We start from the raw sequence: 905816 nt of genomic DNA, 5'->3' as shown, positions 1-905816 counted from the left end.
GCAATCAGGCCCGACCGCAACTGTTCAAGGCCGATGTCAGCCTGTTGCTCCAGGGTGATCCGCTGCTGCAGGAAGAAGTGTTTGGCCCGACCACCCTGCTGGTCGAAGTGGCCGATGCGGCTAAGCTGCAACAGGCCCTGAACAGTTTGCACGGGCAACTCACCGCGACCCTGATAGGCGAGGCAGAAGATCTGCAGGCGCATGGGCAATTGCCGGGGCTGCTGGAGCAAAAGGTTGGCCGGGTGTTGTTCAACGGCTACCCCACCGGGGTCGAAGTCTGTGATGCGATGGTGCATGGCGGTCCCTACCCGGCCACCTCCGATGCCCGTGGCACCTCGGTCGGCAGCCTGGCCATCGAGCGTTTCCTGCGCCCGGTGTGCTACCAGAACTGCCCGGATGCGCTGCTACCCGACGCCCTGAAGAACGCCAATCCGCTGGGCATCGCCCGACTGGTCGACGGCACCAGCCACCGCGACCCGATCTGAAAAACACTGCAATCCCTGTAGGAGCGTCGACCGGCTGCTCCTACAGGTCAGGTAGTGCCGTTGCAATCAGGTCAGCAGTGCCTTGAGGTCGTTGTACAGCGCTTCGGGAATCTGCACCCCCTCCACCAGGCTGCGCGCCCGCGCCGCATAACGCCGCTGCGACGGCAAACGTGCGCCCTGCCCTTCAATGCCCTGAAACAACGCTTCGGCCCTGGCCAGATGCACCGGCGCCGAGTCGCCCAGGAAGCGTCGCGGATCCAGTGCGATGATGAGTTCGCCATGGTACGGCGAAGACTTGCTGCCGGCGTCATAAGCCAGCGATTCAGCGCTGGTCAGGTCACCGATCAACGGCCCGGCGATCAACTCGACCATGGCCGCCAGTGCCGAGCCCTTGTGCCCGCCAAACGTCAGCATCGCGCCGCTGTCGAGCACCACGTTGGCGTCGGTCGTCGGCTGGCCCTGCGCGTCCACGCCCCAGCCTTCGGGGATCGCTTTGCCGGCGCGGCGGTGCAGTTCGATGTCACCCCTGGCGATGGCGCTGGTGGCAAAGTCGAACACGAAAGGATCCTGTCCCGCACGCGGCCAGCCGAAGGCAATGGGATTGGTGCCAAACACCGGCAGACGTCCCCCGGCCGGCGCTACCCAGGCATGGCTCGGGTTGCACGCCAGCGCGACCAGCCCCTCTGCGGTCAGTTGCTCGATCTCCACCCACAGCGCGGAAAAATGCACGCAGCGATTGATCGCCAGTGCGGCAATACCGTTGGCTCGGGTTTTCTGCGCCAGCAACGGCAACCCCGCCTTGAACGCCAACTGCGAAAATCCACCCCCGGCATCCACCCGCACGATCGACGGTGCCTGGTCGATCACCTGCGGCTCGGCCGTGGCCGACACCTTGCCGGCCCGCAGGGAATTCACACACCCCAGAATCCGGTACAAACCATGGGAGGCGCAGCCATCTCGCTCGCCGGCGATCACCGTCGCCGCCACCGCTTGCGCATGGGCCAGGTTAAAACCGTTGTGCAACAGGATCGATTCGGCCAACTCACGGGCTTCGATCAGGCTCAGTTGGATCATGGTCATCTCCTTGGACAGACCGTTCAGGGTGGTCCATTCGAGCCGCCGTGGCTTGATGGGTTTGGCCATGGAAAATGACGAAATCGGCACAGCGTTTCGAGGCAGGCTGCCCATACCAAAGCGTTAGTTTGAAACACCCATGTCTAGTGGTTGACGCCAGCGTTTGGCCATAAATTCCCTTCAGACGAAGGGCTCGGTGCCGTCCCCCGACGGGCTGCCTGGAACCCGGCAATCGTTACCTCTGGAACTCATGTGAGCGTTGAAAAATGACTGATGAAAAAAGCGGAACTTCCCGTCGCGCCTTGATGACGACGGGGGCCATCGCAGCCGCCGCCATGGCCGTTGGAGTACCCGCGCTGGCGGCGCAGAAGACGCAATCCGCAGCGCCCTCGACAGGCAAAAGCGACGGCAATGCCAGTGGCTCGGGGATGATCACAGTCAAGGATGGCACGCGGATTTTCTACAAGGACTGGGGCACCGGACAGCCGATTGTGTTCCATCATGGCTGGCCGCTTTCCAGTGACGATTGGGATACGCAATTACTGTTTTTCCTCAACAAGGGCTTTCGCGTCATCGCCCACGATCGTCGGGGCCACGGACGTTCCTCCCAGACCGCTGTCGGCAACGATATGGACACCTACGCCGCCGACGTGGCGGAGTTGATGGCGCACCTCGATATCAGGAATGCCGTGCATGTCGGTCACTCCACCGGTGGCGGTGAAGTGGCGCGCTATGTGGCTCGCCATGGGCGCGGGCGCGTAGCCAAGGCGGTGCTGATAGGCGCGGTGCCGCCGATCATGCTGCGCACGGCGAAAAACCCCGGCGGCATTGCGATGGATGTCTTCGACGGTCTGCGCAAAGCCCTGGCCGACAATCGCTCACAGTTCTATCGCGATTTCCCCAGCGGTCCGTTCTACGGTTACAACCGCCCTGGCGCGAAAGTGTCCGAAGCGATCATCGAGAACTGGTGGCGCCAGGGCATGAATGGTGGAGCCAAGGCGCAATACGACTGCATTCGCGCCTTCTCGGAAACCGACTTCACCGAGGATCTGAAGAACATCGACGTACCGACCCTGGTGCTGCACGGCGAAGACGACCAGATCGTACCGATCGCCGACTCGGCGCACCTGTCGATCAAATTACTCAAGCGCGGCACGCTGAAAACCTATCCCGGCCTGCCCCACGGCTTGTGCACGACTCACGCCGACGTCATCAATGCGGACCTTCTGGCGTACATCAAGGGCTGAAGTCCCGCGCTTGAGCGGTAGCCTACGAGAGCGCAGCGCAGGAGCCGAATCATGTTCGGCTCCGAAGGTTGTATCGCCCGCGACTGTGAACACAAAAGCGTGTCGCAGACGAAGAACTGGATCTACTATCGGTAAGGGCAATCTCACTCGCCCTCTTTGAACGGGACATCCAGAGGTGCTCAGTACCAGGTTCGACAACGGACACCCATCATGGAAATAGCACGACAATTCATCATCCACGAGACGGCGCACTGGATTCTCAACCATCACATGTCGTCCAGGCTTCCTGGCTATCTGGTGTTGGGAACCCGACACAATGCCCGTTCGCTGGCCGATCTACCCGACGCGGCCCTGGCCGAGTTGGGGGGCTTGCTCGCCAGAATCCAGAAAACCCTGCAATCGGAGTTGCAGCCCAAGTGGCTCTACATCAGCCGATTCGGCCATGACCCGGGCTTCCCGATCCACTTTCACTACATTCCGGTTTATCACTGGGTAGAAGAGCTGTTCTGGAAGGACGAACGTTACCGACTGTTGGAGAACTTCGGCGCAAACGCCAACACTCGGTCACCGACCGATGGGGCGCAGTTGACGCTGTTCATCTGGCGAGAATTCGGTGAGAGCCAGGAACCACCGGCCGTTCAGGGACCTTCGATCCATCAGGCCATCGGCCGGTTGCGCAGGGCATTCGGGCAAAAGCTGGCGGTCAGTTGCCCGAGCTGAATGTTACTTGACGAGTCGCTTTTCCTTCGATGGCCGGTAACCGAAGTACGAGCTGTAGCACTTGCTGAAATGACTGGGTGAAACAAAGCCACAGGCCACCAGCACATCGACCTGGGACAGCTCGGTGTGCTGGAGCAGCCGGCGCGCTTCAGTGATCCGCAGCTCCATGTAGTAGCGTTGCGGCGTCGTGCCCAACTGCTCCCGGAACAAGCGCTCCAGTTGTCGACGGGAACGGCCGGCATAGACCGCCAGTTGCTCCAGCTCCAGGGGCTCCTCGAGGTTGGCGTCCATCAACTTCACCACCTCGCGCAAGGGCGCACTCACGCAGATATTTTCAGTGGGTTTGATACGCCGGTAGCGAGACTCTTCGAAAGCCAGGATGTCCTCGATACCCTCGACCAGCGCTTTGTCGTGCAGACCCTTGATCCAGTCCAGCGCCATGTGGAATGCCCCGGAAGGGCTGGACGCCGTGAGCCGGTCACGATCGATGATGTAGGGCTCGCTGCTGACTTGCGTCGCCTTGCAGAACTCCGCGAGCGCCGGACGATGCTCGGGGTGAATGGCGCAGCGGTAACCGTCGAGCAAACCGGCCTTGCCGAGGAACCACGCACCATTCCACAAGCCGGCCAGACTGACACCCTGCTCTGCTGCGGTTCTCAGCAGGTTGATAAAACCCTCACTGGCCTTGAGCTCCGTCCGGTAGCCACCGCAAATGACCAGCAGATCCAGCGCCTTGATCTCCGAACAGTCGAGCCTGGCATCGGGGCGAATCACCAGTCCCAGATCGCTGACGACCTCGCCTTCGTTCAGGCCAAAGGTTCGCGAAGAAAAAGCCTCCGGGCGCAGCAGATTCGCCGTGACGAAGGTATCCAGCGCCTGGGTAAACGCCGGCAGCGAGAAATGTTCGAGCAGCAGAAATCCTGTTCGAACCGTTCGCTGGTCGCCCGTGTGCTCATTGAGATAGCGAAGGTTCTTGCCCTTCATGCCTCCGCTGAATTGCCGTCGTTCGATCAATGCCCGACCCACTCCGTTACGTTACGACCATGCCTTGAATGTGTTGGTAAAACGCGATGCCAGGCAGTTGAGACTAGGGTGCCTCCTCCCCCAACACATCTTGCGCCCAACTGAGGGCGGCCACGACAGTAGGGAAACCGATCGTGCTGGTCAATGCGATCAGTGCATGGCGGATTTCCTCCGGCGTTGCCCCCGCTTGCGCCGCCCGCCGGGCATGACTGTGGACAGCGCCTTCGGAATGGATGGCCGCCGCCGCGCCAAGCTGGATCAACTGGACCGCTTTCTCCTCCAGCGGCCCCGCCTCACGCACGGCCGCACCCAATGCCTCCACGGCGTCCAGGTACTGCGGGTATTGCTGTTTGAGGTGTCGGTAGGTGTTGTGCTCTTTCTTCTTGGCCATTTTTTTCTCCTCGCGAACCCGTGCCGGCCTGCACCGATGGGTCCGTTCCCGGCAGTGTTCAACCCGACTCATAAAGGCTTCGATCAGCGAAACTTGCGGAAAGCAACAGTAGGCTAAGCTTAGTGCAGCTTATTGCTCACGATGCTCGCATCTGCAGGTTTTGGGTTTTTCTGGAGAGCGTCTGCAACAGCTGATTCAGAAAGGCCCAACACCATTTGCGCAGGACTTGCCGTGATGACCGAGCCTCTCCTCAGTTTTGACGAACTCAAGCGTGCTGCCGCCTCCGGCGAAATCGACACCGTCCTGGTGTGCATGGTCGACATGCAGGGGCGACTGGTCGGCAAGCGATTCCAGGTCGAGTTTTTCATCGACAGCGGCCATGAAGAAACCCACTGCTGCAATTACCTGCTCGCCGACGACATCGACATGGAGCCGGTGCCCGGTTATGCCGCCGCCAGCTGGAGCAAGGGCTATGGCGACTTTGTGCTCAAGCCCGACATGAGCACCTTGCGTCGGGTGCCCTGGCTTGAATGCACGGCGCTGGTGCTCTGCGACGTGCTCGACCATCACCATCGACGGGACCTGCCGCACAGCCCCCGGGCGATCCTGAAAAAGCAGGTCGAGCGCCTGCGCGAGCGCGGCTACACCGGGATGTTCGCCTCGGAGCTGGAGTTCTACCTGTTCGACGAAAGCTATGAAGCCATCCACAAGCGCAACTACCACAAGCCGAAAACCGCCGGTCACTACATCGAGGACTACAACATCCTGCAGACCACCCGCGAAGAGCCGGTGCTGCGGGCGATTCGCAAGCACCTGCAGGCGTCCGGCATTCCCGTGGAAAACTCCAAGGGCGAATGGGGACCGGGCCAGGAAGAAATCAACATTCGTTACGCCGATGCCATGACCATGGCCGACCATCACGTCATCATCAAGCACGCCTGCAAGGAGATCGCGCAACTGCAAGGCAAGGCGATCACGTTCATGGCCAAGTGGCGCTATGACGCCGCCGGTTCCAGCAGCCACATCCACAATTCCCTGTGGGACAAGAACGCCAAAAAACCTCTTTTCTACGATGCCAAGGCCGAGTTCGGCATGTCGAAACTGATGCGTTCCTGGGTGGCCGGGCAGCTCAAATATGCCAACGACATCACCTGTTTTCTCGCGCCCTACATCAACTCCTACAAGCGCTTTCAGGCAGGCACCTTTGCACCGACCCGAGCGGTTTGGAGCCGCGACAACCGCACCGCAGGCTTTCGCCTGTGTGCCGAGGGCAGCAAATCCATTCGCATCGAATGCCGCATTGGCGGCGCCGACCTCAACCCCTACCTGGCCTTCGCCGCGTTGATCGCGGCCGGGCTGGCGGGGATCGATGAGAAGCTCGACCTCGCCCCACCCTTCGAGGGTGATGCCTATCTCGACGAGCAACTGCCCGAAGTCTCCAAGACCTTGCGCGAAGCCAGTGCCGCCCTCCAGGGCTCGAGCATGTTGCGCGAAGCCTTCGGTGATGAAGTGATCGACCACTACGTGCACACCGCCGAATGGGAACAGAAAGAGTACGACCGGCGGGTGACCGATTGGGAATTGCAGCGCGGCTTCGAGCGCTATTGAGACCGACATGTCTTCGACGATTCAACTGATCTCACCGGTCGATGGCCGGGTTTACGCCGAGCGCCCCTATGCCGATGCGGCACAGATCGAACAGGCCCTGGCCGCCGCCCAAGTCGCCCAGGCGCAATGGAAACGCCGGCCACTGAGCGAACGCGCGGCGTTTTGCAGCGCGGCGGTGGACGCGATGCTGGCCATGAAAGACGAGATCGTCCCGGAGCTGGCCTGGCAAATGGGCCGTCCGGTGCGTTTTGGCGCGGGCGAGCTGCGGGGTTTCGAGGAACGCGCACGCTACATGATCGCCATTGCGCCGCAGGCCCTGGCAGCGGTTGAACCCACGCCCATCGCCGGTTTTCGCCGGTTGATCAAACGTGAACCACTGGGCACGGTGCTGGTGATCGCGCCCTGGAATTACCCCTACCTCACCGCCGTCAACACGATTATCCCGGCGTTGATGGCCGGCAACGCCGTCATCCTCAAACACGCTTCACAAACCCTGCTGGTGGGCGAACGATTCGCCGCCGCCATGGGTCGCGCCCAACTGCCGCCAGGGCTGTTCCAGAACCTGTTGCTCGACCATGACCAGACCGCCGCGATCATTGCCGGCGGTCAAGTGCAGCAGGTCAATTTCACCGGATCGGTGGAAGCCGGCCGGGCCATGGAAAGCGCGGCCACGGGACGCTTCCTCGGCATGGGCCTGGAACTGGGTGGCAAGGACCCGGCCTACGTGCGGGCCGACGCCCATCTCGATCATGCGGTAGAGAACCTGGTGGACGGCAGCTTTTTCAACTCCGGGCAAAGCTGCTGCGCCGTGGAACGCATCTATGTCGATCAAAAAATCTACCCGGCCTTTATCGAGCGCTTCGCCGACCTGACCCGCCAGTACGTGCTGGGCAATCCACTGGACCCGGCCACCACGCTCGGTCCGCTGGTGACGCCCGGCGCGGCGGTCTTCGTGCGCGCCCAGATCGCCGAAGCAATGGCCCAGGGCGCCAAGGCACTGATCGATCCACTGGCCTTTGCCGCCGATGTGCCGGGCAGTGCCTATCTTGCGCCGCAGGTGCTGGTCGATGTCACCCATCACATGTCCGTCATGCGCGATGAAAGCTTCGGTCCGGTGGTCGGCATCATGCCGGTGTCCGGTGACGACGAAGCCATCGCCTTGATGAACGACAGCGAGTTCGGGCTCAGCGCCTCAATCTGGACCCAGGACCTCGCCGCCGCCGAACGCCTGGGCAACGAGATCGACACCGGCACCCTGTTCATGAATCGCTGCGATTACCTGGACCCGGCCCTGGCCTGGACCGGCGTGAAGAACAGCGGGCGCGGCGTGACCTTGTCGCGGCTGGGCTACGAACACCTGACCCGCGCCAAATCCTTCCATTTGCGCCACGAGATCTGAGCCATGAGCCTGACCGGAAACTGGAACTACCCCACGAGCATTCGCTTCGGCGTCGGCCGCATCACCGAGCTGGCCGAGGTCTGCCGCAGCCAGGGGATCCAGCGACCGTTACTGGTCACCGACAGTGGCCTGGCGCGAGCGCCGATCACCACGGCGGCCCTCGATGCCCTGCGCGCCGATGGCCTCGGTGTGGCGCTGTTCTGCGACCTCAAGCCCAACCCGGTCGAAGCCAACCTGGCCGGCGGGCTCGATGCCTGGCGCGCCGGCAATCACGACGGGGTGATCGCCTTCGGCGGTGGCAGCGGCCTGGACATGGGCAAGCTGATTGCGTTCATGAGCGGCCAGACCCGCCCGGTCTGGGATTTCGAAGACATCGGCGACTACTGGACCCGCGCCGATGAAAGCCGCATTGCCCCGATCATCGCGGTGCCGACCACGGCGGGCACGGGTTCTGAAGTGGGCCGTGCGGCGGTGATCATCGACGAGGCGAGCCACACCAAACGCATCATCTTCCATCCGAAAATGATGCCCCGCGTGGTCATCAGCGACCCGGTCATGACCGTCGGCATGCCGGCCAAAGTCACCGCCGGTACTGGCATGGATGCCTTGGCCCATTGTCTGGAAGCGTATTGCGCCCCCGGTTTTCATCCGATGGCCGATGGCATCGCGGTCGAAGGCATGCGCCTGGTGACCAACGCACTGGTGAGGGCCGTGCACACCCCTTCGGACCTCGACGCGCGCGGGCAAATGCTCGCGGCCGCAGCGATGGGCGCCACCGCCTTCCAGAAAGGCCTGGGCGGCATGCACGCCCTTGCCCATCCGATCGGAGCGCTGTACGACACCCACCACGGCATGACCAACGCCACCCTGATGCCCTACGTGCTGAAATTCAATCGCCCGGCCATTGAAGAACGCATCACCCGCCTGGCCGCTTATTTGCGTTTGCCTTCCCCGGGTTTCGACAGCTTCCTGGCCTTCGTCCTCAAATTGCGCAAGGACATCGGCGTGCCCCACACCCTGTTTGAATTGGGGGTGGACGACAAACAAGCCGACCTGATCGCGGACATGGCCATCGTCGACCCGTCGGCTGGCGGCAACCCGCTGCCGATCACCCGGGCCGGCGCAGCGGAAATTTTCGACGCGGCGTTCCACGGCCGTCTGTAGGAGCGAGCCGGCTCCGGGCGGCGTTCCGACGATGAGGGCGGGTCAGTCAACCTTGATGTTGCATCTTCTGCCGGTGTCTGACGCCGGCTCCTGCAGGAATCGCACGTTTTCCGGGCCTTGACCGGATGGCCGTCGCTCTGTAGGTTCGCCCTCCTCTCGTTTCGATTCGTCTACCCTCACAAAGCGCCCGGCAGCAACTGGCTGGCGAAGGGCGCATCGTCACTCTTCCGTTAATGCACCGGAGAACCTCCATGCTCAAGCGTACCCTGGCATTGGCCGTCGGTTTGACCCTGTCTGTTTGCACCCTGCTGACCCAGGCCGCTGACACCTTGAAAGTCAGCGCCATTCCTGACGAAGCCCCGACCGAACTGCTGCGCAAGTTCAAGCCACTGGGCGCCTATCTGGAGCAGCAGCTGGGGATGAAGGTCGAGTTCGTGCCGGTCAGCGACTATCCGGCGGTGGTCGAGGCGCTGGCCACCGACCGCATCGATCTGGCCTGGCTCGGTGGTTTCACGTTCGTGCAGGCTCGCCTGAAAACCGGCAACGCCATCCCGTTGGTACAGCGTGAGCAGGACGCCCAGTTCACCAGCAAATTCATCACCGCCGACCCGGCCGTCAAATCCCTGGCCGATCTCAAGGGCAAGAGCTTTGCCTTCGGTTCGGTGTCCTCGACCTCGGGCAGCCTGATGCCGCGCTATTTCATGCTCAAGGATGGCATCAAGCCGGAAACCTGGTTCAGTCGCGTCGGCTACTCCGGCGCCCATGACGCCACGGTGGCCTGGGTCCAGGCCGGCAAGGTCGACGCCGGGGTGTTGAATGCCAGCGTCTGGGAAAAACTGGTGGCGGCCGGCAAGGTCGACACCAACAAGGTCAGGGTGTTTGCCACCACACCGGCCTACTTCGATTACAACTGGACCGTGCGCGGAACCCTTGACCCGGCCCTCGCGGCGAAGATCAAGGCCGCCTTCCTCGCCCTCGATCCGGCGAAACCGGCGGACAAGGAGATTCTCGACCTGCAAGCCGCCAGCCGCTTCATCGAAACCAATCCCGAGAACTACAAGGGCATCGAGGAAGCCGCACGCGCCGCCGACCTGCTCAAATGACATTGCACTTGAGTGCCGTCAGCCTGACCCACGGCAACGGCGTCCATGCCTTGCGGGGCCTGGACCTGCACATTGGCGCCAACGAACAGGTGGCTATCATCGGCCCGTCCGGCGCCGGCAAGTCGAGCCTGCTCAACCTGCTGGCCACCGCGCTGCGACCCAACAGCGGTGAACTGCAGGTGCTGGGCGAGCACGCCTGGCAGCTGTCTTCCCGGCAGCGTCAGCGCCTGCGCGCGCGCATCGGCCTGGTGCATCAAGCGCCCCCGCTGCCGCCCCGCCAGCGCGTGGTCACGGCGGTACTGGCCGGGAAAATCGGTCAGTGGGGCCTGGGCAAAAGCCTGCTGAACCTGGTGCATCCGCTGGACATTCCCGGCGCTCGCGCGGCGTTGACCCGGCTGGACCTGGGCGACAAATTGTTCGCGCAGTGCCAGCAATTGTCCGGTGGACAGCTGCAGCGCGTGGGCATTGCCCGCGTGTTGTACCAAGCGCCGGAAGTGCTGTTGGCCGATGAGCCGGTGTCGGCCATGGACCCGGTGCTGGCCGAGCACACGCTTTCGGTCCTCTGCCGTCATGCCCGCGAACACAACGTCACCCTGGTCGCCAGCCTGCATGCGGTGGAACTGGCGCTGGCGCACTTTTCTCGGATCATCGGCTTGCGCGACGGGCAAATCCTGTTCGACCTGCCGGCCAGCCAGGTCGACCGCGACCTCCTCGACAGGCTCTACGCCAACGAGCAACTGCAATTTTCCCCGGTTGCTCCGCCGCCCTTGAGCGTGCAGATACCCCGATGCTGACGCGTGACAACCGCGACCCCGCCGCCTGGCCGCGCCTGCTGCTCGGCCTGCTGGCGATTGCCCTGTTGTGGCCGGGCATCCATTTCAGCGAGCTGGACCTGAGCGTGCTGCTGGCGGGTGACAGCCAGAGCGAAATAGGCCGTTTCGTCTCCGCCTTCTGGCCTCCGGCCCATGGCGAAGAATTCCTTCAGCTATTGGTGCAAGCGACCTTGCAGACCCTGGCCATCGCCACGGCGGGCATGGCCCTGGCCTTGCTGTTGGCCGTCCCCGCCAGCCTGCTGGCCAGCCGGGCGCTGTCGCTGTCGGCGGCGTCCCGTGCCGGACGCCCGAGTCCCTGGGCTCAACTGCTGCGCTGGCCGGTGCGCGGGTTATTGATCTTCCTGCGCAGCGTGCCGGAAATCGTCTGGGCCCTGCTGTTCGTGCGTGCCGTCGGCCTTGGCCCCACGGCCGGGGTGCTGGCCATCGCCATCACCTACAGCGGCATGCTCGGCAAGGTCTACGCGGAGATTTTCGAGTCGGTCGACCAGCGCCCGGCCCACGCGCTGCTGCAAGCGGGCAGTGGCCGGCTCGCGGCGTTTGCCTACGGGATCTTGCCCAATGTCGCGGCGGAGTTGCTGTCGTACACGGTGTATCGCTGGGAATGCGCGATTCGCGCTTCGGTAGTGATGGGGTTCGTCGGGGCCGGTGGCCTGGGCCAGCAGATGGATCTGTCGCTGCGCATGTTCGCCAGCGGTGAAGTCGCCAGCCTGTTGCTGACGTTCCTCGTGCTGGTCCTGCTCGCCGATCAACTCAGCCGCCTGCTGCGCTGGAGGCTGGCATGAACCGCCTGATCAATCTGGCGCTGCTCTTCGGCATCGGCGCCGCCATCGTTGCTTCATTCAGCTACCTGGGCATCGACCTCGGCGAATTGGGCGCCAGCGGCAATCTGAAACAGATGGGCGCCTACGCGCAGCGATTTCTCAGCCCGGACCTGAGCGCCGGTCACCTGCAAGCCATCGGCCGTGGTGCCCTGGAAACCATCGCCATGTCGGCCTTGGGCACCCTGCTCGCGGCCGTGTTCGGCCTGCTGTTGGCATTGCCCGCCGCCGGGCGCTTCGGCTGGCCGTTCAAAAGCGCCTCGCGCCTGCTGCTCAACGCCCTGCGCGCGGTGCCGGAGCTGGTATGGGCGGCGCTGATGGTGCTGGCCGCCGGGCTCGGCCCGAACGCCGGGACCCTGGCATTGGCGCTGCACACCACCGGCGTACTCGGTCGCCTGTTCGCCGAAGCCCTGGAAAACACCCCGCCGCAACCGGCCGAAGCGATTCGCCTGCAAGGCGGCAATGCGCTGTGGGCGTTCTGTTACGGCACCCTGCCCAACCTGCTGCCGCAACTGCTGGCCTACATCCTGTACCGCTGGGAGAACAATATCCGTATGGCCAGTGTGCTGGGTTTCGTCGGTGCAGGCGGGTTGGGCCAGATGCTGTATGTCAGCCTCAGCCTGTTCCAGGAAGCGCAGGCCAGCACGGTGATTCTGGCCATGCTGTTGCTGGTGTTCGCCGTCGACTCGCTGAGCAGCTGGAGCCGCCAGCGCTGGGTCAAGGCCTGAGTTCAGGCTTCGCTGATTTTGCTGACGCTGGTGATTGGCCGGTTCCTCGGGGTCATCAGCGCCCGGCAGTGACTGCCCGGCATCCGCACGAAGTCGTAGCGAAGGCCCAGGCGGCCCGCGCCTACAGGTTTGCCTGGCGCTGCCGGTAAATCCGTTCGGCGGCGAGCAGTTGTTCGCGGTCATTGACCCCGCGCACATCGTCCTCCTCCACTTCCACCGCCGTCACCGGCAAACCGGCACCGTTGGCCACGGTCACGACATCGGTCAGGTAATACTCGCCCTGGGCGTTTTGCTTGCCGATGCGCTCCAGCAGCCAGAGACAGCTGTCGGCGCGCAGGCCCATGACCCCGCCGTTACAGAAGCTGACTTGCAACTCCTCTGCACTGGCATCCTTGGCCTCGCGGATCGCCCGCAAATGGCCGTCCTCCACCAGCAAGCGTCCGTAGGGTCCAGGCTGATCGGTGTGAAACCCGGCGACCGCCACCGCCGCGCCATCGATCAACGCCTGACGCAACCGCGAGAGCGTCTGCGCACTGATCAGCGGTGAGTCTCCGAACAGCACCAGCACACAGCCCTGCTCGTGGGCCTGCAAGGCTCCACGGGCGGCGAGCAGCGCGTGGGCGGTCCCCAACTGCTCATGCTGAGTAAACAGCCGCGCGGTCGGTGCCGCCTGCCGCAGATAGTCGGCCACCACAGGCCCACCCGCACCGAGCACCACCGCCACCTGCCCGATGCCGGCGGCCTCGACCGCCGCCAGCACATGGCCGAGCAGCGGCCGATCGCCCACCGCGTGCATGACTTTCGGCAGCGGCGAGCGCATGCGAGTGCCCTGCCCGGCGGCGAGAATCACCGCCAGGGTCGGCCATCCAACGTTGTCCCTCATGACAAATCCCCCCAATGCGTCAACGCCTCACGCCGGATCGCGATAGAACACATCGTCGGCATACGGATACCACCAGTCCTGGATCTTCGGCTGATGATCGATGATGACCATTTTCGAGCGGCGGAACGCTTCCAGTCCCTGGCGTCCCAACTCGCGCCCCAGGCCGGACATCTTCCAGCCACCAAACGGCAGCGCGTCGTTGTCGATCAGCGGGTTGTTGACCCAGACCATCCCCGACTCCAGGCGATCGGCGGCCTCCATCGCTTCGGCAAGGTCGGTGGTGAACAGCGAAGCACCCAGGCCGAACGGCGAGTCGTTGGCCAAGCGCACCGCTTCGTCGAAATCGCTGACACGACAGATCGCCGCCACCGGGCCAAAACACTCCTCCTTAAGGATCGCCATGTCACCGGTGACGCCGGTCAGAATGGTCGGTTCATAGAACCAGCCGACGCTGTGCTGTGGCGGTGTACGCCCGCCACAAACCAGCGTCGCGCCCTTGGCCAGGGCGTCGTCGACCAGGCGCATGACCTTGTCGCGCGCCGCCTCGCTGACCATCGGCCCGATTTCCGTACGCTCCAGGCCATGGCCGATGCGCAAGGCGCGGGTGCGCTCGGCAAACTTCGCGACAAACTCGTCGTGGATCTCATCGACCACGTAGAAGCGTTCCGCCGAGGTGCAGATCTGTCCGCTCAGATGGAATGCCGCAGTCACGGCGCCCGCAGCCGCCACCTCCAGCGGCGCGTGTCGGGAGATGATCAACGGGTCGCTGCCCCCGGCTTCGATCACACAGGGTTTCATCTGCTGCGCGCACGCCACTGCAACAGCCTGGCCGGCGGCGACGCTGCCGGTAAAGGCCACCGCGTGGGTCTGCGCTGATTTCACCAGTAACTGCGCGGTGGCGGCATCGCCCGGCACGCAAGACATCAGCCCCGGCAGCAGTGAGGTGAAATGCTCCATGAACTTGAGGGTGCACAGGGTCGTGGCTTCCGCCGGCTTGACGATGCAGGCGTTGCCCGCCGCCAGCGAGGCGGCAACCGTCCAGCACATCAGCAGAATCGGAAAATTGAACGGCATGATATGCACGCTGACGCCGTAGGGCTCATAGCGCACATGCTGGAAAGAACCGATCTGCGTGGTGCCGGCGACCTTGCCCGCATCGTCCCGGGCCATTTCCGCGTAATAGCGAAAGATCGGCGCGCAGTTGGCCAGCTCCCCCATGGCCTCGGGAAACGGCTTGCCCATTTCCAGGGTCATCAAGCGTGCGACTTCACGGTTGCAGGCGACGTCCTGCTCAATCGCATTGGCCAGTTGATGCAGGCGTGCGGCGCGGCTTTTCGCATCGACCAGGCGCCAGTGTTTTTGCGCGGCAGTTGCGGCATCGATGGCCGCCTGCACATCGGCTTCGTCGCACAGGCCGACTTGCCCGACCGGTTGCAGGGTCGCCGGGTCCAGCACCTGGCGCACGCGCGCGCTGGTCAGTGGCAGGTATTCGGCGTTGATGAAGCGTGAGGCGGTGTCAGTGTTGAACGTGGCCATGGGATGATCCTTGAACCAATCGATAAGGGGTTTCGCGCAGTGCCGCCAGGGTCGCGGCGGGCAAAGGCTCGCGCCAGCCCGGCAAGTGCAGGTCGAGCCACTCGCGCAGCGGCGCCAGGGCTTCGGCGTTCAGCGCTCGAACAAACAGACCGAGGGTACGCTGCAGGTGAGCCAGGTAGCCGTGCTTGCCATCGCGTCCGGCCAGGCGCACGAAAATCCCCAGCACCTTGGCGTGACGCTGGGCGGCCAGTCGCCGGTAATCCTCAAGAAAACGCGCGGCGTCGAGTTCCGGGCGCTGCACCAGGTAATGGCTGAGCAACGCCACGCGCAGCCCTTCGGACATGTCGCGGCGAGCGTCTTCGAGCAGCGACATCAAGTCGTACGCCGCAGCGCCCACCAGCGCGTCCTGGAAATCCAGCAGACCACAGGCCGCGACGCCTTCGCGGCCTTGCAGAAGCATCAGGTTGTCGACGTGAAAGTCGCGCAGTACCAGCGCTTCGCGACGTTGCGCGACATCGGCAAAGGCATCGGCAAACTGCTGCAGATACGACTCGCGCAAAGCCTGCGCCGCCTCCTTGCCAATCAACAACGGCGCATACCAGTCGATGAACAACGCGCACTCGTCGCTCAATTGCCGGGCGTCGTAGGCCGCCAGCTCCGCGCCTGGCGCCGAGCCATGCAACGCCACCAACGCATCAACCGCCAGGCGATACAACTCGCGCTCCGGGTACCCGGCCGCCAGCAAGCGGGTGTAGGTGTCGTGACCGAAATCCTCGATCAACGCCAGCCCCGCCTCTTCATCGACCTGCAACAGGGCCGGCGCCGACAATCCCAGCCCGTGCAATTGACGGGCAATCCGGACAAAGGGGCCAATCGGCTCGCTGTGGGGCGGTGAATCCATCAGCAACAAACCGGCCCCTTCCAGGCGAAAATATCGCCGGCTCGACGCGTCGGCCGGCAACGCGACCAACGACGCCCCGGCGTAACCGGCGCGCGCCAGAAAGGCGGCGCGCTGGTGCTCACGGGTGGGCAATGACGCAAGTGCATCTGTCATGGCATTCACCGGATCATGTAGACCTTTTTCACGGTCTCGTGGACGGTGCACACGCCCTTCCAGTCCTTGCGGAAGAAGGCCGCCGTATCGGGTTTGATCTCGATCACTTCGCCGGACTCATGCACGTAGGTGCAGCGGCCTTCGAGGAAATGGCAGAACTCGTCGCTGGTGACATGGCAAAACCACTTGCCCGGCGTGCAGATCCACACACCGCATTCGGACTGGCCTTCGGGACCTTTGTGCAGCACCACGCCCGAGACACGGGACTCGCCTTCGAGCATGGTCGGGATCACGCCCCAGTCTTTGACTTCGGTGATGTCCAGCGGGTTGTACAGAAACGGGGTGGTCATAAATCTTCTCCAATAAAAAAAGGGTTAACGCCTGGCAACTGTAGGAGCGAGCTTGCTCGCTCCTACAGAGGTCACAGGCTCAGGCCAGCATGTAGACGTTGCGCAGGGTTTCCCGGACGTGGCATTCGCCGGTCCAGCCGGCCGGGAACAGCACCAGGGTGTTGGGGCGAACCTCGATCACTTCGCCATTGTCGTGGCGGTACGTGGCCGCGCCTGCGATGAAATGGCACAGCTCGTCACGGGGAATCGCCAGCCGCCAGCGACCCGGCGTGCAGACCCACAGCCCGGTTTCCGGGCTGTTGTTCGGGCCCTTGAACAGCAGGCGGCCGCTGGAATGCGAGACACCTTCGACGGCGTCACTCTGCACGCCCCAGTCCACCAGGTCGGTGCGAGTGCTGACGGCTTCGAGGTACGGCGTGAATCCCGCCGTGGTGGATGAATCAGGCATCGTTAAGCACCTTGTCGAGAATGGCGGCCGCGTCGGCCGGCCCCTTGCGTGATTGCATCTGTGCGCTGGTGCGCTGCAGGCGTTGGCGCATGGCCTCGTCGTTGAGGCACGCGGCGAGTTTTTCCGCCAATTGCGCTTCGGTCCACTGGTAACGGTCGAGCTTGAAGCCGTGGCCGCTTTCCTCGGCGCGCATGGCGTTGTCGTGGCCGTCCCAGACGTACGACATGACGATCGCCGGTTTGCCGAAAAACAGGCACTCGGTGAAGCTGTTGTTGCCGCCGTGGTGGATCACCGCATCGACCTGGGCAATCACCGAAGGCTGCGGGAACCAGTTGGAGATCTGCACGTTGTCCGGCAGGTCCGGGTACTCATCGAGGTGCTCGCCGACATTGAACAGTGCGCGATACGGCAGCTGGCCCACGGCGGTAATCAAGCGTTTGAGCAAGTCGACATCACCGGAACCGAGGCTGCCGAAACTGACGTAGAGCAACGGCTTGTCGTTGTGGGCGCGGAACGTTGGAATTTCATAGTGAGTGTCGTGCCGCACACAGCCTTGCAGGTAATGGAAACGCTCGGCCGGCAGCGGATGGCGACGCTCGAACTTGACCGCGTCCGGGTACAGCAGCAGGTTCATGTAAGGCGAGGCTTCGAAGAAGGTCCCCAGCGGATAGGGCTGCTCGCCGTGGGCTTGCAGGAACTGGTTGAAGTCGTCGTGGATCGGCCCGACCACCTCTTCGAAACGCTGGCGAAATTGTGCATGCCCGGCCTTGTCGTCGATGCTCATGCCCGACAGGTGCGGCGGGATATCCGGGTCTTCGATCTCGTTCTCCGAGCAGGAAATGATCCGCACCCACGGCTTGCCGTATTGTTTGATCGCCGGAAACAGGATCACGTTGTCGACGCAGATCAAGTCGGGTTTGACCTTGTCCAGCACCGCCGGCAGGTCCTTTTGCGCCCACTTGGCGGTCTCGACGATGGCGGCCCAGCACTCCTTCACGTAGTTGTCGATCTGCTCCAGCGGCGACTTGCGGAAGTTGGGAATGTGGCCGTTGATGAAGTCGACCCAGTAACGCGCCATGTCCTCGGGGGGCATCGGTGCCGACATGTTGACCATGTGTTCTTCAAACCCGTAGCCGGCGTACACGCCGCTCATTCCGGGGTCGGTGAGAAACACCGCCTTGTGGCCCAGGGCTTCGCAGGCCTGGGCGATACCGACCGAGTTCAGCGCCGGGCCATAAGCGGCTTCCGGAAAGAAGGCGATCACTTTCTGTTTCATCGAGAGATACTCCTGCCTGGTCTTTTTATTGTTCAGCGCGTCAACACACGGGCATGGCGAGGCTGCCAGCCCAAGCGGATGGTCGTACCGATTGCGAAACGGGCGAATTCAAATTGCGAGGACGGCACGCGAACGATCAGGGCCTTGTCGCTGAGGCCCGTCTGCACGTGCACATTGGTGTCGAGGCCGTGGTAAGCGATTTCGACGATCTTGCCGCTGACCTGGTTGGCGCAGGTGCCGGCCTCTTCGGTCAACACTTGCAAACGTTCCGGGCGCACCACCAGGGCCACCGATTGACCGGGCACCAGCGGTACGTCGGTCTCGACCACCAGCTCCTGGCCGTTGACCCGCACCGAACGCTCGCCCGAACGCACGCCTTCAAACAGGTTGCTGACCCCGATGAAGTTGGCGACGAAGCGGCTGTTGGGGTTCTCGTAGAGTTCGCTCGGGCTGCCGCACTGGCAGACCTTGCCGCCGTCGAGCACCGCCATGCGATCGGACATCACCAGCGCTTCTTCCTGGTCGTGGGTGACGATGATGAAGGTGATGCCGCTTTCGAGTTGCAGGCGCTTGAGCTCCAGCTGCATTTTCTCCCGCAGCTTTTTATCCAGCGCGCCCAGTGGCTCATCGAGCAGCAATACCCGCGGACGCTTGACCAGCGCCCGTGCCAGGGCGACCCGTTGACGCTGGCCACCGGACAACTGATCGGGCTTGCGCTCGGCCAGCTCCCCGAGTTGCGCGGTGCCCAGCACTTCGTCGACCCGGCGGCGGATTTCCGCTTCCGGCAGACGTTCCATTTCCAGGCCGTAGGCAATGTTCTTGCGCACGGTCATGTTGGGAAACAGCGCATAGGACTGGAACATCAAATTCAACGGACGCTTGTTGGCCGGCAGCGGCGAGATGTCCTTGCCGTCCAGGTAAATGCAGCCACCGCTGGGCGTCTCGAAACCGGCGAGCATGCGCAGCAGCGTGGTCTTGCCGCAGCCGGACGGCCCGAGCAGGGCGAAGAACTCGTTCTCGCGGATGTTCAGCGATACCTCGTCGACGGCCAGGCCGTTGCCATAAGACTTGCTGACCTTGTCCAGGATCAGTACCGCAGATGAATTATTCATGGGTGCGAGGAGCCTTGTTGAGACGCTGCGAAGCCAGCAACGCGGTGATGCTGACCAGCATCACCAGCGTCGCCAGGGCGTTGATTTCCGGGGTGACGCCAAAACGGATCATGGCGTAGATCTGCATCGGTAACGTGGTCGAGGCCTGGCCGGATCCCGAGTTGAAAAAGGCGATGATGAATTCGTCCACCGACAGGGTGAACGCGAGCAAACCACCGGCCAGCACACCGGGAAAAATCGCCGGCAACAGCACCCGGCGAAAGGTGGTGAACCAGCTCGCGCCGAGGTCGATCGAGGCTTCGAGAATCGAATAGTCGAAATGCTTGAGGCGGGTGCGCACCACGGCGCAGACGAAGGCGATGTTGAACACCGCGTGGCTGATGATGATCGAGTGCAGCCCCAGCCCGACCTTGAGCAGGTTGAAGAAGCTCAGCAGCGCGATGGCCAGGACGATGTCGGGGATGATCATCGGCGCCATCAACAAGGTGTCGACCACCTGCCCCTTGTCATCGCCCTTGCGACGCATCTCGATGCCCAGTGCCAGCAAGGTGCCGAGCACACAGGCAATGAAGGTCGCCGACAGCGCCACGATCAGGGTGTTGAGCGCCGCCGACAAAATCGCCGAGTTGTGCGCCAGCGCCGCATACCACTTCAGCGACACCCCGCCCCAGGCGGTGGGCAAGCCGGACTTGTTGAACGAGAGCAGGATCAACACCAGGATCGGCACATAGAGGAAGGCGTAGACCAGCCCCAGATGCGCATTGAGGACGCTGCCGCCAACGGAAGGTGATCGACTCATGGGCGGCCCCCTTCGGCACGACGGGCCACCAGTGCCTGGATGAACAACAGGACCAGCATGATTGCGATCAGGAAGAAGCTCAGCGCCGCGCCGAACGGCCAGTCCCGCGCGGTCAGGAACTGCGAGTAGATCAGGTTGCCGACCATCTGCACCTGCTTGCCGCCGAGCAAATCGGCGGTGATGAAATTGCCGATGCTGAGGACGAAGACAAACACCGCGCCGGCGGCAATGCCGGGCACGCTCAGGGGCAGGATGATCCGGCGAAAGGTCATCCAGCCCGAAGCACCGAGGTCTTTGGAGGCGTCCCAGAGTTCGTTGTTGATCCGCGACAGGGAAGAGAAAATCGCCAGGATCACAAACGGGATGTAGTTGTAGACCAGCCCCAGCACCACCGACGCTTCGGTGTACAGCAGGCTGATGGGTTCACCGCTGTAGCCGCACAGTTGCAGCAGGCGATTGATCAGGCCTTCACGGTTGAGCAGGACGATCCAGGCGTAGGTGCGAATCAGGTAGTTGCTCCAGAACGGCAGCATCACCAGAAACAGGAATACCGCTTGCCGACGCCGTGGCGCACGGGCAATGGCGTAAGCCGCCGGGTAGCCGATCAGCACCGCGAAGACCGTTGCCAGACCGGCGATTTTTGCCGATTTGAGCAGGATGCTCAGGTACAGCGGATCAAATGCGCGCTGGTAGTTTTCCCAGGTGAACAACCAATCGATACCGCCATAAGCACCGCGTTCGACGAAGCTGTAGACCAGCACCAGCAAGCAAGGAATCACCAGAAAAGTCAGCAGCCAGCCGAAGCCGGGCGCAAGAAGCCAGGCCGACAGACGCCTGTCAGCATGCAAAGCACTCATTACCCATATCCTCCCGCCTCAGGACCGAGGCGGCTTGCGAGCGTGGCGAGGCATGCAGGACATGCCTCGGTTCGATGCGGCTTGCGTTGTGCGGGGCTTAGTTCTGTGCCGCCATGATTTCGGTGACGGCCCGGGTGTAGGCCTTCTGCGTGGTGCCGCCCAGGTCACGCAATTGCTCCATCTTCACCAGTTCGCTCGGAGCGATGGTCAGGTTGGGGTATTGCTTGAGCAGGTCAGCGGACAAACCGGCCATTGCGGCCAGGTTGGGGATTTTGTAGAGGATGTTTTCGGCGACCCAGATGTGGTTTTCCTTGGCCAGCATGAAGTTGACGAACTTGAACGCCTCGTCCTGATGCTTCGAGCTTTTCAGCACGACCATGGTGTCCACCCACAGGTCGGAACCCTCCTTGGGCACGACAAACTTGATCGCCGCGTTGGCCTGGGTGCCGTAGTTGCACCAACCGTCCCAGGCGTGCGCCATCAGCGATTCGCCGGAAGCGAGCTTGGAATAGAAGGTGGTGTCGTCAAAGGCGAGGATGCGTTTTTTGGTGGCGATCAGTTGATCGCGTACGGCGGCGATCTGGCCGGGGTCGCTGTCGTTGACCGACCAGCCCTTGGCGAGGAAACCGGCCCCGAGCATCCAGCGGTCGGTGGCCAGCATCGTGACCTTGCCCTTGAGCGCGTCGCTGGGGTTGAGCAGGTCGTTCCAGCTTTGCGGCGCCGGGGTCACCTTGTCGGCGCGATAGCAGATACCCGTCGTGCCCCAGGTGTAAGGCACCGAGAAATGGTTGCCGGGGTCGTATTCCAGGTGAGTGGCTTCGGGGTATAGATTTTTGAGATTGGGGACCTTGACCGGATCGATGTCGGCCAGCAGGCCTTGCTTGTGCAGGACTTCGGCGAAGGGCGAGGAGACGAAGACCACGTCGTACCCTTCACCGCCAGACGCCATGAGCTTGCCCATGATCTCTTCGTTGGTGGCGTGCAAGGCTTTGTCGACATCGACGCCACTGGCCGCCTTGAACTTGTCCAGCGCATCCGGGGCCATGTAGCCGTCCCAGATGGAAATCACCATGTCTTTCGCGCTTGCAGCCTGTGTAGCGATCGCCAGGGAAACGGCCAACCCCACGCACAGCACGTCTTTCAGCTTTCTCATGATACTCACCCGACGATTGTTTATTGTTTTTTCGAAGGCAGTACGGCAAAACGAGAAACGACTACATGTGTTTTTTTTTAGAAATTAGGACCAGCATCAAAAGATGTCAACGCTTTTTTTCTGCGCCTGACGATTGAGCGGCGCATGGCATAAGATGAGCGCCTGAGTCCGAAGCGACCGAACCGAGATAAAACGCTTGAGCACAACAGCCGAGAAAAAACCCCGCACCAACCACCTGGAACTGGCCCGCAGGATCCTGGAACACACCCAGGAAACCGGGCTGGTGGCCGGTGACCCGGTGGCCGAGCAGGCACTGGCGCGCACCTTTCAGGTCTCGCGCACCCTGATTCGTGGCGCCCTCAAAGTGCTGCTGGAAGAAAACCTGCTGAGCCATGAAGCCGGCAAGGGCTATCGCCTGATCGCGGCCCCCGCCGGCCAGGCGTTCAACGCCGCCCTGCCCCAGGCCGAAGAAGAAGAGCTGGCCGCCTCGGTCCTGCGCGACCGCATGGCCGGGCGCCTGGGCGACAGCATCAGCATCAGCGAGTTGATGCGCCGGTACGACATCGGCCGGCCGGCGGCGCAGAAAGCCCTGCAACAACTGAGCGAAAGCCAGGCGATTGAACGCGGCCCCGGCCAGTCCTGGCTGTTTCGGCCCTCACTGAACAGCCTTGCCGCGCTGGAAGAAAGCCTGAAGTTCCGCCTGATTCTCGAGCCTGAAGCCCTGCTCAGCGGGCAGTTCAACGCCGATCCGCAACGCCTGGCCTTGCTGCGCAGCGCCATGCAAACCCTGCTTGCACGCCCGGTGGAAGACTTCGACATCCAGCAGTTCCGCGAGCTGGATATCAGCTTCCACGAACTGCTGGCCCAGAGCTGCGGCAACCGTTTCATCGGCGACGCCCTGCTCCAGCACCAGAGCCTGCGACGCCTGCCGAACCTGCTGCCATCGGTCAGCGTGCACCGCTTGCAGGAAGCCTTGCGCGAGCACCTGCAAATCATCGCGCACATCGAGCGCGGGCAAATGGAGATCGCTGCCGACCTGCTGCGCCTGCACTTGCGCCTGAGCGCCGCGCAACGCCCGCAAACCGCCAACCGTGGCATCCCGCAGAGCCACCCGTTCGGGCGCCGTTGAAGCACCTCAAAAAACTTGATGATTTTTTTTATAAAATAAGACAGCATCAAATCATCTTCAGAAACGGCGGGACTTTCCCGCCTTGGATCTGGCGGCGCCATGCACACACAAAAATTAATCGCCCTGTTTCCAGAAGCCAGTTTCGGCGCAGCCTTGAACTGCATTGGTATCGCCCAATCGCTGCGCGAGCTGGGCGCCAAACCGGTGTTCATTTGCCACGAGCATTTCCGGGGACTCTTCGCCGAATACGGTTTCGACGAGTACCCGATCCCGCAAGCCAGCCCATTGTCGGCGGCGGAGCACCAGCACTATTGGGAGCGCTTCATCGAGCGCAACATTCCCTACTTCGACCAGACCCCGCTGGAACAGATCGACAGCTACGTGGCACCGGCCTGGGACGCGATCATCGACACCGCGATCGAAGCGGAAAAACCCTTGCAGCAATTGCTCGGCCGGCTGAAACCGGATGTGATCGTCCTCGATAACGTGGTCATGTTTCCGGCCATCGCCAACGCCGGCTGCCCCTGGGTGCGGATGGTCTCCTGCGCGGAAACCGAACTCCCCGACGCCGCCGTGCCGCCCTACCTGTCCGGTTGCCTGGCCAGTGATGTCGAAGGCCGCGAGCGCTTCACCGAGCATTACCTGAAAGCCGTCGCACTGGCCCATGAACGCTTTTCGCAGTTTCTCGCCAGCAACGGCACGCCACCCTGCCCGCCCGGCCAGTTCCTCGTCGACTCGCCGTGGCTCAACCTGCTGCTGTCGCCGACGCCGGTGCGCTACGAACGCCAGCAACCTCTGGACCCGCAACGCTACGTCTACCTCGACGGTTGCGTGCGCCGCGAAGCGCCCTACATCGTTCCTGACTTTCCGCGGCACAACGAAGCGCCGCTGATCTACATCAGCTTCGGCAGCCTCGGTGCTGCCGACACCGAGATGATGAAACGACTGATCGGCACGGTCGAAACCCTGCCCTATCGCTTCCTGATCAACGTCGGCGCCTACCGCGACATGTACACCACCGTGCCGGACAACGTGTACCTCGACAGCTGGTTTGCCCAACCGGCGGTGCTCAAGGAATGCGAGCTGTTCATCCATCACGGCGGCAACAACAGTTTCTGCGAAGCGCTGTACTTCGGCTTGCCGTCACTGATCATCCCTTACTGCTGGGATGGCCACGACAACGCCGCGCGCGCCGAGGAAGTCGGCGTCGGACGCTACCTGCCACGCTTCGCCGATCCGCTGGCGGCACTGCCCGCCGCCCTCGAACAGTTGCTGGCCGACCACGAGATGAAACAGCGCCTCAAGGCGTTCAGCGAGCGCATGCAGGCGATTCGCGGCACCGACCTTGCGGCACGGGCGATTCTGGCGTTGCCCGACAGCTGACCGACCATTGCCCCCCCACAACGCCGGAGTTGCTGAATGAAGTCCCCACCGCACCACGACTCGCTCGACAACGTACAAGCCCACCCGTTCTGGCAGGACACCGTCGCACAGGCGCCAAGCGCATCGCCACTGGCGGGCAGCCTGCAATGCGACCTGGCCGTTGTCGGCGGCGGCTTCACCGGGTTGTGGACGGCGCTGTTGGCTCGTCAACGCTGGCCAACCCTGAACATCGCGATCATCGAAGCACGGCACTGCGGCGGTGAAGCCAGCGGACGCAACGGCGGTTTCTGCGCGCCGAGCATCTCCCATGGCGTTTCCAATGCACTGAAACGCTGGCCCCAGGAAGCCGAGCGACTGATCCGCCTGGGACGGCAGAACCTCGACGAGTTGGCGGCCGACCTGCAGCACTTCGGCATGCAGGTCGAGTTCGAGCGCGAAGGCAAGTTGAACCTGGCGAGCCAACCCTGGCAGGTCGAGGGTTTGCGCTCGATGCAACGCAACTACGCCCGGTTCGGCATTGAGTGCGAATGGCTTGAAGGCCGCGCACTGGCACAGCGCCTGGACTCACCGCTGTACGGTGCCGGGGTGTTCGAACCAAACTACGCGCTGCTCAACCCGGCGAAGATGGCCGCCGAGTTGCGTCGGGTCTGCCTCAAGCAGGGCATTCGGTTGTTCGAGCAAAGCCCGGTGCTGGAGCTTCAGAACACCGGCGACCGTCTGCGCTTGCGCACGGCGAACGGCGGGATGGAAGCCGGGCAAATCGCCCTCGCGACCAACATCGCCCCGCCGCTGCTCGGACACCTGGCCTCCAGCGTGATCCCGGTATATGACTACAGCCTGGTCAGCGAGCCGCTGAGCGATGAGCAACTGCAGGCCATCGGCTGGACCGGCCGCTACGGCATCGCCGATTCGGGCAACCAGTTCCATTACCTGCGCAAGACCGCCGACAACCGCATACTCTGGGCCGGCTACGACGCCATCTATCACTTCGGTGGCCGCCGCGATGAAGCGCTGACGCAACGACCGGCGAGCTTCAAGCGCCTCGCCGAGCAGTTCCACCAGGCGTTCCCGCCATTGCGCGACGTGCGCTTCAGCCATGCCTGGGGCGGCATCATCGACACCTCCGCGCGCACCACGATGTTCACCGGCTGTGACCTGCAGGGTCGCGTGGCCTACGCCCTCGGCTTCACCGGACAAGGCGTGTCGGCCAGCCGTTTTGCCGCGCTGAACATGCTCGACCTGTTGGCCGGCGAAGCCACCGAACGAACAGAACTGATGATGACCTCCAGGGCGCCCTTCCGTTTTCCGCCAGAGCCACTGCGCTACGCCGGGGTGAAGCTGGCGCAGCGCTCGCTGGCCCGGGAAGACCGCGATGGTCATCGCGACCTGTTGCTCAAAACCTTCGATGCCTTTGGTATCGGCTTCGATTCCTGAACCGGAGAACCGCATGTCCAGCGCCCTGCCCCAGCACGTGATCAACTTCGCCAACCCGCAGCTGATCCCCAATGAGCTCGAAGTCAATGACCCGGCCATTGTCGATGCGCCCTATCGCAGCAGCAGCTGGCGCCATTTCGTGGCCCCGCAGAAAAACGCCGTGGCCGGCATCTGGGAAGCCGGCCCGCATCTGGAACGCTGCCAATGCGATTACGACGAGCTGTGCCATATCCTTGAAGGCACCGTACGCCTGACCGACGCGCAGGGTGTCAGTTGCACTTTTGGCCCCGGTTCTTCGTTCGTGGTTGCCGCCGGATTTCAAGGCACCTGGGAAAACCTCACGGCGGTGCGCAAGGTGTATTTCATACTGGGATGAGCACCCGGCCGGTGCTACCGGGCGCTACTCGGCCACCGCGACCTGGTTGCGCCCACGGGCCTTGGCGCGGTACAGCGCTTTATCGGCGTTGCACATCAAACTGTGCAAATCATTGTCGCCAGGCACCATGACCGCCACACCGACACTGGCCGTTATGCAGTGAACCGGGCCGGTCATCAGCCCGGAAATGGACTGGATGAGGTCCTCGGCAATGCCCTGGGCAGTCTCGATGGAGGTATTGGGCAGCAACACCGCGAATTCCTCCCCGCCCAGTCGACCGTGGATGTCGCCCTCGCGAAAGGACTGGCCGATCACCACACCCATTTGTCGCAGGACCTGATCGCCGATCTGGTGCCCGTAGGTGTCGTTGATGTGTTTGAAGTGATCCATGTCCAGCATGACCGCACACAGCGGCAACTGGTAATTTCGGCAATGACTATAGACCTGCTGGGCATGCTGGAAAAAAGCCCGCCGGTTTTTCAGGCCGGTGAGCTCATCGGTTTGTGCCGCGCGCGTGGAAATGCTGTGTGCCAGCTCCATTTCGCGGGTTAGCCGAAAGGCCGTTTCCACCGCATTGGCCAGGCTGCTGGTGGCCCTGAACACGAATGAAGCGAACACCAGGACCGCCACGGCCATCCCGATTTGCAGGGTTGACGGCTGGAACAGCAGCCACAGGGTGCAAGGCAACAGCACCAGGGAAATCGACACCACCGTCATGTAGCGGTAGGCCGAGTAACAGGACACCGCACTGACGGACATGCCGACGGTAAACAACATGACCAGCGCCTGGGCCAACAGGTCGTCCCTGGGCATGACCGCCAACGCTCCAGCACCCCAGATGCCAGCGGACAACACCAGCGTCAGCCAATACTTGAGTTCCCAGCGCTGCGGCGTGCGCAGCGCTGCCGGGCTGTGGAAATACACCACGAACATCAGAATGCGTATCAAGGTCGCCCCCGTCAGCAGGGCTATCCACCAGAAAACCACGTTGTGATCAAAACGATCCCAACACAGCCAGCTCAACATGATCACGGCCAGAAAACTGCCGAAAACTGCTGAAACCGATTGGCGAAACAACTGATTCAATCGATCCATGTGCACCTGCTGTGCAATGTAACGATCCTGCTCGTGCCGAAAACCAAGGCCATCCATTCAATCCGCCTGATCGTGATGCCGTAACGAACAGCTATTGTGGCACATTGCCAAGCAACGCCTGCAACACTCTGTGCAGGGCTAAGAGATTGCGCCTATCACCTGCCAATACTGCGACTATTAGCTGACTTGCCGATGGGCGACTAGCATTAGCTTCTGCCGGTGCACTCTGGCCGGCCGAGACCTGATATCGAGACAAGAATGAGTCAGAAACCGACCAGGCGTACCGTGGGTGATCTGTCGGCACATCGATTGCCACTGTCATGAATGCCCGCGCAACCCCGACGATCCGTTGATCGACCTGCCGGGCCCGCCGCCTGAGTCTTTGATTTCACTTGCCGTTTTCCCGCCCGCACCGGGCCGGATGGCGGCATGGACACGACCGAGGGTAGCGCACACATGGCAACTGAATCGAAATGCCCGTTCAATCATGTCGCCGGCGGTGGCACCACGAACCGCGACTGGTGGCCCAACCAACTGAACCTGAGGATCCTGCACCAGCACTCGCCCCTGTCCGACCCCATGGGTGAGGGTTTCAACTATGCCGAAGCCTTCAAGACCCTGGACTTCGCGGCGGTCAAGAATGACCTGAACGCACTGATGACGGACTCGCAAGACTGGTGGCCGGCGGACTTCGGCCACTATGGCCCCCTGTTCATCCGCATGGCCTGGCACGCCGCCGGCACGTACCGCACCGGTGATGGCCGTGGTGGCGCCGGCTCCGGCCAGCAACGCTTTGCCCCGCTCAACAGCTGGCCGGACAACGTCAGCCTGGACAAGGCGCGCCGACTGCTCTGGCCGATCAAGCAAAAATATGGCCGCAATATTTCCTGGGCCGACCTGATCGTGCTCACGGGCAACGTCGCCCTGGAATCCATGGGCTTCAAGACCTTCGGTTTTTCCGGCGGCCGCGCGGACGTCTGGGAACCGGATGAGGACGTCTACTGGGGCTCGGAAAACAAATGGCTGGGGGGCGACACGCGCTACGGCAAAGAAGACAGCAAACCCGTGCAGGCGCCCGGTGATGTGCCGCTCGTCGCCGAGCCGGGGAAAAACGAGGACAGCCGTACTGCGCAAGGTCGCAACCTGGAAAACCCCCTCGCCGCCGTGCAAATGGGCCTGATCTACGTCAACCCGGAAGGCCCGGAAGGCGAACCGGACCCGGTGGCTTCAGCGCTGGATATCCGCGAAACCTTCGGCCGCATGGCCATGAATGACGAAGAGACCGTGGCGCTGATCGCGGGTGGCCACGCCTTCGGCAAGACCCACGGCGCCGGCCCTGCCGACAATGTCGGGCCAGAGCCCGAAGCGGCCGGCCTGGAACAACAGGGCCTGGGCTGGAAAAACAGCTTCGGCACCGGCAAAGGGCCCGACACCATCACCAGCGGCCTGGAAGTGACCTGGACCACCACCCCGACCAAATGGAGCAACAACTACCTGGAAAACCTGTTCGGCTTCGAGTGGGAACTGACCAAGAGCCCGGCCGGCGCGCACCAGTGGAAACCGAAAAACGGCGCGGGCGCCGGCATCATTCCCGATGCCCATGACCCGTCCAAGCGGCGTGATCCGACCATGCTCACCTCGGACCTGGCCCTGCGCTTCGATCCGATCTACGAACCGATTGCCCGACGCTTCCTGGCCAATCCCGACCAGTTGGCCGACGCCTTCGCCCGCGCCTGGTTCAAGCTGATCCACCGCGACATGGGGCCGCTTTCGCGCTACCTCGGCCCGGAAATGCCTGACGAAGAGCTGCTGTGGCAAGATCCGATCCCTGCCCTCGACCATGAATTGATCAACGACAGCGACATCGCCACGCTCAAGAGCAAGGTGCTGGCTTCGGGCCTGACGGTTTCAGAGCTGGTCTCCACGGCCTGGGCGGCGGCTTCCACCTTCCGCGGCTCTGACAAACGCGGCGGTGCCAACGGCGGGCGTCTGCGTCTGGCGCCACAGAAGTCCTGGCAGGCCAATCAGCCGGAACAACTGGCGAAGGTGCTGGCAAAACTCGAGAGCATCCAGAACGAGTTCAATACCGGTGGCAAGAAAGTGTCGCTGGCCGACCTGATCGTGCTGGCCGGCGGTGCCGGTGTCGAACAAGCCGCGCGAACCGCCGGGCACAACGTCACGGTGCCTTTCCGGCCAGGACGCATGGACGCCAGCCAGGAACAGACCGATGTCGAGTCGTTCGGCTTTCTCGAACCCATCGCCGACGGTTTCCGTAACTACCTCAAGACCCGCTACCGCGTGCCGGCCGAGCAGCTGCTGATCGACAAGGCGCAACTGCTGACCCTCACCGCACCGGAAATGACCGCGCTGATCGGTGGCCTGCGCGTGCTCGACACCAACGTCGGAAAAACCGCCCATGGCGTCTTCACCACGCGGCCGGGAGCGCTGACCAACGACTTCTTCACCCACCTGCTGGACATGGGGGTGGAATGGAAACCGGTCTCGGAGGCCAATGAAGAGTTTGAAGGTCGCGACCGCAAGACCGGCCAGCCAAAATGGACCGCCACTCGCGTCGATCTGGTGTTCGGCTCCAACGCGCAATTGCGGGCACTGGCGGAGGTCTATGCAACCGCCGGGGCGCAAGAGAAGTTCGTCCACGACTTCGTGGCGGCGTGGACCAAGGTGATGAACCTGGATCGCTTCGACCTGAAGTGAAACGCGGGTCACTGATGGGTCGCTTCGGCCATGGATGAGCCGCAGTGGCCCGTCGCTTGAACAGGGGCGGCGCAATGCCGCCCCTGCCGCTTTGATGGTCACTCACCCAGGGTGGCCCTACTCGCGCGGATCGATCTGATCCAGCACCCGGTTCGCCGTGATTTCCGCCAGCATGATGCTGTTGGAGATGCCCAGCAACGCATGACGCGACCCACCGTCCAGATGATCGACCAACTGATGGACCATCACATCGACCGAGGCCAGCGTCTCGACCAGGTACACCATCAGGGTTTCGGCCGTGGCCTCGGGGTCGACGCTGAACAGGCTGCAGGGTGTGCGCGGCGTGGCCTTGATGTCGGCGATCGAAGGGATGTGAAAATCGGGGGCGGGTTCGCCCGGGGAAGTCGGAGCGGCGTCCGGGGGATTGGGTGAAGGCTTAATCATGTGCGGTCTCCAAAAACGTGGAGCCGTCATCACTTGCGACTAAACAAGGGGTGGCAGCTGTACGCAGGTTAGTCGACCGGGGAGTACCAAACCGGCGCGCCCGAAGGCGCCCTGCGCACAGCTACCATGAAATGCAGGCATTGACATGACCTGACTATCCAGATGCAGATGCGCTTCGATACACCACAGGGCGACTAAACCCGATCACTGATGCGCAGTGACGCGAACCAAGTTACCGAGCAGCCCCGAGGTGCACAAGCCGGCGGATTCTGGCGTAACCGTAGGCAACGACGCAAGGTCCTGTAGCTTTCAGGAAGTGAGTTGTAGGGCGCTTCAACAAGCCCCTGAATGTTCCGCCTGGCTCATAAGACAATGTTTTTAATGCCGGGCATCGGTCTAAACTCAGATCCCCAGTCGTGCTCCGCAGGAGAGGTCCGAGTGACCATGCAGCCAACCATCAAACTGCTCGATCAGCCCACCAAATATGTGTTCTTCACCGGCAAGGGCGGGGTTGGCAAAACGTCGGTCTCCACGGCGGTGTCCATCGCGTTGGCGGACGCAGGCAAGAACGTGCTTCTGGTGAGCACGGACGCCGCCTCGAACCTTGATGAGATGCTCGGCATCGAGCTGAGCAATCAGCCTGTCGCGGTGCCGGACGTGCCTGGCATGTTTGTGCTCAACATTGACCCCGCAACCGCAGCCACCGACTACCGAGCCAGAGTGATCGAGCAAATGGGCTCGCAAGCCAGCGATCAAGACATTGCGCTGGTGCGTGAGCAACTCTCGGGGGCCTGCACGACCGAAATCGCCACCTTCGATGAGTTCTCCCACCTCTTGTCGCAAGGCGGCGCAGCCTATGACCATGTCGTGTTCGATACCGCTCCCACAGGGCACACGCTCAGGCTGTTGAGCCTGCCCAAAGCGTGGAGCGGATTTCTGGAAGGCAATGATCGTGGGGCGTCCTGTCTGGGGCCGCACTCGGGTTTGAAAATGCAGGAGCAGCTGTTCAATCAGGCTTTGGCTGCGCTCAATGACCCTGCCCTGACCACCGTCGTGCTCGTAGCCAGGCCCGATAAAGGCGCGCTCGCCGAAGCGGCGCGCTCCTGCGAAGAACTCCGTGAGTTGGGTCTGGAAAATCAGCGTCTGGTCGTGAACGCCGTGTTCAAACGCAGCGACTTGAATGACCCGATTGCTGCCGCCATCGAGGCCATTGGCCAACAGGCGCTCGACGAGATGCCCGCTTCGCTGCGCCCGCTGGCCGTCGACTACATTCCCCTCAAGGCTGTGGATTCCGTTGGCTTGCCCGCGCTGCGCGGGCTGCTTGACCCGCAGCCTGCCCGGTCAACAAGCCCGGCATCCCAAGCGCCATCACACCTCGAATATCACGGGCTCTCGGAACTGGTTGCCGAGCTTGCCAAGGACGAGCGCGGGCTGATCATGGTCATGGGCAAAGGTGGCGTTGGCAAAACCACCATTGCCGCCGCCATCGCGTTAGGCCTGGTCCAGCGCGGCAAATCCGTGCATTTGAGTACGACCGACCCTGCGGCGCATCTGGCGGTGACCCTCAACGCCGATGTGCAGGGACTCAGCGTCGGCCGCATCGACCCCAAGCTCGAAACCCAAAAATACGTGGACAAGATCGTAGCGTCCCGCGCGCCGACCTTGACCGAAGATGAGACAGCCTTGCTCATTGAGGATCTGCGCTCCCCCTGCACCGAAGAGGTCGCCGTCTTCCATGCGTTTTCCCGCGTGGTTGCTCAAGCCAGAACCTCGTTCGTGGTGCTGGACACCGCCCCCACCGGACACTCGCTGCTGCTGATGGATGCCACTGGCGCCTATCACCGCCAGATGGTTCGGGCGTTCGAAGGCAAGACCTCGGACCACATCGTCACACCCTTGATGCGCCTGCAGGATGCGCACTACAGCAAAATCATCCTGGTGACGCTGCCCGAAGCCACGCCCGTGTCTCAGGCCGCAGCGCTGCAGGATGACTTGCGCCGGGCCAACATCGAACCCTTTGCGTGGGTGGTCAACAAGTCGCTACTGGCCACGGACACCCAAGACCCGTTGTTGCGAGCGCGACTGGAGAGCGAGCGCAAACAGATGGCGCGCGTCGCCGACCAAACCCGGCATGCAGTCATCGTTGTGCCCTGGACGGCAGAGCCGCCTGTGGGCGTCGCGGCGCTCACGCGCCTGTTGGATTGAAACGCCAGTATCGGCTCGACGCCTTGCCTCTAATGAAAGAAAGACCGAGCTAAAAAAACTGCCGTCGCGCCTAGCCCCTGGACCATTCGAATGCCGATGCCCGGCGGCAAGCCGAGGTGGCAGGTCGCGGCAAGGATGTTTTTTATGCAGAACACACAGATAGACAGGCTGGGGCAGGTTCGACCTGCCTGTACCGATCACCCATGGATGAACGCCGGCTGATCACATCGAGGGTCACCATCGCCAAGGCGTCATCCAAAGGTCAGATATGGATTTCAGCGGTCTTGAGGCCCAGATCTCGAAGTTCGGCGATCAAGTCATCCAGATGTCCGAAAGACTCGACCTCTTCATTGTCATCAACCAAAAAATAACTCCTCCCGGCGTCCTTCTTGAAGAATACGATCCACTCCTTGGGATTGGTCGGGTTTGCGATCAAGTGGGTGTCAAAGGTTACGCCTTCGGCATGTTTGCTTTTCACAGCTTTGCGATTCATGTCTGTCACCACGCTACGCGCTTTCTCAAAATTCTCTATATGCAGTGTATGCCCGCTCAGGTCCGTCCGAGCTTTTACAGGCCACATCTCCAGCCGTACGAAGCAGTGGTTCCAAGGTATTTAAATTATCACTGCATGTTAATATTATGCACATGCATCCACTGAGGAGCTAGCCGTGATTGCGATAGGTGAGGCATGGAAGGCGGGGTTGTTGGGTCGAAAGCACTGGCTCCGCAACCTGGTGTCTGGCGTGATAGTCGGGATCGTGGCACTCCCCCTGGCCATGGCGTTTGCCATTGCCTCTGGCGTCAAGCCTGAACAAGGCATCTACACCGCAATCATTGGCGGCCTGCTGGTTTCGCTCTTTGGGGGGAGCCGCTTGCAGATTGCAGGGCCAACAGGTGCGTTCATCGTGATTCTGGCGGGCGTCACGGCCAAGCATGGGGTTGACGGCCTGCAAATCGCTACGATGATGGCGGGCGCCATGCTGTTATTGCTCGGGGTCGCCCGGCTCGGTGCAATCATCAAGTTTATCCCCGATCCAGTGATCGTCGGATTCACCGCCGGCATCGGCGTGATCATCTGGGTCGGACAGTGGAAAGACTTTTTCGGCTTACCGGCGATCAGTGGAGAGCACTTCCATGAAAAGCTCTGGCATTTGCTACAGGCGCTCCCGGATCTTCATATAGCCACTACCCTGCTGGCCGCACTCAGTCTGTTCCTGGTCGTCACCGCGTCCAAAATTCCCGGCCTCAAACGGGTGCCTGGCCCGCTGGTCGCAATGACGGTCGCTACGGCGATACAGTCAGCCTTTCATTTCGAAGGAGTGGCCACGATTGGCAGCGCGTTTGGTGGCATACCTCAAGGTCTTCCAGCGTTAAGCCTGCCTGAAATCACGCTCTCTCGCGTCATCGATTTGATTGGTCCGGCTTTCACTATCGCCATGCTGGGAGCAATCGAATCGCTTCTGTCTGCAATGGTGGCCGATGGCATGGCGGGTACCAAGCATGATTCCAATCAGGAACTGATCGGTCAGGGGATTGCCAATCTGGTCACGCCTTTGTTTGGCGGCTTCGCAGCGACCGGAGCCATTGCCCGTACTGCCACCAACATCCGTAACGGCGGCACAAGCCCGCTGGCCGGCATTACGCACGCGGTCACCCTGGTGTTCATTATTCTGTTTCTGGCACCCCTGGCTGCAAACATCCCAATGTGCGCCCTGGCCGCCATTCTTTTCGTGGTCGCGTACAACATGAGCGAGTTGAAACATTTCAAGCGCATGGTCCAGCGAGCCCCACGCGCAGATGTGTCTATTCTGCTCATCACCTTCAGCCTCACAGTGTTCAGTGACTTGGTGATCGCCGTAAATATCGGTGTCATTCTTGCCATGCTGCATTTCATGCGGCGCATGGCTTCATCCGTGGAGGTGCAACAGGTCGTCGAGCACGAGTTTGAAGAAGAGCTGAGAGCCAATGGCCATGCGCACTTGCCGCCAGGGATACTGATCTACACGATTGAAGGGCCACTGTTCTTTGCTGCAGCCGAGACCTTCGAGCGAGTGCTGGCACAGACCCATACAGACCCACGTCTGTTGATTATCCGTCTGAAGCGCGTGCCGTTTATGGATATCACGGGCTTGCAAGTGCTGGAGGAAGTCATCCAGCAGCTGCACAAGCGCAATATCGTGGTAAAGCTTTGCGAGGCGAATACGAAGGTGCTCGGCAAGCTCGACAGGGTGGGTATCCTGCAAGACATTGGCCCGGAGCATTACCACGCCGACTTCAACACCGCGCTGGCCAAAGCGGTCAGTCACGTAGAGGGTACGTCGACCCTCTAGAGACTAACGGCCAGTTTGGGTCATGACTTGGTACTGGCGGCATGCTTGCTCTTGGTCGTATAGCTGGCGCCGTGAGTGGCCAGATAGTCACGAATCAGTTGCCGGACAACCTGCGAAGACGTCAGGTCTTGTGCTGCACAGAGTTCCTCGAACGCTTTTTTCTTGACGGGGTCAATGAGCACGGTCAGGCGCGCAGTCTTGCTTTCCATGGGGTATTCAATCGCTCGAGTCGCTGGATGTTAATCAAATTGTAATTGCCTTGTTCTGTGCTGTCACTGTACTGGCAGCCTGTTGCCTGGCACCTCGACGTTACTCACAAGAAAAGACCGGGTTGTCAGGGCCGTTTGCTGGCCGTCGCTTGACCACGTTTTGACGTCGAGGTCGCGATTGACCATCCATCCCCTTGCTCTCTTGTCTATCCGTTTACTGATGTGGATCAGATGCCCCACCCTGCCGGCTCCTATGCTCGAATTGACCCCTCGGTGTCGAGATGAGCCCAAATGAACAAATCAAGCCTGATCGGACGGTGCTTGTTGGCAGGCATCATCCTGCTGGTCACCAGTTTCGCGCTACCGGCCAATGCCGGGCCCCATGGCGGTGGACATGGCGGTCATGGCGGGGATGCCGGATGGTGGGGCCTGGGCATTGGTTTGGGCCTGGGCTGGAAGCTGCGCACGTCTTCAACCCGTATTACTACCCCGCCTACCCGGTTTATTACTATCCGGCCCCGCCGGTGTACTACTACCAGGCCAGCCCACCACCAGTGATGGTTGCCCCACCTCCCGGGACTGCGGCTTCAGCGCCACCCGCCCCTCCACCCGCCGCCAACTGGTACTACTGCGATTCCGCCCGAGGCTACTACCCGAATGTGCGCCAGTGCGCCGAAGGGTGGCGCATGATTCCAGCCGTCCCGCCTGGGCCGATACACTGAGTGATTGATCCGGTACGCCGCCTGTGGGCGTCGCGGCGTTCACGCGCCTGCTGGATTGAAGCGCCGGCATCGGCTCGACGCCCTGCCTCTATTGGAGAAAGACCGTGCTAAAAACGGCCATCGCCTTAACAGTGCTCTGGACGCTGGCTGCAAACCTGCACGCTCAGACCCTCGACCATTCGCATGCCGACGCCCAGCGGCAAGCCGAGGTGGCAGGTCGCGGCAAGGATGTCATGCCGTTCAGCCTCGCAGCGACAACCCATGTCTTCAGCAAAACCGCCGAAGGCGGCATTCAGCAAGTCGTCGCCAAAACGCCGGAAGATGCGACACAAGTGCAGTTGGTTCGCCAGCACCTCCAGGAAATCCAGCAGCGGTTTCTCAAAGGTGATTTTTCAGGCCCGGCGCACATCCATGGCCAGGACATGCCCGGCCTCGCGGAACTGAAAGCCGCCAAGCCCGGACAAATCGAGATCGACTACAGCGACATTGAAGGCGGCGCCCAATTGCTCTTCAAGACCTCCGATCCAGCATTGATAGCGGCGCTCCACCAGTGGTTTGACGCCCAGCTTTCCGACCATGGCAAGGACGCGATGGAGGGCGACGCACATCATGGCGAGATGATGAACAGGTGAGGGATGAATTGCGGGTAGCGATCGCCCAGGAGCGGACAGTCACTTTGATTCGCCTCCAGCGATGGACAACCCCTCGGTTACCTCAGTTTGAACGCTGGTTTATCGCCGGATTGGCGCACTTCTACACCAACAATATAGCTTCATGAAATCCATCGAACTCTGAGCGGGTCCGGCTTAACATGGACGTCGGTTCAACAGGAAGGCTGCAATGGATCTGAAGTTCAGTCACGTAGATGTACTGGTCAATAATCTCGAAGAGGCCTGTGCTTACTACGCACAGATACTCAATGCCAGGATCTCCAAAACGCTCGTTTGGGAACGAGGTGATCTGCACGTGCGCTACGCGATTGCGCTGATCGGTCAGGAGCGTTTCATGTTGGTACAGCCATTGGCGGGGAACCTGAGGGAGCTATTGGACTCCTCGGGAGAAGGGATGATTTATCGCCACTGCTATTCGACGCCGGACATCGAGAAGGCCTACGACGAACTGATGGTCGCCGGTGTTCAGCCAGAAGACGAAAACGGAAAGCCATTGGCCCGCGCGAACCTGCAATCCCCGTCCGGGACACGCATTATCTGGTTGCCCAAGCGCTTCGGGCACTTCTCTATCGAAATCCTGGAAGACAAGGCGTTAGAAGCATTTATAGAAGCTGCATTTTCCTGAATGCTGCGGCGATGAACGTCTGCTTGCGGCCATTTATTGCCTGGCGCCACCGTCCGCTCTGAGTCGGCTGCCGCCCTTCTTAACGGGTCGTTATCGACCGAACGTAAGGAGGTTGGAACCTTTAAGGCCCACCCTCCCACAACTCAGCAGCCACCTGCGAGCATTGCCACGTCCATTAATCGACCTGATGATGCCCATCGCTCGACAGATGTCGCCATTCAATCCCGAGCAATCTTGTCATTTGCCAGGGCTTAGGGCAGGGTCGATACCACTGATATCTCTGCCAAAGGAGTCATCCATGTCAAAGCTCTATCCCAGTATCGATCCCGAGGGGCTGGTCGAGTACTCAGTGGTCTATACCGACCGCTCGCTCAACCACATGTCGCAGTCATTTCAAGGCGTGATGAAGAACATCTCCAGGACCCTGAAACAGGTCTACAACGCCCAGGCTGTTGCGGTGGTCCCGGGCAGCGGCACATTCGGCATGGAAGCGGTGGCGCGACAGTTTGCCACCGGCCAGCAATGCCTGGTGATACGCAACGGCTGGTTCAGTTATCGCTGGAGCCAGATCCTGGAGATGGGCAACATCCCGGCGGCCACCACAGTGCTGAAAGCCCGACCGGTCGACACGGGTCGCCAGGCTGCCTACGCCCCACCCCCTCTGGACGAAGTGCTGGCAGCCATTGCGGCGCAGAAGCCGCAGATTGTCTTCGCCCCCCACGTTGAAACCTCATCAGGGATTATCCTGCCCGACGACTACCTGCGGGCCGTCGGCGACGCCGTGCATGCGGTGGGTGGCCTGTTCGTGCTGGACTGCATCGCCTCAGGCACGCTTTGGGTTGATATGCACAAATGCGCAGTCGACCTGCTGATCAGCGCACCGCAGAAAGGCTGGAGCGCCTCCCCTTGCTGCGCCCTGGTGATGTTCAGCTCTTTGGCCCTCGAACGCATCGAGCAGACGCAGAGCAGCAGCTTCGCCTGCGACCTGAAAAAGTGGCTTCAGATCATGCAGGCCTACGAACAGGGCGGACATGCCTACCATGCGACCATGCCCAGCGATTCCCTCGCGCGATTTAACGAAGTGATGAAAGAGACGCAAGCCTACGGCTTCGACAAGGTCCGCGGCGAACAACAGGCGCTGGGCGATCGGGTGCGCGCCATGTTGACCGGCAAAGGCATCAAAAGCGTGGCCGCAGCCGGCTTTCAGGCCCCCGGCGTAGTGGTGAGCTACACCGATGATGCCGACATCAAGAATGGCAAGAAATTTGCCAACCACGGCCTGCAGATCGCCGCAGGCGTGCCGTTGCAATGCGACGAACCGGCCGACTTCCAGACCTTCCGCATCGGTCTGTTCGGACTCGAAAAGCTGCACAATATCGAGCGCACGGTCAGCACCCTCGAGCAGGCACTGGACGAGGTGATGGTTGACTAAGCCCTCATCTTGCCCGCAGCACATACCGAACGTGTGAACGCCAGGAAGGCCTCCCGCCCTGGGCACTGCCGGCCCAGGGCGCTGACCTTCGACGAATATGACGCGGGTCGCCCGGGACGTCATGTTTGGAACCATAAGGGAAAGCGCTTGCTCGCAATGGCATCGACTCAATTTTCCGATTCGTCCCAAATCTTTCTTGTCGTATGCCGATGTTTTGTTAATTTTTAAGCTTGCTGAAACGTTTCATCAAGTCTATAAAAATGGCACAACTCCAAGAAAGGCTGCTGCCATGATTCCGCTCAAACTCTTTGTTGCCCTCAGCGCACTGTCCGCTGCCTCCCACGCCATGGCCTGGGATTACGTTCTGCTCGACACCGATAAAGCCGCCCAGAACTGGCAGGTCACCAGCCAGCAACTCGGCGTAAAAACCGACAAACCCTTCAGTGTCACCCTGCGCACCTTGCACGGCGGTCGGCAGGAGGGCGTCAGCATCGTCGACATCGATAACGGCACGATGAAACTCTCGGTAGTGCCGACTCGCGGAATGAACGTCTTGCAGGCCTCGGTTGGCAATGTGCGCATGGGCTGGGATTCGCCGGTCAAGGAAGTGGTCAATCCGTCCTTTATCGAACTCAATGGCCGCGGTGGTCTGGGCTGGCTGGAAGGTTTCAATGAGCTGGTCACCCGCTGCGGATACGAATGGGTCGGCCACCCCGGCGTCGACAACGGCGAACTGCTGACCCTGCACGGTCGGGCCGCCAACATTCCTGCGAACACAGTCACCCTGCACATCGATGAAAAACCACCGTACGCCATCACCCTGCGCGGTGAACTGAAAGAGCAGGCGTTCAAGAAGGTCGACTTCTCCGTCGCGACCGAACTGGTCACCGAACCCGGCAGCGTTGTGTTCGCCCTCAACGACACCCTGACCAACAACGGTGACTATCCGAAGGAATACCAGGCGCTGTATCACAGTAACTTCAGCACCCCGTTCCTGGAGCAGGGTGCTCGTTTCGCCGCGCCGGTGAAACAGGTGTCGCCGTTCAACGACAAGGCCAAGGGCGATCTGCCCGACTGGCAAACCTACCGCGCACCGACCAAGGACTACGACGAAACGGTTTACAACGTGGTGCCGTATGCCGATGCCAAGGGCGATACGTTGACCGTGTTGCATAACAAGGCCGGCAGCCTGGGTGTTTCGGTCGGTTTCAACACTCAAACACTGCCCGTGTTTTCTCTGTGGAAAAACACCGATACCCAAGGCCAGGGCTATGTCACGGGGCTGGAGCCGGGGACAAGTTTTTCCTACAACCGCCGTTATCAGCGGCCACTGAACCTGGTACCGACCATTGGGCCGAAGGAACACAAGCAATTCCGCATCAGCTACAGCTTGTTGGCGGATAAGGCGGCAGTGGATAAGGCCTTGAAGCAGGTGAGCGAGATTCAGGATGGGCGGGAGACTGAGGTGCGGCAGACGCCGTTGGTTGATCTGACCAAGGGGTGACACCGGCTGGATCATTGAAAAAGGGGGACTGATTTTATTTCTGTAAAAATGAATCTGCCCCCCTTTTTCTGTTCAGCAAGTCGCCGCCAGGACGCCGGAGGATGCGATGGAAGGCGACACACATCATGGCGACATGATGAACAGGTGAAGATGAATGGCAGCTAGCAATCAGCCAGAAACCGCCTCTCACATTGCTGTTCAGACTGTTTTACACGTCAACCAGGCACCCCAGAACAGGCTGCTGAAAAAACGGGTAGCGTCCCCGAAACCCGCGTCATGTAAAAGCTTCTGAACCGCCGCCTCAGAATGTGGAGGGTCAGCGCCTTGAAGAATTTTACCAAGCTTGACTTTCACTTCGTCCGGGCTGGCTCCGTGCTGCCGCCAGCGTTGCCCCCAGGCCGCGAGGAGTAACGGCTGGCTGGCATAGGCATATTGATTGCCGGCGACAATCAGTGGGGCTCCCGGTTTCAGACGAGCCCGAATGGATCGTAAAATTTGTTCTTTGGCATCATCCCCATCGAGATGATGGAGTACACCGATCAAAGTGGCTGCGTCGTAGGACTCATCGGCCGCCAAGTCTTCAACGTGCCCAAGATGCAGGTCCGTTCTTTCAAGCAAGTTGTTCACGGCTAACTGCTGTTTCGCGGTTTCAAGCATCGGCCCAGATGGATCAACGGCGGTGAAACGCCAGCCCGGCTCAAGCGCGGCCATCGCGATGATCTCCTGCGCCGTACCGCCAGCACCGACTACCAGTATTTTTGCCGAGCCCATATTGCCAAGGCTTGCCGCGAGCATGCACGCCGCCAAGTCCTGACAGGCGTCATAACCTGCCAGTGCGATACGGCTCTGTCGTCCGTACTCATTGGCCCGTGTGTTATCAAACTTTTCAGCTGAGTTGAGTGGTAATGATTTCAAGGCGGTTCTCCATGTCCTTGAACCAACTTAGGCCATAAAAAGCGATAATAAAAATTCATTAATTTTATATATTGCATTCCTATTTGGAATACAGAACCGCTCTGGCACTCGCCCACGCTGCGGCAGCATCAAGCGATGCTAGCCATAGAGCCGCTTTCCGAAAAAGGGGAGCTTTTTCTGAAGCTAATCCCTAGCTGTCGGATGTTTGATCGTCCAAGGCGGCGGCGCAACGCTTGAGCAACTCGCGAAGAAGCTCGATTTCTTCAGCTGACAGCGTGGAGAGCATTTGCTGTTCCACTGCGTCAGCAGCTTTCGCGCCGTCGGCGACTGCCTTCTGACCAGTCGCCGTAAGCTCGGTCATGATCACCCGGCCGTGCTTGGGGTGCGGGCTACGCGTGATCAGGCCTCCACGCTCAAGATTGACGAGGATCGCCTGCATGGTCTGCGGCGTCACAAACGCCGCACGAGCCAACTCGGCATTGGAGATTTGCGGATTACCGGCGACGGCAAGTAAAACTGCGTTCTGCGGCGCCGTGATGCCGAGCTGTGCAAGTTCGGCGTCCAGGCGCTGCCTCAATCGATGTTGGGTGATTTTCAGGTTGTAGCCAATCCAGTCACCCCCTTTTCGAGGCACGAGCTTCGGCTTTGACATATCAGGACCCTTATATTATTGTCAGGTCCCTTATATTGATTGATGGACGCTGATATGACAACTCCAATCGGACCTGACTTTATCGCCTTGCAAGTGCGCAACCTCGCGGCATCCCGCACGTTCTACCTGGAGATTTTCGGTTTCGAGGCGTCGGCACACTGTCCTCCCGGAGCAGCGATTTTCAAGACCGAGCCGATTCCGCTGGCGCTGCGGGAGCCAATCCATGCACTTCCGGAAACGGGTCCGCTCGGTATCGGCATGGTGCTTTGGATCGCGTGCGACGACGCGGATGTCCTGCACGACCTCATTCTCAAGCGAGGCGGAGTGATCCTGAGCCCGCTCGCAGACGGCCCATTCGGTCGCTTCTTTGTGGCCAGGGATCCCGATGGCTACGCGATCACCTTTCATACGGCGCGGACCTGAACGCCCTTCGCGTTCAGCGGGTAAACCTGCTATGCGGGTCTGTTGTGAAGTACGAGAAGGAACATTCGCAACAGACCGCTTTTGGGCCGATGCCAGCCTTTCGTGAAGGGCAAGGTCGTGGTTACGATCAAATGACTACGCTGCCTGTCGTTGAGTCGACCGCAGAGGCTGAGCAGCGTTTGCCGCTTCAATCTCCGCAGCGTTCACCAGGAAACAGCCGCAGTCCTCGAATGTCGCGAATTTCGCACGTCAGCCACCACGTCCCGACCCGGGCAATCGGCGTTCCCGCGATCGCCCTTGTCATGAAATGAAAATTCGCTGTCGTGCAATGTGAAATGGCCGCCCCCGTTGCCCCCTAGAGTCGGTGCAAAACAACAAGACCGGACACGAGGGCCGACATGAGCAGATCCACCCGAACGAGCGAGACCGAAACCCCCACCCCGCGCCCCCCGGCGACCGGCCGAAAGCGTCGACCGCGCAAGGATGGCGATCTCCCGGACAACAGCCGGCAACAAGAGTTGATCGGCACGGCTGCCGATCAGACCCTGGCAGGCAATCCGCTGGTCAGCGTGCGCGCGGCAGATCTGGCCGGCTCGGCGGGCTACCTGCTCAAGGCCGTGGCCAAGTCGCCGCTCAAGGCGGGCGCTCATCTGGGTGGCTACCTGAAGGAACTGCGCGGCATCGTTGGCGGCAATTCCAGCATCGCGCCGGACCCGAAGGACAAGCGCTTCGCCGATCCGGCCTGGCAATCCAACGCCTTCCTGCGCGCCTTGCTGCAGAGCTACCTGGCCGGCCAAAGTGAGCTGACCCGCTTCATCGACTCCACCGATCTGGCCCCGCTGGAAAAGAGCCAGGCGCGGTTCGTGGCAGCGCTCCTGGCCGATGCAGTGGCACCGAGCAACTCGCCGCTGACCAATCCGGTGGCGCTGCGCAAGCTGGTGGACACCGGAGGCATGAGCCTGGCCAGGGGCATCCGCCAGTTCGGCGAGGATATGCTGACCAACCGTGGGCTGCCGAGACAGGTCGACAGCACGCCGTTCAAAGTGGGGGAAAACATCGCCACGGCCAAGGGCGCCGTGGTGTTTCGCAACGAGATGTTCGAGCTGCTGCAGTTCGCGCCCACCACCGAAAATATCTATGCCCGGCCCCTGGTGATGTCGCCGCCGCAAATCAATAAGTACTACGCCATCGACCTGTCGCCGGAGAAAAGCCTGATCCAGTGGATCCAGGACAGCGGCGTGAACCTCTTCGTCATCAGCTGGCGCAACCCCACCCGCGAGCATCGCGACTGGGGCTTGTCCGATTACGCGCTGTGCCTCGACCAGGCGGTGGACGTGGCGCGCAGGATCACCGGTAGCCCGGATGTGAACATGTGGGGCTCCTGCTCGGGCGGCATCACCCTGGCGGCCTACCTGGGCTGGCTGGCGGCCCGTGGCGAAGGCCACAAGGTAGTCAACACCAACTGGGCGGTGTGCGTGCTCGACATGCCCTCGGCGCTGGACGACACCACCCTGGGGCTGTTTACCACCCCGTCCGCCCTGCGCGCGGCCAAGGCCAGCTCCCGGCGCAAGGGCGTGCTGAGCGGCCAGGGCATGGCGCGCATGTTCGCCTGGATGCGGCCCAACGACCTGATCTGGAACTACTGGGTCAACAACTACCTGCTGGGCAACAAGCCGCCGGCCTTCGACATCCTGGCCTGGAACAACGACACCACGCGCCTGCCCGCCCAACTGCACGCGGACTACCTCGACCTGATCCAGCAGAACCCCTACAGCAACCCCGGCACCCTGGAGATTGCCGGTGAGTCGATCGACATGACCCAGGTGCAGGTGGGCGCCTATGTTGTGGGCGGTACCACCGATCACATCACTCCATGGCAGGGCTGCTATGGGACCGCGCGGCTGTTTGGCAAGGACACGACCTACGTGCTGTCCAACGCCGGCCACCTGCAGAGCCTGGTGAACCCGCCCGGCAACCCCAAGTCGTTCTACTACGCGGCGCCTGCCGACGCCGAGACCCCGGACACCTGGCTGCAAAACGCCGGGGAGCGCCAGCCAGGCAGTTGGTGGCCGCATTGGCGCGAATGGATCGGGCAGCGCTCGGGCGATAGCCGGCCGGCGCCGAAGAGGCTCGGCTCGCGCAAGTACCCGCCCCTCTGCCCTGCCCCCGGCACCTATGTCATGGAGCGATAACGCCAATCTGTTGCAGGAACGTCAGGTTGTCCTCCAGGTGCCAGTTCTCGGCAATCCTGCCATCGGCGATGCGGTAGATGTCGGTGGCAATGAAATTCACCGCCTGGCCCTGGCCTTTCACGCCATTGAACGTGCCGGTGAAGTGCCCGGTGAAGCGCAGGAACGACACTACCCGATCGCCACTGACGATCATCTGCTGCACTTCGCAGTTCAGGTCGGGCACGGCCGCGTGGAACGCCGTGGACGCCGCCAGGGGCCCGGCGATGCCCTGTGCCCGTCCCGGCGGCAAGGCGCGGTCCATGAAGTCGGGCGCCAGTGCCAGGCGGGCCAGAGCCGGATCGCCGGACGACCAGAACGTTGCGTAACGCCGTGCCGCGAGGGTCTGCGCCTGGACCTGTTCAGGTTTGGCGCCGGGATCGGCAATCAGCACCTTGGGGGTAACCAGCGTGGGTTCTGCGGCGACTGCCTGCTGGCCCAGAACCGTAGCAGTGACAGCGGCGGCCAACAGGCCAGTGATCAACGAGCGCATGGGGTTTCTTCCTTGGTGATGGCAGGGTAATCGCTGTAGCCCTTGGCCGTGCCGCCGAACAGCGTGGCGGGATCAAGCGGGGCCAAAGGCAGGTCCTGCGCCAGGCGCAGCGGCAAATCCGGATTGGCGACAAAGGGTCTGCCGAACGCCACGAGGTCGGCATAGCCCTGGCCGATCACCCACTCGGCGCGCGCCCGGTCGTAGTTGCCGGCGACGATGATCGGGCGAGTGAAACGCTGGCGGATCGCCTGACGGAACGACTCGGTGAACACCGGTGCATCGTCCCAGTCCGCTTCGACCAGATGCAGATAGCCGATGCCCTTGGCCTGCAGGTACTCGGCCGCTTCGAGTATGGTCGGGAGGATGTCCGGGCAGGCCATGCCACGGGCGGTCAGAAAGGGGGCCAGGCGGATCGCCGTGCGTTCGGCCCCGACTTCCTCGCTGACCGCATCGACCACTTCCTTGAGAAAGCGCAGGCGGTTGCTGCGCGAGCCGCCGTATTCATCGGTCCGCGTATTGGAGGTGGTGCGCAGGAACTGATCCACCAGATAACCGTTGGCGCCATGGATCTCCACGCCATCGAAACCGGCCCGGATTGCCCGACGTGCGGCCTGACGGAAGTCGTCGACAATCTGTGCGATCTCTGCCTTGGTCAGCGCCCGAGGCGTCGGGCTATCGAACATGCCCCCCTGCCCCGTGACCGGGTCGACTTTCCAGATCTGTCCTTCGAAGGGTTCGGCGGACGGCGCCACTGGCAGTGCGCCCTGATGGAAGTCCGGATGGGACAAGCGCCCCACGTGCCACAGTTGCAGGAAGATGCGACCGCCCTGGGCATGCACCGCCTCGGTCACGCCCTGCCAGCCTTCCACTTGCGCTTCAGTGTGGATGCCGGGGGTAAAGGAATAACCCTTGCCCTGAGGGGATATCTGCGCCGCCTCGGTCACGATCAAGGCCGCCGATGCACGCTGCGCGTAGTACTGCGCGTTGAGGCTGTTGGGGATGTCGCCGGGCTGGCTGCTGCGCGCCCGGGTCATGGGTGCCATCACTACCCGGTGAGGGGCATTGAGGCCGGCGAAGGCGATGGGTTCAAACAACGTTGAAGGGGTCGTCATGGTGAGCGTTCCTGAGCCAAATGAAGTGGATGGACTCAGTCTGCGACTACTGATCGAATTTGATAATTAGGCTAATCTTTGATGGATTTTCAAAAATACTGGAACAATGATGGATAACCTCGATGCCATCCGCCTGTTTGTCGAAGCGGCCCAACTGGGCGGCCTCTCAGCTGCAGGGCGCAAGCTGGGGCTGTCGCCAGCCGCCGCCAGCGCCCGCTTGCTCAAGCTCGAAGCATCGCTGGCCACTCGCCTGTTCGAGCGCACCACCCGCCAACTGCGGCTGACCGATGAGGGGCGGATTTACCTGCAACATTGCCGTCAGGCGTTGCAGGCGCTGGACGATGCGCGAGCGGCGCTGTCAGCGGAGAAAAAGGAAATCCGCGGCAAGATCCGGGTGTCCGCCACCTCGGATTTCGGCCGGCATGTGTTGAATCCGTGGCTGGATGAGTTCACTGCCCGCTATCCCCAGGTGGTGCCGGCGCTGCTGCTGTCCGACTCGCTGTCGCACCTGATCGCGGACGATGTCGACCTGGTGATCCGATTCGGTGTGCCGCCGGACAGCTCGTTGATCGCCCGCCCCCTGGCCACCAATCGCCGCGTCCTGTGCGCCGCGCCGAGTTATCTGCAACGCAAGGGCACGCCCGAGCATCCGCAGCAGTTGGCCGATTTCGATCACATTGTCGCCGGCCAGTCGGGTTGGTCCAGCGAATGGCGCCTGCACCGTGGCGAGGAAGTGATGCTGTTCAAGGTGCCTCTGGAGGCTGCGCGCGAGACTAACGACGGCGCATTGGCCCGCCAATGGGCGATCGATGGCCACGGTATCGTCCTCAAATCCATCTGGGACGTGAGCGCGGACCTGGCGGCGGGACGCTTGAGTCTGGTGCTGCCGCAATGGCAATCGGACGAAGCCCCCGTGTACGCGCTTTACCCCCGTAGCCGCTACCTGGCGCCACGGGTACGGGCATTGCTGGATTTCTTGTGCGAACGGTTCGAACAAGCCTCGCGTGAGACTGCCTCGTAAACCCCGGCGTGCGCCCGTGGATATTTCCAGGTCTTTTGATAATCCATGGCGCACGGCGGCGTTGAGTCATATCCAGACGTCGTTCAAGGCCGTTCGCTCGCCCTCTTCATGGCCGGTGTTCAAAATGCCTCGCGGCTCGATCATCATCAGTTTCGCCTCACCTTGCGCGGCGGTCCGGTGTGCAACGCCGCGTGGCACCACATAGAGTTCACCCGGATTCACGTGGACGCAGCCCTCTGGCAGGTCGATGCGCAAGGTGCCTTCCAGCACAAGAAACGCTTCGTCGGTCTCAGGGTGTGAGTGCCAGATGAATTCGCCTTCGATTCGCACGACCTTGAACTGGTAGTCGTTCATTTCCGCTACAACTCTGGGGCTCCATTGCTGCTCGATCAGCGAAGCCTTTTGCGCGAGGTTGATGGGAAGCGATGCTTGTGGGTGACGGGACTCAGACATGACAGATCCTCTTGAATGGAAGTCGTCAGCCTATCGAACCGTGAACCCATCGATCTTGTACGATCCTGCACGTCAGCGGGCAGGCCGCAAGCGTTCCAGCCAACGCATGGGGGGCACGCCGTAGCAGCGCGTGAAATGTCGGGTCATGTGACTTTGATCGTGAAAGCCTGCGGCGAGGGAGGCGTCAACCAGTGTGAAGCCGTCAAGGATCAACCCGCGAAAGCGATCCAGGCGGCGCAGGGTGACAAAACGGTAGGGGCTGGTGCCGTAGAGCGCCCTGAAGTCCCGTGACAGACTCCAGCGCTCGCGCCCGCTGGCATTTTCGAGCATCTCCAGCGTAATACCCAGGTGCAAATGCTCCAGGATGAACGCTCTGGCGCGTTCGGCTGAGCGGTAATCCAGGCTCTTGCGGCCACGCGGCTTGCCTGCGACAGCACGCAACGCCATCGCCAGGTCATACAGGGCATCCTGCTCCTCCAGCGTTTCCAAGGGATGGTCCACCGCTTGCACGAAGGCCTGGCTGGCATGGTACAGGCGCGGATCGTTCGAAAGCCCACAGGCGATGAAGGGCAAGGGTTCCCCACCCAGAACGTTCTGGATCGATGCCGGGTCGATGTAGGCCATGCGGTAGCGAAAACCCGCGTCGGTGCCGGCCATGCCATCATGAAGTTCGTCGGGGTGAAGCACGAGGGTGTTGCCCGGAACGCCGTGGCGCAACGAACCCTTGTAATGAAAGCTTTGCACGCCTGCGAGGGTGCGACCGATCGAGTAAGTGTCGTGGCGGTGCGGGTCGTAACCGTGGCTGCCGAACCACGCTTCGATACGCTCGACGCTACCGGGTCGAGCGCTGCGGATGACCCAGTCGGAGGTGGCGGATGGGCCTTTTTTTCGATCCATGAAGGTGTTTCCCGTTGCTGAACAGTACTGTCGGAGATCTGCCTGATCAGCGCGTTCATTATGGGCAATATCACTCAACAAGGGGCGGTCGGTAAGCGCGCAATTCCAATATCGCGGGCGTATCGGATGGAACAGTCAACTCGATGACATGATGTGCATTGGCAAGGCCGGTTCCCAGTACATGACGCTGCTGCACCGAGCCGTTTGCCAGGGCCGTCGGCGGTTCGTCGCCACAGACGAAGCGTCGCTCCCATTGAAAGCTTTGTTCATCCGCGAGACCTTTACCGGATATTAATTTGGCGTAGGAAAAGTTCCAGGCGTCCGGCTGTAGGGTCACGTTCCCCGAGCGCGACTTGAAAACGTCCTTGCCCGATCCGCTTCCCTCTGCTCCTGTACGCGCGCTCTCGACGTCAAAGTCGAAGCTTTCTTGCGAAGTGTCGAAATTCCGTACCCGAAGCGTCCAGACATCCTCTTCGCGATATGACTGGCGGACGTCGACTTTTTTCAGGGCCGGCCATTCCGGGACATTCGGCAAACCCGTCACGCGGCTGGTTTGCCAGCAGCCGTCGAGCTCGCGAGGCGGCTTTCCGTCGATTGTGAGATTGACTTTTCCGTCCAGGGGCCCGGCGGCAATGAGTTCGGCGCGGTTGCCATAAAACTCATAGCGGGTCTTTTCGCCAGGAACAGGCGAAGTAAAACTTCGTACCTGGTCGGAAGTGTTCCGCCCATTGTTTTGAGGATGATCCACAAGCTCCTCGATCCAAGAGGTGAACAGGTTAGCCATGAGGGCCCACCCCTCGGCGTTGGGATGCGGCGGGTCGGCGAGAAGATCCGCTATTTGAAGATTATTTTCCTGCAAGTAGGCATTCCAGCGCTGGCGACGCGGTTCCAGCGCAAGGCCATATTTCGCCGCCATGGCTGGCTTCCAGACGCTGGACATGAACTCCTCCCAGCTCTTTTGCTTGAACCAGAAATGCCCCGTACAGCCCTCGGGCGGCGACCATTGAAGATGAAAGCCGGTGTCACACACCGGTTCAAGCGGATTCACGACGTGGTCGGTTTGAATGATGATGTCGGCTGCCGTTTTTGAGCGAAGGGTCCGAATAATTCGCTCGTAGGCACGGTGATCGCCATACACGTGGAAAACGATCAGATCGGGATAGACCTCCTCCACGTCGCGAGCGACTGCCTGTTCCAGGAGAACGGCACTCCACCCCCCCAGAGCGAGGTTACGGTACACGAAGGCCACGTTGGGATATTTAACGCGCAAAGCCGCAATAGCCGGATCGGTCCATGCCGGCGAGCTGATCGACTGTCCATAGAAAAGAATTTTCAGGACCTGCGGCTTCTCCGCAGTGGCTGAACGAATAATTGACAACGAACGGCCAATCGCCTGATCAGGATCTGGAGGAACCGGCTCTGCGGACACCTGCAGAAAGCAGCTTGAAAGCACCAGGCTTAAAGTGACGACACCATTAACTTTCCCCCACATAAAAGCACCACATGTAAATGGTTAATCGTCCGTACGACCTGTCAGGGTGCAACAAGAAATCCTCTACAGGAGCGTATCGGACATCACTGCTGACGCCATGAGGCGCTGGATCGCAAAGGTGTGCTGCTTTGGAGTTCCTTTGAGCGGCTGAAGCAAAGCCCAGAAGAGTCTTGAGGGATTGTAGCTGCCCTTTACAAGAATGTACTGTCGTTGATACAGGCTGCGTTTGGCCGATAGCGGATGTTCCTGACTGACTGATTTCGGCCATGGATCGACGTCAAATGTCAATTCACCCCACTTCTCATTGCCAGGGTCAACCTATGCCGCTGAAGTTTCTCAAGATGCACGCTAATGGCGATGACTTCGTCATCGTGGACTTGCGCAATTCGTCCAACTCAATGACAGACAACCTGGCTCGGCGAATGGGTGACCGGAACCGTGGCATCGGGTTCAATCAACTCGCGGTTATGCTCGATGACGACAATGCAGATGCGCGTTTGATGTTCTGGAATGCCGATGGCTCCCCACTGGACGTTTGTGGCAGCGCGACGCGTGGTGCCGCCGATACGCTGATGCGCGAATCAAACGGTTCGTCGATAACGCTTCAAACCAACCGTGGCCTGCTCACTTGCGAACGAACCTCGACCGGCGCTATTTCCGTCGCCATGGGAGCGCCACTGTTCGAGTGGTCGGCGGTCCCGCTGGCTCAGGCAATGGATACGGGTGCCTTGCCCCTGACAGGAGCCCCGGCAGCTTGCAGCATGGGCAATCCACACTGCACCTTTTTTGTGGATGACCTGACAACCATTGATATAGCGGCGACTGGACCGGCCATTGAATCCCATCCCCTTTTCCCCCGCAGGACAAACGTGCATTTCGTCCAGATCATTAATCGAAAATACATTCGCCTGCGAATTTGGGAGCGCTGGGGAGGCATTCCGCTGGGTTCGGGCTCATGCTCTTGCGCCGCCGTTGTTAACGGCATACGACGTGGCTTGTTGGACGATTGTGTCGAGGTTGAATGTGATGGCGGAACAGTGACCGTTCAATGGGATGGCGTGGGAACTGTCTTTCTCACAGGACCGGTAGAGCGCATTTTTTCCGGGCTGTACACGAATGCGCTATTACAGGCTTTGTGACGGCCACGTCATGATGGACAGGTGACTGCCCCTCAAGTGTTCTCTCGAAACGCTCCGTTATTGCGAAAGCTTCCGGGGGTGACCCCGACTACTTTTTTAAGGGGCATTGCAACGTGGGCGAGTCCATACATAGGAGCGAGCCTGCTCGCGATGAGCTGGAGGACACCGCGGGGCGTCAGGTTCCCCGCGTTATCGTTCACGACCATCGCCAGCAAGCTGGCTCCTACAAGTATTGCATTAGCTTTGTATCCCGGGATTCCGTGAAGAACCTTTTTTAAAGGCCCGTGTCATGTGACTTTGATCGAAGAATCCACAAGCAAATGCAGCCTCCGTCAGGCTGGCACCAGCGCGCAGAAGTTTTTGCACATGCGCGATGCGCTTCTGTATTTGATAGCTGTGCGGCGAAACACCAACGTGCTTCTTGAAAACCCGAATGAGGTACAGCGGATCAAGATCAACCAGCTGTGCCAAGGTCTCCAAGGGAATATCCCGCGCAAACTCGTCTTCCAACTTCTGTTTGATCCGTTTTACCGCCTGCTGCTCTGAGGGCAGGACTGACAAGGCAGGGGCACCGCTGCGCTCGAATACCTGACACACCAGATCCAGCAAGATGGACTCGCGCTGCAGTCCAGGCGGCGTCTGCTCAATGAGTTGATGCTGCTGAAGAAAGGTCTGGGCAAAAGCTGGATTTGAGCTGAGTGCTTCTTGAAAAAGATGTACGTGATCGCTGGCCACGCGCCCTTGGAACACCGAGCGATTAACCCAAGAGCATGCGGTACATCCAGCCATTGTCGTGTCCAGGCAGGCCGTCGTGTATCTCGCCAGGCGTGATGGTTACAACGCTGCCTACCCCGCCCAAGGCAAAGCCGCCGCGGTAGAACAGCTTTTCAACCCCTGCGCTTGATCGCGGCAACAGAAAAGCCCGTGGAGCTTTTCTGTTTGTCGAGCGTGGTTGTATCCGTCCAACCGGGAAGGGAAAAATGAGTGTAGGTAGTGTAAGGGGGTCGTGTTTGGCGTCTTGTCGGGCCTTGCCTACGCTATCTGCGTTTACTTCCTGAAAATCAACACGCAGTTGCCTGACGGTGGCGGCGACAAGGGCCTTATCTTGCTGCTGGAACCGGTGATTACTTATTTCATCGACGTGACTTTTCTGGGCAAGGCCAGCTCCACCTTCCAAGTGTGCGGAGCGCTATTGACGATCTTCGCGGTTGACATCGGTTCGATCAAACCGCCCGAGAAAGTGCAGCCCCTGCCACCAGTAAATGAGCAAAAGCGCGCGGGGCCATTGCGGGGCTGAGGCGGGTCAACCGTGGGAGACATTCACCCCCCATATGGCAGTCATCGAGATCGCGAGTGGCAAGTGCCTGGTTTTCACGCTCATCGTCCCTGATGGGGCGTTGAAAAATGAACGGTGAGAAACCACAGGACCAGTGCCGTAGCGCTGATCAAAGCGCCCAACAGGCTTACTGCAATCCAGCCCCATAGCGCATAAACCTGGGTCGCGGCCGCGGCTCCCAGCGCGCTACCGACCGAGTAGAAGCACATGTACGCGCCGACCATGCGACTTTGGGCGTCGGGTCGTGCAGCAAAGATGAGGCTCTGGTTGGTGACGTGTACGGCTTGCACCGCGAAGTCCAGCAGGACCACGCCGCAGACCAGCGCGATCAGGGACGTTTCGGCAAACGTGATGGGCAACCAGGACAGCGTCAGGAGCCCCAGCGAAATGCCGGTCACTCGTTGCCCCAGGCCTTGGTCGGCCCAGCGACCGGCTCTGCTGGCAGCAAGGGCCCCGGCGACGCCGGCCAATCCAAACATACCGATGGCAGTGTGTGAAAGCGACAACGGGGGCGCGCTCAACGGCAGCACCATGGATGTCCACAGCACGGAAAAAGCGGCAAAGATCAGCAGGGCCAGAAGGCCTCTGGCGCGTAAAGTGCGTTCGGTGATGAACAGTCTGAAAAGTGAACGAATGAGCGCCAGGTAGGAGTCCTGGTGCCTTGACGGTGCCGTGACAGGAACCACTTTCCACAGCACCGCCGCGAGGGTCAGCATCAATCCCGAGGACACGAAGTAAACGGCGCGCCAGCCCGCCATATCCGCAATCAGGCCGGAGGTAAACCGCGCCAGAAGAATGCCCAGGACAACGCCACTGGTGACCGTCCCGACGGCCTGACCGCGTTGTGAGGGTGTTGCCAGCACGGCGGCGTATGCCACCAATACCTGAACGACCACTGCCAGCAAGCCCATCATGATCATGGCCCCCAACAGGGCCAGCCATTGCTGTGCTGCACCGACCGCCGCGAGCGCCACCGCAGACAACAGTACCTGCGTGAGAATCAGCCGTTTACGGTTTACCAAATCGCCCAGCGGGACGATGAACAGTAACCCCAACGCGTAACCAATCTGAGTGGCCGTCACCACAACGCCGATGATGGATGAGGCCACACCCAGGCTCTGGGCCATTGAGTCGAGTAATGGTTGTGCGAAGTAAACGTTGGCCACTGCCAATGCGCAGGTGACAGAAAACAACAACGTGAGCAACGGCGAAAGCCCTGGAGACCGGTTGGTCCTGCAGCTGTCTCCGGTATCCGGATGCAGCAATCCCGCAGGCTGTCTGGCGTACCCTTTGGTGGCTGAGTCGGCACCTGCTGTCATGTGCACCTCCATGGCGTTAAACTGGTTTCAATTAAAAACCGGTTTCCATTGTTGCAATATCTGGTTTTTAATTGCAACCCCATTGCGCAAGGTCAAAAAAATGGAAGAAGACACTTCACCCCACCGCAGCGAATGCCCGGTAGCAAGAACACTGGAGGCCATCGGGGATCGTTGGTCGCTCATGATCATCCGCGACGCTTTTGACGACATTCGCCGATTCAGCGAATTTCAGAAGAGCCTGGGCGTGGCCAAAAATATTCTGGCATCGCGGCTGAAGACGCTGGTCGAGGTCGGGGTTTTCGACGTGCGTCCGGCGTCGGATGGCAGCGCCTACAAGGAGTACGTCCTTACGGACAAAGGACGGGAGATCTTTCCGGTTGTGGTCAGCATGCGACAGTGGGGCGAACGTTACCTGTTCAAGCCGCAGGAGACGCGTTCTGTGCTGTTGGACAACGAGTCCGGCCAACCTCTGATGCCGATTGATGTTCGCTCATCAAACGGTCAGAAACTCGGACCGTCTGACTGCCACAGAGAGAGGCTTGTGGGCGGCGAGTCGTGAACAGACAGCAGACTTGCCTCACCCCGGAACAACGCCAGGGGAATGAGAGCCGGTGTGCGGGGCCTGGGCCTGAAGGCGAAACTCACTGGGGCTGCGCTGGGCGTGTTTGCGAAAAAAACGGCTGAAGTAACCGACATCGGAAAACCCCATGCCGTGGGCAATCTGCTTGACGCTTTGGGCCGAATGGGCCAGTTCGCGTTTGGCTTCGAGGATCAGCCGGGCGTTGATCAGGGTCATGGGGGTCATGCCGAGTTGTTCATGACACAGCCGTCCCAGGGTCACCACGGTGATCCCGAGGAAACTGGCGTAGTCGTGCAGCGAAAGGTGTTCGCGAAAGTGCCGGTTCACCAGCTCGCGGAAGGCGATCACCTGCTGACTGCGTCGATCGTGACGGGGCGCCTGCAGGTCGTGTGTGTATTCGCTCAGGCGCAGCATCTGGATCACCAGCGCCAGCAATAACGACATGCTGCACGCGGTGTGTTCCCGACCACGACCGTGGTACTCCCCATACAACGCCCGATACAGCGGCTCCAGCGGATTATCGGCCGGCTCCCATTGCGGCAGCGCGACGACACAGGCTTTCTGGATCTGCGGTAGCAGGCCCGGTGAGAGCACCTGGACGATGCTTTCCAGCGGGTGTTGGACGGCGGTGATCACATGCCCTTCGACCCGTCCGTGCCAGGCGAAGCCATGGACGATCTGCTCAGGGATGAACAGCAGGCACGGCGCCTTGACCTCGACCCGCTGGTTGTCCAGCAGCACCTCGCCTTCGCCGCTTTGCAGGTACAGCATCTGCAACAACCCGTCGTGTCGATGGGCGGCGATCTCCCAGTTATAGGCGCCGGAGCGCAGGGAGATCGATTCGACATGCAGTGAGTCGTGCCATATCGGCGCCACCGCCTCGCCGTACAGGGCATAGCTGGGAATCTTGTTCATTATTCTTATGTTCTACGGGCACGTGTTTTCTACCTTAGCGAAGAATCCGCGCGTTGGGCAATTCGCCGTCGATTTGTCGGAAAAGTCTCGACGGTTGAAGGTTTTGTCCATTCTTGTGAGCCGTCCCACGCTTCTATCCTGAGCACCGCCTGCTGCCTCCAGTGCAGTGGGCGAACTGTCTTGAAATGCGTGTTGGAGATAACAATGAATAATAACGACCTGCAGAAAAGCTGGCTGAACCTCGAGTCCAGGGTCTGCGTGCTCACGGGCGCAGCCGGCGGTATCGGTGCCGCGATTGCCACCGCGCTGGTTCGCCAGAACGCCCATGTGGTGCTGCTTGATCGCGACGAACAAAAATGCCGCGAGCTGGCCGCCGAACTGGCGCAAAACAGTGAAGCCGATGTCTCTGTGCTGCACTGCGATATCGCCGATCCCCTGAGCGTGCAACAGGCCGCCGAGCAAGTGCAGGCGCTCCATGGGCGTTGCGATGTGCTGATCAACAACGCCAGCGTGCTGCAGGCCGGCGCGCTTGAAGAGCTGACCCTGGACAACTGGAACCAGGTGCTTTCGGTCAACCTGACGGGCTATCTGTTGTGTGCCCAGGCGTTCGGGCGGCTGATGCTGGCCCGGCAAAGCGGCAGTATCGTGCACATCGCTTCGATCGCCGCGCATTACCCGCAAACCTTCAGCGGCGCCTACAGTGCAGCCAAGGCCGGGGTCGCCATGCTCTCGCGGCAGATAGCTGCGGAATGGGGACCACGGGGCATCCGCAGCAATGCCATTTGCCCGGGCCTGATCCGCACGCCGCTGTCGGCGGCGTTCTACGCCGACCCCAAGGTCGAACAGCAGCGCAAGGCGATGACCGCCAACCAGCGGATCGGCGAGCCCCAGGACATCGCCGATGCCGTCCTCTTCCTCGCGAGCCCGCGGGCAGCTTATGTCAACGCTGCCGAACTGACCGTCGATGGTGGCCTGGAAAGCATGTTGATGGCGTTGATTCCTCGCCCCGGCTTTGAATCCCCCATGGCCAGCCGCCAGGCCTGACCACCGTTCGGCCGATGATGGCCGACTCCGAATCCCCCAGCGAACCTGTGCCTGTCGTGCTGTCGATGGCGACGACGGCGAGCGTTCGGCTGGCTTTTACCGAGAGAGACTGACTATGACGACGACAACTACCGAGGCGATCCGTCGGTGCGACGTTCTGGTGATCGGCGCCGGTGCCGGTGGCCTGGCGACTGCCATTACTGCGCGCAAGCAGGGGCTGGACGTCATTGTGATTGAAAAGGATGCGTACTTCGGCGGGACCACCGCGTTCTCCGGGGGGGTGCTGTGGATTCCCGGCAACGCCCTGTCCAAGGCCAAGGGCATCACGGACAGTCGGGAGGCTGCACTGACCTACATGAAGAACGAAACGGGCGATTTCTACGATGCCGAGGCCGTCGATGCGTTTCTCGATAACGCGCCGCAGATGATCGACTTTTTCCAGCGCGAGACCGAAGTCCAGTTCATCCCGACCCTCTACCCGGATTACCACCCGGACGTGGCCGGTGGCGTCGATATCGGCCGTTCGATCCTCGCCGCGCCTTTCGACATTCGCAGGCTGGGGGCCGACATGGCGCGTCTGCGGCCGCCGCTCAAAACCATCACGTTTATCGGGATGATGTTCAATTCGTCGAATGCCGACCTCAAGCATTTCTTCAACGCCACCAAATCCCTGACCTCATTCCTCTATGTTGCAAAGCGCCTGATGACTCACGCCAAAGAGTTGCTGCTTTACCGGCGCGGCATTCAGGTGACCAGCGGCAATGCCTTGGCCGCGCGGCTGGCGAAATCGGCGCTGGACCTGGGGATTCCGATTCTGACGCAAACCAGCGCCCGGCAACTGTTGAAAAGCGCAGACCGGGTCACTGGGGTGGTCGCTCAGACCGAGGGCGGTGAGTTGCGGTTTGAAGCCCGCCACGGTGTGGTGCTGGCCAGCGGCGGTTTTTCCCATGATCTGCAACGGTTGAAGCAGGCCTATCCCCATGTGCGCCGCGGTGGCGAGCATTTCTCACCGGTGCCGCCAGGCAACACCGGGGATGGCGCACGCATGGCCGAAGCCTTGGGCGGCGCCGTCGATATACGGCTCAAGGCCCCTGCTGCCTGGATGCCTGTTTCGAAAGTGCCGATGGGTAACGGCACGTTCACTGCCTTCCCGCATTTGCTCGATCGCTACAAGCCCGGCGTTATCGGTGTGACCCGTAATGGCCAGCGGTTCACCAACGAGTCCAACTCCTACCACGATGTCGGCGCGGCGATGATCGAGGCCTGTGCCCACCAGACCGAAACCGCCATGTGGTTGATCTGCGACCGCCGGACCATGGCCAAGTACGGACTGGGTTACGCCAAGCCGGCACCGATGCCCCTCGCGCCATTGCTGCGCAACGGCTACCTGCACAGTGGCCGCACCCTGGCTGAATTGGCACGTAGCGCCGGGCTCGACGCTGCCGGGCTGGAACAGACCGTACGTGACTACAACCGCACGGCGGGGCAAGGCGTGGATCGGCAGTTCGGCCGTGGCACCACCAGTTTCAACCGCTACCTCGCCGACCCGCAGAACCTGCCGAACCCGTGCGTGGCGCCGATTGGCGACGGCCCCTACTACGCCCTCAAAGTGATCATGGGCGATCTGGGCACCTTTGATGGCATCAAAACCAGCGTCTGCGGTGAAGTGCTCGACCCACAAGGCCGGGCAATCGATGGGCTTTACGCGGTGGGCAACGACCGGGCGAGCATCATGGGGGGCAACTATCCCGCTGCCGGCATCACGCTCGGGCCGATCATGACCTTCGGTTATCTCACGGGGATGCACCTGGCCCGGGTGGCCGCCGGAAAAACACCAGGCAACCCTCGGCAGGAGGTGGCCTGATGAATCACAAGCCGGTCGTCGACCACCGCATCTACACCATCCGCCCACGGGGCATGCCCGAGTTCATTGAGGTCTTCGATCGTCTGGCGATGCCGATTTTGCTCGAGCATCTGGGCGCGCCGCTGGGGTTTTATACCAGCAGCATCGGCCCATTGAACCAAGTCGTGCACCTGTGGGGCTACGACAGTCTCGATGACTTCGAACGACGCAGCCAGGCGCGGGATGGCGATCCCCGCTTCCCGGCCTACCTGCAGGCTTCCGCACATCTGATCCTTGCCCAGGAAACCCGGATTATCCGCCCGGTGCGGTTCCACAGTCTCGGCAGCGCTTGAGCCGCCGGTTACCGTCCCCGTTTCACCCCAATAAAAAAGTGGGCGCCGTGGTTGAGCGCCCCCACAACACAGAGGTGACTTTCATGCTGACAACTCAACCCATCGACATCCACGCGCTGATCAACAGTCGCCCCATTGGCGGCTTTCAGAAGTGGGTGGTCTTTCTCGGTTTCCTGATCATCGGCCTCGATGGTTTGGATGTGGCAATCATGGGCTTTATCGCACCGCAATTGAAAATGGACTGGGGCTTGAGCCACCAGCAGTTGGGCCCGGTGTTGAGTGCGGCGCTGATGGGTCTGGCGGTCGGCGCACTGGTCGCCGGGCCGCTGGCCGACCGTTACGGGCGCAAGATCGTGCTGGTGAGCAGTGTCTCCATGTTTGGCCTGTGGACGCTGGCGACGGCGTTTTCCCCGGACATCGGCACCATGGTGATCCTGCGCTTCCTGACCGGATTGGGGCTCGGCGCGGCCATGCCGAATGCCAGTACCCTGGTGTCGGAGTATGCACCGCAGCGCAGCCGTTCGTTCCTGATCACGGTGGCGTTCTGTGGGTTCTCCCTGGGCGCCGCCGGAGGCGGGTTTCTGTCAGCCTGGATGATCCCGGCCTTTGGCTGGAAAAGCATGCTGATCCTCGGCGGCGTCTTGCCCCTGCTGGTGGCGCCGCTGCTGTATTTCAAACTGCCCGAGTCGGTGACGTTCCTGGTCGCCAGGCGAGCGCCAAACGCACGTATCCGCGCCATTGTGGAAAAACTCGCGCCGGGCGTCAGTGACACGACATCGACCTTCTGCCTGCCGGTTCATCCACTGATACGGTCTTCGGCGATGCAGATCGTATTGTCCCCTTCCTATCGCTTCGGCACGTTGATGTTGTGGAGCGGTTATGTGCTGGCGTTGTTTCTGGTCTACCTGTTCAGCGGCTGGTTACCGACCCTGGTGAAAGACGGAGGCGGTTACAGCGTTGCGGATGCGGCCATTGTGACCGCGATGTTCCAGATCGGTGGACCCGCCGGCGCGCTGTGTGTCGGCTGGGTCATGGATCGCTGGAATAAATACCGGGTGTTGATGGCGGTGTTCGTGTTGAGCGGGGGTGTGATCTATGCGATCGGCCAGGCCACGGGGCATTTCCTGTTGCTGTGCCTGATTGCCTGGCTGGTCGGGTTCGGCCTCAATGGCGCCAGCGTCGGCATGAACGCGCTGGCTGCCACGTTTTACCCCACCCAGGCGCGAGCCACTGGCGCCAGCTGGATGAGCGGTATCGGTCGCTTTGGCGCGATCCTCAGCGCCTTTGCCGGCGCGCAGATGCTGAGTTGGGGCTGGACCTTCGCGCAGGTATTTGCGGCACTGGTGGTGCCGTCCGGTCTGGCGGCCCTGGCGATTTATGGGCTGGGACGCAACGCCGGCAGGGAGTTGAGCGATCGACAGGTCGCGTCTGTTCCACCGAGCCGGACGAATTCCTAGACCTTGAAGCGCTCCACCGCCGTTCCAGCTCATGCCCCAGCCGCGCCAGTTCGTTACTCGGCGCGGCTGGGGCATGAGCGGGTGTTTGCCGTCTGGTGGGAGATGTCGCGAGCGTTGATCACGGCGCGAGGGATATCCAGTCGCGGTATTTGCGCCCTGCATGCGTGATCACCGGCTGCGCCGGCTCTCCAGCGCAGTAAACAACAACATGCCGGCCAGCATGGCCAACATGAACACGATCACTTGCCAGTGCCCTGTCAGCAGAATGGCCACTGCGGGGCCAGGACAGATGCCCGCTATTCCCCAGCCGATACCGAACAACAGGCTCCCGCCAATCAAGCGCGCGTCCAGCTCACGTTTGATCGGTAGCTGCATTGGCCCTCCCAACAGCGAACTGGATTGTCGGCGGGCCCAGGTCAGCGGGCCGATGGCCACGCCAATGGCCCCGACCATGACCAACCCCAGGGAAGGATCCCAGGCACCGGCCAGATCCAGGAACGCGAGTACTTTGCCCGGGTTGGCCATGCCTGCCAGAAGCAGGCCCAGGCCGAACAGCAGGCCAGCAATGAACGCGGTCAGTTTGCTCATGTTCAACCCCCCAGCAGATGACGCAAGACAAACACCGTGACGAAACCACTGAACATGAAGCACGCCGTGGCGACCATCGATCGCGGCGAAAGGCGCGATATGCCGCAGACCCCATGGCCACTGGTGCAACCTGATCCGTATCGGGTGCCGATGCCCACCAATACACCGGCGGCGATCAGTCCGAGCCAGCCACTTTTGAACTCAATCTGTGGCAGCGCGGTGAACAAGCCCCATAGAAGCGGCGCGATGAGCAGGCCCAGGAGAAAAAGTGCTTTCTCACTGACTCCCTCGCTCCCACGCTGTAAAAGACTGCCGATCAGGCCGCTGATGCCGGCGATACGCCCGTTGGCGACGACGAATAGACTGGCCGCCAGGCCAATCAATGCGCCGCCGGCAAGGGATGACCAGGGAGTGAAGTTGAGCCAGTCGACATTCATGAGCTTTCTCCGGCGCAAAATGGTTGATGTTGAAGTCGGGCGCACGTCCCGGATTGCAGGCAAGGCCTGGAAGTGGACGGTTCTTGCACATGACTAAATGGCTTTCACCAGCAAGGCCACCGCCACCACGATGGAAACGGCGGCGAAGCCTCTTTGCAAGTGTGGGCCCGCCAGCCGTGCCGCGATCAGACGTCCGCCGGCCATCCCGACCAATGCGCCAGTGGAAAACGGAATGGCCACTGCCCACTGCAAGTGCCCGGCCGCCGAGCTTGCCGCAACGCCGGAAATGGAAACCAGCGCAATAATGGCAAGCGACGTCGCCAGCACCGACTGCGGTGTCAAATTGGTGTATCGCTGGAGCGCCGGCACCATCACAAAGCCACCGCCCACGCCGAGCAAGCCGGAAAGCCCTCCCGCGATAATGCCTGAGAAGGTGAGTGCCCACGCACACGGCCCGGTCCAGTTGAGCTTTCCTCGGTTCACATCCAATTGACACGGCGGCGGCTTGGAGGTGAAGGGGGTCTTCGATTCCGTGGAGGGTGCCAGCGATCGTTGATATACCCGGAACGCAACGTACATCAGCACGAAGGCAAACAGGATCGTCAACGGACGGTTAGGCGTGCGCTGCGCCAGCCAAAGGCCAAGTGGGGAACATACGATCCCCGCCCCTGCCGTTAAAAGCGCAGCTTTATAGCGGACGGTGCCGTTTCTGAGTCCCATCACGGCACCCAGGGTTGCGGCCAAACCGACCGCCAGTAAACCGATTGGCCCTGCCTCGGCCATGCTCAGTCCCGCTCCAAACACCAGTAACGGAACAGCCAGTATGCCCCCTCCGGCGCCAGTCAGAGCCAGAATGACCCCGACAGTCAGCCCAAGCAGTAAGACGACGATCATCTCAGTCTCCTTGTTTTCAGGCCTGATCTCATACGTCAGCCATCTCGGGTTTCGCCATCCATTCACGACCCTTGAGCATTCCCTTCCAATACAGCGGTGGAAGAATCCGCTCCTTGAGCAGCCATGCCAGCCTCGATGGTCGGGTACCGTCAATCAGCCAGGATGGAAAGCTGGGGGCGACCTTGCCGCCATAGGTGAACTCAGCCAGTACGATCTTGCCGCGCTCGACCGTCAGCGGGCAGGAGCCATAACCGTCGTAATGGGCGCTGCCTTTCGCTTTACCCATTGCCGCCAACACATTATGGGCGACGACTGGCGCCTGTTTGCGTGCTGCAGCCGCGGTTTTGGCGTTGCTGGAGTTGGCAGCATCGCCCAGCGCGTGAATGTTGGCCCAGTTTTTATGGCGCAACGTGACAGGGTCGACATCAATCCAGCCAGCCGCGTCAGCGAGAGGGCTGATCCGAATGAAGTCCGGCGCGATCTGTGGTGGCACCACATGAAGCATATCGAACTCGCGCGTCATGACATGGGAACTGCCATCCGGATTAACGCAGTTGAACGTTGCGGTCCGTGCGGGTCCATTCACACTGGTGAGTGTGTTGCCGAAATTCAGGTGGATACCATAGGCCTTGATGTATTCCATCAGTGCGGGCACGTAGTCGGGAACCCCGAACAGCACCGCGCCGGCGCTGCAAAACTCGATCTCGACGTTGTCCAGTACACCGGTACGTTTCCAATGATCGGCCGACAGGTACATGGCTTTTTGCGGCGCACCGGCACATTTGATCGGCATCGGCGGTTGCGTGAAAACCGCCCGGCCACCCCCCAGTTGCTGCACCAGCTCCCATGTATAGGGGGCAAGGTGATACAGGTAGTTTGAGGTCACGCCGTTGCGGCCCAGGGTGTCCGACAACCCCTCGATGGCATGCCAATTGAGCTTCAGGCCAGGGCATACGATCAGTTGCTCGTATTTCACGACCCTGCATCCATCGAGAATGACGGCATTTCTCTCGGGTTCGAAAGCGGCGACCGCCGATTTGATCCAATGCACACCGTGGGGGATGGTCGTCCCCATCGTGCGCGCAGTCTGGGGCGCGTCGAAGACGCCACCACCGACAAGTGTCCAGCCTGGCTGATAGTAGTGCACATCTGCCGGATCGATGATGGCGACGTCGAGTCCAGGCTCTCGCGCCAGCAAACTGGATGCCGCCGCGATACCGGCCGCACCGCCGCCGATGATGACCACGGCGTGCTGCGCCTCAGCCACTTCGACCGGCGTGCGCCCCTGGTTGGCAATCCGGCGAATGACGCCTTTCATATCGAACCCGGCTTTCTTGGCCGTCTCGACGATGTGTGGCAGGGATTGTTTGCCCGCTTGTGACAGGGCCCACATCGTTGTCGAGCGCATGCCGGAACGGCAATAGGCCAACACGGGTTTTGGAAGCGTTTCAAGGAGCTTGCCGAAGGCAATACCTTGCTCATCAGTGACTTTGCCTGATTCCGCGGGAAGGTAGTGCGCTTCGATGCCGACCGCTTCGGCGGCTCGTTTGATTTCGGCAAACAAGGGCTGATCACTGCCTTCGCCATCGGGACGGTTACACACGACGGTGCGAAAGCCGGCTTCCTTCAGTTCAGCCAATTGGTTGGGAAAAATCTGTTCGGATACCGACAGTTCGGGCGCAAGGTGGCGAATGTCCATAAGTGACTCCGTTATGGGAATTTTTTTCTTATGCGTTATTTGGGAAAGACAACGTCAGGCGACGTTGAGCGGGATTTTCAGGTAGCGCGTTCCGTTCGATTCAGGCTCGGGAAAGTGCCCGGCGCGCATGTTGACCTGAACCGAAGGCAGGATCAGTGTCGGCATTTCCAGCGATGCATCACGCTTTGTGCGCATTGCCACAAACTCCTCCTCACTGATGCCGTTACGCACATGAACGTTGTGGTCGCGCTGGTCGGCAACGGTGCTGACGAATTGCACCTCGCGGCCACCCGGCTGATAGTCGTGGCACATGTAGAGCAACGTATTGGCCGGCAGGCTCAGTACCTTGTTGATTGACTGGAACAACGTGCGCGCGTTTCCACCGGGAAAGTCACAGCGTGCAGTACCGTAGTCGGGCATAAACAAGGTGTCGCCAACGAATGCAGCCGTTTCGGTGCCGTCGCTGATCACATAAGTCATACAGGCCGGCGTATGGCCGGGTGTATGGAGTGCGTGGCATTGCAGCGTGCCAATGGTGAACGGTTCGTCATTGACGAACAGGTGATCGAACTGACTTCCGTCGCGGGGCATCTCGCCAGCGGTGTTGAACAGCGTGCCAAACACCTCCTGCACCGTCGAAATCTGACTGCCGATGCCTATTTTCCCACCGAGCTTTTCCTTCAGGTATGGCGCTGCCGTCAGGTGGTCTGCGTGGACGTGGGTCTCGAGAATCCAGTCGACCCTCGCATTGAGTTCGTTCACCCTCGCAATCAATTTGTCGGCAGAGGTTGTGCCGGTGTGGCCGGACTTTGGGTCGTAATCCAGTACGCTGTCGATCAACGCGCAGTGGCGGGTCGCCTCATCCAGCACAAGATAGCTGACGGTATTGGTAGCAGAATCGAAGAATCCTTCGACGTGAAGTTTTACACTCATTGGCCTGTCTCCTTAGGGGCTTTTACCAAGCCGCTCACACTAAGCACTGACATAGCAATAAGTCTGCCAGACCCAAAAAGAACCAAAATATGATTCTATCTATCTGATTTTATTGGTTTTATTTTTTAAATACGGTTTTGTTTTTTCTGTATCCATCTGGATTCACTGCCATTGGCAGTGCCTGTTGACAGAGGTGGCAGTGCCACAACAGGATGGATGGATTCTCAGGAGCCACGATGAAGACTTTCTTGCCCACCCCAACCCACTCACTCCCGCACTCGGAACAAGTGCAGTCACTGGTTTCGTTTCTTGAGCACGAACCACAACCGATGATCGTGCTCGATCCGAACTACAACATCCTGGCCGCCAACACCGCCTATCAGCGGCAGTTTGGCAGCGCTGACAAGCCCTTTATCGGCCATAAGTGCTATCAAATCTCGCACCACTACGACGTTCCTTGTGATCAGGCGGGTGAGAACTGTCCGATGAAAAAGGCCCAGGAAATGCGCGGACCGGATCGTGTCTTGCACATTCACCACACGCCTCGCGGTCCGGAGCACGTCGACGTCGAACTGCGCCCGATTCTGGACGAGCACGGTGTCATCACTGCCTATGTGGAGCGCCTCACGCTGGTTCGCAGCGCCTCAGCGCGCCCCAGCAACGAAGGCCTGGTTGGCCGCTCACCGGCCTTTAACCTTGCCCTGTCGGAGCTGCAGCGGGTGGCCCCATCCATGCTGCCGGTACTGCTGCTGGGCGAGTCCGGTACGGGCAAAGAGCTGTTCGCCCGCGCCGTACATGAAAACAGCGACCGGGCCACAGGCCCCTTCGTCGTCGTCGATTGCTCGGGATTGCCCGAAACGTTGTTTGAGAGCGAACTGTTCGGCCATGAAAAAGGGGCATTCACCGGGGCCACCACGCGCAAGCCCGGACTGGTTGAAACGGCCCAGGGCGGCACCTTGTTTCTCGATGAGATTGGTGACGTTCCACTCGCCATGCAGGTGAAACTGTTGCGCCTGATCGAATCGGGCACCTATCGCCGTGTCGGCAGTGTCGAGACCCTTCACGCCAACTTCAGGTTAATTGCCGCGACCCACAAACCCCTGGAAAAGATGATGGAGAACGGCGAGTTCAGGCAGGACCTGTACTACCGCATCAGCGCCTTTCCCATTCAGTTGCCCCCCTTGCGCAACCGGGTTGAAGACATCGGTTTGCTTGCGAATTCATTTCTACAACGTGCCGGTACCGGCAAGCGCCGGCTGACCATAGAGGCGGAGGCTCTGACACAACTGCAGCGACATTCCTGGCCCGGCAATATCCGCGAATTACGCAATGTGCTGGAAAGAGCCAGTCTGTTCGCTGACGATGGAGTGATCCGCTCCACACATTTGCCCCAGGCACCCGTGGCGATATCTCCTCAGCCCCCTGCCGCTTCAATGCCTTTCGACGGCAGCTCGCTGGCACAGGCACTGGCTACGTTCAAAGGCACCCGCAGTGAACTGGCCAGGCACATGGGCATCAGCGAACGCACTTTGTACAGACGACTGAAAGAACAGGGTTTGGCCTGATCAATCGCACTCACGCCCCACGACTGCCAACGACTGCCAATCACTGCCACCCTGGCAGGTTGGCAGCGCGTTTACCCGCCAAGGCCTGCCGCACCAGCTCACCTTAATCACTAAGTAACTGTTTTAAAACGATAAAAATAGACGCCCTCCCCTTGGCATGCCGTGTGCTAACTGCAAGTCATGACCATTTCCGACAAACGACTTCGCCGCCATCTGCTCACGGCAGTAGTGATCAAACTACTGGTGCTGACAGTGCTGTGGTGGCTGTTCATCCGGGATTCGCACGTCAGTGTCGACCCGAACATTATCGGCAACCGTTTCGGTGTACCCACCTCGACTCAAGGGGCAAGCAAGTGATTTCAGAACACCTGGTAGATTTGTCTCGGCTGCAGTTCGCAGCCACTGCGCTTTACCACTTTCTTTTCGTACCGCTCACGGTTGGCATGGTGTGGCTGTTGGTCATCATGGAAAGCGTCTATGTGATGACCGGCAATGTCATCTGGAAAGACATGACGCGCTTCTGGGGCAAGCTGTTCGGCATCAACTTCGCCCTGGGGGTGACAACCGGTATCACCCTGGAATTTCAGTTCGGTACCAACTGGGCGTATTACTCGCACTACGTGGGCGATATCTTCGGTGCGCCGCTGGCCATTGAAGGCCTGATGGCGTTCTTTCTTGAATCGACCATGATCGGTCTGTTCTTCTTTGGCTGGGATCGCCTGAAGAAAGAGCACCACTTGCTGGTCACGCTGCTGATGGCCATCGGTACCAACCTGTCGGCACTGTGGATTCTGATCGCCAATGGCTGGATGCAGAACCCGGTGGGCTCGGAATTCAGTTACATCACCATGCGCATGGAGATGGTCGATTTCTGGGCGGTGGTGTTCAACCCGGTGGCCCAGGCCAAGTTTGTGCACACGGTGTCCGCCGGTTATGTCACCGGCTCGATGTTCGTGTTGTCGATTTCCAGCTGGTACTTGCTCAAGCGTCGTGATGTCGAGTTCGCCAAACGTAGCTTCCGGGTGGCGGCGGCGTTTGGCCTGGCCTCGGTGCTGAGCGTGATCGTGCTGGGGGATGAATCGGGTTACACCGTGGGTGAGGCGCAGCAAACCAAGCTGGCGGCCATGGAAGCCATGTGGGAAACCAAACCCGCGCCGGCGGGCCTGACCTTGCTGGCCAGCATCAACGAAGCCGAGTCCAAGAATAACTGGGAAGTCGATGTGCCTTGGGTAATGGGCTTGATCGGCACGCGCTCGGTCAGCAAGCAGATCCCGGGCATTCATGACATCAAAGAGAAAAACCGCGCGCGCATTCTGCGTGGCATTACCGCCGTCAATGCGCTTGAAGCCCTGCGGGCCGATCGCACCGATAAGGCGGCGTTCGAGACTTTCGAAGCCTACAAGACCGACCTGGGCTTTGGCCTGCTGCTGAAAAAGTACGTCGAGGATGTCAACCAGGCGACGCCGGCCATCATCGACAAGGCAGTGAACGATACCGTACCGCGCGTGACGCCGATGTTCTGGGGGTTCCGGATCATGGTCGCCCTTGGTTTTGCCATGCTCCTGCTGTTCGGGGTGGCCTTCTGGAGCACCTTGCAGTCGGCCTGCACACGCCGCCGCTGGCTGCTGCGCTGGGCACTCTGCATGCTGCCTGCGCCCTGGATTGCCTGCGAGCTGGGCTGGTTCGTCGCTGAATACGGCCGTCAACCCTGGACCATCTATGGCGTACTGCCCACCCACATGAGCGTCTCCACCCTGAGCATCAATAACCTCTATGGCTCGCTGGCAGGATTCGTGGCTTTTTACACCGTGCTGCTGGTGGTTGAAATGTTCCTGATGGTCAAGTTCGCCCGCCAAGGGCCCGGCAGCCTCGGAACCGGCCGTTATGCTCACGATGCCAACATGAAGGAACTCCACCATGCTTGATTACGTCACCCTGAAACTTATCTGGTGGGCACTGGTCGGCGTACTGCTGATCGGCTTCGCCATCATGGACGGCCACGACATGGGGGTCGGCACCTTGCTGCCTTTCGTGGGCCGCACGGACATGGAGCGTCGCGTCGCGATCAACACCGTAGGGCCGCACTGGGACGGCAACCAGGTGTGGTTCATCACGGCCGGCGGCGCGCTCTTCGCCGCATGGCCGGTGGTCTACGCCACCGCGTTCAGCGGGTTTTACTGGGCGATGATTCTGGTCCTGTGGGCGCTGTTCTTCCGCCCGGTGGGTTTCGACTATCGCAGCAAGATTCACAACGCCAAATGGCGCAGCACCTGGGACTGGGGTCTGTTCATCGGCGGGGCCGTGCCGCCGCTGGTGTTCGGCATCGCATTCGGCAACCTGCTGCAAGGCGTACCGTTCCACTTCAACGACATGCTGGTATCGACTTACACCGGGAGTTTCTGGCAACTGCTGAACCCCTTCGCGCTGCTGACCGGCGTGGTGAGCAGTGCAATGATCACCCTGCAAGGCGGTACTTATCTGGCGCACCGCACTGAAGGCGTGATCCAGTCCCGCGCCATCAAGGGCGGGGTTGGCGCGGCGCTGGTGCTGCTGTGCACGTTCGTCATTGCCGGCGTGTGGTTGCAGTCGATCGAGGGCTATCGCATTACCTCGGTGGTGGATATCGCCGGGCTGCCGGACATTCTCAACAAAACCGTGGTACGCGAAGCGGGGGCCTGGATGGCCAACTATGGCCATTATCCTGCGTTGTGGCTGCTGCCTGCGCTTGGCTTGGCGGGCGCCGCCGGTGCCGCGCTGTTGCTGCTGATGCGCCGCACACTGGCCGCGTTTGTCGCCTCGTCGCTCGCGGTAATCGGGGTGATCAGCACCGCCGGTGTATCGATGTTCCCCTTCGTCATGCCGTCGTCAACGGTGCCTGCGGCCAGCCTGACCGTGTGGGACAGCGTGTCCAGTCATTTAAGCCTGGCCATCATGTTCTGGGCCACGTTGATCTTCATGCCGCTGATCGTGATTTACACCTCGTGGGCGTATCGCGTCATGCGCGGCAAGGTCACCGTCGCCCAGATCAAAGCCAACGAACATTCCGCCTACTAAGTGACGGCAGAGGAGTAATAAACATGTGGTATTTCGCCTGGATGCTGGGGGTCGGTTTCGCGTTGCTACTGGCCATATTGAATGCGATGTGGGGCGAGAACGAAGCTGGCCGCGCCATGAGCGACAATGACGAGACACTGTCATGACGCCGGGTGTCGCGACGCCCCTGCCCTCCTCGCACATTCAAGTGTCGAGTTTGGTTATCGCAATCGTCATCATGCTCGCGTGTACGCTCTACCCTCCCATGATGGTCTCCGCCGATGGGAAGCCTGACCATGCGCTGGCGACGGCATTGTTCGTCGCCATGAGCGTGGCCTTTGTGAGAGGTGTGGGTTTTGTCCCGCGGATGTTTGTCTGGCGGTGGCTGTTCTCAGGCTGGACCTGCTTTGCGGCACTTGCAGTGGCCGGCTGGGTCAAGTTTCTGCATTGAGGACTGACGGCTGAACCTTCACACAAGGCGTCGGAGCCTCAAGACAACAGAACGTTGATCTTGTCTTCACTCCCGTGAAGGGCACCGCGGAAAAACCACTCGAAAAATGCAACAGCCGGCGGGACTTCGGAAATAGCTCCGAATCCGCCGGCATCGGCAGGCACGTTTGAGATCGACCGATTGCTGCCGCATCAGTGCCCCCCTCTATCTCACGCAAGGTGAACCGGGCATGCGCTATCAATGGACTGGCGACGCTTGACCCATAGCCCAAATTGTTTCATGACCTCGATGACAGGCTCTAACCGCCGTCCGTCAACCGTGAGTTCGTACTCAACCGTGACGGGCACAGTGGGAAATACAGTCCGTTTTACAAGCCCTGCTTCCTCGAGGGCGCGCAAATCGATGGTCAGCATTCGTTGCGAAATTGCGGGAATGTCCCGCCTGAGCGCATTAAAGCGCTTTGGCCCGTCGAGCAGGTAGGAGGCAATGAGCAGGCGCCAGCGGCCACCCAGCAAACGCATCGCTTCTTCGACCGAGCAGCCTGATATGTTGTCTTTCATGGTCAGAGTCCCGGATGATCTTAGGTATATTTTTTATACCTATACTACAAAATAGTGCGTTCTTCCTATTTTATACCTTACCTCTAGAATGAGCTGAAGCCGTCTCTGCGTTGGAATTGACAGCGATCACTCATGCTCTGGAGTCTGTAAATGAAGCTGTACTACATCCCCGCGTCCTGCTCCCTTTCGCCTCACATCATCCTCAATGAACTGGGTCTCGAGGCCACGCTGATCAAGGTCGATCACAAGAAGCACCTCACCGAATCGGGCGCCAATTACTTCGAGGTCAACAGCTTGGGCTACGTACCCGCCATCGAGCTGGACGATGGCACGCTCCTGCGCGAGGGCCCGGCAATCGTGCAGTACCTGGGTGACCTGAAGCCGGAGCTTGGACTGGTTCCCTCCCATGGCACCCTTGATCGCTACCGACTGCAAGAATGGCTGAACTTCCTGACGTCCGAGATTCACAAGGGGTACATTCCGCTGTTGTACTCAACCCTCGCGGGTCAATACGTAGACACTGCCAAGCCAAAGCTGGAGAAGCGCTTCGCCTGGATTGACGAACAATTGGCGATCCGCCCATACCTCATGGGTGATTCCTTCACTGTGGCGGACGCCTATCTGTTCGCCTTGACAGGCTGGGGCCAGGCCGCCTGGTTGACCAGCTATTACAAGGCCGACATCCACTTCGATGATTTGCATAACCTCCGTGCCTGGTATGACCGGGTCAAGGTTCGCCCTGCGGTTCAGAAAGCGTTGCGAGAAGAAGGTCTTGCGTGAAGGGACGCACAGACCGATTTAGACAGTTATCGACACTTGAACAGTATCCCGCCAGCCCCTTCAGCGCCTGTCCAGATAGCGGAACAGTTCCTCCTCCTGGTCGAAGTGCAACTGCACCAGGGTATCCAGGCGAATCAACTGATGCTGAATCTCTTCGGCGGGAACCGTGGTCGGGTCGGCACTGAAGTCGCTGCTCATGCGCGCCAGCAGATGGATGTGGCGAAAAATCTCGCGGTGTCCATAGCTCAGTGCCGACAAGGGGTCCTCGCCCGGCATGCTCAGGGTCAGCAGCGGATACAGGGTGTTTTCATCGTCCCGTTCATGGCTGGCCAGGGAGGCTTGCAGTTTGTCGACCAGTTCCGACAGATCGGTCTGCGCCTGCTCAAGCGGGCGCCGGGCGAAATCGCCGGCCAGTTGGTGCAGATCACTCAGCACAGTGGCGAGTTGGCGGTGTTCGTCCTGCAGTCGATCAATGTGCTCGCCGGCCAGTCGTCGCAGGCCCAGTCCTGCCGAAGGCCCCAACGCACGCAACGCATTAATGATGATGAGCACGTCGATGACTTCCTGAACCACGGCGCCGGCGAGCGGCGGCAGGAAACCGAGGGCGGCCACCGTCATGGCCAGCAGCGACAGCCCCATGCCGGCCAGCACGCCTTGCAGGGCGATGTGGCGGGTACGGCGGGCAATCTCCAGTGCCTCGACCAGACGGTCCAGGCGATCCACCAACAGCACAACACCCGCCGCTTCCGCAGAGGCAGTGGCACCACTGGCCCCCATGGCCACGCCGACGGTGGCCGCCGCCAGTGCGGGCGCGTCGTTGATGCCGTCGCCGACCATCAGCGTGCTCGCGCGCGTACAGCCCTCCTGTACGGCACGCACCTTATCCTCCGGGCTCAACCCGGCACGCAGCTCGTCGATGCCGGCCGACAGCGCAATCATTTCGGCTGTTTCCAGGCGATCGCCCGTGAGCATGACAATTCGCTCGATACCGCTGTTGCGCAGCCGGCGAAGGGTTTGTGGGGTTTCCCGACGCAGGCTGTCCGAGAAAATCAGCAGGCCGCAGAGCGCCCCATCCACTTCAACGAAGCTTCCACCGCAGGCCGAGTAGTCCATATGGCGCAGCATCGCGGTGGCCCAATCGCTGACAGACGCCTCGGTTTGAGCAAAAGACAGCGTGCCGAGACGTACTCGACGCCCCTCAATCAGCCCACACAGACCGGAGCCCGGGCTTTCTTCAACCGCTTGCGGGGTGCTGAGCGGCAATCGGAGCTGGCGCGCTGCGTCGACGATGGCCTGGGAGATGGGGTGCACCGAGGCCTGTGCCAGCGAAGCGGCCAGGCCCAGCAGGTGCTGCGGATCGACCTGGCCATTGACCTCAACCGACTGCAGGTGGGCGTGCCCGCTGGTCAAGGTGCCGGTCTTGTCGAGAAACAGCTGTTTGGCCCCTGCCAGCGCTTCCAGGGTGGCGCCGTCCTTGATGAGGATGCCGCGCCGCGCCGCCCTGGAGATACCCGACATGATGGCGATCGGCACCGCCAGGATCAAAGGACAGGGCGTGGCCACCACCAGCACCGCCAGAGCCCGTAGAGGGTCTCCACTCCATAGCCAGGCCAGCCCGGCCATCAGCAGCGTCAGCGGAATGAAGAGCAAGGCGTAACGGTCGGCCAGACGCACGAAAGGCGCGCGTGATCGTCGTGCCGCCTCGGCCAGCCGCACGACACCGGCGTAAGTACTCTGCGCCGCCGTCTGCGTCGCCAACAGCTGGAGCGGCGCGCCGGCATTGGCGACGCCACTGCGCAACACCTCGCCTTCCCGGCGGGTGACCGGCAACGACTCACCACTGAGCGCCGACTCGTCCAGCGTTGCCGTGGGGCTGAGTAGGCGGCCGTCGACGGGGACCACCTCCCCCAGGCGGACCAGCAGCGTCTGACCCGGCTGGATCTGCTCGACCGGTATCTGGCGCAAGTCGTTCGGTTCCTGCAGCCAGGCAAAGCGCGGCGCCCGGTCGACCAGTGCACGCAGCTCGCGGTCGGCGCGTTGCGCGGTGAAAAATTCGAGGGTGCGCCCGGAAGCCAGCATCAAGGCAATGACCGCCGCCACCAGCATCTGCTCAAACACCAGGGCCGCGCCGATCGACAGCAGCGCAATCAAGTCCACGCCGGCCTCGCGCCGGGCCAGGCGCCTGACAATCTCCACCAGCAGCACCACGGCCATGACCAGGCTCCCGGAGAGCCAGCACATCGCCGCCCAGTCAGGTTTCTGAGCAACCTGCGCAATGCCGCCCGCCAGCAGTGTCAGGGCAGTCAGCAGCAATAGCGCTGGGTCCAGCCACTTGTTGGACATCGTCGTAGGTTCCTCAAAAGGGATACGTCATGTGCTACGCAAAAATGCCGGCTGTGCATCAGCGTGCCGAGTCACCGCGCCCCGTTGATTCTAGTGACTTCGCAGCGATCATTTTTTTTAATGCAAGGAGACAGGCTCGCTTTTTTTGGCCTGGAAGGTGTTATCGAATGACTTACAACACATCGTGGTTGCTGCTGGTCGTAGCCGGATTTCTGGAGATTTTATTGGTCGCCGGACTGCGCTGGGCGACGTGAACAGAGCGAATACTCAATGAAACCGATAAACAACTTGTGTTGAAGAGCATTGCGGAAGAGGGATTGTTGTCGTTTGCGACAGGTAGTAATCGGCCGATTCTGTTGAAAAAGTCGGCCCTGATTTCCACGGTAGAAAAGTACGCGCTTGAGATTGAAATCTTTACATTGAACAGAGGATTCCGTACTCAGATTTCGCGTAGCTGCGCGCAAAAAAGGCATTTTCAGCAGTCAATACGTGGACAGTCTGGAAGGACCGACTTTTTCAACACAATCGGCCAAGAGCGGTCATCCGGAAACGATTTTTTGTATGACACTTGCTCCATCGCTACGCGCCGACTTATGTCTCTGTGAACAAATCTTGGGGCTTCCCAATACTCAATAGGAATAGCGACAGGTTGTTCTTCCCGTAACAAACGGGATAACAACCGCCCCTTTTTAACAGGACGCGAAATTCAGACAGTGCCAAGCACAAGCCAATACAACAAAATTGGCTTCCAGCGTACCTTATCTGCTTTGGGCTTTCGCGTTTCCGATTGGCAAAGAGGTGGCCCTATCTAGGCTGCCGGTTGATGACTAGTCACGCAGTGAATCCCGCCACCGCCGGCAGCGATGGCGTCGATGTTGATCTGCAGCACGTCGCGATCCGGGTAGAGTTTTTTCATCAGGTCGAAGGCCTTCTTGTCCGCGTCCTTGTCGCCGAACTCCGGTGCGATCACCGCGCCATTGATCACGAAATAGTTGATGTAACCGGCCGCGAAATCGTCGTTGTCCTTGTTGAACCTGGTCTTGCGCGGTTTCACCGGTGGCGACACGGTGTGAGTCTGCAACGGGCGACCGTCGGCGTCGGTGGCTTTCTTCAGGATTTCCAGGTGCGCCAAGGTGACCTTGTTGTCGTAGGAACGCGGGTCAGTGTCGAGGTTGGCGATCACCACGCCGGGCGTGACGAAGCGCGCATAGAAATCGACGTGGGCATCGGTGATGTCCTTGCCCTTGATGCCTGGCAGCCAGATGATTTTGCGCAGGCCCAAGCGTGCTTTCAGCTCTGCCTCGACATCGGCCTTGCTCCAGCCAGGATTACGATTTTCGTTGACCCAGCAGCTTTCGGTCATGATCGCGGTGCCATGGCCGTCGACTTCGATGCCCCCTCCCTCGCCCACCAGTTCACTGCGCTGGTAGGTCGCTTGAGAGTCGGCCGCCACGCGCTTGGCAATATTCGCGTCCTTCGAGTGCTGCTGCTTGTTGCCCCAGCCGCTGAAGTTGAAGTCCACCGCGCCCAGACCGTTTTTGTCATCGATGACGAAGTTGGCACTGATGTCGCGCATCCAGATGTCGTCGAGGTTGGCGATCTGGTAGGTGATGTTGGACATGCCGCAGATCTCTTCGGCCAGGTTGCGTTCGCTGCTGCGGCAATAAATGGTCAGCGGTTCGTAGCGGGCGATGGCGCGGGCGATCCGGCCCAACGCTTCCTGGACGTCTTCGGTGAAGTCTTCCCAGATCGCGTCCTGCGCGCCGAAGGCCATGTAGGCGCGTTCGTGTTTGTCGCCCTCGTCAGGCATGAACCAGCGACCTTCGCTGGCCGCCAGTACCCGCGCCGGTGACAGGCCGAGGCCCATGACGCCAGCGCCTAAGCCGGCGGCGACTGAAACCTGTTTGATGAACTCGCGACGAGTTGGCATGTGTACGTTCCTGATGGTGTAAAGGGCTGCCAGAGCAGCCCGGAAAAATCACTTTGCAGTGGCGGTCTTGAACTTGGTCCAGGTGCGCATGCGGGCGCGCATGTCGGCCTGGGGAATATCCTTGCCCGGTATCAGACGAGCATAAGTCGCTTCGTCGAGGTAGATGTCCGGGTTGTTGCGCATGGCCTCATCCACGTTTGGCCGGACCTTGGCGTTGGAGGTCGGGTAACCGGTGAAATTGCTGATTGCAGCCATGTTCTCCGGGCGCATCACGAAGTTGATGAAGGCGTAGGCGTACTCCGGGTGTTTGGCATCGACCGGAATGGCCATGTTATCCATCCACACTGTGGTGCCCTCGCGCGGCACGCGGTACTGGAAGCGGGTCTGCTTGCCGGCGCTGTCCGAGGTACGCTGGGCCTGGGTCATGTCGCCGCTGTAGCCGAGGGACAGGCACAGGTTGCCGTTGACCAGATCGGTCACCGGCTGCGACTGGAACTTGCGGATGTACGGCCGCAGCTTCATCAGCAAATCACTGGCCGCCGCAAGATCCGCTGGCTTGGCGCTGCGCGGGTCGCGGCCCAGATAATTGAGTACCACGGCCAGCACTTCGTCCGGCGAGTCGATAATCGAAATCCCGCAATCGGCAAACCTGGCCGCCAACTCCGGTTTGAACAGCATGTCCAGGCTGTTGACCGGCGCGTCGGCCATGCGCTGTCTGATCTGCTCGGCGTTGTAGGTGAGGCCGATGGTGCCCCAGGTATACGGCACCGTGGCCTTGTCCGAATGCTCGTAATGGCTGCGCAGTTTTTGCAGGCCGGGTTCGATGTCGTCCATCGCCGTGACCTTCGAGCGATCCAGCGGCAACAGGCTGCCGGCCCTCATCAACCGTTCAGCCACGGTGTCGCCGGGAAAGATCAGGTCGTAGCCGCTGCCACCGGCAAGCATCTTCGCTTCCAGGGTTTCACTGCCGTCCATTACGTCGTAGATCACCTTGATTCCGGTTTCGGCGGTGAATTTGCTCAGGGTGTCTTCGGCGAAATAATCGGCCCAGTTGTACAGCCGCAGAGTCTTGTCCTCGGCGTGCGCCGCCGGCATCAGACCGGCCAGCGCCAGGCCCAGAGCGCCCAGCAACCACTTGTGTGAGGTGTGCATATCAGACTCCTTGAGGATTCCAGCGGGCGTTAAGGTGACGGCCGTCCTGGCTGAGCAAAGCGCCGTACATTTCCGGGCGACGGTCGCGGTAGATGCCCCAGCTCAATCGATCTTCGCGCATGGCCGAAAGATCCAGGCTTTGCACCAGCACGCCGGTGCTGGCGCGGTCGGCTTCGGCGAGCATTTTTCCCTTGTGGTTGCAGATGAACGACGAGCCGTAGAAATTCATTTGCAGCGCCGCATCGGTGCCCGCCACTTCAGCGCCAACCCGGTTGGACGCGATCACCGGCAGCAGATTGGCAGCCGCGTGGCCGCGCATGGTCATCTGCCAATGGTCCCGCGAATCCAGATCCACGCAGCCCGGTTCCGAGCCGATGGCGGTCGGGAACAGCAGCACCTCGGCGCCCATCAAGGCCAGGCAGCGGGCGGTTTCCGGGAACCATTGATCCCAGCAGATACCGACGCCGAGGCGGCCGAACGCGGTGTCCCAGACTTTGAAACCGGTGTCGCCGGGGCTGAAATATTCCTTCTCCTGATAGCCGATGGCGTTGGGGATGTGGGTCTTGCGGTACACGCCCAGCAAACGCCCGTCGGCGTCGGCCACGCTCAGGGAGTTGAAGTAGGCGTTGCCGGCCTTCTCGTACCAGCTCAGCGGCAGCACCACGCCAAGCTCACGGGCCAGCGCGGCGAAACGCGACAGCACCTGACTGTCGTGGTACTCCTCGGCCAGCGCCATGTGCTGATGGCTCTGCTCGATGCAGAAATACGGCGTGGCGAACAGCTCCTGCAACAGGATCACCTGGGCGCCCTGCGCAGCCGCTTCACGCACCAACTGCTCGGCGCGGTCAAGGTTGCTTTTCAGGTCCCAGATGCACGGCATCTGCGTGGTGGCGACTTTCAGCATCGTCATCGATCAACCCTCTACCGGCCAGGCTGGCTGTTGCTGGGTGATGCAGTGCACACCGCCACCGCCATGGGCCAGGTGACTGATCTGCACCGGTACCACTTCGCGACCCGGGAACGCTTTGGCCAGGGTTTGCGCCGCGACCTTGTCGGCCTCGATGCCGTACGCCGGCATGATGATCGCGCCATTGGCGATGTAGAAGTTGGTGTACGAGGCGCAGAACACTTCGGCTTCGGTGTCCACTGCATCGCTGGCTTCATACAGCTCGATCAGCTCGAATTTTCGGCCCTGGGCGTCGGTGACCAGTTCCAGAGCGCGGCGGTTTTCCCTCACCACTTCGGCGTATACCGAGCTGCGATCGTGAGTAGCATCCACCAGCAACACGCCGGGACGGGCGAAGGCGCAGACGCCATCGACGTGGCCGTCGGTCATGTCACCGGTAACATAATCCGGATCGCCCGGCAGCCAGATGGTTTTCTTCACACCAAGCAGGCGACTGAAGATCTCTTCCATCTCGGCCTTGCTCACGCCCGGGTTGCGATTAGGGTTGAGCAGCACCGATTCGGTGGTGATCAGTGTGCCTTCGCCGTCCACGTGGATCGCGCCGCCCTCGTTGCTCAGCGCAGTGCCGAAGCACTCGCCGCCCAGGTGATTGAGCACGCGACGGGCCAGGCTTTCGTCCAGATCGTGGGCCGACTTGCCGCCCCACGCGTTGAAGCGCCAGCTCACCCCGGCCAGACCTTGCTCTGGGTGGACGACGAAGCTCGGGCCGGAGTCGCGGCACCAGCTGTCGTTGACTGCCAGCGGAATCAGTTCGATGTTCGGCCCGCACAAGGCTTTGGCGCTGGCGATTGCCGACGGATCGACGACCATTTTCACAGGTTCGAACCGGGCGATGGCATTGGCGACCCGAACGAAGTCTTCCTGCACCTGCGCCAACGTCACGCCCCAACCCGACTCCCACAGCGCCTGGTTATGCGGCCAAACCATCCACGTGGCGGCGTGCGTCACCCACTCGGCAGGCATCTTCCAAGCGTTGTTGTTATTCTCGTTTCGCGGCATGACAAGCACCTCTCGATTAAGCCATTGTGTTCAATGGAAATTGCCGTGATTTGGCGTGAGGTGAATGCTAATGATGTGAAACCGCGCCAACAAACGATGGATTTTGCGCAGAACTGATTAGGGGAACTTATCGATATGCTCAAGCACTGGCCGCCGCTCAGCTCCCTGCGCGGCTTCGAAGCGGCTGCTCGCCTTGGCAGTTTCCACAAGGCTGCCGATGAGTTGCACCTCACCCAATCGGCGATCAGCCAGCAGATCCGCAGCCTCGAGGCGTACCTCGAACAACCGCTGTTCTTTCGCAGCGGACGCAGCGTCGCACTAACCGACGCCGGCCACGATCTGCTCAGCACCACGCAAGCGATGCTGCAACAACTGGCGGTCGGTATCCGTCGCCTCGGGCAATATCAGAAGCCCAATCAACTGGTGCTCAACACCACGCCGGCGTTCGCCCGGCATTGGCTGCTGCCGCGTCTGGCGGATTTCCGGCAACAGCATCCGCAGGTCGATCTGTGGATTTTCAGCACCGATGAAGTGCCGGACATGGTCAGCCAGACGATTGACCTCGCCGTGCGCGACGACATCAGCTCGCAGGCCGAATGCAGCTTCAAGGTGCTGCATGCCGACCGCCTCTACCCGGCCTGCCATCCGAGACTATGGGACGTTCCGTTGAAACAGCGCACCACGCTGCATGGCGAGAGGGAAATGGACTGGAATCACTGGGCGGTGGAATCGGGCATTGATGTAGGACAAATGGATCAAGGACTGAATTTTTCCGACCCAGGTCTGCTACTTGACGCGGCCTGTGCTGGCATCGGCATTGCCTTGGTAAGCCAATTGCTAAGCCAGCAGGCACGCGCCAACGGATTATTGCGACCCTTAGTAGAGCAAACCATTCGCGGCCCGAACTGGGCCTTGCTGACCCATCGCGATAGTGAGAGCAGTGCACGACTCTTCATCGATTGGTTGATAAGCAACCTAGAAGCAGCGAACCCAGCTTAGTCAAAAACGCTCACTCATGAATGACTGCTTATGGGCGTCCCCTGTCTGTCGTGACCGGCTGGAGGCGACCGATTATTAACGGTGGCTACAGGCTGCAATCGGCCAATTTTTTGGACACGGACCATTCTTTGATCTGCTTGAGTAAGTACATAAACCTTACTACTCCCTTTGTTACCGCACCTGAATCACCATGCCCGGTGGTGAAATGAAGCCTTGTAGTGAACTGCTGACAATTATCGAACCGGCCTATGCGCCTTGCAGAAACTTTGCTGACGCATGCAGCTCTCTCGTTTGGGCACCTGACAAAGGGCACGTTCCTCGTGGCTTTCTCGGAGCGACTGACACCCTTGGGGAGGTGGAACTGGTGCTTGTGTTTGCAGAACCGGGCGATCCGCATGATGCAGAAAAGCACGAAACGATGGATACCTCACTGGAGTACACCTACCAATGCATGAAGTTTGGAACGGACCTGTTTCATCGCAATGTTCGGTACATTTTGAATCTTTGCTTTCCTGAAGACTCATTCGACAGCCAGCTCCGTAAAACATGGATGACAGAATCACTCTTATGTTCTGCACCAAAGGAAGGTGGCTCAGTCAAGGCATCATCTTGGCGAGCTTGCACTAATTGCTACTTGAAACCGCAGTTGGATTTGCTTTCTCAGGCATTTGTAGTCGCGTTGGGCAGCAAGGCCAAGTCCCGCTTGAAGTCCATTGGCATACCATTTTTTCCAGCTGGTGCCGCAGCCCCACCAGGCTGCAATTTTTTAGGTGTAAGAAATTCGTGGAACGAGGCAGCGATGATTTTACGTGAGCGCAGCATCACTAAACGCTCCCGTTATTCGTCAAAGACAGATTCTGCATAAGTTGATTACGGGCTGTCGCAGTCGAATCTTGAAAGACCGCCAGCTATCGGCACCAACTATTCCCGATCGGTACCCACTCAGCGTAAAAATCTGGAGTCGCAGCGAAGCACGCTGGCGAGTTTATGCCTGTCAGGACGGACCGGAAAGGGCCGCTTCTGGCCGATTTCTACCTGTTGCGAAGGGCAGTTTTTGGCCCAGAGTGTGTAAAAACGCTCATAACCTGGTCGCCTTGGATCATTGACGTTCGTTGGCTGAGCGATCGCACGGTCAATGCTCCGAGTCGCATCGGTCGCGACTTGGAACACGTAACGTTGTTTTTACAGCCTTGGGATGGGCCAAAATCAGCCTTTTTTATGCCGACAGCGCCTTCATTAAACCGTTGGCACCGATGATTTTCATGACCCGTTCCAAGTTGCAGGCGAGCACATTCAAGCTCATCTCCGCGCTCACCCCGGCCAGCTTTCGCGTCAGGAAGTGCGTTGCACCCATCCATTGTTTGAGCGTCGCGAAGGGATGCTCAACCGTCCGTTTTCGGACGCGCATCATCTCTGGTGCATTGTTCAGCCGAAGCTGCATCTCCTCCCCCTGAAGCTCCTTCATTTGAGTTTTGAGCTTGGCGATTTTTTCTTCCAGCCGCCCGGCACTGGGTTCGGAAGCTGTGGGTTCTTGCCGATCGGCAGCATCGAGTTCCGCCAGGTAACGATTGATACTCGATTCAATTTCTTCCATGCGCCGTTTCAGTTTGGCGCTGGTGAAATTGCGGTCGCGGTTGTTGACTGCTTTGAACTGACTGCCATCGATCGCGACCAGATTTTCTCTGAATAATCCCAACTGCTGGCACAGCACAACGAACTGGCGACAGACGCCTTGGATGGCCTTGCTGTTGTTTTTTCGGAAGTTGGCGATGGTCTTGAAATCCGGCATCAAACGCCCGGTCAGCCACATCAGTTCGACGTTGCGCTGGGCTTCTCGCTCCAAACGTCGGCTCGACGGGATGCGGTTGAGATAGCCGTTGATGTAGATCTTCAGCAAGATCGCGGGGTGGTCAGCAGGCCGGCCAGTTTCGGCTGGAATGGCACCTTCAAAGCCCAGATTGACCAGGTCGAGTTCGTCGACAAAGACGTCGACTACGCGCAGCGGATTGGTATCGCTGACGTAGTCGTCGAGGCTCTCGGGAAGCGAGGTGCCTTGGCCTCGATGTTCATCTTGGATAAAGCGCTTCATGGGCGATCCTTGAGATGAAATCCTCAAGGATCAAAGCAAGGGTTCTCGACAATGTTTTGTTCACGATTTCAGCCAAAAACAGATCCTACACTTGATCTACTCCGGATCGTGACAGCAGACGCAAAGCTTGTTTCCTTCAGGGTCTCGAAAGTACGCCCCATAAAAATTCGGGTGGTATTCGGGTCGCAGGCCCGGAGCGCCTTCGCATGTTCCATCCAATGCCAACGCCAAGGCATGGGCGTTGTGTACGATCTGTCGATTAGGTGCCAGCAGAGCAATCATTTGCCCATTTCCTAGCATCGCAGATTCGCCGTCGAACGGTTTGCCCACCACGAAAAGAGGACGTGCAGTGTCGGGGTGTTTCCAGCCCGCCCATGGGCGCTCAATGTCTGTGAACTTGAGATCAAGTCCGAGTATCTGCATGACCCCTTGATAAAACACAAGCGCTCGATTGAAGTCATTCACTCCGATGAATACATGTGAAATCATTTTTTTGTCCTGAAAAGAGGAAGCCTTCTCGCACCATACCAAGAATTTTCAGGCTGTTATCAACTCCTGGCCTGAAACATACGCCGTCGGTCTTGGAAGCTGTTTTTATACACACTGGGCCAGAAGCAGTCATTCGCACACGTATATTTCAGACCCCATGATTGCGGCTGCACGGGCCACAAACGGATTGTGTAGGCGCGCTATGCAGGTCCGCCCACCACGACTAATCCACAATGAACAACTTCGCCCCGGTGGTGGTGAATGACCGATGTCCCTCAGCATTGTTACCCACCTGATAACTCATGCCCGGTGTCAGCGTGAACTGACGACCATCTTCCAGTTCTGTGTGCAACTGACCCTCCAGGCACAACAGGATGTGCCCCCTCCAACACCAATGATCGGCCAAATATCCAGGGCTGTACTCGACCATCCGCACACGCGCTGAACCAAACTGGCAGGTACGCCAATAGGCTGTGCCTGTCTGGCCGGCATGCGTCACCGGCTCTATCGTTAACCAATCGGTGGTACCGAATGGGATTGCAGTAAGATCCATGGTTACCTCATCGAAATACAATAAATGCCGACCGTATCAATCTGGCGATGGTGCCGATAGACACAGACGACCCGCATTTATGGGATACAGGCGCTGCACAAACCCGAAGGCTAGTTGCCCCGCCCTCCTCCAAACGACCACTCATCGCCGGCCGTAGTGGAAATCACCACCATGACATCCTCCGCGTTCAGTCCCGTCGCCCGCCCCAATTTCTCGACCAGATCGCGGTAAAAACGCTGCTTGGTCTCAATACTTCGAGGACGGCCTGCGGTAATCGCGATTAGCACAAAATCATGGCTACGCGGCCCACCCAAGTAGTGGGGATCAAATATGAGCTCGCCGATCTCATGTTGGTGAATGGCCTGGAAGCGATCAGTCTTCGGCACTTCGAAGCTCTCGACCAAGGCGTCGTGTAAACCCTCAGACAACGCCTGTAAATACTCGACCGACTTCCCGCGGTGCAGTGAAATTCGTGCAAACGGCATCAACGATTACTCCTGACGTATTGGAAGGCAAGCCTGTAGCTCACTGAGCAAATTCAGCGCCGAGGCGGCTGTCGGCCAACCTGAATAAAACGCCAGATGGGTTATGACTTCGGCCAGTTCGTCAACACACACGCCGTTATCCAATGCACGTTTCAAATGAAATGGCAGTTGCTCCAGACGGTACATCGCCACCAGCGCGGCCACCGTCGCCAGGCTGCGTTCACGGGGCTTCAATTGCGTACGCGTCCACATGTCGCCAAACAATATGTTGTCGGTCAGCTCGGTAAACTTCTGCGGGTAGCTGTTCTGGTGCTCCCGCCCCGTGACCATTGATGCACTCATGATGTTTTTCCCCTGATGTCCCAATTGACGGGGGAAACCTATCAAGTCGCGACAATTCCGAATATCAGATTTAATAGCACCCATCATCCCGAATTAGTGGACCATTGAATGCGCCGCCCAACCTTCGATCTTGACGTATTGCGCACCTTCGTCACCGGCGTGGAGTTCAACAGTTTTGCCAAGGCGGCGGATCGTCTCGGTCGGTCGACGTCTGCCGTCAGCGCTCAATTGAAAAAACTCGAGGAGCAGGTCGGCACGCCGGTACTGACCAAATCCGGTCGCGGACTGGTCTTGACCCCCACGGGAGAAACACTGCTCAGCCATGCCCGCCGGTTGCTGGAACTGAACGACGGCATTTTCCAGACCCTGCATGAAAGCCAAACCGCCGGGACCGTACGCCTCGGGCTTCAAGAGGACTTTGGGGAACATTTCCTGAGCGATATCCTGCGACGCTTCGTCCAGACTTACCCGAGGGTGAATCTCGAAGTCAGGATCGCCCGTAACGCCGAACTGCTTGCTCTGGTCGAAAGCGCCGATCTGGACCTGGCCCTGACCTGGGACACCGGGCACCTGTCGCCCTACGCCACACGTCTGGGCGAAACACAAATGCACTGGATCGGGGCCCGCGATATGCCATTGCTGGCGGCCCTTGATGACTCATCGTTGCCATTGATCATGTTCGACGCGCCTTGCGTATTACGCAGCGCGGCCACCCAGGCGCTGGATGCCGCGCAAATACCTTGGCGGATCGCCCTGACCAGCCCCAGCGTCGGCGGTATCTGGGCGGCCGTCGCCGCCGGATTGGGCCTGACGCTGCGAACCCGCATCGGGCTGCCGAACCATCTCACCGTTGTTTCTGGCTTACCCCCCGTGCCAAGCCTCGGCTATGTGCTTCACAGCAATGGCGACGACCCAACACCAGCGGCCCAACAATTGGCCGCACTAATCAAAACGAGCCTGCAAGAACAGGCGTATCGTTTCACGATTACGAAATAATCGAAGGCACCCAAGGGTTCAGCTCGAATGACGGCCAAGGTCTTTTTCAGCCGGTCGCCACAGACAGAAATCGGCCAAATGCGGACTGACGGATTCCGTCCATTAGCGCGAACCGGCGAACTGCTCCGTAACAACCGCGGCAGCTAACGACTTTCGTAGATAGGTTGCCGATGCAGGACACAAATGCTTGAATTGGACGGTTTGACTGATAGCGACCGGCGCTTCACCCCTATCGAAAATTTCATACCCGTTGGCTGTAAAAAATCCAGTCGCACTTTGAGTTAACAAGTGCAACCGAAGCACCCCCTGGAAGGCAGCATATTGTTCCAGCTCTGAAAGCACAGCTTTGCCAAGCCCTTTCCCACGATGCGAATCACTAACGATTAGTGAGCGAAGCAGCATGTCTTGACCAGAACCCTCCAACCCGCCGTACGCGATCCATTTTCCGTCCATCTCAAAACGGAAAAACTGCCTACCCGGTTCGCTTAAATCATCAAAGGGCAATGCGGCTTGACTCAGAGCCTCACGGAGCTGACTCAATCCGTTCGCCTCGATTTTAAACATCTGCATTATCAGTGCCTTCTATAGCTCCCAAAGCACTCAACGCTAGCAGACTTAGCCGTTTTTGGCCTTGTTGCCGGTCGACACGGTATTGGACCCTTTGGGGGCGATTTCTGCCAGTCATGACAGACAGAAATCGGCCAGGAGCGGACATCCGCCCAAGCACTCCGCCCAGAGAATGCTCCCTGAAGGAAACATAATCCCGCCCTCCTCTTGGCGCAGTTACAACTCACATGCCAGTAGTTATTCGCTGGGGCTGCGTTCAGTCGCTAGCGTCGCCTCTGAATTGGCTTCTCGACTGCTGCTATGCGCTGCAAAATACCGACCTAACTGGCGTCCAAATCGGATACAGGGTTTTTCAATTACGAACCAGGAAATACTGGCCAACGCAAGAGAAACGGCGATCGTAACAGCCTGATTTGCATGAATGCTGAAATTAGGGAATTCGGCGGCTATAACCTTTTGTATTGGCCATCCGAAGACATACACACCATACGAAAAGTCGCCTGGAAGCCGCAATGCCTTGATGGGGTCGGTGGTCATCAGCCAAAGCGCAGTCATCAAAAATGCCGGATAAAACACAAACTGGAACGCCGATCCATGCCGAAATATCCAAGCAAAGAGGATTAAGCCGGAAACCACACGGATATTGATACTTGCCTGGTCTTTATAAAGCGCAAGGAGAGCACCAAAAGCAAAAAAGGCCGGGAGACGCCCACCAATATCTATGTTCATCAGACCAATCAGTTGAATTTCTTCCGGGAAAAACATTGAAGTAACAAGAATTGCGATGAGAACCAACGTCGCGAAGAGCCTATGACGGAATACCCCACAGAGCCCTGCTGCCAGCAACATGGCGTACATAATAAGCTCATATCGGATTGTCCAAATTGATCCGTTGGTCAGCGGGAAGTTGCTATTTTCAAACACGCCAGGCAATGAGTATTGGATATAGGGGTGCCGGAATATTTCTGAAAAAATGGCACTATCAGCAAAATAACTGTTCAACGGTAGTGTGGTGAGCATCGGTCCAAGCAGTAAGACACAAGCGGCCGCACTAACCAGGATGGCTGGGAACACCCGAAAAAACCGTGCCAGTATAAAATTAAGCGGTGAACTATTGTTTATCCAGCTATTCGTTACAAGAATACCGCTTAAGAAAAAGAAGAATTCAACGGCCAGCGATCCCGAATAGTCAAATCCAAGCAAACCCCCGATAGGCTCTGTCGTCGCGGCCCCAGGAACGAGAGCGTAAGCATGCCCCCAGATGACCGCACATGCAGCGACGAGGCGCAGCAAATCCGCATTGTTATTGTCCCTGAGCAGAGCGTAATTCAGTTTCATTGAAAGGCTCTCGGAATTTGTGCGCGGTGGCAGGACCCGATAACCATCCTGGCAAATTTGCCAGTTGTGGTAGATGTGTCCGATAAGGACTGAGTGTAGACGTCGCCTCAACGCGACTGCTGAACATGAAAAAAAAGACATGTTACATATTCGCAATCCTGGCCGATGACCGGCCCCACTCCGACACACACTTTTCCTCTATTCCTGGCCTATGCATCTATCCCCAACCAGAACAAAAAAATGCCAAAGATCTGGCGCGATTTAGTTGACTACTTTGGCTCGATTACTGCCCTTCGGGACGGACAACAACCGGCCAATAATAATCTCCCGGTTACATACATCAATTTAAGTGCCGATTGACGAGTGCTATCGAACCCTCGATCCGCAACAACTTTCAATCACTCAGAAAATGCCTGCCGGGTTGCAGGTCGACTTGCTGATATTGATCAAGTGAAACCACGAACTCGTTTGACCAGCCAATGAATCCGCGTCAGCTGGCCTCGATGACGGGCCTCAGCGATTGCCGTCGGGGGTCGACTCCCGGCTGAAGGCGTCCAGTTCCTGCACCAGGCCCTTGGCTGCCATCATCACCAGCGCGCGACCTTTTTCCGCTGTTGCCTGGGCCGGGTCCGAACCCATGCGACCATCCGGATGACGTGCGCGGAAGTCTTGCGCTTCGCGGATGGGGCCCCACGCCGCGATCTGCGGCGAATACTCGGCCGATTTGATCGCGTCCGGGTACGCCCATTGAGTCACGGCAATTTCCGACGGGGTGGCATGCACGCCATGGCCCGTTGGAAACTGCTCCCGTGCCAGCTCGCCAATACCTTCCAGGTCCCACCAGTTGCACAGCTTCAGCGCAAACCCCGCCGGACGTCGTGCGAAGCTCGCCTCGGCGTAAAGCTCGGAGAATGCCGCTTCAATCGAGGCGACATTGCCGCCGTGACCATTGAGGAAGAGGATTTTCTCGAAGCCGTGCGCGGCCAGCGACCGCACCCAATCGCCGATGGCGGCGATGAAGGTTGAGGGACGCAGTGAAATGGTGCCCGGAAAACCCAGATGGTGTTGGGCCATGCCAATGTTGAAGGTCGGAGCAATCAGTATGTCCGCTGATTTCTGGGCTTCGTGCGCAATGATTTCCGGGCACATCCAGTCGGTGCCCAATAGGCCCGTAGGACCGTGTTGTTCATTCGAACCGATCGGAACAACGATGGTACGACTGCGTTGCAGGAATTCGCCGATTTCGGCCCAGGTCGACAGGTGTAAAAGCATTTGAGTTCTCTCCATTGCAAGGTTCCTTGCGGAACACGACGATTCAGTTGAAGTTGCAGTTCGCTGATCACACAGAGCTGTATTGAGGTGCAGAGTGTTCACCCGATAGCGATCGGCTGCGAGTGATGACCATTGCTGCGCAAAGTGATGCGCAGCCAACGGCAACGATGCCCAGGTTCATGGTGCCGGTGGCCGTTTTGGCCCAACCAATGACCGCAGGCCCCCAGAAGCCACCGCACAGGCCGATGGTGTTGATGAAGGCGATGCCGCCCGCCGCGGCTTCGCCCTTGATGTGTTCGGAGGGCATGGCCCAGAACACGGTGTACGCCATGAAAATCGTGGTTGTGGCCCCGGTCAGCAGCCCCAGCGATACCATCAAATGCCCTTGCGCAAATGGAAATGCCAGGAGCAGAACCGCCCCGATGCCCGCAGGCACTGCACAGTGGTAACGCCTTTCGCCGACGCGATCCGAGCGGCGCCCTATCAGATACATGCCGATTGCAGCCCCGACATAAGGAATGGAGGAATACCAACCCAATCGCAGCGTGTCATCAACACCCTGGGCCCTGAGGATGGCCGGCAGCCAGAAGCTCATGGCGTAGATCGAGAAAATGATGCAGAAGTAAGCCGATGCCAGGACGTAAGTTTTCGGGTCGCGCAAAACGGCCCTGAACGAATGGACTTGCCCCGCTGATGTACCCAGCTCTGCCTCCAGCAGCTTCTTTTCTTCGGAACTCAGCCAGTTGGCGTCCGAGGGCCGATTGGACAGGACAAAGAAGGTCAGGATACCGAGCAACACGCACGGAAGGCCTTCAATCAGAAACATCCACTGCCAGCCGGCCATACCGCCAACGCCGGAAAGCGTGGTCATCAGCCAGGCGGAAAGCGGACCACCGACTATGCCGCCGATGGGCCCGGCGATGAACACGATGGCAATCGCGCGGGCCATACGTGTCGGACCGTACCAGCAAGACAGGTAATAGATCATCCCCGGCGCGAAACCCGCTTCGAATACCCCCAGCAGGAAACGCATCAGGTAGAACGTCGGCACGTCACGGACAAACAGCATGCAGGCCGAGGTGATGCCCCATAACACCAGAATGCGACTGAACGTCTTGCGCGCACCCACCCGGGGAAGCATCAGGTTGCTGGGCAGTTCAAACAACACATACCCCAGAAAAAATATCCCTGCCCCTGCGCCATAAGCCGCGTCGGAAAGCCCGAGATCACTTTGCATCTGCAGCTTGGCGAAGCCGACATTGATGCGGTCCAGATAGGCGAACACATAGCAAATGAACAACAGCGGCAGCAGCCGCCAGTTGAGCTTGCGGTAAAGCGCATTCAGGGCGCCACTTCTTGCCGTCGGTGCAAAGGCTGACATACGGGTCTCCCATTTATTCTTGTTGGCCAGTGGTGGTGCCAACGGATGGTGCCCGGACGACAAAAACCCAGCAAGAGCAACTAAGTTCGCGTACCGTTGCTCTATAGGCAACACAGCTTTCAGGGATGCCCGACATGCGCGAGATCAATCAACAACGGCTTCGGTATTTTCATGAGGTGCTGGTCCACGGCTCGATTCGAGGTGCGGCAGACAGCATCAATACGTCCCCTTCCGTGATCACCCGGCAGATCAAGTTGCTGGAGGAGGAGTTAGGCGCGAGGCTTTTCGAACGGCAGGCCCGCGGTGTCCAACCGACCGAGGCCGCCGCGCACCTGCTGGAGTTCTGGCGTGGCTACCGATCTCACCAGGAAAAGCTCGAAGACCAGTTACAAGCGATCAAGGGCCTGCAGCAAGGTCATGTGCGTGTGGTGATCAGTGAGGGTTATGTCGATGCCCTGGTCGACAACGTGCTCGCGCCGTTCTGCAAGCAGTACCCGAAGCTCGATGTCACCCTGGACATTCTTCCCGTCGATGACGTGATGAACGAAGTGGCAGAAAACCGCGCGCATATCGGCCTTGCCTATAATCCGCCGCTACACGCGCAGATCGATTTTCGTGCAACCTCATCCCAGCCCGTCATGCTGCTGGTGCGCCCCGATCATCCACTGGCCTTGAACGGTCGTGCGGCCACCGTCGAAGACCTGCTCGCCTGCCAACTGGTCTTGACGCCCACCACGTTCGGCATCGGTCATGCGATAAAAATGCTCGAGTATGCGGAGAAAATCGAGATCCGCCCGGCGCTGGTCAGCAACTCCCTGGCAGCCCTCAAGCGCCTGATCGCTGCGGGAGATTTCGCTTCGTTGCTGGGAGAGTTCGCGGCCTATCGGGAAATTGCCAAGGGCAGCCTGGCGGCGGTCCCCATCGACCACCCGATCTTTCTCGGCGTCGAGGCAAAACTGTTGGTCAAGTCCGGCCGCCCCCTGGCCGCCCCCGCCCAAGAGCTGCTCAACTGGATGCTGCAACGCTTGCCGATGTTTACGCCGGGTGAAGAGGTGTGACGCGGTCGGCCATGACACGCGCTTGATTGACGTACCGTTGGTTCAAGCGATTCATTTTGCAATAAGCTTCGTCTGATCGCGGTTCGAGCCGCTTTCCAGGTCGGCCACGCCGCCCGCTAACCGTCCCATTATCAGCCGCAGGCACCCGCAAGAATGCTTGCCACACCACCAAGGCAGAACACCTGATTGAACATCGATACCCGAATCAAATTCCGTCATCTGGTGTGTTTTCTCGAAGTGGCGCGCCAGGGCAGCCTGGCACGTGCTGCCGACAAGCTGGCGATCAGCCAGCCGGCGCTTTCCAAAACCCTGAAGGAACTGGAAACCCTGCTGGAGGCCACCCTATTCGAGCGGGGCAAAAAGGGCTCGACGCTGACCGAGGCCGGTGCGGCCTTTCTGCGCTACGCCGGGCCGAGCGTGCAATCGCTGCGCGAGGGGGTCAACAGTCTGCGTTCCGGTGTGCATGAGCCGATTACCGTGCAGCTCGGCGTGCTGTCCACCGTCGAAAGCCTGCTGGTTCCTGAAGTGGTCTGCCGCCTGCACGACCGACACCCTGCCCTGGTGGTCAGTGTCATGACCGGGCCCAGTGCCTATTTGCTGTCGCAATTGCGGGTCGGCGAACTGGACCTGGTGGTGGGTCGAATGACCGATAGCCCGTTGATTTCCGGACTGACGTTCGAGCATCTCTACAGCGAGTCGATGACCCTGGTGGTGCGTGCCGGTCACCCGGCGCTCACCGCTCCACAGGGGCATAAAAATCTCGAAGACTATCCGCTGGTCTTGCCGTCGGCGGGAACGACGATCCGCAAATTCGCCGACAGCCTGTTTGTGCAGCACGGGATAACGCCGTCGCGCCAACGCCTGGAAACCCTCTCGGTCGCCCTGAGTCGGCGCTACGTGCAATGCAGTCAGGCGATCTGGGTGGCGCCCCATGACGCGGTCAGGCAGGACTTGAGGCAAGGTGAGTTGGTGGAGCTGGACCTGGGCATGCGCGAACCGGGCGGTTCGGTGGGGCTGTGCACCAATCCTGCATTACCCGTGACGCCAGCGGCGCAGTGGTGCGTGGAAGCCCTGCGCGAGATCGGCCAGGAATATCGCGAAGGACAATATCCATAACCATTTGGATATGGATAGAGTCGTTTTTTTCAATTTTGTATCAGGTCGCGCAGGAGGAAACTGCGGTCACGAGTCACTGCCACGCAGTGCCCGCCTCCGTCCAACCATAACAACAGGAAAAACGACATGTCTGATGCGCACGACAGCCGCTTCGTCATTCGTGACCGTAACTGGCATCCAAAGGCCCTGACCCCCGACTACAAGACGTCGATCCTGCGCTCCCCGCGCCAGGCATTGGTGAGCATTCCCCAATCCCTGTCGGAAACCAGCGGCCCGGACTTTTCCCATTTGAAAATGGGACAGCACGATAACGATCTGCTGTTGAACTTCAATCACGGTGGCCTGCCCATTGGCGAACGCATCATTGTCGCCGGTCGCGTGTGTGATCAGCACGGCAAGCCGATTCCCCATACCCTGGTGGAAATGTGGCAAGCCAATGCCGGTGGCCGTTACCGGCACAAGAAGGACAGCTACCTGGCCCCGCTCGATCCGAATTTCGGCGGTGTCGGCCGTGCGCTGACCGACCGCGATGGCAACTACAGCTTCCGTACCGTCAAACCCGGTCCCTACCCTTGGCGCAACGGCCCCAACGACTGGCGGCCAGCCCATATCCACGTCTCCATCAGTGGCCCGTCCATTGCGACGCGGTTGATTACCCAGCTGTATTTCGAAGGTGATCCGCTGATCCCCATGTGCCCGATCGTCAAATCGATCTCGAATCATGAAGCGGTGCAAAGCTTGATCGCCAGACTGGACATGAGCATGGCCAATCCGATGGATTGCCTGGCTTATCGTTTTGATATCGTCCTGCGCGGCCAGCGCAAGACCCACTTCGAAAACCGCTGAGGAGGCCTGCGTATGCCCGTTCAACTTCTGCCTGAAACCCCGTCGCAAACAGCCGGCCCCTATGTGCACATCGGCCTGGCCCTGGAGGCTGCCGGCAATGCACCGCGCGAACAGGAAATCTGGAACGACATGGCCAAGCCTGGCGCGCCAGGTGAACACATTTTGCTGCTGGGCCACGTCTATGACGGTAACGGCCACCTGATTCGTGACGCGTTCCTGGAGTTCTGGCAGGCCAATCACGATGGCGTCTATGACAGCGCTTACGACCTGGAAAAACCGTTCAACTGTTTTGGCCGTACCGCCACGACCGATGTCGGTGAATGGACGATCAACACCGTCAAACCCGGCGTGGTGAAAAACGCCGCGGGCGTTGCCATGGCCTCGCACATCAACGTGTCGCTGTTTGCCCGGGGTATCAACATCCACTTGCAGACCCGACTGTACTTCGACGACGAAGCCCAGGCGAATGCCGTGGACCCCGTACTGAATCTGATCGAACAACCCCAGCGGCGCGAATCGCTGATTGCCAGGCGCTGCACGGTTGACGGAAAGCTGGCCTACCGCTTCGACATTCACGTTCAAGGTGAAGCGGAAACCGTGTTCTTCGACTTCTGACGACGCAGGCACCGTGTAGAAACGGCCTCCCCTCTGCGGGAGGCTATCTGTGCCCGTCAAGACCCTCCCCCCGACGCTGGGTAAAGCGACCGGCCCTGGCGACTTCTCGAAGCCAGCGATGCGAGCCATTCAATTCAGTATCGCGCGAAACAAAGTACCTGTACTTTTAGGCCCGTTGGCAACCGTGGTGCACGATTGCCTACGCTGTCGGCATTGGGTGCCTGATGGGCCTGGCAGGAATGATCGTCGTGGTCCTGATCACCCAGACCGGTGCAGTTCATTCATTAAAGTAAGCGTCAACCATTGGCCGATTCTGTCTTCACGTAGCAACGTGCAATGACGGTCTTTACAGGCAACCTGACGGTTGATCGTTGAACGCGTGTCCGCATGACGTCGTGATTGGCTGGCAATACTGAACAGTGCATCCAGCCCGTCCCTGCTTATCTTTGCCGATCGCCGCTCTAGACTGGGTCACACCTTTCTCAGCTCAAGGAGCGTTGCGATGCCGAATCATTCAATCAACGGCAAAGTCGTACTGATCGCCGGAGGCGCAAAAAACCTCGGAGGGTTGATCGCCCGCGACCTGGCCGGGCATGGCGCCAAGGCGGTGGTCGTGCATTACAACAGCCCTTCCAGTGAGGCCGATGCGCACGCCACCGTAGCCGCCATTGAAGCCCTTGGGGCCAAGGCCGTGGCCTTGCAGGCCGACCTGACCACCGCCGGTGCCGTGGAAAAGCTGTTCAACGATGCAGTGCTGGCAGTGGGACGACCGGATATTGCGATCAACACGGTCGGCAAGGTGTTGAAGAAGCCGATGGCTGAGATCAGCGAGGCGGAGTACGACGAGATGATGGCGGTCAACGCCAAGACCGCCTTCTTTTTTATCAAGGAAGCCGGCAAGCATCTGAACGACAACGGCAAGATCTGCACGATCGTCACCTCATTGCTCGGGGCGTTCACGCCGTTCTATGCGGCGTATGCCGGCAGCAAAGCGCCCGTGGAACAGTTCACTCGGGCGGCGGCGAAAGAGCTGGGACCTCGTGGCATTTCGGTGACTGCAGTGGGCCCAGGCCCCATGGATACGCCCTTTTTCTACCCCGCCGAGGGCGAGGATGCCGTCAACTATCACAAGAGCGCTGCGGCGCTGTCGCCTTTCTCGCGCACCGGCCTGACCGATATTGAAGATGTGGTCCCGTTCATTCGGAATCTGGTCGGTGAAGGCTGGTGGGTGACGGGCCAGACGATTCTGATCAATGGCGGCTATACCACCAAGTGACGAGCGATAAAGCGGTTGCACCCCGTGACAGCGCGCTGATAATTTCCTGAACCACCCGGCCATGGGGTCATTATGAGTGCCAACTCGTCTGCGGGTCACCCGCTGCTTCGCCATCGTGACGGTCATCACGCACGGGTGACGTTCGAGGAGCTGTTGTTCGATCTCGTTTATGTATTCGCCGTGACCCAACTCAGCCATGGCCTGCTCCATCACCTGACGCTGCTTGGCGTGGTGGAGACGCTGATCATGTGGTTTGCCGTATGGCTCGGCTGGCAGTACACCTGTTGGGTCACCAACTGGTTCAATCCGGAAATGCCCAGGGTACGCGGGTTGATCTTCGCCATCATGTTTCCTGCGTTGCTGATGGCGGCCAGCATTCCCGAAGCGTTTGGCGATCGAGGGCTGGTGTTTGCGCTGGCCTATGTGCTGATCCAGGTCGGGCGTACGGCCTATATCGTTCTGCATTTGCCCAGTGAACACCCGCTGGCACCGAACTTCCGGCGCATGCTCGGCTGGATGGTAATAGCGGCTGCGTTCTGGCTGACCGGCGCGTTTTTGGAGGGGCCATGGCGAATCGGCCTGTGGCTGGTCGCGGTGCTAGGCGAGTACGTGTCGCCCATGTTCGGCTTTGCCCTGCCGGGACTCGGGCGCTCACGCACCCGTGACTGGACCATCGAAGGTGCGCACCTGGCCGAGCGTTGCCAGTTGTTTGTGATCGTCGCCCTGGGTGAAACGTTGCTGGCCAGCGGCGCCGTTCTCGCGGAGACCGATCATTGGGGGATTCCCGTGCTGCTCGGTTTGCTGACCACTCTGCTGGGCACACTGGCAATGTGGTGGCTGTACTTCGGCACTGCCAGCAAAGACGCTATCCACCGCATCACCGTCTCCGGCGACCCTGGGCGCACCGGCGCCAACTTCCACTACATCCACGCGATTCTGGTGGCTGGCATCATTGCTACGGCAGTCGGCAACGACTTGGTGATGGCCCACCCCGACCAGCACTTGAGCACGGCCTACGTGCTGACCCTGATACTGGGGCCGATGATTTTTCTGTTCGCCAGCCTGCTCTACAAACGCGAGGTGTATCAGGTGATCGCCAAGTCCCACCTCGCCGGCATGGTCCTGCTACTGGCCCTCGTGCCGTTGGCCTACGCCACGGATCTGCTGATGGTCGGCACGCTGACCACACTGGTTTTATTGATCGTATGTTTTGTCGAATGGCGAGTGGTCCGGCGGTTTCGTGCGAAACAGGCAGGCGCTGTCATCGAGCATTGAAGGCCTATGGATAGAATCGAGCAATACCGCATCTTCGTTCAGGTGGCGGAGCTGGGCAGTTTCATTCAGGCCGCGCGGTTACTGAAGCTGCCGCGCGCGACCGTGTCAGCGGCCATTCAACAACTGGAAGCCAACACGGGCACCCGTCTGCTGCACCGTACGACGCGCAAGGTGTCGCTGACCACCGATGGCGCCCAGTTGTTGCTGCGCGCGCGTCAGGTATTGCTGGATATCGATGACATCGACCAGTTGTTCCAGAGCCATCAAGAACAGGTCATGGGCCGTCTCGAGGTTGATGTCCCAAGCCGCATTGCCAGACGCCTGCTCATTCCGGCGCTACCCGAATTCCTGAAGCACCATCCGCGACTGCAACTGGGTCTGGGCTCCACTGATCGCGCGATAGACCTGGTGCTGGAGGGGGTCGATTGCGTGATTCGGTTTGGGACACCACAGAACAGCAGCCTGGTGGTGAAGCCTTTGGGTCAGGTGTTGCTGATCAACTGCGCGAGCCCCGAGTACCTGGCCGAGTTTGGTGTCCCCACACAGCCTGCCGACCTGCAAGACAAGCACCGCTGTATCGGCTATATGGCCGGCGGGACCACACAGGAAGCACCGTGGGAGTATTGCGTCGACGGTGTCGAACACTCGCTGGATCTGCCAGGGCGCCTGGTGGTCAACAACGCTGAAAGCTACATCGCTGCGTGCTGCGCGGGGCTTGGCCTGATTCAGGTACCGCTGTTCGATGTTCAGCACTTGCTGGAACGCGGCGACCTGGTGGAAGTCATGGCCGCTTACCGTCCCGCGCCCATGACCGTCTCGGTGCTTTACCCGAACCGGCGTCAGCGCTCTCGTCGGCTCGGCGCTTTCATCGATTGGTTTACCACGTTGATGGCGCCGTACCTGAAGGCTTGACCCACCCGGTTCCATGGGGGTAGCGCTTGACCTTCAAGGTCAAAAGGGTCGTGGCCGTGGCTATTTCAGCAACGGCTCCCTAGAACTTTTCTCTGTTTATCGGTCTATGTGGATAGGCACATCCACTCGGTAAGCACGCCCCCCTGCTGGCTTACCGCAACCGGATGGCCACACGTCCAATGGCCAATCAGAGGTTGTCTTCGTTCATGAAATTCCTTGTCCCACGGAAGGTGCTCTTCGGTCTGTTCGCGTTCGCGGCAATGGGCTCGGCATCCGCCACACCGATGAAGACCTCAACCCCTGTTTTCGCACCTGAAGCCGCAGCCGTTAAGGCGCCTGTCCACGCTGCCGACAACCCTTGGCCGACGTTGGCCGGTATGGCCGGCAAGCAGCCAGGGCCGTTGCTTGCCCATGACGACCGGGACTGGCATGACGACCGTTGGCACGATCGTAGGGACGATTGGCGCCGCGACGAGTGGCGCAGGGAAAACTGGCGCAGAGAGCAAGCCCGCCGGGAAGCTGAACGCCGTCGTGATTGGGAGCGTCACGAGGATCGGGCCATGCGGCACCGTTACGAGGACGATCACCGTTACTATCGCCGCTAGTGCGAAGCCAGGGGACACGCCGCCGACTACGCAGACAATGGGTAGCCAACCTGCAAAAACCGTGACCCGGCAGGTCAACTCCGATTGATTGCCCGAGCAACGGCGGCCTTCCCCCCCACCAACTCACCTGATCAAGTCACGATGCTTCGAACATCTCGTCGTATGGCTTGAGGGGGGACGCCAAAGCCGCGGATGAACACCTCGCGCATATGACGACGGTTACGAAAGCCGGTTTCCTTGGCAATCACATCCAGAGAATGGCGGCTTTGCTCGACCATGACCCGCGCCGCTTCAAGGCGTAGCCGCTCGACGGCCTTGGCTGGGGATTGCCCGGTTTCAGCCGTGAATATGCGGGTGAACTGGCGAGGGCTGAGGTGCACGGCCTCTGCCAGCTCCTCGACACTGAGCGGCCGTGCGGGTGTTGTCGGGCATGGTTCAGCGCGTTCTGGATGCGGTCGGATTTCGGTGCGAGATCGAGCATTTCCGAGTGCTGTGACTGCCCGCCGGAGCGGCGCTGATGCATGACCAGCTTGTGTGCCACGGAACGCGCTACGTCCGTTCCCAGATCCTTTTCGACCATGCCGTCACCGCGCTGTATTCGGCGACCAAGGCCGCCATTCACTCCTACAGCCTGTCACAGCGTTTCATGCTGCGCGACAGCAGCGTCAAGGTCCTCGAAATCGCGCCGCCGTGGGTCGATACCGACCTGATTCACAAAAGTGGCGACCCTCGTGCGATGCCGTTGAAAGACTTTATTGCCGAAACCCTGGACAAGCTGGAGACAGCGACCACCGAGGTGATCGTCGACAGCATCCGCGCATTGCGCGCCAATGTGGGGCCGAACGAACATGGCCTGGTGGAGCAGTTCAATCAGTCGATCATCGACAACCCCATCCCCGTCGCCTGAGCCCGGCCGCCCGACCTCCTCTGCGAGGTCGGGCACTTTGTGCAGGCCTGGTCATGCGCCTGTCGAGTCTGGCGTGCGGGAAGAGAAAATCGTCAAGCTCAATCCAGCTCAACGAATCCCCGGACAATCAGGTCTCACTGACCGATCCAGATGCCCGTTCCATGATGGCGTGCGGTTGGGAATCGTCGGTTGGACCGGCTTCGGCAGCCAGCTTCAAGCGGTCGGCTTTACTGATGTATTTGTTCTTTTTGACCGGTGCCAGTTTGGCGCTCGCCTTTTTGGCCTGGGCCTTGAATAACTGCTTTAGTTTCTTTTGACGATTCATGTTTTCTACTCGGTTTTTCAGTTGCCGAATGATATCAGCTAACAATGCCGAGCCAGATCACTGGCGTGCTCTTTGCGTGGCTCAGGCGGCCCGGGGCGCCTTGGAACCTGATGTCAAATAAGTCAGAAGTGCCGCCAGCAACAGCACCGCTGCGCTCGCCACGAAAGTGCTCTGATAGCCATGGCGGTCGAACAGCAAGCCGCCAACGGTCGAGCCCAAAGCGATGGCCAACTGAATCACGGCCACCATCAGGCCGCCTCCGGCCTCGGCATTCCTGGGCAGAACTTGCGCTATCCAACTCCACCAGCCGACAGGCGCCGCCGTAGCCACGAGCCCCCAGAATCCAAGCAGCATGACAACGGCAATGACCGAGGCTCCAAAGGGGATCAGCGCCAAGGCGATCACAGCCATCAGCAAGGGAATGGTCGCGAGTGTCCGGAACAGGCCGCGCCTCAGGAACGAACCGACCATCAGGGTGCCGATAAAACCCGCTGCGCCCATCACGAACAAGATCAACGACAGCGTAGAAACATCAACCATCGTCACTGTTTCGAGGAACGGCCGCAGATAGGTAAACAGCACGAACTGCCCCATGAAAAAAGCTGCACATGCGGCCATGCCCAATGCCACGGCACGCTGCCTTAACAGTCTGAAGACATTGGCGGAGCCCGATGTGCGCTCACCCGCCTCCATGGACGGCAGACTGGTCCACAGCCAGACCAGGGCGATCGCCGCTACAGGTACCAGAGAGAAGAAAGCACCGCGCCAGCCAATGACCGCCCCCAGGTAGCTGCCCAGCGGTGCGGCGATCACAGTCGCCAACGCGTTACCTCCGTTGAAGATGGCCAAGGACTTGGGCACCTGGCTGGCGGGCACCAGGCGCATGGCCGTTGCAGCGGACATGGACCAAAAACCACCGATGACCACACCGATGAGCGCACGGCCAACCATGTATGTCTGATAGTCCGGCGCCATTGCGACCACGACAGCGGATACAGCCATCATCCCGGTCAGGGCCAACAACAGCGTCTTGCGGTTGACGGTTCCAGCCAACCAGGGGATCGACAGGCTGGTCAGTACCGCGAACGCGCCGGAGATCGCGATGCCCTGCCCGGCCAGCCCTTCAGTGACATGCAGATCATCGGCCATCGGCGTCAGCAGGCTGACAGGCATGAATTCCGAAGCGATCAACGCGAAAACGCAAAGTGTCATTGCAAACACCCCGCTCCAGTACGCGGGTTGTTCATTGGCCTCAGGTATCGGGATAACAGTGGCCATCAGGGCCTCACTTTCATTCATATTCATGACTGGAATGGTGAGGCAAGGACTTCCCAGCGACTAGCTAATGAATACTTAATAAGGCTATAAGTACAACTAATCAATGAACTCAAGGGCAGTGGCGATATGGTCAGAAGGAACCTCAACGATTTACTGTCCTTTGTCACCGTGGCGCGAGAAGGGAGTTTCACCCGCGCCGCCTCGCTGCTGGGTGTTACCCAATCTGCCCTGAGTCAGGCGATCAGCGGCCTGGAAGCGCGCCTTCAGATCAGGTTACTGACACGTACCACGCGCAGCGTCTCGCCTACGGTCGCTGGTGAGCGGTTGTTGCAGGCCATCGGCCACCGCTTCGATGAAATCGAAGCGGAACTGGATGTACTGACAGAACTGCGCGACAAGCCGGCCGGCCTGGTACGAATCACCTGCGGCGATCACGTCCTGCGCAAAACCCTGCTGCCCAAGCTCACTCCATTGCTGCACCAATACCCGGATATCAGGGTGGAATTCGATGTCGATTACGGATTCAGAGACATCGTGGCTGATCGTTTTGATGCCGGGGTCCGGTTGGGTGACACCATCGACAAGGACATGATTGCCGTGCCCATCGGGCCACCGTTACGAATGGCTGTCGTTGCCACACCCGCCTACTTTGCCACCCGTGCCATTCCGAAAAACCCACGGGACTTGATGGACCATAACTGTATCAACCAGCGCATGCAGACCTCCGGCGGGCTTTACGTATGGGACTTTGAGCGGCGCGGCAAACAATTGAACGTGCGCGTAAACGGACAACTGACGTTCAACACCTCCGTCCACATCGTGGAGGCGGCGCTGGCGGGACTGGGCATTGCCTACCTGCCCGAAGAGGAATTTTCACCCCATCTTCAGGAAGGCAGGCTGATGCGGGTACTGGAAGACTGGTGCCTCCCGTTCGCTGGATACTATTTGTACTACCCCAGCCGACGGCAACCCTCTCCGGCGTTTTCGCTTGTTTCCAATGCGCTGCGCGAGGGCGTCTAAAGGCGGAAAAGCCCCGGTTCAGTACATGGATAGAGCAGAGGCCTGCCGCCCGGCTGTCGAGCCTTTATCAGCGGGTTGATCGGCTCACTTTTTGATGGGGGTGACGAGCGTCTTTTCGCCAGTGTCGAGGACGAACACGGCCAACAGGCGTGCCGGTTCGGTGTCGCTGGCGTTGGCGCTGACTTCGTGTACCGAACCCGGCTCTTCTACGAAGTTTTCGCCGACGTGGTAGATCTTTTCCGGCTGGCCTTTGACTTTGATGCGAAACGCACCCTCCAGCACCGTTGCATAGATGAAGGCCGTTTTCGGATGGGTGTGGGATGGCGACGCAGCGCCCGGCCCATACTCGACGACCACACCTTTCATGCTCTTGCCGGGGATGTTGGGAATGGGACGGTCAAACACGACGGTCACCTTGCCGGGGGGCGGCTCAGCGGCCGACGCTGCGCCGATCGACAGTGCTGCGAAAGCCGCAGCCAATAGATATCGGGTAACCATGGCAATACTCCTTCGAGGGTAGGTGTGATGACGGCGCGCCCCATGACCGGGGCGACGCCTTCCTGAGCGGTCGCTGGTGGCTTCAGCGACCGGCTTCGGCCATTGACCGGGTGAGCCAGTCTTCAAAACGGATCGCGCCCAGGCGCGGATGTTGGCCGGGGGTCAGTGATTGATCGTCGAGCACGGCGCCGTAGTAGCGCGCGTGCACGTCCGGTACGACCCGGCGAGTATCCCGAGTGGCCCGCAGAAAGCGCCTGACCAGCTCGTCAATCGGCATGGCCTCGGGCCCCGCGACTTCGACCGTGCCATTGAGCGGCGCTGCCAGCACTACATCGGTGAGTGCCGCCACCACGTCGTCGGACGCCAACGGCTGGATCAGCGCTGGCGATACATGAAGTTCTTCGCCGACGGTAAACGAATCGGCGATGCCGCCGACGAATTCGAAGAACTGCGTGGCACGCAAAATGGAGTAAGGAATGCCGGAAGCCTTGATAAGGCTTTCCTGGGCAACCTTGGCCCGGAAATAGCCGTTCTCGGGCAGCCGTTCGGTCCCGACAATCGACAGCGCAACGTGATGCCGAACACCGGCGGCCGCTTCAGCGGCCAGCAGGTTACGGCTGGAAGTTTCGAAAAACTCGAGGACGGCCTGGTCTTCCCACGACGGCGCGTTCGCCACGTCGACGACGATGTCGGCACCATCCATCGCCTGGGCCAGGCCCTCGCGGGTGATGCTGTTGACGCCCGTGCTGGGGCTGGCTGCGAGCACGTCATGGCCACGCTCGCGCAGGTTCTTCACAAGTTTTGATCCGATGAGGCCGGAGCCTCCGATGACGACGATTTTCATGGGCGTTCTCCACGTGTCGACGGCAAGCATTGCGTCGGTGTAAGGGGAGATTGCCTGCGCGCGCCTACGAAGTCCTTGTGCCTGCCGTGATTTTCCCTCCACGAAAGCTTGGTTTTACGTCCAAGGACATCGATGCCGGACGTCGTCTCTGCCGCCGACGGTGCGGCGGCTTTGGGGCTGCCGTATCATCAATCCCCAATACCAATCGTCAGTCGCCTGGGACACGGAGTTGAGGGCGCTTTGCCAGAGGATCCTCACCTTGCCATTCGTGTTTGAAGACTACCTGCTCGATGAGGAGCGCCGGGAACTGACCTTGCGCGGGCAAGTCGTGGCCGTCGGGCCGCAGGTTTTCGATCTGTTGCTGCTGTTCGTCAACAACCCTGATCGCGTCATGAGCAAGGACGATCTGCTCCAGGCGGTGTGGAACGGCCGGATCGTCTCGGAATCGACGATCACCAGCCACATCAATGCAGTGCGCAAGGCCATTGGCGATACCGGTGAGGAACAGCGCCTGGTGCGCACCGTCGCCCGCAAGGGCTACCGCTTTGTCGGCCAGATCAAGGTCAGCGGGAACGGCGAAACGCAGCAGCCGCAACGGACGGTCATCGATGAGCACTCGGCCACAGCAGCGAAAGCAATGCCCCCCTCCTTGCTCCTCCCGGACAAACCCTCGATTACCGTCCTGCCCTTCCAGAATTTGAGCGGCGATCCGGAGCAGGAGTATTTCGCCGACGGCATCGTGGAAGATCTGATCGCGGCCCTGTCGCGTATCCGCTGGCTGTTCGTCATCGCGCGCAATTCAAGCTTCACCTACAAGGGGCGGACAGTGGATGCCAAGGGCGTCAGCCAGGCGCTGGGCGTTCGCTACCTGCTGGAAGGCAGCGTGCGCAAGTGCGGGGAAAAAGTGCGCATCACCGGGCAACTCATCGACGCGACGAGCGGGACGCATATCTGGGCGGAACGCTTCGAAGGCACGCTCAACGACCTCTTCGAGCTACAGGACCAAATCACCGAAAGCGTCGTCGGCGCCATCGCGCCGCAACTGGAACGGGCAGAAATCGAACGCGCCAAGCGCAAACCGACGGAAAGCCTGGACGCCTACGACTACTATCTGCGCGCAATGGCAAAACTGCACAACGGCACCCGGGAAGCCCTCGATGAGGCGTTGCCGCTGTTCTACAAGGCCATCGAGCTCGATCCGGAATTTGCATCGGCCTATGGCATGGCAGCCTGGTGCCACTTCTGGCGCAAGATCAACGGCTGGATGACTGATCGGACGCAAGAGATCGCCGAGGGCATACGGCTTGCGCGTCTGGCGGTGACGCTTGGCCGGGATGATGCGGTCGCGTTGACCCGAGGTGGACATGCATTGGGCCATCTCACTGGTGATGTGGACGGCGGCATTGCCTTGCTCGACAGGGCACGCCTGCTCAATCCCAACCTCGCCCCCGCCTGGTTCCTGGGCGGCATCCTGCGTGCACTGCGCGGTGAAACGGACGCCGCCATCGAGCATCTGGCCCATGCCGTTCGCTTGAGTCCGCTGGATCCGGAAATGTTCAGGATGCAGATCGGAATGGCGCTCGCGCATTTTTTCGCCGGGCGCTTCGATCTCGCGACGCAATGGGCGGAAAAGGCGCTGGGCAACCTGCCCGGTTTCCTGCCCCCGGTGGCAGTGATCGCGGCCAGTCATGCCCTCAGCGGACGAATGGATAAAGCGAGGCTGGCGATGCAGCGTCTCCGGGAGCTGGATCCCGCTTTGCGCCTCGGCAACCTGAAAGACTGGCTGCCGATCCAGCGACCCGAAGATTTCGCGCGCTTCGTCGATGGACTGCGGTTGGCCGGTTTGCCTGAATGACCGAAGAACATTCAGGCCTCGCTCAGAGGTGCAGCCAGGCCAGTGAACCCAACATGACGCCAACACCGGCGGCCCCAAACGAGACCCGCTTGAGCCATTCCTTGCGCGTCAGCAAGGTAATGGCCGCCAGCGAAATGGCGATCTGGATTGCCGTCATCGCCTGGGCCCAGCGATGATGCTGATGCAGCACCCGCTCTGACTTTTCGTCCCACTCGCGCGCCCCTTGCTCGAGCGCTTCGGCCTTCTTGCGCGCCTCCTCTTTCTGCTCCCCGTAGCGCCGCGCCTCAGCGGCATAGTGGGCGGAATCCAGCCCTGGGAGATGGCTCGCCAGCTCCGACAGGTTCTGCCGGCTGGACTTGGCCTGGTAGTAATTCCACTCGTTGGCGGCTTCGGTCTTCTGGATGGCGGCGTTGTTTTTGTCCATGGCCGCCTCACTCTCCGTTGAGCCGGCCTGATAACTCATCATGGCGCCGACGGTCGCCATGATCGCCGTCATCACCGCAATCTTGCTGGCAAAGCCGTCGCCTTGTACGTGCGCATGATGGGTGGCGTGCTCGATATGCTGCTCGTGTGGACTGGGAACTTCGAACTCTTCAGGCATGGGTGTCGATCTAGGAGGAGTGAGTGGCGGTGGACAGGCAGTCTAAAGCAGACATCATGTGTCTAGTAGATCCAGCGAGGGGCTTTCGGGCGGACGCTTACTGTCCGGGGTCTGGCCAGAAGGTTTTAGAAAATGCGTAAGCGACGGGCTTGAAACCGGAAGCAGGCTGCAGCTTCCGTTTCCCGGATGCTGATAGTTCAGTTGGAAGAGTTATTCAGCTGCTGAAGCTCAAGTTGCTTGGCAGCACTGGCTTCGAGGTTTGCACGCTCTTCATCCAGATACCGATAAATGCTTTGGAAGTCGGCGATTTTCTGTTTGATTTCTGCCATCTTCTTTTCAATTAACTTAGCGCCGTCAGCACAATCGATCAGCTTGTTGCGCTGCGCATCCAGAATCTCGCCTATTTCCCCCAGGGAAAACCCCATGCTTTGCGCGCGCTGGATAAAGACCAGATCCTGCAGAGTTTGCGCTGTGTAAACGCGATAGTTGTTAGTTCCCCGCAGCGCTGAGATCAGGCCGATTTGCTCGTAGTAACGCAGCGTATGGCGGCTGGCACCGCTGCGGGCCTCGAGTTCGCCGATTTTCATGAAAACACCGCTTGACTATAGAGTTGGGTCGATAGTTTACGCTTGATTTCTCACCTTAACCAGGAGCAGGAAATGAGCGTGGAGTGCTTTGTCACGGGGGGTACCGGCTTCATCGGTCAACATTTGGTGGCGTACCTGAGTGCAAAAGGTCACACCATTCGGGTGTTGATGCGTCGCCCAGAGCGACTGGCTGCACTGCGGGAGCAAGTCGACAATTTGGGAGGGAATGCAACCCGGGTATTTGCCGTCGCTGGCGATCTGGAACGGGACAACCTCGGGCTCAGTCTTGCTGACCGAGCAGTGCTAAGGCACGCCAGCGTCATATTCCACCTGGGCGCCCACTTCGCCTGGGGGCTTTCAGTGGAGCATTCTCGTGCGGTGAATGTAGAAGGGGCAAAGCGCGTGGCGCTGTTGGCGGCTGAGCAAAAAAGCCGGTTAGTGATGATCGGCGGCTACATGCTGAAAAATCATGAACATCTGCAACGCATCGGGATCGATCCTCGTTATCCGGAGCTGACGAATTGGCCCGCCGTCTACCGGCATGTCGGTGGTTACGAGGGGAGCAAGCTGGAGGCGCATTTTGCGACCCTGGAGGTCATGGCCGCCAAGGGCGGGGAGATAACCGTCGTCCACCCCGCGACGGTTTGTGGCCACAGCCGCACCGGGCATATCCTTGACGGTCAGCCGCTGGTGGAGCTGATACGCAACCTTGCACAGGGAAAGCTGACTGCCGTGCCCGGTACCGCCGAGCACTGGCTACCGCTGGTTACCGTGGATCACCTGGTTGAACTGATGGCGGTTTGTGCTTTTGATCCTGCCATGGTGGGTCAGGAACTGCTGGCGCTTGATGACCAGACTCCCAACTTGCGAGAACTCCTGGTACAGGTGGCGCAACCTTTGGGCTTAAAGTCTCCCAAGCATTACATTTCGCTGCGTTTTCTGAAGTTGCTACTGAGTATTCCTCCCGTCGCGCGTTTTTTGAATTCAAAACCCGAAGCCTTGGACTTTATCCAGACCACTCGTTTTGATACAGCGGCGGTCGAGCAATTTGCCAACAGGCATGGAATAGCCAAACCGGATATACGCCAGTCTTTGCAGCACACTGCAATGTTCGTCAACTCGTATTACATGGCGAAGGGCAAGGCCTGCTGACCTTTCTTGAGGGCGACAAAGCCGTTAGCCCCGATTTAATTGGACTTACCTAAGGTAAGTCATGCAGATTCATGCCGGAATAAATACCGGGATTGGCGGGATCTTCGTATCCTCAAACTTTGCGCCGTCGATGCAGGGCGGCATTCTATCGAACGACAATTCAGCGACAGGGATCGTCATCCATGCAATCTACTTTCAGCAAAGGCGTCATATTTGCACTCTCCGCTGCGGCACTGAACGCAACGATCGGTGTACTCAGCAAAGTACTCATGAGCAATGGTTTCACCGCCAGCAGTGTCGCTGTCATCAAGACCGTACTGGGTTGCGTGCTTCTCTCGATCTTACTGTTTTTCCTCAAGCGCCCGGCGACGTCGACCAAATGGACTCAGGCGGCTATCTGCGCATTCCTTGGCATCTTTGTGCTGTTCCATTTCGAAACGTCCGCCTATCGACACTACGCCGCGGCAGGTGTGGTGGTGGTGCTGATGGCCAGTGCCTCAATTTCCTCGATCCTTCTGGGGCGCATTTTCCTCAAGGATGCCATCACCGCGAACGCCACCGTTGGCGCCGCACTGGCTATCGCCGGGATCTCGGTGATCTTCGGCGGCGACCTGCAACAGGGCTTTACCCTGCAAGGTGCTGCGCTCGCCTGCATGGCCGGCTGCGGCTATGGGGCCTTTTCGGTTGCCATGAAGCGAATGGGTGTGTCGGGGGGGCTGCACTTCACCCGACAATTGTTGTTCTTTGGCAGCCTGTACCTGCTGATGCCGGCTGCGGCCGATGGTTTCGCGATGGGCGAGCTGTCGCCGCTGGCGATCGCCGCGCTGCTGGCGCTGGCCACGCTGCCGACAATCCTGGGCTTCTTCTGCACCACCAAGGCCATCGAGTATCTCAAGCCATCCCAAGTGCAAGCGCTGGAGCTGACCGAGCCACTGTTCGCCGCACTGCTGGCGTTTGTGGCGCTCAATGAAGTACCGCGCGAAAGCCTGTACGCGGGAGCGGCACTGATCATCGTCGGCCTGTGTTTCTCCAATGAACTGATCCGCTTGGGCAGCAAAGCATCCGTCACTTCGACTGAGTGAGCTATTTTCGGATCCTGATTACTTTAACAATCAGTGGTTTTTAAGTGTTTTGAGCGGCAGACTGCTCCTGGCCGATTTCTGCCCATCGTGACAGGAAGAAATCGGCCAAGAATGGTCACCGGGATGCGCCGGGAAAACGTGTTGATTTAACGGGCATCAGGAATGACCGTGTGTGCCGACGCGATGGCTGATATCTTTCCCGCGCTCCAAATCGCGTCCAATCGACGCTGACCCCATCAAGGAAGATAAAAACAATGAAAATGTTATTCATCGCTTCGCTAGGAATTTTATCGCTGACTCAAACATCACTATCCTTCGCGGATAATGCTAATGGAAAAAATCTCTATCTACAGCGATGCAGCATGTGCCACGGAATGGATCTCAAAGCAACAGGACCGCTGGCTAATAAAAGCAATCCGTCTACACCCGATCTAACAACGTCCGCTTTCAAAAAACGATTAACTGATTATCCGGGCGTGATTGTATCTTCGATAATACTTCGCCCCAATGGCGACTTAATTCCAAGAACCTTGCGTGAGAATGGAGTAAAGCTATCGCCGCACTCATGGAGCGTTAAGGATTTGCGCGATTTAAATCAATACATGGGTGGTGTGATTTCACAAAATCGATGACCTTTGAAGTGCCTGGTCCTGTGCTAACACCTTTCCCTGATCCAGCTCCGGCCCGCAGTTTACTGGCTGTGGCCGGATGTTGTCCTGGTGTTCACGGTGTTAATGCAGAGTCCCCCAGCGGCACCGCGACAGGCAGAAAGCGGCCGATTCTGTTGAAAAAGTCGGCCCAGGTTTCCACGGTAGAAAAGTACGCGCTTGAGATTGAAATCTTTACATTGAGCAGAGGATTCCGGGCTCAGATTTCGCGTAGCGGCGCGCAAATAACGCATCTTCAGCGGTCAGTATGTGGGAAGTCTGGAAGAACCGACTTTTTCAACAGAATCGGCCAAAAGCAGACGTTCAAACAACAGAATTTGTGTATTCTTCTCACCAGTATTCCCCTGGGCGAGTGCAGCGAGGCTTGTTGCCACGTCCTGGACTTTCGCCATCTAGGAGTCCTTGGCAATTGTTCCGCACTACCCAGGGTTAGATATGCTAGCAGTGGCAATTAACGTATGGCGTTTGTCGGCTCGAGTCGCGACCTGGTAGTCGCCAATAACCCCTAAGACGCTTTAATAATTCATTCGAGCATTAAGAAATCAAAGCATGCAACAAATGAAACTCAGAGCGCCTGAGGAAAAATCAAAAAAAATAGTTGTTACAGTGATAGCGTTTCTGCTCTTTGGCGCATGGTTTTATTATGCTGGCTGGGCTTCTAGCATTTCAGCGCGAACAGTTTTAATGCCTGAAATACCCGAGTGGACGACATACCTGTTGATCGGTTCCATTACTGGGCTTATCGCTGTAGCTCGCACACTATACCGGCGCCCGGGCGGCAAAATAGCAAAACGAACTTTAGACTCTTTTATTGGTTGGTTTTGCTTAGGATTTGGCTTATCTATCAATATTTATGCCACCGCCGCCTACCTTCTGCCTGGCGAGATTATTACTTATGAGTCTTCATATGAAATAACCTACCCTGGGCCTTCCATTGGAAGATTTAGTCATTGCGAGGCAGGTCTGTGGATCGAGGATACAAGCACGCACCGCAGGATTGAGCTTTGCACGAATAAAATGGACTTAGAGGAAAATATAAAGCAGGGTATGAAGACCGTATGGGTGAGTGCCCGCGCAAACAAAATAGGTAGCTACATTGTCAGCTATACATTTATCTATAAGTAGACCCACTAGGTTCGACCTTTTTTTTCGTGAATAAAAGATTAAGCGACAGCTATGGATCGGTTCGGGCCTGTCTCGACCACAATAAAACGGCAAAAAAGCAGATGCTTGATTATGAAACAGTTAAATCCAGAATATTTACTAAAAGAAAATGTACATGAAGAAGCTAAGTAATGATTTCAGTGGAGCACTCCGAACGTTTGCGTACTTCATGGCAAGTGGAAGCCACTACATGCTTGAAAACGTAGAGTACCTCGACATTTATGGCTCTGAGCCGAGTGCAATTGAGATGGTCTTCGCGATATTCGCGAACGTAATAGAGATGGACAGCGAAGGCAACGTGCTCAATTTCACCTACGCCCAAAGGAGAGCGACTGACTACTTAAGGTCATACTGCGACCCATCTTTCAAAGTAACGCCGCCTCTTGAAGACTGGGAAACCGAGCTCTATGGGCCGCCCTCACTCGGACGCTAAGAAATGGCTTTAGCTCGCAGACACGGGGGACCGGAAAGGGTCGAAAGATCGTAAGCGCTCCATGAACCCCACCTATTCAAAAATAGGCGGCGCGCTTAGCAAGGCGATGCGAGCGAGCAGTTCCAAGGCAGCAAGGCCTCAAAGTCTTCTACCCTCGAGGCTTGTGGCAGGCGCTCAAGTGCATGGCGCAGCCACGCATAGGGCTCTTGGCCGTTGGCTTTAGCCGTCTCGACCAAACTGTAAAGTTGAGCGCTGGCTGTCGCGCCTTTGGGCGTGTCGCTGAACAGCCAGTTCTTGCGCCCGACAACGAAGGGCCTGATCGCACGCTCTGCCGCATTGTTGTCGATCGGCAAGTAACCGGCTTCGGTGTAGCGCACCAACTTGATCCAGTTGCTGGCCAGGTAGCTGATGGCTTTGCCCAGTGCATTCTGCGCCGTCACTTGTGGCTGGGTTTTCTCCAGCCATGTGTGCAACTGCGCCAACACCGGCAGGCTGTTTTGCTGTCGGCTTTCGTGGCGATGTTCATCGCCGGCTTCTTTTAAATCTCGCTCGATACCGTACAGCTTGTTGATCAGATTCAGCGCGATATCGGCGCGCCCGGTTTTGCCTTTAGGCTGCACCTTTTGCGCCTCGACAAACTTGCGCCGCGCATGTGCCCAACAGCCTAAACGTTCGACACCGGATTGCGCGCCCAAGGCGTTATAACCAGCGTAATCATCGGTCATCAGGTAGCCGCGATAACCTTCAAGCAGGCGCGACGGAACTTCCTGCGCCCGGCTGGTCGAGTAGTCAAACAAGATAACGGGCTGATCCGGCGGCCCGCCGGTTTGCACCCACATCCAGGATTGGCTGGTTGGCTCTCGATCTGGCTCTTTCATTACCTGGACACGCGTTTCGTCGCAATGGATGACGCGACTTTCCAGCAGTCGATCCCGCATTAAATTCAGCAAGGGTTGCAGGTGTTCGCCGCACTGGATCACCCAGCGCGCCAAGGTTTGGCGTGGAATATCGACGCCGTGGCGACCGAGGACTTTTTCGAAGCGGTGCAGTGGCAGGCCATCGACGTATTTGGTCGTCAGCAACATCGCCAACACACTGGGGCTGGCCATGCTCTTTTCGATCAGTTGCGCCGGCTTGTCGGCGGTAACCGGTGCGGTTTCGCAATCGCGGCAACCGTAGACCTTGCGCACATGTTTGATCACGCGGATTTGCATCGGCACGATATCGAGCTGCTCGCTGATTTCCTCGCCAATGGCGTGCTTGCGGCAACCGCAGGCGCAGGTCAGCTCGTGCTCGGGCAGTTCGTGAATGACTTCGATACGCGGAAGATCGGCGGGCAGAGGCTTGCGTTTGCCCCGTCGCCTGGACGGCGCGACGGCCTCTTCTTCAACCGCTTCGTCGACCGTCTCGGCGACGCTTTCAGCTTCGTTGAACAAGGCCATTTGCGGGGTCGAAGGATCGGCTGTCTGCTCTGACTTGCGCCCGAAAAGGCGCTGACGCAGCAGTGCGTTTTCTTCTTCGAGATGAACGATCTTGCCCTTATCCGACTCCCGCTCACTCAGCATTTGCTCAAGCAGCTGCTTGAGCAAAACAGGGTCGTCAGGAAGGTCTTTGGGCATGGAAATCATGCCCTGGATTATACCGAATCAGGCGACGAATCGAGGCGTCAAAACTTGATGCGGACGGTTGCGCCACAAATCAAAACCGTCCAATAACCAGTTGAGTTCTTGAACCGTCAGCACGATGGCTTCATCCGAACAATCCGGCGATGTTTTGAAGCGCTCGGATTCCAGGCGCTTTAGCCAAAGGCAAAAGCCGTTGCGCTCCCAATACAAAATCTTCACTCGGTTGCGAGGCTTGTTGAGAAAGACGAAAAGCACCGGATCAAACACCGCGACTTTGATGTCCAGTTCGACCAGAGCGGCGAGGCCATCGATGGATTTTCGGAAGTCGACAGGCTTGGGATAGAGATAGACTTTTTCGACTTTTGCGTCGGGACGCATCATGAGGTGCTGGCTCCGTAAAGGAATCGGGAGCACAGCATCGGGGATCAGGTGACGGCTTTGAATGTGGGGTTTATGGAGCGCTTACTAACCTTCAAGCAGGCGCGACGGAACTTCCTGCGCCCGGCTGGTCGAGTAGTCAAACAAGATAACGGGCTGATCCGGCGGCCCGCCGGTTTGCACCCACATCCAGGATTGGCTGGTTGGCTCTCGATCTGGCTCTTTCATTACCTGGACACGCGTTTCGTCGCAATGGATGACGCGACTTTCCAGCAGTCGATCCCGCATTAAATTCAGCAAGGGTTGCAGGTGTTCGCCGCACTGGATCACCCAGCGCGCCAAGGTTTGGCGTGGAATATCGACGCCGTGGCGACCGAGGACTTTTTCGAAGCGGTGCAGTGGCAGGCCATCGACGTATTTGGTCGTCAGCAACATCGCCAACACACTGGGGCTGGCCATGCTCTTTTCGATCAGTTGCGCCGGCTTGTCGGCGGTAACCGGTGCGGTTTCGCAATCGCGGCAACCGTAGACCTTGCGCACATGTTTGATCACGCGGATTTGCATCGGCACGATATCGAGCTGCTCGCTGATTTCCTCGCCAATGGCGTGCTTGCGGCAACCGCAGGCGCAGGTCAGCTCGTGCTCGGGCAGTTCGTGAATGACTTCGATACGCGGAAGATCGGCGGGCAGAGGCTTGCGTTTGCCCCGTCGCCTGGACGGCGCGACGGCCTCTTCTTCAACCGCTTCGTCGACCGTCTCGGCGACGCTTTCAGCTTCGTTGAACAAGGCCATTTGCGGGGTCGAAGGATCGGCTGTCTGCTCTGACTTGCGCCCGAAAAGGCGCTGACGCAGCAGTGCGTTTTCTTCTTCGAGATGAACGATCTTGCCCTTATCCGACTCCCGCTCACTCAGCATTTGCTCAAGCAGCTGCTTGAGCAAAACAGGGTCGTCAGGAAGGTCTTTGGGCATGGAAATCATGCCCTGGATTATACCGAATCAGGCGACGAATCGAGGCGTCAAAACTTGATGCGGACGGTTGCGCCACAAATCAAAACCGTCCAATAACCAGTTGAGTTCTTGAACCGTCAGCACGATGGCTTCATCCGAACAATCCGGCGATGTTTTGAAGCGCTCGGATTCCAGGCGCTTTAGCCAAAGGCAAAAGCCGTTGCGCTCCCAATACAAAATCTTCACTCGGTTGCGAGGCTTGTTGAGAAAGACGAAAAGCACCGGATCAAACACCGCGACTTTGATGTCCAGTTCGACCAGAGCGGCGAGGCCATCGATGGATTTTCGGAAGTCGACAGGCTTGGGATAGAGATAGACTTTTTCGACTTTTGCGTCGGGACGCATCATGAGGTGCTGGCTCCGTAAAGGAATCGGGAGCACAGCATCGGGGATCAGGTGACGGCTTTGAATGTGGGGTTTATGGAGCGCTTACGAAAGATCCAGCCGAATGGCTGCTTTTGGCCCAGAGTGTGTAAAAACGCTTCGCCAAAATTGAAATGTGCGCGTCCACGTTAAATCTGAAATTTATCGGCACGTCAGCAGATGTGGATTTCGCGTAGAAGCGCGATTTTCAGTCCGGTTTTGAGTACCTGTCGTGCTCAAAAACGTTTTTACACACTCTGGGCCGTTTGCAGCCCTTCACGACAGGCAGCAAACAGCCAGAAGCTACCGATCGGACCCGCCACCGCTTCGTCTGGAGCAACTTATTCAGTGGATCTTTCTCCACTGATCATTGCTCATCGCCAGGCGAAACCCGAGATGAGACATGGCGTTCACAGGATCCGCACCCTGCCGGGCACTGGTGCGAAAGCTCGTGCAGTAACTGTCGCTACAGAGAAATGATCCACCTCGAACCACACGCTGCGGTGCATGGGCCGTGGGCCCGAGAGCGGGGTCATAGCTTTCGGCCGGCCCCGCTGGGTTAAGCGCCACTTCATCCGCCGATCGTCGTTTGAGTTCAACTTCAAATGCATCGGAACGATACCAGTCGGCGACCCACTGCCAAACGTTCCCGGACATGTCGTACAGCCCATAGGCATTGGGTTTGTAGCTGCCTACCGGTTTGGTGCCGATCTTGAATTTATTGCTTGAGCCGGTCACTGGAAACGGTTGTACCTCATCCCAGGTGTTGGCCATTTTCTGGCCTCCCGGCGTGAAATCATTGCCCCATGCGTACTCCGCTTGTTCCAGTCCGCCTCTTGCCGCGTATTCCCATTCAGCCTCGGTCAGCAGACGTTTATGTGCCCACTGTGCGTAAGCCTTTGCATCTTCATAAGAAACCTGGACGACCGGGTGGTTTTCCTTGCCCTCGATGGTGCTGTCCGGGCCCAACGGATGACGCCAGTTCGCCCCGGGTACAAATGCCCACCACTGGCTGAAATCATCCAGCGGGATGGGTCGGTCGCTACCGGTGAAAACCATTGCGCCAGGTACCATCACACTGTCGTCTGGCTCTGGAGTACCCGCGGGTAGCTGTACTCTCAAATCGTCCCATACGGGCTTGCGTTCGGCGGTGGTGATGTAGTGCGTTTGCGCAATGAAACGGGCGAAATCGGCATTAGTGACATCGTGGCGATCAATCCAGAAACCATCGACCCGGACCTTGTGGGCTGGCCCCTCGCTGGGCTTCGCCTTCTTGCTGTCGCTGCCCATCAAGAATTCACCGGCAGGCATCCAGACCATCTCCCGAGGGCCATTTTTTCCATCGCCCAGGGTCATCGGCGATGGATCACGAATGTGCTGATAAACCGCAAACGCCACGCCGACGGACAAGAGTCCGACGGCTGCGATGGCAATGCCCCAGCGTCTGTTCTTGATCTGCATCGATGCATTCCCGGGTTTCCCGAACTGCAAGGATTGTGCGGCGGATGGTTGACTGAGCACACCTGGAAAAATTGATTGAGTTGATAAAAATCAACAACCGCAAAACAAACACGGCCCACTTTTAACTGCCCACGCTTCTTACCCGAGCGACCACCGACTTGCAGCACTGTGTTCCCTACAGGAGCCCAATGATGAACCCTCTGTGCTCAGCCCCCGCAAGGCGAATGGCCTGCCTCCTGCTGCTATGCCTTATCCTCGGGATCGACACCCATAACCCTCAGGCGGATCAATTCGATGGTCCCCCTGGCGGAACCAGCTCCACTCGAGTGATTTCCGGAGACCAGCTGCCGGCGCCCGACGTACCGTTCGCGGGCACGATCACGGACATTGCGCAAAGCTCCAAACCCTACTGGCCAGCGACCATCGTGCCGCCCAAGGGCGCGCCGAATGTGCTGCTGATCATCACCGATGACGCCGGCTACGGGGTATCCAGCACCTTTGGCGGGGTGATCCCGACGCCAGCCATGGATCGCATTGCTGCCAGCGGCCTGCGCTACACCCAATTCAACTCCACCGCGCTGTGCTCACCGACCCGCGCGGCACTCATTACCGGACGCAACCACCACTCAGTCGGTTTCGGGACTGTTTCCGAAACGGCCACCGGTTATCCCGGCTATGACAGCATCATCGAAAAAAACACCTCGACGATCGGCCGCATTTTGCAAGATAACGGTTACCACACCTCCTGGTTCGGCAAGGATCACAACACCCCCGCCTTCCAGGCCAGCCAGGCCGGGCCCTTCGGTCAATGGCCAACCGGCATGGGTTTTGAGTACTTCTATGGCTTTATCGGTGGCGACACCAATCAGTGGCAGCCCAACCTGTTCCGCAACACCACCCAAATCTATCCATTCGAGGGCAAGCCTGGCTGGAACCTGACCACGGCAATGGCCGACGATGCGATCGACTACATGCAGCGCATGAACGCCCTGACCCCGGACCGTCCATTCTTTGTCTACTACGCACCCGGCGGCACCCACGCGCCCCATAACGCGACGCAGGAGTGGATCAAGAAGATCAGTGACATGCACCTCTTCGATGGCGGCTGGAACCAGCTGCGCGAGACCATCTTTGCCAACCAGAAAAAGCTCGGTGTGATTCCCCCGGACACCAAACTGACCCCTTGGCCCAACGATCTGTTGCCCGCCTGGGACAGCCTGAGCGCCGACCAGAAGAAGCTGTATATCCGCCAGGTCGAGGTGTTCGCCGCTTACGAGGCCTATACCGACCACGAGATCGGCCGCGTGATCCAGTCCATCGAGGACATGGGCAAACTGGACAACACCCTGATCATCTATATCACCGGCGACAATGGCACCAGCGCTGAAGGGCAGATGTTCGGCACGCCTAATGAAGTCGCCATGTTCAACGGCGTGCAAATACCGGTCGAGTTGCAACTGAAGAAATACTATGACGCCTGGGGCAGCGACCAGACCTACAACCACATGGCGGCTGGTTGGGCCTGGGCCTTTGATGTGCCCTTTACATGGGTCAAGCAGATCGCTTCGCACCTGGGTGGCGTGCGTCAGGGCATGGCCATTTCCTGGCCCGCGCGGATCACTGACAAGGGTGGCATCCGTACCCAGTTCCACCACGTCATCGACGTTGTGCCAACCATCCTGGAGGCCACCGGCATCAGTGCGCCGAACAGGGTCGATGGCATTGCCCAGAAGCCCATCGAAGGCAACAGCCTGCTTTACACCTTCGACAAGGCAAACGCCCAGACGCCCTCTGCCCACAAGACTCAATACTTCGAAATGCTCGGCGACCACGCGCTCTACCACGACGGCTGGATGGCCAGTACCAAAGTGGTGCGGGCACCCTGGAATATGACCGCCAAAGCCTCCGATCCCATGCAGATGCAATGGGAGCTGTACAACCTGAACGAGGACTACTCACAGTCCACCGATCTGGCGTTGCAGAACCCGGAGAAACTGAAGCAACTGCAGGCCATGTTCATGGATGAAGCCCGCAAATATCAGGTACTGCCGCTCGACACTTCAGTGCTGCCGCGGATGATATCGCCAAGGCCGAGCATTACGGCCGGGCGCAACGTGTTTACCTGGGGCCATCCTCTGACGGGCACACCCAATGGTGATGCGCCGAGCGTGCTGAATACCTCCTACACCTTCACAGCCGAGGTGGAAGTTGGCGATAACGGTGCCGAAGGCATGTTGATCACCCAGGGCGGACGTTTCGCTGGCTATGGCTTCTACCTGCTCAAGAGCAAACCGGTGTTCCTGTGGAACCTGATCGATCTGGAGCGGGTACGCTGGGCGGGCGCCGACGCGCTCACACCGGGCAAACATGTGCTGGAGTTCGACTTCAAGTATGACGGCCTCGGCGCTGCAACGTTGGCGTTCAACAGTTTTTCGGGCGTCGGTCTCGGCGGCATGGGCACGCTCAAGGTGGATGGCAAGGTGGTGGACCAACACAAAATGGAGCACAGCCTTCCCTTCACCCTGGCCTGGGATGAAAGCCTGGATATCGGATCTGACACCCTCACCGGGGTCAACGACACAGACTATCTGCCGCCGTTCACTTTCACCGGCAAGCTGAACAGACTGACGCTGAAGATTGACCGCCCCGAGCTGAGCCAGGCCGATATCGAGAAACTGAAGCAGGCCCGGCAAGCCATTGAGAGCGGCAAAGAGTAAGGCATGAATTCAATATACGGGGTGATTCAGGTTGCACGTGCGCCGACGAACCTGGGGGGCCCCTCAATTGAACGAATTCATCCCTGACGCCGTGCGGTTGTCGCACATCTTTGCACAAGCCACTGCCCCTACGTTTTTCCTCGGTGCAATAGCGGCGTTCGTCTCGTTAATGACTTCGAGGTTATCAGCTGTCATTGAACGTACACGGGTACTCAATGCGATCCCCGAAGACGATCTGAGGCGTGCGCACCTCAAGGCCGATCTGGAGCGATTGCGGCGGCGGGCTGAATTGTTGAACGCCGGCATCCTGTCATCTTTGCGTGGCGGACTGTGCGCCACCTTGCTGCTCGCCATCATCTTCTTGACCGAGTTCATCGGCTTCAAGTACGCCTATGGTGCCGGTCTACTGTTCGTGGTTGCCACCTACTTCCTCGGTGTGGGTCTGTATCGATTCGCCCAAGAGGCAAAAATCAGTGTCAGTTCGGCGGATGAACACCTTTAGCCGATTCAAATGTCACCTGCCAGGTCCTCAAAGATCGATACAGCAAAACGCGTTGGGCAGGTGACCAAACCTGCCCAACGCAATACGACCTGACCAGACCTTCGTGAGTCCCCTACCCTAATGTGTTCAAGCACACGACCTTGGGCTGGGTCATTTCCTCATAGGCAAAACGCACCCCTTCCCGGCCCAGGCTGCCGTACTTCGAACCGCCAAACGGCATCGCATCGAAGCGGTAGTCGGAAGAGTCATTGATCATCACCCCTCCGGCTTCGATCCTCCGTGCGGCGCTCATCGCCGTCGCCAGGTCATTGGTGAAGATCCCCGCATGCAAGCTGTATTCGGGTTCGTTGGCCAGATCGATGGCTTCGTCGAACGATTCAAAGCACTGCAAGACCACCACCGGAGCGAACACTTCATTGCGCCAGAGTCGACTGGAATGGTCGACGTTTTCCAGTACAGTCGCCGCGTAGCACGATCCCTGGCGTCGATGACCGCACAGTAAAGTCGCGCCCGCTTGCAACGCCTCGTTCACGACTTGCTCGGCATTCTGTGCCGCTTGCGCCGTAATCATCGGCCCGATATCGGTATCGGCCAGCATCGGGTCGCCGGTGACAAGCGCTCGGGCCTGGCTGACGAAACGCTCCCGGAAGGCTTCATAAATCGATGCCTGAATCAGCAAGCGCTGAGTGCCTACGCAATTCTGCCCCGCCGCCCAGAAGGCGCCGGACAGGCAACTCTCGACGGCGGCTTCAAGGTCGCAATCACCCATGACGATCACCGGCGCATTGCCGCCCAGGTCCATGGCCAGTTTCTTCAAGCCGGCCGTGCGGGCGATCTGCTCCCCGGTGACGAAGCCACCGGTGAAGGAAATCATCCGCACTTCACGGGAGGCGACCAACGCCTTGCCCAGTTCCGCACCGCCGGTGGCGACTGTCACCACTGTTTCCGGCAAACCTGCCGCGACCAGACAGGACACCAGCTTGATGGCCGACAACGGCGCGAGCTCCGACGGCTTGAGAATCACCGCATTACCGCCCGCGATGGCCGGACCGAGTTTGTGCGCCACCAGATTCAACGGATCGTTGTACGGCGTGATCGCAACGATCAGGCCCAAGGGTTCGCGGGAAAACCAGCCTTGACGCGATTCAGAGCCTTCATACGCGTCGAAAGGCACCACCTCGCCGGCATTGCGCTTGGCCTCCTCGGCCGACAACTTCAGGGTGTTGATGCAGCGCTTGACCTCTTTTTCCGCCTGTTTGAGGGTCTTTCCGGCTTCAGCGACGATCAGCCTGGCAAACGCCCCGGCATCACGCTCAATGTTCATGGCCGCTTGTTCGAGAATGCGTGCCCGACGATGACGCGCCAGCGCGGCGCAAGCCCGGGCACCCTGACGCCCGCGCTCCAGCAATTGCGGAACCTGCGATGCGCAGACATTGGTTACGCTGCCAATGACGGCGCCGTCAAAGGGGTTCAAGACTTCAATGGGCGGCTCCACGATATCCAGGGCCAGGCGCGATAGTTTCACAGGCTTACTCCTGATTGTGTGCACGGGTTTGATGGATGCTGATGATGTCCGACAGCAACGCGAACGCTGTTTCCGTGCGACCGGCCCCCGGCCCCGAAACCGTCACGGCGCCAAGCAGCCCGGTGGTAAAAGACACGGCATTGGTCGCGCCGCAGACACTGGCCAACGGATGATCGTTGCTCAACAGACGTGGTTCGACACTGGCGCTGACCGAGCCATCGGCCTGACGTTTGGCCGCACCGATCAGCTTCCAGCGAGCGCCGTCCTGCCGGGCCTGTTCGATGTCGCCAAGGCTGAGGGACGAAATGCCGCTGCAGGTGACGTCGTTGACCGTGAGCCTGGCGTCCAGCAGTTCGTTGGCCAGGATCACCACCTTGAGGCGCACGTCATGCCCCTCGACATCGGCAGTCGGGTCGGCTTCGGCGTAACCCAGTTCCTGCGCCTTGGCGACGGCCTCCGCGAACCCGAGACCACCTTCCATGGAGGTGAGAACGAAGTTGGACGTGCCGTTGAGAATCCCCTCGAAACCGACAATGGAACTGCCCGCCAGCGCCTGCCTGGCCAGGCGAATGACTGGCGTGCCACTCATCACCGAGCCTTCGTATTCAAAGGCGACGTTGTTGCGGCGGGCCAGTGCCTTGAGCTCGCTACCGTGCAAGGCAATGGGCCCCTTGTTGGTGGTCACGACATGCTTGCCACCCTCGAGCGCCCAACGGCAGAACGAAGTCGCCGGTTCACCATCCACCGGGTTGGTAAAGGTGGCTTCAACAATGATATCCGCTCCCGAATCCTTGATCACCGCTTCATTGAGGGCGGTGACTTCACCACCCGGCAGCTGCGCCAAGGCACCTTTGGCGGCTGGCAATCGGGCCAGCACGCCGGCGTCCAATCCTTCACGGCCTATGATCGAACCGAGAAACAGGTCGGTCACGCCAACAATTTTCAGGGTGAAACCCAGCTCGGTTTTCCACTGTTCGTTACGTTCGGCAATCAGCTGAGCCAACGCCCGGTTAACACCGCCAAAGCCAACCAGCGCCAATTTGTATTCAGTCATTTTGTTATGCCCCCTGATCCGGGTGATGGGTTGTTGAGCACTAGGTTAGGGGTCGGGCCAGGGCAGTGAAATAGGCCAAATTGCTCTATTTTGTGGGCGTTTTGACCAGCGCCGGAGCAAAGTTTCAGGCATGAAGAAGGATCTTCACGCGATCCCGGGAAACACCGAAAACGCAATACCTGTAGGAGCCAGCCTGCTCCGGGCGGCGTTCCGACGATGGACTCCAGTGCGCCGCGTTTATCCAGGCCATACGCGTAATCGTTAACGACCATCGCTGCGATGCGGCGACCCGACAAGCCAGCTCCCACAGGGGGCGGTGCCCTGGCATAGCTCACGCAATCCCTGTAGGAGCGAGCCTGCTGGCGAAGGACTCCAGTGCGCCACGTTTATCCAGGTCATACGCGTAATCGTTAACGACCATCGCCAGCAGGCTGGCTCCCACACGGGAATGTACCCAGGCACAGGTAACGCAATCCTGTAGGAGCGAGCCGGCTCCGGGCGGTGTTCCGACGATGGACTCCAGTGCGCCGCGTTTATCCAGGCCATAAGCGTGATCGTTAACGACCATCGCCAGCAGGCTGGCTCCTACAAGGGGCGGTGCCCTGGCATAGCTCACGCAATCCTGTAGGAGCGAGCCGGCTCCGGGCGGCGTTCCGACGATGGACTCCAGTACGCCGCGTTTATCCAGGTCATACGCGTAATCGTTAACGACCATCGCCAGCAGGCTGGCTCCCACACGGGAATGTACCCAGGCACAGGTAACGCAATCCTGTAGGAGCGAGCCGGCTCCGGGCGGCGTTCCGACGATGGACTCCAGTACGCCGCGTTTATCCAGGCCATACGCGTGATCGTTAACGACCATCGCCAGCAGGCTGGCTCCTACAAAAATGAAGCGACCTCCAAATCAATGAAGGCATAAAAAAAGCCAACGCAGGTTGGCTTTTGGCAGCACGCAAAACGGGCTATACGACTGACGACAATACGAAGGACGTCACGGTGTTTTCCACGCCAGGCAATGCGGCAATTTCAGTCCAGACCTTGTGCACCCGTTGCGGGCTCGCCGCGCCGACCCGCAGCATCAAGTCGAACTCGCCGCTCATCACATCGCACTGGAGGACCTCCGGAATTTCCCGCAGCGCTTGCAGCACTTCTGCGCCGCGCATCCGGTCGTAGCGGTACACGAAAATCACCGCGTTGATGTCCGAGGCGGCCTGTCGCCCCTCCCCGGTTTTCACCGTATAGCCCTGTATGACACCGTCCCGTTCAAGTCGCTCGATACGCTGACGCACGGCGTTGCGCGACAGGTTGACCTTGGCCGCCAACTCGGCGTGTGCAGCCCTGGCATTGAGCCGTAGCTGCGCGATGATGTGCTCATCGAGAGGGTCCAGAATTCGCTTCACTTGGCCTCCTGTTGCCGCGTCGTCACAGCGCGTTCAGCAGCGCATGAATGGTATCGAGGTCGTCCGGCTCAATCCGGTGAAGCTGTACATGGCCCTGTGCCGCGACTTCGCGTTGCGGCACCGCCAGACTGATGCCCAGTTCACCCAACAGCGCCGCTGACTTGGCCGGTGAAATTTCCCCCAGGGTCACCATCGGCGCGACCAGGCTTCGACGATACAACCTGGCCGCCAGGACGCCGGTGGCGGTATGCGGGTCGATGACGTAACCGGTGTCGCGATACAGCGAGGTGATTTCCTTCAGCGTCTGCTCATCACTGACCGCGTAGGAGTCGATGATCATCCGCGCCTGCAACCAGAACTCGTTGGCGATGACCATCTCGCCGCTGGACTCGAAACCCGCCATCAGGGCACTTACCGCCTGATCGTCATGCCCGTAGAGTTCCCACACAAAACGTTCCAGATTGGCAAAAACCGACAGATCCATGGCCGGCGACAACGTCTTGTTGGCGCGCGATCGGCTGTAGTGGTTCTTTTGAAACAACTGATGCAACGCGTCATTCTGGTTGGTCGCCACGATCAGCTGGGTGATCGGCAGACCCATTTTCTGCGCGATGTAGCCGGCATACACCTCGGCAAAACTCGCGGCCGGCACGCTGAAACCGATCGGTCGTTGACCGCCTCCCAGTTGCAGCACCGCGTGGAAATAAAACACCAGTTGCGCCAGCACACTGACCCAATTGCTGGAGTTGAAACTGATCGCCTCGTGCTGCGCATAGGACCACTGTCGCAACAGCCGCGTGACAATGCTCTGGCACTCGTCGAAGCTGCCATTGACGGCAAACTGATGAACCCTCGGGTGGGCCACGGCCTGCAGATGCCGGAGTTGGTCCTGGGGCACGCCCGCCTCGGGGTAAAACACCATCACGGTGGTTTCTTCGCAGTGCTTGAACGCTTCGATGGCCGCCAGCCCGGTGTCGCCGTTGGTGGCACCGATCACCACCCCGCTACGCCCGCGCTTACGCAGAAAGTGCTGCACCAGCCGTGCCTGCAACTGAGCAGCGAAATCCTTCGAAGAGCGAGTCGGCCCGTGGAACAACTCCAACACCCACTCGTTACGATCGACCTGATGCAAAGGTGCCAGGGAGCGATGACTGAACTGGCTGCCGGCCTCTTTCAACAGACGCTTGAGGTCAGCCTCGGCGATCGCCTCACCCACAAACGGGCTGATCACTCTGTAGGCCAGCTCGTCATAGGACAAGGTCGACCAATTGGCAATGTCCTGTGATTCAAACAGCGGCAATTGGAGCGGTACGAACAGCCCTCCATCCTCGGCGACTCCCGACAACACGACCTTTTCGAAATCGACCTGCACGGCCGAATTCCGGGTACTCACATAACGCATGGTTGGCTCCGGCGATTTATTTGAAACGATGGGCCTGCTCGACCAGCCAGGTGGAAAATATCGCCGCGTCGGGGTGCTGCTCGGCCCCGGAATCGCGTACGAGGTAAAAAGACTCGCTGGCGTCGATACGCTGGGTAAAGGGTTCGACCAATCGCCCATCCCGAAGCATGTCATCGACCATCGAGGACCGCGCCAGGGCAATCCCCTGCCCCAGCTCGGCCATGCGCAAGGTGGAAATCAACGTGTCGAATTGCATGCCGGTCGAGAAGTCGACGCTGTGCGCGCCGACCATGTTCAACCAGTAGCCCCAACCCTCCTCGTAACCCAGCACATGCAACAGCGGATGGTTCGATACGTCCGCAGGGACCGTCAGCGGTGACTTCGCCATCAAACCCGGCGAACACACCGGGAACAACGTGTCCCAGGTCAGTCGCTGCGACACCAGCCCAGGCCATTGACCGTGGCCCCAGCGAATCTCCATGTCGTCTTCGCCATCCAGCTCCTTGACCCAGATATTGCTGATGTAGCGGATATCCACATGGGGATGAACCTGGCTGAACGCCTGCAGTTTGGGCGCCAGCCAGTGCACGAAAAACGCCAGGCTCCCGCGCACCTTGATCGGCCGACGTTTGTGTTGACCAAAAATTTCGTTGGTCCCCACGGCCAGTCGCGTGATTGCGTCCTGCACCACCGGCAGGTACGCCTGGCCTTCTTCCGACAGTCCCAGGCCACGGGGCAGGCGCTTGAAAAGTGCAACCCCAAGGTGGCTTTCCAGTTGGCGGATCTGCTGGCTCACGGCGCCCTGGGTCAAACACAGTTCTTCGGCGGCATGGGTGAAGTTCAAACAGCGGGCAGACACCTCGAATGCCCGCAGCCAGTTCAGTGGGGGTAACGTCTTTTGCTTCATGGCTTGAACCTCTTGGACGCCCCCTCCACCGAGCACGCTTGCCCATCCCGTCGACGCTGGCTAGAACGCATCGGACGGTTGTGCCAAGGGGGCAGCCGACAAGCGTCGCTCGCGGCTTTTGCGCGTAATGTAATACACGAAGTAGCACCAGGCGATGAAGGGCAAACCGAAGTACAACGCCACCCGTTGCTCAGGATCGAAAGCAATCCCGACACACGCCAGACTGCAGCAGACCAGCGCGCCCAACGGCACCCACGGATAGCCCCGGACGCGGAATTTCAGGTCGCGGATATCACCGCCATTGGCCACATAGTGACGGCGGAAAGCAATCTGGCTCGCCGCGATACTCATCCACACCACCACGACCGCCAACCCGGAGATCGACACCAGCGCCAGATAGATGGTATCGGCCGCAAACACGCTACTGAGCAACGAAGCAGCGCCACCGGCCATGCTGACGATAATCGCGTTGAGCGGCGTGCCCATGCGGGTCAGGGCCGAGAACTGCTTGGGCAGGTGCCCCTGGTCACTCAGCGTCCAGAGCATCCGCGACGCGGCATACAACCCGGAGTTGGCGGCCGACAGCAAGGCACTGATGATCACGAAGTTCATGATGTCGGCCGAGTATGGAATCCCGATGTAGGTAAACACCGTCACGAATGGACTCTCTACCAGACCGGCCTGTTCACGGGGCAACAGGGTCGCCAGAACGAAAATGGTCCCCACGAAGAAGATCGCCAGGCGCAGCACGGTCGTGCGAATGGCACGCGGCACGTTGCGCTGTGGATCTTTGGTTTCCCCGGCGGCAATACCAATCAATTCAGTGCCGGAGAAGGCAAAGGAGACAGCCAGTAATGTCATTGCGATCGGCATGAACCCGGTAGGGAAAAACCCTTCACGGGTAAAGTTGCTCAAGCCGATACTGTGGCCTTGCTCAATGTGCAACAGACCGAGAATGGCGCCACCGCCAATCATCAAGAACACGATCACGGTCACCACTTTAACCAGCGACAACCAGAACTCGGTCTCGGCAAACAGGCGAACCGAAACCACATTGGTCAGAAACACCATAACTGCAAATAACGCGCTCCAGATCCATACAGGCGTTTCCGGGAACCAGCGCACCATTAAAATACCGGCGGCGGTGAACTCGGAACCGATGGCCACCGTCCAGGTCAGCCAATACAACCAGGCCACCGTATACCCGGTACCCGGCCCGAGAAACCGGGTGGCGTACGTACTGAACGAACCGGTTTCCGGCATCTGCACCGCCAGCTCGCCCAGGCACATCATCACCATGTAAACCATGAGTGCGCCGATGATGTAAGCAATCACCGCGCCCAGGGGACCGGCCTGGTTGACCGTATACCCGGACGTGAGAAACAGCCCGGTACCAATGACGCCGCCTAATGCCAGCATGACAATATGGCGGGTCTGCATTTCCTGTTTAAAACCCGAGCGCGTATCAAGTTGTTGTTCTTTTATGGACATGGTTGTTCTCATGAAAGTTATTAGGGCACGAATTAACGTCTGCTACGACTAACAGGGCAGAGTAAAAAAAGTCGCCACTAGGTTTTATTATTATTCCACTTCATGAACTCCCCACTTAAATCCTTGCAGTGAGGCATTAACGTTAAATCTTCAACCTGCTATCCCTGCACACGTTTCATTGATTGAAAGTTGAGTGTTTTCCTGTATCGCTGAGTTGCCCGAACTTCTGACAAAGGCAAAAGCCTGTTTCAGGTCGTCGAGCAGGTCATCGGTGTCTTCGATGCCGACGGAGATCCGCACCAATCCTTCGGAGATACCCAGGGCCAGTCGCTCCTCCAGCGTGTTCTCGACATGACTGGTGGTCCGGGCCGGGCCATAGATGGTTTCCACCGCACCGAGATTGCCTGCGCAGTGGGCGAAACGCAGGCGTGGCAAGAGCACCTTGACCGTGTCCATGCCGCCCATCACGACAAAGCTGACGATTGCACCAAAGCCGGACATCTGCGCGCACGCCACCGCGTGATTCGGGTGGCCGGGCAAGCCGGGATAATTGACCGACTCCACCAACGGTTCGGTGCACAGGTACTCCGCCAGGGCCCGGGCACTGCGTTGCTGCTGACGCATGCGCAACACCAGGGTTTTCATCCCGCGAATGATCATGTAGGCGGAGAACGGATCGAGCGTTGCACCGTTGATTTCCCGGTAGTGACGCACCTTGGCCATCAGCCCTTCGCTGCCGCACACCAGGCCGCCCAGCACGTCGCCGTGCCCGCTGAGAAACTTGGTCGCACTGTGAATGACCACGTCCACACCCAGCGCCAGCGGGTTCTGGTTCAACGGCGTGGCGAACGTGTTATCCGCCACCACCACGGCACCGACACGCTTGGCAGCAGCCACCAGGCGCTGGATGTCCAATACTTTGAGGGTCGGATTGGTGGGCGTTTCCAGGTACACCAGTTGGCAACCTTTGGCGATTTCGCGTTCGATTTCTTCGTGATCGAACGTCTCGCACAATGTCACGCTCACCCCGGTACGCGGCAGGAACTCTTCGAAAATCTTGTTGGTGCCGCCATAGCTGTCCTTGGTCGACACCACCCGATCGCCATGGGCCAGGAAGGTGTAGAGCACACTGCTGATCGCCGCCATTCCGCTGCTGAAAGCCACGGCAGACTCGGCCAGTTCCAACTCGCGAATTTTTGCCTCGAGGGTCTCGACCGTCGGGTTGCCCATGCGGCTGTAAATGAAACCTGGCGCCTTGCCCAGAGCGACGTCGTACCAGACGTCGATGTCGTCGTAACCATATGCAGCACTGACGACGATCGGGGTTTGAGTGGCATTGTAGGGATGCCTGACTTGCTCTCCGCCCCACACTGCGCGGGTCCCCGAACCCGCATTGACCAACGCTGCGCTGCCTGGCTTTTTATTCATGAAGACTACTCGCACTGAGGGCGGCGAATGTTGAGTCACTCACCGGATCTGGCGGCCAATATATTGAAAAGCCGCGCCCCCGAGAAACGATGTTATCGGTGCCTGAGGGCCGCTTTTTTTAATGGCTGCCTGGCGCGGGGGCAGACACGTTGCCGCTCAATAATCCGGAAACTCATCCCGATAACACACGGGCGAACTGGAGCCTGCAGACCGATCAAGCGCCTCTTCCAGCCATTGGGCGAGGACGACCGCATGGTTTTGCAATGGGTCTTTGGCGGTGAAAACCAGGGTCAGCGTGCCTGTCTCGGCCAATGGCAGCAGCGCCCACCAATGCGCCGGCTGCGCCGCCAATGCTTGCCGATACACCGCCGCAAACTGCACAAAATCCAGCTCGCCGGCAGTGAACCGCTTGTGCAGATCAATCGCGGGGGCAAGGTCGGGCAGCCAGGCGTGCAACGAAGCCGGGGCCTTGGGCCAATTGTGCGGCCATAGCCGATCGACCAGGACTCGTCGTCCATCGTCGGCGGCGACAGGCTCGTCGACAGGCTTGCACTGGATCATCAGCGTTTACCCCCTCCATTCCCGCGGGCTCACCCCGGTCTTGCGCCGAAACGCCCGGGCCAGAGCCGAGGGGCTTTCATAACCGACCTCTTCGGCGATCAGGGCAATGGGCTTGCCCTCGCGCAAGCGCTTCTGCGCCAGGCTGATGCGCCAACTCACCAGATAATCCACCGGCGTCTGCCCGACCACCCGCCGGAAATGCTCGGCGAAACTGGCCCGCGACATGTTGGCCGCCACCGACAGTTCCGCCACGCTCCAGGCCTTGCCGGGGGCTTCGTGCATAAGGTTCAGGGGGCGTGCCAGACGCGAATCGGCGAGACCGGCCATCATGCCCGGCTGTTGATTGCGGCTGCTCAGAATGTGCCGCAGCAACAGAATCACCAGCAGCTCGAACAAGCGGTCCATGACTGCTTCACGCCCGCAGGTGCCGTCAAAAGCCTCGTTGAACAGCCATTCCAGGGTGCTGGCCAAGGTCGGGATTTCATCGAGTTTCAGCACCATGTAATCCGGCAATGCGCCGGCCAGGGCATTGCCGGAGCCGCCATCGAAGTTCAGCGAGGCACAAACCAACTGCGTGGCCGATGCTTGCGTGGCGGACAAGCGGTGACGGTACGGCCGGGGGAAAAAGATCAGCGTCGGCTCGGTGATCTTCAGCGCTCGCTCATCGGCCAGTTTCAGCACGACCTCCCCGGCCTGCAGCAAATGCAGATGACCGCACGACTGGCTGCCATCGAACGCCGAGGTGCCGCAAAACGTGCCGCTGTGAAAGGTGCCGGCATTGACGCCGAAATGCGTGAGCAAGGTGGACAAGCGATCCATGGGGAGGCTCCCGAGAACAGTTCTGGACGATCTGTCGCATATCGTCGACGATTTGCACCCAATAGACCAGCCCAGATCTTTAGCATGAACTCCGTACCCAGCGCCTGTCGCGCTTGAATCCTCGGAGAATCATCATGACCCGCATTGCCCCTGTCAGCCTCGAACACGCCACCGACGCCACCCGCCCTCTGCTGGAAGGCGTGCAAAAGAAAATCGGCTTCCTGCCCAACGTTTTCAGAGTCCTGGCCCACGCCCCCGCCGTACTCACCTCCTACGTGCAGAACTCGGCGGCATTGGGCAAGACGTCCCTGAGCGCAACGCAAAAGGAAGCGATCTTTCTTGCCACGTCGCAGGTCAACGGTTGCGACTACTGCCTGGCGGCCCACACGCTGTTTGCCGGCAAGGCCGGTCTGTCCAGCCAGGACATCCTGAGCGCCCGTGAAGGCAAGCTCGACGCCTATGCCCTGCTGGCACAGCAAATCACTGAAAGTCGCGGCCATTTGAGCGCCGAACAGATTGCTGCGGCACGCGCCGCCGGTATCGACGACGGCAAGATCATCGAAGTGATTGCCCATGTGGCTTCGCAGACGCTGACCAACTACCTGAACAACGTCGCGCTGACCGATATCGACTTCCCGGCCATCGATGCCTGAGCCAGTTCCAGAGCGGAGAACCGAGCATGAACACTGTGACCCTGTACACCACCGACACCTGCCCTTACTGCCGCAGTGCCAAGTCACTGCTGGCAAGCAAAGGCATCTCCATGCAGGAAATCAACATTCAGACCCAGCCGGGCAAACTCGAAGAAATGCTCAGCCGCAGTGGCCGGCGCAGCGTGCCGCAGATTTTCATCGGCGACACGCATATCGGCGGCTTCGACGACCTGGCCAAACTGGATCGCCAGGGTGGATTGATGTCGATGCTGGCCTGAGCCTGAACGGTCCAGACCCAACACCAACCTGTGGCGAGGGAGCAGACTCCTTCGCCACATCCGACCAAACAACGCTCTAACGTGCGCGTCATGGCCTAACCTCATAGGCTAATTGACTCAACACCGGTCGAGCACGCCTATGCGCAATGCCTTGAAGTCCGTGATGTTCATCGTTTTCCTGCTGTTGGCGTCGAGCGGCGCGATGCTGTCGGCGGCGCCCATGCCCGATGTCCCGGGCGCCGGCGCGAGCAGCGCCGTCGCCAGGGTGTCCGACAGCGATCTGGAGGCGCTGCAAGGCCAACTCAACAGCCTCAAACAACAGGTCTCTCAGGTCAGCAATTACAACCAACTGGAAGCCCCGCAAGATTTGGTTCAGGCGCTGATCAAGGAGGCGGATCGCCTGTCGGCACTGTTGTTGCCCGAACAGGTGCAATTACAGTCCCAACTGGGGGTGCTGAGCCCTGCTCCGCTGGCCGAGGCTGCGCTGGAGAAGTCCGATATCACCAGCCAAAGGGCTGCGCTCACCGAACAAAAGAACAAAGTCGATTACAAACTGAAAACCCTGGCGGCGATCAAAGCCAGTGCCGCCGAATTGCTCACCCAGATTGCTGTCATTCGACGCAGCCTGCTGGAAACCGAAGTGACCCAACGCACCCTGAGCATCCTCAATCCCTGGTTTTGGGTCCCGCTATTCAATCCACCTGCCGACGACCGGCAACGGCTGGTCGAGTTCATACAGCAGGCGGGCGACACGCTGCATTCGGTCTGGCAACCGGGCAAGCGCCTTTTGACCAGCGTGCTCGTGATATTCGCCGCGGTCCTGTGGGGCGTCGGCCGTCGGCTCGCCGAACGCGGACTGACCTGGTTGTGCATACACCGCATGCCCGAGGGACGCCTGCGCCGCAGCGCCCTTGCGCTCGCGTCGGTCGTCGCCACGGTGCTGACCGCCGCTATCGCCCTGCGTGTACTGTTTTTTGCCCTCACCCGCGAACTGCCGTTGACACCGCAACTGGCAGGGTTTTCCGAGGAATTCGAAAAAATCGTCTACACCTGCGTGATGATCACCGGATTGAGCCGTGCGCTGTTGTCCACCCAACATCCGTCATGGCGGCTGCCGGCCATTGCCGACGAGGTGGCACTGGCGATCAAACCCTATCCCCGGCGATTGGCTGCCGTCTTGCTGGTGACGGTGTCATTGGCCCAGATGACCAATGCCACCGGCATGAGCACCGAGGTCGTGATCACGGTCCGTGGGTGGGTCGCACTTATCATCTCATCCTTGATCGGTTCGATTCTGTTACGGGTCAACAGAACCCGGCGGGCCATGGTGGTGGCCGGCGCTGCGCCTGAGGCGGGCCGGACGCTGGCTGGCGTGGTGTATGCCTTCGCCAGCATCGCGACCGTGGCTTCGCTGTTCGCCCTGCTCATTGGCTACGTGTCGCTGTCGCGCTTCATCACTTACGAACTGGTCTGGTTGTTCATCATTTTTTCCGGCTTCTATTTGCTGATACAGCTGCTCAAGGACAGCTGCGAGTATCTGTTTTCACCTCGGCAACCCACCGGCAAAACGCTCAAGCAGTTGCTCGGCATTGGCGATACGCGCCTGGAACAGATCTCGGTCATTTTGTCTGGCGTCGGCCGCGCCGCCCTGTTGCTGATCGGCTTTATCTCGCTGCTGGTGGGCGGGGTGGGCTCGACCCTCGACCAACTGGCCAACAACATACTGGCGATGCTTGGCGGCGACGGCCTGCGCAAACTGAACATTGTCCCGGCCAATCTGCTGCACGGCCTGCTGGCGCTGCTGATCGGCATCTATCTGGTGCGGACCCTGAGCCGCTGGCTGGACAACGAGTTGCTGCCGAAAACGGAAATGGACCCGGGCATGTGCGCCTCACTCAGCACACTGTTTTCCAACATCGGCTATGCCCTGGTGATCCTGCTCATGCTGTCGTCGCTGGGGGTCAAGTGGACCAACCTGGCGTGGATCGTCAGCGCCTTGTCCGTGGGGATCGGGTTCGGTCTTCAAGAGATCGTGAAGAACTTCGTCTCCGGCCTGATTCTGCTCACCGAACGCCCGGTGAAGGTCGGCGACCTGATCAGCATCAGCGGGGTTGAAGGCGATATCCGCCGGATCAATGTGCGGGCCACCGAAATACAACTGGCCGACCGCTCGATTGTCATCGTGCCGAACTCGCAGCTGATTTCGCAGAACCTGCGCAACGTCACCCTGGGCGGCAGCGCCCAAGGCGTGGCGATACTTGAACTGACCTTCCCGCTGGACATCGACCCGGAGCAGGTGCGCAACTTGCTGTACGACACCTTCTGCGAGCACGAATCCATTCTGGAAAAACCGGCGCCGTTCGTGCGCTTCAGCCAGCTGAAACCCGAAGGCATCACGCTGACGATCACCGGTTACGTCGCCAGCCCGCGCACGGTCGGCTCGATCAAGAGCGAATTGCTGTTTGAAATACTCAAGCGACTGGGCGCCGCCGGGATTGAACTGGCGAAACCGCCACCGGCGGCGTGATACCCGATCACACCGCAGGCGACCCTTGCATCAATGCGCGATACACACCGATTTCAGCTCGGTGTAGGCCTCGATCACCGCACGACCAAACTCACGGCCCATGCCCGATTGCTTGACCCCGCCGAACGGCATCGCCGGGTCGAGCAGCACGTGGGCGTTGACCCAGACCGTACCGGCTTCGATGCGCGGCACCAGGTTCATGGCTTTGCTCAGGTCGTTGGTCCACAGGCTGGCGGCCAGGCCATAGCGGTTGTCGTTGGCCAGTTCGATCGCGGCCTCTTCATCGTCGAACGGCATCACGCCCAGCACCGGGCCGAAGACTTCTTCGCGGGCCACGGCCATGCTGTGGTCGATGTCCGCGAGGATCGTCGGCTGGACGAAGAAGCCGTCGCCTTCCACCAGCTCGCCACCCGAGACCACGCGCGCACCTTCCTGACGGGCCAGTTCGATGTGCTTGAGCACGCTTTGTTGCTGCTTGCGCGAGACCAGCGGGTTGATCGCCGCGTCGCAGTTCATGCCCGCGCCCATCGGCATGGCCGACACCGCCGCCGCCAGGGCTTCGACGAATTGGTCGTGGATCGAGCGGTGCACGTAGAAACGCGAAGCTGCGGCACACACCTGGCCGTTGTTCAGCAGGCCACCGAGGATCGCCCCTTGCACGGCTTTTTCGATGTCGGCATCGGCGAGCACGATCATCGGGTTCTTGCCGCCCAGCTCCAGGGAGAAACGCGTCATGTTGGCCATGCACGCCACGCCGACGCTTTTGCCAACGGCGGTAGAACCGGTGAACGAGACCTTGCTCACCAGCGGATGCTGGGTCAACACGCCACCGACCGAGGCACCGCCACCGGTCACGACGTTGAACACGCCTGCCGGAATGCCGGCCTCCAGCGCGAGCTCCGCCAGACGCATGGCGGTCAGCGGGGTTTCCATTGCCGGCTTGATGATCACCGTGCAACCGGTGGCCAGCGCCGGCATCAGTTTCCAGGCCGCGATCAGCAGCGGGAAGTTCCACGGCACGATACCGACCACCACACCCACCGGCTCACGCTTGGTGAAGGCGGTGAACCTGGCACCCGGTGGCAACGGGATCGACACGTCGAAGGTCTGCCCTTCGATCTTGGTCGCCCAACCGGACATGTAGCGCATGAATTCCACGGTGGCGTTCAGGTCCAGGGCGCGGGCCATGTTGATCGACTTGCCCTGGCTCAGGGTTTCCAGTTGCGCCAGCTCTTCGGCGTGCTCCTCCACCAGGCGAGTGAAGTTGAGCAGGATGCGCTCGCGATCTGCCGGACGCAGTGCCGACCAGACCCCGGACTTGAATGCCTTGTGCGATGACTGCACGGCTTGTTCGACGATTTCCAGCGGTGCATCGAGGGTTTCACAAAGGGTCTGCCCGGTGGCCGGGTTGACCACGGCAATGCGCTCGCCCTCGGCAAACACCCACTGACCATCAATGAAGCAGCCGTGGCGGCGTTCGATAAATGCAGCCACCTGCGGCAGGATTTCAACGTTGCTCATAATTCACCTTTCAATAAAACCGTTCGGTGTGAAGGTTGGATCAGCCAGGAAACCGGCCGCTTAGTGTTGTTCTTTGAGGAAGCACACGACCGCCTGGCGATCGTCCGCCGAAGCCAGGCCCATGTAAGGCATGTAAGTGCCAGGCACGTAGGCCTGAGGCTGGGTGATCAGTTGCGCGATGTTCTCGGCCTGCCAGTCGATGTTTTTATTGCGCATGGCCTGGGAGTAGTTGAAGCCCTCCAGGGAGCCGGACTTGCGCCCGACCACACCCGCCAGGTTCGGCCCCATCATGCCGGTCGCGCCTTTGGTCACCGAATGGCAAACCCCACATTCATTGGCAAACACCTCGGCGCCGTGGCGTTGATCGGGGGCGCAATCGGCCGCCAACGCCGCCTGGGCCAGGGTCAAAGACAACAATCCGAAAAGAGGCAAACGCAGGGAGCTGAACATAGGAAACGACCTTGAAAATCCACGCATTCGCCAGCAGGCGAACGCCAACTCTGAAAGTGCCGGGGCAACGGTGCCCCGGCAGGGTTGATCAGGATTGTCGGTGGTCGGTGATTCGCAGGTTTTGCCCTGCGTGCCAGTTGTGTTGGCGGGTCTGCCAGATCGCTCGGATGCACGTTTGCTTTTCCCTTTGGGAGCAAGCTCGCTCCCACAGGGAAACGAAGCAGCAAGAATTCCATGCCATCACCCTTGCCATGCAATCTGGCAAGCACAGCCAACTTTTTGGCAAACAGGCAAAAGGGCAAAAGAAAACCGGACCTTAGTATCTAAAAAGACCGCAAACCTGCGCTCAAGAACAAGAACGGATGTCACGCCATGCTCAAGTCCCCCTTGCTTCGACTCTCTACCCTCGCGCTGATGATCAGCGCAGGTCAGGCCGGAGCCTATGAACTCTACGCCGATAGCGACAGTCACCTGAACGCCACCCTGGAAGCGGTTTTCGGCATTTTCCACAGCCAGGAAAACTACGCCCTGTCGGGCCGTCTCGATGAAGGTTCGTCGTCGTGGCGTGAGGGTTACATCAAGTACGGCCTGAGTTTCGACAAAGGACTGGCCGGTGCCGGCACTGCTTACGGCGCGGGCAACCTGCTCAGTTCCGGCACCTGGGGCGACGGCGATGCTGCCGGTTTCAGCGACGGTTCGGAACGCACCACAAAGTTTGAAGACGCCTACCTCGGCTGGCGCTCGAGCGATCTGTTTCCGGTCCTGGGTGCGGACGGTATCGACCTGTCGTTCGGTCGCCAGAACATCGTGGTCGGCGACGGTTTCCTGATTGATGGTGACGCGCTGAACATGGGCAAGGGCCTGGCCGACGGCGAATTCAATCGCGGCGGTGCCTACTGGCTGGCCGCGCGCAAGGCGTTCGACGAAACCGCCGTGCTGCGTATCGGCGGCAAGGAAGGCTGGCGAGGCGACCTGATGTGGCTCAAATCCGATAACCGCGCCCAGGCCAAGACGGAGATGTATGTTGGCACCCTGGAACACGTGTCGGAAGCCGGCACTGTCGGCCTGACCTACATCGACACCACCGATGTCGACGAACAGTACGCCTCCCCGGCGCAACTGGAGCGCGATGGCATGAAGACCTACAGCCTGCGCGCAACGGGCAATGCCGGGGTCAAGGACCTTTTCCTCTCCGGCGAATACGCCAGGCAGGACAAACCCCACGCCGCCAACGAAGACGCCTGGTACCTGGAAGCCGGCTGGACGTTCTCCGACGTACCTTGGACGCCTTATGCCAGCTACCGCTACAGCCGTTTCTCGGAAGGCTACGACACCCTGTTCTACGGTTTCAGTCGCGGCTTCGGCACCTGGTTCCAGGGTGAAGTGGCGGGCAACTACGCCGGCCCGTTCAACACCAACTCGCGCATCCAGCAACTCAAGTTCACCGTCTCGCCGCTGGCGAACCTGAACCTCGGCGCGATGTACTTCAACTACGACACTATCGACCGCGACCTGGGCAACACCGATGGCCACGAAACAGACCTGTACGCCGAGTGGCACGTCAACGACCACCTCACGGTGATGCCGCTGATCGGCCTGTTCCAGCCGGACAAGAGCGCCGACCAGGGCGGTACGCAGTTGGGCAACAACGACAAGAACGTCTATGGCCAGGTGATTTTCGCCACGACGTTCTGACGCGAACCTTGTAGGAGCGAGCCTGCTCGCGATGGAGGCCCGAGCACCACGGGCATTCAGACAGCCCGCGTCATCGTTGACGTCCATCGCGAGCAAGCTCGCTCCTACAGGGGATCGGTTTCGCCACCAGGAAAAAGGCATTTCCCATGCAGAAAAAATTCCTCACGATCCAGAGCAAAATCACCCTGCTCGCCGGCCTCTGCCTGCTGTTGGTGGTCGGTTTGCTGATGGGGCTTTCGCTGTACCAGACTCACCAGAGCAGCCAGCAAGTGGCCGAGGCCAGCGGCAAAATGCTCGCCGACGCGGCCAGCGAACACATGCAGGCCCTGGGTAAAGTGCAGGCCATGCAGGTGCAACGCACCTTCATGCAGACCCACGAATATGGCCAGGGGTTGTCGCGGTATTTGCTTTATCTGAGGCAACTCCAGCGTCAAGGGACCCTCACCCGCCCACAACTTCGCCAGGCGCTGAACACCCAGCTTCACCAGGCCCTGATCGACAAGCCCGACCTGCTCGGGCTTTACGTCATTTTCGAGCCGGACGCCCTGGACGGCGCCGACGCCGGTTTCGCCAATCAGGCGGATCTGGGCAGCAATGAAACCGGACGCTTCTCGCTCTACTGGGTGCAAAGCAAACCCGGCGAACTGCAAGCGGTGATCGGTGACGAAGGCCTGCTCGCCAACACCGAGCCAGGCCCCAGCGGTGCACCGTACAACGCCTTCTACACCTGTGCCCGCGACACCCGTCAGGCGTGCGTTCTGGAGCCCTACTTCGACGAAGCATCCGGCAGCCGCAAACTGGTGACCAGCGTCGCCTTCCCGCTGCTGGAACACGGCAAAGTCATCGCCGTCGTCGGCCTCGACATCAACCTCGCCGCACTGCAAGAGAACAGTCAAACCAGTGCGCTGCAATTGTTCGACGGCCACGGCCAGATCAGCATCGTCAGCCCCCGCGGCGTGATCTCCGCCAACAGTCAGGACGTCAGTCGCCTGGGTCAGCCAATGGACAATGCCGAGGTCATGGACGCCTTGCGCCAGGGCCAGGCGAAGGTGTTTGTCGATCCGCAGCAGATCAAGGTCCTGGAGCCGCTGTCACCGATTGCCGGGGCCGCGCCCTGGGGTGTGCTGGTGGGTGTGCCGCAGGAGGTGTTGCTGGCACCGGTGACCACCCTGCAACAGCAACTCGATGCCCAAGGGGTGAAAAGCACCGCACTGGAACTGCTGCTGGGCGGCGGCTCGGCCCTGCTCGGCCTGCTGTTGATCGGGTACACCGCGCAACGCATCACCCGGCCGCTGCAAGTGTTGACGCGGGTCATGGAGGACATTTCCCTCGGCGAAGGCGACCTGACCCGTCGCCTGGCCGTGCAATCCCGGGATGAGATCGGCCAGTTGGCCACCGCGTTCAACCGCTTCGTCGAACGCATTCATCACTCGATTCGCGAGGTGTCGTCGGCAGCCCTTGGCGTCAACGAGGGGGCGCGGCGGGTGCTGGAGGCATCCCATTCATCGCTGAGCAATTTCGACGATCAGTCCACCCGCACCAACAGCGTGGCCGCCGCGATCAATCAGCTGGGCGCCGCCGCCCAGGAAATCGCGCATAACGCCTCCGACGCCTCGCAGCAAGCCTCCGCCGCACGGCAACAGGCCGAGGACGGTCGCCAAGTGGTGGAGCGCACCATTGAAGTGATGAACGCGCTGTCCGGCAAGATCAGTGCATCGTGCGCCAACATTGAGGTGCTCAACGACAAGACCGTAAACATCGGGCAGATCCTCGAAGTGATCAAGGGCATCTCGCAGCAGACCAACCTGTTGGCACTCAATGCCGCGATCGAAGCGGCGCGAGCGGGTGAAGCGGGCCGTGGATTCGCGGTGGTTGCCGACGAAGTGCGCAGCCTGGCCGGGCGCACCCAGACCTCGGCGCTGGAGATCCAGCAGATGATCGAAGCGCTGCAAGTGGGCGCACGGGATTCAGTGGTCACCATGACCGAGAGCCAGCAGCACAGCGAAGAAAGCGTCACCATCGCCAACCTGGCCGGCACTCGTCTGGGCAGCGTGACCCAACGCATCGGCGAGATCGACAACGTCAACCAATCCGTCGCCGCTGCTACCGAGGAACAGACCGCCGTGGTCGAAGCCTTGAATGTCGACATCACGCAGATCAACACCCTGAATCAGCAAGGGGTGGAGAATTTGCAATCGACATTGCGCGCCTGTACCGAGCTGGAGCAACAGGCTGCGCGGTTGAATCAGTTGGTGGGCAGCTTCCGCATTTGACATCGGTGTTGCCTGACATACCGTCATCGTCGGAACGCGGCCCGTTGCCAGCTCGCTTCCACAATGGATTTTGGCGCGACACAGATTTTGTGTTCACCGGAGAACCCTGTGGGAGCTGGCTTGCCAGCGATGAGGACTTCACATGCAACATCACCGGCGACTGACAATCCGCCATCGCGAGCAGGCTCGCTCCCACATTTGATCTCCAGCGAACACAGGACCTGTGCACGACGACGATTAACTGTGGGAGCGAGCCTGCTCGCGATTGAACGATAACGCGGTCTCAGCAATGCGCCCCGGCATGCTCCACGCGATGAAACAGGCGGTTGAAATACACCAGGCTGTCCCGTGGTTCGCGCACGCCCACCTTCGTCAGCTCAACGAACATCACCGAGTGCGAGCCCACTTCCTTGCACTCGCTGATCCGCCCTTCCAGCTGCACCAGGGCATCGCGCAGCACCGGCACATCGGCGGTGCCGTCGTCCCACAGGTCCCAGGCAAAACGCTCGGCCATGGGCACTTTGGTCATGCCGGCGAAGTGACGGGCCAGCTCTTCCTGTTCACCGCACAGCACGTTGATGCACAAGTGGCCGTTGGTGCGGAACACATCATGGGTGGCGCTGTTGCGGTTGACGCACACCAGCACGGTGGGCGGCGAATCGGTTACCGAGCACACGGCACTGGCAGTGATGCCGCAACGACCGCCAGGACCGTTGGTGGTGATGATGTTCACCGCCGCAGGCAGCTGCGCCATGGCGTTGCGAAAGTCGATTTGCTGCTGGCTCAGGTCGGCCATGTCGATGCCCCTCCTCTCGGGAGGACCGCCATCCGGCGGCCCTTAGGTGATGGAGCAAGACTAAGGCCCGGCACGCGGCACAACCATTCTGACGATCCCCATGCCGAGGTGGGCTTTCCGCTAGTCGACTAGGTGGTTTCTTTATCGTCACGGCCGGTGACAGTGAGTATTCTGCACACTGGCTCCAAAAAGATGGGCCGATGTGCGCCGCGCGTGCTCGCGTGCGAAAACAATAAATAGAAACTTTCGTGGCAGCCCTGATGGAAACCCGCAAACCGATTGTTTACATCGTTGACGACGACAAAGACCTGCGCACGTCGCTGGCCTGGTTGCTGGAGTCGGTCTGCGTGAAGGCGCAGTGCTTTGCCGGCGCCGAAGAGTTCCTTAACCAGTACGACCCCAAGCAGCCGGCCTGCCTGGTGCTGGACGTGCGCATGCCGGAGACCAGCGGCTTTCAGTTGCAGGAAATCCTCAACCAGCGCGGCAGCACCTTGCCGACCATCTTCGTTTCGGCCCATGGCGACATTCCGATGTCGGTGACGGCGATGAAGAATGGCGCGCTGGACTTCGTCGAGAAGCCCTACAACCCGCAGCAGATGATCGACCGCATCCAGGCAGCGCTGAAGACCGCCGTGCATGCCCAGGCCGATCAGGAGCAGCGCCGGAACCTGCAAGGCAAGCTGGCGCTGCTGACCAGTCGCGAGCGTGAAGTGTTGATGCTGGTGATCGATGGCAAGGCCAGCAAGGTGATCGCCCGGGAGCTGAACATCAGCGTGAAAACCGTGGATGTGCACCGCACCAAGATCAAGGAAAAGATGGGCGTGACCAGCATCGCCATGCTGGTACGCGAGGTGCTGCATTTGCCGGTGGATGAGCCGGTGCGGCACTGAGGCACACCGGCCAGGCCGCCATCGCTGGCAAGCCAGCTCCCACAGGGCTCTCTGATGAAAACAAAATTTGTGTCGCGCCAAAATCCACTGTGGGAGCTGGCTTGCCAGCGAAGCCCCCCCCATGCAACAGGGATGGCAAATGCCACCCTGTGCTCAGTTCTGGCTATAGCGCTTGCGATAAGCCCCCGGCGACACGCCGAAGCGGGATTTGAAGGCCGAGGAAAAGTAGCTGGAATCGGAGAAACCCCAGGCATAACACAGGGCCGACAGCTTTTGCTCGACAGCACTGCGACGCAGGTTTTCCGCGCAGAAGTCCAGGCGCCGGTGCTTGATGTACTGCGCCACCACCAGCCCGCGCTTGGAGAACATGCGGTACAGGCCGCGCACCGAAACCCCCACCTCGCGGGCAATCAGTTCCGGACAGAGTTCTTCGTCGCTGATGTGCTGGTCGATAAAGGCGATGATCTTGCGAAACTGCCGCTCATGGGCGTCGCTGCCGCTGTCACGGGCGCTGATCCCCGGCAACAGCAGGCTGGCCAGGGCGTCGAGTACGGCTTCGCTTTCCTGCATGTCCAGCCCTTCCTGCTGGCGAGTCTCCAGTACCAGCTTGTTGGCCATCGCGGCCAGGGGACTGTTGGCGGCGATGCGCGTGGCGCAATTGACCACCGTGAAGTGCGAGCCGCGCTCAACCACCTGACGCGGCAGGATCAGCGACAACTGTCGGGAGTCCTCGTTATAGGTCATGTCGCTCGGGCGGCAGGCGTCGATCAGGGCGATGTCGCCACAGCCCAGTTGCGCATGATTGTCGCCCTGCTCCAGCTGCGAGCTGCCACGCATCTGGAACACCGCGTAGTAATGCCCGTCGCTGCTGAGGCTGACATCCTTGCTGGTGCGATACAGGTGCACATGCGCCATGTCGACGACGCTGAGCTTGATCGCGCCGCTGCGAAACTCCGCCAGCTCGCCATAAAAATCGGTGTCCAGCGCGCGGGCATCGAAGCGCCCGCAGGCCTGGTTCACCTGGCTCAACCAACTTTCGAACGCCTCATTGCGCACCGCCGATGCTGTAATCATGTCCGCAAAGCCTCACGTTTTTGTTGTTATTTCCGGCCGCTTCGTCGAGCGGTTCGGTAAACATGTTTCGTTTTCCTGCCATCGCCTCCCTCGATGGTCGCCGGGCGCCATTCAACAGGCTCCGGCGTCTGCTTTCCAGTGAAGAAAGCGCTTAGATGTCCAATACCAGACGAGCGGAAAGTGCCCGGGAAACACAGGCGCAAATCTGCTTGTTGGAAGCCTTTTCCTTGTTCGACAGGCAGTTGTCACGGTGCTCCGGCACGCCGTCGAGCACTTCGACGATGCAGGTGCCGCAGATGCCTTCGCGGCACTCGGTGTCGATGTCGCAACCATGGGCCTGCAACACATCGACCAGGCTGCTATTGGCCGGTACTTGCAGCACCACGCCTGAGCTGGCCAGTTCCACTTCGAAGCTGCCGGCCGGGGCGCTGTTGGCTGCCGGGTCCGCCGCGAAGTGCTCCAGGTGAATGGCGTCGTCCGAACGGCTGCGCGCCGCCACTTCCACCACTTTGTTCATGAACGGTGCCGGGCCACAGGTGTAGACGTGGGCGGCATTGCCGGCACGGTCCAGGCACTCGCTCAATGCGCCGTCCAGATCCCCCGGCTCGACGCCGTAGTGGAACTGCACATGTTCGGCAAAATTCGTCGCCAGCAGTTCGGTAAACGCGGCGTACCGGGCCGAGCGGGCGAAGTAATGCAGGCGGTATGGCTGGGCGCTTTCCGCCAGTCGATAGGCCATACTCAGCAGCGGCGTCACGCCGATACCGGCGGCGAACAGCACGTGTTCGGTGGCGCTCGGGTCGAGGCGGAACAGGTTGCGCGGCGCGCCCATTTCCAGCTCCATGCCCTCTTCGACCTGCTCGTGCAGCGCCAGCGAACCCCCGCGCGATTGCGGCTCTTTTTTCACCGCCACCAGATAGGCGCGGCGGTCCTGCGGCGGACTGCACAGGGAATACTGGCGGGTCACCCCGGTCGGCCCGATCAGGTCGACATGGGCACCCGGCTCATAGGTGTCGAGCGGCTGGCCGTCACTGCGCACGAGGCGAAAGGAACGGATATCCAGCGCTTCGTCGACGATCCTTTCGATCTTCACCTTCATCATTGGGTCACCTGAATTCTGTTGTTTTGATTTAACACTGTGGCTTGGTTACTCCTTGTAGGAGCGAGCTCGCTCCCACAAGGGTCAACTGCCAGCCATAAGATCGGGGCGCGGCAACAATCAGCGCATGAACAAGCCGCCGTTGATGTCCCAGCACGCCCCGGTTACGGAGGTTGCGTGATCGGCAATCAACAGCAGCACGCTGTCGGCGATGTACGCGGGGTCGCCTAGCGTGCCGGCCGGGATCATTTTCAGGATCTGTTCCAGGCGCTCCGGGGCCACGGTTTCGCGCACCACCGGCAAGTCCAGGGGACCGGGCGAGATGCTGTTGACCGTCACCCCTTGCGGTGCCAGTTCGCGGGCGAAGACCTTGGTCAGCGTCGCCACGCCACCCTTGGCCGCAGCGTAATGCGCGCCGGTGGCGGTGCCGCCGTTTTGCCCGGCGAGGCTGGCGATGTTGACGATGCGGCCAAAGCCACGCTCGGCGAAATGCGCGCCGAACACCTGGCAGGCCACGAAAGTGCCGCGCAGGTTGATCGCCATTGACTCGTCGAACTCTTCAGGCGTGATGTCCATCAGTGCCGCGACTTTCGATACCCCAGCGTTGTTCACCAGAATGTCGGTGCCGCCCCAACGCTCGGCGAGCAAGTCACGGGCCCGCTGAAAATCCGCCTTGCTGCGCACGTCCAGCTCGATGGCAAGGGCCGTAGCGCCGCTGCCGTCCAGTTCGGTGGCCAGCTGCTGCACGCCGTCGAGGCGCACATCGGCCAGCGCGACGCGATACCCCGCGCCATGCAGACGGCGGGCGATGCACTCGCCCAGTCCGCGCGAAGCACCCGTTACAAGGGCTACTCGACTCATGCTGTTGCCCTCACAAAAGGAAGCCGAGCGCGCTCAGGCTGTCGGTGGAGTTGATCAGCCGCACCACTTTGCGCTCCAGGGTCGGCACGCCATCGGTGAAACGGATACGGTGGTTCAGGTCGGCCACGAACGGTGTGTGCACGCCGCGCTTGTAGGCGTAGAGCAACTGCGCCGAATTGACATCGACGATGTCGCCGGCCGCTTCCACCAGACGGAAACGCGAAACCGTGCGGATGGTTTTTGCCGCGTCCACCGCCGACGGCGAGTAGCCGGCGGTCAGGCGTTCGATGCGCAAGTCACGCATGCGCGCGTCGTCGTAGGCGTAGTTGAGGGTCGCTTCGAAGTCCTCGGTGTCCGGGTCGATCGGCACGATGTACTTGCCGCTTTCGCTCCACAAGGTCGCCCACTCGGCGTAGTTTTTGTGGTCGAGCAGTTCGGCTTCGCGCCAGATGAATTCGATGGCCTGGGCCAACGGGCCGGAAAAGCCGTTCAGGGTGTCGTGATTGCTCATTGGCTCATCATCCTTTTCCACATGTCGTAGGCACCGCGCATCCCGCCTTCGTCGGTGGCGTGGCTGACCTTGTCGCCGTTTTCAGCGGTGATTTCGCGATTGAGGCCGCGGTTGACCAGGATCGGTGCGTCAACGCCGGCATATGAGCCGCGCTGCACGCGGTCCCAGGCCTCGGCATCGTCGGGGCTGCCGAACCCGAACGGGCCCTGGAAGTGTTCATGAATACGCATGCGTTCGCGGTTGGCTATTTCTGGGCCGCCGTCCATGCCGAGGGCGACGTGGCGGATCTCGGTTTCCGTCACCGACACCGGGCGCAGCACGCGGAAGAACGACATCGACATCGCCACGTTGGGGAACAGGTTCAGGTTGAACCCGGCGCCGTGCAGCGAGCGCACGATGCGGCGTACCTGCTCGGGCGGCATGGTTTTCGACAGCTCTTCGGTGACGTGGGCGAAACGCTCTTGCAACTGCTCGGTGCCGTCGTCGTGATCGAGGTCGACGTGCTCCGGCACCATCACCATCACGCTGTGACCGTTGCCCAGGGAGTGGGTGACGGCTTGCTCGTCGGTCATGAACGAAAGCATTTCCGAGGTTTCTTCATCCACCGAGGACATGAACGACTTGTGCACGATCGGGAAGTGGTAGCCGTCGGTGGTGTTTTCCAGCTGGATCTTCCAGTTGCCCTTGAAGCTGAACTTGTGTTCGCCCTGGGTCTTGATCGGGTAACCGGCGCCCTGCTTCATGAACAGGTCCATCCAGTGTTTGGCGCCGCCGAGGAAGTCTTCCAGCGGTTCGATCTCGTCGTTGTAGCTGGCGAAGACCATGCCGGCGTAGCTCTCGACGCGCAGGCTGGTCAGCGGCAGTTCGGATTTTTCCAGGATGCCTTCGTAGCCATCCGGATACGGCAGCGCACGCAGCTTGCCGTCCAGGCCGTAGGACCAGCTGTGGTACGGGCAGGTGAAACCGGTGGCGTTGCCCTTGTGCTTCTCGCACACGGTGGCGCCGCGATGCCGGCAACGGTTTTCCAGCACGTTGATGGTGTTTTTCTTGTCGCGCACGACAATCACCGGGCGACGGCCAATGGTGGCAGTCTTGAAGTCACCGGCGTTGCGCACTTCGCTTTCGTGGGCGACCCACACCCAGGTGCGGTAGAAAATCTTGTCCAGCTCGGCTTCGAACAGCGCCGGGTCGTTGTACAGCGAGACATCGACGCGGTCGTGCTGGACCAGGTCTTCGGGGCTTTTCGACGTTGCGATCAGCCGGTATTCATGAGTGCTCATGCGGTTCTCCTCATGGCTTGTTTTTATGATTTCTTGGGGCTGGACGTTCGCCGGCCATGCTCTGTTGCAGCTGCGCACCGAAGGCGCAGACGAGTTCGTCCTGACCTTTGCGGCCAACGATTTGCAGGCCGACTTTCAGCCCGCCGCCATCGAGTTCCACCGGCACCGTCAGCGCCGGGTGACCGCTGAGATTGAAGGGTCGTACCAGCGGGGTCATGCCGGCCACGGTCTTGCTGCCGGCGCGGGCTTCGCTGAGGGTCGGCGGCAAGGTCGGCAGCGTTGGCAACAACAGCACTGCAAAGTCTTCCAGCGCGGCGTCCACCTGTTGCGTGAAGCGCGTGCGCACGGCTTCGGCGTGGGCCAGTTCTTCGCGAGTGGTGCGGCTGGCGACCAGCAAACGTGTTTCCACATCCGCGCCGATCAGGCCCTTGCCGGTGAGATGACCGAACGCGGCCCAGTTTTCAAAATTGATCACCGTCAGGCCGGCCGCGAACGCTGCTTCGAATTCGCTCAGGCGCAGGTTGCCGCGACGCCATCCGGCGCGGTCGGCGGCGGCACCGAGGCTGGCTTGCAGGTGCGGATCGCAGCCCACTTCCAGGAAAGCGACCTTTGCACTGGCGTTCGGCAAGCTTTGCGCTTCAAAGCCCGGGCAGATCACCTGCATCGCCGCGATCAGGTCGTCCATGCACCTGGCGAACGGCCCGACGCAATCGAGGCTCGACTCCAGCGGATGCGCACCGACTCGGCTGACACGGCCATAAGTCGGCTTTAGCCCGGCCACCCCGCAGCACGCCGCCGGCACCCGCACCGAACCACCGGTGTCGGTGCCAATGGCGATGTCCGTCAGGCCCGCCGCGACCGCTGAAGCCGAACCGCTGGAGGAACCACCCGGCACCCGGTCAGGGGCTTGCGGGTTGATCGGCGTACCGGTCCAGTCGTTGATGCCGGTGACGCCAAAGGCCAGTTCGTGCAGGTTGGTTTTGCCGACGATCTGCCAGCCAGCATTGATAATCGCGTCCACCACCTCGGCGTTTTTCGTGGCCGGGGGTGCATCGGCGAATGCACGGCTGCCCGAGCGGGTCGGATGGCCGGCGATGTCGATGGAATCCTTGATGGCCACGCGTTTGCCGCTGCCACCGAGGAGGAATTCGCTGATGAATGTACTCATGCACTCAGCTCCATATTGAACAGCCGTTGCGTGCGGAAATGCGCGATCAGCCAGCTACCGTCGACACAGCGAAAATCGATGTTCAACCGAGTGCCGAACAACTCGCTGCGGCCATCGGCGTAGGTGGAAATCTGCTGCATGATCCACTGCCCTTTCGCCGTGCCGCCGTCGACCACAATCGACTCGCTGGTGAGGTAATGCAGGTTGAGCCGGAAGTGCTCCGACGGTGGCAGGTAACCGCCGACAAACGCGGCCACGGCTTCACGACCCTGGTGTTGGCCAAAGGTCTGTGCGGTGACACTGCCAACCCCTTCCCAGATCGCATCGACCGTGAACAGCCGGGCCAGCTCGCTGACGTGAGTCACCGCCCTCGGCACATCGCACAGGTCCATGTAGCGAGCCATCAAGCGACGCACCGCGCTTTCCCCTTCGAGCGTCACCAGACGCTGCAGCAAGGCCTCGTCCATGGCTTACACCTTGGCCGCGTCGGGAATGGTCAGCGGACGACCGATGCGCGCTTCGACCCTGGCGTAGCGCCACAGGCTGTATTCGCCGACTGGCGTGGTGCGGAACAGGTTGCAGGCGTCGATCACCGACTGGTGGCAGTCGACGTCGGCCATGATGTACACGGTCCAGGGCGAGGTGGTGGACGGGCCGACCATCAGGCGGTCATCGTCCATGGCGCCGAGCACGGTGATGCCAGGCATCGCGCCCAGGGAGCCCATCATCTGGCTGAAGCCTTTCCACACGCTCAGGCCTTCGCCGGTGGGCAGGTCGAAAAAGTTCTGGGTGATGCCGATGCAGAAGACGACGCGCAAGGGTTCTTGAGTGGTCTGGGTCATGAGTTTTGATCCTTGAAAGGGAGAGCTCTGAAAAATGGGTTCAGATGTAGCCCGGGAACGGCGGCACGCCGAGGAACACCGAGCCGGCACCGTCGTACAGCCCTTCGCTGAGGAAGGCGTGCTGGGTCACCACCATCGAGTCGCGCAGGTAGCGTTGCAGCGGATGGCGCAGGTAAATGGCGGTGGTGCCGGCCAGGCTGTAGGCGCTTTGCACCACGTCGGCCCCGGCCTGGGAAACATGGATCGCCGACAGGCGCAGCAGGCTGGTCTGCTCGGGCGTGACCGGGTTGCCGGCCAGGATCGATTGCCAAACCTGTTCGGTGGCCCCGTAGAAGAAACCGCGCGCGGCGCTGAGTTTGGCTTCGGCCTTGGCGATCTCGATGCGTACATAAGCGCGGTCGGCCAGTTTCGGAGCGCCGGTGATGCCACCGCCGCCGGCCATACGGCTGACTTCGTCGAGGGCGGCACGGGCCAGGCCCAGGTTGACCACCGCCAGTACTTGCGCGGCATAGGCAATCGATGGGTAGCGGAACAACGGTTCGTCGACGGTCGCGGCGCCGCCACGGATGAAGGTCCAGCGCTCATCAATGCGCTTGTCGGTCACCCTCAGGTCATGGCTGCCGGTGCCTTTGAGGCCGACCACGTCCCAGTTCTCGACGATTTCGACCTGGTCCGGACGGAATACGGCGGTGCGCGGCTTGCCCCCTGCAGCGCCGATACCCACACCGAGCAAGTCTGCGCCCTTGCAGCCGCTGGCAAATTTCCAGGTGCCGTTGACCTGCCAACCACCCTCTACCGCCTCGGCGGGTTGCAGCGGGAACAAGCCGCCGGCGAACACCAGGTCCGGGCTGTCGGCATAGATTTCAGCCAGGGTTTCGGGTGGCAATGCAGCGAGGTAGACGCCGGCACTGCCGAAGCTGGCGACCCAGCCGGCGGAACCGTCGGCCTCGGAGATGCATTCGATCATTTGCAGGAACAGTGCCGGCGCCAGGGCATCGCCGCCATAGCATTTCGGCGTGGCGGCGCGGTAAATACCCACCTGCTTGAAGCGCTCGATCATGTCCCTTGGCACGTGGGAGAGACTGTCGAATTCGCTGCGACGCTGACGCACTTCTTCCAGCACCTGCGCAAAGGCAGGGCTCTCGACGACATTCTGGTCAACGCCTGGCAGAGCGTCTTGTTGCGCGACCGCTGAACGCAGCATGGGCTTTCTCCGTTTTTGCTTATTGTTGGCAGGGCGGCAGCCTCTCCGTAGGAGCGAGCCTGCTCGCGAAGAACCTGAGAGCACCACGGGGTGTCAGGTTTCAAGCGTCATCGTTGACGACCATCGCGAGCAGGCTCGCTCCTACAGGGGGTCGGCGTGCTCACCCTTGCATTGCGGTCCAGTGTAAAAACCCCACCCCGGCGCAACTATTGGTGCGTGCAGCCCCCCGCCTAAAGAAAACCCCTAGGCCGACACCGGTTACCTCTGAGCGCATCCATGGGCGCGAGGCGGTATAAAAAGCCATACTTCTGACTTCGCCGATCAGAACCCTCTGCCGCCAAGGGCTGTGTGATGTATTTGCCAAAACCGAACGACTTTTATGCGCTGATCGAAGCCATGCCGCTGTGCATCATTCTTCACGATGCGCACACCAAGGAGATTCTCTGGGCCAATGCCGCCGCCCTGGCGGCGCTGGGTTTTACCCTGGAGGAACTGACCCCGCTGAAGGCGCCGGACATGACCCGCGATGCACCGAAGTACCGGCGCTCGGTGGGTTTGCGCTGGCTCGAGAGCGCCGCGCGCACCGGGCAGCGCGCCATCGAGTGGTGCTATCGCTCCAAGCAAGGGGTGGAGATTCTGTCCGAGGCGGTGGCGACCCTGGTGCACCTGGAAGGTCGCGATGTGCTGATGGTGCAGTTCCGCGACATCTCCAGGGAGGACAAGGTCAAGCGCGATCTCAAGCGCTTCGAAAGCCGGCTCAAGGCCTTTATGCAGGACCTGGCCGAAGGCGTGGCGGTGCTCGGGCCCGAGGGCGACATCCGCTTTCTCAGCGACTCCGCCGCACACTTGCTCAACAGCGACGTGCACAGTTTGCTCGGCGAGAACTTCCTGGCCTGGTGCGACGACCCTTCGCGTCAGCGACTGCTGCAACAACTGGCCAACGTCACGCCGGACCACGCGCCCTTCAGCGTGCACTACCAAGTGCAACGGCGTGACGGCGAATGGCGCTGGCACGATGCGACCTGCCGTTTTATCGAAATCGAAGACGATCTGGTCGGCCACCTGCTGCTGTTCCGCGATGTCACCGAGCAGGTGCAGGCCGAAGAAGCGCGGCGGGTCAGCGAGCAAAAACTCGAGTACCTGGCGCGCTACAACGCCATGGGTGAAATGGCCGTGGCGATTGCCCATGAACTGAGCCAACCGCTGGCCGCCACCCGTAACTTCATCGAAGGCGCGGTGATCCGTCTGGGCAAAGCCGCCGACGCCGATGAAGGGGTCGCCTGGGGGTTGCAGAGCGCAGTGCGGCAGATCGAGCACGCGTCGGTGATCATCAAGAGCGTGCGCGATTACGTGGTCAAGCTGGAGCAGAGCGAAGAGCTGATCGACCTCAACGAACTGCTACGCGAAACCCAGTATTTCATCAGCCTGCGCGCCGACCCGAGCCTGGTACGCGTGGAAGTCGTGACCTCGCCCGAGCCGCTGCGGGTGAGTTGCGAGAAGGTGCTGATCGGTCAGGTGATTCTCAACCTGGCTTTCAATGCGATTGAAGAGATGGCCGATCTGCCGCTGGAGCGGCGTTTGCTGCGCATCCATGCCAGCGCCGACAAGGGCGTGGCGCTGGTGCGCATCGAAGACTGCGGACGCGGGATTCAGGCCCAGGCGCAGGAGAAGCTGTTCGACGGATTCTTCTCGTCGAAAGTCAGCGGCAACGGCATTGGCCTTGCGCTGTGCAAGAACATCATCGGCCGGCATCGGGGCGACATCTGGGCGCAGAACCAGGCGCCTTGTGGCGCAGTGTTTACCTTCTCCCTTCCCCTCGCCTGACACACAACCCTCTCGCCACAGGGGATCGCATACCCCGGTTTTGTGGCGTGTCCGTGACACTGGCACAGAGACACAAACACTTGGCAGGCAGGGCAATTCCCGGGGTTGCCGGGCGAGGCACTATTCAATCGTCAGAATCTGCCCACTCACCCGCGATCCGCGTTACCAACAATTCAGGAAGTTCCCCTTATGCGAACAAACAGGATCTCCGTACAGTCAGCGCTAGGCCTGAGCCTGCTTGTACTCGGTTTGAACAGTGCCCGTGCGGACCTGCCCGCCGACACCATCGGTCAGACCGTGTTGCCGTTCCCCGCTGAAGCACACCGGGCGTTCGTCGTCGATGTCGAGTTCGACAGCTTCGTCGCCGGCCGTGTCACCGTGGTCGACCCGGACCAGAAACGCGTGCTGGGCATGGTGCCGACCGGTTTCGCCGCGCCTTCGACCCTGAGCCATGACGGCAAGCTGATCTACAGCGCCGACATCTGGTACTCCCGTGGCACCCGTGGCACCCGCACTGATGTGCTGACCGCGTGGGACACCTCGACCCTGTCGCCCGCCTGGGAGGTGCTGATTCCGAACAAGCGGGCCGAGTCGCTGACCCAGCGCTACGGCCTGAAGACCAGCGGCGATGACCGTTTTGTCTACGTCTACAACTTCACCCCGTCGACCTCGGTGACCGTGGTCGACACCCAGACCAAGGCCGTCGCCACGGAAATCGCGATTCCGGGTTGCGTGCTCAACTACCCGGTTGGCAAACGCCGTTTCGCCTCGCTGTGCGGCGACGGCAGCCTGCAGGTGGTGACCCTCAACGACCAGGGCCAGGAAACCGCGCGCAACCGCACACCGTTCTTCGACCCCAACGCAGAAAAACTGGTGGAGCGCGCGGTCAACGTCGGCGACACCTACTACTTCACCACCACGACCGGCACCGTGCGCGCAGTGGATTTCTCCGGCGATACACCGAAGCTCCTGCCGAGCTGGTCGCTGGTCACCGATGCCGAGAAGAAGGCCGGTTGGGCGCCGGGCGGCTGGCAGTTGATGGCGGTCGCGCCGAAGCTGAACCGTTTGTACGTGCTGATGCATGACGCTCACGAACCCATGAAGTGGGAAGACCCGAGCACCTTCATCTGGGCCTACGACCTCAAGACCCAGAAGAAGATCGCGACCCTGGAAGCACCGGCACCGGTGTGGAGCATGCAGGCCACCGGCGACGACAAACCGCTGCTGCTGGGCACCGACGTTGAAGGCGGCTTGCAGATTTTCGATCTCAAGACCAACCGACACACCGGCAGCATGGCAAAAGTCGCAAAAACCGCGACTCAGGTCATGAGCTACTAAGAGGTTCGGCCATGCACTCAGATCCGATCTTCATCATTGCCAGCGCACTCGCCATCGCGGTGTTGCTGGCCAGTGCGGCGACCCACAAGGTAGGAGCACCCGCGCGCTTCGCCAGGCAGTTGGCCGACTACCAACTGCTGCCCGACTCGCTGGTGCGCCCGGTCGCCCGGTTGGTCCCGCTGCTGGAACTGGCCATCGCCTTCGCGCTGCTGCTGCCGGTCAGCCGTGGCTGGGCCGCGTTGAGCGCGGCCAGTCTGTTGGCGCTGTACGCCGCAGCCATTGGCATCAACCTGTGGCGCGGACGTCGCGACATCGACTGCGGCTGTGCCGGCCCGGACCAGGCGCAACCGCTGCGTCCGGTCCTGCTGCTGCGCAACAGCGTGCTGGTGGTGCTGGCGCTGCTGGCCAGCGTCGCGCCGATTGCCCGCGACATGACGCTGTTCGATGGCTTTGTAACGGTTGCCGCGGCGGCTGTCGCGTTGCTCATCTACGCCGCAGCCGATGGCTTGCTGGCGAACGCCCCTCTTCTGCTCAAATTGATTGGTAGGTGATCCAATGGAAGGCTTGATTGTTTCCAACGTTCTGCTCTGGGTTCTGCTGGTGGCCGTGGCGTTCGTCGTCATGGGCCTGGTTCGTCAGATTGGCGTGCTGCACGGTCGCCTGGCCCCGGCCGGTGCACTGATGGTCGACAAAGGCGTGGCCGTCAACGAAGCCGCGCCGCAAGTGACCGCCACCGACCGTAAGGGTCGCCCGGTGAACTTCGGCTACGCCGGTGAAAAATCGCAACTGCTGTTCTTCCTCTCGCCGACCTGCCCGATCTGCAAGTCGCTGCTGCCGGCGATCAAATCCATTGCCAGGGAACAGGCCGGTACGCTCGACGTGGTGTTCATCAGCGATGGCGACATGGACGCCCAGCAAGCGTTGATTCGCGAGCACAAACTCGAAGACGCGACCTACGTGGTCGGTCCGGAAGTCGGCATGACTTACCAGATCGGCAAGCTGCCCTACGCCGCGCTGATCGACAAGGCCGGCACCCTGCGCGCCAAAGGTCTGGTCAACTCCCGCGAGCACCTGGACAGCCTGTTCGAAGTGGAACACCTGAAGCACGCCACTTTGCAGCAGTACCTCAATGCCCAACCGCATTCCCACGATCACGACCACAGCCACGGCCATAGCCACTGATAAGGCAGGGAGACGTTTATGAAACTGCTGGATCTGTTGTTCGAGCGCTCGACTCGCCGTGTCGCCGACACCACCTCGCGCCGCAAATTGCTGTCGCGCATGGGCTCACTGATGGTGGCCGGTGCCGCCCTGCCCCTGCTGCTGCCACTGGATCGCACCAGCAAGGCACTGGCCGCCACCGACCCGAAAGCCGGCGACCCCGGTGATCCGAACACCTGCGACTACTGGCGCTACTGCTCCATCGACGGCTTTCTGTGCAGCTGCTGCGGGGGTTCGGTGACCTCCTGCCCACCGGGTACCGAAGCCTCGCAAGTGACCTGGATCGGCACCTGCCGCAACCCGGCCGACGGCAAGGACTACATCATTTCGTACAACGACTGCTGCGGTAAGCAAAGCTGTGCCCAGTGCGCCTGTACCCGTAACGACAGTGAAGAACCGGCCTACCGCCCGTTCAACAACAACGATGTGAACTGGTGCCTGGCCGCCAAATCGCACATCTACCACTGCACCGTTTCGATCATCCGCGGCGTGGCGGTCTGACACGCGCGTGACCGCCGGTTGCCCGGGCAATCGGCGGTTTTTTTCACGATCGTGTTCAGGCCACAAAAACAAGAGAGGCCCCTCAATGCGCAAGTTGCTACTCCTCGGTCTCGTCTGCACCCTGAGCGTCCCGCTCGCTCATGCCCGCGCCATTCCCAACCCAGCGCAACGTCACGCTCCGGGTAACGAAGAACTGCAAAAGCCCATCGCCGAGGCCGGTTACAGCGTTGGCGTCAATTACCAGTTGCAATGCGCCGGCTGCCACCTGGGCAACGGCATGGGATCGGCGGCCAACGACACGCCCCGGATGACGGGGTTTGTCGGTAACTTTCTGAAAGTTCCCGGTGGCCGCGAGTTTCTGGTGCGCGTGCCGGGCATGTCGCAGTCGGCGCTGAACAATGCGCAACTGGCGGACTTGCTCAACTGGTTGATGCGCAAAGACGGCCTGGCCGGCAAAAGCACACCGGAGGATTACCAGCCCTACAGCGCCGAAGAAGTGGCGGCACTGCGCGCCCAGACCATGCTCAACCTCCCCGGCACCCGTGCTGAACTGATCAAGAAAATGCGTGCGCAAGGCATCGCCATTGAAGACGGCATGAACAATTGACGGCAGATGTGAAGTAACCTCAGTTGCCAAATCGGGGGCCATGCCCCCTTCGCCTCCGAACGGCACTCGACCCGCGCCCCCCGGGTACCGAAGAGCCGCCTGTCTGCGCCTCCCCTCCCGCTACGAAGCCACCCGAACCGGCGGCACATGCCGTGCATGGCCATTGAGCAAGCGCGGCCCGTCGGCCAGCGGATTCCTTCACAAATGAGTGCTATAAAACTGCGACGATTGCGTGAAGGATTCCAGCGTACTGCTAAAGTGATACCACGCGTTGTCACATTCGGCCCCAGGTCAGCAATCGGGACAGAAGGTGGTATACCAGGAGCGGGGGAAGCTTTTGGTGACGCGCACGCAAACGCTCTCGAACGAGGGCAGTTTTGATCTGAGTCGCGTTATCAGTGAGCGCGATGGGGGGCAGCAATGAGGTCTAAATATGATATTTGAGCCTAACACTAGCCGTTCCGTACTTCAGCGAAGAAGCAGCACCAGTATCGTTATTCAGGCCGGTCTCGATGGTCTCGCAGTGACCGGCGTCGCGTGGTATTTGATCAACTATCACATCGGCTTCGTCTCGCAGGCCTATGTCATCATGGTCCTGTTACTGCTTGGGGCGTTGGCCGTCGTATACGACCATTATGCGATTTACCGAAGCAATGTCGGATTCGCCGTCAAAGCCTTCAAGTTGCTCAAGGCATGGACCGCCGCTTTTTGTTTTCTGGTTGCCATGGCCTTTCTAACTAAAACCGGCGAACAATATTCGCGCCTGTTGGTGGCCGAGTTGTTTGTGATTGGCTACTTCGCTCAACTGCTTTTGCACCTTGCCACCCGCGAGTTACAGAAGAAGTTCCTGGCCCACCCCGCGCAACGGGACAACGCGCTCATCATCGGCACGGGCGAGCTGGCCAACTTCCTTCACCAGAAAATCAGTAACAACCCCTGGCTGGGTGAGCGGGTGGTTGGCTCGGTCCTGATCGGGGGAAGCGATGATCAGGGAAAGGATGGATCAAAGAGTGCGCAACGCCTGACGATACTGGGTCATATTTCCGACCTTGATGAGCTGGTCGTGCAACACGCCATTCGCACCGTGTATTTCGTTACGCCCCTGGATGGTTCGCACGTCATCAAGGACGTTTACTTAAAACTGTTCGATAAGCACATTTCCGTGAACTGGGTGCCGGATATCTTTTCGCTGCGCTTGATCAATCACAGTGTGCGTGAAATTGCCGGGATTCCCGTGCTGACGTTGTCTGAAACACCGCTGATGGGGCTGCGGCTGTTTCTGAAGAATCTCGAAGATAAAGTCCTGGCGTTCCTTATCCTGTTATTCGCAGCGCCGGTGCTGTTGTTAGTCGCCATTGCCATCAAGCTCGACAGCCCGGGACCGGTGTTCTTTCGCCAGGAGCGCATGGGCTGGAGTGGCGATTCCTTTCGTATCTGGAAGTTCAGGAGCATGGTTGTCCATCAGCCGGATGAAGGCGTCGTCAAGCAAGCCGAAAAGAACGATCCGCGCAAAACCAGAGTGGGCGCCTTTATTCGAAAAACCAGCCTGGATGAACTTCCACAGTTGTTTAACGTGTTGATGGGCGAGATGTCGCTGGTGGGTCCGCGACCGCACGCTATTGCACACGATGCGCAATACTCGCCCGACATCTCGGACTACTTTGCGCGCCACAACATCAAGCCGGGCATTACCGGTCTGGCTCAGGTGCGTGGGTTTCGGGGAGAGACGAAAGATATCGAGCAGATGATCCGGCGGGTGGATTCGGACATCGAATACATCAACAACTGGTCGCTTTGGCTCGACTTCACCATTCTCGCGCGCACTGTGCTGGCCTTCTCCGGCAAGCATGCCTATTAGCCAGACTTGAAGACCGGGGCGATCTGGAGTTGCGAGGGGTGTGATTGATTGGCGTGGCCAGCTTCGCTGGCCAGCCGCACTATGTGCCTGCCGGAAACAGGTCGAGCGTTCGCTCGACCTCATCGGCGTCGATACTGAAACCATTGCCCTCTTCGGTACCCACCACAAATCCGAAGTTTTGCTGGTCACGGTCCGTCAGGTATTTGAAAAAGCAGAGGAAACGATTAGGTGGCTGCAGCACCAGCAGTGAACCACCCGGCTGCAGTACGTTGACGCCATGGATCAGATGACTGCCCTCGATGCCCACGACGATTCTTGCCCCGGCGCAGGCCGCCACAATGGTCGGTACATCGGATTTCGCCGGATCGATGATGCGAAAACCCCTGCGGTCGCGCAGGCGTTCAGCCAGCTCCAGCTCATTGCGCAGCAAGCGCAGCTCTCCCTTGTCACCGCGCAGAATGAACACCCCGGGGTGAGCGCTGGCGTTTACGTGGGACAGCAACTTGTCGCCCATCGCGCGAAAGCGCCGGTGCTTGTGGCGGTTCTGGCTGAGGTCGTCAAAGATCACCAGTTCACGGAAAAACGCATTGCGTAAACGAACCGGCGTCATCCCCAGCCAGTCTTCATAGCCGGGGGCGTGAAGTATGCCGTGCCTGGAAGTGGAAACGAGTTTGTCAGACGTCGCCGTGGTCACCGGCACGCCTTCTTCGCAGGCCATCGGATAGGTGATGCAGTCGTCCATCAACCATGAGCCAAACCATTTATTCCCGCCGGCGGTGCAATACAGCGCGCCGCGATCGATTTCGTTTTCCACGCGAATCCTGGGCAACCATCCGGAGCGAGGCGACAGCCAGGATTTGGCATTGCCCTTATAGAGCGCACCGTCGATCAACCAGGCATCTTTGAGCAGGTAGCCACGCGTCGGGCCATGTTCAACCTCGCCGATCCCTTCCATGGTGCGGCGGGGATGTTCGAAGGGATAAAAAAGATCCCCAGCCCATCCCGTCACACGCTCGAGCTGGTTGGGAAGGAAAAACGCAGGCGGAGCGATCGCCATCTCACGGGGGGCAATTTCCCATGTCTTGACGGCGACACTTTGCAGCATGAGCGACGGTTTTCGTGTCAGGCGCGTCTTCAACATGTGTTTATACGCAGCAAGACTCCACTTCGCCGGACCACCCTTTGCGACTGCATCTATATCCGACATATGAATTCAACTCTCATGTACTTATACAGAAATAGCGCTTATATCCAACACGTAAAACTGCACTTACTTAGAATCCATTCAGGCGGATATAACGCATTCCATTCGGGGTGGCGACTTCAAATGACTGTAACGACCGCGCAAGGTGTCGAGAAGCGGCGCTTGTGGCGGCCTGGCACAATGGAGGTATATTTTGGACAGCCCACCAAAACCCATTTCTCGATAACGGCTTGCAATTTCTTCATCACTCGGCCCGTCAGGCAGTCCCAGATGTAGCGTCAACTCTTTGCCTTCGACTGCAAATAGCGGGGTTTCCCAAAGAAATGTCGGCGAGCCCACTTTAGGTAGTCGAACAAACATATAACCGTTGTTACCCAGCGTATTGACATCCCCGCCGCGCCTTCTTTTCCATTCAAGCAGTCCATCGTCCGGACGCGCCAGGCAAATGCCGATATCGTAATAGTCAAAACCGTTTTCAATCGCCCATTCGAGCGCCATGAAGGTGGTAATTGAATTGACTTCACGTAGTTTCTTGGCGTCGGAATACACCGTTTCAGGGTAACCAAACCGGATCGTGCTCCAGTAACGCTTGCCTCCCTTGGTGATGACACACCCCAGATGGCAAGCGACAACGTCGTTCTCCAGCAGCACCAGGTCCAGCCGGCCGGCATTTTTGGCCACCCTGCGAACCTCGTGCGTGTCTATCTGCGCCGCCGCCGAGCCATGCCTGGCCTTGGCGTAGGGCTGAAGCATTTGCTGATCCGCACATTCAATCTCATCGTCGTTCAGCGCCTGTTTCATGCGATAGCGCAGGCGATTCTTGCGCAGGTTGCGACGCAGCTCGGTGTTGTAGCGTGCGGTGATTTCATCGAGTGACCTGCTCAGCGGCACAATGGCACTCAGGTACTGGGGCACGCGCAATGCGCCGGGAGTGGGTATTTCACTGACCAAAACCGTCGGGTTTGACGGGTCGGGTTTTAATTGGCTATCCGCGTCTGGAGCGTCCGTCCCCAAGAGCACTTTGGCGAATTCACGCTGGGTTTTCCTGCCGATATAGAGGACGTTGAAGGAACTCTCTTGCCGTAGTTTGAATTTGACAATTTCCCAGCGCCAAAAACATGCCCGACTTAGTATGTCCCGCAGCCACGAAACGGTTCTCCTGAGCTCGAAGCGTAAAGAAGGAGATATTAGCTTGCGTATTTTTGACGCTATATATTCTTTCATTTGCTCACTGGCACAGGTCGAGGGAAGGTCAAATTAGTTTGCAAGTAGCTAGATGAAGACTCGAAACGAGAGTTCGACCGCCAGCCCCCCCTTTCAGGAAATCAAGATATTCGAGGAGATTTTTCTGGCACAGCGTTAATGAAGACACCAACCCCAAATAGTCCGACAAGTCGGGATTACCCTCAGGAGTAAAGATGCTACGCCCGGGTTTTGCAAGGCAGTGATGGCCTCGTTGCCGTGTTTTTGCGCCGGGTGTTTTTACACCGGCCTCCACCCCGGATTGCCCCCACACCTGGCCAATCAGCTGGCCGCCCTCTCTCGGAATACCAGGGTTCGCAGCAGGAACATCGGGTTACCCACCACGTAACGCGTGAACAGTCGCCTGGGTTCGCTGATCAACCTGAACACCCACTCACAACCGAGGCGGCGCATCCACTGGGGGGCCCTGCTGACCTTGCCGCCGAGAAAATCCAGAATCGCCCCGCCGCACACGATCAGGCAGGGCACTCCGCTGGCCGCCAGTCTCGCCGCAACGGCTTCTTGCTTGGGCATGCCCATGCCCAGAACAATCAGTTCTGGCTGAAACTCCCGGGCAAGCTGGACATAGGCCTCCACTTCGGAAAAACCGTGGTGGGCCGAAACAACGTTTACGGCGTACAGCGACTCGCTACGCTGCACAGCGCTGTTCAGATACGTTTGTTCGGTGCCCCAGAACGCCACGCGCCGACCTCTATAGGCCGCCAGTATTTTCGGAATGAAATCCGTACCGTTCATGTTCAGTCCCGGTGCCAGACCGAGTCTGCGCAAGAGAATGGCCATGCCGGAGCCATCGCGCAACAACACGTCGGCAGCGGACAGCGAAGCGTAATAGTCGGCGTTGGTCGCCACCAGGTTCATCGCGTGGGCGTTGACGAACCCCAGCACTGTCGACCGCTCGGGACGGCACAAGGCATCGATCAGTCCATGTTCATCCTGATCATCATCGACCACCCTGAGCGTGCGGATAATCGTCTGCCATTTGTGCAACCAGGCCAGGGCGCGCATCAGTTGTCATCCCGTTTGGAACGCACCCACTCAACCTGGCGCTTGAGCAAGAAGCCTATGTACAAGGGGATTTTTTTCACTGCGTAGAACGGCGCATACATCAAGGCGGAGAAAGAAATGATCTCGCGACCGAATCGGCTCCAGGCCAGCAGGATGGTCGCTGCCAACAGCAGCATCCCGGTCGTGGCGATCAAGGCTGGCGCCAGGATTGCGGCCAGGAGAAAGACCAGCCATGAAAGACCAAATGCCGCCACCAGGGCCAACGTCAACAGGGCCAGCGGCGGGACCAGCAAGTCCAGGGTCATGGCCAGCAGATTCCCGTTTCCCTTGGCCATCGACTCCACCAACAACTTGGGCGTATCACCCAGGATGACCCCCAAGTGACCATGTTCCCAACGCGTACGCTGAGTCGTCAGGCCCTCTTCGCTGCGCGGAAAATAACTGGTCACCAGCGCATCGGGGCAAAACAGCGGCGGCTTGCCGCTCCGGCAGAAATCCAGGCCCATCTTCAGATCTTCGACGATGTGGCCGCTGGCCAGATCGATCAGCGGCAGATCCCGCCAGGCGAAAGCCATTCCCGTGCCCATCAATTGGCAGGGCAAACCGAGCCGGGCCCAACCTCGCGGGCGCACCCGATTCTTCACGCACCAGGCAAACTCGGCAATTTGCACTTTCAGCCCGGAACCTGCGGGAGCACGCATGAGATTCAGCGATTGTGTGGGTCGGCCCGAGTCGATGCAGCAGGTGGCCAAGCGCTCGACAAAGCCATCGCTGATCTGGCAGTCGGCATCGACAATGATGATGACGTCAGGCGCGGCGCTCGCCAGGTGACGGACTCCGAAGTCCAGCGCATACCCCTTGCCCCGTTGCCGGTCATTGCTGCGCTCCACCACTTCGGCGCCCGCCGCCCGTGCCAGCGCGGCGGTGTCGTCGGAGCAGTTGTCCGCCACCACCAGCAGGCGATCCCCTTCCAATAGCTGCGGCCCAATCGTCTTCAAGGTCGCGACGATGACCGAGGATTCATTGTGCGCCGGCACCAACACCGCGACCCGTGGCCGCGAGGATTTCGCCGACGGCAGCGACCGCGCCGGCAGCCAGGCCAGCAACACCTGGACGAACAGCACGCACACCGGGAGGACGATGAGGATCAACAGTCCGCTGAACAGCCAATTAAACAAGGTGATCATGCTTGCGCCCTGAACAGGTGAGCCAACTTGGTGGCTTCGGTATCGATATCGTGTCGTTCCAGCACCCGTTGATACGCCGCCTCGCCCATGCGTTGCAAGACGTCGGCAGGTTGCGCCAGGCAATCGGCCAGCGCCGCCGCCAGCTCGTCGACGTCGCCAGCGGGAAACAACCAGCCGTTCTCGCCCTGGCGCACCAGCTCGGGAATGCCCGCTACGTAGGTCGTCAGAACGGGCCGACGCAAGGCCATGGCTTCCATGATGACCACCGGCAAACCCTCGGCGAAGCTCGGCAAGACCATGGCCCGCGCCGCCAGTATTTCCGCGCGCACCTGATCGCTGCTGATCCAGCCGGTGATTCGCACCTGGGCCTGCAATCGGTACTGTGCGATCAGCGCTTCAATCTGCTCGCGCATCTCACCATCGCCGGCCAGCACGATCTCGAACGCCACGCCCTGTGCCGCCAGGATGCGGGCGGCCTCAAGCAACAACAATTGGCCCTTCTGCTCACACAAGCGCCCTACGCAGACCAGCCGGGGCGCGGACGGCACGGCCACCGCCGGCACATTGTGAAACGCCTGCTCCAGTCCACAATGCACCACTTTGACCTTTGACCAATGCGCATGATCCACCCAGCGAAACAGCTGGCTGCGTCCATAAGCGCTGATGGCCGCGACAAACGCTGCACGCCGCACTTTCTCGCCCAAATGAATGAACTGCGGTTTGTCGAATTCTTCCGGGCCGTGCACGGTAAAACTGTACGCCGGCCCGCCAAGCGCGCTGGCCAGCATCACCACCTCGGTGGAGTTGGTGCCGAAATGCGCGTGCACATGCCTGGCGCCAAACGCCTGCAACCAGGTGAGCAGGCGGCACGCCTCAAGCAGGTAAACCAAATGGTAAGGCCAGGAGCGATCGGCCCGCCGCCCCATGCGCAGCGCTAACCCCAGCGCCGAAAAGAAGCATCGCGGCTGGGCGCGCAGTACCTGCAGCGCAGGCGCCAACAAGCCTTTGACGCCGTCCTGCAGCACGTAGCGGGTTTTATCGCGTTCAGACACGTCTTCGGCATCCACCAATTCGGCATCCCAGCCCCGCAGGGCCACGCGCTGTACCTCGAAACCCTGGCGCTCCAGGGCCAGGATCTCGCGACGGATGAAGCTATGGCTGACCTTGGGGTATTGATTGATGAAATAAGCGATGCGCATGGGAACCCGGCTCAGTGGTCAGTACGGAGGGTGGTGACGGCAGGTGCTTGCACCGTGGTGCAGGAACCTTGAGCGCGATTCGCTGCATGGCAACCTTTCAGTACCTGATCCACTTGCGCAAAGGTGCTGTCCAGAAGCTCATATCGCCTGCGGTACATGGCCCGTTTTTTTGAGGCTATGGCGTCAAGCGGCTTTCTGGACGGGGCCATGGGTATCTCGAAAAAGTCTTCGCGCTCCGACGGAGTGGCACCATGCTCCAACCATATCGAATCATAATCAGCCAACAGCTCCTGAGCCTTACTGGCGCCAAAATACGGATGACGATGGTGACGGTACCCATCGCCGACGGCATAGATTTTCTGGACGCCGATATGGGTCGCGATGTACTTGATGACTTCAATCAAGAAGCTTCTCGGTCGCAGGCCTTCGAAATCCTTGGTCAGGTCCCTGTAGATGCCCAGGGATTTTTCACTCTCGACGCCTTTGTGTATCCCCTGCACCGCGCCGATGAACAGACAAAGCGCACCCTCCACACGACACAAGGTGAAAGCGATCGAGGCGATGCGCAAATCCTCCTGAAACAGGTTCAGCACCAATTCCCCTTCGCGCATGAACCAGATCGGGCGATCCAGAACCAGGGAACAATGGGCAGAAAACGCCGACAGATCGCTCAGTACCAGCCTGTCGTCCCGCCCATAGAGCAATAACTGCGGACAGCTTTTTGTGACCACTTCGTAATGCGAGGCCAATACCCCGAGTCGGTCCCCGGCACTCCAGCTTTTACTGATGTAGGGCCAATGAACCACCCCCAGGCAATCTGCGCCGAGTCGCTTGAAACCCGCGTCGCCCAGAGCACTCGACATGCGCGACAAAAACAACTTCAGTTCGGCCCGGTTCTTCGCCACCTGCACCAGCATCTTGAGTTTGTTTTTCAACGCCCTGGGGGAATACCCGGCATGTAACGAAAACATGCTTTTCAGTGCCAGCCAATCACTCATAGAAGTCTCACTTGTATTCGATCAACGCCGACTTGCCGGCGCCGAATCTGTTCAATAGAAACTTTATTTGCCCGAACATTTCGGGAAATTTCCCTAGTACGAGAAAGAAAGCCAGCAGCCATTTTTTGCCCGTCGATGCTTGACCTCGACGGGCCAGGCGCACGACTTGCAGCGGATAAACCAACAACACCAACAGCCCGAACCATCCCGCCATCAGGCTGACAAGCACCGTCGCCAGCGGGATTCCCAACCCCCAGAACCAGGCACGGCGCGACTCACGCCGCCAATGCTGCTCCGGCGTGGCGCCATGTAAAAAAGCGCCCTCGGCAAAGGCGTAACCACCGCGCAGGGTGCGCCGCCACCATTGGCCGAAGCGAGTCATGGCCGCATCGTGCAAGGTCATTTCTTCAGCCAGACGCCAGACTTTCCAGCCCTTGGCGCGCAGTCGCACACATAATTCCGGCTCTTCACCGGCAATCAGATCCGGACGAAATCCAGACACCGAGGTGAAGGCGTCGGCCCGCATCAGCGCATCGCCACCACACGCCCTGGCCTCGCCTATCGGCGTGTCCCATTCCAGATCACACATGAAGTTGTATATCGAATGTTGCGGATAACGTTCACGGCGCCGTCCACAGACCACCGCCACCTGCGGCTGCGTATCCAGAAAGGCCTGCGCCCGGGGCAGCCAGCCAGCGACGACCTCGCAATCACCATCGACGAACTGCACATAACGCACTTGCGGCAATAAACGTTGCACGCAGGCGAATCCTTCGTTGCGCGCACGCGCAGCGGTGAAGGGAATCGCCATGTCCAGCTCGACCACCTCGACGCCGAGCCCGCGCGCCATCTCCACGGAACCATCGGTCGAGCCGGAATCGACATACACAATCTGCTGCGCCATACCGAGCAGCGAAGCCAGGCACCGCTGCAATCGCGGCCCCTCATTGCGACCGATCACAACGACGCCGATGCCGGTGGCCATGGCGTTCAAGAGCATTCCCTGGCGGGTTCGCCCTGCCGGGTCTTGATCGTCGCAGGCACCCCCACTGCAATCGAGTTATCCGGTACATCGATCAGCACCACGGCATTGGCCCCGATCACCACATTGTTGCCAATGCGTATATTGCCCAACACCTTGGCACCGGTGCCGATGTCGACATTGTTGCCGAACACCGGGGCAATCGGATCGTTGACGTTCTTGAGCCCCACGACCACGCCATTGCGAATACGGCAGTCATCGCCGAACTGCGCATAACCACTGATCACGATGCCGCCGAAATGGTCGATGACGAAGTTGCGCCCGACCACCACCTCGCACGGCAATTCGATGCCCGTGATGATCTGCACGAATTTGAAGAGCACTTTGTAGATAAAGGAAAACACTTTGCGCAATGGCGCGGGACGCACACCGTAGCGCCAGCGTCCGAAGCGATAAACCAACATCACCCAGAAACCCTGGGCGGCCCAATCACCCGCATATGCACGCAAGTCCGCACGTATGTTTTCGAACATGGTTTATCTACCGTGTTGGTTGGGTTGCGAGTTTTGTTTCACCCAGCAGCGCCCAGGTCACACGCGCATGCTGCCAGCATGCCCCGATGGCGGCACGGCCGCGTCCCTTCAACAGTGCCTTGAGCGCCAGAATCAGATCGCCCAGGCTGACCAGCAGCATGTGCCCGGCCAGCCCGGACAAACCGTGATGTTTGCGGAAATACAACAGCTCGCTTTCGATTTGCAACTTGGGAATTTGTCGACTGGCCGTGTTGAGCTCGTCGACGGACTTGGCGCTTTCACCACCGATATGCACCACGGTGGTGTGCGGGTAATACACCACTTTCCAGCCCGCCTGCTTGACCCGTTTGCAGTGGTCGACCTCTTCGTAATAGAGAAAGTAGCGCGGATCGAACAGGCCAACCTTATCGATGACTTCGCGTCGGATCAGGTAGTAACACCCCGGCACCCAGTCGCATTCACGTACCGAGTCATGGTCCCAGGTCATGTCGTCGACCTTCTTCACGCCAGGGAAAAAACGCTCCAGCCCGGTGCGTGCCAGGAAGACATTCAACGGCGTCGGAAAATAGCGGCAGGAGGGTTGCAAATCACCCTCACGCCCGACCAATCGAACGCCCAGGACCCCGCAATCCGGATGAGCCTCCATGTATTCGAGGGTCTTGCTCAGGGTGTCGGCGGCAACGAAGGCGTCGGTGTTGAGCAACAACGCGTACTTGCCTTGCAGGTGTTCAACGAGTTGATTGTTGGCACGACCAAAACCGACATTCGTATGATTGGCCAGTTGCAATGCCTCTGGACAAACACTGGCCAGACGCTCCAGCGAATTATCCGCAGAGGCATTGTCCACCACCAGATAACGCGTGCGTTGCGTGTCGTTTGACTGACGCAACGCATTAAACATCGGCTGCAACAAAGAGGCTGTGTTGTAGTTAACGACCAATACATCGAGGTCGGCACTAACCATTGGGTTGTTCGCCAAAAAAATACTCTGCGCGCATCGCCTGCAGCTTCGGTTCCAGTTCCGGGTCAAACAAACCGTCCCGATTCTCGATCAGGTCAATCCATGGGTACTCGGCGCAACGCTCTTTGATATTTTTCACCAGCGTTTCCATCGTACAGATAACCCTGGCTGGATTCCCCCCGACCACCATCCCGGGCGGAACGTCTCTCAATACAACAGCGCCGGCGGCCACCACCGAATCAGGACCAATCGTTACGCGCGGCATGACGATGGCACCGTGGCCGATAAAGGAATTGGCACGGATATCGACGCCGCCGACAGAGTCGAGCTTCGTTCCGTCACGCGCGTTGATGACATGGACGATGCCATCGTGGCCGAATATTGTGCAGTCGGATAAACCTACGTTGTCACCGAGTCGAAGCATCGCCGGGTCGGTGATGTTGCACCCCAGGTTGATCCAGGCGCCTTTGCCGACGGAGTGCAGTCCTCCCCATCGCCCCATGTGCTGGGCCCATTCATACCCGTCAGGTTTACAAAACTTTTTATAGAGTGAGGTGCCACGCCCTGTTGTTCTGGCGTAATGAGCAATAGCGCGTTTTAGTAGACCAATCATCCTGTCAGCCTCAAATTCAGCGATATACATCGTGCCAGGGTTCATACACCCTGATTCTTTATTACCACTACTCTAAGCGTAGCCCCCTCCTAAAAAATCAACTCGGAAAATCAATAAACTCTCCTGTTCCGGAATACCTTCCCACTGCGGGGCCCATTTCCTGGTTGAGATGATCGGCCAGCCTCAGCGCCAGTTGCAGCAGGGGCATCGTCGGGTTGCAGGCACCGCCGGTAGCGAAGACGCTGCTGCCCGCCACGTGAAGATTCTCGACCCCGAACACCTTGCAGTTTTCGTCGACAACGCCAAATTCAGGCGAGGCCGCCATCCGTGTGGTCCCCATATGGTGGGCATGGGGATTGACCTTCAGCGGCAAATCGACGTCATAAACGCACGCATCCAGCTTGACGAAACCCAGCCCCGTGTCGGCAAAACACTTGGCCACTTCGAGCCCTATGGACTTGACGGTATTTCTGTCTACCGGGGTCAGTTCCCAGTGAATGTTCACTTTTTTCACGCCCAACGCATCGCGCTCTTCGAGTAACACGATGCGGCTATTGGGGTTGGGGAATTGCTCGATCAGCGTGCCGAGTACCCCGTCCCCCGGGCAATCGAATTTGGTAATGAACTCGATCTTGCGCGCCGCCCCGATGTCACAGATGAGATTCTCGAAAAAGTCCTTGATCGCCGCCGTTCGCCCATAGGCTTTCACCTCGGATACAAGCGAGGCCGTCACATTGCCCTTTCCCGATTCGTGTTCCTGCACGAAGGCATCCGTCGTGAAGTACTGCCGGGCATCGGTACCCTGCCCGTCCTTCAGAATGAAAGTGCCCATTTCCACGTTCAGATGTTCCATGAAGCATCTGCCGACAAATCCATCCTTCTTTACGATACCGCCAGCGGAAAGGGACTCACTGTTGAGCAGTTGCCTGGCATTTTCGATCGCGCCCGTTGCCAGAATGAAGTGCCTGGCCCTGACTCGCTCATGATGCAACTGGTAGTCCGACACGAGGATCGTCTCGATGCGGCCGGTCTTGCTATCGAACTCCAGGTCGACGCAGTTGCAGTTGATGAAGACATCGAGCCCTTCGGTCTCATTGAGCTCCTTGGCATATTTCTGTGCAAATCGCGTTGGCGGGCTGAGCAGGAATCGGTCAGCTTCGAAGTCTTTGCCATCCAGATTGGCATTGATTGCCTTGAATCCGGAGTTCGGCGGGAGATCGACAATCTCCATGGCCGCCGCCAGATTGCGCTCGATCTCGGAAAACGCGATGGGCCAGCCGGGCAGGTCCACGGGAGGACCCACGGCAAAGTCCGAGCGCTCGAATGGACGGCATCGTCCGGCCCAGTGATTGGAGGTACCGCCCAGAAAGCGCAGGCGTGTTTCCTGTGCGTAGACTTCAAGGCCTGTCGACGGGCACTGGTAGAGGTTCTGCGAAACCGGTGAATACTCGTGCCCACCGCCTTCGATAAGCACGACATGCCGCCCATTACCGGCTAAACGCAAGGCCAGCGTAATGCCGGCCGGCCCTGCGCCGATAATGCAGATGTCATAGTGATCGCGGAGTTCTTTCTGCGATTGGTAATCTTTGATCATGATTGTGCTTGCCGAAAATGCTGGGCAGGCAGCACCCATCCGTTGATCACAACAAATTCCGATTTGGCGGCGGCAGGCCGGGCAACCGCTTCGGAAAATCCAAAAGCGAGCCCCCCGAGACTCAATAGGGCAAACGCCTGAAGGAAGCCTCTGCGCCCCATCACAGAGGTATTCAAATCAGTTTCTCTCATGATTCAAAGCTCCACGACATCGAGATTGCATTGGAATTTCAACTCCATACCAAGGCCACAATTCATTGGCGCCAACCATCGATACCTCAATGGCGACGTCGTGCCACAGCGATGGATTCAACAAGAGAGACAGATCAAATCAAAGCCACTTGGCAAGGCCCGTCAATAGCTCCCCGCACAAAGCCCCCACAGCAAGCATAGGCAACACCACAAGCTCGCGCTTGAGGCTGAACAACCCCAGACGATAGTTCACGTAAAACACCAGGATAAGCGTAGGGAACGTATGCAGGGCGACCCCCCAGATCGCGTACTTGACCCCGCCAATGGCCAGCAGCAAAGGCACCAGCACCCACAACGAGACCACGCGAATAATGTTGTCCATGGCCTGGTATTTGGTGTGCCCCAAGGCAATCCAGATCTGATTCGCCACCAGGTAGCGCATGGTGAAAAAGGAGAGTGAGAGGATCGCCAGCATGTCGCCGGCCTGGGCGTAACGCTCATCGTACAAAACCCTGATGAGCAGTGGGCTGCCGGTCAGGAACAGTCCGCAGAAAAACAGGCAGGCGAGATCGAACATCATCTTCAAGCGGAAGTACAACGCGTGGAGCCGTGCGGTGTCATGGGTTCTTGAAGCCTCACTGAAGGCTGGCAGGGCCACCGCCCCGACTATCCTTTGCAACCCAAGCTGAACGGCTCCGAGAATCAGTACGGCGATAGAGTAAACGCCCAGTTCGCTGGCCGTCATGCTGCCACCGAACCAGACACGGTCGCCGTACATGGCCAGCACGCCCACCGCCGATGACAACAGGATCCAGCGACCAAAGCCGACCAACTCATCGAGCGCAGCACGTTCCCACCGTAGACGGTTGGACGGGCCCTCGAACCAGATATGCCCCAGCAACGTGTTGACCAGCGATTGCACCAGACCGGCAATCACCAGCGACCAGATGGACCGGGTGAGGTATCCGACCACCAGCATGACCAACAGCCCGACGACCTGGGAGGCAAACTCGGTAAGTACCACTTTCTTTTGCTGGAAGGCGCGCACTGCCAGGTCGACTTTCGTCGACTGAAAACCAACGATGATTGCCGAGAAACCGGTCACGGCCAACACCAGCGGCAACTCGGGTGCGGCGTAGGTGGAGTTGACCGCCCAAAGATTGAGGCTCTGCGCAAACCAGGCGAGGGCTGCGAGCGCAAGCGTTGAAGCGAAGAGGATAAAGCCACGCAGAATTTGCACGGTCCAGATGGTATTGAGAAACACCGGATCGTCGCCACGCGGGCTCTGAATGATGTTCTGGCGCAAGCCGACATCGGACAGTAAATGCAGTACCAGCGAAACGGTGATGGCGATCAGCATGATGCCGAACATCTCCGGCATCAGCAGACGGGCCATTATCAGGTTGCCGCCCAAACGGAAGGCTTGTGATGTGACCAGAGCCCCCAGATTCCAGACCCCAGCAGAGATTGCTCGCCCACGAAGGCGGGATGATGGCGAGAAATCAGCTAGCGACATAACATCAACTCCGGACTCAATGGCACGAAAGGTACTATAGTCGCATTTGGCCATTCCACTAGCCTTCGCTCATCAATCAATAAGTCCAATCGCCCATGCCTGAGCACTTACGAGCGTTAATCGTCATTCTGGTCCTTGCCGGCGTTGTGTTTTTCATGGCGCGCCGGCCGGCAGAAGACCTGATCCCCGACCGACACTTCACGCGTCGGCGCAATCTGTGGTTCGCATTGACGCTACTGGCCTTTTTTGCGCACAGTTTCTGGCTGTACGCCGGCATCGCCGCGATCATTTTGACCGTCGCGCAGAAACGCGAACGTAACCCTGTCGCGCTGTTTTTCATGCTGCTGTTTCTCATGCCGCCATCGGGAGCGGAGATTCCCGGCTTCGGCGTGGTCAACTATTTCTTTGTCCTTAACCATGTTCGCCTGCTGGCGTTTTTTGTGCTGCTGCCAGCTTTTCTGGCGCTGCGCCGGCGACCGGACACCCTTCCTTTCGGGCGCACCTGGCCTGACAAACTGTTGGCCGCCAACATCGTGCTGACAAGCCTGCTTTATTTGCGCGATACGACCGCCACCGACGCATTGCGCCAGACGCTTTATCTGTTCATCGACGTGTTTCTGCCCTACTACGTTGCCAGCCGAGCGCTGAGGACCCTCAGCGACTTCAAGGACGCTCTGTTTGCATTTGTACTCGCCGCCATGGTGATGTCGCTTATTGGCCTCTTCGAATACTCCCGTAACTGGCTGCTCTACAGCGGGCTGAACAACGCCCTGGGCATGCAATGGGATATGTCCACTTACCTGACTCGCGGCGGCTCATTACGCGCCAGCGTCACCACCGGACAGGCCATTGCGCTGGGCTTCGTCATCAGCGTGGCCTGCGGGATGTACCTGTACTTGCAGGAAGATGTACGCAGTCGGCTGCAAAGAGGCCTGGGCGCGCTATTGCTCGCCGGTGGGCTGTACGCGCCGCTGTCGCGGGGTCCCTGGGTCGGTACCGCCGTCATGATCGTCGTGTTCATCGGCACCGGTCGCAAGGCCGTCAAACGCCTGATGCTGCTGGCGCTCGCCGGAGTTCTAGCCCTTCCGTTGCTGGCCGTCGTACCGGGCGGACAAAAAGTGCTCGATCTGCTTCCTTTCATCGGCACGGTGGAGACCGAGAACATCACGTATCGGCAACAGTTGATCGATAACGCCGTGATCGTTATCCAGCGCAACCCCTGGCTGGGCTCATTCGATTACCGCAGCACACCGGAAATGCAGTCCTTGACCCAGGGTCAGGGGATCATCGATATCGTGAACACCTATATCGGCATAGCCCTGTCGGTGGGTTTGATTGGATTGATGCTGTTCGTGTGTTTTTTCGCCGCAGTTCTGCTTGGCATCCGCAAAGGGATGCGCTCGTTCTCCAACAAAGATGAAGAGGCACGCCGACTTGGGCGTGCGCTCCTGGCGACACTGGCCGGGATCCTGATCACCATCGTGACCGTCAGCAGTATCACCGTCATCCCCGTGGTGTATTGGTCGATAGCCGGACTGGGCGTGGCCTACGCGCAGATGGCCCGCAGACTCAGGCAGACCTCGACGGCGGTCACGGCGAGTGCCCATCTCCAACTCAGGTAGCCCCATGATTCCATTGCTCCGACGTTCCCGGATACTGCTCGCGTTCCTGCTGTTTTTCGCTATTTGGCCGCTTCGTACCTGGGCGTCGGGCTGGGTCGCCAGTGTGGATGAGCGCAACGGCCTGCCCACGCTGATGCGCGGTGGCAGCCCGGCGATTACCACGACATTTTCGTTCTTCGGGAGGAGCTGGGACTGGACGTATCTGCAAACCGAATTCAAGACCAACGGACCTTATCGGTACACCCTCGCGGGTAAAAACACCGCGCTGGATTTCGACTTGAATGCGCAGATTCAGAACCAAGACCCGCAATCGTTGACCTGGAAGTTTGCCCTGGATGCTCGCAGCATGAAGTCGGACTTGTCCGGTGGCGGCATCGTCTTCAACTTCGACCCTTCACTGTTCGCGGGAGAAATGGGCCCGCCCGCTTTGCTGCCCGACAACCGCGGCTGGTCCTGGGGCAATGCGCAGGGGCGACGCATCGAAATGCGTTTCGAGCCCGCGCTGGCAGGCGTGTACTTTGAACCGGGCGATCAATCGGAGGTGCGTGCCTTTTTCTACAAGAACACGATCAAACCTGGCCGCCAGGAGTTCACCGCCACCTTGAGCGTTTCCGGCGATGTGGCGATCGGCCCCACCAGTAGCGAGCGCTTCGGACTGGCGGACCCCAAGAGCTGGCCCACTGACAAGCTCGACTGGAAAACCTCTCCGGTCGATCTGTCCTTTCTCAATGCCGAGGAAAAACCTGCCGGCAAGCGCGGATTCGTCAAAGCCTCCGGCGAGCAATTGCTATTCGCGGACAACACCCCGGCGCGCTTCTGGGGTACCAACCTGTCGGCCTATACGCTGTTCGCCACGCCAGACGATGCCATCAAGCTGCAGGCCAAACGGCTGTCGGCACTGGGTTTCAATCTCGTACGACTGCATCACCATGATTCGCCGTGGGTGCTCCCGAACATCTTTGGCGACAGCCGGATCACGCGCAGCACCCAGGAACTGAGCCCGCAGTCGCTGAAAAAAATCGACTGGTGGATCAAGTGCCTGAAAGACGAAGGCATTTATGTGTGGCTCGATATGCACGTCCAGCGAGCTCTTTTGGAAAAGGACAACATTTACGGCTTCGATGAATTGCCGAAAGAAGAGCAGAACTTTGCCTATCTCAAGGGCTATGCCTATGTGAATCTCACCATTCAGAAAGCCATGAAGCGCTTTACCGAAGACTACCTGACCCATGTGAACCCCTACACCGGCCTGGCCTACAAAGACGACCCGGCGATCGCCGCCGTACTGATCACCAACGAAAACGACCTCACCCACCACTTTGGCAACGCCCTGTTACCAGACAAGAACGTACCGAAGCACAACAGCGTCTACATGGCGGAGGCCAAAGCCTTTGCCAACCAGCACAATCTCTCCGCAGACCAGACCTGGCGCTCCTGGGAGCCTGGTCCCTCCAAGCTGTTCCTGAACGACCTGGAACGACGTTTCAACGTCGATATGATCGAGCACCTGCGTGGCTTGGGGGTGAAAGTCCCCATCGCCACGACCAGCACCTGGGGCGGCAACAGTCTGAACTCCCTGCCCGCCCTTACCGTCGGCGACGTCATCGACGTCCACAGCTACGGCGGCGCCGGGCAGATAGAAAAAAACCCACTGTACAGCGACGGCATCGTGAACTGGATCGCCGCCGGCCAGGTCGCGGGCAAACCCTTGACCGTCACCGAGTGGAACAACGAGCCCTTCCCGACGCCAGACCGTCACTCGCTGCCACTCTATATCGCCGGCACCGCCAGCCACCAAGGCTGGGATGCACTGATGCAATATGCCTACAGCCAGGAGCCACTGGGCGGCGAAGGGATGAGCGCCAGCAACTGGCACGCCTATAACGACCCCGCAATGCTGGCCACGCTGCCTGCCGCCGCCTTGCTGTATCGCCGCGCAGACGTTCACGAAGCAACGACGACCTATGTCTTTGCGCCGACGCCAGGCACCCTGTTCAACCAGATGATCACACCGGCCAACTCTGCTCTACTGCGCACCGTCATGGAGAAAGGCAAGCTGGAAATCGCGATGCCGCCGACACCGGAATTGCCCTGGTTGCAACAGAGCGTTATCCCGAGCAATGCGCAGGTGTTTCATGACCCCGGGCAGTCGCTGCTGGACGCCAATGCCAACGAATCCACGACCGACACGGGTGAACTCAAGCGCAACTGGAAACAAGGTGTCTACACCATCAATACGCCGCGCACCCAGGCCGCTACCGGCTGGATCGGCGGCGAGTCGATCAGCCTGGGCAACATTCAGGTTCAAGTGAAGACCCTCAACGCCAGCGTGGTGGTGCAGAGTCTGGATGAAGCACCTTTGGGCCGGTCGCAGAATTTGATGATATCCCTGGGCACTCGGGCCATCCCCCAAGACAACGACAAAACACCGTTTTACGTTGAGCCCCTCGAGGGCACGCTGACCCTCCAGGCGCCGCAGGGTTTGACACTGTTCACTCAAGGCATCATGGGGCAAATGAAGAAGCTGCCCGCGACCTATGCCGATGGGCACTACAAGATCAACTTCGACGGCTTGCAGGCGTCGAACTGGTTGTTTTTGAGAAAGGGCGACGCGAAGTCAAACCCTGTCGAGACAGCCGCATCCCCCTCCTCCACCCGCCAATAATCGGCCAGTCAACCTGATTGAACAAAGCCTTGCGGCGTTGTTCAATCAGGACTGTTCAAAGGCTGTCAAAGTCAAACGATGGTACATAGCCTGCGCCGAGCAGGTGTGGACATTGAGACGGCATGAACTCATCACTTAACAAGTCTTCCGAGACTTTATACTTATCCGTGAAAACACCCGTGATATTTAAAAGCGTATGTGGAAAGGAAGATATGCTGATCTTCTGACTCTCCCTGTCCTTCAGTTTTGAAAGCGTCAGGGATTGCTGACTTGAAAGATTGGGCGATGCCCAGATAAATGCCGACACCGAGAGATCATGTTTATTACCAATCCCATGCCCCACTAACCCTTGACTGTCATCCATCATATTCTCACCATGATCCGATGCATAAAACAGGACAGCAGCTTTCCCGCTTGACTCCAACGCACCAATAAACGCATTCAACAGCCAGTCCGTGTACAGGATAGTATTGTCATACTCGGCGGTAATTTTATCCTTCATGCTGTTTGTTGCAGGCTTGAACTGATCGAAGCTTGCCGGGTATCGACGTGAATACTCGAAATGGCTCCCCTTGATATGAATAAATATGGCTTTCTTTTCCGTGTCTTGTTTCTGCAGTATTTTTTCATACTCCGAAATCAATGCGCCGTCGTAACTCCTCTCAAAATATTGACGGTATTGAGCTTCTGCAGCGATGTTCGGAATGATTCCGCCAAAACTATCCACTTCCTGTGCAGACAACAAATACGTCATGTACCCGGCTGCACGATAGATACCCACCAATGATTTTGTCGACGCAATAGTGTCCCAATCCGATATGGGATCAAGGCTCAGCATTGAAGGAACTGCGTACGAAGTATAGGGGGCTGTCGTACACATATTTTTGAATTTGAAAATCCCCGTCTGTTTGTCGAGATAGGGGGTCGTTTGCTTGTCATAGCCATAGAGCGACCAGCTGTGTGGCCGTGATGACTCGCCAATCACGAACACAACGGTGTCGATATTCGATTGATCCGACAGGCGGGTGATGTTCACTTCATGTTCTCGACGTCGCTGGATAAATGTCCCCGAGTTCGAATACAAGTCTGCAGTCAGCCCCAATTGCGACAAATAACCTATGGGTATGCTTTGATCTTTTGCCAGGAGATCCATGACCGCAGATTTCCCGAAAGAATTCATCTTGACGGTTTTATAAAAATACGCCCCATACCCCAGCAGCAAGGCGCTAAAGACCAAAAGAAAAATACCGTTATTCCTGTACAACGTGCGCTTGTACAGCCCTGCCAATCCCACCCCGTAAAACACTATGAAAATCAGCAGAGCGATACTGATGGACCGCCAATAAGTCGGTAGAAAATCGCTCGCCTCCTTGTAATTGGTCAAGCCAACGAACACGTAAGCCGCTGTCAATCTCGAGTTGAAATTCAACACCAGAAAAAGATCAACCGTCGCGACCAGATAGAACGGCAACAGAATGACGTGGACCCTGAATTGATTGGACGAAACAAACCGAATAGCCAACAGCCATAACACCGACATGGCAATCGTGTAGAAAACCAGCAAGTCAATTTTCGAATACCGATAACTCGTGATTAGTTTAATGGTCAGCGGTGACAGCAAAAAGGCCCACAGCACCAGATTCGGCCATTCGGCCTTTAACACCTTTAATGAGCATTCGGCAATTTTTGGGTTTTTTTTCATTTTATAATTATTCTCGTGGAATACTCACTTGCCGCCCCAAGGGAGATGTAATCAACGCCCTCGGATCCCATGCCCCGCAGCAATCGCTCGCCTGCCCAGGCTGGGCGATTGCAAGAGATCAATCAACAACTCAACAACAGGTGCGTACTCAATGACACAAAACGTACTATAGTCGCCTTTAGCCATTTCCATTCGCCGTCGCTCATAAAACCAGGCGTTGGACAGGTTGTTTTTGAGCAAGGCGTCACAGGGCAAAGCACGGCCAAACCCTGTTAATGCAACTCAACGGCTAAATTACTTAACATAGTGCTCAATTGAAACGCGCTGACGTTCCAATCTGTGCTTGCATTGAAATAGTTTCCAGGAGTTCGGAGATCAGGATGAAATTTTTGGTGGTGGGTGGCGCGGGCTATATCGGCTCACACATGGTCAAGCAACTTCTGGCTGCGGGCCACGATCTGGTGGTGGCCGACAACTTCTCGACGGGCCACCGCAGCGCCTTGACGGGCGGGCAACTGGTTGAACTGGACATCGCTGATGTGCAGGCGCTGGACGCTCTGTTTGCGGAGCACCGTTTCGATGCCGTGTTCCACTTCGCTTCCTTTATACAGGTGGGCGAATCCGTCACTGAACCTGCCAAGTATTATCAGAATAACTTCGCTGCCACGCTGACGCTGCTGCAAGCCATGGTGCGTGCCGGGGTCAAGCATTTCATTTTCTCTTCGACCGCCGCCGTGTATGGCAACCCGGTGTACGTGCCCATCGACGAAGAACACCCCAAGGCCGCGATCAACCCGTACGGGCGCAGCAAGTGGATGGTGGAGCAGACGCTTGAAGATTTTGACCGTGCATACGGTCTCAAGTCGGTCTGCCTGCGCTATTTCAACGCCGCCGGGGCAGATCCTGAAGGACAGTTGGGTGAACGCCATGAACCGGAAACCCATCTGCTGCCACTGATCCTGCAAGCCGCCTCGGGCCGGCGCACATCGATCACCGTCTATGGCCGTGATTACGACACCCCTGATGGCACGTGCATTCGCGACTATGTCCACGTTACCGATCTCGTCGCGGCTCACGCACTGGCCGTGGATTACCTGCTGGAGGGGGGAGCCAGTACCGCGTTCAACCTCGGCAACGGCCTGGGTTTCTCGGTGCAACAAGTGATCGACACCGCGCGCCGGGTGACTGGCCAGGATATCTGCGTCAACGATGCACCACGCCGTGCCGGCGATCCACCACGTCTGGTGGCCGATCCGGGACGGGCCAATACCCTGCTGGGCTGGACACCGAGATTTGCCACGCTTGAGCAGATTGTGACGCACGCCTGGAACTGGGAGTGCAAGCATCCCTGGCATTGAAAGCAGGCGCTGACGCAAAACGCCGAGCGCCTGAAGGTGAGCGCTAGTAGTAAGAGCGGTTTTGGGGTTCGGCCTTGTTCAGCACCGTGCCAATCAGGTTGGCGTTTGCCAGATGATGCAGGCTTTCCTCGATCTCTTTCTTGCTGTTCATCCCGTTGGCGACCACGAGCAAAACGCAATCGAATTTCGGCAAGACCGTAATCACATCGTCCGAACTCAACACCGGCGGCAAGTCGAAAATCACGATACGCGAGTTGTAGCGCTGGCGAAGATCGCTGATCAAATGGCTCACGGCGGGCGATGACAGCACCTCCGTGGACAACGGAATCGGCTCTCGTGTCGGCAGGACCACAAAACGCGGCAAGGTCGGGTTGACCAGCACGTCCTGCAGTTCGGCTTCATCGGCCAGCAACTCATTGAGCGATTTTTCCATCGGAAGGCCGAGGCAGGCACCCACCTTCGGACGCCGCAAATCGAAGTCCACCAGCAACGCCGTCTTGGTGGTGTGGTGGGCGATGCTCATCGCCAGGTTGATCGCCAACACCGTTTTGCCTGAGTCCGGGGTCGGAGAAGTGATGGCAAGCGTGCGCCAGCCGTTTTCTTCCATGGCTTTCAAAACCTGCGTGCGCAGCAAATCGAAAGCCCCGCCCATGCTCGAATTCTTGTTGTAGGCCACGATGCGATTGCGCTCAAGATGGTCTGCCCTCAAGGGCACAACCTTGGTTTGCACGTAGCTGAGGGCATTGAGCGTTGCGGAATGCCCAGTCGATGTGGTCACGAGACTCGATGTCGCCGGTTGCTCGGCTTTATCGCCCGCGGGCTTGATTATTTCCATGGCTATATTCCTTATTCAAATCGCGCCAGAGCCTTAAACACCAGCAGGTCCAGAGGCATGTAGAAGAAATGCAAAAGGACCAGAAGGCATGCGATCAACACAAATCCGCAGAGGATGAGCAGTGTTCGCAATCGCTTGCGGCGCTCAAGTTCTGCCTTGGTGTGAATGTAGGGAATAGTGCCCAGTACGCGTCGACCCAGCACACTGGTCAGGGCTTCAACACCGCGTACACGCTGATTCAACATCTCCAGCAGCATCACCAGCGCACCAGCGCCTACCGGGGCGAGCACAAAGCCCATGGCAACGACTTTCTTGCGGTTGGGCCTGACGGGCTTCTCGGGCATCAACGGCGCCTCAAGAAGCACAAAGCGCTCGGCCTTGTTTTCCTGCTCCAGGCTTTCGGAGATCTTCGCCCCCATTTCCTTGGTGCGAATTTCCTCGTACTTCTTGCGAGCGTTGTCATGGTCGCGCATCAACGTGACCAAGCCGCGCTCGACTTGCGGCGTCTCCAGAATCTGCGCCTCGTAGGCGTCTATCTTGGCAAGGATTTCACGCTTCTGGTCGGCCAGCGACTTGATGCGCGCTTCCGAAGCGGCGACACGGGCCTGAGCCTTGGCCACCTCCAGACTGACGGAGCTCACCGCATTCGCCCCCGGCCCCTGAGCGGCCTCAAGTGCGGCTATCTTGCGCTTGACGGCGCGCACATCGGGATGCGCTTCGGTATAGAGCGACAGCAATCTTGTGTACTCAGCCTTGAGACTGCCCAGATCCTGCGGCTTTTCAGCTTCCGCACCCGTTGCGCCCGGCTTGCTCACGACACCGGCGCTGGCCGCGGAAACTTCCAATTCGTTGAAGCGCAACTCCTCGCGGGCAGCCTTGTAGTCACGGTCGATTTCCTTGAGCTCGGTTTCGGCGCGCGACAGCATATTCATGCGCAATTCCTGATGCTCGGGCAGCGCGTTACTGTGCGCCTGCTTGAAGTCCGCCAGACGGTTCTCCAGGGTTTCCAGTTCAACCCTGAGCTTGTCCGCTTCCTGTGTCAGGAACTCCGTCGTTTCACTGGCTCGCTCGGTGCGCTGCTTGATGTTTTCATCCAGAAACAGCGTGACCAGCTCCTTGGCAACCTTGTTCGCGATTTCTGGCTGCTTGTGCTCAAAGCCCAGGCGGAAAGCGATGGTCACCTCCCCGCGCCCCTTCACGGCAGCACTGACCAAGGAAACGCTGATTGCATTGCGCATCTCTTCGATCTTTTCGGTAACGCTCAACCGCCGGCTTTCCGAGGAAAAAAGATTGTATTTGTCGATGATCCCTTCCAGGTGCTCGCGGGTCATCACACGCTGGCGAATGACTTCGATACGCTCGTCGGCAAAGGTATTGTTATTCGCCGCCACCAGATCGGGCGAAATCTGCTGAGACTCGACCAGAATCGTGCCGGATGACTGATAGACAGGAGGGATGTACATCGCGACCAACACGCTCACGGCAAAAATCACCGCGATACTCACGATTACCAGCACCGCTCGGTGCTTGAGTATTGCTATGTAGTCGTTGACCGACATTTCGTATTCAGAGGCCATAAATACTCACACAGCTGGGTTTCAGAGTTCGGGATAACTATAGGTCAAAGTCAACCCGACGATGTTGGCGCTGGCATCCGGCAAGCCGTCTTGCAGGCGTTCTTTGTAGGTGTAGGATAGGCGCGCAACCCAAAAAGGCGAGAGCTCTCGACTGGCCCATACATTAAAGTTGCGCAGGGTGCTCGGCGATTGCCCCTTGGTTTTTTGCCACGAGGTATCAATGCCGGTACGGCTGAGCTCGTCGATGGAGTAGCTCCACGTACCCCGCAGATTATTCGACTCGACGAAGCCACCATTACCGTTGGCGATCGTGCTGCGACTGGCGTCGAGGGTCGTGTCAAAACGCTCACCGGCATAGTGCAGGTTGAACCCGCCCTGACCGGTGGGGCCGCTGTTACTGTCCGAAACCTGGTTGGCCCCCACATACGCCGAGACCTCGAGCTGCTCGGAGATCTTGTAGTTAAAACCGGTCGTTGGCGTGTAGCTGTTTGAGGAGGCCACCCCGGAACCCGATTTGGGCTCATAGCGTCGCACGGACAAACGCGTGAAGAGCTCGACGCGTTCACTCCAGGTGTAATTCCAGCTCAATTGGTTCGACAGTTCATCATAAGGGGTCAGCGAACCAATATCGTAATCGACGTTCGTGTATTCAACCTCGTCGATCAGCGAGCTTCTCTCCGTGACCGCAGTACGCCAGTTGCCGCCCAGCGTCGATTGTTTCTGCGTGCCATCGGTCGCAATCACGCCGGTTTCCTGAACCGCACTGGAGAGGGTCGAGCTCTCGACATAACTCGCCGTCAGCCCGTAGGCACCCTTTTCGGTATCTCGCTGCCAGCCCAGCAACAGTTTCGGGTCTTCACGATCACGAACGATGGATGTGTCAGAGGAACGAACGACATTCAATCCGAGACCGATGCGCAACTGATCAAGATCAGAGGTTCCGACGAGGCTGAAATCGGGGGCGATGATCGTGCGGGTCACGGCCTTTTTGGCGTCGTCCCCGAGAAGTACCGGATTGCTGTCGTACTCGACGGTCGAAGGCAATGCGATTGACGATTGCCAGGTGGCGGCATAGGCCACCCCCGAATACGGCAACATGAGAATGGCTGTGGCAGCCCCGGTGGTTCGTAGCATAAGAAAGCTTAACCCCAATACGTCGCGCAAGGTCAAGGCACGACCAACGTATCGCCGGCCTGGAGTTCATAGTTGGTGGACATGTCACGCCCGGATATCAGATCGCTGTAATGAACAGGGAGCACCTGCTTGTTCCGCACGACCTTGATGCCATCTTTGTCGGCGAATTTGTCGAGCCCGCCCGCCATACTCAGTACTTGCAGTACCGCCGTCGGCCCCGCCAACTGCACCGACCCGGGTTTCATCACTTTACCCTGGGCATAGACGAGATTGCCTTTGGGATCACGCACGACCACGCTGACGTTCGGGTCGGGTATGAACTCTTCCAGTTTTTTCGCAATCAGTTTTTCGACGGCCGATGTATCAAGCCCGGCTACTGCGACTCGCCCCACCAGCGGGAAGTTGATGCTGCCATCGGGAAGTACGTGCACCTCCTCCTTGAGCGTGTCTTCTCGCCAAACGGAAACAAAAACGACGTCCCCTGGATTGAGAAGGTAAGCCGCGTTATTTTCGCTGGCAGTGGTAATGCCTGACCAGACAGACAGCGCACAGAGCGCAGGTAGCAGTAAACGCAACATCGGGATCCCTCCGCCTAAGTAGCCTTGCCAGGAGTTTCACACAAAAGCGGAGTCAAATCACGCTCTTCCCTCTTATGTCCAAAAAAACATAAGAGAGCAATCGGATCGAGCTTATCGGCGGATAATTTCATCTGACACTACCTCAGACAGCGAAATTTTTTTTATTAAACAACAACTTACAACAAAATAAATCAACCCGCAGCAACTTCGTCAATTTTATTGCGTTATAGTCGCCAGCCATTTTTACTTAGCGAAAAACGGCCCCCACCCGCACCACCGCCCCCCATGTAATTTATCCAGAACAACTAACCGGAATCACGTTCAACTAATCAAACGCTATTTAGATTCAGTAAATCGACTTCAACTAAATCCCCATCAAACCCTGCAGCAGGGCCGACCGAACTTATACTTTCCGTCGATTCGCAACCATGATGAAACCAAATAGCGCGGAAGAAAATAACCAGGCGACCGCCGATAACGGTACTGCCTTCGGCTGATCAGAAACACCGGTCAAACCCGTGTCCTGGCTAGTCAAGTTTACCGCGACCCGGTCGTTGGCACTCGCCGTCATTAAACCGTCGCAAGATGAAACGTTGACACTTTCCGCCGAGCCGGAATGATGAATGACACTGCTGAATTTAGCCGATTGAGTGCCATCGAAATAGACATCGGTAACCAATGAAGGCACGCCAAGGCCGTTTCCGAAAGTAAGTAGCTCGCTACCGGAAGCCTCTTCGGGACCCGCTCCGACTTGCGACCTTAATGTATCGCAAGCGTTACTCATGCGATTATATTCATTGACAAAAGTGGTCGCCTGCGCATTAAAAACCGCCGCACCATTAACGAGCATCAGAGCCAAAACGGATTTAATGACAAGTGTCGGACGCATAGGAGAGCCTCCCTGCACAGAGGTGTTTCTTTTTTTGGATGGAGGTATTTTTCTTCGGCTTGAATTGAGCGTATAAGCACATAGCCAGTACGTCAATAGCTCGTCACGATAATAAATATAAATAAAAACCGAGGGAGAATGGCGTCAAATAATCGACAGAACAAACTGCTCCGTCGCCAGACAAATGAACTGTTTGCCCGGCCATCGCCCCACCTCGAGCATTCCTCAGCAACAAGAAACGCTCTCAAATAACTTTATTGTTATCTTCTCGAAAGTTAGCGATGGTTTCGAAAACAAACATCAAGATTTCCGTAGGTTACATGAGAAGCGATAACGCTCAAGTCGCCACAAAAAGTTGCCTTTACCCCTCACTACGGCCTGTAGAAACCCCACTGTTCGATGCCATCTCCCGCCTGTCAAAGCCTGTTACGTTCGTCGGCGGAGTGGACGGCGGAAAACCGACGCGGAGCTCCTTGCCTGGTTCATATACCTGATGCCAATTTGAGCTGACGGTACGCCTCCACCAGTTGATCGAGGGTGAACGCGAGATTTCGGCCACTGGGATTGGGCAGAACCCAGACCGCGGCATTGCCGAAGGTCTTGGGTTGGAGCCCCCAGGCAACGTCTCGCTGGCCCGATAATGCGCAATACGCCGCCTTACCGAGAAACGCCACGAATCGTGGCGCATGGCGCGTGATTTTCTGCTCGAAGGCCGCAGCGGCCGCAGTGAACTCATGGAAGGACAGCTGATCGGCACGCGCCGTTGGCCGTTCCACCACCGCCGTCAAACCACATCGGTACTGCAGGATCGTCCGGTCGTTTTCCGCACGCACCTCCTGCGGCGTGAAACCGGCGAGATGGAGTGTGCGCCAGAAGCGATTGCCGCGACCCGCAAAATGATGCCCTTGGGTGGCGGCCGTCACGCCTGGATTGATCCCGCAGAAAATCACGGCAAGGTGTTCGGCCAGAATATCTTCAAGTCCTTCACCCACCGCAGATCACGCTGACCGCATTGCGTGCCAGCTCCGTCAACTCCTCGCGGGATTTGCCCGCCCGGGCACGAATCGAAATGCTGTGCAGAAGGGACGCCGCGAGAACGGCAAGGGCTCCGGTGTCGACATCGCTTTTCAATTCGCCGCGATCAATGGCCACCCGCAGACGCGCTTCCAGATCGGCATCGAGCCTGCTGAGACGATCGGAAAGAACGTCGCGTATTTCCGGGTCCTCCACCGCTTCGGTTGTCGCCGTGCCGATGGCGAAGCAGCCACGGGGCTGGCCCTCGCCCGAAAAGTAAATCGACAACTGCCCCTCATAAAACCGCGTCAGCGCCTCGCGCAAGGTCAGTGCGGGGTCCGTCAACGCTTCGTGCATGGACGCCACGGCGAACTCCCAATACTGCTCAAGCGCCTTGATGTACAGCGAGTGTTTGTCGCCGAACGCCGCATAGAGGCTTGGGCGATTCATGCCTGCCGCAGTGGCGATGCTGTCGAGCGAAGCGCCGGAATAACCGGTGCTCCAGAACACACCAAGCGCTTGCTGCAGCGCTGTCTGCGGGTCATAGGCGCGAGGCCGGCCCCGGCCTTTTCCCTCTGGAACTTTATTTTGTGCCATGTCGTACAAAATCCTTGAATGAAGGTGAGTGCAGGGATATTCTTACACCATCGCACAAAATTAAGGAACCAAAAGTTCCTCGGCGTCAGGTTTGTTGAAGCGAAGCTCGAACCGGGTATTGCGGCGACGAAACAGCGGCAGCGGAGCCACCCTCCCCACTGCCCACCGGTTGGCTTTCTCACGGCAATTATTAACGTCAGGGCCACAGGCGATTTTTGCAGCTGTTAGCCCGATTTCCCGGTTAAAGGTGTATTCGATCATGACTAAACAGTTCGACATCCCGGCTTCCCAAGCCATTGAACACCCAGGACCGGTCAAAAAGCCGCTCAGGGAAAAACTGCGCCCATGGCTGATGCTCGGCGTACCCGCCCTCTTCGCGGTAGCGGGTTACACCCATTACATGGCCGGCCAGCCTTTCGTTTCGACCGACAACGCCTACGCCCGGGTGGCAAAAGCTTCGATCAACGCACGGGTTTCCGGGCAAGTGATCGAAATCGCGGTCGAGGACAACCAGCCGGTTCACAAGGGCCAGGTGCTGTTCCGTATCGACCCCAAGCCCTTCCAGATTGCCGTCAACCGTGCCGAAGCACAGCTGAGCGTGGCACGGCTGCGCATCGACGGGCTCAAGGCCAGCTACCGGCAACAGCAGGCTGAATTGCAATCGGCCAAGGAATCAGCCGATTTCGATCAGCGAGAGTTTGCCCGGAAGAAGGCGCTGGTGGCCTCGGAGTTCGTCTCCCGTGCCATTTACGAACGCGCCGATACCGACGTTAAAGTCGCACGTCAGCGCATTGCCTCCATCGAACAACAGATCGCCAGCACCGTGGTCGCCTTGAACGGCAACCCCAACATCGATGCCGACAGTCACCCGACCGTTCGCGAAGCCAAGGCGCAGCTCGACGAAGCGCAGTTATATCTCTCCTACGCAACGGTGTATGCGCCGGATGACGGCATCGTGGCCAAGGTCGATGACCTGCAGGTCGGCAACTATGTGAACAACGGTGCGCCAGCGTTTGCGCTGATATCCGATCACGAGATCTGGGTGGAAGCCAACTTCCGCGAAACGGAAGTCACCCATATGCGCCCCGGCCAGGAAGCGACCATTCGCATCGATACCTACCCTGATCACCTGTTCAAGGCCCACGTCACCAGCATGAGCCCTGGCGCCGGATCGGACTTCGCCCTGCTGCCGCCGGAAAATGCGACCGGTAACTGGGTCAAGGTTGTCCAGCGGGTGCCGGTTCGTCTCGAACTGGACGAAGTGAACCCTGACCTGCCGCTGTATTCCGGCACCAGCGCCACGGTCAAGGTCGACACGGGCCACAGCACGCCATGGTGGCAGCCGCTTAAAGCACTGTTGACCGCAGGTAACTCCTGATGAACGCCAACGCGATTGCAACCCCGCAGGACGGTGGTGCGCGCTCGCTCAGGTTCGCCGCGCTGTTGGCGACCTACATGCAGTCGGCGAACCTGCCCTTGCCGAACTCGGCACTGCGGTTTATCCAGGGCAGCCTGTCGATGACCGACGACCAGGCCGGGTGGATATTCACCGCGTACCTCGGTGCCAGCGCCATCACCCTGCCGCTTGCACAGTGGCTTGCCGGGCGCTTTGGCGTGAAGCTCGTGTACCAGGCCGCGATCGTTCTGTTCATCGTGGGCTTGTGGCTCGCCACGGCTGCAACGACGCCACTGGAATTCGTCGGCGCGCGGATCGTTCAGGGCATTGCCAGCGGCGTGTTGGGGCCGCTCTCCATGGGGATTTCCCTGGAGACGCTGCCACCGGCACGGCGGCCGAAATTTGGCGCGGTGTTCACCGCCGTTGTGCTCCTGGGCATTGCCACCGGCCCGACGGTCGGCGGTTGGCTCAGCGAATACCACGGCTGGCGCTCGATGTTCTACGCCAGCATTCCGCTGTCGGTGTTCATCTTTCTGGTGGTGGCACTGCTGCTGGCGGAGAAAAAGGCCGAGACAAAACCGCCGTATGACTTCTTCGGCTTCGGCACCTTCACCCTGAGCATGATCGGCCTGCAAATGCTCCTCGACCGGGGTGAGCGTCTGGACTGGTTTGCCTCAACCGAAATCTGGATCGAAGCGATCGCCTTTGTGCTGGGGATGTACCTGTTTGTCGTGCACGTGCTGACCACCAAGGTGCATTTCATCAACAAGAGCCTGCTCAAGGACCGCAACTTCGTGCTGTCGACGGTGATCTTTTTCGCCCTTGGCTTCGTGCTGTTGTCGACCATGGCGCTGACCTCGCCAATGCTGGACGAAATACTCGGCTATCCGCCCGTCACCACAGGCTTGATGACGCTGCCACGCGGTGCGGGGCTTGTCGGGTCGTTCATCTTGATGAGCCGTTACTCCGACCGATACGACCAGCGCCTGTTCGTTGCGGCGGGCATTGCACTGGTGGCGTATGCCAACGGGATGATGCTCGGTTACTCGCCGTTGATGGACTGGTCGCCGGTGGCAATTGCCGGGGCAATCCAGGGCATCGGCCTGGGCATCCTGATGCCGTCGATCAGCAAAGTGGCGTTCAACACCCTCGATCCCAAGTTTCGCCCGGAAGGCACCGGTTTTTTCAATCTGATGCGCGCTTATGGCAGCACCCTGGGCGTTGCGGTCGTGCAGTTGTACTTCTTCAACAATACCCAGGCGATGCACATGGCGCTGGCCAGCAACCTGACGCCTTATCGCGCCGCCGCGCATTCGCTGGTGTCGGCCCCCTTGCCGGCGCTGGCGGGGCTCAACGAAATGATCACCGGCCAGGCCGCGTTCATTGCCGTGATCGACCAGTTCAAGATTTTGATGGTGGTGATGCTGGTGGTGAGTCCACTGGTTGTCTTTCTTCGCAAACCCGTTTCGACCCACTAGCTTTCGTGGAGTGTGCCAAATGAAATCCCGTCATCTGTTCCCAACGAAAATCAGTGCGCTGTCGACCCTGATCTTCCTGTCCGCCTGCACCGTCGGCCCTGACTTCAAATCCCCTGACCCCAGCACCTCGCAGCACTATGACCAACAGGCCGAACAGCGTCTTGGCCAGGGCGGCAACAAGCCCGGTGAACAGCGCATCGAACTCGGCAAAAAAGTCGGCGGTGAGTGGTGGTCAGCCTTTCGCTCGCCAAAACTCGATCAGGTGGTGCGCCGGGCCATCGACGGCAATCTTGAACTGGTGGCCGCCGACGCAACGATCCGCCAGGCCGCCTCCTCCGTCGCCGCGGCGGAGGGCGCCCTGTATCCGCAAGTCGATTTAGGTGCCCAGGCGGGCCGCGCACGGACGCACAATGCCAAGGAGCCTTCGATCTCCAACTTCTACGCGATTGGCCCGCACGTGGGTTTCGACCTCGATGTGTTCGGCGGTAACAAGCGCCAGGTCGAAGAACAGCAAGCCTTCACCGATCTGCAGAAGCATCGCTACGAAGCGGCGTACCTGACCCTGACCGGCGATGTCGCCAGCCAGGCGTTGCTGGTGGCCTCGGCCAACGCGCAGATGCGTGCCGTCGAGAAACTGCTGGCCAACGACACCAAGAACCTCGAACTGGTGCGCATGGCCCACGCCAATGGCAGCACCACACAGATCGATGTGTCGCTGGCCGAAACCCGGCTCGCTCAGGACCGCACGCTGTTGCCACCCCTCGCCCAGCAGCGCGATTCGGCACGCCACGCGCTGTCGGTCCTGACCGGCAAAGGCCCCGCTGACTGGATCGCGCCGGACTTCGATCTTGCCGAGTTCGCCTTGCCATCCAGCGTGCCCGTCAGTTTGCCCTCGGAAATGGCCCACGACCGGCCGGACATCCTGCAGGCGGAGGCCGAACTGCATATCGCCAATGCGGCCGTTGGCGTGGCCACGGCCAACCTCTATCCCCATGTCACGCTGTCCGCGTCACTGGCGCAGGCCGCTTCGGGCAACGGCGGCGCAGCGCTCTGGGGTTTTGCCGCAGGCATCGCCGGTCCGATCTTCGATGGCGGCACGCTCAAGGCTGAGCGTCAGGCTGCGATTGATGGCTATCAGGCAACGCTCGCCGGCTACCAACAGACCGTCATCACCTCGTTCGGCCAGGTCGCGGACACCTTGCAGGCCATCAACCACGACGCCGAGGAAAACCTCGCCCAGGAAGATGCACTGCGAGCCGCCGAGACCAGTTTCCGCCTGAACCAGCAAGCCTATGCGCAAGGCGAGAACAGCATCCTCCAGGTACTGGAAGCGGAGCGTGCCTATGAACAGGCGCTGCTGGGACAGATCCGGGTGAAGACCGCGCAATACCTCGACACCGTGCGTTTGTTTGTCGCGCTCGGCGGTAATTCCGTTGGCGTGTTCGAGCAACGACTGGCCTCTCGCGACGAACGAAAACCTTCATACCAGTAGCGCCGCCGCGCATTCACGAACACTTACACGAGTGGTCACTTGCCCATGCGGCCGTGGCCCCAGGCACTGGAGTAGAGACATGTCTTACGAACCCATTTTCGATGCACTTCGCGAAACCCGGTTCCCCCTGGTCAACGGCTCCGGCGACATGCCGGCCGTTGGCTTCGGTACCTTGTTCAAGGATCTGGGCGTGACCACCCAGGCGATCACACACGCACTGGAAACAGGCTTTCGCCATTTCGATTGCGCGGAACGTTATCGAAATGAAGAAATGGCCGGCGTGGCCTTCAAGGCGTTTCTGGAGACAGGCAAGGCCCGGCGCGAAGACCTGTTCATCACCACCAAACTGTGGAACACCAACCATCGTCCCGAGCGGGTGTTGCCCGCGTTCGAGGCCAGCTGCCGGCGCCTGCAAGTCGACTACATCGACTGCTACCTCATTCATACGCCCTTTGCCTTCCAGCCCGGCGACGACCAGGACCCACGAGACGCATTCGGGCATGTCATCTACGACGGCGGCGTGACGCTGATAGAGACCTGGCGGGCAATGGAGCGCCTGGTGGATGAAGGCCGGTGCAAGTCCATTGGTTTGTCCGATATCACCCTGCAAGCCTTAAAAGAGATCGTCGCCCAGGCACGGATCAAGCCCGCCGTGGTGCAGGTCGAGTCCCACCCTTATCTGCCCGAATGGGAACTGCTCGAATTCTGTCAGGCCCACGGAATCATCGTTCTGGCGTTTGCGCCACTGGGCCATGGCATGGAGCCGAACGTACTGGAAGACGAGGTCATTACCGGCATCGCCCGGCGTCTGCAAAAGAGCCCGGCGCAAGTCGCACTGGCCTGGTCGGTACAGCGCGGCGTCGCTTTTCTGACCACCTCTGCAACACTGAGCCATATTCGCGAGAACTTTGATATTGCAACCCTGCCCCATCGGGCCATGCATGAAATCCGTGAGGATATTACGACGCGGATACGCTTCAATTCGGTGGTGGAAACCGGCGTGCCGGGATTCATCCCGCGCAAGAAGTAACACGCGACGAGGGGCGGCCCGGTGCCGGGCCGCCCTTTTTTACGTTTCTGTGAGGTGAAAACGATGGATGTTCTCCAGACCATGCGCTTCTTTACGGCGGTCGCCCAGAGCGGCAGCTTTACCGCGGCGGCGCTGCTGTTGGACACCACCACGACTAACGTTTCCAAAGCGGTTTCCAGCCTGGAGGCCAGGCTGAACACGCGCCTGATCAACCGCACGACCCGCCGCCTGGCGTTGACCGAAGCCGGGACCCGCTATTTGCAGCGCTGCGAGAAAATCCTCGAAGAGATCCGTGAAGCCGAAGAAGAAGCCGGCATCGCGCAAGTCGATCCCAAGGGCAGGCTGAAAATTCATGCGATGTCAGCCATCGGCAATCATTACGTGATCGACGCGATCGCCCGGTACAGGGAAATTCATCCTTCGGTATTGTTCGATCTGACACTGACCAATCGGCTGCCGGACATGATTGAAGAAGGCTATGACATGTCGATTGTGCTGGCGCGGGACCTCCCCGATTCGGGGTTTGTCGCTCAGCGGCTTGGCACGACTTACAGCATTCTCTGCGCGTCGCCGGCCTACCTGAACAAACGCGGAACGCCCGACTCGCCGGGTGCGCTTCATGCTCATGATTGTCTGAGAATCGTCAACACGGTCATGCCGGTTGAAAACTGGGTATTCGAGGGGCCCGAAGGCATGGAGACGATCAATACGCCCGAGTCGTCCTTTCACGTCAACACCGCCGATGCCATGACTGTCGCCCTCACCACCGGAATGGGTATCGGTGTTCAGCCTATAGCTTCCGCCGTCGCCGGACTCAGGGCGGGCACGCTGGTGCGCGTACTGTCGGACTATCACTTCGAAGCGTTGAGTCTGTTTGCCATCTACCCGTCACGAAAATACGTGGACGCGAAAATAAAGACCTGGGTGGAGTTTCTTAAAAACCACATCCCCGACTTGTTGGCAGCCGATGAAAAAATCGCCAGCCAATCAGAACATCGGTTTGGCTAGTGCCGCCGCAATGGAGTGTCGACCCTCCATCGTCTGCACCCCACTCAACCGTTCGAGCATCCAGCGCCCATCACTTGATACTGCAGCACGTGGCGTTGACCGCTGGAGTCTTCGTAGGTCATTTGCGCCGGAACCGGGCCACAGTCATTCGGGATATCGGTCACGGCAATGACCTTGTGAATGTCGAGTGGCGTTGAGTAGGTGTAGGGTTCGACAGGTGTGGCCGTTGCAGGGGTTTGACCCGCAAAGGCCGGCGCGCCGAGGCCGCCAAGGGCCATAAAAATCGCAACTTTTGCCAGGTTCATGATGTTCACCGTCTCGTTCCAGGTATGTTTGTATGGACCTCGCGAACCAAGGGCCATCTACGCCCTTGGTACAGCGGGTAGAGACGATGCTAAGTGTTTACCGCTCCCCTAAATAGCTGCCTTGCGGACATACACTGTTGTCAGATTGCGCATAATGCGCCACCGCACAGAAGTAGAGTTCGCCACTCAAACGCCCGCTTTCAGCTCAACCTTCGAGCGGCGCCACCACGGGTAACCAGACGCACACTTCAAAACCATCCGGCCGGCCCGTCGCAGGCGAGACCAGCACCATTCTTGCGTTGACCCCTTCGACAATGGTCCTGGCAATCGCCAGCCCCAGCCCTGAACCGCTGGCCTCGCTGTTGCCCCGCACGAATCGCTCGGTCAAGCGCTGCAACACCGGCTCTGGCACGGCCGGGCCACCATTGATTACCCGCAGCAGCGCCGACTCGGACAAACTCACTTCAACCGGCTGATCGGCCGCGCCGTACTTCAGTGCGTTCTCGATCAAGTTGCGCAGCAACACGCCGAAGGCATCCGGGTCGATGGCCGCATACACGCTGGCCTGTGCTGGAAGCCGCAACTCGACCCGGCCCCCGCTGCTGTGGTTCCACTCATCGACCCCATGGGCCAGCAGCGGAATCAGATCCTGCGGCGTTTCAGACAACAGCCCGCCGCCCTCGGCCTTGGCCAGTTGCATGAGTTTTTCCGACAGCCGCGCCAATTCGCGCAACGAGTTTTCGATCTTCGCCGCCCGCGTCCGCAGGGGGCCTTCAGGCGCTTCGTGGCGCAAGCGCTGAATCTGCGCGAGCGTCGCCGCCAGTGGCGTGCGCAGTTCATGGGCACTGTTGGCGGTAAAGCTGCGCTCGGCCTCCAGGGCCTTGCGAAAACGCTCCAGCAAATGATTGACCGCTTCGGCCAGCGGATCGATTTCCGCCGGCAGGCGCGCCACCTTGATCGGCGACAGATCGCCGACACCACGGGCCTCCACGGCCCGCCGATAGGCCATCACGCTGCGCAGGCTGATGCGCACAAACAACCAGATGCCCAAGAGGCTGACGGGGATCAGTGCCAATAACGGCAGCAACAGGGCAAACAAGGCTTCCCGCGCCGCTTCACGACGATGGCCCAGGGGTTCGGCGATCTCGATATACACCGTCTCGCGCAACGCACTGGCCCCGTACAAACGGTATTTTTCCGTCGTCGTGAAACCTTCCGCCGGCTGCTTGCTGAAGATCTCCGGGTTGGCGTCGTGGGACTGCATCAGGATCTGCCCCTTGCCATCGCGTACCAGGTACGTCAGGTATTCCTTGTGGGTTTTCAGCGGGGCGACATGCTGTGCATCGCGGGACTCTTCCCGGTTGCTGATTTCCAGCACGGCCAGCGGCAGGATGCGTTGCGCGGTTTCTTCCAGCGCGCTGTCGAACGCCTCGTTCAACTCATGCTGCACCACCCGCCAGGTGCTAACCGTCGCCCCCAGCCAGAGCAGGGTCATGCCCAGTGTCAGGCCGATGCCCAGGCGCTTCTGCAGGCTTGACGACTTCATGCCGACATCAGCCGATAACCCATGCCGCGCACGGTTTCAATCAGGTCACGCCCGAGTTTCTTGCGCAGTCGGCTGATGTAGACCTCGATGGTATTGCTCTCGATTTCTGCGCCAAAGGCATAGAGCCGCTCTTCGAGTTGCGACTTGGACAACAACGCGCTGGGGCGCTGGACGAAGGCCTCGAACAACGCCCATTCACGCGCCGTCAGGTCCACGGTCACGCCCGCTCGCTGCACCGTGCGCGCACTGATGTCGACCTGCAGCTCGCCCAGTTTGATTTGCGGGTTGGGGTTGCCGCTGTAGCGCCGGGCCACCGCCGCCACGCGGGCGGACAGCTCGAACAGGTCGAACGGCTTGACCAGGTAGTCGTCGGCCCCGGCATTGAGACCGGCGATGCGGTCGGAAATCTGATCCTGGGCGGTGAGGATGATCACCGGGGTCACATCCCCGGCCGCGCGCTGCTGGCGCAAAAAATCCAGCCCGCGACCGTCGGGCAGCATCAGGTCCAGCAGGATCAAGTCATAAGGCGTGCTGCGCACACTGTTGCGCGCGTGCTCAAGGCGCTGCACCCAGTCCACGGCATGGCCATCGTCGGCGATCTGCTCGCGCACCGCATCCCCCAGCCCCGGTGCATCCTCGACCAATAAAACCCGCATCTGGCACCTCCTGTGATGGTTGACGTATAGCACCTTAATCGCCGCACCTGACATGAATCTGAAGATTCAGCTGGTTGTCAGGATTGCACTTTAGGGTATGCCACAGACGCCGCCAACGGCAGGAGACAGATCATGAAATCAGGTTTTATGGCCAGTGCCGTGCTGCTGAGTCTTTCGCTCAGTGGTTATGCGGTGGCCGACGAAGACTGCAGCGACCCGGTCGCCGACTGGCAGCCGCGCGAAACGTTGCGACAGCAGGTTCAACAGCAATATGGCTGGAGCGTGCAGCGCATCAAGGTCGACGACGGCTGTTACGAAATCCGGGGCCTGGATCGCAAGGGCAACGCGATCGAAGCCAGTTACTCACCGGCATCCCTGCACCTGCGCAAGCTGGAGATCCGCTTCAAGGACGACGGCGATGGCGGGGATTACCTCACTCGCCCCGTGACCGAATGACGACCTGCCGAGCATTTATTCCCGGGTTTCAGGTTGCTGTCAGCAAGCAGGTTCAGGCTCTCGACCAGACGATCAAAAGGACATTCCCATGAAAAAGATCATTGCAGCTACATGCCTCGCCGGCGCCATTGCCCTGCCAGGCCTCGCCCAGGCCCGGGAGGTCACCCTGACCACTCAACTCAAGGACTACAGCGGTAATGGCGCTTACCTGGCGATTTATGTCACCGACGGCAATGGCCAGTACCAGAAAACCCTCTGGGTCGCCGGCAAAAAGGCCAAGTACTACAAGCACTTGGGCGATTGGGCCCGCGGTAGCGGGATGAACCCGAGCGAGTTCGACGGCGTCAGCGGTGCCAGCGTCGGCAGCGGACGCACGCTCAAAGTCAGCGTTGAACTGGCGGATACGTTGATCGATGCCGGTTACCAGATCCGAATTGATAGTGCTGTCGAAGACAAGCGTGACGTTCGCGCCGATGTCAGTGTCCCGCTGACCTCCAAAGGCGCCGGCAAGCCGGCAGCCGGCAGCACCTACGTCGAGTCCTTTACCTACGATCTGTAGCACCTGCCCGATCCGGAGGCTGAACATGCTTCGCCAGCTCCATTCGCTACCCGGCCTGATCGCCGCCCTGTTGGTCATGATTCTGGCCTTGAGCGGCGCCATGCTGTCGGTCGACCCGGCCCTGGAACGCCTGCATCAGGCGCCAGTCGCCAGCGGCCAACTCAACGTCGGCCAACTGGCCGGACGCGTTGCCAGCCACTTCTCCGGCGTGGAGCAGATTCAACGCAGTGCGTCCGGGACCGTGATCGTCTACTACAACCAGAACGGTCAGGCCGGTGCCGAAACGGTCGATCCCCTGACCGGCCAGGGCCTTGCGCCCTACCAGCCTTCCGCCTTTTCACGCTGGATGAAAGACCTGCACCGCTCGCTGTTCCTCGGTACGCCGGGGCACGGTGTGGCCGGTGCAGGAGCATTGTTCATGCTGTTGCTGTCGGTGTCCGGGGCGCTGTTGCTGGCCCGACGCCTGGGCGGCTGGCGTAACCTGTTGCGACCCATTCGTGGCAACTTCAGTCAGCGCTGGCATGCCGAGGTCGGGCGTCTGGTGTTCGTGGGCCTGATGCTCTCGGCGCTGACCGGGACGTTTCTGTGCGCCACCACTTTCGAATTGATTCCGGACGGCAGCGCGATTGAACCGGCGTTCCCCGCCCATGTCAGCGCCGGTCCGGCCATGCCGGTGGCCAACCTGCCGGCCTTGCGCAACGTCGACCTCAATGACCTGCGCGAACTGGTCTACCCCAGCCCTGGCAACCCGCAGGATGTGTATTCCCTGCGCACGGCCCAGGGGGACGGTTATGTCGATCAAGGCAACGGCGCTCTGCTGTCCTATCAAGCCCATGACTCGACGCGCGCGCTCTACGAACTGATCTACCAATTGCACACCGGGCAGGGCCTCTGGTGGCTGGGCCTGTTACTCGGCGTTTGCGCCCTGAGCGTGCCCTTGATGAGCGTTACCGGGATTGTGTTGTGGTGGCGCCGCCGCAAGGCCGGCCCGAACATCCGCCACAACAGCCCCGCCCATTCGGCCGACAGCGTGATTCTGGTCGGCAGCGAGAGCAACAGCACCTGGGGCTTTGCCAAGACCCTGCACGACACCCTGCACGCCGCCGGGCACAAAGTGCACAGCGCGCCGATGAACAGTTATGCGAACAACCTGGGGCATGCCCGACAAGTGTTCATCCTGACCGCGACCCACGGCGACGGCGACGCACCGGCTTCGGCCTCGCAGTTTCTGGCGCGCCTGGCCAAGAACGGCCTCAAGCCTGGCCTGCCGTTTGCGGTACTGGGTTTCGGTGATCGCCAATTTGCCCGGTTCTGCCAGTTCGCTCATCAGGTTGAAGCGGCGATGCTGCAGGCCGGCGGCACACCGTTGCTGGCGCTGGAGACCATCAACCGTCAGTCCTCCCAGGAGTTCAACCGTTGGGGCCAGAAACTGAGCGCTGTCATGGGCCAGGAGCTGTCGCTCAATCACATCCCCGACCGCCCGCGCACCCATCAATTGCAACTGGTGGAACGCATCGCCTACGGGCAACAGGTCAACGCACCGACCCACGTCCTGCGCTTCAAGGCCGTGGGCGACCTGCCGTGCTTCGAGGCCGGCGATCTGGTGGGCATCGTACCGCCTGGCAGTACCGAGCCACGGTTCTATTCCCTGGCCAGCAACTCGGACGACGGCATGCTGGAAATCTGTGTACGCAAACACCCGAATGGCGTGTGTTCAGGCTTCCTCCATGAGCTGCCCGAGGGCGCACCGATCGAGGCCTTCATCCAGCCCAATCCGCATTTCCGGCCGGCCTCGGGCAAGCAACCGGTGATCCTGATCGGTGCCGGCACCGGTATCGGGCCGTTGGCCGGTTTTATCCGCAACAACAAGGCCCGGCATCCGATGCATCTGTACTGGGGTGGACGCCACCCGGCGTCGGACTTTCTCTACGAGCCCGAGCTCAACCGCTACCTGGCGGACCAACGCCTGACCCGGTTGCAGGCCGCGTTCTCCCAAGTGCAGGATCGCAGCTACGTGCAAGACCGGCTGATCAGCGATGCGCTGGCCTTGCGTCGCCTGATCGAAAAAGGCGCCCAGGTATTGGTGTGTGGCAGTCGCGAGATGGCCAAGGGCGTGATGCACGCCCTCGATGAAGTCTTGGCCCCCCTCAACCTGAGCGTGCTGACGCTCAAGGCACAAGGACGCTACCTTGAAGATGTCTACTGAGCTGCAACGCTACAGCCTCAACGGCGAGACCATGGGCAGCCGTTACACCGCCCTGTTCTATGCAGAGCCGGACTTGTCGACCGAGGCCATCCATCACAGCCTGGCGCGCGCCGTCAGCCGGGTGGACCAACAAATGTCGACCTGGAAGCCGGACTCCGACCTCAATCGCCTCAATGCCGCGCCCGAACAGCAATGGGTAGCCGTCCCCAAGGAGCTGATCACGGTGCTGTCCACGGCACTGCGAATTGCCCGGCAATCGGGAGGAGCCTTCGATATCGCCGTCGGTGATCTGGTGCAAGCCTGGGGATTCGGTCCCGGCGAACCGATCGTCACGCAACAGCCCCTCGAAACGCCGGAGCCGTGTACCCGCACCTCGGCCAGTGCCGCGCTGGAGGTGGACCCGCAACGCAATCAAGTCCGCAAACGCGCACCGCTGACCCTGGATTTGAACGGCATCGCCAAAGGCTTCGGCGTCGATGAGCTGGCGCGTTGCCTGGAGGGCTGGGGTATCACGAACTACCTGGTGGGCATCGATGGCGAGATGCGCGCCCGGGGTGTCAAACCCGGTGGCCAGTCATGGGTCGTGGCGCTTGAAAAACCCAACCGTGGCGTGCGCGAAGTGATGGGGGTGATGGAGCTTGGCGACGCGGCCATCGCCACCTCGGGCGACTATCGGCACTGGGTCGATGTCGCAGGTCAGCCTTATGCGCATACCATGAATCCGGCGACCGGCGCCCCGCTGTGCAACCCGCTCGCCGCCGTCACCGTGGTCGCCGCCAACTGCATGCTTGCCGATGCCTGGGCCACGGCGCTGATGGTGCTGGGTGAAATCGAAGGCCCGCGACTCGCTCAAGAACGCGGGATGGATGCCTTGTTCGTGTTGCGCGACGGTGAGCAGTTCAAGGAAATATCGATTGCCGGCGGCAAACGACAGGCGCAGATTGAAACGCGCTGAAGCGGCCTGGCGAAGTCCTGCCTTATGTATTGATCCATCTCCTGACAGTGAGTCCCCCCTACGATGAAATTCATGCACCGGCATACCGAGTCTCACCGAAGTGATCGAATTGGCTGGCTGCGCGCCGCCGTGCTGGGGGCCAACGACGGGATTGTCTCCACCGCCAGCCTGCTGATCGGTGTCGCGGCGGCCAGTGCCAGCCATTCCACCCTCCTGGTGACCGGGATGGCGGGATTGATGGCCGGTGCCATGTCCATGGCTGCCGGTGAATACATCTCCGTGCACTCCCAGGCCGACACCGAACAGGCAGACCTGTCGCGCGAACGGGCAGAACTGGCCAGCGACCCGAAAGCCGAGCACATCGAACTCGCCAACATCTACATGCATCGGGGCGTCTCACCGGCACTGGCCCATCAAGTGGCCGACCAACTGATGGCCCATGACGCGCTGGGCTCCCACGCCCGAGACGAGCTGGGCATCAGCGAGACCCTGACCGCCAAACCCGTGCAGGCAGCCCTGGCCTCGGCCGCCAGCTTCGTCTCGGGCGCCGCCTTGCCGCTGGCCGTGACCTTTGTCGCGCCGGAGCACAGCGTGGGCTTATGGATAGCGCTCATGTCGCTGGTGTTTCTCGCCGCGCTGGGGGCCATTGCCGCCAGGGCTGGCGGTGCCAGGGTCATGATCGGCGCCTGGCGAGTGACCTTTTGGGGCGCTCTGGCCATGGGGGTGACCGCCCTGGTGGGGCGTTTGTTCGGCGCAGTGGTCTAGCGCACGATGCCTTCATGAAAAAACGGCGCCCCCCGGTCAAAGGGGGCGCCGTTTTTTTTAGGCCTTCACTCGCCAAGGCCCTTTTTCAACTCAGACAAGCTTGAGCGTGACATTGATGTTATTGCGCGTGGCTTTTGAATACGGGCAGTACTTGTGCCCGGTGTCCACGAGTTTCTGCGCGGTTTCACGGTCCAGCCCCGGCAGGCTGACGTTCAGCCGCGCCTGAAGCAGGTAGCCACCTTCATTGGTGCCCAAGTCGACTTCGGTATCGACGGCCACGTCCTTGGGCAGGGCAACTTTCAGTTCCTTGGCCGCGACGCCCATTGCGCCGATGAAACAGGCTGACCAACCGGCGGCAAACAGTTGCTCGGGGTTGGTGCCACCGCCCCCCGCGCCGGGAGACGACAGCTTGATATCGAGAATGCCGTCGGAACTGCGGGAGGCGCCGTCGCGGCCGCCCGTGGTGTGGGTTTTGGCGGTGTACAGTACTTTGTCGAGCTGGGTCATGATGGTCTCCTGATTGAAATGTGGTGTATGCACCTTCAGGTGAATCAGAAAAACGGCCTTGCGGCCTGATACCCGTCATTCATACCGACCTGTGGCGAGGAAGCTTGCTCCCTCGCCACAGGGTTATCGCTATTCTGGGGTCGCTGCATACCGGCTACGAACCCGGTCCTTCAATATAGACCGCGCTGGAAAACCAGACGCCCGATCCGACAGAAGTCACCTCCCCCGTCATTTACGCGCCAGCTTGTACTTCACGCAGTCGTTGTAAAAACTCTGGCGCACCGCCTCGGGTTTGAACCGGGTAGGACTGTCGTAGGTTTGCTCGGTAATGCCCATGGCCATCATGCGCATCCATGACTTGGAAAACTTGTACGAGTGGATTTTCTGCCGCGCCGCATACAGTGAAACCCCCGCCAACTTGAGCTCCTGGGCTCTTGCCGCCGTCCCCGCCCCCCAACTGCACATGTAGCGATCATTGGGCATCAGTTCCCTGGCCTGGGCAGACATTGCAAGGCCTGCAACGCCGAACGAAATCAGCGCGATCCGAATATTGCGCATTTACACTCCACCTAACCACCTGAAAATCCGGCGATTCTGGCGACAGGCGAAGCACTTGGGGGCCAGCATAATGCCTTTTCTGCAATGCACTGCGCTGGCACCCTATGGGCAAATCCGACCCCGTCGCTCTATGATTGAGCCCCATGACGACCTCTGCTCCGATCCGCCAACCTTGCCCACCCGGTGTCTGTGACTGCGGGCGCGACCCGTTGCTGGAAACTCCGGGAGCGGACGTGCGCATCCTGTTTCTGACCCGAGCCGAAGAAAAACGCCTGATCGACCGCCTGGAAAACCTGCAGAGCCTGACCGACCTGGAGCACGTGAAACGCCGGATGTTCGAGCAACTGGGCATTCGCGTGGAGATCGCCCCGGGTTTCAACGAGGTGCGGACCATGCGTGGTATCGCCATCCAGGTGGGCGAACTGCCGGGACTGTGTCGCAAGACCCGCGCCTCGATCCCGGCGGCGATCCGCCGCGCCATGGAAAAGCGCCCGGAAATCGCCTACGAGTTGCTCAACGCCAACGACCTGTTGCGGGATACATGATGAACCCCGTTCTCGAATTCCCCCTCACCGACGAAATACTCACCGACTTCGCGCTGGCGATCGGCACTGACCTGCAGGGCTATCGCAATCATGTCTATCGGGTGTTGAATTTCTATAGCGCGGTCAGCGGCATTCAGGGCCTGCCGTGCGACGCGGTGCAGATCGCGGCGGCGTTTCACGACCTGGGCATCTGGACCGATAACACCCTCGATTACCTGCCGCCCTCGATTCGCCTCGCCAGCGAATACCTGGACACCACGCAACGTTCAGATCTGAAAGAACACGTGAGTGCATTGATTCTCGAGCACCACAAAGTGCGCCCCTATCGGTTGGCGCATGCAACAACGGTCGAGCCTTTCCGCCAGGCCGACCTGATTGACGTATCCCTCGGCCGGGTCCGTTTCCGTCTGCCACGAGCATTCATCAAAACCGTGCAAACGACTTTTCCCGATCACGGGTTTCACGGGATGCTGATCAAGCGCTCTGTCCGCCAGTTCCTCCGCTCCCCGCTGCGCCCGCTGCCCATGTTGCGCTGGTGAAACAGGCGTTCAGTCCCGCCCTTGAACAGGCTTCGAAACAGGATCAGCGGTCGTACGCGAAGCCCTGCCCACTGCTATGCCTTCACATGGGAGATCGTGTTGCAAACCAGCCAGGACGGAGCTGGAACCCCCGTGCGGCCCTGGTCCCGGCGCCAACCAGGTCCGCCCAGGCAAACCGGTGCCAATCCGCAACAGGAGGTGGCCGATGTTATTCATAGTCAGTTGGTCGATCAGCCCGGACAACCGCAATGCCGCAATCGAGCGCTTTCTCAAGACCGGCGGCGCTCCACCGGCAGGCGTCACCATGAAGGGACGCTGGCATGCCGTGGGCGGTTCGGCCGGCTTTGGCATTGCCGAAGCCAGTGATGTGGTGCCGATTCAGCAATGGGTGCTGAACTGGAACGACCTCATGAGCATGGAAGTCCACGCAGCGTTGACCGATGAACAGATGGCGCCGCTGCTGGCCGCCACTGTCGGAAAATAGAAGCGCTATCCAGGCGGCGGGCCCTGCTCGCCGCCACAGCCCTTCCCCATCACGCAGTGCGCGTGATCGAGGCCTTGAAGGCAAGGCCCCTCGTCGGCATCGCCCAAAGATTCTGCGACGAATACCCTCTCAAATCCGTGTAAGCATCCTGAAACACCACAACTGATTACTGGATATTTCGCAGTTCATACCTACGCTCATTCGCGGGGGATCCCAAATCACAGTGGTCGGGGGACTGCTCCAAGGTACTCACGTCAGTACACAGGATCTCGACATGAACCGGACACAATTATCCTCACTGTTCGCTCTACCGATACTGATGTCTGCAATGGCTCTACCCTTCATGGCACACGCCGCCGATAAACCTCCGAATATCGTGGTGATCATGGGCGATGATATTGGCTGGTCAAACATCGGCGTCTACAACCAGGGCATGATGGCTGGTCGTACCCCCAACCTCGATCAGCTCGCCAATGAGGGCATGCGCTTTACCGACTATTACGCCGAAGCCAGTTGCACGGCTGGGCGCGCCAACTTCATCACCGGGGAACTGCCGATCCGCACCGGCATGACCACCGTGGGCCAGGCCGGGTCGCCGGTGGGTATCCCCGCCGAAGCCGTGACCATCGCCACCACCCTCAAGGCCATGGGTTATGCCACCGGCCAGTTCGGCAAGAACCACCTGGGCGACCTCAATCAATTCTTGCCCACCGTGCACGGTTTCGATGAGTTTTTCGGTTACCTCTATCACCTCGACGCCATGGAAGACCCGGCGCACCCCAATTATCCGAAGGAACTGCTGGACACCGTCGGCCCACGCAACATGGTCCACAGCTGGGCCGCCACCACCGACGATACGACGGTCATGCCGCGCTGGGGCAAGGTCGGCAAACAGAAAATCGAAGACGCCGGCACGCTTTATCCGGAACGCATGAAAACCGTCGACGAGGAGATTCGCGACAAGGCGTTCAGCTTCATCGACAAGGCCAAGTCGGACAACAAACCGTTCTTCGTCTGGCTCAACCCGACCCGCATGCACATCGTCACTCACCTCTCCGACAAGTACGAAGCCATGCGTAACGCGCAAAACGGCTGGTCGGAACAGGAAGCCGGCATGGCGCAGCTCGACGATATCGTCGGTGACGTCATGGCCAAGCTGAAAAAAGACGGCATGGACGACAACACCATCGTGATCTTCACCACGGACAACGGCGCGGAAAACTTCACCTGGCCGGATGGCGGCACCACCCCGTTTGCCATGGGCAAAGGCACCGTCATGGAAGGCGGGTTCCGGGTGCCGGCCATCATTCGCTGGCCGGGCAAGGTGCCGGCCAATCAGATTGCCAACGGCATCATGTCGGGGATGGACTGGTTCCCGACCCTGGTCGCGGCGGCAGGCAACCCGAACATCTCCGCCGAACTGTTGAAAGGCAAGCAACTGGGCGATACCACCTACAAGGTTCACCTGGACGGCTACGATCAGACTCCAATGATCACCGGCAAGGGCCCGTCGAACCGGCATGAAATCTTCTACTTCGGCGAAAGCGCCCTGGGTGCGGTACGCATCGATGATTACAAATATCGCTTCATCGACCAGCCTGGTGGCTGGATGGGCGCCAAAGTGGCCGTCGATGTGCCGATCCTGACCAATCTGCGTCTCGACCCGTTCGAACGCATGGGATGGCCGGAGAATCAGGCCGCCCAAGGTTCGCAACAGTACTTCGACTGGTTCAAATTCCAGTTCTGGCGTTTCGTGTTCGTGCAACAACAGGTGGCCAAACTGGCTGAAACCGCGATCGAGTTCCCGCCCATGCAAAAAGGCGCGAGCTTCAACCTCGATTCGGTCAAGGCCAAGATCGCTGCAGCCAGGGCGGAGATGGCCAAGTAACGCGTCGAATTCACGGGTGGCCGAGGCTGGCCACCCGCGTCTCTGACGGACGTTTATCGACGTAATAAGGAATTCGTATGCAGACAAAAACCTGCGCCCTGCCTGCCGCCACGCTGCTCGCCCTGTGCTGCCAACAAGCCTGGGCCGGCGGCATCATGCTCTACGAAATCGGTACCGATAACACTGGCCTGGCCAATGCCGGTGCCGCCGCCAGGGCCCAGGGGCCCTCGACGATCGCCAGCAACCCGGCGGGCATGAGCTACCTGCCGGGCACGCAAATCACCGCCGGCCTGCAAGTGCTCTATGGCGACCTGAGCTTCGATCGCGACGCCAACACCAATGTCCCGGGCAGCGGCAGCGGCAATGCCCTCGATCCGATCCCCGGCGGCAGCTTTTTCGTCACCCATCAACTCGACGACCACTGGAGCGTCGGCTTCGGCCAGTACGGCGACTTCGGTCTGGCGGTCAATTACGACAACGACTGGTCCGGGCGCTACTTCGCGCAAAACGCCAGCCTGCTCGGCGTGTCGATGGTGCCGAGCGTGGCCTACCGCTTCAATGATCAATGGTCAGTCGGCATCGGCGTGAAAGCCATGTACGGCATGCTCAAGGCCGACACCGCCATCTACCGCTCGCCTTTCGGCCTGACCGACCGCAGCGACGGCCAGTTCAAGTACAGAGACAACGATTGGGGCTTTGGCGCCAACGTCGGGGTGATCTACGCCCCGCAACCCGGCACCCGCCTCGGCCTGACCTACACCAGCAAGGTCGATCTGAATTTCGAAGACAAGCTGGACGTCAAGGGCGACGGCCCGGCACTGCGACGGCTGGACAACGCCAATACCCAACTCGACATGACAGTGCCGCAGACCGTCACCCTCAGCCTGTTCCAGCAACTGGACCGGCAGTGGGCCTTGCTGGCATCGGTCAACTGGCAGGACTGGTCGGAGTTCGGCCAGATCGCGACCCAGATCGATACCACGGCCAACAACGCGCGATCGACCACGGTCGATGCCGGTTTCAAGGACACCTGGCACCTCTCCCTCGGCGCGCAATACCAGGCCACCCAACAGCTGTTATGGAACGTCGGTGTGGCTTACGACAGCAGTGCCGTGTCGGACGGCAATCGCACGGTCACCGTACCGATGGCCGAATCCTGGCGCATTGCGACAGGAGCCACCTATGCTCTTAGCAAGGACACCGACGTTAACGTGAGTTGGGCGATGGTCTGGCTGGGCGACATGCCGGTGGATCAGACCAAAACCGTCTCGGGCAGTCGGCTTTCCGGTCAATTCGACAACGCCTGGATTCAAGCGGTGACCGGAAACATGACCTGGCGTTTCTGATTTCTGCTGACGAAGAAAACGACTTTATCCAAGGAGCACACAGCACTATGAACCTGTCCCGAAACTTGCTCATCGGCGTCGCACTGACCGGCCTCCTGCTCGGCGGTTGCACCTCGAAAGTCACCGAGAAGACGCAATACTCCGGCTACCTGTCCAGCTACAACAACCTGAAAGAAGTCGAAACGCCCAGCGGTGGTACGGCGATGCGCTGGATAAGCCCGTCGTGGAACCCCAATGCCTACGACACGGTAGCGTTCAACAAGCTGGAGCTGTATCCGGCGCCCAAGCCCGATGAGCGGGTCAACCAGCAGACGCTCACCGATATCCAGAACTACATGACCACCAAGACCAAAGGCACGCTGGGTCAGAAATACCGCGTGGTGACCACGCCGGCCTCGGCCCCCAAGGGCTCGAAACTGTTGATCATGCGCGCGGCGATCACCGGGGTGAATGCCGAAAACGAAGGCATGAGGTGGTATGAAATTGTTCCTATCGCCGCTGTCGTCGGTGGTGTCAGCGCCGCGACCGGCCACCGGGACCAGGACACCACCCTGTTTATCGAAGCCGAGTTTATCGACGCGAAAAGCAATCAGACCGTGGGCAGGGTTGTGCGCAAAGTGTTCGGCAGCACCCTGGAAAATGATAGCCAGAAGATCACCGCCAAGGATTTCAAAGCGGCCATCGACAAGCTGAATTCCGACCTTCAGGTCTTCATCACCAAACCTCAAGCAAACTGATTACTGCTTCATGCCGACCCGCCGACGCATGTCGGCGGTGATCGACTGCCTGGTTTTCTTCAGATCCGCCCACGGCTCATTGCCGACCTCGGCCAGGCGTTCATGCAGGTTATGAATGTTCCACTGGTTGCCGCCCTTGAGCGACTCGACCTCTTCACGAAAGATCGGCACCGACACCGGCAAGCCTTCGCGAGTACGCGCGGCATAGGCGCAGATGGTGGTCGCACCCAGACCGTTGCGCAGGTAATCGATGAAAATCCGCCCGACCCGATTCTTCGGCCCCGACACGGCGGAAAACCGCTCCGGCAGCAGTTTGGCCATGTGGCTGACAATCGCGTGGCTGAAATCCTTGACCTCATCCCAGCCCAGCTTGCGGGTCAGCGGCACCACCAGGTGAATGCCCTTGCCTCCACTGGTCTTGAGAAACGCCTTGAGCCCCAGTTCATCGAGCACCGAAAGGGTCAGTTGGGTCGCCTCAACCATGCGCTTCCACGGCAATGCCGGGTCCGGGTCGAGGTCGAGGACGAAGCGGTCGGGCTTGTCGAGGTTGTCCGACGTGGCGTTCCAGGTGTGCAGTTCCACCATGCTCATCTGCACCGCACCGATCAGCGCTTCGGCGTTGTTGATGACCATCATCGGCTGGCCGGTGAGTTTCGGGTCCAGGGTGGTGATGCCGGGAATGGCCAGGTGCTCGGCGTTTTTCTGGAAGAACAATTCGCCGGCAATCCCGTCCGGGGCCCGCACCAGCGCCACGGGGCGGTCCTTGAGCTCGGGCAAAATCCACTCGGCAACGCTGGCGTAATATTGCGCCAGTTGCATCTTGGTGGTGCCACTGCTGGCATCGATGATCCGGTCCGGGTGGGTGATACGGACCTTGCCCTTGTCCAGGCCGATTTGGGAGGGCGCAGGGTCGGCGTTCTTTGGCGCGGCAGTGGTTTTGGCAGCGCCGCTTTTTTTCTCAGGGGCAGTTTTCACGGTCGTCGCTCGCTCCTCGGTGATGTCTTTGGCAGGCTTGTCGTCACGCAAGCCATGGAACACGGCATGGCGTACCGAGCCGTCTCTGGTGATTTCGGCAAAGGCCACTTCCGCGAGCAGCCGGGGTTTGAGCCAGTGCACCGTCTTGAACTCGGCACCCTCGGGTGGATTGACCACGGCCGGTTTTTTCGTCTGCAAGGGTTTGAGCTGGTCGTGGAGGCTGGCGAGGGTCGCCTCGGTAAACCCGGTGCCGACCTTGCCGGCGTAGCGCAACTCACCGCTGTCACGGTCATGCAAACCCAGCAGCAACGCGCCGAATGCACTGCGCGAACCTTTGGGATCAGTAAAGCCGACGATGACGAATTCCTGCCGATGCTTGCACTTGAGCTTGATCCAGTCGCTGCTGCGCCGGGACACGTAAGGCGACCCAACGCGCTTGCCGATCAAACCCTCCATGCGCATCTGGCAGGCGCTGTTGAGCAACGCCTGCGGCTCTTCGTCAAAGCCGTCGGAGAAACGCAGCAAGGGGTGATCAGTGGCCTTGAGCACTGTCGCCAGCGCAGCCCGGCGTTCTTCCACTGGCACTTCGCGCAGGTCCACGCCGTTGAGGTACGGCAGGTCGAACAGGTAGTAGACAATGTGGTCGCTGCGACCGGCCTCGAAGGCATTTTGCAGGGCCTGGAAGTCCGGTACGCCCTCCTCGTCCACGACGACCATCTCGCCGTCGAGCCATGCCGATTCGAGGTGCAGGGCGGCCAATGCCTCGGCCTGGCCGGGCAGCTTGTGGGTCCAGTCGTGGCCGTTGCGCGTGAAGAGTTTGACCTCGTCGTGGTCGATGCGGGCCATGATCCGGTAACCGTCGAACTTGACCTCATAACGCCACTGGCCATCCGGGACCTTCTCCACCAGCGTCGCCAGTTCCGGCTTGATCAACTCCGGCAACCCGGCTTTGCGCGCGCCGGTCAGTGGCCCGGACTTCTCCTTGCGTGCCGGGGTGACCGGTTTCTTGATCGCTTTGGCCTTGGCGGGTTTGCCGGCCCCCGACGCCTTGGCCACGATGCTGCGTTCGCTGAGCACGCTGTCGGGCTCAGCGGCTACCACGTCGTAGTCGGCTTCCGGTCTGGCCGCACCGTCCTGATGCTTGATCAGAAACCATTGCTCCTGCTTGCCCGGCATGTGCGTGCGCACCAGGTTCCACAGGCCGGCGAGTTTCTCGCCTTGCAGCTCGAACTTGAGCCGGCCCTTGGCGTAAGCCTGGGCCGGATCGTCCTGGGGAATCCACACGCCGCGGTCCCAGACGATCACCTCCCCTGCGCCGTAATGCCCCTCGGGAATGCTGCCTTCAAAGATGGCGTAATCGATGGGATGGTCTTCGACGTGAACCGCCAGGCGCTTGACCTTGGGGTCCAGCGACGGGCCCTTGGGCACCGCCCAGCTCTTGAGCACGCCGTCGAGTTCCAGGCGGAAGTCGTAATGCAGGTGCGAAGCGTCGTGCTTCTGGATGCAGAACTGTAGTGCGTGCGCTTTACCCTTGCGCTTTCCTTTTGCGGATGTGGCGACACCCGAGGGTTCGGGGCTCTCTTTGAAGTCCCGCATGTTGTTGTACTTTTCGAGTGGCTTTTCCACGGTGCCCTCCACGTGAGTGAAGACAAGATTGACCTTCTGTTGTCTTGAGACTCCTGCGATGCATGGGAAGGTTCAACCGATAAGCCGCGTTTTTCTTTGAGCACGGAGTGAGCATCTGCACGGGTAATTCATCGGCATGGATATCCATCGGTTCAGTGGCGAGCCAGATGGAGCCGATGCACATCATCGCAGCAGATCCCGAACCCGTTTATGGACGAGCCACCGGTTCCACTCAAAGAGTTGATTTACATCAACGAGCACTTTACCGCCTTCATTAAATTAAAAATGCTCAAGTAGTGCTTTCCAGAGAAAGCGTGTTTTTTTTGGGGGGGGTAATTAACCAAGGCTGGGATCGCCTGACTCTTCAATTGGAGATTCCTCATGCACAAGAGAGTTCTCGTTTCGCCCTCCGAACTGGACGAATTGATCACGCGTGAGCCCGTCGTGCTCATCGACACCCGAGATGCTGCGAGTTACGCCGAGGCCCACCTGCCGGGCGCGGTAAATATCCATGAGATATTCACCTACCTGGCCACCACCACGCCCGAGGGGCTGACTGCATTGAACGATGTATTCATCCAGGCGTTTGCGAAGGCAGGCTTGTCTGGCAGGGAGGTGGCGCTCGTATATGAGCAGTCCATGACTACCGGCTTTGGGCAGTCCTGCAGAGGTTATGTGCTACTCCGCTATCTCGGTTACCCTCGCGACAAGATCAAGATTCTGCATGGCGGCTACAGCGCCTGGCGCAACGCAGGCCTTCCCAGCACCAGTGAAGCTTCCGTGCCTGCCCCTGCCACGTTTCCTTCTACCAATGGGGAGCGCAGCCTCTTCGTCAACCTGGACGAAATGAAGCGGATAGTTGCCACCCCCAACATAGTAAAGCTCGACGTACGTGACGTTGATGAATGGATTGGCGAAAGCTCATCGCCCTATGGAAAAGATTTCTGCCCGCGCAAGGGCCGCATCCCTGGCTCCGTCTGGCTGGAGTGGTACCGGATGATGAAGCCGACCGCTCAGGGACCGATGTTCAAGTCACCCAGCGAGATTCTCGCGGAGTGCGCTACGGTCGGAATCGGCCCCGATACGCCTGTGGTCGTTTTTTGCTTCAAAGGCGGGCTTCCAATACCTTTGTGGCATTGGAAGAAGCCGGAATCAGGAACGTTCGCCTCTACCTGGGCTCCTGGAACGAATGGTCCCGAGATTTGACGTTACCCATTGAAGAAGGCCTTCCCTATTAGAAACACTTGCAGCCAGCGAGGCTGGTTGCCCTGCGCGAAACACTGCAGGACTGCTGCTCGTAATGATCTGAACCGTCAGCGGCATCGCGGCCGGAGTGTGAGCGGCGGGCTGATCTTCGTTCCAACACTCATCTACTGCGCCGGGTTTACCCAGCACATGGCGGCCAGCGATACACCAGCTAAAAATGGATCTTTTCGTACAAATGCCACTTGGAGCGAATTCCATACCAACAGTCCACGATCAGCATGTGGACATCACTTCAGGATATTGCTACTCCCGGTAAGCACTATTGAGCCAAGCGGATTCGAATCTGTTTTTCAATCTCGATGATCGCAAAGAACGTAACGCCAATCCCGATGATCAGTACGCCATCAAAGAAAGGGATCGCTTCAGTTGCAAAAACCCTTTGCAGCGGTGGCGCATAAGTGATGGAAAATTGAGCGACGGTCACCACTGCAACGGTCATCCAGATGACCTTGGTGCCACGAATGCCCTTCCAGGTAAGCGACGTGCTGTAGAGATTGCGAATGAAGAACAGATGAAATATTTCCATCACCACCAGCGTGTTGACCGCAATCGTGCGGGCCAATTCAATTGAGTAGTCACGGTCGAGCGCATACGAAAAAATACTGTAAACACCACAGAGAAATAAAATAGAAACAAGCATCATATGCCAGACCAAAGCACCGCTTATAAGTGGCTGTGTACGTGAACGGGGTGGTCTGCGCATGGTGCTTTCTTCGGTAGGCTCGAATGCGAGCGCGATGCCGAGTGTCACGGCGGTAATCAGGTTGATCCACAGAATCTGTATCGGCGTCACCGGCAGTGTAATGCCGAGTAGCAACGCGACGATGATGGTCATGGTCTCGCCAGCGTTGGTGGGGAGGGTCCAGCTCAGCACCTTCTTGATGTTGTCGTAGACTGTCCTCCCTTCGCGCACCGCAGCCACGATGGACGCGAAGTTGTCATCTGCCAGCACCAGGTCTGCGGCTTCCTTGGCGGCTTCACTGCCTTTTCCACCCATGGCGATGCCGGCATCGGCGCGCTTCAGCGCTGGTGCGTCGTTAACGCCATCGCCGGTCATTGCCACTGTCATGCCATTCGATTGCAACAGCATGACCAGCCTGAGCTTATGTTCAGGGCTGGTACGCGCAAAAATATTGACGTCTTTTACCGCCTCTTTGAGGTCGGTATCGCTCATGGCGTCGAGGTCTACGCCAGTCAGCACCCTGTCGGGATTTTGCAGGCCAATCTGGCGACCGATGGCAGTAGCGGTGCCACCATGATCGCCAGTGATCATTTTTACGACAATGCCCGCCGCCTGGCATTGCTGAACGGCCCTGATCGTCTCTGGTCGGGGCGGATCAATCAGCCCAACCATCCCCAGCAGCGTCAACCCTCCTTGCACATCCTCAAACTCCAACACGGTTTGCTCGGGGGGGACTGATCTCATTGCAAATGCCAGCACACGCTGCCCCTTGGCAGCAATGGTGTTTGCCTGTTCGTGCCAGTAGTTCGCGTTGAGCGGTTCAGTCCCGCCAGCGTTTACGAACTGCTTTGTGCACATGGCCAGTATCTGCTCTGGCGCGCCTTTCACATAGATAGAGGCGTGTCGGGCATGGTTGTGATGCAGGGTCGCCATAAATCGGTGCTTCGCATCAAACGGAATGGCATCGGTGCGGGGCCAGGCCTGATGAACTTCATCGCTGACGATTCCGGTTTTTCCGGAAAATGCCAGCAACGCACCTTCCATCGGGTCACCCTCGACCTTCCATAAGTCTTCATGCTGACGCAGCACAGCGTCGTTGCACAGGCAGGCTGCTCGCCCCAATTCCGCCAACGCTGGATGAGACGATAGGTCGACCGGCCGATCCGCAAGACTGATGCTTCCCGCTGGCTGATAACCTGCGCCGTCGACCGTGTAGATGAGGTCTTGCGTGACGACCGATGCCACCATCATTTCGTTACGTGTGAGTGTGCCAGTCTTGTCAGTGCAGATAACGGATACCGAGCCCAGCGTTTCGATGGCCGGCAGGCGACGCACAATGGCATTGCGGTGTGCCATCGCCCTGACGCCGACAGCCAGCGTAATGGTAAGGACGGCGGGCAGCCCTTCAGGTATCGCTGCTACCGACATCCCCACCACGACCATGAAGATCTCGGTGAACTCGTAATGCCCGACATAGTGACTGAACACGAGCAACAGGCCGCTGACTAACAGGATCAAGATCGTCAGCCAGCGCGCAAATACGTTCATTTGCTGAACCAGCGGGGTAGTCAACGTTTCTACTTCTGCAAGTAAAGTGCTGATGCGTCCGATCTCGGCCGCTGTGGCGGTAGCCACTACAACTCCTGTTGCTTGTCCGCATGTCACGAGTGTGCCGCTAAATGCCATGCAAGCACGATCACCCAAGGGCGCTTCAAGGCCCACAGGCCTGGTATTTTTTTCTACGGGTATGGATTCGCCGGTAAGAATGGCTTCTTGAATCTGAAGTCTGTTCGCGTGCAGCAGGCGTAGATCAGCAGGCACTTTGTCGCCGGACTCCAGCAATACGATATCGCCCGGTACCAACTGCTCGCCTGCAATGTTCGAGCGTTCGCCAGCACGAATGACTGCGGCTCGTGGTGCCAGCATTTGTCGAATCGCATCCATGGCTTTTTCCGCTTTGCCTTCCTGGACATAACCAATGATTGCATTTGCAATCACCACCGCCAGAATCACCACCGTATCCCACAGATGTTCCAGCATCGCGGTAATCACAGCGGAACCCAGAAGCACATAAATCAGAATGTTGTGAAATTGCAGCAAGAATCGCAGCCACGCAGGTCGACGTGCTGCCTCTGGCAGACGGTTGAAACCAGTACGGTCAAGACGGGCTTGTACTTGGGCTGCCTGCAGCCCGACATGCTCGTTGACCTCAAGCAGGTTCGTTACCTGATCTACAGGCAGGGAGTACCAGGCCTCGGAATGCGGGAAGATTGATGTTTGCTCATCTGCTGCGTCGACCACCTGCTTCATCAATGATTATCTCCTGTGCGCACAACTCAACTGGGAGCCGAGGTGCCCATGAGCGGGGTGGGTGTATCTGAACGCTGAAAAATCGTTCCCTTGTTATCAAACCGAGCACTCGACAACGTCTGCGCCAAACTCTGTTTTCCACTTGCAGGGGCCCTTTTTGTTGGAAAACGCAGAGCCTTGGTGTGAAAGTCATTATGGAGCGTTCTGTTGACAAACTGGTTATAGTGTTTAATTCCTATTGATGGGTGATCAATCAGCGGGAAAAACCGCCACACCACCCAATGAAGATATTGCTGGAGACAATACAGCTAGCTGCTTTTTAAAAAAAATGGCTAATAGCGAAAAATCATGAAATGAGTCCGTTGCGACCAAAACAAGTCATAAAGTCCGCCTACACCCCCCCTTCGCTACGACTAACTTAATTGTAGTGGTCAACTAATCCCGGACACGACGTTAAGTTTTCCTTCGGCCCGAGCTGGCGCTAGCCCACCGTTGAATTGATGAGGTCGGTATCAGATATGAGCGGCACGTCAATCAACCCTCGAAAAATAGAGAGTGTCCGGCACCAACAGAGGACTTGGAAGGAGCACCTTGGCAATGCCATAAGACAAGGTCGTTTTGGGCAGATCTGCTAATCATTGAGTGCTAGCAGGTGGTCGTCATTCTGGAGTCTATAATTTGGGGCGAGTGCGGTTGAACCCAAACACCGCAATCGGTTGACTTATCAGATTCAGCTCGCCCCTCCCCCCACAAAGGCAGCTCGAAATGAAAAACTCAAAATTGGCGGTGCTCATCCTCGCTGCTTCGCTTTCCCCCACTTGGGCGTTAGCAGCCGAGCAATCTCAAGTGACCCAGACGCAGCAACAAACGCCGAATATTGCCGAGTTCGATAAGCAGATGGCTCAGGCGCAAGAAACCTTCCAGAAGATGCAGGCACAAATGGAGAAAATTCAGCAGACCCAAGATCCCCAACAACGGCAGAAGCTCCTTCAGGAGCATTGGAATACGATGCAAAGTGGAATGAGCATGATGAACGGTATGTGGGGGCCGGGAATGATGGGGTGCTGCGGTGGTGGAGCCATGATGGGAAATGGACACATGATGCGTGGTGGCCACATGATGGGGTGGCAGGACTACTCGAACTTGCCCCCGGAGCAAAAGAGTCAACGCCAGTACATGATGGACCGGTACACGGGTATGCAGCAGATGATGATGAATCACATGATGTGGCACCAAAACTATATGCAGGGGCAGCAACCAGCCAAGCCTGGAAAGTAAAGTTTGTTAGCTGTTTTGATTGCGGAGTGTATTCTCCGTTTAACTCGGGACGCATTATTAAACTTTGCCCTTTCACCTATGGCATGCGGCTGGCACGGTAATGGCCATCCGCTTGTAGGGCTAAGTACGATGTCCATACAGATCTACTGCCCCACCAAGCTGGACGCTTTGCTTCTCAAACCCGCTCGACAAAACGCAATGCTGCTAGGTACGTATACGGGTTATGCCGCCTTGACCGTGCCAACGATATAAAACTCATGATCGCATCCGCTTGTTTACTCCTGCGAAGAGCCAGTTCGAGCGGGCTAAATATTATTTCAGGAGCTGTTTGCGGATACTCAACAGTTCGCGATGGCGCTCCTCACTGGTCTTTGGATATGACATTTTCAGTCCATCCAGCACATCTGAAAAAATCTGAGAGACGATTAGTCGGGCATTTTTCTTGTCATCGGCAGGCACAATATACCAAGGTGTCTCGGTCGTACTCGTTGCACTAAGACATTTTTCGTACGCCTGCATGTAGTCTTTCCAATACGTGCGCTCCTCGATGTCGGCAGCACTAAATTTCCAGTTTTTTTCCGGCTTATCGATGCGATCAAGGAAGCGTTTTCGTTGCTCTTCTTTCGAGAGATGAAGAAAGAATTTTACAACTCGGGTTCCGTTGCCTGAGAGGTGTCGCTCCAAATTGGAGATCGAACGATATCGGTCGCGCCAGACTGTACTCTTGTTTTCAAGAGCATCCGGGAGCCCCTCGCTTCGGAGAATCTCAGGATGGACACGGGCTATCAATACCTCCTCATAATACGATCGGTTGAATATGCCAATCCGCCCGCGCTCCGGTAAATCACGTGTAGTTCGCCAGAGAAAGTCGTGCTCCAATTCAGCCGCGCTGGGATGCTTGAAGCTGAATACTTGGCAACCTTGCGGATTAACCCCCGACATCACATGCTTGATGGCACCATCTTTTCCCGCCGCATCCATCGCCTGGAAAATCAGCAGAACGGCATAACGATTGGACGCGTAAAGAAGCTGTTGCTGCGCGCTCAATTGCGCAACATGCGCTCTCAAAAGCTTGCGATATTGCTGTTTTGATTTGTAGAAGGGTTCCACCTTAGTCGGCCACTTACGGAGATTGACCGCGTCGCCTTCCCGAACTTTAAAATCCTCTGAATTGATTTTCATATTCCGCCTTTCGGTGCCGCCGGCACGATTACTGGTTGCCTTGAAGCTGCATTGGGAACTCGCCATCTGATCATCGCAACCTTCAAAGTGTCGTTCAGAATTAAACAGGAGAACAGCGCATAACCGAATATTGCGAGCATCTGCCATCCAGGCAAAGGAGCGAGCCCCTTAATTCCTACGAACATCAGGACTGTTCCCGCAATGGCGTCCGCTATTAAAGCTGACATGAAGGTCTAGGCTAGGCTAAAACCAGCTGCGCTCTCGAGCAGACACGACTGAGAAAATGGCGAAGTAGAGGAAAATCCCATCGGCATTGAAAACGCCCGGACAGACGGCCCGTGCGGCCAGGCGGGGGGTGCGCTCCAGTGCTTATACTCAACCGGTGTTGACTCACTCTGGGAGAGCAATCATGCGCACGGTTCACGTCATCGACGCCGGAAATGTACCTGCGCCGGTCAATGTCGTTGGCGAGACGATCACCATTCTCGCTGGCGGCGACCTGAGTAAACCCTTTGAGGTGCATATCCAGGAGGGTGTGCAAGGTGGCGGACCGCCCCCGCACTTTCATCCGTGGGATGAAGCGTTCCTGGTCATCGATGGCCAGGTTGAGGTGACGGTGGAGGGCAAGGCCACGACCATCTCGGCCGGAGGCTATGTGCACATCCCCGGCGGCTCGGTCCATGCGTACAAGAACATCAGCCCTACCGCGAGAATGATCGGCGTGGTGTCCGACCCGCGAGGCGGACAGTTCTTTGCCGCGATGGACCGCTTCAAGGTGCCCGACGACCTGCCACGGATCTTTGAAATCGCCAAGCGCTATGACGTTACCTTTCTGCTGCCCAAGCCGGATGCCACTTCAGCAGGCTGACCGCGTTATCGTTCTTCGCGGGCAAGCCCGCTCCCACAGGGATTTTGGGGCGGCCACGGTTCCGTGTTCACCGCAGATCAAACTGTGGCAGCGAGCCTGCTCCGGGCGGCGTTCCGACGATGGCGTCCTGACAGCCGACATCATTTCTGAATGTACCGCCGTCATCGCGGGCAGGCCCGCTCCCACAGGGATTTTGGGGCGGCCACGGTTCCGTGTTCACCGCAGATCAAACTGTGGCAGCGAGCCTGCTCCGGGCGGCGTTCCGACGATGGCGTCTGGCAGCCGACATCATTTCTGAATGTACCGCCGTCATCGCGGGCAGGCCCGCTCCCACAGGGATTTTGGGGCGGCCACGGTTCCGTGTTCACCGCAGATCAAACTGTGGCAGCGAGCCTGCTCCGGGCGGCGTTCCGACGATGGCGTCCCGGCCAATAACCTGATCTTCAGGCCGCCCCGCCCTTGGCCTGCTGTTCCAGATGCACCTGCAAATCCGGGGCGATGTTCAGGGCGGCCGCCAACTCATCCAGATAATTGCGCTCGGCGTCCTGCTGATCGTCGACCAGCATCACGCTGGCCAGGTACATTTCCGCGGCCATGCCGGGGTCGGTGGCCGACTGGGCCACTTCACTGGCATTGAGCGGTTTGGCGACTTCGGCATCAAGCCACTGCTGCAGTTGCGGGTCGTCGGTGTGACGGCCGATTTCAGTGCTGATCATCTGTTTTTCGGCATCGTCGATCCGACCGTCAGCCTTGGCTGCCGCGATTAATGCTCGAAGAATGGCGTGACTGTGCGCCTCGACTTCCGGGCCGGCCAACAGGTCCACGGTGCGGGGTGCCTGTTGCGGCGCGGCGGCCTGGCTGCGTTGCCAGGCTTGATAAGCCTGAAATGCCATCATTCCCAGGGAAGCGAGGGCGGCATAGTTGGTGCCGCCACCGGAACGCGAGGGGGTCGCACCGCCCATTGGCGAACCACCGCCGAGCAGGCCGCCCAGCAAACCACCCAAGCCACCCAGGCCACCGCTGCCAGCACCGGCAGCGCCGCCACCGCCCCCCAGCAGGCCGCCGAGCAACCCGCCGAGGTCACCGAGCCCACCTTGAGCCGACGCCCCACCCGCGCCCCGTTGCGACATCGAGCCCTGGCCGGCCCGCAATAATTGTTCGAGCAGATCGCTGGTGTTCATGACGACGTCCTCATCGATGAGAGTGATCCAGTCAGGCAACGATAGTCCTCGCACCCGATTGCGCCACCACCGTTTGGCTGACACGTCCTCTCCTCGCGGCCTTGGATTTATCCGCAGTATTTTTTTACGACGCAGCTAAGATTCATGAGTGGTGAACCTTATTCCCGGATACCCGGTCGATACCTGCAACCCGACCCGGTTTGCCGCCGCCCGCCAGATGAGGGTGATGACTGGCTTGCTTCACTTTCTGGAGAACGCCCCCGTGATATCGACACTACACATCGCCAGGCTCAAAGCATGGGGTGCCCATGGTTTTACCGCCACCGGCGTCGTCACTGCCTTCCTCGCGACCCTCGCCCTGCTCGATAACCAGCCGACCAGTTGCCTGCTGTGGCTGGGCGTGGCCCTGATCGTCGACGGACTCGACGGTGCGCTGGCACGCAAGGTCAATGTGCAGTCGGTGCTGCCCAGTTTCGACGGCTCGATCCTCGACCTGGTGATCGACTACCTGACCTATGTCTTCATTCCGGCGCTGTTCATCTACCGCTACATTCCGCTGCCGGACTACACCCTGCTGCTGACCGTGTCGCTGATCCTGGTGTCATCGCTGTTCTGCTTCTGCAACGTCAACATGAAAAGCAAGGACAACTACTTCCAGGGCTTCCCTGCCGCCTGGAACGTGGTTGCCCTGTGCCTGTACATCATCGCGCCGTCGCCGTGGGTGACCTTCCTCACCGTGATCGGCCTGGCGCTGCTGACCCTGACCCGCATGAAGTTCCTGCACCCGTTCCGCGTGCGCCGCTTCATGCCGGTCAATATCGCCGTGACGGCTATCTGGTTGCTGTGCAGTTTGTCGCTGGTGATCAACCATCCGGTGAGCAATCCGATGGTCATGGGGCTTTGGCTGCTGATGTCGGCGTACTTTCTGGGGATCTGCTTGTGGCGCACGGCGCTGGAGTGGTTCGACGGCTCACGGCTCAAGTAGCGCCATGCCCATCCACATCGTGCGACTCGGCTCCCCGCGCCAACCCGAAGAAGGCCTGCGCCTGGGCACCGTGCGCCGCCCACCCCGGGGCGTACCCAAGGCCGAGTTCGCCAGTCGGGATTTCTATGATGTCTGGCAACCGTTGCTGTCTCCGAGCCAGGAACTGGTGCACGAAGCCAAGGCTGCCGAGGACGAGAAGGCCTGGCACGCCTTCAAACGCAAGTTCAAGGCTGAAATGAACCATCCGGCGCCCAGTCAGTTGCTCGATCTGCTGGCCGCCCTGTCCCATCACACCTCGCTGGCCGTCGGCTGTTACTGCGAGGACGAAGCCCATTGTCATCGCTCGGTGCTGCGCGAGTTGCTGGTGGCTCGGGGAGCGGAGGTGGTTTAACTCACCTGACATCCGCACGAATCACCTGTGGGAGCGAGCTTGCTCCCACAGGGTGATGCGCTTTCGACTTAACGCCTGCTGATCACCACCTCCAGATACTCACCCGGCACCACCAGCGACTTTTCCCCGGCCCGGTTCGACCGGTTGATCAGTTCGATCAGGTCATGCTCCAGGGCCTGGGCGCCGTCGGGTGGCAGCGCGGCAAAGGCCTTGTGCATCGGCCCATACCACGCCCGGAAGGTGTCGATGAAATGCGCCGCCGAGCGATAGCGGAAGTTGAAGATCCGGCGCGTGACCTGGACAAGGAAGTCGCGCTCGTCGAAGTGCGCGCGCAGCCAGGCTTCGGTGCCCCACTGCGACGGCGGCAACGCGCCGGGCGGTGGAGGCAGGTGTTTACCCAGCGTTTTGAACATCTGGCCGACGAAGCCTTCCGGTGTCCAGTTGGCGAGGCCGATCCGGCCTCCCGGCCGACAGACCCGCGCCAGTTCCGCGGCAGCCTTGGGCTGGTCCGGCGCAAACATCACGCCAAAGGTCGAAAGCACCGCGTCAAAACTGGCGTCTTCAAAGGGCAACGCTTCGGCATCCGCCACCTGAAACACGACATTGCCATTCAGGCGCTCTGCCCTGACCCGGTCCTCACCGCGTTCAAGCAATGCGGCGACATAGTCCGTCGAGCGGACAATGCAGCCTCGACGCGCCGCCGCCAGCGTGGCATTACCGTTGCCGGCGGCCACATCGAGCACTCGCTCATCGCACAGCAGGTCACAGGCTTCGGCCAGTTGTTCGCCGACGATTTGCAGGGTAGTGCCGATCACGGCGTAGTCGCCACTGGCCCAGGCAGCCATTTGACGGTTTTTCAGGGCAACAAGATCAATGGGTGTACTCATGAATTCCGCTCCGTTGCGGTTTGGAACGCAACCCGGCTTATTCCGCCGTGGTGGGATCGATGATGTGGGCGATTTCAGAGATGCGATTGGCCGGGAAACCGCTCAGCCTGGCATGCTCCCTGATCAGCTCTTCGCTCGGCGAGATGTACACGCAATAGAGCTTGTCACCGGTGACATAGCTCTGGAGCCACTGCACCTCCGGCAACTCGCGCAACGCCCGGCAGGACTTTTGCGAAGCGGCTTTCAAATCCCTTTGTGACAGTGTCCCAGCGCCTTGAATCTCGCGTTCTATGACGAACTTAGGCATGGCAACCTCTCATTCTTGTTATGGATGACAGGGCCGGCGGGCCCTGCATGACCACTATCGCGCCGGGCAAAGGCGGCGTCCTGCCCGATCGTCGGCCAAGACTGTCCGATCGTCCGGAGGTTTCATGCTGGGCCGAGACAGGCTCACAATCAGCTTCTGACCCACGATCGGCATGGGAAAACCCTCATGGATGCCCTGTCACAGACCCTGCGTGTCGTGCGCCTGGTCGGCGCGATTTTCATCAACGCCCGGTTCACCGCGCCCTGGTGCTACCAGTCACCGAGCGCCGACAGCGCCGCGCCGTTCCTGGAGCCAAACGCCGAACGGGTGGTGATCTTTCACTTGATCACCGAAGGCGAGTGTTACGTCGAACTGGGCAATGACCCGCCGCTGCTGCTGACGGCTGGCGATGTCGTCGTGTTCCCGCAAGGTGACGCCCATCGCATGTGCTCCGCACCAGGCCTGATTCCGGCCAGCGGCGCGCGTCTGGATGCGGTCTTGTCGCGCCGGCCCCGGCAGTTGAGCTATGGCGGTGGCGGCGCGACCACGCGCCTGGTGTGCGGCTATCTGGCGTGCGACACGCGGTTGGCGAGGATGTTGCTGACGGGGTTGGCGCCCGTGGTGCGAGTCAATGTACGCGGCTCGGCGGCCGGTATCTGGCTGGAATCTTCGGTGCGTTACGCCCTGACCGAAGCCCGCTCCCCCAGGCCGGGCGGCGAAGGTGTGCTGGCGAAGCTGGCCGAAGTTTTGTTCATCGAGGTACTGCGTCTGTACATGCACGAACAGGGCAAGGGCCGAACCGGTTGGCTGGCCGGCGTGAGCGACCGGATCGTCGGCGCCGCCCTCAACGCCCTGCACGACAAGCCCTGTCACTGCTGGACCCTGGAAGAGCTGGCTCGGACCGCCGGCACCTCCAGATCGGTACTCGCCGAACGCTTCCAGCAACTGGTCGGGATTTCGCCGATGCAGTACCTGACGCAATGGCGCATGTTGCTGGCCGCCAATCTGTTGCGCAGCAGTAACAGTTCGCTGCTGCGGATTGCCGAAGAAGTGGGGTACCAGACGGATACGGCGTTCAGTCGGGCATTCAGGCGAGAGTTCGGATCGCCGCCAGCGGCGTGGCGGCGCAGTCAGGAGAAAAGAGTGACGGCTCACCGTGCTGTGAGCCCTTGATAGGGCAAGAAGGCCACAGCCTGCGCGCTTCCCCGAAGCTGCGGCAGGCTGCGATCCACCGATTTCAAGCGGACGGAACGGCGGCTTTCGCCTCCTCCAACAACTGCTGGATCATCTTCTCCTGGGTCTCATAGCTCCCCTCACCAAAGTGTGTGTACCGCACCTGCCCCTTGGCATCGATCAGGTAGTGCGCCGGCCAATACTGGTTGTCGAAGTTGCGCCAGATCGCGTAGTTGTTGTCGATCGCCACCGGGTAGGTGATGCCGTATTCCTTCACCTTGTCCCCGACGTTGTCGATGATGCGTTCGAACCCGTACTCAGGGGTATGCACGCCAATCACCACCAGGCCGTCCTTCCCGTATTTCTTCGCCCAGTCCTTCACGTACGGCAGGGTGTGCTTGCAGTTGATGCAGTCGAAGGTCCAGAAATCCACCAGCACCACTTTGCCTTTGAGCGACTCGTTGCTCAGCGCTGGCGAGTTGATCCATGCCACGGCACCGGACAGCGACGGCATGGCGCCTTTGGCATCGTCCATGGACGAATCGGCCTTGACCTTGCTGACGAGGTAGTCGACGACTTTCGGCACGGTTTCCAGCAAGCCTTTTTCGACGCTGCTGACCCCTTCCGAGGAGGTATTGGCCAAAAGAACGTCATCGGCTCCAGTGGAGATCATCACGGCACCGGCCAGCACCGCCACCCCAGCGCCACGACGCAACCAACCGGTTACGGGAATCGAGGGTTTAAGACGATTGACCAGACCGCGACCGGCGAAGATCAGGGTGCCGAGGGACAACGCACTGCCAGTGCCATAGGCCACCAGCAACAGGCTGGTCCCGGCATTCGCGCCTTGCAGCATGGCGCTGGTGAGGATCACCCCGAGGATCGGCCCGGCGCACGGCGCCCATAGCAGGCCGGTGGCGACACCGATCATGATCGAACTCAACGGGCCGGACATTTTGCGGCTGTTCGGGTCGATACGGTTACCCAGCAGAACGAAAGGCCGTGCCAGCCAATCGCCAACCCGTGCGGAAATCAGCGACAGGGCGAACAGCACCATCACGATCAGGGCCACTTGACGCCCGGTGCTGCTGGCCTTGATCACCCATTCACTGCTGACCACCGCCAGGCTGGAAATCAGGGCGAACGTCAGCACCATGCCGCCCAGGGTCAGCAGGATCGATGAGCGCGTGCGATGGGCGCCGGCGAACAGGAACGGCACGACCGGCAGGATGCAGGGGCTGAGGACGGTCAATAGGCCGCCCAGGAAAGCGATGAGGAACATGGAGTCACCTTGAAAAAAGAGGATGGCAATGCACACACGCACCCCTGAGCTGGCTTGCCAGCTCCTGTAGGGAATGGCTGATCGAAGGACTCAGTTGTCCGAGTTGCAGCTGTCGGAAATCTTGCGATAGTCCAGGACCCGGGTTTTGCTCTGGGAGTCCAGGTAGGTCAGTTGTGCATCCACAACCCCGCAGGAAGGCGTGGCGTCCTGTTTCGACGACACCACTTTCTTGATGTCCAGTTGCGTGCCGTAGGTGTAGGTTTCAGGGCTCGTATCCGCTTCGGCGCGGGCCGACAAGGTGCAGATGTTCAGGGCGGCAAACAGGCACGCGGCAAAGACGGCTTTGGTGTTCATGGCGTTTTCCTCAAGGTTTCAACGGATAGGTCGTTTGTTGGCTAGAGGCGGTTGGGTGTGCCTCGATGGAACCTATTAGAAGCCCCTGAGGTATCCCGTATGTGTCGGGAACAGGCGCGGGTAAATCGGCAAGTATCAAAGCCGGGCCGGGATACACAGGGATACAAACCCCCTGAAAATTCGCGTTTTTGCGTCTGTGTGTATCCACCGACTGGCCAGATACACTGCAATACAAAGGGCTACGGGCGAGCGGGCCAAGGCTCGATAAACTGTGCGACATCCCCCACTGACAGAGGCAGGCACCCATGGAACACGTCGATCACATCCTCATCGTTGACGATGACCGCGAGATCCGCGAACTGGTGGGCAACTACCTCAAGAAGAACGGCCTGCGCACCACGGTCGTGGCGGATGGCCGGCAGATGCGCAGCTTCCTCGAATCCACGCCGGTGGACCTGATCGTGCTGGACATCATGATGCCGGGCGACGATGGCCTGATGCTCTGCCGCGAGCTGCGCGCCGGCAAACACAAGGCCACCCCGGTCTTGATGCTCACCGCCCGCAACGATGAAACCGATCGCATCATCGGCCTGGAAATGGGTGCCGACGATTACCTGGTCAAGCCGTTCGTCGCCCGTGAACTGCTGGCGCGAATCAACGCCGTGCTGCGCCGCACACGCATGCTGCCACCGAACCTGGTGGTCACCGAAACCAGTCGCCTGCTGGCTTTCGGGCGCTGGCGCCTGGACACCTCGGCCCGCCACCTGCTCGATGAGGACGGCACCATGGTCGCGCTCAGCGGTGCGGAATATCGCTTGCTGCGGGTATTCCTCGACCATCCGCAACGAGTACTCAACCGCGACCAGTTGCTCAACCTGACCCAGGGTCGCGACGCCGACCTGTTCGATCGTTCCATCGACCTGTTGGTGAGCCGCTTGCGCCAGCGCCTGCTGGATGATGCCCGCGAACCGGCCTACATCAAGACCGTGCGCAGCGAGGGCTACGTGTTTTCCCTGCCAGTGGAAATCGTCGGTGCCCCCTCGTGAGTCTATCGATGCATTGGCCTCGCACCCTGGCGTCGCGGCTGTCGCTGATTTTCCTGATCGGCCTGATCCTCGCCCAGGCCCTGTCATTCGGTGCGCAGTACTACGAGCGCTATGAAAGCTCGAAAAACACCATGCTCGGCAACCTGGAAACCGACGTCTCGACCTCCATCGCCATCCTCGACCGCTTGCCGGCCAACGAGCGCGCCGGCTGGCTGCAGCAACTGCAACGGGCCAATTACGGTTATCTGCTCAGTGACGGCGAAAAAGGCACGCCGATGGACATGGACATGCCCGAGGCGCCGATTGCGATGGCCTCGATCAAGGACGCCATCGGCCAGGATTACCCGATGACCTTCACCGACATTCCCGGGCCGAAAAAACACTTTCAGGTGCACCTTAAACTCTCGGACGGCAGCCCGCTGACCATCGACGTACGGCCTGCAATGGTGCCGCTGTCGCCCTGGCTGCCCATCGTCCTGCTCGGACAACTGGCGCTGATGCTCGCCTGCACCTGGCTGGCCGTGCGCATCGCCATCCGCCCCCTGAGCCGTCTCGCCGAAGCCGTGGACACCCTCGACCCCAACACCCACCCGGTGCTGCTCGACGAAAAAGGCCCGACCGAAGTGGCGCACGCGGCCAAGGCATTCAACGCCATGCAGGCGCGCATCGCCGCCTACCTGAAGGAGCGCATGCAACTGTTGGCGGCGATCTCCCATGATCTGCAAACGCCGATCACCCGGATGAAACTGCGCGCCGAATTCATGGACGACTCCGCCGAAAAAGACAAACTCTGGAACGACCTCGGCGAAATGGAACACCTGGTGCGCGAAGGTGTGGCCTACGCGCGCAGCATCCATGGCTCCACCGAAGAAAGCCGCCGCACGGATCTGGACTCGTTTCTCGACAGCCTGGTCTTCGACTACCAGGACATGGGCAAAGAGGTCCAGTTGCACGGCAAGAGCGCTACCGTCATCGACACCCGCCCCCATGCCTTGCGCCGGGTGCTGGTCAACCTCACGGACAACGCCCTCAAGTTCGCTGGTTCTGCCGAATTACTGGTGGAGAAACAGGCCGACGGCAGCGTGTCGGTGAAAGTCATGGACCGTGGTCCGGGCATCGCCGAAGAGGAACTGGCCCAGGTCATGCAGCCGTTCTACCGCGTGGAAAACTCCCGCAACCGCAGCACCGGCGGTACCGGCCTGGGCCTGGCGATTGCACAGCAACTGGCGTTGGCGATCGGGGGATCGCTGACGTTGAGTAATCGTGAGGGTGGTGGCTTGTGCGCGCAGCTCAAGTTGCCGGCGCGCTCGGCTTGAAAGACCGGGGTTTCGGGTCAATCCGCAACCCCGGCCACGGGTACCGCGTTAAATGACGAACCGCGACACCAGCGCGTTCAGATTCACCGCCAGGCGTGACAGTTCATGGGAGGCGGCGCTGGTCTGGTTGGCGCCTGTGGCGGACTGGGTGGCGAGATCGCGAATATTCACCAGGTTGCGATCGACTTCGCGAGACACCTGGGCCTGCTCTTCGGACGCACTGGCGATGACCAGGTTGCGCTCGTTGATCAAATGGATCGACTGGGTGATCTGCTCCAGCGCGACACCGGCCGCACGCGCCATTTCCAGGGTGCTTTGGGTGCGTTGATTGCTTTGCTGCATCGACGCCACGGCTTCACCGGTACCGTTCTGGATGCCGGCGACCATCTTCTCGATTTCCTGGGTCGATTGCGCCGTGCGATGGGCCAGCGCCCGCACTTCGTCCGCGACCACGGCAAAACCGCGCCCGGCCTCACCGGCACGGGCGGCTTCGATCGCCGCGTTCAACGCCAGCAGGTTGGTTTGCTCGGCGATGGCGCGAATCACATCCAGCACCTTGCCAATGTCGCGCCCCTGGGCGGCCAGGCCTTCGATCATCAACGAGGTGGTGTGCACGTCGTGGGTCATGGTCTGGATCGCGTCGACGGTTTCCACCACACGGTCGCGGCCTTCGCGGGCGGCCTGGGTCGACTGGTTCGAGGCTTCGGAGGTCGATACCGCGTTGCGTGCCACTTCTTCCACGGCGGCGGTCATTTCGTTGACGGCGGTGGCCGCCTGTTCGATTTCGTTGTTCTGCTGTTGCAGACCCCGAGAGGCGTCCTGGGTCACGGCACTGAGTTCTTCAGCGGCGGCCCCCAATTGCGTGGCGGAACCGGCAATCTGTTCGATGGTTTTGCGCAGATTGGCCTGCATGATCGACAAGGCACCGAGCAGCCGACCCGGCTCATCCTGACCATCGGCCTCGATGGTTTTGCTCAGATTGCCATCGGCGATGGTCTGCGCCGCCAGCAAGGCGCGGTTCAGTGGCGTGACAATGCTGCGGGTCAGCAACCAGGCCAACAGGATGGTCATCAGCGCGGCCATCACAGCGGCGGCTACGATGCCGATAATGGCGCTGCTGTAGTTGGCGCCCGCTTCGGCCGAGGCGGTTTTGGCATAGCCGGTATTGAGTGCCACCAACTTGTTGAGCTGCTCACCCATCTGATCGGTGCCGTCCTTGATCCGCGTGTTGATCAGCGTGCGCATTTCATCGAGCCTGTTCTGGCGCGACAACTCCAGCATCTGCTCCTGGGCTTGCATGTAGCTGTCCAGGGTCACGGTGAACGCCTTGTACAGCTGCGCTTCTTCCGGCTGGGATGGCAACGCGGCATAACTGGCCTGAGCGCTGTGCACCTTGTCGATCAGCACGCCGATGCGCGTCTGGGCGTCCTGCAGCGCTGCCGGATCACGGTTGACCAATACCCGGAACGACAGAATGCGCAAGCGCAACACGTTCTCGGTAATGTTGCCAAGAAAGCCGACGCTGGGCAGTTGGTTCGTTTCCATGTCCAGGGAGGCCTGGCGGATGGTACTCATGCGATTCACCGCAAACACCCCCAGCACGATGACCAACAGGGCGATGAAGGCAAAACCCAGGAACGCTCGAGGCGCGATACTCAGATTACGCAGTGACATAGGATGATTCTCGGGTGTTGGTGGCTACGAGCATCCTTGCGTGATCACTGAATGGCGGGCGTCGGCGCGCCCGTTTCAGATAGGCGCCATTGTTGTAGTGGGTTTGTCTGCGCCTGTTAGTTGTATCGGCCAGGCTTGAGGTTTATTGCGGGGATCGAGCAAATAAATTTCAAAGGGTTACGAGTGTTTCAACGGTGAAACACATGGAACGAATGTGCAACATCCGGATGTATACGAGCCCTGTAAGAGCTGGCCTGCCAGCGATGGTCCTTAACGATGGCGCGGACTCGATGGATAACAGAAGTGGTTGTGAATCCATCGCTGGCAAGCCAGCTCCCACAGGATCGGGTCCATCCGCAAAAAATCAGTTGATGACGCCCACCACCCCTTCTCCATGCAACTGCTGGATCAATGCCAGGCCGTCATCGAAGAACGTCGGCGTCCCGGACGCACCCGCCTCCAGCGCCAGCCCCTGTAATTGCGCACGGCCATCCAGCTCGGGAAATTCGTCGATGCGCTGCAACAGGCGCCACGCCAAGGGGCTCAGTTCGGAGAACTTCACCTGCCAGTCCTCGGCCCGCCGCACCAGCAGCAATGTTGGCTGATCGGGTGCGGTATCGGGCCGATAACCCGGTCCGATCCGATGCACCGGCCAGCTATAGGCCAACGGCCAGGCCAGTGGCGAGACGTGCAACGGGCGGCTCGGCAATCCTTTGGCATCGCCGGCCGGCAAAGGCTCGGCCTCGGATTGTTGCAGCGCCATTTCGACCCATTCGTAATGCGCCAGCTCCACCATGAATGGCGGCCAGGAACCATCGGCCAACGCTTGCGGTCCGGACGCCAGGAACTCGACGAATTCCTCGGCGATCTCGCCGAACTTCGGTGTGTGGGCACGGTAGTCGCGCAGAAAAGCCCGCACCAGCGCACGCCACTGGTCATCGCCCAGGATGTTCACCAGCACCGGGAAGGTGCCGCTGATCAACGACGACAGGTTGGCGAACACCAGGTCGCGATAGACCTGTGCCCGCGCCGGGTCCATCTCGGCGGGTGGCGCACAGCGTTCAGGGTCGCGCAGGAACAGGCCCATGCTGTTTTGTTGTTCATGCAACGAGCGCTTGGCCACGGCTTGCCTCCTCGGCCTGCAAACGGCGAATGGTCTGCAACTCGGCGACCAGTTCGGAAAATGCCGGAAAGTTGAAATCGCGCTCCAGCAACGTCGGTCGGGCGCCGAACCGGGCATAGGCCTCGGCCAGCAACGACCACACTGCCGGCTTGACCGACGCCCCGTGGGTGTCGATTTTCAAGGTATCGGATTCATCGAAATGCCCGGCGATGTGCATGGCCACCACCCGGTTCGACTCGATACCGGCGAGGAATTCGTGTGGGTCGAAACCGTGGTTGATCGAGTTGACGTAAACGTTGTTGACGTCCAGCAGCAGGTCGCAGTCGGCTTCGCGCAATACCGCGTTGGTGAACGTCACCTCGTCCATGTCCTGCTGTGGCGCGGCATAGTAGGAGACGTTTTCCACCGCCAGGCGCCGGCCGAGAATCTCCTGGGCCTGACGAATGCGCGCGGCGACGTGGTGTACCGCTTCTTCGGTAAACGGCAACGGCAACAGGTCGTAGAGGTGACCGTCATCGCTGCAATAACTCAGGTGCTCGCTGTACAGCGGCACGTTGTAGTGATCGAGAAACACCCGCACCTCCTGCAGGAACCCGACATCCAGCGGTGAAGGCCCGCCCAGCGACAACGACAACCCGTGGCAGGACAGCGGATAGCGTTCGGCCAGTGCTCGCAGTGCCGCCCCATGGGCACCGCCGATGCCGATCCAGTTTTCCGGCGCAACTTCGAGGAAATCGAAATGGCCGGCCGGGGCGGCCTGGAGGTCTTTGAGTAAACCGCGACGCAAGCCGAGCCCGGCGCTGGCCTTCGCTGAAATGATGGGGGTTTGCATGGTGTCGATCCCTGGGGTTGTCAGTACGCAATCACAGTTAATCGAAGTGATGTATCTGTTCTGTGTTCACCGGTGGCCTTGAATTGAGGGGGACTGTATCGGGATGGCGGTTAGATACAGTGGGATACATACGCAGGCACGGCTGGCCAAATCCCCGTGGGAACGGCGGTCCAACGATTCGACTTGCCCGCGATGAGGCTGGCAGATCCGGCCTATTTGTTGACTGACACTGCGCTATCGCGGGCAAGCCCGCTCCCACAGGGGACCTTCGTCGCCTGGAAAAAGCGCCATTCGATCAGCGAACTAAACTTAATGCACCCAGGACATGCAAATCGTCCTGAACATCCCCCACGACCACCGCCCAGCGGCGGCTTGCCCAGGCAAACAATGCCTCTGGACCGTGATCCTCTTGAAGGAGCACACGTGATGGACGAGGCCAGACTCAATGACTTCATGGGCAAACTGGTGAATGACATGGGCGGCGCGGCGATGCTCGCCAACGTCATCCTCGGCGAAGAACTCGGGCTGTACCGGGCCATGGCCGACAGTCAGCCAGTCACCCCTGAAACACTCGCCGGCAAGACCGGCTGCAACCCACGCCTGGTGCGCGAGTGGCTCAGCGCCCACGCCGCCTCCGGCTATATGGAACACACCGACGGACAGTTCCGCCTGCCCGAAGAACAAGCCCTGGCGCTGGCCATCGAGGACTCGCCGGTCTATATCGCCGGTGGAATCGGGGTGGTCGCATCGTTTTTCCATGACAAGGACAAACTGATCAAAGCCATGCGCGGCGACGGCGCCCTGCCCTGGGGCGATCATCATCCGTGCATGTTCAGCGGCACGGAGCGGTTCTTCCGCCCTGGCTACAAGGCCCATCTGATCGCCGAATGGCTGCCGGCCCTTGAAGGCGTCGTGGCCAAGCTGGAAGCCGGCGCGAAAGTGGCGGACATCGGCTGCGGGCATGGCGCCTCCACCGTGATCATGGCCCAGGCCTTTCCCGAGTCGCGATTTGTCGGCTTCGACTACCACGCACCCTCCGTCACCGTCGCCACCCAGCGCGCCGAAGAAGGTGGCGTGGCCGGTCGGGCGCGATTCTTCCAGGGCACGGCAAAGAGCTACCCCGGCAACGACTATGATCTGGTCTGCTATTTCGACTGCCTGCACGACATGGGCGACCCGGTCGGCGCGGCCAGACATGCCTACGAGTCACTGAAACCGGACGGCACGGTGCTGCTGGTGGAACCCTTCGCCAACGACTCGCTCGATGAAAACATCAATCCGGTCGGTCGTTTGTTCTATGCCGCCTCGACCTTCATTTGCACGCCCAACTCGCTGTCTCAGGAAGTCGGTCTCGGCCTCGGCGCCCAGGCGGGCGAAACACGGTTGCGCAAGGTGTTCACCGAAGCCGGGTTCTCCAGTTTCCGCCGGGCGACGGAAACGCCGTTCAACCTGATTCTTGAAGCACGCAAGTAAGCCCGGTTGCCTTTTGTAGGCGCTGGCTTGCCAGCGAAGGTGGGTCAGGTACATTGATGTCGACTGACACGCCTTCGCGAGCAAGCTCGCTCCTACAGGTTTCCCGACATGCTCGACAGCCTTATCCACGAACAACTCGACCGCCTGCGACAGCTCATGGACGATCAACCGTTCGTGGTTCTGACCGGTGCCGGGATCAGCACCCCGTCGGGCATTCCCGACTACCGCGACAATCAGGGCGTACGCCGTGGCCGGCAGCCGATGATGTATCAGGAATTTCTCTCCGCGCCCGAGTCCCGCCGACGTTATTGGGCGCGGGCGATGCTCGGCTGGCCACGGGTGCGCCAGGCCCGACCGAACGTGGCACACGACACCCTGGCCCGCTTGCAGAGTACCCGGCAGATCAGCGGCCTGATCACCCAGAATGTCGACACCCTGCACGATCAGGCCGGCAGCCATGACGTGATCGAACTGCACGGCAGCCTGCACCGGGTGCTGTGCCTGGACTGCGCCAAACGCAGCGAACGGGATTCGATCCAGCAACAGATGGAAGCACAGAACCCCTATCTGGCCGGCGTTGATGCGGTGCAGGCGCCGGACGGCGACACCTTGCTGGACGCCGCCTTCGAAGCCCGCTTTCAAGTACCCCGTTGCCCCTATTGCGCCGGTGAACGGATGAAACCGGACGTGGTGTTCTTTGGCGAAAACGTCGCGCAGGAAACCGCCGCCAAAGCGATGGCTGCGGTGGAAAAGGCTGCGGGGCTATTGGTCGTCGGTTCGTCGTTGATGGCCTATTCGGCATTTCGCCTGTGCCGCGCGGTGGTGGATCAGGGCAAGCCATTGCTGGCGATCAACCTGGGCAAGACGCGGGCCGACGACCTGCTGGATTTGAAGATAGAGATGTCCTGCGAGCAGTTGTTGCCGTTACTGGCACAGCGCCTCTCCCACCACTGACGCGACCCAATCCTCGTAGAGCGAGCCTGCTCGCGATGGACGTCAACGACGACGCGGTCTATCTGAATGCCCGCGGTGGCCTGGCGTCCATCGCGAGCAGGCTCGCTCCTACAAGAAGGGTGATCAACGTCCGTCTGCCTGCCGACCCGGACTTTCTTCTTTAAGCACATCAAACAACGCCTGCGCCGCCGCCGACAGTTCTCCCCCCGGCAACGTCAACACCCCTAGCGCCCGCTCCACCACCGGGTCGTGCAAGGTGATGCACCGCGCGCCCAGTTCGCGCATCTGCCCGGCGCACAGGGCCGGCACCGCGCTCACGCCCAGTCCGCTGGCGACCATCCGACCGACCGTGGACAACTGATGGCTTTCAAACTCCACTGGCAATTTCATGCCCCGCGCCTGCAAGTGTTCCTCCAGCATCACCCGCACCGTCGATGGGCGCTGCAAGGTAATGAATGGTTCCTTGAGCAAGGTCTGCCAGTCGATGTCATCCCGCGTGGCCAGCGGCGAATCAAGGGGCACGACCGCCACAAAGCGGTCAACGTACAGCGGCGTGAAATGCAGCGACGAATTCTGGGTCGGTTCGAACGCCACCCCCAGTTCCACCTGGCGGTCACGGACCATTTCCAGCACTTGCTCGTTGATCACGTCGTTCACCGTGACGTTGACTTTCGGGTAGCGCGCGCGAAAGGTCTTGAGGATCGGGGGCAGCAGGTTGCCGGCGAACGACGGCATGGCCGCGAGGGTCACGCGCCCGCGCTGGAGGGTGAAGCGCTGGCGCAATTCATCTTCGGCATTGTCCCAGTCAGCAATCAGGCGGCGCGCCAGCGGCACCAGCGATTCACCCTCGGCGGTCAACGCGACATTGCGCGTATTGCGGGTGAACAATCGCCCGCCCAAACTCTCCTCCAGCGCCTTGATGGTCAGGCTCAGGGCCGACTGAGACAGGTGCAAGCGCTCGCAGGCCACGGCGAAACTCAAACTCTGGGCCACCGCCAGGAAGGCGCGGATCTGCTTGATGGTCAATGTGCTTTGCTCCAGTTGTAAGCTACACGCTCTAAGCTGCAAGATCGAAAGCAGCAATTTGATGAGTTTTATCAATTAATACAGCCAAAAAAACAACTTAACAAATCAATCTCGCGGCGAGACACTCAACCCCATTCGGCTAGCCAGCCGCCCATAAAGAATAAAAGAGGTGCATATGGCAGGTTTCGACAAGCGCGTGAGTTCCTACGAGGAAGCTCTGGCAGGCCTTGAAGACGGCATGACGGTGATCGCCGGCGGCTTCGGCCTGTGTGGGATCCCGGAAAACCTGATCGCCGAGATCAAACGCAAGGGCACACGCGACCTCACCGTGGTCTCCAATAACTGCGGCGTCGACGGCTTCGGGCTCGGCGTATTGCTGACCGACCGCCAGATCAGCAAAGTCGTGGCCTCCTACGTCGGCGAAAACAAGCTGTTCGAAGAACAACTGCTCAAGGGCGAAATCGAAGTCATCCTGACCCCCCAAGGCACCCTCGCCGAAAAAATGCGCGCAGGCGGTGCCGGCATCCCGGCGTTCTTCACCGCGACCGGCGTCGGCACCCCGGTTGCCGAAGGCAAGGAAGTGCGCGAATTCCATGGCCGCAAGTACCTGATGGAAGAATCCATCACCGGCGACTTCGCCATCGTCAAAGGCTGGAAAGCCGACCATTTCGGTAACGTGATCTACCGCCACACCGCCCAGAACTTCAACCCGCTGGCCGCCACCGCCGGCAAGATCACCGTGGTCGAAGTCGAGGAAATCGTCGAACCCGGCGAGCTGGAGCCGTCGCAGATCCACACCCCTGGCATCTACGTCGACCGGATCATCTGCGGCACGTTCGAGAAGCGCATCGAACAGCGCACCGTGCGTAAGTGATCCCCTGCCCCCGGACCGAATGAAGGAATAACAACAATGGCACTTTCCCGCGAACAAATGGCTCAACGCGTCGCCCGCGAAATGCAGGACGGCTTCTACGTAAACCTGGGCATCGGCATTCCGACCCTGGTCGCCAACTACATCCCCGAAGGCATGGAAGTCATGCTGCAGTCGGAAAACGGCCTGCTCGGCATGGGTCCTTTTCCTACTGAAGAAACCATCGATGCCGACATGATCAACGCCGGCAAACAAACCGTGACCGCCCGTATCGGCGCCTCGATCTTTTCCTCGGCCGAATCCTTCGCGATGATCCGCGGTGGCCATGTCGACCTGACCGTGCTGGGCGCCTTCGAAGTCGATGTACAGGGCAACATCGCCTCCTGGATGATTCCCGGCAAGCTGGTCAAGGGCATGGGCGGCGCCATGGACCTGGTGGCCGGCGCGGAAAACATCATCGTTATCATGACTCACGCGTCCAAGGACGGTGAGTCCAAGCTGTTGTCCCAATGCAGCCTGCCGCTGACCGGCGCCGGTTGCATCAAGCGCGTGCTGACCGACCTGGCCTATCTGGAAATCCAGGACGGCGCCTTCCATCTCAAGGAACGCGCACCCGGCGTCAGCGTTGAAGAGATCGTTGCCAAAACCGCCGGCAAACTGATCGTGCCGGACCACGTTCCGGAAATGCAGTTCGCTGACCAGTGAGGAATCATTCCATGCAAGAAGTCGTCATTGTTGCCGCTACACGCACCGCCATCGGCAGTTTCCAGGGCTCCCTGGCAAACGTATCCGCCGTTGACCTGGGCGCGGCGGTCATCCGTCAGTTGCTGGCGCAAACCGGCCTGGACCCTGCCCAAGTCGATGAAGTGATCATGGGCCAGGTGTTGACCGCCGGCGCCGGGCAAAACCCCGCGCGCCAGGCATCGATCAAGGCCGGCCTGCCCTTCGCCGTGCCTGCCATGACCCTGAACAAAGTCTGCGGATCCGGCCTCAAGGCCCTGCACCTCGGCGCCCAGGCCATCCGTTGCGGCGACGCCGAGGTGATCATCGCTGGTGGCCAGGAAAACATGAGCCTGTCCAACTACGTCATGCCCGGTGCCCGCACCGGCCTGCGCATGGGTAACGCGCAGCTCGTCGACACCATGATCAGCGACGGCCTGTGGGACGCATTCAACGATTACCACATGGGCATCACCGCCGAAAACCTGGCCGAGAAGTACAGCCTGACCCGCGAGCAGCAGGATGCATTCGCCGCCGCCTCGCAGCAGAAAGCCACCGCCGCCATCGAAGGCGGGCGTTTTGTCGATGAGATCACGCCGATCCTGATTCCCCAGCGCAAGGGCGATCCGCTGTCCTTCGCCACCGATGAGCAACCACGGGCCGGCACCACCGCCGAATCCCTGGGCAAACTCAAGCCAGCCTTCAAAAAGGACGGCTCGGTGACTGCCGGTAACGCTTCGTCGCTCAACGACGGCGCGGCAGCGGTGATCCTGATGAGCGCCGAGAAAGCCAAGGCCCTGGGCCTGCCGGTACTGGCGAAAATCGCGGCCTACGCCAACGCTGGCGTGGACCCGGCGATCATGGGCATCGGCCCGGTGTCGGCCACCCGTCGTTGCCTGGACAAGGCCGGTTGGTCCATCGATCAACTGGACCTGATCGAAGCCAACGAAGCCTTCGCCGCACAATCGCTGGCTGTAGCCAAGGACCTGGAATGGGACTTGAACAAGGTCAACGTCAACGGCGGTGCCATCGCCCTGGGCCACCCGATCGGTGCGTCGGGTTGCCGGGTACTGGTGACGCTGTTGCATGAAATGATCAAGCGTGACGCCAAGAAAGGCCTCGCCACCCTGTGCATCGGTGGTGGACAGGGCGTGGCACTGGCGCTCGAGCGGGCCTAACGCGTTCAACAGGCTGCACGGGGACCCACGAAGAACCGTTGCAGCCTGGTAAAACACCCGGTGTGACTCGCGTCGCACCGGGTTTCTTTTTTCTGGCTTTCAGACAGCGTCATGCCAGAAACTGCAGGATCAACCAGCTGTTCGCCCCGCTGATCAACACGAACAACCCCCACGCCAGCACCCGCGTCGGTAACCGGTTCACAAACGGCCCCATGAGTCTGTGATCGTTGGTCATCCGGATCAGCGGGTACAGGGCAAACGGCAATTGCAGACTCAGCACCACCTGACTGAGCACCAGTAACTTGCCGATGGCACCGTCGCCCATCAGCCACACGCCAATGAACGCCGGGATCAGTGCCAGGCCGCGGGTGATCAAGCGCCGCTGCCAGCAAGGAATCCGCAGGTTCAGGAAGCCCTCCATGATCACCTGGCCGGCAATAGTCCCGGTGAAGGTCGAGCTCTGTCCCGAAGCCAGCAACGCAACGCCGAACAGCACGCTGGCCAACGCCCCGCCCACCAGAGGATCGAGCAAGTGATAGGCGTCCTGGATATCCACGACAGCGGTATGCCCGGTCTGGTGAAACGCCGCGGCAGCGAGAATCAGGATGGCCGCGTTGACCAACAGCGCGAGGGCCAGGGAGCCGATGGTGTCGATGCGCGCCAGTTGCACGGCGTCCTGCTTGCTCGCCAGGTCCTTGCCGATCAGCCGGGTCTGTACGATCGACGTGTGCAGGTAGAGGTTATGCGGCATCACCGTGGCCCCGAGAATGCCGATGGCCAAATACAGCGGCGCGGCCTCGCCGATGGCGGAGAGTGAAGGCGTGAAACCTCGGGCGACGTCGGGCCAGTAAGGCTTGATCAACAGCAGTTCGACGAAGAAGCACGCGCCGATGGTGGCCACGAGCACCAGCATGATCGCTTCCAGACGACGAAAGCCCCGGTTTTGCAGGGCCAGCACCAGCAGGGTATCGAACGCGGTCAGGGCAATGCCGAAGGTCAGCGAACAACCGAGCAGCAAATGGAACGCCAACGCACAGCCCAGCACTTCGGCGAGGTCGGTGGCGATGATCGAGATTTCCGCCAGCAGCCACTGCGTGCGCGCAGTCCGCGTGCTGTAGCGCTCCCGGGACAACTGCGCCAGGTCACGCCCGGTGGCGATGCCCAGGCGCGAACACAAACACTGCACCACCATCCCCGCCAGGCTCGCCAGCAGCACCACGAACAGCAAGCTGTAGCCAAACCGCGAGCCGGCCTCGATGGCGGTCGCCCAGTTGCCCGGGTCCATATAGCCGATGGACACCAGCAAACCGGGGCCGGCAAAGCGCAGCACGCGTTTGAAAAAGGAGGCATTGGGGTCGACGGCAACACTGCCCGCCACTTCCGGGGGGCAAAACGGCGCGGTGCCGACTTTGGGCAAGCTGAATTTCACGCGAGGGTCCATCTACAGGTGGGAGACGCCCAGCTTAGACGTTTCAGCGTATACGCAAAACCCTGCGGGAGCCGGGTTGGCGGTGATGAGCATGTCGCTTCCGATTATGGCGTTGCCGCGTTCGCTGGCAAGCCAGCTCTACAGAAGTGTGCGGTATGGGAGGGAAATGTTGTATACAAAAAATCAACCGTTATAGAGCAATCCACTGTTCGCAATGCTAACGTTGCCGCCTGAAACAAATTGGAGATGTGCGTGTGCTGATGCTCAAACTGCTGGTCATTCCAGGATTCCTGCTGCTCATTTCCCTGGCCGGTAAACGCTGGGGGCCGAGCGTGGCCGGTTGGTTGTCGGGATTGCCGGTGGTGGTCGGGCCGATTCTGTTTTTCCTCGCCATCGAACAAGGTGAAGCCTTCGCCGCGCAATCGGCCATGGCGGCACTGTCGGCGATGTTCGCGATGATCGCCTTCTGTGTGACCTATGCGCAGGTCGCCCAACGCACGGGATGGCCGCTGGCGCTAACGACTTCACTGCTGGTGTGGGCCACGGCAGCGGTGCTGCTGTCGTTGATCCCGCCGTCGCTGCCACTGTCGGTGATCGCCGCCGCAACGGCACTGTTGGCCGCGCCCCACCTGTTCCCGTCGGTGCAGCCGATCCTGTCAGGCCCGGCCCCCAAGTCAGACAAACTGCTGCTGCGCATGATCGCCGGCGCCCTGCTGACCCTCGCGGTCACCTTGCTTGCCAGCACTGTGGGTGATCGCTGGAGCGGCCTGCTCGCCGTGTTCCCGGTGCTGGGCAGCGTGATGGCAGTGTTTTCCCAGCAAACCCGTGGTCCGGCGTTTACCGCTGCCCTGCTGCGCGCGACGGCGACCGGGATGTACTCGTTCTCGGCCTTTTGCCTGGTCCTGACGCTGGCATTGCCAACACTCGGGATGAACGCATTCGTCCTGGGAGTGGCGGTGTCCGTGGCGATGCTGGGGGTGACCAAACGCTTGCTGGCGCGGCCCGTCGACCCGGTGGCGGCGGACGCTGGGAGTACCGCCATCAAGCGCTAGTTGCTTCAGGTCATCGGGCGGACACATTCGATGGTTTCGTACGAGTAAAGCAAAAACCCCGTACGTCAATCGAATGGGTTTCGCCCAACATCAACCTCAGTTCACAACCCACGACCGACTGAGGCCTACACCATGAAATTCTTTTTCCACCCTTCGCCTAATCCGATGAAAGTCGCCCTGCTGCTCGAAGAACTGCAAACGCCTTATGAATTGATCGGCGTCGATACCTTCAAGGGCGAACAACACCTGCCGGCTTTCCTGGCGATCAACCCGAACGCCAAGGTGCCGGCCCTGATCGATGGCGACGCCACGGTTTTCGACTCGCAAGCGATCCTGCTGCACCTGGCACACAAACATCAGCGCTTCCTGCCGACCACCGCTGCCGGCAATGCCGAGTTGCTGTCGTGGCTGATGTTCATCGCCACCGGCCTCTCGCCGTTCTCGGGCCAGGCCGTGCACTTCCTGCACCACGCACCGGAGGACCTGCCCTACGCGAAAAACCGCTACCTCAAGGAAGTCGAGCGTCACTACCGCGTGCTCGACCAGCGTCTGGCCGATCACCCGTACCTGGCCGGCGACACCTACAGCATCGCCGACATGGCGCTCTGGGGCTGGGCCAATTACGCGCCGTACATCCTTGGCGAAAACGGCCTGGCCGCCTACCCGAACGTCAAGCGTCTGTTCGATGAAATCAGCGCCCGCCCCGCGGCCCAGCGCGCTCACGGCCTGAAAGGGCAACTGGTGCTGAAAGCCGAATTCGACGAAGAAACCCGCCGTAACCTGTTCCCGCAGAACCAGGCCCGATAACCCGTTCCCGACGTTCGAAGGTGATGAAATGAGTGATCAAGTCGCGTTTATCGTTTACCTGCCCGCCAAACCGGAACGTTTCGCCGAAACCAGGGAACGCCTGCTGGACGTCGTGCACCAGATGTCGGCCGAGCCGGATTTCGTCAACACCTGGGTGCACCAGCTCCAGGACGACCCGAACACCCTGGTGCTCTACGAAACCTGGAATTGCAGCAAGGAGGACTTCATCACTCGCCACCTGAGCAAGCCCTACCGTCAGGCGTATGAACAACGGCTGCCGGAGTTGCTGGCCCGGGAGCGTCGGATCGAGTTTCTGGAGGTGATCAAAAGCTATCCGGTGCGCCGGGAGGTTTGACTGCACCAGACCTTGTGGCGAGGGGGCTTGCCCTCGCCCTGCACTGTCTGCATGCCCCTCTACAACGGATGATTCGTAGAACGAACGAGGAAATCTCCGACGGCATCTTAGGGTTGGCCGTCGCAAGCCTGGGAACTACGATTTGTCCTGGCGGGAGTCGTCAACCGGCACCTGGGCAAGGTGTACTTCATCCAGACAGCAACGACAACTCGCCACATACCCCTTAGTCTGACAAGCATTGATTCCGGAGGCCCCCATGAGCGCCGACCTTTCCCCCATCGTTTCAGAATTCGAAACCGAAGAGCAGGCCGCCAGCTACGACCGTTGGTTCCACGCGAAGGTCCAGGCTTCACTGGATGATCCACGCCCAAGTATCCCGCACGACCAAGTGATGGCTGAAATGCGAGCCCTTATCGAATCGAAGCGCAACAAGCGCGATGCCGGTTGAGTGGCGGCCTGAAGCGCGGGCCGAACTCTGGCAAATCCTTAATTACATTGGCGATCGTAACGTGGCAGCAGCGATCGACCTGTCCCAAGCCATCGAGGCCGCTGCTTCAGCCCTACCTGAACACCCTATCTCTATCGATTTGGCCGAGTGCCTGGTACCCGTGAAATTGTTGTGCACCCCAACTACCTGGTGGTTTATCAATTAACGGATCGAATCGAGATCCTGAGCGTTTTACACGCCAGGCAAGAATACCCCCGAGCATCAGTGACCGTCCGTTAGTCCGTACTGGAACCCGCCATAACCTCCATGGGATGATCGCCGCCCCATCGCGCGACCATCCCTGGAGATTCCGAATGTCACTGTTGAGTAAAAAAGCCGTTGTTCTGTTGCTGGCAGCGGCGGCCAGTCTTGGGGCTTTGAATGCGCAGGCCGCCAAGGCCACTGCCAAAGAGACGGCACCGACTCAGAAAGTCTCGATGCTCGGCGGCAAGTTCACCTTCACCCTGCCCAAGGGCTTCATCGCCAACCCGCTGCCGACCAGCCCCACCGGTGCGAGCGGCACCATGTACAGCAACGAAACCACCAAGACCGTGGTGATCGCCGCTGAAAACAGCCTGCCGGAAGGGGTCAAGGTCGAAGACAACGACGGCGCGTTTCTCGACGGCACCGCAGCCGACTTCGACGCCGCGCAACGCAAGGCCCTGCCGGATTACAACAAACTCAGCGAAAAAAGCCTGACCCTGAAAAAAACCGGACTGGGCCTGCGCCAGGTCGACAGCACCGCCACCCAGGGCGGTGGTCAGACCCTCAATACGACGTTGATGGCGGCGTCCGGCAGTCACATGACCGTGGTCCGGGTGATTTCCCGTCCCGGCGACATGGCTGCCCACGAAACCCTGATCAAGCAGATCGTCAGCGGCAAATGAACATCAAGGATTGAGGCGCTGCAACCAGGCACTCAAATCCTGCACCTCGTCGGCGCTGATGTTGTGGCCAACCCCTTGGTAGGCGTGAAACTCGGGTTCGAGTGACGCGCTCTTGAGCAGGCTGTCGGCGTCAGTGCCGTCACTGAACGGCAGGCGTTTATCCGCCGTGCCATGCCCGATGAAAATCGCCAGCGACTGGCGTTTTTCATCCGGTTGCAGCTCCGATTTGAGCACCGGCAGAATCCGTCCGCTCAACGCCGCGATCCCGCCCACCGCTTCGGGGTGGCGCAGGGCGACCTCGTACGACATGATCGCGCCCTGGCTGAATCCCACCAAAAACACCTTGTCCGGTTCGGTGTGATATTTCTTCGCCGCCTGGGCGACGAAATCCAGCAGCAATTGGGCGCTGGTCTTCAGATCATCTGTCTCGCCGTTGTAGGCACCTTCACCCTTCTTGCGAAACCACTGGTAACTGCCCTCTTCCATCACCATCGGCGCACGGACCGACAGGTAGGTGTATTGCGCGGGCAAGTCATCCTTGATGCCGAACAGATCCTGCTCGTTACTGCCGTAACCGTGGAGGAAAATCACCAGGGGTTGATCGCGGGAATCGACGTTGGCCTGCTCCAGGTACTTGAGCGGCAGATCGGTTTGCAGCGGGGTTTGAGCGTGGACAGCGGCGGACGCCAACAGCGTGAGCAGAGCAAGAAATTTCAACATGGAGCTTCCTTCACAGTGCGCAGGATTCGGGACAGAGCCTAACATCTCTTCCCGGCTACGCACTCCCCTGTGAAGGCGTTGGCTTGCAGGTGAATCGGCTCAGTCGTTGATCAGCTTGCCGACCCGAATCGGATCTCGTCCGGCGACTTTCGCCTGCCAGGTGCCCGGTTGCGTGTAACGACCGCGGTCGATGGCGAACAACACGCCGCTGGTGCCGGCGCGAACGGTGGTGACCTTGTCGTTCAACGGGTCGACCACTTCAAACAGCGCATCGCCCTTCTCCACCCACTCACCGGCATCGCGCAGGAAACTGACCACGCCGTGATGCGGTGCGAACAGGTATTGGGTGCCTTCGAACGGCATGCCTTCGCAGCATTCGACAGGCGCCTCTGGCCAGGTGCCCAGGATGAATCCCTGTTCGGCGAGGAAGCCGAGAATGGCTTCGCAATTGGCTTGGGCCTGATCGACGCGGGTGTCGCCCATGCTGCCCAGCTCCAGAGTGGTCGCCAGGTTGGCCGGTGGAATGGCCGCCTCGGGGTACGCCCTGGCCAGACGCAACCATGGCGAGGAACAAGACTCGTCGAACGAGCTGCCGCCAGAATCTTCGCACAGCAAGGCGACACCGGCCTTCAGGCGCGCAGCCAGGGATCGCCACTGCGGCCAGTGTTGCGGCAGGGCGTAAAGGTGAATCGCCGCTTCGAAGTCGCAATGCAGATCGAGGGTGATATCCGCGTCGCAAGCGTGGCGCAGCAACAGGCGATGCATGGCTTCCAGCTGTGACGCCGGGCTCGGCAGACTGTCGAGCACCTGGCCCATGGTCTGGCGAATCAGCGCGATGTTGGCCTCGGCATCGCTGCCCAGGCGATCACCGATCAACTGCGCCACCGGTGCGCTGAGTTCGACGAACGAGCGGTTGAAGTTCTTGCCACTGCCCAGTTCGAAGCGGCCCATGTGGCTGCCTTGCAGATGCTGATCCAGCCCAATGGGGTTGGCCACGGGCACCAGTTCGATCACACCCTGCAACCGACCCTGGTCTTCCAGCTCGGCCAGGCGCTTTTTCAGTTCCCAGGCGGTACGCATGCCGGGCAGCTCGTCGGCGTGCAGGCTGGCCTGGATGTAGACCTTGCGAGTGCCCGCGCCATAACGGAACACGCTGAGGGTGCGTTCGGTCCCCAGATGGCTCCAGGGCAGAGAGTGGTTGATGCGTTGCATGGGGCGCTCCGATATCAGCGGCACCAAGATCCCTTGTGGCAGCGAGCTTGCTCGCGAAGAGGTCTGCACATTCAACATTGATGTTGCCTGACACAACGCCTTCGCGAGCAAGCTCGCTCCCACAAGAAATCGCGGCCTGATTGAAAATCATAAAAAAATGGCAACCGCGTCAACGGTTGCCACCTTTTGCACGGTTCGATTACTCGCCGTAAACGTCAAACTTGAAGTACTTGTCCTGCACTTGCTTGTACTTGCCGTTGGCGCGGATGTCGGTGATAGCGGTGTTGAACTTGTCCGCCAGCTCCTTATCGCCCTTGCGCACGGCAATACCGGCGCCGCCACCGAAGTATTTCGGATCGTTGTATTCAGGGCCCACGAACGCGAAACCTTTACCGGCGTCGGTTTTCAGGAAACCGTCGTCCAGGTTGACCGAGTCGGCCAGCAGCGCGTCAACGCGTCCCGACACCATGTCCAGGTTGGCTTCCTGCTGGGAACCGTAGCGAACCAGGTCGATGCCGGCCGGCACCAGCACTTCAGTGGCAAAGCGGTCGTGGGTACTGGCGCGCAGCACACCGACTTTCTTGCCTTTGAGTTCGGTGAGCGGGTCCTTCACATCGGTGCCTTCCTTCATCACGAAGCGCGCCGGGGTGTGGTAGTACTTGATGGTGAAATCGACGTTCTTCTTGCGGTCGTCGGTGATGGTCATGGACGACAGGATGGCGTCGATTTTCTTGACCTTCAGTGCCGGGATCAGGCCGTCGAACTCTTGCTCGACCCAGGTGCACTTCACTTTCATCTGCTCGCACAGGGCGTCGCCGATGTCCACGTCAAAACCGGTCAGTTTGCCGTCAGGGGTTTTCATCGAGAACGGCGGGTAACCGGCTTCGATACCGATACGGATCGGTTTGGCGTCTTCGGCCACGGCGGTCAGGGACAGCATCGACAGTGCCAGGGCACCGAACATCACTAGCTTCTTCATTTATAACTCCTGTGTGCGGAGGCTCTTATTGGCAGCGTTCGGTCGGTAGCTTGTGGCTGGTAAAGACCGAAGTGGCCGGCAGTCTAGAGTGGCTTCAGGAGGGCAAATTGTGTTGAAGCGACAAATACTTACATAAAAGTGGCCGCAGGAATAAAGGCCGATGGGGCGTGCGCCATCGCAGTGCAAAGACTGTCAGACAATCCGCCAAATCGAAAAAAACCTACAAGAATTCAGCTGTATTCCGACCGAAGAATCGCGCTGGCGACCCAGCATTTTTTGCGGCACATTGGCCGCCCACCTGCCCCTGAAGAGATGCGTGATGCCGTCCTTGAATCTGATCCAGCACCATCCCGCTGAAGGTCCCGGCGCTATCGCCCTGTGGGCCGAATCCCGTGGTTTGACCCTGAATGTATTTCGCGCCGACCTCGGCCAGTTGCCGCCCGTGAGTGCAGCCCCCGTGATTCTGTTGGGTGGGCCTCATGAGGCCAACGCCGGGCCAGAGTGGCTGGAAACCGAACGTCAGTGGCTGGGAGCCAGCCTGGATCAAGGCGCAGCGGTGTTTGCGATTTGTCTGGGGGCGCAGTTACTGGCACTGAGTCTGGGCGGGAATGTGCGACGGATGGACAGAATGGAAACCGGATGGACGCCCGTGACCTTTGTCGATGGCCAGTCGCTGCAGGTGCTGGAGTGGCACGAAGACGCCATCGACCTGCCACCGAATGCGCAACTGCTGGCCAGCAGCATGCAGTGCGAACAGCAGATGTACCGCGCCGGGCCGACTCGGGTGGGCTTGCAGTTCCATCCGGAGTGGAACGCCGAATCGGTGGCTGTCCTGAATGAGCATTTTGCGGATGAATCGCCATTGCCGCGGGGTCAGCAAGACAGCGCCGCCCATGCAACCGTGTTCGAGTGGTTGCAGGCGACGCTGGATGGGTGGTGGCACGCGTCGTCAGGCACACGCTAAACCTGTGGCGAGGGAGCTTGCTCCCTCACCTCAGTTGATCAGCATTCACATCCAATCGGCGCTGTGGCTGGACGTTGCACCGCGGCGCTCAATTTAAATCCTTCATCCAGCCACCCGGTCACGCCACCGATCATCTCTTTGACCGGATAGCCCAGCGCCGCCAGTTTCACCGCCGCCTTGTTCGCGCCATTGCAGTGAGGGCCGGCGCAATAGACCACGAACAGGGTGTTTTTCGGGTAAAACGCCAGACCTTCAGCGCTGAGCAATCGCCGCGGAATATTGATCGCCCCCGGTACATGCCCACGCTCGAAGGCCAGCGGGCCGCGCACGTCCAACAGAATGAAATCAACTTCGCCAGCGGCCTGACTGCCATGGACGTCGGAGCAATCGGTTTCGAACGTCAGGCGATTGCTGAAGTGCATCAGGGCAATGGCCGAGGGGGCGGCGGGAATTTCGCGAACCAGACTGGTCATGGGCAGTACTCCTAAGTGTCGTTGGGTGTGAACACACTTTATTCGCCTGCCCCTTGCGGCTAAAGTGGCGCACAAGACACTCACCGGGAATTTTCCGCCAAATGCAGCCTACCCCAGGATCGGTCGCCATTCTGGCCTACGACGGCCTCTGTACGTTCGAGTTCGGCATCGCCGTCGAGATCTTTGGCCTGGCGCGGCCGGAGTTCGATTTCCCTTGGTACGAGCATTGCGTCGCCGCTGTCGATCAAGGACCGATGCGCGCCATGGGTGGCATCCAGGTGCTGGCCGATGGCGGCCTGGAACTGCTCGAACAGGCCCGGACCATCATCATTCCCGGCTGGCGCGACCGCCAGGCAGCGGTGCCCGAGGCACTGCTCGCCGCCCTGCGCCAGGCCCATGCCCGGGGCGCACGGTTGCTGTCGATCTGTTCCGGGGTGTTCGTGCTGGCCGCCACCGGGTTGCTCGATGGTCACAGTGCGACCACACACTGGCGCTACACCACGGAGCTGGCGCAACGCTTTCCGAACATTCTGGTGGACCCCGATGTGTTGTACGTCGATTCAGGCCAGTTGATTACCTCGGCCGGCAGCGCTGCCGGCATCGACGCGTGCCTGCATCTGGTGGCTCGGGATTTCGGCACACAAGTGGCCAATTCGGTGGCACGGCGGCTGGTGATGTCGCCGCAACGCACTGGTGGCCAGGCGCAGTTCATTCCGACGCCGGTCAGTCCTGCGCCGCGCAGTGATCTTTCCCGCGTCATGCAGTGGGCACGGGAGCGATTGCATGAGCCGCTGGAAGTACGTGACCTGGCCAGCGAAGCGGCCATGAGCGAGCGAACCTTCCTGCGCCGCTTCAGCGAAGCCAGCGGCCAGTCACCCAAGGCCTGGCTGCAACATGAGCGCCTGGGCCGCGCCCGCGAACTGCTGGAAAGCACCGATCAAAACACCGAGCAGGTTGCCCTGCGCTGTGGTTATCGTTCGGTGGAAAGCTTCCGGGTGGCGTTTCGCAGCGTGGTCGGTGTACCGCCGTCGGTGTATCGGGAGCGGTTTGGGCGTGGGGTCAAGGCTTGCGCAACAGATAGGTGTCCATGATCCAGCCATGGGCCAGTCGGGCCGCCTTGCGCGCCCGCTCGATCTCATCCGCCACATCCTTGAGCTTGCCGCTGATCAGGATTTCATCCGGCGTCCCCAGGTAGGCCCCCCAGTAAATATCGGTCTCACGATCCGCCACCTGATGATAGGCATCCTGGGCATCGAGCATCACCACCAGGCTGTCGGCATCGCTCACCTGACCGGCGGCGAGGCGCCGGCCGGTGGTGATTTCAATCGAGCCGCCAATTTGATTGAGCGTCACTTTGTGCTGCGCCGCCAACGCCTGAACGCTGGTGATGCCCGGGATCACCTCGAATTCGAAGGCACAGGCGCCTGACGCCAGAATCGCCTGCAAGATGCGCAGGGTGCTGTCATACAACGCCGGGTCACCCCAAACCAGGAAACCACCGCACTGGTCGTCGGACATTTCCTCATTGATCAGCCTCTCGAAGGTTCGCTGCCTGGCCAGGTTCAGGTCATCGACACTGGCCTTGTAGTCCACATCCCCGCGCTCGCGCTCAGGGCTGCGGGCTTCGACGAAGCGATAATGGCGATCGGTGATGTAGCGTTCGCAGATGTCACGGCGCAGGTCGATCAGCGTGTCCTTGCTCTGGCCCTTGTCCATCAGGAAAAACACGTCGACCTTGTTCAGCGCCTTCACCGCCTGAATCGTGATGTAGTCGGGGTTGCCGGCGCCGATGCCGATGACCAGGAGTTTTTTCATCCGCATCTATCCTCGGGCTCAGCGCCCGCCAAGCGCAATCGCCAGCAACCCTGGAACCGGAGTTCGACGCTCGACAGCGGCTCGACATCAATCAGATTGAATGCCGAACCGTGCAGCACGTACGTCAGCGCGGCGCGGATGACAAACGGATGCGTCACCGCCACCACATGCCCCGGTGTCGCCTGCAATGTCGTCAGCCAGGCGACCACCCGTTCAGTCACCTCGCTCACCGACTCGCCACCGTGGGGCGCCGAAGCCGGGTCGGCGAGCCAGGACTGCAGCCATTGCGCTTCGGATTTTTGCAGGTCATTGATGCGCTGACCGCTCCAGCGCCCGACATCGCAATCGCGCAATGCCTCGACCACCTCAGCGTGGCTGCCGAACAGTTCGGCGGTCTGCCGGGTCCGCAGTTCCGGGCCGCACAACAGCCGTGGAGCATTTTTGAATTGAGCACGACGGGAACCCCGCACCGATTGCCAATCCATCTCCAGAGGTTCATCCGCAGGAAACCTCGCCAATTTTTGTGCGACGGTTCGAGCGTGGCATATCAGGGTCAAACGGGTCGCCTGCACGAAGGATTACTCTGTCGATGGAAAGTAAGGGACGGCGACTTGCCGGTGGTCGCGCAATTGTGCCGCAAGAAAGGTTGTCGAAGGGGCATTTCGTCTGACAACAAAAGCCGTCTCCGATCTGTTTATAGGCAATGCCCTACACGGTTGGCCGTCATCCCCGTCGCCATCGGCGTACAGGCATTTCGCTCAATTTTCGGCGTTGGAAAACCGCACCAAAATTAACTAGACATGTAGTGCGCCTTAATCAAATACTGGTTTCAACGGATTATCGCCCCATCCAGCAGGAGCCCGGATGCGCTCATTTAACGACCCGATCATTGACTCCCGTCTGGACAGTTCACCGTCCAAAGCCACGCGCCACCCGATCAGTCCCGACGCAGACCTGATACCGCGCGCGGTCAATCCGCAATAGCACCTGAAAAAGAGCGGCGTCCGACAAGGCAACCGCCGATCAATCCGTGGAAACCGACAGTGATTGTCAGGTTCGGTGCCAGCCACCGAACGCTTTGATACAGGAGTGCATCCATGCTGGTCTTGCGTCCAGTGGTGTTAACCGACCTGCCCCAATTGCAGCGGCTGGCCCGCGAAAGCCTGGTGGGCATCACGTCGCTGCCCGACGACAGCGAATGCTTGCACGATAAAATTCTCGACTCATGCACCTCGTTCGAGCAAACCGTCCAGAGCCCGGGCCCCGAGAATTACGTCTTCGTGCTGGAAGACTCGACGACGCGGCGACTGGCGGGCTGCTCGGAAATTCTCGCCATGGCGGGTTTCAGCGAGCCGTTCTACAGCCTGCGCAACCGTCACTTCAACAGTGCCTCGCGGGAGCTGAACATCGAGCATGGCGTGCCGGCTCTGTCGCTGTGCCACGACCTCGGCGGCCATACCTTGCTGCGCGGTTTTCATATCGATCCGACGCTGGTGCGCACGGCGTACTCCGAACTGTTGTCACGGGCGCGACTGCTGTTCATCGCCGCCCACGCGCCGCGCTTTGCCGACGGGGTCATCAGCGAAATCGTTGGTTTCAGCCGCGATGACGGGCATTCGCCGTTCTGGGATGCGCTGGGCAAGCACTTCATCGACCTGCCCTATGTCGAGGCCGAGCGGCTCTGCGGGCTTGAGAGTCGAGCGTTTCTTGCCGAACTGATGCCGCAATACCCGATCTACGTGCCAATGCTGCCCCAGGCCGCGCAAGACTGCATCGGCCGGGTTCACCCCGATGGCCAGGAGGCCTTCGATATCCTCGAGCGCGAGGGTTTCCAAACCAATAGTTATGTCGATCTCTTTGACGGCGGCCCAACGCTGTATGCACGCACCGCTGGCATTCGTTCCATTGCGCAAAGCGCGACCGCCACGGTGAAACCCGGCTCATCCATCGACGCCCGTGGCCGCTATCTGCTTTGCAATGACTCGCTGGAGAATTACCGTGCCATCGTCGCCGACCTGGATTACCGCGCCGGGCAGCCCCTGACCCTGGACGCCGAAATGTGCGCGGCCCTGAAGGTGAGCGAAGGCAGCCCGATCCGGCTGATTGCCTTGTGATCCGCTTCCCTCACCGCGCACAACGGCCGTCCCCGTGCAGGCTCGCGCAAGGAGTTGCAGCATGATAGTTCGTCCGGTCCAGGTGACGGATCTGCCCGCCTTGCTCGCACTGGTCCGCCAGGCTGGTTGCGGACTGACGTCGCTGCCGGCCAACGAAGAGCACCTGCTTCACCGATTGCGCTGGGCGCAAAGAACCTTCGCCGAACAAGTCGAGCGCGCCGACGCCGATTACCTGTTCGTCCTCGAAGACGACGACCAGCAAGTGGTGGGCGTCAGCGCCCTGACCGGGGCCGTGGGCCTGCGCGAACCCTGGTACAGCTACCGGGTCGGGCTGACGGTCAGCTCATCACCGGACCTGGGCATCGAGCGGCACATCCCGACCTTGTTCATGAACAATGAAATGACCGGTCAATCGGATCTGCGCTCGCTGTTCCTGCGGCCCGATCGACGTCAGAGCCATCACGGCCGGTTGCTGTCCCTGGGGCGTTTGTTGTTCGTGGCCGAGTTTGCGCACCTGTTCGGGGACAAGTTAATCGCCGAACTGCGCGGCAGTGCCGACGAAAAAGGCTGCTCTCCCTTCTGGGACAGCGTCGGTCGCCACTTCTTCAAAATGGACTTCAAGCACGCCGATCACTTGTCGTGGCTGGGCAACAAAGCGTTCATCGCGGAACTGATGCCGCGCCAACCGCTGTACGCCTGCCTGCTGACCGAACAGGCCCAGGCGGTGATCGGCAAGCCTCACGCGAAGGCCGGGCCGGCCCTGAAGATCCTCACCGCCGAAGGTTTTGCCCACAAGGGTTACATCGACATCTTCGACGCCGGCCCGGTGATCGAGTCCCCCGTTTCGAGCATCCGCGGCGTGCGCGACAGTCAGTTACTGGAGCTGACCATCGCCCCCCTGGACGACCAGGCTCCCGTGTGGCTGATCCACAACCGTCGCCTGGAAAACTGCCGCATCACCGCCTCGCCGGCGCGCCTGGTGGACGAGCGCCTGATCGTCGACCGCCTCACCGTCAAACGCCTGCAACTGCAACCCGGTGACTCGGTCCGCGCCGTACCGCTGCGCCCGCAACAGTTGCAGTCGGTGGCGGCGTAATCGCTACCGCGTCGCCAACTGTTGGGCTTCATCTGCAAATTCGTCATCATTCTCGACCGCCCCCCGTGATAGCCTTTTACGTCTTCGGCGTTGACACTTTTGCTCAAGCCCTTCCATTCCCATTGGTGGAACTCATATGTCCAGGCTTTCTCATCAAGATTTGCGCCGCAGTTTTCGTCAATTACTCGCTTCCAACACTTGCTACCACACGGCGTCGGTCTTCGATCCGATGTCGGCGCGCATCGCGGCGGACCTGGGGTTTGAAGTGGGTATTCTCGGCGGGTCGGTCGCGTCGCTGCAGGTACTGGGTGCCCCAGACTTCGCCTTGATCACCCTCAGCGAGTTCGCCGAGCAGGCCACCCGCATCGGCCGCGTCGCCCAACTGCCAGTGATCGCCGATGCCGACCACGGTTACGGCAACGCCCTCAATGTCATGCGCACTATCGTCGAGCTCGAACGTGCCGGCGTCGCCGCCCTGACCATCGAAGACACCTTGCTGCCGGCGCAATTCGGCCGCAAGTCCACGGACCTGATCACCGTTGCCGAAGGCGTCGGCAAGATCCGCGCAGCCCTGGAAGCCCGGTGTGACTCGGAACTGGCAATCATCGCCCGCACCCACGCAGGGATTCTTCCGGTGCAGGAAATCATCAGCCGCACCAAGCAATACCAGGCCGCCGGGGCGGATGGCATCTGCATGGTTGGCGTGAAGGATTTCGACCATCTGGAACAAATCGCCGAGCACCTGAGTGTGCCGCTGATGCTCGTGACCTACGGAAATCCGTTGTTGCGTGATGATGTACGCCTGGCCGAACTGGGCGTGCGCGTCGTCATCGACGGCCACGGCGCCTACTTCGCCGCGATCAAGGCCACCTACGACAGCCTGCGCGAGCAACGACAGATCTTCACCCAGGCCGCCGACCTGAGCGCGACGGAATTGACTCACACCTATACGCAACCAGCGGAATACATCCGTTGGGCGGAAGAGTTCATGCACGTAAAAGAGTGATGGCGAGCAAACGTTAATTGCGTGAAACCCCATCGCCTGCTCGCGATGGTCGTCAACGACGACGCGGGCTGTCTGAATACCCGCGTTGCCCGGACGTTCATCGCGAGCGGGCTCGCTCCTACAGTGGATTGAGTACATCTGAAAATGATTGGTCGGCTGTCAGGCCGCCATCGCTGCGATGCGGCGCCCCGACAAGCCAGCTCCCACAGAAAAGCACGACGGCGTACACCCACCCGCTCCTCACCACTCATCAGGCCGAGCGTTAGCTCGCCTGCAGCTTTTGATCTTGATCCACCCGCCCCTTCGGGAGGCTGAGTGGAGGTGTGCATCCGGGGAGTGGCGCGCAGCGCCGTTCGACGCAGTCGAACACGCTGCATGCAGGTCGAAGCGAAGCCGACCGGAGGGCAGTGTCCCCGGATGGATACCGCAGCGAAGGAACGCCGAGCCTAAGCGAGGGGCCGGACGCTCGGGGCGAGCGTTTTTTTGGTTACTTTTTTTAGGCGCTTGTAAAAAAAGTGACTCGCCGTAAGGGCGAAACCGTCAGCCGCCGTTACCGCAGCAACGGATATGTACGCGGTCAACAACACACAGGTCGGCTGTCAGGCCGCCTTCGCTGCGATGCGGCGCCCCGACAAGCCAGCTCCAAGGAATCGGGGAGCAAGGCAGGCTGCCTCAACCAACATCAAACCGAATCGAGCAACTCATACCGAGAGCGACCATCGCTGCAGCAAATGACCCGGTTACGCCCCGTCGTCTTGGCCTCGTACAATGCCTGGTCGGCATCGCCGAGCCACGAGGTCACGTCACTGTGGCCAGGGTTGAACGCAGCCAGGCCGATGCTCAGGCTGACTTTCAGCGCCGGATTCTGCTCATAACCCAACGTGGCAAAGCGATCACGCAGCGCTTCCATGACCGCCGCCGCGTTGTTCAAGGGCAAATCCGGAAGAATCACGCAAAACTCATCACCGCCATAACGCCCGGCCACATCGGTGGCCCGCAGGTTCTGCTTGAGCATCTTGCTCAGCTGCCGCAACACGATGTCGCCCGCGACGTGACCGTAAGTGTCATTGATGTGTTTGAAATGATCGATGTCGATCAGCGCAATCGCCCCGCCCTGGTGCTGGCGCTGGCAACGCTGAAACTCGATTTCCAGTTGATCCTTCCAGGCGCCGTGGTTGAGCAGACCGGTCAGGCTGTCGGTTCGGCTCAGGGCCAGTAATTCACTTTTTTGCCGGCCGAGGGTATGGGCCTGGCGAAAGCACAGCCAGCCCAGCGCCAGCGGGTAAAAACACATCAGGGGCAAGCAGGCGTAGAGTTGTAACTGACTGGTTTCTGGAATGAACAGCGGTTTGAAAATCAGCCATCCGATGCCGATCCCCAGGATCTGCGTGACGCTGCCCGCCAACAGAAAACGCAAGCCGCCGATCGCCACATTGTTCATCGCCATCATGGAAATGGTGGTCGCGCTGGGCAGCGGATTGAACTGCATGGCCGCCACCCAGAAGCCACCCAGAAAGGCGTCAACCAGCAGGTTACGGTGTTCGGCATGATAGGGAGCCTTGGCCCGACGCGCCCATTGATAGGCCAGGTGCGGCCAGATCAGACCGTTGAACAGCATCAGTGCCCAGACCCAGGGCGCCGGGTTCAGGGGGTACATCGCCACACTCACGCACAACAGACCCAGCACCAGGCCGAGCATGCGCGACGTGTAGAGCCTCCTGGCCAGTGAAAGTCCTTTCACTCCCGTCTTTCCCATTGGGACCTCTCCACAGAGCGGTACCTGATGATTCCAGGGTTGCGCGTATCTTTCGGAGTCTAACAGGGTAACGTCAAATAGCCATCACCGGTGGGCGGGATGAATACCGTGGCATAGCCGTCGAGCGTACGCTCAATGTTTGGCTATACATGAAGACAGGCTTGACGCGAAAACGAGAAAGAGGAGGCCCATGCAGACCTTTCGGGTGTTGATCATAGGTAGCGGCTTTGGTGGTCAGTGTGCGGCGGTCAACTTGCTCAAGGCTGGCATCACCGACTTTCGCCTGCTCGAGCGGCGTGACTTCTTCGGTGGCACCTGGTGCCAGAACACCTATCCCGGCGCGGCGGTCGACGTGCCCTCGCCCCTTTACTCGCTGTCCTTCGCGCCCTACCGCTGGACGCAGATGTTCGCCGAACAGGCCGAACTGCATCGTTACACCCGCTATGTCGTGGAGCACTTCGGCCTGCGCGATCGGGTGGAACTGCAGGCCAATGTCGAACGCGTCGAATGGGACGACGCAAGCAAACGCTGGGCGGTCCACACGGCCGGCAAGGGCACCTTCTACGCGCAGTTCCTGATCAATGCCACCGGGCCCCTGAGCCAGCCTGTGGTGCCACGCTTCGAGGGCCAGGAACGCTTTCGGGGCAAGACTTTTCACACCAACAACTGGGATCACACCTACGACTACCGCCAAAAACGCGTGGCCATCGTCGGCAGTGGCGCCAGTGCGGCCCAGGTGATTCCGGCGATCGCCCCGGATGTCGCGCACCTGCACGTATTCCAGCGTACGCCGCATTGGGTGTTGCCTCGGGCTGACCGCGCGTTTGGCCGTTTCCAGCGCTGGTTGCTCGGGCTTAAACCAGCCTACAAGTTGCTGCGCTGGCTGATTTACTGGCAATTCGAAACCCGGGTGATTGCCTTCAAATACTCGAAACCCGCGATACGCATGGTCCAGCACCAGGCCTTGCGCTTTATCAAACGCCAGGTACCGGACGCCGAACTTCGGCGAAAACTCACGCCGGACTACACCATCGGCTGCAAACGGGTGATTCTGTCGAGCACGCTGTACCCGGCACTGGGGCGCAGCAATGTGACGTTGCACAGCCGTGAACAAGGCATTGCCGCCCTCGATGAAACCGGCATCGTCATGCAGGACGGGCAGCACATCGATGTGGACCTGATCGTCTGGTCTACCGGTTACGACGCCACCGACGGGGTGATCTCCTACCCGGTCACCGGCAAGCATGGCACTCGCCTGAAAGATGTCTGGGCCCAGTTCCCCCGTGCCTACCTCGGCACCAGCCTGCCGGACTTTCCCAATCTGTTTATCGTCACCGGTCCGAACACCGGCATCGGCCACACGTCGGCGCTGTTTATCATCGAATCGCAGATGAATTACATCCTCGACTGCATCCGCACCCTTGAATCACGAGGTTTGCGCAGCATTGAAGTACGCCCCGAGGCAGAACGTACCTACACTGAAATGATCCATAGAGAAATGGAACGCACCGTGTGGAAGTCAGGAGGCTGCCACAGTTGGTATCAAAGCAAGAGCGGTCATGTGATTGCCATGTTTCCGGGGTTCAGTTTCAGCTTCCATCGCTTGACCCGAGCCCTGAAACCCGCCGATCACATCTTGTCCTGAACCGTTAGAAGGAAGACGCCTGATGCTTTTACTGGTTGTCGCTATCGCGGTCTTTGCCGCCTGGAGCTGGTTGAGTTACCCGGCCGTCGGCTACTGGCTTTATGACTTGAGCGTGGCCACCGAGGCCAGGCTGTACAAGTTGCACAAGATCGTCGTGCCCATTTCCGAAATGACCGTCTCGACCTGGCAAGGCGGCCCTTATGAGGCGTCCAGCAACGTCTTGATGCTGCACGGCTTCAGTGCCGACAAAAATCTCTGGCTGCGTTTTGCCCGGCACTTTGTCGGCAGCTACCGGGTGATCATCCCCGACATCGCCGGCCATGGCGAAACCGGCTTCAAGGAAGGCGGCGGCTATGACATCCCGCTGCAGGCCAAGCGCATGATCCAGCTGCTCGATGTCTGTGGGGTCGACAAGGTCCATGTGATCGGCAACTCGATGGGCGGCTATATCGCGGCATGGTTGGCGGCCACGTATCCGGACCGCATTGCCTCGGTCGCCCTGTTCGACCCGGCGGGTGTCACCGCGCCCGAACCCAGTGACCTGGAACGGCACCTGGCCAAGGGCCACAACCCGTTCCTGATCAACTCCCGGGAAGAATTCAAATACTTCTATGGCATGACCATGGCCTCCCCTCCCTGGGTGCCGCGCGTGGTGCTGGACGCCATGGCCCATCGCTATGAACAGGCACGTGACGAACTGGAAGAAATCTTCCGCGACTTTCGCGCCAGCCCACCGATGGAGCCGAAGCTTCCAGGCATAACGGCGCCGGCGCTGTTGCTGTGGGGACGCAAGGATCGCTTGATCGACGTCAGCAGCGTGGCCATCTGGAGCAAAGGCCTGGCCAATCTGCGCGTGGAAATCTGGGAGGGCATCGGGCACATGCCCATGGTCGAAGCGCCAGCCGGTTCTGCACGCCTGTATCGGGAGTTTTTGGCATCCCTGCGCTCGGAAAGCCCTCAGGATCAACGCCTGCACTGAGGATGCAGTCCTTTGCAGAATGAAGTTCGTCAGAAACTTCGTTTGTCGGCGACGCGGAAGGCTGCGATCTTTTGCTCAACGTCACCGCGCCAGGAATTGTGTTCATGAATCATCCGAACTTCGTCAGCCCCGACCTGATCCGCCAACGCTTCTCCAAAGCGATGTCCGACATGTACCGCGAAGAGGTGCCCCTGTACGGCGCGCTGATGGAACTGGTGGAGCAGACCAACCGTCATGTGCTGGACAGCGATCCGCAAGTGGCCCGGCAGTTGAACAGCACCGGCGAAATCGAGCGCCTGGACCTGGAGCGCCATGGCGCGATCCGTGTCGGCACGGCGGCAGAACTGGCAACCCTCGCCCGTCTGTTCGCGGTCATGGGCATGCAACCGGTGGGTTATTACGACCTGACGCCGGCCGGGGTACCGGTGCACTCCACCGCGTTTCGCGCCGTGCATGAAGAGGCGCTGCAAGTCAGCCCGTTCCGGGTATTCACCTCGCTGTTGCGCCTGGAACTGATCGAAGACCCGGAGCTGCGGGCATTCGCCCAATCGACGCTCGACAAGCGCTCGATCTTCACGCCCACCGCGCTGACCCTGATCGACTGCGCCGAAACCCAGGGCGGCCTCACCGAAGCGCAAGCCCGGGATTTCGTCGTGCACGCGCTGGAAACCTTCCGCTGGCATCACAGCGCTACCGTCACCGCCGAACAGTATCGCCAGCTCAGCGCCCAGCATCGCCTGATTGCCGATGTGGTGGCCTTCAAGGGGCCGCACATCAATCACCTGACGCCACGTACCCTGGACATCGATATCGTCCAGGCGCAAATGCCGGCGCGCGGCATCACCCCCAAAGCCGTGATCGAAGGCCCGCCCCGCCGCCAGTGCCCGATCCTGTTGCGCCAGACCAGTTTCAAGGCACTCGACGAGCCGATCGCGTTCACCGATCAGGCCGAGGCCCGGGGCAGCCACAGCGCCCGCTTCGGTGAAATCGAACAACGCGGCGCGGCCCTCACCCCTAAAGGACGGGCGCTGTACGACCGCTTGCTCAATGCGGCACGCGATGAGCTCAAGGATTTCCCCAACGAAGCCAACGCTGCACGCTACAACGCGCTGATGGTGCAACATTTCAGCGAGTTTCCCGACACCTATGAAGGCATGCGCCAACAGGACCTGGCGTACTTTCGCTATTTCGTGACGGAAAAAGGCCTGGCCGCAAAGGCGCTGAACACCTTGACGCTGGAAGACCTGGTCAGCGGTGGCTATCTGCGGGTCGAACCCTTGGTGTACGAAGATTTTCTGCCGGTCAGTGCGGCGGGGATATTCCAGTCAAACCTGGGGGATGCGGCACAAACCCACTACGGCGTGCATTCCAACCAGCAAGCGTTCGAGCAGGCCCTGGGCCGTCCGACGATTGATGAACTGGGGTTGTATGCCGAGACGCAGCGGCGCTCGATCGAGCAGTGTTTCGCCGAATTAAGCACTCTCTAACACACGGAACTGTGGGAGCCTGGCTTGCCAGCGATAGCGATTTCGCCTGCGCCATCACTGGCAAGCCAGGCTCCGACAAAAGCAGTATCTACTTCAGTTTCGCCAACAAGGCTTCGGCAGCCGCTTGCGACGACGCCGGATTCTGACCGGTCAGCAACAGACCATCGTTCAGCACATAGCTCGCCCAGTCAGGCCCCTTGGAATAAATTCCGCCCTTGGCCTTGAGTTCGTCCTCCACCAGAAACGGCACGACGTGGGTCAATTGCACCGCTTCTTCTTCGCTGTTGGTAAATCCCGTTACCTTCTTGCCCTTGACCAGTGGCTGACCATCGGCGCCCTTGGCATGACGCAACACGCCCGGCGCATGGCACACCGCCGCGACCGGTTTGCCCGCCTTGTAAAACGCTTCGATCAGGGCGATCGAATGTTTGTCTTCAGCCAGGTCCCACAACGGCCCATGGCCGCCGGGGTAGAAGATTGCGTCGTAATCGTCGGCCTTCACCGAACTGAGCACGACCGTCGACGCCAACGCCGACTGTGCTGCGGAGTCCTTGCGAAAGCGCTCGGTGGCTTCGGTTTGCGCGTCCGGCTCATCGCTTTTCGGGTCCAGCGGTGGCTGGCCGCCCTTGGGCGAGGCCAGGGTCAACTGAACCCCGGCGTCCTTGAAGGCGAAATACGGGGCGGCGAATTCTTCCAGCCAGAACCCGGTTTTCTTGCCGGTGTTACCCAATTGATCGTGGGACGTTAAAACCATCAGGATTTTCATGTCGTCTTCACTCCGTCTCGGGACTGCAGTGGGGGCTTTAGCCGTGATGCGCACAAGGCTGCGCACCGATCCTGCCGTATGACCTTCGCGCGGTGCTGATCGTTCGGCTTGCCGGGTGCCAAGCATACTGCGTGACAAGCGAAATCGCCTGTCGATAGCCACATTGAACTCAAAACAAGTCGCGCTTCAAACAGCTGCAAGCGCTGCTTTTCAGCGACCGCAACATGGCCTGGACTTGATGAAATATCCGGAACTTCAGCGTTCGATGAGTGGCGTTCATTGCCAATCGGGAAAGTCGGCACAAGCGCAATCAATACCGACTTGCGCGGGCGATCGATTTATTTCTTGGGGGGGGGAACATGAAGAAAACAGGCAGAACTGACTGTTGATCAAAGAGTTCGCCCAGTGCATTGGCCTCGGCAATCCTTGCACTGGTAAAGAGCCTCTGCGCTGGGCGAACGAGACGCATTTTAATTGATGTCGCCGGGAAAGTCCGCGTTTACAACATGAAATTTGCAGTCACATCTATTACTGAAATATCAGCGGACAATTTATTCAAACAAACTCAAACTCACCCGCTCATTTCTGAATAGCAGATTGTTCTTGTACAACGCTTATACAAGAACAATCACCCTGCAAACCAAATATCCATTTATTTCAAAGTTGTTACTTTTAATACATCGGTATACGTCACCACCACACTCTGGCCTTTTTTCAGGTCCTTGAGTTTGGCCTGAACTTCAGGTCGTTGGACATCGACCGTTTTCGACTGGCCGGCAGGGTTTTTAAAAGTGACACGATGGTGCTTGAGATCGATATCAGTGATCTGCAACTCCACCTTCACTTGACGGTAGGCTTCTCCACCTGGCTTGGCCGAGCCCGGTGCATTGCGTATTTCGCCTGCGTATTCGGAAGTGCCAGGCAGGCCTTTGTCGACGCTGGTGTCGAGAGAGACCGCGACCGAGTGCAGGACATCGACCTTGACCTGATCACCGGGCTTCAGCTTGTCCAGGTTCTTGGCCTTTTCAGTGAGTTGCAACGACACCTGATTGCCTTCAGGGCCTTCCAGCACCACCTGACGGTTGGGGACGTCGACCGACACGACTTTGGTGGTGACATGATCGGAAATCACGGATTCCGCCAACGGGATGTCCGCAGCGAAAGCGCTGAGGCTGGCAGTGGACAGCACAGCAGCCAGGCTGATCGCCTGGGTCAATGTGGAGAGCTTGCGTGTGTGACGTTTCATAGCGGTACTTTCCCTGTGAAGAATGGCAGCGAAAGGCGCTCAACCTCGATCAAGCGCCGACCGTGCCGATGAGCATAGACGCAGATCAGGGAGTGCTCGCGGTTTCTTGCGCTGTGGATTCGCCGGATGGTCGGGCCTCGTCGGGGCGTTCGGTGTTCCGACTCAATACCCGGTCATTTCCAGATAACCCTGTCCGCCATGGCTGCCACTCAAACGTACTGGCCCTTCCCAGTACGGAATGCGCAAATTCATCCAGGCGTTGGGGTTGAGGGCGCTGATGACGATGTCCAGGTGCTTGCCGGGAATCTGAATCGACCAGCTGACCGGCATCGAACGCCCGGCCACCTTGGCGCTGCCCTTCGCAGTCAGGCGGATGTCGCCGGCCTTCAACAACTGCGTCTGCCCCTGGGCGTCAATCCACGTGCCGGTCAGGTAAGGAGCGCCGTCCTTTTGCCGCATGCGATAGAGCATCACCTGTTCGCCGCTGTCCAGATGCAGGGAAAACCAGTCCCACCCGGTCTGGTTGGCAGTCAGGGGCTGACTGCTCCATTCACGGTCGAGCCACGCGGGACCATTGACTTGATAGCGCTGGCCATCGATCTCCAGGCTGCCGCTGGCCTGGAAAAACGGCTGGCTGTAGTAATACGACGCCTGGCCCTGTTCGGATTTCTGGCTGAACCCCTTATCCCCTTGCAGCACCAATGGCTTTGTCGATGTCAGCCGCAGTTGATAGCCGAACACCTTGTCGCGGGCGCTGAGTTGCAGGTCGGTCAGTGGATCGGCACCTGCTGCCTGACTGCTGAAATGCCAGTCGTCGATCCACGCATTGAATGGCGTCAGGCTCACTCCGGCCTGCCCCACGCCGCCACGGGCATAGCGTTCGGCGGCGTGATGCACCGAGGCCGAAGTCACGGCCGCGTGGCCGAGCCACAGCGTCTGATTCCCCCAACCTGCCTGCTCGGGCGTGGCTGTCAGGGCACTGCGAAACAGCGTCCATTGCACGCCGAACTCACGGCCCTGCTCGTCCTTGAGGTTGGCGGTGACGTACCACCACTCAATGCGAAAACCATCGTGGGGGCCATGATCCGCCGGAAAACCGAACTCGCGACCCGGCACCACCGGGGTGAAGGCGGCCGCTTGATTGCCGAGGCCGGCAAAGCCTTTGCCTGCCGGCACCGACTGATCGCAACCGCCAAGCAAGGCGGCGATCAGCCATACGCCCAGCCTAATCCTCATGGGCAAAAGTCCTCAGCAGGTCAGCCGGTTGCGTGCGGTACAGCGAATACAGCGGCCATGCCGAGGCCAACAACGTTGCCAGCAACGCCAGCCCCATCAGCTGCAGCCATTGCAGCGGAAACACCCGCAACGGCAGGCGCCAACCGAAGGCCTGGACGTTGATCACCGCGTCCAGGCACCAGGCCAGGGCAATGCCCAGCGGCAACGCCAGCACCAGCGTCAGCAGGGCCAGCAACCAGGTTTGCCCGAGGTTGAGCAGCATCAGTTGCCGGCGCGTCACGCCCAGCGCCCACAGTGGCGCCAGTTGTCCGAGGCGGCTTTGGCTTTGGGTCAGCAGGCTGATGAACAGCGCCACACCTGCTACGCACAGCGTCAGGCTATTGAGCGCGGCGGTGGCGGCAAAGGTGCGTTCGAACACTTGCGTGGACCAGCCCTTGAGCCGGGACTGATCGACGATGCGGCTGTCATCCAGCGCGAAACGCGCTTGCAACGCTGAGACGAACGGCGCAATCGACGCCGGTTCGATGCGCAGGTTGAAACGGTTCGGCGTCAATTGCGGCCAGCCGCGCAGCAGGTGGTTGACGTTAACCAGCACGTGGCCCTTCGGATTGCCGTAGTCGGCGTAGATCCCGACGATGCGCGGTGACCACGGGCCCGTGGGCGTGGGAATCGTCAGGTGATCGCCCAGTCGCACTTTCAAACGCCGGGCCAGTTGCTCGCTGAGCATCAGCGCGTCGTCCTTGGCCAGGCGATCCCAGGGGTTGTCGCCCAGGGCTTCCAGCAGCGGCCAGTGCTGGCGATAGGTCGGGTGATCGATCACGCCAAAGATATCCGCCGGCCAGCCTTGCAACTGGATCGAGACCTGCCAGTTCGGCAGCACCGCCGTGAGCTGCGGCTGTTGTTTGAGCCAGGTTTGCAGGTCACGGGCCTGGGCCGGGTTCAGTGGGCTGAGGTACAACTCGGCGGTCAGGCGTTGTTCGAGCCAGTCGCTGAAGGTCTGGCGAAAACCGGCGGTCATGCTGCCGGCACCGATGTTCGCCGCCAGTGCCAGGAGCAATGCCATCAGCGCCAGGCTCAGGGCGGGCAGTTGCTGGCGACAATCGGCGAGAAACCATTGACCCAGCACCGTTCGGCGGCTCCCCGGCAGGCCATTGAGCAGCGTATTGAGTACCACCGGCAAGGCCAGCGCGGCACCCAGCAGCAGCGTCGCCATCAGCACGAAACCGCTGGCCAGGCTGTCACCGCGCAGCAACGCCAGTAATGCGACAACCAAGGCCACCGCCGCCACCCAGCCCTGGCGCCGCAGCCAGCGCGCATGGGCCTGATGCCAGGCCTGCGGATTGGCCAGCGCCAGCAACGGCAAACGCGCCGCCCGCCACAAACTGTTGGCACCGGCCAGCAAGGCACCGAGCAAGCTGAGGCCGATTCCACTGAGCCACCACAGCGGACTCAGGCTCAACTGCCCCGCCACTTCGGCGCCATACAACCCGCGCAGGCTGGCGGCGACATCCGGGAGCAATACGCTGGCCAGTAAATAGCCGCTCACCACGCCGGCCATTCCGCCCATCAGTGCCAGCCCACCCAATTCGATGCCGAGGCAGGCGATCAGCATCCGCGAACTCACCCCGCAGGCACGCAGGGTTCTGAGCAAACCTCGACGCTGCTCCAGCGCCAGTCCGATGGCGGCGTGAACGATGAACAGGCCGACCACGAACGACAAAAAGCCCAAGGCATCGAGGTTCAGGTGAAAGCTCTCGGTCAGGCGCGCCAGATTGTTTTCTTCGCCAGCGGTCTTGAGTTGAAGTTGCCCCTTGAACGCCTCCGGCAGCGTCGCGGTGAAGCCCTTGGGCAGCAGCAGACGCGACAACTGATCCGGCAATCCGAGAATCGGCTGGGCGAAACCGATGTCCACCAGCAACACCCCGGGGGCCATGTCGCTTTGCGCGTGCAATGGCGGTAGCACCTGACCATTTGCCGCGAGCGGGCGCGCCCCTTCGCTCAGCCCCAGGGCCTTTAGCGTCTGCGGCGAAATCCAGGTGCTGCCCGGCGCCGTGAAAAAGCCGACCACCTGTTCGATGGCCAGGGCCTGCCCGGCCACCGCCGCACCGGCCGGCAGTGACACCGGCTCGATGCCCATCAGTTGCAGCCGCTGCTCCTCATGCCCCTGAAGTGTCAGCCGACCCTGCAACACCGGCGACACCGGCCAGCCCGCGCGACGCAAGTCGACGAACAACTGCTGGGAAAACGTCCCGCCCCCCGGCGCACTGAGACTGGCCTGGGGTTCACCGCCGATCAACTGACTGGCGCGGGCATAGCTGTCCCGCGCCTGGCTGTTCAACGCTTGCACGCCGGTCAGCAGACTGGTGGCCAGCCACAAACCGGTCAGTACACTGAAAAACTGCACCGGATGCAGCCGCCAATGGCTCAGCAACGCGTGCAGGGTCTGGCCGAAGATACGCATCTCAGCGCGCGCCCACGCCGGCCAGACGCCCGCCGTGCAGCACCACTTTTTCGGCCAGGCGCGCCGCGACGTGCGGGCTGTGGGTGACCATCAACAGGGTCGTCGGACTGTCATCGAGCAATGCCAGCAACAGCTTGAGCACGTCATCGCTGGTGGCTTCATCGAGGCTGCCGGTGGGCTCGTCGGCCAACAGCAACGGTGGCCGCGACGCCAGGGCACGCCCCAGCGCCACCCGTTGCTGCTGCCCTCCGGACAACTGCTCCGGATAGCGCCGCAGCAACTCGCTCAACCCCAGGCGCTGCACCAGATGCGCCTGCCAACGCGGATCATGCCGCCCCGCCAGCCGCGCCTGAAACGCCAGATTGTCCTCCACCCGCAGGCTGCCGATCAGGTTGAACTGCTGGAACACCAAACCGATCTCGGTACGCCGCCAGTTCGCCAGTTGGCTTTCGTTCATTTGTTCCAGGCGATGGTCGCCACTGCGGATACTGCCGCGATCCACCTTGTCCAGACCGGCGATCAAGTGCAGCAAGGTGCTCTTGCCACTGCCCGACTCGCCCATCAGTGCCAGGCTGCTACCGGGTTTCAGGGTCAGGTCGACCCCTTGCAACACCGGCAATGGCCCTTGGGGAGTGGCGTAGCTTTTGAAGACACCGCGGACTTCAAGCATGGAAGAACCTGTTGGATGAGCGTGGGCCAAGGATAGCGGGACTGAATGTTTTTTGTCCGTCGACGACGGCGGCCGCGCCCGGTCTGCGGCGAATTCAAAGACTGACGACCGTTTATCGATTTGCACAGCGCCTTCGCAGCCCTTCCTGTGCGAAGCAAATCCAGCAGGGGCAAGCGCTTGATGGCAATTGGCCGCGAAGCCGGAAAATACCCATCTGACAGTTGGCGGTGATGGATGTTGGAGGCTGGTCTATACCCCTTGGATTGATTTCCGGGTCTTGGAATCCACCGACCTTCCATGGAGGACGAACATGCCGCACCGAGTCATAGTCAACGCTGACGATTTCGGCCTCAGTGCCTGCGACAACGCGGTGATCCTGGGAGCCTTCCAGGCTGGAGTCATCAGTTCCACCACCGCCATGGCCAATATGCCGGCCTTTGAAGCAGCGTGTTCACTGGCCCGGCATCCGTTGCTGGAAGGACGCGTCGGCCTGCACTTCAACCTCACCGCCGGCCGCCCGTTGAGCCGGCGCATTCTGACGCGCCGGACCTTCTGCGACAGCGCCGGCCTGTTCGACCTCAACCTGTCCCGCACCCGTCTCTGGCTCGGCCATCAGGATCGCCGCGCCGTACACGAAGAACTCGAGGCTCAATGGCAACGCTGCCTGGACCACGGTGTCAGGCCCAGTCATCTGGACTCCCACCAAAACGTGCACACCATCTGGCCCATCGGTGAAATCGTCGCGCGTTTCGCCGCGCACCAAGGCGTCCCCGTGCGCCTGGCACGTAATCTGGGGCCCACGCAGAGCCTGCCCAAACGCATGTTCAAGCAACTGCTCAATCACCGCTTGAGCCGCCTGGCCGGCGCCACCGCCGACTACGTGGGCACCCCGCAGGATTTGCGCAACGCCACCCCACCGGACGACGGCCTGCTGGAGATCGTCGCCCACCCCAGTCAACTGGGTGCCGACTTTGGCGATGCTTGTCTGGATCAGGGCGAGTCGTTGAGCGCCCTGCTGGAGCAGCGACTGCCGGGGGTGCCGAGAGTGGCCTATGGCGTGTCCGGGGAAAGTTGATCGGGGCGAACGTTTCTGAGGCCTCACCCCCGCTATCGCGAGCAAGCTCGCTCCCACAGTTGATTTTCAACGAAGATCCCATGTGGGAGCGAGCTTGCTCGCGATGGCGTCAGTCAGCGCAACACCTACTCAGCACTTCACCGCCACCAAGGTAAAACACAACGGCAACTGCGCCGCTTGCTGCTGGTAGCGATCATAGAGTTCCTCGCGATTGGAATGCGGGTACTCCTTGAAGTGGCTGATCTGCAATCCGGCCGCAATGGCCCCGGTGAAGATGGCGCCCAGGGTGTGGACGAACCAGTAGGACGCAGCCGCCGGTTGCTCGACTTTGCCTTCGTAAACGATCGGTTGATGCTGGACAAAGGGCTCGGCACGAAAGTACGAGCTGTCCAGGCCGAAAGGCTCGGCGGCCTCGGGGTCGAACATTTCCAGGAACGGGTGGGTTTCGTACACCACCAGCGCGCCGCCCGGCTTCAGCGTCTGTGCCACGTGGCGGAGGAACTCGCCGATGTCCGGCATCCAGTTCAATACGCCGATGGTGATCAGCGCCAGGTCGAAGCGACCCTGCAACTGAAGCGGCAAGTGGTGAATGTCCGCCTCGATGAATTCGGGGTCATGGGGTGAGCGCGACGCCAGTTCCCGCGCCTGATCGAGAAACGCCGCCGACTGATCGACGCCGACCACATGCCTGGCACCCAGGGCATACAGCGACAGGCTTTCGCGACCGTTGTTGCAACCCAGTTGCACCACCTCCTTGCCGTCGACCCCGATCTGCGTCAGCAACCCGGTCAGGGTGTCATCCAGGCAAGAGAAATCGGCATGAGTCACCGCGCGCAGCAGCGCCTGCCATTCGGCGCTGTCCTTGTGGTGTCGGGCGGAGTCATTCCAGGCATCGCGGTTGCTGGCGATGGCTTTATCTTTTGTCGGCATTTCCATTGCGCACTCCAGAATCGGGTCTTGATTGACCGCGCCGATTCTAGTTCATGCCTGGCATTCGCCCCATCCGGGCTTTGTTGTGATCTTGTAAACCAGGCCGCACCGACGCCTGGCCACGGGAGCGCTATAGTTAATGGCCTTGGGGAAATGCGCGAAAACCGATTTCGCAGGTGTTGCCATGAACAAAACCGAACAGACGCTGTTGCTTGCCCTCTGCCTGACTGCCGCCACTTGTGTACAGGCAGATGACAGCCTGATGCAAACCGACCAGGCCAATACCGAATTCCATTATTACGGGTCAGACCAGCCCTTCGCCCACCCCTCGCCACCGTCCATCAACACCGTGCCGCCAGGGTCGTACATCCCGACAGCGCCCGGCGACTTCATCCCGGTTTCCAGCGAGCACGTGTTCTCCGACTCACGCCTGCCGACGGTGGCGGACACCACCGTTCGCGTGTTCATCCGCTCCTACGATCCGGAACGCGGTGTCTACGTCAACCAGGAAGTCCTGGACCCCTCGTGCATGATGGCCTGTCGCAGCGCACCGGACCCGGCCCTGTAACGGGTCGCTCCCGCTTGAAGCTGTTCTCTACCACTGGCGCTTGTCCGGGCGAGCGAGGCCGAGTTTTTCGATCCGGTAACGCAGCATGTCGCGGCTCAGGCCCAACAGGCGCGCGGACTTGGTGACGTTCCAGTCGGTCTTGTCGAGCATTTTGCGCACCATGTCGCGCTCCACTTCCGGCAGGTTCATCGACTCGGTGCCGTTATAGGACGGACGTGGCTCGCTGGGTGGCGGCTCGTGCTGAAACATCGGCGGCTCATCCACCAGGCTCAGGCAGACATTCAGCTGATGGGCGGCGATGGTGTCGCTCTGGGCCAGCAACACGGTTTGCTCGAGCATGTTGCGCAACTCGCGCACGTTGCCGGGCCAGCTGTAATTGAGCATCAATTCTTCGGCCTGATCACTGAAATGCAGGTGTGGCTTGCCATAGCGTTTGCCATGAGTCGCCAGAAAGTGCCGGGCCAGCAACAGAATGTCTTCCCCCCTGGCGTACAGACGCGGCACCTTGATCGAGATGATGCGCAGACGGAAAAACAGGTCGCGGCGGAACTTGCCCTGCTGGACCATTTGTTCAAGGTTGCAGTTGGTGGCGCTGATCACCCGCAGATCGACTTTGCGCTCCTTGACCGAACCGACCCGGCGAATCGTCCGGTCCTCCAGCAGCTTCAGCAGCTTGGCCTGCAGCAGCAGGTCCATTTCACCGATCTCATCGAGAAACAGCGTGCCGCCATCGGCCGCTTCGACCAGACCGAGGCGACGGTCCTTGGCGTCGGTGAACGCGCCCTTCTCGTGGCCGAACAACTCCGACTCCACCAGGTTGGACGGAATCGAGGCGCAGTTGAATTCGATGAACGGCCCTTTGGCGCGTGGACCGTCGAAATGCAGGGCCCGGGCCACCAGTTCCTTGCCGGTCCCGGTTTCGCCTTCCACCAGTACCGGTGGCAGATCGGAGTTGGCCATGCGGCGTTCGGCGTCGAGCAACTGGCTGATGGTGCCCTTGAGGTAAGCCATCGGTGCCGACTCACCGATCAGCGCCTGCACCCCGGACTTCTGCGCTTCGCGCTCCTGGTAGAACGACAGCGTGCGCTCCATCCGATCGGTGGCCAGGGCCTTGTCCAGCAGCAGCTTGAGCTCTGGCAAGGCCACCGGTTTGGTCACGTAATGGAATGCGCCTTCTTTCATCGCCACCACGGCGTCTTCGACATTGCCGTAGCCCGTCATCATGATCACTTTCAGATCCGGCGCGCTGATGCGCAATCTCTGGATCAGGTCATGACCGCTCATGCCCGGCAAGGAGTTGTCGGTCAGCACGACGTCGGGAACGAAGGTCCCCAGTTGCTCCAGCGCGTCTTCCGCCGAGTGGCAGACGGTCACCTCGAAGTCCTTGCGCTCCAGGTAGGTCTGAATATTCTCGGCGAGCAGTTCATCATCCTCGACCAGCAATATGCTGTGCTCCATATTCCCCTCCCGTTGCCACTTTAAAATTGAGACGGACGCGGGTTCCTTCCTGCTCCTGGCTGGTCAGTTCGACCGAGCCTTCAAAGCGCTCCATGATTCTTTTGACCAGGGCAAGGCCAACGCCAAGCCCCCCTTGTTTGGTCGTGAAAAACGGCTTGAAGACCAACTGTTGTTGTTGCCGGGTCATGCCCTTGCCGGTGTCATTGATCATCAGACTCACCTGCTCGGGCGACGTCGATTCGACATCGATGCTCAACACGCCGCCCTTGGGCATGGCTTCCAGGGCATTGGCGAACAGGCTATTGAGAATTTGCGTCAGCAGCACCTGTTGGCTGACGACCGGTGGAACACTCTTGGGCGTGAAGCGCACTTCGACATTCGAGCGCTTGATCAAGGGGTCGAAGGCGCTCAGGGCGTCGTCGACGGCCAGCACCAGATCGACGTTTTCATCGTCGTCATTCACCGGGCGCAACGACACCAGCAATTCGCGGACCCAGCGTGACATGCGATCGACCTGGCTGATGATGTCGCCGATGTTTTTCTGCGCGGTCTGGCTGGCGATTTCCTGGGCCAGTTCGGCGCTGGAGCGGATGTTCGCCAGCGGGTTACGCAAACTGTGGGCGACCGCCGAGGACATTTCCCCCAGGGCGACAAACGTCTCGTTGGCGATCAGTTGTTTCTGCTGACTCTGCAGCAGCATGGCCGCCCGCCGCACGATCCAGAACAACCCCAGGTAAATGGCCGCGCCACCGAGCAGGGTCGCCAGCCAGATCGCCTTGAATCCACGCTGGATGCGCGCCACCAGATCGACCGGCTCCTTGTAGATTTCCACCATGGCAATCACTTTGCTTTTGTCGGCGTTGAACATCGGGATGTAGTTCTCGACGAACAAATACTCGGGTTCGCGCAGCAGTTTTTGCTCGGGACGCTCCTCATCGATTTCGTGGTAGCTGGTGGACACCGTCTCCTTCATTTCGAAGGACTCGTCCAGCTCCTCGTCGCCTTCGACGCGCATGCCGATCATTTCCGGGTTGGTCGACCAGACCACGGTGCGATCCAGTGCATACACCACCGCCAACAGGCAGTCCGGCAGGTGCTCGACATGGTCGAGAAACTCTATGCGGGCAGCGGCACGAGAACCGGGATTGACGTCGGGGTAAGCGTTGTCCAGCCGCGGGTCGAGCATTTCGCCCATGGTCCTGGTTGTGGTGATCCCGGCATGGCGGATTTCTGCGTCACCAATGGCCTGAATGAATTGGGCGGTGAGCATCGAATCGCGCTCGATGCTCTCTTCGACCACGAAGCGCGTGGAGACATAACCCAGCCCCAGGGCCACGGCCGCAATGATGAAAAAGCTGGCCAGGGAAAACCAGCGCACCAGATTGAAGGCCGGACGCCAGCCCTTGCCTGCTGCGGCCGGCGTATCAGGCGCAGGTGTTTTTTGTTGTTCTAGTATCTGCATGGAACCGTCCTGGATACGGAAACAAGCCTTCTTAGCCATGTTCCGAATCAGTGTAGGTGGCATTGATCGGGACAGGCTGCCCAATGAAAGTATTTCGCCACTATTGCGCCAGGGTCTGATCGGGTGCCTTGCCGGGCAGCGCGATGGCGTGACGATGTTCCGGCTCCTCTGCGCGGGTAGCCAACGACGTCGCGACCGGATGCTGACGGTCGGTTTCTTCCTGGAGGAAGTCGATGATGGACTGCGCCGAATGCTCGTCCATGCGCAGGTTGGGCATCGGGATCTTGTCGAAGCGCTCGAACAGCTCCATGGCGATGGGGTCTTTTTCCGCGAGCATGCGGTCCGGCTCGCGAATCCAGCGGTTGAGCCAGGCCGGATCACGTTGGCGGGTCACGCCGACCAGATCGGGGCCAATGCTGCGCATGCCGATGCCCTGCCCGTCCAGCGGGCCAAGGCTGTGACACGACGCGCAGCGGGTGCGAAACAGTTCTTCGCCATTGCTCGGCGGCCGGATGGGCGGGGCGTCGGCGTAGCTCTGCTCAATGCTCGGTTGCTTCCAGTTCTGCAAGGTGTTGGCCAGTTGATCGGCCAGAATCCAAGGGTTCTCGAACGGCGACGCCTTCATCCAGCGCCCGGTTTGCTGGTTGCCGACAATCAGGCTCAGGTTGTGATCCTTGCTGCGCCCGTTATCGACACCTTCGATGAACAACCCCAGTTTTTGCCGCAACTCGGTGACATCGGCGAATTCCCCGGTGAGGAACTGCCAGCCCGGCCCGACCTGGAAGCGTCGCGCATAAGCCTTGAGCACGGCGGGTGTATCGCTCAGGGGATCAATGCTGATGGAATAGAAAAAAACGTCCTTGCCGACCCGGTCGCCGAGCAGTTTCTGCACTTGGCGCAAACGCGCGGTTTCCAGCGGACACGAGTCACTGCAGGACGTGAAGATGAAGTTGATCACCACCACTTTGCCCTTGATCAGGTCATCGAAAAAACGCACCTGCCGACCGTCCTGGTTGGTCAGCAGGGTGTTGGGGAAATAGTCGCCGCCCCACGGGGTGGCAGAGTCGGCGACCGCCGTCTCGGCGGCTGTCGGCAGGGGTGCGGGTGTCGACGGCGACTGGCCGGCGACCAGCAACTGGCTGGCCAGCACGCAGGTCGCCAATACCAGCACCAGGTGCATGCCCCAGTCTCGTGAGCGTGGTGTTTGCCACTTCATGTCGACACCCTCCCTGTTCATGGTTTAACGGTCACTTGTGGGCCCAAGCCATCGCCCGTGCGGAAGGTTGGCAACGCGGCGGAGTTCACGTAGCGCACACCGTCCCAGCTGGGCAGCGGAGTCGGCATCAACTGGAATTGCCCGGGCTTCTCAATGTCCCAACGCAGCAGCATCGAGTTGTCCTCATGCTGGGTGTTGTGACAGTGCTCCATGTAGGTCCCGGCGAATTCGCGGAAGTTGATCGCCATTTCCACGCTGTCCAGGCCATCCTTTTCCGAGCCGATGCGGTACACGTCCTTGCGTGCCCATTTCTCCCATTCCGGTGGCGCCTTGCCGCCGCGACTGAGGATCACCCCTTCCTCGAAATGCACATGCACCGGGTGACTCCAGCCTGTACCACCGGCCTTGATGTTCCACACTTCCAGGGTGCCGAAACCGGCGGCCCCGGCATCGGTGGGGCCACTGGCCAACTGGGTCGATGCGTTCAAGCGACGGGGGTCCATGTGGAAGCCGAAGCCGCCATCGGTCTTGACTGTCCAGGGCGCCTCGTCGGTGCCGTCGGAGCGACCGAAGACAAAGGTGCGGTGACGGGCCTTGGCCAGCAGCGCCTTGTCGGCAGCGTTGTCGCGGTGGATCTTCAGCGGGATCATCACCAGGCCTTCAGCCTTGCCCGGTTTGGCCGGCTCGTACAGCGCCGGGTCCATGGCCAGGTCCTGACCGGTGTAGGGCTTGACGTTGAGCTGCAACACCTTGCCCACCGCCGGGTCGCCCCTGTCCCACTGCGGTCCCTTGCTGGTTTGCTTGATCACCGCCAGGTATTTCTCGGACAGCACGTCGGCCAGGGAGACCGGTTCCTTCGGTCCTTTGCCATCGTCGTGCACCAGCAGGTTGACGAAGAAAATCTTGTCCCCTGGCTTGATGCCGTTTTTCGCGAAGTTGACGATGATGTCGAAGCGCTCGGCAATGCCCTGGGTGGGCAGGATTGCGTTGTGGTTCTGTTTATCGCCGTCGGCGTCAAGGTCCATGGTGCCGTCGAAAGGCACGCTGTGTTCCATGATGTTGCCGTCGTTGGCAATCATGTGGAACGGCACGCGGGCATAGGACACACCCGATCCCTTGGGCCCCTGGAACTCACCGCTGGTGCCCTTGATTTCACGCACCAGCGCAAACTTGTAGTAACGCGATACCGAACCGTTGAGCATGCGGAAGCGATAGCTGCGGGCGCGCACATCCAGGCTCGGTTTCCATTGCCAGTTGACCAGCACCTGGTCACCGATGAAGCCGTCGGTGTTGAACGGGTTGAACCACAGCTGACCGTTCTGATCCCAGGCCTTGTCGGCGAACACCAGGTTGACGTCGTAGTCGCGGTTCCCCCAAGGCAAGGCGCTGCCGCTGGGGAATCGCAGGTTGACGCCGTCCTTCACCGATTCGTTGCCGCGATCCAGGGCGCTGTAGTAGTTCATCATCGCCGCGTTGCCCTTGTAGACGTTCTGCGCGGTGAAATCGAGCATGTGGTCGTGGAACCAGTGGGTGCTCATGGTTTCGCGCCAGTCGCCACGGATCTTGATCGTGCCGTTTTCGCAAGTCTTGCGGCTGGGACTGACGTCGTTGGTCCACAGGGTTTCACCCGGTGCGCAGGGGAATGCCGCTCGTGGGTCATGGGCGTCGGTGTTGATGCTGTCATAGCCTGCCAACTGGATCGGCCAGCGATAGTCGTAATACTGACCCGGGAAGAAAAACGCGTTGGCATAGCCGTCGCTTTCCGCCGGTGCGTGACCGTTGTGCTCGTGGGTGCTGATGGTGTGCAGGCCAAACCCCATGTTTGCCGACGGGTCGATGGGCAAGCCGTTGTAATGGCGCATCAGCACCGGTTGGCCGTAACGCACCATCAACAATTTGGGCGGCAGGGTGCCGTCGAAGGTCCACACCGAGTTGTGGTTCTGCACGGGCATGGCCGGGTGAAAACGCGCATCCACGCCCTTGGCGGTGCCATCCGTTGCCGGCACACCGGCGACGTTGTGATAGAGGCCACCGGGGCCGAACTCACCGACGGCATAGCCGTGCATCTGATGACTGTCACGCCAGCCGCTGTTGACCCGCGCACCGGTCTGCACGGTCTTGTAGGCCATCTGCGGGTAGAACTCGTTCCAGCGCTGATGCGACCAGCCCTTTCCTGGTGGCCGACCTTCAGCCGACGAACCGATGCGGCGGTTGAGGAAATACTCGATCTGCGCCTGCCATGGGTTGCGGTCCACCACGTTGGCGTACTGACTGGGAAACGGCGTCAGCCCCGGTTGGCGCATGAACGCATCGAGTGCGGCACTGGGTGGCGCACTGCGGGCCGCACTGGTGGGGTCCTGCTGGGGCAGCGGGCCGACGGCTGCCGGTGGAAACGGCAAGAGCGCCACAGGCGTGGTGGGGTCGAGTTTTTCCGGACCGAACTCCTCGAACAGCACCAGTTGCTGCGTGAACGGTTGAGCACCAAACAACGGGCTCGGCTTGCCATTGGTGGGGTAGTTGAAACTGGTCTGCACCGTGGGCGGCAGAACGTTTTCCACCCGTGTGGAATCGCGTGTGCCTTTGACCCCGTCAGGCAAATCGAAGGAGTCTTCGTTGGCATCAGGCATGGTCAAAATGGCGTTCAACGCCGCAGCCTTGTCTACCGGTTCATCGTAGTAAGCAGAGGGGTCAGACGGCTCGGGCTGTCGCTCGTCGTCTATAGGTCCTGCGCGCAGCGTCCCTGTGCTGAGTGTCATCGAGAGGAGGACGCTCAACGGCGCCAGGCCAAACCACTTGAAGGGATACCGCGCTTTTCTGTCCATCACCAGCCGCCTCGTATGCGTGAAGGGGGTGATGGGGGTTTTGCAAATAGCTCGCCAAATTTGTAACAGCGTTATACAAAAGGATTAATACTCAATGAAACAATGGCTTACCAACATCATTTCGCCATGACTTGAAAAACGACTGGGGAATGGCACCCGCTAGCGGGGAAAGTTCGCCCCCATTTTCAGGGAATCAACTTGAACGACAGACGGACACGCGTACCCTCGCCTTCGCGACTGTCCAGCGCCACAGCCCCGCCAAAACGCTCCATGATGCGCTTGACCAACACCAGCCCGACGCCAAGCCCGCCGCGCTTGGTGGTGAAGAACGGTCGGAAGGCCATGGCGCGCTGTTCTTCATTCATGCCTTTACCGGTATCGCTGATCACCACACAAACGCGCCGGGAGTCGGTCGGCTCCAGGGTGATGGTCAGCGTACCGCCCTCGTCCATGGCTTCCAGGGCATTGGCCAGCAAACTGTTGAGGATCTGCGTCAGCTGCATCGGTTGGCTCAACACCATCGGCGTGTCCTTGGGCTCGAACACGACATTGATCCGGGCCTTGGCGATCAGCTGTTCATAAGCGCCGAGCGCATCATGCAGCGTGGCCACCAGGTTCACCGGCTCGGCCTCGTCACTCAACGGTCGCAAGGATTGCAGCAACTCGCGCACCCACTTCGACATCCGGTCGACCTGACCGATGATGTCATTGATGTTCTTGTGCGCAGGCCCACTGTCGAACTCCAGGGCCAATTCGGCGCTTGAGCGAATGGTCGCCAGCGGGTTGCGCAAACTGTGGGCGACCGCCGACGACATCTCGCCCAGGGCGACAAAGGTTTCGTTGGTGATCAACTGCTTTTGCTGTTGCGCCAGCAGAATCGCCGCACGCCGCACAATCCAGTACAACCCCAGGTAAATCAGCCCGCCGCCCAGGGCCGTGGCCAGCCAGATCAGCACCAGGCCGCGCATCATGCGATTGATCAGGTCCTGGGGCTCTTTATAGATCTCGACCATCGCGGTGACCTTGTCGCCATCGGCATCGAACAGCGGAATGTAGTTCTCGATGAAGATGTATTCCGGAGGCGTCACGAACTTCTGTTCCATGCGGGTCTTGTCCACATCGTGGTAACTGGCCGATACCGGGGTCATTGAGGCAAAGGCCCGATCCAGGTCTTCATCGGCATGAATGGTGGTGCCCATCAACGCAGGGTTGGTCGACCAGATCACCATGCGGTCGGGGGCATAGACGTTGGCCAGGATCACGTCGGGCAAGTGCGAGATGTGGTCGAGGAATTCACCGCGGGCATTGGCCCGGGCCATCGGGTCGACGTCGGGAAAGTCGCGGTCTTTGCGCGGGTCGAGCAATTCGCCCATGGTCCGCACGTTGGGGATCGACACATGGCGCACCTCGGCCGAGGCAATCGCGGTCAGGAACTGTGAGGTCAATAACGCATCGCGCTGCACGCTTTCGGTAATCACGAACTTCGTCGATACCGACCCCAACGCCACTGCCACCGTGCCGATCACCAACAAGCTGATGAACGAAAACCAGCGCAGCAGATTGAACGGCTGCTTGCGCCTGCTCAAGCGGATGTCGCCCTTCTCGGGCGCCAGTGTTTTTGCCTGCGTGGTCATGGACGTTTTTCCGACAAAACCCCTACAGGGTTTATAGCCCACTAATGGCAGTTTGCCCGACTTTGGGCTGGATTCCCCCCACCCCTTCCCCACCCATGCCGCTATCCCCACCTCCCCCCAATGCTGGGGAAAGAGGCCCGTTCCCGAGATCGGGTCAGCGCCCGCGCTTGCACCGCGCAAGCCTTTGGCTCGGGCCTCCGAGGGGCATTTCCAGGGGTTGGTATGGAAGTTGCCGAAGCCTAGGCAACTGACCCATCCCCAAGGGGCAGGTACTCTGATAGAGGGAATACTCATGCACCCTTTACTGTCCAAAACCGCGACCGCCCTGGTCGTGACCGCCCTGGCCCAGGGCATTGCCCAGGCCGCGCTGTTTGCCGTAGACCCCGGGCCCTATTTACCGGCCATCGGCTCCTTCGCCTCCTGGTATCAGGACACCCATGGCCGCACGCTCGATTTGTGCCTGTCCAAGGCCGTCAGTTCGCGGGTACCCAGTGCGCCGGGCGCTCCCACCTACATGTGCAATCTGTTGCCGGCTCCCGGGATCTTCGACGATGCGCAACCGGTGGTCTTCCCGAGCAACTTCCCCGATGAAGCGTTCTGGTTCACCGGTGACGGCTCAATCGTCGATGCCGCTCGCGGTGTCAACCTGACGTACGTCAGTGCCGTCGAAGCCGCCTTCAGCGGTGGCGACCCGGTCGAAGGCGACCAGATCAGCTTTGCCCGCATCCGTATTCGCGTCGACGTGCCCGCCGCTGGCACCTACGTCATCACCCACCCCTATGGCGTCGACGTCTTCAACGTCGACACCCCCGGGCGCCGGGCGATCAACATGACCCGGGACATCGGGATCGGCGCACCGAAAACCTACGACGGCGCGCTCAAAGGTGACATCGGGCCGTTCCTGCGCAGCGTCAATGGTCCCTACACGGAAACCAACCCGGTCACCGGTTCCGCCGAGCAATTCGTCGGCGACCCGAACCTGGTGGAAGCCTTCACCGGCAGCCCGTTCAATACCAACTACATCCGCATTGAAGGCCCCAACGGGCTGGATCTGCGCACGACGGTGATGGCCATCTCCGGCAAGTTGTCGACGGTGGTCCGGCCGACCCCGATGATCGCCCAGCGCAGCACCTACTCGCGCACGGCCGGCGCCAGTGCGCCCGTGGCCCAGCAGGACGTTTTCGTGCTGGCCCCGCCGCCGCCCGCCAAAGTGACCCTGGACAGCAACAACCCGGTACTCAACCTGACCGAGGCCGACACCACCGGCAGTTGGTACGCCCAGTCCGCAACCAACCCGACCTTGCCGAGCACCCTGCAGGTGACCGCCGACAATCACCTGGCCATCCCCAGCAGTACACCGACCACCTTGCCCATCCCCCTGACTGACCTGGTGGTGATTTCACGCGCCGAGTACAGCCTGAGCACCGGGCAAATCACCGTGGTCGCCTCCACCAGCGATGAAACATCGCCGCCCGTGCTCACCGTCACTTCCGCAGGCGGTGCAACCATCGGGGCCTTGAGTGGCGACGGTGCAGTGAAAACCCTGTCCACCGGGATCTCACCGATTCCGCCGGCCAGGGTTCAGGTGACGTCATCCAATGGCGGCAGCGATACCGAAGAAGTGGTCATCGTGCAATGAACGCTCACATGGCCAGATCCTCATCAGGAGGCATCATGAACAAATTGCCACGCCTGGCGCTCAATGCCCTGGGACTGACTCTATCGCTGTCCGGCAGCGCTTTCGCGCAACTCGCCGCCGTTGACCCCGGCCCTTATACCTTTGCCACGGGGAAATTCCCGATCTGGTATCAGGACAACAACCTGCTGTCGATGGAACTGTGCCAGTCCCGGGCCGTGAGCTCGCGGGTGGCGGCCGCCACACCACCGGCCTACATGTGCACCCTGCTGCCGACACCCGGTATTTTCGACGACACCCTGCCGATGGTGTTCCCGGATAACTGGCCAGACGAAGCGTTCTGGTTCCTCGCCGACGCCACCATTCCCAACAACGCCGCCGGCTATGGAATGGACGCCTACGTCGCCGGGATCGAAGCAGCATTTGCCAGCGGAAATCCGCTCGATGGCGATCAAATCAGCTTTGCGCGGATCCGCATGCGGATTAACGTGCCAGTGGCCGGCACCTACACCATCACCCATCCCTATGGTGTCGAAACGGTCAATGTCACCACGCCCGGTCGGCGCGCCATCAACATCACCCGGGACATCGGCGTCGGGGCACCGGGGGTTTTCAACGGTGCATTGAACGGCGCGATCGGACCCTTCCTGCGCAGCGTCAACGGGCCTTACACCGAAGTGAACCCGGACACCGGGGCCGTCGAGACCTTCGTCGGCGACCCTAACCTCACCGAACAAGTCACCGGCAGCCCCAACAACACCAACTTCGTCCGCATCCAGGGCCCCGCCGGGACCATCGAAACCAACCTCTTCACCGTGTCCGGCAAGGTCCTCGATAACCGGGCGCAAACAGCGGTGGAACTCAACCGCGCCACTTACCGCCGCACCACATCGGGCACCGGCACCAGCACCCGGGTCGAAGTCTTCGGCAAGGCCGACAACAGCTCCACGCTGTGCTTGCGCGAAACCGTCGCCCTGGTACCTGGCCCACCGCCAACCCCCTGCCTGACCAACCTGACCGGCGACGGTACGGGTCTGTTCTTCGGCCATCGTCTGTTCAACGGCCCCGTGCCTGCGGTGGTGGTGCTGACCGCCACCGATCCCACCGGCACCACTCGGCCGACCGCCGTTTCGAGCAAGCTCAATGACCTGGTGAACATCCAGACCGCTCGCTACAACTGGAGCAATCACAGCCTGCTGATCGAGGCAACATCCTCTGACGAAGTGGCGGTTCCGGACATGGTCGCTCAAGGCTATGGCCGCCTGTCGAAGTCCGGCACCCTGCAACGCCTGACGGTGGCGGACCTGCCGCAACCACCCGCCAGGGTCACCGTCAAATCCGCCGCCGGCGGCAGCGACACCGAACCTGTGGTAGTGGTCGGCACCGCACCGGACAGTGGCGAGAACCAGGCGCCGATCGCCGTGGCCGACAGCGCGAGCACCAGCTTCGGCGTGCCGATCACCCTCAACCTGCTGGCCAACGACAACGACCCGGATGGCAACGTGCCGCTGAGCATCACCGCGCTCACTCAACCGGCCGCCGGCCAGGGCACGGTGGCGTTGAGCGGATCGACCGCCGTCATCTACACCCCGCCAGCCGTGGTCAATGCACCACTGACCACGACCTTCACCTACAAGGCTCAAGACGTCAAAGGACTGGCCTCGGCCAATCCAGCGACGGTGACCATCACCGTGGCGCCCAACCAGCCTCCGGTAGCCGTCGCCGACAGCGTCGCGACCCTGGGTGTGGCGATCCCGATCAGCGTGCTGGCCAACGACACCGATCCGGAAGGCAACCTGCCGCTCGCCGTCGCCAGCTTCACCCAACCACCGACCGGTCGCGGCACCGTCACCAGTAATGGCACGGTCCTGACCTACACCCCACCGGCCACGGTCACCACGGCCTTCACCACGACCTTCAGCTACTTCGCCCGGGACAGCTTCGGTGCTGTGTCGACGACGCCGGCCACGGTCACGGTGCAAGTCTCGCCACGGCCTGCCGCGGAAACCTTCACGGTGACCACGGCCACGGTGTCCGCCCGTTCCAATAACCGCTTCACCTGGGACTTCGCAGGCACCTCATCGGTGACCACCGGCAACACCATCACCATCCAGGTCAGCACCCCGACCGGGCTGCAAACCCTGGGCACTACCACTGTGCCGGTGACCGGTCGCTGGAGGCTGACGGTGAACAACACCACCACGGTGATTCCGTCGGCGAACCCGACAGCCACCATCACCTCGTCCCAAGGCACCGTGCGCACCGTGTCGGTGATCTCGAACTGAGCCCTCGCCCCATCGACTCCCGAGTCGATGGGGCTGGCCTCTTCCCACAGGACAACGCCATGAAAATGTCGACCGCCACCCTGCTCTGCCTGCTTCTGCTTTGCAGCAGCGCAGGCGTGCGCGCCGATGACTTGATGGAGAACGAAGACCTCGCCCCTGCCGCCGATCTCGGCGAGCTGCCACCGCTCATTGGCCAGCACGCACTGATCGACCAGAACGGCCAGGCCAACATCGCGCTGTTGCAGCAGAACGGTCAATCGCTGCTCGGCCAGATCGTGCAGTCGGGCAGCAATCAGGAAGCCTGGATCCTGCAACAAGGCAGCGACCTGATGGCATTGATCACCCAGCAAGGTTCAGGCAACGCCGCTTCGATCATCCAGAGCGGCAGCCACAACCGCGCGCAAATCGCCCAGAACGGCAACAACAACGACGCCCGCATCGAACAGGCCGGCTCGGGACAGCAAAGCGCCGTCACCCAGGCCGGCAACGGCATGAGCGTATCGGTCAAACAATATCGCTAAAGCACTGCACCACTTGGAGGTTTCACCATGTTCAAACTGACGCCCCTCACCGCCGCCATCCTGGTCATTGTCAGTGCCCAGGCCGTGGCCGACGACAGCCTGTCCACGCAAACCCAGTACGGTACCGCCAACATCGCCGATGTGAAGCAGACCGCGGCTCCGCTCAGCACCGCCACCCAGCTGCAAACGGGCCAGGGCAACGATGCCGCCGCCGTGCAAGACACCGCCACCGGGACCATCAGCCAAACCCAAGGCGGCGACTACAACGCCGGCTACGCCGAGCAGTTGTTCGAGGACAACAGCACCATCACCCAGAACCAGAGCGGCAGCTTCAACACCAGCCATGCCAGCCAGTCGATCGGTGTCGGCGGCGGCGAAGCCCTGCAGCAACAGGAAGGCACCGGCAACTTCTCGTTCATCTACCAGGACAGCCAGGAAGGCACGACCGCCAAGACCTACCAGTACGGCGACGACAACGAAGCCAACATCGAACAGATTCAACTGGGCACGGGCAACAACGCCGTGATCATCCAGTACGGCACCACCAACTACGCGACGGCCGAACAGATCGGCCACATGGGCGGCCAGATCGACATCAACCAGGCCGGCAGCACCAACTATGCCTATGGCGACCAGCGCAACGGCACCGGCGGCAACCTGAGCATCAACCAGTCCGGCGACGCCAACGGCACCGAAATCTGGCAAGACACCCAGATCGGCGCCAAGGCCACCGTCTCCCAATACGGGCAGACCAACGAAACCGTGGTCGACCAGAGCTTCGGCGAAAACAACGTGGCCCAGGTGATGCAAGTCGGCGACCTCAACGCGATCTATGCCGACCAGTTCGAGTCCATGGGCTCGACCCTGGCGCTCTATCAAACCGGCTCGAGCAACGTGCATTTCACCTACCAGAGCGGTGATAACCATACGCTCAACGCCACGTCGGTAGGTACCGGCAACAAGGTCTACGCCAGCAACTGGAAAGGCCCGGAAAAAGGTGGCCAGTTCGGTAGCAACCAGCGCGCGACCGTCAATCAGAACGGCACCAACAACGTCGCCAACTTCACCCAGAAAGGCGCCGGCCACATCATGACCACCAACCAGACCGGCAGCGGCAACAAAACCACCGTGACCCAGGCCGATTCCTACAACGAGCTGTACTTCGACCAGAACGGCAGCGACAACATCCTCATCGCCGACCAGCGCGGCACCACCAACCTGGCCCAGGGCAGCAGCAACGGCAGCGGCAACAGCACCGAGTTCAACCAGGAAGGCAGCGGCAACCAGGCGTTCACCACGCAGCTGTATGGCGAAGACAACGTCATCACCATCAAGCAGGCTGACACCATGAACGTCGCCTACGTCACCCAGGGCGGCACCGCCAACATTGCCAGCGTCAATCAGAGCGGCGTGGCGCAGACGGCCAACGTGCAGCAGTTCGGTACGGCCAACTCGGCGACTGTCATGCAGAAGTAAGTGCGTGGGGTGAAAGACCGCGGCCCTTTGCGGGGGCGCGGTTTTTTTATGGATCGTAAAACTACCTGTGGCGAGCTCGCCACAATGGACCGGTATTAACCTGGCGGAGCGAGGTTATCCAATGCGCGGTTCACCGACAGTTCGGCCAGCATGATCACCTGCTGGATACCCAACAACATGCTGCGCTGCGGCCCGTCCACAAAAGTCGCGAAATCCGTGGCCATGACGCTCGCGGACGCCAGTGATTCACAGGCGTGGGCCAACAGGCTTTCGGTGTCGATGTCGGGGGCGATGAGGAACATCTTGCTGGGGGTGTGGGGAGTGCTGGATTTCAGGAGGGTGGGTTTGAGGTGGAGGCTGGAGGCAATGTTTTCGTGATTTGATTCGGGGGGATTGGGGGTGGGTTTGGGCATGGTGGAGCTCCGTTTGCTGGTTAGAGCTGCTCCCTTCGTTTCCAGGCGAAGGGTGGCAGCTGTACGCAGGCTGGAAACCCGGGGAAACGGCAACCCGGTAGACCCGAAGGTCTCCCGCGCACAGCCGCCATAACGGAGTGCACACATTAAAGGCGCGCAAGCATACGTTATGAAGGGCGCTTTTGCGCCGTTTAGTTAGTCACCGGGTTTCCAGTCCAGGGTCGCCGAATTGGCAGCGACGGCCGGCAGATTAAAAAAGCCACTTCCGACCGGCAACCCTAAAATCCTGTGGGAAAACACCCGCTGAATGCCGAGCATGTCGGCGCTTTTTGTAGGAACTGCGGAAGGTTGCTTCTCCATCCGGGCCAGGTAGGCCGGCAGGATATCGACCGTCGCAGAACTACTGTGGGAGCGAGCCTGCTCGCGATGACGGTGGCACATCCAGCCTCGAAGTGCCTGACCCGACGCCATCGCGAGCAGGCTCGCTCCCACATTGGATTGGGTACACCTGCGGGTGATTGGTCGGCTATAAGGCCGCCATCGCTGCGATGCGGCGCCCCGACAAGCCAGCTCCCACAGAAAAGCACGACGGCGTAAACCCATCCGCTCCTCACCACTCATCAGGCCGAGCGTTAGCTCGCCTGCAGCTCTTGATCTTGATCCACCCGCCCCTTCGGGAGGCTGAGTGGAGGTGTGCATCCGGGGAGTGGCGCGCAGCGCCGTTCGACGCAGTCGAACACGCTGCATGCAGGTCGAAGCGAAGCAGACCGGAGGGCAGTGTCCCCGGATGGATACCGCAGCGAAGGAACGCCGAGCCCCAGCGAGGGGCCGGACGCTCGGGGCGAGCGTTTTTTTGGTTACTTTTTTTAGGCGCTTGTAAAAAAAGTGACTCGCCGTAAGGGCGAAACCCTAAGCCGCCGTTACCGCAGCAACGGATATGTACGCGGTCAACAACACACAGGTCAGCTGTCAGGCCGCCTTCGCCGGCAAGCCAGCTCCCACAGTCGATCGAGGTACACCTGCGAGCGACCACCCAACCTCACTCCCCCGCCCCCTCAGTACCCACCTTGTTCTGCGTCAGATAGCGATCCAGCGTCGCATTAGTGTCCGGCGAATTATCCCCGGCCACCTGCCACAAACGCCGCTCGATGCCCTGGGCCAACAAATGCCCCACCGCCGCCTCGATCGCCGACAACACACACAACTGCGCCGGCTCGTTGGTGGTGTAACCGACTTCAGCCTCAAGCAACTTCTTGAACTCGATGAACTTGAACACCCCGGCACTGCGGCCCACGGAGTAGATGGTCTTGCTGGTCATCACGTTGGCCAGCACCTGCCCGCTGCGCACGTCCACCGCCCGCAGGTTGACCGTGACCTGATCCACGCGATACTCCCGGGAAATGTCGATGCCCAGGTAGCGCGCCCCTTCCCCGCCGCTCTTCACGTTGGTGTCATAGGCGATGATGCCGCCCTCGAGCATCATGTTCGCCGCTTGCAACGGTGGCAGCTCACCCTGGATGTTCACCGGGGTATTGGGTTTCTTTTGCGAGGCCCGGATGATCTTGCGCTCGGTCAACAGGTTCTGCAGGCCTTCACGCTCCAGCACCACGAACCAGCCGCTGGCCTGCAAGGCGTCCATCAGCATGCTCGCCGCGCCCTGGGTCACGCTGGTGGAGAAGGAACTGGCGGGCGTCGGCTTGTACTGCCCGGTCTGATCGCGGAAGCCATAGACGACCGCCATCAAGCGGCCCTTGGGCCGTGGCATGTTCAACAGATCGTAGTAGGTAGAGGCCCTGGGGGTCAGGGTCGGGGTTTCGGTGTCCTGCTCGGCGCCGATCGGCTCGCGCAGACCGCAGCCTTGAAGCGCCGCCAACAGCATCCCCAGCACAATTATTTTTTTCATGTCCATTACTCCCCGTCGTCCCGAATCCCCATCAAGGGGCCAGGCCATTGACCTTGATTTCCGACAGTTCGCCCGTCGCGCGGTCCGTCACTTCAATCGTCAGCTGCCCTGAGTCGTCGACGACATTGACGATGAAGGCATCGGTGGACAGGCTTCCCGTATTGCCCGCGGAGATGTTGTCCAGCAACTGCCCCAGCAACCTCGACTGCAATTGACTGCTGAACCGCTCCAGGGCCGATGTCCCCGCCACGGTGGTGCGATCCTTCAAGTCCGGGTCGTCGTAGTCGTTTTGCGCCTGGGCATTGTTGAGCAGCCAGGTGCCGTTTAACGGGTTGCCGCCAAACGATGGGTTGATCGGCGTGTAGACCAGTTCGGTGGCCTGGACCAGCCCACAACTTCCCAGCCCGAGCAGCCAGAGCCCGAGGTGCCGCGAGACCGTTTTCGTTTTCATAGTTCGTCCCTCTCAAGGTCCGTGGTGTCCTGCAACAAGGCTTCCAGCTTGCGCTGGACAACCTGCCCGCGTACCCAGTCGGCGGCGTCATAGGCCTCGTCCTTGAGCTCCACGGTGTTCGGCGGCAGGAAGCGCCGATAAACCAGACGCTGTTGATATTCCACGGTCACCAGGCTGCCCCAGCGAGCCGATGGCCGTTCGCGTACCACCAGGTTGAAATCCATCGGGCTGGTGGCGCGCAGGCGTTCACTGAACGCGTAGTAAAACTCGTGGCCGATGTGCGAGATCGTGTCGTCGATGATGAAGCCGAGCATTTCGTCCTCTTCGCCGGCCGAGGCGACACAGGTGCTCAGCACCAGGATCAAGGCCAGGCAGAAACGCTTCATGGCTGCAACGCCTGAGGGGTTTTGCTCTGGCCCTTGGCCGGGCCGGACGCGCCATCGAGGAAGGCCTTCTCGGCCACGAACTGCCAGTCCTTGTAGCTGGCCATGCCGTTGAAGTCCGACCACTGGCTGGGAAAGTCCGCCTGTTTGAGCGGTTTGTCCGTGGAGGAACTGGCGATGCCGGTGATACGGCCGTCGAAGCCGCGCATCAGGAACCAGTCGCCACCGCCAATCGGGTCCGGATAGAGCTGGCGCAGATGATGTTTGGCGTTGGGAAAACGCTCGTCCTGCAGCAGGTCGGCGAGTTCTTTCGGGTACTGGGCCAGGCCTGGCGAACTGCGGTAGTAGCTGCGCAGTGCCTGGGCGTACTGGGTGCCGACCCACAGCAACTGGCGTTCGCGATCGCGGCGCGAGGCGGTGGCCCACAACTCGCCGGCACTGGCCAGGCCCATGCCCATCACCATGATCAGCAGCAGCACACCCAGGTAGGTGAAACCGCCCTGCGCAGCAGGCTTACCACTCGGAATAAAGGCTGCCATCACGCGCCCTCCCGGTGGCTCCGCTCTTGATATCAGCCACCCCGCCCTGCACGCCATCGGGCGGTGCCACCAGGACCCAGGCATCCTTGCGTTCGGCAATCGGGTCCATTGGCTGGTTGCGCAAGTAGCGCTGCTCGACCATTTGCTCGATGGAGTCGGGATAACGCCCGGTGTCGCCGTAGTAGTGATCGAGGGCTTCACGCATGGCCGACAGGCTCTGGCGCAAGGTGGTCTCTTTCGAGGCTTCGAGACTGTTGAAATAACGCGGCAAGGCGATGGTCATCAGGGTCGCGATGATTGCCATGACCACCATCAATTCGAGCAGGGTGAAACCCTTTTCCCGGCGCATAGATTCACCACTCCCGGTAGGCGATGCCGTTAAGACCCTTGCCCCGGGCCCTGGAGTAAACGTCAAAGACGTCCGCGCCCTCCCGTGGGTTTTGAGCCGTGCTGTCGTAAGCGCGCAACCCCCAGCCACCGTCGTCGTCACGCTTGGCCGGAGCCAACGGATCGTGGGGCACGCGCCGCAGGAAATAGAACTTGGCCCCCTTGGCGCTGCGCACATCCCGCACACCCTCCACCAGCACTTTCAAGTTCGGCGGGTAGCCGCTGCTGTCGAGGGACTTTTCGATGTAACCGGCGTCGAAAGCTCGTTTGTAGGCGTCGATCGCATCGCGGATCTGGTACAGCGCGGTGCGCAGTTCCTGCTCCTTGCCCCGGCGCACCACGGTCTCGGTCAGCGGCGCGGCCAGGCCGGCCAGGAGGCCGACCAGCGCAAGCGTCACCACGACTTCGATCAGGGTAAAACCGCGTTGCGAGGCGTTCATGATCAAGGCTTCCCGACGCTGATTTCGACGTTGGTGGAGGCCACCGGCCGATCGAGGCGCTGCGGCTGGACCGACGATTCCAGCTCACGATTCGGCGCCTGGATGTGCATGCTGGTTTCGGTGCCGGTGGTGAATTCCATGTCCGACGGGCTCTGGTACGGCAGGTTGCGCACCACCCGCGGGGTGATCGACAGCACCAGCTCGGATTTGCCGACGGTGTCCTTGTTACTGCCGAACAGGCGACCCAGACCGGGGATATCGCCAAGCCCCGGGATTTTGTTGCCGGTGGCGCCATGGTCGTTGCGCATCAGGCCGGCGAGGATCTGGGTTTCACCATCATGCAGGCGCAGGGTGGTCTGGGCGTTGCGGGTATCGACCTGCACCGGAATCGTGCCCTGGCGGGTCGGCTCCAGCGGCGTGGCATTACTGACTTCCAGGGCGATTTTGATCGCCACTTCGTTGTTCAGGTGCACGGTAGGCTGCACTTCCAGTTTCAGACCGACATCCAGGTACGTCACGCTTTCGGTGATCACCGGCCCCTGGGTCGACGGTACCGAAGTGGCGCTGATGATCGGTACGCGCTGACCGATGTGGATGCGCGCCTGTTCACGGTTGCTGACGCGGATCACCGGGCTCGCCAGGGTATTGATGTCGTTGTCCTGGGCGTTGATCTTGGCCTGCGGCGACGGCGAGATGCTGATCCGGCTGGAATCGATGCCCTTGAGCTGATCGAGCAGCGTGACCGCCGAACCGTCGCTGTTGACCACGCCGAAGGTGTTCGGCCATTGCAGGCCGAGGTCGAGAATGCGCTGGGTGGCGACTTCCATGACTTCCACTTCCAGCACCACTTCGGGGTTGGACTGGTCTTGGGATTGCAGGAGTTTTTCCGCCATGCGGATGGCGTCGCCGGTGTCGCGCATGGTCAGGGTGTTGAGCCGTTCATCGACGAACACGTCGCGGGTCTTGAGCATGGTCTTGACCATGTTCAAGGCGGTGTTGGCATCGATGCTGGTCAGGTAAAAGGTGCGCATCACCAGTTCCTGATAATCCTTGAGCTTCTGCGGCGAATCCGGGTAGATCAGCAGGGTGTTTTCGTTCACCACTTTCTGGTGCAACTGGTTCTGTTGCAGCAGCAGTTCCACCGCGTCTTCGATGCGCACGTCACGCACGAAGATGGTGGCTTTCATGTCCGGGCGCAGGTCTTTGTCGAAAATGAAATTCAGACCGGCGACCTGGGACAGCACTTCGAAGATGGTCTTGAGGTTGGCGTCGCGAAACTCCAGGGTGACGGGCTTGTCCAGGCGCGTGCGCAGTTGCGGATAGGGAATCACATTGCGGCTCTGCACCAGGCGCACATTGCTTTGCAGTTCCAGGGCGCCCTCATTGTTCGGGTCCAGTTCGAGGATCTGTTTGACCTGACGGTCGGCGGCGTAGATGTCACCGCGACGCAGGTCCCCACGGGCCAGCTCGAGTTTTTCATCGAGGCTGCGCAGGTGATCGAGCTGGCGTATGGCGTCCTGGGCCCGGCGGTTGTTCGGCTCGATGGACAACACCCGGCCGTAGGTCAGACGGGCCGAGGCGAAGTCGCGCTGGGTGCGGCTCATGTCGGCCTGGCTCAACAGCGCCGTCACCGCACGGGCGCGCCCGCTGGTCAGCGCCAGGTGCAATTCGGTATCGCGGGGGTTTTCGCGCAGGCCTTCCTGGATCCGCGCCAGGCCGGCTTCGTACTGACCCGACGCCATCAGGTCGGTCCCCTCGTCCCTGGCCAGTTGCGCCGAACTGCACGCGGCCAGCCCCGCACAGAAACCCATGCTCATCAGCAATCGGAATGTGTTCATTGCGCGCTCCCCACAGACAGAGTCTGGGACAAATGCAGAGGCAGATAGACCAGGCTCAGTTCCATGTCGGAAATCCCCTCGATCTTCCATGTTGCGTCGATCACATCCCCTTTGCGCACGACGTAGATTTTCTCGCCGCTCTGCAAGAACACCTGCAGATCGGTACGGTCATCCATGCGGCCAATGAACTGGAAAGGCATCGGCGGTGCAGTGGGGACCTGCACCACCGGCGCGACGTTGACGGCTTGTTCGGTGACGCTGGCCAGGGTCGGCGCAACCTTCCAGCTGCGGGGGGCGAACAGGTCGCCGGCCGGGCTCAGGTCCTTGATCGCCGCCGGCGCGCCCGAGGCTGACGAGGCCGCCAGCTCGCCACGGGTTTTGCCTTTGGCGGGCGTGGCCACTGCCGCGACATCGGCCTCGCCGTCGCCGGCCGGTTTCAAGTAGTCGGGCAACCAGGCCAGCGCCGCCGCCACACCGAAGAACGCTACCCAGCCCATTGCGCGTTTGCTGTTCATCATGACCTCGACAGGTAAAGGGTCATGCGGATCCGCCCGGTCAGGTCGGTGTCGGCGATCTTCTTGCGTTGCAACTCCACGTCCTCCAGCACCACCGCCGGCAACTGGCCGAGCAAGGCGTGCAGGAAGCGCCGCAGTTGCGGGTAGCTGCCCCGCACTGGCAGCAGGATCTGATAGCGCGCCAGGTGGGTTTTCGGATCGATGCCCAGGGAATACTCACCACGAGCCAGGGTGATGCGTTCCTGGGCGGCCAGCGCATAGATCTTGTCGATGGCCACGGTGGCCTGGGGCTGGGTCGGCAACTTGCTGCGGAAATCATCCAGTTGCCGTTGCGGCACCACCGGCGCGGCCACGGTGCCGTCTTCGACTTTGGCCAGGTACGCGCGGGCTTCGCGGGTCTGCTGGCTGAGCTGTTGCACGGACTGCCAGTCCGGCAGCAAACCGGCCAGGCCATAGGTGAGCGCCAGCACCAGCATTGCCAGCCCCGCCAAGCCGGGCACGCCCAGGCTTTGCAGGTACTCGTGGACGATCAATCTAGGGATTTGCATCGCCAATCTCCCAGGTAGCCGACACGTTGAATTGCACCGGGTGCTCCGGCACGTTGGCGACGATTTCGTGGCTGAGCAGCGACACATCGGACAGCTCGTCGCTGGCTTCGAGGCGGCGGTGGAAGTCGAGCATGGCGTCCAGGTCCCGCGCCTCGGCGCTAATCCGTAGCTGGCCCTTGCGGGCGTCCGGGGTCAGGGTCAGCAAGGCAATGTTGTCCCGGGGCATGGCTTCGAGGGTGGCGAACAACTGCTCCCAGGGGCGGCGCAATTGCTGGGACACCTTGCGCATCTCCGCCAGGTTCTGTGCCTGTTCGCGGATTTGCGCCGGGGTCAGGCTGACCTTGCTGCCGGTGTCGCCGGTGAGCACGCGCTGGGCGGTTTGCAGGTGGCCTTGCTGTTGTTCGGTCTCCTCGCTGAGGTGTTGCTGGATCACGATGCAGCTCAGCACCAGCACCACACCGCCGGCCAGCAGGCTCCAGCCCAGCGGGCTCGCGCGGCGACGCGGTTGAAAGTCGAGCATCAGGGCGCGCATGTCAGGCCACCGCCCGAGACATGACGTACAGGCAATCGTGTACGGCTGTCCGGTCCTCTTCGAGGGTGCGCAGGTGCACACCGGGAACGTCGGGGTGCGAGTCGATGCGGGCCGGCGCATGCAGGTAAACATTCAGCGGCCGTTCACTGGTGGAGGCCTGCAACTGGCTTTCGCGACCGATCAGGGCCGTCAGGGCGGCATCGCTGTCACTGCTGCCCACCGAACGCACCGCCGCCCAGCGCCCTTCGCGTGCCAGCAGCAACACACTGCGCACCGGTTCGGCGACCACGAACAGGAAGTCCCCGGCGTCGAAGCTCTTGTCGAAATGATTGAACGCAGCCATCAGGTACGGCTGCACTGAACGCAGTTTCAGGCCGCGACCGCTCACCAGCGTGCGCAGGCGCTCGAGCAAGTCCTGCGGCAGCGCACTGGCGACGCGGTCGTAGCCGGCCGGTTCGGCCGAGAGCACCAGGCTCCAGGGTTGGCTCGGTACGCCGTAGAGGTCTTCGAAGCACAGTTGGGCAAACCCGCGCAGTTCTTCGGGGCTGCTGATCTGATCGCTCCAGGGCACCAGGCAGAAACGGCTAAAGTGCCCGGAGACCACCACTGTCAACTCCGCACCGGCGCGGGCATGTTCGCCCAGCAGCCGGTCGAGGGTTTCCAGGGCCACGGCCCAGGCATGAAAGCCCTCCTCGATGAAGCCGACGCTGCCCAGCCACAGGGTTTCGCTGCCCTGACGCCGCCCCAGGCCGACACCACTGGCGCCGACGACGGCGACATAACGCTCACGAGATAAAAGTGACACGATTGATCTCCTCGAGAGTGGTCCGGCCGTGTTGCACCAGTTCCAGCGCCGACTCGCGCAGCAGGCGCAAGCCACGTTTGCAGGCGTGGGCCTTGATTTTCGAAATGGGCTGGCGCTCGACGATCATTTGCCGCAGTTCGTCGTCCAGGTGCAGCAGCTCGGCAATCGCGCTGCGTCCGCGGTAGCCGGTGCCACGGCAATGGCCGCAGCCCTTGCCGTGCACGAAGTGGTAGTGAGCGACCTGCTGCGGATCGAGTCCCGAGGTTTGCAGTTCTTCTTCAGTCGGGGTGTACGTCGTGCTGCAGCTGCTGCAGACCAGGCGAATCAGACGCTGGGCCAGTACCGCGTTGAGGGCGCTGACCAGGCTGTAGGGGTCGATTTCCATCTGGGTGAAGCGGCCGATCACGTCGAACACGTTGTTGGCGTGAATGGTGGTGAACACCAGGTGCCCGGTGAGTGCCGATTGCACCGCGATCTGCGCGGTGTCGGGGTCGCGGATTTCCCCGACCATGATCTTGTCCGGGTCGTGACGCAGGATCGAGCGCAGGCCCCGGGCGAAGGTCAGGCCTTTTTTCTCGTTGACCGGGATTTGCAACACGCCCGGCAGCTGATATTCCACCGGGTCTTCAATGGTGATGATCTTGTCCACACCGTGGTTGATCTCGGTGATCATCGCGTACAGCGTGGTGGTCTTGCCGCTGCCGGTGGGGCCGGTGACCAGCACCATGCCGTAGGGTTCGGCCGCCAGCCGGCGCAGTTGGCGCAGGGTTTCGTCTTCGAAGCCAAGGGCTTGCAACTGCACACCGCAGACCTTGTCCGCCAGGTCCTGTTTGTCGAGCACCCGCAGCACGGCGTCCTCGCCAAAAATGCTCGGCATGATCGACACCCGGAAGTCGATCTGCCGGCCGCTGATGCCGATCTTGAAGCGACCGTCCTGGGGCACGCGCTTTTCGCCGATGTCCAGTTCGGCCATGACCTTGACCCGGGAAATCACCTGTTCGGCGAATTCGTTGCCCTGGATCTTGCTGATGTTGTTCAGCACGCCATCGATCCGGTACTTGATCACCAGGCCGCTGCCGGTGGTGCCCAGGTGGATGTCGCTGGCATGCATTTTCAGTGCGTCGTACAGGGTCGAGTTGACCAGTTTGACCACCACGCTGGAGTCTTCGCTGATGCTGGTCAGGGACAGGCTTTGCAGGTTATCGATTTCGCTGCCGGCATCGCTCTGGGCGTTGAGTGACTCCACGGCGTGGAAGCTCTCTTCGTGGCGTGCCAGGTAGGCTTTCAGGTCGTCGGCGTGCACCAGGTACAGCGGCGCGCCGTGCAGGCAATCATCGATCCAGGCCAGACGGGCGGTGTCGAAGGGGTCGGCAAACACACCGATGACCGCATCGTCGTGACGCAGCAGGGTGAATTCGCGCTTGAGGCATTGGGCCAGGGTGACCCGGTCGAATACCGGGGTGGCTTGAAACAGGCTGTCGGTATCGAGCACCGGGTAGTGCAGGGTCGCGCCGAGGCACTGGATGAAGGGCATGGGGGCCAGTTCGCAAAGCTCCCCGAGGGCATCCAGCATCCGTTCACCGGAACTGGCGGCCAGCGCTCGCGCCTGGGCTAATTGCTCACTGGAAAAACGGCTGGGTAGACACTCCGACGGCGACGGCTCGACAACAAGGGATAGACGGTCCATGGCTTGCTCTCCAACGCCCGGGGCTTTGAGCCCTGTCGGCGCGGCGAGCTATTTCGGCGGGGGCCGGAACCTCTTGTCGCGCCACTACTCCCCGGTGAGCAATTGTTCGTCGTCTGGCGCCCTGGCGGCCGATGAACTTCGTCGGCGATCGGCAAGCACCCAGCTACCGTCGTACAACTGCAGCGGGAAACTTTCGGTCCTGCTCTGGCGTCGTTCGACGAATCCTTCGGAATCCTTCACACCTGCTTTGGGTTCGCGCTCCATCCCCAGAAGATCACAGACTGCACGGGCCAATTCCGCCAAAGGAAAGGGTTTGAACAGGATGTGGCTGACGCCCAGTTGCCGGGCCCGCTCGCAAACTTCTGCGGTGGGGTGGCCTGTGATCAGCACAAAATGACACTTCCTGTTCTGGCGGACGGCATCGAGCACCTCAAAACCTTCCATATCGGGCAAGCGGTAATCGAACACCATCACATCGGGTGAAAAGCGTTCGGCTTCGCCAATCGCCGCTTCACCGGTGTGCGCTATCCGGACTTCCAGCGCTTGCGCCTGCAGGTAACCCTGGAGGTTTTCCGCAAGCAGCTGTTCGTCTTCAACAACCAGTACTTTGTTTAACAAGGTGGACTCCTTGAAACCGCAGGGCCGAATACCGAACCTGGTGGAGTGCGCGCCTTCAACAGGTCTAACGCACACTTCATGCCAGGCCGGGCGCCGGTCGTTTTATCGCTTCATGTCCTTGAATTTAAAAACAATGCCTTTTCGTCCACTGACCGCTCCCCCCAAAAACGGGGGAACCCGAACGGATTTGCATTGAATCGATTCCCCACTTTTGGGGAAATGCTCAATCATCGTCAACCCGTTCGATCCGATGACTGGATCGCAGCTGCGCCAGTGCCTGTAGACGAGCCTGAACCTGTTTCTGCCGGGCAAGGTATGCCCGGACCATGTCAAGTCCTTGCTCCTCTGTGACATCGGCTGCCTCCACTCGGTTCTCCAAATAAATCAAATGCCAGCCCACGGCCGTGCGCACCGGCTCGCTGACCGCACCCGGCGCCAGGGCAAAAGCTGTCGCTTCGAACTCCGGCAGCATCCGCCCCCGGGGAAAGTAGCCCAGTTCGCCGCCTTCGCTGGCCGAGGCGTCTTCAGACCCCTCCCTGGCGACACTGGCAAAATCGGCACCTTGCGTGATTCGGGTACGCATGCCTTCCAAGCGTAGTCTTGCTGCTTCAACAGTGGAAGCATCCGCCCCCTGAGGCACCTTGATCAGGATATGCCTGACCTGTACTTCCTCGGGCCGGCTCATCTCGGCGCGGTGTTCCTCGAAAAACGCCCGCACCTGTTTTTCATCCGGCTCGCCGACTTGGGTGAGGACGGCGAACACTTGCTGAGCCGCCAGTTCACGGCGGGTGTATTCGGCATAGCTGGCCTCATCGAAACCGGCGTCTTCCAGGCGCCGGGCGAACACCTCGGCACCACCGAAGGCCTGGCGGGTCTTCTCGACCTGGCTTTGCACCGTAGAATCGCTGATCACCACCCCACGCTTGAGCGCCTCCTGCCAGAGCAGTTCCTTGTCAATCAAGGCATCCAGCGCTGCCTTGCGCAGCTGCTTGTAAGCCTTGGGATTGCGAATATTGCCCACCGAGCGCCCCTGATCCTCCAGGTACTCGGCGAAATAACGCTCCAGGCGCAGTTGGGAAATTTCCGCGCCATTGACCCGCGCCACGGCCGGACCGTTGCTGCAGTATGCCGCTGGCACCCACAGCGCCCACAGAACCAGCAAAGTGTTGAGTTTCATCTACGGCCTCCGGTCAAGGCATCGCGGCAATGGGTTTGTAAGGGGCAACCAGGAAAAAACGCTGGTCAGGCAAGTCCACGGTGACGATGTGCGCGCCACTGAGGCCCAGGCGCCGGCCCGGCCCGAAACTGATCAGCGGGGTCAGCCCGGTATCGAAGTCATGCAGGCCTTCCAGGGCCTCGATCAGTTTTTCGCGGCTGGCGTCACGCCCGGCCTGCTTCATGCCTTCGCTCAAGAGCATCATCGAGCTGAACGCACCGACTTGCAGAACCGCATGCTCGCCGCCCAGTTTCTGTCGCTCGCGCACCTGGGTCAGGGCCAGGCGCCCGGCCCGCGTCCAGTCGCTGGGCACGAACGGATAGGCCAGGAATACCCGACGGGAAAAGCCGCTGGGCACTTGCAGCAAATCACCCGCGACCTGATTCGAAGCGGCGAACAGGTAAGGCACCTGGCCCGCCGTCTGCAAACGCTCGGCGAGCAGACTGAAACCGCCGCTGCTGCCCATGTAAAACACCGAACGCGAACCCAACGGCAAGTCATCCTGGGTCGCCCCATAGGCTTGCAGGCGCACTTTCTCCCAGGCGTTGTCTTGCAGGTACTGGGCGAGTTTCTCTGCGGCCAGCCGTTGACCGGGCTCGTCCGGGTAGGCGATCAGCGTCGGTCCCTGCAACACCCGCAAGGTGGCGGTGGCGTAATTGGCCAGGGCGATCATTTGTTCGCGCAGCCCCGGCAGCGGCTCGAAGATCTCTCGGCTGGGCTGGGTCGTGCCTTGCAACGACAGCGGCCCGATCAGGGGCACACCGGCCTGCTCCAGACGTGCTGCCATGTCCGCTTCCAGCGCTGGCGCCAGTGGTGCGATCAGCGCGAACACCTGCTCCTTGTCGATCAACTGGTCCAGCGCGCGCATGGCGCTGGCGCGGTCGGGGCCGGGATCGAGAATGGTCAGGCGCAACTGCCGACCATGAATCCCGCCCGCCTCATTGATGCGCGCCACACAACCGTTGAGCACTGCCGCCACCGTGGCGCCCTCCTCGCTCAGCGCGCCCGTGCCCGGCAACAAGGTGCCCAGGTGCAGACTGTCAGAGTCGAGGCCCGGATCACGGTCATCGGCCAGGCGCTTGAGGTAGGCCGTGAGGTTGTGCTGATCCTTCATCGACAACAAGAACCTGGGCATCGCCGGGTCGAGTCGATTGTTGCCGGGATCGCGCCCCTCCTGAATCGCCCTGGCCAGCGTGCCCTCGGTGTAGGCCGGGTAACTGCGCCCGTTGACTTGCTGCTGGCCATAGGTGCTGGAAAGCCGCGTCCAGGTCAGGTCCGGCGGCCGCACGCCGCCTTCGGGACGGCCGATGCCATCGCTGCCATGGCAATTGACACACGGCAGGCTGGTGGCCGGCAGCAACATGCCGGCCGCTCCGACCCGGGCCATGATCGGCTCGCCACTGGCCGACACCCCCTCGCGGTACAGCCGCTTGCCGGCGCTTTCGCCGGGGGTCAGCGTCAACGCCTGGGCGCTCAGGCTGATGCCAGACACCATGAGCAGGCCGAGGATGAGGGCTTTTTTCATGGCCCGGACTCAGCGACCGGCCACAGGCATTGTCAGCAACTGCAAGCGCTGGGCAATGGCGGCGGCGGGTGCATCGGGCCGGATTTTGCTCCAGCGCTTATTGGCCACGTCGCCGACGATCAACTGCGTGGAGTGCTGCTCGGGGGTCGGCACGATCTGGCCGATGCGCCCCAGGACAAGGTCCATCTGCGCCTTGTCGCCGGTAAGGAAAAGCCAGTGGGGGCCATCGACGCCCTGCTTCAAGGTGTAAGCCTTGAGTACCGCCGGGGTGTCCCGCAGCGGATCACTGGTAAGGGAAATAAAGGTGATGCCGTCCGCCTGGTCGCCCAGCACTTCGCGTACTTGCTTGAGCTTCTGGGTGATCAGCGGGCAGGCGTCGGTGCAACGGGTGAAAATCACGTTGAGCAGCACCACCCGGTTCTGCAGCGCGTCGCTGTAGAAGCGCAGGGTGTTGCCGTTCTGGTCTTGCAACGGCGTGTCGGTGAACCAGGTTTTCGCGTCGCGGGTGCCGCCCGCCGGTTGCGCCGCGGCTACAGCCGCCGCGGGTGCCGGTTCTTGATGGCCTTCGTGGGCCAAGGCCAGCGCACTGAACAGGCAAAGGCAGGCGCTCAGGGCCATGCGGTCGAGGGTTCTCATGGCTGATGCTCCATGGCGACGGCCGTGTGCTTGGCGTGGGCATTGCGCTGACCGCTGAGTTTCTCGACTTCACGGCTCAGCACCGTCGGGTCGGTGAAACCGTAAAAACGCGTCCAGTGACGGCTGTTGCCATCGCCGACCAGAATCAACGGCGCATGGTTCTTGAAGTCGCCGCTGAAGGTGCCCAGGCCCTTGAGGGTTTCGTTGACCGACTGCGTGGTGCCGGTCAGCCAGCTCCAGCCCGGGCCATTCTGGAAGCTACGGGCATAGTCGTTCAGACGCTTGGCGTCATCGCGCTGCGGGTCGATGCTGATCGACACCAGTTGCACCTCGGTACCGACCCGCGCGCCGAGCTGTTTCTGCACCTTGCCCATGATCGAAGACACCACCGGGCAGACCGTGGTGCAGCTGGTGTAGATGAAGCTCATGACCACGATCTTGTTGCTGACCAGGTCTTTTTCCAGGCGCACGGTTTGGCCGTTCTGGTCCACCAGCGCCACGTCGGCGAATTTGACCTGGGTGCTCTCCGGGCTGACGCTTTTGGGCTGCATGTCGTGACCGGCATGTTCGTCCGCCGAGTGGGCCAGTGCCTGGCCGATGCCAACAGCCAACAGGCAGAAGGTCAGCAGGCCACGGTGTGCAAATCGGTTCATGTCGATGTCCTCTTCAATGAGTCTGGCCGGGGGTCACCCGAACACTGGCAAAGGTCTGGTCGCCGAAATTCGCCCCCAGTGACGCCGCACGCACGTGCAGGTACCAGGCGCCTTGTTGATTGAGGTTGACCGGGGCTTCATACACGCCGTTGCCGACTTCCAGGGCCGCGACTTCCCGAGGCCGCGAAGTCGGGGCCAGGAAGTAGCGCACCTGAACGTCCTTCACCCCGCTGCGTTCGGTTTTCTGCTTGCCCTGGACGATGCGGAAACGCACGACATACGGGCTGCCCAAAGCAGCGGTGGAGGTGTCGAGCATGAACTCCACGTTTGGCACGCCAGCGAGGTGATCGAGGTTCTTGTCGGCCTCGACCACGGTGGTGAAGCAATGGATGATGTTCGGCTGATTGAGCAGGAACGCCACGTCGAAACGCCCGGCCGGCGGCAGCTTGATCCGTGCGCTGTACAGCCCCGGCTCGACTTCGCGCAGGCTGCGGTCGATCACCAGCGCCGCCCGTGCCACTTGCCCGCGATTGGGGTAACCGGACATCGGGGCGTTCATGCCTTCGGCGTAGAAGTAGGTGGTGTTGTCCACCGGGTTGACCACAAACACCGCGTTGTCGTCCCGTGATACCGCCAGGCTCGCCGCCAGTGGCAGGTCACCGGCCAGGCGCGGCGCCTGGGGCCCGGCTTCGAAGCCCTGGCTGATGGGCGTACGGCCTTCGCCGAGTGACGCCAGGTTGATCATCGTGACCTTGGGCGACGCCAGCCCGCGGATGTAGGCGTAGGCCTTGGTGAACACCACCTGATAGGGCTCGGCGGACACGTCCAGTTCATGGATCAACGAGTCGGTGGCGGCGTCGATCACCGAGGCCTGGTTCTCCAGGGTATTGAGCACGATGCCGAAACGCCCGTCGGCGCTGAACCCCATCGGGCCGAGGCCCTGCTTGACCTTGATCACCCGTCGCACCGACTGGCTCGGCGCATCCACCACGGTAATGGTGCCGTCCCGGCCATCCGCCACATAGGCTGCGCCGGACAGCGGCGAGTACACCACCGACAACGGGTGCGAGCCGGTCTTGAGTTGTTTGATGATGGTCAGGCTGGCGACATCGATGATGCTCAGAGTGCCGTCGTCGCGATTGGTGACGAAGGCGAAACGGCTGTCCTTGCTGAAGGCGATTTCGTGATGGCCGCCCCCCGTAGCCAGGTGCTTGAGGGTTTTCAGGCTGTGGGTGTCGATCACCGTGACCCCGGACTGCTCCGCTGCCGGTGCGTTGTTGCCGACCCACAGCAGGCGTTCGTCCGGTTGCAGCGCGACACGTACCGGGTGGCTGCCGGCTGCCACCGAGTCCACCAGTTTGAATTGCTCGCTGTCGATCACTGCGACTTCACCCGCCGTCGGCATCGACACGAACACCCGCTTGTTATCCCTGGGGGTGACCCAGTCCATCGGCGGTTGCTTGATGTCGATCCGCGCCAGGGTACTGGTAATGCCACCCACCGACACCGACGGATCGACCACCGAGACGCTGGCATCGCGGTTCATCACCATGAGGAAGTAGCTGTTGAGATCGAGCAAGGGCCGCGCGCCGATACTCGATTTGAGGAACACCCCGACCCGCGCCTTGCAACTCTGTTCGCGGCCCTGGGCCTGGTCGGCGGCAACGGTCTCCGGGTCCAGCCAGGCGCCCGGTGCAACGCCCGCCAAGGGTTGGCCGGAAGCCTTGTCGGTAATGCGGAACTGCACGTCGGCAAACTGCCCTTCGCGCAGTACGCCGTCCGCGCCCAGCGGCTTGACGTCGAGCGCCACCGACACGCCGTCACGCTCCAGCGACTGTCCGCTCCGGGCATCGGGCGACGCAACATCGCTGAGCAAGGCCGGAGGTGACGTGCGCCATACCCCGAGGCAGATCAGCGCCACGCCGACAATCAACGCGCCGCTGGCGAATTTGATGGTCCTGTTCATGCCAACACTCCCCTTCAGATCTGTGTCTGCCTCATCGCCCCCTGTGGGAGCGAGCCTGCTCGCGAAGAGGCCAGCACATCCAACATTCATGTGTCTGACACTCCGCCATCGCGAGCAGGCTCGCTCCCACAGGTGTTGCGTTGTTTCCCGGGCCTACGGCGCCGGTGCCGGCTCCGGTTCGTTGGTCACCCGCAGCAATCCCCACAGCCCGGCAGCGTTGCCATAAGCACCGTAATCGCGGAACAGGTAATCACCCGGGATTGCGTTGCTGCCCCCGGCACTCGGGTGCATGAAGCTGAAGTGCGCCGCCGGCAGGATGCTTTCGTGGGCGCCGATGTACATCGACATGGGGTTGTAGCCAAACCGCACCGACCCCACCCCAGGCGTCCCCATCGGGTAGCCACCGGTGTCGCTCTTCTCCGACAGGAACGGGTTGACCGACCAGACGTGTCCGTCGAGCTGGAAGGTGGTGCCGCGACTGCCGCCGGTCGGCATCAGGATGTGCGTGCGGAACGGTTGACCCGGTTTGACGTACAGCACCGGCGTCTGCGGATCGCCACCCACCAACGCGTTGCTGAAGGCCATGTGCGCGTTCTGCACATCGCCGTAGCCATGACCGTCGGCGTGGCCGAACGGCGCATCCGGGGCCAGACCGAAGCGGTACCACATCGGCTCTGTCTTGAAGTTGATGGCCATGCTCGAGTTGTCCTGTGGATCGGTCGGCACGCCCGCCTCCGAGGCTATGCCTTCCACCGGACGACCATTGGCCCAGCGCATGTTCAAGGCCTTCTGCCAGACCATGGCAAAGTCGCGATAAGGGGTTTGCCCCGGTGCAGTGACGGTCGCATTGACCTTGCGTGTGTCCTCCGTCCAGGTGGCGCCGACCGGCAGGATGCTCATCGCTCCGCCCAGGCCTTTTTGCGGCTGCTTGATCACGTCTGCCGGCGTGATATTCAGCCCGCCGAACTCCACCGCCGTGGCGTTGATGTTGTCGACACTGCGGCCCAGTTGGGTGATCGGCTTGCCTTCACGCTCCAGGTGCCCGGCGTAGTACTGATAGGTACGGGTCGGGTACGGCCCGGTGTTGCCCACCCGTGGCGGCACGGTCTGGATCGGGTTGGTGCCGACGTTGGTGCCGTCGGATTTGGTGATGTCGTAAGCCAGCAATTGCGCGTGCAGGCCCACGGTGCTCGATGGCCGCAGCAGGTTATTGCTGAAGGTGGTCGAACCCTCGCCGTCGTTGCGGTCACGCTTGACCATGCCCATCACGGTGGCCATCTGGGGCAGGTCCGGCATCACACCGGGCAGGCGGTTTTCCAGGGTGATGTTGATGCAGTCACCCGCCGCCGCACGCAGCACCAGCGGTTCCACCGGCACGCCGGGTTTGAGTTTGCCGGTGACCGGATCGAGGTCGGCCTTGCGCACATAGAGGATCGCGGTCGGGTCATGCAACGGCCCGCTTTGCCCGCCGATGGTGAAGGTCAGACCGTCTTCAGGGTCGGTCACGGTGACTTGTGGAATGCTCACCGCCCGCGAGTTGAAGACCAGGGTGCCACCGGCCGGATTCAACGGCCCGCCGACGTGTTGCCCAAGCCCCGCCGAGTCGCCGATGGCCAGCCCCAGTGGGTTGCCGAGGATGTCGTTGGCCAGGGCCGCGACCACTTCATAGTTGCGTTGCGGGGTCGGCCGGGTACCGATGCCGTTGGGGTTGGCGCCGTACCGTGGGCAGGTGCCATCGAAGGCCACGGTGTTGCGCATGCCGGCCGGTTTCGGGTTGTTCGGCAGCGCGAACAGGTCGTTGCGCTGGGCCGTGTAGTTGCGCATCACGCCCCAGATTCCGCTCCAGTAACCCTCAAGCGAGGCGTCCATCGAGTACAGGTAGTCACCGGTGGTGGCCGCCGAACTGGAGAGCATCGACACCGGCGCGATGAAGCCCATCTGCTCGGAGATCCCGATCATCTGCGACGCGCGCCAGCCGGAGTTGGAGCTGTTGCCGAAGCCGGAACCGCTTTGCAGCCACTTCACGCCGTGCAGGGTGACGTTGTGCTCCTCTTCGTGACCGCCGGCATGCACCCGCAGCCGCACGTTGTCGCCCGTGTAGGTGCGCAGCATCGGGGTGAACGGATCGCCCGGTTCGGCGCCGCCCTTGTTGATGTGCGGCGGGAACAAAGTGGTGCCGCCGGTGGGACCGGTGGCCGCGGTGATCAGGTTCGGCGCCAGGTTCATCGCCGGGATCGCACGGTCGGTACGGCTTTGCATGGCGTACGCCAGGTCGCCGCCCAGGCCATCGGCCTGCATGCCGCGCTTGCCGTCCGGGCCGACCTTGTTCGGGTCGTACACCCGCAGGGCCAGCGGTTCGTTGCGGTAATTGACCACGAACATACCGGGGTCATCGACCGAGATTGCCTGCGGGCAAGGCCGGCTTGGGCAGCCTGGCATCAGACCGCCACGGGCTTCGACCACCTGCTCAAGCAAGGTTTCGGCTTCCTTGCGCACCGGCGGATTGATCGCGTAGCGGAAGCTGTCGGCGGTGGCCGGGAAGCTTTGCGCGTCAGGAATGCCATTGGGACCGGCGCCCACGTACACCCCGGCTTCATAGGCGTGCTGGAAGTCGCTGTATTCGAGGAAGAACTCACGGAAGCTGTCGTTCTTGCCGTCACCGTCCAGGTCGCCGGTAGAGATCACCGCTTGCCACGACGTCGGCCCACCGTCCTGCCGCGCGCCGCTGTACAACGGCTCGCCGGTTTCGGCGTGGAACCAGGTGGAACCGGCCGGTTCGGCCAGCACGGTGGCGTACAGGCCGATCTGTTGGTGCGTCGATGGGCCGAGGTGGTCGTGGGTGAAGATGGTGCCCAGGCCACGGTCGACGCCCTTGGTGTTCACCACCGGATCGACGAACCAGCGTTGCATCGCCGTACGCGCACCGACCCAGTCGGCCCGGCCGTATTGGCCGAAGTACGGGTGCACCTTGGCTTTCGGGCACGCGGCCGTGCCGTCGCGCGGGTCGGTCCCTTCGCACTGGTTGAACTGGCGAATGGCATGGATGCGTTCCTGCACGGCACCCGGGGAAAGGATGCCGTCCTCGTAGTTCCAGCCATTGGCCGAACCGTCGGCCGCCGTCAGGTCCCATTTCGGCAGGTGGATGTGCTGGCCGATCACGTCGGTCGGTGTGCGCACCTGATAGTCATCCATCTCATAGATGGCCGGCACCAGGTTGGTTTGCTGGTACTGCACGCAATCGAAGGTGTTCATGCGCATCACCAGCGGCTCTGGCGGACGCTGCTTGGTGATCACCGGCCAGGCGTCTTCCCACAGCGCGAGAATGCGCGCCTGCGGGAAGTGGTAGCCGACTTTGTTGTACACCGCGTCGAACTGGATGTTCGCCGCCTTGTAGATGCGCGGACGGTCGGCGGTGAAGGTCGAGGCACCGCTGAACGACATGCCGTCGATCCGCTCACCGCTGTTGAACTCACCGCTGCCGGCACTGCTGGTCAGGCGCTTGGCCCGGTCATCCATGCACGGTTCGTAGTACGGTGCGCCCGCCATCGGCAGCGCGCCGTTGGTGCGGAAGTTGCGCGCCACCACCTGGTTGCCCGGCAGCACGGCGAAACTGGGGTGGTCTTTTTTGGCGTGGAACGCCATGGCCGCCTGTTCGACTTCGGTGCCTTCTTCGGGCAGGTACAGCGGTTTGGCGCGGGTCACTTCCTTGGAGAAATCCAGGGACGTGGTCACCGTGTGCGCCTCGCCGCCGGAGGCGAAACCGTCCAGCGAGTGACGCCCCAGGCCGCCATCCCAGCCACCGGACTGAGCCGGGTCGAGGTTGGCCCACAAGGCATTGCCACTCGACTTCAAGGCTTGGGCCTTGGCGGCGTCGAGCATGTCCAGCGGTGGGGTCGGCGGGCGTTGGCCGACCGAACTTTCCATGCCGCCGATCCAGAAGGGATAGCCCGGGTTTTTCAGGCTGCCGTCGGCATTGCGGTTGGCTTCGCTGCGATCCACCAGCGCCAGCGAGCCAATCGCCTGGGCGCTACCGCCATGATGCCCGCTGTCATCGTCGCCCTCTTCATCGTCGTCATCGTCATTGGCGGCCACCAGGGACTCGCTGATTTTCGGTACGACCGCGACTTTGCCCGGCATCGGCGCCATGGCTTTGCCCGGCAGCGGTACCACCGCCGGAATCGGCGTGCCGGCCACAATCTCACCATCGGGCAACGCCCGTGCACCCGCTGCCGGTTTACCGCTGCGCAGGGCATAGGGTTCGCTGTGGTAACCGTCGGCGCCCTGTTGCGAGACTTCGAGTTTGGTGCCTTCTTCAAAGACGTCATGGACCCGCCACATGCTCCACATGCCTTGGGCGAAGTGCGGGTAGAAGTGGCAGTGATAGATCGCATCGCCCGCTACCCGGTTACGGTTGCCCGAACCGCCGTTGGCGATTTCATAGGTGTAGCCGGCGCCCGGCCCGATGCCCTGGGCGTCCACGTAGTCGGAGTTGTCGTCGTTGGGGTTGAACAGCCACTGATGCCCGTGCAGGTGGAAGATGTGCTGCTCATGGCCGTTGTGGGTGTTGCGGAATTTGACGAAGTCGCCGATGTAGCTGTGGTTGACGTTGGACGGCTCGGACGGATACAGCGCCATGGTGGCCTTGACCCCGACCTGATCGGCCTTGGGCACTTCACCGGGACGGATGTTTTCCAGTCCGGCGTTGGCCGGTACGTCCACCAGCATCGCCACGTCGCCGACGGTGTGAGCGCTGAGGAAGAACTCTTCATAGGCACAGGACAGGCAATCATGCATCGGCCCCACGCCCAGTCGGTTGGCCACCACCTCGGCGCCCATGCCGCCGGATCCGTAGTTGATCATGAAGCCATCGCGGGTCGGCTCCAGCACGTGGGCCATGACCGGGTCGGCCCAGTAGCCTGGAAACGCCTGGGTCGCGGCGGTTTCATCCTGGAATTGCGAAGCGAAGTCGCGGAACGGCTCCAGACGATTGGGCAGCGCCGGGTTGCGTTTGCCCACCGATTCCAGCGGATAGGTCGAGGGCGGGAAGCTGCCGTCGGCGTTGCTGCCCATGACAATGGCGTCGCTTTCGCTGGAGATGATTTCGTTGCCGTCGACCATGTTGATGATCGGCGTGCCGGCCTTGCCTTCACCTATCCAGGGCTGGCGCTGCGGGTAGCGCGCCTGGTAATCGACAATCGGCTGGCCGGCCGGGGTGCGCCCGGTGGTGGCCAGGCGCATCTCTTCTTCAGTCACGGTGTTGCGGTAGGTGCGACCACCCTTGGGCACCACCACCACTTCGCCGAACAGCCCGTTGGCCACGTTGCCGGCCGCCCCTTCGCCACCGAAGGTCGCGCCACGGCTGCTGGCGGCGAATGCACCTTCACGCTCGGCATACAAGGTGTAGCTGCGCGTGGCACCGGGCGGGATCAAGGTGTTGGCGTTGCGTCCGGTATACGAAGCGATGTCGTCGATGGTGTTGACCGCTTGCATGCCGTTGACCTGGAAACCGACATGGCGGTCAGAGACCTGTTCATCGACCTTGAACGCATTTTCGTTGCCGACTTCGACTTCGCCCTCCACGCCGCCATTTTCGTGCGAACCGGGGTTGGCCTGATAGGCCAGGAGGTTCTGCAGGTTGATGGTCAGGCAATCGCCGGCGGCGACCCGCAATACCAGCGGACGCGGACGCTTGTCGGGGCGCAGCGACACCTTGCCCGGCACCGCGGCACCGCCCTGTGCCAGGGAGATCTCGTGGTCATCGACCACATCGCGACGCAGGGCGAACATCATGCCGTTGACGTTTTGCGCACCGAGGCGGTTGAACATCAGCGGCTGATCCAGCGCCACGACGTTGGCCACCAGATTGCGCTCACAGCGCGCAGCCGCTTCGGCCAACTCGACACCGAACATCGAGGCCACCAGCAGCAACAAATGAAAGACGGATGGAACGTGGAAAATGCCGGTCATGATCACGGGCCTCGCTGTGGGTGCTCACAGGGAATAATTCTCGACAACTCCGTTGAGCAATCTGCATGCCATAAAAATTACGTTTATTTTTCAGCTAGTTACGATTATCACTTGATACATCGGGGGATAATTCCCCACTTATTCCCCACTTTTTCGCCGGGGCCACCCTGCCCCAATGTTGGGGAAAACCACCCCACGGCTTACGTTCACAACGGGGCGTCGGCCGACAAGCCCTGCAAACGCCGGTACTGGCGCAGCACGCTGGGCACATAACGCTGGGTTTCGGCGAACGGCGGGATTACGCCGCCACGGCTGAGCACCGCTTGCGGCCCGGCGTTGTAGGCGGCCACGGCGAGGGCGATGTCGTTGTCGAACAGGGTCATCAGCCGCTTGAGATAACGGGCGCCGCCCTGGATGTTGGCCTTGGGGTCGTAGACGTCGGTCACGCCCATCTCGCGGGCCGTGTCGGGCATCAACTGCATCAGGCCACCGGCCCCCTTGGCGGACACCGCACTGGGGTTGTAGGCCGACTCGGTCTTGATCACCGCGTGCAGCAGCGCGGCCGGCAATTGGTTGGCCGTGGCCGCCGCCGACACCAGCTCGGCGTAGGGTTGCGCGGCAATCATCTGCGGCTGTTGATCGAGGCTGACCACCGCCGCCGAGGGCTCGTGAATGACCCGTTCATAGTGCCGGCCGGGGCGGTGGACATTGGACAGGACGAAGTTGCCCCTGGCATCCGTGGACACGAACACATCGGCTTGAGCGACGCCCGCCAGCAGCAGGCAGCCGAGCATTCCCGTGGTGAGTGTTTTCATTGTTCCGCCTCCCCTGCCCGGCCCCGAAAAATGGGGGTTATGCCCCAATGACCAGTCGTGAATCAGCCATACGCAAGCACTGTGCCGAAAGCGCAGAAGCCCGTGGCATGCGGGTTACAGGGAGATGCCCAAGCCTTGACCAACCCTTTGCATGGCAATTGCATAAGGCCCTGTTGCGACCCTTCTGCCGACTGTGTGAGGTCATCATGAATCAGCGACTGTGTTTCGCCCCGCGTGCCCAACGCGGCTTCACTCTGCTCGAATTGTTGGTGGTGCTGGTGGTGCTGGGGTTGTTGGCCGGCATCGTCGCGCCGAAATATTTCGCTCAGTTGGGCCGCTCCGAAGTGAAGGTGGCCAAGGCGCAGATAGAAGGACTGGGCAAGGCACTGGACTTGTATCGACTCGAGGTCGGCCATTACCCGTCGACCGAACAGGGTTTGCAGGCGCTGGTCACCGCGCCCAGTGACGAGCCCCACTGGACCGGTCCGTACCTGCAGAAAAAGCTGCCGCAGGACCCGTGGGGCCGTAACTACAGCTACCGCTACCCTGGCGAAAACGGCGAGTACGACCTGCTGTCCATGGGCAAGGACGGTCAACCCGGCGGCGAAGGCGAGAACGCTGAAGTCACCAGTTGGCAGTGACGGACATGGCCACCCTGCGTTTTCATCTCAAAGCCGTCGGCAAGGCCGGCGTGGTTTCCATGACCGTCGAGGCACCGGGTCACAGCGAGGCGCGGCGCATCGCCGAAGACCAGGGCCTGCGGGTGGTCAGCCTGCACGCCGAACGTCATTGGCGGGCGCTGCGCCTGAAGCAGCGCGAGACGTTCAACCTGGTGTTGTTCAGCCAGGAACTGACCACCTTGCTCAATGCCGGCCTGCCGTTGATCGATGCCCTCGAAAGCCTGGCGGAAAAAGAAACCGCGCCCCAGGCCCGCAAGACCCTGAGCGAGCTGGTGCGCCTGCTTTATGAAGGCAAGTCGTTTTCCCAGGCGTTGGCCCAGTTGTCGGCGGTGTTCCCGCCGTTGTACGTGGCCCTGGTGCAGTCCAGCGAGAAGACCGGCGCCGTCGGCGAAGCCCTGGGCCGCTATGTCAGCTATCGCCAGCGCATGGACGAGGTCCGCCAGAAGATCATCAGCGCCTCGATCTACCCCATGCTGTTGCTGGTGGTCGGGGGTGGCGTGGTGCTGTTCCTGATGGGCTATGTGGTGCCGCGCTTCAGTCTGGTGTTTGAAGGACTGGGGTCAAACCTGCCGTGGCTGTCGCAGATCCTGATGAGCAGCGGCATGTTCCTGCACGCCCACCAGGGCGAGTTCTTCGGCGCCTTGCTGGCCATCATCGTCGTCCTGGTGTTGCTCAAGCGCCAACCGGCCTTTCGCCGGGGCGTGGACCACCTGATCGAAAAACTTCCGGCGGTGCACCAGCGCATTTTCATGTACGAACTGGCGCGTTTTTATCGCTCCCTGGGGATCCTCCTGCAAGGCGGCATTCCCCTGGTCACCGCCATGGGCATGGTCCGTGGCCTGCTCACGGTGGCTTCGCGCACACGCCTGGACCAGGCGTGCGAGCGGGTACGCGAAGGGCAATCGCTGTCGACGGCGCTGGAGCTCAATCATCTGGTGACCCCGGTGTCCCTGCGCCTGCTGCGTGCCGGTGAACAGTCCGGCAATCTCGGGCAAATGATGGAGCGCAGCGCCGACTTCTACGACGAAGAAATCAGCCGCTGGATCGAATGGTTCGTGCGCTTGTTCGAACCCTTGCTGATGACTTTCATCGGCCTGTTGATCGGGGTGATCGTGATCCTGATGTACATCCCCATTTTCGAACTGGCCTCGAGCATTCACTGAGCCCTGGCGTCGGGTCTGGCAGCGCGATGAACGATTTATCGACGTTGCAAATGAATAAAGCCGGACGTTGAGGTGTTTATCGACGGTTCCTGCTGAATAAAGCAATGCATTGCATTGTTTATCAACGTTCCACCTGAAGAAGACGGAGATCGATATGCACATGAACAAGCTTATGCTGGCTGTTGCAATTGGCGCAGTTCTGTCGGCATCTACCGTACTGATTCCGGACAACCTGTCCGGGGTTTCGAGCGCTCACGCAAAAGAAGGGGGGAGTGGTGGAGGTGGCGGCGGCCATGGTGGTGGCGGTGGCGGTGGAGGCCACGGTGGTGGCGGTAGTGGCGGCGGTGGTGGTGGTGGCCACGGTGGTGGCGGCGGTGGCGGAAGTGGCGGCGGTGGTGGTAACGGTGGCGGCCACGGTGGTGGTGGCGGCGGAAGTGGTGGAAGCGGCAATGGTCACGGTGGAAGTGGCAGCAGCGGCAACAGCGGCAACAGCGGCAGCGACCATGCTTCGGGGCACAGCGGCAGCACAGCCTCCTCCGGCTCGGGACGCAACAGCAGTCACGCAGAACCGGGCGATGACCACGGCGTTCATCGTGCCGGCGAGGTAGGTGACGACCGCGGAGTCCATCGTGCCGGCGAAGTCGGGGACGATCGCGGAGTCCATCGTGCTGGCGAAGTCGGGGATGATCGCGGCGTACATGTGGGTGGCGAAGCAGGCGATGACAAACGGACCTGACCTTCACTCATCAACATACGATCTGTGGGAGCTGGCTTGTCGGGCCGCCGCATCGCAGCGAAAGCGGTGGCTCAGTCACCATCCATTTTGAATGGCCCGCCGCCATCACTCTGATCCAGCCGCTCGCGCAAAAACTCGATCAACGCCTGCACCGGTCGCGATGACTGGCGGTGTTGCGGGTACACCGCCGACAGGGTCAGGGGCTCGGGTCGAAACTCATCCAGCACCGACACCAGCCGCCCGTCCTTCAATGCCGAACCGACAATGAAGGTCGGCAGGTACGTGATGCCCATCCCCGCAATCGCTGCGTCCTTGAGCAACTCGCCGTTGTTGACCCGCATGCGCCCGGTGACGTTGACGGCCAGCGGCTTGCCCTGCCCTGCGAAACGCCATTGCACCTGACGGCCGTGGCCATAAGGCAGGCAGTCATGGTTGTGCAAGTCTTCGGGCTTGAGCGGCGTGCCGCGCTCACTCAGGTAAGCCGGGCTGGCGCAATACACTCGCTGGATGGAGGCGATGCGGCGGGCGATCAGCGTCGAGTCTTCGAGAATGCCAATGCGCAGCGCCAGGTCGTAGCCCTCGCCCAGCAGGTCCACCGGCCGGTCACTCAAGTCCACTTCCACCGTGACCTCGCGGTAGCGCTGCAAAAACACCGGCAGCAAGCACCCCAGATGGGCCAGGGCAAAGGACAGCGGCGCACTGACGCGAAGGGTGCCGCGCGGTTCGGTGGTCTGGCCGGCGATGCCCTGCTCCACTTGCTCGACCTCGTTCAGCAAGCGCAGGGCCGATTCGTAATAACTCTGCCCCAGGGGCGTGACGTCCAGGCGCCGGGTCGAACGATTGAGCAATCGCACGCCAAGGCGCTCTTCGAGTTGCATCAAGCGCCGACTGACAAATTGCTTGGACAGCCCCAGTTGATCGGCAGCGGCCGTGAAGCTGCCGGAGTCCATCACCTGGCAAAAAATACGCATATCTTCGAAGGGGTTCATTGTCACATCCCGGTTGACAGTCAAACACTTTATAGCGGCTTTTTCCCGTTTAGGCACCCTATTAATCTGTGCTCACGGTGTTGCTGAGGCCTGAATCAAACAGCCAACAGCAACCTGAAACCCAGGTACACAACGTCCAAGCACTTAAAAGGATTTGCCATGAACATCGTCAAGAAAACCCTGACCGCTTCCCTCCTCGCCCTGTCCATCGGCAATGCATTCGCCGCAGGCAGCCCCGGCGTCGAACACAACACCCAGGCCTTCCTCGAAGCCCTCGCTGCCGGGGGTGGCAAACCGCTGGAACAACTGAGCCCGAAAGAGGCCCGTGCGGTGCTGACCGGCGCCCAGGCCTCGGTGAAAGTGGACCTGTCCGGTGTCGAGGTGAGCGACCGGGCGATCAAGGTCGATGGCCAGACCCTCAACCTCAAAGTCGTGCGCCCGGCCAAGGTCAACGGTGAGTTGCCCGTGTTCATGTTCTTCCACGGTGGCGGCTGGGTACTGGGCGACTTCCCGACGCACCAGCGGCTGATTCGCGATCTGGTGGTGGGTTCCGGTGCCGTCGCGGTGTATGTCGATTACACACCATCGCCCGAAGCGCATTACCCGACCGCGATCAACCAGGCCTACGCCGCGACCCGTTGGGTGGCCGAGCACGGCAAGGAAATCGGCGTCGATGGCCAGCGTCTGGGCGTGGCCGGCAACAGCGTCGGCGGCAACATGGCCGCAGTCGTTGCCCTGATGGCCAAGGAACAGAAAACCCCGGCACTGCGCTTCCAGCTGTTGATGTGGCCGGTGACCAACGCGCAGTTCGACACTGGCTCGTATCGGCAATTTGCCGAGGGTCACTTCCTGACCAAGGGCATGATGCAGTGGTTCTGGGACAACTACACCACCGACAAGGCCGAACGTGCGCAGATCCACGCCTCGCCACTCAAGGCCGGCGCCGAACAGCTCAAAGGCTTGCCGGCCGCCCTGGTGCAGACAGCCGAATTCGACGTCTTGCGCGACGAAGGCGAAGCCTATGCCCGTCACCTCGACGCGGCGGGCGTGCCGGTCACGGCGGTGCGCTACAACGGCATGATCCACGACTTCGGCCTGTTGAATCCGCTGAGCCAGATTCCGGAAGTCCAGGCAGCGGTGCGCCAGGCAGCACTGGAGCTCAAGACACACTTGAACTGAGTCCTGTAAAAAGTCTGCCTTCGAACCAATGTTGTAGGAGCGAGCCTGCTCCGGGCGGCGTTCCGACGATGAGCTGGAGAACACCGCGGGGCGTCAGGTTCCCCGCGTTTTCGTTCACGACCATCGCCAGCAGGCTGGCTCCTACAGGTATTGCATTAGCTTTGTATTCCGGAATTCCGTGAAGAACCTTTTTAAATGGAGTTTGCCCATGTCCTTTCTCCTGGCTCACCTGCTGTCCTGGAGCGCCCTGTTGCTGGTGATCGATGCACTGCTCTGGCATCTCGCACCGTTCAAGCATCGCGTCACTCAAATCGGCTGGCGCACCGGCCTGTTCCTGGTCTTCAGCACGCTCATCATCAATGCAGGCGTCAGCCCGTTGCAGGCACCGTTGTTCGCCGATGATCGCGTGGCGCAACTGGGGGCCACGGCCCTGGGGATTCTCTGGTGGCTGTACGCGGCGCGGGTGCTCACCGAAGTCATTGGCCTGGTGCTGATGCGGCGCATCGGTCACAGCGGCCGGCTGTTGCAGGATGTCATCGGCGCGCTGGTGTTTCTGGCCGCGATAGTCGCCGCAGCGGGCTATGTGCTGGAGTTGCCGGTAAAAGGGCTGCTGGCGACCTCCGGGGTGGTGGCCATCGTGGTCGGCCTGGCGTTGCAGAGCACCCTGAGCGATGTGTTTTCCGGCATCGTGCTCAACACCACCAAGCCGTATCAGGTGGATGACTGGATATCGATCGACGGCGTCGAGGGCAAGGTGCTGGACATTGACTGGCGCGCCACCCACCTGCTCACCAGCGCCGGCAGTACCGCCGTGGTGCCGAACTCGGTGGCGGCCAAGGCCAAGATCGTCAACCTCAGTCGCCCGAGCAACATGCACGGGGTGTCGATCAGCATTCAAGTGCCTAACCACATTCGTCCGCGTCGAGTCCTCGACGCGCTGGACCGTACGCTTCAAGGCAGCAGCAGCCTGCTCTTGAACCCGGCACCCAAAGCGGTTTTGAAGGAGGCCGGCGAAACCCTGTCCGAGTATGTGGCCAGCGGTTTCATCGCCGAGCTCGGCAAAAAAAGCGAAGTGCGCAATCAGTTGTTCGACCTGGCCCATCGACACCTGGAAGCGGCCGGCATTTCCCGGCAGCTCGACGGTGTGATCGAGCCTTCGACACGGGCGCGAGCCTTGCTCGACGAGGTGAAGATTTTCCGTTCGCTGGGTGAAGACGAACGCGATCAATTGGCGCAGTCCATGACCGCGCAACAGTACGCAGCCGGTCAGGTAGTGCTGGGACTGGGCGAAGTGCCCGACTACTTGTATGTGATTGCCACCGGTGTCGTCAGCGCTTCGGTGCCCGACGGCGCGGGTCAAACCGAAGCCGGCCGGATGGGACCGAGCGAGGTCATGGGCGAACAAAGCATCCTCGCCGACACCCCCTCGCAAGCCACGTTCACCACCCTGACCTCGTGCATCATTTACCGCCTCGACAAATCCCTCACCCGCCACTGCATGGAACAGCGCAGCGAAGTCGGCCAGGCGTTGAACAAGTTGCAAGCTGTGCGGGAGCAGAACAGTCGTCTGGCGTTGATGAGCAAACCGGTGGCGGTCAAGAAAGGCGGTTTTCTCGGCTGGTTGCAAAAACGTTGAGGCAAAAATGCCCGCGCGTTGGTGCGATGTTTGAACCACTGTAGGAGCGAGCCTGCTCGCGATGGACTCGAGAACACCGCGTTTAGCCAGTAAACACGCGTTATCGTTAACGACCATCGCGAGCAAGCTCGCTCCTACAGGACAGCATTACCCGCAACGGCGGGCATTTCGCGGTGTCAGTGAGACGGCTTATTTGGCAGTGAACTTGGTATAGCTGTTGATCAGGTTGCGGTAGTTCGGCAGGCGTTCGGACAGCAGGTTGGCCAGGCCTTCCATGTCGTTGCGCCAGTCGCCCTGCAGCTCGCACGCCACCGAGAACCAGTTCAGCAGGTGTGCACCGGCAGCCGACATGCGTGCCCAGGCGGCCTGTTGCACGGTGGTGTTGAAGGTGCCGGAAGCGTCGGTCACCACAAACACCTCAAAGCCTTCGGCGATGGCCGACAGGGTCGGGAACGCCACGCACACGTCGGTCACCACACCGGCGATGATCAATTGCTTGCGACCGGTGGCCTTGATTGCCTTGACGAAGTCTTCGTTGTCCCAGGCGTTGATCTGGCCCGGGCGCGCAATGAACGGCGCGTCGGGGAATTGTGCCTTGAGCTCCGGCACGATCGGGCCGTTCGGGCCGCTGTCGAAACTGGTGGTGAGGATGGTCGGCAGTTTAAAGAACTTGGCGATGTCACCCAGGGCCAGCACGTTGTTCTTGAATTCGTTGGGCGAGAAATCCTGCACCAGCGAGATCAGGCCGGTCTGGTGGTCAACCAGCAGTACAACGGCATCGTCTTTGTTCAGGCGTTTGTACGGAACGTTGCTCATAAGAAACTCCTTGGAGGATGGTTATTGCAGGTAGCGCCGGGCCATCGGGCCGGCGCTTTTTTGTATTCGTCAGAAGGCAAAGCACGAGCAGCCGAAGGCGCCCCAGAAACCGGCGAAATCACTCACCGGCGCATTCGACAGTCGCGCCCGCTCATGGCTGTGGGAGTGCACCTTGCAAGGCCCGCCGCACTGGTGAACCTGCGCCTGCAAGGGCGAGTTCGGCCGCCAGTGCCCCGGCACTTTCACCACCGGCGACAAGTCCGGCAGCACCGGCACACTGGCCGGCCCGAGTTTTTCGAAATCACCGGCGGCGTACACCACCTTGCCGCCGACCACGGTCAGCACCGACTCGATCCACTTGATCGCTTCTTCGTCGACGCTGAAAAAGTCCGCGCTCAACGCCGCCACGTCCGCCAATTGCCCAACCTTGATCTGGCCCTTCTTGCCCTGTTCGGACGAGAACCAGGCGCTGCCGTGGGTGAACAGTTCCAGGGCGGTCAGGCGTGACAGGCCTTCGGCATGCAACTCCATGCCACCGACCGTGCGGCCGCTGACCATCCAGTACAGCGAAGTCCACGGGTTGTAGCTCGACACCCGCGTCGCATCGGTGCCGGCGCCCACCGGCACGCCTTCGGCCAGCATGCGTTTGATCGGCGGCGTAGCTTCGGCGGCTTTGGCGCCGTAGCGCTCGACGAAATATTCGCCCTGGAACGCCATGCGATCCTGAATCGCAATGCCGCCCCCCAGCGCCCTCACCCGCTCGATGTTCTGCGGGGTGATGGTTTCGGCGTGATCGAAAAACCAGGGCAAACCGTTGAACGGGATGTCGCGGTTGACCTTCTCGAACACGTCGAGCATGCGGCTGATGGATTCGTTGTAGGTGGCGTGCAGACGGAACGGCCAGCGCTGCTCGACCAGATGGCGCACCACCGGTTCGAGTTCGTCTTCCATGGTTTGCGGCAGGTCCGGACGCGGTTCGAGAAAGTCCTCGAAATCCGCCGCCGAGAACACCAGCATTTCCCCGGCGCCGTTGTGCCGCAGGTAATCGTCGCCCTGGTGCAGGGTCACGCTGCTGGTCCAGTTCTTGAAGTCGGTCAGTTCTTCCTTGGGCTTCTGGGTGAACAGGTTGTAGGCGATGCGCACGGTCAGTTGCTCATCCTTGGCCAACTGCTCGATGACCTGGTAATCGTCCGGGTAGTTCTGGAAACCACCGCCGGCATCGATGGCGCTGGTCAGGCCCAGGCGGTTGAGCTCACGCATGAACTGGCGTGTCGAGTTGACCTGATACTCCAGTGGCAACTTGGGCCCCTTGGCCAGCGTCGAGTACAGAATCATCGCGTTGGGTCGTGCCACCAGCATGCCGGTCGGCTCGCCATTGGCATCCCGGACAATCTCGCCGCCCGGCGGGTTCGGCGTATCGCGGGTGTAGCCGGCGACGCGCAACGCGGCACGGTTGAGCAAGGCTCGGTCGTACAGGTGCAGCACGAACACCGGGGTGTCCGGCGCAGCCTGGTTGAGTTCTGCCAGGGTCGGCATGCGCTTTTCGGCGAACTGGAATTCGTTCCAGCCCCCCACCACCCGCACCCACTGCGGCGTCGGCGTGCGATCGGCCTGGTCCTTGAGCATGCGCAAGGCATCGGCCAGGGACGGCACACCTTCCCAGCGCAGTTCGAGGTTGTAGTTCAGGCCGCCACGGATCAGGTGCAAGTGCGAGTCGTTGAGGCCCGGAATGACGCAGCGCCCCTTGAGGTCGATCACTTGCGTGGCCGAACCGCGCAGGGCCATGGCTTCGGCATCGCTGCCAACGGCGACGAAGCGGCCGTCGCTGATGGCCACCGCGCTGGCGAGGGGCTTCTCACGGTCAACGGTATGAAATTGGCCATTGAACAGAATCAGATCGGCGTTCATCGCGTTTCCTTGGTCTGAGTGGAAGAGGACAGCCAAGGCGCGAACAGACGCGTTGCCATTGGCATGAACAGGTACACCACCGACAGCACGATGGTCAGGGTGATCAGGAATGTCGCGACCACGTAGTTGGAGAGCCAGGCATTGAGCTTCAACAGCGGCCCCCAGAGCAGCGGCACCAGCAAGGTGTGCGGCAGAATCACCAACAACGTCACCACGGCCTGCTTCCAGCGTGGCGGCGGCGAGCCCGCTTCGGACGCTGGAGCGAACCAGAATTCGTTCAGCGGGTTGACTTCGGTCTGGTCGCCGTCGGCCAGCATGGGTGTGGCTTCGCTGATCAGCGCCTGACGCTGCTCCGAGTCGAGCCAGCGCTGCATCGCCTCGGTGGAGCAAAACCGCAAGACGCAGGTGTAGGTGTCGAGGCCGGCGTTCTTGCCACGAACCACGTCCACCCCCAAGTGCCCGTCCCACTGCCCGGCCACTCGGACAATGTTGCGCAGCCAGGCTTCGTAAGGCGCTTCAAACCCGGCCTTGACCCGGTGCTTGATGATCAGCGTCACAACCTCTTCGAAACCGCGCACAGGTGTGTCGAGCAAATTGGATTCAGGCATAACGAAAGGCTCCGGAAAATCGGTGATTGAACGCCAGCGGCCCCGGCCCGGCGATGAGGATGCTGGTGAACAGAATCAACAGCAGCCAGCCGAACTGGCCTTCGGCCAAGCTCCATTGCGGATGCACGATCAGCAACGCCACCAGCAGCACAAATAGAATAGGTAGACAGGCCAGACGCACCAGCACCCCGGCGACGATCAGCAACGGGCACAGCACTTCGGCAAAAATCGCCAGCATCAGCGTGAGATTCGCCCCCAGGTGGAACGGGTCTTCGATGCGCTGCAACTCGACAGCGTAGTTGAGCAACTTCGGCAAACCATGCACCCACAACAGGAACAACGCCGCGCTGACCCGCAAGAAAAGCAGCCCGACGTCCCTGGCCCGTTCATCCCAACGCGAAACAATCATGACCGCCCCGCACAATTGAAAAACGACCGGCGTCGAAGCGCCGGAACTTGATTCGATAGTGACGGGGCCAGGGTGGGAAAAATTGGATGTACGTGCTCTTTTTGCGCGGGGCTATCGTCCACGGGGCGACATAGGTGCCTGTAGGAGCGAGCTTGCTCCGGGCGGCGTTCCGACGATGGTCGTCAATGATCACGCGGACTGTCTGAATGCCCGCGTTGCCTGGACGTTCTTCGCGAGCAGGCTCGCTCCCACATTGGATAAGGTACACCTGCGGGTGATTGGTCGGCTATAAGGCCGCCATCGCTGCGATGCGGCGCCCCGACAAGCCAGCTCCCACAGAAAAGCACGACGGCGTAAACCCATCCGCTCCTCACCACTCATCAGGCCGAGCGTTAGCTCGCCTGCAGCGCTTGATCTTGATCCACCCGCCCCTTCGGGAGGCTGAGTGGAGGTGTGCATCCGGGGAGTGGCGCGCAGCGCCGTTCGACGCAGTCGAACACGCTGCATGTAGGTCGTCGCGAAGCAGACCGGAGGGCAGTGTCCCCGGATGGATACCGTAGCGAAGGAACCCTGAGCCCCAGCGAGGGGCCGGACGCCGGGGCGAGCGTTTTTTGCTTACTTTTTTAGGCGCTTGTAAAAAAGTGAGTCGCCGTAAGGGCGAAACCCTAAGTCGCCGTTACCGCGGAAACGGATATGTACGCGGTCAACAACACACAGGTCGGCTGTCAGGCCGCCATCGCTGCGATGCGGCGCCCCGACAAGCCAGCTCCTGCAGTAGATCAAAGGCGACCACGATCAACCCGGAATCGGCAACGACACCGACATGAACTGACTGATCCGCGAACGCAACCAACGCTCCGCCGGATCATTGTCATGCACCCCGCTCCAGGCCATCGACAATTGCGCCGCGTCGATGGCGAACGGCGGGTCTTCGGCACGCAAGCCACACCCTTCCACCAATGCGCAGGCCGCGTAGTCCGGCACCGTGGCGATCATTTCAGTACCGGCAAGCAACGCGCGCAAGCCACTGAACTGCGGCACCCCCAACACCACCCGGCGGGTGCGACCGAGCTTGGCCAGGTCCAGATCAATGTTGCCGCTCAGGTCCCCGGAAAACGACACCATGGCATGGGGCCGTTCACAATATTCGTCCAGGGTCAGGGTCCCTGGCCGCGTGTCGCCACGCAGCACTTTGCAGGGAATGTCGCGCAGTTTCTTGCGCTTGGCATTGGCCGGCAGGTCCGTGGTGTAGCTCACGCCCACGGAGATTTCCCCCGATGCCAGCAACGCCGGCATCAACAGGTAATTGGCCCGGCGCACGACCACGACAATGCCTGGCGCCTCTTCTTGCAGCTGACGCAACAGCGGCGGAAACAAGCCGAACTCGGCATCGTCCGACAGGCCGATACGAAACACATCGCAACTGGTCGCCGGATCAAACTCCTTGGCCCGGCTGACCGCCCCGGAGATGGTGTCCATCGCCGGTTGCAGCTCCTTGAGAATCACCAGCGCCCGCGCGGTCGGCTCCATGCCACGGCCATTGCGCAACAGCAGCGGGTCATCGAACAGGTCGCGCAACCGCCCCAGGGCAGCACTGACCGCCGGTTGACCCATGAACAATTTTTCCGCCACGCGGGTCAGGTTTTTTTCGAACATCAAGGCTTCGAAAATCACTAGCAGATTCATGTCTACACGGCGCAGATCGTTACGGTTCATGGGCACGGTTCCCTTGTGTGATTAGCCAGGCGCGAAGGCAATGATTGTCTCTGACTTTACTCAAAACTGCCCGCTTCAGCCGGGAGGAATTAACAACGTTTAACTCGTCAGCCACAGGGCCGCGCCCAAGAATGAAAACCTCTGCGCAGAGCTGTTTTTCTTCCAGAGGGAAGGCACTGGCCAACAGGCCGTACGCCGTTGCATTCCCACCGACACGGACATTGGACATGGCTCACTCACAGCAAACCCTCGCCCGCGCCCCGGTCAGCGAACCCTGCAACACCGGCAGTGGCGGCCTCAGCCCACAGCGCGAACGGCTGGTGAAGCAACTGATCCTCGATGGCCTGGGCGACAGCCTGGAAGTCACCGAGCTGGCCCGGGCCTGCGCCCTCTCGCGCAGTCACTTTTCCCGTGCGTTCAAATGCAGCACCGGCCATTCGCCCCAGGAATGGATTCGCCAACAGCGCATCGCCCGGGCCAAGCTGTTGATTCAACACACGGACCTGAGCCTCACGCAAATCAGCCTCGAATGCGGCTTTTGCGATCAGGCGCACTTCTGCCACATGTTCACCCGCAGCGAAGGCATCAATCCGTTTGCCTGGCGCTGCCGGGTTGTGCGTTCCCTCCCTCAATTGTCCCTGTAAGCCCACGGCTTGCCGGCGATGGCGATTTCACGATCGCCTTCGCCGGCAAGCCGGGTTGTTGCAGGGTTGCGTTATTGCGATGCAACCCTGCTGTGATACTCCGGGATTAACCCTTCAGAAACGCCAGCAAATCGCTGTTGAGTTGATCCTTGTGGGTGTCCGTCAAGCCATGGGGCGCGCCAGGGTAGACCTTCAACGTCGAACCCTTGACCAGTCCCGCCGAAGCGATGCCCGCCGCTTCGATCGGCACCACCTGATCGGCGTCGCCGTGTACCACCAGGGTCGGCACGTCGAATTTCTTCAGGTCCTCGGTGAAGTCGGTTTCCGAAAACGCCTTGATGCAGTCGTAGGCGTTCTTGTGGCCGGAGGTCATGCCCTGCATCCAGAACCAGTCGATCATGCCTTGGGACGGCTTGGCGTCAGGCTTGTTGAAGCCGAAGAACGGGCCGCTGGCGAGGTCTTTATAGAGTTGCGAACGGTTCGCCAGTGAGGCCTGACGAATGCCGTCGAACACCTCGATCGGCAGCCCGCCGGGGTTGGCCGCCGTCTTGAGCATCAACGGCGGCACCGAGGAAATCAGCCCGGCCTTGGCCACCCGACCGGTGCCATGACGACCGATGTAGCGCGCCACTTCGCCGCCTCCGGTGGAGAAACCGAACAGCACGGCGTCGCGCAAATCCAGGTGCTCGATCAATTGCGCCAGGTCATCGGCGTAAGTGTCCATGTCGTTGCCGAACCACGGCTGGCTGGAACGGCCGTGTCCACGGCGGTCGTGGGCGATGACGCGGTAGCCCTTGGACGCCAGGAAGATCATTTGCGATTCCCAGCTGTCGGCATTCAGCGGCCAACCGTGGCTGAAGACAATCGGCTGACCGGTGCCCCAGTCCTTGTAGTAAATCTCGGTGCCGTCGCGGGTGGTGAACGTGCTCATGAGGCGTGCTCCTTTTCGTGGGGGTTGGGGGTGAATCAATCGGATACGGGCCCCATGCGCTCGGCCAGCCGCGCCACCCGCTCACCCAGATGGGCGGCGGTGCAGCGGTCTTCGGGGGGCGGCGCCAGGTCGGGGGACTGTTCGACATTCGACTGGGCCATGGCGCCCAGCGAGCTGCCCAGCCGGTTCAATTGCCCGTCGAACACACCGGTGCCGGAGCGCGCGGGCAACAGGTCGAGGCCGACCCAGATCATCGAATGCTGGGCGGCGAACACGGCCATCTGCAGCAAGGTATTGAGTTTGTCGCCGCACAGGCAGCCGGAATTGGTGAAGCCGGCAGCCAGCTTGTCGCGCCACGGCTGCGCCAGGTAAAACGCGGCCGTGGTTTCCATGAAGCCCTTGAAGGCGGCGGAGGCGCTGCCCATGTAGGTCGGGGCGCCGAAAATGATTGCGTCGGCCTGGTGCAAGTGCTCCCAGTGCTCGTCCACCTCTTCTACCGCGATCAGCCGGCAGGTGCTGCCCAGGTGCCGCTCCACCCCTTGAGCCACGGCTTCGGCCATGACCCGGGTGTGGCCGTAGCCGCTGTGATAGACCACGACCACCTTGCTCATTGCGGTGTCCTCCAGACATGCAAAATCCATGTAGGTGTCGCCGCAGGCTGCGCTTGATTTTAGAAGCTAAAATCAACGGTTCGCAGTCGACGACAACGCTTACAGAATTGGAGTTTTGGGTGTAGAGCGGACGCAGGACGAGTTAAACGTTGTTAATTTTTCCTGGCGCGCCAAAAGCCTCGACCGCGCCTTTGTCAGCTTCGAGCCCAATTAACACGGGACTGGGCAATAGGCTGGCAAACACAGCGGTCGATACTGGCACCCTGCAGTCACCCGAGCCATGCATTGCGTTCGGGAAATAAACTGATAAACATGTTCGAAAGCCGCGAACTAGACGTATGCGATCAGGAGTGACCCGTTGACCTTTTCCCCCGAGCAGGCTGTCCATTTCGGACCCTACAGGATCTACCCCGGACAACGCCTGGTGATGGAGGCCGAGCGGCCCCTGCGCCTGGGCCGGCGGGCCATGGATATCCTGTTGATCCTGCTGGAACACGCCGGGAATGTGGTCAGCAAGCAACACCTGATGGCCGAAATCTGGCCCAACAGCGTGGTGGAAGAAATCAACCTGCGGGTGCACATGGCCGCCCTGCGCAAGGCGCTGGGGGACGGTCAGGCCGGCCAGCGCTATATCGTCACCGTGGCCCAGCGTGGCTACAGCTTTGTCGCGCCGTACTCGCTGGAGCACATCGAGCTCGACCGGCCAAGCGAGCCGGTCGAATCGAGCAGCCATAACCTGCCCCTGCGCCGCACCCGCATGATCGGCCGGCAAGCGCTGGTCGACAGCCTGATGACGCACCTGCCGCGCCAGCGTTTCATCACCCTGGTCGGCCCCGGCGGGATCGGCAAGACCACCGTGGCCCTGCGGGTCGCCGAACAGCTGATCGGTCGTTATCGGGACGGGATTCGCCTGCTGGACCTGGCGCCGATCAACGATCCGTCGATGATCACCGGTCATCTGGCGACGCTGCTCGAGCTGTCCCTGCATGATGCAGAACCCTTGAACAACCTCGCCGAGTTCCTGCGTGAACGCCAGATGCTGCTGGTCATCGACAATTGCGAGCACCTGATCGACAGCGTGGCGCTGCTGTGTGAGAGCCTGCTGCGTGGCGCGCCACATCTGCACATCCTGGCCACCAGCCGCGAGTGCCTGCGGGCTGAAGGCGAATTCGTTCAACGCCTGGAATCCCTGGACTGCCCCCCGCCCATCGCCGTGCTGGACCGCGCCCAGGCCCTGACTTTTTCCGCGCTGCAACTCTTCGTCGAACGGGCCATGGCCAGCCACGACAGCTTCGAATTGACTGATGCCGATCTGCCGCGGGTCATCGATATCTGCCGTCGCCTCGATGGCATCCCGCTGGCGCTGGAACTGGCGGCCGGGCAAGTCGCCAGCCTTGGCCTCGAAGGTTTGCTCAGGCAACTGCAAGGCAGCTTTCGCCAGCTCACCCCGCACAACCAGTCAGCCCTGGGCCGGCATCAGACCCTGCGCGCCACCCTGGACTGGAGCTTCGATCTGCTCAGTGTCTGCGAACAAACTTGCCTGCGCCGACTCGGGTTGTTCCGTGGCGGCTTTACCCTGGCGTCGGCAGCGGCGGTGATCGTCGGCGAACAGGTGGAAACGCGCGAGGTGTTTGGCTCGATCACGCAACTGGTGGCCAAATCCCTGCTGAACGTGGACGTCGGTGACGAAGAGGTGTTTTACCGTCTGCTCGACACCACGCGCAGCTATGCCCTGGAAAAACTCGAACAGGCCGGCGAGTTGCCCGCCACCCGCGAACGCCATGCCGAACGCTGCCTGGCCTTGATGCATCAGGCGCAAAACGACTGGGAGCACATTCCGACCGGCCTGTGGATCGAGCGCTATGCCCGTAGCCTGGAAGACGTCCGCTCGGCGCTCGATTGGGGATTGTCCGTAACGGGGCCGCACACCCTGGCGATCCGTCTGACGGCGACCTCGACGCCCCTGTGGCAGGAACTGTCGCTGCTCAAGGAGCACGGCGGGTATGTGCGCAGGGCGCTGGCCTTGCTCGAAGCGGCACCCGAGCCCTGCCCGCGCTTGAAAATGTCCCTGAAACTGGCCTTGGGCAGCGCCTGTTATCACGCTCAGGGCGGCACGGCGGAAACCATCGAAGCCTTCGTCAGCGCCCGCGCCCTGGCCAGGCTCTGTGACGATGTGGCCGGGCAATTGCGTGCGGTGTCCGGGCATCTGGCGGTCAACCTCAGCTGCGGCAACTATCAAATGGCCCTGGAACAGAGCCAGCAATTCGACCGCCTGGGGCTCAACGGCGATGCGCTACTGGACCTCAGTACCCACCGCCTTCGGGTGCTGGCCCTGCACTTCGCCGGGGATCAGCATCGGGCACGGGTGAATGCCGAGGAAGTCATCCAGCGCATGGCCCACAGCGGCCATCTCAACCGCTTCACCCATGGTTTTGGTGTGCAATATGACCAGAGCGTCGCCGCCCTGACCATCCTCGCGCGCATCCTCTGGATCCAGGGCCAACCGGAACAGGCCTGGCGCACGGCCCGACAGGCGCTGGACATTGCGCTGCAGATCAATCACGGCACGTCCATCTGCTACACCCTGGCACTGTCGGGTTGCCTGATCGCCCACTACAACGGCGACACCCGCACCGCCCGCGAGCTCTTGTGCCTGCTGCAGGAGCAGGCGCAAAAACACTCGGTACAGCTGTTCTATTCCTGGGCTCAGCACTATGCGCAGGTCATCCACCGTGCCGACGCGCCGGCATTGCCAGGCCCCGGCGCAGGTTTGATCAAGGAAATCATGGTCACGCTGGACAGCACATTCATCGATGACGATTTGCTGCAACGCGCCGACACCGGCGCGGCGGGCTGGTGCACGGCGGAGATTCTGCGGGCCCGGGCCGACGCACTGCTGGCAGCCGGTAGCCCGGCGAGCAACGACGCTGCCGAGAGCGTGCTGATCAGGGCGCTCAACGTAGCGCAGCACCAGGGAGCCCGGGCCTGGGAGTTGCGCAGTGCCACTTCGCTGGCGCGGCTGTGGCAGCGTCAGGGACGCTATCGGCAAGCCCATGAGCTGCTGGCGCCGATCTACCAGCGCTTTACCGAAGGCTATGCCACCCCGGACCTGATCGCCGTGCGACGCCTACTCGGCGAGTTGCAGGAGCACTTGCCGGCCTGATGGCTTGGGGGCCCGAGCGATGTGAGTGGCGTAACGCATTTCGAAGGTGCATAAGGCGCCACTGTGTTCGAGTTTTTCCAGGGCGTAACGACGGGTGGTGTTGAGAAAACGGTAGCGCGTCAGCCCATCGACCTGTTCGCGCGACAGCAGCGATTTCAGCGCCAGGCCCTCCATCACGTGGCGCAGGTTGGCGGGCAACAAGGTTGCGCAACTGATCACCCCCATCGCCGCGTCCAGGGTAAACGCCGATTTGAACACTGCCAGACGCTGCAGCACGATTTGTTCCACCGGGCTCAGCCGCTCATAACTCCAGTCCAGGGCGGACTTGAGCGTCTGGTGGCGCGGCACGGCGGTGCGTCGCCCCCGGGTCAGCAGTTGAAAACAGTTACCCAGCTGGGCTTGCAGCCCCACCAACGCCAACGCATCGATCTGCGCCGCCGCCAGCTCTATCGCCAGGGGCAAGCCGTCGAGGTGCTGACAGATTTCGCGTATCGCCTTGAGGTCCTGTTCGCGCAAGGCAAAGCTTTGTTGGCGGGCTCGGGCACAGCTGACAAACAGCTGCACCGCCGAATAGCCCATGACCTCGGCGACACTGCCCAGGGCCGACGCTTTCGGGACCAGAAGCGGTGGCAGCAACAGGACCGATTCGCCCGTGGCCAACAGCGGTTCACGGCTGGTGGCAAGAATCGACAGCCGGGGTGCCGCGATCAGCAGCGCCTCGACCAGTGTCCGGCAACGTTCGAGCACGTGCTCGCAATTGTCGAGAACCAGCAACGCATGCCATTGCCCCAGCGCATCGAGGTCGGCGCCCACCTCCAGGTCCAGGGTGCGGGTCAGATGATCGACCACTTGCGCCGGATCATCGATCATCGCCAGATCCACCCGCCACACCCCGTCACGGTAATGCTGCAGCAGCAGTTCGGCGACTCGCACGGCCACGGTGGTCTTGCCGATGCCGCACGGCCCGACCAGGGTCATGAAGCGCCGTACCGGCAGTTGCCGCACCAGGCTGCCGACCACTGCATCGCGACCGGTGACCGGAGTCAGGCGCGCGGGCAGGTTGTGCTGAGGTTTTTGCAGGTTTTCGAAGGCGACGGACGCGGCCGCCGCGACCTGTTGCACCGGTGCGACGAAGCTGTAGCCACGCTGGGGAATGTTGACGATGTAACAGTGACCGTTCTGCCCGTCACGAAAGGCCCGGCGCAGTGCGGCGATGTGCACGCGCAGGTTGATTTCCTCAACCACCGACCTTGGCCAGACCTGAGCGATCAGTTCGTCTTTGCTGACCACCGAGCCTGCGTGCTCGACCAGCACCTGCAAGATATCCAGGGCCCGTCCGCCCAGGCGCAGCGGCTGATTGCCTTCCACGACCAGGCGTTGATTCAGATGGAACGCGAAGGGGCCGAAGTGCAGCACCGTGTCGCCGTTGATATCTCTGAGGCTATTCATGCATCGTCACCTGCTGGAACCTGCCCGGCACGCGAGTCCATCCAGGCTCCGTACCTTCCTTGCAATGAGTTCAACGATATCTTGGCAGGCTTGGGTGACGGTACAACTGCCACGGGGGGAGCGTCACGGCCATTACGGTGCGCGCGACGGACACGGGCTAGCTGAACTGCTCTCGGTACTGGGTCGGGGTCAGGCCAAGCTTTTCACTGAACAGAAAACGCATGTGTCGCACGCTGCCAAAGCCACTCTTGAACGCCACGGTCTTGAGCGGCAAATCGCCGGTTTCCAGGAGGTTGCGGGCACAGTCGATGCGTGCGCCTTGCAGAAACTCCATGGGCGTCATGTTGACTTCCCGGGCAAACACCCTGGCGAAATGCCGTGGGCTCATGCTGGCCAGACTGGCCATGCGCTCGATGCTGAAGGCTTCGTCGAGGTGTTCGAGCACATGGTTCTGCACCCGGGTGATGGCCGTTTCATGGGGGGCGACCGCCGCCATCAACGGGCTGAACTGTGCCTGGCCACCCTGGCGCTTCATCACCACCAGCAGCACCTTGGCCACGTCCTGGGCGACTTTCTTGCCATGGTCTTCAGCGACCACCGCCAGCGCCAGGTCGATGCCCGCCGTCACGCCTCCAGAGGTGATGAGGTTGCGGTCCTGGATGTAAATCTGGTCAGTTTCGACGGTGGCCCTGGGGAAGCCCTTGATCAGGCGCTCGGTGTAGTGCCAGTGGGTGGTCACGCGAAAGCCGTCGAGCAGACCGGCATGGCCCAGCACAAACGCCCCGGTGCAGATCGAGCCATAGGTTCGGGATCGACTGACGTTGTGCTTGAGCCACTCGAGCAAGGGCGGATGTTTTTCGTTGTAGGCACCGGGGCCGCCGGGCACCAGCAGCAAATCAAAGCCGTCACAGGCCTGGTCGATAGGCTGGTCGGCCTGCACCTTCACGCCATTGGACGCCCGCAGTGCGCCGGGTTCAGTGCCAATGGTCGTCAGCACATAGTGGTCGGCGGGTTTGAGATAGCGGTTGGCAATGGAAAACACCTCCATCGGCCCGGCCATATCGAGCAGGAGAAAGTCGGGGAACAGCACCATTGCCACGGTTTTCATGGGTTTGAATCATCATTGAAATCAAGGAAGACCCGCGCATCGAACCCGCAGGAGCAAGTCCGCCCCCACAGGGTTCGCGCCCGGCATTAAAAATGTGTGTTGAGCATTATGGCTAAATTCACGGCGAACGTCGGTGATTCATTTCGCAAAACTGTCAACCTGAGGGGGACAGTATTTCAATTTTCATCTACTTATTGCATCAACGAGTAAATATTAACCTTCTCCTCACTCGGACGAATCAACGTCCCCACAGGAGATTTCATCATGCTGACCCTTCGCAAAGCCTCGGAACGCGGCGCCGCCAATCACGGTTGGTTGAAGTCGTTCCATACCTTTTCCTTCGCCAACTACCGCAACCCGCGTGAGCAAGGCTTCTCCGACCTGCTGGTGATCAACGACGACCGCGTGGCGGCCGGCAAAGGCTTCGGCCAGCACCCGCACCGTGACATGGAGATTTTCTCCTATGTGCTCGAAGGCGCGCTGGAACACAAGGACACCCTGGGCACCGGTTCGGTGATCCGCCCCGGCGACGTGCAGTTGATGAGTGCCGGCAGCGGTGTGGCGCACAGTGAATACAATCACTCGGACAGCCGGCCGGTGCACTTTCTGCAAATCTGGATCGTGCCGGACGTCAGCGGCGCCAAGCCACGCTACCAACAAGAGCACTTCAGCACGCAGAAAAAACGCGGTCGCCTGCAGCTGATCATCTCCCCCGACGGCGCCGAGGGTTCGTTGAAGGTGCGTCAGGCCGCGCGGGTGTACGCAGGACTGATCGATGGCAAGGAAAGTGCGACCCTGGAACTGGCCACCAACCGCTATGCCTACGTGCACGTGGCTCGTGGCAGTGTCGAACTCAACGGCCTGTCGTTGCAGGAAGGCGATGGCGTACGGGTTCGCGAGGAACAGCTGTTGACCTTGAGTAACGGCGTGGATGCCGAAGTCCTGGTGTTCGATCTGCGTCCGCAAGAGTTGCCGGAAATGCCTTGAACACCAACTGTTAGGCCAGGGAGCTTGCTCCCTGGCCACCGTTTATTCCCCCGTCCCCGCAAACCCCGCGACAATCTCATCGATCACCGCCCGCACCCGGGCGGTATGCCGCAAGTCCGCGTGGGTCACCAGCCAGACGTCATAGGGCAGCAGTCGTGTCCGCTCGGGCCATAACCTGACCAGCCCGTCCCTCTCCCCCATGTACACCGGCACTTCCCCCAGCCCGACGCCTGCCGCGATGGAGCGGCGCACCAACAGACTGGAACTCAGGCTGGCGACGATCCGCCCGCGCCCCAAGGGCTCGTTGACCAGGCTCATGTCTTTGCCACCCTGCAAATAAGGCTGATACACCACCAGATCATGCCCCTCGAAGGCCGCTCCCGGCTCCGGCACGCCGTGGGCGTCCACATAGTCCTGTGAGGCGAACAGGCCCACGGGCCAGCGGGCGATTCGCCGGGCGATCAGGTCGGGGTTATCCGGCCGGGTATTGCGCACGGCGATGTCGGCTTCGCGTTTGGCCAGGCTGAGGATTTGTGTCGAGGCGTCCAGTTGCACCCGCACATCGGGATGCAATTGATGCAGGCGGGCGACCGCCGGAATCAGGAAGTCGATGGCCAGGGAATCGGTGGTGGTGACGCGTACCGTGCCGGTAAGCCGGTCATCGAGGCCCTGGATCCGGCGCTCCAGTTCCAGTGCCGAAAGCTCCATTTTCTCCACCGCGCGCATCGCGGCTTCGCCTACCGCCGTCAGGGCATAGCCTTCGGAGGTACGCAGAAGCAACGTTGCGCTCAAGGACTTCTCCAGCGCCGTGATCCGCCGCCCTACGGTGGCCTGATCCACCCCCAGCACCCGCGCGGCTCCGCGCAGCGTTGATTCGCGGCAGACCGCGAGAAATACCCGTGCATCATCCCAGTTCATAAGGCCTCTCCCCGACTGATGCATATTCGCATCGCTGCAACGTGAAATCGCAGCATTATTGCATCATAAAACCCCGATATGCTGGCCCCCAGAGTAACCCCACAGGACAAAGCTCATGCTCAACGCCTCATCTCACACCCCTGCCCCGCGCAGCGCAATCTGGATGCCGATCTTCGCCGGCCTCTGCGCCAGCCTGGTCAGCATCGGTCTGGCGCGTTTTGCCTACACGCCGTTGATTCCCTCGCTGATCCAGGCCCACTGGTTCAGCGCCAGTGACGTGGTATTTCTCGGCGCCGCCAATCTGGTGGGCTATCTGATCGGCGCGCTGATCGGTCACCCGCTGGCTCGACGCACCTCCAACAACACTGCCCTGCGACTGATGATGCTGGCGGTGACCCTGGCGTTCTTCGCCTGTGCCTTTCCGTTGTCGGTGAGCTGGTTTTTCGCCTGGCGCTTGCTGTCCGGCATTGCCGGTGGCGCGATCATGGTGCTGGTGGCGGCAACGGTGTTGCCGCATGTGCCGGCTTCGCGCAAAGGCCTGGCCAGTGGCGCGATCTTTCTCGGGATCGGCCTGGGCATTGCCGGATCGGGGACGATCGTTCCGCCCCTGCTGAGCCTGGGTCTGCAACAAACCTGGCTCGGCCTGGGCTTGCTGGCGCTGGTCCTGACCGCGGTCAGCTGGTTCGGCTGGCCATCGGCCACGCCCCACGCACCGGCGACCACGCCGACCGATAGCGCGTCAACGACGACAAACCCGAGTGTCTACCTGTTGTTTGCCCAGTACGCGCTCATGGCGGCCGGGCTGGTGCCGGCCATGGTGTTCCTGGTGGACTACGTGGCCCGTGGGCTGGGGGCCGGGCAACACGTCGGCGCGCTGATCTGGGTGATGTACGGCCTCGGGGCGATTGCCGGGCCTGTGAGCTACGGCTTTCTGGCCGACCAACTGGGGGCGAAGTCGAGCATTCGACTGGTGCTGGTGGTGCAAGCGATTGCCGTCGGCCTGCTGTCGATCTCCAGCACCTTCTGGGCACTGGCCTTGCTGGCGGTGATCCTCGGTTCGTTCCCGCCAGGCATCGTGCCACTGGCCCTGGCGCGGGTTCACGAACTGATTCCCGGGCATCACCGGCAGCAGATCGCCTGGAGTCGCGCCACTGTGTCCTTTGCCACCTTCCAGGCCATCGCCGGGTTTGCCTACTCGGCGCTGTTCAACGCCAGCGGCGGCCATCACGCCCTGATGTTCGTGATCGCGGCCGGGGCCATCGTTGTCGCATTGCTGTTGGAGCTGGCTGTGCGTTCACTGGGTCAACCGAATGATGGCGCCTGCATCAAACCGACCGTTGCATGAACAACGCAAAACCCGTGTGGGAGCGAGCGCGCTCCGGGCGGCGTTCCGACGATGAGGACGATGGCACCGGAACCGTAGTGCCTGACCGGACGCTATCGCGAGCAGGCTCGCTCCCACACGGGTTCAACACGTCGAACCGAAACGTTTTTTGTAATCACAACAGGTATCCATCATGACCCTCCCTCAAACCATGACCCAGATTGAAATCACCCAGCCCGGTGCACCCGAAGTCCTGCAACCGCGTCAGGTGCCCTTGCCTGTGGCGGGCCCTGGCGAAGTGCTGATCCGCGTGCACGCCGCCGGGGTCAATCGTCCTGACGTGCTTCAACGCGCCGGCAAGTACCCGATGAAACCCGGCATGAACCCGATTCCGGGGCTTGAGGTGGCTGGTGAAGTGGTCGCCATTGGTTCAGGTGCCAGCGACTTCATCGTCGGCGACAAAGTCTGCGCACTGACCAACGGTGGCGGGTATGCCCAGTATTGCGCGGTCCCGGCCAGCCAGACGCTACCGATCCCCGAGGGCATGGACTGGGTGCAAGCGGCAGCGATCCCGGAAACCTACTTCACGGTATGGGCCAATCTGTTCGACATGGGCGGCGCCAGCAAAGGCCAGCGAGCGCTGATTCATGGTGGCACCAGCGGCATCGGCACCACTGCGCTGATGTTGTGCCGCGAGTTCGGCATCAAGGCGTTCGCCACCGCAGGCAGCGAGGAAAAGTGTGCGGTGATCCGTCAATTGGGGGCCGAAGCGATCAACTACCGCGATCAGGACTTCGTCCAGGTCATACAGGAAAAAACCGCCGGCCAGGGGGTTAATGTCGTCCTCGACATCATGGGCGGTTCGTACCTGAACCAGAACATCGCGGCATTGGGCATGGACGGCCGTGTGGTGATGCTCGGTTTCCTCGGTGGCGCTCATGCCAGGGACGTCGATCTGCTGGCCATCATGGGCAAGCGCGCGGTGATTACCGGTTCGCTGTTGCGCGCACGCACCCGGGAAGAAAAAGCCTCGATCGCCGAACAACTGCGTGAGTACGTCTGGCCCGTGCTCGTCGCCGGGCGGTGCCGGCCGATGATCGACCAGGTCTATGCGCTCAACGATGCGGCCCAAGCCCATACGCGCATGGAAGGTGGCGATCACATTGGCAAGATCGTGCTGCGTGTGGATTGATACCGCGCAACCCCCTGTGGGCGCGTGCCTGCTCCCGAAGGCGGCCTGGCAATTGACATGAATGTTGAATCTCACGGCCTCATCGCGAGCAAGCTCGCTCCCACAAGTCGAAATTATTCCTGTTGCCGGCACACATCTGTTAAAACGCGCGCTTCATGTCTGTGCCGGTAGACCACCCGATGCCCTCTGCTTTTCTCACCCGTCTGCGCCCACGCTGGCTGCCACTGCTGTGCATGGCCGCGCTGCTTGTCGGCCTGCCGGTGAGTTGTGGCGCACTCAAGTACAAAGAGCGCGAGCTGCTGTTTCGCATCGAACCGGGCACGGCCGGCTGGTATCGCGGCTTGCCCGGGGACGTTCAGGAGTTCGATATCAAGCCCGCCAGCTTCAAGGCCGGGCAGAACCTGCATGCCTGGTGGTGGCCGGCGGCGCGCCGCGATGCGCCGGCGATCCTCTACCTGCACGGCGTGCGCTGGAACCTCACCGGCCAGGCGTTTCGCATCGAGCAATTGCGCGCCATGGGGTATTCGGTGCTGGCCATCGATTACCGCGGGTTTGGCCAGAGCCATGGTGACCTGCCATCGGAAGCCAGCGTTTACGAAGACGCCCGGGCCGCCTGGGAGCGTTTCACGACCATGCAGCCGGATGCCGGCAAGCGTCTGATCTACGGTCACTCACTGGGCGGCGCGGTGGCCATCGACCTCGCCGCCGACCTGGCCACGCAGGCGAAAAAGGATCATGTTGCGGTGCCGGTGCGCGGCCTGGTGATCGAATCCACCTTCACCTCGCTGGGCGATGCGGTGGCGGAAGTCGCCGACAACAACCTGCCGGTCAACTGGCTGCCGGTGCGCTGGCTGCTGTCGCAGAAGTTCGACTCCATCGACAAAATCGTCGACATCGACATGCCGTTGTTGGTGGTCCATGGCCTGGCCGATCCGTTCATGCCGTCGCGATTCAGCCAGCAGTTGTTTAATGCGGCCAACGAACCCAAGCGCTTGTTGCTGATCCCCGGCGGTACGCACAACAACAGCATGAGCCTGGGCGGCAGGCAGTATCGCCAGGCACTCGACAGCTTGATGAAGGCAAAACCACAAATCGCCGGGCCGGCAACTTCGCGAGGGGCGCAGGATTCCTGAGGGTTACCGATAACCCCGCGCCTGCAGATCGAACAACTGCGCATAGCGCCCGCCCTGGGCCAGCAGATGCTCATGATCGCCGCGCTCGAGCACCTTCCCCTGATCGAGGACGATGATGTGATCGGCGTTGCGCACGCTGGAAAAACGGTGGGATATCAGCAAGGTCATGCGGTCCTGGGTGTGCTGGCTGAAATGCTCGAACACCGCGGCTTCCGCCGCCGGATCGAGCGCCGAGGTCGGTTCGTCCAGAATCAGGATATCGGCATCGCGACGCATGTACGCGCGGGACAACGCGATCTTCTGCCACTGTCCGCCCGACAGCTCCTGGCCACCGGCAAACCAGCGCCCCAGTTGCGTGGCATAGCCGCGATCCAGACGCTCGATAAAGGGCGCGGCCATGCCCTCGGCAGCGGCCTCCTGCCAGCGCTGTTGATCGTCGAACGCCAGGGTATCGCCCACGCCGATGTTCTCGCCGACGGAGAACTGGTAGCGAATGTAATCCTGGAAAATCACGCCGATACGCCGACGCAATGCGTCTTCCTCCCAGGTCTGCAGGTCGCTGCCATCAAGCAGGATGCGCCCCTGATCGGGCCGGTATAAGCGGGTCAACAGTTTAATCAGGGTGGTTTTGCCCGAACCGTTCTCCCCCACCAGCGCCAGGCTGTGGCCGGGGACGAGGTGCAGATCGATGCCTTCCAGCGCCGCACGACTGGCGCCCGGGTAACGAAAACCGACGTTCTCGAAACGCAAGCCATCGCCGGGCACCGCACCGACGGTGAGGTGGCCCGTGTCGACCACCACGGGTTCGGCCAGGTATTCGTAGAGGCTCGAGAGGTAGAGGCCATCTTCGTACAGACCGCTGATGGCGCTCAGGCTGCTGCTCACCGCCGTCTGCCCTTGTTTGAACAACACCAGGTACATGGTCATCTGTCCGAGGCTGATGCTGCCGTGCACGGCATCGACCACCACCCAGGCATACGCCAGGTAAAACGCCCCGGTGCCCAGCAAGCCGAGAACGAATCCCCAGCCATCGCGGCGCAGGGTCAGGCGCCGGTCTTCGGCGTAGAGACGGGCAAACGTATCGCGATAGCGCTGCAACAACAGCGGCGCGAAACCGAACAGCTTGACCTCCTTGATGTAGCCCTCGTGGGAAAGCAGCGTCTCGATGTAGGTCTGTTGCCGGCTCTCTGGCGCACGGCGGGTAAACAGGCGAAAGGCGTCTCCGGAAAAATGCGCCTCGGCAAAGAACACCGGCAACGCACCGACCACCAACAGCACCAGCGCCCACGGCGAAAAATGCACCAGCAACACGCCAAAACTGATCAATACGATCAGGTTCTGGATCAGCCCCAACGACTTCATTACCAGGGCCAACGGTCGGGTCGAGGCTTCGCGGCGTACCCGTACCAGCTTGTCGTAGAACTCGGAATTCTCGAACTGCACCAGCGACAATGTCTGGGCCTTTTCCAGAATCATCGTGTTGACCTTCTGCCCCAGCTGCACGCGCAGCAGCGACTGCTGGACCGACAGCGCGCGCTGGGTGGCGGACAATAATGCCAACACACCCGCCTCCATCAGCACATAACGCACCACCGGCCACAACGGCGCACTGCCCTGTTGCGCATGCAACTGCATGGCGAATACCACGGCGTCGACGATGCGCTGCCCCAACCAGGCCGCGAGCGCTGGAAGAACGCCGGCAATCAGCGTCGCCAGCACCAGGCCGAGAAACAACCCGCGCGAGGTGCCCCAGACCAGCAGCAAGGCACGTCGGGCCTGGTCGAGCAGTGAGGTGAAGCGAATCAGTAAGGCGCTCACGCCTCGGATTCCACTGAAGTGCCGGTCCGCTCCCCCTGATACCGCGCCCGATAGCGCCCCGGGCTCTCCCCCGTCCACTTCTTGAACGCGCGGTGGAACGCACTCGGTTCCTGAAAACCCAGCTGTTCGGCGATGTCGCTGATGCTTGCCCGACTTTCACGCAATTGCTCGAACGCCACGGCACGCCGTACTTCGTCTTTGATCTCTTGATAGGAACACCCTTCACGCTCGAGTTTTCGGCGGAAGGTGCTGGGGCTCAAATGCTGTTCGAGGGCGAAGGCCTGCAGGGTCGGCCAATCACTGTAATGGCTGCTGCGCAAACGCTGATGCACCTGGGACGCCAGGCCATGCTGGTTGCGGAAGCGGATCACCAGCCATTGCGGCGCGGTGCGCAGGAACACTTTGAGCGAAGCCAGGTCCTGAACCACCGGCAGACGCAGATAGTGACTGGCGAACTCTATTTCGGTGCGCTCGGCGCCAAAGGTCAGATTCGGCCCCCAGAGCAGTCGGTCATCGCTCAGCGGCAGACGCTTGTGGCGAAAGTCGGCACGGTCGATCGGGATGCGCCGGCCACCGAGCCAGCACAGCAGACTGATCATCAGCACCAGGTACGTTTCTTCGCCGAAGCGGCTGGCGTCTTCGGTGGCCGAATGGCTGTCAAGGCTGATGACCGCGCGTTTGCCGCGCACAGTCAGGGTGCCGCGAAAGTCGCGCAGGAACAGGCCGAAATTGACCAGGCACTGACGCATGGCCTTGTGCAGGTCGGGTTCCTGAATCAATGCCCGGCAAATCAGGGCGAAAGCGCCCGGTGGCATGCCATGGGAGTCGAGCCCGAAAAACTCGTCGTTCAAATCGCGGATCTGGATCAGCCACAAAGCCGCAAACGCATTGGCCGGCACCCGCGCCATGGGCTGCCGGATCACCGCCGGATCGATGCCGGCCTGCTCAAGCACGGCCCGCACACGCTGCGGGTCGTCCCCTATCCCGTGGAGCATTGCCTGTACGAAGTAGGCGGCCACTGAGTCCTTTTCCCGCATGTGAACGCTTCACTCCCCATCACCCGAAATGGCAAAAAACATCAGTGCCGTTGAACAGTTTCGGCATAGGACAACCGCCCTGCCAGCTCTAGACTCCGGGTCAATAGTACGCCTTCGGCCATCACGGCGGCCAAGGTATCGCAAGGTTTGACTCGAAGGACGGCAAGATGAATCTGCAAAACATTGGCGTGATCGGCGCCGGCACCATGGGTAACGGCATTGCGCAAGTCTGCGCCCTGGCCGGTTTCAACGTGACCTTGATCGATATCTCCGAGAGCGCGCTGCAAAAAGCCCTCGCCACTGTCGGCAAAAATCTCGATCGGCAGGTCGCCAAGGAAACCCTGACGCCGGAGCAAAAACTCGCCGCCCTCGACAAGATCCGCACCAGCACCGATTACGCCAGCCTGAAAGACGCGCAACTGGTGATCGAAGCGGCGACCGAAAACCTCGATCTGAAACTGCGAGTGCTGCAACAGATCGCAGCCCAGGTCAGCGCCGACTGTGCGATCGCCTCCAACACCTCGTCGCTGTCGATCACCCAACTCGCCGCCAGCGTCAGCCAGCCTGAGCGTTTCATCGGCCTGCACTTCTTCAATCCGGTGCCTGTGATGGGCCTGATCGAAGTCATTCGCGGCCTGCAGACCAGCGACACCACCCATGCCCTGGCACTGGAAATGGCGACCAGACTCGGCAAAACCGCGATCACCGCCGGCAATCGTCCGGGTTTTGTGGTGAACCGGATTCTGGTGCCAATGATCAACGAAGCCATCCTGGTGTTGCAGGAAGGCCTGGCCAGCGCCGAGGACATCGACGCCGGCATGCGCCTGGGCTGCAACCAGCCGATCGGCCCGCTGGCTCTGGCGGACCTGATCGGCCTGGACACCCTGCTGGCGATCATGGAAGCCTTCTACGACGGCTTCAACGACAGCAAATACCGTCCGGCGCCGCTGCTCAAGGAAATGGTCGCCGCCGGTTATCTGGGACGCAAAACGGGGCGCGGCTTCCATGCCTATGCCTGAGCGTTGCTCGCGTTTCGCCGAATACCGGGACAAGGTGCTGGAGCTCTTTGCCAGCAAAGGTTTCGGTCAGGTCGGCATGCGTGAGCTCGCCACGTGCCTGGGGCTTTCCCCAGGCTCGCTGTATCACCATTACCCGAGCAAACAGCACTTGCTGCTCGATCTGATCGAGGAGTTCTACGAAGAGCTGTTGGCCACCCTCGGGCGTATCGAGAAAAAAGCCCCGGCCAGGCGTGATCGCCTCAACAATCTGATCCGCGCGCACTTGAACCTGCATCGCGACATGCCATGGCATTTTCGTCTGGCAGAGCGCGACGGCGGCTGCCTGAATGAAGAGCAACAGGTGCGGGTTCAGCATCTGCGCGAGCAATACGAGCGCAAGTTGCTGCTGATGCTCGGCGCGCGCTCGCGGTTCAGTGAGGCGGGCCAGTTGGCGGCCGGGCACGCCATTGCCGCGCTGCTCAACAGTGCACCCACCTGGTTGACTTCGCACACACTCGATGAACGCGAGCACGATGAGCTTCTGGAAAGCATGGTGAGCGGCGCCATCGAACGCCTGCTGGCGCCACGCCGCACGAGCGAGGCAATAAGCCTGGCCTCGTCTATCGAGAAAACATCTAAAAAAACCCAGGCTCCCGCCACGATTTAGCGCTTTGCTTGCCGGGTCAATGCCATCGGAATTTTGCCGTCAAACGCAACGTCCGATCCGATGTGCACCTTCAATGACCGGGAGCCGAACCATGAAAATCAATCCCTACCTCATCTTCAATGGCGACTGTAACGCCGCCTTCACGTTCTACGCCCAAAGCCTGCCGGGCCAGATCGAAGCCATGCTGACTTTCGGTGAAACCCCTGCCGGCGAACACGTGCCCAAAGACCTGCACAACCTGATCATCCATACCCGCCTGGCAGTGGGCGATCAGGCGATCATGGGGTCAGACACCACACCCGACCGCCCTGTCGACGCCATGAGCGGTTGCTCGATTTCCCTGAACGTCGACAGCATCGCCGAGGCCGAGCGGGTCTTCGCCGCACTGTCGGAGGGCGGCAGCGTGCAAATGCCCCTGGATGCCACGTTTTGGGCGGCACGTTTTGGCATGCTGGTGGACCGTTTTGGCGTGTCATGGATGATCAATTGCGAAAAGGATCAGTGAGCACGCCCTGCTGATCGCGATGCTCAAGGCGTGAAAAAGCCCGACCGGCAGAGGTTGGGCTGGCTGGCAACTCTCGGGCCGTCTGCTACCGTCAAATAGTCACCCGCATAGCAGCGACCTTTCGGAGGATCCCCTATGCCAGCTCCTGACCTGACAGGGTCCACCCGACTCAAACTGGCGCTTCTGGCTGGCGGGCTCATCGCCTCCCTGATGACGCTCGGCGGGTGCGCAACCGTCGACGCCCGAACGACCGCTTATGTCGGCGTCGAGCATCCTGCGCCAACACTGCCCAGTGAAGTGGTCGTACTGCGTACCGAACCGCTGCGCCCGCATGTTCGATTGGGTGAAATATTGATTGACGCCAGCGTCGATCCCGCGCCGCCCATCACTCAGGTAGAAGAAAAACTGCGGGACGAAGCGGCCAAGCTCGGGGGCGATGCGGTGGTGGTGGTCTATGACCATATTCAAGCGGTGGGGGCTTATGTCAACGGGCCACTATGGGCTCGCGATGTACAGACCATTGAGGGGCGCAAGCTTAAAGGGATCGTCATCAAGTACCGATAGTGTGGTCCTGCGCCGAATGGCCAAGACAACCTTTCGTCGTAAATGAAAACGGAACGACACCTGGGCCTCTTGTCTGGCTTAGGGTTTGCAAAGGCCCGACGTAGCACCCCAGAACGACATAATTCTGACGCGGCTGCGCCTCAATTCAACGCTTAAGGACGCCAGCGATACGCTTGGTCAGTCACCGGAGATGTAACGTGTCAACTCTCAATGAAATCGCAGCGAACCACGCGAGAATGGCCAAGGCAAAGGAAGAAGAGTCGACCGGACTGAGTGAGCGACAGCTCCATGTGGTGGGCAGTATCGAAATCCAGTCCGTGGATGCGCAGCAGCATGTGCCACTGCACCTGATCGCTGGCACGCAGGACAATAACCTTGGACAGGCGATCAGCTACTCACTCTGACTTCGGTGAACGTTGCGCATGCCCGACAGTGTTCACACCGGGGCATGCGACGATGCCAGACATTCAGGGCGAGGCAAACGCCAGTCGCAAACCGGCCGGCGTGGGAGCTTTATCGCGGTAACGGCTGGCGGCCGTTAGTCAAAGAACGGCTCAACCTCCGTGCGGCTGCCGACAAAGAAGCTGTCGGCCACCAGTCGCAACGGCTGGAGGTCCAGGTCACTGGCCTTGTCGGCAATCAACTGCTGAAAATGTCGATACACCGCCGCGTACTCGCCCTCCTCCGATACCGCCTGGCGCACGCCATCAATACTCAAGCGCGCTCCCCCGTTGTCCAGTCGCAGGATACCTTCGGAGCAACGAATCTCGATGCTCCAGAGTTCGTCATGTCCGTGGTCGAAATCGAACTCCGCACGAACATCGAGGTGGCGCGCGTCAGACATTTTGATGGAAGCGGCGATGGGCGACTGGCAGTTTGCGGGGACTCGCAGTTCGGCTGACTCAACGAACAGCGGCAGCGGCAGCAGATGGGTGGCAATCGACAAGGCGTTGATGCCCGGATCGAAGACGCCCAGGCCGCCGGGTTGCCAGATCCATGCCTGGCCGGGGTGCCACTTGCGAACGTCTTCCTTCCAGTCAATCTGCACGCTTTGCAGGGTGCGGGTGGCCAGCCAGTCACGGGCGGCTTCGATGCCGGGCGCATAGCGTGAATGCCAGGCGAACAATCCGCTGACCCCTTGCTCCCCGGCCTGATCCACCAATGCCATCGCCTCGCCCAACGTGGCGCACGGCGGTTTTTCCACCAGCACGTGTTTGCCAGCGGCCAGCGCCTGTCGGACCAGGGCGAATCGTCCCTGGGGTGGCGTGCAAAACGCTATCGCATCGACATGCGGGCCGCGCTCGAGCAACTCGCTCAGGGACTGAAAATTCTCTACCCCGGCGCAGGGCCGCCCTTGCGTGGCGACCGACACTAACTGGAACGCCGGGTTGGCGTTGATGGCTGGAACGTGTTGATCCTGGGCAATCTTGCCGTAGCCCACCAGACCGAGACGGATCGGTTGCATCAATGACTCCTGATTTTTTGTATTTATGGGTTGGCCGGGATTGAACCACTGTTTGTCTCGACTGGGTAATTTTCGGCGGCCTTGAAGGCCAGCTTTTTCTTCCTGACGCTCATTTCGCCAGCGCTCAAATTGGCCCGTGACGGTTGCCTGGAGGTCGTGCCCGCCAGGCAATCGGCGCAGGCGGCTTATTTTTGCAAAACAACCAGCGGAGTGTCCTTCCTGACGATGTAGGTCGCCAGTTCCGAGCCGGCGGTCGTGCCGATGTTCGTCGCGGTGTGGGCGGTTCCTTCCGGAATGTACAACGAGTCACCGGCCTTGAGCGTCACCGCTGGCTGCCCCTCGAGCTGATACTGAAAAGTGCCACTGATGACGTAAGCCACTTCCACACCGGGGTGCGAGTGCCTGGGGGCGGCGACCCCCGGCTCGAAGTCAACGCGGACCTGGATCACTTCGCGGTCGGAAACGCCCAGATCGCGTTTCACCAGATCCGTGCGATGGAGGCCTGTCTGCCAGCTTTTCGCCGCAGACGTCTCGTGAGCCGCTTCAGCCTGGGCCATCCCCGCGAATACACACAGGGATATGGCGGCGGCCAGGGCGGCAGCAAACCTGCCGAGTGTCTTATGGGTGTTGAAACGAGGCATTGAATTTCTCCGGTCAGTGCACGGTAAACGCCGAGTCGGGTTTCGCTCATGCAGTGAGTCCATTTCGAGTCAACGGTGTATCTCCCACATGTCCGACTGACCGGTTTTTGTATGCCGAGGTAGCGGGCGGCACTGGAGATACACAGCGATACAAACCCTCTGGGCGCGTGCGTTTTCCGGCTTTTCCCCGCGATCCACACATTCACGCATTCGCCTCGCCGGCCTGCGCTTCCTCACCGGTGCGGGGCCAACAGCAGCGCGCACTCCGACCGGCATCTATAGGCAGGACCTATGCAAAGAATTGCATATCGATCTTGGACGCTATCGAACAAACGGCAGAAGATTGCTTCACACCCAAGCAACACCCCACCAGCAACCCCGACAGGAGATTCACCATGCAACAGTCTCACGCTTACAACGACACCAGCCTCGAACTGACCGCCAAAATCCTGGACGCCAAGGCTCGCAAAAACCTGTCCTTCGAGGACATGGCCGAAGGCACCGGCCTTGGTCTGGCTTACGTCACCGCAGCCCTGCTCGGTCAGCATCCACTGCCAGAAGCAGCTGCCAAAGTCATCGGCGAAAAACTGGACCTGGACGCCGATTCGGTAGCCCGCCTGCAAATCATCCCGCTGCGCGGCAGCCTGTCGGGTGTGCCGACCGACCCGACCATCTACCGCTTCTACGAGATGATCCAGATCTACGGCACCACGTTGAAAGCCCTGGTTCACGAACAGTTCGGCGACGGCATCATCAGCGCAATCAACTTCAAACTGGACATGAAGAAAGTCGAAGACCCGGAAGGCGGCCACCGTGCAGTGATCACCCTCGACGGCAAGTTCCTGCCACTGCGTCCTTTCTAAGGGCGCAACCCGGCCTGTCATCCGGCCCGCAGCCTTTGCGGGCCCGCTTCAAAACCGACCGAACCCGCTTCTATCAATCAGCCCATTTGAATGGAGGACGCGTCATGCAAAAAATTCTGTTTCTCGCCCTGTCCCTGACGGCCTCGCTGTCAGCCTACGCACAGGGACCGGTGGTCGCACCAGAGGCCGTTCCCTATGCCTACGGCATGCATCTGGATATCGCCAAGGTAATCAACATCACCCCGGCCGCGGATGTCTGCGGTCCGACGCCCGTGCAGATGACTTACAAGGATTCCCGCGGCGATACCCGAACGCTGGAATACAACGTGATCGGGGCCGGCTGTACCAACTGATCGTCACGCCATCATCAAGCAATCAATTAAAGGTACGCATCATGAAAGCGCTCATCGAAGGTTTTTTGAAGTTTCAAAAGGAAGCGTTTCCACAACGGACGGACCTGTTCAAACACCTGGCCACCACGCAACACCCAGGCACGTTGTTCATCACATGTTCCGACAGCCGCGTGGTACCGGAGCTGCTGACCCAGCAAGAGCCCGGTGAGCTGTTCGTGATTCGTAACGCCGGCAACATTGTGCCGTCCTACAGCCCGCACCCGGGTGGCGTGTCGGCCACTGTCGAATACGCCGTGGCCGTGCTGGGCGTGACCGATATCGTGATCTGCGGCCATTCCGATTGCGGTGCCATGACCGCCGTCGCCCAGTGCAAATGCATGGATCACCTGCCTGCCGTGGCCGGCTGGTTGCAACATTCCGAGTCGGCCAAAGTCATCAACGAGTCACGCCCTCACGCAGATGAAGCCGCCAAAGTGAGTTCGATGGTGCGTGAAAACGTCATCGCTCAACTGGCCAACATCCAGACCCACCCGAGCGTGCGCCTGGCCCAGGAAAAAGGTCGGCTGAATCTGCATGGCTGGGTCTACGACATCGGGACCGGTTCGATCGATGCCCTGGACGCCGACAACAAGACGTTCAAGTCCCTGGTCCAGCACCCGACGACCTGCGCCGTGCAGGCCCGCCCCGAAAAAGCCGTTGCCTGATCAGGCACCGACTCCAGCCCGGTGTAGGCGGCAATGTCGGCGACCGTCGGCTTGTCACCGGCCAGGAATGGACGTTGGCCCTGGCCCTATTGGGCGGCGAGGTCAATCAGGATTGCGTTGGCAGACCGAGTTCACCCAGCGTAATGATCGCTGTCGATCTGGACGAAGTGGACGGCTCTAATCGCCCACCGTGGTTCCTGACACCAATTCCATGAAGGCGACGGATGCTGCGCTGTGGTAGTTGTTTTTGCGCCGCAGTAACGCCGCTGCGCGTCGAGGTCCGTTGTCCATCAATGCGAGCTTGCGCAGGGCGCGGTCCTGGGTAGCGATCGGTTCGGGGAGAATGGTGGCGATCGCCGTGTGCCGAATGACTTCCAGCAGTGTGTTGACCGAGTTGACCTCAATCGCCACCTTCGGCGTGATCCGCGCGCTTGCGAAGTACTCATCGATACAGACGCGAGTGACGAAGTCCGGCGTCAACAGGGCAAACTCCAGTTGAGCAACCTGCTGGGCCGTCAAAGGTGTCTTGCAGTCGTACAGCGGATGATCGCGCCCGACCATCAGCCCCAGGGTTTCGATAAACGCCGGGATCGATTCGATGTCCGCGTTTCTCACTTGGTCAAACGCGATCGCGATATCCAGCGAATCCTCCGCCAACCCGGTTTCGATATCGTCCATCGACAATTCAAAGATTTCCAGATGGATGTTGGGATAGCGGTTTTTGTAGTCGCGTACCAGTGGCCCGACGAGATACGCCATGAACGTTGGCGTCATGGCCAGGCGCAAGGTGCCCCGGGACAGGTCCTTCACATCGTGCAGTGCTCGCTTGCCAGCGGCCAACTCCACCAGCACGCGACGCGCGCAGTCGATGTAGGCCTGCCCCGCGTCGGTCGGTTTCACTGTCCGTGATGTTCGGTCGAACAGCACAACGCCAAGCGACTCTTCCAATTGCCGGATCTGTTGGGACAAGGTCGGCTGGGAAACATGCAACGCCTCGGCGGCGCGGGTAAAGCCGCCGTTATCCGCGACGGCCAGTAAATAGCGCAAATGTCGTAGCAGCATGTGAGTTCCCCTTCGATAGGCTCTGCTTATGCGCTGCATTGTATTCGCTCCTGGACGCTATCAGTCAGTCGACAGCAGCGGGCTACAACCCCAGGGGCACGGCTTGGCGGGCATCGCCTGATTATTAATGCCAGATCGCGGCCCGGATTGTTTCACCCAGCACAATTGAGTCATGACAACCCTGCTGGTTCTCTGATTGCGCCGGGATGGCGAGACTGGACACAGAAGCAATTGCCACTTTTGACGCACACGCGCTGTGCTGTCCTTGCAGGGAAACGAAATGACTTGCCAGCCCAATATAGGGACGGTGGGATTGACCGAAGAACAGGCACTGGAAAATGGCCACAAGGGGGTGATTTTCGAGAGCCGCTTCAAGCCGATGAAACTGACCCTCACGCAATCGTCCGAGCAGACGCTGATGAAGCTGGTGGTGGATGCCGATACGGATCGCGTACTGGGTGCACACATGGTGGCTGCTCGTCATAGCGTCACGGACCTGACCCTTCACATCGCCTCGGCATGCCTCGGTAACCCTATGGAGATCAGTGCTGCGAGCAACACGAATGCGCTCGATATCCACAAGCACGCACCCAGCCCATAGACCTGATAAACCCAGCCGGAGAGCACCGTGCCTGCCAACCGTCCCATGGCGTTGGACATGTAGTAAAACCCCACATCCAGCGACACGCCGTCTTCCTTGGCGTATGACACGATCAGGTAGCTGTGCAGCGAAGAGTTCACCGCGAACAGCGCACCAAAGACCATCAATCCGCCGAGCAACACCCCCTGTTGCGACAGCCCGGTATCGAGCCCCAGAGCAATGGCCGCAGGCAGGCCCGCCAGCGCCAGCGCCCACAGAAACGCCGCACGACCATCGGGTACGTGCCCACGTTTCTTGCCGGTGATGTTGGGCGCGAAGGATTGCACAATGCCGTAGCCAATCACCCAGGCCGCCAGGAAGCCCCCGACCGCCCAGAAGTCCCAGCCAAACACACTGCTGAGGTAAACCGGCAAGGCCACCACAAACCAGACATCGCGGGCGCCGAACAGAAACATCCGTGCCGCTGAGAGGATATTGATCGCCCGGCTCTTGGACAGGATGTCGCGAAACTTTGGCTTGGCTTTCGCTTTTCCCAGGTCCTTCTTCAACAGGATCAAGCTGCTGATCCAGATCAGCGCCAGGACACCTGCCATCGCCAGCAAGGCACCTTTGAATCCCATCAAGGCCAGCAAGGCTCCGCCCAGAAAGAAGCCGACACCCTTGAGTGCGTTCTTCGAGCCGGTGAGGATCGCCACCCATTTGTAGAGCGTGCCCTGCTGCCCATCCGGGACCAGCAGTTTGATGGAGCTTTTGGCGCTCATCTTGTTCAGGTCCTTGGCAATCCCCGACAGCGCCTGGGCGCCCATTACCCAAGGGATGGTCAGCCAGGCGCCAGGCACCGTCAGCATCAGCAGCGCCGCGACCTGGAGTCCCAGCCCGATGTTCATGGTCCGGTTAAGACCCAACCGGGCGCCGAGGTAGCCCCCCACCAGGTTGGTGATCACGCCAAACAGCTCGTAGAACAAAAACAGGGCCGCGATTTGAAGGGGGCTGTAGCCCAGCGCGTGAAAGTGCAGCACCACCAACATACGCAAGGCGCCGTCGGTGAGGGTGAAGGCCCAGTAGTTGCCCGTAACGAGCAGGTACTGCCGCACTTCCGGAGCGAGGGCTGACAACGCTTTCATGACCGCTCCTCAGACTGCCATTGCGACCATTCTGGCCAGTTCGACGGTGCGATTGGCATAGCCCCATTCGTTGTCGTACCAGGCATAGAGTTTGACCTGGGTGCCATTGATGACCATGGTCGACAGCGCATCGATGATCGACGAGCGCGGATCGGTACGGTAGTCGATGGACACCAGGGGGCGTTCCTCGAAGCCGAGGATGTCTTTGAGCTCGTTCTCGGAAGCGTTCTTGAGGAACTGATTTACCTCTTCGACCGTGGTGGCCCGCTCGACCTCAAAGACGCAGTCCGTCAGCGAGGCGTTGGCCAATGGTACGCGTACGGCGTGACCATTCAGGCGACCACGCAGCTCCGGGAAAATTTCCGCAATCGCGGTGGCCGAGCCGGTGCTGGTCGGAATCAAACTCATCCCCGAGGCACGCGCTCGGCGCAGGTCCTTGTGCGGCTGATCGAGGATGCTCTGGGTGTTGGTCAGGTCGTGGATGGTGGTGATCGAACCGTGGCGAATGCCCAGTTTCTCGTGGATGACTTTCACCACCGGCGCCAGGCAGTTGGTCGTGCATGAAGCGGCGGTGACGATGCGATGTTCCGCCGGTTTGAATAGCTGATGGTTGACGCCCATGACAATGTTCAACGCGCCCTTCTCTTTCACTGGCGCACTGACCACCACTCGCTTCACGCCCTGGTCCAGGTAAGCCTGGAGGACCGCAACCGTCTTCATTTTGCCGCTGGCTTCGATCACCAGATCACAGCCCGACCAATCGGTGTCGGCAATCGCCTTATTGGCCGTCACCTGGATTCGTTTGCCGTCGATGACGATGCTGTCGCCCTCGGAATCAGCCTGGTAATGCCAACGACCATGTACCGAGTCGAAATTAAGCAGGTGCGCATGAGTCGCCGCGTCCCCTGCTGGATCGTTGATCTGCACGAACTCAAACTCTGGCCAGCTCCAGGCGGCTCGCAGCGCGAGGCGACCGATCCGGCCGAAACCATTGATGCCAACTTTGATCGTCATGTTGTGGTGCTCCGTATCTGCTGTCAGTGAGCGTTCGACCGGGTGTCGAACTGGCCGATGTATTCAATGTGGGCGGGATGCTGAATGGCACGCAGCTCTCGAACAACGGTTGAGCCACGTCAGGATTTTCATCGAGCAGTCTCGCAGTCGAAGGCGCAATCAGGCGATTTTGCTTGCACAGCACACGGCTGCGCGTTCAGGACGGTCGCCCATTTCATCAAGGCGTTTGGCGTCAGGGCTCAGCCAGTGCCTGTTGCTTTCCAGCACGGTGGTCAGCACTTGATGAACCCAATCAGGGAGGTTCGGGTGCAGGCGGTAGTACACCCATTGACCTTGGCGACGGTCCGACAACAAGCCACACGTACGCAATTGCGCCAGGTGCCTGGAGATTTTTGGCTGGCTCTCGTTCAAGGCGCAGGTCAGCTCGCACACACAAAGCTCTCCTTCACGGGTAATGAGCAGCATGGTGCGGACACGGGTGTCGTCAGCCAGGCATTTGAAAACAGTGGTCGGTGTCAGATGGTCAGCCATATCGATGCTCAGCGTTTGGTTTCACCAGGATGAATATCTTGATGCGCTCATGAATGTCGTGAAGGGTGCCGGCGCTTGCGGGTCACTGCGAAATCTTGATTCATATACGATTTATCGAATATATGTTTTTACGTATATAAGGTAAATGAAAAGAAACGAAATATTTCCTCAAGGCGCCTGTTCCTGAGGATCACAATCAGCTCAAAGCCCTGATCTTAAGGCGAGCAGCAGGCTACCGCCAGGCGAAACGCCTTGGATATATTGGGGAAATTGAATATTCGAAAGCTGTAATGAGTCAGGCGCTCACACAGAAACAGTCTCACGCCTGTTCGCATCGGCTAATGATGCCTGCGCGAGTGCGCCCAACGTACCCACCTGCCGAATGCGGCAGATGGGTACAGATCCGATCGACACGAACAAGGTTGAGCGACCGATAGTGGGCAAACCAAAGCCATCAAGATCGGGAAGGATCGATCAACACGGCTGCCCCAGGTGACTGGACTTGGGGAAATTCAAGCCCGCACCTTCACTCGCCATTGAAGACCGGACGCAAGAACGCCTCCAACGCCTCGTATCCATCCAGGGGCAAAACATGGGCGATGAACTGATCCGGTCGCACCAGTACCATTGCGCCCCGCTCACGATCAATGCCGCGTAACGCGAATACATCCAGGTGACTGTCCGCGGTGAAGACCTTTTCGTAGTCAATCAACCCGTATCGTCCTTTTCGTGGAAGCAAAAGCGGAGGCAGATCTTCCAGGCGCAACGTACGGTGAGGTTGCTGGAAAATCGCCCGTACATCCAGGATGCCGTCCACGTCAGCGCTCAGCGCCGCGATGCGTCGCAACGAGGGGGACGCGGCTTCGCTCAAGAAATTGCACAGACCGCGCAGACCTGTCTGCTCCTTGTCAGAAAAGGCGTAGAGCGTCCAGCGACCATCAGCACAAGCCGTGTGCCCCAAATGGACAGGCTTGGCGTCTGCCAGGCGAATCACGGGTGCCGAGTGGAACCGGCTTCCAATGTGCAACCCCTCAGCCAGATGCTGCCAGTGCCCCTCCCCCGTCAGCATTCCAGGCTTGTAGCGTGTTGCCACACCTGCCGTATAACGCCCGGCGCGGACAAAATACTCTTGCACTTCGGCGGGGTCGATTCCGCTAGAGCCGGGGTTATCAGGGTCCTTTGGCCGTCCTCCCATCAGTGCCGCCCAGTGCTTGTCGAAGTCGATCAGTTCCTGAGCGACAGGCTGACGTTCCTGGGTGTAGGTTTTCAGGAGAGTGGCATCACTGCGCCCATCGAGCACTGCTGCAATCTTCCAACCGAGGTTGTACGCGTCTTGCATTGAAACGTTCATGCCCTGGCCAGCCTTGGCACTGTGCGTATGGCAAGCGTCACCGGCAATGAAAACTCTTGGTTCGCGCTCAACACCTCGCTGATCCAGGGAGTCGTCAAAGCGATCGGTCAGACGTTGCCCGACTTCGTAGACCGAGGACCAGGCGACTTCCTTCACATCCAACGTGTAAGGATGAAGAATGCTCCGGGCAATCGAGGTCATCTGCTCGATGCTGGTCTGCCGAATGGACTGGCGATTGTCCTGATCGACGATGCCAAGATCGACATAGAAACGAACGAGATGACCGCCTTCGCGAGGAATGATCAGCAGATTTCCACCCGTCGCGGACTGAACAGCCGCCTTGAGACGAATGTCGGGGAAGTCGGTTACCGCCAATACGTCCATCACTCCCCAGGCATGGTTGGCAGCATCGCCGCGCAGTTGTTGCCCGATAGCGCCACGCACCACACTGCGGGCACCATCGCAACCGACCACATACCTGGCTCGAATCTGGCGCTCCTGCCCCTCGTGACCGGGATCTGTACGGCGCAAGGTCACCTGGACGGGATAGGGGTTTGTGTCGTCACGCGCAAGTTCGACGATTTCCCAATTGTAGTCAGGGACCAGCCGGCGGCTGGATTTCTCCATGGACTCAAGCAGGTAATCCTGGATTCGCGCCTGATTGACGATCAAGTGCGGGAATTCCGACAGACCGTCCTCGGTGTCCTGGACTCGCCCCGTACGGGTGATCGAACCTCGATGACTGGCGTCAGGTCGCCAGAACACCGTTTCGTTGACCCAGTAGGCCTCACGCAGCAGTCGGTCGGCCAGGCCAAACGCATTGAACATCTCGACTGTTCGGCAGGCGACTCCATCGGCCTGCCCCATCAGCAGAGGCCCGGAGCGCCTCTCGAGGAGGCGCGTCACGATGTTTGGAAATTTCGAGAGCTGTGTTGCCAATACCAATCCCGCAGGACCGCTGCCAGCAATAAGTACATCAACTGCTTCAGGCAATTCGTGATTGTGCACACCCTCCTTTGCGGGTTGCAGGCAGGGATCACCCGCGTGGAAACCGTTGAGATGAAACTGCATGAATGTTGTCCTCACACTACGTGAACGATGGTTACCGTTTGGCCTGTGCCTTTCGGTGCGGCGGCGACTCGCCCCCATCAGGGGGCCAGGTGTTCTCAGAACGGATAGTTCGCGCCGTTTTGTCTCCAGGTGATCCAGTGAGCCCGGGTGAACTCGTCAATGGCGTAATGGCCATTGAACCTCCCCAACCCGGAGTTCTTCTCTCCACCGAAAGGCGCATTCGGCTGGTCGTCCACAGTGATGTCGTTGATGTGGGTCATGCCGGCCACAATCCCTCGCGAGAACTCGATACCCCGTTGCATGTCGCGAGTGAAAACCGCACTGGAAAGTCCGTACTCACTTGCATTCGCGAGGTCTAGCGCATGGGCCTCGTTATCGGCGACAAGCAGAGGAAGTACCGGGCCGAAGGTTTCCTCCAGTGCCAGTTCGTGGTTCGCGGGAACCTTGCCGAAAACATGAGGCGGCAACACGAGGCCATTCGGCGCGCCGCCATGAAGCTCCTCAAGGCCTGAGTTCCTTGCGTTGGCGAGCTTGGCCTGCAACGACTGCATCTGCGCTTGATTGGTCAGCGGACCGATTACCGTATCGGCTGCCATGGGGTCACCCACCTTGAGTTTCCTGACACGCTCGACGACCAGTGCGGCGAAATCCGCGTAGAGCGAACGCTCGACAATGACCCGATTGGCACTCATGCATATTTGACCCTGGTGGAGAAAACGCCCAACGACAGCGGCATGAGCCGCCAGTTCGACGTCAGCGTCCTTCAGGACAACCAGAGGGCAATTGCCGCCCAGTTCCAGGGCAACCCTCTTGAGGTGGGCGCCGCCAGTAGCAATCCGTCCGACATTTCGCCCGACTTCAGTCGAACCCGTGAAGGAAACCAGACTCGGCACCGGGTGCTCGACGAACGCATCACCGATTTCAGAGCCGGCACCGACCAGGACGTTAATCACTCCGGCAGGAAATCCCGCTTCCTCAAACATGTGCGCTATCAGCAACCCACCGCTGACAGCCGTGTCACTGGCCGGTTTGAGTACAACGGTGTTGCCCAGCGCAATGGCCGGAACGACCGAACGCATACTCAAGTAAAGAGGGAAATTCCAGGGACTGATAACCCCCACGACCCCCAGTGCTTCGCGGAACACAAAACTCTGCTCACCCGGTTTGTGGCTGCTGAGGATGCGCCCCTCGACCTGGAATGGGAGCCCCGAGCACTCCCTCACCAGTTGCAGCGTGTTATGCCATTCGAACCCCGCCTTGAGCCGGGTACTGCCCGACTCCCGGATCAGCCATTCGACAATTTCTTCGGCTCGCGCCTCCATTACACGGGCCAGGTTCTCCAGCAACTCGCGGCGTTGCCCGGGAAATGTTTTCCCCCATGCATCCTGAGCCGTCCTGGCAGATTGGTAGGCGTCATCGAGATCGCCGATAGAGGCCAGCGGCATCTCCAGAAGCTTTTCGCCGGTGTACGGATTGTTATCGTCCAGGCGCTTGGCAGAGCGACCTGTGCGCCAGGCACCGTTGATGTACTGATGACCTTCAATGAGATAGCGCGTTACTTGAGTGTGTTCCATGGTGCAAATCCTTGATCTTCGTGATGTGCCAACGAGCTGCGCAAGATTCGCGCTCAAAGCACAATCGACAGTTGATGAACAAACGAGAAAGACGCAACGGCACGGAAGGGATCTAAAGCCCTTCCCGTGCCTTGAGTCGTCGCTGAAAATGGTGGTCGCCTGGCAGGGGGCTCAGGCTCCGTTCGACGCGCCACTTGCAACCCAGCAACCATGGAAAGCGTCACGCAATCGGATGGGCAGCTTGATCGTGGCGACAGGCCCTTTTTCCGGGTGGGCCGCCTCAAGGATCGCCACCGAGGCGAGCATCCGGTCGTGATGATCCACTACCACCAGCAGATAGCCCTCGTGGTCGGCGGCGGGAACCAGCTGTGGTTCCTGGAACGAATCGGCATCGCGAAGATGCAATGCGCTGACAGCGCCGCTTTCGACGTCGACACGAACCAACAAGTTGGAGCCTGGCCCGATGGGGCCGGAGATGTTCAGGGGAAGTTCCGGGTTGATGCCACCGTAGTAGATGACCCGGTGCTTCGCCGCAACCACTCGCCCGTCTACCCGAGGAAGTTCCCCGGGGATGGGGCTGAGCTGTCGCGAGCTGAAGCTCTGCTCGGGATCCTGCACATCAAAGCTCCAGCGGGTCAGGAATGGCGCCGCCTCCTCAGGGTTGTAAGGCGCGCCGTCCGCATCGGGAATGCCCGGGAAGGCATTGCGTTGGGACAGACACAGGTCCATGTGAACCATGCTGCCTTCGTTATAGGCATTACCCACGTGAAACGAATAAGCCGCAGGTCGTTTGAACCAGCGCAGCTGATCCACCGAGCCATGACGCGGCAAGATGCCGATCCAGCTCTCCTTGTCACGCTCCCACACCCAGTGATCCCCACCCTTGCGCATGCGTTCAACGTCGGCGGTCGTCGGGAAGACCATGAAGATGACGTAGTCCTGAGTGACCGCGAAATCGTGTTGCATTGCGGTATACGGCGCTTCAAACCAGTCTTCGCGGATCAGGTTTCCGTGCTTGTCGACCACACCGAAGACCATGTCCCTTGAGCCGAGTCCGTCAGCCTCATAACCAAACAGCAACCATTCCCCTGTGGCAGGGTCGATTTTGGGATGTGCCGTCACGGTCTTGCTCGTCAGCTTGCCTTTGAAGTCCCAGGTTCCGCGTGTTTCAAGGGTGTCGGGATCCAGCTCGTAGGGCAGCCCATCCTCTTTCAGGGCGAACAGACGGCCAGCGTGGAAGAAAGCGGTAGTGTTGGCGGTGTTACCGCTGACAGTGGCCACAAGAGGATCGTCGGTGAAGGGATTGCGATAGGCACCGAACAGGGCGCGACCCGCTTCGCGCTCGGCGAGGAAGCGCTCGGTGCGGACGTGACGCATACGGAATTCAACTCGCCCACGGTGAAAGCGAAACATACTCACAACGCCATCACCGTTCACATAGATATCGTCGCCAAGCTTGGGCGCAAAGCGTGGATCGGGACCACATCGATACCAGGTACCCTCGATCTCGGCCGGAATCTCTCCAGCCACCTCGAGATCCAGGATCTCGCAGTCAGTGCGCATCGGGGCATTGTAGCCAGTGAAATTAGGCAGAGCCGGAAATTGCAGAGTCATGTGCATCACCTAAATCGTAGAACCGGTTCGACCGGATTCTTGTTTTCATGCTCGCCGCAATGGGCGAAACCCTGGAGCTGAGCGCAGCATCCGAGCACGAATTTAGACTTGGAAAGGCGACACGACTTGCCTGAGCGGTGCGACAACTTGACTGTCAAGGACAGCGTTTGCTGAATGCTGCCGCACGCGACTCCCGTTTCCTCAGAACCGCGGCATATCAGTACCGGAACAGCGTGATGCACTGGCTCAGCTCAACGCTGAGGTGTTGCAACGCGTCGCTGAAGCCAGTGCTCTCGCTGGCTTTGGCAGCACTTGCCTGCGCATCGTCTCGCACCTTGACGACGCTCCGACTCACTTGCTCGGCTACGGCACTCTGCTGCGTGACCGCCGCAGCGATTTGCTGGTTCATTTGCTCGATCAGAGAAACCGACTGTGTGATCGATATCAAACTGTGATCGGCCAGACGGACTTGCTCAACGGCCCTGCTCGCCTGTACCAGGCAATCCTCGCTGCGATACATGGCTTGCCGCGTCAGTTCTTGCAGGGACTCGATAGTCGTGGCGATATCCATCGTGGCGTCCTGGGTTCGTCTTGCAAGCGCCCTGACTTCGTCTGCAACAACCGCAAATCCGCGCCCTTGATCTCCCGCGCGAGCAGCCTCGATCGCGGCATTGAGCGCCAGGAGGTTCGTCTGCTCGGCAACAGACTTGATCACATCGAGTATGCCGCCGATTCGCTCACTCTCTGCGGACAAGGAAACCATACTGGCTTTAGTTGCCAGCACGCCTTCTGCCAAACCATCGATCCTGCCCACTGCGTCAGCCACCATCATGGCGCCGGATCGCGCCTGCTGTTGCGCATCGCGCGCCGCCACAGACGCTTGCTGCGTATGGCTCGCCACTTCATGCACACTTGCAGCCATCTGCACGAGTGCCGACGCGCTCTGCTCTGCTTCCTGGCTTTGCCTGCGCGTAATCTCGCCGGCTCCTGCACTGATAACAGCGCAGCCGGCCGCCATCGCCGATAGCGTTTCAACGCCGCCGCCAATCCGTTCAACCACCCCACGTACATCACAGACCATGCGGCGAGTCGCAAGCAGCAACTGCCCCAACTCATCCTGTTGGCGAACCTCGATCGCAATGCAAAGGTCTCCTGCTGCTACGGTACGCAACACCGAGACGGCATGACGCAGAGGCAAGACGATCTGACGGTGCAAAAACAAAGCCACGGCACCCGCCACCAGGAGGAGAGCGAAACAGCTGAATCCCATAAGGCGTGGGATTCGTCTATCGAGAGCCGCCATTTCTTTGCCAGGCGCCACATAAGCGGCCTCTGCAAGACCCATCAATTTGGCAAATTGTTGTTCCAGGTCTTCATACGCCGTCCCTCCATGGGAAGCCCCATCCGCAATCCCCCCCAAGCGATCAAAAGACGCCTGACAGGCTTTCGTAGCGGACTTCATTTCCACCAGAAGCGCCCGTTGCTCACTGTTCAGGCGGGACCCCAGAAGCGCGTCCAACCGAGACTGCATAGCCGTGAGCGACGCCTGGGCGCGCTGCGCGGAGTCCGGAGATCCAGAGCGGACGTATTGCTGCTGAGCCACTTTCGCGCGAAGCAAGTGGACCTGGCTTTCAGCAATACCCGTCATCAGGTCGCCACGTTCTAACAATGCGAAGATGTTGATGAAGCCCACACTGGCTACGCCCAACGCCACCACGACAACCAATCCAAAGCCAAGAAGCAACTTTCGACCAATCGAGAGATTGCTCAACACATACCCCATACGGGTACCCCTTTTATTGTGGAGACCTGATCGGCACCGAGAAGTGGAAGGACTCTCAGGATTGACCGGGACTTCAGGCTCCAGGGTTTCTTGTTATTTATTCTGGCTGCGCCAGCGTTGACCAAGGCTGTCAGTCAACTGGATGGAGAAATTGATACGGCGATGCGCAGACAGGAGAACAGCAGGTATTCCACCGAGCTTTTTATCCTTCGGTGGAATACCGCCTTCAGCCGGTCAGGCTATGGTGATGCCTGACATCCCGGGAGCAATCAGGCCCTTCGGATCCAGGGCTTTCTTGATTCGCCGATTGAGGTCCATTTGCGCCGAGCCATAGACTTGCGCCGTTTTCTTCATGAACGCGGGATTACTGCGATACACCCCATACCCCGCCTTCGCGAAAGTCGCTTGCGCCTTCTCGAAGAAGGCATACGCCCTCTTCTTCTGATCCTCATTGCTGCGGTCATAGAACAGGTTGAACAGATGCACCATGCTGCGGCCGTTCAGGAAGAACGCATCGATGAAATCGAACTCGAACTCGGCGGCAAGTGATTTCATCATGTCGATCTGCTTGATCGCCTCACTGCCTCGGGTCGGGCAGATCGGAGCAAACCAGATCAGACCGCCACCACCAATCCAGTTGAGCAGTGCAAACTCCTGAAGGTCAGGCGTTCCCGTAAACATGTCATGGAAGTGATGCACCAGTTTTTCCGGCAGCACGTTCAGTTGATCGCCATGCAGCAACATCCCACCCGCGGCCTTGGCTTCCTTTTCAACGAATTTGAGGTGGGCAGCGATCTGATCCCTGGTGCCATATAGAGCGGCGGTCATGGAGATCGTTGGCTGATGGTTTTTCTGAGCAAACGCCTGGATTTCGTCAGCAGTAAGAGCGCCAGGCCCAGGCTTGATCACCGAGCGGGGAACGCCAGCGAGCGCCATCCCGGTAGCGGTCGACGCGATCAACAGCGGCGACCGGACGGTCTCGGACAGCTTCAGCCGGCGCCCCAAGTCGACAGCCTTTTCGATATCTGCGTAAAGCGGGAAGCTGATCGTGAAAATCTCGTAGCTTTCCGGGGCGGGCATCAGCCACAGCCCGAGCTTTGTGACGATGCCGAAGTTGGATTGACTGAAAATGCCATCCAGATAGGGACCATAGCCATATTTGTTGGTCTGCCAGGCGCCGGTACCTTCTATGCCGCCGAGTCCCGTCCTGACGACTTGACCATCGGCGAGAACCACTTCCATCCCGCAGCAGGCCGAGAACTGTTCTGCGTAGGCGGTGTACCCCTCGCCGCGAATGAGGGTTTGTCCGAGCGGCCCCACCAGCGGTCCAGGACCCGGCACGCTCAACCAAAGCGGAATGTTGTGCTCCTTGATATAGGCGTGAAGCTGGGCATAGGTGACGCCTGGCTCGACCAGGGCAGTGCCCAACACAGGATCCACCTCAATGATTTTGTTCATCTTGCGCAGGTCCAGAAGGAGCTGCCCAGGTACGGCAGGCAAGGCCTCCCCGTAGCCAAAGTTCCTGCCCGTCGAGATAGGCCACAGCGGGATCCCATACTTATGACTGACTTTCAGGACCTCCTGAATCTGCTCCACACTCGACACGGAGACCGCACCGGAGGGTGCATAGAGTTTCTCGTCAACAGGAATGTAGGCCTTCATGTAAGGCGACATTGATTCATCGGCTACAAAAACGTTGTCGTTGCCGACAATCGCGGCGTACTCGGAGACGGCTTGGTTGAAGGTATTTTGGCTCACGCCAGCAGGCAGATTTGTTGAAGTGGTCATGTCACAGCTCCAGGGAAACAATCAAGTCAGAAGGACGAAAGAGACGTAGGGGGTAGAGGAGACGGGGCTTTCGGACTGCCATCCCCCTGGCGATTCTCTTTTTTGTACAGCCGAAGCAGCGAAGACACCGCTCATTGCCGCCCAACTCTTGCGTCCAACACGCGTCGAACTCGAGACGACGCCCTCTTGCGTGACGCCTGGAGAATGCAATCGGATGCCTTGAGTACCGCAAGCCGCTTGCGTATGCCGCAGATGGTGCAGAACCCCATGTGGAGGCATCTGCGATTGAAGGATTTCCCAGTCCCCCCATTGGACCAGCCCAGCAACCATCAGCCCGCTTCCGGCAACCTCCTGAATGAACTCGGCCAGGGTGCGGGGTGTAACGCCATCCCTCCACGCCACGCGCCGAATCCTGGAAGAAGGGAGATGCAGTGAATGGGTGAACGCCACGTCGAAAGCTCGCGATGGACGTGACTGGTTGCCAACCAAGAGGACAGGCCGCTCGACTGGATCGAGATCTGGAGAGGCCATCAAGCGGGTGGGCAAGGCAAAAGAGAGCCCTCCAACCGCCAGGGCCGCTCCACTTCTATTGAGAAACTGCCGACGGTTCATTGCCGCTCACCTTGATTGGCGGCAATGGGCTTCAATTGCTGGATGTATGCGCCAAGCTCAGAGAGCGACTGATCGTCGATGTCCGTGGCAGGGAATCTAGGCATGGCACCTACACTGTTACGTACCTTCCACTGCACCACTGCCGCAGGGAAGCCTCGAATCGACAGCGCAATGCCTTCCTCGTGACAGCGCGCACAAACGGCCTGGTAAACTTTCTGAGGGGAACGGTCCTCGGCTAAGGCAGTCACTGATAGAGGCAGGCTCGATAGAAAGAGCAGGACTATGGCAGGGAGATTTCGACTGTTTCGAGGCGTGTACACTGGCCGCGGCATGCGGCATTGGCTTGGCAAGGACATGAGTTTCACCTGGCTTTCTTGTTGTTGATGGCCGCTCGATCAGCGGTAGAAAGTGCAGTGAAACCTTAAGAGCCCGATACCTCCTTCGACTTGCCTGGATCAGCCTGGTTTTGATCCGTCGAGACACCTCAGCCGAACACTCAGCGTATGAGGGACTTGCGATACGCGCGAGGCGTCATACCAAAAGCCTCCTTGAAACTGCGACTGAAGTGGGAGCTGCTGCTGAACCCCACGCCAAATGCAATTTCAGTGATGGAACGATTGAACTGCGAGACGTCCAGCATTTGCTCGGCACAGCGACTCAGCCTTCTTTGCCAGACGTAATCACTGAAGGTGCACCCAAAGCAGTTCTGAAAATGGCGATGCAGCGATCGTGATGACCAGTTCAAGTTACGCGCGATGATTTCTGCATTCAGACTTGGATCATGCAAGTTCTCTTCGATACACCCCTGGATCATGGCAATGAGAGAAGGCTTGGTTTTCTCTTCCTCTTCCCCGGAGCAGGACTGCTCGATGGCACTCTCCAACACACCAAGAAGTGCGTCCCCGACAGATCGGGAGGCCCTGTAGGAAAGGCTTGAATACTGCGCCAGTGCATCGTGCAGCATGCTACGCAGCATCCTGGGCAGGCCTTCTTCGGTCTGCAGGTGGTACAGACGCCCGCTGCCGCCAAGGCTGAACCGCTGACCTGCCAAAGGAATGATGATTTGCTCGCACCCCTTTGAACTGGTCACCTCCAGCGATTGATTCACGTCGATAAGCGCGAATTGGTTGGGCACCAGCATCAGGGTGTTCCCGCCTTGCTCGAAATGACTGACGCCGCCCTCCTGAAGCACGAGCGTCCAGTTGGTCCCTTCATGAGTCTGCGCGGCACGGAACTTCCTCCGATACCGATGCGGACTCGCCATCATTCGACAAATGTGGAGATCACCCAGGTCACCGAACTCCAGTCGCCCTCTGAACCCCCTTGGACTGTAGGGTTCGACAGAGCTCTCCTCGTTCTGCATGACCACTGCGGACGTCTGGCCTGCGTACAGGCTTATACATTGGGCCCACTGAGCCATGCGCTCTCCCGCCGGGAGCTGCTCAGTTGACAGGATCGATAGTTGATTCATTGGAGGGCCCTCTTCTGCTCATCGTTCAATGGTAGAGGTGGCACGGCGCACCGGACACAAGTATGTCCGAAGCGCGCGAGCCAGCCTACACCACTGATCGACTGGTTCGGATAATGTCAGAAGGCGTGGGCCAACCGGACCTGCACAACGTAATCGTTGCGCGCGCGATTCTCCACTTGAGATTCGCGGTAGGTATTCAACCAGAACCCGTCCGACTTGTTGATGGCCCAGAACAGGCCCGGACCGATCCCCAGCACCTTCTCACGCGAGTCCTCCAGACGGTGGCCGTTCGCTCGATCATCGGTCATCTGCTTGAAGTAATAGCCATTCAGTCCCAGATGCAGCCCTGGAGCGACTTCGTACGAGGTGGTGAAGTTGGCCCAGGCAGCCTGGCCGGCCTGGACGTCTCGCAAGGACTCACCGTTGAAGAACTGAGGCGTGCTACTGGCAGGGTCGTCGTTCTTGAAGTTGTACAGATACTGAAGACGCCAGCTCACCTCGAACCCCGGAGAGGGGAGCCAGGTCGCGGCCCAGTATGGGTTCAGTGAGAAATGGTTTGCACCCTGGTTGATGTCTTTGTGAGAGTCGTACTTGCCCACGGGAACGATGACGTCAAATGCAAAACGCTGGGAGAAGACAGGTCTCCCCTGCGCGTTGAAGACAGGATCGAACTGAATCTGCGGGCCGGTAGTGAGATCACCCAGACCCGTCGCGTTGTCAGCCAGCGCAGGACCGGCAGCACCGAAGGAGGCATCGACCGTCGTCAGCGGAATAATCGCATTCCAGCCAAGGTGAGCGCCCATACCGATCGTTGATGGCGAGATGTAGCTGATCTGATTCAGCAGGACCGTGGCGTCGATACTGGGATCGTCAAAGACAGCCACATCCTTACCCTGATTATTACGAATCGACGTCGCCCGACTTTGTCGCAGGTATACAAGATGAGTCCAGCCGGGCGGCCCGGCAAACCCGTCGAAGAAACTGGTTACCCCGAGATTGATTCCGGATGGCTGACTGACGGAAGGTGGCGGAGCTTCTGCGGCATTAGCAGTGGAAGCAGCGATCATCACACCCAGTGATAACCAGGCACGCTGTGTAAGAGATTTCATTGTCGGCTCTCATTTTTTTGTTTTTGTACGCGGCCGAAAGGCCGTGCCGCCAATCTAGTTTTGAGCCGAGTGCGTGACTTCCCCTCACCCGCCAAAAGTTGCTCAAGAGCGCCAGAGTATCCGACAGGCCTTATCCCTCGTTCGATAAGCGCCCTGTCGGCCTCATACGCCCAAACAATGGCACTCCCAGACAAGAGTGGCCGATACGCGCAAGACCACAGTCATCATCGCCCCTAGATTCAGGTGCACAGAGCGAACAGCTCTTCAGCTCACAAATCCAACAATAGAGCCAGCACACATGAAAACCTTGCTTGCCAGCACTCTGGGATTAATCGTCTTCGCCGACGTGAATGCTGCTTACGCTGCGGATGGCCCTCCTCCCTCTGTCTCCCAACCTGCGGGTATCAACTTGGGTGGAACCAGTTTCTATGACGGCTTTGCGGGCCCGCCGGGGCTCAGCCACCTTGTCTACCTGAAGACCGACAGCGCCAGCTCATTCCGGGACAAGGACGGCCATGAGAACAAGGCGTTCAACGACCCCAAGTTGAACGTAATCACCCTGTTGAACCAGCTCAGCTACTACTCTGCGCAAACCATCGGTGCCGGCGCCCATCCAGGCTGGAGCCTAATCGTGCCTATCGTGTCACTGAAGGGCGACTTCGGCGATACAGGGGCAGAGTTGAAGGACAATGGCACCGGAATGGGTGACATCGTCACCGGCCCTCAGGTCCAGTTCGATCCAATCGTAGACAGCCACAATCGTCCCGTTTTCGTCCAACGATTCGCTCTGGACTTCATCCTGCCCACCGGAAAATACGATCAGCACAAGGATCTCAATCAGAGTTCCAACTTCTATTCGGTCAACCCCTACTGGGCCGCTACCTGGATGCCCGCGCCTCGCTGGGAGATGAGTTGGCGACTGCACTATCTGTACAACTTCAAGAACGACGACCCGGCAAGCAGCTCTCCGTTGGTCTTCGAAGGGCAGCCGGTCCGTGACACTCAAACTGGCGAAGCTGCATGGGCCAATTTCACGGCGTCCTATGAAGTTATTCCGAACGTATCGGTTGGCCTGAACGGTTACTACTTTAAGCAGTTGGAAGATGACGAGGTGAATGGCCGCAGACTGGAAGATTCGCAAGAGAAAGTGCTTGGCATGGGCCCTGGTCTGTTCTGGCGGATCAGTGAGGGTCAAGGGTTCTGGTTAAACATTTATCACGAAACCGATGTCGAGAACCGCGCCAAGAACGATATCTCCTTCCAGATGCGCTTTGCGCATACGCTCTAACCCCTATCAGGCAACTTAATCATGAATGCACTCAATACTGTCGATAGCAAAAAAACACTTCTGGCAATCTGCGTAATGATGGTTATCTCGCTGGGGACACTCCAGATCCAGCCACTGCTCGGCGGTGCTTTTGTCGATCAATTGGGCATTCCATTGAACGCAATCGGCACTATATTCGCCGCCGAACTGACGGCAATGGCTGTGGCCTGCGGGATCAGCGCCATGCTGATGCCAATGGTCAACAGGCGCAAGTTCGCGCTGGTGGCTCTGATAGCGCTGGTCCTGGGCAATCTGGCTAGCACTCAAGCAAACAGCTGGCTGTCCCTGACCGGCTGCCGCCTGATTTGCGGCCTGAGTGGTGGCGCGATCATGGCGGTTGTGTATGCCACCGCTGCGCTGCGCACCTCGAAGGATGCCACCTTCGCTATGATCAACATAGGCAACCTCCTCTGGGGCATGCTACTCGTTTCGTCCACACCGTTTATCCTCAAGACGGCTGGTGTGCCGGGCTCTTTCCTCGTACTGGGCGTGGCAAGCATCATCGCTCTGATCGGATATCGCCAAATCCCGGCCCATTTCGATGAAAAAGCCGCTCAATCAAGCAAGTCTGCACCACCACTGACGCTTACGGCGCTCCTGCTGATCTCGCTCTTTGCGCTGCTGTTCTTCGGACATTCCGCCTTGTGGGTGTACCAAGAGCGTATCGGCAAAAACATCGGACTGGATCCCGAGCAGATCGGCGCCATCCTGGGTGCCAGCATCCTTGGCGGCGCAATCGGAGCGGGCCTGGCCGGCGTCATCAAGCGTCGGATAGGCCTGCTTGCGCCCCAGCTGATAGGCTTCGGTACCGCAGTCGCGGCCACACTGATCATGGTTTACGGCGATAGTCCGCTGGCATTCGCTGTAACTGCCGGATTGATTCACCTGGTGTGGTTTTTCAGTCTGCCTTACCTACTGTCCATGAGCGCCGAACTGGACCCGTCGGGTCGCCTCGCTGGTCTGGGCAATGCCGCTATCTTCGTCGGCCAGGGTGCTGGTCCCTTCGGCGCAGCGCTGGTGGTTGGCGAGGGCAACTTCAGGGCTGTCGGATGGCTGGCGGCCGCGACCTACATCCTGGCCTTGGTGATCGCTTGTATTGTCGTGGCGCGATTTCGTCAACGCGCGCCTGTGGGCAACAATGAACTAGCCACGCACGCCGCCTGAACGCGATGCTCCGCATTCGGGCCCGCCCCGTACCCATAGCTGCAGCGGGCCCGAAACCACGTCGTTTTTCCCATTATCCCGCTCACAGTGGATGTGGAGCGAATGAAGCGTGGCGGACAGCATTTCCAGTGGCAACCTGACCTTCCACAGCTGTTCGCAGTACTGCCTCGCAGGGGCGATTCCACTGAGATTCGTTGGTACAAGGGACCGGTAAATGGCTTTCAGGGACATACGCTGAATGCGGTCCCTACCCACTCTAAGTCGTCCTTCTGCTGCCGGCCGCCCACCGGCAGTAAGTCTTGACGGTCGCAGCTCCTCATTTCCCCCCTCTGGTTCGCAACTTACCTCAGCTACCGCCCTGCTCAAGAGTGGGCTGGCGCAGAAAACAGAGCAAATATTTTATATATTGGGATTTTTCATAAATCCCGCTTTACAGGATTTTTTCCTTGAATTAGATTTAACCCATCGCGAATTCATATGCGACTCCTCATGCACAAACACAAAAACAAGAGGCCTGCGCCGTGCATAACGAAACCACCTCCAGCGTCCTTGGCGACGTGGTCAACAATCGCCAAATGGGTGCCAAACAGTACGAAGTGCTCGCGCTTTGTCTGTTGGTTGCAATACTCGACGGCTTCGACACTCAAGTAGTCGGCTTTCTGGTCAGCCCCATGGCCCATTCCCTTGAAGTCGCGCCCGCCGCCTTCGGTCCTGTCTTCGCCTCAGCCCTATTTGGTTTGATGGTCGGGGCTCTACTCTTGGCGCCACTGGCAGACGGCGTCGGTCGTAAAAAGGTGCTACTCGCGTCGATACTCACCTTTGGTGCGTTCTCTCTCATGACTGCCGCCGTCGGCAACTTCAACGAGTTGCTGCTAGCGCGTTTCCTGACCGGACTTGGCTTGGGAGGGGCGATTCCCAACCTGGTTGCCCTGACTTCCGAGTACATGCCTCGACGCTTCTCTCGCTCGGCCGTGACACTGGTTTTCTGCGGTATGCCACTCGGTGCCATGCTGGCGGGACTGACAGTTCAGCAAGTACTTGTGCTTTGGGATTGGCGAGCAATCTTCATCATCGGTGGACTGCTTCCTCTCGCTGTCGCACTGATCATTAGTATTCGCCTGCCTGAGTCGATGGAGTATCTCGCCCGCTCGACTAAAAACCGCACAGCTCTGGAACGCATCGTCCGTCAGCTCTTCCCGAGTGTCGGGCCTCTTCCCGAAGAAATCATCACAACACATCGAGACAAATCCGAACGTACGCCCGTGAAGCGGCTCTTCTGCGATGGAATGTGGCGCCGAACGATCTTGCTGTGGCTGCCGTACACCATGAACCTGCTAATCCTGTACTCGATAATGAGCTGGATTCCGACAGTGCTTGCTACTGCAAACGCGCCACTTTCCGCAGGTATCCAGGCGATCATCCTGTTCAGTCTTGGCGGCGTCATCGGTTCTATCTGCCAAGGCCACGTAATGAATCGCTACGGCGCCACGCAGGTTCTGGTCACCGAATTCTGTTGTTACCTGGCCTTGGTGCTCGCCCTCAGCACGCTGCCACTGGACATGGACATTTTCCTGACCGTCATGTTTGTACTAGGCATCATCGTTCAAGGATGCCAAGCCGGACTGAATGCAGTGGCTGCGGAGATCTACCCAGCATCCATCCGTTCCACCGGTATTGGCTGGGCGTTAGGTGTCGGTCGCATCGGCTCAATTCTCGGCCCCATTTTCGGTGGATTGATACTGAGCCTGGGCTGGTCGCTCCATCAAATTTTCATAGCGGCATTACTGCCCGGCGCCGTCGCTCTCGGCGCGACCCTGATCATTCTTCTGGACCAAGTGCGGGAAGCTGCACAAACCAACGACCGACTCCTCCGTAGCCAATAACCCAAGAAAGGGGATACTTCATGAAAATCACCAGCTTCATGCACCAAGGCCGACACTCATACGGGATTGTGGAAGGCAATCAGATTATCGACCTGGACTCGATGAAGGCCATCATTGGTAATGACGTCAAGGAGGCCATCGAACGCAACCGACTGCTCGAACTTCGTGAAATCGATCTGAACGGGCTGCCTCGCATCGACATCGCCGACGTCACTTTCCTGCCGGTAATCAGCAACCCCGGCAAAATCCTTTGTATTGGCATCAACTACGCAACTCACGTTCGCGAAACCGGTCGCGACATGCCAACTTATCCAATGATTTTTACTCGTTTCGCTGACAGCCAGACAGCTCACATGCAACCCATTCTTCGTCCAGCGGCCTCGCACAAACTGGATTTCGAAGGTGAGCTGGCTGTGGTGATTGGTAAAACGGCACGTCATGTCGACCAAGCGGACGCACTCGACTATGTTGCCGGCTACTCCTGCTACAACGACGGCAGTGTCCGTGATTGGCAGAAGCACACTATTCAGTTCGTGCCGGGCAAGAACTTCCCACAGACCGGCAGCTTCGGTCCTTGGCTGGTAACCAGTGACGAAATTGAGAATCCTCAAGACCTGGAGCTAACCACCCGCCTGAACGGTGAGGTGATGCAGCACACCAACACGTCCGACATGATTTTCGAGGTGCGCAAACTCATCGAGTACTGCACCACCTTCACTGAGTTGGCTCCCGGCGATGTGATTGTCACAGGCACCACAGGTGGCGTGGGCGCATTCCGCGAACCCCCTGTCTGGATGAAACCAGGCGATATCGTCGAAGTAGAAATCTCTTCTATTGGTATTCTGCGCAACATCATTGCCGACGAGAAATAACAAATGGACGGCCTGTCTAAACAAACGAAGCCAAACCCGCCACTGAAGAAGGTATTACCCGACAGCGTCAAGGCGTCGAGCCTTGAGCGTATGTTGCGCGTGCTCGATATCTTCACCGAAGAAGCCCCGATCTGGGCGGTCGATGATATGGGCGCGGTTCTCGGCTACACCCGTTCGACGGTCTATCGATACGTCCGTGAACTGGCCGATGCCGACTTGCTATTCCAGGTAGAAGCCGGCCGTTACACCCTCGGCGCGCGGATCATCACCTGGGATCGTCAGCTACGCGTGAGCGATCCACTCGTGCGCGCCGCGAAACAGCTTGAACCGCAGCTTCCTCGGTGGAGTGAGCATCAGGTCTGGCTGGTATGCCGTTTGTTCAAGAATCAGGTCGTCTGCATCCATCAGAGTGGCGCGCTCACCGATGAAGTGAGCTACGCCCGTGGTACGCCTCGTCCATTGTTCATGGGGGCAACTTCCAAGGCCATTCTCGCCAATCTGGGTACTCGTCAGCACAGCCAACTGTTTCTTGAGAACCCGGAGCTGATACGGCATAGCAACCTGGGCCAGACCTGGGACGATTTCCGGCGCTCGCTTCAGCGAATCCGCCGAAAAGGCTTCGTGATCAGTGCCGAAGAGGTCGATGTCGGGGTCTTTGGTTTGGCCGCCCCGATCTTCGACGGAGACGGAAAGGTCGTGGGAAGTATCTCCTGTGTTCGTCCTATTCAGGAACGGGACATAACTCTGGATGAGCAGCAAGGGCAGCAGATTGTTGTCCTGGCTGAAAATCTTACACAGCTGGCGGCAGCTCTATCTCAGAGACCTAATCAACTCGGCTGAGCCGCCCCTTATTGGAAGGGAGCAACAATGACAACCCTTAAATTGCAGTCTGGAGTCCTCGTAGTGGGCGCCGGACCGACCGGTCTCACCCTCGCGAACCTGCTTGGCCAGTCCGGTATCAACACCATCCTGCTAGACCGCAAGGCCAGTACCGTTGCCGAGCCCCGCGCCGTCTCCATCGATGACGAGTCCTTGCGCACAATGCAGGCGATCGGGCTGGAGCAGGATGTTCTCAAGGATGTCGTGACCGGATATGGAGTCCACTACTTCAACCGCCCTGGTGGACATTGCTTCGGCAAGGTTGAACCCACATCAATGCTCTACGGTTTTCCCAAGCGCAATGCCTTTCGCCAACCGCTCTTCGAAGCGACCCTGCGCCAGGGACTGGAGCGCTTCCCATCACTCAAAGCCTGTTTCAACCATGAGTTACTGAGTTTCCAGCAAGATGCCGAGCGCGTCGTCGCTCTCGTCAAGAATGACAAAGGCGAAGAAATCGAAATTACTGCAAGCTACCTGATCGCATGCGATGGTGGCCGCAGCCCCGTGCGCAAGCAGCTCGGTGTGGCAATGGTCGGGTCCAGCTTTCAATCTCGCTGGCTGGTCGTCGATACCGACAAGGACGACGACTCCTTCTGGCAGACCCGAGTCTACTGCGATGCCCGTCGCCCGGTTGTCGACGTTCCCGGTCCGCACCACACACGTCGCTTCGAACTGATGCTTCGTGCTGATGAAACTGACGAGGAGGTCCTTTCGGAAGGAAGGCTGCAAGAATTGTTGCGCCCATTCCGTGGCAACAAACCCACCTCTATCGTTCGCAAGACGGTGTATACATTCCACGCACGTGTAGCGGAACGCTGGAAGGTAGGTCGCGTGTTCCTGGCGGGCGATGCAGCCCACCTGACCCCACCCTATGCTGGCCAAGGCATGAACAGCGGCATCCGCGATGCCCAGAACCTTGGCTGGAAGCTTGTCCAGGTCATGAAAGGAATCCTGGCCCCAGGCATTCTCGACACCTACGAGAGCGAACGCAGAGACCATGCCTGGGCGCTGATCCAGCTCGCGCTCAATCTCGGCGTTGTCATGGCCCCAGCGAGCGCTTTCAGGGCAAAGCTGATCAGTGGACTATTCAGAGCCATAGGTATGGTTCCGCCGTTACGGGATTACTTCCTGCAAATGCGCTTCAAACCCAAACCCCGCTTTACCAAAGGTTTGGTGATCCCGAGTCGCATCGCCAGCCCCTACAAAACCGGAGAGATGTTTCCTCAGCCCACGCTGTTCGATGAATCGGACCGTTCAATCAAACTCGACCACCTGATGGGCGATGGCTTCTCCCTTATCCAATGTGGCAGATCCGACAGTAACGATCTCGGCAAACTCCGACATCCGCTCTGGAACACTCTCAATGCGAAACGAATCCTGATCGAGCCCGCAGGCGAGCAGGTGGCTGTCGAGACAACTTGTTCAAGCATGCGGACATTGAAGGACAAGCAAAGCACACTGCCATCGGCCTTCTTCGAATCGCAGGCAATCCTGCTGCTCCGTCCAGACAGGTACATCGCTGCGATCTTCGACTGTCACGACGAAGAGCACGTCGTGCAAGCACTGGAATCCCTCTTCCAAACCAAGCATTCCATTCCGCTGACCGGCTTCACCATGGCTGCCGAGGCACTCCGATAACGCACTGGACGGAGGTCCACCATGAACACTCTGCAAACAACCACCCCTGCTCGCCTGATGTACCTGCATATGGGGAGCAAGGAGCCTCAAAAGCAAATCGATTTCTATCAACGCATGATGGACATGCAATGCGAGCGCTTTACAGATGGAAGTGCAGTACTGAGAGGGCCCAACCGTGTCGTGCAAATCAGTCCTGCGGATAAGCACGGCCTCCTCGCCGCCGCGTTTCAGTTGGGAAGCAAAGCGCAACAGGCCGAATTGCGTCATCAGCTGGAAGAAAGAGGCTGCTCCGTCCAAGAGATCACCTCTCCCATCCTTGAGCAAGGATCCTTCAGCATTCGAGATCCACAGGGTCGCGAGACGATCTTCGGCGTCGCCAATAACCATCATCGCTCCGATCTCCCTGGAATGCCCGGTAGGCTTCAGCACGTAGTTTTCCAGACTACCGAGCTGGAGGATATGGTCGACTTCTACGTGAACACCGTTGGCTTCACCATCTCCGACAACGTGATGGATCAGGAAACAGGAAAGCTCATGGTGTGTTTCCTGCGCTCCGACGACGAGCACCACTCACTCGCATTCTTCCGCGGATCAAAGAACGAGTGGGATCACCACTGCTACGAAACCAACGAGTGGAATGATATTCGCGACTGGGGAGATCGCTTCGCCAAAGAGCGGATCAGTATTTTCTTTGGTCCCGGTCGTCATGGCCCCGGTAACAACCTGTTCTTCATGGTGGTCGATGCAGACCGGAACCGGTTGGAGTTCTCCGCTGAACTGGAGATGACTACGGCAGACCAGGCACCCGGCAATTGGCCGCAGAGCGAGTACACACTCAACTCATGGGGTCGCGCCTGGATTCGCAGTTGACCGCGATTCATTCAGTTCGGCTGATCTGTATCCGCAAAATCGGAGAAAAAAATGATGCCCCTACAAACTGCCCCCTATTCAATTTCCGGCCGCCAATACATCAATGGAGCCTGGATCTTCGGCAGATCAACGCGCAAGCTCGACGACCGTAACCCCTTTACTGGCGAGCAGCTGTTGGCCATGTCCATGGCCTCGATAAACGACCTCAACGATGCTTATGCTGCCGCACAGCGTGCCCAGTCGGACTGGGCAGCCACAACTCCGGCCCAGAAAACCGAACTTCTGAATAACCTCGCACGGGTAATCGAACGTCGTACGGAGGAAATTACCTCCTGGCTTATCAAGGAGTCTGGCAGTACGCGCATCAAAGCCAGCTTCGAATGCAACGCCTCACTCAACCTGGTACGCGAATGCGCAAGCATGCCTTTCCAGGTAGAGGGACGAATCCTGACCAGTCACAAAACCGGTGAACAGAGCTTCGTCTTCCGGGAACCGTTAGGTGTGGTGGGCGTCATTAGTCCTTGGAATTTTCCGCTCTACCTCAGTATGCGTTCGGTGATTCCCGCCGTAGCCCTGGGCAACACTGTTGTTCTGAAACCAGCCAGCGACACAGCCGTCACTGGTGGCCTGCTCATCGCGCACCTCTTCGAAGAGGCTGGCTTCCCCGCTGGAGTGCTCAACGTCGTAGTGGGTGCCGGCTCGGAAATTGGAGATGCCTTCGTCGAGCACAAGGTGCCTGGCTTCATCTCCTTCACCGGCTCGACCGATGTGGGTCGCAACGTAGGTCGTATTGCCACAGGAGGCCAATACATCAAGCGCGTTGCGCTTGAGCTGGGCGGCAACAGTCCGATGGTAGTCCTGGACGACGCCGATATCGAAATCGCTGCACACGCGGCAGTCGTTGGCAGATTCCTCCATCAAGGCCAGATCTGCATGAGTGTCAACCGGGTGATCGTCGACCGAAAGGTCTATCCGGATTTCGCTGCGCTGGTTGCCGAGCGGGCTGAAAAGCTCAAGGTTGGGGACCCGAACCTGGCGGACACCGTGATCGGCCCGGTGATCAACCAGACTCAACTAGATGGTCTGCTCCGCAAGGTCGACAACGCCCATAACGCAGGTCTAAAGCTATTGGCAGGGGGGCAACCATCTGGTCTCGTCTTGCCGCCTCATGTCTTCGGCGAGGTACCTGCGGATCAGGAGCTGGCGCTTGAAGAGACATTCGGCCCGCTGCTTCCTCTGGTTGTAGCCAATGACGAACAACATGCGCTAGCACTTGCCAATGCTGGAGACTATGGACTGTCCAGCGCCGTCTTCACCAAGGACATGGCCCGCGGCTTTGCCTTCTCTCGCAAGATTGTTGCCGGGATGACGCATATCAACGACATCACCGTGGACGATCAGCCAAACGCTCCATTCGGCGGGGAAAAGAACTCGGGCCTCGGCCGATTCAATGGCCACTACGCCCTGGAAGAGTTCACACGTGCCCATTGGGTTACCTGGCAAGCAGGAGGGCATAACTACCCCTTCTGAAAAGGTGGTTCCTGAACGACATCGTTCGGAGCCCTGCTCCGAACGACATTACAAGAGAGAGAAAGAAATGAGCGCGCTTGCCACTGTCTGCACTGATCAATTCGTCCACACGGACCGTCTGATTAAATGGCGCGAGTTCATGAGTGACCATTTAGGCAAGACGCCTGACTATGTCCGACGCTTGGAGACCACCAGTTTCGAGCCCCTCAATGAACGGCCTTTCAATGGAAGGCTGGAGTATGGCGCCTTGGGCAATCTTCATTTCTGCCGAATGGTGTGCAGTCCCCACCGATTCTCTCGAAGCTTAAGCAAAGCACTCGCTCCCTCCGACACCCCATGGCTACTCATCCTGCAAATGAGTGAAGTCAGTCACTTCGAACAACATGGAAAAAGCTGTGCATTGGCCCCCGGAGAAATCCTGCTACTCGACTGTGGACGTCCATTCAACGTCACCAGCATGAAGGGATGCGAATATCTCATGCTGCTTTGCCATGGGCTTGACCGGCCGGTACGCGAGACGAGTGATTTACGACTGAACAACCGCAATGGCCTTGGACGCATGCTCCAGCACATGATAACTGATGCGTATTCCCAATATACGTTGCTAAACGATACGACCTCCAACCTGGTGGGCCAGAGCATCATTTCTCTCCTGAACAACACACTGGAAAATCAGAAACAAGAAACGAAGCTTGAGCATGACTTCCGCTACTTCAAAAAGCATCGGATCAAATCCTTTATTGAGCAAAATCTAGGGGAGCGCGAACTGACCATCGAGCGGATCGCACAAGCAGTGCAATGCTCTGTTCGCACACTGCACCGGGTCTTCGAAGGCGAAAACGGTAGCAGTCTCAACGAGTACATCTGGCAACGCAGACTTTCGCGATGCGCCGAGGATCTTCGGAATCCGGGCAGCGCATCCCGTTCGATTACAGACATCGCCTATGGCTGGGGCTTCAATAGCAGCTCACATTTCAGCAAGACATTCAAGTCTGCTTACGGTGTCTCGCCCAGGCTTTTCCGCGAGTCCTCTGCGCTTGGCAGGGAATACTAAACTCCTCAAGGCCGTTGACCTGCATAACCATTTAGGAAGGCATGGACTGCGACGTCGACAGCCTGATCGACTTGCTTATCGGACGGTGCATCTTTCAGCCCCCAGAGATACTCGGCTCTGCCGGAGGAAGATGATGAATTGCACTCATGGCGCGGATCCGTTGGGTAGCGATGTTTCGCTCGATCATTACTGAGGCTTGGGGAAATCCAGAACGGTGTCGTTGATGCGATTGAATACGTTGGTGAAGTAATGACCGAAATCGCCAAGGCGATATGCGCGACCTGCTCACCGCTGTAACCAGCGCCCTGCAGCGCTTCAACCTGCGCTGCTGGAAGCGTCCCGGGATTCAGAACAATGAATCGAACGAAGGCCACCAACGCGTCGCGCCTGGCTCAAGTGTCACGGACCTCGACGGCAGCTGGGGAAAACCGGGGGGGAACGCTGCGCAAGGGCTCACCCACGGTACGCCTCAATCAGGGTATCGGACCTGAAACCCGCGGTTGGTCGACGCCTTCGGATGGCTGGGGTCAGCCTGCGCAGCCCAGGTATTCATTTTTCCAGCTCGGTGAGTACGCCGACCACCAGGTGCAGACTTTTACCCGCACTCTCGGTGCGTCGCACGTTTTCCTGATTGCTCGCAGAAATCACCACCAATTCGCTGAGGTTGCGTGAAATATCTTCGGTGACCAGCGTCTGCTCTTCGGCCGCAACGGCGATCTGCTGGTTCATGTCGCAGATGGTCTGCACCGCGTCGGTTACGCCGCCCAGAATCTTGCCGGCGAGCTGGACCTGATCAATGCCGCTCTCGATGCTGCGCTTCCCACTCTCGATGGCTTGTACCGCACTTTCTGCGCCCTTTTGCACGGTGGCGATGATGGTGTTGATTTCAGCCGTGGACTGGGCAGTACGTTGTGCCAGGTTGCGTACTTCATCGGCCACGACGGCAAAGCCTCGACCCTGCTCGCCGGCCCGGGCAGCTTCAATGGCGGCGTTCAGCGCAAGCAGATTGGTCTGTTCTGCAATGCTGTGGATGACCGCAAGCACCTCACCGATTCGTCCACTGTCATCTGCCAGGCGATGGATGACTTTAGCCGTGTTGGTGATTTCATCGCGGATGTCGTTGATGCCGTTGACCATGCCTACCATTGCTTTTTCGCCCTGCTGGGTCGCGTTTTCGGCATCATCGGCGGCGCGTGCAGCTCGCGTGGCATGGCTTGCAACTTCTTGCGCGGTGCTGGCCATTTCTTCCATTGCAGTAGCGACCTGATCCAGGCGCAGACTCTGGTCTTGTATGCCTTGACCCAACTCGATTGCGATCGAATTCAGCTCGCCACTGGCCGCATCCAGCTGGCGGGTACTCTGTTCCAGGCGCATGGAAGTCTCCAGGCGCACATCACGCAAAGCATCCGCGGCCCATTGCAGGCTACCCGCCTGGTCTATCCGGGCATTGATTGCCCGTTCAGTGCCATGGCTTCTATCCAACTGCTCAATGCATTCGAGCAAATGACCCAGTGGCGCGAATAACACACGGTTGAACAACCTCAGAGCCAGTAACCACGCCAGCACACCAACGGCGAGAAGTGCCAGGGCTCCCGTGAACCATGTCGGTTCAGACAGGACGCTAGTGAAAAAGTACACACAGAGCGGCACCGATAGCATGACCAACAACAGGCTGGCCCCTATCGACGCCAGCACCTGCGTGCGCATCGAACTCTTAAACAACATGAACTCGGTCCTCGGTAAACGAAGGGTGCAAATCGAGAAGCGATTAACGGCCCAATGGTGCCTGTTCGCTTTGTGTCAGCGGAGTTTGTGCAGTATCGCTCTGCACCCGCGCCGACGTTGCAACCTGAGGCTGCGCCTCGTCGTCGCTGCTCACCGAGCGGCGAAAACCCTTGATCGTCTCGCCCAAGTCGGATCCCAGGCTCTTCAGGCGTTTACCACCGAACAGCACCGCCACTACGAGCAAGAGCACCAGCCAGTGTTTCCAGTCGAACAGGCCCATTTCCACCTCCTTATTTGTCATTCAACGCCCACTGCTTGACGGTGGGCGCGGTAGAAGCGGATTACTCGATATCTTCGTAGGGCAGGCCCACGTAGTTCTCTGCGATGTTGACCAGACCGGCGTGTGAGTTGAAATAATATTCACGGTCGGCTTGCTGCATCTTCTGGTCCCACGCGTCCTTGTGATCGCCGAAGTCGTGCAGCAGGTTGGTCATGAACCAGCTGAAACGCTCTCCCTTCCAGACACGGCGCAGTGCCAATTCGGAGTATTTCTCCAACAAGTCCGTACGCCCTTCCTTGTAGACCTTGACCAGGATGCGATACAGGTAGCACACGTCCGAGGCGGCCAGATTCAGGCCCTTGGCACCGGTTGGCGGAACGATATGGGCGGCGTCGCCGAGCAGGAACAACTTGCCGTACTGCATCGGCTCGACGACGTAGCTGCGCAACGGCGCGATGCTCTTTTCCAGCGATGGACCGGTCACCAGCTTTTGCGCCACGTCCTGTGGCAGACGTGCCTTGAGCTCATCCCAGAAGCGTTCGTCGGACCACTCCTCGACCTTGTCGGTCAGCGGTACTTGCAGGTAGTAACGGCTGCGGGTCAGCGAGCGCTGACTGCACAACACGAAGCCACGGTCGTGGTGGGCATAGATCAACTCGTGGTTGACCGGTGGGGTGTCGGATAGCAGTCCCAGCCAGCCGAATGGATACACGCGCTCGTAGTGGGTGAGCACCTCTGCGGGAATGCTCTGTCGGGCAACCCCGTGGAATCCGTCGCAACCGGCAATGTAGTCGCAATCGATCCGATGAGTCTGGCCATCCTTTTCGTAGGTGACGTAGGGACTTTCGCCCTTCATTTCGTGCGGTCGCACATTCGCCGCTGAGTAGATGACTGGAGCGCCACTGGCGGTGCGAGCGTCCATCAAATCCCGGGTCACCTCGGTCTGGCCATAGACCATGACCGTCTTGCCGCCCGTCAGCCCCTTCAGGTCAACACGTACGCGCTTGCCGGAAACCAGCAACTCAACGCCGTCGTGGACCAGGCCTTCGGCATCCATGCGTTCGTGGACACCGGCTTCGCGCAGCATGTCGACAGTGCCTTGCTCCAGCACCCCGGCACGAATACGGTTGAGGATGTACTCAGGCGTTTGGCGTTCGATAATGACATTGTCGATACCGGCCTTGTGCAGCAATTGGCCCAACAGAAGACCGGAAGGACCCGCACCGATGATAGCGATCTGCGTTTTCATTATTTTGACTTCTCGTAGGCACTCCAGCCGATGAGAAACGGCGGCCGGATGTTTTAGATTTGTTCTTCCCTTGCATTTTTACTGACAAATTTTCGAAAAACAGGGGATAAACCCCACGAGAAATTGCACTTTTAGTAATTCTGTTCGATTATCGATTAACGAACTACCTCCTCGCATTAACTCCCGGCAGGTCGGTTGAACAATGAAAACAGGTCTCCCCAACATCCCCGTATTTAAGCTGTACGGCGAAAGCCAGACGTGGCCAACGTCTGACTTGCTGCACTGTGAGTCCATTCCCAAACGTAGCAGCCTGCATCATTGGGAGATCAAGCCACACCGCCATGCCGACCTGTTTCAGCTGCTATATGTCCAGCGCGGACAGGCCGTGGTCGAGATCGAGGGCAAGCGCAGTGATGTGCTGGAAGCGGCCATTCAGGTCGTCCCGCCCATGACGGTGCATGGCTTTCATTTCTCAGAAAACATCGAAGGCTACGTCCTGACCCTGAGTGCTCCACTGGTCGCCCGGCTGGAGGAGCAAATGGGCGCCCCCCTGACTGTTTTAGCCTCAACGGGTTGTTACCCGGTCGGACGCGAGCGCCGCTATCTGACGCCCCTGTTCACCGCACTCCACCACGAATACCTGAACAGCGCGCCGTCCCGTGACCTGCAACTGCACTCGTTGGTCAGCGTACTGATGGTCTGGATCAGTCGACAACGACAAATGAAGACCTCACCACGCAACCTAGGCGAGCGCAATCAGCACATGCTTGGCCATTTCATCAGGTTGATAGAGCAGCATTACCGCGAGCACCTTTGCGTCGATACCTTTGCTCATCGCATCGGGCTCTCCAATGTGCACCTCAATACCTTGTGCCGGGAACTGACAGGGCAAACGGCGCTGCAAATGATTCACCAGCGTGTGATGCTGGAAGCCAAACGAAGCTTGATTTATACCAACATGAGTATCAGCCATCTGTCCGATCATCTCGGCTTCAGCGACCCCACCTACTTCTCGCGCTTTTTTCGCCGCCTCAGTGGCCAGACTCCGAATGCCTTCCGCCATGCGGCCAGGCATGGCGACAGCGATACCTGAACATTCGAACTTTCCGCGGCCAGCCGAATTCTCTTAACAAAAACCGCCGACCGCGTCGGAAGAAGAGATTTCAATCGCATCAATTAATTCGTAAATCATTGATTTTAAACACAATAATTAATAATTGGAGTTGGCACGATAGTTGAGAAGCGACCTTGCGGGAATTCATATCCCGCATCGTTCACAACAATAAAAAGGCTGGACTTCTCATGCGTCAAACACTCACTCACTGCACTTCCCTTGCCTTCGGCGCTGGCCTGCTCCTGGCCGGCAGCACATCACTGGTTCAGGCTACCGAAGGCGGTGTCTCCTCCTGGCCAATGGGTATCGAAATCTACGGCATGGGGGTTCTGCCGCCACCGGGTACCTACGGGCAGCTGTTCGTCGGCAACTATATGGCCGACACCTTGCGCGATAACGCGGGCAACAAAGCGGCCGACATCGACCTGCGCGTCACGACGCTGGTGCCACGGTTTGTCTGGGTCACCGACCAGAAAGTACTCGGTGGCGACCTCGGCTTCCACGCACTGCTACCGCTCAATGACATACGGCTGAACATCAAGAACGGCCCGCACGACCACAAGCGCGGCCTGGGCGATGCTCACCTGGGTCCGGTGATCGGGTTCCACCACAGCGACAAGTTCCACACCGCCATGGGTGTCGACTTCGTGGTGCCGACCGGCGGCGAGTATGACAAGAACGACCTGGTCAACCTCGGCACTAACTACTACACCGTACAAGCGGTATATGCCATGACCTACATGGACCCCGCGGGTTTCAACGCCGATGTGCGCCTGATGTACGATTACAACTTCGAAAACCAGGACACCCACTACCAGTCCGGCCGCGAGCTTCATGCCGACTACACCCTTGGTTGGGGCCTGGGCAATGGCTGGGTACTGGGCATCGGTGGCCACGCCTACAAACAAGTGAGCGATGACCAGTGCAGCGCCGCTCATTGCGCCGCCGCAGCCGCTGTCGATGCCGCTGACGGCAACCGCGGCAGCTCCTTCTCCGTCGGCCCGGCCATCCAGTACGCCAGCAAGGATGGCTGGTTTCTCAGCGCCAAATGGCAAGATGAATCCGGTGTACGCAACCGTGCCGATGGCCAGACCTATTGGCTGAAATTCACGATCCCGCTCTGAGCCTACCCCGACGCCACCCATGACAACGCCCCATGACCATCAGATCATGGGGCGTTGCATTGCCCGCTTGCCGGTTTCGGCCCTAGCTCCCCTTGAGGCGATAACTGACCTGCGCGCGACTCATGCCGAGCATTTGTGCCGCCGCGGTGATGTTCCCCCCCGAGCGCTCGAGCGCCAGGCGTACCAGGCGCAGCTCGATTTCTTCCAGGGACATATTCAACACCCGTTGGCGTCCGGAAACGAAGGCCTGCAAACTCTCCAGAACGGGCTCGCGAAGCGCGTCTGCGCCACCCTCTTCTTCCGTTGATTGCACGGCTGTCGGCACTTCATCCGCCGCCTCATGCTGAACGGCAGACAAGCGCCCTTGAGGGGTCAGGCCGATGGCCGTCGCCATCAACGGCGCTCCAGCCTCGGCCAGATGCACCATGTCGATCACCTCACCGTCACCGGCGGCAATCACACCGCGTTCAATCAGGTTCTGCAGCTCACGAATATTGCCGGGAAACCGATAAGTGAGCAGCGCGTTGACCAGCCGCGTGCTGAACCCCGCCAGCTTACGCCCATGGCGCAAGCTGAAATGGCGCAGAAAATAACTCATCAGCAACGGGATATCTTCGCGACGTTCCCGCAACGGTGGCAGATGAATGGGAAAAACATTCAGTCGGTAGAACAGGTCTTCACGAAAACGCCCGGCCTCAACCTCGCGACGCAGATCCAGGTTAGTCGCCGCGATAATCCGTACATCCACGCGGATCGGCGCCGTACCACCGACCCGCTCGATCTCACCTTCCTGCAGGGCTCGCAAAATCTTGCTCTGCGCACTGAGGCTCAAGGTCGCAATTTCGTCGAGGAACAACGTCCCGCCATGGGCTCGCTCGAAACGCCCGGGCCGCGAACGCTCGGCGCCAGTGAAGCCCCCCCGCTCGACACCGAACAATTCGGCCTCCACCAGATTCTCCGGCAAGGCCGCGCAGTTGAGCGCCACAAGCGGCATATGCTGCCGGGAACTCGATTGGTACAGCGTTCGGGCGAATAGCTCTTTTCCGACGCCCGACTCCCCGATCAACAACACCGTCGCCTGCGTCGGCGCGACACGTTGCAGCAATTGGCTTGCCGCGACAAACGCAGCCGAAATACCCACCAACGGTTTGCCGTCTCCAGGCTCTTCCAGTTTGGCAACGGTGGTCTCAACGCCCGAGGTGTAAGTGCTGCGACTGAGAAAGTCGCCCGGATCCAGATACGCCAGGTCAACGTCGATATCGTCCCACTGTTCGGCCGGCTTGCCGACGATGCGACAGGCTTTATGCCCCATCGAACGGCATTCCAGCTCGCGAAACACCACCAGGCGACCGAGCAGCGACGACGCATAACCACTCGCATAACCGATCTCCATCCAGCAGGCCGGTTCGCCCCCCAGGCCGTAGGCGGCAATGTGTTCGTCGTCTTCGAGCGAGTTGTGCCAGAGAAATTCGGAATAGAAGTGACCGATACCCGAGTCGATCTCGAAGCGCACCACCTCGACATTGACCATGCCTTCGAGCATGTGCAGTCGCGGGCCGGCGCTGTACAGACTGGCGTGATCACCTTCCGGCCATTGTTCGCTGACCTGGGCGGCGTCGCGTGCTCCAGCCTGCCAACCAATGCGGGTCAACAGGCCGCGTGCCTTGTCGAAGCCCAGCGCATCGATCAGTTCGCGGCGAATGGCGCCGAAGGCAGAGCCCTGCAGCAGCATCACCCGCTGGCCACATAACCAGATGCTTCCTTCCTGGGGTGCGAAAGCCACCGTTTCAGCCAATTGCTCGGCCGAAGGCAGACCGCTGGCACCAAACTGGCTGGCCCGGTCAACGATATAGCGCTTTTGTTTGCCGAGCATCTGCTTGAGGAATTCCTCATCGGCAGGACGGCTATTGTTATTAGGAGTCATAGGGTCAACAGGCGGCAGGGAAGTAAAGTTTCAAGTATGCCCGGACAACCCGTACGGTCAATCCGTCAACGACGGACCACCTGCCATGCGACCCCACATTTGTCCGATAACCGCACAGATAAAAACCGAAAAACACCGGGCGTTGAGCTTTCAGCGGCCTGCAGCATCCTCTTCATAAAATTCCGCGCTGGCGACTGTAACGTCGGCCCACGAACTTGCCACGGTCATCACAAATATGACTAAGCATTTGATTTTATTGAACATTAATCATCGAATCGATGCTTGGCACGATAGTTGTTATCCGCAGGTGATGAGCCAGGCCGCCTGCTCGCGTCGGCCTCATGGCTGAGCCGGAGCATCCCCGGGTTCCTGCCACGATAAACCGCAAAAGTCTTCGATCATCGGCGGCGCCCCTGATCGATGCCCTTTCGCACCAATAAGAGAGAAAACTCCATGACCGTTACTCGTCTTGCCTATCAAAACCTTGAACTGCAGCCCCTCGCCGGACAATGGCGCGCCGGCAGCGCCGGTCGTCCACTGGACGTATTCGACCCCTTCACCCAGAAAAGCTTGTTGCAGATCACACTGGCCAATCGCGATGACCTCGACGAGGCCTACCGCAAGGCACGCGAGACCCAGGCCCATTGGGCTGCCAAGGGGCCGGCCGAGCGTGGCCAGGTGCTGCTCAACGCGGTGAAGATCTTCGACGAGCGTCGCGAAGAAATCATCGACTGGATCATCCGCGAGTCCGGCAGCACGCGCATCAAGGCGCAAATCGAATGGGGCGCCGCCCGCGCCATCACCCTGGAGTCGGCGAGCCTGCCAAGCCGCGTGCATGGGCGCATCATTGCGTCCAACATCCCGGGCAAGGAAAGCCGCGTTTACCGTACGCCGCTGGGCGTGATCGGTGTGATCAGCCCGTGGAACTTCCCCCTGCACCTGACCGCCCGTTCCCTGGCACCCGCCCTGGCGTTGGGTAATGCCGTGGTGGTCAAACCGGCCAGTGACACCCCCGTCACCGGCGGCCTGCTGCTCGCGCGCATCTTCGAGGAAGCCGGCCTGCCAGCAGGCGTACTCAGCGTGGTGGTCGGTTCCGGCGCGGAAATCGGCGACGCCTTCGTCGAGCACCCGGTACCGGCGTTCATTTCCTTCACCGGCTCGACCCAGGTCGGCCGCAATATCGGCCGAATCGCCAGCGGCGGCGAGCACCTCAAGCATGTCGCCCTCGAGCTGGGAGGCAACAGCCCGTTCGTGGTCCTGGCCGATGCCGACATCGAACAAGCCGTTAACGCCGCTGTGGTCGGCAAGTTCCTTCATCAGGGTCAGATCTGCATGGCGATCAACCGCATCATCGTTGAGCAGCCGCTGCTGGAAACCTTCACCCAGCGCTTTGTCGAGCGCGTCAAAGCCCTGCCTTACGGCGACCCGAGCAAAGCCGAGACCGTGATCGGCCCCGTGATCAACAGCAAGCAACTGGCTGGCCTCCAGGAGAAGATCGCCACCGCCAAGGCCGAAGGCGCCACGTTGCTGGTTGGCGGGGAAGCCCAGGGCAACGTCTTGCCGCCTCACGTGTTCGGCCAGGTCACTGCCGACATGGAGATCGCCCGTGAAGAAATCTTCGGCCCTCTGGTCGGGATTCAATCCGCCCGCGATTCCGAGCATGCCCTGGAACTGGCCAATCGCAGTGAATATGGACTGTCGAGCGCCGTGTTCACCTCCAGCCTGGAACGCGGCGTGCAATTCGCCCAACGCATTCACGCCGGCATGACCCACGTCAACGACATCCCGGTCAACGACGAACCCAATGCACCTTTCGGCGGTGAAAAGAATTCCGGCCTTGGCCGCTTCAACGGCGACTGGGCCATTGACGAGTTCACCACCGACCACTGGATCACCCTGCAACACGCCCCGAGACCGTATCCGTTCTGACCCGAATCCGGCCTTCCATGAACCAACCTACCAATAAGAATATGGAGTACGAAATGCCCTCACTCCTCAACAGCCCTGCTGTGAAACGGACCCTTGCTGCCTGCTTCACCCTGCCGTTTATCCTGCTGGCTGGTAATGCAGCGGCCGATGGCGACGGCGTCTGGAAAGGCGGCGAAAACGTCTACGCCAAGGTGTGTGGCCACTGCCACGAAAACAAGGTCGGCCCGCAAATCACCGGCCGCCAACTGCCACCGCAGTACATCACTGCGATCGTACGCCACGGCTTCCGTGCCATGCCGGCCTTCCCCGCCTCGTTCATCGACGACAACTCGCTGCAACAAGTGGCCGAATACATTTCCAAAACCTCCGCCCCCGCGGCCAAACCTTGAGGAGTCAGGCATGAACATAGAACGTCGTGTACTGCTCAAGGGCATGGCCTTGGGCGGCCTGGCCGGTGTGGCCATGAGCAGCTCGGGTCTGACCATGGCCAACAGTGTATTGGGCAGTCAGGCCCATCCGGTTCTGCCGACCCTGGCCCTGGTCAGCGGCGAAGTCGCCGAATCGGCCTTCCTTCAGGGGATTAGCGCCAGCCCGGCAGGCGGGCAAGTCAAGGTACAGCGTACCGACCTCGGTCTGAGCTTCATGCTCGGCCTGGATAAACGCCTGCGCAGTGGTCAACCACAACGCATCATCGGCCTGGTCGACGATGCCAGTGCCGCACTGATCATTGACCTGGCGCGAAGCGCTGGTGCTCGCGTGCAGTGGATCGGCCAGCACCGCGCCACGACCAATGCCTCGCAGCACCACCTGCTCAGCGCCGAGGCCGCCAGCGGCTGCGCCCCGCAGCTGGGCCTGAATTTGAACGCCTGCGGCACAGGCTTCAGCCTCAGCGAATACCGCCTGCATGGCCAACAGGCGCCGCTGCAAGTGTCCGCGGCCGCACGCAACAACGCCGGTTCCGAGCAATGGGCAGCCACGCTGGGATACACCCTCGCCGCCCTGGGCACCGCCAACACAGGCCAAGCGCCACTGGTCGCCAGCCGCCCATCGCCGCTGACCGGCAATTTCGTTTCGTTTTCGATCGAGGCTTGAAGGAGCTAACCAAATGACTGAGAAAAACAACAAGCCCCTGCTCCCGCGCGGCGTCAACAGCGCAAACTTCGAGCAAGCAATGGCCAAGTTTCGCAAATTGCTGGGCGATGAAAACGTCCTGACCAAAGATGATCAACTGATCCCGTACAGCAAGATCATGATCGCCGTGGACAATGCCGAGCACACGCCGTCTGCCGCTGTCACCGCCACCACCGTCGAACAGGTGCAAGGGGTGGTGAAGATCTGCAACGAACACAAAATCCCGGTGTGGACCATCTCCACGGGTCGTAACTTCGGATACGGCTCGGCGGCGCCAGGCCAGCGAGGTCAGGTCATACTTGACCTGAAGAAAATGAACAAAATCCTCCACGTCGACCCGGAACTGTGTACCGCCCTGGTAGAGCCGGGGGTGACCTATCAGCAGCTGTACGACTACATCCAGGAACACCAACTGCCGTTGATGCTGTCGTTCTCTGCACCCTCGGCTATCGCCGGCCCGCTGGGCAACACCATGGATCGTGGCGTGGGTTACACACCCTATGGCGAACACTTTCTGATGCAGTGCGGCATGGAAGTCGTGCTGGCTAACGGCGATGTTTACCGAACCGGCATGGGCGGAGTGAAAGGTGACAATGCCTGGCAGGTATTCAAGTGGGGCTATGGCCCGACGCTGGACGGAATGTTCACCCAAGCCAACTACGGTATCTGCACGAAAATGGGGTTCTGGCTGATGCCGAAACCGCCGGTATTCAAACCGTTCGAGATCAAGTTCGAGAACGAATCGGACATCGCCGAAATCGTCGAATTCATCCGCCCACTGCGTATCGCCCAAGTCATTCCGAACTCGGTCGTCATTGCAGGCGTACTCTGGGAGGCATCCACCTGCAACACCCGCCGCTCCGACTACACCACCGAGCCGGGCGCGACCTCTGACGCGATCCTCAAGCAAATTCAGAAAGACAAGAATCTCGGCGCCTGGAACGTCTATGCGGCGCTGTACGGCACCCAGGAGCAGGTCGACGTCAACTGGAAAATCGTCACTGGAGCCCTGAAGCAACTGGGCAAGGGGCGAATCGTCACCCAGGAAGAGGCCGGCGACACCCAGCCGTTCAAGTACCGCGCCCAGTTGATGTCCGGGGTACCTAACCTGCAGGAATTTGGCCTGTACAACTGGCGTGGCGGCGGCGGCTCGATGTGGTTCGCACCGGTGAGCCAGGCCCGAGGCAGCGAGTGCGACAAACAGCAGGCGCTGGCCAAGAAGACCCTCAACAAGCACGGTCTGGACTATGTCGGCGAGTTCATCGTCGGCTGGCGCGACATGCACCACGTCATCGACGTGTTGTATGACCGCTCCAACCCGGAAGAGACCAAACGCGCTAACGCCTGCTTTGCCGAACTGCTCGATGTATTCGAGAAGGAAGGCTACGCCGTATACCGCGTCAACACAGCATTCCAGGATCGGGTTGCGCAGAGCTACGGCCCTGTCAAACGCAAACTTGAACATGCCATCAAACGTGCGCTGGACCCGAACAACATTCTGGCACCAGGCAAGTCGGGCATCGACCTCGCCAATTCATTCTGATTGCTCTTGAGGCCCCGCCAGGCCTGTCTTGGCGGGGCTTTGCTATTTGTAGGAAACGAAATGACCCACGTACAACTGCTCGTTGCCAGCGCCCTGCTGCTGGCAACCCCTTTGACGCAAGCCCAGGGCGACGTCGCTCAGGGCCAGGCCCTTTTCAGTACTCAATGCGGTTTCTGTCACAGCCCCGAAGCGGGTAAGAACCTGATGGGGCCGAGCCTGCACGGCGTGTTCAATCGCGCCAGCGCCCAGGCACCGGCTTTTACCTATTCCGCCGCCCTGCAAGGCGCCAAGCTGCAGTGGAATGACGCCAACCTGGACAAGTGGCTGACAAACCCTGCCAGCTTGCTGCCGGGCAACATGATGATGTTCCCGGGGCAGCCCGATGCGCAGAGTCGTCAGCACCTCATCGCTTATCTCAAGAGTTTGAAGTAAGCACGTTGCCGGCAGCGACCTGACCTGCGGGAGCAGCACGTTATTGAACAGGCCATTGGACACCGACACCGCCTGCCACCGTCCTCTGGTCAAGGCTTGGCTGTCGGGATGGCAATGCCGAACTGCAACGCCCTTTTATCAAGGACCTTTACCCGGCACTCGACAACACGTCAGTCAGTGGTGTGCCCGAGCATGATGTTCGGGCACCGTTCCGCACCGTGGTCAATCGCGGCGCTCACCGTCAAGCCATCCGCTTTTTCGACGACCTCACCCAGATAGTCGGCCAGGCCATAAAACGCCAGCCGTCCGACTTTGGGTAGGGAGAACCGGTGACATTCATCCGCTTCATTGCGCGGTGCCAGGCCTTCCCGGTTGGGCAGAAGCCGATGGAAAACCGCAGCCAATACCTGTTCGTTAACTGCGGCAACTCACCTTGAATGACAAGACTAAAGTCTTACGCCGTTCGTCGATGATGGCGTGTTGATATACGTACACGACGCATGGAAATAAGTATCATCCGCCCCGCCTTTTCCTCCACCCCACTACAAACACCCCGAATAACGAGCTTTAAGTCTCCGCATGCACAAGCAAGGAATCATGGATGTTCGCTCCAGCTAACGGCACACGCTCAACAAATCTCAGCATGATCCATCTGTCATCATCAGAGTTCTGCTGCATCGAGCGCTTCATCACTCAATACATTCAGACCAGAGATATTGAGCCAACTGAAAGCGCCCGGCAGCGCTTGCTTGCCGCTCTGGAGGACTACCCTCGCGCGGTGCGTGTGGCACTTTACGAACTGAATGCGTGGCTGGATAACCGCCTCCAATTGAGGGCCTTCCACCCGCAATGCGCGCGCGCCATTGATGAGTGGGTCAACCAGAAGCTTAGAGGGATTTGGGAAATCGCAGGCACAAAAAACCCCGCTTGATGGCGGGGCTTGGCAAGCGAAGACTTAATGAAAGTGCTTGAACTCGTACTTGGCGACGTTCGCTCTCATATCATCCAGCAGGTCATGGCCTCGCCATGTGAGCGAGATCAAAGTCTCGACGCCTGAGGCGTCCACGGTGCTCTCCACGAATGCTTCCTTGACGATGAGCTGGAGTGCATGGGTGGCCTGCTCCTTTTTGGCCTGGTCATGAGTGTCGTGACCAAGCGCTACGTTCAGAGCATGCTCTTGAAGAATTCCCTTTCTATTTGCCTGTTCGACTTGCTCAAGAAGTGCCTTGATGTAATTCCAATTCCGCTTCATAGGTAAATTCACTCTGCCATTTCCGGTCAATTGAGAATAGTCAGGGAATGGAGCCCCCATAAAAAACCCGACGCAGTGGCCGGGCTTCTTTCAGGTATGACTATCCAGTTGCACTTTCTGGCCGCAATTCGCCAAACTTTCAACGAAATCAAAGCCATTAATGGGCCGACCACTCCTGCGAAAACACCAGGCTGACGAAAGGCTGAGGGAGTGAACCCGCACGGGCTGACTGCCCGCCCTGCCGAAGTGACAAGCCGCTAGCCAAGATAAACGCGTACACGTTAAAAACGTCGCGTTTTTTTTGAGCCACAGACGAATTTTCCCAATTAAAATCAAGAGCCTATCCAAACAAGCAATACAGATCCAAAAAAGCCAGACAACACGAATGCAACTCATTTTTATAAAAAATATTTTTAGAAAAAGACACTAATCTTGTTCACGTACTAGTCGATGGCCTCTCAAAGGAACCAAGGAGCAGTCGGAATGAGAAATAATCAGCCTGTAACACAGCGCGAGATTTCACTCGCACCTCAACAGAAGCTTATTTCGACAACAGATGTTCGAGGCGTCATTACGTATTGCAATGACGCTTTCGTAGAAGTCAGTGGTTTTGATAAAGCCGATCTGATTGGTGCCCCGCAAAATATCGTCCGTCATCCTGACGTCCCCCCTGCCGTATTTGCCCACATGTGGGGTGCCCTCAAACAAGGCCGCCCGTGGATGGGTATCGTCAAAAATCGCTCCAGAAATGGCGATCACTACTGGGTCAACGCATACGTCACTCCAATATTTGAAGGCAGCCAGGTAGTCGGCTTTGAATCGGTCAGGGTCAAGCCGACGGCTGATCAGGTCCGCCGTGCTGAATCCCTCTATAAGCGCATCAGTCAGGGAAAGCCGGCCATCCCTCGGCAGGACAGCTGGCTGCCCGCTCTATTGGACTGTCTGCCCTATGTCGCCATGGGTTTGGCGGGCTCCTTGAGCGGTTTGTTCTTCAGCGCCCCCGTGTCAATAGCCGTGGCCACAGGCATTGCCGTGCCGATCGGTTTGCTCTCTTCGCGCTGGCAGACTCGGGGAACTCTGCGCCTGTTACAGATGGCCGAGCCCTCGACCTCCGACTCACTGATCGCTCAGATGTACAGCAATGCGCGCGGACCACAAGCCCGTCTGGAGACGGCCTTCGTCAGTCAGGCCGCGCGACTGAAGACTTGCCTGACGCGCCTGCAGGACACCGCCGAGCAACTCAGTGCGCTGGCTGGACAATCTGATCTGCTGGCCACTGACAGCTCAAACGGCCTTGATCGCCAGCGCGTCGAAACCGAGCAGGTGTCTGCGGCCGTTAACCAGATGGCAGCGACCACCCAGGAAGTCGCCAGCCACGTCCAGCGCACGGCGGATGCCACCCAACAAGCCAATTTGCTCACGGGTCGCGGCCGCGATGTGGCCCGAGACACCCGCGAGGCCATCGAGCGCCTCTCCACTGTCGTCGGTGAAACCGGGCTGACGGTTGCGCAATTGGCCAAGGACAGCAACGAAATCGGGACCGTCGTTGACGTGATCAAAGGTATCGCCGATCAGACCAACCTGTTGGCACTCAATGCCGCCATCGAGGCGGCACGTGCCGGCGACATGGGCCGGGGATTCGCAGTAGTGGCCGATGAAGTCCGTCAGCTGGCACAGCGCACCTCGCAATCCACCACCCAGATCCATGACCTGATTACCAAGCTCCAGGCGTCGTCCAATAACGCTGTGCAATCCATGCAGCGTGGTCAGCGTCAGGCCGAAGAAGGCGTGACTTGGGTGCTTGAGGCAGACAAGGCCTTGGTGGGTATCAGTGAAGCGGTTGCTCACATCACCGAGATGACCACGCAGATTGCCGGCGCCACTGAAGAGCAAACCGCCGTTGCCGAGGAAATCAGCCGCAACATCACAACCATCGCCCACCTGGCTGATCAAACCTCGGAACAAGCGCACCAGTCGGCGGGCCTGAGCAAAGAACTGACCAGAACTGCGTCCACCCAGCACTCATTGGTCGAGCGCTTTAATCGATAATCAACCCGACCCCGTCATCAAAGAGCCCGTTCCGGCACCGGGCTTTTCACATCCGCCCTGTCACGCCTTCGTCACACCTGACCCGCACAATGCAGGCAGCCAAAGGGATTTGGCCCATCTACAAAGAGCCCGACCAAGTGTCGGGCTTTTTTCATTTCGGCAACTTGCTTTTCACGAAACGCTCACAGAATTGAGCGCAGATTGAGCATACAAAAGGATTTGACCCCAAACAGAAAAGCCCGACTTCGCGCCGGGCTTTTCTTTGCCTGCGATCCACTCACGCACCAGCCGCCCTCCCGGACTATGGTTGCACTCGCTATGGAGGAACGCCATGTCTCTGCCAGACGATCCTGACCCTGCGCCCTCAAGTCATCCTTCGCAAGATCATTCGCATCAATCCAGGCGCTTCAGGAAGTGATGGCAGGCGATCTGGTAATGGCGTTGCATGTAGAGACGATGAGCAGCCGCTCTATCCATACCAACCCCGGAGTCAAGATGCACTGCCGCGCACCCCTGACGCGCAGCCTCCTCTTCAGCCCAAGCCAACAATCGCGAGGCGTAACCCTTGCCGCGACTTTGAGGCAGGGTTGCAATGTCCACGATGTAGAGCGACTTCCCCAGCCACAGTGAATATTGAATCCTGTAGCCCAATACGCAAACGGCCGACGCCTGGCCTTCTTCCCACAAGCCGATCAGGTTGTAGCCATTGGGGCGAAGCATCTCGTCGATCCTGGAGGTAATCTCCGCCGGAGAGTATTTCGGCCACAACTCACACAACGCTGCAGCTGCCTGATTGGTGTCAGCAGCACCAATCGGCTTGATGATCGAAGACATACCGTTCCCTCTGGCAATTTGCGTTGGGCCACATGTTACTCCGAAACAGCGTCGCCCAAACGCCGAGGGCCACACCGCAAACCTGCGTTCAACGCCCCGGTTCCTGGTCGGTATTACGCTCGAAAATCGCCCCCTCGATTCCCAGCACTTCACGCGTGTCGGCATAGATCCCCACGCCCTTTTCCCAGACGTGCTTGATCGACCGATCGGCGCAACGAATCCGGTAGTTGAGTTCGAATGGCTCCTGCCGCGACAGGGCATATTGCACCTCACGCCAGACGTAATCGGCATCCTGCGCCAGGATCAGGCTGTTGTAGGTGAACTCATGGTTGTCCACCAGCCGCTCCGGTGGATACCCGGTCAGTTGCAAGCAACCGGCACTGACGAATTCCATGGTCCAATCGCGATTGTTGCGGCCGCGATAGATCAGCCCCGGCATGCTGTCCAGCAAACTCATGCTGCTGCGCTGACTGGCCTGCAAGGCAATCTCGCGGCGTTTGTGCGCGGTAATGTCCCCAGCCACAAGATAAAAACCCTGAGTGTCGCGCTTGAGGCTGACGTCAAACCAACGCAGCTCCCCCGAGGGGTGAACAAAGCGCAACCGCTGGCTGAAGGAAGTCTCGGGGCGCCGACGCAGTTCATGCAAGGCCTGACGCCACAACGAACGGTCCTCATGGTGCACATAATCGATGAGGTTGCGCTCCGGACCCGGCCTGTCCATCAGCTCGACCCACGCCAGGTTGAAGTGGGCGATCTGCCCGTTATCGCGCAGTTCGAGCAACGCCGCCGGAAAGCGATCCATCAGGTGCAAGGACGGTGCCTGCACAAATGCCTCTGGCCGTTCCATCATCTAATGCCGCTCCTCGTGTCTCACCGACGCGCCGTTGTGTACCCACGCCGCCAGCTCCAGACGCGAGTGCTGGCCGAGCTTCTGCAACAGATTGCGCACATAGATCTTGACCGTGCCATCGCTGATCCCCAGTTCCCGACCGATCTGTTTGTTGCTCATGCCGGCGACAATCAGGGCCAGGGTCTGGCCCTCGCGTTCAGTAAGGTTGCCGGTGTCCAGAGGATCGGCATCCTGCGCGGGGCGGTGCAACGATTCGTCCTGATCGGCCAACAGGGCAATCAGGGTCGAATCCAGGACAATCGCGCCCTTGTGGCAATTGCGCATGTAGGCCAGCAAGGCATCGGGCTCGGTTTCCTTGAGCACGTAACCGCTGGCCCCCAGGCGCAGGGCGGTCAACAGCTCGGCGCGATCCATCGACGCAGTGAGCACCACCACCTGGCAATCGAGGCGCAACTGACGCAGTTCATCGAGCACCTGCAAACCGCTCAAGCCAGGCATGTGCAGATCCAGCAAGACCTGCTGCGGTGCCAGGCTCACCGCCAGGTTGATGCCTTCGCGGCCGCTGGCGGCCTGCCCCACCACCTCGAAGTCGTCACTGGCGCCGAACAACTGCGCCAGGCCCTTGCGAAACAGCGGGTGATCATCGATCAGTAATAAGGTCGTGCAGTCCATCGAAACTCCCCTGTGGCAGGTCTTGGTGATGGCAAAGGCCGAGGTGTACGCGAACCCCGTGCGGGCGGATCGCCTCAATGCTCAGCCGGGCGCCGATGCTCGCGGCGCGTTCGCGGATAATCGCCAGGCCGAAATGGTTGTCCTCCCCCGATGCAGGGCTCAGGCCGATGCCGTCGTCCTCCACCGTCACAGAGACATCGCCGTCCTGGTTTTGCCGCAACTCGATGCGCACATGCCGCGCATGGGAATGGCGCACCGCGTTGGCCAGTGCCTCGCGAATGATCTGCAGAATCTGCAATTCGGTTTCCGGGCTCAAAGCGTCATCGGTCAGGCGATTGTCCAGTTCGAAAACGATGATGCAGCGCCGCGAAAACTCGGCGACAGAGTCGGCCAATGCCTGGCGCAGCGAACGCCCATCCATGGTCAGACGAGCGCTGGTGATCAGCTCGCGCACCTGGCGCTGCAGCTGACTCAAGCCGCCGCACAGTTCCTGCAACGCGGCGAAGGCCTGCGCAGGCTCGCCCAACTTCGACTGCAGCCAACGCGCCTGATACGACAGGTAACCCAACTGCTGAGCCACCGAGTCGTGCAGCTCACGGGCCAGGGCGCCGTGCCGGGACGTAGCCTGTTTGCGCTGTTGTTCACGGGTGTAGCAGCGCAAGCGCACGGTGACGCCGATCGCCTGCGCCGCCTCTTCCAGCAGCTGGCGCCAGCTTGCATGGACCGGTTGTGGGGTATCGAGCAACAACACCCCTTTGCTCGAATCGTCGCTGTGCGGCAAGGCACACAGCAGGCGATGTACGCCCCGTTGCCGGCAAGGGCCACAGGCCTGAGCCCCATCAGGCAGTGCCGAGTCACGCCAAGGGCAACGCGCAACGTCCTGACAGCCCTCGAGCAATCCGCGCCGTGCCGGCCCCAGGTCTTCGCCGCCCAGGATCAGATTCAGTTTGCAGGTCGGCAACAATGCTTCGAAACGATCCAGAAAACCCGACAAGGCACCGTCAGCGTGCACCTGGCACAAGGGCAATCCGGCCAGCAGTTTGCGCACGCTGCGTGCCTGTTCGGGGCGAATACGCCCCAGCCAGAGCGGCCACCACTGCGGTCGTGTTCGCACCATCGATAACTCCCCGTCCGGTTACTCAGCCCTGAGCGAAGACGAGCAACTTCCATGCCCCGAACTGGCGTTGCGCAAGGCTTATCTCCAAAGGCATAGCCCTTTTTCCGGATTGAGAAGATTTTCCCCATAGGAAAGTATCTTCCCCACCAGGAAACAAATTCCCGATCCAACGCCACCTTTCTCGCCCTTCGACAGGCGCGGAACAGCCAGGAAAGCCCACATGACGGATAGACACAGCGCCGCCCCGGACCGACTTCACAGCCTCCCGCGCTATCGCCCGCCGCTGCCTCGTTCAAGCGTCACCCGACACATCGTGGTCATGCAATCGGCGGCCGCCTGCTCGCCCGTTGTCGGGGAACTGGAACAGCCCTTGGTGCTGAATGGCGAGAACGCCGACTTTTCCCGCCGCCTGCAACAGGTGCTGGTCAGCGCCACGGTCGGCAGCCATCTCTACATCATGGGCGACGAGGCCTTTATCTGGCGCATCCACGGCGAGGCCCGCAGCGCCGGACTGGAAAATGACGAGATCGACATCACCCGCACGATTGCCGGTGCGCGCCTGGTGTATTGCGTGCACTGCGGCCTGACCCAGGCCACCGGGGCGGAGTCGCTGCTGATCTGCATCGGTTGCGATGTAAGGCTGGAAGTCCGGGAGCACTTTTCCCGCCGCCTGGGGGCGTACCTCGGCGTTTGCACCAACCCCGACCAGCCTTATGCCGGAGTCCGGTCATGAGCGCCGTAATCGAAGTGCGGGTCAGCGCGGCGAGAATGCTGACCCCAGTGGTGCGCGAATTCACCCTGCAAGCGTGCTCCGGGCCCCTGCCGGCGTTCTCCCCCGGCAGTCATGTACAGGTTCACCTGCCACTGGCCGAGGGCAAGCTGCGCAATGCCTATTCACTCACCAGCGACCCGGCGGACAACCAGCATTACCGCATCGCCGTACGCCTGCAGGAGACCTCCCGCGGCGGCTCGCAGTACCTGCATCGGCAGGTCCGGGTCGGGGACACGCTGCAGATTTCGCCACCGGCCAATCTGTTCGCCCTGCACTCGACCGCCAGCCTGCACATCCTGATCGCCGGCGGCATCGGCATCACGCCGTTCATGGCCTACATCGCGGCCCTGGAACAACGCAAGGCCGACTTCGAATTGCACTACCTCTGTCGTCCGGGCCTGAGCGATGCCTATGTCGAGGCGTTGCAACAGCGGTTGGGGTCGCGCCTGCACACCTACGCCAGCCGCCCGGACCTGCGCCGGATCCTGCGTGATCGACCGCTGGGCAGCCACCTTTACACCTGCGGCCCGCAACCGTTGCTCGACGCGGTTCGGCAACAGGCCAAGGCACTCGGCTGGCCGCCCGGCCGGGTGCACTGGGAAGCCTTCAATGCCGCACAACCGGGCCAACCCTTCGATCTGGAACTGCTGCGCAGCGGTCGGCGCCTGCGGGTCGGCGCCGAACAAAGCCTGCTCGAAGCCCTGGAATCCGCCGGGCTGCAGATCCCCAACCTGTGCCGCGGCGGGGTCTGCGGCCAGTGCATGACCCGTCACGTGGGCGGCGACATCGAACACCGCGACAGTTTCCTGAGCCCCGCCGAGCAGGCTGACTTTCTCATGCCCTGTGTCTCCCGCGGCGGCCCTTGCGTTTCGCTGGATCTTTAGGAGTCGACCATGACCATTCAATCAAGCCCCGTGCAGAGCTATCGAGACGATTTCAGCTTTCGCAACAGCCCCGCCGCCATCCGGCGTTTTCCTTTCCCCTTCACCGAGGACAGCTACCTGTATTCGGTGAACATCGAACCGGCGACCTCCCGGGATCCCGGCTCGGTTTACCAGCACGGGTTCGACATCGACGAACACTACCGCTCGGAAATGGCCGAACGCGCCCTGGTGCTGGACAAGGATCCGCGCCGCTACCTGGTGCTGCCGCACATGCAAGTGGCGGCCTGGGATGCGCTGCAGATGCTCATGGAGCACCTGGCCGTGGATTATCCGCAGTGGTTCTCCCTGGAGCGTGAAGGTGATCACTGGCATTGGCGCAACACGCTGCTGAACATCGATCAGCACTTTGTGTTCGGTGATGCCACCAGCCTGCCCTGCGAGCCGCTGGAGTTCATCGGCCGACAGGTGCAGGGGGATTTCGCCCTGCTCGATCAACGCGACGGCGATCTGTACATGGACGCCGGCCTGGTCACCAGCCCCGCCGACTGGTCCCTGGCCTTCGACGCCGGCATGAGTTTCAAACAGTGGCATTCGCCAGTGCCCATGGCCCACCAAATGGGCATCTTCGACCGCGCGCTGAAATACCTGCTCAACCTGCAAACGGGGCAGCCGGTGCGGCGTCTGAACTGGACGCTGACCATCAACCCGCGCCTGGACTCCTCCCCCGAGACGTTCCATGAATGGGGCGCCGACCGCGGCCGCATCACCGCCGAGAACGTCGGGCAACAGGTGCATCTGCGCGTGGAGCTGCAAGTGATGGCCCGTCTGCCGCGCAGCAACGCGGTGATGTTCAGCATCCGCACCTACCTGATCAGCCTGCAGGAGCTGGTCACCCAGCCCGGCTGGGGTTGCCGCCTGCACCGTGTGCTGCGCGACCTGCCCGAGCCGATCGCCGACTACAAGGGCATGAGCCGCTACCGACAGACCCTGGTCGAGTGGTTGAGCCGCTTCGACCCGGCCTGAACCCTGACCCACTTTCACCGACAAGGATCTTCACATGACGCATTCATGGCGTATTTCTGCACTGGCCGAACGGCACCGCGCTCTCGGCTCGAACCTCGAAGACTGGAACGGCATGGGCACTGCCTGGACCTACGACAGCGACCTGGCCGATCACCATCAGGCGATTCGCACCCGGGCCGGACTGATGGATGTGTCCGGGCTGAAAAAAGTCCATTACGTCGGCCCCCACGCCGAGAGCCTGCTGCAATGGGCCACCACCCGCGACATCGCCAAGCTCTACCCCGGCAAGTCGGTGTACGCCTCGATGCTCGACGAGGACGGCAAGTTCGTCGATGACTGCATCGTCTACCGCACCGGCCCCAACGCGTTCATGGTGGTGCACGGTGCCGGCAACGGCCACGAAATGCTGGTGCGCTCATCCCAGGGCCGGCAAGTGGCGGTGCTGTTCGATGACGACCTGCACGATCTGTCGCTGCAAGGGCCGCTGGCGGTGGACTTCCTCGCCGAGCACGTCCCCGGGATCCGTCAGCTGCCTTACTTCCATCACCTGCAAACCCGCCTGTTCGATCGCCCGGTGATGATCTCCCGCACCGGCTATACCGGCGAACGCGGCTACGAGATTTTCTGCAAGGCCGCCGATGCCCCGGCGCTGTGGGACACGATCCTCGAACAGGGCGCGGGCCTGGGCATCATCCCTTGCGCCTTTACCGCCCTGGACTGGTTGCGGGTGGAAAGCTCGCTGATGTTTTTCCCCTACGACAACTCGCAGATGTACCCCTTCGCCGATCAGAAGGCGGGCGACACGCTGTGGGAAATGGGCCTGGATTTCACCGTCTCCCCGGACAAGCGCGAATTCCGTGGCGCCGACGAGCACTTCCGGTTGCGCGGCCAGGAGCGCTTCAAGATCACCGGCGTGTTGCTCGAAGGCGTCCGTCCCGCTGAAGCCGGCGACACCCTGTGGCAAGGCAACCAGCAAGTCGGGGTGATCACCTGCGGCATGTACTCACGCCTGAGCAAACGCTCCATGGCCATCGCCCGCATGAGCGTCGCCTGCTCGATTCCAGGCATTGCCCTGCAGGTGCGCGGCAGCCAGGAAAGCGCCGCCGTGACCCACGCCCTGCCCTTCGACGACCCGGAAAAAACCAAGCGCACAGCCAAGGGCTGAGCCTCCAACCACTGTCTCCAGGGGACTCTCGATGGACACTACCAACGAACATTACATTCTCAAGATCAATTGCCCGGCAGCGTCCGGCATCGTTGCCGCGATCACCACCTGCCTGGCCGGACAGCAGTGCTACATCAGCGAGCTGGCGCAATTCGACGACGAGTTCACCGGGCAATTTTTCATGCGCGCGGTGTTCCGCTTCAACACCGGCGTGAAGGGCGATATCGGTGCCCTGCGCGAGGATCTGGGCGACCTGGCCTGCGGCTTCGACATGCAATGGCAGCTGTTCTGCAGCAGTCAGCCGACCCGGGTGCTGCTGATGGTCAGCAAGTTCGACCACTGCCTGACTGACCTGCTGTACCGCCACCGCAAAGGCGAGATGGACATGCACATCACCGCAGTGGTCTCCAACCACCTGGACCTGCGAGCCATGGCCGAACGCGAAGGCATTCGCTTCATCTACCTGCCAATCACCAAGGACAGCAAGGCCAGCCAGGAAGCCGAGTTGATGCGCATCGTCGAGGACACTCAGACCGATCTGGTGGTGCTCGCCCGCTACATGCAGATTCTGTCCGACGGCCTGTGCCAGCAGCTGTCCGGCCGGGCTATCAACATCCATCACTCGTTCCTGCCCGGTTTCAAGGGTGCCAAACCCTATCACCAGGCCTACGACCGTGGCGTGAAGCTGATCGGCGCCACTGCCCACTACGTCACCAGCGACCTCGACGAAGGACCAATCATCGAGCAGGAAATCCAGCGGGTCGACCATACCCACCTGCCCGACTCGCTGGTTGCCATCGGCCGCGACACCGAAACCGTAGCGCTTTCCAAAGCCCTGAAATACCACCTGGAACACCGGGTGTTCATCAACCAGGACAAGACGGTGATTTTTCGCTGAGCGAGCCCTTTTTCCGATCAACAGCCAGGAGATACGACCATGACCACACGCGTTGCAATCATCGGCGCCGGCCCTTGCGGCATGGCTCAACTGCGGGCCTTTCAATCGGCCAGGGACCAGGGAACGCCCATCCCGGAACTGGTCTGCTATGAAAAACAGCAAGACTGGGGGGGCATGTGGAATTACACCTGGCGCACCGGCCTGGACGAGAACGGCGAACCGGTGCATGGCAGCATGTACCGCTACCTGTGGTCGAACGGCCCGAAGGAATGCCTGGAGTTCGCCGACTACACCTTCGAAGAACATTTTGGCCGCCCCATCGGCTCCTACCCACCACGGGAAGTGCTGTGGGACTACATCAAGGGCCGCGTCGAAAAAGCCGGGGTTCGCGACTACATCCGTTTCAACAATGTGGTGCGCCAGGTCACCTTTGACGAAGCGACTCGCCGCTTCACGGTGGTTGCCCACGACCACGGCAGCGATACCCGGACCTCGGAACAGTTCGATTATGTGATCAACGCCTGCGGGCACTTTTCGACGCCGAAGGTGCCGTACTTCCCCGGATTCGAGCAGTTCGGCGGGCGCATCCTGCACGCCCATGATTTCCGCGAGGCGCTGGAGTTCAAGGGCAAGGATCTGTTGATCATCGGCAGCAGCTATTCCGCCGAAGACATCGGTTCACAGTGCTACAAGTACGGCGCCCGCAGCATCACCAGCTGCTATCGCACCGCGCCCATGGGCTATGACTGGCCCGCCAACTGGGAAGAAAAACCGCTGTTGCAGCGCCTGGAAAAAAACCGCGCGTACTTTATCGACGGCACCCACAAGCACATCGATGCGGTGATCCTCTGCACCGGCTACCAACATCACTTCCCGTTCCTGCCGGACGAACTGCGCCTCAAGACCGACAATCGGCTATGGCCGATGAACCTCTACAAAGGCATTTTCTGGGAGCCCAACCCGCAACTGATCTACCTCGGCATGCAGGACCAGTGGTACTCGTTCAACATGTTCGACGCCCAGGCCTGGTACGCCCGCGACGTGATCCTGCAACGCATCGCCCTGCCCGACCAGGCACAACGAGCCGCCGATAGCCAGCAATGGCATGCCCGTGAACAGCAGCTTGAAACCAACCAGCAGATGTTCGAATACCAGGGGGCCTATATCCAGCACCTGGTGGACGCCACCGACTACCCGAACTTCGATATCGCCGCGGTCAACGACACCTTCATGCACTGGAAGCACGACAAGGCCCACGACATCATGGGTTACCGCGACAAGTCCTACCGATCGCTGATGACCGGCACCCAATCGCCCCCCCACCACACGCCCTGGCTGCATGCCCTTGACGACTCCATGGCGGCGTACCTCGCTGAACCGCCGATGTCCGTCAAATCGATCGGTTGACCCGGGAGCCTCACCATGAACGCACCTCGTGTTTCCCGCCCGCGGGAACCCGGACTCTTTGCCCGGGCCCCGGCCCTGGAGCGTTATCGGGTGGCCGCCGGCGGCCTGACCCTTGTCGCGTTGCAGCCTGGCGACAGCCTGCAAGTGATCGACCTCGAAGGCCGGCAACCTTGCCAATTGCTGGCCGTGGATAGGCTCGGTCGCAGCGCCCTGGCGGCCTGGGCACTGAGCGGTTCGACGGACTGCGGGTTCATCAGCGCGCAGCTCGCCAAACCGACCTTGCAGTCGCGGCGCATTGGCCAGGCCCTGATCCGGCGCGCGATGGATCCCCAACAGCTGCCCAGCGCCGCCTCACTCTGGGACGAGGACAGCCCTGCCGACTTCAGCCGCCGCTTCGTCGCCAGCGATGAGCTACTGGTGATCGTCGCGGCCCCCGACGGACCGACCGCCGTTGACCGGCAATACCGGCCCAGCGAGCTGCGGCTGCTGGTGACTCGGGCCAACCCCTCGCCGCTGCTGCTTCCCGTGTTGCCCGATCCCTTGGGCGAGTTGCTCGACGAGTTCACCCTCGGCGCCGGCACCGCCCACAGTTACACCGTTGGCAAAGGTCAGTATGTGCAGGTGCTGGACGTCGCCGGCCGCCAGTGCTCGGACTTCGTCGCTCTGGATCGACGGGCACTGGATCGCGGTCTGGAACTGGACCTGGACCAGACCGTGACCCGCACCCTGAACGGCAGCGCCTACCCGGCACCGGGATTGTTCTCAAAGTTTTTCGACCGGCAGATGCAACCGATGCTGGAGGTGGTGCGCGACACCGTCGGCCGCCACGACGCCTTCGCCCTGGCCTGTGCCGCGCGCTATTACGAGAGCCATGGCTACTTCGGGCACGACAACTGCAGCGACAACCTCAGCCGCGTGCTCGCGTCCCATGGGGTCAAGGCCCGCAATGGCTGGCCGGCGATCAATTTTTTCTTCAATACCGGGATCGACGCACACCAGCAGATGACCCTGGACGAACCCTGGTCGCGTCCCGGCGACTACGTGCTGCTGCGCGCCATGACCGACTTGGTGTGCGGCAGTACTTCGTGCCCGGATGACATCGACCCGGCCAATGGCTGGAACCCCACCGATATCCATGTCCGCCTCTACAGCGAAAAGGAGCGTTTTTCCATCGCCATGAGCACTCGACCCACGGCTGATGCCGACCCGATTCTGACCCGTGAGTCCGCGTTCCACTCACGCACCAGCGCCTTGACCGGCAGCTTCACCGACTACCGCAACTGGTGGCTGCCGCTGCGCTATGACGGCTATGGCGCGATCGAGGAATACCTCGGTTGCCGCGAGCGAGTGGCGGTGATGGACCTGACCGCCCTGCGCAAATTCGAAATCATCGGCCCCGACGCCGAAGCCTTGTTGCAGTACTGCCTGACCCGCGACGTGCGGCGTCTGGCGGTGGGTCAAGTGGTGTACTCGGCGATGTGCCACGAACACGGCGGCATGCTCGACGACGGTACCCTGCTGCGCCTGGGCCCGGACAATTTCCGCTGGATCTGCGGCGAAGACTACGCCGGGGTGTGGCTGCGCGAGCAGGCGCAAAAACTCGGCATGAAGGTCTGGATCAAATCCGCCAGCGAGCAGATCCATAACCTGGCGGTGCAAGGCCCGATGAGCCGCGAGTTGCTCAAACAGATGGTCTGGACCGCGCCCAACCAGCCGAGTCTGGAGACACTGGGCTGGTTCCGTTTTCTTGTAGGCCGCCTGGACGGTTACGACGGTTGCCCGCTGATGGTCTCGCGCACCGGCTACACCGGCGAACTGGGCTACGAAGTCTGGTGCCAGCCCGAGGATGCCGAACAGGTCTGGGACCGGATCTGGGCTCTGGGCCAGCCCCTGGGCCTGGTGCCACTGGGTCTGGAGGCTTTGGACATGCTGCGCATCGAAGCCGGGCTGATTTTTGCCGGCTACGAGTTCAGCGACCAGACCGACCCCTTTGAAGCGGGCATCGGTTTTAGTGTGCCGTTAAAAAGCAAAACCGATGACTTCATCGGTCGCGACGCCCTGTTACGGCGCAGTGCCCATCCCGCTCACAAACTGGTGGGCCTGCAACTGAGCGGTAACGAAGGCGCCCACCACGGCGACCCGGTGTACCGCGGCCGGGCCCAGGTCGGCGTCGTCACCAGTGCCTGCCGCTCACCGCTGCTGGGCAGCAACATCGCGCTGTGCCGGGCCGACGTGGCCTGCGCCGATGTCGGCACAGCGTTGGAGATCGGCAAAGTCGATGGCCTGCAGAAGCGCATCAGCGCCACGGTCACCGCCGCGATTTTCTACGACCCGGACAAGAGCCGGGTGCGCAATTGATCGACCTTTTGACTGCCCATACACACCTTTAGGAGCGAGCCTGCTCGCGATGAACGTCAACGATAACGCGGGTTGCCTGACTGTTCGCGGTGCCCGGTTGTCCATCGCGAGCAGGCTCGCTCCTACAGGGTCCTGCTTTTTTTCAGACATGGGAATACGAAGATGGAAGCGACTACGTTCGAGGCCGTACCGCAGGCCGCCGGTTCAGTGGGCAGCCTGCAGCGCAAGATCGATTGGCGCGGGGCGTTCTGGGTTGCCAGTGGCGTGCCCGCCCTGGTGCTGTTCTCTATCGGCGCGATCGCCGCCACGGTCGGCAAACCGGCCTGGATCGTCTGGATCGTGTCGATCCTGTTCGGCTTCATCCAGGCCTTCACCTATGCCGAAATCGCCGGACTGTTCCCGCACAAGTCCGGCGGTGCCTCCGTCTACGGCGCGGTGGCCTGGGTGCGTTACAGCAAACTGATCGCACCGGTCTCGGTGTGGTGCAACTGGCTGGCCTGGTCCCCGGTACTGTCCATTGGCTCGGGGCTGGCAGCCGGTTACATCCTCACCGCCTTGTTCCCCGCTGATGCGCTGATCAATACCTGGCAACTGACTCTGCTTGACCTGGGTTGGGTCAAGAGCGGCCTGTCGCTGCGGATCAACGCGACATTCGCCATCGGTCTGTTGATTCTACTGACCGTGTTCGCCGTGCAGCATGGCGGCATCTTGCGCTCGGCACGCCTGACGCTGGTGCTTGGGGTGACCTCGCTGATACCTCTGTTGTTGGTGGGTGTGGTGCCGTTGTTCACCGGGGACGCGGCCCAGGCCAACTTCCTGCCCCTGTACCCGCTGGCCCATGACGCGGCCGGACAAGTGATCGACGGGCCTTGGGACATGTCCGGTTGGTCGTTAATGGCCGGCGGCCTGTTCATGGCCGCATGGTCCACTTACGGCTTCGAAACCGCCGTGTGCTACACCCGGGAATTCAAGGACCCCAAGCGTGACACCTTCAAGGCGATCTTCTACGCCGGCCTGCTGTGCATTCTGGTGTTCACCCTGGTGCCCCTGGCATTCCAGGGCAGCCTCGGTCTTGGGCAGTTGGTGACCCCGGCGGTGCTCGATGCCAGCGGCGCGGTGGTCACACCGGCGGTCTACAGCGGTCTGCTGTCACCCGCGATCTACAGCGGCATGGGCGTCGGGCAGGTCATGGCGGACAGCATCGGTGGCGGCAAGCTGGTGGCCAATATCGTGCTGATCATGTTGGTCCTGGCCACGCTGCTGGCAATCATGACCTCGATGTCCGGCTCCTCGCGCACCCTGTATCAGGCGTCGGTCGATGGCTGGCTGCCGAAATACCTGGGCCGCACCAACGAACACGGCGCGCCTACCGCAGCGATGTGGACCGACTTGTCGTTCAACCTGCTGCTGTTGCTGATGTCCGATTACGTGTTCGTCCTGGCCGCGTCCAACGTCAGCTACATCATCTTCAACTTCCTCAACCTCAATGCCGGCTGGATCCATCGCCTGGACCGTCCCGACTGGATACGCCCGTACAAGGCCCCGACCGTGCTCTTGGCCGCGGGTGGCGTCCTGAGCTTCGTCAACCTGGCGTGCATGGGGCTGGGAGCCGATATCTGGGGCGCCGGCACCCTGGTGACCGGCCTGTTGCTGGCGCTGTTGATTCTTCCGGTGTTCTGCTACCGGCACTACGTGCAGGACAAAGGGCGCTTCCCGGAAGCGATGCTCAGCGACCTGTACATTCAGGCCGATGCCGGTCAAAAACGCGCCGGCTGGTTGCCTTATGCCACGCTGATCGCCGGTGTACTGGTGGTGTACGGTTGCCATCAACTGGTAGCCTGAGCGCCCTTGCCTGCAGGTCTCTGATGGATCATCGGGGCGCAACGACGCCTCGATGATCATTTCGCCCCCCCTATCAATCAAGACGACGGTGACTATTTTGCTCAGCACCACCCCCGCTCTTGCCCGCGTTATCGACGGCAAAGCCATCTCTGCCCAGGTTCTCGACGAAGTTCGAGAAGAGGTTCTGGTCCTGGCCGGACAGCAGATTTACCCCGCCCTGGCCGTGCTGCTGGTCGGTGAAGACCCGGCCAGCGAGGTCTACGTGCGCAACAAACTGCTGCGGGCCAAGGACGTAGGGATCCGCTCTCTTGAATACCGTCTGCCGGAAACCGCCAGCCAGGCGCAAGTACTGGAACTGATTGCGCAACTGAATGCCGATGCCACGGTGAACGGCATCCTGGTGCAGCTGCCATTGCCGGTCCATATCGACGAAGGAGCGGTGATTCATGCCATTGATCCGATCAAGGACGTGGACGGCTTCCATCGGGAAAACGTCGGCGGCCTGGTGCAAGGCATCGAAGTACTGACCCCCTGCACACCCAGCGGCTGCATGCGCCTGCTGCACGAAACCTGCGGTGACTTGAGCGGCATGCACGCGGTAGTCATCGGCCGCTCGAACATTGTCGGCAAACCCATGGCGACCTTGCTGTTGCAGGCCCACTGCTCGGTCAGCGTGGTCCACTCGCGCAGCGTCGATGCCCCGGCGCTGTGTCGACTGGCGGACATCGTCGTTGCAGCGGTGGGTCGGCCACGGCTGATCGATGCCAGCTGGCTCAAACCCGGAGCGGTGGTGATCGATGTCGGCATCAATCGCATCACCGACGAACGCGGCAATCATTTGGTGGGCGATGTCGATTACGCCAGTGCGCGCACTGTTGCCAGTGCGATCACGCCGGTTCCGGGAGGCGTGGGGCCGATGACCATTGCGTATCTGCTGAAGAACACCCTGATCGCCAGTCAATTGCAGCGTGCCGCCCAAGCGCGCTAGCGAAAGTCGATCAGTGATGCAGCGTTGAACTGAGCACCACGAAAACGGCCCACTCGAAGGTGGGCCGTGTCGTTCAATAGCAACGATCAGTGGTTGTAGGCACTCTCGTTGTGTTCAGCCAGATCCAGCCCCATGTCCTCCACCGATTCATCGGCACGCAAGCCGATGACGGCGTTGATCACCTTGAGAATGATCCAGCTGATGGCGAAGCAGTACACTGTCGTCAGCAACACGCCCTTGATCTGCGCCACGACCTGAGCGCCCATGCTCACGCCTTCCACCAACCCGCCCAGGGACGGCACGCAGAACACGCCGGTCAAAACCGCGCCAATCATGCCGCCGATGCCGTGCAAGCCAAACACGTCGAGGCTGTCGTCATAACCGAAGCGGCGTTTCAGCACAGTGACGCTCAGGTAGCAGAACACCCCGCACAGCAGACCGATGGCCAACGCGCCGCCTACGCCTACATACGCACAGGCCGGGGTAATGCCGACCAAACCCGCCAAGGCACCGCTGGCCAGGCCCAAAGCACTCGGCTTGCCGACCTTGAACCACTCCGTGAACATCCAGCCGAGAATCCCCGCGCAGGCACCCAGTTGGGTGTTGAGCATGACAATGCCCGAAGTGCCATTGAGACCGCCGCCGGAACCGATATTGAAGCCGAACCAGCCCACCCAGAGCATCGCCGCACCGGTCATGGTCAGGCTCAGGTTGTGGGCCGGCATCGGCGCATTCTGGTAGCCCTTGCGCTTGCCGAGAATCAGGCACGCGGCCAAGGCAGCGACGCCGGCATTGATATGCACCGCAGTGCCGCCGGCAAAATCAAGAACGCCCCAGTTATGCATCAAGGCGCCCGAACCACCCCAGACCATGTGGGCGACGGGCGCATAAACCAGGGTGAACCACAGCGCCATGAACCACAGCGCTGCCGAGAACTTCATGCGCTCGGCGAATGCACCGGCAATCAGCGCCGGGGTAATGATCGCGAAGGTCATCTGGAAGGTGACAAACACGCCTTCCGGGATATCACCGACCAGGCTATCCGGGGTCATGCCGGCCAGAAAGGCCCGGCTCAAGCCACCGACAAAACTGTTGAACGTCACCTGCCCCTCAACCATGCCGGTACTGTCGACCACCATGCTGTAGCCATAGATCACCCACAGCACGCCGACCAGGCCGGCGATGCCGAAGCACTGGGTAAACAGCGAGAGCATGTTTTTCGCCCGCACCAGACCGCCATAAAACAATGCGAGGCCCGGCAGACACATGAACAGCACCAGCACCGTGGCGGTCACCATCCAGGCGGTGCTGCCGGTGTTCAAGGTGGGTGCATCGGCCGCCTGGGCGAGCGGCGCGAGTGCGCCGGCCGCCAGTACGCCGAGAAGGGTTTTGCCGAGAAGACGATTGATCATGTTCAAAGCTCCTGCAAAAGGATGGAAAGTGTCTGGCAGCGAGCAATTAAGAATGAGACACGGGCCTTTTCGGCCTCTCGAATATAAGTGCCATGAACAGGACTTGTGGGAGCGAGCCTGCTCGCGATGGGGTTGGTTCAGCAGCCTTTTAGCTGACTGATACACCGCTATCGCGAGCAGGCTCGCTCCCACAGGTTTCGTCTCAGTACCCAGCGCCCGGAACCCAGTTGGTCCCCGCCAGCGGCACCCGCGCCATGGCCGCCGACTCCACCGTCAATGCCACCAGATCCTCGGGATCGAGGTTGTGCAGGTGCGACTTGCCACAGGCCCGGGCCATGGTCTGTGCCTCCAGCACCATGACGCGCAGGTAGTTGGCCAGACGGCGACCACCTTCCACCGGGTCCAGGCGCTTGGACAGTTCCGGGTCCTGCGTGGTAATACCGGCCGGGTCGCGGCCGTTCTGCCAGTCATCGTAGAAACCGGCGGCCGAGCCGATTTTCTTCAGTTCCTCGTCCAGGCGTGGATGGTTATCGCCCAAGGCAATCAGCGCCGCCGTCCCGATGGCCACTGCATCCGCACCGAGCGCCATCGCCTTGGCGACGTCGGCACCGTTGCGAATCCCTCCGGAAACGATCAACTGAACCTTGCGATGCATGCCCATCTCTTGCAAAGCCTGTACCGCTTGCGGAATGGCCGACAAAATCGGAATCCCGACGTGTTCGATGAACACTTCCTGAGTTGCTGCAGTGCCGCCTTGCATGCCGTCGAGCACGATCACGTCAGCCCCGGCTTTTACCGCCAACTTGACGTCGTAGTACGGCCGGCTCGCGCCGATTTTCACGTAGATCGGTTTTTCCCAATCGGTGATTTCCCGGATCTCGGCAATTTTGATCGCCAGGTCATCCGGCCCGGTCCAGTCCGGGTGACGGCAGGCGCTGCGCTGGTCGACACCGATCGGCAACGTGCGCATGCCGGCCACGCGCTCGGTGACTTTCATCCCCAGCAACATACCGCCGCCACCGGGTTTGGCGCCCTGCCCCAGGACGATTTCAATGGCGTCGGCCTTACGCAGATCGTCCGGGTTCATGCCATAGCGCGATGGCAAATACTGATAGACCAAATGCTGCGACTGGCCGCGTTCTTCCGGGGTCATGCCGCCGTCACCGGTGGTGGTGCTGGTGCCCGCGATGGTCGCGCCACGGCCCAAGGCCTCCTTGGCATTGGCCGACAAAGCACCGAAGCTCATGCCGGCGATGGTCACCGGAATCTTCAGGTGAATCGGCTTCTTGGCGAACCGGTTGCCGAGGATCACATCAGTGCCACACTTCTCCCGATAGCCTTCGAGCGGGTAGCGCGACACGCTGGCGCCGAGCAGCAGCAAGTCGTCGAAGTGCGGCAATTTGCGCTTGGTGCCGCCGCCGCGAATGTCGTAGATGCCGGTTTCCGCAGCGCGCTGGATTTCCTGGATGGTCAGGCGGTCGAAGGTAGCTGACTCGCGCAGCACTGGAGTGGTCTTGTCGCTCATATCTGTTCTCCTCGCGTGGATCAGTACGCGGACGCGTTATCGACTTTGAAGTTGTACAACTGACGGGCCGAGCCGTAGCGCTTGAACTCAGACGGTTTGTGCTCGAAACCGGCGCGGTTGAGCAAAACTTGCAGTTCTTCCAGGTGTTCGGCGCGCATCTCTTTTTCGATGCAGTCCGAGCCCAGGGAAGCGACGGTACCCCGCACATAGATGTGGGTTTCGTACAGCGAATCGCCCAGGGCATCGCCGGCATCGCCACACACCACTAGGCGTCCGGCCTGGCCCATGAAGCAGCTCATGTGACCGATGCTGCCGCCGACCACAATGTCGATGCCTTTCATGGAAATTCCACAACGGGCACCGGCATCGCCTTCGATCACCAATAACCCGCCATGGGCGGTGGCGCCTGCGGCCTGGGACGCACTGCCCTTGATCCGCACCATGCCCGACATCATGTTTTCCGCGACGCCGACACCGGCATTGCCATGCACGGTGATGCACGCTTTCTGGTTCATGCCCGCGCAGTAGTAGCCGGCGTGCCCCTGGATATCGATGGACACGGCCTGGTTCACCCCAACTGCAAGGTTGTGCTTGCCGTTGGAATGAGTCACCACCCACTCGCGGTCTTCGACGTTGTTGGCCTGGTCATGCAGCGCCTGATTGAGGTCACGCACGGTGGCAGTGGAAAGATCGATGGTTTTCATGTGTGCGCTCCTTAAGCTGACTCGCGTTCCCAGATGTACAGGGTGGCCGGTGCCGGCTCCCAGATCCTGGCGTGTTCGATACCCGGCAGGCTCGACAGCGCCTGATATTCGGAGGCCATGGCGACGTAATCGTCGGTCTCGGCGAGAATCGCCGGTTTGCAGGCAATCGGGTCGCGGATCACCGCAAAGCCATTGCGGGTGCCAATGGCGAACGTGAAGAAGCCGTCCAGGTCCTCCAGCGAATGATCCAGCGCCTCTTTGAGCGAGTCGCCTTGCTGCAGGCGCCAGGTCAGGTAGCCGGCGGCCACTTCCGTGTCGTTGTCGGTTTCGAAATGGATGCCTTCGCGCTTGAGCTCCTGGCGCAGGCGAAAGTGATTGGACAGCGAACCGTTGTGCACCAGGCACAGGTCGGCGCCGGTGGAAAACGGGTGGCTGCCTTCCATGGTCACCGCGCTTTCGGTGGCCATGCGGGTATGGCCGATGATGTGGCTGCCCTTCATGCTGGCCAGGCCGAAGCGTTGGGAAATTTCCTGGGGCAAGCCCATGCCCTTGAGGATTTCGATGCTCTGCCCGGCGCTCATGATGCGAACGCTCGGGGCCAGTTCGGCAAGGGCCAGACGGACTGGCGCTTCTTCCGAATGGATCTTCAATACGGCGGCGCTGGCGTTCTGAAACCAGTCCAGCGAACAGCCCAGACGGCCTTCGAGCGCGCCCATCAGGGTTTTCCAGTCGAAGGCTTCGGTGGTCGCCTGCAAGGTCAGCTTGACCCAGCCATCGGCCACTTCATCGCCATAAATGGCGAAGCCTGCACTGTCCGGACCACGATCGGTCATGGCCTGCAGCATCGGTTCGAAGAGCTGGCCGAGCCGGGATTCCAGCTGCGGGTTTTTCAGGTAAAGGCCTACGATTCCACACATGACAACAGTCCTCACTACGTTCGGCAGCCGCAAGTTTCAAGCTGCGAGATGGTTCGGTTGGGCGCGCCGGCTGGCGCCTAGAAAAATTCGGTGTAGCGCTGCACTTCCCAGTCGGAAACGTGGCGGCTGTATTCCACCCACTCCATGCGCTTGAGCTTGATGAATTCGCCAACGATCTGCGGCCCCATCACTTCGGCAAACAGCGGGTCGGCTTCCAGCGCGTCGCAGGCTTCCTTGAGCGATTGCGGCAGGGTCTTGATGCCCTTCGCAGCGATCTGCTCAAGGCTCAGGCTGTAGAGGTTTTCATTGCAGACGTGGTCGATTTCCAGCTGGCGGTCGATACCGTCGAGGCCCGCGGCGATAATCGCCGCGCTGACCAGATAAGGATTGCAACCGGCGTCCGGCAGGCGAAATTCCAGGCGACCGTAGGGCACCCGCACCATCGCCGAACGGTTGTTGGCGCCGAACGCTATAAAGGCTGGCGCCCAGGTCGCGCCGGACAACGAGTGGCCCACCACCAGACGCTTGTAGGAGTTGACCGTCGGTGCGGCGAAAGCGCAGAGCGCCGGGCCATGGGCAAGCAGGCCGGCGGCGAAGTGATAGGCCATTTTCGACAGCCCCATGCCGCTCGGGTCGCTGGCATCAAAGAACAGGTTCTTGTTCTCGGCGCTGCTGATCGACAGGTGAAAGTGCATGCCGTTGCCGGCGCGTTTCGGGTCAGGCTTGGGCATGAACGAGCAGATCATGCCCAGGTCATTGGCGATCTCGCCGGCGGCCATGCGAAAGAACGTGAATCGATCCGCCGAGGTCATGGCGTCGCTGTAGGTGTAATTGATCTCGAACTGGCCATTGGCGTCTTCGTGGTCGATTTGATAGACCTCGAAATCCACCGCCTGCAACGCCTCGGTCAGGCGTTCGAGGAACACCCGGGAGCGCGACAGGCCTTTGTAGTCGTAGCAAGGCTTGTCCAGGTTGTCGCTGGCATCGACCAGCTGCAGTTTGCCCTGCTCGTCACGGCGCATCAGGTTGAACTCGGGCTCCAGGCCGGTGTTGAGCGTCCAGCCCTTGTCTTCCAGGCGACGAACCTGCTGCTGCAGCACGTAACGGCTGTCATAGGGATGCGGCTTGCCGTCGACATGACCGATGCACACGATCCGGCCATAACCCGGTTGCCAGGGCACAGGCATCAGCGTGGACAAATCGCCACGGGCCATGAAGTCCGGACCGTGGGGTTCCATGCCCATGCCACTGATGGCGAATCCGGCAAAACCTGCGCCGTCCTCGGCCACGGCCTTGAGTCCACAGATCGGCACCGATTTGGTTTTGGCCGAACCATGGATATCGACAAACTGCGCAAGCACATACTTGATCCCGTGCTTGTCGATGATGCGCTGGGTTTCTGCTGGCAACATTGCTCGTCACTCCTGGCGAAAAGGGCAAATCATTGGGGATGGGCGTCACTTTCCTTTGATATTCCTGAAAAGAAAGTAAGTTTCCCAACAGGAATGCAAGGCCCTTGCCAGAATCGCGAATGAAAAGCCGAAGTGCCGTAACCAGCGCTTTTGTGCTGTATATATGGGAATATTCTTTTCCCGGCGGGAATATCGCCCACCGGGATGGAAAGGAACGCCGTGATTTGCACTTTCTCAGTGCGAAACTAATATTACTGAACAGAAAGTGTGCAGGATCTAAAGACTATGCCGACCGAAACTGCCCCGCGCCTCAAGCTTGAGCAATACCTGGGTTTGCAAATCAAACGCCAGCGCCAGGCGCAGGACCTGAAATTGTCCGACGTGGCGAAAATTGCCGACATCAGCCAGGGCATGTTGAGCAAAATTGAAAACGCCCAGGTCTCCACCAGCCTCGATACCCTGAGCCGCCTGTGCGATGTGCTCGGCCTGCCGCTGTCGAAGCTGTTCAGTGAATACGACCAGCAAGACGGCAGCGCGCAGCTGGTCAAGGCCGATCAAGGCATGGAAGTGGTTCGCCGCGGAACCGAGAAAGGCCATACCTACCATCTGCTCAATCACACGCGCGGGCCGAAGAAGAGTTTCGAGGCCTACATGGTGAGCATGGACGACGCCAGCGAGGAGTTTCCGACCTTCTCCCATCCGGGCACCGAGTTTCTCCACCTGCTCGAAGGCGAACTGATCTATCGCCATGGCAATCAGCTGTACCGCATGGAAGCTGGTGACAGCCTGACTTTCGAAGGGGAAATCCCCCATGGCCCGGAACAACTGGTGCAAGTGCCGATCCGCCTGCTGTCGATCATGAATTACGGCAACGACAAAGAATAATCCCCGCCCCACTCCCCTTCGATTCCAACCCTGAGGCCGACCTGTGTCGACCTCAGGCGTTTTCCTGCCAGTTAAAAAACTTTCACAAAAATTCTGGACGCGGCGCGGGCATTCCCCTATAAAGCCAACTTCAGGAATATTTTATTCCCCATAAGAAAACTCACTCATGGACGAGATCGCTGTTTGCCCTGTTTTTTTCGCTATGCGATGAGCTGCCGCCATCTTCCCGAGGACGTGTCATGCAACACGAAAAAAACCATTTCATCATCAAGATCACCTGTCCCGCAGTGTCCGGTATCGTCGCGGCCGTCACCACCTACCTGGCAGACAACGGTTGCTACATCGGGGAGATGGCGCAATTCGACGACGACTTCAGCGGCCGTTTTTTCATGCGCGCCGTGTTCCGTTTCAACGACGGCCACTTGGGTGATATCCAGCAGATCAAGGAAGGCTTCAGCGACGTTGCCAAGGCATTCGACATGACCTGGGAACTGCACGACACCCGCGAACCGATGCGTGTACTGCTGATGGTCAGCAAGTTCGACCACTGCCTGACCGACCTGCTCTACCGCTACCACAAGGGCGAGATGGACATGACCATCACCGCCATCGTCTCCAACCACCTTGACCTGCGGCCCATGGCCGAGCGCGAGGGCATCCGCTTCATCTATCTGCCGGTGACCAAAGACACCAAGGCCCGGCAGGAGGCCGAGCTGATGAAAGTTGTCGACGACACCGGCACCGAACTGGTGGTGTTGGCGCGCTACATGCAGATCCTTTCCGATGACCTGTGCAAGCAACTCTCGGGCCGGGCGATCAACATCCATCACTCGTTCCTGCCGGGGTTCAAAGGTGCCAAGCCTTATCACCAGGCCTACCAGCGCGGGGTGAAGCTGATCGGCGCTACGGCGCACTACGTCACCAGCGACCTCGACGAAGGGCCAATCATTGAACAGGAAGTGCAGCGCGTCGATCACGTGTATCTGCCGGACGACCTGGTCGCCACCGGTCGTGACACCGAAACCGTGGCCCTGTCCAAGGCGGTCAAGTACCACCTGGAACACCGGGTTTTCCTCAACCAGGACAGAACGGTGATCTTTCGATGAACACGCCCAGACTGATTGACGGCAAAGCCGCCGCCGCCCGCGTTCTGCTTCAGGTCCGCCAGGACGTGGACGGCCTGCGCGAGCGAGACATTCAACCGGCCCTGGCGGTGATTCTGGTGGGCAGCGACCCGGCCAGCCAGGTTTACGTGCGCAACAAAATCCTGCGCGCCGAAGAGGTGGGCATTCGCTCCGTGGAGCATCGACTGTCCAGCGACACCAGCACCGAACAACTGCTAAACCTGATTGCCACGCTCAATGCCGACCGTTCGATCAACGGCATTTTGCTGCAATTGCCGTTGCCGGCTCACATCGACGAATTGCGCGCCCTGGAGGCCATCGCCCCGGCCAAGGACGTCGATGGTTTTCACAGTGAAAACGTCGGTGGCCTCAGCCAGGGCCGCACGGTGCTCGCCCCCTGCACACCCAGCGGCTGCCTGTACCTGCTGGAGCAAACCTGCGGCGATCTGCGCGGTAAACACGCCGTGGTGATCGGCCGCTCGAATATTGTCGGCAAACCCATGGCCGCCCTGCTGCTCAAGGCCGATTGCTCAGTGACCGTGCTGCATTCGCGCAGCCCGGACCCACAGGCCTTGTGCCGTCAGGCCGACATCGTCATCGCCGCCGCAGGGCGACCGAAACTGATCGACGCCAGCTGGCTGAAACCCGGCGCCGTGGTCATTGATGTCGGCATCAACCGCATCGACGACCAGGGCCGCAGCCGTCTGGTGGGCGACGTCGATTTCGACAGCGCCCTGCCCCACGTCGCGGCGATCACCCCGGTTCCCGGTGGCGTCGGCCCGATGACTATTGCCTTTTTGATGAAAAACACCGTAACCGCAGCCCGGATGCAACATCAGGCGCAACGCAGCCAATCGGAGGCCCTATGCCGTTCAATCTATTGAAGTACGGGCTGAGTTCGGAGTACCCGGTGGAAGTCGATCTACCGCCGCCCCGGGAACTCAAGCCCAGCTATGACGTGGTGATCATCGGTGCCGGCGGCCACGGCCTGGCCACCGCCTATTACCTGTCCAAGTACCACGGCATTACCAATATCGCGGTCTTGGAGAAGTCCTATCTGGGCGGTGGCAATACCGCACGTAACACGGCGGTGATCCGCTCCAACTACCTGACCAGCGAAGGCGTGCGTTTCTATGCCGAGTCGGTGCGGATGTTCCAGTCCCTGTCCAACGAATTCGATTTCAACATCATGTACTCCGAGCGTGGCCAACTGACCCTGGCCCACACCGATGCCACCGTGCGTTCGTTCCGTCAGCGGGCCGAGGTCAACAAGCACTTCGGTGGCCGCAGCGAAATGATCGACCGCCAGCAGATTCGCGAACTGGTGCCCAGCCTCAACCTCGACCCTGGTCACCTGCCGGTCATCGCGGGCCTCTGGCACATCGACGGCGCCACCGCGCGACACGACGCCGTCGCCTGGGGTTACGCCAAGCAGGCGGCCAAACGCGGCGTGGAGATCCATCAACTCACCGAAGTTCAGGACCTGATCATCGAGAACGGCGCGATCACGGCGGTCAAGACCAATCGAGGCACCATCAAGTGCGGCTGCGCCGTGCAGGCCATCGCCGGGCACAGTTCGCTGCTGATGGCCAAGGCCGGGATTCGTTCGCCGATCCAGACCTTTCCGCTGCAAGCGATGGTCACTCAGCCATTCAAACCGTTCCTTGATCCGCTGGTGAGCTCTTCGGCGCTGCATTGCTACGTGCAGCAGACCAGCCGTGGCGAGGTGGTGTTCGGCGGCGGCTCCGATCCTTATCCGCTGTTCAACACCCGCTCCACGCTTGATCTGAAGGAGAGCCTGCTGGCGCACGCCATCGAAATGTTCCCGTTTCTGGCCAACGCCAAGCTGATGCGCCAATGGGCCGGGATCACCGACATGACCCCGGATTACAGCCCGATCATGGGGCTTTCGCCGGTGAAAAATTACTACCTCGACGCCGGTTGGGGCACCTGGGGTTTCAAGGCTACACCGATCTGCGGCAAGACCATGGCAGAACTGGTGGCCAGCGGCGGCAAGGTGCCGGATCTGATCAAGCCTTTCGGCCTCGAGCGCTTTTCGACCTTCCAGCAAGTCAACGAAATGGGCGCTACGGCGGCCAGCCACTGACGGAGAGCGGACCATGAAAATCATCAATTGCCCGCTCAACGGGCCTCGCAACATCAGCGAATTCACTTATGGCGGCGAGTTCAAGCCCATGCCCGATCCCGTCCGCTGCACCGATGCCGAATGGGCGGACTACGTGTTCAACACCGACAACCTCGCCGGAGTGGTACGCGAGTGGTGGATGCATACGCCGTCGAGCTACTGGTTTCTGGCGGAGCGCCACACCGTCAGCGATGAAATCCTTCGCACCTTCGACCCCAAAGAACTTTTCACCGCCCGCGTCGACTTCAGCGCCGCCAAGGAGATCGCAGGATGAACCGCCTACCCGCCCCGATGGGCCTGCTGATCGACCGTGATCAGCCGCTGGATTTCAGTTTCGACGGTCATCGCTATCAAGGCCTGCAAGGTGACAGCATCGCCAGCGCCCTGTTGGCCAATGGTCGCTTCCTGATCTCGCGCTCGTTCAAATACCACCGCCCGCGCGGCCCGCTGACCATGGCCGGACAAGACGCCAACAGCCTGGTGCAATTGCCCCAGGAGCCTAATGTGCTGGCCGATGCATACGCGCTGTCGGCCGGTTTGCAGGTCACGGCGCAGAACGTCAACGGCTCGCTGGACAACGACCGTGACGCCTACCTGGGCAAGTTTTCCAAATTCATGCCGGTGGGCTTTTACTATCGCTCCTTCTACAAGCCCAAGGGCATGTGGAAAGTCTGGGAGCCGATCATTCGCAAAAAGGCCGGCCTCGGTGTACTCGACCTGAAGTTCCAGCCCGAGTATTACGACAAGGCTTACCTGTTCACCGACATTGCCGTGATCGGTGCCGGGCCAGCCGGGTTGCATGCGGCGCTGACAGCGGCCAATGCCGGGGCGAAGGTGTTGCTCATTGAACAACAACCGATTCTCGGAGGGTCGTTGAACTATGCCCGTTTCGATATCGAAGGCAAAAGAGCCACAGACCTGCGCCGCGAGCTGCTGTCTGCGGTGGAGCAACACGCCAATATCCGGATCCTGACCGACGCGACCTGCAATGCCTGGTTCACCGACAACTACCTGCCGGTGATCCAGGGCAAGCGCATGTACAAGGTGCGTGCCCGCCAATGCCTGGTGTGCAGCGGCGCGTTCGACCAACCGGTGGTGTTTCGCAACAACGATTTGCCGGGTGTGATGTTGACCAGCGCTGCGCAACGCTTGATGAAGTTGTATGCAGTCAAGCCGGGCAAACGCGCGGTGGTGCTGACGGGTAATGATGACGGTTACCTCGCCGCTCTGGATCTGTACGATCAGGGCGTGGAAGTCGCCGCCGTGGTGGACTTGCGTCATGGTCCCGGCGATGAGTCCATGCTGCAGGCACTGGCTCAGCGCAAGATCCCTTGCCAGCGCAACAGCACCGTGTATGAAGCGCTGCACGAGAAAGGCATGCGTCATATCAACGGCGTCGTGGTGCGCAAGATCACCGCCCAGGGTCAGGTCGCAGAAAGCGGACAACGCCTGGATTGCGACTTGCTGTGCATGTCCGCCGGTTACATGCCGGTCTATCAATTGCTCTGTCAGGCGGGCGGCAAACTCGCCTACGACGATCAGCGCGCCGAATTCACCCTCAGTGGCCTGCCGCAAAACCTCGCGGTCGCAGGCTCGGTCAACGGTCGTCATAGCCTCGACAACGTGATCGCCGATGGCGTGAATGCCGGCGCTGATGCCGCGCTCGCGCTAGGGCTGGCAGTCAGCGCACAACGCGCACCATTGGGCAGCGAGGTTCGGGTCAACTTCAACTGGCCGATCTTCCCTCACCCCAAGGGCAAGGACTTCGTCGACTTCGACGAGGACCTGCAAGTGGCGGACATCGTCAATGCCACCCGGATTGGCTATCGCGATGTGCAACTGGTCAAGCGTTACTCCACCGTGGGCATGGGCCCCTCCCAGGGACGTCACTCGGCGCTGCCAACCGCGCGGTTGGTCGCCTGGGCAACCCAGCGCAACATCAGCGAAACCGGAGTTACCACGGCACGCCCACCGTTTGTGGCGGAAAAGCTGGCGCACGTGGCCGGTCGAGCGTTCGATCCGTACCGGCAAACACCGATGCATGCCCGGCATGTACAAGCCGGGGCGAAGATGATGCCCGCCGGGATCTGGCAGCGGCCGGCCTACTATGGCACTGCCAGGGATCGCGACGCCTGTATGCAGGCCGAAGCACTGCATGTGCGCAACAAGGTCGGGATTATCGATGTGTCGACGCTGGGCGGTCTCGACGTGCGAGGCCCGGATGCCGCCGAACTGCTCAACCGCATGTACACCTTTGCCTTCCTCAAGCAGCCGGTCGGCCGCTCGCGCTATGCGCTGATGACCAATGAACATGGGGTCGTGATCGATGACGGTGTGTGCGCTCGTTTCGCCGAGAACCATTTCTACGTCACCGCCACCACCAGCGGCGTCGACCGTATCTATCAGCAAATGCTCAAGTGGAACGCACAATGGCGCCTGGACGTGGACGTCGCCAACGTCACCGCAGCCATTTGCGCGGTCAATGTTGCCGGTCCGGATTCACGCAGGGTGCTGGAGAAAGTCTGTACCGATCTGGATCTGAGCGCTGAAGCGTTCCCTTATCTGGGCGTCCGCCTGGGTACGGTTGCCGGCATCAAGGCCAGGTTATTGCGGGTCGGGTTCGTCGGTGAACTGGGTTATGAAATCCATGTACCCGCGCGCCACGGGCTGAAACTCTGGGACGCGCTGATCGAGGCCGGGAAAGCACACGACATACGTCCCTTCGGCGTCGAAACCCAACGTCTGCTGCGCCTGGAAAAAGGCCATGTGATCATCAGCCAGGACACCGATGGCATGACCCATCCGGCAGAAATCGACATGGGCTGGGCAGTCAGTCGCAACAAGCCATTTTTCGTCGGCCGGCGCTCGGTGGATATCCTCGAAGCCCAACCACTGAAACGCAAACTGGTGGGTTTCAGCCTGCCCAAAGACAGCCTGCAACCGCTGGAAGGCCATCTGGTGCTTAACGGCCCGGAGATCAGCGGCAACGTCACCTCCTGCGAATATTCCGCAAGCCTGGGCAAGATCATCGGCCTGGCTTACGCCGACATCGACCAAAGCACGCCGGGGCAGCGCATTCCAATCCGCGTCGAGGGTGGCATCGTGGTCCAGGCCGAGGTGGTGCAGTTACCCTTCTTCGATCCCGACAACCAACGCCAGGAGCTTTGAGTCATGACCAGTCTGAGAGAACAACACAGCATCACCCGGCAAGCCCTGACGCCGTTGCCGGGGTGCCGCCTGGCCGACTTGACCGACCTGCCCCGGGTCGGTTTCCGCGGCGCCCACAGTGCCGAGTACCTGCGCAGCCGCCGCTTCGTCCTGCCAGATGCGCCCAACCGCGCGGTGATTCAAGCCGATGGCAGTCAGGTAGCGCGCCTGTCCCAGACCGAGTACCTACTGCTGGGCAGTCCCGAAGATCAGGGCCAACGCATCGCCGACGAAGAAGCCCGGTGGGAACTGGACCACCAGGCCAACTATCTGCTGCCGCGCCAGGACAGCCACGCCTGCTTTCAACTGACGGGCGAACACCTGAGCGAGGTGATGGCCAAACTCTGCGGCGTCGACTTGAGCCCGCAGGCGTTCGGCCCGGGTACGGTGGCGCAAACCTCAGCGGCGCGGATCAACGTGATCGTGATCAACTCAAGTACGGCGCAGCAGGCAAGCTTGCACATCCTCTGCGATCGGGCGTCGAAGGCGTATTTCCGAGAGGCGTTGCTGGATGCAATGCAGGAGTTTTCCGGGCTGGCAATGGATGGGACGACCGTCTGACGCTTCAGCACAACGTTCCAGCGGCGAACCGGGACTTCATCATTTAACGTCTCGTCCAAAAACGGATGCACTGTCATCGCGTGCCATTTGCATCAGGTGGCAGTGACATCCGCTCAACCTGAAACGCTAGGCTGTCGACTCAACCGGTCGATGCAACAGATTGGACGACCCAAGGTTTGCCGCGCCCAGGTTGCAGGTGAAGCTCATCAGGGCGTCCCACTGGCCTTGGGTGAGGCGCGCATTCTTTTCTCCAGGCGAAAAAAAGCCCGCACTTCGCGTAATGCTGTTCACTTAAGCATTTGAGTCAAAGCCGGGCTTCCTAGAAAATCCGATGCCAGACCTCTGGCATCGGATTTTTTATGTCTGTTCAACAGGACTTGCTCGACCTCGGCGACCTTTTCAACTTCTGTGACTTGAGCACTTTCACTCAAAATATTCCCATCGAGTGGGTCGCGTCTGCGCTGGATTTGTCCAGCCAGGCCACTATCCGGCGGCGTCGCTTGCCTGCCGACCAAGTGCTCTGGCTGGTGCTCGGAATGGCATTGTTTCGCGACGAACCTGTTCATGAAGTCGCCCGGCGTTTGAACATCTGCGCCCAAGGCCTGGCTTCTGACCATCTGTTGGCCCGTAGCGGTGTGACCGAGGCCCGCAAGCGGCTTGGGGCCGACCCGGTTGAGTGGTTGTTTCGCAAAACTGGCACTCAATGGGGCGCGCAGCGCTATCCCGATGATGCCTGGCAGGACTTGCAAGTATTTGCGGTCGATGGTGCGCTTCTGCGCACGCCGGATACACCTGAGTTGCGAGACCATTTCGGTTCTGGAAACACCTCGACCGACCGCCAGACTCCCTTTCCCATGCTGCGCCTGGTGGCGCTGATGAATGTGCGTTCGCACCTGATCCTGGATGCACAACTTAGCCCTTACCGACGCAGCGAAATGCGTCTGGCCGATGAGTTTTTGCAGAAGATTCCCGACCACTCCGTGACGCTGTTCGATAAGGGATTCTGGAGCGCCGATCTCATGCTCAGCCTGAGCGGCGACGGCAATCACCGCCATTGGCTAATTCCGGCAAAAAAGGGATTGGTTTGCGAGGAGGTAGCTCGTTACAACCACAACGATCGTTTGGTGCGTATGAAAGTGTCGCCGCAAGCCAGAAAGCGAAATCCGACTCTTCCTACACACTGGGAGGCGCGTGAAGTCAGTTATGAAATTCAAGGCAAAGTAAAAACAGTCATGACATCGTTGCCGGCCAAGACCTACAGCACAAAGGCCGTTGCCGCGTTGTATCAAGAACGCTGGGAAATCGAATTGGGCTTCAGGGATATCAAAAGCTCAATGCAGCAGAACGCAGTGACCTTGCGCAGCAAAAAAGTCGACCTGATCTACCAGGAAGTATGGGGGCTGTTGCTGGCTTACAACGTGATTCGCCGGGAGGCGAGTCAGGCAGCAGTGGCGTTTGGCCGAGCGCCGTCGGACATCCGATTCAAGCCGGCTTGCCAGTACATCGCCGTGCAGTTGATCGTGATGGCTGCGGCCAATCCCGTTTCGGCGACGGGTAGACGGTTAGCAGAACTAAGAAAAGGCGTTGCCGGGCTGTTTCTGGATCACCGCCCAAGGCCTTCAAGGCCAAGGACGGTGAAAATTTCAAAAACCCGATTTCCGGTGGACCGTAAGGCTGCTCCGCTTAAGTGAACAGCATTACGCACTTCGCGGGCTTTCTTCAAAAATCAAAACGATCCCAAAATACTGAAATCAGTGGACTGATCGTGACTCTTATTAGTTAGCCTACTATCTTGTTTTCACATTCCGCCATGTTGAGATGCTTGAAGGAATGAGAAGCCCTGACGACCACGAATCGCCGGGGCTTCGTTTTTTCCATCTGCAGACGAATAAAACCCCGAACGGGTCGGGGTCTTGGTATTCGGTGGCGCACTGGTGCCTGGCCGTGGTGACAAAGCGGCTCATACGGACCACCCCTGTTCCGGCTGCTCGGCGGTGATCGAGCCGCCGGCCACTGCGCCGAGAAGCACAGCCTCCCGATCAAAGCCGGCCTGCACAAAGGCACGCACCGCCGAGGCCACGCCGTTGAGCGTTGACTGACCCACACTCACCTATCGAGCCTGGATAGGACAATGCGCACTGAAAGCCAGCCAAATCGCACTGATATACCTTCCAACCAGGCCCTTTTCGGCTGTTCCGTTAGCGATAGCTTCAGCTACTGACTCAATGTAATTCCAGTGGACCTCGGCGGGATCACCTACAAACTCCGCCCCGTCGATCTCTGACAAAAAGCTCAATGCCACCTTGGCGCGATGCCCTCTGCTGCCCTCTGCAGTTGCCAACACCTCTACTGCACTGGAAAGCCTGGATAGCGTATCGCTGGAAATCGTCACTCTGCCTCCTATACCCGGGTCACCTTGAGCCGGCCGAACACAAACACCCCACTTCAACGAATCACGCCAACCGGCGAAGATCGGTTGAAGCCAAGGGTCCGAAGTATCAACAGAGCGTCATCACGCGATTCAACCTTTATCGCCCAGTGTTCATCATTGGCCTGCGGCGTTCTGCTGGAGCACCGGCAGGCATTGATCGCGTAATTCCTGAAGCCCGCGCCGACATCGATGCCTGGGCGGTTTCCAGCGACAGCGGTTATACCTTTGCGGGTCCCTGGAAAGCGCGTATGGGTTTGCATGTCGATGCCGCGAGCGGTGATGAGGATGGCGATCAGAGGGCCGGTACCGTTGAACCATTGTTCCCAAGAACGCATTCTACCGTCAGGCATGACCACAGCCCCCGGAACAACCACAAGCAGCGGAAAACGCTTGGGCACCCTGTATCAGGCCAACGCCAACTGGACGCCGACCGCTAACGCTTCCGTTGATCTCGACTATTTGTTCTACGACATCGGTTCGACGATCAAAAGCGCCGGCGGCAACAACTCGCAAATACTGGTGCTGCGCTCCACGTTTCGCTTTTAAGCGTCAAGAACATCCGGCAGGAACGCTGCTCGGCAATTCGTTAACTTTGACGTCGAAAAAAACGTTACCTGCACGCACCAGATTGATATCGGTGAATCGTCGCGGCTTTGCAACAGCAAGGAACTTTGGCCACGACTTTCATCTTAAATACAAGTATTTAATGGCTCATCCTGCAATCCATCTGATACGGTTTTTTTTCGATCAGCTGAGCCTTTTTCGTCAACCAGCAGTCTATAAAGTGCAAGCCCGATGTTCTTTCAAACAACAAAAAAGCAGCCAACTAATTTTGGCGCTTGGGCACACTGACGCGCTCAAGAATTTAGACCACCCCAGGATCAACAATAGAACCCCGCTTATTAGAAAGAACGGGATAAATAACTATTCACTTGTTTTGGAGATGGCCGCTGTGCGAAGGCTTGGCTTGGGCTTCCTGATAACTGGCGTTTTTGGGCAACTATCTGCACTCCTATGGACCTACATGTCCACGGGACCAATTTGTCAAAATAACGTCAACAATTCATATATCCAGCAAAAAGTGACAACACTCGAACAACTACTCGATGACACGGTCAATAAAGTTGCGACGGAGCTCAATACAAAACATTTCGACGGACTCACGCCCCTTGCAAAAAACGGATCCCACATACCCGATTCAACGGAGGCTGACGCCGTACAGTTCCTGGTCGAAAAACCAGACGAAACTCCAGTTACGCTGTCTTCATTGCCCGCACAGTCATACAAATGGACGATTATTTTCAGCGGTCTGATCACTATTACCGGCCTGCTCCTGGCCGTATTCGCCCGCAAAAAAACCTTTGATCCGCGATGGCATGTCTTTCGCACCGTACCAGGTTCGCTGATCACGCTGGAACGCCCGTGCTTGACGTGCGGCGGCTACATTTTCCAGGCCAGGAAAGAAGCATCAACCACGCCTTCATCAGGCCTATGGGTGGTCGAAATTGCATTGAACACACCCAGCCGCCATCGCGCGGTAAAAGCCATTCAGCTGCTGGAGTTGCCGGTAGCGCGTAAAGAAAACAACTTTGTCGTCATCGGCCCGTATAAACAAAAGCAGGACGCGGCTCGAGTCGTGAAAGAGTTGAGCGAAAAACATGGCGTTAGAGGATGGATGATGGCAGGAAATTGAAATAACCCGATTTAGTGCTGGGCCGACCTCGAACACCCCCTACCTATTGCACGCCACAAGAGAGCCTTCATGATCGCAAAAGAACTTAGGGCCGAACTCGCCCTGAAAAAATTCCTGGACGCCAACTTATGGCTCCAGCTTGAACTCAGTGAGCTGAACTACAGCCTCGCTGAAAACTGCGGACTTTCGCCAGAAGAATATCGCCTGAAATTTCTGCAGGAAGCATTTGAAGCAGAAGCAGACGCTCACGAATGCGATTGCTGGGACTTTATTCTGCGGTGGGTAGCCGAAACCAAGGAAGAGCTTGAGTTGATGCGTGAAGAGCGCATGAAAGAGCTTTATGACTTTCTCGACAATTAGTACACCCTATAACTTCCGTAGCCTATACACGCCGTCAATTCTCAATATTAAAGATTAACTCCATCGGCGGGAGGCTTGCCCAATACCCCCCCGCCCTCCTCTCGGTTCAAACGGCCGCATAACAATCCACTACACGCCGATACTGGCTGGGAGAAGCTCCGATGTGCTGGCGGAAAAACCGTGTGAAATGACCTTGCTCGGAGAACCCGAGATTCTCCGACAACAGGCCCAACGTTCCACTGCGCTCACGCTCCAGCCAGGCAAAAGCCCGGCGCATGCGCGCGTCGTTAAGCAGCAGGGTCGGCGTCATGCCGGTATCTTTCTTGAACAGCGCAAAGAAGTGCGCCCGAGAAAGCCCACAAGCCCGCGCGGCATTGTCGATCGGGTTCGGATCATCGAGGTGCTCAAGCAACCAGGCGGTCCCACGACGCACCCGCGCGTCCCGGAACTCAGCTGAGTTCGGCGCCCCCAGTAGCGACAAATGCCGCCAGCTGGAAAAGTCCTCGATCAGTTCGATCAAGAAGTCGAACAGCATGAATTCCATACGCTCTTTCGGCACGATCCCGCAGCCATGCGCTTCGGCGACCAGGATGTCGGCCAAGGTGCGATTGCGACTCGACAGCTCGATGCAAGATTGGGCAAAAAAGTCTGGCCGGCCGCTGAGCGCCAACGACTGCTGGGCAGTGGCCAGCCAGGCAGGCTCGATGTAGAGCGCCAGGATTACGGTCGCGCCGGCACCCGGCTGCGGATCATAGAAATGAGGCTCCCAGGCGTTGACCAACACCGCCGTGCGATCGCTGAGCGGAACCCGCCGACCGTTGACGTTGAAGTACGTATCTTCGCCGGACACTTTGACCAGCACATGGCATTCGGAATGGGTGTGGGTGACCAGCGAACGATCCATATTCAGCAAGGCGACCCGGCCAAACCTGCCGTGGAAAACCCTTTGGGCAATCGACATCAGATTCCTCTGCTCGCTTGAAGCAATATTGTTATCGGCCACAATGAAGGATCATCGCGGCGTCTATTTATTTCTCGACCCCGGCAATCGCTCAATGGTTCAGCAACACTTGGCTGGCCACTATCGCGCGCGGATGAACGAACGTCTATCCCGACTTTCGCAGCCCCCATGCTCGTCGGAAAAACCGCCTTACAAGGCATGGCGTTCTTTCCCGTGATAAACGCGCAGGACATCGGCCACCACCGCCAGAGCGATTTCCGCGGGGGCCTTGCTGCCCAGATCGAGGCCGATGGGCATGTGCAAACGGGCAATCTGTTCATCCGTCAGGCCACCGATGCGTTTGAGCCGCTCTGTGCGCTTGGCCGAGGTTGCCTGAGACCCCATGGCGCCGATGTAAAACGCTGGAGTGTGCACCGCTTCCATCAGCGCCAGATCATCGATTCGCGGATCGTGAGTCAGCGCCACCACCGCGGTCGCTGCGTGGCAACCTCCGGCGGCGATAAACATCGAGGGCAGCACACGTTGCATCTCCACGCCTTCAAGCTGTACATGCAGCATCTCTTCCCGGGGGTCACAGGCGATGACTTCGCAGCCGATGGCGCGGGCGAAACTGGCGCAGACTTCCGCGACCGGCGATAGCCCCGCCAGAATCAGTCGTAACGCCGGGCCAACGCTGATGCGCACCGTCTCGTCGACGACTTGCACCCGCTCGCTGCCGTGCCCGGTGTCTGCGTCCAGGCGCAAGGCACCGCTGCTCAGCTCGACATGACGCAGCAGACGACGCTGACCGAGTAACGCCGCTTGCAGACTCTCCAGATGCGCAATCCATTCGAGACTGGCAGCGCGGTGCTCGACCAGCACGATCAGCACGCCACCACAGGGCAATCGCAGACGGTGGCGTTGCTCGACGCTGTCGCCATAACGGACGATCTGTGCCGGTTCGCGTAATTCACCGCGCGCCAGGCTTTCGAGAAACGCCTCTTCGACACAGCCGCCCGACAGCGAGCCGACGTGTTCGCCCGTGCCATTGGCCACCAGCATCGCACCCGGCGCACGCGGCGCCGAACCATAGGTGGAGAGCACCGTGCACAGCCACTGGGCCTGCCCGGTGCGAGCCCATTGCAGTGCCTGGTCGATCACCTGAACATCGAGATGACGCATGTTTTTTTGTACCTCAAGCGAAGCGTGGTGCTGCATGCAGGGTTACGTTTACGTTAACCTGCGAGCAATCTTGTTCAATCGTTGATTCGACATGTCGCCACCACAATTTTTGCAACTTGGGCCGCTGCGCCTGGAGTATCACCAACTGCCTGCGGCTGACCCATCGCGACCGACGCTTGTGCTGTTGCACGAAGGCCTCGGCAGCGCCGGCCAATGGAAAGACTTCCCCCTGCGCCTGGCCCGGGCCAGCGGTTGCGGTGTGGTCACTTACAGCCGGCAGGGTTACGGGCAATCGAGCCCGGTAACCCTGCCGCGCCCACTGAACTACCTGAGCAGCGACGGCCCTCGTGAACTGCGGCAATTGCTCAATGCCTTGCAACTGCCGCAAGTGGTCTTGCTCGGTCACAGTGACGGCGCATCCATCGTCCTCGCCTATGCCGCCGCCAACGATCCACGCGTGTTGGGCAGCATTGCCCTGGCGCCTCACGTGATTGTCGAGACCGAGAGCCTCGATGGCATTCGCCATACCACTGAAGTTTGGCATCAGGGCGAATTGCGCGAACGCCTGGCACGCCACCATGGGGCCAATGTCGACGGCGCTTTTCACGGTTGGAGCGACAGCTGGTTGCACCCGGACTTCTCCCTGGACGATCTCGAAGCGCAGTTGGCTTATATCGAAAAGCCGCTGCTGGTGATTCAGGGTCGCGAAGACCACTACGCCACGCCCGAGCAACTGGTGGTCATCCAGCGACAGGTGCCCGGACCCTGCCGCTGTGTGCTGCTGGATGACTGCCGGCACTTTCCCCAGACCGAAGCGCCCGAGCGGACCTTGCAACTGATCTGCGAATTCCTGGAGCACCTGCCCGCCTTTACTTGAAATTGCCTTGGGTTTCCGGAATCACCACGCTGCCGATCAGGTAGATCACCGACAGACCGGCGGCGAAAATCGCCAGCACCATGGGTATCTGCGCCGGGCTGCTGCTGACCAGGGACACAAAGGTCGGCATGGTTCCGCCGAGGGCGAAACCGATGTTCCATGACAACCCGGTGCCGCTGGCTCGCAGCTCGGTGGCAAAGCGTTCATTGAGGAAGATCAGAATCGGCGCGATGATCGCCCCGCCCATGAAGCCTATGCCCATGCAATACAGCGCAGTGCGGGTCAGCGAACCCGGTTCGGCGACCCCCAGGAACATCATGGGCAGGCTCACCAGGTTGATCACACCCAGCAGCAAGAAAGTCTTCTTGCGACCGATCAGGTCACTCAGGTAACCAAAGGCCAGCGCTCCGACAATGGTCGCCATCGACCCGTACATGAGCATCTGCGAAGTCTGCGTGTGGGGCACTTTGGCGACCACGTTGAGCAATGTCGGCAGATAACCGCAGGCCAGGTAATAGGTGGCACCGCCGCCGAACGTAATCAGCAGATTGACCAGCATCACGCCGCGGTACTCGCGACCGAACAGACGCTTGAGTGGCGACACGACCACTACCGCCGGCCCCTTGGTTTTGCGGGCTTGTTGCAGTTGCTGCCAGACCGGGGTTTCTTCCAGGTAACGGAACATCACCAGACCGAAAAACGTACTGAGCAGGCCGCAGAAGAACATGAAGCGCCAGCCCCAGACGTCAAATTCCTCCCCGGGAAAGATCTCCGACAACACCAGATAAGTGACTGACGCCAACAGCGCGCCCATGCCGGCACCGGCGCCACCGATCAACCCGGACATCAAGCCGCGATAGCGCGGCGAGATGGATTCGGTGCCGATGGTGTGAGTGGAGGCGACGATGCCGCCAACGAAAACGCCCTGAATCACCCGCAATACCAAAAACAGTATCGGGGCCAACACCCCAACCTGGTGAATGGTCGGCAACGCGCCAAACAGTGCTGTGGAAATACCGACGCCGACCATCGACACCATCAACGCACGCTTGCGGCCGTGTTTGTCGGCATACGCGCCAAAGATCGCCGAGCCCAGCGGACGCACCAGCAAAGCCACGGCGAACGAGGCATACACCGCGGCCAGCGACAGTGTAGGGGTGTCCGAGGGGAAGAACAGGCGGCCGATGATCGGCGCCACGTAGAGCAGAATGAACAGGTCAAACAAATCCAGCGCCCAGCCGAATGTCGAGGCAAATGCCGCCAGCAAGGCCTTGCCCGGTGGAATCTGCGGTGTATCGATAGCGGCACTGGTTGGTGATGCAGTTATTGTTGTTGTCGTAGTCATGGTTGCCTCACACAAGCGGTGAATCGAAACGTTCTGCATCCCGGTGCGCGGGTTGCGGGTAGTCAGCAGGTCAGCGGTGATACCTTGATGTGCCCTCTCAGTTGCATTGAAGGCGCGGCAGGCCCTGTTCCGTTGTGGCGTATGCCCTTACCGACAGTCCCGCCGCCTGGCCTGCTCGCCGGTACGATTTACTCGCCGATAAACACGGCCGCACGCTTGCTGTGAAACGCTTCGACGCCTTCCTTGAAGTCCTGGGAGCTACGCAGGCGGCTGTAGCAGTGACCTTCCATTTCGATCGCGACGGTCAGCGGCGCATCTTCGTTGTCGTTGATCAGTTTTTTCGCCGTGCGTTGAGCCAGTGGCGAGAAGCGGCGCAGTTCATCGACCAACGCATCGACAGTGCTTTCCAGTTCGGTATCCGGCACGACCTCGGTTGCGATACCCCAGGCATAGGCCTGGTCGCCCGTGATGCGTTTGGCTCGCATCACCATGTGCTTGGTGCGGGTGATGCCAATGATTTTCTGCAGGCGTGCAGAGCCACCCGAACCCGGGATCTGACCCAGGTTCTGCTCAGGCAAGGCGTAGCGAGTGGTTTGCGAAGCAATGCGGAAATCGCAGGCCAGAGACAGTTCGAAACCGACGCCGAAGGTGTAACCACGGTTGGCGACGATCACCGGTTTTTCGCAACGTGCCGGTGCCGCGACGTTCCAGGCCAGCTTCGAAACGTGCTCCGGCGTCGCTTCGAGGAAGCCCTTGATGTCGCCGCCGCTGGAGAAGTGTTCACCCACCGAGCGCAGAACGATGACGCGCACATCTTTGTGTGCATCGAGGGCTTCAAAGACCAGGCGCAGTTGATCGCGCTGCCCCATGGAAATGACGTTCAACGGCGCCCGGTTGAGGATGATGTCGGCGCGCTCGCGGGACACATCGACTTCAACCTGGAAGCCATCGAACTGAGTGTCGAGAAATTGCTGGATCGCTTGTTGTTGCATGGGAGTGTCCTCTGGATGATTAGCTGATGGCCTTCAAGGCCTGTTCCTGAAATTGGGCCAGCAGCACGCGTCGCAGCACCTTGCCAACTGGAGATTTGGGAATCTGATCGATGAACTGATAACGCCGTGGCCGCTTGAATTTGGCCAGGCCCGAGGCGATGCAATGGGCATCGAGGTCGCATTCCGAGACTTCGGCGCGCAGCTTGATAAACGCAGCAATGATCTTGCCCCACTGCTCGTCGGGCAGACCGACCACTACCACTTCTTCCACTGCCGGGTGCAGAGAGAGCATGTTTTCGATTTCTGCCGGGCTGACGTTTTCGCCGCCGGTGATGATCAAGTCATCGACACGCCCCGTGACGAACAGATCGCCTTCCAGATCGAAGTAGCCGATGTCACCGGTGAAATACCATCCGTCACGCAACGCCTTGGCGGTCGCTTCGGGGCGGTTCAGGTAACCTTCGAACGCCTCGTCACTCGCCAGGTCGGCGATGATCTGGCCCTCCTCCAATGGGTTGACCTGCACGTCCACCGTTTCAGCATCGATCGGCACCACGCGCACGCGCTGGTTCATTGCACTGCGCCCTGACGAACCGGGTTTGCGGTTGGCTTGCTGGTCGATGGTGAAGGTGTAGATCTCCGAGCTGCCGTAATGATTGACGAACAATTGCGGCTGGAACGCCTGCTCGACGCGACGCATCAAGCCGTCGCTCATCGGCGCACCGGCAAAGCCGATTTTCTCCACACTGGCGACGCGCTCGCGGGCAAAGGCCGGGTGTTCGATGAGCATGTGATAGAGCGTCGGTACCAGGTACAGGTTGCTGACCTTTTCCCGCTCGATGGCCTGCAGCGTGGCTTCCACGTCGAACTTCGGCACGCAGACGAAATGCCCGTCGATCAGCGCCATGGACAGCAACGAACGCACGCCCATGGTGTGGTAAAGCGGCATGACCCCCAGCGTGCACTCGCTCTGGCGGTAGAGGTTTTGCGCAACGTGGGCCACCGCCGCGGCGCGTTCGCAACGGTGCCGACGCGGCACGCCCTTGGGCTTGCTGGTGGTGCCGGAGGTGTACAGCAACAGTGAAAAGTCTTCGGCGTCCGCCTGCAAAATGATTTCTGAGGGCGTCTGTGAACACAGTTCCTCGAAACTCAGGTCGGTGTCGGCGGCACGGATACCGGCGGCGATCCGTGGCAGCCTTATGGCGGCGCTGCAACCGGCCACGGCGGCCACAGTAGCGTCGTCGTAAGCCAGCGCACGGATTTGTGCATCTTCGATGCAGTAGCCCAGTTCATCGGCCGTCGAACGCCAGTTCAACGGGGTCATGACGACGCCCGCAAACTGACAGGCCCAATGCAGGGTCGCCATCTGCCAGCGGTTCTGCATCGCCACCAGCAGTCGGTCACCGCGGTGCAAACCCAGGCGTTGCAAGCCCCGAGCTGCGCTCTGGATATCGACGAACCAGTCTTCATAGGTTTTCTTCAACGCACCGTCACTGACCGCCACGGCTTGCGGTCGGCGTTCAACGGCAGCGAGGAAGCTGCGTCCGAGATCGAACATTATTGTTATACCCCTTTGTTCGTTTGGCGCTGGGCAGCGACTTCGAGCACGGCCTGGACGATGCCGGTGTAGCCCGTGCAGCGACATAGATGCCCCGAAAGCATGTCGCGTACCTGGGTCTCGTCCGGGTTGGGCACCCGTTCGAGAAAATCCACGCAGGACATGAGAATGCCCGCAGTGCAAAAGCCGCACTGCAAGGCGTGATGACGGCGAAAAGCTTGTTGCAGGTCGCTCAACGTGTCGTCGTCGGCCAGGGACTCGACGGTCTCGATACGCCGCTCGTGCCCCTGTACCGCGAGCATCAGGCAGGAGCGCATGGCGACCCCGTCCACCAGTACTGTGCAGGCACCACAGACACCGTGTTCGCATCCGACATGGACACCGGTGGCACCGAGGTCGTGGCGCAGGAAGTCGCAGAGTTGGGTTCGCGGTTCAGCCAGCGCTTCGCGGGGGCGGCCATTGAGTTCCAGACGAATCGCAAAGGTTTGGTCGGCAGTTACACGCATGTTCAGACTCCTTCGATCAGCTGATGGCCCAGCTCGCGAATCAGTTGGCGGCGATAGGCCGCGCTGGCCTGCACGTCGTCTTGTGCATCGAGCGACCAGGCGGTGTGATTGAGCGCGTCTGGCAGTGCCGCCCCCCTTGGCAGGCTGCGACGTTGCGGACGGTCGGCGACCCCGCCGATGCCGAGTTCGACCTGGTCCGCGCCGATGGCGGCAGCCAGGGAGACAATTGCAAAGTCGCCGTGGCGCATGGCGATTTCACGGAAGCGATAGGTGATGCCTTCGCGCTTGAGCGGAAAACGCACCTCGACAACCAGTTCATCCACGCGCTTGTCGGTGGTGAGAATGCCCTGGAAGAAGTCGGCAGCCTTGACGATGCGCTTGCCTTTTTTCGACTCGAGCACGATCTCGCCGCCCAGCGTCACCAGGCACAGCGGCAACTCGGCGCTGGGGTCGGCGTGAGCCACCGAACCGCAGACTGTGCCGCGATTACGCGTCTGGAAGTGACCGATCCAGGGCATCGCCAGTGCCAATAAAGGCACCTCGTCCATCAGGGTCGAACGTGCCAGTAATTGCGCCTGTCGTACCCCGGCACCTACCGCCAGGCAATCCTTGCGCCGTTCGATATAGGCCAGCTCAGCCACATGATTGATATCGATCAGCAACTTGGGTTGAGCCAGACGCATGTTCAGTACCGCCATCAGCGATTGGCCGCCGGCGATGATGCGAGCTTCCTGGCCGTACTCGGCGAGCAACTCAACCACCTGACGACGGGAGTCAGCCCGAACGTAATCGAAAGCAGCCGGTTTCATTGCGCACCTCCCTTGCCAAACAGCGCGCCAAGCGAGGCCCGCAGTCGCGACCACCAGCCGGTGGAGATGGCTTGGCCGCTGACCCGTTGCGACAGGCGAGTAAATATTTGTCCGATGATCACTTTCGAGGCCCCTTGCAACATTCGGCCGCCGACCGCGGCGACTTTGCCGCTGACCGCCACCTGGTATTGGTATTCCAGACGCGTGTGGCCATTTTCCAGCTCGACGAAACGCACCTTGGCCTGGCCCTGGGCCGAGCCCATAGAGCTGCTGCCGGAACCGGACAGGCGCAATGAATGCGGAGGGTCCAGATCACTCAGTGCAACCTTGGCCTCGAAGCGCGCGCGGATCATGCCGACGCCGACGGTAACGTCTGCGCGGTAACGGTTTTCGCCTTCAAGCACGAGGTCGTGACAACCGGGAATGATCGCCGCCAGCGTCTGCGGGTCGAGCAAGGTATCGAAGACCTGTTGCGGCGAAGCAGGAATCACCACCGAGTCGTTGGCCCGCAGTGCCGGTCCACCGTCAGGTGCTGCGTCCAGATTTTCATCGGACTCCATGCCGGCGGGCCGTGGCGGCTCATCGATCCCGATGAGCGTGCGTACTTTCGATGGCGTCAGTGGCAGACGGATGTCCGAGCGACCAAGGGCGTCGGCCACCGCGTTGGCGATGCACACCGGCGTGCTCATATTGTTGCCCTCGCCCACACCCTTGGCGCCCAGCGGGGTGAATGGCGATGGCGTTTCCATGTGCAGGATCACCGGTTCGATCACTTCCGGCGCGGTCGGCACCAGATAATCGGCGAAGGTCCCGGAGAGGAAGCTGCCGTCCTCGCCATAGGCGAACTCTTCCATCAGCGCCGCGCCGAGACCCTGGGTGAAGCCACCACGAATCTGGCCATCGACCAGCGCGGGGTTGAGCAGGCGGCCGGCGTCATGGCAGGTGACGTAGCGATCGATGTGGATCTCGCCGGTCATGCGGTCGATTTCCAGACCACAAATGTCGAAGACAAAGCCGTAGCACAGCGAGCTATTGACCTGATCCTGGTCGTCCGGTGCCACCAATTGCGGCGGGCTCCAGAAGGCGGTTTCGCGCAGGCCGCCGCTTTCACCTTCCGGCAGCAGGCCCGGCGACCAATGGGTCGCACCGGCAATCCGATGGAATGGCGCCACCGCCCCGCCATTGACCACAAAAATCTTGCCGCCCGCGAAACGGATATCTTCGGGACTGGCCTGCAATTGCTCGGCGGCAATCGCAGCGAGGCGATCACGGATCTTAAGCGCCGCCTTGTAGACGGCACCGGCCACAGCGCCGGCGAAGCGACTGGAATAGTTGCCCGAGGCAATCGACCAGGCGTCTTTCTGAGTGTCCAGTTCGACGTTGACCACGATGGATTCCAGCGCAACCCCAAGCACTTCGGCGACGACCTGAGCGACGGTGGTTTGATGGCCCTGCCCTTGCGGCGCCGAGGATACGTGCACGCTGACGTCACCCAATGGGCCGACGTTGATGGTTGCGGTTGCGACAGCGCCGTTTTTCGGACCGGCCTTGCGCCGCTCCTCGGGTGTCATCGCGGTGGTGATGTAACCCATGTTGGAAATCGACGGTTCGATGACTGCGGCATAACCAATGCCATAGATTCGGCCTTCGGCACGGGCCTGATCACGACGTTTGAGCAACTCGTCGAGACCACCATCAGCCGCCGCCAGGGCAATGCCTGCCTGGTAATTGCCGGAGTCGAGTAACGCACCGGCGGCCGCGCGATAAGGGAAGGCATCGGCTGGCACCAGGTTGCGGCGGATCACGTCCAGCGGATCAAGCTTCAACTGCACGGCGATGTGTTGCAGCAGCCGCTCCAGGGCGAAATACACCTGCGGGCCACCGAAACCCCGGTTCAGGCCGGAAGGGGTTTTGTTGGTCAGCACCACTCGGTTGCGCACTTGCAAATGGCGGATCGCGTAGGCACCCGTCAGGTTGCCGTGCATGCGGTAGAACGTCGCCGGTTCGGGCGCTCTGAGGTAGGCACCACAATCGTCGATCTGGTCATAGCGCAAAGCGGTGATGCGGCCATCTGCTTCTACCGCCGCTTCGATTTCGGTCACCCGATTGGTCGCCGAGGAAGCCCCCTGAAGATGTTCCAGACGGTCCTCGACCCACTTCACCGGTGCACCGACCTTGCGTGACGCCAGGCCCATCATCACCACGTAAGGGAAAACCCCTTGCTTGATGCCAAAGCTGCCGCCGGAATCTTTCGGTGTGCGCAAACGCAAGTGGTTGCCGGGCACATTCAGTGCCCGGGCCATGACCGTGTGCAGCGCATAGGGGCCCTGGAAGTTGGCCAGCACGTCATAAATGCCGGTCGCGCGCTCGTACTGGGCCAGCACCACATAGCATTCAATGGGTGTGCAGGAACTGCGCGGAAACTTCACTTTGAGCGAGACCTTGTGCGGCGCCTGCTCGAAGGCTTGCTCCGGCTCGCCATAACGAAAGTGCCGCTCATTGACCACGTTGCTGCCGACTGCTTCGTGCAGGATCGGCGCCTGTTCGGCAGTGGCCCGTTCGGGATCGATGATCGGGGGCAGCGGCTCGTATTCAACGCGCACACCTTCGATGGCGTCCTCGGCCAGATAGCGGCTCTCGGCGATCACCACGGCCACCGGCTCTCCGACATAACGCACCTTGTCGACGGCGACGCACCAGTGCTCCATCGGCTGACGCACACCCACCGGAAACGGCAGCGCCCAGCGTTTGACGTCTTCGCCGACCAACACGCCGTGCACGCCTTTCATCAGCAGCGCTTGGGAAAAGTCCACTGAGATGATCCGCGCATGAGCGTGGGGTGAACGGATGATCGCCGCATGGAGCGTACCCGGAGGGATCGCAGCGTCATCGGCATAGCAGCCGAGGCCGCGCAACAATGCGGCGTCCTCGACACGGGCCTGACGGGCGCCGATGTGGCCGGTCTGGCTTTCGGTAGCAGGTTGGAAACTGGTCATTTTTTCGCGGCTCTTGTTGTTATGCAGCGCGATAGCGTTAGAGCCGAGTGTGTGAGAAAGGCGCCGGGAGCGCCTTGCCTGGGGAGAGGGAGTTCTGCGCTGGGGTCTGAAAATTTGCCTTAGCGTCTGATTTCCAGGACTGGGACCAGGCAGGATTGCCGGTCAAGGATGGGGAAGCGGATGACTCAGGAAAGCTTCGATTTCTGCACAGGGCATCGGTTTGGCAAAGTAATACCCCTGGAACACATCGCAGCGACTGCCCTTCAGGAAATCCACCTGAGCCTCGGTTTCCACGCCTTCGGCGACCACCTTCAGGCTCAAGTGATGAGCCATGGAAATAATGCCTTGGGTAATAGCGGCATCGTGATGGTCGGTGGCGATTTCCTGGATGAACGAGCGGTCGATCTTGATCTTGTCGATCGGCAAACGCTTGAGGTAGTTGAGGCTGGAAAAACCGGTGCCGAAATCATCGAGCGCAATGCGCACCCCCAACGCCTTGAGCCGGTGCAACGTTTCGATCGCCTGTTCGGCGTTGTGCAGCAGAAGTGACTCGGTAATCTCCAGCTCCAGTTGCTCACCCCGCAGACCATGTTTCTCAAGGTTGGCCTGGACACACTGGACGAAATGGCCTCGCTGGAAATGCATCGGCGAAATATTCACGGCCATCGAGATGCCCGTGATGCCCTGCTCGCCCAGCTGGCGCAATTTCGCGCAAGCCGTATCGAGTACCCAAAGGCTCAGCGGGATGATCTGGCCACTGTCCTCTGCCACCGGCACAAACACCGCAGGCGAGATAAATCCCTTTTCCGGATGCTCCCAGCGCAGCAACGCTTCGATCCCGACCACCCGACCCGTCCGCGCCTCTATCTGCGGTTGATAATGCAGCGTTAACGACTGGGTTTCGATCGCCTTCTGCAGGTCATTGCGCAGGCTCGCGTGCTCGCAAACGCGCAGATTAAGATCGCTGGTGTACCACTGAAAGTTGTTGCGCCCGTGCTGCTTGGCTTTGTACATGGCCATGTCAGCCTGCTGGATCAGCTGCATCGGCTGCTCGATATGACCATCGCTCAGGGTGATGCCGATACTTGCACTCACGTGCAGGTCAATGCCCTGGATGCAGTAGGGTCTGGCAATGCTGGCCATCAATCGCTCGGCCACCGGTACAACGTCCTCATCACGAAGCAGGTCAGGCAGCAGAACGATAAATTCGTCACCGCCCATGCGCACGATGGTGTCACCGGGACGAACCTGCTGGGTCATACGCTGTGCCACCTCAATCAGCACCTGATCGCCGAAGTAGTGCCCGGTCGAATCGTTGATGGATTTGAATCCATCCAGATCAATGCACATCACCGCCAGACGACGCTTGCGCCGACGACTGATGTGACAATCCAGAATAAGGCGGTCTTCAAGCGATACACGGTTGAGCAAACCGGTCAGACGATCATGGCAGGCGTTGAAGCTCAATTGGCGTTCGTAATGCTTTTGCTCGCTGATGTCCCTGGCGACTCCAAATACCCCTACGATCTCGCCATTGATCATGATCGGCAGGTTGGAAATGTCCATGGTCAACAGCTTGTCGTTCTCATCGCGAACCCGTGCCTCAAAGCGCTGGGGCTCTCCGGTGCTGGCGGCAGAGAAATGCCGACTGACCCGTTGCAGGTCTTCTTCGACCACCAGATTGGCAAAGTGATGACCGATGAAGTCGGTTGCGGTGTGCGGCTTGAGCTTCAGGCCTGCCGGATTCACACTCTGGATGTTGCCGGCCAGATCGAGGGCGAACACCGGGTTGGGGTTGTAGGTGAACAATGAACGAAAACGTTGTTCGCTTTCCTCCAGACGCTGGCCGTCACGCTCGCGGCGGATCGCAATGACTGCCAGTTGGGCCGCGCAGGCCAGTCGTTGAATCTGCGCCTCGTCCGGCACATGGGCGCGGCTCTGGTACAGGGCAAATGTTCCCAACACGCTTCCTTGATGGGAGAGCAAAGGCACCGACCAGCAGGAACGCAGGTTATGCCCCAGCGCCAGCCCGCGAAAACGCTCCCAGCTTGGGTCCCGGGCGATGTCTTCGGTGACCACCAGCTCGCGCCGGAACGCTGCGGTGCCACAGGTTCCTTCGTGTGGACCAATGGCCATTCCATGAATCGCGTCACTGTATTCGACCGGCAGGCTGGGCGCCGCACCGCTCAGCAAGCGCTTGCCCTCGGCATCAGTGAGCAGTATCGAGCAGAAGGTTTCGGGGGCCTGATCGTCAAGCATCTGGCAGATGGCGCTGAGTATGTCGCCTAGATGATGATCGGTCGCGATCATGCCGAGAATGTCACGTTGCGATTCGGGAAGTGTCTTGCTGTGAAAGCTCGTGCGACGAGTATTCATGGTGGTTCCTGAAGACTCTCAAGGTCGTCCGGTCTTCAGAGAGCCTGGAATAGTGGGCGGCCGATCACTGTCCACTAGCGTGTCGGTCGCGCACTGTATAGAGCACCGACCAGCAAAAAAAAGGTTCAGATCCAACATAAAAAACAGCATCAGATTGCCATTTCTGCATTGCCATGCAGCAATGGTGCATGAGGTCCGGCTCGTGCGAAACTTCACCGACTTACGAATCACGAACGGTGTTGAAATGGTGCGTCTGCTTGCTGTTTCTGGAAGCCTGCGTCAGGCCTCCTCCAACTCAATTTTGCTACGAGCAGCTGAGCGTCTATGCCCCGAAGGGGTAATGGTCGTGCATTACGAAGGCCTGGCTGAGTTGCCTCACTTCAACCCGGATCTGCTCGAGGATCCCCCCGAGGCAGTCATCGAGTTACGTGCAATTATCGGGCAGGCGGATGGGCTGTTGTTTTCTTGCCCCGAGTACGCTCGAGGTATTCCTGGCGCATTCAAAAACATGCTCGACTGGCTCGTGAGCAGTGAAGAGTTTCCGGGCAAGCCTGTCGCGCTTTTCAACTCATCGCCTAGAGCCAGTCACGCGCAAGCTGCATTGCGGCTGGTCCTGGATACGATGTCGGCTCGCATCATCGAGGAAGCGTCAATGACTGTTAACCTCCTGTCCAGCCGATTGAGCGCAGAAAGCATTGCCACCGACCCGGTGATAGGCCCACTGATTGGCACTGCGCTCGGCGCTTTTAAACGACGCCTCGACAATCAAAACCTTTGATACTCCGACATGGATTGCACCCGTTGGATTGACTGAGTGAAACGAGGCGACAGGCGAAGGTGCGGATAGCGTACTCGCAGTGTCTTCAAGAGGTCGGCGATCAGGCTGGGCAGAACGTAGTCGGTGATGGCGAGCCGCAACTCGCCGACAAAGGTCGGGCCACGCACGCTTTCAAGGGCACGATCACTCAAGGCAAGCATGTCTTGTGTATGGACCAGTAAGCGTTCGCCAGCCGGTGTCGGCCTTACGCTTTTTTACCCCGCTCCAGCAACGTCACCCCGGTGAAGGCCTCGAGCTTGCGCAATGGCTCGCTTAACGCCGATTGCGACCGACATAGCTTAGGGGCGCATGCGCGCCAAATTTAATTTTCGACATTTTCAACGCAGAGGACTTCGAGCAATACCTGCTCCAAGATGTCAAAGAAACATCTGATGTGCGCCTGTTTCAACGCCTGAGGCCGGGTTACCAGATAGACCTCCATCTCTGGAAGTTCAAGCTCCGGGAACAACTCAGTCAGGTCCTTCGCCAGAATACGTGGCAGTACAGCTACGCCCATACCTTGCCTCACCGACTCCAGTTGTACGGCGAACGAGTTCACGCTGATTTGTGCACGGTCCAGACCCGCAGCTTTTGCGGCACGCATTTGAGGCAACATATCCAGCGGAGGAAGCAAGGCGATGTTGACCGCCGTAGCCAGGGTCACCTCTGGAGATCGCTTCAGGTACCCTGCATCAGCGAAGACGCCGTAGGCGAGCTTGCCCATTGGTCGATAAATCAGCGATGGCTCGCCCAGATGCGCGGTGCGTATAGCGATATCCGCCACACCGCGGACGATCTTGTGAAAGTCGGCGGTGACCAGTAATTCCACGGAGCAGCGCGGATGCAGGGAAGTAAAACGACTTGCGGCCTCCAACACACAAGAAGAAAACCCCTCACCGGCACTGACCAGGACACTGCCATATAGCTCTTGGCGTTCCCCGGACAGGTCCGCCGCCGTTTGACGCCTCAAGCCCGCTTCCGCAGCCTGAGCGACTTCCACCAGGGATTGGCCCCGCGAGGTCAACCAGCAGCCTTCAACGCCTCGCTCAACGAGCGGCTCACCCAGGGCAGCTTCCAGTTGGGTCAGACGACGGGACACAGTAGACGCCGCAATGCCCAGCAGTTGGCCAGCTTGAAGAAAACTGCCACGCCGCGAGACCGCCAACAGCAGACGAAGATCGTCCCAATTTGCCTGCAACGCCATACCTCCCATCCTCCTTGGTCTGCAAATATGCAAAGCCATTATGCAGTAGTCGCTGTTTTTCAGGACCGGCCTCAACGGTATATCTACAGGCCTTCGAAACGACTGGAATGGAATGTATGACTAAGGGCCCCGACCACTACGCAGAACGCGCCGCTCTTGCCTTCAATCGCCGTGATGTGGCGTCGATGCTTGCGCTGGTTTGCTTCGACAGCGCGGTGTTGATGCCGTCAGCCGAACAGCAAGAGGGTTAAGCGATGCGCAACGTATTCGTTACTGGCGCAACCGGCTTGCTGGGAAACAACCTGGTGCGGGAACTGGTCGCACGTGGCTACGCCGTCAAAGCCCTCGTCCGTTCAAGAGACAAAGGTGAGCAGCAGTTCAACGACCTCCCGAGTGTGGAACTGGTCGTTGGTGACATGGCCGATATCGACGCGTTCGCATCATCGCTGCAAGGCTGCGATACCGTGTTTCATACGGCGGCGTTCTTTCGCGATAACTACAAGGGTGGCAGCCACTGGGCAGAACTCGAAAAGATCAATGTCGCCGGTACGCGAGAGTTGCTTCACCAGGCCTACCGCGCGGGGATACGCCGGTTTATCCATACCTCTTCGATTGCCGTGCTCGACGGGGACCCTGGCACCTCTATCGATGAGACATGCCTGCGGTCCGAATCCGATGCGGATGACTACTACCGCAGCAAGATCCTCGCTGACCGTGTCGTCTTGACGTTTCTTGAAACCCATCCCCAGATGTATGCCTGCATGGTTCTGCCCGGCTGGATGTGGGGACCTGGCGATATGGGCCCGACCTCTTCGGGACAATTGGTCAAGGATGTCGTCAACGGCAAGTTGCCCGGGCTGATCCCCGGCACCTTCTCGGTGGTCGATGCCCGTGATGTGGCATGGGCTCAGATTGCCGCAGCCAAACATGGACGACGAGGGGAACGTTATCTCGCGGCAGGTCGGAACTTGACCATGCGCCAGTTGGTGCCGGTCCTGGGACGTATAGCGGGCGTCAAAACCCCTGCTCGGCAACTGCCACTGCCCGCTCTATACCTATTGGCGGCGGTGCAGGAGATCTACACGCGCCTTACCGGCAAGCCTATATTGCTGAGCATGGCGACATTGCGCCTATTGATACGAGAGGAGCACCGTACCTGTTTTAACCACCGTAAGAGTGAACAAGATCTTGGCCTGAGTTTTCGAGTGCTGGAGCAGACAATTTTTGACACTGTGGCGTGGTATCGGATGCATGGCTGGTTTAAGAAAAACAAGGACGAAAACAAACTGTGAGCAAGACAATAATCCTGATGCGTCACGGCCAGCCAAATATGGCCAGGACCGAAAAAATCTCAATGCTCGAGATGAAAGACTGGATCGAGCAATACAACCGATCCGAAATCATCCGCCATCCCGCTCCGGACGCCAGCCAGCAACTCGCCGCAGCCGCCACCATGATTGTTTCAAGCAGCGCGCCTCGTGCGCTGAGCTCCGTCGAGGTACTCGGGCTGAAGCCTGCTGTCGTCGATGCGCTTTTCTGCGAAGCACAACTGCCCAATGGTCGTTGGAGATTTCCCCGACTATCGCCGTTTTCCTGGGCATTTATCTTTCGAGTCTTATGGCTGTGCGGTTATTCGAGCGGCGTCGAATCCTTCGGCGCCGCGAGGCTGCGCGCCAGCGCGGCGACTCAACGACTGCAGTCCCTTGCCTGTGAAGAGCCGGTTCTGCTAGTCGGTCATGGCGTTATGAATCGAATGATTTCCCAACGACTGCTGGCAAACGGGTGGACTCGCCAACGACGTAACGGCAGCCGATATTGGAGTGCTTCGGTATATCAATATGATGACGTATAAACGGAGATCGGCTGATCGCACGTCCCCCGACGCATTCCCCCAGGCGTATTGACACAAGGCATTGTGGTGACCTTCCGCTCTCAGGGCGACCGTAACGACTACGAGCCTGCACAGTTCGAACTGGAGTGGGCCAACCCAAACCATGGGTTCCTTGAAGAGAAATGTGCCGCTTTGAGGCCAGTCCCTGGACATCAGCGCAAGATCAAGATCGCCGCTGCGCACACGCGGGACATGATAGCCGCCGCACGGCAAGCGTCTGTATGCACGCGGACAGGATGCTGATCGCCAGATGCAGCAGGCTGGTCGACCGTGGTTTGCCGGTCGCCGCGCATCCGCCCCTCATCCACGGGCGTATCCTGAATGACTGCATTGAACAGCGCGATGTTAGTGCCCCGAGTGATTTCGTCATGCGCCTTTGAGGTCTTGGCGGCAAATCACTTGATGTCGCCTGCAAAGCTCATCGCTGTGATAACAGCCAGACCGTATCCTTTGCTGAGCACTTCGCCAGCGGGCTCTTTTAGTCTAGTGGTAGCACCGTCTTTGTCTGCGGCAGCCGAGCAACACCCCCTCCTGATGCCATCGCATAGGGCCTGGGTGAGCGCGAACAAATTCCTTACATGTTTTTACATCTTTGAACCCAGCGTACAACGGCAACTTACACAGCCTTCCAATAATCGGCACCGGAATAATAAAAAAAAGACCGATTACATGGAGAGTTTCAAATGCCCTTTACCCGTACTGTTCTAGCGTTGTCTCTCGGCTTGATCCTTTTGCAGAGCCAGGTCCAAGCGGCGCCACCACTGTCACTCACAAACGGCAACACCGAGCTGACTGCTCAAATCAGTAATGCCTGGATTGAAATCAACAAAGCCGCGCTCGAGCACAACATCCAAACCCTGCAAGCGGAACTGGCCGGCAAGTCGAAACTCTGCGCGGTACTGAAGGCCGACGCTTATGGTCATGGCATAGGGTTGGTGATGCCTTCGGTGATAGCGCTGGGTGTACCGTGTGTGGCGGTCGCCAGTAATGAAGAGGCGCGAGTGGTTCGAGAAAGCGGATTTAAAGGTCAGTTGATCCGTGTTCGCACCGCCTCCCTGGGGGAGCTCGAAAATGCTCTGCAGTACAACGTCGAAGAACTGGTTGGTAACCTCGATTTCGCCCGCCAAGCGGCCGATCTTGCACATAAACATGGTCGAAAATTGCAGGTGCACATCGGCCTCAACTCAAGCGGCATGAGCCGTAACGGCATTGAAATGGCCACCAAGCAGGGTAAACAAGACGCGCTAGCGATCACCAAACTGCCAAATGTCGAAGTGGTAGCGATCATGACCCACTTTGCCGTGGAGGATAAGGACGATGTGCGTAAAGGGCTGGCGACCTTCAATGAGCAAGCCGCCTGGCTGATGGATGTCGCGCAACTCGACCGCAGCAAGATAACCCTGCACGCAGCTAACTCCTTCGCCACCCTGGAAGTACCCGAATCGCGCCTGGACATGGTGCGCACGGGCGGCGCGTTGTTTGGCGATACCGTCCTCTCGCGTACTGAGTATCAACGCGTGATGCAGTTCAAGTCGCATGTGGCCTCGGTCAATAGCTACCCTGCTGGAAACACAGTGGGTTACGACCGCACGTTCACCCTGACACGTGATTCGAAGCTGGCCAACATCACGGTCGGTTACTCCGATGGCTATCGCCGTGTGTTTACCAACAAAGGCGTGGTGTTGATCAATGGTCATCGTGTGCCAGTGGTGGGCAAGGTTTCGATGAACACAGTGATGGTTGATGTCACGGATGCCCCCGACGTCAAGGCGGGTGATGAAGTGGTGTTATTTGGCAAGCAAGGCGCAAGCGAAGTCAGCCAGGCTGAAGTCGAAGAGATCAACGGTGCGCTGCTGGCCGACCTCTACACCGTCTGGGGCAGTGCCAACCCGAAAATCCTGGTCGAGAAGTAGCCCCACCAATATCGCAAAGCAGAGGCGCGTTCATTCGAGTAAAGCTTTGAAGAGCGCTGACAGCTCTATCTACATGACTACGACAGCCGCCAATACCGCAACGAAGCCAAAGGTCTTCCAGCAGGACCATCTTGGCTTTTCGCTGTTCGAAAGAGTCATATAAAGAACGTTACATTTTTGACTCGATGCCTAATGCCCATTAAAAAATAAAATAACTGACTTTTGAGTCAGCTCGACAAAACGGGACCATATTTAAATAAGGGAAACCCAATTCCCTTTTTAAATAGGTGAGCAAATTGGAATATAGAGATCAAAACGATTCGCGAAACAAACCAGGTTTCAATGCCGTGTTCACCTCTGACAATAAGATCATCAGCGTATCTGAATATATTGAAACATTTTTAATAACAAGAGGTTATGAGACGACGCAGCAAAATAGACTCAAGATCGCAGAAAGCCTCAGTCACGTGCCTATGCGCGACCGTCATTCAGTGTCTGAACTAGACCACTGGCTTGATTCACAATTCAAAAGCTGACTACAACGAATACGGATCAAGTGTAAAAATCAAGGAGAACATTAGGCGCGAATTAAAATGGATTGAATGCTGATTCTCGACGCGTGCAAGTTTGCAATTGCAAGCCAGCCGGAACTGCTCGCCCCAAAGAAGGCCCGGACATGTGCCGGGCATTTCATACAGTCAAGCTTCGGATTGGGGCTTCGACAACTTGGCCACAGCTCTACCACGCAAAAAGTACCACCCGGCAGGCAATGTGTTCGTCGAGCACTTTCCTGCCTGGCCCGGCAGCTTCGGCATAGCCCACGTGACTACAGCCACATCCGTCGCACTGAGCCACAGCATTAACGCCAACATTGTTCATAAGTGGATTCGGCTGCAATCGCAGACAAATGTTGCCAAGCCACCAGCCTTCATTCCGCTGACATTACAGTCGTCCGCGTCACGATCAGATATCACTCCAGCTACCATTTGCCTCGAAATCCCTCACCCGCGCGGCACCGTCAAAGTGAACTGGCCCGCCGAAAATGCTGATGCTTGTGTCACCTTTGTTCGAGACCTGTTGCGATGATTCGCATCGATTCCATCTGGCTCGCCACCGAGCCCATGGATATGCGCGCTGGCACCGAAACCGCGCTGGCACGAGTGGTGGCGGTGTTCGGTGCGGCGCAGCCGCACTGCGCTTATCTGTTCGCCAATCGTCGCGCCACACGTATCAAGGTGTTGGTACACGACGGTCCGGGCATCTGGCTGGCGGCCCGCCGTTTGCACCAGGGCAAGTTCTTCTGGCCGGGCTCTCGACACGGTACTCAGGTGGAGTTGGGTACAGAACAGCTACAAGCTTTGGTGCTGGGCTTGCCTTGGCAAAGAGTCGGGCCAGGTGGTGCGATTTTCATCCTGTAACGCCTGCCGCAGCCAGTTGGGCCGTGCAATTGTCCGATGGATCTATCGTCGGTATTAGCCTGTTCTGGCAAAGTCTGCGGCATGACTTCGCTCCCCAATCTTGACCAACTAACCCCTGAACAACTGCGTGCTTTGGCGGCGCAGTTGATGCAGCGTGTCGAGAATCTTGATCAGACAGTCGAGACCATGGGTAAAAAGACTCACCGTGACCAAGCGGTGATCGAGAAGCTGACCCACGAGATTGCACAACTCAAACGTTTCAAATTTGCCAAGCGTAGCGAGCAGTTAAATCCGCAGCAGGCCAGCTTGCTGGACGATCTGATCGATACTGATATCGCGGCGATTGAGGCTGAACTTCAGGCACTGCAAACACCTTCAGTTGCTACCGAGACAACGCAAGAACCTAAGCGCACGGCGTTACCGCCGGAGTTTCCGCGCACCCTGATCCATCACGAACCCGACAATAGCCACTGCCAGTGCGGCTGCGCCCTCAAGCGTATTGGCGAGGATGTCAGCGAAAAGCTCGACTACACGCCGGGCGTGTTCACCGTCGAACGCCACATCAGCGGCAAGTGGGTTTGTGATGACTGCGAAACGCTGATTCAGGCACCCGTTCCAGCGCACGTCATCGATAAGGGCATTCCGACCGCAGGGCTGCTAGCCCACGTCATGATCGCCAAGTTCGGGTGCCTTGCGTGATGCCGTTCTTGCACACGCCGTGATCCACGCCGACGAAACGCCGGTACAGATGCTCAAGCCTGGCGCAAAGAAAACCCATCGTTCCGATGTATGGGCCTACGCTACTAGCCAGTTTTCGGACTTGGCAGCGGTCGTCTATGACTTCAGCCCCAGCCGCGCCGGAGAACACGCCCGCAACTTCCTGAAAGGCTGGAAAGGCAAGTTGGTCTGCGACGATTTTGGCGGCTATAAGGCCAGTTTTGAACTCGGCGTGACCGAGATCTATTTGAAGGACGTTCTCACGCGTTTGCCAACACAGCGTGCGAGTGAGATTTCCGAACTGCGGCCGCATAAATGGCAACCCGTTTAGTTACGCAAGTCGGGATGCCCTGACGTATATTGTTGTCCATTGCGTGACCTCGAAACAAACATCAGTAACTCGTGAAACGGGTGCACACTGAGATATCCAGACTGCATTTTAAGAACCAGCTGCACAAATATGACTTCCAACAGCACGACATTCAGGGTCGGCAACTTACCAGCAGATAGGAAATGATTCCCACCTACGACGACCCACGGTGTTGCGGTGGTGGTTCTCTAGCAACCCCTTCGAGATTTCCATATGAAACCCAATCCTCCAATCGATAACGCACTACGCGTCGCGTTGGTTACAGGGTCCACTTCCGGTATCGGCGCAGCCATTGCACGTACACTGAGCCGGGCAGGCTATGCGGTGGTCCTCCATTCGCGAAACTCTGCGGATACGGGTCGCGCTATGGCTGCCGAAATGAAACAGGCTATCTACGTGCAAGCTGATCTTGCTTTTGAAGCTGACAGGGTCAGGCTTGTTAACGAGGCGATCGCCGCGTGGGGTCAGCTCGACGTATTGGTCAATAACGCCGGCATCAGCAGAGTTATTCCGCACAGCGATCTTGCCTCGGCCACTTCGGCGGTGTGGCACGAACTTAACGAGATAAATGTGGTGGCGCCGTTCCACCTAGTCGCATTGGCCGAATCGGCATTGCGCGATGCCGCCCGTTACCGTCGAGCAGGTAGCGTCGTAAACATCAGTTCGCATGCTGGTGTCCGTCCTAAGGGCGCATCCATTCCCTACGCGGTGAGCAAAGCTGCGCTCAATCACATGACCCGCTTGCTCGCGGTGTCACTTGGGCCAGACATTCGCGTAAATGCTGTGGCGCCTGGCTTGGTCGACACGCCTCTGACCGCAGAGTGGACAGGTGCCCAAGAGTTGTGGCGAGATCGCGCCCCAATGCGCAGGGCCGCTAGCCCAGACGATATTGCAAACGCTGTTGCAATGTTGGTTGATTCGGACTACTTAACCGGTGAAATACTCCTGTCAGACGGCGGATTAAATCTGACCTAGGTTTAGCGCACTCCGCAGGGGCGGCGCGAGAAGACGAGTTACTTTGCTTTGCCGACGGGCTCAAACGCCGGACGGATACGATAGCTTTGGAGGACGGGCTAGATGACTTTGCCGGACGGATACCGCTGTCGCCGTCTTGCTGCGCCTTGACCATTGCGGTGCGAGCATCCGCGATCTTCTGATCGATTTGGATAATCTGAGCACCGGTCGTGCTCTTCTTAGTCTTGGCTGCTTCGAGCGCATCGATTTCAGATTGGTAGCCTTGGGCAACTTCGTCGGCCTGCTGCTTCAACAGACTGACGCGCTGCTCCGGATAACTCGCCTGGCTGATCACTCCCGCGCGCTGGGAGGCTTCCAGTTCCTTCTCGGCGTTTTTGTATTAGGCCAGGGTCTCGCCTGCTCACCTTGCCATTTGGCGATATCGGCCTCGGCGTCCCTCTGATCCTCCAGCATGTTGAGCTGATTGGTATAGAGGTCGATCATCTCCTGCTTGTTCTGGAACAAGCCGATGTTGCCGGCTTGCCGGCCAGTGGGATAGAAGAGGTAGGTCATGGCCAAAGACAATGTGCAGCTCCAGCGAGAAAAGCGTGCCAAGCAGAAAGGCTTGCTGGAGCGGATCGGATCGGAGCCGAGAAGCGCACGTTGATTGTGTCGAAGGCGCTTGATGATGCCCTTCAGGTGCTGGGCGAGCGCCACGACTTCGACGAATGGCAGGAGACGGTGTCGACCTTCCTGCTCAATCTCGCCGCCGCACCTCCTGAAGAGTCCGCACGCTTCGCAAACATGTCGCGACCTAAAATCCTAATTGCTGAAAAGCAGTCGCGGCAGCTTAAAGAGTTTGCGCACACGAGCAAGCGGATTGAAAGCTGATGATTTGTAGCGCTGAGTGACGATCATTCGGCCGATTTCAAACCCAAACTCAATTGCATCGTCGCGCGAGACAAAGAGCATTGCAGGTGATTCGTCCCACTCTCTGATCATCTGTCCGGCCAACCAAATCGAAACATTTGTTGTGTGATACGTCCGCAAACTTTCCAGGCCGTCAGGCTTTGCTCTGAAGGGGCCTTCTGCAGCAACGAGGATCTCGTAGCCAAGGTAAGCCTCTTGTTTTGTACTGATTGAACGCTCCATCATCATTATTGCTGTCCATTGCCTGTACGGGATTTGGGGCAACCTTACTCGAAAACCCGAGTAATTCCAAATAGCCACTATCCTCTGTCGCATCCGGTCACGGAGGGCGGCGCCTACCGGAGATAACCTTGACCCCACCATTCGAAAGCCCCAATGGGCTATGGCGTCGCCTTGGTTACGCCATTGAGCGTGGGCTGCGAGGAGTACGGACGATTCGCCGCCAAGACGGATCGGAGGTCAACATCGATAGGGAGCGCGGACGCCACACTGGGGAGATTGAAGCGGCGCGGCAAGAGCTGGCGCGCCTGCCGCACGGCGAAAGCGCGTGCCAGGCTCATCACGCGCATCGCCCTATCGCAAGTTTGCAACGGACCGTCGGAACAGCACCAAACTCACCGAGAGAAATGTCATACCCATCACCAGGACCGTCAGGAACTCTTTCCAGACGATGCCGAGATCCGCACCTCTATAAACGATCGCCTGCGTGAAGCTCACATAGTGCCGTGACGGGAAAAACCACGTCACGTACTGGACCCATTGCGGCTGACTCTCGATCGGCGACATACCGCCCGACAGCATCATCATCGGCATCACCGTCATCATCATCAAAAGGGCAAACTGTGCCATGGTGCGGGCGAGCGTGCCCAAGAAGATGCCGATCGCCGCCGTGGCGAAGACGTAGATGACGGTTCCAAGCACCAGGAGACCGCGCGAGCCGGCAATCGGAACGTCGAGGAGCCCCTCGATCACGAATAAAAGAGAGAAGATGAAGCCGACGATTATCACCACCCCGTTCGACCACACCTTGGCGAGCGCAATCTCGAAGGCCGACAGCGGCATCACCAGCAGGTGCTCAATCGTGCCATGCTCCCGCTCGCGCAAAAGCGCCGCGCCGGTCAGGATAATAATCAGCATCGACAGCTGATCGGCAAGGCCGACGATCGCGCGGAACCAGGATTGCGTGCCGTTTGGATTAAAGGCGCGGCGGATGACGAGGTTGGAGGAGAGACCGTTGGTTTGCTTCGCCTCTTGTCGGTAGCGCTTGACTTTGTCGGTCACCATGTTCTGGATATAGCCGGCGCCCAAGGACGCCTGCTGAACCGCAGTGGCGTCCACGTTGACTTGCACTTTGATATCGCGCCCGTTGCGCGCATCCGCTTCAAAGCGCGGAGGAATGACGACGACGAAGGTGTAGAGACCTTCGTCCATAGCGCGATCGATATCGGCGGCGCCGATTGTTTTGGCCGTCTGGAAGTAAGGGGGATAGAAAAGTCCGGCAATCGATCGCGAGAGGCTGGAGTTGTCTTCGTCAACGATTGCCACGGCGGCGTTGTTGACGGTCTCGCCGGCTCCGGTCGACTGCGTATAGATGCTGACGCCGAAGGACCAGATGATGAAGAGGATCATCATCGTGTCCTTCGAGAGGGTGCGCAACTCCTTGGTGCCGAGCCAGAATATGTTGGAGAGGCTGCGCACGTTATTTCTCCTGTTTGCGCAAGAGCAGCGCGGACAGCAGCAGGAAGGTCGGACAAAACAGGGCCAGCGTCAGCAGATCGGTAGCCATGTCGCTGAAGCCAAGCCCCTTGGTGAACGCGCCGACGCTCATATGCATGTAGTAGCTCGTGGGCCAGATCGACCCCATGAGGCGTGCACCACCCTCCAGCGTCGAGACGGGCTGCATCATGCCGGAGAATTGCATGGTCGGCAGCAATGACAGCACCGCTCCGGCGAACACCGCTGCGACTTGGCTCGACGTGAAGGTCGAGATGAAAAGCCCGTAGCCAGTGGCCGCCGCCACATAGAAAAGCGCGCCAAGCGCCAGGGTGAGAATGTCGCCCTTGAGCGGGACCTTGAAGAGGAACAGCACGGTCGCGGTCATGATGAAGAAGTTGATCATGCCGACGCCGACGTAGGGCAACTGCTTGCCGATCAGGAACTCCAGCCGCGTTGTGGGTGTGGCGTAAAAGTTCGTAATTGTGCCGATCTCTTTTTCGCGGGCAACGCTGACAGCCATCAGAATGGCAAGAAACATCATGAGCAGCATCGCCGGCACGGCCGGCCCTATCGCATAGATGCTTTCGGCTGTCGGGTTGTAACGATAGCGGACCTCAAGGCTGGTCGTCGGGTTGGAGGCCGCCGGGACGCTGGACTCCCGATCTCGCTGCTCGGAGAAGAGATTGTGTGCCTGCTCGACATAGCCCTCGATGGTGGCGGCGCGCGAGGTGTTGGCGCCATCGATCCAGGCCGCTACCTGCCAATCGGAGCCGCGTTTTACCAGGCGCCCGAAGTCCGGTGGAATCTCGATGGCAAGCGTGATGTCGTTTGACTTCAGGCGCTGCTGCATTTCATCGACGCTACGGATCGGCGTCTTTTCGGTGAAGTATTGCGAACTCGAGTAATTGACGAGATAGGCCCGGCTCTGCGGCGTGTTGTCGTGGTCAAACGCCGCGTAGGTGAGATTGGTTACGTCGCTGGAGACACCGAAGCCGAAGATCAACAACATGAAGAAGGAGCCGAGGAAGGCGAAGACCAGTCGCACCGGATCGCGCATAAGCGACAGCGTCTCGCACTTGGCATAGGCGAGGAGGCGTCGCAGCGGCATGAAGGTTGAGCGGCCGGACGACGAAGCCTCGGCTTTTTGCAGTATCTGCACCTGGGGCGTCGCCGCTTCGGGCGCGGACGAAGAGGTCTCGGCGTCCTCGATATAGGCGATGAACGCCTCTTCCAGATCCACTCCGCCTTTGGAGGCGATGACGTTCTGCGGCGTGTCGCAGACGAGGACGCACCCCGCATGCATCAATGAAATGCGGTCGCAACGCATCGCCTCGCTCATGAAATGCGTGGAGACGAAGATCGTGACATTGCGGCTTCGCGAGAGATCGCCGAGCAGGCGCCAAAACTCGTCGCGTGCCTGCGGATCGACACCCGACGTGGGCTCATCCAGGATCAACAGCTCGGGATCGTGCACGATCGCCACGGCCAGAGAAAGGCGTTGCCGCACCCCGAGCGGCAGCGAATTGGCTTCAGCGTCGACATAATCGACAAGACCGACATCGACCAGGAGTTTGGCTATGCGGTCCTTAATGTGGTCTGCGGCCAGATGAAAAAGACGGGCATGAAGAAGGAGATTCTGCTGTACGGTGAGTTCGCCATAGAGTGAGAACGATTGCGACATGAAGCCGACGCGCTGGCGGATCGACAGGTCATTGGCATCGACCGGCTTTCCGCATACCTGGGCCTCTCCCTCGCTCGGCGCCAGCAGCCCGGTCAGCATCTTCATGGTCGTGGTCTTGCCGCAGCCGTTCGAGCCGAGGAAGCCAAAAATTTCTCCGCGCTCGATGGCGAAGCTGACGCGATCGACTGCGGTAAAACTGCCGAAACGGCATGTCAAATTCTTCGCGACAATGACCGGAGCCTCCGTGCTCGGTATGCGTGGTGCAATGACGAGGCGCTGAGACTTCGATTTTTGTCCTGGCTGCAGGGCGACAAAGACAGCTTCCAGGGTTTGTTCGCCGGTCTTCGCGCGCAACTCATCCGCCGTGCCACAGGCGAGCACTTTTGCGTGATCCATCACGATGAGCCAATCACAATAGCTCGCCTCGTCCATATAGGCGGTGGAAACGACAACACTCATCGTCGGCCGCTCGCGCCGCAGATCGCCGATGAGATTCCAGAACTGTCGGCGCGACAGCGGATCGACCCCTGTCGTTGGCTCGTCGAGAATAAGAAGATCGGGGTCGTGAATGAGCGCGCAGCACAGACCGAGTTTTTGCTTCATGCCGCCCGACAACTTTCCGGCAGGCCGGTCAAGAAAGGGCAGCAGGCCGGTGGCGGCCGCCAAGCGGCGCGTGCGTGCGTCACACTCTGACGCGGACAGACCGAAGAGCGCTCCGAAGAAGGCCAGGTTCTCGCGGACGCTGATTTCCTGATAAAGATTCTTGCCGAGTCCTTGCGGCATATAGGCAATGCGCGTGCAGACGGAACGGCGATGCCGTGCATTGTCCATGCTACCGTCGAGCACCTCGACCAAGCCGGTCTGCAGCTTGCGCGCACCGGCGATCAGGCCGAGAAGCGTGGACTTGCCGGCTCCATCAGGACCGATGACGCCCGTCATCCGACCGCTCGGCAGTTCGAGCGACACATCGTCGAGCGCGCAGACCTCGCCATAGACATGGGTCGCGCCGCGAACCTTGGCGATCGGGACGCAAGCCACCATCGTCAATCTCCCGCATCAACAGGATCATCCTGGAGGCGCTTTTGCAGGTTATCCGGCCACTTGGGCGGGTTCGGATCAAGGCGCACATAGCCGATGCCACGGGCGCCCGTTTTCACCTGTTCGATGTGACGCTCGACGAGACTTGGCGGTATGCGCAGCTTGATCCGGAACATCAGTTTGTCGCGCTCACTGCGCGTTTCGACCTGCTTGGGTGTGAATTGAGCCTCTGGAGAGACAAAGCTCACTTTGGCCGGGACGGCGAAGTCGGTACCGTCGAACTGAATTCGCGCTTGCGACCCGATGGGTAGGCGCATGGCCTGTTCGGAGGGAAGGTAGATCTCCATATAAATTTCCGACAGATTAATAATCGTCAGGACCTTGCCGCCCGCCGAAAGGACTTCTCCGGGATTGGCCAGTCGATAGAGAACGCGGCCCCGCACCGGCGCCAGAAGGATAGTATCGGCGATCTGGGCGTCGATCTGATCGACCAGAGCTTGCGCGGCCGTAACCGACCGCTCGCGCGCTGTCACGATCCTCTGCGCAGCGTCAAGGACGGCGCGCGCGGAATCATGGTCGCTCTGTGCCTGATCGCGGTCCTCCTGGCTGATCGCCCCTGTTTCAACAAGCTTAAGAGCCCGGCGAAGATTGGCTTTCTTGAGGGCCAGTTCTGCCTGCCGCTGAGTGACGGTCGCTTTCGCTTCAAGCATCGAGGCGTCCTCTGAAGCCACGTCGGCAACATATTTGGCACGCTGGGCCTGCAACTCCGTCGTATCGATGCGCGCCAGTACTTGTCCCGCCGTGACGAGATCGCCTTCCTGGACCAAGACCTCCCGGATGCGCCCGGCCAACTTCGCGGCGATGTCGACCTGGTCGGATTCGATGCGCCCATTCCCTGACACAAGCCCCTCGGGCACTTTGCCATGCTGACTCTGCCACCAATACCAAGCGCCGCCGACGCCGGCTGCCATAACAATGACAAGGATGAGAAGAACTCTGGCGGAAATACGCCGCCTGGAAGCTTTCGCATCGTTACTCGGGATGGTCATCACGATCAGTTCCTTAGACGTGCGGCGCGGGAGTAAAATATCGATCAGGCCGCGAACACGCACCTGCCGAGCTGCGATCGCGCGCTTTCAAACTCTGTCTGTGAATACCCTGGTCAATCTATTTAATAAATATTGCCAGTTAACCGCCGCACATGGTGTGACCTTTATCAATCTATCAATCTATCAATTGAGCTGAATCTGAGGCTGGTCATGGAGTCATCGTTGGCCCCAGCGTTGTCGAGTTTCGGTGAACTACTCTAGCTAATGCGGCATTTGCGAATATTGCTAGAAAGTGTCGAAAATATATCCGTGCAGACGCAAAGCGTCCTGTTCATGAAAACTCCCGCTATCCCAGGGCGACGCCGGGCAGCTGACGCAGACCTGCGACATGCACCTGAGCGGCCGTAACGGGCTGGAGCGCATGCTGATGCACCTTGTTAGCGACGCTTACCATCAAGATCCGTTGCTCAACAACCACTTGGCCGGGCTGCTGGATAACGCGCTGCACAACGTCACACAGTTACCCTGCTCGGTCAGTCGCAGGGTGATCAGGTGCTGTTGATCGTATCAACGGGTATCTTCATCCCAAGGTCGAAACGCACTTATCAAAAGTCATCCTCTACGTTTCCAGCCCTGATCTTGAACTCTCGGCTTTGCAGATAAACACTGCGGATAAAGTTGTACTTATCGCCGGTGATGAGCTTTTCGGATTTTATATATTGAGCGCGTCCGTCGATCAGGCCCACGCCGTACAGGCTGTTGCGCGTGGGGACATCGCCGATGTAGCGAACCGGGTTGGCGTAGGCATCGGGCAGGACGGCTGGCGCATCGCGAAGTGTGCTTGGCCCCAAGAGTGGCAGTACAAGATAAGGACCACTATTTACACCCCAGTGACCGAGGGTCTGACCGAAATCTTCATCACTGCGCCGCAGCCCCATAGGCGTCGCGATGTCGATCAACCCCACAAGGCCTACCGTGCTGTTAAGTAAAAAGCGGCTCGTATCAACCCCGGCACTATGAAACTTTGCTTGAAGTAAATTATTAGCCAGATTTTTGACCTCCCCCAGATTGTTGAAAACGTTATGAATACCGTCTTGAGCAATGCGGGGGGTGACAAATTGATAGCCTTGGGCGAGTGGCTTCAGTGCATACGTATCCAACGTGTCATTGAATGAAAAGATAGGTCGGTTAATACCTTCCCACGGATCTGCGTCGGAATTCGCCCAGGCAAGGGGTGAAAGCGTGATGAAACCGGCGCAGGTCAGTACCTGGACGCAACGGCTTAACGTGGAACGATAGGCACACATGTTGATTTCCCATTGAATGAAGTAAGCCGGTTTGGTGCGCGCACGTCGTTCCATCGCTGCGAGACTGTGTGCAGGTGGCAGAGCCATTTCCCATGGGCGGTCAATTCCAACCGCCCCCCAACACTTTGTACAACGTGATGCGATTACTCTGCTCGGTCAGGCGCAGGGTGATCAGGTCCTGTTGAGCGCTGTAGAGCGAGCGCTGCGCATCCAAGGCTTCCAGGTAGCTTTTGGACCCGCCCCGATACAACGCATCCGAGAGTTCGAAGCTTTTGCGGCTGGCGTCGGTCAGTGCCTGTTGTGCGGCGATACGACGATCCAGGGTGCTGCGCACAGCCAGTGCGTCGGCCACTTCGCGAAACGCGGTCTGCAGGGTCTGCTGATACGTCTGTATCTGGATATCGCGCTCGACCTTGGCCGAATCCAAGGTCGCGCGGTTACTCCCGCCATCGAAAATCGGCACGCTGATGCTCGGTGCAAAGGTCCAGGCACCGCTGCCGGACTTGAACAGGCCGGCCAACGCCGCACTGGACGAGCCAGCGTTGGCGGTCAGGCTGATGCTGGGGTAGAACGCCGCACGGGCCGCGCCGATGTCGATATTGGCCGACTTGAGCGTGTGTTCCGCCGACAGCACATCCGGGCGTTGTTGCAACAGGCTCGAAGGCAAACCCGCCGGTATGTCCACCAGCACCGCCGCCGATTCCAAGTGCGTGCCCGGCAGGAGCGCTTCGGGAAGGTCACTGCCGACCAACAGGCGCAAGGCATTGCGGTCCTGCAGAATCTGGCTCTCGTAGGACGCCACATCGCCGCGCGCCGACTCGACGGTGGTCTGGGCTTGCGCCACGGACAACGCGGAGGAGCCGCCCAGGGCATAGCTACGCTGGGTCAGGTCGTAGGTGGCCAATTGGCTGGTCAGGGTTTCCTGGGCCAGCAATAGCCGTTCGTTGTCGGCGGCCAGGGTCAGCCAGGCGGTGGCCACTTCGGCCACCAGGCTGATTTGCGTGCTGCGTCGGGTTTCCGTCAGCGCCAGGTAGTTTTCCAGCGCTTCGTCGCGAAGGTTGCGGACCCGGCCAAACACGTCCAGTTCATAACTGCTCAGGCCCAATTGCGCGCTGTAATCGTGGCTGGTGACCGCCGTACCGGTGTTGGACAGCGACCCAGGCGTACGGCTATGGGTGCCGCTGACGCTCGCATCGATGGTAGGAAACAGGTCTGCGCGCTTGATGCGGTATTGCGCCTGCGCTTTTTCAACATTCAGGCTGGCCAGGCGCAAGTCGCGGTTATTGGCCAGCGCCAACGCCTGCAACTGCGCCAGGCGGCTGTCGGTGAAGAACTGTTGCCATTTCACATCAGCACCCACCTGCCCTTTCGGCAGGTTGGCCGCCGGCAGCCATTGGCCGGAGACGGGTGCTTCAGGACGCTCATACTGGGGCGCCAGGTTGACGCAGCCCCCCAGGACCATGGCGGCCAGCAAAGGCCAGTGAGACTTGATCATGCATCACCTGTCGGGGCAGATTGGTTAGCGCTGCGCTCGCCGCCAAAACGGCGGCGGATCAGCACAAAAAACAGCGGGACCAAGAAGATCCCCAGCACCGTGGCGCTGAACATGCCGCCCAGTACGCCCGTACCGATGGCCTGGCGCCCGGCGGAGCCTGCGCCGGTACTCAAGGCCAGCGGCAGCACGCCGAACATAAAGGCCAGGGACGTCATCAGGATCGGCCGCAAGCGTTGGCGCACCGCGATCAGCGTCGCGTCGATCAGGCTGTTGCCCTGCTCTTGCAGGTGCTTGGCGAACTCCACGATCAGGATCGCGTTCTTCGCGGCCAGGCCCACGGTGGTCAACAGCCCCACCTGGAAATACACGTCGTTGCTCAACCCGGCGACGCGGGTCGCCAGCACGGCACCGATCACCCCCAGGGGCACCACCAGAATCACCGAGAACGGCACCGACCAACTCTCGTAGAGCGCGGCCAGGCACAGGAATACAAACAAGACGGAGATGGCATAGAGCATCGGGGCCTGGGACCCGGACAGTCGCAATTGATAGGACTGCCCGGTCCATTCGTAGCCGATGCCCTGGGGCAATTGCCGGACGATGGCCTCCACGGCATTCATCGCGTCACCGGCACTCACGCCTGGCGCGGGGTCACCGACGATTTCCAGCGAGGCGTTACCGTTGTAGCGCTCCAGTAACGGTGAGCCGTAACTCCAGGTGCTGCTGGCAAACGATGAGAACGGCACCATTTCATTGTTGCTGTTGCGCACAAACCAATGATCCAGGTCGGCGGCCTGCATGCGCGCGGATGCCTGGCCCTGCACATAGACTTTTTTCACCCGGCCCTGGTTGAGAAAGTCATTCACGTACGTACCGCCCAACGCCGTCGACAACGTGGTGTTGATATCGCTGGTACTCAGGCTCAGGGCGCCAGCCTTGCGGTCATCGATGCTGACCTTGAGCTGCGGCGCATCGTCCAGGCCGTTGCTGCGCACTCCCAGCAAGCGTGGATCTTTTCTGGCCAGCTCAAGAAACTGTTCGCGGGCCGCCACCAGCGCATCATGGCCCAGGCCACCGAGGTCCTTGAGTTGCAAGTCGAACCCCGAGCTCTGGCCCAGACCGCGTACGGTCGGCGGTTGCATGACGAACGCGTCGGCATCGCCAATGCTGGCCAGTGCCATGGTCGCTCGCTGGGCAATCGCGGCCGCACTCTGGCCGCGGCCACCGCGCTCATCCCAATCCTTGAGGCGGATAAACGCCCGCGCAGTGTTCTGGCTGTTCCCCCCCATGCCCAACCCGCTGATGCTGATCATCGCTTCGACTTCGGGCTGTTTGAGGATGTAGTCCTCGAATTGCTTGATCACCGCCTGTGTACGGCTGTCGGTCGCGCCCACGGGCAACTGGATCTGTGCCAGGAGGATCCCTTGGTCTTCGTCCGGCAGGAATGAAGTGGCCAGGCTCATGTAGCCCACCGCCATGATCACCAGCACCACGCCATAGAGCAGCAGGCTGCGTACCCAATGCCGCAGCACCACCCCGACCCAGCGCTCATAACCGGCGCTGGCACGCTCGAAGGTGCGGTTGAACCAGCCGAAGAACCCGTGCTGGGCACCATGCCCCTGGCCGTCGCGGGTTTTGAGCAACGAGGCGCACAGCGCGGGTGTCAGGGTCATCGCCACCAACACCGACAGGACCATGGCCGAAACGATGGTCACGGAAAACTGCCGATAGATAATCCCGGTGGACCCCCCGAAAAACGCCATGGGGATAAACACCGCGCTCAGCACCAGGGTGATGCCCACCAGCGCGCTGCTGATTTCCCCCATCGATTGACGCGTGGCCGCCACGGGCGATAACCCCTCGCCCATCAGCCGCTCGACGTTTTCCACCACGACAATGGCGTCGTCCACCAGCAAGCCGATCGCCAGGACCATGGCAAACATCGTCAAGGTGTTGATCGAGTAGCCAAACATCGCCAGCACACCGAACGTGCCCAGCAGCACCACCGGCACGGTAATCGCCGGGATCAGCGTCGCGCGCAGGTTTTGCAGGAACAGAAACATGATCAACACCACCAGCACGATGGCCTCGCCCAAGGCTTTGACCACTTCCTCGATGGACAGGCTGACAAACGGCGTGGTGTCGTAGGCAATCACGTTTTTAAGTTGCATTTCGCTCGGGTAGAACGGCTCCATCTCTTTGAGCTTGGCCTTGACCGCCTTGCCGACGTTCAGCGCATTGGCGCCTGCCGCCAACTGCACACCCATGGCAGCGGCGGGCTTGCCGTTGAGGGCGGTGCTGATGTCGTAGCTTTCACTGCCCAATTCCAAGGTCGCGACATCGCCCAGCAGCACGACGGCGCCGTCGCTGTTGGACTTGACCACCACGTTGCGAAACTCGTCGACCGTCTGCAGTTTGCTGCGGGCGCTGATCGTGGCGTTCAACTGCTGCCCCTTGATCGCCGGCAAGCCACCGAGCTGGCCAGCGGAGACTTCGGTGTTCTGCGCTTCCAGGGCACTGCTGATGTCTGACGGCATCAGCGCGTATTTTTCCAGCAGGGCCGGGTCCAGCCAGATACGCATGGCGTAGCCTGATCCCAGGGTCTGCACATCGCCGACGCCGTCGATGCGGCTGATGGAGTCCAGCAAGGTGGTGGAAATGTAGTCGCCGATCTGGGTGCCGGTCACGCTGGGGTCATCCGACGCCAGGGCGACAATCATCAAGAAGTCCGAACCGCCCTTGGTCACGGTCAGGCCTTCGCTCTGTACCGATTGCGGCAGTCTCGACTCGGCTTGTTGCAGCTTGTTCTGCACCTGCATCTGGGCCACATCCGGGTCGGTGCCGGCGGTAAAGGTCAGACTGATGCTGGCACTGCCCGCCGAACTGCTGGTGGCGGACATGTAGGTCAGGTTATCCAGGCCTTTCATCTGCTGTTCGATGACCTGGGTCACCGAGTCTTCCACGGTCTTGGCCGAAGCCCCGGTGTAAGTGGCGGAAATCTTCACCGTGGGCGGCGCGATGTCCGGGTATTGCTCCAACGGCAACTGGCTGATGGACAGGCTGCCACCGAGCATGATCACGATGGCGATGACCCAGGCGAAAATCGGTCGATCAATAAAAAAACGCGCCACGCTCAACCCTCCTTCACTGGAGTGGACGGTGTGGCAGCTTGAGCATTGGCGTCCTGCACTTGCACGGCGGCGCCGGCACGGACTTTTTGTCCGCCCTCGACGATCAACTGATCACCTGCCTTCAGGCCCGAAGTGACCCACCATTGATTACCTATCGCGCGATCGAGGGTCAGCTCACGTTGTTCGACCTTGCCGTCGACCACCAGCAACGCCGTGGTCACACCGCTGGCGCTACGGTTTACCGCTTTTTGCGGAATCACAATGGCCTGGTCATTGCGCGCCTGTTCCAGCACCGCGCGCACATACATGCCCGGCAGCAGCAGGTGATCGGGGTTGGCGAAGACAGCGCGCAGGGTCACGGTGCCCGTGCCCTCGTTGACGCTGATACCGCTGACCTTGAGCCGCCCCGGCTGGTTGTAGGTGGTGCCGTCGTCCAGCTTCAGGCTGATCGATGCCTCGCCATCGCCGTTGGACTGCAACACGCCGCTGGCCAAGTCACGCTTGAGCCGCAGCAGTTCCGTGGTCGATTGGGTAACGTCCACATAGATCGGATCGAGTTGCTGCACCGTGGTCAATGCGCTGTCCTGATTGGCCACCACCAGCGCCCCTGGGGTCACCGTGGAGGTTTCAATACGCCCGCTGACCGGAGAGGTAATACGCGTGTAAGCCAGGTTGATCCGTGCGGTTTGGACTTCGGCCTCGGCGACCTGCACGTCGGCGGCGGCGGTCAGCAAGGTCGCTTGGGCGTCCTCGTTATCTTGCTGACTGATGGCATTGATCTTCACCAGTTCGGTATCGCGCTTGGCGGTGGCCTGCGCTGATTTAAGCGTGGCGCGGTACTTGGCCAGGCTCGCCTGGGACTGCGCCAGCGCGGCCGTATAGGACGCCGCATCCAATTGATACAGCGCCTGCCCGACCTTGACATCCGCCCCCTCGACAAACAAACGCCGCTGCACGATGCCGCCGACTTGCGGACGGATCTGCGCCACCATAAAGGCCTGAGTGCGCCCCGCAAGCTCGGTGGTCAGCACTTGGCTCTGGGGTTTTATGCTGATCACCGAGACTTTGGGGGGGACCGCTTCAAGTGCCGGCTCGCCGCCGGAGCAGCCGCCCAGAATGACCAGAATGATCAAGGACAGGAGAACCGCGGCGGTTACCAGGAATTTGGTAATTATTTTCGTCGACATAGCTGCCTCTGCAAGACGGGATGGCTTGAGTCAGCGCCATCCTGCGAGGCAAATGTGCAGGAAAATTGAAGATTGCCCGGCTGGGTTGAATCTTTTCTACGCCAGGGCCTAAATGGTCCAATCCATTCCTAACGGCCCATCTCCATGAAGTTGAGTATCTCCACCAAGCTGTTTATTGCGGTACTGTCCAGCGTGCTGCTGGTCATCCTGAGCATGGGCTTGGCGACGAGCTGGAGTTTTGGCCGGGGCTTTCTCGGCTATCTCAATGAGCAGGCGTTGGACCGTATGGCGCCAGTGTTACCGCGTCTGGCCAGTGCCTACGCGCGCGAGGGTAATTGGGAATTTCTGCGCAACCAGCCGGATCGCTGGTTCGACATCATGCGGCCCGAACTCGGCGAAGATCCGGCGAAGAACGACTTACGCACCCCCATGGCCTCGGACCTGACGGGCGCCCTGTTTCGCATCGCCTTGTTGGATAAACACAAAAAACGCGTGAACGGCTACCCGGATATCGGCGACGACGCCCTGTTACGCCCGATTGTAGTCGCCGATGAAACCGTGGGTTGGCTGGCCGTGACCCCGTTCCAGAGCGTGACCGAAGCCGGCGGCGATCGGTTCCAGCAATACCAGTTACGCACCAGCCTGGTCATGGGCGCCTTTTCGCTACTGCTGGCGATGCTGATTGCCTGGTGGATCGCCCGCACGCTGCTGGAGCCGGTCAAACGGGTGGCCGCGGCGACCCACCGCCTGGCCAGCGGCGACTACAGCAGCCGGGTGGCGGTGGCCTCCAATGACGAAGTGGGTCAATTGGCCCGTGACTTCAACCAACTCGCCTACACCCTGGAGCGCAATGAACAGATGCGTCGCGAATTCATGGCTGATGTGTCCCACGAACTGCGCACCCCGCTGTCGGTGTTGCGCGGCGAGCTGGAGGCCATCGAGGATGGCGTACGCACCTTGAACCAAGGGTCGATGAAGTCTTTGCAAGGTGAGGTCAGCATGCTCAGCAAACTGGTCGATGACCTCTATGAGCTGTCCTTGGCGGATGTTGGTGCGCTGACCTACCGCAAGAACTCGTGCACACTGGATCAAGTGCTGCAAACCTGCGTATCGATGTTCCAGGAGCGCTTGAACGCCCGGCACCTGCGTGTCGAACTGGATCTGCCGTCGCAGCCCCTGGAACTGTTGGCCGATGCCAATCGCTTGCAGCAATTGTTTTCCAACCTGCTGGAAAACGCCGTGCGCTACACCGACCCGAACGGGCTCATACGCATCCGCGCCGTGCTGGACCGCGCGGATGTGTGCATTGAGTTTCTCGACTCCGGACCTGGCGTTTCGGCCGAGCAGCTGCCGCGCCTGTTCGAGCGCTTCTATCGCGGCGAGTCATCGCGCAACCGCGCCAGTGGAGGTACCGGCCTGGGCCTGGCGATTTGTCACAGCATCGCCCTCGCCCACGGCGGCAGCCTCAGTGCCGCTCACTCCCCACTCGGCGGCCTCTGGCTGACCCTGCGCCTGCCACGGAATATCTGAACCATGCCCCACGACAGCCCGATTCTGATCGTTGAAGACGAACCCAAGCTGGCTGCATTGATGCAGGATTATCTGGTGGCCGCAGGTTACCCGACCCTGTGCCTGGACAACGGTTTACAGGTGGTGCCGACGGTGCGCGACCAGGCACCGCGCCTGATTTTGCTCGACCTGATGCTGCCCGGGCGTGACGGTATGAAAGTCTGCCAAGACCTGCGCGGGTTCAGCGCCGTGCCGATCATCATGATCACCGCCCGCGTCGAAGAGTTGGACCGCCTGCTGGGCCTGGACCTGGGAGCCGACGACTACATCTGCAAACCTTTCAGCCCGCGCGAAGTGGTTGCCAGAGTCAAGGCCATCCTGCGGCGCAGCCCGCATTTCCTGACGTCTGCAACTCCACGCCTGCACATTGACGAAGAGCAGTACCAGGCGTCCCTCGACGGCATCGCACTGGACCTGACGCCCTTGGAACTGCGCCTGCTCAGCACCCTCGCCCGCTCTGCGGGACGGGTGTTTTCCCGGGATCAGTTGCTCGACAGGATCTACTCCGATCACCGGGTGGTCACCGACCGCACGGTCGACAGCCATATCCGTAATCTGCGGCGCAAGCTCGAACAGGCCTGCCCGGGAGAGCATCCGATCGAATCGTTGTATGGGGTGGGTTATCGGTTTCAGCTCGCCGACGCTTGAAGCGTCGTTGAGATAGACGTTATTAGTCCGCCGCGTAGATGATGGTTTGCGCGCTGTCGGACGTAGCAGGGCGGCGGGTGAAGTAGGTGTCGCCTTCATCTGTCTGGATCTCATAGTCGACCTTGCTGGTGACACGGCCCGATGCACCCACATGCCTGATGATTTTCAACACCCGCTGAAACTTCACACTCTGAGTACCGTTCTGGGCAGGGCCAGTGAGTACATTGACCGTTTGAAACCAGCCTTCATTCTTTTTGTTCGACACGAGGGTGCCGGTCAGTGCCTCAAAACGCTCCAGACGGGTAAAGCCCCAGAGTGTCTGTTCCTCGACCGTGTTGCCTTGGGCGGCGGAGCCCGTGAATACAAACAGGTTGATGGCCGGATTGTCTTCGCAAAAGAAGTCATAGGGCACCAGCCCGTCGACCATTTTCTTGCCGGAAACGAAACCCTTTTTATGAACCAGAAACATGATCACCTCCACGCTAAAACATCAGCAAACGCTGAGTAAGTTTGAGCGGAAAGTCTACTGAGGTGGTGCGTACAGGGCCGTCAAGCCAATGTAATTTCGTGTAAAGATCGGGCCAGACCGGGCAGGCTGATTTCCACGGTCAGCCCACAGGATGGCTCGTTACGCGCCACGATCGTGCCACCGTGCATTTCCACGGCCCTGGCGGCGATCGCCAGGCCCAGACCGAAACCGGCACTGGCCTCGGTCATACCGCGCTCGAACGGGTGGAAAATGCTCTGCAGTCGCTCGTTTTCAACACCCGGCCCCTGATCGGTGATCCTCACCCTAAGGCAGCTTGCGTCGAGATTGACCTCAGCCAATACAACAACAGTCGTGTTCGGCCTGGTATAGCGCACTGCGTTTCGGATGACGTTCTCGAAACACCGATACAACAGCTCGCCACTGACACGACTGACAAAGGCCGGGCAAGTCTGAAGGCTGACCCGGCAACCTTTCATCCCCGCCTCGAATTGAGCGTCCTCGACAATCACCGTCAGCAATTCGATGATATCGAGCGGCTCACGCTCGATACTTCCCGGGCGGCCCTGCAAGCGCGCCAGGGTCAACAACGCCTCGATCAGCGTGTCCATGCGCACCAACTCACGCTCGATGCGCTCCACCATTTCCTGGCGTGCAGGATCTTGCTGTAACAGCCCGATGGCCGCTTGCATTCGCGTCAACGGTGAGCGCAGTTCGTGAGAGATGTCGTGCAACAGGTGTTGCTGAGCCTCCACCAGCAGCTTCAGCTGGTTGGCCATTCGGTCGCAGTCCTCAGCCAGATCGACGATTTCATCGCGGCGCCCACCCATCATCGGCTTGACCCGGGTTTCGAAGCGCCCCTGAGCCACGTCGCTCATCGCCCGCCTGAGGTAGACCAGAGGCCACGCCAGGTAATACGCCAGATAACAGCTGAACAGTGCACTCATCACCGTGCCGATGATCAATGGCGTCAGGCGCCCCGGCCTATGGTCACCTTCCCGGCCGGGGGAATGTGTAGACCTTAGCGACAGCGTAATACCGTCCTTGCTGATGATCGATCGCTCATAGGCCGGTCGTGGAACCGGCGATCCCGCCAGCAGTTGGCCGGCACTGTCGTACACGCCTATGGCCTGGTCATCGGGACGCTCCCACACCATCAGCAACTGCCGGCCCGACTCGACACCAAACTGTTGCAGCAGCTGTTCTTCGCTGGCAAGGATCGCTTCCAGATGAGGATCTCCGGGCTTGAAACTGCCCAGCACCAGCATGCCCAGCCCGACAAAAAACGTCAGGCTGGTGGCGAGCCAAAAAGCCAGGAACAGTTTCCAGAACAGCCGGCTGGGTTTCATCATTCGGCGATCAACAGGTAACCGAGGCCACGCACGCTCTGAATCCAGGCCTTGGTGTCGGGACGCGGGCCCAGCTTTTGGCGAATGCTGCTGATGTGCACGTCGATGCGCCGGTCGTAGCGGGTCAAGGGACACCCCAAGGCATTGAGTGACAGATCCTGTTTGCTCACCACCTGTCCAGCACATCGGGCCAGTTCTTCGAGCAAGCTGAACTCGGTGCTGGTCACCCCCAGCTCGCGACCCTGCCAGAGGGCCTGGCGCTTGCCGGGCCACAAGACCAGAGGGCCAGTCCTGATCACTTCCGTGGTCGACTGATCCGCCGGCTGCACCCTGCGCATGATCGCCCTCAAACGCGCCACCAGTTCACCCGGCGAGCTGGGCTTGGGCACATAGTCATCGGCGCCCAGTTCCAGGCCTGTGATCTTGTCAATGTTGTCGCCACGGGCCGTGAGCAAAACCACCGGTACCTGGCTGGCGGCCCGAATGCGCCTGAGCACCTCGATACCCGACAGCCGCGGCAGCATCACGTCCAGCACCACAATGCTGTAGCGCCCGGAAAGCGCTTGAACCTCGCCCTCCTCGCCCGTGTGCACGGCTGTCACCTCAAAGCCTTCACGTTCCAGGTATTGGCTGAGCATTTCAGTCAGTTCCTGGTCATCGTCGACTAGCAATACGCAGATCATGGGGAGCTCTGGAGTGGGTGTCGGCGCATTATCGCCCTTGCACTGCATACCGTCATCGCCCCGTGCCAACCTTTACCTAACTTGACACTTGGTTAACCGCACCAAACGCACCGAGCTTTTATGCTTCACCTCCACCAGCCTGCTCGCTCCGCGGTAACTCCTCTTGCTGTGAGTTAACCGCGCCCGCCTACGCTGCTTGTCGATGTGTTCTGGATAAGATCTTGATGAATTTTTCGCGCCTGCTCTGCTCGGCTGCACTGCTGCTCAATGCCACACTTGCGCACGCCCAAGGCTTCAAAATTTCCGATATTCGCATTGACGGCCTTCAACGCGTTTCCGCAGGCAGTGTGTTCGGTGCCTTGCCGTTGAACGTCGGTGATGACGCGGATGAGCGTCGCCTGGTGGAGTCCACCCGTGCGCTGTTCAAGACCGGTTTCTTTCAGGATATCCAACTGGGGCACGAGGGTAATGTCCTGGTCATCACGGTCGTCGAGCGCCCCTCGGTCGCGAGTATCGAGATTGAAGGCAACAAGGCGATTTCCACTGAAGACCTGATGAAGGGCCTCAAACAGTCCGGTCTGGCCGAAGGCGAGATTTTCCAGCGCGCCACCCTCGAAGGTGTGCGTAACGAGCTGCTGCGTCAGTACGTCGCTCAAGGGCGATACTCGGCGTCGGTCGACGCCGAAGTGGTGCCGCAACCGCGTAATCGCGTGGGTCTGAAAATCAAGATAGACGAAGGCTCCGTAGCGGCGATCCAGCACATCAACGTGGTGGGCAATACCGTCTTCGCCGAAGAGGAATTGACCGACCAATTCACCCTCAAGACCAGCAACTGGCTGTCGTTCTTCAAGAACGATGACAAGTACGCCCGTGAAAAACTCTCCGGTGACCTGGAGCGTCTGCGCTCCTACTATCTGGATCGCGGCTATATCAACATGGATATCGCGTCGACCCAGGTGTCCATCACCCCGGACAAAAAGCATGTCTACATCACCGTCAACATCAACGAAGGCGAGAAGTACGCCGTTCGTGACGTCAAGCTCAGCGGCGACCTGAAAGTGCCGGAAGACCAGGTCAGGTCGCTGCTGCTGGTTCAAAAAGGCCAGGTGTTCTCGCGCAAAGTCATGACCACTACCTCGGACTTGATCACCCGTCGTCTGGGTAACGAGGGTTACACCTTCGCCAACGTCAACGCCGTGCCGACCCCGCACAATGACGATCACACCGTCGACGTCACCTTCGTCGTGGATCCGGGCAAGCGTGCCTACGTCAACCGCATCAACTTCCGGGGCAACACCAAGACCGACGATAAGGTTCTGCGCCGTGAGATGCGCCAGATAGAAGGTGGCTGGGCTTCGACCTACCTGATCGACCAGTCCAAGACCCGTCTGGAACGCCTGGGTTTCTTCAAGGAAGTCAACGTCGAGACCCCGGCGGTAGCGAGCGTCGATGACCAGGTCGATGTGAACTATAGCGTCGAAGAACAGGCGTCCGGTTCGATCACCGCCAGCGTTGGCTTCTCCCAGAGCTCCGGCCTCATCCTCGGCGGTTCGATCACCCAGAACAACTTCCTCGGCACCGGCAATTACGCCAGCCTGGGCCTGACCCGCTCGTCTTACCAAAGCAAGTACAACTTCGGTTTTACCAACCCCTACTTTACGCCGGACGGAGTGAGCCTAGGCTACAACCTGTTCTACAACGCCACTGACTACAACGAATATTACGATGACGATTATTCGTACTATTCCATCAATAGCTATGGCGCCGGAACAACAGTCGGCTACCCGATCAATGAAACCTCACGACTGAGCTTCGGCGTGACGGTGCAACATGACAGCATCGAAGCAGGCACCTACAGCGCCGATGAGATCTATGACTTCATCGAACGCGAAGGCAAAGAATTCAACAACCTCAAGGCTAACATCGGTTGGTCGGAGTCGACCCTGAACCGCAGCGTACTGGCCACCCGCGGCCATTCGCAAAACCTGAACCTGATGATGACAGTGCCCGGCAGCGACCTGAATTTCTACAAGCTCGACTACACCGGGCAAGCCTTCTTCTCGGTCACCGACGCCACCTCGCTGCGGTTCCATACCAAGATCGGCTACGGCAACAGCTATGGCTCGACAGAAGGCCTGCCGTTCTATGAAAACTACACCGCCGGAGGCGAAGGTTCGGTGCGCGGTTTCAAAAGCGGCACCCTCGGCCCGCGCAACACTCCGGCCACTGGCACCTATGCCAGCGCTGGGCAGGCGTATTATTCCGACCGGGACACCGAAGCACTGGGCGGTAACATCCTCATCACCGGCGGCGTTGAATACCTGTTTCCGATGCCCTTCATCAAAGACAACAAATCCGTGCGCACTTCGGTGTTCTGGGACGTTGGCAGCGTCTACTCCAACAAATGCTACCTGAGCACCACCCAGGGTTGCGACGGGGTCGACCTCGACCAGATGGCCAGTTCGGTAGGGGTTGGGGTTACTTGGTATAGCCCGTTGGGGCCATTGAGCGCTAACGTGGCATTCCCGGTGCGCACACCCGAAAATGCTGATACACAGGTGTTTCAGTTTTCCTTGGGACAGACGTTTTGAGCTGAACAATGCAGGCATGGGTAGATGCATCTCAACGCATGCCGTTGAGGCATGGCCGTAGGGGTTCCATTTTGCGTAGGTGCGACGCTGGCCCTCCACTTCATTGAGCAGGTACCAGAAAGTGCCGGCGTCGATTCACGGAATGAAGATCGCATCCCATATTCACTCACAAACAACTTCCCTGGGCTCTCGCCTCAAAGATTGCGGAGAAATACCCAGCTTACGGATGAATACCACCCGTAAATGGCGCCTGTCACGGCAACCCATGTCCCTGGCGATGATTTCCTCGCTCCACCGTATTCCCGGCTGTCTCAAGTTGTAGCTTCTCTACAGCTTTGGCAGGCGACAGGCCGGTTTCCGAATAGAAGACGAGGCTGAATTGTCGCTCTCTAAGATGAGCGACTTTAGCCAAGCTTTCCACCGTAAACACGCCGGACGGCGTTCGAGCGAGCGTAATCAACCGCCAACTGTACACGATCCGATCCTGGTGCAAGTTTCAACATCTCAGAATGTTGGGACTGACCGCACGATCTACGGTGGTACATGACTAGGACGCGGGCTATTTAGCTGGCCGAAACCCGTGGTCTGATACGGACACCGGAAGAGCTGGATGCGCCGAGTCAGCTTATCCCGGGCCTTCACTGGGTGCACTGCATCTAACGCTGAGGCATTTTCAGGTGTGCTACTCGAGTGTCCGGAAGTTATCTCGATGCTTCCCGATGGCTCACTGCAGATGACGGCGCCCACGCTCGGAGCTTCGAGTAAGAGTACGAAGCGAACTCGCTGCGAATGGAAGGAGCCAGGTTACTGGTTGTTTTCCAGCGCAGCAGACCACTGGAACCGACAAGAGATGCGAGTAACAAAGGTCAACTCGCTGCAGAAGGTTGTGATCGCTCAAATTCATGTAAAGGACTCAGAGCGACCACCTGTGAAGGTGTTCTGGAACAAGGGAAAAATCATCATGGGGTTCCGATCGAGCTACCTGCAAGACGATCCCGTGAATTCGACAGTGCTGGAAAACGTACCGCTCGGCGCGCTTTTCAAAATCAACATTCACGCCAACTCCAGCGGCGCTGTATCAGTTTCGGCAAGCTGTAACGGCGTGAAATCTACTTCCGCAACTATGCGTCTCGACAACACTTGGGACACTAAAACTCTCGCCTTCCACGGCGGCGTCTACAACCAAGTCGATTATTCCGAAACCACTGATCCTGAGGACGCTTCGATCTGCGTAATCAGTGATCTGTCAATCACCCACGGGTAAGACCAACCAGCGCCACGACAGCCTGTCGTTAACTGCCCGATCCTCTCTATGAGAGCGCATCGGGGTGTGATCTGAGACTTAGTCTCGGGCAGCGGATGAGCCAACCGGTTGCCTATAGGGCTACCCCTTCCGCCGAATGCCGGTTGAGCCCCGGCCAGATCACACCCCGATGCGAAAGAAGCTGCGGACTACTCCCGTTCCTTTGCATCTCGGTAATAGCTATCACATACGACTTCAAGTAAATCCTGGGTGGCCTCGGTCCGCATGCGCAGAACAGTATCCTCAAGTTCTGCTTTGTGTTTTGGCTGCGAGGAGAATTCCCTAATGTCGTTTGCTAATTGAGTCGACATGTGTGGATGTAGCGATATGTATTGCTCTAAAGAAAGCTCCTTTTCTGGATGCTTCTGTCCGCAGACTTGGTAGAGAGCTGCACCACCGACGGCCATCTCATGTTCGCTGGCAGCCTGTGCGGTCGACGCAAAAGTGCAGCCAATAAGCGCGGCGAACACGCCTATACGCGATCTTTCCAACGGCATTTCATACTCCAGCTTTCATGTTTGGCACCAATGCCGACGCAAGCCTATCGGCTTAGTCCCAACATTTCTTTAACCCCACCCCGCTGCCGACACCACCCGAATGCACTCACCTCCGCGCCCAACGGCAACCAGCAGGCGGACAGAGTGCTGACGAATACACGCAACCCACTCCGAGGGATCAGCCATGCAAATGCACCCACTGCTGCAACAACGCCGGGACGTCCTCGGCGTGCTGTTGATTCGCACCCAGGCCGCTCGCGAACACATCGCCCGGCTCGCCAACCTGCCAAAACCCGAAAAAGCCGTGCGCTTTCAGGTGAAGAACGTCGGGCCGAAGGCATACCACATCGTCGACCTGGTCACCGGCAAGACCCGGGGCTTTCGCTTCAAGCACGCCGCCGCTGTCGACTACGCAATCCAGCTTGAGGAAAAGGCCAGCCACCTCCCCGGAGGTGCGCAGTGATCGGTTCACCAATGCCCAACCCGCGAGACTCGATCATCGCGAACCTGAACCAGCAGTTGGACAAATACTTCGGCGCCGGCAAGGCCGTGCAGGAAATTGCCCCAGGCGTTACCGGGGTCAAGGATCTGATCTTCGGGACCTCCCACAGCAACAAGCTGCGGATCGAGCGGAACAAGCAGGCGCCGCGGTTGCGGGAACTGGCCAACGCCGGCATGACGGTCATCCAGGCAGCCAAAGAAATGGGCATGGAAACCAAACGCGCCAGGCTCATCGCCCGCGAGAACGACATCAAGTTCCCGGGGCCGCCGTGAGACGCATCAGCAACCAGGTGCGCCAGCGCCGACGACAGACATGGCTGGACTTGCCGGCCAGCGGAATTGAAGAGGTAGGCCATGGCCGAGGAACAGCAGGAGCCGACAGCGGAGTCGCTGAAGCAGAAGAAGAAACGGGCCAAGAAGGCCGAGGACGATGCGAAGAAAGGTGTTGGTGTCTTCAAGGTTGAGGTGGCCGGCGTGTTCATGCCGGACCTCAAGCGCCTGATGAAGGAACACGGCTTCAACAACCAGCAGGAGGTGTATCAGAACCTGCTTCGGAATGTGATTGCAGCCGACTTCGAAACGGCGGCGAAGATGCTCAAGTGTGTCACGACACCTTACGTAATTGTCGAAAAGATGTCGCGAGTATTTCGTGAAAAGAGCATGGCCGAGCTGGAGCGCAATTCGGGGGACGAAATCATCGCGCCAATTGGCGATCCCGCTTCACAGCAGCAAAACACGCTCAGATCGATTCACGGTTCTTCGGAAGCACTCTCACGCGTTCGGCAATTTGTTCAATAGTACAAGAACCGTTCAACATGCCATCCATCATCTGGACTCGTTCCGTATCAAAGTTTTGATTGTTGATACACGATCCAACGGGTGCAATTATAAAATTGTAAGGCGCTAAATATCGAGTCCTTAGTTCGGCATTGCCATCAAGTGCGACGACCTCACCATCAATTACAGCTGCTCCATCGTCGTACTCTTCTCTGGAAATGTACTTACCCTTGAATAAGGCGAACTCTTCGGAGGCATAGCCAAGTGTACTAATTCGCCTTGAGATATCACGCTCCGGATAAACACCAGTCGCCTCCATTGGGTGGACCTCAACATAAACAAATTGTTGCCAGTACGCCCCAGCATCTACTGCTGCTATACGTTTAACGAGTAACTCATCCCCATCCATAAGCAAAAAATCGGGCGCTTCCCTTCTAATAGAAGAAATCTGAAGATCACCGTTCCGCCACCACCAAACAGGAGAAGTGTTCGAAAACACCAATGGATCTTTCAGCAGAAGGCAAAGCCTATCCACAGCAACTTTGGGATCGTCGAACCATTCAATACCTCTCACACCCGGGAACGCCTTACCAAAGCGCTCACTAAAAAGGCTGCTGTACTCTGCATTAATTTAGGTTGAGGCTTTGGCTGCTCTAAAAATGGACTAGCTCCTAGTGCAGGCTTCGGTACAAGCTTCACTCCATACAATTCATGGATCAAATGCTTTAAATTATTTTCATAGGAATCCGGGTTTGTGAAATCCGTATATAGACGGCCATCCAAACAAGTTAGTGTTTTAGGGTCGGTGGTAGCACCCCGTACAACTGGGATATATTTTACACTATCTTGTTTTCGGTACATTTCCGCTGTAAGAATCTGACCTTCATATCCTGCCCCGCCTTTTCCAGCGTTGGATTTTTCATTGTAATTATCAGTACAAATCACTAATACCTTTTCGGAAGAACTTAGCCCTTGCTCCATAAATCTAGGCAAATTACTCCCCAAGCCTTATGTTCATCATTATCGTGTGAATATGAAATGAAAACCTTAATCGCTTCAACGGCCACAGTGCTCACCTTCCTTTGAATAAGGGGTGAAATCTAACTCAAGTGGACGATCTCAACTACCCCACTTCAACGAATCACGCCAGCCGGCGAGGATCCCCTATGTCTCCCTACAAATTGTCCGGGACGACGGTCGTCAGCTTTTCCGGCGGTCGCACCAGCGCCTACATGCTGCGCCAGGTGCTGGAAAACAACGATGACCTGAGCGATCTGATCGTCACCTTCGCCAACACCGGCAAGGAACACCCAGCCACTCTGGAGTTTGTACAGGAGTGTGCCGAGCACTGGTCGGTGCCGATCGTCTGGCTTGAGTTCCGTGACAACGAAACTGGCTTTGATGTGGTGGACTTCGCCTGTGCCAGCCGCCAAGGCGAACCATTCGAAGCACTGATCCGCAAGCGCAAGTATTTGCCCAACCCAGTGACCAGGTTCTGCACCATCGACCTCAAGATCCGGATCATCCACAAATATCTGCGCAGCTTGGGTCTTTCGACCGAGGAAGCACCGGTAGACATGATGACCGGCATCCGTGCCGATGAGCCGCGGCGTATCGTGAAGATCCGCCACCGCAAAAGTACGAGTGAAAGCAAGTGGGCAACCATGGTGATGCCGTTGGCCGATGCCGGCGTTCAGGACATTACCGACTTCTGGGCTGGCCAACCATTCGACCTGATGCTGCCGACGATTAACGGCAGGACGCTGGAAGGAAACTGCGACCTTTGTTTCTTGAAGGGTGCCAAGCAGGTCTATTCCATCATCGCCAGTGACAGGCCCAAGGCCGAATGGTGGGCTCGCATGGAAAGCTCAGTCGTGTCCGGCGGCAAGTTCACCGGCGACGGCGCCCGCTTTCGCAGTGACCGTCCCAGCTACCAGCAGATGCTCGACTACTCCGACACCCAATTCGACATGTTCGCCGACCATGACGAGGCAATCGCTTGCTTCTGTGGCGATTGATTACAGCGGAAATGTAACGATCATTTGGCACATCGCCGCAGCTGCCCCAAATCCAGCAGCGTAACGGTTCCAGTTTGCTTGTTTTCGCATTGTTTCTTGCGCATTGAACCTCCCCCTTTCATCGAGCCCCAGGCTCGGGGCCTGAACTGGTTCGCCCTCATGGTCCCGCAGGCTGTAGGGCACGCGGACGGTTGCCGAGCGAGTCCAAGCAAGTGCTGAAAGAAACGCGAATAAACAGCTCAAAGCCGAAGCATTCATCAGGCTTACCAAACTCATGTTCATCTCCATTTTTAAGGGGCGTCCGAGTGATCTCATACGGAAGCGTTTGCAGCGGCATCGAGGCGGCGACTATCGCCTGGCGCCCGCTTGGAATGCAAGCCGCCTGGTTCGCCTACGTGTACTGCTATAAGGGCAACGCTAAAGAAGTAAGCCCACCCTGACCAGTTGCGGCCACTCAGCATTTCTCTGAAACAGCTGGCAGGGCGAACTACGGAACCTTATTCGAGCGGGCCTTCCTCGTATATCAGCTAATCCCTGATAGCCACCCTCAGCGTCCCCGCTGAATTCGTCTCGCTGCCAACCAAAACCTTGCAACTCAACAGCCTGCCGGTGAACGGCGGGCGAGGATTCCCTATGTCCGCATTAAACCGCTTCCACAAAACAGCCAGCCATGCACTGGAGCAGATCAGCACCAGCCTGCCGCCCGGCGCCAAAATCTGCCTGGCCCTCTACCCCCCCGAAAAGCCAGAACTCGACATAGTCCTGCAGGACAAGGGCCTGGACCTCAATGAAGTGGTTTCGACCCTTCGCCGGCGCGGCCTGAGTATCGACGGCGACAACGCCTACAAGCGCGACCTCTGCGATTCGATTGTTGGGGCGATGGCCTTCGGCGCGCAGAACCGTAACCCGCCGCCGGTTGGTCACTGGGGCCAGCGCTTCTGGGACGTAGGCCGTGAAGAGCGTGCGCTGGCTGAAGAGTTGGTCGCGGCGCTGAAGCTCACCCGCGAGAACCTTCGCGCTTGCCAAGCAACCATCCACCTGTGCGGTGGTTTCGATCCCGCGTATGTCACCGAGGCCCAGGCGGCGATGAAGATCGCAGACGCTGCCCTAGCCAAAGCCACCCAATAACAACCTTCTGCCGCCACGCGCGGCATGGAGCATCCAATGAAAAAAGAACTGATAAAGATCAGCGAGTTTCAGCGCCGGCGCTGGGGCGAAGGCGGCACCCCGCAATGCCCGCAGGCTATCCGCAACCACATCAGGAACGGGATGGTGCCCGGCGAGCAGATCGGCAAACTCTGGTACGTTGATTGGGCCGCATTCAGCCACTCGAACGGCAACGACCTGGTCGCAATGGTATTGAAAGGAGCTGCATGATGGTGCCACGGCCGCGCAACCCTGCGAACAAGGGACTTCCGCAGAATCTGTACTACGACGCGCGGCGCTCGACCTATCGCTACCGGCGGCCTACCGACGGGAAGTGGTTTCCGTTCGGAGCCGACCGCCTCAAAGCGATTGATGCCGCGAAGCAGCTGAACCTTGAATTCATTACGGCGCCGACCTGGTCGGCGCCGTAATGAACAACCCCTCAGAATCGTTCGCCGGTTTCCTCGACACTTACGAGCGCGACGTCCTGCCGCCGCGTGAACTGGCCAAGGGCACCCTGGGCTTGTACGCCGTGCACTTCCGTCGCTTTCGCAAGCAGTTCGAAGGCAAGGCCGTGGACCAGATCACGATCCGAATGATCGCAGAGATGCTGGACGCCCTGACCCCGCGTACGGCCAACCAATGCCGGGCGCTGCTGGTCGACATTTTCAACCATGCCGCAGCCAAAGGACTGTGCCCGGACAACCCGGCCGCCAGTACGATCAATCGCATCGAGAAGAAGCAGCGCAAGCGCCACACCGTTGAAGGCCTGAAAGCCATCAGAGAGAAAGCACCGGCCTGGCTGCAGAACGCAATCGACCTGGCCCTGATCACCGCCCAGCGCCGCACCGATATCCTCGACATGCGATTCGACGGGGTGCGTGAGGGGTTTCTCTATCTGGTGCAGAAGAAAACCGCAAAGGCCAGTGACGCGGCGTGGATTCGGTTTCGAGTGACGCCAGAGTTACAGGCGGTCATCAGCCGATGCCGTGACGACACCGCATCACCTTACCTGGTGCATCGAAAGCCAGAGCGCCGGAAACAGAAACAGGCGCAGACCAAGGACCACTGGACGAAGGTTGAGGAACGGTATTTGACGCGTGCATTCAAGGAAGCCAGGGAGGCGGCGAACTGTTACGCAGGATGGAAGGAAGAAGAGATGCCGGGCTTCCACGAAGTACGAGCGCTGTCACTGCACCTGTACAAGAAAGCCGGTAAAGACGGGCAAAAAATTGCAGGTCATGCGAGCGAGGGCATGACCAAAAACTACCAGCGTGATCACGAGGAAGTCATCTGGTCCGAGGCAATTCCGGACCTGAATATCAGCGAAATCACCGGGTAGTTTTGCGCCAGTTTTGCGCGGGTTTTGCGCAGACACAAAAAAGCCGATCTAGCTGATCGGCTTAAGTGTCTGATTTTACTCAGGAATAATGGTCGGGACGGAGTGATTCGAACACTCGACCCCTAGCACCCCATCTCCTTTTTCATACTTCTTGAAAGCTTCCAAAATTTTACTCTGGATTTTTCTAAGCTAGTATTTACTTGAGCTCCAGCGGTGTTCTGCTCTACGAGAGTCCAGGAACGTCCATCAAGAGCCGACGTTTTTGTGGGGGTAAAAGTAGGGGGAGCCCATTTCATGGCCAAAATTACCATCAAAGAACTCGATTCGCTGACTCCCAATAATGCCGGCCGAATCCTCCGAGAGGATGGCAATCTGGCCGGTCGAATCTCTGTCCGCAAGGACGGTGTGTCGGTCAGCTTTTTCTATCGTTATCGCTGGGGCGACCAGAACAAAGAGTACGCCTGCGGAACCTGGCCGCGCAAATCCCTAACGGACATCCGCAAGGCGCGTAACCAGGCCAGGGCACTCATTGATGAGCAGATCAATTGTTGACGCCAATGCCGAATTGCCCCACGTGCTGACTTTCAACTAACCCACCTTCAAATTGGCACGAACCCGCCATAGGTAGTGGTTCGCGAGGAATTAGACCGGGTCAGCGATATCTCGGCAACTGGGTCAGTTCGGCGTCGGCGCCAACACTCAACGAACGTAAAGCGACCTTTTCAAAACAGAAGTTCGAAGTGCAGCCAATCATCATTCTGCGCCAGATCGAGCGTTACCTGCACATCGGCCTTGTCGGTCGCCTAGATCTGCCACCAAGCGTGAGGATGGAACGCTCGCTGCTAGCGCGGCGCGAAGTCGAAAACCTGATTGACAAGATCGGTAGCGAAGGCTAGCGATTCAACATTTACCTGATCGACGAAACCCTGCCCAGTGCAACCTTCCAGATTTTCGAGCAAGCACACACCAGCTACGTCGCCGTCAGTCCCTATCGCCTCGGCGAGCTGCCCAATATCCACACCGGCATCGCCAGCGTAACTTCGTCGCCAGAGGCCGTTGAGATGTACAAGTCAATGACCCGCAGCTTACTTGAACGCGCGCATTCGGGTGAAGCGGCGAAGCGGGAGCTGAGCAAGCTGTTGGCTAAGCTATAAGCAGGGGCAAAATCTGCTTGTGGAATGATGGAATCCGCCGCCAACACAAGCCGTAGACGGTCATTCAAACGTGTCTACGAAAACGGGTGCGCTTCACGCGCTGGACTTCATGGCCTTCTAAACCTTTGCACCGGAGACCAAAGACCGCTCGCTTTCCGAGACCAGCGGTATCTGCGTTTAACGTTCATAAATGCCTCACCATCAAGAATCGGTGGTGAGGCATTTCCGTTTGGATTTTCCCCTGCGCTCGATTGTCGATCATTCCGATACCGACAGAGTTCCATGCTTTTCAGACGTAACTCTTCTCTTTATTCCCCTGCCAAAATGCATTGCGATCCAGGTAATTTTGAAGAAATTGCTTTAGCCGAGGATTTTCAGTTTCACTGAAGATTTTTTGTGGCGCCCCACACACAGCGACCTTCCCTTGATCGAGAAACGCTACGCGGTCAGCGACCTGGGCGGCGAACCCCATCTCGTGAGTGACCACCACCATGGTCATTCCTTCGGTGGCAAGGGACTTCATGACTTGCAGCACCTCCCCTACTAGTTCCGGATCAAGCGCGGAAGTCGGCTCATCAAACAGCATGATGCGAGGTTCCATGGCGAGTGCTCGGGCAATAGCCACGCGTTGTTGCTGTCCACCGGAAAGCTGTGCCGGATACGCCTCGGCCTTGTGCTTCAGCCCGACTTTGTCGAGCATCGCCAAGCCCTTTTCCCGTGCTTCGGACAGAGGAAACTTGCGCACTTGCACTAACGCTTCGATAACATTCCCCAGCACGTTCATGTGAGGCCATAAATTGAATTGCTGGAACACCATGCCGACATTCCGTCTGACCTTATTCAGTTGGCCAGTGCTGGCGAGCTTGCGTATCGGGCTTGGTTGCCAGCCAAGCAACTGACCCTCGATATGAATCTCGCCTTCGTCGTATTGCTCAAGGAAAGCCATGCAACGCAGCAATGTGCTCTTCCCTGAACCAGAGGGACCAATCAAGCACACGACTTCACTATGATGAATGTCTAAATCGACGCCTTTGATGACCTGTAAATCACCAAAATTTTTGCGAACCCCGCGTAGCTTAAGGATGGGCTCGTCATTAATTGCGAAATCGCTCATGTTCTTACCTCTTAGGTAATGCGGGCAGTGAAAACTGCTGGAGTTGCATTCTGACTCCGCTATTGCGGCTAGCGGCAGCTGTCTCGACTCGCTTATCGAGCCATGTAGCGCCCCACGCGTTTTTCCATCCGCATCCCGAATCTCGAAGATAATTCGATCAGCATCAAGTAACTAAGACCAAGGACCAACAGGGTTTCGACGAAGGCAAAGGTGGATGAGCCAATGCCCGTCATGACCATGGTGAGTTCGGGAATTGTGATGATCGATAGAACAGCTGTTTCCTTGCACAGAATGGTGATCAGGTTGACCAATGCAGGCAGGATGATCACCAGCATTTGCGGGATCTCAATACGCAATATGCATTTCAAGCGACTGATACCCAGGCAGTTGGCCGCCTCGAGGTGACCTCTGGGAACGGAGAGGAAACCACTGCGAAAGATCTCGGCGAAATACACGCTGCCGTAAATCCCCAGGCCAACCACACCGGCCGTTACCGGCTCAAGTTCCAGCCCTAAGCTGGGGCCACCGTAATAGAGCAGGAATAGCTGCACCAAAAATGGCGTGCTGCGAATCAGCTCGATGTAGACCCGCAACAGGCCCCTCGGCAGTGACCCACCAAAAAGCTGAAGTAAGGCTATCAACAGTCCCAATACCAGAGCGAGAACAACACCGCCGGCCCAGGTCGCGAGAGTGATGCCCAAGCCACTAGCAATTTCCGCAAGGCGGTCCGTGATGATCGAAGGATCAAAGCTCATGCTGTTTTACCTCCCATGCGTTTTTCCAGCCAGCTCCCGCAACAGGTCAGCGGCAAGTTAATCAAGCAATAAAAGCCCGCTAGCAGCAGGTAATTTTGCAGGAACAGGTAATCGCTGGCGGCCAGGTTTTGTGCCGTTCGGGTCAGGTCGGCGATGCCTACGACTGAAATCAGGGAGGAGGCTTTAATCAGCAAGACCATTTCGTTGACTAAAGCAGGCAGTGTCAATCGCACGGCTTGTGGCAACTTGATCCTCAGCAACATCTTCAGTGGGCTGAGCCCCAGCATCCCGGCGGCCTCCAACTGACCTACCGGAATGGCAAGAAAACCACCGCGCAAGATTTCTGCAATGTACGCACCGGCGGCCAACGACAAGCCAATGATTGCCGCGGCCAGGGGCGGGATATTAGGCAAGCCAACACGCGGTAGGAAATAGTAGATGAACAATAATTGAACCAGCAGTGGAACGCCGCGGAATGCAAAAATATAGGCCCCTCCCAGCCGACTGAGCAGCGGTTGAGGCGACAAACGCAGAGAACAGATGCCGATGCCAACGACGAAACCGAACCCCAGGCCGGCCAAGACTGCTTCCAGGGTGACGATCATGCTCGCCGCTAACAGCGGCACATTTTGGATCAATACTTGCCAATCAAACATCATGGCGATGACTCCTGACGGCGAGAAACTACCCGCGTCCACCTGGCACAGGCGCGAGGTGGACTTGTGGGACGTTTTTTAATGCGTGCGAGGGCTTACCAGCTCGGCACGACATCAGTCGTAGGCACCTGCATTTCGGTACCCAGCCAACGCGTTTGCAGAGCCGCCAAGCGACCGTCTGTGTGAAGTTTGATTAACGCCTGATTGATTTCGTCGATCAGGGCTTTGGACTCTTCACCCTTGCGGCCGACGTAGGCAAAGTAGGACGGCTTCCCGAACGGTGGTTGCACCACCTTGAAGACTTGCGAGCGCTGAGAGGCGATGTAGGAAATATTGGGGAGTGAATTGGCAACTGCCGCGATGCGACCGGCGCTGAGATCGGAATAGGCCTGATTATTATCGACGTATTCGCGAATGGTCACCGGTTTTGACAACGTGGCGGAGTACGCGCGTAGCTCTTCCAGCATGGCCGAGCCCTTCCCTGCGCCAACGACTTTGCCGGCAATATCTTCGGGCTTACTGATACTGTCGTCCTTGGCGCGCACCATCAGCGCTACCGTGGCTTCAGCGATGGGTAGGGTGTAACTGTAACGATCCTTACGTGCCTGGGTGACAATCAAAGGACCACCCACCAAATCGAACTTGCCCGCTTCGAGACCGGGAAGCACCCCCGACCAAGGCAGATCCATAAATCGAACCTTGACGCCCATTTGCTCGCCGATCAGCTGAAACAAAGCTGGGTTGAAACCTTGCTGTTGGCCTTTATCCAGGTAGTCAAAAGGCGCGAACTGCATTTCCGTGCCAATCACCAGTTCGCCGGACTTTTTCACGTCTGCCAGTTGATCAGCTTGGGCGGTGAACGACACCAGACTGATTAATGCTGCAACATAGAGGCTACGCAGGGTCTTGTGATGCTTCATTTTGCTTTGCATGGATTGACTCCTCAGAGGTTTGTCGCACGACTATTGTTTTTGTTATCACTTCGATGAATCAGCATTGTTCGTGTCATGTAACCGAGTTGGCATAGTCCAGGCAGTCTCGGAAGAGCACGTTAAAAGTATTGCTAGTGGTCACTGGCAAATCAGCGGGGTAAGGAAACCGGCAGGCACCGTGAACCACCGGAGTCCAAACCCTTCATTCGCCAGTAATCGTTACACAGGCTTAAAGCAATAAACGGCCAATTTATTGCCATCCAGATCACGCACGTACGCGGCATAGGCATTCGGTGCCCAGTCGCGCGTGCCCGGTGCGCCTTCATCGGTACCACCCGCGACCAGGGCCGCTGCGTGGAACGCATCGATCGCCTTGCGGTTCGGTGCCTCGAAGCTGACGGTCACGCCATTGCCGACGGTGGCAGGAGCACCGTTGGCGGGCTTCAGGACGAAAAACGAGGGGGCGTTCTCGCCCCAGATCGAGCCGTTGTCGGCCAGATCGGCGATGCGCTTGTGGCCCAGCTGACCCAATGCGCTGTCGTAGAAGGCACGGGCTTTGTTCAGATCATTGGTGCCGACAGTAACGTGGGTAAAGATGCTCATCTATTGCTTCTCCGGGTGTTATCAGTGGGTGGTGTTGCCGTTATGTCAGGCACGGCCTGACGGTCGTCGCTGCGCCAGGCTCAGCGATCAAAATGAATCACGGTGCGAATGCTTTTGCCCTCATGCATCAGGTCAAAGGCTTGATTGATCTCATCGAGGCCCAGGGTGTGGGTGATGAAGGTGTCGAGCGGGATCTCGCCGCTCTGCGCCTTGTCCACGTAACTCGGCAGCTCGCTACGGCCTTTCACGCCACCAAAGGCTGAGCCTCGCCAGACGCGACCGGTCACCAGCTGGAATGGGCGCGTGCTGATTTCCTGGCCAGCACCGGCGACTCCGATGATCACCGACTCGCCCCAGCCCTTGTGACAGCTTTCCAGCGCGGCCCGCATCAACTGCACGTTGCCGACACACTCGAAGGAGTAATCGACACCGCCTTCCGTCAACTCGACGATGACCTCCTGAACCGGCTTGTCGTAGTCCTTGGGATTGACGAAGTCGGTGGCCCCCAGATGTTTGGCGATCTCGAACTTGGCTGGATTGATATCCACCGCGATGATCCGGCCGGCCTTGGCCATGGCGGCGCCGATGATGGCGGCCAGGCCGATGCCGCCCAGGCCGAAAATCGCTACCGTGGCGCCGGCCTCGACCTTGGCAGTATTGAGCACGGCACCGATGCCGGTGGTCACGCCGCAACCGAGCAAGCACACCTTTTCCAGCGGTGCGTCCTTGGGGATTTTCGCCAGCGAGATGGCCGGTAGTACGGTGTACTCGGAAAACGTCGAACAGCCCATGTAGTGATGGATCGGCTGACCCTGGTAGGAGAAGCGGCTGGTGCCATCAGGCATCAGGCCCTTGCCCTGAGTGGCGCGAATTTTCTGGCACAGGTTGGTCTTGCCGGAGCGGCAGAATTTGCACTCGCCACACTCCGGGGTGTAGAGCGGGATCACGTGATCACCCACGGCGACTGACGTTACGCCCTCGCCAATCGCCTCGACGATACCGCCCCCTTCGTGACCGAGGATGGTAGGAAAAAGGCCTTCCGGGTCAGCCCCGGAAAGGGTAAAGGCATCGGTATGGCAAACACCGGTGGCGATGATGCGTACCAGCACTTCGCCGGCCTGTGGCGGGGCCACATCGACTTCGACGATTTGCAGGGGTTGGTTGGCCGCGAAGGCAACAGCGGCGCGTGACTTGATCATTCTCTTGATTCCTCAGTGCAACGTAAGCAGTCGGCGGTAGGGGCGTGACCGACAAGGATCACTGACGCAAGTCCACCGTCACGGCGGTGGTCGGGCGTGTGCAACAGAGCAGGATGCGGCCGCTTTCAGGGACATCCAGTGGCGCTTCAAAATACTCGACAGAGCCTTCACGCAGGCTGACCTGGCAGGTGTTGCACAGGCCAGCCCGGCAATTGAAGGGCGGTGTCAGACCCGCCTGTTCGGCCAGCTCGAGCAGGGATTGGCAACTCTGATCCCAGGCCAGGCGCGTACCGGAGGGGAGAAACTCTACGGTCAAGGCGCCGTCAACCGGTGCGGTGGGTGTCTGAGGCGCGGCTGGCGCGAGGGCAACAGGCGCCGTCGGCAAGACGTCGTCCTCCTCAAGGATGGTCGCCGGGCCGAAGAACTCGTAATGAATACGCTCGCCGGCGATCCCCAGGCCACGCAACAGCCGCCAGTTCGCCTGCATAAAGAGTCGCGGACCGCACAGATAGACGTCGTAGTCGTCCAGCGGCAGCAGCTTCTGCAGGGTGTCCCGGCTGACCAGGCCCTGGCTGTGAAAAGCCGTTTGAGCATGGTCGTCGGCCTCCGGGTTGCGGTAGCAGAAGTGCACGCTGATCCCAGGACGACGGCCAGCCAATGCAAGCACCTCGTCACGAAAAGCATGCACCGTCCCATTTTCGCAGGCATGGATGAAGTACACCGGCCGTGACGAATGACGACTCAGTTGATGCAGCATGCTCAACATCGGCGTGATTCCCACGCCGCCACTGAACAACACCACCGGCCTTGGACTCTCTTCGTCCAGCACGAAGGTGCCCGTAGGGCCAGCGATCTCGAGGGCATCGCCGACCTGCACGTGATCGTGCAGGTGATTGGAGCCTTGACCGGGCGGCAGCTCCGGCCGGTCGAAAGGTGCAGGTTCGCACTTGACCGAAATACGTACGCGCGAAGGATCGTTGGCGTCGCCGGAAAGACTGTAGTTGCGCAGCACCTTGACACACCCGTCCAGGGCAAGGCGAAGGATGAGGTACTGACCCGGGCGAAAGCCCGGGTTGGATACACCATCGACCGCGGTCAGGACGAAGGAGGTGATGACGGCGCTTTCTTGTATTTTCTCAATCACCCGGAAGGACTTAAAGCCTAAAGAGGAAGTCTGAGGTTGTCGTTGAGTGCCCATCTCATGCCTCCGTTTTTTGTTCCGCAACGTGACGTTGGGTCAGCGGAATCAAGTTGTCGGGCTGTTCTTGGGCAATCAACTTATCGAGGTTGCGACGAAAACGTAGCGGGCCTGAGTCAGAAGCAAGATCGATATTGGGTGTGCACTTGTTCGCCATCCCTTGGTGTACAGCGGTGAGAATCACCCGGTCTTCGCTGAACGCGAATCGCACGTCTTCATCGAACTGGCGCGACACCTCTTCGCTGTTCTGGTCAAAGTTGCGCATTTGAAACCAGAAGTAGCGGGTGTTCGACTCATCGATCGGAGTCAAAAAGTTATAGGAGCTCATCAGGAAAACCTGATCATGCAGCGGCCCTTCATCAGAGCCGGTTCCCGCTGGGGTGAACAAGGACTTGATAACTGCGTGAGAAGGGTAATGAACTTCGTAGTGCTGCTTTCGGTCGCAGCGACCTGAAAACTTGACGAACTTGGCATAGAACGGCGCCACTTCAACATCGCGCATCCAGCGAGAAACCGTCACACCGAAGTCAGAAATGTCAGTTTTCAGCGGCTCATTTTCACAGGCCGAATTACCGAACGATGTCTGATGAACCCAGGCCACATGTGCTGGATCCAGCAGGTTATCAGTCATATACAAATAATTGCACTCGACGGTCATGGTGCCGCCGCGATTTATGCCCCACTCTGGATCACCCCACTCTTTCACCTGGAAGATTTTTTCTGGATCAGCCAACTCGAGATCGCCCATCCAGATCCAAATCAAACCGTATCGCACTGCGAGGGGGTAGCTGCGAACTTTGGCTCCTTGTGGGATGCGGCTGCTGCCTGGCGCGCGGACACAGCTTCCAGAGCAGTCGAAGGTCAGGCCGTGATAACCGCATTCGATATGATCACCTTGCTTGCGACCCATCGATAACGGCAACTTGCGATGAGGACAAGCATCCTCGAGGGCTACTGGAGTGCCGTCCGCCTTGCGAAACAGTACGACTTTTTCACCGAGAATCGTGCTTGGGTACAAGCCCTCCCCTAGCTCAGATTCTTCGACAATCACATACCAAGCATTGCGTAAAAACATAGGGGGAATCCTCTTTTTGTTTTTCGTCCTGAGCAAAGCGACGCTTCTGATGGGTTCAGAATACGAGGAATAGATTTTTTGAAAAGACGAGGTAAATCAGTTTTTTATTTAGGTTTTCTAAACTAGGATTATCCAGGTTCTGGTTTGGAGAAAGCACGATGAACAATCTGCCGTCCCTGCGTGCACTGCAGGTGTTTGAAGCTGTCGGTCGTTATGGCGGCATTAATGAAGCCGCCAGGCGACTAGGTATTACGGCTGGTGCAGTCAGCCAACAGATGAAATTGCTCGAAGAGAATCTGGGCTTGAGCCTGACCCTCAAGGTGGGGAACCGCATCCACCTGACAGCCGCCGGGCAGCGCTATCACAAAGGCTGCGTGACTGCATTCGAGAGCCTGCGCATTGCACACACAGAAGTCGAACGCACAAAAAATCCAACGAACATGCAGATAAGTGCGATGCCATCGTTACTATCCCAATGGCTGGCACCATTGGTGTTCGCCTGGCAGGATCAGCACCCCGAATTGGACGTGTTCCTTGAGGGCACCTACGAGGAGCCTTCACCCGAAGGCTACGAGATCGACTTCCGCTTCACCTATAGCGATCGAGAACACGCGGGAAACGTCGTCGAGCTCTTTCATGATTATGTAGTACCGGTCTGCAGTCCGGCCTTGTTGCGCAACAATGCACCTCTGCAAACGCCCGCCGACCTCTTGGCCTACCCCTTACTGTCCATTGACTGGCTGCCAAAATATGTTTCCCCGCCCTCCTGGCGAGACTGGTTTACTGCGCAGGACGTGGACTGCTCAACGTTGCGCGATGGTTATCGGGTGTTTTCTTTGTCCTACATGGCCGTTCAAGCAGCGGTGCGAGGTCAAGGCATTGCATTGGGGCAATACTCGATGATTGGTGAAGAGCTGGCCAATGGCAGCTTGATCATGCCATTCCCCAAAGCGCTTCAGATGCCAACACCTTACTATCTCGTGAGCTCAAAGAGTGCATACAGTAAGGCTCATTGTCGCGACTTTCATCGCTGGCTGGTTGCCCGAGGACGCGACCAAACAGCTACAAATGAGCGCTTATTAAAGCTATCAAGATAAATACAGATCGACCAAAACACAGGGGGGGCCTATGTCTTTGCCTTGTGTCGCGTTATCGCCCAAAAGCGGAACTTAGCAAATGAGGCACCGATTGAGCAGCCCCGCCTGCCGCTCGATGCCCCTGTCAGTGCAGTAGGCTGACGGGCACTGTTACTTCCAGAATCACCTCGGTGCAAAAAGGTGACACGCCAATACCGGGCGCACCAAAAGTGTTACATTTCGACCAAGCCCGCCCCAAAAAAACACAATATTGCGGCAATTTTTTCATACCCCTCTCTCGCTAATCCTGAGTAGATAATTTTTTATCTATCTGATTTAAAACATTTTTTAAATAAAAAAGAGACCGAATCCGTCCAGGAAATTCAAATCTGGCCCTTCACTTGCATTCACTTGTACATACAGGTTGGTATAAGTTTATATGTACATCGATACCCACCACTCAACGTGAATCTGGAGATAGACCATGACTGCCAAGACCACCCGCCTGCGAGACGCTGAAGTTCGTGCTGCCCGCGGTAACAAGCTGACCGCCAAGAGCTGGCTGACCGAAGCGCCGCTGCGCATGCTGATGAATAACCTCGACCCGGAAGTCGCCGAGAACCCAAAAGAGCTGGTGGTCTACGGTGGTATCGGTCGTGCCGCGCGTAACTGGGAGTGCTACGACAAGATCGTCGAGAGCCTGACCAACCTAAACGACGACGAGACCCTGCTGGTGCAATCCGGCAAGCCGGTCGGCGTGTTCAAGACCCACAGCAACGCCCCGCGCGTGCTGATCGCCAACTCCAACCTGGTGCCGCACTGGGCCACCTGGGAACACTTCAACGAACTGGACGCCAAGGGCCTGGCCATGTACGGCCAGATGACCGCCGGCAGCTGGATCTACATCGGCAGCCAGGGCATCGTCCAGGGCACCTACGAAACCTTCGTCGAAGCCGGTCGCCAGCACTACAACGACAACCTGACCGGCAAGTGGGTCCTGACCGCGGGTCTGGGCGGCATGGGTGGTGCTCAACCTCTGGCCGCGACCCTGGCCGGTGCCTGCTCGCTGAACATCGAATGCCAACAGAGCCGCATCGACTTCCGCCTAAATAGCCGCTATGTCGACGAACAGGCCACCAACCTCGATGACGCGCTGGCCCGCATCACCAAATACACCAAGGAAGGCAAGGCGATTTCCGTCGCCCTGCGGGGCAACGCGGCAGAAATCCTCCCGGAACTGGTCAAGCGCGGCGTACGCCCGGACATGGTCACCGACCAGACCAGCGCCCACGACCCGCTCAACGGCTACCTGCCGGCCGGCTGGACCTGGGAGCAGTATCGCGACCGCGCCCAGACCGAACCTGCTGCCGTGATCAAGGCCGCCAAGCAATCGATGGCCGTGCACGTCAAAGCGATGCTGGACTTCCAGAAAATGGGCGTGCCGACCTTCGACTACGGCAACAACATCCGTCAGATGGCGCAGGAAGAAGGCGTGGAAAACGCATTCGACTTCCCAGGATTTGTACCGGCCTACATCCGTCCGCTGTTCTGCCGCGGCATCGGCCCGTTCCGCTGGGCGGCACTGTCGGGCAACGCTGAAGACATCTACAAGACCGACGCCAAGGTCAAGGAACTGATCCCGGACGACGCCCACCTGCACAATTGGCTGGATATGGCCCGCGAGCGCATCAGCTTCCAGGGTCTGCCGGCACGTATCTGCTGGGTCGGCCTGGGCCTGCGCGCCAAGCTGGGCCTGGCGTTCAACGAAATGGTCCGCAGCGGCGAGCTGTCGGCGCCGATCGTGATCGGTCGCGACCACCTCGACTCCGGCTCCGTGTCGAGCCCGAACCGCGAAACCGAATCGATGCAGGACGGTTCCGACGCTGTGTCCGACTGGCCACTGCTCAACGCCCTGCTCAACACCGCGAGCGGCGCGACCTGGGTGTCCTTGCACCACGGCGGCGGCGTCGGCATGGGCTTCTCCCAGCACTCGGGCATGGTGATTGTCTGCGACGGTACCGATGAAGCAGCCGAGCGTATCGCTCGCGTACTGCACAACGACCCGGCCACCGGCGTTATGCGTCATGCCGATGCCGGTTACCAGATCGCCATCGACTGCGCCAAGGAACAAGGGCTGAACCTGCCGATGATCACCGGCAATTAAAACAGCCTTCGGCTTAATGCAAAAAAACTGTTGGAGCCGGCTTGCTGGCGATTGAGTCGCCGCATGGTGTCAAGCGCAAGCCGGCTCCTACAGAGAAACGACAGCCCCTATTCGAGGAAACTGCGATGAGCAGCAGCCCGTTTACTCAGCAACTACAAGGCGTTCGCGTGCTTGACTTGAGCCGCGTACTGGCCGGCCCACATTGCACCGCAATGCTCGCCGACCTTGGCGCCGACGTCATTAAGTTTGAAGTTCCCGGGCACGGCGATGACAGCCGCCATCTGGGTCCATTCAAGGACGGTGAGAGTGTCTATTTTGGTCTAATCAACCGTGGCAAGCGCAGTGTCGAGATGGACTTCAAGTCCACCGCCGACCTCGCCCGGCTGTATGAACTGGTACGTGATGCCGACGTCGTCGTGGAGAACTTCCGCCCTGGCGTGACACGTCGTCTCGGTATCGATTTCGACACCCTCAAGCAATACAACCCCAAGCTGATCTACGCGAGTATTTCTGGCTTTGGCCAGAATGGTCCTCTGTCGGGCAACCCGGCTTATGACATCGTCGCCCAGGCGATGTCAGGGCTAATGAGCGTCACCGGGTTCGCTGCAACCGGCCCGACTCGCAGCGGTGAAGCCATCGGTGATCTATGCGCCGGAGTCTATGCCGCCTGGGCCATCAGCTCTGCACTGTTCGCCCGCGAGCGACATGCACCCGGCGCGCAACACATCGACGTCGCCATGTTCGACGTGTTGTTCAGCCTGCAAATGACCGGCCTGTCCAACCTCTTCGCCAATGGCACTGCACCTGGACTGGTGGGCAATCGTCATCCTGTGTCGACACCCTTCGATACATACCGCGCCGCCGACGGCCAGGTGGTTATCGCAGTGGCCAGCAACAAGCTATTCCAACGGCTCTGCGAATGCCTGGGCAAGCCTGAGCTTGGCAGCGATCCGCGTTTTGCCGATGACCCGCAACGGACTCAGAACGAGCCTGCGCTGCGCGCCGAAATCGAAGCCTGGACACAACAAATGAGCGTCGAGCAAGCATGCGACATTCTACTTGAAGCAGGTGTGCCCTCCTCTCCGGTGTGGAACCTCGCCGAGGCAGCCGATAGCGAACAAGCACAAGTGCGCCAACTGCTGATTCGACCCACGGGCTCCGCTGAGCCGCTGGTACCGCAACCGGTGTTCTTCAATGGCCACAAACCCCATGCCGTCACCCACGCCCCCCGCCTCGGCGCCGACAACGAGGCGTTCGGACTTAACAAACAGGAGCTAACCCATGAACTTTGAATTGGATCAGGTCGAACTGGCCGTGGTCGAAGCAGCCGAAAAACTGGCCCGCGAAGTGATCCAACCACGCGCCCAGCACTACGACGAAACCGAGACGTTCTGCGCCGAAAGCCTGCAAGCTCTGGCCGAACTGGGTGGCTTGGGTATTAACCTGCCGGAGGAATACGGCGGCCTGGGCATTGGAAGCCTAGCCATGAGCCGTGTGGTCGAAGCCGTGGCCGGTGCCTGTGCATCCACTGCCTCGGCCCTGACCGCGCATTTCCTGGCGACCGACTCGATTTTGCTCGGCGGCACCGAGGCACAGAAACAGGAGTGGCTGCCTCGCGCCGCCAGCGGAGAATTGCTCGGTGCCTTCGCCCTGACGGAACCGGCAGCCGGCTCCAACCCGGCCGACATGCGTTGCCGCGCGCAACGCGATAACGGCGGCTGGCGAGTGCGTGGCAGCAAGCACTACATCACCAACGCCAAAGAAGCCAACTTCATCGTGCTCTACGCCAAGACAGACGCCGAGGCCGGACACAAGGGTATCAGCGCTTTCATGATACCCCAGGGCACCGCCGGGATCAGCTTTTCCAGCCCGGAAAAAACCATGGGGCTGCGCGGTAGCACGATCTACGAACTGGCACTGGACTGCTGGCTTCCCGAGTCGGCACTGCTGGGCAACGAAGGCGCAGGCTTCAACACCGCCATGGCTGTGCTGGACCGGGGCCGAGTTGAAGTGGCGGCCATGTCGCTGGGCATCGCCAATGCAGCCTTGCAAGCGAGTCTGAACTGGGTCCGCGAACGCCAGATCGGCCCTAAACCGCTAGCGGCTTATCAAGGCACCCAATGGCGCCTGGCCGATATGTATGCGCAGCTGGAGAGCGCACGCATGCTGACATGGAAAGCCGCCGCCCGCCGCGACAGCGGTGAACGCTTCAGCCTCGATTCGGCCACGGCCAAACTGGTCGCCGCTGAATGCGCCGGGTTCGTCACCGATGCCGCACTGCAACTCCATGGTGGCTATGGCTACATTCGCGACCTGCCATTGGAGCGCTACGTGCGCGATGCACGGATCTTGCGAATTTTCGAAGGAACCTCGGAAGTCCAGAAAATCATCATTTCACGAAGCCTGCTCGACGCCCAGCGCTAACCGAGCGAAAAGCCGGGCCTGCCTCGCAGGCCCCCTCTTTAGCATTACAAACCCACAAAAAGGCTGTCGTACTCAACGACGCCCGAGAGGAACCGCCATGTCCGCCTCCAAAGAAAGTGTGCAGCGCAAAACGTATATAGAACGGCGATCTATTGATTACATCCCAGAGTCGGAGCGCCACGGGCGACTGCTCAGCCAGTTCATGCTTTGGTTCGGTGCCAATCTTCAGGTCACTGCCATTGTCACAGGTGCCTTGGCCGTCGTACTGGGCGGCGATGTATTCTGGTCCTTGATCGGCCTTCTGATCGGTCAGATTCTGGGTGGCGCGATCATGGCACTGCACGCAGCCCAAGGTCCACAGCTGGGCTTGCCGCAGATGATTTCCAGCCGGGTACAGTTCGGAGTGTTTGGCGCAGCAATACCGATCGTACTGGCCTGCATGATGTACGTCGGCTTTTCCGCCAGTGGTTCAGTCCTGGCAGGCCAAGCCATTGGCCAATTGATCAATGTCAGCGACGGTACCGGAATCCTTGTTTTCGCAGTGATGATTATCGTGCTGACGGTGCTTGGCTACCGGACCATTCACGTGATCGGCCGCTTGTCGAGCCTGATCGGCGTGGTGGCCTTTTTTTACCTGTTCTATCGGTTGCTTTCCGTCAATGACATTGGAGAGCTGCTTAACAACCGTCACTTTTCGCTGAGTAGCTTTCTGCTGGCCATCTCACTGTCGGCATCCTGGCAAATCGCCTTCGGCCCCTATGTAGCCGACTATTCGCGCTATTTGCCAAGAAGCACTTCAGCTTTGAAAACTTTTCTCGCTGTGGGCCTTGGCTCGGTCATCGGCACACAGATTTCCATGGTATTCGGCGTGTTTGTCGCGGCTTTGGCGGGTGATCAGTTCGCCGGTCACGAAATCTCTTACATCGTGGGCATGGGCGCGAGTGGCGTGATTGCATCGCTACTGTTCTTCAGCATCGTGTTCGGTAAAGTCACCATCACGACACTGAACGCCTACGGCAGCTTCATGTCGCTGGCGACCGTGGTCAGCGGCTTTCGCGGCAACCAAGAAATATCAAAATCACTGCGCCTCGTTTACATACTCTTCATGGTCGGTCTCGCGACAGCGCTGGCACTCTTGGGGCGACACTCCTTCCTGCATGATTTTTCCGCCTTCATCCTGTTCCTGTTGGCGTTCTTTACACCCTGGAGCGCGATCAATCTGGTCGACTTCTATTTCGTAACCAAAGAGCGCTATGACATCCCCGCCCTTTCCGATCCAAATGGACGATACGGTCGCTGGAACATCGCAGGCATCACGATCTATGTCTTGGGCGTGGTGATTCAGTTGCCGTTCATTGCCACCAGTTTTTACACCGGCCCGTTAGTCGAGGCGTTGGGGGGAACGGACATCTCCTGGCTGATTGGACTGACACTGCCTGGCGCCCTTTATTACTGGGTAGCCCGCAAGTCAACACAACGGATTCCCGCTCAACTGATTCTGCCGAAAGAATCCAGTGCGGCCTGACTCACGATCAAGGCAGAGCGGCTCAATAGAGCCGCCATTGAACGATTTAAGTTTCCACCTCCTGCCATGGAGAAAGCAATGAAACTGATGGTAAGCGTCAAACGCGTTGTGGATTACAACGTCAAGGTCCGCGTCAAGGCGGACAATTCCGGCGTCGACCTCGCCAACGTCAAGATGTCGATGAACCCGTTCTGCGAAATCGCAGTGGAAGAAGCCGTACGCCTGAAAGAGAAAGGCGTCGCGACTGAAATCGTCGTCGTCTCCGTCGGCCCGTCCACCGCTCAAGAGCAACTGCGCACTGCGCTGGCTCTGGGTGCTGACCGCGCCATCCTCGTCGAATCCGCCGAAGATCTGACTTCCCTGGCCGTTGCCAAACTGCTGAAGGCTGTTGTCGACAAGGAACAGCCTCAGCTGGTGATCCTTGGCAAACAAGCCATCGACAGCGACAACAACCAGACTGGCCAGATGCTTGCCGCATTGAGCGGTTACGGTCAGGGTACGTTCGCTTCGAAAGTCGAAATCAGCGGCGACAGCGTCGCTGTGACCCGCGAAATCGATGGCGGCGCGCAGACCGTTTCCCTGAAACTGCCGGCCATCGTCACCACCGACCTGCGTTTGAACGAGCCGCGCTACGCGTCCCTGCCAAACATCATGAAAGCCAAGAAGAAGCCTCTCGAAGTGCTGACTCCGGACGCTTTGGGCGTTTCCACCGCCTCCACCAACAAGACCGTGAAAGTCGAAGCGCCTGCTGCACGCAGCGCGGGTATCAAGGTCAAGTCGGTGGCTGAACTGGTCGAGAAACTGAAAAACGAAGCGAAGGTAATCTAAATGACTATCTTGGTTATTGCTGACTATTCAATCGACCAGCACGACAACAAAGTGCTGGCCCCGGCCACGCTGAACACCGTGGCTGCCGCTGCCAAAATCGGCGGCGATATCCACGTGCTGGTTGCAGGCCAGGGCGCTGGCGCCGTGGCTGAAGCCGCTGCGAAAGTCGCTGACGTGGCTAAAGTGCTGGTAGCCGACAACGCTGCCTACGCGCATCAGCTGCCGGAAAACATTGCTCCTCTGGTTGCCGCTCTCGTTCAAGAAGCAGGGGCTGCGGGCTACAGCCACATCCTGGCTGCCACCACTTCCAACGGCAAAAACATCCTGCCGCGCGTCGCCGCTGCACTGGACGTTGACCAGATCTCCGAGATCATCTCGGTAGAAAGCGCTGATACCTTCAAGCGTCCGATCTATGCCGGTAACGCCATTGCTACCGTGCAATCGAACGCCGCCGTGAAAGTGATCACCGTGCGTGCCACCGGTTTCGACCCGGTTGCCGCTGAAGGGGGTTCCGCTTCGGTTGAATCTGTTGGCGCTGTCCACGACGCTGGCATTTCGAGCTTCGTCGGCGAAGAGCTGGCCAAGTCCGATCGTCCGGAACTGACCGCTGCCAAGATCGTCGTTTCCGGCGGGCGCGGCATGCAGAACGGCGACAACTTCAAACACCTGTACGCCCTGGCCGACAAGCTGGGCGCTGCCGTCGGTGCATCGCGCGCTGCGGTCGACGCGGGTTTTGTACCCAACGACATGCAGGTCGGTCAGACCGGCAAGATCGTTGCTCCACAGCTGTACATCGCCGTCGGTATCTCCGGCGCGATCCAGCACCTGGCCGGCATGAAAGACTCCAAGGTGATCGTTGCGATCAACAAGGACGAAGAAGCGCCGATCTTCCAGGTGGCCGATTACGGTCTGGTGGCGGACCTGTTCGAAGCCATCCCCACGCTGGAAAAACAGCTATGAACATCCAGCATGGGCGCAGGATTGAAAGAGGTGCAGCAACCCATCTCGAACGCTGCGCTCGTGACCGTCTTATCGAGGCCGCGATCGAGCTGTTCGCCCATCACGGTTACAATGCAATAGGTTTGCGCGATCTTGCTGCACACGCGGGATTACAGGTTGGGTCGCTGTATCACCACATCGAAAATAAACAGGGCTTGCTCTTTGAACTCATTGAGTCGGCCCTCTCGGATTTATTAAGTGAGACCGAACGACGCCTAGAAGGCGCCTTGACCACTTCAGACCAGTTAGCCCGCTTTGTTCAAGCGTTCGTCGCCTTCAATCGGAGTGAAAAACATCGATTGATATTGATCAGCCGTGAGTTCGCTCACCTGAGTGAAGATCACATGCATGTGGCCAATAAACTGAAAGCTGAATATTCGGCTGTCTTAAGCGCCATTATTGCAACCGAGTATGAGCGCAAACACAATCACGACGAACAAATCACGGTGATTACACACTCAATCATCGGAATGCTCTACGGACAGTCACAATGGAATGACGTGGAAGTCAGCGAACATATCCTGATAGACGTACTTACTAATTTTGTCAGGTGCATGAGTGTCAGCAACCAGAAAACCACCGTGAATATCTGAGCTGGAAACGACCGTCAGCACAGCCCGGATGTCTGGGCATCAAAGCTGTGCTGAATACTCCAATTGATGCGCTAGCCCTTTTTGCGATAGGCCATCGAGTCATCTATGCGTTTGAGAATGTAATCACCCGCGGCCACCGGCGGATACAGACTTTGCGCCGGGTCAATACCCAGATCGCAGGGATCGACAACCGCACTGTAGGTCGGGTCGTAGAAGGTCGCGATGGAGTGGCGTTCATGACCTGAAGTGTTGATCACCCGGTGCAGGGTTGAACGAAAACGATCATTGGACCAATGCGCCAGCAGATCCCCGACATTCACGACCAGACTACCCGGGATAGGCGTGGCCTCGATCCAGCGATTGGAGCCCAGTTCGCGAACCTGCAAACCGCCGCTGTTATCTTGATAGAGCAAGGTGATGCAGCCGTAATCGGTGTGCGGGGCCACACCGAACTGGTCAGCCTCAGCCTGTGGCGGCTGCGGAGGGTAATAGACCATTTGCGTGCGCTGCAGCGGCTTTGTGTATTTATCCGTGAAAAAATCCTCTTCGATTCCCAACCCCACCGCCACGGCGCGTAACAGATCAGCGCCGGCCTTGCCGATTTCCTCATAGTATTCAGCCAATGTCTCACGCAGCTGTGGCATGAATGCGGGCCACTGATTCGGCCCACGCAAGGCCTCGCCTGCAAGGACGCAGGGATCATCTTCCGCCAGCTCGAGACCGATACTGAAGAACTCCTTGTGGTCCGGCTTGGTGGCTTCATACATGGTCGCCCCACCCAGTGCATGCCAGCCTCGATGCCGGTTGTTCACTGCCACCTGGCGTTTGATCTCGACCGGAAAGGCAAAGAACTGCCCGGCCGCTGCCATGGCTCTATCAATCACCGTTTGCGGCACGCCGTGGTTGATGATGTAGAAGAAGCCAGTCTCACTACAGGCTTTCCGAATGGCGTCACCGGCTCGACGAATACTCGCCTGATCACCTTCGCGGACACCGGACATATCGATCAGGGGCAGATTGGCGCTAGAGGTCATGTTAACTCCTGGGTGCATCGTGCATACCGTGGTGGGAGGACAGGGCTCGTCAGCGAATGACTAACCGGTATATACAGGATAAAGCATTTACTGTGCCGCCTATCCAGGCAGGTGTCGGCAATCCTCGGGCTAAAGCGAAAAGCACTTTCCGAAAACAGAAAAAGATCCCAATCGATCTGTTACGCGCCTGTTTCCATTGCCCCATCAGGGCGCGCAGAGTTCCCATTTGGTGCAACTTTTGGTTACAGGCCTGTCCGATGAGGCCGCCTGCAGTTGTCTTTCAGTCTTGGGTTAACAGGGTCTGGAACGCTGGCCAGCGAGCGGAATTGTAACTTTGGCCTGCATCTTGCCTTACCTGTATATACAGGAGCATATAGCTACCCTATTTCCCACCACCCTGACCTCAGGACACTCTCAATGTACGCATCGCTGCAGCTCAAACCCGGTCAACTCACCCTCGATCAATTGCGCGCCATCTACCAGCTGCAGAGCCCTTTCGAACTGGACTCGGCCGCACGCGAAGTTGTCGATGCCAGCACCCGTACAGTAGACGAGATCATCGAAAACCGGCGCACGGTCTACGGCATCAACACCGGTTTCGGCCTGCTGGCAAGGACCTCGATCCCCACTGATTCGTTGGCCAAACTGCAACGCAACCTGCTGCTGTCGCACTGCACGGGCACCGGCCCCCTATTGGATGACGCCAGTGTCGGCTTAATCATGGCGCTCAAGATTGGCTCCCTTGCCCGTGGCTTTTCCGGGATTCGCTGGGAGGTCATTCAGGCGCTGAGCAAGCTGTATGTCGCCAGGGTTTATCCGTGCATACCGTCACAAGGCTCGGTCGGCGCCTCCGGCGATCTGGCACCACTGGCGCATATGTCCGCCGTGTTGATCGGCGTCGGCCGGGTGCGTCATGAAGGCCGTGAAATGGATGCCGTCGAAGGCCTGGCGATTGCCGGTCTCGAACCGATGGTGCTGGGTCCGAAGGAAGGCCTGGCGCTGATCAATGGCACCCAGGTTTCCACGGCGCTGGCCCTGCGCGGCCTGTTCGCCTGCGAAAAGCTGTTCAGCGCAGCGGTCGTCGCCGGCAGCATGAGCGTGGAAGCCTTGAAAGGCTCAGACGTGCCTTTTGATCCACGCATCCAGGCGGTTCGCGGACAACCGGGGCAAATCGACGTGGCGATGCTCTACCGCGATCTGCTGGCCACGAGCGAGATTCGTGAGTCCCATCGCGACTGCGACCGGGTTCAGGACCCTTATTCGCTGCGTTGCCAGCCTCAGGTCATGGGTGCGTGCCTGGATCACATGCGCTTCGCCGCCGGGGTGTTTCTGCGTGAAGCCAACGCCGTTTCGGACAACCCGCTGGTGTTCTGTGCCGACGGCGACGTGCTCTCCGGCGGCAACTTCCACGCCGAACCGGTCGCCATGGCCGCCGATGTACTGGCCTTGGCCATCTCCGAGATTGGCGCCCTGTCCGAGCGGCGAATCGCACAACTGGTTGATCCGGCACTGTCGGGCCTGCCGGCCTTTCTGGTGCGCGAAGGCGGCCTGAACTCCGGCTTCATGATCGCTCAGGTCACCGCCGCCGCCCTCGCTTCGGAGAACAAGACCCTGGCGCATCCAGCGTCGGTCGATAGCCTGCCGACCTCAGCCAACCAGGAAGATCATGTCTCGATGGCGACCTTTGCGGCACGTCGTTTGCTGGACATGGCCGGCAACAGTAGTGCGGTGGTCGCGATCGAACTTCTCGGCGCAGCTCAAGGCGTGGACTTGCATGCCCCACTGCAGACTTCGCAAAAGCTCAAAGAAGTGCTGACGATGATTCGTCGTGAAGTGGCTCACTACGAGGAAGATCGCTATTTCGCCCCGGATATCGCCACGGCGCGGGCCTGGGTCGAGAACGCGGCGTTCACTCGCTGGTTGCCTGCAGAACGCCTGTATGCCTGATTCGTACAGCTGAGCCGAACCCGTTCGCCGCCTTGTTGCGGCGAACGCCTACTCTTGCGTAGCCGATGGGATATGCCATGCGCCGCTATTATTCAGGCCCGGACTATCGTCGAGCCCATAGCATTGCCGAGTTGGCAGTGATGGCCCGCCGACGCTTGCCGCATTTCGCCTGGGAATACCTGGAGGGTGGTGCCGAAGAAGAATTGACCTTGCGCCGCAACCGTCAAGGCTTCGCGGATATCGCCCTGCTGCCGCAGACCCTGGTGCCCTGCTCCGTAACGCAACCCCAGCACTTGCTGTTTGGTCAGGAGCTGCCGTTGCCCATGGCGATCGGTCCCACCGGCTATAACGCCATGCTTTATCGCGATGCCGATATTCACCTGGCCCGCGCTGCAACGGAGCGCGGCCTGCCCTTTACCCTGAGTACCGTTTCCACCAGCTCTCTGGAGCAAGTGGTCGCGGCGGTGCCGGAGGTAAATCTCTGGTTCCAGCTCTATTGCCTGCGTGACCCAAAGGTCCAGGAAGACCTGCTCCTGCGCGCGGCCGCCGTGGGCTGCAAGACCTTGTTACTGACCAGCGACGCGGTCCTGCTGGGCAACCGGGAATGGGACAAACGAAACTTTGTCCGCCCCCGGCAACTGAGCCTGCGCAACAAGCTCGACGTATTGAATCATCCACGGTGGATGGCCCAGACACTATGGCCTCATGGCCTGCCAAACCTGGGCAACATCGAACGCTACCTGCCATCCGGGAAACGCACTATCGAAGGTGCCGCCCATTTCATCGGCTCGCAAATGGACACCGGTCTCGATTGGGATGCCCTCGCCCGCTTGCGCGACCGCTGGCCACAACGGTTGTTGCTCAAAGGAGTGCTGCACCCGATGGATGCCGAGAAAGCCATTGCGCTGGGTCTTGATGGCGTGGTGATCAGCAACCACGGCGGCCGACAACTGGACGGCGTCCCGGCGAGCATCGACTGCCTCCCGGCGATTGCCGCCGTGGCCAAAGGCAAGCTCGCGCTACTGCTCGACAGTGGCATCCGCCGTGGCACCGACATTCTCAAAGCCTGCGCGCTAGGTGCTGACGCGGTTTTGCTCGGGCGCGCTACCTTGTATGGAGTGGCAGTCGGCGGGCAGGCAGGTGCCGGACAGGCGCTTGACCTGCTTGCACAAGAGTTGCGACTGGCCCTGTCACTGCTCGGAACACCAGACCTGAACCAGCTCCACCGTCGCCAGCTTTGCGCGACGCCCTCCACATCCTTCACCGTGAGTTGAACCGATGAACGATTTGCAACAGACCCTCGAACAATTGCGCCTGGCGCTGGGTGATGCCGCGGTGGTGACCGGTGCCGATATCAGTCAGCGGCACTACAGCGACTGGACCGGCCACGCGCCGGCCTGCCCTGCCGCGCTGTTGCTGCCGCGCACCACGGAGCAGGTCGCAAGCGCCTTGCGCATCTGCAATGACGCAGAGCAATCGGTGGTACCCCAAGGCGGCATGACCGGGTTGGCCGGTGGCGCTGTGCCTCGCGAGACAGACATTGCCCTGTCCCTTGAGCGCCTGCGCGGCATCGAAGAAATCGACCCGGCGGCAGCGACCATCAGCGTCTGGGCCGGCACTACGCTGGAGGAGATTCAGCAAGCGGTGCTCGAGGCTGGCTTTGTGTTTCCGCTCGATCTCGGCGCGCGTGGTTCATGTCAGATCGGCGGCAACATCGCCACCAATGCTGGTGGAAACGCCGTCATACGCTACGGCATGACCCGAGACCTGGTACTCGGTCTTGAGGTGGTCCTGGCCGATGGCCGGGTGCTCAACCTGCTCAACAAAATGATCAAGAACAACTGCGGCTATGACCTGAAACAGTGCTTCATCGGCAGCGAAGGCACCCTTGGGGTGATCACCCGCGCGGTATTGAAACTGGCCCCGACACCTGGCGAAACCACCACCCTGCTCTGCGCCCTGCCCGACTACCCCAGCGCGGTCAGCCTGCTGCGCCGGGTGCAACGCAGCGTCGGTACGCCGCAAGCGTATGAATTGATGTGGCAAGACTTCTTCCGCCTGGGGGTTTCCTGGCTGGAAAACCCGACCGCACCGATGTCGCTGGATCATCCGCTGTATGTATTGCTCGAGTCGGCCGGCCCCCGGAACCTGCTTGAAGAAACACTGGAGCAGGCCTTTGCCGCCGGTGAAGTGGTTGACGCGGTACTGGCCAGCTCCCAGACCCAGGCTCGGGCACTCTGGAAAATCCGTGAAGCAACCGGCGAGTTTCCCCTGCGCATGACTCCGTTGAACTTCGACGTCAGCCTGCCGATCGGCCTGATCGGAGACTTCGCCGAACGCTGTCGCCAACGCCTGGAGCAACGCTGGCCGGGCAACCACAGCGTGTATTTCGGTCACATCGGTGACAGCAACCTGCACCTGACCGTCGACTGCGCCTCCTTGCCCCAACCGGCCCCCATCCTGGAGGTCGAAGATCTGGTTTACAGCGCGGTCGGCGAACTGGGCGGCTCGGTCTCGGCCGAACACGGCATCGGCCTGCTCAAGCGCGAGTTTCTCCATCACTCAGTCAGCCCCGAGGCTCGCCAGGCGATGCAGCAACTCAAGGACTGCTTCGACCCCAAGGGCATCCTCAATCCGGGAAAAATCCTCGGTTGAGTGCCGATTCAAGCTGTATATACCGCTATGGCACGTTAACTGCTACAGCCGTAATGATTCACCTGCAACGCATAACCAGAACCAACACACACCATAAGCCTCACTGCACCTGACGAAGGAGTTACACCATGCAACTCGATTCTCTGTTCAGTAAAAAATTCAACAGCCTGTGTATCGCGTTGGCCCTGACGGGCGCCTGCATGGCGGCCCAGGCCGACCAACTCGCCGATGTGAAAAAATCCGGTGAACTGGTGGTGGGCACCGAACTGCAATTTGCGCCTTTCGACTTCACCGAGAACGGTAAACAGAAAGGCCTGAACTCCGAGCTGTTCGAGCAGTTGGGCAAAGAGTTGGGGGTCAAGGTCAGGTTCATGGACCTGCCATGGCCCAGTGTGTTGCCGGGGCTGGAAGCCAAGAAATTCGACATCGTCGCGGGGCCTATTATCGTGACCAAGGCACGCAAGGAGCGTTACCACTTTGTCATGCCGATCGCCGAGGCAACCGTAGCGTTGCTGGTCAGCGCCAAGGACAGCCCCGTCAGTAAACCTGAAGACATCGCCGGCAAAGTCGTGGGCGCCGGCAAAGGTTCGGCGCAGCTCGAAGAGCTGAAAACCTTCGCCGCCACCCTGCCGAAAAAAGTCGATGTGCGTGAATACATCGATAACAACCAGGCCTACGCAGAACTGGGGACCAAGCGCATCGTCGCCGTTGCCAACTCACTGCCGAACATCTCCTACGTCGCCGCCCAACACCCGGACAAGTACAAAGTGGTGATGCCTCCCTTTGGCAAGAAATCCTACTTCGCCTACCTGGGACGCAAGGATGACGATGCCAACAGCCTGATCGCCGCTCTCGATGCCGCCATGCTGAAAATGCACGAAGACGGTCGTCTCGCCGCCCTGCAAAAGAAATGGCTGGGTGCCGAAATGGACGTGCCAAAAGCCGACTTCGAGCCCACCTGGTAAACAAGGATTGCAGGGTTTATGAACGGATCGCCGGCTCAGCCGAGCCGGTGATTTATCCACTGGAGGCACGACGATGTTCGATTGGCCTTTACTGCTGCAAAACCTGCCCCTTCTGCTGGACAGCCTGCTGGTGACCCTCGAGATTTCCGTCGCGTCACTGGCCATCGGCTTTGTCATCGGCGTTATTGTGGGCAGTCTGCGTCTTTCACCCCTGCCGCTGCTCAGACGTTTGGGGGGGGCTTATATATTCGTGTTCCGTGGCATTCCGCTGCTGGTGCAACTGCTGTTCATCTATTACTTCCTGCCGCGTATCGGCCTGCCCAACGTTTCGCCCATGGTGGCGGCGGTGATCGGGCTGTCCCTGGCGGCGGGTGCCTATATCGCTGAAATCATGCGCGGTGGCTTTCTCGCCATACCCGGAGGTCAGCTGGAAGCGGCCGGTCTGCTGGGCCTGAGTTCAGGGCAAATGCTGGTGCGCATTCGCGTCCCTCAAGCCGTGCGCCTGACCCTGCCGGCACTGGTCAATGAAATGATCCTGCTGATCAAGGCTTCGTCGCTGGTGTCGGTGGTCGGTCTGGCCGACCTGACCCGCACGGCCCAGAACATTGCGGCCAGTGACTACATGTTCGTTCAGGACTACCTGATGCTGGCTGGCTTCTATTGCCTGATCAACATCCCGCTGGCGTTCTTCGGCGGCCTGCTGGAACGCCATCTGAAGGAGCGCACGGCATGATCTTCGACCCTACGATCATCACCCATCACCTCGCCGATATCGGCCAGGGCTTCATGGTTACGCTCAGCACCTGGTCCGCCGGTGTCGCATTGGGTCTTTTGCTGGGCTTGTTGATTGCCGTCGCCCAACTGTTCGGCAACAGCCTGGTGCGCGCGCCGTTACGAGTGTTCATCGAGATGATTCGAAGTACGCCGTTTCTGGTCCAGTTGTTCCTGGTGTACTACGGCGGCCCGTCTTTCGGTTTGAGCCTGGACCCCATTCCGGCCGGCATCCTCGGTTTGGGTATTTATGGCAGCGTTTATTTCGCGGAAATTTTCCGCACCGGTTTCGAGTCCGTCGCCCGCGGGCAACTGGAAGCCGCCGACTGCCTGGGCATCAGCCGCCTGCAATGCATCACGCGCATCCAGATTCCACAAATGCTGGTGATCATCCTGCCCGCACTGGTCAATCTGATCACCATCCTGTGCAAGGAAACCGCCGTGCTGTCGATCATCACCATCCCCGAACTGACGATGGTCCTCACCGGCATTGGCTCGGAAACCTTCGCCTTTGTCGAGACCCTGCTGGTGCTGTGCATCGGCTACCTGCTCTTGGTGGAAGCCTGCTCACGGCTGGGCATGCTTCTGGAAGTGCGCGTCGGGCGCTTCATGCAGAAGCAACCGCGATGAAAGGCCTACTTTCTGCTGCCGCGGACCTGCGCGCGAACCCCGTCCCTTCGACGCCAATAGGCCCGCAACCATCATCCGTATTGAAAGAATCAGGTGAAGCGATGAAGACTTCCAAGGCACTCTCCGACAATAGCGAGCCGATGCTCAAGCTGGTCAACGTCGGCAAGAGCTTCGGCAACCTGCGCGTACTCAAGGGTATCGACTTGCAGGTCCGGCATTCTGAAGTGGTATGCCTGATTGGCCCCTCCGGCTCAGGCAAAAGCACCCTGCTGCGCAGCATGGCGTTCCTTGAGGAATACGACGAGGGCGAGATTTATATCGAAGGCCGGTTACTTGGCTGGGTGCCGGAAAACGGCAAGGGCCGCAAGCGCGCGGCACAGTCGCAAATCAATCTGGTGCGGCGCAATGTCGGCATGGTTTTCCAGCAATTCAACCTGTGGCCGCACATGACCGCCCTTGGCAATGTGAGCGAAGCCTTGTTGCGCGTGCGCAAGCTGTCTGCCGATGACGCTCGGCAACGAGCCATGGCGATGCTGGATAAAGTCGGGCTGGCCCACAAGGCTGCAGCCTACCCGGCGCAACTGTCCGGTGGTCAGCAACAACGCGTGGCGATCGCCCGGGCGCTGGCAATGGAGCCGCACATCATGCTGTTCGATGAACCCACTTCTGCCCTCGACCCGGAACTGGTCGGCGAAGTGCTTCAGGTCATGAAGACCCTGGCCAAGGAAGGCATGACCATGGTGGTGGTCACCCATGAAATGGGCTTCGCCGCCCAGGTTGCCGATTCGGTGGTGTTTCTCGATCAGGGTCAGGTGGTCACTCACGGCACGCCTCACGAAATCTTTCACAAAGCCGAACAGCCACGCCTGCAGCAATTCTTGCAGAACTACCTGGATCGCAATGCCTTCTGGCAAGACACCAAAGAGGTCAGCCCTGTATGAATGTCAACGATCTGAATCTGTTAGCCCGGGCCGAAGTACGCGACCTGGCCAGCTACAACGCCGGCCTCGGCTCGGATGCGGTGCGCAAGCGTTTCGGTCTGACCCGCGTCGCCAAACTGGGCAGCAATGAAAACCCGATGGGCCCGGCACCCGCCGTTACCGCAGCAATGGCCCAGGCCGGCGGTGAAATTGCGCTGTACCCCGATGCCGGTTGCCAGGCGTTACGCGCCGCACTGTCGAAAAAACTGGACGTACCGGAAGATCGCTTGGTGTTCGGCAATGGCTCGGAAGATTTGCTGAGCATCATCAGTAGGGTGTTTTTGGACCACGACGATGAAGTCGTCACCGTGGTGCCATCCTTCGGCTTGCACTTTATCTACCCATTGGCAGCCGGTGCCCGGGTGGTAGGCGTACCATTGACCGCCGAAGGCACCTTCGACGTGGCGGCGATGATCGCCGCATTCACGCCACGCACGCGTTTGCTGATGTTTTCCTGCCCTTCCAACCCAGTGGGCTGCACCCTGAGCGCCGACGAGTTGCAGCGGTTGCTCGACGCATTGCCCACGCAGTGTTTGCTGGTGTTCGATGAGGCCTATTATGAATACGCCCGATGGGAGGCGGACTATCCGGATTGCCTGGGCTTGATTCAGGCCTGCGGCAAACCGTTTGTCCTGCTGCGGACCTTCTCCAAGGCTTATTCCCTGGCGGGTTTGCGCGTCGGCTACGGTATTGTCAGCGATCCGCTGCTGGCCGATCTGATCAACCGTCTGCGCACGCCCTTCAACGTTAATCGTGTAGCCCAGGGCGCGGCGGTAGCGGCGCTGGCCGACGATGAACATCTGCAAGCCTGCCTTTCCCATGTCGCCAGCGAACGCCGGCGGCTGGCGGTCGCGCTGCAGGAACAAGGCATCTCGACTGCGCCGTCCATGGCCAACTTCCTGTACTTCAGCACCCCTCATCCTGCCGAAGTGATCAATCAGGCGCTGTTACGTGAGGGGGTGATCATCAAGCCCTGGCGCGAACCCGGATACGCTAATTACTTGCGGGTATCCATCGGAAGCTGTGAGGATAACGACCTTTTTCTTACAGCCTTGGCAAGAGTGCTTGCCGTACAAGAGACGCGGACCGACTGATGATGAAAAATGCACCGCAGGCACTCTATCGGCGTGCGAAGGATTTTGTGCAAGGCCAGCTTCGCGCAGGGGTCTGGAAACCCGGAGACCTGATCCCTTCGGAAAACCGTTTGGTGCAGGAACTGGGCATGTCGCGCATGACTGTCAACCGGGCATTGCGCGAGCTTACCGAAGAAGGCCATTTGGTGCGGATCTCGGGCGTCGGCACCTTCGTGGCTGAAAGCAAACCGCAATCGAATCTGCTGCGAATCACCAACATCGCCGACGAGATCATTGCCCGTGGTCACAGCTACACATGCCGTGTCCTGCACCTGGGACGCGAAGCGGCCTCGATGCCGGTGGCCGCCGCACTGGCGCTGGCCACCGGCTCTTCGGTTTTTCATCTGATCTGTGTGCATTGCGAAGAAGGCGTGCCGGTGCAACTCGAGGATCGTTACGTCAATCCCGAGTTTGTACCGGAATTTCTTCAACAAGACTTTGGTGAGCACCTGCAACCGGCAAGGTACCTGTTGCAAGTCATAAAGCCTGATGAAATGGAGCACATCGTCGAAGCCAGCCACCCCAGCAGTGATGAAAGCAAGCACATGCAAATCGATGTCAACGAACCGTGCCTGGTCCTCATGCGTCGGACTTGGAGTCAGAGCAAAATCGTCACCTATGTACGCCTGATCCACCCGTCCTCACGCTATCGCCTGGGCAGTCGCATGCCGGTGAATGGAGCGCACAGAGACAGTTGAGGTCTGAAGGTGTAGCCGGAATGAAGGATCAGTTACCAAACTTTCCTTCAAGTCGATAGCGTGAACCGGGGTAGACCAGACGCGCACTGCCTACCTGCCCTTTCGCGGACCAGGTGCGCCGACGAATCAGCAAGCACGGCTCATTACGCTTGATCTGCAACAATCGGCACTCCACCGATTTGGCATGGATCGCTTCGACCACATGCTCGCCTTCCGTCAACGGAGCCAACTGAATGAGATAGGCGTAAGGCGTAACTTTGGTGAAGTCCTGATTCAGATAGTCAGGGGCAACCTGTGCGTTGACGAAACGCTCTTCTATTTGAACCGGCACTTCATTCTCAAAGTGCACGACCAGGGAGTGAAACAATCGCGACACGCCATCCAGAGCAAATGGCAGCGCCAGAGAGGATTTGGCGGGCACCTCCTCAAGCGTGATCACTTCACAGCGATGTATATGCCCGCGAGCCGATATTTCTTCGGCGATATTGTGAATCTCAAACAGCGCGGCATGACCTTTTGGTTCTGCGACAAAAGTACCAACACCCTGCATGCGCACCAGCAATCCTTCGATCGTCAGCTCTCGCAAGGCGCGGTTGATCGTCATCCGGCTGACCCCCAAAAGGTTCAGCAACTCGCTTTCGGATGGCAATTTCGAGTTTGGCAGCCATTCACCCGAGCGGATTTTTTGCACAATGGCCTGCTTGACCCTGGCGTACAAAGGAGAGGGGCTCTCGATCGTCAAAGACTCGAGGGATCGGTTGCCACCGACAGTCGTGGACACAATAACTCCTATTTCCAAATGGCTCCAACGAGCGGAAGGCCTAGTTTATACGAACGCCCAAGAGGTGACGTGCTACTAGTAACATTGTGCCAATCGAATATAAAAATCACCGTTCCACTGACAGACCGACCTAACTGATGACTTTACAGGCTAATGAGGATCCGGCGATCAAAATCAATATTCGCAATAGCACCGAGTTTAGATCCAGCGCAACCCACGACATCATGCACCAGGACTTTCATGCGGTTGGCACGGCGATTGGCAAAGAGATAGGCGCAGTGCGGCTTAACCGCACCGAACACCGCGACCACGCGGGCCAACGCAGCGGTATCAGGCGGCCCTTGCAGCAAATACCGCAGCCTACACAGGAAAATCGGACGGTGTTGTTTTGCATATTTTTCACCAGTACGTAGAGACAACCTAACGACAGCTAGGTGTTGTATTTGCATGACGTGGATCGCGTCAAAGATGAATTAGCTGAAGATAAATCGGCTGTATCCGCTTATTTAGTTGCGTATTGCCTACGCAATGCGCGTGCAAGCCCTCTACTAGAGAGTTCCCCATACGTGAATGGATCACCGGATGCCCAGTCTGCGATCCAGCGAAAGTGCTCCTGCACCACGTGCGATGATGATTAGCAGCAATCCCGCCCAGGACAGGTGCGTCGGCCAGGCATCGGGGTAAACGAAAACCTCAATGACAAAGGTCATACCCAGCAACGCCAAGGCGGATAGACGGGTGAACAGCCCGAGGACCAGCAGCAGTGGAAATAGGTGCTCGCTGTAGGTCGAAAGGTGTGCCGCCAGTTCTGGAGAGATCACAGGCAAGGCGTATTCCGTACGGAACAGTTCGTAGGTACTCGGCGTAATCGTCAGAACGTCGCTGACTTTGGTGCGCCCTGACATGAAGAAAATGGCGGCGATGGCGATGCGTGCCACCAACACCAGAAACGAATCGCTGATCAGATTGCCCAATCGGGTTGCAACGCGGTTCCAGAGGCCACGCAAGGAATTGTCGGCGGCAGGTGAGCGGGTGTTGATGGTATCCATGCTGTGCTCCGTTGATGGCTTCAGTAACTGGTTGTCAGGAGTTCCGCCGTTACAAACGCGTCAGCACTCACCAGGCGAATAATGAGGTTTTCCAGATTCAGGTCAGACTCGACATCAATGGCCCAGTCGGCAGCGACATCGAGGGGCAGGTGAGCCGCGCAGGCGTCGAGAAAGGCACAGTCTGCGGCGCTCGCAGCTTGCCAATACACGCGGCCGGCCTTGCGTGTCAGTAGTGCACCTTCACCTTGCCATTCGAGTTTTTCAGGCATTTCCCGTTGTTCACGATTAACGCACCAGATCGTGTAGGCGGGACAGTCCGGCAACCAGACCCAACGGGCGGTGTCCCGTGGTTTAAGCCGCAAGTTGCCCAATTCCGTAGCGGGAATCTGCGCCAAGTCGTTCAGCCCAAGACCAGGCTCATCAGCAGCGCAATGAACCTGTGTCCAGAGCAGGTCCAGACGGGCGACGTCGCCCAGATACGGCATGTCTTGCGCGTGCTCGAATTTGTCGAGAAAGTCGGGGAAGCCCGCTCCGTAATTCAGTAAACGTGCATCTGTTGGCGGTGAAAGCCGGGCATGTATGGCGGCGGCGCTTTTAAGCCAGTCAGTGCCCACCAGGCGCTCTACGGTAGGGAAGTTGGCTAGCAACGCATCCGTCGTGCCTTTGAGTACGGTATTGCGATAGACCGCAAAGCCTGGTTGTTGGGTCAGCGAATCCATCGTGGATGATTCAGTGCCGTATAACGCATCGACGAAGGCATCCTGAAAGCTTGCGAGAGAGGGCTTCATATCGTCACCTTCATTCGCTGATTTTGCCCAAGGTTCAATAACGTCTGCGCTCGGTTGCGCTCGGCCAGTAAAACGTCGAAAGCGGGAATGTGGTCGTCGCGTTCGATCAGTGTCGGACGCTGGCCGATCCGCTCGATCAGCCGCTGGTACAGCGACCAGACATCTTCGGCGACAGGGGCATCATGGCTGTCGATCAGTAACGAGGATTCACCAGGATCCTTGGTGAACCCCGCCAGATGAATCTCCATGATGGCGTCGGCCGCAAAGGCATCCAGATAATCGGCGGCGTTAAAACCCAGGTTGTGCGCACTGATGTGCACGTTGTTGACGTCCAGCAACAAGCCGCAGCCAGTCACCGTGCTCAATTCGGTGAGAAATTCCAGTTCGCTGTAGTCATGCCCGTCCAGGTGCAAATAATGGGTCGGGTTTTCGATGGCAATGCGACGTCCGAGGGCATCTTGTGTGCGCTGGATATTGCTTGCTATACGCTGTAACGCTTCATTTGTTCGGGGAAAAGGCAACAGGTCGGGGTGGTATTGGTCGCGCCAGGCTGACCAGGCCAGGTGCTCGGAAATCAGTGCCGGTTGAACGCGATCAGCGAGCTGTTTCAGGCGTTTCAAGTGCTCCGGGTCCGGCAGGCAATCGGCCGCCAGCGAAAGTGACACCCCGTGCAACGACAATGGGTGCCGCTCGCCAATGGCCTCCAGCCATGCCAGACGGGGGCCGCCACCAACCATGTAGTTTTCCGGATGAACTTCGAACCAGAGACCTTTGACCGTGCAGTCGTGGGCCTCTTTCCACGGCAGAAAAATACGCGCTTGAGATTGAAAATCTTTACTTTGAGCAGAGGATTCCGGACTCAGATTTCGCGTAGCTGCGCGCAAAAAAGGCATTTTCAGCAGTCAATACGTGGACAGTCTGGAAGGCCCGACTTTTTCAACACAATCGGCCAATAGCGGTCATTCGTGTTTTCACGCATGGCCCGCATGCACTTTGTATTCAACGGTTCTTTTCCCATTGGTCATTACTCATCGCCAAGCGAAAGCCGAGATGCGACATGGAGTTCATAGGATCTGCGCCCTGCCTGGCACTGGTTCGAAAACTCGTGCAGTAGCTGTCGCTACAAAGAAAAGATCCACCTCGGATGACACGCTGCGGCGCATTAGCCGTCACCCCAAGTTCGGGGTCATAGCTGTCGGAAGGCCCCACCGGATTTACCGCTGCTTCGCCCGCCGGTTGACGCTTGAGCCCAACTCTAAACGCGTCGGCACGATACCAATCGGCGACCCATTGCCAGACATTCCCGGACATATCGTAGAGCCCGTAGGCGTTGGGTCGGTAACTGCCTACCGGCTTGGTACCAATTTTGAATTTATTACTGGCACCGGTCACTGGAAACGGCTGTATCTCATCCCAGGTATTCGCCATCTTTTCTCCTCCAGGCGAGAAGTCATTCCCCCACGCATAATTCGCTTGTTCCAGCCCGCCTCTTGCGGCGTATTCCCATTCAGCCTCGGTGAGCAGGCGCTTGTGCGCCCACGCTGCGTACGCCTGCACATCTTCACGTGAAACCTGAACAACAGGATGGGTTTCCTTGCCCTCGATTGTACTGTCTGGCCCCAGCGGGTGACGCCAGTCAGCCCCCGGTACAAATGCCCACCACTGGCTGAAATCATTGAGCGGGATTGGCCTGTCTGTGCCGACAAAAACCAATGCGCCAGGCACCAGGTTGCTGTCATCCGGCTCAGGAGTCCCTGGCGGTAGTTGGACTTTCAGATCTTCCCATTTGGGTTTGCGTTCGGCGGTGGTGACGTAATGCGTTTCAGCAATGAACCGGGCGAAATCGGCATTGGTGACGTCATAGCGGTCGATCCAGTAGCCATCCAGCCGAACCTTGTGCGCCGGCCCCTCGTTCGGACGAGCCTGCTTGTGATCGCTCCCCATCAAAAACTCGCCACCAGGAAGCCAGACCATATCCAGGGGGCCATTCTTTCCATCACCCAGCGTCAACGGCACGGGGCCGCGAATATGCTGGTAACCCGCAAACGCCACGCAAGCCAACACGATCCCGGTGCAGACGATAGCGATACCGAAACGCCGTTTCCTGGCAAGCATTTTCGCTCCTCCTTATCTCAGTCTGCGGCCCTTGCTGAACCTGCTGGGTATCAAGATCAGGTATAGACACCACACCTCCAAAGTCAACGACATGCGGGTTGCCCATGAGTTGGACTGGCAAGCGACGAAAACGGTTCTACACTCGGAACTTGGGGTTTCGGGGGGTTACAGGAGCTGGCCATGGCCAATGCATACTGGACTCAATCAACTTGGCTAAATAACAGGCTTGGTGCAGGACTGGCGTTTGCCATGCTTACGCTCTCTTGTGCCAATGCAGCGCCACAGGAAGTCAACGGCACGCCCGGTTCACCCAGTGCGACCACGACCATCGATGGTAGATACCTGCCCAACCCTCCCCCGGCGTTTGGCGGCGTCATCAACCTCGACGCCCAGACCTCGACGCCCTACTGGTCCCCGACCGTCGTACCTCCCAAAAACGCGCCAAATGTCTTGTTGATCATCACTGACGACGTCGGCTTCGGCGCGCCCAGTACGTTCGGCGGTCTCATCCCGACGCCGAGCATGGATCGCGTTGCGGCAGCTGGATTGCGCTTCACGCAATTCAATTCGACGGCACTGTGCTCGCCCACACGTGCAGCCTTGATCACCGGACGCAACCACCACTCCGTCGGTTTCGGTGTCATCTCAGAAATTTCAACGGGATACCCCGGCTACAACAGCGTCATCACCAAGGACAAAGTGACCATTGGCAAAGTCCTTAAGGACAACGGCTATGCAACGTCGTGGTTTGGCAAAAACCACAACACGCCGTCATTCCAGATCAGTCAGGCCGGTCCGTTTGATCAGTGGCCTATTGGTATGGGCTTTGATTATTTTTTCGGGTTCATGGGCGGCGAAACCAGCCAGTGGCAACCGGGCAATCTGATGCGTAACACCACGCCAATCCATCCTTACGTCGGCAAACCGGGGTGGAACCTGATCACTGCGATGGCGGATGACGCCGTTGGTTATGTCAACGAATTGAATGCGCTCGATCCGAAGAAACCGTTCTTTCTTTACTACGCGCCCGGCGGTACCCACGCGCCGCATCACCCGACGCCCGAATGGGTCGACAAATTCAAGGGCAAGTTCGACATGGGGTGGAATGCTGCGCGCGAACAGATCTTCGCCAATCAGAAGCGGCTTGGCGTTATCCCGCCGACCGCCAAGCTCACACCGTGGCCGGATTCACTGAAAAAATGGGACGAACTTTCGGCGGACGAGAAAAAACTGTATGCCCACCAGATGGAAGTCTATGCGGCCTATCTCGCGTACACCGATCATGAAATCGGTCGGGTGATCCAGGCGATTGATGACATTGGCAAGCTCGATAACACGCTGATTATCTACATCAGTGGTGACAACGGCGGTAGCGCAGAAGGCACCCCTAACGGCACACCAAACGAAATGACCACTTTCAACGGAATCGACGTGCCGGTCGCCGAACAGATGAAGTATCTGGATGCCTGGGGTTCGGACCAGACCTATCCGCACATGGCCGTGGGTTGGACCTGGGCCATGGACACCCCCTTCAAGTGGACCAAGCAAATCGCATCGCATTTTGGCGGCACCCGCCAGGGCATGGCCATCTCCTGGCCTAACAGGATCAAGGATGCCGGCGGCATCCGTAACCAGTTCCACCACGTCATTGACATCGAGCCGACGATTCTTGAAGCCACCGGCATTGATGCACCGCTCCAGGTAGACGGCATTGCGCAAAAGCCCATCGAAGGCACGAGCATGACTTACCTCTTCGACAAGCAGAATGCCGAAAAGCCGTCTACACGCACCACGCAGTATTTCGAGATGTTTGGAATGCGCGCGCTTTATCACGAAGGCTGGATGGCATCGACGACGCCCTACCGCGCACCTTGGGACATTACTTCTCAGCCACCCAAGGACATTGTCAATGGCGTCAAATGGGAGCTGTACGACATCACCAAGGACTGGACGCAGAATGACGATATCGCCGCCGCCAAGCCTGCAAAACTCAAGGAGCTACAGGATCTGTTCTGGGTGGAAGCGAACAAATATCAGGTGCTGCCGCTCGACGCTTCCGGCTTTACGCGCGTCATTGCACAGAGGCCGAGCATCGTGGCCGGACGCACCGAGTTCGAATACCTTTCGCCGGTGACGGGCATTCTTCCAGGCAACGAGCCCAACGTGTTGAACAAGTCCTACCTCATTACGGCTGACATCACTGTTCCGGAAAACGGCGGCGACGGTGTCCTGGTGACCGACGGCGGCCGCTTTGGGGGTTACGCGCTGTACCTCCTGAAAGGCAAGCCGATCTTCAACTACAACCTTGAAGGCGTTGCGCGATTCCGCTGGGAAGGGACCGAGGCGCTCCCCCCCGGAAAGCACAGCATCAGCTTTGATTTCAAATATGCCGGGCCGGGATTCGGTAAAGGCGGCACCGGCGTGCTGTCGGTGGATGGCAAGCAACTGGCCAGTCAGACGATCCCCCACAGCGTTCCATTCGTCTTCGGTGTGGATGAAAGTTTCGATGTCGGTTCCGACACCGGCACCCCGGTCGATGACAAGGATTACCAGGTACCGTTTGCATTCACCGGTTCACTGCACAAGCTTACCGTCAAGCTCGAACCAACGCAGTTGAATGTCGCGGGCAAGGGAGCCGTTCAGAACAAGGTCGGCACCAAAGACTAGGAAAAAGCACGCGGGTCAACTCGCACGAGATGATCCGCGGCTTACCTGTGACAGCCTCCTTTGTAATCATCGGATCGAGTTCGCCTGTTGCAACTTTTCCTGAGGGTCCGCTTTGGGTCCAGGCTGTGTGAAAATGCACTGAATACGTCGAAAGCTGAAAGTCGCGAGGATTGCCTGTGGAGTAAGCGGGCGGAAGCGCGAATTGCCCTAGCCATCTACATAGGCGTTTGTAATTCCGTTTGGGCCGCGTCAGCGGCCCAAACGGCTACTAACGGGCTAGCCAAGCGACTGGATTCAAGCCCTGATCGCCTCTAGCAGTCCTGCGATACCGAAGATGCTCATCATTCGTTTGAGGTTGTAGGCGAGCACATGAAGACTCATCTCAGTGCTCACCCTCGGCAGGGTTTTGGTCAGGAAGTGGGTGGCTCCCATCCAATATTTGAGTGTTCCGAGAGGATGCTCAACTGTCTTTCGGCGAACCCTCATCATCGCTGGATCATGTTCTAGTCGAACCTGCATCGCGTCGATTACCGCCTCATGTTCCCAGCGCCTCACTCGGCGTTCCTTACCCGTCGTACATTGCTTTTGCATTGCGCAGGACTGGCAGCCCGAGAAGTAGTAACAGTGCAACAACATGCCGTCTTCCATCGACGAATGCCGCCGGGTCAGCAACTGTCCCGCAGGGCATCGATACGCGTCCGATGCAGCAACGTAGATGAAGTCCTGCTTACCAAATCGGCCTTCGGCTTTGCTGCCTGATGTCAGGGGTTTTGGTACAAAGGTGGTGATGCCCGCCTGCTCGCAGGCAAGGATTTCCAGACCTTTGTAGTAGCCTCGGTCGGCCACCACCGTTAGCGTTTCAGCCTCGATTTCTTCACGCGCCAGGTTCGCCATATTGCTCAGTTGCCCACGATCATTACCAACGTTGGTCACCTCATGGGCAATGATCAAATGGTGCTTGTCGTCGACAGCTGTTTGGACGTTATAGCCAACCGTTCCAGTGCCTCGTCCGCTCGTGGCCATTGAGCGTGCATCTGGGTCTGTGAGGGAGATTTTCTGGTCTGGACTGTCGTGGAGCTGCGCCTCGATATCCTTGAGTTTCTGCATCTGCTTTTTCAGCGTTTCGATTTTTTCTTTCAGCCGCTCGGCCTTGGCCTCGGCCACTTCGGGCGTTGCCCGATCCGCCGAATCCATCGCCGCCAGATAACGGTCAATGCTCTGTTCGATCTGCTGCATGCGTGCCTTCACTTTGCCCTGGGTGAAGTTACGGTCACGATTGTTGACGGCTTTGAATTTGCTGCCGTCGATGGCGATGATCGACTGAGAGAAGAGATTGAGGTTGCGGCAAAGAACTACGAACTGACGGCATACGCTGCGAATGGCTTTGCCATTATCTTTGCGAAAGTCGGCAATAGTTTTGAAGTCTGGAGCCAAACGCCCCGTTAGCCACATCAACTCGACGTTACGCTGGGCCTCGCGTTCAAGTCGGCGGCTGGACTGAATCCGATTGAGGTAGCCGTAGATATAGATCTTCAACAACACCGCTGGGTGGTAGGCAGGACGACCCGTAGCGGCAGGATCAACGCCCTCAAAACCAAGTGCGCCCAGGTCGAGTTCATCGACAAAAACATCGACCACGCGGACTGGATTTTCTTCGACTACGTAATCGTCCAGGCACTCCGGCAGCAGAGTCACTTGCGTCCGGGCCTCGCCTTCAATGAATCGCTTCATGATCGTCCTCGATACGATCTCGACGATCAGAAGGTTAGACAATCTGGGGAGTTTTTCACCAAGCCTGGGACCAATTGGTCGCTCACGACGGGCATAAATCAGCGAAGAGTTGACGATAGACACTTGATCGCGAGGTGCCTAATCTAGGCTTCGAAGTCACGACAGGGAAAAGGATATGGCAGGAGGGAACATCATTTGCGGTACGTTCCAAAGTGCCGACAAATCGGGATCAGCCTTGGAGGCAGTGTTAGATGCACTCCCATTGCAGGCTCACGAACTGGTCGAAAATGTTAAACAGCAACTCGATACAGCAGACTTTGTCCTCATAGATGTAGAACAAGCGAAAAGCTTGCTTCCATTTTTACAGGTCTACCAGGCGCAACTGATCGCTGAGATCGGGCACGATGATTGGGCTCGGGCAACGCAGGAGGAGTTTTCGCTTGAAACGGTCGCTGCCAAGTGGGGATCGGGTAAGGGATGGAGACTTTACTGCGTGCGAGATCTCGTAGGTGCTTGTGAAAATGCGTTGGTAGAGATGGAATCTGTTTGCATAGCGTTCAGTTAACTACATCCAGCCCGTTTTCACACAACCTGGGTCGATTCTGTTGAAAAAGTCGGTGATCCCAAACTGCCTGATCATTGACCGGTGAAAACGCCTTTTTTACACGCTGCTACGTGAAATTTGCGTCTGGAAACCTCTGCCAAAAGTCAAGATTTCAATCTCGGACGCGTACTTTTCAGCTGCGAAAACCATGGCCGACTTTTTCAACAGAATCGGTCGATCTCTGCCGGTCATGCCCACGAATCGTGCTGGTCAAATCCGATGTAAATGACTGGTCAGGTCGAATGCAAATGGGTGGGCAAGTCCGTGCAATTACCCAGTCACCTCTTCAATGGCCGAGCTTATGGCGTACTGGTTGTGCAAGAGCATTGTGAGAGCGTCCGCTGTGGCAATGTTGGCTTCAGAGTTATTTGGCATGGGGATCGTCCTTGAGTAACAGGTTCGTGGAGACTAGCTGAACTCACTGCTGGCTCGAGCCACTTTCCCAGTTCCGCTGATACTTGGGTAATTACTCTGATTTGACCACCCACTTGCATTCGACCGAACCAACCGTTCGCATCGTATATGTCCCCGCTACTCAGCTAAAACGACCGGCGGTGTAAGGCCAGGAGCAGTTATTCAACTTCTACGAAACCAGGGGCGATACAGGAGCGTGAACATCCACCGACGAAGGTCAAGTGGGCGTTCGACCAGGTTGTCGAAACGACCATTTGAATATGAGTACGTTCTACCCTACGGATTGGTCTCCATTCGACTTGAACTATTACCGGCTCGAAAAACTCTACCGGATTGATTCATATGCCGAATGCCGCAGACGTCCTGTGTTCAGCATGGTCGCTGGATGGCTGGACGTGCCCCCGCCGTCACCATGGCAAATGATCGCCGCGATTGTGTGGTGATCGCGCAATTGCGACGCAGAGGAACATAAAGATGAAGATCGGGATGATAGGCCTTGGTCTCATGGGCGCCAGCACGGCGACCCGCCTACCTCGCGACGGTCAAGAGTGCGTGGTCCATGACCAAGCGTCCGAAGACATCGAATACCTCGTCGCGTACCACACGAATCTCGTCCAGCACGACTACGCCGTCGTTGCTGAGACGATGCCGGTGCATTGCCCCGCTCACTATCAATACGAGATTGACCTCCCAGAGATCGCGGATGTCTGGCGGCACGGCAGCGTGATCGTATCATGGCTACTGGATCTGACCGCCGCGACTCGAGCGACCGCCCCCAAGCTGCGTGGCTATAAAGGCCGTATATCGGATTCCGCTGAAGGACGCTGGACTGTGCGGGCGGCCATCGACGGAGCCGTGTCTGCACCGTTGTTGAGTAAGGCGTCATATGTCCGCATCGGCTCGCGCGCGATGCCGATTTCGCTAAGCGCGTCCAATCAGCCATGCGCCATGAACTCGGTAACCAAGTCGAGAAGTCCGTTCAGGACTCCGTCGGCGGAGACATGAAATGAATTCCGACATCAGCAATCCTCACGCGCAACCCGCCGACGCATTAGTCGTATTCGGCGCCACCGGCGACCTGGCGCATAAAATGATCTTTCCTGCGCTCTATGCGATGTGCCGAATCGGTGCACTGAAGGTGCCGGTTATCGGCGTGGCCTCGTCAAAGTGGAGTGTCGAACAACTGCGCACGCGAGCCCGCGAAAGCATCAATCACGTTGGCGGGAAAGTCGACCCGCGTGCGTTGGACCGCTTATTGTCAACGCTGCAATACGTCAGTGGTAACTATAAAGACGCCGCCACCTTCGATGCGTTGCGACTTGCCCTGCACGGCGCACAACGCCCAGCGTTCTACCTCGCTATCCCACCGACACTGTTCCCCACATGTTAATGCCAACTCCGAATTGACCAACGTGCCGATGAAAGAGTAACCCACCTTAAAATTGGCTCTAATCTAGAACAGGCAATAGTTCACGAGCAATCAGGCTGGGTCAGTGAAATCTCGGCAACTAGGTCAATCCGGCGTTGGCACCAACAAATAATTGGGGCACAAACCAAATACGACCGTAGGCATCGGGGCGTGAGAAATGGCTCTTTGCTGGTTCACTGCGCAGCGGCAGAGGGGCAGCAGCGATCACGAGCCTGATCCAGTCTGCGCTGCTGAATGGACATGACCCTTATGCCTATGTGCCTGCCGACGCAACGGGCGAGTTATATCGCGGAGCTGCTGCCACATAAGCGGCAACCGGCTTAGTTTCGCAAGGCCTGATGCCCGGGTGCATACTAAAGTTTTACGCAAGCTAATTGATATCTCGCTCACGCCAATGGGCCAAAACCTGGCGCCGGACGAGCAGATCTTGGTTGATACCGGCAAGGCCAGTAAGGCCCAGCATCCCCACATCGCGGCGTACCTCAGCCACGATCAGATCGATTGCGTGGGCCACCCCGGCCTGTCCGGCGACGGCGCTGGCGTAGTTGAATGGCCGCCCGATGAACGTCGCCTTGGCGCCGAACGCGATTGCCTTGATCACATCGGTACCTCGACGAATACCGCTGTCGGCCATCACCAGCATGGCGCCGCTGGCCTCGACTATTTCAGGCAACACATAGAGCGGTGGCACGCTGCCATCGATCTGCCGACCACCATGGTTCGAAACCACGATGCCATCGATGCCGATCTGCTTGCAGCGCGCGGCATCGGCCGCCTGCAAGACTCCCTTAATCACCATCGCGCCGGGCCACTGCTGACGGATCTGGCGCTCGTGCTCCCAGTTCAGATGGCCGCGGTCGGTGAAGTCGCGCACAACGCTTGCAGACAAGGCCGGTGCCCCCCGGGTCGCGTAGTTGTTCTCGAAGTAAGGCATTCCATGCTTCACAAGCGTGCGCAGGAAGGTTCCAAACAACCAGCGCGGATGCGTCACCCCTTGGTAAGCCAGCAACGCTTGGTCGAAGAGGCGTGGAGAACCCTGCCCGTACATTATTTTCCCTATTCGCCTTCACCGGCGTGTCGACCGTGATGACCAAGGTTTTGACACCGGCCTTGCGCACGCGCTCGATCAGCGGCGCGATTTTTACTGCATCGCCGGGCAGGTAGGCCTGAAACCAGATATTGGGTGCGGCATCGACCACCTCTTCCAGGCGTATCAGCGAGGAGCCACTCATCACGAACGGCACATTAGCCGCCGCTGCAGCCTGCGCCAGGGACAGATCGCCCCGATAACCGGTCAGCGCGGCAATCCCCATAGGCGCAATGCCTACCGGTGCGCTGTAGCGATGGCCAAACAGGTCGACGGAAATATCTCGGGTGGAAACATCCACCAAAACATTGGGTTTCAGGAAATAGTCGTCGAACGCTTGGCGATTGGCATAGAGCGTCAGGTTGTCCTCGACACCGCCCTGTACGTAGGCGTAGAGCGGTTTGGGCAGAAGCTTGCGAGCGCTGATTTCGAAGTCGGCGAGTGAGAGATGGTGGGAAAGTAATTTGGACATTGGTACAGGCACGGTCTACAAAAGGCGCGACTATAGGACTGCACCCGAAATTCGCTAAAGACTCATAATGCATATGTTTATGCGTTGAGTGCTGACAGCAGCTTGCCTACCGGTCCCGCAGCGAGATTTCCACACGTAGAGCGCATCGCTCAGCTCGGGCGCAAGCACCGCGGCCCCACCTGCATTGACTACCAACAGGCTTGCGTCCTGGGCACCGACGTTGTTCCCTACCCAATCGCGCAGTCAGCCCTAACGGAAACTGAACCGATACCGATGGTGTCGCCTGAGTGCCTGGGTCGCCTATCAATTGCTTCCCTCAAAGGCTGACTGAATACTGTATTCATATTCAGCCACCAACGGCTGGCGATGCGCTTGAGCCAGGTCAAGGTTGCGGATCAGCACCTCATAGGTGAAGTCCTGTGCTGGTGACTGCAGCACTATACATGGCGTCAACCGCCAACCGGGCCAGTTCGGCATCCTGCTCAGCCTTGACGCCAGACACGCCGATTGCGCCGATGCAGTGGCCTTCGTACCAAATGGCCACACCTCCTTCGAGCATGCCGTGCAGGTTGGGGGCACTTAGAAAGGCCTGACGCCCGCCATTGATCATGTCTTCATAAGCCTTGCTATCGCGACGACCAAGCGCCGCTGTACGCGCTTTCTCCATGGCGATGTAACCCGAAATCGGCGCCGTATGATCCAGACGTAACAGCCCCAGCGGATGGCCTCCGTCATCGACGACGCAAATCGCCACGGGCCAGTTGCGGCTTTGGGCGAGGGCTTTTGCCGCCGACAGCATTTGCGAAACGTTTTGCTCGCTCAGCAACGCCTTGGTTTGCATCTCTACTCCAATAAACGAAGAGAACGGCCGCATGCTCAAGCATGCGTGCCGAAAGAACGAACGCGCATTACTCGCCGTAGATATCGAAGTCGAAATACTTCTGGCGAATTTTTTCGTAGGTGCCATTGGCACGAATTGTCGCCAAGGCCTGATTGAAACGACCTGCCAGCGGATCGCCCTTGCGCACCGCAATACCGATACCGGTACCGAAGAATTTTTCTTCGGTAAAAGCCGGGCCAACAAATTCAAAGTCTAGCCCTTCCGGGCGCTTCAACAGGCTTTCATCGATGACCACCGAACTGGCCATGGTTGCGTCCAGGCGACCACCCAGCAGGTCAAGGAACACTTCATTTTGCGAGCCGTAGCGAATCACTTCAGCGCCAGCCGGAGCAAAATTCTCGGTCACGTAACGATCGAAGTTGGTCGCCCGTTGCACGCCGATTCGCTTGCCTTTGAGCTGGGCGGGAATATCGGTGACGCCGGCGCCTTTCTTGAACACCAAGCGTGCCGGGATACGGTAGTAACGGTTACTAAAATCGACTGATTTCATCCGCTCGGGCGTCATGGACATTGAAGAAATGATCGCATCGACTTTTTTCACCTTGAGCGCTGGAATCAGCCCGTCGAACTCCTGCTCTTGCCACTGGCATTGGACTTTCATCTCGGCGCACAGCGCCTGCCCGATGTCGTAGTCAAAACCCACAATGGTGTTGTCCGGGGTTTTCGAAGCGAACGGCGGGTAAGCCGCTTCGATGCCCAGCCGCAGAGGTTGCTCAGCCGCGTGCAGGCTGGCACCAAACGCCAGCAGCGAGACAAGACTGACTTTCAAGACAACGCTTTTTACGTTCATTCAAAGCTCCAAATGCGATGTTGTTTATGTCGGGCGCTCCGCAAAAGAAGACGTCCGTTATGGCAGCGGCAATGTGAACAAGCAGAGGTGACGGCTCTGTCGGCCGCCTGCCTCATCGCTACGTAACGCAGCGGTTAAAACAGGGCGGTTTCAGACTGCGGCGGTGACAATCAACTCCAACAGGATCTGCGGGTCATCGAACATCACTTGAGCGGTGGCCCGTGCCGGCGTTTGCCCGGCATCGACCCAGGTACTCCAAGTTTCATTCATGCCGGTAAAATCAGCGCCCATGTCTTTCATCCAGATCTGCACGCTGAGCAGACGGCTCTTGTCGCTGCCCGAGACCTTCAGCAACTCGTCGACCCGTTGCAGAACCTGGCGCGTCTGACCACGGATGTCCTGGCTGCAATCGGCGGCGACGACGCCACTGAGCCAGGCCACGCCGTTGTGTACGACACTGCGACTCAGGCGTGGATTGCTTTCGATGCGTTGGATAAGGCTCATAGATGCTCCTGGGTAAGAGGTGTCTCGGTGGACAATTGGGCAAGGGTGATGGGTTTGAGTGGCGAGCGAATGCGGTAATACCCGACCTCTGCGGCGGGGACCTTGCGCTGCTCGGCAATGATTTCAGTGACGCTCAAACCGCACAGCCGCCCCTGGCAAGGCCCCATGCCGCAGCGACCGAACGCCTTGGTCTGATTGGGGCCCAGACAACCGAGCTCAACGTAGTGGCGAATCGCACCGGCGCTGACTTCTTCACAGCGACAGACAATCACCTCGTCGGCGGGTATGCGGTTTTGCTGTTGCGGGCGATACAACGCATTGATCAGTGGCCGCGCAGCTCGTTGGCGACGCAGGACCTTTCGATAAGGGGCGGCAAGTTGTTGCAACGGCTGCGGATCGACTTTTCCCGACCTTGCGGCAATCGCCAGCCCGGCCAAACGGCCTTCGAGCAGCGCAACCTGAGCGCCGCCAATGGCACCACCGTCACCGGCGATAAATATTCCTGGCAGGCTGGTTTCACCCCAACTGTCGCGGCGTGCGACCCAGCACAGTTGTTGTTCGCACCAGTCGTGTTCGACGCGTAACGACCAACTGATCTGGGTGTTGGGCACCACGCCTTGGTGCAGCAAAATCAGCGAGGCGGGAATGGTCCAGCGACGCCCTTTACTGCCGAAACTCAGGACACTGACCTGTGTCGTGCCTTCGATATGTAGGTCCCGGGCATCACGAAAATGCCGGACCCCGGCGCGCCTCAAGTCGACCAGCAAATGCAGGCCCTTGAGCAAGTCGCGCCAACCGCGTAATGCACCGGGGACTTTGTGCCAGGCACGCAACAGGTCGCCTTTTCCACTGGTGTCCACCAGCGCTTCGATGGCAATGCCGGCACGCAGATATTGCACGGCCAGCAGATACAACAACGGCCCGCAACCGGCCAACACCACGGGTCCATCCGGCACCAGCGCGGCGCTTTTAAGCAAGATCTGCCCGGCGCCGGCGGTCATGACGCCGGGCAGGGTCCAGCCAGGGACAGGCATCGGCCGCTCGAACGCACCAGTGGCGATCAAGACATGACGCCCCTGCAAGATTTCGGCACGGCCATCAATCAGGTAATGCACCTGACGCTGCGGCGTCACTTGCCAGATAGCCGCGTTGGCCAGGTAACGGGCACCGCACTGGAGGAACTGCGCGGTGAGCTCCGCGCCCGCCTCATAGTCATCGCCCAATACGACACGACTGCGCGGATCGGCCTGCAGGACGTTGCGATAAATTTGCCCCCCGGGGCTGCCCTGTTCATCCAGCACAACCACGGTGAGCCCGTGTCGTGTGGCCTCAAGCGCCGCGCTCATGCCCGCCGGGCCGGCACCGATCACAACCAGGTCAATCATTTGATCATTCATCAGCGCCCTCCTCGTCACCGGCCGGGAGATCGCGAGCACCACGTTGCCTGAAAACACTCATACCCGCTCGAACCGGCAGCAGACACGCCTGACAATTGGCTTGCCCGTCCACCTCGACGAGACACTCGAAGCACACACCCATCATGCAATAGGGCGCGCCAAGCCTTCCGCTGACAGCACTTTCGCGGGTATGAGTGACGCCGCTGACCAACAACGCGGCAGCCAGCGAAACCCCGGCAGGCACCTTTAATGGCGCGTCTTCAAACTCGATTTGCACGGTGTTTTGCGCAGGCGCCAAGGCCCGAAACATGCTATCAGCCGGCATGACGCACCTCATGTTTGAGACTGAATCGCTGCAGACTGAAAGCCGCTACAGCCGGATCATCGAACTCGCCGCCAATCCATGGCGCCAGGCGCAAGGCGTGCATTGCCGCCAGCGTCACGCCGCTGTGGCAACTCACTACAAATGCACCCGGGCAGCTCGGCGCGGCTTCGTAGACCGGGAAGCCATCGTCACTCATCACCCGCAATGCGCCCCACGCCCGAACCAGACGCACGTTTGCCAGCTGCGGAAAACATTGCACGGCACGACGCGCAATGGTCGCCATCACTTCGCTGCCAGTACCGTCGTCCAAACCTACAGACTCATGGGAGTCGCCCAACTGCACCGTACCTTCGTCGGTCTGACGCACGTAGGTGGTGGGGTAATGCAGAAAGGGTTTAAGGCGCTCGGTGACCAGGATCTGCCCGCGGTTGGGCTTCACTGGCACATCCAGACCCAACGCTGCGCCTAGCGCACGATTGCCGAGTCCGGCAGCCAACACGACCCGCTCGGCGTGCCAGCAATGTTCACCGGCGCTCAGTTCAAAGCCCGAACCTCGCTGGCCGACGGCGCTCACCCGGTGGCCATTGATGATCTTGACCCCGCGTATCTGGCAGGCCGCGTACAGGGCCTGCAACAATTTCAGAGGATTGACGTGACCATCCATGGGCGAGTAGCAGCCACCCACTACCGTCGGCCCCACGCCAGGCAAGCGGTCCCGCAGTTGTGCCGAATCCAGCAGTTCGAACGGATAATCACCGTCCATGGCTTCGCGCAGCCAAAACAGTCGGCGGCTTTCTTCGGCCATCTCATCTTCACTCAGACACAGCTGGTACCCGCCCGGCTGACGCAGATGGATGTCGATGCCGGTGTCGGCCTGCAACGAGGCGGCGAACCGCGGCCACAGCGCCACCGACTCGCGAGTCCATTGCACATAGGGGCTCATTCCATAACCCTTGCCCTGAACCCACAACAGGCCGAAGTTGCCGCGCGCAGCCCGAAAGGCGTCGTCCCCCTCATCCAGGACGCTGACCTGGCGACCGAGCATGGCCAGCCCATAAGCAATGGACAGCCCCACCAAACCACCGCCGACGATAATTACATCAGTTTTTTGCATAAGTCCCGCGATCGCTCTCTCAACGCCGAGGAATCACCTACAGCGCAGGCACTACGCCCGAATAATCTTGATGGAGAAGATCCTAGAGAGCTGACACCAGCTTGAAAAATGCTTTATTTTGTCAATCCCATGTCTTTTAGTTATGGTTTTCTTCAAAGGATAACGCCATGAACCTTCGTCAGCTGGAAGCCTTTCGCGCCGTGATTCTGGGCCGGACGGTGACCCGCGCCGCCGAGATGCTGCACATCTCGCAACCTGCAGCAACGCGACTGATTGCCAGCCTCGAGGAAGACATCGGTTTCAGCTTGTTCGACCGGATCAAAGGTCGACTTCAGCCCACACCCGAGGCCATGACGCTGTATCAGGAAGTGCAACGCTCACTGATTGGCGTCGACCGTATTGCGCGAACCGCGCAGGACATCCTCAGCCTGAAACGCGGTTCGCTGCACATTGCCTGTGCGCCGGCCATGGGCCTGTCGTTCCTGCCGCGAGCCATCGCCGCGTTCATGGCCGAGCATGACCATGTGCAAATTTCGCTGGCGGTGCTTTCATCGCGCGAGGTGGTAGACCTGGTGGTGGGTCAGCGTTGCGACCTCGGCATCATCGTACTGCCCAACACCTACCCGAGCCCGCGCGCCGAAAAACTGCTGGCGACCCGGATGCTGTGCGCCCTGCCCGCCGGGCACCGCTTGCAGAACCAGGCCACGATCAAGCCTGAAGACTTGCAAGGCGAAGCGTTTATTTCCTATCCACAATCCATCGGCTCGCGCCAACACATCGACTCGATATTTGCCGCTCACGGGGTCGAGCGTGAACTGCGTCTGGAGACCCAGCTATCGCTGCCAATGTGCGCGCTCGTCGAACAAGGTTTGGGGGTAGCGCTGGTTGATGCGATCAGCGCTGTCGAATACCGAGGCAGTGGCATTGTGTTCAGGGCATTCGAACCGGCGATCGAAATGGACTTCAGCATGCTGCTGCCGGTGCAGGGGCCGGCGTCGAAACTGCAAATCAGCTTTCTCGAACACATGCAGCAGTTCATCGCTCGGGAGGTTCCGGCGGACTATCGATTTTAGATGCGAAAACTGTTGACCCGACTGTCTGCCAGTTTGAACACCACACGCTGCGGGTGGTTGATCGAAACCAGATACTCCACCGGCTGCCCTAGGGTGTCGAAAATCACGCCCCGATACACCAGCGCAGCCGTCCCGGGATCGACCTCCAGCAGGCGCGCCTCCTGGTCATTCATCGTGGCAATGCTTAACGTGCCCTCGTCACTTTCTATTTCGATCTGATACCGCGCCAGCAACAAGGCATACAACGAGGCCCCCTCGATCAGATCCCCCGCGACCAGTTCCGGCACCCGCGCGGCAGGAATGTAGCTGGTCTCGATGCAGAACGGCTTTTGGTCCACGGTGCGCAGACGCCTGATGGCCAGCAACACATCGCCTTCCTGAATCTTCAGTAGTTTGGCGACGCGGGCGCTGGCCTGGGCTTGTTCGAAATAGAGCAATTTGCTGCCGGGCCGGGCGCCGGCCTGTTCAACCACTTCGGCGATGCCTTTACGCGCCACGGTATTGAGTGGTCGCTCGACACCCGGAGCGGTCACGAAGGTTCCGCGATTGCCGCGGCGCTCGAGGATCCCGCGATCGATCAGTGTTTGCAGCGCCTTGCGCAAGGTCATCCGACTGATTCCCAGGTGTTCGGCCAAGTCCCTTTCCGCAGGGATTCGCTCAGTCGGTCCGAACTCCGGGCGCTCCAACATTTCAAGCAGCGCCTGGACGGCCTGCCAGGCAACCTGCTTGCGTTGCGGTGCGGGAAACGCCACGTCGGAGGATTTTGCGCTGGTAACTTTCATGGTCTACATCCTGGATTATTTTTCTGGTGATCCGCTGCGACTGTAAACAATTAAAAGCTGACGCAAACCCGCCAGCTTAACGATGACAAAGAATACCTGGCTCGGAAAACTCCTGAAAACCGCTTATTCGACTCATTAGACCACGGGGAATAAGCCTTGTAATGGTATTTTTCATGGTATAGATTTTGGTCTAAATAGTGGTCATGAACAGCAACATGAGCCCCCTTAACAAGGCACCCAGGAGTCCACATGGCGATCCAGTTCAACCGGGAAGGCTTCATCACTTCCTTACAGCAATCCGTTCAAATCGTCGACGACGCCCAGCAGTTTGGCCAAGAGTTGGCAACGCGGATTGACCGCATCTATTTCGTCAGCTGCGGCGCCCCCAACCGCATCATGCTCGGCTTGCAGTACTGGCTTGAGCGCTACAGCCATTCACTGGAAGTCCGTCGTTATTTCCCGGCCGATTTCATGGACATCGATCCGCCGCGCCTGGATGAGCGCACCCTGGTTGTGCTCGCGTCCAAATCCGGAACGACCCAGGAAACCATCGCCGCCGCCCGCTTCCTGCAGGGCAAACCATGTCTCACGGTGGGAGTGACACAAACCGCCGAGCTGCCGCTGGCCCAAGCCGTTCAACATTGCTTCCTGCTGGGACGTACGGACGAGGCTTACTTCGGCTGCTTCATGATCCTTCAGGCGTTGATCGGCGGTATTTTGGCCAAACGCGAAGGCTGGCCCCTGCTGGACAAGCTCACCCGCTCACTCAAGGCGCTGCCGCGAGCGCTGGCTGATGCGGCGATCAACAACGACCAACGGGCGACCGAAGAAGCACGCCTCTATAAAGATGATCGCGTCATGTACTTCCTCGCGTCGGGTCCGATGTTCACCACCGCCTATGTGTTCGGCGTCTGCGTGGTGATGGAAAGCCAATGGCTGCATTGCCTGCCGGTGGAGGCCGCGGAGTTTTTCCATGGCCCGTTCGAAGCCATCGATGCCTCCACTCCGCTGCTTCTGCTGGTCGGCGAAGACCCAAGCCGAGCGCAGATGGAACGGGTCGTGAGCTTCTGCCAGCGGTACACCGAACGGGTCATGGTCTATGACTCCAAGGACTTCCCGATGCTCGGGATCGACCCGGAAATCCGCGCGATGGTCGCGCCCTACATCGTCGGCATCGCCGCTGAACGCATCGCTGCCCATCTGGCGGTCTGGCACCAGCAACCGCTGACGACTCGCCGCTACATGTGGAAAACGGAGTATTGAGCATGGCCAGCCTGATCGCGGTCGGCGACAACACGATGGATGTCTACCTGGACCGGAACATCGAGTACCCAGGCGGGAATGCGCTCAACGTTGCGGTATTCGCTTCCCGGCTGGGCACTCGCAGCGCCTACCTGGGCTGCGTAGGTGACGATCAGTATGGCCAGCGCCTGCTCGACTGCCTGCAAAAAGAAGAAGTCGATGCTTCCCGTTGCCGAACGCTGCCGGGCGCCAACGGCTGGGCGTGTGTCGACAGCATCGACGGCGAACGCGTCTTTCTCGGCAGCGATTCTGGTGTCTGTCGTCAACTGCGACTCACTGCCGAAGATCTGGCCTACATCACGAAGTTCCCGCTGGCACACAGCAGCCTCTACAGCGGTCTCGAAAACCAGCTGGCGCAGATTCGTCATGCCAGCGGCTGCCTGTCCTTCGACTTCTCGGACAACTGGGTCGAGTTCGATTGGCCGGCCCTGATCAAGCATGTCGATATTGCCTTTTTCTCGGCGGCCGACCTGTCTTCGGGAGAAGCCTATGAACTGGCGCACTCGATGCGGGCGCTGGGCCCCTCGATTGTGGTCATCACACGCGGTGCTCTGGGCGCCCTCGCGGTCGATGCCCACGGCATCCATGAACAGCCCAGCCTGCCCTGCACGGTTGTCGACAGCATGGGCGCTGGTGACGGCTTCATCGCCGCGTTTCTGCTGACATGGCAAGCCCGGCACAGCCTCGCGGAATGCCTTTTGCACGGCGTCGATTATGCCGCCCGCGTGTGTGGCTGGACTGGTGGTTTCGGCCATGGTCAAGCCATGGACGCCGAGCGTTCCCAGCAATTGAAACAAGCCTTGAACACTCAAGGCTGATGCGTGCTGCCCCGGGCCAATCCCGGGGCTGTTCAACCAACCTGTCGTGGATACCTGTCGATGAAAAAATGTCTGATCGGTTTGATGCTCGTGGCCAGCCCGCTGATGAGCTGGGGCGCCAGCGAAGAGCTGCGTTTCGGGGTCGACCCCACCTACCCACCCTTTGAGTCCAAGCGCCCGGACGGTTCGCTGACAGGTTTCGATATCGAGTTGGGGGAAAGCCTGTGCACCGAGTTGAAACGTCGTTGCGTCTGGGTAGAAAACGCCTTCGACGGGATGGTCTCGGCGCTTAAAGGCAAGAAATTCGACGGCATCCTGTCCGCCCTGTCGATCACCGAAGAACGCAAAACCGAAATCGCCTTTTCCGACACCCTGTATGACACCCCGGCCCGCCTGGTGGCACCAGAGGGCAGCCCCTTGCAACCGACAGCCGAATCCTTACGCGGCAAGCGCATCGGCGTGCAGCAAGGCAGCGTGTTCGAAGTCTATGCCAAGCAGATGTGGGGCTTGAAAGGCGTGGAGGTGGTGCCTTACCAAAGCAGTGACTTGACCTACTCGGACTTGATCAACGGTCGGCTGGATGCAGCGTTCGACGATGCCATTGCGGTCTCCGAAGGCCTGCTCAAGAAGCCGATTGGCAAAGGCTTCGGCTATGCCGGTGAGATCGTCAAATCCCCTGAAATCTTCGGGCCGGGAACCGGGATCGGCTTGCGCAAAAGCGATACCGCGCTGGCCAGCGACATCAATCAGGCGCTCGAGCGGATCCACCAAAACGGCACCTATGAGCGCATCGCCAAAAAACACTTCGACTTCGACATCTCGCCTAAATAAACCACCATCGCGGAGCCAGGAACCATGTTTCTTGAGGGATACATCCATCTTATTTTTCAGGGCGCATGGTTGACGGTGCAGGTGGCCACCTGGGCTGCCTGCGTGGCCATCACGCTTGGCCTGCTCGGGGCCTTGGCGAAACTCTCGCCACTGGCACCGCTACGGCTGATCGCAACGGTCTATACCACGCTGGTGCGCAGTGTCCCGGATCTGGTCTTGATGCTGCTCATTTACTACAGCGCGCAAATCGGGCTGAACCAGGTGGCGGAAGCGTTCGGCCAGGACTCTTTTCAGTTGAACCCTTACGGCACCGCGATCGGTACGCTGGGATTCATCTACGGTGCCTACTGCACCGAGACCTTTCGCGGGGCCTTCCAGGCCATCCCGTTCGGGCAACTGGAGGCGGCTCGAGCCTATGGCATGAGCCACTGGCAAGTACTGCGGCGTATCCGCTTCCCACAGATGATGCGTTTCGCATTGCCCGGCATCGGCAATATCTGGCAAGTGCTGTTGAAAAGTGCCGGCCTGATTTCGCTGCTGGGCCTCAATGACATGGTTCAGGTCGCCAAACAGGCGGGCAACGCGACCTCAAGGCAAATGTTTTTCTACCTGGTGATTGCCGCGATATTTTTTGCCTTTGCGATCCTTTCAAGTCTGGCGCTTAAGCACCTTGAGCGGCGCTACAGCGTCGAACCGCAGCGGAGAGCGTCATGATCGAGATACTGAAAGAGTTCGGGCCGAATTTCCTGTGGTCCGACGGTTACCGCTGGAGCGGTCTGTCTATCACGCTGTGGCTGTTGGTGACGTCCGCCGTCATCGGTTTGTGCGCGGCGATACCGCTGGCGCTGATTCGCACCTACGGCAGTCAGTGGCTCGCACTGCCCATTCGGCTCTACACCCTGGTGTTTCGCGGCACCCCACTGTTCGTGCAACTGCTGATCATCTACAGCGGCCTGGCCAGTTTGAGCTTCATCAGAGAATCATCGAGCCTGTGGTGGTTCTTTCGTGACGGCATGCATTGTGTGATTCTGGCGCTGGCCTTGAATACGTGCGCTTACACCATTGAAATTCTTGCCGGCGTACTGCGTACCACCCCACGCAGCGAGATCGAGGCGGCGCTGGCCTTGGGCATGACCCGCAGCCAACTGTTCGTTCACGTACTGATCCCGAGCATGCTGCGTCGAGCACTCCCCGCTTACAGTAACGAAGTGATTTTTGTCCTCCATGCCACGGCCATTGCCTTTACCGCAACCGTTCCCGACATCCTGAAAATCGCAGCAGATGTTAACGCGGCCACCTTCAAGACCTTTCAGGCCTATGGGATTGCCGCCCTGCTCTACATGCTGGTGGCGTGTGCGCTGGTGGGTATATTCCGGCTGGTCGAGCGCCGTTTATTGGCTTATCAGCGTTTGAGCTGAGCTACAAGCCAACGCTTACTCCACGTGAAAAAGCCCGGCGCTGTCACAGTCGTCGGGCTTTTTCAGCGAGTCATTGCTCAACAATGACGGTGCATCGGGCTCAAGGCAATGGATCGAACTTCAAGTTGCCAAGGCTCTGTACTTTGTCCTCACGAACCATTTTGTAGGCGGTGTTTGGGCCGATCCAGCGGTCCCAGATTGCATCGATCTCGCCGGACTTTTCCATCGACGCCAGCGATTCGTTGACCTTGGCCAGAAACGCCGGCTCGTCCAGGCGCATGCCCGCACCAATCGGTTCCAGCGCCATCGGTTCCTTGGCCAGTGCCAGCTCGACACCACTTTCCTTGGCCTGACCCACCAGTTTCAACGCGGTCATAGTGTTGGTTACCAGGCCCACCACCTTGTTCTGTTGCAAGGCCATGTAAGCCGAGCCGGTGTCCTGGAATGTCACCGGCGTAGCCCCGGCCAGACGAATCGACTGCTCGGAAGTCGAGCCTTTGGTGGAACTGATGCGCTTGTCCTTGAAGAAGCTTTTCGGCTGATCAGCGTTGACTGCGCGCACCACCAGGGTTTCCTTGGCGATGTAGTACGGGTCGCTGAACTGAATCTGTTCGGCGCGAGTCTTGGTGTAGGCCAAGTTGGCGAAGATCACATCGACGCGGCCCATTTTCACTTCAGGAATCCGTGCTTCGACCGACAGCGGCTTGAGTTCCAGTTCGACGCCCATGGTCTTGGCCAAGGCCTTGCACAAATCAACGTCCATGCCGACCAGTTCGCGGTTTTTCGGATCGGGCGCCGAGAACGGTGGCACGTCGGCGTACACACCGCAGCTCAACGACTTCTTGGCCATGATGTCGCTCAATTGATCGGCCTGCGCGACCGCAACAGCCAAAGGACCTAACGCCAGCGTGACTAACAGATGCTTCATACGCATGGAAAAACTCCGGGGATGAGAAAGTCGAATGGCAGAGCAAGCAAAACCGTTGCGACTCAATGAGCCCGCAGATCGGCGATAAAACGTTGCGCGCGCGGGTGCGCGGGCTGATTGAAGAAGCTTTGGGGCGTGCTCTTTTCCAGAATCTGACCCGCGTCCATAAACCAGATGGTGTCAGCGACTTCACGGGCAAAGTTCATCTCGTGGGTCACGCACATCATGGTCATGCCCTCCTTGGCCAAGCCTTTCATCACACTCAGCACTTCGCCGACCATTTCCGGGTCGAGCGCACTGGTAGGCTCATCGAACAACATGACCGGCGGCTCCATCGCCAACGCCCGGGCGATCGCCACCCGCTGTTGCTGACCGCCAGACAACTGCGCCGGATAGGCTCCGGCCTTGTGCGCCATCCCGACCCGATCCAGCAATTGCATGGCTTGTTGCTTGGCGGCCGAGCCTTTGAGGTTGCGGATTTTGCTCGGTGCCAAGGTGATGTTTTCCAGCACGGACAGGTGCGGAAACAGATTGAAGCTCTGGAACACGAAACCCACACGACTGCGCAGCCGGTTAATGTGCGCGTCAGTCCCGTGAACATCCTGGCCGTCGAACAGAATCTGGCCCTTCTGGATGTCTTCCAAACGATTGACCGTGCGGATCAACGTCGACTTGCCGGACCCGGACGGGCCGCACAACACCACCACTTCGCCAGGTTTTACTTCAGCGGTGATATCGGTCAGCGCGTGGTACTCGCCGTACCATTTGTTGATGTTCGAAAACATGATCATTGGATGCATGGGCGCAACCCTCTTCAATTATCGATGGCCAGCAAGGGGTCGGCAGACGCGGCCGGACCGCCGTTGCCCAGGCGCTTGCGAGCGATACGGCGCTCCACCCAGCCGGCCAGGTGGGTCAGGCCAAAACAGAGCAGGTAGTAGATGATCGCCAGGATAAAAAACACCTGGAACGGCTTGGTCAGTAACTGGTTGTTGATCTGATTGGCGGCGAAAGTCACTTCCTGGACGTTGATCACATAGCCCAGCGAGGTTTCCTTGATGATCGAGATGAACTGGCTGATCAGGCTGGGAAGCGCGTTGTAGAGCGCTTGCGGCAAGATCACCCAGATCGTCGTTCGCAGGTAACCGAGGCCCAGTGCGCGGGACGCTTCGTACTGACCCGGCGGCAACGCCTGGATGCCGCCACGAATGATTTCGCACAGGTAGGCGCTCTGGTAGATCACCAAGGTGCAGAGCATGGTGACGAACCCGGTGATGTTGTGGCCGATCAGCAAGGGCACCAGGAAGTAGGTCCAGAAAATCACCATCAGCAGCGGAATACCACGCAGCACATAGACCCACACCGTGGCCGCCCAACGCAGGCCTTTCCACGGCGAAACCCGCGCCAGCGCCAGCAGCAACCCGAATGGAAATGCCAGCAACAGTGCCAGTGCCGCCAAAATCAAGGTGCTGGCCAAACCGCCCAAGGGGCCGTGGGGATACTGGCCGATCAGAAACAGGGTCCAGTTGTTTTGCATAATCGAGAAGAGATCGAACATGCTCGTCTACCTCGCCAGCGCTTTGTTGAAGCGCCGCGCCAACAATGCACCGAGCCCCATCAACAGCAGTGAAAAGACCAGGTAGAACAGCGTGGCGACCAGGTATGACTCGAACGTGCGAAAGGTGTAGTTCTCGACTTCGCGGGTGGCGTAGGTCAGTTCGACCACACCGATGGCCATGGCCAGGCTGGTGTTCTTGAACAACAGCACGGTGTGGTTGATCAGCGAGGGCAGGCAATTACGCACACCTTGCGGCAGGATCACGTAGCGCATCGAGCGCACATACCCCAACCCGAGCGCTCGGGATGCTTCGGTCTGCCCAGCCGGAATAGCGCGCAGGCCACTGCGGATGTCTTCACAGAAATACGCAGCCTGACACAGCCCCAGCGCAATCACCGAGAACAGGTATTCAGTGCTGTAGTTGGCCAGCCACAGCTGAGTGGATTCGCTCAGCAACGTCGGCACACCGAAGTACCAAAGCATCAATTGCACCAGCGTTGGCACATTGCGGTGATAAGACACGTAACCGGCCACCAGACGATCAGCGAGCTTGTTACCGGTCAGGCGCACGGTCACCAGCAACAGCGCGAGGGCCATCGCCAGCAGCCAGGCGAACAGCGCCAGCTGTAGAGTCGTTTCGATGCCCTTGACGATCAGCTCGGCATATTCGCCTTGCAGAACCGCGGCCAAATCGAAGTCATGCTTCATGGTCAATCCCTATCGGCATTGGGCTAGGGGCAGAAACAAAAAGTGCAGAAATAAAACGTGCCAGGCATAGCCGTAGCGTGGGTACCGCGATGACGGATCGATCCGTTCTTATGCAGCGCGTATGACGAAGAAAACACTCAGCCCTGGTAATCCTGCGGACGGGCGGTGGAAAGGCCACCGGGCACTTGCAGGGTCGGGGTGATTTCCATATGCCCGACGTTGACCGAAATTGGCGCGGCGATGGCAAACGCGATGGCGTCGGCAATGTCCTTGGCCTGAGGCAGCTCGAACCCTTCGACGAAACGTTTGTAGGTCTCTTCGGAGTCACCATGGACGTGGGCGAAGATGTCGGTGGCCACGCGTCCCGGACAAATCTCGGTGACCCGGACACGCTTGCCAAAGGCATCGATGCGCAACTGCCGCGAGAGCATGCTCACGGCGGCTTTCGTCGCGTGGTACGTGGAGTTGCCGCCGAAGTTGTACGCGGCAGCAATCGAACTGATGTTGATGATATGGCCGCAATCCCGCTCGACCATCCCCGGCAACGCCAGGCGCGCCAGATGCAGGACCGCCCGCAGGTTGACGTCAATCAGCAAGTCGATGCCTTCGGCGTCCGCCTTGAGAATCGAACCCGGTTTATCGACCCCGGCGTTGTTCACCAGAATGTCGAACTGCTGGTCTTCAAACAGACGGGTCAGCCCGGCCAGGTCGGTGACGTCGATGGCGTGCACGATGCAGCCGGTTTTAGCGGCCAGTTCTTCGAGCTTGTCAGCGCTGCGAGCCAAGGCATGCACCTGCACGCCTTCCTGACACAGGCGCTCGACGACGGCGGCGCCAATCCCGGAAGAAGCGCCAGTCACCAGCGCGGTTTTGTAATCTGAAAAAGGCATGAAGTTGTCCTCGTGTTACGTGTGCGGATCACTCGGTGATCGCGATGACTTCGACTCTATCCAGCCCTGAAGCCGTGGACCAAGACGGAATGACTGTGTGGCAATAAGCCCTGCTTATGACCTAGCAAGCGCTACGCCAACAGCTGCGAAATCGGCGTGATGCAACCACCCGCCAGCTCGATTTCGCGACGGATGGTGCGGGCCAGTTCAACCGCGCCAGGCGTATCGCCGTGCAACAGGATCGAATGCGCCGGCATCGCGATGTGCTTGCCGTTGAGCGTGGTCACGGTGCCCTCCTCCAGCAACTGCCGAACCCGCTGCAATACGGTCGCCGGTTCCTTGATCACCGAGCCTGGGACCTTGCGCGGCACCAGCAGGCAGTCGTCGTCGTAGGCGCGGTCGGCCAGAAACGTGGTGGCGACCCGCAACCCACATTTGTCAGCGGCGTTTTCAATCGCCCGACTGCTCGATGAACTGATAATCAGCCTCGGATCGAACGCCGCCACCGCACAGACCAAGGGTTCGGCCAGCGCCGCGTCGGCGGCGACCATGTTACCCAGCGCCCCGTGAAAACTCATGTGGGTCATGCGATGGCCATTAACCGCCGCCATCCCGGCTAGCGCGCCGAGCTGATACACCACGTAGGTCGCCAGTTCCTTGAGCTCGATATTCATCTGTCGCCGGCCAAAACCCATCAAATCGGGGAAGCCCACATGGGCGCCTAGATCGATGCCACCGGCCTTGGCCAGACGCACCGTGTTGTCCATGATCAGCGGATCGCCGGCATGGAAACCGCACGCCACGTTGGCCGATGAGATCAGGCTCATCAATGCCTCGTCCTCGCCCATGCGCCAAGGCCCGAAGCCTTCGCCCAGATCAGCGTTCAAATCAATCTTCATCACTTGCCCTCGCTCGTTATGCGGCATCCAGGCGCATGAACGCCTCGCCAAAACCGACGGTCGTGCCACACACCGTCAACACCGCCGCCAGCCGTCCGGCCTTGTGGCTGCGGACCGGCAACAGCAGATCGCCGACTTGCAGCAACGCGACCAGTTGCCCTGACTCCACCCGACTGCCGACCGATACCAGCACTTCGCGCTGTTGCGGGTGCGTCAGCAGCAATCGGCCCAGACCGGGGGTCTTCAACAACTGTTCATCGGACGCTTTCAACGCTTCTGGCGCCGTGACCGGAACCGGTGCCGCGACTTCGTCGACGCAACGTTTGAGCACCAACTGCAGCCCCGGACGACGGATTTCCGCGCCAGCCAGGTGGTTCTCATTGAGCCATACCGCCAACTGGCGAATTTCCTGATTTGTCATGTCTGAATGTCCTTAACGCGAAGCCAGCCCGTGAAGGTCGACCAAACGGCTGACCTCCGTGAGATAGCGCGAATTGTCTTCCAGGGCCGCGACGGCTTCGGCGTAACTGCACTCGATAAAGCGCACCTTGCTGCCAATCGGCGCCTGGCCCAGACGCCAAAGATCGGCCTCGATCACCGTACCGAATTTCGGATAACCGCCACTCGGTTGCGCGTCGCGCATCTGGATGATTGGCTGGCCACCGTGGGGCACTTGAATCACGCCGGGGATGATGCCGTGGGAGCGAACTTCCATCGGCACCTTGGGCAAGATCGGCGCGCCTTCGAGCCGGTAGCCGTAGCGGTTGCTCTGGGTCGTGACCTTCCACTCGCCAGCCCAGAAGGCAGCACGGGATTCGTCCAGAAAGCACTCGTATTCAGCCGCCGGCAGTACGCGCATCGCCGGCAATCCATCGAGTTGCAACGCCAGCGCCTGACTCGGGGACACGACGCCAAAATCCGTTGGCAGCGCACTGACGCCTGGACGCAATGCAGAGATGCGGTCGCCCTGCTGCAACGCCCGCCCCTGCAAACCACCAAACTCACCGCGTAATTGTGTACTGCGCGAACCGAGCACCGACGGCACGTCGACACCGCCGGCCAGGCACAGATAAGCGCGACTGCCCGAGGTCGGATAGCCGAGGCTCAGCACCTGACCTTCCCGAGCCTGCGCCATCCAGAACGGCAACAATGGCTGACCGTCCAGGGTCGCTTCACAAGCCGCACCGGTGAACGCGAACGCACAGTCCTGCGTAAATCGTACTTCGAATGGGAACAACGGAATCTCGATCGCCGCCGCGTCCTCGGGATTACCCAGCAGCAGATTGCCCAACGCCAGTGCCAAATGGTCCATCGCGCCGGAAGTCCCTACTCCGTAACCGAGGCTGCCAAAGCGGCCGAAGTCCTGCACTGTGGCCAGGGCGGTCGCCGATAAAATCTCGATCATCGAATGATCCTCTCGATGCGCAAACGCAACATGTCGCCCGGCCTGAGCATCGCCGGAGGGTTTTGGGTCGGGTCAAAAAAAGACATTTCGGTGCGGCCGATGGTGTTCCAGCCGCTGGGGCCGGCGGAGGCAGAGACTCCGGTCTGCACCCCGCCAATCGACACCGAGCCGGCGGCAATGCTGATCACCGGCACTTGGCGTCGTGGCGTGGCCAGGCGCGAATCCATGCCGCCGAGGTAGCAGTAACCCGGGTGGCTACCCAAGGCATATACCGGGTACAACGGCTCGCAATGCAGGTTGGCGATGGTTTCGATGTCCAGCCCGGTGTGGGCCACCACGTCATTCATGTGCGGGCCGAACTCGCCGCCGTAGATCACCGGCAATTCGACGATCCGGCCTTCCAGTGGCAATGGCTGACTGGCCTCCCACGCTTGCAGCAATCGCTGGCACAACCCATTGAGGTCACGCGGCGGCTTGATGAACGTCAGCATCAGGTTGTTCATGCCCGGGACCGCTTCGTGGATCTCGGGCCATCCCCCGGCCTGCAACGCCAGGCTCCAAATGCGTTGTTGCGGCGCCAGATCGAGCTCGCCGGGCGCTTCGAATAACAAGGCCGTGGACCCCAGCAGGCTGATGTGTGGGCGCGGTGAAACAGATGCTGTGTTCATGTCGGACTCCGTTGCTGCAACCAGCGCTCCAGGTGATGAATGTCCACGCCGCCGGCACAGAACGCCGGGTCGTCGAGAATGTCTCGGTGCAAGGGAATATTGGTCGAGATGCCTTCCACGACCAGCTCGCTCAGGGCCAGGCGCATGCGCGCCATCGCCTCATCACGCGTCGCGCCGTGGGTGATGACCTTGGCCACCATCGAGTCGTAATAGGGCGGCACCCAATACCCGGTGGTGACGTGGGAATCGACCCGCACGCCAAAGCCACCAGGGACTTCCCAGCGCTGGATCAACCCCGGCGTCGGCATAAAAGTGATCGGGTCTTCGGCGTTGATCCGGCATTCCAGCGAGTGGCCATTGAGCTGGACGTCCTGCTGACGCAGCTCCATCACTTCGCCACGGGCCATGCGCAATTGCTGCTGGACGATATCGATGCCGGTGGTCATCTCCGTCACCGGGTGTTCAACTTGCAGCCGGGTGTTCATCTCGATGAAGAAGAACTCGCCGTCCTCGTATAGAAATTCGAAGGTACCGACGCCGCGATAGCCGATCTGCCGGCACGCGGCGGCACAGCGTTCACCGACCTTGGCGATCAGTTCCGGATCAATGCCCGGCGCCGGCGCTTCTTCCAGGACTTTCTGGTGCCGACGCTGCAACGAACAATCGCGGCAACCCAGCCAGATCGCGTGACCATGGGCATCGCACAGCACTTGGATTTCGACATGCCGTGGATGGCCGAGAAACTTCTCGATGTAGAGCTCGGGATTGCCGAACGCCAGCCGCGCTTCTTCACGGGTCAGCGCGATGGCGTCGTGCAACTTGCGCTCTTCTTTCACCACGCGCATGCCACGCCCACCACCACCGCCAGCGGCTTTGACGATCACCGGATAACCGATTTCACGGGCAATCGCCTGGATGCTGGCATCGTCAGTCGGCATCACCGAATCCGGCCCTGGTACGCAGGGCACGCCGGCTTCACGCATTGCCCGTTTAGCCGCGACCTTGTCGCCCATGGTGCGAATGCACGCCGCGCTCGGCCCGATGAAGGTCAGCCCCGCGTTTTCGATGCGCTCGGCAAACCCGGCGTTCTCCGACAGAAACCCATAACCCGGATGGATCGCCTGCGCGCCACTGACCTTGGCCGCGAACAGCAGCGCCGCCTGGTTCAAGTAACTCTGGCTGGGTGATGCCGGCCCGATGCACAGGGCCTGATCGGCGTTTTGCACATACTGTGCGTGGCGATCGGCCTCGGAGTGCACGACCACGGTTTGTATCCCCAGGCCGCGGCAGGCACGCTGAATACGCAGGGCGATTTCGCCACGGTTGGCGATCAGCACTTTGTCGAACATTGAATTCACCTGAAAGAGGATGGGCTTTGGATCAGCCGAGGCGGAACAGCGACTGTCCGGCTTCGACTTCGGCGCCACTCTGGGCAAGGATCGCGGTGACCTGACCGGCGATTTTGGCCTTGACCGGGTGGAACATTTTCATCGCTTCGAGAACCGCCAGGGTTTGCCCGGCTTCGACCTGGTCACCGATCGCGACAAAAGGGGCTTCCCCTGCGGAGGGCGTCAGATGCAGGACGCCATACAGGCCGGCCTTGATCTCGGTAGCGGCCATCGCCGGGGTGTCTGACGTGGGCAAATCCGCGGTCGGTGTTGGCGAAGGCTCAGCCATCGACTCGGTCGTCACGACCTTTCCTGCCTGCTTGAAAAGACGAATCGTATTGTCGCCTTCGGTCAGACTCAGTTCGAGCAGATCGGATTCGGCGAGCAAATCGATCAACCCCTTAATGCGTTCTGAATCCATGCGTGGGCCCCTGCCTGTCGAGCGTGTCTGAGTGGATGGGGTCAATGTAGCGAGCCCGTCCACCGACGACAAAGACGCTTTGGCTTTGGGGTGATAAGCCGTCCTTATGACCGTTCAGATCAGGCTGCCGCGCATCTCCGCGACCAGTTCCAGCAGGATCGCCTTGACCGCTTGGGCCGGCACCGACAACGGCAGGTGACCGGACAGACACAGGGCCAGCGGCGCCTCGACTTCAGGTTCGACAATTCGGCACATGTGTACGGAAGTGGCGGCGACCATCACCCGCGCCGAGGATTCGGGCAGGATCGTCGAGCCGAAGTGCTCGGCGACGGCGGCGGTCAGGGTGATCGATGATTCGATTTCCGCCACCACCCGCGCGCTCATGCCAATGCGCTGGAAGGCTTCATCCGCCAATCGCCGCATGACGTTGTAGGGACGCGGCAGAAGCATGTCCATGTCGGCGAGTTCGGCCAGGGGAATCTCGTCCAGCGCGCTGACCGCCGGATCGGCGCTCACCAGGTAAAGGTTCTCGCGCAGCAGCGACACGAAGCTCAAGCCATGCACTTCGCGCCCGCCATACAGCACAGCCATGTCCATCCGGCCGTTCATGATCAACTCGCTCAAAGTGGTGCCGAAGTTTTCATTGAGGTATAGCAAAATGCCCGGATGGCGCTCGCGCACCCGGCGCAACAGTGGCAAGGACAGCGTCGATGCGGCGGTGCCCGGCGCCAGGCCCACCGACACCTGCCCGGACAAGGCATGCCCCGTGGCATTGATGTCGCTTTGAGCCTGTTCACACTGGCGCAAAATGATTTGCGCATGGCCGTAGAGCACCTTGCCCGCTTCGGTCGGGGTGACGCCGCGTTTGGTCCGAATCAGCAGTTGCTGTTGCAGCTCCGCTTCCAGCGTCGCCAGTTGTTGACTGAGCGCAGGTTGCGCGACATGCAGCACATCGGCGGCCTGGGTCATGCTGCCTATATCGACGAGTTTCACGAAATACTTCAAACGGCGCAGGTTCACGGTGGCGATGCTCTTGCTTGAAAAAGGGAGACAACCCACAGGCTTTAGCAAGAGCCAGGCCAGCAGTCCCGGAACCTGTAGGAGTGAGGCTTGCCCGCGAAGAACGATGACGCGTTATACCTGAAAAACCGCGGTGCATTCTTCGCGGGCAAGCCTCGCTCCTACAAGTTTTGCGTTTCAACCATAAGCCTTTGCTATGGCTGGATCGGGGCGATCTTGCTCAACACCCGCCACGGGCATACAGGCTTGAGCGCACCACCTTGGTGCGAGCCGTGTTCAGTTCCAGCCATAAGCGATTCCTATCCGACCAGAACGATCTCGTCTTATGGCGGTGCGAGCAGCGACTCGTACTGTAGGGCCTCGTCAATGTCATCAACGAGGAACGACACGTGACCGCCTCCCGCATCGCCGCCCGTGTGCAACGTATCAAGCCGTCCCCAAGCAGCGCCGCTTCTGACCGTGCGAACGAACTTCGCCGGCAGGGCAAATCCATTATCAATCTGGTGGTCGGCGAGCCGGACTTCGATACCCCGCTGCACATTCGGCAAGCGGCCGGTGCTGCCATCGAACGTGGCGAAACCCGTTACACACAAAATGCCGGCACCCCGGAACTGCGCAAGGCGATTGCCGACAAGTTGGCTCGGGAAAACGGCCTGACTTACGGCGCGAATCAGATTCTGGTCACCAGCGGCGCGAAGAGTGCAATTTTCAATGCCTTCGCCGCGACCCTGGGCGCTGGCGATGAAGTGTTGATTCCGGCGCCGTACTGGGTGTCTTACCCGGACATGGTGCTGGCCTGCGAAGGTGAACCCGTCACCCTCGCCTGCCCGGAAGAACACGCCTTCAAACTGACCCCGGATCAACTGCGCAGTGCGATTACCGAACGCACTCGGTGGCTGCTGCTCAACTCGCCGAGCAACCCGACCGGCGCCAGTTACAGCGCTGCCGAACTGCGCGCCTTGGCCGATGTGCTGCTCGACCATCCGCAGGTGTTGCTGATGACCGACGACATCTACGAGCACATCCGCTATGAAGGTCTGGAAAACCCGCACATCCTCGCCATCGAACCGGCGTTGACCGAGCGCACCGTCGTGGTCAACGGCGTGTCCAAGACTTACGCCATGACCGGCTGGCGCATCGGCTATGCCGCCGGCCCGGCTGATTTGATCGGCGCGATGGCAACCCTGCAATCGCAATCGACCAGCAATGCCTGCTCGGTCAGTCAGGCCGCAGCGGTTGAAGCGCTCAACGGCGACCAGGCTTTCGTCAAGGACAGTGTGGTGGTTTACCAGCAACGCCGTGATCGTTGCCTGGACCTGCTCAACGCCATCGACGGTCTGAGTTGCCGCAAACCCGATGGCGCGTTCTATCTCTATGTGAACTGCTCGGGGCTGCTCGGTAAAACCACAGTTCAAGGCAAGCAGTTGAACACCGATTACGACGTGGTCATGTACCTGCTGGAAAGCCAGGGTGTGGCCGTGGTCGCCGGGACCGCGTATGGATTGGCGCCGTTCTTCCGGATGTCGATCGCCACCGACATCAAGACCCTCGACGAAGGGTGTTCGCGGATTGCCGCTGCCGTTTCGGCGCTGGGCTGAGGACCGACAATGACCGCGGCCACCCACCCTCCTTTGAGCTTCAAGCAGGCCTTGCTGGCAATGCTTGGCATCTCGCTGGTGCTGATGCTTTCGGCGCTCGATCAGACCGTGATCGGCAATGCCTTGCCGAGCATCGTCGCCGAGCTCAAGGGGTTTGAACTCTACGCCTGGGTGGCCACGGGGTACATGCTGGCGTCGATTGTCACCATCCCGATCTTCGGCCGACTGGGGGATTACTACGGGCGCAAACCCTTCGTCATCGCCGCCACCGTGATCTTCACCCTGGCGTCGCTGGCCTGCGCCGTGGCCAACGACATGCTGTGGCTGGTGATCGGCCGCGCCTTGCAGGGTGTCGGCGGCGGCATGTTGATCGGCACCGCGTTCGCCTGCATCCCGGAACTGTTTCCCGACACCCGCCAACGCTTGCGCTGGCAAATGTTGCTAAGTGCCTTGTTCAGCGTGGTCAACGCCATCGGGCCTGGGCTGGGCGGCTATCTGACCGGGGCCTACGGTTGGCGTTCGGTGTTCTACATCAATCTGCCGCTGGGTTGCCTGGCATTGTTTTTTGCCTGGCGCTATCTGCCCTATTACCGCCCGCAGCAACGGGCAAAAATCAGCCTCGACTGGCCCGGCGCATTACTGATTGCCCTGGCGCTGGGCAGCCTGCAGTTGTTCGTCGAATGGTTGGGCCATTCCAGTCTGATAGTGAGCACGGTGCTGGGACTGAGCTGCATCGCGGCGACCGTTGCCCTATGGCACTGGGAACGGCGCTGCCGACACGCGCTGCTGCCAGCGGCGTTACTCGGATTACCGAGCATGCGCCTGTTGTTTCTGCTGTCGATGGCCGCCGGGGCGATCATGTTTTCGTTGTTGTTCTATCTGCCGCTGTTACTGCAAGGCAGCTATGGCTACTCGCCGCAAGATGCCGGCCTGCTGATTACACCACTGGCGTTGAGCATCACCCTGGGCGCCATCGTTAACAGTCGCATCGTCACCCGCTTGCGCAATCCAAACCTGTTGCCGCTGTGTGGTTTTGTCGCGCTGTTGCTGGCCTGCCTTGGGCTGGCCATTGCTGGACGCAGTGCCTCGTTTAATGCGCTACTCGGCTTGATCCTGCTGGCGGGGCTTGGCCTGGGCTTCATCCTGCTGAACCTGACGGTCTTCACCCAGACCCTGGCCGAGCGTCAGTTCCTGGGGATCGCCACCGCGCTGACCCAATCGCTGCGCTTGGTCGGTGGTTTGCTGGGAACGGCGGGAATGGGGGTGTTGGTCAACCTGCTGTACAGCGCCAACCTGCAACGACTGTTCATTGCCCAAGGGCACCTCGGGGAATTGGCCTTGTACGCCGACCCACAGGTCATTTTTCGCCCCGACGCCGCCCTGCTCGAACACCCGCAATGGCTGAACCTGGCCCGTGATGCACTGGCCCAATCGGTGGGCGTCGGCCTGCTGCTGTGCACCGGCCTCGGCGTGTTGGCGTTGTTCATCCTGTACCGCTTGCCGCCCGTGAAACTGAACGTTTCACCGGCCATCGTCGCTCCTGAAAAACAATAAAAACTTCTACTGCCGCTTTTGACTGCCTCTCACAACATTCGACAACTCATGGGGATGACTCCGATGGAGCTTTTCAATCGCGCACCTAAAGTAGTGGCCGGCATTTGCGGCCTGATTATCGCTCAACAGGGTTACGCCGCCGGTCTGGTGGAAGACAGCAAGCTCAGTGTGCTGGCCCGTAACTTTTTCAGTAACGCCGACAACCGCAGCGGCGCCGCCGACCCCAATTACACTCAGGAATGGGGCCAGGGTTTCATCGCCAACTTTCAGTCAGGCTTTACTCAGGGCACCGTCGGTTTCGGCGTGGATGCGATTGGCATGTTCGGGGTGCGGCTGGACTCTGGCAAAGGTCGGCACTACAACCCTGAAAGCAAGGCCTTCAACGGCAATATCTTCCCGACCGACAGTGATGGGCGTGCCGTGGATGAGTTCGGCAGCCTGGGCCTGACGGCCAAGGCGAAGTTCTCCAACACCGAACTGAAATACGGCACGCTGGTGCCGATGTTGCCGGTGGTGATGTCCACCGACCGCATGCTGCAACAGACTTTCAATGGCGGGCAGATTCAGTCCAAAGATCTGGAGAATTTCACTTTCACCGTGGGCCAGTTGGAGCACGTCAAAGGTCGCGGCTCAAGTAACCAGATGGGCATGTCGATTCCCGGCGCGAACAACGCGCAGACCGGCGAGTTCGTGAACAAGTTCTACTACGGCGGCGTGGATTACAAAGCGACTAAAGACCTGACGTTGCAGTACTACTACGGCAACCTGCAGGACTTCTACAAACAGAACTTTCTGGGTCTCAAATACGACTGGCAGGTCGGCCCCGGCACCCTACGCACCGACCTGCGCCACTTCGACAACCGCTCCGATGGCGCCAACGGCCATGATCCCGACTTCTTTACGTTCGGCTACTACGGCGACGGCGTGACCAAAGGCAAGGTCGACAGTCGCCTGAGCAGCGCGCAATTCACCTACCTGGTGAACGGTCATACCTTCGCGGCCGGCCTGCAGCAAGTCAGCGGCGACAGTGATGCAGTCTGGTTGAACCAGGGTGACGGTTCTACCGCCTACTTCATGACGGAGTCGATGATCGGTAAGTTCCAGCGCGCCGGGGAAACCACCTGGCAGGTTCGCTACGGCTATGATTTCGCCAAGGTTGGGGTTCCTGGCTTGAGTTTCCTGGGCATGTACGAAAGCGGCTCGAACATCCGTACCCCCACCGGCGACAAGAGCGAGTGGGAGCGCAACCTGACGGTGAGTTATGTGATCCAGCAAGGTCCGCTCAAGGACCTGAGCATTGCTTTGCGCCACGCCTCGCTGCGCACCGAAGTGTCCACCCAGCGTGACAGCGACGAGCATCGGGTGATCATCAGCTACCCGATGAACATTCTGTAAAAGCCAACACGCTGGGTGATGCGCATCGTCACCCAGCGTAGTAAGACAGCGAATCCCGAGGCTATAGCATCAGACCGCAATCCGGTGCCGTCTCTTACGACAATGGAACAACCGTGAGCCTGTTTGATTCGACCGTCGCAGTCATCTGCATTGCCTGCGGATAAGCCAGCAAACACTCAGCGATGGCAGGCTCCAGCTCAACCCGCACTCGCCTTGTCAGGGCCCGAGCACCGAAGCGTGGGTCATGCTTTCGGCACAGCCAGTCGCTTGCCGCAACGTCCAGGACCAGCGTACGGCGATGCTGATCGAGACGTTGGTTGAGTTTGTTCAGTTCGATCTGCAACAACGCTTCCAGCCATTGGGTTTCGATACGTTGGAAAACCAGGATGCGATCAATACGGTTTAGAAATTCCGGTTCGAACCAGGCGTGCAACGCTCGCTCCAACATAGCCTGCTCACCTTGTGGGGCGATGCCAAGCCAGCGCCGCCAACCACGTGAAAAACGTTCCCTGTAGGTGGTCGCTTGCCGGGCGCCAATGTTGCTGGTCATGAAGATCAGGCTATTGCGAAAATCCAGCGTTCGGCTACCGCCCGCCAAGGTCAGTTGGCCATTCTCAAGAATACCCAACAAGCTGCGCACCACTTCCTTGCTGGCCTTTTCCAATTCATCGAACAGCACGATGCCTGGGCGACTGTAGGTACCTTGAATCAATTCGCTATTGAACAGACTGACGCCCTCTTTACTCCCCACATAACCAGGTGGCGCTCCGGTGAGCGCCGCCGAATAATGCTCCTGGGCCAAGGTGTGCATGTCGATGCGACAAAAAGCGTCGGCGCGACCGTGTATGGCCAGTGCCAGCAGACGGACGATTTCGGTCTTGCCGACACCGGTCGGCCCCATGAACAGGTTCACCGACAACGGCCTCTCACGTTCACCAATATCGACCTTAACCACGTTTAGCAACGCCTCGACCGCACTCATGGCATGTTCTTGGCCGACAATGCGACTGCGCAACAACGCCATGACTTGGGCGGGATTGAAGACGAAGCGTGAGGTCAACGGATCTGCTGCCGGTGATGCGCTGGTCAGGCTGGGCTGTGGGTGGTTTGGGTCGATGCGATCATTCACGAAAGGCATGGTTTAGCCTGCGTGTTTTTCTTTACCATCGTGGGGAATCTCTCCCACCGGGCAATGAGCCACGCCGACGGTGCTACGGGTCAGTTTTTCGACGTTTTCCCGGGCTTTCTCTGCATCCAGTACCCAGGTGCGGTAAAAGTCGAACGGGCAGTCAGCCACGCCCTTGTCGCCGTCCCCGGAGTTATAGACTCCGGTGTAACCGCGATGCAGCAGCTTGAACAAATGATTCTGTGATTGGTCGTTCGCTCGCGCATCGCGGATTTGCGAAACGGATAATTGTGCGTACTGAATGCCCATTTCCTCTTCACCGCATTCGCCCAGGGTGCGACCGTCGAAGCCAATAATCGCCGAGTGACCAAAGTAGGAATAAACCCCATCGAAGCCGGCCGCATTGGCCACTGCCACATAGCAATTATTGGCCCAGGCCATGCTCTTGGACATCATCACCTGCTGCTCTTTGGCCGGGTACATATAGCCCTGGCAACGGACGATCAACTCAGCCCCTTTCATTGCACAGTCGCGCCAGATCTCCGGGTAGTTGCCGTCATCACAAATGATCAAGCTGATTTGCAGGCCCTTGGGACCCTCGCAGACATAGGTCCGGTCACCCGGATACCAGCCTTCAATGGGGCACCAGGGAATGCACTTGCGGTACTTCTGGACTATTTCGCCCTGGTTATTGATCAACACCAACGTGTTGTACGGGGCTTTGTGGGGATGTTCCTCATGCCGCTCACCGGTCAGTGAAAACACCCCCCACGTGTCTGCCGCACGGCACGCGGCGGAAAAGATCGCAGTCTCTTCGCCTGGAATGCTGGCGGCAGTCGCCATCATCTCATTGTGGTCGTACATGATGCCCATGGTGCTGTATTCAGGAAACACCACCAGGTCCATGCCGGGGAGACCGCGTTTCATACCGGTGATGATGTCGGCAATCTTGCGGGCGTTTTCAATGACCTCGGCTTTTGTATGCAGCCGCGGCATTTTGTAATTGACGACCGCGACACCCACGGTGTCCGGGCTGCTGGAAATATCACCATGACGCATGAAATTTACCTCTGTTAATGGCTGATCATCCAAGGTCTGGAGCCGGTTTTACTCTTGAGCCCCTGTGGATTGGCTTTGGTCGGGGCCAGCGGTTTGCTCGGTGCGCAACAACTGCACCCACTGGGGTGACGACGGTTCTGCTGGTACTCGCCAAGCGTCTGCGGCGCGTGGGCACTTCGCTCGTTGGTCGCCATGGCCTGGCGTTGACTGCTCGACAACGTCGTCAGTGCTGGCGCAGACAACAGCAACCGCCCTCCTGGGCCCGCGCAAGACGGGCACTGGCACGACTCGTGCCGTTGGGCCATGGGCCGCAACATTGTGAAAGAGCCACAGGTTGGGCATTCGTACTCATAGGTCGGCATGGCGCTCTCCGGACATTGATCGGGCTCGGGCGTGTCTCACAGGTCCGGGGCGATCGGCAGATCGATACTGCCGTCGAGGTGTTTGATGGGGCCGTTGGCGTTGGGGTTGATGTCGAACTCGAAGATTTCGGTGGGTAACCAGAGGGTCGCGCAGGCGTTGGGGATGTCGACCACGCCGCTGATATGCCCTTGCACCGGTGCAGAGCCCAACAGTGCATAGCCTTGGGCGGGCGAATAACCAAACTTGGTCAAGTAGTTGATCGCATTCAGACAGGCCTGGCGATACGCGATATTCACGTCCAGGTAGTGTTGTTTGCCGGCTTCATCCACCGAGATACCTTCAAAGATCAGGTAGTTCTGGTAGGTCGGGATAATCGGGCTGGGTTTGAACACCGGGTTCTTGATCCCGTACTTGGCCATGCCGCCCTTGATCAGCTCGACTTTCATATGGACCCAGCCGGCCATCTCGATAGCACCGCAAAAGGTGATCTCGCCGTCGCCCTGACTGAAGTGCAGATCCCCCACCGACAACCCGGCGCCTTTGACGTAGACCGGGAAGAAAATCTTCGAGCCCCGGGACAGGTCCTTGATATCGCAGTTACCGCCATGTTCACGCGGCGGCACGGTGCGTGCGCCCGTGGCTGCGGCATCATCCCGCGCCTGGCCCTTGAGCTTGCCCATGTGTGCAGTGGCGGCCAGCGGGGCGTTAGCCAGGGGCGGCACGCGGGTCGGGTGGGTGTCGATCAACTCCTGCTCACGGCGGTTCCAGTCGCCGAGCATTACCGGGTCGGGCAGGCAACCGATCAATCCGGGGTGGATCAGGCCGGCAAAATTGACCCCAGGAATGTGCCTCGAGCTGGTGAACATGCCTTTGAAATCCCAGATGGCTTTCTGTGCGCTGGGAAAGTGGTCCGTGAGGAATCCGCCACCGTTCTGCCGCGAGAAGAAACCGTTGAACCCCCACATGGATTCGGCCTTGGCGCCGATGTCCAGCAGGTCTACCACCAGCAGATCCCCCGGCTCGGCGCCATGCACGCCCACCGGACCGGACAGGTAGTGCACGGTGGACAGGTCGACGTCACGCACATCAGAGGCGTCGTCGTTGTTCTTGATCGCGCCGGCGGTCCAGTCGTAAGTCTCGAGAATAAAGTCATCCCCCGGCTTGACCCAGCAGGCCATGGGAATGTCCGGATGCCAGCGGTTGTGGATCTGTTCGTTCTCGGTGGCGGGCTGGTTGAGGTCGACTTTGATCAAGGTATCGGTCATGGCGAAGCTCCTGAACATTAGGGATGTACCGCGTTGGAATCAGTCTCGAATGGCGGCACGAATCGGCCAATACGTTGGATGACGTACCCCTTTGAGCTGGCTTGCCAGCTGCTACAAAAGGGGCCGATAAACCATCGCGCCGCCCGGCCGCGCCTACACGGAGAGGTAGCGACTGATGGTGGCTTCGTCGACCTTGTCCCGGGTCTCCTCAATCACGAAGCGACCCTTCTCGATCACCAGGAAGCGGTCGGCGATTTCCAGGGTGAATGACAGCACCTGCTCGGAGACCACAATGGTCAGGTCGCGCAGGTGGCGGATCTCTTTCAACGTGCGGGCGATATCCTTGATGATCGACGGCTGGATGCCCTCGGTGGGTTCATCGAGCAACAACACCTTGGGATTGGTCGCCAGCGCCCGGGCAATAGCCAGTTGCTGCTGTTGCCCGCCCGAAAGGTTGCCACCCTTGCGCGAGCGCATGTCGTGGAGTACCGGAAACAACGCATAAAGGTCTTCGGGCACCTGGCCCCGGGCCGATGCCGGCAGGCCGGTCTGAATGTTTTCCAACACCGTCATGCTGGGGAAAATCATCCGTCCCTGAGGCACATAGGCGATGCCGTGCTCCACCCGCTCGTGGGTTTCCAGGTTCGAGACTTCCTGGCCATCGACGCTGACCTGCCCCCGCCACTGCGGAAGGATGCCCATCAAGCTCTTGAACAGCGTGGTCTTGCCCATACCGTTGCGCCCCATCACGGCGACGATTTCGCGTTTGGCCACGGCCAGGTCGAGGTCGTGGAGGATCTGGCTCTGGCCGTAACCACAGGACAGCTTGTCTACGTTGAACATGCCTGCTTCCTCAATGGCCTAAATAGACTTCGATGACTTTCGGGTTGTTCTGCACCGACTCCATGCTGCCCTCGGCCAGGACCTTGCCCTGGTGCAGCACCGTGACCTTGTGGGCGATGCTCTTGACGAACTCCATGTCGTGCTCGATCACCAGCACCGAGCGTCCCTGGCTGATGCGCTTGAGCAGTTCCGCAGTCTGTACGCGCTCGTTGACGCTCATCCCAGCGACCGGTTCATCGAGCATCAACAGGTCAGGGTTCTGCATCAGCAGCATGCCGATCTCCAGCCACTGCTTCTGGCCGTGGGACAGCAGGTCGGCCTGCTGCTGCAGCAGTTCGCCGAGAAAGATCTCCCGCGCCACCTCTTCAACCCGGGCAATCACTGAGGCACTGCGTTTGAAAAAAAACGCGCCAAACACCTTGCGCCCCGCCGGGTAGGACATCTCCAGGTTCTCGAACACCGTGAGGTTTTCGTAGATCGACGGGTTCTGGAATTTGCGCCCGACGCCGGCACGGACGATGTTGTACTCGCGCATCTTGGTCAGTTCCTTTCCATCGAACTGGATGCTGCCGCTGGTGGCGCGGGTCTTGCCGCAGATCAGGTCGAGCACCGTGGTCTTGCCTGCGCCGTTGGGCCCGATCACCACCCGCACTTCATTGCGGTCGATGTACAGGTTGAGGTTGTCCACGGCCTTGAAACCGTCGAAGGACACCGTCAGCCCCTCGATAACCAGCACCGGCTTGTTCATTTGAAAACCCACGGCGGTCATGGCTGCGTCTCCAGCGAAGGACGTTCAGGAGCCGGAGTCGGCGGCGCAGTGCGCGGCGTCTCCGGCAGGGGCGCGGCAACGGCGGCTTGCTGCGGGGTACGCCGTAATAAACGGCCAAGGGTCTGGCGGCCATGGCTGTCCCAGAGTCCGGCCAAGCCATTGGGAAAGTACATGACCACGGCAATGAACAGCCCGCCCATCAGGTACAGCCATAGCTCGGGGAAGGACTCGGAGAAATAGGTCTTGCCGTAGTTCACCAGCAAGGCCCCATACACCGCGCCGAGCAGCGACATGCGCCCGCCGACAGCGGCAAAGATCACCATCTCGATGGACGGCACGATGCCGACGAACGAAGGCGACATGAAGCCCACCTGCAAGGCGAACATGGCGCCGCCAATGGCCGAGAAGGCAGCAGCGATGCAGAACACGAAAATCTTGAAACTGGCCACGTCATAACCGGAGAAGCGCACCCGCTCCTCTTTGTCGCGCATCGCCATCAGCAGCCGCCCGAGCTTCGACGCGAGGACGAAGCGGCCGATGAAAATGCAGCCGAACAGCAAAGCTGCGTTAATGAAGTACAAAAGCAACTTGGCACTGTCGCTGCGCAGGTCCCAGCCGAGCAGCGTCTTGAGATCGGTGATGCCGTTGACCCCGCCGGTCATGCCCTGCTGGCCGACGATCAGCACCGTGAGAATCAGCGCGATGGCCTGGCTGACGATGGAGAAATAAACATCCCCCACCCGCCGCTTGAACAGCGCCATGCCAATGATGAAGGCCAGCACTACCGGCACCAGGATCACCGCCAACAGGGTGAAGCTGAAACTGTGGAACGGTACCCAGAGCCAGGGCAGTTCGGTGATCTGGTTCCAATCCATGAAATCCGGAATGCCCGGCGTCGACTGGATTTTGGTGCTCTGCGGGTCGGAGGCTTCGAGCTTGAGAAACATCGCCATGCAGTAGCCGCCGACGCCGAAAAACACCCCCTGCCCGAGGCTGAGAATGCCGCCATAGCCCCAACACAACACCAGGCCGACAGCGACGAAGGCATAGGTCAGGTACTTGCCCACCATGTTCAGGCGAAAAGCATCCAGGGTCAGCGGGAAGACCACAAAAATCAGCAGCGCCAACAGGGCAACGCCCAACAGGTTCCGCTTGCCCGCCAGCATCTTGTCTAAAAGCTTCATCGGCTTGCCTCTACTTGCGCACTTTGATGGAGAACAACCCTTGAGGGCGCAACATCAGGATCAGGATCACCCCGGACAGGGTCAGTACCTTGGCCATCGAACCACTGAGGAAAAACTCCGAGATCGATTGGGTCTGGGCAATGACGAACGCCGACGCAATAGTGCCGAACAGGCTTTGTGCGCCGCCGAAGACCACCACCAGGAAGGTGTCGACGATGTACTGCGAGCCCGCGGTGGGCCCGGTGGAGCCAATGGTGGTAAAGGCCGCGCCGGCCACCCCCGCGACACCACAACCGAGGGCAAAGGTCATGCGGTCGACCTTGCGCGTATTGATGCCCACGGCACGGCTCATCAACCGGTTCTGTACCGTAGCCCGTACTTGCAGGCCCCAGCGTGAGCGGTAGAGCAAGAGAAAAATGGCCCCGGTGAGCAGCAGGGTCAGGGCCATCATGAACAGACCGTTGCGCGGGATCTCGATGGACTCGGTGAGGTTGAACGAGCCCATCAACCACTCCGGCGGCGTGGCGCTGACTTCACGGGCGCCGAACACCGAACGGAAGGTCTGTTGCATCACCAGGGACAACCCCCACGTCGCCAGCAGCGTGTCCAGCGGACGTTTGTAGAGCCGACTGATCATCGCCCACTCCACCAGCCAGCCAATGGCCCCGGCCACCAGAAACGACAGGGCGATGGCGATGAAAAAGTAATAGGGTTGAAACCACGGGGTGAAATGGCTGGTCAGGCTCGAACAGACATAGGTGGTGTAGGCGCCGATCGTGAGGAACTCGCCGTGGGCCATGTTGATGACCCCCATCTGGCCGAAAATGATCGCCAGCCCCAATGCCATCAACAGCAGCACGCAGAACACGGACAAGCCGTTGAACCCCTGCATCGCCGCGATGGCACCAAATTCCGATAGCCATTCCATGATGATGGACTCCTGCTTGGAGGGAGGATGTGGAAAACCGTTGGGGCCCCATGGCCAGCCAGCCATCTCCTACACAACGCCCGTAGGAGCTGGCTGGCCAGGGATGACGCCAGCCCTTACTGGTAGCCTTTAGGGAAAGGATTCGGTTCGATCAGATCAGACTCGTACACCACCTTGAACTGGCCATCGGGCTGCACTTCACCGATGCGGGTCTTGCTCCACAGGTGATGGTTTTCATGCACTTTGACGTAGCCTTCAGGCGCGGTTTTCAGCTCGATACCCGGCGAGGCTGCAACAACCTTGTCGACATCGAAGCTGCCGGCTTTTTCCACGGCAGCCTTCCACAGCCATGGGCCCAGATACGCGGCCTGGGTCACGTCGCCGATCACCGAATCCTTGCCGTACTTGGCCTTGAAGGCGTCGACGAAGGCTTTGTTGTTGGGGTTGTCCAGGCTCTGGAAGTACTTCATCGAGGCATAGAAGCCGGCCATGTTCTCGCCGCCGATGCCCAGCAATTCATCTTCGGTGACTGAGAGAGTGAGCAAAGTCTGCTTGGCCGAATTGACGCCCGCCGCATTGAGTTGTTTGTAGAAGGCCACGTTGGAGCCACCCACCACTGCGGCGAACACCACGTCGGGCTTCTTCAGCTTGACCTTGTTGATCAGCGAACCGAACTGGGTGTTGCCCAAGGGGTAGTAGTCTTCGCCGACCACGGTACCGTGCAGCACGTTCTCAATGTGCTTGCGGGCGATCTTCATCGAGGTGCGTGGCCAGATGTAATCCGAACCCACCAGGTAGAAGGTCTTGGCGCCCTTGGTCTTGGCGATCCAGTCGAGGCTGGCGAGGATTTGCTGGGTGGCTTCCTGGCCGGTGTAGATCACGTTCTTCGACTGCTCCAGGCCCTCATAGAAAGTCGGGTAGTAGAGCAGGCCGTTCTCTTTCTCGAAAATCGGCAGCACAGCCTTGCGCGAGGCCGAGGTCCAGCAGCCGAACACCGTGGCCACCTTGTCGTTGACCAGGAGCTTCTTGGCCTTCTCGGCGAAGGTCGGCCAGTCGGAGGCGCCGTCTTCCTGAATCACCTTGATCTGCCGCCCCAGGATGCCGCCTGAAGCGTTGATCTGCTCGATGGCCAAGCGTTCGGCCTGGATCGAACCGGTCTCGGAAATCGCCATGGTGCCGGTGGCCGAGTGCAACTGGCCGACCGTGACTTCAGTGGCGGTCACCGCCAGGCCGGTGCTGTTGGCCTCGTCCGCCCATACACCCTGGCTGAACACACTGGCAGCCAGTAACGACAGGGCCGCCGCCCCTAGCGCCAAGCGGCGCGGCAACAGGCCTTTAGTCCGGATCAATGGTGGTTGCATGCTGCTACTCCTCTGCGGTGACGCTGGTGGTACGCCCTATGGCGGCCAGCAACGGTGGTGGTATCAGCATGGAGGGGCGTATCGACGACGGGTATACGCAGCCTGACGTAAGCGCGTACGTCATTTGACGTAGGGAAAAATGCACCAAGGCGGCGCAGGCTATTGCTCCAGGTCCCGACCGACCGGCACTGCGCGGACGCGCGCGTAGGCACCAGCTGGCGCGGCAAGACGGCGTGGTGCAGGGCATGAAAATTGCTCTGCTATCCGCCACGGGCACACCCGCCAGGCACGGAGCGCCTTGACCCCAGGAGTCTTTCACCGTGCTTCCACCTGGCACCCAGCGCATCGCCAAGATCCGTCGCGACTACAACAGTTGGGTCGCCGACGAAACCATGGAAGACTACGCCCTGCGCTTTACCCCGAGGTCCTTCCGCAAGTGGTCGGAACTGCGCATCGCCAACACCGCCCTGGGCGCGGTGTCGTTCCTGGCCCTGGAGGCGATTGGCGGGGTGCTGGCCCTGAGCTACGGCTTCACCAACACCTTCTGGGCGATCCTCGCGGTGAGCCTGATCATCTTCCTCACCGGCCTGCCCGTCAGCTACTACGCCGCCCGCTACGGCGTCGATATGGATCTGTTGACCCGCGGTGCCGGCTTCGGCTACATCGGCTCGACCATCACCTCGCTGATCTACGCCAGCTTCACCTTTCTGTTCTTCGCCCTGGAAGCAGCGATCATGGCCCTGGCCTTGGAGCTGTACTTCCATATCCCATTGGCCTTTGCCTATGTGATCTGCTCTGTGTTGGTGATCCCCCTGGTGGCCTATGGGGTGACCCTGATCAGCCGCCTGCAACTCTGGACCCAGCCGTTGTGGCTGGTGCTGCTGGTGCTGCCCTATCTGTTTGTGCTGCTGAAAAACCCCGAGGCCTTCAGCGACTGGACCAGTTTCCAGGGCCGTGATGCCGGCGGCGACTTCAATCTGCTGGCGTTTTGCGCGGCCTGTACCGTGGCCCTGTCCCTGGTGACGCAGATCGGCGAACAGGTCGACTACCTGCGCTTCCTGCCGGAAAAAACCGCGTCCAACCGCAAGCGCTGGTGGGCCGCCCTACTCTGCGCCGGCCCCGGCTGGATCCTGCCCGGCGCCCTGAAAATGTTCGCTGGCGCCTTCCTGGCGTTTCTCGCCCTGCAACACGAGATCCCCATCGAGCGCGCTACGGAACCGACCCAGATGTACCTGGTGGCCTTCGGTTATGTGTTCGCCTCGCCGGAATGGGCCCTGGCGGCCATGGTGCTGTTCGTCTTCGTCTCGCAGATGAAGATCAACCTGACCAACGCCTACGCCGGTTCCCTGGCTTGGTCGAACTTTTTCGCCCGGGTCACCCACAGTCACCCCGGCCGCGTAGTTTGGCTGGTGTTCAATGTGGCGATTGCCCTGATGCTGATGGAGCTGGGGGTATTCGACGTCATCGACCAGGTGCTCGGTCTCTACGCCAACATCGCCATCGCCTGGATCGGCTCGGTGGTCGCCGACCTGGTGATCAACAAACCCTTGGGGTTGTCACCGAAACACATCGAGTTCAAGCGCGCTCACCTCTACGACATCAACCCGGTGGGCGTCGGCTCCATGCTGATTGCCTCGCTGCTGTCGGTCCTCGCCCACTTCGGTCTATTTGGTGCGCTGGCCCAGGCCGCCCCGCCCTTCGTCGCCCTCGGCACCTCGCTGGTCATGACCCCGCTGCTGGCCTGGGCCACCCGCAGCCGCTATTACATCGCCCGCACCAGCGATCCGCTACTGCTGCAACCGGTGGCACCGAGCACGCAGATCACCTGCGGCCTGTGCAGCAACCCGTTCGAAACCGCCGACATGGCTTTCTGTCCGGCCTACAGCACGCCCATCTGCTCACTTTGCTGTTCGCTGGACGCGCGTTGCGGCGATCGCTGCAAACCCCACGGGCGTCTGTCGGCGCAGTTCGAAACGCTGTTGCATTGGTTGCTGCCCAATGCAACGGTGCCACGCCTGCACACCCGGCTAGTGCATTACTTGGGCCTGCTGCTCGCACTGGTCCTGATGCTCAGCGGCGCTCTGGCGCTGATCTATGGCCAGGCCTCCCAGGGGCTGCCCCACTCGCCGCAAGCCCAGGCGACGCTGTACCAGGCATTTTTCAAGGCCTTCCTGACGCTTTCGGTACTGGCGGCCATCCTCGCCTGGTGGGTGGTTCTGACGCGGGAAAGCCGCCGCGTGGCCCAGGAAGAGTCGGACCGCCAGACCCTGCTGCTGATGCAGGAAATCGAAGCCCACCGCTTGACCGACCAGGCCCTGCAAGATGCCAAGGAGGCTTCCGAGGCGGCCAACGCGGCCAAGAGTCGCTACGTCACCGGACTGTCCCACGAACTGCGTACGCCGTTGAACAGCATCCTCGGTTTTACCCAGATCCTGCAGCGCGACGCGGCCATGCCGGAGCAGCATCAGGATGCCCTGGCGACCATCCTGCGCAGCGGCTCGCACCTGCTGTCGCTGATCGACGGGCTGCTCGATGTGGCCAAGATCGAGGCCGGCAAACTGCGCCTAGAAGCGACGGAAATCCCCTTCCCGGAACTGATCCACGATCTGGAGCTGATGTTCACCCCACAAGCCCGGGACAAAGGGTTGCGCTTTCGCCTGGAGCTGATCGGCAAGATGCCGGCGGTGGTGCGAGGCGACGAAAAGCGCGTCCGGCAGATCCTCATCAACCTGTTGGGCAATGCGGTCAACTTCACCGACAGCGGCGAGGTCTGCCTGCGGGTCAGTTACATGCGCGAGACGGCAACCTTCGACATCATCGACACGGGTATCGGCATCGACCCCGAGCACATCGAGCGAATCTTCCAGCCTTTCGAACGCGGTGATCTGATGCGCCAGGACAAGGGCGTTGGCCTGGGCCTGACCATTACCCGCATGCTCACCTCGCTGATGGGCGGCGAGTTGCAGGTCAAGAGTCAGCAGGACAAGGGCACCTGTTTCCAGGTGCGCCTGTTTCTCTCGCAAGTACGGGTGCCGCAGGCGGTGATCCATGTCGAACACGACATCATCGGCTACCAGGGGCCGCGGCGTCTGGTGCTGGTAGTGGACGACCATGTGGACCATCGCAAGGTCCTCAGCGGCATGCTCACGCCCCTGGGCTTTGAAGTGGTCCAGGCCAGCAACGGCCAGGAAGCGATTCGCCAGGTCGCCCTGCTGGGGCCGGACTTGATCCTCATGGACCTGTCGATGCCGACGATGGATGGCTGGGAAACCAGTCGGCTGATCCGCCGCAATGCGTTGTCCACGGCACCGATCATCGTGATATCGGCCAATGCCTTTAACGACGAGCGCGAGCGCAGCCTGGCCAGTGCCTGCAACGACTACCTTGCCAAGCCGGTACATACCCCGGAGCTGCTCGAACGGATCCAGAAGCAGCTCGACCTACACTGGCTGCGCCGCGAAAAACCAGCCCCTGCGACATTCCCCGAACCGGGGATATTGCCCTCACAGCCTGACCTCATCGCCCTCGGCGAACTCAGCGCCATCGGCTACGTACGCGGTCTACACGAAAAACTCGACGCCATCCAGGCCGAGACGCCAGCCACCGCCCCTTTCATCAGTTCGCTACGCAAGCTGCTGAAAAACTTTCGCCTGGACGAAATCAACCGCGCCCTCAAGGAGGCAGAAGATGAATGCACTGACCACAGTCGCTGAACCCGGTGTCGTGCTGATTGTGGACGACACCCCGGACAACCTCGCCATGCTCTCCGACGCCCTCAACGATGCCGGCTACATGGTGCTGGTGGCCCTCGACGGGCTCAGCGCCCTGAACCGCATCGAACGTCGGCGTCCGGACCTGATCCTGCTGGATGCGATGATGCCGGGCCTGGACGGCTTCGAGACCTGCCGGCGGATCAAGGAGCACCCGGCCAACGCCGATATTCCGGTGCTGTTCATGACCGCGTTGACGGAAAGCAGGCATGTGGTCCAGGGCTTTGAAGTGGGTGGCAGCGACTACGTGACCAAGCCGATCCAGACCGACGAAGTGCTGGCCCGGGTCGCCGCGCACCTGCGCACCTCGCGCATCCTGCTGTCGGCCCGAGCGGCGTCACAGCCAGCCGCGCCGAGCCTGGACGACGAGCCGGCGCACAGGGTGCTGTCGGCACGCTTTCAGCTCACCGGTCGGGAAGTCGAGGTTCTGCGCTGGGTGGCCTGCGGCAAGACCAACCGCGACATCGGCACCATTCTTGATCTGAGCCCACGCACCGTGAACAAACATCTGGAACATGTGTATGTGAAGTTAGGTGTAGAAACGCGCACAGCAGCGACCTCCGTGGCGTTGTCGGCCATGACCGATTCTCGCAACAGTGCTTCAAGGTAAGCCACGATAACCAGACGTATTGTCGGATGCACGACGACTACGTACATAAATGTTCGCATCATCGGCGTAGCGCACAAAGCGATGGCCCCGCCGTTCCAGCTCGCGGTCGAGTTCGTTGAGCAGGATATTCGACAGCAACGGCGAGAGAGGGCCGCCTTGCGGCGTCCCTTCCTGCCGTCGGCTGACGATTCCACCTGTCATCGTTCCCGCTTCGAGGTAACGGCGGATCAAGCTGAGGACGCGCTTGTCTTCGATTTGACGCGCAACATGGGCCATCAGGACATCGTGGTTGACCCGATCAAAGAACTTCTCGAGATCAAGTTCCACACACCAGCGGTGTCCCGCCGCCACATGGTCACGGGCTGTTTTGATGGCTTGATGAGCGCTTCTACCCGGACGAAAACCGTAGCTGTAATCCGAGAATAGTGGGTCGAAGATCGGCGTGAGCTGTTGCAGCAGAGCCTGCTGGATCAGGCGATCCACGACACTGGGGATTGGCAAGACAGCGGTGAACAATGTGTCCGAACACGATGTTCGGGCGCTGATCCGCGCCGTGGTCAACCGCGGCGCTTACCGGCAAGCCATCAGCTTCTTCGCCGACCTCACCCAGATGTTTAGCTGGGCGAGAAAGCGCCAACCTTGGCGTAATGCTGTTCACTTAAGCGGAGCAGCCTTACGGTCCACCGGAAATCGGTTTTTTGAAATTTTCACCGTCCTTGGCCTTGAAGGCCTTGGGCGGTGATCCAGAAACAGCCCGGCAACGCCTTTTCTTAGTTCTGCTAACCGTCTACCCGTCGCCGAAACGGGATTGGCCGCAGCCATCACGATCAACTGCACGGCGATGTACTGGCAAGCCGGCTTGAATCGGATGTCCGACGGCGCTCGGCCAAACGCCACTGCTGCCTGACTCGCCTCCCGGCGAATCACGTTGTAAGCCAGCAACAGCCCCCATACTTCCTGGTAGATCAGGTCGACTTTTTTGCTGCGCAAGGTCACTGCGTTCTGCTGCATTGAGCTTTTGATATCCCTGAAGCCCAATTCGATTTCCCAGCGTTCTTGATACAACGTGGCAACGGCCTTTGTGCTGTAGGTCTTGGCCGGCAACGATGTCATGACTGTTTTTACTTTGCCTTGAATTTCATAACTGACTTCACGCGCCTCCCAGTGTGTAGGAAGAGTCGGATTTCGCTTTCTGGCTTGCGGCGACACTTTCATACGCACCAAACGATCGTTGTGGTTGTAACGGGCTACCTCCTCGCAAACCAATCCCTTTTTTGCCGGAATCAGCCAGTGGCGGTGATTGCCATCGCCGCTCAGGCTGAGCATGAGATCGGCGCTCCAGAATCCCTTATCGAACAGCGTCACGGAGTGGTCGGGAATCTTCTGCAAAAACTCATCGGCCAGACGCATTTCGCTGCGTCGGTAAGGGCTAAGTTGTGCATCCAGGATCAGGTGCGAACGCACATTCATCAGCGCCACCAGGCGCAGCATGGGAAAGGGAGTCTGGCGGTCGGTCGAGGTGTTTCCAGAACCGAAATGGTCTCGCAACTCAGGTGTATCCGGCGTGCGCAGAAGCGCACCATCGACCGCAAATACTTGCAAGTCCTGCCAGGCATCATCGGGATAGCGCTGCGCGCCCCATTGAGTGCCAGTTTTGCGAAACAACCACTCAACCGGGTCGGCCCCAAGCCGCTTGCGGGCCTCGGTCACACCGCTACGGGCCAACAGATGGTCAGAAGCCAGACCTTGGGCGCAGATGTTCAAACGCCGGGCGACTTCATGAACAGGTTCGTCGCGAAACAATGCCATTCCGAGCACCAGCCAGAGCACTTGGTCGGCAGGCAAGCGACGCCGCCGGATAGTGGCCTGGCTGGACAAATCCAGCGCAGACGCGACCCACTCGATGGGAATATTTTGAGTGAAAGTGCTCAAGTCACAGAAGTTGAAAAGGTCGCCGAGGTCGAGCAAGTCCTGTTGAACAGACATAAAAAATCCGATGCCAGAGGTCTGGCATCGGATTTTCGAAGAAGCCCGGCGAGGATTCAAATGCTTAAGTGAACAGCATTACAGCCCTGGCGGGCCTTATTGATCGAGGGTGATCCGACGGAACTGGTCGACATCTCCCCTCTGATCCCAGCCGACTACGAGGCAGAAAGAAGCCGCATCCTTTCACCGGCTGAGCTGCTGGAACTGCACAACCGCTTCCAGCAAATGACCGCCGATTACAACGCCCTCCCCGCTGGCCAAAAATACGACGGCATTCGTCCGCTAAAGAAGGAAACGCAGCTCGCGCTCTGGATCAGCCTGGGCACGCTGTGTCGGATTGGTGAATTGCTCCAGGCCGAATGGAAAAATGTCGATCTGATGCGGCAGACGTGGTTCCTCCCCAGCGAAAACGTCAAAGGCACCCGTAGCAAGAAACAGGACCACCATGTCTTCCTCTCTCCCTTCGCCCTGCATTTCTTTCAGGAACTCAAAACCCTAACGGGACATTCCCAATGGTGCTTCCCGAACAAGCTGGATGATGGGCATGTGGACGTAAAAGTGGTGAGCAAACAGGTCGGTGATCGCCAAGCCCGGTTCAAAAACCGCAAGGCCCTCTCCAGACGGCGTCATGACGATACGCTGGTCCTAGCCAACGGCCAGAACGGTGACTGGACACCGCATGACCTGCGCCGAACGGGAGCGACCATGATGCAGGCCTTGAGTGTCAGCCTGGACGTCATCGATCGCTGTCAAAACCATGTGCTGGCCGGTTCGCGGGTGAGACGCCACTACCTGCATCACTACTATGCCGAAGAGAAGAAACGCGCCTGAAACCTGTTGGGCGATCGACTCAGCGCTGTATTGTCCTCAACCTACGAACATCAACCAACCGAGTCAATGATGTCGTTTCCAGCGTACACCGCGACTGGATCCCTACCTCCTTCATAAGTCGGCGTATTTAGTGCTACGTCCTCATAGCTTCATGGACATCGTCGAGCGCTTTCTTCAGATCGATCCCGGCCTGTTGACGCCGATACCAAACTGACTCACGCGACGATGTAAGACTAAGCCCAGCGTAACGTTGAGTTGATGTGGCTGACTGGGCGATTGGCTCCGGACTTCAAAACCATTTCCGACTTTCGTAAGAACAACGGCAAAGCCATTCGCAGTGTCTGCCGGCAATTTGTAGTTCATTGCCGCAACCTCTTTTCCCAGTCGATCGATCGCCATCGACGGCAGCAAATTCAAAGCCGTCAACAATCGCGACCGCAACTTCACCCAGGGCTAGGTGAAGGCACGCATGCAGCAGATCGTGCAGAGCATTGATCGCTATCTGGCGGCGATGGATTCGGCGGATCAGGCAACTCCCGAAGTGGCCGAGGCCAAAGCCGAGCGGCTTAAAGAAAAGATAGAAACACTGAAAAAGCAGATGTAGAAACGCAAGGACATCGAGGAGCAGCTCCACGACAGTCCAGACTAGCAGAATCTCTCACAGACCCGGGCGGGCCTCAGAATGAAATGATCAGCGATCGGACCTGTTCAACGGCGGCGCGGGCACAACACTCATCAATGGTTTCGGAGGCGCCGGAAACACCAATGGCACCGATCACCTGTCCATCAAGCAAAAAGGGCTCTCCCCCACCGAACATCGCCATGTTGCGCTGCAGCGGTAACCCCTGACGGACGCCTTCCGAGCATTTTTCCAGACGCTCCTGCCAAGCCTTGGTGGAAATGCCAAACCCTACGGCAGTTAGCGCTTTGTTCAGCGCAATATCCCGCGATTGCCTGGGCGCCATGTCCATATGCGCGCTGTGAATCGGTTGCCCGCCAGCATCGACGACCACGATGCTGATGCGTACGTGCTCTTCTTCGGCCTTGTCCAAAGCCGATTGCAGCGCCTGCATGGCCAGTCTCAGGGTGATGGTGGATTGCTGACGTACAAGTTCGTTCATGCTGTGGCCTTGTCTCTCGGGCATATGTTGAGGTTTGTGCCTATCCGATCAGCGTGTCGCCCTGTCATTTGCCTGAGCGCTCTGCCGAGCGGTTATGCGCTGCGAAATCAATTGCCAAGCACAGTAAATCAACAGGAAGGTGCCGGCTATTTGCATTGCCCAGGGGCCACCAAACCTTGCGGCCAACTGGCCGGCGATCAGGCCTCCAATCGCGTCGAAGCCAAAGCGTGTCGAGGTGTAGATCGATACCACCCGACCACGCAATACTTCCGGCGCCTGGCTTTGCAGCAGGATGTTGGTGCCGACATTGTTGATCGTTACGCCGAAACCCAATACGGCCATTGCAACCAACGACAACACCAGGTGGGTGCTGGCCGCAAACGCCAACAAGGCGATAGCGCTGAATGTGGCGGTGACGATAGTCAAACGCTGCAGTTGCTCGGCGGATTGGCGACCGGCGAGCAGCAGCGTCGAAAGCAGTGAGCCGAATCCCGCCGCCCCCCAAAGCCAGCCCAGCGTCCTGGCATCACCGGAAAAGATGTCGCGAGCGAACACCGGCAATAATACGGCGTAGCTGGAGGCGCTGACGTTAACGACCAATACACCCAGGATCAGGCCGCGCACCGACGGCGTTTGAAGCGCGTAGGCCAGGCCTTCGCGAAAGATATTGCCCATGGTGCCGTTGGCACGCACGCCTGCGCTCATGCGAACGGCCAGCAGGCCGAAGATGAGTGCAGCGTAAGACAGTGCATTCAATGCAAAACAACCAGCCTCGCCGACCATGCCGATCAGTATCCCAGCCAGCGGCGGGCCGATAAAACGAGAACAGGTGAATAGCGTCGCATTCAACGCCAGAGCATTCGGCAGGTCTTCGACATTGTCGACAAACCGGCTCAGCAGCGATTGGCGCAGCGGCGTGTCCACTGCGTTCAGCACACCCAGTGCGAATGACATGATGACAATCAGGTTGGCGCCAATATGGCCGCTGTAGGTCAGCAATGCCAATAGCAGTGCCTGGATCCCCAGCAGGGTCTGAGTGAACAACAGCAGTCGACGTTTATCATGTCGATCAATCCATGCACCGGCGATCGGGCCGACCAGCAACTGCGGCAACAAACTGGCGCAGGTCGTGATACCCAGAAGGGCTGCGGAGTCTGTAAGACGATAGACAAGCCAGGACAGCGCCACCATCTGTACCCAGGTGCCCAGCGTGGAAATCGCATGGCCAATGAAGTAAAGGCGGAAGTTGCGATGGCGTAGCGCCCGAATGGAGTACGGCCAACGAGACGACGCAGGTGATTGGAGGTGATTCACGACAGGGATCCCGTCAGCGGCAAATAATGTTCACATGTTAATTTATTATCACCCCTTCGCGTGATCAGTCCACCGTCAAGGCTTGATATTTTTCAGGTCATTGAGCAACGCCAGTAGCTGCTCCATTTTTTCCGCACCAAACTGCTCCTCAATCCTGAGGTAGTTGCTTTCCATGCCTTCGCTCATGGAGACAAAGCATTGCTGGCCGCGCTCGGTGAGCGCCACAAGAACCCGACGCTGATCCTGGCTGGACTTCTGTCGACGCACCAGGCCATCACGCTCCAGGCGACTCAAAACACCCGTCATGCTCGGTTTTAGAATGCAGGCCTGATCGGCAAGTTGGTGGCTTTCAAGTTCGCCCTGCTGGCGCAGTATCCGAATGATCCGCCACTGCTGTTCAGTCAGGTCATGTTTGTTGAGTGCAGGCCGGAAGAAGGCCATTGCGGCTTCGCGCGCTTGCAATAAGGTCAATGTCAAAGAAGGTCTGGGGTTGGCCATGACGAAACTACTTGGATGGACGAGTCGGCAGCTTAGTGTCGCCAGCCTACGGGGGCAAGCTGCGGTCCAACACTCGTTTATTCGCTTGTTACGGTTTTCACAACCTGCCCCCAATAGACTTCGCCCAGCGGCAGCGCCTGTGAAAAGTACAATCGGTTCCCCGTAAAAGCCATTCTGTCGAACAGCGGCGGTGGCCATGATGATCCGGACAAGATCAACAAGACCGACGCAAAAATACCTATGCCCCGCTTAACGCAAACCCGATTGACGCTGGCGGTACTCCCCCGGAGTGAGCTTTGCATAGCGCTGGAAAAAACGACTGAAATAGGCCGGATCCTTGAACCCGAGCTGGTAGCAGATTTCGTTTGCAGAGCTGCCCGTGAACAACAGCAGTCGTTTGGCCTCCTGCATCAAGCGCTCCATGATCAAGCGCTTGGAAGGCAGGTCGGCGATCCGTCGGCAGACATCGTTGAGTCGTGCCTCTGTCACCCCGATGCCTTCAGCGTAACGCGACAAAGGCCAGTGCTGCTGATAGTGGACTTCGATCAGCTCATTGAAACGATGGAATATTTTCAGATCCTCGTGCCTGGCAGGCGTGGCTTTCAAGGAGTTGGAGCACAGCCGCAACAGGCTGACCATGATCAATCGCGTCAAGCTGTCCAGGGCGGCACTACGCCCGGAACGCTCAGCGATCACCTCCTCGCTCAGTTCCTCGAACAGATATTCCAGGCGGCGGACATCGCCCGCGTCTTCCGGCCCCAAATGAGCCAGCGCGACACACGCCGCCGGCAATTTCGCTCCGGCCGGAGCCAGGCTGGAATCGGCATCGATCAGTTGCCATACCAATTGCTGACGCACCGTCAGCACGTGCCCGTCGCTGTCGGGCTCGGTCACAAAGGAGTGTGGGACGGTGGGGGGGGTCAGGAAGAACATCGGCCCGGACTCAACGTATTGCTGGTCATCCAGATACACCCGCACTGTTCCGCTTTTCACGTAGTGAATCTGGAAGAACCGGTCATGCCGGTGAACCGGCATGTTACGGCCGAAGAAACCAGCTAGGTTACCCAATTTGTCGTAATGGACTTCAGCGTCGCTATAACGCTGATCGTATACCTGGCCAATGTTGATGTTCGGGATCGGTTGACGGTCGGTCATCGCACACTACTCATTTTTCTTGATTCACGCTTCGCAGTCGCTTTCATCCTGCACCCAAATCGGCCCCACAACCACTGTGCGGACAGTCTGCCATGCTTGACGATAGTTAACATATTAATTATAACTGTTAACACATTAACGAAAATTACAGAGCCCTCATGGCTCTGCCAGGAGAAAAGCATGAGCCGTGCCTTGCATGACGTCGCGACCGGCACCCTTTTCGGTGTCGCGCTGAACTATCAGGGACTGCTGAAACAGCGCCTCGCCGAATTCGAACAGCCGCCTTATCAGAAACCGCCAATCAAACCGGTGCTGTTCATCAAGACGCCCAACACTCGCAATCAGCACGGTGCCGATGTTGTGCATCCGGGAAATGGCGAACGTCTGCAGCCTGGGCCGGCATTAGGGGTTGTGATCGGCAAGACAGCCAGCCGGGTCCGTCCAGACGAGGCACTCGATTACGTCGCCGGCTACACCATCGTCAATGAATTCAGCCTGCCGGAAGACAGCTACTACCGCCCTGCCGTCAAAGCGAAATGTCGTGATGGTTTCTGTGCCATCGGCCCCGAACTGGTCCTGACCACACAACTCGCCGACCCACACAGTCTGGCCATCAAGCTGTACGTCAATGGCGTGATTCGCCAGCAAAACACCACGGCCAACTTTGTCCGCAACATTCCTCTGCTGATCGCCGAAATCAGCGAGTTCATGACCCTGCACGAAGGCGATGTCCTGATCACCGGAACCCCGGAAGATCGCGTCGATGTGCAGCCGGGAGACACCGTCGAAGTCGAAATCAGCGGCTTGGGCCGCCTCGCCAACCACATCGTGGCCGAGTAACAGGAGCCTCCATGAAACACGCCCGCATACACTTTGAAGGCGAAGTCCACCTCGCCCATGTCGAAGACAATAACGCCGTACGCCTGGCTGACGGCCGCCTGCTGGCCGAAGATCAGGTGCAATGGCTGCCACCGGCGACCGGCAGCATGTTTGCCCTGGGTTTGAACTATGCCGACCACGCCGCAGAACTCGCATTCAAGCCTCCGACCGAACCGCTGGCATTCATCAAATCCCCGGGGACTTACACCGGTCACAACCAGGTGACATGGCGCCCCGACAACGTCGCGTACATGCACTACGAGTGTGAGCTCGTTGCCGTCATCGGCAAGCCGGCACGCAACGTAAAGCGTGAAAACGCCCTGCAATACCTGGCCGGTTACACCGTGTGCAACGACTACGCGATCCGCGACTACCTGGAAAATTACTACCGGCCAAACTTGCGGGTGAAGAATCGCGACGCCACGACCCCCGTCGGTCCTTGGATCGTCGATGTGGCCGACGTACCGGACCCGGGCAACCTGAAGCTGCGCACCTGGATCAACGGTGAACTGCGTCAGGAAGGCAGCACCAGGGACATGATTTTCGACATCCCCTACCTGATCGAATACCTGTCCAGCTTCATGACCCTGCAGCCCGGCGACATGATCGCCACGGGCACGCCTGAAGGCCTGGCCGATGTGGTGCCAGGCGATGAAGTCATCGTGGAAGTCGAAGGCGTAGGTCGCCTGGTCAATCGGATTGTCAGCGAAGCGGAATTCTTCTCCGCACAGAAAGAGGCTTGAGCACCATGATCAAACACTGGATCAACGGCCGCGAGGTCGAAAGCAAAGATGTGTTCGTCAACTACAACCCGGCCACCGGTGAAGCGATTGGTGAAGTGGCCAGCGGCGGTGCCGACGAAGTGGCTCAGGCGGTGGCTGCGGCCAAGGAAGCGTTTCCAAAGTGGGCTAACACCCCCGCCAAGGAACGTGCCCGGCTGATGCGCAAGCTTGGCGAACTGATCGAGCAAAATGTGCCGCACCTGGCTGAACTGGAAACCCTCGATACCGGCCTGCCGATTCACCAGACCAAAAATGTATTGATTCCACGTGCTTCGCATAACTTCGACTTTTTTGCCGAAGTCTGCACGCGCATGGACGGGCACAGCTACCCGGTCGATGACCAGATGCTCAACTACACCCTCTATCAACCGGTAGGTGTTTGCGGCCTGGTATCGCCCTGGAACGTCCCGTTCATGACGGCCACCTGGAAAACCGCGCCGTGCCTGGCGCTGGGCAATACCGCCGTTCTGAAAATGTCCGAGCTGTCGCCGCTGACCGCGAACGAACTGGGTCGCCTGGCCGTCGAAGCGGGCATTCCCAAGGGTGTACTGAACGTTATTCAGGGCTATGGCGCCACGGCAGGAGAAGCCCTGGTGCGGCACCCGGACGTTCGCGCAGTTTCCTTCACCGGCGGCACCGCCACCGGCAAGAAGATCATGCAGACCGCAGGCCTGAAAAAGTACTCCATGGAGCTCGGCGGCAAGTCGCCGGTGCTGATATTCGAAGATGCGGACCTTGAGCGAGCCCTGGACGCGGCGTTGTTCACCATCTTCTCGCTCAACGGTGAGCGCTGCACCGCCGGTAGCCGAATCTTTATCCAGGAAAGCGTTTACCCGCAGTTCGTGGCCGAGTTTGCCGCTCGCGCCAAACGCTTGATCGTCGGCGACCCGCAAGACCCGAAAACCCAGGTCGGCTCGATGATCACCCAGGCCCATTACGACAAGGTCACCGGCTACATCAAGATCGGTATCGAAGAAGGCGCCACCCTCCTCGCTGGCGGCCTTGAGCGTCCGGCGAACTTGCCTGCACACCTGAGCAAAGGCCAGTTTATCCAGCCAACTGTGTTCGCCGACGTCAACAACAAGATGCGCATTGCCCAGGAAGAGATCTTCGGCCCGGTGGTGTGCCTGATCCCGTTCAAGGATGAAGCCGAAGCCCTGCAACTGGCCAACGACACCGAGTACGGCCTGGCGTCCTACATCTGGACCCAGGACATTGGCAAGGCGCACCGTCTGGCCTATGGCATCGAAGCGGGCATGGTGTTCATCAACAGCCAGAACGTGCGCGATCTGCGCCAGCCGTTCGGTGGTGTGAAAGGCTCCGGTACGGGCCGCGAAGGCGGCCAGTACAGCTTTGAAGTGTTCGCCGAGATCAAGAACATCTGCATCTCGATGGGCAGCCATCACATTCCCCGGTGGGGACTGTAACCGGCCTATCGATTGCTGAAGCCCGCGAGGGTCGCGCATCGGCCTGTCGCGGCTTCACTTGATGTCGGATTTAAACGCATAACAACAATTTCAGGAGAAATCATCATGGGCGAAGTCGTCCTGGCTGCGAAAATCTGCCACGTCCCCTCGATGTACTTGTCTGAGCTTCCCGGCAAACACCATGGCTGCCGTGAAGCAGCCATTGCCGGGCATAAGGAAATCGGTCGCCGCGCCCGTGAGCTGGGTGCCGATACTGCTGTGGTGTTCGATGTGCACTGGCTGGTCAACAGTGCTTACCACGTTAACTGTGGCGAGCATTTCAAAGGCATCTACACCAGCAACGAATTACCGCACTTCATTAAAAACATGGAGTACGAGTACCCGGGCTGTCCTGAATTGGGCGAGTTGATCGCCGCCGAGGCCAACGCCGCCGACGTGCGCACCCTGGCCCACAATATTCCGAGCCTTGAGCTGGAGTACGGAACCCTGGTGCCGATGCGCTATATGCACATGGGGGTAGCGCAAGACCAGAAATTCAATGTCGTGTCGATTGCCGCCTGGTGCGCCTGGCATCGTCTGCAAGACAGCTTCACCTTCGGCGCCGCCGTACGCCGTGCCATCGAGAAGAGTGACCGCAAGGTCCTCGTGCTGGCATCCGGTTCGCTGTCGCATCGATTTTCCGATGATCGCGATGCCGAAGCCAACATTCATAACTGGACCCGTGAGTTCGACAAACAAGTCGACCTGCACGTCGTGAATCTCTGGCGCCAGGGCCGCTGGAAAGAGTTCTGCGCCATGCTCCCGGACTACGCCGAGCACTGTTTCGGCGAAGGCAAGATGCATGACACGGCCATGCTCCTCGGCTTGCTCGGCGGACCGAATTACGACAAGCCTGCCGAAATCATTACCGAACCCTTCGGTAGTTCAGGCACCGGTCAGCTCAACGCCATTTTCCCTGTTTGACTGTGCGGCCGCGCGTCCCTCCCGCGCGGCCTGAAGGAGCCGTTCATGCCCCACTTCATTGCTGAGTACACCGATAACATTGAACAGCAAGCCGACTTGCCTGGCCTGTTCGAAAAAGTCCACGAAACACTGGGTGACAGTGGTGTGTTTCCCCTGGGCGGCATCCGTAGCCGCGCCGTGCGCCTGGACACCTGGCGCATGGCAGACGGCAAGCATGACTACGCCTTCGTCCACATGACCTTGAAGGTCGGTCATGGCCGTGATCTGGCCACGCGCCAGAAAGTCGCGGAGACACTCTTCGACGTTATTACTCGGCACTTTGCCGACCTTCAGGCTCAGCGCCTGCTGGCCTTGTCATTCGAAATGATCGAACTGCACGAGCAACTCAACTTCAAGGAAAACAACGTCCACGCCTTCCTCAAAGCTCAAGTCCGCTAACCCAGCTTGCCCGTTCGTTCCATCGGCCCCTCAGACAAAAAGTATAAAACCATGAGCACAGCCAATACCGCCGACACCCTCGCACGCGACCGAACCCACAGCACCATCACCTGGCGGCTGATGCCGTTGTTGTTGATCTGCTACCTCTTCGCTCACCTCGACCGCATCAACATTGGCTTCGCGAAGATGCAGATGAGCGCCGACTTGAATTTCAGCGACACGGTCTATGGCCTTGGCGCCGGTCTGTTCTTCATCGCCTACGCCCTGTTTGGCGTACCCAGCAACATGGCCCTGGACCGTGTTGGCCCGAGACGCTGGATTGCCACGCTGATGGTCGTCTGGGGGGCGTTGTCGACCTGCATGTTTTTGATCGACAGTGCCATGGGGTTCTATGTGCTTCGCTTCTTGCTGGGGGTGGCCGAGGCCGGTTTTTTCCCGGGCATACTGGTGTTTCTCAACCGCTGGTATCCGGCCGGCCGCCGAGCGCAAATAACAGCACTGTTTGCAATCGCAGTGCCGATGGCCGGTGTCATTGGTGGTCCGCTCTCGGGTGGCATCCTCGAACACTTTCATGACTTTGGCGGCCTGCGCGGCTGGCAATGGATGTTCGTCATCGAGGGTACGCCCGTTATCTTGCTCGGGCTGGTGGTGCTCAAGTGCTTGCCGGACAGCTTCGAGTCGGTCAAGTGGCTGACCCTGCAGCAGAAGCAACAACTGCGCGAGCAACTGAACAAAGAAGAACACCGCAAATCGATCACCTCGCTATCGGCCATTCTCACTAACCCGCAGGTGTGGCTGCTGGTGGCGGTGTATTTCGCGGTGATGCTGGCGGTCAACACCCTCGCCTTCTGGATGCCTACGCTGATTCACGGAGCGGGGATCGGCAGCGACGGCAAGGTCGGTCTGCTCAGTGCCGTGCCTTATCTGGCCGGTTGCTTTTTTATGATCGGCTGTGGGCGTTCGTCCGATCGTCTGCGTGAACGACGTTGGCATCTCTGCGTTCCCTTGCTGATGTAAGCTGTCGGTATCGCTGTCGCCGGACTCTCACCCACCAACCCGACGTGGGTGCTCAGTGGCTTAATCCTCGCCGGCATGGGGGCCAGCGCGGCGTTGCCGATGTTCTGGCAGTTCCCTCCAGCCTTTCTATCCAACAACACCCAAGCCGCCGGCATTGCCCTGATCAGTTCCTTCGGGAACATCGCGTCGTTTTTCGCGCCCTATCTGATCGGCTGGATGCGCGACACAACCCAGAGTGCCAGCCTGGCCCTTTACGTCCTGGCACTTCTCATCGCACTCGGTGGTTTTCTGGTGCTGCGCACCCAGGCCGCCATCGTCAACCCTCAGTAAGAGATCAATGTCATGCTTGACCAACAACACATTCAGCAAGCCGCCGCCCGTCTCGACCACGCCGAGCGTTCACGCGAGCAGGTCCGTCAGTTTTCCCTGGATCATCCAGCCATCACCATCGAAGACGCGTACGCCATTCAACGCGCTTGGGTGGCGCAGAAAATCAAGGACGGCAGAAAACTGGTCGGGCACAAAATCGGCCTGACCTCCCGGGCCATGCAGGTCTCGTCCAACATCACCGAGCCGGATTACGGCGCTCTTCTCGATGACATGTTCTTCGACGAAGGCACCGACATTCCGTTTGAACGCTTTATCGTGCCGCGGGTGGAAGTCGAGCTGGCGTTCATTTTGGGCAAACCCCTGAAAGGCCCGAACATCACGGTTTTTGATGTGTTGGACGCCACCGAATGGGTGATCCCGGCGCTGGAAATCATCGACGCGCGCATCCAGCAGGTTGACCCACATACCAAGGCAACTCGCAAAGTGTTCGACACCATCTCCGACAACGCCGCCAACGCCGGCGTGGTCATGGGCGGTCGCGCGGTACGTCCGACGGAGATCGACCTGCGCAAAGTGCCAGCCGTGCTTTATCGCAACGGTGTGATCGAGGAATCCGGAGTTTCAGCGGCCGTACTCAACCACCCGGCGAAGGGCGTGGCCTGGCTCGCCAACAAGCTGGCGGCTTACGACGTCACCCTGCAACCCGGGCAAATCATCCTGGGCGGTTCCTTCACCCGTCCTGTGGCCGCAAACCCTGGCGATACCTTCCATGTTGATTACGACATGCTGGGCTCTATTGCCTGTCGTTTCGTTTGACCGGAGACCTGTACGATGGATATGCCTGTTAACACCTTCAAGCTTCGCCTGCAAAGCGGTGAAACGCAGATCGGTCTTTGGCTCGGACTGGCCGACCCGTACTGCGCAGAACTGGCGGCCAACGCCGGTTTCGATTGGCTGTTGATCGATGGCGAACATGCGCCCAACGATCTGCGCGGTATGCTCGGCCAGCTCCAGGCCGTGGCGCCCTACCCCAGCCATCCGGTGATTCGCCCGGTCATTGGCGATACAGCAATGATCAAGCAAGTACTCGATATAGGCGTGCAAACGTTGCTGGTGCCCATGGTCGAAAGCGCGGAACAAGCGCGGGAATTGGTCCGAGCCATCCACTACCCGCCCAGCGGCGTTCGCGGTGTAGGCAGTGCATTGGCACGCGCATCGCGCTGGAACAGTATCCCCGGCTACCTCGACAAGGCGGATGATCAAATGTGCCTGCTGGTTCAGATCGAGAATCAAGAGGGCCTGGCCAATCTAGACGCGATTGCGGCGGTAGAAGGTATCGACGGGGTCTTCATCGGCCCGGCGGACTTGAGCGCCTCCATGGGTTTTCGCGGCAATCCGGGCCATCCCGAGGTGCAGGCTGCAATTGAGGACGCCATCGCCCGCATCCAAAAAGCCGGCAAAGCGGTCGGCATTCTCAGCGCCGATCAGAAACTGGCCAAGCGTTACATCGAACTGGGCGCGGCGTTCGTTGCTGTCGGCGTCGACACCACTGTATTGATGCGCGGCCTGCAAACCCTCGCTGCCACCTTCAAAGATACTCCGGCGCCTACCAGCTCCGGCGGCGTGTACTGATTTTTTCGAGAAGCCCGATGAAACTCAACGATTTGAAACTGCTGCGCGAACAGGCTTACGTGAATGGCCAATGGATCGAATCCGATGACGGTAATCGCTTCCCGGTGAGCAACCCGGCGAATGGCGAAACCATTGCCGAAGTCAGCTCCCTCGGCCAGCCCGAGACCGCCCGCGCCATCGCTGCTGCCGGGGCGGCCCTGCCGGCCTGGCGCAGCAAGACCGCCAAGGAGCGCAGCCAAATCCTGCGCAAATGGTTTGACTTGATCATGGCCAACCAGGAAGACCTGGCCCGGTTGCTCAGCCTGGAGCAAGGCAAGCCATTGGCCGAGAGCCGTGGCGAAATTGCCTATGGAGCGAGCTTCATAGAGTGGTTTGCCGAGGAAGCCAAGCGCATCTACGGCGATGTGATCCCGCATGACAAGAAAGGCCGGCGCCTGGTAGTGATCAAACAAGCCATCGGCGTGGTGGCAGCCATCACACCGTGGAACTTCCCCAACGCAATGATTACGCGCAAGGTCGGCCCGGCACTGGCCGCCGGTTGCACGGTAGTGGTCAAGCCGGCTTCGGAAACCCCGCTGTCCGCCCTGGCCCTGGCTGAACTGGGGGAACGAGCAGGTATCCCCGCCGGTGTCCTGAACATCGTCACCGGCAACCGTGCCCGTGAAATCGGTGCGGAGTTGACCGGCAATCCGAGCGTTCAAAAAGTCTCGTTCACCGGCTCTACCGGTATCGGCAAAACCCTGATGGTGCAATGCGCCGAGACGATCAAGAAGGTCAGCCTTGAGCTGGGCGGCAATGCCCCTTTCATCGTGTTTGATGATGCCGACCTCGATGCAGCGGTCGAAGGCGCCATGGGCTCAAAGTTCCGCAACAGCGGGCAGACGTGTGTCTGCACCAATCGAATCCTGGTGCAAAACAGCGTTTACGATGAGTTCACTCGCCGCCTGGTGGCCGCGGTCGGCCAACTCAAGGTCGGCCCTGCGGACGGGGATAATGTCCAGCAAGGACCTCTGATCAATGCCAAGGCCGTGGCCAAGATCGAAGAACATATCAGCGATGCAATGGACAAAGGTGCCACCTTGTTGGCCGGCGGAGAATCCCACGCCCTGGGCGGCAATTTCTTCCAGCCGACCGTACTCGGTGAAGTGACCCCGGAGATGCTGGTCGCGCGCGACGAAACTTTCGGCCCGTTGGCCCCGGTGTTCCGCTTCGAGACCGAAGCCGAAGCGGTTGCGATGGCCAACGATACCGAGTTCGGCCTTGCCTCCTATCTTTACACCCAGGATCTGGGACGTGCGTGGCGCGTCAGCGAGGCGCTGGAATACGGAATGGTCGGGGTAAATGAAGGATTGATCTCGACCGAAGTGGCGCCGTTTGGCGGCATCAAACAATCGGGGCTGGGACGCGAAGGTTCGAAGTACGGCATCGATGACTACATCGAGCAAAAGTACATATGCCTGGGAATTGGCCAAGCCTGAAACGCCTACCTGACGATCCCCCAGCGCAATGCCGGGGGAGACTGGCGATGAAATCATACGAGGCTAGCGCTTGAGCGCTTTCAACTCGTTGAGCAACGTCAATAACGTCTGCAACTTCTTCTCGCCAAAACCAGCCTGAAGCCGCTGATAATTAGCTTCCATACTCTGACTCATTGAGCTGAAGCAGGCCTGCCCCTTTTCAGCCAGCCGTACCAGCACTCGTCGTTGATCCTGTTCCGCCTTGCGCCGTTCGACCATGCCTGCGGTCTCCATGCGCACCAGCACGCCAGTCATGCTCGGCTTGAGAATGCATGCCAGCTCCGCCAGGCGATTGATTTCCAGCTCCTCGTGCTGACTGAGGATACGAATGACCCGCCATTGCTGCTCGGTCAAGCCTTGCTGATTCAAAGAGGGACGGAAAAAGCCCATTGCGGCTTCGCGAGCCTGGAGCAATGTGAGGGTCAAAGATTGGCGCGGCCTGGACATCGGAATACGTTCGAACTCATAGTTAGTTAATAGATTAACTAAACTCTATCATCCTCCGCTCATCATTGCGCGATCCTGATCATTACGAGGCGCCCCGGAATCAGTTGAGTTTGATCAGACATTCGTGCGGGCAGCGAGCCTCTCCAACTCTGGCAGCCACGGTCAAAACCCGCGGCACACAGGATCAAGACACCTACCGGTCGGAAGGCACTTAATAACACCCAACAGGTACAGAGCTTCTTGTAGGCCCTGCAGTTGAGTTTCCCTTCACTTTTCCAGGCTGCGCCATGATCAATATCGAAACGCCTACCTACTACTCGGCAACCAAAAAATACAACCTCAGCTTTCCAACCCTTGAGCAGGACGTGGAGGCGGATGTCGTCGTGATCGGTGGCGGTTTCTCCGGCATCAACACGGCGCTGGAACTGGCTGAAAAAGGCATCACCAATATCGTGGTGCTGGAAGCGCGTTACCTGGGGTTTGGTGGTACTGGCCGCAACGGCGGACAGATCATGGCGGGCATCGGCCACGACCTCGAAAAGATCAAGAAGCACGTGGGCGAGCAAGGGCTGCGCGAGATCTTTGAAATCAGTGAGCTGGGCGCCGGGATCATCAAGGATCGAATCGCCAAATACTCAATCGATGCCGACTTCTGCAACGGCTATGGCTACATGGGCTTCAACGCCCGTCAGGAAAAAACCCTGCGCGCCTGGGAGAAGGACTTCAAGTCAATCAACACCAAGGACGAAATCCGCTTTATGGCAGGGTCCGAGGTCAAGCAGATCATTGGCTCCGACGCCTATACCAGCGCGCTACTGCACATGGGCGGCGGGCATGTTCACTCATTGAATCTGTTGTTGGGCGAAGCCAAGGCGCTGGTCGGGCACGGTGTGCGCATCTACGAACACAGCCCGGCCCTGGAAGTCAGTTATGGTGAACGCATCACCGTACGCACGGGCCGGGGCTCGGTGAAAGCCTCCAAGTTGCTGTGGGCCTGTGACAGTTTCCTCAACAAACTGGAACCGGAACTGCACAAGACCACGCTGAACACCTACGCCTTCCAGTTGATGACCGAACCGCTATCGGACGAAATGATCAACCGCATCAGTCCGATACGCGGCGCCTACAGCGATATTCGGCCGGTGATCGACTATTACCGTGTCACCAATGAAAACCGTTTGCTGTTCGGTGCGGCGACGCCCTTTGTCGAGCACATCCCGCAGGACTTGAAGGTGTGGAATCGCAACCTGATGCTGAAAATTTTCCCGTACCTGAAGGACGTGAAAATCGACCTGGCATGGGGTGGTCCGATGGCGACCGGGGCCAATCTCTTCCCTCAAATCGGCACGCTCGGCGGTCGTCCCAACGCCTTTTATGTGCAGGGTTACGCCGGCTTCGGGGTGACGCCCAGCCACATCATCTGCAAGGTATTGGCGGAGGGCATGAGTGAAGGGTCTTCCCGCTACGACCTGATCAGCTCGGTCAAACATGCGCAAATCATGGGCAAAGATCACATCCGCCCGCTGCTGCTGACGGCCGGCAAAAGCCTTCACCAACTCTCGGGCTACTTCAACGGTCGCCGTTGATCCCCACCCATTCATTCACAGGAGAACTGCCATGCCCGTTACCACTCTCAAGAAAGACATCCAACTGTCCGAGCTCGACGCCTGGGGCACTGTCGCCGACCTCGGCTCCGAAATCCTCGAAGGCGAAGTCAAAGCCTTTGGAAAAATGACCTTTGGCGCACCGACCGATCCAGTCAGCAGCGCGTATTTCGGCACCACCCAAGGCAAATTCCGCATGGTCTACCCATTTTCAGAACAAGCCACCGTGGTCACCGGCGAAGTGGTCTTGACTGACGAATCCACGGGCCAGAGCACTCGCTACAAGGCCGGCGACAGCTGGTTCGTGACCAAGGGCACGCCTGTGCTCTGGGACATTGTCGGCGAAAGCTTCGTGAAGCATTATTTCGCGGTTGCCTGACCGTTACCCGCTGCCGGCTCACGCCGGCAGCCTTTTGGCGAAATTACCGACCATGAACGCCATCCCTGCCCAGGAAGTCGCTGGCCATTGCCTGCAGGCTTTCACTCAAATCGTTCCTGCCAGCCAGGCCGCGTTCTACTGTGTCGACCGGCAGCTGCAAGCCCGCGACTTCCGGTTGCACCAGATGAGCGGTGAAATGCATCGCGATTATCTGGACAACTACCGTCAATTCGATCCGCTGCAACCGCGCAATTGTCAGTCGAGCGGACTGGCGGTAGTGCCTCTTGGTTTCGCCATGGCCCGACAGCCCAGCCGTGACAGTCGCCGCTATCGAGACTTCCTGCATCGCTACGGTGTCGTCGACGTCGTAGAGATACTTGCTCATCGCTCCGGCCAGCCACAGGCCGCTATCTCCTTGTTGCGCACCGCTGCACAAGGTGCTTTCACCGCAGATCAATTGGCTCAACTCAGTGCGTTGCAGGCGCTGCTGCAAATGGCGGTTGCCAACATGCAGCCCTATGAAGATTCGCTGTCAGGACTGACCCCCAAAGAGCGTCAGATCGCGTTGTTGTTGCGCCAGGGCGCCAGCAACAAACAACTGGCCCAGGAGCTGGATGTCGGTCTCCCGACCATCAAGACTCACTTGGTCAACCTGTTCCGCAAGACCGGCGTGACCAGCCGCACCGAACTGGTGGGGACGCTGTTTTTGTAAGCCGGTTCAACCATTTGGTTGATAGGCGGGCCATTCTCCCGGCCGCATGATCCAGGTTGTCAATTCATCCAACCGGAGCCATGCAATGACCACACAATCTGACTGGATCACCGTAGGTGCCCTCGCCGACGGTTTCGCCCCAGAAGCTTTTATCCTGCCCAACCTCGCCGATCTCAACGGCAAGACCTTCACGCTGCACTTCGCCAACGGCTGGCAGATCGAGCATCGCTTCGAAACAGAAGTACTGAACTGGAACGCCGCTGATGGTCACTCCAGCGGATCTGCCACGTACCGCGCCACGTCCGTGCGCCTTGGCCTGTATCTGGTCGATTTCATCAAGCGCGAAGCCGGTCAGGCGTGGTCGGTGAGCCTGGTCCTGGACACCGCCACGTCGTCGTTCACCGCGGTGATCGCGAGCATGCCGACTCAGGCAGAAACACAGGAAGGACTGTACAGCCGTGCGCTCGCTGGCAAAGCCCTGACGTCGGTGGAAGTGGACTTCCTCCATGGCAGCCTTGATCGCCCCTGGGAGGAAGGCCAATGCCCCCATGAGCCAACTCAGGAATTGACCGGCTTTCGCAACCTGTATCGCTACAGCCCGAGCGAAGTCTACGAACACATCTATCTCAACGATCAGTTCTACGCCTGGCAATGCCTCAAAGGCGTCGAGCAAGGCCTGTGCGATACCGACCGTTGCCACTATTACAAGATTGCCGACCAACTGTACCTGTTCGTCTGGCGCGAAAAGATCATCCCCACCCTGGGCCTGGTCTTGATCGACATGCAACAGCACCGTAGCGACGGCAAGATCTTCGGCTATGCCGGTTCGTCCTTCGATGAGCTGTCGAACTTTCCGGTCAGCTCCTACTGTGAGGTTCTCAATCGCACGGAGTATCCCGATGCCTGAATCACGCACGATTGTCATCACCGGTGCCGGAACCGGCATCGGTGCCGCCTGCGCGCGGCTGTATGCAGCCGAAGGCGCCAATCTGGTATTGGTCGGTCGCCGACGCGAGCCTCTGGAGCAGGTTGCTCGGGAAACCGGCGGCCTGATCCTGGTCGGCGATGCGGCCTGTCCGGACACCTGGGAAGGTTTCGTTGCGCAGATTCGTGAGCGCTTCGGTCGGCTTGATGTTCTGCTGGCCTGCGCCGGCGGTCATGGCCTGGGGAGCGCGACTCAGACCAGTCCGCAAACCTGGGAAGCATCGCTGCGCAGCAATCTGGACAGCGCGTTCTACAGTACCAGGGCCTGCCTGCCGCTGCTGATCGAGCAGGCTGGCAGCGTCGTGCTGATCGGCTCCATCGCCTCGCTGGCCGCCGGGCCCGAAGTGTGCGGCTACACCACCGCCAAGCACGCGTTGCTTGGGCTCAACCGCTCACTGGCCAGGGACTATGGACCACGCGGCGTGCGGGTGAACGCGGTTTGTCCGGGCTGGGTCACGACCCCGATGGCCGATGAGGAAATGCAGCCATTGATGAGTTTCTATGGCGATACGCTGCAGCAAGCCTACGACCGGGTTTGTGCCGATGCGCCATTAAGGCGTCCTGCCAGCGCCGAAGAAATCGCCAAGGTTTGTCGCTTCCTCGCCAGCGCCGACGCGTCGATCATCACAGGGGCGACCGTGGTCGCCGACGGGGGTTCTAGCATCGTCGATGTGCCAACGCTGGCTTACGCTCACATGGAGGTCGCCCATGCGTGAAGACTTCAATTTCAGCGGCAAAACGGTACTGGTGACCGGTGGCGCGCAAGGCATTGGCCGGGCAATCGTCGAAGCCTTCGCATTGCGCGGAGCGCGAGTGATGATCGCCGATCTTCGTCTGGCTCAAGCTCAGGCGCTCGCTGCAGACCTGAAGGACCGAACGTACCAGGTTGAGGCTGTGGACATTGATCTGGCCGACGCGACAGCGGTAGCCAAACTGGTTCAAGGGTTGGAGCGAGACTGGGGGCGGCTGGATATTCTGGTCCATAACGCCGGCTACTTTCCGCTGACGTCGTTCGCCGAGATCACCCCCCCGATTCTCGAGCGCACGCTGGCAGTCAATCTCTCGGCACTGTTTTGGCTGACCCAGGCCGCCTTGCCGATGTTCCAGCGTCAGGGTGCTGGCTGCGTGCTGGTCACCTCGTCGGTCACCGGTCCACGGGTAGCCTATCCGGGGCTCAGCCATTACGCCGCGTCGAAGGCCGGGGTCAACGGTTTCATTCGCAATGCCGCTCTGGAACTGGCCTGTCATGGCGTGCGCGTCAATGGTGTCGAGCCCGGCATGATTGCCACGCCAGCCATGGCCAATCTGGGCGACGATCAGGTCAATGGCGACATTGCCAGCCGGGTACCGTTGGGACGACTCGGCTGCGCCGAGGATATTGCCGGGGCCATGCTCTTTCTGGCGTCTGACCTGGCGACTTACATCACCGGACAGACCATCGTCGTTGACGGTGGATCGACCTTGCCAGAGGTGTGATTTCGCACCTCGGGCAAACGACCTGAACCGCCTGGACGCCATCAGCCACGGCTTGCACCTCCGAGCATCGACAGGGAATCCCTGAAGACACGCGACAAGGCTGCAAGCCGTTTGACGTAACCCTGCGGCGTCGCATAAATCAGCTCCACATGCAGGCTGTCGACAATGCCAAGATAGGCGTCGCAAAACACTTCCAGCTGCTCAGGCCGGCCCCCCACCGACTGGTATTTGTCATGCGCGGCACTCTGAAAGCACCGGCGAATTCGTGCCAGGTAACCCTCAAACCCCTTAGAAATGACTGCCCGGATATCCGCTGGTGGAAAGTAGGCCGTGCGCAATAGAAAACGCAGGTGGGCCGACACCTCATAGCGTCCGATCAAGCGTTCAAGGTGCAATTGACCGGGTATCTCCGTGTGCTCGGTCTCTTCCTTGAAACAGGTAGCGATGTACAGATGCTCATGTTCCAGGGCGATTTCGAAGACCGTCTGAAACAGTTCATCCTTGCTGACAAAATGCGCGTAAAGCGACGCCTTGCGCATGCCTGCCCTGCCAGCGATCTCGTTCAGGGACGAGGCGTCGTAACCGTGATCGGCAAAGTGTTCGACCGCCACCGCGCAAATATTCCTGGCCGAAGGGGTGAGCGGTTTCATGACATCGTTTTCCCTGACTCATAAAATAAGGACCCTGCGCTCGATCCTGAGTAGCCATGGCCAGCGACATCAGTGCTTTCGGGGACTTCCTGGCAGTAGGCAGGAAGTCCCCGAAAGTTTATCCAGCACCTTGGTCAACGCTAATTAGCTAATGGATTGACGACCTACGCAGCGCCGACCGCTTGCTGCAAATGGGTCGAGCGGAAGTCCTTGGGCGAGAGGTCGAACTGTTTCTTGAACGATCGACTGAAGTGAGCGGAATCGGTGAAGCCCCACTTGTAGGCGATCGAGGTGATCGACTCACTCTTCAGGAACGGATTAGTCAAATCATCCGCGCTGCGCTTGAGCCGTGCACGCTGGATATAGCGGCAGACACTGTCGTCCTGCTCTTCGAACAACCGGTACAAGTGGCGAACCGAGATGTTCAATCGACTGGCGAGCCCCACAGGGCTGAGGCCGGGCTGGGTCAAAGATTCATCGATGACTTTCTGGACATAGCTGCGCAGATTATTGCCCTGCTGGGATGCAGCGCTGTCACCCTGCGTGTCATCCATTTCGAAGGCGGAACCGAGCAGCGAGACAAAGGCCGATTGCAAGGCCTCACCTTCTGCACTCGAATCCTGCCCGATCTGCCCTTCCCTGCACAGTTGATCCATCAACACATGAAGCATACGGCCACAGGCCTTGCTGGAAGAAATCTTGCCGAAGGTTCTCGAAGCGCTTCCCAGGTGTTTGTACACCTCGTTGCGCGAGAGCGACAGGGAGGCATGTTCGATAAGCCCGAAAGGACTGATCTCGATCGACCCTGTGGAGTCCATTAACAACATATCGCCCGGTGCCAACTGAATGACTTGGCCATTTTGGGTGATCTGACAATAGCCACTGCGCTGGCTGACCAGGAAACAATGTTGATCGTTATCGTGATCGGCGTTGGGCCGGTCGCGGGAGATCAAACCGGCGTTGGTACGCAGATTGGCCAGTGACAGACCGCCCCTGGACTGTTTGGAAACCTCGCCGATGAACAGCGAACGGTTGTAGGCCAATTCAGTGTCGAAATGGCCACAGGCCGCTCGCAAATCCCGAGTCCAGTTTTCTAATCCATGTTGCGCAGACTGATAGGTGCTCATGGGCATCTCCGCAGTGGCATCTTGTTTTTGTTGGCTAATAGTTAACATGTTATCTATATAGACGCAACAAATCCGTGGTACCGACTACAGAAGCACTTATGGTGCCAACGCCTGAATTCAGAGTCCGTTCAATACCCGCTGAAACCCCACCAGCACATTGAGCAGTTCCTGACGCTGCACGCCACTCAGGGCGATATAACGACGAAAGGCCGGCATTCGGTTGACCACCTCGCTACCGCCCATATGCTCCAGCCGAACCTGCCATTGAGGCCCGTCCAGGTCGATTTGCAGGGTTTTGAAATCAAGCACCATCAACGATTGATGCAACGCCTGGTCTTCTTCCAGGCAGGCCTGGAGTCTGGCTGCCAAAGCGGGGTCTCCTGCCTGTTGCCGACACTTCAATCCCGTGCGTCGAATCGACCCGCCATGGTGCAACTCGAAGCGAGCATTGCCCTCCTCTGAGGCGGGCACCCTGATTACGAACTGCGTCATCACCAGGTGCATCAGCAATTGCGATTCGGTGCGCTCGACAATGTCGACCTGAAGGTCGGCTTCTTCCAGAATCAGCACGGCCGCGGCCGGGCCTGTCGAGGTAAAACCCTTCCTTGCAAGGTTACGCCGCAGGTACTCCAGCGTGACCCCCGGTCGGTAACCTGCCGGGGCCCGCTGGGCACTGAATACCTCAGACAGTTTTTGCAGCATGGTCGAGATACCCGTTGTGAGGGTTGCCAAGTTCATGGGAAAACTCCTTGGCCAGCACTTCTTCGACCGAAGCCGGCTTGAATGGATTGACCCGCTGCACCACCAAGGTCCAGAACAGGGCGTACGACGCCGTTATCCCGAGCATCACCCCAAACGGCACGTAGATATCCGCCGGGTTCATCCCTGGCGGGGTAATGAACCACATGCCCAGCAAGATGCCGACGCTGGAGAGAATCTGTGGCAACGGGAAGAATGGCGAGCGATAAGCGCGTGGCAGATCCGGACGACGAATCCGCAGGATGACCACGGACAGCGTCACCAACAGGTAGGCAAAACTCCATGCACAAACCGCCGCCAGTACCAGGTGCATGATGTTATCGGTGTTGCCTCCCAACCACAGGGCATACAGGCACGGAATCAGCATCGCCACCAGAATGCACAACAGCGGAGTTTTGAAACGCGGGTGCAAATAAGTGAACACCTTGGGCAACGCACCGTCCACCGCCATGCCGTAGAGAATTCGTGGCACGCCCGCCATCAGCGTGTTGATCGTCGCCGCACCGGCAAACAGAAAGCCGATCCCCAGCCACATCGGGCCGACATGCCCCATGACCTGCTCGGCGAACTTCGGAATGGCCATGGGAGTATCGAGCAGATGCACGCCCGTGGCAGGATCCAGCAACACGTTTTCGACCTGACGCTTCATCGCGGCGCCATAGATGAACATGCAGGTGGCAACACTCAACAGCCCCAGAATCATGGCCTTGGGCATGACCTTGGCCGAGTTGCGCAAGTCCGGCGCCAATGGCGTCACGAACTCGCAACCAACGAACATGAACATGGCCATGCCCACCAGCGACAGAATGGTGATCAGGTCAGTGCCTACAAGAGAGACGCCGAACCAGCCATCCAGTTGTACCGCCGGTGCCGCGATCAGCCCCAACACGCCAAACACCATCAGCGTGGTCCACATACCGAAGGTCAGAACGATCTCGGCGCGACCAAAGGCGCTGACGCCGAACGCATTGAGAACCCCGAACACGACGACGAACCCTACCCCGAGCAACCAGGAGCCGCCGGCATTCTCCGCCAGGGTATTGAGGTGCTCGAAGTTCACCAGCGCCATGACCCCGGACAGAATGGTTTCTGCGGTGCCCGCGAACACATGCACGATCAGGTACGCCGACAACGTGCCGGTGATCGCGAAAAAGCGCCCCATCCCGCAATTGATGTAGTCGTAGACCGAACCGGTGGTTGGCAGGATCGACGCCGCTTCGGCAAAGGTCGTCGCCTGGGCGAGCATCATGACTACCGCAATCAGCATGGCCACCGCGAATGCGCTGCCGCCGATACCAAAGCCCATGGTCGCGGTGAGGATCACCGGGCTGGCCATGATCAGGCCGATGGTGCTGGCCAACGCGGTTGGAAAGCCAACGCTGCCCCGTTTCAGATGCTGTGTAAGCCGATCATTGATCGACATGGTGCGGATCCTCGAAAACGGATTTCTTGATGGATGTATCGAGCCGTTCAAGGAGCCGGCGATGAAGCCCTCCCCAGCCAGTCCCTGATCGAAACGGCCTCGTGTTCAGGATCACTTTGCGCTCGTCCCGGTCCGTCGTCTTGCCCATGTCTGCCGCCGGTTTTGTTGCTGCCTGCCAAGGAGCACTGCCTGGCTGGCAGAGTCAATTGCGTGGCACGCAGGTCAAAGACTTCCCTCGCCCCCAGTCATCCTAATGCGCCTTCGACCAATAATGCTGGGGAACGTAACAATGGAGCAAATGCTGAAAACACGATCGCTTTCCAAGGCCATTGGCCTGGGCGTCGCGCTGTTGACCGCCAACTCGTGCGCCTACGCCTACGAGCTTTACGCCGATGAAGACACTAAAGTCACAGGTAACTTCCTGGCTGTCTACGGGATGTTTAACAGCCGAAAAAACTATGACGGCACCACCGGTGGCTCCAGTTGGCGCGAAGGTTTTATCAAATATGGACTCAGTATCGATCAGACACTTGGCAGCGCGGGGAGCGTCTATGGAACAGCCAATCTGGTCAGTTCGGGCACCTGGGGGGACGGTGATGCGGCGGGTATTACGGATGGCACCGAGCGCACCACGAAATTCGACGAAGCCTTTGCAGGATGGCGTTCGGGCGAACTCTTTCCAGTCCTGGGCAAGGACGGCGTAGACCTGTCGTTCGGCCGCCAGATCATCACCCTCGGCGACGGTTTCATCATCAACGATGACGGCCTGAATTTTGGCAAGGGACCTGCCGACGGCAAGCTCAATCGAGGAGGAGCCTACTACCTGGCCGCTCGACATGCTTTCGACGAGACTGCTGTCGTTCGCCTGGGGGGCAAAGACGGCGTCCACGGCAGCATGATGTGGATGAAGTCCAACAATCGCTCACAAGCCAACACCGAAATGGCCGCAGGCACGCTGGAGTACACCGCTCAACCGGGGACCCTGGGCTTGACCTACATCCACGGCATCGACGTTGACGACCGCTATGCCAGCGACTTCCAGAAGCAACGCGAAGGCATGAACATCTATAGCCTTCGCGGCGCGGGCAATGCCGGGATAGAAAACGCCCACTTCGCTTTCGAATATGCCTGGCAGGACAAGAACGCCGGCGACGAAAAAGCCTGGTACACCGAAGCCGGCTACACCTTCGCCGATTTGCCCTGGTCGCCCGACCTGACTTACCGCTACAGCCGCTATTCAAAGAACTGGGATTCGATGTTCAACGGTTTCAACCGCGGCTATGGCACCTGGTTCCAGGGTGAAGTGGCCTCCAACTATTCCGGCCCCTTCAATAGCAATACCTCGGTCCAACATGTCGCATTGAAGGTCAAACCGGTCGACGTGGTGACGGTCGGCGCACTGTTCTTTGACTACAAGACACTGCACAAAAGCGACGCACTGAACCTCGATGGTCGTGAACTGGATCTGTACGCCGAATGGGCTGTGAGTGAACACCTGATCGTCACTCCACTACTGGGCCTGTACAAGCCGAACAAAGACGAAAGCAACGGCGGGAATCAGGTGGGCGGCAATGGCACCAACGTTTACAGCCAGCTAACCGTGGCCGTACCGTTCTGATGACCTTCAGGAGCTGCACTGCGCAGCTCCTGAGCCAAACTACTGCTTGTGTTCAAGCAACATGGTCTGAATCCGATGCGTGGCCTGGCGGGTACTTTCCGCCAGCTTACGCACTTCATCGGCCACCACCGAGAAGCCACGCCCGATCTCTCCTGCCCTTGCCGCCTCGATCGCGGCGTTCAGCGACAGCAGATTCGTCTGGTCCGCAATGCCTTTGATGACACTCACGACGGTTGCGATTTGCCCGTAGGTCGCCTGATTCTGCTCAAGCAACTGTTGATGAGTCGTCCTGGCTGACTGCTCATCGCTGATGTCGCGCACCGCGCCGATCACCCGGGTCAATCGCCCCTGCTCATCTCGGACCGCTCGACCACGCTCTCGACACCAGATGTAGTTACGCGTCTTGTGGCGCATCCGATATTCAAAGACATATTCGCCGCTGCCATGAGTCGCAAGGATCTCCCGATCGAAGATCGCCATGATCTTCGGCAGATCGTCAGGATGGGTGATGTTGACTTGAGCATCCCAGCCATCGGGCAGCTCATGGGCGGCATACCCCATGAGCAGGCGGAACTGATTAAAAATCCGCATCCGACTGGCGGGATCCTGAATGTCGCCGTTAACCACTGTGATGTCCCAGCAGCCCTCGGTGAGTGTTGACTGCAACAGTTCCCAGATCTGCGTCTCCTGCTGATGCTGACGTGACAGCAGAACGTGCTGTCTCAACTCGGCCTCAAGTGCATCCTCGCGTTTGCGGCCCTGCTCAATTTTCTGGCGCAACGCTTCAAGCGCTTGCTGTGCATGTTGCAACTGAGCGATCTGGTACCCGGCTAATTCCTCCGCCACAAGAAGCCGTTGGTTGGCTTGCGCTCTGTGCTGCGCGAACCGTTCCAGACACGCCTGCACCTGCGGATAGGCGTGAAGCGTTTGAGCCTCAAACGCCTCATCGGCCAGCAATCGCGCCAAGATTTCAGCAAGTTGCTGCATCAATATATTTTTCTTGAAGAACATCAGACTGTCCTTTTCTAATCGAGTCGAAACTCAGGATCTGATAGCAAACCGATGCAGATTACTTGCACGAGACTGCTGAGCCTTTTGCTCCTGTCTGCCATAAACAAAAAAGCCCGGTTGCGTTTGAGCGACCGCCGATACCCGCAGCCGTCAGACGTACGAGCCATCGTGCATCTGTAGGATAGCGACCCGCGCTCAAACCACCGATACTTGTCCTCAGGCCCTGCCCACGTCCAAACGACGTTCCGGCCCTTAATGACTTCGTGACGAAAACAATAAAAATGTCGCACAGAGGTACATACGAATGAGCCGTCATGATCATGGTCACGCCAGCCTTCTGGAGGCGTTTAGCGCGATGACACTGGAGCTTCAGCGCCTGGCGCAGAACAAAGACATCGAGCATTTCCACCAGGCCGCGCTGAGCTGCATCAGCCAATTGTTGCCCTTCGATAGTGCCTGGTGGGGCCGTGCAGCGCTGATTGACGGGTTGCCGGAAGAGCACAGTTCCTACCTCTACAAACTGCCCCGCAGCTACCTGCCGGACTGGCAATCGATTCGCCATATCGACGTGACCGTCGGCAAGGTCCATGACATCCCGGGACAAGCGGTCATCGTCGACATGCGTAACCCTTCCAACGGCCCCGGACTCAACTGGCTCGGCGAGTCCTATGGCATTGGCGAATTGCTGTGCATTGTGTACGTCGACCCGCAAACCCACCTCAGCGATCACCTCACGGTGTATCGCGCTCCCGACGCACCACGTTTTACCGAGCAGGACTGCCTGTTGTTGAACAACCTCATGCTTCATCTGGTGGCGGCGGTATCGGCCAATCAGATTCGCACTCTGGTGGCCATGCGCGAAACCCTCACCAACCCACGCAATCTGGCGCTCGCCGTGTGCGACCAGCGCGGCACTCTGCAATGCGCGGAGCGTGGCTTCGTCGACTTGCTGCTGAGCGAGTGGCCGGACTGGACCGGCCCTTGCCTGCCGGTGGCAATGGACGCTCAGGGGTATGAAGGCAAGCACTTGCAGGTCGACGCCTCGACGGTCGGAGACCTGTTCCTGCTGGCAGCCCGCAGTCGCACTGTGCTGATGCAACTGAGTCCGCGGGAAAATGATGTGGCCCAGGGCTTCGGCGAAGGAAAGACCTACAAGGAAGTCGCCCGCGACCTGGGCATGTCACCCAATACCGTGCGCCACCACATCCGCGCGATCTACAGCAAACTCGGGGTCAAGGACAAAGCCCGTATTGCCCATCTGCTGCACGCCCCACCTGACTGATCCACACCGCTGACTCTCGCTGACCTTTTCGCGGTTTTTTTGACCGCCTCGGGACGCTTTTGCCCTTTTTTTGCCCCTCTGCCACGTACGGGCGATCCATTCGCCGCACAACAACTCAAAGAAGAGACGCAATGCCCATGACCAGTACCTTCACCCACAATACCGCACTGGCCCTCATCAGTGGCCTGGCGAGCCTGCAAGCTGGTGCCGCCGACCTCAACGCCCGGGATTTTTTCGGCGCCCCTTCGGGCACCACTCTGGGCGTGCTGTATTTACCGGCAAGCCGCGCCAACGATTTCCATGGCCCGGCCGACAGCACCGGCAAGGCCGACCTGAAGGTCAACGCTGTGGCTTATCGCCAGGTATTTTTCACCGACATCTGCGGCACGCTCTGCACTCCACAGTTCATCGTGCCCTTCGCCGACATCAACGCCCGCCTGCCGGGTGCCAGCCAGCACACCGGAGAAAGCGGTTTCGGTGATCCTCAGGTCGGCGGAACGCTGTTCTTCATCAATGACCCAGCCTCACGCACCTACAGCGGACTGCTGACACTGATTACCCTGCCGCTGGGCGAGTACCACGGCGAAAATCCGGACGTGTCGCCCGGTGCCAATCGCTGGGGCGCCACCTTCGTTTACAACTACACCCAGGGTATCGGCGAAAAATGGGTGCTGGAAGCCAATCTCGAAGCCCAGCTCTATGGCAAGAACGACGACTACTTCAGCAACGACCTGAAACAAGACCCGCTGTATCGCCTGCAAGCCTTTGCCTCCTACGACTTCACTCCAAGCACCTATGGCGCTTTGCGACTCATCCATGCCGATGGCGGTGAGTTGCGCATTAATGACCAGCGCATCGACGACACCCACAAACGCTACACCCAGGTGGGTTTCGAAGTCGGTCATTGGCTCGATAAACAGAATCAGTTGATGTTCAGCCTCTCGCAGAACGTCGCCACCGACAACGGCTATCACGGCACCGACGCGCTGCTGCGTCTGGTCCATGTGTTCTGAATTCATTAATCGGAGTTTGACCATGAACACCCAGACCAAACCGCTGACCAATCACCGTTCGCTCGCTTCATCACAACTGGCATTGCTGGCAGCCATTGTGCTGTTCGCCGCCATCACCCCGACCATCCTCATGACCGCACCGGCAGTGGCGGCGCAACTGGCGACTCAATGGCAGTTGAGCCCGTCACAGATCGGTGACCTGTTCTCCACCGAGCTCGGCGCCATGAGCATGGCCACCCTGCCCGCTCTCTGGTGGCTCAAACGTGTCGACTGGCGCCGAGCCGCATTGGCGGCCGGGGTTTTGTTTATTGCAGCCAACCTGCTTTCGATGCTTGCCCACAATTATTCGATGCTGCTGGCATTGCGCTTCTGCAGCGCCCTGGCCGGCGGTTCATTGATGATCATCTGCCTGTCCAGCGCTGCCTCGACGTCCAATCCCGGTCGCGTCTATGGTTTATGGGTGATGGGGCAGCTGGTGGTCGGGGCGATTGGCTTGAGCATCCTGCCACGCCTGTTCGAACACTACGGGCTATCAGCCTGCTACTTGATCCTCGCCGGGTTGATGACGGTTTTTTTGCCACTTGCTCGTTACTTCCCCCAGGGCAGCCCGCCGATTGAAAAAACCGTTGAGCGACTAGCCCTCGCCTCGAAGTGGAAGGCCGCACTGGGCATTCTTGGCATCCTGAGTTTTTACGTAAGCCTGAGCGGCGTCTGGACCTTTATCGGTTCCATCAGCACACACGCCGGTCTCTCTGCCGAGTCCAGCGGCGAGATTCTTGCCATCGCCACGATGATGGGAATTGTCGGTGCGGGTTGTGCCTCGCTGATCGGCAATCGTCTGCCACGCCTACTGTTGTTGCTGCTGGGTTACGGGCTGATGGCAGGCTCGGTGCTGTTGTTGCTGGGCCAACCCGAAATGCAGCGTTTTGCGTTGGCCGCACTGCTGTTCAAGTTCACCTGGACCTTCATTCTGCCGTTGATTCTGGCCTGCCTGGCCGACCTCGACCGTTCCGGAAAACTGATGAATGCCTCCAACCTGGTGATCGGTGGCGGCCTCGCCATCGGCCCGACAGTGGCAGGCCGGCTGATCGAAGCCAGCGGCAGTTTCCAATTGCTGCTGATCGGAGGGGCCTGCATGACCTTGCTGTCCCTGGTGTTGATTTTGAGCTGCCGCACTAGCACGTGAGCAGCCCTTTTACCCTAAAGAAAATGGAAACGACGATGAGCCGAAAAAGTGCATTTTTCTTCGACGAACTCAGCCTCTGGCACAGCGCCGGACTGCACGCTTTGACCTTGCCAGTGGGAGGTTGGGTGCAACCGCCTGCTGCTGCCGGCCACGCCGAATCGCCGGAAACCAAACGCCGGCTGAAGAGCCTGCTGGACGTTTCCGGCCTGACCCGACACCTGCAGGTACAAAGCGCCAATGCGGCAACGCATGAGGACCTGCTGCGGGTTCATACGTCTGGCTACCTACAACGCTTCAAAGCCATGAGCGATGCCGGGGGCGGCGAATTGGGGCCGAATGCGCCCATCGGGCCCGGCAGTTATGAAATAGCCACACTCTCCGCCGGCCTGGCCATGGCAGCGGTCGATGCCGTGCTGTCCGGCGCGGTCGACAATGCCTATTCCCTATCACGCCCACCGGGACACCACTGCCTCGCCGACAGCGCCATGGGCTTCTGCTTCCTGGCCAATATCGCCATCGCCATTGAGGCCGCAAAAGCTCACCGTGGCCTGGGCAAAGTCGCGGTGATCGACTGGGATGTGCACCACGGCAACGGCACGCAATCAATCTTCGAAGAGCGTGGTGATGTGCTGACCATTTCGCTGCATCAAGACGGCTGTTTCCCTGCCGGTTACAGCGGTGAAACCGATCGCGGCCGCGGCGCGGGATTGGGAGCGAATATCAATATTCCGTTGCCCCCCGGCAGCGGTCATGAGGCTTATCTCTATGCGATGCAGCGCATCGTGATTCCGGCGCTGGAGCGTTTCGAGCCAGAGTTGATCATCATCGCCTGCGGTTATGACGCCAACGCCGTCGACCCGCTGGCCCGGATGCTGTTGCACAGTGACTCGTTCCGGCAAATGACCCGTTGCATGCGCAAAGCCGCCGAACGTCTGTGTCAAGGCCGTCTCGTTTTAGTGCATGAAGGCGGGTATTCCGAAGCGTATGTGCCATTTTGCGGGTTAGCGGCCATTGAGGAACTGGCGGGAGTCAGGACTGAAGTCGCAGATCCCATGTTGGAATTTGTACAGATGCAGCAACCGAAAGAAGCGCTAGCGGCGTATCAGCGGCACTTGATCGATGAGTTGGCCGGAGCACGCTGAGCCTTGGCGCTGACAACGTTGCGGGGCAGTTCCACCGCCCGAGCGTGACGCAAAAAAAATCCGATGCCATGACAGGCATCGGATTTTTATTTTTTTTCGCCAAAGATCAAACGTGTTTTAGCCGGCAGTCAGCAGTTGCCGATCAGTCGTTTCAACACGGTTTTGAACGTTTCAATCTGCGTCTCGCTGAATTCGGCAAATACTCTCTCTTGTTGCTCCTGAGCGATCGCCCAAAGGTCTTCGGTCTGCTCGATACCGGCAGCCGTCAGATGTACACCGTTGGCATCGTCATTCACCAGTCCCTTGCGTTTGAGGTTGGCTACAGCCTCATCGATTTCCCGAACAGGCATTGCCACCTCCCGCAACAGATCGTTGGGGCTCAGCCTGGCGTCACTTTCCAGCACCATCAACATCCGCGCCTCGCTGGTACGCAGGCCGGTGGACAACTGCCGGGGCTGATAGCTCGACTGGTATGCCCGCACTGCCTGCGTCATCAGGTAGTACAAGTTGTGGCTAAGGCGCCCCTGGAAATGACTGCTCGGCGCCTGGCTTTCATCGCGTTTGGTCATGCGGGTATGAGGCAAGACCATGGAGTAGGCGCCCTGGTGATACAGCAATGGCGAGCGACCGAAATCGTCGAAGGCCACCACCTTGCCGATCATGATCCAGTGGTCGCCACCGTCCACCTGCTGGTACTTCTCGCAGTGAAAACGCGCCGAGCAATCGGCGAATACCGGAGAGCCACCCTCCCCGGATTCATACTCGATCTCGGCGAAGCGATCTTCCTTGGGGCGGGCGAAGTTGTTGGAGAGATCGATCTGGTCCGCCGCCAGTACGTTGACCGCGAAATGGCTGGCCTGCTCGAACACCTCGTGACTGTTGGAGCGTTTATCAATACTCCACAGCACCAGAGGCGGATCAAGGGACACCGAGTTGAAGCTGTTGGCGGTCACCCCGACTTTGCGCCCGGAAGCGGTGGCGGCCGTCACTACGGTCACCCCGGTAGCGAAGTTGCCCAGTGCCCGGCGAAACGCCCGTGGGTCGAAGGTGGTTTCAGTGGCTGCGCGAACGCTGTTATCAGTCATGCAAGACTCCCGGACTGCTTCCATGAGCAGTCCTGATTGTTGTTATGAAGGCAGGCTCAGATCATGCTCGGATCGGGCTCCAGGCCCATCAGTTCGCGACCGAGGATCTGCGCACACACGTCGTAGTCGGTGTAGGCATGGGCACCCGTCATGTGCGAATCGCGGAACAGGCGCTGCATCTCGTTATGTTCGAACCAGGCATTGCCACCGGCGGCCTCGAACAGCCGATCCACGGCCTGGATGCACATTTTGGTGGCGTAGGCCTGATTGGTGCGCCAGAACGCCAGGGTTTCGCGGCTTGGATAACGCTGCTGCTCACTGTGTTCGGCGTGTTCCTGCCAGGTCTTCTCGAGAAAGGCCCGGGCTGCGGCGACCTGGTGAGTCGACTCGGCCAGACGCATCAACGCAGGGGTCGCGGCACCGACCGCCGCGCCGGTGTAAGCACGCACGCGGGTCTTGGTCTTTTCGCGGAACACTTCAAGCATCCGCTCGGCCACACCCAGGCTCACGGTGGAGAACCCGCTGGCGAAATAAGGACGGTACGGCGAGTAGAAGATCTTGCTGTCCGGGTACAAACCGAAGCCTGCGGACTTGCCTTCCATCATGTCCTTGGCTTTCTGGATCCGGTGTTCCGGCACCCGCACATTGTCGATGATCAAGGTCTTGGTGCCGCTGCCTTTCATACCGGCGGCGAACCAGTCGTCACGAATCTGATAATCACTGCGCGGCAGTACCGCGAAGCAGTAATCCTGAGTGCCCTCGGCGTTCTTGCGACGGAAGCCGACAATCGCCCACTCGGCGTGATCGCTGCCGCTGCTCCAACCCATTTCACCACTGAACAGTACTCCGCCTTCTATTTCTTCGGTGCGACCAAAAGGCGCGATGCTGCTACTCGCGGTGGCATTCGGATCATCGCCCCAGACTTCCTGCTGCAGTTCGGCCGAGAACAGCGCCAATTGATGACTGTGGGTGCAGAGCAGGCTCATGGCCCAGGCAGTACTGGCACAGGCCCCCGCGAGCAAGGCAATGCAATCGGCAAACTGGGGCAGCGATATCTCCATGCCACCGAAGGCTTTCGGCTGAAAGGCACGGTGCAAACCGATGCTTTTGAGCAGCGCAATATTCTCGTCGGGGACCTTGCGATCCTGCTCCGCCTGGAAGGCGTTTGCAGCGATGGTCGGCAGGATGGACTTCAGGTCTTCAAGGAGCGGGTTTGGCTTTTTCATGGATGGCCCTGCTTATTATTGGATGTCCAGGCGACTCCCAAAATTGCAGAGTGGCGCTGGATGCAGAGCCAGTATGGAGACACCCACCCTGGTAGAAAATGCACCTTCCAGAGCCAAGATTGTACTTTTCAAAGGCGATGAGCCAAACCTGCCAAACACATCCCTACGGCGCTGGCAGCCACAGACATAGGCTCCGGCAGCCACAGTCAAGCCAGCCCGGAACCCATGGATTAACCTCGGGCTTTTCTTTATTCGCGACCAGGAAAACCCCATGAGCGATATTCCACTGCAGCCTCAAGTTGAAGCCTTCCTCAGTCGAAGCCATGCGCTGTTCATCCACGGTGGCTACGTTCAGGGTCATTCCAGCCAGACGCTGGAGGTGATCAACCCCGCCACTGGCCAGGTCATCGCCCGCGTCACCGACGCAGATCCGGTCGATATCGATGCGGCAGTGGCGTCGGCCAACCGCGGCTTCAAGTATTGGTCCCAGGTCGCACCGGCGACTCGCGCAAACGTGCTGATGAAACTGGCCGACCTGCTGGAACAAAACCGCGAAGAACTGGCACAGATCGAAACCTGCCAATCGGGCAAGATCATCCAGATTTCCCGGGCCTTCGAAGTCGACCAGGCCGCACATTTTCTGCGTTACTACGCGGGCTGGGCGACCAAGATCAGCGGTCAGACCATCACCCCGTCACTGCCCTCCTTCGCTGGCGAACGCTATACCGCCTTTACCCTTCGCGAACCCGTCGGGGTGGTCGTCGGCATCGTGCCGTGGAATTTCTCGACCATGATCGCCATCTGGAAACTCGCCTCGGCGCTGGTGACCGGCTGCAGCATCATCATCAAACCCAGCGAATTCACCCCGCTGACCATTCTGCGGATCGCCGAACTGGCCATCGAAGCCGGCCTGCCTGCCGGCGCCTTGAACGTATTGACCGGTGGCGGATTGGTGGGTAAAGGCCTGATCGAACATCCAGGCACTGACAAGGTTTCGTTCACCGGCTCGGTGCCGACAGGCATTGCCGTCGGCCAGAGCGCCATGGGTGCCGGGCTGACCCGCGCCACACTGGAACTGGGCGGGAAAAACTCCGCGGGTTTCCTGCGCGATGTAGATTTGGACAAGGCGGTCAACGGCATCATCGAAGCCGGTTTCCTGCATTCAGGGCAAATCTGTGCCGCCGCCGAGCGGTTCTTCGTCCATCGCTCACAGATCGATCCGGTCATGGACAAACTCGCCCAACGCCTGGGCGCGCTGAACATCGGCTCACCGCTGGATGAGCGCACCGAGTTCGGCCCGGTCACCAATCGCCAGCACCAACTTAAACTCGGCGAGTTTTTCGCCAAGGCACGAGCAGAAAACAACACCATCATTCACGGTGGCAGACTTATCGACCGCCCGGGCTGCTACGTCGAACCCACGGTGATCCTCGCTAACACAGTCAACGACACGCTGCTCAACGAAGAAACATTCGGTCCGATTGCGACCTTCTTCCCTTACGACAGCGAAGAAGAGCTACTGGAATTGATGAACAACACGCCTTACGGCTTGAGTGCCAGCCTCTGGACCAATGACCTGAGCAAGGCGCTGCGCATGGTTCCTGCCATCAACGCCGGAACAGTCTGGGTAAACATGCACACCATGCTCGATCCTGCGGTGCCATTCGGCGGCAATAAATCTTCAGGGGTCGGTCGCGAATTTGGCAGCGCGTTCATCGATGACTACACCGAACTCAAGTCAGTCATGATCCGCTACTAATAACGCCAACAAACCCAGGACCGCCCGGTATTCGTGGACCGGGCGGCCTCGGGGTTGCCTTGCGACAACGCTGTAAGGCCGGGGGATCAAGCGACTCCCCATTGCACCATGCACCCCGTCCCTGGGGTCACTTTGATCTATTTCAGACACCTGTTGCCGCTGACCGAAAACTGACCCAGTAAAGGCTGTTCTGCCGACTGAAAACTGACCCAGGTGTTCAACTGCTTCTGCTCACTTTCCGAGCAGGAGAACACAGGGTGATCAGCATGGAAATGTTGGGAAAAATCCGGCGGATGTACTTCCGCGACAAGCTCTCGCTGCACCAGATAGCCAAGCGTACCGGGCTGTCGAGAAACACCATCCGAAAATGGGTCAGAGCGCCCGAAGCCACTCAGCCGGCGTACCAGCGGTGCGCGACCTTCAACAAACTCAGCCCATTCCACGACACGCTGGAACAGGCGCTGAAAGCCGATTCGTTCCGGGCAAAGCACAATCGCAGAAGCGCCAAAGCACTTTTCGAGCAGATCAAGGCCGAGGGTTATGACGGCGGCTACAGCCAGCTCACAGCGTTTGTACGCTCGTGGCGAGGTGAACAAGGCAAGTCTTTACGCGCTTTTGTACCGCTGACGTTTGCGCTCGGTGAAGCTTTTCAATTTGACTGGAGCGAAGAAGGGCTGCTGAGCATCTGCTCCAACAGGAGCAGGCAGATCGCGCCGTGCGCTCTGTGAATCATCAGATGAACATGGCAAAGCTCCCCATGCACCGTGATTTAGCCGGCTTTGACTTCAGCGCTACCAGCGCTGATGCCCGTCTGGTCAAGGAATTATCCAGCCTTGAGTTTACGGAGACTGCGCAAAATGTCGTGTTCATCGGTGGGCCTGGAACCGGAAAAACACACCTGGCCAGTGCCTTGGCCGTGTCCGGAATCACCACTCATAACAAACGAGTACGGTTCTTCTCCACGGTCGATCTCGTCAACCTGCTGGAGCGTGAAAAGTACGATGGTAAGGCAGGCCGAATCGCCCAGGGACTGCTTCGGACAGACCTGGTGATACTCGATGAGCTTGGGTATTTGCCCTTCAGTCAGAGTGGTGGCGCGCTGTTATTTCACCTGCTTTCAAAACTGTACGAGCACACCAGCGTGGTCATCACCACCAACCTCAGCTTCTCGGAATGGTCGAGTGTGTTTGGCGACGCCAAGATGACCACAGCGTTGCTGGATCGGCTGACACACCACTGCCACATCGTCGAAACGGGCAACGAGTCCTACCGCCTGCAACACAGCACCTTGGCCGCTCAGACAAAGATCAAATCGCGTGAACGAAAGCGCAAGGACGAAGATGGTATTGAGGACGATGAGCCGTTTTGATCTGCACCGTAAACACCCTTCCGCATGCCTGCATGCGGTGGGGCCAGATGCGTCTTCAACTAGGACACTACTGCTAAGCTTATCCACAATTGCTGGGACAAAAATCAGCAATCCGCCCTGGGTCAATTTTCAATCGGCAGGGTGGGTCAGTTTTCAATCAGCGCCAACAATTGGGGTAATGGCAGCGTTAAGCTCTATCACAACGAAGGTCGCGGCAGCGCACTCGATGTTGACGCTGACGCCGAATTGACCCAGTTGCCGAGATGTCAATGACCCAGTCTGATTCCTCGAAAAACATTGTCTGTACAGGGTTTGTGCCGATTTGGAGGTGGGGCAGTCTTGCGTCGGCACGTGGGTCAATTCGGCATTGGTCTCAACACGCAGCACACCTCCGGCACTGGATCTGCATGCCATCCTGGATAACAGTTCGACCCACAAAACGGCCGCAATCAAGCAGTGGCTGGAAAAACGTCCGCGTTTCAAATTGCACTTCACACCGACCAGCGCGTCCAGGTTGAACGCAGTGGAAGGCTGGTTTGCACAACTGGAAAGGCGAGCGTTGTAGCGGGGAGCCTTCACCAGCGTTGCCGACCTGAAGATAGCTATCCGCCAATTCATTGAGGCCCACAATGAGTTCTCAGCCAAGCCATTCAAGTGAAATAAAACAGCTGAAGCCATTATCAGTTCGGTACACAAGGCGAAGCTAAGCGTGATAAAAAATAAATTAATGAATTAACCGCCCGGACCACTAGTGCCACGTCGGGATATTTTGATCCGCTGCTTACAACGAAAATCGATCGAGGGTGCGCATCTCAGTCGCATTAAATTCGAAGAGGCCGCATCCGTTTCCAAAGCCTACACTTACTTAAGCAGGAATTTTAACTGCTTCTCCAGCTCAGATATTTCGTCGTTCAGGCTATAAATCTCATTGACGAACAGTTGTATGTGCGCCTTTATTGCTCCCGGATCGTTTCCGTATTGATCCAGGTCATTAGCAATATATGTAATCACAGAGCCCATTCTTTCCCCAAACTTCCCTTTTCCGCGCGAAACTTTCCATATAAAACTATAAACATGTAAATCAATCTCGAAATTATCATCTACTTTCAAATTTTGCAATTCCAACAATGCTTTTGCCACAGTCGCCCGACTGCTGATGATTGCTTTTTCTGCCTCATGCAATTTATCATAAAGCTCACCCTGATGAAAGGTTGATGGAGCATCAAGCGCTTCCTGCAGGGGCTTGATAACTCCCTGTGGACTAAAGTAAAGCTCCCTCAGTGACTCGCATATATTTCGTATTTTTCTTTTATCTAGCTCTGACTTTACGGCATGATCAATTCTGATTAATTCTTTTGCGAGCTTTACTATTTGCGAAATCTCTTTTGCGGCCGCCGAAGACACCTCTTCAATTGTTGCGTACATTTCATGCTCCTATTAATTACCGAATAGGGATTGGGGGATATTGGCCTTTCACTATATTTATAAAGCAGGCTTTTCCTTAATTCAAGATTCGTGCGTTTGTTGGGCGAGCCCGAGACAGACTGCGCGGTCAGCCGGTCATACCCGGATAGACTGCTGGATGAATCAGTTCCGAGTATTGCCGAACAAGTTCGGCGAGAAAGTCGATAATCTCGATCTGTTCCGTAGCGCGCGCCTCGTATAGATTCAGCGCTATATTGATATTCCTCTCCAGATTCCAGCGTAGATCGTCGGAGGATATCTTATTGACGCACGTTCGTATTGGCTCTGAAAGGAGTTCTGGGGTTCCCACTTGTTCAGGATTCCTTCCAGAGGGCAAATACTCTGGATGCCGAGGCACCGAGTCGTACCTACAAAGCAAGTCGTCGAGCAGAACAAGTACGCTCACGTAGTTATTGAAGTCCTCGATATTTTTCAGTTGTGCAAAGTACTGCACGGGCAGGTATTCGAATGTCATCTTATCAACTCCAGAAAGTCAGCTCGCGCAGGGCATACTCTTGGCCTGCGTAGTACCCGGTTAGTTCTCTCAGGTTCCCGTACTTGGTCGTTTGATTGTCGTCAAAATAGATATCGAACTCCAAATTATCGAGATCCTGGATTAGATATTCCCTTGATCCAGTTAACCCGGAGCCCGCCAAAACAGCTCTCCCTTTGGCGATTAACGAACTGATATCGGACTTGACCCTGTAGACCACTGGATAAAAGAAGTCGAGGTGTATGCGGTCGGCAACCCGGTTGAGGTCTGTCGCCATGCTTGGGGTGATCGTTCCGTCTTTTTCCCTGGCAAGAACGCCTTTGCGGACCGACATACGATGCTGCGCAATGAATTTGTCGTATTGATCCCGGTCCTTCCATGGCTGATACAGGTCCATGTAAATCAACAGCGGGTTCGATGACTTGGGATTTCCTTTTCCGTATGGGAAAAATCCCTCGGCGACATACGTGAAATGCTTGCCGCCGTATAGGTGCTTGTTTATGGCGAGCGTCAGGAATGTGGTAGTCGAATAATAGGTTGCAGCCATTTTATTGCCTCCGTGTGTGCATCACATTGCTTGGAAATCCTCATGTTTTAAGGTTCGCCCAACGACAAGTGGACGACATAAGTGGCGCGATACTTTCAACCGTCTTTGTCTGATGTGAGGTTATGCCTCCTACTGGCAGTTTTACGACACCCACCGGGACCGGTACGCGTTCAAAATATATTCCAGAAAGCACCGCCCAGCCTGCCCTGGCCTGACGAACATCCGCCAGGCCAAACCGTCACGCTTCAATCCTGCGCTTTCACCCAGTCCTTCATCTTCTCCTTGAACTCCTCTACTGCCACTGCCTCCGCTTTGCTGACCACAGCCTTATAACGGTCCAACACGAAGTCGGCCTGCATCTGCACCTCACGCCATTTCAGCACGGCCGGCACCCGCCGCTTCAGGTCTGCGAACTCATTGAGCAGCCGATCGCCATTGGACTTCAACTTGCCGTCAAGCAAGACCAGGTACAAACCGGAAAGAATCAGCGCGACGACGTTCTGGAAGTCCGGGCTGCTCTCTACCCATGGCTTGAGTTGCGCCTGAACTCGAAGGATGTCGGCCTTGACGGGCGCTGACGCAGCAATGAACAGCTGTGCAGCCAGGCGTTCCAGGGCCGGCTCATAGGCGCGACTCGGGTCACTGGCGATGGCCCGTTGTTCAGCTTCGGCAAAATACGCCTCCATTTTCTGCAAGGCATCCTGTTCGGCGGGCTTGTCCTTGGCCAGCACCTCGATCCAGGCCAGGCGCTTGTACGCTGTACCGCAAAGGCTGGCTCGCACCAACGTCGGTTGCAATTTGCATACACGGGTCAGCAAATTGATCGCATCACGGGTCTGCTTGCGTGCCGAGTTAAGCACCGTACTCAACGCCTGCATCGATTGCTTGGCCGCTGCATTCACTTGCAACCAGGCTCGACGGGCCCACAAATCACCCAACTGTTCGCTGGCCTTGAAGCTGGCGCCACCGTCATTGGCACCGATAGCACGCTCGAACCAGTCGATTGCACGCTCGGTTTCGCCGGCTTCGGCCCAGGCCTGAGCAAACGCCTCGCACACTGCACCCATCTCAATCCACTGGTGAGCGAAGCGGCTTTCCAGGATCTCGATCATATTGATGACTTGCGCCTTGGGTACTTTCTTGTATCGGCTGTCATCGATGGCGATTTCCAATGCCAGCACCAGGGCTTGGGCCGAGGCGATGCTGTCGAAGCCTTGGTCTTGCACCGAAGCAGGTTGGTTGGCATCGCCCTGCGTGCGCGTGAACACCCAGTCCGGATCACCGTAACACTGGAAGGCCGCCCAGGTGTTACCGTCGGGAGCGGCCTGCCAGGCATCCCTGCGTGCCGATGCCACGGCATCGATGAAACGGTTGCCATTGAGCAACTGGCTATAGAATCGGGTAGCAAACAGGCTGGCCACATCATCATCCACCGCCCAGCCCGCGACGACCACGCAACGCACTCCGATGGCGATCAATTCTTCGGCCACCGAAGCGGCGAAACGGGTGCGGTCATAACTCAAATGCGCGACCTTCAATAGTTTGGTCGGGTCGATCGCACCGAGGTGACAGCAGTTGATGAACACCAACTCGGGCACTACGCGCATGCTCTTCATTTCCCGCGGACCGAGGAAGATATTGTTGGACAATACAACCCCCCGCGGGTCTTTGATCTTGGGTTGGGTTTCACCAGCTTTGGTCGGCACATCGATGTCCGGCACAGGCAACTCCTCAAACAGCGGTGGCTCCCCGTGGCCGGCGATGTGCACGATGCGCCAGTCGTGGGCCAGCAAGGCGCTGATCACCGCCATGGCATTTACCTTGATGCAGGGGGCGGTGTCCTCGGCTATCAAGGACTGCACCTTATCGGTCGATAGGTAGCTTTCCATCAAGCGAGCGATGGCACGGGCTTCGGTGCGTGCGCCAGGCAGCCGTGGATAGCGCCTGGCATCGGTGAGGGGCTCTCCAATGATCAACACATAGGCGTCGGCGGTGGCATCGAGTACCTGTTCGCGATAGTTCTCGGTGCGCAGCTTGCGCAGGAGCTTGCTGCGAATTGCCCAGGGTATCTGTTCTTCGGTCGTGGGCCTGCCCGGATCGCGCTCGGTATTGAGTAGCTCCCACGGGATGGCCGCAGTAGAACTGTCCAGTTCGATCTGCATTTCCGTGGTGCCACCGAGGTAGGCGTCCATCTCCAGAGGTACCAACAACTTGAACAGGGTCTGCCCCATGGTGCTTCCGGCCGAGGGCTGGTTCGACGAGGCGCTGACCAATTCTTGCAGCAGCGCCATTTGCGTCGACTGAGCCCGCACCTCGGAGCGGGCACGCCGGGTGTCCAGGGTATAGGCAATCATCGGCAGCTGATTTTCGTCGTACTGGGTGACGGCGGATATGAAGTCGTAACGGGTACTTCGATAGCCGCCCTCCAGTGGTCGACGCAGCCAGCCAGTGCCAGTCTTGATGGTCGGTGCCAGCAGAAACTCTTTCGGCCGTGAAACACCGAGCACCTGCACAGCGCGCCAGGCATCAGTGGCGCGATCCAGGTACAGTTCGGTCAAGTGCAGATGGCTGACAGTGGGCCAATCCTTCTCTTTGAGCCGAACGTTAGCCTCGCGCACCCCTTGGGCAATCAACGCTGCCGACTGTCCCGGCGACATGCCTGCCCCGCCGCTGCCGATCAACGCAGAAGCGATCTCAAACTGCACCGGTGCACCGCGATTCTTTTCGGCCAGGCGTTGTGCCCAGGCCAGAACGCCCTGGCGTACCGTCTCCAGCAGTTCGTTAGAGTTCAATTTGCCCTCTTGCCCCAGGCCAACCACGATGACCGCTTCTGGACGCGGCAATTGCAATGGGTTATCGCCATTCGCGGCGATGTTCATGAACACTTGGTTGCTGCATGGAGCCGAGGGATAGAGGCTCATCTTCAGGGCATCGCCCAGTAGCCCGCCGACCATTTCATCGACTACCCGTTCGCTGCCGGTGAGGTCCGTGCTGGCATAGTGACCGATGATCAACGGATCGCGGGTAAACTTCAGATTGCAGTTGATCACGGTCACCGGCAGCGGTGGCAGTTCTTCCCGCGCAGACGGGGTGATCGCCTGGCTGTACAGGGCGAAAACATCTCGGACGCTGACCGGCAAATTGATCCGATTGTCCCGTACCGGCCTGCTCGCCACGTAAGTCAGCGACCTTCGAGTGGTGCCGCTCCGACTGGTTGCTTCGCTCAATTCCGCCAGTTCGGTGGTGCGACCGGTCTGCAACAACGAAAGAAATGCCGGGAAAGCAGCAGTCTGCTTGGGCAAGTCACCGTGTGCACAAGCCAATCGATAGGTCTGCACACCGGGCAGCAGAGCACTCTGCAGGGTCACCCTGCCATCGCCTCCCCCCACCGCATCCAGGTAACTGAATCCCTTTTCAGCACTGATGGCATACCCATCCGGGGTAAATTCCGCCTCGCCAACGACCATTGACAGCTTGCTCTGCCAGGGGCTCAGGTCCTGGGTATCCAGTGCCTTTCGCAACTCTGTGGCGGCCTTCAACACTTCGGCGCTGGGCACACCCCAATCGTAATAGTCCTGCTGGATAGCCAGCTTGTGCCAGAAACTGTGTTCCTTGAGCCACTGGCGATCCTTGTTTGCCAGGTCGGACCAGGTCGCGGTGCTGCCCAGGTTGAACACCGGATCGAGCAGGTTGGCCTGCAGCTGAATAAAACCAGGCAAGGTGGCCATCAGTGCCCGGGACTTCTGTGGTGAAAACGGCGCCCCTGCAAACGCCAGGCTGTTGCCGAACGAGTCATCCCCCGACAACACTTGCATCGGTGACCAGGAACCACCGTTGGGTGTACCGAGCATCAACAACCGTGCTTGTGGATCTGCCATCATGCGCGCCCACACTTGCGGGCACTTGAGCAACATCGTTCGCGCCAACAATCCACCCATGGAGTGCGCCAGCATCCTTACCGGTTGCCGGGTCCCGGACCTGTCGTTGAGGGCTTTTTGCACTTCGTCGCCCAGACGCTGGGCCTCCCGTTCCATGGGCACACGCCAATCGTAGGCAAACTCGATCACCTCGTGGGTCGCCCTCAGGTATTCGATCAGGTTCTCGTATACCAGGCTCACCGCACCATCGGGCTCCACATCGTCGTCCACATCGGCCTTGTAGCTCAACTCATCGAGGCCATTGATCAGCCACGGCCCGAGCCAGATACGTCGGTCGCCAGCCTTGAGGTTGCTGCCCAAAATGCCTGGCAACACGAATACCGCGGGCTTGTGCGCGGCAGGTTTGTCGCTGCCCCCGCCACGTTGGCCACCGGCATCACGGCCTTGCCAGGACAGTGGCCCGATGGTGCTGAAATCCCTGGGTTCGTCCAGCGTCAGGCCGTCGACGATGGCCGCCGCGGTGCGCTCATTGCTGAAATAGGAAAAATGCGAAACCTCACCGCCGCGGTTGAGCAGGAAACTCGCCGAACTGGCCCTAGGTGCGCCGCCGTACATGGAACTGGTTTGCACCACCAGGTCGTTATCGGTCCAGAAGTACGTGTCGGAGAGCAGGGTCTTGAGCCAACTGACCACCGAGTCCCCTTCCATGTCACCGGCTATGACCCGCAATTCACCGTCGATCGGCCTGCGAATCAGGTGCAACCACTGGACCAGCGGGCTGTCGGGCATCTGTGCGGCCAGGCCTGGCATCAACAACGGATTGCTGCGGCGTCGCGCCACTTCAGCCATCAAGTCGACTAACTCGGGCACCACCGGCAGACCACTCAGTTCCATGCTCCATTTGAGCACCGAAAGGTAGGCATCCAGTCTGTTGGAGGCCAGCAACGTACCGCGTGCGGGGCAGGCAACACGCACGAAGCGCGCGACCTTGAGCTTCTTGTCGCGGACCAGTGTGATTAACTGTTGCAGGTCTTCGCGTTGATCCTTGTAGTCATCGCCCTTCGCCAGAGCCTCGAAGCTTTGCAGGAGGTCTTCGCCACCGCTGCAGACTTTGGCCAACACCTCACCGACCAGCCCACCCCGCGAGTGCGAAAGCAAATGCAGCACCGCCCCCTCGGGCAACGCGTTGGCCAATTCCATGGCGTTCTGGATCGGGCTGGCAGTCAAGGTTGGGTGGTCCAGTGCATAGACACCGCTGTAGACGTCAAACAGACGATTGACCTTGGCCGGATGGTCGATCCAGAGTTTTCCGAAAGTGCCCTGGGTGCTGGAAAAAGTGCCATGCAACAGCACCAACAGGGGTTTGTCGTCGACGACAATCCCGGTAGCCGGCGCACTGCCCTTGAGTGAATCGAGTACCTTGGGGTTGAGGCGGTAGAGGCCGGGGTCTACCTGGCTGTCGACCTTGTTCGATGCCAGCTTGGCGGCAGCATCCGCGACGTTGTCCTTACCGACACCGGTGACGATCTGGATCAATTTCACCAGCACCTTGCCGAGCGGCCCACGTGACGGGCCACGGGTCTGCCCCTGGATTTCGGCCTGGCCATCCCACGCCAGTTGCGCGGGTATCCGTACGCTGTCAGCGCCCTGAGCACCTCGGGATGCCGAGCTCTGCTGTGCCAGAAACAGTTCGCGCGCGGTCTCCGGGTTCAGAATCAGCACGGGGCCGTTGGCAACGTGCACGGCCATTAAATCTTTGTCCGGGTCCAGGTTGAGCGACACTTCGCTACCCGTACCACGACGGACCGCCACCTGAACCGAGCATGTCACCGTTCCCTCGGTCAATCCGCCGGGCAGTTGCAAGGGTACGCCAATTTGGGAGGCGCTTTGTTCGTGGCCCGAAACAACAAACGTTATGTTCACTTAAACATCCTTGACGCGCGGCCTGCTTGTAATTTCGTTTATCTACAATAGGCCATCACCACGCCACCATTATACTTTTTCGCCAATTACATTAGAGCCAATAGTTTGGACTTAAGAATAAAGACAGGGGCACGTGTAAAAACCTTGACACACTAGCCCCATGCAAAAAACAACTATTCCTACTGGCGCAGGTTGGCCTGCACGCTATGCTTATCGATGGACTGACAGTTAAGTACGCTCTATCTCGACGCACCTTGCCTTGGTCCAAAAAACCGAGCCCTCCTCCACGGCTCACGTCCAGTTCAAACTAAAAAGTTACGCAGGTACACGCCATGGCCAAACTCAGCCTTACCCCTGCGTTAAGAAATGAATATGAACAGCTATTCAATAGCTGCCTGATAAACCCCTCACGCGTCAATGATGTAAACACATTGGTAAATACCCTGTACGAGCACCGCGAACAGTATCAGGGCGTCGCCGAAAAAATGGGCATCCCTTGGGGCTTTATTGCAGTGGTGCACAACATGGAGTCCAGCCAGAACTTCAATAAACACCTGCATAATGGGGATCCCTTGAGCGCGCGTACCGTACACGTGCCCGCAGGCCGCCCGCCCCTTGGCCGACCGCCTTTCACCTGGGAAGCCAGTGCCGTCGATGCCTTGAGCCTGCGCAAGCTGGGTACGAGGACCGACTGGACACTGGCCGGTACCCTGTATCAGCTTGAGCTGTTCAATGGAATTGGTTATCGCCTGTATCACCCCCATGTTTTGTCGCCTTACCTGTGGAGCTTCAGTAACCACTACCAAAGCGGCAAGTACGTGAGTGACGGCACCTGGTCGGACTCGGCGAAGTCGGCGCAATGTGGTGCAGCAGTATTGCTGCGGCGCATGGCTGAAAATGGCTATATCGATTTCGAGGATCAGCCGGCTCCTGCTGAGCAAAACGGTCCGATTATCGTCAACTACTCGGCCACCAAACCGGTCAATCCGGAGGACGTGGCCAGGGCGGAGGACTTGCAACGGTGGCTCAATACGTTCCCTGGAATATTTGTAAAGGTCGATGGTTCGCCCGGGGACAGGACATCAGCGGCGTTTTTCAAGGTGACGGGGCATTATCTACCGGGAGATCCGCGGGGATGAAGTCGGTGCACGATCGCAGACTTGCGCGATTGTTAACGATTTTCGCGAACAACCACATATGATTACCTGATAGACCGTATCAACAGCCACTCAGAAAAAATCAGTACTTGATATTTCCTGATAAAACTTTCCAACGCACCCCATGAAAACCGCCGGTAAAATCCATCTCAAAAACCTTACATAAAAACGCCGTTCACTGAGCGTAATGCTGTTCACCCAAGGAGATAGCATTTCATTTGAGCTTCAAGAAAAAGATGGAAAACACTACGGTCGTAAAGTGGCCGCGCAAAACCATACAGAAACAGAGCGCCTGAAGGATTTCGACGAAGCGTCAACCAAAAGCGTGGTCAAAAAAATACGCAGCGGACTCTATTATCCTGTCATACAAATCTGGCGCGACGGACGTTCGATCGACGACCCGGAATGTCCGAAAGAGTTTTCCGAGCCAACCCGAGACGATATCCGGTATCTCGTTGCGTTACTGAATGAAAGCGCACTTCCAGAGCCGATAAAAAACGAAATATTTTTCTTAATGTGTAGCATGGGCAAGGACGCACCCGACGAGTGTGTTCAGTGGATAAACGAACAGGTCGCCAAGGAAAATGTTTTCAACCCACGAGCACTTGGTTTTACGCTGGGCAGTGTCTCCGAACCGTGGCAGAAACAATTATTGTCGAAGCTTATGGATCGCCCCACGGAAAGCACTCTCCGGGCTTTTGCTTATGCGGTCTGGCGAGACCAGCATTTCATTGAGAAGTTTGATTTGGCACAGCTCAGGTCAATTCTTGATTTGCTGAGCGCGAAGCTGAGTCAGATCAGATCGTGCCCACCAAGGAAAGGCGAAAATGATAAACGGGTTACCGTCAACTGGACTCGCGCTACAGCAGAATTACTCGAACTTCTACTGGGTTTGCCTCGTGCTCGTGATTCCTCAGACGCTGAAATCAAGATGCTCCTTCAGCCGCATCAGAGGATTACCAAGGAACTGGCTAATAAGGTCGAACGGGGGACGGAGTTAGTCGCGTAGTCAAGGTCGGACTCTTTTCCCGGGTGCAGATCAACATCGAGAAGCCCGACGGCGACCATACCCCTGACATGCTTTTCGCCCTGCGGCTCTATCTCACTGGCGACGATGGCGCAAACGCGATCCACATCACCAGCATTTCCGATAACCTTGAGGAATGAGCAACAGGAACCCGACATCAAATGCCTCCGCCTCACCCGCACCGGCACCTGCACCTGCACCTGCACCTGCACCGGCAAGACTTAACTTCATACACGGAGTGGCCTCTACCGTATGTTCATTTGAGTCATGCACATGAAACGAGTAGTGCCTGAGTTACCCCGTGCACCACTCCCCCTACGCGGGAAGATGCTTGCGGGTTCCAAAATAACCGGCAACGTCCGGGATGAGCTCCGTCGCTTCCCTGTCCGCTGGAATCCCCTGCTGAATCTCACCTCTCGCCGCTTTCCTCAGGTCAACGGCAAACACTGGATCAACAACGGCATCAACCTCGCGTTTACGCGCCATGAGTATTTCGATCTGCTGGCGCTCCAACGTGTCGCTTAATATGGATAGTGGACTTCCAGCCGCGGTGGCGCTTCCGCTCCGTTGCCCGCCTGTATCAGACGGCGTTCTATCTGCTGAAATAGCGATTGACCCGGCCAATGCGCTGTTCAAGATCGCCAGGCGTCCACGCCAAGCCATAGTACATGGCCCGATCACAGAAGAGGTGCAGATTAACGACTTCCAGAATGGTATCGGTGCCAATCATTGTTCACACCGACGCCGAATTGACCCACGTGCCGACGCAAGACTGCCCCACCTCCAAATTGGCACAAATCCAGCGTAGGCAATGGTTCGAGAGGAATCAGACTGGGTCAGTGACATTTCGGCAACTGGATCAAATCGGTGTCGGCGCGAACAGCCCATCAGCCCAGATCACGCCGGTTGGTGTTATCGCCTCGAACATCGGCTTACGCTCGAACAACTTTTCCTTAAGGGCTCGACGATAGATCCCGTCATCAAGCACCGGCGTACTTTGGTCATTCAACCAACGGGTCTTTTCCAACCCCGACCATTTCAGCCACGCATGAAAATCCAGACCCAGTATCTTTTGTGGAAAAAACCGAATTGGCTCCCTGCTTGCCAGCACGACTTTGCTCACATGGGCCAGTTCATAAGCAATTTGAACAGCCGAGTTCGCAGCACCGACCACAACCACTCGTTGATCACCAAAGCCTTCGGCATTTCGATATTCCGCGCTGTGCAAACTGCGCCCGAGAAAGCCCTGAAGCCCTTGAATATCTGGAATGAACGGCTGATTGAATCCCCCCGTACACACGACCAGCGCCCTGGAGCAGAAAATTTCTCCATCGTCCGTTTGAAGCTGAAACAGCCCGCGTTCTCTTCGTACATGCTGCACACGGGTGTACTGACGAACTGGCAATCTGAATGCCTTTGCATAGTCTTCCAGATAGCGTACGACATCATCACGAAGCGGGTAATGATCAGGTTCTGCCGGGAAGCGCATGCCTGGCAATGACGAGTAAGCAGCTGGAGAAAAAAGCTTCAGACTGTCGTAGTAATTGCGCCAATTCCCTCCCGGTGACCGCTCAGCATCCAAAATCAGGAACCTAAGGTTTTGCTGCTGTAAGTGCCAACCGCACGCTAATCCTGCCTGGCCTGCACCGATCACAATGACATCCAAGATTTCATTTATTACATTCATATATGCACACTCATGCACATTGCAGAGCAAAAAAAACTATCCGGACGTACCTGGGCAGCAGAATGGGGCGAGGCTTTTCATATGCTGAAGAATGGCTTCGAGGCGTGTCACCACTGCCGGACCATCCACCTCGTAGAACATCTGCCTGCTGACCTTGGTACCGCGGACGATACCTGCCTCTAACAGTACTTGCAGATGCCGGGAAACAACTGAGCGTTCCTGGGGCAGTGCTTCCGCAATCTCTCCGATGTCGGCGCGCCCCAGTTGCATCACGCGCTTGAGCACAGCTACACGCGAAGGCTCGCAAAGCGCCTTGAAGAAAGCGCCATCGAGAGACTCGATTGCAGCGTCAATTGCGCGGGTTCGGTTAAGGATTCGATTAGTCATGCAACCGACTATATGTGCATATCCATGCACGCGTCAACACTCTGCGATTGCACCTCTCCTAAGGCTAAAAGCTGTGCCGTGAAGGTAACCAACTCCCCGAGAAAGCCAACAATTTAGGGTGTAACCCCAGGTGGTGTTGGTCAAGATTCCACCGAGAGCCAGTCGTTTTGTAGGGGTAAAAACGCTCGAAAATAAAAAGGGGTCGCGAGATAAAGTCTCGCAACCCCTTGATTTATATGGTCGGGACGGAGTGATTCGAACACTCGACCCCTAGCACCCCATGCACGCAGGACCATTGTAAGCCCCTTTGTTTTGCCCGTAATCATTGGCGCTCGCTGCAACCGAATGCCCACAAGAGCTTACAAGTGCGTGAGAGAGTCACGCAAAAGTCACGCACCCTCCTCCGGCGTCCTGCCGACCGAACACCAACCCCCGAAATTTACTGCTCGTCGTTCTGCCCTCGCCGAATAACTGCACTTCGATTACTGTATATCTAAACAGTATAAACAAGGCCCAACCATGGACCCATACGAAATCGAAGACACCGACGACTGGCTGGGCAGTCCGACCCAACTTGAGACCGTCAAGCACTACGCAAGCATGCTCGAGGAAGACATCCATGAGCTGAGGCGCCAGCTGCAGTCAGCGAAGGAAAACATCTCCAACCTGGTGGGAATGAACGACCAACTGTCAGACGAGCTCAAGAAGGCTCGCGATTGGATGGCCAACCTTGAAGCGGAAACCACAGAACAGCTGGCAGAAATTCAAAGCCTGTCGTTGGTCCGTGATCAAAACGAAAAACTGCGTAGGGAGCTGCAAGAGGCCAAGCGCCAGTAAATTAGCGACTCACTTCTCTGACGTACGCCTGGCACGCCGCCAATGCGATCAGTCCTTGATCGCCGGCGTCGGTGATTCCGATAATTCGTTGAGCATGCGCTGGGTCAAGTCGGGCGCGCGCTCCTCCATGAACCAAGCCGCCGGCGCTGGTACCGGCTGGCACTGAACAGCCACCGGTTGAATCCTCGGCAAGGAGGACTGACAGCCGCAAATCAGAAGTGGCAAGGCGATCGCGCAGGCGAGCTTGGTCTTTTTGAGCATTGGTCAAAGCCTGATGATGGGTTTGGTCATTGGTTGCCAGGCGCTGCTCGAGCGCAAGACGTTTGTTCTGGTCCGCGCGCACCTGTGCGGCGGCTGCGTTGCTTATGGAGGTCAGGTCATCCTTGTGCAGGCCTGCCTGCTCGGCGAGCTTCTTGCCGTAGCGCCAGTCCTGGACCTTCCAAGCGGCGCCAGCGGTGAGCAGCAGCAATGCCAGCACGCCGACCAGCGCCAGCTTTATCGACGTTGGTGTCATGGCTCGTCCTCCCAAGGTGGAAGGTCAACCGTCTGCCCAGCAAGGGCATGGGTGCAATCTCCCAGAAACTGAATACGCCCATCGGTGATGAACGAATGACAGGCCTTCTTCACGTCCTTGGAGGCATCGTCAAATTCGCCAGGGTTGTCGCTCGGCTCGCTCCACGTCACTAGGACCGAAGGGGTGAAGGTAGGCGTCTCGACATTTCCATTCCAACCCCAGCGAGGGCCTGGACCAGGTCCATGGGAAATCCCGTGGACCATCTGGCAGCCTGGGCATTCGAAGAAAAGCCGATCCTCTTCAGATTTGGCGAGAACTCGGGACACTCTACTGAAGGCGGTCATGGTACATCCTTGAAGAAAATGTGATGCCCAAGCGCCAGTGTCTGCTTGGCGCCCTTCACCCAAGTGGGCGGCTTCGGCATGGTGGTTGCGTAGTAGTGCGTGGCTCCGCCAGTTGGATCAGGAACCTTGCCATCGATCACCTGGTCGGCCACGACTCGACACTGTGCCAGTTCGCGGAATGGAATCTGCTTCACGCCAATCAGGAATTGATAGTTCGGGTCGGTCTTGTTCCAGCAACTAAACTGGTACGGCTTCTGGCAAACACCGGCGTAGGCTTCGCCCCACCACGACCGATCCTTACCATCATCCACGCGGTTGCGGATGGTCCAAGCCACGGCGATCTGGCCGGCTAAACTCTCACCGCGTGCCTCGCCCCACAGCGTACGAGCGAGGACATCACGATCTTTCTCAGTTACAGGCATCACTTTTCTCCAGGCAAAAAAATACCCGCTCAATGGCGGGCGCTTCGTGCAGTTGATTTACGCGGGCCGGACCGGCCGCTGCGCTGAGTCTGGAAACGGCGCGACACCCTCTTTCCAGTTACTGACCAATCCTCGGTGCTTCAACCACTGCTTGCGTGTGCCACCCAACAAATCAGCAGGTGGCACATCCGCTTCGGCTTCTTCGATGGCTTCGAGCTGACGCGCCGTAACGGCGAGCTCATTGGTGCGCCAGGCGTTTTCGGTTTCGATATCACGGGCCAACTGTTTTTCCGCCAGCTCGGCGTCCGTAAACGCTGGCTGTGGGATACCCCCTTCGGACAACCACCGCTCATATTCTTGGCGGTCGGGGTTTTCCGGGTCGGCTGGAATGATGGCCCCATCAGCAAGGCGGATGATCTCTTCACCACTGGTCAACTTGTACATTTAGACGAACTCCGCGTTGCCGCTAAAGGCCAGGGTGGCGCCGGTGATGCCCGCCAGATCCTGCTGAAGAAGGTACAAGCAGCCGAATTTATTTGGCGTGTTCACGTTGTACGAGAAGATGTTCGAGGCTCCCGAGGCAGTCCCTAGAATGATGGTGGGCGACACTCTTTTCTCGACGGACCAACTCACAGGGGCGCCCATCGACTGCCGTGCAGCTCCGCCCTCTCGGTATTGAGTGGCCTGCATAGTCTCGAAGTATCGCTTGCACAGCAGCAACTCAATGGAGATGCCGCGCGCCTCGAACGGCGTTGGCGAAGTGCCCAGCTCAAATTGTGCCTCGGCCACGGTGCCGCCGCTGAAGCGGATGGTCACATTGGTCTTGGCCGGCAGTGACGCGGTACTTCCGCCTTTGGCAATGGCGATGCCGTTGACTGTGGCCACCGCTGTACCGATCCAGTTCAGGGTGTAAACCCCGCCCTCGATGTTGATGTCTTCGATGATCTGCTCAAGACCGCCGGCTGGAGCCACCACCTGGTTCCCATTTTTGTTGGCGCTGAAGCTGAGATTTTGCCCGCTGACCACAACCCACCAGCGGTCCAGGGTGCACTGGTTGGCAGTGGTGGTTGCCACGCCAGACACGTAGCCGCGCTGGTTGACGCCGAAGCGACCATTGATGAGCTTGTTACGGAATCCGAGACCCCCGTCCGTACCGACCCGAGTAGTGAGTCCGGTAATGGCCAGAACGGCAGCGTCGCCAGCAGCCTTGCCGAAGGCATCGGTGATGCCGTAATCCGCCAAGGTCGTCATCGCCGTGTTCAGCGGACCACGATCGATCCAGGCGGTGTTGGCCACGTTTCGCTGCTTCAGCCGCCCGGTGCCAATGTCCGCCCAGACCTGACAAGGAAAGATTGGGCTCGGCTCCGCCGCCCCGCTGCTCTGGGACGCTAGCGCCTGCAGCGCAGCGTTCATGTCGGTGCGGAATGTCAGCCCTGGACCGTTGGCAACGTCCATATCGTGCTGAGACATAAATCAGTACCCCTTTGAGATGTAGTCAATCGAGCAGCCTGATTTGGCGACCCCACTGGAATTGCGGATGAAGACCGTGAAACCGGTAACGGTCTTAGCGGAAACATCGAAGTAGTCGCCCGGGGAAAGTCCTTGCGCGGTCAGGCTGACCGCCGGCGGCGCATTGAAAGGCGGCGTGTAGCTGATAACCAAGCCATCCGCCGTCACAGCCAGATCATTACCGCTTTCAATGCGATCTGGCATGTCGATCACCACCTCGAGTTTCGAAATATCGATCCAGTTGGTGCTTTGCTGCACCGATCCGCGCAACTCGAAGTCGAACAGACGGGCTCGGTAATCACCAACGACGAAAGGCTTCCAGGCCGACCACGCGACAGGGTCGACGACGTCCGAAGTGCGAACCCACAGCGCCAACGACGCACCATTCGGTGGGTCGCCGTCGATGCTGGTCAGCGAGTCGAAGTCCTGGACCGTATCGATGTAGGTGCCGTCGTCATACAGCGCCGCCTCGACATCGGCCGTCAGGCGGCAGTCGTAGACGTAACCCAGGTCAGACGGCGCAGCAAAGCTGTAGGTCGCTGTAAGCGTCGAACCACCGAACTTATCCACCTCGCCGAGCAACGCATCAACGTCCGGCACATCGTCGAAAAACCCGGCACCGGTCATTTTCAGTACGCCGTCTGCGGCCGACGCATTGACCGCTGATCCAGTGAAAGCCGGCGATTCGGTGATGATCAGCGCTACGTTAGTCGGCAGCGGCACCTGAGCATCCGACCAGACCTCGGTGATAGGACCGCCGACGCCTGAAGAGTCGACCGCCCGCGCCAAGTACTTGCCAGGCAGCAAGGCCACCACCGAAGACGTCGAGCGACCGGCCACTTCGGTCAACGGCAATGCCGAATCCCAGGTCGACGAAGTACTGCGGGAGTGACGAATGTTGATGCTGCCACCGAGCTTCACGTCCAGTTCTGGCACTGGCTCCCAGGCCAGTGTGGCCACGCTGTTGATCACGTCCAGCCGCAAGCCAACCAGCTCAGACGGCGGCGCCAGCAGTGCCTGGGCGTTGTAGTCCTGCAGCGCGGCCTTGCCGGCCAGACCCAACACTGACTTCGGTGTCACCCGTACCGACCACAGGCCGGAAGACGCCGAGTCAAAGTCGATGATGGGCGAGGCGATTTCCGCCACGTACTCCCAGTTGCCGCCGGGCTTCTTCACCTCGATTTCGTAACGCATCGCCCGCGCCGGCGGTGTCCAGCTCACCGTCACCCGTGCAGCCGCCAGGCCGGTCCCGGTGTCGTAAAGCGATTCGGTGAAGGTCAGTTGCCCCACCGGATCCGGAGCGGACAGATTGACGTTACTGATCGGGTTATCGACGTCCGGGGTGCCGTATTCGATTTCGTTGTACTTGTCCGGATCATGCGCTAGCGCGCTGATCGCATAGGTGCCGTCGTCGCCTTCGCTGATGCCGATGACACGGAATTTCTGCGTCTCCAGCGATGCTATCGAAAACGCCCAAGGCGCACTGGCCAGAGGTGCTGACGCCAAAGGCGGCGACACTGTGATGGAAGTTGCACCCGCTCCTACAGTCACGGAAGCGGTCGCGTACGATCCATCCGCCATCACCACGCCGACTATGCCAGTTCCGTCCGTACCGATTGGCGCATCCAGCAGCAGGTTTGATGCCGTGCTGCCAGATAAAAGTCGACCGCTATTGCGAGCACCTGCCCGAAATGCATCGGCCACATCAATGATGTCGCCGGGCAGCGGGATTGCCCCATCGGCGCCCGAGGCGAAGGTGACCGCCTCGCTTTCGGCGTACAGTAACCAACGACCGAGACGGCGAGCCTGACCGCGCGATGTGCAGCCAATGGCTACCACGTCGCTCTGCTGAATCCGATTCCACGTCGCGATCAAATCAGGCCGTTCAACGACCTCGACCGACTGTTTGTACTGCTGCAGCGGATCGTTCCAGGTAACGGCCGCGACGTTGTAACGCTGGTCGGAGGCAACAGATTGGTAACTGAACTCACCGCCGACCACGTTCGAGTTGTTGAACAGGTACCGGCTCGAGCGAGGGGCATCCTGCACGGCAGTAAGCGTGCCGCCCGCCCAGAAGCAAATCGCCCGGAACACCGACACTAGGTCATTGACCAGTTTCCAGGCATCTTGCTGGGTAGTCAGTGCCAGGTTGCAGGTAAAGCGCGGCTCAACGCCGCCGTAACCATCCGGCACCAGCGCATCACAATACTGCGCGATGCTGTACAGCGCGTATTTGTCGATCAATGTCGAGTCGAGCAGGCCACCCAGCCCGTAGCGGGTATTGGTCAGCATGTCGTACCACACCCACGCAGGGTTATCGGTCCAGGCTCGGGTGAATGTGCCATTCCACGACCCGGTATACGCCCGGGTGATTGGGTTGTAGTTGCTCGGAATCAGGACCATCAACCCGCGCACCAGAAACGACATACGTGGAATGCTGGAAAACTGCTGCGCATCAATGCTGACGCCGCACATCACGGTATTCGGATAGCGCAGCTTTTCATCCCACAGCAGCGTCATGCTGTCGAAGAATGTGCGGTTCTGATTTGACGAACTGGTCGAATCACCTCCCATGCGGGTCAGGCGGATGTACCTTGGAAGACCACCAGATGGAGGGAGGCGCAGGTAATAGGAGAACTGTGTGCGGCTCATCGTCTTGCCATTGATGAGGATGTCTTCGCACAGTTGCGACCACGCGCCACTCCCCAGCTTGCCCTCGACCCGGAACAATGCGGAGTTGCCGCCGGTATCTCCGTTCGCCGTATTCTGTATATAAAGCTGGGGCACGCTGACGGTTACCCGCACAGCATCCACATCGGTGTCGGTAATGGCGCGCTCGATCGGGATAAACCCTTTCATCTCTACGCCAACGGTCTGCTCTGCCTCCAGGCCTGTCATCGGCATGTACGGCTGCCACTGAGTGCCGTAGCGGAAATCGACGCTCACATCGGAGAAGTTGTAACTGCCGTCAGCGTTTTGCAACGGTACGTCGTCGAAGAATATGCCCATTGAGCCATATGGGATGCCGTTGATTTCGCCCTCGCAGATCGCGTGCAGAATTCGCACATGCTGACGCGAACGAAGGCTGTCAGGTGCTTCAACCGCTGCACGCGCAGATCCACCACCATCCCCGCCCTTCCCGCCGCCCTTGCGGCCAACAATGATTTCACTCATGCGGGAATCGCCTCCGCCCAGGTGCCGACCGATACAACGCTGGAGCCAACCAGCATCTTCCCGTAAACAACAGGCACAGGAAGGCCTTGCTGCGTCGAGTTGAAGGCGCCGTTGAAGAGGTAGCTGGGTTTGTTTTCGGTGCTGGCTTGGTCTTGCTGGCTGGAGGCCTTTGGAACCGGTGACAGCATCTGCACGACGCCACCAAGAGCTAGGCTAATGCCCATCGCCGAAATCCATGGCTGACCAGTAAAAGCACCTACTACGACCAATGCCACACCGACGACGGTCTGGAATAAGCCGCCATTTTTGCTACCAGCAACGACTGGAACAATGCGAATTTCAGTTGTGCCGCTAAGAGAGAACGCCTTCTCCCCGACGTTCTCGCGGTTTCGAAAGATGGCGTACCGAAGCCCCTTCCGTGCCGAGTCTCGAATGAAGTCCTCAAACCCTGGAATGGTGTGCTTCAGCGCGCTGAATGCCTCAATTGTTGTACCTGTTTCAAGTAGACGAATGTGCTTACGACCGAATGTTTGGGCTAGGCTGCCAGATAGCAAAATGGTGGTCATCGGCGTTACGCGGGCAGAGCACATACTTTTCTCCAGGCGATAAAAAACCGCCCGTAGGCGGTTTTATTCTCGCAAGATCACTGATAGTCGACGTATGGCCCAATGTAGATACCGGACATATCGCCACTTATTCTGAAAAAGCTTTCTTGGTTTGGTTTTACAGTGGCAGATATCGTGCGTATTGCAACGCCCACGCATAGCCCAGATCCGGCGAACCCGACGCCAATGCTTGGCGCCCCTGATTCCAAGTAGAACGTGGCCCGCTGGCTAGTACCGATCTTGGCCGCTTTATGGCCATCAATATAAACAACCACATCACATCCAGATCCGACCATCCCGCCATCGCGTACGACCGTAACCTTCCCACTTTCACCAGCCGGTTTTGACTGAAAGGCATACAGCTCATCCGCCGGGACGGGTTCTGCCTTGTTAACTGGTATCGCAGTCGATGCACACCCCGCCAGCGCGATCAGTGCCATGACTGTTATAGCTTTCCGCATTGCTGAGCCTCCATGTGTTTTGGCGACTCTAACAGGCAAAGACCGAACAAATACAGGGCCTATCGTTTGTAACGCATGATGTGGGTCGTGCACTCGCGGTAGGCGCGGCCGTAGACCTCGCGGCAACTCAATCGGCCATAAAGGTGATGCAGCAGGACGTCGCCTTCCAACCAGATAGCGCCGTGACACGGGGTTGGGCTGCCGATAGCCATGACGATCAAGTCGCCTTCCTGCGGCGTGTCTACCGGGACAAAACCTGCTCGCTCGAAATTATCGACGTACAGATTCTCGCCGTTGTGCCACCAGTCATCCTTGCGATGGTAGTCCGGAAGGATGATGCCGAGCACCTGGCGGTAGTAATCGCGGACCAGGGTGTAACAGTCGATCACGCCATGGACAAAGACCCGGCCCTCGAGCGGCATTTCGCCGGCGGCCGGCATTTCGTGCCAGGTCGCTGCACCATCCTTCAGGCCGACAATCCACCAGGTCATGCGGCTGGCCGCGTGACTCGCGATATCGTGCAGACTTGGCTCGGGGCCAGCATCAGGGTGCGAATGCACCACAGCGACGATATCACCCAGATCTTCCGCAGTCGCGTAGTCCTCGGGGTGCAAGATGAAGTGATCCGGCTCATCCGACTGATTGCGACATGGGACATATGACGGCTTTCCGCGCACGCTGACGACCAGACCGCATGACTCTCGCGGGTACTCAGCCCCTGCGTGCGCCTCGGCTTCAGCCCGGCACTTATTGAACAATTTGCTCATGGTCAAAGTCTCGGAACGCGGGCAATGCCCGGGAAGCCGCCGAAAGGCAACTCACCGAACTCGCCGAAGCGTTTTTTGCAGCCCCGCAAGGTGCGGCTGCATTGATCCTTTGCAGGGTCACTGGTTGGGTTGTCGGTATAGTCGGCCACAGGCCCGCCGGCATAACCACACTCGCCAGAGCGATAGGCCCACAGGCAAGTGCCTGCCACCACCTGGCGACGAGGAAGCTTGACGCCTTGCAAGTCGAGCGGCGAGCCAAGCTCGAACTCGATCGCGGCCGGCGTCTCGTTGGCCTTGCGCGTGATGATCCATGTCTCGACCGGGTACTCTTCTGCTGGATTTGCAGTTGGGTTGCCACCAGCGAAGTTCGCCGCGTCCAGGTACTTGACCAGCGTGCGGCGGCGCTTGAGCTTTACCCCAAGCAAATCCTCATATTGCCGACACAAGGCTGAGACAGTGCCGCCGAAGTTCCCGACTTGAAGCTTTGGCCGGGCCGGCGATCCCTGACTGGGCGTAGCGAACTCTTGAGCCTTAATCGGCCAAGGCGTGTAAGGATTCCCTTGCCACGCAACCGATCCAAGCGTTTCGTTCACGCCTGCATGAAAGCGAAGCGTCTGATCAGGCAGCACCAGCTCGAACCCTTCCCAGATCGACATGCCATTCGCGAGCGCGAGCTGACCCTGAAGCTCACTCATTCGAATACCTCCTCAAAGGTCGCAGACAGGCCGTCAATGCCTTTGGCGATATTGGTTCTCGTCCACTCTCGGCAGACATACTTCCCTGTTGCCTGGCCGGAGTGCACATAGTCGAAAGCTTCAATCGCGCCGCGAGCCTTGAGAAAGGTGTCGATGGCATCGATCTCTGCCTTGGGCCGTTTGAACGTTATGGCGAACTTGCGCGCCTGCTGGTTGATACCGGATCCCTGGCGCTGCTCATAGCCGTCACCGAACTTGATGACCTTGACCGTCGGCGTAATCGTCTTGGTGGCGTCGTAGGCCGGAACCCATGTAAATGTCGGCATGACGCCTCCTTATGCGAGTTGGCCGCCGTTACGGCGAGCGGTTGCGATTTCCTGCCTGACAGTGACCTTGATGGCCTCGGCCAGGCGAACAGGGTCAACCCCTGACGCCCCGCTTTCCCGCGCATCTACGTTGACGACGATTGGCGTTTCTCCGCCGCCACCATGCGACGCAGATCCGTCGGACGAGCCGACATAGCCGCCGTCCGCATAGCCGCGCTTGTTCAGGCGCTCCAGGTATCCGCGCATACCGCGCTGCTGGACCACCTCTTTACGGATCACCACCTCACCCTTATGCACAATGCCAGCAGGCTGATACTTGCCGCCATCGCCGGTATAGCCGCCCCCATCGAAACCGTAGGCGCCGGTGTAGGATGCTGATCCACCAGCAGATGCCCCACCAGCCGCACTTGCGGCAATACCGAACAGACTACTCAGCGCCGACGAACTGGCCTGCCTAACCGCGATACGGGCCATGTCAGACAGAACAGACTTCGCGAAGTCGGAGAACGACAGCTTCCCAGTCGTGGCGAAGTTGACGATGGCGTCTTCCATGGAGGTGAAAGCGTTGGTGAACAGGCTTTTGGTCTGGCTCGTAACGTCGCGAGTGGATTCGAGGTAGTTCTGCCAAGCAGACGATGCCCCAGCACTCCAGCTACTCTGCGCCTCGGTAATGCCGTTGTAGTTGGCAATGGCCGTATTGCGCAGATCAGTTTGACTCTGTGCGACAGCCTTCAGCTTGGCGTTGTACTCGTCGAGGCTCATGCCGCGCGAGCCATCGCCGTACTGGTTGGCCAGATCAATACGCTGGGCGTTGGCCTTGTCGTCGATGCCGTTGAACTGGCTTTGCAGCCCTTTCTGCCGGTCACCCATGCCAAGGCTTGCCGCCTCACGCTGCCCTTGCTGGCGAAGCGTGATGTTCTGCTGATTCAGCGCGTCGGTGTAGGTCTGGATCGCCAGGGCTTGCTTCTTCAGTCGGCCCTGCTCATTGGTGGCGAGCACTTCGAGCTGGCTGTCGGCATCCTTTTGCGCCTTGACCATGTTGGTGCGCGCGTCGGCGATCTTCTGGTCGAGCTGAATACGCTGCTCGCCAGTCGTGCTCGACTTATCCTTGACCGCTTCCAGAGACGCAATCTCAGCTTGATAGGCTCCAGTGACCTCCTCACGCTCCGCCCGGATCAGCGCAGTACGCTGGTCTAGGTAGTTTTGCTGCGTGATCAGGCCAGCCTTCTGCTGCGCCTCAAGCTCTTTCTCGGAGTTCGAGTAGGTTGCCTGAAGATCCTTGATCGCGTTCTGGGCGTCGTTGTAGCCCGTCAGGTTGAGCTGATTCGCCTTCCCGGCCGGGTCCTTGTTCTTGTCCTTGATGTTCTGGATGTTCTTGGCGACGACGTCGGCTTGGACCAGTGGATCATCAGGGTTCGCCTTGCGTAACGCCTCGACGTCCCGCTTGTACTCCTTGATCAGTTTGTTGCGCTTCTCCTCGTTGGTGAGGTTGGCGTCGCTGATGGTCTTCAGTTTGGCGGCAGCATCAATGCCTTCGCGCTGAATTGTTGCCTTGTCGCCTTCCGCCTTGGCATTCGCTTCGATCTGGACCTTTGCACGCTTGAGCGCATCGATCTGGCCCTCGATGAATTTCGTCGAATCGCTGCCGGCGCCGAGAGTGTCCGGGAATAGATTAGATAGAAAGCCGTCCTTCCGATCAGCAAGCAACTTCTCGCGCTGGGCAATTTGCTCATCAATCGACTGAGCGCGACCGACGTCCATGGTTGCATCCAGTGCTTTCTTCGACTCCTCCTTAACAAGCCTCCAGCCCCTCTCAATTAGGCTGAGGTTGGCCGTTACATCAGTCGTGCGGGTCTTGATGGTATCGGCATAGGTGTCGGTCAGCAGCTTCGCCGCACCAATAGTGTCGCCCTGCTCTTTCAGAGCGACGATCTGCGAGTAAGCGGACGCAGTGAGGAAGTTGTACTGATCGTTCAGCTCTTTCGCAGCAGCTACCGGGTCCTTGCCGATCTTGGCGAACTCGGCGACCGTCTCTTCGATAGCCTTTCCTGTGGCAGATTGCATCTCAAGCGCGGCCGTGGCCACGACGCCGAAGCTTTCGCCTGCAATTTTGCTGCTGCCGGCGAGCTGAGCCAGCACTTCTGCCGCCGCACCAGTGGTACCGATGGTGGAGCTGATTTGCGTGGCCAGCGATCCAAGTTGGTCAGCACTGGTCCCCGCCGCGTTGCCAGAGATGATCAAGGCCTTGTTATAGGCCGTCGCCTCTTCGCTGCCCTTGTAATAGGCAAGGCCCAATGCAGCCGCTGCAGCCGCAGCCAGGGTGAATGGATTAATCAGGCCGGTGACGTATCCGCCAAGTGCCTTGGCAGCTGGAACTACGCCGCCGAACATGTCCTTGAGCTGGCCGCCTTGTTGCAGGAGGACAGTCAGTGGAGCCTGCCCACCTTGCAGGCTGGTGATGATGTCCGTGACTTGAGCCGGTACGCCGCGCAACGCCGCAGCAGTTTGCGTCGCTGATACGCCCGTGGCCGCAGTCTGCTTGCCAAGCTTGGCCGTGGCCGCCTCAGCCGCTTTCGTCTCCGCCGCCATCGCCTTGATGGAGATGCTGGCCTTCTTGCTCTCACCGGACAGGCTCTCCGTAGCCTTCTCGGCCTTCGCGCCAGCCTGCGCCAGACCATCCAGCTCTGTGGACGCCTTGGCTACCTCACCGGTCTCTACCTTGATCCCAAGGCTGGCGATGTCTTGTGTCATGCCACTCTCCTGACAATAAAATTCACTATGCCTCAGCCATGACGGCGAGCGCTTCGGCCTCCATTACTTGAAGGTCAGGAAATAGTTCGGGGATTTGCCGCTTCTTGATGCCGATGAGGGCCGCCACTTCGCGGATGACGGAGTAGTCAAGTCCGGTGGCTCCGCCCGGCCCAGTGCGCCACTGAGTGCCGAGTGCATTGAACAAACGGAAGACTGGCCAGTTGTCTGGCCAGATCTCCACGTTATCCTCTGCAATGTCGGCCAGCGTCAGGCCCAGCTTCGCCATATCTTCGGCTGTGGCGCGCGGCTCGTACATCGCGCGCGCCGCGGCTATCAGTTTCCCCGGCTGGCGATCTCATAGGCCTTTTTATAGGCATTGAGGATTGCCGCCGGAGCGCCAACACAGGTCAGCGCTAGTTCTGTTAGGGAATCTTCGCCGAACTCATCTTCATAGCCCCAGCCAACTAGGATCTCCTTGAGCTGCCCAACTTCAAGCCTAACCTGTGCCTCGGTCGCCTCTTCCCAGGTAGCACCATCCTTCATGGATTCAGCAATCAGCGCGTCACGCTCCTTGTTCCACTTGTCGTGATACTTCGACAGTTCCTTGCGGTCGCGGTACTTGAACTCGAACTCGACCTTGACCGGATCGAGGCCGACACGCGGGATCTCGACTTCAGCCTTGAACGTGGCGTTCTGGGCAATCTTGAAACTGGCCATGTGGTTTCCTTACGAGGTGTAACGGGTTGGGTCGGCTTGCTGAGCCAGCGATACCGTCTTGGTCATCACGTTGTTGCGCGCGATGGTCGGCTGCTTCGAGAACGAGGTGTAGACGCCGTAGTAAATCTTGTCGGTGCCTGGCAGGTTCATGCGCGTAGCCTGGATGGTTCTGGCGGCGTCTGCAGCGGTAACGACTGTCACGTATGGCAGTGCAGGGTCATCGGCGACGGTGATGGTCATGCTTGCGGCAGACTTGTCGGTCGGGATCTGGAAGCCCTGCTGAGCCTCGAGGAAGGCGACGTCGGTGTAGTTCTGATCGCCGCCAGCGGACGCGAAGTCGGTCACCTGCGGGATCTGCACCCATGTCAGGACTTTTTTAAGAGATCCGGCGCCGGAGCCCACCGGATAAACAGTGGTATCCGTGGTATCGATCGCTTCCAGGGTGATCGCGGTGGCAGTAGCAGCCTTCACGCGAACCACTCTGTTGTTCAGCGCGGTCCAGCCGGAAGTGACCAGCAGGATGTCGCCGATTACCAGAGTCGCGCCAGTAACGGTGCAAATGGCTTCGGAAGCGTTGGAGATGGCAGAGAACGGGAGCGCTGCGGCGTAGGTGGCGGCGTGCTCGAATGTCGCACCGTTAGGCAATTTTACGGCCATGGGTATTCCTCTATGCAGAATGACAAAACCCGCTCAATGGCGGGTTCTGGGTTTGCCCAATGGGCGGATTAGGTGGTGGTGTCGGCCCGGTATTGGAACGACAGCGGTAGCGTTGTAGTCGTGTCGCCCTGCTGGGCCTGCGCAGTCGCCATCGGCGAGCGGACGTAGACGGTGAAAGTCGTCTTTGTCAGGCCCAGGTTGTTCTGGAACAGCGCGGCGATCTCGTCGGCGATCGACTCAGCAGCGCCGCGGCCGATGCCGGCCTTGGTCACCACGCTGACCTGGAACACGCCACGGTAAGCCGTGTGCTTGCCTTCGAGGTCTTCGCTGGTCGTGTTGGCCGGCAGCAAGAACGCACGCAGGTAAGGCGAACCGTCAGTCGGCGGCGTGAAAGCGACGTCTTCATAGGCAATCGGCAGTGCAGGAACCCTGGCCGCGGCCCACGTCTTCAGGCGGCCTTCAAAGAGGCTGCGGATGATCTTGTCTGACATCAGGGGAGCTCCGCGATGGCGTCATTAATGTAAGCCTGTGCGTCAAGCACAGATATACGCGTCATGCCGGCAGGTGCTTGCGTTGAGTGCCCATATTCAAGGGCCAAGCTGTAAACAATATTGTTCATCAGCCAGATAGTGCTGACTCCGCTTGTGAATCCTTGGATTACAGCCGAGCCAGCAGCTTTTGTGTCGTCGCCAGACTTATCAATGCGATCCAGCACGCCGGTTTTTGGAGTGTCGAACGATACCTGCCAATTGCCCCTGAACCTGCCGCCGACATACCCCTTTCCGGCGACAAGATCCATGCTGTCATTGATCTTGATTCCAGGCTTAAACAACCCTCTTTTATTGAGGTTGGCTGGATCATTGCGCAGCTCTGCGTTGAGCCGAGCGACCTCATCGTTGTACTGCCTAGCTACTGCGTTGGCCGCCCAAATTTCTGGCTTCCCTACTGGAGATCGATCAATTACGTCATTCAGCAGGTCGATGGCGACCTTCTTGATGACGGTCTCGGCATTGGCATTGGCCTTCTCGGCGAATGCCTTCAGATCCAGTGCGAAGCTCATCTGCGCGCCTGCACACTGAAGCCAACCGCGAGGCCGGCGTAATCCCAAGGGTCAACGTTCTGGACGGTGTAGGTGTCGCCGTCGAACAGGATTTTGTCCTGGCTGATCGGCTGTGGTGTATCGGTCCCGTCCAGCAGTAGCGGCGAGATCAGGATCTTCACGTCGCCCTGCTTGATGCGGGATCCGTCGATATCGCGCTGGTTGTAGTTCTCGCGAAAGCCCGAGCCGTCGTATTGATCGGTTGTCACTGGGGTTGTGCCACTTCCCGGGTCATATTCACCGGTCGTGACGCGGAGCAGTGACAGTTCCAGGCCTTTGCCACCATTGCTGCGAGGCGCCAGCATTCGCGCTGCGCTCGCCTTCGCCCGATCATAGATATCTGACATCAGCTTCTACTCAGTGAGACCTGGCTGGATGACTGCAGAAGCCCAGAGAACTGCGCATATGACTGCCGAACAGCGGCAGGCTTGCTGATGATGGGGCTTGCAGTCGAGTACTCGGTTTCAAGCGGGCCGACCTTCTCCCGGCTGATCGCGCCAAGGCGTTGCTCGGGCGGAGATAGATCGTCGGCGTGAATCTCAGTGGCCAGGGCCATTTGCCCGGCCTTGATCTGTGCCGGAATTGAGTCGGATGGGAGCACCCAGCCATTCCGGCAGACGTTGAAGCGTGGCCACGCCAGCGCCTGGTCACGATTGACCGCGCGGCCCTTCCAGTTCAGTGCATCCATCTGGAGCGCGGCCCGGCGCAACAATGCTTCCTGCGACGGTGTGTCAGCCGGAATCACCCGGCCGAAGTTCGCCGCGTACGCCACCAGTTCTGCAGCAGTGGCAAATGACTCGGCGCCGGCCACGATGGTGCCGTTTTCAATGATCAACATAGTGGCCTCATGCGGTTATAGACCGAGCGCGGTGGTGTAGGCAGGAATGGCAAAACCAGCAATGGTCACGTAGCCCGCCGCGTCTGGGTGGGTTCCGTCTTGGGTAGAGAACGTCCAGGTTGAAGGATCGATCCAGACCAGCCTAGGATCTGCCTTGGCGTCCATCACCCCCTTGAGGATTATGTTGGCTGCGTCGACAGCGGCCTGGGCTCCTGCGTTTGGCAGAATGCCGCGGCACAAGACCTTGCCGTAACTCTTGACCAGCAGCTTGTCGATGCATGCTGAATAGTCGGCCTGATCTGTTGCATCGATACCATCCGTTGCGCTGTTGCCGCCAATGGCCAGGATTGCAACATCGTCGGCACCGATTGTTTTCAGCGGTAACACGTTGTCGAACAGCGTTTTCATCCCGGCAATGGTCAGGCCGCTGATCCCGTTGGTGCTGCCGACGAACCCGAGGGCCGCAGCCACGCGCATGGTCTCCGTATCCGCCGATGTGGCGCCGGGCCCAGAACCGTAGGTGATCGAGTCGCCGTACTGATCCAGACGCCGACGAGTGCCGATGTCCAGAAATGCCGAGTCGGCCGACACGCAAAAGGTGCCACCGGTTGGCACTTGGTTGCCATCGTCCCAAATGTTGTACGTCGAAGCAGACCCGTCGCACGGAATGATCAAGGCGCGCGGTGGGAAATCAGTCTCATCGGCGACAGAGTAATACGTAGCCGCTCCGCCGTTCTTGCTGACGCCCACCTTGCGGGTTCCGTTGAGCGTGACCGCCAGCTTGGTGAATGCGCCTTTGATCTTGACCGAGTTGATGCAGGAGCCGTAGGTGGTGCCCTTCGGCGTTGTTAGCGACGGCGTGTAGTTCGCCGCGTTGGCGATGACTGCGCCGTTGTACAGGCCCAAGGATGAATCAGCACCTGTCTCGATCTTGCCGACAAAGGTTTGCAGCGCCGGAGGTTGCCCAGTCACCGCAAGCACGTTGCCTGACGATGCGATGTACGGAGCATCAGCCATTGCAGCAACCCAACGCACTTCGACGAACCTGGCTGCATGCGGCAGGCCGGTGAACAGCGTGTAGACCGAAGCAGCGTTCGGCGCTGCGGCAAATGCCCCGCCGTCGATGGCCACTTCCATGGACCCAGCGTTATCGCCGAAGTCAGAGGGGTTTGTCAGCTTTGCCTCGGTGCCGGTGATGTACCCGCACCACAGGGTGCGCGCGCCACGAGCATAAACCCGGGCCGCGTTCTTGGTGGTGCTGACCGAGCCAGTAAAGCCCGGGGATACCTGGGCCGAGGTGAAGTTGACCGTTGTAGGGGCTGGCAATGAAACGCTGCCATTGGCCCCGACGCCCTTGACGCCGCGCCAGATGCTCGAGCCCAGGCCGATCATCAGTACATCGCCACGATGCTGGTTGCGGTGGTGCCGGTCGACATCACTTTCTTGGCGCGGATAGGCAGGATCTGCCCGGCGGATACCGCCACGAACACAACCGAGGTGGAGCCATCTTCAGGAATGACCGCAACGTTCCCAGCGGCGCCGATGTAAAGCGAGCGCGGCAGAGGCGACAGAACAGTGGTGTCGCTGGGGGTTACAGCGTAGGCAGCAGATGCTGGGCTGTCGGAGGTTCTGGACATTGCGGCGATCCTTTGGGTTAGGCTTCTTTCCAGCCGAGCAGTCGGTGCGCGGCCAAGCAGGTCGGATGCACCATCAGGGTTTCGCCGTCTTTGCATACGGCAATCAGGTGACTTTCATCCGCCTGATTTGAATTCTCTTCAGCGGCAGCCTTGGCGGCGCGCTGCTCTTTCGTAAGACCAGCCATTTCTCACTCCTGAACACGCAGGGGCCGAAGCCCCTGAGCGTTATTTGGTGTATCAGCCGAGGACCAGACACACATGCTCGGATTGAACCACTTTGAAGCCCCACGCCAGGTGCAGCTCCCAGGTGGTCTGGCCGTACTGCTGGATTTGCAACAGCAGATAGGTCATGCCGTTCTGATCGCTGATCAGCATCTGGTCGATGGTGGCGTTGTCCGGCATTGCTGGCGGACGCATGATGCCGACTACAGCGCTACGTTCGAACGCGAGGTTCGGCGCGTAGTTGTTGCCGATGGTCATGGCGTTGGCAGTCGCGATGGTTACACGAGCGCCCGGACGGCCAAGGCTGATGGTGCCAGGAGCGGCAACACCGTTGTTGATGACGTACTTGTTGGTCGAGTCGGCCGCGAAGGTCACAACGTCGCCAGGCAACGCTGTGCCGGTGCCAGTCACCAGAGCAATGTCGCGCACGCCAACAGCAGTCGAGCCGCTGGTGACGTAGGAAGCGCCAGTACCCTTGGTGTGGGTGGTGATGCCAGCCGACTCGGTGATGGCGAAGCCGAACTGACGCAGCAGGCGACCGCTACGGCGCTCTTCATCGCTACCAGCCTGATAGGCTTGCTGGATGATGCCGAGCTTGCGGGCAGACACGCCAGCGCTCGAGTCGATGCACAGCTGCAGGTCAGCCAGCGGGGCGCCGTTGTCCAGCAACACCTTGCGCGCGTCGGCGATGATGTTGATGTCCGAGGCGAACGGGTTGGTGCCGGCAGTGCCGACAGCGCGGGAGGCGCCTTGCTTGACGGCTACAGCGCAGTCAGCTTCAGCCAGGTTGCGCAGCGAACGCATGCCCTGAGCAACGAGTTGGCGAACCCACTCTTTGTCAGTGCCGCCGTTTTGCAAGCTTTGCAGCTGCTCGCCGGTCATGTGCCAGCTGACTTTCTTCGAGGCGGTGATCGCCACGTCGACGCTGGTTGCGGTCGCATCATCGCCAGCTGCTGCAGCAACGCCAGGAGCGAAGTCAGTCGGAGTGCGGGATGGCGCAACAGGCACCTTGACAGTGTCACCTTTGGCGACTTTCTTGTCATCGAAGTTGGCACTGATCGAACTGATTACCCCGAACGCTTCGTTCGAGACTTCTTGGGCAGCCGAATACAGTACCGGCTGCAATGCGGTGAGAACGTTTGCCATGTGGCGGTTTCCTTAAGGCAATAAAAAACCCGCACATGGCGGGCCTTGGTTTGGGGTTTGGTAGATCAGCCCTTGATGGTCATGCCGCCGCTCATCGCTGCCGCCCGATCTTTCGGGGACAGTGCGTCGAACGCTGCTTGGGTCATGGTCTTGGAGCCATTCCCGCCGCCATGGCCTGCGCCGCCACCGTTGCCGGTAGCAGGGAACCAATGCGGGCGGGAGTCTTTCATTTCCGCCATCCACTCTTTGAGCGTCAGCGGCTTACCGTCTTTACCGTACTTGCCCTCGCGGGCGACGGGGTTACCGTCATCGTCAAGCTCGAAGTCGCGGGATGCGGCGAGCATGGCGTCTTCCATGGCGTACTTGTGCACGCCTGCTTCTGACGCGGCGCCGATCACTTCACCCTTCAGCACGCGGGAGGCGTACTTCTCGGTGCGCGACTGGTAACGCTGGGCTTCTTCCTTGGCGGTCAGCACTTCCTTGTCGGAGGCGGCTTTCATGCGCTCAACGCGCTTGTTGACCACCGATTCGATGTCGCCCTTCGCGATGAGGCCGGCTTCTTCGTCATTGGCGAACTTCGAGAGGATTCCGCGAACGGCTTCCGGATCGATACCATCGAACGCCTTCAACTGATCGCTGAAGGTCTTCACCTTGCCGAGCAGTTCACTGTTCTTGGTCTTCAGGCCTGTTACAGCCTCGCCAACGCGCGCGTCGATGATCGCCTGCAGTTCTGGAGTGATTTCCGGGCCTGACCCACCACCACCATTACCGCCGTCACCATCTCCTTCCTGCATGAACAGTTGCTTGAGCTTGAACATCTGCTAACCCCTTGGGTCTGTTGGCCGCCTGGCGGCAATAAAAAGCCCCGTCATGGACGAGGCCTGTGTAAATCGCGGTCATAAAAAAGCCCCGGCGGATGCCAGGGCTGTTTGAATTCGTTTCGTGACGCTACAGCGTGACGCGCTCACCTTTGAGCAGGCAGCAGACGCAAAGCAGCACCTTCGTTCCGCCAGTTGGCTTTCCGTTCTTCATCAGGACGCCGATCCGTGATTCGACTACCTCGCGTCCGCCGCAGCGATGGCACTGAACCATCGCCTCAGGCTTCGGCATCGCACGCACACGACGACGCACCTGCTCTGCCGGGGTATCCGGAGGCTTGGTGCCGTCGATGACGTGGAAGCGGGGTTTGTCGGTCATCTGCCGATGGTCTCGATTCTGCGCTTGCGGGCGATCAGGCCAATCCGTGCAAGCTCGAATGGCTCGAACATCATGCGCTCATCAGCGGTGAATGAGTGCGGCTCATGCGTGACAGCCTGACGCTTGGCCCCAGCTACCGAGATGGCTGCAAGCACTTCGTCGTAGAATGCGATGTCGGCTGTGATCTTGGCCAGTTCGTCGGTCATTGCAGCACCCATGGGGTTTGTCAGTCATCGGCTCGGGCTGCGAGGCGCTGGAGTTCGCGCACTTCTTCATCTGTGAACACGACCTCTTCACCTTGGCTGCCATTCAGACGATTGATGAAGTCGGTGCCTTCACAGTCCATAACGTGCTTGATGTACTTGGCCAACAGGTCTTCGTATTGCATAGCGATCACTCCGACGGGTCAGGCCGCCATCTTAGCAAATGCCGCAGCATCACGGGCGCGCATCTGGTCGAGTGTGAGGAATTCGCCAGTAGCCGAATAGAAGTCCTCAAGGTCGAGCTTGCCATCCTTCAGCAGTTGGGCGCGTACCGGGCCGAGCACTTCGATCTTGCGGGCGTCCGACTGGCGGTTGAGCCATTCGCTGTAGGTGGTTCCGCCGGGGACTTGGCCGTCCATGCTCGCACGCTGGGAGGGAGTCATCTCGTTGAGAGGAATTCCCAGCTCTTTCCAGCTCTTGGTCACAGGCGCCGACGTTGACCGGCAGCACCAGTGAATCTTGCCTGGGCCTTGCAGCCAAGGCACCTTGTGCCCGATCGGCTTGTGCGTGACAGCGGTGTACTGAAGCTGATCGCGGATGCGGCACATCGGAGAGGTCTTGTTGTCGAGGGTCGAAACCCAGCGATCAGCCTTGATGATCTCTTCGTTGGCCTTGACGAACTCATCCCGCGCAATCGCTGCAGTATGGCTCACAGCCGTCCTGACGACACTCGCAAGGTCTTTGCGGGGCCGCTCAAGGAAGCCGTCGGCGTATCCAGTAGCCCGAGAGCCACGAATGCCGCGAATGATCTGGTCAGTCGTCTTGCCTTCGAGGTAACCGGTGCGGATGGCGTTGCGGACCTTGACCATGCGGTCGGCGGCGATCTCTGTGCCCCAGTCCTTGAGCAGTCTGCCTTGAAATGGGCGCGAGAGAGCGGCCGCGTAAGCCTGCTCGGCGCTGACACTGGCAATCGGGAAGCGAACCTGCACCGGGTTAGGGATGGCCGACTCGAACAATGCTCGCTGCCAGCTCACCTCGTAGCCTGCCAGCTCCTGCAGGTCATTCTGTAGCTCGGTTGCTACAGACGCATAGGCTTGAGTGTTGATCAGCCTGACTTGATCGAGCAGCAGCTCCAGGCGCTCTACCGTGAAGGATTCGGCCGGCAGACGCTCCAGTGCAGTGGACAGCGCGGCCGAAAGGTCAGCATCTGACCTATTGAGCAAGGCGATTATCCGACGGACCACGCCAACCTTATATTTCTCTAGACTGACCGCGTGCGCGACCTGTTCGTCCTCAAGTATCTGGTTGACTGTCAGCATTGCTCTGCGCCCGCTTGAAGAAATCGTACTGCTCAACCACATGAACGAGCGTGTCTGCCTCGTCGCGCGTAAGGATGCGAGTTACTTCGATAGCGGCAATGCTGCCAGGCTCAAGATTGAGCTTTATGCCAGTCACCAGGTTTGGGTCAAGTCCGACGATATTGCATAGCTGTACCGCGATGTCGCGGCCCATTACGTGCTTGATAGCCATTTAGAGTACCCCGAGGCCTGGCCCCTGCGTTGCGATCTTGGCTTGCTCGTCCGCCCACTTGATGTCGCTCGACACCACGTTGCGGCGCTGCATCTCCGAGAACAGCGTCTCGTCCGACAGGCGGCCTTGTGATGCCATGTTGAGCAGCAGCGGGAGGGTCGTCTCGACGGCAAAGTCGACGTCGAAGTTGCCCTGCACCTGCACATGACCACCTTCCGGCAGCCCGCTCAACTCAGCGAAGTGCTGAAGGATCTGGTCCAGCGCGTCTTCCAACCCGCTCGACATGGTTTGCAGCGGGCTCAGCTCCTGAGCAGCCTCTTCCTCGGCTTGCGTGGCAGTCTTGACGGCCTGCTTGTCCTTCTGGAGCAGCTTGGCACCAGCAACGCGCATCTGGTCTTCGAGGTCGGCCAGTGAAGTGCGGCCAGCCTCAATCGATGCGCCGGTATGCTCGACCCACTTCATGTCGCCGTCTTTCGGCAGCTTGGTAGCGGACGCGGTTCCGACCTTCAGCTCCCAGGTATCATCGTCGATGCCCGAGATCGCCAGCATCGGCACCCGGGCAACGTGCAGGATGTTGTCCTGATCGCTCTGTGACTGCCAGTGCTTGGCGTTGAGATAGGCCAGCTCCAGCAACGGCGGCTTGGCGGTCATGAAGCCGGTGCGGTCGGTGTAGAGGGTTGTCAGCGGGATGTGCGTGAGAGAGGTCTTACCTTCCTCGTGCAGAACCCACGTCTTCTGGCCCTTGTCGTCGGCCTTCTCGCGGAACGTCATCCATGCGCCAGGAATCAGCACGCGGATCTGCTCAATGCACTTGATGCCAAATAGGCCATCCTCTTCCTCGACCGATTCCATGTAGCGGAACTGGGTCAGGACGTGCTCGCCACCGTTGTTGCTGACTCGCCACCCGATCACCTGTTGAGGGCGGATCATGATGGCGTAGGGGCGGGCCTTGACGGCTTGAGCGTCGGCCAGAGTGACCAACTGCTCAGTGTCGCCGCTCGGCTTGATGTTCGGGTAGTCGGCCAGCGCATGGCACAGGCCATGCGAAAGCGCTTGAGTGAAGAACGACTTGGACCAGACCTGCAGGTTGTTACCCTGGCGGTCGAAGTCCTCGGCGAGGTCTTGCAGTACAGGCGGAACGTCCTCGCCCAGCACGATCGGCTCAGCAAATACGCGGCCCGTGTTGTTCTTCACCGTCTCGCGGTAAGCCGGGAACAGTGTCGACAGGCTCAGGCGCTTGCGGTAGTCCTCAGGCTCTTCCTTCGGCCACTTCGGCAGCAGCTGTTCGCCTGCCTCGCGCATCGCCCGGGTGCCGCCCATCAAAGGATCAACAATGGCCCAGTCTTCGCGCATGGCGTCCACTGCGGGCAGTGTCTTGCTTGGATCGTCACTGCTCATAGGTCAAATTCTCAGAGGTGCGGTGGATGCGGTGCGTACACGCTTGGTCTTGGCGACAGCGAAGTATCTGAAGGCGTCGGAGCCGTGAGAGGTGCGGTCATGGAGAGGCTTGTCCTTCCAGCAGCCGCGGTTCTCGTCCCACTCCTTGCGGTAGTTTTCGAGGTGACCGATACCTTCTTCGCACTTGGACTCATCGAACACGCAGAGCGGAAGGATCTCCCGCGCCGCCTCGATGCCGGTGTCAACGCCTGTCTTGGGAACGACCTGGAACCGAATGGAGTACTTGTCTCCGTCGATAACATAGCCCTCTTTGGCGATGTCCTTGCGGCTCTTGGCATCGCTGCCGAACTCGCGGTTCTCGATGTCATGCGGCCCCCAGTGCTCGGAATAGGTGTAACCCTTATCCTTGAGCACCTTCATGTAATGCCGAAGGCCTTCGCCGCTGTTCTCGTAGTAGTCGATGACGTGGTACTCAGTGCCGATCTGGCGCACGAACCAGATGGCCGTTGAGTCTCCGACGCCGATATCCCAGAAGGTCATCACAGGCTGATGACTGTTGTCCGGGATAACCCCTATGCGCTTGTTGGCATAGAGCTTGGCGAACTGCTTGGCGTAATAGGCGCCCTCGACTGACTGCTGGAACGCTTCGGCCGGCACTGACGGGTATTCCCGCTTCATGTCGTCGCCGAGGGATTTCTCCTTGGCTGCGTACCAGGCTCTCTGGCCGTCGTTGGTGACGATCCCGTGTTTGGCTGCCAACTCATTGAAGTAGTCGGTCAGCCGCTGCGGGATGACCACTCCAGCCGGGTCAAGGCGGTAGTCTTTGTTCTTCCACCAGGAGAAGAAGAAGAATTTCCAGTCCAGCAGGCCCAGGGGCACACCGGACATCTGTTGTTTCTCGGCGCTCTGCGAGTAATCGAAGAAGTAGCCAGCCCGACCCTCAGCCGTCGATTCGATCGTGACGAAGCAGTCAGTGGCCACAGCCTCGAAGGCACCAGTGACGATCTCGCGGGCCTTATGCGGGAACTTGGCGCAGATCTTCCCGAACTCGGACACATGCAGGTAGCGCAGCGTGCCGCCCCGGAAGGACGTGGAAACGTAGATCGAGCCGCCTTTGCTGAACACCAGCTCACCAGACGCATCATTGCGCGCCGGGTTGGCCTTGCGGATCTCAGCAGGAAGGTTGTCGTAGGCGTACTTGACCTTCTCCCGGAACAGGCGCTTGGCGTCGTTCAGGGTGTGAGCGATCAGCGCGCACTTGGCCGACTCGAACAGGGCCGCGTCCAGCTGGATGATGCAGCACTCAGTGGTGAAGCCGAGCTGGCGAGCCTTCAGGATGATGTTGCGCGTATGCAGCCCATCAAAGTACTCGACCTGCTCGTCCGTCATCCGGAAGCGGACCTTCTTGCCTGCTTTGTCGTTGATGACGTAGAGATTGTTCAGCCTCCAACGCTTGTCCCGGAGCAGCTTCATGTGCTCGGGCTTCATGTCAGGCTTCCTTCGATAGATCGTCCATCAGTTTGGAGAGTTCGTCGGAATCGCTTCCGCCAGCATCGGCATCCATGTTGTAGGCCTGGCGCTCGCCCTTGATGACCTTCAGTTGTGCATCAACGCCGGCGTTCAACGCGCGGGAGAAGTCGCCAAGGTTCTCCTCGTTGACTTCAATCTCGCTCAGCGCCTGACGAAGCTTGCTGGATATGTCTCGCCACTGCCCAAGGTCGGCTCGGTGGGCCAATACAATCGATGCGGCCTCATCAGAAGCTTCATCAACGATCTGCGCATCATCACGCACTTCACGCTGCGTGACGTCGGTGCGTGAAGCATTGCGTGAAAGCTTTTCCTTGGTCGCTGTACGCACCTGGGCAGTGAGGTCGCGCTGCCAGCCATTCTTCTTGGCTCTGCTGCGTATCGTGCCTTCGTTGGTGTCGTACTTGTCAGCGATTCCACGCAGGGACAGCGCGCCGGCCCGGTAGGCTCGTTCGATGGCCTCCCAGTCGGGTTGCTTTGCTGCCATGTTGAATTCCTTCTACTGCTCGACCTTCACGGTTAGCGTTCTGATCTTGCCGCCAGTGCAGCTGTCACGCTTCATGGCCATCTCCACGGCTTGGTAGGCAGATGCGCCCATGTCCATTGCGGTGAGGGCGTGTTCTGTTCCACTGCCGAGGGCATAGGGTTTGTCGAGCATCAATGGCGACTTCCAGAAGCCGGTGTTCTCATCTACTGCCGAGTGCCACACAGCCCCGTCAACCACGATCAGTGCCACAGCACTACAGTCCGACACCTCGCCGCCAAAGTAGGCGCTGACGATCTTGTCGAAGTCTGAGATGCCACCTGAACACACGAACTGGACACCGTCACGCTCAAGGCACTTGTCGAAGTCGTCGTAAACGATTTGGTTGCCGCGGGTGATACGACCGTCATAGGCGATGATCCCGTCCTTGTAGGCGATCGTGGTCATTGGCATCACCTATAGGGTTATTCGATCTCAGGGCCGAGCAGGAACATAAAGCTCGGCTCGGTACCGCGCATCATGTGGATCATGCCTTCGATGCGGTGGGCGACATCCATCAGGTATTCCATCGGGGCCCACTTGGTGGCCACCATGAAGTCACCTTCAGGATCGCCAATCCAAACAGGAATGCCGAAGTACTTACCGTGGTTGGTGAAACCTTCAGCTTTCGCTTCTCTGGCGGTCATGTAACCCAGCATTGATTCACCTCATCGGCTTGTTATTGGTCTTTTGGTTCGATCTCGCGGTACCGAGTCGCCTTCCACCCCTGGGCCTCAAGCTTGTCGGTGTCGACTTCCAGGCCTGCTAGATAGGCAAAGGTGTTGACCCCTACCACGTACAGGCGGAACCACCATGGGTGATAGGCGAGAAGGAATACTTTCCGGGCCATATCGTCACCATGGATGTGCAATCTACTGCCAGTATTCCAGCCGTTTCAGCCGGATATGCACAGTCTATTGCGTGTAGAGAGTGGCGCCCGCACGAAGCCAGGCACCCTTTGGTTTAAACGGTTGGCGTGGTGATGCTCGGCTGTTGAACGGCGCGCACTACGGCGATACCGGCAGCCAGCAGGCCATTCACAGCGGCAAACAACTCAGGACCGACGAACGCCTGGAAACCCGGCCAGAAGTAGGCGGCAGTGTTCAGCAGGGTCAGCAGGCCAGCCAGTTGAACGCTGTACATCTTCCAGAGCTGTTGCCATTGGGGGATCAGGTTCATGTGCGCTCCGTGGAACTTGGCGGGATATTGCAGATATGGCCGCGCTTGGCGATCGCGTAGAGGATCACCGCTGCGTGCATCGTCATTGCGAATGGACTGACGGGGTGACCCTTGATGTTCATGATGAAGCTGCCGAACGCGGCGATGGCGACCAGGTAGAACGAGATGCTCAGCAAGGGCTCGTCCATCGGGCGTACGCGGCGCAGGTACTCAGCGGCTGCAATGACCACCAGCACGCACAGGAAGGCGTCGACGACTTGAAGGATGACGTGCATTACGCACCTCCCGTAGCGCCAAACTTTCCTGCCAGTGCTCTCAGGCCCGGGATGATGTTCATCGCCAGCAGGCCAATCAGGAAGGCAACGCCGTATTGAGTTTCACTGCCCGGGGCAATCTTGAAGAACTCGATCGCCAGAGGCGTGCAGAAGATCGCTGAACTGAACCCAGTGAAGAATGCCCAGGCCGCTTGCTTGCGGGTCAGGCCTTGCAGGAACGTCAGCGAAAGGATCGCACCGGCAAACCCGGCGATGATAATGCCGTACTTGGCGAGCAGTACGCCGGCGGCAGTGGTGCTCGCAGGTTCGGCCATGGTGTGACTCCAAGGAATAAAAAAGGCGCCAGTGTGAGGCGCCAAAACCGCTGGGGAGCGGCGGATTAGAAAGTTACTCAGCCGGGGTGATGTCCACGTAATAGGCCTTACCCTGCTCCAGCTTGTCAGCCACCGGGGTAGCCATCGTCAGGTTGAACTCACCGAAGGGCGTGGCCTTGCCGAACACAGCGTTCTCGTCGTCGGGGTTGCCGGTGTCAGGTGAATACACGGCGCCAAAGCGAACCTTGGAGAGAGGATTGCTCTCATTGGTGTATTCGTGGGGCCAGATACCGTGGCAGATGAGTTTGCAGCGAATGCGTGTGGTCATAGGTTGCCTCTGCAGTTATGGAGGCAGGTTTGGTCTATCAGTCTTGCGCCTGCGAGGATCAAGCGGCTGCGCTAGCAATCCCAGCCTGGAAGCTATGGGTTTGTGCGAGCCGAAAACGAAAAAGCCCAGCGCGGTGGCTGGGCTTCTGAGGTCGTGTGCTTTGGTGGTGACTTGTGCACTATGGGAAAAGTACCCGCAAATCCCCACCATGTCAATATGTTTATGCCGCCTCTTCTTCTTTTTCCGCGTGTATCACCTGCCAGATAGGCTGAAGTGCCTGAATATCAACTTCCTTGATCACCGCTTTCAGGGAATCCCACAACTCCAGCCAATCACGGTTCCAGTGCTTCGGCTCGATCGACACTCCGAAAAAGTCTTTCATCTCCGTCGCCACCCTTGCCGGCCCCCACTCTGCCGCCCCGCTTACTTCACCCTTGTACGACTGGAGCGCCATGGTTACCAGGTACTGGGCCTTCACCCGCTTGGCTGATGTCAGGTCTGGCAAAGCAGCCTTCGCGGTGATCAGCAGCACCGCGTTCATGACGTGTTGCATGGTCATGCATGGGTGATACAGGAAGTGCCCGACCTGCTGAACCTGGAATGGCAGCGTGTCGATAGCGCGGAGCACCTTGCCGATGGCCGCCAGATGTGCGGCGCGGGCGGTAGACCGGCCGGCAGATGTACGGCGGGTCTCGCTGATGCTGATCCGTTGCCCAGGCACCGAGAAGCGACCAGCCTCCTCACCCTTTTCACTGCCTAGTGCGGGGAACTGGGCCTCGCGCTTGCCAATGCGGCCTCCAGTCTTCACTGGTGCCGACTCTGCCCGGTCGATTGCTACCGCGCTGATCGATGCATTCGATTCGTGTTGTGCTTCGGTCCATACCTGTCTTGCATTGATTAGCTTCATGCTGCCCCCGCTTTCAACATGTCGGAATTGATGGTCAGGCGCCCTACCTCGCCGTATTGCTTGTGGTAGGTGATGACCTTTGCGTCACGGCCACTGATCCATCCGCCACGGCTTGCATAGGCATCAGGCGCGGCCAGAGTGCGGTGCTGCTCCACAATCATCAGGTTGTTTTCCTTGATGTCGACGTGGTGCAGGTGGCCGAGGTGCGCATAGCTGTGCTGAGTGCGACCAAAGACGTCACGGAACTTGGCGACGAACACATCCGATACCGATGCTGGCTTTTTCTTGTGGCCGTGGTGGAAGAACAGGCTGGTCTGGCCGTGCTCGACGCAGTAGTACGGATCCGGGCTGCGGTCGACGGTGATGCGCGGCTCGTTCTCGTAGATCGCAGAGAACCATTCGCGCAGCCAGATGGAGCTGGCGGTGTCGTGGTTACCCTCGGCCATCAGGACGTGAACCTTCTGGTGCTTGGTGAGCAGCATGTCGACGACGCGGCGAGTTACGCGGATTGCCACGCGCACCAGCTTCTGGAACCTGGTGTCAGCGTCGAGCAGGTGCTTGCTGGCCGGCGTTACGGCATCGAGCCCGTCCCAATGCAGATAGTCACCGAGCTGCGCAAACACCCCGATCTCAGCATCCGGCGCCATCCGGATTGCCGCTGCGAACCAAGCAACAAGCTGCTGTTCGGCAATGCTCAGGTCGTAGTCGGCGCCCGTCTCTTCGTGCCAGGACAGCAGGCCGAGGTGGTAATCGGTCACGACGTAGCAGTTCAGCAGGTCGGTGTTGCAGGCGGCCGGCGCCGGCGCGAACGCCATCCGCGGCAGATCCTCGCCCATAGCCTCGACGGCGGCCTGCATCAGCTCCCGCTGCCGCTCATGGTCGATGTTCGTCTTCACCCACTGAAGCACCGGGGCCTTCACGCCTTCCTTGTACAGACTCGACGTGCCCTTCAGGTGAAACCCATCCGGCACGATGTGCGTCATGTCGTGTTCCGGGCTCCAGCCTTTGCGGGCCATCTTCGCCTTGCGCTTGTACAACGTCCGCTCATTCAGGCCGAAGTGAGCAGCCGCTTCCGCCATTGTCATGGTCTTGAGCGCTTCGATGATTTGCTCATCGCTCGCTTTGCATTCGGTCATTGGGCGGCTCCGGCGAGGGCTTCGGCCTTCAGCGCGGCATAGGCCACGCAGTCTTCGGCGGAATCAGCGTGGTAGGCCGGGTTCTGCCACTGGCGCACGTCCTTCAGGATCTGGAGCAGCAGCCAACCTTCAGCCTCGCTAAGCGCTTGGCCGGTGATGGTGTTGAACGCCGACACAGCAGTCCCCATGCTGCGCTCCCCTTCTGGCTTGTCGTACTGCTTCCCCCGCTCCAGCATGATGGCCTGGGCCTTTCCGAGAAATTCGTGTGCCTTCATGCTGCGATCCCCATGGTCGATTTAAAGTGTTCGCTGCAGGCTGCCTTGGCCTTGTCCAGATCCTTGCCTGAGTGCAGGATTTTCCCCGAGGGTGTCCGGGCGACGTAGGCCGCGCCATGCTCGAGCGCGTACTTGCTCAGCAGATAGCCCTCATCGCTGGACAGACAGTGCTTGCTGATGGCTTTCCAGTTCATGGCCTCCTCCGATCGTGGAAATTTCCGCCACGTCGCTTGTATGGGGTATTGAACTGGGCATTTGCTGCGCGCCCGGCATCGCGCAGGCTCACTTCCGCGTTGTCCTCATAGCCTTTCCAGACGACTTCATCGCCGGTCCGTCCAGAAAGAATCAGCACTAGCGCGGTCGGCTCGCACTCAACGTCGTCACGCTGTATCCACGTCGCGACAGTCCTTAGGTACTCGGCCAGCACGTTGCGTTTTTCTTGCTCGCGAGCGATACGCTTGTTTTCCAGGCGGCGAGACGCGGGAAACTGATGAATTTCTGCTGTCATGTCCGAATCCCCCGGCGAATCAAGGCAGCCAATACGCAATACCCCGGCATGATCAGGAGTAGCCACAGGTGAGGCAGGATGTCGCTTGGAATGGTGGTCATGCCGCTGATCTCCTTAGTTCACGGGTCTTGGCGCGGTATTTGGCGGTGATGGCCTTCAGATCTTCGATGGTGTAGCGCTTGGGCTCATGAGGACCTTCGAGCCATTCAACGAGCTCGGCGCCGATCCGCTTCACCAGCTCGATGCGGTACTCAACAATTGCCCCGGACTTCCCCATGTTGCAGTTGCGATTGCACTGCAAATGAACGTTGAGCGGCTCAAATCGAAGCTCTGGGCACGACTTGACGGTGCGGTAGTGGCCGGCTGCGTATTGGACATTCGCGGTCGTTCCACATGAGATGCATGGCTTCCCGGCGTCTCTGGCGCGTATCCAGGCGTTAAACGCGATCTGGCAGTCACGCATGTACTGACCCTTCGGCTTAACGCGCTCCTTGGCCGCTCTCAGCTCCTTGCGCCCTACATCGGCAAGGGCCTTACGCGCCTTGTCAGCGTTAACGTCCTTGGTTGCCAGTCCACAGGCAGGGCTGCAGACCTTCTGACCGAGGCGCTGAGGTACGAATGAGGCCCTGCACTCTTCGTTGATGCAGGTCTTGGGCTTGCGCGGTTTTGATGAGAGGCTCATCAGCGAACCTCCATCACGGCAGCGATCAGGCAGCACACCACAGCACCAAACGGCTCACCGCCCATGGCCAGAATCAGCGCGATAAACCAAATCATGCTGCCGCCTCCCAAGTCTCTGGCATCTGCCCTTTCGGCTCGCTCCAGGTGACGCCCTTCTCGGCGCCGAAGACGTACATGCATTCGATGACATCGCCCAATTCGGCAACGGTCATGCGCTTGGTGCTCTCCCCGAGCATCACCACGCCGCCGTTGATGCCTTGGGCCATGCGGATCTCTTGGCGGGCTGCGGCGGTCATCAGGGCTTTCCAGTCTTCACTGTCGAGCTTCTGCATGACGCCGTTGACCGGCCATTCAACCTGGCGAGAGATGTCGCCGAGCATTGCCCACAGCTTGGCGTTCTGCTCCAGCGTGCGGCGGGACTTCACCGGGCGGACGATGATCTCGACTGCGCTGGACACCGACAGGTCGAAGGCGAACTGATAGGCCAGCTTGAACACGTCGCGGATTCGATTGGCGCCGGCAGACCAGAAGTGGCGAGGTTTGACGATGACGTTACTCATAGCCAACCTCCTGCCGCGACGGCGCCTTCCACTCCCAAAAAGGCCCATTGTTTTTCATCACGCCCTTGCGCTTGAGGCGCTGAAGGGCCTTGCTCACCTCTTCCCGAGGAACCTTCAATGCGCCCGAGCAAATCCAGGCAGTGGCGCCGCCCTGCTCTTGGTAGTAAGCGAGTACGGATTGATCGAACTTACCCACGGCGCACCCCCTTCGCTTTCAGGTCGCTGATGGACTGGCACCCAGCGCACAGCTGCACCCCCGGAATAGCCTGGCGACGGCCTTCTGGAATCTCTTCGCCGCACTCGCACTCTGTGGCGCTGATGCCGGTGTAACGGGGGATCTGGGCAAGCGCTTGGTCGCGGCGCTGCTCAATGAGGATGTCGGCGTCATCGCAGATGTCAGCCATTACGAAGCCCTCCGATTGCTGCGTTCGATCTCGTCTTTTCGAATAGCTCTGGCCATCGTGAAGACGCAGTATCCAAACGTGACGAAGATCGGCGCGAAAAGAATCCATCCGTTTATGACCCATGCCTTGCGCCAAGCCAGCGAGCCGAACGTGGTGCCGTCATAAATCCACGGGGCGACCCAAATGGTGTTCACCGGCCCCCAGATAATCGTTATGAACAGCAGCATCGAGATCATGGCGACAACAACTCGAATAGCCGCTCTATCGGTATGATCTTTCATCAGAAGCCCTCCTTGCCGCGTTGTGATTCCCAGTCGAACTTGACCGCAATACCGCCACCTTCGCGTAGGCGATCGACGCAGCGATCCCCTAGCGCGCCGGGTAACTCGTCGGCCTTCAGGTTGGAAACGATGATGGTCGGGCGCTGCTGCTCGTAGCGGCCGTTAATGATGGAGAACAGGGTGGACAGCTCGAAGTCGCTTGGCCTTTCCTTGCTGGCCCCGATCTCGTCCAGGACCAGCAGAGAAGGTCCTATGAGGCTCGACAGGATCTGAGCCTCAGACTGATCGCTGGATCTGTCGAACGTAGCCCTGATCGATTGCAGGACGGCTCCTACGGTGCGATACACGGCTGTTGCGCTGGAAGTGCTCATGATTTGGTTGGCGATCGATACGGCGAGATGGGTTTTCCCGGTCCCAGGCTTTCCCAACAGCAGCAGGCAACGGCCAGTCTCGAAGATCTCCGGGAACACGTCGGCATACTTGCGGCAGATGCGCAGCGCTTCCTTCTGCTCGCCAGTCTTGGCGACGTATCCGTCAAAGGTCTTGCCGGTGAATCGTTTAGGAATAAGCGCTGAGCCGAGCTTTTCAGCCATCCGCATACGTTCCAGCATTGCGTCATGGGCCTGCGTGCGCACCGCCTCCTCCTCGTTGCGGATGCGGCTGCACTCAGGGCAACCCGTCTTGAACTCCTTTCCAAAGATCACGTTGATCTTTTGGCTGAATGGCCCGTGATCGTCACACACAGCTGGCTGGGCATGCGGCTCAGCAACTGCCGATGGCATTGCAATAACGTTTTCAGAACGCATGAGTGCCATCCTCCCGCTGGGTCAGGCCAGCGGAGTAGTCGCGAGTGTCAAAGCCGGTATGGCGAGATTGTGGGAATGGATGGACGTTGTTTGGCGGCGTGACAACCTCGTCCTCCCAGCGCTTTCCGTTGAGCCAAGTAGATGGGTGCGGGATGAACTGGCCGTTGTCTTTGGTCCATGCGGGCGACACGACCTGCTTGGCGAGGCCTTCAGCGATCAGTTCGAAGAGGCCTTCAGTGACCTTGATTTTCGACCAAGCCTTCTGCGCAGCCGCCTTGCACTTCTTGTTCGGGTACATCGCCCAGAACTTTGCGAAGAGGTCCTCCCGATCTGGAATCGAGGAAGTCTTTTGATCTTGATCTTTATTCTCTTCTCTTCTCTTCTCTTCTCTGGTCACGCTTTTGTCCGCATCACTAGCGGACACATTGCGGACACCCCCGGATTCACGGGAGTTGCGCTTCCTTTCAGAGTCATTTGCGCGGCGTTTTGCACTCTTTCCGTTGTGCTCATCGAAGCGCGGCATGATCAAACAGTGGTCGTCAGTGATGCAGGCCCATTCGACGTCAACCATGGCCTGAGTGAAGCCTGGCCAGCCGATTACAGCGTCCATTGCATCGACAGTGTAACCATGAAGCACACCGTCATCGGAATGGGTGTCGAAAATGCTCCAAGCGACATGTAGTCCGCCGATAACCCGCAATCTGTCCGCTTGCAATGCGGACACCATGCGGAAAACTTTCGGATGAGTTTGAAGGTCAATTCGCATTTTTATCCAGTCTCCGGCCATGGTCAGAACTCCAGGCGCTTGATTTCAGAAAGAAGCGCACGGCTATGGCGCTGGATGTAAACCTTGCTCAGCTGCTCCTTGCGGGCCTCATAAGGCATACCGACGTCGATCAGCGAGGCATTCAGGCGCTGCAAATGCTCGATGCACTTGATCTCGCATGGAGTTAGGTGGTCGCGGATGCTTTCGTTCTGGCTGATGCAGTGAGCAACGCGGTACTGCTTGGATGGCATGCCGAGGGCGATGCGGTTGATCAGGTCGAATTCGGTGCTGAAGTGGTAGTGCTTCACTTCTTTACCGGCAGCTAGGCGACCATGCTTTATTGCGTCAGTGAGAGCCGGCGCTTCAAGGCGCGCACGCTCGCGGGACATTGCGTGGTCAACACCTTCTCGAACGCTCTCGGCGGCAGAACGCTTTGCGGATTGAAAGGTGCGGTAGACGTCGACCTCGAAAGCAGGCTCTATCCACGCGGCATAACGGATGGCAATCAGTTCATCAGCAAATGTTCCGCCAGACCGGCCTGGGAGCTTTACGCAAACTGCTATTTTCGTAGCAGTTTCTAGAGCCTTTATGAATGCAGACACGGAGTCAGCTTTCAGGAAGTTGCCGGGGCGCTGGCTATCAGTAGCCTTGCCATTCTCTACAGCAGATCGATGCAGATCATTCAGCGAATAGCGACCGTCTGCGTCACGACGAATAGTCACGCCGCCGACATCTACGGCGGAAATCCGCGACACATTTTCATCAAGGACGAAACGTGGCGCGGAATGAATTGATAGGGGATTGACTTTGGTATGTTGAGTGCGCATTATCTGCTCCAGAACTTAGTGCAATGCGAAACACAGAAAGCCACCCTTGCCCGGTGGCTTTTTTGTGTCTTCGATTTGGTGAGCCAGCTATTCAAGGTCTTCATCAGCCCCTCCTTTTTCAGGCCCTTTTAAGTCCGGCGGATGGTTGCGCCGGGGTGTTGGCAGGTTTCGAAGCTTTCCTGCTCCCTTTGGCCTGGTCTTCTCGAAAAAGCGTTCTGCTCCAAGCTTTGCGGCGTACTCGTCGGGCGTCATGCCCGCGTCTTTTGCCAACCGTTCAAGCTTTTCGTAGAGGCGCCCATCGATCCCATGGCAGATCGTGGTTTCAGGCACATAGCCTCCTTCAGGCCCTTCAGGCCGACATGTGTTTACCGGTAGCATCTGTCTCAACGATGCTTTCCAGCTTTTCCTCAACGCACATGCGAACGAACACGGCGAGCTGAAGCTTGTGGAGTCGCGCTACCGCTTTCAGCGCTTCATAGGTTTCGTCGTCATAGCGGGATTTGATCTCCCGATCCTTTAGGTGGCGTGTGTCGTCGTAGGCCATTTATTTATTCCTTGCGTGGTTGAAATTGGGTTAAGCGGCAGAAAGGGATTGGCTGGGGTCAGCATTGATCTGACCCCATGGAAAAGATGGGCAGAGGTCGGACTTTTTGATCTGGCCTTCGGTCAATGCCTCGATTTGGAGGGCTCGCTTTGCCGGTACGGCGCGCTCGCCCGAGCACCACTGGTTGACGGTTGGAGCTGTAACCCGAAGCAGGCGCGCCAGTTCCGCTTGGCTGCCCAGCAGTCGGGATGCTTCTTTGGCTGCATCTGCTGATTTCATGAGTTCTCTCCTGGAGATTGGATGTGAATATAAGGCATTACCTTATCATAGACAAGCCATTGCCTAATCAATGCCAAAATAGGCCTAATTAGGCAATGCTTACCGGACCGGAATTAGGTGCCGCCATTGAGGCCGCACGGATCGCCAAGGGCGTATCGAAAAAGAAACTCGCAGACGACTTCCTGGTGAAGCCTCCGTCGGTACAGGGCTGGGTGAAAAACGGTCGTATCGACAAGTCGAAACTGATGGACGTGATCGCCTACTTCGCTGATGTCGTAGGCCCAGAGCATTGGGGTTTGCGTCCTGGCTTTTCTTACGAAAACCTCTCGGATGACTCAGCCGAAGCTCTCATTGGTCAAATTGAGGACGCGCCGGAGCCACCAGCATCGGCGGCTGAGATTGTTCGCCGGATGCTGATGACTCAAGGAAAGGGGTTATCGAGCGATGTTCGCGACCGAATCGTGGCGGCGGCTGAAACGCCGAGCAATGTTGTGACCGCAGATTTCTCTCGCCACGGCCTAGTTGGTGACGAAATCAGGATTGCGCACTACGACGTCCGCGGCGCAATGGGTGATGGGCAGAAGGCGGCTGACTTCCCAGAGATGCTCAAGGATATTCGCGTTAGTCAAAAGCATCTTCGCGAGCTTGGCGTTGAGTACGAAGACTTCAACTACCTCAAGCTGGTCACCGGCTGGGGCCAGTCAATGGAGCCGACGATCAAGCATCGAGACCCGCTGATCGTAGACATTAGCATCAGGGATTTCGTGGGGGACGGCATCTATCTTTATGTGTGGGATGACCTGCTGTACATCAAGCGCGTGCAGGTCGCTGATGCCGATCACTTTGAAATCATCTCGGATAACGCACGCCACACGCCAAAGCGTATACGGCGGGACGACACCCACATCCTCGCGCGCGTGCTACTGGTGTGGAATGCGCACCTGGTTTAGCTGGCGCGTGGCCCACCCAGTGCGGTATTTTTCGCTCCCGCCCTTACCTGCTAGACAATGATGGCCGTGCACCGAGGTAGAGTTCTAGATCAACCCTGGAGGGAACCAATGAAATCGAAGATTGCCTTTTTCCTGCTTGCATCTCTCGTCACGAGCTCAGCTTTAGCGGCAAAAAAACCAGCAGAACCACCACCCTGGAATCTAGAGCCTGATAGTTTCATGGGCGTAAAGCTCAGCGGGGATATTGTTTATGATTTGCCCGAGTGCCCTCGCCTATCTCCTGGGCAAGAACCCGCAAGCCTCTGCCGAGATAAGGCGTACACAGCCGACTACTACGAAATAAAAGGTCTGCCGAAGCTTGGGCTCTCGTACTTTTACAGCCTCAATACAATGCTTTCTGATAGGAAGATCGAGTATCTGTACCTTTCTGGGAACACCCGCGACTTCGATAAGGTGAAAGCGTTATTCATATCGAAATACGGCCAGCCATCGACCAGTTCTGTTCAGGCGGTGAAGACCCAGGCCGGGGCCACCTTCGAGAATGACATCCTTATTTGGAAGGGTCGCAGGGTAACGATTTCACTGAATCGCTACTCAGACGATATCAATACCTTCGGAGCGTCTGTTTCGAATAATGAGGTTGCCGCATCTGTCGCGATGAAAAAAGCAGCTAAGGCCAGCGAGGCAGCATCAAAGCTGTAACAGCCTGAAAATGTAAAAAGCCCGCCACTGAGCGCGGGCTTTTTTGTAACTTCAGAACGGCGCGACCTCCTCCACTTCAAGTTCATCCTCCACTTCCACGGGGCGATCTTCCTCCACGCTCGCCTCCCACTTCAGCGTCACCGACTCATCGTCATTGAATGTCATGTCGATGCCATCCGTCTCGGATAGCAGGCCCATCACCTCCTCCCACTCTTGATCACCATCCGAATCCAGGCGATGGATCATTACCCAGCGCTGAGCCTGCGCGGCAGGGTGATTGATCATCGAAGACACCCGCAGCCCCAGCCTTTCAATACCGCTCATTTCCTTCCGCTCTGCCTTCTTTTCTGGTTTTCGCGCCTTCGCCATTACCGCCTCCAAGTGCTGTACATCCATACAGGTTTAGCAAAGCTTATCGCAACGGCTGCGAAAAGCAACACCCCAAATCGAACCGACAGCTGAGGAAAATTATTTGAAAATAATTAGGCATTACCTATTTACAGACATTAGGCATTGGCTTATCTTTTGTTCAACGCCACAGAACAACGAGGCGCCAGGGACTGAAAAGTCCTGCAGCTCTTTAACAACTCAGGATCCTCGCCATCGACTACCCCGGACGTTTCGGTAAGTGCGAGCAACAAATAGTCGATGCCATGCCAGCTCTGGAACTGGCCGTGCTCACCAGATGTGAGTACGCGAAACCACGCAAGCCAGCCGGGAAGAACACTGAACACGAAATGTGTGACGCCGGCCAGAGATATGAATCGGGCGATGCGCGTGGTGGAGATGACAGATTTCCTCGATGACCTTGGCAACAGGGTCATCCGGAAAATCAACCGGAGACAGCAGCATGCAAATCAACCAGCAGAAAACGGTGCAGGTCGACGTGACCGAGTTGCACCTGCACATCAAGGTGCGAGACGGCTTCGCTGCCGGTCTGAAGGACGCACAGGGCGAAGAAGTAGGCAGCTACGAAGGTTATGTGCCGGACTTCTTCCCGGGAGACCACTACGGTGATTACCTGGTCCTCAACATCGATCTGGAAACTGGCCAGATCAAGAACTGGAAGAAGCCAACCGCCGACGACATCGAAAAGATGCTCGCCCAGGACGAAGACGACTGAACAACCAGCGCCACGACAGCCTGTCGTTAACTGCCCGATCCTCTCTATGAGAGCGCATCGGTAGATCGTCTGGCCGAGGACAACCCCGCCGCTCACAAGCATGCCGAAGCGGGTCGAGCTATGAATCTAGACGATCTACCGATGTGGACGAAGCAACACTCCTCGCAACGAGGCCACCTACATCGATGACTGACGCAACACCCAGTCGCTGCCTCCAGTAGAGAGCGACCGGATATCAGATGGCTTCCTGCTGTTTCAGGCTGGCCATCTGGCTTTACAAATGCCTCTCACACCCCGGGAGGCATTCGAAAGCCACGAACGGAGCAAGATCATGACGGAAAAACATACGCCTGGGCCGTGGGAAGTAATCACTGAACTGCGGCCAACCGATGAAATCATCTGCGACATGCTGAATTCAGGTTACGTCGCAATCACGCAAGGCCAGAAGCTTGCCAATTGGCGAGACGACGCCAAGCTGATTGCCTCTGCACCAGCGCTTCTGGCTGCACTCAAGACCGCGCATATGGCTTTGATCGGCTATTTGCCAGGTCACCGCAACGAGGTCACTGACAAAGCAATCGCTGATGCTGCTGCGGCAATCGCCAAAGCCACCGAATAACCCGCCCCCCTCTCCGTACACGTCTTGCCAGACGAAAATGGCCCGATATCTCCATGGTGATGGAGAGGCTGTATCGGCAAGCAAGTTCAAGCATTTTGGTGATGCTCGCAAATGGTAGGACGGGATAACTCGAGTAAATCCTTTCTGAGAGTATGCATATCGCTTAAGGCGGTGAATGGAGTTTCGATTACTTCGGAGCTTGCTTGGCCAATACAGTTATCAACTCAACGCGGAGGATTTGCAGCCATGTAACAGACAACAACGATCCGACGCCTCATGCGCCCGGTCGTGACGTAGGGAAGGTAAAGCCTGACTTCGGTCGGGCTTTTTATTGCGCGATTGGAGGTGAGTGTGATGAGCGCGATAGATGAAAGCGGTCCGGCGTTTCCGCTCGACAGCAACCAATACGGAGCGGTGCTTGGCATGAGCCTGCGCGATTACTTCGCGGCCAAGGCGATGGCGGCAGTAATCATGAACCCTGAAACTCAACGCGAATTGGCCAACATGGGGCGCGACGAAGGAATGGTCAGGCGCGACGAAGGAATGGTCGTTATTTCTAAGGTCGCCTATATGCAGGCAGACGCCATGCTCGCCGAGCGGAGCCAGCCATGAGCGAACAACGAAAGCCATATCCGCGCACAGCGGACAACGCCGACAAGATGAACCTGCCAGAAGGCAAGACTTGCGGCGACTGCGTGTACGCAAAGCGCTGCATCGCTATGTTCGGACATATCGCAGAAGACGAGTCGTGCGACTGGGCGCCTTCACGGTTCCGCGAGGCGGTTCAGCAGGTGGCGCCATGACCGACAAGATGCGTGATGAGTTCGAAGCGGCTATTGCAGAAGAGGCCGGTCAGCCATTGACGGCTATACAGCTCAGCCGGAAGGACGATAGCTACTCAACAAGTCCCCTGATTTATGCGTGGTGGGCATGGCGGCAGTCACGCAAGGCAATAGTGATCGAGCTCCCGCCAATGCCGACTGCTCAGCGAACCGACGAAGAAGCAACATTCTCAGGTGGCGGCTGTGACATGCGCCGGAAGTGTTCGAAAGCCATCGAAGCCGCCGGGCTGAAGGTGCAGCCATGAAACGCACAACCCCCTCACCCCGCAAGCCCCGCCCCGACGTCCACGACTGCGCCAAAGGTCGGATGCATGACGCACCGAGGAAGGTCGTCACCACTATGCCGGGCGGGTATATCGCCTAACACACGCCGATCTGGAGGCGACCATGAACGCACTCGCAGCAGCCCAGTCTCGCTGGGACAACATAACTCCGGCCGACACGTCAGCTCGCGACGAGGCTGCTGATGATTGGGCCTACAACGCCGCCGAGCAACTGGTGCTGGGCTGTGACGTTGTGATTCGCACTCGCCGCCAGACGAAGGTGATCAGTTACGCCGACTTTCTCGACAAGGTCCAGGCGCAGCTGAATCAGCGCCAGATCGATGGCGAGGACGACGAGGACAACTTTGCGCAGTTGGTCATTGCCGCAATCAAAGGCGGAAACGGCAAAAGCTTCGCGGAAAAGTTGCTTGGCCTACACGGCCTTCAGGAAATCGCGCTCGAACTGGTCGTGCCATGGTTTGGCCTGGCCATGGAGCAGGTTGCGGAGGATGACGACTCATGAGCGACCAGAAAGCAGCCCTCGCCATCGAGTACGAGGTCGCCAAGATCGGCGTTACTCATTCACCGGTGCCGGATCACACCTTCGTGATGGGCATGATCGAGCTTGCCGAGTTCTGCGAGCTGATCGACCCAGCCACGGCCAACAAGTACCGCAACGAACTGGACGACAAGCGCGCCAAGCGCATCAACGATCTGAAGGGAGTCGCAGCATGAGCCAGCCCGAAGCAACGTTTGACAATCCGCCGACCCCCTACTCCATTGGCTACCGCGCTTACAGCAAGCGCGCTTCGAGCCCTTTCCCAGAAGAAAGCCTCGAACACAGCAACTGGCAGCTCGGCTTCGACGACGCCCGCCACGAAAGACATGGAGATCCGGAATGACTACTTCCCCTGTGAAATCCCTGATCGAAGAACTGGTCGATGAGCTCGTACTTGAGCACTTGTCGCCCTCCCGCATGCCGCTGAATGAAGCGCTCGGCCTGCCCCGTGACACGCTGGTGATCAACTGCCCGATCCGCTCGGCAGTGACCATCAAGAATGGCCGCCGAGTTGTGCGGGTGGCGCAATGAGGAACAAGTACGCAGGCGTCTGCTATCGGTGCCACGGCAATGTTCCAGCAGGCGCAGGGTACTTTGAACGCCATCAAGGTAAGTGGCGCACACAGCACGCCGACTGCGCGATCAAAGCCAAGCAGGAGAAAGAATCATGAAACAACTCTTCTGGATCCTCACCTTCGTGACCGTCCTCATCTGGGGCGCCTACGACGAAATGCGTGAAGTGCACCGGGCGGCTCAGTTGCCTGTGGCGGTGTCGCGATGAGCTTCTACGAAGACAACGTAGCCGATGGCTCTCATTGCATGAGCTGCTGCGACTTCATCGGTGAGGATGTCGGCTATCCACGCTGCTGCCGTAACTGCGGCGGCGAGGGGAGCGAGCCGAACCCGGAAGGCCATAAAAAGCGCATGAAGGCCGAGGCCATGCAACGCTTTGATGGCTGGCTGTCCAGGACCGGTATTGCCCACAAGAAGCACAACAACGGCTTCCATGTCGTGCTGACGTTACCTGATGGCCGAATGATCGACTGCTGGCCCAGCACGAAGAAGTGGCAGCTTCGCGGCGAGCGCATCAGCAGGAACGGAAAGGCACTCCATGAATTGGTTATGTCGCAGCTGAGGTCTTGGTCATGACCTCCTACCAGCGCGCCAAACGCATCTACATCCTGCGCGGCTCAGCCATCGTCCTACTCGGCACCACCTTCGTCATGATCCTCGGCGCCCTCGCCGACCGTATCACTTCGTAATTCACCCTCGCTGGGAGGGCCTTAACTGGATGGCCCAGACGCGCAAGGCGGCAAGAGCGCGATAGCACATCACCGCCAATCAGGGCGAATAGGAGCTGGTCCTTCACCTGCAAAGCCAGTTTGGCGACCACGGCAGCGCGGGCTAACCCAGACCGTTCGTGACCTGATATCCCCTCCTAACCCAATAACTCGAACTCATACGCCGCCTGCATGGCGGAAGGAAGCCTCCATGTCTGCGAATCAAGTTGCCGTCACCATCGACGACATCAGCGAAGCCAATGCTCCAGCCATCTATGTGAAAGACGGCCTGAAGCCATTCCTGCAAGCGGTGAAGGAGGAAGTCAGCTCTCAGGTGCCAGACCTCAAGACTGCCAAAGGTCGCGAGCGTATCGCCTCTCTGGCTGCCAAGGTGAGCAAGTCCAAGGTCGCCGTCGAGAAACCCGGCCGCGAGTACCTGCGCCGCCTTAAGGAAATGCCAAAGGTCGTCGAGGCCGAGTTGCGCGAGTTCGTCGATGCCATGGACGTGCTGCGCGATGAAACACGCAAGCCCCTGACCGACTGGGAAACCGAGCAGCAGGCCCGCAAGGACAAGCACGTTGATGCAGTTCAGGCTATCCACGACTTCTGCGCCGACCTAACCGACATCAGCGCCGCCGTCCTGCTGGAATCCATCGCCTCTGTCGAAGCCATCAAGATGGGCGACCACTGGGAAGAGTTCGAGACCGAAGCCGCCCGAGCCAAAGAAACGACGCTGACCAAGCTGCGCGCCGCACTTGCCACCCGCCAGCAATACGAAGCCGAGCAGGCCGAACTGGTCCGTCTGCGTGCTGAGGCCGAAGCACAAGCCCAGCGTGACCGCGAGGCAGAGATTGCCCGTGTAGCCGCCGAACAGGCCCGTATCGAAGCTGACCAACGCGCACAGGCTGAACGTGATGCCGCCGCACGACGTGAACAGGAACTGCTGGATCAGGCCGCCGCCGCACAACGCGCCACCGAACAAGCAGCGCGTGATGCCGAAGCACTGGCTGAACGTCAGCGCCTGCAACTGCAGCTCCAGGCTGAGCAAGCCGAACGCCAAGCAGCACAAGCCAAGGCTGACCAGTTAGCAGCCGAACAGCGCGCCGAACAGGAACGGATCGACTCCGAGCGCCGCCAAGCCGAAGCCGCTGAGCGCGCCCGACTGGCCGAAGTTGCCCGTCAGCAAGCAGAAGCTGATGAAGCGGCTCGCCAGCAAGCAGCGCGTGAGGCCGACAAGGCTCACAAGATGAAGATCAACCGTGCTGCGCTGGACGCCTTCGTCGCTGGCGGGATGCCAGAGGAATGCGCCAAGCAGGCTGTCGTCCTCATCGCTCAGCGCAAGATTCCTGCCATTACCATTCAATACTGAGGCCGCCATGAACGAGATCATACAGATGCCAGCACGGGAGGCCTCGGGCCTCACTGCGGCGGAAACACACCGCTTCTCGGCGGTCGAGATTCGCCAGCGAGTGAACCTGGTGCAAGAAGTGATGCAAGGCATCATGAAGCGCGAAACCCACTACGGCACCATCCCCGGCACTCAAAAGCCAACCCTGTACAAGCCTGGCGCCGAAGTGCTTTGCGTGACCTTCAGGGTTGCCCAGGAATACAAGATCGAAGACCTGTCTGTGCAAGGCGTGGCTCGCTACCGGGTCACCTGCGTGGGTCGCCATCAGATCTCCGGAGTAGCCCTCGGCGAAGGCGTTGGCGAGTGCTCATCCAGCGAAGAGAAATACAAATGGCGAGGCGTGATCTGTAAAGCAGAGCTCGACGCCACCCCGGAAAACCTTCGCCGGAAAAAGTACTACAAGAACGGCAACACCGCCGACCAGATCCGCACCGAGCCAGCAGACCTGGCGAACACCATCCTCAAGATGGCATGCAAGCGCGCCATGATCGCCATGACGCTAAACGTCACCGCGGCCTCGGACATCTTCACGCAAGACATTGAAGACCTGCCGGAAGAGCTGCGACCACAGGAGTCGACGCAGCCGGGAAACCAAAAGCCCACCCCGGCGCCGCACGACCCAGCGCTGGCTGAACATTGGATTGCCCAGGCAAATGCAGCAGCCACACCGGAAGCCCTGACAGAGGTTTGGAAGGCAGGCGTATCGGCCATCAACGAAGTCAAAGACATGACCTCTTACGAGGCATTCAAGGTGGCTGTTGGAGCTCGCGGTGTAGCACTGAAGTCCGCCGAAACGAAACCTGAGCCAGTGGCTGACGCCGAAACAGTTGGCGATGCAGGCACAGACGAAGAAGTCGAATTTGAGGAGGTGTCAGCATGATTATCGTAAATTGCGCCCAGGGCTCAGAGGCTTGGCACCAGGAGCGGGCCGGCGTTATCACCGCCAGCATGTTCGGCGACGCCCGAACTCGCCTGAAGTCAGGCCCAAACAAGGGCGAGCCTACTGCCAAGGCTTTGGATTACGCATTCCGACTTGCCGTTGAGCGGATCGGTGGCAAGCCGCTGGATAACGGCTTTGAAACCTGGCAAATGCGCCGGGGGCACGAACTGGAACCTGAGGCGAGGATGGAGCACGAAATCCAGACTGGCCTGATGGTTACTCAGGTGGGGCTGGTCAAGACCGACGATGGTGTTTTCGGAGCCAGTGCCGACGGCTTCATCGGTGAAGATGGCGGCGCAGAATACAAGTGCTTCCTCGCACCGGAAAAGCTCCGCTCGTTCCACATCGACAATGATGCCAGCGAAATCATGGACCAAGTCCAAGGCTGTATGTGGATTACGGGGCGCAAATGGTGGCACATCGGGATGTACTGCCCGGACCTGAAGGTGGTTGGTCGCCAGCTCTGGTGGAAAGAGTTCAAGCGCGATGACGACTACATCGAAAAGCTCGAAGAAGACCTCTGGCAGTTCAAGCTTCTGGTGGACGGGTATGAGGCGAAGCTGCGGAGTAAGGCCGCATGATCAGCAACCACCTCAGTCTGGTCGAGCAGCTTCGACCCAAGTCAAATGAACTGGCAGCCCAGGTCGAGCAGTACCTGGCCGCTGGCGGCAAGATCGAAGAAGCCGAGCCCTACAACTACAAGCCCAAGCCGATCAGCTACAGCAACCAGATGCCGCCGGCGCCGAAGCCATTTGTTCGGCGCCGGGTTGAAGCGCCTCCCCCACCACCAACTGCATTCGATGCCCGCCAGCAGGCGCGCGAAAAGTTGGTCGATCAAGTTCGCGGGCTGAGCGGCACGCACACCCAGGTAGAGGTTGCGGCAGCCGTCGGCATCAGCAGGAAGGCTATCTACAACATCGCCAAAGAGCATGACATCACATTCCAGCGCCCAACCCGGGGAGGTGCGAATGACGCGCTGCGCAAGGAGCAAGCTGATGCCAGAGACGCGAAGTATGCCGAGCGGATCAGGGCCTTCATGGAGCTTGGAATCTCCCGGCGCCAGTGCTGCGGAAAGCTGGCCATCGGCAATAAAGCCTTCGAGCGAATCATTGCCGCCCACGGCATCGACTACCCGAAAGCACGTCAGGGCAGAGCCTCATGCGCCGCATAGCTCGAGTTCAACAACGCAAACGACAAACCTGGCTGGCATTGCCGGCCAGTGGGATAGAAGAGGTAGGTCATGGCGATGACAGATCAGCAGCGATCAGCCAAAGCTGCGTTAAAGCGTGCTGCGCTCAGCGAAGAGGAGTTGAGGCTACGCGCTCCACCCAGTACACGCCATGCGCTGGCCGAGTTGATGGAATGGGCCAAGATTACTGAGCAAGGCGAGGCGCTGACATTGATGATTCATCATGTTCAAGACCTGGGCCCGGAAGGCGTTATGCGGTTTGTTGGCTCGCGCCACAAAATCGAAGATAGCCAAAACGTGGCGCGCATTACAGACAGTGCGCCGATCAGGTTCGGCGCCAGACCGGGAACCTTGGCAGCACTGAATGACTTGGTGAAATGGACTGGTTCACACGATCAAAGCGCAGCGATGAGGCTGATAATTCCCGCACTTCACGAGGTCGGGCCTCAGCAAGCCCTTTGCTTCTTGAAGCCGCCGCCGCGACAAAAATACGAAGTACCCGAGCCCGTGGCGCAAAAGCTTGAGCTGGCCTACAGGCGTGAAGCTCTGCGCATCTGTCGCGACGAATAATCCTGCCTCGACTATGAAGCTGGAGCGGTGCTCAACGCCTGCGCATGAGCATCACTCATCACTTGAATGGCATTTGATACATGCGGGTGCCCTACCCAGCGGTATGGCGCGTTACCCAACAGGCCCTCCGCCGCATCATCCAGCAAGGTTTTTACATCGAGTCCGCTGGCAATGGCTGCCCCAATGATGGCAACCAACGCCTGCTCAAGTGCAACTTCGTGATCGGTAATCATCCGTATTTCCTCATTCCGGCTAAATGCCGGGCGAACAGAAATACTCCACATATACCCAAAATGCCACTACCCACTGTCGCACCCATTAACGGACGGCGGCGCCTGACTGGAGAAAACCATGAGCCAGAAAGTACAGCAATCCGTAATCGCCGCCGACCTTCCAGATCGTGGCCAGCCGCTCGCCGGCGGAACATTCGTCACCCGGTACTGGCTGAACGGCGAGGAACGCGCCCTGGTGCTGCTCGACGACGAACTGACCGGCCGCTGGGGCGAATACGGCGAGGATGTCGCCGGCGCCAAGAGCTACAGCGACGGCGCAGCCAATACCCGCGCCATGGCCAAGGCAGGCAGCGTAATCGCCGTGAAGGCCCTGGAACTGGATGCCTTCATCCCATCCTGTCTCGAAGGCCAACTGTTGATGGCGGCGAAGTCTGAAGGCCTGATCGACCTGCGCGAGGATCGCTGGCACTGGCTGAGTACGCAGCGCTCCGCCAACAACGCATTCAACATGAACTTCGATGATGGCAATCAGAACAACAACGACAAGAACAACGAGCTCCGCGTCCGCCCCGTCCGCAGATTCGACTGTTGGTCCCTACCCGTTCAGCGAACTTGTCCAGGCCTACTACGACTGCCGCCGCACAAAGCGCAACAGCGCCAGCGCACTGGCTTTCGAAATGGATCTGGAACGCAACCTGACGGAGCTTCACGCCGACCTGATCGCCGGCACCTACCGGCCAGGCCGCTCAATATGCTTCGTGGTCACCCGACCAAAAGCCCGCGAGGTTTGGGCTGCAGCGTTCCGGGATCGCGTCGTCCACCACCTGCTGTACAACCGTGTGGCACCACGCTTCTACGCCAGCTTCATAGCGGACAGTTGCGCCTGCATTCCCGGGCGCGGCACGTTGTACGCCGCAAAGCGGCTTGAGGCGAAGATCCGCAGCGCCAGTCAGAACTGGTCGAAACCGATCTTCTACCTCAAGTGCGACCTGGCCAACTTCTTCGTCGCCATCGACAAAGAGGTTCTGCGCAAGCAGCTGGCCGCCAAGATCACCGAACCCTGGTGGCTGGCTCTCGCTGAACAGATCCTGATGCACGACCCTCGCGAAGACTACGAGGTGCATAGCCCGGCCCATCTGTTCAACCGGGTTCCGCAGCACAAGCGCCTCACGGCTCAGCCTGCCCGACTCGGCCTGCCGATCGGCAACCTGTCGTCGCAGTTCTTTGCCAACGTCTACCTCAATGCCCTTGACCAGTTCGCCAAGCACAAGCTCGGCGCCAAGCATTACGTCCGCTATGTCGATGACTTCGTGTTCCTGCATGAATCACCGCAACAGCTCAACGCGTGGCTGGCAGAAGTCGAAGCATTCCTGCCGAGCCTCGGCGCCAAGCTGAATCCGAGCAAGACCATCCTGCAGCCGGTTGACCGGGGCGTCGACTTCGTCGGCCACGTTATCAAGCCTTGGCGGCGAACCACCCGCAAGCGGTCACTGGCCCAGGCGCTGAAGCGAACAGCCGCGGCGCCTGCCGAGGATCTTCGTGAAACAGCCAACAGCTATTTCGGTCTGCTGAGTCAGGCCAGCCATAGCCAGAAGGACCGCGCCGCCCTGGCCATGGACGGGCACAAGGGACTGAAAACGGATTGGGTGCGCCGTCAACTTGAGCGCCTGGAACGGGCCGGCCAGGTGAAGCGCGTGCCTTCGGTCTACGCCAGGCAAATCTGCTGGGCTATTGCTGACGGGGTGACCCCATGATCGCCCTCGCCTGGTTCGCCTACGTGTACTGCTACAAGGGGCCGCGGTGATGAGCAGCTACCAAATCATGATTGGCGATTGCCTCGAGCTGCTCAGGCAAATTGCCGACAACAGCGTCGACAGTGTCGTGACAGACCCGCCCTATGGCCTGTCTTTCATGGGAAAGAAGTGGGATTACGACGTGCCGGCGGTTGAGGTTTGGGCGGAATGCCTGCGAGTACTCAAGCCGGGCGGCCATCTTCTGGCGTTCGCCGGCACCCGCACTCAGCACCGGATGGCTGCGCGCATCGAGGACGCCGGATTCGAGATCCGCGACATGATTGCCTGGGTGTACGGTTCCGGCTTCCCGAAGTCGCACAACCTCGACGGGGAGCAAGAAGGCTGGGGCACGGCGCTGAAGCCAGCGCTGGAGCCAATCACCGTGGCGCGAAAGCCCTTCGCCGGGACGGTTGCTGCAAACGTCCAGGCCCACGGCACGGGCGCTTTGAACATTGACGGGTGCCGCGTGCGCGCAATCGACGCAGAGGCCCTGGCAAAGAACTGGACCAGGCTGACCACCGTTGACATGCGCGGCGGGAACTACGTCGGGGGCAAGTCGGGAACAATACCCCGGACGGCCGAGGCTTCGGATCTCGGGCGGTGGCCGGCAAACCTGATTCACGACGGAAGCGCAGAGGTCATCGCCGCATTTCCGGATGCGCCAGGGCAACTCGCCGCAGCCAGCACCAGCGATACGCAGCGCGCCGGGCAGAACTGCTACGGAAACATGAAGCGCGGGCGAGGTGCTGAAGCGAGCGCAGACAGCGCGAATTCTGGAATCGTCGGCTTTCAGATGAAGCCCGGGGCTCGTCGCCTGGATAGCGGGAGCGCCGCCCGCTTCTTCTACTGCGCGAAAACCAGCCGGACGGATAGGCATGAGGGTCTGACCAACCCCGGGCCACAGTTCAAGCAGAACAACACCCTCCGCAAGGTGCAAACCACAGAAACGACGGGCAACAACCATCCCACGGTCAAGCCCACCGACCTGATGGCCTATCTGCTGCGCCTGGTTACCCCTGCCGGCGGCCTGGCACTGGATCCTTTTATGGGGTCCGGCAGCACCGGCAAGGCGGCGATGCGGGAAGGCTTCCGATTCATCGGCTGCGAAATTGACGAGCAGTACGCCGCGATCGCGAGGTCTCGAATCGAATACGAAATCACCCGCCTACAAGAGCTGGCAGTCGAATCAGATCAGCTCGATCTCTTCGGCACAGCCTAACCCCAACCCCACTCACAGCCTGCCGGTGAACGGCGGGCGAGGAATTCTGCATGCCTGAAATTAAGTGCGATCACGGCCACGTGACGAATGTAAGCACGCCAGAGTGGATAGCTCAGCTCAGTCTCGACCAGATACGCCGGGCCGTTGAGCTGATGAGCGAGAAGATCAAGTCAGCCGAGGCTCAGCCGAAGAGAATCATCTGGCGAGTGTGCTGCGGCGGGTCGTGCCTTGCTAATTACCAGGAGGATCAATACGAGAAAGCCGCTGATCATCTGCTGCGCATTTTCAAGGAATCGTTCATGGAAGAAGCCGCCGACTACGTGAAGAAGCCATACGGCACCGAAATCTTCCGGCGAACGCTCCCAAGCATCGAAATCGAGCGCGTAACCCAGTTCGAATACGACAACGAATGGTTTCCCGCCAAATCCTAACTCCCCTGCTTGCCGCCCCGCGCGGCCGGAGCATCCCCATGTCTCGCATTTAAGAAAGAGAAGGCTGGAACCTGGCTGATCAGTTGATCGAGGCCGGGCGAAAGCTGGACGAACGATTCGGCGGTATTGAGCGGGTCATCGCCAACATTGAACGCACTGCCGCGATGAGGCCTGAAGGCTATCGGGCCGGTATTCAGAAACGCATCGAGGCGGAACGCCATGGCAGCATTTGACGTGCACGAACAGAACACCGACGGCGGCCCGGGCAAGCTGCTCGACACCATCGACCGCGTACCGGACATCCGCAAGAAGGACTCATTCGTCGAGTTCGACGGCGAGATGCACAAAGTCCTGACCGGTATCCGCAATTTCATCATCGTCACCCAAGAGCGCTGGGCTCGGGTGTCGGCTGCAGCGTGGAGGAAAATATGAGCGAGCAAATGCGCGAAGAGTTTTCCGCCTGGTATCTGGCGGAGGTAACTCAATCGTACGGCGAGAGCGTCAGGACTCAGGCAGGGAAGAATCTGGCTTGGGTGCGTCAGGATGGCAGCTTTGCAGACCCGATGCTCAGACTGGCCTGCTTGGCGTGGCAAGCGTCCCGCGAAACGCCAGCCATCCATCCACTCCAGCAAACCCTGCGCGACAACGGCGACCTGATCGCAGCTCAAACCACAATCGCCCAGCAGGCACAGATGATCGAGCACCTGCGCGGGGCAACTATCCCCTGCTACACCACCAGCGATATCGCCAATGCTGATGCCGACGGCTTCAAGAATGGGCGGAAGTCGGTGGGTCTTTTGCTGGGTAAAGGCTTCAACACCCTGAACCAAGTTGGCGGCAAATACAGCATCACTCTGGCGTTTCAGAATGCGGATGACGCCTACGCGGCCTACACCGAAATCGCGACAGCCGTTCGCCTGGCAGGTGAGGCATGACCGACTACAGCGAACTCAGACATATTGACCTCGGAGCTTTCATTGACTGGGTATGGGCGTTGAAGACCGAGCGCGACCGACTCAAGGCCGAGAACGACCGCTCAACCGAGCGCGAGATCCACCAGCTGGCTGAGATAGAGGCTCTGCGCAAGGAGAACGAAAGACTCAAAAATGGCGCCATTGAAGATCTTCGCCTCCGCACGGAGATCGTCGAGCAGTTCAATCGGCTAACAGCCGAGAACGAGGCGCTGGCTAACGCATACGCCGCAACCGGTGAGCGTGAGCATGCGTTGCGGACTGAGATTGCAGAGCTTCGCAAGGACGCCGAGCGGTATCGGTTCCTCTGCGACAAATTCGGCGAGACAAAGCTTCCGTGCGCCCTTGAGCGAATCCTCGCCGGTGAACTGTACATAGCCGATGGCAAGTCATCCATTGATTCGACCATCGATGCCGTCATGAGCAAGGAAGCCCCATGAGCGCAGAACTCGCACTCCTCCCCCGCTTCATTCGGGCCAAGCAGGCGCCGGCGTATCTGGGCATGTGCCGCGCGGTGTTCGACGCCGAGGTTCGCCCGCACGTTCACGAATTTCCCATCGGAGAGCGCGGCGTCGGATTTGACCGGCAGGAGCTGGACGACTGGGCCTCGGCATACGTCGAAGCCAAGTCCATTGATAAAAAACGCGCCCCGGAGCAACAATTGCCCCGCAGCGAGCGCCAGAAAGGAGATAAATCATGGCGCGAAAATCGATCACAGGCCTCTCCCAAAGGAAAGGTCTCTGGCATATCGACAAGAAGATCAACGGCGAAAGACTTTACGAATCTACTGGAACAGCTGACAGGCAAGAAGCCGAGCGCTACCTGATTTTTCGGATGGAGCAGATCCGACAGCAGAAGGTATATGGCGTGAGGGAGGTGAAAACATGGCGCGATGCGGCGATGAAGTTCCTCGTCGAAATCAAGGACCAGCCATCGTTCAAGCTTTCCGCGCACCATATCGCGCAGTTGGACCCGTTCATTGGCGACGTACCGCTCAACCATATTGATGACCAGGCCTTGGCGCCGTTCATCAAGGATAGGCTGGCTACCAAGAAGCTGGAGGACGGGACAATAAAGAAGGGAGTCAGCAACAGGACGGTAAATATCTCGATCGAGCGTGTGGTTCGGGTTTTGTCGTTGTGTGCCAGGAAATGGCGAGATGATGAGCGAAGGCCATGGCTGGACAGCGTGCCAATGCTCTCGAAGTTGGAAGAGAAGAAGTCGAGCCGCAAGCCGTACCCGATGTCATGGCGGGAGCAGTCGATTCTTTTCGGAGAGTTGCCCGCCCACCTGCAAACCATGGCGCTGTTCAAGGTGAACACCGGCACGCGAGAGCAGGAAGTCTGCAAGCTGAGATGGGATTGGGAGATTTCGGTGCCGGAACTCGGGACCAGCGTGTTTCTGATCCCGGCTGATTTCGGCGGCAGGCACGAACGGTCCGGGGTGAAAAACGGAGATGAGCGACTTGTCATACTCAACAACGTGGCCAAATCGATCATCGAGCAGCAGCGCGGCCTGAGCAAGGATTGGGTTTTCCCTTACAACGGCAACGCGATACACCGGATGAACGACTCGGCCTGGAAGAAGGCGCGGGTGAGAGCGGCGAAACTCTGGCAGGAGGAAAACCTTCGCCCCGCTCACCCAGGTTATGCATCCATAAGGATCCATGACCTCAAGCACACGTTTGGCCGTCGGTTGCGCGCAGCAGGCGTAACCGAGGAAGACCGAAAGGCACTTCTGGGCCACAAGAACGGCAGCATCACCAGTCACTACTCGGGCGCTGAGCTCGGGCATCTGATTGAAGCTGCGAACATGGTATCAGCAACCGATTCGCGAGGACCGGTGCTGACGATCTTGAAGAGGAAGCAGGCGTGAAAAATCGAGGAGTCACGCAAATGTCACGCACATGAAAAAGGCCAATGCTGCGAACACTGGCCTAAGTCATTGAAAAATATGGTCGGGACGGAGTGATTCGAACACTCGACCCCTAGCACCCCATGCTAGTGCGCTACCGGACTGCGCTACGCCCCGACTAGGCGTGAAACCTGTTCCTCATCTCGAGGAACGCTCAAGAATATATCGCAAGCGTTTGAAAACTGGAAGTATTTAAACGCAGGAATTTATTTCTTGAGGACCACCAGAACATCTTCCAGCTCAGCGATCATCTGGCGAATCATTTGTTTGTATTGGGTTGTGTCATCTTTGGCCTCATCACCGGACAAACGCAGACGCGCGCCGCCGATGGTGAATCCTTGATCGTAAAGAAGCGCTCGGATCTGCCGGATCATCAGCACGTCCTGGCGCTGATAATACCGGCGGTTTCCGCGGCGTTTGACGGGGTTGAGTTGAGGAAACTCCTGCTCCCAATAGCGCAGCACGTGCGGTTTTACCGCACATAGCTCGCTGACTTCACCGATGGTGAAGTAGCGTTTGCCTGGGATGACGGGTAGCTCGTCGTTATGACTTGGTTCCAGCATAAGCCTCAACTCGGGCCTTCAACTTCTGCCCTGGACGAAAGGTGACCACACGGCGAGCCGTGATCGGGATTTCTTCTCCCGTTTTCGGATTGCGGCCAGGCCGCTGGCGTTTGTCCCGAAGGTCGAAATTGCCGAAACCGGACAATTTCACTTGTTCGTTGTCTTCAAGAGCGTGCCTGATTTCCTCGAAAAACAGTTCGACCAATTCCTTGGCTTCCCGCTTGTTCAGGCCCAGCTCTTCATACAGACGTTCCGCCATCTCAGCTTTCGTCAAAGCCCCCATACGTCACTTCCTTAACGTGGCGTTCAACCTTTGTTCGAGCGAGGTGAGGATGTTTTGCGTCGCAGAATTCACCTCATCGTCATTAAGAGTGCGCGATGGATGCTGCCAGGTCAAGCCAACTGCGAGGCTTTTTCTATCAGGATCAATGCCTTTACCCTGATACACGTCAAATAGCCTGAGGTCTGTCAGCCATTCGCCTGCATTTTCACGGATTACGTCCAATACAGCCGTGGCGGCGACGGCCTTGTCCGCGATCAATGCCAGGTCACGACGCACTTCAGGAAAGCGCGATAACTCCTGGAATTTAGGCATTTTGCCCGACGCGACTTCTGCCAGAACCAGTTCGAAAACGAACACGGGACGGTCCAACCCAAGCGTTTTCGACAATTCAGGGTGGATCGCGCCGACAAAACCGACCAGACGCCCCTCACGCTCGATACGCGCAGTTTGACCCGGATGCAATGCTGGGTGCTTGCCCGGAACGAACGTGAACGCGTCCAGCGCACCGGCAAAGCCCAACACCGCTTCCACGTCAGCCTTGACGTCGAAGAAGTCCACGGTGTCGCGACCTTGCGCCCAGCCTTCAGGCAGGCGGCTACCGCAAACCACACCCGCGAGCATCGGCTCTTGTTTCAGGCCTTCCAACTGACCGACGAAACGCAAGCCGCTTTCGAACAGACGTACACGGTCTTGCTGACGGTTCAGGTTGTGCTGCAACGCCTTGACCAGACCAGGCCACAAGGACGAACGCATGGCGGCCATGTCGTTCGAAATCGGATTGGCCAACAGAAGCGGTTCAACACCCGGATTAAACAACTCGAACTGTTTCGGATCGATGAAGCTGTAGGTGATCGCTTCCTGATAACCACGGGCTACCAGCAGTCGGCGCAGTTCAGGCAGATCACTACGGGCTTCGGCCTTGGCTTGCGGCGCCAGACGCGCCTGCGGGTAACGAACCGGCAGACGGTTATAGCCGTACAAACGAGCCAGCTCTTCGATCAGGTCGACTTCCAGGCTGATGTCGAAACGATGGCTTGGCACTTCTACGCGCCACTGCCCTGCTCCGTCGGCGGTAATTCCCAGGCCTAAAGCACTGAGCAGACGCTCGACTTCGGCCGAATCCATTTCCATACCCAACATCTGGGCAATGCGTTGGCTACGCAGGGTCACCGGAGCGATCGACGGCAGGTGCTGCTCGCTGACGGTTTCGATGATCGGACCCGCTTCGCCACCGGTGATTTCCAGCAGCAGGCCAGTGGCGCGCTCCATGGCTTCACGGGCCAGTTGCCAGTCCACACCACGCTCGTAGCGGTGCGACGCGTCGGTGTGCAGACCATAGGAACGAGCCTTGCCAGCGACAGCGATCTGATCGAAGAACGCGCTTTCCAGGAATATGTCGCGAGTGGTCTCGGTGTTGACGCCGCTGTGCTCACCGCCCATGACACCGGCAATTGCCAGCGCGCGGGTGTGGTCGGCAATCACCAGCGTATCGCTACGCAGGCTGACTTCCTGACCATCGAGCAGAACCAGCTTTTCGCCCTCTTCAGCCATCCGCACGCGGATGCCGCCGTTGATTTCGGCGAGGTCGAAGGCGTGCAGCGGTTGACCCAGCTCCAACATGACGTAGTTGGTGATATCGACAGCAGCGTCGATGCTGCGCACCTCGGAGCGACGCAGGCGCTCAACCATCCACAGCGGCGTAGGCCGGGACAGGTCGACGTTACGGATGACACGCCCCAGGTAACGCGGACAGGCGGCAGGTGCCAGCACTTCAACCGAGCGCACTTCATCGTGCACCGCAGGAACCGCAGCCACTACGGGGCGAGTGACCTGGGCGGCGTACAGCGCGCCGACTTCACGAGCAAGGCCCGCCAGGGACAGGCAGTCGCCGCGGTTCGGGGTCAGGTCGACCTCGATGCTGGCGTCGTCCAGGTTCAGGTACTCACGAATGTCCTGGCCTACAGGCGCATCGACAGGCAATTCCATCAAGCCGTCGTTGCCTTCACCGACTTGCAGTTCGGCCTGGGAGCACAACATGCCGTTGGATTCAACGCCACGCAGCTTGGCTTTCTTGATTTTGAAATCGCCCGGCAGCTCGGCACCGATGGTGGCGAACGGAATCTTCAGGCCCGGGCGTACGTTTGGCGCGCCACAAACGACCTGGAACGTCTCCGAACCATTGCTGACCTGGCAAACGCGCAGTTTGTCGGCGTCCGGGTGCTGTTCGGTGCTCAGCACCTCGCCCACGATGACGCCGCTGAATACACCGGCGGCCGGCGTGACGCTATCGACCTCAAGACCGGCCATCGACAGACGAGCAACCAGCTCATCGCGACTTACCTGCGGGCTTACCCAGCCACGCAGCCATTGTTCACTGAATTTCATCCTGCTCTCCTAAGAATTCGTTACGACTAGCGAAATTGCGCGAGGAACCGCAAGTCGTTGTCGAAGAACAGACGCAAGTCGTTCACGCCGTAACGCAGCATGGCCAGACGCTCAACGCCCATGCCGAAGGCAAAGCCCGAGAACTCTTCCGGGTCGATCCCGGACATGCGCAGCACGTTCGGATGAACCATGCCGCAGCCCATCACTTCCAACCAGCCAGTCTGCTTGCACACACGGCAGCCTTTACCGCTGCACATCACGCATTCCATGTCGACTTCGGCGGATGGCTCGGTGAACGGGAAGTACGAAGGGCGGAAACGCACGGCCAGTTCTTTTTCGAAGAACACCCGCAGGAACTCTTCGATGGTGCCTTTGAGGTCGGCGAAATTGATGTCGCGATCGACCAGCAGGCCTTCGACCTGATGGAACATCGGCGAATGGGTGATATCCGAGTCGCTACGATACACACGGCCTGGGCAGACGATGCGGATCGGCGGCTGCTTGGATTCCATGGTGCGGACCTGTACCGGCGAGGTATGGGTGCGCAGCAACATGTTGGCATTGAAATAGAAGGTGTCATGCATCGACCGGGCCGGGTGATGGCCTGGGATGTTGAGCGCTTCAAAGTTGTGGTAGTCGTCTTCGATCTCAGGGCCTTCGGCAATGCCGTAGCCAATATGGGTAAAGAACTGCTCGATGCGTTCCAGAGTGCGAGTAACCGGATGCAGACCACCAGAGGTCTGACCACGGCCAGGCAAGGTCACGTCAATGGACTCGGCAGCGAGTTTGGCGGCCAGATCGGCCTCTTCAAACAATGCCTTGCGCGCATTGAGAACATCTGTGACACGCTCCTTGGCAACGTTGATCAGCGCACCGACTTGCGGACGCTCTTCTGCCGGCAAATTCCCCAGGGTCTTCATCACCTGAGTCAATTCACCCTTTTTGCCAAGGTAGTGAACCCGGATTTGCTCCAGGGCATTGATATCTTCAGCGCTTTGCACAGCCTCTAGAGCTTGCGAGACGAGCGCATCCAGGTTTTCCATGTACAGACTCCAGATACAAAATAGGGGAAGAGCTTGAAGGCTCTTCCCCTATTTATGACGTTTAACACCTGGCCCCACAGAGGTGAGACCGGGTGACTGTCGGGGGTACTTAAGCCAAGGTGGCTTTAGCTTTCTCGACAATCGCAGCAAACGCCGCTTTTTCGTTCACTGCCAGATCAGCCAGAACCTTACGGTCGATCTCGATGGACGCTTTTTTCAGGCCGGCGATGAAACGGCTGTAGGACAGACCGTTGATACGTGCACCAGCGTTGATACGAGCGATCCACAGAGCGCGGAACTGACGTTTTTTCTGACGACGGTCACGGTAGGCGTATTGGCCTGCCTTGATTACCGCTTGCTTGGCAACACGGAATACGCGCGAGCGAGCGCCGTAGTAGCCTTTAGCAAGTTTCAGAATTTTTTTGTGACGTTTACGGGCAATGACGCCACGCTTTACACGAGCCATGAGTTACTTCCTCTATTCTTGACTAAAATTAACGAAGGCGCAGCATGCGCTCGACTTTTGCCACGTCAGACGGATGCAGCAAGCTGCTACCGCGCAGTTGACGCTTACGCTTGGTCGACATTTTGGTCAGGATGTGGCTCTTGAAAGCGTGCTTGTGCTTGATACCGTTAGCAGTTTTCAGAAACCGCTTAGCAGCACCACTTTTGGTCTTCATTTTTGGCATGTTCGGATACTCCGCATTCAGTTGATAAACATAATCAGAAGGCCTGCCGTGCCCTGTTGATTACTTCTTCTTTTTCGGGGCGATGACCATGATCAGCTGGCGTCCTTCCATCTTAGGATGCTGTTCGACCGAACCGTACTCGAGCAAGTCACCTTCAACTCGCTTGAGGAGTTCCATCCCCAGCTCCTGGTGGGCCATCTCACGGCCGCGGAATCGCAAGGATACCTTGGCCCTGTCCCCGTCACTCAGGAAACGTACCAGGTTGCGCAGTTTTACCTGGTAATCCCCTTCCTCCGTCCCTGGACGAAACTTGATTTCTTTAACCTGAATCTGCTTCTGGTTTTTCTTGGCCGCAGCAATCTGCTTCTTCTTTTCGAAGATCGACTTGCCGTAGTCCATCAGTTTGCAAACAGGGGGTACTGCATCGGCAGAAATTTCCACCAGATCCAGTTTGGCCTCTTCAGCCTTAAGAAGCGCGTCTTCAATTGACACAATCCCAAGCTGCTCGCCTTCAGCCCCAATTAACCGAACCTCGCGTGCCGAGATATTCTCGTTGATCGGGGCTTTCGGTGCAGCTCGTTTATCTTGTCTCATTTCACGCTTAATAATAATTACTCCGAATCTTGGCGACCACGCCGGGAAACCGCTTGCGCGAGGAACTCAGCAAACTGGGCGACGGGCATCGAGCCCAGGTCAGCACCTTCGCGAGTACGCACAGCGACAGTCTGCATCTCGACTTCCCGATCTCCGATAACCAAGAGATAGGGAACCTTGAGCAAGGTATGCTCGCGGATTTTAAAGCCGATCTTTTCATTTCTCAAGTCAGACTTGGCACGAAACCCGCTTTCGTTGAGAGTTTTTTCGACCTCGGCGGCAAAATCTGCCTGTTTATCAGTGATATTCATGATCACTGCCTGAGTCGGCGCCAGCCACGCAGGGAATGCACCCTCGTAGTGCTCGATCAGAATTCCGACGAAACGCTCGAAGGAACCCAGGATCGCCCGATGCAACATCACCGGATGCTTGCGGCTGTTGTCTTCGGAGACGAATTCGGCACCCAGTCGGACTGGCAGGTTAAAATCGAGCTGCAGGGTACCACACTGCCAGACACGACCCAGGCAATCTTTCAGAGAGAATTCGATCTTCGGACCGTAGAACGCACCTTCGCCCGGCTGCAGATCGTACGGCAAGCCTGCGCTATCAAGGGCTGCAGCCAATGCAGCTTCGGCGCGATCCCACAACTCGTCGGAACCGACGCGCTTTTCCGGACGAGTGGACAGTTTCATCTCGACATCTTTAAAGCCGAAGTCGGCGTAAACGTCCATGGTCAGCTTGATGAACGCAGCGGATTCGGCCTGCATCTGCTCTTCGGTGCAGAAGATGTGGGCGTCGTCCTGAGTGAACGCACGAACGCGCATGATGCCGTGCAGGGCACCCGATGGCTCGTTACGGTGGCAGGCACCGAACTCGGCCAGACGCATTGGCAACTCGCGATAGCTCTTCAGGCCCTGGTTGAACACCTGCACGTGGCAAGGGCAGTTCATTGGCTTGATGGCGTAGTCGCGGTTTTCCGACTGCGTGGTGAACATGTTGTCGGCGTAGTTGGCCCAGTGCCCGGACTTTTCCCACAGGCTGCGGTCAACGACCTGGGGAGTCTTGATCTCCAGGTAACCATTGTCGCGTTGAACCTTGCGCATGTATTGCTCGAGCACCTGGTACAGCGTCCAGCCGTTCGGGTGCCAGAACACCATGCCTGGCGCTTCTTCCTGGGTGTGGAACAGGCCCAGACGCTTGCCAATCTTGCGGTGATCGCGCTTTTCAGCTTCTTCAATACGCTGGATGTACGCCGCCAGCTGCTTTTTGTCAGCCCATGCAGTGCCGTAAACGCGCTGTAACTGCTCGTTCTTGGCATCGCCACGCCAGTAGGCGCCGGACAACTTGGTCAGCTTGAAGGATTTCAGGAAACGGGTGTTCGGCACGTGCGGACCGCGGCACATGTCGACGTATTCTTCGTGATAGTACAGGCCCATTGCCTGTTCATTCGGCATGTCCTCGACCAGACGCAGCTTGTAGTCTTCACCGCGAGCCTTGAACACTTCGATCACTTCGGCGCGCGGAGTGACTTTCTTGATGACGTCGTAATCTTTTTCGATCAGCTGCTGCATGCGCTGTTCGATGGCGGCCAGGTCGTCCGGAGTGAAAGGACGCTCGAAGGCGATGTCGTAATAGAAGCCTTCGTCAATGACCGGGCCAATCACCATTTTGGCGGTTGGATACAGCTGCTTGACCGCGTGGCCGACCAAGTGGGCGCAAGAGTGGCGAATGATCTCCAGCCCCTCTTCATCCTTTGGCGTAATGATTTGGAGCGTTGCGTCGCTGTCGATGATGTCGCTGGCATCGGCCAGCTTGCCATTGACCTTACCGGCCACTGTGGCCTTGGCCAGGCCCGCACCAATGGATGCTGCGACCTCGGCGATGGATACCGGGTGATCGAATGAACGTTGACTGCCGTCGGGAAGAGTAATAGTTGGCATGGCGCCTCCTCTCCTAGTGGTGACCCCTACCAAAGGTCACGTGGGTTGGGATGAGCCAGTACAAGATCCGATCCAGGCCATTCACTGACGAACGCCTGCCTTACAGCGGCAGGAGCCTTGCGGCCAACCGGAAAACCGAACCAGAGTGACTGGAATTCAAATCAGGGTTATTCGTGCGCCTGCCGCAACCGGGACTGAAGGTCGACCGGAGCCTGCAAACGCCCGAGCCAGGCATGCTAGCACAGATGAATGGTCGTCGCGGTACAGAGCTTTACCGACGGGGTAAATCTTACGTTTTTATGCCAGAGTGCTGAACTTGATCCCCGCTTTACCCCTCGAACATCAAGTCATCGACCCACAAAGGAGCATCCTCGGCATGCGTCTGAATCGTTTATTCGCTGTAGTCGCACCCATCGTCCTGCTGTTGCCGCTGGCCGCCCACGCTGAATGGCCCAAAGGCGCGCGCGATAAATACATGGCTCAGTGCGTCCCTGCGGCTGCACAAGGGATCGGCGACCCTGCGGCCAAGGCCCACTGTGCTTGCGGTGCCGATGCAATCAAATCGTACCCCGCCAAAGATCTTCAGGCCTTGATGGACAACAAGGCCAGCAATGAACTGCAACAGCAGGCCCTTACCCAGATTGCCAAGTGCAAGGCCAACAATCCGACGCAAAAATAAGTCCGTTCAAGCTCCAGAAAGGCATTTTCAGCCAGCAAACAGCCCCTGAAAATCGCTTTTTCGGGCATTTTATGCAGGTTTTACAGCTTTTTTTATCACCTTTACTTTCAGCTGAAAGCCTTTTAAATCGGGGCTTTCAGCGATATCAGCCAACAAAGAGTGTGCGACTGTAGGGCAAACAGCACCCGTGGGGGGCTCCCAAAGCGAACATTTCGACTATGATACCCCGGTGTGCCCAGTTGGCCTGAGCAGCACAGTACTACTGAAAATATATGTTTCTTGGAGATACACCATGTCTAATCGCCAAACCGGCACCGTTAAATGGTTCAACGATGAAAAAGGCTTCGGCTTCATCACTCCTCAAGGTGGCGGTGACGACCTGTTCGTACACTTCAAAGCTATCGAAAGCGACGGTTTCAAAAGCCTGAAAGAAGGCCAAACCGTTTCCTTCGTGGCTGAGAAAGGCCAAAAGGGTATGCAAGCTGCTCAAGTTCGCCCAGAGTAATTTCCAGGCGCACTAAAAAAACCCCGTCCATGTGACGGGGTTTTTTATGGATAACGCAAAAGTTGGCGATCAGCCGCAGTTCACGCGAGTCACGACTTTATTGGCGTCGGTGCTCAGGTTGAGGCGATCGGAGCGATACTCCAGCGTCACCATGTCATTTGGCGACAGAAACCGCGCATTCTGTGCGCCTGCACGCTTGCGCGCCTGCTCCAACAGTTCAGCCGAAGCCGTTTTGCCCAAGGTGAATTCGGCCGCTTTCGCTTCGCAACGGCTGTGACCCGTGTCAGTCGTCGTTACAGGGTCAGTTGCCGAATCGGTAGCGGCAGTGCTGCAACCGGCCAGTGTGGCAACGGCCAACAGAGCACCCAATGACGCGAGCTTCCAAGGCATGAAGCCTCCTTTTTCGATAGTTAAACTGAATTTGTGCGACCGCCAATCCGGCGCTTGGTTCATCGAGCGTTCTGGCAGCAAGACCGCCGCCGCAGACAAACGGCAAGTTTGCCTGAGCGTTGCCCTACCCTTCATGCCTCAATCGTGACTGAATATGAGCGGGTCAATAGACGTCGATGTAATCGAATGCCGGCTTCGGCCAGTTCTGCTTCAGCGCATTGAAGATTTGCATGACCCAGACCTCGTCACTGGCCGCGACCCGCCCGACATAGCCTGAACCCTTGGCCCAAGTCTCCAGGCGAAACAGCAACCCGTCGATATCGGAGCCGCCCACGACCCCCGATGAAATATAGGCGATACCGCCCTTGGTCACCCGCAACTGGGTGTGCTCATCATCGCTGGCGGCGGCCAGCAGCTGACGCACCGCCTCAAGGGTCAAGCCATCAGGCGTGTTCAAATCGATCTGCACAGCGCAGTCCTTGAAAAGTCGTTAAAGACCAAGTGTCGCATAGCCCTCCATTGATGCCTAAGTCGGAGTGCCAAACGTCCTGCAAAATGGTTAACTCGGCACTCAGACCTTCCCGACCGCACGAGCACCACAATGACCACCGTAAGCATCGACGCCGCCATTAACGCCAAGTGGTCAGAGGGCCACAGCTCTTATAGCCCCGGCAGCCCGGAAGAGCTCGCAATCATCGGTATCGATTTACTGGTCAAGGAACTGGGCACCGAAGCAGCCCAATCCTTTATCCAACAGATTTTCGAGAAATACCCGCCCCATCAGGGCGGCGGACATTCCGAACGCTCATAAGGATTACTTCAGGCGGGCCAGGCGTTCGGTCAGCAGATCGAAGAATCCCTGGGCGTCGCCGCTGTCCACCCAGAACGCATTCTTCGGTGCCCCTAGGCCGTTATGCCAGTCGACAATGGTTTGACCGAAGGTCGGCCCCTCGCGACTGTCGACCACTACGTTGACATGGCGACCGCTGAACAGCTCCGGCTTGAGCAGGTAAGCAATAACCGTAGCGTCATGCACGGGGCCACCCGGGATACCGAAGTACTCCATATCGCCCTTGATGTACTCACTCAGAATATCGCCGACCAGTTTGCTGGCATTGTTATCCAGCGCAGCGATCTGCTGCAGGCGCGCATCACTGGTGAGGATCTTGTGGGTCACATCCAGCGGCAGGTAAGTCAGCCTTGCACCACTCTTGAGTACAACCTCGGCAGCGTGTGGATCGGCGAACAGGTTGAACTCCGCGACGGGTGTGATGTTGCCGCCGTTGAAATGCGCACCGCCCATGATCACGACGTCCTTGATGCCCTGGACGATTTCAGGTTCCTGGATCAGCGCGAGCGCCAGGTTGGTCTGCGGCCCCAGCATGGCGATGGTGATGCTGTGGGGCCTGGCCGCCTTCAGGGTGTCGATGAGGAAGTCGACCGCACCGTCCTTGGCCAAACCTTTCTTCGGTTCATACACGAGGACACCCGACAGGCCCTCTTTGCCATGAATATCTTCGGCATGGATCGGCGTGCGTTGCAGCGGTGTCGGTGCCCCGGCGTAGACCGGCACGTCCTCGCGCCCCGCCCACTCCCGGGCCAATCGTGCGTTGCGTGACGTCTTGTCCAGCCGAACGTTGCCAGCGACTGTGGTCAACGCATGGATATTGAGTTCGCCCGGCGATGCCAGCGCAAACAACAATGCGATCACGTCGTCAGCACCGGGGTCGGTATCGATGATCAAGTCGATCTTTTCCACAGCCTCAACGCTGCCTGGGTTAATCAGGGACAAAAGCAACAGACTCCGACGCAAGAAGTACAGTTTCCGAGTATAGCGACACATGGCGCATGCCCTGTGCAGGACAGAAACAGAGAAACCAGGCGATTCAGAACGTCACACCGGCGACCAGGACGATATTGCAGTAAGGCTGGCATTCACCGGTACGAACAATTGCCCGGGCTTGCCGGCTGAGGACTTTGAATTGTTCATGACTCAGCAGCTCACGCCGGCCAAGCGCGCCCTCGGCGTTCAGCTTGTCCAGCGCGACCAGTGCCGACGGCTTTTTCTCCAGAATCTCCTGCGCCAACACATGGCTTTCGACCTGCATTTCACTGAGCACAACGTTCAAGGTGCTGATGAAATCCGGAATGCCGTGGGTCAAGGCCAGGTCAATCAGCTCGACCCCCGGAGGCACCGGCAACCCCGCATCGCCGATCACCACTTTGTCGCCGTGGCCCAGCGAAGCAATCAGCCGCGACAGCGCGACGTTGAGCAAAGGTGTCTTTTTCATGGTGTATTAAAAACCTGTACATCGGACAAGGTGGGAATGGAGGGCTGTGCGCCAGCACGGGTGACCGACAGCGCCGCGGCGACCTGCCCGAAACGAATCGCTTCAGCCTCACTTTGGCCTGACGCCAGTGCGGCGGCGAATCCGCCGACGAAGGTATCGCCGGCCGCGGTGGTGTCAACCGCCTTCACCGCTGGCGCCGGAAAATGCTCGGAACGTGTGCCATCGTTGAACAGCGCGCCATCGGCCCCAAGCGTGACAATCACTTTTCCGGCCCCCATCTCGATCAATCGGTTCGCGGCTGATTGCGCCGATTGCCGAGAGTCCACCAACACGCCACTCAGTGCCGACGCCTCGCTCTCGTTAGGAATCAGATAGTCGATGTTCGCGTACCAGTGCGCCGGTAACGGGCGGCTGGCCGGGGCTGGATTGAGGATCACGATCTTGCCCAGCTCTCGACCACGCTTGAGCGCATGACCGACCGTCGCATCCGGCACTTCCAGCTGGCAGATGATGACGTCGGCCGATTGCAGCACCGAGTCGAAGCAGCCGATCACGGCTGGCGTCAGCAAACCGTTGGCACCGGCGACGATCACGATCGCGTTCTGGCTATTGTCGTCGACCACGATCAACGCCACGCCACTGGAACCGTCTACGGTGCTGACCGCCTGACAATCGATCCGTTCGGCCAACAGCGCTTCGCGCAGCTCCTTACCGTAGGCATCGCTGCCCACGCAGCCGACCATCGACACCTGCGCCCCGAGTCGCGCGGCGGCCACGGCCTGATTCGCACCCTTGCCGCCGGAAACCGTGGCAAAGGATTCACCAATCAGCGTTTCCCCGCCCCGCGGCAGCCGAGGCGCGCGGGTGACCAAATCCATGTTCAGACTGCCTATTACCACTACTTTTGCTGGCATACATCACTACTCATTCGTTCTGTTTCAGCGATATTCGGCAAACACGCCCGCCAGTGGCGCGGTCGATTCACGCATCACGATGCTGGGCGTCACAATCCGTTGCTCAGTGCTCAGTTGCGGCGTGGCGATCCGTCGTAGCAGCACTTCGGCCGCCATCTCGCCCAACTGCAGGATCGACTGGCCGACGGTGGTCAATGCTGGATAGACATAGCGACTCATCTGGATGTCGTCGAAGCCGATCACCGACAACTGTGTCGGTACGCGAATGTTGCGCTCGGCGGCGGCTCGCAGCACACCGATGCCGATCATGTCGTTGGCGGCGAAGATCGCACTGGGCGGATCGCGCTCCAGCAGGATCGCGGCAGCGTTGTAACCGCCGGTACTGGTGAAGTCACTTTCCAGTATGCGTTCGCGTGGCACCTCGATACCTGCGTCCGTCAGTGCACGGCAAAATCCGGCCAGACGCATTTGCGCCACACTGGTGGTGGTCGGCCCGCTGATGATGGCGATATCCCTATGCCCCAACTCCAGCAGGTGTCGAGTCGCCAGATACGCACCGTATTCGTGGTCGATGCGCACCAGGTCCACATCGACACCTTCCAGACCCCGGTCGACGATCACCATCGGTGTACGCACGCCCGCCAGGCCTTGGGCCAGACTGCTGTCACCGCCGGCCGACGCGACGATCAGCCCGTCGATGCGTTTTTCCAGCAATACGCGCAGGTAGTTGCGCTGCTTGTCCGGATTGTCGTCGGAGTTGCAGAGAATCACGCAGTAGCCATTGCGCTCACAGTAATCCTCGATGCCTCGCGCCAGTTCCGCAAAGTACGGGTTGAGGCTGTTGGGCACCAGCAAGCCGATGGTCGCGGTGGTTTTGGCCTTGAGGGAACGGGCCACGGCGCTGGGTACGTAGTCGAGGGTCTTGATGGCAGCCTCGACTTTGACCCGAACTTCCTCGCTGACCGGCCGGGTTTTGTTCACCACATGGGAAACCGTGGTGTAGGAAATGCCCGCAAGGGCCGCTACATCCTTGATCGTTGCCATGACTCAGGCCCGCCGACTGGCGCGCTGACTGCGGTAGGTATCGAGCACCACCGCCACCACGATCACCGCGCCGGTGATGATGCGCTTGGTCGGTTCGGTCGCGCCGATCTGCGCCAGGCCGGCCGCCAGCACGGAAATGATCAACACACCAAAGAACGTGCTGATCACCGAACCACGGCCGCCCATCAGGCTGGTTCCGCCGATGACCACGGCCGCGATTACCTGCAGCTCAAGACCGGAACCCGCATTCGGATCCGCCGCCTCAAGACGCGAAATCTGGAACAGCGCCGCGATACCGGCCAACAGCCCCATCAGACTGAACACCAGGACCTTGTAGGGCTTGGGATTGATCCCCGCCAGACGAACCGCCTCCTCGTTGGTGCCGATACCGATCAGGTAGCGACCGAATACGGTACGGGTCAACACGGCCTGGGCGATGAAAATAATCAGCAAGGCAATGATGAAGGACGGCGAAATACCGAAGGCGATCGGGTTGGACAACCAGGCAAAGGCGTCACCGATATAGGCCGTGCGCGAACCGGTCATCTGATACGCCACACCGCGCGCCATCTCCAGCACGCCGAGTGACACGATGAACGACGGAATCCGCCACGCCACGGTAATGGAACCGGTGATGGTCCCGGCCAATGCGGCGGCCGCCATGCCGAGCAGCGCGGCGGGCAGGACACTCCAGCCCCAGCCCAATGTCGCCACGCTGACTGTCGACGCGGCCAGCGCCAGCACCGAACCGACCGACAGGTCGATGCCACCGATAATCAGCACGAACGTCATGCCGACCGCGAGGACCATCAAGTCCGGAATCTGGTTGGCCAGCGTGCTGAAGGTATCGTAAGAAAGAAAGTGGCTGCTCAGGAGCGAGAACAGGACCACCATCGCCAGCAAGGCACCGGCCAGGCCCAGGTAAGTGCCGAGACCGTAAAAATTGCCACTGCGTTTGCCGGCGGAAGATGCGGTTTTCATTGAAGATCCCTAGGCGCTGCTTCGGTGAGCAGCGCATCACGTTTTTGGTAGCCGGCAAAAGCGGCCGCAAGCAAGTCATCCTGGGTCCAGCTGTCGCGCTCGAACGTGTCGATCAGGCGCCCTGCCGACAGCACGCCGATGCGGTCGCAGATCAGCATCAGCTCGCGCAGATCGCTGGACACTACCACCAGCGCCTTGCCCTGCCGAGTCAGTTCGCCGAGCAAGGCGTAGATGTCGAACTTGGCGCCGACATCGATGCCACGGGTTGGCTCGTCGAACAGCAGCACCGAGCAATCGCGCTCCAGCCAACGGCCAATCACGACTTTCTGCTGGTTGCCGCCGGACAATTCGGACACCCGTTGTGCAGGGCCGGAACTGCGGATGTGCATGGCGTCGATTTGCCGCTGGGCCAGGGAAGACTCTTCGCCATTGTTGACGAAGCCGCCGCTGGAAATGCGGGGCATGTTGCCCAGCGCAATGTTGGCGCCGATCGATTGCGTCAACAGCAGGCCTTCACCCTTGCGATCTTCGGTGATCAGGGCGATGCCGTGACTGACCGCGTCCACCGGAGAGCGGATGCTGACTACCTGCGCCGGGGAGCCCAGGGCAACGGTGCCGCTGTCGGCGATATCGGCGCCAAAGATCAACCGCAGCAATTCGGTGCGCCCTGCCCCGATCAAACCGGAAATCCCGAAGATCTCACCGGCACGCACCTCAAAGGACACGTCGCGAACCTTGTCGGAGCGGGTCAGCCCCTTGACCGTCAGCGCCGGAGCGCCGATGGTGCGCGGCCCCATGTCGATGTGCTCGCCCAATTCACGGCCAACCATCAGGTTGACCAACTGTTCGCTGTTGTAATTGGCCATCGGCTCGACGCACACCAGGTTGCCGTCGCGCAGAACTGCAATGCGCTGCGCCACCCGGGCCAACTCTTCGAGGCGATGGGAGATGTAAATAATCGATACACCCCGGGCCTGCAGGCGTGTGATCTGCTCGAACAACATTTCGACTTCACGCGCCGTGAGCATCGCCGTGGGTTCGTCGAGGATCAGCACATGGCAATCACCGATCAGGTTGCGGGCGATCTCGACCATTTGCTGATGACCGATACCCAGCTCACCGACCGGCGTGTCCGGATCGATTGCGTCGAGACCGACCTGAGCCATGGCTTCAATGGCGGCCTTGCGCAGTTGCTTGCGGCTGATCCAGCCACCATTGTTCGGCAGATTGTCGAGAAACAGGTTTTCCGCCACCGACAGGGTCGGCAGCAGGTTGAGTTCCTGCATGACCATACGTATGCCCAGGTCTTCAGCCTGGGTCCGACTGCCAGGGCGATAATCCTGCCCCTGAAACTGCATCTGGCCGGTGGTGGGTGTGACCAAGCCACCAATGATCTTCGACAGCGTACTTTTACCGGCGCCGTTCTCACCGGTCAGCGCCAGCACTTCACCGCGCATGAGCGTCAGGTCGATGCCGGTCAGGACCGGTTGGGCGTAGGTCTTGCCGATACCGCTGACCGAGAGGACAGCGTTCGGGTCGCGAACGGACATAAAAACTCTCCATGCGCTCGCCCGGACGGGCGAGCACCTTTGTGTCGCCAAGGGCTTATTTGGTAACCAGCTCTACCGGGGTCTCGATCACGCCATTGGCGCCGATGTCGACTTTTTCACCCTTGATGATCTTGAGCGCAGTCTCGATGCCGAACACCGCTTGCTTGGCCGCAAACTGGTCGGCAGTGGCCAGGACCCGACCATCCTTGAGCATCGGCTTGATGGCGTTGATATTGTCGTACCCCACCACTTGCACCTGGCCGGCCTTGCCTGCGGCACGCACGGCAGACACCACACCCACGGCCATGCTGTCGTTGCCAGCCAGCAGGGCTTTCACTTGCGGGTACTCGCTCAGAATCGAAGCGGCGACTTTATTACCCTTGTCGATTTCCCAGTCGCCGGACTGTACGGACACAACCTTGACCTGCGCCGCTTCCATCGCGTCCTTGAAGCCTGCAGTACGAGCCTGGGCGTTAGTGGTGGTGGACACGCCTTCGATGATGCCGACTTCATCACCGGCCTTCAGCTGTTTGGCCAGGTACTCGCCGACCAGACGCGCACCTTTGCGGTTATCCGGCCCTACGAAGGGGACATTGATGTTCTTGCTTTTGACGACGGCTGGATCCAGCTGATTGTCGATGTTGATCACGGTAATACCCGCATCAACGGCTTTCTTGATTACCGGCACCATGGCTTTTGAGTCAGCGGGGGCGATGACCAGCGCATTGACTTTGGCCAGGATCATTTGCTCGACAATACGTGTCTGGCCGGCCGTATCCGTTTCGTCCTTGATGCCATTGGAAATCAAATCGAATTCATCGGAGTGGCCTTTCTGATAGGCCTTGGCGCCGTCTTCCATGGTCAGAAAGAATTCGTTGGCCAGGGATTTCATCACTAGCGCGACTTTTGGTTTTGCAGGCGTCTCGGCGAAGGCCGAAGAAACAGGCAGCGCGACGGATGCGGCAGCCAGCATAGCGACAGCGAGAAGGCGTCCAGCGAATGGCAGCTTCATGGGTTCACTCCGATCTTATGATTATTTTGAGCAATGCTTGCGCTGGCGTTTGGCTTTATGGCACCCGGCGATGGATTTAACTCATCGATGACGCCGCGCAAACGTTTGCGTAGATCGGACTATGCGAACCCTGCTGACATTTGTCAACGACCACGACGCGCTGAATAGCGCGACAGCCGGCATTCACCTCAGACCGTTGTATTGACTACCGATCCAGTGCTGCTGCCCTTGGCCATTTCTTTGATCAAGCTGGCGCTGACTTCCAGGAGGGCGCTGTTGGTTTCAGCGATCTGCCCTTGAATGCCTGACACGATGGCTATCTTGGTTTCCGGCGTGGGGTAGCTCGCTGCCTGAGCTGCCGCCAGTGTTTGCTGCTGCTCGCGCAACTGTTGCTGCAGCTCTTTCAGACGCTTGAGCAAGACTTTCACGGCGACACTGGTGTTATCGTCGGCTTCGGACTTCTGAGTGTCTGCGCTTTTGTCCAAACCAACAGGACCGGTCCTGACTTGTTTGTCGTCATCCCCCTTCGTGCCTAGCGCTTGAGCAGCGGCATCGGCCGTCGCATCACTCAGTGCACGAAGCGTCGTGGCTGACTGTCCACCAATGATGATGCCCGCCGCGTTTGGAATACCTACAGATAACGACATGTGAACTCCTGAAATAAAATCCGTTGAAAGAGCATCGACCTGAAGGCGAGTTTCTTTAGCAATGATTCACATTTGTGAAACTGGGAGAGTTCAACAAGGCTGTCGGAGAGCCGAACACGGAAGCTGTAAAAAATCGGAAAACCGGACACGCAACGGCCATCCCGCGCCGACAGATCGTTTAATTCATTAAACAAATCAGACAGTTAAGCCATTTTCCCCACTCAAAGAGTGTCTGGTACAGATCCTGCTCTTGATCCGACACCCCAGGCGTTCAGATTCGTTTGGGGCACATCTAGATGAACTTGCATCTGCACCGTCACCCCTAGAGAGAAAAATAATGACATCTGCTTTCAAGACCTTTGTGCCGGGCGCCTTGGCCCTCCTTCTGCTTTTGCCGACCGCTCTTCAGGCAAAAGAAGCTGAAACCCAACAAAAACTGGCAAACGTGGTCATTCTGGCCACTGGTGGCACCATCGCCGGCGCGGGCGCCAGCGCCGCCAACAGCGCGACCTACCAAGCGGCAAAAGTCGGAATCGACAAATTGATCGCCGGCGTACCCGAACTGAGTCAAGTGGCCAACGTTCGCGGCGAGCAGGTCATGCAAATCGCCTCCGAGAGCATCACCAACGAGAACCTGCTGCAATTGGGCCGTCGCGTGGCCGAATTGGCCGACAGCAATGACGTCGATGGCATCGTGATCACCCACGGCACCGACACCCTGGAAGAAACCGCCTACTTCCTGAACCTGGTGGAAAAAACCGATAAGCCGATCATCGTCGTCGGTTCCATGCGCCCGGGCACCGCGATGTCCGCCGACGGCATGCTGAACCTGTACAACGCCGTGGCCGTGGCCAGCAGTAAAGATGCGCGGGGCAAAGGCGTCCTGGTGACCATGAACGATGAAATCCAGTCGGGTCGCGACGTCAGCAAAATGATCAACATCAAGACCGAGGCGTTTAAAAGCCCTTGGGGGCCGCTCGGCATGGTGGTCGAAGGTAAATCCTACTGGTTCCGCCTGCCGGCCAAGCGCCACACCATGGACTCGGAATTCGACATCAAGACCATCAAGAGCTTGCCCGATGTTGAAATCGCCTACTCCTACGGCAACGTGAGCGACACCGCCTACAAGGCACTGGCTCAGTCAGGCGCCAAAGCCATCATCCACGCCGGCACCGGCAATGGTTCGGTCTCTTCGCGCGTGGTTCCAGCCCTGCAGGCTCTGCGCAAGGACGGCGTTCAGATCATTCGCTCGTCCCACGTCAACGCCGGTGGATTCGTCCTGCGTAACGCCGAACAGCCTGACGACAAATACGACTGGGTCGTGGCACATGACCTGAACCCGCAAAAAGCCCGCATCCTGGCCATGGTCGCCCTGACCAAAACCAACGACAGCAAAGAACTGCAACGGATGTTCTGGGAATACTGATTCGTCCTCGCCTGACCGGTTCCGGTCGGGCACTGCTTCACCACTCGCCGATGTTTGGCGAGTGGCTCACACCTCTCCTGACAAAAAACGCCCAGCGCCCTACACCAAACCGAAAAAAATGCTGTCAGAGGATTTTCTTGAATTTTAAGCAGTTGCGAAATTGCCTACAGTTAAATACTGTATGCACGTACAGCTTAATAAGGATAATTCTGTGGACACCACCTCCGCCTCACATGACGCCTATGTACGCATGGGTCTGCGCGTTCAGAAAATCATCAACTCCCCGACTGCCCAAAAAGCCAAGGCCGCACTGATCTTCCGTCTTCCCGATGAGCCGGTGGATGAGTGGGAGCGCCTGCTTGAAGAAATTGACGAGAACGACAACGTGACCCTCGCCTATCGCGACGATGGCGGCGTGCAGATTTTTTGGGTAGTGCCGAAGGAAGACTGAGTCAATGAGTGTCCGCTGTTTTGCTTTGCTGTTGCTGCTGTTCGCCATGGGAGCCCAGGCGGACGCACCACGCACCTTCAACGAAGCCAAGAAAGTTGCCTGGAAGCTGTACGCCCCACAGTCCACCGAATTTTATTGCGGCTGCAAATACACCGGTAACCGGGTGAATCTTTCGGCCTGCGGTTATGTGCCGCGTAAAAATGCCAAACGCGCGGCGCGCATCGAGTGGGAACACATTGTTCCAGCCTGGCAAATCGGCCACCAGCGCCAGTGCTGGCAGGAGGGAGGCCGCAAGAATTGCACGCGCTACGATCCGACCTATCAGAAGGCCGAGGCGGACTTGCATAACCTGGTGCCGAGCATCGGGGAGGTGAATGGCGATCGCAGCAACTTCAGTTTCGGCTGGCTGCCGGAACAGCCTGGCCAATATGGCTCGTGCCTGACCCAAATCGATTTCAAGGCAAAGAAAGTCATGCCGCGCCCCTCCATTCGCGGCATGATCGCCCGGACTTATTTCTACATGAGCAAACAGTACGGCTTGCGCTTGTCGAAACAGGATCGGCAACTGTACGAAGCCTGGGACAAAACCTATCCGGTCCAGGCCTGGGAACGTCAGCGTAATCAGAGCGTGGCGTGCGTGATGGGGCGCGGTAACGAATTTGTCGGGCCGGTAGACATGAAAGCCTGCGGTTAAGCGCTTTGCGAAACGAACAAGGCCTCGGGTTCAACACCCGAGGCCTTGTCATTTTCAGACCGCCGAAAAACGAGTCACTGTGGACATCCTCCAGGAGGCACCACCGGACATCACCCGTAAAATGGATCGTTACTGAGCTGTCGGACGCTCAAGGAGCAGCACTTCAACATTCTGTTTCTTCGCACGGACGATGGCCGCGTTCACCTCGGCCTGTTTAGCCTCGGCTTCGGCTTTCGAACTGTAAGGGCCCATCAGAATGCGGACCTTGCCGTTCTCCTTGACGACACTGGACATGAAACTGTGTTCGATCAACCAGCCGCTGAGGTCGCTGACAGCCTGAGGCGTTTCACCTCGAACCTCGAGATCCCATTGAGGACCCGAGGCCTGCACTGGAGCAGCGGCCGTTGCCGGCACAGGCTTAGGTGGTTCAACGCGCTTGCCCTCACCGCATCCCGCCAGCGCCAGCACTGCCATAACCAAGACCATTTTGCGCACAGCGTTTCCCTCTGAATGCCTAAAACGGCGATTTTATCATTCATGAATACTTCTCGAGTGCCGCAAAATGGGCTTAAAACAACGAGAATGATGGATGCGGCCTCTGTATAGTTACGCCTTGGGAATTAATGCTGCATCTGCACGTCAGAAAGAGGCACCCAAACTTTGAGACTTCGCACTAATCTATACATACCACCGACCTCTGCACTGTCCGAATCAGGTGCCCCACAAAGCAATCAAGGAGAAGACCATGCTGATACTCACCCGCAAAGTCGGTGAAAGCATAAACATTGGTGATGACATTACGATCACCATCCTGGGCGTAAGCGGCCAGCAAGTCAGGATCGGCATCAACGCTCCAAAAGACGTTGCGGTGCATCGCGAAGAAATTTACCAGCGCATTCAGGCCGGTCTGACCGCCCCCGACAAACCGCAAACCCCCTGAACCCTGCGCCGTCAGTAGCCAGCCCGTTCGCTCCGGAACGACGGCTGGCTAAAGATTCAGGTGTCACCACAAACTCCGCTCAGTCGCTGATCTGGCTGATTCAGGCCAAGTCGCAGGCCAGGACGGCCAGATATTCTCGCCGCCCCCCCCCAACGCTCAACCATAGACCACCCCCCGCGCCATGCCCGTGGCCGCCACGATTATCAGCAATACCAGCAGCGCTTCGATGTGACTGGCCCTGGCAAACAGCTTCGCACGCCCGGTGTCGATTGCGGTGCCGCGCGCCAGCGCGATCCGCCATTTGATCAGCGTGATCATCGGCGCAATTTCCAGCAGCAGGATGATCACAAACAACGCCATCTTGAGGTGGAACAACGGTTGGTGCAGATAGTAGTCCGTGCCTTTCTCGTAGCCACCAAAGGCTCGCATCCCGCCGCTAACCAGTAAAATCAGGGCCGAAATCCCCCACAGGTTATCGGCAAGCAATACACTGCGCACCTCCCCCGTACCAGCCATCAAGCGCCGAAATGCCGTGCCACGGGCCAGGACCGCCGAAAATGCCAGCGCAACGGCCAATAGGTGAACTACTGCTAGGATCCAGTGAATCAGCATCGAGAAACTCCTGTCGGGACGAAGTTGAAACAGCCTGTCAGTAGTAGCCCATGAATCGATGGATTGCGCCGCCTTGCAAACTCTCGACATTCGCCCCCCCTTGGAGAACGCGGCGCCCCGGACCGACTAGACTCCAACACGCTGGCACTTGCAGGCTCCTGCAGCCACCACCCCCAACAGCAGTCACTCCCACCGTGTTGACCTGAGTACACAAAATCATGTGTGAATCATGTGATTCAAACTCTGCTCCACCCACAAATGATCGTCGCCGTTTTCTTCGGCTTGCCGGACTGGGAGCAGGCGCCCTGCTTCTCGCCGGCGCACTGCCCAACCGAATCATCCAGGCAGCCGAAAAAACATCCGCCCCTCCAAAACCACAAAATGCGATCAACCCTGACGAGGCACTGCAAAGGCTGATCCAGGGAAATGAACGGTACGTGAGCGGTAATTCAAAGACCCACGACTTCAAGGACGAGCGCGAAGCACTGGTTTCCGGCCAGAATCCCTTCGTGGCAGTACTGAGTTGCTCTGACTCGCGCATCGCACCCGAATACGCATTTGATACCGCGCGAGGTGATCTTTTCGCCATACGCGTTGCCGGTAACTTCGTTACCGACGAAGGACTGGCAAGCATTGAATACGGCGTCGCCGTGCTCGGTGCACCACTGATTCTCGTACTGGGACACGAAAGTTGCGGCGCCATCGAAGCCGGCATAAAAGCCGTCAAAGACCACACCGTATTCCCTGGGCATATTCCGAAACTGACTGACGCACTCAAGTCATCTGTCGAGGCCGTTCTCAAACAACCTGGGGACCTGGTGGAAAATGCGACCGTGCAAAATGTCAAAAACTCGGTCGAACGCCTCAAGAAGGCCACGCCCCTGCTGACTGATGCGCTGAGCAAAGGCAAATTGAAAATAGTGGGCGGCATCTATCGCCTGGCGACCGGAAAAGTCGAGCTGATCGCCTGAGCCGAAAAGCCATTCATGGCAGGCCGTAGAAAAAACGAGCCCAGCGCGATGGCTGGGCTCTGTTCACTTTCTGTTTTCCATCATTTTGTCGGCAAGCGCCTTGGCCCTTTCGATCAACATATTCTGTCTGTCTTCGTGAGTAGCGCCAGTGGTGCCGCCGACGACCGGAGCGGTCAGGTTACTTTCGGCAATCAAGGCAGCGCAGAAATATTGATCCCAGACGAGCTTGTCGCTGGATGCCTGTTTGTTTGTAGGGTCGCAGATCATGGGAGACTCCTCGTGGGGAGGTAGCAGGGCTCATTTTACGCCTGAATTGCGGCGTTAGAGGATCCACCTCAACAGAACACGAGAGGCAATCCACGGGGACGCCTGAACCACCACCCATTGGAGCAAGAGGCAAATGGACAAGTAAGCCGCAAAAAAACGAATCATCGCTCGTCGCCCCATCAACTTGCCCTCCCGCTTAATTTCGCGAAACAAACGTGGGTGGTCTGTTTTAGTTGGATGCAATTCAACGATTACAGTTCAATGTGGCTGGAACTGATTTTTATTCAGTTTTACATCAATGCTTAAGGCATGAGGACCAGTCTGCGCGACGACGGTGACATCTACCGGTTTTTGCATTATTTGTTCAGCAGCCTGCCGACTTTACCCACAGCGTTGGGCCAACTTAATAGGGCTCACTGATCAAAAGGACTTCACGGATGCCATTTTCACTGGAAGAAAGAACCGCTCTTTTAGCGCTCAAGGGGGTAGGCCCGGCTGTCATTGCCCGGCTTGAACAGATGGGGATCGAATCGCTTGCCGATCTCGGCACATCGAATGTTGGTGACATCCTGGCCCAGGCATCCGCAGCGTCAGGCTCAACATGCTGGAAAAATAGCCCTCAAGCCCGGGCTGCCATTACGGCGGCAGTCGAGCTTGCGAAAGGCTCAAAGCTGCCCTCTTCAGTTCGCTGACCTCACCTGCAACCATATTGAAGAAAAGCAAAGACGCAGGCGTCATAACCGATCACGCCGTCTTTCTAGGCCGTGGTCGTCATGACGATCATCCACTGGACTGATCTCGCAACTCCTGCAATGGCCCCCAGGACCCACCAGGCGACGTTCTGTGGGTACGCAATACCAAGAGCCAAACAGCGTTCATGAACGTGAAAGCCCACCTGAAGATGTAGCGCGGTGGTCGTTTTCCCAAACACCAGACAACAAAAAAGGACCCACCTTTCGGTGGGCCCTTCTAGACCGCCCAGCAGAGCGGATTTTGTTTGGTAGGCGCGATTGGACTCGAACCAACGACCCCCACCATGTCAAGGTGGTGCTCTAACCAACTGAGCTACGTGCCTGCTGTGAGGCGGCATTCTACGGAATTCCGGAGGGGTGTCAACACCTTTTTTCGAGCTAACCCTATGAATATGCAAAATATTTAATTTTGCTGCTGCAAAGAAGATTTTCCGGTGGCTGGCGGTCGTTTTTTAACTCGGGTAGGATCAACACACTCGTAAAATATATTAAACAGAGGCTGCAGGATGGCGCACACCCCCTACCCAGAGTCCTACTACGCCGCGTCGGCCAATGCGACCCCGCCACGTCCGGCGTTGCAGGATGACGTTGAGACTGATGTCTGTGTGATCGGCGCCGGCTATACCGGGTTGTCCTCGGCTCTGTTTCTGCTGGAGAACGGCTTTCGGGTTACGGTGCTTGAAGCGGCCAAGGTCGGTTTCGGCGCGTCGGGGCGCAACGGCGGCCAGATCGTTAACAGCTACAGCCGCGATATCGACGTGATTGAGCGCAGTGTCGGCCCCAAGCAAGCCCAGCTGCTGGGGCAAATGGCGTTCGAAGGTGGGCGGATCATTCGTGAGCGAGTGGCCAAGTACAATATCCAGTGCGACTTGAAGGACGGTGGCGTGTTCGCTGCCATCACCGCCAAGCAGATGGGCCATCTGGAATCCCAGAAGCGCTTGTGGGAGCGCTTCGGGCACACGCAGCTTGAGTTGATGGATCAACGGCGCATCCGTGAAGTCGTGGACTGCGATCAGTACGTCGGCGGCATGCTCGACATGAGCGGCGGGCACATTCATCCGCTTAACCTGGCGCTGGGCGAAGCGGCTGCGGTCGAGTCGCTGGGCGGCACGATCTACGAGCAATCGCCGGCAGTGCGCATCGAACGCGGCACGAACCCGGTGGTGCACACGCCGCAGGGCAAGGTCCGGGCCAAATTCATCATCGTGGCGGGCAACGCCTACCTGGGCAATCTCGTACCGGAGCTGGCCGCCAAGTCGATGCCGTGCGGCACACAGGTCATTACGACCGAACCCTTGAGCGATGCATTGGCGAAAAGCCTGCTGCCTCAGGATTACTGCGTCGAGGACTGCAACTACCTGCTCGACTACTACCGCCTCAGCGGTGACAAGCGCCTGATTTTCGGCGGCGGCGTGGTGTATGGCGCTCGCGACCCGGCGAACATAGAAGCCATCATTCGACCCAAAATGCTCAAGGCCTTCCCGCAACTCAAGGACGTGAAGATCGATTACGCCTGGACCGGCAATTTCCTGCTGACCCTGTCCCGCCTGCCTCAGGTCGGTCGGTTGGGCGACAACATCTATTATTCCCAGGGTTGCAGCGGCCACGGCGTGACCTACACGCACCTGGCGGGCAAGGTCCTGGCCGAGGCGTTGCGCGGCCAGGCGGAGCGCTTCGACGCCTTTGCCGACCTGCCGCACTACCCCTTCCCTGGCGGTCAATTGCTGCGCACACCCTTTGCGGCCTTGGGCGCCTGGTATTACGGATTGCGGGACAAGTTCGGGTACTGATCGTCAGATACGAAAAGGGCCGCTTGATGCGGCCCTTCTTTTAACAGCGCGTCAAAGTCGATCCCGTGCAATTCCACTGCGAATCCGCAAGATACCAGCCCGCCCTGAAGGAACGAACGCCGGGATATTTCACGGTTGGACATGGATCATCCTCTGGGCGGTTATGGGGTCCGCCCTTCTGGTTATGTACTGGAAATCTCGAGTCTTGCAGAAGCCCTTCCTTGACGCTGCAAAGGGCTGTAGTGGTAGCGCAAAGCTGACCGAAAGGTTAAGTTTATAGGCTTATGCGCTCGCGGCAAATAACCAGATACAAAAAACTGACCAAAGAATCAAAAAGCTGCGGCTTTGCACCGCAGCAGACCACTGGTCTAACTGACATCCACTCTCCCTGTTGGAGCGAGCCCGCTCGCTCCAACAGGGATTTGTGCCGGATAAAGGGATGCAGCCAGGAGGGAAACAGGAGAAAGGTCAAATTTCAGACACAAAAAACCCCGGCCTTTCGACCAGGGTCTTTGCTATCGACTCGAAGTAGCGCAGTTGGCTTTCTTCGTAGCTCCAAGGCGTTCAGTGGGCCTCGGTGCAGATATGGCGCAGCGGACGGGACTCGAACCCGCGACCCCCGGCGTGACAGGCCGGTATTCTAACCGACTGAACTACCGCTGCGTATCGCTTTGAGCTTGCGCTCAAGTAACTCGTCTGATTGAAAACTCAGTAGCTTTTCAATCTCGAACCAGATGAATCTGACTCGGAAAATATGGCGCAGCGGACGGGACTCGAACCCGCGACCCCCGGCGTGACAGGCCGGTATTCTAACCGACTGAACTACCGCTGCGCGTCGGTGGAGGCATTTCAGCTTCCATCTTGCTTTCGCAAGACTCTCGGGAGTGGTGGGTGATGACGGGATCGAACCGCCGACATTCTGCTTGTAAGGCAGACGCTCTCCCAGCTGAGCTAATCACCCGTTTGCATCTCCGAGGCCGCGAAATTTACGCAGGTAGCGAACCTAAGTCAATAGCAGGATTGAAGTTTTTTTCAAAAACAGCTTTTAGCGACGAGCTTCAAGCTGCAAGAGAAGAGCGGAGCTGCGTAAGCAGGACAGACTCGGGCGGCCTTAACTGGCAGCTTGAAGCGCGAGACCTGCAGCGGCTACTCGTAAACCATCTTCTTGGTCATGCCGCCGTCGACCACGAACTCCTGGCCTGTCACGAAACCGGCGTTCTTCGACAACAGCCACGCGACCATCGCCGCCACGTCCTCGACCGTCCCTACCCGGCCTGCCGGATGCTGTGCATGATCGGCATCGGTCAGTGGCTCGGCGCGTCGCACCGAAGGGTCTCGCGCATCGATCCAGCCGGGGCTGACCGCATTGACGCGAATCTCCGGGCCAAGACTGATCGCCAATGCATGAGTCAAGGCCAGCAAACCGCCCTTGCTCGCTGCGTAAGCCTCAGTATCGGGTTCCGATTGCCCGGCGCGGGTCGAGGCCAGATTGACGATCGCCCCGCTGTGAGCACGCAAGTAAGGCGCGCAGTGCTTGGCCAACAACATCGGCCCACTGAGATTCACCGCCAGTACCCGATTCCAGTACGCCAGGTCGAGACTTTCCAGGGTGATGTTATGCGGATCGGCTACCGCCGCATTGCACACCAACGCATCCAGACGCCCAAACTGCCCCAACACCTCGGCGACACCCAGCGCCACCTGCCCTTCGTTCGACACGTCCATGGCGATGAACCAGGCGTTTTCGCCAAGGACCTTCGCCACTTTCGAACCGCGCACCCGATCCACGTCCGTCAGCACGACCTGCCAGCCTTCGCTGATCAGCCAGGCGGCAATACCCAGGCCGATGCCCCGCGCGGCACCGGTAACCAGTGCAACGCGGCCATTGGAGCCGGCTGGCGCGGACATTTCGATCACAAGGCAGCCAACCCGCGCGCCAAGTCGGCTTGCAGGTCAGCCACGTCTTCCAGCCCCACCGCGACGCGGATCAGGCTGTCACGAATGCCCGCGGCTTCACGCTCTTGCGGCGCCAGACGCCCGTGAGAGGTGGTGCTCGGGTGGGTGATGGTGGTTTTGCTGTCGCCCAGGTTGGCGGTGATCGAGATCAGGCGGGTCGCGTCGATAAAGCGCCAGGCGCCCTCTTTGCCACCCTTGACCTCGAAACTCACCACTGCACCGAAGCCCTTCTGCTGACGCTGGGCCAACTCGTGCTGCGGATGACTCTTGAGCCCGGCGTAATGGACTTTTTCGACGCCGTCCTGCTGCTCCAGCCACTCGGCCAGTTGCTGGGCGTTGGCGCAATGCGCCTTCATCCGCAGATTCAGGGTTTCCAGGCCCTTGAGGAAGATCCAGGCGTTGAACGGGCTGAGGGTCGGCCCGGCGGTACGCAGGAAACCGACCACTTCTTTCATCTGCTCGCTGCGACCGGCCACGACACCGCCCATGCAACGACCCTGGCCGTCGATGAACTTGGTTGCCGAGTGCACGACGACGTCCGCCCCCAATTTCAACGGCTGTTGCAATGCCGGGGTGCAGAAGCAGTTGTCGACCACCAGCATCGCGCCTTTGGCGTGAGCGATTTTCGCCAGCTCGGCAATATCCACCAGCTCGGCCAACGGGTTGGACGGCGACTCGACGAACAGCAATTTGGTATTGGCCTTGATCGCCGCATCCCAGCCGGACAGATCCGCCAGGGGGACGTAATCGACTTCGACGCCGAAGCGCTTGAAGTATTTTTCGAACAGACTGATGGTCGAGCCAAACACGCTGCGCGATACCAGCACGTGATCGCCAGCACTGCACAGGCTCATCACCACCGCCATGATCGCGGCCATGCCGGTCGCGGTAGCCACGGCCTGCTCGGCACCTTCCAGCGCGGCAATGCGCTCTTCGAAAGCGCGAACGGTCGGGTTGGTGTAGCGCGAATAAACGTTGCCCGGCACCTCCCCGGCAAAACGTGCGGCCGCGTCGGCGGCAGTGCGGAATACGTAGCTGGAAGTGAAGAACATCGGATCACCGTGTTCGCCTTCCGGCGTACGGTGCTGACCGGCACGTACGGCCAGGGTATCGAACGCTACGCCTTCGAGGTCGCTGTCCAACCGACCGGCATCCCAATCCTGACTCATGCTGTCACTCCTTGCCCCGTTCTTGAAAAATAAGAATTCGTTGGTAGATACAAAACCGGCCCCTAGGGGCCGGTAATGACTCAGTTGTTATACAGATCGATGATCGCACTGACCGCCTGCGTCTTGACCTTGGAGGCATCGTTACGTGCCTGCTCGATCTTGTTCAGGTAGGCCTCGTCGACGTCGCCGGTCACGTACTGGCCGTCGAACACTGCACAATCGAACTTCTCGATCTTGATCTTGCCGCCACCGACCGCTTCGATCAAATCAGGCAGGTCCTGATAGATCAGCCAATCGGCACCGATCAGATCGGCCACGTCCTGGGTCGAACGGTTGTGGGCGATCAGTTCGTGGGCGCTCGGCATGTCGATGCCGTAGACGTTCGGGAAACGCACGGCCGGCGCTGCGGAGCAGAAATAGACATTCTTGGCGCCCGCTTCACGCGCCATCTGGATGATCTGCTTGCAAGTGGTGCCGCGCACGATGGAGTCATCCACCAGCATCACGTTCTTGCCGCGGAATTCCAGCTCGATGGCGTTGAGCTTCTGGCGTACGGATTTTTTCCGCGCGGCCTGGCCCGGCATGATGAAGGTGCGGCCGATATAACGGTTCTTCACGAAGCCTTCGCGGAACTTCACGCCCAGGTGGTTCGCCAGCTCCAGAGCAGCCGTGCGACTGGTGTCCGGGATCGGGATGACCACGTCGATGTCGTGCTCGGGACGCTCACGAAGAATCTTCTCGGCGAGCTTCTCGCCCATGCGCAGACGGGCCTTGTAGACCGACACGCCGTCGATGATCGAGTCCGGACGGGCCAGGTAGACGTGTTCGAAGATGCACGGGGTCAGGGACGGGTTGGTCGCGCACTGACGGGTGTGCAGCTTGCCGTCTTCAGTGATGTAGACCGCTTCGCCCGGTGCCAGATCGCGAATCAGGGTGAAACCGAGTACGTCCAGGGAAACGCTTTCGGAGGCGATCATGTATTCGACGCCCTCGTCAGTGTGACGCTGGCCGAACACGATCGGACGGATGCCGTGCGGGTCGCGGAAACCGACGATGCCGTAGCCGGTCACCATCGCCACGACGGCGTAACCACCGACGCAACGGTTGTGCACGTCAGTCACGGCGGCGAATACGTCTTCTTCGGTTGGCTGCAACTTGCCGCGCTGGGCCAGTTCGTGCGCGAACACGTTGAGCAGCACTTCCGAATCGGAACTGGTGTTGACGTGGCGCAGGTCAGATTCGTAAATCTCCTTGGCCAGTTGTTCAACGTTGGTCAGGTTGCCGTTGTGCGCCAAGGTGATGCCGTAAGGCGAGTTGACGTAAAACGGCTGAGCTTCGGCCGAGGTCGAGCTGCCCGCAGTCGGGTAGCGCACATGGCCAATGCCCATGTGACCGACCAGACGCTGCATGTGACGCTGATGAAACACGTCACGCACCAGACCGTTGTCCTTGCGCAGGAATAACCGGCCTTCATGGCTGGTCACGATACCGGCAGCGTCCTGGCCGCGGTGCTGGAGGACGGTTAGCGCGTCATACAGCGCCTGATTGACGTTCGACTTACCGACGATACCGACGATGCCACACATGCGACGCAACCCCTACTTAATGGATCTGAACTGAACACAACTCACTGAGGCGTTTTCGCCGTCGGCAAGAGGTGCTCCTTGAACGGTATTTCAGCGGGTACGCTGATACCGCTGGCAAGCCACTGACTGCTCCACCCGAGAATCAGGTTTTTGGACCAGTCTGCGACCAATAAAAACTTTGGCACGAGTTGGGACTCTTTCCACCACCCGTCCTGCTGTACCGGCCCCAGGCTCAACAGCCCGACCGCCACGACCACCAGCAACACGCCACGCGCGGCACCGAAGGCCATGCCGAGGAATCGATCGGTCCCGGAAAGCCCGGTGACGCGTACCAACTCGCCGATAAGATAATTGATCATTGCGCCTACGATTAACGTGGCGACAAACATGATGGCACAGCCCGTGATCACACGGGCCGACGGCGTTTCGATGTATCCGGCGAGGTACTCGGACAATGCGCCACCGAACATCCAGGCAACGACTCCTGCGATGATCCAGGTCACCAGCGATAGCGCTTCCTTGACGAAGCCGCGGCTCAGACTGATCAATGCGGAGATGGCGATGATTGCAACGATCGCCCAGTCAACCCAGGTAAATGGCACAGTGCAGCCTACAGACGGATGAGGCGGCGCATTTTAGCAGAGCCCATGCTTATCGGTAAGCTGCGATTGTCAGTGCATTTCAAATCGGGGCGATAGATTTAGCCGCGCTCAGGCTGAAAACGCACCACAAAACCCTTGAGGTTTTGCTGACGGTTCAACAAGTCGCGCAGGCGATCGGCCTCGGCACGCTCGATCAGCGGACCGACAAACACCCGATTTTTGCCATCGGCGGAACGGATATAGGCGTTGTAGCCTTGGCTGCGCAGGGTTTTTTGCAGCTTTTCCGCACTTTCGCGATTAGCCAGGCTGGCCAGTTGAACCGACCAACTGACCGACAGGCCATTGGCGTCGACACGGCTTTGCGTGGTGTCCGGCTTGCCCGGAGCAGCCGCGATTGGCTGGGCAGGTGCGGTCGCAGGCTTGGCGGCCAGCGCCGGAGCAGGAGCGACCGGTTTTACGGCCGGAACCGGCAACGCTGGTACTTTCGGCGCGACAGGTGGCGTCGGCTTGGCTTCCTGGGCAATCTCATCGTCGCTGGGCACCGGCTCCTGCGGCAACGCCTGAGGCTCAGGCACGACCACCGGTTCAACCTGCACTTGCGCCATCGCCGGTGCTTGCGGCGCAGTCGGCGCCTCGACAGTCACCTGGCGCTGCTCATCCTGACGGGAAAACAGCATCGGCAGGAAAATCACGGCCAGCGCGACCAGAACCAGGGCGCCGACCATGCGCTGTTTGTAAGCCTTATCCAGCAATGCCATTTGCCGCTTCCTCCGTGGAGCGCCGAGCCAACCACTCAAGGGCCTCGGCGACACAATAAAATGATCCGAACAACAGAATTTCATCGTCGCTCGTCGCCAGCGCACACTGCCCTTCCAAGGCGGCGGCCACGCTGTCATAGGACGTTACCGAAGCGCCGCGCTTATGCAGCGCTTCGCGCAAATCGGCCACTGGCCGCGCCCGAGGCGAATCCAGTGGCGCGACAGCCCAGTGCTCGACACTAGCACTCAACGCGGCAACTACACCATCCAGATCCTTGTCCGCCAGCAACCCGAACACCGCCAGACGCTTGCCGGCCAGTGGCCGACTGGCCAGACGCCGGGCCAAATACTCCGCTGCATGGGGGTTATGCCCCACATCCAGCAACAGGTTAAGACGCTTGCCCTGCCAATCGAACGACCGACGATCGAGACGACCGACCACCCGCGTCGCCTGCAGCGCCTGGATAATCTGCGCATCCGCCCACGGCAACCCGAGCAACAGATAGGCCTGTAGCGCCAGCGCGGCGTTTTCCATCGGCAGATCAAGCAACGGCAGATCATGCAGCTCGACCACGTGCCCCTGAGCGTCCAGACCGCGCCATTGCCAGTCGTGATCAGTGATACCGAGATCGAAATCGCGCCCGCGCAGGAAAAACGGGCATTTAAGCTCTCGCGCTTTATCCAGCAGGGGCTGTGGAGGATTCAGGTCGCCACAGAGCGCGGGCGCGCCCTGGCGAAAGATGCCGGCCTTCTCGAAGGCCACGGACTCACGAGTAGCACCGAGGTAATCGGCGTGATCGACCCCGATACTGGTGACCAGTGCCATGTCGGCGTCCACCACGTTGACCGTGTCCAGACGCCCGCCCAGCCCCACCTCCAGCACCACGGCATCAAGCCCGGAACGCTGGAACAGCCAGAAAGCCGCCAGGGTGCCCATCTCGAAATAGGTCAGGGAAGTGTCGCCGCGCCCCGCCTCGACCGCCGCGAAGGCTTCGCACAGCTCGGCGTCAGTGGCTTCAACGCCATTGACCTGCACCCGCTCGTTGTAACGAAGCAGGTGCGGAGAGTTGTAGACACCGACTTTCAGGCCCTGGGCCCGCAGCAACGAGGCCACGAACGCACAGGTAGAACCCTTGCCGTTGGTGCCAGTGACCGTGATCACCCGAGGCGCCGGCTTGCCCAGCCCCATGCGGGACGCTACCTGTTGCGAGCGCTCAAGGCCCATGTCGATGGCCGAGGGATGCAACTGCTCGAGGTAGGCGAGCCATTCGCCAAGGGTACGTTGGGTCATACGTTGGCTGGCACCGGTGGAACCACGATCGGCTCGATGGGGGTCGCGACGAACTTAGGCGTCGGCAGGCCCATCATCTGTGCCAACAGGTTGCCCAGGCGCGGACGCAGCTCCTGACGGTGAATGATCATGTCGATGGCGCCGTGCTCCAGCAGGAACTCGCTGCGCTGGAAGCCTTCCGGCAGTTTTTCGCGAACGGTCTGCTCGATCACGCGTGGGCCGGCAAAGCCAATCAGCGCTTTCGGCTCACCGACGATAACGTCGCCGAGCATCGCCAGACTGGCCGAAACACCACCGTAGACCGGGTCGGTCAGCACGGAGATGAACGGAATGCCTTCTTCACGCAGACGCGCCAGCACCGCGGAGGTCTTGGCCATTTGCATCAAGGAGATCAGCGCTTCCTGCATCCGCGCACCACCGGAGGCGGAGAAGCAGATCATCGGGCAGCGGTTTTCCAGCGCGTAGTTGGCGGCGCGAACAAAGCGCTCGCCGACGATGGCGCCCATCGACCCACCCATGAAGGAGAATTCGAACGCCGAAACCACCACCGGCATACCCAGCAAGGTGCCGCTCATGGAGATCAGCGCATCTTTTTCGCCAGTCTGCTTTTGCGCAGCAGTCAGGCGATCCTTGTACTTCTTGCCATCACGGAACTTCAGGCGGTCAACCGGTTCCAGGTCCGCCCCCAGCTCGGCACGGCCTTCGGCGTCGAGGAAAATGTCGATACGGGCGCGTGCGCCAATACGCATGTGGTGATTGCACTTGGGGCAAACGTCCAGGGTCTTTTCCAGCTCCGGACGATACAACACAGCCTCGCAAGACGGGCATTTGTGCCAAAGACCTTCAGGCACCGAGCTCTTCTTGACCTCGGAACGCATGATCGAAGGGATCAGTTTGTCTACTAACCAGTTGCTCATGCTTTCTTTCTCCAGTACCGGTGGCCCGAACGCTCTGGTTCGCAGCCCCGTGTATGCCCTTGAGCTAAATTCATGTGTGCGGCGATGATCAGTCGATGGCCGGGTCAACGTGACGTGACCTGCGCACCACCCAACAACCCTCAGCCTTTTTGTACAGAGCAGTGGACGGCGGCAGTCTGCCAGCCGTCACATCAACGTAGCGCGTTGATGAATGCCCGAATCTTCGCATGATCCTTGATGCCTTTGCTCTCCTCTACCCCACCGCTGACATCCACCGCATACGGGCGGACCCGGTCAACGGCCTCGGCGACGTTATCCGGGGTCAGGCCTCCCGCCAGAATGATGGGCTTGCTCAAACCTTGCGGTATCAGTGACCAGTCGAACGCTTCGCCGGTTCCACCGGGAACACCTTCGACATAGGCATCGAGCAAAATGCCGCTGGCACCCGGATAGGCGTCGCAGGCTGCCGCAATGTCATCACCGGCCTTGACCCGCAGCGCCTTGATGTACGGGCGATGCCAGCTTTCACATTCTGCCGCGCCTTCGTCGCCATGGAACTGCAACAGATCCAGCGGCACGGTATCGAGGATTTCTGCCAACTCTTCGCGACCGGCGTTGACGAACAGGCCTACGGTGGTGACGAACGGCGGCAATGCCTTGATGATCGCGCGCGCCTGCTGGCGGCTCACCGCCCGCGGGCTCTTGGCGTAAAACACAAACCCGATGGCATCGGCCCCGGCCTCAACCGCCGCCAACGCATCTTCTATGCGGGTAATCCCACAAATCTTGCTGCGAACGGCTGACATGTCGATAAAACCCCACGGCAAATCCGAGAAAGTCCCGGATGGTAACAAAAGCGTTCGAGGGCGTCAGCCGTCAAGTTCGGTGAAACCGGTCAGGAAATGCGGGCCGATGTAACGCTCGGGCAATTGGAACTCGTCGCGGTACTCGACCTGCACCAGATACAGGCCAAACGGGTGAGCCGTCACCCCGCCTGAGCGGCGGATTCGGCTCTCCAGCACTTCCTTCATCCACTCCACCGGGCGTTCGCCGGCCCCAATGGTCATCAGCACACCAGCGATGTTGCGCACCATGTGATGCAGGAAAGCGTTGGCGCGGATATCCAATACGATCATTTTGCCATGACGGGTGACGCGCAGATGATGCAGCTCCTTGATCGGCGACTTGGCCTGGCACTGACCAGCGCGAAAGGCACTGAAGTCATGGATACCCACCAGGTATTGCGCCGCCTCGGCCATGCGCTCGACGTCCAGCGGACGGTGGTTCCAGGTGATTTCTTCGCTCAGGTGCGCCGGGCGGATCTGATCGTTGTAGATCACGTAGCGATAGCGCCGGGCAATGGCCTTGAACCGTGCATGGAAATGCGCCGGCATGACTTTGGCCCAACTGACACTGACGTCGTGCGGCAAATTGATATTGGCGCCCATGACCCAGGCCTTCATCGAGCGCTCGACCGGCGTATCGAAATGCACCACCTGTCCGCAGGCATGTACACCGGCATCGGTGCGCCCTGCGCACAGCAGCGACACAGGCGAGTCGGCGACTTTCGACAAGGCGTTTTCGAGGGTTTCCTGCACCGTGAGCACGCCGGAGGCCTGGCGCTGCCAGCCGCGATAGCGCGAGCCTTTGTATTCAACGCCCAACGCGATCCGGAAAAAGCCGTCGGCCGCCATTTCGGCGGCCGGGTTATCTATATTTGCCAAGGAGTGACAGCCTGCTGATGTACGCGAAGGCGGGCATTATAAAGCCGTGGGACGTGGATACCAGTACAACAGCATCGCCCCGCGATAAAACAAAAACGGCAGCCTCGCCGGGCTGCCGCATTGTTTACAAAGAGCCGATCACTCAGGCCAGACGCGCCAGCATCTCCTTGGCTTCGCTCTTCTGGCCGTCATCACCCTCTACCACCACCTCATTGAGGATATCCCGGGCGCCGTCGTTGTCACCCATATCGATGTAGGCCTGGGCCAGATCAAGCTTGGTGGCGACTTCGTCGGTGCCGGAAAGGAAATCGAACTCCGGCTCGTCTTCGGCAGAAGCCAAAGCATCGTGCTCCGTGAATGTCGGCTCACCGATGCTGCCAGACAAGCTTTCCAACTCGGCGTTGACGTCATCCAGCTCTGCGGCGAAAGCATCCGGCGCATCCATTTCTTCAGCCAGCGACAGATCGAAATCGGCAGGCAGCTCCAGATCATCCAATGCCAACTCAGGGGCTGCCGGTGTTTCGACGACCGGCAAATCCTTCACGCCCTCGTCCAGATCGAGCAGGAAGTCATCTTCGGCCAGCGTCGCTGCCGACGGCTCCGCACCAAGATCCATGTCCAGATCGAACTCCGACAGGTCGTCGAGGTTTTCCTTGATCTCAGCCTGCTGCTGCAACACCGACCCGAAACTCAGGTCATCGTCCAGAGGGAAATCTTCCAGATCGGTCAAAGTCGACGCTTCAGGCTCCGGCGCAGGCGTAATGACTGCTGGAGTAATGTCTTCCAGGTCATCCAGGCTCAGATCGAAAGCGCTGTCGAAATCGTCTTCGACCGGAGCCGGCATTGGTTCTGGTTCTGGTGCTGGCTCTGGTGCTGGCGGCTCGTCCTGCAACAGGTCCTTGACGTACTGCGCATCCAGTTCGGCCGCGACTGCGGCGGCGGCGATGCCTCCGGCGGCAATCAACGCCATGGCCGGGAAGCGGCTCTTCAGTTTTTCGACCTGGGCGAAATTGTCGCCGTTGGCCACCAGTTGGCGTTCCTGGGCAACGAACGCATCGCGATCGCCTTGCTGGCCGTAGACTTCCATCAGTTTCAGGCGCAGATCACTGCGCTGAGGCTCTTGCTTGATGCCCTCTTCCAGCAGGGCTGCAGCCTGATTCAGACGGCCGGCGGCGATGTGAGACTGGGCTTTGTCCAGCACGTCGTCGGAGCGGTCGGCGGCTGGCGCCACCAGTGGCGCGGCGATGGGTGGCGTGACCACAACCGGGGCCGGAGCCGGAGCGGGCGCAGGTACAGGTGCGGGTGCAGGAGTCGGCGCGGTGGCCAGCTTTACGCTCGGAGGGGGAACTTCCAGGCCTTCGAAACTGCTTTCCGGCAGGTCCAGATCAGCAGAAAACGGTTGCTCATCGGCCAGGGCGCGGGCCATGCGCAAGTGTTTCTCGGCTTCTTGCTGGGCTTTGCGACGACGGGCCAGCAACAGCAACAACAGCATCACAACCACGGCCCCACCACCGGCCAGGCCCAACAACCAAGGATTAGTCAGCAGCTCGTTGAATTGCTTGTCGTCGGAAGCTGCCGGGGTCGGCTCGACAGGTGTCTCGGCCGGAACGGGCGCCGGAACCGCTGCCGGCGTCATTTCGGCTGGCGCTGGCGCCGCACCAGGCGTCAGTTCAGCCGTCATCGCCGGTGCCGGCGCAGCAGCAGGCGCCGGGGCTCCCGCCGCCCCTTCAGCCTGCAACTTGGCCAGTTGATTGTTCTTCAGTTCGATCAGACGTTGCAGCTTGTCCATCTGACTTTGCAGATCAGATATGCGGCTTTTCAGCTCTGCATTGTCACGGCGGGTGGTGTCGAGGCTTTCCTGAGTCACCGCCAGCTTGTTGTTCAAGGCTTTCGCATCGCCTGCGGCGCCTTTGCCACGGGCCTTGCCCGACTCGGCCGAGACCAGACTCAGGTTGTCCCGAGCAGGCTGTGACGACGTCGCTTCACCACGACCACGCTTGGTGGCATCGAGTTGCTGCTGCCCCGCGGCCGGCTTAGCGACATAGCGACGCCCCTGACGCCACGCAGTGTTCTGCGCAGCGACTTCGGCAATCGCCTTGGATTGCCGCATGCTGGTGCTTTGCGCCTGATCCGGCATACGCAGCACCTGCCCGGTTTTCAGCCGGTTGATGTTGCCGTCGATAAAGGCATCCGGGTTCAGCGCCTGGATGGCCAGCATGGTTTGTTGAATCGAACCGCCGTTACGCGCCTTCGCCGCGATTTCCCAGAGGGTATCGCGCGGCGTAGTGGTGTATTGGGACGGTTTGGTCGCACCGGTGACGGGCGCGGTCACACCCTGAGTCGGCGTGGGCTGCGCGGCTGCTTCAGCGGTTTGCGGCGAGAATTTGGACGGGTCGAGCAAAACACTGTAATCACGCAGCAGTCGACCGTTGGGCCACATCACCTGAACCAGGAATTTCACCATCGGTTCGGAAAGCGGCTTGCTGGAAGTGACACGCAGGATGCTTTTACCACCGGCATTCAGCACCGGGGTGAAGGTCAAGTCGTTGAGAAACGCCTGGCGGTCGACACCGGCCTTGGCGAAATCTTCAGGTGAAGCCAGGCTCGGCACCACTTCGGCAGCGGTGAGTTCCTTGACGTCGAGCAATTCGATTTCTGCCACCAACGGCTGGTTCAGCGTCGATTTCAGGGTCAGCTCCCCAAGCCCGAGGGCATGCGCCATACCGGAGGACAGCGCCGAGGCGGCCGCTATTGCTAACACCAGTTTGCGAACTTGAACCATAGCTCATCCTTAGTTTGAACATTCCTCGGCCAGCGAGAAGGTGTTGATAGCCGCTGCCGTAAGGCATTGCGCGGCGGCGAGAGGTCGCCGCGCGCGATCGTTTCATGCATGCCCCGGAAAGCCCCACAGGGTGGCTCGCCTTCAGCATTCCTGCCAAGCATAGCGCTGGGTCGGAACCATTCGAAAAATTGTTGCCAAGTATCTTTTACAGCAGGTCTTTTATCAACAACTCAGCCAGCTGCACAGCGTTGAGCGCGGCGCCTTTGCGTACGTTATCTGACGTCAGCCACAAATTAAGTTCCGACAGGTCGTCGATACCCTGGCGTACCCGACCAACGTAGATCACATCCTGCCCTACCGCGTCACCTACCGGCGTCGGGTAATCACCGGCTTCAACCAGCTCGATGCCGGGGGCGTCTTCCAAAGCGGCGTTGACTTTAGCCAGGTCGATCTCACTCGCCGATTGCAGCGTCACACTAAAGCTATCGCCAAAAAATACCGGGGCTTGAATGCAAGTCACGGAAATCTTCAATGAAGGCAGGGCCATGACCTGGCGCAACTCACGCACCAGGCGCTTTTCCAGCAGCGTATGACCCCGCTCGTCCGGCTTGCCGACCTGGGCCAACAAATTGAACGCCATCTGCCGATCGAAAAAGGTCGGCTCCAGTGGGCGCACGTTAAGCAACTCGGCGGTCTGCCGGGCCAGCTCGGTCACGGCCTCGCGGCCCTGGGCGGAAACCGCCAGGCACGCGGTCAGGTTGACGCGCTGCAAATCGATCAAACCCAGCAACGGCGCCAGCACCACCGCCAGCGCCGTAGCCGAAGGGCTCGGGCTGCTGATCCGGAATGGTTTTTTCAGGCCGGCCAACACCTGCGCGTTGGCTTCCGGCACCACCTGTGGCGCCTGGTCGGCCGGCAACGCGCCGGACAGGTCGATTACCGAGCAACCGGCAGCCGTGGCGCGCGCGGCAAAACTCAGGGTCACGGCCGGGCCGGCGGCGAAGAACACCAACTGGACTTTGCCGAAGTCGAACTCATCGACTTCCCGCACCCGCACATTCTTGCCCCGAAACGGCACCGAATGCCCGGCGGATTCGCTACTGGCCAGCAAGTGCAGGTTGCCGACCGGAAAGTCGCGCTCTTCAAGAATCTGCACGAGCGTCTCGCCGACAGTACCGGTGGCGCCGATCACGGCAATATCGAAGGACTGGCTCATGGTTCTACCTCAGGCGAAACGGGGGAGCGGCACTTTACCGGGTGGTGGGGATGCAGGCAATTATGTGGCGTCTGTTCTGGCCTCATCGCGGGCAAGCCCGCTCCCACGGGGATCAGCACAATCCTTGTGGGAGTGGGCTTGCCCGCGATGACGGAACATCAGGCAACCCATCAGCATCTGACGGCCTGGAATAAAAAAACCCGCGCCTCTTTCAAGGCACGGGTTCTTTCACAGCTTCAATCGATCAACGCTCAAGCAGGATCCGCAGCATGCGACGCAGCGGTTCGGCCGCGCCCCAGAGCAGTTGGTCGCCGACGGTAAACGCACCGACGAATTGCGACCCCATGTTCAGCTTGCGCAGACGGCCGACCGGCACGTTCAGGGTGCCGGTGACCTTGGTAGGGCTCAGCTCCTGCATGCTGATCTCGCGGTTGTTCGGTACCAGCTTGACCCAAGGGTTGTGCTGGCTGATCAGCCCTTCGATATCGGCGATCGGCACGTCTTTGTTCAATTTGATGGTCAGCGCCTGGCTATGGCAACGCATGGCACCAATGCGCACGCAGATGCCGTCGACCGGGATCGGGCTCTTGAAGCGACCGAGGATCTTGTTGGTCTCGGCCTGGGCCTTCCACTCTTCACGGCTCTGACCGTTCGGCAGCTCCTTGTCGATCCACGGGATCAGGCTGCCGGCCAGCGGTACGCCGAAGTTTTCGGTCGGGTACGCGTCGCTGCGCATGGCTTCGGCGACACGACGGTCGATGTCGAGGATCGCGCTGGCCGGGTCGGCCAGTTGATCGGCGACCGCTGCGTGGGTCGCACCCATTTGCTTGATCAGCTCACGCATGTTCTGCGCGCCGGCACCGGAGGCCGCCTGATAGGTCATGGCGCTCATCCACTCCACCAGACCGGCTTCGAACAGACCGCCCAGGCCCATCAGCATCAGGCTGACGGTGCAGTTGCCGCCGATGTAGTTCTTGGTGCCCGCGTCCAGCTGCTGGTCGATGACCTTGCGGTTGACCGGGTCCAGGACGATGACCGCGTCATCCTGCATGCGCAGGCTGGAAGCGGCGTCGATCCAGTAGCCCTGCCAGCCGGCTTCGCGCAGCTTCGGGAAGACTTCGCTGGTGTAGTCACCACCCTGGCAGGTCAGAATCACGTCGAGGGTTTTCAGCTCTTCAATGCTGTAAGCGTCCTTGAGCGGAGCAATCTCCTTGCCCACGGACGGGCCTTGGCCACCGACATTGGAAGTGGTGAAAAACACCGGCTCGATAAGATCGAAATCCTGCTCTTCCAGCATCCGCTGCATGAGCACGGAACCGACCATACCGCGCCAACCGATCAGACCTACACGTTTCATCGCAACTACACCTTCTTGAAAAGTGGGCCGCTGCTTTCGGGGATGAAAGTGGCAGCGGGCCCGAGAGATTACAGATTCCGCAGCGCGGCGACTACTGCGTCACCCATTTCCTGCGTACCGACTTTAGTGCAACCGGCCGACCAGATGTCGCCCGTACGCAAGCCCTGATCCAGCACCAGGCTGACGGCTTTTTCGATGGCATCGGCCGCTGCCTGCTGGTTGAAGCTGTAACGCAGCATCATCGATACCGACAAAATGGTCGCCAACGGGTTGGCAATGCCTTTGCCCGCGATGTCCGGCGCCGAACCGTGGCACGGCTCGTACATGCCTTTGTTGTTGGTGTCCAGGGACGCCGACGGCAGCATGCCGATGGAGCCGGTGAGCATCGAGGCCTGGTCGGACAGGATGTCGCCAAACATGTTGTCGGTGACGATCACGTCGAACTGCTTCGGCGCACGCACCAGCTGCATCGCGGCGTTATCGACGTACATGTGGCTCAGTTCGACCTCAGGATAATCCTTGGCCACTTCCTCGACAATTTCACGCCACAGCTGGCTGGACGCCAGCACGTTGGCCTTGTCGACCGAGCACAGTTTCTTGCCGCGGACCATGGCCATGTCGAAACCGACACGGGCGATGCGGCGGATTTCGCTTTCGCTGTACGGCAGGGTGTCGTAGGACTGACGCTCGCCGTTCTCCAGGGTACGGGTGCCGCGCGGCACGCCAAAATAAATACCGCCGGTCAGCTCGCGAACGATCAGGATGTCCAGACCGGAGACGATTTCCGGCTTCAAGCTCGAAGCTTCGGCCAGTTGCGGGTACAGGATCGCCGGACGCAGGTTGCCGAACAGGCCCAGTTGCGCACGGATTTTCAGCAGACCACGCTCAGGGCGGATGTCACGCTCGATGGTGTCCCATTTCGGGCCGCCAACGGCGCCCAGCAGCACGGCATCGGCCGCGCGGGCACGTTCCAGGGTTTCATCGGCCAACGGCACGCCGTGCTTGTCGATGGCGGCACCACCGATCACGTCGTGACTCAGCTCGAAGCCCAGGGCGTACTTGTCGTTGGCCAGTTCCAGCACCTTGACCGCTTCGGCCATGATTTCCGGGCCAATACCGTCACCTGGGAGAATCAGAATCTGCTTGCTCATGCTTTCCTCATGTCATCAGTCGGTGCACCCTGGGGCGCGCCCGGAAAAAATCTATCGATCGGTACCTATCTTTCTACAAACAGCACCAGCACATCCGTACTGAACGAACCATCGGCCTCAATTTCGAAATATTCGCGTACTTCGTTGCCCATCGACTGCTGCAGTTCGCGGATCGCCGCGCGCATCACCTGTGGCGTGCGCATGCGCTCGACCCAGGAGTTGTACTCCAGACGCAGCCGCTGCCGCGTGGTGCTACGGGTGTGCAACCCGGCTTCGCTGATCTGGCGCAACCATTCGCCGGCGGAATAATCACGCACATGGCTGGTGTCGCGCAGCACTTCGACGCTTTGCAGGTAAGTGTCGAACAACGGGCTGCCCGGTGACAACACATCGATGAACGCCGCTACGCCGCCCGGCTTCAACACCCGACGCACTTCCCGCAGGGCCACGCCGAGATCGCTCCAATGGTGCGCCGAATAGCGACTGAAGACGAAATCGAATTCACCGTCGGCAAACGGCAAGCGTTCGGCGGCGCCATTGACCGTGGACACGTTGCTCAACCCACGATCAGCGGCGGCTGCGGCGACCACGTCGAGCATCTGCTGCGACAGGTCGTAAGCCACCACTTCCTTTACCAGCCCAGCCACGTGAAAACTCACATGACCGGCACCGCAACCCAGGTCCAGCACGCGAGCATCGCCCTGCCCCGCCAGTTCGGCCTGTAGCAGTGCGAATTCAGTGCCTTGAGCGTGTACGGCGCTGCTCAGGTAGGCCGAAGCCTGTTCACCGAATTGCTTTTGAACTACCTGGCTGTGCTGGGCGGAGCTGGTCATGGGGACTTCCTTTTAGTCTTGTGGCGCCTGTTCCGGCCTCATCGCGGGCAAGCCCGCTCCCACAGTTTTTTGAACGCCGTAAATGCCTGTGGGAGCTGGCTTGCCAGCGATGGGGCCAGCCCTGACTACAAAAATCTCGAATCAATCAAGCGTCGCGAAACAACCAAGGCTGGCTCGCACGGTGCTTGGCTTCAAACGCCGCAATCGCGTCGCCGTCCTGCAAGGTCAGGCCGATGTCGTCCAGGCCATTGAGCAGGCAGTGTTTGCGGAATGCGTCGATTTCGAAGCTCAGGACCTTGCCGTCCGGGCGGGTCACGGTCTGGGCTTGCAGGTCGATTTGCAGCTGGTAGCCCGGATTGGCTTCTACCTGCTGGAACAGCTCATCGACTTCGGCATCGCTCAAGATGATCGGCAACAAGCCGTTCTTGAAGCTGTTGTTGAAGAAGATATCGGCATAGCTCGGCGCGATGATGCTGCGGAAACCGTATTCTTCCAGGGCCCACGGCGCGTGTTCACGGCTCGAACCGCAACCGAAGTTTTCACGGGCCAGCAACACGCTGGCGCCTTGATAACGCTCGGCGTTGAGGACGAAGTCCTTGTTCAGCGGGCGCTTGGAGTTGTCCTGATACGGCTGCCCCACATCCAGGTAGCGCCATTCATCGAACAGGTTCGGGCCGAAACCCGTGCGCTTGATCGATTTCAAAAATTGCTTCGGAATGATCTGGTCGGTGTCGACGTTGGCACGATCCAGAGGCGCGACAAGTCCAGTGTGCTGGGTAAAAGCTTTCATGCTGCGCTCCTTAGATCAATTCACGGACGTCGACGAAACGACCGTTCACGGCGGCGGCCGCGGCCATGGCCGGGCTCACGAGATGGGTACGGCCACCCGCGCCCTGACGGCCTTCGAAGTTACGGTTGGACGTCGAGGCGCAGTGTTCGCCGGACTCCAAACGGTCCGGGTTCATCGCCAGGCACATCGAGCAACCCGGCTCACGCCATTCGAAACCGGCTTCGAGGAAAATCTTGTCCAGGCCTTCCGATTCGGCCTGCGCTTTCACCAGACCCGAGCCCGGCACCACGATGGCCTGCTTGATGGTCGAGGCCACTTTGCGGCCCTTGGCAATGACGGCAGCCGCGCGTAAATCTTCGATCCGCGAGTTGGTGCAGGAGCCGATGAACACGCGATCCAGTTGAATGTCGGTGATCGCCTGATTGGCGGTCAAACCCATGTATTTCAGGGCACGTTCGATGGAGCCGCGCTTGACCAGATCCATTTCCCTGGCTGGATCCGGCACGTTCTGATCAACGGCCAAGACCATTTCAGGCGAAGTGCCCCAGCTGACTTGTGGCTTGATCTGGCTCGCGTCGAGCTCGACCACGGTATCGAACACGGCATCGGCATCGGACACCAGGTCTTTCCAGGCTTCGACCGCCAGGTCCCATTCCGCGCCTTTCGGGGCGAATGGACGACCCTTCACGTAGGCCACGGTTTTTTCATCAGCCGCCACCAGACCTACGCGGGCGCCGGCCTCGATGGACATGTTGCAGATGGTCATGCGGCCTTCGACGGACAGGTCACGAATCGCGCTACCGGCGAACTCGATGGCATGGCCGTTACCGCCGGCGGTACCGATCTTGCCGATCACCGCGAGCACGATGTCCTTGGCGGTCACGCCGAACGGCAATTGGCCTTCGACGCGCACCAGCATATTTTTCATTTTCTTGGCGACCAGGCACTGGGTCGCGAGCACGTGCTCGACCTCGGAGGTGCCGATACCGTGAGCCAGGGCACCGAAGGCGCCGTGGGTCGAGGTATGGGAGTCGCCGCAGACCACGGTCATGCCCGGCAAGGTTGCACCCTGCTCCGGGCCGATGACGTGAACGATGCCTTGGCGCACGTCGTTCATCTTGAATTCGACGATGCCGTATTCATCGCAGTTATCGTCGAGGGTCTGGACCTGCAGGCGCGAGACCTGGTCCACGATGGCGTCGATGCCGCCCTTGCGCTCCGGCGTGGTCGGTACGTTGTGGTCCGGGGTCGCGATGTTGGCATCGATGCGCCAAGGCTTGCGCCCGGCCAGACGCAGGCCTTCGAAGGCTTGCGGCGAGGTCACTTCGTGAATGATGTGACGGTCGATGTAGATCAGCGCAGAACCATCGTCGCGCTGCTTGACCAAATGCGAATCCCAGAGCTTGTCGTAGAGCGTTTTGCCGGCCATCAGACGTTTTCCTCATCAGCTTGTTTCTATGCCCCGGGCTTTGATATCTCAATAACCCCTTGGCTTGTGAGGCTGATCCTATGGGGTTACATTAAATAACTCAAATTCATATTTTTTATGCTTTGGATAACCAACTGGAATGCAACCATGGACCTGGCCAACCTCAATGCCTTTATTGCCATCGCCGAGACAGGAAGCTTCTCCGGCGCCGGCGAGCGCCTGCACCTGACACAACCGGCAATCAGCAAACGCATCGCCGGGCTGGAGCAGCAATTGAAGGTGCGCCTGTTCGATCGACTGGGTCGTGAAGTCGGCCTGACCGAGGCAGGCCGCGCGCTGCTGCCGCGCGCCTATCAGATTCTGAACGTACTGGATGATACTCGCCGCGCCCTGACCAACCTCACCGGCGAAGTGACCGGCCGTCTGACCCTGGCCACCAGTCACCACATCGGCCTGCACCGTTTGCCTCCGTTACTCAGGGAGTTCACTCGACGCTACCCCGACGTCGCGCTGGATATTCAATTCCTCGATTCGGAAGTGGCCTACGAAGAAATCCTCCATGGCCGCGCCGAACTGGCCGTCATCACCCTGGCGCCGGAGCCCCATGCGCTGGTCAAGGCCATGCCGGTGTGGAACGACCCGCTGGATTTCGTGGTCGCCCCGGAGCATTCGCTGCTCAACAATGGACCGGTCAGCCTGGCGGACATTGCCCGGCATCCGGCCGTGTTCCCCGGCGGCAACACGTTCACCCACCACATCGTCCAGCGCCTGTTCGAAGCCCAGGGGCTGACGCCGAACATCGCCATGAGCACCAATTATCTGGAAACGATCAAGATGATGGTGTCGATCGGCCTGGCCTGGAGCGTGTTGCCGCGCACCATGCTCGACGATCAAGTTGCACGAATACCCCTGCCGGGCATACAACTGTCTCGCCAGCTAGGCTATATCCTGCACACAGAACGGACGCTATCGAATGCAGCACGGGCCTTCATGGCCTTGCTGGATGCTCAAATCGATCTGCCAGGGATTCAGGGTTAACTTGTGCTACTGCTATAGAGCCGCAAATTCCTGTGCAAAATGCCCAAATCAGCCTAAGGCTTGCCAATGCCGAAATCTGTTGACCGTATTCCGCCGATGCCGCGTATTCAGGCACTTGATCCACAACGCTCCGAGCAGAGCTGGGAAAGTGCCCCCCAATTATTGGCCGCGCTGAACGGCGCCCGGCTGGGTGCCTGGTATTGGGACATCGAACGCGGGCAGATCAGTTGGTCACGGGGTACTCAGGCGCTGTTCGGCTTTGATCCGCGGCAACCGTTGCCCGCCGATCTGGAATACCTCGATTTGCTGCCGCCGGAAGACCGGGCGAAAACCATTCGTGCCTTCCATGCCGTGATCGCCGGCGCACCGCTGGAGCAAGCGATGCACCACCGCATTCGCTGGCCCGACGGCAGCCTGCATTGGCTGGAGATCAACGGCAGCCTGCTGCCGGACAAAAACGGCCGACCACGCATGATCGGCGTGATCCGCGAGATCACTCACCAGCGCCAGCGCGAGCAGGCGCTCAGCAGCTCGGAAAAGCGGTTCGCCACCCTGTTTCATCTGTGCCCGAACATGGTGTTGCTGACACGCCAGGAAGACGGCCTGATCACCGAAGCCAATCAGTATTTCGAAAGCCTGTTCGGCTGGCCGGTGCAAGACGCGATCGGCCGCACCACCCTGGAGCTGGGCCTTTGGGTGAACCCCGAACAACGCACGACACTGGTCAAAGCCACCAAGGCCAAGGGCGAACTGATCAACATGGAGGTGCAGTTTCGCGCCAGCAATGGCCAGATCCACGACGGCATCCTCAGCGCACAAAAGGTCGAGCTCGAAGGCCAGCCGTACCTGTTGAGCACCTTCCTCGACACCACCGAACGCAAAGCTGCCGAGCACGCCTTGAAAGACAGCCAGGAGCGCCTCGACCTGGCACTGGATTCGGCACAACTGGGCACCTGGGACTGGCACATTCCCAGCGGCATGCTTTACGGTTCGGCCCGCGCCGCCCAATTGCACGGGATGGATGCGAAGCCTTTTCATGAATCTTTCGACGAATTTTTCGAAGGGGTTCCCGGCGAAGAACGCGACAACATGCGCGACGCTTACCGCAGCTTGCGCGAAGGTCCGGCGGGCAACTATCAACTGACTTACCGCGTACAACTCGAAGACGGCACTTCGCGCTACCTGGAAAGTCGCGCCCGGCTCTACCGCGATGAAAATGGCGCGCCGTTGCGCATGGCCGGGACCTTGCTGGACATCACCGATCAAGTCGAACGCGAACAACAGCTGGTGGCCTCCGAAGAAAAATTCGCCACCCTGTTCCAGGTCAGCCCGGACCCGATCTGCGTCACCCGCCAGGACACCGGGCAGTTCATCGAAATCAATTCCAGTTTCACCCAGACCTTTGGCTGGGGCACCGCCGATGTGATTGGCCGCAGCGCTGACGAAATCGGCCTGTGGGACGCCTCGGCCAAAAGCCTGCAGCGCATCGAACAGGTGATCCGCGAGCAAGGCCTGAATAACGTGGCCATCCTCGTCCAGCACAAGGAAGGACAGTCTCTGACCTGCGTGATTTCCAGCCGCCAGATCAACGTCGGCGACCAGCCATGCATCGTCACTACGTTACGCGACATCACCCAGCAGCAACGTTCGGAAGCAGCGCTCAAGGCCAGCGAAGAGAAGTTCGCCAAGGCGTTCCACTCAAGCCCCGACGCCATCACCATCACCGAACGCGACACCGGCCGCTACCTGGAGGTCAACGACGGGTTCTGCCGCTTGACCGGCTACCGTGCCGATGAAGTGATCGGGCGCACGGTGTATCAGCTCGGGATCTGGGCCGAAGAGAAACAACGCTCGGCGTTGCTGGCCGAACTGCAGATCAAGGGCCGGGTTCACCATCAGGAAATGCTCGGGCGCAACAAGCGCGGCGAGTTGTTGACCGTGGAAGTGTCGGTGGAACCGATCACCCTCAACGAAACCGCGTGCCTGCTGCTGACCGCCCGAGACGTCAGCCTGCTGAAAAACGCCGAAGCGCAGATCCGCCACCTGGCGTACCACGACCCACTGACCAACCTTCCCAACCGTGCGCTGCTGATGGACCGCTTGAGCCAGCAGATCGCCCTGCTCAAACGCCACAACCTGCGCGGCGCATTGATGTTTCTCGACCTTGATCACTTCAAGCACATCAACGATTCCCTCGGCCATCCGGTGGGCGATACCGTGCTGAAGATCATCACCGCACGCCTGGAAGCCAGTGTGCGCATGGAAGATACCGTCGCGCGCCTGGGCGGCGACGAATTCGTCGTCCTGCTCAGCGGTCTCGAAGGCTCGCGCAGTGAAGTCAGTGAGCAGGTGCGCGATCTGGCTGACACCTTGCGCGAACTGCTGTCAGAACCGATGTTCCTCGATGGCCAGCGCCTGCAAGTGACGCCGAGCATTGGTATTGCACTGATTCCCGACCATGGCTCCACGCCGACGGATTTGCTCAAACGCGCTGACATTGCCCTCTATCGTGCCAAGGATTCGGGACGCAACATCGCGCAGATGTATCACAACACCATGCAGAAGGCCGCGAGCGAGCGCCTGCGCATGGAGACCGATCTGCGCCTGGCGCTGTCCCGGGGTGAGTTTCGCGTGCACTACCAACCCCAGCTCGACGCCCGGAATAACCGTATCGTCGGTGCCGAGGCCCTGGTGCGCTGGACCCACCCCGAACTCGGCGCGCAATCGCCAACCGAATTCATCAAGGTGCTGGAGGACAGCGGGCTGATCCTGGAGGTCGGCACCTGGATTCTCGACGAAGCCTGTCAGGCCTTCCGGCAATTGATCGCCAATCGCCTGATAGACCCGCTGAACTTCAGCCTGTGCGTCAACATCAGCCCAAGGCAGTTCCGCCAGAACGACTTTGTCGAACGCATCGAAAACAGCCTCGCCAGCCACGGCCTGCCCTGCTCGCTGCTGAAACTGGAAATCACCGAAGGCATCGTCATCCAGAACCTGGAAGACACCATCAATAAGATGCGTCGCCTGAAAAAGCTCGGCGTGAGCTTTGCCATGGATGATTTCGGGACCGGTTATTCCTCGCTGACCTACCTCAAGCGCCTGCCGGTCGACACCCTGAAAATCGACCAGTCGTTCATCCGCGACGCCACCACCGACCCCAACGATGCCGAAATCATCCGCGCCATCGTCGCCATGGCTCGCAGCCTGGAATTGAAGGTGATCGCCGAAGGGGTGGAAACGCCGGAGCAATTGGCGTTCTTGCAGGGGCTGGAATGCCATTTCTATCAGGGTTACCTGCACAGCCGGCCGTTGCCGGTGGAGGAGTTTCAGAAACTACTGAGGTAACCAGATCTTGGCGGGAATGGGATACAAAAAAGGGGCGCCCATGGCGCCCCTTCTTGCTTGCTCTGACTCAGTGTTGCAGAGCCGGTTTTTCCGTCCCGTTGATCGGGATGCGTTTGGCTTTCGCCTCTTCCGGAATCACCCGCAGCAGGTCGATGCTCAACAGACCGTTGCTCAGGCCGGCAGCCTTGATTTCGATATGGTCCGCCAGTCGGAACGACAGCTTGAACGCGCGCTGGGCGATGCCCTGGTGCAGGAAGGTCACGCCTTCGTTGCTGTCACGTTTGCCGCCGCTGATGGTCAGCACACCCTTCTCGACTTGCAGCTCCAGGTCTTCTTCCTGGAAACCGGCCGCCGCCACGACGATGCGGTATTGATCGTCACCGTGTTTTTCGACGTTGTACGGTGGGTAGGTGCTGCCTGGCTCGTTGCGCAGGGCGGTTTCGAACAGGTCGTTGAAACGATCGAAGCCTACCGAGGAACGGAACAGAGGCGCCAGGGAAAATGCAGTACTCATGGTTCAAATCTCCTGAAAACAATCAGCAAGTTGTTTGTCTCCGCGACCCGAATTCGGCATCGCGTAACCCTTAGATAGGGACCGCCAATTACTTTTCAAGAGATTTTTTTCAAATTTTTTTTGCTGTTTTCAGGCGGCTTCAGCGACCTGCAGCCCCAACAAACGCGAGACCTGATCCAGCTCGGTCTCACGACGCAGGACACTGAACAGCTCCACCGCTTCGGGATAATTGCGGGTCAGCATCGCCAGCCATTGCTTCAAACGGCCCGGTGATTGACGAGGCGTCATCTGCGCCTTGGCTTGCAGCCAGAAATCCTGGATCAGAGGCAGCAGCTCGGCCCAGGTCATCTCGACGACTTCTTCTCCGGCCCGTGCCGCAGCAATTTGCCGCGCCAAGTCGGGACGTGAAACCAGGCCGCGACCGAGCATGATGTCTTCCACACCGCTGATTTCACGGCAACGGCGCCAGTCTTCGACACTCCAGATATCGCCATTGGCAAACACCGGTACCTTGACCACGTCCTGAACCCGAGGAATCCACTCCCAATGCGCCGGCGGCTTGTAGCCGTCGGTCTTGGTTCGTGCATGGACCACGATGTGCGCAGCGCCACCTTCGGCCAGGGCCGTGGCGCACACCAGTGAGCCATCCGGGCTGTCGAAGCCCAGGCGCATCTTGGCGGTCACGGGAATGTGCGCCGGAACGGCGCGACGGACATGCTCGACGATCTGGTTGAGCAGCTCCGGCTCCTTGAGCAGCACCGCACCACCACGAGACTTGTTCACGGTTTTGGCCGGGCAGCCGAAGTTCAGATCAATTACTTCGGAACCCAGCTCACAGGCCAGCGCGGCGTTTTCTGCCAGGCAAACCGGATCGGAACCCAACAACTGCACACGCAGCGGCACACCGGCAGCGGTGCGAGCACCGTTGAGCAATTCCGGGCCGAACTTGTGGAAATAGGCAGGCGTGAGCAACTGATCGTTGACACGAATGAACTCGGTTACGCACCAATCAATGCCACCCACGCGGGTCAGCACGTCGCGCAGGATGTCGTCGACCAACCCCTCCATGGGCGCCAAGGCAATTTGCATGAAAAACACACTCAACGAAAAACGTGCGGCAGTTTACTGGATTACGCAACAAATCTGCAGAACATCGCAGATCCTTTGCAGGAGCTCGCTCCTACAAGGGTTGGAGCGACAGCAACGCCGGGCCATAGCCCTCGATGAACTCCGCCGGCATGCGCTTGGGCCGACCGGTGGACAGTTCGATGCAAACAAAGGTGGTTTGCGCCCGCAGCAGCGTGGCGTTGTCGCTGGGACGCTTCAACTGGAAGTGCCGGGTCATTTTCAGGCGCTGATCCCAATCGACGATCCAGGTCGCCAATTGCAGCTCGTCGCCCTCATAAGCGGCCGCCAGGTAATCGATCTCATGCCGCACCACCGCCATCGCCCGGTCCAGCCGCCGGTATTCGACCAGATCCAGGCCCAGGCGCTGGGAGTGGCGCCACGCACAGCGCTCGAGCCAGGTGACGTACACCGCATTATTGGCGTGCCCCAGCCCGTCGATGTCCTCGGCGCCCACTTGCAGATCAATGATAAATGGCGTTGCCCGATCCCAGCCCATGCCCCACTCCCGGTCAGATGATGTCGACCGGGGCAGTGTAACGGATGCTCAGGCCGATTGGCGCGATTGCAGACTGCGTCCGGCCAGCAGTGATAGCACGCCATCAATCACCCGAGGGTCGGCCAGTACTCGCTGATGACCGCCTTCCTGCAGGCGCAGCAGGCGGCTATCGAACCAGGCTTCGTGGATCGCCTGCGATTCCTTCACCGAAACAAGCTTGTCGTCTTCGGCATGCACGATCAGGCCGGGCATATCGAGTTGGTAGTGCGCCACATCCAGCGTGGCAGCGCGCATGCCGACGTCTTTCTCAACCTGACGGATGAATGCCGAGCGAGCTTTCGGCGGCAACCCCACATAGCGCGCAAAGCCACGTAGTACACCGAGGATTCGCGCCGGAGCTGCGATTGTCACCAGAGTTTCGGTACGCAAGCCCAGTTGCACTGCGAGCATGGCGCTGGCGCCGCCCATGGAGTGACCGATGACGGCTTGAAGCGGTGGCAGTTCGGCGGCGGCTTCGAGCATGGCGCGAGCGAACAGTACGACATTCGCTTCGGTTCCCGGCGAGCGACCGTGCGCCGGGCCGTCGAGGGCGACCACCGTGTACCCGGCATCGACCAGGGCAGTGATGAGACTGGCAAACTGCGTCGGCCGGCCTTCCCAACCGTGCATCAGCAGCACTGCCGGGCCCTGCCCCCAGCGCAATGCCGAGAGACCGAAACGCAAAGTGATCCGTTCGGATTTGGCCAGCAGCGGCAATTCCCAATCACGCGGCGGCAAATCTCGCGGCGTCATGAACGCCAGTCGCATTTTTCTTGCAACCAGTTTTGGAGCAAACCAACCCAAGGTGCCATTGACGCCACGAACCCACTTTAACGCGCTCATCGCTCTCTCCTCAGGCTGCAGCCTTCAGGTCAACGCACAGCCGACTTGGCAGCGCGAAGCAATCGGTCGGATAAATCACCGGGGCCCAGCGCCCGTGCCAGCGCCAGACCGCCCACCATCAAGGCCATGTCGGCCAGGGCTTTATCGGTGTCTTCGGGACTGGCCGCCAACTGCGCGACCATCAGTTCCATGTGTTCATTCAGTGCGATCCGGAAGGCATCGGGCAGACGTCCGAGCTCACCGATCGAAGCCGGGATCGGGCACGCAGACTCACTGGAATCACGGTGTTTGCGCGACAGATAGAACGCAGCGACCAGCGCACGACGCTCTTCACCGGTCAGTTCGGCATCCATGTCAGCAATCAGGTCACGGCGGCGACCCAGCAATTGCTTGAACGCCTCCAGCATCATTGCGTCCTTGCTTTCGAAGTGCGCATAAAAGCCGCCGACGGTCAGGCCGGCTGCGCCCATTACTTCGCCCACGCTAGGCTCGGCCGGGCCGCGCTGAATCAGCGCTGCGCTGGCAGCCTTGAGGATGCGTTCACGGGTTTGAGCTTTTTTATCGTTCATCGTTGCCTCCGAATATTACGACTAGAATATTATTCTCATAATAATTTTCTGCAAGTCGTGGATGTGACCGCTGGTCTGAAGAACAGTTTGAAAGAAATGAGGGAATTTGGCCAAACGCCAGACAAACAAAAGGGCCATTCAATAATTGAATGACCCTTATAAAATCCCGCAGAGCGGGTAATCGTGGCGTCCCCTAGGGGACTCGAACCCCTGTTACCGCCGTGAAAGGGCGGTGTCCTAGGCCACTAGACGAAGGGGACACAAACCCTTCTTTACAACTGACCAGTGCTGAGAGCTGATCGATTCAAGGCCGGTGTGGCCAGACCTTGAACTGTAAAATTGGTGGAGCTAGACGGGATCGAACCGTCGACCTCTTGCATGCCATGCAAGCGCTCTCCCAGCTGAGCTATAGCCCCGGATTTTTCGCCTCGCGGCGGAGCGACATTTTGCAACTTCGCTTCTGTAAAACTGGCGTCCCCTAGGGGACTCGAACCCCTGTTACCGCCGTGAAAGGGCGGTGTCCTAGGCCACTAGACGAAGGGGACGCAAACCCTTCTATACAACTGATCAACGCTGAGTGTTGATCGCTTCAAGGTCGGTGTGGCCAGACCTTGAAGTGTAAATTGGTGGAGCTAGACGGGATCGAACCGTCGACCTCTTGCATGCCATGCAAGCGCTCTCCCAGCTGAGCTATAGCCCCTCATCGTTGATGTCATCGCTGAGGACGGGGCGAATCTTAAGGGTGTATCGAAAGCCTGTCAAACTTATTTTTGAAAAATTTCAAAATTTTTTGTCGGCATAACAACCACTTACCGCCCTTCCCCCGTAAATTCAGGAGAAAACGCCGGAGGACGGGAGCAAAAGATCCCGGCCTCCGACGGCTACCGCAGAGTCAGACGTGCTCAGGCGATAGCGCCCAGGAGCTTTTCCCACTCTTTGTTTTCTTTCTTCGACACGCCGCCCAGCAGGTCAATCGCCTGGCGCAGACGGAAACGTGTCAGGTCCGGACCGAGGATTTCCATCGCATCGAGCACGGACACCGAACTCGCCTGACCCGTGATCGCGGCAAACATCAGCGGCATGGCATCACGCAGCTTCAGCTCCAGGGACTCGACCACGGCCTGAATGGTCGCGGTGATGTTGTCCTTCTCCCACTGACGCAGGCTTTCCAGCTTCCACAGGATCAACTGCATCAACTGACGCACCTGATCGCCGGACAGCTTCTTCGACTCGAACAGCTTGGCGTCCGGATTCACGCCACCGGCAAAGAAGAACCCGGCCAGCGGTGCAACCTGGCTGAAGGTCTCGACGCGGCCCTGCACGTGCGGCGCGATCTTCATCATGTATTCGGAATTGAAGGCCCACTTCTGCACGCGCGCGGCAAACTCTTCCACTGGCAGGTCGCGTAGCCACTGGCCGTTGAGCCACGACAATTTCTCGATGTCGAAAATCGGCCCGCCCAGGGACACACGCTTGAGGTCGAAATGTTCGACCATCTCCTGCAGGGAGAACTTCTCGCGCTCGTCCGGCATCGACCAGCCCATGCGTCCCAGGTAGTTGAGCATTGCTTCGGGCATGAAACCCATGCGCTCGTAGAACGTCACCGAGGTCGGGTTCTTGCGCTTGGACAGCTTGCTCTTGTCCGGGTTACGCAGCAGCGGCATGTAGCACAGCTCCGGCTGTTCCCAACCGAAGTATTCGTACAAGAGGATCAGTTTCGGCGCCGATGGCAACCACTCTTCACCGCGCAACACGTGGGTGATGCCCATCAGGTGGTCATCGACCACGTTGGCCAGGAAGTAGGTCGGCAGGCCGTCGGTCTTCATCAGGACTTGCATGTCCATGCGGTCCCACGGGATTTCGACATCGCCACGCAGCATGTCCGGAACCACGCAGACGCCTTCGCTCGGCACCTTCATGCGGATCACGTGCGGTTCGCCAGCGGCCAGGCGGCGTGAGACTTCTTCCTTGGACAGCAACAGCGCACGGCCGTCGTAACGCGGCGTCTCGCCGCGAGCCATCTGCTCGGCGCGCATCTGGTCCAGCTCTTCGGCAGTGCAGAAGCACGGGAAGGCATGACCCATGTCGACCAGTTGCTGGCAATACTTCTGATAAATGTCGCCACGCTCGCTCTGACGGTAAGGACCGTGCGGGCCACCCACGTCCGGGCCTTCGCTCCAGTCGATGCCCAACCAGCGCAAGGCGTCGAAAATCTGCTGTTCGGACTCACGGGTCGAACGCAGCTGGTCGGTGTCTTCGATCCGCAGGATGAACTCGCCGCCATGCTGCTTGGCAAAGCAGTAGTTGAACAATGCGATGTAAGCGGTACCTACGTGGGGGTCCCCGGTAGGCGATGGCGCGATGCGCGTGCGGACGGTGGTCATGGCAAGTCTCAACAAAAGAATAGAAAGCGAGGATCAGACAAGGGGCGAATGGTAACAGGCGACACCCGCCCGGCTCCAGTCAGCAGGGCATTTAAGCCAAGGTTGCGTCTACAACGCCCGTTTGCCGCGGTGAATGACTGAATATCAGCCAATGGCATTTACCGTTTATCGGCTGTATGCAAGATTCGCCTGCTGATAACTTTCCTGACAATTTCTCGACTACAGTTTGCCCCATGCCTGCCCAACTCAAGCGTCGCCTGTCCATTTTCCTGGTAATTGTCCTGCTGATCGCCGGGGGCTTTTTTGCCCATTGGTTTTTCAAGGGGCGTTTTTACGAAAGCACTGACAACGCGTACGTGCAGGGCGAGATCACCCGCGTGTCGAGCCAGTTGGGGGCACGCATCGACAAGGTGCTGGTCCAGGACAACCAGCATGTCGAGAAAGGTCAGTTACTGATCAAGCTCGAAGGCGATGATTTCCACCTCGCCGTCGACCGCGCCAACGCGGCCCTCGCCACCCGTGAAGCCGAACGCTTGCAAGCCCAGAGCAAACTGACGCAGCAAAGCAGCCTGATTGCCGCCAGCGATGCGCAAGTCGCGTCCACGCAAGCGAGCCTGGGTCGCTCACAGATCGACCTGAACCGCGCCGAGACTCTGCGCAAGCCCGGTTATGTCTCGGAGGAACGGGTCACCACCCTCTCCGCCGACACCCACATTGCCCGCTCGCAACTGGCCAAGGCCCAGGCAGACGCCCAGGCCCAGCGCCAGCAAGTCAACGCACTGACCGCCGAGATCAAACGCCTCGACGCGCAAATTGCCAACGCCAAAACCGATCTGGCCCAGGCTGAACTGAACCTCACCCGCAGCGAAATCCACGCCCCCATCAGCGGCCTGATCGGTCAGCGCGCCGCCCGCGAAGGCCAGTACGTACAGGCCGGCGCGTATTTGCTGTCGATCGTGCCGGATGAAGACATCTGGATTCAGGCCAACTTCAAGGAAACCCAGATCGGCCACATGCAACCCGGCCAGAAAGCCGAGCTGATTTTCGACGCCTACAGCGATACCCCGATCGAAGCGCGGGTCGACAGCCTGTTCGCCGCGTCAGGCGCGCAGTTCAGCCTGTTGCCGCCGGACAATGCCACGGGCAACTTCACCAAAGTCGTACAACGGATTCCGGTAAAACTGACCTTCGCCGCGGACAATCCCCTGCGCGGCAAAATCCGTCCGGGCATGTCGGTCACGGTCAAAGTGAATATCAAAGACGCCCCTGACAATGGCCGGTGATCAACTGATCCGTCCGGCCGGGGAACCGACCCGGCGGGACTGGATCGCGGTCATGAGCGCGATGCTCGGCGCCTTCATGGCGGTGCTCGACATCCAGATCACCAACTCATCGCTCAAGGATATTCAGGGTGCGCTGTCGGCGACCCTGGAAGAAGGCTCATGGATTTCCACCTCGTACCTGGTGGCGGAAATCATCATGATCCCGCTGACCGCGTGGCTGGTGCAGTTATTGTCGGCGCGACGCCTGGCGGTGTGGGTGTCCCTTGGATTTCTCGCCGCCTCCCTCCTTTGCTCCATGGCCTGGAGCCTGGAGAGCATGATCGTCTTCCGCGCCTTGCAAGGCTTCACCGGTGGCGCACTGATCCCGCTGGCGTTCACCCTCACCCTGATCAAACTTCCCGAACACCACCGCGCCAAGGGCATGGCCATGTTCGCCATGACCGCCACCTTCGCACCGTCGATCGGCCCGACACTGGGCGGCTGGCTGACGGAAAACTGGGGCTGGGAATACATCTTCTACATCAACATCCCCCCCGGCCTGCTCATGATCGCGGGCCTGATGTACGGCCTGGAGAAGAAGGAAACACACTGGGAACTGCTCAAAAGCACCGATTACGCCGGGATCGTCACCCTCGGCATGGGCCTTGGCTGTTTGCAGGTATTTCTGGAAGAAGGCCATCGCAAGGACTGGCTCGAGTCGAACCTGATCGTCAGCCTCGGCAGCATCGCGCTGCTCAGTCTGATTACGTTTGTGATCGTGCAGTTTTCCAGGCCCAATCCGCTGATCAACCTGCGCATCCTCGGCAATCGCAACTTCGGTCTATCGAGCATTTCCAGTGTCGGGATGGGGGTCGGGTTGTACGGATCGATCTATCTGTTGCCGCTGTATCTGGCGCAGATCCAGAACTACAACGCCCTGCAGATCGGCGAAGTGATCATGTGGATGGGCGTGCCGCAGTTGTTTCTGATTCCGCTGGTGCCCAAGTTGATGAAGTACGTCTCGCCAAAATGGCTGTGCGCACTGGGTTTCGGCCTGTTCGGCTTCGCGAGCTTCTCATCGGGCGTGTTGAACCCGGACTTCGCCGGACCGCAGTTCAATCAGATTCAGATCGTGCGTGCGTTGGGCCAGCCGCTGATCATGGTCACCATCTCGCTGATCGCCACTGCCTACATCCTGCCCCAGGATGCGGGGTCGGCGTCGAGCCTGTTCAACATCCTGCGCAACCTCGGCGGCGCCATCGGCATCGCCCTGCTCGCCACCCTGCTGGATGCGCGAACCAAGACGTATTTTGATTACCTGCGTGAATCCATCGTGCCCGGCAATCCACAAGTGGCCGAACGCATGGCCTCGTTGACCGATCGCCTGGGCAGCGAAACGGCGGCGCTGGGCAAGCTCAGCGAGATTGCCCATCAGCAAGCCTCGATCATGGCGTACAACGATGCGTTTCATCTTGTGGGGATTGCGCTGGGAATCAGCATGCTGGCGGTCTTGTTGACCAGGAAGTTGCCAGCGGGGCTCAAGGCCGGCGAAGCACATTGATACCGATCATGCGCACAACACGATGGCGAGGGGCTACCCCCTCGCCACACGCCATCAGACCGTAATCAACCGCTCGCGCAACTTGGCAATCTCGTCACGCATCTGCGCCGCGGCTTCGAATTCCAGATCACGCGCCAGCTGGTACATCTTCTCTTCCAGCGCCTTGATACGCTTGGCAATCTCACCCGGCGACCGCAACTCGGCTTCGTACCGGGCATTTTCCTCGGCGGCCTTGGCCATGCCTTTGCGTTTCTTGCTGCGCGAGCCCGGCACGGTGGCGCCTTCCATAATGTCGGCCACATCCTTGAACACGCCCTTGGGCGTAATGCCATTGGCCAGGTTGAAGGCAATCTGCTTGTCGCGACGGCGCTCGGTTTCGCCGATGGCACGTTCCATGGAACCAGTAATGCGATCCGCATAAAGGATCGCCCGGCCATTGAGGTTACGCGCCGCCCGGCCGATGGTCTGGATCAGCGAGCGCTCGGAACGCAGGAAACCTTCCTTGTCGGCATCGAGAATCGCCACCAGCGACACTTCCGGCATGTCCAAGCCTTCGCGCAACAGGTTGATCCCCACCAGTACGTCAAAAGTGCCAAGGCGCAAATCGCGGATGATCTCGACCCGCTCCACGGTGTCGATGTCCGAGTGCAAATAGCGCACGCGCACGCCGTGGTCGGCCAGGTAGTCGGTCAGGTCTTCGGCCATGCGCTTGGTCAGCGTGGTGACCAGCACTCGCTCTTCGACGGCGACACGCTTGCCGATTTCCGACAGCAAGTCGTCGACCTGGGTCAGCGCCGGGCGGATTTCCACTTGCGGGTCGACCAGGCCGGTCGGTCGCACCACCTGCTCGACCACTCGCCCGGCGTGCTCCGCTTCGTAGTTGCCGGGGGTCGCCGAGACAAAAATCGTCTGCGGGCTGATGCTTTCCCATTCGTCGAAACGCATCGGCCGGTTATCCAGCGCCGATGGCAGGCGGAAGCCGTACTCGACCAGGGTTTCCTTGCGCGAGCGGTCACCTTTGTACATCGCGCCGACCTGCGGCACGCTGACGTGGGACTCGTCGATCACCAGCAAGGCGTCGGCCGGCAGGTAGTCGTAAAGGGTCGGCGGCGGCGCGCCGGCTTCACGGCCGGACAGGTAGCGCGAGTAGTTTTCGATGCCGTTGCAGTAACCCAGTTCGAGGATCATCTCCAGATCGAAACGGGTGCGCTGCTCCAGACGCTGGGCTTCCACCAATTTGTTGTTGGAACGCAGGTATTCCAGGCGCTCCTTCAATTCGACCTTGATCCCTTCCACGGCGCCCATCAGGGTTTCCCGTGGCGTCACGTAGTGGCTTTTGGGGTAGAAGGTGAAGCGCGGCAGCTTGCGGATGACTTCGCCCGTCAGCGGGTCGAAGGCCGACAGGCTTTCCACTTCATCATCGAACAGCTCGATGCGGATCGCTTCGAAGTCGGATTCGGCCGGGTGGATATCAATCACATCGCCCCGTACACGGAAGGTCGCACGGGCGAACTCCATGTCGTTGCGGGTGTATTGCAGGTCGGCCAGGCGCCGCAGCAATTCCCGTTGATCGAGCTTGTCGCCACGATCCACGTGCAACACCATCTTCAAATAGGTTTCCGGACTGCCCAAGCCATAGATACACGACACCGTGGTGACGATGATCGCGTCCTTGCGCTCCAGCAACGCCTTGGTTGCCGACAGCCGCATCTGCTCGATGTGGTCGTTGATCGAGGCATCTTTCTCGATGAAGGTGTCGGACGACGGCACATAGGCTTCGGGCTGGTAGTAGTCGTAGTAGGAAACGAAATATTCCACGGCGTTGTTCGGGAAGAACGCCTTGAACTCTCCATACAACTGCGCGGCCAGGGTCTTGTTCGGCGCCAGCACCAGGGTCGGACGCTGCACCTGAGCAATCACGTTGGCGATACTGAAAGTCTTGCCCGAGCCGGTCACACCGAGCAACGTCTGGTGGGCCAACCCGGCTTCGATGCCCTCGACCATCAGGCGGATGGCTTCCGGCTGATCGCCGGCGGGCTGAAAACGGGTGACTAGCTGAAATTCAGACATGTAGTACCTCTCGGTTCTCGGTGCAGGAATTCGTGCCTGCCCAGTCAAACTGGCAGCAACGAAAAAGGCCGCAAACGACGCACGTCGCCCGAGGAAAAAACTGGATTGTGCTCAATGTGGAGCCGATTGCACTCGCTTTCAAGGCAAACGTCCTACATCCCTCGAAGTCTTTGACGATGCCAATCGACTAACGGTCGGAAAATAATCGGAAAAACTTACCGTAAAAGCTGAATCGTCTGTCGCCATCAATCGCAGATGGCCTCTATACTAGCTCCCCGTTTGTGCACCGCTCTAGTGCATTCGGCTGGAGCGCGACACGTCCCTCCACTCTCCATTCAGAGCCGCCGCAAAAATGAGCCTGTTCTCCGCTGTCGAAATGGCACCACGCGATCCAATCCTGGGCCTCAACGAAGCATTCAACGCCGATACCCGTACCAACAAGGTCAACCTGGGAGTCGGTGTTTACTGCAACGAGGAGGGGAAAATTCCACTCCTGCGCGCCGTTGTCGAAGCCGAAACCATTCGCGTCGCTCAACACGCTTCCCGTGGCTACCTGCCAATCGACGGCATCGCCGCCTACGACCAGGCCGTGCAAAAACTGCTGTTCGGTAACGATTCGCCACTGATCGCCGCTGGCCGCGTCATCACCACCCAGGCCGTTGGCGGCACTGGCGCACTGAAAATCGGTGCCGACTTCCTCAAGCAACTGCTGCCGAACGCCGTCGTGGCCATCAGCGACCCGAGCTGGGAAAACCACCGCGCGCTGTTCGAAACCGCCGGTTTCCCGGTGCAGAACTACCGCTACTACGACGCCGCGACCCATGACGTGAACCGCGTCGGCCTGCTGGAAGACCTGAACGCGCTGCCAAACGGCTCGATCATTGTCCTGCACGCCTGCTGCCACAACCCGACCGGCGTCGACCTGAGCCCGGCGGACTGGAAAAACGTGCTGGACGTGGTGAAAGCCAAGGGTCACGTGCCGTTCCTCGACATGGCTTACCAGGGCTTTGGCGATGGCATCGACGAAGATGCCGCCGCTGTACGCTTGTTCGCTGAATCGGGCCTGACCTTCTTCGTCTCCAGCTCGTTCTCCAAATCCTTCTCGCTGTACGGCGAGCGCGTTGGCGCCCTGTCGATCGTCAGCGAATCGAAAGAAGAAAGCGCGCGCGTACTGTCGCAAGTCAAACGCGTCATCCGCACCAACTACTCCAACCCGCCGACCCACGGTGCAAGCATCGTCGCTGCCGTGCTGAACAGCCCGGAACTGCGCGCCCAATGGGAAGCCGAACTGGCCGAAATGCGCCTGCGCATTCGCGGCATGCGCACTCAGATGGTCGAACTGCTGGCGAAAAACGCACCGCAGCGCGATTTCAGCTTCGTTGGTCGTCAGCGTGGCATGTTCTCGTACTCCGGCCTGAGCGTTGAGCAGGTTCACCGTCTGCGCAACGAGTTCGGCATTTACGCCCTGGACACCGGCCGCATCTGCGTGGCTGCGCTGAACCAGAGCAACATCAATGTCGTGACGGACGCCATTGTTCAGGTGATCTGAATCGCGCGCTGATACGAAAAACGGGAAGCCTTTTGGCTTCCCGTTTTTTATTTGTCGCAGATAATTCTCAAAGCAGAGGCCCAGCCCTCTAAACTTCACCCGGCTCGCCCCTACAGGTTTGATGCCCACCCGAGATTCGACGAGAGCCCACATGAAAAACGATGACCTACACGCTGACCGCGATGACTTGGATGTATTCGCCCCCCGCGCCCCGGCCAAACGTGGCAATAACCTGGTGATGCAAGTCGCCACCGGTGTGTTCCTAGGCGGCCTGGCGCTATGGCTGGTGCAACTGGGCGCCACAGCGCTTTACGCCAAACTGATGATGGGTACGATTACCTTCGGCGGTTAGGCCAGTTCGGTCGCCCGCTGACTGGCCGCGTCATCGTAGGCGACGTACAGCGATTCAGCGACCTGACTCTTGATCGCCTTGGTGCTTTCCAGGCCGAGGACAAAACCTTCGGCCTTGCCGCCGGCGCGATTCAATTGGTCGGCACTGCTGGCCTGGGTGATCGCATCGAACAGTTTTTCGGCGTGCGGGCCGACGCCCTTGGGCAGGCTGATCTGGGCGATGCTCATGCGAGCACCCCGTTTTGACGGGGTGAGATGCTAGGGTGATTCATGGCGCGTACCTTTTCGGCGAATGGCCGGTAGCGCGTGTAACCACTTCCGGGCGGCCATGGTAGTCCTCTGCTGTGGTTCTGGTAACCGCCAATCACCGATAAACCACCGTCCGTCCCGACGAATCCGTCAATTTTCTATCAGAGGCTTGACTTCTCTTTTTGAATCAGTAACATAGGCGCCATTCCGCGATAGCTCAGTTGGTAGAGCAAGTGACTGTTAATCACTGGGTCCCTGGTTCGAGTCCAGGTCGTGGAGCCAGACAGCAACATCAAGAAGCCCCTGAATCGAAAGATCAGGGGCTTTTTTGTGGCTGCGATTTTTGACATCCGCAAAGAAAAAGCCGATCTGTCTATTCAACAGATCGGCTCTTTTCATTCGCGGAGCGTGTCAGACATGCTCGCTACTTTTAGCATGCATCGCCCGCGGCTCTCCATGCCCATGGTCGGGCTCCACCACCGGAATCTCCTTGCCATCGCAGTCATGCAGCTTGCCGTCGCTGAAGTAATCCCCTTCGCGCAACGCCGCCAGATCCTGATAGCGCAGCACCCGCTCGGTCCCCGCGGCAAACACCGACTGCTGGTCGGAGTTGCCGGCGGTCAGGTGATTGAACGTCAGGTTCAGCACGATGGCCATGATCGCCGAGGAGCTGATGCCGGAGTGGAAAATGGTGGCGAACCAGCTTGGGAAGTGATCGTAGAAGTTCGGCGCAGCGATGGGGATCATGCCGAAGCCGATGGAGGTGGCGACGATGATCAGGTTGACGTTGTTGCGGTAGTCGACCTTGGACAGCGTACGGATACCGCTGGCGGCCACTGTGCCGAACAACACGATACCGGCACCACCGAGAACGGAGGTCGGTACGGCGGCGATGACTCGCCCCATGAACGGCAGCAAGCCGAGGATGACCAGGAACAGTCCCCCCGTGGCCACGACAAAGCGGCTCTTGATCCCGGTCACCGCCACCAGCCCGACGTTCTGGGCAAAGGCGCTTTGGGTGAATGAGCCAAAAATCGGCGCGATCATGCTCGACAGCATGTCGGCACGCAGGCCGTTCCCCAGGCGCTTGGAATCAACCTTGGTACCGATGATTTCACCGACGGCCAGGATATCGGCCGAGGTTTCCACCAGGGTCACCATCACCACAATGCACATCGACAGGATCGCGGCGAAGTGAAAAGTCGGCATGCCGAAATGGAACGGCGCAGGAAAACCGAACATCGGACCCTGGGTCACGGACGAGAAATCCGCCATGCCGAGCACCACCGCGACGACCGTACCGATGACCATGGCCAGCAGGATCGACAAACGGGAGATGGTCGCGCTTCCGATCTTGCTCAGAAACAGCACCAGCACCAGCGTCACCGCAGCCAGGCCGATGTTGGCCATGCTGCCAAATTCGGGCGAATGACTGTTGCCGCCCATGGCCCAGCGCGCCGCCACAGGCATCAGCGTCAGGCCGATAGTGGTAATCACGATGCCCGTGACCAGCGGCGGGAAGAACTTGGTGATTCGAGAGAACACCGGGGTAATCAGCAAACCTATCAAGGACGCCGCAATCACCGCCCCCAGAATCGACTGGAACCCGCCCTCGCCGCCACTGCTGACAATCGCCACCATGGTCGCGACACCCGAGAACGAAACGCCCTGCACCAGCGGCAACTGACAGCCGAAAAACGGTAGACCCAGGGTTTGCAGCAACGTGGCCAGCCCCCCCGCAAACAATGAAGCAGCAATCAACAAACCAATGTCCGCCGGCGAAAGCCCGGCTGCCTGACCGATGATCAAAGGCACCGCGACGATGCCGCCATACATGGTCAGAACATGTTGCAGGCCGTAAGCCATATTCGCGCCGACCCCGAGATTCTCATCTTCAGGCCGTTGGTGTGAAACATGGGGCGTTTTCATGTTAGGGGGTTCCCTGGTTTTTGTTATGCGCACACTGTATTCAAGACTCAGGACAACCGTCTATAGAATTGTATACAACTGGCAAGTCAAATTATGAACGGTTACCCATGCAGCCTGTGTGCCACTGTGTGCAATATCCAAAAAAACCACGGAACATATCCGTCGCGGCCCGTCCCCCCCACCTTCCGTTTTCATCGGCCCATCAGTGCTCCGGGCGCGCTGACCGGGCCTGAAAAAGCAGAGACCAACAGGGTCTGGAAAGCCTGAAAACCGGATTTCGCAAGTCCTCAGTGAAATTCACAAGGTGGTGGCGCCTGAAGCTCAATCCTGAAAAAGCGCGAAAAAGAGGCAGAATGATCCAGTTCGCCCATTTTTTGTGTGCACGATTACCCGCCTATTGCGTCACTATCAATCGCTCAAGTGTGCGCACCAATGTCGCACGGGGTGGCACCCGTATATCGAACTCGTTTTCCAGCAAGTCGATCAACGCCTGTACATCGGCCACTTGCCGGCGTTCGCTGTCACGCCCCATGCGATGAATCGCAAAACTGCCGTTGTTGAGCGTACGTCGCCACCCCTCCCCGGTCCGCGCCACCATCAATTGCCTGGCGAACGGTGATTCGGGGTGAGTCGAGACATACCAGTTGCCGACGGCGTAATCGATGTCTTCCTGGCGCTGCAGGTCGAAGATGTACATCGCTCGCCATTCGTCCGCGACCCTGGCGCTCAGGGTGTAGCCATCGGCGTGCTGTTCGATGCGATACGACTCATGCGGCGTGGGTTGCTCATCAGCGGTATCGAGCAACAGCGGTGCGGTGGGCACCATGCCGCCGAAGCCGACGTCGCTGATGTAACGCACGCCGTCCAGGGTGACCAGGCTCAGGCGGTGGGTACGGGCTGTCCACGCGCCTTCGGGCTGGCCCATGACCACGCGGCCGCTGATCCCACGCGCCTCGAAACCGAGCGATTGCAGCAAGGCGAGGTACAGATTGTTGAGTTCGTAGCAGTACCCGCCTCGCCCCTCGTGCAGGACTTTCTTCTCTACCGAGGGCAAGTCGATCAGCACGGGTTCGCCGGATAACGTGGTCAGGTTTTCAAACGGGAACACGCCGGTGTGGCGCAATTGCAGTTGACGCAGGGTTTCCAGGGTCGGCGCCGGGGGCGCGTCGAAACCCAGGCGTCGCAGGTATAACGCGAGGTCGGTCAGGCGTGGCTCGCTCATTGTTCAGTCCTTATGCACGCAGGCTGCGGATCGTTCCGCCGATGGGCGCTATGTATAAGGGAAAAACCGCCGTGGCCGACAATTGAATTAACCAATCGCCCCCACTCCTGACGTCAACGGCGTTTGCGCGAATCCAGTTGAATCCAGGTCGGTGCGTGATCGCTGGCGTGGGGTTCGTTGCGCACCCAGGCGTCAACGCCAGCCGCCTGCAGGTAAGGACTCAAGGCCGGATTGAGTAGCAGGTGGTCGATGCGCAAACCCGAATTCTTCTGCCAGTGCTGGCGAAAATAATCCCAAAAGGTGTAGAGCCGATCCTGCGGATACAGGTATCGCAAGGCATCCGTCCAGCCCTGATCCAGAAGGCGCTGATAACACTCGCGGCTCTCGGGTTGCAGCAGTGCATCCTTGAGCCACGAGCGCGGGTTGTAGATGTCCAGGTCAGTGGGCACCACGTTGTAGTCACCGGCGAGCACCACCGGATGCTCGCTGCGCTGAAGGTCCCTGGCATAGGTGATCAGGCGCTCGAACCACGCCAGCTTGTAGTCGAACTTCGGCCCCGGCTGCGGGTTGCCATTGGGCAAGTACAGGCAGCCCACCAGCACGCCGTGAACGGCGGCTTCCAGGTACCGGCTCTGGCTATCGCCGTCATCGCCCGGCAAGCCTCGCCGGCTCTCCAGTGGCTGCGCATCCCGCGCCAGAATCGCCACGCCGTTCCACGCGGCCTGCCCCTGCCAGACGGCACCGTAACCGATGGCCTCCAGTTCAGCAGCAGGGAACGCGCTGTCGACCGACTTGAGCTCCTGCAAACAGGCGATGTCCGGTTGCTCACGTTCGAGCCAGGCCAGCAGGTTCGGCAACCGGGCGCGCATGCCGTTGACGTTGAACGTCGCGATTCGCAACTTTTTCATGGCCATCAGTCCTGTTGCCAAGGGTGTCCAGATTGTGACCCCGATGGCTCGCGGTGGTTGCGTTGGCTGACGCGTATACGGCGTAACAGATGCGTAGCCCTATTCCGGGCTCGACCAAGACCAACGTAGGAGCGAGCCTGCTCGCGATGGACCCAAGGGCACCGCGTTTAACCTGCAAGCACGCGCCATCGTTGACGATCATCTTCGGAACGCCGCCCGGAGCAAGCTCGCACAGGGTTCCTGGTTGGCCTGCAGGTCGGCGATCGACCCTGTTAGCGATCGTCAGAGGCATAGGGAGGTCTGCCGGCTCGGCAAAGCCAACCGAACTCTAGACGATCAAATGAACGGGATCTGACAGGCAGACAATCGGTTGCTCAATGTGTTGCAGGGTGGAAACAGCCACGGGCGGTCTTCAACGATCCGAACGCGCCAACACCTCGACACCGCCCTCCATCGACAGCACCGCCGAGCGATTGCGCCCCGAATGCTTGGCCTGATAGAGCGCCGCATCGGCCCGCTGGATGAACACTTCCATGCTGTCGTGCCCCGTCGGCACAAACGAGTAACAACCGAGGCTGACCGTCACGTAACCGGTGGGCGACCCGCTGTGCTTGATGTTTTTGTCCATGACGCTGCGGCGAATGTGTTCGGCGATGGTCATGGCGCCGTGGATGTCCGTGTCGGGCAGTAGCACGGCAAACTCTTCACCACCATACCGCACCGCCAGATCGGCCTTGCGATGGCAGCAGTTTTTCACCGATCGCGCCACCTGGGCCAGGCAGTGATCACCGACCACATGGCCATAGGTGTCGTTGTAGCGCTTGAAAAAATCGATATCGAGCATGATCAGGCTCAGCGGACTCTGCTGCCTGGCGCCACGCCCGAACTCGATGTCCAGCGCCCGCTCGAACAGGCGGCGATTGCCCAGACCGGTCAGGCTGTCATGGGTGGCAATCAGCTCCAGCGCTTCCTGGGCCTTGCGCAGATCCGACTCGACTCGCTCGCCGACGCGCACCTGGCGAATGAACACCCAACCGAACACCCCCACACCGAGCATGACCAGGGCAACGATGAGGCAGGATCGAAACGCGGTGTCATACCATCCCGCAAGAATCGTATCCTTCGACGAGGCCGCCGAGACCACCAGTGGATATGCCTCCAATTGTCGGTAGCCAAACAAGCGGACAACGCCGTCCACCAACGAAGTCGACATGGCGCTGCCGGAGGGCGCCCGGGGCAGGAATTTCTCGAAGACTTCGCTCCTGGCCAACGACGTGCCGATCTTCGACTCGATGAAGGGCCTGCGTGCCAACAACGTTCCATCGGTCAACCCGAGGAACATCGAGCCGTTGTCGTCGATGCTGAAGCTTTTGAAGAACTGGTCGAAGTACGACATTTTGATCCCGGCCATCAACACGCCCTGGAACTGACCGTTCTTGTCGTTCACCCGTCTGGAAATCGGAATGATCCACTCACCGCTTTCCCGGCTGCGAATCGCCGGGCCGATGTGCGCCACGGTCGACACATTTTGCTGATGGAACTTGAAGTACTCGCGATCCGTGACGCCGGAACCGCGAGGCATATTGTCGAACGAAGTCACCACCCACTGCCCTTTCTGATCGAACAGAAAAATGCCGTGCAATTGAGTCAGCGCATGCACGCGTCGGGCGAAGGTTTTCTGCAGGCGAGGTCGCTGGGGCGGGCCAAACCCGTCGATTTGAATCCAGTCCACCAGACTGGTGAGCACCAGATCGGCCTTCATGAACGTATCTTCGGCCTGCTGCGCCATGGCTCGCGTCAGGTTCGACGAAGCGATCTGGGCCTGGCGCAGGTCGTGGCTGCGGGACTGTTCCAGCTGCAGGTAAAGCAAACCACACAGGCACAGACACACGGCGGCGATGAAAAGCACCGCAGCCTTGCGCAACGGCAGGCGTTTCGATGCGACGCCGGGGACGTGATGCGGATCATGTGGGCGTGTGAGCAAAAAAATCATCCTGTAGGGGCAATGCATGGGCACCGGCCCAAAATCCCCTCATTTTTGTGCGCGCAGTCTACGGGTTTATCGGGGATAAATGGCAACCACTTGCCCAGTGGTTGAGCGAACATGACCCAGGGCAAAAGCTGCATCCCCCGGGAGGAGCTACGATTAGTCATACATCAAGACAGGGAATCGAAATGACCAAGGCAGACGAACTCGCCGCAAAGCTCAAACACACCCGGCATACCAGCGCTGATCAGGTAATCGACAGCTGGCCGGGCCAGGTCTACGAGCTGTATCACCGCATCGAGACCTGGCTGCAGCCCTTGATCGAGGCCGGCCTGACCCTGCGGCGCAATCCCACGCACGTGTTCGAGCGCCACCCCGATGGCGAGACGTACGACTATGCCATCGATCAGTTGGTGATCACCGGCAACGACCACAGCATGACCTTCGACCCGGTCGCCCGCTTCACGGAAGATGGCGAAGGGCGTGTCGAGATCCACTGTAATAGCGACGAAATGGCACTGTTGCGCACCCTCGACGAACACGGTGAAACCCACTGGTGGCTTCAAGGCATCGAGCAAGCCGGACAACAAGCGGATGCGGTGGCCTTGACTGAAAACGGCCTGCTGTCGGTGGTGCAACAAGGTCTGGAACTGTAGCGAGTCATCGCTTTTCATAGGCGTCCGGCGTGCCGGCGAAAGCGTCATTGAGAGCGCCTTCGCCGGCAAGCCTGCCCCTACCGACCCAACATTCCCCTCACTGCTTGCTTTGCTCAGTCACCACCAACGCGGTTTCCGTTCGGGGCAACTCCAGGGCTGGCAGCTTCGTGGGCAGGTTCAACTCTCGCAGTACCGGGGAGTCATAACCGTAGACGTCAGGTTTGAAGGTCACCCGGCCATCCTTGCTCAGGTCGACGGTCCAGTAGGCCAGCAGCACCGGAACCTTGACCGGCAGCATGATGTTTTCGGTTCGTCCATTGGCCAGCTGCTTTTGAATGCCTTCGCTATTCCAGCGCACCGGGTCGTTGAACAGCAACTCGACCAGTTGCAGCGGATTCTCTACCCGAATGCATCCGGAACTGGTGGCTCGCACGGACCTGGCGAACAACTCGCGGTGCGGCGTGTCGTGCAGGTAAATGGCGTAGTCGTTGGGGAAACGAATCACCACCTGCCCGAGCGAGTTCTCGGGGCCGGCATCCTGGCGCAAGGTAAGGCCCTTTGCGTTGGACCAGTCGACGGTTGACGGATCCAGCACGTTGCCCTGGCGATCGAGCACGCGGATCCGGTTGGCGGCCAGGTAGCCGGGATTTTGTTGAATCTTGGGCAACATATCCTGGACCAGAATCGTCGGCGGCACGGTCCAGGTCGGGTTGAACGTCACGTAGGTAATCTCGGACTGAAACACCGGCGTGCTGCGAAACGGCTTGCCGACCTGTACCCGTGAGCGCCAGATCGGCTGGCCATCACGGTACAGCGCGACCTTGTACCCGGCGATATCGACGACCACAAAGGTACCCTGCAGCTTGTAGAGCAACCACCGCGCCCGCTCCATGTTCACCCGTACCTGATCGATCCGCGCTTCAACAGGCACATTCAATGCCTCCAGCGTCGTCTTCCCCGCCACGCCATCGGCGCCCAGGTATTGTTCGGTCTGATATTTCTTCACGGCGGCAATGACGCTGTCGTCGTAGTCGCTTCGCTTGCCCTTGGCCGGGGCCAGGTAGCCCGCGGCCACCAAACGGGCACGCAATTGTGCGACCGCCACACCGTCCATGCCGGGTTTGAGCGACTGCCCTTCGGCCACTTTCGGCCAACCGCCAGCGTCCCGAACCTTGCGCAGCTGCGCCAGGCTCTCGCGCATGTTGCGATAAACCGTTTCCTGCGGCGGCGCCTGGGCGAAAGCCCGGGCGACATCGTGGGCATCGAGTGCGGCGAAGAAGCTGTTCATGTCCTCGCGAGGATCGACACCAACGGGGTCGAAGTTCCAGTGAAAGTCCAGCCGTGACGGATCGACTTTACCGCGCCGCAACTGCAGCAGCGCCGTGATGTAGGTGCGGGTTGCCGCCAGATCGAACGCCGCCGATTGCGCCGGGGTCGGTGCGGTCGCCTGCAACGCCAGTCGTGCCTGCTCCAGTTCGGCAATCCGGAAATCCTGCGGGACCAGACCGTCGATTTGCGTGTCGTTCAGGCTTTTCAGCAACTGGGCGACATCGCGCCCATCCGTCCACGCCGCGCGATAGTTGCGATGGGAATAGAAATCCAGAACGACTCGATTGATATCCAGCCGCTGATGCCTGCGCGCAGTGAGCAACGGAGGAAAGGACGATTGCAGGGGTTCGAGCACCGCTTGTATGGCTTGGCCAACGACATCATTGGGCCCGGCGCCCTGCTCCCCGATTGGCGGAGTTTCCGGCATGATCGCCGAAGTTTCACCGAGTGCCGTGCCGCTGATCAGAAAGACCATAAAAAATACGCGGCTTATGACGAATAACCTTGTTAATTGCCCCATGGATAATCCTTAATCTCCTGCAAATCAAAAGGCTAGCGTCCTATTCGCTGCTAGACTCGAACTATTCCCGATGAGACTGACTTATGGCGCTACATCGCTTTGGCCTTCCGCTCACAGCCCTGCTGTTGACGTCGGCTTTCCTGCCAGCAGCCTACGCTGATTCGCTTGAAATCGCTCTGGCCAAAGCCGCGCCAAATGCCAATGCCAAAGTCATCGCCCTGGCGGTACGCGCCACTCAATGCACCCGCGCCCAAGGCGCAGCCCCGGCGCAGAGACTGGCAGTGATCGATTACTCACTGCCTTCGACCGAACAACGCCTGTGGGTGTTCGATCTGAAAAAACGCAAACTGCTCTTTCACGAACTCGTCGCCCACGGCCGCAACAGCGGCGAAAACATGGCCACCCAATTCTCTAACCAGAATGAAAGTTACGCCACTAGCTTGGGCCTGTTCCGTACGCAAGAAAGCTACCTCGGCTCGAACGGCTACTCATTGCGCATGGAAGGCCTGGAGCCAGGCTTCAACGATAACGCGTTCGAGCGGGCAATCGTCATTCACGGCGCACCGTACGTCAGCCCGGTCCTGGCCCGCGCCAACGGCCGTATCGGCAGAAGCCTGGGTTGCCCGGCGGTCAGGCCGGCGATTGCCCATCGGCTGATCGACTCGATGAAAGATGGGCAACTGCTGTTTTCCTACTACCCGGATCAGCGTTGGCTGAAGTCTTCCTCCTACATTAATTGTGGGAGCGGCACCGTGGCGTCGTCAGAACAGACCACTAAACGCCAGTAATCAAAAAGGCATCGTTTGATATGAATCAATGGCAGCCACTCACTGGGGATTAGGCTCGAAACACATCCTCAGTTCGGGTACACGGCCATGCAAAAGCAACTCATATCACTCGTCGCCGCGCTGCTCATCAGCAGCCCATTGATCGCTTTGGCCGCGAATGAACCGCCTGCCAACACCTCGCCAACCGTACCGGCCACCACCACCGCACAAGACAAGGCGTGGAGCGAACAGCTGCAAAAAATGCAGGCCGCCCACGAAAAAATGGCCGCCGCCAAAACCCCTGCTGAACGTCGGATCGCCATGCAGGAAGGCATGGATGCGATGAGGGGTGGCATTGGCATGATGCAAGGCCAGTGCCCAGGCATGGGAATGGGAATGGGAATGGGAATGGGAAAAGGAATGGCCGGTGGCAAGTACCACTCAGACCAGATGATGGACTTGATGCAAAAAATGATGGATCAGCAATCAAGCATGATGAAGCAGCCGCTGGGCCAATAGCCGTGCCATCGTGACGAGGAGAACAAGCGGGAGGCGGCGGCTCAAGTTATTGCTGTCACAATAAACTCGAAAAAAGGGCGTTCCACAGAGTTGGAACGCCCTTTTTTGTTGCCAACGGCAGCCGAGAAACTGATTCGCTACACTCAGACCTCTTCAAACCCTCACAAAAGCCCAAAAAATGAAAATCCCACAAAGCGCGATGATGCTCAGCGGCCTGCTCGCTCTCTCCCTTGGTGCGTCGGCGGAAGGCACCTCACATCTGGACAGCGTCCTCCAGCAAGGCCAACTGCGCGTCTGCACGACGGGCGACTACAAACCCTATACCTCCAAAGGCGAAGACGGCGAATACTCAGGGATCGATATCGCCATGGCCCGCTCCCTGGCCGACAGCCTCGGCGTCAAGGTCGAATGGGTGCCCACCACCTGGAAAACCCTGATGCCGGACATGCTCGCCGGTCAATGCGACATCGGTATGGGCGGCATCTCGGTCACTCTCGAGCGGCAGAAAAAGGCTTTCTTCAGCACCACGCTGGACGTCGACGGCAAAATCCCGCTGGTGCGCTGTGAAGATCAGGCGCTGTACCAGACCCTCGAGCAGATCAACCAACCCTCGGTGCGCCTCGTCGAACCTGCGGGCGGCACCAACGAAGCCTTCGTTCACGCCCTACTGCCCAAGGCGCAGCTGCAACTGCACGACAACGTGAGCATTTTCCAGGAGCTGCTGGACAAGAAGGCTGACGTAATGATCACCGACGCCTCGGAAGCGCTGTACCAGCAGAAACTCAAACCGGGACTGTGCGCGGTCAACCCGACGCAATACATGCAATATGGCGAAAAAGCCTACCTGCTGCCCCGCGACGACATGACCTGGAAGCTATACGTCGATCAGTGGCTGCACCTGGCCAAGGTGACAGGCAATTACCAGAAGATTCTGCGGCAATGGCTGGCGGTGCCTGACGCGAAGTAACGCGTCACACCAGCCTACGGTGAAAGAACACAGCCCTGTAGGAGCCAGCTTGCCGGCACCTACAGAGGTCAAACGGAACACCCTCAGTCGTCGTGCAGCAACCCCGAACTGTACTCGCCGAAGCTGTTGCTCAGCGCATTGCCATGGAAATTCATCTTGTTGGGGTTGGAACCGGTAGGCCCCGGACCAAAGCCAGCGGACGGCACGGATTCGGCCGAATAGGTTTCATGAGACGTCACCCCCGAACAGGCGCTCAACAGCAAAGCACCGGCGATGAGCGAGACTTTGAAGAGGTTTGAGATCATTTTTCGGGTTCCTGTGGGGTGGGTAAGCGGTGGCTGGGTCTTGTCCGTTCATCCTAGGCCGGTGGTGTGTCGGGGATTATGAAACTTGGGTGGGTGACAGCGTTGGTTCAGGTAGTGCGGTTTCTGAATGAAAAAGGGAGTGATCTTCTTCATTAGTATCGTTCCTAGAGTTGATAAAGGAACTGCCAGCATCACTTCCACATGATGGGTGGCAGCTGTGCGCAGGTGTGGAAGACCGGGGGATCTAGGAAACCGGCGCACCCGAAAGTGCCCCGCGCACAGCCGCCATAATTTAACAGCAGACATGAAAAAAGCGCCTGCTTAAATTCAGGTGGCGCCTTGTGCGCCTAGATCTTGAGAAGGGCTTCCACACCCTTGCCGCTGATTTTGCAGCGACTGTAAAAGGGTATCGGGGTGGCTAGGGGAATAACAATATGGGCAATGTCGACGCGAGTTGAGGGAGATTTCCTACATTTGCTATATGGCATCAACAGCCTGGAAATTCAAAAGACGCAATTGCATCGCTCCAAACGGGAATCTCAGCGAATAGCCCAATCCTGTTAAACGCCCCACCTCCCAGCCTCATCGATTCCAGATATCCAAGTTTGCTTAAGCGATCAACAGTAATGAAGAATTCATCAAGATGACGCTCGCAGTGATGATGACGCCGGAATGACCGTGATCCCCCATATTCGGTCATTTACTCGACGGTACCGTGGACGAGATTCCATCTTGCCCTCGCCTTGGATCGCGCCTCCCTCCGGAAGGTCAAGGAGCCACCTGATAGGTCGACTGCACTAGACCCGAAGGAAAGCATCGGCTGCTTACCAGCTTCAATTCAATGTCCTGCGTAAGGGCCCCGAACAATGGTCTTCCCGACCCGATCAGCACGGGAACCGTAGTGATCACCATATCGGCGACTAACCCGTCACGCAGGAATGATTGCACCAACTGTCCGCCATCGACATAGACACGACGCACACCTTGCCTCGCCAGTTCCGCCAATAGGTCTGAAGGAGTGAGGCTGGAAAAACGCACCTTGCCCTCCAGCGCCTCGGGCACCTGCGAATCGGCCAACTGTTGAGACAACACCACTACCGGCCGGTCGTAGAACCAGGTGTCGAAGGTCAGCACTTTCTCATAGCTCCCCCGCCCCATCACGATCGCATCCTTGTCGGCGATGAAGTCCAGGTAGCCGTGATCCTCGCTCTGATCATCGCGCTGCAATAGCCATTCAATGCCCCCATCGGAACGGGCTATGAAGCCATCCAGACTGGTGGCGATGAAAACATGTGCAGTGGTCATAGGAGTCTCCTTATTCAAAAAATGGGGACGGATTTAGTTGTGCAGTCCCCATTTACGCAGCGCAGCAAACCTGAACTGTACTCGCCGACGCTATGCTCAGCGCATTGCCTTGGAAATTCATCTTGTTGGGGATGGAACCGGTCGGCCCCGGACCGAAGCCGGCAGATGGCACGGATTCGGCCGAATACGTTTCATGAGACGTCACACCCGAACAGGTGCTCAACAGCAAAACACCGGCGATGAGCGAGGCCGTCTCCCAAAAAAGGCACTGTCCTACACGAAGACAGGAATTGTCCGTACACTTCGCCATTGCTGCGTTTTTGTCACGAGGCCTATAGTCCGTCCAGCGCCAAAATGGCGTGTCGGGTTTGGCGACTCGATGGCAATTGAACTGGAGCCTCCGACCATTTCGGAGCGCTTCGGAACGCACCTAGCTACCTGTTTTATGGTGGCTGTGCGCGGGAGACCCAAGGGTCTGCCGGTTTCTCCATTGCCCGGTTCGCCAACCCGCGTACGGCTACCACCCTCTCGTTTGGCGACGATTGAGTGATAGCTCATTCAAACTAATGGAGCTTCGCTTATGAATGAGTACATGGCTTTAACCAGCAATGCCGATGATCTTCCCTCGCTATTTGTGAACACCACACAACCCTTGCACTCACTGCTCACCACGGCCAGATATAGAATCGGAGCCGTGACTCAGGTTCTCGAAAACCTCGCCATGCGCGGCGAAATCAGTACCGACTCGGTCATCCTCAGCGACTTCGCGCTGCTGTGCAGCATTCCGTTGCGCGATGGTTGCGATGTGCTGGATGTCATTGCACGACGTATGGACGCTGAACCGTCCTGATCTCACAAAAGGGGTGCCCTTCCTTGGCGCCCCTTTGGCCTGTCTCACTGCGATACGGGTCATTCAGGCTGAAACATCCACCATGAGGCCACCATGACCGGTATCACTCTGAACTAGCCGGAAGACTTGTCGAATTTTCTCGCCGATCTGGCCAGGACCAACGGACAAACTACGAGCCATCTGGCGATGGCCGCTCTGCGCGACTACATCAAGCACGAAAAGACGCTGGCTGCCCAGATCAACTGACCAAGGCCAATTCGCCCCGGATGAACAGGTCGCCGCGATGCTTGCCCGGCGCTGGCGCCGGAACGTGCCGGACGTACCACGCCCCCCACTAAAATCCCGCCTCCCGCCACGCCACCGCCCCAGCCGCCCGTATAAACCTCGCCGCCGGCGATTCCCAGCGCCCGGCGATAGCCACGCGGCCTCGCAGGAGCGGGCTGGTCGCGGGAAGGTTGGCCTCGATGTCGAGGATGACGCGGTACACCGCTTGTTCAGGGTACAGAATGCCGTTGTTTTCCCGCACCAGCACGTGGCCACCGGACAAGGTTGCCAAGGCCCCCTCGCCGAGGGTTCGACTGGCGTTGCGGTCAATGCTGCTGATCCGTGCGGTCAGGTCCGGGCCGCCCAGGCCGTCGGCGATGAACAGCGCGCGGTCGCCGATGGCCAGGCGGCGGATTTCGTCCTCGTCGACGTAGGTCACCACTTGCCAGGGGCCGTCTGCGATCAGTTCGCCCAAGGGTTCCTGGTTTTTCAGCCATTCGCCCGGACGCAGATCCGGATCGATATCCACCAGCCGACCCGGGTACGGCGCCATCGGTCGAAAGCGCAGCAGGTCAGCGCCTACCGTGGCCTGCTCGGCATTGGCATGAGCCAGTTGGCCGTGCAGTAACTGCCAGTCCTTACGGGTATTTTTGTCAAAGGCAGCGGCGCCGGATTGCCAGCTGAGGGCGGACTGCCTCGCAGTGGTTTGGGCTCCACGCAGTTGCAGATCAGCCGAGTCGAGGCTGAGCAACGGCTGGTTGGCGATCACCGCTTGGCCATTGGCCACGGGCAGCGCCGTCAGCCTGGCGTGCGCGGGCGCATAAAGCTCCATGCGTTGTTGCGGTTGCAGCAGGCCACTGGTCAACACGCGGTTTGGCCAGGGTAAAAAGAGCAGCACGACCAGCGTCAGCATCAGCAAGCCCGAAACGCGCACTCGCCCGCCCTGACGAATCGCCGGCCAACGAGTACGCCATTCAGTGAACTCACGCCAAAGCGGCAAGGCAATGAACCAGCTGATTTCTACCGCGAACAGAAAGATGCCCAGCGCCTTGATGAAGAAGTGATAGACCAGTGCCGCAATGCCCAGAAACAGGACCAGCCGATAGATCCACACCGCCCAGGCAAAGATCACCAGGCCCTTGTGCAGGCGCGGGCTGAAGTGTTCCGGGGCCGGTTCCTGAAGCTTGAACAAGCGCTCGCGCAGATCCCAGCGGGCCAAGGCAAACGCGCGGTTGTGCAAGTTAGGAAGACCGAGACAGTCGGACAGCAGAAAGTAGCCGTCAAAGCGCATGAACGGGCTCCCGTTGATGATCAAGGTCGACACCCAGGTGGTGGTCGACAACAGGAAGGCCACCTGTTTCGGGCCGCCGTCGGGCAACCAGGCCCAGGCCAGCGTGGCCCACGCGGCGATCGCCAGTTCAGTGAGAATGCCGGCGCCTGCCACCGCCAGGCGCTGACCACGCCGAGGCAGCTTCCAGACTTCGTTGGTATCGGTATAGGCCACCGGCCACAGCACCAGTAATGCGACCCCCATGGTGGGTACGCGGCAGCCGAAATGCTTGGCGGTCAAGGCGTGCCCAAGTTCATGGCAGACCTTGGCGAACAGGATGGCCGCCCCATACGCCAGCATGCCCTGCCAAGTCAGGGTATCCATCAAGGTCGCCACGAAGCGTGTACTTTCGCGATAGGCCGCCACGCCACCCAGCACCGCGGCCAGCAGCGTGAGCACCCAGAACCCGCGAGTAAACAGTAGCGAAACGTAAGGCAAAACCCGGCGCAGCATGCGATCCGGTCTTACCAGGGGGATGCGCAAGAACAGGTAGTTATGCAACAGCCATTGCATCCAGCTGCCGCTTTGCCTGGCCATCTGGGCCGCCATGGCCGGCGCCGCTCCGGCTGCCGGCTGCAGCAATTGCTGGTTACGCAGGAACGCCAGCAACTCGTCAAAGGCTTCAAGGTCGAGGGCCAGAGTGGTATCGCGGTTGATCTGCGCGATGATTTCCTCGGGTTGGCGCAACGCCCACCGACCGAGCATTTCAAAGCTGGGCCAGTCGATCTGAAAGAACAGGTTGCGCGCCGGGTCGTGCAGCGTCCAGCTGGGTTGTCCGTCACGCAGCCGAGGGCCCGGGACAATGGATAAGTCTTCGCGCAGGGCCGGCAGCAACGAGGGCATCTGCAACCCCGCCTAGAGGGCTAGAAACTGGCGTACGACGGCCAACGGCCGACGCAACACCCAATAAGCCAGCGACACCTGATCGCCATAGAGCTTGACGGTTCCCTTCAGGCCGATACGTTGGTCAGCCGCAGTGGCCAGCGTGGCACGCACCCGGTAGGCATAACTCCCGTCGGGACGCGCGGTTGCCCGATGGCTCATATAGCGCAAGGTGCCAGACAGCGACGTCAGTGGCGAAGCCGCCAGATACAACTGCACCTGCGCCTGCTCGGCCAGTGGAATGGCATCCCCGATAGGTACCCACGCCTCGATCTCGACATCATTGGCCGCCGCGACCTGCATGATTTTTTCGCCGATCTGAACTGGCCGACCAATCCACTCGCTGGGGTCGTCGAGCAAGACGATACCGGCGCCAGGTGCCAGCACCCGGGAGCGCTCGGACTGGCCCTGCAAAAACGTGGCCTCGGCTTCTTTTTCGGCGATCGTGCCCAGCAATGTGGAAATCTGCCCACGCGCCTGCGGGTCGTTGAGCATCATCTGCGTCGCTTGCCGATACTGCGCTCGGGCAGTTGATACCGCCTCGCGCGCCACGGCAAGGCGGCTGTCCAAAGGTGCCTGGTCGAAGGAGAACAACAATTGCCCAGGGCTGACGGACTCGTTGGGGCGCACACTGAAATCGGCGATCACGCCATCCAGTGGCGCACGAATGGTGTCCGGGTTGGCCGGCACCAGTTCACCCTGAGCCAACACCGTCAAGCGCACAGGGAAACACATCACCCCTGCCAGTATCAGTGCCACCACCAGGTAACGCCGCCAGCGTACCGTCGTCGAACCACCCCGCCACCAGGCACGCCAGCCCAGCGGTGACCAGCGCGCGGGGCGCTGCAATGCGCACCAGGCGTGCTGCCAGATGTCTCGCCATTCGCACAGTACAGGTTCCAGCTCCACCGCCAAGGGCCAGTCACTGGCCAGCAGCAGCCCGCCGCCGACGGCATTCAAGGGCACCCAGGTGGCAGCGCCAGGCAACCATTCGCCCCACTCTGTGCGAATGTCCGCTGGCAGCGAGGCGATGTCCACCGGCAACGGGCTATCCGCCGGGTGAATGGCCGAAAGGTGCTCACCCAAGCGCCGCAACCACTGCGCATAGGGGACGTTGCCGTCGACCGAAACCACGCCGGACAGCGCGCGTACACCGCCGTCGGTCATCCATAAAGCCGCTTGGCGATAGGCGAGCAACAAACGGGTGTCGTTGACCAATAAAAAGCCCAGCTCGGCAGTGCTGGTTGCGGCCCGGGCCCGCTGCCCGAGCTCTATCAGTGTCAGCAGCGGATTGACCGACGCATGCACCGCCGTGGAACCCGCGACGTCGATGGGTGCCCCGTCGCTCATAGCGGCCTGCCGGGCACACCCGCACTCTGCGCCAGGCCCGCCAGGCGCTGCCCGCTCGTCGTGCGCGCGTCATGCAGTTGCTGACTCAGGCTGCTGCGCCCGGTGGGCTCGGCCACGGCCGCCGCAGGGTTTCGGCCAACCGGCGCCTGGGCACGATGGTCACGCTGGATGACGATATCGAACGCTTGTACCGCGTCATGCCCGAGGCTGTCCCGGGCCATGACCCGCACCGTCAACTTGCCGGCAAAACCTTCGGGCGCGATGCCCTCGAATCGCCCATTGCGCGGGTTGAACTTGAGCCAGGGCGGTAGCGGCCGGCCATCTTCGAGTTCAGCGCTCAACTGCAGACGCTCTCCCGCGATGCTGTGGCTGAACGCATGGGTATCGAGTTGCACGCTGATGCGCTCACCGCTGCGCATCACCAGATTATCGATAGGCCGGCTCGCCACCAGCACCTCACGGCCCACCACCAGCGGCGCACTGACGCCGGGGCCAAGCAGTTCGGCAAGCCCGCCACGGATCGGCGCGTCCGCCTGCAACGTCTGGCCGAACAGGCCGGGCGACTGCCAAGGGCTTTGGCTGGCAACACTCAGAGCCGGCGGGGGCGGTGCACTCTGATCGCTAAGGCTCGGGGGCAGCAACGAGGCGGGATACACCACGGACGGCATAGGCACGGGGACCACGGGCGGTGTCTGGAACAGTGCGGGGGCGGTAACAGCATTGCTGACCACGAGCTCGCCGTTGCTGCTATCGGTGGCAACATTGCCGGCCAGATCGGTGACGGTGGCGACCACGTTGTACTGTTGGCCGGGAGCCAGGTTCAACCGGCCACTGGCCGGCACTGCGGTGGCCAGATCCAGTCGCCAGGCGCCCGCCACCGGCGTGACGTCATAAGTTGCCCCGCCGACGCTGACCGTCAGGTGTTCATCCGGTGCCAGCGTCACGCTGCCGGTCAGTGTCGGCGTGGTGCTGGTGGTGGTCTGCGCATCGACGCTCGGGACGCTGGCCGTAGTGTCATACACATAGGCTTGCGACCTCACGGCGCCGTCGTTGCCGACAAGGTTGCTGACCTTGACCAGCAGCGTGTTGCTGGCGGTCAGCGTCTGGCCACTCAGCGACCAAGTGTCAGCACCTACGCTGGCACTGGCAGTCGTCCAGGTTGCGCCGTTGTCGAGCGATACCAACACTCTCTCGTTGTTACCCAAATTGGCCGACAAGGTGCCGCTGATGGTTTGCGCCGCCACGTTGGTGATGAAGTCCGAGGACGAAGCACCGCTGTCTTGAGAGAAATTGATGCTGCTGACCAAGGTCCCGGGTGTGAGCGTCCCCACGATCAGTTCGCCCGCAGTAGTGTCGCTGGCGGTATTGCCGGCCAGGTCGGTAACGCGGACCACCACGTCGTATTGCTGGTTCAGCGCTAGCGCCAGGGCGCCGCTCGCCGGCACTGCGGTGGCCAGATCAAGGCGCCAGGCACCGGCCACCGGCGTAACATCGTAAGTCGCCCCGCCGACGCTGACGGTCAGGGTTTCGCCGGCCGCCAGGGTGGCACTGCCGGTCAATACCGGGGTCAGACTGGCGGTCGATTGCGGGTCGATGCCGGGGACAGTGGCGGCGGTGTCATACACATAGGCTTGCGACAGCGCCGCGCCGTCGTTGCCTGCGGCATCGCTGACCTTGACCAGCAGGGTGTTGCTGGCGGTCAGCGTCTGGCCGTTCAGTTGAAAGGCATTGCTGCCGACGGTTGTGCTGGCGGCGGTCCAGGTGGCGCCATTATCGAGCGAAACGTACACCACCTCTCCCGAGGCCAGGTTCGCCGACAGGGTACCGCTGATGCTCTGCGCGGCGACGTTGGTGATGAAGTCGCTGGTCGAGCTACCGCTGTCGTTCGACAGGCCCACAGTGGCGACAGTGGTGCTGGGGCCGGTGGTGTCGAACACATAGGCACGGCTGGTGGCAACCCCATTGTTGCCCGCCAGGTCGGTGACGCGCAGCTTCAAGGTGTCACTGGCGGCCAGGGTCACGCCGTTCCAGGTCAGGGTCGTGCCGCTGACCTTGCTGGTGATGTCGGTCCAGGTGGCGCCGTTATCCAGCGACCCATAGACAACGTCGCCCGCGGCCAGTGCTGCGCTGAGGGTGGCACTGATGGTCTGCGCAGCCGTATTCGTGATGAAATCGCTGTGGCTGATGCCCGTGTCCGCAGACAGCGACAGACCGCTGAAGGTGATGGTCGGCGCGGTGGTATCGAGCACGTAAGCCTGCGAATAGCTCGCGCCATTGTTGCCGGCGTCGTCGCTGATACGCACCTTGAGCGTCCCGCTGCCGGTCAGTGTCTGGCCGGCCAGCGTCCAGGTGCTGCTACCGACGCTGGCGGTGGCCAGGGACCAGGTCGCGCCGTTGTCGAGTGACACGTAGACGTGCTCGCCAGACGCCAGATTGGCCGCCAGCGTGCCACTGATGGTCTGGGCCGCGGTGCGCGTAACAAGGTCGACGGCCGAGGTGCCGGTATCGGCGGAAAAGACCGCGCTGGCTGCGGTGTTGGTCGGCGCCGCGGTATCGATGACGATGTCCTTGTTGGCGCCCAACGACCCGGCCGTGCCGGGGGTGGCCAGGGTCAGCACGGCGGGCTGGTGGGCACCGCTGGCATCGATGATGGTGGCGCCGTTGAGCGCCAGGGCGCTGGTCGAGCTGTAGTCGAGATCGGCGCTGTTCTGGCCGGCGCCGACGGTGTAGCTGAAGGTCAAGGCATTGGTGCCCGACCCACCGGTGTAAGTGGCAGTGCCGCCACCGTCCAGGGCCAGCGTCGGGGTGCCGCCGGTGGTATCGACGGTTACCGCTGTAGAAAAGTCGACCGTGAGGGTGATGGTCTGGCCGCTGCCATAGGCACCGTCGGCGGTACTGGCGCTGATGCTGGAGATGCTCGGGCTGCTGCCGTCTACGCCAACACCGGCGGTGCTGCCGACGCTGTTAAGGGTGGTGCTCGCGTCGTTGCCGGCCTGGTCTCGCAGGCTACCGCCGTTGAGGGCCAGCGCGCCGACGGTGATGCCATTGCTATCGATATCTCCATTGGCCACGGTATAGCTGAACACCAGCGCGCTGCCACCGGAGCCGGAAACATAGCTGGCATATCGAGTCGTGGCGCCGACCACGATAGCGATACGGGGCGTACCGCCCGTGGTGTCGACGTACACCGCTTCGTTGAAGTTGACCGTGAAATTCAACGCGCTGGCGCTGTAATACGTGCCGTTGGCCGGCACGGCGACTGAACCCACCGCTGGCCCAATGGTGTCGACCGTGACCTGCTCCGCGGACGACGCCGCCGAGACATTGCCTGCCGAATCGGTGGCCGTGGCCGTGAAGACATGCCCACCGTCGCTGCGCACGCCAGTGGTGTAGCTCCAGGCGCCACCCGTGGCGACGACGCTGCCCAGCAGTGTGGCGCCATCGTAGATGCTGACAGTGCTGCCGCTTTCGGCTGTACCGGTCAGCATGGGCGTAGCGTCATTGGTGACCCCATCGGAATTGGCCATCCCGCTGTCACTTGCAGTGGCGAGCGTGATGGTCGGTGCAGCCGGTGCGCTGCTGTCCAGTACGTAAGCCTGGCTGCGCACGGCGCCCTGGTTGCCGGCCGCATCCACCAACTTGAGCTGCAGGGTGTTGCTGGCGGTAAGCGTTATGCCGTTCCAGTTCAAGGTAGTGCCGCTGACCTTGCTGGTGATGTCGGTAAAAGTGCTGCCGTTGTCCAGTGAACCGTAGAGGATGTCACCCGCGGCCAGCGCGCCGCTGAGCGTGGCCTGGAGGGTCTGTGACGCACTGTTGGTGATGAAGTCGCCCGCGGTACCCGTGTCGTTGGAAAAACTCAAGCCGCTGAACGTGGTGGTCGGCGCGCTGGTGTCATACACGTAGGCCTGCGACAAGACCGCGCCGTCGTTGCCCGCAGCATCGCTGACCTTGACGCGCAGGTTGCTGCTGGAGGTCAGGGTCACACCGGCCAGCGACCAGACGTTGCTGCCCACGCTGGCACTGGCGGCCGTCCAGGTCGCTCCGTTGTTGAGCGAGACATACACCGTATCCCCCGCCGCCAGGTTGGCCGACAAGGTGCCGCTGACCGTTTGGGCGGCGGTATTGGTGATGAAATCAGTGCTGGACGTACCGCTGTCGTTGGAGAAGCTGGCGCTGGCAATGCTGTTGGCAGGCGCAGTGGTGTCCAGGGTGTACGCCCTGCTGGTGACCACGCCGTTATTGCCGGCGCTGTCGGTCACTCGCAGCATCAGGGTGCTGCTGCTCGAAAGCGTGGCACCGTTCCAGGTCAGGGTAGTGCCGCTGACTTTACTGGTGATGTCGGTAAAGGTGGCGCCGTTGTCCAGCGAGCCATAGAGGACATCGCCTGCCTCCAAGGTATTGCTCAGGGTAGCGCTGATGGTCTGACTGGCGGTCTTGGTGATGAAGTCGGTATTGCTGGCGCCTGTGTCCGCCGATAACGCCAGGTTACTGAGTGTGGTGGTCGGTGCCGTGGTGTCCAGCCTGTACGTGTGGCTGTAGGCGGTGCTGCTGGTGGCGTTGGTATTGATGACGCGGGCCATGAAGGTGTTGCTGCCGGCCAGCGTGGTGGTGGTGCTCCAGCTGGTGGAGCCTACGGCATAGCTACTGGCGTTGTTCCAGGTACTGCCGTTGTCGTAGGAGACTTGCACCCGCTCACCCGTGCCCAGGGCAGCCGACAGCGAACCGCTGATGGTCTGGCTGGCGGTACTGGTGACGAAATCGCTGGCGCTGGTGCCGGTGTCGGCGGACAACGAGGCGGAACTGACGGTGGCAACGGGTGAGGCCAGCTTGACGTCGGTGATGATGAAATTCTGGAAGATCGAGTAGTCATTCGAGTCGATGGTGACGCGGACGACGTCGTTGATGCTCTGGCTGAAGGACGATATCGGGACCATCATGTTCGGGTCTACGCCGCCCTGGTCGAAGTTGCTGGTGCTACCGTTGGCGTACGTCAGCGTGAAATGCAGGGTGCCGGTCCAGGCTTGCGCGGTCAGGCCGGTGAGGCCGAAGGTATAACCATTCTCGGCGGTGATGACCAGGCGGGTGCTGTTGAGCCCAATGGAGAAGTTGAAGGGATTCAAGCCGGCATCGAAGCCCATATTGTCGGCCTGGAAATAGATGTGGACCGTGCCGTTGCCACTACCACTGGTATTGCTGACCAGCCTGTCGATCGTGATATTGGTGTAGTCATAGTTCGATTCGGCGCCGTTGAAGTAGACGGTATCGAGCACGCCGTCGTACTGGACCAGCGCCAGCTCCCGAGTGTCGATGACGCCGCTGTGCGCCTCCAGCGTCCAGTTGCCGCCCAGGCGGGCGGCGCCGGTGAGGTCGGTCGATGCGGCCACGTCAGCGCCGGTCGCCTGTGCCAGGCCGCTGAGCAATGCTGCGCCGTCACCTGCGCCCACATCGCAACCGTATAGCAACAGGTCGCCGTCGGCGGTGAGCGCCTGACCCAATTGCGCCAGTTCGGCTTGAGTGGTGCTGTCGGACAGCGAACTCTGCGTCAGTTGCGACGAGCCCAGGTTGAGCACACCTTCGGAGCCATGGGACAGAATATGAATCGCATCCAGCCCACTCTGGGTGCTGGCCCAGGCAGCAATTTGCGCCAGGCCATCCTTGCTGCCGTCGAACTCGACGATGCCAACGCCATCGCGCACGCCGGCTTCGAGGGCCTTGTAGTTGGCCACCGAGGTATCGACCAGAGCCACTTCCTTCTTGCCGCTGTCCTTGGCCGGCTCGGCCTCGCGCACCGTGACCGCCGGCGGTACCGCCGCCACCACTGCTGCGTCCGGCGCCTGTGCCGCGTGGGCCGCATCGGCCACTGCCGCGCCGTCGAACATGAAGCGCTGCTCCAACGACAGCAACTGCGAGGTGCGAAGCAAGCGCGGGCCACTGGCGGCCTTCAACGAAGAACGCAGCAGAGACTCGAGGGACTGGGTCATGGCTAACTCCTGGGCGCTACCGTGCACGCAGTGGAATGAAGTTTTGATCAAGCAGGCCAGGTATCACCTAAGGCGGCGTCATTGCCACCCGACCACTCATGCCCGCCATCAACTCGGGGAAACGACCGTCGATGACCGCGCCGAGCTTGATCGATTGGGTCACCGCATCCACCCGGGCGCCGATACGCTGGACCTTGGCGGGATAGGTCTTGCCCGTTTCGTCGATGCTGACCTGAAAACCGCTACCGGGATGCAGCCACGCCAACCAGCGCGAGGGCACGATGAATTCGAGCTCCAGGGTGCTGTCATCGAGGATTTCCAACAGCGGCTGGCCGGGCTGCACGAATTGCTGCTCGCGCACTTTCTGCTCGGCGATGCGCCCGGCGAACGGCGCGGTAATCTGGCACTTGCTCAGCACCGTGCGGCTGCCCGACACCTCGGCCTGGGCCTTGAGCGCTTGCGCTTTGGATACATTCAGCTCCACCTCACCGACCGAGTTGAGCTGCGCCAGTTTCTGATTGCCCTTCAAGCTGGCATCGGCGGCCATCAGAGAGGCTTGAGCCTGAGCCAGTTGCGCTTGCTGCAGCAGGCAATCGAACTGCACCAGCACCTGCCCCTGCTTGAAGGACCCGCCTTCGGCCAGTGGCAGACGGGTAATTTTCGCGCCGATCTCGGCGGACAAGGTGGTATAGCGCAACGGCGTCAGCTGCGCGCGAATTTCACGGTTATCGAGCCCTGAATCGGCATCCGGCACAGCCGCGTGCGCCACGCCCCAGCAGAGCAACGCGGCGACTGCGAGCGGGAGGCGCACCGCTTTCATGGCGCCGCCTTGATGGCAGGCAACTGGCCCTGATTCCAGGTTTGCAGCGCGCTGCCCACGGCGCTGGTCAACTGCGCCAATGGCATGCTCGAGGCTCCTTCTATGCTCGGCTCCAGCCCCAGCGTCGCCTGTAGCCGCGAAGCCGCCGCCTGGCTGCTGGACAACGCTTGATAACGGCGCAATTGCGACAGCACCGAGGCGCTTTGTTGCGAAACCCGATCCAGTGGCGTGACCTGCGCCGCCTCGGCCTGGTTGGCCACTTGCTGTGCCAGGCGCTCATCCACCGAGGCAATGGCATCAGCACGCGCCAACTGGTGAGTAGCGTTGGCATATTGCAGGCGTGCAATGTGCAACTGGGTCAGCACCACCATCTGCGTGGCCATGCGCCGCTGATCCGCCAAGGCCACCCCGGCATTGGCCAGGCGCATTTGCGCGGGCGCCGACAACAGCCCGAGCAAGTTGTAGGAGATCTGCACGCCTGCGTCGGTCCAATTGCGGTTGATCAGGTATTGATCGTTACTGGTCTTGTAACCGTAGTTGAACGATATCCCTGGAAACAGCTTCAGCAGCGTGCGCCGGGTTTCCTCTTGGGCGATACGTGCGTTGTAGATACCTTCGCGCAGGTCCGGGTTGCGCACCAGGGCATATTCTTCAAGTTGCTCCACCGGCTGATTCAGCCAACTACCGTTATTGTCGGTGGCAGGCTCGACGACGACGAAATCAGCACCCAGCGGCAAGTTGGTCAATGCCGCCAACTCGACCCGCGCGGTGGACAATTCCTGCTCGACCAACTCCATCAGCCGCAGGTTTTCCAGCAACTGTCGCTGATAGCGCAGCGGCTCCAGGGGCGAGCGGACTTTTACTTCTTCGGCACTTTGCGCATCCTGCAAGGCCGCTTCGGAGTCGGTGATGGTGGTGCGCACCAGCGGCATCAGTTTTTGCGCGGCCACCACGCGCCAATAGGCGCTGCGTACATCCTGCATCAGATTGTGCAGGGCCTTTCGGCGGCGCTCGGAGGCTATCATTACGCGATCGGCATTCTGCCGCGCCGCGTAATAACTTTGACCGAAGTCGAGCAAACTCCAGGAGATACCGATCTCGCTGGTGACGGCTTCGCGACTGGAGGAAATGTATGGGTTGGCCAACGATTGCGCACCGGTGACCGAGTCCTTGCTGTTGGTAATCAGCTCGTTGTTACGCCCGCGATAGCCGGCGGACGCAATGAGCTTGGGCAGCATGTCGAACTGCCCGACCTCGAAGGTCCCGGCGGCGACCGCCTCTTCCATCGCCCGGTAGCGCTGCTCGGCGTTGTACTTGATGGCACGGGCCACGGCGCCTTCAAGCGTCAGCGGGCCGTTCAGGGGTTCGACATCACGTACCAGCGCGGCCTTGTCCGCCGCCACGATGGGGCGCACATCGGACTCCTTCAGCGCCGCTTCGTCGTACTTCAACGTGGAGCAACCGCTCAGCATCAACAAGCCACTGAAAGCGAGAACATTACTGGCGAACGGCAACTTTCGAGCTGAACGAGACAGGCGCATTGAAAAATCCCTGAAATTGAATATCCCTGAAAACTCACAACCGCGACCTGACTGAGAACACTCTTACTGGCGCACTGCGGCTCCCGAGTATAAACACTGCTTATTGGCACGCCAATGGCGTGCGATTTTCAAGTTGTCGACAACCTGCCGGAAAACTTTAGCCGTCGTGATTACGCGGGAATGGCTTCGACCGGCCCACCGCCTGCTCCAGTGTCCCGCCTTTGTGTGCACTGCCCCGCCTTTATTGTGCCAGTCCACAACCGCGCAACTTCCTATCGTCGAGTCCTACCCCGCTCGACGACTACGATCACCTGATCAACCACGTGTAGCGCTGGGAGCCGCAGATCCGCGCAGCGTGCAGCCCCGGGCCAGCACCGCCACCGCACTCAAGCCCGGTTGAAGCCATTGAGGACGACTCTGCGGCGCTCAAGACGCCGCTGATTGAGCGAGCCCTGAGTGCTGGGCTCGGCCATTTGCTATAGGGCATCAACAACCTGAAAGTTCACGAGGCGCGGTTGCATCACCCCAAACGTGAATCTCAGCGAATAGCCCAATCCTGTTAAACTCCCCACCTCCCAGCCTCACCGATTCCAGATCCCCAATGTCCGTAACCAACACCACACCTGCCCCGCTCTCCCGTCGTTTTGCCGTCGCGCCTATGATGGATTGGACGGATAGACACTGCCGTTTCTTCCTGCGCCTACTCTCAAAAAACGCCCTCCTCTACACTGAAATGGTCACCACCGGCGCTCTGCTCAATGGCGATCACGAGCGTTTCTTGCGCCATAACGACGCCGAGCATCCTCTCGCGCTTCAACTCGGTGGCAGCGTTCCGCTGGATCTGGCCGCCTGCGCCCGCATGGCCCAGGACCACGGGTACGACGAGGTGAACCTGAATGTCGGCTGCCCGAGTGATCGGGTGCAGAACAACATGATCGGTGCGTGCCTGATGGGGCATCCGCAGTTGGTGGCTGATTGTGTGAAGGCGATGCGGGATGCGGTGTCGATTCCGGTGACGGTGAAGCATCGCATCGGTATCAATGGACGGGACAGTTACGAAGAGTTGTGTGATTTCGTGGGGACGGTTCGGGATGCCGGGTGCACCAGTTTTACCGTGCATGCGCGGATCGCGATTCTGGAGGGGTTGTCGCCGAAGGAGAACCGCGACATTCCGCCCCTGCGTTATGACGTGGCGGCGCGGTTGAAGGCGGACTTTCCGGAGCTGGAGATCATTCTCAACGGCGGGATCAAGACGCTGGAAGCCTGTCACGAGCATTTGCAGACGTTCGACGGTGTGATGCTGGGTCGTGAGGCGTATCACAACCCTTATGTGATGGCCGAGGTGGACCAGCAGTTGTTTGGCAGTACGGCACCGGTGATCACTCGCGCCGAGGCGTTGGCGCAGTTGCGGCCGTATATCGCTGCGCACATCGATGCCGGCGGTTCGATGCACCACATTACCCGCCATGTGCTGGGGCTGGGCACCGGGTTTCCGGGGGCGCGCAAATTCCGGCAATTGCTGTCGGTGGATATCCACAAGGCCAAAGAGCCGTTGGCGTTGCTGGATCAGGCGGCGGCGTTGCTTGAGGGGCGCTGACGGTCGGTTGCTTTGAACCTGTGGTCTGTTTTGGCATCGTATTTACCGAGACCTCGCCCCGCCTTTCAAACAGCCGTTTTCAGGTTGTTGCCGCAGGGGCCATCGATACACGTAAGCGCCCTTGAGTGGCTGTCAGCGCTCGGGTAATGTCATCAGACCCATAGGACAGAGCACGCCCATGACTTCCAAGCTGGAACAACTCAAACAAATGACCACCGTCGTTGCCGACACCGGCGACTTCGAAGCAATCGCTCGGGTTAAACCGGTAGACGCCACCACCAACCCTTCCCTGCTGCTCAAAGCGGCGGCGATTCCTGCTTACGCCGAATTGCTGAACGCTTGCGTCAAAGACTGCAAGGGCGATGTGGGCTTGGCCAGCGACCGGTTTGGCGTTGCAGTGGGTCAAGAAATCCTGAAAGTGATCCCGGGGCGCATTTCCACCGAAGTGGATGCGCGCCTGTCATTCGACACTGACGCCGTATTGAAGCGCGCGCATCGTCTGATCGAGCTGTACGAAAAGGCCGGCATCGGCCGCGACCGCGTGCTGATCAAGATCGCCTCCACCTGGGAAGGCATCCGCGCGGCGGAGATCCTGGAAAAGGAAGGCATCCAGACCAACCTGACCCTGCTGTTTTCCTTCGCTCAGGCGGCTGCTTGCGCTGACGCCGGGGTGTTCCTGATTTCGCCGTTCGTGGGCCGTATCTATGACTGGTACAAGAAAGCCAACGGCAACGACTACACCGGCGCGGACGATCCGGGCGTGCAGTCGGTAACCCGCATCTACAACTACTACAAGGCCAACGACTACAAAACCGTCGTGATGGGCGCGAGCTTTCGTAACCTGGGCCAGATCGAACAACTGGCCGGTTGCGACCGCCTGACCATCAGCCCGGACCTGATCGACAAGCTGGCGGCAGATACTGGCAAGCTGGAGCGAAAACTGGCGCCAGGGCATGCCGGTGAAGCACGCTTGAGCCTGAATGAAGCGCAGTTCCGCTGGTTGTCCAACGAGGATGCGATGGCGACCGAGAAACTGGCTGAAGGTATTCGTCAGTTCGCGCGCGATCAGGAGAAACTCGAGGCATTGCTGCAAGCCAAGCTGTGATCTAGTTCGACATACGCGCAAAAAAGGGCGAACCATCGGGTTCGCCCTTTTTTGTGCGCATCAGGCAATACGCTGGCTTCGCAACGGCCTCAGGGGATCAATGCCGCTCCAGCGCATTCACCAGATCATGGAACGCTTCGCGATTATGGTCGTTCAGCCCCATGAGGATCTTGTGCGCTTCCAGCACCTTGATTCGCACCACTTCTTCGGACTGGTCCTGATCAGGCAGGTCGTCCAGGCATTCCGGGCACGGCACGGGCTTGTCAACGATGTTGAACACTTGCTCGAAGCCCATGGACTGCAGCAGCCGGGTGATGTCTTCGTGGGTGGTGACGACGGTCGGCAGCAGGCCGACCTTTTGCCGCGAGAGAATCGACAGCTTGGCCAGAAGGCCAAGGGTGGTGCTGTCGATGCTGCGGGTTTCAGTCAGGTCGATCACGATGGTGTTGAAATTCAACGCCGTGAAGATCCGATCAATAGTCGCATCCAACGCCGAACACAGGGTCAGGCGAACTTCACCGACGAACTTGAGGACGAAGGTGCCGTCCTGCTCGGCGAACTGGATTCTACCGGTACTCATTAAAGATTCCTGCTCAACACCAACAGGGCGATATCATCCGGCATCTCCCCTAGCGTGGCCAATCCAAAAACCTGCCGCAGACCATCCAGGCTGCCGCCCGCCGCCTTGACCCGTTGGGGCAATGCCGCTTCTTTTTCTTTGAGTGTGGGTTCTGGCAAAAGGTCCAGAATGCCATCAGACATCAGCGTCAAGCTGAAGGTCGGCGGCAGTTCCAGCACGTGGTCTTCGTAGGTGGCTTCGTTGAAGAGGCCCACCGGCAGGCCACGCCCTTCCAGGTAACGAACACTGTCGGGTGTGTACAGCACTGGCAACGGCAAATGACCACCGATGCTATAGGTCAACAAACCTGTCTCCTCGTCGATGACTCCACCGACCATTGTGACGTGTTTACCCAGCTTACAACTGATCAGGCCCCGGTTGATATGACCAAGAACCTCTGAAGGCTTGAATTCCGGCAATGTACCGCTGCGCTTGGACTCGAACAGCAGGCGCGTGGTCATGAACTTCAACAGCACGGTGACGAAGGCTGAAGAGGCGCCATGTCCGGAAACGTCCGCCAGGTAGAACGCCACCCGGCGCTCGTCGACGCGGAAATAGTCGACGAAATCACCCGACAGGTACAGTGACGGGATGATCTGGTGAGCAAACTTGAACTCGTCGATGGTCCAGGGGCTGACCGGCAGCATGTTCATCTGCACCTGGCGACCGGCATTCTGGTCTTCCTGGAGCAGGTTCAGGCTGGCGGCGAGCTCACGGTTGGCCTTCTCCAGCTTCTCGCGGTAGCGCTGGTTTTCCAGGAGCAGGCGCGCACGATCCAGGGCCCGACGCACAGAGTGCTCGAGCACGGCCAGATCTTCGAGAGGCTTGATCAGGTAATCCGCTGCGCCCAGGCGCAACGCTTCGACCGCGTCGTTCATCACACCGGCGCCCGACACCACGATCACCGGCGTTTGCGGCGACAGCTCGGTCACCTGGCGGATGAGTTCGAGCCCGCCCATCTGCGGCATGCGCAGATCGCAGATCACCAAGTCGGGCTTGTCTTGCTCGAATACCTGAAGACCCTGCTGGCCATTGCTGGCCTGCAAGACGCTGAAACCACTGTCTTCCAAATAGGCGGCGAGGCTCGCGCGCACTACCTCGTCATCATCGATTATCAGCAGCGTGGCACTGGTTTTTGGCATGTGGGCAAACGGCGCCAGAATTAGGTTGGCGTAGCGGCTCGGGTTTTTGGCCCGGCTCAACTACTGGATTCGCTTTCTAGCCTCTCTGGCGCACTGTTTTCGAGCATTGGCCCGACACACGTGTACACCAGAGGTGCCCTTCTAAGGCGCAGACGGTACTCCCATCCGCGAGGCGTTTCAAGCTCACGCCGATGGTCGCTTGACGTCTACACTTGTCAAATCACCGAGAGTTATAAGAACCGTCAAAACCGTAACCCAATGGAAGGATCAAACCCATGAGCCAAACCCGCCGAGACTATAGCGAAAAGCGCGATTACATCCGCATGCGGGTCGATGCCGATGTGTCGCTGATTCATGAGGGGGATGAGGTGCCAGCCGTCTGTATCGACCTTTCCAGCAGTGGCATGCAGCTTCAGGCGCGACGCTCGTTCGGGGTCGGTGACCGGCTACTTGTACGCATTGAATCCGAGCATGCCGCGTTGAAAGGGCTCGAAGCCGACACCGAGGTGGTGTGGGTGAAAGAATTGGAAGACGGCAATCAGAAACTCGGCCTTACAATATTGAGAATGAAATAACGTCGCTCCAGACGAAAAAAAAGCGGCCCGATGACGGCCGCTTTTTTGTTTTATCGGTCAGGATTTAAAAATCGTCTTCGACCTGACCGTCCTTGACCTTGAATTCGCGGTTCTGCAAGTACGCGTTACGGATGAAGGTGTACTTGTCGCCAGTGATCAGCTTCTCGCTCGACAGCAGGTTGGCGCGGGTGTCAGTGACATCCAGGGCGTAGAACGAGTTACGCACCGGCACGTCATTCACATAGCGGTAAGCGCCGGTATAGGTGTCGGCGAATTTCGATGGCGCGTCGCGCAAAGTGCTTGGGCCCAAGAAGGGCAGCATTACGTAAGGACCACTGCCCACGCCCCAATAACCAAGCGTCTGGCCGAAGTCTTCATCATTGCGATGCAAGCCCATCTTGGTGCCGACATCGATGAAACCCAACAGGCCGAAGGTGGTGTTGAAAATCAGGCGTGCCGTATCGACACCGGCGGCGGCCGGCTTGGCTTGCAACAGGTCGTTGGCCAGGTTGCGCACATCACCGATGTTCTGGAAGAAGTTATGAATGCCGTCTTCGACAAACTGCGGCGTCACGTACTGATAGCCCTGGGCCAAAGGCTTCAGCGCATAGGTGTCGAGTACGTCGTTGAACTTGTAGATCGGGCGGTTGATGCTTTCCCAAGGGTCGTCTTCCGAAGCTGCCTGGGCAACGAACGGAACCAGCAACGCGCTGGCGCACACACAAAGCTGAGCTAGATGATTGCTCCAGCGCATAGAAAAACTCCTTGGATTTTACAGTCGTCGGCGTATTGGCCAAGCCTAAAGGACGCCAGTATATGACGGAAACACCGCTTTAGGCAGCATTGCGCCAGTACATCGGCAGATGATTCGTCTCGATTGTGAGCAATTAACAGCTGTGTCACTCAACTGTCACCGTCGTCGCTTAGCCTTCAGGCTATTTCAGGGACGCTCACATGCCACACGCCGAAACCTCGCCTCAAACAGCGCCGCGCCTGACCGCCGTGCTGTTCGGCCTCAGTGGCTGCCTGGTGGATTTCGGTGCCCGTACGCGCCTCAACGGCAGCCACGCGGCCGAGCACGCCGAGGCCACGCCCGGCGCCCTGAAGAGCCTGCGCAGCTTGCAGCATCAACAGATTCCCTGCGCCTGGCTCGACGAACTGCCGCCCTCCCTCAGCCTTCCGTTGGCCGCTGCCCTGCCGGAATGGATCAAACCTTCGCAACACCTCGCGACAATCAATCCTTGGCCGGCGCCGCATGCCTGCTGGCAAGCGTTGATGGCGCTGAATGTCGAGAAGCTGGATGGCTGCGTACTGGTCAGCGGCGAACCGCGCTTGCTGCAAGCCGGGCTCAATGCCGGCCTGTGGACGATCGGCCTGGCGTCCTGCGGCTCGCTTTGCGGGATGTCGCCCATTGAATGGCAGGCGCTGTCGCCTCAAGAGCGCGATCTGAAACGCGGCAAGGCAACGATGCAACTTTTCGCCCTGGGTGTGCATTCGGTGATCGATCACCTGGGTGAGCTCGACACCTGCCTGGCCGATATCAGCCTGCGCCGGCTCAAAGGCGAAAAGCCCTGATCGAGATCATGCAGGTTAGGCGGGAGTGGATTAATCTAAAGGTTAGCCATAGACCTTTGGCGCGCCATCGCGGTCTATGCCAATGCCAATCGATAAAAGGAAGAACGCAATGCCTGCCCGCGAACTGCAAGAACAGCTCAATACCCTGCGCGAGCAATTGGAACAGAATCCTCCGCTGACAGAAGCCGAGCGCGCAGACCTGCACGCGCTAATGCAACAGATCCAGCTTGAACTTGAACTCGAAACCAAGACCAAGGATGTCAACCTCGCCGATGGCGTCAATCTGGCGGTGGAACGCTTCGAACTCGAACACCCTACCCTGGCCGGCACCCTGCGCAACATCGCGCAAGCCCTGGGCAACATGGGGATCTGAACAAAACCTTGCAGGAGCGAGCTTGCTCGCTCCTGCATTAGATCTTCATTGACGGACCAGACGATGGTTCGACAGCTGCACCTCTTCAGTACTGCGATACGGGTTGATATCCAGTCCGCCACGACGAACGTAACGCGCATAAACCGTCAACTTCTCCGGCTTCAGCAAGCGCTGCAGGTCAAGGAAGATGCGCTCCACGCACTGTTCGTGGAAATCCGAGTGCTGACGGAAGCTGACGATGTATTCCAGCAAGCTCGCATGATCCAGCGCCGCGCCACGGTACTCCACCGCCACGCTGCCCCAGTCCGGCTGACGGGTGACCGGACAGTTGGACTTGAGCAGATGACTGTGCACGCTCTCTTCGACAATACGGGTCTCATCGCAACACAGCAGTTCCGGACGCGGGTGCTCGTAGTTGCTGACGCTGATATCCAGCTCATCGATGCACACACCGGGCAACGCCACGACACCTTCGGCCTCGACCTCTTTCAGGCTGCGAATACGCACGCCGACCGGTTTGCCGGCAGCGGCGGACAGGTCCTTGACCAGCGTCGCCTCAAGGCTCGCGGTGTCGGCGAACGGTGTCTGGTTCAGGGAGTTGAGGTACAGCTTGAACGACTTCGACTCAATGATGTTCGGCGAATCCGCCGGAATGCTGAACTCACCAATGGCCACCACCGGCTTGCCCGACGGCAACAGCCACGACAGTTCAAAGCAGTTCCAGAAGTCCACGCCCTTGTACGGCAGGGTTTCAGCCGTCAGGCCCAGCTCGGCCCACTTCGCGGTACGCGGAATCGGGAACAGCAAGGACGGCGTGTAAGTGGCAATGTATTCGCTGGATTTGCCCAGCGGCGAGTGTTCGGCTGCGGGATGCATGGCGGAAACCTGACTGAAGAATCAGCGGATTCTACCAGCCTTTGTTCCCGCCTTTGAGTGCTTACTGACTGACTGTCAATTTGCCTACCATGCCGGCCTGGTAATGGCCGGGGACGTTGCAGGCAAATTCCAGGTTGGTGGCTTTGCCGAAGGTCCAGGTCAGTTCGGCGGTTTTACCCGGCGCTACCAGTACACTGTTGGGATCGTCGTGCTTCATGGCATGCCCTTGAGATGCGTGATCCATCCCGGCCATCGAGCCGTGATCCATGTTCATCATGCCTGTAGGCGTCATCATGCCGCTTTGCTGCATCTGCAACATTTCCTGCTGGTGCTTGGCATGCATCGCCGCGTCACCGAGGTTGAACTCGTGCAGCAATTGACCTTTATTCACCAGGACAAAGCGAATGGTCTCCCCGGCCTTGATATCGATGGCCTTGGGGGTGAACGACATGTCACCCATCACCACCTCGACGCTGCGGGTCGCCTTGGACGCGGGTGCCGGCTGGCCGAAGTCGTAGGAACTCGCGGGTGCGGCCCGGACCGGTGAGCTCAGTGCCAACACACAAGCGGCCAATGCCAGGGATTTGCGCAAAAACATGGTCGTACTCCAACAAGATAAGGTTCAGCCCGTGGAAAACTCTAGACTGTTACCGCTGCCCGCAACCTGACAGCCAGATTACAACTTTGTCAGCTAGGCCTGCCGCGCTGCCGCCCACGGTATAAAGCTGTCGTTCCATTTAGCCCGAGTCGCCCATGAAACTGCTGATCGTCGAAGACCAACCAAAAACCGGCCAGTACTTGCGCCAGGGCCTGAGCGAGGCCGGCTTCAATACCGAACTGGTGGCCGATGGCAGCACCGGCCAGCAATTGGCGTTGAGCGGCGACTACGCGTTGCTGATTCTCGATGTGATGCTGCCTGGTCGCGATGGCTGGCAGATTCTGCAGGCCGTGCGCAGCGCCGGCCTGGACACGCCGGTTCTGTTTCTGACGGCGCGGGATGCCGTGGAAGACCGGGTTCACGGCCTCGAGCTCGGCGCCGACGACTACCTGGTCAAGCCTTTCGCCTTTTCCGAATTGCTCGCCCGGGTTCGCAGCCTGTTGCGTCGTGGCAGCGCGACGCCCCAGGAAACCAGCCTGCAACTGGCCGACCTGCGCCTGGACCTGATCCGCCGCCGGGTCGAACGCGGCGGCCAGCGCATCGACCTGACCGCCAAGGAGTTCGCCTTGCTGGAAATGCTCCTGCGCCGCCAGGGCGAAGTGCTGCCCAAATCGCTGATCGCCTCCCAGGTCTGGGACATGAATTTCGACAGCGACACCAACGTCATCGAAGTCGCGATCCGCCGCCTGCGCCTTAAAATCGACGATGAATTTCCCAACAAACTGATCCACACCGTACGCGGCATGGGTTACGTACTCGAAGAGCGTCCAGCCTGATGCCACGACTTTCACTGAGCAGTCGCCTGGCACTGCTTTTCGCGGCGTGCACCGCGGTGGTGTCGTTGTTCGCCGGGGTGCTGTTCAGCCGCGCCAGCGAGGCTCACTTCGTTGAGCTTGATCAGCAGTTGCTCGACGGCAAGCTGATCGGCGTACGGCGAGCGCTGCATGACATTCAGTCGCGGGACAGTGAAGTCAAACTGGCCGATGAATTAAGCCGCCAGGCCGATCTCTCATTGCGCATCACCGGCAGCGACGGCCGGCGCTGGTATGACAGTTCCGCAAGCCTGCCGGACATGCTCCCGCAAAAACCGGGGTTATCGACCATCAACGACCATGGAACCGACTACCGCGTCCTGAATGCACCACTGTTTGACGACAAACCCGACTCACCGCAATTGACCCTGCTGCTGGACATCACCCATCACCAACACTTCCTGCAACGCATGCAGCGTTTGATCTGGATGACCGTCGGCCTGTCGGCCCTGGCCACCGCCCTGCTCGGCGCCTGGGCGGCACGCAGCGGGTTGCGGCCACTACGACGCATGAGCGCGATAGCCAGCGGTGTTTCAGCGCATTCGCTCAACGCACGCCTGCCGGAAGACAGCATGCCGTCGGAGCTGGCGGAGATGGCCCACAGCTTCAACGAAATGCTCGGAAGACTCGACGACGCCTTCCAACGGCTTTCGGCGTTCTCCGCCGACATCGCCCATGAACTGCGCACTCCGCTGTCGAACCTGCTGACCCACACCCAAGTCACCCTCACCCGCCCTCGCCCCATCGAGGACTACCGCGAAGCGCTGCACAGCAACCTCGAAGAACTGCAATGGATGGCGCAGTTGGTCAACGACATGTTGTACCTGGCGAAAGCCGACCATGGATTGTTGATGCCCAAACGCGAAGCGCTGGATCTGGCGGCAGAGGCGGATGTGTTACTGGAATTTTTCGCACCGCTGGCCGAGGACGTTCGGGTGACACTGAACCGCGAAGGCCACGGGCACATCATGGGTGATCGGAACATGTTGCGACGGGCGCTTTCCAACTTACTGGACAATGCGTTGCGGTTTACGCCCGCTGATGGCGAGGTATGGGTGAAGATAATCGATCAACCCAAAGGCCTGAGCCTGACAGTTGAAAACAGCGGCGACGGGATTTCAAAGGATTTGCTGCCGCGCCTGTTTGACCGCTTCTACCGCGTGGATCCTGCACGCCACGAAGGCAGCAGCGAGCATGCGGGACTGGGATTGGCGATCACCCAGTCGATTGTCAACGCCCACGGCGGGAAGATTCATTGCGAATCGGAAAACGGCTGGACTCGGTTTGTGATTGAGTTGCCGAAGGAGGTATGAGGCTAGCAGGACCGGCCTCTTCGCTGGCAAGCCAGCTCCCACAGGTTTTTGTGTTGTCCACAACACTGTAGGAGCCGGCTTGCCGGCGAATGCGATTTCAGCGCTTACGAATAGCGAAGAGCGTGAGCCGGCTCGATCTTCGCCGCACGCCACGCCGGGTAAACCGTTGCCAGGAAGCTCAACACGAACCCCGCCGAGCAGATCAACAACACATCCCCGCCCTGCAGTTCGGATGGCAGGTTGCTGACGAAATACACGTCGGAACTGAAGATGTGCTGTCCGCTGACCCGCTCGATCCAGCCCACCATTTCACTGACGTTAAGCGCCGCGATCACGCCGAGTACGCCGCCGATCAAGGTGCCGACAATCCCGATCACCGTGCCCTGCACCATGAAGATCGCCATGATCTGACGCGGCGTGGCGCCGATGGTGCGCAGGATCGCGATGTCCGCGCCCTTGTCGTTCACGACCATGATCAGGGTCGCGATGATGTTGAACGCCGCCACTGCGACGATCATCAGCAACAGCAGGCCGATCATGGTTTTTTCCATCTTCATCGCACTGAACAGGCTGCCCTGGGTGTGGGTCCAGTCGTCAGCCTTGTAGGCCGCCCCCAGACCGCTGGCGATATCGCTGGCAACCTGCGGCGCGGCGTACAGATCCTTCACAGCCAGACGCACGCTCTGCACCTGATTCGGCGCCCAATGCTGCATTTGCGCGGCGTCGGCCATGTGGATCAGTGCCATCGTGCTGTCAAGTTCGGCACCCACCTTGAACACGCCGACCACGTTCAGACGCTGCATGCGCGGGGTGATGCCGCCCGGTGCATTGCTGACCTCCGGCACGATCAGGGTGATCTTGTCGCCCACGTTCAAACGGAAGCGCCGTGCGGTGATTTCGCCGATCACCACGCCGAACTCACCTGGCTTCAACGCATCGAGACGTCCCTGGACGATGTGCTTGGCGACGATCGACACCTGGCCTTCCAGCGCCGGATCAACGCCGCTGACCTGGATTGGCTGCATCGTGCCTTTATAGGACAGCATGCCTTCCATCTCGGTGAACGGCACGGCCGCCGTCACTTCGGGATTTTTCATCGCAGCGGCGGCCACCGGCTGCCAATCATCGATAGGGTTTACACCGACGATAGTGGCGTGCGGCACCATGCCGAGGATGCGCGAGCTCATTTCGCGCTGGAAGCCGTTCATCACCGACAACACCACGATCATCGCCAGCACGCCCAGGGCGAGGCCGATCATCGAGGTCATCGAGATGAAGGAAACAAAGCGATTGCGGCGCTTGGCGCGGGTATAGCGCGTGCCGATAAAGATCGATAACGGTCTGAACATTCGCTGGGGCACCGTATAAAAATAAAAGACCCGACGTGATTTTCATCCCCGCCGGGTTTCAGCCAATCAGATAGGCGTCAAGCAGCCTTCCTGCAAATGCAGGACGCGATCCATCTGGCGGGCCAGGTTCATGTCGTGGGTCACCACCAGGAACGCGGTGCGCATCGAAGTGCTGAGTTCCAGCATCAAGTCCTGAATGCCCTGGGCGGTGTGGGAGTCGAGGTTGCCGGTCGGCTCGTCGAGCATGACCAGGCCTGGTTTGTTCACCAGCGCGCGGGCGATGGCGACACGCTGACGCTCACCACCGGACAGCTCGGCCGGCTTGTGCTCCAGGCGATGGCCCAGCCCCACGCGCTCCAGCAACGCCGTTGCACGCTGGCGCGCTTCCGGGATGGCGGTCTTGCCGATCAGCAGCGGCATGCAGACGTTTTCCAGCGCGGTGAATTCCGGCAGCAAGTGGTGGAACTGATAAACGAAACCCAATGACCGGTTGCGCAGCAGGCCGCGATTCTTCTCGCTGAGGGCCGACAGTTCTTCACCGTCGAGCCAGACGCTGCCCTTGGTCGGCGTGTCGAGGCCGCCCAACAGATTGAGCAAGGTACTTTTACCCGAACCCGAGGTGCCGACAATTGCCACGCGCTCACCCGGGTGCAACTCCAGTTGCAGGCCGGCCAACACTTGCACCGACTCCGGGCCTTCCTCGTAGGACTTGCCCAGGTTGCGGCAGCTCAAGATTGCTTTATCACTCATGCCCGACTCACTCATAACGTAGCGCCTCCGCAGGCTGGGTGCGCGCGGCACGCCAGGCTGGATACAGGGTGGCGAGGAAACTCAGGACCAACGCGGCGGCGCAGACCATCAACACATCCTGGCTCTGCACCTGCGACGGCAGGTAATCGATGAAATACACATCGGCGTTGAGGAATTTGTGCCCGATCAGGCCTTCCAGCGCCGAGATCGCGGCGCTGACATTCAGCGCGGCGAAGATCCCGACCACGGCACCGATGGCCGTTCCGACCACGCCAATGACCGTGCCTTGCACCATGAACGTGCGCATGATCGTGCCTGGCGTGGCACCGAGGGTACGCAGAATCGCGATGTCGCCCTTCTTGTCGTTCACCACCATCACCAGCGTGGAAATGATGTTGAACGCAGCCACGGCGACGATCAGCAGCAATAACAGGCCGATCATGGCTTTTTCCATGCGGATCGCCTGATACAGGTTGCCGTGGGTACGGGTCCAGTCGCGGGCGTAGTAACGATCTTCGCCGAGTTCGCGGGCGATGCTCCACGCGGTGCGCGGCGCCTGGAACAGGTCGTCGAACTTCAGGCGCAGGCCCTGGACCTGGTCCGGCTTCCAGCGATGCAAACGCGCCAGATCCTGCAGGTTGGTGACGCCCAGGTAACCGTCGAGCTCACCGGCGCCGACATGGAAGATGCCGACCACGGTGAATCGCTTCATGCGCGGAAACATCCCGGCGGGGGTCACGGTGACTTCCGGCGCCACAAAGGTCAGCTTGTCGCCGATCGCCGCGCCAAGCTTGGCCGCCGCCTTGTCACCGATGACGATGCCGAACTCGCCGGGCACCAGGTCGTCGAGTTTGCCCTGCTGCATGAAGTTATCAATGATCGACACCTGGCGTTCTTGCGCCGGGTCGATGGCATTGAGCAGGACTTTCGAGACCTTGCCGTTGTTGGTCAGCAACCCCTGCATTTGCGTGAACGGCGCAACGGCCGTCACCTGCGGATTCTGCTTGACCTTGGTCGCAAGGCTTTGCCAATCGCTGATCGGCTCGCCGGACTCGATGGTCGCGTGGGGCACCATGCCCAGCACACGGGTGCGCATCTCATGATCGAAGCCGTTCATCACCGACAGCACCACGATCATCACGACCACGCCAAGGGCGAGTCCGATCATCGAGGTCAGGGAAATGAATGACACAAAATGATTGCGACGCTTTGCACGGGTATAACGCGTGCCGATAAATACGAAGAGAGGTCTGAACATGTCGGGGCTTGTTCGGAGGGAAAAGGAACGTCCTTGTGGCGGGGGTCGATAACCAGCTTTACACTCAGACCACCGCCGCTACCATGGGTTCGCCATGTCGACATTAGATGAAGAAGATCGCCGCGAATACTACCGTATCGAGGACACGATCGCACTGGAAATTCGGCCCCTGTCCGCTCCCGAAGCCGCAGGCCAGGAAGTGTTGCAGGATGCTTCCCCACTCTTCAACGTGCTCAGTGAACTGCACCTGAGCGAATTCGAGTCGCAGCACCTGTTGCGCCAGATCAGCGAGCGTGACCGCAACCTCGCGGCGTTCCTCAAATCCCAGAATAAACGCATCGATTTGCTGAGCCAGGTGGTCGCCATCACCGTACTCGGGCAGATCGGTGAACCGCAGCCAGTGATCCTCTCCGAAGGCGGTATCGACTTCCAGCACCCCACGCCCATTGCCACCGGAGCACACCTGTCGGTCAAACTGGTGCTGATGCCGCAAGCCCTTGGCCTGTTGTTGCGCGCTCGCGTCACCCATTGCGACCGCAAGGGCGACGGCTACGACATCGGCACCGAGTTCGAACACCCGACCGACGCGCAGCGGCAACTGCTGGCCCGCTACATCTTGCAAAAGCAGGCCCAGGAACGACGCCTGGCCCGCGAACAACTCGAATCAGGCAATTAATTTAAGGAAGAACCGTGACCCTCATCTACGGCCATCGCGGCGCCAAGGGCGAAGCACCGGAAAACACCCTGACCAGCTTTCAGGAATGCCTCAAGCACGGCGTACGCCGTTGCGAACTGGACCTGCACCTGTCCATGGACGGTGAACTGATGGTCATCCACGACCCGACCCTCAAGCGCACCACCGACCGTCGCGGCAAGGTGGTCGAGCACACGGCGGCGGAGCTGGTGACCTACGACGCGCGCAAGGGCGGCCCGGGCTGGATCAAGCCATGCCCGATCCCGACCCTGGAATCGCTGTTCGAGCAATGCGATTTCGATCACTGGCAACTGGAAGTCAAAAGCGCTTCACGCACCCGCGCTGCAACCACCGTGCTGGCGATTCGTGAAATGGCGCAACGGCATGGCCTGCTGGACAAGGTGACGATCACCTCCAGCTCACGGGAAGTGCTGAAAGCGGCGCTGGACCTGGTGCCGGACGTGTCCCGCGGACTGGTCGCCGAGTACGCCTGGCTCGACCCGCTGAAGGTCGCGGCAAGCTATGGCTGCGGGATTCTGGCGCTGAACTGGACCCTGTGCACGCCGGAACGCCTGGAGAAGGCGCAGCGTCAGGGGTTGCATGTGTCGGTGTGGACCGTCAACGAGCCCGCGCTGATGCGCAGACTCGCTGACTTCGGCGTTGACAGCCTGATTACAGACTTTCCCGGTTTGGCCATTGCCACGCTCGAGAATTGCTGAAATCGGTCTCCCCGGCCGGCTCAGGCCACCGGCCGGAGCCACTCAAAAAAGCCGGTTGAGGCCGTCGTACGCCGCTACCCGATAGGCTTCGGCCATGGTCGGGTAGTTGAACGTGGTGTTGACGAAATACTTCAGGGTATTTTGCTCGCCCGGCTGGCTCATGATCGCCTGACCGATGTGCACGATCTCCGACGCCTGATAACCGAAGCAATGCACGCCCAGCACTTCCAGGGTTTCGCGGTGGAACAGGATCTTCAGCATGCCTTGCGGCTCGCCGGCGATCTGCGCCCGCGCCATGCTCTTGAAGAACGCCTTGCCCACTTCGTACGGCACCTTGGCCTGGGTCAGCTCTTGCTCGTTCTTGCCGATCGAACTGATCTCCGGAATGGTGTAGATCCCGGTCGGTACGTCGTTGACGAAGCGCCAGCTGCCGTTGTCGACGATGCTGCCAGCGGCCGAACGGCCCTGGTCGTGGGCGGCACTGGCCAGGCTCGGCCAGCCGATCACGTCACCGGCGCCGTAAATGTTCGGCACGCAGGTGCGATAAGCCTCATCGACTTCGATCTGGCCGCGGCTGTTGACCTTGACGCCGATGTTTTCCATACCGAGTTGATCGGTGTTGCCGGTACGGCCGTTGCACCAGAGCAAGGCGTCGGCCTTGATCTTCTTGCCGGACTTCAGATGCAGGATCACGCCGTTGTCCACGCCTTCGACGCGGTCGTAGTCTTCGTTGTGGCGAACCGTGATGTTGTTGTTGCTGAAGTGGTAGCTCAACGCCTGGGAAATTTCCGAGTCGAGGAAGCTCAGCAACTGACCACGGTTGTCCACCAGCTCAACCAGTACACCCAGACCACTGAAAATCGATGCGTATTCGCAACCGATCACGCCGGCGCCGTAAACGATCAGTTTGCGCGGGGTGTGGCCGAGGCTGAGGATGGTGTCGCTATCGTAGATACGCGGGTGGTTGAAATCGATGTCGGCCGGGCGATACGGACGCGAGCCAGTGGCGATGATGATGTGCTTGGCCACCAGTTTTTCGACCACGCCGTTGGCGCAGACCACTTCGACGGTTTGCTCGTCGGCGAAGCTGCCGGTGCCGAAGAACACGTCGACACGGTTACGGGCGTAGTAGCCGGTGCGCGAGGCGACTTGTTTGGCGATGACTTTTTCGGCGCTTTTCAGCACGTCCGGGAACGAGAACCAGCGCGGTTCACCAATGGCCCGGAACATCGGGTTGGTGTTGAACTGCATGATCTGCCGGACCGAGTGACGCAGTGCCTTGGACGGGATGGTGCCCAAGTGAGTGCAGTTGCCGCCGACCTGGCGACGGCTATCGACCATCGCCACCTTGCGTCCCGCTTTGGCGGCGTTCATTGCCGCGCCTTCCCCCGCCGGGCCGGAACCCAACACCACCACGTCGTAGTTGTAGACAGCCATGCGTACTCCTCAGAACAGGCCGTGGCGCCATCGGCACCTGCGGCTAAATCACGCCAATCTGTGGCATGAAGGAACAATTTGGGGCCAGTGCAGAACCCGGACACAGTCTATAGAAGCGTCAACGCCGCGCACATTAACCCTTGGTCGCGTCGTAGGCTAGTTTTGCCTGCGCTACAACGTCGGTCTTCAGTGCTTTAAACGCCGTGATCATTCGGTTTTCCCACCCGTGACCCGCTCAAAAGCGTGACTGGTACGTGTGACGAAACCTGTATCGGCACGAATCACAAAAAATGCGCCGATATCGTGTTTTTCCGCGTAGTCCCAACCGCGCTCCGGGCCGAGAATCAGCAACAGCGTCGATAAGCCATCGGCCATCAACGCTGAAGGATGAATCACCGTGACGGATGCCAGTGAATGTGAGACCGGCGCACCGCTGCGGGCATCGAAGGTGTGGGAGTAACGCCGACCATCCTGCTCGAAATAATTTCGGTAGTCGCCGGAGGTGGACAAGCCGAATCCGTCGACGGCGACGATACGCTCGGCCACCTGCTGATCATCGCGCGGTTCTTCCAGGGCGATGCGCCACGGCGAACCGTCAAGCTTCTTGCCTGCGGCCTTGAGTTCGCCAGTGGCTTCGGCCAGGTAGTCGTGAATGCCCAGCGCTTCGAGTCGTGCGGCAATCGTATCGACCGCGTAACCGGCGGCAATGCTGTTGAAGTCGACCTCGACGGCTGCATCCTTGCACAGCTGATCGCCCTCGATACGCAGGTGTTGATAACCGACTCGCTGCCGCGCCTGCGCCAACGCCTGTTCAGCCGGGACTTTTTCCTCGCGCCCTTGCGGGCCAAACCCCCAGAGATTGAGCAGCGGTTCCACCGTCAGGTCGTAGGAGCCTTCGCTTTGTTCCGACAGTTGTTCACCCACGCGGATCAACTTGAGGATGGACGCGGGCATTTTCTGACAACGATTGGCGGGCAGGTCATTGAAGCGCTCGATATCCGAATCGCTGCGGTAGGTCGATAGTTGCCGGTCGATGTCAGCGAGGATTTTTTCCACCTCGACACGAACATCTGCCGCCGCCGGGAGACTGGCATGGCGCACGTACTTGATCGAATACGTGCTGCCCATGGTCGGGCCGCCAAAGCTTTCCATGGAGTCGCCGTTGCCGCAGGCGGACAACATGACGATCAGAGTCACAAGACCAAACAGCCGCCCATTCAACAAACCCTGCATCCCCGACAGTCCATGGCACAACGCCAAGGCCAGCGATTATGCGACAGGCCCCGACATTTTTGCGCTGCGTGAACCACTTAATTCGCTCTCGTGCGCCATTCAAACCGTGTAATGGCAAAAACGTTTAAGCAGCAAGCTAATTAATTGTTGCCTATCCATATCGCCACACATATTGTTACAAAATGCTCGCCAAAGGTGCCTTGCCTTTCAGCGACAGGAAGGGACGCGTCTGAATCAAGGATCTCCAATAAAACAGCCAACAGCGAGTACGTCCTAATGTCCTCTAATACGGGCAAAGGCAAGGCGATTTTTCGCGTTGTCAGCGGCAACTTCCTCGAGATGTTCGACTTTATGGTCTACGGCTTCTACGCCACGGCCATCGCCAAAACCTTCTTCCCTGCCGATAGCGCTTTCGCTTCCCTGATGCTCTCGCTGGCCACTTTCGGAGCCGGTTTCCTGATGCGCCCGTTAGGGGCGATTTTTCTCGGTGCCTATATCGACCGTCATGGCCGTCGCAAAGGGCTGATCATCACCCTGGCCTTGATGGCCGCCGGTACGATATTGATCGCCTGCGTGCCGGGCTACGCGACCCTCGGTGTCTCCGCTCCGCTGATCGTGCTGTTCGGCCGACTGCTGCAAGGCTTCTCGGCGGGGGTGGAGCTGGGTGGCGTGTCGGTGTACCTGGCGGAAATTTCCACGCCGGGCCGCAAAGGGTTCTTCGTCAGCTGGCAGTCCGCCAGCCAGCAAACCGCGGTGGTATTCGCCGGGCTGCTGGGTGTTGGCCTGAACCATTGGCTCAGCCCGGAACAAATGGGTGATTGGGGCTGGCGCGTACCGTTCCTGATCGGTTACATGATCGTGCCGGTGATCTTCGTGATTCGTCGTTCACTGGAAGAAACACCCGAGTTTCAGGCCCGCAAGCATCGCCCTTCCCTGCGCGATATTGTCCGTTCGATCAGTCAGAATTTCGGCATCGTCATCGCCGGCATGGCGCTGGTGGTGATGACCACAGTGTCGTTCTACCTGATCACCGCCTACACCCCGACCTTCGGCAAAGCCGAACTGCACCTGTCGGACATGGATGCCTTGCTGGTCACCGTGTGCATCGGCCTCTCGAATTTCTTCTGGCTACCGGTGATGGGTGCAGTGTCGGACAAGATCGGGCGCAAACCCCTACTGCTGGCGGCGACGATTCTGGCGATTCTCACCGCCTACCCGGCACTGTCGTGGCTGGTGGCGAACCCGAGCTTCAGCCATCTGCTGATCGTCGAACTCTGGTTGTCGTTCCTCTATGGCTCGTACAACGGCGCCATGGTGGTGGCCCTGACCGAGATCATGCCGGTGGAAGTTCGTACAACCGGCTTCTCCCTGGCCTACAGCCTGGCGACCGCGACCTTCGGCGGTTTTACCCCGGCGGCCTGTACTTACCTGATCCATGTGCTGGACAACAAAGCGGCACCGGGGATCTGGCTCAGCGCTGCGGCGGCGCTGGGGTTGATCGCAACGCTGGTACTGTTCCGCGGCAACAAGCATGAACTGCGCACGGCGCGCGCCTCAGTGGCTGGCGGCGCCTGACAGATCGCTATCGCGGGCAAGCCCTCCCCCACAGGATTTGTGAACACCACAAATCCTGTGGGAGCGGGATTGCCCGCGATGAGGCCCTCGAGATCACCACACCTCACCGATCCGCCATCTTCAACGACTGACTCCACCCGCCTCCCAGCGCCTTGTACAACGTCACCTGATTGATCTCCCGCGCCAGCTCCAGCTGCGCCCACTTCTGCTGCGCATCAAACAACGAACGCTGGGCATCCATGGTGGAGAAATAGCTGTCCATGCCGGCCTCGAAACGCAGGCGCGATTGCCGATAGGCTTCCTGGTAATCCCCCACCAGTTTTTTCTGGAACTCCACTTGCGTGAGCATTTCCTGCCGGGCATTCAAGGCATCGGCGGCTTCACGAAACGCGTTCTGCACCGTGGCCTCATAGGCCGCTGCCTGCCCGTCGAAGCGCGCATGGCTGGCATCCACCTGTGCCCGTCGCCCACCGCCGTCGATCAACGGCAACGAACCCGCCAGGGCCAACGACCAGAACTCGGCCGGCCCGCTGAGCAAACGGGAAAAGTCCCCGCTCAGACTGCCCAGTGCCGACGTCAGGGAAAAAGTCGGGAAGTACGCCGTGCGTGCCGCGCCGATATCCGCATTGGCAGCACGCAACTGCGCCTCGGCCGACATGATGTCCGGCCGGCGCTCAACCAGCGCCGAGGGCAAGCCCGCCGGCACATCCAGTGTCGCCATCCGCTCACCGAGCGGCCCGGTGGGCAACAGCCCCACCGGTATCGGCTGCCCCACCAGCACCCGTAGCGCATTGGTGTTCTGCGCCACTTGCATGCGGTAAGTGTTGACCTGCACCGCCGCCGTATTGGTTTGCGCGTCGGCCTGGTGCACATCGATCCGGGCACTGGATCCGAGGTTATAGCTCTTGCGCAACAGCTGGCCGTAGCGGTCCTGGGATTGGTAGGTGTTTTGCGCCAGATCCAGCAAATGCTGATTGGCCTTGAGGCTCAACCAGGTGCTGGCGACTTCGCCGATCAGCGCCAGCCGTGCCGTTTGATAGTCCGCCTCGGACGCCTCGAAGCGCGCCCCCGCCGCATTGCGTTGGCTGCGCAGGCGGCCGAAAAAGTCCAACTCGTAGGACGTAAAGCCCGCCGTGGCCTGAAACGTATTGGCAATACTGCCGGCCGTGGCACCACCACCAGGCGTGCGCACCAGGGGCGGCAGCTTGCTGCGCCCGGCGTAAGTGTCGATGCCAATGGTAGGAAAAAGCCCCGACTCGGCACTGTCATAACCGGCCCGCGCTTCTTCGACACTGGCCGCGAACTGACGCAGGCTGCGGTTGTTGGCCAGGGCCATTTCAATCAACTGGCGCAGTCGTTCATCGACCACAAACCCGCGCCAGTCTTTATCGAACGCCTGCTTGCCTGCGCAACACTCACCGGCGGTGTTCGCCGGCCATTGCTGGTCGATGGGTGCATCGGGCTTCTCGTAGGTCGGTTCCAGCGAACAACCACCGAGCAGCAGCAAAGACATGAAGCAAGACGTGGATAAGCAACTGTTCATGGCGCGCACCTACAAGCGTTGGCCGAGCAAAGCTCGCAAGGGAGAAAGAAGCAGTGTCCACAGGCTTGAGCGACTGACATTGAGGGACGGCAGAGACGGTTGACGCGAACGGACCCGGACCGGCCGCCAGCGTGCAGGCGAGACGTAATTCGGCGCCTTGACCGGTTTCGGCGCACGCGGCGCCAGACGCTTCTCACCCAACAGGGAACGCTGCAGCAAGGTGCCAAAGGCCTGCGCCGGCTCCGCCTTGCTGACGACGTTGATGCTCGCGTCACTGAACAACCTTGCAATCAGCTGGCGCCGCAGCGCTTCGTCCAGGTCGGCAAACCTCAGGCCCAATCGGTCGTCGCCGTGATTGCGCATGACTTCCACGTCCAGCCAGCCCAGCTTGTCGACCCACACCTGACCGCACAGCCCCGGTTTGATCGAGGAGGCAAAGGCGCAGGTCAAGGACGCGCCACTGAGGGAGATGTCCACCAGGCGACCGGACAGGACTTTACCGCCGAAGCGAAACCCGGTGGCCTTATCGAATGGAAAACGTTCCTCGCCATGCAACCGTGGCCGGTCGACACAAGCCACCAGCGTGGCCAGGTTGTAGATCAGCGCGACCACCGTCCAGCAAAGATTGAACATCATGTTGCCGTCAAACGAAGCAGCGGTACTGATGGCGATGTAGGCACCGATTTGCGAAAACAGCGTCAAGGCAAAAAAGAACCCGAACAACTTCCAGTGCACCATCGTGCGTGAGCGATCAATCCCCTTGGCGGTGACTTTGAACGGCCGCCCGAACGGTCGGATCATGGCGCTGGCAATGGTCGCGGTGACGGCCAGCGAGGCAACGATCTGCGTGACCTCGGTGAAAATCGGCAAGGTGCGCCGGTCGGTGACCCAGGTGCCATACCCCCAGAAGGCAATCAGCGCCGGCATGCCGAAGGCCAGGAAGTCCACCGGGTTGGCGTAGAACCCGGCGATGCCGAAGTACCAGTAGAGCACCGGCGAAACCAGCATCATCAAAATGAACGGCTTGGAAAACCAGTGCATCAGGCCATGCACATAGTGCAATCGGTCGTTGAGCGTGTAGCCGCTGCCGCGCAGCGGGCCTTCCTTGAGCAGTGCCACCTGGATCGTGCCCAGGCACCAGCGCCCGCGCTGGTTGATGTACTCGGTCAGGCCTTCGGCGGACAAACCGATCGACAGACGCTCATTCAACCAACGGGTGACGTAGCCTTTTTGCAACAAGCGGTAGGTCGTGTAGATGTCTTCGCACACAGAACCGGTAGGAAAACCGCCGATTTCGGTAATCAAATCGCGTCGCACCACGAAGGACGTGCCGACACAAAACGCCGCATCCCAGCCATCCTTCGCCGGCTGAAACACATCGAAGAACACCCGCTGCTCATCCACCCAGCAGGCCGACGTACCGAGGTTGTGCTGGATCGGATCGGGGTTGTAGTAAAACTGCGGCGTTTGCACCAGGCCGACCCTGGGATCGTCGAACAGACCCAGCGTGCGCATCAGGATCGGTTGCTGCGGCGCGAAGTCGGCATCGAGCACCAGAATGTACGGCGCATTGCTGGCGGCCGCCGACTGGCGCAAGCCGTTGTTCAAGTTGCCAGCCTTGGCGTGGGAATTGTCAGGGCGCCGCGCGTATTGCACGCCCACCTCGGCACAGTAATCGCGCAACCAGTCGCGCCGGGTGTCGTCGAGCACCCAGACGGTGAAGTTCGGGTAGTCGATGGCCTGGGCAGCGATGATGGTTTTTTCGAGAATGTCGAGGCCTTCGTTGTAGGTGGCGATGAAGATATCCACCGCAGGCACCGCACTGCCTTGCGCACGCAGACGTCGCTCACCGGCATCGGCCTCTTGGCGGTGATCCGTGCGACAGAGCATCACCACGATGGAGAACAGCGTGTAGCCAATCGCCAGCATCTCGAAAAACAGGAAGGCATAGGCCCAGACCGTGGCAAATCCGGAATGGCCATCGGGCAATGTGTCGCGAATTCGCCAGGCCGCGTAGTTGACCAGCAACAAGGCGGTGACGGCGCCGAAACCGGCCCGCGCAGCCCATTGATCACGGTGGGTCAGGCAGGTGAACAGCACCACCGCCGCCAGCGTCCAGAAATTGATTTGCAGCAGTTGCAGCGAATCCAGTGCCTGCATGTCAGTCAGCCTCTTGAAAGCCGGTAAAAGGATTAACGCCGGTGGCCGCAATCGCCGCCCACGCTGTGGCGCCCAAGTGAGGCAGGTGGTAGTAGAAAAAATCATTGGTGACCGAGTCCGGACCGATGGCCAGTCCGGTACTGATGCGCGGTGCCGGCGTTGCGAACAGCCATCCATTGCCAGCCTCTTGCGCCAGCAGCACGCTCCACAGCGGCTGCGCCTTGTCGCTCAAGCCACTCAAGCGCGCCACGGCAGCGGCTTGCGCGGTGCCTTCGGTCCACAGGCCATCGGGGTCGCGATTGAATCCATACCCCTCGCCGGCACGGTGAGCGTGATCAATGAAAGCGAAGACGCGCCGCCAGTCCCTGGGGGGATCTTGCAGCGCTATCAAAGGCCAAATCTGCGCATCGAGCCCTGAACGCACGCGGTCCGACGTCCGGCCATCGGCACCGGTGCCGATCAGGAAGCGCCCTTCCCCGGCGTCCCACTGGCTCGAGACAAACTGTCGGGCAATCTGCGCCTGCGCTGCCGAATCGCTGTTCGGTGCCACCGCGTCGAGTGCCGACCACGCCGCGGCGAGGTCAACGTTGTGTTCGGTGGATTTCCAGTTCTGCTGGATCTGTTTGGAAAAGTACCCGTAGTAGCCGCCACCGAAACCGGCGGGCGATTGTCCGTCGTAGGTGTTTTTCTGCGACCAGTGCAGGACTTTTCGCGCGGCCTCCAGGTAAGACGCTTCGCCGCTCTGCCGGTAGGCCTCCAGCAGCGCCAGGGCTGCCCACGCCTGATTGCCGGTGGCGCTGCTGACTTGGTACGCATCCTGATTCCAGGCATTGCGCTCGACGCTCCAGTAACCCGGCAATTTCATCGACGGGGAACCCACTGCACCGGCGGCGTAGGCATTGCGCAGGCGTCCATCCTGATACTCCGGATCGTGCCGTGTCGCGAAGGCCAGCGCATCGGCAATCCGCCGCGCCGACTCCGCCTTGCCGCACGCAAACAAGGCAATGCTGGCCAGCGCGTTATCGTAAGTGAACGCCACGCCGCGCAACGCCAGGATCGGCGCAGGATGCCCATCCAGCGGCGGGTAACTGGCCACCAGCACCGGCCCCGCCGGCAGGGCTGTCACGGCTTGATCCAGCGCCGCACAAGTCATTGCCGCCAGTTGCGGCCTCGGCTGAACCGCCATAGCAGACACCCCGCTGACGAGCAGCACCAAGCTCAATCCCCCGCGCAGAACCATGTTCATGGCCGCGACACCTCGGCACTGGCCCACAACCCCGGGTTGCAGGTCATGGCTCGCTGGGCGTCCGTCAGGTCTGAGGCAAATGTGCCGACGACGTACACCGAATTCTGTTCGGCATAGGGGAACGGCACGCTGTAGGTGTTGGCGCGAATGTCCGACGTGCTGGACAGTAACTGCACCACGCTGGCCTTGAGGGGTTCATTCAACCCACGGATTTTCACCGTGAGCACGCTGTCGCGGTCGATCTTGCTGGCCATGCGCTCGGGGAACACCGCAATCACGTAGCTTTGTCCGCAATCGGTGGCGCGCAACAAGGTCGAGCCGGCCTGCACCAGCGTGCCTTGAGGTGCCAGCAACTCCTGGACCGTACCGGGCGAGTAGGCAACGACGTCGTAGCCGGCCATCAACTTGACCCGGTTCTGCTCGGTTTCGATCAACTGATTGAGGTTGTCGAGCTCCTGTTGATACGCCCGGCGGTTGCGTGCCTGGTTCTCCAGACTGAGTTTGAGCGTGGTCATCTGTGCGCTGAGATCGAACATGCGCAGTTGATCGGGATCGAGGTAAACCTGCTTGCTAGCCGCACTGACGTCGCCATCGGTGATCCGCAATTGCGAGCGCACCGATTCCGCCGCACCTTGCAACGAAGCCAACTGGGCTTTCGACTGCGCAACCACCGCACCGCTCACGGCTCCCTGGACGAACAACTCGAGATTGCGCTCGACGGTTTCCTGAGCGTCTATCAACCGTGCACTGGCCGCACTGTTCTCGGCTTTCAGGGCTTTTTGAGTGAAGAGCTGGCGAGTGTGAAACGCGGCCTGATACTGCTCGCTGGTTTTCTCCAGTTCCTCGTAGTACCGCTGATCGTGCTCGGCCTGACTGGTTGACGAGGACAACTGTTGCTCCAGGGTCAGGCGCCGGGTTTGCAGGGTCAGCAGGGTTTCCTGGTTGGCGCGCGGGTTTTCCACCACCGCGATTTTCTGGCCCTGGCTGAAAGTCATGCCGGGCTTGACCTCCAACGAACTCACCATGCCGTCAATCGGGGTGGTCAACAGAATCACCGGCGCATTCAAAATCGCCCGTGTCGCCGAGGCGGACACCAGCGGCATCAGCAAGGTCGACAACAGTAACCAGACGATAAACCCAAGGACACCCAACCCCACCAGGCGTGGCAACAGTGACAATAGCTTTGAGCGTTCTTCTGCCATGTCTGACTCTCCCGATAGACCAACCGCATATCAGCCAGGCAATAACGGACCGTGACTGCGAAACACTTTTGGCAGGGTGAGCAAAACGAAACCGATCGGCCGGTCAGCAACTAAGCCGACGCAGATTTACTTGATTTTATGGTGATGTGAGCAGGAATGAGATTCCTGTCTTTTTGGAGAGTTGTTGTACTGCAAGCGTAGCGAGACTCAACAGGCCCGTGGCAGAGCGGGCGTTTACATTGGCGACACTAGATTCAGTCACGAAGGGTGTCAAGCATTTGGACCGGACAATTAAATGACGTCAAATATGTACCATTGAAAAAATCGGATCCATTTAATTCATTTAACTTCACTGAACCGACAACCACTTATTTTCATTGAGAGTTTTTATTTTTTATACACCAATGAACTTATGATCGAATTTTGGATAATTCTGAACTCTTTAGCTGAAAGATTAAAAAGATATAAGTACTGGCACTTTGCAGATCTGGCTTGCCAGTTTCCGCAAGTTTTTGTGATTGGCGCATGATTTGGACACGACAATCGCCCAAACAAAAACGCCCCGACAATGTCGGGGCGTTTTCATGTGCCGCTAAGGCTTAGCGCGGGAACGCAGGCGGGTTTACACCGGCCATGTCTTCCATCACGCGAACCACCTGGCAGCTGTAGCCGAACTCGTTGTCGTACCAAACGTACAGTACAACGCGGTTGTCCTGGGTGATGGTCGCTTCAGCGTCCACAACGCCTGCGTGGCGCGAGCCAACGAAGTCGGTGGAAACCACTTCCTGCGAGCTGACGTAGTCGATTTGCTTGTGCAGATCGGAGTGCATGGCCATCTGGCGCAGGTACTCGTTGATCTCGTCACGGGTGGTGGCTTTCTCAAGGTTCAGGTTGAGAATGGCCATCGACACGTTTGGCGTCGGAACGCGGATCGCGTTACCGGTCAGCTTGCCGGCCAGCTCAGGCAGGGCCTTGGCAGCGGCAGTGGCAGCACCGGTCTCGGTGATGACCATGTTCAGCGCGGCGCTACGGCCACGGCGATCGCCCTTGTGGAAGTTGTCGATCAGGTTCTGGTCGTTGGTGTACGAGTGAACCGTTTCAACGTGACCGTTGACGATGCCGAACTTGTCATTCACGGCCTTCAGCACCGGCACAATGGCGTTGGTGGTGCAGGAAGCGGCCGAAATGATCTTGTCGTCAGCGGTGATCTCGGCATGGTTGATGCCGTGAACGATGTTCTTCAGCTTGCCTTTGCCAGGCGCGGTCAGGACAACGCGGTCGATACCCGGGCAGGCCAGGTGCTGGCCCAGGCCATCGGCGTCACGCCATACGCCAGTGTTATCCACCAGCAGCGCGTCTTTGATGCCGTACTGGGTGTAGTCCACTTCAGTCGGGTTTTTCGCGTAGATAACCTGGATCAGGTTGCCGTTGGCGGTGATGGTGTTGTTGGCTTCATCAATGGTGATGGTGCCATCGAACGGACCATGAACCGAATCACGACGCAGCAGGCTCGCACGCTTGACCAGATCGTTCTCGGCGCCCTTGCGGACAACGATGGCGCGCAGACGCAGGCCGTCGCCACCACCGGTTTTCTCGATCAGGATGCGCGCCAGCAGACGGCCGATACGACCGAAGCCGTACAGGACCACGTCGGTGCCTTTGCGAGCGGAAGCGTTCTGCTGGCCAACCACGTCAGCCAGTTCTTCACGGACGAACTGCTCGACAGTGCGACCATTGCCCTGGGTCTTGAATTTGACCGCGAGCTTGCCCAGGTCTACCGAAGCGGCGCCGAGCTTGAGCTCGCTCATCGCCTTGAGCAGCGGGAATGTTTCGTGGACGGACAGCTCGCTGTCGTCGGACTGACGATGACGAGCAAAGCGGTGAGCTTTGAGAATCGCAATGACTGAACGATTGATCAGGCTGCGGCCATAGATCGAGCTCACCACGTTGTTATTGCGGTAGAGCTGACCGATAAGCGGAATCATCGCTTCTGCGAGTGCTTCACGGTCGATCCATTCACCAAGACACTGGTCGGGCTTCTGAGTCACGGGAACCTTCCACATGTAGGGGCAGAAAAAAGGGGCTACATTATGCCGCCGAGTGACTCGCGTAGCAATGCGCGCCTGTCGTGCGATCCGTAACAATTCTCCGTTCAAAAAAATCACGCCTCGCGCAAACCCAATAAAACCGGGGCTTGCAGCACACTCACTTTTTCAGTGGGCTACGTCGTGTTGTGCGTAACCCTCCGTAACACTCGTTCGTTTTACCACTACATATTCAATAATTTTTGATAAAAAACAGGCATTTTTTGTCTTTACCACTACATTTCGCCAAACCGGCGTAATAGACACAGTCTGCAACTGACAGGCGGCACCCGAGGCCGCTACAATTACCGACTTTGTCGCAACGCTTGGAGCTCAACCTTCCGTGCCCGTTCTGCGTCTACCGCATCTCCCTGCCGCGGCAGGTAAACAGCATTGGGGCAACCTGCCCGGTGCCGCCCTGAGCCTGGCCATCGCCGAGGCCGCCAGCGCGGCCAAGCGCTTTACCCTGCTACTGACCGCCGACAGCCAAAGCGCCGAACGGCTGGAACAGGAGCTGAGTTTCTTCGCCCCGGATTTGCCTGTGCTGCATTTCCCCGACTGGGAAACCCTGCCCTACGATCTGTTCTCGCCGCACCAGGACATCATTTCCCAGCGCATCGCCAGCCTGTATCGACTGCCCGAACTGGCGCACGGTGTGCTGGTGGTGCCGATCACCACCGCCCTGCACCGCCTGGCACCGACCAGATTTCTGCTTGGCAGCAGCCTGGTGCTGGAGGTCGGCCAGAAGCTCGACGTCGAGCAAATGCGCACTCGCCTTGAAGCCACCGGCTACCGCTACGTCGATACCGTGTACGAGCATGGCGAATTCACGGTGCGCGGCTCGCTGATCGACCTGTTCCCGATGGGCAGCAAGCTGCCTTACCGGATCGACTTGTTCGACGACGAAATCGAAACCCTGCGCACCTTCGATCCGGAGAACCAGCGTTCCATCGACAAGGTCGATTCGGTCAAGCTGTTGCCGGCCAAGGAATTCCCGCTGCAGAAAGAAGCCGTGACCCGTTTCAAGGCACGCTTCCGCGAGCGCTTCGACGTCGACTTCCGCCGCTGCCCGATCTTTCAGGACTTGAGCAGCGGGATTACCCCGGCCGGCATCGAGTACTACCTGCCGTTGTTCTTCGAGGAAACCTCAACGCTGTTCGATTACCTGCCCCAGGACACTCAAGTGTTCTCATTGCCAGGCATCGAACAGGCGGCGGAAAACTTCTGGAATGACGTGCGCAATCGCTATGAAGAGCGACGCGTCGACCCATCCCGTCCTTTATTACCGCCCGCCGAGTTGTTCCTGCCGGTGGAAGACTGCTTTGCGCGCCTGAAAAACTGGCCACGGGTGGTCGCCAGTCAACAGGACGTGGAAACCGGCGTCGGTCGCGAACGCTTCCCTGCCCGGGAACTGCCGAACCTGGCCATCGAAGCCAAAGCCACCCAACCGCTGGCGGCGCTGGCGGGTTTTCTCGACGAGTTTCCCGGACGCGTACTGTTTACCGCCGAATCCGCAGGTCGCCGCGAAGTGCTGCTGGAACTGCTGGAACGTTTGAAACTGCGACCGAAAACCGTCGACAGCTGGCCGGACTTCGTCGCCGGCAAGGAACGCCTGGCGATCACTATCGCGCCGCTCGATGAAGGCTTGCTGCTGGACGATCCAGCCCTGGCCCTGGTTGCCGAAAGCCCGCTGTTCGGTCAGCGCGTGATGCAGCGCCGTCGCCGCGAAAAACGCGCCGACGCCAACAACGATGCAGTGATCAAGAACCTCACCGAACTGCGCGAAGGCGCACCGGTGGTGCATATCGATCACGGGGTCGGTCGCTACCTCGGCCTCGCCACCCTGGAAATCGACAGCCAGACCGCCGAATTCCTCGCCCTGGAATATGCCGAGGGCGCCAAGCTCTACGTGCCGGTAGCCAACCTGCATCTGATCGCCCGCTACACCGGCAGCGACGATGCCTTGGCCCCGCTGCACCGCCTCGGCTCCGAGACCTGGCAGAAAGCCAAGCGCAAAGCCGCTGAACAAGTACGCGACGTAGCGGCCGAATTGCTCGACATCTATGCACGCCGCGCCGCCCGCGAAGGCTATGCGTTCGCCGACCCGAAAGCCGATTACGCCACCTTCAGCGCCGGTTTCCCGTTCGAAGAAACGCCCGATCAGCAAACCACCATCGAAGCGGTGCGCGAAGACATGCTCGCGCCAAAACCGATGGACCGCCTGGTGTGTGGCGACGTCGGTTTCGGCAAGACCGAAGTGGCCATGCGCGCCGCGTTCATCGCCGTGCACGGCGGCAAGCAAGTGGCGATTCTGGTGCCGACCACCCTGCTCGCCCAACAGCACTACAACAGCTTCCGCGACCGTTTCGCCGATTGGCCGGTGACCGTGGAAGTGATGAGCCGCTTCAAGTCGGTCAAGGAAGTGAATGCGGCGGTGGCGGACCTGGCCGAAGGCAAGATCGACATCGTCATCGGCACGCACAAGTTGTTGCAGGACGACGTCAAAATCAAAAACCTCGGGTTGGTGATCATCGACGAAGAACACCGTTTCGGTGTGCGCCAGAAAGAACAGCTCAAGGCACTGCGCAGCGAAGTCGACATTCTCACCCTGACCGCCACACCGATTCCGCGCACGCTGAACATGGCGGTGTCGGGTATGCGCGACCTGTCGATCATCGCCACGCCGCCGGCGCGTCGCCTGTCGGTGCGGACCTTCGTCATGGAGCAGAACAAGAGCACGGTCAAGGAAGCCCTGCTCCGCGAGCTGCTGCGTGGCGGCCAGGTCTACTACCTGCACAACGACGTGAAGACCATCGAGAAATGCGCCGCCGATCTCGCCGAACTGGTGCCGGAGGCACGGATCGGCATCGGTCACGGGCAGATGCGCGAACGCGAGCTCGAACAGGTCATGAGCGACTTCTACCACAAGCGCTTCAACGTGCTGATCGCCTCGACCATCATCGAGACCGGCATCGACGTGCCCAGCGCCAACACCATCATCATCGAGCGCGCCGACAAGTTCGGCCTGGCACAGTTGCACCAGTTGCGCGGCCGGGTCGGACGCAGTCACCACCAGGCATATGCCTACCTGCTGACACCGCCGCGCCAGCAAATCACTCCGGACGCGGAAAAGCGCCTGGAAGCGATCGCCAACACCCAGGACCTCGGCGCGGGCTTCGTACTCGCCACCAATGACCTGGAAATCCGTGGCGCCGGCGAATTGCTCGGCGATGGCCAGAGCGGACAGATCCAGGCAGTCGGTTTCACGCTGTACATGGAAATGCTCGAGCGCGCGGTGAAGTCGATCCGCAAGGGCGAACAGCCGAACCTCGATCAACCGCTGGGCGGTGGCCCGGAGGTCAACTTGCGGGTGCCGGCACTGATTCCCGAGGATTATCTGCCGGACGTCCACGCACGACTGATTCTCTACAAGCGCATCGCCTCGGCCACCGACGAAGAAGGCCTCAAGGACCTGCAAGTGGAAATGATCGACCGTTTCGGCCTGTTGCCGGAGCCGACCAAGAACCTGATGCGCATCACCGCCCTGAAATTGCAGGCCGAGTTGCTGGGCATCAAGAAAGTCGATGGCGGTCCGCAAGGGGGCCGCATCGAGTTCGCGGCGCAAACCCCGGTCGACCCGCTGACCCTGATCAAACTGATCCAGAGCCAGCCCAAACGCTACAAATTCGAAGGGGCCACGGTGTTTAAATTCATGGTCCCGATGGAACGCGCGGAAGAGCGCTTTAATACTGTAGAGGCGCTGTTTGAGCGCCTCATCCCGAAAACTGCTTGAAGGACGCCGCATGCGCCTGTTTCGCTTACTGACCTTGATGATTTCCCTGGTCACCCCCACGGCGTTTGCCGCCGATCTGTATCAAGTCGAAATGATTCTGGTCCGTCAAAACGCTGTGCCGGCCATCGTCAGTCGCGCCGCGCCGGAAGACTGGGCCGCCGGCGCACAGTCCATCAGCCCCGACAGCCTGCGCACGCCGAGCCTCAATGGCGAAGTGACAAAACTCAGCGCCAGCACTGACTACACGGTGTTGCTGCACAAGGCCTGGCAACAAACCCTTGGCGAGCAAGCCACCAAAGTCGCGATCAGCGAGGGCAAGGATCAATTCGGCCAATTCCCGATCGAGGGCACACTGAGCCTGACACTGGGCCGTTTCACCGACGTCGACGCAGACTTCTGGATCAACCAGATCAACGCCGATGGCCTGGTCACCGCCAGTGAACGCCTGAAAACCCAGAGCCATACCAAAAATGGACAGCTGAACTTTCTCGACGCCGGCCACCTTGGCCTGCTGATCAAGATCACCTCGCTGACCACCCCAGCACCTCGGCCAGCCCCCGATGAAATTCCGGACTGATTGAGTCCTTATGTCCGCGACCCTGAGCAAACCCCTGGCACCCTCCTGGGTCAGCCGCTTCAAGGAACAGAGCCTCGAACGCGGCCGCCGCTACGCCCTGGAGAACCGCGTCAGGATAGTCGAGGCCGGCGACGCGACCATCATCGCTGCGTGCGAAGGCTCTGGCGGTAACGTTTATCGTCAGACCATTCGCCTGCGTGAGTCAGCCAAAGGCACCTTGCTGATGGTCGATGCCACCTGCTCTTGTCCGGTGCACAACAATTGCAAACATTGCGCGGCGGTCTTGCTTCAGGTGCAGGAAACCCTCGATTACCCCGCCGCCGCCAAAGACGCCGAGCTTCTGGAGAAGCTGCAAGGCGTATTGGAAAACCGCAGCCCGAAAGCACCGCCCCAAGTACTGGTGGATAACGTGCAGCCCGTGCCGCGCCTGTGGCTGGCGAGCATCGAGTTCAGCGCCTTCGAGCCACGCAATGGCAAGATGCAGCGCTATATCCAGCATCGCGCGGCGCTGTCCTTCAGTTATCTGGACGAGTACGTCTCCGGGCAGAAAAATACCGACATCCTGATTCGCCAGGAAACACAGACCCTACGGATAAAACGCCATCCGGACGTGGAACAGTCCTACCGGGAACAGCTGCGGATCCTCGGCTTCAAAGTCGCTACCCGCCAGAGCAAAGCCCTGCCGGAAAGTGCCGGCGAATTGTTCGAGATGGTCAATGACAGCGCCTGGCTGACCTTCACCCTCAATGAACTGCCGAAGCTGCGCACCCAGGGCTGGGAACTGCAGATCAACGAAGACTTCGGTTTCGACCTGACTGCCGTGGACGATTGGTACGCCACGGTCGAACAGGCGCCGGAACGCGACTGGTTTGACCTGGAACTGGGCATCATCGTCAATGGCGAGCGGCTGAGCCTGTTGCCGATCCTGTTGAACCTGATGCGTTCCCACACCGAAATCCTCAACCCGGAACGCCTCGCCCGACGGCGCGACGATGAGTTGATCCTGGTGAACATTCCCAACCGGCCGAACTCCGAACACGGCCCCTTGCAAGTCGCCCTGCCCTTCGGGCGCTTGAAACCGGTGCTGGCAACCCTCGGCGAGTTCTACCTGCAAGAGCCTGGTGACACCACATTACGCCTGAGCAAGGCCGACGCCACGCGCCTGAATCCACTGGAAGACCTGCCGTTGTTGTGGGAAGGCGGCGAGCAGATTCGTACCTTTGCCCAGCGCCTGCGGGACATCAAGGACTACACCGCCACAGCGCCGGAAGGCTTGAACGCGACACTGCGGCCGTATCAGCTGGAAGGCTTGAGCTGGATGCAGTCGCTGCGGCAACTGGAAGTCGGCGGAATCCTAGCGGACGACATGGGCCTGGGTAAAACCCTGCAAACCCTGGCGCATGTGCTGACCGAAAAAAACGCCGGACGCCTCGACCGGCCGTGCATGGTGGTGATGCCTACCAGCCTGATCCCCAACTGGCTCGACGAAGCGGCGCATTTCACACCGCAACTCAAGGTGCTGGCGCTGTATGGCGCCAGCCGCAAAAAGCATTTCGACAACCTGGCCGATTACGACCTGATCCTGACCACCTACGCCTTGCTGCCCAAGGATGTCGAACGCCTGGCGGCTCAGCCATTACACGTACTGGTGCTGGACGAAGCGCAATACATCAAGAATCCGAACAGCAAGGCCGCCCAGGCAGCGCGCGAACTGAATGCGCGCCAGCGCCTGTGCCTGAGCGGCACACCACTGGAAAACCACCTGGGTGAATTGTGGTCGCTGTTTCACTTCCTGCTGCCGGGCTGGCTGGGCGACGTCAAAAGCTTCAACAGCGATTACCGCGTGCCGATTGAAAAGCGCGCCAGCGAAGTCAGACTTCAACACCTCAACGGTCGGATCAAACCCTTCCTGCTACGTCGCACCAAGGAACAGGTGGCGACCGAGTTGCCGCCGAAAACCGAGATCATCCACTGGGTCGAGCTCAACGAAGCCCAACGCGACGTTTATGAAACGATGCGCCTGGCCATGGACAAGAAAGTTCGTGACGAGATCACCCGCAAAGGCGTGGCGCGCAGCCAGATCATCATCCTCGAGGCGCTGCTGAAACTGCGCCAGGTGTGCTGCGATTTACGCCTGGTCAACGACGCCACCCTGCCGGCACGTGGCAGTACGTCGGGCAAACTCGACAGCCTGATGGAAATGCTCGAAGAGCTGTTTGAGGAGGGACGGCGGATTCTGCTGTTCTCGCAATTCACTTCGATGCTGTCGCTGATCGAAGATGAACTGAACAAACGCGGTGTGGCCTACGCCCTATTGACCGGACAGACCCGCGATCGACGCACGCCTGTGAAGGAATTTCAGAGCGGCAAACGTCAGATCTTTCTGATCAGCCTGAAGGCCGGTGGCGTGGGCCTCAACCTGACGGAAGCAGACACGGTGATTCATTACGATCCGTGGTGGAACCCGGCGACAGAAAACCAGGCCACCGACCGCGCCTATCGCATCGGCCAGGAGAAACCGGTGTTCGTCTACAAGCTGATTGCGCGCGGCACGGTGGAAGAGAAGATTCAGCATCTGCAGAAGGAAAAATCCGACCTCGCGGCGGGCGTACTGGATGGGCGTCAGGCCGGGGACTGGAAACTGCAGAGCGATGATATCGAGGCGTTGTTCGCGCCGTTACCGGATAAACTCGAAAAGCGCTGAGATCTGCGGCGCCTGACAGATCGCTATCGCGAGCAGGCTCGCTCCCACAGGCGCTGTGATAACCATGTGGGAGCGGGCTTGCCCGCGATGGAAGCGACTCGGTGCCAAGCCTGACCTCAGCCCTTGAGCACCCGCGCCAACGTCGACTTCACCTTGCCCATCCCGTCATGCAACGCCTGCTCGATCTCCGCCATGGTGATCACCGCCGTCGACTTGCCCGCCGCCGGATTCACCACCAGCGCCAGACAGGCGTAATCCAGTTCCAGCTCACGAGCCAGGGCCGCTTCCGGCATACCCGTCATGCCGACGATGTCACACCCGTCACGCTCCAGACGCGCGATCTCGGCCACGGTTTCCAGTCGCGGGCCCTGGGTACAGGCATACACGCCATGACTGCTGTAACCGACGCCTTCTGCCGCCAGCGCCGCGACCAACTGCTGACGTAGCGATTCGCTGTAGGGATAGCTGAAGTCGATATGCGTAACGTGCTCCAGGTCACCGGCAAAGTAGGTGTGCTCGCGGCCGCTGGTGTAATCGATCAACTGATGCGGCACGCAAAAATGCCCGGTGCCCATCGCCGCATGAATGCCACCGACGGCATTGACCGCGAGAATGGCCTCGGCTCCGGCCTGCTTCAGCGCCCAAAGGTTGGCACGGTAGTTCACCTGATGCGGCGGAAAACGGTGCGGGTGACCATGACGGGCAAGGAACAGCACTTCCTTGCCTGCGTACTCGCCGATCTGCACCTCGGCAGAAGGCGCGCCGTAAGGGGTGTCCACCGCCAATGACTGACGAATGCTCAGGCCTTCGAGTTGAGTCAGGCCAGTACCACCGATAATCGCGTAAACCGTCATAACGAACCGTCCTTAATCAATCAATTGAGCGTCTTTGAGCGCGCCGACGGCGATCAGCCAACGCGGATCCTGACGGTATTCGATGTTCGCGAACGACTGACCGCGCATCCGCGCAATGCGCGCGGACGGCTTGACCTTCAGGCGTTGCGCGGCGCTCAGAGCCAGCTCGGCGGCTGCACGATCGTTGCACACCAGGCCCATGTCGCACCCGGCGGTCAAGGCCGCTTCAATGCGACTGGCGGCATCACCCACTACGTGGGCGCCGGCCATGGAGAGGTCATCACTGAAGATCACACCGTCGAATTGCAGTTCACCGCGCAGAATGTCCTGCAACCAGCGCCGGGAGAAACCGGCAGGCTGGGAATCGACTTGCGGATAGATGACGTGGGCCGGCATGACCGCTGCCAGTTGCTTGCTCAGCCTGGCGAACGGCACCAGGTCGTTGGCGCGGATTTCGTCGAGACTGCGCTCGTCGTTTGGAATCGCGACATGGGAATCGGCCTCGGCCCAACCGTGACCGGGAAAATGCTTGCCGGTGGCAGCCATGCCTGCACTGTTCATGCCGCGAATGAATGCCCCAGCCAGCAGCGCCGCACGTTGCGGGTCGCCCTCAAACGAACGGGTGCCGACCACGGCGCTGCGCTGATAGTCGAGGTCAAGCACCGGCGCGAAGCTCAGATCCAGGCCAACGGCCAACACCTCGGTCGCCATGATCCAGCCGCACTGCTCGGCCAGGTATTCAGCATTCGGATTATCGGCAATGGCACGCATCGCCGGCAGTCGCACGAAGCCCTGGCGCAAACGTTGCACGCGCCCGCCTTCCTGATCCACCGCCAGCAACAGATCAGGGCGGATGGCACGGATGGCGGCACTCAACTCGCGGACCTGACGCGGATGCTCGATGTTGCGAGCGAAAATAATCAGGCCACCCACCTCGGGTTGGCGCAGCAATTGGCGATCTTCAGCCGTCAGCCAGGTACCGGCGACGTCCACCATCAACGAGCCTTGCAGGCCAGCAGTCATAGAGATTCCTTGATAACGAAAAACCCGGCTCGCACACATTCGCCGCCGCCATGGGCACTGCCCGGCAGGTCGACGATATCAAGAGGGAGCGGATTCAGAACGAGAGTCGGCATGGGCGGCTAGCTTAGCGGATGTCAGCTGCCGCGCCCACCCGTGCAGGGTTAAACCTTGGCGGCAACCGGTGTCGACTTGCTACGCGGACGCAACTGCGCGCTGGCCATGGCTGTATCGGTGACACCGGATTCGGCACGCATACCAGCCGCCAGGAACGGCACCATCAGTCGCATGACCTGCTCGATGGAGGTGTTCACCCCGAAGTCGGTTTCGGCGATGGCGCGCAAAGCCTTGATGCCGGACATGCTGAACGCAGCGGCACCCAGCATGAAGTGCACGCGCCAGAACAGTTCGATCGGCGGGATACGTGGCGCGGCTTCGTTGACCAGCATCATGTAGCGGCGAAACACCTTGCCGTACATGTCTTCCAGATAACGACGCAAATGCCCCTGGCTCTGACTGAAGGCCAGCCCCAGCAAACGCATGAAGATAGAGAGATCGTTGCCACTGCGTGGCTGCACGACAAGGGCCTGCTCGACGAGGATTTCAAGCAACTCCTCAAGCGTCGCCTTGTTCTCTGGCTTGGCCTGGCGCCGCTCCAGCTCTTTATCGAGACTGATGCAGAACGGCCCCAGAAAACGAGAAAAGACCGCCTGGATCAGCGCCTTTTTTGACCCGAAGTGATAATTCACCGCAGCCAGATTGACACCGGCCTTGCTGGTAATCAGACGCAACGAGGTTTCGGCGAAACCTTTTTCCGCGAACAACTGCTCGGCAGCATCAAGAATGCGTTCTACGGTTTCCGACTGGGCCATGACTACTCCGCCTGACAAACACTTGTTTGAAACATACGTTTCAGTCTACGTATTGTCAAGTCTGGCGGTTCGTTTTGGGAATGGTCAGTCAGACATTTAACCATACAACCGGACAGCTTTAATCAGCTGGCTGATCGACCGTCTGGCGGCATGCCAGAAAAGGGGCATTGCCAAGACCGTTTCACTGTATATAATCCCAGTCACTGTATAAAAAGACAGAGCGATCATTATGCTAAAGCTGACGCCACGCCAAGCAGAGATTCTGGCCTTCATCAAACGCTGCCTAGAAGACAACGGCTACCCGCCAACCCGTGCGGAAATCGCTCAGGAACTGGGTTTCAAATCGCCAAACGCGGCAGAAGAACACCTCAAGGCGCTTGCCCGCAAAGGCGCGATCGAAATGACGCCCGGTGCTTCCCGCGGGATTCGCATTCCCGGTTTCGAGGCCAAGGCCGACGACTCCAGCCTGCCGATCATTGGCCGTGTCGCCGCTGGCGCACCGATCCTCGCTCAGCAACACGTCGAGGAATCCTGCAACATCAATCCTTCGTTCTTCCATCCCCGCGCCGACTATCTGTTGCGAGTTCATGGCATGAGCATGAAGGACGTGGGTATTTTCGACGGCGACCTGCTGGCCGTGCATACCACCCGTGAAGCCCGTAACGGCCAGATCGTGGTCGCACGGATCGGCGACGAAGTGACCGTCAAGCGTTTCAAGCGCGATGGCAGCAAAGTCTGGCTGATCGCCGAAAACCCTGAATTCGCCCCAATCGAAGTGAACCTTAAAGATCAGGAACTGGTGATCGAAGGCTTGAGTGTCGGCGTCATTCGCCGCTAAAGGAGGCTTTATGCAGTTCCCACATACATCACAGCAAGCCCAACTGCCGTTGTTCGAAGCGTTCATGGCGCAGCCATTGGCGCCGATTCTGAAGGAAGTGGTCGAGTCGCCGTGGAGCGCCGAACCCGAGGTCTTCAGTGAGTTGTCTCTGCGTGGTGCAGCCGGGAATTGCCTGAACCTTCTGGCGCCAATCCTCAGGGAGTTGAGCCAGGATCAGGATGCGCGCTGGCTGACGCTGATCGCCCCGCCTGCCAGCCTGACCCAGGCTTGGCTGCGGGACGCCGGTCTTAATCGCGAGCGTATTCTGCTGCTGCAACCGCGCGGCACCCAGAGCGCTCAACAACTGGCCTGCGAAGCCCTGCGCCTGGGTCGCAGCCATACAGTTGTCAGCTGGCTCAATACGCTGACCGCCAACTCGCGACAACAGTTGATCAGCGCTGCCCGGACCGGGGACGCTCAAAGCCTGAACATTCGACTGGGTTAACTGATAAACATGACGCGCCCTGAATGGCGCGAGGCTTCTCCAGGGACAGAGAAGCCGATCTGCAAGTACATCCTGAAAAACCGACGGGCGGGGTCAATGAAGGACCCGCGGCCCCTCTTCCTTGTCGAGTTCGCCTTCAACCAGCCGCCCGGCCATCTGAACACCGACGCTCAACATCGCCTTGGCGACTTCCACGTGCTGGCCTTGCAGGAACGCTTTTGCGTCCTCGGAGAAATCCAAAGTAACCAGAGAACCCTCGTCCTCAGCCCTGCGAAGCTCGATACGGCCGTCTGGTAACTCGACAATTTCTAGAAAGGACGTTGGCATAAAGGTCTGTTCTCCACGAAAGGCGGGGATTATATAGGCATCGGTCAGGCTTCGCTCGGGATCTTGACCAGATGCCATCGCAAAAGCGTTTCTGTCAGCACTCATTCAAACCGTCACGAAACCGAATTGCCAACCCTTTCAGGTTCTGACGCCAGCTTTCCAGTTCTTCGCGGCCCAACTCGTCCGGCGCCTCTTCCTCGTCCAGGTTCACCGCGAGAATCAGCGGCTGCGTCACATCCCCTTTCGGCTTGTGCGGCGCCCGCGGAGGCTGAAACAGTGCTTGATGGGCCGCCAGCAACTTGGCCAGCCAGGTTTCCGGGTTGTTCGCCAGCTCGATCATCTCGGCCAGTTCAGGAATAGCAATGGTGTCCAGGACTTCGCGAGTCAGCAACGATTCGGCCCGGGACGCATTGGCCTGAGGCAAACGGTAGAAACCGGCGATCTCGTGACATAAACCCAGCAGCGCACCGTACAGGTGAAACAGAGCCGACTCACGACCGGCCTGAATCAGCGCGAGGGAGTTCATCGCCCGCCCCTCTTCGGCCTTGGCGAGCGCCTCCAGAGACAGTCCGGCGAAATAAATCTTTTGATTGGTACGGGTATAGAGCTCATTGGCCATGACGGCAGTCTCCACAACGAAATAATTGCTTCAGGCAGGTCATGCAGGAGCGAGCTCGCGATGGACGCCAACGATGACGCGGGCCTTCAGAATGCCCGCGCTGCTCTCTCGCTCATCCCGAGCGAGCTCGTTCCTGCAATGTCTTGCGATTTTACGCCTTCGCAGCCGGTCGCTTGTCCTCGACCTTCCACTTGCCACCGTCGTAGAACGCTTTCCAGCCAGTCGGCTTGCCGTCGACCTCTGTCTGCACATATTGCTCTTTGGTCTTGCGGCTGTAACGGATCACTGCCGGGAGGCCGTCCGGATCCTTCTTCGGCGCTTCGCAGAGGAAGTGATACTTTGGATCGATCTCATCCTTGTGCGGCAAGATTTCCATGACCAGTGGCGCACGAGTTTCACGGTTTTTCGGGAACTGGCTGGCCGCCAGGAACAGACCGGACGCACCGTCGCGCAGGATGTAGGTGTCGTTGACCTTTTCGCATTTCAGCTCAGGCATCTTCACCGGATCCATCTTCGGCGGCGCCGCATCACCACTCTTGAGCAGTTTGCGAGTGTTCTTGCACGTCGGGTTGGTGCAACCGAAGAACTTGCCGAAACGGCCGGTCTTGAGCTGCATCTCGCTGCCGCACTTGTCGCACTCCAGACTCGGACCTTCGTAGCCCTTGATGCGATAGGTGCCCTCTTCGATTTCGTAGCCCGCGCAATCCGGGTTGTTACCACAGATGTGCAGCTTGCGCTTCTCGTCGAGCAGATAAGCGTCCATCGCCGTGCTGCAGATCGGGCAACGATGCTTGCCACGCAACACCAGGGACTCCGACTCACCCTCGTCGTCCGCAGCGATTTCATCGCCGGGAACCAGGTTGACGGTGGCCTTGCAGCGCTCTTTCGGTGGCAGGCTGTAGCCCGAGCAACCGAGGAACACGCCGGTCGATGCAGTACGAATCTGCATCGGGCGACCGCAGGTCGTGCACGGAATATCGGTCATCACCGGCTGGTTGGCACGCATGCCGTTTTCCGGGCTTTCGGCCACTTCGAGTTTTTTCTTGAAGTCGCCGTAGAACTCGTCAAGTACGTTTTTCCAGTCGCGTTCGCCCTGGGCCACGTCATCGAGATTCTCTTCCATGCCGGCAGTGAAACCGTAGTCCATCAGGTTGGAGAAGCTTTCGGCCAGACGCTCGGTGACGATGTCACCCATCTTTTCCGAATAGAAACGACGGTTGTGCAGCGCCACGTACCCGCGGTCCTGGATGGTCGAAATGATCGCCGCATAGGTCGAAGGACGACCGATGCCGCGTTTTTCCATTTCCTTTACCAGGCTGGCTTCCGAATAACGCGCCGGCGGTTTGGTGAAGTGCTGGGTCGGATCAAGCTTGATCAGCTTCATCGCGTCGCCCTGACCCATGTCCGGCAGTACGTCATCATCACCCGGCTTGGCGATTTGCGGCATGACGCGGGTGTAACCATCGAACTTGAGGATACGGCCCTTGGCACGCAACTCGAAGTCACCGGCACCGACGGTGACCGTGGTCGACAAGTATTGGGCCGGCAGCATCTGACAAGCGAGGAACTGGCGCCAGATCAGCTCGTAGAGGCGCTCGGCGTCACGTTCCATGCCCGAGAGCTTGCTTGGCTCGGTGTTGGCGTCGGACGGACGAATCGCTTCGTGAGCCTCTTGCGCGCCTTCCTTGCTGCTATAGACGTTCGGCGTTTCCGGCAGGTACTTCTTGCCGAACTCGCCTTCAATATAAGTACGCGCCATCGCCACGGCGTCAGCCGAGAGGTTGGTGGAGTCGGTACGCATATAAGTGATGTAGCCGGCTTCATACAAACGCTGGGCCATCATCATGGTTTTCTTCACACCGAAGCCCAGGCGGTTACTCGCGGCCTGCTGCAGGGTGGAGGTGATGAACGGGGCCGACGGCTTGCTGCTGGTCGGCTTGTCTTCGCGCTTGACGATGCTGTAGCTGGAAGCCTTGAGCTTCTCCAGCGCGGCCATGGCCTGGGCTTCGTTGAGCGGCTTGAAGGCTTCGCCCTTCTCGCGAGCGACATCGAAACGCACGGTTGCACCCTTGGCGGTGCCGAGGTCAGCGTGAACTTCCCAATATTCTTCCGGGATGAACGCGCGGATCTCACGCTCACGCTCGACCACCAGTTTCACCGCAACCGACTGCACACGACCGGCGGACAGGCCACGGGCAATCTTGGCCCACAGCAGTGGCGACACCATGTAACCCACGACGCGGTCGAGGAAACGACGCGCCTGCTGGGCATTCACGCGATCGATGTCCAGTTCGCCCGGCTGGGAGAAAGCTTCCTGAATCGCCTTCTTGGTAATTTCGTTGAACACCACGCGCTTGTAGCGGCTGTCGTCACCACCGATGGCTTCGCGCAGGTGCCAGGCAATGGCTTCCCCCTCGCGATCCAAGTCGGTTGCGAGATAGATGGTGTCAGCATCCTTGGCGAGCCGGCGCAGCTCTTCGATGACCTTTTCCTTGCCCGGAAGGATCTCGTACTTGGCTTTCCAGCCATGTTCGGGATCGACCCCCATGCGAGCGACCAGCTGCTTGCGTGCCTTTTCTTTCGGCGACAGTGCCGGCGCTTCACCCGCAGCGGCCTTGCCGCGCTTGGCGGCTGGCTCTTTGCTGGCGCTAGCCGAACCGCTGGTGGGCAGGTCTCGGATATGGCCGATACTCGACTTCACCACGTATTGGTTACCCAGATACTTGTTGATGGTCTTGGCCTTAGCCGGGGATTCCACAATGACCAGCGATTTGCCCATGGATCAGAAAATTCCTGAATTCTAGAAGTGAAAGGCGTTGGCGCCTGACGCGGCACCGCTATATATAGTGGCTACAAGGTGAGGTCAAGCGCAGGGTTTTGCGCGCACTCAGCTTATGGCTTGGAAAAAACACTCGGTTCGGGTTGCACCAAAGCAAAGCGTGGCACCTGCTCGCCGTCAACTTCGACCGACTCCAGGAACATGCTCAAGGGACGCACCCAAAAGCCGTAATCGCCATACAGGGCTTGGTAGAAGACCACTTCTTCTTCGGTTTCCGAGTGCCGTGCAACACTGAATACACGGTACTGCGGACCTTTGTAATGTTGGTAGAGCCCAGGTTGTATCGGCATGCTTCGGCCCTCACTCAAATCTTTTCAAAATAAAAATAAAAATAAACCCGAAAAAACAAAAACCGGGGCACTTGGCCCCGGCTTCCGTCAGCGAGACGCTTAAACGCGTTCGAAGACGGTGGAGATGCCTTGGCCGAGACCAATGCACATGGTCGCAACCCCGAAGGTGCCGCCATTTTGCTTCATTACATTGAGCAAAGTGCCGGAGATACGCGCACCGGAGCAACCGAACGGGTGACCCAGGGCGATCGCGCCGCCGTGCAGGTTAACCTTCTCGTTCATCTTGTCGAGCACTTTCAGATCTTTCAGCACGGGCAGGGCCTGTGCGGCGAAAGCTTCGTTGAGCTCGAAGAAGTCGATATCGTTGATGCCGAGGCCCGCGCGCTTCAGTGCTTTCTGTGTGGCCGGTACTGGACCATAGCCCATGATCGCCGGATCCACACCTGCCACTGCCATCGAGCGAATCACCGCCATAGGCTGGATACCCAGGTCCTGTGCGCGCTGCGCCGACATCACGATCATGCACGAAGCACCGTCAGTGATCTGCGACGAAGTACCCGCCGTCACGGTTCCGCCCTTTGGATTGAAGGCCGGCTTGAGGGCCGCCAGACTTTCCAGGGTAGTTTCCGGACGAATGGTTTCGTCGTAGTCGAACAGTTTCAGGAAACCGTTCTCGTCGTAGCCCTGCATCGGGATGATTTCGTCTTTGAACTTGCCTTCCACGGTCGCCTTGTGGGCGAGTTGGTGGGAACGCATGCCGAAAGCATCCTGCTGCTCGCGAGTGATACCGTGCATTTTGCCCAGCATTTCAGCGGTCAGGCCCATCATGCCCGAAGCTTTCGCCGCGTACAGGGACATGTGCGGGTTCGGATCGACACCGTGCATCATGCTCACGTGACCCATATGCTCGACGCCGCCAACGACGAACACGTCACCATTACCGGTCATGATCGCTTGCGCGGCAGTGTGCAGCGCGCTCATCGACGAGCCGCACAGACGGCTGACGGTCTGGCCAGCCGAGGTGTGCGGGATCTGGGTCATCAGCGACGCCATGCGGGCGATGTTCCAGCCCTGCTCCAGGGTCTGGTTCACGCAGCCCCAGATCACGTCTTCGACTTCGTTCGGGTCGACCTTGACGTTGCGTTCCAGCAATTTGCTGATCAGGTGCGCCGACATGTCTTCGGCGCGGGTGTTGCGGTGCATGCCGCCCTTGGAGCGGCCCATCGGAGTACGACCGAAGTCGACAATCACGACGTCTCTAGGATTCAAGCTCATAAGTTCACTCTCACTCTAGTTGGGGGCGCTTAACCGAAAAAGCTCTGGCCGTTTTTGGCCATTTCGCGCAGCTTCGCGGTCGGGTGGTACAGCGCGCCCAAATCAGCGTACTGGTCAGCCAGGGCAACGAACTCTGCAACACCGATCGAATCGATATAGCGCAGTGCACCGCCACGGAATGGAGGGAAACCAATACCGTAGACCAGACCCATGTCGGCTTCGGCAGCAGTTTCGACGATGCCGTCTTCCAGGCAACGCACGGTTTCCAGGCACAGCGGGATCATCATCCAGTTGATGATGTCTTCGTCGGTGACTTCGCGCTGTTCGAACACGATTGGCTTGAGCACTTCCAGGACCGACGGATCGGCGACCTTCTTCTGCTTGCCCTTCTTGTCGGTCTCGTAGGCATAGAAGCCCTTGCCGTTCTTCTGGCCCAGGCGCTTGGCTTCGTAAAGCACGTCAACGGCCGAACGACGGTCGTCTTTCATGCGATCCGGGAAACCGTCCGCCATCACGTCACGACCGTGGTGGCCGGTGTCGATGCCGACCACGTCCATCAGGTAGGCCGGACCCATCGGCCAGCCGAACTTTTCCATGACCTTGTCGATACGGACGAAGTCCACACCGGCGCTGACCAACTTGGCGAAACCGCCGAAGTACGGGAACAGAACGCGGTTGACCAGGAAACCCGGGCAGTCGTTGACCACGATCGGGTTCTTGCCCATTTTCTTGGCGTAGGCAACGGTGGTGGCAACGGCCAGCTCACTGGACTTCTCGCCACGGATCACTTCGACCAGCGGCATCATGTGCACCGGGTTGAAGAAGTGCATGCCGACGAAGTTTTCCGGACGCTTGAGGGCCTTGGCCAACAGGCTGATGGAAATGGTCGAGGTGTTCGAGGCGAGGATGGTGTCCTCTTTGACCTGGTCTTCGACTTCAGCCAGAACGGCTTGCTTGACCTTCGGGTTCTCGACGACCGCTTCAACCACCAGGTCGACGTGGCCGAAGTCACCGTAGGACAGGGTCGGGCGAATGCCGTTGAGCACTTCAGCCATTTTCGCGGCGGTCATGCGGCCTTTCTCGACGCGGCCAACCAGCAGTTTGGCGGCTTCGGCCAGCCCCTGCTCGATACCGTGCTCGTTGATATCCTTCATCAGGATCGGCGTGCCTTTGGAAGCCGACTGATAGGCGATACCGCCACCCATGATGCCGGCGCCGAGTACGGCAGCCTGCTTCACGTCCTTGGCGATTTCGTCATAGGCCTTGGCCTTTTTCTTCAGCTCCTGATCGTTCAGGAACAGGCCGATCAAGCTCTGCGCAGCAGAGGTCTTGGCCAGCTTCACGAAACCGGCGGCTTCGACTTCCAGAGCCTTGTCGCGACCGAAGTTCGCGGCTTTCTGGATGGTCTTGATCGCTTCGACCGGCGCCGGGTAGTTCGGGCCAGCCTGGCCGGCCACGAAACCTTTGGCGGTTTCGAAAGCCATCATTTGCTCGATAGCGTTCAGCTTGAGCTTCTCAAGCTTCGGCTGGCGCTTGGCCTTGTAATCGAACTCACCGGAAATGGCGCGTTTGATCAGTTCCAGCGCAGCTTCCTGCAGTTTTTCAGGAGCCACCACGGCATCGACGGCGCCGACTTTCAGCGCGTCTTCCGGACGGTTTTCCTTGCCGGCGGCGATCCACTCGATGGCGTTGTCGGCACCGATCAGGCGCGGCAGGCGAACGGTACCGCCGAAGCCCGGGTAGATACCCAGCTTGACTTCAGGCAAACCGATCTTGGCCTTGGTGGACATGACGCGGTAGTCCGCTGCCAGGCACATTTCCAGACCGCCACCCAGAGCGATGCCGTTGATCGCGGCGACGGTCGGGACGTTGAGGTCTTCGAAATCGCTGAAAATCTTGTTGGCTTCGAGGTTGCCAGCAACAAGCTCTGCATCCGGCAGCTTGAAGTTGTCGACAAATTCGGTGATGTCGGCGCCGACGATGAAGACGTCCTTGCCACTGCTGACGATCACACCCTTGATCGAAGCATCTGCCTTGATGGTGTCTACGGCCTGACGCAGTTCGTTCAGGGTTAGACGGTTGAACTTGTTGACGGACTCACCCTTGAGGTCGAATTTCAGTTCGACGATGCCACTTTCAAGAGCCTTAACCGTGATGGCTTTACCTTCGTAAATCATCAACTGATCTCCACGATATGGAAGCTGAACAGTACACGTCGGACGCAGGCGAATGGCTCGGCAGGGACGTTAAACGTCGATGCTACGCCTATCCACCCGACACACCCGCCAACGCGATAGTCGGGATTCTGTAGGAGCGATCTGAAATACAAACGCTCAATTCATACGCCCGTTTGATTTGGGTACGTCACCTTCACGGAATTTCCGACAATTGTCAATCGCCCGAAACAGGGGGTTGAAACGCGACTTTCCGGTCATTTCCGTACAGCGAAGACCTTCAACACGCCGAAGCATGTGAAGTCATTCATAGGATCAATCATTAGAAAAGTCGCCCTAATTCGCGGCAGCCCGTGTTTAACGAGCTACGCTGGCGAGACTCAGGAGAAAAATGTGAACGCTTTTGGCGAACGCTCAGCGTAAGATCAGCCCACACCGAATTTACCGGCCTGCCTGGCCAACCCCGCCCGATGATGTTGTCGGGCTTTTTATTGCCTGCATAAAAACCTGTGGGAGCCGGGCTGCCAGCGATGAACCTGACTCCCCGTGGCGCTCTCAGGTTCATCGCGAGCAGGCTCGCTCCTACATGGATTGTGTTTCAGGCCAGGGCTTTGAGGGTGGCATCGATTTGCTGCAAGACCTCGGCTTCGCCCTTCTCACCCCAATACAGGGCGATCATTTGTTTATCGGCTTCGACCTTGTAGACATTGTCTGGCAATTTTTCGAAATGATTGAGCAGTGACCGATCCTCACAGACTTCCTGCCACTGATTCACCCAAACACCCGGTGATTTTTGCCAGTAACTCCAGCACGCCGGTTGATTGCCACGCCGCGGTCTGTGGTACTGCGCACAAGGGTTGGGCGGCTCCTGGCCAAGCCAGTGCGGCCATTCCTGCGGCGCGAGCTGCATCGCCAACCCGATGCGTCGCGCCTCCATGCGCAGGGCCATACGGCCGCTCTGGTGGCGAGACGGTCGCAACCATGCCAGCGGACTGAGTACCACCAGCAGGATTGACACCACTATCCAGACCGTCATATCTGTACTCCCGATTCTTGATGAGCGTATTCAGTCGCTTTGAAACCAATACGCTTGAAACCAGCCATACTTATCAATATTGCAACCCTCAGGAGAGCACCTCATGCCCTACCACCATATTCTGGTCGCTGTAGATCTAACCGAAGAGTGCGACCCTGTAATCCACCGTGCTCGCGAACTGGCAGTGAGCAATAGTGCGAAATTGTCCCTGGTGCACATTGTCGAGCCGATGGCCATGGCCTTTGGCGGTGACGTGCCGATGGACCTGTCACAACTGCAACAACAGCAATTCGATCAGGCCAAAGAGCGTCTTGACCGGTTGATCGTGAAATATCCGGAGCTGTCCAGGGAGTACAGCCACCTGACCTACGGCCAGCCACGCCAGGAAATTCACCACCTGGCCAAGGAGCAAGGGTGCGACATCATCGTGGTCGGCAGTCACGGGCGACACGGCCTGGCACTGCTGCTGGGCTCAACCGCCAACGATGTACTGCACGGCGCGCCTTGCGATGTGCTGGCGGTGCGCCTGCAAACCAAAAGCTGACACCCCCCCCCTGCAGGAGCGAGCTCGCTCGCGATGGTCATCAACGATAACGCGGGAAGCCTGACACCCAGCGGAGCTTCCAGATTCATCGCGAGCAAGCTCGCTCCTGCAGGATATTCAGCACGGCATATGAAAAGCCCGGCATTCATGCGAATGAAGCCGGGCTTTTTCATTGCAGGATCAATCAGGCATCCAGCTCGGCCCAACGCTCGACCATCACGTCGAGCTCAGCCTGCAACTGCGCCAATTGAGCGATCACCGCAGCGGTTTCAGCGGCCGGACGCAGGTAGAAACCAGCATCAGCCATCTGCGCCTCGACGGTAGTGATCTGCTGCTCCATGGCTTCGATCTGCCCCGGCAAAGCTTCCAGCTCACGCTGCAATTTGTAGCTGAGCTTTTTCTTCGCCACCGGCGCTTCGACAGCCACCGCGACGGGCGCAGGTTCGGCCTTGACGACGGCGGAGTTCAGGTCGGCCTTGCCGGACTTGCTCTCGGTCACGCCCAACAGGCGCGGCGAGCCGCCCTGACGCAGCCAGTCCTGATAACCACCGACGTATTCGCGAACCTTGCCTTCACCTTCGAAGACCAGGGTGCTGGTCACCACGTTGTCGAGGAATGCCCGGTCGTGGCTGACCATCAGCACGGTGCCGTTGAAGGTCAGCAAGACCTCTTCCAGCAGTTCGAGGGTTTCGACGTCGAGGTCGTTGGTCGGTTCGTCGAGGACCAGCAGGTTCGCCGGCTTGCTGAACAGTTTGGCCAGCAACAGACGGGCACGCTCACCACCGGACAGCGCCTTGACCGGCGTACGGGCACGCTGCGGGCTGAACAGGAAATCGCCGAGGTAGCTCAGGACATGGCGGCTCTGGCCGTCGATGTCGATGAAGTCGCGACCTTCAGCGACGTTATCGATCACGGTTTTTTCCAGATCCAGTTGATGGCGCAACTGGTCGAAGTAGGCGACATCGATCTTCGTGCCTTCTTCCACCTTGCCGCTGGTGGGCTGCAAGCCGCTGAGCATCAGTTTCAGCAGCGTGGTCTTGCCGGTACCGTTGGCACCCAGCAGACCGATGCGGTCGCCGCGCTGCAGCACCATCGAGAAATCCTTGATCAGGAACGGGCCGCCCGGGTGAGCGAAGCTCACATTTTCGAGGACCATCACCTGCTTGCCGGACTTGTCGGCCGTTTCCAACTGGATATTGGCCTTGCCGGTACGCTCACGACGTTCGCTGCGCTCGACACGCAACGCCTTCAGGGCGCGCACGCGACCTTCGTTACGGGTACGACGAGCCTTGATGCCCTGGCGAATCCACACTTCTTCCTGAGCCAGACGCTTGTCGAACAGCGCGTTGGCGGTCGCCTCGGCGGCCAGTTCGGCCTCTTTGTGCACGAGGAAACTGGCGTAGTCGCCGTTCCAGTCGATCAAGCCACCGCGATCCAGTTCGAGGATGCGGGTCGCGAGGTTTTGCAGGAAGGAACGGTCGTGCGTAATGAAGAGCACGGCGCCCTGGAAGTCCTTGAGCGCTTCTTCGAGCCAGGCGATCGCGCCGATGTCCAGGTGGTTGGTCGGTTCGTCGAGCAGCAGCAGGTCGGGTTCGGAAACCAGTGCCTGGGCCAGCAGCACGCGACGACGCCAGCCGCCGGACAACTCGGCGAGGGTCTTGTCGGCGGGCAATTGCAGACGGCTGAGGGTGCTGTCGACCAGGGTCTGCAGACGCCAGCCATCGCGGGCCTCGAGATCGTGCTGGACGTGCATCAGCTTGTCCAGGTCGGCGTCAGTGACGATGTTCTGGCTCAGGTGGTGATATTCGGCCAGCAATGCGCCCACGCCGTCCAGGCCTTCGGCCACCACGTCGAACACGGTCCGCTCGTCGGCTACCGGCAATTCTTGCGGCAATTCGCCGATCTTGAGTCCGGGTGCGCGCCAAACGGAGCCGTCATCGGGCTTCTGGTCGCCCTTGACGAGCTTCATCATGCTGGACTTGCCAGTGCCGTTGCGGCCGATGATGCACACCCGCTCTCCACGGGCGATCTGCCAGGACACCTTGTCCAACAACGGCATAGCGCCGAAAGCAAGGGACACATCGCTGAATTTGAGCAGGGTCATGAGCTTCTCCAAAAACCGGGCGCGCATTCTACCTGACTTGAGGCCTCAGAAGGCCGGCAATTTCACTGTCGAAGCACTCTGCACAACAAATGTTGCGAACTTATACAGACAGGTGGGCAAAGCTTTCGTCCCCTGCTGGCAAAAGGCTAAGCTACAGTTAATTAAGTGTTGGCATTGTCAGCACTTGTTCATGATTTCTCTGCCCGGACGTCCCATGCGCAGTCGCATTTTCAAGCTTTTTTCATGTCTTTTACTGTCTGCCGCTGCCGTTAATTCCGCCCAGGCGGTGGACCTGTCTACCCAGCGCCAATATTACGACGAAGCCAAACGTGCCCTGGCCAAGGGCGATAGCGGTCCTTATTTCCGCTACAGCCAGGCCCTCAGCGATTACCCGCTGGAACCCTACCTGGCATATGACGAACTGACCGCGCGCCTGAAAACCGCGAGCAATGACGAAATTGAAAAATTCCTCGCCGAACATGGCGACCTGCCACAAGCCAACTGGATGAAATTGCGCTGGCTGCGCTGGATGGCCGATCGCGGCGATTGGCAGACGTTCGTCAAATATTACGACCCCAAGATGAACTTCACCGAACTGGACTGCCTGAATGCGCAGTATCAGATCAGCCATAACCTCAAGTCCGAAGGTTACGCCAACACCAACAAACTCTGGCTGACAGGCAAATCCCTGCCGGCCGCCTGTGATGCACTGTTCGGCATGTGGGCCGCCGAAGGTCAGTTGACCGAGCAAAAACGCTGGGAGCGCGCCAAGCTTGCCGCCCAGTCGCGCAACTACCCGCTGGCCAGCAGCCTGGCCAACGGCCTGACCACCCTCGCCCCTCGCGGTCGCCTGTTGATCGATGTGGCGCAAAAGCCCGAGCTGCTCAATCAGCCGTCGCGTTTCACGCCAGCCGACGAACCGATGTCGGACATCGTCAGCCTTGGCCTGCGCCGCCTCGCCCGCCAGGATCCGGACAAGGCCATGGATCTGCTCGATGGCTATGCCAGCAGCATGCACTTTTCCCGTGACGAAAAAGTGGCCATTGCCCGTGAAATCGGCCTGACGCTCGCGCGCCGCTTCGACAGTCGCGCGCTGGACGTCATGACCAAGTACGACCCGGAACTGCGGGACAACACCGTTTCCGAATGGCGCTTGCGCCTGCTGCTGCGCCTGGCCCGCTGGGACGACGCCTATCAACTGACCCGTCGCCTGCCGCAAGACCTGGCCACCACCAACCGCTGGCGCTACTGGCAGGCCCGCAGCCTGGAACTGGCGCAACCGCAGAACCCTGAAGCGCAGACGCTCTATAAAAACCTCGCCCGCGAACGCGACTTTTATGGTTTCCTCGCCGCCGATCGTTCGCAGTCGCCCTATTCACTGGCGAACAAACCGTTGGTGCTGAGCCAGGCGACGATCAACAAAGTGCGCAACACCCCCGGTATTCGCCGAGCCCTGGAGTTTCATGCCCGCGGGCAAATTGTCGACGGTCGTCGCGAGTGGTACCACGTCAGCCGCCACTTCAGTCGCGAGGAAATGGTGGCCCAGGCCAAACTGGCCTACAACCTGAAATGGTATTTCCCGGCGATCCGTACAATCAGTCAGGCTCAGTATTGGGACGACCTGGACATCCGCTTCCCGATGGCGCACCGCGAATCCCTGGTGCGTGAAGCCAGAAACCGTGGCCTGCATTCGAGCTGGGTATTCGCCATCACTCGCCAGGAAAGCGCCTTCATGGATGACGCCCGCTCCGGCGTCGGTGCGTCGGGTCTGATGCAACTGATGCCCGGTACCGCCAAGGAAACCGCGCGCAAGTTCAGCATTCCCTTTGCCTCGCCCCAGCAGTTGCTGGAGCCGGACAAGAACATCCAGCTCGGTGCCGCGTACCTGAGCCAGGTCCACAGTCAATTCAACGGTAACCGCGTCCTCGCCTCCGCCGCCTACAACGCCGGCCCCGGCCGTGTACGCCAGTGGCTGCGCGGCGCCGACCACCTGAGTTTCGACGTGTGGGTGGAAAGCATCCCCTTCGACGAAACCCGTCAGTATGTGCAGAACGTGCTGTCTTATTCGGTGATCTACGGCCAGAAGCTCAACTCACCGCAACCGCTGGTGGATTGGCATGAGCGGTACTTCGACGATCAATGATCGTATGGGCGTCGACGTACTGACGAATGGCGAAACGCGGTGCACCTGACGCACCGCTTTCGCTGGCAAGCCATACCCTAGAGTTCGGCCGGTGCCTTGCCATCACTGAACTGCAACGCCGCCAGCCGCGCATACAACGCATTACTGGCAATCAACTCCTGATGCGTGCCCACCGCGACCAGTTTCCCCTGATCCATCACAGCGATCCGGTCGGCGTTTTTCACCGTGGCCAGGCGATGGGCGATGACCAGGGTGGTGCGATTCTTCATCAGCGTTGGCAGGGCTTGCTGGATCAGGTGTTCGCTTTGGGCATCGAGGGCGCTGGTGGCTTCGTCGAGCAGCAGGATTGGCGCGTCGACCAGCAGCGCGCGGGCAATCGCCAGGCGCTGGCGCTGGCCGCCGGACAATCCAAGGCCACCGTCCCCCAAGTGGGTCTGGTAACCCTGGGGCATGGCTTCGATAAAGTCGTGGGCATAGGCGACTTTCGCCGCCTCCTGAACCTCGCTCAGCGTTGCCGTCGGCTTCCCATAGCGGATGTTCTCTTCGATGCTGCCGAAAAACAGCGCCGGCGTTTGCGAGACGAGGGCAAAGCAACGACGCAGGTCCAGCGGATCGAGCCGGGTCAGCGGCACGCCATCGAGCAGGATGGAACCTTCGGCGGGGTCGTAAAAGCGCAGCAGCAGGTCATACACCGTCGACTTGCCAGCCCCGGACGGCCCGACCAGCGCCAGGGTTTCACCCGCGTTGATGGTCAGGTTCAGACCGTCGACGGCATAGCTTTCGGGACGCGACGGGTAGGAAAACCGCACATCTCGCAGCACCAGATTCCCCTTCACCCGCTCCGGCAAGGTCACCTGATCGGTACCGGGTGGCTGGATGATGTTTTCCGAACGCAGCAACTCGGCAATCCGCTCGGCTGCGCCCGCCGCGCGCTGCAACTCGCCAATCACTTCGCTCAGGGTGCCGAACGCACTGCCGACGATCAGGCTGTAGAAGACAAACGCCGCCAGCTCGCCGGCAGAAATTCGCCCGGCAATGACGTCCATGCCACCGACCCACAACATGACGCCGACTGCGCCCAGCACCAACACGATCACCAATGTGATCAACCAGGCCCGCTGAAAAATACGCTTGCGTGCCGTGTCGAACGCTTCTTCGACGGTCAAGGCAAAACGTCGCTCGTCCTGAGACTGGTGGTTGTAGGCCTGCACGGTTTTGATCTGACCCAGGGTTTCCGAGACATAACTGCCGATATCGGCAATCCGGTCCTGACTCAAACGCGACAGGTTGCGTACCCGGCGACCGAAAATCAGGATCGGCGCGATCACCAGAGGCAAAGCGACGACGACGATACTGGTGAGTTTGGGGTTGGTCACAAACAGCAGGACGATACCGCCGATCACCATCAGCAGGTTGCGTAGAAAAAGTGACAAAGAAGAGCCGATTACCGATTGCAGCAACGTCGTATCGGCGGTCAACCGCGACTGGATTTCAGAGCTGCGGTTGTTTTCGTAGAACCCGGGATGCAGGTAAATCAAGTGGTTGAATACCTGACGGCGGATGTCGGCGACACAACGTTCGCCAATCCACGACACCAGATAGAAACGCGCAAAGGTCCCGACCGCCAGGCCGAACACCAGCAACATGAACAGGCCGATGGACTGATTGAGCAAGTGCGGTGACTGGGTCATGAAGCCCTGATCCACCAGCAGGCGAATACCCTGCCCCATGGACAACGTGATACCTGCCGTGACGATCAACGCGAGCAAGGCACCGAACGCGTGCCAGCGATAAGGCGCAATGAAACGACTGGCCAGGCGAATCGCACGGCGGTGACGAACAGAAAGCATTGGCATCATCCAGAACGGTTAATAAGGTCAGCCTAGTCCGGCCAAATGGGATGGAACCTGGTAAATCACAATGAGTCAGGTTAATTATGACCGCCGCTACTAGGCGCTAGACGCTATTGGTCTAAGGTTCGGGTGGCAACCGCGCGCCATTTCTGGTGGACTGGGCTTGCCGCCGCGTAGAGATCGCAGGGAGCTGTCACAGCCTGGTCACCTGGCGGTTCTACAGTAAGCACACACCTGAAGAGGAGACAGGCCATGTCCTTGCAAAACAGCAGAGATGACAAGATTCAAGTAATCCGCACACAGCCAAACCAGTCTCTGGGTTGCTCGATTATCGATGCCGATGGCCGCGAAGTACCGATCACTGAAGACATGATCCAGGCCGCGTGCCGTGAACTGGAAAAGCGATTGGTCAAGCCTGCCGAACAAAAGTGATATAGCCACCGTCTTCTTTGACCCGGCCCCTGTTGGCCGGGTTTTTTATGCGTTTTTTTTGAGGGCGCTGCCAATGTTGCCGCATGACCTGTGGGAGCGTGGCTTGCCCACGATGGGGCCAACACGGTTTTCAGATCGCCGACGCGCCCAACGCCGCTACGATCTGCCGCAACGCCGGCGAATCCCCTTCAATGCGCACTTTCAACCCATCAATCTCACGCCGCGATGGATAATTTTTGCGCAAAGCATCGAACGCCGCACGTTGCTCGCTCACGCTGCCTACAAGGCTGCGGCGGAAATCCGCATCGTCACGGCGCGGGTCGTACACGCCGCGGCACAACATCGCCAGTGCCCAGGCCGGATCGCTTTCAGCGCTCAGGGTCGCTTGTGACAACCACGGCGCCGGCAGCAAATCGCTCAGGCTGACCTCGGCCGATTGTCCGAGAAAATCGCAATACGCCTGGTAGATCTGCGCCGTTCCGCGCTGTTTGCCATCCAGGCTGTAGCCGGCAATGTGCGGCGTGGCCAGCACACAGAGTTCGGCCAGTGCCACATCGACCTCCGGCTCACCCTCCCAGACATCGAGCACCGCTTGCAGGTCTTCACGTTGCAACAGCACTTGGCGCAGGGCGCTGTTATCCACCACGGGACCACGACTGGCATTGATCAGCCAGGTGCCGGACTTGAGTCGGTTCAGGTGCTTTTGATCGAACAAATGCCAGGTCGAATGCGCGCCCTGCTTGGTCAACGGCGTGTGCAGGCTGATGACATCGCACTGTTCGATGATCTGCTCCAGGCTGACGTAATCGCCTCCTTCGGCGGCCTGGCGCGGCGGATCGCAGACCAGTACCTTCCAGCCCAGCCCTTGCAGGACCTTGACCAGGCGTGCGCCCACTTCACCGGCGCCGACCACCCCGTAAGTACGCTGAGTCAGGTCGACGCCTTCGATTTCGGCCAGGGTCAACAGACTGCCGAGCACATAGTCGACCACGCCACGGGCATTGCAGCCCGGAGCACTGGACCAGGTGATCCCGGCTTTTTGAAAGTAATCCAGATCCAGATGATCGGTGCCAATGGTGCAGGTGCCGACAAAACGCACCTTGCTGCCTTCGAGCAACGCGCGGTTGACGTTGGTCACCGAGCGCACCAGCAGCACATCGGCCTGTTCGACGGTGGCACGGTCGATGGAACGTCCTGGCACCCGGCGGATTTCACCGAAACTTGCAAAGAAAGCATCGAGCAGGGGGATATTTTCGTCGGCAACAATCAGCATGGCAGGCTCCTTAGGCGGATCGGCAGTGTAGGCGTAGATGCGGGTGGTGAGCCAGCGTGCATTGTGCATCCTGGAGATGAAGGACTGCATATTTCCTGTGGCGAGGGAGCGTGTGGATTCATTCAAGCGGTCGATTACAAATCGGTAACACAGGTCTTTTCCTGACCGTTACGTCAACGCGTAGAATGCGCGCCTGCGCATCAATACCTTCTGGACGTTTTACCCTTGAATTCTGTGACCGACCGTCCCACTGCTACCCCCCTCAATCGCCCGGCCCGGGTTCGCCTCGAGCTGAAAAACCTGCTCGCCCTGGCGCTGCCGATCATGATCGCGCAACTGGCGACCACGGCCATGGGGTTCGTCGATGCCGTGATGGCCGGGCGGGTCGGGCCGCGTGACCTGGCCGCCGTGGCACTCGGTAACTCGATCTGGGTGCCGGTGTTCCTGCTGATGACCGGCACCTTGCTGGCCACCACACCGAAAGTCGCCCAGCGTTTCGGCGCCGGCACCCACAGCGAAATCGGTCCGATCGTGCGTCAGGCGCTGTGGCTGGCGTTGGTGGTGGGGTTGATGGCGACCGGCATTCTGTTCAGTGCCGAACCGGTTTTGCGCGTCATGAAGGTCGACCCCGAACTGATCGGCCCGTGCATGCAGTATCTGCATGGCATCGCCAGCGGCTTGCCTGCCGTTGCCATTTACCATGTGCTGCGCTGTTTCAGCGATGGCCTGGGCCGTACCCGCCCGGCGATGGTGCTGGGTCTGTGCGGGCTGGCGCTGAATATTCCTTTGAACTACATCTTCATTTATGGCCACTTCGGTGTCCCGGCCATGGGTGGCGTCGGCTGCGGCTGGGCCACGGCGATCGTGATGTGGGTCATGGCGCTGGGCATGGCCGGCTGGGAGCGCTGGGCGCCGGCGTACCAGTCGAGTGAACTGTTCAGCCGTTTCGACTGGCCGCAATGGTCAGTGATCAAGCGCTTGCTGGGTATCGGCCTGCCTATCGGCATCGCGGTGTTCGCCGAGTCGAGCATCTTTGCCGTGATCGCCCTGCTGATCGGCAGCCTCGGCGCCACCGTGGTCGCCGGGCATCAGATCGCCCTGAACTTCAGCTCGCTGGTGTTCATGATCCCCTACTCCCTCGGCATGGCTGTGACGGTACGCGTCGGCCAGGCGCTGGGGCGTCAGGAGCCGCGCGAAGCACGCTTCGCCGCCGGGGTCGGCATGGGCACGGCCCTGGCCTACGCCTGCTTGTCGGCGAGCATGATGCTGTTACTGCGCAAACACATCGCTACGATCTACACCGCTGACCCGACGGTCATCAAAGTGGCGGCGATGCTGATTGTCTACTCGGCACTGTTCCAGTTTTCCGATGCGGTCCAGGTCACGGCGGCCGGTGCGCTGCGCGGTTATCAGGACACTCGGGTAACGATGATCCTGACGCTGTTCGCGTATTGGGGCATTGGCTTGCCGGTGGGTTACGCCCTTGGCCTGACCGATTGGTTCGGCGCACCGAGTGGCCCGAGCGGGCTGTGGCAGGGCTTGATCGTGGGCTTGAGCTGTGCGGCGCTGATGCTGTCGATCCGCCTGACACGCAGTGCGCGCAAGCGGATCCGCATGAGTCATTCGCTGGGTTGACCCAATGGTGTAGGAGCGAGCTGGGGCGTTCCGACGATGGACCTGAGGGCACCGCACTTATCCAGCAAATGCGCGTTAACGTTAACGTCCATCGCGAGCGGGGCTCGCGCCTGCAAAGGGCAGCGTCGGTTATTCGGACTTCTTGCGGATCCAGTAGAGGTAGGTGCCTGCCTCTTCCTGCTGACCGACCAGTTCGTGATCGAGAAACACGCAGAATTTGGGGATGTCGCGCCGGGTCGACGGATCGGTGGCGATCACCTTCAACAGACCGCCAGACGCCAGGTCACGGATGTGCTGGTGCAGCATCATGACCGGCTCCGGACAATTGAGACCGGTGGCATCCAGGGTGCCGTCAACCGGTGTATCGATCATTTCACTCATGAGTTACTCCTGAAACTTGCCGGCATTCTCGCGCATTGCCGGGCTTAACGTCATCTGTGTCGTACACCGGACCTGTGGGAGCGAGCCTGCTCGCGATGAGGGCATCAGATCCAACATTGATGCTGGCACCGCTATCGCGAGCAGGCTCGCTCCCACATTTGGTCCGTGTGACTCAGCGGGACTTGGGTTTCTTCACATCGAGTCGACGCAAATGGCAGGTCACTTCCTCACGGTCGTGATACAGCTGTTTGCAGCCAATCTCGACCTTGATGCCCCGTGCCTTGAAGCCGTCGGCAATCCGCTCCAGCAGGCGCTTCACTTCGGCGTAACGCTGTTTCATCGGCAACTTGAGGTTGACCACGGCTTCGCGGCAATGCCCCTCGCCAATCCATTCTTCAAGCATCGCGGCGTTACGCGCCGGCTTCTCGACGATGTCGCACACCATCCAGTCCACCGGTTGCTTGGGCTTGAAGGTGAAGCCGTCGGCCATCAGATGTTGCACCAACCCGGTATCCATCAGGCTTTCGGCCATCGGGCCGTTGTCGATGGCGGTCACCAGCATGCCCCGATTGACCAGTTGCCAGGTCCAGCCACCGGGCGCAGCGCCCAGATCGACGCCGGTCATGTCGCCATGCAGGCGCTCATCCCACTGGTCGCGCGGGATGAAATGGTGCCACGCCTCTTCCAGCTTCAGCGTCGAACGGCTTGGCGCCTCGCGGGGGAATTTCAAACGAGGAATGCCCATCGGCCACATCGCCGAGTTGTTCGCCTCTGCCAGGCCCATGAACACTTCGCGGCCGCTCTTGAAGGTCAGCAACAGACGTGGCTTGTGGGCGTCTTCCACCAGTTTTCCGGCAGCCATCAGCGCCTTGCGCAGGTGGACTTCGAATTTCTTGCAGAAATTCGACAGTTCCTTGCCGTCGTTGGTGTCGACCATCTCCAGCCACAGGCTGCCGCACAGCGGAAAGTCGGCCATATGGGCGAGGATCACGCTGATGCGATCGGTTTCCGGCAAATCGATGAAGATCCCCCGAGCCCACTGGCGCGGGAAGATCAATTGATCGAAACGCTGACCGCGCATCAGCCGTTCGGCGCCGTCTTCTTCGGTGCAGACAAACTCGGCGCAGGCGCTGGCGGTCTTGGCCTTGGCATAACCGGCCACGTTCAGCCGCGCGGCGAGGTCGGAAATCTCGGAACAGACTTCGCCTTCGAAGCCCGGCCGGCAGTGCATAAAGAGGGTGTTCATTCTTACTCCTGGGCAGATGGCGAGACATTCAACCACTGCGCGATGCCCAGACTTGCGTTGAAGCAAAGCCTGTCACGAAAACCGGCGCATGATAACTGACTTCGGAACCTCGGACTTATCGATAGAGTCCAGTAATTAGCCAGCTACTCAAAACAGGGCTAGGTTTAATGCTCTGCCCGTCCCCTCCGTCCGTAGCCGTGCGGACTCAAAGGAGTGATTGCAATGCCCTCCCTCAACAGTTTGAACACCCTTAAAACCCTGCAAGTCGACGACAAGACCTATCACTACTTCAGCCTGCCGGATGCCGCCAAGAGCCTGGGCGATCTGGACAAGCTGCCGATGTCGTTGAAAGTGTTGCTGGAAAACCTGCTGCGCTGGGAAGACGAAAAAACCGTCACCGGTGCCGACCTCAAGGCGATTGCCGCCTGGCTCAAGGAACGCCGCTCCGACCGCGAAATCCAGTACCGCCCGGCGCGGGTACTGATGCAAGACTTCACCGGCGTACCCGCCGTGGTCGATCTGGCGGCCATGCGCGCGGCGATGGCCAAGGCTGGCGGTGATCCGCAACGAATCAATCCACTATCGCCGGTAGACCTGGTGATCGACCACTCGGTGATGGTCGACAAATTCGCCAGCAGTAGCGCCTTCGAACAGAACGTCGACATCGAAATGCAGCGCAATGGCGAACGTTATGCCTTCCTGCGCTGGGGCCAGAGCGCCTTCGACAATTTCAGCGTGGTGCCGCCGGGCACCGGGATCTGCCATCAGGTGAACCTGGAGTACCTCGGTCGCACGGTCTGGACCAAGGACGAGGACGGACGCACCTATGCCTTCCCGGACACACTGGTGGGCACCGACTCCCACACCACCATGATCAACGGTCTGGGCGTGCTCGGCTGGGGTGTTGGCGGGATCGAGGCGGAAGCGGCGATGCTCGGCCAGCCAGTGTCGATGCTGATCCCGGAAGTGATCGGCTTCAAGCTCAGCGGCAAACTCAAGGAAGGCATCACGGCCACCGACCTGGTGCTGACGGTCACCCAGATGCTGCGCAAGAAAGGCGTGGTCGGCAAGTTCGTCGAATTCTATGGTGACGGGCTGGATGACTTGCCATTGGCCGACCGCGCGACCATCGCCAACATGGCCCCGGAATACGGCGCCACCTGCGGTTTCTTCCCGGTGGACGACGTGACGCTGGAGTATCTGCGCCTGTCCGGCCGCCCTCTCTCGACCGTCAAACTGGTCGAGGCCTATAGCAAGGCGCAGGGCCTGTGGCGCCTGCCGGGCAAAGAGCCGGTATTCACCGACAGCCTCGCGCTGGACATGGGCAGCGTCGAAGCCAGCCTCGCCGGGCCGAAACGCCCTCAAGACCGCGTGTCGCTGCCGAACGTCGCGCAAGCGTTCAGCGATTTCCTCGGCGTCCAGCTCAAACCCACCAGCAAGGAAGAAGGCCGCCTCGAAAGCGAGGGCGGTGGCGGTGTGGCCGTGGGCAATGCGGACATGGCCGGCGAAGCGGACTATGAATACGAAGGCCAGACCCATCGGCTGAAAAACGGCGCGGTGGTGATTGCCGCGATCACCTCCTGCACCAACACCTCCAACCCGAGCGTGATGATGGCCGCCGGTCTGGTGGCGAAAAAAGCCGTGGAAAAAGGCCTGCAACGCAAACCCTGGGTGAAAAGCTCGCTGGCGCCTGGCTCGAAAGTGGTCACCGACTACTACAAGGCAGCCGGGCTTACGCAGTACCTGGATCAACTGGGTTTCGCCCTGGTCGGCTACGGCTGCACCACCTGCATCGGCAACTCCGGGCCTCTGTCGGAACCGATCGAAAAAGCCATCCAGCAGGCCGACCTTACCGTGGCCTCGGTGCTCTCGGGCAACCGCAACTTCGAGGGCCGGGTGCATCCACTGGTGAAAACCAACTGGCTGGCCTCCCCGCCGCTGGTGGTCGCCTATGCGTTGGCGGGCACGGTGCGCATCGACCTCAGTACCGAACCGCTGGGTAAGGACCAGAACGGCAACCTGGTTTACCTGCGCGACATCTGGCCGAGCAGCAAGGAAATCGCCGAAGCCGTGGAGCAAGTCAACACCGCGATGTTCCACAAGGAGTACGCCGAAGTGTTTGCCGGCGACGCGCAGTGGCAAGCCATCGAAGTGCCGCAGGCCGCCACTTACGTCTGGCAGGCGGATTCGACCTACATCCAGCATCCACCGTTCTTCGATGACATCGGCGGGCCGCCCCCCGTGGTCAAGGACATTGCCGGCGCCCGCGTCCTCGCACTGCTGGGCGACTCGGTGACCACCGACCACATCTCACCGGCCGGCAACATCAAGGCCGACAGCCCGGCGGGCCGCTATCTGCGCGAGAAAGGCGTGGAACCGCGGGACTTCAACTCCTACGGTTCGCGGCGCGGCAACCATGAAGTGATGATGCGCGGCACCTTCGCCAACATCCGCATTCGCAACGAAATGCTCGGCGGCGAAGAAGGTGGCAACACCCTCTACATACCGACCGGCGAGAAACTGGCGATCTACGACGCGGCCATGCGCTATCAAGCCTCGGGTACGCCGCTGGTGGTGATCGCCGGGCAAGAATACGGCACCGGGTCGAGCCGGGACTGGGCGGCCAAGGGTACCAATCTGCTGGGGGTTAAAGCGGTCATCGCCGAAAGCTTCGAGCGCATCCACCGCTCCAATCTGGTGGGAATGGGCGTGTTGCCGCTGCAGTTCAAACTCGACCAGAATCGCAAAAGCCTGAACCTGACCGGCAAGGAAACCCTGGACATCCAGGGCCTGACCGGCGTCGAGCTGACGCCACGGATGAACCTGAACCTGGTCATCACCCGCGAAGACGGCAAGAGCGAGAAAATCGAGGTGCTGTGCCGAATCGATACGCTGAACGAAGTGGAATACTTCAAGTCGGGAGGGATCTTGCATTACGTGCTGCGGCAGTTGATTGCCTCATGACGGCGTACTGACAAAGACACCGCCTTCGGGCGGTGTTTTTTTGGGATCACAAAAATCCATGTGCGGGCCTGCTCGCGATGACGGTGTACCATTCATGGACGATGATGAATGACCCTCCGCTATCGCGAGCAAGCTCGCTCCTGCACCGGAGATGGGGTCCCCCCAAAGAACGTCAGACACAAGGACCTGCAATGCTCGCCCTGCCATGGACATTTCTGGCCCTGCTCTCCCTCGGCTACGGCATGGCCCTGGCCTATGGTCACCTCGGCTGGTTCGCCGGAATCTCCGTCGCGTTGTTGCTGATTGCCGCTTTCGCCGCTCGCCAACAAAAAATTCAGTTCGGCCGCTACCTCGGCCACGGCCTGTTCATCTTTCTGGCCCTGGCACTGGCGCTGCACTGGCTGCCCGGTTTCTACAATGGTCGCGTTATCGCCCCCCAGCGCTTCACCGACGACGCCTTGCCGTTTTCCATGTACCTGAATCTGGACAAACCCCTGATCGGTTTCTGGCTATTGTTGGTGTGCCCGTGGATTGTCGGCCAGCGGTCGTTGCGACTGTCCCTGTATGCCACCGCGCTGGCGTTGACCTTGAGTGCGGCGCTGGCACTGGGTGGCGCGCTGTTGCTGGGCGTCATCGCTTGGGCGCCGAAATGGCCGGACCAGGCCTGGATCTGGCTGCTCAACAACTTGCTACTGGTGACGCTGGTCGAAGAAGCACTCTTTCGCGGCTATATACAGGGTGGCCTGAACCGTTGCCTGAAAAACCTGGCTTATGGGGAAAACCTCGCCCTGCTGCTCGCCTCGCTGTTGTTCGGCCTGGCGCATGCCGGTGCGGGCTGGCAATGGGTACTGCTGGCGAGCCTGGCCGGGGTCGGTTATGGTCTGGCCTACCGTCTTGGCGGACTGTCTGCCGCCATCGCCACCCACTTCGGTTTGAACCTGCTGCACTTCGGACTGTTCACCTATCCAATGCTCACCGGCTGACGCATGGGTCATTTTGCGACGCGCCGCTGATAATCGAAAAATCATCTCAACAAATGGCCATGGGTGCCGATATAGCACTTGAAAGCCTTGCGGATAAAAAAAAGCCATGCGTAACAACCAACCAATTACACAACGCGAACGGACCTTTCCGGCTCAGCAACGGTTGATTTCCACCACTGATGCCAAAGGCCTGATCACCTACTGCAACGACGACTTCGTCGAGATCAGCGGGTTTTCTCAGGAAGAACTGATCCGTGCCCCGCACAACCTGGTGCGTCACCCCGACGTCCCGGCCGCGGTGTTCTCGCACATGTGGGCAACACTGAAACAAGGCTTGCCATGGATGGGTATCGTCAAGAATCGCTGCAAGAGCGGTGATCACTATTGGGTCAACGCCTATGTGACGCCGATCTTCGAAGGCACACAGGTGATCGGTTACGAGTCGGTGCGGGTCAAGCCCACCGCCGAGCAGATCCGCCGTGCCGAAGCGCTTTACCAGCGCATCAATCAGGGCAAGTCGGCCATTCCTTCCACCGATAAATGGTTGCCGATCCTGCAGGACTGGTTGCCGTTCATCCTGGTCAGCCAACTGAGTTTCATGATTGGAGCCACGCTGAACTCCCACTGGGGGTTTGCCCTGGCCGCCGGTCTCTCGGTGCCGCTGGGCCTGATGGGCCTGGGCTGGCAACAACGCGGGATCAAGCGCTTGCTGCGACTGGCCGAGCAGACCACGTCCGACCCGCTGATCGCGCAGATGTATACCGACAGCAGCGGTGCCCAGGCACGTCTGGAGATGTCGATCCTCAGCCAGGAAGCCCGTCTAAAAACCTGCCTGACCCGCCTGCAGGACACCGCCGAGCACCTGACCGATCAGGCGAAACAATCCGACACCCTGGCCCACAACAGCTCCTCGGGCCTGGAGCGCCAGCGCGTCGAAACCGAGCAGGTGGCCACCGCCGTCAATGAGATGGCCGCCACCACCCAGGAAGTCGCCAGCCACGTGCAACGCACCGCCGACGCTACCCAGGAAGCCAATCGCCTGACCAGTCGCGGCCGTGACATCGCCGGGGAAACCCGCGAAGCCATTCAGCGCCTGTCGGTGGTGGTCGGGGAAACCGGACAGACCGTGACCCAACTGGCCAAGGACAGCGACGAAATCGGCGGCGTGGTCGACGTGATCAAAGGCATCGCCGACCAGACCAACCTGCTGGCACTCAACGCTGCCATCGAAGCGGCCCGCGCCGGTGAGATGGGTCGCGGTTTTGCAGTGGTGGCCGATGAAGTACGCCAATTGGCGCAACGCACCAGCGAATCCACCGGGCAGATTCACGCCCTGATCGCCAAGCTCCAGCAAACGGCCAGCACAGCGGTGCAGACCATGGAAGCCGGGCATCGTCAGGCTGAAGAAGGCGTGGCGCGGGTACTGGAAGCGGATCAGGCCTTGGTCGGCATCAGCGAAGCGGTGGCCAATATCACTGACATGACCACCCAGATCGCTGCCGCGACCGAAGAGCAAAGCGCGGTCGCCGAGGAAATCAGCCGCAACATCAGCAACATTTCCACCCTCGCTGACCAGACCTCGGAACAGGCACAGAACTCGGCACTGCTGAGTGAAGAACTGACCAAAACCGCGAATACCCAGTATTCGTTGGTGGAGCGGTTCAACCGCTGATTGCTGCTGGAAAAACAAAACCCGGATCGCGAAAGCTTCCGGGTTTTTTTTGAGCCTGTGAACGGGATGCTGCCGGGTAGTCCCTCATCGCGAGCCAGCTCGCTCCCACAGGGTTTCGCGCTGTTCAGCCAATCAAGCCACACACCCCATCACTGCGGGAGCGAACCTGCTCGCGACGGGACCATCACAACCTCAACAACACCTCACTGAAGGAATGAAGCCACCTTCTGCGCTGCAGCCGCCAAGTGCTGCTCATGGCTAAACCCCGAAGCCTTCAACGGCTTCAAGTCGTGATCCCCCGCCACCAGCCAGAACACCTCGATGCTCGGCGATAACACATACCCCTCGACCGTCTCGCGATTGCCCAGCGCATCCCGCTCGCCCTGCACGATCAGCGTCCGCGCCTTCAACCCCGCCAGATGTTCCACTCGCGGTTTCTCCGGTTTGCCCACCGCATAAAACGGATAGCCCAGGCACACCAACGCATCAGCGCCCATTTCATCCGCCAGCAAACTGGCCATCCGCCCGCCCATGGACTTGCCGCCGATGGCCAGGCGCCCAGTGACATGACGTCGCACCACGGCGTACACCTCGCGCCAGCACTCCAACAGCTTCGGTGCCGGGTTGGGTGGGCGCTTGCCGCCGTCGACACGCCGCTGCGCCATGTATGGAAATTCAAAGCGCAGCACGTTGACGCCTTGCGCCGCGAGGCGTGTGGCCATGTCGTTCATCCAGTCGCTGTCCATCGGCGCTCCGGCACCATGGGCCAGGATCAAGGTCGCGTGCGCGGGCGCCACGCCGGCATCCCACCGCCATCCATGATCCCGCACGCACTGCGCCCATTGATCCCCGTCAATACCGGCCATGTGCTTCTTGTCCATGCTTGCCTCGCTTTTAGTCTGCCTATAACTCCGGCCGAAGAGTGCACTGCCTTGCGCAAACGCGCTCACTTCAGCTGAACCGTGGATGGGGAACCATGAACACTTCTATCAGTACCGCCTACAACTACAAGGTGGTCCGCCAATTCGCCATTATGACGGTGGTGTGGGGCATCGTCGGCATGGGGCTCGGGGTTTTTCTCGCTGCCCAATTGGTCTGGCCTGAACTCAACTTCAATTTGCCGTGGACCAGTTTCGGTCGCTTGCGCCCGCTGCACACCAACGCGGTGATCTTCGCCTTTGGCGGCTGCGCCCTGTTTGCCAGTTCGTTCTACTCGGTGCAGCGCACCTGCCAGACACAGCTGTTCGCGCCAAAGATCGCCGCGTTCTGCTTCTGGGGCTGGCAACTGGTGATCCTGCTGGCCGCCATCAGCCTGCCGCTGGGGTACACCAGCTCCAAGGAGTACGCCGAGCTGGAATGGCCGATCGATATCCTGATCACCATTGTCTGGGTCGCCTATGCCGTGGTGTTCTTCGGCACGATCATGAAGCGCAAGACCAAGCACATCTACGTCGGTAACTGGTTTTTCGGCGCGTTCATCGTCACCGTGGCGATTCTGCACATCGTCAACAACGTTGAGCTGCCGGTGAGCTTGACCAAGTCCTACTCGGTGTATGCCGGTGCGACCGATGCCATGGTGCAGTGGTGGTACGGGCACAACGCCGTGGGCTTTTTCCTCACCGCCGGTTTCCTGGGGATGATGTATTACTTCGTGCCCAAACAGGCCGAACGCCCGGTGTACTCCTATCGCCTGTCCATCGTGCACTTCTGGGCGCTGATCACCCTGTACATCTGGGCCGGTCCGCACCACCTGCACTACACCGCGCTGCCGGACTGGGCACAGTCGCTGGGCATGGTGATGTCGCTGATTCTGCTGGCGCCGAGCTGGGGCGGGATGATCAACGGGATGATGACGCTCTCGGGCGCCTGGCATAAGTTGCGCAGCGACCCGATCCTGCGTTTCCTGGTGGTGTCCCTGGCGTTCTACGGCATGTCGACCTTCGAGGGGCCGATGATGGCGATCAAGACCGTCAACGCCCTCTCCCACTACACCGACTGGACCATCGGCCACGTACACGCCGGCGCACTCGGCTGGGTAGCAATGATCTCGATCGGCGCGCTGTACCACATGATCCCGAAAGTCTTCGGTCGCCCACAGATGCACAGCATCGGCCTGATCAACGCGCACTTCTGGCTCGCGACCATCGGCACCGTGCTGTACATCGCCTCCATGTGGGTCAACGGCATCGCCCAAGGCCTGATGTGGCGTGCAGTCAACGAAGACGGGACGCTGACCTACTCCTTCGTCGAAACCCTGGCGGCCAGCCACCCGGGATTCATCGTGCGGCTGGTAGGTGGTGCGATCTTCCTCAGCGGCATGTTGCTGATGGCTTACAACACCTGGCGCACCGTGCGGGCCTCGCAGCCTGCCGACGCCGCCGCTGCCGCGCAGATGGCCTGAGGAGTCCGCCATGAAACACGAAACAATCGAAAAAAACGTCGGCCTGCTGCTGTTGCTGATGATCTTTGCCGTGAGCATCGGCGGTCTGACCCAGATCGTCCCGCTGTTCTTCCAGGACGTGACCAATAAACCGGTGGAAGGCATGAAGCCCTACACCGCGCTGCAACTCGAAGGCCGCGACCTCTACATCCGCGAAGGCTGCGTCGGCTGCCACTCGCAGATGATCCGTCCGTTCCGCGCCGAGACCGAACGCTACGGGCACTACTCGGTGGCCGGTGAAAGTGTCTGGGACCACCCGTTCCTGTGGGGCTCGAAACGCACCGGACCTGACCTGGCCCGGGTCGGCGCGCGTTACTCCGATGACTGGCACCGCGCGCATTTGTACAACCCGCGCAACGTCGTGCCGGAATCGAAAATGCCAGCCTACCCGTGGTTGGTGGCCAACGCGCTCGACAGCAGCCACACCGAGACCAAGCTGCGCGCCATGCGCACCCTCGGCGTGCCGTACACCGACGAAGACATCGCCGGTGCGGCCGAGTCGCTCAAGGGCAAATCGGAAATGGATGCCCTGGTCGCCTACCTGCAAGTGCTCGGCACTGCGATCAAGAGCAAGAGGTGAGCCGTGGTCTTTGAAATAAGCAGTGGAATGATTCGCGGCCTGGGCACGGTCGTGGTGTTCGTGGCCTTTGTCGGCCTGACGCTCTGGGTGTTCAACGGCAAGCGCAATCCGGAATTCGCCGAAGCGCGCCTGCTGCCATTCGCCGACGAGCCGCAACCCGACAGTGTCACCCCCCAAGAATCTGCAACAAGGAGTACCCGGACATGACCACCTTCTGGAGTACGTGGATCTGCGTACTGACCATCGGCAGCCTGATCGGCCTGACCTGGCTGCTGATCGGCACCCGCAAGGGCGAAACCAAGGGCAGCGTCGACCAGACCATGGGCCATAGCTTCGACGGCATCGAGGAGTACGACAATCCGTTGCCGCAGTGGTGGTTCATGCTGTTCGCCGGCACCCTGGTGTTTGCCGTTGGCTACTTGATCCTCTATCCGGGCCTGGGCAACTGGAAAGGCATCCTGCCCGGCTACGACAACGGCTGGACCGGCGCGCACGAATGGGAAAAGGAGATGGCCAGGGCTGATGCGAAGTTCGGTCCGATCTTCGCCAAATTCGCTGCCATGCCGCTGGAAGAAGTGGCCAAGGATCCGCAAGCGTTGAAAATGGGCGGGCGCCTGTTTGCCTCCAACTGCTCGGTCTGCCACGGCTCGGACGCCAAGGGTGCATTCGGCTTCCCCAACCTGACGGACCGTGATTGGCGCTGGGGCGGCAACGCTGACACCATCAAGACCACCATCATGGGTGGGCGCATGGCGGCGATGCCGGCCTGGGGTGAAATTCTCGGTGAAGCCGGCGTGAAAAACGTCGCGGCTTATGTGCGCCATGAACTCTCCGGCCTGCCGCTGGCCGCCGACAGCGGTGCGGATCTGCAAGCCGGAAAGCAAGTGTTCAGCACCACCTGCGTCGCCTGCCACGGGGCAAACGGCCAGGGCACTGAAGCCATGGGCGCGCCGAATCTGACGCACCCGACCGGTTTCATTTACGGTACAAGCCTGACGCAGCTTGAACAAACGATACGCCATGGTCGCCAGGGCCATATGCCAGCGCAAAGCGAACTGCTCGGCAACGACAAGGTTCAATTGCTGGCGGCGTATGTGTACAGCCTGTCGCATGCGGCCGGTACCGAGCGCTTGCAGGCTGAAGGCAAAACCGAGTAATCGATGACCGCTCTACTGCCGCATTCTCCGGAATGCGGCAGTTTCCCGCCCCTTTGCGACCCATTGTCGCACCCTCATTCAGACTTCCTTTCGGTTCGCCAGATTCGGGTCTAAGCTTGCTCCGATGCGGACTGGCAAGTACCGGTTCCAGGTCGACCCTAACCGATGTGTTCGACGATTCAGCTCGATGACAGGCCGCAAAGGCTGGTAGATACCGGCTGTCGCGCGAATTGCCATCGGTCACCTGATCGTTGCGATTGAACACACCTCGTTACATGTGACCTGACCCCCTTGCCTATTTAGTCCGGCGGGACAATTTGCCGGCGTGCAAATTTGTCCTTACGCGGCGCATGGAAAGGCCGCAGAATCAGCATTTGAAAGCATTGACCCAGGTCATGGCGCGTTGCAATGACCCCCCGCTTTCTACATACTTGCGGCCGATTTTTAATCCTAATAAAACACCCAAACCGTGGAACCTTAGAATGAGCACAGCAATCAGTCCGACTGCTTATAACTATAAGGTAGTCCGCCAGTTCGCCATCATGACGGTGGTCTGGGGGATCCTTGGCATGGGGCTCGGTGTCTTCATCGCCTCACAGCTCGTATGGCCGGAATTGAATTTCGGTCTGCCGTGGACGACTTTTGGACGCCTGCGCCCGTTGCACACCAACCTGGTGATTTTCGCCTTCGGTGGATGTGCACTGTTTGCCACTTCTTATTATGTCGTGCAGCGAACCTGCCAAACGCGACTGATTTCCGACAGCCTCGCGGCCTTCACCTTCTGGGGATGGCAAGCGGTGATCGTCGGCGCCATCGTTACCTTGCCGCTGGGTTACACCACCACCAAGGAATACGCTGAGCTGGAATGGCCCCTCGCCATTCTGCTGGCCATCGTCTGGGTCACCTACGCTCTGGTGTTCTTCGGCACCATCGTCAAGCGCAAGACCAAGCACATCTATGTGGGTAACTGGTTCTACGGTGCCTTCATCCTCGTGACCGCGATGCTGCACATCGTCAACCACGCCTCCCTGCCGGTCAGTTTCTTCAAGTCCTATTCCGCCTACTCGGGCGCCACGGACGCGATGATCCAGTGGTGGTATGGCCACAACGCCGTGGGCTTCTTCCTGACCACCGGCTTCCTGGGGATGATGTACTACTTCGTGCCAAAACAGGCCGAGCGTCCGATCTACTCCTATCGCCTGTCCATCGTGCACTTCTGGGCACTGATCACCCTGTACATCTGGGCCGGCCCGCACCACCTGCACTACACCGCGCTGCCGGACTGGGCCCAATCCCTGGGCATGGCGATGTCGATCATCCTGCTGGCTCCGAGCTGGGGCGGCATGATCAACGGCATGATGACCCTGTCGGGTGCCTGGCATAAGCTGCGCACCGACCCGATCCTGCGCTTCCTGGTCGTGTCCCTGGCGTTCTACGGCATGTCGACCTTCGAAGGCCCGATGATGGCCATCAAGACCGTGAACTCGCTGTCGCACTACACCGACTGGACCATCGGCCACGTACACGCCGGCGCCCTGGGTTGGGTAGCGATGATCTCGATCGGCGCGATCTACCACATGATTCCGAAACTGTTCGGCCGCGCGCAGATGCACAGCACCGGCCTGATCAACACGCACTTCTGGCTCGCGACCATCGGTACCGTTCTGTACATCGCTTCGATGTGGGTCAACGGCATCACCCAGGGTCTGATGTGGCGTGCAATCAACGATGACGGCACCCTCACCTACTCGTTCGTCGAAGCACTGCAAGCCAGTCACCCGGGTTTCATCGTCCGCGCACTGGGCGGTGCATTCTTCGCGACCGGCATGCTGTTCATGGCCTACAACGTATTCCGTACCGTACGCGCCTCGAACCCGGTTGAAGCCAAAGCCGCCGAACAGATTGCTGTAGTTGGAGCTCACTGATGAAGCATGAAGCAGTCGAGAAGAATATTGGCCTGCTGGCCTTCTTCATGGTTATCGCCGTCAGTATCGGCGGCCTGACCCAGATCGTTCCGCTGTTTTTCCAGGACGTCACCAACAAGCCGGTCGAAGGCATGAAGCCGCGCACCGCCCTTGAACTGGAAGGCCGCGACATTTACATCGCCAACGGTTGTGTCGGCTGCCACTCGCAGATGATCCGCCCGTTCCGCGCTGAAACCGAACGTTACGGCCACTACTCGGTCGCCGGTGAAAGCGTCTGGGACCACCCGTTCCTGTGGGGTTCCAAGCGTACCGGTCCGGACCTGGCCCGTGTCGGCGGTCGTTACTCCGATGACTGGCAACGTGCGCACTTGTACAACCCGCGCAACGTCGTGCCCGAGTCGAAAATGCCGGCCTACCCGTTCCTCGTGGAAAACAAGCTCGACGGCAAAGACACCGCCAGGAAAATGGAAGTCTTGCGCACGCTCGGCGTCCCTTACACCGACGAAGACATCGCCGGCGCCAAGGATGCTGTGAAGGGCAAAACCGAAATGGACGCGCTGGTGGCCTATCTGCAAGGCCTGGGCACCATCATCAAAAGCAAACGGTGATCTGGATGGATATCGGGATGATTCGTGGCCTGGGCACCGTTGTCGTGATGGTGGCCTTCATCGGTCTGGCGTTGTGGGTATTCAGCCCAAAGCGCAAGTCGGAGTTTGAAGACGCGACCTTGCTGCCTTTCGCGGATGATCCCGAAGCCATCAAGCACGTCGAGCAAGCTTCTAGGAGTAACAAAGAATGACTACATTCTGGAGTCTGTATGTCACAGTCCTCAGTCTCGGTACGATCTTTTCCCTGACCTGGCTGCTGCTGTCGACCCGCAAGGGCCAGCGCACCGAGGCGACGGAAGAGACGGTTGGCCACTCCTTCGACGGGATCGAGGAGTACGACAACCCACTGCCGAAATGGTGGTTCATGCTGTTCGTGGGCACCATCATTTTCGCCCTGGGCTACCTGGTACTGTATCCGGGCCTGGGCAACTGGAAAGGCCTGTTGCCAGGTTACAACTACCTGGATAACGAGAAGCAGACCGCGTTCGCCAACGGCCAGACCGGCTGGACCGGCGTTCACGAGTGGGAAAAGGAAATGGCCAAGTCGGACGCCAGGTTCGGTCCGATTTTCGCCAAGTTCGCTTCCATGCCAATCGAAGAAGTCGCCAAGGACCCGCAAGCCCTGAAGATGGGTGGCCGCCTGTTCGCCTCCAACTGCTCGGTTTGCCACGGTTCCGACGCCAAAGGCGCCTATGGCTTCCCTAACCTGACCGACGCCGATTGGCGCTGGGGCGGCGAGCCGGAAACCATCAAGACCACGATCATGGGCGGCCGTCACGCGGTCATGCCGGCGTGGGCTGAAGTGATCGGTGAACAAGGCGTTGCCGACGTTGCCGCGTTCGTGGTGACCAACCTCGATGGCCGCAAGCTGCCGGAAGGCACCAAGGCTGACCCGGTTGCCGGCCAGAAACTGTTCGCGGCCAACTGCGTGGCCTGCCACGGTCCGGAAGGCAAAGGCACCCCGGCAATGGGCGCACCCAACCTGACCCACCCCGCCGCGTTCATCTACGGTTCGAGCTTCGCTCAACTGCAGCAGACCATCCGTTACGGCCGTCAGGGCCAGATGCCTGCGCAAGAGCAGCTGCAGGGTAACGACAAGGTTCACCTGCTGGCCGCTTACGTCTACAGCCTGTCTCACGGCGAGAAGGCTGCGGCGGCAGACGCTCAGTAAGGCAAACGCTCGACGCAATGCAAAAGACCCCGTCATTCGACGGGGTCTTTTTTTTAGCCGCAAGACATGATCCCGATCACGCAGCCCCTTTGCCGTAACAGTCGGCTAACGTTGTCACCGATACCCAGGACCGGGCAGCTATACTTCACCTGTCAATTGACCTGCATCATGTTTTGTTACATTCGCTACACCATCTATGAATTTCACCCAACGCGACCAAAGGTCGCACCCTTGGGCCAGAGCGACAGGCGTATCATTGCGCCACTGCAACACCTCTTTTTGACCGCGGCCAGCATGTACTGACCGGGGCATTTTTCCACTGCCGTGGGATGCAATGATGAGCAATCAGATTCCGGTACACGACGTCACACCGCCCAGCAAAAACGCGAACAACAGCGTCGATCTCTACGCCTCTCGAGAAAAAATCTACACCCGTGCCTTCACCGGTCTGTTCCGCAACCTGCGGATGATGGGCGGCGCCTTTTTATTCCTGTTGTATTTCGGCACGGTCTGGTTGAACTGGGCGGGCCATCAGGCCGTCTGGTGGAATCTGCCGGAGCGAAAATTCTTTATTTTCGGCGCGACCTTCTGGCCGCAGGACTTCATCCTGCTCTCGGGCATTTTGATCATCAGTGCCTTCGGCCTGTTTTTCATTACGGTGTACGCCGGGCGGATCTGGTGTGGCTATACCTGTCCGCAGAGCGTCTGGACCTGGATTTTCATGTGGTGCGAAAAGGTCACCGAAGGCGACCGCAACCAGCGTATCAAGCTCGACAAGGCGCCCATGAGCGCCAACAAGTTTCTGCGTAAATTCAGCAAGCACACCCTGTGGCTGCTGATTGGCTTTGTGACCGGCATGACCTTCGTCGGCTATTTCTCGCCGATTCGTGAGTTGGTTATCGACTTTTTCACCGGCGAAGCCGATGGATGGTCGTATTTCTGGGTCGGCTTCTTCACCCTCGCCACCTACGGCAACGCCGGCTGGCTGCGCGAACAGGTGTGCATCTACATGTGCCCGTACGCACGTTTCCAGAGCGTGATGTTCGACAAGGACACGCTGATCGTGTCCTACGATCCGCGTCGTGGCGAAAGCCGTGGCCCGCGTAAAAAAGGCGTCGACTACAAAGCCCAGGGCCTGGGCGACTGCATCGACTGCACCATGTGCGTTCAGGTCTGCCCCACCGGCATCGACATTCGCGACGGCCTGCAGATCGAGTGCATCGGTTGCGCCGCCTGCATCGATGCCTGCGACAGCATCATGGACAAAATGGAGTACCCGCGCGGGCTGATCAGCTACACCACCGAGCACAACCTGTCCGGGCAGAAAACCCATAAACTGCGCCCGCGCCTGATCGGCTATGCCGTGGTGCTGCTGGCGATGATCAGTTTGCTGGTCACCGCGTTTTTCATGCGTTCGCTGGTGGGTTTCGACGTCAGCAAGGACCGCGTGCTGTACCGTGAAAACGCCGAAGGGCGGATCGAAAACGTCTACAGCCTGAAAATCATGAACAAGGATCAGCGCGACCACACTTACGTGCTGGAAGCCGCCGGTCTACCGGACCTCAAACTGCAAGGCCAGCGCGAAATCAAAGTGGCGGCCGGGGAGATCGTGAGCCAGCCGGCCGAACTGTCCGTGGCACCGGAACACCTGCCGTCGAGCACCAACGAGGTGAAATTCATCCTCAAGGATGCCGATGACAACAGCGTCCACGTTGAAGCCAAGAGCCGATTCATCGGCCCACAAAATCGTTGAGAGAAGTGAACATGCCCGCAGCAAACGCCGCAAGCCCTTGGTACAAGCACCTTTGGCCATGGATCATCATCGGGATTCTGGCTTGCTCGGTGACCCTGACCCTGTCCATGGTGACCATTGCGGTGAATCACCCGGACAACTTGGTCAACGACAACTACTACGAGGCCGGCAAAGGCATCAACCGTTCCCTGGACCGTGAACTGCTCGCCCAGACCCTGCTGATGCGCGCCTCGGTCCACCTGGATGACGTGACCGGCGAAGTCGATCTGCGCTTGAACGGCAATAGTCAGCCGAAGACCGTGGAGCTGAACCTGATCTCGCCGACCCAACCGGAAAAGGACCGCAAAATTGTCCTGACCCGCAGTGAAACCGAACAGGGCCGTTACATCGGTCAATTGAGCGACAAGATCGAAGGCCGGCGCTTTGTCGAACTGCTCGGCACTCAGGATGACCACACATGGCGCCTGTTCGAAGAAGAGCTGGTCAGCCATGACAAGGACCTGCTGCTCGGTGACGAGCCGCTGCAAGGCGCGGAAGACCTGAAAAAGTAAAACCACGCTTCGCGCATCGCGAGCAAGCTCGCTCCCACGGTCAATCACTGTTGCATACAGATTTTGATATCACCAATGATCCCTGTGGGAGCGAGCTTGCTCGCGATGCGGCCCTTCCTGAAGACAAAGATTCAGCGGCGCTAGTGAAAACCCGATGACCACCCCACTCCCCTGCTACCACTGCGCCCTGCCCGTCCCGGCCGGCAGCCGTTTCACCGCGGCGGTTCTTGGGCAAACCCGCGAATTCTGCTGCCCGGGTTGCCAGGCGGTGGCCGAGGCGATTGTCGCCGGCGGCCTGGAAAACTATTACCAGCATCGCAGCGAAGCGTCGGCCAACCCTGAAGCGCTACCGGTGCAACTGGTGGACGAACTGGCGCTGTACGACCGTGCGGATGTGCAACAACCCTTTGTCCGCCACGAAGGCGAACTCGCCGAAACCACACTGTTGATGGAAGGCATCAGTTGCGCCGCCTGTGGCTGGCTGATCGAGAAACATCTGCGTGCACTGCCCGCCGTGGCCGAAGCGCGCCTGAACCTGTCCAACCATCGCCTGCATGTCCGTTGGGCCGACGCCCAATTGCCGCTGAGTCAGGTGCTCGGCGAGTTGCGCCACATCGGTTACGCCGCCCACCCCTACCAGGCCGACCGCGCCAGCGAACAACTGGCCAGCGAAAACCGCCGGGCCCTGCGTCAATTGGGCGTCGCCGGATTGCTGTGGTTCCAGGCGATGATGGCGACCATGGCCACCTGGCCGGAATTCAACATCGACCTCAGCCCCGAACTGCACACGATCCTGCGCTGGGTCGCGCTGTTCCTCACCACCCCGATCGTGTTCTACAGCTGCGCACCTTTCTTCAAAGGCGCGATGCGCGACCTGCGCACCCGGCACCTGACGATGGACGTTTCTGTGTCGCTGGCCATTGGCAGTGCCTACATCGCCGGCATCTGGACCTCGATCACCGGCGTGGGTGAACTGTATTTCGACGCCGTCGGCATGTTCGCGCTGTTCCTGCTGGCGGGGCGTTATCTGGAACGCCGCGCCCGGGAACGCACGGCCGCCGCCACCGCACAACTGGTCAATCTGCTGCCGGCCTCGTGCCTGCGCCTGAGTGCCGACGGCCAGAGTGAACGCATCCTGCTCAGCGAACTGCGCGTCGGTGACCAGGTGCTGGTGCACCCCGGCGCGATTCTCCCGGCCGACGGCAAGATCCTTGAGGGCCAGTCGAGCATCGATGAATCGCTGCTCACCGGCGAATACCTGCCACAGGCCAGGACCACGGGCGATGCGGTCACTGCGGGCACCCTGAACGTCGAAGGCGCGTTGACCGTGGAAGTCCAGGCCCTGGGTCAGGACACTCGTCTGTCCGCCATCGTCCGCCTGCTCGATCGCGCCCAGGCTGAAAAGCCGCGACTGGCAGAAATCGCCGACCGCGCGGCGCAATGGTTCCTCCTGCTGTCACTGATCGCCGCCGCTGGCATCGGCCTGCTGTGGTGGGAACTGGATGCTTCGCGGGCCTTCTGGATTGTCCTGGCGATGCTGGTTGCGACCTGCCCGTGCGCCCTGTCCCTGGCCACGCCGACGGCCCTCACCGCGGCCACCGGCACCTTGCACAAGCTAGGGCTGTTGTTGACGCGCGGTCATGTGCTCGAAGGCCTGAACCAGATCGACACGGTGATTTTCGACAAGACCGGAACCCTCACCGAAGGACGCCTGGCGTTACGCTCGATCCGCCCTCTCGGCGCCCTGGACAGCGATCAATGCCTGAGCCTCGCCGCCGCACTGGAAAACCGCTCCGAACACCCGATTGCCCGCGCCTTTGGTCGTGCGCCCCTGGCCGCCGAAGACGTGCACAGCACCCCCGGCCTCGGCCTCGAAGGGCGGGTCGGCGAGCAGCGTTTGCGTATTGGCCAACCCGGTTTTGTCTGCGAACTCAGTGGCACCGCCCTGCCATCGATGCCGGATGAAGCCGGGCAATGGCTGTTGCTCGGCGATACCCACGGGCCGCTGGCGTGGCTGGTCCTCGACGACCGCCTGCGTGCCGATGCCCGCGCCCTGCTGGATGCCTGCAAGGCGCGTGGCTGGCACACATTGTTGCTGTCCGGCGACAGCTCGCCGATGGTCGCCAGTGTCGCCGCCGAGCTGGGCATCGACGAAGCCCGCGGCGGATTGCGCCCGGACGACAAGCTGCAAGTCCTGCAACAGCTGCACAAGGAAGGTCGCAAGGTTTTGATGCTCGGTGACGGGGTCAACGACGTGCCGGTGCTGGCGGCTGCCGACATCAGCGTGGCCATGGGTTCGGCCACCGACCTGGCGAAAACCAGTGCGGACGCGGTGCTGCTGTCCAATCGTCTCGATGCCCTGGTGCAAGCCTTCAGCCTGGCGCGACGCACCCGTCGGGTAATCATCGAGAACCTGCTGTGGGCCGGGCTGTACAATGGCCTCATGTTGCCGTTCGCCGCCCTCGGCTGGATCACTCCGGTATGGGCCGCGGTCGGTATGTCCATCAGTTCGCTGACCGTGGTGCTGAACGCGCTGCGCCTGACTCGCCTGCCGAGCGCGCCCGCCACCAGCAGCACGCCACAAACCCGCCCGCTGCCGGCCTGAGCCGCGCGGGCATGGAGTCCAGATGCCAGCTCTTTACGTGATGATCCCGGCTGCACTGCTGATCGTGGCCATCGCCGTCTACATCTTCTTCTGGGCGGTCGACAGCGGGCAGTACGACGACCTCGACGGCCCGGCCCACAGCATCCTGTTCGACGACCAGGACCCGAACCACACCGCCGCAGTCGACGAGGCCAGCGGCCATCCGGCCAAACCCGACGACAAGGCGCCGCCCCATGCTTGAATTGGCGCCACTGTTGGTCTCGGCGTTGATTCTCGGCCTGCTCGGGGGCGGTCATTGCCTGGGCATGTGCGGTGGCCTGATGGGCGCGCTGACCCTGGCGATCCCCAAGGAACAACGCAGCCGGCGCTTTCGCCTGCTGCTGGCCTACAACCTCGGGCGAATTCTCAGCTATGCCACGGCCGGCCTGTTGATCGGCCTGGCGGGCTGGGCGGTGGCCAACAGTCCGGCGGCGATGTTCATGCGCGTGCTCGCCGGTTTGCTGCTGATCGCGATGGGCTTGTACCTCGCTGGCTGGTGGAGCGGCCTGACCCGCATCGAAAGCCTCGGACGCGGCCTGTGGCGGCATATCCAGCCGGTTGCCCACACACTGCTGCCAGTGTCGAGCGTGCCCCGTGCGCTGCTCTTGGGTGCGCTCTGGGGCTGGTTACCGTGCGGCCTGGTCTACAGCACGTTGCTGTGGTCGGCCAGTCAGGGCAATGCGCTCGACAGTGCGTTGCTGATGCTGGCTTTCGGGTTGGGCACCTGGCCGGTGCTGCTCGCCACGGGGCTGGCGGCCGAACGGGTGACGGCGCTGTTGCGCAAGCGCAGCGTGCGCATGGCCGGTGGGTTGCTGGTGATGTTGTTCGGCATCTGGACCTTGCCGGGGCCGCATCAGCATTGGCTCATGGGGCATTAGATCGACGGTGCGCCCTTCGCGTGCAGGCTCGCTCCCACAGGGGAATGCATTCCAAATGCGGGAGCGAGCCTGCTCGCGATGAGGCCCGCACTGACAGCACGAATTCCGACCCTTGACGCAAATCAAGATGTCCAATCGACGCAACCCCTAGACTGGCCGACACTGCAAGCCTATCCGGGGGAACGCCCGCATGATGCTCGACGCCATTCGTTGGGATACCGATTTGATCCGCCGTTATGACCTGGCGGGGCCGCGCTATACCTCCTACCCGACCGCCGTACAATTCAATAGCCAGGTCGGCACGTTCGACCTGTTTCACGCCCTGCGCGACAGCCGCAAGGCCCAGCGCCCGTTGTCGCTGTATGTGCATGTGCCGTTCTGCGCCAACATCTGTTATTACTGCGCCTGCAACAAAGTCATCACCAAGGATCGCGGCCGCGCCCAGCCCTACCTGCAGCGCCTGGAACAGGAAATCCAGTTGATCGCCTGCCACCTCGACCCTGCGCAAAAAGTCGAGCAACTGCACTTTGGTGGCGGTACGCCAACCTTTCTCAGTCACGACGAACTGCGTCAGCTGATGGCTCACCTGCGCAAACATTTCAATCTGCTGGACGACGATTCCGGCGACTATGGCATCGAGATCGACCCCCGCGAGGCCGACTGGTCGACCATGGGCTTGCTCCGGGAGCTGGGTTTCAACCGGGTCAGTATCGGCCTGCAAGACCTCGACCCGGCGGTGCAGCGTGCCGTCAATCGCCTGCAAAGTCTTGAAGAAACCCGCGCCGTGATCGACGCCGCCCGCACCTTGCAGTTTCGTTCGATCAACATCGACCTGATCTACGGCTTGCCAAGACAAACCCCGGACAACTTCGCCCGCACCGTCGAAGAAGTGATCAACCTGCAACCCGATCGCCTTTCGGTGTTCAACTACGCTCACCTGCCGGAACGCTTCATGCCGCAACGGCGGATCAACAGCAACGAACTGCCGACGCCCGCGCAGAAACTGGAAATGTTGCAGCGCACCATCGAGCAACTGACGGCTGCCGGTTATCGCTACATCGGCATGGACCACTTCGCCCTGCCGGACGACGAACTGGCGATTGCCCAGGAAGAATCGACCCTGCAACGCAACTTCCAGGGCTACACCACCCACGGACATTGCGATCTGATCGGGCTGGGCGTGTCGGCGATCAGCCAGATCGGCGACTTGTACTGCCAGAACAGCAGCGACCTGAATCAGTACCAGAGCGCTTTGGACTCTTCACAGCTGGCCACCAGCCGCGGCCTGTTGTGCAACGCCGATGACCGGCTGCGGCGTGCGGTCATTCAGCAACTAATCTGCAATTTCAGCCTGGAGTTCGCCCAGATCGAACAAGCCTTCAACATCGACTTTCAGGGCTATTTCGGCGAGCTTTGGCCACAGCTGCACAATATGGCCAAGGATGGCCTGATCGAACTCGACAATGAACGAATCACCGTGCTGCCGGCCGGCCGCCTGCTGGTACGCTCGGTTTGCATGGTTTTTGATGCGTACCTGGAACATCACAATCGCCAGCGGTTTTCCCGCGTGATCTAAGTCTTGACGGCAAATCCGCCGTACGCTGGCCTCCATGTCCTTCGGTGGGTTACCCTTACGTCTTACGCGTGTTTTCCCACAAGGATTGAAGAAATGTCTGAGCCAGTAAAGTTGCGTGCTCATAATCAGGCCCATTGCAAGGATTGCAGCCTGGCCCCACTGTGTTTGCCACTTTCACTCAACCTGGAAGACATGGATGCCCTGGATGAAATCGTCAAACGTGGCCGCCCGCTGAAAAAAGGCGAGTTTCTGTTCCGCCAGGGTGACACCTTCGACTCCGTTTATGCCGTACGCTCCGGTGCGTTGAAAACGTTCAACCTGAGCGATGTCGGCGAAGAACAGCTCACCGGTTTTCACTTGCCGAGTGAACTGGTCGGCTTGTCGGGCATGGACACCGAGAAACATCCGGTGTCGGCACAAGCGCTGGAAACCACGTCGGTCTGTGAAATCCCCTTCGAACGTCTCGACGAACTGGCCCTGCAACTGCCGCAGCTGCGCCGTCAGCTGATGCGCGTGATGAGCCGCGAGATTCGCGACGATCAACAGATGATGCTGCTGCTGTCGAAAAAGACCGCAGACGAGCGTATCGCCACATTCCTGGTCAACCTGTCGGCACGTTTCCGCGCCCGTGGATTCTCGGCCAATCAGTTCCGCCTGAGCATGTCCCGCAACGAAATCGGTAACTACCTGGGCCTGGCGGTGGAAACCGTTTCGCGGGTGTTCACGCGCTTCCAGCAGAACGAACTGATCGCCGCCGAAGGCAAGGAAATCCAGATTCTCGATCCGATCCAGCTCTGTGCACTGGCTGGCGGCTCGATCGAAGGCTGATCTCGATCCGCGGTTGAGCGAACCGTTTCAGCCGCGGGTATACTGCGCCGTTTGCAGCCCTGCCAGGACACCTTGACGATGGCCTTCGACTCCTTCGACATCAAATCCCTCATTCGCCCCGTGATCGACTTCCCCAAGCCGGGGGTGATTTTTCGTGACATCACCCCGCTGTTCCAGTCGCCCACGGCCCTGCGCCTGGTGATGGACAGCTTTGCCCATCGCTACGTCGAGGCTGATTTCACCCACATCGGCGCCATGGATGCCCGTGGTTTCCTGATCGGTTCAGTGCTGGCCTATCAGTTGAACAAACCGCTGGTGCTGTTCCGCAAGCAAGGCAAGCTGCCCGCCGATGTGCTGGCCGAAGGCTATGCGACCGAATACGGTGAAGCCTTTCTGGAAGTGCACGCTGACAGCCTCTGCGAAGGCGATTCAGTGGTGATGTTCGATGACCTGATCGCCACCGGCGGCACCCTGATTGCAGCGGCTAACTTGATCCGCCGCATGGGCGCACGGGTGCATGAAGCGGCGGCGATTATTGATTTGCCGGAGCTGGGCGGGTCGCGGCGCCTGGAAGACATGGGAATTGCGACGTTCTGCCTGACGCAGTTTTCGCTGACCGACAGGTAAGCGGCGCCTTCACTGGCGCCATCGCGAGCAGGCTCGCTCCCACATTGGATTTGTGGAGTTCACAAAATTCTGTGGGAGCGAGCCTGCTCGCGATAGCGTCGGTCGCTACAACATCAATCCAAAGCCTGTCATAGCCCCATCTGCTTGCTGATAATCTCGTTCATCACTTCCCGCGTACCGCCGCCAATCGAAAGAATCCGGTTATCCCGGTACAACCGCTCCACCAGGCTTTCGCGCATGTAACCCATGCCACCCAGAATCTGCACCGCGTCCGAGGTGATGCGATCCGCCGTATCCGTCGCAAAGTTCTTGGCCATGGAAATTTCCTTGATGACGCCCTGCCCCGCGGCCATTTTCGCTGCCTGGCGGTAGGTGAATTCGCGCGACACCTCCAGTGCCGTGGCCATCTCGGCGAGGCGGTGTTTGATCACCTGGAACTTGCCGATGGGTTTGCCAAAGGCCTCGCGTTCCCGCGCCCATTTCAGGCTTTCCTCCAGCGCCAGCTGAGCGGTCATGTTGGCCATCAATGCCAGGGCCAGGCGCTCGCTCTGGAAGTTGCCCATGATGCAGGCAAAGCCCATGTTCTCGCTGCCGATCAAATTGCCCACAGGCACCTGGCAATCGTCGAAGAACAGTTCAGCGGTGTCCGAGGCCCACCAACCCATTTTCTTCAACTGACGCCCCACGGTGAAACCGGGCGTGCCCTTCTCGATCAATAACAGGCTGATGCCGGCGAAACCCGGCTCACCGGTTCGCACGGCGACGGTGTAGAAATCCGCGCGCACGCCGCTGGTGATGAAGGTTTTACTGCCGCTGACCCGGTAAAAGTCACCGTCACGCATGGCGCGGGTCTGCAGGCTGGCAACGTCGGAACCGCCGCCGGGTTCGGTGATGGCCAAAGCGCTGATTTTCTCGCCGGACAACACCTGCGGCACAACCCGATCACGTACATCAGGCCTGGCCCACTTGAGAATCGGCGGCAAGCCGATGTCCAGCGAGCCAAGCCCCGCCACCAGGCCACCCGAGCCACAGCGCATCAATTCTTCGCTGGCGGCGACCTTGGCGAACAGATCACCTTGGTGGCTGCCACCCAGGCTCTCGGGGTAACCGATGCCGAGAATGCCCGCCGCACCGGCCTTGAGGTAGAGCTCGCGGGGGAAGCTTTCGGCTTCTTCCCATTGGTCGATGTCCGGAAGAATCTCGCGCTCGACGAAACGTCTGACGCTGTCGCGGACCAATTGGTGGCTGGGGTCGAAGTATTCCTGGAAGGCAGACATCGGCGAACTCCACTGAAGGGTTCAGCGACGTTAACCGAGCGCTTGCTTGGTTTTCAACAGGATTGTGCGTGTGTCAGATAGACCGTGTCGCCCGCATCGCGAGCAGGCTCGCTCCCACATTGGATTTGCGGTGCACACAAAAAACCTGCTCGCGATGACGTCAACCCAAACGACACAAGTTACAAACTGATCGGCTTACGCCCGGCAAACGAATGCGCCAGCGTTCCGCCATCCACCAGTTCCAGCTCGCCGCCCAATGGCACGCCATGGGCGATGCGCGAGGCGATCAGGCCTTTGCTGCTGAGCAATTGGGCGATGTAGTGCGCAGTCGCTTCACCTTCCACGGTCGGGTTGGTGGCGAGAATGACTTCGGCAAACGTGCCCGCCTCTTCGATTCGCGCCATCAATTGCGGAATGCCGATGGCTTCCGGCCCCAGCCCGTCGAGTGGCGACAGGTGGCCTTTGAGCACGAAGTAGCGACCGCGAAACCCGGTCTGCTCTACGGCGTAGACATCCATCGGCCCTTCCACCACGCAAAGCAGGGTGTCGTCGCGGCGAGTGTCCGCGCATTGCGGGCAAAGGTCATCTTCCGTCAAGGTGCGGCACAAACGGCAATGTCCGACACCTTCCATGGCCTGACTCAAGGCCAACGCCAGGCGCGAGCCGCCGCTGCGATCACGTTCGAGCAACTGCAACGCCATGCGCTGGGCGGTTTTCTGACCTACACCAGGCAAAATTCGCAGGGCATCGATCAGTTGGCGAATCAAAGGGCTGAAGCTCATGGGGGAAAAATCCGACAAAACAACGAGACGCGGTTTATACCCGCGCCTCTGATTAGCGTCAAATTGCAGCGTCAGTCTTTTGCGACCCGCACCACCAGTTTGCCGAAGTTACGCCCTTCCAGCAGACCGATGAACGCCTCGGGCGCCTGCTCCAGACCATCGACCACGTCTTCGCGGAACTTGACCTTGCCGTCGCGCACCCACGGCGCCATGGCACTGACGAATTCCGGCTGACGGTCGCCATAGTCGTCGAACACGATGAAGCCCTGAATTCGCACGCGCTTGGTCAAAAGCGTGCGCTGCAATTGCGGCAGGCGATCCGGACCGCTCGGCGCCTCGCTGGCATTGTACGAAGCGATCAACCCACAGAGCGGAATCCGCGCCTTGGGATTGAGCAGTGGCACGACCGCGTCAAACACCTTGCCGCCGACGTTTTCATAATAGATATCGATGCCTTTGGGGCAGGCCCGGGCCAGCTCATCGGCGAAGTCTGGGCCCCTGTGATCGATACAGGCGTCGAAGCCCAACGCCTCAACCACGTAGCGGCACTTGTCCGCGCCACCGGCCACGCCCACCACGCGCAAGCCCTTGATTTTCGCCACCTGCCCGACCACCGAGCCGACTGCACCCGATGCGGCCGCGACCACCAGCGTTTCGCCGGACTTCGGCTGGCCAATGTCCATCAAGCCCATGTAAGCGGTCATGCCCGGCATGCCGAGGACACCCAGGGCCATCGACGGGCTCGGCAGCCCCGACGGCACCGGCACAATACTGCGACCGTCGTTGATGCTATGGCTTTGCCAACCCGTGGCGCCGACCACCAGATCGCCTTCCTGAAACCTGGGATTGAGCGAACGCTCGACCCGGCTGACGGCGCCACCTGTCATCACCCCACCGATTTCCACCGGCGCGGCGTAGGACGGCGCGTCACTCATGCGCCCGCGCATGTAAGGGTCCAGCGACAGATAAAGGGTCTTGAGCAATACCTCACCCTCAGCCAGCTCGGGCAACGCGACCCGCTCCAGGCGGAAATTCTCGGGCGTCGGCGCACCCACCGGGCGGGAGGCCAGGACGATACGTTGGTTGAGGGTCATAGGGTCGGACATGTCAGCGTCTCCTTGATCGTTGAGTTCGGTCGTATAGGGAGAAGACCTTTGTGGCGGTACTGCGTTCGATGATTCTTCCGTTTTGCCGAGTTGACGCCATCGCGATCAGCCGGAAACAAAAATGCCAGGCGCGATGCCTGGCATTTTTTTGTAGCCCATCTGACGCCTGAAGGCGAATCAGAACGGCAGTTTCATGCCCGGTGGCAGTTGCATGCCTGCGGTCATGCCGGACATTTTGTCCTGGCTGTTGGCTTCGATCTTGCGCACGGCGTCGTTGACCGCTGCCGCGAACACCGCTTCCAGCATTTCCTTGTCATCTTCGCTCAGGCCTTCGACCAGGCTTGGGTCGATGGTCACGCGCTTGACGTCGTGACGACCGGTCATGACCACGGTGACCATATCGCCACCGGCCTTACCGGTGACTTCGGCATTGGCCAGCTCTTCCTGCATCTTGGCCATTTTTTCCTGCATCTGCTGCGCCTGCTTCATCAGGCCGGCCATGCCACCTTTCATCATGGGAATCACCTCAAAAGTACTTGGATAAAAACAGCGCCCGGCCCTGCTGGCCGAACGCCCTCAGTTATTAGCCCTGACTGACCAGAGCTTCGACAGGTTCAATAGTATCGTTACGGATCACCGCACCGAACTGCTGCATCATTTGCTGGATGAACGGATCGCCATGGATCGACTCCTCGGCCTCGCGCTGGCGGTCGGCACGACGGCGCGACGCGGCCTGGGCCGGGGTTTCCTGCTCGGGCTTGATCAACTCCATGGTCAGGGTCAGCGTACGCCCGTGGTACTGATTCAACGCATCGTTGAGGCGGCGTTGCTGGGTGGCGTTGAACAAGGCGCTGTGGGCCGGGTCCAGGTGCAACAGCCAATTGTCGCCATCAACGGCGATCAGCGTGCAGTTGGCGGCGATGCTGCCGGTCATGCCGGAGATCGGCAGGTTCGGGAACAGTTCCAGCCATTGCAGGGCCAGTCCCGTGGCCGGCGCGGCGGCAGGCTCGGGCTCCGGTTCGGCGGCAGGCTCGGCGGCGTGCTCGCTGGCCAGTTCGTCGAGGTAGCTGTAGGCGGAGTCCATGTCCGGCTCGATGTAGTCCTCATCCAGCGGCGGCTCGTCGTCCAGGTCCATGCTCGGCGTGGCGGCATCGACCTCGGCCACCGAGGGTTCCGGAATAGGCGCGGCGGCCCACTCCGGCGCGTCCGGCACTACGCTGTCGGGCGTCGGCAACGGCATCGGAGACAATTCGGGTTGTTCGCTGGCGGTTTCCAGTACCGGCTCGACCGCTGGCTGCTGGACGACTTCCGGTTCGACCGGATCATTCCACGGCAGATCGACCACTTCTTCGACCACGACCGCCTCGACCAGCGGTTCGGGCTCAGGCACCGCGACCGGCTCAGGCGACGCTACCGGAGCCACGACAGGCGCGGGCGCCACGGGTGCAACTGCCGCAGCGACCACCGGCGCAACAACGGGCGCGGCAGCCACGGATTTGGCGGAATCAACTGTGGCCTGGCTGATCCCCACTGGCTTTAGCGGTTGCCTCGGGGCATCCGCAGTGTCGGCGGGCCGGAAGGCGAGCATTCGCAGCAACACCATTTCGAAGCCGCCGCGGGGGTCCGGCGCCAGCGGCAAGTCGCGGCGGCCGATCAGGCCCATCTGGTAATAAAACTGTACGTCTTCGGCGGGCAGCGCCTGGGCCAGTGCCAGCACGCGGTCCCGATCACCATGGCCGTTATCGACGCCTTCAGGCAAGGCCTGGGCGATGGCGACACGGTGCAGCACGTTGAGAATTTCCGAGAGTACGCCGTTCCAGTCCGGGCCTTGTTCGGCCAAATGCCGAACGGCTTCGAGCAACGCCTTGGCATCGCCTTCGATCAGCGCATGCAGGACGTCATAGACTTGCCCGTGATCGAGTGTCCCGAGCATTGCCCGCACATCGGCGGCCATGACCTTGCCTTCACCGAAGGCAATCGCCTGGTCGGTCAGGCTCATGGCGTCGCGCATCGAACCATCGGCGGCGCGCCCCAGCAACCACAGCGCATCGTCTTCGAACGGCACGTTCTCGACGCCCAGCACGTGGGTCAAATGCTCGACGACGCGCTCCGGGGTCATGTTCTTCAGGGAAAACTGCAGGCACCGGGAGAGAATCGTTGCAGGAAGTTTCTGCGGATCAGTGGTGGCCAGGATGAACTTGACGTAGGGTGGCGGCTCTTCGAGGGTTTTCAACAGCGCATTGAAGGAATGGCTGGAGAGCATGTGCACTTCGTCGATCAGGTAAACCTTGAAGCGTCCGCGGCTTGGGGCGTACTGCACGTTGTCGAGCAGTTCGCGGGTGTCTTCGACCTTGGTGCGACTCGCGGCGTCGATCTCGATCAGGTCGACGAAACGGCCTTCATCGATTTCGCGACACACCGAGCACTCGCCGCAAGGCGTTGAAGTGATACCTGTTTCACAGTTCAGGCATTTAGCGATAATTCGCGCGATGGTGGTCTTGCCGACCCCGCGCGTACCGGTGAACAGGTAGGCGTGGTGCAGCCGCTGGCTGTCCAAGGCATTGATCAGAGCCTTGAGCACATGGGTCTGGCCGACCATTTCGCGGAACGAGCGCGGACGCCATTTACGTGCAAGAACCTGATAACTCATCGAAAACCGTCGCAACGAAGGAAGCTGAAGCGGCTAATGCTAGCGGAGCAAGGGCAAAATTGCATCCGGTGCGCTCGTCTAATCTGGCTAAGCTCGATTTTGGGGGCTATTTGTTTCAAAGATCCATTGAAGCGTTTATGCGGCTGGCCTTGGGGGCACTGCTGTTGATCAGCCTGAACGGAGCGGCCGCCGGTGCGCCGCTGCGCTTTGTGGTGCCCGACAGTTGGGCGATGCCGATGGTGCAACTGGAACATGGCCGACCGACCCAGGGCATTCTGTACGACGTGATGCTCAGTCTCGCGAGCCAGGTCGGCGTCCCGGCGGAGTTTCACGTATTACCTCGGGCGCGGGTGCAGAGCGCCATGGAGCACGGCGAGGTCGATATCCGCTGCTATGCCGCGCAGTCCTGGTTGCCGAACCAGTCCGGCGACTACATCTGGAGCATCCCGCTCTGGACCCAACCCGACATGCTGATCAGTCGCCCTACCGGTCTCGCCTCGGTGAATCCGGAGAATTTATCGCATCAGTCCATCGGCACGGTGCTCGGCTATAGCTATCCGACCTTGCAGCCGCTGTTCGATAGCAGCCAGTTGCACCGCGACGACGCTCGCAATCAGGAACAGGTGCTGCAAAAGCTCCAGGCGGGACGCAATCGGTACGCCGTCAGCAATCAATGGTCGCTGGAATGGTTCAATCAGCGCCTGTTGCCGGAGCAGCGACTGCAGAGTGTCGCGGTGCTGCAGGTACAGCACGTAGGCTGCTATGTGCGCAACGATCCCGAGGTGCCGGTGCAACGAATTCTGCGCACCTTGCTGCGGATGAAAATGTCCGGCGAGATCGACGACATCATCGGGCTTTACATTGGCAGCAAGTCCGAAGCCAACCCCTGATCCCGGGCCGTTTCATCCATAACCCGCCATTGCGCAGGCGCGACAAAACCCGCGACCCAGTCCGGTATGTCTGCGGGCGGCATCGGCCGGGCAATGAAATAGCCCTGCGCCACTTCGCAGCCCAACTGCAGCAACAATTCACCGTGCTCGACACTTTCCAGCCCTTCGGCAATCACCTGCCGACCAAACGCCCGCGCCAAGCCAATCACTGCGGACGTGAGGGCCAGGTCATCGTGGTCATGCAATATGTCGCGCACAAAAGATTTATCGATCTTGATGGTTTGGGTGCGCAGGCGCTTGAGGTAGCTCAGGGATGAATAACCGGTACCGAAATCGCCCAATGAAAACTGCACCCCCATTGCCTGGCAGGCTCGCAGGCAGTCACTGACGTGCTGAATGTTCTCGATGGCGACCGACTCGACGATTTCCAGGTCGAGTTTTTGCGGTGCGACCCGTGCGTAGCGCGAAAGCAGGTTTCCCAGCCGCTCGACAAAATCCGCCCGCTGAAAATGCCGCGCGGCGATATTGACGCTTACCGGCCAGTCATGCCCGGCCTGCTGCCAACGATCCAACTGAGACAACACCTGATCCATGACCCATTCACCGATTTCGATAATCAGGTCTGTCTCCTCAACCAGCACCAGAAACTCCTTCGCCGCCACCAGGCCTTCCTGTGGATGCTCCCAGCGCAGCAGGGCTTCGAAACCCACGACTTCGCCGCGGCGCATATTGACCTTGGGCTGAAAATGCAGGCGCAACTCATCGGAGGCCAGCGCCTGGCGCACCCGCTCGACCGTCTGGTGCGTAGCCTTGCCTTCGCGATCCCGTGACACGTCAAACACATGAAAACGCTTGCGCCCGCTCTGCTTGGCTACGTACATGGCTTGATCGGCGTGGCGTAGCAGGGTTTCAGCGTCTTCGTTGTCGTGGGGGAACAGCGTGACGCCAATGCTGGCGTACACATTGATGTCTTTGCCGTGCACCGAATACGGCACCGAGATCGTCCCCAGCACCCGGTTCAGCGCCGCACGCAGCTCCACCAAGTCGCGCACATAACGCAAGATGAGCACGAATTCGTCACCGGCCAGCCGCGCCACCACATCCTCGCCGCGCACGATGTCGCGCAGGCGTCTGGCCACTTCCACCAGCAACAGATCGCCACTGGCATGCCCGTAACTATCGTTGACGGCCTTGAAGCCATCGAGATCGAGCATGCATACCGCCAGCGGGATACTCTCCTGGCGCGAGAATTCCAGTGCCTGATCCAGCAGTTCCGAGAGAAATACGCGATTGGGCAGCCCGGTCAGCACATCGTGCCCGACCCGCCATTGGAGGGAATGCAGCAACTGATGCTTTTCACTGATGTCAAAACGGATGGAGACATAACGCTCGACCCGCCCGGTGACGCTGTCGAGCAAGGGCACCATGGAGCTTTCGACCCAATACAGGCTGCCGTCCTTGGCGCGATTGCAGATTACGCCCTTCCAGACGCTTCCCAAGGCGATGGTGCGCCACATTCCGGCAAAAAAATCAGTGGAGTGCATGCCGGAATTGAGCATGCGGTGGTTCTGCCCGAGCAGCTCCTCACGGCTGTAGCCGGAAATGGCGCAGAACTGATCATTGACGTGGGTGATCCGGCCGGAAAGGTCGGTCTCGCAAAAGATAGCGGCGGCATCGACGGCCCTGCGGTATTTCTCGTCCATGAGTCAGACTCGCTGTTGCTGGCGGTCGCCTGATTCAAGGGCGCACCACCAACAATGGTAAATTCGGCAGGTTTAGAGAGCTGGTTTAACAGGAACGCAACTGCCCGAGCGCGTGCCGTGCTGGCTTCTTCACATTATTCAAATTTCTGAAATCCGGTCACTGAAGCCCTGACTGGCGGGCAATTCTACGAAACACATCACATTTTGCAAAGCAAGGTGATGGATCAAGCAGTTGTCTAATGCAAAAATCTATCGTTAAGTTCTTGATTCTAAATGGGAATTGAGTAATGCAAATTTCAAGTTTGGGTCCAGCCATCCGGCGCTACCGCAAGGTCGCGGGGCTTACTCAGGCTGAACTTGGCGAAAGAACCGGTTTTGACCCCAAAACCATCAGCCGCTTCGAAACCGGCACCTATACCCCCAGCGTGGACGTTCTGTTCCAACTAGCCGATGTGCTGGGCGTGAAGCTGAAAGCCTTTTTCGCAGATTTGGGCGATGAAGATGAACAGCGGGCGTATCTGTTCGATGTCATTCATAAAGCAACCCCAAATGATCTGGGAAAGCTGATTGCAGCGGTTGACCAGGCCTTGTCCAAGCCTAATGGCAGAAAATGAAAAAGAGAGGCCGACCTGTCGCACTCGACAGGTCGGCCTCCTTTTTTGTACCTGAACCGCAAATCGCAGACGGCAAAAAACCGCAATGGACAAGATCCATGGCAGCGCAATGAAGAGTGTGTTTGAACAGATAACGCGAGAGAGGGCTCGCGGTGCGTTATGGAGGCAACCCCACCAGCCACACCCCGGCACACAATGTTCCCGCTGTGGCTGCTTCCTTCCGGATCTGACCAGGTTCACGGGTAATCGTTGCGGGGGGACCGATGGGGTCACCATAACGACGCTCACCTGACGGCGAGCCGCGCCATTGTACCTATCTGCGGCGAAGTTACAACCGTTGGTTTCGGATAAAAAATATCAGTCCGGTCAAGGACATGCGCTAATGATAAAAATCAGCCTGTGCAGGAGCGAGCTTGCGTTGCGATGAGCGCTGACGCGTGCTGCCTGGATCAACGCGTCGCCCTCACGGTCTTCGCGAGCAGGCTCGCTCCTACAGGTCCTGTAGCACCTCGTCCGCCCTGCCGCCCTCCCGCTGGATGACCAGGTGAATGAAGTGCAGCTTGGTAATCACCGCCGACGGCAATACAAAAGGGTAAAAATCCGGCTGACCCATGCTGCGCGACAGCTCATTGAGCATGCCGGCCAGTTCGATCCATGCGTTGACGAAGGACAGGAACGCCTCGGCACCGGGATGCTGAGGGTCATAAAGGGTGCCGGGAGGGAACGGCTTATAGTCGAAATCCATTTCCCGGGCACTCATGCCAAACCCCAGCGCCGTGTCCACCGCGTCCATCATGTGCAAGTAGTGAGCCCAGGTTTCCGCCCAGTCTTCCCAGGGGTGCATGGTGGCGTAGGCGCTGACGTAATGCTGCTGCCAGTCGAGCGATGCACCCTGCTGATAATGCTGTTCCAGGGCTTCGGCATAGCTGGCGCGCTCGTCACCGAACAGACCGCGAAAGGCTTCGAGCCAATCGCTGCCGGCGATCAACCGGTCCCAGTAGTAATGCCCGACTTCGTGACGAAAATGCCCGAGCAAGGTGCGATAGGGTTCGTGCATTTGTACGCGCACCCGTTCGCGATGGGCGTCGTCGGCCTCATTGATATCCAGCGTGATCAAGCCGTTGGCATGACCAGTGGTCGGTGGCTTGCCCTCGAGGTCCACGCCGATAAAGTCAAAGGCCAGGCCAGTGTCCTCGTCGACGGTTTTCGGGATGACCTGCAACCCGAGGCTGACCAACTGCGCGATCAGACGGCGCTTGGCCGTTTCGACTTTGCACCAGAGCTCATGGTTTTCGGCCAATGACAGATCAGGGATGGTGCGATTCAGGCTACAGGCCATGCACAAGGCATCGTGATCATTGGCGGGCAGCAGCCAGTTACAGGCCGCCGGGGAGTCGAGATTGGCACACCGGCGAAACACGCCGGAGGCAGGGTCGGCGTCCAGCAACCAGGTGTCGGTTTGCGCGCCCGGCTGCAATGACGAGACACGACTGAGCTCCGGGTGATAACCCAATGCTGCCGAACAGGCCAGGCACTGGCTGTTGCGAAAGAACAATGACTGCCCGCAACGGCACGGCCAGACCTTGCTATTGCGTGAGCTTTCGCCGATGACAGGCGCAGCGATGCGCGAGCTGAGCTGGTCGAAGTAGCGGTACATGGCGATCTCTCCCTGGGGCTTGCCAAGACTAGATCATGATTGGCCGTCGATCGTTCCCGCGACTTTCAAAGGGGCTGATACCAATTGCGCTGGCAAGCCGGCTCCTGCAGTGAGTTGCGTCACCCTTGCAGGCACTGGCTGGCCAGCGAATGACGTCAGACCGAAATACCGTGCCCGCTCAGAAACCCGACAAACGCCTCTTCATCCAGCACCTTCAGCCCCAGCTCATTGGCCTTGGTCAATTTCGACCCGGCGCCCGGCCCGGCAACCACGCAATGGGTCTTGGCCGACACTGAACCCGCCACCTTGGCGCCAAGGCTCTCGAGCTTGTCCTTGGCCACGTCGCGACTCATCAGCTCCAGCGACCCCGTCAATACCCAGGTCTGACCGGCCAGCGGCAAGCCTTCGACGACTTTTTTCTCGCTGTGCCAGTGCATGCCGAACTCAGCCAGCTGTTTTTCGGCAGCCTCGGCCAATTGACGATGTTCCTCGATCGCAAAAAACTCGCGGACCGAGCTGGCCTGTTTCTCCGGCAACGCCTGACGCATGTCCAGCCAGTCGGCGCTGATGACCGCTTGCAGCGAACCGAACTTGTCAGCGAGTTTCTGTGCCCCGCCCGGCCCGACCGAAGGAATGTTCAGCTTGTCGAGAAAACCGCCCAATGTCGTGCTGGCGGCAAATTCGGCGCCCAACTCACCCTGATCCTGAATCTGCAAACCGTGCTTGAGCAGATTGGCGATCACCTGCCGGTTATGCGCATCTTCGAAGAAGCTGTGGATCTCGTGGGCGACTTCCAGCCCGACATCCGGCAAGTACGTCAGCACTTGCGGCAGGGCCTGCTGTACCCGCTCCAGTGAGCCCAGGGAGCGCGCCAGGACCTTGGCTGTCTCCTCGCCGACATCGGGAATCCCCAGGGCATAAATGAAACGTGCCAGCCCCGGCTTCTTGCTGTCCTCGATGGCGCCGAGCAGATTCCGGCTCGACAGCTCGGCAAAGCCTTCCAGATCCACGATCTGCTCGAACGTCAGGGCGTACAGATCGGCGGGCGAACTCACCAGGCCTTCATCCACCAGTTGCTCGACACTCTTCTCGCCCAGACCTTCGATATCCATCGCGCGACGGGAAACGAAGTGAATGATCGCCTGTTTGAGTTGCGCGCCGCAGGCCAGTCTACCGACACAGCGATACACCGCACCTTCGCTGACAGTCTCGCGGCCCTTGCTGCGCTTGATCAGTTGCGTGCGCTCGACGTGGGAGCCGCAGACCGGGCATTGCTGGGGGATATGCACCGGCCGCGCATCGTCCGGACGACGCTCGAGCACGACCTGAACCACTTGCGGAATCACGTCGCCAGCACGGCGGATGATCACCGTGTCGCCGATCATCAATCCCAGGCGCGCCACTTCGTCCATGTTGTGCAACGTCGCGTTGGCCACGGTGACACCCGCCACCTTGACCGGCCTCAGGCGGGCCACGGGCGTGACGGCGCCGGTGCGCCCGACCTGGAATTCGACGTCGAGCAGCTCGGTCAACTCTTCCATGGCCGGGAACTTGTGGGCGATGGCCCAACGCGGTTCGCGAGCGCGGAAACCCAGTTCGCGCTGGGAGGCAATGCTGTTGACCTTGAACACCACGCCGTCGATTTCGTAAGGCAGCGCGCTGCGCCTTTCACCGATGTCACGGTAGTAATCCAGGCACTCGGCGATGCCGTTCGCCAGCTTGAGCTCGTGGCTGATCGGCAGGCCCCAGGTCTTGAGCTGTTGCAGGTTGCCGAAGTGCGTACCGGCGATATCGGCGGACACCTGGCCGATGCCGTAGCAGCAGAATTCCAGCGGCCGATTGGCAGTGATCTTCGAATCCAGCTGACGCAAGCTGCCCGCCGCGGCGTTGCGCGGGTTGGCGAAGGTCTTGCCGCCGACCTCCAGTTGCGTGGCATTGAGCCGCTCGAAACCGGCCTTGGACATGAATACTTCGCCGCGCACTTCCAGGGTGGCCGGCCAGCCGGTGCCGTGCAACTTGAGCGGAATGTTGCGCACGGTGCGCACGTTGACGCTGATGTCTTCGCCGGTGGTGCCGTCGCCGCGCGTTGCACCGCGCACCAGCATGCCGTCCTGATACAGCAAACTGACCGCCAGGCCATCGAGCTTTGGTTCGCAACTGTACTCGACCGTCGCACCGCCACCGAACAGATCACCGGCCGGCAGATCCAACCCTTCGGTCACCCGGCGGTCGAACTCATGCATGTCGGTTTCTTCGAAGGCGTTGCCGAGGCTGAGCATCGGCACTTCGTGGCGCACCTGAGTGAACGCCGACAGGGCCGCGCTGCCGACTCGCTGGGTTGGCGAGTCACTGGTGATCAGTTCCGGGTTGGCAGCCTCGAGCGCCTTGAGCTCGTTGAACAACCGGTCGTATTCGGCGTCCGGAATGCTCGGCTCGTCCAGCACGTGATAGCGATAGTTGTGCTGATCCAGCTCGGCGCGCAGCTCTAGAATGCGGTTTTGGACGGCAGTCATGGGTGTTCTCTCATAAAGCAAAAGAGCAGCCGAGGCTGCTCAATTTTCTGAATACAGTAGCTCAAGGCTATGGACAGCGTGGCGAGGGAGCTTGCTCACTTGCCACGGCAAGCCCCTGTGCCACAGAAGCCTGCCCAGCCATTGGATTAGCGCTTCTGGGTCAGGGCGCGACGTTCGAACTCGACGATACGCTGACGGTAGTGCTCGATGGTCTGGGCCGTCAGCACGCTGCGCTGGTCATCCTTCAGTTCGCCGTTCAGCTCCTGGGACAGTTTGCGCGCCGCCGCCACCATCACGTCGAAGGCTTGCTTCGGATGGCGCGGGCCAGGCAGGCCCAGGAAGAAACTCACCGCCGGCGTGCTGAAGTGGTCGATGTCATCCAGATCGAAGACACCCGGCTTCACCGCGTTGGCCATGGAGAACAGGACTTCGCCATTGCCCGCCATGCTTTCGTGACGGTGGAAGATGTCCATTTCGCCAAAACGCAGACCGCTTTCCAGAATGTTCTGCAACAGGGCCGGGCCCTTGAAGCCAGCGGCGTCGCGGCAGATCACGCTGATCACCAGCACTTCTTCGGCTTGCGGATGATCCTTGTCGCTGACCGCAGGGGCTGCCTTGATGTCTTCGGCAAAATCGTCGTCGCGAGTGCTGAAGCTCGGGCCACCGTCCAGATCCAGGCTGAGGTTCATGTCGCCTTGCGAAGGTTCGCCATGACCGCGCTTGCCGCGCTTGGAGCCCGACTCACGCGGTTCGCGGGCCGGCATGCTCACCGACGGCAGATCGTGCTCGTCCAGTTGCGGTTCCTTGTGAGTGTCCAATACACGAGGCGGGCCCAACAGTTCGGCACTGGTGTCTTCATCCGGCAGATTGGACAGACTTCGATCAAGACGGAATTTCAGTTTTCCCTTGCCGCCGCGCATACGGCGCCAGCCATCAAAAAGAATACCGGCAATGACAATAATGCCGATGACGATCAGCCACTCGCGCAGACCGATTTCCATGTAATCCCGTGCCTCTATAAAAAATGCTGAAAAATAAGGGGTTTACAACCTGTAAACCGCTTTAAAACGTGGCGCCAACTCTATGTTCTGACAGGCGTTTTGCCCACGTACACGAAAAATTGACATTAAACTAGCACGACCAAAGGCAACTTTATAGGGCCGCGCAATCACAAGCATCAAGCTTCAAGCTGCAAGCCGCCTCGCTTGCAGCTTGAAACCTGCAACTTGCAGCCGGCCCTCAGGCATCGACCATCGCCATCGCCTCCTCGACATCGACAGCCACCAGACGCGAGCAACCAGGCTCGTGCATCGTCACCCCCATCAGTTGATCGGCCATTTCCATGGCGATCTTGTTGTGGGTGATATAGATGAACTGCACGGTCTGCGACATCTCTTTGACCAGCCGTGCGTAGCGTCCAACGTTAGCGTCATCCAGTGGTGCGTCAACTTCATCGAGCATGCAAAACGGCGCCGGGTTCAACTTGAATATCGCAAAAACCAGGGCCAGTGCGGTCAGGGCCTTTTCGCCACCAGAGAGCAAATGGATGGTGCTGTTCTTCTTTCCTGGCGGCTGCGCCATGATCGTCACCCCTGTATCGAGTAGATCTTCGCCCGTCAGTTCCAAATACGCGCGGCCTCCACCGAAAACTTTCGGGAAAAGTGCCTGTAAACCGCCATTGATCTGATCAAAGGTATCTTTAAAGCGGTTACGGGTTTCCTTGTCGATCTTGCGAATCACGTTCTCCAGCGTGTCGAGCGCTTCGACCAGATCATCGTTCTGCGCATCCAGATAACGTTTACGCTCCGATTGTTGCTGGTATTCGTCGATGGCCGCGAGGTTGATCGCACCCAGGCGTTGAATCCGCGCGGCTATGCGTTCGAGTTCTTCCTCCGCGTTCTTCTCACTGGCGTCGGGCGTCAGCGTGGCGAGTACGCCGTGCAAGTCATAACCGTCTTCCAGCAACTGGTCCTGCAAGGCCTTGCGGCGCACGGTCAGGGCTTGCCATTCCATACGCTGGGTCTCGAGCTGACTGCGAATCAGCTGGGACTGTTGTTCGGCCTGGGTACGGCGCTTCTCGGCCTCGCGCAGTTCGCGGTCGGCATCTTCCAGGGCGATCTGCGCGGTCTTGAGTTCTTCGTCGACGGTCATGCGCTTGTCGAGCAGCTCTTCAAGTTTCAGGCGCAGCTCTTCCAGCGGCGCCTCGCCCTCCTCCAGATTGAGGCTCAACTGCTCGCGTTTTTCGGTCAGGCGCTCGGACTGCATTTCCAGACGCTCCAGCGCCTGACGCGTCGAATCGTGCTGGGCCTTGAGCGAACCCAATCTCACCGCCAGTTGATGGGCGTGATCCTTGTGCTGGCGCGCTTCCTGCCGCACCCGGTCAAGGCGTTCACGCAAGCTGTCGCGCTGGGCCAGCAGCAACTCGCGCTGCTCGGTGTCCAGCGCCATGGCGTCGAGAGCTTCCTGCAATTGCAGGCGCGCTTCGCCGATGCTTTCGTGCTCCAGAGCCCGTTGTTCACCCAACTCCTCGATTTCTTCATCAAGACGTGTGCGGCGCAAGGTCAACTGCTCGGCCTTGGCTTTTCCGGCCGACAACTGGGCTTTCAATTCGCCTTGTTGACGGGCTTCGTCTTGCAGCAAACGGCGCAAGTGTTCGCGTCCGTTCTCCTGCTGACGCTGTTGCGCCCGCAGGTTTTGCAATTCGGTTTCCAGGGTCTCGACCGCCGCTTCGCGCTCTTCGCGCTCCAGGCCCAGTTTCTGGATTTCCTGACCTCGGGCCAGCATGCCGCTTTCCGCTTCGCTGGCGCGGCGCACCCGCAAAAAGTGCCGGCCGACCCAGTATCCGTCGCGGCTGATCAGGCTCTGGCCGACCGCCAACTGGCCACGCAAGGCCAGCGCCTGCTCCAGACTGTCGACCGGTTTGACCTGTCCCAGCCACGGCGACAGATCGATCTGCGCCTCGACCTTGTCGAGCAGACTGCCCGGCACCCGCACGCCATCGGTCGCGGGGCTGAGCAAACGCAGGTCGCCCTGAGCAAACCCGGACAAATCGAAATCGTTGAAATCATCCACCAGCACGGCTTGCAGGTCGGCCCCGAGCACGGTTTCCACCGCCAGTTCCCAACCCGCTTCAACCTTCAAGCCTTCGGCCAGACGCGGGCGATCGGCCAGATGTTGATCACGCAACCATTCAGCGGTGCCGGTGCCCGGATCCAGGGCGGCTTGCTGCAAGGCTTCCAGGGAAGCCAATCGACCATTGAGGCGCTGCAAATCGCCCTGGGCCTGCTGCTGCGCCGTCAGCGCTTGCTGCAATTGCTGACGCAGTTGCTCGAGCTTTTCGACCTGGGCTTCTTCACTGGTCTGCAAATCCTCAAGGGTCGCCTCGGATTCAGCGAGCTGTTCGCTGAGCTCCATGATCGCCGCGTCTTCCGGGTCCGCCGACAGCAAGGCGCGCTCTTCGCCAAGACGCTTCTGGCGATCGGCCAGACGCTCCAGGCTGGTTTCCAGCTGCTGGATTCGTGACTGCTGGACTTCAGCCTGACGTCGAGGTTCGGCGGCGGTGAGGTTGAACGTGTCCCACTGCTCTTGCCAGCCGTGCATGGTGGTTTCGGATTCTTCCAGCGCGGCGGCGGCTTCTTCGGCGGCGGCGCTGGTGACTTCCTGCTCGGGGGTGAGCATGTCCAGCTCTTCGCCGAGGGTCAGCAGCAAGGTGCGGTCGTGGCCCAGGTGAGATTCGGTCTCCAGGCGCGCGCGCTCGGCTTCTTTGAGATCGTCCTGCAGTTGGCGCAGACGCTGCTGACCGTGCTGGATGCTCTGCTCGACCCGGGCGATGTCGCCGCCGACCGAATAGAAACGCCCCTGCACCAGATTGAAGCGCTCTGAGAGGTCATGATGCCCGTCACGCAGGCGCTCGATGCTCGCGTCGGCATTGCGCTGCTCAGCGACCAAGGCCTCAAAGGAAATTTCCTGGGTGCCGATGATCGCTTCGCGCTGGCCGACCTGGTCGTTCAGATCCTGCCAACGCAAGGCTGACAGTTGAGCCTTGAGCTGCCGCTCTTCGCCTTTGAACTCCTGATACTTCTTGGCGGCCTCGGCCTGACGGTGCAAGCGTTCGAGCTGGCGTTCAAGTTCTTCGCGCAGGTCGGTCAGGCGCGCAAGGTTTTCGTGGGTGCGACGGATACGGTTTTCGGTCTCGCGCCGGCGCTCCTTGTACTTGGAAATGCCCGCCGCTTCTTCGATGAAGTTGCGCAGGTCCTCGGGCTTGGACTCGATCAGCTTGGAGATCATCCCCTGCTCGATGATCGAATAGCTGCGCGGGCCCAGGCCGGTACCAAGGAATATGTCGGTGATGTCGCGACGCCGGCATTTGGTGCCGTTGAGGTAATAGGTGGTCTGGCTGTCGCGGGTGACTTTGCGGCGAATGGAGATTTCCGCATACGCGGCGTATTCACCGAGCAGCGTGCCGTCGGAGTTATCGAACACCAGTTCGATGCTCGCCTGACTCACCGGTTTGCGGCTGGTCGATCCGTTGAAGATGACGTCGGTCATCGACTCGCCGCGCAGGTTCTTGGCCGAGCTCTCGCCCATCACCCAGCGTACGGCGTCGATAATGTTCGACTTGCCGCAGCCATTGGGCCCGACGACCGCCGCCATGTTACTGGGGAAGTTCACCGTGGTCGGATCGACGAAGGACTTGAACCCCGCCAGCTTGATGCACTTGAGCCGCACGCTTAAGCGTCCGTCAGGGCAGAGACCACCAGATCGCAGCTGCGCTGGGCGTAAGCCGTCAGCACCAGGCGAATCTGCGCAAAGTCACGGGCGATCACGGCGGCAAGCAGGCGTTCGAACAGTTCCAGAAACTCGCTCATCGACGCTTTGCGCTGATCCAGGGCGAGGAAATAGGCACGGCTCATCGCCGGTTGCAGATTCTCGACGGTTTCCTGCAAGTACGGGTTGTTGGCAAACGGATACGCGGCGCGCATCACGCTGAAACTGTCATCGACGAAGCTGCGAATGTCCTGGCGCTCGAAATCGCTGCTCAGGCGCTGCTGGATCTGCACGAACGGCGCCAGGTCGGCCTGGACTTGCCAGCCATTGGCCACCGCATTGCCCAGCAGGATGTACATTTCGCTCATCAGCGTGCACAGGCTCTTCACATTGTGCGCGGTGAGTTCGGTGACATGGGCGCCACGTCGCGGCAGGATCGCGATCAGGTGCCGGCGTTCAAGGATCAGCAAGGCCTCGCGAACCGAGCCGCGACTGACATTGAGCGCCAGCGTGACCTTCTGTTCCTGGATGCGCTCTCCGGGCTTCATTTCGCCGCGAATGATCCGTTCGGCGAGGTGGTGAGCGATTTGCTCGGCGAGGCTGTCCGGCGCCTTGAACGTCATGGTTGTCCCTTCAAACTCTTCGATCTGTACAAGCGGCGCAGTGTAGCGCAATTGATACGACATGGCGCAGGGCCTGCCCGGTGGTTTTTGGCACGATTCGCGCAAAAAAGCAGGCTATCCCACAAGGGTCAATAATGAAGAAACCGGTTGTCGATCGACAAAATGCCTTTTCCTGACCTTTAAGTCAGAAAATCATTGACCGAAAAGTCAGACCTGCTAAATTCGGTTCAAGTCGGTTAACAACAATAATGAGTCTGCGAGGTCTTCCGTGATCCAGTTTTTACTAAACCAGGAACTCCGTAGCGAGCACGCCCTGGACCCGAACCTGACCGTGCTCAACTATCTGCGCGACCATGTGGGCAAACCCGGCACCAAAGAAGGCTGCGCCAGCGGTGACTGCGGCGCCTGCACCGTGGTGGTCGGCGAGTTGCAAACGGATGACGAGGGCCGCGAACACATTCGCTATCGCAGCCTTAATTCGTGCCTGACCTTCGTGTCGTCCCTGCACGGCAAGCAACTGATCAGCGTCGAAGACCTCAAGCACAAAGGCGAGCTGCACAGCGTGCAGAAAGCCATGGTCGAGTGCCACGGTTCGCAGTGCGGTTTTTGCACGCCTGGCTTCGTCATGTCGCTGTTCGCCCTGCAAAAGAACAGCACCGAACCCGACGCCCATAAAGCCCACGAAGCCCTGGCTGGCAACCTCTGCCGCTGCACCGGCTATCGCCCGATCCTGGAAGCGGCCCAACAGTCCTGCTGCGCAAAACAGCCCGACCAGTTCGATGCCCGTGAAGCCGAGACCATTGCCCGCCTCAAAGCCATTGCCCCGACCGATATCGGCGAACTCAACAGTGGCGACAAACGTTGCCTGGTGCCGCTGACGGTGGCCGACCTGGCCGACCTCTACGACGCTTATCCACAGGCCCGCCTGCTGGCCGGTGGCACGGACCTGGCGCTGGAAGTCACCCAGTTCCATCGCACGCTGCCGGTGATGATTTACGTTGGCAACGTCGCCGAAATGAAACGCATCGAACGCTTCGACGATCGCCTGGAAATCGGTGCCGCCACGGCCCTCTCCGACTGCTACGACGCCTTGAAAGCCGAGTACCCGGACTTCGGCGAATTGCTGCAGCGCTTTGCCTCCTTGCAGATCCGTAACCAGGGCACCCTCGGCGGCAACATCGGCAACGCCTCGCCCATCGGCGACTCGCCACCGCTGCTGATCGCCCTCGGCGCACAAATCGTCCTGTGCAAAGGCGAAACCCGCCGCACCCTGGCGCTGGAGGATTACTTCATCGATTACCGCGTCACTGCCCGTCAGGAAAGCGAGTTCATCGAGAAGATCATCGTGCCGCGCGCCAGCGCCGAAAAACTGTTCCGCGCCTACAAAGTCTCCAAGCGCCTGGACGATGACATTTCGGCCGTGTGTGCCGCCTTCAACATTCGCCTGGAAAACGGCATGGTCGCCGAGGCCCGCGTGGCATTCGGCGGCATGGCAGCCATTCCGAAACGTGCCGCCACCTGTGAAGCCGCGCTGCTTGGCGCGCCTTTCAACAACGCCACGGTCGAACGCGCCTGCGCAGCCCTGGCCGAAGATTTCACACCGCTCTCGGACTTCCGCGCCAGCAAGGAATATCGCCTGCTCAGCGCGCAGAACCTGCTGCGCAAATACTTCATCGAACTGCAAACACCGCACATCGAGACTCGGGTGACCGCTTATGTCTAATCATCACGCCGTAGAGAAGACCCAGGCCGAACTGGCTGAACTGTTCGCCAAGGACCTGACCACCGGTGTCGGCCGCAGCGTCAAGCATGACAGCGCCGCCAAGCATGTGTCCGGTGAAGCGCAGTACATTGACGATCGCCTGGAATTTCCGAACCAGTTGCACGTGTACGCCCGCCTGTCGGACCGTGCCCACGCAAAAATCATCAGCATCGACACTGCGCCCTGCTACGCCTTCGAAGGCGTGCGCATCGCCATCACCCATGAAGACGTACCGGGCCTGAAAGACATCGGCCCGCTGTTGCCGGGCGACCCGCTGCTGGCGATCGACACGGTGCAGTTCGTCGGTCAGCCGGTGGTCGCGGTTGCCGCCAAAGACCTGGAAACCGCGCGCAAGGCCGCGATGGCCGCGATCATTGAATACGAAGATCTCGAGCCGGTGCTGGATGTGGTCGAAGCCCTGCGCAAGCGCCACTTCGTACTCGACAGCCACACCCACCAACGCGGCGATTCAGCCACCGCGCTGGCCACCGCTGAACATCGCATCCAGGGCACGCTACACATTGGCGGCCAGGAGCATTTCTATCTGGAAACCCAGATCTCTTCGGTGATGCCGACCGAAGACGGCGGCATGATCGTCTACTGCTCGACCCAGAACCCCACCGAAGTGCAGAAACTGGTGGCCGAAGTGCTGGATGTGTCGATGAACAAAATCGTCGTCGACATGCGCCGCATGGGTGGCGGGTTCGGCGGCAAGGAAACCCAGGCGGCGAGCCCGGCGTGCCTGTGCGCGGTGATCGCGCACCTGACCGGCCAGCCCACCAAGATGCGCCTGCCACGTGTCGAAGACATGCTGATGACCGGCAAGCGTCACCCGTTCTACGTCGAGTACGACGTCGGCTTCGACAGCACCGGCCGCCTGCACGGCATCGCCCTGGAACTGGCCGGCAACTGCGGATGCTCGCCGGACCTGTCGGCCTCTATTGTCGACCGCGCGATGTTCCACTCCGACAACTCGTATTACCTGGGCGACGCGACCATCAACGGTCACCGCTGCAAGACCAACACCGCTTCGAACACCGCTTACCGCGGCTTCGGCGGCCCGCAAGGCATGGTCGCCATCGAAGAAGTGATGGACGCCATCGCCCGGCACCTGGCCCTCGACCCGCTGGCGGTGCGCAAGGCCAACTACTACGGCAAGACCGAGCGCAACGTCACTCACTACTACCAGACCGTCGAGCACAACATGCTCGAGGAAATGACCGCCGAACTGGAAGAAAGCAGCCAGTACGCCGAGCGCCGCGAAGCGATCCGTCGCTACAACGCCAACAGCCCGATCCTGAAAAAGGGCCTGGCGCTGACCCCGGTGAAATTCGGCATTTCCTTCACCGCCAGCTTCCTCAACCAGGCAGGGGCCCTGGTGCACGTCTACACCGACGGCAGCATCCACCTGAACCACGGCGGCACCGAAATGGGCCAGGGCCTGAACACCAAAGTCGCGCAGGTCGTGGCCGAAGTGTTCCAGGTGGAAATGGACCGCGTGCAAATCACCGCGACCAACACCGACAAAGTGCCGAACACCTCGCCAACCGCCGCCTCCAGTGGCGCCGACCTGAACGGCAAGGCTGCACAGAACGCCGCCGAAACCATCAAGCAGCGCCTGGTGGAATTCGCCGCGCGGCAATACAAGGTCAGCGAAGAAGACGTGGAATTCCACAACGGCCACGTGCGGGTTCGCGATCACATCCTGACCTTCGAGGCACTGATCCAGCAGGCGTATTTCGCCCAGGTGTCGCTGTCGAGCACCGGCTTCTACAAGACCCCGAAAATCTACTACGACCGCAGCCAGGCCCGTGGTCGTCCGTTCTACTACTTCGCCTTCGGCGCGGCGTGCTGCGAAGTGCTGGTCGACACCCTGACCGGCGAATACAAGATGCTGCGCACCGACATCCTGCACGACGTCGGCGCCTCGCTGAACCCGGCCATCGACATCGGCCAGGTCGAGGGCGGTTTCATCCAGGGCATGGGCTGGCTGACCATGGAAGAGCTGGTCTGGAACAACAAAGGCAAGCTGATGACCAACGGCCCGGCCAGCTACAAGATCCCGGCCGTGGCGGACATGCCGCTGGACCTGCGGGTGAAGCTGGTGGAAAACCGCAAGAACCCGGAAGACACGGTGTTCCATTCCAAGGCCGTGGGCGAACCGCCCTTCATGCTCGGTATCGCCGCGTGGTGTGCGATCAAGGACGCGGTGGCCAGCCTGGGCGACTACAAGCATCAACCGAAAATCGACGCACCGGCGACCCCGGAGCGCGTGCTGTGGGGCTGTGAGCAGATGCGCCAGCTGAAGGTGGCGAAGGCTGTCGAGGCTGAAACCGAGTTGGCCTCGCTCTAGGACCGAGGCGCTGCCATCGCTGGCAAGCCAGCTCCCACAGACAGGCGCTGAATCGCGTTTATGCGATCGACGCAAACCCTGTGGGAGCTGGCTCGCCAGCGAAGAGGCCCGAACAGACAACGAAGATGTCGAGGTGAACATGTACAACTGGATCGACGCCCTCGCCGACCTGCAAAACCAAGGTGAGCCCTGCGTGTTGGTGACCATCATCGAAGAGCTCGGCTCGACGCCGCGCAATGCCGGCTCGAAAATGGTCATCAGTGCCAGCCAGACGTTCGACACCATCGGTGGCGGGCACCTGGAATACAAGGCCATGCAGATCGCCCGCGAGATGCTCGCCAGCGGCAAGCAAGACACCCATCTGGAGCGCTTCAGCCTCGGCGCCAGCCTCGGCCAGTGCTGCGGCGGCGCCACCGTATTGCTGTTCGAACCGATGGGCCAGGTCCAGGCGCAGATCGCCGTGTTCGGCGCCGGCCATGTCGGCCGCGCACTGGTGCCGCTGCTCGCCAGCCTGCCCTGCCGGGTGCGCTGGATCGACTCGCGGGAGGATGAGTTCCCGCAACAGATCCCCCACGGCGTGCGCAAGATCGTCAGTGAAGAACCGGTGGATGAAATCGATGACCTGCCCGCCGGCAGTTATTGCATCGTCATGACCCACAACCACCAGCTCGACCTGGAACTCACCGCGGCGATCCTCAAGCGCAACGATTTCGCTTACTTCGGCCTGATCGGCTCGAGGACCAAACGGGTGAAGTTCGAACATCGCCTGCGTGAGCGCGGGTTCGACAGCAGCGTCGTGCAACGCATGCGCTGCCCGATGGGCATCGGCGAAGTCAAAGGCAAGCTGCCTGTGGAAATCGCCATCTCCATCGCCGGCGAAATCATCGCCACCTATAACGCCAATTTCGGCCAGCAGATCGCCAGCGCCGAACCGATTGCCAAACTGCTGCCCGTGTCGCGCCGCAGTCAGGCCACAAAACTGAAAGCCTCAAACTGATGAGCTTCATAAATAGAGAATGACCATGCCTCTGACTCGCAAAGCCTACCACGCCGCCATTCTGCACAGTATTGCCGACCCCGCCGAAGTCGGGATCGAAGCCTCCTACGAGTATTTCGAGGATGGCCTGCTGGTGGTGGATAACGGCCAGATCAGCGCCCTCGGCCACGCCAGTGAATTGCTGCCGACCCTGCCATCGGACATCGAGATCAACCATTACCAGAATGCCCTGATCACCCCGGGCTTCATCGATACCCACATCCACCTGCCGCAAACCGGCATGGTCGGCGCCTACGGTGAGCAACTGCTGGATTGGCTCAACACCTACACCTTCCCGTGCGAGCGCCAGTTCGCCAACAAGGCTCACGCCGACGAAGTCGCGGACATCTTCATCAAGGAACTGCTACGCAACGGCACCACCACGGCGTTGGTGTTCGGCAGCGTGCATCCGCAATCGGTGAACTCGTTCTTCGAAGCCGCCGAACAGCTGGACCTGCGGATGATCGCCGGCAAGGTCATGATGGACCGCAACGCCCCGGATTATCTGACCGACACCGCCGAGTCCAGCTACGTCGAAAGCAAGGCGCTGATCGAGCGCTGGCACGGCAAGGGCCGCCTGCACTACGCGGTGACCCCGCGCTTCGCCCCGACCAGCACCCCGGAACAACTGACCCTCGCTGGCCAGTTACTGACCGAATACCCCGATCTGTACATGCAGACCCACATCAGCGAGAACCTCAAGGAAATCGAGTGGGTCAAGGAATTGTTCCCGGAGCGCAAGGGCTACCTGGACGTCTACGATCACTACCAGTTGCTGGGCGAGCGCTCGGTGTTTGCCCACGGCGTGCACCTGTGCGACGACGAGTGCGCGCGCCTGGCCGAAACCGGGTCGGCGATTGCGTTCTGCCCGACTTCGAACTTCTTCCTGGGCAGTGGCCTGTTCAACCTGCCGATGGCCGAGAAGCACAAGCTGAACGTCGGCCTGGGCACCGATGTGGGCGGCGGCACCAGTTTCTCGCTGCTACAGACCCTGAACGAAGCGTACAAGGTGATGCAACTGCAAGGTGCGCGCCTGAGCCCGTTCAAGTCACTGTACCTGGCGACCCTCGGCGGCGCCCGCGCCCTGCGCCTGGAAGACAAGATCGGCAACCTGCAACCGGGCACGGACGCAGACTTCCTGGTGCTGGACTACAACGCCACGCCATTGCTGGACTATCGCCTGAAACAGGCCAACAACATTGCCGAGACGTTGTTCGTGCTGATGACCCTGGGGGATGACCGGACGGTGCAGCAGACGTATGCGGCGGGGAATCTGGTGCATCAGCGCTGAGTTTTCTTCGGGCATAAAAAATCCCCCGCCGCTTTTCAGCCCGGGGGATTTTTATTGCCTGTCAGTCCGTCATCGCTGGCAAGCCAGCTCCCACAGGGGCCGAGGTGAATTGCAAGTTTTTGTAAACACCGAAGATCATTGTGGGAGCTGGCTTGCCAGCGATAGAGGCGACGCGGTCCGTCAGATTTTCGCCGGCGACCGCCCCGGCTTCTTGGTCTGCAACAAATGCGAAAACACCGCATGCAAATCATCCGACGCACTTTCTTCGTCAAGGTTGAGCTTGCTGTCGATGTGATCCATGTGATGCATCATCAGGTCCACCGCCAGTTCACCGTTGCGCGCCTCGATGGCGTCGATCAACTGGGTGTGCTCGTCGTAGGAACAGTGGGAACGGTTGCCGCTTTCGTATTGGGCAATGATCAGCGAAGTCTGGGACACCAGGCTGCGCTGGAAGCTGATCAACGGGGCGTTTTTCGCCGCTTCGGCCAGTTTCAGGTGAAATTCGCCCGACAGGCGGATGCCCGCACCGCGATCGCCACGGGAGAAGCTGTCGCGCTCGTCGTTGACCATCTGCCGCAATTCGGCGATCTGCTCGGCAGTGGCGTGCTGCACCGCCAGTTCGGTGATTGCGCGCTCTACCAGACGCCGGGCCATGAACACCTGGCGCGCCTCTTCGACACTCGGGCTCGCCACCACCGCGCCGCGATTCGGACGCAGCAGCACCACCCCTTCATGAGCCAGACGCGACAGCGCACGGCGAATGATGGTGCGGCTGACCCCGAAAATTTCCCCCAGCGCTTCTTCGCTCAACTTGGTGCCGGGCGCCAGACGCTGTTCGAGGATGGCCTCGAAGATATGCGCATAGACAATATCGTCCTGGGTACCGCTGCGGCCGGCTTTGCCTGCTCGCGGTTGTTTCTTGAGGGGCTGCAACTGTTCGTTCATGGGCACTCGAGTCGGGAGAACTGCGGCGAATTGACCGTGACTGTAATACGGCACAGTGGGTCGCTGGCAAGTATCGCGTAAAAAACACTGTGATTGTACACAATGGATGGTGGCAACACGACTGTATGGCTATTTGTTGCTTCCGCTGTACTGCAACGGTTGGTTACGTTTGAGTTTAGGCTTAATCAGCAAATTGGGTGCGTCGTCCCCGCACAAGCGCTCTTGTGGCGAGGGGGCAAGCCCCCTCGCCACAAGACCCTTTAAAGCTTCCTCAGTACAAGGAACCCACCGTCATGAACGACGCCACGCACACGCAACTGCGCCCATGGGCCGATACATCACCTTCGGCCATCGTCGCCGGTTTCATCGCCATGATGACCGGCTATACCAGCTCCCTGGTGCTGATGTTCCAGGCCGGGCAAGCGGCCGGCCTGACCAGCGGGCAGATTTCGTCGTGGATCTGGGCGATTTCCATCGGTATGGCGGTGTGTTCCATCGGTCTGTCCCTGCGCTATCGCACGCCGATTACCATCGCCTGGTCGACCCCCGGTGCGGCGTTGCTGATCACCAGCCTTGGCGGCGTGAGCTATGGCGAAGCCATTGGTGCCTACATAACCTGCGCGGTACTGGTGACGATTTGCGGGCTGACCGGCAGCTTCGAACGCCTGGTGAAAAAGATCCCGGCGTCGTTGGCCGCCGCGTTACTGGCCGGGATTCTGTTCAAGATCGGCAGCGAGATTTTCATCGCCGCGCAGCATCGCACGGCGCTGGTGCTGGGTATGTTTTTTACCTACCTGGTGGTCAAGCGCCTGTCGCCCCGCTACGCCGTACTCGGGGCATTGCTGATCGGAACAGCGTTGTCGGGGTTCATGGGCCTGCTGGACTTCAGCGGCTTTCACCTGGAAGTGGCCACGCCGGTCTGGACCACGCCGCACTTCACCCTGGCCGCGACCATCAGCATCGGCATTCCCCTGTTCGTCGTGGCGATGACCTCGCAAAACATGCCCGGCGTCGCAGTGTTACGCGCCGATGGCTACACCGTGCCGGCCTCGCCGCTGATCACCACCACCGGCATCGCTTCGCTGCTGTTGGCGCCGTTCGGCTCCCACGGGATCAACCTGGCCGCCATCAGCGCAGCGATCTGCACCGGGCCGCATGCCCATGAGGATCGCAACAAGCGCTACACGGCAGCGGTGTGGTGCGGGATTTTCTACGGGATCGCCGGCGTTTTCGGCGCAACGCTGGCGGCCTTGTTCGCGGCGTTGCCCAAGGAGCTGGTGCTGTCGATTGCCGCACTGGCGTTGTTTGGCTCGATCATCAATGGCCTGAGCATCGCCATGAGCGAGGTGAAGGAACGGGAAGCGGCGCTGATCACCTTCATGGTCACGGCATCGGGGCTGACGCTGTTTTCCATTGGCTCGGCGTTTTGGGGGATTGTCGCGGGGGTGGTGACGCTGATGATTCTGAACTGGCGCAAGGCCCTGTAGGAGCGAGCTGGCTCGCGATGGTCGTCAACGATAACGCTGGAAACATGACACCCCGCAGCGCTCTCAGGTTCATCGCGAAGAGGCTCCCTCTTACAAAAAAAAACGGCGACCCTCAGGTCGCCGTTTTTTTGAACATCATGCTACCGGATTGATCGGCTTTTCCGGGTACCAGACGTCGATCAGCGGGCTGACAGTCGCTTCGGTCAGTTCACTGCGGCCCTTGAGCCAGGCTTCAACAGCAGCACGCTGCTCTTCGGACACCGAGCCACGCTTCTGCAGGCAAACCAGACCGAAGTCGTCGCCGCCAACATAGCCCAGACCGTTGGCTTCCATGGCTTCTTTGAGGAACGCGTCGAGGAAAGCATCAATGGCTTCATCAGCCAAATCTTCTTTGAAATCCAGGTTCAGTTCGAAACCCAGCTCCTGGCTTTTGCTAATTTGACAATCTTACCATTTTTGCCTAGACCTATATTTGCCGAACTTACAGCCAGCCTAGAGGCGCCTGACAGAAATGGCAATCATCAAAAATAGGCTGTTCAGGCTGCGTCGGTACCCCTTTCGCGCTATCGATGAACAAGCGCTCACGCTGCTCTGTACCGCAGCGGCGGACGTCCGCGAAGCCGAAGGTGCGCATCCGATGGGCGCTGTACATGTCTTGGAATGCGTCTGCGACTTAGCGGGCGAACGCTTCACTCTAAGCACCTTACTTTCATCTGAGGCTCAGCGACTTTACGATCTTTTCTGTTCTGCGATTCATTCTCAAAGTTTCGCAGAGTTAAAAAAAGCAAAACGTCTGGCGTTTTGCCGATCCCTTAGAGAAACACTGAATAGCGCGCGCATATTAGAAGCCGATCGTCCTCCTATAATCTGGGATCATAGCCGGTACCCGGAGTACGCCCCTCAATGGGAGAACCTCAATAGCGTACTTGACCCCATGAAGGTGGCCTATTGGAGCGGCTGGCCAATTGAGAATAGAGATGGAGAGACAAAGTATCTCCCATTGGAAAAACTTTGGAATTCACATGGCGAGAAATACACCGAAGGCTTTCATCTAGGGATAAGCACGCGTATGGAAGGAGCGACTGGGGCTCCAAATTTTATGTTCGGCGTAATGCTAGACTTCCTAGATAAAAATCAAAAACAATGGCCATCTGATACCTTCCACGACCCGCTAAGAATACATGACTTTTTTGCGGCGATGATGGAGCACTACTTCCTAGGTATCTCTGAAGACGACCCAGTCCTACCCAGCATGAAAAAAAGCTGGAATAGATTTATCGGTCAAGTATACAGCAGCTTTATCGACTCCAGAATCTGGTGCACCCCTTACCTCCAGCTCTCATTGACTGACGCCAGAGCAATCCAGGGCAGCACCACCCATGTCAAAAAAAACCGCCAAGGGATAACTGTACGAACGAAGCTAGTTACTCACATCCCCATATATATCACTGAGCAAGAAGCGGTTGAGAAATTAATATTCACCATTAAGGACGAGATCCAGACGATCAGATCATGGGCAACACAGCAGACATTAGAAATAACCCAGCGTTTCAAAAACGGAAAGAAACTTGCCGCATCAGGAAAATGGCTCAATACCGCGTGCGATAATTTTTACGACGACAACTTCATTAACAACATGGCAGCAGCATTCGAAAAATATTTCTACTTGCTACCTGTCTCAAACTTGCGCCTTTCCTACACCAGAAGATCCGGAGAAAATATTTCAACCCCTGAGATAAGTAGAGCCCTTGGCATACCCACAACCCGAGACCTTTATCCATTTCAATGCTTGCTTATTTTGGAACACCCTTTTATCACGAATCATTTTCTTGAGAATTTCAACCTGTGCAACAAAAATGGGAAACAAACCGGTGTTATCGCTGAAGGGGGAAAAACATATCTGGTTGTCGGCAGCGAATCCACTCTAATCTCTGGCCTCAAGAGGCGCAAAGGCGTGAAACGCGGACGGCAAAAGGTTGAACTTTCTGAGACAGCAGCGAGCATCCTCTCAGATGTCATCACCATCACACAGCCAGCTAGAGACTATCTTCGTTCGATAGGAGATGAGAATGCTCGGAAACTCTTCATTGCCAGCCCGTACTGCGTCAACAAGCCGATCCCTGCTGGAATTCCACGTTGGAACAAGACAACACTCAACTACCCCAGCAGCCTTGCTCTTCTTCAGCAGTTTCACCCACATACGAAGCTCCGAGGTGAGGCGCTGAAAGAGTTTTTGTCACGAATATCACCATCAACGATTCGGGCGTCAAGGTGCGTTGAGGAGTATCTAATCACTGGCAGCACAGCCCTCATGAGCGAATGCCTGGGGCACGAGGAAGAAGACAGCATATTATTGGAAACCTATCTACCCGAAATCTTCGTTCAATTTATCGAAGGGCGCGGCATTCGGGTGATGCACAAGGCGATGATTTGCCACGCCCTTAGAAACAGTCCATTTCTTGTTGCAGGGGCTAACTTCGACTCAATGGAAATATTGGGGGAGTTTCTTAACAACTACGCCATCAAAGAACTTCCGGGATTCCTTAGAGATCCCGAGGGCGAATTGCAAACGCTGGACGATACCGAAGCCGAGGTGTTGGTGAAGATGGGTGTAGGGAGCCTGACTGCCCTGATCTCCTTGGAGCAAGCTGTAAGAAACGTCAAAGACAGACGCTTGGTTAAGGAATCAGCAAAGTACTGGGCACGACTGACGCCCCTGATCGTGAAAGATATTGAAGAAGGCACGGACGGCTTACTTAAAGAGCATCTAAAGACGGCGAGAGTTTTTGCCGATCCTCACCGGATGGAGAAGATCATCTATGCAGAACCAGAGTAGCCTGAGCTTTTTAACGCAAGCTGTGCGAGATCCGAAGGAGAAACTTCGGAAGGTCTGGTGGCTACTATCAGATTTTGACGCCCCTGTCTGGTCGGTTTCTTTGGATTATAAAACACCCGATACGATTGATTGGGGAGTGACGCTTGACGATCAAAGCTTACTTACCGATGAAAAAAACAAGAAACTGTTCACGAGCTTGAGATATTTTCTCGCCGCCTCCACCGAGAATTTATCCCGAAAATTGAACCGGGCACCGAACTCCATTGCCTCGCAGCGACAAGACTTTAATACTGCCATACATGTAATTGATAGCATTTTGATGAACGCTCAGCAGTTTGAATTAGCCAGATACGGCTTAGCAGGCATTAACAAGAACAACCTAAAACAACTACTATATGACTATTCAGCATCAAATTCTATTGCTGAGTCCGTTTATAAATTTTCTACCAAGGCCAGTATATTTTGCCTTCAATTAACTTTAGAAACGCCCCGCGACATCATTGAAAACATCCTCCAAACAACCCCTAGCCTCTCAGATATAAGTGAGTCAATCTTAGAGGAAAGCAAGTTTGAGTTCTCCACAAACGTAATTCCCTCAATAAGAGCTGCCTTGTTGTTTCATGGCTACTACATTGGACACAACGCAGCAGGCTACACCGTAAATACAGCTAGGATAGCAAAAAATATTTATCCGAACACTTTACGAAAGCAAGTAGTAAAATCACGCATTCACATCCTTTCGTTCTACCCAGAGGAGCCCGCTTATCGCAGAGAGCTTCCCGCCGTTCCGGTTCGCAGTACAGTGAGTGATGGCATCACGCTTGGTGTCTATAGTAAATTTCGTCAAAAGTTGTGCTCACTCGGAATCCTACATGCTCTAGACCTAGATGCGCCACCACACGCCGACTTGTTAGCTATCGAGCAATTTACCGTCGAACTACTACCGACACAGCGCTACCGCTTAGTACCGAGCGAAGTAATTTTTGACCAACTTAAAAACTGCATCGAGTTTCATTTCAAATATGGACGATTGATTCTAGATGGCTATTGCAAACTGGCAAGGCATTGTATGGTATCCGGATTAAGCATGGACGTACTGCCGATAGAACAATTTCAGAACATTATCGGCCCAGAGCTTACCTCTATTGGGGTGACTCAGTTGGGGCTTGCTTGCCGAAATCGAAGCGACACAGACGGAACAGGAAAGAAAGCCCGAAAACTTAAGAAAAGGTCATTTTACACTAATTTACGAGCCAACAAAGGATTGCTTGAGTTAATCAGTATATATATTGGATGTGTACAATTCGTGGTTGGTGTCCTGATGGCAAGGCGATCAGTGGAACTCATAGAACTTCCTGCTCTGAAATGCCTAGACAAGACCATGGAGTGGTTAATCATCGACCTTGCGAAAACGTCTCAGGGTCTGTGGGGCCTAAGGGACAAACAAGCTCGGCCAATTGACCAGTTAGGTGTTCAGATGATCCGCGAACTGCAACGAATGCAGCGCTATCTGAAGAAGATTGGATTTATTGACAAATATACTACACTGTTCGCTACACCCAACCACCTTAGCGGCATGATCTTGCCACCTGCCTCCATATTCTCGTTCAGCCGAAACCTTGACTTTTTGTTCGATTATTTCGAGATCCCAACAAACAAATCTGGACAGCGCTACTATATCCGCCAACACCAACTCCGAAGATTTTTCGCGCTTCTGTTCTTCCATTTTTTTGATGGTGCACGAATCAACGGACTGCGTTGGCATTTGGGACACGCTGATATCACCCATGTTTGGCATTACATCAATCAAGTGGTTGACGGCGCAAGTTTGCGAGGCGCTAGAGCACAGTACGTCGTTGAAAAAATCATGAGAGGCAAACAAAAAAACTATACTGAGCTTGCAGAGTTCTTTGAAAAACACTATGGGATCAGCGATTTTACGCTCGTTGACGATGTCCAGGCCGACAAGTACATTCAAGATCTTCTTAAGAAAGGGAACCTCACCGTTGAGCCTGAATTCTTCACCGACGAAAATGGAACCAAAATGGAAGTCATTGTAAAAATCGTCCACATCTAGCGGGGCGTAGAAAAATGAGACAAAAAATAAACAAATCCAAACAAATTGAAGATTCTATATTAGCCACCATAAAGCTACTTGAGATAACAATAACAACACCTAATCAATTCATCGACCACACAATCATTCGCCACGCCCTCAAGAGCCAAGGCGGAGTTGCCTCACTTGAATACACGTTTGATGCGGACGACACATCTTATTGCATCAAACCTCTGAGCATTACCACTTTAAAATCCAAGATATCAACTATCAGCGAAGGTTTAACCTGGGAAACGTTCGATCAGCTGCGCGTCCAAGCACATGACGCAATTGAACATGCCGCAGAGAAAAAAACGCAAGGACAAAAAGAAACCAAGATCGGCCTAAAGGAATCTCTAGCCGATGCAGGCGAAAACCTGGAGAAACAGAGAGAAATCAACTTCAGATTACTCCAAGCCATTGGCCAAGCCGTCACGGCTTTGGAAAGCATAAGTTCGACCTCTGATGGAGACCTTCGAGTCAAGCGCGCCCGTGACGCTATAGAAATGATACTTAGATGCTTAAGCCTAAATGAGTTTCCTTTCAATAAAGTTGAGCGAACTGCCAGCATACTCACCTTGCACCAGGAAAAGAAACCATGAAAGTTGCAGGGGAAAAACAACTTTACACACCGCTGCCTAAACTCAAACTCTTTAGTTACTATGTCATTGATAAAGTCTATACAAAAGAAAGCTCTAACCTTCCCTTTATCACCTGGCCAGACGGAACACCGTGCACACCAGCCAATCTATATATGCTGAAGCTTCGTGATACCGGCAATAGACGCGGCGGCCTTCTCTCCAGGCGGGGGAAAAAAGGTGGCACCATAGGCGACTACGCGGGAAAAATTTCTCAGCTTATTAGATTTTGCTACAACATCGGAAAAACATTCCTCGAACTGAACGACTCGGACTTCACGAAATTCATGTCTGCCGTACGCAAGCAAAGATATAAAGACAGCATTAAGCAGCGCCAGAAGAACTCCGAGACTACAAATAAAACTGGACAGGTATGCTTGAGGTTTTTGCAATTCTTGGGAATTTATAGCAACCAACCTAATTTTGTTGCCCCACTTGGCATTATCAATGTCACATTTAGATGGTCAACTCGTGTCGGCAGAAATGGGCAAATATACAAGACTGAAACAATCCATCATCATTCGTTCTCTATTGGCGGTGACGCTGGAGATACCCGAAACCCCATCAGCGACGGCTCCATCCAGTTGTTAAGGAATGCGGTTGATTCTGCCAAAACGTCAGAGTTCTTGAAATCCCGGCGACATCTGCAAATGAGTTTCTTGGAATATGCAGGGCCCAGACGCGGCGAGTTGGCTGAGGTGACGATCGCTGCAATCAATGAGGCCTTCGCTATGGAAGAGCCCATGTTAACAATGACCACTCTAAAAAAAGGCGTACCCGCAATTCGGAAGGTACCGGTCTCAAAGATGCTCCTACGCGAAGCTCGAAAACATGTAAAATTCCATCGCAAGGAAGTTATCGCCAAGTACACAAAATCAGGCAAACCTGATCACGATCTTCTATTTATATCGGAAACCTCGGGCAGACCTCTGCTAGATACGACTACCACAAATGAAATAAACAAGCTAGCGAAGGCAGCGCATATGCGCGAGCAGGTCTGCCCACACATGTTTAGACATGCTTTCTGCACCAACCTTTTTGTTATTCTCTTCGAGCGCCACAAGTTTAGATCCGATAAAGAATTTGAAATTCGCTTACTTAGCGATGAGGCATTTCTCGGCGAGGTTAAGCAATACGCGGGACATAGTGCTCTTGAAACATTGCGCGGCTATATCAAAACCGCCTATGCTCGCATCAATAAAATTCCGGAGACTGTGAGCATTGTTCAGCTAGCCATGCTCCAACAACAGTTTGAGTCGCACATGCTTCGGTTGCTCACAGAACTGGATAATGGGCTTGATCCTCAAGAATTCAGCTCAAGAGCCCGGCAACTCATTGCGGACAAGAATGTAGATTTTGCTAATGCAACGAAGATTGGTGATTAGCACATTGCCGCCTGATCGAGTCAGGCGGCGTTACGGCGATTAGAACTCATCAGAAATGTGTCGGCATGCGTCAAGGAGCGGTACAAGACCCTCACAGCCGCAGCTAATTGCGCGTTCAAGTTCGGCAGCTGCAGCACCGTACCATTTCTTCCACATGTACAGCCGTCCCAGCTCAGCGTGAGCTTCTTTGAGGACATGGGGTGAACCAGCGCCAAAGACTATCGCCTTCTTGTACCATTCAATGGCTTCGTCTGTATCGGTTTGAATGGGTAGTCCACGAAGTGTAGGATTTTGGAGCATTCCTGCCAGTGCAACCTGCGCCTCAGAATCCCCTTCTATTGCAGCGCAGCGATACATTGACACCGCGTCATGGAGTGATTGCATACGGCCCGCCGCCAGCGTATAGAGTTCCGCCAACACAAGCCTTGCCCCCGAACACCCCTGCTCGACCGCTTGCTTCATCATCTCGATAGGGTGCGCAGGAAGGGGTAACGATTCTGAACTTTCCAACCAAACGCGCACCATGCCAACGGCGGCGGGCGGGAACCCAAGAGCGAAAGCTCTCTCGTACAGCGCAAACACGGTCGGTGGGGGGCTTTCAAGGGAGTGAACACTATAAGCGTGGAGCTGAGCCAACTGATAGATACACATCGCGCAATTCTGTTCAGAGCCTTTGCTATAGGCTTCGATGGCCTCCTCGAACCTCGATTCTGTAAGGTAATAATCGCCGAGGGTGGAAAAACCGTACGTACTGCCTTGGTCAATCGCCGCTCGGATTGCCGTGATACCCAAAAACTCTGAGATTTCGGAATGGAAGTAGTGGCCGACTCGCAAGTGAATCTGCCCTATAAGCAGCTGAGCAGCCAAGAAGCCGTCACCCACCAGTGACTCCAGGCTTGAGATCATTTGCTTGAAAACCCACTTGAGCGTGCTGGGCGCTTGCCCTACTTCAAGCAACACTTGAAAAGCATCGACGCGCCGCTCGATCTGCGTTAAATGTTCAACTTGGCGCTCCCAGCAGGTCAGGCTTAGCGAAGACCAGCTTTCCTGAAAGTGCGCTTGACAATATAGATCCAACTCAGCTTCATGGTGAACAACCTCACCAGCCCTTTGCCCATTAGGCAGCCTAAGCCTGCTCCAGACAGGAGGTTGCGATGACGGCGGATCAAAATTGGAAGGTGAAACGGGAGGAATGTCTGGTTTCATTGCAGGTCTCCAGACAATAGAAAACGAACTCCCCGCCGTACGGGGCTGTGTTCGATTCACATCGTCTGGTCACCTACATAGAGCTGAACCACGCAGGTGACACTATCCAAGCTTCACTCTGAAGCTTCAATGAGCATAGGTTCAAGGCCACGCCTGTCAAGCTGTGGAGGAAGTTGGAGCAGGAAACGGCTTGTCGATCGTCCTGCCCACTTAGAAAAGCAAGCTCAACTTAGATATCCGACGAAGGGATTGATTCGTTCCTGGATGCCTTCCTCACAGAAACCATGGATGCTAATGGCCTGAACTAAACTCTGCATGCGGTTATCAATGCCCAGAACTAAGGGCGACGTGTACTTCAGCGAGAAGCCCCCAATGCGACACCGGAGAGAAAACTCCACCCTTGAGTTGCCGAGACCGTAAAGGTCATCGCAACAATCAAGCGCTGAAAAATGCCAATCAGAGCCGGGCCGAGGTTGCCAAGATGCAGGGAGTTGCGGAGCCCACGGTGAGGCGTCATCAAAATCGCGCCCCGACTTGAAGCTGAATGCTCTTGCCCCGCGATACAAGCGGGGCAAGTCAGCATCACCTCTTATCTGATCAGGTCTTCCAGAAGGCGACGGCAATGCTGATGACTGCCGCCCCTATCTTCAATGCATCCACCACCCATCCCACAATTTCACTGCGCTTGGAGCGTGGGTGCCCTCCGCATCGACACTTACAGATACTAAAAGACTCTGGAGGGTGAATAGACAGGCAGCGTTCAGCGCCCCCAGGCTTTTTAGAACATGCGGAACAGGTGCAGCGTTTTGCAAGCGTCATAAATGACCCCTTTCGAGTTTTTCGGAGTAGAAAAAAGCTTTCGAAGGGGAATTAGCGCAGGCGGTGGCGGAAGCCGCTGAGTTCAGGGCCGTCCAGGAAGAGGGGGATGTTGAACACAGCACGCATTGCGCGAACCATCAACGCTCTGGCTTTGCGACGCTGCTCGCGCAGATCGGCAATCAATTCAGTGAGGAGTTTGCGGTGCCGGGCGAAAACTTCATTCGAGCCGATCGTTGCGAGGACAATGTCCAAGGCTCCAAGCATTCCAACAGCCAGGCTGTGTCGTTGCCCAGGCTCATATCGGTCGAGCATGTCTAGTGCAATTTTGGCACGTTGAATGGCTAGAGAGTCATTCAGAAGCTCCTTACGAACTTCAGCCGCGTCCACCCTCTCCCGTTCAACACGGGCAAGTTCAATCTTCAACTCTTGGGTTAGAGCATCGAGCACATCGTCAGCTTGCGCTGAATGTGGCCCTAGCTCTTCCTGTGGATCGTGATCAACCATAGGGATTCTCTTGAGGTGTCCCGGCACCAACGATAACGGCTGGCGGTCGAGTCCGCAATGGCGAGCCCGAATCTGTCCAAGACACCGACGATAGAGCAGTCGATGCCTCATCAGATTTGAAGTGTCCCGCCCCCAGAACCGAGTCGTACGATGTAACATCCAGGTTTGGCGGAAAGAGTTTGCGACTGACCTATCTACCATATGCCCATTCCGAAAAACGGGATGAAGTGGATTGCACTTCATCCGTTGATGCCCAAGGCCTTCGTTCTTCATGACGACATCACCTTTTTCCATCCCTAACGGCGCCATCAAGAAGAACCTAAAACGCATCGTCGACCACTGGGTTGTTGTAAGTCTGATGCTCAGCGGTGCAGGCACACTTTTCGGCTTCGCTATCTTGTCCACTTACCTGAATGCGATCGGTCTCCCAGGATTGTTTCCCTCCGCCCTGGACACCAAGGCTGCTCTCGTGCCCTGGATGCTCCTGGTTGCATTGTTACTCATCGCCTACATCTTCGTGCTCACCATGAACTCGATGATTTTCGCATCAGGGGCAACCCTGTTTAACAAGCAACCCTATGCGCAAACCAAAATGGTCAGGCTGCTCGCGATACCTGTGTTAGTCGGGATCTCAGTGCAGATGAGCACCATAGTGGGGGACATTCATCCTCTGCTCACTATTTTGGCGTCAGCACTGGCAGAAATCGTTGTTTTCTTTGTTCTGATGAAGTCAGAACGATTCAGGGTTGCGATTCACGTAGTTGGTTTTATGGCGCGGCCCGAGGAGGGCATGAAATGGCAGGCGCGCTTTGGAGCATTAGTCCCACTGTTCATCGTTGTGTTTTCAACAGTATTGTCGGCTGTATTCCCAGTACAGCTAGTGTTGTCGACTTACCCCACGCCGACTGACATTGAAAGCTCGCTCAAACTTGCCGGGATGGCGATCTTCGTTTCATCCCTGGCGCTCGTACCAGCGGTTATCTTCTTTGCTTTTGGAGAAAATCTGCTCGCCAAAATCAGAAATACGCTGGCCGTCCTGATGATCATGACGGTAGCAATGCTGACCATGGCGCCTCGGACTTTCCCAGCTATGGTTTACCGAACGGCCTACTTGATGGGCCTCAGGGACACGACCATTACTTCGTATCTGATAACGGATACCTACTCGGTTGATTATTTCGATTCGGATTGGGGCAAAGTAAGCATCGACAAAGACCGCCCTGTGGTTAGAGGATTTCCGTTGCTCAGCCTGGGCGACCTATTGATCCTGTGTCCAGCTAACCTGGTCACCACAGAATTGGCAGAGTGGCCAGCGCGCTCCCCTGCATGCCTGGTGACAGACACCAAAACGGCGAAGCGTGTTCCAGAAAAACAAGCAAAGAAGAGATGGGCAAAGGTTCAGAGGTATGAGGTGTAAAAGGTCTTCCAGTAGATACGCGCCCGGAGCACTAACAGCACAAGCTGAAACTCCTGCATGGAAAGAAAAAGGATCAGCCCGTTACCATTCTTGCTTACGAGCACCGAGCAACCGGTTTAACCGAACGTGCGCCAGGGCCAAAAATGAATTACGTTGAGCTAATGCAACACAAAGCCGAGCAGATCTTTGGCAACAAAGAGAAAGCCGATATTTGGCTAACCCAACCGAAAATCGCGTTCGGTGGTAGCGCCCCATTGGAGCTCGCTCACACTGAAGAGGGATACGAACTCGTAAAGGCTGAGCTTGAGAGAATCAGCCACGGGTTCGTCTGTTAGCACGAGTTCCATCCTCCAAATCGCCGGACTCAACATGATTGTTTTTGATCTCAACACAAACGATGCCGAAGCCCTGCTCAGGCACGCCGAAGAATTCAAACCAGCATCAGGCGACACTCGCGAGGACGCTCGACTGCGAGAAGCGTTGCTCGAATTGAAAGAGGCTTTGGTGGCGCACCTCAGAGGCTCAGACACCTAAATCAAATTCCTTTTTCCTTGGTTTGTTTTGCAGTCGATCGAAATAGGAGTCCAGTCAAACCGATACTTCGGGTGAGTTTGTCAAACCCGGTGCTCTCAGGATCTTGGTGTTACCACTCAAACCCCTACCCCATGCTCCAATCGTCCGATGAGATCCATGATGGCCTGGATCTCTACCCTAGTAGCCATCATGTCCAGCGACGCTCTTGAGTTAAGCCCTCGCGCAGGTGACTTCATCCATTGCCTGGCAGCACAAAGATCACCCTAGAACAGCACAATTGCCGCATTCAGTACGTTAACAAGCGCACAAATGCGATCGCTCTCAGCCGTGCTTAGCCGTTATGGACTTCGCAAGCCTTAGTTACTGCCAGGCAGCCGGCGAGCAGCGGACAAATGACCTACCACTGAAGCAGGTCGCCGATATTCAATTACCCGGTGGAGCTACTAGGCTCGACTACGAAAGCTACGATTCAGAGCGCAAAGTGATGTTCATCGCACATCTTGGTGATGGTGAAGTTATCGCCTTTGATACGCGTGAGTCCCGCGTTGCCGGGCGCATTGCGAACGTCTCGTCGGTACACGGTGTGTTGGTTATTCCCGAGTTGTCACGTGTCTACGCTTCGGCAACCGGTACGAACGAAATCGTTGCGATTGACGAAGCGACCATGGAAATTGTCAGTCGCATACAGGGCGGCATTTACCCAGACGGCATGGCTTATGTGCCCGACCTCTTGGCGCCGATGTGATTTTGACCCTGGGGCTGATTTTGATTGACCTAAATTCGGTCTCTGAAATCCCGCGCAAAGACATCGTTTGGTGAGTATTCGGGTGGGTAAATAATTTCCGGCAGCTTGGGTTAAAATCTCATCAGCGCCAACATTCACACCTCACGCGGCATGGGGTATGTCATCGACATAGCGTAGAATAATTGTCGCGCTTGTTTTTCACTATGACGAAAAGCTCTGGCCCACCCACCTGCAGTGGATTCATCGATTCAATAAAGCCACCCATGTATAAAAAAAAGACTGGTCACAGAATGTGGCCAAATGTTGCTCCCAGCATTCTGATTTGCACCCTACAGCTACTGGCAGCGAGCGTCGGCACCGCACAGGAAGCGCGCGAGACGCTGACAATCATGGTGGAAGATGCTGCCGCACCATGGTCGAAAAGCGACGGCACAGGTTACGCCAATGACGTGGTTGTAGCCGCCTTCAAAGAGATGGGGGTAGCGGTTCGACTAAGAGTAGTGCCGTATTCACGCTGTAAGTACATGGTTCTCAGTGGCCAGGTCGCCGCCTGCTTCAACATGAGCTGGCAGCCAGAATTCGAGGGCAAAATCAAGTTGGCTGCAAAGCCGATCTTTAAAGTACGTAACGACATTTTCGAACATATCAAAGCTCCCTTGCCGAAGCCCTTAGATGAAAAATGTGTTTTGCCGCCTGGCACTGTCGTTGGCGTTACTAGAGACTATGAATACTCAGCCCTGGCGACGGCGCTCCAGACCTCAGGGGCGGTCTTTGAAAACTCCCTGTCGGACTTAACAAGCCTGCAAAAACTCGCCGCTCGGCGTTTTCAGGCAGCACTGGTCATGAGTAATGACCTTGAGGCAAGGAATCAAAAGGCCAAACAATCGGGCACAGAGGATGTAGTGCGCTTCGCCTTCAATTGCGGAGTGGAAAACTCAACAATAGGCTTTAGCTTGGCGCACCCAGACGGATTGCGGGCACTGGAGATGTACGACGAGGGCTATCGCCGCATTGAGGCCAACGGCGCCCTCAATGATATTCACCTACGCTGGTTTCCTTAGCTTCATTGACCTTGACCGTACGACTGCGGGAACAACGTAGGAAGGTTAACCATCTCAAGCTTCCGGGGTCTCAGTCATCGCAATTCCTTTGCGCCCCAGTTGTTTAACGCCGTACATTGCCTGATCAGCCGCTTTCAGCAACGAACCCAGACTTTGGCCATGATTGGGGCACAGAGAGACTCCGATACTGCACGACAGTGATAGCTCTCCTGCGCTTGTCGCTACTGTCTGCGCAATGGCTTCCAGCACCCTCTCAGCGTACTGCTCAGCACTCTCTGGGTTGATAAGATCGGTGATCAGAATCACGAATTCATCTCCGCCGTAGCGTGCGACGGTGTCACAAGAACGAGTGACCTGAAGCATGCGATTCGCGACAGCTATGAGAACCTGATCACCGACCTCATGGCCATGCTTATCATTAATGTCCTTGAAATGATCCAGATCGATCAACAGTACGGCAAACGCAGTCCCACTCAATGTCCAGTTTGAGAGGGCCTGATCAAAACGATCGGCAAAGAGGTAGCGATTCGGCAGTTGGGTTAGAACATCATGGCTTGCGAGATAAGCCGAGCGTTCGAGTTCAACCTCTGCTCTTTCGATCGCTTTGAAATGCCGAACCAACACCACCGGCATCAATATGAATGCCCCCGCGAGAACTGCAAGGATTATCAATGTTTCCGCAGTGAGAATATCCCCTAATCGCAACTGACGCTTGAATGACAAGGTCATCGGTTGCGAAACACTCCTGATCTCGACTCTGTCGGACAAAGCCGGTAAGAGGAGGCGATCCAGGATACCGGCTTGCTCCGTCTCCGTTGAAAAGACATTGCTTTCAAATCCTGCAGCGGATTTCAGGACAGCACCGACGCGAACCAACGGATCTACGTTCGCATAAATCACAGCATCCTGTAGTGACCCCGTCTTGATCAAAAGCAAAGACACCATCGTGCTGCCAAAGAAATTGGGGCGGGTGTTCTCTCGCGCCTGTTCAGGCCGACTGACTGACTGCATCAGAATGTAAGCGCTACCGCCCTCGTACATTGAGAAAACCGGTGATACCACAGGTTTCTGGCTACTGTGGGTTCGAGCCAGCGCATAGGAGAGATAGGCGACGGTTTCCAGCCTGACGCCATAGATCGAGCTGGATTCAGGGAGTAACGGGTACATGAACAATACAGGCCAAGTCTCGTTGAGATAGACCTGAGGTTGTGCAGGTTGATGAGTGAGGCTGGGGAAGTCCTTGAGTTCAAAGTCTGGCCGCCAGGTACGCCGCAATAGATCTTCGAACGCAGCCTGTTCGCCGATGGGTACCGCCCTCGCCGCCTCAAGCATGTAAATATGAGGGTAAGCGGATAAAACGGCTGCTGCGTAGCGGGCCGTCGCATCCGTATCGCTTTGATCGACAGCCTGCAGAAATGCAGAGAAACCGGCCAACACAGCCTCATTGGTATCAAGCTGATTGCGCACAATGCCGGAAATATTCTGCACGTACTCCGAAAAACGCTTTTCTGTACGTTGAGTCTCGGACTTCAGCAGTAACAGGGCTGAAAATCCAACCAATCCGACAGCGAGGATAATGAACCCTGCCAAGGAGCTGCGCCGCTTAGTAAACATCACTTTACGTTTCCAAGGCACAGAGGGGGAACCGTGCCTTGGCAAGCAATGTTGAAGCCAAGCGAGATGGGGGCTGAGCGACCGATAAGATGCCGATTTGAAGGTCGTTGAGTATTGAAAACAATTCCCAGGGGATCAGATCTGATGCGCATATTTGCGATTCAAAAATGATGCTGGGCACGGTTACATCTCCCTAAAAATGGCGTAGCAGGCTTTCGGATTCATGCTCAGCACTGCCTCTACCCCTTTCGCATGTGCCCGAAAAAAACTTTTCGGGCCCCCATTTGGATGCTTTCTACGTGGTCACCACTGCAACGAAATTCATTCTAGGGCAATTTGCCATCATGCGCTGTGTCAGGTGCAATTCTTTTAGTTCGAGTTCAGGCGTTTACAAGGGGAAACTCCAAGTGAAAGCTCGTACCTGCGTCAGTGCTATCAACGCATAGCCGAGCGCTCACATCCCAACGTGGCCGCTATCGCTTTGGCGAACAAAACTGCACGCATGGCTTGCACGATGCTACGCATCGGTACTAATTACTCACCGGATTGGGCAGCGGCCTGACCTATTCATCACGAGAGAAGTCCCACACACCACGATTGAGAAGCAACCCGAGCAATCGTAGCTGGATGCGTTTTTTTGATTTCAAACCCTTGCGAAAGGAAACAGATCACTTATTGAACATTTCGGAAAAAAGCGTAACATTGCTGACCATGATACTCGAACAGCTCAAAGCCTTGGGCAATGACACTCGCATGCAAATGATGGAGTGGCTCAAAGACCCACTCAGTAATTTCCCACCTCAGGATCACGGCGATCCTGCGATAGGAGTGTGCGTAACCCATTTGCAGCACAAGGCAGGGCTTTCACCTTCTACCGCGTCTGCACACTTAGCTATCTTGCAGCGTGCAGGCTTCGTGCTAACCACCCGTATCGGCAAATGGACTTACTACCGGCGCAACGAGCAGGCGATTGATGACTTTGCGGCCAGGTTGATCATTGAGTTGTAATTTTTAAATATTCATTTCGTTATTTCGCGTAATTAGAAAACATAAGGATCTTCCTATGAGCAGCAAGACTATCTTCGTCCTACCCGGTGGCGGCTATGAAAAGGTTGTGGTTGGCAGCAGCGAAGTCCGAGCCGCAGCGCGTGGCGAAATCACCGTACGCCTCCACGCCAACTCGCTCAACTACCACGACTTCGCGGTGGTCAGCGGTATGTGGGGCCCTAGCGAAAAACGCATTCCCATGGCCGATGGTGCAGGTGAAGTCATTGCCGTCGACCCAGATGTCACTGAATTCAAGGTGGGTGACTCGGTCGTCAGCACCTTCTTCCCGGAGTGGATCAACGGTGTGCCGCTGGTTGAAGGTTTTGTTAGCGTGCCAGGTGATGGCATTGACGGCTACGCTCGTGAGCACGTGACAGCCAAAGCCACATCGTTCACCCTAGCGCCTACTGGCTACAGCCATGCTGAAGCGTCGACGCTTACCACCGCTGGCCTTACCGCATGGCGCGCCCTGATGGCCGATGACTGCCTCAAGCCGGGCGACACCGTGCTCGTCCAAGGCACTGGTGGCGTTTCAATTTTCGCACTGCAGTTCGCTAAAATGGCCGGTGCTACCGTCATTGCTACCTCTTCAAGCGACGAAAAACTTGAACGTCTGAAAGCGCTAGGTGCTGATCATGTGATCAATTACCGCAAAGACGTTAACTGGGGCGAAACTGCACGCGCTCTAACGGGCGGCCGTGGTGTTGATCACATCATAGAAGTCGGCGGCCCCGCGACGCTTGAGCAATCGATGATTGCAATTCGGGTTGCTGGTCACATCTCAATCATCGGGATATTGAGTGGCGTAAGCGGTGCAATGAATTTTGTACCGGCACTGATCAAGCAAGTGCGTCTGCAGGGTGTATTGGTGGGTAGCCGCAGCCAGCAGCAAGACATGATCCGAGCCATCAATGCTAATGGCATGCGCCCGGTTATTGATCGTCATTTCCCTTTGAGCGAGATTGTCGAAGCGTTCAAGTATCAGGAAACCAACCAGCATTTCGGCAAAATTTGTCTGGATATCTGATCGCGCATGAATGGGCATGAGCAGACGCTAAGTTACGCCATTCGCTTTGTGCCCGTCGGGCGGCCTCAATATCCTGCCGGCCATGCCGATAGACTTGTCATGATCCAATAGGCGGCTTCCCATGTTCAACACCAAAATCAAGAACCAGCTTCAATCTCAGGCAGCCGAGCTATCGGAGTTGCGCCAACTACGCGATGGGCTGAACCGCGAAATGCTAACGTTGAGTATCGATTCGACGTTTAAAATTACCGCATGCAACGAAAATTTTGCAGAGGCTTTGGGCTATACCCAGGATCGGCTCCTAGGTCTTGCCATGGCCGATATTGTTCCGCAGTACGTATCCAAGCTTCCGTGCTTTCACAACTTTCGAGCAGCTGTCGCCGCAGGCAAGTCCATCACTGACGAGTACAGGTACCTGCATGCTGACGGTTCATTGGTGTGGCTTCATGCACATTGGCAGCCCATAGCGGATGCGACTGGCCGGTTGAGTCATATCACCGGCTATGCGACGAACATTACCTCTCGAGTGGAAAAAGCATCGGAAAACGCCTCCTTCATTGACGCATTACTTCGTTCGACGGCGGTGATCGAGTTCGATCTCACCGGGCATGTGCTCATGGCTAATGACCAGTTTTTAAAAGCGATGGGCTACAGTTTGGGCCAAGCTAAAGGCAGTCACCATCGTATTTTCTGCAAGCCAGAGGAAGTCTCATCCCAAAAATACAAGGACTTTTGGTCAACTTTGAACAAGGGTGAGTTTGTTGCAGGGCGATTTGAACGTATTGACAGTCGTGGTCAAACCGTATGGCTGGAAGCGACGTACAACCCGGTTTATGACACCGAAGGAGCACTCTGCAAGGTCGTTAAATTTGCGACGGTAGTCACCGACCAAGTTGCCCGTGAGCAAGAGGTCAGTAAAGCCGCGCAAACTGCATTTGAAATTTCCCAGCAGACGGATGTTAGTGCTCAGCGCGGAGCACTCGTAGTCAACGACACTATGCATACCATGCGTAAAATTGCTGTTGATATGCAAACTGCCTCTGGCGGGGTCGAAGCGCTCGGTAAGCAGTCATTGTTGATCAGCTCCATCATCCAGACGATAAGTAGTATTGCCCAACAAACCAACTTGTTGGCATTGAATGCTGCGATTGAAGCTGCTCGCGCAGGTGAGCAGGGTCGAGGCTTTGCGGTGGTGGCAGATGAGGTACGACAATTGGCTGGGCGCACCAGCACCGCTACTGAAGAAATCGCATCGGTTGTCTTGCAGAACCAGAAGCTGGTGGATGAGACCGTTGCTGAGATGGCAAATAGCAAGTTCCAAGCAGAGCAAGGCCTTGAACTTGCCACGCAGGCAGGCCAGGTAATTGTTGAGATTCAGGATGGCGCCAAGAGAGTAGTCGACGCGGTCGGCAGGTTTGCGACTCAGGTGGCTTAGAAAACGTAGTCACGCTGCGACAGCGTTTCCGATAGCCCGAATGATCGTTTTGAGAAAAAGTGTAGTGGTTCTCGTACCGGCTCGCGCATTAGTCCTGAGACTGTTGGGGTTGATTGCAAATTTGACCCAACACAGCAGGGGTATGATTTTCTAGAACATGTCCAGACGCGTTAAGTTGCATTAAGATGACATGTCACTCACTGGGGCTCTGAAAATGATCGACGCAGAACTGCTGAAACTGGTGGTTGAAGCATCCAACGATGGCATCGTGGTAGCAGAGCAGGAAGGTGACGAAAACATCCTGATCTACGCCAACCCAGCCTTCCAGCGCCTGACCGGGTACAGCGTTGATGACATCCTGTACCAGGACTGCCGTTTCCTGCAGGGTGATGACCGTGACCAAGCCGGTTTGACAGTAATCCGTGAGGCTATAAGGAACCTTCTCCCCTGCCGACAAGTCGTTCGCAACTATCGTAAGGACGGCAGCGCCTTCTGGAACGAACTGTCGATTACCCCGGTGTTCAATGACACCGATCAACTCACCTACTTCATCGGTATCCAGAAGGACGTCAGCGTAGAAGTTGAGGCTAAGGAGCGAGTGCGTGAACTGGAAGCTGAAGTCGCCCAGCTGAAGACCCAACTGGCTCAATTGCAATCTAAAGCTTAATTAGATCCGCACCTAATGGTTTAACGATCCAGTTGCCACTCGTAAAAACGTCCCTGTTTCTGAGCCAGGGACTGGTGAACGCTCAAGCAACGTCCCCCCCTCGCAACATCCGCCAGAACTTGTTCACTGCCGTAATCGTGATCAGATGGTGCACAATGTGATAGCCCATTACAGCTATCACGCGACATTCCAGCGAGATGTCATGGCTTGGCCTTTCGCCGAGTTTGGGGTATCCCGATGCGCTACATCATCGACAGACAAGGGCCTTCAACAATTCAGTATTCTTGTTTTCTACCGCGCGCACGTAGCAATCTGCCACTATACGTGTTGACCCACACATTAAGGCTATCAAGGGGCAGTACAGAGCAGGGAGCAATTCGCGTCATAACTTGACGAATATCATCTAAAGGTATTGGCCATATCCATGAAAAAAATTACGCGAGCTCTCATCGAGAGTTCTAGATCGCTGACAGATCGGCTGACGGCCCTGCATACGAAATTGATAGAGACGGTTCCAGGTGTTGACCGCATCGCCTGTGCGCTGTACGACTCACAGGAAGACACGCTAAAGACATTCATTAACAGCACACACAATGGAAATACCTTAGTAGGATATGAGTACCCACTGTCTGACAGCTACTCACTTAAAGCGTTAGCCGACAGTGGCGAGTTTAGGGTTCTGGATGAAATTTCTTCAGCGGTTTGTTCTGACTCTACGCACTCAACTTGGCTCAAAGATCAAGGCTACCAGTCATCCTTCACTGTGCCGATCTATGATGAGGGTGGACTGCTCGGATTCGTCTTTTTCGACTCGAATCAACCTGCCACATTCAACGTGAAGGTGCAGCGAGACCTCGTCCTCTATACCAGCTTGATCCGCATGTCGATTACCAGCGAGATATCGGCCATCAGGATGGCAATCGAGACGACGCGTGTTGTACGTCAGCTCACCCAGATGCGCGACTTCGAGACCGGTGCTCACTTGGAACGCATGGGCCGCTACTCGCACATCATTGCGCGCGCAGTTGCGAAATCACGCGGGCTCAGTGACGAGTTTGTTGAAAGCGTATGCCTGTTTGCCCCCTTGCACGACGTTGGAAAAATAGCCATCCCTGATCGAATCTTGCTGAAGCCAGGTAGGTTAGATGCCGATGAGCGCGCGATTATGGAAACCCACGTCGAGAAGGGCATGGAGATCATCGAACGAATGATGGGCAAAGGACGCATCAACGCATTTCCAGAGTCCTCCATACTCAGGAATATTGTGTTGTGCCACCATGAGTTTCTGGATGGAACGGGCTATCCACGAGGCCTTGTCGGTGATGAAGTGCCTCTAGAGGCTCGTATTGTGAGCGTCGCGGATATCTTCGATGCGCTCACATCTCATAGGCCATACAAGAAACAATGGTCACTGGATGAGGCCTTTGCGGAACTCAGCCTTCTCGCAGATCAAGGGAAACTGGACAACGACTGTGTTATGGCATTGATAGAGCAGACTGAGACGGTACAGCACGTTATGACGACATACATCGATGGCGATGCTTAATTAGCCTAATGGTCGTTTAAGGGGGAACGGTAGGGACGGCAGTTACCTGTCCCCCGCACAGAGCCGTAAGTGCAGAGCTACCGCTGACCGCTCCTGCTCGGGTATGTGACGTGAAGTGCCTAGGTATGTAGTGGTCAGCAAAGCGCCCGTATCGACACTACAAGCCGGGCCTCGAGGGCCCAAAGTAACGATAGCTCTGGGAGGCGCAACAAACCTTAATCATACGCCCCCGCCCCGCTTTGCTCTTTTGGCCAGATCGAGGAGTCCTAAATCATTAGGCAAGTTCAGGCCTGCTCCCTTCCCTACTATTCAGAATCAATCAAAACCTAGAGCTGACAGTCTGGGTCGAGCAGCGCGGATCGAGGGAGGTAACCGGTAACGTTCGTGGTGTTTTGGACACCCGATGCGCGGCTTAGGCGAACGAGCTTAAAAGTTGCGTAAGTGGGTCACGCGAGCTTGATGGCTCCTCCTTGGATATCATCCCGCGCCATTCGCAAGTCATTGGCGTCTTGGTTGAGCCGATGAATGAGGTTGAGCAATCGTTGGCGCAAAACCTCATCCTGGAGCTGCTCGGCAGCACACATCACATCAAGCGCCGCTGCCTCATTGTTGGTGGCGACGGAGTCGAGCAGTTTGCGCATGCTTCTTGATGGCCGATTCATCTCCAACCCTCCTAGGTTTCTGTGACGCTAATCATATGTTCGGGATGTTTCGTCAGTGTGTCAGTTGCACGAACTGGCTTTAAATCATTGGGTCTTGTTGAAGGAGGCTCGGTGAGCTTGCTCAACGTCAGAGCCGACTCATACACCTTCAGCCTTCCATCTCGCGAGCCTCCCTCCAAGTCCTGCCGATCGAACACAAACTCCCCAGCGCTGTGATGAATCGCCCTTTCAACACTGTTATTCTCGCCGCCAAGTTCGCCAATCATTAAGGGATGATGGCGAAAATAGAAGCCCCGAGGATGCGAACCTTCGGGGCTTTGCAATTTGCATAGCCGTGATGATTGTCGGCTTCCGCGAACACGGCGGCCTTGTCTCGCATCACTCGCTCGCCTAATCAAACAACGTCCAAGTTCTTAACCCCGTACAGAGCCGCAGTACCAGCTGCGACTCCAATCGCAAGGGGATAAACGCAATGAATGCAGGACATCCATGCCGTCCTTTCCAGCAGCTTTCCAGTGATAACCATCATCCGCATTCCTAGGCAAAAAATACGCGTCTGAGATTGAAATCTTCCGTTAAACAGAGGCCTCCTGACTCAGATTCTACTTGGCAGCGTGAGCAAAATAGCGCTTTCACCGATCAATATTCAGTCCGTTTGGACGAACCGACTTTTTCAACAGAATCGATCGACTGCTGCCCTTCCCCTCGCGCAGGAATCGGCCGATGGTGTGTGAAATTGTTTTTTAGCGCCACAGTGACTCAGCACCAGGCTGGCTATCGCGCATCTACGCAAAATGCATGTCTGCTGACATGCCAACAAACTCCCTATTTAGCGTAACCGCGCACACTCCAATTTTCGCGAAGCGTTTTTACACACTCTGGGCCTAGGCCATAAGCAGCTACGCAAAAGCTCCTACGAGACGGAGGGCGATTCAAGTGGGCGCCCTGCTTGTCTGGGCGGTACATTTATTGCGCAGCCATCACAGTGAAGAGCTTGCTGACGACGACGCTGCTTATTGGCGTACATCGCGGCATCTGCAGACGCAAGCAACTCCCCCAGAGGCTTCAGCTCATTTGGCGAACAACGAACAGCACCGATACTTAAGCCGATAGGATAACGACAGCGTTCACTACCATTGAATTCGTCGACCAGTGCTTGCACACGAGCAGAGAGCGCATCCGAGGACTCCCCCCCGTCGACAGCCAGGACTACAAACTCATCACCGCCGATCCTGGCGACAATGTCACTCACTCTAAATGCTGATTTGAGCACCTGCGCAGCCGCTATGATCGCCAGGTCGCCCGCCTCATGGCCGTGGATATCATTAAGTTTTTTCAGACCGTCGAGATCAACAAAAAACAGCAAGCAGGATTGATCATTACGGCGAGCAGAGCGCATTAGCTGGTCAGCCAAAAGAAAAAAGCTGCGGCGATTGTGCAAACCGGTCAGTTCATCCGTCAGTGACAGTCGGCGCACATCATCTTCGACTTTTTGTCGCTGCGATATTTCGTCCGTTAGTTTGCTGTTCACCGCTTCGAGGGCACGAGTTCGTTCGAACACCCGCAACTCAAGGGATGCATTCAGCGCAGCCAGTTCCGCCTGAGCATTCCCTCTCGACTTATCGAGCTGACAAAGATGCCTCGCAGTTCGCAGGATTACCGCAACGAGCATGGCTATGCTCAGCGTCGCCATCAAGGCCAGGCTGAACCGCTTGTCGTAGTAGCCCAACCTTTCTCCGACCAGCAGAGCACCTCCGATGCCGAGAATGACCACCGGGATACTGGCGAGCAAGCTTCTGGCAACCTCGCCACCCGCTGTGTCGCTTATCAGTAACTCGACGAATTCGGAACGCTCCTGGATCACCAGCAGTCCGGTATTGAACAGGATCAGCGCAATAGCCGTATGGATGGCCATGGAGCTATAGAGGCCCACCGAGTAAAGTGCGCTGACATCGAACAAATAGCCCACAAACGCCATCAGGCTAATAAATAGCGCTGATGAAGCGAATATTTGTGGCAGTAATGGCCTGCCCTCAAGCAGCAGGCCAAAGCCGGAAAGCAGAAAACACAGCGCTGTCGCCGGCGCCATTCGCCCCGGAAAAAGAACAGGTTGAGTGCGCTGAAGCTCGAAAGGAAGGAGCAAATCAATAGCGAGATCAACCGACATGACATATTCAACGAGGGTCAGTCCTCCAACCAGTATCGTCAAGACAGCGCCAAGCCGTCTGATCCAGTTTCCGGCCAGGGACACTCTAAACGTAGCGCACCACAGTCCCACACCGAGGACAGTGAACGTGCAGGCGGTATTGACCACCATTGCAGTCCAGCCAGGAAGCACTGCCTTTAGCGAAGGCACATCAAGCAGCCAGCCAACCAGCACAACCAAGCCGATTATCATCACAGTGACGGCGGCCAGCCGAGCATAGGCTATGAACTGACGCAGCCTTTTTACTTGGCTGAGTTCGGACTCTACCCTCATCGCCATCTCCATTAATGTGTAGTGGGTTCTGCACTTGCGGTGGACAGAGTGATCTCATCGGTCGCGCCACTTATGCCACCTAGTCGCAAGCGATCCAATTTCAGAGTGAGCTTGAGGTGGGCAAAAAACATTTCAACCTTCTGACCCTCGTGGAGAGAGCGCACGTACTCCGGCGTCGCTGCGATGCATCAATGGCCTCAAGATCCATTGCCGGAATGCTTACACTGATACCGTCCTTGACGTGATCGATCTGAAACCATCCTTTCCAAGTTGGAAGATATGACTCGCGTAAAGTGGGGCAGGACATTTCCTACCCCGCCCGCAGTCAAATGTGGTGATTGCCAACCGGCACAATTAGCAGGTTAGTATTGGCTGAGTCCCATACAGCAAGGCTTCCAATTGTTCTACGGGTTGTGGGCGGGCGTAGAGGAATCCCTGTAGTAAGTCGACATCTAACTGACGCAACATTTGTGCTTGTTCCGCTGTTTCGACTCCTTCGGCGACAACCATCAGATCCATGCTATGACCCAAGTCCGTGACCGCGCGGACGATCGCTTGATCGACTCGGTCGTTGTCGATGTTAATCACAAAGGAGCGATCAACCTTGAGCGTATCAACTGGAAACCGCTTGAGATACGCCAACGACGAGTAACCGGTACCGAAGTCATCAATCGATATGCGGGCACCGAGATCGCGCAGCGCCTGCAACGTCTCGGCGGCGGCGCCAGGATCGCTCATCACGGCTGTTTCCGTGACTTCGAAGCCAAACTCGATTCGTGTCGGATCGAAGGCAGTGCGACTAAAAATACGCGCGACCTTCTCGATCAAATCGGACTGAATCAGTTGCCGCGCTGAAAGGTTGACCGAGACGCCAAGTGGCAGAGAAGTATCGCGCAGAAGCCCCCAAGTTTGAGCCAGTCGACAAGTCTCCTCGATGACCCAGGTGCCTATGGGGACAATCAACCCGGTTTCCTCGGCAATTGGAATAAATTCTAAGGGTGACAGCAACCCTCTTTCAGGATGCTGCCAACGCAACAACGCTTCGACTGAGACCACTGCACCGCTGGCGGCAGCAATAACGGGCTGGAAATATAGACGAAACTCGCCATTGGCGATGGCACGGTGCAGATCGCGCTCAATGCGCAGTCGGGCCGCGACCTGCATCTGCATCTGCCCATCAAACAATTGGTAGCGGGCGCGGCCACTTGTCTTGGCTTGATACATGGCAATATCAGCTGAGCCAATCAACTTTTCAGCATCATGACCCGACTCCGCCATCGCAATCCCAATACTGGCCGCGACGAAGACTTCATCGTTTTTTAATTGAACAGCCGGAGCCAGCACCTTCAACAGACGCTCGGCGATGACCGCCGCATCGCGATAGGCGGTGACCTCAGGGCAAACCACCACGAACTCATCGCCAGCCAGACGCGCGACTGTATCGGAAGGCCTCATGGTGCTCTGCAACCGTTGAGCCACAGTGATGAGAACTTGATCGCCTGCATCATGGCCAAAGCTGTCGTTAATTCGTTTGAAATGATCCAGATCGATAAACAACACGGCAAGACCCGTATTGGATGCATCTCTTCGGGATAAGCACTGGCGCAACCGATCCAGCACCAACGTCCGGTTAGGAAGACCGGTTAACGAATCATGCAGAGCCCGGTGCTCAAGGTCTTCTTCGACCTCGATGCGTGCAGTGATATCGTGGGCGAAGGCAAAAAAACTCCATTCATGATGCTCTTTGAACGACCAGAGCTTAATTTCTACAGGAAATTCCCGTCCATCGCGGTGCATGACTGCCAGCTCAAGTCGCTGTCCGTTGATAAGGGCCTTACCATGGCCGACGAAGCGTTCCAGTCCTCGTCGATGCGCTTCGCGGTGGTGAACCGGCGCTAAGATGTCAGAGACCGTGTGCCCAATTACCTCCGCCTGAGGCCAGCCAAAGATTTTTTCTGACGCTTTGTTCCAGGCAGTAACAACTCCCTGGGCATTGATGGCGATAAAGGCGTACCCGGCACTATCGATGATCTGACGACTGCGCTGCTCACTGGCTTGCAGCGCACTTTGAGCTGCTTCGCGCTCGAATACTTGCCCCACTTGGACACCAACTTGCGTCATGATCTCCAACAGTTCAGGTGTTAGCTGCTGCGCGGTTGGGGCATAAAACTCTAGCACCGCAGTGATGCGGTAACCGGAATGCACCGGAAAGGCAAATCCAGCGGTGAGACCTGCTTGCATAGCAGAGGACTTACGACGAAAGGTGGCTTCTGTCCTCGCATCCCTCATACCCAGAGGGCGACCTTCAGCCAAGGCCCTGCCCGGCAGTCCGATCCCTGAGGCAAAACATTGCTCTTCAGTAGCTTGACGGAACGCTCCAAGGGCGCCGTCAGAAATGTGTTCATCGACATGCCAAATGCCACTCGAATGCAGGCGACCCTCCCGAAGTTTGAACGCGTGCCCAACGGGCCAACCGGTGATCCGACAAATGCTTTGCAAAACCAGAAGCAGCGCAGCATCAACACTAACGGCTTCATTCGCCGCCACGGCGACCTCTTTTAGCAGTTGAATATACGTTGTGGCGAGGTTGTCAGAGCTACGCTGCATTACGACACCTATCTGTAATGTTCTTTACTCAGCTAGCCGGCACGCATTCAACGCGATTTCCGGCTAATATTTAGCGGCAACTCAACGCCCGCTAGCTTTCGTAAGCTGAATCTTACGGGAGTATCATTAGGAGCAGCCCTATATTTATGAGTAGTTTTTACGGGAATAACGATCATTTCCCCCAAAATTCCTGGGCATAAATTGCGCGATCGCACTATGCCATCACTCGTAGCTATTCCGCTACGTAAGATGCATCGTAAGCCTAGGTTTTTAGGGGTATCGTTACAGCAACGGAAGCTTGAGTTCGGCGGCCAGTCGTTTGAGCAACTGGGCATTGACCAATTTTAAGCAATAGATAGGTCTACTGCTTCACCCGCAGAATCCATCCCGTCCTCACCTCATCCGCATACACCTTTAGTCGATCCACGTCAGCGTGGAGCTTGCCAATCCGCTCCGTCAGATCCAGCGCATCAGCATCACTGAGCTGACTCGCGAGACGCCCAAGGTCTGCGCAGATATCCTCAAGACTGAAGGCAATGCTTTTAATTTTAAGCTTTAGATCTTGCTCTGCTTTGCTGATCCCCACAATTCCCCCATCACCTTAAACGGGCCAATTAAGCAGTAGCGGTCATTTCAGTTTATGCCCCACATAACTTTCCCCTCATAACTCTTCACGTTCCCTAGTGAACCATCAAGACACCTCCGTCATCGCAGACCTTGATACAGTTCACCAATTTTTTCAGCTCCTGAAGGGCACCCAGAAGGATATTTGCTTCCTCAACCATGCCAGCTTCGCAAAGCATTGTGATAGCACTTAAAAGATCATCCATGGAGCGCTTTATTTCCTCCACTTGTGATTTATTTGCTGATTCTAAGTCTTGCAAGGCGGTTACCTCTTTACTCGAATTATTTACCCAGCCCCGATCTTATCGACGTGAGCAGCCGATCCTCATCAGAGTGGAACACGTTGCAATTCCTCAGCACGGCTTGAGTGTGTCTGCCTCAATTCCTCCCAAATCTTAGGCGCTCGGCTATTCGTATCAATTCGACGACTGACCACTTCAGGTCAGAGTCGATACCCTGGAGGTGGCGTTTTAGATCTTGCTCTGGATTCTTGAGGCCCATTACCCCTCCTCGATTGCCCTGCCAAGCCAGATGCCCTAGCCCTCATGCAAGCTACAGCAGATGTGCATTCCAGATTAATAGCATCCTTGGCGGAAAACCACGCAATGAAAGACGGCAATATTCAATTCAGTTCAATAACCGCACAAAAATTACGACAATAGCAGCAGTGATGGCATAATAGCCATAATGTGTGCCTTTTTGTAGAGAACTAACTTTGCGTGCAACCCAAACGATTACGCCTGTTGAGCAAATTTTTCCTGCTCAGCAGCGCTTAATATCAGCTACTGATTCCAGCGGTAAAATCACCTACTGCAATGATGAGTTCACGAAAATTAGCGGCTACTCCCGTGAGGAGTTGGTCGGTAGCCCACACAATTTGGTACGCCACCCTGATATGCCACCTGCCGTATTCGGGATGATGTGGAGCTATCTGAAGGCCGGTAAAAGCTGGATGGGCGTCGTAAAAAATCGTTGTAAGAATGGCGACTATTACTGGGTCAATGCGTACGTCACCCCCATCCTCGAAAGTGGCCACCTAATCGGCTACGAGTCCGTAAGGGTCAAGCCGACTCGCGAACAGATTGAGCGTGCACAAACACTGTATCAACGGCTTCGTGCCGGCAAAGGGGCCGTACCGAAAAGGCGCCACTATGCCGCATTTATGGGCAGGCTGATTTTCCCGGTCATTGCGGCACTGACAGCTATCGGAGTGGTTAACACGCTGCCGAATCTGCTGGCGCAAACAATAATTGCCGTGCTCTTTATGGCCATTGGATTGTGGACTTACACGCGCGAGGTTAACCAACTCAATCGAATCATAAAAAGCGCTCCCGATGCGTTCAGTGATCCGATCAGCGCCCTCACCTACAGCGATACATACGGCCCTTCAGCGCAGTTGGAAATGGTACTGATCAGCGAGGATGCGCGCCTTAAAACCGCCTTGACTCGACTGAGCGATCTGGCCAACCAGGTGGCTGAAGCCGCTGCGCACTCCTCCTTGCTCTCTAACCAAACGGAACATGCCTTGCTCGAGCAGCGCGCCGAAACGGACATGACCGCAGCCGCTATGACTGAAATGGCGGCCTCAATCAGTGAGGTGGCGGGGCATGTTCAACAAACCGCGACTGAGGCGCAAACAGCGAATGAACTGGCTGAACAAGGCGACAAAGTCGCCGATACCACTAGAGAGGCGATTCAGCTTCTGGCTAGGACGGTAACAAACATCAGCACTGCGGTGGATAACCTCGCCAATGAAACACAGCAAATTATGACGGCTGCTGGGGTGATCCAATCAATTGCGGATCAAACCAACTTGCTGGCCCTCAATGCGGCAATTGAAGCGGCCAGGGCTGGTGAACAGGGCCGAGGTTTTGCTGTGGTCGCTGATGAAGTTCGCGCTTTGGCCAGTAAAACCCGCGTGTCCACCCAACAAATTCAGAGTGTTAGTGAAACCCTTAAAAAGGGTGCTGATCAGGCCGTGAGCATTGCCAGGCTCGGTATCCGCGAGGCAGATCACGGCGTGCAACAAGTCATAGAGGCACAGGGTGCACTTCAAGGTATTCGCGAGGCGGTCGAACGCATCAGTGGCATGAGTCAGCAAATGGCCGCCGCTTCAGAAGAACAGGCGCATGTCGCCGAAGATATTGCTCGGCAGATCAACAACGTCGCAGGAACCGTTGATAGAACAGCTAAAAATGCTAACGCAGCAGTCGCTCGTGGCAGTGAGCTTGAAACTACTTCCCGTGGTTTACGGGCTCTGGTTGAACGCTTCAACAGGTAACCAGACCTAAGGGAGAGGGTCGTCTTGATTATCAGCCTAATTAATGGAGCGGCATTGCTTTTGGCTTTGTGCTGGCTGCACGCGTTCATCACGCGCCGCTGGGACAAGCACAGCACAGCAATACAATTGGTTTTAGGACTGCTCTTCGGTGCTATTTGCGTGATCGGCATGCTAAATCCCATTTCACCAGAGCCCGGAATATTCTTCGATGGCCGCAGCGTAGTTCTGAGCATGGCCGCACTATTTAACGGGCCACTCGTAGCCGGCGTTGCCGGCCTGATCGCGGGTATTTACCGAATATGGATGGGTGGCAGCGGTATGACGTTTGGTCTGGCGGAGATCTGCCTATCCATACTGTTTGGCCTGTTGTACCGGCATTATTCCTTAAGCGGCAAGTTCGCTATCGGCCCTTGGCAGCTTTGGTTTTTAGGCCTGTTAATGCAGGTTTTGGATATGCTGTTGTTACCCTCAGCACAAGCAGCATCAAGCTTGGAACAGACTGCTGTGCCATTGCTGCTGGTCATGCCAGTTGCGACAGTTGTACTTGGTTTGATGCTCAAGGAGATCGAGCAACGCAAACGAACAGAGCTCGCTCTGCAACTTAGAGAGTCGCGCCTGCGCGCAATCACCGAGGCGATCCCTGACACCCTATTGGTGCTGGATGAAGATGGACTCTATCTTGAGGTGACCCCTTCCAGGAAAGAGGCGCACAGTGGTGCCCTGACCGCACGCATTGGGCAAAGCGTGCACGATGTATTGCCTCAAAACGAGGCCGAGCGCTTCATGGAGTTCATACGGCAGACCTTGGCCAGCGATAAACCGCAACTCATCGAATACACTCGGCAGAGCACAGATGGCATAAAGATACTTGAGGGTCATGCCCAGCGTCTGGATATTCAACTCAATGGTAAGCAGGCGGTGGTGGTACTCGCCCGCGATGTAACCCAGCGGGTCGATGACGAACATGAATTGCGCATCGCAGCCGCTGCGTTTGAAACGCAGCAAGGCATGATTATCACCGACGAGTTCAACCGCATCCTGCGAGTCAATCAGGCCTTCAGCACCATCACCGGGTACAGCCGAGAGGAAGCTGTTGGACAGCGAACCAGCCTGCTTAGCTCTGGACGGCAGAGTCTGGCGTTTTATCAAAACATGTGGCAACAGCTCAAGGCGGCAGATCGCTGGCAAGGCGAAATCTGGAATCGGCGTAAAAATGGAGAAATTTTCCCCGAATGGCTGTCGATCAGCGCGGTACGAAACACCCAGGGCCAGGTTATCAATTACGTCGCATCGATTGACGATACCTCCGAGCGCAAGGCGGCCGAGGAGCGTATCCAGCACCTTGCCTTTTTTGATGGGCTAACCGACCTGCCCAATCGGAGCCTTCTCCTCGATCGCTTGCAGCATGTGCTGGATGGTTGCGTGCGAAGCGGCGAATGCGCAGCACTAATGTTTCTCGACCTCGACGGTTTTAAGAACATCAACGATCTGCATGGGCACCATATTGGTGACAAAGTTTTGTGTCTGGCTGCTGCACGGCTCAACGGCGCAGTGCGGGTCAGTGACACAGTGGCACGCCTTGGCGGCGATGAGTTCGTGGTGCTGCTGGAGCATCTCAACAAGCAACCAGAACAGGCCGCCATGCAGGTCGAGCATGTCACCACATTGCTGCTAGCGACACTGGCCGAACCTTACCAAATTGACGGACTGGAACTGCGCAGCAGTGCGAGTATTGGCGTGACCCTGTTCAACGACGGTTCTTGTTCGATAGATGAGCTCATGCAACGTGCGGACTTGTCGATGTATGAGGCTAAAGCGGCAGGTAAGCATACGGCGCGGTTCTTCGATCCACGCATGCAAGAGGCCATTAGCGAGCGCCTTAACCTCGAACAGGATATCCGCCGGGGGCTTTTGTCTGAAGAGTTCATCCCCTACCTGCAACCACAGCTGGATGACACAGGGTGCTTGGTTGGTGCTGAAGTATTGGCACGCTGGCAACACCCTCAGCGTGGTCTACTGAGTCCAGCGGACTTTGTTGAGGTGGCTGAGCTCGCAGGTTTGATTGAGACGCTGGATTTGCAAATGCTGCAGAATGCTTGCGATCAACTAGCGTTGTGGCACCACCAATCGGCCACGGCATCGCTCAGTTTGTCCGTCAATCTAAGTGCACGGCTTCTCTATCAGCCAAACTTTGTCGAGCGAGTGCTTCAGATTTTGGATCAAAGTGGTGCAGATGCGCACAGGCTGAAACTTGAGCTTACCGAAACACTACTCCTTGACGACTTGCCAGGTGCCGTTGCTCGTATATGTGAACTCAAAGCCCATGGCATTCGCTTCTCAATCGACGACTTTGGCACCGGTTACTCGTCGCTTGCCTACTTGCAGCAATTATCGTTAGATCAATTGAAGATCGACCAGTCCTTTGTTCGCGAGCTGCCAGGCGATACAAACAGTCTTGCAATCATCAAAGCCATCTGCGCATTGGCCAATAGTCTGCAGCTAGAGGTGATTGCCGAAGGAGTGGAGACTCATGAGCAATACATCGCTCTGCTTGAGCTCGGCTGCCGCAGTTTCCAAGGTTACTTGTTTGGCCGACCAATGCCGCTGATAGAGTTCGAGCACCGAATACCGACCAATACTGCGAAAGTCGAGAGTGAAGGCTCTGTGTTTTTAACCAAGCCAAGCGCAATGGCCGCAATCGAGGAAATCGCACACGCATCGATTACAGACGAGTGTTAGAAAATACTCGCAGATTAAGGAAGTTTCCATTGCTACCCGTGCTCACCCGGCGAGCGATGCGGCGTTTTCGCTGGGCAAAGGCCCCTGCCCTGCCCGACCTTCCCGTCTTTCCATCGAAGCTCAATTTTTTGGCGACCCAACCATATTCTCTGGGTCTGGTCGTATTATTGATGCAACTTGGTTGCGTCCACTACGCTTGGCTTGATAAAGGGCGTCATCGGCACGAGTCAGAAGCGAATCTAGGCTGTCCCCAGCCTCGAAGAGCGCGACACCGAAAGACGCCGTAATCGTGTCTAGCACTCTGTTGGTACTGCGCGCCTTTATGCGCAACGACTGGATTTTCAAACGCAGTTGCTCAGCGAAAGCATGGGCACTATCAAGATCGCTGCACGCCTTCAAAACTACACAAAACTCTTCGCCACCATAGCGTGCCACTATGGCATGAGGTGGAAGCAAGTCACGCCGCACCTGACAGACATGCTGGAGTACACGATCACCTAAAAGATGGCCGTATTGGTCATTAAATTGCTTGAAGTGATCGATATCCAACATGACCAGCGCCACACCATCGGGGGCATTGTTTAGTGCTTGCTCCAGCAAGCGATTGAACGTGGCACGGTTGAACACTTGGGTCAGGCCATCCAGCGTTGCTGCCAGGCTCGCCTTCTCCAGCTTGTCGCGCAAGGTTTTAATCTCATTTTGAGCGGCGCGCAGTTGGTAAAGAAAAAGCGCTTGCTGATCCTGCATCACCTGAGCGCTCTGTTGTAGCTCGTTGAGGATAGCCGGGAGACTATTGTCGGCCGGTACCTCAAGCATTTCCAGGCAGTGCCTAAGGCTGACCTGAAAATTGATGCTGCCCTTTACGCTACGCGAAACGTCGCGCTCCATACCATCTACCAATTTGATGGCTTGCTGCTGTCCAATGCTTGCGTCCTCCAGCTCATCACGAATGATGTACTCGCGAAAAAGCTTTTCAGCGGACTCAGGAGGAAAACAGTCAAAGTCTTGAACAAGCCTGTCCAGGTGGCGATTGAGTTCCGGTTCCTGACCTTTGCTGTAGGTGTACCAAAGGGCGTAGTGCACGGGGTTAGGGGGAATGTTGTGACGCACCATCAGCGGTACTGCTTGTTGGCGCCAACGCCGAATTGACCTGGGTGCCGACGCAAAACTGACCCAACCCAAATCGGCAGAAATCCAGCACAGGAAATGGTTCGCCAGGTATCAGACTGGGTCAGTGGCATCTCGGTAACTGGATCAATTCGGCGTCCGCGCCGACAACCTATTCTCATGGAGGAACGACCAGTTGGCATCACTGGCTTTTTTGTCTGCTGCCACAGGTCGTAAAGCACAGATAGACACCGCTCAGATGCCGGTGGCGGGAAAACATCAACGCTTGGCTATCCAGTCCTAGTTGTCTTTACGGTGGGTTCTTATCAGCCAACTCGAACCCGTCATTCATTACGTTGGCGTCCCCAGAATTGCGCCGCTAGCAGTTGAAGGCGCTCAGCCAGTTTGGCGACATGGGCTGCAGTCGTACGACTCTGGCTGCTGGCAAGTACATTACTTTGGTTGGCTTGACTGATACCTTTCAGGTTGCACTGGATACTGTCACCCACCGCGCTCTGCTCTTCCACGGCGGCGGCTATTTGCACACTCATGTCGCTGATTTCACCGACTCGCTGGGTGATTCCATCCAGCGCCCGCGCGGCTAACAGTGCCTGTTCAACACTGCCTTCTGCCTTACTGTGGCTGCGTTGCATCGCGACCACAGCGTCACCCGTGGAGCGCCGTAAGGTATCGATGGTGCCCTGAATTTCTGCGGTGGATTGCTGGGTGCGCGAAGCCAGCCCGCGCACCTCGTCGGCGACCACGGCGAAACCGCGCCCAGCCTCGCCGGCGCGAGCAGCTTCAATTGCTGCGTTGAGGGCGAGCAGGTTGGTCTGTTCGGCGATGCTTTGGATGACCTCGAGTACGCGGTTGATCTCCTGGCTATGTTGTTCCAGTTGGTGAATCACCGCGCTGGTCTGTTGCACGTCGCTGGCGAGGCTGTCGATGTGCTGGCGGGTTTGCTCAACCAGTTGTCGACCTCGGTCGGTTTCTTGATTGGCCAAGTTCGCGGCACTGGCGGTTAGCTGAGCATTGCGCGCCACTTCCTGCACGCTGCTGGCCATCTGGGTTATGGCGCTGGCCACCTGGGCAGTTTCCCCTTGCTGTTGTAGGGTCGCGCAGTTGTTGTTGTCCACTGCGGCGACGAGTTCTTCGGCTTCTTTGTTCAACTGACGGGCCGAGTCGGCAATGCGGCCGACGACTGCCCGCGTCTCGGCTTCGAGCATTTGCAGGGTGAAATCGATCTGTCCAAATTGGTCGCGACGGCCGCTGTACAGCATCTGGCTTAGCGGGTTATCGGCGATATTTTTAGCCTTTCGGGCAAGGGCGTCGAGGGGGCGCAGGCTGTAGCGCAGCAGGCCGCCGAGCAACAGGCTGAATAGCGGCGCAGCGATGGCCGCGTGGCTCCAAGAGAGCATGCCAACCCAGCCCAAGACGGTAAAGCCGAGCAGGTTTAGCCCGGTACAAGCAAGTGCCAAGCGCAGGCCGACGGAAAGTCGTGACGGACATAGACTCTGTGTTTTTTTGCCGCTGCGCAACTGCGCATAGAGATGTTCGGCGGCATCTACCAGTGCTTTTGATGGGAGCGTGCGAACCGATTGGTATTCCACTATGTCACCATTGCGCTGCACCGGCGTGGCGTAGGCGCTGACCCAGTAGTGGTCACCATTCTTACAGCGATTTTTTACAAGGCCCATCCACGAGCGTCCGGCCTTGAGGGTCTGCCACAGATGGGCGAAGGCTTCTGGCGGCATATCCGGGTGACGCACGATGTTGTGATTGACGCCGAGCAACTCGGCCTCACTGAAACCGCTGATGTTGATGAAATCCGGATTTACGTATGTGATGGCGCCCTTGGGGTTGGTTGTTGAAAGAATGTTCGCATTGACGCTGAACTCGACAGCACGACCACTGACCGGAAGATTGATTTTCATTATTTGCCTCCTTAGCTGATGGATAACGCTGGGTGCCTGCCGTGCTTACAGCAATGGACATCCAAGCCCCTCGAAACAGTCTTCCCCGCTGAACAACCGTTGCATCTGCGCAGCAGGTCGTGGTCGGCTAAACCAGTAGCCTTGGGCGTAGTGGCAGCCTTCACTGACCACGAAGTCGAGTTGTGCTGGGCTCTCAACGCCCTCGGCCACGACTTCCAGGCCAAGGCTACGGCCGAGGCCGATGATCGCCTGGCTGATCGTGCTCTTTTTGTTGTCGCACGGGATGCCGCCGATAAAACTTTTATCCAGCTTGAGGATGTGCAGCGGAAAGCGTGTGAGATAAGCGAGCGAGGAGTAACCGGTGCCAAAATCGTCCAGCGCCAACAACACGCCACGGCTGGCCAATTCATTCAGACAGGCCAATGTGTCCAGATCGTCATGCATCAGTTGGCTTTCAGTAATCTCCAGGATCAAACTAGCTGGCGGCAGGCCGCTTTCTTGCAGGATGTCGATTAGCCGGAGGGTGAAGTCGACTTGTTGCAACTGGAGGCTGGAGATGTTCACCGAACAGCGCAGATGGTCATGTCCAGCCAGTTGCCAGAGGCGGGTCTGCTGGCAGGCTTGGCGCAATACCCATTCGCCGACGCGGATGATTTCCCCCGACTCCTCCAACGCAGGGATGAACTCCAGTGGTGAGATCAAGCGTTCGCCATGGCGCCACCGTAAAAGCGCTTCGACCCCGGTCACCAGGGGTGCCCCCAGGTCAAGGCGATAAATCGGTTGGTAGTACAGTTCGAATTCATTGTGTTGCAGCGCCTGGCCCAGAGCGGACTCCAGCTCCAGATGGTGGTGTGCGGTGTTTTGCAACGCTTCGCTGTAGTGAGCGAACCGCGCCTTGCCGGCAGACTTGGCTCTATAGAGGGCAAGGTCGGCGGCCTGCAAGACATCCAGCGCGTTGCCATTATCCTGCAATGGGGCGATACCGATACTGGCACTGACCACCAGGGTACGACCGTCCATGTGCAGCGGTTGGTGCAGATTGTCGAGGATGCGTTGGGATATTTGCTCGGCGTCGCGGTCGCAGGTGAGTTCATGAAGCAATACAATGAATTCGTCACCGCCGAAGCGGAATAGCTGATCACTGGGGCGCAGAGCGTCTCTCAAGCGCTGCGCCACTTCTACCAGCACGCGATCACCAACGTTGTGGCCGAGACTATCGTTGATCAACTTGAAGCGGTCGAGGTCGATGAACAGCAGCGCCTCGTGGGCACCTCCCTTGCGCTGTTCCATGAAGTTTTTTTGCATTTGCTCATCCAGCCGCATACGGTTGGCCAGGCCGGTCAGCGGGTCATGGTGGGCGGCATGTTTGAGGCGCTGCTCGGCGTCCTTGCGTGCACTGATATCGGACTGTGAGCCGGCCATGCGCAGCTGGCCTGGTGTCGTGACTTCGGCGACCCCTCGCACCAGTACCCAAATATAATCACCGTTGTTTTGGCGGATACGGTACTCATGGTGGACAGACGATGTCTGCCCTTGTAAGTGGGCATCGATGGCCTGGCGAAAATTCGGTAGGTCGTCCGGATGCACGCGACCGAACCAACTGGCACTGCTCTCGCCGATGCTGTCGCGGCTGAGGCCGAGCATGCTGGCCCAGCGCTCTGAAACGTACAGTCGATCCTGATCGACATGCCAATCCCAGATTCCGTCGTTGGCACCGCGTAGCGCACGGGCGAAGCGCGCCTCACTGTCCTCCAGAGCCTTGTGCTGGGCCGCACTGTAGGTATCGATGGCCAAAGTCATGTCGAAGAACACCGCCTTCAACAGACTTGAGTAAAGAGTGGCCTGGTCGCTGTTGTCGAACACGCTTTTAAGCATGTCATCGAGATATAGACGGTAGCTGCCAAGGTACCACTTCAACTCCAGGCCGACTTGTTGGTGGATCACGCCGATGCGCAGACGTCCATTGACGTAAGTGTCATCGTAGGGGCCGCTCCACAAACGCTGGTAATACTCGGCCTGGCTGTGCTTCAGGCGAGCCGTGACCTCCGGCGCGCGAAGTAGTGCCGACGGCGTGGAGAACTGCTCCAGATGACGGTACAAGTGATCGACGAAAGCCTGCTGAGCTGGAGCCATGTACTGAGCTGCTGCGCCGAGTCGCTCGGCATCTTCGGCACTCCAGTCGAGAAAGCGAAAGCGTTCGACAATCTCCTCGTGATCGAGACGGATACGTCTGAGTAACTCCGGCAGATCATTTGCCACCTTCATTCGTATGTCCCTGTGCTTGTACAGATGTCTTTTTGCTGAAAAAAAAACGCCGTGATAACGAGTTCTGGTCAAGAACTGGTGTCACGGCGCTTCGTCTTTCAGGCCCATTGTCCTGCTCGGCAAAGCCGGTTCCCGCATTAGGCAGAACCTACTGATGGCATATATACATCATTGTGGATTGTCTGACAATTTACCCAGCAATACTACCAAGCGCCGCCGTAGCAGCCCCAGCTCGCGAGATTTGAAGGCGTGCCGAGACTGCTCCAAAACCTCGGTAGCATCCATCAAAGCAGCCTGTACCAAACCAGGTGTTCCCAAATGTGCTTCACCGAGCCAGCGGCAAAACGGCACGACACTGCAATTACTCGGCGCGCTCAGCACCTCGCAATCTGGTGCTATGTGAACCAACAGTCGGCGCAATTGATCGGCTAGCTCAAGGTCGTTGCAGATAATTCGGGTAGTCTGGTTGGACTCGTTCATCAAACTGCATCCCCACAAGGTTGATGCGCTGTTTACAACACCGTCCATGGCATTTTATTGATTCAAATCAATGTTGAAACTGATCCTATGGATACGTGTCGTTGATCGCTCGCTATCATGTCCCAGCGCCGAGTCGCCCGATAGCCTGAGGACTTGGTGGCCCGGGGTTGTTGGTCTATGTGCTGGTCTCCAAACTTTTCGATCACTTGCTGTTGTATCGGCAGTCCGAGAACTACGCCCGTGAGGGTATGGATCTGGAGCGCTCAACCCTGGCCGACTGGGTTGGTCAGAGCAGTCAATTGCTCAGACCGCTGATCAGCACCCTTAAGCACCATGTCATGAGCAGCCATAAAATTTATGCCGACTACACGCCGATTGGCGTGCTCACACCGGGCCACGATAAAACCAAAACCGCTCGCTTGTGGATGTATGTGTTTGACGACCGACCAGCGGGTTATTCAACACCGGCGGCGGTTTGGTTCGCTTACTCGCCGGATCGCAAGAAGCAACAAGCACGGCGAGTGATCTGTTGCTTTCATGGTGCACCGACAGCCATTTTGAAAAGACCATGTCCCAGTTATGGGTTGAAGCGTGCAGGTCAACCAAGTGATGCCTGGGACGCGATAATGCGCAGGGTGGATAGGGCCGCGCAGGTTAGTGATGCAAAGCAAGTTCTGAAAATCAACTGCGTAATTGCTGCGCCGCGTAACCCAACGATATAAAAGCTGCGCGCAACATGACGGTGGGTCAAATTCTTTGAAAGTTGCCGAGAACCTATGGCATCACTCTTGCTATCTGAAAAACCACATCAGCAGGATTCGCTCCTGCAAGGCAAAGGCGCCTGAACCCGCTGCAGATATTTTGCAGAGGCTTCAGGCGTTTTTTTTGGCTATCGCATTGGAGATTCAGACGCATGAAGTGGCTCACCTACCCTGCGTTCTTGCTGCTGCGTGAACTGGGCATCGTCGGAATGATCCGCACGCTGTTAGTGATTTGCCTGACGGGCGGCGCCCTGGCCGCTGCGACGCTGCCAACAGGGCCGCTCTGGGCGGTACTGGCCTACTTGGCCATTGCCAGCCTCTGGCTGCTGTTGCAGGAGATCGGGCAGTTGCAACGCTACTGTGAAAACTCCGCTCTGCATGGTGGCTCCCAGGAGCCAATCAACGCTGCCGAGTGGCTGCTGCAGTCGATCAGACGCGGCTTTCAGCAGTGGCTGAACCGCGAACAACGCCAGCAACAAATGTTACAGCAGCGTCTGGATGAAATATCCCACTCCTCTCACGAACTCGAACAAAGCGCTGCGCTGGTGACCAGTAATGCCGAAGGGCAAAGCGAATCGGCCACTGTCGCCGCAGCGGCGGTAGAACAACTGAATGTGAGCATTTTACAGGTGGCGGCACTGGCCGATGAATCGCGTCAGACCAGCGTCGTGGCCAGCGAACAGTTAGCCGATGGAATCGACCAGCTCACCAACTTGGTGCGGCAGGTGTCCGAGATGGCGCAGCAAGCCATCACCACCAACGAACTGATCCTGCAACTGAACACCAACTCGCGCACCATCAATGAAATGTCCGGCACCATCCGCGGGATTGCTTCGCAAACCAACCTGCTTGCCCTGAATGCCGCCATCGAAGCTGCCCGCGCAGGTGAGAGCGGCCGTGGCTTCGCCGTAGTGGCCGATGAAGTTCGCCGTTTGGCCTTACACAGCCAGGAGTCGGCGGCAGAAATCAGTCGCAACATCGAATCGGTGCAACAGCACATCAAGGATGCCACGGTGCAGGTGTCCGACTTGACCCATCTGGCGCATCGCAGCGCCGCCAGTTCCGAGGCAGTGTGCGCGCTGCTCAATCAGGTACAACAGCGCACCCTGCAATTGACCGGACAGGTCGAGCAAGTGGCGGTCAGTACCGAACAACAGGGCAAGGCCGTTGCGGAAATCGCCGAACTGGCCGACCAAGTCCGCCAAGGTAATGCCGACAACCTGCAGGCCGCCGATCAGGCGCGATCCATCGCCCACCATCTGGCTCATCTGACGGGGTAATCAATATGCATGTATTGCACGGACTACCGCTCTTGCTCGCCGCTTTCACCCTGGCCACCCTGATACTGCTGTTCTATGGCTTGCACCGACGCCTGCAGAGGCAAAAGCGCCAACATATCCAGTTGAACATTCGCCAGTTGGCCTTGTTGCGTGCCCTTATATCCGGGTTTCAGCGCCATCGCGGCCTGAGCAATGGCGTGCTCTGTGGCGATGCCAGCCTGAGTCACGATCTTGTCACCGCACGCCAGGGACTCGACCAGCATATCCGTGCGGCCCAGGAATTCGACAGCACGCACCGGGACTCCTGGAATAGCTTGATCGATCACTGGTCGCGCATGCGCGAAGGGCATGGTAGCGACCGGGCAAACAATCTGTTGCAGCATCACCTGATCATTCGCAACAGCATCTTTCTGATGGAGGATGTGGCGAACGAAATCGATCTGACCGAGGGTCGTGCCGAGCTGGGCTACCTGCCCTGCATCTGGCGCGAGGTAGTCCAGGCGGCAGAATGGGCGGGCCAGGCGCGCGCCCTGGGCACCGGCATCGCGGCGACCGGTCAGAGCAGCCCTGAGCAGCGCGTGAGGATGCGTTTTCTCTACCAGAAGATCGAGCTGCTGGCCGGCACGGCCTTCGCCACACTGCAACGCCACGCCACCGATCACCCGCAGGCCGATGTGTTCCGCCTGCAGCATCGCGAGCAGGTGGTGGAGGATTTTCTACGCTGCACAAAAGAGGAGCTGCTCGACCAGATACAACCCGTGATTGCCGCCAAGACCTACTTCCAACGCGCCACCCAAGGCATTGACGAACTGCTGGCCCTAGTGGATGCAGCGCTGGCTCAGCTACAGCCTCGCTAAGGAACTACAGATGCTAAATACCGTCCAGCCGCTGCACTACAATCACCAGATGTCCTTCCCGCCAGTACGCGGTCTGCCAAGCGACCGCATAGTTGCCACCCGCTATCGTGGCCTGTCACTGACCAGCCATTTCCAGCCGATATTCAGTATCGCGCATGGTCGGGCGGTGGGCTACGAAGGGCTGATTCGCGCACACCATGCCGATGGCACGGCAAAGTCGCCGGCAACCCTGCTGTCCATGCCGAGTAATAGCGGTGAACACTTGGAATTGGATCGCACCTGCCGGATCTTGCATATGCATAACTTTGCGCAGTAGGCCACGGGGCAAGCCTGGCTGTTTCTCAATTTGAACTCGCAGCACTTGGTCAGCGTACAGCCGGACATTGGTTTTACCCACAACCTGCTGCAGACCACTGGTATTGCGGCGCATAAACGGGTGATAGAGATCATTGAAAGCGAGGTCAGTGATCATCAGCAGTTCAAGCGATTTATCAGCCATTTCCGCCAATTGGGCTGCTTGATTGCCATCGATGACTTCGGCGCACGGCACTCCAACTTCGACCGCATCTGGGATCTGCAACCCGACATCGTCAAGATCGACCGCCGCCTGATCCAGGATGCCGGTCATTCGCGCCAAGTCGAACGGATTCTCACCGGCATCGTCAGCTTGCTGCACGAGGCTGGCAGCCTGGTAGTGGTGGAAGGCGTGGAAACCGAACACGAGGCACTGCTGGCCATTGCGGCCAACGCCGAAATGGTTCAGGGCTTCTACTTTGCCAAACCACAAACCCACATCGACGCCGAGCAGAGTTTGGCCACGACCTTCGACAGCCTGCTGCGCGGCCAGCAGTGGCAAAGCGTTAAACGCAACGCCGACTTGCAGCACTACGTGCGTGAAATAGAAGGCTTGTTTCAACAGGCCGTGGCGCACTTTAGTGCCAACCAGCAGTTTGACCTGAGCAGCGCTTTGCTCTTTAGCGACCCACGTTCGGTGCGCTGCTATCTGCTCAATGAAGCGGGGTATCAGGTGTCGCGCAATGTCTATGCTCCGCACTACCAACAACAGCTGAATGCGCGCTTTTCGCCCCTGCTGTGTGGCGACAACGCCAACTGGTCGCACAAGCACTACCACTACCGGGCACTGAAGCAACCAGGGTTCATCCAGATCAGTCGGCCCTATCTGTCGGTGGCGGATTCGCGCATGTGTATCACGCTATCGCAGACCGTCAGGGTTAGCGGCACACTCTATGTCTTCTGCTGTGACCTGGATTGGCAGGAACAGTGATGCGCCCAACCAGAGGGCCAAGCTGGCCGGATAATCTGCGCCTTAAATTCTGTGTAGCGCAACGCCTCAGTGATCGTTTGGAGGCTGCCGCAATAGGCGAGAGTTTTTTCACAACCTCTCAGTGATTCAGATCGTAATGTGCTGGGAGGGAGAGCATATGCATGAGTTTGAAATTGCCGGTGAGATTTACGGCATACCCACCCACCGACGGGTGGCCCCCCCCGTGGACTCGGAGGCCCGTAAGCCCCTGATCAAAACGTTGTACGGGGAAAAGATGTTCGCGGTTGACGCTGACGCCGAACTGACCCAAGTGCTGACGCAAGACTGCCCCACCTCCAAATCGAAACAAATTCAGCAACGAAAATGGTTCGCTAGGAACAGACTGGGTCAGTGACATCTTGGTAACTGGGTCAATTTGGCGTCGGCCCCCACAAGCAAGGCCCTACCTGAGGATGCGACAGCCGGGCCCTACTGGCCCGAAGCAACGACTATAGGAAAAATGGCTCAACACGGCACCTACTGCCGAACCGTGCTTCATGCGATAAGAGGCACGGTGCACCGTCATAAATTGTCTCAGCTTAAGCCCGGCCCGTTCTTGAAGTCGCCTCCGTTTATCGCTACTTGTAGGGCACCAATCTCATGCACGGAAAGCAACCATGCACCCAAGATTCAGAGTGATCGAGACGACCACACTGGCCGATGGCAGCAAGCGATACAGGATCGTGGATCTTGTAGAGGGCGGCTCAGCCAGCATGGCGTCTTCAAGGTCAGGACAGAGGCAGAGACTGTTTGCTCGACATTAAATGCTGAGCATCCGCGTCAAAATGGTGTAGGTCGTACGTCCCTGAGCATCTGATCCACTTGCCTCGAAATGCCAAGTACTTGATACCTTCTTGAGAGTGAAAATGCCCTATCGTGCAGTCATGGGTTCTCGATCCGTAAGTACGTTTTGAAGGCGCTCCAGATTCAGTCGCTGGCACTCAGCATCAGCTTCCTCTCGGGCTTGGTAGGTAGTCGCCAGACGTAACTTTTCTTCGTTGTCATAGATGTTGAAACCTATGGGGGCAGTCTCGCAGTAGAAGCGTATTCCATTACGCATTGACCCCGTTTCTGTTGGTATTGCAGGGACAACAACAAATCTCGAAATCATCTTCACGCCCTCTCCAAGCACCTCCTCACTATTAGCGGCTATGAGCCACCACAGCAAGTCTTCGCCATCAGTTTCCGATGACAAGCACAAGCGACCCTGGAATGGTTCTCGATAAGATCTACAACGGGGAATTGGTACGCGAGGGTGAAGGTACATTCCATCTCTAATCCTTCGTCTCAGCAGGTTCTTGAATGGTGTTTAATTTGCCGAGATACCACGAGCAGTTGCTCATAACGTGGGACGATTTGATCGATGACAGCACCACACTACCGTCGCTACTCAGTGCCTTCGAAGTCATTAAACTGATTCAGCCGGGCCGCAGGCCCGAAGCAGCGACTACAAGAAAAATGCATTCTCACGCCGCCTACTGCTCAGCCGGCCCTCCCCGTAAAGGTGAATCGGGGATTGCGTTACCAGCTGGGACGTCTGTATTGCCCATACTCGTATCTCCGAAGGTCTAGGATGGGGCCGGGCTAGTTGGCCTTTTTGCCAACGGTGCCCATCTCGATTGGGGTCTTTATGTAAAACACAGAGATTTCCTCAACCTCCAATCGCTTGAATAACCTTTCGGATTCATCCTCGGTAATAGCCATTCGAATTTCCGTCGGTTGATCCGCCAGCTCAAAAAAGTGCGATGAGTGCAATTTCCCTGTGTGCCCAAATCCTTCGATTCCTGTGCAGAGGGTCGCGCCGCGCAACCCCATCTCTTTAGCCACGTCGACGATCCATTCACCCAGCATCTTTCCCTGATAACGCCGGTTCTGCTGGGTAAAGAAAATCACTAGATAACCGTTCATGTTCATCTCCTCAGCGTGTACCAATCATTTGATAGGACAGAAGCCCGGCAGCCGTCATCACCAACGAGCCCACGACGTGTAATGAAATCGAACCGAGCGCCCACAGAAGTCTGCCTTCCTGAATCAAGGCAACTGTTTCGGCGGAAAAAGTGGAAAAGGTGGAAAAGGTGGTAAGGCCCCCACAGAAACCCGTGATGATCAGCAGGCGCCATTCAGGGCTTAGGGAGGGGGATGCGGCCAAGAACGCGATGGCTAGGCCAATGATGTCACCCCCGACCATGTTCGCCACCACAGTACCTGGGGGGAGTTGTCGGGAATAGCGCGTTCAGCTTCATGCCCAGAAGCCAGCGCAACCAGCCGCCGAGCGATGCGCCGATGGCGATAACTAATAGTGATTTCAGCATGGCTGCAAGTCTCCTCTGGACTGGTAGCGCCGAGGAGGTGTTGATAACTGCAGATTATGATGGGGGTCGATATGAAATTTTGAGTCACGATCCTGTCCTAGATTGGAGGACAAGGAGACACACCTACGCACCCTGTCCAGGGTTCACGTAGGCATCATCAGCACAAAGGCGGTTAAAGGAGGAATGCCATCTCATGCTTTCATCCTATAGCACCGGCGGACAGACATTCAAGCTGCTACGAGGTCGAGAATCCGAAACGGATAAGCAGTCATTAAAAGCAATTAATCAATGTCGACCAGCATCCTCAACCTATGAGCTGGATCAGGTTCGAGAGCTTGGAGTTGCTCGGCTAGGTGTTTTTCGAGCTGGCGGAATTCTGCGAGCTTAGACATGAGAGGCCTCTAGTTGGTTAGTCTCCTAACCGTACACTAAATAAAAAAAAGTTTGTAATTGGCGTAAGCCTACTTTCGTCAAAAGGCAGGCACGACATCGCCGTGATAGCGCTCAAGGATGAACTTCTTCACTTCAGGCGAATTAAGCAAAGCGCTGAGTTTCAATACTGCTGGGGCGTTCGCCTTGTCGCGACGTACGTACAGGTAATTGGCGTACGGTGACTCCGAGCTTTCGATAAACAGTGCATCCTTATGAGGCTCAAGTTTCGCTTCCAGCGCGTAGTTGGCGTTGATCAATGCGAGGTCGACCTGATTAAGAACGCGCGGCAGCATGGCCGCTTCCAGCTCCTGAAACTTCAGATGCTTGGGATTACTGATGATGTCGAGACGCGTAGCCATGATGTTGTCGGGATCCTTGAGGGTGATCAGGCCTTGCTTGGCAATCAACAGCAGCGCACGACCGGAGTTAGTCGGGTCGTTGGGAATGGCGATGGTGGCGCCATCCTTGAGCTCATTAATGGATTTAATCTTTTTCGAATAGGCGCCGAAGGGTTCGATGTGCACGGCCACGATTGGCACCTGATCGCTGCTTGGGCGGTCTTTCTTGTACGCCTCGTAGTAGGGTTTGCTCTGGAAGTAATTGGCGTCCAGCAAGCCTTCATCCGTCTGCCGGTCTGGTTGGATGTAGTCAGAGAAGACTTTGACATCCAGCGTCACCCCCTCCTTGGCCAGCTCAGGCTTGAGGTATTCCAGGATCTCGGCATGGGGCACAGGCACCACTGCGATTTTCAGGGTTTCGGCATAGGCCGACCCCATGGCTGCGACCAGCAGTGCAACGGAGAGAGCGACGCGTTTCACGATAATTTACCTTCGAAGCGTTTCAGGGAAAAAGAAGAGAGATCCAGGTCGGTCGAGCCGCGCATGCACCACTGCGCAAACGCCTCGCCCAGTGCGGCGGAATGCTTGAAGCCGTGGCCGGAACAGGCTGACACCACCAAGGTGTGCTGCAACGACGGATGCTCGTCGATGATGAAATGGCGATCCGGAGTCACGGTGTAGGCGCAGACCGCAGACTTGACCACCTTCGAGGTAACACCGGCGATGCGGCCGTGCACCTGGTGCTCATACATGTCCTGCTCTTCGGCCGCCGAGACCGTACGATCCATTGTTCGCGGCAACGAAGTAGTGTGGTACTGCGCGGTAGCGATTTTCAGGCTACCCTCGCCGAGTAACGCCGGGAAACCGTAGTTGACTTTGTCGTCGCCACGACCGTGGGTGAGGATAAACGTCGGTGAATGGCCCACCAGCCCGGCGCCCTCCTCCAGCTCGAACCAGAACAGCTTCTGCCGGTAGACACTGAGCAGGTCGTCAAACAGCTTGCCCAGCAAACCGCCACTCCAGTTGCCGACGCTGATCACCAGCTTGTTGGCAAAGAGCGTGCGCAGGTTCGTGGTGACATGGACACCCTGCTCGCTCGAGCTAATCCCGGTCACGGTTTCGCCTTTGTACAGGATCGCGCCATGTTGTTCGGCCAGCTTGAGCTGCACATCGATGCAACGTTCAGGGCGCACAAAGCCTCCACCAGGCTCGAAATAGCCGATGGCAGTGTCGTGTACGTTGGCAAATTGTGGAAAGCGCTGGCGAATCTGCTCGGCGGATAAGACCTCGTGCTCGATGCCATAGGCCTGCGCCAGGCCGATGGTGCGCAAGGTGAAGTCGGTTTTGTCGCCGGGGTCAAACTCGGGACTCGAAGTCAGAACCAGTAGACCTGACTGTTCGAACAGCGACTCCCCCGACAAATCCTCAAGCTCGCGCCAGATGCGGTGGGAATTGCGCACGATGGGAACGTATTGCGCACCCTCACCGACCGAAAGCCGAGTAATACGCGTATCGCCGTGGCTGGAGCCCAGGCTGTGGGGTGGATGATGGCGGTCGATACCAACAACATTCGCACCCGCCTTCGCCAACTGATACACCGTAGCGGCCCCCATGGCACCCAAACCCAAAACCACTACATCACACCGCTCGGACATCAACTCTCACCTGTCAAAAAGAAGCCAGTTGAGAGTGAAACCGACTAAGAATCAACGACTAAAAGAGCATATAGATATTCTCTACCGAGCATCACCGACCCTTCTGTTGCGGTGATTTATCGGTAAGACGCCGATTCTTCGCTTCTGATTATCGTCAAATCTAATGAATTCGTGCGGAGCTTTAAGCTGTCACAAGTGATATAGCACCGGCAGTGGATTTCTTACGAAGCACCGTACAGATGGAACACGCCCCTAGCGAAGCGTTTGCCTATGGCGAGTAGTACCAGATTAAGCGATGGTGTCAGGAAGGTGTGTCGCCTGGATGGATAGACGAGCTCACTGAAGCCTGGATGGATGGGGATATCCGCCCAGTCTTAATTACCCATTGACTACGAGATGGGCATCGCGCCAATAAAAAAGGGCCTCCATAGGGCCCTTTTGTACTCAAACCAAAATCACTTGTTCAGCCAGGACTCTACGGTGTCGGAACCGTATTTCGCTTTCCACTCTTTCAGCGTCTTGTGATTGCCACCTTTGGTTTCGACGACTTCGCCTGTGTGGGGATTCTTGTAAACCTTCACCTGGCGTGGCTTCCGAGTACCGGCTTGGGGCTTAGCAGCTAGAACACGACGGCTCGCTTGCGGATCAAGCAGGTTGATCACGTTCGGCAGGCTGTAGCCGTACTCGGCGAGTAGAGCACGTAGCTTGGTTTCAAATTCGATTTCTTTTTTGAGGCCAGCATCGCCTTTCAGCGCTTCGAGAGCCTGGAGCTGTTCGGCGAGGTGTTTTTCGAGCTGGCGGAATTCTGCGAGTTTGGACATGGGGGAATCCTTTTTGATAGTTACCTAACAGTATATTGAATATCGGTCAGTGCAATAGGGTTTGCATGCGACAACTGAGACTGGAACGGAGAGGCCAAAAATTATTGCTGAGCCATAATTTTGAATAATTCAGTTTTGCCGTTTCCTCGAACGTCTTTGTCGCTGGCGCAGCTCGTATCACTTGCAGTACACCGTCCGTCGCTGGCTATCCGCGCCCTGATGCTCTGGCTTATACCCGAAGGCGCTCCCCCGATCCGGAGCGCTAACACACGTACCCACCCCCTAGGTCACACACCATTGAGGGCGTCCAAACCAGCCATTGTTATATGCAAGCCAGAAACGGACGCTCAGCGTTGGTAGGCGCACATATCTGCTTGTACGGCTGCTCTCCCTACGTAGCACCTAACGAGAGCTATCTTCGGCATTAGAGAGCAGTACTGTTGCCAGACTCCCTACGCCCGCCAGTCCCATCACAAGAGCCATTCCCCTCGGTGTTCCACCCGATAGCCAACTGACCAGCGCGGCACTAATAATGCCGCTGCCATAGTGCATCGCGCCAAGTAACGAAGACGCAGAGCCTGCGCGTTGCGGGAAGTGAGCCAGAGCCCCGGCCACGGAGCTGGCAACAATGAATCCGTTCATCGACATGTAGAAGAACACCGGCACGACCAGCTCCCAGATTCCGCCAAGTCCAAACCATGCGCACAGGCCGAGGATCAGGCCAAAGAACGCCAGGGCCCGGGTGCCTCGATGGAAAATTCGCTCACTGCCCATGCGGTTCAATAATCGACTGTTGACGAAGTTGGCGATCATCATCCCGAGAATGTTGACTCCGAACAGGCAGCCGTAGGCCTGCGGTGATACATGGTAATAGTCGATGTAAGCAAAGGGCGTTCCGACGATAAACGCGTAGGCACCAGCGTAGAAGAAACCTCCTGACAGCGCATACCCGATCAACCGTGGATCACGCACCAACTGCAGGCAGCCGATAAAAGTCTGCTTGAGCGGCTCGGACGTTCGCTGCTCGTGAGGCAGGCTTTCTGGCAATCGGCGGAATGAAAAGAGTGTTACCAATCCCACCAGGGCCAACGACCAGAAGATGCCTTGCCAAGACCATAAACGTAGCACCTGACCGCCAATCAGCGGGCCTGCCAAGGGGGGCCACTCCCATGATCAGAATCAGCGTCGAGAGCATCTTCGCTGACTGTTCCCGCCCATATAGATCACCCACCATGGCGCGCGAAAGCACCGGGCCGACGCAGGCCCCCAACGCCTGAATCACCCGCCCAGAGGATAATCCCGCGCTCTGCATAAAAGGCTCTCATCAATGTCCCGCGCCAATCTCAACGATCTGCAAGCCTTCGTCGTCATTACCCGCGAAGGCAGCTTCACGCGCGCCGCCGCGCAGCTGGGCGTCTCGCAGTCCGCGCTGCTGCGCGATAGAGTTATGACGATCGCCGTCTTTCACACTGCCGTAGGGCGCCAAATGCTCACCCAGATGTCTAAGCAGGATGTTGACTTTGGGAAGCGCTTCCCGGGTTTTGAGCCACACCAAATTCATCGGCAATCCATCAGTGGCAAGCTCAGGTAGCACCTCTACCAAGCGGCCTTCATCCAGGTGTGTCTGGACAAGCCAGGTCGGCAATTGAGCAATACCATGTCCAGCCAATGTTGCTGCCACCTCTCCTTCGCCATCCCCAACAGCGATTCGCGGGTGAATCATTCGGCGCTCCTGATCGCCTGACTGGCGGCCCCCGAAATACCACGCGCCTACCTGACCATCGGTGTAGCCATAAGCGATGCAATGGTGATGCTCCAGCCCTGCTTCACCCGATGGCCTACCGTGCTCATGCAGATAACTCGGAGATGCGCAGAAGACCATGCGCTGAGCACCAATGAACCGATGGCCAAGCCCAGGATGCCAGGCATCGGGGCCACCGATCCTGACAACGATGTCGATACCCTCGTGGACGGGGTCGATAAAGCGATCCGAGAACGAAATGTGCGGCTGCAGCAGCGGATACTCCTTCAGGAAGCTGAGGATCAGGGGCAGCACATGGAGCCGGCCATATGATGCAGGCAGATCGATACGCACCCTGCCATGGGGCTCGTGCCTCTCTGATGCGAGCGCTAGTTCAGATTCTTCGAGGTCAGCCAAGACGCCGCTGCAGGTTCGGTAGAACTTAACTCCAGCTTCAGTCAACGCAAGACGTCGAGTGGTTCGGGCGAACAGACGCTGGCCCAGCCGCTGCTCAAGTCTGGCAATGCTTTTGCTCACGGCTGAGGCAGTGAGATTCAACCTGAGCGCAGCGCTGGCGAAGCTGCCGGTTTCCGCCACCGTGACAAATACGTCGATGCCCTTGAGGCGTTCAGACGAATACATAACCCACCTCAATTAATGAATTTAGTTCGCTATAGCCAGTCATTTATATCTCGGATAGGAACGAAAATCTCCAATAAGCTATGTCTAAACTTATTGGAGCATTACCTACATGCAATCCTCGACGACAGGAGCTGCCCTGGCGCCTGCCACATCCTCGCGATCAGCTCTTCAGATCCTCATCATGGCAATCGCCGCATTTATTATTGTCACCACCGAGTTCCTGATCGTGGGGCTGCTCCCTGCGATGGCGCGCGACCTCGATGTATCCGTGGCCGTGGCAGGTCAGGTTGTGACACTGTTTGCCTTTACCGTGATGCTGTTCGGCCCTTTTCTGACAGCCAAGCTCGCAGGTGTAGAACGCAAGAAACTGTTCACCGTCATCCTCCTGGTTTTCGCCGCGTCTAACGTGCTTGCTGCGCTCTCGACCAATATCTGGGTGATGGCACTGGCGCGCTTCATGCCAGCACTGGGACTTCCTGTGTTCTGGGGCACCGCGAGCGAGACTGCCGGGCAGCTGGCCGGCCCTGGTAACGCAGGCAAAGCCGTGTCGCGTGTTTACCTCGGCATCTCTGCGGCACTGGTGTTCGGCGTGCCATTGGGCACTGTGGCAGCAGATACCCTGGGCTGGCGAGGAAGCTTTTGGTCGCTGGCTGCCATCTCTCTGATCATCGCGATCCTGATGCACCTGTGCATGCCGACACTGCCCTCCTCGCCCGCCAAAGAGCATGGCGAGAAGCATACCGACATCCTCAAGCAACCACGATTTCTTGCCCATGTGCTGCTGTCGGTCTTAGCGTTCACTGCGATGTTCACGGCATACACCTACTTGGCAGACATCCTTCAGACGCTGGGTGCGGTGCCGGCCAATCAAGTCGGTTGGTGGCTCATGGGGTTTGGTGCGGTAGGCATGATTGGCAACCAATGGGGTGGCGCGCTCGTTGATCGCAACCCGCTTGGAGCAATGGTGTTGTTCCTGACGATTCTCGCAGTCGGCATGATGGCGGCTGTACCGTTGGCTGGTAACCATATGCTGCTGATCGGCGCGCTGATTCTGTGGGGCGTCGCCTACACTGCGCTTTTCCCCGTATGCCAGGTTCGGGTGATGAATGCCGGCGTTAAGGCTCAAGCCCTTGCGGCGACGATGAACATCTCGGCAGCCAACGCAGGTATCGGCCTGGGAGCTATCTTTGGTGGCTTGGGCATTGGGGAGTTCGGATTGGGGGCATTGGGCTGGATCGCCACTGCAATTGCCGCACTGGCAATCATCGTCGCAGTGCTCATGATGCGTAAGCGTTAACAAAACTGTGAGATGGTGGCAGATAATGTGGGTGCCCACGATGCTATAGGCGAATCTTTGTACCTGTCGATCTCCTCACACTGCCATTTCTTGGTCGCTGATTGGCGAGTTTGCTGCAGTTGATCATGGCCAAGAAGTTTGGACAGATAGGATAAGGGCAAGCGAAATAACACCGAGCCTTCTACAGCCCCAGATCTCGGCACAACAGATCATCATTCAGTTCATCAGTGGCAAAATCACCCTTCACGAGGTGTTGTTGCAAGAAGTCGCGTAAATGCATTTTCAGCTGAGATCTGAGCTCGACATAGTCTACAGATGGGCCTGCATAGATATCACGACGCTTCAGAACATCCTGCAGCACCCTGATACATTCCACGCCGATCCCTGACGCGTGCATCCGCACACTAGGATCGAAACCTGGTGCCCTCTTAAAACTACCAACCGCCTCTTCAAGCAGTCGCACAAACGCTGCTGTGTCATGTGTCTGCTGCGCCAAGCGCCAAACCTTCCATTCAAGCTCTTCTCCCATCTTCTCTCTCCATTTCCTATGCGGACTTCACCAAAACGAAAGTTGTCCGACACGGGTATTTTTTCAAAAAATGACTCGTTGTTTTGAAATCAAAATGGAAAGCAGCGGCCTACGCCGCACAGGGGCGATTTTGCTATGCCCATAGGCAGGCCATACGTCGGCGTCAGCAGGTATACCGCAAGAAAAAAGGACAAAAACAGAAGCACAGCAAAAGCAAAAACTAACACCGTTTCCCCTGAAGGATCGGTGGAAGGTGGAGCGCCGAGATCGCTGCTTTTTTGTTGTCCTCAAATATAAAGATCCGTCGCGCGAAAAAAATTTCAAGGGGCCTTCTGAAAAAATATTTTTGTTGACGTGGCCGAAGCAATAAAGGCCATATCCTCCCTCTACCGCCTAATCCTATCGCTTACAGAAAAATGCCCTGCACCAGCCGCCCTCGAAAGCGTGCATTTTGGTATAGCCAGGTACTTACCTAATATTTCGCCGTCCAAAGGCAACACCCCCGGCCAGTTGCTCGAACAAACTGAATGACAGACAGTGATCTTCAAAATAGTTGACCTCTGCATCTGCCAAAGGAAGGTTCAAGGCCTTCATCGAATGATGTCGACGCCCATGTACTGCTTCAGTACGTCCGGTACACGGATCGAACCGTCAACCTGCTGATAGTTCTCCAGTACCGCCACCAGCGTACGACCGACCGCCAGGCCGGAACCGTTCAGGGTGTGCACCAGTTCCGGCTTGCCGGTTTCCGGGTTGCGGAAACGCGCCTGCATGCGACGGGCTTGGAAGTCGCCACAATTGGAGCACGACGAGATTTCGCGGTATTTGTCCTGGCTCGGAATCCAAACTTCCAGGTCGTAGGTCTTGACCGCGCTGAAGCCCACGTCGCCGGTGCACAGCGCCAGGGTGCGGTAAGGCAGGCCCAGCAGCTGCAGGACTCTCTCGGCGTTGGCGGTCAGGCTTTCCAGCGCTTCCATCGACTTCGACGGCTCGACGATCTGTACCATCTCGACCTTGTCGAACTGGTGCTGTCGGAACGAGCCACGAGCGTCACGACCCGACGCGCCGGCTTCACTACCAAAGCATGGGCTATGGGCGACAAACTTGAGGGGCAATCGTTTTGCATCAAGAATCTGCCCTGCCGCAAGATTGGTCAGTGGGACTTCGGCAGCCGGGATCAGATACAGATCGGCTTCGCCTTCACGAGCGATCTTGAACAGGTCTTCCTCGAACTTCGGCAACTGGCCGGTGCCTTGCAGCGCCGGGGCCTGAACCAGATACGGCGTGTAGGCTTCTTCGTAGTCGTGCTCGCTGGTGTGCAGGTTGATCATGAATTGCGCTAGGGCGCGGTGCAGACGGGCGATCGGGCCGCGCAGCAGGATGAAGCGCGCGCCGGACATCTTGGCGGCAGTTTCAAAGTCCAGCCAACCGAACTTCTCGCCTAGGGCGACGTGGTCTTTGATCTCGAAATCGAAGAGTCGTGGAGCGCCCCATCGGCGCACTTCGACGTTATCGTCTTCGTCTACGCCGACTGGAACGGACTCATGCGGTAGGTTCGGGATGCCCAGCAGGATCGAGTCCAGTTCGCTACGGATCGCTTCGAGCTCGACTTTACCGACGCTCAATTCGCCCGCCATGCGCTCGACGTCCGCCATCAGCAGTGCGATGTCTTCGCCGCGCTGCTTGGCGTGACCGATGGACTTGGAGCACGCGTTACGTTCAGCCTGCAGTGCTTCGGTGCGGGTCTGGACGGTCTTGCGCTGTTCTTCTAGCGCTTCGATGCGCGCGACGTCCAGGGCAAAGCCACGGAAAGCCAGGCGATCCGCCACTTCCTGAAGGTTGTTACGTAACAGCTTGGGATCGAGCATATTGTTATCTCGCAGTTTAGAGCACGTCGCTTCGCATAGGACTGGGTTGATCGATAATTCGAACTTGATGTGAAACAGCGATCAGTTGCCCAGAAGCAATCCCAGTTCGATCAAAGCGTTTAAGCCCGTGCTGTCATGGACGTGTGCGTAATCCTGTGGCGTCCACGTCGCAATTTCAGCCCGGAGCACTTCCACAGATTTAAATGGCATGGTGGACACGGCATCGAGCATTCCGACGCGTTTGTTGCTCCACCGGTCGAGGTCGTCCAGGCGAAGAAAGAAGGCGTCGATGTCTAGCGCATAGACCATTTCGGCGCGAGCGCTCAGGCATAAAAACTCCCTCAGAAGTTGTAGAGCGGCCCCCTGCCCCCGCACAGCCTCAACCGCCTTTATGTAGTGGCTAGCGCACAAGGGGAGCTCGTTGCGTGGATCAAACATTCGCGATATCCGAAGTGAGAAATGAGGAAGACTCTGGAGAGCGTTCGCGAACCAGGACACAGGAAGGCAGTTACGATCAGCGTGCCTTACTGTATGCATTCAGCGCTTGAAAAGCCGGCAAGCTCACATGCTTGCGAAAGCCTCTGCCGGCCAAGATGTAAAGGGCGTCTTCGCTTTCAAAAAAACATCCGTGGAAGTCTTTCTGATAGCCAGTGACGAAACCATCGCTAGCTGGGACGCTGGCATCACTGTCGTACACAGCATGGCTGATGAAAAGTACAGTGGGCTGAAGTCCCTGCTTCCTCACTTCACGCTCCTGGGCCTCGGCGAGCATGACGTCGAGTAGCATCCAATTCCGAACAATGCAAAATGGCTGCCCCTCGAACTCCTCACGCGCCAGTTGAATGAGCTCACCGTCTTCAAGCTGAGAGCCTCCGAGCATCTGCGCGGGGCCATACAGCACATCTTCAATCAAATCTGCTTGCACACTGCTGCCTAGTTTTCTAAAGACTTATAAAGCGGCACGGATCCAGACATCTGGGAGCCGTGCATCCTGGGAATTGGGTAACCTTGGATGCCGATTGAAAAGCCTGTAATTCGCTAGTGGATCATATTGATCTCGGACATGGCGCCGTTCTCATGCCACCAATGACAAATCACGTATCGGCTTTCATTGTGCGTTTCACAAAGCTGATATCCCATAAGTTCGAACACCTTTACGAGCCTCGAAGTACGGATCGTTTTCCCGTCCTCAAACCGCCCGCGTGTTTCAGAAAAAACCACTCCGATCACGCAGGGAGGCTGGAATTCGGCGCAACACAAGTAGCCGGTTATCTCGACGCCGAAATCAATTTTTTTTGCGTCCAAAACACATTGGGGGAGCCCCATTCTTTTTTCGCTAAGCTTCTCTTTATCAGTCACAAGCGCCCCACCAAACACATCAATGAACCCTGTCGAACCGATCTAAAGCACCATTCTCGAAAAGCCAGTGAGCGACGACGTAAACGCCACCATCGACCGTGGTAACAACCTCATAACCTGCCCGTCGGCATCGATCGACAATGGCTGGTGTATGGATCGGTAATCCTTCCGGAAAGCCACCCGTGTGATCACAAAACAACAGCCCAGTCATTCTTGGAGGCCTCTCTAGCGCACACAACAGATACCCGACAACATTTGGATCAGCGATAGCCGCTCGCGCTCGTTCTATGACTGTCGGCAATCTGTGTAACCGAAAATCGGAAAGCTCTGCTCCGTAAGTTTTAATCCAGTACATCCTGCCCCGCCCTTCCACACCTATCAGATTTCGATCGTGAAATCCGAGATGAATCCTGTGGATTCTTGGGGATAACCACGCGGATTTGAGATCAACCGGCACCCGTCCAGTTCAATATCCACGGCTCGATGCGTATGACCGAAAATCCAAACATCTGCCATCGAAAGCAGTGAATGCCACCTGTTGGAATAGGCTGCACTCAAATGACCGTCATGCTTTTCGCCTGCGACTTCAGGGATCGGGCAATGGTGCGTGATGACCACAGTCTTCCCATCGAAGGGCCTGCTTAGCTCGCCAACCAAAAAATCAAACGCTTCGTGGTTTCGCTCAATCACGTCTGCGGGTCGGAGTCGGCGGTAGCGCTCCTCTGCTCTGATCATCTGGAAGTCATTCATCCACATTCCGCAGGTCACCATTGCTGCCACGGTGTCTCCCGTGGAGGAGAAGTCCGTCCAGGCCGTTGTGGCCAAAAAGCGTGTTTGGTTGCAAATCCAAACCTGATTTTCCAATACGTGCACATGAGGTGCTGCAACCTCCCGCATTTTGCGCAGGGTGTGGTCGATGTGGCCTTTGTAAAATTCGTGATTCCCGCAGACGTAGATGACGGGACAGTTGAAGGTGTCGTTTGCCCAACTGACGCCTCTCGCCTGGATGTCGATGTCGCCGGCCAGAACGACGATGTCAGCGTCTGTTGTGGGTGGTTCGAAGGGAGCGAATTCGTTGTGCAGGTCAGAGTAAATCTGGATTTTCATGTTCCGCCCATTTCCATAAAGCGGGTCGACATCTCGAAAGCGCCATGCATTGCCGGCACCACAAATCGGGAGGCACAACCAAAGCTCTAACTCGATTTAGCTCTATATTGAAAGGTGCATTTCTTTCAAAAGGAACGTTCGATGCTGACGCCTGCGAGCACCGTAATCAGGAGCTTGCCCAGAGGGCCATCCCGTTCGCCTGCCTCAGATAAGGCGGCAGTGTCAGACCATTATGCCAATACGCATTTGCGTCTGACAACACAAATTCGACATATCGTTCTGTTTGACGGGAACGCTTGAATGTCGCTTCGCACCGCCTATGCCGCAACACTGCAATTTCTCAGAGCGCACAAAAAGCTCTCGCAGCAGAACATTGCAAAGCGCATTAACCAATCTCAAATCAGCCGTTTGGAGGCTGCTGAAAGATCGGTGTCACTGGAGGTAAGTGAGCAACTTGCTGAGTCCTTTCAACTTGATCCGCTGTCTCTGCTGACAGTCGTTTACGCGGCACATCGTGGGCAATCACCCCGCGAGATTCTCCGCCGCCTCCATGACGACCTCGATTCATCGAACTTGCTGGACGTCTCGGTTTCCAACGAACTGGACAAAACCGCACACCCTGTCACCGCGAAAGCGACCAAACTGAAGAGCGCCATCTTCGAGTTGATGGATGAAGGACATTCACAGGCCGAGGTTGCCCGTCGGCTTGGCGTATCAAGGCAAACCGTCAGCAAGCATGTACGCGAGCGAGAAAACGATTGATTTAGGGGGGAGTGCCGAAACGCCTCGGAGGTGTCTAATAAACCCGGGGCGGTTCAGTCACCAGAACTACTGCATGTCGCTGCCCATTGAACAGTCGATACTGGCATACCCGGAACTGCGAGCCAAACGCAGCCCCACAAGCCCGCCAAACCGGTAACAAGGCGGGCTTGCGGGCTCACTCAGCTAACTTTAGGCTTAATGAGTCTCATTGCAGCGTCGGTGAAAGCCTCCTGCAACTTGATCAAGGCTCCTTCCAACTCGCTACCCTCCTCCGCCTCAAATTGATTGATCGCAGAAAGAGACGCCTTCATCGCTGGATTTCCGTTCACCAATACTTCCTTGGCCGCTATATCCCGCAGCAAATCATCGCAAAGCTTCTTACCTTGGTCGGTGATACCCCGGTAAAGCGTTATATTGTGATCATTGGTCTGAACGCGAATAAAACGCACGTGCTCCTTGAAACGATGGAACCTGGGGTGGAACATTTCGGTAAATGACGCAGGATTTGGATATTCACGCATGCCGTACTTTGCCCTGTCGACCCAAACATGCGCACTTTTCAGCCCATTGCAGTCCACACATGCAACCGCAAGATTCCAGAAATTGAATGCGTATTGTTCGAATGACTCACGCGGTAGAATATGCTCGACTGGTTTCGCGTTCCCATTGTTCAACAGCCAGCGCTGGCAGTAACAGCAGAGATTTCCTTGCTCTGAAGCTAGAAATGCCCTAAATGCCGACTTTATTGAACTACCAGAGGGAATAGACGTGACACCTTTCTTAGGCACGCGTTCTGAAAAAGCTTTCCAGAGATCCGTATCCGGCTTAAGAGCCCCCTTATAATCACCATCAAATAACCGTAACGCATCTCTATTCAAACGCGCCAAGATCAACAGTGTCCTACCACGGTGCTTTTTTGTTTTATGGCACTTAGCTTTGTATCGATCCATCGTTGCCGCCATCGACACTTGATCGATTACATGATAATCACTCATAAGCAACATCAACACTTGGAGATTCGTCTTGCAATCGACGATCTTTCATAAGCAATTCAATAGCAGTGTAAGCCTTTTCAATTAGATCGAGATCCTCCCTCATGCCAGGGATATTCGTTCTATTAACTTTACTGAGAAGCAAGTCTCTTAACTCGCCAAGCTGCTTGAGACTTTCACCTCCGAGTATAGCATCACCATCGCCATCCATCATTGAACCCGCAACTAGACGTGCGCACTTCTCGTGCACACCCCGATTATTCGGTGTATACGTTCCAAAACCTTCTAAAATGATTGACTCTACAGAGTAGCGCTGCTCATCGGTAAGCAACCGAAGCTTTCCCTGTCGTAGATCATAACTGTAACTATTTGTTTCATTGGCATTACTGATAATCGTGGGTGAGTGTGTAGCCACAACAAATGACATACCAAATCGATTAGACATAATACTGAGCACTTTAGGAAGCGCTTGCTGCCATTGAAGATGAAGACTAATTTCTGGCTCATCGAGCAAAAATAATTTATCGCGAGCTGCAGATCGCAAGATGGTGAGCAAAATAAAATTAATATTTTGCTCACCAGAACTCAGTGAGGAGATGGGGGAAATTCGCTCTTTGTCATCTGCTCGAACAACTCCAAACTCATATCTATCAAGGTCTTGGGGCAATGTATTTTCCGCTGCTACTGTACCTAGAGGTACAAAACGGACATTAGCAGGGAGCTCTTCCAGGGTGATCTGAGGTTTCCTAACTAGATAATATCTAGCTTCGTAGCCGAAGCAGAATAAACACTCAGTAAGCACGTCAATCAAGTCCTGCCGCTTGAATATGTATGCGGCCAATTTCGTAGCATTCTGGGCCAGCCGTGGAATCGTAATTCCTTCAGATCTATTCCGCAGCCCTTTGTAGGTAAATAATTTTAAATTTTCGTCATCCAAAGGAAATCGATCATGCACCCCAGTGGAAACACCGACAGTTTCCACATTCGATTCGGACATTCTGTATATCAGCTCTCTTAGCATTAAACTCTTGCCGGCACCATTACTTCCAATCACATACGCACAAGTAGACTGCTCATTGGATTGTATACGCGAAATAACTTCCCGAAGATCAGCTGAAAAAGATATTGAGCTGGCACGCTTAGCCTTTCGATTTAAGATACTTTTTACCGGATGAATTTTTAGTAGCTTCTTATGGTTCTGCGCCACCTCCGCGCATAACAACTTAACATCACGATAGCCGCTTGGGAACTGAGCATTGAGTATACCCATAACCCTCGGGGTAATATTTTCATTAAATAGCTTTTTACCCTTGTGCAAATTAAAGACGGCACCCGCCAGCAACGCACAATCCTCCGGGTCAAGTTCAGATATCGAAGGATTTGATCGGCTAACGTCTACATACAAGGTAAACCTATCCGCTACCGGAGCATTATTACTAAGCACCAAAATCAAGAATGTAGAGTTTGACTCTCTTAATCCACTTGACGAAATCGTAATTACAGCATCCAAATGTATCCATTCATTAATGAATGGTGAGACGTATTTTGCAACATCTCGTTGAGTTTCCTTCCCAAGGGGCATTACAATCACAAATTTACCTCTCAAGCCGTTGCGCCTTGAAAGCTGCTCAAATCGATCCAGGTAAGTGTGCATCGGAACATGAGGGCCTGGAGAATCAAAAATGTAGGTTTCTGACCCAGACAGACCGTCAAAATCTTCCAACTCAAGAATCCGATAGCGTACGCCGTTAAGAAAAAGCTTCAACCGCAGAGCATCGCCCAAAAAACTATATGTAAGGCCTTCAGAATACAAACCATAATCTGCACCAGGCATCGCCAATTCCGAAACTAAAGGAATCATATCAACTACCAGCGAATCCACATCTGTCTGAATACTCTTTACAAAGCTAGCAACAACCCTCGGCCTGGCATGATGAATACTGTATTTATAACAAATAAATTTATCAATTAAGTATGTAGCCACACGCACAGCTTCGGAATTGCCGAACCCTCCGCGACTGGACTTAACAAGCTGTGAATAATGAGTTGAAAAGGTATTATACAACCTTCTCTCGTCATACTTTTTTAGATCAAACTTTAACTTAAGCGCCGCTACGGCAGATTGAACTTCCGAAACTTCACCAGACAGACCTCCAACTTCGACCGCCAAGTGACAGAAAGCCAACACAAGGAAATCTTCTGATTTAATCTCCGCATAGCTTTTATTCAAGTCAACAAACGATTCGGCATGCAGTTGCGTCACCACGTAACGTTCATCGTATTCCATTATTTCCTCTCTACACTCAACTAAGCGGCGCGAAATCACATTTTGAGCAAAAACATAAGCCCCATCAAGCCCCGCAAGCACTACTGCTGCATCAAATGCAATGAAATTTTAACTTTCTTTAACACAAAAAAATCCCAGCACATAGGCTGGTACTCAGAAAACGACATATAACTAGTGCACAAGCAGCTACCCATTGCAGTAATTTCCATTGGTTCTTAGCCCAGCAACCAGCGACCGATATCCAAGTCGTGGATGGTCATGTCGCGGAAGATGCCGCCGCTGTGCTTGATGTAATCTTCCAGAGCAAGACCAGGGTCTCAGCTGGAAATGATGACCTGGCGGATTTCGCCGATTTCACCTGGGATGAACCTCGTAAAGCTCAAAACCCACATCACCAAAGACGTACTTGTCGTCAGTCCGCGATCGGCCCGCGCTGCCGCCATCTCGCTCTAACAAAATCGTTAAAGTTGTAATCCTCACCAAGCGAGAGGCCGTCCGCATGATCACAGACGATAATTTGAGGCATCACCCCAGTATCACGCTTGGTGTCATCACAGAACTTAGCGAGCTGGGTGAACATATTGGCAACCGCATCAAGATCGTCATGCAGGTTGGTGTCCTTGAGGTCATCAGACCTAAGATTGGCCGCAATAAACTCAGTCCCTTCATCAGCGGTGGGGAAATAGACCTGGGTAGGCTGATCCAGGAACAGGATAGGTGGAATCGTGCACTTCTCCGCCCGCACCGTAAATTGGTAGTGAAGCGATCCCCCAATACGTGAACTCTGCGATTGCTGACACCGTTTCCTGTTACGAGACACACGCAATCCTAGACAGCCTTTTCATGTATGCCAATGCGCCTGGCGATCCCCCCGAGGGCAACGAAGCGGACAAGGCTCTGGAGTGGCTGCGCAGGATCAACAAGAATTGTGGTGCGGATGAAGTCCTTGCCTCTGCAGAGCAGAAACTGGATCAATTCAAAGTTTCAGGCGGCCTGGATTTGCTCCAGGAGCAGATGTAGGACGGTGGCTTGGTGGCCCGATCCAAGGGCAAGCCCGCAAATAGGGAGAACTTGGCTACAGTGCTGAAGCTGAAAACCGAAGGGAAAACTCAGGCTGAGGCGAGGCGCACTCTGGGGCTTTCAAAGTCGAAGGTGAGCCAGTACTAGCATTCAGATGTGTGAGCAGGATACGGCGGGGTTGCACAGAGGGAGGCGAGAAATAGAGCAGCTACCACCAAACTCATCCATTACCGCTGTGGCAGGGAACGAAGGTGCTTACGCACCTGCTCCCAACGACCAAAGCGGAAACGTTCGTATTGTCGTACAGGTACGACTCTCTCATGATTGCTCATGGACAAACCCTCCATTTTTTCTCAGCATTGCCGCTGATAGCCTTTGCGCCCCTTGCGCAAAGCTCATGCGGTTTGGAGGGTCGGGCAGGATGGAATGGAGTCGCTGGTGGTAGCTGCTGAGCTATCCTAGCAGCGACCCATAGTGAATGGAAGAGTTTGGTGGCGCATTGCCACCACACATGCCTGGGCCGGGCTTGAAGCTGTTTCAGTCTGATTGGCCGTCATGCGTCCCCAGGATTAAGGCCCTCTTCTTCGACAGGTGTGCCGCCCATCATGACGGCGTAATGCTCGGGATATCCGGATTTCGCAAAGACGCCTTCAAATTTCTCAATCATTTTGTCCGCACCCCAACCACCGAAGTCAGTGACATTAATCGCGCCGCCATGTGACTGCCTGTTTATGTACCGATAGAGTGGTTTGAATTCCAGATCATCTTTTTCCAGTGCCTCAAGCGCTTTCAGCAGGTCATCGCTTTTGTGTATGAAGCCAAAATAGTGCTCCAGAATATTACGCATCATATTGGGAAGCACCGCAGCATGCACTTTCGAATCGCGTGCGTCCCTGATCACCTGCCAATAGGTTTCGTAATCATTTTTGATCTCTTCATGCCCTAGCTGGGCAAACGCGCTATGGGCTCCTTTTGAAACCCTAAAACAGGCGTATTTTTTGGTCACCCCCTTGGGTGCATTTTTTAACAGCTCATGGAAGAAAAACAAATTATGTGTAAGAACGATGACTTGTTTGAATCCTACAGTGGAACACAGAACGCGGTGATAAATATGCGCCGCAACCTCATAGACATAATTGTGCGACAGGCTTGAAATAGGGTCGTCGATCACAATTACCCTGTCGCTGAGCACCACAGGCTTGTCAGCGTCGACACTACCGGCGCAGAGCTCCAGGAAATACAAAAAGGTTATGAGCGTCTTCTCACCTTCACTCAGGGACTTATATACGTCGTTGGAGCTTTTCTCACGAACCAGACGATAGCTAGTACCTTCCCCATCAATTTTTTTTAGAGTAAATCCACTGATACCGATACTCGCAATAGCGGAATTGATTTTCTTAACCG

The 905816-nt window shown here is 59.1% G+C and carries 844 protein-coding genes, 10 tRNA genes, 1 other RNA gene, 44 pseudogenes and 1 riboswitch (2 of these 900 only partly in view); of the genes and pseudogenes, 396 read left to right on the top strand and 503 right to left on the bottom strand.

What is annotated here, in order from left to right; translation table 11 throughout:
- Nucleotides 1–485: the 3' end of an aldehyde dehydrogenase (NADP(+)) gene (locus ACX3YF_RS21105; RefSeq protein WP_458974194.1), read on the top strand. The gene continues 1096 nt to the left of window position 1, outside the view; 485 of the gene's 1581 nt are visible here — the last part of the coding sequence; the start codon falls outside the window, past its left edge; the stop codon is at nt 483–485.
- Between the two features lie 66 nt (nt 486–551).
- Here the strand turns inward: ACX3YF_RS21105 and ACX3YF_RS21100 are convergent, their stop codons facing one another.
- The gene (locus tag ACX3YF_RS21100; RefSeq protein ID WP_130207263.1) at nt 552–1559 is read right to left on the bottom strand and encodes an Ldh family oxidoreductase; all 1008 of its coding nucleotides are present in this window, start codon (nt 1557–1559) and stop codon (nt 552–554) included.
- 428 nt (nt 1560–1987) lie between these two features.
- Between ACX3YF_RS21100 and ACX3YF_RS21095 the strand changes: the two genes are divergently transcribed.
- Together ACX3YF_RS21095 and ACX3YF_RS21090 are read left to right on the top strand one after the other, a co-directional pair.
- Complete coding sequence (locus ACX3YF_RS21095) at nt 1988–2806, top strand: alpha/beta fold hydrolase (protein WP_448647718.1); 819 nt, start codon at nt 1988–1990, stop codon at nt 2804–2806.
- 210 nt (nt 2807–3016) lie between these two features.
- On the top strand, nt 3017–3526 hold the full coding sequence (locus ACX3YF_RS21090; protein ID WP_130207103.1) for an HIT family protein: 510 nt from the start codon (nt 3017–3019) through the stop codon (nt 3524–3526).
- 3 nt (nt 3527–3529) lie between these two features.
- Here the strand turns inward: ACX3YF_RS21090 and ACX3YF_RS21085 are convergent, their stop codons facing one another.
- Nucleotides 3530–4510, bottom strand: a complete 981-nt coding sequence (locus ACX3YF_RS21085) for a GlxA family transcriptional regulator (protein ID WP_288097966.1) — start codon at nt 4508–4510, stop codon at nt 3530–3532.
- Between the two features lie 103 nt (nt 4511–4613).
- The gene (locus ACX3YF_RS21080) at nt 4614–4940 is read right to left on the bottom strand and encodes a carboxymuconolactone decarboxylase family protein (RefSeq protein ID WP_458974193.1); all 327 of its coding nucleotides are present in this window, start codon (nt 4938–4940) and stop codon (nt 4614–4616) included.
- A gap of 234 nt (nt 4941–5174) precedes the next feature.
- Between ACX3YF_RS21080 and ACX3YF_RS21075 the strand changes: the two genes are divergently transcribed.
- The 7 genes from ACX3YF_RS21075 (at nt 5175) to phnE (ending at nt 12593) form a co-directional block, all read left to right on the top strand.
- A complete protein-coding gene (locus tag ACX3YF_RS21075) occupies nt 5175–6548 on the top strand; it encodes a glutamine synthetase family protein (RefSeq protein ID WP_130207097.1) in 1374 nt (457 codons plus the stop codon).
- 7 nt (nt 6549–6555) lie between these two features.
- On the top strand, nt 6556–7947 hold the full coding sequence (locus ACX3YF_RS21070) for an aldehyde dehydrogenase family protein (protein WP_458974192.1): 1392 nt from the start codon (nt 6556–6558) through the stop codon (nt 7945–7947).
- Nucleotides 7948–7950: 3 nt separating this feature from the next.
- Nucleotides 7951–9111, top strand: coding sequence for an iron-containing alcohol dehydrogenase (locus tag ACX3YF_RS21065; RefSeq protein ID WP_458944916.1), 1161 nt, complete (start codon nt 7951–7953; stop codon nt 9109–9111).
- A gap of 251 nt (nt 9112–9362) precedes the next feature.
- Nucleotides 9363–10214, top strand: a complete 852-nt coding sequence (locus ACX3YF_RS21060) for a putative selenate ABC transporter substrate-binding protein (RefSeq protein WP_130207091.1) — start codon at nt 9363–9365, stop codon at nt 10212–10214.
- Nucleotides 10211–11008: a phosphonate ABC transporter ATP-binding protein gene (locus tag ACX3YF_RS21055; RefSeq protein WP_288097962.1), complete on the top strand. Its 798-nt coding sequence runs from the start codon at nt 10211–10213 to the stop codon at nt 11006–11008. The genes ACX3YF_RS21060 and ACX3YF_RS21055 overlap by 4 nt, the downstream gene beginning before the upstream one ends.
- Nucleotides 11002–11829, top strand: coding sequence for a PhnE/PtxC family ABC transporter permease (locus ACX3YF_RS21050; RefSeq protein ID WP_130207087.1), 828 nt, complete (start codon nt 11002–11004; stop codon nt 11827–11829). The genes ACX3YF_RS21055 and ACX3YF_RS21050 overlap by 7 nt, the downstream gene beginning before the upstream one ends.
- Nucleotides 11826–12593 carry a phosphonate ABC transporter, permease protein PhnE gene (gene phnE, locus ACX3YF_RS21045; protein ID WP_198132769.1) on the top strand — a complete coding sequence of 256 codons (768 nt, stop codon included), beginning with the start codon at nt 11826–11828 and terminating at the stop codon, nt 12591–12593. Before ACX3YF_RS21050 ends, phnE begins: the two co-directional genes overlap by 4 nt.
- A gap of 2 nt (nt 12594–12595) precedes the next feature.
- On the opposite strand, the pseudogene ACX3YF_RS21040 reads toward phnE, so the two are convergent.
- From ACX3YF_RS21040 to ACX3YF_RS20990, 11 genes and pseudogenes are all read right to left on the bottom strand, one after another.
- A pseudogene (locus tag ACX3YF_RS21040) lies at nt 12596–12712 on the bottom strand (RES domain-containing protein); the annotation flags it as partial.
- 2 nt (nt 12713–12714) lie between these two features.
- On the bottom strand, nt 12715–13476 hold the full coding sequence (locus ACX3YF_RS21035) for an NTP transferase domain-containing protein (RefSeq protein WP_448646882.1): 762 nt from the start codon (nt 13474–13476) through the stop codon (nt 12715–12717).
- Nucleotides 13477–13503: 27 nt separating this feature from the next.
- Nucleotides 13504–15012, bottom strand: coding sequence for an aldehyde dehydrogenase family protein (locus ACX3YF_RS21030; RefSeq protein WP_130207083.1), 1509 nt, complete (start codon nt 15010–15012; stop codon nt 13504–13506).
- Entirely contained in the window at nt 14993–16066 is a 1074-nt protein-coding gene (locus ACX3YF_RS21025; protein ID WP_448646884.1) for an aminoglycoside phosphotransferase family protein, read from the bottom strand. The genes ACX3YF_RS21030 and ACX3YF_RS21025 overlap by 20 nt, the downstream gene beginning before the upstream one ends.
- A gap of 5 nt (nt 16067–16071) precedes the next feature.
- Complete coding sequence (locus ACX3YF_RS21020) at nt 16072–16416, bottom strand: cupin domain-containing protein (protein WP_130207079.1); 345 nt, start codon at nt 16414–16416, stop codon at nt 16072–16074.
- A 79-nt stretch (nt 16417–16495) separates the two neighbouring features.
- A complete protein-coding gene (locus tag ACX3YF_RS21015) occupies nt 16496–16864 on the bottom strand; it encodes a cupin domain-containing protein (protein WP_103404351.1) in 369 nt (122 codons plus the stop codon).
- Nucleotides 16857–18140, bottom strand: a complete 1284-nt coding sequence (locus ACX3YF_RS21010) for a nucleotide disphospho-sugar-binding domain-containing protein (protein ID WP_448646885.1) — start codon at nt 18138–18140, stop codon at nt 16857–16859. The genes ACX3YF_RS21015 and ACX3YF_RS21010 overlap by 8 nt, the downstream gene beginning before the upstream one ends.
- A 32-nt stretch (nt 18141–18172) precedes the next feature.
- Complete coding sequence (locus tag ACX3YF_RS21005) at nt 18173–19252, bottom strand: ABC transporter ATP-binding protein (RefSeq protein WP_130207073.1); 1080 nt, start codon at nt 19250–19252, stop codon at nt 18173–18175.
- Nucleotides 19245–20051 carry an ABC transporter permease gene (locus ACX3YF_RS21000; RefSeq protein WP_047530223.1) on the bottom strand — a complete coding sequence of 269 codons (807 nt, stop codon included), beginning with the start codon at nt 20049–20051 and terminating at the stop codon, nt 19245–19247. The genes ACX3YF_RS21005 and ACX3YF_RS21000 overlap by 8 nt, the downstream gene beginning before the upstream one ends.
- On the bottom strand, nt 20048–20908 hold the full coding sequence (locus ACX3YF_RS20995) for an ABC transporter permease (RefSeq protein WP_052193571.1): 861 nt from the start codon (nt 20906–20908) through the stop codon (nt 20048–20050). The genes ACX3YF_RS21000 and ACX3YF_RS20995 overlap by 4 nt, the downstream gene beginning before the upstream one ends.
- Before the next feature lie 97 nt (nt 20909–21005).
- Entirely contained in the window at nt 21006–22061 is a 1056-nt protein-coding gene (locus tag ACX3YF_RS20990; RefSeq protein ID WP_448646886.1) for a polyamine ABC transporter substrate-binding protein, read from the bottom strand.
- 196 nt (nt 22062–22257) lie between these two features.
- On the opposite strand from ACX3YF_RS20990, the gene ACX3YF_RS20985 reads away from it, so the two are divergent.
- The 4 genes from ACX3YF_RS20985 (at nt 22258) to ACX3YF_RS20970 (ending at nt 26383) form a co-directional block, all read left to right on the top strand.
- On the top strand, nt 22258–23190 hold the full coding sequence (locus ACX3YF_RS20985) for a GntR family transcriptional regulator (RefSeq protein ID WP_458974191.1): 933 nt from the start codon (nt 22258–22260) through the stop codon (nt 23188–23190).
- Nucleotides 23191–23289: 99 nt separating this feature from the next.
- Nucleotides 23290–24573, top strand: a complete 1284-nt coding sequence (locus ACX3YF_RS20980; protein ID WP_458974190.1) for a nucleotide disphospho-sugar-binding domain-containing protein — start codon at nt 23290–23292, stop codon at nt 24571–24573.
- A gap of 36 nt (nt 24574–24609) precedes the next feature.
- Nucleotides 24610–26007, top strand: a complete 1398-nt coding sequence (locus tag ACX3YF_RS20975) for an NAD(P)/FAD-dependent oxidoreductase (protein ID WP_458944910.1) — start codon at nt 24610–24612, stop codon at nt 26005–26007.
- 13 nt (nt 26008–26020) lie between these two features.
- The gene (locus tag ACX3YF_RS20970; protein ID WP_458944909.1) at nt 26021–26383 is read left to right on the top strand and encodes a cupin domain-containing protein; all 363 of its coding nucleotides are present in this window, start codon (nt 26021–26023) and stop codon (nt 26381–26383) included.
- A 24-nt stretch (nt 26384–26407) separates the two neighbouring features.
- Here the strand turns inward: ACX3YF_RS20970 and ACX3YF_RS20965 are convergent, their stop codons facing one another.
- Complete coding sequence (locus ACX3YF_RS20965) at nt 26408–27535, bottom strand: GGDEF domain-containing protein (RefSeq protein ID WP_130207061.1); 1128 nt, start codon at nt 27533–27535, stop codon at nt 26408–26410.
- Nucleotides 27536–27934: 399 nt separating this feature from the next.
- Here ACX3YF_RS20965 and katG point away from each other — a divergent pair, with 399 nt between their 5' ends.
- The gene (gene katG / locus ACX3YF_RS20960; protein WP_130207261.1) at nt 27935–30193 is read left to right on the top strand and encodes a catalase/peroxidase HPI; all 2259 of its coding nucleotides are present in this window, start codon (nt 27935–27937) and stop codon (nt 30191–30193) included.
- Nucleotides 30194–30310: 117 nt separating this feature from the next.
- On the opposite strand, the gene ACX3YF_RS20955 is transcribed toward katG, so the two are convergent.
- The gene (locus tag ACX3YF_RS20955) at nt 30311–30637 is read right to left on the bottom strand and encodes a DUF6124 family protein (protein WP_198132772.1); all 327 of its coding nucleotides are present in this window, start codon (nt 30635–30637) and stop codon (nt 30311–30313) included.
- Between the two features lie 348 nt (nt 30638–30985).
- On the opposite strand from ACX3YF_RS20955, the gene arsA reads away from it, so the two are divergent.
- A complete protein-coding gene (gene arsA, locus ACX3YF_RS20950) occupies nt 30986–32842 on the top strand; it encodes an arsenical pump-driving ATPase (RefSeq protein WP_458974189.1) in 1857 nt (618 codons plus the stop codon).
- A 262-nt stretch (nt 32843–33104) separates the two neighbouring features.
- Here the strand turns inward: arsA and ACX3YF_RS20945 are convergent, their stop codons facing one another.
- Complete coding sequence (locus tag ACX3YF_RS20945; RefSeq protein ID WP_047538824.1) at nt 33105–33335, bottom strand: hypothetical protein; 231 nt, start codon at nt 33333–33335, stop codon at nt 33105–33107.
- Nucleotides 33336–33510: 175 nt separating this feature from the next.
- Here ACX3YF_RS20945 and ACX3YF_RS20940 point away from each other — a divergent pair, with 175 nt between their 5' ends.
- Nucleotides 33511–35172 (top strand): SulP family inorganic anion transporter, encoded by a 1662-nt coding sequence (locus ACX3YF_RS20940; RefSeq protein WP_130207057.1) that lies wholly within the window; start codon nt 33511–33513, stop codon nt 35170–35172.
- 20 nt (nt 35173–35192) lie between these two features.
- Here ACX3YF_RS20940 and ACX3YF_RS20935 read toward each other — a convergent pair whose 3' ends face one another.
- Entirely contained in the window at nt 35193–35381 is a 189-nt protein-coding gene (locus ACX3YF_RS20935; RefSeq protein ID WP_130207055.1) for a ribbon-helix-helix protein, CopG family, read from the bottom strand.
- An 826-nt stretch (nt 35382–36207) separates the two neighbouring features.
- Here ACX3YF_RS20935 and ACX3YF_RS20930 point away from each other — a divergent pair.
- The 4 genes from ACX3YF_RS20930 (at nt 36208) to ACX3YF_RS20915 (ending at nt 40335) form a co-directional block, all read left to right on the top strand.
- Nucleotides 36208–36735 carry an aspartate carbamoyltransferase gene (locus ACX3YF_RS20930; RefSeq protein ID WP_130211111.1) on the top strand — a complete coding sequence of 176 codons (528 nt, stop codon included), beginning with the start codon at nt 36208–36210 and terminating at the stop codon, nt 36733–36735.
- A 208-nt stretch (nt 36736–36943) separates the two neighbouring features.
- On the top strand, nt 36944–37399 hold the full coding sequence (locus ACX3YF_RS20925; protein WP_130211112.1) for a VOC family protein: 456 nt from the start codon (nt 36944–36946) through the stop codon (nt 37397–37399).
- A 298-nt stretch (nt 37400–37697) separates the two neighbouring features.
- Entirely contained in the window at nt 37698–38831 is a 1134-nt protein-coding gene (locus ACX3YF_RS20920) for an alanine--glyoxylate aminotransferase family protein (protein WP_458974188.1), read from the top strand.
- A 289-nt stretch (nt 38832–39120) separates the two neighbouring features.
- On the top strand, nt 39121–40335 hold the full coding sequence (locus tag ACX3YF_RS20915; RefSeq protein WP_458974187.1) for an aldose 1-epimerase family protein: 1215 nt from the start codon (nt 39121–39123) through the stop codon (nt 40333–40335).
- Between the two features lie 198 nt (nt 40336–40533).
- Here the strand turns inward: ACX3YF_RS20915 and ACX3YF_RS20910 are convergent, their stop codons facing one another.
- Together ACX3YF_RS20910 and ACX3YF_RS20905 are read right to left on the bottom strand one after the other, a co-directional pair.
- Nucleotides 40534–41250, bottom strand: coding sequence for a class I SAM-dependent methyltransferase (locus ACX3YF_RS20910; protein ID WP_198132777.1), 717 nt, complete (start codon nt 41248–41250; stop codon nt 40534–40536).
- A gap of 190 nt (nt 41251–41440) precedes the next feature.
- Nucleotides 41441–41902 carry a MarR family winged helix-turn-helix transcriptional regulator gene (locus ACX3YF_RS20905; RefSeq protein WP_448646893.1) on the bottom strand — a complete coding sequence of 154 codons (462 nt, stop codon included), beginning with the start codon at nt 41900–41902 and terminating at the stop codon, nt 41441–41443.
- A gap of 54 nt (nt 41903–41956) precedes the next feature.
- Between ACX3YF_RS20905 and ACX3YF_RS20900 the strand changes: the two genes are divergently transcribed.
- Nucleotides 41957–42325: a VOC family protein gene (locus ACX3YF_RS20900; RefSeq protein ID WP_448646894.1), complete on the top strand. Its 369-nt coding sequence runs from the start codon at nt 41957–41959 to the stop codon at nt 42323–42325.
- A gap of 398 nt (nt 42326–42723) precedes the next feature.
- A complete protein-coding gene (locus ACX3YF_RS20895; protein ID WP_458974186.1) occupies nt 42724–44517 on the top strand; it encodes an alpha/beta fold hydrolase in 1794 nt (597 codons plus the stop codon).
- Here the strand turns inward: ACX3YF_RS20895 and ACX3YF_RS20890 are convergent.
- The gene (locus ACX3YF_RS20890; RefSeq protein WP_090462678.1) at nt 44504–45046 is read right to left on the bottom strand and encodes an ester cyclase; all 543 of its coding nucleotides are present in this window, start codon (nt 45044–45046) and stop codon (nt 44504–44506) included. The genes ACX3YF_RS20895 and ACX3YF_RS20890 overlap by 14 nt on opposite strands.
- Entirely contained in the window at nt 45034–46158 is a 1125-nt protein-coding gene (locus ACX3YF_RS20885; RefSeq protein WP_458974185.1) for an alkene reductase, read from the bottom strand. Before ACX3YF_RS20885 ends, ACX3YF_RS20890 begins: the two co-directional genes overlap by 13 nt.
- A 109-nt stretch (nt 46159–46267) precedes the next feature.
- Here ACX3YF_RS20885 and ACX3YF_RS20880 point away from each other — a divergent pair, with 109 nt between their 5' ends.
- A complete protein-coding gene (locus ACX3YF_RS20880) occupies nt 46268–47179 on the top strand; it encodes a LysR family transcriptional regulator (protein ID WP_130211120.1) in 912 nt (303 codons plus the stop codon).
- A gap of 66 nt (nt 47180–47245) precedes the next feature.
- Here the strand turns inward: ACX3YF_RS20880 and ACX3YF_RS20875 are convergent, their stop codons facing one another.
- The 3 genes from ACX3YF_RS20875 to ACX3YF_RS20865 form a co-directional block, all read right to left on the bottom strand.
- Nucleotides 47246–47632, bottom strand: coding sequence for a cupin domain-containing protein (locus ACX3YF_RS20875; protein WP_130211121.1), 387 nt, complete (start codon nt 47630–47632; stop codon nt 47246–47248).
- 72 nt (nt 47633–47704) lie between these two features.
- A complete protein-coding gene (locus ACX3YF_RS20870) occupies nt 47705–48529 on the bottom strand; it encodes an AraC family transcriptional regulator (RefSeq protein ID WP_458974184.1) in 825 nt (274 codons plus the stop codon).
- A gap of 70 nt (nt 48530–48599) precedes the next feature.
- Nucleotides 48600–50021, bottom strand: a complete 1422-nt coding sequence (locus tag ACX3YF_RS20865; RefSeq protein WP_130211123.1) for an SGNH/GDSL hydrolase family protein — start codon at nt 50019–50021, stop codon at nt 48600–48602.
- Between the two features lie 320 nt (nt 50022–50341).
- On the opposite strand from ACX3YF_RS20865, the gene dapF reads away from it, so the two are divergent.
- Nucleotides 50342–51160 (top strand): diaminopimelate epimerase, encoded by an 819-nt coding sequence (gene dapF / locus ACX3YF_RS20860; RefSeq protein WP_448646898.1) that lies wholly within the window; start codon nt 50342–50344, stop codon nt 51158–51160.
- Between the two features lie 237 nt (nt 51161–51397).
- Here dapF and ACX3YF_RS20855 read toward each other — a convergent pair whose 3' ends face one another.
- Entirely contained in the window at nt 51398–51949 is a 552-nt protein-coding gene (locus ACX3YF_RS20855) for a helix-turn-helix transcriptional regulator (protein ID WP_448646899.1), read from the bottom strand.
- A 208-nt stretch (nt 51950–52157) separates the two neighbouring features.
- On the opposite strand from ACX3YF_RS20855, the pseudogene ACX3YF_RS20850 reads away from it, so the two are divergent.
- A pseudogene (locus ACX3YF_RS20850) lies at nt 52158–52457 on the top strand (hypothetical protein); the annotation flags it as partial.
- Between the two features lie 80 nt (nt 52458–52537).
- On the opposite strand, the gene ACX3YF_RS20845 reads toward ACX3YF_RS20850, so the two are convergent.
- Nucleotides 52538–53815 (bottom strand): MFS transporter, encoded by a 1278-nt coding sequence (locus ACX3YF_RS20845; RefSeq protein ID WP_458974855.1) that lies wholly within the window; start codon nt 53813–53815, stop codon nt 52538–52540.
- A gap of 100 nt (nt 53816–53915) precedes the next feature.
- Between ACX3YF_RS20845 and ACX3YF_RS20840 the strand changes: the two genes are divergently transcribed.
- Nucleotides 53916–54374: a winged helix-turn-helix transcriptional regulator gene (locus ACX3YF_RS20840; RefSeq protein ID WP_130211141.1), complete on the top strand. Its 459-nt coding sequence runs from the start codon at nt 53916–53918 to the stop codon at nt 54372–54374.
- An 18-nt stretch (nt 54375–54392) separates the two neighbouring features.
- Here the strand turns inward: ACX3YF_RS20840 and ACX3YF_RS20835 are convergent, their stop codons facing one another.
- Nucleotides 54393–55310 (bottom strand): helix-turn-helix domain-containing protein, encoded by a 918-nt coding sequence (locus ACX3YF_RS20835; protein ID WP_448646901.1) that lies wholly within the window; start codon nt 55308–55310, stop codon nt 54393–54395.
- 204 nt (nt 55311–55514) lie between these two features.
- Here ACX3YF_RS20835 and ACX3YF_RS20830 point away from each other — a divergent pair, with 204 nt between their 5' ends.
- The 4 genes from ACX3YF_RS20830 (at nt 55515) to ACX3YF_RS20815 (ending at nt 60007) form a co-directional block, all read left to right on the top strand.
- On the top strand, nt 55515–56354 hold the full coding sequence (locus ACX3YF_RS20830) for an SDR family NAD(P)-dependent oxidoreductase (protein ID WP_196586004.1): 840 nt from the start codon (nt 55515–55517) through the stop codon (nt 56352–56354).
- A gap of 115 nt (nt 56355–56469) precedes the next feature.
- Nucleotides 56470–58218, top strand: a complete 1749-nt coding sequence (locus tag ACX3YF_RS20825; protein ID WP_458974183.1) for an FAD-dependent oxidoreductase — start codon at nt 56470–56472, stop codon at nt 58216–58218.
- Nucleotides 58218–58550 carry an NIPSNAP family protein gene (locus tag ACX3YF_RS20820; RefSeq protein ID WP_090462718.1) on the top strand — a complete coding sequence of 111 codons (333 nt, stop codon included), beginning with the start codon at nt 58218–58220 and terminating at the stop codon, nt 58548–58550. Before ACX3YF_RS20825 ends, ACX3YF_RS20820 begins: the two co-directional genes overlap by 1 nt.
- 83 nt (nt 58551–58633) lie before the next feature.
- Nucleotides 58634–60007, top strand: a complete 1374-nt coding sequence (locus tag ACX3YF_RS20815) for an MFS transporter (RefSeq protein WP_458974182.1) — start codon at nt 58634–58636, stop codon at nt 60005–60007.
- A gap of 168 nt (nt 60008–60175) precedes the next feature.
- Here ACX3YF_RS20815 and ACX3YF_RS20810 read toward each other — a convergent pair whose 3' ends face one another.
- The 5 genes from ACX3YF_RS20810 to ACX3YF_RS20790 all read right to left on the bottom strand — a co-directional run bounded on the left by ACX3YF_RS20810 (nt 60176) and on the right by ACX3YF_RS20790 (nt 64558).
- Nucleotides 60176–60595, bottom strand: a complete 420-nt coding sequence (locus ACX3YF_RS20810) for a DUF6691 family protein (protein WP_448646904.1) — start codon at nt 60593–60595, stop codon at nt 60176–60178.
- A 2-nt stretch (nt 60596–60597) separates the two neighbouring features.
- Nucleotides 60598–61032: a YeeE/YedE family protein gene (locus ACX3YF_RS20805; protein ID WP_103406900.1), complete on the bottom strand. Its 435-nt coding sequence runs from the start codon at nt 61030–61032 to the stop codon at nt 60598–60600.
- A 93-nt stretch (nt 61033–61125) separates the two neighbouring features.
- Complete coding sequence (locus ACX3YF_RS20800; RefSeq protein ID WP_448646905.1) at nt 61126–61926, bottom strand: sulfite exporter TauE/SafE family protein; 801 nt, start codon at nt 61924–61926, stop codon at nt 61126–61128.
- A gap of 28 nt (nt 61927–61954) precedes the next feature.
- The gene (locus ACX3YF_RS20795; protein ID WP_130211132.1) at nt 61955–63625 is read right to left on the bottom strand and encodes a bifunctional protein tyrosine phosphatase family protein/NAD(P)/FAD-dependent oxidoreductase; all 1671 of its coding nucleotides are present in this window, start codon (nt 63623–63625) and stop codon (nt 61955–61957) included.
- A 54-nt stretch (nt 63626–63679) separates the two neighbouring features.
- Complete coding sequence (locus tag ACX3YF_RS20790; protein ID WP_458944896.1) at nt 63680–64558, bottom strand: MBL fold metallo-hydrolase; 879 nt, start codon at nt 64556–64558, stop codon at nt 63680–63682.
- 236 nt (nt 64559–64794) lie between these two features.
- Between ACX3YF_RS20790 and ACX3YF_RS20785 the strand changes: the two genes are divergently transcribed.
- The 6 genes from ACX3YF_RS20785 (at nt 64795) to ACX3YF_RS20760 (ending at nt 69607) form a co-directional block, all read left to right on the top strand.
- The gene (locus ACX3YF_RS20785) at nt 64795–66123 is read left to right on the top strand and encodes a sigma-54 interaction domain-containing protein (protein ID WP_458974181.1); all 1329 of its coding nucleotides are present in this window, start codon (nt 64795–64797) and stop codon (nt 66121–66123) included.
- Between the two features lie 180 nt (nt 66124–66303).
- Nucleotides 66304–66480: a cytochrome oxidase putative small subunit CydP gene (cydP, locus tag ACX3YF_RS20780; RefSeq protein WP_047530293.1), complete on the top strand. Its 177-nt coding sequence runs from the start codon at nt 66304–66306 to the stop codon at nt 66478–66480.
- Nucleotides 66477–68048 (top strand): cytochrome ubiquinol oxidase subunit I, encoded by a 1572-nt coding sequence (locus ACX3YF_RS20775; protein WP_130211135.1) that lies wholly within the window; start codon nt 66477–66479, stop codon nt 68046–68048. The genes cydP and ACX3YF_RS20775 overlap by 4 nt, the downstream gene beginning before the upstream one ends.
- Nucleotides 68041–69177 (top strand): cytochrome d ubiquinol oxidase subunit II, encoded by a 1137-nt coding sequence (gene cydB / locus ACX3YF_RS20770; protein WP_448646907.1) that lies wholly within the window; start codon nt 68041–68043, stop codon nt 69175–69177. Before ACX3YF_RS20775 ends, cydB begins: the two co-directional genes overlap by 8 nt.
- A gap of 23 nt (nt 69178–69200) precedes the next feature.
- Nucleotides 69201–69323 (top strand): cytochrome bd-I oxidase subunit CydX, encoded by a 123-nt coding sequence (gene cydX / locus ACX3YF_RS20765; protein ID WP_047530299.1) that lies wholly within the window; start codon nt 69201–69203, stop codon nt 69321–69323.
- Nucleotides 69320–69607: a cyd operon YbgE family protein gene (locus ACX3YF_RS20760; protein ID WP_448646908.1), complete on the top strand. Its 288-nt coding sequence runs from the start codon at nt 69320–69322 to the stop codon at nt 69605–69607. Before cydX ends, ACX3YF_RS20760 begins: the two co-directional genes overlap by 4 nt.
- A gap of 209 nt (nt 69608–69816) precedes the next feature.
- Here ACX3YF_RS20760 and ACX3YF_RS20755 read toward each other — a convergent pair whose 3' ends face one another.
- Complete coding sequence (locus ACX3YF_RS20755; RefSeq protein ID WP_130211138.1) at nt 69817–70167, bottom strand: winged helix-turn-helix transcriptional regulator; 351 nt, start codon at nt 70165–70167, stop codon at nt 69817–69819.
- Nucleotides 70168–70317: 150 nt separating this feature from the next.
- On the opposite strand from ACX3YF_RS20755, the gene gstA reads away from it, so the two are divergent.
- On the top strand, nt 70318–70947 hold the full coding sequence (gene gstA, locus ACX3YF_RS20750) for a glutathione transferase GstA (protein ID WP_448646909.1): 630 nt from the start codon (nt 70318–70320) through the stop codon (nt 70945–70947).
- A 60-nt stretch (nt 70948–71007) separates the two neighbouring features.
- Here the strand turns inward: gstA and ACX3YF_RS20745 are convergent, their stop codons facing one another.
- The 5 genes from ACX3YF_RS20745 to ACX3YF_RS20725 form a co-directional block, all read right to left on the bottom strand.
- Entirely contained in the window at nt 71008–73290 is a 2283-nt protein-coding gene (locus ACX3YF_RS20745; RefSeq protein ID WP_448646910.1) for a heavy metal translocating P-type ATPase, read from the bottom strand.
- Nucleotides 73291–74098: 808 nt separating this feature from the next.
- A complete protein-coding gene (locus ACX3YF_RS20740) occupies nt 74099–75220 on the bottom strand; it encodes an agmatine deiminase family protein (protein ID WP_448646911.1) in 1122 nt (373 codons plus the stop codon).
- A gap of 48 nt (nt 75221–75268) precedes the next feature.
- Nucleotides 75269–76372 carry an extracellular solute-binding protein gene (locus ACX3YF_RS20735; RefSeq protein WP_130211557.1) on the bottom strand — a complete coding sequence of 368 codons (1104 nt, stop codon included), beginning with the start codon at nt 76370–76372 and terminating at the stop codon, nt 75269–75271.
- A gap of 1 nt (nt 76373) precedes the next feature.
- A complete protein-coding gene (gene aguB, locus ACX3YF_RS20730) occupies nt 76374–77282 on the bottom strand; it encodes an N-carbamoylputrescine amidase (protein WP_458974180.1) in 909 nt (302 codons plus the stop codon).
- Nucleotides 77283–77285: 3 nt separating this feature from the next.
- Nucleotides 77286–78338, bottom strand: coding sequence for an agmatine deiminase family protein (locus ACX3YF_RS20725; protein ID WP_448646914.1), 1053 nt, complete (start codon nt 78336–78338; stop codon nt 77286–77288).
- A gap of 135 nt (nt 78339–78473) precedes the next feature.
- On the opposite strand from ACX3YF_RS20725, the gene ACX3YF_RS20720 reads away from it, so the two are divergent.
- Both ACX3YF_RS20720 and ACX3YF_RS20715 read left to right on the top strand, forming a co-directional pair.
- Nucleotides 78474–79337: a LysR substrate-binding domain-containing protein gene (locus ACX3YF_RS20720; protein WP_130211560.1), complete on the top strand. Its 864-nt coding sequence runs from the start codon at nt 78474–78476 to the stop codon at nt 79335–79337.
- 190 nt (nt 79338–79527) lie between these two features.
- Complete coding sequence (locus tag ACX3YF_RS20715) at nt 79528–80202, top strand: hypothetical protein (protein WP_458974179.1); 675 nt, start codon at nt 79528–79530, stop codon at nt 80200–80202.
- 351 nt (nt 80203–80553) lie between these two features.
- Here the strand turns inward: ACX3YF_RS20715 and ACX3YF_RS20710 are convergent, their stop codons facing one another.
- The 5 genes from ACX3YF_RS20710 to ACX3YF_RS20690 form a co-directional block, all read right to left on the bottom strand.
- Nucleotides 80554–81426, bottom strand: a complete 873-nt coding sequence (locus ACX3YF_RS20710; RefSeq protein ID WP_130211561.1) for a transposase — start codon at nt 81424–81426, stop codon at nt 80554–80556.
- Nucleotides 81427–81522: 96 nt separating this feature from the next.
- Entirely contained in the window at nt 81523–81915 is a 393-nt protein-coding gene (locus ACX3YF_RS20705; RefSeq protein ID WP_458944888.1) for a VOC family protein, read from the bottom strand.
- Between the two features lie 223 nt (nt 81916–82138).
- Nucleotides 82139–82468, bottom strand: coding sequence for a DHCW motif cupin fold protein (locus ACX3YF_RS20700; RefSeq protein WP_233674016.1), 330 nt, complete (start codon nt 82466–82468; stop codon nt 82139–82141).
- Between the two features lie 110 nt (nt 82469–82578).
- Nucleotides 82579–82953, bottom strand: coding sequence for a tautomerase family protein (locus ACX3YF_RS20695; RefSeq protein ID WP_130211564.1), 375 nt, complete (start codon nt 82951–82953; stop codon nt 82579–82581).
- A 6-nt stretch (nt 82954–82959) separates the two neighbouring features.
- A complete protein-coding gene (locus ACX3YF_RS20690) occupies nt 82960–83295 on the bottom strand; it encodes a carboxymuconolactone decarboxylase family protein (RefSeq protein WP_130211565.1) in 336 nt (111 codons plus the stop codon).
- A gap of 108 nt (nt 83296–83403) precedes the next feature.
- Between ACX3YF_RS20690 and ACX3YF_RS20685 the strand changes: the two genes are divergently transcribed.
- On the top strand, nt 83404–84291 hold the full coding sequence (locus ACX3YF_RS20685; RefSeq protein ID WP_458974178.1) for a LysR substrate-binding domain-containing protein: 888 nt from the start codon (nt 83404–83406) through the stop codon (nt 84289–84291).
- Between the two features lie 102 nt (nt 84292–84393).
- Here ACX3YF_RS20685 and arsN2 read toward each other — a convergent pair whose 3' ends face one another.
- From arsN2 to ACX3YF_RS20665, 4 genes are all read right to left on the bottom strand, one after another.
- Nucleotides 84394–84861, bottom strand: coding sequence for an arsenic resistance N-acetyltransferase ArsN2 (gene arsN2, locus ACX3YF_RS20680; protein WP_458944886.1), 468 nt, complete (start codon nt 84859–84861; stop codon nt 84394–84396).
- A 234-nt stretch (nt 84862–85095) separates the two neighbouring features.
- Nucleotides 85096–86196 (bottom strand): acyltransferase family protein, encoded by a 1101-nt coding sequence (locus ACX3YF_RS20675; protein ID WP_204149834.1) that lies wholly within the window; start codon nt 86194–86196, stop codon nt 85096–85098.
- 513 nt (nt 86197–86709) lie between these two features.
- Nucleotides 86710–87468: a creatininase family protein gene (locus ACX3YF_RS20670; protein ID WP_204149835.1), complete on the bottom strand. Its 759-nt coding sequence runs from the start codon at nt 87466–87468 to the stop codon at nt 86710–86712.
- A 67-nt stretch (nt 87469–87535) separates the two neighbouring features.
- Complete coding sequence (locus ACX3YF_RS20665; RefSeq protein WP_458974854.1) at nt 87536–88849, bottom strand: MFS transporter; 1314 nt, start codon at nt 88847–88849, stop codon at nt 87536–87538.
- A gap of 134 nt (nt 88850–88983) precedes the next feature.
- Here ACX3YF_RS20665 and ACX3YF_RS20660 point away from each other — a divergent pair, with 134 nt between their 5' ends.
- From ACX3YF_RS20660 to ACX3YF_RS20625, 8 genes are all read left to right on the top strand, one after another.
- The gene (locus ACX3YF_RS20660) at nt 88984–89907 is read left to right on the top strand and encodes a LysR family transcriptional regulator (protein WP_196586584.1); all 924 of its coding nucleotides are present in this window, start codon (nt 88984–88986) and stop codon (nt 89905–89907) included.
- 186 nt (nt 89908–90093) lie between these two features.
- A complete protein-coding gene (gene pcaQ / locus ACX3YF_RS20655) occupies nt 90094–91023 on the top strand; it encodes a pca operon transcription factor PcaQ (protein WP_047530322.1) in 930 nt (309 codons plus the stop codon).
- A 126-nt stretch (nt 91024–91149) separates the two neighbouring features.
- Nucleotides 91150–91869 (top strand): protocatechuate 3,4-dioxygenase subunit beta, encoded by a 720-nt coding sequence (gene pcaH / locus ACX3YF_RS20650; RefSeq protein ID WP_047530324.1) that lies wholly within the window; start codon nt 91150–91152, stop codon nt 91867–91869.
- A gap of 12 nt (nt 91870–91881) precedes the next feature.
- Nucleotides 91882–92484, top strand: a complete 603-nt coding sequence (pcaG, locus tag ACX3YF_RS20645; RefSeq protein WP_103404972.1) for a protocatechuate 3,4-dioxygenase subunit alpha — start codon at nt 91882–91884, stop codon at nt 92482–92484.
- Nucleotides 92485–92986: 502 nt separating this feature from the next.
- Nucleotides 92987–93760 (top strand): SDR family oxidoreductase, encoded by a 774-nt coding sequence (locus ACX3YF_RS20640; protein WP_196586582.1) that lies wholly within the window; start codon nt 92987–92989, stop codon nt 93758–93760.
- Nucleotides 93761–93832: 72 nt separating this feature from the next.
- Nucleotides 93833–95035, top strand: coding sequence for a low temperature requirement protein A (locus ACX3YF_RS20635; RefSeq protein WP_458974177.1), 1203 nt, complete (start codon nt 93833–93835; stop codon nt 95033–95035).
- A gap of 6 nt (nt 95036–95041) precedes the next feature.
- Complete coding sequence (locus ACX3YF_RS20630; protein WP_196586580.1) at nt 95042–95947, top strand: LysR family transcriptional regulator; 906 nt, start codon at nt 95042–95044, stop codon at nt 95945–95947.
- Between the two features lie 206 nt (nt 95948–96153).
- The gene (locus tag ACX3YF_RS20625; protein WP_204149841.1) at nt 96154–96552 is read left to right on the top strand and encodes a hypothetical protein; all 399 of its coding nucleotides are present in this window, start codon (nt 96154–96156) and stop codon (nt 96550–96552) included.
- A gap of 131 nt (nt 96553–96683) precedes the next feature.
- Here ACX3YF_RS20625 and ACX3YF_RS20620 read toward each other — a convergent pair.
- Nucleotides 96684–97138, bottom strand: a pseudogene (locus tag ACX3YF_RS20620) (GlxA family transcriptional regulator); the annotation flags it as partial.
- Here ACX3YF_RS20620 and ACX3YF_RS20615 point away from each other — a divergent pair.
- A pseudogene (locus ACX3YF_RS20615) lies at nt 97133–97459 on the top strand (SDR family NAD(P)-dependent oxidoreductase); the annotation flags it as partial. The pseudogenes ACX3YF_RS20620 and ACX3YF_RS20615 overlap by 6 nt on opposite strands.
- Before the next feature lie 127 nt (nt 97460–97586).
- On the opposite strand, the gene ACX3YF_RS20610 reads toward ACX3YF_RS20615, so the two are convergent.
- Nucleotides 97587–97784, bottom strand: a complete 198-nt coding sequence (locus tag ACX3YF_RS20610) for a DUF2986 domain-containing protein (protein ID WP_204149842.1) — start codon at nt 97782–97784, stop codon at nt 97587–97589.
- 81 nt (nt 97785–97865) lie between these two features.
- Nucleotides 97866–99062, bottom strand: coding sequence for an MFS transporter (locus ACX3YF_RS20605; RefSeq protein WP_458974176.1), 1197 nt, complete (start codon nt 99060–99062; stop codon nt 97866–97868).
- A 126-nt stretch (nt 99063–99188) separates the two neighbouring features.
- On the opposite strand from ACX3YF_RS20605, the gene ACX3YF_RS20600 reads away from it, so the two are divergent.
- The gene (locus ACX3YF_RS20600; RefSeq protein WP_198131870.1) at nt 99189–100082 is read left to right on the top strand and encodes a LysR family transcriptional regulator; all 894 of its coding nucleotides are present in this window, start codon (nt 99189–99191) and stop codon (nt 100080–100082) included.
- 84 nt (nt 100083–100166) lie between these two features.
- Here the strand turns inward: ACX3YF_RS20600 and ACX3YF_RS20595 are convergent, their stop codons facing one another.
- Entirely contained in the window at nt 100167–100580 is a 414-nt protein-coding gene (locus ACX3YF_RS20595; RefSeq protein WP_458974175.1) for a cupin domain-containing protein, read from the bottom strand.
- An 82-nt stretch (nt 100581–100662) separates the two neighbouring features.
- A complete protein-coding gene (locus ACX3YF_RS20590) occupies nt 100663–101424 on the bottom strand; it encodes an SDR family oxidoreductase (RefSeq protein ID WP_204149846.1) in 762 nt (253 codons plus the stop codon).
- 259 nt (nt 101425–101683) lie between these two features.
- Here ACX3YF_RS20590 and ACX3YF_RS20585 point away from each other — a divergent pair, with 259 nt between their 5' ends.
- Nucleotides 101684–103279, top strand: a complete 1596-nt coding sequence (locus ACX3YF_RS20585; protein ID WP_458944875.1) for a winged helix-turn-helix domain-containing tetratricopeptide repeat protein — start codon at nt 101684–101686, stop codon at nt 103277–103279.
- A 22-nt stretch (nt 103280–103301) separates the two neighbouring features.
- On the opposite strand, the gene ACX3YF_RS20580 is transcribed toward ACX3YF_RS20585, so the two are convergent.
- Together ACX3YF_RS20580 and ACX3YF_RS20575 are read right to left on the bottom strand one after the other, a co-directional pair.
- The gene (locus ACX3YF_RS20580; RefSeq protein ID WP_198131866.1) at nt 103302–103880 is read right to left on the bottom strand and encodes a DUF4337 domain-containing protein; all 579 of its coding nucleotides are present in this window, start codon (nt 103878–103880) and stop codon (nt 103302–103304) included.
- A gap of 197 nt (nt 103881–104077) precedes the next feature.
- Nucleotides 104078–104467, bottom strand: coding sequence for a MerR family transcriptional regulator (locus ACX3YF_RS20575; protein ID WP_198131865.1), 390 nt, complete (start codon nt 104465–104467; stop codon nt 104078–104080).
- A gap of 72 nt (nt 104468–104539) precedes the next feature.
- On the opposite strand from ACX3YF_RS20575, the gene ACX3YF_RS20570 reads away from it, so the two are divergent.
- The 3 genes from ACX3YF_RS20570 to ACX3YF_RS20560 all read left to right on the top strand — a co-directional run bounded on the left by ACX3YF_RS20570 (nt 104540) and on the right by ACX3YF_RS20560 (nt 107333).
- Entirely contained in the window at nt 104540–105619 is a 1080-nt protein-coding gene (locus ACX3YF_RS20570; RefSeq protein ID WP_458974174.1) for an SDR family oxidoreductase, read from the top strand.
- 182 nt (nt 105620–105801) lie between these two features.
- A complete protein-coding gene (locus tag ACX3YF_RS20565) occupies nt 105802–106701 on the top strand; it encodes a DMT family transporter (RefSeq protein ID WP_204149849.1) in 900 nt (299 codons plus the stop codon).
- A 254-nt stretch (nt 106702–106955) separates the two neighbouring features.
- On the top strand, nt 106956–107333 hold the full coding sequence (locus ACX3YF_RS20560) for a c-type cytochrome (protein WP_458974173.1): 378 nt from the start codon (nt 106956–106958) through the stop codon (nt 107331–107333).
- 278 nt (nt 107334–107611) lie between these two features.
- On the opposite strand, the gene ACX3YF_RS20555 is transcribed toward ACX3YF_RS20560, so the two are convergent.
- Complete coding sequence (locus ACX3YF_RS20555; RefSeq protein WP_458974172.1) at nt 107612–107761, bottom strand: hypothetical protein; 150 nt, start codon at nt 107759–107761, stop codon at nt 107612–107614.
- A 157-nt stretch (nt 107762–107918) separates the two neighbouring features.
- Between ACX3YF_RS20555 and ACX3YF_RS20550 the strand changes: the two genes are divergently transcribed.
- The gene (locus tag ACX3YF_RS20550; RefSeq protein ID WP_458974171.1) at nt 107919–108494 is read left to right on the top strand and encodes a hypothetical protein; all 576 of its coding nucleotides are present in this window, start codon (nt 107919–107921) and stop codon (nt 108492–108494) included.
- A gap of 154 nt (nt 108495–108648) precedes the next feature.
- The gene (locus ACX3YF_RS20545; protein WP_009048737.1) at nt 108649–108966 is read left to right on the top strand and encodes a DUF7677 family protein; all 318 of its coding nucleotides are present in this window, start codon (nt 108649–108651) and stop codon (nt 108964–108966) included.
- A 95-nt stretch (nt 108967–109061) separates the two neighbouring features.
- Here the strand turns inward: ACX3YF_RS20545 and tnpC (ACX3YF_RS20540) are convergent, their stop codons facing one another.
- From tnpC (ACX3YF_RS20540) to ACX3YF_RS20520, 5 genes and pseudogenes are all read right to left on the bottom strand, one after another.
- Nucleotides 109062–110594 carry an IS66 family transposase gene (gene tnpC / locus ACX3YF_RS20540; RefSeq protein ID WP_130211648.1) on the bottom strand — a complete coding sequence of 511 codons (1533 nt, stop codon included), beginning with the start codon at nt 110592–110594 and terminating at the stop codon, nt 109062–109064.
- Nucleotides 110595–110612: 18 nt separating this feature from the next.
- Nucleotides 110613–110972, bottom strand: a complete 360-nt coding sequence (tnpB, locus tag ACX3YF_RS20535) for an IS66 family insertion sequence element accessory protein TnpB (protein ID WP_019412232.1) — start codon at nt 110970–110972, stop codon at nt 110613–110615.
- 87 nt (nt 110973–111059) lie between these two features.
- Nucleotides 111060–111947 (bottom strand): annotated as a pseudogene (gene tnpC, locus ACX3YF_RS20530) (IS66 family transposase); the annotation flags it as partial.
- 18 nt (nt 111948–111965) lie between these two features.
- Nucleotides 111966–112325, bottom strand: a complete 360-nt coding sequence (gene tnpB / locus ACX3YF_RS20525) for an IS66 family insertion sequence element accessory protein TnpB (RefSeq protein WP_019412232.1) — start codon at nt 112323–112325, stop codon at nt 111966–111968.
- A 360-nt stretch (nt 112326–112685) separates the two neighbouring features.
- The gene (locus ACX3YF_RS20520) at nt 112686–113801 is read right to left on the bottom strand and encodes a formylglycine-generating enzyme family protein (RefSeq protein ID WP_458944872.1); all 1116 of its coding nucleotides are present in this window, start codon (nt 113799–113801) and stop codon (nt 112686–112688) included.
- 224 nt (nt 113802–114025) lie between these two features.
- On the opposite strand from ACX3YF_RS20520, the gene ACX3YF_RS20515 reads away from it, so the two are divergent.
- On the top strand, nt 114026–116518 hold the full coding sequence (locus tag ACX3YF_RS20515) for an arylsulfatase (protein WP_458974170.1): 2493 nt from the start codon (nt 114026–114028) through the stop codon (nt 116516–116518).
- A 67-nt stretch (nt 116519–116585) separates the two neighbouring features.
- Nucleotides 116586–117020: a DUF2721 domain-containing protein gene (locus tag ACX3YF_RS20510; protein ID WP_198131859.1), complete on the top strand. Its 435-nt coding sequence runs from the start codon at nt 116586–116588 to the stop codon at nt 117018–117020.
- A 112-nt stretch (nt 117021–117132) separates the two neighbouring features.
- Here the strand turns inward: ACX3YF_RS20510 and ACX3YF_RS20505 are convergent, their stop codons facing one another.
- The 10 genes from ACX3YF_RS20505 to ACX3YF_RS20460 all read right to left on the bottom strand — a co-directional run bounded on the left by ACX3YF_RS20505 (nt 117133) and on the right by ACX3YF_RS20460 (nt 127607).
- Nucleotides 117133–118545 carry an aldehyde dehydrogenase family protein gene (locus tag ACX3YF_RS20505; protein ID WP_130211611.1) on the bottom strand — a complete coding sequence of 471 codons (1413 nt, stop codon included), beginning with the start codon at nt 118543–118545 and terminating at the stop codon, nt 117133–117135.
- Nucleotides 118546–118549: 4 nt separating this feature from the next.
- On the bottom strand, nt 118550–119599 hold the full coding sequence (locus ACX3YF_RS20500; protein WP_458944870.1) for a homoserine dehydrogenase: 1050 nt from the start codon (nt 119597–119599) through the stop codon (nt 118550–118552).
- Nucleotides 119600–119930: 331 nt separating this feature from the next.
- Nucleotides 119931–120461, bottom strand: coding sequence for a hypothetical protein (locus tag ACX3YF_RS20495; RefSeq protein WP_458974169.1), 531 nt, complete (start codon nt 120459–120461; stop codon nt 119931–119933).
- 100 nt (nt 120462–120561) lie between these two features.
- On the bottom strand, nt 120562–120999 hold the full coding sequence (locus tag ACX3YF_RS20490; protein WP_047530378.1) for an Lrp/AsnC family transcriptional regulator: 438 nt from the start codon (nt 120997–120999) through the stop codon (nt 120562–120564).
- Between the two features lie 22 nt (nt 121000–121021).
- Nucleotides 121022–122401 (bottom strand): threonine synthase, encoded by a 1380-nt coding sequence (thrC, locus tag ACX3YF_RS20485; RefSeq protein ID WP_448646939.1) that lies wholly within the window; start codon nt 122399–122401, stop codon nt 121022–121024.
- Nucleotides 122402–122417: 16 nt separating this feature from the next.
- Nucleotides 122418–123308, bottom strand: coding sequence for a LysR substrate-binding domain-containing protein (locus ACX3YF_RS20480; protein WP_458944867.1), 891 nt, complete (start codon nt 123306–123308; stop codon nt 122418–122420).
- Between the two features lie 60 nt (nt 123309–123368).
- Nucleotides 123369–124799, bottom strand: a complete 1431-nt coding sequence (locus ACX3YF_RS20475) for an amino acid permease (protein ID WP_458974168.1) — start codon at nt 124797–124799, stop codon at nt 123369–123371.
- Nucleotides 124800–124949: 150 nt separating this feature from the next.
- Complete coding sequence (locus ACX3YF_RS20470; RefSeq protein ID WP_458974167.1) at nt 124950–126227, bottom strand: cystathionine gamma-synthase family protein; 1278 nt, start codon at nt 126225–126227, stop codon at nt 124950–124952.
- 156 nt (nt 126228–126383) lie between these two features.
- Nucleotides 126384–126788 carry a DUF488 domain-containing protein gene (locus tag ACX3YF_RS20465; protein WP_288099107.1) on the bottom strand — a complete coding sequence of 135 codons (405 nt, stop codon included), beginning with the start codon at nt 126786–126788 and terminating at the stop codon, nt 126384–126386.
- Nucleotides 126789–126794: 6 nt separating this feature from the next.
- The gene (locus ACX3YF_RS20460; RefSeq protein ID WP_130208802.1) at nt 126795–127607 is read right to left on the bottom strand and encodes an AraC family transcriptional regulator; all 813 of its coding nucleotides are present in this window, start codon (nt 127605–127607) and stop codon (nt 126795–126797) included.
- Nucleotides 127608–127741: 134 nt separating this feature from the next.
- Between ACX3YF_RS20460 and ACX3YF_RS20455 the strand changes: the two genes are divergently transcribed.
- From ACX3YF_RS20455 to ACX3YF_RS20445, 3 genes are all read left to right on the top strand, one after another.
- Entirely contained in the window at nt 127742–128260 is a 519-nt protein-coding gene (locus ACX3YF_RS20455) for a carboxymuconolactone decarboxylase family protein (protein WP_130208804.1), read from the top strand.
- 26 nt (nt 128261–128286) lie between these two features.
- Nucleotides 128287–128538 (top strand): glutaredoxin 3, encoded by a 252-nt coding sequence (gene grxC / locus ACX3YF_RS20450; RefSeq protein ID WP_130208806.1) that lies wholly within the window; start codon nt 128287–128289, stop codon nt 128536–128538.
- A gap of 139 nt (nt 128539–128677) precedes the next feature.
- Nucleotides 128678–131065, top strand: coding sequence for a DUF3772 domain-containing protein (locus tag ACX3YF_RS20445; RefSeq protein ID WP_448646943.1), 2388 nt, complete (start codon nt 128678–128680; stop codon nt 131063–131065).
- A gap of 30 nt (nt 131066–131095) precedes the next feature.
- Here ACX3YF_RS20445 and ACX3YF_RS20440 read toward each other — a convergent pair whose 3' ends face one another.
- Nucleotides 131096–132586: an aldehyde dehydrogenase family protein gene (locus tag ACX3YF_RS20440; RefSeq protein ID WP_458974166.1), complete on the bottom strand. Its 1491-nt coding sequence runs from the start codon at nt 132584–132586 to the stop codon at nt 131096–131098.
- A gap of 60 nt (nt 132587–132646) precedes the next feature.
- Entirely contained in the window at nt 132647–133036 is a 390-nt protein-coding gene (locus tag ACX3YF_RS20435; protein ID WP_130208812.1) for a c-type cytochrome, read from the bottom strand.
- Nucleotides 133037–133408: 372 nt separating this feature from the next.
- Here ACX3YF_RS20435 and ACX3YF_RS20430 point away from each other — a divergent pair, with 372 nt between their 5' ends.
- The 3 genes and pseudogenes from ACX3YF_RS20430 (at nt 133409) to ACX3YF_RS20420 (ending at nt 137004) form a co-directional block, all read left to right on the top strand.
- The gene (locus tag ACX3YF_RS20430; RefSeq protein WP_458974165.1) at nt 133409–134731 is read left to right on the top strand and encodes an alginate export family protein; all 1323 of its coding nucleotides are present in this window, start codon (nt 133409–133411) and stop codon (nt 134729–134731) included.
- A 146-nt stretch (nt 134732–134877) separates the two neighbouring features.
- Nucleotides 134878–136146 (top strand): annotated as a pseudogene (locus tag ACX3YF_RS20425) (methyl-accepting chemotaxis protein); the annotation flags it as partial.
- Between the two features lie 27 nt (nt 136147–136173).
- On the top strand, nt 136174–137004 hold the full coding sequence (locus ACX3YF_RS20420) for a methyl-accepting chemotaxis protein (RefSeq protein ID WP_458946258.1): 831 nt from the start codon (nt 136174–136176) through the stop codon (nt 137002–137004).
- A gap of 283 nt (nt 137005–137287) precedes the next feature.
- On the opposite strand, the gene hpaC is transcribed toward ACX3YF_RS20420, so the two are convergent.
- Nucleotides 137288–137800, bottom strand: a complete 513-nt coding sequence (gene hpaC, locus ACX3YF_RS20415) for a 4-hydroxyphenylacetate 3-monooxygenase, reductase component (protein WP_130208818.1) — start codon at nt 137798–137800, stop codon at nt 137288–137290.
- 260 nt (nt 137801–138060) lie between these two features.
- Between hpaC and ACX3YF_RS20410 the strand changes: the two genes are divergently transcribed.
- Nucleotides 138061–138690, top strand: coding sequence for a response regulator transcription factor (locus tag ACX3YF_RS20410; protein ID WP_130208924.1), 630 nt, complete (start codon nt 138061–138063; stop codon nt 138688–138690).
- A gap of 153 nt (nt 138691–138843) precedes the next feature.
- On the opposite strand, the gene feaR (ACX3YF_RS20405) is transcribed toward ACX3YF_RS20410, so the two are convergent.
- The 9 genes from feaR (ACX3YF_RS20405) to ACX3YF_RS20365 all read right to left on the bottom strand — a co-directional run bounded on the left by feaR (ACX3YF_RS20405) (nt 138844) and on the right by ACX3YF_RS20365 (nt 146729).
- A complete protein-coding gene (gene feaR / locus ACX3YF_RS20405; protein WP_458974164.1) occupies nt 138844–139764 on the bottom strand; it encodes a transcriptional regulator FeaR in 921 nt (306 codons plus the stop codon).
- A 151-nt stretch (nt 139765–139915) separates the two neighbouring features.
- Complete coding sequence (locus tag ACX3YF_RS20400) at nt 139916–140866, bottom strand: PDR/VanB family oxidoreductase (RefSeq protein ID WP_458974163.1); 951 nt, start codon at nt 140864–140866, stop codon at nt 139916–139918.
- 117 nt (nt 140867–140983) lie between these two features.
- Nucleotides 140984–141724, bottom strand: a complete 741-nt coding sequence (locus ACX3YF_RS20395; protein ID WP_130208824.1) for an SDR family NAD(P)-dependent oxidoreductase — start codon at nt 141722–141724, stop codon at nt 140984–140986.
- Nucleotides 141725–141734: 10 nt separating this feature from the next.
- Entirely contained in the window at nt 141735–142235 is a 501-nt protein-coding gene (locus ACX3YF_RS20390; RefSeq protein WP_130208826.1) for an aromatic-ring-hydroxylating dioxygenase subunit beta, read from the bottom strand.
- Complete coding sequence (locus ACX3YF_RS20385) at nt 142232–143515, bottom strand: aromatic ring-hydroxylating oxygenase subunit alpha (RefSeq protein ID WP_458944862.1); 1284 nt, start codon at nt 143513–143515, stop codon at nt 142232–142234. The genes ACX3YF_RS20390 and ACX3YF_RS20385 overlap by 4 nt, the downstream gene beginning before the upstream one ends.
- A 10-nt stretch (nt 143516–143525) precedes the next feature.
- The gene (locus tag ACX3YF_RS20380) at nt 143526–144683 is read right to left on the bottom strand and encodes an amidase (protein WP_458944861.1); all 1158 of its coding nucleotides are present in this window, start codon (nt 144681–144683) and stop codon (nt 143526–143528) included.
- Nucleotides 144680–145150 carry a nuclear transport factor 2 family protein gene (locus tag ACX3YF_RS20375; protein ID WP_130208832.1) on the bottom strand — a complete coding sequence of 157 codons (471 nt, stop codon included), beginning with the start codon at nt 145148–145150 and terminating at the stop codon, nt 144680–144682. Before ACX3YF_RS20375 ends, ACX3YF_RS20380 begins: the two co-directional genes overlap by 4 nt.
- A gap of 3 nt (nt 145151–145153) precedes the next feature.
- A complete protein-coding gene (locus ACX3YF_RS20370) occupies nt 145154–145525 on the bottom strand; it encodes a hypothetical protein (protein WP_130208834.1) in 372 nt (123 codons plus the stop codon).
- Between the two features lie 40 nt (nt 145526–145565).
- Nucleotides 145566–146729 (bottom strand): acyl-CoA dehydrogenase family protein, encoded by a 1164-nt coding sequence (locus ACX3YF_RS20365; protein ID WP_458974162.1) that lies wholly within the window; start codon nt 146727–146729, stop codon nt 145566–145568.
- A gap of 351 nt (nt 146730–147080) precedes the next feature.
- Here ACX3YF_RS20365 and ACX3YF_RS20360 point away from each other — a divergent pair, with 351 nt between their 5' ends.
- From ACX3YF_RS20360 to ACX3YF_RS20330, 7 genes are all read left to right on the top strand, one after another.
- Nucleotides 147081–148553, top strand: a complete 1473-nt coding sequence (locus ACX3YF_RS20360; protein ID WP_458944860.1) for a sensor histidine kinase — start codon at nt 147081–147083, stop codon at nt 148551–148553.
- 189 nt (nt 148554–148742) lie between these two features.
- Nucleotides 148743–149891 (top strand): amine dehydrogenase large subunit, encoded by a 1149-nt coding sequence (locus ACX3YF_RS20355; RefSeq protein ID WP_130208840.1) that lies wholly within the window; start codon nt 148743–148745, stop codon nt 149889–149891.
- Between the two features lie 11 nt (nt 149892–149902).
- Complete coding sequence (locus tag ACX3YF_RS20350; protein ID WP_458974161.1) at nt 149903–150442, top strand: MauE/DoxX family redox-associated membrane protein; 540 nt, start codon at nt 149903–149905, stop codon at nt 150440–150442.
- A gap of 4 nt (nt 150443–150446) precedes the next feature.
- Nucleotides 150447–151073, top strand: a complete 627-nt coding sequence (gene mauD, locus ACX3YF_RS20345; RefSeq protein ID WP_130208844.1) for a methylamine dehydrogenase accessory protein MauD — start codon at nt 150447–150449, stop codon at nt 151071–151073.
- 18 nt (nt 151074–151091) lie between these two features.
- Nucleotides 151092–151613 (top strand): methylamine dehydrogenase light chain, encoded by a 522-nt coding sequence (locus ACX3YF_RS20340; RefSeq protein ID WP_130208846.1) that lies wholly within the window; start codon nt 151092–151094, stop codon nt 151611–151613.
- An 85-nt stretch (nt 151614–151698) separates the two neighbouring features.
- Nucleotides 151699–152220 carry a cytochrome C gene (locus ACX3YF_RS20335; RefSeq protein WP_196584785.1) on the top strand — a complete coding sequence of 174 codons (522 nt, stop codon included), beginning with the start codon at nt 151699–151701 and terminating at the stop codon, nt 152218–152220.
- Between the two features lie 433 nt (nt 152221–152653).
- Nucleotides 152654–154078, top strand: coding sequence for an undecaprenyl-phosphate glucose phosphotransferase (locus ACX3YF_RS20330; protein WP_130208850.1), 1425 nt, complete (start codon nt 152654–152656; stop codon nt 154076–154078).
- A 79-nt stretch (nt 154079–154157) separates the two neighbouring features.
- Here the strand turns inward: ACX3YF_RS20330 and ACX3YF_RS20325 are convergent, their stop codons facing one another.
- From ACX3YF_RS20325 to ACX3YF_RS20265, 13 genes are all read right to left on the bottom strand, one after another.
- Nucleotides 154158–155285, bottom strand: coding sequence for a glycosyltransferase 61 family protein (locus ACX3YF_RS20325; protein WP_130208852.1), 1128 nt, complete (start codon nt 155283–155285; stop codon nt 154158–154160).
- Nucleotides 155286–155363: 78 nt separating this feature from the next.
- On the bottom strand, nt 155364–156506 hold the full coding sequence (locus ACX3YF_RS20320; RefSeq protein ID WP_458944858.1) for a hypothetical protein: 1143 nt from the start codon (nt 156504–156506) through the stop codon (nt 155364–155366).
- Nucleotides 156507–156806: 300 nt separating this feature from the next.
- Nucleotides 156807–157550 carry a WecB/TagA/CpsF family glycosyltransferase gene (locus ACX3YF_RS20315; protein WP_458974160.1) on the bottom strand — a complete coding sequence of 248 codons (744 nt, stop codon included), beginning with the start codon at nt 157548–157550 and terminating at the stop codon, nt 156807–156809.
- A complete protein-coding gene (locus ACX3YF_RS20310; protein ID WP_458974159.1) occupies nt 157550–158737 on the bottom strand; it encodes a glycosyltransferase family 2 protein in 1188 nt (395 codons plus the stop codon). Before ACX3YF_RS20310 ends, ACX3YF_RS20315 begins: the two co-directional genes overlap by 1 nt.
- Nucleotides 158734–159936: a glycosyltransferase gene (locus ACX3YF_RS20305; protein ID WP_458944856.1), complete on the bottom strand. Its 1203-nt coding sequence runs from the start codon at nt 159934–159936 to the stop codon at nt 158734–158736. Before ACX3YF_RS20305 ends, ACX3YF_RS20310 begins: the two co-directional genes overlap by 4 nt.
- A gap of 11 nt (nt 159937–159947) precedes the next feature.
- Entirely contained in the window at nt 159948–160934 is a 987-nt protein-coding gene (locus ACX3YF_RS20300) for a VirK/YbjX family protein (protein WP_458944855.1), read from the bottom strand.
- A 7-nt stretch (nt 160935–160941) separates the two neighbouring features.
- On the bottom strand, nt 160942–161919 hold the full coding sequence (locus ACX3YF_RS20295) for a glycosyltransferase family 2 protein (RefSeq protein WP_130208926.1): 978 nt from the start codon (nt 161917–161919) through the stop codon (nt 160942–160944).
- Between the two features lie 5 nt (nt 161920–161924).
- Complete coding sequence (locus ACX3YF_RS20290; protein ID WP_196584780.1) at nt 161925–162449, bottom strand: serine O-acetyltransferase; 525 nt, start codon at nt 162447–162449, stop codon at nt 161925–161927.
- Between the two features lie 7 nt (nt 162450–162456).
- Entirely contained in the window at nt 162457–163413 is a 957-nt protein-coding gene (locus ACX3YF_RS20285) for a glycosyltransferase family 2 protein (RefSeq protein WP_047530430.1), read from the bottom strand.
- Nucleotides 163406–164023: an acyltransferase gene (locus ACX3YF_RS20280; RefSeq protein ID WP_130208928.1), complete on the bottom strand. Its 618-nt coding sequence runs from the start codon at nt 164021–164023 to the stop codon at nt 163406–163408. The genes ACX3YF_RS20285 and ACX3YF_RS20280 overlap by 8 nt, the downstream gene beginning before the upstream one ends.
- A gap of 97 nt (nt 164024–164120) precedes the next feature.
- Nucleotides 164121–165617 (bottom strand): FAD-dependent oxidoreductase, encoded by a 1497-nt coding sequence (locus tag ACX3YF_RS20275; protein WP_130208864.1) that lies wholly within the window; start codon nt 165615–165617, stop codon nt 164121–164123.
- Nucleotides 165614–165808 (bottom strand): hypothetical protein, encoded by a 195-nt coding sequence (locus tag ACX3YF_RS20270; RefSeq protein ID WP_130208866.1) that lies wholly within the window; start codon nt 165806–165808, stop codon nt 165614–165616. The genes ACX3YF_RS20275 and ACX3YF_RS20270 overlap by 4 nt, the downstream gene beginning before the upstream one ends.
- A 139-nt stretch (nt 165809–165947) precedes the next feature.
- Nucleotides 165948–167324, bottom strand: coding sequence for an oligosaccharide flippase family protein (locus ACX3YF_RS20265; protein ID WP_449106650.1), 1377 nt, complete (start codon nt 167322–167324; stop codon nt 165948–165950).
- 95 nt (nt 167325–167419) lie between these two features.
- On the opposite strand from ACX3YF_RS20265, the gene ACX3YF_RS20260 reads away from it, so the two are divergent.
- Together ACX3YF_RS20260 and ACX3YF_RS20255 are read left to right on the top strand one after the other, a co-directional pair.
- Nucleotides 167420–168946, top strand: coding sequence for an O-antigen ligase family protein (locus ACX3YF_RS20260; protein ID WP_130208868.1), 1527 nt, complete (start codon nt 167420–167422; stop codon nt 168944–168946).
- A 4-nt stretch (nt 168947–168950) separates the two neighbouring features.
- Entirely contained in the window at nt 168951–171611 is a 2661-nt protein-coding gene (locus ACX3YF_RS20255) for a glycosyl hydrolase family 5 (RefSeq protein ID WP_458974158.1), read from the top strand.
- Between the two features lie 55 nt (nt 171612–171666).
- Here the strand turns inward: ACX3YF_RS20255 and ACX3YF_RS20250 are convergent, their stop codons facing one another.
- The gene (locus ACX3YF_RS20250; protein WP_458974157.1) at nt 171667–173313 is read right to left on the bottom strand and encodes a phosphoethanolamine transferase; all 1647 of its coding nucleotides are present in this window, start codon (nt 173311–173313) and stop codon (nt 171667–171669) included.
- A gap of 380 nt (nt 173314–173693) precedes the next feature.
- Between ACX3YF_RS20250 and galE the strand changes: the two genes are divergently transcribed.
- Entirely contained in the window at nt 173694–174671 is a 978-nt protein-coding gene (galE, locus tag ACX3YF_RS20245; protein ID WP_130208872.1) for a UDP-glucose 4-epimerase GalE, read from the top strand.
- A 43-nt stretch (nt 174672–174714) separates the two neighbouring features.
- Here galE and ACX3YF_RS20240 read toward each other — a convergent pair whose 3' ends face one another.
- From ACX3YF_RS20240 to ACX3YF_RS20205, 8 genes are all read right to left on the bottom strand, one after another.
- Nucleotides 174715–175506 carry a CpsD/CapB family tyrosine-protein kinase gene (locus ACX3YF_RS20240; protein WP_458974156.1) on the bottom strand — a complete coding sequence of 264 codons (792 nt, stop codon included), beginning with the start codon at nt 175504–175506 and terminating at the stop codon, nt 174715–174717.
- A gap of 11 nt (nt 175507–175517) precedes the next feature.
- Nucleotides 175518–177083, bottom strand: coding sequence for a GumC family protein (locus ACX3YF_RS20235; RefSeq protein ID WP_130208876.1), 1566 nt, complete (start codon nt 177081–177083; stop codon nt 175518–175520).
- A gap of 21 nt (nt 177084–177104) precedes the next feature.
- On the bottom strand, nt 177105–178217 hold the full coding sequence (locus tag ACX3YF_RS20230) for a porin family protein (RefSeq protein ID WP_130208932.1): 1113 nt from the start codon (nt 178215–178217) through the stop codon (nt 177105–177107).
- Between the two features lie 32 nt (nt 178218–178249).
- Entirely contained in the window at nt 178250–178795 is a 546-nt protein-coding gene (locus tag ACX3YF_RS20225) for a polysaccharide biosynthesis/export family protein (RefSeq protein ID WP_047530453.1), read from the bottom strand.
- A gap of 403 nt (nt 178796–179198) precedes the next feature.
- Nucleotides 179199–179684 carry a hypothetical protein gene (locus ACX3YF_RS20220; RefSeq protein WP_130208878.1) on the bottom strand — a complete coding sequence of 162 codons (486 nt, stop codon included), beginning with the start codon at nt 179682–179684 and terminating at the stop codon, nt 179199–179201.
- 482 nt (nt 179685–180166) lie between these two features.
- Nucleotides 180167–180676: a G/U mismatch-specific DNA glycosylase gene (gene mug, locus ACX3YF_RS20215; protein ID WP_130208880.1), complete on the bottom strand. Its 510-nt coding sequence runs from the start codon at nt 180674–180676 to the stop codon at nt 180167–180169.
- Nucleotides 180669–181295: a TetR/AcrR family transcriptional regulator gene (locus ACX3YF_RS20210; protein WP_103405407.1), complete on the bottom strand. Its 627-nt coding sequence runs from the start codon at nt 181293–181295 to the stop codon at nt 180669–180671. The genes mug and ACX3YF_RS20210 overlap by 8 nt, the downstream gene beginning before the upstream one ends.
- A 60-nt stretch (nt 181296–181355) precedes the next feature.
- Nucleotides 181356–181556, bottom strand: a complete 201-nt coding sequence (locus ACX3YF_RS20205; RefSeq protein WP_448646960.1) for a hypothetical protein — start codon at nt 181554–181556, stop codon at nt 181356–181358.
- Here ACX3YF_RS20205 and ACX3YF_RS20200 point away from each other — a divergent pair.
- The 5 genes from ACX3YF_RS20200 (at nt 181555) to ACX3YF_RS20180 (ending at nt 187699) form a co-directional block, all read left to right on the top strand.
- Entirely contained in the window at nt 181555–182673 is a 1119-nt protein-coding gene (locus tag ACX3YF_RS20200; protein ID WP_458974155.1) for an HlyD family secretion protein, read from the top strand. The genes ACX3YF_RS20205 and ACX3YF_RS20200 overlap by 2 nt on opposite strands.
- Nucleotides 182673–184169 (top strand): DHA2 family efflux MFS transporter permease subunit, encoded by a 1497-nt coding sequence (locus ACX3YF_RS20195; protein WP_458974154.1) that lies wholly within the window; start codon nt 182673–182675, stop codon nt 184167–184169. Before ACX3YF_RS20200 ends, ACX3YF_RS20195 begins: the two co-directional genes overlap by 1 nt.
- A 19-nt stretch (nt 184170–184188) precedes the next feature.
- Nucleotides 184189–185661: an efflux transporter outer membrane subunit gene (locus tag ACX3YF_RS20190; protein ID WP_458974153.1), complete on the top strand. Its 1473-nt coding sequence runs from the start codon at nt 184189–184191 to the stop codon at nt 185659–185661.
- Between the two features lie 79 nt (nt 185662–185740).
- Nucleotides 185741–186691, top strand: a complete 951-nt coding sequence (locus ACX3YF_RS20185; RefSeq protein ID WP_130208889.1) for an aldo/keto reductase — start codon at nt 185741–185743, stop codon at nt 186689–186691.
- A 63-nt stretch (nt 186692–186754) separates the two neighbouring features.
- Entirely contained in the window at nt 186755–187699 is a 945-nt protein-coding gene (locus ACX3YF_RS20180; RefSeq protein ID WP_458974853.1) for a LysR family transcriptional regulator, read from the top strand.
- A gap of 44 nt (nt 187700–187743) precedes the next feature.
- Here the strand turns inward: ACX3YF_RS20180 and ACX3YF_RS20175 are convergent, their stop codons facing one another.
- The 3 genes from ACX3YF_RS20175 to ACX3YF_RS20165 form a co-directional block, all read right to left on the bottom strand.
- Complete coding sequence (locus tag ACX3YF_RS20175; RefSeq protein ID WP_458974152.1) at nt 187744–188004, bottom strand: DUF2790 domain-containing protein; 261 nt, start codon at nt 188002–188004, stop codon at nt 187744–187746.
- Between the two features lie 205 nt (nt 188005–188209).
- Entirely contained in the window at nt 188210–189550 is a 1341-nt protein-coding gene (locus tag ACX3YF_RS20170) for an ATP-binding protein (protein ID WP_458974151.1), read from the bottom strand.
- Nucleotides 189547–190206, bottom strand: coding sequence for a response regulator transcription factor (locus ACX3YF_RS20165; protein ID WP_130208895.1), 660 nt, complete (start codon nt 190204–190206; stop codon nt 189547–189549). Before ACX3YF_RS20165 ends, ACX3YF_RS20170 begins: the two co-directional genes overlap by 4 nt.
- Before the next feature lie 132 nt (nt 190207–190338).
- Here ACX3YF_RS20165 and ACX3YF_RS20160 point away from each other — a divergent pair, with 132 nt between their 5' ends.
- The 5 genes from ACX3YF_RS20160 (at nt 190339) to ACX3YF_RS20140 (ending at nt 195147) form a co-directional block, all read left to right on the top strand.
- Nucleotides 190339–190662 carry a PepSY domain-containing protein gene (locus tag ACX3YF_RS20160; protein ID WP_130208897.1) on the top strand — a complete coding sequence of 108 codons (324 nt, stop codon included), beginning with the start codon at nt 190339–190341 and terminating at the stop codon, nt 190660–190662.
- 88 nt (nt 190663–190750) lie between these two features.
- The gene (locus ACX3YF_RS20155) at nt 190751–191221 is read left to right on the top strand and encodes a DUF2271 domain-containing protein (protein WP_047530486.1); all 471 of its coding nucleotides are present in this window, start codon (nt 190751–190753) and stop codon (nt 191219–191221) included.
- Between the two features lie 25 nt (nt 191222–191246).
- On the top strand, nt 191247–193427 hold the full coding sequence (locus ACX3YF_RS20150; protein ID WP_458974150.1) for a PepSY domain-containing protein: 2181 nt from the start codon (nt 191247–191249) through the stop codon (nt 193425–193427).
- Nucleotides 193417–194382 carry an FAD:protein FMN transferase gene (locus ACX3YF_RS20145; protein ID WP_458974852.1) on the top strand — a complete coding sequence of 322 codons (966 nt, stop codon included), beginning with the start codon at nt 193417–193419 and terminating at the stop codon, nt 194380–194382. The genes ACX3YF_RS20150 and ACX3YF_RS20145 overlap by 11 nt, the downstream gene beginning before the upstream one ends.
- A gap of 63 nt (nt 194383–194445) precedes the next feature.
- The gene (locus tag ACX3YF_RS20140; RefSeq protein ID WP_130208901.1) at nt 194446–195147 is read left to right on the top strand and encodes a VIT1/CCC1 transporter family protein; all 702 of its coding nucleotides are present in this window, start codon (nt 194446–194448) and stop codon (nt 195145–195147) included.
- Nucleotides 195148–195237: 90 nt separating this feature from the next.
- On the opposite strand, the gene ACX3YF_RS20135 is transcribed toward ACX3YF_RS20140, so the two are convergent.
- On the bottom strand, nt 195238–195654 hold the full coding sequence (locus tag ACX3YF_RS20135; protein WP_130208903.1) for an organic hydroperoxide resistance protein: 417 nt from the start codon (nt 195652–195654) through the stop codon (nt 195238–195240).
- Between the two features lie 228 nt (nt 195655–195882).
- Nucleotides 195883–196212: a hypothetical protein gene (locus tag ACX3YF_RS20130; protein WP_103405421.1), complete on the bottom strand. Its 330-nt coding sequence runs from the start codon at nt 196210–196212 to the stop codon at nt 195883–195885.
- A gap of 143 nt (nt 196213–196355) precedes the next feature.
- Here ACX3YF_RS20130 and ACX3YF_RS20125 point away from each other — a divergent pair, with 143 nt between their 5' ends.
- From ACX3YF_RS20125 to ACX3YF_RS20100, 6 genes are all read left to right on the top strand, one after another.
- Nucleotides 196356–196757 carry a hypothetical protein gene (locus tag ACX3YF_RS20125; protein WP_130208905.1) on the top strand — a complete coding sequence of 134 codons (402 nt, stop codon included), beginning with the start codon at nt 196356–196358 and terminating at the stop codon, nt 196755–196757.
- Complete coding sequence (locus ACX3YF_RS20120) at nt 196757–197296, top strand: phosphohydrolase (protein WP_130208907.1); 540 nt, start codon at nt 196757–196759, stop codon at nt 197294–197296. The genes ACX3YF_RS20125 and ACX3YF_RS20120 overlap by 1 nt, the downstream gene beginning before the upstream one ends.
- A gap of 205 nt (nt 197297–197501) precedes the next feature.
- Nucleotides 197502–197780, top strand: a complete 279-nt coding sequence (locus ACX3YF_RS20115; protein ID WP_130208909.1) for a DUF3303 domain-containing protein — start codon at nt 197502–197504, stop codon at nt 197778–197780.
- Between the two features lie 274 nt (nt 197781–198054).
- On the top strand, nt 198055–199668 hold the full coding sequence (locus ACX3YF_RS20110; protein ID WP_130208910.1) for an arylsulfatase: 1614 nt from the start codon (nt 198055–198057) through the stop codon (nt 199666–199668).
- 77 nt (nt 199669–199745) lie between these two features.
- Entirely contained in the window at nt 199746–201014 is a 1269-nt protein-coding gene (locus ACX3YF_RS20105; RefSeq protein WP_458974149.1) for an OmpP1/FadL family transporter, read from the top strand.
- Nucleotides 201015–201061: 47 nt separating this feature from the next.
- Nucleotides 201062–201751, top strand: coding sequence for a DUF3313 domain-containing protein (locus ACX3YF_RS20100; RefSeq protein WP_204149851.1), 690 nt, complete (start codon nt 201062–201064; stop codon nt 201749–201751).
- On the opposite strand, the gene ligD is transcribed toward ACX3YF_RS20100, so the two are convergent.
- The gene (gene ligD / locus ACX3YF_RS20095) at nt 201752–204352 is read right to left on the bottom strand and encodes a DNA ligase D (RefSeq protein WP_458974148.1); all 2601 of its coding nucleotides are present in this window, start codon (nt 204350–204352) and stop codon (nt 201752–201754) included.
- Nucleotides 204353–204733: 381 nt separating this feature from the next.
- On the opposite strand from ligD, the gene ACX3YF_RS20090 reads away from it, so the two are divergent.
- Complete coding sequence (locus ACX3YF_RS20090; RefSeq protein ID WP_458974147.1) at nt 204734–205558, top strand: sulfurtransferase; 825 nt, start codon at nt 204734–204736, stop codon at nt 205556–205558.
- A gap of 319 nt (nt 205559–205877) precedes the next feature.
- Here the strand turns inward: ACX3YF_RS20090 and ACX3YF_RS20085 are convergent, their stop codons facing one another.
- On the bottom strand, nt 205878–208610 hold the full coding sequence (locus ACX3YF_RS20085) for a cation-transporting P-type ATPase (RefSeq protein WP_458974146.1): 2733 nt from the start codon (nt 208608–208610) through the stop codon (nt 205878–205880).
- Nucleotides 208611–209375: 765 nt separating this feature from the next.
- On the opposite strand from ACX3YF_RS20085, the gene ACX3YF_RS20080 reads away from it, so the two are divergent.
- Entirely contained in the window at nt 209376–209888 is a 513-nt protein-coding gene (locus ACX3YF_RS20080) for a hypothetical protein (RefSeq protein ID WP_130210017.1), read from the top strand.
- Nucleotides 209889–210200: 312 nt separating this feature from the next.
- Here ACX3YF_RS20080 and ACX3YF_RS20075 read toward each other — a convergent pair whose 3' ends face one another.
- Nucleotides 210201–211070 (bottom strand): ADP-polyphosphate phosphotransferase, encoded by an 870-nt coding sequence (locus ACX3YF_RS20075; RefSeq protein ID WP_130210015.1) that lies wholly within the window; start codon nt 211068–211070, stop codon nt 210201–210203.
- Between the two features lie 409 nt (nt 211071–211479).
- On the opposite strand from ACX3YF_RS20075, the gene ACX3YF_RS20070 reads away from it, so the two are divergent.
- Nucleotides 211480–211938, top strand: coding sequence for a cupin domain-containing protein (locus ACX3YF_RS20070; protein WP_130210013.1), 459 nt, complete (start codon nt 211480–211482; stop codon nt 211936–211938).
- A gap of 443 nt (nt 211939–212381) precedes the next feature.
- On the opposite strand, the gene ACX3YF_RS20065 is transcribed toward ACX3YF_RS20070, so the two are convergent.
- Nucleotides 212382–213119 (bottom strand): tellurite resistance TerB family protein, encoded by a 738-nt coding sequence (locus tag ACX3YF_RS20065; protein ID WP_448646976.1) that lies wholly within the window; start codon nt 213117–213119, stop codon nt 212382–212384.
- A 262-nt stretch (nt 213120–213381) separates the two neighbouring features.
- Here ACX3YF_RS20065 and pcsA point away from each other — a divergent pair, with 262 nt between their 5' ends.
- Nucleotides 213382–214104 carry a phosphatidylcholine synthase gene (gene pcsA, locus ACX3YF_RS20060; protein ID WP_130210009.1) on the top strand — a complete coding sequence of 241 codons (723 nt, stop codon included), beginning with the start codon at nt 213382–213384 and terminating at the stop codon, nt 214102–214104.
- Between the two features lie 4 nt (nt 214105–214108).
- Nucleotides 214109–214495, top strand: coding sequence for a DUF488 domain-containing protein (locus ACX3YF_RS20055; RefSeq protein WP_458974145.1), 387 nt, complete (start codon nt 214109–214111; stop codon nt 214493–214495).
- A gap of 68 nt (nt 214496–214563) precedes the next feature.
- Here the strand turns inward: ACX3YF_RS20055 and ACX3YF_RS20050 are convergent, their stop codons facing one another.
- Complete coding sequence (locus ACX3YF_RS20050) at nt 214564–215382, bottom strand: class I SAM-dependent methyltransferase (RefSeq protein WP_196585355.1); 819 nt, start codon at nt 215380–215382, stop codon at nt 214564–214566.
- 37 nt (nt 215383–215419) lie between these two features.
- Nucleotides 215420–215689: a DUF4242 domain-containing protein gene (locus tag ACX3YF_RS20045; protein ID WP_196585356.1), complete on the bottom strand. Its 270-nt coding sequence runs from the start codon at nt 215687–215689 to the stop codon at nt 215420–215422.
- 186 nt (nt 215690–215875) lie between these two features.
- Here ACX3YF_RS20045 and ACX3YF_RS20040 point away from each other — a divergent pair, with 186 nt between their 5' ends.
- A complete protein-coding gene (locus ACX3YF_RS20040; RefSeq protein WP_130210001.1) occupies nt 215876–216862 on the top strand; it encodes an AraC family transcriptional regulator in 987 nt (328 codons plus the stop codon).
- Nucleotides 216863–216926: 64 nt separating this feature from the next.
- On the opposite strand, the gene ACX3YF_RS20035 is transcribed toward ACX3YF_RS20040, so the two are convergent.
- Together ACX3YF_RS20035 and ACX3YF_RS20030 are read right to left on the bottom strand one after the other, a co-directional pair.
- Entirely contained in the window at nt 216927–218144 is a 1218-nt protein-coding gene (locus ACX3YF_RS20035; RefSeq protein WP_458974144.1) for a cytochrome c biogenesis protein DipZ, read from the bottom strand.
- A 90-nt stretch (nt 218145–218234) separates the two neighbouring features.
- Nucleotides 218235–218498 (bottom strand): DUF2790 domain-containing protein, encoded by a 264-nt coding sequence (locus ACX3YF_RS20030; RefSeq protein WP_458974143.1) that lies wholly within the window; start codon nt 218496–218498, stop codon nt 218235–218237.
- A gap of 305 nt (nt 218499–218803) precedes the next feature.
- On the opposite strand from ACX3YF_RS20030, the gene ACX3YF_RS20025 reads away from it, so the two are divergent.
- Together ACX3YF_RS20025 and ACX3YF_RS20020 are read left to right on the top strand one after the other, a co-directional pair.
- Nucleotides 218804–219544 (top strand): response regulator, encoded by a 741-nt coding sequence (locus ACX3YF_RS20025; protein ID WP_047530534.1) that lies wholly within the window; start codon nt 218804–218806, stop codon nt 219542–219544.
- Nucleotides 219541–220860 carry an ATP-binding protein gene (locus ACX3YF_RS20020; RefSeq protein WP_458944835.1) on the top strand — a complete coding sequence of 440 codons (1320 nt, stop codon included), beginning with the start codon at nt 219541–219543 and terminating at the stop codon, nt 220858–220860. The genes ACX3YF_RS20025 and ACX3YF_RS20020 overlap by 4 nt, the downstream gene beginning before the upstream one ends.
- Before the next feature lie 48 nt (nt 220861–220908).
- On the opposite strand, the gene ACX3YF_RS20015 is transcribed toward ACX3YF_RS20020, so the two are convergent.
- The 3 genes from ACX3YF_RS20015 to ACX3YF_RS20005 all read right to left on the bottom strand — a co-directional run bounded on the left by ACX3YF_RS20015 (nt 220909) and on the right by ACX3YF_RS20005 (nt 224489).
- Entirely contained in the window at nt 220909–222534 is a 1626-nt protein-coding gene (locus ACX3YF_RS20015; RefSeq protein ID WP_448646980.1) for a methyl-accepting chemotaxis protein, read from the bottom strand.
- Between the two features lie 364 nt (nt 222535–222898).
- Nucleotides 222899–223657 carry an HvfC family RiPP maturation protein gene (locus ACX3YF_RS20010; RefSeq protein WP_448646981.1) on the bottom strand — a complete coding sequence of 253 codons (759 nt, stop codon included), beginning with the start codon at nt 223655–223657 and terminating at the stop codon, nt 222899–222901.
- Nucleotides 223635–224489, bottom strand: a complete 855-nt coding sequence (locus ACX3YF_RS20005) for an HvfB family MNIO-type RiPP peptide maturase (protein WP_448646982.1) — start codon at nt 224487–224489, stop codon at nt 223635–223637. Before ACX3YF_RS20005 ends, ACX3YF_RS20010 begins: the two co-directional genes overlap by 23 nt.
- A 426-nt stretch (nt 224490–224915) precedes the next feature.
- Here ACX3YF_RS20005 and ACX3YF_RS20000 point away from each other — a divergent pair, with 426 nt between their 5' ends.
- Nucleotides 224916–225962: a class I SAM-dependent methyltransferase gene (locus tag ACX3YF_RS20000; protein ID WP_448646983.1), complete on the top strand. Its 1047-nt coding sequence runs from the start codon at nt 224916–224918 to the stop codon at nt 225960–225962.
- Between the two features lie 108 nt (nt 225963–226070).
- Entirely contained in the window at nt 226071–226916 is an 846-nt protein-coding gene (locus ACX3YF_RS19995; protein ID WP_448646984.1) for an NAD-dependent protein deacetylase, read from the top strand.
- 123 nt (nt 226917–227039) lie between these two features.
- Here the strand turns inward: ACX3YF_RS19995 and ACX3YF_RS19990 are convergent, their stop codons facing one another.
- Nucleotides 227040–227942 (bottom strand): LysR family transcriptional regulator, encoded by a 903-nt coding sequence (locus ACX3YF_RS19990; protein ID WP_130209981.1) that lies wholly within the window; start codon nt 227940–227942, stop codon nt 227040–227042.
- A gap of 175 nt (nt 227943–228117) precedes the next feature.
- On the opposite strand from ACX3YF_RS19990, the gene ACX3YF_RS19985 reads away from it, so the two are divergent.
- From ACX3YF_RS19985 to ACX3YF_RS19975, 3 genes are read left to right on the top strand one after another with little or no spacing between them, the layout of a single operon-like run.
- Nucleotides 228118–228816: a CoA transferase subunit A gene (locus tag ACX3YF_RS19985; protein WP_047530551.1), complete on the top strand. Its 699-nt coding sequence runs from the start codon at nt 228118–228120 to the stop codon at nt 228814–228816.
- Nucleotides 228817–228852: 36 nt separating this feature from the next.
- On the top strand, nt 228853–229518 hold the full coding sequence (locus ACX3YF_RS19980; RefSeq protein WP_047530552.1) for a CoA transferase subunit B: 666 nt from the start codon (nt 228853–228855) through the stop codon (nt 229516–229518).
- A gap of 11 nt (nt 229519–229529) precedes the next feature.
- Nucleotides 229530–230711: an acetyl-CoA C-acetyltransferase gene (locus ACX3YF_RS19975; protein WP_448646985.1), complete on the top strand. Its 1182-nt coding sequence runs from the start codon at nt 229530–229532 to the stop codon at nt 230709–230711.
- Nucleotides 230712–230820: 109 nt separating this feature from the next.
- Here the strand turns inward: ACX3YF_RS19975 and ACX3YF_RS19970 are convergent, their stop codons facing one another.
- Nucleotides 230821–232140, bottom strand: a complete 1320-nt coding sequence (locus tag ACX3YF_RS19970; RefSeq protein ID WP_458974142.1) for an Nramp family divalent metal transporter — start codon at nt 232138–232140, stop codon at nt 230821–230823.
- A gap of 254 nt (nt 232141–232394) precedes the next feature.
- Here ACX3YF_RS19970 and ACX3YF_RS19965 point away from each other — a divergent pair, with 254 nt between their 5' ends.
- The 6 genes and pseudogenes from ACX3YF_RS19965 (at nt 232395) to ACX3YF_RS19940 (ending at nt 235728) form a co-directional block, all read left to right on the top strand.
- Complete coding sequence (locus tag ACX3YF_RS19965; protein ID WP_448646986.1) at nt 232395–233192, top strand: hypothetical protein; 798 nt, start codon at nt 232395–232397, stop codon at nt 233190–233192.
- 132 nt (nt 233193–233324) lie between these two features.
- The gene (locus ACX3YF_RS19960) at nt 233325–233999 is read left to right on the top strand and encodes a glutathione S-transferase family protein (RefSeq protein ID WP_448646987.1); all 675 of its coding nucleotides are present in this window, start codon (nt 233325–233327) and stop codon (nt 233997–233999) included.
- A 28-nt stretch (nt 234000–234027) separates the two neighbouring features.
- Nucleotides 234028–234354, top strand: a complete 327-nt coding sequence (locus ACX3YF_RS19955) for a putative quinol monooxygenase (RefSeq protein WP_130209971.1) — start codon at nt 234028–234030, stop codon at nt 234352–234354.
- 256 nt (nt 234355–234610) lie between these two features.
- A complete protein-coding gene (relB, locus tag ACX3YF_RS19950) occupies nt 234611–234802 on the top strand; it encodes a type II toxin-antitoxin system RelB family antitoxin (protein ID WP_130209969.1) in 192 nt (63 codons plus the stop codon).
- A pseudogene (locus ACX3YF_RS19945) lies at nt 234792–235081 on the top strand (type II toxin-antitoxin system RelE/ParE family toxin). Before relB ends, ACX3YF_RS19945 begins: the two are co-directional and overlap by 11 nt.
- Nucleotides 235082–235155: 74 nt before the next feature.
- Nucleotides 235156–235728, top strand: a complete 573-nt coding sequence (locus ACX3YF_RS19940; protein ID WP_458974141.1) for a DcrB/PsbP domain-containing protein — start codon at nt 235156–235158, stop codon at nt 235726–235728.
- Nucleotides 235729–235731: 3 nt separating this feature from the next.
- Here ACX3YF_RS19940 and ACX3YF_RS19935 read toward each other — a convergent pair whose 3' ends face one another.
- From ACX3YF_RS19935 to ACX3YF_RS19925, 3 genes are all read right to left on the bottom strand, one after another.
- A complete protein-coding gene (locus tag ACX3YF_RS19935) occupies nt 235732–236448 on the bottom strand; it encodes an alpha/beta hydrolase (protein WP_130209965.1) in 717 nt (238 codons plus the stop codon).
- A gap of 99 nt (nt 236449–236547) precedes the next feature.
- Nucleotides 236548–237660 (bottom strand): succinylglutamate desuccinylase/aspartoacylase family protein, encoded by a 1113-nt coding sequence (locus ACX3YF_RS19930; protein WP_458974140.1) that lies wholly within the window; start codon nt 237658–237660, stop codon nt 236548–236550.
- Between the two features lie 199 nt (nt 237661–237859).
- Nucleotides 237860–238639 carry an ABC transporter substrate-binding protein gene (locus tag ACX3YF_RS19925; RefSeq protein ID WP_288098614.1) on the bottom strand — a complete coding sequence of 260 codons (780 nt, stop codon included), beginning with the start codon at nt 238637–238639 and terminating at the stop codon, nt 237860–237862.
- A 319-nt stretch (nt 238640–238958) separates the two neighbouring features.
- Here ACX3YF_RS19925 and ACX3YF_RS19920 point away from each other — a divergent pair, with 319 nt between their 5' ends.
- Nucleotides 238959–239603 carry a type 1 glutamine amidotransferase gene (locus ACX3YF_RS19920; protein WP_130209961.1) on the top strand — a complete coding sequence of 215 codons (645 nt, stop codon included), beginning with the start codon at nt 238959–238961 and terminating at the stop codon, nt 239601–239603.
- Between the two features lie 38 nt (nt 239604–239641).
- Here the strand turns inward: ACX3YF_RS19920 and ACX3YF_RS19915 are convergent, their stop codons facing one another.
- The gene (locus ACX3YF_RS19915; RefSeq protein ID WP_130209959.1) at nt 239642–240076 is read right to left on the bottom strand and encodes a rhodanese-like domain-containing protein; all 435 of its coding nucleotides are present in this window, start codon (nt 240074–240076) and stop codon (nt 239642–239644) included.
- 101 nt (nt 240077–240177) lie between these two features.
- Between ACX3YF_RS19915 and ftrA the strand changes: the two genes are divergently transcribed.
- Nucleotides 240178–241167, top strand: coding sequence for a transcriptional regulator FtrA (gene ftrA, locus ACX3YF_RS19910; protein WP_196586842.1), 990 nt, complete (start codon nt 240178–240180; stop codon nt 241165–241167).
- Here ftrA and cobF read toward each other — a convergent pair.
- Together cobF and ACX3YF_RS19900 are read right to left on the bottom strand one after the other, a co-directional pair.
- On the bottom strand, nt 241136–241891 hold the full coding sequence (gene cobF, locus ACX3YF_RS19905) for a precorrin-6A synthase (deacetylating) (RefSeq protein WP_458974139.1): 756 nt from the start codon (nt 241889–241891) through the stop codon (nt 241136–241138). The genes ftrA and cobF overlap by 32 nt on opposite strands.
- Nucleotides 241888–242463, bottom strand: coding sequence for a histidine phosphatase family protein (locus tag ACX3YF_RS19900; RefSeq protein ID WP_449105837.1), 576 nt, complete (start codon nt 242461–242463; stop codon nt 241888–241890). The genes cobF and ACX3YF_RS19900 overlap by 4 nt, the downstream gene beginning before the upstream one ends.
- A 525-nt stretch (nt 242464–242988) precedes the next feature.
- Here ACX3YF_RS19900 and ACX3YF_RS19895 point away from each other — a divergent pair.
- From ACX3YF_RS19895 to ACX3YF_RS19885, 3 genes are all read left to right on the top strand, one after another.
- Nucleotides 242989–244005: an arginine N-succinyltransferase gene (locus tag ACX3YF_RS19895; RefSeq protein WP_458974138.1), complete on the top strand. Its 1017-nt coding sequence runs from the start codon at nt 242989–242991 to the stop codon at nt 244003–244005.
- A gap of 61 nt (nt 244006–244066) precedes the next feature.
- Nucleotides 244067–245101, top strand: a complete 1035-nt coding sequence (gene astA / locus ACX3YF_RS19890; RefSeq protein ID WP_458974137.1) for an arginine N-succinyltransferase — start codon at nt 244067–244069, stop codon at nt 245099–245101.
- 136 nt (nt 245102–245237) lie between these two features.
- Nucleotides 245238–246107, top strand: coding sequence for an isocitrate lyase/PEP mutase family protein (locus ACX3YF_RS19885; RefSeq protein WP_130209947.1), 870 nt, complete (start codon nt 245238–245240; stop codon nt 246105–246107).
- A 682-nt stretch (nt 246108–246789) separates the two neighbouring features.
- Here the strand turns inward: ACX3YF_RS19885 and ACX3YF_RS19880 are convergent.
- A complete protein-coding gene (locus ACX3YF_RS19880) occupies nt 246790–247863 on the bottom strand; it encodes a diguanylate cyclase (protein ID WP_458974136.1) in 1074 nt (357 codons plus the stop codon).
- 190 nt (nt 247864–248053) lie between these two features.
- Between ACX3YF_RS19880 and ACX3YF_RS19875 the strand changes: the two genes are divergently transcribed.
- The 3 genes from ACX3YF_RS19875 (at nt 248054) to hglS (ending at nt 251974) form a co-directional block, all read left to right on the top strand.
- Nucleotides 248054–249508 carry a flavin-containing monooxygenase gene (locus ACX3YF_RS19875; RefSeq protein WP_458944823.1) on the top strand — a complete coding sequence of 485 codons (1455 nt, stop codon included), beginning with the start codon at nt 248054–248056 and terminating at the stop codon, nt 249506–249508.
- A 22-nt stretch (nt 249509–249530) separates the two neighbouring features.
- On the top strand, nt 249531–250487 hold the full coding sequence (locus tag ACX3YF_RS19870; protein ID WP_196587181.1) for an alpha/beta fold hydrolase: 957 nt from the start codon (nt 249531–249533) through the stop codon (nt 250485–250487).
- A gap of 104 nt (nt 250488–250591) precedes the next feature.
- The gene (gene hglS / locus ACX3YF_RS19865) at nt 250592–251974 is read left to right on the top strand and encodes a 2-oxoadipate dioxygenase/decarboxylase HglS (protein ID WP_130209937.1); all 1383 of its coding nucleotides are present in this window, start codon (nt 250592–250594) and stop codon (nt 251972–251974) included.
- Between the two features lie 88 nt (nt 251975–252062).
- Here the strand turns inward: hglS and ACX3YF_RS19860 are convergent, their stop codons facing one another.
- The 5 genes from ACX3YF_RS19860 to ACX3YF_RS19840 form a co-directional block, all read right to left on the bottom strand.
- On the bottom strand, nt 252063–252740 hold the full coding sequence (locus ACX3YF_RS19860; protein WP_458944822.1) for a type 1 glutamine amidotransferase domain-containing protein: 678 nt from the start codon (nt 252738–252740) through the stop codon (nt 252063–252065).
- A 652-nt stretch (nt 252741–253392) separates the two neighbouring features.
- Nucleotides 253393–253986 (bottom strand): hypothetical protein, encoded by a 594-nt coding sequence (locus tag ACX3YF_RS19855; protein ID WP_130209935.1) that lies wholly within the window; start codon nt 253984–253986, stop codon nt 253393–253395.
- 162 nt (nt 253987–254148) lie between these two features.
- Nucleotides 254149–255222, bottom strand: coding sequence for a lipocalin-like domain-containing protein (locus ACX3YF_RS19850; RefSeq protein ID WP_458974135.1), 1074 nt, complete (start codon nt 255220–255222; stop codon nt 254149–254151).
- Nucleotides 255212–257683, bottom strand: a complete 2472-nt coding sequence (locus ACX3YF_RS19845; protein ID WP_458974134.1) for an ABC transporter permease — start codon at nt 257681–257683, stop codon at nt 255212–255214. The genes ACX3YF_RS19850 and ACX3YF_RS19845 overlap by 11 nt, the downstream gene beginning before the upstream one ends.
- Before the next feature lies 1 nt (nt 257684).
- Nucleotides 257685–258353 (bottom strand): ABC transporter ATP-binding protein, encoded by a 669-nt coding sequence (locus ACX3YF_RS19840; protein ID WP_130209929.1) that lies wholly within the window; start codon nt 258351–258353, stop codon nt 257685–257687.
- Between the two features lie 310 nt (nt 258354–258663).
- On the opposite strand from ACX3YF_RS19840, the gene ACX3YF_RS19835 reads away from it, so the two are divergent.
- The gene (locus ACX3YF_RS19835; RefSeq protein ID WP_196586549.1) at nt 258664–259428 is read left to right on the top strand and encodes a ChbG/HpnK family deacetylase; all 765 of its coding nucleotides are present in this window, start codon (nt 258664–258666) and stop codon (nt 259426–259428) included.
- 129 nt (nt 259429–259557) lie between these two features.
- On the opposite strand, the gene ACX3YF_RS19830 is transcribed toward ACX3YF_RS19835, so the two are convergent.
- Entirely contained in the window at nt 259558–260364 is an 807-nt protein-coding gene (locus ACX3YF_RS19830; RefSeq protein WP_458974133.1) for a class I SAM-dependent methyltransferase, read from the bottom strand.
- A gap of 178 nt (nt 260365–260542) precedes the next feature.
- Between ACX3YF_RS19830 and ACX3YF_RS19825 the strand changes: the two genes are divergently transcribed.
- Nucleotides 260543–260926, top strand: coding sequence for a hypothetical protein (locus ACX3YF_RS19825; protein ID WP_448646996.1), 384 nt, complete (start codon nt 260543–260545; stop codon nt 260924–260926).
- A gap of 27 nt (nt 260927–260953) precedes the next feature.
- On the opposite strand, the gene ACX3YF_RS19820 is transcribed toward ACX3YF_RS19825, so the two are convergent.
- The 5 genes from ACX3YF_RS19820 to ACX3YF_RS19800 form a co-directional block, all read right to left on the bottom strand.
- Nucleotides 260954–262384, bottom strand: a complete 1431-nt coding sequence (locus ACX3YF_RS19820; protein WP_130209919.1) for a sigma-54-dependent transcriptional regulator — start codon at nt 262382–262384, stop codon at nt 260954–260956.
- Complete coding sequence (locus ACX3YF_RS19815; protein ID WP_130209917.1) at nt 262353–263846, bottom strand: sensor histidine kinase; 1494 nt, start codon at nt 263844–263846, stop codon at nt 262353–262355. Before ACX3YF_RS19815 ends, ACX3YF_RS19820 begins: the two co-directional genes overlap by 32 nt.
- Nucleotides 263847–263946: 100 nt before the next feature.
- Complete coding sequence (locus ACX3YF_RS19810; RefSeq protein ID WP_288101318.1) at nt 263947–265062, bottom strand: SCO family protein; 1116 nt, start codon at nt 265060–265062, stop codon at nt 263947–263949.
- A gap of 17 nt (nt 265063–265079) precedes the next feature.
- A complete protein-coding gene (locus ACX3YF_RS19805; protein ID WP_458974132.1) occupies nt 265080–267884 on the bottom strand; it encodes a multicopper oxidase domain-containing protein in 2805 nt (934 codons plus the stop codon).
- A gap of 185 nt (nt 267885–268069) precedes the next feature.
- On the bottom strand, nt 268070–269518 hold the full coding sequence (locus tag ACX3YF_RS19800) for a sensor histidine kinase (protein WP_458974131.1): 1449 nt from the start codon (nt 269516–269518) through the stop codon (nt 268070–268072).
- A 292-nt stretch (nt 269519–269810) separates the two neighbouring features.
- Between ACX3YF_RS19800 and ACX3YF_RS19795 the strand changes: the two genes are divergently transcribed.
- Genes ACX3YF_RS19795 through ACX3YF_RS19780 form a run of 4 tightly spaced genes read left to right on the top strand, consistent with a single transcriptional unit; the run spans nt 269811 to nt 275436 of the window.
- Nucleotides 269811–271157 carry a hypothetical protein gene (locus ACX3YF_RS19795; protein WP_448646999.1) on the top strand — a complete coding sequence of 449 codons (1347 nt, stop codon included), beginning with the start codon at nt 269811–269813 and terminating at the stop codon, nt 271155–271157.
- A 35-nt stretch (nt 271158–271192) separates the two neighbouring features.
- Complete coding sequence (locus ACX3YF_RS19790) at nt 271193–273439, top strand: Ig-like domain-containing protein (protein ID WP_458974130.1); 2247 nt, start codon at nt 271193–271195, stop codon at nt 273437–273439.
- A gap of 59 nt (nt 273440–273498) precedes the next feature.
- Nucleotides 273499–273960, top strand: coding sequence for a curlin (locus tag ACX3YF_RS19785; RefSeq protein WP_130211621.1), 462 nt, complete (start codon nt 273499–273501; stop codon nt 273958–273960).
- 27 nt (nt 273961–273987) lie between these two features.
- Entirely contained in the window at nt 273988–275436 is a 1449-nt protein-coding gene (locus ACX3YF_RS19780) for a curlin (RefSeq protein WP_458974129.1), read from the top strand.
- Nucleotides 275437–275531: 95 nt separating this feature from the next.
- Here the strand turns inward: ACX3YF_RS19780 and ACX3YF_RS19775 are convergent, their stop codons facing one another.
- The 22 genes from ACX3YF_RS19775 to ACX3YF_RS19670 form a co-directional block, all read right to left on the bottom strand.
- On the bottom strand, nt 275532–275849 hold the full coding sequence (locus ACX3YF_RS19775) for a DUF6124 family protein (protein ID WP_196586960.1): 318 nt from the start codon (nt 275847–275849) through the stop codon (nt 275532–275534).
- Between the two features lie 195 nt (nt 275850–276044).
- Entirely contained in the window at nt 276045–276320 is a 276-nt protein-coding gene (locus ACX3YF_RS19770; RefSeq protein ID WP_458944811.1) for a hypothetical protein, read from the bottom strand.
- Nucleotides 276321–276888: 568 nt separating this feature from the next.
- Nucleotides 276889–277752: a CsgG/HfaB family protein gene (locus tag ACX3YF_RS19765; protein ID WP_130211341.1), complete on the bottom strand. Its 864-nt coding sequence runs from the start codon at nt 277750–277752 to the stop codon at nt 276889–276891.
- A 31-nt stretch (nt 277753–277783) separates the two neighbouring features.
- On the bottom strand, nt 277784–278203 hold the full coding sequence (locus ACX3YF_RS19760; protein ID WP_047530660.1) for a curli assembly protein CsgF: 420 nt from the start codon (nt 278201–278203) through the stop codon (nt 277784–277786).
- Nucleotides 278200–278589, bottom strand: a complete 390-nt coding sequence (csgE, locus tag ACX3YF_RS19755) for a curli production assembly/transport protein CsgE (protein WP_130211340.1) — start codon at nt 278587–278589, stop codon at nt 278200–278202. Before csgE ends, ACX3YF_RS19760 begins: the two co-directional genes overlap by 4 nt.
- The gene (locus ACX3YF_RS19750) at nt 278586–279125 is read right to left on the bottom strand and encodes a type II secretion system protein (protein WP_130211339.1); all 540 of its coding nucleotides are present in this window, start codon (nt 279123–279125) and stop codon (nt 278586–278588) included. The genes csgE and ACX3YF_RS19750 overlap by 4 nt, the downstream gene beginning before the upstream one ends.
- Complete coding sequence (locus tag ACX3YF_RS19745; protein WP_047530667.1) at nt 279100–279474, bottom strand: type II secretion system protein; 375 nt, start codon at nt 279472–279474, stop codon at nt 279100–279102. The genes ACX3YF_RS19750 and ACX3YF_RS19745 overlap by 26 nt, the downstream gene beginning before the upstream one ends.
- A gap of 4 nt (nt 279475–279478) precedes the next feature.
- A complete protein-coding gene (locus tag ACX3YF_RS19740) occupies nt 279479–279952 on the bottom strand; it encodes a type II secretion system protein (RefSeq protein ID WP_047530670.1) in 474 nt (157 codons plus the stop codon).
- Between the two features lie 2 nt (nt 279953–279954).
- A complete protein-coding gene (locus tag ACX3YF_RS19735) occupies nt 279955–281790 on the bottom strand; it encodes a secretin N-terminal domain-containing protein (RefSeq protein ID WP_130211338.1) in 1836 nt (611 codons plus the stop codon).
- Entirely contained in the window at nt 281787–282305 is a 519-nt protein-coding gene (locus ACX3YF_RS19730; RefSeq protein ID WP_196586972.1) for a hypothetical protein, read from the bottom strand. Before ACX3YF_RS19730 ends, ACX3YF_RS19735 begins: the two co-directional genes overlap by 4 nt.
- Nucleotides 282305–282853 (bottom strand): GspMb/PilO family protein, encoded by a 549-nt coding sequence (locus ACX3YF_RS19725; RefSeq protein ID WP_130211336.1) that lies wholly within the window; start codon nt 282851–282853, stop codon nt 282305–282307. The genes ACX3YF_RS19730 and ACX3YF_RS19725 overlap by 1 nt, the downstream gene beginning before the upstream one ends.
- Entirely contained in the window at nt 282840–283385 is a 546-nt protein-coding gene (locus tag ACX3YF_RS19720) for a PilN domain-containing protein (RefSeq protein ID WP_196586973.1), read from the bottom strand. The genes ACX3YF_RS19725 and ACX3YF_RS19720 overlap by 14 nt, the downstream gene beginning before the upstream one ends.
- A 1-nt stretch (nt 283386) precedes the next feature.
- The gene (locus tag ACX3YF_RS19715; protein WP_448647002.1) at nt 283387–284190 is read right to left on the bottom strand and encodes a hypothetical protein; all 804 of its coding nucleotides are present in this window, start codon (nt 284188–284190) and stop codon (nt 283387–283389) included.
- The gene (locus tag ACX3YF_RS19710) at nt 284171–285877 is read right to left on the bottom strand and encodes a GspE/PulE family protein (RefSeq protein WP_130211333.1); all 1707 of its coding nucleotides are present in this window, start codon (nt 285875–285877) and stop codon (nt 284171–284173) included. The genes ACX3YF_RS19715 and ACX3YF_RS19710 overlap by 20 nt, the downstream gene beginning before the upstream one ends.
- An 84-nt stretch (nt 285878–285961) precedes the next feature.
- Nucleotides 285962–286495 (bottom strand): response regulator, encoded by a 534-nt coding sequence (locus tag ACX3YF_RS19705; RefSeq protein WP_130211332.1) that lies wholly within the window; start codon nt 286493–286495, stop codon nt 285962–285964.
- A gap of 223 nt (nt 286496–286718) precedes the next feature.
- Nucleotides 286719–287672 carry a peptidylprolyl isomerase gene (locus ACX3YF_RS19700; protein WP_448647003.1) on the bottom strand — a complete coding sequence of 318 codons (954 nt, stop codon included), beginning with the start codon at nt 287670–287672 and terminating at the stop codon, nt 286719–286721.
- A 13-nt stretch (nt 287673–287685) separates the two neighbouring features.
- Nucleotides 287686–289236 carry an ABC transporter substrate-binding protein gene (locus tag ACX3YF_RS19695; protein ID WP_458944809.1) on the bottom strand — a complete coding sequence of 517 codons (1551 nt, stop codon included), beginning with the start codon at nt 289234–289236 and terminating at the stop codon, nt 287686–287688.
- Nucleotides 289237–289245: 9 nt separating this feature from the next.
- The gene (locus ACX3YF_RS19690; RefSeq protein ID WP_458944808.1) at nt 289246–289872 is read right to left on the bottom strand and encodes an SCO family protein; all 627 of its coding nucleotides are present in this window, start codon (nt 289870–289872) and stop codon (nt 289246–289248) included.
- Nucleotides 289869–290525, bottom strand: coding sequence for an SCO family protein (locus ACX3YF_RS19685; RefSeq protein ID WP_130211328.1), 657 nt, complete (start codon nt 290523–290525; stop codon nt 289869–289871). The genes ACX3YF_RS19690 and ACX3YF_RS19685 overlap by 4 nt, the downstream gene beginning before the upstream one ends.
- A 13-nt stretch (nt 290526–290538) precedes the next feature.
- Nucleotides 290539–292491, bottom strand: a complete 1953-nt coding sequence (locus ACX3YF_RS19680; RefSeq protein WP_458974128.1) for a YncE family protein — start codon at nt 292489–292491, stop codon at nt 290539–290541.
- Between the two features lie 153 nt (nt 292492–292644).
- On the bottom strand, nt 292645–298458 hold the full coding sequence (gene mnxG / locus ACX3YF_RS19675; protein ID WP_458974127.1) for a manganese-oxidizing multicopper oxidase MnxG: 5814 nt from the start codon (nt 298456–298458) through the stop codon (nt 292645–292647).
- A 206-nt stretch (nt 298459–298664) separates the two neighbouring features.
- Nucleotides 298665–299273, bottom strand: coding sequence for a lytic transglycosylase domain-containing protein (locus ACX3YF_RS19670; protein ID WP_130211325.1), 609 nt, complete (start codon nt 299271–299273; stop codon nt 298665–298667).
- A 206-nt stretch (nt 299274–299479) separates the two neighbouring features.
- On the opposite strand from ACX3YF_RS19670, the gene gspG reads away from it, so the two are divergent.
- The 3 genes from gspG (at nt 299480) to ACX3YF_RS19655 (ending at nt 301852) form a co-directional block, all read left to right on the top strand.
- Nucleotides 299480–299914: a type II secretion system major pseudopilin GspG gene (gspG, locus tag ACX3YF_RS19665; protein ID WP_130211324.1), complete on the top strand. Its 435-nt coding sequence runs from the start codon at nt 299480–299482 to the stop codon at nt 299912–299914.
- A 14-nt stretch (nt 299915–299928) separates the two neighbouring features.
- On the top strand, nt 299929–301116 hold the full coding sequence (locus tag ACX3YF_RS19660) for a type II secretion system F family protein (protein WP_103406644.1): 1188 nt from the start codon (nt 299929–299931) through the stop codon (nt 301114–301116).
- 154 nt (nt 301117–301270) lie between these two features.
- Nucleotides 301271–301852, top strand: coding sequence for a hypothetical protein (locus tag ACX3YF_RS19655; protein WP_458974126.1), 582 nt, complete (start codon nt 301271–301273; stop codon nt 301850–301852).
- A 71-nt stretch (nt 301853–301923) separates the two neighbouring features.
- Here the strand turns inward: ACX3YF_RS19655 and ACX3YF_RS19650 are convergent, their stop codons facing one another.
- Entirely contained in the window at nt 301924–302841 is a 918-nt protein-coding gene (locus tag ACX3YF_RS19650) for a LysR family transcriptional regulator (RefSeq protein WP_458974125.1), read from the bottom strand.
- A 159-nt stretch (nt 302842–303000) separates the two neighbouring features.
- On the opposite strand from ACX3YF_RS19650, the gene ACX3YF_RS19645 reads away from it, so the two are divergent.
- Both ACX3YF_RS19645 and ACX3YF_RS19640 read left to right on the top strand, forming a co-directional pair.
- Nucleotides 303001–304020 carry an alpha/beta hydrolase gene (locus tag ACX3YF_RS19645; protein ID WP_458974124.1) on the top strand — a complete coding sequence of 340 codons (1020 nt, stop codon included), beginning with the start codon at nt 303001–303003 and terminating at the stop codon, nt 304018–304020.
- Nucleotides 304021–304228: 208 nt separating this feature from the next.
- Nucleotides 304229–305656 (top strand): mechanosensitive ion channel family protein, encoded by a 1428-nt coding sequence (locus tag ACX3YF_RS19640; protein WP_130207904.1) that lies wholly within the window; start codon nt 304229–304231, stop codon nt 305654–305656.
- A 189-nt stretch (nt 305657–305845) separates the two neighbouring features.
- Here the strand turns inward: ACX3YF_RS19640 and ycaC are convergent, their stop codons facing one another.
- From ycaC to ACX3YF_RS19615, 5 genes are all read right to left on the bottom strand, one after another.
- Complete coding sequence (ycaC, locus tag ACX3YF_RS19635) at nt 305846–306472, bottom strand: isochorismate family cysteine hydrolase YcaC (RefSeq protein WP_095942850.1); 627 nt, start codon at nt 306470–306472, stop codon at nt 305846–305848.
- Nucleotides 306473–306541: 69 nt separating this feature from the next.
- Nucleotides 306542–308380, bottom strand: coding sequence for an amidohydrolase (locus ACX3YF_RS19630; protein ID WP_458974123.1), 1839 nt, complete (start codon nt 308378–308380; stop codon nt 306542–306544).
- Nucleotides 308377–308988: an antibiotic biosynthesis monooxygenase gene (locus ACX3YF_RS19625; protein WP_458944803.1), complete on the bottom strand. Its 612-nt coding sequence runs from the start codon at nt 308986–308988 to the stop codon at nt 308377–308379. Before ACX3YF_RS19625 ends, ACX3YF_RS19630 begins: the two co-directional genes overlap by 4 nt.
- Entirely contained in the window at nt 308981–309397 is a 417-nt protein-coding gene (locus tag ACX3YF_RS19620) for a DoxX family protein (protein ID WP_130207898.1), read from the bottom strand. The genes ACX3YF_RS19625 and ACX3YF_RS19620 overlap by 8 nt, the downstream gene beginning before the upstream one ends.
- A 795-nt stretch (nt 309398–310192) precedes the next feature.
- Complete coding sequence (locus ACX3YF_RS19615; protein ID WP_196584694.1) at nt 310193–311113, bottom strand: LysR family transcriptional regulator; 921 nt, start codon at nt 311111–311113, stop codon at nt 310193–310195.
- 227 nt (nt 311114–311340) lie between these two features.
- Between ACX3YF_RS19615 and ACX3YF_RS19610 the strand changes: the two genes are divergently transcribed.
- Nucleotides 311341–311757 (top strand): helix-turn-helix domain-containing protein, encoded by a 417-nt coding sequence (locus tag ACX3YF_RS19610; protein ID WP_130207896.1) that lies wholly within the window; start codon nt 311341–311343, stop codon nt 311755–311757.
- 106 nt (nt 311758–311863) lie between these two features.
- Here ACX3YF_RS19610 and ACX3YF_RS19605 read toward each other — a convergent pair whose 3' ends face one another.
- Together ACX3YF_RS19605 and ACX3YF_RS19600 are read right to left on the bottom strand one after the other, a co-directional pair.
- Nucleotides 311864–312688 carry an alpha/beta fold hydrolase gene (locus ACX3YF_RS19605; RefSeq protein WP_130207894.1) on the bottom strand — a complete coding sequence of 275 codons (825 nt, stop codon included), beginning with the start codon at nt 312686–312688 and terminating at the stop codon, nt 311864–311866.
- Nucleotides 312689–312723: 35 nt separating this feature from the next.
- Nucleotides 312724–313299: a flavodoxin family protein gene (locus ACX3YF_RS19600; RefSeq protein WP_130207892.1), complete on the bottom strand. Its 576-nt coding sequence runs from the start codon at nt 313297–313299 to the stop codon at nt 312724–312726.
- A 358-nt stretch (nt 313300–313657) separates the two neighbouring features.
- Between ACX3YF_RS19600 and ACX3YF_RS19595 the strand changes: the two genes are divergently transcribed.
- Entirely contained in the window at nt 313658–316462 is a 2805-nt protein-coding gene (locus ACX3YF_RS19595; protein WP_288100991.1) for an ATP-binding protein, read from the top strand.
- Here the strand turns inward: ACX3YF_RS19595 and ACX3YF_RS19590 are convergent.
- Together ACX3YF_RS19590 and ACX3YF_RS19585 are read right to left on the bottom strand one after the other, a co-directional pair.
- Nucleotides 316427–317911: an ATP-binding protein gene (locus ACX3YF_RS19590; RefSeq protein ID WP_458974122.1), complete on the bottom strand. Its 1485-nt coding sequence runs from the start codon at nt 317909–317911 to the stop codon at nt 316427–316429. The genes ACX3YF_RS19595 and ACX3YF_RS19590 overlap by 36 nt on opposite strands.
- 157 nt (nt 317912–318068) lie before the next feature.
- Nucleotides 318069–319019: a GlxA family transcriptional regulator gene (locus ACX3YF_RS19585; RefSeq protein WP_130207886.1), complete on the bottom strand. Its 951-nt coding sequence runs from the start codon at nt 319017–319019 to the stop codon at nt 318069–318071.
- Nucleotides 319020–319283: 264 nt separating this feature from the next.
- Here ACX3YF_RS19585 and ACX3YF_RS19580 point away from each other — a divergent pair, with 264 nt between their 5' ends.
- Nucleotides 319284–320006: a pirin family protein gene (locus ACX3YF_RS19580; RefSeq protein WP_458974121.1), complete on the top strand. Its 723-nt coding sequence runs from the start codon at nt 319284–319286 to the stop codon at nt 320004–320006.
- 42 nt (nt 320007–320048) lie between these two features.
- On the opposite strand, the gene ACX3YF_RS19575 is transcribed toward ACX3YF_RS19580, so the two are convergent.
- Nucleotides 320049–320924, bottom strand: coding sequence for a LysR family transcriptional regulator (locus ACX3YF_RS19575; protein WP_458974120.1), 876 nt, complete (start codon nt 320922–320924; stop codon nt 320049–320051).
- 115 nt (nt 320925–321039) lie between these two features.
- On the opposite strand from ACX3YF_RS19575, the gene ACX3YF_RS19570 reads away from it, so the two are divergent.
- The 3 genes from ACX3YF_RS19570 to ACX3YF_RS19560 all read left to right on the top strand — a co-directional run bounded on the left by ACX3YF_RS19570 (nt 321040) and on the right by ACX3YF_RS19560 (nt 324573).
- Complete coding sequence (locus tag ACX3YF_RS19570; protein ID WP_458974119.1) at nt 321040–322269, top strand: YbfB/YjiJ family MFS transporter; 1230 nt, start codon at nt 321040–321042, stop codon at nt 322267–322269.
- 172 nt (nt 322270–322441) lie between these two features.
- Nucleotides 322442–323440 (top strand): NAD(P)H-quinone oxidoreductase, encoded by a 999-nt coding sequence (locus ACX3YF_RS19565; protein WP_130207878.1) that lies wholly within the window; start codon nt 322442–322444, stop codon nt 323438–323440.
- A gap of 179 nt (nt 323441–323619) precedes the next feature.
- Nucleotides 323620–324573, top strand: a complete 954-nt coding sequence (locus tag ACX3YF_RS19560) for an alpha/beta hydrolase (protein WP_458974851.1) — start codon at nt 323620–323622, stop codon at nt 324571–324573.
- Nucleotides 324574–324576: 3 nt separating this feature from the next.
- Here the strand turns inward: ACX3YF_RS19560 and ACX3YF_RS19555 are convergent, their stop codons facing one another.
- Nucleotides 324577–326391 (bottom strand): ABC transporter ATP-binding protein, encoded by a 1815-nt coding sequence (locus ACX3YF_RS19555; RefSeq protein WP_130207876.1) that lies wholly within the window; start codon nt 326389–326391, stop codon nt 324577–324579.
- Complete coding sequence (locus ACX3YF_RS19550) at nt 326388–327428, bottom strand: AraC family transcriptional regulator (RefSeq protein WP_448647015.1); 1041 nt, start codon at nt 327426–327428, stop codon at nt 326388–326390. The genes ACX3YF_RS19555 and ACX3YF_RS19550 overlap by 4 nt, the downstream gene beginning before the upstream one ends.
- A gap of 167 nt (nt 327429–327595) precedes the next feature.
- Between ACX3YF_RS19550 and ACX3YF_RS19545 the strand changes: the two genes are divergently transcribed.
- The 5 genes from ACX3YF_RS19545 (at nt 327596) to ACX3YF_RS19525 (ending at nt 330566) form a co-directional block, all read left to right on the top strand.
- Nucleotides 327596–328447, top strand: a complete 852-nt coding sequence (locus ACX3YF_RS19545; protein WP_130207872.1) for a 3-hydroxybutyryl-CoA dehydrogenase — start codon at nt 327596–327598, stop codon at nt 328445–328447.
- On the top strand, nt 328434–329093 hold the full coding sequence (locus ACX3YF_RS19540) for a TetR/AcrR family transcriptional regulator (RefSeq protein WP_130207870.1): 660 nt from the start codon (nt 328434–328436) through the stop codon (nt 329091–329093). The genes ACX3YF_RS19545 and ACX3YF_RS19540 overlap by 14 nt, the downstream gene beginning before the upstream one ends.
- 91 nt (nt 329094–329184) lie before the next feature.
- Nucleotides 329185–329598 carry a VOC family protein gene (locus ACX3YF_RS19535; protein ID WP_448647016.1) on the top strand — a complete coding sequence of 138 codons (414 nt, stop codon included), beginning with the start codon at nt 329185–329187 and terminating at the stop codon, nt 329596–329598.
- A gap of 135 nt (nt 329599–329733) precedes the next feature.
- Nucleotides 329734–330162 (top strand): hypothetical protein, encoded by a 429-nt coding sequence (locus ACX3YF_RS19530; RefSeq protein WP_130207866.1) that lies wholly within the window; start codon nt 329734–329736, stop codon nt 330160–330162.
- 197 nt (nt 330163–330359) lie between these two features.
- Nucleotides 330360–330566, top strand: a complete 207-nt coding sequence (locus ACX3YF_RS19525) for a hypothetical protein (RefSeq protein ID WP_047530768.1) — start codon at nt 330360–330362, stop codon at nt 330564–330566.
- Between the two features lie 134 nt (nt 330567–330700).
- Here ACX3YF_RS19525 and ACX3YF_RS19520 read toward each other — a convergent pair whose 3' ends face one another.
- Entirely contained in the window at nt 330701–331627 is a 927-nt protein-coding gene (locus ACX3YF_RS19520; RefSeq protein WP_103405550.1) for a Gfo/Idh/MocA family protein, read from the bottom strand.
- A 185-nt stretch (nt 331628–331812) separates the two neighbouring features.
- A complete protein-coding gene (locus tag ACX3YF_RS19515) occupies nt 331813–332268 on the bottom strand; it encodes a cupin domain-containing protein (RefSeq protein ID WP_458974118.1) in 456 nt (151 codons plus the stop codon).
- A 395-nt stretch (nt 332269–332663) separates the two neighbouring features.
- Here ACX3YF_RS19515 and cynS point away from each other — a divergent pair, with 395 nt between their 5' ends.
- The 3 genes from cynS to ACX3YF_RS19500 all read left to right on the top strand — a co-directional run bounded on the left by cynS (nt 332664) and on the right by ACX3YF_RS19500 (nt 334188).
- A complete protein-coding gene (gene cynS / locus ACX3YF_RS19510; RefSeq protein ID WP_198131689.1) occupies nt 332664–333131 on the top strand; it encodes a cyanase in 468 nt (155 codons plus the stop codon).
- A 104-nt stretch (nt 333132–333235) separates the two neighbouring features.
- Complete coding sequence (locus tag ACX3YF_RS19505) at nt 333236–333484, top strand: DUF2790 domain-containing protein (protein ID WP_130207860.1); 249 nt, start codon at nt 333236–333238, stop codon at nt 333482–333484.
- A 41-nt stretch (nt 333485–333525) separates the two neighbouring features.
- Nucleotides 333526–334188: a carbonic anhydrase gene (locus tag ACX3YF_RS19500; RefSeq protein ID WP_458974117.1), complete on the top strand. Its 663-nt coding sequence runs from the start codon at nt 333526–333528 to the stop codon at nt 334186–334188.
- A gap of 177 nt (nt 334189–334365) precedes the next feature.
- Here ACX3YF_RS19500 and cynR read toward each other — a convergent pair whose 3' ends face one another.
- Nucleotides 334366–335250, bottom strand: a complete 885-nt coding sequence (gene cynR / locus ACX3YF_RS19495; RefSeq protein ID WP_458944798.1) for a transcriptional regulator CynR — start codon at nt 335248–335250, stop codon at nt 334366–334368.
- 292 nt (nt 335251–335542) lie between these two features.
- Here cynR and ACX3YF_RS19490 point away from each other — a divergent pair.
- Nucleotides 335543–335851, top strand: a pseudogene (locus ACX3YF_RS19490) (hypothetical protein); the annotation flags it as partial.
- Here the strand turns inward: ACX3YF_RS19490 and arsJ are convergent.
- The 11 genes from arsJ to ACX3YF_RS19435 form a co-directional block, all read right to left on the bottom strand.
- The gene (gene arsJ / locus ACX3YF_RS19485; protein ID WP_458974116.1) at nt 335755–336975 is read right to left on the bottom strand and encodes an organoarsenical effux MFS transporter ArsJ; all 1221 of its coding nucleotides are present in this window, start codon (nt 336973–336975) and stop codon (nt 335755–335757) included. The pseudogene ACX3YF_RS19490 and the gene arsJ overlap by 97 nt on opposite strands.
- A 9-nt stretch (nt 336976–336984) precedes the next feature.
- Nucleotides 336985–337989, bottom strand: coding sequence for an ArsJ-associated glyceraldehyde-3-phosphate dehydrogenase (locus ACX3YF_RS19480; RefSeq protein ID WP_448647022.1), 1005 nt, complete (start codon nt 337987–337989; stop codon nt 336985–336987).
- A 159-nt stretch (nt 337990–338148) separates the two neighbouring features.
- Nucleotides 338149–338520, bottom strand: a complete 372-nt coding sequence (locus tag ACX3YF_RS19475) for a metalloregulator ArsR/SmtB family transcription factor (protein WP_103405557.1) — start codon at nt 338518–338520, stop codon at nt 338149–338151.
- Nucleotides 338521–339046: 526 nt separating this feature from the next.
- On the bottom strand, nt 339047–341020 hold the full coding sequence (locus ACX3YF_RS19470) for an FAD-dependent monooxygenase (RefSeq protein WP_458974115.1): 1974 nt from the start codon (nt 341018–341020) through the stop codon (nt 339047–339049).
- 17 nt (nt 341021–341037) lie between these two features.
- The gene (locus ACX3YF_RS19465; RefSeq protein WP_458974114.1) at nt 341038–342516 is read right to left on the bottom strand and encodes an aldehyde dehydrogenase family protein; all 1479 of its coding nucleotides are present in this window, start codon (nt 342514–342516) and stop codon (nt 341038–341040) included.
- Between the two features lie 171 nt (nt 342517–342687).
- On the bottom strand, nt 342688–344130 hold the full coding sequence (locus ACX3YF_RS19460) for a carotenoid oxygenase family protein (RefSeq protein ID WP_189340413.1): 1443 nt from the start codon (nt 344128–344130) through the stop codon (nt 342688–342690).
- A gap of 217 nt (nt 344131–344347) precedes the next feature.
- Nucleotides 344348–344959, bottom strand: a complete 612-nt coding sequence (locus ACX3YF_RS19455) for a methyl-accepting chemotaxis protein (protein WP_458946244.1) — start codon at nt 344957–344959, stop codon at nt 344348–344350.
- 1188 nt (nt 344960–346147) lie between these two features.
- Nucleotides 346148–347701 (bottom strand): FAD-binding oxidoreductase, encoded by a 1554-nt coding sequence (locus ACX3YF_RS19450; protein ID WP_130207837.1) that lies wholly within the window; start codon nt 347699–347701, stop codon nt 346148–346150.
- Between the two features lie 608 nt (nt 347702–348309).
- Nucleotides 348310–348645 carry a c-type cytochrome gene (locus ACX3YF_RS19445; RefSeq protein ID WP_223272683.1) on the bottom strand — a complete coding sequence of 112 codons (336 nt, stop codon included), beginning with the start codon at nt 348643–348645 and terminating at the stop codon, nt 348310–348312.
- Between the two features lie 164 nt (nt 348646–348809).
- Nucleotides 348810–349676 carry a helix-turn-helix domain-containing protein gene (locus ACX3YF_RS19440; protein ID WP_458946243.1) on the bottom strand — a complete coding sequence of 289 codons (867 nt, stop codon included), beginning with the start codon at nt 349674–349676 and terminating at the stop codon, nt 348810–348812.
- A gap of 224 nt (nt 349677–349900) precedes the next feature.
- Nucleotides 349901–350893, bottom strand: coding sequence for a SphA family protein (locus ACX3YF_RS19435; RefSeq protein ID WP_130207831.1), 993 nt, complete (start codon nt 350891–350893; stop codon nt 349901–349903).
- Nucleotides 350894–351191: 298 nt separating this feature from the next.
- Between ACX3YF_RS19435 and ACX3YF_RS19430 the strand changes: the two genes are divergently transcribed.
- From ACX3YF_RS19430 to ACX3YF_RS19385, 10 genes and pseudogenes are all read left to right on the top strand, one after another.
- Nucleotides 351192–352181 (top strand): SphA family protein, encoded by a 990-nt coding sequence (locus tag ACX3YF_RS19430; protein WP_458974113.1) that lies wholly within the window; start codon nt 351192–351194, stop codon nt 352179–352181.
- Nucleotides 352182–352202: 21 nt separating this feature from the next.
- Entirely contained in the window at nt 352203–353384 is a 1182-nt protein-coding gene (locus ACX3YF_RS19425; protein WP_458974112.1) for an MFS transporter, read from the top strand.
- A gap of 54 nt (nt 353385–353438) precedes the next feature.
- A pseudogene (locus tag ACX3YF_RS19420) lies at nt 353439–353627 on the top strand (carotenoid oxygenase family protein); the annotation flags it as partial.
- A gap of 278 nt (nt 353628–353905) precedes the next feature.
- A complete protein-coding gene (locus ACX3YF_RS19415) occupies nt 353906–355267 on the top strand; it encodes an MFS transporter (protein ID WP_339327902.1) in 1362 nt (453 codons plus the stop codon).
- A gap of 20 nt (nt 355268–355287) precedes the next feature.
- Nucleotides 355288–356139 (top strand): fumarylacetoacetate hydrolase family protein, encoded by an 852-nt coding sequence (locus ACX3YF_RS19410; RefSeq protein ID WP_130207825.1) that lies wholly within the window; start codon nt 355288–355290, stop codon nt 356137–356139.
- Nucleotides 356140–356142: 3 nt separating this feature from the next.
- Complete coding sequence (locus tag ACX3YF_RS19405; RefSeq protein WP_130207823.1) at nt 356143–356979, top strand: IclR family transcriptional regulator; 837 nt, start codon at nt 356143–356145, stop codon at nt 356977–356979.
- Nucleotides 356980–357006: 27 nt separating this feature from the next.
- Nucleotides 357007–358656, top strand: coding sequence for a bifunctional 3-(3-hydroxy-phenyl)propionate/3-hydroxycinnamic acid hydroxylase (locus ACX3YF_RS19400; protein ID WP_448647028.1), 1650 nt, complete (start codon nt 357007–357009; stop codon nt 358654–358656).
- Between the two features lie 21 nt (nt 358657–358677).
- Nucleotides 358678–359526 carry a VOC family protein gene (locus ACX3YF_RS19395; RefSeq protein ID WP_198131706.1) on the top strand — a complete coding sequence of 283 codons (849 nt, stop codon included), beginning with the start codon at nt 358678–358680 and terminating at the stop codon, nt 359524–359526.
- Between the two features lie 51 nt (nt 359527–359577).
- Nucleotides 359578–361056, top strand: a complete 1479-nt coding sequence (locus ACX3YF_RS19390) for an aldehyde dehydrogenase family protein (protein WP_373346768.1) — start codon at nt 359578–359580, stop codon at nt 361054–361056.
- Nucleotides 361057–361123: 67 nt separating this feature from the next.
- The gene (locus ACX3YF_RS19385) at nt 361124–362110 is read left to right on the top strand and encodes a helix-turn-helix domain-containing protein (protein WP_458974111.1); all 987 of its coding nucleotides are present in this window, start codon (nt 361124–361126) and stop codon (nt 362108–362110) included.
- Between the two features lie 5 nt (nt 362111–362115).
- Here ACX3YF_RS19385 and ACX3YF_RS19380 read toward each other — a convergent pair whose 3' ends face one another.
- From ACX3YF_RS19380 to pobA, 4 genes are all read right to left on the bottom strand, one after another.
- Complete coding sequence (locus ACX3YF_RS19380) at nt 362116–362487, bottom strand: hypothetical protein (RefSeq protein ID WP_458974110.1); 372 nt, start codon at nt 362485–362487, stop codon at nt 362116–362118.
- Between the two features lie 172 nt (nt 362488–362659).
- Nucleotides 362660–363247 carry a methyl-accepting chemotaxis protein gene (locus tag ACX3YF_RS19375; protein WP_404943287.1) on the bottom strand — a complete coding sequence of 196 codons (588 nt, stop codon included), beginning with the start codon at nt 363245–363247 and terminating at the stop codon, nt 362660–362662.
- Between the two features lie 631 nt (nt 363248–363878).
- The gene (gene tatA / locus ACX3YF_RS19370; protein ID WP_448647030.1) at nt 363879–364115 is read right to left on the bottom strand and encodes a twin-arginine translocase TatA/TatE family subunit; all 237 of its coding nucleotides are present in this window, start codon (nt 364113–364115) and stop codon (nt 363879–363881) included.
- A 61-nt stretch (nt 364116–364176) separates the two neighbouring features.
- Nucleotides 364177–365364 (bottom strand): 4-hydroxybenzoate 3-monooxygenase, encoded by a 1188-nt coding sequence (gene pobA / locus ACX3YF_RS19365; protein WP_130207809.1) that lies wholly within the window; start codon nt 365362–365364, stop codon nt 364177–364179.
- Nucleotides 365365–365566: 202 nt separating this feature from the next.
- Between pobA and ACX3YF_RS19360 the strand changes: the two genes are divergently transcribed.
- On the top strand, nt 365567–366457 hold the full coding sequence (locus tag ACX3YF_RS19360; RefSeq protein ID WP_130207807.1) for a helix-turn-helix domain-containing protein: 891 nt from the start codon (nt 365567–365569) through the stop codon (nt 366455–366457).
- Between the two features lie 209 nt (nt 366458–366666).
- On the top strand, nt 366667–367602 hold the full coding sequence (locus tag ACX3YF_RS19355; protein WP_198131712.1) for a SphA family protein: 936 nt from the start codon (nt 366667–366669) through the stop codon (nt 367600–367602).
- 82 nt (nt 367603–367684) lie between these two features.
- Here the strand turns inward: ACX3YF_RS19355 and ACX3YF_RS19350 are convergent, their stop codons facing one another.
- Entirely contained in the window at nt 367685–369526 is a 1842-nt protein-coding gene (locus ACX3YF_RS19350; RefSeq protein ID WP_448647936.1) for a sigma 54-interacting transcriptional regulator, read from the bottom strand.
- 453 nt (nt 369527–369979) lie between these two features.
- Here ACX3YF_RS19350 and pchA point away from each other — a divergent pair, with 453 nt between their 5' ends.
- The 7 genes and pseudogenes from pchA to ACX3YF_RS19315 all read left to right on the top strand — a co-directional run bounded on the left by pchA (nt 369980) and on the right by ACX3YF_RS19315 (nt 375492).
- Nucleotides 369980–371455, top strand: coding sequence for a 4-hydroxybenzaldehyde dehydrogenase (pchA, locus tag ACX3YF_RS19345; protein ID WP_288101027.1), 1476 nt, complete (start codon nt 369980–369982; stop codon nt 371453–371455).
- A 53-nt stretch (nt 371456–371508) separates the two neighbouring features.
- Nucleotides 371509–371844 carry a c-type cytochrome gene (locus ACX3YF_RS19340; RefSeq protein ID WP_130207799.1) on the top strand — a complete coding sequence of 112 codons (336 nt, stop codon included), beginning with the start codon at nt 371509–371511 and terminating at the stop codon, nt 371842–371844.
- Between the two features lie 10 nt (nt 371845–371854).
- The gene (locus ACX3YF_RS19335; protein WP_448647033.1) at nt 371855–372547 is read left to right on the top strand and encodes a hypothetical protein; all 693 of its coding nucleotides are present in this window, start codon (nt 371855–371857) and stop codon (nt 372545–372547) included.
- A 13-nt stretch (nt 372548–372560) separates the two neighbouring features.
- Nucleotides 372561–374129 carry an FAD-binding oxidoreductase gene (locus ACX3YF_RS19330; RefSeq protein WP_288101029.1) on the top strand — a complete coding sequence of 523 codons (1569 nt, stop codon included), beginning with the start codon at nt 372561–372563 and terminating at the stop codon, nt 374127–374129.
- Between the two features lie 60 nt (nt 374130–374189).
- On the top strand, nt 374190–374561 hold the full coding sequence (locus ACX3YF_RS19325; RefSeq protein WP_130207793.1) for a c-type cytochrome: 372 nt from the start codon (nt 374190–374192) through the stop codon (nt 374559–374561).
- A gap of 104 nt (nt 374562–374665) precedes the next feature.
- Nucleotides 374666–374866, top strand: a pseudogene (locus ACX3YF_RS19320) (site-specific integrase); the annotation flags it as partial.
- 296 nt (nt 374867–375162) lie between these two features.
- Nucleotides 375163–375492, top strand: a complete 330-nt coding sequence (locus ACX3YF_RS19315; RefSeq protein ID WP_130207791.1) for a hypothetical protein — start codon at nt 375163–375165, stop codon at nt 375490–375492.
- Between the two features lie 24 nt (nt 375493–375516).
- Here the strand turns inward: ACX3YF_RS19315 and ACX3YF_RS19310 are convergent, their stop codons facing one another.
- Nucleotides 375517–375813, bottom strand: a complete 297-nt coding sequence (locus ACX3YF_RS19310; protein WP_242070484.1) for a DUF2513 domain-containing protein — start codon at nt 375811–375813, stop codon at nt 375517–375519.
- A 450-nt stretch (nt 375814–376263) separates the two neighbouring features.
- Between ACX3YF_RS19310 and ACX3YF_RS19305 the strand changes: the two are divergent.
- Nucleotides 376264–376572: pseudogene (locus tag ACX3YF_RS19305) on the top strand (PAS domain-containing protein); the annotation flags it as partial.
- Between the two features lie 198 nt (nt 376573–376770).
- Nucleotides 376771–377862: a methyl-accepting chemotaxis protein gene (locus ACX3YF_RS19300; protein ID WP_458974850.1), complete on the top strand. Its 1092-nt coding sequence runs from the start codon at nt 376771–376773 to the stop codon at nt 377860–377862.
- A gap of 393 nt (nt 377863–378255) precedes the next feature.
- Here ACX3YF_RS19300 and ACX3YF_RS19295 read toward each other — a convergent pair whose 3' ends face one another.
- The 4 genes from ACX3YF_RS19295 to ACX3YF_RS19280 all read right to left on the bottom strand — a co-directional run bounded on the left by ACX3YF_RS19295 (nt 378256) and on the right by ACX3YF_RS19280 (nt 381335).
- The gene (locus tag ACX3YF_RS19295; protein ID WP_458974109.1) at nt 378256–378696 is read right to left on the bottom strand and encodes a GNAT family N-acetyltransferase; all 441 of its coding nucleotides are present in this window, start codon (nt 378694–378696) and stop codon (nt 378256–378258) included.
- Nucleotides 378697–378784: 88 nt separating this feature from the next.
- Nucleotides 378785–379546 (bottom strand): PAS domain-containing protein, encoded by a 762-nt coding sequence (locus ACX3YF_RS19290; RefSeq protein WP_448647035.1) that lies wholly within the window; start codon nt 379544–379546, stop codon nt 378785–378787.
- Complete coding sequence (locus ACX3YF_RS19285; protein WP_047530823.1) at nt 379547–380218, bottom strand: response regulator; 672 nt, start codon at nt 380216–380218, stop codon at nt 379547–379549.
- Nucleotides 380187–381335: a sensor histidine kinase gene (locus ACX3YF_RS19280; protein WP_458974108.1), complete on the bottom strand. Its 1149-nt coding sequence runs from the start codon at nt 381333–381335 to the stop codon at nt 380187–380189. The genes ACX3YF_RS19285 and ACX3YF_RS19280 overlap by 32 nt, the downstream gene beginning before the upstream one ends.
- Before the next feature lie 220 nt (nt 381336–381555).
- Between ACX3YF_RS19280 and ACX3YF_RS19275 the strand changes: the two genes are divergently transcribed.
- From ACX3YF_RS19275 to ACX3YF_RS19235, 9 genes are all read left to right on the top strand, one after another.
- Complete coding sequence (locus ACX3YF_RS19275; protein ID WP_458944786.1) at nt 381556–382068, top strand: dimethylamine monooxygenase subunit DmmA family protein; 513 nt, start codon at nt 381556–381558, stop codon at nt 382066–382068.
- Nucleotides 382065–382991 (top strand): PDR/VanB family oxidoreductase, encoded by a 927-nt coding sequence (locus ACX3YF_RS19270; protein WP_458974107.1) that lies wholly within the window; start codon nt 382065–382067, stop codon nt 382989–382991. Before ACX3YF_RS19275 ends, ACX3YF_RS19270 begins: the two co-directional genes overlap by 4 nt.
- A 9-nt stretch (nt 382992–383000) precedes the next feature.
- Nucleotides 383001–384014, top strand: coding sequence for a heme-dependent oxidative N-demethylase family protein (locus ACX3YF_RS19265; protein WP_448647039.1), 1014 nt, complete (start codon nt 383001–383003; stop codon nt 384012–384014).
- A gap of 34 nt (nt 384015–384048) precedes the next feature.
- Nucleotides 384049–385179 carry an aminomethyltransferase family protein gene (locus tag ACX3YF_RS19260; RefSeq protein ID WP_130207775.1) on the top strand — a complete coding sequence of 377 codons (1131 nt, stop codon included), beginning with the start codon at nt 384049–384051 and terminating at the stop codon, nt 385177–385179.
- Between the two features lie 31 nt (nt 385180–385210).
- Nucleotides 385211–386077, top strand: a complete 867-nt coding sequence (purU, locus tag ACX3YF_RS19255) for a formyltetrahydrofolate deformylase (RefSeq protein WP_130207773.1) — start codon at nt 385211–385213, stop codon at nt 386075–386077.
- A 39-nt stretch (nt 386078–386116) separates the two neighbouring features.
- The gene (locus ACX3YF_RS19250; protein WP_130207771.1) at nt 386117–387484 is read left to right on the top strand and encodes an NAD(P)-binding domain-containing protein; all 1368 of its coding nucleotides are present in this window, start codon (nt 386117–386119) and stop codon (nt 387482–387484) included.
- A 15-nt stretch (nt 387485–387499) separates the two neighbouring features.
- Nucleotides 387500–389842: a DUF1989 domain-containing protein gene (locus tag ACX3YF_RS19245; RefSeq protein WP_458974106.1), complete on the top strand. Its 2343-nt coding sequence runs from the start codon at nt 387500–387502 to the stop codon at nt 389840–389842.
- A 162-nt stretch (nt 389843–390004) separates the two neighbouring features.
- Complete coding sequence (locus tag ACX3YF_RS19240) at nt 390005–391684, top strand: APC family permease (RefSeq protein ID WP_198131726.1); 1680 nt, start codon at nt 390005–390007, stop codon at nt 391682–391684.
- A 97-nt stretch (nt 391685–391781) separates the two neighbouring features.
- On the top strand, nt 391782–392672 hold the full coding sequence (locus tag ACX3YF_RS19235) for a bifunctional 5,10-methylenetetrahydrofolate dehydrogenase/5,10-methenyltetrahydrofolate cyclohydrolase (protein WP_458974849.1): 891 nt from the start codon (nt 391782–391784) through the stop codon (nt 392670–392672).
- 86 nt (nt 392673–392758) lie between these two features.
- Here the strand turns inward: ACX3YF_RS19235 and ACX3YF_RS19230 are convergent, their stop codons facing one another.
- From ACX3YF_RS19230 to glnT, 5 genes are all read right to left on the bottom strand, one after another.
- Nucleotides 392759–394084 carry an ammonium transporter gene (locus ACX3YF_RS19230; protein ID WP_047530841.1) on the bottom strand — a complete coding sequence of 442 codons (1326 nt, stop codon included), beginning with the start codon at nt 394082–394084 and terminating at the stop codon, nt 392759–392761.
- 202 nt (nt 394085–394286) lie between these two features.
- A complete protein-coding gene (locus ACX3YF_RS19225) occupies nt 394287–395609 on the bottom strand; it encodes an FMN-binding glutamate synthase family protein (RefSeq protein WP_130207763.1) in 1323 nt (440 codons plus the stop codon).
- A 20-nt stretch (nt 395610–395629) separates the two neighbouring features.
- Nucleotides 395630–396313: a GltB/FmdC/FwdC-like GXGXG domain-containing protein gene (locus tag ACX3YF_RS19220; RefSeq protein WP_103405582.1), complete on the bottom strand. Its 684-nt coding sequence runs from the start codon at nt 396311–396313 to the stop codon at nt 395630–395632.
- Between the two features lie 11 nt (nt 396314–396324).
- On the bottom strand, nt 396325–397230 hold the full coding sequence (locus ACX3YF_RS19215; RefSeq protein ID WP_103405583.1) for a class II glutamine amidotransferase: 906 nt from the start codon (nt 397228–397230) through the stop codon (nt 396325–396327).
- Between the two features lie 77 nt (nt 397231–397307).
- A complete protein-coding gene (gene glnT / locus ACX3YF_RS19210) occupies nt 397308–398642 on the bottom strand; it encodes a type III glutamate--ammonia ligase (protein ID WP_090463297.1) in 1335 nt (444 codons plus the stop codon).
- A gap of 285 nt (nt 398643–398927) precedes the next feature.
- On the opposite strand from glnT, the gene ACX3YF_RS19205 reads away from it, so the two are divergent.
- The 7 genes from ACX3YF_RS19205 (at nt 398928) to ACX3YF_RS19175 (ending at nt 406565) form a co-directional block, all read left to right on the top strand.
- Nucleotides 398928–399527: a helix-turn-helix domain-containing protein gene (locus tag ACX3YF_RS19205; RefSeq protein ID WP_008003699.1), complete on the top strand. Its 600-nt coding sequence runs from the start codon at nt 398928–398930 to the stop codon at nt 399525–399527.
- A gap of 239 nt (nt 399528–399766) precedes the next feature.
- Nucleotides 399767–400633: a formyltetrahydrofolate deformylase gene (purU, locus tag ACX3YF_RS19200; protein ID WP_047530853.1), complete on the top strand. Its 867-nt coding sequence runs from the start codon at nt 399767–399769 to the stop codon at nt 400631–400633.
- The gene (gene folD / locus ACX3YF_RS19195; RefSeq protein ID WP_130207761.1) at nt 400630–401535 is read left to right on the top strand and encodes a bifunctional methylenetetrahydrofolate dehydrogenase/methenyltetrahydrofolate cyclohydrolase FolD; all 906 of its coding nucleotides are present in this window, start codon (nt 400630–400632) and stop codon (nt 401533–401535) included. Before purU (ACX3YF_RS19200) ends, folD begins: the two co-directional genes overlap by 4 nt.
- Complete coding sequence (locus tag ACX3YF_RS19190; RefSeq protein ID WP_130207759.1) at nt 401517–402758, top strand: FAD-dependent oxidoreductase; 1242 nt, start codon at nt 401517–401519, stop codon at nt 402756–402758. The genes folD and ACX3YF_RS19190 overlap by 19 nt, the downstream gene beginning before the upstream one ends.
- Before the next feature lie 13 nt (nt 402759–402771).
- A complete protein-coding gene (locus ACX3YF_RS19185) occupies nt 402772–403071 on the top strand; it encodes a sarcosine oxidase subunit delta (RefSeq protein ID WP_047530859.1) in 300 nt (99 codons plus the stop codon).
- Nucleotides 403068–405965 carry a 2Fe-2S iron-sulfur cluster-binding protein gene (locus ACX3YF_RS19180; RefSeq protein ID WP_458974105.1) on the top strand — a complete coding sequence of 966 codons (2898 nt, stop codon included), beginning with the start codon at nt 403068–403070 and terminating at the stop codon, nt 405963–405965. The genes ACX3YF_RS19185 and ACX3YF_RS19180 overlap by 4 nt, the downstream gene beginning before the upstream one ends.
- A gap of 3 nt (nt 405966–405968) precedes the next feature.
- On the top strand, nt 405969–406565 hold the full coding sequence (locus tag ACX3YF_RS19175) for a sarcosine oxidase subunit gamma (protein ID WP_130207755.1): 597 nt from the start codon (nt 405969–405971) through the stop codon (nt 406563–406565).
- 126 nt (nt 406566–406691) lie between these two features.
- Here ACX3YF_RS19175 and ACX3YF_RS19170 read toward each other — a convergent pair whose 3' ends face one another.
- Nucleotides 406692–406856: a glycoside hydrolase family protein gene (locus ACX3YF_RS19170; protein WP_448647044.1), complete on the bottom strand. Its 165-nt coding sequence runs from the start codon at nt 406854–406856 to the stop codon at nt 406692–406694.
- A 68-nt stretch (nt 406857–406924) separates the two neighbouring features.
- Between ACX3YF_RS19170 and ACX3YF_RS19165 the strand changes: the two genes are divergently transcribed.
- Nucleotides 406925–408256 (top strand): IS4 family transposase, encoded by a 1332-nt coding sequence (locus ACX3YF_RS19165; RefSeq protein ID WP_454838281.1) that lies wholly within the window; start codon nt 406925–406927, stop codon nt 408254–408256.
- A gap of 269 nt (nt 408257–408525) precedes the next feature.
- On the opposite strand, the gene ACX3YF_RS19160 is transcribed toward ACX3YF_RS19165, so the two are convergent.
- Together ACX3YF_RS19160 and ACX3YF_RS19155 are read right to left on the bottom strand one after the other, a co-directional pair.
- Nucleotides 408526–408675, bottom strand: a complete 150-nt coding sequence (locus ACX3YF_RS19160; protein WP_448647046.1) for a hypothetical protein — start codon at nt 408673–408675, stop codon at nt 408526–408528.
- Nucleotides 408676–408957: a hypothetical protein gene (locus ACX3YF_RS19155; protein ID WP_130206878.1), complete on the bottom strand. Its 282-nt coding sequence runs from the start codon at nt 408955–408957 to the stop codon at nt 408676–408678.
- Between ACX3YF_RS19155 and ACX3YF_RS19150 the strand changes: the two genes are divergently transcribed.
- From ACX3YF_RS19150 to ACX3YF_RS19135, 4 genes are all read left to right on the top strand, one after another.
- Entirely contained in the window at nt 408861–409433 is a 573-nt protein-coding gene (locus ACX3YF_RS19150; protein ID WP_458974104.1) for an alginate export family protein, read from the top strand. The genes ACX3YF_RS19155 and ACX3YF_RS19150 overlap by 97 nt on opposite strands.
- On the top strand, nt 409387–409542 hold the full coding sequence (locus ACX3YF_RS19145; protein WP_223272674.1) for a hypothetical protein: 156 nt from the start codon (nt 409387–409389) through the stop codon (nt 409540–409542). The genes ACX3YF_RS19150 and ACX3YF_RS19145 overlap by 47 nt, the downstream gene beginning before the upstream one ends.
- 91 nt (nt 409543–409633) lie before the next feature.
- Nucleotides 409634–410689 (top strand): SPOR domain-containing protein, encoded by a 1056-nt coding sequence (locus ACX3YF_RS19140; protein ID WP_458974103.1) that lies wholly within the window; start codon nt 409634–409636, stop codon nt 410687–410689.
- 69 nt (nt 410690–410758) lie between these two features.
- Nucleotides 410759–411049, top strand: coding sequence for a DUF6388 family protein (locus tag ACX3YF_RS19135; RefSeq protein WP_130206880.1), 291 nt, complete (start codon nt 410759–410761; stop codon nt 411047–411049).
- A 106-nt stretch (nt 411050–411155) separates the two neighbouring features.
- On the opposite strand, the gene ACX3YF_RS19130 is transcribed toward ACX3YF_RS19135, so the two are convergent.
- Together ACX3YF_RS19130 and ACX3YF_RS19125 are read right to left on the bottom strand one after the other, a co-directional pair.
- On the bottom strand, nt 411156–412010 hold the full coding sequence (locus ACX3YF_RS19130) for a helix-turn-helix transcriptional regulator (protein WP_130206882.1): 855 nt from the start codon (nt 412008–412010) through the stop codon (nt 411156–411158).
- A gap of 189 nt (nt 412011–412199) precedes the next feature.
- Nucleotides 412200–413171, bottom strand: a complete 972-nt coding sequence (locus ACX3YF_RS19125) for an XdhC family protein (protein ID WP_130206884.1) — start codon at nt 413169–413171, stop codon at nt 412200–412202.
- Between the two features lie 91 nt (nt 413172–413262).
- Between ACX3YF_RS19125 and ACX3YF_RS19120 the strand changes: the two genes are divergently transcribed.
- Nucleotides 413263–414048: an alpha/beta fold hydrolase gene (locus ACX3YF_RS19120; RefSeq protein ID WP_130206886.1), complete on the top strand. Its 786-nt coding sequence runs from the start codon at nt 413263–413265 to the stop codon at nt 414046–414048.
- Here the strand turns inward: ACX3YF_RS19120 and ACX3YF_RS19115 are convergent.
- The 7 genes from ACX3YF_RS19115 to ACX3YF_RS19085 all read right to left on the bottom strand — a co-directional run bounded on the left by ACX3YF_RS19115 (nt 414041) and on the right by ACX3YF_RS19085 (nt 424630).
- Nucleotides 414041–415393, bottom strand: a complete 1353-nt coding sequence (locus ACX3YF_RS19115) for an MFS transporter (RefSeq protein ID WP_448647050.1) — start codon at nt 415391–415393, stop codon at nt 414041–414043. The two genes, ACX3YF_RS19120 and ACX3YF_RS19115, sit on opposite strands and share 8 nt — an antisense overlap.
- A gap of 188 nt (nt 415394–415581) precedes the next feature.
- Nucleotides 415582–416385, bottom strand: coding sequence for an enoyl-CoA hydratase/isomerase family protein (locus tag ACX3YF_RS19110; protein ID WP_458974102.1), 804 nt, complete (start codon nt 416383–416385; stop codon nt 415582–415584).
- Between the two features lie 19 nt (nt 416386–416404).
- Nucleotides 416405–417943 (bottom strand): AMP-binding protein, encoded by a 1539-nt coding sequence (locus tag ACX3YF_RS19105; RefSeq protein WP_130206892.1) that lies wholly within the window; start codon nt 417941–417943, stop codon nt 416405–416407.
- Nucleotides 417944–417948: 5 nt separating this feature from the next.
- Entirely contained in the window at nt 417949–418449 is a 501-nt protein-coding gene (locus ACX3YF_RS19100) for a (2Fe-2S)-binding protein (RefSeq protein WP_130206894.1), read from the bottom strand.
- Between the two features lie 2 nt (nt 418450–418451).
- Entirely contained in the window at nt 418452–419258 is an 807-nt protein-coding gene (locus ACX3YF_RS19095) for an FAD binding domain-containing protein (RefSeq protein WP_130206896.1), read from the bottom strand.
- Nucleotides 419255–422254 (bottom strand): xanthine dehydrogenase family protein molybdopterin-binding subunit, encoded by a 3000-nt coding sequence (locus ACX3YF_RS19090; RefSeq protein ID WP_458974101.1) that lies wholly within the window; start codon nt 422252–422254, stop codon nt 419255–419257. Before ACX3YF_RS19090 ends, ACX3YF_RS19095 begins: the two co-directional genes overlap by 4 nt.
- Before the next feature lie 162 nt (nt 422255–422416).
- Nucleotides 422417–424630 carry a putative bifunctional diguanylate cyclase/phosphodiesterase gene (locus ACX3YF_RS19085; RefSeq protein ID WP_130206900.1) on the bottom strand — a complete coding sequence of 738 codons (2214 nt, stop codon included), beginning with the start codon at nt 424628–424630 and terminating at the stop codon, nt 422417–422419.
- A gap of 244 nt (nt 424631–424874) precedes the next feature.
- Between ACX3YF_RS19085 and ACX3YF_RS19080 the strand changes: the two genes are divergently transcribed.
- Complete coding sequence (locus ACX3YF_RS19080) at nt 424875–425408, top strand: NADPH-dependent FMN reductase (protein ID WP_189340398.1); 534 nt, start codon at nt 424875–424877, stop codon at nt 425406–425408.
- Here the strand turns inward: ACX3YF_RS19080 and ACX3YF_RS19075 are convergent.
- Genes ACX3YF_RS19075 through ACX3YF_RS19065 form a run of 3 tightly spaced genes read right to left on the bottom strand, consistent with a single transcriptional unit; the run spans nt 425396 to nt 426651 of the window.
- On the bottom strand, nt 425396–425599 hold the full coding sequence (locus tag ACX3YF_RS19075) for a substrate-binding domain-containing protein (RefSeq protein WP_223272671.1): 204 nt from the start codon (nt 425597–425599) through the stop codon (nt 425396–425398). The two genes, ACX3YF_RS19080 and ACX3YF_RS19075, sit on opposite strands and share 13 nt — an antisense overlap.
- Nucleotides 425600–425652: 53 nt before the next feature.
- A complete protein-coding gene (locus ACX3YF_RS19070) occupies nt 425653–425769 on the bottom strand; it encodes a helix-turn-helix domain-containing protein (protein WP_223272673.1) in 117 nt (38 codons plus the stop codon).
- Nucleotides 425770–426651, bottom strand: coding sequence for a LysR family transcriptional regulator (locus ACX3YF_RS19065; protein WP_204149762.1), 882 nt, complete (start codon nt 426649–426651; stop codon nt 425770–425772).
- Nucleotides 426652–426767: 116 nt separating this feature from the next.
- Between ACX3YF_RS19065 and ACX3YF_RS19060 the strand changes: the two are divergent.
- The 3 genes and pseudogenes from ACX3YF_RS19060 to ACX3YF_RS19050 form a co-directional block, all read left to right on the top strand.
- A pseudogene (locus tag ACX3YF_RS19060) lies at nt 426768–426860 on the top strand (nuclear transport factor 2 family protein); the annotation flags it as partial.
- A gap of 45 nt (nt 426861–426905) precedes the next feature.
- Nucleotides 426906–427943, top strand: a complete 1038-nt coding sequence (locus tag ACX3YF_RS19055; RefSeq protein ID WP_448647053.1) for an SDR family oxidoreductase — start codon at nt 426906–426908, stop codon at nt 427941–427943.
- 17 nt (nt 427944–427960) lie between these two features.
- Nucleotides 427961–428503 (top strand): histidine phosphatase family protein, encoded by a 543-nt coding sequence (locus tag ACX3YF_RS19050; RefSeq protein WP_448647728.1) that lies wholly within the window; start codon nt 427961–427963, stop codon nt 428501–428503.
- Between the two features lie 81 nt (nt 428504–428584).
- Here ACX3YF_RS19050 and ACX3YF_RS19045 read toward each other — a convergent pair.
- Nucleotides 428585–428734: pseudogene (locus ACX3YF_RS19045) on the bottom strand (LysR family transcriptional regulator); the annotation flags it as partial.
- A gap of 491 nt (nt 428735–429225) precedes the next feature.
- Between ACX3YF_RS19045 and alr the strand changes: the two are divergent.
- The 4 genes and pseudogenes from alr to ACX3YF_RS19025 all read left to right on the top strand — a co-directional run bounded on the left by alr (nt 429226) and on the right by ACX3YF_RS19025 (nt 433935).
- Nucleotides 429226–430455 (top strand): alanine racemase, encoded by a 1230-nt coding sequence (gene alr, locus ACX3YF_RS19040; RefSeq protein WP_130206906.1) that lies wholly within the window; start codon nt 429226–429228, stop codon nt 430453–430455.
- Nucleotides 430456–431537: 1082 nt separating this feature from the next.
- Nucleotides 431538–431873 carry an IS66 family insertion sequence element accessory protein TnpB gene (gene tnpB / locus ACX3YF_RS19035; protein ID WP_458974100.1) on the top strand — a complete coding sequence of 112 codons (336 nt, stop codon included), beginning with the start codon at nt 431538–431540 and terminating at the stop codon, nt 431871–431873.
- An 81-nt stretch (nt 431874–431954) separates the two neighbouring features.
- A pseudogene (locus tag ACX3YF_RS19030) lies at nt 431955–432834 on the top strand (IS66 family transposase); the annotation flags it as partial.
- 339 nt (nt 432835–433173) lie between these two features.
- Nucleotides 433174–433935 (top strand): SDR family NAD(P)-dependent oxidoreductase, encoded by a 762-nt coding sequence (locus tag ACX3YF_RS19025; RefSeq protein WP_130206908.1) that lies wholly within the window; start codon nt 433174–433176, stop codon nt 433933–433935.
- Between the two features lie 330 nt (nt 433936–434265).
- Here the strand turns inward: ACX3YF_RS19025 and ACX3YF_RS19020 are convergent, their stop codons facing one another.
- The 5 genes from ACX3YF_RS19020 to ACX3YF_RS19000 form a co-directional block, all read right to left on the bottom strand.
- Nucleotides 434266–434631 (bottom strand): hypothetical protein, encoded by a 366-nt coding sequence (locus ACX3YF_RS19020; RefSeq protein ID WP_458974099.1) that lies wholly within the window; start codon nt 434629–434631, stop codon nt 434266–434268.
- Between the two features lie 105 nt (nt 434632–434736).
- On the bottom strand, nt 434737–435072 hold the full coding sequence (locus tag ACX3YF_RS19015; RefSeq protein WP_189340395.1) for a hypothetical protein: 336 nt from the start codon (nt 435070–435072) through the stop codon (nt 434737–434739).
- 345 nt (nt 435073–435417) lie between these two features.
- Complete coding sequence (locus ACX3YF_RS19010; RefSeq protein WP_458944776.1) at nt 435418–436542, bottom strand: ABC transporter permease; 1125 nt, start codon at nt 436540–436542, stop codon at nt 435418–435420.
- A 1-nt stretch (nt 436543) separates the two neighbouring features.
- Nucleotides 436544–439282 (bottom strand): ribosome-associated ATPase/putative transporter RbbA, encoded by a 2739-nt coding sequence (gene rbbA, locus ACX3YF_RS19005; RefSeq protein WP_458974098.1) that lies wholly within the window; start codon nt 439280–439282, stop codon nt 436544–436546.
- A 2-nt stretch (nt 439283–439284) separates the two neighbouring features.
- On the bottom strand, nt 439285–440328 hold the full coding sequence (locus ACX3YF_RS19000) for an HlyD family secretion protein (RefSeq protein WP_130207046.1): 1044 nt from the start codon (nt 440326–440328) through the stop codon (nt 439285–439287).
- A 346-nt stretch (nt 440329–440674) separates the two neighbouring features.
- Here ACX3YF_RS19000 and ACX3YF_RS18995 point away from each other — a divergent pair.
- Nucleotides 440675–440839 (top strand): annotated as a pseudogene (locus ACX3YF_RS18995) (helix-turn-helix domain-containing protein); the annotation flags it as partial.
- A 94-nt stretch (nt 440840–440933) separates the two neighbouring features.
- On the opposite strand, the gene ACX3YF_RS18990 reads toward ACX3YF_RS18995, so the two are convergent.
- The 4 genes from ACX3YF_RS18990 to ACX3YF_RS18975 form a co-directional block, all read right to left on the bottom strand.
- Entirely contained in the window at nt 440934–441635 is a 702-nt protein-coding gene (locus ACX3YF_RS18990; protein ID WP_422625965.1) for an MlaA family lipoprotein, read from the bottom strand.
- Nucleotides 441636–441735: 100 nt separating this feature from the next.
- Nucleotides 441736–443130: an efflux transporter outer membrane subunit gene (locus ACX3YF_RS18985; protein ID WP_411392561.1), complete on the bottom strand. Its 1395-nt coding sequence runs from the start codon at nt 443128–443130 to the stop codon at nt 441736–441738.
- On the bottom strand, nt 443127–446261 hold the full coding sequence (locus ACX3YF_RS18980; RefSeq protein ID WP_458974097.1) for an efflux RND transporter permease subunit: 3135 nt from the start codon (nt 446259–446261) through the stop codon (nt 443127–443129). The genes ACX3YF_RS18985 and ACX3YF_RS18980 overlap by 4 nt, the downstream gene beginning before the upstream one ends.
- Nucleotides 446262–446263: 2 nt before the next feature.
- Nucleotides 446264–447448 (bottom strand): efflux RND transporter periplasmic adaptor subunit, encoded by a 1185-nt coding sequence (locus ACX3YF_RS18975; protein ID WP_448647060.1) that lies wholly within the window; start codon nt 447446–447448, stop codon nt 446264–446266.
- Between the two features lie 144 nt (nt 447449–447592).
- Between ACX3YF_RS18975 and baeS the strand changes: the two genes are divergently transcribed.
- Together baeS and ACX3YF_RS18965 are read left to right on the top strand one after the other, a co-directional pair.
- Nucleotides 447593–448978, top strand: coding sequence for a sensor histidine kinase efflux regulator BaeS (gene baeS / locus ACX3YF_RS18970; protein WP_130206919.1), 1386 nt, complete (start codon nt 447593–447595; stop codon nt 448976–448978).
- A gap of 3 nt (nt 448979–448981) precedes the next feature.
- The gene (locus ACX3YF_RS18965; RefSeq protein WP_130206921.1) at nt 448982–449665 is read left to right on the top strand and encodes a response regulator; all 684 of its coding nucleotides are present in this window, start codon (nt 448982–448984) and stop codon (nt 449663–449665) included.
- A 22-nt stretch (nt 449666–449687) separates the two neighbouring features.
- Here the strand turns inward: ACX3YF_RS18965 and ACX3YF_RS18960 are convergent, their stop codons facing one another.
- The 3 genes from ACX3YF_RS18960 to ACX3YF_RS18950 form a co-directional block, all read right to left on the bottom strand.
- Entirely contained in the window at nt 449688–450134 is a 447-nt protein-coding gene (locus tag ACX3YF_RS18960) for a hypothetical protein (protein ID WP_130206923.1), read from the bottom strand.
- Between the two features lie 80 nt (nt 450135–450214).
- Entirely contained in the window at nt 450215–451504 is a 1290-nt protein-coding gene (locus ACX3YF_RS18955; RefSeq protein WP_458974096.1) for a HAMP domain-containing sensor histidine kinase, read from the bottom strand.
- A complete protein-coding gene (locus ACX3YF_RS18950; RefSeq protein ID WP_198131741.1) occupies nt 451501–452184 on the bottom strand; it encodes a response regulator transcription factor in 684 nt (227 codons plus the stop codon). Before ACX3YF_RS18950 ends, ACX3YF_RS18955 begins: the two co-directional genes overlap by 4 nt.
- A gap of 224 nt (nt 452185–452408) precedes the next feature.
- Here ACX3YF_RS18950 and bamA point away from each other — a divergent pair, with 224 nt between their 5' ends.
- Complete coding sequence (gene bamA / locus ACX3YF_RS18945) at nt 452409–454775, top strand: outer membrane protein assembly factor BamA (protein WP_458974095.1); 2367 nt, start codon at nt 452409–452411, stop codon at nt 454773–454775.
- Nucleotides 454776–455385: 610 nt separating this feature from the next.
- Nucleotides 455386–456039, top strand: a complete 654-nt coding sequence (locus tag ACX3YF_RS18940; protein ID WP_458974094.1) for a polysaccharide lyase family 7 protein — start codon at nt 455386–455388, stop codon at nt 456037–456039.
- A gap of 188 nt (nt 456040–456227) precedes the next feature.
- Here the strand turns inward: ACX3YF_RS18940 and ACX3YF_RS18935 are convergent, their stop codons facing one another.
- Nucleotides 456228–456575 (bottom strand): hypothetical protein, encoded by a 348-nt coding sequence (locus ACX3YF_RS18935; protein ID WP_448647063.1) that lies wholly within the window; start codon nt 456573–456575, stop codon nt 456228–456230.
- A gap of 184 nt (nt 456576–456759) precedes the next feature.
- Between ACX3YF_RS18935 and ACX3YF_RS18930 the strand changes: the two genes are divergently transcribed.
- From ACX3YF_RS18930 to ACX3YF_RS18920, 3 genes are all read left to right on the top strand, one after another.
- Nucleotides 456760–457038 (top strand): hypothetical protein, encoded by a 279-nt coding sequence (locus ACX3YF_RS18930; protein WP_458944771.1) that lies wholly within the window; start codon nt 456760–456762, stop codon nt 457036–457038.
- Nucleotides 457035–457349, top strand: a complete 315-nt coding sequence (locus ACX3YF_RS18925; RefSeq protein ID WP_458974093.1) for a hypothetical protein — start codon at nt 457035–457037, stop codon at nt 457347–457349. The genes ACX3YF_RS18930 and ACX3YF_RS18925 overlap by 4 nt, the downstream gene beginning before the upstream one ends.
- A gap of 81 nt (nt 457350–457430) precedes the next feature.
- Nucleotides 457431–457874 (top strand): hypothetical protein, encoded by a 444-nt coding sequence (locus ACX3YF_RS18920; RefSeq protein ID WP_458944770.1) that lies wholly within the window; start codon nt 457431–457433, stop codon nt 457872–457874.
- Here ACX3YF_RS18920 and ACX3YF_RS18915 read toward each other — a convergent pair.
- Together ACX3YF_RS18915 and ACX3YF_RS18910 are read right to left on the bottom strand one after the other, a co-directional pair.
- Nucleotides 457816–458427 (bottom strand): hypothetical protein, encoded by a 612-nt coding sequence (locus tag ACX3YF_RS18915; RefSeq protein ID WP_458974092.1) that lies wholly within the window; start codon nt 458425–458427, stop codon nt 457816–457818. The genes ACX3YF_RS18920 and ACX3YF_RS18915 overlap by 59 nt on opposite strands.
- Entirely contained in the window at nt 458424–458846 is a 423-nt protein-coding gene (locus ACX3YF_RS18910) for a hypothetical protein (RefSeq protein ID WP_458974091.1), read from the bottom strand. The genes ACX3YF_RS18915 and ACX3YF_RS18910 overlap by 4 nt, the downstream gene beginning before the upstream one ends.
- Before the next feature lie 173 nt (nt 458847–459019).
- Between ACX3YF_RS18910 and ACX3YF_RS18905 the strand changes: the two genes are divergently transcribed.
- Nucleotides 459020–459871: a phosphoadenosine phosphosulfate reductase domain-containing protein gene (locus ACX3YF_RS18905; RefSeq protein ID WP_458944768.1), complete on the top strand. Its 852-nt coding sequence runs from the start codon at nt 459020–459022 to the stop codon at nt 459869–459871.
- Here the strand turns inward: ACX3YF_RS18905 and ACX3YF_RS18900 are convergent, their stop codons facing one another.
- Entirely contained in the window at nt 459872–460147 is a 276-nt protein-coding gene (locus tag ACX3YF_RS18900; protein ID WP_130206931.1) for a hypothetical protein, read from the bottom strand.
- Nucleotides 460148–460504: 357 nt separating this feature from the next.
- Here ACX3YF_RS18900 and ACX3YF_RS18895 point away from each other — a divergent pair, with 357 nt between their 5' ends.
- The 5 genes and pseudogenes from ACX3YF_RS18895 (at nt 460505) to ACX3YF_RS18875 (ending at nt 463255) form a co-directional block, all read left to right on the top strand.
- Nucleotides 460505–460999 (top strand): hypothetical protein, encoded by a 495-nt coding sequence (locus tag ACX3YF_RS18895; protein ID WP_458944766.1) that lies wholly within the window; start codon nt 460505–460507, stop codon nt 460997–460999.
- A 36-nt stretch (nt 461000–461035) separates the two neighbouring features.
- Nucleotides 461036–461248, top strand: coding sequence for a hypothetical protein (locus ACX3YF_RS18890; protein WP_458944765.1), 213 nt, complete (start codon nt 461036–461038; stop codon nt 461246–461248).
- A pseudogene (locus ACX3YF_RS18885) lies at nt 461248–462359 on the top strand (tyrosine-type recombinase/integrase). Before ACX3YF_RS18890 ends, ACX3YF_RS18885 begins: the two are co-directional and overlap by 1 nt.
- A gap of 294 nt (nt 462360–462653) precedes the next feature.
- A pseudogene (locus tag ACX3YF_RS18880) lies at nt 462654–462905 on the top strand (Arm DNA-binding domain-containing protein); the annotation flags it as partial.
- A gap of 194 nt (nt 462906–463099) precedes the next feature.
- Entirely contained in the window at nt 463100–463255 is a 156-nt protein-coding gene (locus tag ACX3YF_RS18875; RefSeq protein ID WP_458944764.1) for a hypothetical protein, read from the top strand.
- 547 nt (nt 463256–463802) lie between these two features.
- Here the strand turns inward: ACX3YF_RS18875 and ACX3YF_RS18870 are convergent.
- From ACX3YF_RS18870 to ACX3YF_RS18835, 8 genes are all read right to left on the bottom strand, one after another.
- Entirely contained in the window at nt 463803–464627 is an 825-nt protein-coding gene (locus ACX3YF_RS18870) for an amino acid ABC transporter ATP-binding protein (protein ID WP_458944763.1), read from the bottom strand.
- A 92-nt stretch (nt 464628–464719) separates the two neighbouring features.
- Nucleotides 464720–465382 carry an amino acid ABC transporter permease gene (locus ACX3YF_RS18865; RefSeq protein WP_458944762.1) on the bottom strand — a complete coding sequence of 221 codons (663 nt, stop codon included), beginning with the start codon at nt 465380–465382 and terminating at the stop codon, nt 464720–464722.
- A complete protein-coding gene (locus ACX3YF_RS18860; RefSeq protein ID WP_458944761.1) occupies nt 465379–466041 on the bottom strand; it encodes an amino acid ABC transporter permease in 663 nt (220 codons plus the stop codon). The genes ACX3YF_RS18865 and ACX3YF_RS18860 overlap by 4 nt, the downstream gene beginning before the upstream one ends.
- A 92-nt stretch (nt 466042–466133) precedes the next feature.
- Entirely contained in the window at nt 466134–466970 is an 837-nt protein-coding gene (locus ACX3YF_RS18855; RefSeq protein WP_458944760.1) for a transporter substrate-binding domain-containing protein, read from the bottom strand.
- Nucleotides 466971–467189: 219 nt separating this feature from the next.
- Nucleotides 467190–467573: a VOC family protein gene (locus ACX3YF_RS18850; protein ID WP_458944759.1), complete on the bottom strand. Its 384-nt coding sequence runs from the start codon at nt 467571–467573 to the stop codon at nt 467190–467192.
- 80 nt (nt 467574–467653) lie between these two features.
- Nucleotides 467654–468772 carry an S-(hydroxymethyl)glutathione dehydrogenase/class III alcohol dehydrogenase gene (locus ACX3YF_RS18845; RefSeq protein WP_458944758.1) on the bottom strand — a complete coding sequence of 373 codons (1119 nt, stop codon included), beginning with the start codon at nt 468770–468772 and terminating at the stop codon, nt 467654–467656.
- Between the two features lie 58 nt (nt 468773–468830).
- Nucleotides 468831–469916 carry an FAD-binding oxidoreductase gene (locus ACX3YF_RS18840; protein ID WP_458944757.1) on the bottom strand — a complete coding sequence of 362 codons (1086 nt, stop codon included), beginning with the start codon at nt 469914–469916 and terminating at the stop codon, nt 468831–468833.
- 55 nt (nt 469917–469971) lie between these two features.
- Nucleotides 469972–471045 (bottom strand): aromatic ring-hydroxylating dioxygenase subunit alpha, encoded by a 1074-nt coding sequence (locus ACX3YF_RS18835; RefSeq protein ID WP_458944756.1) that lies wholly within the window; start codon nt 471043–471045, stop codon nt 469972–469974.
- A gap of 158 nt (nt 471046–471203) precedes the next feature.
- On the opposite strand from ACX3YF_RS18835, the gene ACX3YF_RS18830 reads away from it, so the two are divergent.
- The 8 genes from ACX3YF_RS18830 to ACX3YF_RS18795 all read left to right on the top strand — a co-directional run bounded on the left by ACX3YF_RS18830 (nt 471204) and on the right by ACX3YF_RS18795 (nt 480654).
- On the top strand, nt 471204–472142 hold the full coding sequence (locus tag ACX3YF_RS18830) for a LysR substrate-binding domain-containing protein (protein ID WP_458944755.1): 939 nt from the start codon (nt 471204–471206) through the stop codon (nt 472140–472142).
- Nucleotides 472143–472605: 463 nt separating this feature from the next.
- Nucleotides 472606–474285 carry a urocanate hydratase gene (gene hutU, locus ACX3YF_RS18825; RefSeq protein WP_458974090.1) on the top strand — a complete coding sequence of 560 codons (1680 nt, stop codon included), beginning with the start codon at nt 472606–472608 and terminating at the stop codon, nt 474283–474285.
- A gap of 125 nt (nt 474286–474410) precedes the next feature.
- Nucleotides 474411–475577, top strand: a complete 1167-nt coding sequence (locus ACX3YF_RS18820) for a CaiB/BaiF CoA transferase family protein (RefSeq protein ID WP_458944753.1) — start codon at nt 474411–474413, stop codon at nt 475575–475577.
- Nucleotides 475567–476709, top strand: a complete 1143-nt coding sequence (locus tag ACX3YF_RS18815) for an acyl-CoA dehydrogenase family protein (protein WP_458944752.1) — start codon at nt 475567–475569, stop codon at nt 476707–476709. Before ACX3YF_RS18820 ends, ACX3YF_RS18815 begins: the two co-directional genes overlap by 11 nt.
- A gap of 97 nt (nt 476710–476806) precedes the next feature.
- Nucleotides 476807–478234: a purine-cytosine permease family protein gene (locus ACX3YF_RS18810; RefSeq protein ID WP_458944751.1), complete on the top strand. Its 1428-nt coding sequence runs from the start codon at nt 476807–476809 to the stop codon at nt 478232–478234.
- A 78-nt stretch (nt 478235–478312) separates the two neighbouring features.
- Entirely contained in the window at nt 478313–479062 is a 750-nt protein-coding gene (locus tag ACX3YF_RS18805; protein ID WP_458974089.1) for an electron transfer flavoprotein subunit beta/FixA family protein, read from the top strand.
- Nucleotides 479063–480022, top strand: a complete 960-nt coding sequence (locus ACX3YF_RS18800; RefSeq protein WP_458974088.1) for an electron transfer flavoprotein subunit alpha/FixB family protein — start codon at nt 479063–479065, stop codon at nt 480020–480022. It begins immediately after the preceding gene.
- Nucleotides 480019–480654 carry a TetR/AcrR family transcriptional regulator gene (locus ACX3YF_RS18795; protein ID WP_458944748.1) on the top strand — a complete coding sequence of 212 codons (636 nt, stop codon included), beginning with the start codon at nt 480019–480021 and terminating at the stop codon, nt 480652–480654. Before ACX3YF_RS18800 ends, ACX3YF_RS18795 begins: the two co-directional genes overlap by 4 nt.
- A gap of 71 nt (nt 480655–480725) precedes the next feature.
- Here the strand turns inward: ACX3YF_RS18795 and ACX3YF_RS18790 are convergent, their stop codons facing one another.
- A complete protein-coding gene (locus ACX3YF_RS18790) occupies nt 480726–481688 on the bottom strand; it encodes an isopenicillin N synthase family dioxygenase (RefSeq protein WP_458974087.1) in 963 nt (320 codons plus the stop codon).
- A gap of 417 nt (nt 481689–482105) precedes the next feature.
- Here ACX3YF_RS18790 and hutH point away from each other — a divergent pair, with 417 nt between their 5' ends.
- From hutH to hutC (ACX3YF_RS18745), 9 genes are all read left to right on the top strand, one after another.
- Nucleotides 482106–483635 carry a histidine ammonia-lyase gene (hutH, locus tag ACX3YF_RS18785; RefSeq protein WP_458974086.1) on the top strand — a complete coding sequence of 510 codons (1530 nt, stop codon included), beginning with the start codon at nt 482106–482108 and terminating at the stop codon, nt 483633–483635.
- A gap of 77 nt (nt 483636–483712) precedes the next feature.
- Entirely contained in the window at nt 483713–484909 is a 1197-nt protein-coding gene (locus ACX3YF_RS18780) for an alpha-hydroxy acid oxidase (RefSeq protein ID WP_458974085.1), read from the top strand.
- A gap of 4 nt (nt 484910–484913) precedes the next feature.
- Nucleotides 484914–486290, top strand: a complete 1377-nt coding sequence (locus tag ACX3YF_RS18775; RefSeq protein ID WP_458974084.1) for an FAD-binding oxidoreductase — start codon at nt 484914–484916, stop codon at nt 486288–486290.
- A gap of 128 nt (nt 486291–486418) precedes the next feature.
- Nucleotides 486419–487255: a transporter substrate-binding domain-containing protein gene (locus ACX3YF_RS18770; protein ID WP_458944743.1), complete on the top strand. Its 837-nt coding sequence runs from the start codon at nt 486419–486421 to the stop codon at nt 487253–487255.
- 73 nt (nt 487256–487328) lie between these two features.
- Nucleotides 487329–487988 carry an amino acid ABC transporter permease gene (locus tag ACX3YF_RS18765; RefSeq protein WP_458974083.1) on the top strand — a complete coding sequence of 220 codons (660 nt, stop codon included), beginning with the start codon at nt 487329–487331 and terminating at the stop codon, nt 487986–487988.
- A complete protein-coding gene (locus ACX3YF_RS18760) occupies nt 487985–488656 on the top strand; it encodes an amino acid ABC transporter permease (RefSeq protein ID WP_458944742.1) in 672 nt (223 codons plus the stop codon). The genes ACX3YF_RS18765 and ACX3YF_RS18760 overlap by 4 nt, the downstream gene beginning before the upstream one ends.
- 101 nt (nt 488657–488757) lie before the next feature.
- Nucleotides 488758–489597 (top strand): amino acid ABC transporter ATP-binding protein, encoded by an 840-nt coding sequence (locus tag ACX3YF_RS18755; RefSeq protein WP_458944741.1) that lies wholly within the window; start codon nt 488758–488760, stop codon nt 489595–489597.
- Nucleotides 489594–490730 (top strand): histidinol-phosphate transaminase, encoded by a 1137-nt coding sequence (gene hisC / locus ACX3YF_RS18750; protein WP_458944740.1) that lies wholly within the window; start codon nt 489594–489596, stop codon nt 490728–490730. Before ACX3YF_RS18755 ends, hisC begins: the two co-directional genes overlap by 4 nt.
- The gene (gene hutC, locus ACX3YF_RS18745) at nt 490730–491467 is read left to right on the top strand and encodes a histidine utilization repressor (protein WP_458944739.1); all 738 of its coding nucleotides are present in this window, start codon (nt 490730–490732) and stop codon (nt 491465–491467) included. The genes hisC and hutC (ACX3YF_RS18745) overlap by 1 nt, the downstream gene beginning before the upstream one ends.
- A gap of 28 nt (nt 491468–491495) precedes the next feature.
- Here the strand turns inward: hutC (ACX3YF_RS18745) and hutC (ACX3YF_RS18740) are convergent, their stop codons facing one another.
- The 6 genes from hutC (ACX3YF_RS18740) to ACX3YF_RS18715 form a co-directional block, all read right to left on the bottom strand.
- Nucleotides 491496–492248, bottom strand: a complete 753-nt coding sequence (gene hutC / locus ACX3YF_RS18740) for a histidine utilization repressor (protein WP_458944738.1) — start codon at nt 492246–492248, stop codon at nt 491496–491498.
- Between the two features lie 143 nt (nt 492249–492391).
- Nucleotides 492392–492697: a transposase family protein gene (locus tag ACX3YF_RS18735; RefSeq protein WP_458944737.1), complete on the bottom strand. Its 306-nt coding sequence runs from the start codon at nt 492695–492697 to the stop codon at nt 492392–492394.
- Between the two features lie 126 nt (nt 492698–492823).
- The gene (locus ACX3YF_RS18730) at nt 492824–493297 is read right to left on the bottom strand and encodes a DoxX family protein (protein WP_177062075.1); all 474 of its coding nucleotides are present in this window, start codon (nt 493295–493297) and stop codon (nt 492824–492826) included.
- A 20-nt stretch (nt 493298–493317) separates the two neighbouring features.
- Nucleotides 493318–494085 carry an HvfC/BufC N-terminal domain-containing protein gene (locus tag ACX3YF_RS18725; protein ID WP_138965368.1) on the bottom strand — a complete coding sequence of 256 codons (768 nt, stop codon included), beginning with the start codon at nt 494083–494085 and terminating at the stop codon, nt 493318–493320.
- Nucleotides 494082–494978, bottom strand: coding sequence for an MNIO family bufferin maturase (bufB, locus tag ACX3YF_RS18720; protein WP_458944736.1), 897 nt, complete (start codon nt 494976–494978; stop codon nt 494082–494084). The genes ACX3YF_RS18725 and bufB overlap by 4 nt, the downstream gene beginning before the upstream one ends.
- 106 nt (nt 494979–495084) lie before the next feature.
- On the bottom strand, nt 495085–496200 hold the full coding sequence (locus ACX3YF_RS18715; RefSeq protein WP_458944735.1) for a formylglycine-generating enzyme family protein: 1116 nt from the start codon (nt 496198–496200) through the stop codon (nt 495085–495087).
- Nucleotides 496201–496380: 180 nt separating this feature from the next.
- On the opposite strand from ACX3YF_RS18715, the gene ACX3YF_RS18710 reads away from it, so the two are divergent.
- Nucleotides 496381–498867, top strand: a complete 2487-nt coding sequence (locus ACX3YF_RS18710; RefSeq protein WP_458974082.1) for an arylsulfatase — start codon at nt 496381–496383, stop codon at nt 498865–498867.
- A 294-nt stretch (nt 498868–499161) separates the two neighbouring features.
- Here ACX3YF_RS18710 and ACX3YF_RS18705 read toward each other — a convergent pair whose 3' ends face one another.
- Nucleotides 499162–500598 carry an IS1182 family transposase gene (locus ACX3YF_RS18705; protein ID WP_458974848.1) on the bottom strand — a complete coding sequence of 479 codons (1437 nt, stop codon included), beginning with the start codon at nt 500596–500598 and terminating at the stop codon, nt 499162–499164.
- A gap of 175 nt (nt 500599–500773) precedes the next feature.
- Here ACX3YF_RS18705 and ACX3YF_RS18700 point away from each other — a divergent pair, with 175 nt between their 5' ends.
- The 4 genes and pseudogenes from ACX3YF_RS18700 to ACX3YF_RS18685 form a co-directional block, all read left to right on the top strand.
- Nucleotides 500774–501163, top strand: coding sequence for a hypothetical protein (locus ACX3YF_RS18700; protein ID WP_458944733.1), 390 nt, complete (start codon nt 500774–500776; stop codon nt 501161–501163).
- Between the two features lie 927 nt (nt 501164–502090).
- The gene (locus tag ACX3YF_RS18695) at nt 502091–502621 is read left to right on the top strand and encodes an NAD(P)-binding domain-containing protein (protein ID WP_458944732.1); all 531 of its coding nucleotides are present in this window, start codon (nt 502091–502093) and stop codon (nt 502619–502621) included.
- A 1-nt stretch (nt 502622) separates the two neighbouring features.
- Nucleotides 502623–503006: a hypothetical protein gene (locus ACX3YF_RS18690; RefSeq protein WP_458944731.1), complete on the top strand. Its 384-nt coding sequence runs from the start codon at nt 502623–502625 to the stop codon at nt 503004–503006.
- Between the two features lie 146 nt (nt 503007–503152).
- A pseudogene (locus ACX3YF_RS18685) lies at nt 503153–503369 on the top strand (transposase domain-containing protein); the annotation flags it as partial.
- A 46-nt stretch (nt 503370–503415) separates the two neighbouring features.
- Here ACX3YF_RS18685 and ACX3YF_RS18680 read toward each other — a convergent pair.
- From ACX3YF_RS18680 to ACX3YF_RS18650, 7 genes and pseudogenes are all read right to left on the bottom strand, one after another.
- Nucleotides 503416–504604 (bottom strand): annotated as a pseudogene (locus ACX3YF_RS18680) (alpha-hydroxy acid oxidase).
- Between the two features lie 403 nt (nt 504605–505007).
- Nucleotides 505008–505445: a heme-binding protein gene (locus ACX3YF_RS18675; RefSeq protein ID WP_322267961.1), complete on the bottom strand. Its 438-nt coding sequence runs from the start codon at nt 505443–505445 to the stop codon at nt 505008–505010.
- 67 nt (nt 505446–505512) lie between these two features.
- Nucleotides 505513–506295, bottom strand: coding sequence for an ABC transporter substrate-binding protein (locus ACX3YF_RS18670; protein ID WP_458944730.1), 783 nt, complete (start codon nt 506293–506295; stop codon nt 505513–505515).
- Between the two features lie 150 nt (nt 506296–506445).
- Nucleotides 506446–506799, bottom strand: a complete 354-nt coding sequence (locus tag ACX3YF_RS18665; RefSeq protein ID WP_458944729.1) for a RidA family protein — start codon at nt 506797–506799, stop codon at nt 506446–506448.
- Nucleotides 506796–508196 (bottom strand): FAD-dependent oxidoreductase, encoded by a 1401-nt coding sequence (locus ACX3YF_RS18660; protein WP_458944728.1) that lies wholly within the window; start codon nt 508194–508196, stop codon nt 506796–506798. The genes ACX3YF_RS18665 and ACX3YF_RS18660 overlap by 4 nt, the downstream gene beginning before the upstream one ends.
- On the bottom strand, nt 508189–508521 hold the full coding sequence (locus ACX3YF_RS18655) for a (2Fe-2S)-binding protein (protein WP_458944727.1): 333 nt from the start codon (nt 508519–508521) through the stop codon (nt 508189–508191). Before ACX3YF_RS18655 ends, ACX3YF_RS18660 begins: the two co-directional genes overlap by 8 nt.
- Nucleotides 508511–509635: an NAD(P)/FAD-dependent oxidoreductase gene (locus tag ACX3YF_RS18650; protein WP_458974081.1), complete on the bottom strand. Its 1125-nt coding sequence runs from the start codon at nt 509633–509635 to the stop codon at nt 508511–508513. The genes ACX3YF_RS18655 and ACX3YF_RS18650 overlap by 11 nt, the downstream gene beginning before the upstream one ends.
- 167 nt (nt 509636–509802) lie before the next feature.
- Between ACX3YF_RS18650 and ACX3YF_RS18645 the strand changes: the two genes are divergently transcribed.
- On the top strand, nt 509803–510708 hold the full coding sequence (locus ACX3YF_RS18645) for a LysR substrate-binding domain-containing protein (protein WP_458944726.1): 906 nt from the start codon (nt 509803–509805) through the stop codon (nt 510706–510708).
- Here ACX3YF_RS18645 and ACX3YF_RS18640 read toward each other — a convergent pair.
- Complete coding sequence (locus ACX3YF_RS18640; protein ID WP_322267955.1) at nt 510705–511490, bottom strand: GntR family transcriptional regulator; 786 nt, start codon at nt 511488–511490, stop codon at nt 510705–510707. The genes ACX3YF_RS18645 and ACX3YF_RS18640 overlap by 4 nt on opposite strands.
- 249 nt (nt 511491–511739) lie before the next feature.
- Between ACX3YF_RS18640 and ACX3YF_RS18635 the strand changes: the two genes are divergently transcribed.
- Genes ACX3YF_RS18635 through hisM form a run of 5 tightly spaced genes read left to right on the top strand, consistent with a single transcriptional unit; the run spans nt 511740 to nt 515859 of the window.
- Nucleotides 511740–512753 (top strand): SIS domain-containing protein, encoded by a 1014-nt coding sequence (locus ACX3YF_RS18635; RefSeq protein ID WP_322267954.1) that lies wholly within the window; start codon nt 511740–511742, stop codon nt 512751–512753.
- A gap of 2 nt (nt 512754–512755) precedes the next feature.
- The gene (locus ACX3YF_RS18630) at nt 512756–513610 is read left to right on the top strand and encodes a PfkB family carbohydrate kinase (RefSeq protein WP_458944725.1); all 855 of its coding nucleotides are present in this window, start codon (nt 512756–512758) and stop codon (nt 513608–513610) included.
- 60 nt (nt 513611–513670) lie between these two features.
- Nucleotides 513671–514441, top strand: coding sequence for an ABC transporter substrate-binding protein (locus ACX3YF_RS18625; protein WP_201187254.1), 771 nt, complete (start codon nt 513671–513673; stop codon nt 514439–514441).
- Between the two features lie 24 nt (nt 514442–514465).
- A complete protein-coding gene (locus ACX3YF_RS18620) occupies nt 514466–515155 on the top strand; it encodes an ABC transporter permease (protein ID WP_458974080.1) in 690 nt (229 codons plus the stop codon).
- Nucleotides 515152–515859 carry a histidine ABC transporter permease HisM gene (gene hisM / locus ACX3YF_RS18615; protein WP_458944724.1) on the top strand — a complete coding sequence of 236 codons (708 nt, stop codon included), beginning with the start codon at nt 515152–515154 and terminating at the stop codon, nt 515857–515859. The genes ACX3YF_RS18620 and hisM overlap by 4 nt, the downstream gene beginning before the upstream one ends.
- Nucleotides 515860–515959: 100 nt before the next feature.
- Here the strand turns inward: hisM and ACX3YF_RS18610 are convergent, their stop codons facing one another.
- From ACX3YF_RS18610 to nac, 12 genes are all read right to left on the bottom strand, one after another.
- Nucleotides 515960–516793: an ABC transporter substrate-binding protein gene (locus ACX3YF_RS18610; protein ID WP_458944723.1), complete on the bottom strand. Its 834-nt coding sequence runs from the start codon at nt 516791–516793 to the stop codon at nt 515960–515962.
- 56 nt (nt 516794–516849) lie between these two features.
- Nucleotides 516850–517578 carry an amino acid ABC transporter ATP-binding protein gene (locus tag ACX3YF_RS18605; RefSeq protein WP_458946238.1) on the bottom strand — a complete coding sequence of 243 codons (729 nt, stop codon included), beginning with the start codon at nt 517576–517578 and terminating at the stop codon, nt 516850–516852.
- A gap of 23 nt (nt 517579–517601) precedes the next feature.
- Entirely contained in the window at nt 517602–518345 is a 744-nt protein-coding gene (locus ACX3YF_RS18600) for an amino acid ABC transporter permease (protein ID WP_458944722.1), read from the bottom strand.
- Between the two features lie 6 nt (nt 518346–518351).
- A complete protein-coding gene (locus ACX3YF_RS18595) occupies nt 518352–519053 on the bottom strand; it encodes an amino acid ABC transporter permease (RefSeq protein ID WP_458944721.1) in 702 nt (233 codons plus the stop codon).
- Nucleotides 519054–519190: 137 nt separating this feature from the next.
- Nucleotides 519191–519943, bottom strand: a complete 753-nt coding sequence (locus ACX3YF_RS18590; protein WP_458944720.1) for an SDR family oxidoreductase — start codon at nt 519941–519943, stop codon at nt 519191–519193.
- A gap of 131 nt (nt 519944–520074) precedes the next feature.
- Nucleotides 520075–520842, bottom strand: coding sequence for a LamB/YcsF family protein (locus ACX3YF_RS18585; protein WP_458944719.1), 768 nt, complete (start codon nt 520840–520842; stop codon nt 520075–520077).
- Between the two features lie 16 nt (nt 520843–520858).
- Nucleotides 520859–521263 carry an acetyl-CoA carboxylase biotin carboxyl carrier protein gene (locus tag ACX3YF_RS18580; protein ID WP_458944718.1) on the bottom strand — a complete coding sequence of 135 codons (405 nt, stop codon included), beginning with the start codon at nt 521261–521263 and terminating at the stop codon, nt 520859–520861.
- A gap of 12 nt (nt 521264–521275) precedes the next feature.
- Nucleotides 521276–522247, bottom strand: a complete 972-nt coding sequence (locus tag ACX3YF_RS18575) for a 5-oxoprolinase subunit C family protein (RefSeq protein ID WP_458944717.1) — start codon at nt 522245–522247, stop codon at nt 521276–521278.
- The gene (pxpB, locus tag ACX3YF_RS18570; protein WP_458944716.1) at nt 522244–522915 is read right to left on the bottom strand and encodes a 5-oxoprolinase subunit PxpB; all 672 of its coding nucleotides are present in this window, start codon (nt 522913–522915) and stop codon (nt 522244–522246) included. The genes ACX3YF_RS18575 and pxpB overlap by 4 nt, the downstream gene beginning before the upstream one ends.
- Nucleotides 522912–524264 (bottom strand): acetyl-CoA carboxylase biotin carboxylase subunit, encoded by a 1353-nt coding sequence (gene accC, locus ACX3YF_RS18565; protein WP_458974079.1) that lies wholly within the window; start codon nt 524262–524264, stop codon nt 522912–522914. Before accC ends, pxpB begins: the two co-directional genes overlap by 4 nt.
- 31 nt (nt 524265–524295) lie before the next feature.
- On the bottom strand, nt 524296–524724 hold the full coding sequence (locus ACX3YF_RS18560) for an acetyl-CoA carboxylase biotin carboxyl carrier protein (RefSeq protein WP_458944714.1): 429 nt from the start codon (nt 524722–524724) through the stop codon (nt 524296–524298).
- 114 nt (nt 524725–524838) lie between these two features.
- Nucleotides 524839–525744 carry a nitrogen assimilation transcriptional regulator NAC gene (gene nac / locus ACX3YF_RS18555; RefSeq protein WP_458944713.1) on the bottom strand — a complete coding sequence of 302 codons (906 nt, stop codon included), beginning with the start codon at nt 525742–525744 and terminating at the stop codon, nt 524839–524841.
- Between the two features lie 389 nt (nt 525745–526133).
- Here nac and ACX3YF_RS18550 point away from each other — a divergent pair, with 389 nt between their 5' ends.
- From ACX3YF_RS18550 to ACX3YF_RS18540, 3 genes are all read left to right on the top strand, one after another.
- Nucleotides 526134–527342, top strand: coding sequence for an aspartate transaminase (locus ACX3YF_RS18550; RefSeq protein ID WP_458944712.1), 1209 nt, complete (start codon nt 526134–526136; stop codon nt 527340–527342).
- A gap of 9 nt (nt 527343–527351) precedes the next feature.
- A complete protein-coding gene (locus ACX3YF_RS18545; protein ID WP_458974078.1) occupies nt 527352–528896 on the top strand; it encodes an MFS transporter in 1545 nt (514 codons plus the stop codon).
- A 63-nt stretch (nt 528897–528959) separates the two neighbouring features.
- Complete coding sequence (locus tag ACX3YF_RS18540) at nt 528960–530291, top strand: OprD family porin (RefSeq protein WP_458944710.1); 1332 nt, start codon at nt 528960–528962, stop codon at nt 530289–530291.
- A 94-nt stretch (nt 530292–530385) separates the two neighbouring features.
- On the opposite strand, the gene ACX3YF_RS18535 is transcribed toward ACX3YF_RS18540, so the two are convergent.
- The 9 genes from ACX3YF_RS18535 to urtA form a co-directional block, all read right to left on the bottom strand.
- Nucleotides 530386–531429, bottom strand: a complete 1044-nt coding sequence (locus ACX3YF_RS18535; RefSeq protein ID WP_458944709.1) for an AAA family ATPase — start codon at nt 531427–531429, stop codon at nt 530386–530388.
- Between the two features lie 3 nt (nt 531430–531432).
- Nucleotides 531433–532476 carry an aliphatic amidase gene (locus ACX3YF_RS18530; protein ID WP_458944708.1) on the bottom strand — a complete coding sequence of 348 codons (1044 nt, stop codon included), beginning with the start codon at nt 532474–532476 and terminating at the stop codon, nt 531433–531435.
- 14 nt (nt 532477–532490) lie between these two features.
- Nucleotides 532491–532838, bottom strand: coding sequence for an FmdB family zinc ribbon protein (locus ACX3YF_RS18525; RefSeq protein ID WP_458944707.1), 348 nt, complete (start codon nt 532836–532838; stop codon nt 532491–532493).
- 36 nt (nt 532839–532874) lie between these two features.
- A complete protein-coding gene (gene fmdA / locus ACX3YF_RS18520) occupies nt 532875–534104 on the bottom strand; it encodes a formamidase (protein WP_003203578.1) in 1230 nt (409 codons plus the stop codon).
- A gap of 153 nt (nt 534105–534257) precedes the next feature.
- Nucleotides 534258–534947 carry an urea ABC transporter ATP-binding subunit UrtE gene (gene urtE, locus ACX3YF_RS18515; RefSeq protein WP_013693772.1) on the bottom strand — a complete coding sequence of 230 codons (690 nt, stop codon included), beginning with the start codon at nt 534945–534947 and terminating at the stop codon, nt 534258–534260.
- A gap of 10 nt (nt 534948–534957) precedes the next feature.
- Nucleotides 534958–535716, bottom strand: coding sequence for an urea ABC transporter ATP-binding protein UrtD (gene urtD / locus ACX3YF_RS18510; protein WP_458944706.1), 759 nt, complete (start codon nt 535714–535716; stop codon nt 534958–534960).
- A complete protein-coding gene (urtC, locus tag ACX3YF_RS18505) occupies nt 535713–536900 on the bottom strand; it encodes an urea ABC transporter permease subunit UrtC (protein ID WP_458944705.1) in 1188 nt (395 codons plus the stop codon). Before urtC ends, urtD begins: the two co-directional genes overlap by 4 nt.
- A gap of 10 nt (nt 536901–536910) precedes the next feature.
- A complete protein-coding gene (gene urtB, locus ACX3YF_RS18500) occupies nt 536911–537828 on the bottom strand; it encodes an urea ABC transporter permease subunit UrtB (RefSeq protein ID WP_079304551.1) in 918 nt (305 codons plus the stop codon).
- Nucleotides 537829–537944: 116 nt separating this feature from the next.
- Nucleotides 537945–539189 (bottom strand): urea ABC transporter substrate-binding protein, encoded by a 1245-nt coding sequence (gene urtA, locus ACX3YF_RS18495; protein WP_003203587.1) that lies wholly within the window; start codon nt 539187–539189, stop codon nt 537945–537947.
- Between the two features lie 320 nt (nt 539190–539509).
- Here urtA and ACX3YF_RS18490 point away from each other — a divergent pair, with 320 nt between their 5' ends.
- Together ACX3YF_RS18490 and ACX3YF_RS18485 are read left to right on the top strand one after the other, a co-directional pair.
- Entirely contained in the window at nt 539510–542902 is a 3393-nt protein-coding gene (locus ACX3YF_RS18490) for an ATP-binding protein (RefSeq protein ID WP_458944704.1), read from the top strand.
- Nucleotides 542877–543569 carry a response regulator gene (locus ACX3YF_RS18485; protein WP_013693775.1) on the top strand — a complete coding sequence of 231 codons (693 nt, stop codon included), beginning with the start codon at nt 542877–542879 and terminating at the stop codon, nt 543567–543569. Before ACX3YF_RS18490 ends, ACX3YF_RS18485 begins: the two co-directional genes overlap by 26 nt.
- 21 nt (nt 543570–543590) lie before the next feature.
- Here the strand turns inward: ACX3YF_RS18485 and ACX3YF_RS18480 are convergent.
- Nucleotides 543591–544079 (bottom strand): annotated as a pseudogene (locus ACX3YF_RS18480) (reverse transcriptase domain-containing protein); the annotation flags it as partial.
- Here ACX3YF_RS18480 and ACX3YF_RS18475 point away from each other — a divergent pair.
- A pseudogene (locus ACX3YF_RS18475) lies at nt 544063–544215 on the top strand (site-specific integrase); the annotation flags it as partial. The pseudogenes ACX3YF_RS18480 and ACX3YF_RS18475 sit on opposite strands and share 17 nt — an antisense overlap.
- Before the next feature lie 8 nt (nt 544216–544223).
- Here ACX3YF_RS18475 and ACX3YF_RS18470 read toward each other — a convergent pair.
- Entirely contained in the window at nt 544224–545555 is a 1332-nt protein-coding gene (locus tag ACX3YF_RS18470; protein WP_448647045.1) for an IS4 family transposase, read from the bottom strand.
- 81 nt (nt 545556–545636) lie between these two features.
- On the opposite strand from ACX3YF_RS18470, the pseudogene ACX3YF_RS18465 reads away from it, so the two are divergent.
- Both ACX3YF_RS18465 and ACX3YF_RS18460 read left to right on the top strand, forming a co-directional pair.
- Nucleotides 545637–546503: pseudogene (locus ACX3YF_RS18465) on the top strand (site-specific integrase); the annotation flags it as partial.
- A gap of 120 nt (nt 546504–546623) precedes the next feature.
- Nucleotides 546624–546987, top strand: a pseudogene (locus ACX3YF_RS18460) (transposase); the annotation flags it as partial.
- Nucleotides 546988–547063: 76 nt separating this feature from the next.
- Here the strand turns inward: ACX3YF_RS18460 and ACX3YF_RS18455 are convergent.
- The 4 genes from ACX3YF_RS18455 to hpaA all read right to left on the bottom strand — a co-directional run bounded on the left by ACX3YF_RS18455 (nt 547064) and on the right by hpaA (nt 550474).
- Nucleotides 547064–547507 (bottom strand): GlcG/HbpS family heme-binding protein, encoded by a 444-nt coding sequence (locus ACX3YF_RS18455; protein WP_458944703.1) that lies wholly within the window; start codon nt 547505–547507, stop codon nt 547064–547066.
- Nucleotides 547508–547555: 48 nt separating this feature from the next.
- Nucleotides 547556–548821 (bottom strand): MFS transporter, encoded by a 1266-nt coding sequence (locus ACX3YF_RS18450; protein WP_458944702.1) that lies wholly within the window; start codon nt 548819–548821, stop codon nt 547556–547558.
- A gap of 75 nt (nt 548822–548896) precedes the next feature.
- Entirely contained in the window at nt 548897–549319 is a 423-nt protein-coding gene (gene hpaR, locus ACX3YF_RS18445) for a homoprotocatechuate degradation operon regulator HpaR (RefSeq protein ID WP_458944701.1), read from the bottom strand.
- Nucleotides 549320–549568: 249 nt separating this feature from the next.
- Nucleotides 549569–550474, bottom strand: coding sequence for a 4-hydroxyphenylacetate catabolism regulatory protein HpaA (gene hpaA / locus ACX3YF_RS18440; RefSeq protein WP_047529640.1), 906 nt, complete (start codon nt 550472–550474; stop codon nt 549569–549571).
- 180 nt (nt 550475–550654) lie between these two features.
- On the opposite strand from hpaA, the gene ACX3YF_RS18435 reads away from it, so the two are divergent.
- The 9 genes and pseudogenes from ACX3YF_RS18435 (at nt 550655) to ACX3YF_RS18395 (ending at nt 559420) form a co-directional block, all read left to right on the top strand.
- Nucleotides 550655–551314, top strand: a complete 660-nt coding sequence (locus ACX3YF_RS18435; RefSeq protein ID WP_458944700.1) for a fumarylacetoacetate hydrolase family protein — start codon at nt 550655–550657, stop codon at nt 551312–551314.
- An 11-nt stretch (nt 551315–551325) separates the two neighbouring features.
- The gene (locus tag ACX3YF_RS18430; protein WP_458944699.1) at nt 551326–552096 is read left to right on the top strand and encodes a fumarylacetoacetate hydrolase family protein; all 771 of its coding nucleotides are present in this window, start codon (nt 551326–551328) and stop codon (nt 552094–552096) included.
- Between the two features lie 5 nt (nt 552097–552101).
- The gene (hpaE, locus tag ACX3YF_RS18425) at nt 552102–553562 is read left to right on the top strand and encodes a 5-carboxymethyl-2-hydroxymuconate semialdehyde dehydrogenase (RefSeq protein ID WP_458944698.1); all 1461 of its coding nucleotides are present in this window, start codon (nt 552102–552104) and stop codon (nt 553560–553562) included.
- A gap of 105 nt (nt 553563–553667) precedes the next feature.
- Complete coding sequence (hpaD, locus tag ACX3YF_RS18420) at nt 553668–554525, top strand: 3,4-dihydroxyphenylacetate 2,3-dioxygenase (RefSeq protein WP_458944697.1); 858 nt, start codon at nt 553668–553670, stop codon at nt 554523–554525.
- A gap of 45 nt (nt 554526–554570) precedes the next feature.
- Nucleotides 554571–554963 carry a tautomerase family protein gene (locus ACX3YF_RS18415; RefSeq protein WP_458944696.1) on the top strand — a complete coding sequence of 131 codons (393 nt, stop codon included), beginning with the start codon at nt 554571–554573 and terminating at the stop codon, nt 554961–554963.
- 51 nt (nt 554964–555014) lie between these two features.
- A pseudogene (locus tag ACX3YF_RS18410) lies at nt 555015–556310 on the top strand (MFS transporter).
- A 12-nt stretch (nt 556311–556322) separates the two neighbouring features.
- Nucleotides 556323–557126, top strand: a complete 804-nt coding sequence (gene hpaH / locus ACX3YF_RS18405) for a 2-oxo-hept-4-ene-1,7-dioate hydratase (protein ID WP_458944695.1) — start codon at nt 556323–556325, stop codon at nt 557124–557126.
- A gap of 15 nt (nt 557127–557141) precedes the next feature.
- Entirely contained in the window at nt 557142–557942 is an 801-nt protein-coding gene (hpaI, locus tag ACX3YF_RS18400) for a 4-hydroxy-2-oxoheptanedioate aldolase (protein ID WP_458944694.1), read from the top strand.
- A gap of 17 nt (nt 557943–557959) precedes the next feature.
- Nucleotides 557960–559420 carry an NAD-dependent succinate-semialdehyde dehydrogenase gene (locus ACX3YF_RS18395; RefSeq protein WP_458944693.1) on the top strand — a complete coding sequence of 487 codons (1461 nt, stop codon included), beginning with the start codon at nt 557960–557962 and terminating at the stop codon, nt 559418–559420.
- Nucleotides 559421–559483: 63 nt separating this feature from the next.
- Here ACX3YF_RS18395 and hpaR (ACX3YF_RS18390) read toward each other — a convergent pair whose 3' ends face one another.
- A complete protein-coding gene (gene hpaR / locus ACX3YF_RS18390; RefSeq protein WP_458944692.1) occupies nt 559484–559906 on the bottom strand; it encodes a homoprotocatechuate degradation operon regulator HpaR in 423 nt (140 codons plus the stop codon).
- A 287-nt stretch (nt 559907–560193) separates the two neighbouring features.
- On the opposite strand from hpaR (ACX3YF_RS18390), the gene ACX3YF_RS18385 reads away from it, so the two are divergent.
- From ACX3YF_RS18385 to ACX3YF_RS18360, 6 genes are all read left to right on the top strand, one after another.
- Nucleotides 560194–561492: an NAD(P)/FAD-dependent oxidoreductase gene (locus tag ACX3YF_RS18385; RefSeq protein WP_458944691.1), complete on the top strand. Its 1299-nt coding sequence runs from the start codon at nt 560194–560196 to the stop codon at nt 561490–561492.
- Between the two features lie 31 nt (nt 561493–561523).
- Complete coding sequence (locus tag ACX3YF_RS18380) at nt 561524–561889, top strand: cupin domain-containing protein (protein ID WP_458944690.1); 366 nt, start codon at nt 561524–561526, stop codon at nt 561887–561889.
- 52 nt (nt 561890–561941) lie between these two features.
- Entirely contained in the window at nt 561942–562601 is a 660-nt protein-coding gene (locus ACX3YF_RS18375) for a helix-turn-helix transcriptional regulator (RefSeq protein ID WP_458944689.1), read from the top strand.
- 85 nt (nt 562602–562686) lie between these two features.
- Entirely contained in the window at nt 562687–563508 is an 822-nt protein-coding gene (locus tag ACX3YF_RS18370) for a molybdenum cofactor biosynthesis F family protein (RefSeq protein WP_458944688.1), read from the top strand.
- A complete protein-coding gene (locus ACX3YF_RS18365; protein WP_458974077.1) occupies nt 563501–564301 on the top strand; it encodes an SDR family NAD(P)-dependent oxidoreductase in 801 nt (266 codons plus the stop codon). Before ACX3YF_RS18370 ends, ACX3YF_RS18365 begins: the two co-directional genes overlap by 8 nt.
- Nucleotides 564294–565061 (top strand): SDR family oxidoreductase, encoded by a 768-nt coding sequence (locus ACX3YF_RS18360; protein WP_458944686.1) that lies wholly within the window; start codon nt 564294–564296, stop codon nt 565059–565061. The genes ACX3YF_RS18365 and ACX3YF_RS18360 overlap by 8 nt, the downstream gene beginning before the upstream one ends.
- Before the next feature lie 41 nt (nt 565062–565102).
- Here ACX3YF_RS18360 and ACX3YF_RS18355 read toward each other — a convergent pair whose 3' ends face one another.
- From ACX3YF_RS18355 to ACX3YF_RS18340, 4 genes are all read right to left on the bottom strand, one after another.
- The gene (locus tag ACX3YF_RS18355; RefSeq protein ID WP_458944685.1) at nt 565103–565711 is read right to left on the bottom strand and encodes a TetR/AcrR family transcriptional regulator; all 609 of its coding nucleotides are present in this window, start codon (nt 565709–565711) and stop codon (nt 565103–565105) included.
- Between the two features lie 164 nt (nt 565712–565875).
- A complete protein-coding gene (feaR, locus tag ACX3YF_RS18350) occupies nt 565876–566838 on the bottom strand; it encodes a transcriptional regulator FeaR (RefSeq protein ID WP_458944684.1) in 963 nt (320 codons plus the stop codon).
- Nucleotides 566839–566955: 117 nt separating this feature from the next.
- Nucleotides 566956–567540, bottom strand: a complete 585-nt coding sequence (locus ACX3YF_RS18345; RefSeq protein ID WP_458946237.1) for a DUF3156 family protein — start codon at nt 567538–567540, stop codon at nt 566956–566958.
- On the bottom strand, nt 567521–569020 hold the full coding sequence (locus ACX3YF_RS18340; RefSeq protein ID WP_458944683.1) for an APC family permease: 1500 nt from the start codon (nt 569018–569020) through the stop codon (nt 567521–567523). The genes ACX3YF_RS18345 and ACX3YF_RS18340 overlap by 20 nt, the downstream gene beginning before the upstream one ends.
- A 289-nt stretch (nt 569021–569309) precedes the next feature.
- On the opposite strand from ACX3YF_RS18340, the gene ACX3YF_RS18335 reads away from it, so the two are divergent.
- The gene (locus ACX3YF_RS18335) at nt 569310–570638 is read left to right on the top strand and encodes an alginate export family protein (RefSeq protein WP_458944682.1); all 1329 of its coding nucleotides are present in this window, start codon (nt 569310–569312) and stop codon (nt 570636–570638) included.
- A gap of 39 nt (nt 570639–570677) precedes the next feature.
- On the opposite strand, the gene ACX3YF_RS18330 is transcribed toward ACX3YF_RS18335, so the two are convergent.
- Nucleotides 570678–571649, bottom strand: coding sequence for a methyl-accepting chemotaxis protein (locus tag ACX3YF_RS18330; protein WP_458974076.1), 972 nt, complete (start codon nt 571647–571649; stop codon nt 570678–570680).
- A gap of 304 nt (nt 571650–571953) precedes the next feature.
- On the opposite strand from ACX3YF_RS18330, the gene ACX3YF_RS18325 reads away from it, so the two are divergent.
- The 4 genes from ACX3YF_RS18325 to ACX3YF_RS18310 all read left to right on the top strand — a co-directional run bounded on the left by ACX3YF_RS18325 (nt 571954) and on the right by ACX3YF_RS18310 (nt 576272).
- Entirely contained in the window at nt 571954–572931 is a 978-nt protein-coding gene (locus ACX3YF_RS18325) for a helix-turn-helix transcriptional regulator (RefSeq protein WP_458944679.1), read from the top strand.
- Between the two features lie 131 nt (nt 572932–573062).
- The gene (locus ACX3YF_RS18320; protein WP_458944678.1) at nt 573063–573944 is read left to right on the top strand and encodes a transporter; all 882 of its coding nucleotides are present in this window, start codon (nt 573063–573065) and stop codon (nt 573942–573944) included.
- A 22-nt stretch (nt 573945–573966) separates the two neighbouring features.
- On the top strand, nt 573967–575130 hold the full coding sequence (locus ACX3YF_RS18315; RefSeq protein WP_458944676.1) for an MFS transporter: 1164 nt from the start codon (nt 573967–573969) through the stop codon (nt 575128–575130).
- A gap of 35 nt (nt 575131–575165) precedes the next feature.
- On the top strand, nt 575166–576272 hold the full coding sequence (locus ACX3YF_RS18310; RefSeq protein ID WP_458944675.1) for a class II histone deacetylase: 1107 nt from the start codon (nt 575166–575168) through the stop codon (nt 576270–576272).
- Nucleotides 576273–576400: 128 nt separating this feature from the next.
- Here ACX3YF_RS18310 and ACX3YF_RS18305 read toward each other — a convergent pair whose 3' ends face one another.
- Together ACX3YF_RS18305 and ACX3YF_RS18300 are read right to left on the bottom strand one after the other, a co-directional pair.
- The gene (locus tag ACX3YF_RS18305; protein WP_458944674.1) at nt 576401–577357 is read right to left on the bottom strand and encodes a p-hydroxyphenylacetate 3-hydroxylase reductase component; all 957 of its coding nucleotides are present in this window, start codon (nt 577355–577357) and stop codon (nt 576401–576403) included.
- A 56-nt stretch (nt 577358–577413) separates the two neighbouring features.
- Nucleotides 577414–578583, bottom strand: coding sequence for a p-hydroxyphenylacetate 3-hydroxylase oxygenase component (locus tag ACX3YF_RS18300; protein ID WP_458944672.1), 1170 nt, complete (start codon nt 578581–578583; stop codon nt 577414–577416).
- Between the two features lie 271 nt (nt 578584–578854).
- Here ACX3YF_RS18300 and ACX3YF_RS18295 point away from each other — a divergent pair, with 271 nt between their 5' ends.
- From ACX3YF_RS18295 to ACX3YF_RS18280, 4 genes and pseudogenes are all read left to right on the top strand, one after another.
- Complete coding sequence (locus ACX3YF_RS18295) at nt 578855–580342, top strand: aldehyde dehydrogenase family protein (RefSeq protein ID WP_458944671.1); 1488 nt, start codon at nt 578855–578857, stop codon at nt 580340–580342.
- A 266-nt stretch (nt 580343–580608) separates the two neighbouring features.
- A pseudogene (locus ACX3YF_RS18290) lies at nt 580609–581022 on the top strand (IS21 family transposase); the annotation flags it as partial.
- Nucleotides 581022–581711: pseudogene (gene istB / locus ACX3YF_RS18285) on the top strand (IS21-like element helper ATPase IstB); the annotation flags it as partial. The pseudogenes ACX3YF_RS18290 and istB, both read left to right, overlap by 1 nt.
- Nucleotides 581712–582090: 379 nt before the next feature.
- A pseudogene (locus ACX3YF_RS18280) lies at nt 582091–582447 on the top strand (transposase); the annotation flags it as partial.
- 125 nt (nt 582448–582572) lie between these two features.
- Here the strand turns inward: ACX3YF_RS18280 and ACX3YF_RS18275 are convergent.
- From ACX3YF_RS18275 to ACX3YF_RS18260, 4 genes are all read right to left on the bottom strand, one after another.
- Nucleotides 582573–583136: a hypothetical protein gene (locus tag ACX3YF_RS18275; RefSeq protein WP_458944670.1), complete on the bottom strand. Its 564-nt coding sequence runs from the start codon at nt 583134–583136 to the stop codon at nt 582573–582575.
- Nucleotides 583137–583263: 127 nt separating this feature from the next.
- Entirely contained in the window at nt 583264–583650 is a 387-nt protein-coding gene (locus ACX3YF_RS18270) for a hypothetical protein (RefSeq protein ID WP_458944669.1), read from the bottom strand.
- A 4-nt stretch (nt 583651–583654) separates the two neighbouring features.
- Nucleotides 583655–584215 (bottom strand): hypothetical protein, encoded by a 561-nt coding sequence (locus ACX3YF_RS18265; protein WP_458944667.1) that lies wholly within the window; start codon nt 584213–584215, stop codon nt 583655–583657.
- Nucleotides 584216–584460: 245 nt separating this feature from the next.
- Nucleotides 584461–590016: a CHAT domain-containing protein gene (locus ACX3YF_RS18260; protein ID WP_458944666.1), complete on the bottom strand. Its 5556-nt coding sequence runs from the start codon at nt 590014–590016 to the stop codon at nt 584461–584463.
- A 332-nt stretch (nt 590017–590348) separates the two neighbouring features.
- Between ACX3YF_RS18260 and ACX3YF_RS18255 the strand changes: the two genes are divergently transcribed.
- The 4 genes from ACX3YF_RS18255 to ACX3YF_RS18240 all read left to right on the top strand — a co-directional run bounded on the left by ACX3YF_RS18255 (nt 590349) and on the right by ACX3YF_RS18240 (nt 592725).
- Nucleotides 590349–591155: a hypothetical protein gene (locus ACX3YF_RS18255; protein WP_458944665.1), complete on the top strand. Its 807-nt coding sequence runs from the start codon at nt 590349–590351 to the stop codon at nt 591153–591155.
- Between the two features lie 205 nt (nt 591156–591360).
- Nucleotides 591361–592182: a hypothetical protein gene (locus ACX3YF_RS18250; RefSeq protein WP_458974075.1), complete on the top strand. Its 822-nt coding sequence runs from the start codon at nt 591361–591363 to the stop codon at nt 592180–592182.
- Between the two features lie 23 nt (nt 592183–592205).
- Nucleotides 592206–592340 (top strand): hypothetical protein, encoded by a 135-nt coding sequence (locus tag ACX3YF_RS18245; protein WP_458974074.1) that lies wholly within the window; start codon nt 592206–592208, stop codon nt 592338–592340.
- Nucleotides 592341–592527: 187 nt separating this feature from the next.
- Entirely contained in the window at nt 592528–592725 is a 198-nt protein-coding gene (locus ACX3YF_RS18240) for a hypothetical protein (RefSeq protein ID WP_458944661.1), read from the top strand.
- 358 nt (nt 592726–593083) lie between these two features.
- Here ACX3YF_RS18240 and ACX3YF_RS18235 read toward each other — a convergent pair.
- A pseudogene (locus ACX3YF_RS18235) lies at nt 593084–593887 on the bottom strand (flavin-containing monooxygenase); the annotation flags it as partial.
- A 36-nt stretch (nt 593888–593923) separates the two neighbouring features.
- Nucleotides 593924–594274, bottom strand: coding sequence for an ArsR/SmtB family transcription factor (locus ACX3YF_RS18230; RefSeq protein WP_048377495.1), 351 nt, complete (start codon nt 594272–594274; stop codon nt 593924–593926).
- A gap of 519 nt (nt 594275–594793) precedes the next feature.
- On the opposite strand from ACX3YF_RS18230, the gene ACX3YF_RS18225 reads away from it, so the two are divergent.
- On the top strand, nt 594794–595111 hold the full coding sequence (locus ACX3YF_RS18225) for a hypothetical protein (RefSeq protein WP_458974073.1): 318 nt from the start codon (nt 594794–594796) through the stop codon (nt 595109–595111).
- A 1-nt stretch (nt 595112) separates the two neighbouring features.
- On the opposite strand, the gene ACX3YF_RS18220 is transcribed toward ACX3YF_RS18225, so the two are convergent.
- From ACX3YF_RS18220 to ACX3YF_RS17950, 55 genes are all read right to left on the bottom strand, one after another.
- Entirely contained in the window at nt 595113–595625 is a 513-nt protein-coding gene (locus tag ACX3YF_RS18220) for a lysis system i-spanin subunit Rz (protein ID WP_458974072.1), read from the bottom strand.
- Nucleotides 595622–595969, bottom strand: a complete 348-nt coding sequence (locus tag ACX3YF_RS18215) for a DUF6527 family protein (protein WP_458974071.1) — start codon at nt 595967–595969, stop codon at nt 595622–595624. The genes ACX3YF_RS18220 and ACX3YF_RS18215 overlap by 4 nt, the downstream gene beginning before the upstream one ends.
- The gene (locus ACX3YF_RS18210; protein WP_458974070.1) at nt 595966–596391 is read right to left on the bottom strand and encodes a cell wall hydrolase; all 426 of its coding nucleotides are present in this window, start codon (nt 596389–596391) and stop codon (nt 595966–595968) included. Before ACX3YF_RS18210 ends, ACX3YF_RS18215 begins: the two co-directional genes overlap by 4 nt.
- Before the next feature lie 57 nt (nt 596392–596448).
- The gene (locus ACX3YF_RS18205; RefSeq protein WP_458974069.1) at nt 596449–596835 is read right to left on the bottom strand and encodes a hypothetical protein; all 387 of its coding nucleotides are present in this window, start codon (nt 596833–596835) and stop codon (nt 596449–596451) included.
- A complete protein-coding gene (locus ACX3YF_RS18200; protein ID WP_458974068.1) occupies nt 596836–597861 on the bottom strand; it encodes a hypothetical protein in 1026 nt (341 codons plus the stop codon).
- Between the two features lie 3 nt (nt 597862–597864).
- Nucleotides 597865–601074: a TipJ family phage tail tip protein gene (locus tag ACX3YF_RS18195; protein ID WP_458974067.1), complete on the bottom strand. Its 3210-nt coding sequence runs from the start codon at nt 601072–601074 to the stop codon at nt 597865–597867.
- Nucleotides 601071–601640: a tail assembly protein gene (locus ACX3YF_RS18190; RefSeq protein WP_458974066.1), complete on the bottom strand. Its 570-nt coding sequence runs from the start codon at nt 601638–601640 to the stop codon at nt 601071–601073. Before ACX3YF_RS18190 ends, ACX3YF_RS18195 begins: the two co-directional genes overlap by 4 nt.
- A gap of 77 nt (nt 601641–601717) precedes the next feature.
- Nucleotides 601718–602140: a hypothetical protein gene (locus tag ACX3YF_RS18185; protein ID WP_458974065.1), complete on the bottom strand. Its 423-nt coding sequence runs from the start codon at nt 602138–602140 to the stop codon at nt 601718–601720.
- A gap of 59 nt (nt 602141–602199) precedes the next feature.
- The gene (locus ACX3YF_RS18180) at nt 602200–602907 is read right to left on the bottom strand and encodes a C40 family peptidase (protein WP_458974064.1); all 708 of its coding nucleotides are present in this window, start codon (nt 602905–602907) and stop codon (nt 602200–602202) included.
- 2 nt (nt 602908–602909) lie between these two features.
- On the bottom strand, nt 602910–603602 hold the full coding sequence (locus tag ACX3YF_RS18175) for a phage minor tail protein L (RefSeq protein WP_458974063.1): 693 nt from the start codon (nt 603600–603602) through the stop codon (nt 602910–602912).
- Complete coding sequence (locus ACX3YF_RS18170; protein ID WP_458974062.1) at nt 603599–603928, bottom strand: phage tail protein; 330 nt, start codon at nt 603926–603928, stop codon at nt 603599–603601. The genes ACX3YF_RS18175 and ACX3YF_RS18170 overlap by 4 nt, the downstream gene beginning before the upstream one ends.
- Before the next feature lie 9 nt (nt 603929–603937).
- Nucleotides 603938–606679 carry a phage tail tape measure protein gene (locus ACX3YF_RS18165; protein WP_458974061.1) on the bottom strand — a complete coding sequence of 914 codons (2742 nt, stop codon included), beginning with the start codon at nt 606677–606679 and terminating at the stop codon, nt 603938–603940.
- 25 nt (nt 606680–606704) lie between these two features.
- Entirely contained in the window at nt 606705–606995 is a 291-nt protein-coding gene (locus ACX3YF_RS18160; protein WP_458974060.1) for a DUF1799 domain-containing protein, read from the bottom strand.
- Between the two features lie 17 nt (nt 606996–607012).
- A complete protein-coding gene (locus ACX3YF_RS18155; RefSeq protein ID WP_458974059.1) occupies nt 607013–607396 on the bottom strand; it encodes a phage tail assembly chaperone in 384 nt (127 codons plus the stop codon).
- A gap of 9 nt (nt 607397–607405) precedes the next feature.
- Nucleotides 607406–608053, bottom strand: coding sequence for a phage tail protein (locus tag ACX3YF_RS18150; RefSeq protein WP_458974058.1), 648 nt, complete (start codon nt 608051–608053; stop codon nt 607406–607408).
- Between the two features lie 68 nt (nt 608054–608121).
- Nucleotides 608122–608544 (bottom strand): phage tail terminator-like protein, encoded by a 423-nt coding sequence (locus ACX3YF_RS18145; RefSeq protein WP_458974057.1) that lies wholly within the window; start codon nt 608542–608544, stop codon nt 608122–608124.
- Entirely contained in the window at nt 608544–609113 is a 570-nt protein-coding gene (locus ACX3YF_RS18140; RefSeq protein ID WP_458974056.1) for a hypothetical protein, read from the bottom strand. Before ACX3YF_RS18140 ends, ACX3YF_RS18145 begins: the two co-directional genes overlap by 1 nt.
- Complete coding sequence (locus ACX3YF_RS18135) at nt 609110–609499, bottom strand: hypothetical protein (protein ID WP_458974055.1); 390 nt, start codon at nt 609497–609499, stop codon at nt 609110–609112. The genes ACX3YF_RS18140 and ACX3YF_RS18135 overlap by 4 nt, the downstream gene beginning before the upstream one ends.
- Nucleotides 609499–609990 (bottom strand): DnaT-like ssDNA-binding protein, encoded by a 492-nt coding sequence (locus ACX3YF_RS18130; RefSeq protein WP_458974054.1) that lies wholly within the window; start codon nt 609988–609990, stop codon nt 609499–609501. Before ACX3YF_RS18130 ends, ACX3YF_RS18135 begins: the two co-directional genes overlap by 1 nt.
- Nucleotides 609991–610005: 15 nt before the next feature.
- Nucleotides 610006–611382: an SGNH/GDSL hydrolase family protein gene (locus tag ACX3YF_RS18125; protein WP_458974053.1), complete on the bottom strand. Its 1377-nt coding sequence runs from the start codon at nt 611380–611382 to the stop codon at nt 610006–610008.
- Complete coding sequence (locus tag ACX3YF_RS18120; protein WP_458974052.1) at nt 611382–611627, bottom strand: spike base protein, RCAP_Rcc01079 family; 246 nt, start codon at nt 611625–611627, stop codon at nt 611382–611384. The genes ACX3YF_RS18125 and ACX3YF_RS18120 overlap by 1 nt, the downstream gene beginning before the upstream one ends.
- A 17-nt stretch (nt 611628–611644) precedes the next feature.
- The gene (locus ACX3YF_RS18115; protein ID WP_458974051.1) at nt 611645–611812 is read right to left on the bottom strand and encodes a hypothetical protein; all 168 of its coding nucleotides are present in this window, start codon (nt 611810–611812) and stop codon (nt 611645–611647) included.
- 52 nt (nt 611813–611864) lie between these two features.
- Nucleotides 611865–612995 carry a P22 coat - protein 5 family protein gene (locus ACX3YF_RS18110; RefSeq protein WP_458974050.1) on the bottom strand — a complete coding sequence of 377 codons (1131 nt, stop codon included), beginning with the start codon at nt 612993–612995 and terminating at the stop codon, nt 611865–611867.
- A gap of 65 nt (nt 612996–613060) precedes the next feature.
- Nucleotides 613061–613813 carry a hypothetical protein gene (locus ACX3YF_RS18105; protein WP_458974049.1) on the bottom strand — a complete coding sequence of 251 codons (753 nt, stop codon included), beginning with the start codon at nt 613811–613813 and terminating at the stop codon, nt 613061–613063.
- 130 nt (nt 613814–613943) lie between these two features.
- Entirely contained in the window at nt 613944–614192 is a 249-nt protein-coding gene (locus ACX3YF_RS18100) for a hypothetical protein (protein ID WP_458974048.1), read from the bottom strand.
- Complete coding sequence (locus ACX3YF_RS18095) at nt 614189–614398, bottom strand: hypothetical protein (protein ID WP_458974047.1); 210 nt, start codon at nt 614396–614398, stop codon at nt 614189–614191. Before ACX3YF_RS18095 ends, ACX3YF_RS18100 begins: the two co-directional genes overlap by 4 nt.
- Before the next feature lie 20 nt (nt 614399–614418).
- Complete coding sequence (locus ACX3YF_RS18090) at nt 614419–614580, bottom strand: hypothetical protein (protein ID WP_458974046.1); 162 nt, start codon at nt 614578–614580, stop codon at nt 614419–614421.
- Nucleotides 614581–614598: 18 nt separating this feature from the next.
- Complete coding sequence (locus tag ACX3YF_RS18085; protein WP_458974045.1) at nt 614599–615714, bottom strand: hypothetical protein; 1116 nt, start codon at nt 615712–615714, stop codon at nt 614599–614601.
- Nucleotides 615689–615925, bottom strand: coding sequence for a hypothetical protein (locus ACX3YF_RS18080; protein ID WP_458974044.1), 237 nt, complete (start codon nt 615923–615925; stop codon nt 615689–615691). Before ACX3YF_RS18080 ends, ACX3YF_RS18085 begins: the two co-directional genes overlap by 26 nt.
- The gene (locus tag ACX3YF_RS18075; RefSeq protein WP_458974043.1) at nt 615926–617323 is read right to left on the bottom strand and encodes a DUF4055 domain-containing protein; all 1398 of its coding nucleotides are present in this window, start codon (nt 617321–617323) and stop codon (nt 615926–615928) included.
- 3 nt (nt 617324–617326) lie between these two features.
- Complete coding sequence (locus ACX3YF_RS18070) at nt 617327–618811, bottom strand: terminase (protein WP_458974042.1); 1485 nt, start codon at nt 618809–618811, stop codon at nt 617327–617329.
- 1 nt (nt 618812) lies between these two features.
- The gene (locus ACX3YF_RS18065) at nt 618813–619337 is read right to left on the bottom strand and encodes a hypothetical protein (RefSeq protein ID WP_458974041.1); all 525 of its coding nucleotides are present in this window, start codon (nt 619335–619337) and stop codon (nt 618813–618815) included.
- A 12-nt stretch (nt 619338–619349) separates the two neighbouring features.
- Nucleotides 619350–619781 carry a proteasome subunit beta gene (locus ACX3YF_RS18060; RefSeq protein WP_458974040.1) on the bottom strand — a complete coding sequence of 144 codons (432 nt, stop codon included), beginning with the start codon at nt 619779–619781 and terminating at the stop codon, nt 619350–619352.
- A 17-nt stretch (nt 619782–619798) separates the two neighbouring features.
- The gene (locus tag ACX3YF_RS18055; RefSeq protein WP_458974039.1) at nt 619799–620032 is read right to left on the bottom strand and encodes a hypothetical protein; all 234 of its coding nucleotides are present in this window, start codon (nt 620030–620032) and stop codon (nt 619799–619801) included.
- Between the two features lie 20 nt (nt 620033–620052).
- Nucleotides 620053–620223, bottom strand: a complete 171-nt coding sequence (locus ACX3YF_RS18050; RefSeq protein ID WP_458974038.1) for a hypothetical protein — start codon at nt 620221–620223, stop codon at nt 620053–620055.
- 113 nt (nt 620224–620336) lie between these two features.
- On the bottom strand, nt 620337–620552 hold the full coding sequence (locus tag ACX3YF_RS18045; RefSeq protein WP_448647097.1) for a DUF7940 domain-containing protein: 216 nt from the start codon (nt 620550–620552) through the stop codon (nt 620337–620339).
- Complete coding sequence (locus ACX3YF_RS18040) at nt 620549–620827, bottom strand: hypothetical protein (protein ID WP_458974037.1); 279 nt, start codon at nt 620825–620827, stop codon at nt 620549–620551. Before ACX3YF_RS18040 ends, ACX3YF_RS18045 begins: the two co-directional genes overlap by 4 nt.
- Nucleotides 620827–621141, bottom strand: a complete 315-nt coding sequence (locus tag ACX3YF_RS18035; protein WP_090322396.1) for a peptidase M48, Ste24p — start codon at nt 621139–621141, stop codon at nt 620827–620829. Before ACX3YF_RS18035 ends, ACX3YF_RS18040 begins: the two co-directional genes overlap by 1 nt.
- Before the next feature lie 73 nt (nt 621142–621214).
- Nucleotides 621215–621469: a hypothetical protein gene (locus ACX3YF_RS18030; RefSeq protein WP_458974036.1), complete on the bottom strand. Its 255-nt coding sequence runs from the start codon at nt 621467–621469 to the stop codon at nt 621215–621217.
- A 220-nt stretch (nt 621470–621689) separates the two neighbouring features.
- The gene (locus tag ACX3YF_RS18025) at nt 621690–622376 is read right to left on the bottom strand and encodes a hypothetical protein (protein ID WP_458974035.1); all 687 of its coding nucleotides are present in this window, start codon (nt 622374–622376) and stop codon (nt 621690–621692) included.
- Nucleotides 622373–623512 carry a winged helix-turn-helix domain-containing protein gene (locus ACX3YF_RS18020; protein ID WP_458974034.1) on the bottom strand — a complete coding sequence of 380 codons (1140 nt, stop codon included), beginning with the start codon at nt 623510–623512 and terminating at the stop codon, nt 622373–622375. Before ACX3YF_RS18020 ends, ACX3YF_RS18025 begins: the two co-directional genes overlap by 4 nt.
- The gene (locus tag ACX3YF_RS18015; protein ID WP_458974033.1) at nt 623509–623787 is read right to left on the bottom strand and encodes a DUF6378 domain-containing protein; all 279 of its coding nucleotides are present in this window, start codon (nt 623785–623787) and stop codon (nt 623509–623511) included. The genes ACX3YF_RS18020 and ACX3YF_RS18015 overlap by 4 nt, the downstream gene beginning before the upstream one ends.
- Nucleotides 623784–623981 carry a hypothetical protein gene (locus tag ACX3YF_RS18010; RefSeq protein ID WP_458974032.1) on the bottom strand — a complete coding sequence of 66 codons (198 nt, stop codon included), beginning with the start codon at nt 623979–623981 and terminating at the stop codon, nt 623784–623786. Before ACX3YF_RS18010 ends, ACX3YF_RS18015 begins: the two co-directional genes overlap by 4 nt.
- Complete coding sequence (locus ACX3YF_RS18005; protein WP_458974031.1) at nt 623978–624295, bottom strand: hypothetical protein; 318 nt, start codon at nt 624293–624295, stop codon at nt 623978–623980. The genes ACX3YF_RS18010 and ACX3YF_RS18005 overlap by 4 nt, the downstream gene beginning before the upstream one ends.
- A 97-nt stretch (nt 624296–624392) precedes the next feature.
- Entirely contained in the window at nt 624393–624977 is a 585-nt protein-coding gene (locus ACX3YF_RS18000; protein ID WP_458974030.1) for a recombination protein NinG, read from the bottom strand.
- 91 nt (nt 624978–625068) lie between these two features.
- A complete protein-coding gene (locus tag ACX3YF_RS17995; protein WP_458974029.1) occupies nt 625069–625536 on the bottom strand; it encodes a recombination protein NinB in 468 nt (155 codons plus the stop codon).
- Nucleotides 625529–625732 (bottom strand): hypothetical protein, encoded by a 204-nt coding sequence (locus ACX3YF_RS17990; RefSeq protein ID WP_458974028.1) that lies wholly within the window; start codon nt 625730–625732, stop codon nt 625529–625531. The genes ACX3YF_RS17995 and ACX3YF_RS17990 overlap by 8 nt, the downstream gene beginning before the upstream one ends.
- Nucleotides 625725–625940, bottom strand: a complete 216-nt coding sequence (locus tag ACX3YF_RS17985; RefSeq protein WP_458974027.1) for a TraR/DksA C4-type zinc finger protein — start codon at nt 625938–625940, stop codon at nt 625725–625727. The genes ACX3YF_RS17990 and ACX3YF_RS17985 overlap by 8 nt, the downstream gene beginning before the upstream one ends.
- A complete protein-coding gene (locus tag ACX3YF_RS17980) occupies nt 625940–626221 on the bottom strand; it encodes a hypothetical protein (protein ID WP_458974026.1) in 282 nt (93 codons plus the stop codon). Before ACX3YF_RS17980 ends, ACX3YF_RS17985 begins: the two co-directional genes overlap by 1 nt.
- The gene (locus tag ACX3YF_RS17975; RefSeq protein WP_458974025.1) at nt 626221–627027 is read right to left on the bottom strand and encodes an ATP-binding protein; all 807 of its coding nucleotides are present in this window, start codon (nt 627025–627027) and stop codon (nt 626221–626223) included. The genes ACX3YF_RS17980 and ACX3YF_RS17975 overlap by 1 nt, the downstream gene beginning before the upstream one ends.
- Entirely contained in the window at nt 627017–627814 is a 798-nt protein-coding gene (locus tag ACX3YF_RS17970; RefSeq protein WP_458974024.1) for a Pyocin large subunit-like protein, read from the bottom strand. Before ACX3YF_RS17970 ends, ACX3YF_RS17975 begins: the two co-directional genes overlap by 11 nt.
- A gap of 2 nt (nt 627815–627816) precedes the next feature.
- Nucleotides 627817–628620, bottom strand: coding sequence for a KilA-N domain-containing protein (locus ACX3YF_RS17965; protein ID WP_458974023.1), 804 nt, complete (start codon nt 628618–628620; stop codon nt 627817–627819).
- Between the two features lie 87 nt (nt 628621–628707).
- Complete coding sequence (locus ACX3YF_RS17960; protein WP_458974022.1) at nt 628708–628950, bottom strand: hypothetical protein; 243 nt, start codon at nt 628948–628950, stop codon at nt 628708–628710.
- Nucleotides 628951–628969: 19 nt separating this feature from the next.
- On the bottom strand, nt 628970–629164 hold the full coding sequence (locus ACX3YF_RS17955; RefSeq protein ID WP_027921524.1) for a hypothetical protein: 195 nt from the start codon (nt 629162–629164) through the stop codon (nt 628970–628972).
- A 30-nt stretch (nt 629165–629194) separates the two neighbouring features.
- Entirely contained in the window at nt 629195–629443 is a 249-nt protein-coding gene (locus ACX3YF_RS17950) for a Cro/CI family transcriptional regulator (protein WP_458974021.1), read from the bottom strand.
- Nucleotides 629444–629538: 95 nt separating this feature from the next.
- On the opposite strand from ACX3YF_RS17950, the gene ACX3YF_RS17945 reads away from it, so the two are divergent.
- Complete coding sequence (locus tag ACX3YF_RS17945) at nt 629539–630393, top strand: S24 family peptidase (RefSeq protein WP_458974020.1); 855 nt, start codon at nt 629539–629541, stop codon at nt 630391–630393.
- A 108-nt stretch (nt 630394–630501) separates the two neighbouring features.
- On the top strand, nt 630502–631095 hold the full coding sequence (locus ACX3YF_RS17940; RefSeq protein WP_458974019.1) for a hypothetical protein: 594 nt from the start codon (nt 630502–630504) through the stop codon (nt 631093–631095).
- 51 nt (nt 631096–631146) lie between these two features.
- Here ACX3YF_RS17940 and ACX3YF_RS17935 read toward each other — a convergent pair whose 3' ends face one another.
- Nucleotides 631147–631464: a DUF1654 domain-containing protein gene (locus ACX3YF_RS17935; RefSeq protein ID WP_458974018.1), complete on the bottom strand. Its 318-nt coding sequence runs from the start codon at nt 631462–631464 to the stop codon at nt 631147–631149.
- A 481-nt stretch (nt 631465–631945) separates the two neighbouring features.
- On the opposite strand from ACX3YF_RS17935, the gene ACX3YF_RS17930 reads away from it, so the two are divergent.
- From ACX3YF_RS17930 to ACX3YF_RS17860, 15 genes are all read left to right on the top strand, one after another.
- On the top strand, nt 631946–632218 hold the full coding sequence (locus ACX3YF_RS17930) for a hypothetical protein (RefSeq protein WP_458974017.1): 273 nt from the start codon (nt 631946–631948) through the stop codon (nt 632216–632218).
- A gap of 331 nt (nt 632219–632549) precedes the next feature.
- Nucleotides 632550–632837 carry a hypothetical protein gene (locus ACX3YF_RS17925; protein ID WP_458974016.1) on the top strand — a complete coding sequence of 96 codons (288 nt, stop codon included), beginning with the start codon at nt 632550–632552 and terminating at the stop codon, nt 632835–632837.
- A 354-nt stretch (nt 632838–633191) separates the two neighbouring features.
- Complete coding sequence (locus tag ACX3YF_RS17920; RefSeq protein WP_458974015.1) at nt 633192–633449, top strand: hypothetical protein; 258 nt, start codon at nt 633192–633194, stop codon at nt 633447–633449.
- Nucleotides 633446–633640: a hypothetical protein gene (locus ACX3YF_RS17915; RefSeq protein ID WP_458974014.1), complete on the top strand. Its 195-nt coding sequence runs from the start codon at nt 633446–633448 to the stop codon at nt 633638–633640. Before ACX3YF_RS17920 ends, ACX3YF_RS17915 begins: the two co-directional genes overlap by 4 nt.
- Nucleotides 633637–633924, top strand: coding sequence for a hypothetical protein (locus ACX3YF_RS17910; RefSeq protein WP_458974013.1), 288 nt, complete (start codon nt 633637–633639; stop codon nt 633922–633924). The genes ACX3YF_RS17915 and ACX3YF_RS17910 overlap by 4 nt, the downstream gene beginning before the upstream one ends.
- A 142-nt stretch (nt 633925–634066) precedes the next feature.
- On the top strand, nt 634067–634465 hold the full coding sequence (locus tag ACX3YF_RS17905) for a hypothetical protein (protein ID WP_458974012.1): 399 nt from the start codon (nt 634067–634069) through the stop codon (nt 634463–634465).
- On the top strand, nt 634462–634677 hold the full coding sequence (locus ACX3YF_RS17900; protein WP_458974011.1) for a hypothetical protein: 216 nt from the start codon (nt 634462–634464) through the stop codon (nt 634675–634677). The genes ACX3YF_RS17905 and ACX3YF_RS17900 overlap by 4 nt, the downstream gene beginning before the upstream one ends.
- Complete coding sequence (locus ACX3YF_RS17895) at nt 634674–634844, top strand: hypothetical protein (RefSeq protein WP_458974010.1); 171 nt, start codon at nt 634674–634676, stop codon at nt 634842–634844. Before ACX3YF_RS17900 ends, ACX3YF_RS17895 begins: the two co-directional genes overlap by 4 nt.
- Complete coding sequence (locus ACX3YF_RS17890; protein WP_458974009.1) at nt 634841–635032, top strand: hypothetical protein; 192 nt, start codon at nt 634841–634843, stop codon at nt 635030–635032. The genes ACX3YF_RS17895 and ACX3YF_RS17890 overlap by 4 nt, the downstream gene beginning before the upstream one ends.
- A gap of 246 nt (nt 635033–635278) precedes the next feature.
- Complete coding sequence (locus tag ACX3YF_RS17885; protein WP_458974008.1) at nt 635279–635650, top strand: hypothetical protein; 372 nt, start codon at nt 635279–635281, stop codon at nt 635648–635650.
- Between the two features lie 342 nt (nt 635651–635992).
- On the top strand, nt 635993–637150 hold the full coding sequence (locus tag ACX3YF_RS17880) for a hypothetical protein (RefSeq protein ID WP_458974007.1): 1158 nt from the start codon (nt 635993–635995) through the stop codon (nt 637148–637150).
- Nucleotides 637151–637157: 7 nt separating this feature from the next.
- Nucleotides 637158–638069: a hypothetical protein gene (locus ACX3YF_RS17875; protein ID WP_198132179.1), complete on the top strand. Its 912-nt coding sequence runs from the start codon at nt 637158–637160 to the stop codon at nt 638067–638069.
- On the top strand, nt 638066–638710 hold the full coding sequence (locus ACX3YF_RS17870; protein ID WP_458974006.1) for a lambda exonuclease family protein: 645 nt from the start codon (nt 638066–638068) through the stop codon (nt 638708–638710). Before ACX3YF_RS17875 ends, ACX3YF_RS17870 begins: the two co-directional genes overlap by 4 nt.
- Nucleotides 638707–639300, top strand: coding sequence for a hypothetical protein (locus ACX3YF_RS17865; protein WP_458974005.1), 594 nt, complete (start codon nt 638707–638709; stop codon nt 639298–639300). The genes ACX3YF_RS17870 and ACX3YF_RS17865 overlap by 4 nt, the downstream gene beginning before the upstream one ends.
- A 69-nt stretch (nt 639301–639369) precedes the next feature.
- Entirely contained in the window at nt 639370–639888 is a 519-nt protein-coding gene (locus ACX3YF_RS17860) for a hypothetical protein (protein ID WP_458974004.1), read from the top strand.
- Nucleotides 639889–639899: 11 nt separating this feature from the next.
- Here the strand turns inward: ACX3YF_RS17860 and ACX3YF_RS17855 are convergent, their stop codons facing one another.
- Together ACX3YF_RS17855 and ACX3YF_RS17850 are read right to left on the bottom strand one after the other, a co-directional pair.
- The gene (locus ACX3YF_RS17855) at nt 639900–640121 is read right to left on the bottom strand and encodes a hypothetical protein (RefSeq protein ID WP_458974003.1); all 222 of its coding nucleotides are present in this window, start codon (nt 640119–640121) and stop codon (nt 639900–639902) included.
- A gap of 85 nt (nt 640122–640206) precedes the next feature.
- Nucleotides 640207–640590 (bottom strand): hypothetical protein, encoded by a 384-nt coding sequence (locus ACX3YF_RS17850; RefSeq protein ID WP_458974002.1) that lies wholly within the window; start codon nt 640588–640590, stop codon nt 640207–640209.
- 49 nt (nt 640591–640639) lie between these two features.
- Here ACX3YF_RS17850 and ACX3YF_RS17845 point away from each other — a divergent pair.
- From ACX3YF_RS17845 to ACX3YF_RS17805, 9 genes and pseudogenes are all read left to right on the top strand, one after another.
- Nucleotides 640640–641734 (top strand): annotated as a pseudogene (locus ACX3YF_RS17845) (RNA-directed DNA polymerase); the annotation flags it as partial.
- Between the two features lie 190 nt (nt 641735–641924).
- Nucleotides 641925–643133, top strand: coding sequence for a DNA-methyltransferase (locus ACX3YF_RS17840; RefSeq protein WP_458974001.1), 1209 nt, complete (start codon nt 641925–641927; stop codon nt 643131–643133).
- Nucleotides 643134–643183: 50 nt separating this feature from the next.
- A complete protein-coding gene (locus ACX3YF_RS17835; RefSeq protein ID WP_458974000.1) occupies nt 643184–643564 on the top strand; it encodes a hypothetical protein in 381 nt (126 codons plus the stop codon).
- Between the two features lie 83 nt (nt 643565–643647).
- Nucleotides 643648–643797 (top strand): hypothetical protein, encoded by a 150-nt coding sequence (locus ACX3YF_RS17830; RefSeq protein ID WP_458973999.1) that lies wholly within the window; start codon nt 643648–643650, stop codon nt 643795–643797.
- Nucleotides 643784–643996 carry a hypothetical protein gene (locus tag ACX3YF_RS17825; protein WP_458973998.1) on the top strand — a complete coding sequence of 71 codons (213 nt, stop codon included), beginning with the start codon at nt 643784–643786 and terminating at the stop codon, nt 643994–643996. The genes ACX3YF_RS17830 and ACX3YF_RS17825 overlap by 14 nt, the downstream gene beginning before the upstream one ends.
- Entirely contained in the window at nt 643993–644499 is a 507-nt protein-coding gene (locus tag ACX3YF_RS17820; RefSeq protein WP_458973997.1) for a hypothetical protein, read from the top strand. The genes ACX3YF_RS17825 and ACX3YF_RS17820 overlap by 4 nt, the downstream gene beginning before the upstream one ends.
- Nucleotides 644496–644975, top strand: coding sequence for a hypothetical protein (locus ACX3YF_RS17815; protein WP_458973996.1), 480 nt, complete (start codon nt 644496–644498; stop codon nt 644973–644975). Before ACX3YF_RS17820 ends, ACX3YF_RS17815 begins: the two co-directional genes overlap by 4 nt.
- The gene (locus ACX3YF_RS17810; RefSeq protein WP_458973995.1) at nt 644972–645361 is read left to right on the top strand and encodes a hypothetical protein; all 390 of its coding nucleotides are present in this window, start codon (nt 644972–644974) and stop codon (nt 645359–645361) included. The genes ACX3YF_RS17815 and ACX3YF_RS17810 overlap by 4 nt, the downstream gene beginning before the upstream one ends.
- On the top strand, nt 645247–646410 hold the full coding sequence (locus tag ACX3YF_RS17805) for a tyrosine-type recombinase/integrase (RefSeq protein ID WP_458974847.1): 1164 nt from the start codon (nt 645247–645249) through the stop codon (nt 646408–646410). The genes ACX3YF_RS17810 and ACX3YF_RS17805 overlap by 115 nt, the downstream gene beginning before the upstream one ends.
- Before the next feature lie 79 nt (nt 646411–646489).
- On the opposite strand, the gene ACX3YF_RS17800 is transcribed toward ACX3YF_RS17805, so the two are convergent.
- The 9 genes from ACX3YF_RS17800 to thrS all read right to left on the bottom strand — a co-directional run bounded on the left by ACX3YF_RS17800 (nt 646490) and on the right by thrS (nt 653946).
- A tRNA-Pro gene (locus tag ACX3YF_RS17800) sits at nt 646490–646566 on the bottom strand.
- Nucleotides 646567–646655: 89 nt separating this feature from the next.
- A complete protein-coding gene (locus ACX3YF_RS17795) occupies nt 646656–647012 on the bottom strand; it encodes a MerR family transcriptional regulator (RefSeq protein ID WP_003179985.1) in 357 nt (118 codons plus the stop codon).
- Nucleotides 646993–647295, bottom strand: a complete 303-nt coding sequence (ihfA, locus tag ACX3YF_RS17790; RefSeq protein WP_002553164.1) for an integration host factor subunit alpha — start codon at nt 647293–647295, stop codon at nt 646993–646995. Before ihfA ends, ACX3YF_RS17795 begins: the two co-directional genes overlap by 20 nt.
- A gap of 3 nt (nt 647296–647298) precedes the next feature.
- Nucleotides 647299–649680 carry a phenylalanine--tRNA ligase subunit beta gene (gene pheT / locus ACX3YF_RS17785; protein ID WP_458944659.1) on the bottom strand — a complete coding sequence of 794 codons (2382 nt, stop codon included), beginning with the start codon at nt 649678–649680 and terminating at the stop codon, nt 647299–647301.
- Nucleotides 649681–649706: 26 nt separating this feature from the next.
- Nucleotides 649707–650723 (bottom strand): phenylalanine--tRNA ligase subunit alpha, encoded by a 1017-nt coding sequence (pheS, locus tag ACX3YF_RS17780; protein ID WP_130206937.1) that lies wholly within the window; start codon nt 650721–650723, stop codon nt 649707–649709.
- Between the two features lie 109 nt (nt 650724–650832).
- The gene (rplT, locus tag ACX3YF_RS17775) at nt 650833–651189 is read right to left on the bottom strand and encodes a 50S ribosomal protein L20 (protein ID WP_007905879.1); all 357 of its coding nucleotides are present in this window, start codon (nt 651187–651189) and stop codon (nt 650833–650835) included.
- A gap of 28 nt (nt 651190–651217) precedes the next feature.
- Nucleotides 651218–651412 carry a 50S ribosomal protein L35 gene (rpmI, locus tag ACX3YF_RS17770; RefSeq protein WP_002553160.1) on the bottom strand — a complete coding sequence of 65 codons (195 nt, stop codon included), beginning with the start codon at nt 651410–651412 and terminating at the stop codon, nt 651218–651220.
- Between the two features lie 60 nt (nt 651413–651472).
- Nucleotides 651473–652024, bottom strand: a complete 552-nt coding sequence (gene infC / locus ACX3YF_RS17765) for a translation initiation factor IF-3 (protein ID WP_172435341.1) — start codon at nt 652022–652024, stop codon at nt 651473–651475.
- The gene (gene thrS / locus ACX3YF_RS17760; RefSeq protein WP_047531159.1) at nt 652024–653946 is read right to left on the bottom strand and encodes a threonine--tRNA ligase; all 1923 of its coding nucleotides are present in this window, start codon (nt 653944–653946) and stop codon (nt 652024–652026) included. Before thrS ends, infC begins: the two co-directional genes overlap by 1 nt.
- Nucleotides 653947–654322: 376 nt before the next feature.
- Between thrS and ACX3YF_RS17755 the strand changes: the two genes are divergently transcribed.
- Complete coding sequence (locus tag ACX3YF_RS17755) at nt 654323–654625, top strand: hypothetical protein (protein WP_448647145.1); 303 nt, start codon at nt 654323–654325, stop codon at nt 654623–654625.
- A gap of 292 nt (nt 654626–654917) precedes the next feature.
- Nucleotides 654918–655130 carry a cold-shock protein gene (locus tag ACX3YF_RS17750; RefSeq protein WP_003179963.1) on the top strand — a complete coding sequence of 71 codons (213 nt, stop codon included), beginning with the start codon at nt 654918–654920 and terminating at the stop codon, nt 655128–655130.
- Between the two features lie 69 nt (nt 655131–655199).
- On the opposite strand, the gene ACX3YF_RS17745 is transcribed toward ACX3YF_RS17750, so the two are convergent.
- Nucleotides 655200–655520 carry an I78 family peptidase inhibitor gene (locus ACX3YF_RS17745; RefSeq protein ID WP_047531166.1) on the bottom strand — a complete coding sequence of 107 codons (321 nt, stop codon included), beginning with the start codon at nt 655518–655520 and terminating at the stop codon, nt 655200–655202.
- A 163-nt stretch (nt 655521–655683) separates the two neighbouring features.
- A complete protein-coding gene (locus ACX3YF_RS17740; RefSeq protein ID WP_130206941.1) occupies nt 655684–655989 on the bottom strand; it encodes a hypothetical protein in 306 nt (101 codons plus the stop codon).
- A gap of 132 nt (nt 655990–656121) precedes the next feature.
- Here ACX3YF_RS17740 and ACX3YF_RS17735 point away from each other — a divergent pair, with 132 nt between their 5' ends.
- Nucleotides 656122–656331 carry a hypothetical protein gene (locus ACX3YF_RS17735; protein WP_047531169.1) on the top strand — a complete coding sequence of 70 codons (210 nt, stop codon included), beginning with the start codon at nt 656122–656124 and terminating at the stop codon, nt 656329–656331.
- Between the two features lie 3 nt (nt 656332–656334).
- Here the strand turns inward: ACX3YF_RS17735 and ACX3YF_RS17730 are convergent, their stop codons facing one another.
- The 8 genes from ACX3YF_RS17730 to ACX3YF_RS17695 all read right to left on the bottom strand — a co-directional run bounded on the left by ACX3YF_RS17730 (nt 656335) and on the right by ACX3YF_RS17695 (nt 663959).
- Entirely contained in the window at nt 656335–657363 is a 1029-nt protein-coding gene (locus ACX3YF_RS17730) for a nucleoside hydrolase (protein ID WP_130206943.1), read from the bottom strand.
- A gap of 43 nt (nt 657364–657406) precedes the next feature.
- Nucleotides 657407–657811 carry a D-ribose pyranase gene (gene rbsD, locus ACX3YF_RS17725; RefSeq protein ID WP_047531171.1) on the bottom strand — a complete coding sequence of 135 codons (405 nt, stop codon included), beginning with the start codon at nt 657809–657811 and terminating at the stop codon, nt 657407–657409.
- Nucleotides 657808–658725: a ribokinase gene (gene rbsK, locus ACX3YF_RS17720; RefSeq protein ID WP_130206945.1), complete on the bottom strand. Its 918-nt coding sequence runs from the start codon at nt 658723–658725 to the stop codon at nt 657808–657810. Before rbsK ends, rbsD begins: the two co-directional genes overlap by 4 nt.
- A gap of 24 nt (nt 658726–658749) precedes the next feature.
- Nucleotides 658750–659769: a LacI family DNA-binding transcriptional regulator gene (locus ACX3YF_RS17715; protein WP_458973994.1), complete on the bottom strand. Its 1020-nt coding sequence runs from the start codon at nt 659767–659769 to the stop codon at nt 658750–658752.
- A 3-nt stretch (nt 659770–659772) separates the two neighbouring features.
- Nucleotides 659773–660750 (bottom strand): ABC transporter permease, encoded by a 978-nt coding sequence (locus ACX3YF_RS17710; RefSeq protein ID WP_090463605.1) that lies wholly within the window; start codon nt 660748–660750, stop codon nt 659773–659775.
- Nucleotides 660747–662300 carry a sugar ABC transporter ATP-binding protein gene (locus ACX3YF_RS17705; protein ID WP_130206951.1) on the bottom strand — a complete coding sequence of 518 codons (1554 nt, stop codon included), beginning with the start codon at nt 662298–662300 and terminating at the stop codon, nt 660747–660749. Before ACX3YF_RS17705 ends, ACX3YF_RS17710 begins: the two co-directional genes overlap by 4 nt.
- A gap of 55 nt (nt 662301–662355) precedes the next feature.
- Nucleotides 662356–663312 (bottom strand): sugar ABC transporter substrate-binding protein, encoded by a 957-nt coding sequence (locus tag ACX3YF_RS17700; protein ID WP_130206953.1) that lies wholly within the window; start codon nt 663310–663312, stop codon nt 662356–662358.
- Between the two features lie 188 nt (nt 663313–663500).
- A complete protein-coding gene (locus tag ACX3YF_RS17695; protein ID WP_458973993.1) occupies nt 663501–663959 on the bottom strand; it encodes a hypothetical protein in 459 nt (152 codons plus the stop codon).
- 337 nt (nt 663960–664296) lie between these two features.
- Here ACX3YF_RS17695 and ACX3YF_RS17690 point away from each other — a divergent pair, with 337 nt between their 5' ends.
- The 3 genes from ACX3YF_RS17690 to ACX3YF_RS17680 all read left to right on the top strand — a co-directional run bounded on the left by ACX3YF_RS17690 (nt 664297) and on the right by ACX3YF_RS17680 (nt 666530).
- A complete protein-coding gene (locus ACX3YF_RS17690) occupies nt 664297–665385 on the top strand; it encodes an asparaginase (RefSeq protein ID WP_047531181.1) in 1089 nt (362 codons plus the stop codon).
- Between the two features lie 181 nt (nt 665386–665566).
- Entirely contained in the window at nt 665567–665836 is a 270-nt protein-coding gene (locus ACX3YF_RS17685) for a DUF1654 domain-containing protein (RefSeq protein WP_052193599.1), read from the top strand.
- 4 nt (nt 665837–665840) lie between these two features.
- Nucleotides 665841–666530 (top strand): endonuclease, encoded by a 690-nt coding sequence (locus tag ACX3YF_RS17680; RefSeq protein WP_090463614.1) that lies wholly within the window; start codon nt 665841–665843, stop codon nt 666528–666530.
- A 129-nt stretch (nt 666531–666659) separates the two neighbouring features.
- Here the strand turns inward: ACX3YF_RS17680 and ACX3YF_RS17675 are convergent, their stop codons facing one another.
- The gene (locus ACX3YF_RS17675; protein WP_130206959.1) at nt 666660–667025 is read right to left on the bottom strand and encodes an SPOR domain-containing protein; all 366 of its coding nucleotides are present in this window, start codon (nt 667023–667025) and stop codon (nt 666660–666662) included.
- 250 nt (nt 667026–667275) lie between these two features.
- Here ACX3YF_RS17675 and csrA point away from each other — a divergent pair, with 250 nt between their 5' ends.
- Nucleotides 667276–667470 (top strand): carbon storage regulator CsrA, encoded by a 195-nt coding sequence (gene csrA / locus ACX3YF_RS17670; RefSeq protein WP_007938114.1) that lies wholly within the window; start codon nt 667276–667278, stop codon nt 667468–667470.
- A 156-nt stretch (nt 667471–667626) separates the two neighbouring features.
- Here the strand turns inward: csrA and ACX3YF_RS17665 are convergent, their stop codons facing one another.
- Nucleotides 667627–668082, bottom strand: a complete 456-nt coding sequence (locus ACX3YF_RS17665) for a DUF2214 family protein (protein WP_130206961.1) — start codon at nt 668080–668082, stop codon at nt 667627–667629.
- 218 nt (nt 668083–668300) lie between these two features.
- On the opposite strand from ACX3YF_RS17665, the gene ACX3YF_RS17660 reads away from it, so the two are divergent.
- Entirely contained in the window at nt 668301–669053 is a 753-nt protein-coding gene (locus tag ACX3YF_RS17660) for a carbonic anhydrase (RefSeq protein ID WP_130206963.1), read from the top strand.
- Nucleotides 669054–669116: 63 nt separating this feature from the next.
- On the opposite strand, the gene ACX3YF_RS17655 is transcribed toward ACX3YF_RS17660, so the two are convergent.
- Complete coding sequence (locus tag ACX3YF_RS17655; RefSeq protein ID WP_130206965.1) at nt 669117–669320, bottom strand: hypothetical protein; 204 nt, start codon at nt 669318–669320, stop codon at nt 669117–669119.
- A gap of 437 nt (nt 669321–669757) precedes the next feature.
- On the opposite strand from ACX3YF_RS17655, the gene ACX3YF_RS17650 reads away from it, so the two are divergent.
- Nucleotides 669758–670012, top strand: a complete 255-nt coding sequence (locus ACX3YF_RS17650; protein ID WP_196585133.1) for a helix-hairpin-helix domain-containing protein — start codon at nt 669758–669760, stop codon at nt 670010–670012.
- Between the two features lie 306 nt (nt 670013–670318).
- On the opposite strand, the gene ACX3YF_RS17645 is transcribed toward ACX3YF_RS17650, so the two are convergent.
- Nucleotides 670319–670395: transfer RNA gene (locus ACX3YF_RS17645), tRNA-Val, on the bottom strand.
- Between the two features lie 183 nt (nt 670396–670578).
- Between ACX3YF_RS17645 and ACX3YF_RS17640 the strand changes: the two genes are divergently transcribed.
- Entirely contained in the window at nt 670579–671862 is a 1284-nt protein-coding gene (locus ACX3YF_RS17640) for an NAD(P)/FAD-dependent oxidoreductase (protein WP_448647162.1), read from the top strand.
- Between the two features lie 586 nt (nt 671863–672448).
- On the opposite strand, the gene ACX3YF_RS17635 is transcribed toward ACX3YF_RS17640, so the two are convergent.
- The 19 genes from ACX3YF_RS17635 to leuC all read right to left on the bottom strand — a co-directional run bounded on the left by ACX3YF_RS17635 (nt 672449) and on the right by leuC (nt 691423).
- Nucleotides 672449–672525 (bottom strand) — tRNA-Asp (locus ACX3YF_RS17635).
- 92 nt (nt 672526–672617) lie between these two features.
- Nucleotides 672618–672694, bottom strand: a tRNA-Asp gene (locus tag ACX3YF_RS17630).
- A 53-nt stretch (nt 672695–672747) separates the two neighbouring features.
- A tRNA-Val gene (locus ACX3YF_RS17625) sits at nt 672748–672823 on the bottom strand.
- A 185-nt stretch (nt 672824–673008) separates the two neighbouring features.
- Nucleotides 673009–673770, bottom strand: coding sequence for an SDR family oxidoreductase (locus tag ACX3YF_RS17620; RefSeq protein ID WP_189340397.1), 762 nt, complete (start codon nt 673768–673770; stop codon nt 673009–673011).
- 5 nt (nt 673771–673775) lie between these two features.
- Nucleotides 673776–674987 (bottom strand): O-succinylhomoserine sulfhydrylase, encoded by a 1212-nt coding sequence (locus ACX3YF_RS17615; RefSeq protein WP_090463659.1) that lies wholly within the window; start codon nt 674985–674987, stop codon nt 673776–673778.
- An 80-nt stretch (nt 674988–675067) separates the two neighbouring features.
- Nucleotides 675068–676573: an amidophosphoribosyltransferase gene (purF, locus tag ACX3YF_RS17610; protein ID WP_047531226.1), complete on the bottom strand. Its 1506-nt coding sequence runs from the start codon at nt 676571–676573 to the stop codon at nt 675068–675070.
- 41 nt (nt 676574–676614) lie between these two features.
- Complete coding sequence (locus ACX3YF_RS17605) at nt 676615–677175, bottom strand: CvpA family protein (protein ID WP_047531228.1); 561 nt, start codon at nt 677173–677175, stop codon at nt 676615–676617.
- Between the two features lie 98 nt (nt 677176–677273).
- Nucleotides 677274–677933, bottom strand: coding sequence for an SPOR domain-containing protein (locus tag ACX3YF_RS17600; RefSeq protein ID WP_130206975.1), 660 nt, complete (start codon nt 677931–677933; stop codon nt 677274–677276).
- A complete protein-coding gene (gene folC / locus ACX3YF_RS17595) occupies nt 677917–679224 on the bottom strand; it encodes a bifunctional tetrahydrofolate synthase/dihydrofolate synthase (protein WP_448647163.1) in 1308 nt (435 codons plus the stop codon). The genes ACX3YF_RS17600 and folC overlap by 17 nt, the downstream gene beginning before the upstream one ends.
- Entirely contained in the window at nt 679221–680141 is a 921-nt protein-coding gene (gene accD, locus ACX3YF_RS17590) for an acetyl-CoA carboxylase, carboxyltransferase subunit beta (RefSeq protein WP_047531234.1), read from the bottom strand. Before accD ends, folC begins: the two co-directional genes overlap by 4 nt.
- Before the next feature lie 191 nt (nt 680142–680332).
- The gene (locus tag ACX3YF_RS17585; RefSeq protein WP_458973992.1) at nt 680333–680947 is read right to left on the bottom strand and encodes a phosphoribosylanthranilate isomerase; all 615 of its coding nucleotides are present in this window, start codon (nt 680945–680947) and stop codon (nt 680333–680335) included.
- A 63-nt stretch (nt 680948–681010) separates the two neighbouring features.
- Complete coding sequence (truA, locus tag ACX3YF_RS17580; protein ID WP_458974846.1) at nt 681011–681835, bottom strand: tRNA pseudouridine(38-40) synthase TruA; 825 nt, start codon at nt 681833–681835, stop codon at nt 681011–681013.
- A gap of 172 nt (nt 681836–682007) precedes the next feature.
- Nucleotides 682008–684647: a FimV/HubP family polar landmark protein gene (locus ACX3YF_RS17575; RefSeq protein WP_458973991.1), complete on the bottom strand. Its 2640-nt coding sequence runs from the start codon at nt 684645–684647 to the stop codon at nt 682008–682010.
- A 205-nt stretch (nt 684648–684852) separates the two neighbouring features.
- A complete protein-coding gene (locus ACX3YF_RS17570; RefSeq protein ID WP_288101448.1) occupies nt 684853–685863 on the bottom strand; it encodes an aspartate-semialdehyde dehydrogenase in 1011 nt (336 codons plus the stop codon).
- Nucleotides 685864–686107: 244 nt separating this feature from the next.
- Entirely contained in the window at nt 686108–687220 is a 1113-nt protein-coding gene (asd, locus tag ACX3YF_RS17565; RefSeq protein ID WP_130206985.1) for an aspartate-semialdehyde dehydrogenase, read from the bottom strand.
- A gap of 68 nt (nt 687221–687288) precedes the next feature.
- Nucleotides 687289–688371: a 3-isopropylmalate dehydrogenase gene (leuB, locus tag ACX3YF_RS17560; protein ID WP_448647165.1), complete on the bottom strand. Its 1083-nt coding sequence runs from the start codon at nt 688369–688371 to the stop codon at nt 687289–687291.
- 65 nt (nt 688372–688436) lie between these two features.
- Nucleotides 688437–689204 (bottom strand): class I SAM-dependent methyltransferase, encoded by a 768-nt coding sequence (locus ACX3YF_RS17555; RefSeq protein ID WP_196586626.1) that lies wholly within the window; start codon nt 689202–689204, stop codon nt 688437–688439.
- Between the two features lie 145 nt (nt 689205–689349).
- Complete coding sequence (gene leuD / locus ACX3YF_RS17550) at nt 689350–689994, bottom strand: 3-isopropylmalate dehydratase small subunit (protein WP_008056361.1); 645 nt, start codon at nt 689992–689994, stop codon at nt 689350–689352.
- Between the two features lie 10 nt (nt 689995–690004).
- A complete protein-coding gene (gene leuC, locus ACX3YF_RS17545) occupies nt 690005–691423 on the bottom strand; it encodes a 3-isopropylmalate dehydratase large subunit (protein ID WP_090318719.1) in 1419 nt (472 codons plus the stop codon).
- Between the two features lie 147 nt (nt 691424–691570).
- Here leuC and ACX3YF_RS17540 point away from each other — a divergent pair, with 147 nt between their 5' ends.
- Nucleotides 691571–692461 (top strand): LysR family transcriptional regulator, encoded by an 891-nt coding sequence (locus ACX3YF_RS17540; protein WP_196586628.1) that lies wholly within the window; start codon nt 691571–691573, stop codon nt 692459–692461.
- A 66-nt stretch (nt 692462–692527) separates the two neighbouring features.
- Nucleotides 692528–695806: a PAS domain S-box protein gene (locus tag ACX3YF_RS17535; RefSeq protein WP_458973990.1), complete on the top strand. Its 3279-nt coding sequence runs from the start codon at nt 692528–692530 to the stop codon at nt 695804–695806.
- Between the two features lie 67 nt (nt 695807–695873).
- Here the strand turns inward: ACX3YF_RS17535 and ACX3YF_RS17530 are convergent, their stop codons facing one another.
- The 10 genes from ACX3YF_RS17530 to gltX form a co-directional block, all read right to left on the bottom strand.
- Nucleotides 695874–696320 carry an Hsp20 family protein gene (locus tag ACX3YF_RS17530; RefSeq protein ID WP_047531258.1) on the bottom strand — a complete coding sequence of 149 codons (447 nt, stop codon included), beginning with the start codon at nt 696318–696320 and terminating at the stop codon, nt 695874–695876.
- A 129-nt stretch (nt 696321–696449) separates the two neighbouring features.
- Nucleotides 696450–697409 (bottom strand): tRNA dihydrouridine synthase, encoded by a 960-nt coding sequence (locus tag ACX3YF_RS17525; RefSeq protein ID WP_196584896.1) that lies wholly within the window; start codon nt 697407–697409, stop codon nt 696450–696452.
- Between the two features lie 91 nt (nt 697410–697500).
- On the bottom strand, nt 697501–697944 hold the full coding sequence (locus ACX3YF_RS17520; protein ID WP_103402721.1) for an acyl-CoA thioesterase: 444 nt from the start codon (nt 697942–697944) through the stop codon (nt 697501–697503).
- A gap of 48 nt (nt 697945–697992) precedes the next feature.
- On the bottom strand, nt 697993–698826 hold the full coding sequence (locus ACX3YF_RS17515) for an alpha/beta fold hydrolase (RefSeq protein ID WP_458973989.1): 834 nt from the start codon (nt 698824–698826) through the stop codon (nt 697993–697995).
- Between the two features lie 29 nt (nt 698827–698855).
- Entirely contained in the window at nt 698856–699395 is a 540-nt protein-coding gene (locus ACX3YF_RS17510) for a TetR/AcrR family transcriptional regulator (protein ID WP_047531265.1), read from the bottom strand.
- Between the two features lie 184 nt (nt 699396–699579).
- Nucleotides 699580–699655 (bottom strand) — tRNA-Glu (locus ACX3YF_RS17505).
- A gap of 80 nt (nt 699656–699735) precedes the next feature.
- Nucleotides 699736–699811: transfer RNA gene (locus ACX3YF_RS17500), tRNA-Ala, on the bottom strand.
- Nucleotides 699812–699864: 53 nt separating this feature from the next.
- A tRNA-Glu gene (locus ACX3YF_RS17495) sits at nt 699865–699940 on the bottom strand.
- Nucleotides 699941–700019: 79 nt separating this feature from the next.
- Nucleotides 700020–700095, bottom strand: a tRNA-Ala gene (locus ACX3YF_RS17490).
- Nucleotides 700096–700297: 202 nt separating this feature from the next.
- Nucleotides 700298–701779, bottom strand: a complete 1482-nt coding sequence (gltX, locus tag ACX3YF_RS17485; RefSeq protein WP_458973988.1) for a glutamate--tRNA ligase — start codon at nt 701777–701779, stop codon at nt 700298–700300.
- Between the two features lie 233 nt (nt 701780–702012).
- On the opposite strand from gltX, the gene ACX3YF_RS17480 reads away from it, so the two are divergent.
- Together ACX3YF_RS17480 and ACX3YF_RS17475 are read left to right on the top strand one after the other, a co-directional pair.
- Nucleotides 702013–703062, top strand: a complete 1050-nt coding sequence (locus ACX3YF_RS17480; RefSeq protein ID WP_448647169.1) for an HlyD family secretion protein — start codon at nt 702013–702015, stop codon at nt 703060–703062.
- Nucleotides 703052–704602, top strand: coding sequence for an MDR family MFS transporter (locus ACX3YF_RS17475; RefSeq protein ID WP_196584903.1), 1551 nt, complete (start codon nt 703052–703054; stop codon nt 704600–704602). Before ACX3YF_RS17480 ends, ACX3YF_RS17475 begins: the two co-directional genes overlap by 11 nt.
- A 54-nt stretch (nt 704603–704656) precedes the next feature.
- Here the strand turns inward: ACX3YF_RS17475 and uvrB are convergent, their stop codons facing one another.
- Nucleotides 704657–706672, bottom strand: coding sequence for an excinuclease ABC subunit UvrB (uvrB, locus tag ACX3YF_RS17470; RefSeq protein WP_130207009.1), 2016 nt, complete (start codon nt 706670–706672; stop codon nt 704657–704659).
- A 352-nt stretch (nt 706673–707024) separates the two neighbouring features.
- On the opposite strand from uvrB, the gene ACX3YF_RS17465 reads away from it, so the two are divergent.
- Nucleotides 707025–708221 carry an amino acid aminotransferase gene (locus ACX3YF_RS17465; RefSeq protein ID WP_130207011.1) on the top strand — a complete coding sequence of 399 codons (1197 nt, stop codon included), beginning with the start codon at nt 707025–707027 and terminating at the stop codon, nt 708219–708221.
- A gap of 151 nt (nt 708222–708372) precedes the next feature.
- A complete protein-coding gene (locus tag ACX3YF_RS17460) occupies nt 708373–708573 on the top strand; it encodes a hypothetical protein (protein WP_288100681.1) in 201 nt (66 codons plus the stop codon).
- Here the strand turns inward: ACX3YF_RS17460 and ACX3YF_RS17455 are convergent.
- Nucleotides 708570–708800 (bottom strand): hypothetical protein, encoded by a 231-nt coding sequence (locus tag ACX3YF_RS17455; protein ID WP_458973987.1) that lies wholly within the window; start codon nt 708798–708800, stop codon nt 708570–708572. The genes ACX3YF_RS17460 and ACX3YF_RS17455 overlap by 4 nt on opposite strands.
- Nucleotides 708801–709027: 227 nt before the next feature.
- Here ACX3YF_RS17455 and ACX3YF_RS17450 point away from each other — a divergent pair.
- A tRNA-Asn gene (locus tag ACX3YF_RS17450) sits at nt 709028–709103 on the top strand.
- Nucleotides 709104–709232: 129 nt separating this feature from the next.
- Here ACX3YF_RS17450 and ACX3YF_RS17445 read toward each other — a convergent pair.
- From ACX3YF_RS17445 to ACX3YF_RS17430, 4 genes are all read right to left on the bottom strand, one after another.
- Nucleotides 709233–710750 (bottom strand): nucleobase:cation symporter-2 family protein, encoded by a 1518-nt coding sequence (locus tag ACX3YF_RS17445; RefSeq protein WP_130207017.1) that lies wholly within the window; start codon nt 710748–710750, stop codon nt 709233–709235.
- 394 nt (nt 710751–711144) lie between these two features.
- Nucleotides 711145–711972 (bottom strand): arylamine N-acetyltransferase family protein, encoded by an 828-nt coding sequence (locus tag ACX3YF_RS17440; RefSeq protein WP_458973986.1) that lies wholly within the window; start codon nt 711970–711972, stop codon nt 711145–711147.
- Nucleotides 711973–712085: 113 nt separating this feature from the next.
- On the bottom strand, nt 712086–712880 hold the full coding sequence (xth, locus tag ACX3YF_RS17435; protein WP_448647172.1) for an exodeoxyribonuclease III: 795 nt from the start codon (nt 712878–712880) through the stop codon (nt 712086–712088).
- 412 nt (nt 712881–713292) lie between these two features.
- Nucleotides 713293–714873 carry a sensor domain-containing diguanylate cyclase gene (locus tag ACX3YF_RS17430; protein ID WP_458944576.1) on the bottom strand — a complete coding sequence of 527 codons (1581 nt, stop codon included), beginning with the start codon at nt 714871–714873 and terminating at the stop codon, nt 713293–713295.
- A gap of 182 nt (nt 714874–715055) precedes the next feature.
- On the opposite strand from ACX3YF_RS17430, the gene ACX3YF_RS17425 reads away from it, so the two are divergent.
- Nucleotides 715056–715523: a hypothetical protein gene (locus ACX3YF_RS17425; protein WP_448647174.1), complete on the top strand. Its 468-nt coding sequence runs from the start codon at nt 715056–715058 to the stop codon at nt 715521–715523.
- 97 nt (nt 715524–715620) lie between these two features.
- Here the strand turns inward: ACX3YF_RS17425 and ACX3YF_RS17420 are convergent, their stop codons facing one another.
- Nucleotides 715621–717372, bottom strand: coding sequence for a L,D-transpeptidase family protein (locus ACX3YF_RS17420; protein ID WP_448647175.1), 1752 nt, complete (start codon nt 717370–717372; stop codon nt 715621–715623).
- An 83-nt stretch (nt 717373–717455) separates the two neighbouring features.
- Between ACX3YF_RS17420 and ACX3YF_RS17415 the strand changes: the two genes are divergently transcribed.
- The 3 genes from ACX3YF_RS17415 to ACX3YF_RS17405 all read left to right on the top strand — a co-directional run bounded on the left by ACX3YF_RS17415 (nt 717456) and on the right by ACX3YF_RS17405 (nt 719625).
- On the top strand, nt 717456–718160 hold the full coding sequence (locus tag ACX3YF_RS17415) for a murein L,D-transpeptidase catalytic domain family protein (protein WP_130207031.1): 705 nt from the start codon (nt 717456–717458) through the stop codon (nt 718158–718160).
- Between the two features lie 87 nt (nt 718161–718247).
- Complete coding sequence (locus tag ACX3YF_RS17410) at nt 718248–718658, top strand: hypothetical protein (protein ID WP_458973985.1); 411 nt, start codon at nt 718248–718250, stop codon at nt 718656–718658.
- A 178-nt stretch (nt 718659–718836) separates the two neighbouring features.
- The gene (locus ACX3YF_RS17405) at nt 718837–719625 is read left to right on the top strand and encodes a transporter substrate-binding domain-containing protein (protein WP_458944574.1); all 789 of its coding nucleotides are present in this window, start codon (nt 718837–718839) and stop codon (nt 719623–719625) included.
- Between the two features lie 83 nt (nt 719626–719708).
- On the opposite strand, the gene ACX3YF_RS17400 is transcribed toward ACX3YF_RS17405, so the two are convergent.
- The 3 genes and pseudogenes from ACX3YF_RS17400 to ACX3YF_RS17390 form a co-directional block, all read right to left on the bottom strand.
- Nucleotides 719709–719930 carry a hypothetical protein gene (locus tag ACX3YF_RS17400; RefSeq protein WP_130207037.1) on the bottom strand — a complete coding sequence of 74 codons (222 nt, stop codon included), beginning with the start codon at nt 719928–719930 and terminating at the stop codon, nt 719709–719711.
- A 768-nt stretch (nt 719931–720698) separates the two neighbouring features.
- The gene (locus tag ACX3YF_RS17395) at nt 720699–721235 is read right to left on the bottom strand and encodes a dihydrofolate reductase family protein (RefSeq protein ID WP_458973984.1); all 537 of its coding nucleotides are present in this window, start codon (nt 721233–721235) and stop codon (nt 720699–720701) included.
- Nucleotides 721236–721249: 14 nt separating this feature from the next.
- A pseudogene (locus tag ACX3YF_RS17390) lies at nt 721250–721476 on the bottom strand (hypothetical protein).
- 339 nt (nt 721477–721815) lie between these two features.
- Here ACX3YF_RS17390 and ACX3YF_RS17385 point away from each other — a divergent pair.
- Nucleotides 721816–722085, top strand: a complete 270-nt coding sequence (locus ACX3YF_RS17385) for a short-chain dehydrogenase (RefSeq protein WP_248914043.1) — start codon at nt 721816–721818, stop codon at nt 722083–722085.
- 126 nt (nt 722086–722211) lie between these two features.
- Nucleotides 722212–722395, top strand: a pseudogene (locus tag ACX3YF_RS17380) (CopG family transcriptional regulator); the annotation flags it as partial.
- 24 nt (nt 722396–722419) lie between these two features.
- On the opposite strand, the gene ACX3YF_RS17375 reads toward ACX3YF_RS17380, so the two are convergent.
- From ACX3YF_RS17375 to ACX3YF_RS17355, 5 genes are all read right to left on the bottom strand, one after another.
- A complete protein-coding gene (locus ACX3YF_RS17375) occupies nt 722420–724522 on the bottom strand; it encodes an efflux RND transporter periplasmic adaptor subunit (RefSeq protein ID WP_458944572.1) in 2103 nt (700 codons plus the stop codon).
- A gap of 12 nt (nt 724523–724534) precedes the next feature.
- Nucleotides 724535–725911: an efflux RND transporter periplasmic adaptor subunit gene (locus tag ACX3YF_RS17370; RefSeq protein ID WP_130206052.1), complete on the bottom strand. Its 1377-nt coding sequence runs from the start codon at nt 725909–725911 to the stop codon at nt 724535–724537.
- Nucleotides 725908–731892 carry an Ig-like domain-containing protein gene (locus ACX3YF_RS17365; RefSeq protein ID WP_458973983.1) on the bottom strand — a complete coding sequence of 1995 codons (5985 nt, stop codon included), beginning with the start codon at nt 731890–731892 and terminating at the stop codon, nt 725908–725910. The genes ACX3YF_RS17370 and ACX3YF_RS17365 overlap by 4 nt, the downstream gene beginning before the upstream one ends.
- 67 nt (nt 731893–731959) lie before the next feature.
- Complete coding sequence (locus ACX3YF_RS17360) at nt 731960–732712, bottom strand: efflux RND transporter periplasmic adaptor subunit (RefSeq protein WP_458973982.1); 753 nt, start codon at nt 732710–732712, stop codon at nt 731960–731962.
- The gene (locus ACX3YF_RS17355; RefSeq protein WP_458973981.1) at nt 732709–734253 is read right to left on the bottom strand and encodes a TolC family protein; all 1545 of its coding nucleotides are present in this window, start codon (nt 734251–734253) and stop codon (nt 732709–732711) included. The genes ACX3YF_RS17360 and ACX3YF_RS17355 overlap by 4 nt, the downstream gene beginning before the upstream one ends.
- A 601-nt stretch (nt 734254–734854) precedes the next feature.
- On the opposite strand from ACX3YF_RS17355, the gene dusA reads away from it, so the two are divergent.
- Both dusA and tal read left to right on the top strand, forming a co-directional pair.
- Entirely contained in the window at nt 734855–735850 is a 996-nt protein-coding gene (dusA, locus tag ACX3YF_RS17350) for a tRNA dihydrouridine(20/20a) synthase DusA (protein ID WP_204149684.1), read from the top strand.
- Between the two features lie 178 nt (nt 735851–736028).
- Nucleotides 736029–736955, top strand: coding sequence for a transaldolase (tal, locus tag ACX3YF_RS17345; protein WP_448647218.1), 927 nt, complete (start codon nt 736029–736031; stop codon nt 736953–736955).
- Between the two features lie 97 nt (nt 736956–737052).
- Here tal and rssC read toward each other — a convergent pair whose 3' ends face one another.
- Together rssC and rssB are read right to left on the bottom strand one after the other, a co-directional pair.
- Nucleotides 737053–737535 carry an anti-sigma factor antagonist RssC gene (rssC, locus tag ACX3YF_RS17340; protein ID WP_047531307.1) on the bottom strand — a complete coding sequence of 161 codons (483 nt, stop codon included), beginning with the start codon at nt 737533–737535 and terminating at the stop codon, nt 737053–737055.
- The gene (gene rssB / locus ACX3YF_RS17335; RefSeq protein WP_047531309.1) at nt 737535–738716 is read right to left on the bottom strand and encodes a two-component system response regulator RssB; all 1182 of its coding nucleotides are present in this window, start codon (nt 738714–738716) and stop codon (nt 737535–737537) included. The genes rssC and rssB overlap by 1 nt, the downstream gene beginning before the upstream one ends.
- Before the next feature lie 275 nt (nt 738717–738991).
- Between rssB and ACX3YF_RS17330 the strand changes: the two genes are divergently transcribed.
- Nucleotides 738992–739291, top strand: a complete 300-nt coding sequence (locus ACX3YF_RS17330) for a PilZ domain-containing protein (RefSeq protein WP_130205952.1) — start codon at nt 738992–738994, stop codon at nt 739289–739291.
- A gap of 64 nt (nt 739292–739355) precedes the next feature.
- Here ACX3YF_RS17330 and ACX3YF_RS17325 read toward each other — a convergent pair whose 3' ends face one another.
- Nucleotides 739356–740045: an MlaA family lipoprotein gene (locus ACX3YF_RS17325; protein WP_448647219.1), complete on the bottom strand. Its 690-nt coding sequence runs from the start codon at nt 740043–740045 to the stop codon at nt 739356–739358.
- A 200-nt stretch (nt 740046–740245) separates the two neighbouring features.
- On the opposite strand from ACX3YF_RS17325, the gene ACX3YF_RS17320 reads away from it, so the two are divergent.
- Both ACX3YF_RS17320 and ACX3YF_RS17315 read left to right on the top strand, forming a co-directional pair.
- The gene (locus ACX3YF_RS17320; RefSeq protein WP_130205948.1) at nt 740246–740866 is read left to right on the top strand and encodes an HAD family phosphatase; all 621 of its coding nucleotides are present in this window, start codon (nt 740246–740248) and stop codon (nt 740864–740866) included.
- 109 nt (nt 740867–740975) lie between these two features.
- Complete coding sequence (locus tag ACX3YF_RS17315; RefSeq protein WP_130205946.1) at nt 740976–741239, top strand: DUF4404 family protein; 264 nt, start codon at nt 740976–740978, stop codon at nt 741237–741239.
- A gap of 45 nt (nt 741240–741284) precedes the next feature.
- Here the strand turns inward: ACX3YF_RS17315 and queF are convergent, their stop codons facing one another.
- A complete protein-coding gene (gene queF, locus ACX3YF_RS17310) occupies nt 741285–742115 on the bottom strand; it encodes an NADPH-dependent 7-cyano-7-deazaguanine reductase QueF (protein ID WP_448647220.1) in 831 nt (276 codons plus the stop codon).
- A gap of 61 nt (nt 742116–742176) precedes the next feature.
- A complete protein-coding gene (copI, locus tag ACX3YF_RS17305; protein ID WP_458944566.1) occupies nt 742177–742713 on the bottom strand; it encodes a copper-resistant cuproprotein CopI in 537 nt (178 codons plus the stop codon).
- A 155-nt stretch (nt 742714–742868) separates the two neighbouring features.
- Here copI and ACX3YF_RS17300 point away from each other — a divergent pair, with 155 nt between their 5' ends.
- Nucleotides 742869–743549, top strand: a complete 681-nt coding sequence (locus tag ACX3YF_RS17300; RefSeq protein ID WP_047531323.1) for a heavy metal response regulator transcription factor — start codon at nt 742869–742871, stop codon at nt 743547–743549.
- Entirely contained in the window at nt 743549–744898 is a 1350-nt protein-coding gene (locus ACX3YF_RS17295) for a heavy metal sensor histidine kinase (protein WP_458973980.1), read from the top strand. The genes ACX3YF_RS17300 and ACX3YF_RS17295 overlap by 1 nt, the downstream gene beginning before the upstream one ends.
- Before the next feature lie 104 nt (nt 744899–745002).
- On the opposite strand, the gene ACX3YF_RS17290 is transcribed toward ACX3YF_RS17295, so the two are convergent.
- From ACX3YF_RS17290 to ACX3YF_RS17280, 3 genes are all read right to left on the bottom strand, one after another.
- Nucleotides 745003–746247 carry a lipoprotein-releasing ABC transporter permease subunit gene (locus ACX3YF_RS17290; RefSeq protein WP_458973979.1) on the bottom strand — a complete coding sequence of 415 codons (1245 nt, stop codon included), beginning with the start codon at nt 746245–746247 and terminating at the stop codon, nt 745003–745005.
- Between the two features lie 66 nt (nt 746248–746313).
- Nucleotides 746314–746997: a lipoprotein-releasing ABC transporter ATP-binding protein LolD gene (lolD, locus tag ACX3YF_RS17285; protein WP_167361784.1), complete on the bottom strand. Its 684-nt coding sequence runs from the start codon at nt 746995–746997 to the stop codon at nt 746314–746316.
- Nucleotides 746998–747004: 7 nt separating this feature from the next.
- Nucleotides 747005–748255 carry a lipoprotein-releasing ABC transporter permease subunit gene (locus ACX3YF_RS17280; RefSeq protein WP_130205936.1) on the bottom strand — a complete coding sequence of 417 codons (1251 nt, stop codon included), beginning with the start codon at nt 748253–748255 and terminating at the stop codon, nt 747005–747007.
- Between the two features lie 94 nt (nt 748256–748349).
- Between ACX3YF_RS17280 and ACX3YF_RS17275 the strand changes: the two genes are divergently transcribed.
- Entirely contained in the window at nt 748350–748931 is a 582-nt protein-coding gene (locus ACX3YF_RS17275) for a PilZ domain-containing protein (RefSeq protein WP_130205934.1), read from the top strand.
- A gap of 14 nt (nt 748932–748945) precedes the next feature.
- On the top strand, nt 748946–749668 hold the full coding sequence (locus ACX3YF_RS17270; RefSeq protein WP_130205932.1) for a glycerophosphodiester phosphodiesterase: 723 nt from the start codon (nt 748946–748948) through the stop codon (nt 749666–749668).
- 42 nt (nt 749669–749710) lie between these two features.
- On the opposite strand, the gene sthA is transcribed toward ACX3YF_RS17270, so the two are convergent.
- Nucleotides 749711–751105, bottom strand: a complete 1395-nt coding sequence (gene sthA, locus ACX3YF_RS17265) for a Si-specific NAD(P)(+) transhydrogenase (protein ID WP_448647223.1) — start codon at nt 751103–751105, stop codon at nt 749711–749713.
- Between the two features lie 207 nt (nt 751106–751312).
- On the bottom strand, nt 751313–752338 hold the full coding sequence (locus ACX3YF_RS17260) for an FAD:protein FMN transferase (protein ID WP_458973978.1): 1026 nt from the start codon (nt 752336–752338) through the stop codon (nt 751313–751315).
- A gap of 276 nt (nt 752339–752614) precedes the next feature.
- On the opposite strand from ACX3YF_RS17260, the gene tcuC reads away from it, so the two are divergent.
- On the top strand, nt 752615–753913 hold the full coding sequence (tcuC, locus tag ACX3YF_RS17255; protein WP_458973977.1) for a tricarballylate/proton symporter TcuC: 1299 nt from the start codon (nt 752615–752617) through the stop codon (nt 753911–753913).
- Nucleotides 753914–754016: 103 nt separating this feature from the next.
- On the opposite strand, the gene ACX3YF_RS17250 is transcribed toward tcuC, so the two are convergent.
- The 5 genes from ACX3YF_RS17250 to ACX3YF_RS17230 all read right to left on the bottom strand — a co-directional run bounded on the left by ACX3YF_RS17250 (nt 754017) and on the right by ACX3YF_RS17230 (nt 762127).
- Nucleotides 754017–755426 (bottom strand): efflux transporter outer membrane subunit, encoded by a 1410-nt coding sequence (locus ACX3YF_RS17250; RefSeq protein ID WP_458973976.1) that lies wholly within the window; start codon nt 755424–755426, stop codon nt 754017–754019.
- A 39-nt stretch (nt 755427–755465) separates the two neighbouring features.
- On the bottom strand, nt 755466–757616 hold the full coding sequence (locus ACX3YF_RS17245) for a glycosyltransferase family 2 protein (protein WP_458973975.1): 2151 nt from the start codon (nt 757614–757616) through the stop codon (nt 755466–755468).
- A 1-nt stretch (nt 757617) separates the two neighbouring features.
- Nucleotides 757618–758862, bottom strand: coding sequence for a hypothetical protein (locus ACX3YF_RS17240; protein ID WP_458973974.1), 1245 nt, complete (start codon nt 758860–758862; stop codon nt 757618–757620).
- Nucleotides 758859–760064, bottom strand: coding sequence for an HlyD family secretion protein (locus ACX3YF_RS17235; protein WP_130205922.1), 1206 nt, complete (start codon nt 760062–760064; stop codon nt 758859–758861). Before ACX3YF_RS17235 ends, ACX3YF_RS17240 begins: the two co-directional genes overlap by 4 nt.
- Nucleotides 760065–760663: 599 nt before the next feature.
- Nucleotides 760664–762127, bottom strand: coding sequence for a glyceraldehyde-3-phosphate dehydrogenase (locus ACX3YF_RS17230; RefSeq protein WP_047531350.1), 1464 nt, complete (start codon nt 762125–762127; stop codon nt 760664–760666).
- 364 nt (nt 762128–762491) lie between these two features.
- On the opposite strand from ACX3YF_RS17230, the gene mfd reads away from it, so the two are divergent.
- The 3 genes from mfd to ACX3YF_RS17215 are packed head-to-tail and all read left to right on the top strand — an operon-like array spanning nt 762492 to nt 769222.
- Nucleotides 762492–765941 carry a transcription-repair coupling factor gene (gene mfd / locus ACX3YF_RS17225; RefSeq protein ID WP_458973973.1) on the top strand — a complete coding sequence of 1150 codons (3450 nt, stop codon included), beginning with the start codon at nt 762492–762494 and terminating at the stop codon, nt 765939–765941.
- Nucleotides 765942–765951: 10 nt separating this feature from the next.
- Nucleotides 765952–766518 carry a CsiV family protein gene (locus ACX3YF_RS17220; RefSeq protein ID WP_130205914.1) on the top strand — a complete coding sequence of 189 codons (567 nt, stop codon included), beginning with the start codon at nt 765952–765954 and terminating at the stop codon, nt 766516–766518.
- A 10-nt stretch (nt 766519–766528) separates the two neighbouring features.
- A complete protein-coding gene (locus ACX3YF_RS17215) occupies nt 766529–769222 on the top strand; it encodes a DEAD/DEAH box helicase (RefSeq protein ID WP_288098334.1) in 2694 nt (897 codons plus the stop codon).
- Nucleotides 769223–769338: 116 nt separating this feature from the next.
- Here the strand turns inward: ACX3YF_RS17215 and ACX3YF_RS17210 are convergent, their stop codons facing one another.
- From ACX3YF_RS17210 to ACX3YF_RS17200, 3 genes are all read right to left on the bottom strand, one after another.
- Nucleotides 769339–770076: an S-methyl-5'-thioinosine phosphorylase gene (locus ACX3YF_RS17210; protein WP_458973972.1), complete on the bottom strand. Its 738-nt coding sequence runs from the start codon at nt 770074–770076 to the stop codon at nt 769339–769341.
- Nucleotides 770077–770088: 12 nt separating this feature from the next.
- Nucleotides 770089–771099 (bottom strand): beta-N-acetylhexosaminidase, encoded by a 1011-nt coding sequence (gene nagZ, locus ACX3YF_RS17205; protein WP_458973971.1) that lies wholly within the window; start codon nt 771097–771099, stop codon nt 770089–770091.
- Nucleotides 771100–771260: 161 nt separating this feature from the next.
- Entirely contained in the window at nt 771261–771968 is a 708-nt protein-coding gene (locus ACX3YF_RS17200; RefSeq protein ID WP_090463765.1) for a TetR/AcrR family transcriptional regulator, read from the bottom strand.
- A gap of 229 nt (nt 771969–772197) precedes the next feature.
- On the opposite strand from ACX3YF_RS17200, the gene lexA reads away from it, so the two are divergent.
- Together lexA and sulA are read left to right on the top strand one after the other, a co-directional pair.
- Nucleotides 772198–772806 carry a transcriptional repressor LexA gene (gene lexA / locus ACX3YF_RS17195; RefSeq protein WP_047531364.1) on the top strand — a complete coding sequence of 203 codons (609 nt, stop codon included), beginning with the start codon at nt 772198–772200 and terminating at the stop codon, nt 772804–772806.
- A 10-nt stretch (nt 772807–772816) separates the two neighbouring features.
- Nucleotides 772817–773290, top strand: a complete 474-nt coding sequence (gene sulA, locus ACX3YF_RS17190) for an SOS-induced cell division inhibitor SulA (protein WP_047531365.1) — start codon at nt 772817–772819, stop codon at nt 773288–773290.
- A 93-nt stretch (nt 773291–773383) separates the two neighbouring features.
- Here the strand turns inward: sulA and ACX3YF_RS17185 are convergent, their stop codons facing one another.
- The 7 genes from ACX3YF_RS17185 to ACX3YF_RS17155 form a co-directional block, all read right to left on the bottom strand.
- On the bottom strand, nt 773384–773617 hold the full coding sequence (locus ACX3YF_RS17185) for a hypothetical protein (RefSeq protein ID WP_047538925.1): 234 nt from the start codon (nt 773615–773617) through the stop codon (nt 773384–773386).
- A 94-nt stretch (nt 773618–773711) separates the two neighbouring features.
- Entirely contained in the window at nt 773712–774236 is a 525-nt protein-coding gene (locus tag ACX3YF_RS17180; RefSeq protein ID WP_458973970.1) for a DUF6586 family protein, read from the bottom strand.
- 151 nt (nt 774237–774387) lie between these two features.
- The gene (gene topA / locus ACX3YF_RS17175; protein WP_130205904.1) at nt 774388–777015 is read right to left on the bottom strand and encodes a type I DNA topoisomerase; all 2628 of its coding nucleotides are present in this window, start codon (nt 777013–777015) and stop codon (nt 774388–774390) included.
- A gap of 113 nt (nt 777016–777128) precedes the next feature.
- On the bottom strand, nt 777129–777365 hold the full coding sequence (locus tag ACX3YF_RS17170; protein WP_130205902.1) for a DUF1653 domain-containing protein: 237 nt from the start codon (nt 777363–777365) through the stop codon (nt 777129–777131).
- Nucleotides 777366–777464: 99 nt separating this feature from the next.
- A complete protein-coding gene (fadA, locus tag ACX3YF_RS17165; protein WP_047531371.1) occupies nt 777465–778640 on the bottom strand; it encodes an acetyl-CoA C-acyltransferase FadA in 1176 nt (391 codons plus the stop codon).
- Between the two features lie 29 nt (nt 778641–778669).
- Entirely contained in the window at nt 778670–780817 is a 2148-nt protein-coding gene (gene fadB, locus ACX3YF_RS17160) for a fatty acid oxidation complex subunit alpha FadB (RefSeq protein ID WP_288098336.1), read from the bottom strand.
- Nucleotides 780818–781412: 595 nt separating this feature from the next.
- Nucleotides 781413–781850, bottom strand: a complete 438-nt coding sequence (locus ACX3YF_RS17155; protein WP_130205898.1) for a hypothetical protein — start codon at nt 781848–781850, stop codon at nt 781413–781415.
- Between the two features lie 103 nt (nt 781851–781953).
- Here ACX3YF_RS17155 and ACX3YF_RS17150 point away from each other — a divergent pair, with 103 nt between their 5' ends.
- Nucleotides 781954–782394, top strand: coding sequence for a universal stress protein (locus ACX3YF_RS17150; RefSeq protein ID WP_130205896.1), 441 nt, complete (start codon nt 781954–781956; stop codon nt 782392–782394).
- Nucleotides 782395–782578: 184 nt separating this feature from the next.
- On the opposite strand, the gene ACX3YF_RS17145 is transcribed toward ACX3YF_RS17150, so the two are convergent.
- Nucleotides 782579–784498: an ATP-binding cassette domain-containing protein gene (locus ACX3YF_RS17145; protein WP_288098338.1), complete on the bottom strand. Its 1920-nt coding sequence runs from the start codon at nt 784496–784498 to the stop codon at nt 782579–782581.
- Nucleotides 784499–784712: 214 nt separating this feature from the next.
- On the opposite strand from ACX3YF_RS17145, the gene ACX3YF_RS17140 reads away from it, so the two are divergent.
- Nucleotides 784713–786641, top strand: a complete 1929-nt coding sequence (locus ACX3YF_RS17140; RefSeq protein ID WP_458944559.1) for a transglycosylase SLT domain-containing protein — start codon at nt 784713–784715, stop codon at nt 786639–786641.
- A 77-nt stretch (nt 786642–786718) separates the two neighbouring features.
- On the opposite strand, the gene ACX3YF_RS17135 is transcribed toward ACX3YF_RS17140, so the two are convergent.
- A complete protein-coding gene (locus ACX3YF_RS17135) occupies nt 786719–788500 on the bottom strand; it encodes an ABC transporter transmembrane domain-containing protein (RefSeq protein WP_458973969.1) in 1782 nt (593 codons plus the stop codon).
- A gap of 246 nt (nt 788501–788746) precedes the next feature.
- Between ACX3YF_RS17135 and ACX3YF_RS17130 the strand changes: the two genes are divergently transcribed.
- Nucleotides 788747–788926, top strand: a complete 180-nt coding sequence (locus ACX3YF_RS17130; RefSeq protein WP_130205892.1) for a PA1571 family protein — start codon at nt 788747–788749, stop codon at nt 788924–788926.
- Between the two features lie 130 nt (nt 788927–789056).
- Here the strand turns inward: ACX3YF_RS17130 and pdxB are convergent, their stop codons facing one another.
- A complete protein-coding gene (gene pdxB / locus ACX3YF_RS17125) occupies nt 789057–790199 on the bottom strand; it encodes a 4-phosphoerythronate dehydrogenase PdxB (RefSeq protein WP_196586462.1) in 1143 nt (380 codons plus the stop codon).
- A gap of 225 nt (nt 790200–790424) precedes the next feature.
- Here pdxB and ACX3YF_RS17120 point away from each other — a divergent pair, with 225 nt between their 5' ends.
- A complete protein-coding gene (locus ACX3YF_RS17120; RefSeq protein ID WP_458973968.1) occupies nt 790425–791834 on the top strand; it encodes an MATE family efflux transporter in 1410 nt (469 codons plus the stop codon).
- A gap of 129 nt (nt 791835–791963) precedes the next feature.
- On the opposite strand, the gene tusA is transcribed toward ACX3YF_RS17120, so the two are convergent.
- Entirely contained in the window at nt 791964–792215 is a 252-nt protein-coding gene (tusA, locus tag ACX3YF_RS17115) for a sulfurtransferase TusA (protein ID WP_458973967.1), read from the bottom strand.
- 172 nt (nt 792216–792387) lie between these two features.
- The gene (gene rlmM, locus ACX3YF_RS17110) at nt 792388–793461 is read right to left on the bottom strand and encodes a 23S rRNA (cytidine(2498)-2'-O)-methyltransferase RlmM (RefSeq protein ID WP_047531390.1); all 1074 of its coding nucleotides are present in this window, start codon (nt 793459–793461) and stop codon (nt 792388–792390) included.
- 222 nt (nt 793462–793683) lie between these two features.
- Between rlmM and acnA the strand changes: the two genes are divergently transcribed.
- The 3 genes from acnA to ACX3YF_RS17095 all read left to right on the top strand — a co-directional run bounded on the left by acnA (nt 793684) and on the right by ACX3YF_RS17095 (nt 799080).
- A complete protein-coding gene (gene acnA / locus ACX3YF_RS17105; RefSeq protein ID WP_458973966.1) occupies nt 793684–796425 on the top strand; it encodes an aconitate hydratase AcnA in 2742 nt (913 codons plus the stop codon).
- A 191-nt stretch (nt 796426–796616) separates the two neighbouring features.
- Nucleotides 796617–797408: a CPBP family glutamic-type intramembrane protease gene (locus ACX3YF_RS17100; protein WP_448647238.1), complete on the top strand. Its 792-nt coding sequence runs from the start codon at nt 796617–796619 to the stop codon at nt 797406–797408.
- Nucleotides 797409–797514: 106 nt separating this feature from the next.
- The gene (locus tag ACX3YF_RS17095) at nt 797515–799080 is read left to right on the top strand and encodes a methyl-accepting chemotaxis protein (RefSeq protein ID WP_130205882.1); all 1566 of its coding nucleotides are present in this window, start codon (nt 797515–797517) and stop codon (nt 799078–799080) included.
- Nucleotides 799081–799283: 203 nt separating this feature from the next.
- Here the strand turns inward: ACX3YF_RS17095 and ACX3YF_RS17090 are convergent, their stop codons facing one another.
- Nucleotides 799284–799961, bottom strand: coding sequence for an alpha/beta family hydrolase (locus tag ACX3YF_RS17090; RefSeq protein WP_458973965.1), 678 nt, complete (start codon nt 799959–799961; stop codon nt 799284–799286).
- A gap of 95 nt (nt 799962–800056) precedes the next feature.
- On the opposite strand from ACX3YF_RS17090, the gene ccoN (ACX3YF_RS17085) reads away from it, so the two are divergent.
- The 16 genes from ccoN (ACX3YF_RS17085) to ACX3YF_RS17010 all read left to right on the top strand — a co-directional run bounded on the left by ccoN (ACX3YF_RS17085) (nt 800057) and on the right by ACX3YF_RS17010 (nt 815818).
- Complete coding sequence (gene ccoN, locus ACX3YF_RS17085; protein WP_448647240.1) at nt 800057–801481, top strand: cytochrome-c oxidase, cbb3-type subunit I; 1425 nt, start codon at nt 800057–800059, stop codon at nt 801479–801481.
- Nucleotides 801482–801491: 10 nt separating this feature from the next.
- Nucleotides 801492–802100, top strand: coding sequence for a cytochrome-c oxidase, cbb3-type subunit II (gene ccoO / locus ACX3YF_RS17080; protein ID WP_130205876.1), 609 nt, complete (start codon nt 801492–801494; stop codon nt 802098–802100).
- Nucleotides 802101–802103: 3 nt separating this feature from the next.
- Entirely contained in the window at nt 802104–802307 is a 204-nt protein-coding gene (locus tag ACX3YF_RS17075) for a cbb3-type cytochrome oxidase subunit 3 (RefSeq protein ID WP_196586571.1), read from the top strand.
- Complete coding sequence (gene ccoP / locus ACX3YF_RS17070) at nt 802304–803257, top strand: cytochrome-c oxidase, cbb3-type subunit III (RefSeq protein WP_130205872.1); 954 nt, start codon at nt 802304–802306, stop codon at nt 803255–803257. The genes ACX3YF_RS17075 and ccoP (ACX3YF_RS17070) overlap by 4 nt, the downstream gene beginning before the upstream one ends.
- A 482-nt stretch (nt 803258–803739) precedes the next feature.
- Nucleotides 803740–805182, top strand: coding sequence for a cytochrome-c oxidase, cbb3-type subunit I (ccoN, locus tag ACX3YF_RS17065; protein WP_130205870.1), 1443 nt, complete (start codon nt 803740–803742; stop codon nt 805180–805182).
- The gene (gene ccoO, locus ACX3YF_RS17060; RefSeq protein WP_047531418.1) at nt 805182–805790 is read left to right on the top strand and encodes a cytochrome-c oxidase, cbb3-type subunit II; all 609 of its coding nucleotides are present in this window, start codon (nt 805182–805184) and stop codon (nt 805788–805790) included. Before ccoN (ACX3YF_RS17065) ends, ccoO (ACX3YF_RS17060) begins: the two co-directional genes overlap by 1 nt.
- Nucleotides 805791–805795: 5 nt before the next feature.
- Complete coding sequence (locus ACX3YF_RS17055) at nt 805796–805981, top strand: CcoQ/FixQ family Cbb3-type cytochrome c oxidase assembly chaperone (RefSeq protein WP_003175465.1); 186 nt, start codon at nt 805796–805798, stop codon at nt 805979–805981.
- A complete protein-coding gene (gene ccoP, locus ACX3YF_RS17050; protein ID WP_130205868.1) occupies nt 805978–806961 on the top strand; it encodes a cytochrome-c oxidase, cbb3-type subunit III in 984 nt (327 codons plus the stop codon). Before ACX3YF_RS17055 ends, ccoP (ACX3YF_RS17050) begins: the two co-directional genes overlap by 4 nt.
- A 337-nt stretch (nt 806962–807298) precedes the next feature.
- On the top strand, nt 807299–808714 hold the full coding sequence (gene ccoG, locus ACX3YF_RS17045; protein ID WP_130205866.1) for a cytochrome c oxidase accessory protein CcoG: 1416 nt from the start codon (nt 807299–807301) through the stop codon (nt 808712–808714).
- 11 nt (nt 808715–808725) lie between these two features.
- Nucleotides 808726–809265, top strand: a complete 540-nt coding sequence (locus ACX3YF_RS17040; protein WP_130205864.1) for a FixH family protein — start codon at nt 808726–808728, stop codon at nt 809263–809265.
- 154 nt (nt 809266–809419) lie between these two features.
- On the top strand, nt 809420–811870 hold the full coding sequence (locus ACX3YF_RS17035) for a heavy metal translocating P-type ATPase (RefSeq protein ID WP_130205862.1): 2451 nt from the start codon (nt 809420–809422) through the stop codon (nt 811868–811870).
- A 22-nt stretch (nt 811871–811892) separates the two neighbouring features.
- Entirely contained in the window at nt 811893–812111 is a 219-nt protein-coding gene (ccoS, locus tag ACX3YF_RS17030; protein ID WP_047531427.1) for a cbb3-type cytochrome oxidase assembly protein CcoS, read from the top strand.
- The gene (locus tag ACX3YF_RS17025; protein ID WP_458973964.1) at nt 812104–812787 is read left to right on the top strand and encodes a sulfite exporter TauE/SafE family protein; all 684 of its coding nucleotides are present in this window, start codon (nt 812104–812106) and stop codon (nt 812785–812787) included. Before ccoS ends, ACX3YF_RS17025 begins: the two co-directional genes overlap by 8 nt.
- A 193-nt stretch (nt 812788–812980) precedes the next feature.
- Nucleotides 812981–814363: an oxygen-independent coproporphyrinogen III oxidase gene (gene hemN / locus ACX3YF_RS17020; protein WP_288095981.1), complete on the top strand. Its 1383-nt coding sequence runs from the start codon at nt 812981–812983 to the stop codon at nt 814361–814363.
- A 93-nt stretch (nt 814364–814456) separates the two neighbouring features.
- Entirely contained in the window at nt 814457–815191 is a 735-nt protein-coding gene (fnr, locus tag ACX3YF_RS17015; RefSeq protein ID WP_103402645.1) for a fumarate/nitrate reduction transcriptional regulator Fnr, read from the top strand.
- Nucleotides 815192–815269: 78 nt separating this feature from the next.
- Nucleotides 815270–815818 (top strand): adenine phosphoribosyltransferase, encoded by a 549-nt coding sequence (locus ACX3YF_RS17010; RefSeq protein ID WP_448647244.1) that lies wholly within the window; start codon nt 815270–815272, stop codon nt 815816–815818.
- 128 nt (nt 815819–815946) lie between these two features.
- On the opposite strand, the gene ACX3YF_RS17005 is transcribed toward ACX3YF_RS17010, so the two are convergent.
- The 5 genes from ACX3YF_RS17005 to dnaX form a co-directional block, all read right to left on the bottom strand.
- A complete protein-coding gene (locus tag ACX3YF_RS17005; RefSeq protein WP_458944554.1) occupies nt 815947–817095 on the bottom strand; it encodes an acyl-CoA dehydrogenase family protein in 1149 nt (382 codons plus the stop codon).
- Between the two features lie 179 nt (nt 817096–817274).
- Nucleotides 817275–817877 (bottom strand): recombination mediator RecR, encoded by a 603-nt coding sequence (recR, locus tag ACX3YF_RS17000; RefSeq protein WP_008050204.1) that lies wholly within the window; start codon nt 817875–817877, stop codon nt 817275–817277.
- Nucleotides 817878–817948: 71 nt separating this feature from the next.
- A complete protein-coding gene (locus tag ACX3YF_RS16995) occupies nt 817949–818983 on the bottom strand; it encodes an NADP-dependent oxidoreductase (protein WP_458944553.1) in 1035 nt (344 codons plus the stop codon).
- A gap of 177 nt (nt 818984–819160) precedes the next feature.
- Nucleotides 819161–819499: a YbaB/EbfC family nucleoid-associated protein gene (locus ACX3YF_RS16990; protein WP_008028561.1), complete on the bottom strand. Its 339-nt coding sequence runs from the start codon at nt 819497–819499 to the stop codon at nt 819161–819163.
- 67 nt (nt 819500–819566) lie between these two features.
- On the bottom strand, nt 819567–821633 hold the full coding sequence (dnaX, locus tag ACX3YF_RS16985) for a DNA polymerase III subunit gamma/tau (RefSeq protein WP_458973963.1): 2067 nt from the start codon (nt 821631–821633) through the stop codon (nt 819567–819569).
- A 137-nt stretch (nt 821634–821770) separates the two neighbouring features.
- On the opposite strand from dnaX, the gene ACX3YF_RS16980 reads away from it, so the two are divergent.
- Nucleotides 821771–822523, top strand: a complete 753-nt coding sequence (locus ACX3YF_RS16980; protein ID WP_458973962.1) for a substrate-binding periplasmic protein — start codon at nt 821771–821773, stop codon at nt 822521–822523.
- Here ACX3YF_RS16980 and ACX3YF_RS16975 read toward each other — a convergent pair.
- On the bottom strand, nt 822490–824226 hold the full coding sequence (locus tag ACX3YF_RS16975; protein WP_458973961.1) for a putative bifunctional diguanylate cyclase/phosphodiesterase: 1737 nt from the start codon (nt 824224–824226) through the stop codon (nt 822490–822492). The two genes, ACX3YF_RS16980 and ACX3YF_RS16975, sit on opposite strands and share 34 nt — an antisense overlap.
- Nucleotides 824227–824513: 287 nt before the next feature.
- On the opposite strand from ACX3YF_RS16975, the gene ACX3YF_RS16970 reads away from it, so the two are divergent.
- The gene (locus tag ACX3YF_RS16970; protein ID WP_047531444.1) at nt 824514–824840 is read left to right on the top strand and encodes a helix-turn-helix domain-containing protein; all 327 of its coding nucleotides are present in this window, start codon (nt 824514–824516) and stop codon (nt 824838–824840) included.
- 169 nt (nt 824841–825009) lie between these two features.
- On the opposite strand, the gene ffs is transcribed toward ACX3YF_RS16970, so the two are convergent.
- The 6 genes from ffs to ACX3YF_RS16940 all read right to left on the bottom strand — a co-directional run bounded on the left by ffs (nt 825010) and on the right by ACX3YF_RS16940 (nt 834400).
- Nucleotides 825010–825106, bottom strand: an RNA gene (gene ffs / locus ACX3YF_RS16965) — signal recognition particle sRNA small type.
- 224 nt (nt 825107–825330) lie between these two features.
- Complete coding sequence (locus ACX3YF_RS16960) at nt 825331–826497, bottom strand: zinc-binding metallopeptidase family protein (RefSeq protein ID WP_196586536.1); 1167 nt, start codon at nt 826495–826497, stop codon at nt 825331–825333.
- Between the two features lie 155 nt (nt 826498–826652).
- Nucleotides 826653–829010: an NAD-dependent DNA ligase LigA gene (gene ligA / locus ACX3YF_RS16955; RefSeq protein ID WP_458973960.1), complete on the bottom strand. Its 2358-nt coding sequence runs from the start codon at nt 829008–829010 to the stop codon at nt 826653–826655.
- A 146-nt stretch (nt 829011–829156) separates the two neighbouring features.
- Nucleotides 829157–830011: a cell division protein ZipA gene (zipA, locus tag ACX3YF_RS16950; RefSeq protein ID WP_047531450.1), complete on the bottom strand. Its 855-nt coding sequence runs from the start codon at nt 830009–830011 to the stop codon at nt 829157–829159.
- 238 nt (nt 830012–830249) lie between these two features.
- Nucleotides 830250–833738 carry a chromosome segregation protein SMC gene (gene smc, locus ACX3YF_RS16945; RefSeq protein WP_130203617.1) on the bottom strand — a complete coding sequence of 1163 codons (3489 nt, stop codon included), beginning with the start codon at nt 833736–833738 and terminating at the stop codon, nt 830250–830252.
- A 2-nt stretch (nt 833739–833740) separates the two neighbouring features.
- A complete protein-coding gene (locus tag ACX3YF_RS16940; RefSeq protein ID WP_288095764.1) occupies nt 833741–834400 on the bottom strand; it encodes a GntR family transcriptional regulator in 660 nt (219 codons plus the stop codon).
- A 268-nt stretch (nt 834401–834668) separates the two neighbouring features.
- Between ACX3YF_RS16940 and xdhA the strand changes: the two genes are divergently transcribed.
- From xdhA to guaD, 4 genes are all read left to right on the top strand, one after another.
- Nucleotides 834669–836123 (top strand): xanthine dehydrogenase small subunit, encoded by a 1455-nt coding sequence (xdhA, locus tag ACX3YF_RS16935; protein ID WP_458973959.1) that lies wholly within the window; start codon nt 834669–834671, stop codon nt 836121–836123.
- Nucleotides 836116–838515: a xanthine dehydrogenase molybdopterin binding subunit gene (gene xdhB, locus ACX3YF_RS16930; RefSeq protein ID WP_448647252.1), complete on the top strand. Its 2400-nt coding sequence runs from the start codon at nt 836116–836118 to the stop codon at nt 838513–838515. Before xdhA ends, xdhB begins: the two co-directional genes overlap by 8 nt.
- A gap of 139 nt (nt 838516–838654) precedes the next feature.
- Entirely contained in the window at nt 838655–839512 is an 858-nt protein-coding gene (xdhC, locus tag ACX3YF_RS16925) for a xanthine dehydrogenase accessory protein XdhC (protein WP_458973958.1), read from the top strand.
- 25 nt (nt 839513–839537) lie between these two features.
- A complete protein-coding gene (guaD, locus tag ACX3YF_RS16920) occupies nt 839538–840842 on the top strand; it encodes a guanine deaminase (RefSeq protein ID WP_458973957.1) in 1305 nt (434 codons plus the stop codon).
- 180 nt (nt 840843–841022) lie between these two features.
- On the opposite strand, the gene ACX3YF_RS16915 is transcribed toward guaD, so the two are convergent.
- Complete coding sequence (locus tag ACX3YF_RS16915; RefSeq protein ID WP_047531465.1) at nt 841023–841787, bottom strand: GntR family transcriptional regulator; 765 nt, start codon at nt 841785–841787, stop codon at nt 841023–841025.
- Nucleotides 841788–842080: 293 nt separating this feature from the next.
- On the opposite strand from ACX3YF_RS16915, the gene ACX3YF_RS16910 reads away from it, so the two are divergent.
- Nucleotides 842081–843274 carry a benzoate/H(+) symporter BenE family transporter gene (locus ACX3YF_RS16910; protein WP_288095781.1) on the top strand — a complete coding sequence of 398 codons (1194 nt, stop codon included), beginning with the start codon at nt 842081–842083 and terminating at the stop codon, nt 843272–843274.
- 135 nt (nt 843275–843409) lie between these two features.
- Here the strand turns inward: ACX3YF_RS16910 and ACX3YF_RS16905 are convergent, their stop codons facing one another.
- Nucleotides 843410–843712 (bottom strand): 50S ribosome-binding protein YggL, encoded by a 303-nt coding sequence (locus ACX3YF_RS16905; RefSeq protein WP_458974845.1) that lies wholly within the window; start codon nt 843710–843712, stop codon nt 843410–843412.
- Nucleotides 843713–843785: 73 nt separating this feature from the next.
- Between ACX3YF_RS16905 and ACX3YF_RS16900 the strand changes: the two genes are divergently transcribed.
- Genes ACX3YF_RS16900 through ACX3YF_RS16885 form a run of 4 tightly spaced genes read left to right on the top strand, consistent with a single transcriptional unit; the run spans nt 843786 to nt 850228 of the window.
- Complete coding sequence (locus ACX3YF_RS16900; RefSeq protein ID WP_458973956.1) at nt 843786–846110, top strand: hypothetical protein; 2325 nt, start codon at nt 843786–843788, stop codon at nt 846108–846110.
- Nucleotides 846094–848187: an integrase gene (locus ACX3YF_RS16895; protein WP_458973955.1), complete on the top strand. Its 2094-nt coding sequence runs from the start codon at nt 846094–846096 to the stop codon at nt 848185–848187. The genes ACX3YF_RS16900 and ACX3YF_RS16895 overlap by 17 nt, the downstream gene beginning before the upstream one ends.
- Nucleotides 848188–848201: 14 nt before the next feature.
- Nucleotides 848202–848807 (top strand): hypothetical protein, encoded by a 606-nt coding sequence (locus ACX3YF_RS16890; RefSeq protein WP_458973954.1) that lies wholly within the window; start codon nt 848202–848204, stop codon nt 848805–848807.
- Nucleotides 848804–850228, top strand: coding sequence for a tyrosine-type recombinase/integrase (locus tag ACX3YF_RS16885; RefSeq protein WP_458973953.1), 1425 nt, complete (start codon nt 848804–848806; stop codon nt 850226–850228). The genes ACX3YF_RS16890 and ACX3YF_RS16885 overlap by 4 nt, the downstream gene beginning before the upstream one ends.
- A 39-nt stretch (nt 850229–850267) precedes the next feature.
- On the opposite strand, the gene ACX3YF_RS16880 is transcribed toward ACX3YF_RS16885, so the two are convergent.
- Nucleotides 850268–851434, bottom strand: a complete 1167-nt coding sequence (locus tag ACX3YF_RS16880) for a tetratricopeptide repeat protein (protein WP_458973952.1) — start codon at nt 851432–851434, stop codon at nt 850268–850270.
- Between the two features lie 870 nt (nt 851435–852304).
- Entirely contained in the window at nt 852305–852757 is a 453-nt protein-coding gene (locus tag ACX3YF_RS16875) for a hypothetical protein (protein ID WP_458973951.1), read from the bottom strand.
- Between the two features lie 271 nt (nt 852758–853028).
- On the opposite strand from ACX3YF_RS16875, the gene ACX3YF_RS16870 reads away from it, so the two are divergent.
- The 3 genes from ACX3YF_RS16870 to ACX3YF_RS16860 all read left to right on the top strand — a co-directional run bounded on the left by ACX3YF_RS16870 (nt 853029) and on the right by ACX3YF_RS16860 (nt 854708).
- The gene (locus ACX3YF_RS16870) at nt 853029–854174 is read left to right on the top strand and encodes a hypothetical protein (RefSeq protein ID WP_458973950.1); all 1146 of its coding nucleotides are present in this window, start codon (nt 853029–853031) and stop codon (nt 854172–854174) included.
- A gap of 143 nt (nt 854175–854317) precedes the next feature.
- Complete coding sequence (locus ACX3YF_RS16865) at nt 854318–854509, top strand: antitoxin Xre/MbcA/ParS toxin-binding domain-containing protein (RefSeq protein ID WP_458973949.1); 192 nt, start codon at nt 854318–854320, stop codon at nt 854507–854509.
- Nucleotides 854510–854543: 34 nt separating this feature from the next.
- Nucleotides 854544–854708 carry a hypothetical protein gene (locus tag ACX3YF_RS16860; protein WP_458973948.1) on the top strand — a complete coding sequence of 55 codons (165 nt, stop codon included), beginning with the start codon at nt 854544–854546 and terminating at the stop codon, nt 854706–854708.
- Between the two features lie 116 nt (nt 854709–854824).
- Here ACX3YF_RS16860 and ACX3YF_RS16855 read toward each other — a convergent pair.
- Nucleotides 854825–854947: pseudogene (locus ACX3YF_RS16855) on the bottom strand (antitoxin Xre/MbcA/ParS toxin-binding domain-containing protein); the annotation flags it as partial.
- Between the two features lie 101 nt (nt 854948–855048).
- On the opposite strand from ACX3YF_RS16855, the gene ACX3YF_RS16850 reads away from it, so the two are divergent.
- Both ACX3YF_RS16850 and ACX3YF_RS16845 read left to right on the top strand, forming a co-directional pair.
- Complete coding sequence (locus ACX3YF_RS16850) at nt 855049–855453, top strand: YncE family protein (protein ID WP_458973947.1); 405 nt, start codon at nt 855049–855051, stop codon at nt 855451–855453.
- Between the two features lie 263 nt (nt 855454–855716).
- Entirely contained in the window at nt 855717–856514 is a 798-nt protein-coding gene (locus ACX3YF_RS16845) for a substrate-binding periplasmic protein (RefSeq protein WP_458973946.1), read from the top strand.
- Nucleotides 856515–856568: 54 nt separating this feature from the next.
- Here the strand turns inward: ACX3YF_RS16845 and ACX3YF_RS16840 are convergent, their stop codons facing one another.
- Entirely contained in the window at nt 856569–858128 is a 1560-nt protein-coding gene (locus ACX3YF_RS16840; protein ID WP_458974844.1) for a diguanylate cyclase domain-containing protein, read from the bottom strand.
- A 711-nt stretch (nt 858129–858839) separates the two neighbouring features.
- Here ACX3YF_RS16840 and ACX3YF_RS16835 point away from each other — a divergent pair.
- The 6 genes and pseudogenes from ACX3YF_RS16835 to ACX3YF_RS16810 all read left to right on the top strand — a co-directional run bounded on the left by ACX3YF_RS16835 (nt 858840) and on the right by ACX3YF_RS16810 (nt 863850).
- A complete protein-coding gene (locus tag ACX3YF_RS16835) occupies nt 858840–859136 on the top strand; it encodes an ArsR/SmtB family transcription factor (protein WP_072405141.1) in 297 nt (98 codons plus the stop codon).
- A 55-nt stretch (nt 859137–859191) separates the two neighbouring features.
- Complete coding sequence (locus ACX3YF_RS16830; RefSeq protein WP_458973945.1) at nt 859192–860202, top strand: zinc-dependent alcohol dehydrogenase family protein; 1011 nt, start codon at nt 859192–859194, stop codon at nt 860200–860202.
- 121 nt (nt 860203–860323) lie between these two features.
- Nucleotides 860324–861100, top strand: a pseudogene (locus tag ACX3YF_RS16825) (PAS domain-containing protein); the annotation flags it as partial.
- A 99-nt stretch (nt 861101–861199) separates the two neighbouring features.
- Nucleotides 861200–861637, top strand: a complete 438-nt coding sequence (locus ACX3YF_RS16820) for a methyl-accepting chemotaxis protein (protein ID WP_242070527.1) — start codon at nt 861200–861202, stop codon at nt 861635–861637.
- A gap of 214 nt (nt 861638–861851) precedes the next feature.
- The gene (locus tag ACX3YF_RS16815) at nt 861852–862304 is read left to right on the top strand and encodes a PAS domain-containing protein (RefSeq protein ID WP_458945233.1); all 453 of its coding nucleotides are present in this window, start codon (nt 861852–861854) and stop codon (nt 862302–862304) included.
- A gap of 424 nt (nt 862305–862728) precedes the next feature.
- Nucleotides 862729–863850, top strand: a complete 1122-nt coding sequence (locus ACX3YF_RS16810; protein ID WP_458945234.1) for an HD domain-containing phosphohydrolase — start codon at nt 862729–862731, stop codon at nt 863848–863850.
- Nucleotides 863851–864296: 446 nt separating this feature from the next.
- On the opposite strand, the gene ACX3YF_RS16805 is transcribed toward ACX3YF_RS16810, so the two are convergent.
- The 4 genes from ACX3YF_RS16805 to ACX3YF_RS16790 all read right to left on the bottom strand — a co-directional run bounded on the left by ACX3YF_RS16805 (nt 864297) and on the right by ACX3YF_RS16790 (nt 870482).
- Nucleotides 864297–864512, bottom strand: coding sequence for a hypothetical protein (locus tag ACX3YF_RS16805; protein ID WP_458945235.1), 216 nt, complete (start codon nt 864510–864512; stop codon nt 864297–864299).
- Between the two features lie 913 nt (nt 864513–865425).
- Nucleotides 865426–866991 carry a GGDEF domain-containing protein gene (locus ACX3YF_RS16800; protein ID WP_458945236.1) on the bottom strand — a complete coding sequence of 522 codons (1566 nt, stop codon included), beginning with the start codon at nt 866989–866991 and terminating at the stop codon, nt 865426–865428.
- Nucleotides 866992–867345: 354 nt separating this feature from the next.
- Entirely contained in the window at nt 867346–869598 is a 2253-nt protein-coding gene (locus ACX3YF_RS16795) for a putative bifunctional diguanylate cyclase/phosphodiesterase (protein ID WP_458945237.1), read from the bottom strand.
- A 680-nt stretch (nt 869599–870278) separates the two neighbouring features.
- Entirely contained in the window at nt 870279–870482 is a 204-nt protein-coding gene (locus tag ACX3YF_RS16790) for a hypothetical protein (protein ID WP_196586725.1), read from the bottom strand.
- Nucleotides 870483–870913: 431 nt separating this feature from the next.
- On the opposite strand from ACX3YF_RS16790, the pseudogene ACX3YF_RS16785 reads away from it, so the two are divergent.
- The 3 genes and pseudogenes from ACX3YF_RS16785 to ACX3YF_RS16775 all read left to right on the top strand — a co-directional run.
- Nucleotides 870914–871216: pseudogene (locus ACX3YF_RS16785) on the top strand (PAS domain-containing protein); the annotation flags it as partial.
- 210 nt (nt 871217–871426) lie between these two features.
- Nucleotides 871427–872503: a methyl-accepting chemotaxis protein gene (locus ACX3YF_RS16780; RefSeq protein WP_448125608.1), complete on the top strand. Its 1077-nt coding sequence runs from the start codon at nt 871427–871429 to the stop codon at nt 872501–872503.
- Between the two features lie 24 nt (nt 872504–872527).
- Entirely contained in the window at nt 872528–875242 is a 2715-nt protein-coding gene (locus ACX3YF_RS16775) for an EAL domain-containing protein (RefSeq protein WP_448125361.1), read from the top strand.
- 120 nt (nt 875243–875362) lie between these two features.
- Here ACX3YF_RS16775 and ACX3YF_RS16770 read toward each other — a convergent pair.
- The 5 genes and pseudogenes from ACX3YF_RS16770 to ACX3YF_RS16750 form a co-directional block, all read right to left on the bottom strand.
- Nucleotides 875363–876373: pseudogene (locus ACX3YF_RS16770) on the bottom strand (GGDEF domain-containing protein); the annotation flags it as partial.
- A gap of 320 nt (nt 876374–876693) precedes the next feature.
- Nucleotides 876694–877767 carry a methyl-accepting chemotaxis protein gene (locus ACX3YF_RS16765; RefSeq protein WP_458946305.1) on the bottom strand — a complete coding sequence of 358 codons (1074 nt, stop codon included), beginning with the start codon at nt 877765–877767 and terminating at the stop codon, nt 876694–876696.
- Nucleotides 877768–877953: 186 nt separating this feature from the next.
- A pseudogene (locus ACX3YF_RS16760) lies at nt 877954–878283 on the bottom strand (PAS domain-containing protein); the annotation flags it as partial.
- Nucleotides 878284–878328: 45 nt separating this feature from the next.
- Nucleotides 878329–880548: a putative bifunctional diguanylate cyclase/phosphodiesterase gene (locus tag ACX3YF_RS16755; RefSeq protein WP_458945238.1), complete on the bottom strand. Its 2220-nt coding sequence runs from the start codon at nt 880546–880548 to the stop codon at nt 878329–878331.
- Between the two features lie 168 nt (nt 880549–880716).
- Nucleotides 880717–881028: a hypothetical protein gene (locus ACX3YF_RS16750; RefSeq protein ID WP_458945239.1), complete on the bottom strand. Its 312-nt coding sequence runs from the start codon at nt 881026–881028 to the stop codon at nt 880717–880719.
- A 119-nt stretch (nt 881029–881147) separates the two neighbouring features.
- Between ACX3YF_RS16750 and ACX3YF_RS16745 the strand changes: the two are divergent.
- The 5 genes and pseudogenes from ACX3YF_RS16745 to ACX3YF_RS16725 form a co-directional block, all read left to right on the top strand.
- Nucleotides 881148–881570 (top strand): annotated as a pseudogene (locus ACX3YF_RS16745) (IS66 family transposase); the annotation flags it as partial.
- A gap of 371 nt (nt 881571–881941) precedes the next feature.
- On the top strand, nt 881942–883069 hold the full coding sequence (locus ACX3YF_RS16740; RefSeq protein ID WP_458973944.1) for a methyl-accepting chemotaxis protein: 1128 nt from the start codon (nt 881942–881944) through the stop codon (nt 883067–883069).
- A 5-nt stretch (nt 883070–883074) separates the two neighbouring features.
- On the top strand, nt 883075–883926 hold the full coding sequence (locus tag ACX3YF_RS16735) for a nitrate- and nitrite sensing domain-containing protein (RefSeq protein ID WP_458973943.1): 852 nt from the start codon (nt 883075–883077) through the stop codon (nt 883924–883926).
- Nucleotides 883895–885211: pseudogene (locus ACX3YF_RS16730) on the top strand (EAL domain-containing protein). Before ACX3YF_RS16735 ends, ACX3YF_RS16730 begins: the two are co-directional and overlap by 32 nt.
- 121 nt (nt 885212–885332) lie before the next feature.
- Nucleotides 885333–885605, top strand: coding sequence for a hypothetical protein (locus ACX3YF_RS16725; RefSeq protein ID WP_458945241.1), 273 nt, complete (start codon nt 885333–885335; stop codon nt 885603–885605).
- Nucleotides 885606–886834: 1229 nt separating this feature from the next.
- Here ACX3YF_RS16725 and ACX3YF_RS16720 read toward each other — a convergent pair.
- The 7 genes and pseudogenes from ACX3YF_RS16720 to ACX3YF_RS16690 all read right to left on the bottom strand — a co-directional run bounded on the left by ACX3YF_RS16720 (nt 886835) and on the right by ACX3YF_RS16690 (nt 891963).
- Entirely contained in the window at nt 886835–887158 is a 324-nt protein-coding gene (locus tag ACX3YF_RS16720; RefSeq protein ID WP_449102604.1) for a DUF190 domain-containing protein, read from the bottom strand.
- Nucleotides 887159–887168: 10 nt separating this feature from the next.
- Nucleotides 887169–887562: pseudogene (crcB, locus tag ACX3YF_RS16715) on the bottom strand (fluoride efflux transporter CrcB).
- A 141-nt stretch (nt 887563–887703) separates the two neighbouring features.
- Nucleotides 887704–887765, bottom strand: a riboswitch (Fluoride riboswitch).
- 123 nt (nt 887766–887888) lie between these two features.
- Nucleotides 887889–887954 (bottom strand): annotated as a pseudogene (locus ACX3YF_RS16710) (transcriptional regulator); the annotation flags it as partial.
- Between the two features lie 78 nt (nt 887955–888032).
- The gene (locus ACX3YF_RS16705; RefSeq protein WP_458945242.1) at nt 888033–888812 is read right to left on the bottom strand and encodes a MetQ/NlpA family ABC transporter substrate-binding protein; all 780 of its coding nucleotides are present in this window, start codon (nt 888810–888812) and stop codon (nt 888033–888035) included.
- On the bottom strand, nt 888809–889987 hold the full coding sequence (gene solA, locus ACX3YF_RS16700) for an N-methyl-L-tryptophan oxidase (RefSeq protein ID WP_458945243.1): 1179 nt from the start codon (nt 889985–889987) through the stop codon (nt 888809–888811). The genes ACX3YF_RS16705 and solA overlap by 4 nt, the downstream gene beginning before the upstream one ends.
- 455 nt (nt 889988–890442) lie before the next feature.
- Nucleotides 890443–890808 (bottom strand): histone-like nucleoid-structuring protein, MvaT/MvaU family, encoded by a 366-nt coding sequence (locus ACX3YF_RS16695; RefSeq protein ID WP_458945244.1) that lies wholly within the window; start codon nt 890806–890808, stop codon nt 890443–890445.
- 402 nt (nt 890809–891210) lie between these two features.
- Nucleotides 891211–891963, bottom strand: coding sequence for an MFS transporter (locus ACX3YF_RS16690; protein ID WP_458973942.1), 753 nt, complete (start codon nt 891961–891963; stop codon nt 891211–891213).
- Nucleotides 891964–892135: 172 nt separating this feature from the next.
- Between ACX3YF_RS16690 and ACX3YF_RS16685 the strand changes: the two are divergent.
- Nucleotides 892136–892244, top strand: a pseudogene (locus ACX3YF_RS16685) (LysR family transcriptional regulator); the annotation flags it as partial.
- A gap of 32 nt (nt 892245–892276) precedes the next feature.
- Here the strand turns inward: ACX3YF_RS16685 and ACX3YF_RS16680 are convergent.
- Nucleotides 892277–893191: pseudogene (locus ACX3YF_RS16680) on the bottom strand (LysR substrate-binding domain-containing protein); the annotation flags it as partial.
- A 109-nt stretch (nt 893192–893300) separates the two neighbouring features.
- Between ACX3YF_RS16680 and ACX3YF_RS16675 the strand changes: the two are divergent.
- A complete protein-coding gene (locus tag ACX3YF_RS16675; protein ID WP_458973941.1) occupies nt 893301–894488 on the top strand; it encodes an MFS transporter in 1188 nt (395 codons plus the stop codon).
- Nucleotides 894489–894669: 181 nt separating this feature from the next.
- Here ACX3YF_RS16675 and ACX3YF_RS16670 read toward each other — a convergent pair whose 3' ends face one another.
- The 5 genes from ACX3YF_RS16670 to ACX3YF_RS16650 form a co-directional block, all read right to left on the bottom strand.
- Nucleotides 894670–895017 carry a hypothetical protein gene (locus ACX3YF_RS16670; protein WP_458973940.1) on the bottom strand — a complete coding sequence of 116 codons (348 nt, stop codon included), beginning with the start codon at nt 895015–895017 and terminating at the stop codon, nt 894670–894672.
- 590 nt (nt 895018–895607) lie between these two features.
- Nucleotides 895608–896885 carry a serine--tRNA ligase gene (serS, locus tag ACX3YF_RS16665; RefSeq protein WP_458973939.1) on the bottom strand — a complete coding sequence of 426 codons (1278 nt, stop codon included), beginning with the start codon at nt 896883–896885 and terminating at the stop codon, nt 895608–895610.
- Nucleotides 896886–896966: 81 nt separating this feature from the next.
- A complete protein-coding gene (locus ACX3YF_RS16660) occupies nt 896967–897323 on the bottom strand; it encodes a hypothetical protein (RefSeq protein ID WP_458973938.1) in 357 nt (118 codons plus the stop codon).
- 76 nt (nt 897324–897399) lie between these two features.
- Complete coding sequence (locus ACX3YF_RS16655) at nt 897400–897810, bottom strand: DUF6957 family protein (RefSeq protein ID WP_458973937.1); 411 nt, start codon at nt 897808–897810, stop codon at nt 897400–897402.
- Nucleotides 897811–898622: 812 nt separating this feature from the next.
- A complete protein-coding gene (locus ACX3YF_RS16650; protein ID WP_458973936.1) occupies nt 898623–899351 on the bottom strand; it encodes a metallophosphoesterase family protein in 729 nt (242 codons plus the stop codon).
- Nucleotides 899352–899651: 300 nt separating this feature from the next.
- Between ACX3YF_RS16650 and ACX3YF_RS16645 the strand changes: the two genes are divergently transcribed.
- Entirely contained in the window at nt 899652–900113 is a 462-nt protein-coding gene (locus ACX3YF_RS16645) for a helix-turn-helix domain-containing protein (RefSeq protein ID WP_458973935.1), read from the top strand.
- A gap of 179 nt (nt 900114–900292) precedes the next feature.
- Here ACX3YF_RS16645 and ACX3YF_RS16640 read toward each other — a convergent pair whose 3' ends face one another.
- From ACX3YF_RS16640 to ACX3YF_RS16625, 4 genes and pseudogenes are all read right to left on the bottom strand, one after another.
- Nucleotides 900293–901108, bottom strand: a complete 816-nt coding sequence (locus tag ACX3YF_RS16640; RefSeq protein ID WP_458973934.1) for an HNH endonuclease — start codon at nt 901106–901108, stop codon at nt 900293–900295.
- Nucleotides 901101–903392, bottom strand: coding sequence for an AAA family ATPase (locus ACX3YF_RS16635; protein ID WP_458973933.1), 2292 nt, complete (start codon nt 903390–903392; stop codon nt 901101–901103). The genes ACX3YF_RS16640 and ACX3YF_RS16635 overlap by 8 nt, the downstream gene beginning before the upstream one ends.
- A 218-nt stretch (nt 903393–903610) precedes the next feature.
- Nucleotides 903611–903751: pseudogene (locus ACX3YF_RS16630) on the bottom strand (Gfo/Idh/MocA family protein); the annotation flags it as partial.
- A 53-nt stretch (nt 903752–903804) separates the two neighbouring features.
- Nucleotides 903805–904158 (bottom strand): annotated as a pseudogene (locus ACX3YF_RS16625) (DUF3732 domain-containing protein); the annotation flags it as partial.
- Nucleotides 904159–904235: 77 nt separating this feature from the next.
- On the opposite strand from ACX3YF_RS16625, the gene ACX3YF_RS16620 reads away from it, so the two are divergent.
- Entirely contained in the window at nt 904236–904412 is a 177-nt protein-coding gene (locus ACX3YF_RS16620) for a hypothetical protein (RefSeq protein ID WP_458973932.1), read from the top strand.
- Between the two features lie 553 nt (nt 904413–904965).
- Here the strand turns inward: ACX3YF_RS16620 and ACX3YF_RS16615 are convergent.
- Nucleotides 904966–905816, bottom strand: partial view of an AAA family ATPase gene (locus ACX3YF_RS16615; protein WP_458973931.1) — the 3' end only. It continues 1363 nt past the right edge of the window; 851 of the gene's 2214 nt are visible here — the last part of the coding sequence; its start codon lies off the right edge, out of view; its stop codon occupies nt 904966–904968.

The sequence above is a fragment of the Pseudomonas fluorescens group sp. PF-69 genome (assembly GCF_054481235.1).
The sequence above is the reverse complement of the archived record's forward strand: the minus strand, read 5'-3'. Positions and strand labels throughout refer to the sequence as shown.

Bases quoted from the DNA above. Each gene is read 5' to 3' on its own strand.
- ACX3YF_RS17025 (WP_458973964.1), top strand. From the start codon at position 812,104: ATGCTTGAATTGGCGCCACTGTTGGTCTCGGCGTTGATTCTCGGCCTG.
- ACX3YF_RS18065 (WP_458974041.1), bottom strand. From the start codon at position 619,337: ATGGCAGCAAAGCAACCCGACTGGGAGGCCATCGAACGAGCCTACCGG.
- ccoN (WP_448647240.1), top strand. From the start codon at position 800,057: ATGAACACTTCTATCAGTACCGCCTACAACTACAAGGTGGTCCGCCAA.
- ccoP (WP_130205868.1), top strand. From the start codon at position 805,978: ATGACTACATTCTGGAGTCTGTATGTCACAGTCCTCAGTCTCGGTACG.
- ACX3YF_RS17295 (WP_458973980.1), top strand. From the start codon at position 743,549: ATGCCACGACTTTCACTGAGCAGTCGCCTGGCACTGCTTTTCGCGGCG.
- ACX3YF_RS20050 (WP_196585355.1), bottom strand. From the start codon at position 215,382: ATGAGTACACCCATTGATCTTGTTGCCCTGAAAAACCGTCAAATGGCT.
- ACX3YF_RS17860 (WP_458974004.1), top strand. From the start codon at position 639,370: ATGGCGATGACAGATCAGCAGCGATCAGCCAAAGCTGCGTTAAAGCGT.
- ACX3YF_RS19025 (WP_130206908.1), top strand. From the start codon at position 433,174: ATGAAACCCAATCCTCCAATCGATAACGCACTACGCGTCGCGTTGGTT.
- ACX3YF_RS17135 (WP_458973969.1), bottom strand. From the start codon at position 788,500: ATGATGCCAATGCTTTCTGTTCGTCACCGCCGTGCGATTCGCCTGGCC.
- ACX3YF_RS19630 (WP_458974123.1), bottom strand. From the start codon at position 308,380: ATGAACGCCGATCTGATTCTGTTCAATGGCCAATTTCATACCGTTGAC.
- pdxB (WP_196586462.1), bottom strand. From the start codon at position 790,199: ATGCTGATTGTTGCCGACGAAAATATCCCCCTGCTCGATGCTTTCTTT.
- ACX3YF_RS19995 (WP_448646984.1), top strand. From the start codon at position 226,071: ATGCTCGACAGCCTTATCCACGAACAACTCGACCGCCTGCGACAGCTC.
- ACX3YF_RS17425 (WP_448647174.1), top strand. From the start codon at position 715,056: ATGACCAAGGCAGACGAACTCGCCGCAAAGCTCAAACACACCCGGCAT.
- ACX3YF_RS19835 (WP_196586549.1), top strand. From the start codon at position 258,664: ATGCCGCACCGAGTCATAGTCAACGCTGACGATTTCGGCCTCAGTGCC.
- ACX3YF_RS18225 (WP_458974073.1), top strand. From the start codon at position 594,794: ATGGACCCATACGAAATCGAAGACACCGACGACTGGCTGGGCAGTCCG.
- galE (WP_130208872.1), top strand. From the start codon at position 173,694: ATGAAATTTTTGGTGGTGGGTGGCGCGGGCTATATCGGCTCACACATG.
- ACX3YF_RS20120 (WP_130208907.1), top strand. From the start codon at position 196,757: ATGAACCCCGTTCTCGAATTCCCCCTCACCGACGAAATACTCACCGAC.
- ACX3YF_RS18215 (WP_458974071.1), bottom strand. From the start codon at position 595,969: ATGACCGCCTTCAGTAGAGTGTCCCGAGTTCTCGCCAAATCTGAAGAG.
- ACX3YF_RS19610 (WP_130207896.1), top strand. From the start codon at position 311,341: ATGGCTCACTCACAGCAAACCCTCGCCCGCGCCCCGGTCAGCGAACCC.
- cynS (WP_198131689.1), top strand. From the start codon at position 332,664: ATGCAACAGTCTCACGCTTACAACGACACCAGCCTCGAACTGACCGCC.
- ACX3YF_RS18035 (WP_090322396.1), bottom strand. From the start codon at position 621,141: ATGGCCGAACCTGCGAGCACCACTGCCGCCGGCGTACTGCTCGCCAAG.
- ACX3YF_RS17945 (WP_458974020.1), top strand. From the start codon at position 629,539: ATGCTTACCGGACCGGAATTAGGTGCCGCCATTGAGGCCGCACGGATC.
- urtA (WP_003203587.1), bottom strand. From the start codon at position 539,189: ATGCAACCACCATTGATCCGGACTAAAGGCCTGTTGCCGCGCCGCTTG.
- ACX3YF_RS16970 (WP_047531444.1), top strand. From the start codon at position 824,514: ATGCAAATTTCAAGTTTGGGTCCAGCCATCCGGCGCTACCGCAAGGTC.
- ACX3YF_RS18080 (WP_458974044.1), bottom strand. From the start codon at position 615,925: ATGGCTATCAAGCACGTAATGGGCCGCGACATCGCGGTACAGCTATGC.
- hpaA (WP_047529640.1), bottom strand. From the start codon at position 550,474: ATGACCGACCGTCAACCGATCCCGAACATCAACATTGGCCAGGTATAC.
- ACX3YF_RS16640 (WP_458973934.1), bottom strand. From the start codon at position 901,108: ATGAGTGATTATCATGTAATCGATCAAGTGTCGATGGCGGCAACGATG.
- ACX3YF_RS18105 (WP_458974049.1), bottom strand. From the start codon at position 613,813: ATGTTCAAGCTCAAGCAACTGTTCATGCAGGAAGGAGATGGTGACGGC.
- ACX3YF_RS17185 (WP_047538925.1), bottom strand. From the start codon at position 773,617: ATGCCAACGTCCTTTCTAGAAATTGTCGAGTTACCAGACGGCCGTATC.
- hpaR (WP_458944701.1), bottom strand. From the start codon at position 549,319: ATGGCCAACCCCAGACCTTCTTTGACATTGACCTTATTGCAAGCGCGC.
- ACX3YF_RS21035 (WP_448646882.1), bottom strand. From the start codon at position 13,476: ATGAGGGACAACGTTGGATGGCCGACCCTGGCGGTGATTCTCGCCGCC.
- ACX3YF_RS17200 (WP_090463765.1), bottom strand. From the start codon at position 771,968: ATGGCCCAGTCGGAAACCGTAGAACGCATTCTTGATGCTGCCGAGCAG.
- ACX3YF_RS18795 (WP_458944748.1), top strand. From the start codon at position 480,019: ATGAACATCCAGCATGGGCGCAGGATTGAAAGAGGTGCAGCAACCCAT.
- ACX3YF_RS20755 (WP_130211138.1), bottom strand. From the start codon at position 70,167: ATGAAAGACAACATATCAGGCTGCTCGGTCGAAGAAGCGATGCGTTTG.
- urtE (WP_013693772.1), bottom strand. From the start codon at position 534,947: ATGTTCAACGTAGACAAGCTGTCCTGTGGTTACGGCCAGAGCCAGATC.
- ACX3YF_RS17530 (WP_047531258.1), bottom strand. From the start codon at position 696,320: ATGAGTACTGCATTTTCCCTGGCGCCTCTGTTCCGTTCCTCGGTAGGC.
- bufB (WP_458944736.1), bottom strand. From the start codon at position 494,978: ATGCCTTTTTTGCGCGCAGCTACGCGAAATCTGAGTCCGGAATCCTCT.
- cydP (WP_047530293.1), top strand. From the start codon at position 66,304: ATGACCATTTCCGACAAACGACTTCGCCGCCATCTGCTCACGGCAGTA.
- ACX3YF_RS20150 (WP_458974150.1), top strand. From the start codon at position 191,247: ATGCTTCGCCAGCTCCATTCGCTACCCGGCCTGATCGCCGCCCTGTTG.
- ACX3YF_RS17220 (WP_130205914.1), top strand. From the start codon at position 765,952: ATGCGCCTGTTTCGCTTACTGACCTTGATGATTTCCCTGGTCACCCCC.
- ACX3YF_RS17385 (WP_248914043.1), top strand. From the start codon at position 721,816: ATGAATGAGTACATGGCTTTAACCAGCAATGCCGATGATCTTCCCTCG.
- ACX3YF_RS20580 (WP_198131866.1), bottom strand. From the start codon at position 103,880: ATGCCTGAAGAGTTCGAAGTTCCCAGTCCACACGAGCAGCATATCGAG.
- ACX3YF_RS18205 (WP_458974069.1), bottom strand. From the start codon at position 596,835: ATGTACAAGTTGACCAGTGGTGAAGAGATCATCCGCCTTGCTGATGGG.
- ACX3YF_RS17710 (WP_090463605.1), bottom strand. From the start codon at position 660,750: ATGAAAACCGCATCTTCCGCCGGCAAACGCAGTGGCAATTTTTACGGT.
- ACX3YF_RS19520 (WP_103405550.1), bottom strand. From the start codon at position 331,627: ATGCAACCGATCCGTCTCGGTCTGGTGGGCTACGGCAAGATTGCCCAG.
- ACX3YF_RS18600 (WP_458944722.1), bottom strand. From the start codon at position 518,345: ATGTTCGATCTCTTCTCGATTATGCAAAACAACTGGACCCTGTTTCTG.
- ACX3YF_RS20170 (WP_458974151.1), bottom strand. From the start codon at position 189,550: ATGAAGTCGTCAAGCCTGCAGAAGCGCCTGGGCATCGGCCTGACACTG.
- ACX3YF_RS17300 (WP_047531323.1), top strand. From the start codon at position 742,869: ATGAAACTGCTGATCGTCGAAGACCAACCAAAAACCGGCCAGTACTTG.
- ACX3YF_RS19445 (WP_223272683.1), bottom strand. From the start codon at position 348,645: ATGCCGCGGCCAGTGTACACGCCTCGAAACAGTCGAAATCTCCCTGCC.
- ACX3YF_RS20815 (WP_458974182.1), top strand. From the start codon at position 58,634: ATGCTGACAACTCAACCCATCGACATCCACGCGCTGATCAACAGTCGC.
- alr (WP_130206906.1), top strand. From the start codon at position 429,226: ATGCCCTTTACCCGTACTGTTCTAGCGTTGTCTCTCGGCTTGATCCTT.
- pheS (WP_130206937.1), bottom strand. From the start codon at position 650,723: ATGGAAAACCTGGATGCGCTCGTCTCGCAAGCTCTAGAGGCTGTGCAA.
- ACX3YF_RS18625 (WP_201187254.1), top strand. From the start codon at position 513,671: ATGAAAAAATGTCTGATCGGTTTGATGCTCGTGGCCAGCCCGCTGATG.
- ACX3YF_RS17330 (WP_130205952.1), top strand. From the start codon at position 738,992: ATGAGCCAAACCCGCCGAGACTATAGCGAAAAGCGCGATTACATCCGC.
- ACX3YF_RS20465 (WP_288099107.1), bottom strand. From the start codon at position 126,788: ATGATCCAGTGCAAGCCTGTCGACGAGCCTGTCGCCGCCGACGATGGA.
- ACX3YF_RS17315 (WP_130205946.1), top strand. From the start codon at position 740,976: ATGCCTGCCCGCGAACTGCAAGAACAGCTCAATACCCTGCGCGAGCAA.
- ACX3YF_RS17155 (WP_130205898.1), bottom strand. From the start codon at position 781,850: ATGACGGTCTGGATAGTGGTGTCAATCCTGCTGGTGGTACTCAGTCCG.
- mauD (WP_130208844.1), top strand. From the start codon at position 150,447: ATGGAAGGCTTGATTGTTTCCAACGTTCTGCTCTGGGTTCTGCTGGTG.
- ACX3YF_RS18085 (WP_458974045.1), bottom strand. From the start codon at position 615,714: ATGCTGACAGTCAACCAGATACTTGAGGACGAACAGGTCGCGCACGCG.
- cobF (WP_458974139.1), bottom strand. From the start codon at position 241,891: ATGAAAAAACTCCTGGTCATCGGCATCGGCGCCGGCAACCCCGACTAC.
- ACX3YF_RS17445 (WP_130207017.1), bottom strand. From the start codon at position 710,750: ATGAAAACGCCCCATGTTTCACACCAACGGCCTGAAGATGAGAATCTC.
- hutC (WP_458944739.1), top strand. From the start codon at position 490,730: ATGATGAAAAATGCACCGCAGGCACTCTATCGGCGTGCGAAGGATTTT.
- ACX3YF_RS18295 (WP_458944671.1), top strand. From the start codon at position 578,855: ATGAGCGATATTCCACTGCAGCCTCAAGTTGAAGCCTTCCTCAGTCGA.
- ACX3YF_RS19550 (WP_448647015.1), bottom strand. From the start codon at position 327,428: ATGCGGGAAAAGGACTCAGTGGCCGCCTACTTCGTACAGGCAATGCTC.
- ACX3YF_RS18645 (WP_458944726.1), top strand. From the start codon at position 509,803: ATGAACCTTCGTCAGCTGGAAGCCTTTCGCGCCGTGATTCTGGGCCGG.
- ACX3YF_RS18275 (WP_458944670.1), bottom strand. From the start codon at position 583,136: ATGTACGCAACAATTGAAGAGGTGTCTTCGGCGGCCGCAAAAGAGATT.
- hpaI (WP_458944694.1), top strand. From the start codon at position 557,142: ATGGATATGCCTGTTAACACCTTCAAGCTTCGCCTGCAAAGCGGTGAA.
- ACX3YF_RS17235 (WP_130205922.1), bottom strand. From the start codon at position 760,064: ATGGCAGAAGAACGCTCAAAGCTATTGTCACTGTTGCCACGCCTGGTG.
- ACX3YF_RS18650 (WP_458974081.1), bottom strand. From the start codon at position 509,635: ATGCAAAAAACTGATGTAATTATCGTCGGCGGTGGTTTGGTGGGGCTG.
- ACX3YF_RS18055 (WP_458974039.1), bottom strand. From the start codon at position 620,032: ATGCTGGGTTACATGACCGCCAGAGAAGCGAAAGCTGAAGGTTTCACC.
- ACX3YF_RS17955 (WP_027921524.1), bottom strand. From the start codon at position 629,164: ATGGCCTACGACGACACACGCCACCTAAAGGATCGGGAGATCAAATCC.
- rlmM (WP_047531390.1), bottom strand. From the start codon at position 793,461: ATGAACACCCTCTTTATGCACTGCCGGCCGGGCTTCGAAGGCGAAGTC.
- ACX3YF_RS20575 (WP_198131865.1), bottom strand. From the start codon at position 104,467: ATGAAAATCGGCGAACTCGAGGCCCGCAGCGGTGCCAGCCGCCATACG.
- ACX3YF_RS20635 (WP_458974177.1), top strand. From the start codon at position 93,833: ATGAGTGCCAACTCGTCTGCGGGTCACCCGCTGCTTCGCCATCGTGAC.
- ACX3YF_RS19285 (WP_047530823.1), bottom strand. From the start codon at position 380,218: ATGGACTGCACGACCTTATTACTGATCGATGATCACCCGCTGTTTCGC.
- uvrB (WP_130207009.1), bottom strand. From the start codon at position 706,672: ATGTCTGAATTTCAGCTAGTCACCCGTTTTCAGCCCGCCGGCGATCAG.
- ACX3YF_RS18430 (WP_458944699.1), top strand. From the start codon at position 551,326: ATGAAACACGCCCGCATACACTTTGAAGGCGAAGTCCACCTCGCCCAT.
- ACX3YF_RS19795 (WP_448646999.1), top strand. From the start codon at position 269,811: ATGCACCCTTTACTGTCCAAAACCGCGACCGCCCTGGTCGTGACCGCC.
- ACX3YF_RS19625 (WP_458944803.1), bottom strand. From the start codon at position 308,988: ATGCCTGAATCCAATTTGCTCGACACACCTGTGCGCGGTTTCGAAGAG.
- ACX3YF_RS19690 (WP_458944808.1), bottom strand. From the start codon at position 289,872: ATGAGAACCCTCGACCGCATGGCCCTGAGCGCCTGCCTTTGCCTGTTC.
- ACX3YF_RS19870 (WP_196587181.1), top strand. From the start codon at position 249,531: ATGCTTTTACTGGTTGTCGCTATCGCGGTCTTTGCCGCCTGGAGCTGG.
- ACX3YF_RS20890 (WP_090462678.1), bottom strand. From the start codon at position 45,046: ATGCGCTCGTTGATCACTGGCCTGTTGGCCGCCGCTGTCACTGCTACG.
- truA (WP_458974846.1), bottom strand. From the start codon at position 681,835: ATGGCGGCCGACGGCTTTTTCCGGATCGCGTTGGGCGTTGAATACAAA.
- dusA (WP_204149684.1), top strand. From the start codon at position 734,855: ATGTCCGTAACCAACACCACACCTGCCCCGCTCTCCCGTCGTTTTGCC.
- ACX3YF_RS18070 (WP_458974042.1), bottom strand. From the start codon at position 618,811: ATGAAGCCCGAGCACATGAAGCTGCTCCGGGACAAGCGTTGGAGGCTG.
- ACX3YF_RS18240 (WP_458944661.1), top strand. From the start codon at position 592,528: ATGCTTGCGGGTTCCAAAATAACCGGCAACGTCCGGGATGAGCTCCGT.
- ACX3YF_RS18985 (WP_411392561.1), bottom strand. From the start codon at position 443,130: ATGATCAAGTCTCACTGGCCTTTGCTGGCCGCCATGGTCCTGGGGGGC.
- ACX3YF_RS19810 (WP_288101318.1), bottom strand. From the start codon at position 265,062: ATGAAGTGGCAAACACCACGCTCACGAGACTGGGGCATGCACCTGGTG.
- ACX3YF_RS18790 (WP_458974087.1), bottom strand. From the start codon at position 481,688: ATGACCTCTAGCGCCAATCTGCCCCTGATCGATATGTCCGGTGTCCGC.
- ACX3YF_RS20835 (WP_448646901.1), bottom strand. From the start codon at position 55,310: ATGAACAAGATTCCCAGCTATGCCCTGTACGGCGAGGCGGTGGCGCCG.
- ACX3YF_RS17680 (WP_090463614.1), top strand. From the start codon at position 665,841: ATGAGTGTCCGCTGTTTTGCTTTGCTGTTGCTGCTGTTCGCCATGGGA.
- ACX3YF_RS19180 (WP_458974105.1), top strand. From the start codon at position 403,068: ATGAACCGCCTACCCGCCCCGATGGGCCTGCTGATCGACCGTGATCAG.
- ACX3YF_RS20080 (WP_130210017.1), top strand. From the start codon at position 209,376: ATGAAAAACTCAAAATTGGCGGTGCTCATCCTCGCTGCTTCGCTTTCC.
- ACX3YF_RS18380 (WP_458944690.1), top strand. From the start codon at position 561,524: ATGCCCGTTACCACTCTCAAGAAAGACATCCAACTGTCCGAGCTCGAC.
- ACX3YF_RS16675 (WP_458973941.1), top strand. From the start codon at position 893,301: ATGCAATCCTCGACGACAGGAGCTGCCCTGGCGCCTGCCACATCCTCG.
- ACX3YF_RS21085 (WP_288097966.1), bottom strand. From the start codon at position 4,510: ATGAAGGGCAAGAACCTTCGCTATCTCAATGAGCACACGGGCGACCAG.
- ACX3YF_RS17700 (WP_130206953.1), bottom strand. From the start codon at position 663,312: ATGAAGCTGCCATTCGCTGGACGCCTTCTCGCTGTCGCTATGCTGGCT.
- ACX3YF_RS18940 (WP_458974094.1), top strand. From the start codon at position 455,386: ATGCGCCGAGTCAGCTTATCCCGGGCCTTCACTGGGTGCACTGCATCT.
- ACX3YF_RS19390 (WP_373346768.1), top strand. From the start codon at position 359,578: ATGATGCCCCTACAAACTGCCCCCTATTCAATTTCCGGCCGCCAATAC.
- hisM (WP_458944724.1), top strand. From the start codon at position 515,152: ATGATCGAGATACTGAAAGAGTTCGGGCCGAATTTCCTGTGGTCCGAC.
- tusA (WP_458973967.1), bottom strand. From the start codon at position 792,215: ATGAGTGAAATGATCGATACACCGGTTGACGGCACCCTGGATGCCACC.
- fmdA (WP_003203578.1), bottom strand. From the start codon at position 534,104: ATGACCGATACCTTGATCAAAGTCGACCTCAACCAGCCCGCCACCGAG.
- ACX3YF_RS18185 (WP_458974065.1), bottom strand. From the start codon at position 602,140: ATGCGGAAAGCTATAACAGTCATGGCACTGATCGCGCTGGCGGGGTGT.
- ACX3YF_RS20105 (WP_458974149.1), top strand. From the start codon at position 199,746: ATGCAGACAAAAACCTGCGCCCTGCCTGCCGCCACGCTGCTCGCCCTG.
- ACX3YF_RS17730 (WP_130206943.1), bottom strand. From the start codon at position 657,363: ATGTGTCGCTATACTCGGAAACTGTACTTCTTGCGTCGGAGTCTGTTG.
- ACX3YF_RS16980 (WP_458973962.1), top strand. From the start codon at position 821,771: ATGCGGCTGGCCTTGGGGGCACTGCTGTTGATCAGCCTGAACGGAGCG.
- ACX3YF_RS17290 (WP_458973979.1), bottom strand. From the start codon at position 746,247: ATGTTCAGACCGTTATCGATCTTTATCGGCACGCGCTATACCCGCGCC.
- ACX3YF_RS17995 (WP_458974029.1), bottom strand. From the start codon at position 625,536: ATGAGTAACGTCATCGTCAAACCTCGCCACTTCTGGTCTGCCGGCGCC.
- ACX3YF_RS19395 (WP_198131706.1), top strand. From the start codon at position 358,678: ATGAACACTCTGCAAACAACCACCCCTGCTCGCCTGATGTACCTGCAT.
- ACX3YF_RS19440 (WP_458946243.1), bottom strand. From the start codon at position 349,676: ATGCAGAACGAGGAGAGCTCTGTCGAACCCTACAGTCCAAGGGGGTTC.
- ACX3YF_RS20255 (WP_458974158.1), top strand. From the start codon at position 168,951: ATGATTCCATTGCTCCGACGTTCCCGGATACTGCTCGCGTTCCTGCTG.
- folD (WP_130207761.1), top strand. From the start codon at position 400,630: ATGAACACGCCCAGACTGATTGACGGCAAAGCCGCCGCCGCCCGCGTT.
- ACX3YF_RS19475 (WP_103405557.1), bottom strand. From the start codon at position 338,520: ATGGCTGACCATCTGACACCGACCACTGTTTTCAAATGCCTGGCTGAC.
- ACX3YF_RS19720 (WP_196586973.1), bottom strand. From the start codon at position 283,385: ATGCGCGCCCTGATGCTCGACTTTCAACCGCGTCGCCGCGCGAGCCCG.
- ACX3YF_RS17480 (WP_448647169.1), top strand. From the start codon at position 702,013: ATGCCTGCCCAACTCAAGCGTCGCCTGTCCATTTTCCTGGTAATTGTC.
- ACX3YF_RS18965 (WP_130206921.1), top strand. From the start codon at position 448,982: ATGCCCCACGACAGCCCGATTCTGATCGTTGAAGACGAACCCAAGCTG.
- ACX3YF_RS19205 (WP_008003699.1), top strand. From the start codon at position 398,928: ATGCCGACCGAAACTGCCCCGCGCCTCAAGCTTGAGCAATACCTGGGT.
- ACX3YF_RS19825 (WP_448646996.1), top strand. From the start codon at position 260,543: ATGAACAAAACCGAACAGACGCTGTTGCTTGCCCTCTGCCTGACTGCC.
- ACX3YF_RS20315 (WP_458974160.1), bottom strand. From the start codon at position 157,550: ATGCGCGCCCTGGCCTGGTTGCACAAATGGCAGACGATTATCCGCACG.
- ACX3YF_RS21095 (WP_448647718.1), top strand. From the start codon at position 1,988: ATGATCACAGTCAAGGATGGCACGCGGATTTTCTACAAGGACTGGGGC.
- ACX3YF_RS20745 (WP_448646910.1), bottom strand. From the start codon at position 73,290: ATGTCCAACAAGTGGCTGGACCCAGCGCTATTGCTGCTGACTGCCCTG.
- ACX3YF_RS18535 (WP_458944709.1), bottom strand. From the start codon at position 531,429: ATGCCTTTCGTGAATGATCGCATCGACCCAAACCACCCACAGCCCAGC.
- ACX3YF_RS20605 (WP_458974176.1), bottom strand. From the start codon at position 99,062: ATGGCCACTGTTATCCCGATACCTGAGGCCAATGAACAACCCGCGTAC.
- ACX3YF_RS19435 (WP_130207831.1), bottom strand. From the start codon at position 350,893: ATGAAATCTCTTACACAGCGTGCCTGGTTATCACTGGGTGTGATGATC.
- ligA (WP_458973960.1), bottom strand. From the start codon at position 829,010: ATGACTGCCGTCCAAAACCGCATTCTAGAGCTGCGCGCCGAGCTGGAT.
- ACX3YF_RS18540 (WP_458944710.1), top strand. From the start codon at position 528,960: ATGGAGCTTTTCAATCGCGCACCTAAAGTAGTGGCCGGCATTTGCGGC.
- ACX3YF_RS18735 (WP_458944737.1), bottom strand. From the start codon at position 492,697: ATGCAAATACAACACCTAGCTGTCGTTAGGTTGTCTCTACGTACTGGT.
- ACX3YF_RS20660 (WP_196586584.1), top strand. From the start codon at position 88,984: ATGCGCGAGATCAATCAACAACGGCTTCGGTATTTTCATGAGGTGCTG.
- ACX3YF_RS18525 (WP_458944707.1), bottom strand. From the start codon at position 532,838: ATGCCGACCTATGAGTACGAATGCCCAACCTGTGGCTCTTTCACAATG.
- glnT (WP_090463297.1), bottom strand. From the start codon at position 398,642: ATGTTGCCAGCAGAAACCCAGCGCATCATCGACAAGCACGGGATCAAG.
- ACX3YF_RS21030 (WP_130207083.1), bottom strand. From the start codon at position 15,012: ATGGCCACGTTCAACACTGACACCGCCTCACGCTTCATCAACGCCGAA.
- ACX3YF_RS20830 (WP_196586004.1), top strand. From the start codon at position 55,515: ATGAATAATAACGACCTGCAGAAAAGCTGGCTGAACCTCGAGTCCAGG.
- ACX3YF_RS17440 (WP_458973986.1), bottom strand. From the start codon at position 711,972: ATGAGCGAGCCACGCCTGACCGACCTCGCGTTATACCTGCGACGCCTG.
- ACX3YF_RS20480 (WP_458944867.1), bottom strand. From the start codon at position 123,308: ATGAAGCAAAAGACGTTACCCCCACTGAACTGGCTGCGGGCATTCGAG.
- ACX3YF_RS17475 (WP_196584903.1), top strand. From the start codon at position 703,052: ATGGCCGGTGATCAACTGATCCGTCCGGCCGGGGAACCGACCCGGCGG.
- ACX3YF_RS18135 (WP_458974055.1), bottom strand. From the start codon at position 609,499: ATGTCAGATATCTATGATCGGGCGAAGGCGAGCGCAGCGCGAATGCTG.
- ACX3YF_RS19695 (WP_458944809.1), bottom strand. From the start codon at position 289,236: ATGAAAAAAGCCCTCATCCTCGGCCTGCTCATGGTGTCTGGCATCAGC.
- ACX3YF_RS18370 (WP_458944688.1), top strand. From the start codon at position 562,687: ATGACCACACAATCTGACTGGATCACCGTAGGTGCCCTCGCCGACGGT.
- arsA (WP_458974189.1), top strand. From the start codon at position 30,986: ATGTTCCGCCTGGCTCATAAGACAATGTTTTTAATGCCGGGCATCGGT.
- ACX3YF_RS20820 (WP_090462718.1), top strand. From the start codon at position 58,218: ATGAATCACAAGCCGGTCGTCGACCACCGCATCTACACCATCCGCCCA.
- ACX3YF_RS20515 (WP_458974170.1), top strand. From the start codon at position 114,026: ATGGCCTGCCTCCTGCTGCTATGCCTTATCCTCGGGATCGACACCCAT.
- ACX3YF_RS20205 (WP_448646960.1), bottom strand. From the start codon at position 181,556: ATGATCGAATACACCTTTAACCGGGAAATCGGGCTAACAGCTGCAAAA.
- ACX3YF_RS20845 (WP_458974855.1), bottom strand. From the start codon at position 53,815: ATGACAGCAGGTGCCGACTCAGCCACCAAAGGGTACGCCAGACAGCCT.
- ACX3YF_RS20240 (WP_458974156.1), bottom strand. From the start codon at position 175,506: ATGGAAATAATCAAGCCCGCGGGCGATAAAGCCGAGCAACCGGCGACA.
- ACX3YF_RS19095 (WP_130206896.1), bottom strand. From the start codon at position 419,258: ATGAAACCGGCTGCTTTCGATTACGTTCGGGCTGACTCCCGTCGTCAG.
- ACX3YF_RS18610 (WP_458944723.1), bottom strand. From the start codon at position 516,793: ATGCGTATGAAGCATCTGTTAGTCACGCTGGCGTTAGGTCCTTTGGCT.
- ACX3YF_RS18345 (WP_458946237.1), bottom strand. From the start codon at position 567,540: ATGCTGCAAAAACTGTCTGAGGTATTCAGTGCCCAGCGGGCCCCGGCA.
- ACX3YF_RS18415 (WP_458944696.1), top strand. From the start codon at position 554,571: ATGCCCCACTTCATTGCTGAGTACACCGATAACATTGAACAGCAAGCC.
- ACX3YF_RS20410 (WP_130208924.1), top strand. From the start codon at position 138,061: ATGGAAACCCGCAAACCGATTGTTTACATCGTTGACGACGACAAAGAC.
- ACX3YF_RS19115 (WP_448647050.1), bottom strand. From the start codon at position 415,393: ATGACTACGACAACAACAATAACTGCATCACCAACCAGTGCCGCTATC.
- ACX3YF_RS20290 (WP_196584780.1), bottom strand. From the start codon at position 162,449: ATGTTCGAAAACATACGTGCGGACTTGCGTGCATATGCGGGTGATTGG.
- ACX3YF_RS18835 (WP_458944756.1), bottom strand. From the start codon at position 471,045: ATGTTTTTACGCAATGCTTGGTATGTGATTGTCGAAGAATCTGAGCTA.
- ACX3YF_RS20665 (WP_458974854.1), bottom strand. From the start codon at position 88,849: ATGTCAGCCTTTGCACCGACGGCAAGAAGTGGCGCCCTGAATGCGCTT.
- ACX3YF_RS16800 (WP_458945236.1), bottom strand. From the start codon at position 866,991: ATGAGGGTAGAGTCCGAACTCAGCCAAGTAAAAAGGCTGCGTCAGTTC.
- ccoN (WP_130205870.1), top strand. From the start codon at position 803,740: ATGAGCACAGCAATCAGTCCGACTGCTTATAACTATAAGGTAGTCCGC.
- ACX3YF_RS19725 (WP_130211336.1), bottom strand. From the start codon at position 282,853: ATGCAAATCCCTAGATTGATCGTCCACGAGTACCTGCAAAGCCTGGGC.
- baeS (WP_130206919.1), top strand. From the start codon at position 447,593: ATGAAGTTGAGTATCTCCACCAAGCTGTTTATTGCGGTACTGTCCAGC.
- ACX3YF_RS16695 (WP_458945244.1), bottom strand. From the start codon at position 890,808: ATGTCCAAACTCGCAGAATTCCGCCAGCTCGAAAAACACCTCGCCGAA.
- ACX3YF_RS19085 (WP_130206900.1), bottom strand. From the start codon at position 424,630: ATGAATACTCGTCGCACGAGCTTTCACAGCAAGACACTTCCCGAATCG.
- ACX3YF_RS19080 (WP_189340398.1), top strand. From the start codon at position 424,875: ATGGTGCGTCTGCTTGCTGTTTCTGGAAGCCTGCGTCAGGCCTCCTCC.
- ACX3YF_RS19350 (WP_448647936.1), bottom strand. From the start codon at position 369,526: ATGACTCCTAATAACAATAGCCGTCCTGCCGATGAGGAATTCCTCAAG.
- ACX3YF_RS17980 (WP_458974026.1), bottom strand. From the start codon at position 626,221: ATGAAAGATCATACCGATAGAGCGGCTATTCGAGTTGTTGTCGCCATG.
- hemN (WP_288095981.1), top strand. From the start codon at position 812,981: ATGCTCGACGCCATTCGTTGGGATACCGATTTGATCCGCCGTTATGAC.
- ACX3YF_RS20375 (WP_130208832.1), bottom strand. From the start codon at position 145,150: ATGGACGAGGCCTTGCTGCAGCGTCTGGTGACGCTCGAAGGGGAAAGC.
- ACX3YF_RS20685 (WP_458974178.1), top strand. From the start codon at position 83,404: ATGCGCCGCCCAACCTTCGATCTTGACGTATTGCGCACCTTCGTCACC.
- ACX3YF_RS18335 (WP_458944682.1), top strand. From the start codon at position 569,310: ATGGAGCAAATGCTGAAAACACGATCGCTTTCCAAGGCCATTGGCCTG.
- ACX3YF_RS20300 (WP_458944855.1), bottom strand. From the start codon at position 160,934: ATGAGTGATTGGCTGGCACTGAAAAGCATGTTTTCGTTACATGCCGGG.
- ACX3YF_RS21100 (WP_130207263.1), bottom strand. From the start codon at position 1,559: ATGATCCAACTGAGCCTGATCGAAGCCCGTGAGTTGGCCGAATCGATC.
- ACX3YF_RS19735 (WP_130211338.1), bottom strand. From the start codon at position 281,790: ATGAACACATTCCGATTGCTGATGAGCATGGGTTTCTGTGCGGGGCTG.
- ACX3YF_RS19225 (WP_130207763.1), bottom strand. From the start codon at position 395,609: ATGAGCGACAAGACCACTCCAGTGCTGCGCGAGTCAGCTACCTTCGAC.
- ACX3YF_RS18705 (WP_458974848.1), bottom strand. From the start codon at position 500,598: ATGAAGCGATTCATTGAAGGCGAGGCCCGGACGCAAGTGACTCTGCTG.
- ACX3YF_RS17905 (WP_458974012.1), top strand. From the start codon at position 634,067: ATGAACGCACTCGCAGCAGCCCAGTCTCGCTGGGACAACATAACTCCG.
- ACX3YF_RS17245 (WP_458973975.1), bottom strand. From the start codon at position 757,616: ATGCAGGCACTGGATTCGCTGCAACTGCTGCAAATCAATTTCTGGACG.
- ACX3YF_RS17890 (WP_458974009.1), top strand. From the start codon at position 634,841: ATGACTACTTCCCCTGTGAAATCCCTGATCGAAGAACTGGTCGATGAG.
- ACX3YF_RS19855 (WP_130209935.1), bottom strand. From the start codon at position 253,986: ATGAAACGTCACACACGCAAGCTCTCCACATTGACCCAGGCGATCAGC.
- ACX3YF_RS19410 (WP_130207825.1), top strand. From the start codon at position 355,288: ATGAAAATCACCAGCTTCATGCACCAAGGCCGACACTCATACGGGATT.
- ACX3YF_RS20385 (WP_458944862.1), bottom strand. From the start codon at position 143,515: ATGAGCACTCATGAATACCGGCTGATCGCAACGTCGAAAAGCCCCGAA.
- ACX3YF_RS19385 (WP_458974111.1), top strand. From the start codon at position 361,124: ATGAGCGCGCTTGCCACTGTCTGCACTGATCAATTCGTCCACACGGAC.
- ACX3YF_RS19425 (WP_458974112.1), top strand. From the start codon at position 352,203: ATGAATGCACTCAATACTGTCGATAGCAAAAAAACACTTCTGGCAATC.
- ACX3YF_RS17975 (WP_458974025.1), bottom strand. From the start codon at position 627,027: ATGCGTTCTGAAAACGTTATTGCAATGCCATCGGCAGTTGCTGAGCCG.
- ACX3YF_RS20110 (WP_130208910.1), top strand. From the start codon at position 198,055: ATGAACCGGACACAATTATCCTCACTGTTCGCTCTACCGATACTGATG.
- ACX3YF_RS17405 (WP_458944574.1), top strand. From the start codon at position 718,837: ATGAAAATCCCACAAAGCGCGATGATGCTCAGCGGCCTGCTCGCTCTC.
- ACX3YF_RS18765 (WP_458974083.1), top strand. From the start codon at position 487,329: ATGTTCGATTGGCCTTTACTGCTGCAAAACCTGCCCCTTCTGCTGGAC.
- ACX3YF_RS20920 (WP_458974188.1), top strand. From the start codon at position 37,698: ATGTCAAAGCTCTATCCCAGTATCGATCCCGAGGGGCTGGTCGAGTAC.
- ACX3YF_RS17690 (WP_047531181.1), top strand. From the start codon at position 664,297: ATGACATCTGCTTTCAAGACCTTTGTGCCGGGCGCCTTGGCCCTCCTT.
- ACX3YF_RS20160 (WP_130208897.1), top strand. From the start codon at position 190,339: ATGAAATCAGGTTTTATGGCCAGTGCCGTGCTGCTGAGTCTTTCGCTC.
- ACX3YF_RS17055 (WP_003175465.1), top strand. From the start codon at position 805,796: ATGGATATCGGGATGATTCGTGGCCTGGGCACCGTTGTCGTGATGGTG.
- ACX3YF_RS19760 (WP_047530660.1), bottom strand. From the start codon at position 278,203: ATGAAAACGAAAACGGTCTCGCGGCACCTCGGGCTCTGGCTGCTCGGG.
- ACX3YF_RS20975 (WP_458944910.1), top strand. From the start codon at position 24,610: ATGAAGTCCCCACCGCACCACGACTCGCTCGACAACGTACAAGCCCAC.
- ACX3YF_RS20210 (WP_103405407.1), bottom strand. From the start codon at position 181,295: ATGGCACAAAATAAAGTTCCAGAGGGAAAAGGCCGGGGCCGGCCTCGC.
- ACX3YF_RS17940 (WP_458974019.1), top strand. From the start codon at position 630,502: ATGAAATCGAAGATTGCCTTTTTCCTGCTTGCATCTCTCGTCACGAGC.
- ACX3YF_RS18560 (WP_458944714.1), bottom strand. From the start codon at position 524,724: ATGGATTCAGAACGCATTAAGGGGTTGATCGATTTGCTCGCCGAATCC.
- ACX3YF_RS17825 (WP_458973998.1), top strand. From the start codon at position 643,784: ATGGCAGCATTTGACGTGCACGAACAGAACACCGACGGCGGCCCGGGC.
- ACX3YF_RS20565 (WP_204149849.1), top strand. From the start codon at position 105,802: ATGCAATCTACTTTCAGCAAAGGCGTCATATTTGCACTCTCCGCTGCG.
- ACX3YF_RS18815 (WP_458944752.1), top strand. From the start codon at position 475,567: ATGAACTTTGAATTGGATCAGGTCGAACTGGCCGTGGTCGAAGCAGCC.
- ACX3YF_RS16805 (WP_458945235.1), bottom strand. From the start codon at position 864,512: ATGAATCGGCCATCAAGAAGCATGCGCAAACTGCTCGACTCCGTCGCC.
- ACX3YF_RS20320 (WP_458944858.1), bottom strand. From the start codon at position 156,506: ATGAAAGAATATATAGCGTCAAAAATACGCAAGCTAATATCTCCTTCT.
- ACX3YF_RS20990 (WP_448646886.1), bottom strand. From the start codon at position 22,061: ATGAGAAAGCTGAAAGACGTGCTGTGCGTGGGGTTGGCCGTTTCCCTG.
- ACX3YF_RS17970 (WP_458974024.1), bottom strand. From the start codon at position 627,814: ATGGCCGGAGACTGGATAAAAATGCGAATTGACCTTCAAACTCATCCG.
- ACX3YF_RS18810 (WP_458944751.1), top strand. From the start codon at position 476,807: ATGTCCGCCTCCAAAGAAAGTGTGCAGCGCAAAACGTATATAGAACGG.
- ACX3YF_RS20040 (WP_130210001.1), top strand. From the start codon at position 215,876: ATGGATGCCCTGTCACAGACCCTGCGTGTCGTGCGCCTGGTCGGCGCG.
- ACX3YF_RS19860 (WP_458944822.1), bottom strand. From the start codon at position 252,740: ATGAAAATCCTGATGGTTTTAACGTCCCACGATCAATTGGGTAACACC.
- ccoS (WP_047531427.1), top strand. From the start codon at position 811,893: ATGCCAGCTCTTTACGTGATGATCCCGGCTGCACTGCTGATCGTGGCC.
- ACX3YF_RS19820 (WP_130209919.1), bottom strand. From the start codon at position 262,384: ATGGAGCACAGCATATTGCTGGTCGAGGATGATGAACTGCTCGCCGAG.
- ACX3YF_RS17260 (WP_458973978.1), bottom strand. From the start codon at position 752,338: ATGCAGGGTTTGTTGAATGGGCGGCTGTTTGGTCTTGTGACTCTGATC.
- ACX3YF_RS17355 (WP_458973981.1), bottom strand. From the start codon at position 734,253: ATGCGCCTGTCTCGTTCAGCTCGAAAGTTGCCGTTCGCCAGTAATGTT.
- ACX3YF_RS17640 (WP_448647162.1), top strand. From the start codon at position 670,579: ATGGCGCACACCCCCTACCCAGAGTCCTACTACGCCGCGTCGGCCAAT.
- ACX3YF_RS17885 (WP_458974008.1), top strand. From the start codon at position 635,279: ATGAGCTTCTACGAAGACAACGTAGCCGATGGCTCTCATTGCATGAGC.
- ACX3YF_RS21055 (WP_288097962.1), top strand. From the start codon at position 10,211: ATGACATTGCACTTGAGTGCCGTCAGCCTGACCCACGGCAACGGCGTC.
- ACX3YF_RS17430 (WP_458944576.1), bottom strand. From the start codon at position 714,873: ATGATTTTTTTGCTCACACGCCCACATGATCCGCATCACGTCCCCGGC.
- ACX3YF_RS18590 (WP_458944720.1), bottom strand. From the start codon at position 519,943: ATGCCTTTTTCAGATTACAAAACCGCGCTGGTGACTGGCGCTTCTTCC.
- ACX3YF_RS18605 (WP_458946238.1), bottom strand. From the start codon at position 517,578: ATGATCATGTTTTCGAACATCAACAAATGGTACGGCGAGTACCACGCG.
- ACX3YF_RS17555 (WP_196586626.1), bottom strand. From the start codon at position 689,204: ATGACCAGCTCCGCCCAGCACAGCCAGGTAGTTCAAAAGCAATTCGGT.
- pobA (WP_130207809.1), bottom strand. From the start codon at position 365,364: ATGAAAACGCAGATCGCTATCATCGGTGCGGGTCCTTCCGGTCTTCTG.
- ACX3YF_RS18180 (WP_458974064.1), bottom strand. From the start codon at position 602,907: ATGAGCAAATTGTTCAATAAGTGCCGGGCTGAAGCCGAGGCGCACGCA.
- tcuC (WP_458973977.1), top strand. From the start codon at position 752,615: ATGTCCTCTAATACGGGCAAAGGCAAGGCGATTTTTCGCGTTGTCAGC.
- urtC (WP_458944705.1), bottom strand. From the start codon at position 536,900: ATGAAGCTTTTAGACAAGATGCTGGCGGGCAAGCGGAACCTGTTGGGC.
- ACX3YF_RS19585 (WP_130207886.1), bottom strand. From the start codon at position 319,019: ATGAAAACCGTGGCAATGGTGCTGTTCCCCGACTTTCTCCTGCTCGAT.
- ACX3YF_RS17575 (WP_458973991.1), bottom strand. From the start codon at position 684,647: ATGGTTCAAGTTCGCAAACTGGTGTTAGCAATAGCGGCCGCCTCGGCG.
- katG (WP_130207261.1), top strand. From the start codon at position 27,935: ATGGCAACTGAATCGAAATGCCCGTTCAATCATGTCGCCGGCGGTGGC.
- ACX3YF_RS20945 (WP_047538824.1), bottom strand. From the start codon at position 33,335: ATGAATCGCAAAGCTGTGAAAAGCAAACATGCCGAAGGCGTAACCTTT.
- ACX3YF_RS20250 (WP_458974157.1), bottom strand. From the start codon at position 173,313: ATGAAAAAAAACCCAAAAATTGCCGAATGCTCATTAAAGGTGTTAAAG.
- cynR (WP_458944798.1), bottom strand. From the start codon at position 335,250: ATGCTGCTACGACATTTGCGCTATTTACTGGCCGTCGCGGATAACGGC.
- ACX3YF_RS18220 (WP_458974072.1), bottom strand. From the start codon at position 595,625: ATGACACCAACGTCGATAAAGCTGGCGCTGGTCGGCGTGCTGGCATTG.
- ACX3YF_RS18020 (WP_458974034.1), bottom strand. From the start codon at position 623,512: ATGACCGAATGCAAAGCGAGCGATGAGCAAATCATCGAAGCGCTCAAG.
- ihfA (WP_002553164.1), bottom strand. From the start codon at position 647,295: ATGGGGGCTTTGACGAAAGCTGAGATGGCGGAACGTCTGTATGAAGAG.
- ACX3YF_RS17280 (WP_130205936.1), bottom strand. From the start codon at position 748,255: ATGTTCAGACCTCTCTTCGTATTTATCGGCACGCGTTATACCCGTGCA.
- tnpC (WP_130211648.1), bottom strand. From the start codon at position 110,594: ATGATTTCCATGCCCAAAGACCTTCCTGACGACCCTGTTTTGCTCAAG.
- ACX3YF_RS16850 (WP_458973947.1), top strand. From the start codon at position 855,049: ATGGACTTCGCAAGCCTTAGTTACTGCCAGGCAGCCGGCGAGCAGCGG.
- hpaH (WP_458944695.1), top strand. From the start codon at position 556,323: ATGCTTGACCAACAACACATTCAGCAAGCCGCCGCCCGTCTCGACCAC.
- ACX3YF_RS18470 (WP_448647045.1), bottom strand. From the start codon at position 545,555: ATGTCTGTTCAACAGGACTTGCTCGACCTCGGCGACCTTTTCAACTTC.
- ACX3YF_RS18630 (WP_458944725.1), top strand. From the start codon at position 512,756: ATGGCCAGCCTGATCGCGGTCGGCGACAACACGATGGATGTCTACCTG.
- ACX3YF_RS19655 (WP_458974126.1), top strand. From the start codon at position 301,271: ATGCACATGAACAAGCTTATGCTGGCTGTTGCAATTGGCGCAGTTCTG.
- ACX3YF_RS17365 (WP_458973983.1), bottom strand. From the start codon at position 731,892: ATGACCCAGTCCCTCGAGTCTCTGCTGCGTTCTTCGTTGAAGGCCGCC.
- ACX3YF_RS19150 (WP_458974104.1), top strand. From the start codon at position 408,861: ATGCCACCTTGGCGCGATGCCCTCTGCTGCCCTCTGCAGTTGCCAACA.
- ACX3YF_RS20885 (WP_458974185.1), bottom strand. From the start codon at position 46,158: ATGACGACCCCTTCAACGTTGTTTGAACCCATCGCCTTCGCCGGCCTC.
- ACX3YF_RS18935 (WP_448647063.1), bottom strand. From the start codon at position 456,575: ATGCCGTTGGAAAGATCGCGTATAGGCGTGTTCGCCGCGCTTATTGGC.
- hpaD (WP_458944697.1), top strand. From the start codon at position 553,668: ATGGGCGAAGTCGTCCTGGCTGCGAAAATCTGCCACGTCCCCTCGATG.
- ACX3YF_RS17460 (WP_288100681.1), top strand. From the start codon at position 708,373: ATGAAAAACGATGACCTACACGCTGACCGCGATGACTTGGATGTATTC.
- ACX3YF_RS19505 (WP_130207860.1), top strand. From the start codon at position 333,236: ATGCAAAAAATTCTGTTTCTCGCCCTGTCCCTGACGGCCTCGCTGTCA.
- ACX3YF_RS17835 (WP_458974000.1), top strand. From the start codon at position 643,184: ATGCCTGAAATTAAGTGCGATCACGGCCACGTGACGAATGTAAGCACG.
- ACX3YF_RS17950 (WP_458974021.1), bottom strand. From the start codon at position 629,443: ATGAAATCAGCAGATGCAGCCAAAGAAGCATCCCGACTGCTGGGCAGC.
- ACX3YF_RS17375 (WP_458944572.1), bottom strand. From the start codon at position 724,522: ATGCCCTCGTTGCTGCCGGCCCTGCGCGAAGACTTATCCATTGTCCCG.
- ACX3YF_RS19570 (WP_458974119.1), top strand. From the start codon at position 321,040: ATGCTCAACGCCTCATCTCACACCCCTGCCCCGCGCAGCGCAATCTGG.
- ACX3YF_RS20135 (WP_130208903.1), bottom strand. From the start codon at position 195,654: ATGACCCAGCTCGACAAAGTACTGTACACCGCCAAAACCCACACCACG.
- ACX3YF_RS20265 (WP_449106650.1), bottom strand. From the start codon at position 167,324: ATGTCGCTAGCTGATTTCTCGCCATCATCCCGCCTTCGTGGGCGAGCA.
- ACX3YF_RS18375 (WP_458944689.1), top strand. From the start codon at position 561,942: ATGAACGCCATCCCTGCCCAGGAAGTCGCTGGCCATTGCCTGCAGGCT.
- tal (WP_448647218.1), top strand. From the start codon at position 736,029: ATGACTTCCAAGCTGGAACAACTCAAACAAATGACCACCGTCGTTGCC.
- ACX3YF_RS18755 (WP_458944741.1), top strand. From the start codon at position 488,758: ATGAAGACTTCCAAGGCACTCTCCGACAATAGCGAGCCGATGCTCAAG.
- ACX3YF_RS17810 (WP_458973995.1), top strand. From the start codon at position 644,972: ATGAGCGCAGAACTCGCACTCCTCCCCCGCTTCATTCGGGCCAAGCAG.
- ACX3YF_RS17170 (WP_130205902.1), bottom strand. From the start codon at position 777,365: ATGCCGATACAACCTGGGCTCTACCAACATTACAAAGGTCCGCAGTAC.
- pchA (WP_288101027.1), top strand. From the start codon at position 369,980: ATGACCGTTACTCGTCTTGCCTATCAAAACCTTGAACTGCAGCCCCTC.
- ACX3YF_RS17090 (WP_458973965.1), bottom strand. From the start codon at position 799,961: ATGGACAAGAAGCACATGGCCGGTATTGACGGGGATCAATGGGCGCAG.
- queF (WP_448647220.1), bottom strand. From the start codon at position 742,115: ATGCATCCCGCAGCCGAACACTCGCCGCTGGGCAAATCCAGCGAATAC.
- ACX3YF_RS16860 (WP_458973948.1), top strand. From the start codon at position 854,544: ATGATTGTTTTTGATCTCAACACAAACGATGCCGAAGCCCTGCTCAGG.
- ACX3YF_RS18830 (WP_458944755.1), top strand. From the start codon at position 471,204: ATGAACAATCTGCCGTCCCTGCGTGCACTGCAGGTGTTTGAAGCTGTC.
- ACX3YF_RS18760 (WP_458944742.1), top strand. From the start codon at position 487,985: ATGATCTTCGACCCTACGATCATCACCCATCACCTCGCCGATATCGGC.
- ACX3YF_RS18710 (WP_458974082.1), top strand. From the start codon at position 496,381: ATGGCCAATGCATACTGGACTCAATCAACTTGGCTAAATAACAGGCTT.
- zipA (WP_047531450.1), bottom strand. From the start codon at position 830,011: ATGGAAATCGGTCTGCGCGAGTGGCTGATCGTCATCGGCATTATTGTC.
- serS (WP_458973939.1), bottom strand. From the start codon at position 896,885: ATGCTCGATCCCAAGCTGTTACGTAACAACCTTCAGGAAGTGGCGGAT.
- ACX3YF_RS17705 (WP_130206951.1), bottom strand. From the start codon at position 662,300: ATGTCCGTTCGCGACCCGAACGCTGTCCTCTCGGTCAGCGGTATCGGC.
- ACX3YF_RS20330 (WP_130208850.1), top strand. From the start codon at position 152,654: ATGATATTTGAGCCTAACACTAGCCGTTCCGTACTTCAGCGAAGAAGC.
- ACX3YF_RS18920 (WP_458944770.1), top strand. From the start codon at position 457,431: ATGGCCGAGGAACAGCAGGAGCCGACAGCGGAGTCGCTGAAGCAGAAG.
- ACX3YF_RS20520 (WP_458944872.1), bottom strand. From the start codon at position 113,801: ATGCAGATCAAGAACAGACGCTGGGGCATTGCCATCGCAGCCGTCGGA.
- thrS (WP_047531159.1), bottom strand. From the start codon at position 653,946: ATGCCAACTATTACTCTTCCCGACGGCAGTCAACGTTCATTCGATCAC.
- ACX3YF_RS19925 (WP_288098614.1), bottom strand. From the start codon at position 238,639: ATGAAGAAGCTAGTGATGTTCGGTGCCCTGGCACTGTCGATGCTGTCC.
- bamA (WP_458974095.1), top strand. From the start codon at position 452,409: ATGAATTTTTCGCGCCTGCTCTGCTCGGCTGCACTGCTGCTCAATGCC.
- leuC (WP_090318719.1), bottom strand. From the start codon at position 691,423: ATGGCCGGCAAAACGCTCTACGACAAGCTCTGGGATTCGCATTTGGTC.
- ACX3YF_RS19730 (WP_196586972.1), bottom strand. From the start codon at position 282,305: ATGAACAGCAAACGCGCAATGGGCTGGGTAGCGTTCTTCGGTGTGGCG.
- ACX3YF_RS18670 (WP_458944730.1), bottom strand. From the start codon at position 506,295: ATGAACGTAAAAAGCGTTGTCTTGAAAGTCAGTCTTGTCTCGCTGCTG.
- ACX3YF_RS19165 (WP_454838281.1), top strand. From the start codon at position 406,925: ATGTCTGTTCAACAGGACTTGCTCGACCTCGGCGACCTTTTCAACTTC.
- gstA (WP_448646909.1), top strand. From the start codon at position 70,318: ATGAAGCTGTACTACATCCCCGCGTCCTGCTCCCTTTCGCCTCACATC.
- leuD (WP_008056361.1), bottom strand. From the start codon at position 689,994: ATGAAAGCTTTTACCCAGCACACTGGACTTGTCGCGCCTCTGGATCGT.
- ACX3YF_RS20030 (WP_458974143.1), bottom strand. From the start codon at position 218,498: ATGAACACCAAAGCCGTCTTTGCCGCGTGCCTGTTTGCCGCCCTGAAC.
- ACX3YF_RS20670 (WP_204149835.1), bottom strand. From the start codon at position 87,468: ATGCTTTTACACCTGTCGACCTGGGCCGAAATCGGCGAATTCCTGCAA.
- ACX3YF_RS16835 (WP_072405141.1), top strand. From the start codon at position 858,840: ATGATACTCGAACAGCTCAAAGCCTTGGGCAATGACACTCGCATGCAA.
- ACX3YF_RS19605 (WP_130207894.1), bottom strand. From the start codon at position 312,688: ATGAGCACGTTCACCACCCGCGACGGCACCGAGATTTACTACAAGGAC.
- ACX3YF_RS17400 (WP_130207037.1), bottom strand. From the start codon at position 719,930: ATGATCTCAAACCTCTTCAAAGTCTCGCTCATCGCCGGTGCTTTGCTG.
- aguB (WP_458974180.1), bottom strand. From the start codon at position 77,282: ATGACGATGCTGAAAGTCGCCACCACGCAGATGCCGTGCATCTGGGAC.
- ACX3YF_RS19465 (WP_458974114.1), bottom strand. From the start codon at position 342,516: ATGGAACACACTCAAGTAACGCGCTATCTCATTGAAGGTCATCAGTAC.
- ACX3YF_RS19185 (WP_047530859.1), top strand. From the start codon at position 402,772: ATGAAAATCATCAATTGCCCGCTCAACGGGCCTCGCAACATCAGCGAA.
- ACX3YF_RS20435 (WP_130208812.1), bottom strand. From the start codon at position 133,036: ATGTTCAGCTCCCTGCGTTTGCCTCTTTTCGGATTGTTGTCTTTGACC.
- ACX3YF_RS18800 (WP_458974088.1), top strand. From the start codon at position 479,063: ATGACTATCTTGGTTATTGCTGACTATTCAATCGACCAGCACGACAAC.
- ACX3YF_RS17695 (WP_458973993.1), bottom strand. From the start codon at position 663,959: ATGTCGTTATCTGTAGGTATTCCAAACGCGGCGGGCATCATCATTGGT.
- ACX3YF_RS19230 (WP_047530841.1), bottom strand. From the start codon at position 394,084: ATGATCAATCGTCTTCTCGGCAAAACCCTTCTCGGCGTACTGGCGGCC.
- ACX3YF_RS17130 (WP_130205892.1), top strand. From the start codon at position 788,747: ATGTCCTTGCAAAACAGCAGAGATGACAAGATTCAAGTAATCCGCACA.
- ACX3YF_RS19515 (WP_458974118.1), bottom strand. From the start codon at position 332,268: ATGCCTCGTTTCAACACCCATAAGACACTCGGCAGGTTTGCTGCCGCC.
- ccoO (WP_130205876.1), top strand. From the start codon at position 801,492: ATGAAACACGAAACAATCGAAAAAAACGTCGGCCTGCTGCTGTTGCTG.
- ACX3YF_RS20965 (WP_130207061.1), bottom strand. From the start codon at position 27,535: ATGGATGGCCTTGGTTTTCGGCACGAGCAGGATCGTTACATTGCACAG.
- ACX3YF_RS18665 (WP_458944729.1), bottom strand. From the start codon at position 506,799: ATGAGCCTTATCCAACGCATCGAAAGCAATCCACGCCTGAGTCGCAGT.
- ACX3YF_RS18140 (WP_458974056.1), bottom strand. From the start codon at position 609,113: ATGAGCTTCGCACTGGATCTGAAGGCATTCGCCGAGAAGGCCAATGCC.
- ACX3YF_RS19260 (WP_130207775.1), top strand. From the start codon at position 384,049: ATGACGCATTCATGGCGTATTTCTGCACTGGCCGAACGGCACCGCGCT.
- ACX3YF_RS16765 (WP_458946305.1), bottom strand. From the start codon at position 877,767: ATGCTCTCTTGGAGCCACGCGGCCATCGCTGCGCCGCTATTCAGCCTG.
- ACX3YF_RS18090 (WP_458974046.1), bottom strand. From the start codon at position 614,580: ATGCAATACGAAGACCTGTTGGCCAAGTACATCAAGCACGTTATGGAC.
- pxpB (WP_458944716.1), bottom strand. From the start codon at position 522,915: ATGAACACAGCATCTGTTTCACCGCGCCCACACATCAGCCTGCTGGGG.
- ftrA (WP_196586842.1), top strand. From the start codon at position 240,178: ATGCAGCCTACCCCAGGATCGGTCGCCATTCTGGCCTACGACGGCCTC.
- ACX3YF_RS18695 (WP_458944732.1), top strand. From the start codon at position 502,091: ATGAAGATCGGGATGATAGGCCTTGGTCTCATGGGCGCCAGCACGGCG.
- ACX3YF_RS18890 (WP_458944765.1), top strand. From the start codon at position 461,036: ATGAAAAAAGAACTGATAAAGATCAGCGAGTTTCAGCGCCGGCGCTGG.
- ACX3YF_RS16820 (WP_242070527.1), top strand. From the start codon at position 861,200: ATGCATACCATGCGTAAAATTGCTGTTGATATGCAAACTGCCTCTGGC.
- ACX3YF_RS19680 (WP_458974128.1), bottom strand. From the start codon at position 292,491: ATGAACAGGACCATCAAATTCGCCAGCGGCGCGTTGATTGTCGGCGTG.
- ACX3YF_RS18620 (WP_458974080.1), top strand. From the start codon at position 514,466: ATGTTTCTTGAGGGATACATCCATCTTATTTTTCAGGGCGCATGGTTG.
- dapF (WP_448646898.1), top strand. From the start codon at position 50,342: ATGCCGCTGAAGTTTCTCAAGATGCACGCTAATGGCGATGACTTCGTC.
- ACX3YF_RS20225 (WP_047530453.1), bottom strand. From the start codon at position 178,795: ATGTTGCGTTTACTGCTACCTGCGCTCTGTGCGCTGTCTGTCTGGTCA.
- ACX3YF_RS18575 (WP_458944717.1), bottom strand. From the start codon at position 522,247: ATGATCGAGATTTTATCGGCGACCGCCCTGGCCACAGTGCAGGACTTC.
- ccoP (WP_130205872.1), top strand. From the start codon at position 802,304: ATGACCACCTTCTGGAGTACGTGGATCTGCGTACTGACCATCGGCAGC.
- ACX3YF_RS17525 (WP_196584896.1), bottom strand. From the start codon at position 697,409: ATGCAAATTGCCTTGGCGCCCATGGAGGGGTTGGTCGACGACATCCTG.
- recR (WP_008050204.1), bottom strand. From the start codon at position 817,877: ATGAGCTTCAGCCCTTTGATTCGCCAACTGATCGATGCCCTGCGAATT.
- ACX3YF_RS20995 (WP_052193571.1), bottom strand. From the start codon at position 20,908: ATGAGTGCTTTGCATGCTGACAGGCGTCTGTCGGCCTGGCTTCTTGCG.
- ACX3YF_RS19055 (WP_448647053.1), top strand. From the start codon at position 426,906: ATGCGCAACGTATTCGTTACTGGCGCAACCGGCTTGCTGGGAAACAAC.
- ACX3YF_RS18045 (WP_448647097.1), bottom strand. From the start codon at position 620,552: ATGAACCTGATCCCCCAATGGCAACAGCTCTGGAAGATGTACAGCGTT.
- ACX3YF_RS19790 (WP_458974130.1), top strand. From the start codon at position 271,193: ATGAACAAATTGCCACGCCTGGCGCTCAATGCCCTGGGACTGACTCTA.
- ACX3YF_RS18860 (WP_458944761.1), bottom strand. From the start codon at position 466,041: ATGATGTTTGATTGGCAAGTATTGATCCAAAATGTGCCGCTGTTAGCG.
- ACX3YF_RS19615 (WP_196584694.1), bottom strand. From the start codon at position 311,113: ATGAACCGTAACGATCTGCGCCGTGTAGACATGAATCTGCTAGTGATT.
- ycaC (WP_095942850.1), bottom strand. From the start codon at position 306,472: ATGAGCAACGTTCCGTACAAACGCCTGAACAAAGACGATGCCGTTGTA.
- ACX3YF_RS16735 (WP_458973943.1), top strand. From the start codon at position 883,075: ATGCATGTATTGCACGGACTACCGCTCTTGCTCGCCGCTTTCACCCTG.
- ACX3YF_RS20500 (WP_458944870.1), bottom strand. From the start codon at position 119,599: ATGACTGAATACAAATTGGCGCTGGTTGGCTTTGGCGGTGTTAACCGG.
- ACX3YF_RS19670 (WP_130211325.1), bottom strand. From the start codon at position 299,273: ATGAAAACACTCACCACGGGAATGCTCGGCTGCCTGCTGCTGGCGGGC.
- ACX3YF_RS17040 (WP_130205864.1), top strand. From the start codon at position 808,726: ATGCCCGCAGCAAACGCCGCAAGCCCTTGGTACAAGCACCTTTGGCCA.
- ACX3YF_RS16795 (WP_458945237.1), bottom strand. From the start codon at position 869,598: ATGCAGCGTAGCTCTGACAACCTCGCCACAACGTATATTCAACTGCTA.
- ACX3YF_RS20470 (WP_458974167.1), bottom strand. From the start codon at position 126,227: ATGAATAAAAAGCCAGGCAGCGCAGCGTTGGTCAATGCGGGTTCGGGG.
- hpaE (WP_458944698.1), top strand. From the start codon at position 552,102: ATGATCAAACACTGGATCAACGGCCGCGAGGTCGAAAGCAAAGATGTG.
- ACX3YF_RS19700 (WP_448647003.1), bottom strand. From the start codon at position 287,672: ATGAAACTCAACACTTTGCTGGTTCTGTGGGCGCTGTGGGTGCCAGCG.
- ACX3YF_RS18870 (WP_458944763.1), bottom strand. From the start codon at position 464,627: ATGAGCGATTTCGCAATTAATGACGAGCCCATCCTTAAGCTACGCGGG.
- ACX3YF_RS20870 (WP_458974184.1), bottom strand. From the start codon at position 48,529: ATGGATCGAAAAAAAGGCCCATCCGCCACCTCCGACTGGGTCATCCGC.
- ACX3YF_RS18780 (WP_458974085.1), top strand. From the start codon at position 483,713: ATGCGCCGCTATTATTCAGGCCCGGACTATCGTCGAGCCCATAGCATT.
- ACX3YF_RS20610 (WP_204149842.1), bottom strand. From the start codon at position 97,784: ATGAATCGTCAAAAGAAACTAAAGCAGTTATTCAAGGCCCAGGCCAAA.
- ACX3YF_RS17875 (WP_198132179.1), top strand. From the start codon at position 637,158: ATGAACGAGATCATACAGATGCCAGCACGGGAGGCCTCGGGCCTCACT.
- ACX3YF_RS20495 (WP_458974169.1), bottom strand. From the start codon at position 120,461: ATGGTCGTTAACGATCACGCGTATGGCCTGGATAAACGCGGCGTACTG.
- ACX3YF_RS17395 (WP_458973984.1), bottom strand. From the start codon at position 721,235: ATGACCACTGCACATGTTTTCATCGCCACCAGTCTGGATGGCTTCATA.
- ACX3YF_RS20980 (WP_458974190.1), top strand. From the start codon at position 23,290: ATGCACACACAAAAATTAATCGCCCTGTTTCCAGAAGCCAGTTTCGGC.
- ACX3YF_RS20705 (WP_458944888.1), bottom strand. From the start codon at position 81,915: ATGATTTCACATGTATTCATCGGAGTGAATGACTTCAATCGAGCGCTT.
- ACX3YF_RS21050 (WP_130207087.1), top strand. From the start codon at position 11,002: ATGCTGACGCGTGACAACCGCGACCCCGCCGCCTGGCCGCGCCTGCTG.
- ACX3YF_RS19175 (WP_130207755.1), top strand. From the start codon at position 405,969: ATGACCAGTCTGAGAGAACAACACAGCATCACCCGGCAAGCCCTGACG.
- ACX3YF_RS20955 (WP_198132772.1), bottom strand. From the start codon at position 30,637: ATGATTAAGCCTTCACCCAATCCCCCGGACGCCGCTCCGACTTCCCCG.
- urtD (WP_458944706.1), bottom strand. From the start codon at position 535,716: ATGACCGCCGTGGGTTTTCAAATGAACAAGCCGGTGCTGGTTATCGAG.
- ACX3YF_RS20560 (WP_458974173.1), top strand. From the start codon at position 106,956: ATGAAAATGTTATTCATCGCTTCGCTAGGAATTTTATCGCTGACTCAA.
- ACX3YF_RS16635 (WP_458973933.1), bottom strand. From the start codon at position 903,392: ATGGAATACGATGAACGTTACGTGGTGACGCAACTGCATGCCGAATCG.
- ACX3YF_RS19340 (WP_130207799.1), top strand. From the start codon at position 371,509: ATGCCCTCACTCCTCAACAGCCCTGCTGTGAAACGGACCCTTGCTGCC.
- ccoO (WP_047531418.1), top strand. From the start codon at position 805,182: ATGAAGCATGAAGCAGTCGAGAAGAATATTGGCCTGCTGGCCTTCTTC.
- ACX3YF_RS17465 (WP_130207011.1), top strand. From the start codon at position 707,025: ATGAGCCTGTTCTCCGCTGTCGAAATGGCACCACGCGATCCAATCCTG.
- ACX3YF_RS18250 (WP_458974075.1), top strand. From the start codon at position 591,361: ATGCTGTTCACCCAAGGAGATAGCATTTCATTTGAGCTTCAAGAAAAA.
- ACX3YF_RS20880 (WP_130211120.1), top strand. From the start codon at position 46,268: ATGGATAACCTCGATGCCATCCGCCTGTTTGTCGAAGCGGCCCAACTG.
- ACX3YF_RS21020 (WP_130207079.1), bottom strand. From the start codon at position 16,416: ATGACCACCCCGTTTCTGTACAACCCGCTGGACATCACCGAAGTCAAA.
- ACX3YF_RS18545 (WP_458974078.1), top strand. From the start codon at position 527,352: ATGACCGCGGCCACCCACCCTCCTTTGAGCTTCAAGCAGGCCTTGCTG.
- ACX3YF_RS18640 (WP_322267955.1), bottom strand. From the start codon at position 511,490: ATGAAAGTTACCAGCGCAAAATCCTCCGACGTGGCGTTTCCCGCACCG.
- ACX3YF_RS18100 (WP_458974048.1), bottom strand. From the start codon at position 614,192: ATGACCGACAAACCCCGCTTCCACGTCATCGACGGCACCAAGCCTCCG.
- ACX3YF_RS18585 (WP_458944719.1), bottom strand. From the start codon at position 520,842: ATGAAGATTGATTTGAACGCTGATCTGGGCGAAGGCTTCGGGCCTTGG.
- ACX3YF_RS18595 (WP_458944721.1), bottom strand. From the start codon at position 519,053: ATGAAGCATGACTTCGATTTGGCCGCGGTTCTGCAAGGCGAATATGCC.
- ACX3YF_RS17240 (WP_458973974.1), bottom strand. From the start codon at position 758,862: ATGAACATGGTTCTGCGCGGGGGATTGAGCTTGGTGCTGCTCGTCAGC.
- ACX3YF_RS20690 (WP_130211565.1), bottom strand. From the start codon at position 83,295: ATGAGTGCATCAATGGTCACGGGGCGGGAGCACCAGAACAGCTACCCG.
- ACX3YF_RS19805 (WP_458974132.1), bottom strand. From the start codon at position 267,884: ATGGACAGAAAAGCGCGGTATCCCTTCAAGTGGTTTGGCCTGGCGCCG.
- ACX3YF_RS17820 (WP_458973997.1), top strand. From the start codon at position 643,993: ATGAGCGAGCAAATGCGCGAAGAGTTTTCCGCCTGGTATCTGGCGGAG.
- ACX3YF_RS21025 (WP_448646884.1), bottom strand. From the start codon at position 16,066: ATGACAGATGCACTTGCGTCATTGCCCACCCGTGAGCACCAGCGCGCC.
- ACX3YF_RS20640 (WP_196586582.1), top strand. From the start codon at position 92,987: ATGCCGAATCATTCAATCAACGGCAAAGTCGTACTGATCGCCGGAGGC.
- fadA (WP_047531371.1), bottom strand. From the start codon at position 778,640: ATGAGCTTGAATCCTAGAGACGTCGTGATTGTCGACTTCGGTCGTACT.
- ACX3YF_RS19355 (WP_198131712.1), top strand. From the start codon at position 366,667: ATGCGTCAAACACTCACTCACTGCACTTCCCTTGCCTTCGGCGCTGGC.
- ACX3YF_RS20895 (WP_458974186.1), top strand. From the start codon at position 42,724: ATGAGCAGATCCACCCGAACGAGCGAGACCGAAACCCCCACCCCGCGC.
- thrC (WP_448646939.1), bottom strand. From the start codon at position 122,401: ATGCGTTATGTGAGTACCCGGAATTCGGCCGTGCAGGTCGATTTCGAA.
- ACX3YF_RS19220 (WP_103405582.1), bottom strand. From the start codon at position 396,313: ATGAAAACCATCGATCTTTCCACTGCCACCGTGCGTGACCTCAATCAG.
- ACX3YF_RS17715 (WP_458973994.1), bottom strand. From the start codon at position 659,769: ATGGCAACGATCAAGGATGTAGCGGCCCTTGCGGGCATTTCCTACACC.
- ACX3YF_RS20840 (WP_130211141.1), top strand. From the start codon at position 53,916: ATGGAAGAAGACACTTCACCCCACCGCAGCGAATGCCCGGTAGCAAGA.
- ACX3YF_RS18075 (WP_458974043.1), bottom strand. From the start codon at position 617,323: ATGAGCAGTGACGATCCAAGCAAGACACTGCCCGCAGTGGACGCCATG.
- ACX3YF_RS20550 (WP_458974171.1), top strand. From the start codon at position 107,919: ATGCAACAAATGAAACTCAGAGCGCCTGAGGAAAAATCAAAAAAAATA.
- purU (WP_130207773.1), top strand. From the start codon at position 385,211: ATGGACACTACCAACGAACATTACATTCTCAAGATCAATTGCCCGGCA.
- ACX3YF_RS20455 (WP_130208804.1), top strand. From the start codon at position 127,742: ATGACCCGCATTGCCCCTGTCAGCCTCGAACACGCCACCGACGCCACC.
- ACX3YF_RS20825 (WP_458974183.1), top strand. From the start codon at position 56,470: ATGACGACGACAACTACCGAGGCGATCCGTCGGTGCGACGTTCTGGTG.
- ACX3YF_RS20925 (WP_130211112.1), top strand. From the start codon at position 36,944: ATGGATCTGAAGTTCAGTCACGTAGATGTACTGGTCAATAATCTCGAA.
- ACX3YF_RS19920 (WP_130209961.1), top strand. From the start codon at position 238,959: ATGCCGTCCTTGAATCTGATCCAGCACCATCCCGCTGAAGGTCCCGGC.
- rpmI (WP_002553160.1), bottom strand. From the start codon at position 651,412: ATGCCAAAAATGAAGACCAAAAGTGGTGCTGCTAAGCGGTTTCTGAAA.
- ACX3YF_RS18775 (WP_458974084.1), top strand. From the start codon at position 484,914: ATGAACGATTTGCAACAGACCCTCGAACAATTGCGCCTGGCGCTGGGT.
- ACX3YF_RS17180 (WP_458973970.1), bottom strand. From the start codon at position 774,236: ATGGCCAATGAGCTCTATACCCGTACCAATCAAAAGATTTATTTCGCC.
- pcaH (WP_047530324.1), top strand. From the start codon at position 91,150: ATGTCTGATGCGCACGACAGCCGCTTCGTCATTCGTGACCGTAACTGG.
- ACX3YF_RS17415 (WP_130207031.1), top strand. From the start codon at position 717,456: ATGGCGCTACATCGCTTTGGCCTTCCGCTCACAGCCCTGCTGTTGACG.
- ACX3YF_RS19330 (WP_288101029.1), top strand. From the start codon at position 372,561: ATGACTGAGAAAAACAACAAGCCCCTGCTCCCGCGCGGCGTCAACAGC.
- ACX3YF_RS19710 (WP_130211333.1), bottom strand. From the start codon at position 285,877: ATGGACCGTCTATCCCTTGTTGTCGAGCCGTCGCCGTCGGAGTGTCTA.
- ACX3YF_RS18655 (WP_458944727.1), bottom strand. From the start codon at position 508,521: ATGCCGGCTGATAGCATGTTTCGGGCCTTGGCGCCTGCGCAAAACACC.
- ACX3YF_RS19460 (WP_189340413.1), bottom strand. From the start codon at position 344,130: ATGACTCTGCAATTTCCGGCTCTGCCTAATTTCACTGGCTACAATGCC.
- ACX3YF_RS20340 (WP_130208846.1), top strand. From the start codon at position 151,092: ATGAAACTGCTGGATCTGTTGTTCGAGCGCTCGACTCGCCGTGTCGCC.
- ACX3YF_RS20305 (WP_458944856.1), bottom strand. From the start codon at position 159,936: ATGCGCATCGCTTATTTCATCAATCAATACCCCAAGGTCAGCCATAGC.
- ACX3YF_RS20070 (WP_130210013.1), top strand. From the start codon at position 211,480: ATGCGCACGGTTCACGTCATCGACGCCGGAAATGTACCTGCGCCGGTC.
- ACX3YF_RS16880 (WP_458973952.1), bottom strand. From the start codon at position 851,434: ATGAAACCAGACATTCCTCCCGTTTCACCTTCCAATTTTGATCCGCCG.
- ACX3YF_RS16810 (WP_458945234.1), top strand. From the start codon at position 862,729: ATGAAAAAAATTACGCGAGCTCTCATCGAGAGTTCTAGATCGCTGACA.
- acnA (WP_458973966.1), top strand. From the start codon at position 793,684: ATGCCCTCCCTCAACAGTTTGAACACCCTTAAAACCCTGCAAGTCGAC.
- ACX3YF_RS19265 (WP_448647039.1), top strand. From the start codon at position 383,001: ATGACCATTCAATCAAGCCCCGTGCAGAGCTATCGAGACGATTTCAGC.
- ACX3YF_RS19620 (WP_130207898.1), bottom strand. From the start codon at position 309,397: ATGATTGTTTCGCGTTGGGATGAACGGGCCAGGGACGTCGGGCTGCTT.
- ACX3YF_RS18385 (WP_458944691.1), top strand. From the start codon at position 560,194: ATGATCAATATCGAAACGCCTACCTACTACTCGGCAACCAAAAAATAC.
- astA (WP_458974137.1), top strand. From the start codon at position 244,067: ATGATAGTTCGTCCGGTCCAGGTGACGGATCTGCCCGCCTTGCTCGCA.
- ACX3YF_RS20855 (WP_448646899.1), bottom strand. From the start codon at position 51,949: ATGGCTGGATGTACCGCATGCTCTTGGGTTAATCGCTCGGTGTTCCAA.
- ACX3YF_RS20675 (WP_204149834.1), bottom strand. From the start codon at position 86,196: ATGAAACTGAATTACGCTCTGCTCAGGGACAATAACAATGCGGATTTG.
- ACX3YF_RS21060 (WP_130207091.1), top strand. From the start codon at position 9,363: ATGCTCAAGCGTACCCTGGCATTGGCCGTCGGTTTGACCCTGTCTGTT.
- ACX3YF_RS19770 (WP_458944811.1), bottom strand. From the start codon at position 276,320: ATGGCGTCGGGTCAGGCACTTCGAGGCTGGATGTGCCACCGTCATCGC.
- ACX3YF_RS19565 (WP_130207878.1), top strand. From the start codon at position 322,442: ATGACCCTCCCTCAAACCATGACCCAGATTGAAATCACCCAGCCCGGT.
- ACX3YF_RS19480 (WP_448647022.1), bottom strand. From the start codon at position 337,989: ATGACGATCAAAGTTGGCATCAATGGTTTCGGCCGGATCGGTCGCCTC.
- cydB (WP_448646907.1), top strand. From the start codon at position 68,041: ATGCTTGATTACGTCACCCTGAAACTTATCTGGTGGGCACTGGTCGGC.
- ACX3YF_RS20700 (WP_233674016.1), bottom strand. From the start codon at position 82,468: ATGGATCTTACTGCAATCCCATTCGGTACCACCGATTGGTTAACGATA.
- ACX3YF_RS17795 (WP_003179985.1), bottom strand. From the start codon at position 647,012: ATGCTGGAACCAAGTCATAACGACGAGCTACCCGTCATCCCAGGCAAA.
- ACX3YF_RS20600 (WP_198131870.1), top strand. From the start codon at position 99,189: ATGGTCAGAAGGAACCTCAACGATTTACTGTCCTTTGTCACCGTGGCG.
- tatA (WP_448647030.1), bottom strand. From the start codon at position 364,115: ATGGGCCTGTTCGACTGGAAACACTGGCTGGTGCTCTTGCTCGTAGTG.
- ACX3YF_RS18960 (WP_130206923.1), bottom strand. From the start codon at position 450,134: ATGTTTCTGGTTCATAAAAAGGGTTTCGTTTCCGGCAAGAAAATGGTC.
- ACX3YF_RS19310 (WP_242070484.1), bottom strand. From the start codon at position 375,813: ATGAAGCGGAATTGGAATTACATCAAGGCACTTCTTGAGCAAGTCGAA.
- ACX3YF_RS18330 (WP_458974076.1), bottom strand. From the start codon at position 571,649: ATGTTCTTCAAGAAAAATATATTGATGCAGCAACTTGCTGAAATCTTG.
- ACX3YF_RS19540 (WP_130207870.1), top strand. From the start codon at position 328,434: ATGCCTATGCCTGAGCGTTGCTCGCGTTTCGCCGAATACCGGGACAAG.
- ACX3YF_RS19885 (WP_130209947.1), top strand. From the start codon at position 245,238: ATGTCCAGGCTTTCTCATCAAGATTTGCGCCGCAGTTTTCGTCAATTA.
- csrA (WP_007938114.1), top strand. From the start codon at position 667,276: ATGCTGATACTCACCCGCAAAGTCGGTGAAAGCATAAACATTGGTGAT.
- fadB (WP_288098336.1), bottom strand. From the start codon at position 780,817: ATGATTTACGAAGGTAAAGCCATCACGGTTAAGGCTCTTGAAAGTGGC.
- tnpB (WP_458974100.1), top strand. From the start codon at position 431,538: ATGATTCGCATCGATTCCATCTGGCTCGCCACCGAGCCCATGGATATG.
- copI (WP_458944566.1), bottom strand. From the start codon at position 742,713: ATGTTTTTGCGCAAATCCCTGGCATTGGCCGCTTGTGTGTTGGCACTG.
- ccoG (WP_130205866.1), top strand. From the start codon at position 807,299: ATGAGCAATCAGATTCCGGTACACGACGTCACACCGCCCAGCAAAAAC.
- ACX3YF_RS20475 (WP_458974168.1), bottom strand. From the start codon at position 124,799: ATGTCCATAAAAGAACAACAACTTGATACGCGCTCGGGTTTTAAACAG.
- ACX3YF_RS20235 (WP_130208876.1), bottom strand. From the start codon at position 177,083: ATGGCCTCTGAATACGAAATGTCGGTCAACGACTACATAGCAATACTC.
- ACX3YF_RS20180 (WP_458974853.1), top strand. From the start codon at position 186,755: ATGGATGTTCTCCAGACCATGCGCTTCTTTACGGCGGTCGCCCAGAGC.
- purU (WP_047530853.1), top strand. From the start codon at position 399,767: ATGCAACACGAAAAAAACCATTTCATCATCAAGATCACCTGTCCCGCA.
- ACX3YF_RS20900 (WP_448646894.1), top strand. From the start codon at position 41,957: ATGACAACTCCAATCGGACCTGACTTTATCGCCTTGCAAGTGCGCAAC.
- ACX3YF_RS17665 (WP_130206961.1), bottom strand. From the start codon at position 668,082: ATGCTGATTCACTGGATCCTAGCAGTAGTTCACCTATTGGCCGTTGCG.
- ACX3YF_RS20015 (WP_448646980.1), bottom strand. From the start codon at position 222,534: ATGTCACTGCGTAATCTGAGTATCGCGCCTCGAGCGTTCCTGGGTTTT.
- nagZ (WP_458973971.1), bottom strand. From the start codon at position 771,099: ATGACTGCTGGCCTGCAAGGCTCGTTGATGGTGGACGTCGCCGGTACC.
- ACX3YF_RS17150 (WP_130205896.1), top strand. From the start codon at position 781,954: ATGCCCTACCACCATATTCTGGTCGCTGTAGATCTAACCGAAGAGTGC.
- ACX3YF_RS17370 (WP_130206052.1), bottom strand. From the start codon at position 725,911: ATGAGCGACGGGGCACCCATCGACGTCGCGGGTTCCACGGCGGTGCAT.
- ACX3YF_RS18210 (WP_458974070.1), bottom strand. From the start codon at position 596,391: ATGCCTGTAACTGAGAAAGATCGTGATGTCCTCGCTCGTACGCTGTGG.
- ACX3YF_RS20715 (WP_458974179.1), top strand. From the start codon at position 79,528: ATGCCCGGTGGTGAAATGAAGCCTTGTAGTGAACTGCTGACAATTATC.
- ACX3YF_RS19955 (WP_130209971.1), top strand. From the start codon at position 234,028: ATGAGTGATCAAGTCGCGTTTATCGTTTACCTGCCCGCCAAACCGGAA.
- ACX3YF_RS18975 (WP_448647060.1), bottom strand. From the start codon at position 447,448: ATGTCGACGAAAATAATTACCAAATTCCTGGTAACCGCCGCGGTTCTC.
- gltX (WP_458973988.1), bottom strand. From the start codon at position 701,779: ATGACCACCGTCCGCACGCGCATCGCGCCATCGCCTACCGGGGACCCC.
- cydX (WP_047530299.1), top strand. From the start codon at position 69,201: ATGTGGTATTTCGCCTGGATGCTGGGGGTCGGTTTCGCGTTGCTACTG.
- ACX3YF_RS17100 (WP_448647238.1), top strand. From the start codon at position 796,617: ATGCTCGCCCTGCCATGGACATTTCTGGCCCTGCTCTCCCTCGGCTAC.
- ACX3YF_RS19845 (WP_458974134.1), bottom strand. From the start codon at position 257,683: ATGCGTATCTTCGGCCAGACCCTGCACGCGTTGCTGAGCCATTGGCGG.
- ACX3YF_RS20760 (WP_448646908.1), top strand. From the start codon at position 69,320: ATGACGCCGGGTGTCGCGACGCCCCTGCCCTCCTCGCACATTCAAGTG.
- rplT (WP_007905879.1), bottom strand. From the start codon at position 651,189: ATGGCTCGTGTAAAGCGTGGCGTCATTGCCCGTAAACGTCACAAAAAA.
- ACX3YF_RS19000 (WP_130207046.1), bottom strand. From the start codon at position 440,328: ATGACCATCCCGAGTAACGATGCGAAAGCTTCCAGGCGGCGTATTTCC.
- ACX3YF_RS17600 (WP_130206975.1), bottom strand. From the start codon at position 677,933: ATGGCATTGCTGGATAAGGCTTACAAACAGCGCATGGTCGGCGCCCTG.
- ACX3YF_RS19980 (WP_047530552.1), top strand. From the start codon at position 228,853: ATGGCACTTTCCCGCGAACAAATGGCTCAACGCGTCGCCCGCGAAATG.
- xdhC (WP_458973958.1), top strand. From the start codon at position 838,655: ATGTACAACTGGATCGACGCCCTCGCCGACCTGCAAAACCAAGGTGAG.
- ACX3YF_RS17865 (WP_458974005.1), top strand. From the start codon at position 638,707: ATGATCAGCAACCACCTCAGTCTGGTCGAGCAGCTTCGACCCAAGTCA.
- ACX3YF_RS17570 (WP_288101448.1), bottom strand. From the start codon at position 685,863: ATGAGCCAGTCCTTCGATATTGCCGTGATCGGCGCCACCGGTACTGTC.
- ACX3YF_RS19120 (WP_130206886.1), top strand. From the start codon at position 413,263: ATGTCGCCACCACAATTTTTGCAACTTGGGCCGCTGCGCCTGGAGTAT.
- ACX3YF_RS19295 (WP_458974109.1), bottom strand. From the start codon at position 378,696: ATGTCTTCGATCATCAAGCCGATTGGTGCTGCTGACACCAATCAGGCA.
- ACX3YF_RS20365 (WP_458974162.1), bottom strand. From the start codon at position 146,729: ATGCTGCGTTCAGCGGTCGCGCAACAAGACGCTCTGCCAGGCGTTGAC.
- ACX3YF_RS16995 (WP_458944553.1), bottom strand. From the start codon at position 818,983: ATGTCCGACCCTATGACCCTCAACCAACGTATCGTCCTGGCCTCCCGC.
- ACX3YF_RS17935 (WP_458974018.1), bottom strand. From the start codon at position 631,464: ATGGCGAAGGCGCGAAAACCAGAAAAGAAGGCAGAGCGGAAGGAAATG.
- ACX3YF_RS16815 (WP_458945233.1), top strand. From the start codon at position 861,852: ATGATCGACGCAGAACTGCTGAAACTGGTGGTTGAAGCATCCAACGAT.
- ACX3YF_RS17215 (WP_288098334.1), top strand. From the start codon at position 766,529: ATGTCCGCGACCCTGAGCAAACCCCTGGCACCCTCCTGGGTCAGCCGC.
- ACX3YF_RS17930 (WP_458974017.1), top strand. From the start codon at position 631,946: ATGCAAATCAACCAGCAGAAAACGGTGCAGGTCGACGTGACCGAGTTG.
- ACX3YF_RS18165 (WP_458974061.1), bottom strand. From the start codon at position 606,679: ATGACACAAGACATCGCCAGCCTTGGGATCAAGGTAGAGACCGGTGAG.
- ACX3YF_RS17035 (WP_130205862.1), top strand. From the start codon at position 809,420: ATGACCACCCCACTCCCCTGCTACCACTGCGCCCTGCCCGTCCCGGCC.
- ACX3YF_RS18360 (WP_458944686.1), top strand. From the start codon at position 564,294: ATGCGTGAAGACTTCAATTTCAGCGGCAAAACGGTACTGGTGACCGGT.
- ACX3YF_RS17620 (WP_189340397.1), bottom strand. From the start codon at position 673,770: ATGTCCGCGCCAGCCGGCTCCAATGGCCGCGTTGCACTGGTTACCGGT.
- ACX3YF_RS18190 (WP_458974066.1), bottom strand. From the start codon at position 601,640: ATGACCACCATTTTGCTATCTGGCAGCCTAGCCCAAACATTCGGTCGT.
- ACX3YF_RS19830 (WP_458974133.1), bottom strand. From the start codon at position 260,364: ATGGAAATGCCGACAAAAGATAAAGCCATCGCCAGCAACCGCGATGCC.
- ACX3YF_RS16940 (WP_288095764.1), bottom strand. From the start codon at position 834,400: ATGACGTTCAAGGCGCCGGACAGCCTCGCCGAGCAAATCGCTCACCAC.
- ACX3YF_RS20430 (WP_458974165.1), top strand. From the start codon at position 133,409: ATGCTCAAGTCCCCCTTGCTTCGACTCTCTACCCTCGCGCTGATGATC.
- ACX3YF_RS17410 (WP_458973985.1), top strand. From the start codon at position 718,248: ATGCAAAAGCAACTCATATCACTCGTCGCCGCGCTGCTCATCAGCAGC.
- ACX3YF_RS20145 (WP_458974852.1), top strand. From the start codon at position 193,417: ATGTCTACTGAGCTGCAACGCTACAGCCTCAACGGCGAGACCATGGGC.
- ACX3YF_RS19105 (WP_130206892.1), bottom strand. From the start codon at position 417,943: ATGTTCGATCTCGGACGCAGCTTCCTCGCTGCCGTTGAACGCCGACCG.
- ACX3YF_RS19840 (WP_130209929.1), bottom strand. From the start codon at position 258,353: ATGCTTGAAGTCCGCGGTGTCTTCAAAAGCTACGCCACTCCCCAAGGG.
- ACX3YF_RS18230 (WP_048377495.1), bottom strand. From the start codon at position 594,274: ATGACTAATCGAATCCTTAACCGAACCCGCGCAATTGACGCTGCAATC.
- ACX3YF_RS17650 (WP_196585133.1), top strand. From the start codon at position 669,758: ATGCCATTTTCACTGGAAGAAAGAACCGCTCTTTTAGCGCTCAAGGGG.
- ACX3YF_RS19335 (WP_448647033.1), top strand. From the start codon at position 371,855: ATGAACATAGAACGTCGTGTACTGCTCAAGGGCATGGCCTTGGGCGGC.
- topA (WP_130205904.1), bottom strand. From the start codon at position 777,015: ATGGGCAAATCGCTGGTCATTGTGGAATCCCCGGCTAAGGCCAAGACC.
- ACX3YF_RS18125 (WP_458974053.1), bottom strand. From the start codon at position 611,382: ATGATCGGCCTGGGCTCGAGCATCTGGCGCGGCGTCAAGGGCGTCGGG.
- ACX3YF_RS20865 (WP_130211123.1), bottom strand. From the start codon at position 50,021: ATGTGGGGGAAAGTTAATGGTGTCGTCACTTTAAGCCTGGTGCTTTCA.
- ACX3YF_RS16620 (WP_458973932.1), top strand. From the start codon at position 904,236: ATGTATGCCAATGCGCCTGGCGATCCCCCCGAGGGCAACGAAGCGGAC.
- ACX3YF_RS19300 (WP_458974850.1), top strand. From the start codon at position 376,771: ATGGGTTTGGCGGGCTCCTTGAGCGGTTTGTTCTTCAGCGCCCCCGTG.
- ACX3YF_RS20545 (WP_009048737.1), top strand. From the start codon at position 108,649: ATGAAGAAGCTAAGTAATGATTTCAGTGGAGCACTCCGAACGTTTGCG.
- ACX3YF_RS16840 (WP_458974844.1), bottom strand. From the start codon at position 858,128: ATGTTTACTAAGCGGCGCAGCTCCTTGGCAGGGTTCATTATCCTCGCT.
- ACX3YF_RS16960 (WP_196586536.1), bottom strand. From the start codon at position 826,497: ATGTACCGCTACTTCGACCAGCTCAGCTCGCGCATCGCTGCGCCTGTC.
- ACX3YF_RS21000 (WP_047530223.1), bottom strand. From the start codon at position 20,051: ATGAGTCGATCACCTTCCGTTGGCGGCAGCGTCCTCAATGCGCATCTG.
- ACX3YF_RS18675 (WP_322267961.1), bottom strand. From the start codon at position 505,445: ATGCAAACCAAGGCGTTGCTGAGCGAGCAAAACGTTTCGCAAATGCTG.
- urtB (WP_079304551.1), bottom strand. From the start codon at position 537,828: ATGGAATGGCTATCGGAATTTGGTGCCATCGCGGCGATGCAGGGGTTC.
- ACX3YF_RS18805 (WP_458974089.1), top strand. From the start codon at position 478,313: ATGAAACTGATGGTAAGCGTCAAACGCGTTGTGGATTACAACGTCAAG.
- ACX3YF_RS20220 (WP_130208878.1), bottom strand. From the start codon at position 179,684: ATGCGTCCGACACTTGTCATTAAATCCGTTTTGGCTCTGATGCTCGTT.
- ACX3YF_RS19560 (WP_458974851.1), top strand. From the start codon at position 323,620: ATGCCCTCTGCTTTTCTCACCCGTCTGCGCCCACGCTGGCTGCCACTG.
- ACX3YF_RS18005 (WP_458974031.1), bottom strand. From the start codon at position 624,295: ATGACAGCAGAAATTCATCAGTTTCCCGCGTCTCGCCGCCTGGAAAAC.
- guaD (WP_458973957.1), top strand. From the start codon at position 839,538: ATGCCTCTGACTCGCAAAGCCTACCACGCCGCCATTCTGCACAGTATT.
- ACX3YF_RS16720 (WP_449102604.1), bottom strand. From the start codon at position 887,158: ATGAACGGTTATCTAGTGATTTTCTTTACCCAGCAGAACCGGCGTTAT.
- ACX3YF_RS16830 (WP_458973945.1), top strand. From the start codon at position 859,192: ATGAGCAGCAAGACTATCTTCGTCCTACCCGGTGGCGGCTATGAAAAG.
- ACX3YF_RS19455 (WP_458946244.1), bottom strand. From the start codon at position 344,959: ATGGTGGCTGACGCAGTGGGCAGGATCGATGGTTTGGCAGAAGGCGTG.
- ACX3YF_RS20200 (WP_458974155.1), top strand. From the start codon at position 181,555: ATGACTAAACAGTTCGACATCCCGGCTTCCCAAGCCATTGAACACCCA.
- ACX3YF_RS20295 (WP_130208926.1), bottom strand. From the start codon at position 161,919: ATGGCCACCGGCATCGGCGTCGTTGTGATCGGTCGCAATGAGGGGCCG.
- ACX3YF_RS20570 (WP_458974174.1), top strand. From the start codon at position 104,540: ATGAGCGTGGAGTGCTTTGTCACGGGGGGTACCGGCTTCATCGGTCAA.
- ACX3YF_RS18150 (WP_458974058.1), bottom strand. From the start codon at position 608,053: ATGGCCGTAAAATTGCCTAACGGTGCGACATTCGAGCACGCCGCCACC.
- ACX3YF_RS17250 (WP_458973976.1), bottom strand. From the start codon at position 755,426: ATGTCTTTGCTGCTGCTCGGTGGTTGTTCGCTGGAACCGACCTACGAG.
- ACX3YF_RS19765 (WP_130211341.1), bottom strand. From the start codon at position 277,752: ATGAAAAAAATAATTGTGCTGGGGATGCTGTTGGCGGCGCTTCAAGGC.
- ACX3YF_RS18200 (WP_458974068.1), bottom strand. From the start codon at position 597,861: ATGTCTCAGCACGATATGGACGTTGCCAACGGTCCAGGGCTGACATTC.
- ACX3YF_RS19940 (WP_458974141.1), top strand. From the start codon at position 235,156: ATGTCACTGTTGAGTAAAAAAGCCGTTGTTCTGTTGCTGGCAGCGGCG.
- ACX3YF_RS19985 (WP_047530551.1), top strand. From the start codon at position 228,118: ATGGCAGGTTTCGACAAGCGCGTGAGTTCCTACGAGGAAGCTCTGGCA.
- ACX3YF_RS19875 (WP_458944823.1), top strand. From the start codon at position 248,054: ATGCAGACCTTTCGGGTGTTGATCATAGGTAGCGGCTTTGGTGGTCAG.
- ACX3YF_RS16865 (WP_458973949.1), top strand. From the start codon at position 854,318: ATGAATTACGTTGAGCTAATGCAACACAAAGCCGAGCAGATCTTTGGC.
- ACX3YF_RS20230 (WP_130208932.1), bottom strand. From the start codon at position 178,217: ATGCTACGAACCACCGGGGCTGCCACAGCCATTCTCATGTTGCCGTAT.
- ACX3YF_RS17655 (WP_130206965.1), bottom strand. From the start codon at position 669,320: ATGATCTGCGACCCTACAAACAAACAGGCATCCAGCGACAAGCTCGTC.
- ACX3YF_RS16900 (WP_458973956.1), top strand. From the start codon at position 843,786: ATGGCAATCATCAAAAATAGGCTGTTCAGGCTGCGTCGGTACCCCTTT.
- ACX3YF_RS18905 (WP_458944768.1), top strand. From the start codon at position 459,020: ATGTCTCCCTACAAATTGTCCGGGACGACGGTCGTCAGCTTTTCCGGC.
- ACX3YF_RS17520 (WP_103402721.1), bottom strand. From the start codon at position 697,944: ATGGGCTGGGATCGGGCAACGCCATTTATCATTGATCTGCAAGTGGGC.
- ACX3YF_RS17095 (WP_130205882.1), top strand. From the start codon at position 797,515: ATGCGTAACAACCAACCAATTACACAACGCGAACGGACCTTTCCGGCT.
- gspG (WP_130211324.1), top strand. From the start codon at position 299,480: ATGAATCAGCGACTGTGTTTCGCCCCGCGTGCCCAACGCGGCTTCACT.
- xdhB (WP_448647252.1), top strand. From the start codon at position 836,116: ATGTCTAATCATCACGCCGTAGAGAAGACCCAGGCCGAACTGGCTGAA.
- ACX3YF_RS17010 (WP_448647244.1), top strand. From the start codon at position 815,270: ATGGCCTTCGACTCCTTCGACATCAAATCCCTCATTCGCCCCGTGATC.
- ACX3YF_RS19530 (WP_130207866.1), top strand. From the start codon at position 329,734: ATGCCAGCTCCTGACCTGACAGGGTCCACCCGACTCAAACTGGCGCTT.
- ACX3YF_RS20785 (WP_458974181.1), top strand. From the start codon at position 64,795: ATGAAGACTTTCTTGCCCACCCCAACCCACTCACTCCCGCACTCGGAA.
- ACX3YF_RS20445 (WP_448646943.1), top strand. From the start codon at position 128,678: ATGCGCAATGCCTTGAAGTCCGTGATGTTCATCGTTTTCCTGCTGTTG.
- ACX3YF_RS19780 (WP_458974129.1), top strand. From the start codon at position 273,988: ATGTTCAAACTGACGCCCCTCACCGCCGCCATCCTGGTCATTGTCAGT.
- dnaX (WP_458973963.1), bottom strand. From the start codon at position 821,633: ATGAGTTATCAGGTTCTTGCACGTAAATGGCGTCCGCGCTCGTTCCGC.
- ACX3YF_RS18195 (WP_458974067.1), bottom strand. From the start codon at position 601,074: ATGAGTGAAATCATTGTTGGCCGCAAGGGCGGCGGGAAGGGCGGGGAT.
- ACX3YF_RS18340 (WP_458944683.1), bottom strand. From the start codon at position 569,020: ATGTCGATCAATGATCGGCTTACACAGCATCTGAAACGGGGCAGCGTT.
- ACX3YF_RS20720 (WP_130211560.1), top strand. From the start codon at position 78,474: ATGCTCAAGCACTGGCCGCCGCTCAGCTCCCTGCGCGGCTTCGAAGCG.
- feaR (WP_458974164.1), bottom strand. From the start codon at position 139,764: ATGATTACAGCATCGGCGGTGCGCAATGAGGCGTTCGAAAGTTGGTTG.
- grxC (WP_130208806.1), top strand. From the start codon at position 128,287: ATGAACACTGTGACCCTGTACACCACCGACACCTGCCCTTACTGCCGC.
- ACX3YF_RS21080 (WP_458974193.1), bottom strand. From the start codon at position 4,940: ATGGCCAAGAAGAAAGAGCACAACACCTACCGACACCTCAAACAGCAA.
- ACX3YF_RS17920 (WP_458974015.1), top strand. From the start codon at position 633,192: ATGAGCGCGATAGATGAAAGCGGTCCGGCGTTTCCGCTCGACAGCAAC.
- ACX3YF_RS17895 (WP_458974010.1), top strand. From the start codon at position 634,674: ATGAGCCAGCCCGAAGCAACGTTTGACAATCCGCCGACCCCCTACTCC.
- ACX3YF_RS20790 (WP_458944896.1), bottom strand. From the start codon at position 64,558: ATGAGTGTAAAACTTCACGTCGAAGGATTCTTCGATTCTGCTACCAAT.
- ACX3YF_RS21075 (WP_130207097.1), top strand. From the start codon at position 5,175: ATGACCGAGCCTCTCCTCAGTTTTGACGAACTCAAGCGTGCTGCCGCC.
- ACX3YF_RS18120 (WP_458974052.1), bottom strand. From the start codon at position 611,627: ATGTCCAGAACCTCCGACAGCCCAGCATCTGCTGCCTACGCTGTAACC.
- ACX3YF_RS17515 (WP_458973989.1), bottom strand. From the start codon at position 698,826: ATGAGCGCGTTAAAGTGGGTTCGTGGCGTCAATGGCACCTTGGGTTGG.
- ACX3YF_RS19400 (WP_448647028.1), top strand. From the start codon at position 357,007: ATGACAACCCTTAAATTGCAGTCTGGAGTCCTCGTAGTGGGCGCCGGA.
- ACX3YF_RS21070 (WP_458974192.1), top strand. From the start codon at position 6,556: ATGTCTTCGACGATTCAACTGATCTCACCGGTCGATGGCCGGGTTTAC.
- ACX3YF_RS18015 (WP_458974033.1), bottom strand. From the start codon at position 623,787: ATGAAGGCACACGAATTTCTCGGAAAGGCCCAGGCCATCATGCTGGAG.
- ACX3YF_RS19975 (WP_448646985.1), top strand. From the start codon at position 229,530: ATGCAAGAAGTCGTCATTGTTGCCGCTACACGCACCGCCATCGGCAGT.
- ACX3YF_RS19850 (WP_458974135.1), bottom strand. From the start codon at position 255,222: ATGAGGATTAGGCTGGGCGTATGGCTGATCGCCGCCTTGCTTGGCGGT.
- ACX3YF_RS20075 (WP_130210015.1), bottom strand. From the start codon at position 211,070: ATGAAAATCAATTCAGAGGATTTTAAAGTTCGGGAAGGCGACGCGGTC.
- ACX3YF_RS18485 (WP_013693775.1), top strand. From the start codon at position 542,877: ATGAATGCACTGACCACAGTCGCTGAACCCGGTGTCGTGCTGATTGTG.
- ACX3YF_RS21090 (WP_130207103.1), top strand. From the start codon at position 3,017: ATGGAAATAGCACGACAATTCATCATCCACGAGACGGCGCACTGGATT.
- ACX3YF_RS19935 (WP_130209965.1), bottom strand. From the start codon at position 236,448: ATGTTGAAATTTCTTGCTCTGCTCACGCTGTTGGCGTCCGCCGCTGTC.
- ACX3YF_RS19640 (WP_130207904.1), top strand. From the start codon at position 304,229: ATGTCCTTTCTCCTGGCTCACCTGCTGTCCTGGAGCGCCCTGTTGCTG.
- ACX3YF_RS21065 (WP_458944916.1), top strand. From the start codon at position 7,951: ATGAGCCTGACCGGAAACTGGAACTACCCCACGAGCATTCGCTTCGGC.
- ACX3YF_RS19125 (WP_130206884.1), bottom strand. From the start codon at position 413,171: ATGCGTCATCTCGATGTTCAGGTGATCGACCAGGCACTGCAATGGGCT.
- ACX3YF_RS17420 (WP_448647175.1), bottom strand. From the start codon at position 717,372: ATGGGGCAATTAACAAGGTTATTCGTCATAAGCCGCGTATTTTTTATG.
- ACX3YF_RS18320 (WP_458944678.1), top strand. From the start codon at position 573,063: ATGCCCATGACCAGTACCTTCACCCACAATACCGCACTGGCCCTCATC.
- ACX3YF_RS17900 (WP_458974011.1), top strand. From the start codon at position 634,462: ATGAGCGACCAGAAAGCAGCCCTCGCCATCGAGTACGAGGTCGCCAAG.
- ACX3YF_RS16740 (WP_458973944.1), top strand. From the start codon at position 881,942: ATGAAGTGGCTCACCTACCCTGCGTTCTTGCTGCTGCGTGAACTGGGC.
- ACX3YF_RS16875 (WP_458973951.1), bottom strand. From the start codon at position 852,757: ATGGTTGATCACGATCCACAGGAAGAGCTAGGGCCACATTCAGCGCAA.
- ACX3YF_RS20460 (WP_130208802.1), bottom strand. From the start codon at position 127,607: ATGGATCGCTTGTCCACCTTGCTCACGCATTTCGGCGTCAATGCCGGC.
- ACX3YF_RS18000 (WP_458974030.1), bottom strand. From the start codon at position 624,977: ATGAGCCTCTCATCAAAACCGCGCAAGCCCAAGACCTGCATCAACGAA.
- ACX3YF_RS20805 (WP_103406900.1), bottom strand. From the start codon at position 61,032: ATGAATGTCGACTGGCTCAACTTCACTCCCTGGTCATCCCTTGCCGGC.
- ACX3YF_RS20970 (WP_458944909.1), top strand. From the start codon at position 26,021: ATGTCCAGCGCCCTGCCCCAGCACGTGATCAACTTCGCCAACCCGCAG.
- ACX3YF_RS17750 (WP_003179963.1), top strand. From the start codon at position 654,918: ATGTCTAATCGCCAAACCGGCACCGTTAAATGGTTCAACGATGAAAAA.
- ACX3YF_RS18895 (WP_458944766.1), top strand. From the start codon at position 460,505: ATGTCCGCATTAAACCGCTTCCACAAAACAGCCAGCCATGCACTGGAG.
- ACX3YF_RS20155 (WP_047530486.1), top strand. From the start codon at position 190,751: ATGAAAAAGATCATTGCAGCTACATGCCTCGCCGGCGCCATTGCCCTG.
- lexA (WP_047531364.1), top strand. From the start codon at position 772,198: ATGCTAAAGCTGACGCCACGCCAAGCAGAGATTCTGGCCTTCATCAAA.
- ACX3YF_RS20905 (WP_448646893.1), bottom strand. From the start codon at position 41,902: ATGTCAAAGCCGAAGCTCGTGCCTCGAAAAGGGGGTGACTGGATTGGC.
- ACX3YF_RS17210 (WP_458973972.1), bottom strand. From the start codon at position 770,076: ATGACGGTTTACGCGATTATCGGTGGTACTGGCCTGACTCAACTCGAA.
- ACX3YF_RS20325 (WP_130208852.1), bottom strand. From the start codon at position 155,285: ATGTCGGATATAGATGCAGTCGCAAAGGGTGGTCCGGCGAAGTGGAGT.
- ACX3YF_RS19275 (WP_458944786.1), top strand. From the start codon at position 381,556: ATGACGGATAGACACAGCGCCGCCCCGGACCGACTTCACAGCCTCCCG.
- ACX3YF_RS17870 (WP_458974006.1), top strand. From the start codon at position 638,066: ATGATTATCGTAAATTGCGCCCAGGGCTCAGAGGCTTGGCACCAGGAG.
- ACX3YF_RS18580 (WP_458944718.1), bottom strand. From the start codon at position 521,263: ATGACAAATCAGGAAATTCGCCAGTTGGCGGTATGGCTCAATGAGAAC.
- ACX3YF_RS20310 (WP_458974159.1), bottom strand. From the start codon at position 158,737: ATGATCACCTTGTTTAATTGGCTGTTCAGCGGACTGTTGATCCTCATC.
- xth (WP_448647172.1), bottom strand. From the start codon at position 712,880: ATGAAAAAGTTGCGAATCGCGACGTTCAACGTCAACGGCATGCGCGCC.
- ACX3YF_RS16975 (WP_458973961.1), bottom strand. From the start codon at position 824,226: ATGGACGAGAAATACCGCAGGGCCGTCGATGCCGCCGCTATCTTTTGC.
- ACX3YF_RS17510 (WP_047531265.1), bottom strand. From the start codon at position 699,395: ATGAACGATAAAAAAGCTCAAACCCGTGAACGCATCCTCAAGGCTGCC.
- ACX3YF_RS20100 (WP_204149851.1), top strand. From the start codon at position 201,062: ATGAACCTGTCCCGAAACTTGCTCATCGGCGTCGCACTGACCGGCCTC.
- ACX3YF_RS19785 (WP_130211621.1), top strand. From the start codon at position 273,499: ATGAAAATGTCGACCGCCACCCTGCTCTGCCTGCTTCTGCTTTGCAGC.
- ACX3YF_RS16660 (WP_458973938.1), bottom strand. From the start codon at position 897,323: ATGTTTGATCCACGCAACGAGCTCCCCTTGTGCGCTAGCCACTACATA.
- ACX3YF_RS20165 (WP_130208895.1), bottom strand. From the start codon at position 190,206: ATGCGGGTTTTATTGGTCGAGGATGCACCGGGGCTGGGGGATGCGGTG.
- pcaG (WP_103404972.1), top strand. From the start codon at position 91,882: ATGCCCGTTCAACTTCTGCCTGAAACCCCGTCGCAAACAGCCGGCCCC.
- ACX3YF_RS19645 (WP_458974124.1), top strand. From the start codon at position 303,001: ATGAACATCGTCAAGAAAACCCTGACCGCTTCCCTCCTCGCCCTGTCC.
- ACX3YF_RS17325 (WP_448647219.1), bottom strand. From the start codon at position 740,045: ATGCGCTGGAGCAATCATCTAGCTCAGCTTTGTGTGTGCGCCAGCGCG.
- ACX3YF_RS17140 (WP_458944559.1), top strand. From the start codon at position 784,713: ATGCGCAGTCGCATTTTCAAGCTTTTTTCATGTCTTTTACTGTCTGCC.
- ACX3YF_RS20175 (WP_458974152.1), bottom strand. From the start codon at position 188,004: ATGAACCTGGCAAAAGTTGCGATTTTTATGGCCCTTGGCGGCCTCGGC.
- ACX3YF_RS20695 (WP_130211564.1), bottom strand. From the start codon at position 82,953: ATGCCGTTTGCACGAATTTCACTGCACCGCGGGAAGTCGGTCGAGTAT.
- ACX3YF_RS18030 (WP_458974036.1), bottom strand. From the start codon at position 621,469: ATGACCACACGCATTCGCTGCAAACTCATCTGCCACGGTATCTGGCCC.
- ACX3YF_RS19405 (WP_130207823.1), top strand. From the start codon at position 356,143: ATGGACGGCCTGTCTAAACAAACGAAGCCAAACCCGCCACTGAAGAAG.
- ACX3YF_RS18990 (WP_422625965.1), bottom strand. From the start codon at position 441,635: ATGTGTGCCTATCGTTCCACGTTAAGCCGTTGCGTCCAGGTACTGACC.
- ACX3YF_RS18850 (WP_458944759.1), bottom strand. From the start codon at position 467,573: ATGAGCATCTTTACCCACGTTACTGTCGGCACCAATGATCTGAACAAA.
- ACX3YF_RS17660 (WP_130206963.1), top strand. From the start codon at position 668,301: ATGTGTGAATCATGTGATTCAAACTCTGCTCCACCCACAAATGATCGT.
- ACX3YF_RS18095 (WP_458974047.1), bottom strand. From the start codon at position 614,398: ATGACCGACGAACTGGCCAAGATCACAGCCGACATCGCATTCTACGAC.
- ACX3YF_RS18955 (WP_458974096.1), bottom strand. From the start codon at position 451,504: ATGATGAAACCCAGCCGGCTGTTCTGGAAACTGTTCCTGGCTTTTTGG.
- tnpB (WP_019412232.1), bottom strand. From the start codon at position 110,972: ATGATGCGTCCCGACGCAAAAGTCGAAAAAGTCTATCTCTATCCCAAG.
- ACX3YF_RS18855 (WP_458944760.1), bottom strand. From the start codon at position 466,970: ATGCAAAGCAAAATGAAGCATCACAAGACCCTGCGTAGCCTCTATGTT.
- csgE (WP_130211340.1), bottom strand. From the start codon at position 278,589: ATGAAGCGTTTCTGCCTGGCCTTGATCCTGGTGCTGAGCACCTGTGTC.
- ACX3YF_RS20005 (WP_448646982.1), bottom strand. From the start codon at position 224,489: ATGCAAACCCCCATCATTTCAGCGAAGGCCAGCGCCGGGCTCGGCTTG.
- ACX3YF_RS20875 (WP_130211121.1), bottom strand. From the start codon at position 47,632: ATGTCTGAGTCCCGTCACCCACAAGCATCGCTTCCCATCAACCTCGCG.
- ACX3YF_RS17880 (WP_458974007.1), top strand. From the start codon at position 635,993: ATGTCTGCGAATCAAGTTGCCGTCACCATCGACGACATCAGCGAAGCC.
- phnE (WP_198132769.1), top strand. From the start codon at position 11,826: ATGAACCGCCTGATCAATCTGGCGCTGCTCTTCGGCATCGGCGCCGCC.
- ACX3YF_RS18315 (WP_458944676.1), top strand. From the start codon at position 573,967: ATGAACACCCAGACCAAACCGCTGACCAATCACCGTTCGCTCGCTTCA.
- ACX3YF_RS19375 (WP_404943287.1), bottom strand. From the start codon at position 363,247: ATGGTCAACGGCATCAACGACATCCGCGATGAAATCACCAACACGGCT.
- ACX3YF_RS19250 (WP_130207771.1), top strand. From the start codon at position 386,117: ATGACCACACGCGTTGCAATCATCGGCGCCGGCCCTTGCGGCATGGCT.
- sulA (WP_047531365.1), top strand. From the start codon at position 772,817: ATGCAGTTCCCACATACATCACAGCAAGCCCAACTGCCGTTGTTCGAA.
- ACX3YF_RS20090 (WP_458974147.1), top strand. From the start codon at position 204,734: ATGCACAAGAGAGTTCTCGTTTCGCCCTCCGAACTGGACGAATTGATC.
- ACX3YF_RS18715 (WP_458944735.1), bottom strand. From the start codon at position 496,200: ATGCTTGCCAGGAAACGGCGTTTCGGTATCGCTATCGTCTGCACCGGG.
- ACX3YF_RS16845 (WP_458973946.1), top strand. From the start codon at position 855,717: ATGTATAAAAAAAAGACTGGTCACAGAATGTGGCCAAATGTTGCTCCC.
- ACX3YF_RS20590 (WP_204149846.1), bottom strand. From the start codon at position 101,424: ATGAAAATCGTCGTCATCGGAGGCTCCGGCCTCATCGGATCAAAACTT.
- ACX3YF_RS18930 (WP_458944771.1), top strand. From the start codon at position 456,760: ATGCAAATGCACCCACTGCTGCAACAACGCCGGGACGTCCTCGGCGTG.
- ACX3YF_RS19590 (WP_458974122.1), bottom strand. From the start codon at position 317,911: ATGAATAGCCTCAGAGATATCAACGGCGACACGGTGCTGCACTTCGGC.
- ACX3YF_RS20555 (WP_458974172.1), bottom strand. From the start codon at position 107,761: ATGGCGAAAGTCCAGGACGTGGCAACAAGCCTCGCTGCACTCGCCCAG.
- ACX3YF_RS18435 (WP_458944700.1), top strand. From the start codon at position 550,655: ATGAGCCGTGCCTTGCATGACGTCGCGACCGGCACCCTTTTCGGTGTC.
- arsN2 (WP_458944886.1), bottom strand. From the start codon at position 84,861: ATGCAGATGTTTAAAATCGAGGCGAACGGATTGAGTCAGCTCCGTGAG.
- ACX3YF_RS20285 (WP_047530430.1), bottom strand. From the start codon at position 163,413: ATGGTTAGTGCCGACCTCGATGTATTGGTCGTTAACTACAACACAGCC.
- pheT (WP_458944659.1), bottom strand. From the start codon at position 649,680: ATGAAATTCAGTGAACAATGGCTGCGTGGCTGGGTAAGCCCGCAGGTA.
- ACX3YF_RS19270 (WP_458974107.1), top strand. From the start codon at position 382,065: ATGAGCGCCGTAATCGAAGTGCGGGTCAGCGCGGCGAGAATGCTGACC.
- ACX3YF_RS20400 (WP_458974163.1), bottom strand. From the start codon at position 140,866: ATGATGAAGGTGAAGATCGAAAGGATCGTCGACGAAGCGCTGGATATC.
- ACX3YF_RS16755 (WP_458945238.1), bottom strand. From the start codon at position 880,548: ATGAAGGTGGCAAATGATCTGCCGGAGTTACTCAGACGTATCCGTCTC.
- ACX3YF_RS19135 (WP_130206880.1), top strand. From the start codon at position 410,759: ATGATCGCAAAAGAACTTAGGGCCGAACTCGCCCTGAAAAAATTCCTG.
- ACX3YF_RS19325 (WP_130207793.1), top strand. From the start codon at position 374,190: ATGACCCACGTACAACTGCTCGTTGCCAGCGCCCTGCTGCTGGCAACC.
- ACX3YF_RS17855 (WP_458974003.1), bottom strand. From the start codon at position 640,121: ATGATTACCGATCACGAAGTTGCACTTGAGCAGGCGTTGGTTGCCATC.
- hutH (WP_458974086.1), top strand. From the start codon at position 482,106: ATGTACGCATCGCTGCAGCTCAAACCCGGTCAACTCACCCTCGATCAA.
- ACX3YF_RS20190 (WP_458974153.1), top strand. From the start codon at position 184,189: ATGAAATCCCGTCATCTGTTCCCAACGAAAATCAGTGCGCTGTCGACC.
- ACX3YF_RS17585 (WP_458973992.1), bottom strand. From the start codon at position 680,947: ATGTCAGCCGTTCGCAGCAAGATTTGTGGGATTACCCGCATAGAAGAT.
- ACX3YF_RS19600 (WP_130207892.1), bottom strand. From the start codon at position 313,299: ATGAGCAAGGTGGTCGTGGTCTATCACAGCGGCTACGGCCACACCCGG.
- ACX3YF_RS17915 (WP_458974014.1), top strand. From the start codon at position 633,446: ATGAGCGAACAACGAAAGCCATATCCGCGCACAGCGGACAACGCCGAC.
- ACX3YF_RS19245 (WP_458974106.1), top strand. From the start codon at position 387,500: ATGAACGCACCTCGTGTTTCCCGCCCGCGGGAACCCGGACTCTTTGCC.
- ACX3YF_RS16990 (WP_008028561.1), bottom strand. From the start codon at position 819,499: ATGATGAAAGGTGGCATGGCCGGCCTGATGAAGCAGGCGCAGCAGATG.
- ACX3YF_RS19580 (WP_458974121.1), top strand. From the start codon at position 319,284: ATGCTGACCCTTCGCAAAGCCTCGGAACGCGGCGCCGCCAATCACGGT.
- ACX3YF_RS18255 (WP_458944665.1), top strand. From the start codon at position 590,349: ATGGCCAAACTCAGCCTTACCCCTGCGTTAAGAAATGAATATGAACAG.
- ACX3YF_RS20035 (WP_458974144.1), bottom strand. From the start codon at position 218,144: ATGTTCCTCATCGCTTTCCTGGGCGGCCTATTGACCGTCCTCAGCCCC.
- ACX3YF_RS20350 (WP_458974161.1), top strand. From the start codon at position 149,903: ATGCACTCAGATCCGATCTTCATCATTGCCAGCGCACTCGCCATCGCG.
- ACX3YF_RS20055 (WP_458974145.1), top strand. From the start codon at position 214,109: ATGCCCATCCACATCGTGCGACTCGGCTCCCCGCGCCAACCCGAAGAA.
- ACX3YF_RS20795 (WP_130211132.1), bottom strand. From the start codon at position 63,625: ATGGACATTCGCCACCTTGCGCCCGAACTGTCGGTATCCGAACAGATT.
- ACX3YF_RS20195 (WP_458974154.1), top strand. From the start codon at position 182,673: ATGAACGCCAACGCGATTGCAACCCCGCAGGACGGTGGTGCGCGCTCG.
- ACX3YF_RS19500 (WP_458974117.1), top strand. From the start codon at position 333,526: ATGAAAGCGCTCATCGAAGGTTTTTTGAAGTTTCAAAAGGAAGCGTTT.
- ACX3YF_RS19110 (WP_458974102.1), bottom strand. From the start codon at position 416,385: ATGCAACAACAAGCGATCCAGCAATTTCTCGACACTCAGTTCGATGGC.
- ACX3YF_RS17735 (WP_047531169.1), top strand. From the start codon at position 656,122: ATGACCACCGTAAGCATCGACGCCGCCATTAACGCCAAGTGGTCAGAG.
- hpaC (WP_130208818.1), bottom strand. From the start codon at position 137,800: ATGGCCGACCTGAGCCAGCAGCAAATCGACTTTCGCAACGCCATGGCG.
- ACX3YF_RS20380 (WP_458944861.1), bottom strand. From the start codon at position 144,683: ATGAGTACATTCATCAGCGAATTCCTCCTCGGTGGCAGCGGCAAACGC.
- ACX3YF_RS17360 (WP_458973982.1), bottom strand. From the start codon at position 732,712: ATGAAAGCGGTGCGCCTCCCGCTCGCAGTCGCCGCGTTGCTCTGCTGG.
- ACX3YF_RS19190 (WP_130207759.1), top strand. From the start codon at position 401,517: ATGCCGTTCAATCTATTGAAGTACGGGCTGAGTTCGGAGTACCCGGTG.
- ACX3YF_RS18145 (WP_458974057.1), bottom strand. From the start codon at position 608,544: ATGTCAGACAAGATCATCCGCAGCCTCTTTGAAGGCCGCCTGAAGACG.
- mnxG (WP_458974127.1), bottom strand. From the start codon at position 298,458: ATGACCGGCATTTTCCACGTTCCATCCGTCTTTCATTTGTTGCTGCTG.
- ACX3YF_RS20915 (WP_458974187.1), top strand. From the start codon at position 39,121: ATGATTCCGCTCAAACTCTTTGTTGCCCTCAGCGCACTGTCCGCTGCC.
- ACX3YF_RS18040 (WP_458974037.1), bottom strand. From the start codon at position 620,827: ATGCACGTCATCCTTCAAGTCGTCGACGCCTTCCTGTGCGTGCTGGTG.
- ACX3YF_RS20935 (WP_130207055.1), bottom strand. From the start codon at position 35,381: ATGGAAAGCAAGACTGCGCGCCTGACCGTGCTCATTGACCCCGTCAAG.
- ACX3YF_RS16670 (WP_458973940.1), bottom strand. From the start codon at position 895,017: ATGGGAGAAGAGCTTGAATGGAAGGTTTGGCGCTTGGCGCAGCAGACA.
- ACX3YF_RS18325 (WP_458944679.1), top strand. From the start codon at position 571,954: ATGAGCCGTCATGATCATGGTCACGCCAGCCTTCTGGAGGCGTTTAGC.
- ACX3YF_RS19015 (WP_189340395.1), bottom strand. From the start codon at position 435,072: ATGATGATGGAGCGTTCAATCAGTACAAAACAAGAGGCTTACCTTGGC.
- ACX3YF_RS20025 (WP_047530534.1), top strand. From the start codon at position 218,804: ATGGAACACGTCGATCACATCCTCATCGTTGACGATGACCGCGAGATC.
- arsJ (WP_458974116.1), bottom strand. From the start codon at position 336,975: ATGAAAGCGTTGTCAGCCCTCGCTCCGGAAGTGCGGCAGTACCTGCTC.
- ACX3YF_RS17755 (WP_448647145.1), top strand. From the start codon at position 654,323: ATGCGTCTGAATCGTTTATTCGCTGTAGTCGCACCCATCGTCCTGCTG.
- ACX3YF_RS16895 (WP_458973955.1), top strand. From the start codon at position 846,094: ATGCAGAACCAGAGTAGCCTGAGCTTTTTAACGCAAGCTGTGCGAGAT.
- ACX3YF_RS20335 (WP_196584785.1), top strand. From the start codon at position 151,699: ATGCGCAAGTTGCTACTCCTCGGTCTCGTCTGCACCCTGAGCGTCCCG.
- ACX3YF_RS19915 (WP_130209959.1), bottom strand. From the start codon at position 240,076: ATGACCAGTCTGGTTCGCGAAATTCCCGCCGCCCCCTCGGCCATTGCC.
- ACX3YF_RS18355 (WP_458944685.1), bottom strand. From the start codon at position 565,711: ATGAAACCGCTCACCCCTTCGGCCAGGAATATTTGCGCGGTGGCGGTC.
- ACX3YF_RS18025 (WP_458974035.1), bottom strand. From the start codon at position 622,376: ATGAAGCTAATCAATGCAAGACAGGTATGGACCGAAGCACAACACGAA.
- ACX3YF_RS19240 (WP_198131726.1), top strand. From the start codon at position 390,005: ATGGAAGCGACTACGTTCGAGGCCGTACCGCAGGCCGCCGGTTCAGTG.
- ACX3YF_RS17145 (WP_288098338.1), bottom strand. From the start codon at position 784,498: ATGACCCTGCTCAAATTCAGCGATGTGTCCCTTGCTTTCGGCGCTATG.
- ACX3YF_RS21015 (WP_103404351.1), bottom strand. From the start codon at position 16,864: ATGCCTGATTCATCCACCACGGCGGGATTCACGCCGTACCTCGAAGCC.
- ACX3YF_RS19430 (WP_458974113.1), top strand. From the start codon at position 351,192: ATGAAAACCTTGCTTGCCAGCACTCTGGGATTAATCGTCTTCGCCGAC.
- ACX3YF_RS19360 (WP_130207807.1), top strand. From the start codon at position 365,567: ATGAAAACAGGTCTCCCCAACATCCCCGTATTTAAGCTGTACGGCGAA.
- ACX3YF_RS18865 (WP_458944762.1), bottom strand. From the start codon at position 465,382: ATGAGCTTTGATCCTTCGATCATCACGGACCGCCTTGCGGAAATTGCT.
- solA (WP_458945243.1), bottom strand. From the start codon at position 889,987: ATGTCCGAGCGGTGTGATGTAGTGGTTTTGGGTTTGGGTGCCATGGGG.
- purF (WP_047531226.1), bottom strand. From the start codon at position 676,573: ATGTGTGGCATCGTCGGTATCGTCGGTAAGTCGAACGTCAATCAGGCG.
- ACX3YF_RS20260 (WP_130208868.1), top strand. From the start codon at position 167,420: ATGCCTGAGCACTTACGAGCGTTAATCGTCATTCTGGTCCTTGCCGGC.
- ACX3YF_RS17320 (WP_130205948.1), top strand. From the start codon at position 740,246: ATGCCACACGCCGAAACCTCGCCTCAAACAGCGCCGCGCCTGACCGCC.
- ACX3YF_RS21010 (WP_448646885.1), bottom strand. From the start codon at position 18,140: ATGAAACAGAAAGTGATCGCCTTCTTTCCGGAAGCCGCTTATGGCCCG.
- ACX3YF_RS20115 (WP_130208909.1), top strand. From the start codon at position 197,502: ATGTTATTCATAGTCAGTTGGTCGATCAGCCCGGACAACCGCAATGCC.
- ACX3YF_RS17275 (WP_130205934.1), top strand. From the start codon at position 748,350: ATGTCGACATTAGATGAAGAAGATCGCCGCGAATACTACCGTATCGAG.
- ACX3YF_RS19650 (WP_458974125.1), bottom strand. From the start codon at position 302,841: ATGAACCCCTTCGAAGATATGCGTATTTTTTGCCAGGTGATGGACTCC.
- ACX3YF_RS18365 (WP_458974077.1), top strand. From the start codon at position 563,501: ATGCCTGAATCACGCACGATTGTCATCACCGGTGCCGGAACCGGCATC.
- ACX3YF_RS19930 (WP_458974140.1), bottom strand. From the start codon at position 237,660: ATGCAACGCATCAACCACTCTCTGCCCTGGAGCCATCTGGGGACCGAA.
- ACX3YF_RS16750 (WP_458945239.1), bottom strand. From the start codon at position 881,028: ATGAACGAGTCCAACCAGACTACCCGAATTATCTGCAACGACCTTGAG.
- ACX3YF_RS17925 (WP_458974016.1), top strand. From the start codon at position 632,550: ATGACGGAAAAACATACGCCTGGGCCGTGGGAAGTAATCACTGAACTG.
- ACX3YF_RS19575 (WP_458974120.1), bottom strand. From the start codon at position 320,924: ATGAACTGGGATGATGCACGGGTATTTCTCGCGGTCTGCCGCGAATCA.
- ACX3YF_RS17455 (WP_458973987.1), bottom strand. From the start codon at position 708,800: ATGAGCATCGCCCAGATCAGCCTGCCCAAGGGCGTCGGCCCGCACGCC.
- ACX3YF_RS18845 (WP_458944758.1), bottom strand. From the start codon at position 468,772: ATGATCAAGTCACGCGCCGCTGTTGCCTTCGCGGCCAACCAACCCCTG.
- ACX3YF_RS18530 (WP_458944708.1), bottom strand. From the start codon at position 532,476: ATGCGTCATGGTGATATTTCCAGCAGCCCGGACACCGTGGGTGTCGCG.
- accD (WP_047531234.1), bottom strand. From the start codon at position 680,141: ATGAGCAACTGGTTAGTAGACAAACTGATCCCTTCGATCATGCGTTCC.
- ACX3YF_RS19470 (WP_458974115.1), bottom strand. From the start codon at position 341,020: ATGGGGGCGAGTCGCCGCCGCACCGAAAGGCACAGGCCAAACGGTAAC.
- ACX3YF_RS18660 (WP_458944728.1), bottom strand. From the start codon at position 508,196: ATGAATGATCAAATGATTGACCTGGTTGTGATCGGTGCCGGCCCGGCG.
- ACX3YF_RS19100 (WP_130206894.1), bottom strand. From the start codon at position 418,449: ATGCGTGTAACTGCCGACCAAACCTTTGCGATTCGTCTGGAACTCAAT.
- ACX3YF_RS18900 (WP_130206931.1), bottom strand. From the start codon at position 460,147: ATGAGTTTGGTAAGCCTGATGAATGCTTCGGCTTTGAGCTGTTTATTC.
- ACX3YF_RS16870 (WP_458973950.1), top strand. From the start codon at position 853,029: ATGACGACATCACCTTTTTCCATCCCTAACGGCGCCATCAAGAAGAAC.
- ACX3YF_RS20065 (WP_448646976.1), bottom strand. From the start codon at position 213,119: ATGAACACCAGCGATCTGCTCGAACAATTATTGCGGGCCGGCCAGGGC.
- ACX3YF_RS20370 (WP_130208834.1), bottom strand. From the start codon at position 145,525: ATGACCCAGACCACTCAAGAACCCTTGCGCGTCGTCTTCTGCATCGGC.
- ACX3YF_RS20710 (WP_130211561.1), bottom strand. From the start codon at position 81,426: ATGAAGCGCTTTATCCAAGATGAACATCGAGGCCAAGGCACCTCGCTT.
- ACX3YF_RS19315 (WP_130207791.1), top strand. From the start codon at position 375,163: ATGTTCGCTCCAGCTAACGGCACACGCTCAACAAATCTCAGCATGATC.
- ACX3YF_RS20280 (WP_130208928.1), bottom strand. From the start codon at position 164,023: ATGATTGGTCTACTAAAACGCGCTATTGCTCATTACGCCAGAACAACA.
- leuB (WP_448647165.1), bottom strand. From the start codon at position 688,371: ATGAGCAAGCAGATTCTGATTCTCCCAGGTGACGGTATTGGCCCGGAA.
- ACX3YF_RS19895 (WP_458974138.1), top strand. From the start codon at position 242,989: ATGCTGGTCTTGCGTCCAGTGGTGTTAACCGACCTGCCCCAATTGCAG.
- ACX3YF_RS16910 (WP_288095781.1), top strand. From the start codon at position 842,081: ATGAACGACGCCACGCACACGCAACTGCGCCCATGGGCCGATACATCA.
- ACX3YF_RS18115 (WP_458974051.1), bottom strand. From the start codon at position 611,812: ATGGCTGGTCTTACGAAAGAGCAGCGCGCCGCCAAGGCTGCCGCTGAA.
- ACX3YF_RS19745 (WP_047530667.1), bottom strand. From the start codon at position 279,474: ATGCGCCGGGAAAAGGGTTTCACCCTGCTCGAATTGATGGTGGTCATG.
- ACX3YF_RS19545 (WP_130207872.1), top strand. From the start codon at position 327,596: ATGAATCTGCAAAACATTGGCGTGATCGGCGCCGGCACCATGGGTAAC.
- ACX3YF_RS21005 (WP_130207073.1), bottom strand. From the start codon at position 19,252: ATGAATAATTCATCTGCGGTACTGATCCTGGACAAGGTCAGCAAGTCT.
- ACX3YF_RS19960 (WP_448646987.1), top strand. From the start codon at position 233,325: ATGAAATTCTTTTTCCACCCTTCGCCTAATCCGATGAAAGTCGCCCTG.
- hisC (WP_458944740.1), top strand. From the start codon at position 489,594: ATGAATGTCAACGATCTGAATCTGTTAGCCCGGGCCGAAGTACGCGAC.
- ACX3YF_RS18130 (WP_458974054.1), bottom strand. From the start codon at position 609,990: ATGTTGATCATTGAAAACGGCACCATCGTGGCCGGCGCCGAGTCATTT.
- ACX3YF_RS18770 (WP_458944743.1), top strand. From the start codon at position 486,419: ATGCAACTCGATTCTCTGTTCAGTAAAAAATTCAACAGCCTGTGTATC.
- relB (WP_130209969.1), top strand. From the start codon at position 234,611: ATGAGCGCCGACCTTTCCCCCATCGTTTCAGAATTCGAAACCGAAGAG.
- ACX3YF_RS19130 (WP_130206882.1), bottom strand. From the start codon at position 412,010: ATGTCGATTGCCCAAAGGGTTTTCCACGGCAGGTTTGGCCGGGTCGCC.
- ACX3YF_RS20595 (WP_458974175.1), bottom strand. From the start codon at position 100,580: ATGGTTACCCGATATCTATTGGCTGCGGCTTTCGCAGCACTGTCGATC.
- ACX3YF_RS18010 (WP_458974032.1), bottom strand. From the start codon at position 623,981: ATGAACTGGAAAGCCATCAGCAAGCACTGTCTGTCCAGCGATGAGGGC.
- ACX3YF_RS19090 (WP_458974101.1), bottom strand. From the start codon at position 422,254: ATGACCAGTTTCCAACCTGCTACCGAAAGCCAGACCGGCCACATCGGC.
- ACX3YF_RS18110 (WP_458974050.1), bottom strand. From the start codon at position 612,995: ATGGCAAACGTTCTCACCGCATTGCAGCCGGTACTGTATTCGGCTGCC.
- hutU (WP_458974090.1), top strand. From the start codon at position 472,606: ATGACTGCCAAGACCACCCGCCTGCGAGACGCTGAAGTTCGTGCTGCC.
- ACX3YF_RS19215 (WP_103405583.1), bottom strand. From the start codon at position 397,230: ATGTGTGGAATCGTAGGCCTTTACCTGAAAAACCCGCAGCTGGAATCC.
- ACX3YF_RS19880 (WP_458974136.1), bottom strand. From the start codon at position 247,863: ATGGGAAAGACGGGAGTGAAAGGACTTTCACTGGCCAGGAGGCTCTAC.
- ACX3YF_RS16885 (WP_458973953.1), top strand. From the start codon at position 848,804: ATGAAAGTTGCAGGGGAAAAACAACTTTACACACCGCTGCCTAAACTC.
- fnr (WP_103402645.1), top strand. From the start codon at position 814,457: ATGTCTGAGCCAGTAAAGTTGCGTGCTCATAATCAGGCCCATTGCAAG.
- ACX3YF_RS18175 (WP_458974063.1), bottom strand. From the start codon at position 603,602: ATGAGTGAGCTTCAGGGTCAGCTCGCGCTCGCGAATGGCATGTCGATC.
- ACX3YF_RS18950 (WP_198131741.1), bottom strand. From the start codon at position 452,184: ATGATCTGCGTATTGCTAGTCGACGATGACCAGGAACTGACTGAAATG.
- sthA (WP_448647223.1), bottom strand. From the start codon at position 751,105: ATGGCTGTCTACAACTACGACGTGGTGGTGTTGGGTTCCGGCCCGGCG.
- ACX3YF_RS20625 (WP_204149841.1), top strand. From the start codon at position 96,154: ATGAAATTCCTTGTCCCACGGAAGGTGCTCTTCGGTCTGTTCGCGTTC.
- ACX3YF_RS18060 (WP_458974040.1), bottom strand. From the start codon at position 619,781: ATGACCACGATCGCCTACAAGGACGGGATCATCGCCTATGACGGTCGT.
- ACX3YF_RS17230 (WP_047531350.1), bottom strand. From the start codon at position 762,127: ATGTGGAAGGTTCCCGTGACTCAGAAGCCCGACCAGTGTCTTGGTGAA.
- rbsD (WP_047531171.1), bottom strand. From the start codon at position 657,811: ATGAAAAAGACACCTTTGCTCAACGTCGCGCTGTCGCGGCTGATTGCT.
- ACX3YF_RS19280 (WP_458974108.1), bottom strand. From the start codon at position 381,335: ATGGTGCGAACACGACCGCAGTGGTGGCCGCTCTGGCTGGGGCGTATT.
- ACX3YF_RS20045 (WP_196585356.1), bottom strand. From the start codon at position 215,689: ATGCCTAAGTTCGTCATAGAACGCGAGATTCAAGGCGCTGGGACACTG.
- ACX3YF_RS19050 (WP_448647728.1), top strand. From the start codon at position 427,961: ATGCGTCACGGCCAGCCAAATATGGCCAGGACCGAAAAAATCTCAATG.
- accC (WP_458974079.1), bottom strand. From the start codon at position 524,264: ATGTTCGACAAAGTGCTGATCGCCAACCGTGGCGAAATCGCCCTGCGT.
- ACX3YF_RS17840 (WP_458974001.1), top strand. From the start codon at position 641,925: ATGAGCAGCTACCAAATCATGATTGGCGATTGCCTCGAGCTGCTCAGG.
- ACX3YF_RS16915 (WP_047531465.1), bottom strand. From the start codon at position 841,787: ATGAACGAACAGTTGCAGCCCCTCAAGAAACAACCGCGAGCAGGCAAA.
- ACX3YF_RS17535 (WP_458973990.1), top strand. From the start codon at position 692,528: ATGCCGAAATCTGTTGACCGTATTCCGCCGATGCCGCGTATTCAGGCA.
- ACX3YF_RS19775 (WP_196586960.1), bottom strand. From the start codon at position 275,849: ATGCCCAAACCCACCCCCAATCCCCCCGAATCAAATCACGAAAACATT.
- ACX3YF_RS20000 (WP_448646983.1), top strand. From the start codon at position 224,916: ATGGACGAGGCCAGACTCAATGACTTCATGGGCAAACTGGTGAATGAC.
- rssC (WP_047531307.1), bottom strand. From the start codon at position 737,535: ATGAGTACCGGTAGAATCCAGTTCGCCGAGCAGGACGGCACCTTCGTC.
- ACX3YF_RS18300 (WP_458944672.1), bottom strand. From the start codon at position 578,583: ATGAAAAAGCCAAACCCGCTCCTTGAAGACCTGAAGTCCATCCTGCCG.
- ACX3YF_RS18160 (WP_458974060.1), bottom strand. From the start codon at position 606,995: ATGTACGAGCCGCGCGCCACAGCCGAAGATATGGCGAAGCTGGGCCTG.
- ACX3YF_RS18730 (WP_177062075.1), bottom strand. From the start codon at position 493,297: ATGGATACCATCAACACCCGCTCACCTGCCGCCGACAATTCCTTGCGT.
- ACX3YF_RS20800 (WP_448646905.1), bottom strand. From the start codon at position 61,926: ATGATCGTCGTCTTACTGCTTGGGCTGACTGTCGGGGTCATTCTGGCT.
- ACX3YF_RS18050 (WP_458974038.1), bottom strand. From the start codon at position 620,223: ATGGCCCGGAAAGTATTCCTTCTCGCCTATCACCCATGGTGGTTCCGC.
- ACX3YF_RS16650 (WP_458973936.1), bottom strand. From the start codon at position 899,351: ATGAAAATCCAGATTTACTCTGACCTGCACAACGAATTCGCTCCCTTC.
- ACX3YF_RS19740 (WP_047530670.1), bottom strand. From the start codon at position 279,952: ATGAACGCCTCGCAACGCGGTTTTACCCTGATCGAAGTCGTGGTGACG.
- ACX3YF_RS20725 (WP_448646914.1), bottom strand. From the start codon at position 78,338: ATGCCGCGAAACGAGAATAACAACAACGCTTGGAAGATGCCTGCCGAG.
- ACX3YF_RS17745 (WP_047531166.1), bottom strand. From the start codon at position 655,520: ATGCCTTGGAAGCTCGCGTCATTGGGTGCTCTGTTGGCCGTTGCCACA.
- ACX3YF_RS20735 (WP_130211557.1), bottom strand. From the start codon at position 76,372: ATGCACACCTCACACAAGTGGTTGCTGGGCGCTCTGGGCCTGGCGCTG.
- ACX3YF_RS17965 (WP_458974023.1), bottom strand. From the start codon at position 628,620: ATGCGCACTCAACATACCAAAGTCAATCCCCTATCAATTCATTCCGCG.
- rbsK (WP_130206945.1), bottom strand. From the start codon at position 658,725: ATGCCAGCAAAAGTAGTGGTAATAGGCAGTCTGAACATGGATTTGGTC.
- ACX3YF_RS18700 (WP_458944733.1), top strand. From the start codon at position 500,774: ATGGCAGGAGGGAACATCATTTGCGGTACGTTCCAAAGTGCCGACAAA.
- ACX3YF_RS20355 (WP_130208840.1), top strand. From the start codon at position 148,743: ATGCGAACAAACAGGATCTCCGTACAGTCAGCGCTAGGCCTGAGCCTG.
- ACX3YF_RS16890 (WP_458973954.1), top strand. From the start codon at position 848,202: ATGAGACAAAAAATAAACAAATCCAAACAAATTGAAGATTCTATATTA.
- rbbA (WP_458974098.1), bottom strand. From the start codon at position 439,282: ATGGTGGCTTGCGTCCCGATCGCCAAGGTTCGCGGCGCGACCCATGTC.
- ACX3YF_RS20185 (WP_130208889.1), top strand. From the start codon at position 185,741: ATGTCTTACGAACCCATTTTCGATGCACTTCGCGAAACCCGGTTCCCC.
- ACX3YF_RS18265 (WP_458944667.1), bottom strand. From the start codon at position 584,215: ATGGCTGCAACCTATTATTCGACTACCACATTCCTGACGCTCGCCATA.
- ACX3YF_RS17815 (WP_458973996.1), top strand. From the start codon at position 644,496: ATGACCGACTACAGCGAACTCAGACATATTGACCTCGGAGCTTTCATT.
- ACX3YF_RS20085 (WP_458974146.1), bottom strand. From the start codon at position 208,610: ATGAAGCAGGTGGTCGACGCAGCAGATGAGCAAACATCAATCTTCCCG.
- asd (WP_130206985.1), bottom strand. From the start codon at position 687,220: ATGAAACGTGTAGGTCTGATCGGTTGGCGCGGTATGGTCGGTTCCGTG.
- hpaR (WP_458944692.1), bottom strand. From the start codon at position 559,906: ATGTCCAGGCCGCGCCAATCTTTGACCCTCACATTGCTCCAGGCTCGC.
- ACX3YF_RS18270 (WP_458944669.1), bottom strand. From the start codon at position 583,650: ATGACATTCGAATACCTGCCCGTGCAGTACTTTGCACAACTGAAAAAT.
- ACX3YF_RS18155 (WP_458974059.1), bottom strand. From the start codon at position 607,396: ATGGCCAGTTTCAAGATTGCCCAGAACGCCACGTTCAAGGCTGAAGTC.
- ACX3YF_RS17005 (WP_458944554.1), bottom strand. From the start codon at position 817,095: ATGTCTGCCTTCCAGGAATACTTCGACCCCAGCCACCAATTGGTCCGC.
- ACX3YF_RS19750 (WP_130211339.1), bottom strand. From the start codon at position 279,125: ATGGCAGCCTTTATTCCGAGTGGTAAGCCTGCTGCGCAGGGCGGTTTC.
- ACX3YF_RS18310 (WP_458944675.1), top strand. From the start codon at position 575,166: ATGAGCCGAAAAAGTGCATTTTTCTTCGACGAACTCAGCCTCTGGCAC.
- ACX3YF_RS19815 (WP_130209917.1), bottom strand. From the start codon at position 263,846: ATGCAGATACTAGAACAACAAAAAACACCTGCGCCTGATACGCCGGCC.
- feaR (WP_458944684.1), bottom strand. From the start codon at position 566,838: ATGAGCACCTATCAGTCTGCGCAACATGGATTAGAAAACTGGACTCGG.
- rssB (WP_047531309.1), bottom strand. From the start codon at position 738,716: ATGCCAAAAACCAGTGCCACGCTGCTGATAATCGATGATGACGAGGTA.
- ACX3YF_RS19535 (WP_448647016.1), top strand. From the start codon at position 329,185: ATGAAAATCAATCCCTACCTCATCTTCAATGGCGACTGTAACGCCGCC.
- ACX3YF_RS20630 (WP_196586580.1), top strand. From the start codon at position 95,042: ATGGATAGAATCGAGCAATACCGCATCTTCGTTCAGGTGGCGGAGCTG.
- ACX3YF_RS18455 (WP_458944703.1), bottom strand. From the start codon at position 547,507: ATGAACGAACTTGTACGTCAGCAATCCACCATCACCCTGAGACTGGCC.
- ACX3YF_RS16645 (WP_458973935.1), top strand. From the start codon at position 899,652: ATGTCGCTTCGCACCGCCTATGCCGCAACACTGCAATTTCTCAGAGCG.
- hglS (WP_130209937.1), top strand. From the start codon at position 250,592: ATGAATCATCCGAACTTCGTCAGCCCCGACCTGATCCGCCAACGCTTC.
- ACX3YF_RS20270 (WP_130208866.1), bottom strand. From the start codon at position 165,808: ATGAGAGAAACTGATTTGAATACCTCTGTGATGGGGCGCAGAGGCTTC.
- tnpB (WP_019412232.1), bottom strand. From the start codon at position 112,325: ATGATGCGTCCCGACGCAAAAGTCGAAAAAGTCTATCTCTATCCCAAG.
- ACX3YF_RS17615 (WP_090463659.1), bottom strand. From the start codon at position 674,987: ATGAGTCAGGATTGGGATGCCGGTCGGTTGGACAGCGACCTCGAAGGC.
- ACX3YF_RS20740 (WP_448646911.1), bottom strand. From the start codon at position 75,220: ATGCCAACTCGTCGCGAGTTCATCAAACAGGTTTCAGTCGCCGCCGGC.
- ACX3YF_RS20130 (WP_103405421.1), bottom strand. From the start codon at position 196,212: ATGCGCAATATTCGGATCGCGCTGATTTCGTTCGGCGTTGCAGGCCTT.
- ACX3YF_RS20360 (WP_458944860.1), top strand. From the start codon at position 147,081: ATGTATTTGCCAAAACCGAACGACTTTTATGCGCTGATCGAAGCCATG.
- ACX3YF_RS17685 (WP_052193599.1), top strand. From the start codon at position 665,567: ATGCACGTACAGCTTAATAAGGATAATTCTGTGGACACCACCTCCGCC.
- ACX3YF_RS19450 (WP_130207837.1), bottom strand. From the start codon at position 347,701: ATGACCACTTCAACAAATCTGCCTGCTGGCGTGAGCCAAAATACCTTC.
- ACX3YF_RS18305 (WP_458944674.1), bottom strand. From the start codon at position 577,357: ATGACTGATAACAGCGTTCGCGCAGCCACTGAAACCACCTTCGACCCA.
- folC (WP_448647163.1), bottom strand. From the start codon at position 679,224: ATGACCCAACGTACCCTTGGCGAATGGCTCGCCTACCTCGAGCAGTTG.
- ACX3YF_RS19685 (WP_130211328.1), bottom strand. From the start codon at position 290,525: ATGAACCGATTTGCACACCGTGGCCTGCTGACCTTCTGCCTGTTGGCT.
- ACX3YF_RS18170 (WP_458974062.1), bottom strand. From the start codon at position 603,928: ATGCCGACATTTACATGGGTTCCGGCCTACGACGCCACCAAGACGATT.
- ACX3YF_RS19290 (WP_448647035.1), bottom strand. From the start codon at position 379,546: ATGATGGAACGGCCAGAGGCATTTGTGCAGGCACCGTCCTTGCACCTG.
- ACX3YF_RS18820 (WP_458944753.1), top strand. From the start codon at position 474,411: ATGAGCAGCAGCCCGTTTACTCAGCAACTACAAGGCGTTCGCGTGCTT.
- ACX3YF_RS19800 (WP_458974131.1), bottom strand. From the start codon at position 269,518: ATGACCACGCAGGCAAAAACACTGGCGCCCGAGAAGGGCGACATCCGC.
- ACX3YF_RS17985 (WP_458974027.1), bottom strand. From the start codon at position 625,940: ATGGCTGACATCTGCGATGACGCCGACATCCTCATTGAGCAGCGCCGC.
- ACX3YF_RS18725 (WP_138965368.1), bottom strand. From the start codon at position 494,085: ATGAAGCCCTCTCTCGCAAGCTTTCAGGATGCCTTCGTCGATGCGTTA.
- ACX3YF_RS20440 (WP_458974166.1), bottom strand. From the start codon at position 132,586: ATGAGCAACGTTGAAATCCTGCCGCAGGTGGCTGCATTTATCGAACGC.
- ACX3YF_RS20390 (WP_130208826.1), bottom strand. From the start codon at position 142,235: ATGAGCAATCACGACACCCTGAACGGCTTTTCCGGCCCGTTGGCCCAG.
- ACX3YF_RS20140 (WP_130208901.1), top strand. From the start codon at position 194,446: ATGAAATTCATGCACCGGCATACCGAGTCTCACCGAAGTGATCGAATT.
- ACX3YF_RS17540 (WP_196586628.1), top strand. From the start codon at position 691,571: ATGGACCTGGCCAACCTCAATGCCTTTATTGCCATCGCCGAGACAGGA.
- ACX3YF_RS20125 (WP_130208905.1), top strand. From the start codon at position 196,356: ATGACGACCTCTGCTCCGATCCGCCAACCTTGCCCACCCGGTGTCTGT.
- ACX3YF_RS18395 (WP_458944693.1), top strand. From the start codon at position 557,960: ATGAAACTCAACGATTTGAAACTGCTGCGCGAACAGGCTTACGTGAAT.
- ACX3YF_RS17910 (WP_458974013.1), top strand. From the start codon at position 633,637: ATGACCGACAAGATGCGTGATGAGTTCGAAGCGGCTATTGCAGAAGAG.
- ACX3YF_RS19065 (WP_204149762.1), bottom strand. From the start codon at position 426,651: ATGGCGTTGCAGGCAAATTGGGACGATCTTCGTCTGCTGTTGGCGGTC.
- lolD (WP_167361784.1), bottom strand. From the start codon at position 746,997: ATGAGTGATAAAGCAATCTTGAGCTGCCGCAACCTGGGCAAGTCCTAC.
- ACX3YF_RS20275 (WP_130208864.1), bottom strand. From the start codon at position 165,617: ATGATCAAAGATTACCAATCGCAGAAAGAACTCCGCGATCACTATGAC.
- ACX3YF_RS20395 (WP_130208824.1), bottom strand. From the start codon at position 141,724: ATGAGTCGAGTAGCCCTTGTAACGGGTGCTTCGCGCGGACTGGGCGAG.
- ACX3YF_RS18690 (WP_458944731.1), top strand. From the start codon at position 502,623: ATGAATTCCGACATCAGCAATCCTCACGCGCAACCCGCCGACGCATTA.
- ACX3YF_RS20810 (WP_448646904.1), bottom strand. From the start codon at position 60,595: ATGAGCAAACTGACCGCGTTCATTGCTGGCCTGCTGTTCGGCCTGGGC.
- ACX3YF_RS18635 (WP_322267954.1), top strand. From the start codon at position 511,740: ATGGCGATCCAGTTCAACCGGGAAGGCTTCATCACTTCCTTACAGCAA.